Raw genomic sequence first — 922746 nt, 5'->3', positions numbered from 1 at the left:
CTGAAGTCTGGGGCATAAACGAAGCTGACAAAGCAACATTCAACTCAATGGTGCAAGAAAACTTTGCACAAGTTTTCGTTTCAGAAAATGTGACATCTCAACAAGTGTTTACCAACCTAAATCAAATGGTTGCTAGCGATACAAAGCTTGCTAACTACGCAATTTAAAATCGCTAAATTCTAGGTGCCACTTCGGTGGCATTTTTCTTTTATCAGTTACAAATACCGATAAATCACGAGCCATTCGCTGTTAGCTAATACAAGAACATCTCTTTTATGAAGTCCTTCCGAATCAAGATTTCCCAATTACTTAGCTTAAGCTTGATAGTGCCTAGTACCTACGCTACCACCCAATTGGAGGTGAGAGAGCTATCGCAGGATGCATACTGGCTAAAATTAGGCCATTATCTTCCCGGTCTATTATCCGGTTATAACAGTACTATCGACAATGAGTCGTTTTTCCTTTCTCCAGATGGTATGAATTCACCGATAGCCGAGTTACAAGCGACCATAGACCTACTCTATTCATCTGATAAAGAACTTGCCAAGCAGACACAGTGTCGTTATCCAGCACGCTACACCTGGCTTGAAAGCCAACAAGGTAGAAGTGCTGAGCTATCATGTCCAGAGCTAGATACTTGGCGAGAAGTCATTGACCCTGAAGGGCTAACACTCGTTTTCCCAACAGCATTTATGAACAATCCTTCTTCCATGTTCGGTCACACATTACTGCGTATTGATGCTAAGGATCAAACAAGGAACAAAGAGTTAGTTGCTTTCGCTGTTAATTTTGCCGCAGAGCCTGAAACCCAAGATAACCCCGCCCTATTTGCAATAAAAGGGCTTATTGGTCGTTATCCTGGCCGCTACGCTGTTATGCCCTATTACAAAAAAGTTCGTGAGTATAATGATATTGAGTCAAGAGACATATGGGAATATAAGCTCAAATTCACACCACAGGAAGTTAAACGCATTCTGCTTCATTTATGGGAGATGCAATATGCCGAATTTGATTATTATTTCCTCGATGAAAATTGTTCTTACCAATTGCTATCATTGCTAGAGCTGGCACGTGAGGATCTCTCGCTAACCAAACACTTTTCAGTGCAAGCTATACCTTCAGACACGGTTCGCGCCCTTGCTGAATCGGACTTGTTGGAAGCGCCTCAATACCGAGCCGCATTTGGTACTCGATTACTGCATCTTGCGAATGAAGTAGATGAAAGGCTTTTCATCGCGGCTAAAAATGCAACTGAAGGGATTTTTCCGAACCCAGCGGACTATTCAGACACAGAGCACGCAGCAATCTTAGAACTTGCATATGAGTGGCTCAATTTCCAATTATACGATCAAGGTTTAGAGCGTGATCCAACAGCCAAGCGCCTGACCCAACTACTTTACCAAAGAAGTAGAATAAAAGTCGACTCTCCTTTTTCAGCCGTTGAGATGCCTTCAGTATCACCTGAACAAGGCCATGCTTCTGCTCGTTTCGGTTTAAGTTATCAATATTGGAATGCCAAAAATAATCAAGCCACATTAGAATGGCGAGCCGCTTATCATGATTTACTCGATTCACAAGATGGCTTTGTGGCAGGCGCACAAATCAATTTTCTCGATACACAATTAAGCATCGACAAGGAAGGCACAACAAGGCTTGAGCGATTTTATTTCCTCGATACTATGGCTCTTGCTCCTAGCAATAGAATCTTTGATAGCTGGTCATGGAATATGCGTACTGGATTTGATCGCCAGCCGATTTCACAAGCTATGTCAGGTCGTTGGTTCGCACAAGGAGGTTATGGTAAGGCATGGGGAGCATCAGATCAGACTCATTTCTACTCTCTGCTTTCAGGTGAATTGAATGGTGGAGAACTGACCGACTACAGCTTAGTCCCAGGTTTGGGGGTTGAGGCAGGAGCGCTTTTTCAAATCAGCAGTAAGCACAGATTCGGAGTACAAGCTCAGTATCTTGCACTCATTGATTCTGACCAACACAATCATTCCAACATCAACATCAATTGGAATTGGTCATTTAACAGTAATTTCGCTCTTAGAACTCAACTCACATACCAGAAATGGCAGTCAGATGATATTGGCGCAAAACTCACTGGTTTTATTTATTATTAGGCACTATTGAGCTTATGTTAAACTAGTTCCGAATTTCTTGTAGAGCACTGTCCATGTCTGTCCAGCACGGTTTTTTACTCACTCGCCAAGCCAGAGATATTTCTGGTCACACTCAGATTGAACTCTGGCTTACCACTGATAATGGCCCTGTTCAGTTGCTAGTAGACGGAGAAAAACCTGTCTTCTTCATTCCACAAAAATCCATCCTTCAATGTCAGGTGCTCATCGAAAAACTCAACCTAAGCGTCACCATTAAACCACTTTCACTCACTAGCTTTGATGCTATTGAACTTGCTGCATGCTACTGCTCAGGCATTAAACAAGCACAGCAACTAAGCCAAGCACTTAAACAGACGGATACCTTAGTACTAGAAGATGATATTCGTCTTGCTGACCGCTATCTAATGGAGCGTTTTATTCAAGGGAGCCTCGAGTTTACAGGTGAGCCTCAAGTCAGACACGGCCATACACGATTTAATAACGTCAAATGTCGCCAATTTGATTATATTCCTCACTTAAAAGTGGTTTCATTAGATATCGAGTGTTCTGAGAAAGGCATATTGTATTCAGTCGGTCTCGACAGTCCAATGGATAGCCGTGTCATTATGATTGGCGATGACCAACAAGCGGAAACTGCTATTGAGTGGGTATCAGATGAAAAACAACTTCTGCATGCATTGATCCGCTGGTTCACACAATTTGATCCTGACGTTGTTATTGGCTGGAACGTCATCGACTTTGATTTTCGGCTATTACACAAACGTTCTGAGTGGCATAAAATCCGACTGCAAATAGGTCGAGCTAATCAAAATAGTTTTTTCCGAACATCAGCAAATACTCAGCAAGCCTTCGTTTCAATTCCTGGCAGAGTTGTAATGGATGGTATTGATACACTCAAAACGGCCACATATCACTTTCGCAGCTGGTCACTTGAGTCCGTATCACAAGAACTACTAGGCGAAGGCAAAAAAATTCATAATGTACATGACAGAATGGATGAAATTAACCAGATGTTTCTAAAAGATAAACCTTCTCTAGCGAAGTATAATCTCCATGACTGCATCCTGGTTAATAAAATATTCTCCCAAACCCATTTGCTAGAGTTTGCCATCGAACGGGCAAAACTGACAGGTGTTGAGCTTGATCGTGTAGGAGGCTCCGTTGCCGCGTTCACTAATCTTTATTTGCCTCAGCTCCATCGATCAGGCTATGTCGCACCAAACTTACACCCTGAGAACTGGCTAGCGAGCCCAGGTGGTTATGTCATGGACTCGATACCCAATTTATATGACTCAGTCCTAGTGCTGGACTTTAAAAGCCTCTATCCGTCTATTATTCGCTCGTTTCTTATCGATCCCATGGGATTAATCGAGGGTCTCAAGTTAGCTATTGGTAAACATAAGCACCAAGCAGTAGAAGGTTTTCGCGGTGGTCAGTTCCATCGTAGTAAACATTTTCTACCTGCCATGATAGAAAAGCTATGGGCAGCGCGAGATCAAGCCAAGAGCAAAAACGAAAAAACATTTTCTCAAGCTATAAAAATTATCATGAACTCGTTTTACGGTGTATTAGGTTCTTCTGGTTGCCGATTTTTTGATACGCGTTTGGCTTCAAGTATAACCATGCGTGGGCACGAAATAATGAAACAAACCAAACAACTGATCGAAGATAAGGGGTATAAAGTTATCTATGGCGATACGGATTCAACATTTGTTTCATTAAATGGCAAATTTTCACAAGCGCAAGCCGACAAAATTGGACAAGAACTTGTAGAAGATATAAATCATTGGTGGACGAAACGACTTAGAGAACAATACAACCTGACATCGATTCTCGAGTTGGAATACGAAACGCATTATAGGAAATTTTTAATGCCGACGATCCGAGGTCAGGAAACAGGGTCAAAAAAGCGATATGCTGGACTTATTGGTGAAGGTGAGTCAGAAAAGATCATCTTTAAGGGATTAGAAAGTGCACGTACTGATTGGACTCGCCTTTCTCAACGTTTTCAGTACCAGCTCTATTCAATGGTTTTTCAAGAACAAGATCCTACGGAGTTTATCCAAGAATTTGTTGAGCAAACACTCGCTGGAAAATTTGATTCAGAACTTGTTTATCAAAAACGCTTACGTCGAAAATTACATGAATATCAAAAAAACATCCCTCCCCAGGTAAAAGCTGCCCGTTTAGCAGACAATATTAATGCCCAACTAGGAAGACCTCTGCAATATCAAAATAAAGGCAGGATTGAATACCTCATTACCCTTACCGGCCCTGAGCCGCTGGAATATCAAAAGAGCCCAATTGATTACCAACACTATATCGATAAACAACTCAAACCTGTCGCGGAAGCTATTCTTCCATTTGTCGGTATCAATTTCGCAAGCCTTTGTGAACCCCAACTTGGCTTGTTCTAAGTCTCAATAAGCTCAACCAATACGAAACTCTGTTTTTTGGTACTGCTTAACTAACCACTCTCCAAAACCATCAAAGATGCCTATAACAGACCGCTTGGCAATAAACCGACCAGACAATAAAATTCCAAGCCTTTCAATTTCAATTTTTTTCTCTGGGAAATAACGCAAAAACTGGTTTCCACATTCAATCGGATCATCGAACCAATTTTTATCTTTGTACATCACAAGAGAATAACTGGCACGAAGTAATTTTTTCGCGATAATAATTTGTGATTTCACCTGTTCTTCTGGAGTGGCTGAACGGGCAATTCGATTCCGATAAACAGCAACCCAGTTTTCAACATCCATGTTCCAATGTTTTGCAACCTCCCAACTGGGTTCATAATCACCAAAGCACTCAGCTAAATTTTCACCATACACGCACACTGAACAGTGACGCAATTGAAACCCCCAAGAAAATATACTGTCTAGACTCGCTATATCTTGCGCTAAGGTATTTGTTAAAGATACCCCATTGATAAATGGATATGACTTCTGAAAACGCCATTTTATCGAGTTAAACAAAGTTGTTCTCATATCACTAAAGCTCTCATGGGAGACCACTAGAACATCAAGATTTGATAGATTAGGCTCAGCTCGTTTACGTGCAACACTGCCATAGATATAGACACTATGGAGGTTTTCTCCCAATCCACTCTTAAGAAAAATGACAAGCTCATCAATAGCAGGTTGGTACGTTTCCTGAAATGGCTGTTTAGGATCAATAATTGAAAGATGCATATAACTGATTACAATATTTTTTAAATACTCTGTCTTCTAATGTTCGCCCACACATTGGCACGAATCAAGATATTCCTTCGTTTTAACTCTATGTATATAATACGACAACTCTATTCCATGCTGAGGATACACATTTATGCCAAGGGCAAGTGAGCTTAAAAAAGGTTTTGCTATAGAATCTAATAGTAAAACATTACTTATCAAAGATATCGAAGTGACTACACCTGGAGGGAGAGGCGGAGCAAAAATTTATAAATTGCGCTGTATAGATCTATCCACTGGTGGCCGCGTCGACGAAAGGTTTAAATCTGATGACGTTGTTGATACTGTCGATATGTTCAAACGTGCCGTTGCCTTTTCATATATTGATAATGATGAATACATTTTTATGGATAACGAAGACTATACCCAGTTTACGTTCAAAAAATCTGATATTGAAGATGATTTGTTATTTATCACAGAAGAAATTCAAGGGCTGCACGTCATTGTAGTGGATCAAAACGCTGTTGGTCTTGAGCTTCCTGCTTCCGTTGAGCTTGTCATCGAAGAAACCGACCCATCAATCAAAGGAGCCTCGGCTTCAGCGAGAACGAAGCCAGCTCGTTTTACAACAGGCTTAACAGTTCAAGTACCAGAGTATATTGCAACTGGCGATCGTATCGTCATTAATACCACTGAGCGCAAATATATGAGTCGTGCCTAAGATGTCTGAACTTATCTCCTACGACGACACCATAGAAACGGCCTATGATATATTCCTAGAAATGGCAGCAGATAACCTTGAAGCAGCAGACGTGATTATTTTTGTGGCTCAATTTGACGACAGAGGTGCCGCAGAATTGGTTGAGACTAGTGATGATTGGCCGCAACACGTTGGTTTTGATGTTGACAAAAACATCTACGCTGAAGTACGGGTAGGGTTAGTTAACGAGGACAGCGATGTTCTCGATGATGTTTTTGCTCGTCTACTGGTTAGCCGAGACCCTGACAACAAGTTCTGCCATGTCCTTTGGAAAAGGGATTAACTAATATAAGGCTATCAAAAAATAACTAGAAGACGTATGGCAAGCAACTCCGTCTTCTAGAATTTTGATGTCCTTACTACTAGGCAGTCAACGTGTTAGCCATTAATCTTGGTATTTTCCACGCGAGCTTTCAGTTTTTGCCCGGGACGGAAGGTGACAACGCGGCGAGCACTGATTGGAATATCTTCACCCGTCTTTGGGTTTCGACCCGGCCGTTCATTCTTCTCTCGAAGATCAAAATTCCCGAACCCAGACAGTTTTACCTGTTCGCCACTTTCTAGTGCCTTACGAATTTCTTCGAAAAACGCTTCAACCGTTTCCTTGGCATCCCGTTTACTATATCCAAGCTTTTCAAACAGGTTCTCAGCCAAATCGGCCTTTGTGAGCGCCATAAAACTTTCCTCAAAGCTGTGTTTAACATTGCTGCTTAAATCAGCAGCGCCAAAGCATTTTGCCCAGCCAATCAACAACATATCGGCTTTACTTGGGAAAGTGTATGCCAACCTTCTGATTTTCGCCAACTTTTTTATTAGCTGAACATGCCTTTAGTGTTAATTTTATCATGAATAAGATGTTAGATCATCACATAAGATTTTATTAAAAGCTTGTTTTTCAATACATTAAAATGAATATCAAGGTCAATTACTAACACTCAAATAATATTATCCGCTACAACAAAAATTGTTCTTACTGGCCTCAATTTCAAAACGACTTGCAATTTGCATAGTAAATGTCATATAGCGAAAGGTGTAGTTCTACTTTACTTTTTGCCTGAGATTTATAATGCGCTATGTGTAACTAACCAATTAATATCCTGAACAATATTCATACAAACCTCAATCAGGTATTAGTATGGCATTCATTATGCTTTGTCTCAGTTATCATCCAAAAGTGGCAATATTCTGTCTAAGTCACTTCTTGGTCTGGGTCGTTATTCAGACTGACATAGCTAGGAGATACGAATTATGGAACTTCATCGTCATACATACTATCGACTTATTCATCACGGTATCAAATGTTTGTTAGTAGACCGGATAGGACATTTCACTGAACATGAATACCATGACTATCTAAACCATATGACTGGGAAATCAAGCTGTTTTGCGATGAGTAATGAAGAATTAAGAGTTGCTGTCTCGAACCTGAAAGAAGAAGGCTACCTAGAAGACATCAAGCCTATGATATCCTCACTTGAAATTTATTCATAACAGACACTTACTGCGCTGCCTAACAGTCTGTAGATGTATGGAACGCCTTATAGTATTAAGCCAGTTATTCTTAACTGGCTTAAATTATTCCAACAAGTTAGGTCCTTAGTAACTTTAGATCTATGTTCATCGCTCATATTTCGTTAAACTGTGCTCAATATTGAAACTTTAGATTTTTGCAATGAAACAACTATTAGATTTTATTCCTCTCGTCATCTTTTTTGTCCTGTATAAAGCTCAGGACATTTATGTTGCAACTGGTGCCCTGATTATCGCGACTGCGATTCAGGTTATACTCACTTATCTTTTATACAAAAAAGTAGAGAAGATGCAATTGGTGACCTTCATCATGGTCGCTTTTTTTGGGGGTATGACAATTTTTCTCCATGATGAAAATTTTATAAAATGGAAAGTAACCATTGTATACGTTGTCTTTGCGCTTGGCCTCGCAATAAGCCATCTGATAGGTAAATCAGCCATCAAAAGCATGCTGGGTAAAGAGATTCATTTACCTGATAATGTGTGGACTAAAGTGACATGGGCATGGGTTGTGTTCTTTTCATTTTGTGCAGGGCTAAACATATACGTTGCTTATGAACTTCCACTCGACACATGGGTGAACTTCAAAGTGTTTGGTCTATTAGCAGCAACATTTGGTTTCACCTTGATAACTGGCATTTATATCTATAAACACTTATCAAAAGAAAAATCTGAACCTAATTCTGGCGGAAAAATAGATTAGATCACTATAATTCGGTCTTGGTGAGTTTCCTAGATTAAATTTTATTTTAAAGAGTCTATAGATAACACATATTTTGTCCTTTTAGCTCAGCGGCCACACATACTGGCCGTTGACACAACCTGTAATCTTTAGCTAGGTTGCAATTAAAATGCAGGGAAAACCTAGCACTATTAATCAATACAGATCTCACAGTTTATTGTCAAAGTCTCTTTAAAAAGCTGTTATATTCTGTAGTGTTAGGGATCAAAAAATCTAGACAATGCCTCTCGACATATCTAAATATGAGGATAGCAATATGTGGTATGTAATTTTTTCTCAAGACGTTAAAAATTCACTCAAAAAGCGAATGAATACTCGCCCGGCTCATTTAGCTCGTTTACAACAATTACAAGATGAAGGACGCCTGCTAACTGCAGGCCCTATGCCAGCAATAGATTCAAATGATCCAGGTGAAGCAGGGTTCTCCGGCTCAACCGTTATCGCTGAGTTCGACTCTCTGCAACAAGCTCAGCACTGGGCCGACAATGACCCATATGTCGAAGCTGGTGTCTATGAGAAAGTAATAATTAAGCCTTACAAAAAAGTGTTCTAAAATGAAGCTGAAATTTATCCTAGGTATACTTGCTACTACCTTAATTACAGGCTGCTCTTCTTCAGGAGAGCAACGCCAGCTTGAAATGCTGGCGCATAGTCGAGCTAGTGTGATTGCAGCAGAGCTCCCAATGGAGGTAGGTCCTCTTTCCATTATGAGAGCAAGCTCTAAAGGAACTATGATAGAAATAATGATGGTCTACAACCAAGATGCTCCTGGCGCTAAGCCAATTCAGCAAGTTATCCAGACCAGCATTAAGAGTTACTGTACCGACAAAGAGACGAAAAACAACTTAGACGTTGGACTAAACTACAGGATAAAAATGCGCAATGCTCGAGGCCAATTAATGGTTGATGAAATCGTTACCAAGCAGAGCTGTCAATCGAAACAATAAGCTTATTTCTGTCATTATTTATGGGCCCCCCAGGGCCCTTACTGTTTAAATTAAACAACTCAGTCTTCTCTATACACCCTGCGACCTTTAAGGTGTTTTAATCCTAAACAAAACTAATGGTAGAAAACGAGCAAATCCATTCAAATCATGTTCAAATTTATTTGAGACCTGCAATTAATTTACTTTTTTAACAATTAAATTGTGAAGTTTTTATTACAACCTAAACCTCTCACATTTAGGCAAATTAACTAAGTGTAAGTCAGCCAACAACATTATTTATCTAAACAGAATTTACCCTTCACGCATCCACAGTCAATAACGCTATGACCCTTTGCCTCTATGTTGACGTTCAACATTTCCACATCTAAATTTTGATCGTTAGAGTCACTACAAAGAGGTCCCCATGAAGCGCGCAAGCAATTCCTATCGTTTGCAATTAATTAAAGAGATTGCAACAAAAAAGGAACGACTAGACTGTAATGACCCTATGGCTAGCTATATTCATCAGCTTCTTGAATCAGGATCTGACTCCGAACATCAAAAAGAACAAACTCAGCGTTTCAATGGTAACCACTTTGATGAACATATTGATGGGTGATAAGTGACGAATGGGAATGATAGTGAACAAGATACAATGCACAGCGCAAAAAACTCTAAAATAACTCTTGCTGTGCGCTAGATTGTGACCCCGTAACATCACCTTCGTTGTGGCTACCTTTGTGTTTCCTGTAATATCTCTGACGACATAATTTTATAATATGGATCTGTTCTGATGGAGAAAAAGTTAGCCAATTAAAGCGCTCTTCTCGCTTACGCATGCATCCCTTACAATACCCTTTTTCATCCACAGTACAGACTCCTATACAAGGGCTAGGGACAACAAAAAATTCTAGCTGCTCCATATTAACTTCTCTCTGTACTGATAATATAAACTTAAATTTATACCTAATTGTAAGCTCGACAACTCAACTAGCTTCACTATCGAATGACGAATAAACCATGACTCTAGACTGACAAAAACTACGTTTTTTCACCTATACTTGGTAACATAAAAATCGTCTAAATGTCGATATAGGTTTTTATATTCCGGAGTTTATTACTATGAAGTTTAGTCCAAAAACATTACTTGCAGCTGTCGCACTCCCCTTTTTAATGACAGCATGTGCAAGCAATGGTGGTGACGCAAAACAAATAACAGCCCAAGATCTTCAACATCATAATTGGGAACTGGTTAGTATCGATGGTGAAAATATATCCTCTACTGAGCAGCAAAAGAACCCACGTCTTGAAATCGGTGAAAAATTGAAGGCAAATGGAAATGCAGGCTGCAACAATTTCTTCGGTCAAGCTGAACTTAAAAATAATCAGTTTCGTATCGAAAAAATGGGGATGACGATGAAAATGTGTATCGGAGAAGCGATGAATCTTGAGCAAACGTTTTCCAAGACATTATCACAATGGAGTGATATCACCTTAACTAAAGATAATTTCATACTAGTGAACGATTCCCATACATTGATTTTTAAGCTTCAAGATTGGAAAAAATAACTAAAACTAATCCCCCCAACTATTTGCCCTTACTTCCTCATCGGTTAGTAAGGGCTTTTTTGTATGCTACATACCAAAGCTGTTTACTTTCCCCAAGATATACCTCAAATATATAAAACAAATAAATTTTTTCCGTCATAATGAATGAAAGCTGCTGATAGTACGGTCTATCAGAATGTCGGTAATTCAGATTTTTAAAAGGGCTCTCATGACTAAGCTGATTACATTTTTTACTGGTTTACTTTTATCGCTCAATGTCATAGCTGAAAATAGCTGGAACGAAATCATAGAAAAGGCGAAAGGACAAACTGTCTACTTTCATGCTTGGGGAGGCAGCCAAGAAATTAACAACTATCTTCGCTGGGCCAATCAATCATTACAAAAGCAATATGGCATAACCCTTAAACATGTAAAGGTTACTGATATAGCTGAAACGACAGCACGCTTAATCGCTGAAAAAGCAGCTTCTAAAGATGCTCAAGGAAGCATAGATCTGGTGTGGATAAATGGTGAGAATTTTAAGTCAATGAAACACAATCAATTACTATTTGGCCCTTTCGTTGAAGGTTTACCGAACTGGGGAAAAATAAACAAGTCCCTACCTGTCACCAGTGATTTTTCAGAGCCAACTGAAGGACTTGAAGCACCTTGGGGAGTAGGCCAACTTGTTTTTATTCATGATAAAGTGAAATTGAACAACCCCCCTGCTTCATTTAATGAATTCCTCAGCTATGCCAAAGCATTCCCCAACAAATTGAGTTACCCTCGTCCACCGGCATTCCATGGTACTAGCTTTCTAAAAGCTTTACTCATTGAATTAACCAATAATGATCCTTCTCTAACTAAACCTGTTAATGAAGTCGACTTTTCTGCGGTTACAAGCCCGTTATGGACATATTTGGCTGAATTCCATAAAGTGGCTTGGCGTCAAGGGAAACAATTTCCAGCGAGTGCTGCAGAAACAGTACAATTACTGGATGACGGGCAGCTTGATCTTGCCATCACTTTTAACCCCAATTCCGTCTATTCGGCTCAGATAAATGGCAATTTAGCCAAGAGTACAACCGTATATGCGATGGATGCAGGTGCCCTTTCAAATATACACTTTTTGGCAATTCCATGGAACGCTAGTGCTAAAGAAGGTGCTCTTGTTGCAATCAATTTTTTATTAGGCACTGAAGCTCAATCCCGTAAAGGTGACATTTTAATCTGGGGAGATCCTTCTGTACTCGACAACCAATACCTTACTGGTAGTGCAAAAAAGACCACTTTATTCAAGTCAATTGTCGAACCACACCCTAGCTGGCAAGCTGCATTAGAGGCAGAGTGGCATAAGCGCTACGGTAACTAAGAAAACCAGATGTTTAGAGCTACATACTTAATATTAATACTTATTTGTATTGCACCAACAATTCCAGGATTGCTCGGAGTACTCCTTTCCTCATTAGGGTATGTTCCTCCCGTCGGTCTGTTCGAATTGTCTTTATCAAATTATAAAGTGTTTTTTTCTTGGCCAGGGATTAACCACTCCATAGTACTGACCTTATTTAGTTCCATAGCCAGTACTTATCTTGCTTGTTTTATTTGCTTTGCCGTTTTACAAAAACTTTGGTTAGGAAAGCATTGGTCAAAGCTAGAGGTATTACTTGCACCTCTATTGGCGATGCCACACGTCGCCTTTGCCATTGGCTTTGCATTTCTTTTTGCACCTACGGGCATGATCGCGCGCATCTTAGCCGAAACATCTGACCTCATCCCTGACACACAAAATGTAACTTGGTTTGTACATGACCCCCATGCCATTGGGCTGACGGTTGCTTTAACCTTGAAAGAAATCCCATTTTTACTTTTAATGAGCATACCCATATTACAGCAACTAAAGATAGATAAAATTCATAAGGTAAGCACTTCACTTGGTTATTCACTTGTTGAAATGTGGTGGAAAGCCATCTTCCCGTTGTGGCTGGTTAAAATGCGTTTTGCTCTGTTTGCCGTTATTGCTTATGGGGTTTCAGTTGTCGATCTAAGCTTAATTTTGGGACCAACAAACCCTCCTACTCTCGCTGTTTTGGTGTGGCAATGGTTTAACGACCCTGATTTATCTTTACTACCTCGAGCGGCATCTGGCGCTGTTATGCTGTTCCTTATAGCCAGTTCCTTACTCATTTTCGTTGTTATAACTGAGAAAACATTAGTTGGACCATTAGGCCGTTGGCAGTTTTCCGGCCGTCATGGTATTAGCCTACCAGGCAAGACTTTATTCACTTTTTCAGTGCTAGTATCGGGTATTATGCTGCCCTTGATGATGATTTGGAGCATGGCCCATCGATGGCGTTTTCCTGATATATTACCAAGCCGCTATAGCCTACGTTTTTGGAATAATGAATGGGATAATATTTGGCCAACCATTAATCACAGCCTCATTATCTCAATGGCCACTGCATGCATTAGCCTGCTGCTCGCCGTTCTCGCTCATGAATACCGGCTACGATTTAAAGTGTGTTTGCCCAAATACATCATTGCACTGCCTATGCTAATCCCACAGCTTTCTATCCTGTTTGGTATTCAGATAACCAGCCTGTATTTACTGGATAGTAGCTACTATCTTTGGGTGATCTGGTCACATATATTCTTTGCATTTCCTCTGGTTTATTTGGCATTAGATGGGCCATGGCAAAGCTATAACCGTAAATACAGTAAAGTGGGGCTCAGTCTAGGCAAAACGCCTCTATCCGTTTTCTTTAAAATCAAATTAAAGCTGCTAATGCCAGCTTTATGGTACGCATGGGCAGTAGGTGCCAGCGTAAGCTTGGCACAATATCTTCCTACCTTAATGTTAGGTGGTGGACGAATAACAACTGTCACCACAGAAGCTGTAGCATTATCGAGTGGCTTTGATAGGCGTGTCACTGCAATCTATGCACTATGGCAAGCTTTATTACCATTTATTTTTTTTACTACCGCCGTAATTATGAGCATGCTCTCTCGGCGTCGCAAATGTTATCAAAGCACTAATAAGGAAACACTTTCACGTGACACTGTCGCTAGAAAACATCACCATTTATAAAAATAGTGGCGAAACTTTAATGTCTGATTTAACTCTCTCAGCTTCCTCTGACGAAGTGATCTGTCTAATGGGGCCAAGTGGTTGTGGAAAGTCTACATTACTAAGCCTAATTGCAGGTCACATGAGCCCAGAGTTTCAGTACTCAGGAAGTATCGAGCTAAACGGTATCAATCTGACTCAACTAGAGCCACACCTTAGGAGGGTTGGGATTCTTTTTCAAGATGACCTCTTGTTTCCTCACTTAAATGTCTGGCAAAACTTAGCCTTTGCCTTACCAAATAAAATCAAAGGTGAGCAACGATACCAGGAAGCAATGTCCGCACTTAACAAGGTCGAACTCTCACCGCTAGCGGAGTCTTTCCCCGATCAGATATCAGGAGGACAGCGTGCCCGTATTAGTTTAGTTAGAATGCTTCTCGCTCAACCCAAGTTAGCCCTACTAGACGAACCATTTAGTAAGTTAGATAAAGAGCTTAGGATGCAGTTTCGTGATTGGGTCATGGCGCAGTTATCTCAAGCCAATATTCCAACAATCATGGTCACTCATGACTTTGATGATATACCTAAACATGGGCGAGTATTTAACTGGCCATGGAGCCACTCACATGCTGGATAGATTCAGTATTAAAATCATCCGTTCACCATTAGCATTAGTAGCTGTTGGTTTAGACAAGCTGGGGATCACCGCAAACCAAACTACGCTTTTCGGCTTTGCTTTAGGCGTACTAGCCTTCCCTACTTTGTATTTCACTCGGTACGATTTGGCTTTGATGTTTATCCTTCTTAACCGATTATGTGATGGACTAGACGGTGCATTAGCTAGGCGTCAAGGTATAAGTGATGCGGGTGGGTTTCTCGATATCAGCTTAGATTTCTTGTTCTATTCCCTGATCCCATTTGGCTTTGTGGTCGCTAACCCTGATCAAAATGCGGTAGCAGGTGCTTTTCTCATTTTTTCTTTTGTTGGCACCGGCTCTAGCTTTCTCGCATTTGCGGTCATGGCAAGTAAACGAGACATTGAGAATCCAGTGTATAAAAACAAGTCGCTCTATTACATGAGTGGCCTGACAGAAGGAACTGAAACTATCGCTTGTTTGGTAGCTATGTGTCTGTTACCACAATATTTTCCCATTATTGCCATTATATTTGGCGTTGCTTGCTGGTTTACAACGTTGACGCGAATATACTCTGGCTTCCAGACACTTAAGTAATCAATATTTTACTCAAATAGCATCACCTTGAGGGCGGTATCATTGTCTATATCAGCAAACTCAGTTGGATTATCCAACCTGCATTTATACGTTAGCTGAGGAGCTGCATCTTGCATGCACTCTATCAAAAATTGCCCACTCACCTGGGGAGAGTTTACACACGCAAGTACCTGACCTTTTTCGGCAAGTAGTTCAGGTAGACGGCGTATGATTTTTATATAGTCTTTACTCAAGGCGAAACTGCCCTTTTGGAAAGAAGGTGGGTCAATAATTACTAAATCATAAGGGCCTAACTTCTTAATTTTACCCCATGATTTGAATATATCGTACGCTAGAAATTTTACTTGGTCGAGATTGTGGCCATTGAGCCTATGGTTATCTCGACCCTTGGTTAAAGAGGCTCTTGCCATATCCACATTCACCACCTGTTTTGCTCCACCTTCAATAGCAGCCACAGAAAAACCACAGGTGTAAGCAAATAAATTAAGTACTCTTTTATTTTTGGTCCTACTTTTAACCCAGTCTCGTCCCAAACGCATATCAAGAAACAAACCAAAATTTTGATTTCGTCCAATATTCAGCTGATATTTTATCCCTGATTCAACCACAATAGGTCGGTCATTCAGTTCCCCGATAACTATTTCTAACGGGGAACCATCAAGGTAACGGTGTTGAATAGCCGCACAAGTGACACCTTTATCACGCCATAATTCAGTTTGAGATAGCGAATACAGACCGTTTTTTAGCTCTTCAATAAACGGGTTATCCACCTGCTTAAATATGTTAATCAAAAGCTGATTATCAACCCAATCACAGGTTAACTGTTCAAGACCCGAATAAACCCGACCTCTACCATGGAACAAACGCCTAATTTCATCAGGTACATTAGACAGTTCATGGCGAATATGGGAAAAGAAGGTGGTAATTTGTGAAGCGTCCATCGTTAGTTCCTATTATTGTTTTATCGGCGGCCAGGGTAGTGTCCAAGGACTAAGCCAAGCCTGTATCCCTAAGCTGGTGGTTGTTTGACACCATCTGTCTCCTTCGTACTCGCACTCTCTAGGATCACAAACAAATCGATAACTTTGACCTTGAAAATCAAAAATGATTGCAAATGCATGCAAATACCCTCTATCAGCATCACTTGTCGGGTTATAGATCCTGTCGCCCACAATCGGTGAACCGATTGACTTCAACGCTACACGAATTTGATGTGTTTTCCCGGTGTGAGGTTTACATATAAACAAGCGTTCGCTAGGTTCAGTACCCACGGAGAAAAACTGAGTAACGGCTGGATTGGATTGAGTGTTCAACAGCTTCCATGAACTGCGACGCGACCGTTCCATATCGCCTCTAATAAGACCCTGCTTTTTTTTAGGCTTTTTACTACCAATTGCTAAGTAGTATTTTTCCACCCTTCGCTGGGAAAACAATTTAGATAACTCACTGGCAGCTCGACGATTGCGCCCCAAAAGAAGAAGGCCTGACGTCATTTTATCCAATCGATGTACTAGGTATAACTGCTTTTCATCTATAGATGCAGCAACGTCTTGCAGCAGCATTGAATCACCCTCATCTTTATGGACAGATACATTAGGGTGCTTATTAATGACAATAAAATCTGAATGGCAAAAAATGATATCAAACATAAAACAGGACATGCTATTTGGGAAGCATGAGTATACCTGTTACATCACCTAATACCATAGCTTGATAGGCGGGATATAAAATAGGGAGCATTAATGCTCCCTATTTGGGGTTGTCATAGTCTTGGACAGAGACTACATTTTCTTTGAAAACAAGCCCGCAATAGCAATAATTCCAATTCCAAGTAGCATTACAGCTCCCTTACCGCTATCAAAGCCTGATTTTATGCCCATGAAAGCAACAACGGCGATAGCAACTGGAATAATATATTTGATTAAGTTGTACCATAAGCCAAACAGAGGAAAAGACACTTCGCCATCATTGGTAATTTCTTTTTCAAGATCAGCTCGGTTTAAACGCCACCCAGCAAAGATACAAACCAACATACCACCAACAGCAAGGAAAATTTTATCCGTTAACAAATCGAATATATCGAAAGAACCCGTGCCAAATAGTGTTGGGCCTACACCACCTAACGATAAAGAAGCGAAGACACATAATACCGACATAACCGCACTTGCAGATAGTACAGCCGTAGAGCGCTTCATTCCTTTTTCGTCAATAAGGTACGATACGACAACTTCTAACAGAGAAACCGATGAAGTCAAAGCGGCAACCGTTAAACCGATAAAGAAAAGCAAAGCAAGAAGAATTCCAATTGCACCGCCCATTTCAGCAAACAGCTGTGGAACAACAACGAACACCAATCCAGGTCCAGCAGCAGGTTCCATACCAAACGCAAACATTGCTGGGAACATTGCAATACCAGCCAAAATAGCGACACCAGTATCCATTGCAGTAACCAGCCCTGTCGTTTGAACTAGGTTTTCTTTTTTCTTTAGGTAAGAGCCATAAGTCATCATACAACCCATACCAAGGCTAAGAGAGAAAAATGCCTGCCCCAAAGCAGCCAGTACAACTCCGCTATCTACTTTTGAAAAATCCGGCGTGAACAAAAACTCGAGCCCAGCGCTTGCACCCGGCAACATTAAACCTTTTACCGACACAATAATCAGAATCAAGAAAAGCAAAGGCATTAATATTTTACCGGCTTTCTCAATTCCACCTGAAATGCCTTTCATGACGATGAGGACATTCATTAATAAGTAAACACCCATCCACATTATCGGCTGGAGAGGATCAGAGATAAAGTTGCCAAAGCTATCACCAATCGCACTCGGCGCACTAAGCAATCCATCTCCCACTTTAAAGATATAAGCCAGTGCCCAGCCACCCACTACAGGATAAAACCCCATAATGAGCAATCCACTGACAACGCCCATCACACCTGTAAATGTCCAGCGTCGGTCAGTAGACTTAAATGCGCCAACAGCAGACAAACCTGTTTTTCGGCCGATGGCGAATTCTGTCAGCATGACACTAAAGCCAATAAAAATAACAAAAATAAGGTATATGGCAACAAAAGCACCACCCCCACTTTCACCTGCGGTATAAGGAAACTTCCATATATTGCCTAAGCCAACCGCAGAACCTGCAGCAGCCATCACGAAGCCTAATTTAGAACCCCAAGTATCACGGGGTTGGGTATTTGTAGTCGTAGCCACGATTACTCCATTTAAATTCGTTAAGTTGCGTTTACAGACGTTAGCGCGCCAAAAAGGTTTGTACAAAAAATTTTACACACATAACAATCTTATGTGACGCTAACAACATGGTAAGTAGACCAGTTTAAGATTATAATTGGAAGACCATTATTTATAAATTAATGCGTAATTAACATTAAGCACAGTTAACTGATGCTTTTTTAATCACAACTCGTTTTCACCTGAAGACCATTAACACCTTTTTAACACTTTAATCGAATTATGCCAGTTGATGCGTAATGTAGCTCACATTATGTAAAGCAAATCTCTATAAATAAATGTTTATTGCCGTAGGTGTTAACTCACTTTATGATTTACCCTGTTATCTCATTTACCTAATTGATTGATTTAAGTAGAAGTCGAATGGAAAAGTTTTATCACTTCCTCACCCTAGCTGGCGTAGCAGTATACTGGCTACTTGTCGTAGGCGTGACTCTACGTGTTGTATTTCAGCGGCGGGCGGTCAGTGTTTCTCTTGCCTGGCTAATGATCATTTATATTATTCCTATCGTGGGTGTATTTTTTTATTTCCTATTCGGAGAACTCAACTTAGGTCATAAAAGGGCAGAAAGAGCCAGAGATATGCTTACTCCTTTTGCTAACTGGTTTACCAAACTCAATAACTGTCGCGCCCATGACCCAAAAAACTTTGGCCAGCATATCTATCGGATTGATGAGCTCTGCAATAATCGTCTCGGATTACCAGCTCTCTGCGGCAACACATTATCGTTACAAAGTTCACCTGAACAAATACTTCAATCGATCATTAATGATATCGAAAATGCACAAATAAGTGTTCGACTAGTGTTCTATATCTGGCATCCTGGGGGCTTAGCGGACGCTGTCTCTTCTGCTTTAATACAAGCTGCAAAACGCGGTGTTAAAGTAAAATTACTTCTCGATTCTGCCGGAAGCCCGAGGTTTTTCCGAAGTCACTGGGTAAAGATGATGAAATCTGCTGGCGTAGAGATAGTTCAAGCGCTTGAAGTGAGCCCTTGGAGGATATTTCTTCGACGTTTGGATTTACGTCAACACCGAAAAATCATTGTGATTGACGATCGAGTTGCCTACACAGGTTCGATGAATTTAGTCGACCCAGCCTATTTTAAGCAGGGGTCAGGTGTCGGCCAATGGATTGATATCATGGTGCGTATCACAGGCCCGACGGTCAATGTATTATCTGCCATACACTGTTGGGATTGGGAAGTAGAAACCGGTTCTCGTTCCCTCCCCCAATTACCTGTATCCCATGTGGATAAAGATAATCCGCTTCACCCAATACAAGTTGTACCTTCAGGCCCCGGGATGCCCGACCACCTTATTTCTCAGGTACTCAACTTGGCGATTAACCAGTCTAATCAATCGGTAAGAATTACTACTCCGTACTTCGTTCCAAGTGCAGGTTTACTCGAAACATTAAAATTGACAGCGCAACGTGGGGTCCGGGTTGAATTGATCATCCCACAAAAAAATGACTCCTTAATGGTTCAGTGGGCATCACGTGCATTTTATGCTGAGCTATTAAAAACTGGAGTTAAAATATTTGAATTCTATGGAGGTTTGCTGCATACCAAGTCCGTTGTTATCGATCAACAGTTTTGTTTGGTGGGAACCGTCAACATGGATATGCGCAGCCTTTGGCTTAACTTTGAACTAACACTGGCGATAGACGATCAAACGTTCACCCATCAAATGTACAGCTTACAGCAAAGCTACATTGACTCATCGCATGAGGTGATGCTGAAAGAGTGGGAGAATCGTTCCTTATATTCGCGTTTGCTTGAACATGTGTATTATCAATTTAGCCCTTTACTCTAAACTCCACCCCCTACTAACAATAAAAAACACGATAATAAAAAGAAACACACCTTAGTTGCTTGATATTCGTGTTTTGCCATGTTTTAAATAAAGCAATGCATTTTTCGATAAGGACTTCCAATGCCAAAAGGCAAACAAACACAATTAATCACGGCTGGGCGAAAACAAAAATGGACCAAAGGTGTGGTAAATCCACCCGTTCAACGTGCATCAACCATCGTCTTCGAAACTGTCGCAGACAAACGTCACGCCACAATCAATCGCGGTAACAAAGAGCTTTTCTATGGGCGCAGAGGCACCCACACGCATTTCGCGTTTCAAGATGCCATGGCCGAAGTGGAAGGTGGTGCAGGTTGCGCACTTTACCCATGTGGTACAGCAGCTATTGCCAATGCCATACTGTCTTTTATTGAAACTGGCGATCATATTTTGATGGTGGATACCTGCTATGAGCCAACCAGAGATTTCTGTGACAAGGTGATGAAAAAAATGGGCGTAGCCACTACCTACTACGATCCTGTCATAGGCGAAGGTATAGAAGCCCTCATTCAACCCAATACAAAAATACTCTTTCTTGAATCGCCTGGTTCAATCACGATGGAGATTCAAGATGTCCCCACTCTCGCCAAAATAGCCCACAAGAACAATATTATCGTCATGCTAGATAATACATGGGCAGCTGGTGTACTTTTCAACCCATTTGAACATGGCGTTGATATCTCAATACAAGCTGCGACTAAATATATTGTTGGCCACTCTGATGTGATGCTTGGCACCGCTGTAGCGAGTGAGCAGTACTGGGAACAACTCAGAGAGCAAAGCTACTTAATGGGCCAATGTGTCTCACCCGATGATGTTTACTTAGGTCTACGCGGTTTACGTACTTTGGACGTTCGTTTAAAACAACATGCTGAAAATAGCCTCAAGATCGCTCAATGGCTTCAAACAAGACCAGAAGTCGATCATGTTCGCCACCCCGCACTAGATAGCTGCCCCGGGCACGAGTTTTTCAAGCGAGACTTTAGTGGAGGAAATGGCTTATTCTCCTTTGTTCTTAAGCGCAGTATTCCTCAAGCAACCACAGAACTTCTAGATGGCATGACTCATTTTAAAATGGGCTACTCATGGGGTGGGTTCGAGAGCCTTATATTAGCCAATGAACCCAATAGCTTTAGTAAACTGAGAAGTGTTACTAACCCAAACTTTAAAGGTACTCTCATCCGGCTGCATATTGGCCTAGAAAATGTTGATGATCTGATAGAAGATCTTGAACAAGGTCTAGGATGTTACAATGCTGCCATTCAAGGGCAATGATCCGCCATTTAAAATCTGAAAATCGCAAGATGTATGTTTAAATACATCTTGCATCTCCCGAACCTCTGCTCTAAAAGCTTTCTACCCTCAACAGTACCAAACTCCACCATCACAGTTTGCTCTTAAGCTCATGAATTTACTGAATGTATTATCAATTACACCAAGGTTAAATTAGTGTTAAATATTTGTGTTGTTTTTGTTTCATCATTCGCAATTACAAAGGTAGAATAGAATCCAAACTTCGCATACCGGACTGCCTCTTCTAATGTTTATTTACTCATCAGAGGTCAAACCAGAAGGGATTCATTTTGAAACACAAACTTATACTTATTTTGCTCAGTTTTTTATGTGTAGGGCTAGCCGCTACTGCTAACGCCAGTGGTTATACCCAGACGAAGTATCCAATTGTTCTGGTGCATGGCCTGTTTGGTTTTGATACTTTGGCGGGTGTCGATTACTTTTATGGTATTCCACATGCCCTTGCTCGAAGTGGAGCCACTGTGTATGTCGCTCAAGTCTCAGCAACTAATAGTTCCGAAGTTCGTGGTGAGCAGCTTCTTGAGCAAGTTGAACTGTTACTCGCAGCAACTGGAGCACAAAAAGTTAACTTATTTGGTCATAGCCATGGCAGCCCAACAGTCCGCTATGTAGCTTCAGTTCGCCCTGATCTGGTGGCTTCAGTAACCAGTATTGGTGGTGTTAATAAGGGCTCAAAAGTAGCCGATTTAGTTCGTAGTACAGTTCCTAGAGATTCACGACTTGAAGCGTTGGCTGTTAAGCTCTCGATAAGCTTGACAACCATCCTTGGCCTGTTGTCAGGAGGCTCCGATCTAGAGCAAGACCCTCTTGCGACACTTGATGCATTAACGACCAAGGGTCTAGCAGCTTTTAACCAACATCACCCTCAAGCGATTCCGGCGACTCGGTGTGGCTCTGGTGAGCGACTAAACGACAATGGTGTCTATTATTACTCTTGGACAGGTGCGTCTTCTTTTACCAATCTCTTTGATCCAGCAGATGCCGCTTTGGGTGTCTTAGGCCTTGCTTTTGATGAACCCAATGATGGCTTAGTTGATGTGTGCAGTACTCATTTAGGTCAAGTCATTCGTGACGATTACCGAATGAACCATCTCGATGAGACAAACGGTCTATTGGGTATTCACCACTTGTTTGAAACCGACCCCGTCTCTCTATATCGTCAACAAGCAAACCGCTTGAAATTGCAAGGCTTATAGAGGAATATAAAGTGAAAAGCATCACTCTTACCACGTTTGGATTCGTCTCAATATTGACAGGAGTGGTGTATTTTCTTTATCACTCGCAAGCAGCTCGAGTTCAGGTTATTCAATCGCCCTCACAAAGCGATACTCTCGTAGATAGTTCTTCTAGCCGAGATCTCCTCAACTATACCCTAACCAGTATGGGTGAGCGAAATTTAGACCAAATTAGAGAAAATCTATTTTCGGCCTCCGATCATAAAGAAGATCTTTCTATTGACGAAACCTTGTTTGAAGCTTTCGTTCTTTATAAAACCACACTCGCTGATTTAGAGCCAAGTTCGCTTAAGACACTGGATTTATCGGCACTAGAGCAAATCAACCAACAAATACTCGCATTACAACACCGGCATTTTACTGTACAGCAAATCGCTCTTTTGTTTGATGAAGAAAATCGACTGCGCCAACTGGCCATCGACAAGCTAAGCATCAACCGCAGCGACTTAGATGAGGAATCAAAAGCGCAATTACGGCAAGAGAAAATAGCCAATCAACCGGCTTATATTCAACGTGCCGAGCGAAATAACTTGTTAATGGGGCAACTTAGCCAGTCACTTGAACAAAGCAATCAAAACAGATACTTAACTCGAGTCAACTTAGTCGGGGAAGAAGGTGCAAGAAGGCTTGAAGAAATTGACCAGCAACGTGAAGTGTTTAATCAAAACATGGAGCACTATTTACAAAAGAGGCAAGACATCCTCTCTACTCCAAGCTTATCAGACGATCTTAAACACACCCAAATCGCCGACTTAAGGCAGCAAAGCTTTGATGCTAAACAATGGAAAAGAATTGAAGCGCTGGAACGTATTTATGATAAAATGTGATAACCTAAAGCAACGTCTAACCAGTACTAAGAGCAAAGTGATATTATGCCAAACAATGTTAGCTTCAGAGCCTACACTTTTCATGATAAAGCGGCTTGCCTGACAATTTTTGACACAAACTGCCCAGATTATTTCGCGACCAATGAAAGACAAGATTATGCCGAATATTTAGATAGCAACCCAGAAGGGTATGAAGTTTGTCTACTCAACGGTGATATTGTTGGTGCTTTCGGTTTGTGTGGTAACACAAGTGACTGTCAAAGATTAAATTGGATTTTAATTTCCTCCAACACTCAAGGTATGGGTATTGGACATCAATTTATGCTGAGAGTAGTTCAAAAAGCAAAGCAACTAGAGTGTCAACAAATAAACATCTCAGCCAGCCATTTATCGGCTCCATTTTTCGCGAGGTATGGGGCAATCGAAGTCTCATATTTACTTGATGGTTGGGGGTTGGGTATGCACAAAGTTGACATGGAGCTTCTCGTTGACAATTAATCTCCTTGGGTTGGTTTGATTGAGCTAACCATTAGCAAATGGTGTCAGTGCAAGCGCAACAATGCGACCAATTGTTGGCCGCATTAAAATAGAGATTTTAAAGGGCTAGTATACCTTCACACCTCCCCAAAATAGTTTTGATCTTATTCGAGAATTCGAACACTATCTACATCGACTTTCACTCCGCCGATATTTTTATCAATTTCTCCTGTTACTCGCAATTCGAAGGCAAGGTTGTTGAAACTAGATCAGGACATAAAATCTCTCAGGCCGCATTGCAGTATCATTGGCTTTATTTTATAGAACAACAAGGTTAAAGCGAAAGAAAGGGCTGAAGAACAACCCCTTTTTTTTGCAGTGTAAATTTACATATTTAATAGAGACCGTTCTGAATTCTGTGTCAGCTAATTTGTAATGATCTAATGACGAGCTGGATATGGCAGTTTGCCGTACCCCACCTAATTTACACCTTGCTAATGTAGCAGAATATGTAACTCAGAATTGTCCAGAGACGTTTCAGCACAATTATGGCTAGCAAGTTTCTGCCCTCAATATGTCAGTTACGATAAGAGAGAAAGAACTATGAATAAAAAAATTACAATTGGTGTAACAGACCTGTCGTTTCATCGTACAACAGCGTCATTGGTTACCAACGTATTGAAAAACATGAAATTCGAAGTTGAGCGAATCTTCTCTCCTCATCAAGAAAATTTTGAAAAACTGAAAACTGGTGAAATAGACATGCTATCTTCTGCTTGGTTACCATCGAGTCATGATATCTATAAATCAGATGTTGAAGAGGTTGAGCAATTAATCGAACTTGGACTTCACTATGAGCCATACGCATTGTGGGGTGTACCGGATTACGTGCCTAAAGATATGGTCTCGGAAGTGGTGGATTTATTGAAGCCTGAAGTGGTCGAGCAAATGATACCTAAGATTCAAGGTATTAACCCAGGAGCTGGTATCACACGCTTCTCAATTCGTATGATGGAAGAGTACGGTTTAAGTAAAGCAGGGTATGAATTTTTTACGGGCAGTGAAGACGATTGCTTAAGTGCCTTTGAAGATGCAGTCGCGAATAAAAAATGGGTTATTGTGCCACTGTGGAAGCCGCAATTTCTTCACTACCGTTATGATATTCGTGAGCTTAAAGAGCCTAAAGGACTGCTTGGAATTGTAGATAGAGCCTTGCTTTTACTTCGAGATGACAAAAAAAATCTTTTCACTGAAAAGGAGCTTAAGACCTTAGATTCATTACGCTTCTCCAATGATATTATTGCAGAACTTGATTATAAAGTGTGCCGTGAAGGTAAACCACAAGATGAAGTTACGCATGAGTGGTTGATTGCACAAGATGTTCTCTCACTGAGCTAGCAGAGAAATGTTTCTACATTACGCGCTCGATCAGTGCGATTGTCAAAAATAAATTGAATGTCTTTTTGGTGTGTGTCCTGAATGAGAAAGTGAATGAGCCATTTTCTAGATGCTATCATTTAGTGGCTCACACAAATTCCCTAATGCAGTATAGCGTATTCATTAAGTGTCTGGGCAGTAAGCGGGGGTGAAGAGATTGACCAAGGATTTAACTTGCTTTCTAAATAACCTTGTTTTGAAAAAACCTTCAATGCAGCTTTATTGAACTTTTCAACAAACTCTATATCTGTTGTAGCCTTAGGGAATGCCACAAAATACAAAAGACGTTTATCTTCCCAAGTATATCTAATACCTTCAATGCCAAACTGTTTTGCACGAAATTCCCCTAACGAACGGTTGCTATAATAGGCATCAATCCTATTTGAGTCTAACATTCTAATTAAATTACCACTCTCATCTCTTTGTATCATGATTTTCATTGGTTTCAAGCCTTTAGAGATTAATGTTTCATTTAGCCTTTCCAATGAATTAGAGGTGTTTGATGGGCCAAAGACACCCACATGCAAACCTTGAAGATCCTCTACATTTGCAATGGTGGTTTTGTTATCTACTGAAAGGAAAATACCATATTCAGTCATCATGAAAGGAACTGAGAAATAAAACTTTTCCGCCCGATTCTCATACCAAGCGAATGGGTATATCCCATCTGCTTTCCCTTCTGATATCATAAGCTTAGCTCTTCTTGTGGGAAATGTTTTAAAACTACACTCATTACCCAATTCCAAACATACGTCATTGATCATATCCGTGAATGGACCTGAGGGTTGTCCTTTAATCTTGTGGCTAAATGGTGGAAATTCAAAAGTAAGAAAGCTTGTATTAGATGCATAAACCTGGAATGACACCAACATTAGAGCAAGAATTGTCGCAATTATTTTTTCCATCAACCTTCCACCAACCTTGAACTGAACACTATGCAAGTTTAGCCTCTTTACATAACTGGGGTGTGACAATTCGGAAAAAAATTGGACATTTAAAATGGCGGTTCTTCAATACTCACAATGAGGTTCATGTCAGTGCCAAGCTGAGTTGAGAGTCAATGAACCAATATAGAGGCGCTTACGCACCGCCAAATTATTTGGTAGAGCCATCGCGAAAAAACGATTAGCTACTCTTGATGGGATTGCACAGAACAAGTGAGCATTAGCTTTTTTGTATCACAAGCATTTGCACTATAAGCTTGGTGATTTAGGTTTTTGCTTTACCACTAAACAGAGACATTTACCGACAATGTTATCCACATTGGAACTTCTATAGTTAATTTCTTCAACTTACGAAATATCAATGTCAAATATGATATTCAAGTCCGGTCTTCTTATCTCCAGCGTCGGGAGCAACCTTTGGTAAAGTCACTTTAAAGCTTATACCCTCGCCTAACTTAGACTCAAACTCAAGTTGTCCCTTTAGCTTTTGCTTAACCATGTTAAATACAAAGTTTAGCCCTAAACCTGAGTTTCCCTTACCCCTGTTACTCGTATAAAACGGTTCAAAGATTCTCTTATGGTTTTCCTCATCAACACCACAACCGTTATCTTTATAATCAAGTACAACTGATTCTTCCAACTCATAAATATTTATAGAAATTTCTGGGACTGGTTGCGACTTAAACGCATGAGCTAAACTATTTAATATTAAATTCGAAATAATTTGAGTTACGCAATCGGGATAGCTATTCATTACAATATCTTCATCGACATAGACCTGCACTTTTACAGAAAGCTTGTTGATTTCTGAATCAAGACTTGAAAGTAGAGTTCGAAGAATATCAGCTAGATTAAAATTAGTCTTAATCTCTGTAGTTTGATCGACAGCTGTACGCCGAAAATCTTTAACCAATTGAGATGCACGGTTTAAGTTACTTTGTAGAAGCTCGCCTCCATTCAGCACTTTATCTATGATTTTAGACAACTTCTGACTTGTTAATGTCTGGTCAGAAAATGCCAATTGAAGAGAATAAGTCGCCTCTTGGATAATCGATGCTGATGTGACTGCGATCCCCAACGGCGTGTTAACTTCATGTGCAACACCGGCAACCAACCCTCCCAAAGAAGCAAGTTTTTCAGACTCTATAAGCTGCTCTTGTGTTGCTTTAAGTTCTGCCATATTCTTCTCTAGTGCTTTCGTTCTATCGGTAACTTTCTTCTCCAAATTTTGATTCAATTGCTCTAATTCGATTTGTGCTAATTTAAGAGCAGAAATGTCAATTGCTGTCCCTCTATAACCAACAAATTTATCAGCTTCATATTTCGCAATAGCTTGCATCATCAAGTATGATGTGTTGTCGTTGATTTCTATGCTAACCTCGCATTGATGAAAGTCACTCTCACTTTCTAGAGACTGATGCAAAGATTTGGATTGGATAAGTTGGGGAAAGGTCAGCAACCCACTGTTCGATAACGTGTCGAGCTGCATATTTTCTTTCATCGATTCTGAGCAATAAACAATATTTCCGCTATTATCCGTTTCCCAAAGCCAATCGGAAGCAACCACAGAAAAATCTGAAAGACGTTCTTTTTCTTGCTTAACATTGTTATACAGTAATGTTATATCATCTCTGACCTTGTTAACGCCTTGACTTAACAAATCTAGCTCGTCTTTATCTTTAGCGAACACCCAGTGTTTTTTCACTAATTTAAGTGGCTTTCCTGGATGACGAGGATTAAATTTCCTCAGATAATGTGTGATCTGCACTAATCGTCGATTAACGTTGTAGTGGAATAAAATCAAAACAAAAAAACAAACTAACAAGGTTTTAATTCCATTCGCTAACATTATTAAGATAAATTGCTTAACAACATAACTTTGTACTTCGCCAATATCTGACTTAACAAGCACTTTACCAATGACCTGCTCACCAATTCCAACATCTCTATAAATAATGGGAAACTCCGACGCTACTGCATTGCTATTTAAGTTCTTTCCCGCTGTGAAAATTTCATCACCATAATTCACTTCAATATAATCAAGCTTAGAGAGTTTAGTAAGGCTATCTAATCTTTTTTGGAGCAAAATGAAGTCGAACGTCCAAAGGGAAGAAGCTATAGAGCCCGTGTGAACTTCACCAATCTCATTATGACGTTCGGTAACATGGTCAATTTGCGAGCGATACTCACCGAGCGTCTGCACCGATGTAATGAAAAGAGTAAAAATGCCGCTCAAAATAACCATAGATATAATGATATGGCGACCAATAGTACTCGACAGAGGGTTGATCATCCCCCGCTCTAGCTTTCTCTTTAAAGTCATGAAATATACTCGCACATAAACTACTAGGAGTATAAGAACAGACCAGCTACGCTGCAACGATACTCATTATAAGTTTAGGCGCTCACCATTCAGGTTTCTATAACCTTTACTGACTATGGGTGCTCGCTCTTCCATCAATATTACTAAACCTAATCCGCTTAACTTTCTCTTTGAGTACAACAAAACCCAGCGACATATTGTATCCAACAACTCTAATCTTCTCGACCTTAAAATTAGTTATATCTCGAAAGCGATCGACTTCGCATGAAGAAAATCACGGCATAGTATGACCCGAACAATGACCGCAGTTGGGGGGAACTTAAAATCGATTAGCTACTTTTGAGGGGATTACACGGAACAAGTGAGCATTAGCTGAAGGCAACGTTGTGAGTCGCGCAAAAGCCAACAACCGATTGTCAAAATGTTACGCTAGCTAGGCTTTACCATTAACAGCCCTTTTCGGACACTTCACCAAATGGTCGTTGACCATACCGACGGCTTGCATAAAGGCGTAGCAGATGGTTTCGCCGACAAACTTAAAACCGTGCTTTTTTAAAAATTTACTCATCGCTTTTGATTGCTCTGTAAAAGCCGGAACTTGATCCATGGCCATCCAGTGATTGACTACTGGTTTGCCATCGACAAACTGCCATAACGCATTCGACAGGCTACCATATTCTTTAATCAGAGCCTTTGCGGCGCGCGCATTTCTAAATACCGAGTTGATTTTACCTCTGTGCTTAACTACATCAAATTGACCAATAATGGGCTCGACCGCTTGTTCATCACACTTGGCCAGTTTGTCGATATCATAATTTTGAAACGCGGCGCGGTAGCCTTCTCGCTTTTTCAAAATAGTTATCCAACTTAAGCCCGCTTGAGCGCCTTCCAGCGTGATAAACTCAAACAACACTCGGTCGTCATAAACAGGTATACCCCATTCGTTGTCGTGATAGTCACGTTCAAGCTGATGATTCAATGCCCAAGCGCACCTCGTATCCATATTCTTTCCTACATCAGTTGTTATTATTAGCGCCTCCCTAAAAAGGCGCTGTTTACATTAATTAATTTGGCACTTGTACTTTATGGAAAATTCGATAAAGCACAGGCACCACAATCAGGGTTAATACGGTTGCAAACCCTAACCCAAACATTATGGTCACGGCCATGGGTTTGAAGAAAATATCAGGTAGCAAGGGAAGCATGCCCAATATTGTGGTGATCGCTGCCATACAAACAGGGCGTACACGGCTTAAAGACGCATCGACCACCGCAAGGTAAGGGTCTTTGCCTGACCTCATTTCAATCTCTATTTGGTCTAGCAAGACAATACCATTTTTTAGCAACATCCCAGATAGGCTCAAAAAGCCCAGTAATGCCATAAAGCCAAACGGTGTATTTAATACCAGTAACCCTGTTGTAACCCCAATAATCGCCAGTGGCACAGTCAGCCAGACAATTAATGGCTCTTTAACCGTATTGAACAAAAATACCGTGATCAAAAACATGAAGAGGTAGCCCATCGGCATAGTAGTAAAGAGCGAGGCCTGAGCATCCCCCGAAGATTCATATTCACCGCCCCACTCAAGAGCATACCCAGGTGGAAGTTCAATCGCTTCAATCTGTGGTTGCAATCTCTTTTGTAGGGTTGCAGCAGTTTCTTCACCTAACAAATCTGGGTCTGCCATCACGGTCAACATACGCTTGCGGTTTTTACGCACTATGATGGGATCTTCCCAACGCATGTCATAGCCTAGCGTGACTTGCTGAAGTGGAATATATTCACTTAGCGCTGGGCTCCAAATTTTCATCCCTTCAATATTTCGAATATCAATACGCTCTTCTTCTGGTAGCCGAGCAACAATTGGCATTAAGGTCGTTCCGTCACGGTATACACCGACAGATTTCCCTGAAAAAGACATCGCAAGGAACTCATCTACATCGGCTTTAGTAATGCCGTAGCGCCTTGCTTGACCTTCGTTAAATTGTGGCTCTAGTACTTTCGTCCTCTCTCGCCAATCATGGCGTATGTTATTCGCGCCAGGATCTGCATGCATAATATCTTCAATCTGCCTTGCGACACTCCGCAGCACTGTAGGGTCGGAGCCAATCACACGCGCTTCAATTTTTGCACCACCACCAGGGCCAAGCTCAATTTGCTTGAGCTTGTAGTTAATTTCAGGGAAATTATCCTCAACATAAGCTCTGAAATTCGACATTAATGTTGCTAACTGCTCGTAACTTTCTACCCGTGTTGTAATTTCACCATACGCTGCATAACTTTTCTCAGGCGAGTAAGTCAGCATAAAACGCTGCAAACCTTTCCCCGCAGTGGTGGTGATATGTTCAACTCCCTCTTGATCAGAGAGCCACGTTTCCAATGCTTTTAGCTTAGTATTAGTCGCACGAATGTCTGTCCCCTCAGGCAACCAGATATCAGCCTGGAACATAGGTGTTGTTGATGATGGAAAAAAGGACTGTTTGACAAAAGTAAACCCATAGATACTAGAAGCAAGACCAACAATCATAACAATAACCGTTAGCCAAGCACGCTGCATACAAAACTCTAGAAACCCTTTGTAGAGGGTAAAAACCATGCCTTTATAGGGGTCATTATCTTCACCATCATTGCTAATTTTTTGCCCTTTAAAAAACATATCGGCAAAAAATGGGGTCAAGGATATGGCGGTAAACCAACTTAACATCAAAGAAATAAGCAAGACAGTAAACAAGGTTCCACAGTACTCACCCGTTGAATCTTCAGACAAACCGATAGGAGCAAATGCAGTCACAGCAATTACTGTCGCACCAAGCAATGGCCACTTAGTTTGCGTGACAATATCGGTTGCAGCCTGCATTCGCGAACGCCCTTTCTGCGTTCCTATCAATATGCCTTCGACGACTACAATCGCATTATCGACCAACATACCAAGAGCAATAACTAGAGCCCCAAGCGAGATACGTTGTAGATCGATAGCAAAGTACTTCATAAAAATGAAAGTACCAAACACGGTCAGCAATAGGATTAAACCAATAAGAAGCCCCGAGCGAATACCCATAAAAAACAGCAATACGATTATCACGATTGCGACTGCTTGGCCAAGACTAACAACAAAACCGCTCACCGACTTATCGACTTCTTTCGGCTGGCTGTAGACTTCGGCAATATCAATACCAACCGGTTGTTGATACTTTAACTCGGCAAGCCGACGATCAAAGCGCTCGCCCACTTCAACCACATTCACACCTTGCGCAAAGGAAACGCCCACGTTAAGCGCAAGATGGCCGTTAAAGGTAATGATGTTATCGGGAACATCGACATAACCGCGTTTAATTTCGGCGACATCTCGTAAGTAAATCAGGCCTTGGGCACCACTTTCTGTGATGATCAAGTCACCAAGCTGATCAACATTTTCAAATTCACCGGTAGGTTGGATGCGTATGTATTCGTCACCGACTCGGATTGCGCCAGCATCGGAAACCACGTTTTGAGTAGATAATAAATTGAAGAATGTATTCGGTGCTAAACCAAGGCTACTTAAGCGCTTCATCGAGACCTCGATAAACACCTGTTCCTGTTGCTGGCCTGAAACCGACACTTTACTGACACCATCAACCAGCTCCAGCTCACGTCTTAAATAGTCAACATAATCAAGCAACTCTTTATACGAATACCCATCGCCTGTGATCGCGAGTAAAATACCGTACACATCACCAAAATCATCTATAACTTTGGGTTCATTGACCCCTGGAGGTAGCTGAACTTTAAGATCGCTCACCTTGCGACGTAATTCGTCCCATATTTGCGGCAAGTCATCTGGGCCATAGTTGTTTTTCATCGAGACAGTGATCTGGGATAAACCACGACTGGAAATTGAATTCACCTCATCAACATAAGTCAATTGCTGGATGGCTTTCTCTATAGGATAAGTCACCTCTTCTTCTACCTGCTGAGGCGTTGCACCTGGATATGAAGTGACTACCATGGCATCTTTTATCGTAAATGCTGGGTCTTCTAAACGTCCCAAACCAAAAAAAGCTGAAATACCACCAATAAGGAAAATCAACGAGATCATCCAACTAATAACGCGGTTTCTAATGAAATATGCAGCTACACCAGTGACATTTTCATCTTGAGAAGACTGACTGCTATCGTACTCACTCATTACCAGTCTCCTGCTTAATCACTTCCACTTTCATTCCCTCTTTTAGCCTTGAAATCCCAGCCACGACTACTTGCTGTTGGCCTGTCAATCCACTTACTACTTGTAGATCTTTCTTAGTGACTTTACTGACTCGAATTTTTTGCCGAGTCACTGTACTGTCTTCATTTAGCAGCCAAACAAATTTGTTACTTCTATTTATATCATCACCATCTGCATTAAATACGGCTTCAATAGGCACCAATACTCCACTACTCCTGTTCAAGCCAATTTGGTAACTATCAGTGGTGACTTCTACCGCCATACCATCCAATATGTATTCTTTCTCAGGCATGGGTAGAGCCAAGGTAACAGTAAAAGTTCCAGTTTTAGGATCAGGCTCAGTAGTAAACTCCTTGATGGATGCTCGGTACTCATTGCCGCTCGGCACTTTAACTAAGGCTTCGATACGAGAAAGAGTCTCCGGTTCAGGTTGGTTGGTATAAAGGCTATCAGGCAACTGAATCAACACTTCAACGTTGTCAATACTATGAATATTTACAACCTGTTGCCCAACCTGCACGTTTTCATATTGATCAACATTTACCCGTGAAATAATGCCATCAACCGGCGCCAAAAGTTGAGTGAAGGACAACCTCAATTGGGCTAATTCTAATTCGCTCAAAGCTATCTGCCTATTGGCGGCGATCTCATCGAACTGAGATCTCGCAAGCAGCCCTTTCGCTACAAGAGGTTTGGAACGCTTGTATTGGCTATCAATAACGGTGAACTTGGCACTAGCATTATCGACATCCAGTTGATAATCCGTCGGGTCTAACTCGGCTAGCACATCATCTTTTTTAACCTTATCTCCTTCTTTAACATTGAGCTTACTGACTTCACCAGACACACGAAAGCTCAAAGGGGCGCGCTCGGCGGCATTGGCTACCGCTGGAAAATAAAGATTATCTTGCTCGACATCTTTGCTTACTTGAACGGCTTTCACTTTTGGCATACCAAAATCAACGTATTGGTTTTCCTTGCCACATCCAGTCAAAACAATCGCTGAAGTGAGCAAACTAAGACCTATAAATAACTTCATGTTACAGTCCTCTCTCCTTAACCCACTCTCTCACTTTGATGCCAGACTCGATGCCATTCACACCAGAAATAATGATACGATCGCCATCCTCAAGGCCACTTTTGACTTGACGTTTTTCATCCAGCTCGATGCTCACCTTCTCAACCGTACCGGATGAATCAACTCGCCACACACAGGTCTTTTCATTTTGTTCAAAAATAGCGGCACTCGGGATCCGTGTAGCACCTAAAGAATCCACTTTTACATTCACCTCCCCCGCCATTCCAGGCAAGATACCCACATCCAGAGGGCGCTCCATAACCATAGTCACTTTATATGAGCCAGTTTTAGGATCCGCTTCTGTATCGACTTCTTGGAAAGTCAGTACGTAATCGTTGTCCGAAAACGCATCGAATTTCATTGTAGCGGTAAGGTTTACCCCTGATGCAAATCGATTGAGTAAGTGGTCAGGTAACTGAAATTGGATTTTCATCAGTTGATTGGTCTGAATATTCATCACACCTTGCTTGGCTGCAATATATTGATAGGTTTCTGCTGGTACAATGGAAACGGTCCCGTTGTAAGGGGCGACTAACTTTGTATATCCCAAATTGGCCTGCGCTTGTTCTAAGGTTGCTTTCGCAGAATTATGGTTCGCTTTAGCCTGATCAAAATCTTGTTCAGAAACGACTTTATCAATACGCAGTTTTTTGTAGCGCTCATATTGGACGTCCGCTAAACGGAACTGAGCTTCTGCTTGCTTAGCAAGCAAAGAATATTCATCTGGGTTTAAAGAAGCGAGTACTTGCCCTTTAGTAACAGGCTGACCAGATAATACATCTATTGATTGTAACTGCCCAGGCACTCGAAAAGCTAAAACAGCTCTGTCTCCTGCTTCAGATGTAGCAGGGAAATGTCTTTCAAATTGTGCGTTGCCGACTGAAACGGTGAAAAGTTTTGCGGGCCTAGATTCTGGCTCAGGAACAGGAGGTAACTCTTTACCACAACCGCTTAATAAAGTGGCAGCAGTAAGAAGCAAAAACTTTGATTGCATAATCAGTCATCCAATAGTCACTTAGAGATATTAGGGCCTGTTTCCTGTTCAAGATTGATTTTTGTAAAAAATTAAAACCAACCCTAAAAGTCAACAAACCCAAAGATAGATGAATGATTATATGACTGCCAGCCAGTTACCAGTAAATTATTATAATAATTGGCTATTTTCTGGGAAGTGTCACCTTAGTTCCCATTATTGACTTACAAACGGCTAAATTCTCTGTCGACTTTAAACGTTTCGGAAGTAACATACGCTTCTAACTCACGAACTTGTCCCTCCAAAATATCAAAGTCTTTTTCAAGTGTGTTAAGTAACACGTCAGGTGTTTGTCCTTGCTGCCAAGGTTTGCTTTTTAGCTTATGTTCCTGCTCGGCTTTCAACGACATCACATAATTTTCTGGCTGCTTCTCCAACATTAGTGTCATGGCTATATATGCGAGCAATACAAGAAAGCTACCACCTAATAAAGCTGCAGAGATCACCAAAATCCTTATCAGCCAAACTTCACAGCCAAAGTAATTGGCAAGCCCTGCACATACCCCAGAAAGTTTGCCATTGTAAGTATCTCGATACAGCTCTCTATTATTCATAACGACGTCTCCAGCTAGGTGTTTCTGTGTCTAAAATTCGCTCGAGGGTTTCAACACGTTTTTGCATCTGATCCGCTTTTTCTGACAGGGTCTGTAGCCGGTTAAAATCATCTTCTGAAAGGCCACCTGCGGCTTTTTTCTTGCTGCGATAATGTAATATCAACCAGAGTGGCGCCACAAATATCAAGAAAACAATTAAAGGCCCAGCAATAAAAAATGATGACATATGGAACTCCTAAATAATGGTTGCTTAGCGTGAGACTTTGCCGTCAACCAAGCAACAATGAACTTTATCAGTATGCTGTTTTATAAATAAAAAATATCAGGTTACGAATCTCTATTTGACTATAAATACTTCACTTAGCGGTAGCCAATCATTTTTTGGCTTTTACCTGCTGCTTCAGAGTCTCGAGTTCTTTTTCAATATCATCTTGCGCTTTAAGTTCAGCAAATTCCTGATCTAACGACTTAGCGTTACCAGACTGAGCATAAACATCCGCTTCAGCTTCAAGCTCATCAATTTTTCTAGAATACTGCTCAAACTTAGCCATCGCCTCAGAGCTTCGAGCTGTATGCAAATGTTTTTGTACATCACGACGTCCTGAAGCCGTCTGTGAACGAATTGCCAATGCCTGTTGCTTAGATCTAGTTTCTGTGATTTTACTTTCCAGCTTAGCAATCTCGCCAGTTAACTTTTCTATCGTTTCTTCCACTAAAGTTTGTTCGGTATGCATTCCTTTGAGCATATCTTGTAGTTTCTGCTTTTCTATTAATGCCGACCTTGCTAAATCATCACGCTGCTTAGTCAAGGCTAAGGTTGCTTTGTTTTGCCATTCACTGATCTGTTGATCGATAACACCCACTTTACGCGCTAATTCTTTTTGATCAGCAATGGCTTTTGCTGAATTAGTGCGAACTTCTACCAGTGTATCCTCCATCTCTTGAATAATAAGGCGTATCATTTTTTCTGGATCTTCTGCCTTATCCAATAGTGCACTAATATTTGAATTTATGATGTCTGCAAAACGCGAGAAAATACCCATAACTTAGCTCCTTATCCGATGCCCTAGCGATCGTATCCCTAGGTTATCTTGAATTATCAGTTTAAATGTGACCAACTTCTATTAACCAAGATATGTGCCAACTTATTAATTCTTATAAAACAATTAGTTAATAAAGCAAGCATTAAAAGCACTATCAATCTTTGATGAATTTAGCCAATATTAGGTAAATTTCACCTACGGAATGCGTTAATGCAGCAAAACCTCATCGGCGAGTCTCCCAATTTCCTAGAAGTGCTAGACAAGGTATCAAAACTCGCCTCTATACATCGCCCAGTTCTTATCATTGGTGAACGTGGAACGGGTAAAGAACTTATCGCTCAACGTTTGCATTACCTTTCAAAACGTTGGGAACAACCCCTTATTTCACTGAATTGCTCAACATTAAGTGAGGGTTTAATTGATTCTGAATTATTTGGCCATGAACAAGGTTCATTTACGGGGTCAAAAGGGCTACATAAAGGACGCTTTGAACGAGCCGAAAATGGCACTCTTTTTCTGGATGAACTTGCCACTGCACCTCTTTTAGTTCAAGAAAAGCTGCTTCGAGTGATTGAATACGGTCAATACGAAAGAGTCGGTGGGCATCAACTACTCAATGCCAATGTTCGTCTTATCTGCGCGACCAACACCGATCTACCCGAAATGGCAGCTCACGGTCATTTCAGAGCAGATCTTCTAGACAGGCTGGCTTTTGATGTCATCCACCTTCCCCCACTTCGCGAACGAAAAGCAGACATCCTCTTACTAGCAGAATATTACGCCATTAAAATGTGCCGTGAACTCGAACTTGAATATTTTGTTGGTTTTTCTAAAGATATTCAGCAGGCACTCATTGATTATCAATGGCCCGGAAACATACGTGAATTAAAAAATGTCGTTGAACGAGGCGTCTATCAAAACGGACACCAATATGAGCCCATCGAAGACCTAATATTCAACCCCTTTTTAAGTCAATGGAAAGCAGAAGAACAAGACACTCACGGCACCAATCCTGACATCAAATCGAGCATTAACAATTTTACTTTCCCTATAGATTATAAAACTTGGCAACAAGAGCAAGACATCGCTTTGCTAAAAGCTGCGTTAAAACAAAGTAAGTTTAACCAACGTAAAGCTGCCGATATGCTGGGTCTGAGCTATCATCAGCTTAGAGGTATGATAAGAAAGTATGACCTCTCGTCTATTACCTAACTTATTTGGTAGAGCTGAAACTATTATTGGTAAATTACTGAACTATTAGGGCATAATGACAAGTTATATTGTGATTTGTCCATGGCAGTCGTTCTCGCTATGAAAGCATTTATTCAACTGACATTAAGTCTATGTGGTCTTACCTTACTTGCCGGATGTGGCGAGGGACTTGATCACAGTAAAATTCGTCAAACTGGCTTCGTCTATTGCGGTCAGGGTGGACCCGACAGTTTTAATCCGCAATTGGTCGATAGTGGTATCACTTCGGAAACATTAAGCCCACAAGTTTTCGACACACTTTTAACCCTTGACCCTGATAATTTCAAACCAGTTGCAAACCTTGCTACTAGTTGGTCAGTAAATAAAGAAGGGACAGTGTATATTTTTAACTTACGTAAGAATGTCTCCTTTCAAACAACCCCTTGGTTTTCTCCAACACGACCATTAAACGCACAAGATGTAGTATTCAGCTTTCAACGTATAATTGATGATTCTCATCCTTACCATAATGTAGGGGGCGGCTTTTATCCTTGGTTTAGTGGTATTGATTTCCAAAACCTGCTGACAGATGTCCAAGCAATCTCACCGTACCAAGTTCGCTTCACGTTAAGCCGCCCAGATAATACCTTCTTATCAAATATTGCCACCAGCCACGCTGTTATTCATTCAGCAGAATATGCCAGAGGGCTAACTATAGCAGATGATAAAACGAGGATAGACAGCCATCCAGTAGGAACTGGTCCTTTCTATTTGTACGATTATCAGGTTAATGACCTCATACGGCTCAAGCGACACAAAAGCTACTGGCGAGGTCAACCCAAAATGAGTCAGATCGTGTTTGATATTTCTCATCGAGGCACTGGTACATTAGCAAAACTGCTACGAAACGAATGCGATGTGTTAAATTCCCCTCTTTCTAGTCAGATCCCTACTATCAAACAACAAAAAAATATCAAATTGATGGTAAAACCGGCAATGAACATCTCCTTTATCGCTGTCAACACAACTAATCCTGCACTCAACGATCCTCGTGTAAGAAAAGCACTGAACTATGCAATTAACCGCCAAAATATCCTTGAATCAGTCTATTACGGAACTGGCAGCCAAGCTTATTCAGTATTGCCACCAAACTCTTGGGCTTATCTAAAAGACAACGTTCAAATTCGCTATGACAGGAATTATGCTATCGCCTTGATGAAAGCAGCTGGATTTGATAAAGGGCTAGAGTTAACTATGTCGGTACCATTAGAACCAAGAGCCTACAACCCTAGCCCAAGAAAAACCGCCGAATTAATTCAAGCAAATTTTGCCAATATAGGTATAACTTTGAATTTACTGACAGACGATCGCTTCGACCGTTCTAACGTCGCAAACAACCAACATGTTGACTTATACCTCACTGGTTGGATTGCTAATACAGGCGATCCAGACAATTTTCTGCGACCTTTGTTGTCCTGCGACTCCAAAAAAGTTGGCTTGAATGTGTCCAGTTGGTGCAACGCAGATTTCGATTTTCTACTTGATCTTGCCCTTGAGGTCGATAAACCGCGCTATCGACTCAATTTATACAAACAAGCTCAAAATATTCTCAACGAAGAATTTCCTGTTATTCCACTTAGCCATGGAATGCAGTTTCAAGCTTTCGATTCTTCTTTAAAGGGGTTTAAAGTTAGCCCATTTAACGTACAACCTTTCGATACGGTGGAGAGGATAAAATAATGTTTCTCTACACACTTAAGCGTATCAACTTATTTATTATTACTTTGTTAATACTGTCTATGGTCGGCTTTAGCCTACTTAGGTTAGATCCCGACTCTCCATGGCTTGTTGAAAGCTTTTGGCAAGGTTGGATGACATACATAGGCGAATTAATGCACCTAAATTTTGGCGTGACTAAAAATGGTGTTCCTATATCAAGTGAGCTAGCAGTCGTATTTCCAGCCACATTAGAACTTTGCCTTATTGCTTTTGTTTTCTCTCTCTTAGTCGGTATTCCGATTGGTACACTGGCTGGAATGAAACAGGGGAAATGGATTGATACCGCTATTTCATTCACTTCAATGTCCGGTTATTCCGCTCCTATTTTCTGGGTTGCACTATTGATGATCATGGCATTTTCATTTCATTTTGAGATGTTCCCAGTAGCAGGACGGTATGATCTTTTATACGAAATCGACCATTTCACGGGATTTGCCATCCTCGATGCTTCTTTGACTCAAGGAGAATATCGAGCACATGCACTTCAAAGCGTGCTTGAGCATCTAATTTTACCTTGCTTAGTACTCGCACTCACACCGACAACACAAGTGATTGGCTTAATGCGAGCTTCTGTCGCTGAAGTGATGAGTCAAAACTATATCCGTGCTGCAAAAATAAAAGGTCTCGCCACTCATGAAATCGTTACCCAGCACGTATTAAGGAATGCAATCCCTCCTATCATACCTAAGATCGGTGTACAGCTATCGAGCATGTTAACATTGGCAATTATTACAGAGTCAATATTCAACTGGCCGGGGATTGGTCGATGGCTGCTGGATGCGTTATCCAACGAAGATTATGTCTCAATTCAAGCTGGGGTAATGGTAGTTGCTACATTGGTACTTACTGCAAATATACTTTCGGATTTATTAGGCGCTATGGTGAATCCATTAGTAAGGAAGGAATGGTATGCTAACCGATAATATTTATCAGGAAGAGCGCGTACCTACTCAATTTGAGCGCTTTTGGCGTAGCTATCGCTCAAATGGCCTTGCTATGTTTGGCCTCTGGTGTTTAGGTATAGTTATCGTTATAACATTAACATCACCTTGGATCACTCCTCACGACCCACAAGCTCAGACTGGGGAGCTGCTTATTCCGCCATCATGGAATCAAGCAGGGACGGTTGATTATTTCCTTGGTACTGACGATTTAGGGCGAGATATTTTATCACGCCTGATAGTAGGGTCTCAGTTAACATTTGGGGCGGCTGTGATCATTGCGTTTGTCGCAACAATAGTAGGCTGTTTAATCGGTATCCTAGCGGGGATGACAAAGGGTTTATTATCCAGTGTACTCAACCACCTGCTCGACACCATAATGTCAATTCCTTCGCTCCTTCTAGCAATCATATTTGTCGCTTTCCTCGGTTTTGGTGAATTCAATATCTTACTCGCGATAGGTTTGGCCTTAATCCCTCGATTTGTTCGTTCCATATATATTGCTGTACACACAGAAGTTGAAAAAGATTACATCATTGCCGCACGCCTCGATGGTGCAAATGATTTTTATCTTCTTTGGAACTCTATTCTACCCAACATCCTTGTCGTCATTGCAGCAGAGGTAACCCTCGCACTTTCTATTGCTGTTTTAGATATTACTGCACTAGGTTTTCTTGGGTTAGGAGCCCAAGCCCCTAGCACTGAATGGGGTGCCGTTCTCGGTGACTCTGTAGAACTTATTTACCTTGCACCTTGGACTGTCACTTTACCAGGGCTAGCAATTATGTTTACCGTCATCGTGATTAACCTTGTCGGCGAAGGAGTTCGTCAAGCCCTCAATGCGGGGATAGAATAATGCCACTACTGGATATTCGTCACTTAACTATTGAAATCGAGACACCACAGGGGTTAATGAAAGCGGTAGATCGAATGAGCCTAACGATGAATGAAGGTGAGATTCGTGGTTTGGTTGGTGAATCAGGCTCTGGTAAAAGTCTCGTTGCCAAAGCTATTGTAGGTGTCTGTAAAGAAAATTGGAAAGTGACGGCTGACAGAATGCGTTTGGGCAATATTGATTTGTTGCAACTCACACCAAAAGAACGTCGCCGTGTCATTGCGAGAGATATCGCAATGATATTCCAAGAACCCTCAACCTGTTTAGATCCCTCAGAGCAAGTAGGTAGCCAGCTAATTGAATCCATACCCTCTCACTCATTCTCAGGTAAATGGTGGGAACGCTTTAAGTGGCGTAAAAAACAAGCCATTACTCTGCTTCATAAAGTCGGCATAAAAAATCATGTTGAAATTATGTCGAGCTACCCGTACGAACTGACTGACGGTGAATGCCAAATGATCATGATTGCAATGGCAATAGCTGCAAAGCCCAAATTACTGATTGCTGATGAGCCAACAAATGATCTCGATCCTATAACGCAATCACAAATCTTACGCTTACTCAGCCGTATGAATCAAATCAACAACACTTCAATCATGCTGATAGGCCATGATCTCACGACGATAACGCAATGGGCGACCAGAATTACCGTCATGTACTGCGGGCAGTCTGTTGAATCAGCAGACACAAAAAAAATTCTCGGCCAACCCAAACATCCATATACTGTCGCTCTGCTTAAAGCTATGCCAGATTTCAGCGAAAAAATTCCCCATAAACAAAAGTTGGAATCTTTACCTGGAACGATTCCACCACTTCAGCACTTACCTATTGGATGTAGGCTTGGACCTCGCTGCCCATACGCACAACGCCAATGCGTCGAAATGCCCAAAACGAACCGAGTAAAAACTCACAAATTCGCCTGCCATTTCCCTCTAAATATGGAGAAGAATAAAGTATGAGTTCATTGCTGGAAGTCAACGAGTTAAGCAAAACTTTTGCCACTAGGTCAGGGTTATTTCATAAAAAAGTCTACCAAGCTGTTAAGCCAGTCAGTTTTACATTAGAAGCTGGGCAAACCCTAGGTTTAATTGGTCAAAATAGCTCAGGTAAGTCGACTCTGGCGCGAATGTTGGCTGGTGTAATCGAACCAACAAAAGGTGAGATAAAAGTAAATGGCGAACGATTAGAGCACCAAGATTACTCCACCCGGTGTAAGTTGATTCGAATGATTTTTCAGGACCCTAATACTTCACTCAATCCACGCCTCCAAATTGGGCGCATTCTTGAAGGGCCGCTTAAACGAAATACAGAAATGACGCCAGAGGCACGGATGTCAAGAGTGAAAAATGTATTGCTTAAAGTTGGCTTACTTCCCGAGCACGCTTATTTTTATCCTCAAATGTTGGCTGCCGGACAAAAGCAACGAATATGCCTCGCACGTGCATTAATTTTACAACCTTCCGTTATTGTGGCTGATGAGGCACTTAATGGCTTAGATATGGCAATGCGTTCCCAGATCATTAACCTCTTCTTAGAACTGCAAGAAGAAATGGGAGTATCATTTATTTATGTATCACAACATTTAGGTGTGGTGAAACATATTACCGATAAAGTCATGGTGATGCACGATGGTCAAGTAGTAGAAGCTGGAGAGACTCAACAAATCTTAACCTGTCCAGCCAATGTGATTACTCAACGACTGGTTGAAAGCCACTTTAATAAAGCAACCTGCTTCAGGTAGCAAGATTAAGCACATGAAAAACCGTATGCTATGGATAGCGACAGGCCTCCTACTCAATTTTAGTATGGCTAAAAGTAGTTCTGCTTCAACACAAACTTGGCTAGACCCGAACTTTGTCAAACAGGCTTTTTTAGAAGTTGCGCTAAAAAATGAGTATTCTCAAGAAACTCGGCATCTCACTAAATGGGAGAAACCGATTAAAGTTTGGATACAGCATAAAGTTGCTGACCAAGCTCTGCATGATCAATTAACCAATACCCACCTGAGAGATTTATCTACCATCACTGGACATTCAATCAAACGAGTCACAAAACGAGAAAATGCAAATATTGTGTGGATCTATACCCAAAAATCAAAATGGGAAGCTGAGATTGAAAAAGAACTCGGGGCAAGTGCTCTAAAATACACTCATGGGGCAATATGTAAGGCTGGCTATCAAACAAATAAAGTAACCAATGAAATTGATTCTGCAGTCATCATCATCCCTGTTGACCAAGCAAGGGAACATGGGAAGCTACTTGCATGTATTGTAGAAGAAATCACACAAACAATGGGACTTCCAAATGATACAAATGCGGCTTACCCATCCATTTTTAATGATGAAACACCTGAGAATTTGCTCTCACCCCTAGATGTTATTTTATTAAAAATGCTCTACGAGCCGGAATTAAAGTCTGGCATGGACCTAGCTCAAACTCAACAAGCCGTCGATGCCATACTTAGCCGCTATCAGCTCCAAGGTGTGTTAACTCAAGCGATTACTATAGCTAAGTCGACAGAATTATTTCAACTTGTTGGGTATTGATATTTATCCAGTATTTAGAGCAAGCTAACGCTTTTGCTTTTTATCGGCCTTTTTTAACTCTAACTCAAATTCTTCTGGAAAAAGCACCAACCCTTCTTCATTGTGGTTTGGAAAGACCACAACTGACAACTCATCATCTTCAAGGCCATGAGTCCAACGGCTAAACCACTTTGCGGTGGAAATACATTCGGCTTTACAGTGTTCCCAATCCCCGTTAGCCCATTGATTAGCAAACTCTTGATGCGGCCAGATTGGTACACAATCTTCATCTTCTGTATTTAGCATTACACACCCATGCTCGTCGGTGAGAATCCAAACATTTTTGTGAGTAGCGATTTCGTTTACTGTGTAATTAAATCGTTCATCTTCACGCATTTTCAGCACAGATTCTATCTCTTGCTGTGAGAGTGGTTGCGACATTTACTTATTCCTTCAATAAAACACCCACGTTAAAGTGGGTGTTATGACCAATGACCGAATCGCTTAAACTAGCTCAGTTTGAAGCCAAGGCCAGCCTTGCTTCTTACGACTCAGAGTATTTTCCATCATAAGCATACCGTCACGCTCATGCTTGGTCAGCTTTTCTGCCCACTCGCCTCTGTATAATAGACGGGTTTTTGCCGTTGTAATATCTGTCAACATAACGGCTGCAAAGGCTAGATTCTCTTCAGCACATCGACGTTCTAGATCCAATTCCAATGCAGCAATCATATCGTCAACTTGCTCTAGTGTAGCGAGTTCAACCTGGCCAACAACAACGTCACGACCATTAAATGGGTAGCCCTTGAGATCTTTCTCTACCAATTGTGCAGCAGAGAGTCCTTCAATATTGGTTTTCGCAACCAGCAAGTCTTTAATGAAAGCATCGATATCATATACATCGGCGATTTTAGCCAGCTCTTCGATTGCATCTTTGTCTTTTTGTGTACATGTTGGTGAAGCAAAACCAACAGTATCAGACAAAATAGCCGACATCATCAGCTTAGCTATTTTTGGTGAAATCTCATGGCCTTCAATTTTAAACATGTTGAACAGGATAGTGTTGGTACAACCAACAGGCCAAATCCAAGCTTCCATTGGGTTAATGGTCATCACATCACCCAATCTATGGTGATCAACTATACCCAAGATTTCTGCTTCAGCCACATCATCCGGTGCTTGAGCAAGATCAGAATAATCAACTAACCAGATTTTTTCTCCTGCTACAGAGGTGCGAAGCTCTGGCAGCTCTGCTCCAGCAACATCAAGAATATGCTGAGTTTCGCGGTTGATTTCACCTTGACGAATCGGCATGGCTTCAACACCACGCGCGTTAAGTAATTCGGTTGCCACTAAGGCACTACAAATACTGTCACTATCAGGGTTCTTGTGACCTACAACTAGAATCATCTTTTTTCCTATACGACTTCAATAAACCCATACTGGGCAATTACTCACAAAGCCAGATACTTTACCTGAATTTTGAAATTTGTCATGGGTTAGAAAAAATAAATAGCTAAATCACAAATTTTGGTTGCAAATAGTGGCACACAAAACTAAATTGATAACCATTATCATTTAGATTTAGTAAATAATGAATTCGATTCGACTCTCCTTCTCTATACCCAGCTGGCTTAAATTCTCTCAGTTTCGTCCTGCATACAAAAGACTCCTGTTACCTGCCACTCTCATCGCATTAATACTTAATGAATCTTCTCGAGCCTTAACAGTAACAACGCTTTCTGATGCCTTTTGGGCTGTTTCTGCCTATGTCGCTTTTACTCTTGCTATCTATCATTACCTTTCTCTTTGGATGAATAAAGACAACAAGATAGTCAACCTCTATCAAAGCTCTCGTAATTACCAAGTTTTGTTTGCATCACTGCTCGGTGCCCTTCCCGGATGCGGAGGCGCTATTATAGTGACAACTCAATTTGTCAGTGGCAGAGTTGGGTTTGGAGCTATAGTCGCCGTATTAACTTCAACAATGGGCGATGCTGCCTTTTTGCTTCTCGCAAGTAAGCCCGATGTGGGCGTACTCGTCGTCGCAACTGGTATTGTCATAGGGTGTATAACAGGCTGGGCAGTCAATGCTATCCATCCAGACAGTTTTTTACGCCCCAAAACCAGAGATGCGTCTGAAAATAAGTATACTTGTCAGTCAGATCCCAACCCACAGAGTAACTTCGAGAAAAAGGCCATTAACCTCCAAGGTGCATTTTGGAAATGGCTTATCATTCCCGCCACAATAGTCGCTTTCTTAGGATCCTTTCAAGTTGATATCAACCAATTGCTGGTGCTTCCTGCTGAAACTGTAGAATGGATTGGGGCCGTGTTAATCGTGATTAGTATGCTCCTATGGTCATTAACAAAAGAAATAAAAGATTACCGTTCTACCGTTTCTGAGGATGCAAAAAACATCACTTCACACCCATTGCAGAAAGCTGCTCAAGACACCAACTTTGTTACAGCCTGGGTAATCTTAGCATTCATGTCCTTTGAGCTATTAACAGCCATTGGCGATATTGATCTTGTCAGCGCTTTTTCTGGCTGGGGGGTATGGATGCCTTTAGTTGGGCTTGCCGTGGGGATCCTTCCTGGGTGTGGCCCTCAAATACTTGTCACTAGCTTGTATATATCAGGGGCTGTGCCACTTTCAACCCAATTAGCTAATGCGATTTCAAATGATGGTGATGCTCTATTCCCTGCAATTGCACTAGCACCAAAGGCTGCGCTGGTAGCAACTCTGTATTCCGCAATTCCAGCACTAGTGGTTGGTTATACATACTACTTTGTATTTGAAATGTAATAGTACACCTGTTTACGATTGCTTGGATATTGAATCGATAAACTCTTTAATTGGCATAGGCTTAGCAAAATAATAACCTTGAAGGAAGTGAACTTTATGCTGAGCAAGATATTCGACCTGCTCAAGTGTTTCTACCCCTTCGGCCACTGTGTTCATTCCAAGTCGAGAGGCTAAATCCAACAAGTTTTCAACGATATGGGCAGATACAGAGTCGTTACCAATCATACGAATGAAACTTTGATCGATTTTCAACACATCAAAGCGAAACTGATGCAAATATCGCAAGCTCGAATGCCCGGTACCAAAATCGTCAATTGCTAACTGAATATTGTTTTCATGTAATGCCGTAAATAAATTTTGAGCTTCCTTGGTATTTTCTATTAGCTCTCTTTCTGTAAGCTCTAAGCACAAGCGAACTTTACCCGGTGAAAAAGCTTTGAGAAAGCTCAGGCTATCTTCAAGTAGGTCGGAGTTAATACAATGCTTTGCCGAAATATTAAATGAGACAGTAAACCCTTCTCCCAACAAATCTTGGTGTAACGATAGTTGTTCCCCTACCTGAGCCATAATCAATTTAGTCATGGGGATAATCAATCCCGACTCTTCCGCTAATGGGATAAAAAGATCAGGTCGTACGAGGCCTTCCTGAGGATCATTCCAACGCATTAGTACTTCCGCGCCAACAATATTGTAATCACTATCGACGTATGGCTGAACGTAGGGAACGAACTCTTTGTTGTAAATGGCTCGGTTAATTTTGTCTTTCATTGATTCAGGCTTACCAGTGATCCAGTACGTATACCAAGCCATTACCGCACAAAACCCAATCAAAATAATCATTGCCGATTGCTTATGAGAGACCATAAAATCTACATATTCATCTCCTGAAAGCCACACACTCAAAGAATAAGCATAATGCTTAGAATTAACTCTTAAGGTACTCTTGATTGGGCTAGTACTAACATGGCCTGTTTTATCTATCCATGTTTCACCAATTTGTAAGTGAATCATTTTTTCCTGACTAGTCAAGGTCAAAATGTTTTTTAAATAATATCCAGAGATGGAAGACGCAACGCTAATCTCTCCATTCGTCATGACAAAACTCAGAGCCGATTCTTTAGGCGTTATCGGAGAACTTGGCATAAGAACCAGGGAATTATCCACTAACTTATAGTCTGGTAATGGAGTATCGACCTTTCCAAGTAAAGAACTGCAATATATTCTCCCATCTTTAATAAGAGTGATCATCCTGACATCTGGAATGATCACCACTAAATCTCGAATGTATGGTAAAACCTCATCACATTGCCCTTGAGTATATGGATACGCGCGCTGAGCAGCGGCATCTGCATTCCAAAGAAGTCTATCAAGTAATACCACTCCAGATTCAAGAGAACGATTCATTTCACGCTGTAAGCTATTCTGAGCCAAAACAAACAGAAGAATAGTGCCAAGCACTACAGGTAGAACAAATGAAATAGACGTGAGAACAAGTCTTGTCAAAAGTGGAGCTGCCTTTAAGTAGTTTCTCATTATCTCTTTCTCGATAAACGCTTAAGGCAATTATAGGCTCTGATTTATTAGTATTATAAGTGTCAGTTAGTAGAAAATATTAAATAATCACTATTTACCTTCCATTCGACAATACTATGTACAGAAGGTAAATAGCCTAAAATCAGTGATCTTGTCACCACATAAGTAGATTAGGTAACGAATTTAGCTAGTTATGTCGCTGTTTTAATTTGTTGATAACATCATTCAGCGAAAGTCCCTGATCTTGAAGTAACACCAGCAAATGGTACACCAAATCTGCCGACTCACAGACTAACTCAGCCTTATCCCCCGATGTTGCCGCAAGTGCAACTTCAACACCTTCTTCACCCACTTTTTGTGAAATACGCTTGGTACCACGAGCATAAAGGCTAGCAGTATAGGATGATTCTGGGTCGGCTTTTTTTCTCGAAGCAAGCAACTGTTCTAGTTGGCTAAGCCACACCATTTGCGACTGCTCTTTAGGATCGTCATTCCAACAAGAGGTATTTCCCAAATGACATGTAGGACCAATCGGATTAACTTTGATAAGTAAGGTATCATTATCGCAATCCAGAGACATATTAACGAGCTGTAATACATTGCCTGAGGACTCTCCTTTAGTCCACAGACGTTCTTTGGTGCGAGAGAAAAACGTCACTTGACCAGTTTCGTAAGTTTTTTCCAATGCATCGTGGTTCATGTATCCCATCATCAGCACTTGGCTCGATTGGAAATCTTGCACAATAGCAGGCACTAGACCATCCACTTTTTCCCAGTTAATTCGCTCAGCCAGCAACCTGACTTCGCCTGCTTTGAAGTTCATAATCGCACCTCGATACCCTGTTGTGTTAAATATTGTTTCAATTTACCAATATTGATGACCTGTTTATGGAATACGGATGCAGCCAAAGCACCATCAACATTTGCTCGCTGATACGCTTGTGCAAAATGTTCCATTGCACCAGCACCACCTGACGCGATAAGCGGTACTTTAGATATTTTTCGTACCATATTTAGTTGTTCGATATCGTACCCATTACGAACTCCATCTTGGTTCATCATATTTAATACAATTTCCCCTGCACCGCGGTTCTGCACTTCTTGCACCCAATCACACGTTTGCCATTTGGTCGCTTTGGTACGTTCCTCATCGCCAGTAAACTGATAAACCTGATACTTTCCTGTGTCTTTGTCGTAGTATGAGTCAACTCCAACGACAATACATTGAACGCCAAATTTATCCGCAAGTTCAGTGATCAATTCTGGGTTTGCTAATGCCGGAGAATTAATAGAGACTTTGTCAGCCCCAAACTTAAGGATACGTGCTGCATCCTGTACTGATTTAATACCTCCAGCGACGCAGAATGGGATATCAATCACCTCAGCAACTCTCTCCACCCAGCTCTTATCTACCACACGACCATCACTTGATGCGGTAATGTCGTAAAAAACCAGTTCATCGGCTCCTTCTTCAGCATACCGTTTAGCCAAGGGTACGATATCACCAATAATTTCGTGATTGCGAAATTGAACACCTTTCACTACTTGTCCATCGCGTACATCAAGGCATGGAATTATTCGCTTTGCCAGCATACCAATGCCTCCTTCGCTGTAAACTTACCATCAAGAAGCGCTCTACCAACAATCACGCCAGCAACCCCACTACCTTTTAATGCTTCAATATCTGCTAATGAACCAATACCGCCAGAAGACTGGAACTGTACCTGTGGATACTGCTGGCATAGATCAACATAAAGCTCAACGTTTGAGCCTTCTAACGTGCCATCACGTGAGATGTCAGTACAGAGCACATGTTTTAGCCCAACGGTTAAGAAATCGTTGATCAAAGCTTCAATGGTAATACCAGAATCTTCTTGCCAGCCAGAAATTGCAACATTACGTATTCCGTCTTGATCAATGTTGATGTCTAGCGCTAGAACGATTTTTTCAGCGCCATATTTTTCCATCCAGCCTTTTACTAGATCTGGTTGTTTTACCGCAGTAGAGCCAACAGCAACGCGCTGCGCTCCCGCTTCTAGTAAATCAATCACATCTTGTTCCGTCCTCACCCCACCACCAATTTGAATATTGGCTGGCGTACTTGCGAGTAATTTTGCAATAAGATCAAGCTGCCGGGCAGCCGTATCCTTCGCACCAGTCAAATCGACTAAGTGAAGCCAGTTTGCACCAGCTTGGTGGTATACGTTGAACTGCTCTACTGGATCGACTTTGTATTCGGTTACTTGGCCGTAATCACCTTGATAAAGGCGAACCACTTGGCCTTCAATTAAATCAAGAGCTGGAATAATCACACTAAATCCTTTTATAGTTCTAAGAAGTTTTGAATAAGCTTGGCACCCGCTCTTGACGAACGCTCCGGATGAAACTGCACACCGTAGTAGTTACCACTTTGAACCGCTGCCGTAAACGGATTCCCGTAAGTAGATTGCGCGATAGTGTCTTCACCGACTGGCATTGCAAAGCTGTGCACAAAGTAAAAATATTCCCCCTCTTCAATACCTTTAAACAGCGGGTTGCCTATTTCTGCGGACACCGTATTCCAACCCATATGAGGTAGCGGTAAATCGCCCGCTTGAAGTCGTTCTACCTCACCATCACAAAGCCCGAGGCACTCGACTCGATCATCTGCTTTGTTACCTTTCTCTTGCGACACCTTACCCAAAAGCTGCATACCCAGACAAATACCTAGTAACGGTTGCTCTACTTGTTTAACCAAACAGATAAGATCGCGTTCTGCTAAGTTTTTCATCGCTTCACTTGCGGTACCAACGCCTGGTAGAAATAGCTTATCCGCTGATAACACCATTTGTGGGTCTTTTGAAATAGTTACTTTATAACCCAAACGCTCAATAGCAAATTTCACCGAAGACACATTGGCACAGCCTGTATCTATAATGACGACTTTCTGTTCAGTCACTGCAATACTCTCCTTTAAAGAACGCCTTTACTGCTTGGTAGCTCAGTACCTTCAACTTTCACGGCTTGGCGTAATGCTCGACCAAAGGCTTTAAAAAGACTTTCAATAATGTGGTGATCATTATCGCCACAAGAAGAAAGATGCAGCGTGCATGCTAATGTGTCAGTTAAAGATCTGAAGAAGTGCACAACCATCTCAGTGGATAGGTCACCGACTTGTTCGCGGCTAAATTTGGCATCAAACTTTAGGTAAGGGCGGCCAGATAAGTCAAGCGCACATTGTGCTAAACATTCATCCATCGGTAGGCTAAAACCAAAACGGCCGATCCCACGCTTATCACCTAACGCCTCTTTTAGCGCCTGACCGAGTGCTAAAGCAGTATCTTCAACTGTGTGGTGATCATCAATGTGCAAATCGCCTTCAACTTTACACACCATCTGAAAACCAGCATGCGTCGCGATTTGATCCAGCATATGATCAAAAAAACCTAAGCCAGTTGAGATATCATTACCACCTTGCTGATCAAGATTGACCGTGACTGTAATGTCCGTTTCTTTGGTGGTACGCAGCACATTTGAAATGCGTGCTTTTACAGTCAAATCTTTTAAAATCTGCTTCCAACACATGGTCTCTGGATTGTATTGAATACCTCGAATGGCCATATTTTCCGCCAATTGAAGATCCGTGTGACGGTCACCAATGACCGCAGAGTTTTGAAAGTCGACTCTACCTGCTTGCAGGTATTTTTTTACCAACCCAAGCATAGGCTTGCGGCATGAGCAGTTATCTTCTTCAAAATGCGGGCAAATCAGTATATCATCAAACATCACACCCTGAGACTCGAAAATTTCCATCATCATATTGTGTGGCGCATCGAAATCTTTTTGTGGGTAACTGTCTGTACCTAAACCATCTTGGTTCGTCACCATAACAAGTCTATACCCTGCGTCTTGCAAGGATAATAAGCTTGGTATGACGAATGGCTCTAGTTTTAATTTATCTAAACGATCGACTTGAAAATCACTTGGCGGCTCCACAATTAAAGTACCATCACGGTCAATAAAAAGAATTTTTTGCTGTTTGCTCACTCGAACTTCCTTATTACAATTTTTAGCACTCACTCTTGTGTGAGTGCAATGAATTCATGACTACTTATGAGTAGTAATTTCTTATAAAACCAAGTGTTTTCTCGCACTCTTCACGATTACCTACACTAATTCGTACACAATTCTTAATTGGTGAATTACGCAAGACGATACCAGTGTCCCAAGCTGCTTTGAAAAAAGCATCACCATCAGGGAATTTAACCAATAAATAGTTACCCCAACCTTCAAAAACCTCTAAGTCAGGGATCATCGAAAGCCCTACCTGCATATAAGCACGGTTGGCGTTCAAATCGAGCACTTGGAACTTAGCTCGGGCTAAACCAGCTTGTGATAACGCTTGTATAGCAATATCTGCAACTGGAATGGGTACTGGATACGGTGCGATAACTTTAAGTAAAATATTAATTATCTCTTCATTCGCAAGCGTAAATCCGCAACGCAGACCAGCAAGCGCAAAAGCTTTCGACAAAGTACGTAAAATTGCCAAATTAGGGTATTGACCAAGCAAATCAACCGTTGATGATTCTGGACAAAAATCGATGTAAGCTTCATCCATGACTACAATTGCACGATCTTTCGTTAGCTTGAGTAAAGAGACTATATCTTCACGCTTAATTAGATTCCCCGTGGGGTTATTTGGTGAACACACAAAAACGAGTTTAACCTTATCAAGATTGGCTTCAATACCTGACAAATCAAGCTGCCAATCAGACGTTAGTGGTACCATTTTTTGCTCAACACCATTAGTTTCAGCACTAATTGAGTACATGCCATAAGTAGGTGGGCAGTATAAAATTGCATCCTCGCTCGGCTCACAAAATGCTCGTATCAACAACTCAATGCCTTCATCTGCACCACGGGAAACTAAAGTTTGCTCCTTTCCTACACCGGCATAAGCTGCGTAGGAAGATATCAACTCATGTGGCTGACATTCACTATAACGGTTAAGGCGGGTGAAATTAGTTCTGTATTCATTATCGAATGGTGATTCATTGGCATTTAACCACATGTCTCCAGTGCCTCCAATCCGGCGAGCCGATAAATATGGTGTAAGCGTTTGGACTCGTTTTCTTGCTAACTTTTCCACTGTCTTTATCCTTTCAAATTTAACTTGTCGACTCGAATAGTCACTGCACGCTTATGCGCATCTAACCCTTCAGCTTCTGCCATTGTTACCACAGTCGAAGCTAGGTTTTGTAAACCCTCGGCAGACAACTCTTGAACCGTCATTCGCTTAGAAAAATCGGCCAAACTGAGGCTTGAGTGTGTACGCGTATAACCATAAGTTGGCAGAACGTGATTTGTTCCTGATGCATAATCTCCTGCGGACTCTGGAGACCACTCGCCTAAAAAGATTGAACCTGCGTTATCTAGTAAAGGAAGGAGCTCGCGCGGGTTCTTTGTTTGGACAATTAAGTGCTCAGGGCCGTAGTAATTTGAAATTGAAACTGCTTGAGTTAAAGATTCTGAGATAATGACTAGACTTGAAGCTAGAGCTTGCTCAGCAATAGTTGCGCGCGATAGTTGTTTGAGTTGACGTTTAATCGCATCGGTAACTTGATCTGCAATGATAGGTGAAGGTGTTACGAGTATCACTTGAGAATCTGGGCCATGCTCCGCCTGACTTAACAAGTCGGCTGCGATAAAATCGGAATCCGCTGTTTCGTCTGCAATAACAAGCACCTCTGATGGACCCGCAGGCATATCAATCGCAGCACCACGAAAATCATTACTCACCTGACGCTTTGCTTCAGTTACATAGGCATTTCCAGGGCCAAAGACCTTATCGACTTTAGACACTGTTTCTGTCCCGTAAGCCATCGCAGCCACAGCTTGACCACCTCCTATATTGTATACTTCATCAATACCACAAAGTTTGGCAACATAAAGGATCTCATCTGCAATAGGTGGGGGAGAACAAAGAACAACTTTACGACAACCTGCAATTTTAGCCGGTACACCAAGCATCAAAACTGTTGATGGTAACGGTGCACTACCACCTGGAATATATAAACCCACTGTTTGAATTGGGCGTGTTACCTGTTCACAAACAACACCAACTTGAGTTTCAACTTTAATCGGCTGAGGCTTTTGTGCTTTATGAAACTTAGAGATATTTTCATAAGCTTGCATAAGCGCCACTTTCATATTTGTCGAAAGTCGCTCTGAAGCTTGGTCAATATCAGTAGAACAAACACGTATTGATTTTGGTTTAATACGATCAAATTGCTCGGTAAGTGATAACAAAGCCGCATCACCACCCTTTCTAACTTGTACAATTACGTCAGAAACTGTCGCGGTGATGTTTGCACCTTCAAGCATTGCAGGACGTTTCAAAATGGAGTCTTGCTGCGACTCACTCAAAGATTGCCAAACGACGGTTTTCATTATACCTACCCCATCATTTTTTCAATTGGTAGAACTAGAATCGAGCTGGCCCCTAATTCCTTGAGCTGTTCCATGGTCTCCCAGAACAGGTTTTCAGTACTAACGAGGTGTATCGCTACTTTTTCTTTGTCCGACGATAGTGGAAGAACCGTGGGATCCTCCGCACCAGGAAGTAATGCTTTCACCTGTTCAAGCTGACCTATAGGTGCATGTAGCATAATATATTTGGATTCTTTTGCTTGCTGTACACCTTGCATCCGAGTGAGCAGCTTTTCTATTAATGCCATTTTATCCAGGTCAAAATCACCAGTCCGTTGAATCAGTGTCGCTTTTGACTGAAAAATTACGGCTACTTCTTTCAAGCCATTCGCTTCTAGAGTCGCTCCTGTGGAAACAAGATCTGCAATTGCATCTGCTAATCCAGCACGTGGCGCAACTTCTACTGAACCAGTCAACATACAGGTGGAAAATGTAACCCCTTGTTCATCCATGTAAGCCTTAAGAAGTTGAGGATAGGTGGTGGCTATTCGTTTTCCTGCAAGATCCTGAGGGCCGTTATATTCCTCATCTTTATCTAGTGCAATAGATAGGCGACAGCCACCAAAATCAAGTCGTCGAAGTGGAATAAACTCACAAGGCTCACCAAGTGCTTTGCGATCTAAACGTACTTCTTCAAGTTCATTTTCACCAATAAACCCAAGGTCCACAACACCATCCATAATAAGGCCGGGTATATCGTCATCACGAACGAGAAGAAGATCAATCGGCATGTTCAAAGAATGAACGACTAGTCGTTCACCCATGATATTAAAGTTCACCCCGCACTTTTTTAGTAACTCTTGGCATTCTTTACTTAAACGGCCTTTTTTTTGAATCGCAATTCTCAAACGCTGTGTTGTCATTACTTGTCTCCCTGTATAAAACTAATCTCAAATCATTAAAATCAAAAAACCCTCGGAAGTATTACTCTCCCGAGGGTTAAAATCTTGTTTTAGCGATTTATTCCACCGGGAGCGTCTCGTCTCCCGGATATGCGTACATCTCCCGAAAGACTATATTGGGTGATGATGGTGATGAATGTTCATTACAAAATTACGCATACTTATATATTATTCAATTGGCTTGCTTGGTAACCACATTAACCAAGGATAAATTATTTTTCAACTAAAAAATAAAGATTTTTCAAATTTGTATAGGACAAATAAAAAGGGAGCATTTGCTCCCTTTAAAACTGAGTATGCTTAAGAATCAGCACAACTCGCCATCTTAGATTTAGACAGTGAGGAGAGCAAGACACATACTGCAAGGAAAGCTACAGAGGAAATGGCAAGTGAGATACCGATGGATGACGTCATTCCTAATGATATAAAGCCAACACTTGAAACTGCAGCGACAGACAAAGCATATGGTAACTGAGTAGATACATGATCGATATGATCACAACGTGCACCAGTAGACGATAGGATAGTTGTGTCTGATATCGGTGAACAATGATCACCGAACACTGAACCAGCTAGCACTGCACTTAACATAGGTAACATTAAACTTATCTCTGTCGCCGCAGCCATATCTCCTGCAATCGGTAACATAATACCGAATGTTCCCCAAGACGTTCCTGTAGAGAAGGCCATCAGTCCAGCGAGAAGGAAAAGAATTACCGGTAACCAGTGAGCAGCAATATTGCCCTGTGCGAGTGTCGATAGATACTTACCAGTATTCATATCTCCGATAATTGAACCTATCGTCCAAGCAAATATCAGTATCAGAATCGCACCAAACATGGATTTAGCGCCTATCCATAAGGTACGAGATACTTCTCCCAAAGCAATACCTTGTTTGAAAACCGTGAATAGAGCAAAAGTTAACCCAGCCAGGCCACCATAAACTAATGACGCTCCAACATCTGTGTTTTCAAATGCGCCAAGAACAGTAAATTCTTTACCATCAGCACTTAGAGATTGCCCACCCGTATACAACATTGATGCGACTGTAGAGATGATAAGAAAAATGATTGGCAGGACTAAATCAGTAACCTTACCTTTCTCACTTTGGGCTATATCCAATTCTTCATTTATTTCATGAGCCTGTTGCAAATCTTCAACTTGTCCTTGACCGAACCCACGACCTTGCGACGCTGCAATTTCATGTTTACGCATTTTACCAACATCGAGCCCAAACCAAGCAACGGCAAAAACCATTAGCAACGCAAATACCGCATAAAAATTCATTGGTATCAAACGGACATACGCACCTAACGCTGAATACTCAGTAATACCATGTGAAACTAAGATGCCACCAATAATCGTTATTATATAAGCACCCCAACTTGATGCTGGCATAATTACGCACATAGGTGCCGCAGTAGAGTCAAGTATATAAGCTAGTTTTGCACGAGAAACATAAAAGCGATCGGTAACGGGACGAGAAATAGCACCAACAGCCAGACTGTTGAAATAGTCGTCAACGAAAATAAAAACGCCTAGAAAGGCAGCAAGTAGTTTTGAGCCACGCTTACTTTTTACTCTCGACTGAGCCCATTCAGCAAAGGCTAAAGTCCCTCCAGACAGGGTAAGTAAAGCGGTCATCATGCCTAATAAGACTAAGAAAGCTAGAATACTCATATTCCAAGTATTTATACCACCATCTTCAACAAATACGTTAGAAACCGTTGAGATCATGTAACTTATTGTATTAGTTATTGAGTAGTCGTTTAGAACAGTAGCACCGAGAACAATGCCAACCCCCAATGATAAAAGTACATGTCGGGTAATGATAGCCAAGCTCAAAGCCACTAAAGGTGGCAATAGCGATATAGGAGATGATGCAAAATCAATTAAATTCATGATCTTCAAAAACCAGTAATGGATTGGTTAGAGATCTACTGCAAACAAATTGAAGGAAGTATTCCTGACCAATTAGTGTTGAACAAAGCGAAAGGCGAAAGAATACTACGCCTTGGCCCTACAGTAGCGCTCCATAGTGTTAAAAAAATATAGACTATGGCAGTGTTAACCCTTATCAGGCATAACCCCAGCAAGCACTTTTGATATAGAAACTTACTTCGGCAAAACAACCTTTCATACTTGTCCATTGGCATCACCCCAACAAGTCTTACTGATTTATTTTGCGCCTCTACCGCGATGCCTGAAGTTTAAAACCAAAATCAACAAAAAAATTAACGTTAATTATGTCAAACACCGCATTAGGTAGAGCTATTGTACTTATCTAAGCGTTGATTTCAACACATTCAGTTGAATGACTGTCGAGATTAACATTAGAATTTTAATAAATATTGAATATATCTACCAATTTATACATTGATGCTATAATAAGCTGTTTGATAAAATCATGAAGAAAACATCTTTGTTAATTATGCAATCAGTATCTATTTCATGTTTTTTCAGACAAAAATATGAATAATAGACGGTAAAAAAGTAATTTGCTGAAGATTTGTGGCTATAATGATATTCTCAGCGAAGTAGCTAGCACTAAATAACACATTTATGTAAATAAGTGTCAGCCTCTGATGAAACTTATTGGCAATAAGTATTGTCATAATCACAAAATTTTCGATATTTTATGTAACAAACTTTAATCAGTTAATATGAAAGGGCTCATTATTCTAATGTTAAGACATTAAATAATAACTTTTTATAAGAATTTAACTGGAAAATATTGTATTGAAGATAATACAGGTTTAATATTTATTCCATCGGCTCCTTAATTAAGTGAGAAACTATATGTCGGAACTAACAAAAACTTTATTAAACATTCGTAGCCTACGTGCATTTGCTCGTGAGCTAACACTGGAACAACTAGAAGAAGCATTTGATAAACTATCAACAGTAGTCACTGAGCGTAAAGATGCTGAAGAAGTAGAGCTTGCTGAAAAAGCAGCGCAAGAAGCTAAGCTGGCAGATATTGCAGATCAAATTAAACAGCTTGGACTAGATAAGAACATGGTTATTTCTGCTCTAGCTGGAGAATCGGCAGGTAAGCAAAAATCCAAGCGTGCCCCTCGTCCTGCAAAATATAAGTATGTAGATAATAACGGTGAACAAAAAACTTGGACTGGTCAAGGTCGTACACCTTCTGCAATCCAAGAAAAATTAGATGCAGGTAAATCATTAGATCAGTTCCTAATCTAATTAAATTAAATTTATAAATACATTTTAAATATGTAATTATATAATATAAAAAAGCCTCATTATTTGAGGCTTTTTTATTATCATCAATAAGTTAACGTTCCCAGTAAGCTTCTTCTAAGCTATCTTCACGCTCTGGCAATCCTCTTGATAAACGTGGGGAGTGTTGAACTAATACTTCATAACTAGCACGATTAGAATATTTACATACCTGTGAAAATGATGAATATGTCAAAAAAGTATGGGCATGCTTACTAGAATTAGGCACATTTTCTTTATGGTGTTTATTTGCCGCCATATCATGCAGTAATGCAGAAAGAGCTGCATCCCCTGCTCCATTGGTGTTTTTAATTTTTTCTGGTCCACCCATATAAGGCGATATATGAGAGTAAACCTTAATTGGATTTTCACAAGCTGACTTTTCTGCCGGACGACTAAATTCATAACGGTTAAATTCCGCAATACTGCCTGGGAGTAAAGGTAAAGAAGTTACTCGTTTGGCTGCATCCTCGGTGTAACCTGCCATGAATAAACCTACTGGTCCTGCAGTACATAGTACCAAATCAACCCACTCCAACGTTTTATCCGATGCAATAAGTGGATCTGATTCACCAGTCAATGCCTCTGCTTCATCTTCATTCATCGCCACCACACTCACATGGTCACGTAAAAATTCCTGCCAAAAGATAGGGTCGTTTTGAATAACAAATTTCGTACCTAAAGTTAAAACAACAGGAACGCTATACTTTTTAGCATACTTAATGGCTTGCATCGTAGCCTTTGGCATCGGGTCACCATTTTTACAACGAACCAAATAAGCGGTGAGCACCAATGCAGATGCAGTTCTGAAGATAGACTCCGGAATGTTGCTTGCGTGAAGTTGATTCATCTGTCCTTCACTAATTGCAAATGTCCGTTCACCGTCATCTGAAATTAAGGCAAAACATCTTCCGATAGCGCCATCAACTCCCTGCAAATAGTTTAAATCCATACGACTTGATGTATTGCACAAATAACGAAAGCCATAGCTACCAATTCTAATATCTTGACTCATCACACCCAAAAGTGTTGAACGATCATCAGCAAGCACTGAGTAATTATGTAATGTATTGCCAATAGTGCCACCTGCGTGCTCATTGGTAATTAAATGATTTTCTTTCAGTTCATTATATAAAGCTTCGGCTGTATTATCATCGATAACCAGTGAATGGCCTTTACTCAGTATATATCTATCGATAAGCTCCGAGTTAACTTTTGCTTCAATATCAACCAAAGTCTGATCAATACCTATGATATGAGTGCTCGACACTTTCTTATTTTGTTGAGACTGGCTAACCAAAGGATCTCGGGCATGCACAGGAAAATAGTGCTTAGATTTTCGTTGACCTGGGAACTTCATAACAAACTTATTCTGAGTAAGAGGTAAAAAGGGTTTGGATTCTACCGCGCACTATCAAACACGGCAACTACTGCAATCGTAGCAAACGTTTGCTTTTGTAATTCAGAGATAATCAATTAATATCCTCTCCATTTTTGAGCCATTTGTTCAAAAGCTTTACTAAATATCGAAATGATTTGTGAATTGATTCGAGAACCTGTCACCTTCAAACGCTTTCTGTTAAGATTTGCCTCCAGCTAATTTATGTGGTGTTTAGTAATGTCTCAGAACTGTACTGATAACAGTAAAAAGAAAGTCATCGTTGGCATGTCTGGCGGAGTCGACTCGTCAGTTTCCGCTTACCTTCTAAAGCAGCAGGGCTATCAAGTCGAAGGTCTGTTTATGAAAAATTGGGAAGAGGATGACAATGAAGAATACTGTACTGCCGCTGAAGACTTAGCAGATGCGCAAGCAGTTTGTGACAAACTAAACATCCACCTACACAAAATAAACTTTGCTGCAGAATATTGGGACAACGTCTTTGAGTATTTTCTGGCAGAATATAAGGCTGGCCGTACTCCAAACCCGGATATCCTTTGTAATAAGGAAATAAAATTCAAAGCTTTTCTTGAGTTTGCTGATGAAGTGCTTGACGCTGACTACATTGCTATGGGCCATTATGTGCGTCGGACTTTTTCAGACAAACTAGAAGAAATACAAATGCTGCGGGGCTTAGACGACAATAAAGATCAAAGTTATTTTTTGTATACCTTAAGCTGCGAGCAAATAGCTCGAAGCCTGTTCCCTGTAGGTGAACTAGAAAAACTTGAAGTAAGAAAAATAGCAGAAGAACAAGGCCTCATTACGGCCAAGAAAAAAGACTCCACAGGGATTTGTTTTATTGGTGAGCGCAAATTTACTGACTTTTTGTCACGTTACCTCCCTGCGCAACCAGGTAAGATTGAAACTCCCGAAGGTAATGTTATCGGGGAACATCAAGGCCTAATGTACCACACCCTTGGTCAGAGAAAGGGGTTACATATAGGAGGCCAAAAAGGTGGTGATGGTAACGAAGAGCCTTGGTATGTTGCAGATAAAGATCTGAAACGGAATGTTCTTATTGCTGTCCAAGGCGCCGATCACCCTTTGTTAAAGTCTCAAGGCTTAATTGCTTCACAGCTCCATTGGGTTAACCGCCAATCTATCATATCACCCCAACAATGTTCCGTGAAAACACGCTATCGCCAGACTGATATCTCGTGCACCATAATTCCAATCGATGACACTACAATTAAAGTCATCTTTGATGAACCTCAAATTGCTGTCACACCCGGTCAATCAGCAGTATTTTACCAAGGAGATGTGTGTCTCGGCGGTGGCATCATTAAAGAACGTATTTAAGCAACGTATTTGAGGAGTAATATCTGTGACTAATGCACTTTACGACCGAACTATTGCATTTGCTGGAATTTGCCAAGCTGTGGCGCTTGTCCAGCAAGTAGCGCAAAATGGTCACTGCGACTCTGACGCGTTTGAAGCATCTTTAAAAGCTATCTTAAACACTAACCCAGTTAATACTTTGGGCGTTTATGGTGAAGAATCAAACTTAAAAATAGGCCTTGAATACTTAGTAAAAGGTATAGACAGCACGCCATCCGGCAGTGAAATTACTCGCTACATCATCAGTTTGATGGCTCTTGAGCGTAAGTTAAGAGCACGTAAAGATGCGATGTTTCAACTGGGAGATCGCATCCAAATGATCGAAAGGCAGCTCAGCCATTTTGAGTTACTCGATGTCCAAATGCTTAGCAATTTAGCAAGTATATACCTAGATGTAATCAGCCCTATAGGCCCTAGAATACAAGTGACTGGTACTCCCTCTGTTTTACAACAAACAAGCAATCAGGATAAAGTTAGAGCTCTGTTGCTATCGGGTATTCGCAGCACAGTTTTGTGGCACCAAGTCGGTGGTAAAAGACGGCAGCTTATCTTTGGAAGAAAGAAAATGGTCGAGCAAGCTCAAATACTATTGGCAAGATTATAAAAAAAACAGCTCAGCTCAAGCAAAAATGAGCTGAATATTTCTATAAAAAACCTCTCTAGGCAAACGTTTGCGCAATATACGTGACAATTGCATTAGTTATTGGTATAAACCTCACGACATTTAGACATTCAATTCAGGAGAACATCATGGAACTGTCAGCATTGACTGCTGTTTCACCAGTAGACGGCCGCTACGGAAGCAAGACTATTGCGCTACGCGAAATTTTTAGTGAATACGGTCTACTCAAATACCGCACTATCGTAGAAATTCGTTGGCTCCAAAAACTTGCTATTACTACTGAAATTACTGAAGTACCAGCTTTCAGCGCAGAGGCAAATCAATTCCTAAACGAGCTCGCTACAAACTTCTCTGAAGCAGATGCTCGTCGTATCAAGGATATTGAACGTACGACTAACCATGATGTAAAAGCCGTTGAATATTTCCTGAAAGAAAAAGTCGCTGACATTCCTGAACTACATGCTGTTAATGAGTTTATTCACTTCGCATGTACTTCTGAAGACATCAACAATACTTCTCATGCCCTGATGCTAAAAGAAGCACGTGAAACTGTTATTCTTCCAGAAATACGCAACATCATCGACGCAATTAAGGCACTTGCGGTTGAATACCGTGATATTCCCCTACTTTCACGAACACATGGCCAACCTGCCTCACCATCTACTGTGGGTAAAGAAATGGCCAATGTTGCCTACCGAATGGAGCGTCAGTACAAACAAATTGCTAATGTCGAAATACTAGCAAAAATTAATGGAGCAGTGGGTAACTACAATGCCCACTTGTCAGCCTACCCAGAATTAAACTGGCACCAATTTTCTGAGAAGTTCGTTACTGAATCTCTTGGCGTTAGCTGGAACCCATACACAACACAGATTGAGCCACACGATTATATTGCAGAACTATTTGATGCTATTGCACGATTCAACACCATATTGATTGATTTTGACCGCGATATCTGGGGCTATATTGCTCTTGGTCACTTTAAGCAAAAAACAATCGCAGGTGAAATTGGCTCGTCAACCATGCCACACAAAGTTAACCCGATCGACTTTGAAAATTCTGAAGGTAACCTAGGGCTAGCAAATGCAGTCTTTGCTCACCTAGCACAAAAACTACCAATTTCTCGTTGGCAGCGTGATCTTACTGACTCAACTGTCTTGCGTAATTTGGGCGTTGGTGTTGGCTACGCGATCATTGCTTATACGTCGACACTCAAGGGTATCAGTAAACTAGAAGTTAACCGTGAAGCGCTTCTTTCTGAACTCGATAAAAACTGGGAAGTTCTTGCTGAACCAATCCAAACTGTAATGCGCCGTTATGGCATTGAAAAGCCATACGAAAAGCTTAAAGAATTGACTCGCGGTAAGCGTGTTGACGGTGAAGCTATGCGAGTATTCATCAATGGGTTAGCCTTACCAGAAGAGGAAAAAGAGCGTCTTAAGCAAATGACGCCAGCAAACTACATTGGTCAAGCGATTGAACTAACAGATCAGCTTTAAGCACTCTGAAGAACCAACATAAAAGGATGGCTGCTACGCCATCCTTTTTCTTTGTTACTGAAAAGGAATCTTCTATTGAGATATTTTTTGAAAAAATAATGTTATTTGCCCAACTTCAATACCAAATTTCTTGATTTTGGTTAAATTGAATACATGACCTTCATCTTGGCGATATAACCAATCATCAAAAGCAACCACGACGCTAGAATCTTCAAGTTGAAGTTCAAAATCATACTGCCAACGTAGTGCATTACCTACTTCAACACCTGTAGCTATACCAACAATATCATCGGCCCTGCCCTGGTATTGACCGGTGCCAAGACGCTCAATATGCCAAATTCGTTGCGACTCTTCACCATCATCGAACACAAAGTCCTCAACAAGGGTTAGTGTATCCCCATCAACTGTCCCAATGATTGATACTTCGAAGCGTCGAGTTTGAAATTTGGTATAATCTTGAATCATACCCCATGCTATTGATTTTCCATTAAAATATTCAAACAATTCAAAATTAGGCTTGGTATCCCTATAATCTTCTATGTCAGCGGTACAGGCTACTATCATCAGGCAAGTAAAAAATGCAGCAAGAGCACGCCTTATCTGCTTAAACATTAATATCTCCCAATTAAATTCTTCCTCAAGTTCGGGAACTCAGTTTCAGGCGACAACCAAATTGCAAGGAAAGCATCATTGAAGTCTTCCTCTTCAATATACCCAATCAATTCCGCACCGTCGTCTCGGTGAGAATAATAAAACTGTCCCTGAAAACCATCTGTAACGTATGTGAGGTTGCTTCCCTCTTTAATGTCTGGAAATATTGTAGCTAACCTCTGTGCCCATTGACTTGTTAAACTTTGCTTATAACCAAGCTTCTCCCACTGCTCAACTGTGGCATCAAGCAACTGCTTTTGAGATATGTCTCTTTGATAAGTAATAGATAATGCAAGAGGGTGTGGGGTAATATCTTTACCAATAACATAACCACCATCAGGGCTATAAAGCTGTGATCGATACACATCAAAGAAAAACATTGTCAACTGCGCTTGTCCTACGCTAGACCAAGTATCCCAGCCTTTAGTAATATTTGCTGAAGCAACGGAGGCGAATACGTTACCTGTCAACGTCAGGTATACTCCCATCATTATTACGAACTTCATACCCATATATCCTTAGTATCAATGCGATAATAAGGAACCACTCGACTAACAACACGCATACAACAGTAAAGAAAGGCATACCAAAAGTAACTGCGCCAAATCTCTCTCCAGCCATATAACTAAGTGCTCCAGCGATCCCTCCAAGTATTGATACGATTAATACTGGGTACTGGCTCACTAGTGGATATAAAAAATACCCATACCAAGCAAAGATCATCCATAAAGCGATAAGCCACAAGGGAAATCCTTCAAACTGAAACTGAAAAAGGCCCACGGCCTTGTTGGCAAAATCAACAATAACACCAACAGCAACGATGCCTGTCCACTTAAACCAATTTATCTTCGTTTTTACAACAGAAATTGCTATTGTTCCCACAACAAATAATAAGCTCAGGTACTGCCACTCATAATTTCCGAGAACAGCACATAACCATACCACTTGGAACCAAGTAGAAATAATTAGCAAACGTTTCATAAACTCACCTCAAGCTTATAATCGTTATGGGCGCTGAAACGTCATGTGGACGGTACTAATAGATCTGGCTTGAAAGCCCCCCTCACAATAACAAAAGTAGTAATTCCACATCCGGACAAACCTTTCATCAAACCCCAATTTTAACACCTGTTTTTCTGCTTGGTTGAAACGTATATACCAATCTTTAAGCGTACGAGCATAGTCTTGACCGATGTCAAACAAATCTCTTAGTACTAAGTCTGTATGTTTTGTTGTCGCTTGAGTAATTGCGGTTATAGAGGGTAAGAAACCACCAGGAAAGATATACTTTTGAATAAAGTCTACACCGCTACTGTATTCAGCATAACGTTGATCGACAATAGTAATTGCCTGAATAGCCATTAAACCACCAGATTTAAGTAATGACTGGCACTTTTCAACATATGAATTCAAAAATTGTTTACCCACAGCTTCTATCATCTCAATTGATACTAGCTTGTCATACTTACCTTCAAGTAAGCGATAATCTTTCTGTAGCAGTGTAATCCTATCTTCAAGACCCCTATTCTCAATCTGTTCCTTTGCATATTGATACTGCTGATTTGAAATAGTAGTAGTAGTAACATGACAGCCGTATTGTTCAGCCATGTATATAGCCATCGCACCCCACCCTGTTCCTATCTCAATAACTGAGTCGTTCGCACTAAGATTGAGTTGTTGACACAAACGTTCCATTTTATTAACTTGGGCTTCTTCTAGGCTATCCGTATTCTTATGGTAAACACCTGAAGAATATAACATTCTCCCATCTAAAAATGTCTGGTATAGATCATTACTCAGGTCATAGTGAGCTTGTATGTTTTTGGCAGAGTTTGCTAGCGTATTGCGATTCAGCCAATGTCCTAGCTGATAAATAACATTTGATAAAAAGCTGCTTTTCTTTTCTATCGCATCTAATGCTGATAAATTCATGGCCATTAGTTTCATCAAAACAGTAAGGTCTGGGCTTTCCCACCACCCATCCATATAGGCTTCACCTGCGGCAATGCTCCCTCCCTTCAGCAGTCGAGCGTAAAAAGCTGGATGCTTTACCTTAATAACAGCATTATTCCTTTCATCGACATTATTGCCAAAATAAGTCGTTGCATCTTCAGACACCTGCGAGTCAAATGATTCAATCACAGTTAATGAGCCATGTTGAAGCCGGTTTAGGCAAGTAAACGCGATATTTCTCGCCGTTTTCTGCATTGATGTCAATGGCTTTGGCAAAGGTAGCGTTTGTGAATTAATCATTTAGTCAGCTCCTAATTATTTTTCAACTTTTGCACTTCTATTGGATTGAGCTTCATCGCTCTGCTTATATTTGGGATGAGAATAAAATGGGGCACCTTTTATCCATAGCTTTAGCGCATGCCAGTAAATACCAACAAGCATTTTCACTGCAAGTACAGGAGTTATAACCAAATGCTTTAGTAGAACACGAGAGCTAAAGGCTTGTTTTGTCATTTTCATAGTAGCATCGAATTGCTTGCCTTCGCGGTGACATTCTAGGTGTATCGATAAATTCGGATTTATCGGTTTAAATTTCCATCGATACTCTTGATCAATTGGATTAAATGGAGAAACATGAAATGCTTTTGAATGCACCCATGTCGCTTCGTTGCAAGCATCCAGCAAATAGTAATATCTCTCATTCCATGGCGTGTTACTCACTTCAGCAAGCAGATAGCGCCAACAATTTTCATTATCATAAATGTAGTAGAAATTGACAGGGCTGAAGTAGATACCAAAGTATCTGAGGTGAATGACAGCTTTTACCTTACCTTCAAGTCGTTCACCGCCAAGTTCGAAAACTTTATTTAATACCGAGTGTTTTAGGTCTCCAGAACCTAAATAGTCACTACGCTTGAGCCTTACCAAGTGCCACCACCGATCACCAAAACCCCAAACTTTATTTTTCAGTGTCTCAAGTTCATCAAGGTCTATGCATGGCATGAACAATTTGTAGTTCAGTGAATGCTCTATCGGGCTAAAACGCCGATGCCTCACATTACCTACAAACAGACAACTTTTAAGCTGCGACGACATATTAAGCAGCCCCCTTAGCACGATGGCTTGAACTGTAAGCCTTAACTCCTCGCACTACATCTAGTGCGCTTTTCACACCATCTTCATGAAAGCCGTTGTACCAGTATGCACCACAAAACCAAGTATTACAGACACCATTAATTTCCTCTTTCCTCGACTGGGCCTTTATTGATTGATGATTAAATACCGGGTGATGATAAACAAAGCGTCGTAAGACTTTCTCTTGATCTATTTGCTCGTTGCTGTTTAGAGACACGCAAAACGTTTTAGGCGCCTCTATGTGCTGCAATATATTCATGTTATAGGTTAACGTTGGAGCTCGATCTTGCTCTTCATTACTACCAGATAGCCTGTAATTCCATGCAGCCCAAGCTGCTTTGCGTTTCGGAAGTAAGCTCTCATCAGTGTGAATAATAACCTCGTTAGCTTGGTACGCTAATTTAGACAGCACAGCATATTCAGCCGAGTTTGAGTCTTTTATTAGGCTTAATGCTTGGTCACTATGGCAAGCAAAAATCACATGATCAAAGCGCTCACTTTGCCCATTAACATAGATAGTAACGCCAGCTTGATCTCGACTCACACCATCTATTGATGTATTCAATCTTATCCTATCTGCAAACCCTTTAGTCAGCGGCTTAATATATTCCCTAGATCCGCCTTTGATTACATACCACTGCGGCCGATTAGTAATATCGAGAAGCCCGTGATTTAAAAAAAACCGAGCAAAGAACGTTAACGGGAAAGCTCTCATATCTGCCAAGGTTGATGACCATATCGCCGCCCCCATAGGTAATATGTAGTTATCGCAAAAAAAACGGCTAAACTTCCGAGAAGAAATAAACTCACCTAAGGTAAGGTCTAGACTCACGTCTTGTTTTGCAATTTCTTTCACTTCTTTGTTAAAGCGCAGTATTTCAAAAATAAAGGAATAAAATTTAGGATTCAGCCAGTTACGTTTTTGAGCAAATAGTGTTGCTAATGTATGACCATTGTATTCAAGCCCATTAGCATCATTTCTAACACTGAAACTCATTTGGCTTTCAACTCCCTCCACCCCTATTTCTTGCATAAGAGCCATGAAGTTCGGATAAGTCCTATCGTTAAATACAATAAACCCTGAATCTACTGCATAATGTTGCCCGTCAAAATTAATGTCTATTGTAGCAGTATGCCCTCCAACATAGTCATTAGATTCAAAAACTGTCACATCATGATCTTGATGCAAATAGTAACCACATGTTAAGCCCGAAATCCCAGAACCTATTATCGCAATATTCATTAGCCTATTCCTATTATTGGGCGAGGAGCTTGGCAGTAATTGCATTCTGCCAACGGTATGGAAGAGCACCTATCAAACGCAAAATAGATGTAAATTTCTTGGGGAAATATATGTGGCTACTTCCCTTGGCTAGACCTTCTCTTATTTCTTTGGATGCTCGTTCAGAGGAAATCAACATCGGCATTTCAAAAGAGTTTTTGTCTGTGAGCGGTGTCTTAACAAAACCAGGGTAAATAATCGACACATCAATTCCTTGAGGCTTGAGATCGAGTTGTAGAGCCCTTGCCAAATAGCTCACCGCAGCCTTTGATGCCCCATACGCCTCTGCTCGTGGTAAAGCTACTTCGCTGGCTATAGAGCCGACAATAGCAAGTCTTTGACCTTGCTGGAAATATGGTTGGCAAGCCTCGATGGCATTAGTTAAACCAATAACGTTAATATCAAAAACACGCTTTACTAACATAGCGTCAAGTTGACCATTATTAATGTATTCACAATCGCCTGCGTTCAAAACCCATAAATCAGGCACTTTGCCTAAACCGCTCAACGCATTTTTGGTTGCTTCAAGATCAGTAAGGTCAAAGGCTAAAGCATAAAGGTTTGAAAACTGGCTGCTCAACTCAGTCAAACACTCTTGGTTTCGACCACACGCATAAACATTTACACCACTTTTAGCATAATCTTTAGCAAGTTGAAGGCCAATTCCCGATGTCGCTCCAGTAATCAGAACTGTGTTCATTTACCCAACCTCACTTTGATAGCCTTAATTAAAGACCCAAGTAATGGCAAGTTCTCATATAACATTTCACCAAGATCAAAATAGTCACGATGATAAATGACTCGACCTTGGGAGAATTTTAAGTGGCTGACTCCATTTACATATACTGTCGAGCCATTGGAAAGCTTGGAATGCTCAAGTGACATTTGCCAAGTCAGAAATCCGCTATCACCTGATTGCTGGTGTTCAATAATATCAAAATCACAGCGCTTTACGTTGCTGTATAAAGCTTGGAAATAGTTTTCTAATTCACTCCAGCCCTCTAGCTTGTGAGCTGCATCTTCAAACACGACTTCTTGATGATAGACATCAGATAGTAGGTGCAGATTAGATTTATTTAGTTGCTGATATACTTCGCCAACTGATTGCACATCCATTCAGGGACCTCTCACTATGTTATACATTAATTTATATTGTACAACATAGAAACATTAGCTGATTTCGAACAGTTGTACAAATTTTATTTTGTATAACTTGTACGTCTAACGCATCAAAGAGATCAAAAAAAGGCTTAGTTATAAACCAAGCCTTTTCAATTTATTAGGACGAGACAAGACATTATAGAGTCCGAAGTACGCCCTATAAGTTACGTAATGCAGAAATACGCTTATCCAGTGGAGGATGACTCATTAGAAGTTCTGTCATTGAACGCTTTCCATTAATACCAAACGCCATCATTGATCCTTCAAGTTGAGATTCATGACTAAGTTTCAAGCGTTCCAATGCCGCAATCATTTTATGTTTCCCTACTAATTTAGCAGCGCCAGCATCAGCATAAAACTCACGACGACGGCTGTACCACATAGTGATAAAACTGGCTAGGAACCCAAACACCAATTCCAAAACAATCGATACACCAAAATATACCATCATGCTACTGCCGCCCTCTTTATCATCATTTGAAGAGACTATATTGGCAATAAAGCGCGATAGGAAAATCACGAATGTATTAACAACGCCTTGCATTAGAGTCATAGTAACCATGTCTCCATTTGCAATGTGGCTGACTTCATGCGCCAGAACGGCCTCGGCTTCATCTCGTGTCATATTATGTAATAGACCCGAAGACACAGCGACCAAAGATTTGTCACGCTTTGCTCCCGTGGCAAAAGCGTTTATATCAGCTGAATTATAAACAGCTACACTTGGTATTCCAATACCCACTTGTTGAGACTGACGATGCACAGTTTCAAGCAGCCAGTGTTCGGTTTCATTACGAGGACTTTCAATAACCACACCGCCGACAGAACGAAGCGCCATACTTTTTGACATCATCAAAGAAATAAACGCACCGCCAAAGCCAAACACTGCCGCCATAACAAGCAAACCAGACAAACTGCCAGGCTGCATTCCCGTGACGGAATAAACAATATTTAGTACAACACCCAAGACCAATATTACGGCCAAGTTGGTTGCCAAAAACAACATTACACGCTTCATTACATTTCTCCGACACTGAACTCTTTATTATATTCCAAACTAGGAACTGATTATCTCTCTATTAGATATAGTCTATCCCTTTTAATTACAAGTGCTAGGCACAAATTGAAACATTTGTTTTCACCACAAAAATTCATCGTTCAGATGCTTACATCAACATCCATAAGCAAGAATTTCAGAGATTAGACTTTTGTCTTATTGCGACTAACTGCAAGCATGTTAGATTGGGGCAGTATTTAAATACCCATGTGCTAAAAGGACAACATCATGGCTGAGACACACAACTATCAGATGGCTATTGATCTACTATGCTGCCACCTTGGCATTTCAGAGGAAGAAGCAAAGAAACAACTCGGTATTTGCTCCCAACAGCAGGTACAAAAGCATATTGCGGATGCGCACCAGGTTTTAATGAGTGTCAACCAAGACGCCTAAGACAAAAATTTAAAAGGCTGACTCAGTTGAGTCAGCCTTTTTGTTGCTAATGCAAACGATAAAAATCATGAAACATTTAGAATTGCGGAAATATCGATGTATTTAGCGAGGTTTTTTTGTTTAATACTTGGCACATATGGTATTTCACCCAATTTTGGTGCGCTAATTTTATTCTCTAACATAGAGATGATATCGGCATAGTGTTCGGTGCCTGGGTTTATCCTATTGGCTACCCACCCGACAATCTTCAACCCATCAGCTTCGATGGCATCAACTGTCAACATGGCATGACTTAAACAGCCAAGTTTAATCCCGACGACTAGAATCACCGCAAGCTTTTCCTGTTGCACCCAGCTAGAAAGGCATTCATTGTCGTTGACTGGCACCCGCCAACCACCAGCCCCTTCAACTAACACAATATCTGCTCTTTTTTTGTGTTGCGAAAGCTTGCTGCTGAGCACAGTATATTCAATATTGACCTTTTCACGTTGAGCCGCAATGTGCGGAGAAGTGGCAAGTTCAAGCGGATATGGATTGATATCCTCATATTCCACTTCAAGTGTCGACGCCATTTGTAGATATAGTGCATCAGAGTTTCGGTATCCATGCTCCGTTTTTTCACAGCCCGCTGCAACGGGTTTATATCCTATGGTTCTTATTTCCTTCTGCGCGAGCGCATTAAGAATCGCAGTAGAGGCAACCGTTTTGCCTACATCCGTATCCGTACCAGCAACAAAAAATGCGTTAGTCATATATGAATCACCCCTAAACAAACCTGATATGTAGCAGGAACCAAACCCTTATGGTTTCTAAAACTTTGATAAGCCTGCTCGACTTGTAGCAACATACTACGGCTAGTCAATCCCTGAGATCGTCCCTGCACATAGCTAGCACCAATCCCTTTTAGGTCCCGCATTAGTGAAAATGCAGAGTTATACCAAACCGTAATAGTGGGTAAGTCTAACTGAGGGTTATGGCAACCAGATTGCGCTAACGCAATTTTTATCTCATCTAGGCTACAAAAATCATTAACATGTTGATATTCATTAATGTTGTTCCATGACTCTTTAAGTTCATACAAAGAGCCATCCAGTAAGGTGGAGAAATAAATGCCGCCGTTTGGCTTCAAAATTCTGCGCATTTCACGCAAAGGTACTGATAAGTCACCACACCACTGCAATGCAAGACTAGAGAATACCAAATCTACTGATTGAGAAGCTAAAGGCAAAGACTCAGCATCACCTTGCTGATAGCGCATTTTTGTAATACCACAACGCTGTTTGGCTTTCTCCAGCATTTTCTTCGATAGATCGCAACATATTACATATGCCCCTCGGTGGCGCAATAATGCCGCGAAGTAGCCAGTACCACATCCTAAATCCAACACGGTTTTTCCACGCATATCACTAGGCAAATACTTAAGTAATCGTGTACCAACCTCTCTTTGAAAAGCCGCATGTGAGTCATAATTATCTGCTGCTTTACTAAACGCCTCAGCAATTGCTGATTTATTCATAGGCGATAATGGGTAGTCTAGAATCGTTTGTTCCATTAATTCACCTTTTCTATCGCCATTTTCATTGCTTTTGCCAGCTCTCTGAGCTGAGATATGCTGTGTTTTGCTGTCAATGTCACTCTAAGCCGCGCTGAATCTGGGGCTACCGTTGGCGGCCTTATCGCCGTCAGCCAAAAACCTAAGCGGCTAAGCTCTTTCACAACGTGAACCGAATAACCGCTATCACCAAGCAACAAAGGTTTGATTGGTGTAAAAGTTTCAACATAGCCATCAAATAAAGAAAAGCATTGGTGATACTCATTTTGTAGCTCTTCAAGCTTGTCACGCCGCCACTGCTGAGTACGAACCATCTCAATACTATGGGATATAGCATAAGCGAGAGACGGGGGAATAGCGGTCGAATACACATGATGTTTGGCAAACTGAGTAAGATAATCACCTAATCCTTGGCTACACATGATGGCGGCACCGGATAAGCCTAACGCTTTACCAAAGGTCACAACCAACGCATCTGGTTTTATGCTGGCTAACTCGCAACTTCCTCGTCCTTCATTACCAAGCACGCCAATGCCATGCGCATCATCAACCATTAACCAAGAATCGGAACCAGTTATCTTATGGATATCAGCCAGGGGTGCCAAATCACCATCCATGCTAAACACGCCCTCTGTTACCACTAAGCCACCTTTAGTAAGGATACTTTTAAGATGACTAACATCGTTATGACGAAAGCGCTTCATTATTGCAGAAGAAAGGACCCCAGCCTCCATAAGCGAAGCGTGATTAAGCTTATCTTGCACCAACAAGTCATCTTTTTTAAGTAGGCTGAACAATAATGCTTGGTTCGCAGAAAAGCCTGAACCAAACAAAATAGCACATTCAAACCCCAACCAATCACAAAGTGACGCTTGCAAATTTGCATGCGCTTTTGAAAACCCAGTAACTAATGGTGAGGCGCCACTACCATTTCCATATAAGTCGATCCCTTGCTGCCAAGCAAACGATAGCTGCTTGTCTGCTGCTAACCCTAAATAATCATTATTTGAGAAGTTGGTATGAGCCTTAGTTTGGTATAATATCCGTGCAGTATTTCCAGCATCAACTGTGCGTATATTACGCGTTACCCCCAAGCGCTGCCGTTCGGCCAATTTATCTTTTATCCGGGCATCAAATGGCTGCATCATAGAACAGATCATTTTTTTCAGGCCGCGCCGCTACGCGCTCAACAACGCGATCAAGTAAATCATTTTCTTCAATTTCATCTGGTCGCTGTAAAACTTCAAATCGATTAATTCCCAGCTTTTCAAATAGCTGCACATCTTTATCTTCTGAAGGGTTTGGTGTAGTCAGTAGCTTGCAGCCGTAAAAGATAGAATTGGCACCGGCCATAAAACACAGCGCTTGCATTTGCTCATTCATATCCTCACGTCCAGCGGATAGTCGAACCGCCGCTTTAGGCATTAAGATACGAGCTATAGCAATCAAACGGACAAAATCGAACGGTTCAACATCGTCCACCTCTTCCAATGGTGTGCCTTTAACTTTGACCAGCATATTAATTGGCACACTTTCAGGGTGAGTTGGCAAATTTGCCAGTTCAACCAATAAACCAGCTCTGTCATTGGCACTTTCTCCCATACCAATAATGCCTCCAGAACAAATCTTCATCCCTGAATCTCGCACATGTGACAAGGTATCTAATCTGTCTTGGTAAGTCCGCGTAGTAATGATATTGCCGTAAAATTCAGGTGAAGTATCTAGATTGTGGTTATAGTAGTCGAGACCTGCATCGGATAGTTGATTAGCTTGCTCTGGAGTAAGCATGCCAAGAGTCATGCAGGTTTCTAGCCCCATGTCTTTGACGCCTTTAATCATCTCGGTTAAATGAGGCATATCGCGCGCTTTAGGGTTTTTCCAAGCCGCCCCCATACAAAAACGTGTTGAGCCAGCACTTTTTGCTTTTTGTGCCGCATCTAACACTCGCTCGACTTCCATCAAGCGCTCTTTTTCGATATCAGTTTGGTAGCGTGCACTTTGTGGACAATATTTGCAGTCTTCAGGACACGCGCCAGTTTTAATAGAAAGCAGTGTACTGACTTGTACATAGTTATGCTGCTGGAACTGGCGATGGACAACTTGCGCTTCAAACAAAAGATCCATAAAGGGCTTGGCCATTAATGATCTTACTTCAGCGACAGTCCAGTTATGACGTGCTTCCACATGACTTCCTTATACGTTAGTTGGAATGAATGACTTGGCTAGTCTAACCACACGGAGTACACTGTCAACAACTTTTAAAATCAAAAGTTTACATTTGATTATTTTTTGAGCAAAAGGACAATCATGGATCTTGAATTTGATCGTCGCCATATTTGGCACCCTTATACTTCAACACTCGCGCCTTTAACTTGCTACCCTATCACTTCTGCTAATGGTGTTTATATAGAGTTAGAGGATGGCCGGCAACTTGTCGATGGCATGTCGTCATGGTGGGCCGCTATTCATGGCTACAATCACCCACAACTCAATCAGGCTGCACATGATCAGCTCGATAAAATGTCGCATGTTATGTTCGGCGGCATCACCCATGAACCTGCGATCAACTTGTGTAAAAAGCTGCTTTCCATGGTGCCTAATAATCTAGAACAGGTCTTTTTGGCAGATTCAGGCTCAGTTGCCGTTGAAGTGAGTTTAAAAATGGCCCTTCAATATTGGCACAGTAAAGGTGAAAGACGTTCCAAATTTTTAACGCTGCGCGATGGCTACCATGGTGACACCTTTGCTGCCATGTCAGTCACTGATCCTGACAACTCTATGCACTCTCTTTACAAAGGCTTCTTACCCGAACATATTTTTGCTGCATCGCCTAAAACAGGCTTTCACCAAGAGTGGAATGATAGCGATCTTGATGACTTTAGGGCTAAAATTAGCCAGCACCACCAAGAGATCGCCGCGGTTATTCTTGAGCCAATCGTTCAAGGTGCGGGGGGCATGCGAATCTATCACCCAAGCTTTTTACAGGGTGTACGCGCCTTATGTGATGAGTTTGGTGTGTTGCTTATTCTTGATGAGATCGCAACTGGGTTTGGCCGAACCGGTAAGTTGTTTGCTTGCGAGCACGCTAACATCCAACCTGATATCTTGTGTGTGGGTAAAGCACTAACAAGCGGCTATATGACGCTCTCGGCAACGTTAACCTCAAAAGAAGTCGCCGATACTGTTTGCTCGGGTGAGGCTGGCTGCTTTATGCATGGGCCTACCTTTATGGCTAACCCTCTGGCCTGCGCAGTCGCCAACACGAATCTGGAAATCTTAAAACAAGGAGACTGGCAAGCACAAACCGAAATGATTGAGTCCAGTTTTGCGGCGCATTTACCCACACTACTGAAATATGACTTAGTAAACAATGTGCGCTGGCTAGGCGCCATTGGTGTGGTGGAAACCAAACGACCAGTCAATATGGAAAGCATTCAAGCTTTGTTTGTGGACCAAGGAGTTTGGATACGGCCATTTGGCAAGCTTATCTATATGATGCCACCTTTTATCAGCCAAGAGCATCATATTAAAGCTCTGATCAATGCCATCGAAAAAGCACTTCAGCAAGTTTCGTGCTTTGAATAACGCTGATTTTGTTGAACGTGACCAATCAAAAGGCCTCGTAATGAGGCCTTTTTAAATACTAATCTTGTTCAATCATCCAGCGTTTGAAGTTTTTACGCTCTTCGCCACTGGCTTTTAAATACCAAAGCTTTAACTGCAAAGTGCTTTCTGTTTCGGTAACGCCTGCAATGGTGGTAGTTTTACGTTCACCAGAAACAACTGGCTCACCATGTTCTAGCTTAGCTAGCTCAGCTTTAAGCTCAATGACTTTCCCAGAATCAAATACCAAACCACGCTCTTTATTATAGTTTTCTACTAATAGTAGGACATTGTAATACGGAAAAGCGCCATCAGCAGGTGGCAACATTTGTTGTGAATCTTGTACACGCTTGCCATCAATGGTGAATTCAAAAATTGGCTGCTTCTTATTTACGCTAGTTTCAATTTTACTTAATTTATTTGAAACAAGTTCAACTTTAAGCGTTTTAGCATCTTTAACATCAAGAGTGACAATATAAGGACGTGAAGAGTAATACTCACGCTTATGACCATCTTTTAACTTACCAGCAAATTCAAACACAAACTGGTTTTCACCAGCCACTAACTCAAGGTTATCATCTTTAACTTTTTTACCGTTTAGAACCGGCGCTGAAATACCACTGGCTAAATCCAATTCAACCGCTAAAGCCGAATAAGAAACAACAGATGCTAATACAGTGAGAATAAGAGGTTTTATCATGTTCAATGTGGTATCCCTTTTAAAATAACAAAAGCCAACGCATAAGCGTTGGCTTAGATAGTACCCTAATTAACAAGTAATTAGAATGTGTAGTATGCGCCTAGGATAAATGTGTCCGCATCCTGTTTCTCACCAGCAGAAAAGTCGTTAGACGTTTCTGCCGTTTGGTACTCACCAAAGATGTTTACATTTTCAAGAATAGCGTATTCAACACCAACAACTAGGTTAGTTAAATCACCTTTAGCATTTACATTAGAACCCGTACTAGATTGCTCTTCATCTAGCTCTAACACATCATAAGTTGTATAAAGACGAGTTTTTTCAATTGTGTATTGAGCAGCTACGCCGTAAGCATCACCATCAAAGTATCTTGTAGGAGTTTTGTTAAATAGGCCCCACTCGTTTACACCTTCAAACTGAGCAAATGTTGCGGAAAAATAGAAACCTTCAAGCTCAACGGACGCTGCAACACCAGCTACTGTATAGTCGATATTCTCTGCTGACTCGCCGCTATTAAATGCAGCACCTACAGTGAACATATCGTTAATAGACCAGTCTAGAGACGTACCGTAAGTATTGTCCTGCTTATCGCTAGACTCAGTATTAACATCAGCAACAAATACTAGACTCTCACCAATCTTTGACTTAAATACGATCCCTTGACCATTAGACTCTGAACGGTGACCACCAGCACTACCAAAGTACTTACCTTCGTTAGTGATGTCTCCTTTCTCAATCGCATCTTGAGAGTCAACTACATCACCAACTTCACCGATAGCAACACCCCATACGTCAGTCTTAATACCAACATAAAGGTCATCAAAAGAAGCGTTATTTGTGTTATTACCATCGTAAACATCCGTGCCAGACTCAATCTCGAACGAGGCAAAACTTGTTAGTGTGTCATTAATCTTACGCTCTGCATCAAGTTGGATCTTACCCCAAACTGCCACATACGGATCTTTTTTAGTGTCATTAACATCGGTTGTTGCAACATATGCATCAACTTCACCAGATAGCGATACTTTAGAAGTATCGGTAGAGTAAATCTCAGCTGCGTTCACGCTTGCTGCCGCTGCTAGAACTGAAAGAGCTACTAGAGTCTTTTTCATAATAATATCCACTGCCTTTTCTATAGAATGAGGGAAATCCTTATCCGGTTCCCTTTATGTTTTTTGATGACAACTCAGAACTCTAACTGGTCAGATGTTGCCGTCATTAAATTGCGGGACTAGATTGCAAAATAATCATCTCAGTGTCAAATACTATAAATAAAAAGCTAAAAAAAGATAAAACAATGCAAAAACAGTTACTTAAATTAACAACAAACCCCTATAAGCATGTATTTTGAACAAAAAAACCAAATTATCATTATTGAGAAGCACCATTAAAATCCAGATATATAACCAAAATTTGTTTTTAAAATGTTAATAAACAGAATATATAACTATCAAAAAAACACTTATAAAGAGATATCTTTTTAAGTCCCACAATTAACGCTAAGTTTATGAAGGTTCAGTTTTTTTTTGTGAAGAAGATCCATATTTGAAACGAAAGTACCCCATTTAACCTACTACTTGCCCTCTAGACAATGTGCTAATATCGCATTTCGCAATCTAAGGCTTCTCTATGACCTCCAGTAAAATCCAAAAAACCATCCGTACTAGCTACCAAAATTTACAGTCACAACTGGATAATTTTATTCCTCGCCGAGCGCAAAATTATTTAACAGCAGAAATCACTAAATCTTTATGCGGCGAATACCATAAAAAAACCCGTATGATCGTTGCCGAAGCTGGCACAGGTATTGGAAAATCTCTTTCCTATTTAATGGCAAGTATTCCAGTTGCACTATATAACAACCGAAAAGTGGTCATATCCACTGCCACCGTTGCGCTACAAGAACAACTGATTAATAAAGATTTACCTTTATATCGCAGGTTAATAAATAGAGAGTTTTCGTTCATCCTTGCTAAAGGTAGGCAACGTTACTGCTGCGCAGAGAAGCTTGCAGCAGCCAGTGGTGTCGATGGAGGTCAGTTGGCCATGTTTGAATCTAAGCCAAAAGCCAAAGATATCGAACAGTTACAATTGATGTATCAAAAATTGGCGCAAAACAAATGGGATGGAGATAGAGACTCTTGGCCAAAACCCATCGATGATGGAATTTGGCAGTCAATCGTTAGTGACAAACACAGTTGTAATCTTAGTCTGCCTGCTCACAGAAACTGCCCTTTTCAAAAAGCTCGCTCAGAGCTGGATAAAGTCGATGTGGTAATCGCTAACCATAGCTTGATCATGGCTGACGCGGACTTAGGCGGCGGGGTGATACTACCTGAGCCAGAAAATACCATCTATGTCTTCGATGAAGCTCATCACCTACCTCATGTAGCAAGAGATCATGCCTCTGCTGCAGCAAGTTTGAAAGGCGCAGCAAGTTGGTTGGAGAAACTTAATCAATCAGTGACTAAATTTACCAATCTCGCTGATGAAAAACGAGTCGCACGATTTCGTAACGATCTACAAGCTTCTATCCAAGAACTTATCCCCTCTTTCACCCAGCTTGCCACTCGGTTTGATAGCACACAATTTGAAGATGGGTATTATCGGTTTGAAAATGGTGAACTGCCAAGTTGGCTTGAAGACGAATCAAAACAGCTCAAAACGCTAAGTCAAAAAGGCGCGCAGTCGGTGTCGAAGGTAGCCGATTTGATTGCAGAGCGAGTAAGAGATGGAGAACTCGCCAACCGGTTAGCTGAGCCGGCTCTAGCTGAACTTGGTTTCTTTATACAACGTATGGATAATCTTGCTCAAGTCTGGCACTTAATGGCCCAGCCACAAAGGGAAAATGGAGCACCGCTTGCACGCTGGTTAGAGTTAACGCCCGAGAAGGAAGGTGACTTTGTAGTTAATGTGTCGCCTCTAGAAGTAGGATGGCAACTAGACCAGAAAATTTGGAGCAGATGTATAGGTGCGGTGCTAGTTTCTGCTACTCTTCGCGCTTTAAATTCATTTAGTTTTTTTTGTCGTCAAGCGGGTATCAGTGAGAAACCGGATGACGGTGTAAAATTCTTAGCCTTAGCGTCTCCCTTTGATTATCAAAATCAAGCTGAGTTACTGATACCAAAAATGCCTTGCGAGCCACAAGCTCACCAGTACACTGATGCCTTAGTCGAAAACTTACCTAAGCTTATTATCAAGGATAAAGCCAATCTGGTACTTTTTTCTTCCTACTGGCAAATGAATCAAGTCTATGACGCCGTCAGCCAGCACTTTGCTAAAATTGGCTGGTCACTACAGGTTCAAGGTAAAAATTCGCGCTCAGAAATTCTAAAAAAGCATAAAACATTAGTTCAATGCCAGAAAACAAGCATCATATTTGGAACCGGTAGCTTTTCCGAAGGTCTAGACTTACCCGGAGAGCTATTAGAGAACCTCATTATTACTAAAATACCTTTTGCTGTACCTACTTCGCCTGTCGAGCAAGCTCATGCTGAGTATATTGAAAGTAAGGGAGGCAACCCTTTTATGCAGATAGCAGTGCCAGAAGCGAGTAAAAAATTGATTCAATCTGTCGGTCGGCTACTGCGAAAAGAGCGTGATTCTGGTAGAGTTGTCATCCTTGATCGACGCATCGTCACAAAGCGTTATGGGCAGGCGCTGATCGATGCTCTGCCGCCGTTTAAACTTATCATCGAGTAAATAAATTAAGATATTGTATGGAATTTTTTGAACCAACATTACTGTTGGTATTAGCGCTAGTGGCCTTTACGGCTGGGTTTATCGACGCTGTTGCTGGCGGTGGTGGCATGCTCACGGTTCCGGCGCTTCTTTCGTTGGGTTTACCGCCACATATTGCCCTTGGTACCAATAAATTAGCGGCAAGCTTTGCCTCCTCAACAGCCGCCTTTACTTACTACAAGAAACGCTTGTTTAAGCCCGAGTGTTGGAAACGAGCATTCGTTGCCACCCTCATAGGTGCAACCATTGGAACTTTAGTCGTCGATCTCATCAGCACAGAGTGGCTGGAGAAAGTCTTACCGCTTATTATTTTGGTTGCCGCTATATATACTATCTGTCATAAGACTCCGACAAGCATGAGCAATGAAATGCCCGAACCATGCCCCAAGTTTAATAAAAAGCAATATGTACAAGGATTTAGCATCGGCTTTTACGATGGTCTAGCCGGCCCGGGCACAGGCGCATTCTGGACTGTCAGCTCAATGGCGCTATATCGTCTTAACATTTTACTGGCATCTGGTTTATCAAAAGCGATGAACTTTACCAGTAACTTCACGTCTTTAGTTACCTTCGCATTACTCGGTCACATTGATTGGGTATTAGGACTCACTATGGGGATATGTTTAATGGCTGGCGCCTTCGTTGGTGCCCACTCAGCAATCCGTTTTGGTGCTAATTTTATTCGCCCTGTATTTGTCATCGTGGTGAGCATATTGGCCGTTAAACTGGCTTATGAAGCATGGTTTGTTTCAGTATGAAACCACTAAGCGAGCTATCTAGTCTTTTGCTGCAACTTGAGTCCCAAGCCAGACTTAGGGATCAAAAATATGGAGAGCACCATCAGGCGCTTTTTGATCAAAGCCTATTTCGCTGCCAAGCTAAGCAATTACACCCTTATGTAAATGAAGCTCAAGCTACCCTAGCAAGACTCACTACCCAATTAAGGGCAGCAGCAGATACGATACATCAGGCCCAATACCTATCCGAAAGGCTGATTTGTCAGATTGATGCAATCAAAAAAGAACTGAGTTCATTTCAAGTTAGGCAACAAGAACATCAAACTAAGTCTTCAAAACAAAGTGATCTAAATCGATTGTATCAAAATCTAGCTCAGCACCAACAATGGGAACTGACACTAAAAACCATGGTATCTCAATCTGAGCAAGAGCATCGCCAAACTACTGGTAGAGAGAAGGTCTTAGCATCTCAGAAACTAACTGCAACTCGAAGACGCTTGCAGCGCTGCCAACAAGCTAAACTCAAAATAGAAAAACACATTATTTACAAAGAGCGAAACCAGTAATATGTCATCTCCCGAACTGGAAAAAGCACCCGACGAAATTAAACTTGCCGTAGACCTTATTTACCTCATAGAAAGCCATCAGATAGACACTAAAATCGCCCTCGAAGCGATCAATATTGTTAAGGCTGATTTGGAAAAAAACTGGAGTCCGAACAGTGAGCTATTCGCTTAAAATCAATATGGCCGATTTTTTAGCTAATTATTGGCATAAAAAACCTATCGTGATCAAAGCTGGGTTTGCTAACTTTATCGATCCTATCACACCTGAGGAACTGGCAGGTTTGACGATGGAAGCAGAAATCGACTCACGCTTTATTAGCAATGAAGATGAAAAGTGGTCCGTACAGCATGGTCCGTTTGAAGATTCCTTGTTTGCAAGTTTGCCTGAATCTCATTGGCAGCTCGTCGTTCAGGCTTGTAACCACTGGCATGAAGGTGCGGCTGAACTAATAGAGCCATTTCAATCTCTTCCTCAGTGGATGCTCGATGATTTAATGGTTTGTTATTCAGCCCCTCAAGGCGGTGTGGGGCCACATATAGACCAGTATGATGTCTTTATTGTTCAAGGAAATGGTAAACGACATTGGCGTGTTGGAGCCAAAGATAAAGGGCAATATCAAGAGTCTATTCAAGCCGGAGCCCTACGCCAAATAACGGGCTTTAATGCCATCATAGATCAAGTTTTAATGCCTGGTGACATACTATACATTCCGCCAGGTTTTCCACATGAAGGTAATACTCTAGAACCAAGCATGAGCTACTCTATTGGCTTTCGCTCACCCAAAGAACGAGAACTACTAAGTAACTTCGCCGATTATGTGATAGCCAATGATAAGGGGGATGTTCACCTACATAATCCAAATATACGCCCTCAAACCCATCATGGTGAAGTGCAAATCAGTGATTTAGATAAGCTTACTGCTATGCTTCGTTCTGCCCTAGAATCTGAAAGCGATGTTCATAGTAGTATTGGAGTCATACTCAGTCAGCCTCGCCATCAACTCAATATTATCGAGCTTGATCCCCCTGTGACTGCAATTGAAATCGAAAGTCACTTAAGAGACTGTGGCATATTACGTAAAATATCTGGACTTAAGGCACTTTATCTGCAAAGCAATGCGTTATGTGTTTACATCAATGGTGAAGTATACCCAACAGAATCTGACTATCTAAAACTCCTTTTGTGTAATCAGTCGGAGATTAACTATCAAGATATTGAAAGTAAACTCTCCCAGCCCGATATAGAACTGCTCGTTTCCCTAGTCAATGCCGGTTTGTGGTATTTGGACTAGAGCAAGTGGAGCAGATAATCTAATAACTACCCAAATGAATAAGTAATTACTGTTTCCAAGGACTTTAATCAAATGAAAGTTATATCATTTAATATCAATGGCCTAAGGGCTAGACTTCATCAACTTCAAGCGATTATTGACAAGCATCAACCCGATGTTATCGGCCTGCAAGAAATCAAAGTACACGATGAGGTTTTTCCATTGCAAGAAGTCGAAGCAATGGGTTATCACGTGTATTTTCATGGTCAGAAGGCGCATTATGGCGTCGCTATGTTGTGTAAAAAAGAGCCTATTTCAATTCGTAAGGGATTCCCGACGGACAATGAAGATCATCAAAAGCGTATGATTATGGCGACAGTAGAAGATGCCAACGGAGAAAAAGTAACTATTTTAAATGGTTACTTTCCTCAAGGTGAGAGTATCGACCATGAAACTAAGTTTCCATATAAACGTCAGTTCTATAAAGATCTGATGACTTATTTGAATGAGCATCACGATAACAAAGAGCAGCTGATTGTGATGGGTGATATTAACATCAGCCCAATGGATTCTGATATCGGCATTGGTGAACCAAATAGAAAGCGTTGGCTAAAAACTGGCAAATGTTCATTCCAACCTATCGAGCGAGAGTGGCTACAAACTCTTTTGGATTGGGGATTAGTTGATACTTTCCGTACTATTAACCCTGAGGTTACCGAGCGCTTCTCATGGTTTGACTACCGTTCACGAGGGTTTGATGATAACCGTGGCTTACGTATTGATGTCATTTTAGTAACACCATCTCTGGCAAGTAAATGTATTGAGTCTGATATTGATTATGAATTACGAGGTATCGAGAAACCTTCCGACCACGCGCCAATATGGTCAAGTTTTGAATAAGCCAAACTACATAAGCAAGAACTGAATTATAGAAGGGCTGGCACAAAGTTATGTGCCAGCCCTTCTACTTCTAGACTGTTGTCAGGGTTTATTAAATCGCGGTAAAATCAGCCTCAACCATAGGATTGATATCAGCGTCGTAATCTACTCCGGCAATACCAAAACCAAATAATTTGAGGAATTCTTCCTTATATTCAACATAATCTGCCAAGTCTTGAAGATTATCACTGGTAATTTGTGGCCATAAATCACGACAATGCTGCTGAATATCATCACGCAGTTCCCAATCATCTAGACGTAGGCGATTTTTATCATCAACTTCAGCTACACTACCATCTGCTCTGTACAAACGTTCATTAAACATACGGAAGATCTGCTCCATACAGCCTTCATGTACGCCCTCTGCGCGCATTTTCTTAAATACCATAGCAATATAGAGCGGCATAACAGGAATAGCAGAGCTCGCTTGAGTCACAACCGACTTGAGTACCGCTACATTGGCGCTTCCACCTGTAGTAGCAAGTTTTTCATTTAATGCATTAGCGGCGCGGTCTAAATCCATCTTTGCTTTACCCAAAGCACCATCCCAATAGATTGGCCAGGTCAGCTCAGTACCAATATAGCTATAGGCTACTGTCTTACAACCCTGCGCTAATACACCAGCATCCGATAGAGCATTCATCCATAGCTCCCAGTCTTCCCCGCCCATCACGGTAACTGTATCTTGAATTTCTTGCTCGCTAGCTGGCTCAACACTCACTTCGATAATCATATCTTTATTCGTGTCTACTGCCGTTGAAGTGTAAGTCTCACCGATTGGCTTCAAAGACGAACGAATAACTTCACCCGTTTCTGGCATTTTACGAACTGGCGATGCCAATGAATAAACCACCATATCAATCTGACCTAAGTCTTGTTTGATAAGCTCAATTGTTTTTTGCTTCGCTTCATTAGAGAAAGCATCACCATTAAGACTTTTTGCATACAGACCTTCTTCACGAGCCAATTTTTCAAATGCTGCTGCATTATAAAAACCCGCTGTACCTGGCTTTTTCTCTGTACCTTCTTTCTCGAAGAAAACACCAATAGTCGAAGCACCGCCACCAAATGTCGCCGCGATACGAGAAGACAGGCCGTAACCACTAGAAGCTCCAACAACTAATACGCGCTTAGGAGCGTTTGCAATTGTACCTTGCGCTTTTGTGTAAGCGATCTGTTCTTTTACGTTAGCTTCACAACCCACTGGGTGTGTTGTTGTACAGATAAATCCACGAATTCTAGGTTTGATGATCATATTCAGCTTCCTTTAAAAAACCCCGCTAGGATAAAAGGTTCAGCGTTTATTCGCATCTAATTTCTGTAAAAATGTAACTAAAATGCAAGTGGTTGGAGGTCTTTCATCCAAGTTTTAGATTTCGAGCAAAAACAAAGGCACCATTGAGGTGCCTTCAGCTTAGAGGTTAAATGGTACTAAGCAACACTATCGAGCTTCGCTTTACCTTTCTTTGCTTTACCTCCAGTCAATACTTGGCTCAGATCATGGCTAAAGTCATCAACTTGAATTGCTCGGTAACGCAGCGCTTCAGCAGCCATGATTTGTTCCACTTCATCTTCACTAAATACATCAGCTTCCAAAGCCTGAGCAAGTCTATCTTTCAGTAATCCTTTGCGATCAACTTTACCTTCTTGAGCCGCTCGCATTAGTTTTCTCTCCAAGCCTTTAATGCCATACATGGCTAAGAATGCCTCATCCATCAAACCAACAGCATCATCTTGTTCCTTACCTACATAGCAAAGATGAGTCAAGCGATCACGATGAACTCCTGGTGTCATTAGGCTCTCAGCCAATTTCACGGTCAGGTCGTCATTTGGTTTAGCAAAATGATTGCCAAGAGGGAATATCAACCCTTTGAGTAAAACACCAACCATTTTCTGTGGGAAATTACTAAATACTTCTGTTAACGCTTGGGCAGCATTGTGTAAACAGTGTTGAAGTGAGTAATGGACATAATCTAGGTCTTGCTGCTGCCGTCCTTCATCTTCATATTTCTTCAGTGCCGAAGAACCCATGTAAAGATACGCCAGCGCATCACCAAGACGAGCTGAAATCATCTCTTTACGCTTAAGATCTCCACCAAGCGTTGCCATTGCTATATCTGCACTTACCGCAAGTGCACGACTAAGACGAGTTAAATCTTTATAATACACCTGAGTTGGGCCACTCATATCCGCCTTAACAAAGTAAGACCCTGTCAGAGCTGCGCCAAATGCACCAAAGGTATTTTTGGCTGCATGACCTATGTGTTTAAACAATAACTTATCAAAATCTTTCGCACCCTGCTCTTGATCTTCATTGGCTGCGGCTTCCATTTCTTTGAGTACAAATGGATGACAACGAGTTGCACCCTGACCAAAAATCATCAGATTACGGGTTAATATATTTGCACCTTCCACCGTGATCGCAACAGGAATACCAAGGTAGTGCGTAGCAAGGTAGTTCATTGGGCCGTCTTGAATCGCTCGCCCTGCATGAATATCCATTGAATCATTGAGAATAGTGCGTGCCATTTCTGTCATATGGTATTTAGCAATAGCAGTCACTATTCCGGGTTTCTCTTTCAAGTCGAGTGACGTGGTTGTCAATGTTCGACTTGCTTCAAGTAGATAAGTTAGACCGCCAATTCGGCCCAAAGCTTCAGCGACACCTTCAAACTTACCAATCGACATACCAAACTGTTTACGGACATATGCATAAGCACCCGTGGTACGCGCCGTAAGATGGCCAATTGCTGTACCCAGTGCAGGCAAAGAAATTCCTCTCCCAGCAGACAAGCATTCAACCAGCATGCGCCAGCCTCTCCCCGCATATTCTTGACCGCCAATTAGCCACTCCATAGGAATGAAGACATCATTACCTCGGGTTGGACCATTCATAAAGGCAAGGCCCATAGGGTCGTGGCGCTCACCAATTTCGACTCCTTTGTGATCGGCAGGGATGAGTGCACAGGTAATACCAAGATCTTTTTTATCACCAATCAAACCTTCTGGGTCATACATCTTAAATGCAAGACCTAATACAGTTGCCACAGGAGCCAAGGTAATATAGCGCTTGTTCCAGTTGAGGCGAATACCAAGTACTTTTTTATTCTTGTATCTGCCATAACAAACAACCCCTTCATCAGGGATACCACCAGCATCCGACCCTGCTTCAGGGCCCGTGAGAGCAAAACATGGAATATCGGTACCATCTGCTAAACGCGGTAGCCAGTAATCTTTTTGTTCTTGAGTTCCATAATGAGACAATAGCTCACCAGGCCCAAGAGAATTGGGCACCATAACTGAAACAGCAGTACTTATACTGCGGGTGGCGATACGGGTAACGATTGTTGAGTTAGCTAATGCAGAAAACTCTCGTCCGCCGTACTCTTTCGAAATAATTAACGACAAGAAACGCTCTTTACGCAAATATTGCCAAACTTCCTCTGGAAGGTCTCGATCATGCTTAACCATCTTGTGATCGTCTAACATTGCGAGTAGGGTTTCCAGCTCGTTATCGATAAATGATTGCTCTTCTGTCGATAACGTTGGCGCCGGGTATTTGTGCAGCTTTGCAAAGTCTGGTTGCCCTGAAAATAGTTCACCATCCCACCAAACACTACCCGCTTCCATCGCTTCTTTTTCCGTAATGGAAAGAGGTGGTAGTACTTTTTTAAACATTTTAAAAGCGGGGTCACTGACCCATTTTCTACGTAGAGAGCACATAATCAGTTCCTTTTGTTCATAGCTGGTGGTCCAACTTATTTTTATGTTCCAGTTTCTACTCGGCAGCTACACCAGCTGCTAAGTAAGGGATAAGCTGATCGACGATATACTTTGAGTCCATCTGCTTGTCATAATCGTTTTCTGCAATTTCCATCAGTGCCTGACTAGAAGCCATAGTAAAAACACTGGTTCCGAGCGTAAAATGCAGTCGCCAGAATAATGTTTCCTGAGTCAGGTTCGGATTGGCTTTAAGTACCGACTGAGTGAATAAAGACAACGTATCTTGATATCGAGTAGTGATAAACCACCGCAAATGACCCTGTACATCTGTGTATCCACGTCCAATTAATAACATGAAACGGCTAGTTCCATTGGGCCGTATATCATTTAGCGCACGTAACGGCCCTCTTATCGACTCAAACACATCTTGCATGGAATAGGTTTGGTTTAAATTAAGTGTAATCAATGCATCCTGAACCGCTGGCATAAAAGCTTCTAAATAACGATTCAGCACCGCTCGTACTAAAGTTTTTTTATCACCAAAATGGTAATTGACTGAAGCAAGGTTGACTCCAGCTTTGCTGGTAATTGCACGCAGTGAAGTGTCATTAAAGCCATGCTCTGCAAATAAGGCTTCAGCGACATCTAGGATTTTGCCTTTGGTGGTTACTCTCATCGAGATTTCAATCGCTCGTATTAAACATCTGTTTGAAATATACAACCGAAACAAGTATCCAACAAGTTATTAACATCACATTTTTAATAAAATGGTCGGACCAGACCGCATAATGAGCAGTTTTGTTACACTAAAAATTTAAATAAATTTGCGAAATGATGGAACCGATAGAAAAAAGTAGAGTCTGACTTTATGTAGTTAGCCAATCTTTACTGAGTTTGCAGGCTGATAAACCTGCAAACCTAACTTACGTGACTAATTTACGCTGCTTTTTCTTATATAACTCCTATGTTTTGTATCAGCCCAGAGCCAGATTGCCCTGGGCTTTTTTTATTCACGAAAACAACATATTCATCGGCAGTGTCTTATCAAAATCAGGTAAACTCTTTTGTGTTGAACCCAAAAAGAAATCCCAATGAAGCTTAGCAATTCCCCCATAACCACGCATACATTTGAAGGTATTCAATTTTTTCTAAAGCGGGATGATTTGCTCCACCCTCAATTTAGTGGCAATAAAGCACGTAAGTTTATATCGCTGCTACAAAGTGAGCTGCCACAGATTAAGACTTTGATTAGTTACGGCAGTCCACAAGCTAACTCGCTCTATTCACTCGCGGCATTGTGCGCCCTTAAGGGCTGGACACTAGAGTTTTATGTTGATCGCATTCCTAGCTGGCTGCATAACAAACCGATGGGCAACTATCGTGGCGCTCTAGAACTTGGGGCAAAAGTGATTGCGGTTAATAATCAAGCCTCTCACCCTACCCAATTCATCCAACATATTCGTTGCCCCGACTCTAGTTGTTTAGTATTAGAAGAAGGCGGAAGAGAGCAACAAGCACAGCTCGGGATAGAAGAACTAGCAGAAGAAATTCGTAGTTGGGTTTACTCGCAAGCCAATAAAAACATCGTTGTCGCTTTACCTTCAGGCACAGGCACTACAAGTGCTTACCTTCAGCATTTTTTGAAGCCTGATGGAATAGATGTCATCACCTGCCCTTGTGTAGGAGGTCGCGATTACTTAGTTAAACAAATCGGGTCGCTCGATGTTCAGTACCTGCCTCAAATTCTGCAGCTAGAAAACAAACACCACTTTGGCAAGCTGTATTACAACGACTATCAAATATGGGGAGCACTGCTCAAACAAACCAAAATAGAGTTTGATTTGTTATACGATCCTATGATGTGGCAATGTTTGCTTGATTGGTGCCCACGTAATACAGATAAAACCTTGCTATACATTCATCAAGGAGGCGTACTTGGCAACGAAAGTATGCAACCTAGATATCAAAGGAAATTTGGTCCAACCAAAACCTAATAAAATGGTGTATTAGCTTCTATTGCACTACGTACTATTTACTTTTTCCGCTCTGAGCGTCGCCTTTATCGGTAAAACTGATTACTCTTTATTGTTGTTGCATTAAACTTACTCGTACAACAATAAATAGCCTCTTATTACTAAGGAGAATCTATGCGTTCACCTCTATTGACGTTATTACTATTGATCTCAGGGCCAACATCAGCCTATATCATTACCACTCCTGGTAAGCCGGTGGTTGCAATCGATGCTAGCAATACAGGTAAGAGAGTCTGTTACTACCAAGATCAGGCATATTCTCTGGGCGCTATTTTGCAGGTTGGCGACCACTATATGACCTGCGATAGAGCCAATGATTTTGAAACTAATGGTGCTCTCAAATGGCTGCCTTTAGACAAACAAAATCAGGCTGAATCTATCAACCAAGAACATGATCCAAGTGTTAAAACGTATTCGGTAAAATAGGGGGGATTAAAAACAAGTCCTCGTTAAATACGACTATGGAGCACCCAATGATTAAGCCCATCGCTACAAGATTAACCAAAGGGCAAGATTTAAAAACGCAAATTCAGTCTTTAGTTATAAGGCATGGTATACAAGCGGGGTCGATTGCATCCTGTGTCGGAAGTATAGAACAAGTCAGCCTGCGTCTTGCTGGCGCTACACAATCAATGACTTTGAGTCAACCCTTTGAGATTGTCTCTATGATGGGAACACTCACGCCAACTCATCAACATATACACCTATCGGTTGCCGACGAAACGGGAAAGGTCATTGGTGGGCATTTACTGGACAATACGATCATTGATACCACTGCCGAACTGATTATTCATCACTACCCAAACCTGAGCTTTTCACGGCAGCACGATAACACAACTGGCTACAGTGAATTGGTAATAGATACAAACAAATAAAAAAATAGGAGCCAAACTGGCTCCTTGTGGATTAGCTATGACTAAAGCTATCTAGGGCAAATATTTAGTCCGATACGCTGTGAAATTAGCAATAACGTCTTCTATATAATTTCCGAATATATCCACCTCAAAAGGCGTCATCATTCCTTTAGCAATATGCTCCGGAATACGTTCAAACACAGTATCCGCGCCCTGCGATGATATGTCGCGTAACCAAAGCCGAAGTGATTGCATATCCGCAGGATTCTGCGCCGCATATAGACCCACGTAGTTTTCAAGATTTTCTCGTAAAAAATAAGGCAACCCACCCAAGCCATCACCTTCATTAACAACACGGTGGGGAGCCGCAAAAGATGCATCTAGCTGATATGCTTTTATTGATTCTTCGAGCTGAGCCACCTCTGCTTCCAAAGTCCGCTTATTAACTTCAAGCTTTTCAATGTTTTTTTCGATACCAGCAATACCGCGTTGGTTGTTTGGATCCGTTGCTCGTATTTTAGATAACTTGTCTTTATTCTTTAAAATATCATCGTTAGACTTTTGTATTTGCTTTGTCTTTTGAGCTATTTTATTAACATCATCTTTTACTTTTTGGCTTTCATCAACTTTTCTTGCACCTTCTCCACCTCTGGTAACGGGTAGTAAACGGGCACTACCTTTGGCTGCATTATGTTCTTCAAGATAGAGAGTCGGGATCCCCATATAAGCCCCTTTTTCCATCTCACCAGAGCGTAACCCTACTTGTTGCAGTGGTATACCATCTTCACTCAATTTTTTGAAAAGCCTCTGCAGGAATACACCTTGGTTAAACTTTCCGTGGTTTGCGTCCCTTAGCCCACTCGATTTGTTCCAATACTGAATTAGATTTAATGCATCAGAAACATCACTATTTAAATAGTATTGCTTAGCTGCCCCCGTAAGCGCTGAATGATACGGAGAATATTCAATAGGATCTCCAATAGGGATAGTGAGCATTTTTTTCTTGGTATTTACCTCCTTCAGCGTTTCGTATAGCTGTGGCGTCATTAAGTGGTGGGGGTTTCTCTTTTGCTCATCAAGCAATTTAAACGATTTAATCTCTTCAACTTGATCAATTGGTGAAGAAACCGATAGACTGTTCTTTTCGCCCAAGCTTCGTAATTTACTATACTCTTCGCCATTCAATCCCCTTGACCATACTAGAGAGACACCTTCCCACCCTTCTCGAGTTATACTGTCCTTGATCTGTCTGTAAACCTCATCAACTTTTCGAGAAACCTCAGCATTCGCTGCTTGGTTTTGATAAGCATTCCAAGTTCGCGTAAAGAAATTTTTTGTAGCCTGTGAATCACCACCCGCGATATCTTCAGCAATATGTCTAGTACTTTGGCCAACATCACTGGGTTCATCGACACCAAAAGCCTTCAGCTCTTGTTCAACCTCTTTATAACTCGTCAGTTTGTCTGTAAATTGGGACTTCTTTTTCCCTAAGGAGCCAGTCAGAGCGTGATAGACTTGATTAGGCTCTAAGCTAGGCGGTCCGTTTAGAATGATTACCTTACCAAGAGCTTGGATATCACCTGGGAGTTGTTCGTCCCTTGGGTTGATATTGATCACACAGATTTGTTCTCGTTCGACGCCCATGTCAAGATAATAACGCAACGTCTTATGTCCCCTGTAATCACGAGGACTTGTCAAATATAAGAGCTTCCTTTCTCGGTTGTCTCGTAAAGCAAGTGCAACACCATTAGAGTCACCACTTTGATTTGAATTTTGTGCAATGACATTCTTTGCTCTTCCACGCTGCTCCAACCCAATGATGTTCCATTCTTCTCGAGTTCGATTCAGCGGAAATTTTAGCTTTCCATCTCTTACCCGAGTATGTGAGTAGCCCGCATTTTCCATCGCAGTTGCTAATGCTTCAGATGGGGTTGCCTTGATATCTGTACCATCAACAATAACCAAGTGTGGGCTACTGGATTGGCGAGTAAGGTGATTCATCGACTCAGAATCGTTTGCTGCACGGCGGGCATCGAGGTAGCGAATATCGATATAACCTTTTGGTAGCGCGCTAAGATCAGTAACAATATTTGATGCAGGTACATCACTTTGTCCAACCACAGTAAGGGCACTATTTTCTATTGATAAGGCTGACAATCGATTAAGCTGTAGCTCTTCGATTTCAAGACTATCAAGCAAAGGCTTTAGCTTTGGCTGTACCGCTGCTAGTGTCACAATCTCGGCTTGCAGCGCTGCTTTTGCTGCTGAGTCCTTAACCATAATCGGCTCGATGAGCCTACCTTGTGAAATATCCAAATCCAGCTGGTTAACGGCAGCCATCAATGACTCCATTCCAGCTTTGGGTACATATATGTGACGGGACTCAGGCCTCTTGGTTAACACAGTCAATGACAGTGGATTATCGCCAAGTTGTCTTGACACACCCTTATCATAATTGGACGCAACATAATTGAGTATATCAGCGACATGTTGCTTTTCATTGCCGAGTGGCCATTCAAAAAGCTGGTCTGCCGCTGAGTCAAATAGAGTTAGTTTAGCATTCGCTCCTAATCCAGATTTAGAAAAGGAGACTGCATGAGTACGAGTGCCGATTACCATACTCAGCTCATCATGTTTAGCTAATTGAACCAAGATCTCCGCATTCGCTCGTGAGAATGTCATTTCTTCATCTAGGCTAACGGAATTACCTCCCCTCTCTGATGCTCCCACAGCCTTTCTTGTTGCGAGCCTTGCTTCTCGACTACTCAGTACTTGCGAGCGATTTAACACGACAGGTTGAGTATGATGTAAAACTTGAACATCATCTGCTAAGGATAAGTTTTGAGAAAACTCTGTGGTTAGGTTATCAATAGGCGAACCATTTAATCGGCTGATAGCATCTTTGAATGCTAACCCTCGACACATCCCTTCTGAAGGGACATTTGGAGTGAGTGTCGCGGACGCAAAACTTGGATAATCAGAGTTATCACCAATACGACCTACGATACCCACTATCTTATCATTCACTCTCTTAGGCTGTTTTATCAACTCAACTTGCGCAAGCTCTATAAGCTTTCGCGTAAAAGCTGGAGAGTTTGCTCCGGAGGTCTGGGTAATATCAGTCAACATTTTCGTTGCTTTCTTGGACAAAGTTAAGATGTCTCCTACTGCACCAAGTGGTTCCAAGACTAAGTCGGCAATAGCCCAAGCTCTATCTCCTGTACTTGAGGTGCGATCTGCAAGAGTAACAATAGCTATGGTGATGTTGCTTGCAATCAATGCAAGACCAAGATAGGGGAAAGGTATTGCAGCGATATTTAGAATGCTGACAGCTAGCATCAAGTGATCTCTTATCTCATCCCATCTATCTTGTAATGACACATGAGAAGCTGAAAACACCTCATCAAAGTACTCAGAAATAGAATTGGTTAGATAGAGGGGCGTTGTACTGTAATTGAACGTCAAATGTTCGCTATCCACTTGACCGTCAAAATACCGCAAAAGTCCCTCTGAAATTGGAGGGGTCTGAACATATCCACCCATCCCCATGTAACCCGGATATATCATACCTGTTGTGGGCAGACTTTTTACATCCATAGCGGCATCAAGCTCAGTCTTGCCTTGTATGCTCAGTCCATTTCTTATTGCCACATATTGAGTATCCGTAAAGCGGTCGGTTTCAAGCCAAACAAAACCATTGTATGGAGAATACAGAAGACCGTTTTTACCTAAATCCGAACCGTATTTCGTTTGACTGTCGTCATCTAAATATGGAATAAATACTGACCCATAAACCGTGTGGCCTTTAAAAGCACATTTATATGCCTGTTTCTGACCATCTCTAAATTTTTCAACTAACTCTCTTTGATGTGCTGGATTTGCTTCATTATTAACAAACTGGTTGGCATGGAGTTCTAACGCACTTCCCAGCACACGAATATAGTCTGCTTGTTTTGAACGAAGAACTTGGTCAAAGCGAAATGGAATTTCTGTGTCCATGTCATATCTGGTTTTAGTAATCTCATCCACAATACAAGCCTTGTCCCCATTAGAAACTGACCGTCCATCTGGGTAATACCATTCACCACTTGGTATTGGCTTCATCAACATATCAGAAAGTGACATTCTCTCCGTTGTATATGGATTCGATCCAATTGGGTAAGACGCTGCCCCCATTGGTCCCACCGGAGCTATAAGGGGAACCGACAAACTTCTAATCAAAAACGTCGAACCTTCCGTAAGAGGGATGCGGGGATACTTAGTCGAAAATTTAGCGACAGACTTTCTTACTTCTGCGTCTAGTAAGTTTTTCATATTCGCATTAACAGTATCTAATAGAGTGCCCGCAGTTAACGCTTGGGCTTTGACTTCCGACATATTTGATTTTGATGTAGCCAAATACCGCCTCAAACCTGCTAATAAAGCGGTAAACATGTTACGCAGATTCATATACCCCGCATAGCCCTCTCCTGCTGGATCTAGTCGAGGGTTGCTACCCATAAGCACGGCATGATCATAAGCTAGGTATGCCACCGCACCTTGTAACCGAATTAGAGTGCTCAATATTTCTGGATCTTGAGGTGTACGCTCAAATTCTCCCTGTGAGAAGCCAAAGCGAGCTTGCATATCTCGCTCCAATTGTTCATAGCGTTCAGTGGCAGTAATACTGCGTATCGTTTTGTCCGTGCCCTCTGATCGTATTTGGTTATATGCCCACAGTAATGAACCTTTTATAGAGTCCACCTTTGACGGTAAACCAGTGGAACCTGACGCATACCCTCGACGATACTTATCCGATTTTTGATAGAGAGGTCGACAAGTCACTTGTCCCCATGCGGCTTCAAGTCTCATTCCATCAGAGGCTCCAAATATCTTTCCCAAAGGGAGTACATGGAATGCATCCCATGTGCGTGTTCCACCGTCATTGATCCGACTAACTAAGATCGCAGTGCTTTTCGCACTCACGCCATCAGTCAATCCGGGGAACCCAACTTCCAACAGATCATTGAGTAAAATAGAATCTGTGTCACTGTGTACGTTCCACTGCAAACATAAACATCGAGCTCTCAAGTCACCATCTATATATCTCAATGCTTCTGGGTCAGAACTAAAATAACAACGAAGCCAGTTAAGCTCATCCATCATAAAGACTTCAGATGACAAGGAATTAAGATCTGACGTTGACATACTCGCTAGCCTACGAGTTAACCTACCATGAACTTCCGATATTGTATCAAGCCGAACTGGGCTCGATGCTGGATTAAATGCATAGGTATCTCGACGTGTTCTCTTTGAACGGCTTGAAGTCCCATCCTCTGAAATACCATTCCAAGGTAAGATAAGCGGTGTGGTTAAATGATCGATACTAGGGGAAACGGACAAATTAGTATTACTCACTTCCCCAAAAACATAAGGGGGTAGTGAATTAAGGGGATTGATTTCTTCGGTCATAAACTGAAGCTCCTCATTATATAAATTAATGTGAGCTTTCAGCCTATCGAAAATATAAATATCTAGATTGTAAATAGCTATGGATAATGTATTTAGTTTCTATTAAAACACTTACATATAATTAATAAAAAATTAAATATGGATGATTTATCAATAAAGCTTCTAATTTTTCTTTTTGAAAAATCCACTATTTCTATTTGGATTTTCTTACGTTCAATCAGATTATTACCATCTAAATACATCAAAAGCATTATTTAAGGAGTAAACACTACTCTCAACGCGCTTATCCAGTTGGTAATCATTCACTTTCTCTGTGACATCCGTCATAGCAGAATCCACCTGTTTTGAAATCTCTTCTGGAATAGACTCTATCGTCTGTTTAACTTCTTGAAACTCTGTTTCCACTTGGTCATGAATATCAAGATACTGTTGGCTTACCTCCTGCTTCAACAAGTCCGCAGAGTGTCCAAAAGTATCTTGCAAGGAATGCCAAAAGCTTTTCCCTTGCCACTTGATACGATTGGTATCAATCGATGTAAGACCAGACTCAGAAAACACCAATGGTGTTGCAAGAGAAGTTAAAGATTTGATTGCATTTGGTGATGAAGGTTCTGGAGACTCATCAGACACGTTAAATTCCCCTTAATTTAAGACTTGTGAAACGACACCGAATATAGGCAATATAAACGATGATAGAAAGTATAAAATAGGCAATTTATACATAGTAATGCTGGTTCGATAAATAAAACCTAATTTGACTCGATACTTAATTCCGTTGTTTTTCCTGATGAGTCTGTCACTCAGGACTACTTAGATAAAGTTACGACAAGTATCTAAATACGCAGGGATAGGCATGTTCTACGTCAATCTAGGAAGCCTCGCAAGAAATGGCAAGATTGTAAGCGAGAAAAAATCCAGTACGAGTGTTAACTGAATGACATTGATGGGTACAAGTTCCATTTCAGATGACGGAGAGTGTAGTCCCACAGGTTAACTGGTTATGTCCGTTCTTGAAAATGTGCTACAAATGCAACGAGAACAAACACTTGAAAAGCCAGAATAGGCATTGAAAGAGCGAAATCTGAGGATAGATTTAAAGCCAAGCAAGTGAGCCATAAGACTTTAAAAGCGGTTGAGCAAGCTAAGCTATTTATTGAACCAAGCTTCAAGCAGCTAAACCGGCTTGTGTTGGTGAACGATTATAAAAATTAAATCATTTTCAAACCTTCAAATGTATTATAAGGAATACACATTCCAGCTCCAAACTCACTATTTGGTCTAATTGTAAGCCCCATTTTTTCATACAAGGGTTCAACTCCTAAGGCCGACATAGCATAGATATCGCTATGCTCATTAGCGTTTGTCTTAAGGTATTTAAATACTTGACCCATTAATTTAGGAGCAACCCCAAGGGTTGTACCTTGGAATGATGAAATAACAAGTAAATCTTGAACTGAGAAGCAAAGAACACCGTCGCCAACAACTCTTATATAACCTATCGCTTCACCTTGATAGATTGCAGTACACTGAAACAAAGTATTTTCAAGAGCTAACTCAGATTGTTTTATTGACGGCACACTCCAACCAACGGACTTTCTAAGTTCATTGTATGTTTTGGGATGAATTGGCGACATTTCAAATTTTAGCTTCATATAGTATCCTCCTTTTTTGCTAATGCTTGCCTATCCACTTTACCAGATGATGTTTTAGGTAGTTCATAATGATTAAACCAAATATTAGGTATCATGTAATTTGGAATATGGTTGCTAACGAAGTCAACCAAAGTGCTTTCGTTGTGTTTGCATCCAGATTTTGATGAATAATGACAGACAAGGCTATTAGCCTTAAATATTACGCAAACTTCTGAGATATCGGGATGACGAGAAATCGCAGACTCAACTTCACCGATTTCAATGCGGTAACCATTAGCTTTAATCATATGGTCTTTTCTTCCCCGGTAATAAAGCAATCCATCTGACCCAAGATAACCATAATCACCTGTCCGCCAATACTTTGCCGGATAGAGGTGAAATGGGCTATCAATGAGGCAAACATCAGTTAATTCCTTTTGTCCAACATATCCAGAGGTAACAGTTCCTCCCCTGCACCATAATTCCCCCACCTCATTTAACTCGCAAATGCGATTGCTATCGTCTGAAACTACAATGATTTCTGTATCATCAACAACATCACCGAGTGGTATTGAATCCCAAGACTCATCAATCTCGTCTACCCAGAAACAAGTTATTATATTTGTTTCAGTCGGACCGTAAATATTTGCTACACGCACATTATTTAGTGTTTGTTTCAAGGAAATAAGTTGAGTTATTGGGAAGGGCTCACCTGCATACATAATTTGTCTTAAATTGTTGATATTTTTACCTAAACCTGCTTTATCCTTTAATGTAATGAATGTTGATGGGGTTGAGTACATTATAGTGGCTTTTGATCTTTCTAATAATTCCACATAATCAACATGTCTTTGCTCTCTGGATCTCTTTTTATTCCAATCAAAACACACGATTGTGGCCCCGACGGATAACGTGTTGAAAATATCGAAAACAGATAGATCAAATTTTAAAGGTGCTCTAGCCATTACTTTATCATTTGGTTCGAGAATAAATTCTTTTTGCATCCAATCTACGAATGTTTTCGCATTTCTGTGTGATAGCATGATACCCTTTGGGTTACCAGTTGAGCCTGAGGTATGTAGAACGTAAGCAAGGTCATCGCTGACTTGATTGTGCGTAGTTACAGAGTCATCAATCACATTAACGGACTCGATATTAATAAAATTAGATGGTAACGAGTCATCGATTTGTGTTGTTCCAAAATATAGAACGCTTTTAATTGTTGGGTGTTTTAATAACTCCAAGTTATCTAAAATTAAAGAGTTATCAACAATAATTGTTTGTATTTCTAAATTTTCTATTATTTTCTTTAGTCTTTTGTGTGGAGATTGTACATCTAAAGGAACATATGTTTTTTTTGATTTCAAGACTCCTAAAATCGAAGCAATGCTGTCACTGTTAACTTCTGACAAGATCGCAACATAAGGACTTAAAATAGATGTGTCTAATAAAAAACCCTTATATTTATTTGCAAGTCTATTAAGTTCTGCATAAGAAATTATTACGCCATTCTCCTCTTCAATAGCAATGTTATCGGGGAATAGAGCTGTAGATTCGTGAAAATCAAAATGTAGCAATTGTTTCATATTAGTTACTCTGTTTTTACTTCTATAGAATAGTAAACTCTATATTGTTAACACTATTGCAAATTTGGTAATAAAAACTTTTATTAAATAAAAAGTCTTTAATTGACCTTTGCTTATTTAGTATTTTCTTACACGATGCATTATAGTTGCCATCAAAGCTTTTGTAGTATTTTTCTAAAATCTGCTCCGATTTTGGAGTATTACTCCAAGTTGAATTGATGATAACATCACCCGGTAAAAACACTTTTGACTCAAGTACTTTATTTAAGTCTATATGACTAATTACATTAAACCAAAATAAATATATACGATTCTTAACAGGTTTTAATAAATATGCATAATCTTCAAAACTAAGATTTATCGTTTTTTCTGAAATGTTGTATGGATCAATTCCAATATAGTTAAAGCCATGCTCATTTATAATATCATAATATTTATAATTGCCGCTGCCTACAACTACAACATCTTCATATTCTTGTAATTCACATAATATTGATTTCAAAAATTCAAACTCAAATTTTAGGAATTCGGACGCATGCTCTAAAGGTCCATTTTCAAGCATTAATTTATAAGATTCTTTTTTTAAACCAAACATAATGAAAACAAGGAATGGTTACCCATCCCTGTTCCTCTATATACCCAATGAACTTCAAAAAGCAGGTAATAAGGCGGAGAAAATTGCTGAAAATAAAATAAATTTAATATTTTCAACCACGTAAATCAAATGATAATGAATATAAAACCTAATCACTGCTCAAAAGAAAATCGACATTATCTTCGAAAGCTTGAACTATCTTATCAATTTGTTCTGGAGTGTTCGCATCTGTAACTGTTATTCTGATGCACTCCTCGCCTTTAGCCATTGTAGGGTAAGGGCAAGATGTAACATATAGACCGTATTTATCAAACAACATCCTCGAAAAACTGACTAGAGCTTCTGGATTTGGGATCTTAACAGAAACAATTGGGAAATTATTCTTACTAAATGTTGAGAAGCCAAGGTTGTGCATTTTCTCAATAAGATTCATGGTCATCGATGATATACGTTGCTTAATTTGGTCCCCTTCTTTTTCGAGAAGGTCAAGACCAGAATTTAAAATACCAAACGCAAATGGAATAGGCTGTTGTGAGTAATCAAGAGGTCTAGAGAAAGCTAAAAGTGTTTCTTTTAGTTTCTTTGATACGCCTGCGAATGCCATTGCTGAAGACATATTTTTGGCCGTTCCAGCAATATATAGGATATTATCGTATTCTAAATCCAAGTGATTAACAATTCCTGAACCGTCACCATACGGATTAATGTCATTCGTATTTTTCCCAACCATACCAAAACCATGCGCATCATCGACAAATAATATTGCATTATACTTATGCGCTAGTTGTTGGATCTCCATTAGCCTAAGGTAGTTGCCAGTTATGCTGTATACAGCGTCAAGACAAATCAATTTATGTCGTGCGCCTTTGTGTGTTTTTAATAAACTTTCTAGTGCATCAAGGTCGTCATGAGGGTAGCTTTTTAACATTGCTCCCTTATCTCTTGCTAATTGTGCTCCATGAAACATTATTGCGTGAGCTTGTTTATCCATGATAACCAAATCATCTTTCTCAATAAGTGCAGGTATAATTCCAATCGAGCCAAGAAATGTGTTAGTTACAATTAAAGAGTCTTCAGAGCCAATGAAACTTGATAGCCTATCTTCAAGATTTCGACAAATATCAAAGTGTCCTGTGAGTCTTGCTCGGCCTGTATGAAGGCCAAAATCCTCAACTGCCTTTATTGCACCCGGCAAAAGATCATTCTGACGTTTGTCAAAGCCTAAGTAGTTTCCTGATGCAAAATCAATGATATCTCTACCTTGCTCATCTTTAAATACGCGGTTTGAAGATTTTGAAATTCTAACATCATATTGATTACTTCTTTGTAGCATTTCGTAAATATCTTTTCTGCTACCTGACTTAATATTGTCTGCCATTTCATTAAGTAGTTTATACATGTCGACTCCCACTATAGATACATAGCATTATAGTATGCTGCATTTTAAATCATGAATTCGTTAAATTTGTGTATTTTTATTTTCTACCGTAATCCGACAGTCATTGGTTAACGGTTTTTAATAGTTTTCGTGTAAGTTTTTGCTTTTTAAACAAGAATGACCTTTACATATATTAATAAATTAAATATTAATCCTACTAGAAAATAAGACACTTTAATAATTGATAATTTTTATAATTAACATATAAATATAAATTTTTTTGGTTTTGTTTCATCTGGCCGCTGATATTCTAGTCCTGATAATGTTTCGTATTGATTTTCTAAATTATCAATTGCTAATCTCAATACAAGCTTCGTCTGAGCTTCTTCTTTCAACCTTTGCTGCTGAAAAAGTGGGCAATTTGTGGAGATAAGTCTCTGAGCTTTACTTCTACTCGATGGGTTTCAATCGATGTCAGAGTTGGTAGGCACGGGTTATCCTTAATCTACAATTGATAAAACCACCAGAAGATAACCAATTAAAACGACGATTGAGCGTACGAAACACGCAAAAAAACACCGCCCATTGGCGGTGTCAATCTGCTGAACAAGGCCTGTCTGCATAACTAAATCTATGATTTAGTTAAATATTACAATTACGTACTCCTAGTAACTGCAAAAACCTTCTCCACTGCAGTACGGGCTAGAATTGGCCGACCTCTAACGAGCGATACCAATTATTAGAAAATGACTTTTCCTTAACTTAACCTTAATCTCGTGCCATCCCTGTTTTGTATATTCTACTGAAATGACACAGATTTATGAGCACTGCTGCTTAGCCTTGTCTGTTCCCCAATACTAAAACTATTCTATTAGGACCACAAATATGTATTTCAACAATCTCACGATCAAATTGAAGACCAGCACCAAAATCAGTATTTAGCATTCTAGCGGTGGGTTGCACATTATCAGAGTTCAACATCATGATAAAAGCATCATGGGTATCGCCCTCGCGTTTAAGGACAATCGGATCACTTTCACTTTTCTTTAATGCTTTGAAGTCATACCCCGCCTGCTTGAGGAGGTGCCGGTTTTTAGTATCTCCTGCTAGTCCTTCTTGAACCACATATTTAAGCTTGTCCATTAACTTAGGTTCGGAAGCAATAAAGTACCCTTGCACCTCATTTGCGTTCAAACGTTCAGAACCAGTAACGTCACTACTTTTCTTGTCTACAGAGGCAAACATTTCGTCAACTAAGAGTACTTCTCCATCCGTAGACACTCTAAATACATAAGGCGGTTGTGAATTTTCTGGATTGCTCCTCACTTGCAAACGCACTTTTCTTCCCTGTTTAATCTCGGCATCCGTGCCAAAAGGCACCTCACACTCACCTTTTTCCACTTTTTCATATCTCTCGTTATAATCGAGCTGCGTTTTTCTCAAAGGACATGGACTTTGATTATAAAAAAGATGTTCTTTTTTCTTCCCTGCTTCAATCAATTCATTCTTCATTTTTGTATTTAGTAGCTCAATCGCTAAATCTTGCTCTTCGCGAATCTTCAAATTACGCCTGAGCTCTTCCATAGATTCATTATAATCTGCCAGTGTCTTAACTTTTGCAGAGCTCACCATTGACCGCAATTCAGCTTTCCTATCATCACTAACCCTCGGCCTTGGCCTTACCTGCACGACTGGCCTTACTGATTGTTGTCCCTGAGATACCAGTGGTGGCGGAGGTGGCGGTGGCGCTAGCTGATGAACTTCAGCTTGAACTTGCATTTGATGCCCGTTTCTCATCGCCCTCGTCTCTTCTGGCGTAAGGTCATCACGAGCTCTATTAGCAACGTCCCGGTCATCAAGAAGCCTCATTATGCGGTTTGCTTCATCGCTCCAATTATCTTCGGGATAATAATCCACCTCTTGACTACTCCTTCCATCCGGCACGATCAATTCTCTTGTCGAGCTCACAACTGGGTCTGTGGAGTCCATTGCAGCCATAGCATCTTGAACCTGAGGATCGTCTAGCAGTCTTTGTTTGCTTATCCTTTCATCTCTGACTTTTTGAAGAAACTCAATTCGTTTCTGTGGCGGAACGTCTAACTTAGTCATTGCCTCTTCAAGAAGATCATCTGCCGTTTTTATGTTTAGCACTTCTCCTGAAGCCCCTGCAAGGGAATATACAAACCACATCTTAGCAATTTGGTAAAAAGCATTTCCTGAAATATTAGGATCCAAAGCTTTGTCTACTTCTACCATCAACTCATTAATTACCCCGAGAATAGCCGCCGCCTTTAAAACATCTCTAATCTTCACAGTATTATCGACAATCGACTCAAACGTACTGTACTTTCTTAGTGTGTCAGACATCTGATTTTCAAGCAGTTCATTTCGTTGCTCCTCAGTCAGCTCTCGAGTGATTGGTGACTTTCTAGCCCTAACTGTCGGGCTTTCAGCTTTCACGCGACTTCTAATCCGTCCCCAACGTGTCTCGATAACATTTTGAGATGACACTCCTCTTCCAATATCAATCTTTTCCTGTATGGTACGAAGATCAATATTATCAATCATCTGCATGACTTCTTCAGTGGATTCTCTGAGTACCTTTTTAGACACCGTTTTCGTCATCCACTTGACCAATTTGCCTGCGGCAGGTCCAAATACTGCACCTCCCAATTCTGCCCCCAGTGAGGTATAACACTTCGCTATAATCCCCTCGAGTAGCTGCTGTCTCTTTTCAAGGTTGTCTTCTGTTTCAAGCTGAGCAATATCTAACACTGTATCGGTGAGAAACGTCGTCACCATCCCTCCAATGACACCAGCAGTAAAACCTGGGAACGCAACACCAAGCCCAACAGCTAGCACATAACTCGACCACCGTAGCGGGTCTCGCAAACTTTCTATAATTCGCTGAGTCTTTTCCTCAGACGCCGACGTCACATGGTAGTCAAAGTCTTTGTCTAATTTGTCCTCAAGGAAATCTGTTAGTTTATCGGGGAGCTGACCCAGGTAATGCTCTCTACTCCTAACAGTAAGAGGTTGTAGGTGCATAGTCGCTACAAAATTATTCATTTTCGACTCATAGCGGAGCGCCTCTTCCTCTGACCTTGACACATCACTTATAACTTTCCCCCCCCAATCAGGCCTCACAAACGCAAATAAATCTAGAAGTGCTTGAATTTCATCATCATTAGGAGTCTTTTTTCCCACAGCCATCATAGCCACATAATCTAAGCACATATCCAATACTTGGATCTTTTCATCCTTATCAAGAGGGGAGGCACCGCTGAGTTCACTTAAATACCCAGAAATGTCATCCATCTTGCCCCATAAGCCATATTGACCAGTTCTTATTAGCAACCTGTCTATACTCGATTGTGATAAGCTTTCAGTAAAATTTGACCTAAATTGTGGAGTTTTAAATAAAGTTAAGCGTTGTTTAAGATCTCTAGGAATTGGAATAACTTCACCACGAACCCAGTTCATCATCAGGCCATCATATTTAGATGAATCATCCTGTGATAAGGGGATATAAAAGACATCTGGATTCTGTACCCATTTAGTAATTTTAAAAGTACTAGCTCGTTTGCAATCATGGCTTCCGAATATCCCTCCTCTTGTACCTGAGCTAAACTCATTCAACCATTGCCTTATATCTTCTTTGTCACTGTTCGATTCACAATTGATCCTCATTAATGGCGCATATTTAAGCTGGTATCCAATGTCTTCCTCTATTTCCCGCCTATTATTGCCTTCAAAGCGAGCACCTAGCCGTTCATCAAACACAGTCTGAACATCGGAGTTTTGTACTGTTTGGAAATTTTCATCGGTGGTTATATAGAGATAATCTGCCGTATCTCTCCTAGTCGCCACAGTCATCAAGGTTTCCATTTTCTTTCTCGGAAGAATCAATTTGGCATCTACCCCCATTATCGCGACAGGCCCACTCAAAGAGTTAAATACTTTCTGTGGCATATCAATTTCAGTATTTGGCTTTCCATCAACTCTTTCGACTTCTAGTATTTCGCCTGAAACATAAATAAGATCTTTATCTTCTGCACCTCGATATACGTAGACACGATCGGCACGCTGTATACAACCGCGATGGTCATTTCTAGCAAGGTCGTAAGCATCATAATAATCCCGTAAGTGCTGTCCCTCGTACCAATAAAAAGTTTCTTCAAAATCAACTTCTTTAAAAGGGCCTGTATACCCAGCTGATTCAAGCGCATTTGTAAATGTTTGTATTCCTGATTGAAAACTTGGTGCTGTTGCAAGCTGCCCATGAGGGTGAACATTATCTTGCCTAAAACGCCCTTCTGAATGATGCCCAACCACAGGTGTGGAGGCATTTATATTGCGCCTAATGAAATAGTCAGTGATAAAACCTCGGTAGTAGAAATCCTCATAAACTGTGGCTATAGAGTTTTGGCCAGTACGAATATCATCAATTCGCTGAGCCACCATACCTACCACCCGAGCCTCTTTCTCCCCCTTCCCTGAATCAATATTATCGTCAGAAAATTTCTCTGGGCCGCCATAGAATTCAAGGTAGACTTGTATATCTTCGGACTCGATGGCATGTCCATTGTCTAACGTTACATCAGATAGCCTCTGATAAAAGTCTCTATCTAAATCCGCACTATTGTCATACCAGGGCGTTAAGTTATTACGGTGGAAATATTCGATGGTCTGTGCCAATTTTTCAGCTTGGTATTGACCAGAATAATCTCTAATAAATCGACACTCTGATAGAGAAAAGCCAATATAATTGGTCGCGCTTTTTACAGGTAAGTTATAAGAAAGCTTGCGCCAAACCTCTCGTTCTTTATTGCTGAAATCCCCCAGTCGGGTTGGGCTTCGAGCACCAGGATAGCTCGTTACTGCTTCTGGTAAAGGCTTAAGTCTAGTCCCCTGTGTAAATGGATCATGGTTTAAACCATCTGGGTCATTAAAATCTGGCTCAGAACCAAATCCGTTGTTATAGAACCGCGCTTGATTCGCGCCCGTATTTCGTGCATCAAAGTAGTAGTCTTCACGTATGGGTTGGCCTAACTCTCTTCGAAGGTCATTCTCGTTCACATACTTACCCATCTTTAGGTGCTGTTTGACCCATTCTTGATCGGAAAAACGGAACTCAACCTTTTGTTCATTAACATAGTCCGCCCCAGCCACCATATGCTCTGAAATAGGATCGCCCAAGCCACCGACTTGATAAGTTTGTCCTGCCACCTCAAATTGAATCGGATTCTCACTGTAGTAAAGGTGAAGCATCTCATGGAATAAAACGACAGAGGGGTCGCAATCTAACCATGGACGGCCTTTGACATCTTCAGCACTCGGCTTATAAGAAGGGTCAAAGAAAACCGTATCTTTGTCAGGGTTCGCGTAGTTACCCATCGATGGCTCATGATCGTGGTCACCACCTGATGTATTGGCACCATCACTTGGCATTGTGATATGAATCCCCTGCTGGTCCATTGACTCAATCAAGTCACGCCCAAAAGGGGTACTGGCGATTTTCTCAAGCGATGCATCGACCGCCTCTTTGTACTCTCCTTTACCTCGGTCAACGCTTGGGTAGGCGTCAAAGATTGGGCTCGACTCATCCAAAGCATCCAACTCTTCAGACGCTGATTCACCTGCCAGTGCCTGTTTAATTTGTTCGACGACTTGCTGCTCTTCTGTGGTTAACTTCGGTGAGGGAACCATCACTAAATTCGCCGCGGTTTTCGCGCCAAGAGTAACCGGTACTGATCCTCCGGTAAGCAAAGCTTCCGTGCCCAGCACCTTAGTCCAAGAGCTAATTTTGACCTTATCTTCTTTCTCCACCATGGCGTTATGCGCATGCGCCGCCGCAGACACCCCAGCCGCAAACACAGTTTTCACCGTGCTTCCAACTGGGATCATCACCATCTTAAAGCCCAGCTGCTCTAGCCTGTGGGTAATTCGTGCTTTAATTACCTTGTACGGTTTATCTTCGCCTGGCATCACCCCTTGCTTGATTTTATGCACGTCATACGCAATACGGAGCAGAGAAATTGACACCTTAATACCCGCCCGAATGCCGATTTTAAGTGGCGTCACCGTCAGGCCGCCAACCACGTCCATACCTCTTTCAATAAAACTGACCACCACACCGCGAGCCAAACGCTTTTGTGACCAACTGACAATAAACTCTGCCAGTGTTTTCTCCTGCGCGGCGTACTCTGCTGGGCTCATGGGTTTAATGGTTTCATCGCGATACGCATAGCGCCACTCGCCCGCAATTCGGGTTGAGAAGAATATCCCTAAGGGATCTTTCTCCGATACCAAGCCGGTCAGCATATCGCGCTCGGTCAATGCATGACGGATCACTTCTGTGTCTGGAATTAGCTCCGCCTCCGTATGCCCAGCTTCACGCAGTACCTCATTGGCACATATACCCCAGTCTTTGGCGACTCTCGATCTTCGCGAGAAAGGGCCAAGCGGTTGACCAGTGTGTTTGAGCGCCAGTGAATCCAGTTCATCGTAGGCATCTTGGGCGGCTAACCCAGCAAAGCGGGCTTTGTGTATGATGCTATCTAGGCTGCTGTCACTATAGTCTGATGCTTTCGTCGCTCGGGCTCGCAGTCTAAGCACCATTGCCCTGATCTTTTTGTACGCTTCCCCTTTGCGCAGCGCATCTTCAATTTCCACCACGGCCTTACCAAGACTCTCCTGTCCTTGTTCAGATAATACTTCTTGACCAACACCAAGGAAGTAATCGACCGTCTTGTTAAACCTTTGCTCAGACAGTCCCATATCCTTAATGGTGGCTAAGATGTTCACCAGACGCTCACGTTCTGAGACTGAAACTTGGTTCAATTCGGATCCGCGATTCGAAGGCTCCTGCGCCAATAGGTTTTTCAGTGTTTGTACGTCTTTGCCAAGTGAAGGGCGAATATTTGTGTCGGGGGTTTCTTCACTGAGTGACAGGCTTTGGAGCTGCTCGGAGAGCTTGGTTAAATCGCTAAGCTGATAGTGTTTAAGCACATCTCTGAGCGCCCCGTTGCCACCCAGTGACACTTGCGCCAGCAGTAACTCTGATGCTTGCTGCGCTTTCTTAAGACTTGGCTCAAGCACGTCTTGGCGAGATTTTTCTGCCTCACCAGATCCCTGATCCGATTGAGAGCTCGCTGCTTTATTGATGCCCGAGGTCGCAACACTGCTCTCAGTCACGGTTTCCAATACATCAGCACTATCAGCGACACCATGTTTACTCTTGGCTAATGATTGTGCAGCGCCAAGCAAAGGCGAGTAGTCATACTGCATACGAAACGCTGGTTGGATAAGGGTCCAACACAAACTGCGCACAATAGAGCGGATGATTTGATCTTCGTCTGAAAGATTGTAGTTGAGGGCTTTGTTCACGCCCTTAGCCATGGGTGAGCGCGCTTTATGCAATAAGTGCAGCGCGGTTGGCGCCACAAAGGTTGGCGTACGGGCCACTTGCATCGCCACTTTGGCCATCTTGTTTTTGGCCCCTTCTCCCATTTTGGCCACCGTGCTTTTGGTGGCTTTAACCGCTGCACCCTCAAACTTGAGGATCTGCTCACCCATGGCCACTTCTAAGTCGGCAAGTTTAATGCTTTTACTTTCCTTGTCTTGTTCATGCTCTCCGCGCTGACGTTTTTCTTCTTTGCTTTGGCCCGCTTTTGAGACAAACATAGAAGCCGCGCTGTCTTTAAAACTCGGATCAAACTGTTTTTGCTTGCTTTTAAGATGGTTAATCACCACCTCAAGTGCATTCATCACCTGAGTAAAGTAGTCTTTAACCTCGTCTTCACGTTTGAAGGTGTTTCTCCACCCTTTACGCTGCATTTTACCTTTACTCGACTCAAGCTCATGACGTACGTCTTGAAGGCGGTTTCTCACTGCGTGTCTACGCAGCGTGATATGATGGCGCAGGTTATCCGTATCTTCTGTAAGCCCATGCTTTGCTTTGTACCGCGCTGAAACTTTCTTTTTCCAAGTGTCCAGAGATAAATCTTGGTCGTGTTTAAACGCGTTTAGCGCCTCAGTCACCACCTTTAAGCTGCCATCGATGTGCCTTGCAAGCTGATACGCATAGGCCCTATCAGATTTGGCTAGCTCATCAATCCAGCCTTTCGACTTGCTGTTGGCATCACTTATCATGGCATTAACTGGTGACGACAACTCTGCGGGGATGTTAACGATATCCTCTTTGGCCTGTTTAAGCTCTGTGATTAAGTCACGCTGAATATCAATCTCTTGCTCATTGTATCCCTGCTCAATAAAGGCCTTGGCCTGCTCGTATTTGCCTTGCCACGCTTGCCATACCAACTCAAGCGGATCATCATTAGCATTTACTTTTGCTTCGAGCATGTCCTGCACGTTAAGCCGCTCTTTAGAAACTGAGGCTGCTTGCTCATCCTTAACCGGCAAAGTTGGCGGTTGACACTCATCTATACGCTGAGCCGTGGCTCGATTGGTTTCAACAGAACTCAGGCTTGAGCCAGCATACACCAATGGGGTGGCATCATGAGAAGGTCTGCTAAGAACGTTGTAGGGCACAAGCACTTTAGAGTCGGTAGGCACAGTGGATTATCCTTAATTGGCAATTGAGAAAACCAACAAAAGATACCCAATCAAAACGACGATCGAGCGTATAAAACGCGCAAGTAACAAAGTGGGGGCAGCATAAGATTTACTGGGAAAATAAATGACTGATAGGAAATGATTTTTTAACAAAAAAGCCGAGTGAATAATAAACTCTAATCTGGTTTGACCAATAACTTATATTTATCCTTTCTTAATCCTTATTAGAATAAATAACATTACTCTTATTAAAAAAACTTAAAGTATCAACTCTTGAATCGTCTCACATGGCTTTTTACTCTAACTGAGCTGCAAATTAATGACAGGCATTGCTATGAATATAACCAAGCTATCTTCTTTAGTCGCGATATTTTTGACCTCCTCAGCGCTAGCTGAGAGCACTTTTGTAGTTGATGCAGGAAGCTCAGGTTCTCGATTATTTGAATATCACTACCACTACGATGAGTCAGCTAAACATGACTTAGCTGTAATAGACCGCGAAGTCACCTACACAAACATAAAAGGCGGCGTACAAGACATAGCGCCTTCCAAGTTAGAGCCATATCTTGAACAATTATTTGGACAAACTACTACTACCCCAGATCATATTTACTTTTATTCCACCGCAGGCATGCGCACTATTTCATCGAATGATAGAAATAAAATCAACCAAAGCGTTCTCGCTACGCTGACTCAGCGTTTCCCAAAGGCTGATGTTAAAGTTAAAACCATTACTGGCCAAGTTGAGGGCACATACGCATGGCTCACCGCCAACTATATTAATGGTGCATTCAGTAATAATGAAATAACGAAAGGTATTATAGATTTAGGCGGCGCTTCTACCCAAATTTCCTTTGAAAGTAAAATTGGCGATAATTTAATTGATGTGGCTGTTGGCGATCTAAAGTTTACTCTTTCCTCAACCAGCTTCCTTGGTTTGGGCCAAGATTTAGCACTTAAACAGTATATTAACGAGCCTGCCTGCTTCCCAATCGATTATGTATTACCGAACGGTCTGCAAGGCACAGGAATATTTTCTGAATGCGTAAATAAAGTCGAACCTCTGATTAACGGCGTTCATCAAGTGAACCAAAAACAGTTAAAACCAGAAAACAACACAGGTTTCTATGCTATCAGCGGGTACTTTTTTACCAGCAAAGATCTGGGCATTACTCAATCTTTTAACCTCTCTAATCTAGAGTCCAAAGGTAAAGATGTTTGCTCACAAAAATGGCAACCCACTGATCAAAATGGAGACGATTCTCAACCTAACTCATACCTTTACACCAACTGTTTTAACGCCGCTTACCAACACACCTTAATCACCCAAGGCTATCAGCTCGCCGATGACAAAACTGACATCAAGGCAGTAGAAGAGCTAAATGGCAATACCATCAGCTGGACACTCGGCCCAATACTCGCACCAGATTTGTGATGGGTTCGGGAGCAACGATTACCTGAGGTTTGGAGTGAAATTCACAATCACTCAGTGGCTAACATAATCACATGAGTCATCTTTTAAACCCTACCAAATATCATCTGTTATAAAGTATTCTTTAGCCCGAACCTTATGATTGGGCTAAAGATATTGACCACGCGCACAATGTTAAATTTAGTTTTACCTTTCATCAAATAATCACTTGGATGCATATTGATTGCTTAATATATTGGGGGAAATAATTAAACTAGACATTGATATGGCTGAACCTATCCCATCACTTAATACCTGCCTTTCTAAAATGGAAAATGGTGAAAAGCGATTCGCTCGTCGACTGGAATCTCTTTTGGATAGCGATTATCTATGCTGGTTTGATATTCCCGTTGGAAGGCAGCGCCGCTATCCTGATTTTATTGTGCTTCACCCACTGCGGGGGCTGCTATTTCTTGAGGTAAAAGATTGGAAAATCGACAAGATTAAGTCCATCACGGCTAAAACTGTTGAGCTTTGACGAGTGACGGGCTCAAAACCGTCTCCAACCCTCTTGAACAGGTTCGCCAGTGTGCTTACACAGTGATCAATAAGCTTTCATCAGACAAGCAACTTCACAGTAATAATCTTCAATACAAAGGCAAATTGTGTTTCCCGTATGGTTATGGTGTTGTCTTACCCTTCATATCTCGCAAACAGCTCAATCAAGCCATTCCATTTGATGCCCAAGAGAGTGTATTACAAAGCCATTTGGTTATTTGCTGTGATGAAATGACAGAATCAGTTGACCCAGAGCAATTTCAATCAAGGCTGTGGGAAATGTTTAACTACAACTTTGACTATAAACTTACCCTACCTCAGATCGATCGTATTCGTTGGCATCTCTACCCTGAAATTAGGATTAGCCAAGAGCAAGGTTCATTATTTGATGATGATACCGACGACATTCCACTTTCAGACACAGTACCAGATATCATCAAGATCATGGATATTCAGCAAGAACAGCTTGCAAGGAGTTTGGGCGAAGGCCACCGCGTGATTCATGGCGTGGCAGGCTCAAGAAAAACCTTAATTCTAGGATATCGCTGCTTGCATCTAGCCGATGCACTCAATAAACCAATATTGGTACTTTGCTATAACATCACCTTGGCCGCAAAACTTCGCACCTTCATCAATGAAAAAGAGATTACGGATAAAGTGCAAATCTACCACTTTCACGACTGGTGTGGTCAGCAACTCAAAACCTATCATGTCACCCCCATAGAGGATAAAACCAGAGAGCATTATGAACTCAATGTTGAGTCTGTGATTAAAGCGGTGGAGTTTGGGCAGATCCCATCGGGCCAATATGGCGCAATCCTAATTGATGAAGGGCATGATTTTGTTGATAAGGGGAGTCGTTATACCAAGAGATTCTGTCACTTTATTAGTGGACTATGCCGCTATATGAGCATCCACGCAGTGTCTAAGCATTTAGATATACGCTGGGAAACCGTAAAAAATATCGATAAAGCATTTCTTCTCTCTACCTTGCCTGCTTTAGAGCCTAAGAAGTTGACCAACCTTGTTCATATCGGTGTTGATGAAGTCGCTAGGGCTAAAGGCCATGACTATATGACCGTCGTTTATGATTTCGTTTCAGGACAACTTATTTGGGTTGACCATGGGCGGACTTCAAACGTACTCATCAACTTTTTTGAACAATTATCACCGCAAACGAAAGACGGCATCCAAGCGGTGTCAATGGATATGGGGCAATCTTATCAATCAGCAGTGAGAAACGCTCTTCCGAATGCAGACATCGTTTTTGACCGGTTTCATGTTATGCAGAACTACTCTCTTTTGATAAGGAAAGAGCGTAATAAAGCGTTTAGGAAAGGCACGAATGACGAGAAAAAAATGCTCAAGGGGACGCTATTTTTACTCCTCAAGAATGCGCCTAATCTAAGCGATAAGCAGTCGGATAGGCTAGATGATTTACTTGAAAGCAATAAGACTCTTTGTACGATTTATATGCTCAAAGAGCAGCTTCAAGCCTTATGGGATGAGCGTAATTTTGATTCAATGCTCGCAGCGCTTGATGCGTGGTGCCAACTTGCTAAAAAGACGAGGACCTTGTCTCTCATCAACTTTGCAGACGCGCTTTGGGAGAGAAGAGTTGGGAGCTGCAATTATGCAAAATATAAGCTGACGAATGCCCGAGTGGAAGCTGGGAATGTATCGATAGGCCTTCTTAGACGGAAAGCTCGAGGAGTCAGGGATACGAATTACTTTAAATTGAAGATTAGACAAACCTCAATCCTAGAAACTCACTCTACCATTTACCCAGAAATCAAGCTCATCTAAGCGGAGAAGAGCCGAGTAACTTTTCGTACCATTGAACCTCGAACCCCACTAACCTCTGTGGCAATCCCCGTCATGTCAGATGTCTAAACACCGCTAAATGATCTGATATGCAAACCATAATTGACATGTTTATAAGACAACAATAATGTGTAAACCGCCAATTCCGTAAGCTGCTCAAAACCAAAGGTGGGTTCCCGACTGAAAACAGCCTGCTAAAACTGCTTTATGCTGGGATATTGAATGTTTATAAGAAATGGACAATGCCAATCCAGAACTGGAATATGACATTGCCTCAACTGGCGATGCACTTTGAGGGGCGCTTAGATGACGTCTTAGATATCTAACAAAAATTAGCTGACACAGAATCCTGAACGCCCTGTGATTTTACGCCCTTGCAGGATAGTTACGTCTTGAGATGATTGCCTGTGCATCATGAATAAACTTTACGACAGAACAGAGGGACGACACTTGGTAACAGGTGTCGTCTACTCGACATCTTCTGATAAACAGTTACACAAAATCAGTTACAGTCGATATCCCAGCATTTATTTTTAAATGATTCAAATGTTCTTTAGCGGATTCAGGGGTGCTTAACTTTCTAACATCACAATCCTTGTTGTTCATTAGATAATTATATATTAGAACTGTATCCCTAGAAAATGTATAACACACCATCCCATGATGCCTGAAATATTTATCGCTCTCGTGAGCATTGCTTGCGATAATCAAACTTAAAGCAAGAGTTTCTGAATCGTACTTTTCATTTTTGTTATAGTGGACAATGCTTTTATTTTCAAAAATTGGTCTTTTAAATAAACCCAGATAGGTTCCTATTTTTGTGTTGGGTATTACATCATCTTTAACAATAAGATCAACACTAATTACTGACTCACCTCCTCGATAATCTCTTCCTATCATGGAGTGTTTACTGATTTCGACATGATTTTTTCTTGCTACCTGACGAAAACTGATAGGTTCATCAAATAAAAAGCCCACATGGGTATCACCACTAACTCTATACATTGTCGCTCCAGTACCTTTGGCTGTAGGTATAAAATTATTTTGGGATCGCCCTCCTGCTGTCTTAAAAAAGTCAGGGTCTATGACTGTATCAGGGTATTTATTCTCCGAGTGATAATCCCCTGTAAAAAATGGGAACCCATCCTCAGATCTTATAGACTCCAGAGAGTCCCTTCTTTCTCTTGATATAACCTTGTTCGGCGGAACGTCTGATGTGTTAGAGATAGATGCGAAAGCGTTATCGACTGAGGCTTGTATTTTTTTAATGGATTTAGGCTTAGTGAGGTAAATCGGAATTAGACCGTGCCCTAAGCGGTCTGATTTACTCGGTGCAATCTCGGTGTTTGGAAGCGGAACGCTGCCTACCCCTGTAAAGTTAAGCCCATTAATGACCATGTCTGAGGTTGATAAAATGTAATCACTGTTCGGACTAAGAGTGGGTGAAGCGGGAGCGATATGAATGACACGAATGTTATCGGCACCGTAGCCAGGTTGAGATATCACATATTTGTATGATTCATTCGCCCATAAGTTCCCTTGCGAATGAGCGATATAGATGAGTTTTTTCCCTTTCCACGTATGAGAGTCGTTGATAAGATTATGTTGCATTCTCGTTTGGTTGGTGTCGGGGGCATCAACTAATAATGTCAGTGCCTCGAGGAATTCTCGGATTTGTGCGTTTAGAGTTCGACTGAAGGAATCCTTAACAAACTTTTTGAACCAAGAAAAAGTCGCACTGATTTTTTTGATGATAGGACTGTTTTGTCTACCACTTACTATGTCCCAAAATGCCTCCCACCGATCAAATTGTTTCTGCTCTAGCTCGTAAGTTCTTTGGTCAAAGCTTTCAGCGACATCGGCCAATACGTTAAGGCCACTATCTTCAATGTAGGAATCGTTGTAGAAAAGTTGGTATTCGACAGACTCTCCGTTGTATTGGTTAATATCAAGGGTGGATTTTATTTTTTTAAGACCGAGTTTTGCTTTAGTCTCAGTTGTTGCGACCCCGTTAAAAAAACCTATGGTGTAACCTTCAATTTTGCATGAGTTGGCAATGGCATTGAATGGCAGTAAAGCCGTAATCATGAGTGATAGTGTTAGCTTATTCACAGTACTGCTCCTCTGCAGCAAGAAGAGTGCTTACAGAACCATCAAGTAAATGATTGTAAGCTAGGTAGGCCATAGTGCGGGCTTTGGTGTTATAGGTTAGAGCTGTAATTGTGTTCGAGGTGTTTATTATGTCATCAATATCAATGCCAACAAATTCTTCGCAAGCGAGGACTTTATCGAATTTGTATGAAATATCGAGAGCTTTTCTGATGTTCTCATCGGTCTTTTGTGAAAAATCATGATAGAGATTTTCTTGTGTGAAACGGGCATTTTGTTTTAAGGCGTTGCGAACGGACTCACTCACCTCTAACGCATCGATAAAGGCTTCAATGTCATCGCGGATACCACTTTGGTTTGTGTCAGTACCGGTGAGCGAATCACTGCGATCGAGCATGGGTTCAAAACGTTCATAGATCAGCCTAAGCTGGCCATCAATGGTCTTTTGTGCCTTTAACTTTGCGCTTAGCTTAGGGGTTTTCTCTATGCTTAATATGACAGCCGGAGGCTCCACTGCCATTGTGTTTGGATCTTTTGACTCTTTCCCACCCATGATTGCCACCATAGATAAAGTGCAAACCAACAAATTATTCATTTTTGTTTCTCTGGTATTTTATACAGTCGAAAGAGTGTACTTATAAATTATCCCATTGAATAATAAATAAGTTTTATATCAAAATAAGTGGAAAGGCCCATCCTACAGATGAAACGCAACACTTGAGGGGCTCTGTCGCAACATTTATTCATGACTTGCACACACTAACTTCCGGACACAATTACTCTGCGAGAGCGTAAAATCTAACTACCGCGCTCTCGCCCTCCACGTCAATTTGTCCTCGTTTTAACATCATCCACATTTCTCGACCATGCAGTGACGCCATTGCCCCTTCGACAGATTTCCAACTCAAGGCTTGCCGCGTTTTCTGTTTCACCCAACGATGACTCTGCTCCACGATATTATTCAGGTATTTGACATTGCAAATTTCTATCAAACACAGCATGAAGTAACCCGTTAGCCAAAGCTGAACATTCATCGCGTCCAGTGCTGCGTGATTCGCATTGCTCCCATCAACCACCACTTTTTCAGGTAAGCCATTTTGAGCAATGGCCTTATTCAGAAAGGCTTTAGCAGCAGCTTCATCTCAATGTTTACTCAGGTAGTAATCAATGACATCGCCATGGCTCGGTAATAATACCAATACCTGCCCTTGATTTTGATGTCGGTCTCGTCCATTCGCCAAGACCCTGACAATGGCTTTTTCTTTCGTCTCGCACAGCCCTTTAATAATGGGAGTGAATATCACTACCCAGCGATGAATGGTGGCGTGATCAACCTTAATCCCTCGTTCAGTTTGGATCTCTTCAATGTCACGGTAGCTGAGTTGATACGCCAGATAATAACGGACGGTTTCAAGAATGATGTCTTGGGGAAATTGATAGCCTTTGAGCTTATTCTGGACTTCGCTGATAGGGATAACCCCACTTCAAGGGTAATTGAGATACAAAAGCCACAAGGTAGTCCACCTAAAGTCATTCCCTTAAGTGAATGGAAAGGCACCGGAGAAATCAACCCTGAGCTTTTCCCTAAAGCTGCCAACAATGAGGAGTTCGAGGTTGGCGATCTAGAAGAAGCAATCCTAGAGTTTGAATTTGACCAAGCCTTATAAGAAATAAAGACGCATACAAAAATGCCCCAGTATTTCTGCTAGGGCGATTAATGTTTTTTGTGACACATTATTGTGACAGTTTTTGCACCCAACCATCATTATACGATTGATTACAAAAGAAATGTGGCGGTGAGTGAGAGATTCGAACTCTCGATACGTTGCCGTATACACACTTTCCAGGCGTGCTCCTTCAGCCACTCGGACAACTCACCGAATTTTTTGGTTGATTCTCTGAACCAACGAAGCGCTAATTTAATGATTCTATTGGAGTAGGTCAAGCCTATTAGCTAAAAAAAGTCTCACTCAATGATCGTTTGATTATTTAATAGCTGATTAGAGCGGATTTTCTCCGCTCTAGCACCTTCTATATATGATTAAAAGCTAGTCAAAGTGGTTATTAAGTGAGACGGTAAGTACGTCCAAATCTGACTGGGTAGGTGTTTCTCCGTGAGATAACTTTTCCTGTACAGCATTAAGCGTTTGCTCAAGTAAATCATCTTTTAGGTCAGCAAGTTCCGTTCTTAACCGCTGGAAATACTCTTCAGCAAGGGGAATATCCTTATCTTCTAATGCCATAAATAAGTTGACCAGTAAGGGTTCCATTTGTTGTGGTTGCACGTCTTTGCGCACCAACAGGCCGGGCTTATATTGATAAAGTCTGTCGGAAAAGCGATATAAAGCATCATCGAGCTCAGTTTCATCAATAGGTTTTGAAATGACATAATCTACCCCTGAGCCAAGCATACGTTCGCGCGTCTCTTTAAAGACATCGGCGGTACAACCCAGTATAACAATTTTTGCTTTAGAGCTGGTGAGCGCCCGAATAGCAATCGTTGCTTCAACACCATCCATAATTGGCATATGGTTGTCCATGAGGATAAGATCGTAATTATTGCTCACTAACTTCTCAACACAAATCTCTCCATTTTCAGCCACCTCACACTCAAACCCTTTACTGGCCATAAAGGTATTCATAATAATCGCATTGGTTCGATTGTCTTCTACGATAAGTGCTTTGAGGCCTTGATAATTGAGTTCTGCATGTTCTTTGATATCAAGTAAATGAGACTCACATTGCTCCATCGCTAGTGAGACTCTAAAACTTGTACCAATCCCCACTTCACTAGTGACCGTTATCTCTCCATTCATGAGCTCACATATTTGCTTTACTATGGCAAGACCAAGGCCAGTTCCACCAAAGCGTCTTGTGGTTGATGATTCAGCCTGTTCAAATGGGTTAAAAATTTTGTTATGCGCGTCTTTAGCAATACCTATTCCCGTATCTCGTACTTTTATTTCTAGGAAATTGCGGCCTTGCTGCTTAATTTCACGAAAATAGACTTCTACGTAGCCACGTGAAGTAAATTTCACGGCATTATTGAGTAGGTTAAACAACACTTGGCGTAAACGTGCTTTGTCAGATAAATACCACCGCCCCTTAAAAACCTCAGAGTACACTTTAAACTGAAGACCTTTTTCAGAGCACAAAGTAAAGTACACACTGTTAACACTACCTAAAATAGATTCAAGCGGAAATGGATGGTTTTCAAGTTCTAAATAGCCTTGCTCGATTTTTGAAAAGTCCAAAATCTCATTTAATAACGTCATCATATGGTCGCCCGAGTCATACAAGGTTTTCATATGTTTAAGCTGCTCTTGGCTCAAGTTTGTTTTCATTAATATTTGCGCCGTACCGAGTACACCGTTCATAGGGGTTCGTATTTCATGCGATAGCGTCGCTAAAAAAGCACTCTTAGCCTTGGTCGATGTTTGAGCTTTTTGTTTTTCTTGCTCTAAGAATTTGGTCTTTTGATTGAAAGTATCTATCAGCTGACGTATTTCATCTTGGCTATTGTAACGAATATTAATTGACCCTCCGGCACGAGAGTTATTTACTTTTTCGGCAATAAGTACAATCGGAGAGATCAAGAAGCGGTTAATCAGCACATAACCCATCATGACGCATACCAGCATGATGGGGATAATACCCGCTTCTACCTTTGTTACCACACCGAAGGCTTCTTCATCAACGAATCGATTGGAGTTGACGACATCAATGTACCACTTAAAATCGCCAAACTCCGTACTGCTGACATAGATATCCTTAATAACCTGAAAGTTGTAATCTGTTATCACATCACCGTAGGAGTCTTTAAGTACAACTCCTAATTCATATTCTTGAGCATGTTTATTGATAAAGTCGATAAGGCTTTCTAGCGACACATCAATTGTCGCTACTCCAGCTGGTTCTCCATCAACAAAGTATGACGACGACGCCGTAATCATTTGAACATGAGTAAATGGGTCAATATAAACTTGCGACCAAATAACGGTTCCTGCAGGCTCATCGACCACAGAGGTATACCAAGATTCTTTATCGTAGCCACCAGATTCTGGGTTATCCCAAGAGAAAACCTGATCTACCTGACCATCACTGGCTCGGTTAAAGAATAAGCTCTTGTAAGCTTTATTTTGGTTAATCGAATACGGAATTGGCCATAACCCACCACTCACGACTACTCCATCAAGCACTGAAAATAACTCAAATAGCATTTCTGCTTGATGCTCCTGAGAGTCAGCAGTATTTCCAATGCTAACAACACTCTGCAGTATGCCAACAGAGCTATTGAGCGGCTCTTCAATCTCTGCCGCTATTAGCTCTGTTCTTAAGTCGAGATTCTTTTCCAATTGCTCTCGAATTGGAGGCTCAACAACCAGGTAACTCACTGATCCTATAATGGCAATCACTATGACCAAATAGACCGTGAGGGCTAAAAAACTTTTTCTTTTTAGCGAAGAACGTATTTCCATAAGCCTTTGAATTTTTACTGTTTCGCTTAAATTATAGCGAATATACGCAAGCTGTGGCCTTTTTATGTCTAGTTTGGGCTGTTAGAATTACCCCAAATTGACACGACCGTTTGGTATTTATTTTGACATTAAATGAAATACTCGCCCAACCAGAGCTAAAAGATAGGCTGATCAACGAAGCTAAAACCCAAGGTTTTGTCACTGCGATGGCCGCCGCACCTAACATTCTTCCTCCTCAAGAATGGATTCCTCTTTTATGGGGAGGCGAAGAAGTTGCCCCGTTTAGCGATGGTGAACAACTAGAAAGCTATATTGAATTAATTATCGCAATGTGGAATCAATGTCGCCCAGATTTACTTGAAGATCAATGGGTATGGCCACCACAATGCAAGCTTGATGACGCCGATATTGTTAATCAAGAGGCTCGTGATTTCTGTGAAGGCTTGCTGCAAGGCTGGCAACTAACCAAAGATGACTGGCAATCGATAATGCCTGAAGACAGTGAAGATAACGCATTACTGGGTGGCGTGCTGTTATCTATTAGTATGTTGTATGATCCTGAGACCTGCTTAGCTACCCTCGCTGAACAAGGGGTTGAAGGGCTAGAGCAATTTGAAGAAATCTTCAATGCGATTCCAGCCATGCTATGTGGGCTCACAGGTCGCGGTGCCCTTCTCATTGAACAATGATATATAATCAATAAAGCTGGCGCTTTGAATGCACCAGCTTTTTATTTTCATCCATGAACAACAGCTGAAAACTTCAGATTATGCCTTGTCGCGCTTTCTAGCCCTAAGAGCAAAGCCAAACAGTGCTAATAGCATCATACCAAGAGTGGTTGAACCACCTCCTTTACCACCATTATTTAACGTTTGCGCATTTCTATCTTCATAGGAATATACGATTGAAATTGGTAATTCACTCGAAGTTTGGTGATCGGTCATTATTCTAACTATTGCTTTATCTGAGTTAGCATAGACAGTGGATGCGTCGATATTGATGTCTATCGTACAGGCGTCACCATTCCGCAGGTTCGCAGTACAATTATTGGCAATCAAAGTAACACCTGATGGAACTTGGACCGATGTAACATTAAAAGTAGTATCATTAGGGGTATTAGGGTCAATCAAGTTTTTAACTTCCAGTGTGCGAGAATGCTCACCACTTTTAGCCTGCAATAAAATGTCAGGAGAATGACTCACGCCTGAAGTGTTTTTCTCAATCCAGCCATTAGTTTTAAAATAACCAACGTTGGAATACACACCGTAGGAATTAGCCTTCGCGCATCCATACCCCCAACTAACAATACCGACCTGTTTGATTTCTGTACCATCTTTTAATACAAGCGGTCCACCACTATCTCCTTGACAAGTGTCTTTTCCTATTTGACCAGAACAAATTGAATAAGAGCCAACTGTTGAATAATTACCACCAATATTTTGGCAGGTTCCCCTGTCTACGTAGGGTAAAGCTACTTGCAGCAGTGAATCGGAAGAAGCCCCACCAAATGAAGTAGTCCCCCACCCCGCCGCCGTCAATGTGCTAGCTGTATTTAAGGCACTAACTTCTACTTCAGTAGCAAGTGCTACTTTGGGTGTGTTAACTGTATTTTCTAATTCAATAATCGCAATGTCATTAGCAAAGGTGGTACCATTGTAGTTACTGTGGATATAATAGGAACGAACATACTCAGGTGTAGCAAGATACCTCTCGATTGAATTCTTAGGCCCTACATATACTTTCAAATCGTTAGGGCTTTTTTCCTCAACGCAGTGTGCTGCGGTTAAAACATACCTATCGCCAATAAGACTACCGCCACAAAATCCACCGCCGATATCAACATAAGTTATAAAAGGCCAATCCGACTCAGTTGCTGGTTTACCACCAACAATTTTTGCACTTGCCATTCTTTCTGTATTTGTTGGCCCTTGAGCTAATGCGGTAAAAGAAGTGACTAAACCTACCACCAAGACTATTTTCTGCATCCTAATATCGTTCCATTTTATTTATAATAAGAAAAATTGGGATGATAATGAACCAGAAAAACATTGCAAGAACAAATATATAAATTGCATAACTTCGTTATATATATCACCTTTAATCTTTAGCAAGGCTGATGTGAATACATCTCTTCCAGAATGGTTTACTCATACAAAATAACGAGATAGATCAATAAAAAAAGGCGCTCATAAAGCGCCTACTCATTTATTGGGTGATAGCTTCGCCCATAGGGTTGTTCACCGTGATTTTTTTGCTAGCCAAAACACGCTCTAGGGGGAGCTCGAAGCTTTGATAGGCCAACATTTTTCTGCAATGATCTGCTTTTAACCGAATGATAGAAATGTTGACGATTCTTTTCGTCTCACTATCAACTCTAATTACAAAGTCTTGATTATGACTGCATCCACTGGCAAGTGCCTCAAACACAATTGAGTCAGTGTTAATATTGTAGCTAAAAAGAGGAACTACACCAGTTTCATCTAATTGTATTTCGCTCTTTGAATGACATGCAGCGAGAACTAAACCACATATTGCAACAAATAAGCTAAACCAAAGCTTACGCATTACGTTGCTCTCTTGCTCTCAGAGCAAAGCCAAACAATGCTAGAAACGCCATAGCCAAAGAAACCGAACCACCTTTACCTCCACCGGAACTTTGAGATTTTGGTTCTGCATATACAATATTCATCGACAAATCACCAGCAATCGGATGATCTGTGCTCACTTCTATTGTGGTACGATCTGAGTTTCCAAGCGCGACGGAAGCATCAACCTTAACATCAATGGAGCAATCATCACTAGTATTCAGAGTTGCTGTACAATTATTAGTGACCAAAGTAACACCAGCAGGTACGGTAATATTTGTCACATTAAAGGCTTCAGTACTAAAGTTTCTAATTGGTAAATTAATATCATACTCACCAATTCGAGTTTCAAATATCGTATTTTGCGTATAGCTCACGCCAGTAGTATTTCTTTCAATCCAGCCATTGGTTTCAAAGTGACCAACGTTAGCATAAACACCAAGCGCATTAGGCTCTCCACAGCCAGCGCCCCAGCTCACGACACCCACTTGCTTATAGTTAGTACCATCTTTAACCACTAGAGGACCACCACTATCTCCTTGACAAGAGTCTTTGCCTCCCGCTAGGTCACCTGCGCAGATAGCATCATCACCAATAGAGGAATAACTTCCCCCTAAATTTTGACATGTACCTCTGTCAACATAAGGCAGATCAACTTTATAAAGAGTATTAGGGAAAGACCCAAAAAAACTTGAAGTATCTTGGTTACCCCAGCCGGTAACGGTAAGCGTATCACCTGAGTTCAGGTTATTCACCTCAATTTCTGATACTAAACCAACTTGAGGTGCTACAATTTCGCGCTCCAATTCGACGATCGCGATATCATTAGCATAGTTAGAATAGCCTTGATGAATATAATAGGAGCGAACTCCAACACGTTGTCCTTCACTGGAAATATGGGTGAGATCATGTGTACCCACAGCTACATCAAAATTAGTCGATTTTTGACCCTCAACACAGTGAGCTGCTGTTAAAATATACCTTCCACCAATATAGCTTGCCCCACAAAACTGTCCTCTGTGTGAATCAGTGGTTGACTTAGTCACCAGAGCAGCCATAAAAGGCCAGTCGTTTTTGCCAGTAGTCGTCCCTCCAATAATTCTTGAAGCGGTACCATTCTCAGATATTTTCAGCTCATCAGCCACAGATACAAGCGGTAAGCATGAACTTACAGCTAGGACCATTAGATTTTTGTACATTTTACTTCCTATTCAATCGATAATTAAAGGTAGTTACTACTAAATTCTCGGAAGTATTTTGCTTTGGATAGGCTTTAGGTGGTATCAGGTAAACACCTGAAATTAGAGTTAATGAACTAAAATACTTGATGTATAAGCGATAAATTTTTAGAGCTGTGTATTGGAGATCAAATACAGAGTCATTTCATCAGATAACATGGGATGTTCACAGATAAAAAAGGGCCATAATTAGCCCTTTTAAAACAATAACATGGGGATCTAACCTGCCATTATTCGCTTAACAACTTCCAATTAAAAGTTTCAATACGCTCGTCAGCGATATAAAATAAACGACTTCCCGCAGATACTTGGAAACTCAACTTAGGATTAAGCTTGATACCAGAGCCAGTATCAACCGCAATTAGTGTAGCCTGATACTCTTTTTTAATAAACGAAAACAAAGATTCTACCTTAGTGTCATTAGCATCTTGTGGGTACAATGTAGAATATTGAGTCATACCCCGAGTCGAGGCCAATAGCTCTTGATGAAGCGCACTTGAACCCGGATCAACTGCAGCTTTGGCAAGCATTTCAGCACCCACAGCTGGAATACATTCTGCTTTAGGACAGTGCTGACTGAGAAGATGACCTAATGCTTCATCTTTAAAATATGCCAATAGGTGGGCATTGGGGTTAACGCTAGAACAATAAAGCGCGGCAGAAAGGGTAATATCATCTTCTAGATTGTCAACGATGATACAACTTGCTTGTGTCACATTCGAGAGCGCCATCTCCTGTGTATCGGTGTAACTGGTTACTTTTACAAAACCAATTTCTCCCGGCAATGGGTTTTCGATTTCTGAACGACAGCACAAAACGATTGGCCTCTTTCCTTCTTCTTCATGTTGTAGCATACGAATCAGATGTATTGTCCGTTGGCCGTTCCAACCTAAAAGTAATATATGATTTTCCATCCTAACCTTCCGCTTACCTAATATGCCCGCTCGCCAATACTCAATTGCCCCAGATGCAGCTCTACCCAAAACAGCAGCAAATAAACTTAAACCACCAGGAATAACAAACAGAGCAACTACCCATTTTCCTGTATCTGATGCTGGTGATAGATCGCCATAACCAACCGTTGAGGCTGTCACCATCAAATAATAAATAAACTGTGCTCGGTTTTCTATCAATTCTGTCTCACCAGCAAACCAGAGTAGCCACCAAGAAAGCAGCAAATATAAGACACTTAAAATAAGGATATTTTTATTACTGATATGAAAGACATGCGACTTAAACCATTTTTTGACAACTAACCATATACCCATGAGTGCACCATAGATTTAATAAGGTGAACGAATATAAAACACACTATGATTAATCAAAGCTAAACGACAGTATCAAAGCTATAAATGTGACTTATATCTAGATATTAGGATTGGGGTATAGTCAGTTATCCAAGGTTGCCCCACCATCCACTCTTAAGTCGTGCATGGTAATATGTCCGGCAGCGTCAGAAAGTAAAAATAGGATAGCATTGGCAATATCTTGAGGCTGGGCGAGTTTTGCGAGCGGAATACCCAAACGAAACTGGCTTAAATCTCCAGCAATGACTTCAGACTCACCATAACTCTCCGTCCATAGCTGTCTTTGCATTGGCGTGTCTGTCGAACCAGGGCTTACTATATTGCAGCGAATACCAAATGGCGAGAGCTCAATACCCATACATTTTACCATCATGTGCAAAGCGGCTTTTGATGCACCATAGGCACCAATTGATTGCCTTGGCGTATTGGCTGCATTGGAACCAACAATAACCATGCTACCTAAACCTTTAAACTTCATAGATTTTGCTACTGTCTGCATTAATGCCAACACACCAAAAGTATTCACATCAAAGGTATGTTTCACTGCTGCTATCGGTAGCTCATGTAAAGAGCCAACATGCAACAAACCCACGCAACAAACTAAATGATCAAATGTACCTTGTTGTTGCCAAGCTTCGACAATTTCGGCCACTTGAGTGTGTTCGGCTAAGTCTAACCAATGACATTCAAATTTGTTGGAGTACATTTTTAATAAAAACTGAGTATTTTTTATTAGTAAGTCTATTTGTTTGTCCGCAACTGTTACTATTGCGCCTTCGCGAAGCAAGCTTTCTAATACTGATAAGCCAATTCCTGTTGCTGCCCCAACTAATAACACTTTTTTATTGTCAAGTGACATCGTAATTTCCATTCTACGAGAAGATACCTACCACCAATAAGCCGAATTCACCGAATCATATAGATAGGAATTTAAACATTAAGTAAATGGCCAATGATAATACATTGACCATATAAACAACTTTCTCAGTTCAATTATTTAGACTATCTCTGGTTGAAAAACCGTTTGGCATGTCAGAATAGATTTCATTTGCTGACCAAGCGCTATAATTTGCTCTTTGCTGTAGCGCGCGGTTTGATAAGTCACAATCAGACGCAAAGATCGTTTGTCACCAATAAGGTTTTCCATAATTTCAAAGTGTAAACCAAACAATGATTCTGTCTTATTAGGCAAAATTTGCTGATATGACACTGACTCATTTTGCGGTTTTTGCAATGAACCATATAGAGCATTGTCAGCGTGGATCTGTGCATAAACATCAAATAATAAGCCATTTTTTGGATCTAGCCCTAGCTCACGTTGCACTAGGTCAATGGGCACGGTCGCACGAGACATAGAATCGTTAATTGTTTGGGTCACTTCACCAACCAACTCAGTAAAAGATTGTTCTGGCTTGAATACCACACGATGGGCGACCATAGTAGTAAAATACCCGACCGAGTCAAAATACTTGGCATCATCACGACCTGATGCAGAAGTACCAATCACTAAATCTTTTATATTTCCTGCATGATGCAAGGCTTGTGCGATTGCTGAGTACACAACACTAAAGGTCGATGAATTGCACTCTCTTGCAAGTGATGACACTACTCGATGCGCATTCGTACCTAAATCGATTTCTACCCAATTAGCCGCAATTGAATTAACTAGAGAACCGTCCTGCTCTGGCTGAGAACCAATAAGGTTAAGGCCGGCAGTAGCACCTTGTAAATGCTCAACCCAATAGCGGATATCTTCTTGGCGTGGACCATGATATCGCTGTGCAATCGCATACTCGTGAATACTATTGGCAGGTCTATCCCATACCGGCTGCTGGTCTTGAATTCGAGCCAAATAGGCATGTGACAGCTCTGGCATCAAGTTGTTCAATGACCATTCATCGATAATCATATGGTGAATTAGAAAAGATAGGATTTGCTGGCCCGATTGTTTATCTCTAAAAAAACGAATGCGCAGTGGTAGTTCTTTCGACAAGTCAAAAACATACCCTGCTTCTGACTTTAAACTTGCGTCTTCTGACTCTTCACTGCCCCAAAACCAAGAACATTGCGCCAAGTCATTCTCGTCAATAATTCTTTGCTCAGTGGTGCCATTCACGTCGATAAATACCGTCCTCAAGCCTGTATGGCGAATTAAAAGATCGTTAAACGCGAGTTTAAATATCTCTTCATCAACCTCCGCATCAAAGCGTATTGCAAATGGCAGATTGAATATTGCGCATTTACCAGTAGCGATATGAGCATCCCATAAAAAAGTTTGCGCGAGCGACAGTGGTCGCTCGTTGGCTAACAAAAATTCATTAGGTGGCGCAGGCTCTTGGGGATCAACTGGTGAAGATTGGTTAACACAGAGAGCGAGTGCTTGAGCACTAGGTGACTTAAAAAAGTCATTAAAGCTAATCTCGATACCATGGTTATTCATTAGGTTGCCAATGATTCTTGTCGCTAAAAGCGAATGACCACCAATTTCAAAAAAGTCATCGTCTAATTCAACATCAAGATCATCAAGACTAGACTTAAATTCAGTTAATATGATTTGTTCAATGTCCCCATTCGAACCATTTGAATTGCCAACTTGTGTTAAATCTAATGCTGTGGGACTTAATTTTCCTTCTGGGTTTTGATTATTTAATTCTTCATAGTTTGCTTCAACCAAGCTGATGATTTGTTTTCTATTAATGTGTTCATCTAATATAGGGTGTATCGACATACATAAATATTGCTCTTGCTCTGTTTGTAATACAGTTATCTCAAATGGTGGTTGAGATTCAGCCTCCCAAGAGCGTGTTTTCATTGCAACAGTTAAATCATAAATCTCTTCATATGTGACCTGTTTTACTTCCAAGAACCGTAGCGCATCAGGCAAGTGCCATTTTTCTAATTCAAAATCTTCCGAGAAGCCAAAGCGTAGATTTAGCTGCATGTCATTTAAGACCAGTTTCTCAATACTCTGGTCTATAAGATCTATTTTACTTTTTTTATCAATAGTATAAATCACTACCCGCCATTCAATACTCTGAGGGTCTTGAAGTTGCTGCATCCATACCTTTTCTTCGTGTTCACTAATCGGCAGTAGGGTTTTGGGTTCTATATTGAGGTTATACATGGGCATCCTGATTCTTATGTGAGCACTTGTCATGCCATTGATCTAATTTTTAAACTATGTGTTAATTTGCTTACACATCAACGATAATAATGATAGTATTGATTATCATTTAGATTGACAATTTACGTCAAGCAAATAATTTTATTAATATAAAAATTATAATTTTATTCATAAGAACCATGATAATTGTTAGCTAGAATCGTTAATTTTTACATTTATAGTAGATTCTTGAGAGTTTAAACGTGACTTTTTTCCATATTAAAAATACACAAAAATATCATTTGTTAAAATTTTGCGATTGTTTTATTCCCACTTTAAAATCATGGTATTTATTACTATTGTCAGGTCACTTTGTAAATAAATATAATAGGCACCTATATCATAGCGGGGTTAATATTCAATGACACTGCGTATATTTTGCACATTCTCTACATTGTGCTTTATTTCTATTTTTGTTGGTGCCAGCCAAATAGATTGGTCATTATTAATCAGCTTAAATGAACAAGCTTGGTTGCCTATTACGGCAAGCCGATTACCTAGGCTAGCTGCACTTATTCTCACTGGAGCTGGACTAGCTATGTGCGGCGTTATTCTCCAGCATATTGTCAGAAATCGTTTCGTCGAGCCAGGCACTACTGGTGGGCTTGATGCCGCTAAGCTGGGTATTTTGGTTTCTATTGTTTTGCTCCCTTCATCCGACAAAATCGAGCGTATGATCTTTGCTGTTATACTTTGCTTCACCGCGAGCCTTATTTACATAGCAATCGTACGTAAAATCAAGTTCAGTAACTCGGCCTTAGTACCAGTAATTGGCCTTATGTTTGGCAGTGTTCTAAGTGCACTGGCAGAGTTTTATGCCTATCAAAATAATATTTTACAAAGTATGTCCGGTTGGCTAATAGGTGACTTCTCGAAAGTCGTACAAGGCCATTATGAAATCATCTATTTGATTTTACCCATCACCCTACTGACCTACCTTTATGCCCACCGATTTACAGTCATGGGAATGGGTGAAGATATGGCATCTAATTTAGGCGTAAACTACGGTGCAACCGCTGCGTTGGGGTTAATCCTAGTATCCATAACGGTTGCAATTACGGTTGTAACCGTAGGTGCTATCCATTTTGTCGGTCTAGTCATCCCAAATCTTGTTGCCCTAAAATACGGTGACCACCTAAAAAATACTCTACCTATCGTTGCCTTAGGTGGGGCTTCTCTGCTCATTGTCTGTGACATTGTTAGCCGACTAGTGATTTTTCCTTTTGAGGTACCAATTGGTTTAACCGCAAGTGCGCTCGGTGGCGTGATGTTCCTTGTATTACTGATAAAAGGAGCAAACCGGTGATATCACGTTACTCAAGTTTGATTATGTGCTTTACACTTGTCAGTACCTTGTCTATTGCCTTTGTCTTTGCAAGCTCAGGATTAGACTTTAATTACATCATCCCCAAAAGGTTAATAAAGCTTGGCGCTATCGTAGTTGGTGGCAGCTGCGTTGCCATATCAGCCGTTATTTTTCAAACATTGGCCGGAAATCGTATTTTGACACCATCCATAATGGGTTATGAGTCGATTTATCTTGTATGGCAAGCCTTGCTTTTACTCCTCGCTGGAACTGCGGGCAGCGCAGCCTTGGGTATTGTGGGTAATTTTGTCATTTCAGCCATACTTATCCTGCTGTACTCATTTGCCATTCAATACTGGATTCTCAAAAAGTTTCAACGTGATATGCACCAAGTACTACTGATTGGCTTTGTTCTCACTATGGTACTAACTACTTTTGCTCAGTTTATTCAGCTCCGGATAAGTCCTGGGGAGTTCTCTATTTTTCAGGGACTAAGCTACACCTCATTTGAAAGGGCTAAACCGTCAACCCTGTTATTTGCAGGAGCCGTTCTAAGTATATTCGCCTTCTTTGCCAGTAAATGGATACGTATGTTAGATGTGATTGGCCTTGGCCGAGATCAAGCGATGTCACTTGGGCTAGACGATGCTCATTATATTCCAAGGTATTTTGCTGTTATTGCTATTTTGGTGGCGATTTCTACCAGCTTAATTGGACCAACCTCATTTATGGGTATTTTCATTGCAAACATAGCGTATAGCGTCGCTGGATCGACTCAACATAGACAAACACTACCCATTGCCTGTGCTATTGCCATTGTAATGTTTTTAGCCGCTCAGCTGATGGTTGAGCACCTGTTTAACTATAAAACGACTGTCTCTATTTTGGTTAACGTTCTCTGTGGAGGGTATTTCCTTTTCATCACTATGAGAACAAGAAGCCAAATATAAAGACGGCCAATAAACTATGTATTGGCCATTCACTGACAACAAAAGGAATTCATCCATGTTAAAGAGTACCCTTAGTCTAGCTGTTGCGCTGGCATCTAGTTCACTTGTTGCCCTTATAGGATGTGAACAGCAAGTGACTCAATCTCAAACTGTCCAACCGTTGGAAACACCGATTGTGATTGAACACAACCTAGGGGAAACCGTAATTACCAATCGTCCCCAACGCGTCGCCGCACTTGATATGAACGAGGTTGATTTTTTAGATCAGTTAAATGTCCCTGTGGCTGGCATGGTGAAAGATTTTGTGCCGCATTTTTTAGCCAAGTACAAAGATGATGTCAACATTGCTGACCTCGGCGCTATCGTGCAACCCAACATGGAAAAAGTCTACGCACTGAAGCCCGATTTAGTGTTAATTACACCGCTGCACGCAAATCAATACGAAGAGCTTTCTCAGCTCGCACCTACTGTGCATTTTGATATCGATTATCGGAACAGTAAGGGACACCACGTAGATGTGATCAAGCACCACCTTGTTGAACTCGGTGAAATTTTTGATAAACAAGAGCTCGCAAAGCAAAAAGTCGCCGAAATTGATGCCAAAGTGGCAACAGTAAGAGCAGTAACCGCTGAAAGACCAGAAAAAGCCTTAGTCGTGATGCACAATAATGGAGCCTTCAGCTCATTTGGTATTGAGTCGCGCTATGGGTTTGTTTTTGACGTACTCGGCGTCAAACCTGCAAGTATGGAAGTAGAAGCGAGCTTGCATGGGCAGCCCATATCCAGTGAGTTCATCAACCAAACTGACCCTGATATTCTCTACATCATTGACCGCACCGCCGTAATGGAAGGTAAACCTATTATAGATGCGCAACATTTGGCAAATCCTTTACTGCGTCAAACCAAAGCATGGAAGAACGGTAAGGTGGTCTTTGTCGATGCAGATGCTTGGTATATTACCTCAGCGAGTGTTACCTCTCTGCAAATTGTGATTGATGACATCCTTAAAGGTTACCAAAGCTAACACCAAATTTTATAACAAGCTGGGTCTTAAGTAGCCCAGCAAACAACAATCCGCAGTTGGTGCGGATGTGAGCTAAGTTACACCAAGAAAGAAAGGAAACAACAAATGACTTATCACTATCATAAGATAGCGACTTACCCACAAGGCAATACATCTAATAACAAACCTAGCCCAAGCCGAATTGCACTTTTGGTCGCGCTTCAGCTTAGCGCTTCAGTACTGCCAGTAAGCTTTGCTCACGCTGAAGAGCAGACTGACGAATCGATGACAGTATACGGCCAAGCCAAAAAAGCCTATGCCTCAGGACAAATCTCTACCACAAGCAACATGGGAATGCTGGGGGATAAAGATTTTTTAGATACACCATTTAACACTATCGGCTATACCGAAAAACAAATACAAGATCAGCACGCACAAGATATCTCAGATGTAATTTCAGCATCGGACCCGTCGGTTTTTACTAGTGGTGACACTGGCGTCAATATTGAAAGTATTAAAATACGCGGCTTTCAGTCCCAAATTGGTGATGTAATGTTTAATGGCCTGTATGGTATTGGCCCCTACTACCGCAGTACACCTGAAATGTATCAGCGTATTGATGTACTAAAAGGACCTTCTTCACTGCTTAATGGAATGCCGCCAAATGGCTCTGTCGGCGGCGCTATTAACCTAGTGACTAAGCGCCCCCAAGAAACGCCCACCACCTCTTTTACTGGCACTTATATGTCGGACTCACAATTTGGTGGCCATATTGATATTGGCCGACGATTCGGGGCCAATGACCAATTGGGTCTGCGTTTTAACGGCGTATTTCGAGATGGTAATGCCTCAATAGACAATCAAGATAAACAGGCTCAGCTTGTCTCTTTAGGTTTTGATTGGCGAGGTAATAATGCCATGATAGAAGCGGATATATACATCAGTAAAGAACATGTTGATGGCCCTGCTCGCGGTCTTAGTGTCGCGAACAGCGTAACACACCTCCCGCCTCCCCCTTCTTCTGGTACAGCCCTAGCTCCAGACTGGGCCTATAATGATAGCCAAGATAAAGGTGCCATGATTCGTGGTGAGCTGGATATTAACTCCTATATCACAACCTATGCAGCATTGGGTGCCAGTCGTACTGATTTTGACTCTAATATCCCTTCAATTATTGAGCTTGGAGACTCCAATGGAAACCTTAATATAACTCAAGGTTCCGTTGACCTTGAGAGTAAGCGTACTTCTGGAGAAATTGGCGTTCGTGGCAACTTTAGTACAGGTCCTGTTGAGCATCAGTTAGTAATCAACAGCACCTATTTCAATGAAAACAAGGATGACTCACCAACCAGAGCAACTAGCGTTAACACCTGGCAGCCAAATATCTACAACCCAACATGGACAAGAGAAAATCAAAATTATAACTCTTACGAGCTTCCTGTTGATTCTACTCAGGTGAGTTACGGTATCGCTGATACCTTGTCCTTTGCAGAAGATAGCATCCAATTAACTCTTGGGATTAGGCATCAAAGCGTCGATTACAGCTCTGGCTTTGGTAGTAATGGAAGTGCACCATCCATGACTCAACAAAAAGAGAGTGCCTATACGCCAGCCATAGCTGCACTGTATAAACTGTCGCCAACCATTTCTTTATATGCCAACTATGCCGAAGGACTAACTAATGGCAAGACCGTAACAAATTCAAAATACACTAACGTAGGTGAAAGTTTCGCTCCTCAAAAAACTAAGCAAACTGAGGCTGGGGTGAAACTGGATTTCAACAGTTTTGCTCACACACTAAGTTTATTTGAAACCAAGCAACCAAACGAATACGATAAAAACAGCACCATCTCATACGATGGTGAACAACGTAATAGAGGGGTTGAATGGGGGTTCTTTGGCACCGTATGGGAGAACTATTCGCTAGCAGGTGGAATAGCCTATACCGATGCGGAAATCACTAAATCCGATGATGAAACCATACAAGGTAAACAGGCTACCAAGATGCCAAAAGTACAAGCTAAACTGGCAGTGGAATGGAATATACCTGCCATGCGAGAGCTGACTTTAATTGGCCAAACAAAATATATGTCTAAGCAATATATTAACTCTCAAAACACCCTTTCAGTGTCTGGTCAAACTATCTTTGACCTTGGCGCACGTTATCAATCTAAGATTGCTGAACAAGATGTGACTTGGCGTCTTGCAGTCAATAACGTCACCGATGAAGCCTATTGGACGACAACACATTACGCTTCCCTTGCACTTGGTGCGCCGCGCACTGTCATGTTATCGGCCAGCGTCGATTTCTAACCTGACCACTTCTGCTCTTAGTCTTTTAATTAAGGGCAGATTTCCCTGTTATTTTTTGCTTTTTATGAGATCCCATCATGAACCAGAGCGAGCACTCATCTTCAATACCAGTGGCAAAATTATCTTTAACGTCTAACCAAAACTGGCTCCTAACCACCCAGAGGCAACGCGCCGAACAGCAATCTATTGCTAACTTTATTTATCAAGAACTTGATTTCCAAGATATAGCCAGCAACCGGCTAGAAAAAGCTATCAAAGTACTTATCGCACAACATCCAATGTTACATGCGGTGCTCAGTGATGACTTCTACCTTCATCTGACAAAGAGTAATCAGATAGATGTCATTACTATCAATGACTTAAGTCAGCATTCAGATCAAAATGTAAACGAGCAGATTGCCTACGTCCGCGCGACCTTAACAAAAAAGCCTACCAAAAACACCATTTCAGTCGTGTTGAATATCCTACCTGCGAGTAAAATTAGGCTGCATGTACGTTTCAACTCGGTAATTGTCGACCAACCAAGCGCCGTACTATTTTTTGAACAGCTCAATCAAATCTTAATGGGGAGTGCGCAAGAATGTAAAGACTTAGAACTGGTGGTTAACACGCATAACCAGTTTTTAGAAGATGCTATACATAATACCAATAGCGATTCTGCTTACTGGAACGAACAAATTCTATCTCTGCCTCGTTCGGCGAACCTTCCTACAGTTTGCGAACCTGAAAAAATCACAGATACTGGCATAACTCGACACACACTGAAGTTATCTTCTGACAAATGGCAGCATTTAGTCACACACAGCGAGCAACATAACATTCAACCTGAACTTGTTCTTGCTAGTGTGTTTAGTAGTGTATTGTCACTCTGGGGCCAACAAGACAATCTCATGCTGCGTTTAGATCTTAATGCCAAACGAGACAGTCGCTATGTAATTGGCCAATATATCCAGCCTTTGCTAGTCAGTTTTACAGGGTATGAGCAAAGCTTTTTATCGCTTGCAAAAACCAACCAGCAAAACTTTGAGCAAGCTTATCCGCATAGGCAAACCTCCATTTTTCAGCTTGTCCGCCAACTCGCTAAATTGTCTGAAGGACACAGATACCCAGCCAATATCGCTTTTTCTAGTGAACTTTCACAAAATAATGTACTTGATAGACTTGGTTGGGGATGCCGTCAATCAGCCAATACTTGGCTATCTTTACACGCATTAATCGAGCAAGGTCAACTTATCTTGCAATGGGACAGCCAAGATTCTCTTTTCCCCCAAGATATGGTTCAGGATATGGTGTCTAGCTACAGCCACCTGCTGGAATCACTGTGTAAACCCGATAGTGACTGGAAGCAGTCACTTGCAGTAAAACTTCCCGATCATCAAGCAAGAGTACGCAGCTTAATCAATCATGATGCAGGAAAACACGAACTTCCTCATGGACTGCTTCATGACAGATTTTGGCAACATGCAACGTCTTCACCAAATGCACTTGCGTTGATCCATGGTCAACAATCACTCGATTATAAAACATTAGCCCTCTACGCCCAAAGCTGTGCAGGTGCACTCATTACCGCAGGTATTAAACCTGGGGACCGCGTCGCAATAAGCATGAATAAAGGTATAGGGCAAATCGTATCTGTACTCGGTATTTTGTATGCTGGCGCTATTTATGTGCCAGTGTCTCTCGATCAACCACAAGAAAGGCGCGAAGGAATCTATCAAGGCGCTGGAATTCAAGTAATTCTTATCGACAAAACTGAGCTTCAAAACTCAGCGATAAGCCATGATTTTAACTATTTAGATTGGCAAGTTGCCCAAAAACATCAACCCATAAAAATACCTCAAATAGTTAAACCTAGTGAACCTGCTTATATTATTTATACTTCTGGCTCCACTGGTACTCCGAAAGGAGTCGTGATCTCGCACCAAGGTGCGCTTAATACTTGTGTCTCGCTCAATCAAAAATATACCGTTAGCGCCGAAGATCGAATACTTGCACTTTCTGCGTTGCATTTTGATTTATCTGTCTATGATATTTTTGGCTTACTTTCTGCCGGTGGGGCTATTGTACTGGTCGATGAAGCCCAAAGGCGCGACCCAAGTGCTTGGGCCCAGTCTATTGAACATCACCAAGTAACCATGTGGAATAGCGTACCTGCACTGTTTGATATGCTGCTTACTTACGCCAGTTCGTTTAAATCTACTGCCCCCGAAAAGCTGCGTTTGGCTATGCTTTCAGGTGATTGGATCGGGTTAGATTTACCGCAGCGCTATCGTTTACATCGCGTTGATGGACAGTTTATTGCAATGGGTGGTGCAACTGAAGCCTCTATTTGGTCAAACGTATATGATGTTAAGCAAGTACCAACTGAATGGCGCTCTATTCCTTACGGCTACCCTCTTGCTAGGCAGCAATATCGCGTCGTTGATGACTTAGGTCGAGATTGCCCAAATTGGGTCTCAGGTGAGCTTTGGATCGGTGGTGACGGTGTGGCACTTGGCTATTTTAACGATGAGCAAAGAACCCGAGCTCAATTTATAGCTATTGATGATCATGTTTGGTATCGCACCGGTGATATGGGCTGCTATTGGCCTGATGGAACTCTTGAATTTTTGGGTCGCAAAGATAAGCAAGTCAAAATTGGCGGCTATCGTATTGAGCTCGGTGAAATTGAATTGGCACTCAACAGTATTCAAGGTGTACAGCGCGCTATTACTATAGCCGTGGGTAACAAAGACAAAACTCTAGCAGCCTTTGTAGTCACCGAACTTGTGCAAAATCTCTTAGATGCAGAAAAAGTGCAACATTTATTGAACGAGCAACTGCCTAGCTATATGATCCCCCAGCGCATCATATTCCTAGATGCATTACCTCTTACTAGCAACGGCAAAGTTGATCATAAGGCATTAACCCATATGACAAGCCGTAAAAGAAAAAACAGTGCTCCAATAAATACACCTCTTATGACAGAAAGTGAGATGAAAATAGGTGAGATTTGGATTGATATACTAAGTGAATCTGAGCTTAATAAGTCAAGTAACTTTTTCCAATTAGGCGGTGATGCTTATAGTGCCATTGAGTTTATCAGACGCTGCCATCAGGCAGGGTATCCAGCCAAGTTCTCGATGTTGTATCGGTATCCTTCTATTGAATCCCTCGCGATGGTGCTCGATAGATACCGATTAACTAGCTTACAAGGAGCTTAATAATGAGCCCTCTAATTAAACTTGCTACCTCTTCAGGATCACATCATGACACTCACTATATTGTGTGTCCTTTTGCCGGAGGTGCTAGCGGGGCATTTCGAACTTGGCGCGACCTTTCTCTCGATAATGAGACTATTTCTGTCATGGTTTATCCTGGCAGAGAGTTTAGAATTGACGAACCTGCTGCACCCAATATCGATGTATTGGCTCAAGATGTAGTTCAAAACTTGCTCAACAGCAATCAGCCGATCGAAAGAATGGTCATCGTCGGTCATAGCATGGGAACACAGGTTGCTTATGAAGTCTGTAAAACACTCATTTTTCGTGGCTACTCGCCCAAAGGACTTGTCATATCAGCATGCCATGCGCCACATATAGAGGGGCGGCGCTTGATTGGAGAGTGCGATGATAGGGTCTTTATTGAACACTTAGTCGACATGGGGGGCTGTGACCCAAGTTTGTCTGAAAACCCACAGTGGTGGCCAATATTTTTACCTGCACTTCGCGCTGACTTTGACGCTACCGAACAATATTTTTTTGCCTCACCCCCAAGTAAAGAAGAACGCCTTTCGATCCCAACCTTACTCATTTCAGGCGATGAGGATCAAGAAGCGTATTTCTCTGAAGTCGAGGCTTGGAAGCTTTGGTTTAATAATGTTATTAACCACAAAGTTATTAAAGGTAATCACTTCTATGTTACGTCACAACCACAAATTATGCTGGAGAGCCTAAGATCTTTCTCTTCCCAAGCCATTAATCAATAGTACTCAACAAAAGGTCATTATAATAATGATGGCTTTTTGTATATTCTCTATAAATCTATCCATTGATGATCTATTTATGATGATGTAGGTTATTTAAAACAACAGGTAATATCATTTAAAGAGAACTCGATGGAGCTTCGGACATTTAATCCCAGTGATCATAACCTGCTTATTCGCTGGATTGACTCAGAGAAATTGAATTATCAATGGGGAGGACCGAGTTTTAGCTTTCCTCTCAATAGTATTCAAATCAATAAGCACTGCACTCAACCCAGCGTTTTTCCATTTATATTTATTGTAGAGGAAAGAGAGGCAGGTTATGTTGAATTAGTTAAGGTCTCAGATGAACATTTTCGTATATGCCGTGTATTTTTATCAAACCATGTTCGCGGTCAAGGTCTCGCCAAAGTAATGTTAATACAATTAATCACACTCGCGAAGGAACAACTCCAAGCTAAAACTCTATCACTGGCAGTTTTCAAAACAAATACGGTTGCAAGATGCTGTTATGAATCATTGGGCTTTGTCGTGACATATTATCAAACCGGAACACAATCATGGGATGGTGAAGTTTGGGACCTGCTTACCATGGCAAAGTCACTATAAAACCTCATTATTAATGATTAACTCAACATTATAACGAACAATAGATGGGCAGCTACGATATGGTAATCGTGCGTGCCCTGTCTTATATCAATTACCTAAGGTTAGGGGCTCCATAACTCTGAAAAGCTGACTTAGCAGGCAATCGATATACTTCTTTACCCAATACTTGATTGATAATCGAAGCGTTTCGATAAGCACATATACCAAGATCAGGCCCACCAACGCCATGTTGGAATATTTCCGCATTTTGAATAAAGACACGGCCAGCACCTTGATCACAACGCTGGGCAACAAAGTCGTTTTCAACAATACAATCTCCGTGTTCATCGGTTGCGAGAACCGCGCCTTTTAGCGCCTCTAACCATTGAGGCCACTGATGAACATAACCTGTGGCGCAAATCACCGCATTTGTATTGAGAGAAAAAGATTGCTCTTGTTGCAATTGGTGGCATATAACTTCCATTATCTGAGAATTGTCATTTACGACAACTTCATTGACCTGACTATTGGAATACAAGTTGAGACCTGCCTCACGACCACCAATAGAACGCTCGTACAATAAATCGAAAATCTCAGCGATCGTGTATCCACTAATCCCTTTGTAAAGTAGACCTTGCCCCTTAACGATATTACGACGCTTTTCACGCGGCAAAGTATGGAAGTACTGCATATACGCAGGCGTAAAGCATTCTTGGCCAAGCTTGGAGGCTTCCATCGGGTGAAAGCCAGCAGAACGCGTGACCCAGTTCACCTTTGCTCCAGCATCAATTTGCTCAGGCGTTAAGTCACGATATAAGTTGAGTACACATTCGGCAGCACTTTGGCCAGAACCAATAACGGTGACATTGCTGCACTTAGCAAGTTGATCACGCATATGAGCAAACTGAGCAGAATGTTGTATTAAAGAGTGATTCGCATTTTGTGCCCATTCAGGTAACCAAGGCATTGTTCCCACACCAACTGAGATGTCTCGGCTATACCGTGTATTGAGTTCACCCTCAGCCTGACTCTTAATCATAAAGCACTCCAGCTCCTCAAGATATCTGACATCCACAACAGTTTCACCATAAGTGCAGTTTTTTAGTTGCCCCGCAGCCCATTGGCAATAGTGGTTGTATTCACTTCTTGGGACAAGAAAAGTTTCATAGTAGTAGAATTGATACAAGCGGTCATGATGCTTGAGATAATTTAAATAGCTTAGCGGGTGAGTTGGGTCAGCCATAGTAACCAAATCGGCTAAAAATGGAACTTGCAATGTTGCGCCAGGAAGTAACATCCCACTGTGCCAACTAAATTCTTGTTTGCGCTCAATAAACTCAACATCCAGTTTAGGATGATGAGACGTCAGTGCTGCAAGCCCTAAATTAAATGGTCCTACACCAACACCGACGATATCTTTTATTGTTATGTTCACTTTTCTTCCTCGATACGAGATTAAAACATTGAAATAATTAGGTGACCTAAAGCTAAGGAAATATGTAGACCACCTTACCTAGGCAAAACTTTGGGCTATTTTATCGGGTAATTTGCTCTGATGAGATTAAGCAATCACTTTCTCTATAACCAATGCTTTTACTTCACTGGCATTTTTACACCGTATAAGTTGCATAACAGGCAAGTCAAATTGCAGATCATTACTAAGTTCAGCGCTAATGCGCTTGAGGTGGTTAGGTCTCAACCCTAATTGAACAAAAGGTAAACTATCATTAAAACTACTGTCTTGCTCTACCCCAATTACCCGGCAATAAATCTCAAAAATAGCACGCTGTGTTAAATCAATATCACTTGGCGGAAAATCAAATAACTCAATAACGCGAGACTCATTTTGTAGTAGCTGTTCAAGCAATGGGGCTTCAAACTCGAAACCTTCCACCATATGGTTTAAAAGAGCATCAATATGAACCAGTACCGATTTGACCAAATCATTGCTTACAGCCTCAGTAGCATAATCAATACTAAACGTAACCGCACCGCCAGCTTGCGCAACAAAGCGAACATCTATTGCAACTTGTGGAGTTTGGGTTAATCCGCGCTGCAATGTCATTTCGGCACTATCACTTAAAACAGGCCAGGACAAACCATTCGTGATTACTATGGGTAGCGTTGGGGCTGGTCCACACCTATCATATAAAATACGGGCCAAGTCCACCCCAGAAAATTCCAAATGTTCAAGACCTTCGAAAGTATCAGCTTGTAAGTTCTTAGCTCGCTGACAAAAGTCTTGTAAACTAGTATCCCACTGCAAAGCAATAAAGCTTGACTGACTGGCGTAGCTTGTACTCATCATGGGTAGAACTGGTACCGCCACACACAGTTTACCATCACTCACATGAGCCGATAATGATTCCATTGCAGCCGCCATCATAACAGTGTTTTTATATAGGCCCTGTTTTCCTCCGACTCGAATCAACTTTTTCACTGTCTCTTTACCAATTTCTAGACTCTGACGCTGATAACGAGAATGTGAAATTGATTCAAGCGGTTTCTGCCAAGGGAAGCGCATCGCACTTTCAACACAGGACAATTTATTTAACCAATAGACCTCATCCTTAATACGTTTTTCTTGAATATTTACTTTATCAGCATATGTCTCAATATTGGGCACCATTGGCACTTGCCCTTCAAATAGTTCCACCAATAAAGACGCAATAGAACGGGCATCAAGAATCAAGGCATCAAAACGTGCAAAAACATAAGTCTCACTGTTTGCTAAAGAGAATGTTGTTATATTCCACAATGGCTGCTCAATCTCAAATATTGTGTGACTATACTCATAACGAAAACGGGCTAACTCTTTATTTATACTTTCGTTCTCTAAATGACTCAAATTAATATGGGTCATGTTAACTTGTGGGCATTGGCTAACGTGTAGTTTGAGTAATTGGCTATCAACAAAAGTTCGGAGACAAGGATATTTGACAACCATTTCAGACAACCTACGACGAATGCAGGCAGGCGATAAACTACCTCGATATTCCAAAACCTCTTGCATCGCAACGCCACCAAGTGGCATTTGTGTGGTTCTACCCAACAAGTAAGCCTGCTGCATTGGATTTAATTTAGAGGTTAAGCCTGTCTGGCAAACCAACTTTGTTTGCACACTATCTAGAGAAACGCTTAACAAACTTGGGTTGGAAATAACATTTTGGGTAAGCGCAACAAAATGCTCAAACATCGCTGATGCCCAATCCCTAGGCAAAGCTTCCTGGCGAACATCCCAATTGATCATAATACCACCATCAATACTCACAACCTGTGAGTCAAGCGCCACTTGAGATCCTTGCGAAATTGTCCAATTCATCTTGCCAAATTGTTTGTGGACGCGAGGAGAGAAAAGGTCACCACTAGGTAAATCAATCGCTGAGGTAAAGACAATCGGTGCTAATTGAGCATGGCCATGATGCAAAGAAAGATCTCTCATCACGTTAACTCCATCATATCGGCTGTGCCCCAATGCAGATGCCATATTGCCAGCCAATGCGTGACAAAACTCCATCAATGTCTTGGGCCGATGCATATTAACACTCAGAACAACAAAATTGACAAAGTCCCCTACTATATTCTCTGTTCCTGTCGCGATAGGCGGACGCCAAAACGTGGGAACATTAATTCTAAAAAATTCATCTCCCGTTGCTTTACCCAATACTCTAGCGAATAACCCAAGCATAAGATTGGCTGGTGTAATAGCATGCTGTCTCGCTATCGTGATAAGGGCTTTGCGCTGCTCAGAGTCCAACCAATATGAATAATGCTGACTGTCAACCTGACTAGAAATAGGGTCTAAAAATGGCAATGACGGAGCTGGAGCAATGTTCTCTAACTGAGACTTCCACCATGTTTTATCTGCCTTTCGCTGTAGCTTAAGTTCAGGATCCAATTTTGCTTTTTCGTGCCAAGAAAAAAACGTCAACTTATCTTCAATATTAGGCGTCATTCCCTCATAAAACATCGCAAAGTCTTCAATCAATATTCTGCAGCTATCTGGGTCTATAGCAATCATATCGGTATCAATATGTAACCGATATGCACCACTAGGTAGTATGCTAACTGAGAATCGAGCGGCTTGGCCTTGCGTCAAATCAAGAACCTGATGAGTCCATGTTTTTCGTTTTTCACTCAATGCATTGTGGATACCATCAGCATCTAGATGGGTAAAGTCATCAACTTCCAAAAGGCTGTAGCTAGGGGTCTGAACAATAGAACAAGCACCTGAGGTTTCAACCTTTAATCGCAACATTTCATGCCTATGATACAAACTCATTAATGCCAAGTTTAGCTGCTCAAGGTTGATATTCTCGCCATCGAATTCGGTATATAGGTGTGATGCCACACCGCCAAGTTTAGCGTCCGCCACTCTGCCAAACCAACATGCGGCCTGCATTGGTGTTAATTCACTCATCATGCTTTCTCTTTGTTGACAATTCATTTGTTAAGCGCCATTATTTTGCAAATGATAATTATTTTCAATAAAAACTTAATTATTATTAGCTAGATAAGGGAAATACGTCACTCATGTACATTCAATAGTTCAGCTAAAAGTAGTAAGTGGCAGCTTTGCTGTACATCAAGATGGAATAGGAACCCGTATGCATTTGGATACGTTGACACACAAAATCGGTAGAGTGCACTAGAATGAAACTTGTTGCATTAACCTCTTTATCAATTTGCCTTGTTGAAGGCCAAAGAAAATTTTAAGGAATAAGGCCATGCCACTACCGACAAATGTCAGCTACCCAATGCCGAGCAAAACATCTTTTTTAAATAAAACCGACTGGCAACTTGATGCCAATAGAACTGTGCTACTTATCCATGATATGCAGCGCTATTTTGTTGATATATACAGCTCAGACTCGATTTTATTGCCCACTCTTTTGGGGAATATCGCCAAAATTAAAGAATGGGCAAAGCAAAACAATATACCTGTTATTTATACTCAAATAACATTCAATGCAATCAGCCACACCCATGCTTTAATTGAGGATTTTTGGGGCTTTGAAGACATACCCCCATGTTCAAAAATGATCGCGCCGTTTGTTGCTCCTGAAGAAGGAGATATCGTAATTAACAAATCACACTACAGCGCAATGCAATCTGATGACCTTGCACAATATTTACAACAATTGGGACGAGATCAACTGCTTATCACAGGTTTATATGCCAACTTAGGCTGCCGAATCACAATCACAGACGCACTTAAGAAAAACATCCAGGCTTTTCTAGTCAGTGATGCCATTGCAGATTTGTCTTATCAAGATCATCTTAATGCACTTAGTTACGTTGCCAACTACACAGGTTATGTGATTAATACACAAACTGTGTTGGAACCTAAGACAGTAGTCAGCTACCAATGGCTATATGATAAAGTGCAGGCGTTGCTTGAAGATCCAAAGGGGTTAGACCCAGAAAAGAACCTGCTGATGTATGGTTTTGATTCACTTCGTATGATAAGAATTGCGTCAGAACTTAATCAGCTTGGAATAAATATCAACTTTCAAGAATTGAGCCATGAGCCAAGCATTGTTAATTGGTGGGCTTTATTAGAAGAAAAGCGAAAAGCCATACTAATCGGATAATTTACAAAATAAAAAATCAATTTCAGCGCACGCAACATTAGTGTGCGCTTTAGCCCATTTAGACCATGAATTACAGGCAAAATAATGAAACTATCTCATGAGGATCTCAGTAGAATTAATGAATTTTGGCTATATTGTAAAAAAAACCAATATTTTAATGTGGGTTATCCTGAATCTGCAGATTTCGATTATTCTATTCTTGAAAAGTTTATGAAATTCTCTCTAAATAATTGTGGAGATTGGAGAGAAGAAAGTAATTACAAGCTAAATACTTTCGAATTTGAGAGAGAAGTTATGGAATTCTTCTCTCAATTATTTAAAATACCTCATCAAGAAAGCTGGGGTTATATATCTAATGGTGGTACTGAAGGAAACTTATTTTCATGCTACTTAGCTAGAGAGTTATTTCCCAAAGGGATTATTTATTACTCTGAAGAAACTCATTACTCTGTCGATAAAATAGTTAGATTACTAAATATTCCCGCACGGAAAATATGTTCATTATCTAACGGAGAGATAAATTACTACCATTTAATAGAACAAATTAAATACGACAAGCAAAATAACCCTATTATTTTTGCCAATATTGGGACAACAATGCGCGGAGCAATAGATAATATAGCTCGAATCCAGTATGACCTTGCTTTATTAGGGCTAGAACGAAAGGATTATTATATTCATGCTGATGCAGCGCTCAGTGGGATGATTATGCCATTTGTTAATGATCCTCACCCTTATTCTTTTGAAGATGGTATTGATTCAATTAGTGTCTCTGGGCACAAGATGATTGGCTCACCAATTCCGAGCGGGATTGTGCTGGCCAAACGTCATATGGTTGACCAGATTTCGGTTGAGATCGACTATATATCATCACGCGATCAGACAATTAGTGGTTCAAGAAATGGGCATAATGCACTATTCATGTGGGCAGCAATAAAAAGCCACTCATTTTCAGACTGGAAAGAGAAAGTGGAATTATGCATGAACATGGCAGATTATACTATTGAACGGCTCCAACGAGCTGGAATTAATGCATGGCGCAATAAAAACTCTAATACTGTTGTGTTTCCTTGTCCTTCGGAGAGTGTTTGGCGCAAACACTCTTTAGCCAAATCAGGCAATGTTGCGCACATTATTACTATGCCGCACCTCGATAGTACAAAAAAATTAGATCCACTGATCGAAGACGTTATATTCGACTTACAACCTAACTACTGCATACCCAGTGCCAGCGGTCAAAACTAACAAGTATCATCTACCAATGTCAGATAAATAGGCTTTATATGAAATCTAGTGAGAGTACTACACACTCAACAATCGAAACTTTACCTCTACTTGCTTCATTATGGAGGATCAGGAATGATAAATAAGATCAGTCAGCATTATGTCACTCCGGAATTAATGCCTGCTCTTCTGCCTTCTCTGGGTAAACTTACTCTAGGTACTTTAGCTGAAGTGTTGTCGGCACTTACAAAAGTTGGTGCACTACTTTGTTTAATACAACTAATCAATGATCTCTCCAGCCAATGGGTTTATGCCGCTATCGGGCTTTGGATCCTTAGTGCATTAATCTCTTCTAGCGCCTCTTGGTTAGTTCATGATGCTGAATCTCAATTCTCAGCCAGAGTGCGTCGTCAAGTTGCTCAGCATTTAGCTCGGCTTCCAAGCAAAACCCTATCTCAATTTGGCGATAATCAACTGCGTCGTTTAGCTTCAGAAGACATTAATACTTTGCACCATATGATTGCCCATTTACCCGGAGAGCTTGTCACTTTCCTCGTAGTCCCTATTGCATCAGTAGCCATTATGTTAAATCTGGCCGGTCCCGTTGCACTCGTGACTCTTCTCCCAGGCATTGCTGCTTCATTATATTATCTCGTGTTTCTACCTAAATTCGCAGCTAAGTATGGTTCAGAGCGTATGAGCATAATGGGAGATATAGTTACCGCAGTAAACGACTATACGAGAGGCGTTCGAGTCAACCGAATTTATGGTACTCAATCGGGTGCAATAGCCAGTTATAATGATGCGACTCAACGTTTTACACATGGTATTGTCAAATGGGTTGCAAGTGTCGCTCTTCCTGCAGCCGTTGCCATTGCTTTGCTTCAAGCAGTCTCAACATTCGCACTTGCTTACACGGTTACCTACCAATTAAGTCCATCCGCAATGGCTTCGGTTTTCTTTTTTGGCCTTGCTGTCGTAACTCCAGTACTCAAGCTCGGACACGGGCTAGATTATGTCTCAGCAGGTAAGAATGCCGCTAAAAATATTGGTCAGCTTTTGCAACAAACACCTATTGAGTGTGGTGAAATTAACTTAGATACCCACACTTTTTCTCTAAAAGCAGCAAGTATCACGATAGTTCATGACACCAAGATCATCTTAGATGATCTCAGTTATTCCTTCCCAATTGGTTCAGTGACTTCCATTATGGGCCCAAGCGGTGTAGGAAAGAGTACCTTACTACGGGGTTTAGCTGGCCAAGAAAAGTTAAAGTCAGGACTGATCACATTCGGTAGCAATGATATTTCTCAACTTACTGAAGCATCACGCCATAGTGCTATACGCTATGTCCCTCAGAATGTAGGCGTGCTAAAAACAACGGTAAGAGAAAACTTACAACTTGCTTCACCGAATACAACGGATGATGTTTTTCGTGAGGCGCTGAACCATGCCCAATTGGATGTAGACCTTGATTCTGATGCCAATATACTTTCTGGTGGTCAACAACAACGAATCACTTTAGCTAACGTATTTTTGAGCAATGCCAGTATCTTTTTATTGGACGAACCAACCAGTGCTCTTGATAAACAAACCGCTTTAGCCATCATGCAAAATTTAATCGAATTCGCTCACCAAAAAGATAAGATCATTATCATGGTAACTCATGACTCAGAAATCGCTCAGCTAACCGATTCTACGCTGACATTAACCAGCAATGCTCACTTATAGGATGAAGAAGTATGACAACTTATAGTACACACTCTTCCGGCCATACGCTTCCCTCACAGGCAAAATATCGATTATATCGAGTTAGCGCAGGTTGGGGACTTGTTGCCGTATTCGAAGCTATCGCATACATTGTTCTGGCAATAGCAATTGTTAACCGGGAAGCTCCTGTAAACGTTTTAGTGGCAGCAGCTATTGCCATTTTAATCACGGTTTTGGTCACCCGTTCTGGCTTTCTGTCTGGAGCACGATTAGCGGGAGATTTATACTCAGCTCTTGGTCAATCGATTAGTAAAGCTAAACTTGCTTGGTTTAACGAGCAACACCGAACTCAAGTTACTCAACTTGCTGAACGTGGTATACCTGGCTTTATGGCAATCCCAGCACACCAGTTGCAAACCTTTTTACACGCACCCTTGCTCCCCTTTTTTTTGGTCGTAGGGATTGGTATAATCGGTGGACTCGATGTAGCCTTACTTAGTGCAGCATTACTCAGCATAGCTTTGCTAGTGCAATACAAAGCTCAGCACCATCTTAGTAGTTCTGACAGCGATAGACATCATGCGGATGTTCAAGCAACTAAGTCTACCCTTGAACTCATTGATCACCTTGATTTACTTCGCTCGACAGCAGGTCCCGTGCGAGCGATAGAACGAATTGAACAAAGCTGGAATGCACAAGAAAAAGTGTATTCCAAAATAAACCGTGCAGCATCTATTGCAACACTAGTATCTACTTTCGCTACTCTTTTACCTCTGAGCGGTATTGCCACTTACCTTGTTTATACAGGTGTTACTCAGCCATTATTAATCTTGGCTTTACTAATATTAATTACTAGAGCAGCTGCACCATTAGGAGAACTAGCGTTAGCTGGATTCGCAATTAATGACGTAAAATCTTCGATTAAAGACTACCAACATTTAACTAAGGTACCTGTATTACCAGAACCTAATGACGAACAAGCAAAAAAACCCAGCAACAACACTCTACAGCTTGATAATGCAGGCTATCTAGACATTTTTATTGATGCAAATGCTAAAATAGACCAAGGAGAAAAAGTCGTTATTAATGGTACAAGTGGTAGTGGAAAGAGCACCTTACTTGGTCTGTTAATGAGATTTGATGACCCTAGTCAAGGCCATGTATCGATCGGAAACATAAGTCTTAAAAATATTCCATATGAGGTTCTAATAGAACACCTTGCATATGTGGCACAAGACCCCATCGTTTTCACTGGCACACTAGCCGAAAATATTCGTTTAGGTAACCCAAATGCCACTGATTCCGAAGTAGATCGCTTTGCTAGGCAAGCTCAATTAAACGAAGTTATCGATCGCTCAGATGAAGGCATTTATCAAACGTTAGGGCAGAAAGGATCACAGCTCTCTGGTGGAGAAAAACAAAGGGTCGCTATTGCCAGAGCGCTAATCAAACAAGCACCCATATTGATTTTCGATGAGGCGACCTCAGCCCTCGATGAAACCACTGAGCAATATATCGCACAACATGTACACACATTAGATTCTACGGTTATTATAGTGACACATAGAGATGCAAAAATTTGGCAACCTACACTAGAGCTAACCATTGATAACCAAAAGGTTAGGGTTAAACGTCATAACTATGAAAAGCAAGAGGATTTAGGTGAGTTAACCACTCAGCCTGCTTAAGTTTGATTAGGGTCTGCTACTTTTACTTTTTATATACCACCAATGTAAAACTTAGCGGACCCAACCTAACAATAATGTTCAGGGTGTAAATATAAAAACAATCAATATAACAATATATTATGGCTTTTCTGGCTATATATTAACCCCAGCTTCCTTTTTATTAGTCACTATAAAAAATAATGCCTTTATAAGTGACTTAAATTTTACGGATAATGTCCATGAATGCTTTACAAAACGTCATCAATACTAAGTCACTGATGACTTTACCTAGCCTACAAAATATTTTAAATCAAATTGATATTAGTCAAGATCTTCAAGGGTTCATTTTTAAACAAAGACAAGAAATTGCCAATATACTTTCAGGCGATGACTCTAGATTACTCGTAATTATCGGTCCATGCTCAATACATGATCCCAACGCCGCTATTGAATACGCAACTCGATTAGCTAAAATGCAAAAGCGCTACAATGGTACTTTAAAGCTGGTCATGCGAACGTACTTTGAAAAGCCTCGTACACGTGGAGGTTGGAAAGGGTTTATTGTCGACCCAGAACTTAATGGTGAATTTAATTTACTCAGTGGCATTGCTCGTAGCCGGCAACTGATGCATGCAATTTTAGAACTGGGTGTACCAACAGCCAATGAATTTCTAGATCCCAACTTAGCATTATACATTGCAGATTTAGTTTGCTGGGGAGCAATTGGAGCACGCACAACCGAATCACAGCCTCATCGTCAGTTAGCTTCTGGCCTGCACTGCCCTATCGGCTTCAAGAACGGTACCGATGGTAATATTGATATTTCTATCGACGCGATACACGCGGCAAAAGATTGTCACCTAATGCTAGGACAAACCGCTAATAATCAAACTGTCGCAATACAAACACAAGGCAACGATAATTGCCATGTAATATTACGCGGTGGAGTGACTCCAAACTATTCTTCACAACACGTAAAAAATACTTCATATCAACTTATATGTAATGACTTATCGCCACGAATAGTGGTTGATTGTAGCCATGGTAACAGCGGTAAAATCGCAAAAAACCAACTATCTGTTGTCGAAAATATAGCTCGGCAAATTTCTTTGGCTGAGGAAAATATTGCTGGTGTAATGTGCGAAAGTTTTTTGCTTGGTGGTAACCAAAAAATAAACCATGGAGTACTTAATTACGGGCAATCGATTACTGATGAATGCTTAAGTTGGGAGGATACTTTAGTGTTTCTTGAACGCTTAAATCAAGCTATGTTAGAGCAAGTAGACTCTAAGTTTGCTCAGACTGAACGAGCATAGAACTATTTATATCATTTGCTCGGTAATTAAGGCACTGAGCAAATGGCTACATACAATTTTAAATATCGATTCTTCTTTGTTAAGTTCTGTTTTAGCAACACCAACCTCAAACTTAAATTACAAAATTATTATAAAAACATAAGTTTAGTGTTATGCATATCACTAGATGATATTGATTATCAATTGCTATTGATAATCAATATAATTTATAATCCACTCAGTTCAATCAACTAGAGACCTGTTTCCTCAATCATGTAACTAGGGTTAATCCAAATTTCAATTAAGACTATGCGTAGCATCTAATCCACAATTCTTAGATTCGTGCTCATATATGTCTAATTTGAGTCAACGGAAACCCTATTTTTATGAATGCGGGTAAAATAGCGTATTAATAAGGACAGTCTATGAAACGAGAAGTTGTCGGTTTTTCCAAAATGGCCAATGAAATGTTTACCAACAAGCTGCTCGACTCACCATTTTTCTTCGCCTCACCCAACAATTCTATGCTGGGCGTGGGAACTAAAATACGGTTGAATCAGTCCATTCCTTTTTCGCAATTGGCAAGTACTGCTCAAGAGCTTCTAGAAAAAGCCAAAACAAAGGATAATGATAATCCGTTATTATTTGCTACCGTTCCATTTAATGAAAATACACCCACACAATTTTGTATTCCTGAAACCCTTTATGTATCTAGTAGCACCCGTAGCCAACGTAACTATCAAAACTTATCGCAAACAGCCAAGGTAGTGTCACCTCCAAGTGGTAATGAATACAAAAATGGAGTTTCAAGATTACTAAATCTTTTTGATACCACCGAACTATCAAAGGTTGTGTTGTCTCGTTCGATAAAGATTGCTACCGATAAGAAAATCGACCAATGTTCCCTGCTACGTAATCTGTTATCCATAAACACCAATGGGTACACTTATTGTTCGCAAATATCGGAGCACTCTAAGCTTATGGGTGCAAGTCCCGAGCTACTTCTGTCTAAAAAAGGCAGTCATGTCTTATCCAACCCGCTTGCAGGTTCTCGCCCTAAGTCAACTTGTGAAATTGAAAACCAAAGTGCATGCATTTCCTTACTAGATACACAAAAAGATTTAAATGAGCATAGTTTTGTGGTGGAAGATGTCGAAAAAGTGCTCAGCCGATATTGCCATAACCTCTATACCCCCATGGTTCCATCTGTGATTGAAACAGAAACCATGCTCCACTTGTCTACTGTATTAAAAGGTGAAATTGACAATCCACATACCAACTCATTGCAAATTGCAGCAGATCTTCATCCAACTCCTGCAGTATGCGGCTTTCCACGCCAATCGGCTTATGCTGCGATAAAAGAAATTGAACGTTTTGAACGTGGCTATTTTACAGGAATGGTTGGTTGGTGTGATGCACGCGGCAACGGCGAATGGGTAGTCACCATTCGATGCGCTGAAGTTAGCCAAAAAGCTATGTCTATCTATGCTGGTGCGGGGATCGTCAATGAGTCTTCACCACAAAGTGAACTCGAAGAAACTGGAGCTAAAATGAATACTATTCTACGCGCCGCTGGAATCCAAGTTGATGAATTACTCACCGCCTGAAAGATGAAAGTAATGACTAATTATGATTTTACACCTTGGCCTGAACACATCAGCCAAAAATATAAAGATTTAGGATACTGGCAAGACAAAACCTTATTTGATTACCTTCACCAAACCGCTACGTGTACACCTGATGCCATCGCAATATGCTGTGGTGAAAAAAGATACAACTATCAAAATTTGTTAGAACGTATCTATCAGCTTTCAGCAGGATTTATCCAGTTAGGCCTCAGAGCTGGTGATAATGTGGTTTTACAGATGAGTAACTGCGCTGAATTTTATATCTCATTTTTCGCTCTTACTCTGAAAGGTATTAAGCCTGTCCTCGCCTTGCCTGCTCATCGTGATATGGAGTTGAGTTATTTTTGTAATCACACGGACGCAAAAGCTTACATTTTTTCGGATAATATCTCTGGATTAAATGCACAATACACAGTATCCAAACTACTCGAAGACTGTAAAACACTCGACTATGCCATCACTACAGGTAAACCAAAGCAAAGTAACGTCCTATCACTGGCAGAATTATTTGTTAAACCCTGTATTCTTCAGTACACCACAGCCGATAATATTGCCTTTTTCCAATTATCTGGTGGAACGACTGGAGTACCTAAACTTATCCCTAGAACGCACAACGATTACGCCTATAGTATTATCGCAAGTAATCTCATCTGCCAATTTAGTCATCAGACGCGGTACTTGTGTACTCTTCCAGCCGCTCATAACTTTCCGTTGAGCTCTCCTGGAGCTTTGGGTACTTTTTTTGCGGGTGGGCGTGTTGTGCTTAGCCCTGATAGTTCACCTGAACTTAATTTCTCATTGATTGAGAAACATAAGGTTAATACTTGTGCTCTTGTCCCTCCACTGGCATTACTTTGGATGCAATATGCACCAAGTTCAACCCAAGATATTTCAAGCTTAGAACTGGTTCAAGTCGGTGGGGCAAAGTTTAGTGAAAGCGCAGCAACTACGCTCCCCACTATTTTAAACTGTAAATTACAACAGGTCTTTGGAATGGCCGAAGGGTTGGTCAATTACACACGCTTGGACGACCCAATTGAGGTCATAACCACAACACAGGGTCGCCCTATTTCAAAGCATGATGAAATATTGATAGTGACTGAAGAAGGTTTACCTGTAAATCTTGGCGAAGAAGGTCAGCTCATGACCCGAGGGCCTTACACTATCAGAGGTTATTACAAAGCACCAGATCACAACCATCGCTCATTCAACCAACACGGATATTACGCGACAGGAGACCTTGTACGTCAAACACCTGAAGGCAACCTCATTGTTACGGGTAGAGATAAAGATCAAATAAATCGAGGCGGAGAAAAGATTGCTGCTGAAGAGATTGAGAATATATTATTAAAACATGAAGACATCCATGACGTTGCTCTGATTGCAGTAGCTGATGATTTTTTAGGAGAAAAAAGTTGTGCGGTAATCGTGTGTAACAAAAATACTAACCTCAAACCAATCGCAATAAAGAAATTTCTATATGCTCAGGGGATCGCCGAATATAAGATCCCAGATCATGTCAAATTTTGCCAACAACTGCCTAAAACACCCGTTGGTAAGATCAATAAAAAAGCGTTACGAGCCGAATATAGTGCTTAATCCTTTAGTCATGCTCCCCTGCCAAGTACAGGGGAGCATGACTAAAGACAACCGTTAGACTGATACCTGTGCAGCCGAGATATTCCACCAATCCTTAATAGTATTTTGTGCTACCATTTCAGCCAGCTCGACATCGAATCCCATCTTCTTCCAGCAACTATGCAATGTCATCACACGAATCGAATCAAGACCAAGAAAAATTAAGTTTTCATCAACATCGACTTCATCGAGATCCACTTCTAAGATATCTGCAACATCCTGCCTCATCCTCTCCAAACTCAATTCCTTTTCAGGTGAGCCAGATTCAATACTTTTGACAAATTGGTCGACAGATTTAACATTGCCGCTTCTACCCGCGACATATTTTAAAGTAAATAAATGGTCCTCAGCTGAAAAATCGGCGATTGCATCACCAATGACAAAAGGCTTAATATCCAACATAAAGGCATCAAGAGCTGTTGATAAAATCCCAATATGTCCATAGACACCTACAATGATCAATTGGTCCCTTTGTTCTTCTCTCATCCATTCGAGTAAGGGGGTTTTCTTAAACGCACTGTAGCGCCATTTGGTGTATTGAATATCACCAGCCAGGGGAGCAACTTCAGGTACTATCTCTGTGTCTTGTGTAAGCCCTGCCCCCCAAAAATCTGTCAATAGTGCCCTTTCATTAGGATCCTGATTAGCAGGCTGTGCGGTATATACTACAGGTATACCAGCCACTCTTGCACTTTGCGTTACCTTGTTCACATTTCTTAACAACTCTGGTATTGGAGACAAGTTTTTATCAAAAAAATTGAGAAAATAAGCTTGTAAATCATGGACCAAAACAACCGCTTTCTTAGGATCTATTGCCCAGTCAACTTTATTGGCTGGAAATGATTCTGATTGAAGTGCCTGGTATGACGCTATCTTGGGAATGGCCATTTAATTATCCTTATTGAGAATTATCACTGAAAGCTAATAAAAATGAAAATCATTTGTGTTTATCTTAAAACAAACAAGAATATGAAATCAATTGATAATCATAGAAATAGGTTTATTTGTTAGGCATTGTGATAAGTAATAAATACTAACCAGTCCTCTAAGTTCAGTGGTAAGTACACATTCGCTTTCCATTCACATCGATAATGTTAAATGGCGTTTCATAAATACTACTCAGCGTATCCACCTGAATGACATCCTCAACTATACCGCTAGCCACAACTCTGCCTTGTTTCAACGCAACGATCACATCCGAATAACAGGCTGCAAAGTTTATATCATGGATGACAACCACAACGGCTTTATTCATCTCTTTTGCTAAACGTTGCATATTTTTCATAATTTGTAGCGAATGTTTAATGTCTAAGTTATTAAGTGGTTCATCCAGAAAGATATAATCGGTATCTTGTGCTATCACCATGGCAATATAGGCAAGTTGACGCTGCCCTCCACTGAGTTCATCAAGAAATTTATTCTGAATATCATGTAGCCCTAAGTAGTTAATTGACTGCTCAACCACTGTGTAATCATGTGGAGTCAGTTTCCCTTGAGAATATGGGAAACGCCCAAATGAAACCATTTCTTTAACCGTAAACCGCATATTTACTGAATTCGCCTGGCGCAAAACAGCTAAATGTTTTGCCAATTCTTGACAGCTCCAATCACTTAGTTCTCGACAGTCGATAAGCACGCTACCGCTGTCTCGGTCTGCCAAGCGTGAAGCCATAGATAAAAGCGTACTCTTCCCTGCTCCATTTGGACCTATAATAGACGTAACCTTGCCCTTTTCAAACTTAGCATTGGCTTGATCGACGACTCTACTTTTTCCATAAGCTTTGGAGAGGTTTTTAATAACAATCATACTGGTACACCTTATCAGATCAGACTCTTGCTGCTAAAGTCAATGCGTATTTACTTAGTCAACTTTACGCTAAGAAACAATAACTCTTCCTAGCTAAGCTCAATGCAGCAAATCTTTAATATTACAGTCAGCAGTATCAGCATACAAATTTAAGATAATTATTTTCAATGGTTTAGGCATATTGAACCTATTAGTCTATGTTTTGTTCTATCTAGTAATTGTATTCGCGGGTTTTATTCTGTTTACTGTAATCTTAGGTTATGCGTTTAGCTATCGAAATAGCTACTCTATGGCCCTATGTTAATGATAAACATAGGCAACCATCAAAATTATTGGTAACGAAATCTTAGTAAGGGCTTCATATGATGTCATTCATTCTTCTCACACTCTTTATAGCAATGCTTTGTGCATTCACAGGTAAGAAATCTTTGGGCTATGGGGTATTTACCGTCTCTGTAGTTTTAAGTTTGTTCTGGTTTCACCATCATGCAAATGATGCGCTTTCAATATTGTTGTGAGGATAGACGCTATGAATCGTAATCATATTAGCTTATTCAACACCTTGGGCTTATTCGGTATGACTTTAGTGCTTCTGATTGGCTTTGTTCTCCAATTTGCTCTCAACGAGTTACCATGCCCACTTTGCCTACTTCAACGCATCGGGTTTATCATGGTGATGTTCGGTTTTCTACTCAACGTAAAGTATGGCCCTGAGCAGAGGCATTATGGTGTCGTGTTAATTGGTGCACTATTTGGCGCAGCAACTTCACTGCGCCAAATTTCCTTACACGTTATACCGGGAACGCCGGGTTACGGCAGCCCTGTATTGGGTATACACTACTATACATGGGCATTTGTCTTATTTGCTGCAACCATTTTAGCCGTCGCAATACTGTTGATGATGTGGCGTCAAGAATGGAACTCAGAGCCATATACTATGAGTATGCTTGGACGCTGGGTTTGTCTCATTGCTCTGGCAGTTGTAGCGCTCAACATACTATCCACTTTTGCTGAGTGTGGACCGTACCAATGTCCAGATAACCCATTAAACTATTGGCTGTTTAGCTAGCCTCTAGCTAAGCTCGAAAACTTGAAAAGCCAGCTATTTTCGAACTGGCCTTTCAATGACACAATTATACATTACTTTTTACTTTCATATTGAGTTGCTCAGCAAAATCGAGCATGCGATTGAGTGGAATAAGCGATTTAACACGTATAGCCTCATCGACAAAGATTTCATGCTTCTTCCCACCAGAACTCAACGCTTGCTCTATGGCATGTAGTCCATTCATCGCCATCCAAGGGCAATGAGCACAGCTACGACAGGTCGCCCCTGCACCTGCTGTTGGCGCCTCGATTAATTCCTTCTCAGGTACTAACTGCTGCATCTTAAAAAAGATACCTTTATCAGTTGCAACAATCAGTTTTTGGTTTGGTAACTCTTTTGCCGCTTTTATCAGCTGACTTGTCGAACCGACTGAATCAGCTAAAGCAACCACACTTGCAGGTGATTCGGGGTGTACTAAAACAGCAGCGTCAGGGTAAACTCCTTTCATTTTACGTAAAGCATCTGCAGAGAACTCATCATGAACAACACACTCACCATTCCATAGCAACATGTCCGCACCAGTTTTATTCGCAATATATGAACCTAAATGGCGGTCTGGCCCCCAAATAATTGGCTTTCCTTCAGAATCGAGGTGTTCAACGATGTCCAGTGCGATACTTGATGTTACCACCCAGTCAGCCCGAGCTTTAACCGCCGCAGAGGTATTGGCGTATACAACCACAGTATGATCTGGATGTGCATCACAAAATTCTGAGAACTTATCCGCAGGACAACCTAAATCAAGCGAACACTCTGCTTCAAGTGTTGGCATGAGAATATTTTTTTCTGGTGTTAGAATCTTTGCAGACTCACCCATAAAGCGCACGCCACCTATAACTAATGTGTTCGCAGGGTGACGATTACCAAACTTAGCCATCTCTAAGGAATCGCCAACAAAACCACCGCTTTCTTCTGCTAAAGCCTGAATTTCTGGATCAGTATAATAATGGGCAATCAGTACGGCATCTTTTTCTTTTAACAGAGTTTTAATTTTCTTTATATGTGCCTGCTTTTGTTCGTCAGACAATGGGTTTGGCTTAGGGGGAAATGGATATACAGTTTCAATAGTTTCTAAAACGTGACTCATTGCTCTTGCTCTGGGCAACTTTTAATAATCCGCATATTCTAACCTTAAGCGAGTTCGAAATACTAGTATCGAGCAGAATTACTTGTTAGAAGCATAGTAAAAAAGGAGCAACTCTCGCTCCTTTATCACTATTTTATTCGATCTTCGGCAAGCTTAGCCGAAGCACTACTTGGATACTCATCAATAACTTGCTGGTAGTACTTAGTCGCTTGCGCAGTATTATCGTTACGCTTAGAAATGTCACCGAGCTTAACTAACGCATCAGCACGCTTATTAGACTTAGGGTAAGCAGCTACAGCGGCAAAACTTTTAACGGCTTCTTTGTCTTGTTTCTTGGCAAAATAAAGCTGTCCAAGCCAGTAGTGTGCATTGGGGGAAAACGTAGAATTGGGATAGTCTTTTTGGAACTTTTGGAACGCCGAAATGGCACCAGCGTAATCACGCTTCTTTAAGATAAGATCGACTGCATTCTGATAAGCGGTTTGCTCATCAACATTAGAGCTGAACTTACCTTGAGCTGTGGCAGCATCTTTAGTTACCTCAGCAACAGGGGTAGCTGCCACTTGACCACGAAGTTTATCAAGTTCAATGAAAAGTTCACGTTGGCGCTCAAGCATTTGCTGCATATCGTAACTATTTTTCTCAAGCTGACCGCGAAGATCGTTAATCTCCAGTGCCATATCGTCAAGCTGCTGCTGCATTTGTAGCTGTACACGATTACGATTTTCGAGCAAGCGCTCAAGGCGTTGAACTTCTGATTCATTTGCCAAACCGGCAGAGGACGATACAGAAGTACTATTGCCACTTACATCTGATACTGGGGCTGGTGCAGCGAACACTGAGCTCGCTGCACTTGCCAGTAACATAAGCATAATGACGTGCTTAAGGTTACTGAACATAAGACCTACCTTTGATTAATATACTAAAACCGCACGACGATTCTTTGCATACACATCTTCAGATTGACCCATAAGAAGAGGTTTCTCTTCACCGTAGCTTACTATTGATATTTGATCTGCTTGAACACCAAGTGCTTGTAAGTATTTAGCAACTGCACTTGCACGACGTTCACCCAGAGCGATGTTGTATTCAGGTGTACCACGCTCATCAGCATGACCTTCAACAGTTACCTTAAGTGATGGATTTTTACTTAGGTAAGCAGCGTGAGCAGCTAAAATTTCTTCGTAATCGCGAGCAATAGTAGAGTTATCAAATGCAAAGTAGATAGTTTGAGACTCACGAAGCGCCTGCTCTTTCAGCTCGTCCTCAGAAAGTTGACCATTTTCACCAATTGGTGAAACTACTGTAGTATCAACTCCATTTGCTGAACCTGAAGTTGATTGGTTCGTTTCAGAACCAGTAGAGTTTGCTGCATCATCGCTTGAACTACATGCTGTAACCGCAAGAACTGGCAGCGCAATTAATAGTCCTTTAAGAACTTTGTTTAGTTGCATTTTTATATTTTCCTTAGTTTTGATACATATTACTGGCTACAAATAGGGTGACCATGCCGGTGCACGGACACGACCATTTGTCGCGGGTAATCGAGCTTTAAAGCGCCCATCTATCGAGACCATAGAGAGTACATTAGTCTGATTAAAGATAGAGCTGTAAATTACCATACCACCGTTTGGTGAGATACTCGGTGACTCATCTAGCAAGGTTTTAGTCAATACCTGTACAGACCCTGTTTCTAAATCCTGTTTTGCTAAGTGGAAACCTGAATTGGTACGATTGACCATGACCAAGAACCGCCCATCAGGTGTAATTTGCCCACCTAAATTCTGACGCCCTTGCCAAGTCAAACGATTTGTTGAACCATTTGCCAAATCTACTTTATATATTTGCGGTTTACCACCCCGATCTGACGTAAAGATCAATGATTTACCATCAGGATGCCAAAAAGGTTCCGTATTATTTGATCTGCCACGTGTAATTTGAGTCAACTTACGAGTATTTAAGTCGAGCGTATATACGTGCAAACTACCCGTTTTAGAAAGAACAAGCGCAAGTGTATTACCATCTGGAGAAAAACGAGGAGCACCATTGTGACGTGGATAAGACGTTACCTTCTCACGCTTACCGGTGTAGATATTCATTATGAATATTTCGGCCTGACCATTTTGAAAACTTACATAAGCCAGTTTTTTACCATCAGGGGACCAAGCTGGAGACATTAGCGGCTGCTTGGAACGCAATACAAGTTTCTCATTGTAGCCGTCATAGTCAGCAACCCTAAGCTGGTATGCGTAGGTATCTTTGTCATTAACAACCACATAAGCGATACGAGTCAAAAAAGCCCCTCTCTCACCAGTTAGTTCTTCGTAGACTAAATCAGAAATACGATGCGCATATTCGCGTAATCTCTCACCAGGTACAGTTGCTCGTTTGCTAAAGAGAACATGATCGTTTGAAAGCACTAATTGCCCATCAGAGCTCAGCGCTTTACTTTGACCTTGAGTCAATTGACCACGGACTACATCAATCAACTGATATTGAATAACATAATCACCTTCCGCATTGAGCGAAATGGTTCCAGTGAGTAAGGAATCAACACCTAAACCAGTCCACTTTTCAAAATTAACTTCACTTTCAGTGTATGGAGTTTGAGGCATTTTCCCGGTTGGCACTGGGCTAAATTTACCACTGCGCTGCAAATCTGAGGCAATAATTGCCGACACGTCATGTGGTAACTGAGTTGGCCCTTGCCATTTAAATGGCACAATAGCAATCGGTCGAGCTAAATCAATACCATCAGTAATAACCAGCTCTAACGCAGCATTAGCTACCTGAAATATGCTCATTACAATGAGCAACCACCCTAATACTAGTCGCTTAAACACAAGCTCTTCCTTATGACTCAGGTTCTACAGTTAAATTAATATTTTTCAATTTGTTGATAACATCCTGCTCTTTGGGTAATGGAAAACTACCCACTTGAGCAATGGCACGTTTGGTTGCCGAGCACAAGCGACTATCTCCATCGAGTATACTTAGATTACCAACTATAGCGCCAGTACCCGTTGGGATAAGGCGTAAATTAACCTTGCAGGACTTTCCCCTATAACTGTCCTCCAAGAGTAAGTTTTGCTCTATCAGCGATTTAATCATAGCGCCATACCGCTGCGCCTCACTGTCAACGTGCTGCTGCCGAGCTGCGCTATTACGCTCAACTTCAGTCTCTAAACCCGAAAAAATATTATCCAGTGCCGCTTCTTGCTCTTTACGCTCTCGCTCAATTTGTTTTAGGCGTTGTTTTTCCTTGCGCGCTTTTTCTGCCGCTTCTTTGGCTGCTTTTTCCTTAGCAACGCGTTCTTGTTCAGCTTTTTGAGCGGCTTTTTCTCGTGTGATTCGCTCTTTTTCCGCTTTGGCAATTGCAGCCTCTTTGGCTTTACGCTCAACTTCTAACTTAGCCACGCGTTCCTTCTCTTGGCGAGCACGCAGCTCTTCTGCCTTACGCTCTTTTTCTTTTTGCTGTCTAACTTTCTCAGCTTCACGAGTTGCTTTAGCTTCACGGGTTTGTTGTTCTTTTAATTTACGAATACGTTCTTCTTCAGCTTTGCGATTCTTTTCCAATTGCTCACTTTCCCGACGCAGCTTATCTAACCTATCTTGCTCTTTTTTAGCCGCAGCCTCTCGCTGGGTTCTGATTTGCTGAGCTTGCTGGCGAACTAAACTTGGGTCAATGACAACCGCCTGGACCATTTTTCCAGAGGGCTCAGGTTTAGACATAGTAAAGTCTGCACCCCATATTAGAGCAATGAACAATAGTGCGTGCAGCGCCGCAGAGATAGCTAGAGGCTTAACGTAATCACTCTTTTTCTTCGGTTTACTATCTTTCATAACCAGAGAGCGCTTATTCCTTTATCTCGGTAAGAAGCCCAACTTTAGGGATTCCAGCTCGACTTAATTCATCTAAAACCAAAACGACTTCTGCATAGGGAGTCGCGGCGTCCCCACCAACGGCAACGGGTGAGTCAGGTTTAAGTGATAGCTCTGCTTTTATTCGAACAGTCACCTCCTGCAACGAGAGGCCACGAGTGACTTCTTCATCATTGACACTCACGCCGAGATTACCATCTCGATCAATTTCAACGATGATAAAACTCGCATCGCTGTCACCTGCAAGTTCAGACGACGTCTTGGCAGTCGAGGTTTTAGGCAGTTCAACATCGACGCCCTGAGTAACAAAAGGAGAAGTCACCATAAAAATGATCAGCAGAACTAACATAACGTCAATATAAGGAACAACGTTAATCTCTGCGGTCAATTTTCTTTTTTTAGGTTGATAACCAGCCATGACTTTAGCCCCTGCTGGCAGAATCACGACCAGCCATCGCCTGGCGGTGCAATATACTGTGAAACTCTTCTGAGAAAGTAGCATAACTATGCTCTAGCTTACCTACTTTGTTGCTTAACCGGTTATAGGCCATTACAGCCGGAATCGCGGCAAATAGACCCATTGCAGTTGCAATAAGGGCTTCGGCGATACCAGGAGCAACCATAGCTAAGGTTGCTTGCTTCACTTCACCCAAAGCAATAAATGCATGCATAATCCCCCAGACCGTTCCAAACAAGCCAATATACGGACTAATGGAACCAACTGTAGCGAGAAAAGGTAAGTGCATCTCTAGCTCATCAACTTCACGCGCAACAGCAACACGCATTGCTCTTCCGGTTCCTTCCATAATAAAGTCAGGCGACTCGGCATTCGATTTCCTTAAACGTGCAAACTCGGTAAATCCTGAATAAAAAATTTCCTCTGTTCCGCTAAGATCCTCTTTACGCTTTTTAGCACTTTGATAAAGGGCTGAAAGATCGGCACCTGACCAAAATGTGTCTTCAAAAGTTTCAGCACCTTTTGTAGCTTGGGATAAGACTTTGCTGCGTTTAATGATCATTGACCAAGAAACGATAGACATCCCCAGTAGAGTTAACATCACTATTTTTACTAACAGGCTTGCTTGAAGAAACAAATCAAACATTGAAATATCAGCGGTCACTTTGAGTAAACTCCATAATAATTTTCTGCGGGAACGCTCTAGGCTTCATTTTTTTACTATCGATGCATGCTACCTTAATCATTGCTTTACACAATATATCTCCATCAGGATTGACGATCTCTTGACAGAAAGTAAGGGAAGCTTTCTTCGCTATTGCAATAGAGGCTCTAACGAGTAAATGGTCTTCTAAATAAGCACCTCGTAGAAAATCCATATCCACATGTCGGACTACAAAACTAATGTTTTGTTCCCTCAGGCTTGAATGCGACATTCCCATTTGAATTAACCATTCAGATCGGCAACGCTCAAAATACCTAAGATAATTGGCATGGTAAACCATGCCACCTGCATCAGTGTCTTCAAAATAGACAGTAATAGGAAACTCGAATACCGGTTGGCTTATATCCACTCTCTTCTCTACATCTGCATGAGTTACCTTACTATACCTCACTTCAATAGTGTTTAGGCAAGGATTAGTAGCGTATTTTCATCGAGTGAAACAAAAATAGCATCGCTCACCAAGTAACGATGCTATTTATTGAATAAGGGGTTTAGCCCAATCAAATAAAATCAGACGAATCTTATAATAGTCAAGTAGAGTAGAATGGTGATTGAGAAATATGGGCTAAACAATACTTGCCAATACCAATTTCTCGGCTTGAAGCCCAAACCAAATACCATACTAGAACACATCGCCCAGATTAGCAGTGGTGAAATAACCACATTAAACCCACCGATAGCTTCACCGTATGACTTAGGATCCCACATAACCAATGCTACATGATAAAATCCAATAATGAGAGATAAGACTTTTAAAACAGCCTTATCTATTGGCGCATGCAACCTTTCTACCCGCTCAGTGATACTAGTCACTGTCTTTATCCATCATTTCACTGTGCTCTAGCCAAAGTGCATTAATGATGCCGAATGCGCAAGCCAGTAGAACACCTAAAATCCACGCGAAATACCACATAGTCTTTGCTCCTTAGTACAATGAATCTTTGTTGTCTTCAATGAACTTATTATCTAGACGGCCAAACATCTTGTAATATGTCCAAGTGGTATAGCAGAGGATCACTGGTACCATAATGAAAGCAACACCTGTCATTAAGTTCAGTGTTAGCTCAGATGATGTAGCATCCCACATAGTCAAACTATGATTTGGCACCAAATCCGATGGCATGATAAATGGAAACATAGCTAAACCCGCAGTGAAAATAATACCAGCATTACCAACACTTGATGCAAAAAAGGCAATACCACCTCGGTCGAAACGCGAAGCAACAACAGCAACTAAAGACATCATCACCCCTAGCACCGGAGCTATCCACATAAGCGGATATTGCTCAAAGTTATTCATCCACGCACCAACTTCGCGTACCACTTCTTTTGTCAACGGGTTAGAAGCTGCACTATGATCCATCGTACTCGTGATTACATAACCTTCAATAGTTTGAATCCAGAAGCCTGCTCCTACGAACGCTGCAACCGTAAGTAAGCCCATAATCTGCGCAACATTTCGAGAACGCGTATGAACATCATCAGTCGTTTTCAATTGAAGCCATGTAGCCCCTTGCATGATGATCATAAACAAACTCACCAAACCACACAAAAGAGCAAATGGATTAAGTAACTCAAAAAATGAACCATGGTACGTCGGCATCAAAAATTCAGTCAGCTGAAAAGGTACTCCTTGAAGCAAGTTACCAAACGCAACACCGAAGATCACAGGAGGAACAAAGCCACTTATACAAATGCAAATGTCCCATGTCGAGCGCCATTTCTCATCTTCAATTTTTGAACGATAAGCCAACCCAAGTGGGCGTAACCACAAGGCTGCTAACGTGAGGATCATAGCTAGATAGAATCCTGAGAATGAGGTGGCATAGACCAAAGGCCATGCTGCAAATAAACCTCCACCTGCTGTCACTAGCCAAACTTGATTGCCTTCCCAGTGAGGACCTATTGAGTTAATCATCACTCGACGCTCATTGTCATTTTTTCCAATGATAGGAATAAGAGCGCCTACACCCATATCAAACCCATCTGTTACTGCAAAGCCGACTAGAAGAACACCAATCAAAACCCACCAGATAAGTCGTAAGATTTCATAATCAAACATATGTTTTTCTCCGTGCTTTATGCGTCTACTTGGCGGCTAACTTTATCTTCAGCAGAAACGTCTTCCTGCTCAAAGTGATAGCGTCCTGTTTTCAAACTGCTTGGGCCTTTACGGGCGAATTTAAGCATGAGGTAGACTTCTGCAATAAGGAAGACAGTATACAATGCCAAAATAGCAAACAATGAAGTCAATATTTCTCCGGCAGTCAAAGCAGAAGCCGCCACATTTACAGGGAGAATCTCACCCACAGCCCATGGCTGGCGACCAAACTCAGCAACAAACCAGCCTGCTTCAATAGCAATCCACGGCAGAGGAATACTTAGCAGTGCAGCTTTAAGAACCCATGGTTTCTGCTCAATTTTCTGACGACACGTCTGAATGAAAGATGCACCAAACACAAACAACATAATGAAACCACACGCTACCATGATCCGAAACGACCAGAAAAGTGGCCATACGGTTGGAATAGAGTCATCCGCTGCTGCTTGAATCTGCTCTTCAGAAGCATCAACAACATTTTCGGTATAACGCTTAAGTAAAAGCCCGTAACCTAAGTCGCCTTTTACTTCATCAAAGGCCGCTTTGTTTTCATCTGACTTGTCACCTTCACGCAATTTTTCCAGTAAGCCATAGGCGTACATGCCATTACGAATTCGATCAACATGTTCATCTCGAAGATCGCGGAGGCCGGTCACTTGTTCATCTATTGAGCGAGTGGCGATAATACCCATTAAATAAGGAATTTTAATCGCGTAGTCAGTATGCATTGTTTCTTGATTCGGTACCCCAAACAAAGTGAATGAGGCTGGCGCAGGTTCAGTGTGCCACTCAGCTTCTACAGCAGCCAATTTGACTTTCTGGACTTCACCTAACTCGTAGCCTGACTCGTCTCCAAGTACAATAACCGACAAAATCGAGGCCATACCGAATGAAGCTGCAATAGCAAAAGAACGACGAGCAAATGCAATGTCACGCCCTTTAAGTAGATAGTAGGCACTAATACCAAGTATGAACATAGCACCTGTTGTATACCCAGAAGCAACAGTGTGAACAAACTTAACCTGAGCTACAGGATTGAGAACAACTTCAGCGAAACTCACCATTTCCATGCGCATGGTTTCAAAATTAAATTCTGCTCCAACTGGGTTTTGCATCCAGCCGTTTGCAACCAAGATCCATAGCGCTGAGAAGTTTGAGCCAAGAGCAACCAGCCAAGTAACACCTAGGTGCTGCCGCTTCGTCAGTCGATCCCAACCAAAAAAGAACAAACCAACAAAAGTAGACTCAAGAAAGAAAGCAACCAGTGCTTCAATAGCGAGCGGGGCACCAAAAATATCACCGACATAATGAGAATAGTAAGACCAGTTAGTACCGAACTGGAACTCCATAGTCAAACCAGTGGCAACACCAAGGACAAAGTTAATACCAAAAAGCTTGCCCCAGAACTTAGTCATATCCTTATAGATTTGTTTGTCCGTCATTACGTACAGAGATTCCATGATGGCAAGCAGAAAGGCCATACCTAGAGTCAATGGTACGAAGAGGAAGTGGTACATTGCAGTAAGTGCAAACTGCAACCGCGACAGTTCGACTACATCAAACATGTTTACTCCTATGTGTCACCTGATGACACTTTTTACATTTATGCTCCACAGTAAACATTGTGACGAATAAGACAATGTTGCTAAAAAACAGCATGTTGTTGCAAAAATGTACTCTAATGGTTAGTTAATTGTTAAGCACTAGCTAATATAGCTTGTGCTAATACTACTGCTAAAAATTGCTGCGTTCAAAAAGTTTATATTCGGACTTCGCTTTGATTTACATCAAATTTTGCATGACCTTTCCGTTCAAAAAATCATCAACTTGATCTACATCAATAGTTTATATGAGCTTTTGTTAATTTGCGGTTATTTTGCGGGAGATTAAGACAATCATGTAAAACAAGTAGTTAACATCTTGTATATTTAAATTACTTTATTACCAGTATCAATATTTCATTATTGTGATATCTATCACCATTGGTTAAGGCCAGACAATCAATTGCTGGCCATGAAAACTTATTTTTCAATACCGAAATGCAAATATGCTCTATCGGTAGCAATACGACCTCTTGGTGTTCTCTGTAAATATCCTTGCTGTATAAGGTAAGGCTCTAAAACATCTTCAATCGTATCTTTTTCTTCGCCAATAGCCGCTGCCATATTATCTAAACCCACAGGCCCACCAGAGAATTTTTCCATAATAGCTAGCAGTAACTTTCGATCCATGTAGTCAAAACCTTGCACATCAACATCAAGCATATTTAGTGCTTTATCAGCAACATCTGGACAAATGTGTCCGTTACCCTTTACTTCAGCATAATCTCGAACGCGGCGGAGTAATCGATTAGCAATACGAGGCGTCCCTCTTGCTCGCCTTGCAATTTCAAGTGCTCCTTCTTTTTCCATAGAAAGACCAAGACAGTCAGCGCTTCTCTGAACAATATGCTGTAAATCAGCAATTTTATAGTATTCAAGACGCTGAGTAATACCGAAACGATCGCGTAGTGGAGAAGTAAGAGAACCAGCACGTGTCGTCGCCCCGATTAAGGTAAAAGGCGGTAAATCAATCTTAATTGACCGAGCAGCTGGTCCCTCCCCAATCATAATATCAAGTTGGTAGTCTTCCATCGCTGGGTACAGCACCTCTTCTACCATTGGGCTTAATCGGTGAATTTCATCAATAAAAAGGACATCATTTTCCTCTAAATTGGTCAACAACGCGGCCAAATCTCCAGCCTTTTCCAGTACTGGCCCAGAAGTAGTACGTATACTGACGCCCATTTCATTGGCAACAATGTTTGCTAAAGTGGTCTTCCCTAATCCAGGTGGGCCAAAGATCAATAAATGATCTAAAGCTTCTTGTCTTAAATTTGCAGCTTGTATAAATATTTCCATTTGATCACGAACGTGATCTTGACCTCGGTAGTCTGACAGCTTTTTGGGGCGAATAGCCCTGTCAATTACATCTTCGTCTTTATAAACTTTGTTATCGGGGGCAATTAAACGATCAGCTTCAATCATTAACGGTTCCTAATCATGATCTAAACCATGGATTTCAGTGCTTCACGGATAAGTTCTTCACTGCTCATATCCTGCGATTTAACTTGAGATATTACTTTAGAAGCTTGAGTTGGTTTATATCCAAGTGCAAGTAATGCACTGACAGCTTCTTCTTCGGCATTGTTGATATTTGAATGCTCGAGAGCATCTTTAGGAGCAGCATCGTTATGGGGAGTAAACAAATCGCCGGCTCCCCAGCCTTTGAGCCTATCCTTCATCTCAACCACCAAGCGTTCTGCCGTTTTCTTACCAACACCGGGCAGCTTAACAAGAGTGGAGATATCTTCACGTTCAACACTAGAAACAAATTGGCTTGCAGTCATACCTGACAAAATACCTAGTCCTAATTTGGGCCCTACACCATTTGCTTTGATAACTTCTCTAAATAACGCTCTCTCTTTAACAGTATTAAACCCATACAGCAATTGTGCATCTTCACGCACAACAAAATGTGTATAGATGATCGCTTCTTCACCTACATTAGCCAGTTCGTAAAAACAGCTCATCGGCATTTGGACTTCATAACCAATACCATTGACTTCAATTAATAGCTCTGGGGGCTGCTTTTCAAGTAAAATTCCACGTAAACGTCCAATCACACTCAATACTCTTTACCGATGAATTTATGACAGAATAATAAAGAACTGGATAAACATCCAGTTCTTTATATGGTGAATACTACAGAGTTAACGGTACCGCCCTTTGCGCGCACCCACAGCCTGACCTGCAAGAGCAACCATCGTTTTGTTAGTATTTGCATGACATATTGCAACACCTAGTGCATCTGCCGCATCGGCTTGGGGTTTTGCCGATAACTTTAGGATAGATTGTACCATGTGCTGTACTTGCTCTTTATCCGCTCCACCAGTTCCAACAACAGCCTGCTTTATAAGACGAGCTGCGTACTCATAGACGGGTAAATCAGCATTCACAGCTGCCACAATAGCACTGCCTCTTGCCTGACCAAGCTTCAAAGCAGAATCAGCATTCCTAGCCATAAAGACCTGCTCAATAGCAAAAACATCGGGTTGAAATTGAGTGATGATTTCAGTCACGCCAGCATAGATTTGTTTAAGGCGTCCGGGTAGTTCATTTTCCGAGGTGCGGATACAGCCACTACCAAGATAGTGCAAGTGACGTCCAACTTGCCTAATCACACCATAGCCAGTAATTCTAGAACCTGGGTCAATACCCAAGATAATTGACATAATATTAGCAAAGCCTAATTGTTACAACAGTTGGTATCTTAGCTCAGAGCAAAAACATAAGCGAGGCTCTCTGCTACCTATCGCTTAGTGAGAACGGCCCGGCTAGTCATTGACTCAAGACTCACTTTCAGCAAATCAGTACGTTGATCTGTCAGTTTTTCACCAGTCCAATAGTCATACCAGTTCACTGGCACATCAGACATCAAACAAATCGTTTGTATTTGCTGCTGAAAATTGAATACACAGTGTAAATCATTTTTTTTATTCATTCTTAAATAGGCATGATCAAGGGATAAGGAAGAAAATCGAGCTGAGTTTTGATTATGCTTATGACGAACAAAAAGCCGTGCTAGGGTACTTTTTGCAAAAGGTGTCATTTGAGATAATGGGTCCCCTGACATTAAAAAACCACCGCAAGTCAGTAACACATTGCGATGAAATTCAAAGTTAGATTGTTCTGTTGCCTGATCAGGTAAGGACAATAAAGTGGCACAGTCAGGGTCAATTAGCCAAAGTTTTCTATGCTGCCAACTACGGAAAAATGCTTCCTGTGCTATCTGTATAAATCTTGTTTTATCACGCTCTACGTCATCTGACACTCGCATACCATCGACAAAACCAAGTGATGGCCACATAGGTGCATTACAACCTAAAATTAGCGCATTACCCGCCCCTTCATTAATCGCTTCCATACCCAAGCGGAAAGCTTCTACCCCTGTAATACCACTTTGTGCACGACTGCCTTTTAAAGCTCCCCAATACAGAGCATCTAACTTGAAAAGCTCAATTCCCCATTCCTTACGCATAGTATTAATAATATTGGTCAAGTGCTCTTGAACATTCGGATTTGATGCATCCAAAATATACCAAGGTGTACAACGCCAGCCATCATACGTAATATCTTCAGCTTTTAATAAAGAACCATCTTGATGAGTGACCAACCAATCTTTGTGATTGCAAAAAATTTCAGACTCAGCCTGAACAATAAAGGGAGCTAACCAAATTGCAGGTTTTTTTCCACAGCGTTTAATCTCTTGTGCCAGTGATTTTATTCCTGAAGGAAATTGGCTAGAAGGGGCTAGCCAATCCCCCATAAACATTTGATAGCCATCATCAATCATCACATACTCAATGGCTTCAAGACTTCCTTCCATATACTTGAGATTGTCTCTAACTAGTTGTTCTGAGACATTAGAATAATGGGCATACCATGAGCACCAACCAATCGGGGAATTTCTTTTTACACCTTGCCTTGGAGGGTGATTATGTGAAACAAGGTGTGCATATTCGCAATAGAGTTGAGCTAATGAATCTCCCTTGAGGATAACTATCGACTCAAGTTGAGTTGATGACCAGTCGCGCGGACATGTATCTTCTCCGTCAAGACAAATTTTAACCCAATGATGATTCTCCAGCTCCACTAATTCAAAATAACCCGCAAAACGATAGCAAGAGGTAAACCCAAACAGGGTGTAATCTGAATCTTCTTCTACTAGCAAATAGTTATAATATCGTTTTGGAGCTGACGACGAGTAAATACGGTAGTGTTGTGACTGTTCAGAGTGCCGTCCAATATCTTCCGCAGTTTCAATAGTTCCCGTTGTTTGTGTACACATCTGAAAACCATCCGCCAAGAGAATAGCATCGTGAGCAAATGTAAATTCAGTAATCGCCAAAACATAGCCACAGCTTATTGGATCATTACTTAACCCCTGATAACTAAACCGTACCTCATTACTGTTAAGATCAGCCTGCAAGTTAATATCTCGTACTCTTAAGCTGTGGCCATTCTTCAATTCTACGGAAAACGACATACAAGCAGCTCTCCATAAGTTTTGATGTCATCCTATTCAACTTAGGTTAATCGAAATTTAATGTCTATTCTTGGCCGCTGACAATTCCGCTTCTCATCACGAACATAGATAGATTGAGCTAAACTGTTTATAGACAATAATCAAATTACCGCTGGACTAGATGAGTGAATAAATTTAAAACAGTAGGATTGCGCATCCTGATAACATTGAGCATTGTATGGAGTAGTTTGAGTCAATCGGCACCTCTGAGGCTATCTCAAGATTTGTGGCCTCCTTACATAATGAATTCAGCATATGGTAGTGGCATAGCATACGATTTGGTCACAAATGCGCTCGACTCCGCAGGATTTGAATTTGAATATACAGTAAAACCTTGGTCACGTGTCCTTAAGGAGACCTTAGGTGGGCAAAATGATGTCATTATTGCCATCTGGAAATCGGAACAGCGAGATAAAGACTACTTACTAACTGATATGTATATGCATAACAACATAGTGTTTATTTCTCGTACTGATACTAACTTTGAATATGAATCCCTAGAGAGTTTAAAGGGCATAAGGATGGCACTCATCCATAATTACGCCTATGGGGGAAATTTACGCCAAGCTCCAGACATGATCCCCATTAACTCAATTGATTTACCTAATAGTATTCGCCAAGTGTTAACTCAACGTGCTGACGTACTTGTGGCAGATGAGGCTGTTGGAAGGTGGACGGTAAAAGAGATGAGAGTAAAAAAAGATAAGCTCTATTTTAGTCGTAGCTATCTTGATTCAACTCCACTACACGCCGCTGTGAGGCGAGACCATCCACAGGCCAAAGAGATTGTTTCAGCCCTCAATCAATATTTTAAAACCCATGGACCAGAAAGACTAAAAGACCTAAAAACTAAATACGGTCTCAGTGAATAAAGTAAAGCAAGCGCCAGACCAAAGCCTAACTCTTGCTGTTTAGTGCTAATTACTACACCGCTTCTATTGGCCCACCGAAGGATGTGATCTGCTTTAATCCAACAGGACACTTTGATAAAGGAATATAATCCTACTATTGAGGTGACTATGACAAAACGAAAAAACAGAAGTTATACCGATGAATTTCGGCGAGAAGCGGTGGCGTTGATCACTGAACAAGGCTACAGCGTTTCAAAGGCAGCGGCATCTTTGGGTGTCACAGACAAGCTTCTTTACAACTGGAAAGCGAAATTTGAAGCTGAAAAATCCGGCTCAGCGCTCTCTGCTGACGAACGAGCAGAGTTAATGCGACTACGTAAAGAAAACAAAGAGTTAAGGATGGAAAAGGACATCCTAAAAAAGGACAGCGCCCTGTTGCTAAAGGAAACCAAATAGCCTTTGAGACGATTAAACGACTGACTTCTGATTATCCTGTTACTCGTTTATGTAACAGCTTGAATGTGAGTCGCTTAGCCTATTATGCGTGGTTGAAAAGGCCACCTCAGCGAATAACACAAGAGCAGTTACATCTATATCGTAGAGCGAAGGTGATATTCAAAGAAAGTCGACGTAGTTTGGGTTATCGAGAGCTGCGAAAACGGTTATGCAATGAGGGCTTTAAAGTCAGTGACTATGTCACACAAGAGCTGATGAACCAACTGGGCCCTGTCGTCACACAACGTATGGCGTACAAATTGACCACAAAACGCAAGCATAGTGATACGGTCGCCGATAATTTGCTTAACCAAAACTTTAATCCAGTAGCACCAAACCAAGTTTGGGCTGGCGATGTGACGTATTTAAAGATGGGCGAAGGTTGGATATATCTAGCTATCGTTATGGATTTATATTCACGGCGCATTGTGGGATGGCGCCTTGATAAACGTATGACCACGGATTTGATGAGCAAAGCGATGATGAAAGCCTATAACCTACGCCAACCACGTAAAGGCTTGGTGTTTCACTCAGACAGAGGGTCGCAATAGACCAGTAAACGATATCGCAATTTACTGGCCAACTATGGAATAAGAGCCAGCATGGGTGATGTTGGAGCGTGTTGGGACAATGCGGTAGTTGAACGGTTCTTTGGTAGTCTGAAGCATGACTGGTTGTTAAAAGTACCGCAACCAACGCGAGAGAACATGAAAAATGATGTGTCAGATTATATGCGATATTACAATTTAGATCGGTTACATACGACTAACGGCGATAAGTCACCGATCGATTATGAAAAGTCCTTTAGAAAAGTGTCCTGAAAAAGTTGCGCAGAACATGAGTAGGATTATGAAAAACTATGAACAAATAGAATAGACTGCCTACCTGCCGGTACAGTCTTTTAACTGAGGATATGTAATGAGTGATGGGGTTATAGATATATCATGGTCACTACTAGTACTATTCTGTTTAACACTATCAATTCCCCTCTCCATTAGCCGTTATTTCAAGCTCAATATCGAGCGAGAGGCCATAGTTAGCGTAGGAAGGATGAGCATTCAGCTTTTACTAGTAGGTGTCTACCTTGAGTATTTATTTGATATAAATAACCCATTAGTGAATTCGATTTGGTTACTGATCATGATCTTGGTTGGGGCAAGTTCAATCATAAATAAAGCTAAGCTTCCCTATAAACGGTTAATATACCCTGTAACAGCAAGCTTACTCCTAAGTTTACTGCCAATGTTGATAGTTTTATGTGCTGCCATTATAAAACCAATCCCATTGCTCAACGCTCAATACGTCATTCCTTTGGCCGGAATGTTACTCGGGAATTCACTGAGTGGAAATATAGTGGCGCTACAAAACTTATTTACAGCAATCGACACTCGTCGCGGAGAGTACGAAGCAGCAATTGCTTTGGGAGCTTCTGCACAATTCGCAACCCAACTTTTTGTCAGCGATTCTATGAGGAAATCAATGGCCCCAACTCTTGCTTCAATGGCCACAACAGGTCTAGTTACATTACCGGGAATGATGACAGGGCAGATACTGGGAGGCGCGAGTCCTATAGTCGCCATTAAATATCAACTATTGATTATGATTGCCATATTCGTTGTTTTGTCGATATCTTTGAGCCTAACTCTGTCTTTAACCATCCGCAATTGCATAACTAAGGAAGGCAAGATATTGGTCGTTTTCACGCAACAATAACAAGTTTTGATTTTATCCACAGAATCTGTGGATAACCGTGTCATCGTCTTCAGGATAAGTCGAGTTTCTATACAATAATAAATCTATATAAGAAACGACTTAACCCCTTCTTCGCATTGATAAACCATTTACAGCACAACAATCTGCCTTAACTGGGCTTTTAATATTATGTGATAGATAACATTTCTTTCTTCATGCCGTTGCCCGCTACCTAGACAAAGATTAAGGTTGTTCTGTAACACTTTTATGGAGCGAACAATAATGAAATACACTACAGAAAAAATAGCCGAACTTAACCTACTACTTCAGTTTGATATCAACAGTGCCGCAACAGGTATTAAAGTGCACAATGATGCATCAGAGGATATTCAATCTGCTATAGGAAGACTATTTGATAAGGGGTTGTGCACTCTTCCAGATGGTGGCTATTTAACAGACGAAGGTATTGAAGTCGCTGAACATGCAGATAAAGTACTTCGGGTACTCTCCAGCGAAATCATCTAGCTCACTGACCCATGTTACCCTCATCATCGGTTGGCTTGCTCAACCGATGGATAATCGACTCGATATCAATCTTTTCCAAGCCTTGATTGAAAATCATCTTCAGATCAATTCCTTTCGGTTCGTTACGAAAAGCAACATGGATTTGTTTGTTGTCTAATAGCTTAGTGTTCATTTGCAAATGCTGTCTCAAGAAAGCTTCCTGAGTGTCCTCGCTTATCAAATGTTCTAGCACATTCGAATCTATTACCGCAGCATCTAGCCGCCTTTTCGCTACCTTGTGAATATTCATAGTATCATTACTAGATGCCTCTATATTGATCTCTCCATCAGCAACCATGTCATCGAACTCTTTAGTATTGACGTACCCTTGAACGACACCAATACGCAGCGTTTTTAGATCAACTAATTTAGTCCACTTTACTGGAGAGTTTGAATTTTCAACTAGTCCCAGTGGGCCGCTACCAATCGAATCAGAAAAAACAAAGTCTTGTGTGTCAAAGATATATTCGGGGAAATAGCCTATATACTTTTCTGATTTCGTGGCCAATGAAACCGCCCTCACCCAAGGTTCGAAGTCAACGCCTAAGTCATAGCCCATAACGGAGAAAGCCTCACGTGCAATAGCAATGGAATAGCCATTTTCACGTAAATTCTCTCCCGAGTAAGGAGGCCAGTCTAAAGACGTCATATATACTTTGTTGCTCGCCAAGACCAGAGAAGGGATGACCCCGAGCGAACACAACAAAAGCCACTTCATCCAATTCCAACTATTTATACCTAGTTATACATCTATTAATAGTAGAGTTAATGGTATGGAGACGCAGAAAAGCCATGTCTCACTAGTGAGACATTAAGCCTAAAAAACTATGGTTGATTATTTATTGGATCTCTTAGATAGTAACCAATCTAGGCCAAAGCTATAACGAGATAAGTATGAAAGACATACTAATTATTGGTGGTGGGTGGCTCGGAAAACCGCTAGCTCATTACCTAGAATCAATAGGCAATAATGTCATAGTTACCCGAACTAGTAATGACGGTGTCTCTTTGCTAAAAGCAGAGTCCCTTCAAGCAAAATGTCTGGACCTATGTGGTGACTTGTCACATATAGCACAAACAGTCAAAAGTACTAAAACCAATATAGTCATTGGCTGTTTCCCGCCTGGGTTTCGTTCTGCTTTGGGTGATCAATATATTCGTTGTTGGGAGACACTGACTAAAGCATGCCTTTTAGCTCAAGTTAAAAGAATAGTCATGGTTAGCTCAACTAGTGTTTATCCCAACCTAGCCAAGCCTATGCTAGAAGACGATGCATCTTGGTCTAAAGCAGCTCAGGATAATAATTTTAGCCAGAAGGCTACAGCGATGCTGCAAGCTGAACAACATGTAATCGATTCAGGAATCAATTACGCCATTGTTCGCTGCAGCGGTCTTGTGGGCCCCGATCGACATCCAAGTCGATTTGTAAGTAAAATGAAACAAATCAGCACAAAGGCTCCGGCAAATATGTTGCATCTTAAAGATGCTATTGGCGTCATCAGTTTTATCACTGCATTCAAACAAAACGTTATCATCAACGCGACGACTCCAAATACAGTGAGTAAAGCTGAATTTTATCAAGCAGCTCTCGATAGTATCGGATCTGAAGAAATATTGCCGCCGTTTGTGCAACAAGAAGATAAACGAATTCTGTCTGACCACTTAGAGGAATTGGGGTATCGATTTCACTACAGGCATACACTGGAACTGGTTTGAATAATAAAAAACCAGAGTAAAGCGATACTCTGGTTTTTATCTGTTGTGTAAGACTTTTAAAAAAGCTGACACTAACCGTTATAAAGGATATTAATGTACTGCAACGGCTTTTTGGCTCAAGTATTTAAATTTAAGTTCATCTTTCCTCAAATCAACTTTTACTGTACCACCATCGACTAACGACCCAAACAGTAGCTCATTAGCAAGTGGTTTTTTAAGCTGTTCTTGAATAACTCGTCCCATTGGGCGCGCACCCATCGCTTTATCATAACCCTTCAATGCTAACCAATGGCGAGCTTTATCTGAAACCTCGAGTGAAACACCTCTAGCATCCAATTGTGCTTGAAGCTCAACAATGAACTTATCGACAACTTGATGGATAACATTCTCATCTAAGCTATTGAACCAAATGATATTATCTAGACGATTACGGAACTCAGGTGTAAAGACTTTCTTAATTTCTGACATCGCATCATGGCTATGGTCTTGCTGGATTAAGCCAATGGAATTCTTAACAGTTTCCTGAACACCTGCATTGGTTGTCATGACAAGAATAACATTTCGAAAATCGGCTTTACGGCCATTATTATCAGTCAAAGTACCATTATCCATCACCTGAAGGAGAAGATTGAAAATATCTGTATGAGCTTTTTCAATTTCATCAAGTAATACCACGGAGTGTGGATGTTTAATCACCGCATCCGTTAATAAACCACCCTGATCGTAACCAACATAACCTGGAGGAGCACCAATCAAACGGCTCACTGAATGCCTTTCTCCATATTCAGACATATCGAAGCGCAGTAATTCTATACCCATTAATTTAGATAGCTGTACTGTCACTTCTGTTTTACCGACACCAGTTGGGCCTGCAAATAGGAAAGATCCAACTGGCTTGTTATCAGCTCCAAGACCCGCACGAGTCAATTTAATGGCTTCACTCAACACATCAATTGCATCATTTTGGCCAAAGACCAACATCTTCATCTTTTCATCTAGATTCTGAAGAACCTCTTTATCTGAAGAAGAGACAGACTTCTCTGGTATTCGTGCCATTTTAGCGACCATTGATTCTATATCCGCGACACCAACTGTTTTTTTGCGGCGGCTAGCTGGTGCAAGACGGTGACGAGCCCCAGCTTCATCTATCACATCAATCGCTTTATCAGGTAAATGACGCTCATTGATGTATTTAGCAGAAAGCTCTACAGCTGCACGAAGTGCCTTATTGGTATAACGAACTTCATGATGCGCTTCATATTTAGGTTTGAGGCCCATTAAGATTTTTGTCGTATCATCAAGCGATGGCTCAACAATATCTATCTTCTGGAATCGACGAGAAAGAGCACGCTCTTTGTCAAAGATGTTGCTGTACTCCTGATAGGTCGTTGAGCCTATGCAACGAAGCTTACCACTGCTCAGCAGAGGTTTAATCAGGTTTGCAGCATCCACTTGCCCACCAGAAGCAGCCCCTGCGCCTATGATAGTATGGATCTCATCAATGAATAATATCGCGTCTTCTTCCTTCTCTAATTGCTTGAGAATCGCTTTAAAACGCTTTTCAAAGTCACCGCGGTACTTAGTACCAGCCAACAGCGAGCCAATATCCAAAGAATAAATAACACTATCTTTAATGATATCAGGGACCTGGCCTTCAACTATTCTCCACGCTAATCCTTCAGCAATTGCCGTTTTACCGACCCCTGCTTCTCCAACTAACAAGGGGTTGTTTTTACGACGACGGCATAGCACCTGAACAGTACGCTCCAGCTCTTTATCTCGACCAATCAAGGGGTCAATTTGTCCTTGTTTAGCCAATAAGTTAAGGTTAGATGCAAAACTTTCTAACCGCTCTTCAGAGCCAGATTCCTCCGGACTATCATTACTGCTAAATGAATCTGAAGAAGCAGAATCGTCACCTGAACTAGACGCCTTAGTAATTCCGTGAGAGATGAAGTTAACGATATCTAAACGGCTAATATCGTTTTTCTTCATCAGATAAGCTGCATGAGACTCTTGCTCACTAAATATGGCAACGAGTACATTCGCCCCTGTCACTTCACTACGCCCAGATGACTGAACATGAAATACTGCTCGCTGTAATACTCGCTGAAAACTTAAAGTAGGCTGAGTCTCACGCGTTTCATCATTCTCTGGGATTAGCGGGGTTGTTTGATCAATAAAGATATCTAACTCATTTCTTAACGAGTCAATATCGGCTTGACAGGCAAGCAAGGCCTCCCTCGCCGCATCATTTTCCAATAACGCTAGCAGGAGGTGCTCGACAGTCATGAATTCATGTCGTTTGTCTCTGGCACGAGAGAATGCGCCGTTCAGACTCGACTCTAACTCTTTATTCAACATAAGTACCTCCTTAGCAGCAACTTAGATTGCTTGGTTAAGCTTTACACTTGCTCCATGGTACAAAGCAAGGGATGCTCGTTTTCCTGAGAATACATTGTAACTTGCGCTACTTTCGTTTCAGCAACTTCTGCAGTATACGTGCCACAAATCGCTTTACCTTCGTAATGCACCTTAAGCATCACTTGTGTTGCCTTTTCAATATCCATAGAGAAAAACCGTTCTAGGATTTCGATTACAAAGTCCATCGGCGTGTAATCGTCATTATTCAAAACAACGTTGTACCTCGATGGCAACATCACCTTAGTCTTTTCTAGCTCCAGTAAATCCTGGTCTGGAGAAACCCATTTAATTTGCTTGCTCATGACTCTTCGTGTTGAAAACAACGTCCTTAAATATAATTTTAACACTTCACTGTGTGGAAGTTTTAGATCTAGCTCCAGTTAGTAAGGCCAAGTTGAGCCAAGCGAATTTTTGCCCTTACTTAGAGACTAATGCAGCAATTGTATCGCTGCAAATAAAAGATTTCTATCTAGTGATATTATCTATCTAATTGATTAAAAAGAAACCAAAAACCAATATTACCATTATAAAATAACAAAGCCGGAGTGAAAATAGTTGCAAAAAGGCAAACGATAAAGGTGACTTGTTTACAAATATGCACAGCCTAACCAGTTTTCACTATTGACTGCTCCCTAGCATTGACTACATTGGTCAAATAGTGACTTAAAATTTAGCAGCGGCTGAATGAACATTCACTGTTATGTTTACACACGGATTAATTGTGTAATCACACAACTTCAGTAACAATATGCATGAGGGATGTATAGCATGGCTACAGGTACAGTAAAATGGTTTAACAATGCCAAGGGGTTTGGTTTTATCTGTCCAGAAGGAGAAGATGGTGATGTATTCGCCCATTACTCAACAATAGAAATGGATGGTTATCGTACACTGAAAGCGGGCCAACAAGTAACATTTGAAGTGGAGGAAGGCCCTAAAGGATACCACGCCAGATCGGTAGTTCCGGTTGAAGCTCAAGCCATAAAATAATTCGCTGCTAGATTTCACCCATCAAAACAATGTGTCATACGAAATAAATAAAAAACCGCCAAGAAAAACTTGGCGGTTTTAATCTATAATCAATTAAGTACATTAACCCAGCTGAAGTTAGCCATTGATAATGCTGTTTAGCGTATCACTAGGGCGCATAAGCCTTGAAGCTTTTTCAAACTCTAGCGCATAGTAACCGCCAAGTTCACCAGCAACACCTTGAGCCCCATTTAGTTCTGCAATAATCTCGCTTTCTTTCGCAGATAAAGCTTGTGCTATTGGGGTAAATTCTTTAGCTAAAGATACATCTGAAGTTTGAGTTGCAAGTGCTTGCGCCCAATATGTAGCTAGGTAGTAATGACTACCACGGTTATCCAACTCTCCTACTTTACGGGAAGGTGATTTATTCTTGTCTAAGAATTCGCCTGTCGCTTTATCTAAGGTATCTGCAAGTACCTGGGCCTTAGCATTACCAGTTACTGCACTTAAATGCTCCAAAGATGCCGCCAATGCGAGGAATTCACCTAACGAATCCCACCTAAGGTGGTTCTCTTTCTCAACTTGCTGTACGTGTTTAGGAGCTGAACCACCCGCACCCGTTTCAAACAGACCACCCCCATTCATCAACGGTACAATAGATAGCATCTTCGCAGACGTACCTAGCTCCAAAATCGGGAATAAGTCAGTTAGGTAGTCGCGCAGCACATTACCAGTTACAGAAATAGTATCTAAGCCCAACTTGATTCGTTCTAAGGAGAACTTACACGCTTCAAGAGGTGCTAATATTTTGATTTCCAAACCAGATGTATCATGTTGCGGCAAGTATGCATTCACCTTTTTAATAAGCTGAGCATCATGTGCACGGTTGTCATCTAACCAAAATACCGCAGGTACACCTGTGGCGCGCGCGCGCGTCACGGCTAATTTAACCCAGTCCTGAATCGGTGCGTCTTTAACCTGACACATACGGAAAATATCACCTTCCTCAACCGTTTGTTCCAGTAGAACAGAACCAGATGCGTCCACAACACGTATCTTACCTGCTTGGTCAACAATAAATGTCTTATCATGCGAACCATACTCTTCTGCCTTTTGAGCCATCAAGCCTACATTTGGCACACTGCCCATAGCCGTTGGATCAAAGGCACCATTTTCCTTACAGAAATCAATAACCGCCTGGTAAATACTCGCATAGCTGCGATCTGGGATCATAGCTTTAGTGTCGCTTTGTTTTCCATCTGGTCCCCACATCTGACCTGATGATCGCAACATGGCGGGCATTGAGGCATCAACAATAATATCACTAGGGACATGCAAATTAGTGATGCCGCGATCTGAATCAACCATAGCCAATGGTGGCTGGGTGCGATATACATCTTGAATTGCGGCTTCAATTTCTGCCTTTTGACCAGCAGGAAGAGTAGTGATTTTTGCGTATACATCGCCAAGGCCGTTATTTACATCAACACCTAATTGCTCAAGCACATCTCCATATTTGGTAAAAACATCTTTGTAATACACTTTAACGGCATGTCCAAAGATCACAGGGTCAGATACTTTCATCATCGTCGCTTTCATGTGTAGAGAAAGCAGTACACCTTGCTGTTTTGCTGCATCAATTTCTTTTTCAAAAAATTCAACTAAAGCACGCTTGTTCATAACGGAACAATCAATAATTTCTTTATCTTGCAACGCAAACGAAGATTTCAACTCTTTTGCCACGCCATCCGCTGCCATAAACTCGATTTTTACTTGAGTTGCACCAGCCACAGTGTGTGACTTCTCACTACCAAAGAAATCATTGCCAGACATACTTGATACATGAGATTTGGAGTCTTTTGACCACGATCCCATTGAATGAGGGTTTTTCTTGGCGTAATTCTTAACTGACAGAGGAGCACGACGATCTGAGTTACCTTCACGAAGTACCGGGTTTACAGCACTACCCTTGATTTTGTCATAGCTTGCTTTAACCTCTTTTTCTTCTTGCGTACTGGGTTCTTCAGGATAGTTAGGTAAATTGTAACCTTTTGCCTGCAGTTCCTTAATTACGGCTTGTAACTGAGGAATAGAGGCAGAGATATTAGGCAGCTTAATAATATTTGCCTCTGGCGTTTTGGCCAGTTCACCAAGTTCCAACAAAGCATCATTTGTGCGTTGTTGTTCGGTCAAGTACCCCGGGAAGTTTGCAAGAACACGCCCAGCGAGAGAGATATCACGAGTCTCGAATTCAATACCTGAGGAAGCGGTAAATGCTTGAATAATTGGCAATAGAGAATAGGTTGCTAATGCTGGAGCTTCGTCTGTGATAGTGTATATAATTGTAGGTTTTTCTGTAGGCATGAAATTTCCCTATCTATTCTTGCAAAGCTCGTCGATAGACGGCTTTGGTTGATGTATCCGTATACAAGCTTGTATAGTATCTACTTACCTATTTACGGCTTTGTTGTTTCTGTTGTCTTTTCCTTACGTCTCTTTTTAGCGTAAGATCCGTGAGAACTGTACTCTTATAATTAAACAATATTGGCACAATAGTCTATTATTTTGCAGATCCAATCCTGTTCTCGGGCGCGCACATGATAGCCTAAAGCCATTGAGTTTAGAATTTTCAACCACACTTCATTTACAATTTTGCAAGGTAGTTAACATGTCATCTCGCTCGCAACGTGAGCCGTCTAAACCCTCAACCCGTTTGCGTAAATCAGGTTTTAAGTGCTCAAAGAACTGCCTCCAATCAAAATCAAGTTCAATATCTCTAGAACGAAAAACTAGCAATAGAAAGCGACAAAGATCACCTGAGAACTGCACTGTTATTATCTTTAATAAGCCTTTTGATACCCTAAGCCAGTTTACCGATGGAGACGGTAGGCAAACACTCGCCGACTTCATCCCAATCAAAGATGTCTACGCTGCAGGCAGACTTGATAGAGATAGTGAAGGGCTTATGGTGCTGACGAATGATGGGATACTTCAAGCCAAGCTTACCCAGCCTAAATCTAAATCCCCAAAAACCTATTGGGTTCAAGTCGATGGACAACCTGGAGAAAAAGATTTAGAAAAGCTACGTAATGGAGTAGAACTTAAAGACGGTATAACGCTACCTGCCACAGTCGAAGTAATATCCGAACCTGAAATCTGGTCACGTAATCCGCCTGTGCGCTTTCGCGCTAATATACCCACCACATGGCTTGCAATTACCATTATAGAGGGCCGTAACCGTCAGGTGAGACGAATGACTGCTCATATTGGTTACCCTACTTTACGTCTTATTCGGTACTCGCTGGGCCAATTCACTCTTGGAGAACTGCAACCAGGAGAATGGAAAGAGGTTAAACTCTAACGGCAAAGGGTGCGATTCTTTCAAATACACATATTTTTCTCGTAAAATCAAAATGGCGCTTCATTTGAAGCGCCATTTCTCATTAAGAAACTCATCACTACTTAGGGCATGTAAGCCTAGTTTTCATTTTTCTCTTTTGCAACCGTCACTGCAATCGCTAACTCTTCAAGTGCGGCAGGGTTAGCAACGCTTGGTGCATCTGTGAGTAGGCATGCAGCCGCAGTTGTTTTAGGGAATGCAATTACATCACGGATATTATCTGTACCGCATAATAACATCACAAGGCGGTCTAAACCGAATGCCAAGCCTGCATGTGGTGGTGTACCAAACTTTAGCGCATTAAGTAAGAAACCAAACTTTTGTTGTTGCTCCTCGGCATCAATTCCCAAGATATCAAATACCGCAGCCTGCATTTCGGCACTATGGATACGGACTGAACCACCACCCACTTCATAACCGTTAATCACCATATCATAAGCATTTGAATTGGCTGATGCTGGGTTAGCTTTTAGCTCCTGTGCATTAACCCCTAATGGTGACGTGAATGGGTGATGCATAGCATGTAAATTACCCTCACTGTCTTCTTCAAACATAGGGAAATCCACCACCCATAGTGGAGCCCAAGCAGACTCATCTGTCAGTTCAAGATCTTTACCAATCTTGAGTCGAAGTGCACCCATAGCTTCCGCCACTGTATTGGCTTTATCTGCACCGAATAAGATAATATCGCCAGATTGTGCTTGAGTACGATCGAGAATACCGTTTATCACATCTTCGTTTAAGAACTTAGCCACCGGAGACTGTATACCTTCAACTCCAGCCGCGCGGTCATTGACTTTCATCCAGGCAAGGCCTTTAGCTCCATATATTCCGACAAACTCGCCATAACCATCAATTTGTTTACGAGTCAAAGCTGCTCCACCTGGAACTCGAATAACGGCTACACGACCTTTTTCGTCATTCGCAGGGCCAGAGAATACTTTAAATTCGACATCCTTAACCAGATCAGCAACATCAACTAGTTCCAAAGGGTTACGTAGGTCAGGTTTATCTGAACCAAAACGACGAATAGCTTCAGCAAAAGGCATAGTTGGAAATACACCCAAATCAACATCCAATAGTTCTTGCCACATATTTCGAACCATTTTTTCTGTAGTGGCTCTAACTTCGTCAGCTGTCATAAACGAAGTTTCTATATCGATCTGGGTAAATTCTGGCTGCCGGTCAGCACGTAGGTCTTCATCACGAAAGCATTTTACGATTTGGTAGTAACGATCAAAACCCGACATCATTAGCAGCTGTTTAAATAGCTGTGGAGACTGAGGTAATGCATAAAAGCTACCTTTATGCACACGACTTGGAACCAAGTAATCCCGAGCACCTTCAGGTGTTGCTTTAGTCAAAACCGGCGTTTCGATATCAAGAAACCCATTTTCATCGAGGAATCGACGAACAAAACTGGATGCCTTTGCGCGTAGTTTAATCCGATCACTCATTTCAGGACGACGTAAATCGAGGTAGCGATATTTAAGTCGCTGTTCTTCTGTATTTTTCTGGTTGAAGTCTAGAGGGAGAATGTCCGCTCGGTTAATGATTTCTAGACTTTTGGCAATAATTTCAACTTCTCCAGTTGCCATATCTTTATTGATCTGACTGTCTGGACGAACACGGACTTCCCCCGAGAGCTTGATACAGAATTCATTACGAAGTGTATTCGCCACTTCGTACGCGTCTGCCATATCTGGATCTACTACTACCTGAACAATGCCTTCACGATCTCGCATATCAATGAAAATAAGTCCACCTAAATCGCGGCGACGATTAACCCAACCGCAAAGTTCTACAGTTTGTCCTGCAAGGGACTTGTTCAAGTGACCACAGTAATGGGTACGCATAATGAATTTCCCAATCTCTTTTAGTATGTTAATTACTACCCATCGGTGATAAATTTACCGATAGGGCAAAGGTCCATTTATACGCTGAAAGTGTTTCAAGATCGACCACTCAACGCACAACTTATTGTGATTTATCATCTACTGCTGCTTTTTAAACCAACAAAGGCCTAAAACAGCAGCAATACGAAAATTGGCGCTGATTATAGCCTTAATCAGGGTGATTCGGCAAAACTCTCATCCACTAGTACTAAAAATGGTAAATATGAAAGCTCTCCCAATCAGACTCGGACTCACTATGTGGTCTCACAACAATTGGCAGCAAACTTTTTACGGTAGCGGTACAAAGCCCAATGAAAGATTAGAAAAATATGCCAGTGTTTTTCACACCGTTGAGGGCAACACAACCTTCTATGCAACTCCAAGTGCCGTTACAGTAAAGAATTGGCGTAATTCAACACATGACGAGTTTCGCTTTACGTTTAAACTACCCAAAAGTATTACGCATCAGCAAATGTTGCGTGGTTGCCAAACTGAGTTAAATAGCTTTATGTCTATCATGGCTCCTTTACACGAGCGTATCGGTCAATGGACAATTCAGTTGCCAGCAACTTTCGGTCCTGAACACTTAGAACAGCTTAAACGGTTTTGCGCTCTTTTCCCTACCGATTTTCCAATCGGAATAGAAGTCCGCCATCCTGCTTTTTTCTCCAAAGGTGACCCAGAACGTGAGCTCAATGCTTGGCTTATGGAACAAGAGTACAATCGAATCATAATGGATAGTCGACCTATCTTTTCAGCCAAACCTGATAATGACGCCATTGTTGATGCCCAGCAAAAAAAGCCTAAATTACCAGTTCATGCCATCGCAACCGCTAATAATCCAATGATCCGATTCATCGGTCAGCCACAAAAAGAGCAAAACTATGACTTTTTCACTCCTTGGTTAATCAAGATAACTGAGTGGGTTAAGCAGGGTAAACAGCCTTATTTAATGATTCACACTGCAGATAACATCATGGCCCCAGAACTGGCATTAAACCTCTATCAACAATTGAAGTCGCAACTACCTTTACCTGATCTAAATATCTTCCCAATGGCAAAAGGAAATACACAGATACACATGTTTTAAATCGATTTTTATCACCCAATATAATTGAGTTAATAAGCAAATTCTTTTGCCATTAAGCGGGTTGAATACTCGAGCCAATTTGGCCCATGTGTTCAATACATGACAGATGCGTAAAATTCACATAAAATATGCTGTTTTTCAAATCTGCAGGACTACAAGGCGTAAATGCCTTGTGTTGAGAGAACCCGTTATGAACCCTAAGAGTAACCCTGATACCATTTTTTCGGCACCCATCGATAAAATTGGGGACTTTACCTTCGATGAACGTGTCGCAGAAGTCTTCCCTGATATGATTCAGCGCTCTGTGCCCGGTTATAGCAATATTATCTCAGCAATCGGGATGCTGGCTGAACGGTTTGTACAACCTCACTCCAAAATCTATGATTTAGGCTGCTCTCTAGGTGCCGCCACACTCTCTATGCGTCGGCATATCAATCAAGAAGGATGTCAAATTATTGCTGTGGATAATTCCTCCGCTATGGTGGAACGTTGCAAACTCCATATCAATGCCTATCGCAGTGATACTCCTGTCGATATTGTCGAAGCCGATATTCGTGATATTGATATTGATAATGCTTCTGTTGTGGTTCTTAATTTCACACTTCAATTTCTTTCATCACAAGATCGCTATACACTTTTGGAAAAGATATATAAGGGCTTGCGCCCTGGCGGAATATTGATAATTTCAGAGAAATTTATCTTTGAAGATACAATAGCTAACGAACTGCTTGTAGACTTACATCATGACTTCAAGCGTGCAAACGGTTACAGCGAACTCGAAATTAGCCAAAAACGCAACGCGATTGAAAATGTGATGTGTCCAGATTCAAAGAAAACACACAAAGAACGTTTTGCTCAAATTGGTTTTAGCAGTTTCGATGTTTGGTTTCAGTGCTTCAACTTTGGTTCTATGTTTGCAATAAAGTAACCAAAGCCCGTTGTACATTCTTTCTCCAAAACTAACACTCAACTCCAAAATCAGTGAAAACTATGTTTAATTTCGCCAATTTTTATAAGCTCATTGCAACCGATACTCGCCTTCAACCTTGGCTTAATGTTTTACCTCAGCAGCTAACCGATTGGCAAAATGCAGAACACGGAGACTTTGGCCGCTGGCTTAAAGCACTCAATAAAATTTCGCCCGGATCTCCTGATAACATTGACCTAAAAAATTCAGTATCCTTATTCAACGATAATCCAATAGCTCTTGGTGAACTCAAAAAATTAGAAAACCTCTTACGTACTTTTCATCCATGGCGTAAAGGCCCGTATCACTTACATGGCATCCATATTGATACAGAATGGCGAAGTGACTGGAAATGGGACCGTGTTCTACCCCATATATCACCCCTAAAAAATCGTAGTGTGCTCGATGTGGGCTGTGGTAACGGCTATCATATGTGGCGAATGCTAGGCGAAGGGGCTCGTCTATGTGTCGGCATCGATCCATCTCATTTATTTCTTATCCAATTTGAAGCAGTGCGTAAACTCATGGGGGATCATCAAGGAGCACACCTTTTACCACTTGGAATTGAGCAACTGCCTAAGTTAGAGGCATTCGATACTGTATTCAGTATGGGGGTCCTGTACCATCGCTGCTCACCACTCGATCACCTAATCCAGTTGAGAGATCAGTTAGTTCCTGGCGGTGAATTAGTGCTTGAGACTCTTGTAATTGAAGGAGACGAAACCTCAGTACTTGTGCCGACCGAACGCTATGCTCAAATGCGTAATGTATACTTCTTCCCTTCCGCGAAAGCACTTAAAGTTTGGCTAGAACAAGTTGGCTTTGAGGATGTGATTATCGCCGAGGAGAACACCACAACAACAGACGAGCAACGAACCACTAAATGGATGACACACAATTCATTGCTAGATTATCTAGACCCAACAGACTCAACCAAGACAATAGAAGGTCACCCTGCCCCTCGTCGTGCTACTCTTGTTGCAAAAAAACCGTACTAAGACAATTTTTGACAGACTCCTAACCTTTCTAGTCTGTCATGCCCTTAATCTGAACACCAAAAAGATTTATAATTCTCTTATGAGTACTCGGCATTTTATATAAGAAATAGCACAACTGGTCACACTGCAACCATGCCTGTTCGCACATTCTGGTGAAGGGCAGCTGTACTAGCTTCTTTCAGCACATATTTTAATCTATTATTGGGATTTTCAATGTTTACCAAACTGGCTCCGGTGATTGTAATAACCCTAGTTTCCGGCTGTACCCTCACTAACAGCACGCAATATCATAAAGAAACACTCGCTGCTATCCAGACTTCGGAAACAAACTCGGCACAAAGGTTCGACCGAATAGAAACGCAGTTGACTGATAAAGATGTTCAGATTGCCAGTCTAAATACCAAAATCGACTCACTAAGTTCTGAGTTACGCAGATTAAGACAACAGGCAACCCGTCAAATAAGCAAACCACGCCAAGAAGCCATAAGATCTATCCCCATTAAAACCTCACCCTCCCCTTCAAAGGCGTTAACACTCGGTGAAATTGAAAAAGTTACCATAGACTCCGTAGAACAGAAATTCGATGCTCGCATAGATACTGGTGCAGAAACCTCATCACTTAACGCTGTTGATATTGAAGAGTTTGAACGTAATGGGAAAAACTGGATACGCTTTCATCTATCCGATGGCACTGCTTCACTGGATGAAAGTAATTGGATTGAGGCTCCAATTCTTCGTTTTGTAAAAATACGTCAATCAACAAATTGCCAACTAGAACGACGTCCTGTAGTAGAATTGTGGGTTAGGTTGGGCAAGATTCACGAAAAGACACAGTTTACTTTGGCAGATCGCTCCCAAATGATCCATCCTGTGTTACTAGGTCGGGATTTCATCCGTGACATTGCAGTGGTGGATGTAAGTAAAAAATACATTCAAACGGAAATTGAACAAAAATAATAAGGTAGGTTATGACCTCTAAAGTCCCCTTTTACATATCTGTCGCTCTACTCATAGTTGCAGGTCTTGCTCTAAGCATGTTCCGTCACCAGACATACGGTGTGCCATGGACTCCTGGTGAAACTCGGCAGGTATGGGATATAGAAGCCCGTATTGAGTTTAACGCTCAAGCTAAACCAGCCAAGGCTTCTTTTGCAGTTCCTCACACACAAAATGGCTTTACACTAATTAATGAATCATCTTCATCATCAGGTTATGGTGTATCGTATATTAATTCAGAATCAGGCCGCAGAGCAGAATGGTCCATTCGACAGGCTGATGGCGCACAGACTATATACTATAAGGCTCAATTTCTTGTTGATCCCCAAGCAAAAGTAAAACCACAACAGCCAACCAAGAAAATTATGGCTCCAACTTTTGATGGCCCAACAGAAGCGGCAGCTGTATCAATAATTGAACGAGCCAACAAAAGCTCAGCGGATGATGTTACTTTCACTCGAGAACTTATCAAAATACTTAACGACTCTGATAGCCAAAATGCAGGCCTTCTGCTGAATAAAATGTCCAAGGTAGCGGCTGTTGACAAAGTACTCGCCTATTCAAAAATCCCTAGTAAAGTCGTTGGCGTTATCGAATTAGAAGATGGTAGACGCCGTCAAACTATCGAGCTAATGAACCAGGTTTGGGATGGAAATGAATGGATACTGTTTAACCCTAAAAACGCTACTCAATCCATAGATAAAAACATCCTAATTTGGGATGAATCAAACGTATCACTCCTTGACATCGTCGGCGGCCAAAACAGTCAAGTTCATTTTTCCATGATTGCTCAAGATGTCTCACCTAAACAAGCGACCATAGATAAAGTCCAAGCAGATGGCTTACTCAATTTTTCCATTCATAGTCTACCTCTTGAAGAACAGGCTATGTTTAAGACCATTATGCTTATTCCAATTGGTGCACTAATTGTCGTCTTCTTAAGAGTGATCATCGGCCTTAAGACTTCCGGTACTTTTATGCCTATCTTGATCGCAGTCGCTTTCGTACAAACCCAATTACTAACAGGAATAGTAGGTTTTCTGCTGATCGTAGGCACTGGATTAATTATCAGAAGTTACTTGTCTAGGCTCAACTTACTGCTCGTCGCTAGGATATCTGCTGTCATTATTAGTGTAATTATGATTATTTCCTTGTTCACGGTTGTTGCATTTAAGATCGGTTTAACAGAAGGTCTTTCTATTACCTTCTTCCCTATGATCATTTTGTCATGGACGATTGAGCGTATGTCAATTTTGTGGGAAGAAGAAGGAGCTAAGGAAGTCGTTCTTCAAGGTGGAGGCTCACTAGCAACAGCTACTCTCGTTTATCTTGTAATGACAAACTCCTATATTCAACATCTGACGTTTAATTTTATTGGTCTTCAACTGATAGTGTTAGCTTGCATTTTATTACTTGGTACTTATACAGGTTATCGTCTAACCGAGTTAAGACGCTTCAAGCCATTAGCGGAGGACTGAGTAATGTTTTCACGTTTAACTTCGCAGTTTACATCGCCAAATAAGCTACGTCATAACGGTATTATGGGCATGAATCAGCGTAACCATAGTTACATTGGTCGCTACAACGATCGTTCTAAATATCCTTTAGTGGACGATAAACTTAAAACTAAGATCATCGCTCAGCAACATGGTGCCACAACACCTGAGCTAATCGGTGTCATTAGCCATCAAGCAGAAGTTAAGAACATCCATAACATGGTCAAAGGTTGGCCAGGTTTTGTTATCAAGCCAGCTCAAGGGAGTGGCGGTAAAGGTATTTTGGTTGTCACCTCACACCAAAATGGTGTTTACACAAAACCTTCGGGTGCAACGTCCAGTAAGGAAGATGTAGAAAGACACATCAGTAATGCATTAGCGGGCCTATTTTCACTAGGTGGTAAAAATGATGTTGCTGTTGTCGAAAACTTAATTAAATTCGATGACTGTTTCAGTGGTTTTAGCTATGAAGGTGTGCCAGATGTTCGGATTATCGTCTTTAAAGGCTACCCTGTCATGGCTATGATGCGTTGCTCTACAGCTGCTTCTGATGGCAAAGCTAACCTTCATCAAGGTGCCGTTGGCGTGGGTATTGATATTGCGACAGGTCAAGCGATTAGAGCAGTTCAGTTTGATCAACCTATCACTCACCATCCTGATACCAACAAAGAGCTGTCGACCTTACAAGTACCACATTGGGAACGCTTATTGACTTTAGCATCCAGTGCATGGGAGATGACTGGGCTTGGTTACATGGGGACAGATATGGTGCTTGATAAAGAGGAAGGGCCGATGGTACTCGAACTAAATGCTAGACCAGGGCTTGCAATTCAAATAGCAAATGGAGCGGGATTATTACCACGCTTACATCACATTGAAAGTCTGGGTACTCCAAGAGTCTATCCAGATGCCCAAGAACGAGTGGCTTATGCTGCCAAGCAATTTGGTTCCTCAACACAGTTCTAAATTCCCTAGCAATAAGTCAATTACCAAAAAGCTGCTCACAAGAGCAGCTTTTTTATTGGGAAATAATCAAAGTTACTCGCTAAGTTCCTCTGCTTCCTTACCTACGTCTTCTGGCTGGCCAAAACCACGCAAACCAACGACATGTACATGTTCGTGATCCTTAAACACCTTACGGACCAGTTTATATGTCGTCCCTTTCTCGGGGCTAATATTCTCTGGCGCAGCAATCAGTAATTGCATATCTAATCGGTCACATAACTCAAACAAGGTTGAAATTGACTTAGCATCCAGACGTGCTGCTTCGTCCAAGAATAGAAGGCGACATGGGACAATATCTTTATTTCGTAAGCGTCTTGATTCCTCTTCCCAACTCTGAACAACCATTAACAATATAGATTGACCTGTACCTATCGCTTCACCTGTAGACAAGGCGCCCGATTCAGCCTGTAGCCAACCATCAGAACCGCGGCAAACCTCAACACTCAGTTCTAGGTAGTTACGATAGTCCAGTAGTTCCTCACCCAATATTTGTGGGCTTCGCTGGCCCATATCGATATGTGGATTAACTCGCTGGAACAGTTTCGCCATAGCCTCAGAAAACGTATGACGTGTCGTTTCAAATAGGTCTTTGTGCTGATCTTGTTGTGATGCTAAACCCTTGAGTAAAACCTCATGACTTTCACGGATCTTTACATTCAGGCGAACACCTTTGACTTGACCGAAAGCGATATTTGATAAGCCTTGGTTAAGCATCCGAATTCGGTTTTGTTCACGCTGAATAGTTTTCTTAATTATACTAGCTACCGATTCCGAGCTGATAGCCAGACGATTTTCTCGCTGAGTCAGTTCTTCAGTTAATCGAGCTAGCTCGACTTCCATTTCTTCAATCGCTTCAACAGGATCATCGGTACGAATGATATCTTGACGAATGCGCTCTCGCAGATGTTGGTATACCGATATGTAGAAGAGGACTTTTCGCTCGGGACGTGCGTTATCTTCAGACAAACGAAGCGCATCCCGCAGATCATCATTATCCGAAACTGCGAGACGTAAAGCACCGAGTGATTTATCTGACATCGAACGTAATTCATCCGCTGACAAATAGGCCAGTTCACGTTTATGCAATCGACGTTCAACATCATTTTCCCGTGCTAAACGTAATACTGAGCACCAACCCGACTTAGCCGCAACAACAAAGATACGAAACTCAATATAGTCCTTCTGGACCTTCTTGAGGCGCTTCGCCAAGCCTTTCATTTCCAGTTCAGTCGACGTAATAGTGCGTTCATATTCACTCTTTCGACCGCGAGATGTGTACAGGCGATCTTGCAGTTCTTGTCGACGACGTATAGCGCGATCCTGAGCCCCCTCATCAGCGTTAACACCAAACTCTTGTAGTTCTTGCTTAAACTCCTGAACTGTTTCCTGTTTAGCTTGATGAGAACTTTTTAGCGAAGCCAAGACTTGATTGAACTGGTTCATCTGGCTCTGTGATTGCTTTAATTCATTACGAGAACGCGAGCGTAACCTCTCTGCCTCAACAAGCTTAGCTTTAAGTTGATCATTTAATTCGCTGCTTCTATCAAGTAATTCAATCGAATCTGAATACGCAAAATAGTGCCTGCGTTCAACAAGATCGGATAAGGCAAATATGCGCTTTTTCAATTCTTGTAGTTGAGAATCCGCAGCAAGGTAATCAGCTTCAAGAGCATCAAATTGTTCAGGGTCAACCTCAAGAGCAGATACAATTTTTTCCAAGTCAGCAATTGGCTTTGCTTGACTGCTTAAGAAAGTTTTTGCCTCTGATAATTGAGATATTTTGTTCTCTAATTCTTCAAAACGCGAGGTTAGAAACTCATCTTCAATTAACATCATGGCTGGTGCTAGCTTATCAAGTAACGTCAATGCTTGTTTACTAGATACTAACTGCGATCTGTATTGCTGCTCTTTAGAATTTAAGTCTGCTAAATCACGCATGATTTGGTTACGTTTATCACGAGCTAGCATCAAAGTTTGTTCTGGGTCCGCTTCAAAGGCAACCTGAATATGCTTTGCCACAAAACTATTGAACGCTTGGTAGAGACGCTGAAGTTTTTGCGAATCAAACGCAGCTTTTGCATGTTGTTCAACCACTTCTTCACGTTCATCACGCAGTGATTCTAGACGCTGTTCACGAGCCGCTCGACCAAATAAAGGGATCTCTGGAAAGCGCGAATAACGCATCTGGCGAGCATTCATGCGGACACAAACAGCTCCTTGTAACTCTTCCACATCAAAAGAACTATCATCAAAGGCATCAATATCACCCTCAATAATATAAAGATCTTCGGGACAGTCATCCAACTCAACAAGTTTCTCTTCAATACCTGAGAGATCAGACACAACAATTGCATGACGAGATGGACCATACATAGCACTAAAATATGGGGCATCATTAATAGTGATATCGTCATAAATTTCAGATAGCAGCACTCCTCCTAATGTGTCAGCTAAACCTTTAAGACGAGGATCATTTGAACCGCCGGGTGATACTAGTCGCTCTATTTCATTTTCTAGTTGAGCACGTCGCTCAGCTAACTTTTCTTTTGCTAGTGACTGCTGCTTTTCCTGTTCAAGAACAACTTGCATATGAGACATGACCGCTTGGCTATCATACAACTCTACAGCACTTTGCTCTGTCAAAGTTTCTAATGCGTCATGTGCAGCAATCCATGATGGAGCAATACCCTCAAGTTTTTTAATCTCGGCCGAAATATCCTGCTCAGATCGGCGTTGCTCACTGCGTAACTCACGCACCGTATCGCGTTCAACTTCAAGTGATTCAACTTGCGTCTGGTGTCGTTCTCTTTCCTGTTCGAGTGCGAGTTCATCAGCTAAATGAACATGGTGTTCCTTATGGTAACTAGCAACCCATTCTTGTGCTTGTTTCTGTTGGCTTAGGCGGCGTTCTAAATCTCGATGCTGCGCATGCCATTGCTGCTCATTGTTGACAACTTGTTCAGAATTTCGAGCTTGAATAATCAATTTTTTCGCAAATTCAGAAGCATTCCTGCGCTCTACGTTAAATCCAGTAATATTTCTAACGAGTTGCAGTGCTAATTCAAATTGTTCTGCCGCGGCAGAAGAGATGTCTAACTTATGCTTAACAGCCAACAAAGACGCAGTACTGTCTGACTCTTGAGCTTTTAGCTGCAGCACCAAGACATGAGCACTTTCAGCCGTTAGGCTATCATCACCAAGTAACGTTTTAGCTTTATCTAACGCTTGAACTGCTTGCTGATATTGGAGTGCCCTTGTTTGCTGAACATCTAACGCTTGCTGATAGTCAGCTAGCTGACTTTGTAGGCTATCAACTTCTTCTTCTGCAACCAATGCTTGCTCTTCTAGAATCAGGACATGATCCTGCAGTTCTTCCACAACCATTACCTGTTCTTCAAGACGTTCATTTAGCTCTGCCAGATCTTCTTGATAGCGCTCAATTTTTTCTTGCTGGCGAAGAGCATTTTGTACAAGCTGAAGATGATCGGAAGCAGCTTGGTGGTCTTGCTCTAAGGCAGACTCTGTTTCCACCAGCAGTTCAAGCTCTTGCTGAACTCTATTCAGTACGTTATTTTGCTCAACTAAGGTTTGACGAGAACTAAAAAGTTCTGCTCGTAACGATAAGGTTTGCTCTAATTTGCTTCGACGATCATTTGCATGACGCATATAATCTGCCGCTACATAATTTGTCGATTCTGTAATCAGATGCTTGAATAAATCACGATCAGCTTGAGTCGTCTTGATCGCCTCAAGCGTCATTCGATTCTCACGCAGTGCAGACTCCATGTCTTGGAATGCTTTTTTAACACCACCATTTTGAGGTAATAAATAGTCACGCAGTGAACGTGTAATAGCGCTGGAAATACCGCCATATAATGATGCTTCAATCAAACGGTAAAACTTCGAACGGTCTCCAGAGTTACGTAATTTCTTTGGAATAACGCCAAACTCAAACATTTGTGCATGGTAGTCAACGATCGAGTTGAATACTTTGAGCTGAACACCTTCATACTCTGCCACACATTGCTTTATCTCATTAATTTGACGAACACGAGCCTGAGTATCAGACACGCTTTCAATCAAGATATCGGTTGGTTTGACACTAGCAGGCAACCCTTGGATAACAAAGGGTTTTATATCTACTTTTTTATCTCTACCAGCTACCTGCTGCAACTTAACTACAAACAACAAACGCTGGTTACGTGAGTTAACAACATCTAATGCAGCATAACATGCCCCTGGTTGTAACTTCCCGTAGAGACCTTTATCACGCGAGGACTGGCTACTGCCTGCTTCGGTAGTATTTCGAAAGTGAAGTAAAGTTTGGTCTGGAATCAAAGCTGTAATAAAAGCTGCCATTGTGGTTGATTTACCAGCACCATTACCACCGGATAAAGTAGTAACCAAGCCATCAATATCAAAAGTTCGGGCAAAAAAACCGTTCCAATTGATCATGGTTAATGATTGATATTTACCTCTTTCAATCATGCATCACCTTCTTCTAAATTTTCTGATTGAAACAAATCTTGATCTTGCTCGTCTACTAATAGGCTGACTTGACTCGGTTCTTTAGCATGAACCACAGCCTCACCATCACGAATAAGACGCAGTTGGGCTTCACGAATATCATCCCCAACTCGAACATCCGCTCCGAAGCGAAAGACAGATTCACTGATACTGAATTTACCCGTTTCACCGATGTTAATGATCATACCAAGGCGCCTTAAACGACGAAGAGAGGTCCGTACTTTTTCAAACAACTTCTCTTTATCTAAATCGGAGCCCGTAGCTCGGTTAGTGACCAACTTCATGAGCTTTTTTTCATCAGATAAAGCCAGTAACTCTTCGTAAAGCTCTTGATTGGTAAAAACTCCCTCATGCGCTAAACGCTCAGGACTCAAATATAAGAAACACAATACCTTACCGACTAGCATATCAAGTTCAGATAACACACTTCGATTAATTAGAGACGTAGAACGAGGGCGAAGATAGAAAAAACCTTCAGGCGCTTTAACCAATTCTGTGTTGTAACGTTGATAAAACGAAGACAGCTCAACTTCAAAATCTGACAATAAAGCATGATTGTCGAGATCCTCAATTGAAATATGTCTTCCTGATCGAAGCATACTATCTAGCATTGGAAATAATGGATTTGAAATCGCTTTAGCCAGTTTCTCTGGCATATAGTCATTAGTATCTGTCGATAACATTTGCTTGTACCTTTGCTCCATATTGATTGATAGCATGCCAATCGGGTTGAATCGCCTGATAATCCGATTCTGAATACCCAAGGCGTACAGCTTGGTCAATAACAATTCGAGCTAAATCAAAATGATGGGTTCGTGGGTGCTGAGCTAAGTAGTCACGTAACACAACGCCAAGATGAATTGGAGTCCCCTGCTCTTTGTGTATTTTAAGCATATTTCTAATACGTTCAGACAGGTCATCGTTTACTTTCTGATACTCCTCATACTCAACCTCCAGAGGTACCTGCCCAGTTACTTCGTCATCACGAAGGACCAGTGCTTCATCCCTTAGGTCAATGAGCCTTTCTGTATCGGCATAAATGAGGTACCAAGGTGAATCATAATAATCTTTAATTGACTGGCGTAGACGTGTGCTAAATGCTCGATTCTTATCCATATCGATAGCAGTCCGGATAAATTTATGCACATGCCTGTCGTAACCAATCCATAAGTCAATTGCCTGCTGGCCCCAGCTTGTAATTCGGTCTAATTTCATCTGTAAACTGAACAAAGCTTCTTCAATAAACTCCAACGACTCTTGGCCATAAACAATTTGCTGAATGTCTAGGATCTGTGTTTGTAACTGGTCACTAGCTGCTTGGAGAGTATCTTGCAGCTCGCGCAAAGTACTGGAAGTTTCAGAAAGCAGGGCTTCACAGTTATTAATCGCTTCCCGCCAATCTTTATTAAGTAGCTCAGCGATTTGTATTTTTACAGACTGCTGCTGCTCATCCATCACTCGCTGGTTAAGATCAATTTGATCAAATATTTCACCGACAGAGTATTTCAATACTCCAAAGACATTTTTCTTCCAGTGGGCTGGTGTCCCTCCTTGCTGCGCAGATTCAATGACTTTCGACATTTCGTCTGCCACCATGGATAACTGGATTGAAAGACGTAGTTTAGAAAATTCTCGATGACGGATATAATAATCAGTAATACCGATAGCAAGCGGTGATAGTCTGTAAATACTGGCACCATCGTTAATTTCACTGGTAAAACGGCTAATTAATCTCTGCTTTACCATATCATTAATGGCATTATTGGCTCGAAAGGTTATTGCTTCACTAGTCGTATCAAAGAGTCGAGTCACAATAGCAAATGCATCGTGCAATTCACCTTCACCCAGCTCTTCATCAAACCTTTCATTACTCAGCACCGCCATTGCTATCAAGAAAGATAAGCGCTCAGTAGTCAAGTTTAATGAGAAGTCGTGCTGTTTTACCCATCCAACCAGTTCATCAATTGGCTGCTCAGCAGCATTGGCAAGTATCTCACCCATTGTTGTTCCTGTTCTTTTTTGCCCATACATGTATGTAGCGACCTAATGAGAGGTAAGGCTCCTGACGGCACAGCTCTCTTTCAAGTGCCACTACATGCTCTGTTTGATAGTCCCCAATATATTCCCTATTTCCAATATAATCATTGAAACAGCGAATACCGGCTTTGCCACAAATCTCAAAACCAGACTCCTCAATCCACTGATAAACCTCTTCTGGTTTGAGTCCTTTTTGCGGCTGTAACTTAAATCTCTTACGGTGAGGCATTCCGGCTAATATATGTGGAATATTGCCACACACGACGTTCTTATAAACTAACCCATAGTGGTTATAGAACATGATTGAGGCTGCTCCACCGGGTTTAATTTCATCCAATAAGGCTTGCAATACAGCTTTTGGATCTACCAGCCATTCCATCACTGCGTGGAGCATCAAAACATCAACTGGTTCACTAAGATGCTCTGCTATATTTTGAGCGGGTGAATGAACCAAGCGATACTGCTTAAGCAATCCATTTTTTTCAATATCCTGACGTGCTAGTTGCAACATTTCCGAAGATAGATCACATAAAGTAATTCGATGTCCGAGTTTAGCTAGCTTTTGGGAAATTTGTGCTAGCCCGCCACCAGCATCAAGCACATGGAGACTTTTCCTGCTACCATTAACAGCAGAAAGTAATTGTTCAAGTTCTTCCCAAACAATCACTTGGCGTATGCCACCTTTGTCAGAGTCGTAGATGTTTTTTGCGAATTTGTGGGCGATATCGTCGAAATTGCGATCTTCAGTCACAGTAAGTTGAGTTATCATGTCGAGTCATACTGCTATTCTGTCACATAGAAAGCAGATATAAAGAAAGATTCTCTTAAATTAAAACCAATTGGTGTTTTTTCGGACTATTTAAGTATGTTTGAGCTGAAAAAAATAGTGTCATCACTTTTAATGCCCTTGCCAGCTATGCTGATCATTGGTGTTGTAGGTTTGATGTTTATTATGTTCACAAGAAAACAAAAAACAGGCTGTTTTGTTGTTTTATTCTCCTTCATAGGCATTTTTCTTATTGCTTTTCAGCCTGTCACCTCGCGCCTTCTCCTCCCTCTTGAACGTCAATATTCCGCCTTCTTCCCTGTAGATGAAACCATAGATTACGTTATGGTTTTAGGCAGCGGTCATGTTGTCGATGATAAAATCCCACCAACATCTGAGCTTAGCCGTACTGGCTTAATGAGACTGTCTGAGGGAATAAGAATCATGAGAATGTATCCAGGCTCTAAGTTAATCTTATCTGGATACGCCGGAGGTTCAGATGTGAGTAATGCTCGCATGATGGCAAAAGTGGCGCTAGCTTTGGGAGTCACCAAATCAGATATTATCTTACTAGAAACTGCCAGAGATACTTGGGAAGAAGCTCGCCAGGCCGCAGCATTTGTTAAATTGAAAAAACTAGTCGTCGTGACCTCTGCTAGCCACATGAAACGAGCCCTCAACGAGTTCTATTCGGCAGGGCTTAAACCTTACCCTGCACCAACAAATTATCTAGCGCAACTTAATGTAGACCAAGTTTGGGCCAAATATTCTCCTAAAGCAGTTTACCTTGAACAGACTGAGCGGTATTGGCATGAAACGCTTGGATTGATTTGGCAATCTCTACGTAATTGGGCTTCTAATAACGATCATAAAGCAGGTATCGCGTCAGACAATAATGTGTCAGATGGTGACGTTTGATACTATTTCGTATACCGAGGTAAGCTCGGTATACAATTTAAATCAATCTCCTGCAAACATATAACCTTCGCCATGTACGGTGACAAATAACTGTGGATTCTTCGGATCACATTCCATCTTAGCTCTCATACGCCGAATAAGGACATCTATGGTTCTATCGTTTGGCTCTTCAACTCTATGGCTAATCATAGCTAAGATTCTCTCACGACTTAGTACCTGATTTGGATAAGTACATAAGGCCACTAACAGCTCATACTCGGCTTTTGTTAGTTTGACTGGCTCACCATTTTTACTTAATGAACGCCGCGCTATATCAAATGTCCATTGGGAAAAACGCACTAAACTACCATTTTTTTGTTGCCGTACGCTGTCACCATGGATACAACGCGCTGCCCCTATTCGCCATAATAAGTTTTTTACTCGAACCAACAACTCTCTTAATTCGAAAGGTTTAGTGACATAGTCATCGGCCCCCATCTCAAGACCAATAATCTTATCAATATTATGTATTCGTCCAGTCACTAGAATAATACCTATATCCGATTGACTGCGAAGCTCACGCGTTAATAGCAGCCCATCTTCACCTGGTAAGTTGATGTCCAATAACACTAAATCAATGATGTTTGTTTTTAATAACTCACGCATTTGTCGACCATTTTCAGCCTCACACACTTGATAACCTTCATGCTGAAAATAACCGACCAGCTTACTGCGAGTTACTGCATCGTCTTCGACTACTAATACGTGATAGCTCATTTACACCACTAACATACATTGGACTGACTTGTTCGACATTCTATTCATAATAATTAACAACTCTAGTATTTATCGATTTTTCAAATGAAAACAAGATTTTTATTGATTAAAAACAAACTAAATCTACTTATGCAGTGTAGTTTTTAACTATCATATTTTTCTATACACTAAATGACTAGCCATGACTTGTTAAGCAGAGTTACTGTTTAAAAGCCTGAGATAGACATTTGAACTATTTAAATTGCTGGAGAAAATTACCTGATGCAAGAAATTAAGACTTTCAATGAACAACGTGCCGAAGTCTATTGGTGGTTATCTAGCCTATTAGCTCAAGAACTATCTCAAGAAAAGCTTGAACAATATCATTCTACACAAATCCGTTCTTTTCTGGCTGGACTGGGTGAAACTCCTCATCTATAACCAAGGATACAAAGATTTGTCGATGCACTTAATCGCCTATTAGATAGAAACGATGCACAACTTGAACTTGCAGCAGACTTTTGTAATCTATTCCTTAAATCCGATAAAGACTCGGCTCTACAATACGCCTCAATATATATTGGCCAGTCAGGCTTACTCAATGACAAACCAGCCAAAGATATGGAAAATCTAATGGTTAAACACGGTATAAACGTAAGCAAGAACATTAATGAGCCTGCTGACCATATTGCAATAGAGTTAGACTTTCTCGGTCACCTCATTATTTGCTCCAATCAGCTTGGAAAACAACAGGATATGGAAGCATCACTATTAGAACAAGGACAATTTATTCAGCAGCATCTTCTCACTTGGGTACCATTATTTAACAATAAATGTCAGATTCTTGATACATTTGGTTTTTATGCGTCTATATCAGCATTATTATTAGCCTTCATTGAACTAGACCACTCATACCTTATTGGTGACTAATTAAGTCTAAATCTGTGATAGCGAACTTACTGTACATCGGGTTTTTGTTTGCTCTCATCACTTTTGCGATATAAAATCGAGAACGAAAACGATAAAAATTGACAGAACTAGAGATAAACCGCTGAATAGAGCGGTTTTTGCGTTTCTGATACTAACTGCCAACCGACACGACTTTTAAATGACGTTTTTGGCAGTCATCGACTGGACAGAACCATATGGCAACGATCAAAGATGTTGCACGCTTAGCTGGCGTGTCAACAACTACAGTTTCTCACGTAATCAATAAAACCCGCTTTGTCGCAGAAGCGACACAAGAAAAAGTGAATGAAGCAGTCACTGAGCTGAACTATGCTCCTAGTGCTGTAGCAAGAAGCCTCAAATGCAACAGTACTCGCACTATTGGCATGCTTGTAACTCAATCTACTAACCTTTTCTTTTCTGAAGTAATCGATGGCGTCGAGAGTTACTGTTATCGTCAAGGTTACACACTCATTTTATGTAACACAGGCGGCATCTACGAGAAGCAGCGTGACTATATCCGCATGCTCGCGGAAAAACGAGTTGATGGCATTCTAGTAATGTGTTCTGACCTAACGGAAGAACTCAGTGAAATGCTAGATCGCCATAAAGATATTCCGAAAGTTATCATGGATTGGGGACCCGAAAGTTCACAAGCAGATAAGATCATCGATAATTCAGAAGAAGGAGGGTACTTAGCAACTAAGTATCTGATTGAGCATGGACATAAAGATATTGCTTGTCTCAGTGGACATTTTGAAAAAGCAGCATGTCAAGAGCGTATACAAGGCTATCGTCGTGCAATGAAAGAAGCTCATCTTAATATTAACGAAGACTGGATTCTAGAAGGTAACTTTGAGTGCGATACCGCTGTTTTAGCTGCAGATAAGATTGTAGTAATGGACAACAAGCCCACTGCAGTATTTTGCTTCAATGATACTATGGCATTAGGTCTAATGAGCCGACTACAACAAAAAGGTATAAAAATACCTCAAGATATTTCAGTCATCGGTTACGACAACATAGAACTTGCTGAATACTTCTCTCCGCCACTGACTACCGTCCACCAGCCTAAACGTCGTGTTGGTAAGAATGCGTTTGAAATTCTTTTAGAACGTATTAAAGATAAAGAGCATGAAAAACGTGTTTTCGAAATGCATCCAGAGATTGTCGTTCGAAATACAGTACGCCATTTAGAAAAATAACACCAAAACGAGTCCGGCTGATAAGTTAAACTATTAGCCAGACCTATCATTTTAGGACGAAACATTTGAACCAGGATCACAGTTTATCAATCGTGATGTGATACTTACCTCAAATCTTATTTATTCTTAATAATGTTCGACTAATGCCACGAACAGGGCAAACCATATCGAAAGAATGGGACGCAAAGCTTCCGGCCTGAATCAGGGAACTGAAAGGTAGCGGAGTTGCCGATGGGCAAAAATGCAAACAACCATACTGTTTAAAACAAAACATGGGCTGGTGATTTAAAGCTTAGTTAGATAGCCAAACCTATTTGTTCTAGCTTAAGTATGACACCTTGTTTAACACTTTATCTGCATTATTTTGCTAATCTCTCGGACCTGATTTTGGTGGCGTATTATTATATATACACCGAGATAATACAGCATGGATAAACCAATACTTAAACAATCGATGCGACTTTTCGATCAGCTTGGTCACATAAAATCGCGCTCGATGTTCGGCGGATTCGGTATCTTCGCAGACGACACTATGTTCGCATTGGTCGTTAACGATAAACTACACATCCGCGCCGATGATAAACTAGCCAACCAATTCCAATATGAAGGTTTAACTCCCTACGTCTACAAAAAACGTGGTTTCCCAGTCGTAACCAAATATTTTGCGTTAACCAAAGATGTAGCTTCTTGCCCAGATCGAGCTCTTTCTCTAGCACAAAGTGCCTTAGAAGTAGCTAAAAAAGAAAAAACATCTCAGGAGAAAGCCCGGCCAACTCGACTTAAAGACCTACCAAACCTTCGGCTCGCAACAGAACGAATGCTAAAGAAAGCTGGAATTGATAGTGTCGATAATTTAGAGCAAACAGGGTCTGTAGAAGCTTTTAAGGCTATTAAAGCCACTCACTCCACAGAAGTGTCTATTGAACTGTTGTGGGCTCTAGAAGGAGCGATTAAAGGGAAGCACTGGTCTGTTATACCTTCTGCTCGCCGCACGGAACTGGAAAGCCTACTCAATAGTTAAACACTCCTTTAAACTTTAGAAGCCAGCCGATCCGGTTGGCTTCTTTGTCTTTTTTGAAATTTTTACTTTATTAAGCTGTTCTTATCTTCTAAGCCCCATTTATTCACATCCAGGAAATCAGTATGAATAAGAAACTTGTGTTAGGTGTCCTTTTAGTTGGATTGATTGTATTTCTTGGCATCAACTTTGGCCAATATCTAACTCTAGAAAACGCGAAAGCCCAGCAAGCATCGCTCTCAGAGATTATAAATAACAACTTCGTATTAGCGGCAATCACTTATTTTCTCGCATATATCACGATAACAGCATTTTCAATTCCTGGCGCTGCAGTCGTCACATTGCTCGGTGCAGCTTTATTCGGCTTTTGGACCAGTCTGTTACTTGTATCCTTCGCAAGCACTATAGGGGCTACTCTAGCTTTTCTTAGTAGCCGTTTTTTACTCCGAGATTGGGTACAAAACAAATTCGGAGAAAAGTTGAAAGCTATCAACGAAGGTGTTGCAAAAGATGGCGCATTTTATTTGTTCTCCCTACGCCTTATTCCGGTATTCCCTTTTTTCCTAATTAACCTTCTAATGGGATTAACACCAATATCAACTGCTCGATTCTATTTAGTAAGTCAATTAGGTATGTTACCGGGAACCGCAGTATACCTAAACGCTGGTACACAGCTTGCGAAAATTGAAAGTCTATCAGGTATAGTTTCAGCCCCAGTTCTGCTCTCATTCGCATTGCTTGGGTTATTTCCTGTTGTAACTAAGTGGATAATGAGTAAATTCAAAGCTACTGCACAAGAACAAAATGGAAGCACATCTTGAAGATATATGCTGCCCCCACAGCACCAGAAGTTCACATAGTATGTGAACTTCTCAGATCACAGTGTATAGATTGCCAAGTTATAGGGGAAGGGATTGCAGGGCTACAAGGTGAATTACCCTTTGACGATAGTACCCAGCCATTTATTTGGTTATTAAATATTAATCAGCTAAATCAAGCATGTGAAACAATTCAACAATTTGAGCTGCGAGGTCAATCCACTTCGAGGTGGCAATGTGAACAGTGCGGTGAATCAAACGAGATACAATTTGGGTTATGTTGGAAATGCAACACCACTAGTGACTAGTTTTTTTTGAAAATGAGCATTTTAAGCCTTCGAGTAAATAACTTGCGAGAAGATTATTTGAGATAATTATACAATCAAAGCCTCTACTATAAGAGGCTCGGTGCATTTGTTTTCTTTTATGTTTTATCTATATTCAACCTTACGGTTACAGAGCGATGATCACTACCAAATGAAGAGCCGATAATAGATTTTCCCTCTGGTAAAATCATAGTTGAGCAGTTGCTAGTATTTATTTTCTCTTTAGGAGTTAGTATAGCGACTCCATCTAGATAACCACTCTGCATTTCACCATTTTCCCGCCTTTTAGAGCCTTTTTTAGCTTTAGCATTAGTATCCGCTTCCCATTTATACGTATTTTCTTGTTGGAAAATAACCGGTAATTTAATTTCGTATTTCTCTGGTACTCCTAACTCAGATCTAAAGCTTTCTGTATCTTGTAAAGCCCTTACTAGCTGGCCATGTAACTTTCTATTTCTAGTATTAAAGTCGCCGGAAAGAACAATATGATTCACATCAGGGTGCTTAGTTGTAATTTTGCATAATATGGCATTTATTTCTTTTTTCCTTTCATCTTGGTCTCTTGAATCAAGATGGATATTTACCATTGCAATTTTCATGTCACCGATTTTTTGTATAGTAATCGTTCCACCCTTATTAGGGTTATTTAATATATCCCTATAAGTAAAACTATCGATGATATTAGGCGCAGTTATTCCTTTTTTAACCAGAGTGATTTGAGCCGTTGTTGAAGGATTACTAACCAAAGACAGCAGTTCTTTTGGTTTCGTCACTGTCACCATTTTTTGTGCACTATTAAGAACAATTACATACTGTGAACGGCCAATAAACTCTTTCATCGCTCCTGAAAGGTTCTTCATCTCTTCTGTAGAGATAAAAATAATATCAGAAGTACTGTTATTTACGATGGATTCGCACATGGATTTACTCATTTTCTTATTTGCATTATTATGAGTAAATACTTGGATGGTTCTGGCAGATAAAGGCCTACCAGTTAAAGGTGGTACTAAACCCTCTAGGCTATTACTATAAAAATCATTATTAGTACTTGATTTTTGAGTTGGTATGCAGCAATTAACAACTTTCCTAACACTAGATGAAAATTTATTTGATTGAGATCTATTCGTTTCTATACCATAACTTGCTAACTGATCACTTCCTGTGCTTATTTTCATTCTATATATCCATAATTAATACTCGTATGTAAACATATAGATAAATATTCGTTAAAACTGTGCGCTATTCGCTTAATTAAATTATTTCAATCCATAAAATAAAATTATACTTGTAAAGTTAAACTAAAAAATAGCTCCTACAGTCTAGGAGCTATTCTGTGTAGAGTATGAATATCAGGTCTTAAGGAACACTCTTCTATTACAGCCAGTTTTGCGATTTTCACTCCAACTACAAGTAGGTTGGCCTTGACCTAAAGCATGTTCGACAAATTGATAATCGCTAGTCAGATGATTTTTCAAATATTCTGTGACTTGCTTAGCCCTTCTTTGTGAAAGTAAATGGTTATAATCTGGTTTACCGGTACTATCGGCATGACCTTCAACTACTATCTTATTGCTCGAATCAATTTGCTGAATGAATTGCTTTAGTTGACTCTTATGAGCAGATGTTAATAGGTATTTATCGTGCCCATAGACAAGAGAAAGATTAGGATTATTGCAATTACAAGCAACATCACTTTCTATTACCTCAACCTGTGTATCAATAATGTGCTCGTAATCGTTAACTTGTTTTTCTAACAGATGGCCTGTAATCTGCGTGGTTAGCTTATATGAAGATATCAGTTTCGTTGTGGTAGTAATTTGAGCAGGAGTTTGTTGATTATTTTTACAACAATCAGCCATTAGTTGTTGAGTAAAGAAAAGTGCCATAATTGTTATTAAATATTTCATATCAACCTCTTAAACTCCCCGATTCTTCATTAATAAGATTAAGTATATATTTATAAATCTCGTCTCCATCCTCAGCTTTTACAATGTTATTACCAAAACATTCAGTAAAGCCACTGTTATCTACAGGTTGAAAATCGACCCCAATAACGGCCATCCTTACTTTTGTGGGTTCCATATTCTGAGAAGTATTTCTCGTAAAACGATTCGGCTTATTTGAAATTTTACTTTTCAGCTTCTTACACAATCCATTATCAACATAATATTTAAGGTTATTTCTCCCATACCCCATATCTTTACCATCTGATAAAACAATAAAAACTTGTTCTGGGTTTCGCTCATCATCTTTTACCTGATACGCTTCTTGGGCTGCAGCAATAATTCCTTGCCATGATTGCGTAGAACCTTTGACCGGTATGCCTTTAAGCCGCCTTTTAAACTCATTATATTGATCTGTTAATGGTATATCATAAAAAGGATATTTTTCTTCTATCTTGTTATTTTCATTAATTTGAGCATCGATATCATGGGGAGACATATTTCGGTTTACTCCCTTAATTTCTTTAACTATTTTGAAGTAAGAAAACATGGATTCTACAGTTTTCTGTGCATCTTCATTATCATACTCGTATACAATTTTTTTTTGCCAGTGAAGATTTTGACTACCATTTCTTATCACTACTGGTGGCCCAAGACTTTCTTTAACGTGCACATGACCGTAGGCTAATAATGCGACACGACTTTTTTTCTCGGTAGGCAGTTTTCTAAGATAATCCACAAACCGTTCAATTGTTAACTTAACAGTATCTATTCTTTTCTTACCGTCTTTCATAAGCAAATTCATTGAATCACTCACATCCAATATAAAGTACACGTCCATCGGCTGAGGTATATATCTATGAGATACAGATTTACCAGCCACATTGAATTCTGGCTTTAAATTGAATGGCTCATAGGACAGCCATGAATCATGGTATGAACTTGCGCTAAGGTTTACTTGTTTATACGGCGCTATCTCCCCACTTTTTTGCACACAACCATCACTGTAATCACACTTTTTTTCATCAATATCAATGTCTATTTTCTTAGCGGTTTTATCAATATATTGAGTAACAATGCGTTCAGCATATTCTTTATTTGTTGCTATGCTACCTTCAGTACGTGCCGCTAGTGCTAGACTTGCAACTTCCGTCGCTTCCGTCAGCTTACTATGAGCTTGTAACTGCTGAGCGACCTGTACACAAAATACTAATAGGCCAATCATAAGAGGTAAGACGCACAAAAAAAGCGCACCTGCTGCCCCCTTCTGGTGTAGATACCCTTTCATACTAAAGTCTTCCAAATGTATAGGCACTACTCACCACTTGATTCATCTCACCATTTATCGCACCGATTAGGTCAAATGGTATTTGGTATGTGAGTGAAACTCTATAGAGTGGCAGATATCGTCCTAAGTTAGTGAATGGTAGAAAATTCTCGGCTTGCTCTTGAGTTAATTTAAACTTGTCAGGAAATAGACGCGGATCGGAAGTTGAGATAACTTTATGCCCAAGTTTAAATTTTTTTTGGCCCCTGTCTAATTGTTCATCTAGATAATAGACATCTACTCGCATAGCCAGTTTATCTGGGTTAAAACTTTGATTCATGCGTTTCATTGAAGAAGAAACGATGTTTTTCATATCATTCTTTGCGTTCATACTCCCAACATTGAGTGAGAGTTTTCCATCAAATAGCTGTTTCCGTTCTGCCACGATCGTTGCTAATGAATAAGCTGCACGATCAAGTTGACCTTTATAATTAATCGCTATCATATGACTCACAGCCATAGCAAAAATACCTGATAATGAAACTAAAACAATACAAAATTCAATGATAAACGACCCCTGTTGTCTATCCCTCATACTCATCACCTCAACGAATTCTATATTTGCTTCGCTCATGTTCTTGAATAACTATAATCTCACGTTTGATAGTCAACTCAGGAAACCACACCGATACAACGGGAGAATAATCAAAGCCTAAACTATATATTGCAATTGCCTTATCATGTGATTTTTGGCTAAAGTTTGAGCAGGCACTGCCGCTTGATTTTTTCTTGATATCAATTGCACTGCAATTAACCAAATCACTATATGAAGGAAGATATTCAACCTCTAACTTGTATGTACCTGGTTTCATTACATGAGACCACAAAAAGCCAGCCTGTTCTTTTAGCTTATTTTCAACTAATTGATTATATTTCACTGACGAACCATCACTTATCGTTTTCTTGGTTGCCGATACAGCTTGAGTTAATGCATGATCAGACATACTAATTGAATAGATAGCAACACAAATTTCTATCCAAGTTAAAACAACAAGTATGAATATTGGTATACCCATAGCAGCTTCAACAGTAAAGCTGCCAATTTGATATTTTCTCATAAAGTTTCGTAGCGTTTATTTTTATAATCAACGATAAAAGCACCTTTTATCTGTAAATCTCTTAAAAAAGCCTTAGCTAGCCGTAAATTACTAAACTCACCAATACAATATCGTTTCCAAAACCCATGGTTATATAAATATACTGGACCATAATTAACCTTAAGGTAATTGAGAAGGTCTTCAGAAATAAGATCATCCGTAGCCAAAACTTGTATTTTATAATTCTTCTTTATTGTTGAAGAGGAAGGTTTAGGATAGATGACCTTATCCTGGATACATTGTTTACTCTGAGGCATAGCAGATATAGGCAATGGATCTTGAGGCTTTTTATATGATTGTGGTATTGTCATATTACTTTGTTTACTCGCTTCATTTTTGCTTTTGTCTTTAGATACCAACTTGATCAAATCTAACATACATTGCTGTGACGCCTCATCAGTATGGGAGCCCTTTAATACCTCTAATATAATGTCAGTTCTTTCCTGGTGTGCAGCTGATAAGATCAAATTTGCTTTAACTTTTTCATCATTAGGACTTTCTAAGTATAGGTTATAAAGAATATCTATCGCACTCAGATAATCTTTCTGCATCATTTTCACAACAGCAATATTATTATCCGTTTCTTTATCCAACGCACCCAGCTTCCGACTTTCTTCGAAGTTCTCAATAGCTTCTTGATACCCTCCACTAGCCGAGTTTATTTTTCCTAACAATATAAAATATTTACATTTGTCTCCTTTTTTTTTCAGATACTTATCAAGCTCTTGTTTTGCTTGGTTATATTTCTTTTTCTGATAAGAAATTCTGGCCAGACTGTAGATAAATTCTGATTTTTCTAACTCTGATGAGCTATATGTTTTCGCATAAAGTTCGGCAGAATCCAAATCATTAATATCCAAATAAATATTAACTAGACGAACCTTATAAGTAGAATTTAAATTAATGTTTTCTTTATAGAATTCAATTACTTTATTTCTATCATTTGAATTCAACAATAAATTTTCTTTGACTTCAAGATCATCATTATGAGTTGCACAACCTAAAATAAGGAAAAATGAATATATTATTATAAAGAATATTTTCATTGCATTAACATCCTCATAATTCCTGGAGCAGTTATTAGTATAACGATAGGAGCCATAATAAATACAATAAGAGGAATAGACATCTTAGATCCCATCTTTCCTATTTTTTCTTCCATAGTCATAATATTTATTTCTCTTATATCTTTAGACAAAGTCGATAGAACAGCACCTATAGAGGAACCAAACTGTAAACTCTGTATTAATGTCATAACAAAACTCTGTGATTCACTAGTGGGCACTAATTTATAAAACTCTTCGAGCGATTTCTGTAAGCCGACTAATTTTGATCGCTCAGCCGTTATAGAAACAACTCTAGCTAAATGAATATCAACAGTTTTTAATTCCTTTGATAGATATTCCAAACTAGATTCTATTGTCATTCCAGTCTGGACACAGACATTCATTAAATCAAGTAAAAATGGCAGTCTAGAACTGATATGATTAATATTTTTCTTTGCACGACGATCAATATACATGTCAGGATATATAACAAAAACAAATAATGATGCTAGTAAATACAATAAAGATGATAAAGAACTAGAATAATCTAATAATAGAAGCATTGATATAATTATAAGGGATAAAACAAAAAGTACGACCTTTACTATATAGTAACACTGAGCAACCCATTCATAGTATATTCCAGCAGAGTTAAGTTTTCCTTCAATTTCTTCCCTATTGTAGTAAAACTTAGAAAGAAATTTAATTATGTAATATTTAATATTATTTTCTTTAAAATTAATATCGATAATTTTGTTTACAATAATTTTAATCTTGACATTTTCTAAGAAACTAATAATTACAAATGAAATTACAACACATATAATGAAAAAAAACATTAAAAACGTATATCTTTGCATCATTCAACCGTTTTTAATATAAGCCATATTATAAAGAAACCAATAGATTCACTTATTAAAACATAATAGAATATTGGTTTCCCTCCATCTTGAAACATTACAAAATCGTAATTTTCTGGGCTAGTAAACTTTAGAATTATAATAAATATAACTGGTAGACAGGCAACAATTTTTGCTGATGAACGAGCTTCAGATGTTAAGGCATTCTTCTTTTTTTCCATTGCGCGCGATTCAAACATTATTCGATTAATCTTATTAATAACCTCTTTAAGCTGCCCGCCTCTACTCAAATTTATACGAATCGTTGATATAAAAAAGAAATACTCCAAATATGGAAAGCTGTTACTGCTTCTTTCAAGTACATCGTCGGCATCTTCTCCTATAAGTAATCTTTCCGACATAGTCTTAAATTCCATTCCAACTTCATTATCTAGTTGATTACCCACATATTCAAAAGCATGTACAATACTTTGACCTGCAGACATTGCACCGCCCAATATCGTGAGAGCATCAGGAAAGTTCTGTTTAAAGCTCTGTTCTTGTAATTGTTTAAGCTTTAGATAAAATAAGACAAATAGAATGGGAGTAATTATTATCAAACTAGATAAATAACTTAGACTAAGAATTAAACTTTTTATTAAAAATGTAACAATAAAGCTTGCCACAATAAAGATAACTATTTTTTTATATATATTAGGTCTAAATACTGATATAAACCGCTTAAATTTTTGCCTAGTACGTCCTTTAAAAGTTTGGTCAAAATGATATGAATCAATAATTGACTTTACATCCTCTACACTCTCCTCATCTAAGCCAAATTCAATGATCTCATCTATTAATCTATTATTCTTCCTATAAACAATAATAATAAAAACAATAACTAAAGCCCAAATTAATGCTAAAGAAAAAATCATACAAAGATCTCTTTTACTGTATCTTCCAATCCGTAAAATCTTGCTCTTTCATATATAACAGAACGAGTTGAAAGCCCTGGAGAATAAAACTTACCTTGTACTTTCCCTTTATCTAGAGCTGATTCTGTATGAAAACGAAAAATATCCTCCATAACAACATTATCACCTTCCATTCCCAGAACTTCCGAAATATACATTACTTTTCGGCTACCATCGTGTAGCCTTCTTACTTGAACAATAAGGTCTACAGCACTAACAATCGTTCGCCTTATTGCGGCTAAAGGCAGACTTGCCGTAGCCATCATGACCATACTTTCTGTACGAGCTATAGCGTCGCGAGGAGTATTAGCGTGCAGTGTCGACATTGAGCCATCATGGCCAGTATTCATAGCTTGCAACATTTCAAAAGCTTCACCTCCGCGACATTCACCAACAATAATCCTGTCGGGCCGCATACGAAGTGAATTAATAACTAAATCTCGAGCAGAAACCTCCCCTGTGCCTTCAACACTTGCTTGTCTTGTTTCCAAACGCACAATATGAGGCTGCTGGAGCTGAAGCTCTGCTGCATCTTCGATAGTTACCACACGTTCGCCCTCACCGATAAAACCCGAAAGAGCATTAAGCAGCGTAGTTTTACCCGAGCCTGTACCACCAGAAATTAATATATTACACTTGCAGTGACTTGCAATCGAAAGGAGTTTGGCCATTTCAGCAGACAAGGCACCAAACTCAACCAGGTGTTCAAGTTTTATTTTTTGTTGTTTAAACTTGCGTATTGAAATTGAAGTACCATCTAACGCTAGTGGCGGCATAACAATATTGACGCGGCTACCATCAGCCAACCGCGCATCACATAGTGGTTTAGATTCATCAATTCTTCGCCCGACCTCAGATGCAATTCGCTTAGCTATATTATTCAGCTGCTTTTCATTTACAAATTGGATTGGAGATTTGGCAACTTTACCATTTACTTCAATAAAGACATCAGATGGACCATTAACCATGATGTCTGAGATATCATCATTATTTAGTAGGGCTTGTAACGGACCTAGCCCTTTCAATTCATCAACTAGGGCTTGAACGAGTTCATTGCGTCGTTGAACACTAACTTGGAGGTCACGACTACTAATAAGAATATTAACTGAATGCATTAATTGGGAAGCAAGTTCTTCGCTGCTTACTTCGCCAAGCGTGCTAGCATCCAACGCATCAAATATTTCATCGCGTAATTGTATGTATATGTCTTTAATATAATTCATATTTTAAAGATTGATTTTTTTGATTTATTATTTATATTTTTTCCAGTCAACTCTAGAATAGCTAAAGAAGTTGAATCAAATATTTTCGATTTCTCTAAGTATCCAATACCATACTGAATTATTTTTTTCTCCATTCCCTGCTCGTAGGGTATATCGACTGTATCAATCACTTTTAACTTATCTTTGACTTGGCCAACTGATAACATATACTCTTTTAATGGTCGGATTAAATTTATTATTATTTTATAGCTTACTTTTGACATTTTTTTCTTTAAGTTGTTACATGAACGTAATGAACCAATAGATGGCTCACAAACTATATATATATGATGATATCTTTCAAAAAAACAATCATCATATATTTCTCCAAACATATTTGCAGGAACTGAATCAATAATAAAGTTATACTTTCCACTTAGTTCTGAAGAAATTTTTAATAATGCCGATGTATGACTATTAAAATCTCCACTATTTCTTTCCAACATTAAATAATCTAGTTTCTCAGAAACCTTATTAATATAAGATTCTGCCACAACAGAATCTATTTCTATCTGATTGACATTTTTATTATTTTGACCAGGTTTAAAGCCTTTAATACCAGAATAAATATCACTATTAATTGCAGTGGAATCATAGTCAACTAAGAGAGTTTTTAAATATGCTTTTGACGATAAAGAGTAGGAGAGTAAAGAGCTTATCAAAGATACACCTACCCCTCCTTTGGAACCTAGAACTAATATTCTCTTCGCAACACGAGTCTGTTTAATATTAGAAGATGCTTTATTGTGATCGGATCTAATTGAATATAGTAAATTATCTAAGTTATCATCCCACAGTACATAAACTCCACCTAAAGAACACACTTTATTCTGGAGCAAAATTGAATCAACATCACTTATTATTAATAATGAAACGCTGACATCTAATACCGTTATTACTTCTGAAGTAATCTTTTCAATATCAGCTGTATTTCTCATGTCAAATATAATGTTTCTTATTTTTTTTGAGTATGATTCCAAATAGTCATGATAGCTTGACTTAGATAAAAAAACAGGTTGAGAAAATCCTTCTATAGTATAAAGTTCTTTTACTGAATTTAAAAAAACCTCATCTTCAGATACTACTACATCACTGATATTATTTTTTACATCAGCGATAGTATTAAATTTAAAAATACTATTAAGATCCATAAGTAAATATACTCTATATAGGGTTAACTAAGCTAGTGACTCTGTTATACTCAACAATACAGCCAAATTTATAACTTTCTCCTTGCAAAAAACCAATGTCTTTACAGTCTTTATTTCTTATTACAAAATATTTTGCAGAAATAATTATCTTTTTAGAATCCAAATCATCTATCAAGCTGAATTTGTATGAATAATATTTCAACCCTAAATCATTAAATATTTGACGAATGTCGTTGATAGCCTCACTAGAGTCAGAGTTATATTTAATATCAAATTTAGCATCTTTCTCACTCAACTCTTTTACAAATTTCCTCACGTTAAGATTAACATCATCATTTCCAACTTGTACAAATTCTATGGTCTTTTCTACAACATCAATATCAACAGTGTTTTGATCATTAGAATTGATATTACTACAACCCGATAAGATAATAATAAGGCTGATCTTAAGCAATATTTTCATTAATTGAATCCACCCTGGCTAATTGTTTTTTCCAGCATAGGATCTTTAATATCAGCTAAGTTAATTCCTAATAGACGCTCTAAGTCACTAGTTCTATGAAAACCCGGTAATTTTATTTTTTCGGCTTCAACTGGGTTAACCAAATTAACTGTCGCAACTATTACCAGTTCTGTTTTATTACGATTAGTTCTACTTTGACTAAAAAGTGCCCCCAAAATAGGAATATCTCCTAATAAAGGGACCTTACTCAACGATTCCTGTTCTTCCGTACGCAAAAGACCAGCTAGAACAAAACTTTGTCCATTTTTTAGTTGAACCGTTGTTTCCGCTTTACGGGTGTGTAAAGCAGGAACAGATAATAGACCGTTAAATGTTTTATTTGATTGATCTATAGTACTAACTTCTGGGTATAGAGATAGACGTATATTTTCCGAATCAGTTACTTTAGCAATCATTGATAGCCTAACTCCATATTCCTTGTAGCTGATAGATACACCCTTGTCATCACGTATCGCAATTGGTATCTCACCACCGACGAGAAAACTTGCCTTTTCACCGGAAATAACAGATAGATTTGGTTCAGCTAGTATCTGTCCTATACTTTCATTACCAATAGCCGAAATAACTGCGACTATATCTTTAGAACTAAAGTTAGTTAGCTTGTTAATAAACGTGCCTGACTCACCTAAGCTATCACTATAGCTAACTCCCAAAGTGGATAAAAACGAACTTGATACTTCCGCTACAGTGATTTTGACATTAATTTGTTCGGTAGCGAGTACTTTAAGGTTATTAATTATCTGCTCATAAATATATTCGGCAGTAAACTCCAACTCTCCATCGTCACTTCCATCTTGAGATAGTCTTTTTGTTACCTGTCGTCGTCTATCCTTATTAAGCATTTCACCTACCAAGCGATATACTTTCTTTTTTACCTCTTCACTTCCAACTATACCGTCTAAAACGACTTGGTCTCCAATATTTGAAACCGTGATTTTCTCTCCTGGGAAACGAGCAAGTAACGTTTGCTTTAGCAACCTTAGGCTCTGATTAATTACAAGCTCAGAATTATGAATTTCATGGCCAGATCTATCATAAACAATGAATGATGTAGTCCCTACTCCAATGCCATAAACCACAACTTTGTTTGCATCAATAATCTTATAATCTGCTACTTCTGGATTGGCTACAAATACAGTTGATATCTCACGTTTAACATTTATTGTCTTAGCACTACCTTGATCAAGGTTCATAATTTCGGATGAAAAGCCATTTGATGATAATGCAGTCATAAAAAATATAAACATATACCTAATAGCTATTTTCATTCTTACTCCCACCACGTAACTCTCTTACACCAAACTGATTTTCTAAAAGATGACTACTCCTTACACTCATATCTACACTACTAAAGGTAGAAGGTATAATACTTATATCACCAATTTTTCGAGCCATTTCTAACGATAAAATTTGTTTTGGGCTTAGAGCTACAACAACACTGGTATTATATTCATCAGTATTTTCTTTCTTTTCCTTTAGTACTTGTATCACTCGAGAATTTTTTATAATCACTTTACTAACTAGATGACTAATATCATCATAACCTGATAATAATATATTCGATTTTGAAGATGTAGTAGAGACAAAGCTTATCTTATCACCAGTGTTTAGGTTTAATGACTTGGCTGAGAAATTGGAAATGTCATCATATAAATATGGAATTTCATTCTCCTGTAATACTAGATCAATATAATCATTTTCACCTGGCATAGAAAACATATCTCGAGTTAGTAGAGAACCACGATCAACTCCAGTTCTGAATATTAGATTATTATTTAAAGCTGAATCATTCACTTCTATGTACTGTTTCAATTCAAAATCTTTAAGGCTGATTTTAGTTATAGTTAATAAATTTTTTTCAACTATATCCCTTTTATTTACATCATTCTCAACTTGATAAACTGAAACCAATATCTCTGGTTCTAATTCATCTTCAATAACAACATCAGAATTTATATTCTCAGTCAAAAAGAATACCAAAGTGAATATTGTTAATGCAACCACAAAAACAATAATAGTCCGATTCATATTTTACCTAGAAAATTATATAGGGGCTAAAGCCCCTCAAAGTATATATTAATACAACTCCATCAATATATTAACTTGTACCCTTCGCTTTTGATATATTGTCTGTTATGTTTTTCATTGCATCATTCATGGCACCTTTTAATGTTCCTTCTTGAAATACCAATAAAATTATTCCTGACATGACTACTGCTATAATTGCATATTCAACTGCAGTGACTCCACGAATGTCATCTGTAAGCTTTAACTTAAGTTCAATACAATTTCTTAAAAATTTATTAAACATATTTTCCTCGATTTTAAATAACGGCCTAAGAACCAATGTAATCCCCGTCAATATACAGTAATATCAACAAGGTATAAAATAATTTTTATTTATACCTATATAATAAAATAATTATTAACTAATTAAGATATATAATTTACCATCTCCGAATGAACATAATAACAATTATTATTTTAACTTTTATATCTTCATTTTCAGTTTGTTTAACTGACATATCACGAAGAGAAATACCAAATAAAATAAATATAGCTTTGCTTGCTTTAAACTCGATACTGTCGATTTATTTAGGGTACTTTAACTGCTCTGTGATCGTTTTTTTTATGTTTTTAATTTTATTTTCACCACTTTGGTTTCTTGGCTATTTTGGTGGTGGCGATTTAAAGCTACTTTGCGTTTTTAGCTTAGCAATACACCCTATTTTCTCTTTACTGTACATAGCCTTAATTGGTCTAATTGGAGGAGTTCAAATCATAATAATGGCCATATACTATAAAATGATGAATAAAAACATGTTTGAGAATGGTATCCCCTATGGAATCCCAATAAGTATCTCTGGGTTTTCATTCTGTGTTATTTCAGCTTTATATATAGGCTTCTAATAAGCTTCATTGATGAATTTTTTTATATTTGTAGATATGTCAAATGTCTTAAACTTAGTTGCGGCATCATCACAACTCCATACATACATATTCACTAACTGTGAAAAAGGCGTTTTTACATAGCTACTACTGGCCACAGACCAGTCTGGGCAAACAACGATAGTTCTAGGCACCTCAAGTTCGTTCTTCATCAATGTCGAAGAGCTAGTCATGTGCCAATAGACTATATCGTCCTGAGAAATATCGTGTTCTCTGAGTACATTTCTAACATAAGATTTTGTTAATGTATTCGAGAATACAACTCTCGCTGGTGTCTTATAATTTGTGTTATGTCTTACTATAACGTAACTTGCCGTATCTAAATGGTGTGAAGTCCCTTTGCTTTTAGGAAGTCTCTTAGTGGTAAATATCATGTCATAGTCCTTTAAAGGGGGGTTATTTTCTAGACTAAAACTTGTAAAAGAAAGCTCACGATAATTTAGTTCTTTGAATTTGTTCACAACAAATTCAATAACTCTAGGACAAAATATATCTTCTATCGCAATATTAAGCCTACTTCCTAGATTGACATTTTTGAGTTGCTCAAACAAATCTTCATTCATGCTCAAGGTTTTTTTTGCGTGTTCAAAAACTACCCTACCATGCTGAGTCAAGTCAAACCCACCTTTTCTATCAAATACTTCAACTCCTACTGTATTCTCAATTTTTTTAATATGTTGTGAAACGGCTGGCTGAGTCATAAATAACGATTCAGATGCAGCCGTGACACTCCGATACTTTGCTACTTCAGTCAGCGTCAGGAGATACTTTGAATCAATAAAACACTTAGACCTTCTCATGATATTGGTTACCTTAAAATATGAAACTTGGTGAGCAACGAACGCATACTATCGTTTAAAAAAATTAAAATTGGAAAGCACTTTGGCTATAAGCCTATAGCTATATGACAGCTCTATTTTTCATAGGTACATAGAATATATGGAAAAATTTATAATACGAGAAATAAATATTAAAATTATTAAAGGAACAAACACTCTTCACATAAGTTATTGATAAACATCATAAAAAAGGATATTATTTTAATTATAAAATGAAAGCTATTTAGTTTAAAGTATTCAGAATCAAATATATAGTGAAATTTATAAATATAAAAAAAATAAAAATAAACATGAATATAAAGATACATTTATAATTTAAACGTTTAAATTGTATGAGTAACATAAAATCATCAATTGTAGGTCTAATACCTACGTATTTATGAGATTAAATATTGATAGAAAAGATAAAATACCAGGGTTTTATATTTTATCTAATATAAATATAGGATTGCCTAATATCAAATTATATCTTTAAAATGAAGAGTTATTCCCATACCCTGAGAAAATGGAAATTATTTTCTAAAGAGCAATTTTATCTCTATTGGCAAAGTGACTAATAAACTCAATCGAATGCTGGTTGAATGTCTCTGAACATTCAATATTACAGACGTGACCACAATTAGGAATTTCTAACAAAGTGCTACTGCAATGTGCAGCGACCATTTCTTTTACGGGCGGTAAAAACATGTAATCCCGTTCTCCCATAAGATATAAAGTAGGAATCGGCAACTCTTTCTCTTTAAAATACCGCATTAGTGGGTTGACTTCTGTAGTAAGGATAAACCAACGTTTAAACTCTTTCTGGCAAAGTTTTTTCGCCTCTCTAATAAATAGATGACGAGATTCTTTCTGGGCCTTTTGAGGCATTACAATATAAGCGAACAGACTGTATAACCACATATATGGAACAACATGCTTACATAAATTACCTATTTTTGCTAAAATCTGTGAACGAGTATTAAGCCTTGTGACAGCCCCACCCAACACCATAGACTTGACCCTATCGGCAGACATTTCTGCTAGATTTCTTACGATAATCGTTCCCAAAGACATACCGACAAAATGCGCAGAACTAATCTTTAGGTGGTCCAACACTTTGAGAATATCGGCAGTTACTTCCTTGAAGGTGTACCGATTTGAGATAAGCTCTTTAATAAATTGGCGAGACTGACCATGTCCACGTAAGTCAACCAATAGTAGATTAAAGTGTTGACGATAAGCTTTAATTTGCTTGAACCAGATTGAGGAACTACCGCCAGCTCCATGAACAAAAACAACCCATTCATCACTTGTAGGATGTAAATACGTTTTATGAAAAAGTATCTCTTGACTCATCGTTTAGGGCAAAGTCCGCTTAAACAGTTAATTTCGTGCAATATATCACAAATAAATCCATCCATAACTCTCAAACAGTCAAGTAATTGATTAAAACTAAGCCATCCTATACTAATCCGTCACAATATAAGCTAGGTTTATCAAACTATCACACTATGATATAAGCTCAAATATTCGTCAGCAGCAATACTCCAACTAAAATTTTGTTCCATAGCATTGAGTTGGATACGTATAAATTCATCAAAGCGTTGTTCATACAGCAATAAAGAGTGCTGCAGTGAGATTAATAGCTCGCTAGGTTTTGGCTGATTAAACACAAAGCCCGTCGCTCTATCTGGGTCAGTACCATGATCTATCACCGTATCTTTTAGCCCACCAACACCCCGCACTATCGGTAAAGTTCCATATGCCATACTGTAGATTTGATTTAATCCACAAGGCTCAAATTCTGATGGCATCACGAAAAAATCCGCACCGGCCTCAACCAAGTGTGCAAGTTCATTACTGTAAGCCTCTATAAATTTAAGCTTTGTACCATAATTAACTTCAATATTTTTCAGTTTAGAAGCCAAGTGGGGATCACCTGTTCCTACAATAACAAATTGCACTTGATAACCCAAAAATCGCTCAAGTATTGGCAGCAAATACTGAATGCCTTTTTGGTTTGTCAAACGACATACCACACCATACACAGCAACATCTTTTTGCTCAAAGCCTAGCTTGGCTTGTAAAGCACGTTTACACGCTCGCTTTCCTTTATCTAGACTTTGCTGAGTAGATTGATAATTTTCTACTAAATAAGGATCCGTTTTAGGATTCCATGTAGAGTAATCACAGCCATTTAAAATGCCTATGAAATCATCTTGTCGTGCTTTAAATTCTTCAGCCATACCGTGGCTACCCAGCTCGGTTTTAAGCTCCTCTGCATAAGTCGGGCTGACTGTATTAATTTTGTCGGCAGTCATAACTCCTGCCTTTAGCATAGTGACATGAGTTGGGCTTACTGCCGCATCAGGGGCATATCTAGTTTGCATCTCTGGTAAACAAAGAAGGTCGTCATAGCTGAAAACACCTTTAAATACCGCATTATGCACTGTTATTATGCTTTTTATTCTTGCATAGAACTCGGTTTCTCTATAGCGATGCTTTAAAAGATATGGGACCAATCCCGTGTGCCAATCATTCGCATGGACAATATCTGGCTGGAAACCTAATTTTGGCAACATATCCAGACAGGCAACGCTAAAAAAGGCAAAACGTTCACCATTATCATTGTATGCTTGATTGTTAACAGCATACATTTCTGAGCGATTAAAATATCTTGGGCAATCAATAGCATAGACAGTCACATTAGACACTTTCAGCTTTAACACTCTATATTCCGTACGAGGCCAATGCTCAAGTTGAGTGTCCAATATTACGGTCGAATCTTCAATTTGAGATATTTGTTGGTATGCTGGCAAGGCAATACGAACATCTTGTTTTAAAGCAACAAGCGCTTCAGGAAGTGCCCTAGCTACATCTGCCAAACCACCACTTTTTACTAAGCCTTCAACTTCAGATGCAACAAATAAAACAGATAAGCTCTTAGTAACCAATACGTGCTCCTTTTGGAATAACTACAATACCGTCATCAGAAACATGGAAAAGCTTTTTATCATTCTCTGGATCTACACCAATTTTTGTTCTAGGTGCAATATCAGCATTTTTATCTATGATTACGCGCCGTAAAACACAACCCTCACCAACCTTAACATCACCAAGTAGGATACTCTCACTGATATCACAAGCTGAAGCAATATTACTTCTAAATCCCAATACAGATTTTTCAATTCTTGAGCAGCGAACATAGCTCCCATTACACACTAAACTATCGATTATCTGTACTCTTCTATTATCAGAATCACTGAAAGTAGCAGGTGGTAAGGCGGGGTAGAACGTATGTAACGGCCAACTCCGGTTATATAAAGAGAAAGGTGCATCTTTCTCGAGGAGGTCCATGTGGGCTTGCCAATAGGAATCAATGGTGCCGACATCTCGCCAGTAAACTACCTCCTTTTCACCAGGGATTCGATTTTGACTAAAATCGTAAACAAAGACGTCGCCACGCGGAAACATTTTAGGAATAATATCCTTACCAAAATCATGGTCAGAATCCGGATTGTCAGCATCTTCGATAAGTTCAGCAAAGAGAGGTTGAGCTTCGAATATGTAATTTCCCATCGAAACCAGCGCATGTTGTGGATCGCCTGGGATACATCTAGGTTCATTGGGTTTTTCTTCAAAACCAACCATTCGGCCATCTTTATCAACTTCAATAACACCAAATTTTGATGCTTCAGACAGAGGCATACGCAATGCGGAAACGGTCAATGAAGCTTGTTTTTGCTTATGGAAGTCTAGCGCCTGCTTAATATCCATTTTGTATATGTGGTCCGATCCAAAAATGCATACTTGCTCAGGCTCTGCCAATTCCATAAAGCGCAGATTTTGGTATATCGCGTCAGCAGTACCTTCATACCAACGTTTTCCTGTTCTCATTTGAGCTGGAATAGGATCAATAAATCGGTCTGTGATCCCACTAATATTCCAGCCTTTTTTGAGATGATGAAAAAGAGATTGAGATTTGAATTGTGTCAAAACATAGATACGCATTAGATCGGCATTGACAAAATTATTTAATGCAAAGTCAATTAGACGGTAGCTTCCACCAAAGGGAACTGCTGGCTTACTACGAGATTCGGTTAAAGGGCGAAGACGTGAACCTTCTCCACCTGCGAGGATCATTCCTAAAACACCAGCCATTCTATACTCTCCATACTCATTTATTTTGGAAAATTACCAATTCCAACATTTGCCGCTACCTTCCAAGTTGCGAACTTGTCATCACAAAAACATTTAAAATGTATAGTGAACGTCTATCATGCAAGCCTACTGAGTATTGTTTAAGTGCCATCAGAATATGCACATGATTTACTATAAGTTACCCTATTTTAGTAAATTTACAATTCAAAAGATGTAATACCAATCGCGTTCCAGTACGGAGTATGACCCAGCTCAAGATCCAATTAAGCGGTTATCAATTTTGTGGTAATAAAAAAGCAGCTACATAGGCAGCTGCTTTTATCATCATATATTTTAGAATCAGGCAAGCCTGATCAACTGTAGAGAACTACTTCGTCGCTTTTTTGCGCTTGTCGGTAATTTCCCAACTACCATCTGCATAAAGTGCTGTATATCCAGATGGTTTTCCGTCAATCTCTGAACGCACATAATTCTCTTTCGATTTACGACTAAATCGAATCACCATAGGACGTCCGTCAGGATCTTTTTCAGGAGCTGTTGCCAAATAGTGGAACTTTGGAGAAATGCGATCTTTAAATCTAACCAACTCCTCCACAAGTGGTGCCCGAGTTTCGCGAGATTTAGGAAAAGTATTCGCCGCAAGAAATAGCCCCGAAGCACCATCTCTTAACACAAAATAAGCATCTGAGTTTTCGCACAGCAGTTCTGGAAAATGAACAGGATCTTCTTTGGGAGGTGCAACCTCACCATTTTTCAGGATCTTACGGGTATTTTTACACGACTCACTGGTACAATCCATATACTTACCAAATCGGCCGTTTTTCAACACCATATCCGTGCCACACTTGTCGCACTCAACAACTGGCCCATCATAACCCTTAACCATAAACTCACCATGTTCGACAACGTACCCCTCGCAATTGGGGTTGTTACCACAAACATGCAGCTTCCGTTTATCATCAATTAAGTAAGCATCCATGGCGGTTTCACAGATAGAACAGCGCTTTTTAGCACGTAAAGCCGCCGTCTCAACGTCTTCTTCTAGTACGTTGATGATACCGTCTTCATCACCAAGGTTAATGGTAGTCTTGCAACGCTCTTTGGGAGGAAGTGCGTAACCTGAGCAACCTAAGAACACACCTGTAGACGCAGTTCGAATTCCCATGGCTCGATCACATGTTGGGCATTGGATATCTGTATAAACAATATGGTTAGGCTTCATGCCGCCATCTTCTTCATCCAACTCAGCTTTTTCCAAATCGCCAGTAAAATCACCAAAGAAATTGTCTAGGACTTTTTTCCAATTCGCCTCACCATCAGCAATCTGATCAAGCTTTTCTTCCATACGGGAAGTAAACTCATAATTCATCAGCTCATGGAAACTGTCATCTAAACGATCGGTAACAATTTCACCCATCTTTTCAGCATAAAATCGGCGCTGATCGACCTTCACATATCCACGGTCTTGAATTGTAGAAATAATAGACGCATAAGTTGAAGGGCGGCCAATACCACATTTCTCAAGCTCTTTAACTAGAGCAGCTTCAGTAAAGCGCGCAGGTGGTTTCGTAAAATGTTGCTTTGGTTCTAAATTCACCAAGTCAATTTTTTCGCCCACTTTTACAGTTGGTAGAATCTGGTCTTCGTTTTTGCCTAATGGCCGCTGAACACGTGTCCAACCATCAAACTTTAGAATCCTGCCTTTCGCCTTAAGGGTGTACTCGGCCGCTTTAACACTTACCGTTGTAGAGTCATATTTTGCTTGAGTCATTTGACAAGCAACAAACTGATTCCAAACTAGCGCATATAATTTATGCGCATCTGCTTCCATTCCAGCTAAGTCATCTGCTTTAACTAATACATCAGAAGGTCTTATCGCTTCATGCGCTTCCTGAGCCCCCTGCTTACTTCCGTAAACGTTAGGCTTAGCTGGTAGATAAGGGGCGCCAAATTCATCACTAATAAACTGACGAGCAGCATCCACAGCTTCAGAGCTTAAATTTGTCGAGTCAGTACGCATATAAGTAATATAACCAGCCTCATATAAGCGCTGAGCCAACATCATGGTTTTTTTAACACCATACCCAAGGCGTGTACTAGCCGCCTGTTGTAACGTTGATGTAATGAAAGGCGCTGACGGCTTGCTCGACGTAGGCCTATCCTCTCGTTTACAGACTTCATAGTCTGATTTTTCGAGTACTTTAATCGCAGATAGTGTTTGCGCTTCGTTTTCCGGCTTAAAAACCACACCATCTTTTTGCGCGACTTGGAGGCGGAAATCTGCTTTATCTGCCGTTTTAGTATTGGCATGAATATCCCAAAACTCTTCCGGGATAAAAGCATTAATTTCTCGTTCACGCTCGACGAGTAGCTTTACCGCCACAGATTGTACTCGGCCAGCAGAGAGTCCGCGCGCAACCTTTTTCCACAGCAGTGGAGATACCATAAAGCCAACAACCCGATCCATAAACCGCCGAGCTTGCTGTGCATTAACGCCATCCATATTAAGTTCACCAGGTGTTTCGAAAGCCTGCTGAATCGCATTCTTAGTGATCTCGTTAAAGACAACTCGTTTGTATCGCCCTTCATCACCACCGATGATCTCTCGAAGGTGCCAAGCGATGGCTTCTCCTTCACGATCCAAATCGGTCGCAAGGTAAACGCTATCAGCATCTTTGGCTAACTTTTGAAGCTCAGCAACGACTTTTTCTTTTCCAGGCAAAACCTGATAATTGGGCTCCCAGCTATTAAAAGGGTCAATGCCCATTTTCTTTATTAGTGCCTTACGATCTTTTTCCTTCTTGATCCGAGTTTTTTCTTCTGTACTCAAACCTTTGGTGGAGATCGCCGCAGCTTTTTGGCCGGTACTTTGCCCGGCGGTTGGTAGGTCGCGCACATGACCTACGCTGGACTTTACAATAAAGTCCTTACCTAAATACTTATTGATGGTTTTAGCCTTAGCCGGCGACTCCACAATAACGAGTGACTTACCCATATTGACTCAAGTGTCCTTTATATGACCCGGCGATATAACGCACGGCATACTTAAAATGTTACTTCTTTTTTACTATCGAGCGAGAAAGCCAGAAGATCAATATCTTTTTTTAAATCTGCCGCTAACTGGTCGACAATTCAACGAATCGCGACTCGCCTCTTTAAAAGGCTCCACATACTAGCCGTCACAAGGTTATTTCTGCTAATACAAGAAGAAAAATTTTGCCACCGCTCACAAAATAATAGCCATTACACTACCAAGTCTTGTGAGCAGTCAATTGATCTACCTCAAAGGCTAGAAATACGATCCACTTTACAATTACATCCATCTTTATCTGCAACAAAGCATGAGTAATAATAGATGAAACGCAAGAACATCATTTCAAAATTCGAACTTTTGTTGATTGCCAATCATATGATCCAAGAACACCACGATTACGTTATCGGAATGCGAGTAGATCAGGTCAATGAAAAAGACGACGTTCTGATTTTTAAAGGTCACCACTTTCTCGACGACAACGGAATACCAACAGAAAAAACACCAAAAGCCTTTAATATGTTGAAATACCTAGCGCTTCATTTGTCCAATGAGTTCACATTAAATCATAGCTAGATTCTTGTTTTTTATAGAATATCAATTCGTAGTAAAAGTATAAGCTACTAAATTAAGTTAACTCTTTTACCCCCTGATATTCTAGGAGCAGGGAGGTAACTTTTAACAACCGAGTGATGAAAGCTTGTTAAAATAATCCGGAAAAGTCTTGGATGTACACTTCGGATCATTAATCGTAACAGGAGTATCACTCAATGCAATAAGTGAAAAACACATCGCCATTCGGTGATCATCGTACGTATCGATTGTCGCATGAATAAGCTTTTTAGGTGGTGTCACGACTATATAGTCTTTGCCTTCTTCAACTTCTGCACCAACTTTACGTAATTCTGTTGCCATTGCGGCTAAGCGATCGGTTTCCTTAACACGCCAATTGTAAACATTACGAATTGCTGTCGTCCCCTTTGCAAACAGAGCAGTTGTCGCGATGGTCATCGCCGCATCCGGAATATGGTTAAAATCCATATCAACTGCCTTAAGCTCGCCCACTCGTGAGATAACATAATCGTTACCCCATTCAATGTCTGCACCCATTTTTTCTAACGCATCAGCAAATTGAATATCGCCTTGAATACTGTTACGACCGATACCTGTCACTTTTATCTCACCACCTTTAATTGCAGCGGCGGCTAAAAAATATGAAGCGGATGAAGCGTCACCCTCTACTAAAAACTCACCAGGTGAAGAGTATGATTGCCCATGCCGAATGACAAACTCTTGATAACCATGATTCTCTACCTGAACACCAAACTGTGACATAATGTGTAAGGTAATATCAATATATGGTTTAGACACCAACTCACCAATAATTTTGATTGTTACATCTTCTTGAGCCATTGGCGCTGACATTAAAAATGCCGTTAGAAATTGACTTGAAATTGAACCATCAATTTCTATTACGCCACCTTTTAGGCCTGTTCCTTTAATCTTAAGTGGAGGAAAGTTTTTATTCTCTAAATACTCTACATTCGCACCAGCTTGACGAAGCGCCTCAACTAGATGACCAATAGGCCTCTCCTTCATTCGAGGCTCGCCAGTCAAAATATATTCACCTTCACCTAAACATAAAGCAGCGGCAAGTGGGCGCATTGCTGTTCCAGCATTCCCCAGGAATAACTCCAAAACTTCTTGAGAATCGAATGGCTTACCTCTACCTTCTATTTCACAGATAGTATTATCTGGAGAGAGCGAATAAGTCACTCCGAGTTTGTTCAGCGCATTCAACATATGTCGGATATCATCGCTATCCAAAAGGTTAGTCAAACGAGTCGTGCCTTGAGCTAAAGCTGCAAGCAATAACGCCCGATTTGAAACACTTTTTGAGCCTGGCAAGTTCACCTCGCCGTGGACTTTACTGATGGGTTGTAACGTAAGGCTTTCCATTAAATTCTAATGTTCCTTGATTAAGCAAACGCTGAAAAATTCTTAGTAATGGCAGCGTAACTAAAATTTACATCTAAAACCAGACAAAAGTCACAATTTATAGCGATCTTTTTTTGAGCGAATAGAATAGCCATGTGTACTGTATTCAATACTCTTTATCAACTCTTACACCGTTGTCAAAATACAATATGCGAACTTTATCACCGCGCTCAAATAGCATACTGTTATCCACATCTTGGATAACATCGATAAGTTTCCCTTTGTCTGTTTTAATCAACAGTTCGACTAACTTGTATTCCACTTTATACTCTTGATTTGCAATGTTATGTGCGACTCCAGCCCCAGCAACTGCACCAACCGCTGTCGCGACTTGTCTTCCGGTACCTCCACCAAATTGGTTACCAACAACCCCACCAACAACAGCCCCCAGTATGGTTTCCCAACCAGATGATTCTGCCTTAATAACATCCTGCTGAGTTAAATACCGTACAGAGTCTATACTACCAAATATAATCTCATTGACAGGTTTAGCCTTATTTCTCTCATAAGTAGCATTGGCAAAGAGTGGTAAAATGAATAGAATCCAAAGCCATTTTTTCATCGTGATTCTCCTATATTATGGCGATTTATCTAACTGAACTCGATAGCGATAAGCTCTGGTTTCCCTCTCCATATGAAGCGTTGAACGACCCTAATGGTTTACTCGCCTATGGAGGCGATTTATCACCCGATCGTTTACTGCTGGCTTATCAAAATGGAATCTTTCCATGGTATGGTCTAGATGACCCTATATTATGGTGGAGCCCATCGCCACGAGCCGTCTTTAATCCTAAGACATTCAAACCCTCTAAAAGTCTTAAAAAATTTCAGAGAAAGCATCAATATCAAGTCAGCATCAATATGGCAACTAAAACTGTCATTGAACATTGTGCTTCTACACGGGATGCTGAAGAAACATGGCTAACCAGTGAAATGCGTTGTGCATACAAAACACTCGCTGACATTGGCCACTGTCACTCTGTCGAAGTATGGCAGAACAACAAAATAATAGGCGGACTGTACGGTATATCAGTCGGGCAAGTATTTTGTGGAGAATCCATGTTTAGCCTTAAAACTAACGCCTCAAAAGTCGCGTTATGGTATTTTTGCGATCATTTTAAGTCTATGAGGGGACAGCTTATTGATTGCCAAGTTATGAACAGGCACCTGAATTCTTTAGGGGCTGAAGAGTTGGAACGAAAGGAATTTATACAAAGACTGCTATCATTAAAACAGGAAAAACTTGTTGCGGGTAGTTTTAAGCCGCAGTGGATTAAGCTGTCTTCAGAGGAGAATCCATGAGTTCTGACCTGCAACAAATTCGTATAGGATTAACCGATAGCCACCAATGCAGCTACCTTGCTGACAAACAGGAACGCGTGGCGGTTGCTCTTGAACCTGCCATGCATACCGCTTCTGGCTATGAAGTTCTATTAGCCAATGGTTTTCGTCGTAGTGGTGACACCATTTACAAACCACATTGTGACCAATGTAAGGCATGCCAACCCATTCGTTTGTCCATCCCAGAAATTGAGCTATCAAAAAGCCAAAAGCGACTACTAGCTAAAGCCAAGCACCTCAACTGGGAACTGCGAGATGAAATGGTACCAGGTTGGTTCGAGTTATATTCTCAATATATTGAAACTCGTCATAAAAATGGAACCATGTATCCGCCCAAAGAAAATGAATTTGTTCACTTTTCTCACTGCAAATGGCTCAACACACAATATTTACATATCTACGATCAAGATAAGTTAATTGCTATTGCCGTAACCGATATTTTATCCAACTCGGTAAGCGCATTTTATACATTTTTCGACCCTCACTTCCCATTATCTCTGGGAACATTAGCCATTTTATTTCAAATCAAAGACTGCCAACAACAAGGGAAACAATGGCTTTATCTTGGCTATCAAATTGATGAATGCCCTGCGATGAATTATAAAGTCCGTTTTCAACGTAATCAAAGGCTAGTAAATCAGCGTTGGCAAGGGTAGAATACGCCCTAAATTTAATGATTTCATTTTAGTCAGCACTTTGCTGGCAGAAATTATCCATTTCTAAAAGAGGATTAAATGGCTAAAGAAGACGTAATTGAGATGCAAGGCACCGTCCTTGATACTCTTCCAAACACAATGTTCCGTGTTGAGCTAGAAAACGGCCACGTAGTTACTGCTCACATCTCTGGTAAAATGCGTAAAAACTACATCCGTATCCTTACTGGTGATAAAGTTACTGTTGAGATGACTCCTTACGACCTATCAAAGGGTCGTATCGTCTTCCGTGCTCGTTAATCTCAGATTATCGAATACAACAAAAAACGGAGCCTAGTGCTCCGTTTTTTGTTGTCACATTAACTTATTATTTTCCTAACGCATCTTTGTAGTGCTGGCGGCAAACAGAAACATATCGCTCATTACCACCAATCGCTACCTGTTCGCCCTGGGCAATTGCATTCCCAAACTCATCAGTTCGAATAACCATATTCGCTTTACGCCCACAATGACAAATGGTTTTGAGTTCAATTAGCTTGTCTGCCCAAGATAACAGATACCTACTACCTTCAAATAACTCTCCTAAAAAATCGGTTCTTAATCCATAACAAAGCACTGGAATATGCAATCTATCAACAACTTCTGTCAGCTGATAAACCTGTTGCTTAGACAAAAACTGACATTCATCAACTAAAACACAATGGCGCTTTTCCACTTCGTTCAAAGCCGTGATTTCTTGGTAGAGATTGGTTTCATTTCTGAATAATTGTGCATCAGATTGTAAGCCGATACGAGAACTCACCTTACCAACGGTATATCTATCATCTAAAGCCGCCGTGTATATTAATGGCGTCATTCCTCGCTCTTGATAGTTAAAGGATGACTGAAGAAGTGTGGTGGATTTACCCGCATTCATTGCTGAGTAGTAGAAATACATCTGAGCCACTGGTTGCTTACCCATTTTAAACTGTAAGTAGAAAGAAAAAGGGCTGAATCAACAGCCCTAAATAAATTTGCATATCAGCTATTTTCGACGCCATATGGTCCCTTCAGGACCGTCTTCAAGTACAATACCCATTGCAGTTAGCTTGTCACGCGCAACATCTGCATTCGTCCAATCCTTTGCTGCACGAGAATCATTACGCAGCTTAATAAGTGCTTCAATCTCAACAACTTCACTGTCGTCTTCTGCTTGCCCCTTTAAAAAATCTTCAGGATCTTGATGCAAAATACCAATCACATCAGCAAGCTCACGCATTAATGAGCCTAGTGCACTGGCCTGGACAATATTATCGGCTTTGATTCGGTTGATATCACGCGCCATATCAAACAAAACTGAGTATGCTTCCGGCGTATTGAAATCATCATTCATCGCACCAATATAGCGCTTAACATATTCTTCACCGCCAGATGCCGGTACTGTTAGATCTAGTCCACGTAAAGAAGTGTACAAACGCTCTAAAGATGCTCTTGCCTGATTTAGGTTATCTTCACTGTAGTTGAGTTGGCTACGATAATGCCCTGACATCAAAAAGTAACGTACCGTTTCAGCATCATAATGGTTCAGTACATCACGAATAGTGAAAAAGTTACCAAGCGATTTCGACATTTTCTCTCTATCAACCATCACCATGCCGCTATGCATCCACGTATTTACATATTGAGTATCATGAGCGCAGCATGACTGAGCAATCTCATTTTCATGGTGTGGGAATTGAAGGTCTGAACCTCCACCATGAATATCGAAATGGTTTCCTAGTACAGCAGAGTTCATTGCAGAACACTCAATATGCCAACCTGGTCGACCCGCACCCCATGGCGACTCCCAAGTAGGCTCACCCGGTTTGGACATTTTCCAAACGACAAAATCAAGTGGACTACGCTTGGCCCTATCCACATCAACCCTTGCGCCTGCTTGAAGCTGATCAAGGTCTTGCTTTGACAGCTTACCGTATTCATTAAATTGAGCGACTTCAAACATTACATCACCGTTATCAGCCACATAAGCAAAGCCGCGTTTAATCAGTTTTTCAACTAATTCAATAATCTCATTAATGTATTCTGTGGCACGCGGTTCAATATCCGGACGTTTCATATTCAGCGCATCAAAATCAGCGTGCATTTCACCAATAAGTCGCTCTGTCAGCGACTGACAAGTTTCACCATTTTCATTCGCGCGTTTGATGATCTTATCATCAATATCAGTTATATTACGAACAAAGGTCAGGTCATAGCCTAGGTAGCGTAAATAGCGAGAAACAACATCAAAAGAAACAAACGTTCGCCCATGGCCGATATGACAGAGATCGTATATGGTGACTCCACAGACATACATGCCGATTTTATTGGCATTGATTGGTTTAAATTCCTCTTTTTGTCTTGTGAGTGTGTTATATATCTTTAACATGATCTCTATCTAATTATTTGTCAGTACAAAATAGTGGTTCAGTATAACAAGATGCGAGGCTAGAGGTCATCCCTCAAATGTTGAAAAAAACACGATTAAATCCACTAATCCTTTAATACCTTCATTATTCACATACAAAATTGGCAAAAGTTAATATAGAATTCAGACTTTAAGTCAAAAAAGAAAACTAAGGACATCATCATGATCACCCTTCACACCAATTTTGGTGACATCAAAATTGAACTAAACGAAGCTAAAGCACCGGAAACATGCGCTAACTTTTTACAATATTGCCGTGACGGTTTCTATGATAATACGCTGTTTCACCGTGTTATTGATGGCTTTATGATCCAAGGTGGTGGTATGGAGTCCGGTCTGCGTGAAAAAGAAACCCGTGCTCCGATTAAGAATGAAGCGAATAATGGCTTGAGTAACAAAGTAGGAACTTTGGCTATGGCTCGTACCATGGAGCCACACTCTGCTAGCTCTCAATTTTTTATCAATGTAAACCCTAATACTTTCTTAGATTTTCGTAGTGAAAGTATGGATGGCTGGGGCTACTGTGTTTTTGCTGAAGTAACAGAAGGCATGGACATCGTCAACCAGATTAAAGAAGTCAGTACAGGCTCACACGGTATGCACCAAGATGTACCGCTTGAAGACGTGCTTATTACCGGCACCACTATCGAAGAATAATGATGGCAAGGGAGAGTATTAAGCTCTCCCTTATCAAGCCTTCAGGTTAACAAATAATTATGACCACACTATTTATCTCTGATCTCCACCTCTCACCAGCTCTACCTGAAATTACTGATTGTTTTGTTCGATTTATGCGTGAAGAGGCCATCCATGCTGACGCGCTGTATGTCTTAGGTGACTTATTCGATTTTTGGATAGGTGATGACGACCGTTCAGATTTTGCGAATCAAATTCGTAGTGAATTCCAATTCCTAACATCTTGTGGGGTGTCTTGTTACTTCACTCAAGGCAATAGAGACTTTCTTGTTGGTAAACGTTTTGCCAAAGAAACAGGAGTGACACTATTAGGTGATGAGACTGTCATTGAACTGTATGATAAAAAAGCGGTAATATTACATGGGGATACCCTTTGTACCGACGACCTAGAATATCTCAAGTTTCGCCAAACAGTTCATCAACCTTGGCTGCAAAAGATATTTAATCGTATACCACTTTTTATCAAGAAAAAAATAATCAACAAAGTGCAGACAGATATACGTTCAGATAAACAACACAAGTCGCTAGATATCATGGATGTTACCCAATCAGAAGTAGAAAGTGTCATGGAAAAACATCATGTCGAGCTCATGATTCATGGCCATACCCATAGGCCAAACATCCACACATTCCAACCTAGTGATAAACAAAAAACGCGCATCGTGCTCGGTGATTGGTACACTCAGGGCTCAGTTCTTGTTTTTACTAAAGACAGTTTCACGCTCGAAGTTAGACAATTTAACCAACTTTCGTGATTAATTACTGTCATTTTTGATCATATGTGGCTTAACGCTATGTTTAATAACATCATTATTAAACACTAAGGCTTATCTATCGGTTTCACTGTTGGTGAAATAGGATAAGTCTTGCTCCTCATTCAAATATTACCAGGCAAAACCGGAGTTAAAATGCAACCTTGTCCTTGTGGCACAAATAAATCTTACAATGACTGCTGTAAACCTGTTCATAATGATCACTCCAAGGCAAAGACTCCTGAGCAATTAATGCGGTCTCGTTATAGCGCTCACGTTAAAGCCTTGGTGAACTATATTATTAAGACCTACCACCCCAGCTGCAACGCAGAAATGCAAAAAGAAGCTATCCAACAGTCTATTGAGAGTGACTGGAATCAGCTCGAAGTGATTAATGCTGAAGATGGGACAAATAAGCAAGAAGGCTTTGTGACCTTCAAAGCTTACTACACAGAACAAGGAATCCAATATTGCCTTGAAGAACGCTCACGCTTTATTAGAGAAGATGGCCTTTGGTATTATATTGATGGTACTTTCCCTGATAACGGGTCTGAGTCCAATCCGAAAAACACTAAATTGGGGCGAAACGAGCCATGTGTTTGTGGCAGTGGTAAGAAATATAAAAAGTGCTGTGGGTAGTTAGCTGGGTCGATTGATAGGAGAAAATCAACCTAAGATAGAAGGTATAATCCCTTCTATCTTATTAGGTCAGCTACGGCTAAGATTGATTAGGATTAACCCTCATAATATCATCTTGCTCATTAGAAAATTGCTTTTTCAACTCAGATTTTGACTTAAAACTCATCTCGCCACCCTTGGCGACTGTCATATGTTGTGCTTCTGAGTTGTACTTTGACTGATATAACATCACAGCTTGCATACATGAATCTCGTTGCTGTTGCGAAAGTGGTGTACCCTCAGGCCATTTACCTGTCTCTACAGCGTATAACAGACGCTCATACGCCTCGGGTGTAATGGCATTAATTAGCTGCTCTGCGTCCATGGTCTATCCTTAAGTTGTAACTGATATGAGAAAAACATAACTAGCAATCGATCTGAGTCATGATTGCGTGCTGAAATAAGTGTAACGAATCATAAGCAATAATAAATATGAAGACACTAAAATTATTAGTAATAACCTTTCTAGCTGCCACAATCACTGGATGTTTCGAAAATAGAAGAAATACCGATCAGCTGTGTAAAGACAACCCCAAATTGCAATGTGAGAGAATGAATCAAAATGATGGCCAATGTAAGCTACCACGCACTAAGCTGATTTGGCACCGATACGATTCATTGAGAAAGCCTTCTGATATTATGCTCATTAAGGAGTATCATCTCGTTGCTGAATATAAAAAGTGTATAGAGCTAGCCTCACAAATTCAAACCATAGATCAAACAGAACTAAGAAGAAAACGATTCAATGCACTCGTTAACGCAGGTGAGGATCTCGAAATTCTAGTCGAAAGAATTAAAAAATCGACATCACCAGACGCATTATATTTCTTGTGGAGTCAAACTGGCGATGAAAGTGCTCGAAGAAGCTTTTTGCAGCAAGAAGGCAAACCCGCTTTAGAAACAGCTAAAATGCAATACGCTCTTGCCACTTTCTATACTAGTCGCGACCCTAATAAAACGATCAATTTACTTAACAAATCTCTCGAACTTAGCGATGGCGACAGCCTCAATACCGATATTTTCAAATCCCTTGCAAGTATCAACTACCAATTAAACCATAAAGAACATGCCTACATATGGGCTATGGTCGCAAGTGCATTTGAAGTCCCTGTTATAGCCTCAGAGCAAGAGATGAAACTCCTTTATGGATTTAGCGAGAACAAATACGAGCAGCTTGACGATATTGCAGATGATATTCAAAGCGCTCTAGAAGACGGTAAGTATAAGCGCAGTATGATGCCTAAATTCAACTGACCTGAAAGGATGAAACAATGAGCGGTGATTTAATCACCGCTTTCGTCCGATTTGTTGAAAATTAACGACACTGAGTTAACACAAAATCGTTCACCTGTTGTCTGGGGCCCATCAGGAAAAACATGCCCTAAATGGCTACCACAAGCAGCACACCTAATTTCTTTTCTTACCATTCCGTGGCTGAGATCTTCCAAATAGCATATTGCTTGGTCATTAATCGGCGCATCGAAACTTGGCCAACCACACCCAGAATCATACTTATTGTCGGACTGAAACAAAGCACTATTACAACAGGTACATTCGTAAATACCCGTGCTTTTATTATGCAGCAATTTACCAGAGAACGGAGCTTCCGTACCTTGCAATCTACAGACTCGATATTCTTCATCAGACAGCTTGTCACGCCAGTGTTCATCTGGTTTGTTAATTTTCATATTTGTCTGTTCCAATTCCAATTCCTCCTCTAAAAAGAATTCAATTATTTGACTTTTCGGTGCCAAAACTTGCGCTAGTCAGTATTTGTAGCACATACTTTAATTCCATGAAAGGATGGTTAAATATTCACTAATTAGTGAGCACATCCGAGCTATCTTATGTCAACTGGCTAAGAAAAAAACCTACAATCCGTTCAAAAGATAGTCAAATAAGACTTGTTATGAAAAAAAGCGACGCTTTTTTTTGACTTTAAACAAGTTAAGTCCGATTATCTGTTGCAGATTTTGACTGGATTCTGTAATTTTACTACCAGTTATCTTTAATCAGAAATTAAGTTGTGGAGCAACTATAATGACTATCAAAGTAGGTATTAACGGTTTTGGCCGTATCGGTCGTTTCGTATTCCGTGCAGCGCAAGAGCGCAATGACATCGAAGTTGTTGGCATCAATGACCTTATCGACGTTGAATATATGGCTTACATGCTTAAATACGATTCAACACATGGTCGCTTCAACGGTACTGTTGAAGTTGAAGGTGGAAACCTAATTGTTAACGGTAAAACAGTACGTGTGACAGCAGAACGCAACCCAGAAGATCTTAAGTGGGATGCAATCGGCGTAGACGTAGTTGCTGAAGCAACGGGACTTTTCCTGACTGATGAGACTGCACGTAAACACATCACTGCTGGCGCTAAGAAAGTTGTCCTTACAGGTCCTTCGAAAGACGCAACTCCTATGTTTGTTATGGGCGTAAACGACGCTACTTACTCAGGTCAAGACATCGTTTCTAACGCTTCTTGTACGACTAACTGTCTAGCGCCTGTAGCGAAAGTTCTTAACGACAAGTTCGGTATCGAATCTGGTCTTATGACTACAGTTCATGCGACTACAGCAACTCAAAAAACGGTTGATGGCCCTTCTGCTAAAGACTGGCGCGGTGGCCGTGGTGCTTCTCAAAACATCATCCCATCTTCAACTGGTGCTGCAAAAGCAGTAGGTGTTGTTCTTCCAGAATTAAATGGCCTTCTGACGGGTATGGCTTTTCGCGTACCAACTGCAAACGTTTCTGTCGTTGACCTAACTGTTAACCTTAAGACTGCTGCATCTTACGAAGCAATCTGTGCTGCGATGAAAAAAGCCTCTGAAGGCGAGCTTAAAGGCGTACTAGGTTACACCGAAGACCAAGTAGTATCACAAGATTTCATCGGTGAAGTTCAAACTTCAGTATTCGATGCTAAAGCAGGCGTGGCACTAACTGACAAGTTCGTTAAAGTGGTTTCTTGGTACGATAACGAAATCGGTTACTCAAACAAGGTCCTTGACCTTGTGGCTCATATCTCTAAGTAATTATGACTTAGTGTATCTAAGTCATTTTAAAATAGTATTAGCTAAAATGATTTAGTTAAAAGGCGGCCTTTGAACTGAGCCGCCTTTTTTGTATCTAGAGTTAGAGCAAGTAATTCCACATACTCGGTCATCAACATCAACAGTGTTAAATCTCTCGCTCTCCACACGATAGAGGTAAACAATCTATGGATTTAAAAACGCTTCCTGCCTTAACTGCATTATCTGACAAGGTGACCATCGTAGAAATCGAGCAGATAAAAGTTGTCCGGATTATTCATGAAAAGGCCATCGCAGGGATCGCACTACATGGAGGACATGTTGTCTCTTATAAACCAGCTGGACAAGAAGATCTCATCTGGATGAGTAAAAAAGCTATCTATGATGGTAAAACCGCACTTCGGGGTGGAGTTCCAGTATGCTGGCCTTGGTTTGGGCGTATCGCTTCTCCTGCACACGGTTTCGCTCGGGTACATCAATGGTCATTAATTCAGCACAGAGAAAATGATCATGGGGTTATTATTGAGCTAGGTTTAAATCCTTCACTACAGAGTTTGGATATCTGGCCATTTCAGTTTAATGCTCGGCTGATTATTGAAGTCGGGGACGAACTACAAATCACTCTCGACATAACCAATACAGACGACAAGTCGTGGACATTCTCTGGTGCACTGCATACCTACCTAAATGTGAGTGATGTTCGTAATACCACCATCATAGGTGTAGGACCGGAATATTTTGACAGCTTGCAAGACAGCGCTCAATTTAAAAGTAGCAATATACTGCAACTCACCAGCGCCATAGACCGTGTTTATACAAAACCAGAGAGCCATATTCATCTTCAAGATTCAGGCTATGGACGTAGATTAGGTATCGAAAATCAGGGACATAACTCAGCAGTACTCTGGAATCCATGGCGACATGGAGCCACCAATATACAGGACATGACTGATGACGGTTACCTTACTATGATGTGTATTGAGTCCAGTATTCATGCAGCAACCATTGAACAAGGGAAAGAGCTAAAACCAGGCGATAGCCATCAGCTCAAGACCAAGCTATCTGTGCACTAATCTAACGCGGCATGTCGTCTCTATGTAATTACATATTTGTGTTGGTCTGTATAGCACCTTGCTGTTAAAATTCGCCATATATATACTCACTAGAGATACTTATGTCTTACTCTTGTCCTCTGTGTGACCGCAGCTTGACTCTTTATGAACGTTCCTACCGTTGCGATAATAATCATTCATTTGATATTGCCAAAGAGGGCTATGTCAACCTGATGCCTGTGCAACATAAGCGCTCAAAGGATCCAGGAGACAATAAAGAGATGATGCAAGCACGCCGTCATTTCTTAGAAAACAATTATTACCAACCAATGCAAAAAAAGGTTGCACAGCTCTGCACTGAAAATTTAGTGGGTTCACAACATCGACTATTAGATATAGGTTGCGGGGAAGGCTATTACACTAATGAAGTCGCAACCCAATTGACGATGCAAAATCCAAGTGCCGTCACCTACGGACTAGATATCTCTAAAGTTGCGATTCGTTATGCTTCTAAGCGCTATCTAAATTGCCAATTTAGCGTCGCTTCTAGTACTCGTCTGCCTTTTTCAGACAGTAGCCTCGATGCAGTCTTGCGAATTTATGCTCCATGTAACCCAATAGAACTCCAACGCGTTATCCAATCGGAAGGGGCCGTGATAACCGTTGTTCCAGGCGCTCGGCATTTATATCAATTGAGAGAAAAGCTGTATGAAACAGTTAGGCTCCACGATGAAGAACCTGAAGAAATAGCTGGTTTTAAGCTTACACAGGAGATCAAGTTAAACTACGTAATGGCATTACAAAACGGCGATGCTGAAAAACTATTGCAAATGACACCTTTTGCATGGAAAGCCGACTTAACGCTACGGCATTCATTAGCGACGACAACATTGTTTGATTGCGAGGCCGATTTCATTATTCGGATCTATCACAAATCCTAGCCACTATTAGTAACATCAATTATCTAAAATAGTCTGGTGTGCTGACTTCCTAAACTAAACAATCATTATGTATCAATACGCTACGTTATCCATAACTTGTTGGGGTCTAATGGCTTGTTAAGCATCTAACCAGCAGGAGCCCAAACCTATAGCATTTTACATCACTGAGAATTCATTTCATGATACTTTGTCATCTAGGCACAGTTTGTGCTTGAATGCATTGAATACAAATGCTGTATTTTTTGCACAAGTTTTTGTCGCAATGGTCGATATAGTCGTAAGGGTGATGTAAGGAGATCGCTATGACACCAGTAGGAATGGAGCCAGCAAAGCTTATCCCTGCCCAGCAGGTCAAGCCTCAAGCGAGTCAGAGCGAGTTGAGTAGGACCTCGACTCCACTTAAAGTAGAGCAAAATAAAGTCACGCTTTCTGAAGAAGGCAAAGCACTACTTGCCGCTTTACAAGAGCTAGATAAAGAATCCAAAGCCACTGAAAACGCGAATAAATCAGTTGGAGATAAAGTAGAATCTTTTACTCATGGTGCTCTGGGTATCGATAAACCTGATGAGATTGCAACGGAGGAAGATGGTGCCTATTCTGCGGGGCAATTTCTTTCCGCAGCGGCAACCGTAGGAGGAATATTACTGGCGCTAGTATAACTTCCCAACTTCTGAAGTCCCCTAATCCACTCTGATGAAATATTCTTCGGAGAGAAACGCTCTCTCTACTAAACAATTGCGTCTTAAAACCTAAAGAGTACACAATCCAATCTTGTCACCAGAATCATCATTTATTGAAATGATATACGTCGACATGCACACAAATAAAACATTTAAATCAATACTTAATGAACAATTCATTGCTGACATAAATCTTAAATGTAACAGTGGTTTAATCTAGACACTTTTATTAACAAGGATAGATGATTGGATGAAGCACCTAACTAAACCTTTTATCACAGCGATAGTCACCGCTGTACTCTCTTTAGACGCACTTTCTGCACCAATTAAAAACGTTATTTTAATGATTGGCGATGGTATGGGCCCACAGCAAGTTGGTTTACTTGAAACCTATGCAAACAGAGCGCCCAACTCCATATATAAAGGCCAGCCGACTGCGCTATCCAAATTGGCTCAAGAAGGGGTAATTGGATCTTCGCTAACGCATCCTGAAGATGCCATTGTTGTCGATTCAGCATGTTCTGCAACCATGTTATCTACTGGCATATATACCGGCTCTGAAGTTATTGGTATCGACTCTCAAGGAAACCATGTACAAACCGTATTGGAAAAAGCCAAAAGCCTAGGCAAGGCAACGGGGTTAGTGTCAGACACTCGTTTAACCCATGCCACACCGGCCTCATTTGCTGCTCACCAAGCCCATCGGTCTCTAGAAAATGAAATTGCTATAGATATGCTAACAACTGGTGCTGACGTCATGCTCTCCGGTGGTCTTAGGCATTGGATACCAAAATCAACCAATGATAAAGGCGAAACATACAACCAACTTAAAGCTCTAACACAAGGTGATATCTATATTAAATCCAAGCGTAAAGACGAGCGTAACCTATTAACCGAGGCGAAACAGGCTGGGTACCAATTAGCCTTTAATCGCAGCACAATGGGCAATGCGACTGATGGCAAAGTTTTAGGTTTATTCTCATACTCTGGTATGGTCGATGGCATCACTTATAGCCTTAGTAAGCACGATCCTAAACGCACCCAGCCCAGCTTAAAAGAGATGACCGATAAAGCTCTTGAGATACTGTCACAAAACAAAGATGGTTTCTTCTTAATGGTTGAAGGAGGTCAAATAGATTGGGCAGCGCACAGCAATGATGCTGGCACCATGTTACATGAAATGCTTAAATTCGATGAAGCTATCGACTCAGTTTATCAATGGGCCAAAGGTCGAGAAGACACCATAGTTATCATTACTGCCGACCATGAAACCGGATCTTTTGGCTTTAGCTATTCCTCGCGCGATCTGCCTAAGCCACAAGAAAAGGACGGTGAAGCATTTTCTAATCGTAGCTACGCCCCTAAATTTAATTTTGGTTCATTCAATCTTCTAGATAGCCTATATAACCAGAAAAAGAGCTATTACAGCATTATTAGTGAGTTCCAGAAACTGGATGAAAACCAGCAGACAGCGACTAAGCTTACTGAAATAGTCAACAGCAATACCGAATTCCCTATCACCTCAAACCAAGCTTCAAACGTTTTAGCCAGCAAACCTAACCCATATCGCTTAGCAGGTCATTCATATTTATCAGCTGAAAATATTCCAGCAATTAATGACTTTGATGCCTTCTTCCCATACAACGATCGCGGTAATGTTCTAGCTAGAGAGCAAGCCACCAGCCAAAACATTGTATGGGGGACGGGTACACATACTCACACTCCCGTGAACGTATTTGCTTGGGGACCCGTGGATGCCATTATACCCATATCAAAAATAATGCATCATTCCGAGCTCGGTGAATACATCAAAACTCAAGTAAAATAAGCTATAAAACGCCCCATTGGGCGTTTATTTTTCATGCTGTTATTGACTGGGGATAAAAGCTAAGTTAGAAAGCTACCTCGTCCAATCTCCGTTAAAAATTTATGTGTGAACTTTTCTCTCACCAACCACAAGAAAATTACCAGATTATAGCTAAGTCGATTCGTATTGATGGTCATGCAACCAGTATCAAACTCGAAGCGAGCTTCTGGCATATACTAGAAGAAATTGCTCAGCTCCAAGGCATGACATTACCAAAATTCATCACTACTATTTATTCAGAAGCGCTGATATACAACCGCCAAATCAAAAACTTTACTTCCTTACTTCGATGCGCTTGTCTCATTTATCTTCGCCAGCCAGAAAATGTTATGAGCAACATATATCAGCAGCTCCAAATACCCTAAAAATAGTGAATGTCGTACTGGAGTACTACCAACACTCGCGTAAGGCCGTTTATTCTGTCCCCCTCATTTGAGCAGGAGGAAAATATGGCTAAGCTTATCCACACCATGATAAGAGTGCGTGACCTAAGTACTTCGATTAAGTTTTACCGTAAAGTACTGGCGTTAAACATCAAAGAGCAGTTTATTTTTGACGACTACACGTTAACCTATTTGGCAAACTCAGAAACAGGCTTCGAGCTTGAACTAACACATAACCACAATACCAATAAACTCTATACACATGGCTCTGGTTACGGCCATATCGCTGTAGTGGTAGATAACATTCAACAAACACATATTGAGCTTAAAGAATTAGGTATTCTACCGTCTGATATTAAAACGATTCATTATCAAGGTGGATTATTAGCAACACTATTTTTCATCACCGATCCTGATGGATACAAGATCGAGTTTCTACAGCGTAATGGAAGATACCAATAAATGAGTACAAAAAATGATTAACTTAACCGCCACTTTCCACGCTAAACCTGGTCAAGAAAACACTCTAAAAAAGCTCTTGGTTGATATGCTCATACCCACAAAAAATGAGCTTGGCTGCATTCGCTATACTTTGCTAAGAGACAAAGGCAATCCGTCAATATTTATGTTTCAAGAGCAATTTTCTGATCAAGCTGCATTTGATTCACACTGTAATGAGCCACATTTCTTGAATTTGCTGGACAATTTAGATGGCCTCTTAACAAGAGATCCAAGCATTACTTTCTTTGAACAGCTATAAATCAAAAAGAGCGCTTAAAGCGCTCTTTCTATACTTAATGGTTCGGTAAACCACCAACTTTCATTAGGTTTTCAATGACTGAATCTCGCCTTTGCTGGGGTTCAATGCTATCAGCATTAACACCACCTCCTTTATTAAAAGCGATCATATCATCTGTGGGATGTGCGCGACAGGCAGCAAAATGGACCACTCCCATATTGGGAACTAACAAAGATGAAAGTGTTCGAATGCTATTGAACATTACCCCACCGAGAAAAGCCGGATTATCAATGTGCCCTCCTAGCCCTTGGTGATCAAGTTCCCCAATATAGTGCTCTTTTATAGTTGCCCCTGGTCCTGCAACCTCTCGCACAGTGGGCACCTTATGTCTCCCCCAAACTTCTGGACATGCTATCGCTCTAACATCTACATCGCGTAAAAAGGCCTGATCATAAGTATAAAAGTGAACACTCGTACCTTGGGGAATTTGAATATGCGTGTTGAGGGTTGTTTCACCGTGGCCCAGAAAAACTATTTGCTTATCTCCGCGCCTTGAAGCTTGTTTCATGTTGGTAACTGTCGTTTTACTGATTGCCGTTGTTTTGCCTAGCATTAATGGCTTAGTCGGCGGTAGAGCTTTTTCATAAACCTTAGAGTTGCCAAGGTCGCTATTAAAATACACGCCGTATTCGTCGACAAGAGACTGCAGCGCTTTTTTGGTATTGGTATCCTTATCAAAAACCCTAAATGTGTATGAAGAGTGGCGATTTACCCAATACTTACAGGCATTATCGGCTGGCTTGAGGTCTGTCGGTGCCTCTTCATTGATAGCTTCGACCAAAACATCTTTAATTTTCTTCAAATCGGTGAGTTTCACAATATCACTTTTAAGTTTAGGTAATCCAACCGTTTTCTTTCGACTACTTTTAGTACTAAGAATACAGCTATCAATCTCTCTCAAAACCAACTGTTTCGTAAACATAACTTTACCCCTCTTATCAAAGGCTTATTGACAAGAAAAAGTATAGAATCAATATTGAATATATGTGTATTTATAATCAAGTTAAGTTAACAGTATCAATATGTAACAAAAGCAATGTCTTTACTATTACAATTATCATAATTTATTATTCACTCATATCAAATCCACAAGTCAACATATAATCAATATTAAACATTGACAAAGATCAAACCAAATATATATATAGTTAATTTAAATAACAGTAATTAATTATTTAAAACATTTCAAAAAATAATATACTGGTACGACCAGAATAAATAATTATATGCAATCGTTTACTTTTATTTTACCTATGTAATAATCCTAAAAAGAACTTCAATATCAACACCTTAAGTAACAATTAAGATTATAGGTAAGTATATTTTTAAAAGATCGGCTTGTACAGATAAATAATATATAACGATATTTTCCATATTTAATCATTGAAAAGGTGAAATAACATGAAAGCTTATGTAATGGACGATAAAGGCAATCACTCCCTTCAAGAAAGACCGCAACCAACTTTAATTGATGACAGTGACGTTATAGTTAAAATTGAGAAAACTACAATTTGCGGCACTGATCTTCATATATTAAGAGGTAACGTGTCTACATTTAAAAACGATACTATTCTTGGCCATGAAGGGGTTGGCATTGTAGAAGAGTGTGGTAGTCGTGTCAGCAAATTTAAGCCTGGGGATCGAGTTATCATTTCTTGTATTACTTCATGCGGTAGTTGCTCGATGTGCCAAAAGTCTCTATTTGGTCAGTGCCTAAATGGAGGCTGGATATTGGGAAATGAAATTGACGGATGCCAGGCTGAATATGTAAGAATTCCTTATGGTGATAATAGTTTATTTCATGCACCAGAAGATATAGATTCAGAATCATTAGTCTTCTTAAGCGATATTTTTCCAACTGGCTATGAAGTAGGGGTATTGGATGGAAAATTAAAACCAGCCGATTCTGTCGCCATCATAGGCTGTGGTCCAGTAGGTTTGGCTGCTTTAATGTCAGCTCAACTCTTTTCACCCAGTAAAATATACGCCATCGATAACAACCCTCACCGTTTAGAGGCAGCAAAACAGTTGGGCGCAACCCATACAATTAACAACTCAGAAAATACCGCTGTTCAACAGATCCTAGATATTACCGATGATATTGGAGTAGATGTTGTTATTGAAGCAATCGGAATTCCTGCGGGTTGGGACATGTCTCAGAAACTCGTCCGCCCAGGGGGCAATATCGCGGTTCTGGGTGTGCACGGAAAACCTGCAACAATTAACCTCGAAGATATGTGGAAGCGAAATTTCACCATGACTGCTGGGCTTGTACATACTTATACCACTCCCGCACTTATTAAACTAATTCGCGCCGGCCACTTACACCCAGAAAAACTATGTACTCACCATTTCGAGCTCAATGAAACCGAAAAGGCATACGATACCTTCATCAATGCAGAAAAGCATAACGCTCTAAAAGTGATGATCACTAACAGCTAGAAGCTTTGTGAACTTGAGAGACTACTCTGGAGTTCACTTTTCCAACCAGAGATTTCTCTGTAAAAGAGAAATAAGGAAAAGAGATGTATCAAATGTCTACTCAGACAGCATTAATTTTGTTGCTCTGTTTTTATGGGTTAACTTTTCTTGTTTCACTCACACTGGCAAGAAAAGAAGAGAATGTCGATGGCTATATGGTCTCCAATAATTCCATAGGGTTTGGTATGGCAGCAGCCAGTATGACAGCCACATGGATATGGGCAGCCTCTTTTTATGCTGCGGCCACTTCCGGGTATAAATACGGCTTATCAGGCGCGCTCCACTATGGCTTTTGGGGGGCTTTGATGATTTTCTTCATCTATCCATTTGGAAAAAGATTCAGACAGATCGCCCCAAAAGCGCATACCCTTGCAGAGATCATGCACGCTCGCCACGGCAGTGCCAGCCAGATGATCATGGCAGGCTCTAACATAGTTGGAAGCCTGATAAGTTTAACGGTCAATTTTACAGCCGCTGGTGCGCTGCTAGAAATACTGTCTCCATTGAGCTTTATCCATGGTGTCATTATTGCTGGAGTCGGCGTGCTCAGCTACACCATATGGTCTGGGTTCCGCTCTTCTGTCACCACTGATTTTGGTCAGGTGGTAGCAATGATCTTTGCAGCAGTAGTTATTATCCCGATTATATTTTTCAAACTTGGTGGAAGCAATTTGTTTGAATCTGGAATGCAACTAATTACCAAGGAACAATCCAGCTTTTACTCAAAGACAGCAATACTAGAACAAGGTGCTCCCTACTTTGTCGCCGTCCTTGCCTATGCGATTGGAAACCAAACTATTGCCCAGCGCCTTTTTGCAGTAAGAGAAGATCTCTTAAAACCAACTTTTATTACCGCAACCTTCGGTTATGCCTCTATTGTTATAGGGCTCGGTATGTTGGGATTTCTCGCTCTCCTTGCCGGGATCACTCCTCAGGACGGTAATTACAACAATCTAATACCACAAATGGCGGCAACCTATCTTTCACCATTTTTAGTTGGTTTGTTTTTTATTATGGTTATTGGCTCACTTTCCTCGACAGCAGATTCTGATCTATCGGCGCTGTCAGCGCTCGTGATGACTGATATCTATGGTAAGCACTTGTCAAAAGGTAAAATCAAACCCAAAACCATGCTCTTTATTGGTCGTCTGACTATGGTTACAGCCACTTTTTCAGCCATGCTACTGGCATGTTTAAAGTTTGATATTTTGACCATGCTGGTCTTTGTCGGAGCCCTCTGGGGGGCGATAGTCTTCCCTGTGATAGCAAGCCTATATTGGGACCGAGTGAGTAATCTCGCCTTTACCAGTGCTGCCATTACCGGCTTTGGGATGTTTATCATTACTCGGTTTGAGTTCATCGAGCTGCAAGGATTAGCAGCCTTGTTCTTCGAGTGGATGGCATCTATGGGGGGAGGCGTTGTGATTGGTTTAATGGCATTTGGATTCTTTGGTTTTAGAGCAGCCTGTATCATTGGAGGCATTGCTTTTATTAGCATCGCACCTTTTGCTTTAGATTCACTACGTGATTACCCCGTATTGTTAAGTTCAATGACCGCTTATGGTGCCAGTACCCTAGTGTGCGTAGTGCTAAGCTTGAGATCTAAAGAGCACTTTGATTTCAATAGTATTGGTAATGATGTTGTTTCCTTTAATAAGGCAGACACACGCGGTAAAGAGCTAGAAGGAGTACCACAATGTCAAGTCTAGCATTAACTTTATATGTCCTAATTTGGCCTGTAATGGCGCTGAGCGTTATGGTGCTTTTGTGTGTCAGCCTTTATCGAGATATTCGCAAAGCTAAAAAAGAAGGTAAAGAACTAGTCTAGTGTCAATCTCAGGGCTCTTCGTACGGTGAGCCCTGATAACCAGATGCTTGGATGAAGATATTGCGCCAGCCTTTTATTTATCTCTACAAGTCAATCTTTCATTGAACAGGCAGTTGTTAGGATTCAAAAAGCCTGAGCCTGTTCCAAACTCCAAAAAACAACCAATTGCCTAAAAACACAAAAAGATTAAAGCTGCATATAAATAAGTTGTTTATGAAAAAGCCAACATACAAGTAAAGACATTATTTTTTATATGCACCTGATATTCACACACCAAAATCGGAGCAACCAACACCACAAGCTTAACCAAAAAGATTCCAAATCATAAAATAGTGAGCAAGTACTTTTTGCATGTTCATTGCCTATCCATTCCTAACAATATTGATTTTAGAGGCATGTTAATGAAACAACATACACTTTATATCGCCGCACTTTGTCTTACTTCTCCCTTTGTCTCGGCGACCCAAAATACGGAATTACCCGAAAGCGGTGGAAACTCATTCTATCGCTCTATAGGTAAACTCAGTGGCAACATGACTTGTACATTATCTTTTGTACAATTTAGCGACAATATCAATGCACCAGCCACTTTCCTATCGAATGGGCACTGTAGCCAAAATGCTTTTAGCTCTTCAGCAAGCAACGATGTAACTGTGGGAAAAGCTGTAAACTACACGGCTAAATTTAACTACTTCCAAGACTCAATAGAGGCTGGAGAGACAATTTCAGTTGGCATTAATAAAGTCTTGTACTCAACGATGAAAGGGGTAGATATCTCAGTGTTATCGTCAGATCAAACTGTCGCTCAATTAATCGCGCAAGGCTTAACACCCTATCGGATTTCCCAAGATTCGCTACCTTCTGAAACAGCCATAACCGTTGCTGGTGTTCCTATCGACGTCGGGGCATTACAGCTATCACATTGTGAATCTGGAGATACATTTAATGTGATTGAAGGCTATTGGCATTGGTATGACTTTAATGAGAATAACTGCCAAGGGATTTCTTCAGGAAGCTCAGGATCACCAGTATTCGATAACAATCAAAACATGGTCGGACTAATTAACACCACCACTAATACTGCTGTCGGAAAAACTTGCTACAGTGGCAATCCTTGCGCGGTTGATGGCGAAGGTGCTCACGTTAAGAAAAACAAGAATTACGTTGTTCCTATTCAAGACCTAAAGCAATGCTTCAATTCAAGCGGAACCTTTGCATTAAATAGTCCAGGCTGTCCATTACCTAAGTCCAGCAACATCAATATCGCTAACTACCCTTACATATTCAGTGGTGAGAACTCTAGGTATAAACAGTGGAAATTCACCGTCAACAGCGAAAGTAAAATACGCTATAAAAACATCTTAATATCTGATAACACTCAAACTTGTCAGGATCTTTCAGGCTACAGCGCTCCAATAGACGCAAGCCAAGTCAACTTCAGCGAAACCAAGATAGATATCAACAAAGAAGGCATTCATCAATACTGCATCATAGGGGAAAATGATAATGCATCTGCACCAAATGTAGTCCAAGTCCAAGTCGATAATACAGCCCCTTCAACCAAGCCGATACTTAACGTGACACCTATTGGCTTTGAACCTATCTTTATGGTTCCTGAATATTCTGATTACTGGCTAGCTTGGGGCAACCCAGACGAGATTGACTGTGATGATGCTCGTTATATTCAATATAGAAGAAACCCTATCCGTATCCAATCAGTACCACTAAAAGTTTGTGTGTATGGATTTGATGCGGCAGGCAACCAAAGTCCAAACTTTGATTACCTTATCGAGAGTCCATTTTAACTATATTATCGACTAATTAAGTCAACGAATAACCACCCCTCTATACCATATTAGGGGTGGTCATTTATAAAGGGCAACGCTGCTCAAGTATAGGATTAGATGACTGCTGCGCTGCACTTATCCGTTTACCAATTTCACATTCAACGTTTGTCATAGGATATTGACTATCCCAAGCATTCATAAGCTTACGTTGGGAACCACTCATCTGATAAATAGGATAAACAGCTTCCATGTAAAGGTAAGCCCTCGCTATCTTTCCTCGTGCATTCTCAGGTGGTTGTACTTTTTTAGCGTCAATTCTCATATCACAACTACCAAAACTTGATGTACTATTTGCCAACATAACAAAATTATAATTTTGTCTTTGTGCATTAACACTACCAATTGCTGGATACAAGTTAAACATATCAGCCTGCATTAAACGATAATCCTTGCTCACTTTAGACGCACAATTGCGGCCTTTAAATGCCTTACCTTTACTGTCAACACAATCAGGATGTCCATCACGCCAAGCAGGGAAAGCTCGTCCAAAGTTCTCTGCTGGGACAATATGTTCAGCTTCCCATTTATTTAAACGTCCACGATATTTGTCGGTCGTAAAACCTTCTGGCAAAGTGACGTACTTGTTGATATTAAACGACGCATCACAATACAAAGTACGCTGAATCGCATCACCAACAAAGATCTCTTTCTGCATCAACTGTTTAGCCTTACTGAAAGACTCAATATGGGTATTCCCCAAAGCAAAAACTACGTGAGGAAGCAGCGCAAACCACAACACAACACATCTCGCTACTAACATCTGCTCGATAGCTCCAATTAATAAATGTTAAACATATCAATTAAAAATCTACCATATGACAGCTCTAAGAGATATGTTTAAGGAACCCTATATTATCCGGATAGTTTACTATTGAGTGAAAAAAATAGTAAAAATCAGCAATAGCATTAAATTAGATTTTTCTAAACCGCCACGCACATTGGAGTATTTGAGACCGGGTCTCGAAACACATTAGCTTTTAGATCAAAAACATCATTAAGCAATGTTTCCGTCATCACCTCATCAGGTGAACCTTGCTCAACAATGCACCCTTGCTTTAACACCACTAAATGATTGCAATAGCGACACGCCTGATTGAGATCGTGTAACACCACTACCACAGTCTTCCCTTTGGCATTCATTTGCTGGATCAATTTCATTAGCTCAACCTGATGCGACATATCTAGGTACGTCGTTGGCTCATCAAACATTACCACATCCGTATCTTGCGCTACCACCATGGCAATCCATGCCCTTTGCCTCTGCCCTCCCGACAAAGAATCCAAGGTTTTATCAGCATACTCAAGAACACTTGTGTCACGCATTGCTTGTTCAACGATATTTTTATCATCTTGATCCAACCTTCCCCAATGCGAAACATAGGGAGAACGCCCATATTCGACCAATTTTCGAACCGTAATACCTTCAGGGTTCACCAGTATTTGTGGTAACAGGGATAAGGAACGAGCTAGAGCTTTATCGCCATAACTAGACAATGTTTTGCCTTCAAGAAACACTTCACCTGAGTTGGCTTTATTAATCCTTACAAGGGTTTTCAACAAGGTCGATTTACCACACCCATTTGGCCCAACCAAAGCAGTGATTTTTCCCTTGGGGATAGACACAGACAGATTGGCAATAATGGTTTGTTTTCCATACGCAACGGAAAGGTTCTTGGTTTCAAGCATGGTTACCAACCTCGATAACGATAAAGAAGAAAAATAAAATAAGGTGCGCCAATCACAGAGGTAAGTACCCCTGCAGGTAGTTCAATCGGCGGCTGCAAACCTCTAGCGAGACCATCGGCACATGTGACTACAATAGCGCCGATCAGCGCGGAAGCAGGGATCAACATTTTATGGTTGTGCCCAAACAACAAACGAGCTAAATGTGGCGCAAGTAACCCGACAAAACTGATGGTTCCAGCAACTGAAACACTAATGCTAGCAAGTAAAACGGCCGATATAAGCGCAAAAACCTGAACCTGCTTTGGGTTTATCCCAAGCGTGGTTGCACTTTCTTCGCCAAGTCCCATGACATCTAAACGCCACGCTAGCCAAAAAGCAAACGGCAGCAAGATGGCTAAGGCCCCCCAAATAAAAGGCACTTGCTGCCAATTTCTGCCCCAAAGACTGCCGGTGAGCCAAACCATTGCTGTATTAATTTCTAAAGGATTGGTAATAAGTAAAAAGTCGATCCCGCTTGCCAGAAACGCACTAACTGAAATACCAATTAGGGCAAGTTTTGCAGGTGTTGGTTGCGACCACCAAGCCAATAATGCAATCAGTCCCGCCGCCAAAATGCCACCCAACATGGCAACCAAAGGCAAAATATTCACCGGCGCACTTGGAAACAGAACTAAGCAAATTGTGGCCGCAAGACCCGCTCCAGCACTAATGCCCATCAGATCAGGAGAAGCCAATGGGTTGCATATAACGCCTTGCACCAACACGCCAGAGAGTCCAAGACCGGCCCCGACACTAATCGCAAGAAGAGCGCGTGGCAATCGGTACTGATGAATCACAAAGTCATCGCTCGACAATGCAAGCAAATGTTCAATCACTTGTGACACGCTCAGCGAAGCAGCACCCACAAATAGACCTGTGGATGCCACCAACATAACTAGGCCAAATAAGAAAAATAGTTTTGTCCTGTGATGCATCAGGCTCTCCTCATCGCAAGCAAAATAAAACATGGCGTACCAAGTAAAGCAGTGATCACCCCAACAGGAGTTTCGGTCGGAAAAGCAATGGCTCTTGATATTGCATCTGACCAGGCCACAAGAGCCGCGCCAGCAAGCGCTGAAATAGGGATCAACAAATGATAGTTGTGGCCAATAATCGGCCGAATTAAATGAGGGACTAACAAGCCAACAAAACCAATTGGGCCAGCAATCGCAACGCTTGAACCAGCCAACAATACAATCGCGGTTCCACTTAACACGCGAGTGAGCCAGATATTACTCCCTAAGCCAATCGCGACTTCATCCCCCAACGCCAACACATTGAGATTACGAGCGAGACCTAAAGCTAATATCAATCCAGCTAACACTGGCGGCCAAAGCTGCTGCCATTGATTATTGTCTAGGGTCGATAAAGATCCAGTCAGCCAATGTAATACGATATAAGCCATATCATCGCCAAGGATCAATGCCGCTCGTGTGATACCAACAAGAAGCGCGCTAATTGCAATGCCAGCTAACACTAGGCGCAAAGGGTGAGAGCGAGCAGAGAAAAAGCCGCCAAGAAGCATCACAGTAATGCCACTTAGTAAAGCGCCACAAACTGCATTAATAATAGGGTTTAGCTCAGAGAGGATAGGCAGACCAATAGACGCAAGCACCATAAAACACGCGGCACCTGCGTTAATACCAAGAATTGAAGGAGACGCTAAAGGGTTTCGGGTTAAACCTTGCATCAGAAGGCCTGACACAGCGAGGCCTGCGCCAATTAATAGCCCTGAATAAGCTCTTGGCGCTCTGAGCGTGGCTAATATCTGGTGCGTGATATTAGCTTCATCAAACGCAAACCAATATTCAATCAAGTCGGAAGCGGTCAGTGTAAAACTCGACCAGCCCAGCATAGAAGCAATGTAGCCACAAAAAGCCAAACTCGATACCAATCCGACCAACAAAATGACTCGCCAAGCAAAACTCTGCGAGTGTGTATTCTTAACGTCAAGCCCGCAGTTTAACAGTACCCCATTACTCATGAGGGGTCCAAAATCTGCTCAAGGTTTGTTGCCATTTGCTCAGCGGCCAACATACCTCTATTTAGTGACCAAAGCTCAGGTGACACTTCAACAAGGCGTTTATTTTTTGCCGATGTAAGTAGATTAAACAGTGGATTTTTCTGCCAATCATTAATCACATTAGGGTGGGAATAAGCCCCCAAAAGTAGCCAATCTGGGTTGGTTTTTAGCAAGAGTTCGAAACTGGTCGGCAGGTACGCTTTGTTGGTTTGCTCTTTGATAGGACTTGAAATCCCTAATGTTGTCAGCACGCCACCGGCATAAGAGGCTGGGCTATGTAGCCACATACCTTTGTCTGACACCACGGCAAATTGAATAGTTTGCTTGAGAGAAAAATGCCCCTTAAATTCCGCCATGGTTTGGTGGTGGCGCTCAATTCTTTGCTCCATGGCAAACTGCTGATTAAGCGCAGCGCCAATTTTGCGTGCCGACTCTAAGTTCTCTTGATAAGTTTCCCCTCGACTCTTAAGAAGTAGCGTAGGCGCGATTCGTTGCAAATCTTTTAAAACCGTGCGGTGGCGCTCAGCATCCGCAATGATCAAATCCGGTTTTAAAACCGCAATCGCTTCTAAACTTGGTTGAGCGCGCATACCCACAGATTTCCATGGTTTGATGAGTTTGCGCACCGCCGGAATCACCCGAGAAGCGTCGTTATCATCGGCAACGCCGACAGGTGACACGCCCACCGCAGCCAATGCATCGACAAAAGAAAACTCCAACACCACAACACGATGCGGCGTGGTATCAATTTCAAACAAGCCTTGCTCATCTCGTATCGTTCTAGGGCTAGCTGAAGTTGTAAAAGAAGATAAAGTAACCACCAACAAAGCCAAAACAGATCCTAATCGCTTATGTGGTAACAAACGTCGAGCGTGATTATTCATAGCTAACTTTCCTTTAACGCTAAAACCATCAAAGTCGCCAAGAGTATTGGCGACTGTATATTTGTCAATAGTTTCAGAGTTTTAAATGTTAAAACTGGTAATTAAGATCCAAAATATAGGTTCGACCTGGCGCTGGGTAGCGCCCTGTTGGGCTAGTATCAATACCTCGGAAATAGTAATCCTCATCAAATAGGTTATTGACACCCAAATTCATCCGCAGCTTGCTGTTTTCATCCTTGTACAAATCAGAACCTATGTTCAAATTCCACACCATATAGGCAGGGATTTTACCCGCTTTACCGATGGAATCTTCTTCTACCGTGTTTGCCTCATCCGAGTATGCATCACTGAAATAATATCCAGACAAAGTCGTTTCTAACTTGCTAAAGGTATAAGTGGCATCCCAGTTAAGCTGATGTTTAGAGGTATGAGCCAGTTGATTGCCTTCGTTCTCACCTTCTTCAAGCGTCGCATCCAAATAGGTATAGCCGCCACCTAAACTCAAGGCAGGCAGAGATTCGGGAACGTAGCGTGCTGAAAGCTCAACCCCTTGATGAAGCGTCTTACCCACATTGTCGAAGTATTGAGTGGTGGAATTCCATACCAACTGATCTTTAAAATCAATCCGGTAAAGGGCAACATTAAAACTGGTGGAATCTTGAGTATAGCGAGCGCCTAACTCATAGTTCCAAGCAAGCTCACTGCCCTCTTCGCCCTTGCCACGGATATAGGCGATTTGCGGCGCACGCAAAGACTTTTGCGCATTGGTATAGGCGACCCATTGATCGGTAAGATTATATGCAAGCGTTAAGCCAGGTAACCACTCAGTAACCTTATTATCTGTGCTTGTCGAGTCTTTAAAATCATCGAATGTCATATTGACGGACTCATAACGAATGCCCGGCGTGACTTTGAATCTATCGTTAAAAAAGCCAATTTCATTACTGACATAACCCGCAAACGCGTCAGTGTCTAGGTGCCAATCACGTTCTATACTAGTTGAGCCTTGCGCGATTGAAGTTTGGGTTAATTTATAATCGATATCTTCGTTGACGTAACGGGTGCCAAAGATCCAGTTTTGCGTTACGCTAGGGCCAGCAATGTAGACGGCCAATTTAGGCTCAACACCGTAAACAGCGAACTGACGTGGTGACTTGCGGATATCAGTCGAGGGTTGCGAAGGATCAGCCCAGTTCTCGCCTTTAGTGCTAATGTACCCCCACTTAAAGAGGCGGTCTGAGTTGTGACCAAAAGTCAGTATTTCTAGCTCACCGCCGTCTGCGATGGTGAGATCATGTAAATACTTCAAGCTCCAACGTGTCGACTCCCCTTGATATTCATCATACGGACGCTTAGATTGGGTGCGGTCATTGTCATAATCGGCTGGCGCTAAAGCGCCTGGCATTTGGGTATCAGCATCATAGCGTTGTACGAAGGCCTGTAGCTCTTGAGTGTCGCTTAGTAGCCATTGCAACTTAGCTTGGAAGTTGGTGACATCCGTATCTGAGTGCTCTCGAAAGCTTTCACCGGTTAAGAAGTTACCTTCCACTTGAAGTGCAAGCGTATCACTTAGCCAGCCACCCGTGCGCAGATAAACATCGTTCAGTGGCGTGTCGCCATCTTCAAAAACAGTCAAACGGTTACTGATTTCAGTTTGCCATTGATGTGGAATGGGTTTGGTCACTAAATTGATCACGCCACCGACGTTATTGGGTCCGTACTGCACAGCCGCGCCGCCGCGTACAATATCTATCCTATCAAGCGTCGCCATCGTGGCTGGGAAAATAGATTGCCCTGTATGGCCATAGGGAGCCAGAGTCAGGGGTACGCCATCCATAAGAAATTGTGCATGACCACTTCGGCTGGCCTTCAAGCCACGGACCGAGATATTAGGTAAAACACCTGTGCCTGTCTCGTCTTGAACTTTAATTCCAGGAACACTTTGCAGCGCCGAGTCAATCGATAACGCGGAAGTTTTCTTAATTTGATCTTGAGTCAAAATGTTGCGAGCGCCAGGATACTCTTTTACATCCTCTAGCTCAGAGTGGCCGATCAAACTGCCCTTTACGACAAGGGTTTCAACCTCGGTAGTTTGAGTGTCATTAGCAGCAATTGCACTCATAGAAGTCACTGAAGCGATGGTGGTTGCCAGCACGCTTAGGCGCAGTGTCTGCTGCGCTTGTTTTGGTGCTGATGTCTGAGGTTTACTATCCAAGTTCTGATTAAACATGGAAATCTCCTTTAAAGGCAAAGTAGGACCAAGATCTAGACGTTGATCCCATGGGCTAAATAGCCTCAAGTTGAGGCCAAAAATTCGCTAATATGCTGAGAAAGATTAGAATTGATATCCGTAGCTAAGCATGAATTCTGCTGGGGCTCCGTAACCCACTTGATTCAAGCCACTGGTACCGTTTGTAGTGCCGATAATGTATTTCTCGTCAAGTACGTTATAAGCATTGGCTTGAATTTTATGACGGCCCGTTGTATACGCTGCCATCAAGTCAACTGTGGTGTAGTCACCTAATGCAACTGATTCGTTATCACCGGCATAACGATCGCCGACATATTTCACGCCGCCACCCATACGCCAGTTGTCATCAAGCTGATAGCTACTCCAAAGTGAAAACAGATGATCGGACACATCGTTGGGCTTTTTGCCGGTTGCTTTGACTTCGGCATCCAGATAGCTATAGCCGACAGAGACATCCCATTGCTTTGTGATTTGACCGCGTGCCTCAAGCTCAAAACCTTGGTGCTGTTGGTCGATTTTTCTAGTCACATCACCGTTTGTATTAGTTTGAGGTTGCTCTTGGTCAATTTGGAACACAGCAGCATTTAGCATCAAGGCATTATTGAGTAGATAAGCTTTTGCGCCGACTTCTTTGAGATCGGTTTGAAAGAATTCAGCTAATGTAGGACTTATATAAATTCCTGCATAGGGTAATTGCCATGAACGGGCCAAAGTCGTATACACCGACATATCACTGCTAATGCGATAAACCAAACCACCACGATAACTGACTTTGTTATCGTCAAGATTCTCTTTTGCTGAGCCGACTTTTTGCTGCTCAAGTTTCATCGCGTCGTAGCGCATGTTACCGATAACCGATAGATCGCCTAGGGTATATACATCCTGAAGGTAAATACCTGCTGTGGTGGTGGTATTGTCACGTGACGGGTTGAAACCGGGATCGGGTGTTGGCCCAGAGACAGGATTGTAAATATCTTTGTTCGGTAAACCTTTATCTGTGGCTGAAATGAAATCGATATTGATCTTATTGTAGTCAGCACCTACCATCATTTGGTTAGAGTGGCTTTCCCACACTAACTCAGATTGCAGTGTTGTGGCTGTTCGTGGATCGTAGCCAAAATTATTGACTGTTTGAGAAACTTCACTCCCTGTTACCGCTACTTGACGTGTCCCTTTCTGTTTAAGTTCAATATGGTTATAAGCAGCGCGGTTTGTCCAAGTCCACTCGCTGTTTAGCAGCCATTTATAATTCACTCCAAGACGCAGGCTATCTGATTCTTGATAATCATTGGTACCGCCGTAAAAAGTACTCTCAGATACGTCGACAGGTTTACCATCTTTGGATGGAACGCCGCGATAAGGCACCAATTCTTGGTGCGCATATTCAACATCAAAGTCGATAGTGTGGCCTTCACTGGGCATGACACGAATAGTCGGAGCAATAAAGAAATCACTCGAATCTACATGATCAACATAAGAATCGGCTTGTCGATGTTCTAGGTTGATACGGCCATTGACCTTGTCCGAAAGAGCCATCGAGCTATCCAGTTGGCCAACAAACTGACTATTGCTGCCTACACTGCCCTTGACGGTTGTGAAGTTATCACCGTTTGCTCGCTTAGTGACCAAGTTGATAATGCCACCCGCAGAACCGCGCCCATAAAGTGCGCCTGCTGGACCTTTGACCACTTCAACCCGCTCAATATTTGCAAGACTACGGTAGGATTGTAAGGTGCCATCATCACGCATGCCATCACGATACATATCATTAAGCGCATCAAAACCACGGATCACAAACTGGTCTCGGCTGCCTTCTCCCAAGGTATTATTGACCCCTGCTACACCATCCAGAGTATCGACTAAACGCACAGCGCCTCTGTCTTCCATCTCGGTTTGTGTTACCACAGAGACAGCTTGCGGAACATCTAACCAATCCACATCTGTTTTCGTCCCAGATTGAGGCATATTCTCCGCATATCCTTGGTACTGGTGACCTATAACTTGCAAGGTTTCGTCTGCCGCCTCTTGTTCTTGCGAAACTGCGTTTGGTGCCATTGTCGCCAAGACTCCTCCAATAGCGAAAGCTAAGGGGGACAAGGTCAGTCTTATGTTCATTTCTAATTCCGTTTTTTATTAATATAACCACCACGACGCGAATGAAAACAAATCTCATTTATATTTGCAATATTTATTTTTTTATCTATAGTGTAAGAAACAAAAATTGATAGATTGATCAATAAAACAATAAATTAGAAAGCTTCTCTTTCCACAGAACTCGAAAGAGACCATTTGAAAGCCAGTCGTGAGCAGACGACAACAACGTTTTAAAATTTAGGAAAGCCCCCCATGAAACCTACGATTATTATCGTAACTCACGTCGTAAATGACGCAGTGACTCATGGCTTCGTACCGACAGCAAAAGCGATGGGTCTTGAGGTAATCTTGATCACAGATCATAAATTCAACCATCTAAAATTGAGCAAGAATGACAAACGGTTCAGCCCTGATGAGATCCTTGAATGTGACGTATTTAATCCGCTAGAGCTTATCGAGACCATCGCCAACTACCAGCTACAACCGAGTGCTATTTTTAGTAACAGCGATCACTTACAAACTTCTACTGCGATCTGCGCACAGTTTTTTGGCTTACCCGCCAAAGACTGGAAAGTGGCGCTAAAAGCGAAGAACAAACATCTAACCCGGCAAGTACTCAGCGAAAAACTGTTACCAAATGTAGCCAGTCAATTGCTATATTCAGGCAGCGTACCTGTGGTTGATTTTCCCTTCCCAGTCGTCGCAAAGCCAAAAGAAGGTGTCGCCAGCATTGACGTTCAGCGCTGTAACTCTAAAAGCGAGCTTGAAAGTTATTGTGAGCATTTCTGGCAAAAACACCCGACAAACCCAATCCTAGTAGAGGCTTTTCTAGAGGGTACGGTGATCTCGGTCGAGACACTGGGCGACGGAAAAAATATCACCGCTCTTGGTGGGTTTGATGTTGAACTCGCTGAGCCTCCTTTCTTTATTGAGACAGCAGCAACATGGAATGGCCCTCTTAGTATCGAATTTAGAGACGAGTGCGTCAGACAGCTGAAGGAGTTTGGCGTAGGTTTGGGGGTTTGTCATAGCGAGTTCATCATCACAAAGTCAGGCCCTGTATTGGTTGAAATCAATTATCGAAGTGTTGGTGACGGTAAAGAGTTTTTACTTGATAACCTCAGCCAGGGGAATTGGTTCAGCACCATCTTAAACCTTCATCTAGGAAAAGAGTTCGACAGTGAATTTCAGATCAATGGCAGTGCAAATGTACATTACGTGGTAGCAGACCGAAGCGGCATTATTGAAGGTACCTCGACGTCTTTTCTTGAGCACGAAGACGATATTGTCATCCAGCAGAAAGTGCTAAAACAAGTGGGTGAAAACTTTACACAAAGCTTCTCTAACAAAGATTATTTGGCAAGAATTTCCGTCGTTTCACCGTCTGGAGAAAACCTAGAGCCAACACTGAAAAAAACCATCTCTCAATTTGATCTCAAGCCAGCGAGCGAGGTAAACGCATGAACAACAATGCTTCTTACCTAACTCAGCGTCTTATTGATACCTGCCTAAGAGAAGATTTATTTGGCTTAGTTTCGCAAAGCCAATTTACGACGCATCTCCCTGAAGACGTCAATACCGCGACTCACTTTGTAGATCAGGTATGGGCGATTTTCGATAGTTCGGATTTTACTCTCTACTTACCCGTCACAGCCAGCTATTACATGCAGCGCTGGGTATATAGCTCTCCTGCTGGGGAAGATTGCAAAGGATGGATTATCGAAAAAAATGGTCAAGTTGAACATCAATACCATTATCAAGATTGGATTGGTTTGCTCAAAGCCTGTGCTCATAAAAGTTCTCATTCATTACTCGATAATTACTTACAAGAGCTTGAATGCGCGCAGCAACACAAGGCACTGTGTGATGATGCTTTCAAGCAGCACTCTGAGTCTTTGATGCAGCCAATCTCCCAATTAGATAACTGGGGTCAGAAATTACTGCTCGCCGACCAAATTGCCTCCTACCTTGATCATCCCTATTATCCGACCGCTCGGGCTAAATTCGGTCTAAGTGATGACGATCTTGCGCAATACGCACCTGAGTTTGCCCAAAGTTTTGCTTTGCGCTGGCTAGCCATTGGCAAGTCACTCGTCAGCTTAACAAGTTCTCAGCCAGAATGCTGGCCGACTATGGAACAAGTTGGCCTTCCAAGCGACTTTGCTTTAAGCCATGAACTTTTTCCAGCTCATCCATTAACGCTGCAAAGTCTAGAGTCTTTGCCAGAGGGCATCATAGCTGCGCCAAATTCATACCTTGAGGTTACCCCAACTCTATCAGTGCGTACCGTGGTGGTGAATGAAGCGCCGCATATTCACATTAAGGTGCCGCTTATCATGCGCTCATTGGGGACGAAAAACGTTCGCCTTATCAAGCCATCAACGATTTATGATGGGCACTGGTTTGAACGTTTACTCACCCATCTAGAGCAAAGCGATAATGATCTGCAAGGCTCACTTTTTCATTGCAATGAAAAACACGGGGGCCATGTTGGCGAGGAAAAAAGTTTCGCCTACATAGTGCGAGAATACCCGCTCAAGCATTCATCAGACAAAGCTCTTGTCCCTGTTGCCGCACTCGCAAGTCCAATGCCAGATGGACGCCTGTTCTTAGAGCACCTCGCGGACCAATATTACAAGCAAGATACTTTAGCTTGGTTCAAAGATTACGTTGAGCTGTTATCTAAGGTTCATCTTACTCTATGGATTCGCTATGGGATCGCGCTGGAGTCTAACCAACAGAACGCCATCATTGCTTTTAATGACGAAGGTAAGATGACCTTAGCTATGAAAGACAATGATGCGGCGCGCATTTGGCCAGAGCGATTTCAAGCCTATGAGCAAGCCGCTCCTGTAAAGTGCGAGCAGCTTTTAGACCAGCGTATCAGGGTCGGCAATGAACTGGCGCTTGGTCAGATGTTTACCACGATTACATTGCAGCTCGACATTGCCGCTATTATCGAAGCAATGGCCGCTAAAGGCATTACAAGCTCGGCTTTCCTCTACAAGATAGTCGCTGATAGCCTTTCCCAGCAGCTTGAGCAGCTTAGTAGTCAGGGCCACGACATCAAGCTTGCTAAAGAGATGCTGTTTGATTCGCCATACTTGTACGCCAAGTACTTGTTAAGCTCTGGCAGCTTGTTATCCAAACAAGCGTCGGGCGCTAGCGATATAAACAAGTTCTATGGATTATCCGCGCCTAACTTCTTGCTGCTTAATAGTGAAATAGCACAAAAAGCTTACTTAGAGACCATAAAGAAAAACGTGAGCTAATCCATCATGACCAAACTCATATATTGCGTGCTGCTTTGCCACTTTATTGCGGCATTTTCAGCACTAGGAATGCCTTTGTTCTTGCCAATGGTATTACCCACCCTTGGCGCACACATTGATGCAAATTGGGCAGGTGCCCTATTTATTCTGCCTACCTTTTGCACGGCTTTGGCTGCGCGATTTTGGGGGAAATTTGCCGATAAATATGGCAGACGTCGCTCTTTATTGCGTGCTCAGCTCGGACTAGCGGCCGGTTTTGCTCTATGTGGCTTGGCAAACAACCTAACAATGTTTGTGTTTGGTCTTATTATTCAAGGAACCTTTGGCGGCACAATGGCGGCTTCTAATAGCTATTTGTCTAGCCAGATTAAAGATGCAAAAACTCTCGGAGCCTCTCTTAATAAGACTCAACTCTCTGCTCGCTTGGCGCTGATCATCGCGCCAATCGGGTTGGGGTGGAGTTTGTCGGAAACCAGCCCGCTCAGCGCTTACCTTTGGCTATCTGTTCTGCCTTTGATTGCCATGACGTTCACTTTGACATTGCCAGCAGATACTATCGCTAAGCCTAATGCTCAAGGCCAAGAAAAAGGTCAGCAACATGATAACAAAAACGCTTCGTTACACTCTCTGTATTGGGTGTTCGTTACGCAGTTTTGCTTTGCATTTGCTATGGTTGTCACCTTCCCCTATTTCTCGCCTTTCGTGCAGAAATTTGGTGTGACAAACCAAGCATGGATCGGCTTTCTGTACGCTCTTCCACATGGTGTCTACTTAGTTTTTATCAGCAAAGCACAGACTTTCTCTGAGTGGCTCAATCGTCATCATAAGCTCAATACTTTGCTTCTTGGTTTTGGTTTGCTCTCAATCAGTACTTTGATGCACCTCCTACCTTACCAAGAGGTGTTGATCATCGCTCGTATTCTATTTGGATTGGGCATGGTCTGTTGCTATCAAGGGTTACATAAAGCTTTAGCAGACCAAATCGACAGGCAGCAAAGCGGCAAGATATTCTCACGCTTTGATGCAATGTCTAAATGGGGGGGAGTTGCAGCCGGGTTAAGTGCTTCTTTTATCTCGAGCTTGGGTTGGCTTGAGGTTCTTTTCTTACTTTCTAGTCTGATCAGCGCTTGTACAGCAATAGCGCTGCTCATCCATTCAAAATTTGGACATCGACATGTTAAACACTCAATTATCTCCAACTGAGAACTTAACACAAAATATAGGCTTATTTGGCCATAAAAAAACTCAGCTCAATCATGAAAAAGCCCAGCTTAATACCATTATGGGCGTAGTAAATTGTTATCTGCGTGAATACGCCATACCAAATAAGCATGTTAAGTGGGGCTTTAGTTCAGCCTCACTCCCACAGACCTTAAAAAGAAACTATAGCCCGAGTCAGCTCGTGGCGATCTGCCTTAACGAAGGCGATCTGCTGGTATTACCCGTTGAGTACATAAGCCAATTAGGCAAGGTAAAACTGGCTGACAGGCCTTGGTCTAAAACATCAGGAGCTGGATGGTCTAAATTGGACGCAACCCAAACTCTGACTCTGCTACTACAGTACCTAAAACAAGCATTAGTGATCCCATTTAATCACGAACTGATTGAGCAAATGGAAAACAGTTTGTTGATTACTGAACAATTCCTAAATTCGGAGCCTACCCACCAGCATCACAATCAATTTATCGCCTCAGAGCAATCTTTGATTTGGGGACATTCTTTTCACCCAACGCCAAAGAGCCGCTCTGGTGTCAGTATCGATGATTTGCTCATTTGTTCACCAGAAGTTGGCGCAGAAGTGCATCTGTATTGGTTTGAAGTAGAAAGCACACTGCTTGATGTATTGCAGTCAGATAAGCGAAAAACACCACACACAATGCTGGGCAAGCTCGCGCCCGAAAAGAGTCACTCTGAATCGACAGTACTTTATCCATGCCACCCTTGGGAGAGCTATACCATTTTGCAAAATCCCGTCGTCAAGCGTGCGATTGACCAAGGCAAAATTAATCCTCTAGGTCTAGGCGGCAAAAGACTTCTACCAACGTCATCTGTACGAACGCTTTACCACCCGAATATGGACTGGTTTGCCAAATTTTCTATCAACGTGCGTTTAACCAACTGTGTGCGAAAAAATGCTTGGTATGAGCTCGATAGTGCGGTTCAATTGACCTCTATTCTGCGCTCTATAAAAGAGAGTGAACAACTTCGTAATCCTGTGTTCAAGGTCATGACTGAACCTTATGCAACGACGTTAAATCTAGAGTCCATCTCTGGGCTAGAACATGAAGACGTAATAAAAGCTCGCGAATCATTCGGTATTTTATACCGTGAAAACTTCACTCAAAGTGAAACGGATATCTTGGAGCCGACTTTAGCCGGAGCGCTTTTTGCCTACGACCGAGATGGTAATAGTTGCATCGCCACTGAGTTAAAGCAAAAAGCCAAGGAAAACCAAAGCCAATACAAGGATGTCGCAACACTATGGTTCGAACGCTACTTGCACTGCTTAATTCCGGGCGTATTTAATTATTACTTTAAACACGGTGTGGCATTTGAACCCCACTTACAAAATACGCTAATAGGCTTTGACAAAGGCATGCCGTGCTGCGTTTGGATTCGCGACTTAGAAGGCACAAAACTGCTTCCTGAGTTTTGGCCAGCTGACTCCTTAAACCAATTATCTGAACGTGCCCTACAATCGGTTTACTACAGCCGTGAGCAAGGGTGGAATCGCATTGGTTATTGTACTTTTATCAACAACATCAGTGAGGCAGTTTTCTTTATTTCTGAAGGTAACTCAAAACTTGAGCAAGCGTTGTGGAATATATTGAGGGACGCCGTCATTTGCTGGCAGTCTATCAACGGCAAGCAACCAGAATTAGTATCACTACTCGATGGCGGATATTTCCCAAGTAAAAACAATTTTACCACTCGATTGATGCAAAACGCTGACAAAGAGTCTAGCTATACCCAAGTGTTAGCACCATGGACTACTCGAAACAAAGGTGAAAGCCATGATTAATTCGTTGCAACTTCCTTCACACATTGAACATGAAATAGAGCAACTGGCCAAGCAACAGGAACAACCATTGTGTGCTTATCTCTATGACCTTAACGTACTTGAAAATCACATCAAAGGGATGCGTCATGTACTGCCAAAAAACGTTGAGTTGTTTTATGCAGCCAAAGCGAATCCTTCTGAACCGATATTGCGTACTCTAGCACCTTATGTTGACGGGTTTGAAGCTGCATCTGGCGGTGAGTTAAATCATCTTCACCAACAATTACTTAACAAGCCTCTGATCTTTGGTGGCCCTGGCAAAATGGTGAGCGAATTAGAACAAGCGATTAAACTGGATGTGGATGCGATTCATGTTGAAAGTATCACCGAATTACAACGTATTGGTGCCTTAACTCAGAAACTAAACCGAAGCGTGTCTATTTTTCTGCGCATGAACATCGACATTGGTGATATCACGCTCAGCAAATTGGCCATGGGAGGCAAACCAACACCATTTGGTTTAGATGAAGCCGAGCTAGATAACGCCATCATGTTGTTGCGTGATTATCCATTAATCCAATTAAAAGGCTTTCACTTCCACTTAATGTCGCATCAGTTGGATGTGAGCCGTCACTTAGCATTGATGGGACGGTATTTTCAAGTTGTAAAAGGTTGGAAACAGAAATACTCACTCGATGAGCTCACCATCAACCTCGGTGGCGGTATGGGCATCAATTACCAAGACCCTCAGCAGCATTTTCCGTGGAGTGAGTTCTGCGACAAACTCGAATTTTTGATTGCCAAAGAACAAATGCAAAATTGGGTATTGCGTTTCGAGTGCGGACGTTATATTTCGGCGCCTTGCGGTTACTACGTAATGGAAGTACTGGATATTAAACAAAACCTTGGTGAAAACTTTGTCATCGCTCGTGGCGGTACTCACCATTTTCGCACACCCGTTGCCCAAAGCCATGACCATCCTTTTGTGATTCTAAACAATCAGCAGCGCCCACCGATTTCGAACCCAATCGGCCACACGACAGCGACTTTGGTCGGTCAGCTGTGTACGCCTAAAGATGTCCTCGCGCGCAATCAAGTCATAGAGCGCATCGACATCGGGGATTATGTGGTGTTCACTTTGGCAGGCGCTTACGCTTGGAACATCTCCCACCAAAACTTTTTAATGCACGAACCTCCCCTGTTTCATTACTTCTAAGGCATTGATTAAGAAATAAATTATGAGAATATAATTAAACATAAAGTGCACAGAGAGTCGGTGATAAGCTCGAGTTTATCACCGCCTGAATAAATCTTACTGTTCCTAACCTCGACTAGGATGATTCAAAATATGGTCTTATTGAGTGCTAAGTATTTAATTCAATTAAAACAATTAGATAAAATCTCATTACATTGAGTTTGTCCCAAAAATGTCCACACCATAACTTCACGGCACTTCGTTACTCTTCCCCGTACTCCAAAACGAAAACCCGCTTTTCGTCACCCCATAAACTCGAATTCAACGACGAGAGTTTTGATTTTTTGGCTGTTCTATTTTGAAAAAATGTAAAGCCGCTAAAATTCTCTTTCAAGCCTTGCCCTATCTAGCTTAACAAGACACAAAAGAGATCTTTAAAAATCCCTTTCAGATCATCAAAACAATGACAAAAACCATCCCAACCATTATTTATCAATAACTTACAAACAGTCACTAGATCTTTTCTGATCGTTAATTTTTCAATTTGCTGAAAAAAACTGAAATGACTGAAATTCTATATAGGGCTATATGAGCCATTTTTAGAGGGCTTACCCCACCTCGAATCCCCTTGTAGCAAAAGGCTTTGCACCTTATCCGCTTGGCTTTCTGACACCCTGATTTTTCATAACTCAAAAACTGTAAAAAAACTGATCGAAAAACCGCGCAGGCGGGTGAGGAGAGTGCGGATTTTGTCATCCGGCCGTTGTGTTTCGTGGCTCTGTGGTCGCTGTTTGACCCGTAGTAATGTTGTTCTGGTTTTGCCTTGATGCAGACATAAAGAAACGCAGCCGTTTGGCTGCGTTGATTGTGGGCGTTTCTGTGGGCTAACTTGTTTGTGTAATTGGGTCGAGTCGCCCTTTAAGGTTGGAACTATCCGAGCCATGCCCACTAATGGCACTCGCTTGAACTGGTGCTTTAGTTGTTGCCGGGCCAGCTACGACACCACTATGCGTATGAGTCGCCAATGTGTCGGCAAGTTCTTTCACTACCTGCATAAGTTCAGACAATAGAATCAAGACGTTCTCTTGCTTCGATCCAACCCACGTTTTTGGTGACTGCAGCCATTGGTTATCAGCAGCAATACTTCGGCGAACTTTGCCGATAGTCTCCACCAATTCGCCAGCAGTAGCGGTTTGCATGTTGCCCAAGCTGCCTAGCACAATGTCATCACCTGCAATTAGGTTAATTGCGCCGAGTGCTTCAATAAGCTTTTTGCCGATCACTTCTTCAATGCTGTGTTCATCAACCAAAATATGGTGCTGACCAAAGTCACCACGGTAGCGTTCTACTTGGTCTAGCTTTTCGAATGCTTTTTGGCTTTGCGTTTGGTCGGTCTGCTGGGTTGTATTTCCTGCGGCATCAATTCGGTTGCTAACCTCTTCACGTTGCTGATGCAGTTGTTCTCCCGGCTCAATCGACGGCAACGCATATTCACGGCCATAAACACCACGAATAATAGGTCGGTCATTCCGACCATAGGCGAAAGCGATTTCAACTAATGTTCCCTCTAGAGGGTAAGACAGCAATCCAGATTCATGCCCACTCATGTGAACAGGCAATGGAATCGAACGATAGACAGGCACATTAATGTCTGGGTTTAAGTTTTCATCGAGTACCTGAACATCTACCGCAAACCTTGGGCGGAATGGGTCAGCAACTTGCCCGGCCGTCGCTGTGTCTCTTACTACCTCAACACGGCCAAACTTAGGCAAATGAAAGCCTGCTGCCAACTCAGGGAAGTTCTGCAGCGTTTCACGTTTCTTTGGTGACACTTCTGATTGCCCTGTCTTCCAATAAGCGGTCATTTCATCTTGAATCAAATCAACTCGATTAACTCGCTTGTCGTTCATGACTCTGCCCGGCCTTAGCATAGGAAACGGAACAAAGGTGACACTGTTACCACTTTGGCGACTGGTGAACTCTTCCGGTATCGGCATAGGTTTATTGTCGAAGTGACTATCTTGATACGAACCGAAGTACACGACCTGATCAGTATGTTGGAACCAAACACAATCAGGAATAGAAAACGCCTTTGCGATTTGCTCTAAGCACTGATAGCCAGTTCCTTGGCAAACAAAGTTTGGAATCGTGGTTTTGATGTAATCCGCATCAGGCAAATTAAATTCAAGTCCTGTCAAATCTGAAAGAACATCGATCACCTGCTCAGCGGTTGGGTGCTCTAGGCTAACCGCCCAACGTTTTGACAAAATGCCAGCCAGTTCTTTGACCGTAATTTTATGATAGCCATTAGCTGCAGGTTGCACTTTGTCGATATACCCCTCAAACCATGGGGCGGTTTTGTTCTCATAACCAATATCTAAACGTACAGACGCAAACTGCTCTGGCTTTTCTTTGGTTTCAACTTCGAAGATTGCAACACTGCCTAGTGATAGCTTTAGGCTTACCATGTTGCTTACCAGTTTTACTTCTTCACCACTGATAAACAGGCGTTTTTCTAGCTTCATTGCGTTGCTTCCTCTGCGTTATTCAGTGCCTGTTTTAGTCGTGTGTTTTCTCGCTGTTCTGGTTTGGTTTTCTCTTTGGCACGTTGTTCTTTTTGCTCTGCCACACTGTTGTGCTCTCGCAACTCAAAAGAGACGTTCCAAGCCTGCAAAGTTTCATGCTCTCTCGCATTGATACGGCCAGTGAATTTCACGTTGCGAATCTTGAGTGCTAACGCAATATCATTACCAATCCGATAAACCTTGCGTGTATTGGTTTCGTCTTTGTCCGATGCAAGCGAGTACAACTGAGTTAGCGTTTCTACATGTGTGAAAGGCACACGGCCACTAAAGGTCAGTTTCTTACCTTTATCGCCTTGCTCTGCCGTATCGGTACCCGATGATTGACCGCTCATGTCTTGGTCTTTTAACTCCATCGACATTTCAACTTTCATCGAGTCTAAGTTAACCGGCACACCATCGAGAGCTAACATAGCAACTCCTCAAAAAAGGTCATTGGTTCATGGCTAAGCAATAGACTCGCCACGGTGAATTGATGATTGTTTGGCGTATCTGCTTGGCTAATCTGCGTTGCGATACTTTCAGCACTCCCAGTAACAGAAAAAGCGTAAACACTACCTTTTAGGCTTTTCAGTGCATTTATCTGGGTTTTGACATCACTCAGCTTACTGGCTCGTTTTGCTGCCAGTGCCTGCAATTTACCGATCACGTTGCTTGCATCATCAGCTAACGATTCTAGTGTGGCGATTTGTGCCCCCTGCCAATGCAAAGCTTCATGCAATGGGTTGGCATTGAGTTTCGCCATAGGTTTAAAACGAGGTTGGACTATTGCAGCAGCTTGGTGAAGCTTATCGGTATCATTAGTCACTAGCGCCTGTGTTTGCCTAGCCACCTGATACCAATCTGGCAAAGGAAACACGGAAACAAGATCCGCCAACTGATTAGCGGACTGTGATAACTGTGAAGCGGTCACCATAAGCGCGACACAATGAAGATTACCATTTGGTCGGTACTTATCAGCATGATCACGGAGTTTGCCAGATAGCACTTTGACTACTGCCTGCGGGTTCAGGTAACAACCCGAATCCAACTTGGTACCAACTTGAAACTGGTAAGGTGTGGCGGTTAGTACAGTGCCCGTTCTTAACAAAGATTCAAGATCACCACGCAATCCAATTAACGCACTCGCTTCTTCACTTAAAGAGTGACGTCTATAACTGGCGTCACTTTCAAGGTTAGTTAAGCGGCTAACTGCATCATTCATCGTTGTGCCGATTTGGTCTGTTACCTGCTCGGCACTAGTTTGAATTGCTTGTGAACTACTAGGCCAACTAAGTGGGGATTGTTTCCACATACATTAGACCTCTGGCGGAGTCGGCCAAGGGTGTTCAGCTTGGATTAGCTCTACTGCAGCATCAGCTTGCTGTCTAAACGCTGCCGCTTCATCAACTAAGCCTTTCGACTCTTTGCGCCATGCTTCCATGTATAGAGGATCGCTGACTTCACGGTAAGCTGCACGACGAGCACTATCCACTTGGTCGTATTCAACAATGTATTTATTGCTCTGGTTTGTTACCCAAGCGTCATTAATACGCTCATCAAATGCAGTTAACGGCTTATCTGGCGTAAAACCCTCTCTAATTGGCCCTAGTTCAGAAACCACTTCCGACTTAGTACAATCTGATTCATCATAAATCGTCGTTCCACGGTTATCTTCAGTGTATTCTGAGCTGGCTAGACCTAAATCATCAACAATAGCGACAACAGCAAAGCCTTGTTTGGGTGGTAATGGTTCAGACTGCAAAGCATCTCGTGGTATATGGTAAATACCGCCGCGATAATCTGCATTAACATGTGGTAGAATTTCTCTTGTTTGCTTGTCTATTGGATAGTAAATTTTATCTTTCATACTCACACCTTAACTTAAATCGCTATTGCCATTGGGCGAGCTACGTTTCTGGGACGTACGGTGCACCAAAAAAGTGGATTATGGACAAGAGTTTCTTGGCCTATAGGGTCATATTGAATTCCAGTGTCAAAATCTGCTTCACTTTCGTAAACGGGATCACCAAACACCCTATTAATATTGTGTATAGTGTGACCGTTCATGCTAGACACATCACCCAACTCGCCCGTTATCTTCGTGCCAGCTTGATATGACGATATTTGACGATCATTATCAACCCCTCGCCCTTGGTCGAGTACACGCAAGAACTCACCACGAATTTCACCCGTGTTGATATAAGACACGCCTTCACGCTCAAATACTAACGATTTATATCTGCGAGCCAAACGCCAATAAACCGCTATTGGTAAATCCACATTAATTTCCATCACTGCCCACTCTGGAGCTAAAGTATCCAGCCAAAAAAATGGCATACCTACCTGATCACCAGTATACGGCACCCAATAAAACGGCTTGCTGCTGTCTAACCAACCCACATGACGGTTAGCCTCTAGTAGTGGTGACTTGCCTGCTAGCGATTCAACATTTGAATACCATTGCCAATAACTCAACTCGCCCGTTACTTGGTCTTTGGTGTAACATATCTCCCCAGCTGAATAGGTACGCTCTTGGTCATATGGTAAAAACTGCACAATGCTCGCTTGGGTGTATTGTGAGTGAGGATTACTATCTGCCACGTGCTCATCCAAACCACCTTTAACCCGCCAATCAACCACTGAACCATCTGCATTAAGTCCGGCCAGTTTTGCGATATAATGCTGATCACCGTTACCGTCGACATAATCGTTTATCTCAGTTTCAGAAACTTCAATCGTTACTTTGTTTTCCCATACCGACAGCGCGGTACCTTGGCGAACGACATCCACATACAAACCGTTTGGCTTAGTCGCGATGGTTTGAATAACTTCACCAGTTAACACACCACGCAAACCACCGACATAAACAACACCAGGAGTCACTTTGTATTTGTTCGGGTCAGCTTGTTGGGTTACGTCGAACCCATCAACAAAAGCCGTGTGACCGTAGTTATCTAAGCAGGCCAAACGGTGGTCTTCTTCGATACCTTTCAAACGTGCTTGATAGTCAATCTGCCAAGTCGAAGCATCAACAGTCATTCCAGCGATTTGCGCGGCTCCGTCATAGGCTTGCACCAATGACTTAGTGCTAGCCATACCGTTTTCTTTGGTTTCTTCGGCCTTGTGCACCACCATCCCGCAAGAATTCGGCACATTCTTGTCACGTAGATAAATCGCATTAAAGGTGAACTCTGCAACGGTACCGGGGATCACAACTGAATACGCCAGTGCGTTGTCACCAAGTTTACCCACTTGGTCGATATCTTGTTGGTGAACCCATAGCGAAACATCAGGCAAACCATTTTCACGGTTAATTGGTTGACTTGGGTCTAGCCCCGGAATGTGCGCAAAAATCATTTCGTTCATGTCTGGCGCATCACCGACACTAATCTGATTTTGCAAGTAACGCTCAAACTCGAGCGGGATTGCCGTTTGGCTCATTGGGTACCTCCCAGATACCTGTACAAATGTTTACCAACTAAAGGCTGGCAATGAATACTTGTTGTTGATGTTCAACTGGCTGTGGTTTCACGTTCATTTCAACGGCTTGCTTAGTCTCTGCTAGAAACGAGCTGAAATTGTGTGAGAACTCACCACTGGCAACGGTTAAGATCGTTGGGAACGTCACTTGAAAACGGTAGCGGCGACACGTCCGGCCATACTGTTCAATCAGTGTTTGAACCAACTTGGTGTTATTGGAAATATCACCGTCTGTTAGTTCAATGGTGCAAACATCCCACTGCACTGCATCTTCACGTTCTTTAAACTCAACGATACCAATGCCCAACCTTTCAAAAATTCGCTTAAACCCTGCAACGCTGCCTGCGTCTTTGGCATTCACGGCAGCGTATTTCACTCGCTTACGAAACAGCGAAAGCGGTTCACCCTCAAAGCGTTTGATGTCTCTATCCCAAGCCATTAGCTCCAAGGTGTTTTCGCTACATGTCAGCGCATCCATTTGGCGAAGAGGGAACAACAGCCAACCCCAAACCATTTGGAAGAATGCAAACACGCCTTTTGATAGAAAATGCGGTTCTTTGACTTCTTCCGATGTGGTGCTGCCGTCTTGCCACCATGGAATAACCGTTTCCGGTAACTCTGGTGCATGTTGCTCTTGGTTGTAGCTTTGAGGTTCAGACATGGCTTACTACCTTACCGTTAGCGTTTCCAAACGTGGCTGCTCTAGGTCGCTGATAATGTCCTCTTGAACCTTTCCGCCTACAGTGAACTTTACCGATTCAACCTGCGCCATATTGGTGTGAATTTCAGTACCAAGCAAAGAAAGGCTAAAGCGGCTTTCTGGTTTTGCGCGGGTCATTTCTGGATAAGCTGCAGTCTCACGAAATGCTGCCCTGATACGGTCTTCGACTTCCAGCAGCTCGTTAACTTTGGTTGCTTCGTCTAAGTTCGCCACCAAAACAACATCGGCGATCACATCGTGCTCAGTATCTGGAATTGCTTTACAAGTCAGCACATCACCATGGCCGTGATGCCCTTTAGCCATAATGTGATCATTTAACTGGTCAAGAACGGGCTGCGGTGTTGCTCCGACTTCCATCAAGATCAATGCTTCTGCAGTGCCCGGCGTCACTTCACCTGTATTATTGAAATAGATGTTATCGCTACGAATCCCGGCAACACTGGAAATAATGGAGCGGTAAACATCGTCAATATGCCATTCACCCGAACTGGTGAAAGCGTTCTGAATACGCAATGCCAGTTCTTCTTCACTTTCAGCGTCTGCACCCAATTTGGTTATCCAGTCGGGTTCGTTAACCGCATCGACAATGCCCGGAATCTCTTCTGGAATGATATTGAAGTAACCTGCAGGTAAGTTAAAAGCTGCGCCTGCTTCGAATGCTTCAACCAGCACTTTGCCCGTTAGCTGCCCCGCATCAATCACTGTTTCAGCAAGCACACGAACCTTATACACCACACCATCAATTGGCAGGGTTTGAATCACCTTACCCGCTTCTATCGTGACAGCATCAGCAACGTTCGCCTTAGTTAAGGTAATATTGCCTTGTGTTTTCTCTGCGTCTTTCGGCTCGATGTCATGTTCCCAAGCTTTCAGCTCTAAAGCCCAACGCTCTGCAGTTGCCACAAACATATTTGGCATGACGTGTTCTGCTAGTAGTGTTCTGATCAGCCACACACATGGTGTAACTACAGCAGCACGAACCCATCGCCAAAACGGTGACATTTCAGAGTCATTAGATACCTTGCTGCCAGCTCCCACGACTTCTTGTTTTAGCTTGGCTTCGAATTCATCTTCGGTAACAGGCACACCCGATTCACTTAGAATCTCAACAAAGTCTGCGTTTGGTCGTTTACTCATGCCCCGTTATCTCCTACAGAAAGTTCTAGATCACCATATTCATAAGCGGTTGCGGTTAAGGTGATTTCACCCGCTTCTAACTCTGTTGCGGTTGCAGTACCGGGAACGACTCTCACATCACACTCGGCTAACTGCTCTATCTGCACCATCACATCAGCGCGTAACGCTGGGTTACGTTCAGCAACCAATTGACGGGCCAAACCCGACTCCATAATGGCGTGCTTAATATCTTGTGCGATGCTGTATAAATCGCTGCATTCGGCAGGCTGTTGACCTGCGTCCATATCCCAGCCACCGTCAATCACTTTAATATCGATGTATCGTTTAAGCTCCGACATTTAATTCATCAAACTCCGCTAGTTGGTCTGGCGTTGGCATTTGTTGTGTATGCACGTTGATGTCACCATTAAACTGATTAACTTTGTCTCCGCCCTTGGTATTGGAAGAGTGCAAGTTGCTCACGATTTGTTGGTTTAGCTTCGGTTGATTGCTTGGTTGGTTCCAAGATGAAACACTACCTTTCGAAAGTGGCAATGCTTCACTATGCTCTGCTGTTTCCTGAGCCACTTTAACGGCCTGATCAACACTAGAGTCCAATTCAATGTCTACACCCGGAATTTTGTTCAATAGATTGATAAACTGGTCTATTGCAGTCATGACCAGTTCAATAGGCATTAGCAATCCTCTAAAGATGGAACCAACAACTAAACCAACAAGCTCCCCTGCTGCCGCAAAACCTGATAGGCTTTCTGACGCTGCATCAATTGGTGTTAACAGTTGAATAAGCCAGTTAAATGTCCAAGCGACTGCATCACCAATTAAGCCAAATAAACTCAGTAGAGGCTGAAATAATTCAACCACACCAGACGCTTCAACAAACCCATCAATAAACCCAGATAGGAATGCAGCGATATAATCCTTGAATACCCAAATAGCGGCGGCAGCGGCAGCGATACCAGCAACCAGCCATGTAATTGGATTCGCCCAAAAAGCAGCGTTGAGCAACCATGTTTTAATGCTCAACATCTGCATGCTAAGAGATAGCAACTTTGTTAAGCCTAAAAGAGAATTCATTGTAATAGCCCAACCTGCTGACATCATTTGAGCGACCCCCATAGCTAGCGATAGTATTGCAACTACACCACCAAGGGATAAGCCTGCAATTGCCACATAACCCAAGATTTCAGCAAGCCACGGAAATTCATCAGTCCATCCTGTGATGTACACCATCCCATCAGCCATTGAACCCACAATGGCATTGATTGACGGAAGAATGGCACCAAAAACTGCAGCACGAACGGCAAACCATGAGGCTTCAAGCCGCTCCCATTGGTCGGTCATTGCACTTGCCATTTCTTCGGCTTTTGACATGCCTTGAACATGGCCTAACTGATCAATGTTGTTACTTAGTTGCTCTGTTTTTGGCAATAGGTTTTGAATTAACTTAACCGCTTCTTCTGAACCAAAGGCGTCTTTTAAAACCGCATATTGGCTTGCTTCACCCATATGCCCGATAGCTCCATCCAGTTTGGATAGAATATCGACCATTGGTAATAAACGGCCCTCACTATCAGTAAATGAAAGTCCTAATTTGTCTTGAGCTTTCACCGCTCCACCTAGAAATGCCGTGTATTTCGTTGCGGCTTCACTTCCTCCCATAGTGGCTTGAAGTGTACCTAAGACTGCCATTTGTTCCGCGACATCAGCACCCATAGCAGTAGCCGAAGAACCCAAGGCACTAAAAGCTTGAGCCATTTTAGAACCATCGGTTTTAAACATTTGAACGGCTGTTGCTGTCATCCCTGAGATTTGTTCAACCCATTCCCCCTTACCCATTTCAGTAGCTGACTGCTCGAATATCCCGTACATGGTGCCCATGTAACTGGTAATTGTGGTTGTGTCTGCTTTGGTTGCTGCCGCAAGCACACCCGAAGCTTTAGTGAACTGAGAAAGTTCATCACCGTTTAGCCCAGCAATCGCAGATTGAATATCATAGGATGCAGCTACAAAATCTGCCGCCGACTTACCATATTCAGCAGCAAAGTCTAAAGCCGTTGCTTGCAACTGTGTTAACGCATCATCAGTGACATCAAGTGATTTGACCTCACCTAGTTTTCTGTCCATTTCAATGGCAGGCATTAACGCATTTTGGATAGCGAAGCCAGCAGCTACCAAACCTGCGCCACCTGTCGCCATGTTCTGCATGCCTTGTTTTCCTGCTTCCATGGAAGATTGCACTTCTTTGGTAATGCCTTGCAGTGGTTTGGTTATTTGGTCAACCAGTGCCACATGCATTAATAGCTTTTCCATACTCATTGCGTAATGCTTACCTTAGTTGTTGAACAATCGGCTAATTGCGCTCATTACTGCTCGCTCGCTGCGTTCGAACTGGTGTTTATCCAGCCAGATAGCGCGGCTCAAACTTTGTTCGTCGTCTGGTTCATTGGGTAGAAAATGACGACGCAGGGCAAAGGCTTGTTCAAGTGGGTTATCTTCAATCCGCTTTGCCCTGTCAGTTATTTTTTTAGTGATATTTCAATGCCACCTTTAGAGGCATTACTCACCGTTGCGAATAGCTCGATGGTTAAACCGGGAACGCTATCAAGCAACTCGATCAGCGCATCTTTCTGCTCTGGTTTAACAGTGCGAGTCAAATACGTGTATGCAGGAGCCACTTTGTTATTCGGCATCATGTCATTGGTATGATTGTTCGCATCTTGCACCGTTGGGGTGAATTCGAAATCATTACCACCGATAGCCACGACTACAGGTTTTGATGTGAAAGCAGGTTTAGTCATTTTCTTCTCTCTTGGTTTTTGCGTGCTTGGCACGCCATTGCAAATAATCTTCGGCCTGCTGTGCGCATTTACTCAGGGCCGCTTTTAATTTGGGTACATCTTCACTAGCAGTTCTTAACGGGCTAGTACCTTGAATTTCTGGTTTATGACACGGAACAATCAGCCCAGCAGGGGGTAACTTGACGACGACTTGAGTTGCAACCAACTCAGTACGGTTCGCGCAACCTGTTAGCAACATCACTAGGCCAAGGCTTTTGATAACATTCATCATCGGCCAATTGACGTCGAAGCATTTCAATGTCTTCATTGAGCTTTCCCTCTATAGTGCTGTGCAGCCTTGTTCTATCTACCAGTAACTGGTTTGCATCACTGTTTTCTTGGGTGAGCGTGTCAATGCTGGCTTGGCTAACTTGATTCGTTGATAAGGCATTATCTAAACGAGCCCTTAAAGCGGCCTGCTCTGACTTACTTGCTTTCAACATTAACCACATCGACACCATGGCAACACCCGCTACAGCAATAACTAGCCACTTAACCCATTTGATGCTTTTGAATGGAAAGGCAGCGATCATGCTCTTTATCCCTACGGTCAATTAAACCTTTCAACTTCACACCACCGCCATAAACCCACCTTGGCAACTCATGACAGGCTTTCGTAAAGTCACCCTGTTTGATGAAGCGATAAATCTGCGTTTCACTACCATCACGATTTCGCATAAATCGAGTACAACCAGTGTTAAAGCTAAAAGAAGTGAATGCATCGAACTGACCTTGTGACATCTGTTTGCCAGAATCTGCCTCTGCACGACTGATGCATTGTTCAGCTTGCTGCAAGTTCTTCACCCAGTCGGTTGCTATTTGCTCTAACGACACCACTTCGTTATTCACACCATGAGTGTTACCAATGCCATTCGTTGCCAGTCCTGCTGGGCATGTGTACGGGTCTTGTCTGCAACCCTCGGCATTACCGATAATGTCCAAACCAATAGGGCTCGTTCTTAGCTCCCCAACTTGTGCACCTGCAATGGTCACGGTGCCCGTTGGGAGCTCTGAACTGTTCAGTGTCACACCACCTGTCACCAAACCGATCACAGCTGCGACAGAACAAATAATGCGTTTAGTCTGTTTCATTGAGTGCCACTCCTTTTTCGCTTGCAATACGCTGCATCGCTCGTTTATGCCAGTAATTCAACCCTAGAGCTGCCAGACCAATGACAAGCGATAAGATGAAGTACCACTGTTCAAATGTAAGTTTGCTGATAGTCATACCTGCCAATGACATTAGGTAAGCAATTCCGCTGGTTATTTTGTCGTACCAGTCTTTCATTCCGTTACTCCCGCTCTGCTTGGCAATATGCACAGTAACGACACCCCGCTATAGCAACTCGACGCGCTTCTGGGATTTCATCGCCACACTCGTAGCACTCTTTCGCACTTTCTTGTTGGCCTGTCTGCACTGACCGTTTAAGTTGGCTTGCAATAGCCATTTCGGTGAATTTGGCTTCATTACTACTGGCATGGTCGATAAAATCCGGCATTCGTTATCTCTCTGGTTAGGCTTAAAGCAGACCGCGTGTGTCGTCTGAACTCAGGTATGAAATAGCATTGATGCGGACAAAGTGCGGACTCGTTACAAAACCTTTCAGTTTGCGTTTGGTCTTATCACTGCTGTTAGGATCGACACTTAGTAGATCAGAGATTTGAAGCTTCACACCGAACAACTCAACTTTGTCTTCATCGTCACCTGTATTTGCATAGAACATGCAATCGTGAGGCTTGATACCGCGCCAGCTACCTGCTTCACGTGCTTTTTGCTGCAACTTGCGGAAGTTGTTTAAATCCAACTCATATTCCACATCACAGCTAACCGCACCATGAGTAAAGCCCGTTGGAATCCCACGCTCTTTATCAACGGCTGATTCATCATTGATGGTTGCAGTTGCCGATTCCACATGAACCAGAACACCCAGCATGTTTACGTCGAAGCTTCGACCTGTATAACGAGAAGTCATTTATTACTCTCCTAGACGTTGGTTAAGCATGATGCCGATTGTGATTTTCACTGGGCACTCATAAGGTGTAACAGCTAGCAGAATTTCGACTTCTTCACTGTTAATCCAAGTGATGGTGATGTCTTCATCTTGTGGCGGTTTGATTTCACCGGGGAACTCGTAATCACCAATTTTCGTTACTACCGCCATTTCGCGCAGGTCTTGGGTAAAGTAGAGTTTTGCGCTTGCTTCACTGCCCGGCGTTGAATTGAACTCACGATCAGCGATTCGAGCAATCGCACGTACACGAACTTTACGGGCAGCTTTCATCGCAACACGGATATGGCGAATATCTTGAAAGTCACCACCCGGAACATCCAAAGTACGGCCCGTTGTCCAGTACTGCCCCGGATAATCTGGATACCACATTGGAACCGCAATTCGGGCGGCTTCCAGTGCTTTAAGGGTTGCCAACTCCAACGGCTTGCCGTCTTTATCCGTTGCCAAAGTCATGCTACCCAGTACGCTGCCTGTTTTGACTCGTGCAGGGGAATCAGCAATAGACACTTCTTGGTTTGCTAAACGCCCAGCGTAAATACCTACTGTTGAGTTTTCTTTGTGAACTTGAGGAACAACGGTGATGTACTCACTTGCGATGCTTGTTGGTACCGCGACTGTTGCTGCCAACCACTCCGCGCATGTTTCACCCGTCACCGAATCATCATTGATACCTGGCAAGGTGCAGATCATGAATACTTCACGGCCTAACTTGTTTTTCAATTCAGTGCGGAAAGCAACAGCATCTTCAAGAGTCGATGTGCCTGTATCTGGCTTATCAAGCACAACGGCTTCAAAGCTTGATGTTTCATTGGCTTTAAACACTGCGGCTTGCCAACTGTCTGCGGGGTCTAAGACGATCACACCTGCAGTCCAGTTCTGTTTCCCGTTTAACTGGGCAGCTTTTAGCGTAAGCATGTGCACAGGGTCGATGTTATCGAACGTGCTGTCTGCAAAATCCGTGGTGTTGTCCACCATAATTAGGTTGCGCTCTGTTCCTGCGACTGTGCCGTACACAACAAACAGAAAGTGAAATTCAACGCCCGGAATCGGTCCGCGCATCATGTTCAGAATGTTAATAATGACGGTAGGCCATGCCATGTTTAGTTGCTCCTGTTTCAATTCAACTCTTTCGTTTAAGTTCGCGTTTGATAATCATTGCCACTCGCTTGGGACTAACTCCTATCAATCGACGTTCTGGGGACTCTATTTCCCACTTGCGAGCTGGCGTTTTGTTTTCCAGATCACTTATCAATTTTGCGGCTTCGGCTATGGTCATATTCTGAGTAATGAATTTGAGCGTTGGCTTTCTGCCTCTCTTCTGCCTACCTTGGGGCGGAAGTCTGTAACCTAAATCACGTAGCTCTTTTGCTTGGCCTCTCGTAGCTGAGTCAGTTTTCTTCGGTTCTTTCTTTTGCTTCGCCTGAACAAAACGCGCTTTTAAGCTACTTTCTTCGTTTTCACCCGAATGGTGCTTTGCGGCAACGTAACCAGAAAAACCGGGCCAACCGATATAAACGGTTCGGTTATTATCACGCTGAAAATATTTAATCTTCCTAGCGAGTTTTTTGAACATCTTTGCGCGACCACGTTTGCGCTTCTTCCAACGATGCCCCTCAGGGTCTTGTTGATTACGCATGTTTTGTTGCGTATTTTTTTTTGTGTATCGCCCTATCTGAGCAAGTACTCTTTTACGGCTCTTTTTATCGAGCATGATTAGCTCTAGCTGTTCTTTAACTCGCAGATAACTGCGCTTATCAGCTTTAACTTCAAACATTGCGGATAACTACATTTGATAGCCTTTCCGCCTGCCAAATCTCGTACTCTTCAATCTTCCAGCGTTGACCATTCCAATAGATTGGCCCGTCTAGGTCAGCAGTCACTTTGACTGGTTCTTCAAACATCACTGAGATCAGCACTTCGGCATTTTTCTCATCTTCCAGCACTACATCTACGTCTGGGTCGTCTAAGTCTTCAATGTGGAAACGGTCAGAGTCGTTATCCATCAACCAAGCCCCAACGTTCGCAAACAGCACCGCAGGGTCGTATTCTTTGAAAGGGAACTTATCGAAGTAGAAATCAGTAACATAACGTTGATAAAGCAGATCAAAACCATGGCCCATGTGCTTGGTTTCGAGTTTCAACTCAACCTTGCCCATTTCACATTCCATGCGCTTGGCTATCTTGTCGCCCACAACGCTGATTAAAAATGCGTTTAGGTCACGCAGCTTATAGCCTGCTTGGTACTGCGTACTCATAGCAAATCCACCGATGAACGGTTTAGCCCTTTCATGTTTCGAATAATGCGCTGACTTTCTGAAAGTAGTTCAGTGCGAACCTCGGTGCTTCTGTCTGCCATGTGATCGCCTTTGTCCTTGGTGTGAACAGTTGCAATGTCTGGCAGTAAGTCAGCTTTGGCTCTCGCAAACACTGCTGATTCGTATTGATATACAACACGGTTTTTACCAAGCATCTCCGGAAAAGCAGGAACATCGCCAGCAGTTGCATGCCCCTCTTCCTGATACTTAGCTTTTAAGTCTTCAAGTTGCTGATTAACTTCCGAAACAGCATTAACCAAAGCAATAGCGATACGTTCTGAGTCTTGAGCTGCAGGAATACCGCGACGTTTTTCAAAGTCACCTGCATTGATGTTCGGCCAAAAACCGTCATTGGTGATTTCTGTCGCTTGGTAATCCGAACCGGAAGATCCCGTAAACATCGTTATTCCTCTTTAAATAAGTGAGCCTCTAGCCACTGGGTCGACGGTATTGAGTTAACCTATTGGCACTCTTACCTCACCAGCCGAGGCTCGGCGGCGTAGGAGTCTTTACAAATTCTTGCCATCTTTAATGGCGCGAATACGCTGCTCGATTTGACCAATCTTGGTTTTCACACCCACTTTGTCGTACTTGTCGTGAGCGTGTTGCAGTAGCACCAAAGCTTTTTCTAGTGTTTCCAAACACCCGATAGCCGTTGGTTGTGGTTGGCCCTCTTCATTTCGAATAAGGTATAAGCCCGCGAATCGGTACCACTTGGCATGAACTTCTTCATGCAATCGCCACTCTTTTTCGACCTTTTCAAACACCTTCCTGAAATAAGGTTCAATTGAATGACCACGGCTAGATTCTTTTTCTGCCCACTCAAGCACTGCATCAGCGCAGACAGTCGGCCAATCACGGCGGAAGTTATCCGGTGTAGGCAAATCCAGCTCGATAGCTTTCAAACACCAATCAATAGCGGTTTCCATGTCGTTGACATCGAACAGCCAGATCACCATGTTGGTAAAGATTGGGTTTTCGAATACTTCGCCTTTTGCCAGGTAAGCTTCCACGTACGGTTTGTACTTAGGCACTAAAACTTCTCGCTTATGCTTCACTTTGTCTTCGATAGCATTGAGCTGTTTTAGGTACTTACGGTCTTCTTCAAAGTCGATCAGCTTGATGTGCAGGCTTTCGGTATCTGCACCGGAAATCATTTCCGATGCAGACTGGTTAGCTTGCTTTTCAAGCATTTGTTTACGCTGTCTTGCTAATGGGCTAACCATGTTTCACCCCTTATGCTGCTGGCGCAGGGTCAACAACAGTGACAGCTTCGATTGCAGCGAACTTTTTAAGGTTGCCCACTGCGTAACCCTCCATACGAATATGGTTAGATTCGAAACGTAGCTCATCGTCATTGTTTTTCTGGCGACGCTGTTGTGTGTTTGCTTGGGTAAGAACTTGGAGGTTCTTCGTATTTGTCACCCACACTTGGTCAGCAGGGAAGAACGGAGGCGTATAAGCTTTTTTGGCTGCAATGGTTTTTGCAAGAGCTTGTGCCGCTTTATGTTCTGTCGGTGAGTTTGCCGCTTCTAGCAAACGATGTTGTTCAGCCGCGACCAAATCAGAACCAACCAACACGACAAGATCAGGGTCTTGCCGATGTTCTGGGGCAATCGTTGTGTTGATTAAGTCTTGTACCAACGAATCAAGGTTTTTGTACGAATCCGCTGCCGCACCAGTAGGGTCTAGCTTCGCAGATGCCAAAACTTGACTAGCTTTCTTCTCTTTAACGACTGTAAGCCAACCCTTGTTTACGTCTTGGCCTAGTGGATTAGCTACTGGGTTAGTAGGCGTTGCGATTGATGTACCGTTGAAACCTACACGGAGAATATCCAATGCAAACACACGAGAAATCGCGTTTAGCATTAGTTTCAACCATTCGCCTTTCTTCCCTGAGTTCGCCCATTGGGTCATTGTTTCCCAAAGAATATGAGCACCAGAATCCGTTTTAGTCAGTTCGTAGGTATTACCACTTTGGCCCATTTCACGACTGAAACGACCTGATGAAGTACGACCTGTAGAAAGACCATCATTACCAACATCTACCACTTGACCTTTAATCTGCTGCACAGGTAGCAGAGAAATCATGTTTAAGAACTCATGAGACTCTAGGATTGCCTGACGTAGAGCAGTTTCCATCGGTGGTGTGATGTTAAACGTTCCATAAGGGACGTCTAAACCAGCGGCTTGAGCTACGGATAAACTAAACTCCGCTAAGTATTTCGTTGAAACAGCATTCAGCATTAAAATACTCCTTCCATTTTGTCACTCGCACCCTCACCACCCGGCTCTTGTCCCGGCACTTCTTGTGAAAGTTTGTTAAATTTCGATACCAAACCGTTCACTGTTTCTACTAGTGGGTTTAGCTTGTCATCCAAAGCTGCAGAGAACTGTTCAACAGTTTCCCCTGTATTTACTTCCGGCTCTGGCTCTGGTTTTGGGTTTTGCTGCGAAAACTCTTGTTTGAGTTCATCTTTCAGCTCGGTTTTTAAGGCACTAAATTTTTTATCAAATAGTGCTTCTAGTTGCTCTGGAGTCACGTCAATGTCCTCTGGTTCAGGCTCTACAGGTGTAATTTCTGGCAGTGCCCCGCCAGATTGGAAATGTTTTGCCAAATCTGAGAAAAACTTAGAGATAGGATTTGTTGTGAAGCATTCGGACACGTCTAACTCTTCAAGTTCACTACATTCAATCTTGGTCACTTCACCTTGCTTGCGTGAGAACTCAAGGCGGTCTGTTCCTGTAGATGCTGGGGAGTCAGTCACAGCTAGGCCCATCAGGTAACATCGCCCCTCGCCCTTGTAATCAGGATTAGGCTCAATAGATGTAAATAGCTTTTGTCCATCTTGGTTAGCATCAAGCAAATATTGGTTTGGTGTAATCTTGGCGAATAGTCTCAACTTGCCGTCTTTCTTTTCGGCTTTTAGTTCTTCAACTACACCCCAGTTTTTACCCTCAAACACATTCCAGTGAGAACGAGCGTGTTCAGGCCAGATCATCGCGGTGTACTCAGAAGTTGAATACAGCGATGCCATGTCTTTAATCCATGCTGCAGTTATTTGGCGACCATCTACAGTAGCCCCCTCAGTTGCAACAATTTTCCAATCACTGGTTTTGCTCATGTTTGTCGTTTGCCTAGTTAAATCACGTCAAATAAATCTCGGTCACGGCAAACAATACGCCTTTGAATGGGTGGTTTCAGCCACTTCAATTCCTAGAAATTCGGATTTAGCCCATATCCGAATTCATCCGAATTTTAGTTAGTCATTTGCGAGATTTCAGGGCGTATGATGCGCTTATGGCATATTCTCCCGAAGTACGACAAGCCGCCCGAGCACTCTATTTGAAAGCTTGGACGCCACGTGAAATCGCTACCGAACTGAACCTGAATAATGAGCGCATCATTTACTACTGGGCAGATAAATTCGGTTGGCGCGATATGTTGCGTGAACAAACTATTGATGAAGCAATAGCAAACCGCATTCAAACGCTGCTCGAATTGGAAGACCCAAGCAAAAACCAGCTAGACATGCTCGATAGGCTTATCAAGCATCACGCAGCTTTGAAGAAACAAAGGGCACAAGAAAAGCAGCAAGGTGAACAGCCTCTAAATGCTGGCAACAAAACACACGAGAACAAAAGTAACCGTGGTGTTCAGCAATCTGGCAGCAACTCAAAATCGATTAAGAAACGTAAAGGCAAAAAGAATGACATTAGCGAACTGAGTGAAGAAGACTTTGCCACATGGCACGATTCGCTTTTCGCCTATCAACATGTAATGCGCAACAACATCAAACAGCGTATTCGAAACATTCTTAAATCCCGCCAGATTGGTGCAACCTACTATTTCAGTGGTGAAGCTTTAGAAGATGCGATTCTGACTGGTGACAACCAAATCTTTTTGTCAGCGTCACGCGCTCAAGCGGAAGTTTTTCGCAGCTACATCATTGCTATTGCAAAAGAGTTCTTAGACATAGAGCTGACCGGGAACCCGATCATTCTCTCTAATGGTGCTGAACTTCGTTTTTTATCAACCAACAGCAAAACCGCGCAAAGTTACCACGGCCATGTTTATGTTGATGAATACTTCTGGATCCCGAAGTTTGACGAACTAAACAAACTCGCTTCGGCAATGGCTACCCATAAAAAATGGCGTAAAACCTACTTTTCGACACCATCATCGAAAATGCACCAGGCATACCCATTTTGGACGGGCGATCAATGGCGAAAAGGCAGAGATTCACGCGCTAAGATTGAGTTTCCAACGTTCGATGAATACCGCGATGGAGGTGTGCTTTGTCCCGATAAGCAGTGGCGTTATGTCGTTACTATTGAAGATGCTGCAGCAGGCGGTTGTGAACTATTTGATATTGAAGAACTGCAGGACGAATACAGTAAAGACGATTTCGACAACCTGTTTATGTGTGTCTTCGTCGACGGCTCTTTGTCTGTATTCAAATTCTCTGACCTCGAAAAAGGTATGATTGACTCTGCCCACTGGCAGGACTTTAAACCGAAAACAAAATCACCGTTTGCTGGGCGTGAAGTATGGCTGGGCTATGACCCAAGCCGAACACGTGACAATGCTTGCTTAGTAGTCATAGCCCCGCCTGCAGTTGCAGGTGAGAAATTCCGTGTTTTAGAAAAACACTACTGGAAAGGCCTTAACTTCCAGTACCACGTAAGTGAAATTGAAAAGGTATTTAAACGCTATAAAGTCACTTACATAGGCGTTGACACTACGGGGATTGGCGGCGGTGTTTGGGACTTAATCAAGAAAAAACACCCACGAGAAGCCCACGCCATACATTACAGCAACGAAAACAAAAATCGCCTTGTGATGAAGATGATCGACATTGTAGAGGCCAAGCGACTGCAATTCGATGCTGAACACAAAGACATTGCCATGGCATTTATGGCTATTAAGCGAGTACCAACCAATAGCGGTAACGCTATGACCTTTAAAGCAGAGCGAAGTGAGACAACAGGCCACGCCGATGCGTTTTGGGCTATTTCACACGCCATCATTAACGAACCGTTAGATCACGGTACTCCAACCAAATCAACTTGGGCCACTGCAGCATGACCGACACAACAGAAACACTAGTTAAGCAAGAAGAACAACATGCAGAGTCTGTTTATCACATTGACTCTTCGCCAGAAGCAATCGACTCAACCAGTTGGATGACGTCTTACTCTGAATTGTTCTATAACGACTCCGACGACTATTGGGAACCGCCAATCTCACGACAAGGTTTGGCAGAGACTTCACGCGCAAACGCCTATCATGGTTCACTTTTAAAGGCTCGTGCAAACTATGTTGCTGCTCGTTTCACCACTGGCGGAGGTGCTAGACGTCGGCAGATTCAATCTTTTTGCAATAACTACTTCACTTTTGGTGACGCTGCTTTTTTAAAAATCCGCGATCACTTCAAGCGTGTTATTCGTTTGTTCCCTTTACCAACGATGTACTTACGCCGACGTAAAAACGGTGACTTTGTTCTACTTGAGCGTGACAACAAGCAACGTGCCTATAAGGCGAATGACATTATTTTCTTACCCCAAGAAGACTTACAACAACAGATTTATGGCTTACCTGACTATTTGGGCAGCTTACAAAGCAGTTTACTAAACAAAGACGCCACACTATTTCGTCGCCGATACTACAAGAACGGTGCTCATATGGGTTTTATCTTCTATGCGACTGACCCAAACTTGAGTGATAATGACGAAAAGATGTTGAAAGATAAGATCGCCAGATCTAAAGGCGTTGGTAACTTCCGCAGTATGTTCGTCAATATTCCCGGTGGTGCAGAGAAAGGTATTCAGCTAATCCCTGTAGGTGACATTGCAACGAAAGATGAATTCGAACGCATCAAGAATATTACAGCGCAAGACATCTTAGTGGGGCATCGTTTCCCAGTTGGTAAAGCTGGCATTATTCCACAAGGGACAACCAGCTTAGGCGACCCGATCAAGATTGGTAGTGAATACGCCAAAGACGAGATCATACCCGTATGCGAACTGATTATGGATGAAGTGAACAACGACCCGGAAATCAGAAACATAAAAAGCCTACATCTAAAGTTTGATGTTACTACCGAGGAAAACTCATAAACCTGTACAAAAACACAGCCATTGACGTAATATTATGCTGTCAGTCAGTTAAGTTAGGTCAATGTATGCGAGTTTATTGCAAATGTAGTGAACGCGCGATTGTAAGTAGAAGCATCGCTAAAGATGCCAATTGCGCAGATTTATCTTGTTCCTGTTCTAACCCAGAATGTGGGCATACCTTTGTGAGTTCTATCGGCTATCGCCACTCACTCAAACAGTCAAAGCTTCATTTCGGAATTGGTGCGACTAGTAAGCCGTCTTTATTTGGTAGTCGCATTACTTGCGGTTGTGGCGAACGGGCGGTGATTAATAAAACCAACCGCCTATCGAACGACTGTGCAGATTTGTATTGTGAGTGTAAGAACCCAGCGTGTGAACATCAGTTTGTAATGTCTTTGTATTTTAGTCACACCCTAAGCCCATCATCAAAAGATACTAAAGAGTTGGCTGATTGTTTAGTCAGGGTGCTTAAGCCCGATCACCGTGACCACCTAAAACAGCAACTCGCTTTGTTCTGATGCGTTAGTTTCTAAAATCACATTTAAAATTATGGGTAACTTTTAGCTGCCCTTTTTTGTGAGCAATAATCAAAGAAATTAGAAATATACAGATATCTTGGGTTTCTTCATGATTCCCGCTAGTGTCCTCAGCCAAAGCGCATAAAACAAACGCCTCCGCATTATTATGAAGTTCAGACATTAAGCCTCCTGACTGATGTGATTTACTGTATATTAATACAGTACTTTTTATGTAACAAATTTATTATGAGTGTTTGTCGTCTATAATTTTATGTAATGCGACATTAGCCCATGGATTGCCCGCGCATACTACATAAGAGGCACACTGGGTAATTTTAACTAGATCACTATTATTTCAACGCTCGTCACTGTTGGCCTTTTTGACCCTTGAATCAGTCAAATTTGACTTACAAAAAGGTTAATATGTCATCAGTTAATAACGAAAATGATCCGATAATAGAGTATTTAGTCCATCTAAGGGTGTCCAAGCGAGTTACCCAACAGCAGATATCTGATGCTACTGGAATTAAGCTTTCGACTTATCAGCGTCTCGAACGAGGCGAGAGAGATCCCAAGCTGAGCGAGTTAAAAAGCCTGTTTAAATACTATGAAGTAACTTGGTTGGATTTTGCTTGGGTAGAACTGGGCAAAAGACAGGCACATGATGCTGACTTGGCTGCAGCTATGAAGCAGTTACCCGAGCATATCCGCAAGCCAATTATTGATTTGATTAGGGCTGTTAGTTAGCCACTAATCAATTGCGCTCAGTGAGTTCTTTAGAGCAATCTGAAATGCCTATCTTACGCAATACATCTCTGTGTTGCTCACCAAAGACCTGAGAAACTAGTCTAGATGTAGGAACAAGCTCACCTGAGTGTTCTAAAGATAAGAAGAGTTTAAAGTAACTAGAATTTGATTGGTCATGGTGATTTAAGAATAATTTTGTAAATCACCACTCAGAGGTTTCTAATCATTCAGTACTGAGTGTTGCCAGTACACTAGAAGGCTAGCCGAGATGAACTATAATAATCAACAACTCATAAGAATATTGACTATCATTGACGTATATTGATTAAGTTTTGACAGTGTAACGATTGTTTGAAGTTTTCAACTGAGGTATAGTTTCTCGCCTAAAAAAGCGTACACATGTTTTTAGGCTTCTTCCCAGTCCTCAGATTAGAAACACTTAAAGGAAAGGTAAATTTGTATACTCCTGCTGCGAAACATAACACTGACACTCTTCTGTCAAGTATCCTAGAGGTTCTTGGCTCAGGTCATATACTTGATGAAATGTCTAAGTTCAGGCTGCTTAAAGAGGCAGACAACCAAGTAAAGCCTGAAGTAAGTTTATGTCTCAAAGCTCTCATATACACAGCTTCGAATGAGCGAGAGCAAGCTAAAAAGCATGCTTTAGAATCTCTGAAATACATCAGTGAACCTGCAACTTTGAGCAACTGCCTACAAGTGCTTCAAATCAATGCGTACTCTATAACGCTACTGGAAAATGTTGATCTGTGCCTGAACTACTTTGAACGTCCCGATTTCATCTCAAGTTTTGGTAGCGCACTTTGTTCTTTCCCTAACATTTTTCATACTTCATTGATGATTGAGAGTCTAGATAAAATGGAACTAATCAAACAACATAAAGATCTGTATATGTATTGTTCTTCTTTTATAGAAACTGCAGAGGAAGCCGCAAATAAATTCTCTTTGGATAAAGGCACTTATGCAGTCATATCCAAAATAGCTGCCGCTGTTGCGGAACACTCTTCTGCGGTAATTAACAACGCTGAAATGTGCATTCCACCTGAATCTGATTGGGTTAGTTTAGTATTTTTCGTTGAATCGAAAGATATTGGCCAGCTTTTCGATATGAATTCACAATTGGTAGAACATGTCGTTGATGCAGAATTAGATACTCTTCCTATGGTGGTTCGATTTGAGCCATTAGAACCATCATCAACAAGGATTGTGGATAATTATGGTAGCTAAACCAGAAGATTTTTTAGAAACAGCGAAGCGAATTATTGAATCAGAGAATTGTTCAGAAGCAGATCAGCGTAGTGCTATAAGCCGTAGCTACTACGCTATGTATCATAAAGTGCTATCTATTCTTGATAAAGAACCTTGGACTTATAGTGGGAGAGGCTGCCATGCAAGCCTAATAACCTATTTGGAAAAAGACTCAGCAAACGAAGAGTCCATAGAACAATCCCAGCTTCGCCGCCTCTCTTACCTACTAAAGCAATCTAGGGATAGCCGAGTACTTTCGGATTACAAACTAGAAAAAGAAGTATCACCAGAATTGGTTAAGATGTCTATTTTAACAGCTGAAAAGTGTATAGACCTAGCAGATCAGCTTGCAAATACAAGCGGTAATAACAGTTCCGCTGGCTAACAAAACCCTAAACATTTACCATAAATGTTTAGGGTTTTATTATATTTTCAATGATCAATTTTAAACTAACGGCCAGTCGTCCCCATCGGGAAAAATCGACAGATCAGGTTGTTGATACTCTTGCTTTTCTGGTTGGGAAAATAGGTTGTCCCAACCCTCGAAATCCATCCAATTGGTGTCGTCCGAACGTTGACGGCTCACTTCTACCAACTGGGCAGGACGTTTATTGCCGTGTTCGTCTATCTCCGCAGGGCGGATTTGAATACTGGTTGCATCGTCGATGCGAATTGAACCGCCTTTTAGCAGCGCGGCCAGTGCTGTTTCATCGATATTGGGTGGAGAGTCCACTACTTTTTTATCTGGTTCTAATAATCGGGTTAGCTGATTGCTGACCTGTGACGGATCAAACTCCGTACAGTTATTGACAGAACTCCGAGAGGAGCCAGAGGCTCCAAAAGCAGTCGCTTCGCTCCCAAGAGCGCACGCTTTAGCTTCATCATTAACCCTTTCATTTTCTGGTGATTGGGATTTCTTCTGAATCGTCCAAATTTTGGTGCGTGTTTTGATGGTTTCTTCTGGTGTAGTGAAACCCTCAATTTTGCGGACGTCTTCGCCATGAGGTGAAGCGAATGGCAGAACTTCATAAGAGTTCACGATCAGCAAATCTTTACGCTTAACGAATGGGCCACCTTGCCCCATTATGTAACCTTGCCAGTTACCATCGTCAGCAGCTTTTAAAGTGTCTGTGATGCTTGCGTCTTCGGTCTTCATGCGTGACTGGTAGCTATCACCAATTACTTTCATTAACTCTTCATTGCTGATCAGCTTGCTAGGCTTAATAGGCCCCACAAGATCACGCTGCAACATCGAATAGATAGTGAGTAAGTCGACACGCTTTTGCATGAAGAGGTACTCCATAAACACTTTTTTATTCTGGTTAGCGAATCGGCGTAGTTCACGGTAAGTCGTGACTGGCGCACCACCGAAGAACTGAAATTGGCGAATGTTCCAACGGCTTTTCCAAGCATTGACATTCTTCGCCATGTCTTTGACTGACTTGCCTGTTTCGTCCGATACCTCCCCGTCCATTGCAAAGCCGTCAATGTTTTTTGAAATGTATTTGGCAATGTAACCCGTTGCTGTTCCTAGCTCAGGATCAATAAAACCAAAGTCACAACGTGGACGATAATCTAGCGGCCCAACATAAACACCTTTGCGAAATGGCTTTTCCTTCTCTTTCTCAAGCTCTGGATGCAGTTCACCACGGTCTTCTTTAGTAGCGTATGAAATGAAGATGTCACGCACCTGCATCACGTCTTCTGGTTTAACCCAGATCAGTAAATGCCAGTGTGGAGTACCGTCATGATGTGGTTCAGCGACACGAACACCAAACCAACGGATTTCTTCACGGCCTAATTTAGCGCGAATTCTCTGCCAAACATTGTTTAGGTAAGATTGCGCATCACGTGGGCTTGCACCGTTCCAGTGACCAATAAAGCCTCCCTTCTTATATGAGCTGTGATACTTAGATGGAGTAGTCAAGGTTAAGAACAGGCCTTGCAACCCCAACTCGTTGCCAATGTCTTCACAACCACGGCAACGCACCATCAATTCATGACGACGAATGGCAGGGTTTGAGACGCTTTTTAATACCATTGGAGCCAAATCGGTCACTTCTTCGGTTTCTTCATCAAACAACTCACATTGCTTAATAAACTCCCAATTTTTTTTCTGCTGCTCTTGGTGCTCTCTAACACAATCCCATGACGCATAAGGTGAGGCTTTTGAAGAAACTTGCCCCATAGCAATGGCTAAGTGCTCACGCATGATTTTTCGTGTTTTGTTAAGGCGCCCATACCACCACTTTTCATCTAACATACGTGAAATGTCATTCAGTGCGGTTAGATCGGTTTGTTTCTTTTTCTTGCGCGGTGGAGTCATACCGAAGTGGCAGACAAATTCTGCTAATTCTTCATATCCGATCACCTCTGGGATTTCGTCTTCATCCAGATCACGGTTAGCCACACGTGCAGCGATAAGAGGGAATTTAGCCTTAGTGATTTGGCTAATCTTGAAAGCCATGTCTTTAACTTCTGACGGTTCAAGTTCTGCCAAGAGGCGGCTTTTAACTGGCTTGCGATTACGATCTGCCTTTTCAAAGTCAAAGCGCACTTGCTCTTTTTGTGCAAAGTCGCTTTGCTCAGTGCCGTGCTTTTCATTAACCAAAGCTTCACTAAGCAAAGAAACCTTTTGGGTTGTCGGTAACTTTTTGTATTTGCGTAACACCATCAGCGCACGTTCTGCTGCTGGTCCCATACGTTCACGCAAAAATATGTTGGCATCTGCACGACCTTTCTTTTCGAGTACCCAAATGTAGCGAGTAACAAAGTACTTGGTTAGGTAGTCAGGTAGGTCTTTAATCTTATCTTTCGCCCACTCGAAATCGTCTGGGTTAGCATCAAATAGCTTGCGTTCCAGAACACTAAGATCATCAGGTTCAATAATTGTGGGGTATCGACGCGAACCAAAGCAGCCCTCTTCAACCTCAGTCAAAGGGGCTTGCCATGGAAAATCGTAGTGGTCGATTTCAGTTGGTTCGATTAGAGTGTTCAAAATGGAATGTCCCAATCCAAAATGGTAACTCCAATCCCACCCATATTTCTTTCACATGGTTCAAGATCTCCACGAACAATCGCTTCTAGCCGTTTCTCTCTTTTGAAACTCCCTAGACGAAGATCTAGTCTAGGCCGACGGGTGCAGAGTAACCACACATCTTTGACTTTATTAAAATCACGCAAATCTGTGTTCTTACTGACATTAATTGATATGGCTTCTAGCTGATGGTTAGAAAACTCCTTTTCCATCAATACTAACGCTGCTGACATCAGACTAATTTTTTTTGCCATTTCATGCCAGCCAATCATCAAGCCTACTGCACCTGCATTTCTAATCATCCGTCTTAATTGATACGAAACCGAATAGTAGTCCCTTAGCTTAAAACCTGAATGCTCTTGAACTTCAACTTCAACTAGCTTTAAGATGTACTTTTTCTTCTTAGTATCTAACTTATCCAGCACCGCTTTTAGTTCACCTTGGCACGTGAATAGTTTTCCGCCTGCCATAGTCCAAGCAGTTTGTACTTGGTCTTTTTTACCGAACTTAACGAAATAACGACCTTTAATTTCGATAGTCCATGCTTGAGTCTCTCGCTGAGTAATTTTGGGATTAATGCGGCATCCAACTCTTGGGGCTGTCACCAACACGTCGATTTCGGTTGATTCGATTAATGATTTCATTGTGTTACTCTCGGTTTTACTTAATTGAATAAAAGGCTGGCTAATGAGAACAAAACTATTTAAACCAGAACTAAAACTGGACTTTGACGATGCAATTGTTTCATTCGTTGAAGGTTATGAATCAAATGAGCATCTACCAGAACTAAAGGTCGCCGTGTTATCTGATAAAGCTCAAAGCCAGTACCGTTCAATAACTGTCTTCGGTCAGGAAGCTTTAGAAGACCTGAACGAAGAACTGGACGAATGGGGACTTGCTAACCTACAGGAAGGCCTTCCGATAGCTTCTCCATATGCTGCAATCTACGGTTTCGAGCCTGAGCCGCTTGATGACGATGAAGACGAAATATTCTTATAGCGTCATTAAAAGTGCCATCGGACAATACGGTGGCTCTTAAACATGCAAAATACCCCCAATCACTCAAACTCCTACCTCTTGCGACTTCTGCCCTAAGCTCTTTCACCAAACTAAGGCTTCCAAATTTGCGTTTGCATTCTTGCTCAAAGTTTTCAATTAGGTCATCCAAAGTAATTAATGGTTCGTTCATGCTGCCTCCTCATGACCAACTGAAACGATATGGCTTAGCCCTTGAGGAATATCGAAGCGGTTTCCGTTATCCCAGATAAACCAAGCGTATTCACACGAATCTGAACCACCGCCCACAAAGCGAGGGCGAGGAACGATGATTGGACACTTTGGCGGAAAGCCGATTTCAAACCAGAAAGGCAAACGCTTTTTCGAGCCTAAGTAATTCACACGCTGCAGGTATGCCATTGTCCCATCTGGTGCTAACTCACTTAGACTTTTGCGAATGAATTCCTCCGTTAGTGAAAACGGAGGGTTAGTAATGATCACATCTTGCGTACCGAAATCTGTTGCTAGGTAATCAATACCTTTTTCGATTTCAGCAAATGACTTTTGGCTTTGTGGCAAAGCTATCTTTTCGAATATTGCGCCAGTACCGTAACAAGGTTCTAAGAACTTGTCGGTTGGGCGAACGGTTAACTTTGATAGCAATGCGTCGACAACTTCTGGCGGCGTTGGGTACAGCTCACGAGGTTGCACTTTTCCGGTAGTTGAACTCATGCTTCCACCTCTGCTTTTGCTTCGGCCTCTTCACGGGCTTCAATGATCAGATCTGTTAACAGACTTTCGATTGAAAGAAGTTTTTCCAATGCTTCATTATCTGCCAGAAAAACAAGCTCTTGTATCAGGGGCTTGATAGAGGGATTAGCTATGTAGTCTTGATAAACTCCGTACACATTTACGCAAAATTCCTCAATATGAGGGTAAAACTCCGTAAATACATGAATCACATCAGTGTTAGCAATCGCCAGCGTATTAATTGCGTTAACGATGTCATAAACTTCGCGGTGCTCTATGCGCTCATGGCTAGAATCAACTAAACCAATTATTCGACCATTCGCAAAAACAGGCTCTTTTGGTATAAACTCAAACGGCATAGATGGAATATTCTTAAGTGATTGCTTTAACTGTTCTATTTCATCATCAGACAACGGTTCCATTGTATTTGATGGATGAACCAAGCAAGACAATGCATATGCAAGCTCTCGGTGTTGAACCAAAGAGAGATCATGTAATTTTAGTGATTTGTTGTAGTTTTCTTCGGACTTTTTAAGTACTTCGCGTGCTTCGGCTAACACGGCGTTGGCATGTTCTAGTTCACTCATCTTCTATGCTCCTACGCTAAGACGAAAAAAAGCCCCCTGTTACAGGGGCAAGGTTGGCTAGGTAATTAGTTAATGTTGCAAATATCGGAGTGTTTTAAGCGGCGGACATCGCCCACTCTTCGGTCAAACTTCAACACCATCTCTTTCATAAGCTGCATACCTGAACGGACTTTTTGCAGCTCAAGATCATCGAACGAGTCAAATTCGCGCTTATAGTCTTTTGGCGACATCCCACCCGCGATCAAAATCAAACCACGGTTGCGGTCACTCATTTCGTCATACATTTTGCAAACTCTTTGACGCTTTGCACCTTTGTCAAAAAGTGCTTTGCAAGCATCAATACTGTCTAATGCGCTCGGTGCTTCTTCTTGTTGCTGTTCTTGTTTATGTGCCAACTGATTCACAACTACTCCTTAGGCTAAGCCGGGGATTGGAGCACCATTAACCAAAAAGTCTGTACCCATTTGTACTAAGGGCTGTAGGCCTGTGGTGCGGTGTTCAAGGTCATTGATTAGCAAAACCAAGTTGCTCAAAGCCGCTTGAGCTTTGGCAAGAGTTTTACGCTTGGTAGATCGTGGTAAACGTTCTGCGGTGCACATGGCTAACGCATCGCTAGAAAGCTCACCAGAATGGTTGTTGAGTTGTAGAACTCGTTCAATCAGGTTCAGATCATCTTCTGCTTTTGGTAATGGGATAGTGACCACACCATCACCTGAAAATAACGTATTTACGATTGAGTAGTCACCAGAAGCACGGCTGATAGAAGCAAGCACAACAGGTTTAAGCACGTGCGGTTGGTTTGGGTTTAGCATGTTGCGAAGTATTGTGCCGTTAATTTCAAGCTTTCGAGCAATCGCCTCAACATCGTGATTGACAACAAAATCGCAGCAAGCTGCATCAAAAGCTTGTTGTTTGCGTTCACGTAATACGCACATTGAGTTATTTACGTCCATAACCAATACTCAAATGAAGAAAAACGGTACGAAAACGAATGTCCAGCCAATTACTTCTAGCCATACTGGGCATTTGTTCGGGTATTTATCTTCCCAAGACTCACTCGCCAAATGTTGCAAAGTAATATCTTGCTGGGTGAGTTTGGTTTTAGGTGGGATAGCGAAGCTCATACTTGTTGCTCCGCTAGCTGTTGGTTGTACTTAACCATGTTGATCAAAATCAAACCTTTAGATGCGTCTTTAGGAACAATAGGAATGTTGCCAAGGTCTTTTTGGCGATCAAATGAAGAAGAAGACATGCCAGTACGACGCAAAAATTCCTTTTTTGTGCATACGGGCGCATCTATTGCTATTTGCAGTGTTGCCATAAGTGGTATCCTACGCTTTTGAGATTTTATTGGTGCCTATTGGTGGAACATGACAGCATCAATTGAATATGAAATTATATTTGATCGAAAACGCAATCAATTCAAGTTTTAAACTCAATTTAATTGAAAATAAAATTAAATGTAATTGATTTCGGGATCTAGATCTATTTATGACAGGGTTAATGAAATGAGTCGAATTCCAGCTAAGGTTCCCCCGTTCGAGTACTCAAGTGGTCGCGAATTTACGGATAGGCTAAAAATAGTGACGGGTTGTGATAGCTACAATTTGCTAGCCGATCACTACGGAATCCCAAAATCGACCATCTTAACTTGGCATCATCACGATCGAATTGCTCATGAATTAATTGTTCGCGAACATTTAGCATCGGGAGCATCAGTTAAGTACCTCGCTCTTGGCGAAGGTGAACCATTTTCTGGCAGTAGTAGTCCAAATGAAAATTTAGGTATTTACAAACTTGACGGTGGTTTATTAGAGAAGTCAGGTAGCATGTCTATAGACTTGGCGACTCTCGAACGCTTTGGCCTAAAGCCATCAAACACTCAAGTCATTGAAGGCGATGCAGGCATTTACTACATCAACAAAGACTCCGTTGACCCAATATCAGGCGACTACTTGATTGATGTAGATGGACGCTTGTCTATCAACTACCTACAGCGTTTACCAGGTAAGAAACTTGCGATTGCTTTTGATACATCAACCATTGAAATATCTGAAGAAGATATAAAAGTGCTTGGGCGTGTAGTGATGGAAATGAAAAAGAAATAACACCTTGCAGATCACAAATAAGCATCATGTTTTATCATAATCCCTTAATTCATGAGGCTTATTAGTTATTATCCAAGTTCAACTAAATGACTAGGAGAGTAACAATGTTCAAAGGCTTAAAGCTTGTTGGGTTAACAGAAGAACCTGTAGGCACTGGTGAAGAGCGTTACGGCTTTTTGATGCAAGATGGTGAAACTGTGGTACTCGAATATAAAACAGTTCGAGATATGCTGATTCTGACCAACAAACGTTTAATTACCGTTGATATTCAGGGTTTACGAGGAAAAAAAGCAGAGTTTTTCATTCTGCCTTATTCAAAGATTACTGCTTTTTCAGTGGAAAGTGCAGGTACTTTTGACTTAGATGCTGAGTTTAAAATCTGGGCTTCTGGCCTAGGGCAGATAGAGTTTGCGTTTTTGAAAGGAACGGATGTTAAGAAAATAGCCTCACTACTAAGTTCTGGTGTTTAATCAACAAAAGGCAATCATTCAATGCCATTTGAAGAAAACAATATAGAGAAAAACATAGGTAATTTGCAATGTTACTAAAACTCATCGAAATCATTGGCATCAATAAACTCGTTAAGAAACACTTGAATGACCCTGTCAATTGGGTTGCTTTTATTAGGCGCTATAACCTTTCTAAAAAAGAACAGATCCAGTGGCGTGACAGTCTTAACCTAGATCATGATTTCGATGGGGAGCTCAGGTGCTAAATAACAATTTAATTACTAAATTCAAAAGACTGCGCACTTGATCAATGTTTGTTTTGAATATTGATTACTATTGAACATCTTTGATATATATTGGTTGCATATATAACACAAAGAAAGCCTTTCAACAATCAAGTGAACAATATGCCAAAAAACATGCACCTTCTCGCCAACTCGATTGCTAGTCGTATTCCAAGCCGTATGCTTCGCCTAATACTTAAAGAAGCTAAGATTAATACAAAACGCAGTATAGACGAAACAAAAGAATCTATCCGTAGTCTAGTTACCTCTAGCGAATTGAAGGACAAAAATAAAGTTCAGAATCTGTACCAAGCTTACGAGCAGTTCATTCTTTTTGGTGATAAGACAGTTGGTATCAAAAAGCTAGATTCTGACGCCCTAGAAAAAATTGAAGCGCAGGCTAAAGAAATCGAAGTAGATATACCGCATGAAGAAATCAACTATCCGTTTGTGGATGAAGATACTGACAGTAAGTTAACTCATATCCCTAAGCTTATTAAGACTGAATTTATGAGTGACGGTTTTTTACTGACCTATGCTTCTGTAAAAGTTTTAGAGGAAACGATCGAGCTTGATGATAATTATTTCCAACAACTAAACGCAGGGTTTACTCTACCCGAAGAGCTTTACGACATTAAAGCAAAGCGTCATATAAAGAGGCGCTACTATGACTCAGTGTATGTGAGTTTTTCAGACCAAACGCTAGAGTTTCGTTTGGACACCGCATCGCTATCATCAAAGCAAGCAATTGAAGAAACTTTCGCTTATTTACAAAAGGCTTTTAGCGACACAATTGAGACAATTCTACCATCCACACAACTCGAACTTACAAATGAGAATCTATTCCTAGCCGTACCAGGTGGCTACGAGCACTCGAAGTTAAGAGTATGTGAACTTGGATTCATTGTTGGCTCAGTAATACATCAAGAAAAAATGCGTGCTAGCACAAAAGATTTGCGCGGTGAGATATTCCATAAAGGTGGAAAGAGCAGCCTTGAGCAAAGTAAGACCATGTTGCAGCCTTTTCGAATAGCTTTAAGAAAAAGAAGATCGTCTGATACGGTTGAAGGTAGCTATGAAACCGAAGCCTATTTACCGGGAACCGCAAAACTTATTCAAGCAGGAGGCCTCCCTATATTAGACTATGTGATATTATCAAACTGTAAAACAGAGGTAGATTATACTGATCATATAATATCTTTAAAAAATGATATCGACGCGTACAAAACAAGGCTTTTAACAACATGAATCTAAATGATCTAATGACACGTATACACAATGATTGGGAGGATACCGAAGTACTCCCTGTCATTAATCGTGTTTTAAGATCTTTGAACAATAGAAAGGAATATCTTGAAGGTACTCCCATAAATTTGCGTGAGCTTTGCACAAATGGTGGGTTAAACAACAATGAAAACGAGCTTATGCTCAAGGCAACTAATTATCTAGTGCACCCTTCTATTCATGTACTTAACCTTAGATACGAGCTATACGCCAATGGTTTGTATGAACTAACGGCTGATGAAGTGTACGAAGCTCAACAAATGGGTGTTCTCTGCCATCCTGTAACAGGAAGAGAGATCCCTTACTTTGAGAATGAAGTTAAGATCTCGTTCGTCCTTTCAAACGATTTTATAAATGCGGAAGGGGCAATTAATTGAACACCTCCCCCCCTAACCCACTTGACGCTTTAACTTTAGGTGCAATAAATACCGGCGTCTTTAGAGACACCCTCCCTAACTGCACAGCAGGATACCAATCAGATTTAGCTAGACAGGGCTACAATACCAATCTGCAGAGAGTGTATGCTGATCTAGAAAGAATAATACAACGTGTAGAAATGCACCCTATTCATAGGGAACACGATGATGAAGATAGAGTTTCATTAGAAATCGTTAACTTGTTACATTTCCTACATCACAATGCTTCTCATGACACTTCTTTCTCTGGTAACTGTGATATATGTATTGAAGAAACCCACCAAAACTTTCGGTTTTTAGCAGAAGCCAAATTTGATTACAGCAACACTCATATTATGGAAGGCTTTAGGCAACTAGCAGATCGCTACGCTACACGAGCGTTCAAAGATGGGGCTGTACTTATTTATTGCCGAAAAGAGAATAGTGCCGATGTGCTTAGAAAATGGAAAACTTACCTGAGTAAAAAAGAAAATAAGTCCAAGGAATTCAGCCTAAATTTTACTAGTAATAATGGAAGTAACTTTTTCGAGACAACACACAATAGTAAAGCAACTGGGGAAATCTTTACTGTAAGGCATATATTTATAGCCCTAAAAGATGTCGCTTCGGATAAGAGTGCGAGAAAAAAGAAAAAATGTAACCATACTTGTGCTAACTGCTGCCCAGCTCATCATCCAGATAGCCTGCTCGAAAATCATATCTAATCTATATGTCTGTACGTAAACTAGAAGACGGAAACAAAAAACCATGGATTTGCGATGTGCGGCCAAATGGTCGCAATGGTAAACGCATAAGAAAACGCTTTGCCACTAAGGGCGAAGCTATGGCTTACGAAAAGTTTGTTTTAAAAGAGACAGACGATAAACCATGGTTAGGTGAAAAAAGCCAAACTCGCAGCCTACTGGATATGATTGATTTATGGCAGGAACGCCACGGCCAGTCATTAGCCCATTCAAAATACACCTATAACAAATTAAAAGTTATTGGGTTAGCAATGGGCGATCCACTTTATCAAAAAGTCACGCCAGCTATGTTCACCGACTATCGAACTCGACGCATTGCCGGAGAAGTCGCAGACCTGAACGGGCGAAAAGTGGCGGTAACATTTCGCACCTGTAACACCGAGCAAGACTTGCTTAATGCGGTGATTGTTGAGCTGCAACGAATGGGCGAATGGAAAGGTGAAAATCCTCTGCAGTCTGTTCGACAATTCAAGATACATGAAACGGAAATGGAGTTTTTGACCGTTGAGGAAATGCAAACGCTCATTACCAATGCCGAAGCGCACGAGTTCCACGACGACATGCACAAAATTATCAAACTTTGTTTAGCAACAGGTGGGCGATTCCGTGAAGCATCTAGACTCACTGGCGCGCAGCTCACTAAATACAAAGTCACGTTTACAAAGACTAAAGGCAAAAAGAATCGTTCGGTGCCGATCAGCCCAGAACTTTATGATGTGATTTACAAAGAGGGTTCAGGCCCATTGTTTAACATTGGCTATTCGACAGTTTACCGATTTATCGTGCGTAATGTTCCACGGCTAAAGCAGCAAGCCGCCCACGTTCTGCGCCATACATTTGCGTCTTACTACATGATGAACGGTGGTAACATTATCGCCCTGCAACGAATCCTTGGTCACAGCGATATTAAACAAACCATGCGATACGCTCACCTAGCCCCTGATCACTTAGAAGATGTGGTTTCAAAAAACCCTTTAGCAAACCTCAAATAAGTGGCCAATGTGGACACTAAAACGTCCATATTGTGTCCACAAATTTTCTTAATATTGATAAATATTGATGATTATTGACGAAGCGATCACAAGTAAAGCCTTGATATACCTTACAATGCCTAGCCTCGGCTAGGATGATTCAAAATATGGTCTTCCCAATTTACCACATCAATTTCGTATACCACTTTGCTACGGACGCTTTCTCCAGCGGCATGCATGGCAGACTTTGAACCAGTAATAAGTGGGTGCCACTCTGGGAGTGGTTGTTTTTCGGCAAGGAGGCGATAAGCACAAGTATGGGGTAGCCAAGTAAAATCATCGATATCATCACGAGTCAGCTTAGTGCATTCTTCTCCTGATGAAAAACGGTTAGGGTAGTCCTTGCATGAACACGTTTTACTGTTTAACCAACTGCATGCAACATTGGTATAATAAATTTCTTCTGTATCTTCATCCATGAGTTTATGAAGACAACATTTACCACAGCCGTCACAAAGAGCTTCCCATTCTTGTTCGGTCATTTGTTCGAGCGATTTACTTTCCCAAAATGGTAAGTTCATAAACATTACTTAGATTGCTGACAAAGGGAAAGCTTTATACCGCTATGTCTGGGAAAGTACAAGTCTGAAGGTTAAAAAGGCATGTCACCCACCATGAGATAGCTATTTTTGGCCTTGAGTATATTGACCATGATAGCCCTGTTTTAGATACTGGGCTTTATAATTACCATTGAGATGGACAAGTGTCCCTTTTAAACGATCGAGGTAGTATTCTTGCTTCTTATTACCGTGCTTAAACTCAAGCGTCGCACCATCAAAAGAAAAATGTGTACTGATAAGGTCACCATTCCAATAAACACCTTCATTGGCCACCTGAAGTCTGTTTGCAGAATAGCTCGCGACATTAGCTTCACGCCAAGTCCCTAGCAACTCTTTGCGAGCGATCTTACTTTGGTGATCAACAACCGAGTAAACCCCAATACCGATCATAACAACGCCGCACAATCCTAAAACCATCACGACGATACCTACAGGTTTTGTCCAAAAACTACTACTGCTCATCGTACTTCTGTCCCGATTTCTGCCTTATTTAAAACGCTGCTGACGCTCCCCTAATCGATAAGTCTAGTGGAACAATCACATAATTAACAAATATATTAATAAGGAGGACTGCATACAATGTATTCTAAGCTATCTAAAAACTATTGTTGAAGGAAAAGAATAAGGGAAAAATTAAGCGCTCATAGGTTGAGCGCTTTAGAACACTTAAACCAAAACTAGGTTTAGTGAGATTTTTGCGCCAACAACAAGACGAGAAATTGGACATTTTTCTTTTGCCGTAGCACCAAGCTCTTGCAATAGAGCCTCTTCCAAGCCCTCTGCTGATACCTGTGAATCTAGCTCTATGTGCGTAATCTTAGGACCATCTTCTTCCCCCAAATGCACTTTAGCTTGAGTTTTAATCGTTGGATTGAAACCCTGCTCTGAAAGCAAAGCAGAAAGAAACATCGAGTAACAACCTGCATGAGCTGCACCAATTAACTCTTCAGGATTGGTACCCGGACCAGTTTCAAACCTAGAAGCAAAAGTAAAAGGACCTTCTACTTCACCATACTTCATGACTCCTTGTCCTGACTTTAAAGTTCCTTGCCAAACAGCGCTAGCTTGTTGTACAGACATAATTTTTCCTTATTGATACTTACATTAAGAGTAACAAACGACATTATCAACTCAGTATAGCTAATACCAAAGTAGTGCGTATTGTCTCTAAGCTCTAAACTAACACCAGACTACCTATTAGTAAATATATGAATAATAAAAATTCACCCGAGAGAAAATTCACTCACGAAAAAGTTCTTGATGCGTACACTTTTTGCTAGAATTATCACCCAAATAATGTGAAAGGATAGGATATGGATTGCAGATTAGGTTGCGGAGCTTGTTGTATTGCTCCAAGTATTTCTTCCCCTATACCTGGCATGCCAAATGGTAAACCGGCGGGGACTCGCTGCATTCAACTTAACAAGGATAATTTATGTAGCTTATTTGGTCGCCCAGAACGTCCAAAAGTCTGCCACGAATTCAGGCCTTGTCCCGTGGTCTGTGGTAGCACCAATCAAGAAGCTATCGACAATATTACCCAACTTGAAAAACTGACATAATAAAGCCGCTTGTTTAAATATGAAGAGACCCCCAATAATTGATGGCCAACTATTGGGGGTCTCTTCAATAAGCAACTTTATCGTTTCTTATAACCCGAGGATTACACCAGCAACAGCTGCGCTCATTAAGTTAGCCAATACACCTGCTGCAATCGCCTTGAAACCGTATTTTGAAATAAAGCTGCGACGCTCTGGCACCAAACTCCCTAGACCACCAATTAGCATTGCCATTGTTGATATGTTCGCAAAACCACACAAAGCAAAAATAACAATAGCTTGTGAGTGCTCACTAAGCTGGCTTTGCACTTCCATTAACTGAATAAATGCTACAAACTCATTCACTACTACTTTAGTACCTATCAAAGCCCCAGCAGTAATTGCCTCATGCCAAGGAATACCTAACAGCCAAGCAATAGGTGCGAATAAGTAACCTAAAATAAGTTCGAAGCTAAGATCCATCCCCATTAGATCGCCAACCCAGCCCAAAATGCCATTCAACATAGCAATAACACTGACAAACGCGAGCAGAGTAGCACCCACGGCAACAGCAATTCTAAGCCCAGACATAGCACCGTCTGCCATCGCCTCTACCACATTGGTCGCACGTGGCAATTCAACATTCTCAAGTTCCAAATCAGCATTCACTTGTTGAGTTTCAGGCACTAAAATTTTTGCCATCAGCAAGCCAGCTGGGGCTGACATAAACGCTGCTGCAATCAAGAAGTTCAGCTCAACACCTAGTGAAGCGTATCCAACAAGAGTACCACCAGCAACAGAAGCTAGTCCGCCAGTCATAACTGCAAAAAATTGAGAGTCTGACATATGACGAAGATAAGGTTTTACAACCAAAGGGGCTTCAATCATACCAACAAAAATGTTGGCAGTAGCTGAAAGAGACTCAGCTCGGCCAATAGATAAAAGTTTTTGCAACCCTCCACCAATGATATTGATCACTTTAGGCATCAAACCAATGTGATAGAGACCTGAAATCAATGCAGAGAAAAAGATAATAATGCACAAAACGTTAATCGCAAACGTAAAGCCGCCCGTCGCCAGTCCACCAAATAAAAATGTTATACCCTCTTGCCCATAGTTAATCAGGCTAGATACAGCTTGTGTGACACTGTTCAGTGCTTCTTTCCCAGCAGGCACATAAAGGACCAGCAAAGCAAAAGTGACTTGAAGCACAAAGGCTAATGACACCGTTCTAAAATTTATATTTTTTCTATCGGTAGACAGCAGCCAAGCGATAGCTAAGATGGCTAGGATTCCTAGGATCGAGTTCATTAAAATATCCGACGATTAAAGCGCAAAGAATGGCGCCGGATAATATTCATATAGAAATGAGATGCAAACCCAAGATGTTAACACCCCGTTTTTCGAGAATAGTGGCAAGGAAAGAAACCATTTTAACCATCTGTTTTATATTAAGATAAACGTTTGCGTCATGATATCATTTTCCATATTGAAAATATGTTTATTCATATGGAAACAATTTGCTTCTATTTACGATGAATATAAGGAGCTAACTTTTTATCCCAATAACAGGGTGAACCAATCTTATTTTTAATGAATTCAATCACAGCCGTGATCTTAGGCGATAGGTAACGGCGACTGGGATAAACAGCATAAAACGGCATATTTTGATTAGGGATCCAGTCAGGGAGAAGTTGGATAAGTTTGCCCTGCTTAAACTCATCACCAATAAGATAAGTGGCAAGATAGGCAACGCCCCACCCCGCTACCGCAGCATCGCGCACTGCTCCGGCTAAATCGACAGAATAATTACCAGACACTTTGACAGTTAATTGCTCATTCGATTTAGAAAAAGCCCAGCGGGTATAATCTCGCTCCCAGCTGCGATAAATAATACAGTTATGATCAGCAAGATCGTTGGGATGTGAAGGACTAGCATGGTTAATTAAATACTCGGGCGAAGCCACAACGACAAACTGGCTGTCAGCGAGCCGCTGTGCCACATAGCCCTCTGGCAACATTTCATTGTTAGTTATCCAAAGATCCAATCCATCTTGTAGCATGTCTATCTTGTTATCGAACAGGTGCAATTCAACTTGTAAATTGGGGTGCTGAACTCGCAGTTCATCGATAGTCGGCAGGATATGAAGTGTCGCAAAAGACTGAGATAAGCCAATTCTAATCAAACCCGCGACTTCATCTTTTTGGACTTCCACTTCCTGCTGAGCATCCGTCACTGTTTGCACCACTTTTTGGCAATGCTGGAAAAATTGCTCCCCCTCCGCAGTAGGAGTAAAAGTCCGAGTTGTTCTTTGAACAAGCTTCACCCCCAAAGCATCTTCAAGTAATGCCAGCTGCTTACTTACATGGGACACGGAAACACCAAGGCTTTTCGCAGCTTGGGTAAAATTTTTATGCGTAATAAGAGTGGCAAACACAACCATTTGCGCGGCACGATCTGCTAGCACACAATCTCCATAAACCAAAAAGGAGCTCTTAAGAGCTCCTTGTTAATACCTAAAGAACAATTCTATCCGCTAGATGACTTACTGCCAGCGCAAAATAATATGAACGATTCCATTTCATCAAAACGTTGTAGTTATTGTAAACCAAATACACTCGGCCGTTGGCATCATCTGGTGCAATCAACCATGCCTTTATATCTTTATCTAACTTAGGCAGTGGGCGGCCATCATAGCGAGTGACACCAAGTTCATTCCACTCATGGAGATACTTGCCTTGCTCATCACCGCGTCCCTGAATACTGGTGTCAAATCCTCTCGGTAATTTAACTTGTCGTCCCCAAGTATGCTCGTTTGTCCAGCCAAATTGGCTCAAATAGTTAGCGGCGGAAGCAAACACATCCGCTTCATTATCCCAAATATCTTTCTTACCATCCCCGCTCCCATCAGCAGCAAAGGAAAGAAAAGAGCTTGGCATGAACTGGCACTGACCCATAGCGCCTGCCCATGAGCCTTTCATATCTTCAGGTTTAATATGCCCTTCATCTAAAATAGTCAGTGCGGCCATTGTTTCCTTACGGAAAAATGCCTCACGCCGGCCGTCATAAGCCATAGTGGACAAAGCATCAATTACGCTATAATTGCCTGTAAAGGTGCCAAAGTTACTCTCTATTCCCCACAAAGCTACGATAAAACGAGGCTGAACACCATACTGTTCGCCTACGTTATAGAGCGACTTCTTGTGTTTTTCATACAGCTCTTTCGCCTGTTTAACTTTCCAGTCTGGTACCGCCTTGGGAATATATTCATCCAAAGTTAGTCGTTTCTCTGGTTGATTTCGATCAGCGGTTACTGCACGTGGTTTATAAGCTACATTAGCAAAAGCAGCGCTGATCGTTTGCTCAGAGATACCTTTATTGCGTGCTTCTTTTTTTAATCCTTCGACGTATTGTTCAAAGCTCAGGTCATTGGCCCAAACAGAGCTCGCAATCGTCGCACCTAGTATAACTGACAATAATTTCTTCACATTGCCCTCCTTGAGCAACATTATGATTCGCTGGCAACTTCCCTATTATAGATGAGAGAAGTTAGTCTGATTGCTGGCGTGCTTTTTGTTGTTTGTATTCATCCAACAGATTCTTTGGCGGCGGTGGCAATTGAAGAAAAAAGCCATCATCTTTAAGGGACTGAGTCACTTTATCTATATCAACTTGCGACAACTCTCGTCCGTCCAAGTTCACCATCATTACTATGCTAGGTTTGCCAAACATTTGCATCAATGTGTCAGGAATTTGTGAAAAATCACCTTTTTTGGGTAGATATAAATACGCGCCTTCTTTTTTGGAACTTTTGTAAATTGCACAAAGCATGGGAAGCCTTTTGTCTATTTAAATTAATATAACGTCAATGTTTCGCTAATTTTGAGAGCAAAACGCTCAATTGAGCACAAGAGATCTTGCTGTGCTTATTGAGGGAATATAACATGATACCCCTAATCGCAGGCAAAGCCTTTACGAGGTCCCCAAACAAAATGTCGAATTCACCTGATCTGAAAGGCAGTAGCTTTACTTTATCAGTTTTACACCTTTCTGATAACCATGTTGAAAATACGATTCAGTTTCTCAGCGAAAAAGTCGAACAAGCTCCAGCTTTCTTTGCTCAGGCTCCTGTTGTCATCAATATTTCAAAAGTAGCGGGTGACATTGATTTTTCGCGACTAAGAAATGGTATCGCCCAAGCAGGAATGATTCCAGTTGGGATCACTGGCTGTCGTGACAAACGCACACAAAACTTCGCATCAGACGCTGACTTCGCTATTATGTCTGCCAGTAAATCACCATCTCAAGCACCGGCGGCTATGGCTCCAACCAAAGTCATCCGCACACCTGTTCGTTCAGGCCAGCAAATTTTTGCAAAAGACAGCGACTTAGTCGTTCTAAGCCACGTCAGCGAAGGGGCAGAAGTCATAGCTGATGGCTCTATACATATTCATGGCACTCTGCGCGGCCGCGCAATTGCAGGAGCTAGTGGTAACATTGGTGCTGTCATCATCTGCGACAAACTTAACGCCGAACTGATGTCCATTGCAGGGCATTACTGGCTAACGGAGCAATTTTCTGAAGAGTATTGGCAGCAGAAAGTTATGTTCAGTTTAGAAAACGACTCGCTTAAATTCGAGTTGTTGACCTTTTAAGAAAATAAGGAACAAATAATGGCACGCATTATTGTTGTCACGTCAGGTAAAGGTGGTGTCGGTAAAACGACATCAAGTGCCGCGATTGCTTCAGGCCTAGCACTAAAAGGAAAGAAAACGGCCGTCATAGATTTTGATATCGGCTTACGGAATCTTGATTTGATTATGGGCTGTGAACGCCGTGTAGTTTATGATTTCGTCAATGTAATTAACGGCGAAGCAACGCTAAATCAGGCACTGATAAAAGATAAACGAACTAGCAATTTGTTTATCTTACCCGCCTCTCAGACCCGTGATAAAGATGCATTAACTCAAGAAGGTGTTCGCCGAGTATTTGATGAACTTGATGAAATGGGTTTTGATTTTATCATCTGTGACTCACCAGCAGGTATAGAGCAAGGCGCTTTAATGGCACTATACTTTGCAGATGAGGCCATAGTTACCACCAATCCTGAAGTCTCTTCAGTGCGAGACTCAGACCGTATTCTTGGTATTCTTGATTCTAAATCTCGTCGCTCTGAAGAAGGGTTAGAGCCCGTTCGGCAGCACCTTTTATTGACTCGCTATAATCCAACGCGAGTAACACAAGGAGAGATGTTAAGTGTCGAAGACGTTGAAGAGATTCTACATATTTCACTTCTTGGCGTCATTCCAGAAAGCCAAGCTGTTCTCAACGCCTCTAACAAAGGTGTACCTGTGATATTCGATAATGAGACAGACGCTGGTATGGCCTATGATGATGCTGTAGAGCGCCTATTGGGCTCTCAAGTAGACTTCCGCTTTTTAACCGAGCAGAAGAAAGGCATCTTCAAGCGACTATTTGGAGGCTAAATGTCATTACTTGAATTTTTCCGACCACAAAAGAAAACTTCTGCCAACTTAGCTAAAGAGCGCTTGCAGATTATTGTTGCAGAGCGACGCAGTCAAGATGATCCTGCGCCGTCATACTTACCTCAGCTTAAAGAAGATATTCTCAAAGTGATTGCTAAGTACGTTGACGTTGACCCATCTATGGTCGACTTGTCTTTCGAACACAAAGACGATGATATTTCAGTCCTTGAGCTTAACGTAAAGCTTCCAGAAGATGATAAATAGTCATTATAGGGTTAGCATTTTCTGCTAACCCTTTGTTTTTGCATTTTAGGCTAAAACACTCATTCAGAAAAGTACAACACTGTAGTAGTAACTAAATAACTTACCAAACCTCGAGGCTGTTATTACCTGCCTTTAATCAAACTTAAACAATACCTTTTACACTCTACTCCTACCTAACTATTTGTTCTATATAGAGCCCCGAAAACGTATTTACTTTTCACCTTTTTTCTCTGGGTCAAATCTCAGCGCAAGTGATAGTTTAGCCTTAACGTTTTAGCTTGGAGCGCCTTGCTAATCACTCAACATGATTTTTCACTATTATATAGAATTGGAGTATACAACTAATGCCTGTAGGTAATAGCATTCACAAAGCCGCTAGTTTGTCCAACGAAGGAATGAATAGAGCCGAACCAAATGAGACCAAAAGGTCGCTTTCCGACCAAATCAAAAACATTGAACAAAAGGCACTCAGTCAATATGACACATTGAAGAGTGAAAAAAAGAGCACTTTCTCATGGTTAAAGGATCTCAAGAGCATCTCCCAAAAACATGGTGACAACAGTATAGTCCGCTTTAAAAATGGCCAGTTCAAATATGGTGAATCGAGTAGCAGGTTAAAGAGACTGTTTAATATTGACAAAACTAGAATCAAGTCTGAACGTCAAGAAGCCGCTAATCATTTAAGCAAACTAACAAGTGCCAAAGAGGAGTCAGTAACCTCCAAAGGGTTAACCAATGCAATTGAAAAACATTTAGGTACTTTAGAACATAAGCTTGAAACAAGTTTAGACAAATTAGATGATCTAGAGCAACAGTTAGACTCTGTTAAAAATGAACACCTAAAAGCTATAAACGAGCAGTGGGACAGAATGCCACTCCCCCAAGATGATTCAAAGACAAAGAAAGTGAAGTTTGGCGATGTCTCCTTTGCACCTCAAGTCTCATCAAAAGCAAATTTAACACAGAAGATCGCACCAAAAAAACAAGTAAAAGAAGGTTCGACCACTCATGCTAAAGCTAATCAAAGCAACCAAGTTCAAGCAAAAACATCCCCAGAGGATAGCAAAAGAACATTGTTAGCAACGAAGTCTCGACTTGAAAGCCAAATAAGATCTTTCCTAGAAGATGAAAAAAATGGTGCTCGTGCCGCTAGGCCACTACAAGACAAATTAGAGGAAGTAAAAGCAAAAATCGAACTTGCTAAACTATAAGCTCTGAAGAAATTACGATTAAATCTAATTTTATAATTTGAAAAAAGCCCTTACCTTCACTGTTCAAGTCAAAGTAGGGGCTTTTCTTTGACAAAAACAAGCAAAGATTGCCCACAGTTAACAAGTCTGTTAGCTTAGAGATATGAGTACAAAAAACACACCAGCCACTTACCGTGCTTTAACCACAAGCATGATGATGTACATGCCTTCACAGCGAATGCTGCGAGGGATGGTCTGCGTGTTCTAAATTTATCAATCACTGCATCACCATTCCCTAATACACGGTTGGGAAGGTGGTGAAACGAAACAAACCTGCCTAGTGGTGAGTAATCTTGTTCGCGAGCTTGTTTGGCTGCTCTCGCCCATCACACCTGAACTTTGTCAGACCATCACCGAAGAGCAAGGTAACTCCCCATCATCTATCTTTGAGCATCAAGCTTTGATTTTAAAAGATGCAGTGGCACTTAGTGCTAAAAGTCACTGGCAAAAGATATAGATAATAAAAAGCCCCAGACTTTCATCTGGGGCTTGGTTTTTCCCGATAATTAGGTTGGTTCGTGCTAGCGAAAACCTACCTCACAACCCATACCTACTATGCGTTGGCTTTGGTTTTTTTCGCCTTGGGCACTGCCTTTTGATCGGCTTTTTTCTTAATTACAGTTGTACCTTCGAAGGTTTCACCTTCAACAAAAGCTTTACCATAGTAAGAATCTAGCAATACCGCTTTAAGCTCACTGATCAACGGGTAACGAGGGTTAGCACCTGTACATTGGTCATCAAACGCTTCAACCGCTAGCTCATCAAGTTTGGCTACAAAGTCCGCTTCTGCAACGCCCGCAGCTTGAATAGACATAGGAATATCAAGATCAACTTTTAGCTCATCCAACCATGCCAGCAAACGCTCTATCTTCTGAGCAGTACGGTCACCCTCTTGACTTAAACCTAGGTGATCAGCAACTTCTGCATAGCGGCGGCGTGCTTGTGGACGATCATATTGAGAGAACGCCGTTTGCTTAGTTGGATTATCATTTGCGTTGTAACGTACCACATTAGAAATCAATAGTGAGTTAGCCAAACCATGTGGCAAGTGGAACTCAGCACCAATCTTATGTGCCATTGAGTGACAAACACCTAGGAAAGCGTTAGCAAAAGCAATGCCCGCAATGGTTGCAGCATTATGTACTTTCTCACGTGCAATTGGGTCATTGGCGCCATTTGCATAGCTCGATGGCAGGTATTCCTTAAGCATCTTAAGTGCTTGTAGAGCTTGGCCATCAGAGTATTCATTTGCCAACACTGATACATAAGCTTCCAAAGCGTGAGTCACTGCATCATAACCACCAAATGCAGTGAGTGACTTAGGCATATTCATCACTAGATTCGCATCAACAATCGCCATGTTAGGTGTCATTTCGTAATCTGCCAGAGGGTATTTAGCACCTGTTTTGTCATCAGTCACTACTGCGAATGGAGTAACTTCTGAGCCTGTACCAGAAGTCGTGGTGATACAAACAAGCTCTGCTTTTTGGCCCATTTTAGGGAACTTATAAATACGCTTACGGATATCCATAAAGCGCATCGCCAGTTCTTCAAAATGTGTATCTGGGTGCTCATACATAACCCACATAATTTTCGCTGCATCCATAGGTGAACCACCACCAAGAGCAATGATAGTGTCAGGCTGGAAGCTCTTCATTGCTTCCGCACCTTTCTCTACAACAGACAGCGTAGGATCAGCCTCTACATCAAAGAAAGTTTGCACTTCCATACCTTGAGCTTTAAGTAAGCTAACCACATCGTCTGCATAACCATTGTTAAATAAGAAACGGTCCGTCACTAAGAAAGCACGTTTTTTGCCCTCTAAGTCACCCAGTGCAATTGGAAGGCTACCGCGACGGAAATAGATAGACTTAGGGAGTTTATGCCACAACATATTTTCAGCTCGCTTGGCTACAGTTTTCTTGTTGATTAAGTGCTTAGGGCCTACGTTCTCAGAAATGGAGTTACCACCCCAAGAACCACAACCAAGTGTTAAAGAAGGCGCAACGTTGAAGTTGTAGAGATCGCCAATACCACCATGCGTGGTTGGAATATTAATCAAAATCCGCGCAGTTTTAAGCTTGTCACCAAAGTAACGAATGCGATCCGCATTAGTATCTTGGTTGGTATATAAGCCTGATGTATGACCAATACCACCAATTTCTACCATAGTGACTGCCTGAGCAACTGCATCTTCAAAGTTGTCAGCACGGAATAAACCTAAGGTTGGAGAGAGCTTTTCATGAGCAAAGGCATCGTCATAAGAAACTTTAGCAAGACCTTCACCAACAAGCACTTTGGTATCAGCTGGGACAGAAATACCTGCCATTTCAGCAATCGCGGGCGCTGGCTGACCAACGATTTTGGCATTCAATGCACCTTCAATAAGAAGAACGCCACGAACTTTCTCAGCCTCAGCGGTAGTAAGAACATACGCTTTGTGGGAAGCAAAACGTGCTTTGACTTCGTCATACACTTCATCAACTACGATTGCCGCTTGCTCTGATGCACAAACGACACCGTTATCAAATGTTTTAGACATTAAGATTGAAGCAACAGCGCGCTTAATGTCTGCCGTTTCGTCAATAACAACCGGAACATTTCCTGCACCAACACCGATTGCCGGTTTACCAGAAGAGTATGCTGCTTTCACCATACCCGGACCACCGGTCGCGAGGATAAGAGCAATATCATTGTGCTTCATTAAACCATTTGAAAGCTCGACTGATGGTTGATCAATCCAGCCGATGATATCTTTTGGTGCGCCAGCTGCAACTGCTGCATCTAAGACTAATTTTGCAGCATCGTTGGTTGAATTTTTCGCACGTGGATGAGGTGAAAATATGATGCCGTTACGAGTTTTGAGAGAAATAAGAGATTTGAATATTGCGGTAGAAGTCGGGTTAGTTGTTGGCACAATGCCACAGATAATGCCTACCGGTTCAGCAATAGTCATGGTTCCAAGGTTGTCATCTTGATCTAGAATGCCACAGGTTTTTTCATCTTTGTATTTGTTGTAGATAAACTCAGAAGCAAAATGGTTTTTGATCACTTTATCTTCAACGATACCCATACCCGACTCTTCAACTGCTTGCTGAGCCAGCGGGATACGTGCTTGGTTTGCAGCCAAAGAGGCAGCACGAAAAATTTTGTCGACTTGCTCCTGAGAGTAAGTTGCGAACTCTTGTTGCGCTTTTTTAACGCGTGCGACCATTGCATCCAGTTCAGCCATATTAGTGACAGGCATAGGGAATCTCCTAAAATTAACAAATTGTAAAAACTATTTATTAACAAAACTCATCGTAGACTTACTGCTTAAATCCGCCAGCTTATCTTAGTAACCAGCTTATCTTAGTAAATGGCTTATCTTAGTAAATGGCTTTCACGACTGATTATATTCTTTCAGGTTGTGAAAAAGATTGACCCAGATCAGTTCGGAAATACTATTTGATGACTTACTTACAAAGAAGGGCTAAATAAACCAAAAACCATACAGTTATAGTGGTTTAAATTATGCAGCAAAATATATAAATCATGTAGAACATAATTAATTTAGCTGATTTCCAGCAGTGTTGTTGTAAAAAAATTTCAGTTTTAAAATTTTTAATTACATGTAAGTCATTAATATCGTGCTACTAGTTAGAATTTATCGCACGATGCAAAGCTATCGACTTGCACAATCTTAGAACAAAGTGGTGCACACTATTAACCTTGCTGTAAAAAGACTTACCATCAAAAGTACCTTAAAAGCACACTGGTCGATATTTTTGCCAATAATTAGGTTTTTTCACTCGTGACTCACTTAAATTTCGACTATATTCAGCATGTTAAAGATGGTGACCTTTTCTTGTTTAGGCGTAGATAATGCAAACATTCGAATTCGCGATTTTTTTACAGTTTTTCCTTGGCTTAGTCGCAGCGGTAAACCCTGTCGGCATAATGCCTGTTTTTGTTTCTCTGACAGGCCACATGACAGCAGAAGAAAAACACAAAACAGCCACCACGGCCAATCTAGCGGTGGCTATCATACTGATTATTTCACTATTGGCAGGCCAACTTCTGCTCGATATGTTTAGTATCTCATTAGATTCATTTCGTGTTGCTGGTGGATTGCTTTTACTTAGTATTGCGTTTTCAATGATGAGCGGTAAATTAGGTGAAGATAAGCAGAACAAACAAGAAAAATCGGAATACGTTAGCCGCGAACAGATTGGGGTCGTTCCATTGGCGATGCCTCTTATGGCTGGACCTGGTGCCATCAGCTCAACCATTGTTTACGGTGCTCGCTACCCTACAACCCTTGATATTGTGGGTATCAGCATAACTGTCGGGTTATTTTGCTTTTGTTCATGGCTACTGTTTCGCTCTGCACCACTGATTGTTCGGTTTTTAGGACAAACTGGGATCAACGTTATCACCCGAATTATGGGGCTAATACTTGGCGCCTTGGGTATTGAATTTATCGCCAACGGATTACGTAACCTATTTCCAGGGTTGGCTTGAACAAACGGATAAAGGTATGATTGGCGCTACTGATTAAAAGGTTTTTTTATATGCCGCGTCATACTTTAAAGCACTATTTATATATCATCATTTTTGGTACGCACACCAAAGCTGGGCGTGCCTTTGATATCACTCTAATCATTGCTATTTTTTCCTCTTTGACAGTGCTTGTACTTGAGTCTGTACCAAGTATTGCTTTGCAATGGAAAACCGAACTTCGATACTTAGAGTATGCCTTTACAGCTCTGTTTAGCATCGAATATCTACTTAGATTGTATTGTTCACCAAAACCTGCTGCTTATGCGAAAAGCTTTTACGGAGTCATTGACCTTCTGGCAATTTTGCCTACTTATCTGGCATTTTTCTTCCCTGGGGCCTCAATCATGGGCGTTATTCGCCTGCTTCGAGTAATGAGGATCTTCCGCGTACTAAAATTGGTACGCTATCTACAAGACTCCAATATTTTATTGCGTTCATTACTGATGGCACGCAGAAAAATACTGATCTTTTTCAGCACAGTGGGGATACTCGTCACGATTTTCGGCTCATTAATATTTATCATTGAAGGGCCGAGTAATGGTTTTACTAGTATACCTAAAAGCATATATTGGGCTATCGTCACTATTACTACCGTTGGCTATGGTGATATCGTGCCTCAAACACATTTGGGCAAAGCGCTTGCCTCACTCACCATGCTACTGGGCTATTCCATTCTTGCAGTTCCAACGGGCATTATTACTGCCGAGTTAAATAGAGAGATGAATTCACATAAAGAATTAGTTAAATGCCCAAATTGTAATCGTGCAGGACATGACTCTGATGCTATGCACTGTAAACATTGTGGTGGTGAGCTTGCTGAGCCAGACAAGCGCATAGTCAAACCATAACGCAAAAGAAAAAAAGCTGATACAGTATCAGCCCCAATAGGATTTATGGGTAATTAGGCTTTCTCTGCCAGAATAATTCTTAGTGTACGGCGCAAAGGCTCTGCCGCTCCCCATAGCAATTGATCACCGACAGTAAAAGCATTTAAAAAATCATCGCCCATTGCCATCTTGCGTAATCTGCCCACAGGAACAGACAAGGTTCCCGTCACTTTCGCAGGGGTCAACTCTTGGGCCGTAATATCACGATCATTTGGAACCACTTTAACCCAATCATTATGGGTAGCAATCATTTCCTCAATCTCATCCATAGGCACATTTTTCTTAAGCTTGATTGTGAGTGCCTGCGAATGACAACGCATCGCACCAATACGAACACAAGTACCATCGATAGGCACAGGAGACTCTTGGAAACCTAAAATTTTGTTCGCTTCAACACCTGCTTTCCATTCTTCTTTGCTTTGGCCATTGTCACGTTTAACATCAATCCAAGGAATGAGTGAGCCAGCTAATGGCACACCGAACTTATCCATCGGGAAAGAGTCACAGCGCATAATGTCTGCTACTTGCTTATCAATATCGAGAATAGAACTTGAAGGATCTGCCAACTTTGAACTTACTGATTTATTGATATTGCCCATTTGCGAAATCAGCTCGCGCATATTTTGCGCTCCAGCGCCAGAAGCTGCTTGGTATGTCATGGCACTCGTCCACTCAACCAAACCTTTTTCAAACAAGCCACCTAGGCCCATAAGCATCAGGCTTACAGTACAGTTGCCACCGACAAAGGTGTTAGTACCTTGGTGAATACCTTGTTGAATCTGCATGTGATTAACTGGATCTAAAGTAATGATAGAATCTGACGCCATGCGCAATGTTGAGGCAGCATCAATCCAATACCCTTTCCAACCCGCTTTACGCAGCTCTGGATAAACTTTCTCTGTATAGCTACCGCCCTGACATGTCAAAACAGCATCGAGCTGCTTTAAACTTTCAATATCATAGGCATTTTGCAGTAAACCTTCCTCTCCTCCAACTTGATCGTCAGAAAACACAGGAGCTGGAATACCTACTTGAGATGTGCTGTAAAATACCGGCTCAATATGGTCAAAATCTTTTTCTTCAACCATGCGTTGCATAAGCACTGAACCCACCATGCCGCGCCAACCGACTAAACCTACTCTCATTTCTCAACTCTCCGTGTGTAATATTAAATAAAGGGGACCATTCAATCTTTCAATTTTCCACGCAAAATCTCAAGAGAAAATTGATCTATTTCTGTCTATTTTTCTAACTTTGTAAATGGCTGCGAAAAAATTCGCAAAATTTCGGCTAAGGCTTTGAGTAAAGGAGCTGAACAATCGACCTTAAAAATACGAAAAAACACCATATGGCAACAAATTGTTTACATTTAATAATAAAAACAATAAAGAAAATCAATATTTTTAACCAAAATTAAATAGCTCGATAGATTTAAATCACATCGAGATAGTATTTATTCGAAATATTATTCTAGCTAATGTAAAGTGCCTTCCTACTAAAAATGAGTAAGTACTTTCAATATGTTCCATAAATAACTCAGCGGGGCATATGAGGTGTAACACATATAAGAGGTTCTGCATGACGCAACTCAACCCCCGCTTACCAAATCTAATGCAAGTAATCATAGCATTAGGTCTATTCTTGCTGATGGCTTTTTCGTTCACCGCCCAATTAGATTTGCCAATTCAGTTGGCACTTTATATCGGCTGGTTTATTATCATGGTCCTTGGTGTAAGGCTTGGGCATAAATACAAAGATTTAGAAAAAGCAGCACTCAATGGTATTTCTAATGGCCTTGGTGCGGTATTAATACTACTTGCTGTTGGGGCTCTAGTCGGCACTTGGATTTCAGGTGGTATTGTCCCCACTATTATTTACTACGGCCTTAACGCTATTCACCCTTCTATTTTTCTATTAGCGACCATGGTAATTTGTTCACTAACAGCACTGGCAACAGGTACATCTTGGGGCGCGGCAGGTACCGCAGGCATCGCTATGATGGGAATCGGCCAAGGTTTGGGCGTCCCTGCTCCTATTACAGCAGGTGCGGTATTATCAGGTTGTTACTTTGGTGACAAGATGTCACCACTATCAGACTCTGTGATCTTGGCATCATCCATGTCTAACGTTGAAGTGATGGAGCATATCAAAGGAATGCTACCAATCGCTCTTATCAGCTATATCATCACAGGGATCATGTTTACCGTATTTGGTTTCCATTACGCAGGCAATGTCGACATGACTCAAGTTCAGTCTGTTATTGATGCGATGGACAATCAATTTTACATTACCCCATATTCTTTTGTACCCGTTGCTATTGTTCTTGGCTTATTGGCTATGCGCATGCCTTCATTCCCAGTGATTAGCTTTGGTTCTCTGCTCGGTATCATTTGGGCTGTTATGATTCAAGATGTGGACTTCCTACAAGCTTTCAATACCGCTTGGGCACCATTTCATATCGAATCCGGTGTAAGTTTCATTGACTCAATCTTAAACCGAGGTGGTATGTCTTCCATGCTTGGCTCTGTGGCTGTGATTGTTTTTGGTCTCGGCTTTGGTGGGTTACTGGATAAAGTCGGTGTGCTAGAGACAATTGCTAAGCTCTTTGAACGCCGAGTACAAAGTGCAGGTTCATTGGCAACCAGCACGATAGGGACTGCCTTCCTAGGTAACGTATTTGGTTCAGCTATGTATGTTTCTTTGATTCTCACACCAAAAATTTGTGCCAAAAACTATGACCGTCTAGGCTACAAACGCAAAAACTTATCTCGAAATGCAGAGTTTGGTGGCACACTAACCTCTGGTATGGTGCCTTGGAGTGACAACGGTATCTACATGGCGAGTATCCTTGGCGTCGCAACCTTGTCTTACGCCCCATTCATGTGGCTGAGCTTCGTGTGTATTTTAGTGACTATATTTACTTCTTACATGGGTTGGTTTGTCGATAAATGTGAGCCTACTGCAACCGAAAATCACATCGATAATAATGTCGAATTAAATAAGCAAAACGCTTAACGCCGCATCCAGATAAGCGCTTTACCGCGCTTATCTGGTACTTCAAATCAACTTCCCACCACATATCTTACCAAATAGTTTCAATCATCTATCAAATTGATATAGGCTTATTAAAGTGCTGTTTTTATGGACAACACATGATCATTATTTCGTTCTAACGCTCAGACTAGGCCGCTATGCATGTTATCGATCGCTTAAAGATTTATTTTTTCCACAAAAACCGAAGCCATAACTGGCATGGGCTAAGTCATAAAATGCAGGGCTGGTCTAGTTTAGAAGAACAAAAGATACGCTTTAAAGCGATAGCCAATGGGGTTGACTTTGCAAATAAACGCGTACTTGATTTAGGTTGTGGGTTGGGTGAACTTTATGATTATCTTAGTAAGGAAAAACGCTTAGGTTTTTACTTAGGCATGGATCAACATTGGTCTTTTTTACGTCAGGCAAAAGCGCGCATAGGATCAACACAGTGTCGTTTTCAGTATGCCGATATTAGCCGTGCAAGATTACCTAAAATGGATATTATCATCGCCAGCGGCTCATTAAATTATCGATCGCGTCAACCTGATTATTTAGAGCACATGATTGCCCGTATGTACAATGCGGCCACAGAAGCAGTCATTTTTAATCTACTAAATAGCCAAAATTTTAGCCAGCCTAAGCTACTCCAGCCTTATCATAAAGAATTTGTAATGGAATATTGTAAGACACTAACACCCAATGTGGTTGTTATCGATGACTATTCCACTAACGACTTCACTATAGTGCTCAAGAAAACACCTCAATAACATTCAAAAAATTACTCGTCATCTTGTTGTTGGTTAAGGAATTCTTGAGCTTCATCAATCGCTTTATCCAATCGAAGCTTAAGTTCATCAAGAAGATCACTTACTGAACCTGTTCCATCCTTAATAGCCTGCTCAACTTTACCCGCCGCCTCACGGAGTTTAACTGCTCCGAGGTTTCCACCGACGCCTTTAAGGCTATGGGCTTTACGTAATGCTTCTTCAGGCGAGTCATCAAGCAGCTCTGCAATTTTTTCTGCATCTCCAGTATGATCATCAACAAATACCTGTAGCAACATACACACAGATTCATGGTCACCGCCAAGAGACTCCAACATAGCCTCTAAATCAATTACTTGTTCATCATTTTGTACTGGCACTGTCTCACTCTCATTTATAGGTTCCACTTCTTGGCTTTCAATAACTTGTTTTTTTTCAATTACTTGCTCTTCAACTTGTTCAGGCTCTTGTTGTTCACATTCTGATCGATTTAGCTCTGGTTGCCCTGCCGATATACGATAACTAACACCCAGCATAACTAACAAACACAGGCCACTCAGCACAAGACCACTCAGCACTAATTGATTTTGCTGAGCTTGAAATTCACTTTCTACTAACGCGATTTGAGAATATATCGAGTTGTTCATGATTTTTTCAATTGCATAATTACCCTGGGCATAACTACCCAAAAGTGAGGATGTTTTCGATAACAATTGCTGCAGATGTTTTTTCTGCAATGCTGGCAGTTTTTCTGATTGGGCGTAAACTTGGTCTAGCTCACGAAACACTTGCGGGTTTGACTGATTGGAGCTGAACAGAGCCGATAGTACATTAGTACCTAGTTGAGCGTAATAATCTGACAATTTGCTGTCTTTTTGATATTTGGTTCGCAAAGTTTGTATTTGATCAACTAAAGTAACAAGCTCAAGTTCATTATCTAAAAATGTCTTCATCTGCTCGACAAAAAGGTCTGTAGTATAAAGAAGTTGGCCCATATCAAACGCCAACCAGTTTTGCTCATATGTCACAGACATTTGTAATCTCAAAGCATGGATCAACTGTAGTTTTAGCGCTTGATCATCTGTCTGGTTGACCCGGTAGGATGGCTCTTCGAACATAGCATATTTAAGCTCGTCAATACTGTTGCTCAGCTCATTGACCTGGTTCATTGTTACCACACTAGAGCGATACGCAAACATCAATGTCATCATACCCAATATCCAGATCACCATAACCAACCAAACCAGCTTGATCGCCTTGCCTTCCATACCCTACTCTTCTTCTAATAAATTGTATAATTACAAGCATATACGCAAAGCCAAAGAATAGTAGGCCAAAGTAGCGATTTCTTCGACCAAGTCCGATTTTCATCATAGAGTTCAAGGTATTTAACCGCCAATAACAAAGTCCTTCCGTAAGTCTATTGGGGCTGACATTACTCGCTACCACCCAAATCAATCACCCGCTTACAGTGCGTTAATATCGAAAAATGATGCATTATGCTTATTACGGTTCTGCCTTTGGTAATATCTGGTAAGCGTGGAACAATCGCCGCTTCGGGCTCATAATCGAGCGCTCTGGTAGCTTCATCGAGGGTCAATATTCTTGAATTAATAATTAACGCAGCACTTTCAAGACCACTTCCATCAGACCAACAACTAAAAACGCCACGACTAACACATCATTCGTGGACAGAGCATTATAAACCAACTGATATCAAATTTACCGCCACTTTCATGATACTGAAAAGTTTGACCTGTCCACTGCTGTTTTTAGCCTTGGTTTCTTGTCAGTTGGTCTCGTAAGTTTGGTGGCGTCCCTTTAATTGTTAAGGTGTCTGTTTGTGGATCGTAAAATATACGCTCACCGAGCAGCATACTATCAAAACTCATATTGAGACCACCTCCTGCTCCTACATATTTTGTTAACTTTCGAACTGCTGTACGATCGCCAGGGAAACTCTCTTCTAACTCATAGCCTTGATTTTGGGTGAAATCTAAAAAGCTGGTGCCATCATCAGTTGGAGGCAATTCTCCAGACAATTCTCTAACCTGAACTTCATCACCCATTTTGATTTGTTCATTACAATAATCAGCCACTTGCTTTTTGTAACTGATAGCGTCTTCTTTTTCGAGTTTCGAGTCAGTACAAAAGTCTTCAACTGCCTGTATTAACACCTGGTTTTGCTGTTTAGAATCTAACCCTACTTCTGCCTGTAAAAAGTCTAAAAAGAAGTCCGAGACTTTTCTACCCACACGCCCTTTAATATAAGCAAGATATCGATTCGACTCTTTATCTGTTTCATAGCTGGTCAAATCGATACGTACCGCTATGTCCATTTTACTCAGATCCAAATAATCAGTCGCACTAATGTCAAGACCTTCTGTGACTTTGAGACTCTGATTAGATGGTACGATGGCAACAAATAGATAATCTGTCGCCAAAGATTGATATTCTGCAATCACCAGAATACCTTCATCAGCGAAAGGGTATTTGCTTAGCTCATTTTTGAGACGATTGGCACTAAACTGAGAAAAATCATAGAAGTTTCTTTCACCTTTGCGAAGTTCATGCAACCAGATTTGAAATTCACTGTCAGACTTAAAAGAACCAAACCCTTTGCCTGCTTTAGAATTGAATACTCTGTGAAGCTCTGCCACCAAATTTTCGGTTGATGCGTCATTTTCAAGACATTCGGTTCTAAAGTTAACAATAAGCTCGTCGGAGTCGTTTTTTCGTAGTTGATGCAAGATTACATTTGAAAGATGAAGGCTCATGATGAAATTTTATCGTCGTGTAGGTTTCAGTTGCGAGGCATTGTAGGTTATCATAAGTCGCTTTACTATCACCACTAGAGTCTTTATGCCGATCACATCTAAATACAGCGATAACACTGTAGAAACTATCTTATCAGAGGTAGCTGCTGTTCTGGACAAACATGGAGCAGGGCCTGAGTTATCTTTGATGATTGCAGGTAATATCGCCACCAATGTCTTAAATCAAAACGTTAATGCTTCACAACGGAAAGCACTTGCTGAAAAATTTGCTCAGGCACTGTTGTCTTCTATTGAAGAAAACACTCACTAGAATAACAAACGGACAATAGAACAACACATGGTAGATAACGGAAACACATACGGTGAACGCGTTTCGCGTCTAGTAGGTTGGGGGCACTGGTTTGCCTTCTTCAATATCATAGCCGCCATGCTAATTGGCACCCGTTATATCACAGAGTCCCCATGGCCTGAGACACTACTCGGCCAATTTTATCTCGCGATATCTTGGGTAGGCCATTTCGGCTTCCTCGTGTTTGCGCTCTATCTGCTCATTCTATTTCCGCTGACATTTTTAATACCGTCTCGAAAACTATTTCGATTTATTGCAGTTTGTTTTGCCACGGTAGGCCTGACAGTATTGCTGATTGATACACAAGCTTATCAAAAAATTAACCTCCATCTTACACCCGTAGTTTGGGAGGTGTTACTCAATGAAGAAGGCAATTCGATAAGTATTGATTTGCAGCATCTATTTGTGGTGTTACCACTAATATTTCTCCTACAGATCGCGCTATCTGAATGGGTATGGAGAAAACAGCGTCGTCTTTCGCATAAACATGTAGGTAGACCAATAGCAGCGCTATTTTTCGTCAGCTTCATTGCTGGCCACATCATTTATGTCTGGGCTGATGCGTATTTCTATAATCCGATCACCGCTCAAAAAGCCAACTTTCCTCTCTCATATCCGATGACCGCAAAATCTTTTATGGAGCGACACGGATTACTCGACAGAGATGAATATCTTCAGCGCTTAAAGGAAAGCCAAGCGCATTCAGAATTAGTTCGCTACCCACTAGAAAAACTTGAATTTAGCCGTAGAGTGAACTCTCTCAATGTTCTGATAGTAAGTGTCAACAATTTGCGCAGCGATGTATTGTCACCAGAGTGGATGCCCAATGCGGCTAATTTTGCTTCGCAAAACCTGACTTTTACTAACCACTACAGCTCAAGTAACGATACATTCGGCGTATTTGGCCTTTTCTATGGTCTGCCAAGCAGCTACATCAGCAGTATAAAAATGCAAGGCTCTCGCCCTATTATCCTCGATACTTTGCTAGAAAAAGACTACAGCTTCGGCCTCTTCAGTGGCGATAACTTTGGTGATAACCTGTATGGTGAAACCATTTTTCGAGGACTCAACTTCACTGGAATTGCGTTCAATGATGCCTCCTCCCCAGACACTCAGGCCATCAATGCTTGGGCTGATTGGGTTGAGCAGCAGCGTAAGAAGAATCCATGGTTTAGCTTTATTGAACTGACAACCGTTGATGATTTCAGTTCATATGATATAAAAGGCAATCACTCTGCGTCGGATAAGCTGCAAAATGGGTATAACACCTCTGTTAATCATGCAGATGAAGAACTTGGTGTATTGTTTAAAAAGATCGAAGAGCTTGGGATTAGCGAGTCTACCGTCGTCATTTTGACATCAAATCATGGTACTGAATTTAACGAAACAAAGACCAACAGCTGGGGTTCTAATAGCAATTACAGCCGTTATCAACTTCAAGTTCCTATGGTCATTCATTGGCCGGGAAAAGTACCTACCACTTATGACCATAGAACTAGCCACCTTGATTTGTCCGTCACCTTGTTGCAAGACTTGTTAGGCGTTTCATCGAATCCTTCTGATTTTAGTAGTGGACAAAATTTATTCGATGAAAGCCCTAGAAAGTGGATTCTTGCAGGAGGGACTAGAGAGCTAGCCCTAATAACCAACATAGATACAACGGTGATTGATAAGTTTGGTAACTACAAACTATACGATGGAAACTACCAACGTTTACAAGATAAAAACCCTACTTTGCCTGTATTAATGCAGGGTTTAACCGAGTTACAGCGTTTTTATGCGAAAAGTAACTAAGTCGTTATCTTAGTATTTGACCTAAAGATAAAAAATAGGTACATTACTTCCATCGGACTGTAGCGCAGCTTGGTAGCGCACCGTCATGGGGTGTCGGGGGTCGGAGGTTCAAATCCTCTCAGTCCGACCATACACCTAGAAAAAGAGAGCTTCGGCTCTCTTTTTTGCCATCTAAATTAATGATCCTAATTGCTTTTCTTCAAAGTTAAGGTAAATATCACTCCCACGAGAAGAATTGCGAGTGGCGATTAACTTACCTTATATATCCCAATGATTATTAGCGGAAATAACTAGGCCCAATCCCAACCCTTCGACCATTTTTTAGTGGCACAGAAAGGCTCGAAAATATTTGCCATTCCCTCGTCCATTTTTCGATAATTATAATCATATGGAGCATGATCATGATATTAAAACACTTACTGAAAACAGCAGTACTAGCCATCGGATTGCTAGGTACCACTCAGCATACTTTTGCCAACGACCGTAGCTACATTCTCGCGACTGCGTCAACTGGAGGGACCTATTACCCTGTTGGCGTCGCACTGGCGACCTTAAGCAAAGTTAAGCTTGCCCCAAAACAGCATTTCTCACTGGCCGCCATCAGCTCAGCAGGATCAGGGGAAAACATCAAACTGCTGAACGATAATCAAGCTCAGTTTGCTATTTTACAAGGGCTCTATGGTGCATGGGCTTGGCAGGGAGAAGGGCCTTATGAGCGTACAGGAAGCCAAACACAATTACGTTCTGTCTCCATGCTTTGGCAAAACGTTGAACACTTTATTGTCCGCTCAGATCTGGCTTCAACTGGCACAGTGACAGACCTGAATCTGTTACAAGGTAAAAAGTTTTCCATCGGCAAGAAAAGCTCAGGGACCGAAAATTCAGGCAGACAGATCATGCGAAGTCTAGCCATCAATCCCGAGAAGTTTAATCTTGCGTACATGGGCTATGGTGGAAGTGCCAGTGCGCTGCAAAACGGCACCATTGATGGTATGAATACCCCAGCAGGGGTTCCCGTCGGCGCTGTGACTCAAGCTTTTGCTGCTTTGGGTGATGAGATAAAGATATTGTCTTTTACCGACGAACAAATCAAACAAACCAATCAGCAATACAATATCTGGTCGAAATACGATATTCCAGCCAATACCTACCCAGGTGTTGACCATACCGTCACGACCATCGCCCAGCCTAACTTTCTTGCCGTACGAGAAGATGTATCAGAAGAAGATGTTTATCAACTAACTAAAACCATTTATGAAAACCTCTCTTTCTTACAAGGTATTCATAAAGCAACCAAAGTGATGGCGCTAGAAAGAGGCGCATCAGGCTTGCCTATTCCCTTACATCCTGGCGCTGCCCGTTACTATCGAGAAATGGGGATAGAACTTTCTCCTGATCTTACTATTCGCTAAACCTTTGCGTAATCAAACCCCGAGCGAGGCGAATATGAATAACAATAATTCGATGCAGCAAGAGCTGCAAAAACTTGAACTCTCTACCCGTAATCATTTACCTATAGTGGGTAAGTGCATCACACTATTTTGCGTGCTGCTATCTTCGCTACACATTTGGTTTAATCTCACAGCCAGCTTACCTGAGCTGTGGATCTCGGCAATTCACTTTGGTGGTTTTGCGATAATATGCACGCTGCTCTACCCTGCTCATTCCTCTCTCAAGCACAGTAAAGCCGCACTATCGTTTGATGTCATCTTCATCTTGGCTATTGCTAGCTGCGTGCTTTATCTGCCTTTTGCGGAAGACGCGCTCTATGAAAGAGGCATGCATTTTGTCACCAGTGACTGGGTATTCTCGCTGCTAGCGATCGCAATTGTGGTTGAACTTATACGTCGCACTATGGGCTGGTTTATTCCTGTACTGATCGTCTTATGTTTAAGCTATGTGGTGTGGTGGGGGCAATGGGCATCAGGCTTATTCCATTTTCCGGGGCTCAGCGCTGAAACCTTGCTCTATCGCAGCTTTTATTCATCAGAGGGCATGTTTGGCCCGATTTCTCGCATCAGTTGGTCCTTTGTATTCATGTTCATCTTATTTGGCGCATTTTTGGTCCGCTCTGGCGTCGGTGACTATATTATTGCCGTGGCTAAAGCGGCAGCTGGGAAAATCATTGGCGGTCCGGGTTTTGTTGCTGTGTTAGGTTCAAGCCTGATGGGGTCAGTGTCTGGATCAAGCGTTGCCAACACGGTTTCTACTGGCGTTATTACCATTCCTCTGATGAAAAAAGCCGGCTTTCCCGCTCGATTTGCCGCAGGCGTAGAAACCGCTGCCTCAACAGGCGGGCAGCTTATGCCACCAGTAATGGGGGCGGGGGCGTTTATTATTGCCTCATACACCCAAGTGCCCTATGCAGACATCATTTTAGTGTCTCTTCTTCCCGCCGTGATTTATTTTTGTTCAGTGGCTTTTTTTGTGCGGATAGAAGCTAAACGCAGCGGCGTACAAAAAACAACCTCAGACAACCAGCCTTTGATGCAAGTGCTTGTCTCAGGTTGGCACAATCTGATCCCCTTAGCGGTTTTAGTCGCGCTGCTTATCCAAGGTTTTACGCCTACCTATGCAGCAGGATTGGCCATTTTGTCGGTCATTGTTTCGTCTTGGTTTTCAAAGCATCATAAAATGGGACCAAAAGCGATACTGGAAGCGCTCGCTCAAGGGGCGAAAAATATGGCAACCACTGCTGTATTGTTAATTGGGATTGGTTTAGTCGTCAACGTTATTAGTACCACAGGAATAGGCAATACGTTTTCATTGATGATCCAACAATGGGCAAACGGAGAACTGATCCTAATGATAATTCTTATCGCGTTAGCTTCCCTGATCTTAGGTATGGGTCTACCCGTTACGGCATCTTATATTGTGCTCGGTACACTCTCTGCACCCGCCCTATACCAATTGCTGGCTGAAAAGCAGCTTATTGAGTTAATGATGACTGGGCAACTTCCCCAGCAAGCAAGCGCAATCTTTATGCTTAGCACTCCTGATAGCATTAGCTTACTCAGCGGTCCAATGTCACTTGAAACCGCTCAAAACCTGCTGACTCAGATCCCTACCAACTTTATGCCAACCTTGTATGAGCAAAGTCTAGGTATTGAAACCATCACACTGGCGCTGCTGTCAGCTCACCTGATTATTTTCTGGTTATCACAAGACAGCAACGTCACGCCACCAGTCTGTCTGACAGCCTTTGCTGCTGCCACCATTGCCCACACCCCACCAATGCGCACTGGCTTTACCGCTTGGAAAATTGCTAAAGGTTTATACTTGGTTCCGCTGCTGATTGCCTATACAAACATCGTCAGTTGGGATCCTCTCTCTGTGATTGAAGCTGGCGTATTCGCGATACTCGGTACTTACGCTTTTGTTGGCGCACTAGAAGGCTACCTAGAGGGGCAGATTAAGGTTATTCATCGACTGCTTCTTACGATAATTGGCTTAGTGCTGGTTTGGCCTCAAGTGGCGCTAACCATAAAATTGATTAGTGCCGCAATATTAGTTGGCTTGGTTGTTTACAGCCATCAAAAACACACAGCACCATCTCTAACGCCGAGCACCTCTTCATAAACACACAAAGTGCAGCACTCAGGCTGCACTTTTTCATATCGAAATGGGCCTAATTAGGTAATAAATTAGCCAATGGTAGTAGAATCTGCTCATAAATGAAGCATTCAATAAAATTAGGGGTTTACAACAAATTCTAACCTCTATATTATGCGCTTCAACAACGGAGAGATGGCTGAGTGGTTGAAAGCACCGGTCTTGAAAACCGGCATACGTTAATAGCGTATCTAGGGTTCAAATCCCTATCTCTCCGCCACATTAAGAAAAAGCCCACTACTTATAGTGGGCTTTTTCGTTTCTGGCAATCTAGTTTTCTTTCTGTTTAAGTGAGTAGATTCTCATATTTACCTTAGTAGATACCTTTGAGGCGAATCATTTCATTAGACTTGACCCCATTCACATTCATCCGAACTTTCACTGCCATTATTGACATAAAAAACAATTCTGGTTTTAGCTTGCTAGAGTCCGTTACTGTGATGTGGTGCATGTCCTAATTGTTTTACTTTGTTTTCAAAAACGTTATTTAGGCCCTCTATACAAGACCATTCACCCTAAGTTTACTTGGGCCAATTGCTGAGCACGTCAGCTTCATATTTTGCTATCATGTTGTCCAGCTCACCGCTGTTTCTTAGCTCAATAATTTTTTGGTTAATGATCGGAACCAGTTCAGCATGATCTTTATGGATATAATGATAAAGTCCGAGTTGAGCAAGAGAAGGTCCAACTAGCTCCATCTTATTCTCACCTAATTGTTTAACAAGTATGCTACCAAGTAGAGGGTTTGTTAATGCAATTTGCGCTTGCCCATTAGACACAGATTGCATCATACTCTCAGGGCTATCAACAATTTCGATACTGCTTTTTTTCATGTCTCGAGTTATTCCAGCGGTATGCTTAACCCCTCGAATGATAACCACTTTGTACTGGCTTAACTCTTCTTTATTATTTACCTTTATTCCACTGTTGCTCAGAGCGTACCCTACCGTTTTGAGAGAATAATAGGCCGTTGGAACACGAATAACATTGGGTGTTTGATCGCCATATTCCCAGATTCGAGCAACTTCACCGGCTACTTTGCCTGAATTTGCAGCACTTTGAGCTCTCAATCCAGGTAAAGGCGTAACCTCTATAGCGTAACCAAGTTGACCATAGATTTCAGTCATGATTTTGCCGCTAATCGTCTGTTCAGGATGGTTTGCTAATGAGGCAAACGTGTATTCATCAGCAAGTACACTAGATGAACAACTAATCAGTCCAACTGCCACTAAAAATATTCTCTTTATAATGTCCATGTTCTATCACTTTGATTCCATCAATAAACAAGTAATAGTAGATGAACTAACCAGTGGTCAAACTTATATAATTAGTATGAAAAGGAAACAATCTAAACTCTGAATGATTGATGATTGCGCTCCTCGATAAATGCGCAATTGTAAAATGGTTTACAAGGCAGCGATCTTATCGGTGTACTGCATTGTTAAATCGGAAATGGCCAAAAGGCGAAGACAAACACTTTTAAGGCGCACTCTAATTGTCAGCTTGCTGCGCTTCCGCATACTGCTCTTTTATATCCAGAATTTCTGGCATCACTTCATGCAAAATAGAGACAAGAGAGGGATCGAAATGCTTACCAGATTCTTCATCTATTAAAGCGACAGCCTCTTTCACTGACCAAGCTTTTTTATAAGGCCTTTCGGTCGTTAATGCGTCAAACACATCCGCTATAGCAATGATTCTTGCCGGCAGTGGGATCTCTTCTCCTTTCAACCCATAAGGGTAACCTGAGCCGTCCCATTTTTCGTGATGAGCCAGAGCAATCTCTCGCGCCATGATCAGAAGCTCTGATTCATGCTCACCGATAATATGCGCGCCAAATTCTGGATGCTTACGCATTAGCTCCCACTCTTGATCATCAAGCTTTCCTGGTTTAAGCAAAATCGAATCTGGAATACCAATTTTTCCAATATCATGCATTGGTGCAGCGTTAAACACCAAGTTGCTCCATTTCTCTGACACATCCAAAGATTCAGCCATCAGGCGAGAATAATGGCTCATACGAATAACATGTAGGCCCGTTTCGTTGTCTTTAAACTCTGCGGCTCGACCTAACCTTCGAATGATTTCCAGCTGAGTACTTATCAGGCTTTCGGTTCTCTCTTGTACGGTTTTTTCTAAATAGCGATTCTGATCATAGAGGGCTAAATGAGTTTTAATACGAGCTTTGACAATTGATGGACGAACAGGCTTAGTGATGTAGTCCACAGCGCCCAGCTCTAAACCGTAAGTTTCATCCTCTTCTGCACTCATTGCAGTGACAAATATGATTGGAATATCTGCTGTTATTGAGTCCGCCTTTAGCCTTTTGCAAACTTCATAACCGTCCATTTCTGGCATCATTACATCAAGCAAGATGATCTCAGGTTTAGGCGTGCTCGCCGCTATTTTTAAAGCTTTGGCTCCGGTAAGAGCAGCCTTTACTTTATAGTCAGGACGAAGAATACCACTCATCACATCAATATTGTCGGGTGTATCGTCGACCACAAGCACTATCTGTTTATCCATAACTGACTCCTAAATCCATTTTCTTTCTTGTAGTGATCACAAAAGCGTACTCATAAATAAAGATTTCGCGCAATTGCCTGCTATTCATCAATATTTAATCGTTCAAGAAATGACAAGGCGTGCTCAAAATCATATTCGCTTATTGCATTGCTTATCTTTTTTACGATGTTATTTATCGTCGGTTCCAAAGGCATTGAAGCTAACTCTTCAACAATCTCCATAGCTTCCGTATCATAGTCTTCCAACAGCTCTTTTAGCTGGGAAATCAAGGAGGTGAAAGCTGCTTGGTCAAACTCCCCATCACTCTTCACATTAGTAGAAGCCTGTTCTAGATCTGATAAACCAGTTAGCGTTTTATTCAGCTCTGATAAAAGAGCGTCTAAAACGTGTGCAGACGGCTCGCGATTTGTTTTACATTCACTCTCTAATTTCTCAGCGGCAGCCTGAACGGCGGTCGCTCCAATATTTCCAGCAACCCCTTTCAAAGTGTGAGCCAGTCTTTGCGGCTCTTGACTATCTTCTGATTGAAGTGATTGGTTGAACGTCTCCGCGAAATTGCTGTAAGAGTCTTTGTATTTCAGCAGCAGTTTCTTATACAGTTTCTGATCTTTGTTTGCTATCGCTAAGCCCTTCTCAACATCGATTCCGGGCAAATTTGGCAAGGGTTCAAAAGTGCCAACCTCTTTACCAGAGTCCTGTTGAATGCTCGTTTCTCCTACAAGGTTAGAAGGAGTGATCCAGTTTGCCATCGTTGTGTACAGCTCACGCACGTTAATAGGCTTGCCTATATGATCATTCATTCCCGCGCTAATGACTTTTTCTATATCACCTGACATCACATTGGCTGTCAGGGCGATAACGGGAAGATCTTTAAACTCTTCTTTCTCTCGTAGAAGCCGCGTTGCAGTATACCCATCCATGACTGGCATCTGGCAATCCATCAATACACCGTCAAATTGTTCCTTATCGAGCATCTCTAACGCTATTTCACCATTTTCAGCCACTTTGGCATCAACGCCAGCTGAGGACAAAAGCTCGATTGCCAGTTCCTGATTGATATCATTGTCTTCGACAAGCAATACCTTCGCACCGCGAATTTTCGTTGCCGCATCAAGATCATCGACTGCCGCTCGCATATGCTCGCGTTTTTCAGGATCATGGCCGAAGGCTTCCATGGTTGCATCAAGGATGGTTGAGGCTGAAATAGGCTTGCTAAGCACTCGTACAAATCGAGCCCGTTTTGACGCTTCTAGTGCTTCATCACGACCAAAAGCGGTCACTAAAATAACTGGCAAATCAGGATGTTTCTCGTGGATTCGCATTGTCACTTCAACTCCATCGATATTTGGAATTTGCCAATCCATCACGACAAGATCAACCCCCCTTAGACCCTGTTCAAAGTGCTCTATCGCTTGAGAGCCCGAACTGTATGCTGTCACATTAAAATCAAATGAAGAAAGAATATCAGAGAAAATTTTTCTCGCGGTCGCATTATCATCAACTACTAATACATGTAGGCCTTTCAGCTCCGGAAGCTCGGGTTTCACTCGGCCGATCGGGACATTTTTTTGGTATTTAAACCTAGCGGTGAAATGAAACGTACTCCCTTTTCCACTCTGGCTTTCTACCCAAATTTCTCCATCCATCATATGGGTTAATTTCTGAGAAATGGTTAGGCCTAGGCCGGTGCCGCCATACTTTCTAGTAATCGATGAGTCTGCTTGGCTAAACGACTCAAACAGCTTTTCTTGTTGCTCAGATGTCATTCCGATACCAGTATCGCGGACAGAAAAGTGCAAAGTCACCGACTCATCGTCTAACTGTTTCACTTTCACTGATACAAGGATTTCGCCTTGGTCGGTAAATTTAACCGCGTTATTGCCAAGGTTAGTCAGAATCTGTCCTAAACGCAGCGGATCACCAATTAACATCGTAGGCGCATCAGCTGAAACATCAAATAGCAGTTCAAGTCCTTTCTCTTCCGCCCGAATCCCCACTATGTTAGCTAGACTATCCATTACATCTTCTAAATGGAAATCAATAAATTCTATATCCAGCTTACCTGCTTCAATTTTGGAAAAATCCAAGATGTCATTGATAATGCCAAGCAAGCTGTCCGCGGAACGATTGACTTTTTCAATATAGTTTCTCTGCTTATTGTCCAGCTCAGTATTGAGAGCGAGCCCAGACATTCCGATGATGGCATTCATAGGGGTGCGAATTTCATGAGACATATTGGCCAGAAAATCAGATTTTGCTTTAGTCGCTTCCTCTGCCGTTTTCTTCGCTTCTTTTAAAACCTCTTCAGCGTTTTTTCTGTCTGTAATATCCGTCATGGTAATTCTAATTTCTTGTAACTCAGAATTATCATTGAAGCTCGGTAGCGCCGACACTTCAGTGATTATCTGTTCTCCATCAAGCCGGACGATTGGGATTTCATGACAAAACAGGCTTTCCCCGTCGCATACACTGTCAAATAACGTTTGATGCTGTTCGAAGTTAGGAGAAATAATATCGTGCCAGCTGATATTTTTAATATCCGTTCTTTCAACACACAATAGCTCTGAGAACGCTTTATTATGTTTAACAAACTCTCCCGAACGATTGACCGATGCGTAAGCAACTGGGGCGTTTTCATACAAATCCCACAGCCGCTCTTCTCGATTTTTTAACTCTTTTTCTGCCTCTTTACGCTCGGTAATATCACGTATGATTCCGACAAAAATGGTTTCTCCCGCCGAGAGCGCTTCGTTTACAGCAAGATCTATCGGAAATATTTCTCCGCTTGACCGCCTCCCTTCCAGTTCAGTGCTGCGAACTAAAATATGCTCCACTCTGGTTTGGGCGTATTTTTTCAAATAAGCATCGTGCTTGTCTCGATATGGCTCTCCCATTAACATTTTGATGTTTTGCCCCACAACATCCTCTCGTTGATATTCAAAAATAGTCTCTGCTGCCGGGTTAAATTCTTGCACGGTACCCAGTTCATTAATCACAATGACACCATCTTTGGTGTTCTCGAAGATAGTTCGAGAGCGTTGTTCTGCTTCTTTTAATGCCACGGTACGTTCACCGACGCGACTCTCCAACTCTTCATTCGAGCGACGCATAAAACTGGTGGCTCTCTGCCCTATGGTCACAGTAAGCATGCTTGAAGCTACCGCTAACAGGAGAGCTACAAACGCAGTGGAAAATAGGTAAAGTCGCATTTGATAGAAAGATTCAAGTGCTTCTGACTTGTCTATCTCAGTGGCTATGCCAACACCAAGGTTTTGATTCCAACTCCAAACGCCAAGAACGGGCACGCCTCGATAATCTCTATAACCTTCAACATTCGAGTTTATATGGGAGTTTACTTTTCCTTGATCGGTTTTCCCCATCGCTATAACGCTCTGAGCCATAAGGGTAAATGGTTGTTCTTCAGTGGGACTAGCTGGAACAAATCCCTCGTTCATGTTTCCGCCTGGGTCTTTCAATGCCAATAAGGTATCTTGACTTTGCCCTGCTTTTAACAAGCCAATGTCTTCCAGTGAATCAATGAATCGGCTTTCGGTAATCATTCCCCCATCGTGATTGATCAAATAACTCTCACCTGATCGGCCGATACTGCCATGTTGCATGATTTTCGATAATCTACCTCTTGGTAACAACCTTTGTGTCATTACAGCAATCACTTCCCCACTATCATTTTTGATCGGTACAGCGAAGAACATATTAAAAGCATCAAGTCTAGTGCGAAGTCCACCCATTCTCTCTGATTGATTGTGAACATCAGAGAGAATGGGCGGAATAAAAACCGCCTCCCCTTGGAATGCCCTATCAAGAAGCTGAGGAGCCTGTATCGCGATGAGATTGTCAGTACCTAAATTGGTGTTGCGCCTAGAAGCAATACTTACTCTGTCCTTGTTGATAATGAAAAAACCAACACTACCAAAATCCTCCACGTGCTTATCAAAAAATAGGCGCATATCATTTAGTGCCTTCGAATCTTGCAAGCTTTGCTTGTTTTGTGGTACCTGGAGCAACTTCTCTGTGAGAGAAACGAGATGCGGATGCTTACCCAAACTATTTAGATAAGTTTCACTGTCTTTTACCCAATCTTCCAAGCTGTCATTGGTTTGCTCTAATACAAACGCAAGGTCTTGCTCAACACTATGCAGTGTCTCTTTTTTGTTCTGCTCAATGGTGTGCCAAACCAGAAATAGAATCACGAAAGAAGTAATGCAAGTTGTTGAAATTATTGAATAGGTAAACGCTCGCGACGCTACATATTTTGCCATCAATTCATTAGATAAAAACTTGGGTAAGATGAATGCCAACGAAAACATCAATAAACCTAAAATCAAGGCGATAGCGATGAATATTCTCACTATTTCATCGTTTTCAATCTCTTGATGAGAAGTTGGTTGAGTGGAGCGGCCATTCGCTTGAAGGTCAGAGGAAGGGTTCCACTTCTGAAAGTTGGCAATACGTTCTTCTTGGGAAACACGTTCAAAACCTTGATTAATAACATCCAGTAAGGAAGCATTTCCCTCTGTTACCGCCGCTCTCCACGTATCGGAAAACAATATATGCGCTGGCTCTAAATTGAACTGGTCAAGAATACCGTTTTTTTGCAGGTAATAGGTCGCGGTTAGCGTGTCCGCAGAGAACACATCTAAGGTTCCAGCTTTTAACTCTGCAATCAGCTGTTGATAGCTAGGATAAGTAATGACGTTTTCTTCCGGCAATCTTTGCTTGAGATAGCCTTCTAAAAAGTCACCTTTTATTACCGCAATTTTCATGCCTTCTAACGCTTTTAGCGTATCGAAAGAAGGCTGATCATTTCTCAATATGATATGAGAGCTAGTACGGGCTAACAGCGTGCCATAGTCCAAGAACTCGTCTCGGCTTTCGTTGTAATAAAGGCCAGCATGAATATCAGCGTCACCGCGTCCAACTGCAGCCAAGGTTTCATCCCAAATGTAGGGCACCAATTCTATTTCTAATTCAGTTTTATCTGTCCAAATTTTCCATAAGTCGATAATGAGGCCTGAAGCTTCACCTTGCTCATTTTGATATTGAAAAGGTACGCAATCGACGCAATACGCGATTTTTAGCGGAGAAGGATTTGAAGCTTGGTTTTGAGCAATAGTTTGAGAAGAGAAAAATACACTCCATGAAAGTAGCGACAACCAAATCGCTTGAGTCATCCTAACCATATCCGTCCATACACTCACCAAGGGAGCTGTTTGTAGCAATATTATGTAGTTAGGATATACGCAATTTAACTATCTTGCGTACAAACATCAGCCAATACCTGCCTTCTATTTGGGTTAGGTCTATCGATGTCACTCGGTTATGAAAAATTGTCTGCTAATCTGATAGTTAATCAGCATCTTAATTATAAAATAATAATTTAATCGATAACTTCTGGGCAGATTTACACAAATTGACTGAGGTAAAATGCCAAGAGTTTTATGACTGAAAGATAAAGCACAGAAAGCGCGTGAATTTTATTAACGATATACTCTCTGCGATGCTCATAACGCACTTGGCTTTAGCTGCTTGCGCACAGTCGTCATGAATGTCTCTCCTTATCGAACAATAACAAGTTAGCAATCATTCAAGCAAGCGGTTGCAATCTGTCCCTCGAAAGGCGTAATCACACTTACTTTAGTCCTTTTGGCGTATCCAGAACTTGCTCTTTCGGTGCACTGGCATTTTAAACTGGAAATGCCTCAAACAGATTTAGAAACGATATTCATAACATATCGATGACGCACTCTTTGACTAAATTGGCCTAATGTTTTTAGTATGAAAGAAAATCTTCACCGTCTTGTGATGATTTGTACTGTTAACTTATTGTCGTCGCGGATAGCCTACTATGCAGATGCATAAATCTTACGGTAAGCAAACTTTTAATGAGGATAACTGTTTCTTGTGTGGTGAATCCTTAGGCCCTAACCATACTGCTGAACATGTGTACCCTAAATGGCTACAAAAAAAATACAACCTATGGAATCAAAAAATCGAACTTTTAAACGGGTCGCTGATGCCATATCGAAAATTAATAATTCCTTGCTGTGAACAGTGTAATAATCAGCATCTTTCCAAAATTGAAAATGAGATTAAAAAAGGTGTAAATGGTGGGTATAAAAAGGCAATACAAGTGCCAAAACAGTTTTGGTACTTATGGACTGGAAAAATATTCTACGGAATACTCAGAAAGGAATTATCCCTTCTTATTAATAGGTCAAACCCTAAAGACGGCACAATTATTACGGAGAGAGTTCTAGAATCGTTTTCAAATTTACATCTATTTATGCAGGGTTTTAGAGGGCGGCATGAGTTTAGTGGAGATGCCCCATATTCTGTACTTATTTGCAATTTGCATGAATTTGGTGGTTCATTTGACTTTCGTGATAACTTATTTCTCTTCACTCTTTTAATAAGAATGGGAGAGATAGGCATTATAATATCATTTGATGATGGAGGATTAATTCGAGATACCTATGGACGGTATGTAGAAGAAGTTCAGGGTAGCAAGTTGCATCCAATACAATTTTATGAATTGTACGCAAAAGTGAGCTACCAAACGAAATTACTTAAACTTCCAGTAACTTATTGTACAACGTCACATGTTGATGGACACTTTGTAGCAACAACTGAAACGGTTAATTCGTCCACTCCCATGGACGATTGGGATCAAGAAGAATTCTCCCAGTTACTTCGCGCTAATGTTTCATCCTGGTTAAGTTGTAATGCACGGGTAGAATTTGTACCTCCTGATAAAGTTTCAACATGGATGTTCGATAGCTACGGAGAACCACTTTTGCTATCTCGGGATGAATGGGCAGAAGAGTAGTTGAAATAACGTTCGCCCTGTCAAAATATTTCAATCACCAAAATAGGCAGTATTAGAAAAATATTCTAAAAATTTTTTGTCCAGAGACTTCTCTGCGCAATCCTAGCTAACAAATCCCTGCCCCAAAATAATTTTGGCCTAGAGCCGTTGGTAACACCTTGTCGCTAGATTGACCTATATTTCCTAATGACTAACATTAACGTGTTTTAAGGAAAGTATATGAGGGTAAATTGAATGCCAAGCAAGGGATCTGAGCGACACACATTTTCATTTGATGGTGGCGATAAACTCACAACCATTGGTGCGACCTTTTTTGTGTCGTATCTTTACTACCTGAATGTGGATACAAGCCACAGAAACTGGGCTTCAATCAAAACGCGACGCTCACGTATTAGCACTATAAACAATTCCGAGAACTATTATCGAGCTTGGTTATCGCATATTCAAAATATGAGTGACGCAAACCTAAATCGCAATAGTCTTGGTTTGGAAGGGCAAACTATCAAAAAAATGGCATTTGTAGTACAAGAAAAGCTTTGAAATGGCTGTTAGCCGCTACAAGTTTGTTAGGAAGTATTCATGCTGTAAGTGAATATTTCCTCTAGTTTGGGTGAATCCAAAAACTCATTTTTCCCATTTTATATATTTGAATCTTCTCAACTGAGTTAGCTTCTTGTGCGCTTTGTACTAATCGACAAAGCTTAGAGATAGACTTCACATTGTGTGTGGCGATATTGTGTTGGAATCGTCGCAATTCACCGAGTGTACATGCACGGTAACATCTCTCTACAATTTTGTTCTTTTCCAGAAGACGCTTTTTTTCTGGAGATACTAAAGCTAAAAGTTGCAAAATTTTGTCGATTTTTTCGTGCAAATGTTCAACAGCATCACTTTCAGTAGCCACTCCGTATTTTTTCCACACGGGTTCATGGTGCGAGACCCTGTTACGGAATTCTCTTACGGTTTTGACTAGATCTTTTGTATTGCTTAGCAGATCTTTGGTCTTGGTTGTGTTCCATTCGCCTTTGAACACGGTACCCAGATGAGTTGGCCAAATTAGGCCTGGCCCCATGAATTCTTTGCTAAGAATGAACTCCCATGTGGAAAATTCAGTTTTTGCTATTATCTCTTGGTGCTTCGGAGTTGGATTGTCGATGTTATAACGTTTCTTTTTGTCTCGTTTAACTTGTGATGTAGCCTTAGAGAAGTTGGCCCTTATAGCTTCGATTTCAAATGGAGGCTTCTTATTTGGCAGTTCTGGCTTGAAACTTTTAAAATAGAGCTTGTTCTTCCGCCACCAAAAGTAACCCAAATCTGAAGAGGTTAGTGCAGAGTCAATTGCATTGCGTAAAGCGACTTCCGTGGCACTAAGTAAAGGGTAGAGAGCTGAACAAACGTGGGAGTTCCATAAATAAGCTCCGAGCAATTCAATATCGTTTTGTGTATTAAACGTGACTTCATAGCTTTTTAGACGTTCTTCTGTGATAAGATCGTTTATAATTTCTTGATAGCAAATTGTATATGGCATTTATTATCGCTCTCGAACTTAGATATTGACGCCTGCGTCACTATTACATATACTTTATCACAAGGTTGGCGTCTGGCTCTAAGAATCATATTCAAGACCTTGCGTAAAGACCTAAAGAATTCGCCCCAGCCTTGAGCTGGGGTTTTCAATCTCTGGAAGTCTATAATTTCCTTTTCAGCACACTCTAATACTCATATACAAGCATTCTAAATTCAAGACACTTTAACTAATCTAAGGCTTCGGGCTCTAAATTACTTTTGTCCAATTTTGTGTCTAGATCAGAGAACAGAACCTCACCACCCTGACTTTTTAGAGGGGGCCAGATTACAAATAATTAACCTCTTCTTGTTCACCCTGAACATAACTGCCTAGGTGGGTAGAAAATTCTTGGTTGTCGATAAGTTCGAGTAGCTTGTGCTTAAGTTCTTTGGGGTATATGCGTTTTTCTGCAAGTTCAGATAAAGGCACCCACGCGACCTTTTGAATGTAATGCTCATCATTTAGCCCAACAAGGTTATTAAGGTGGGGCTCGCCGCGATAACTTTTGACATGATAAAACAGCTCACAGTGGTAGCGGTTTTTCTGAGTTTCTAAAAACTCACGCACACAAACAAGATCGCCCACTTCTATTTCTAAGCCGGCTTCTTCTTTAAACTCTCTGACTAAACACGCTTTTGAGCTTTTGTCACCTTCTTCCAACCCTCCACCAGGTGGAACCCAATATTCCCCAGTAAAGTCTTTGACTTTTAACAGCAATATAGACTGCTGATGGATAAGAATGCCCGCCGCTCTTATTCGTTGTTTCATAACTCTCCTTCGCGCTTAGCATAAACCTCAAAAGCGGCATGCAATAGCTGCATATGGATAGGAACCAGTTCACTGTGATCGCTACGATATCCGCCACCAACTACACATGAAATAGGCAACGATCTCTGCTTCACTATCTCAAACATGCGTTTATCACGCGCATAAATCGCCTCAGTACTGATGTTAAAATAGCCTAGCTCATCATCTTGGTGTATATCCACACCCGCATCATATAAAATGAGATCGGGCTGATGGAGATTGATGGCCATTTCCACTACAGAATCAAAAGTGCTGAGAAACTCATCGTCAGTGGTATCACGAGACAAGGCGATATCCATATCTGAAGCAGGCTTTCTGGCCGGGAAGTTCTTATCACAATGAAAAGAAAGCGTGACAATCGAGTCATCATCTTTACATAGAGTTGCCGTACCATCACCATGGTGAACATCACTATCAACGATAAGGACTTTATCGATATCCTCATGACTTAGTGCCCGCTTTGCAGCCAAGACCAAATCATTGAGCAAACAAAAGCCGCTGCCAAAATCATAATGCGCATGGTGATAACCTCCACTTAAGTGAATAGCAATGCTGTGCTCCAAGGCAAGCTCTGCAGTCAAGCAAGTCCCTCCAGCAGACGTTAATGTGCGCTCAATCAGACGCTCACTCCAAGGAAAACCAATTCGCCGCATGGGCGAAATGGGTAACGTACCAGAAAATAGTTGCTCTATATAATGTTCACAATGAGTCTGCTCTACTTCTTTTCTTAATAACGGCGCTGGCTCATGATAGCAAAACTGCTTTTGCCATTGACTGTCCTTTAGGCACCTTTTTACTATTTCCTGATAAAGTAATCGATATTTATATATCGGATACCTGTGACCATCTGGCAAAGGTAGTTCGGAATAAATGGGGTGATAAATCAATGGAATCATAAGAGTATTTGAGCAACTATCTGCGCATATTTTGATGCTTCGCATGGTAACAAGTTGTCACCTGATTGCAAAACATGCTTAAATTGTTTTTTGCTCATATCAAGACGCAAAATGTCTTTTCTTTCGTGCTTAACGTTCCCTAACTAATAAGGATTTCCCATGACGACAGTGGTTATTACTGGTGCAAACCGAGGTATAGGCTTGAGTTTGGTTAAACAATACCTTGCCAAAAACTATCAAGTTCACGCGACCTATCGCTCACAAAGTCATGCCAGCGAACTATTTAAGCTCGAAGGAGCCAACTTATATTGCCACCAACTTGATGTCACAAACTACGCGCGGTATCAAACACTCGCCAGTCAGTTACCTGAGATCGATATTCTGATTAACAATGCCGGATACTATGGTCCGAAAGGATATGGATTTGGCCACACTGATATCGAAGAGTGGCGTAAAGTATTGGAGATAAATACCATAGCGCCAATGAAATTGGTTGAAGCCCTCTACCCTAACCTTGAGCAGGGAAAGCTGAAAAAGATCGCCTGTATTTCATCTAAAGTCGGCAGTATGAGCGAAAATACTTCAGGGGGCGGTTATATCTATCGCTCTTCTAAAGCCGCGCTCAATTCTGTGGTTAAAAGTTTAAGTAACGATCTCGCCAGCCAAGGTTTCACGGTACTAGCACTACATCCTGGTTGGGTACTCACTGACATGGGTGGACCGAACGCGTCGATAACTACAGAGACTTCAGCCACGGGCTTAATCGAGGTTATCGATTCTGCCAGTATCGACAATTCTGGTGAGTTTATTAACTATGACGGGACATCTATACCTTGGTAGAAACCAAGCTAACTGGCTGCGCGCTTTTTCCCGCTGTATTTAGCGCGCCCGCCACGCTTACGTTTATAGGCAGGCCGTTCCACTTTGGGCAGGTGTCGTAGCGATTCAGGCACAGGTTGTGATTTTATTTGTTGCATCAAACCATCAATTTGGCCTTGAAGCGCCGACATAAAGGGCTGATAAGCTTGATTTCTCTCTGCCATTCCCTGCAACTGATGCTCCCAGTGGGCGGTCATGTCAGGATAGGTTGATTCAGCAGGCAGAGCATGAACTAAGCCTCTTCCTGCGGGAGAGCTAACAATCGTTTTACCCTGCCTTTTTAACAATTGGCGTTTAAATAAAGTGTCTAGAATACCGGCTCGGGTCGCCTCTGTACCTAGACCATCTGTCTCTCTTAGAATTTTCTTTAATTCTTTGTCAGCAACAAAACGGGCAATACCTGTCATCGCTTGCAGCAAACTGGCTTCGGTAAAATATTTGGGGGGCTCTGTTTTTCTATCTTTAATTTCACCTTCCCGGCAAGTTAATACGCTGCCTTGAGGCAGAGGCGGTACGGCGTCCACTCCTGTCTCTTGTTCATCAATTTTACCCAACAGGGCTTTCCAACCGGCAGAGACAAGCTGGCGTCCCTTAGCAACAAAATTGCCTCCCGCAATATCAAATACCAGTTTTGCTTCCGCATACACCGCCGCAGGATAGAACTGCATAAGATACTGGCGAGCAATTTGCTGATAAACCTTCATCTCGTTTGCAGATAACGCATTCACTGAGGCCTTTTTAGGCGTTGGGATAATCGCGTGGTGAGCATCCACTTTTTTATCATTCCAAGCTTTGGATTTAAGGCTTAAATTTGCTCCGGATACCGCATTAGTGAGATCCTTTGCATTCTGGCTAATCGCATCACACACACTGCTTGCCTCGGCATAATGCTCTACCGGTAAATAGCGGCTGTCGGAACGAGGATAAGTTATCAGTTTGTGTTTTTCATATAAAGCCTGACAGGTATCAAGTACTTGCTGCGCACTCAACCCAAAACGTTTTGCAGCATCAATTTGCAAAGCAGACAAAGAATACGGTAAAGGTGGTGCTTGCTTGGTTTGCTTTTGTTCCGATTCAACCACTTTTGCGGTTTGGTTAATTATCCGGTGAGCGACATTCTCCACCAGCTTTCGATTAAGTACTCTGCCTTCTTCATCTTGCCAAGGAAGACAGGCTTCACTCGGTTTCCAACGTGCACGTATATCAAATTGACTCACACCATCTTGATAGGGGATCAACGCGTGCAATGTGAAATAATCACGAGGTACAAAGTTTTCTATTTCTTCATCACGGCGCACGACAAGGCCAAGTACTGGGGTTTGAACTCGCCCAACCGAGAGAACTCCCTGATACCCAGCTTGCTGACCAAGCAAAGTATAAGCGCGAGACATATTCATACCATAAAGCCAATCTGCTCTTGAACGCGCCAATGCAGAGACAGAAAGCGGAATAAACTCTTGATTACTTCGCATCTGATTCAGTGCGCGCTTAACCGCAGGAAGGTTGAGATCACTAATTAAGAGGCGTTGCGCACTGGCCTGCTTAGCTTTAGTTACTTTGCAATAATCTAACACTTCATCAACCAGCAATTGGCCTTCACGGTCTGGATCGCCTGCATGAATAATATTCGAAAAATCTTTTAGTAATTTTTTAACAACGGTTAACTGTTTACTGGCCGATTTCCTAGGCCTAAGTTGCCACTGCTGCGGAACAATGGGCAGATCAACCATACTCCACTTTTTGTATCTGTCATCGTATGCATCAGGCTCAACCTGTTCAAGCAAATGTCCAATACACCAAGTCACCACATCGCCATTTCCACAGCGGATAAAACCTTGATCTTTTTTTTGCGGATTAGGAAGTGCCGCCGCAATGGCGCGGCCAAGGCTTGGTTTTTCAGCAATAAACAGACGTGACATAGTAATAATCAGCCAAATAAAATAAGGGCTACATTATCGAATGTAGCCCTTAAAAATCAAGAAAAACTGTAAATTTAGACAGTAGTTCTTTTATTCTTCTTCACCAGAACCCGCGCGCTCAGCCGCTTCTTTGACCAATGGTTGCAATTCACCTTTTTGGTACATCTCAATAATGATGTCGCAACCGCCAATTAGCTCACCTTCTACCCATAGTTGCGGGAAAGTTGGCCACTGTGCGTATGTAGGTAGCTCTGCTCGAATATCTGGATTTTGTAGAATATCCACATAAGCAAATTTCTCACCACAAGCCATTAGGGCTTGAGATGCTTGGGATGAGAAGCCACAACTAGGTAGCTTTGGAGAACCTTTCATGTACAACAGGATAGTGTTCTCTTCAATTTGCTGCTTAATTTTGTCGATGGTTTCCATTACTTCCTCTTTATATGGCGTTACCGCAAATTACTGACTCATTTTAAACCATTGTCAGAGAATAAAAAGCCTATAATATCTGTGGCTTTAGATCACAAAGAAATTTCATATACAATTTAACTGCGATGCTTTTAATAAAGTAAAAACTTGCTAAACTATAGCGCAGTTACCAAAACGACATGTCATGCCAAAGGCACGCCATGATAATAAATTACACTGGAAGCAATTGAGAGACCTAGCCTCTCTCACATTCAATGGAGAATCGAGCAATGGCATTTGAATTACCAGCTCTTCCTTACGCAAAAGACGCATTAGCACCACATATCTCAGCTGAAACTCTGGATTTCCACCACGGTAAGCACCACAACACTTATGTTGTAAAGCTTAACGGCCTTATTCCTGGCACTGAGTTTGAGGGCAAAACACTAGAAGAAATCATTAAGACTTCAACTGGTGGTGTATTCAATAATGCAGCTCAAATCTGGAACCACACTTTCTACTGGCACTGTCTAGCGCCAAACGCTGGTGGTGAACCTACAGGTGCTGTGGCAGATGCAATCAATAAAACTTTCGGCTCTTTCGCAGACTTTAAAACTAAGTTCACGGATTCTGCTATCAACAACTTTGGTTCTTCATGGACTTGGCTTGTTAAAAAAGCTGACGGTTCTCTAGAGATCGTTAACACATCTAACGCAGCAACACCTCTAACTGAAGCAGGCACAACGCCACTTCTAACTGTTGACTTGTGGGAACACGCTTACTACATCGATTACCGTAACGTGCGTCCAGATTATATGAACGGTTTCTGGGCTCTAGTTAACTGGGACTTCGTTGCAGAAAATCTAGCAAAATAATCTAGACTCTTTTGTCGCTCAAAAAGCCAGCAAATGCTGGCTTTTTTCTTTTCTAGTCAATCATTTCTCTAAAGTTTACCTTCGCAATGCCGCTAAATGGACATCAAGGGAGGTGACATGCAAAATCAGATTCATACTTTAGATAAAGCAGGTATAATTAATGAACTTCAATTCGGTAATGGTATTAACCATGCTGTTCATGAAGGGCGTCGTGCTGACTTTGCTTTGATAATATCGATGTTTTCTGAAGACGTTAGAGATAATACCCCTATTGATAAAATGACTGAGGCAGAAACAACGGAAGAAGCTTTAAGACGTCGTTTTGAATTGCCGCAGCCTCAACGACTACGATCTGAGCAAGAGTCTTATCCAGTTGCAGCGTTACAAGCTGAACTATTCCATGCTTCAGGACTTCCTAGCACCAAACTCAGCCATTATATCAAACCTGATGCACTAACTTACTTGCCTGAAGATACTTTTAATCTTCCCGAGGATGTCTACCACAACCTATCTGGGCATCAGCGGCGTCAACTTGGCGAAAGCGAAAACAAATCTCTCATGCCAATCGACCTCTACAACCAGTTGGTCGCAGCTCAAAGAAGCTTCCAAATTCAAACACAAGTTTAAAGATCTATTCAGATCACATTAACTTTTACCCCATTCACTTAATACTCAACAAGTTGCTTACAAGTGTGAATGAGTGCAAATTATTTGCTCCAGACCAAAGATATACACAAGTTATTTGAGCTTATTCACACCAAATACACAATTAATCTACCATGATATGTGGACAAACTTTAATGCCCCAAATGGAGGCGCCGTGTATGGATATAAAAAGTGCTGTAATATTAATAACTTCTGCAGGTTCTCAACTTGGCAGCACATTAGCCATGCACTTTGCGTCTTTTGATGGCATTGTCATTATTTGTGATACAAACGCAAAGCAATTAAACGATACTTTTACAAGATGCAAAAAAATCTCATCGAATATTTATCAGCATGCAATGAATGATCATTCGTTAGGTAGCATTAACTCGCTATTTGAATTTATTGATCAATCAGTCCACCAATCACCTGATGTACTTATCAATGCGCTCACAAGTCAAACCATGCCAAAATTCTTTGACGAGCGAGCAAGTGATATATTTACGCAGCATTTATCTCTGATGGCAGCAACTCTCTTTACCTTTGGTCAAGCGACCGCCGAAAGGATGCGCCAAGACAAAAAGAATGGTGTGATTGTTAATGTCATTGCCCACGCTGATTACAGCGATATGTCTGGTTTTGAAAACGCAACCTCAATGGTTGCAGGATTTACCCAAAGCTGGGCAAAAGAACTCAACCCATTTAACATTCGAGTCGGGGGAGTAGTACCTTGCTACGAACAGAGTAATATACATTGGGCTAAAATTAGAGATGATTTAATCCGAAACACCGAGTACATAGTCTCCAATGATTATTTTAGTGGCCGCGTGATGGCCGCCTAGAAAGTTAAGGTGTCAAACCATCATCACTCTCATTGGCCTCTAAAGTGTTCTAAGCAATTTATCCGATGCTTGTTCTATTAAGTCAAGGACACGTTCAAATCCGTTATCACCGCCATAGTATGGATCGGGAATTTCCTCCTCCCCGCTTTCTGCGTAGCTAAGAAATAGCTTCAACTTATTCTGATACTTTAAAGGGCATTGCGCCTGCAAATCAGCAAGATTATCTCTATCAGCCGCCAAAATTAGATCAAAATAGGCAAAGTCTTGCTCAACCACTTTACGCGAACAAATCCCTTCAAATAAGTATCCTCGACGTTCTCCCACTTCTTTAGCACGAGGGTCGGGTAAATTACCTTGGTGATAACCTATGGTTCCTGCCGAGTCGACCTCAATTTCAACGCCCATTTGTTCAGCCTTAGCACGAAGAACTGCCTCACCCGTTGGTGAACGACAGATATTGCCCATGCATACCACTAATAGTTTCTTGGCCATATTTTTCTTTCCCTTAAAAAACCATGGTTTTTTGCAGCACTGCAGATGCGTTATCATAGCCACAGTTTTCTGAAATTAAAAAGGATTTCCTGTGACATCTGAAAGTCATAAACAAGCTCGCCACCAGGCAAGACAGCAAAAAGTCAAACAGCAAGTCGATGCTAGAGTCGCTGCAGCTCAAGATGAAAAAGGCCTGTTATTAATTATTACTGGTAATGGCAAAGGTAAATCAACTTCAGGTTTTGGTACCATAGTTCGTGCAGTAGGCCATGGCTTAAACTGCTCAGTAGCGCAATTTATCAAAGGGACTTGGGATAACGGTGAACGCAACTTACTAGAAAAGCTGGGGGTTGAGTTTCAGGTTATGGCAACAGGGTTTACATGGGAGACGCAAGATAAAGAGCTCGATACCCAAGCTGCGCAGAAGGTTTGGCAAGAGTGCAAGCGTATGCTGAGTGATGCCTCTATCGATGTCATTTTATTTGATGAGCTCACTTACATGCTCAGCTATGGTTATATCGACTTAGAAGAGGTTGTTGACGCGCTAAATAGCAGACCACCAATGCAGTCTGTTATCATTACTGGCCGTGGGGCTCATCGAACCCTGATTGAAATGGCTGACACTGTTTCTGAGGTTAAGAATGTAAAGCATGCTTTTGATACTGGTATCAAAGCGCTAAAAGGAATTGACTGGTAAAAACCTGACGTATTCTTATAGAAAGAGCATACGGAGGTCTGCGCCCAACTCATAAATAAGTTGAGCTCAGAGAAAATCCTTGTGTGATGACCTGACGAATATAGGGGTAGAGTATGCCCCTATTGTTTTTTTTTCACCCAAATTCGCTTCAAGTTCCTTAATAATCGCAGATCCAATCGTGGCAATTGCTTTATTTAACTGCTTGATCGTGGTTTGACTTTCGGTAAGATAAATTGATACAAGCACAGGTTCAGAATTTGGAGGAATGAGTACTGCGATGATCCCCCGAGAACCATGCCCACCAGCTCCTGTTTTGTCTCCGATTTGCCACGTTTTCGGTAACACCGAGCGCAGAAGATCATCGGCCACCTGATCCTGTTTCATCCACTGCAAAAGTTTCTGTTGTTTTGACTGAGACAACACGTCCCCAAATAACAATATTCCAAGCGTTCGGTTAATAGCATGTGGGGTTGTGGTATCACGCTTATCTCCAGGGGTACCTTGATTAAGTTCAGGTTCCCAACGGGACATCAAGGTCACGTTGTCTCCCGTCCCACGAAGAAACTGAGTCAGTCCCTCGGGCCCTCCAATATACCTCAAAATAAGGTTACCTGCAGTATTATCGCTTGTAGTAATAGTTGCATGGCATAACTGATTATAAGTCATCGTATTATTAATATATTTTTCAGTAACAGGCGAGTATTCGACCAAATCTTTTTCAGTGATCTTGACCGCTGTTGATAACGCACCTTTATCCAACGCCGCCGCACAAGCGAGGACTTTAAATGTACTGGCCGTCGGAAAACGTTGGTTACCATTATAATGCCATTGCTGGTTTGTATTGGCATTGCTCACAAAAACGCCAACACGTGCACCATCAAGTGATGTTGAAACGGCTTCAATAGTTGAAATAATCGACTCTGGCATGTCTTGTCCGGTCACAGCACCAGACAATGAGAGTAAGATTAAACTGGGAAACCATTTAAGTAAGAAAGTGGTTTTCTTCATGAGCATACCCGTATAATTTTATTTAAGACAATAGGCATTTAAATTCACCAAAAAATATTTTCAGAAAAAGAGATTCACATAGGTTATTGATTATTTATGTTTTTGTCCCAAACATCGTCAAGGCTAAGTCAAAAATAAAAAAACGCACTCTGGGTGCGCTTTAGTCATTTTATGTTGTGGTATAATTAATTAAATAGACCTTTAATCAAACTATTAACCGCATCCTTGGTCTTTTGATCTTTTATCTTGTCGCCCAATTTTTCATCTAACTTTTTCAGGCCACGATCAACTTCTTTCTCAACTTTCTGTTTCAATACATCATCAAAGACCAACTTGAATTTAGGCTTAGCCCAAGAGCCAGATATATTGATTGGAATGGTTACATCTTTCAGCTCATCAATATTTTTCCCACCTTGGCCTTCTAATGAGCCAACAATTGAAGTACTAACTGTAAAATCAACTGTTTGGTCAATATAATTAGCACTGCCCTTACCCAGAATACGCAGCAGTGGTGACTGCATCGATAAATCATCCGTTGACACCACACCTTTGTTAAGTTTCAACGTTGCTTCCATGGCGCTAAAGTCTGTTTTTTGGGCTTGATTAGAGGACTCTACTTTTTGGCCTTTGAACTTGGCGTAGTTTTCGCGGATCAATTGAGCGACGTTAATACCGTTGACTGCACCATCGGTAAAGTTAATCACTACAGTACCAACTAGGTTCTTTTGAATACCAGTTGGTGTTAAGCTGTGGCCTTTAACATCAACATCAATATTACCCGTGCCTTCCAACTTATCGCTATTGGCAACATCAGAGAGCAAAGGTTGAACCTGAACACCCTTAATGCGTTTTTTGACGGTGTAGCTGGCTGGACTCTTTCTCGCATCAAGTTTTGCAGAAGCGGTAATCGACCCTTGGTACAAGTTAGACGAGAAAGAAGTCAGTTCTGCAACGCCACGATTAACCAAGAAGCTGGTTTTGACATTTTCCATCCGAGCATTGCTGGCCTTAAACTTATCGATAGTGATATCCCCTTTAATATCCAAAGCTTTGAGCGCGGATAAATCAGGTTCAACCTCTTGCTGCGATACGGGCTTGCCAGTTCCATTTTGGCTTGATGTTTCGGATTGATTAGGTTTTTCAGTTGTTGCCTCGCCAGTATTAGTTGTATTAGCTGTATTGAGACCTAAAAATTCGTCCAAGTCTATGTTTGGGCTGTGTAGTGAAAAACGAACTTTGGCAATGTCACCTAAAGTCACGTTTGCTTTACCATCAAATGCCAGGGCGTTAGCCGTTAACTTCTCTAAAACGAAACTTAAGTGACTGTTAGTTAACTCAAATGATAAATCAGAGGCCATATCAACTTTCATAGGAGATTGAGGCAGAGTCTCACCTTTAAACGTAGCATCAAGAGTTAACTTATCCATCGTGACTTTTGAGATGGCTTTATCAACCGTTAGACTGCCACTACCTTTCATATCGATATCTAGGTCAGCAGCACGACCAACAAGGTGATAGGTCAGCGCATTCGCTGTATCAAAGTCGAACGTCTCTAAGCCCAGTTTAATCGAATCAAATTGATTAGTAGGATCGCTAAAACCAGCATTCAGTTCCATGTTACGCAAAGAATAATCGCTAAAACCTTTGGCAAGCTTAAATTCAGCGCTTCCTTGAGCGTTAAACTTCTGCTGATTGTTCTCACCTTTAACGGCAAATTCAGCCTTTGTCCACGTATCAACGGCAAACTCTGACAAGTTCAATGAAACGTCATACAGCTTGGTGTATGAGCCAGCTTGTTTATCCTGAATCTCAATAGCGGCGTTTGATACTGTCACCCCTGCAAGATTAATTGCCCAATCTGACGCAGGTTTTTCAGAAGAGCCTGTTGGCGAAGACTCTACTATAGATTCATTGGCAGCAGAGCTTGGTGTGGTTGGCTCAGCTTGGTCAGTCTGGGCTTTGGTTAAAACATCAATGTTCTTACGACCATCTTTAAGAGTTTCAAGATAAAACTCAGCGCCATCAAGAGTGATGTTTCCAATTTCTAACTGCTGATTTAAAAGAGGTGATACCGATACATCAATACCAACCGTGTCGACCTTGAATAAGTTCGGTTTAGAAAAACCTTGCGGATTTCGCAGCTCAGTCTTCCCTAACTCAAAACCAAGCGATGGAAAAAACTTCCAACTGATATCGCCTTCGATAACCAACTCTAAGCCAGTTTGTTTCTGGGTTTGCTCTACGATAAGAGGTTTAAACTGGTTTGGATTGACGAACAGTATCAGTGCCATAATCGCACCAAGTAGTACGATGATAGGAATGGCAATCAATAGGAACAGTTTCTTCATCAAAATTATCCTTGCTATTCAGGGTTGTCATACATCTAGCCATCTCACCTAACTAGTCGTTTGGGTTATTAGGCTTTTTACATGTAAAAAGAAAGTGGCACCTAAGGTGCCACTTCTTGCGAAAAAAATAAAGCGCTTGAATAGGATAAAGGCTTAAGCTTTCAAAAGTTTTGCAATATGCGCTTTTAATACATCAATCGCTATACGGTTTTTACCGCCACGAGGCACGATAATATCCGCGTGCTGCTTCGATGGTTCAATAAATTGCATGAACATAGGGCGTACAGTTTCTTGATACTGTTTCAGTACCGACTCCATTGCACGACCACGTTCTTCAACATCACGTCTCACTCGGCGTAATAAACAAATATCTAGTGGTGTATCCATAAAGACAGTTGCATGCATAAGTTCACGCAGGCGAGGATCGGTTAAAAGTAGAATACCTTCCAAAATAATCACCTTTTTCGGTGTCATTAGTGTAGTATTTTCAGTACGAGTATGATCAGAATAGCTATACTCAGGAACCTCAACAGAATCACCTCTTGTTAGCGTTTTTAAATGCTCACAAAGTAAATCATGGTCCAGTGCGTTCGGGTGGTCATAGTTAGTTTTGACACGCTCTTCCATGCTCAGATGGTCTTGATCGTTATAGTAGCAATCTTCCGTAATTACACCAATTTGATGATCGCCCACTTTCTCACGAAGCTCATTATAGATAGTACTGGCGATTAAACTTTTTCCAGAAGCCGATGCGCCAGCAATACCGACGATGACGCATTGATTATTATCAGACATTATTCTTGCACCCAATGAATTGAATTGGTGTCATGTTCTAATACTAGCATCGAGCAAATATTGCCCAGGTAGTATTAGTGTGTAATATATAAACCGCATGATTATAGGGAGTTCGTTCTAGACATGCTAGTGAGGATTTCATCCAAATAGCTAAATAGGATCAATAACGGTAACGCAAACGATTACCGTATCGATCCCAAATTGAGCGATATTCTAACAGTAATGGTTCTGTTAAACGTAAAGCCTTTCTCATTCAACCATTTTGAACTGAATAGATTGAGGTTTTTCTTTTCCGTGCCAATACATTCGCGCACAAACTGATTCAGCTAACTGAATATAATAAGCAGCTTGTTCAGAATCCGGCCGAGCAATGACGCTAGGACAGCCATTGTCGATATCTTCGCGTAAAGAAATATGCAGCGGTATCTGAACCAATAGATCAAGGCCATATTCACTCGACATTTTTTGCGCGCCACCGACACCAAAAATGGCTTCTTTACCACCGCAATGGCTGCAAATGTGATAGCTCATATTCTCCACTAAACCAATTACTGGTACCTGTACTTTCTCAAACATTGCCGCTCCCTTTCGGGCATCTGCAAGAGCAAGATCTTGTGGAGTAGTAACAATCACAGCTCCCGTAACAGGTATTTGTTGAGCTAAGGTCAACTGAATGTCTCCCGTTCCTGGTGGCATGTCTATCACAAGATAATCGAGTTCTGGCCACAGCGTTTCATTGAGTAACTGGGCTAAAGCTTTCGACGCCATAGGACCACGCCAGATAGCGGCTTCATCTTTAGAAACCAAGTAACCGATAGAATGGGTATAGATGCCATGAGCGAAAATAGGCTGCATCCATTTATCATCTCTTACTTGAGGTGATGCCCCCTGTTGACCCAGCATGATAGGAACTGAAGGACCATAAATATCCGCATCTAATAAGCCAACCTTTGCTCCCGATTTGGCAATCGCCAGTGCTAAGTTCACTGCTGTGGTTGATTTACCAACCCCACCCTTGGCTGAAGTAACTGCAATAATGTTCTTCACACCAGTTACCTGATGATCAACTTGTGTATGGAGCGGCTTAGGCACCGCTTTTATGTCACACTCAACTACCGAAACATAGCCACTTTGCTGCTGTAATTGAATCCAGTCAGATAGCATCTGCACCACTGATTGAGTCGCAAAAGGGAATGCAATAATAACTCTGCCCGAATCAAGAATCACAATACCCGCAACAGAGGCCCATTGTGCAACCAAGCTTGAATGCTCAAACTGGTTGAGCCAACTACAAAAATCTTCTTTGCTAGATAATAGACGCATAGATCCTCCTTATGAGTCTAATCCTAGCATTGCTCGTCAAAAGACTGAACCCCGAAAAAACTAAGATAATCACGCTGATGATACCTTGGAGTCACAATGTGGATAAGGTAGTATTAGGGTCAATTTTTTAATACCTATCAGAATAAGCGAATATTAAGTATGGCAAACGATCCAAGAAACCTTGATCCAAGGAAACTGCTGGTAACTTGTGCCCTTCCGTATGCTAACGGTTCGATCCACTTAGGTCATATGCTTGAGCACATTCAGGCAGACATTTGGGTTCGCTACCAACGCCTACGTGGCAACACAGTAAACTTCATTTGTGCTGACGATGCCCACGGCACGCCAATCATGCTAAAAGCACAGCAAATGGGTATTACACCAGAAGAAATGATCGCTGCTGTTAGTGAAGAACACCAGAAAGACTTTGCTGGCTTCGATATTAGCTTTGATAACTATCACAGCACTCACTCTGAAGAAAACAAACAACTAGCGTCACATATCTATCTTGAGTTAAAGAAAAATGGCTTCATTTCTAGCCGAACCATTTCACAGCTCTTTGATCCAGAGAAAGAAATGTTTCTACCCGATCGTTTTGTAAAAGGCACTTGTCCCAAATGTAAATCTGACGATCAGTATGGTGATAACTGTGATAGCTGCGGGGCAACTTATAGCACTACAGAGTTGATTGATCCTAAATCAGCCGTTTCTGGTGCAACGCCTGTCATGAAAGATTCTGAGCACTTTTTCTTTGACCTCCCTCAGTTTGAAAGCATGCTTAAAGAGTGGACCCGCTCTGGTTCATTACAGACTGAAACCGCGAATAAAATGCAAGAGTGGTTTGAATCTGGCCTTCAACAGTGGGATATATCTCGTGATGCGCCTTATTTCGGTTTTGAAATCCCAGGTGAAAAAGATAAATTCTTCTACGTGTGGTTGGACGCACCTATCGGTTATATGGGTTCATTTAAAAACTTATGTGATAAACGTGAAGACCTAGATTTTAACGAATACTGGAAGAAAGACAGTACAACAGAACTCTATCACTTCATTGGTAAAGATATTGTTTACTTCCACTCTCTATTCTGGCCAGCAATGCTTGAAGGCAGTGGTTTCCGTAAGCCAAATAATGTTTTCGTCCATGGTTACGTAACAGTTAACGGTGCGAAAATGTCTAAGTCAAAAGGCACATTTGTTAAGGCAAGCACTTACCTAGCTCACCTTGATCCTGAGTGCCTACGCTACTACTATGCAGCCAAACTCAACAGCCGTATCGATGACCTAGACTTGAACCTTGAAGACTTTACTCAAAGAGTCAATGCTGACGTCGTCAATAAGATTGTTAACCTTGCCTCACGTAATGCTGGTTTTATCACTAAACGCTTTAAAGGTATGCTTTCAGACGAATTTGCAGAGCCTGAACTGTATGAAGAGTTTGTTGCTGCAGCCGATCGTATCGCAGAGCTATACGAAATGCGAGAATTTGGCCGTGCGATACGTGAGATCACAGCACTGGCAGATAAAGCAAACCAATATGTTGATGAGAAAGCACCATGGGTTGTAGCAAAAGAAGAAGGTAAGGACCAACACTTACAAGATATTTGCTCTGTCGGCATCAACTTATTCCGTGTACTCATAACTTACCTAAAACCTGTTATGCCAGCACTGAGTGCTCGCACAGAGACTTTCCTCAACCAAGAGCTAACTTGGGATGGAATAGCCAAGCCCTTAGTAGGCCATGAAATCACCAAATTCAAAGCACTGTTTAGCCGTATCGACCCGAAAAAGGTTGAGTCTATGATTGAAGCGTCCAAACAAGATGCTGAAGTAGAAATGGCAGCTAAAGAGAAAGCTGAAGCAGCAAAGAATCAAGCAAGTCAAACTGAGTTAGATAAAGACCCTATTGTTGCAGAGATTGATTTTGATACTTTTGCGGCTGTGGATATGCGTATCGCACGTATCATTTCTTGTGAAGAAGTGCCTAAAGCTAACAAGCTGCTAAAGTTTCAGCTTGATATCGGTGGCGAGACCCGTCAGGTTTTCTCTGGCATCAAATCAGCATATAAACCCGAAGAGCTTGAAGGTAAGTTGACCGTTATGGTTGCAAACCTTAAGCCTCGTAAGATGAAGTTTGGTATGTCTGAAGGTATGATTTTGGCGGCTGGCCCCGGAGGAAGCGATCTTTGGATTCTGGAACCTCATGAAGGTGCTATGCCTGGTATGCGCGTTATGTAAAACAGGCTAATGTAATTAACTCTAAAGCCCTGCTAAAAAATAGCAGGGCTTTTTAGGTAATCTAGGACTCACATCACTATAAATATAAATAAAATCAAATATGAAACATAGCACCCATAGCCTCCTATGATAAAATTCGCCTCCTAATATTTTCAGAAGGAATATATATATTGAAAATCATAAGTATAGGAAGCAATAACCCAACCGCACCTCAAGAATTTGCTCAAGCTCTTCACCAATCAGGTTTTGTTGTATTAACTGACACAGGTATTGAGCAAGTAGAAATTGAAGGCTTGTATTCAAACTGGCTAAACTTTTTTTATCAAGCTGAGGAATCTAAGCAAGAATTTCTATATGACAAAGAAACTGTTGCCGGTTTTATTCCTCGAACTGTGTCAGAAACTGCAAAAGGGTTTACTAAAAAAGATCTCAAAGAAATTTTTCATTATTACGAAGATAAAGCATGTCCCCCAGATCAACAAAAAAGAAGTGATGAAATCAGGCACCGCCTGCTTAATTTATCTGCCAAACTACTCGGATGGCTAAACAACCACCTGCCATCTGAAATAAAAGATGAACTCGACGAGCCATTAGATAGCATGGCAAAAGACTCCCCAAAAACCTTATTTAGAATGAACTATTATCCACCGATGGATAACTTTTCTGCTACGGCAAAGTCCGGAGCACAACGAGCAGAATCACATGCAGATATAAACCTGATTACCTTGCTACCGAATGTGTCTAGTTCAGGTTTAGAAGCCAAAACCCGAGATGGAACGTGGACAACGGTTCCTTATATTCCAAACAGTATCGTGATTAACGCTGGCGATATGCTTGCTATGCGTACCAAAGATTTTTATCCATCTTTTTATCACCGAGTAATACAACCCTCTAATTCTACTGAAGAACGTATTTCTCTAGCTTTTTGCGTCCACCCTAAAGATGAATGTAAGTTGTCTGACCAATACACAGCCGACAGTTTTTTACAGCAACGCTACAAAGAACTCAAGGTGAAATAATTACCATGACACGCATGATGCCCCTACTTGTTGCGGTTTTGATAGGCATTGCTTATCAAGTTTTTGTAGATATTTATTTAGTCGCCCTTCCTGATATACAAAAATCTTTGAACATGAGCTATCTCGCCGCTAATTCATCGTTAATCTTGTACCTTGGGGCTAATGCAATATTTTTGCTACTAGCTGGTATTTTATCTGAACAGCTAGGTCGAAAAAATATCATTATTGCAGGTTTGTGCATTAGTTTAGTAGGCACCGCTACTATACTTTCCATGCAACATTCTGCGGCCTTCTTAATTGGCCGTACACTTCAAGGGGTTGGTTTAAGTGCTTCTATTTTAGCCACCCCTGTTTTAATGGATAATTACAAGGGTAAACAACTTACCTACGGTTTTTTATGTTTCGAGTTTTTCTACTCAATTACACCCATTATTGCCCCATACATAGGAGCAACTATTACTTCACAATATTCATGGCAACATATTTTTACCATTTTATTTATCTATCAAATAGTTGTATTACTATTTACTCTCAAACTAAACAAGCAAAATATTGATAAAAAGCGGCTAGATAAAAGACGCCGATTAGTTATTTTCAGACGAATATTAGCGAATAAAAAATTCACAGTACTCACCCTTCTAATGGCTTTGTTTTGGGGAGAGATGGTCATCGCTCATCTACTCTCTCCGTATATTTTTCAAAATGATTTCAACTATTCCACATATGAATATGGATTATTCGCATTAACTATGGGAATTTTTTATGCTATCGCTGCAATTAGTAATCTGGTTTTATTAAAATTCTATACAGAAGTACGAATCATATCTTTTTCAGTATGGGCCAATGCTATTTTGGCCGCTATATTTTTAGTCAAACAGTTGATACTTCCTCAATCAGAATTGGATATTAGTATTTACCTCTGTCTTATGGCTATTTTCTGTGGATTGTTTTTTATCAATGCAATGACCAGCTCATTAAGAATATTCGCTGACTATTACTCGGGATACGCTGCAGCAATACAAGGCTGTATTTGCATTGGTTTCTGGAGCTTACTTAGTTTAATCTGTTCACAAATACAGCCTAATGAGACAGTGCTAGTTATCATTTTGTCATCAATGGCGGTATTTGCAACGACACTATTGATCAAAAAGCGCACTATCATTTTTTACGCCGAACAAGATCGTCGTGAAGAGTTACCTTGCTGAACTAATCCTCTCAAGCCATGGCTTGTGAGAATTAATTGCTCTTAGTCTGTTACTTTGGCATTAAAGCATTTTACGCGCCGCTGCAACGACTACTTTAATTGAACGTGCTTCTGTTTCTCTCAGAGTAGAATGATCAGGCGTTTCTTTTTGAGTACGGTTGATAATAACCCCAGCCACACACCCGGCTTTTAGACCAGAACTTGCGCACATTGTTAACAGAGTGGCTGATTCCATTTCAAAGTTCAGCACCCCCATATCTTGCCATTCTTTCATCGAACCTTGAAAACGTCTCACCACTCGACCCGAGAAAGTATCGTAACGTTCTTGGCCGGGATAGAAAGTGTCACTTGATGCAGTCACGCCCATGTGAACTTGAGCTCCCGACTCTTCCACCGCTGCTTTCATCGCCGTTGCCACTGAAAAATCAGCCACAGCTGGAAATTCCATTGGCGCAAAATGTAGGCTTGCGCCATCCAAGCGAACCGAGCCTGTCGATACAATCATATCGCCAACATTCACATGTGGCTGGATTGCACCCGTTGTACCAACTCGTAAAAAAGTATCGACGCCAAGCTGAGCAAGTTCTTCAATCGCTATCGACGTTGAAGGGCCACCGATACCTGTTGAACACACAATGACAGGTTTACCATCAAGCTCAGCGCGATAAAGTGTGTACTCACGATGACTTGCCAAAAAGACTGGGTTGTCCATTTCTTCAGCAATTTTCTGAACGCGAGCAGGATCACCTGGAATAATGGCAAGCTTGGCGCCAACAAGATCATCTTGAGTGACTCCTAGGTGAAATACAGCTTGAGACATAGGGACTCCTTATTTAACGAAATAGGCTGATTTCTTTTTACCTTTTCGTTCTATTCATTTGGTTGGTTACAGGCGTAATGTATCTAACTCGCCGGACAAAAATAACAACATCAATCACAAATATCGCGCACGCTATCAGCTTGATTACAAATAAAATCGTTTGGTATCACACTTTTATGTTTAATTGAATAACTAGATTGCATAAAAAAGCCTGAGAAAGTGTCCCAGGCTTGATGTGTAAACAAATGTCTATTATTTAGGCTTAAACTTAAGTAAGCGCAGTGCATTTAAGGTAACAATTGCTGTCGCACCACTATCGGCAAGTACCGCAACCCAAAGCCCAGTAATACCAAGCAAACTAGTCACCAAAAAGATACTTTTAAGTCCCAAAGCAAGAGCTATATTCTGGCGAATATTGTTAAGTGTGGCTCGAGACAGCTCGATCATTCCTGCCAGTTCAATCAAGCGGTTATGGGTGATTGCTGCATCAGCAGTCTCAAGAGCAACATCTGTTCCTCCTCCCATAGCAATACCAATACTTGATGCTTTCATCGCAGGGGCATCGTTTATGCCGTCCCCAACCATGGCGACATTTGAAGTCAATGATAAGCTTTCTACGTAAGTAACTTTATCCTGAGGTAATAAGCCTGCTTTAAAATCAATGTCTATCATTGAACTTATCGCTTTGGCACTGCGTGCATTATCACCAGTTAGCATAATTGAGTTGATGCCAAGATTCTTAAGCGCTTTAATCGCTATTGCAGAATCGTCACGTAATGTGTCTTGCCAAGCAACCAGACCAATAACTGTAGTTTCTCCCCGAATAGCAACAACAACAGTTTTACCTTGGTCTTCCATTTTTCGAATATCTTCTACCACATCAGAAGGCAACACAAAATTCAGCTTGCTTGGTGCAATAGCCTGATATACAACACCATTAACTAGACCACGTACACCAAGACCAATCAAGGCTTGCTTGTCGGTTGCCTCAGGTACATCGATGCCAGATGATTGCGCTTTCTTAACTAATGAGATAGCAAGTGGATGACTTGATCCCACTTCAATTGCCGCAATGCTTTTGAGCAATTCAGTGCCATCAACCTCACCGACTGCAATAATATCTGTTACTTCCGGCTTACCTTGGGTTAACGTCCCTGTTTTATCAAAAGCAACTGTCTCAATCTGACCCAATTGCTCAAGTGCCGCTCCTCCTTTAATAAGAGCCCCTCGCTTGGCAGCAGCAGCCAAACCAGAAGTAATCGCAGCTGGGGTGGAGATCACCAATGCACATGGGCAAGCAATAAGCAATAAAGCAAGCCCGCGATAGACCCAAGTTTCCCATGGTTGAGCAAAAAATAGTGGTGGAACAAGAATGACAAACAAGGATACCATCATCATCAGTGGCGTGTACCAACGGCTAAATTTATCAAGGAAACGTTCTAGAGGTGCTTTACGCGATTCTGCTTCTTCAATAAGGTGTAAAATTCGGTCAATTGCATTTTCACCTTGCTTGGAAGTAATAACAAACCGTACTACTTTATCCACTGCCACAGCACCTGCCATAACAGAATCATTACCAAAACGTTCAACAGGTATGGACTCACCTGTAAGCGAACTTTCATCAAAACTGGCAGCTTGTCCGATTAACTGACCATCAGCTGGAAGCCTAGACCCAGGTGAAACCTCAATAATATCGCCTGGCTGTAATTCACTTGCAGACACTTCGATACGTTGATCATTGACAATTTTAGTTGCCGTTTCAGGCACTAATTCCATCAGTGACTTCACTCCACTCCGAGCTCGTGAGGCAGCAAAAGCTTCTAACCGCTCTCCAATCATAAAGAGTAATAACACCATGGCAGCTTCTGCTGTCTCACCAAGATAAAGTGCCCCGATTGCCGCGACGCTCATCAAGGTTTCTATTGCAAAAGGTGTCCCTGATCTAGCCAATTGTAATGCTTTTTTACTGATGGGATAGAGACCCACTAAACAGGTCAAGACAAACAGCCACTCACTAATCGTAGGAGAAAAAGGTTTAATAGAGGCGGCTACAACCATAGAAAATGCGATAGCTATGATAGCGGCATTTTGCTTAACAATCGTTTTCCAACCAGACTTTGATTGCTGTTTTGAAGAAGAGAGTACAGTACTAAAATTAAAACCTGATTTAATAATAGCTTGCTCAACATACTGAGCAACACTAGGGCTATCTGTTTTTACCACTAGTTTCTCAGTGGCAAATAGAACTTTAGCCTCTATAACGCCAGTGACCTTATTGACTGCATTTTCAATTTTTTTTGCACATGACGGACAGTCCATACCAGTAATTTTCCAGCTATGGGTAATGCCTTGTTTTGTGGAGCTTCTGGGGTCACTTTCCTCATCAGCAGGATCAATTCCAGCTGAACAACTATCTAAATTGCAGCAATCCGACTCCATACCATTACTCCCTGCCATTTGTATTGTAGCCATTTTAGGGCTTGAGCAAGAAGCTGCATGTGCAGGCTTAAACGCGACTTTATCTGAACGACAGGCTTTATGTTTTGTGCACATAACTTTATCTCCATTGAATGTACACTCAAAGCATAAACCTTGGAGTGGACTCCAAGGTCAACTATTTTTTTCATTTACTAACAAATTTTCTTTTTGGCTAGCAACCTCATCGATTAAAACCGCATCGTGGGAACAAAAAGGTTGAGAGTTAATACTTTTAATAGAAGGGTCTTTGCCTTCTAACGCGACAGATTCACCTTTAATTAAGTCGTTAATGTGCTTACGCAGTACAATAATTGCTAACACCCCAAATACAATCGATCCCACAGCTTGCCCATATAAGACACCAAGCGCGCCAAACCAATGTGAGCCAAAGTACACGAAAGGCAAGGTCCCGAGTGTCGCCTTACCTAAATTTAGTGCTGTAGAATAAAAAGGCTTACCTAGGTTATTGAATGACGTATTCGCCACAAACTGAGCACCATTAAAAATGAAGCTAAAGGCGACATAAGTACAAAAAGCAGAAACAATGATGGCTGCATCACCTTGTAAATTAAACCCTGTGATCACTAGCGATTGAACGAAGTACAGTGAAATACAAACCACTACTGTATAAACAGTGGTGACAACCAAAGAATTCGTCAAGGTTTCACGAACTCGATCAAGCCTCTCAGCACCAAAATTTTGGCCAATAATTGGCCCCACTGCACCCGACAAAGCAAAAAGTACCGCAAAACACACTGGGATAAGACGTCCTATAACAGCATAACCTGCGACAAAGTCCTCTCCATACTTTGCAATAGACGTTGTGACAATCGCATTACCTATTGGAGTTGCAATATTAGTGATAATTGCAGGGACAGAGATGGTTAATATCGCCTTAAGACTATTACGCCAAGCTAACAACGAAGGAAAAGCAAGCAAGTTATGAGTGCGAATTAGCGGATATAGAGAGAAGAATAATACCGTAAACCGTGCAAACACAGTTGCCACAGCGGCACCTTCAACATTCCAGCCCAGAGCAAAGATAAAAATGGGGTCTAATATCGCATTGATTATGCCTCCTGCCAAAGTCGCCCACATAGAACGTTTAGCATCTCCAGCTGCTCTTAAGCCAGCGCCCGCTGACATAGCAATAGCAATCATAGGTCCACTTGGGAGCAATATTTGCAAATACGCTTGCGCACGTTCCGCAACATAACCTTTCGCTCCAATTGCAGCGAGAAGCTCTGGAATAAATATAAACATTAAAGCGCTAATAACACTACTGATTAAAAATGCGGTGAGAATAATACTAGTGCTGAGTCTTCTAGCATGGTCGCGTTGTTTTGCCCCGATTGCTTTAGATACTAAAGCTCCCATAGCTATCGAAGTACCTATCGAGATTGAAGTAGAAAAGAAAACCAATGTCCCAGCAAAACCAACCGCTGCCGCTAACTCAACCTGACCCAACATACTGATAAAAAGCATATCCAGTAAGTCAACCAAAAACAGAGCCATCAAACCGACAGAACCAGCCCCCGACATCACTAATATATGCCGCATAGTCGAACCTTCTACAAATTTTGCGTTCTGATTCTCCATGCCCAGCCTCAGTCAATTTTTAGAAATAAAAAAGAGGCGCTGAACAGCGCCTCTTTATGCCACCAGATTCATCTTTACTATACCGGATGTTTGAAGCAATCGTCTAGATTCTTAGCGACCGCACGCAATACATCACGTCGAGTAATAATTCCAACCAACCTACCATTATCTATGACAGGGTAAACTTTAGGCTTACCTGACTTCATCATGTCAGCTAACTCAATAATCGACGTATCTGGTCCAACAGCAAGAACCTTTGAGTGCATACAATCAGAAACTATATGAGTGTCTTGGCAGTAATAACTTACCTTAACCAGCTTATCAAGCAAATCATGTCCAGAGAGAAAGCCAATAACTTCTTCTCTCTCATTAATCACTGGGCCACCGAGGTAACTAGATTTCAACATTTTTTCCAATGCAGCACTCAATGACATTTCAGGTTTAAACGTTACCGCCTGCAACGTCATGTAATCCTTCACTTTCAATGATTCCATTTGCGTCTCCTTAGCGTGCAAATCTCATCTTATATAATGTAATTGTTGTCTAATTTCTTGATTTTACTAAATTGAAATCAACAATTTTTCTAATAGCTCTGGCCTATCACACAAAAGTGTCCATTCAGTGAACGCTATGCCTATCTCCATCAAATAAGCATCAGCACGCTTAATCCACTGATTAAAAGGCTACAATGAAATTTTATTGGCGTTGAAGCTTATTGGCCCTAAGATGTATACCAAGTCCTTTAATGAGTTTCGACTTCAAGTCAAGCCCAGAATCGGCACTGGATTTAAATTCTAAGTCCTTCCAGCGATTAGTATGTGCTTCCCACCAAGGAGCTGTTTGTTTCTCTAAGTAATCTTCTAAGCAATGGCGAGCGTTGTCGAACTTGTGCTCATTATCTTCGTCAGCTCGATATTCTGCCATAGTGTCAAAAAACTTTTGCTCTCGTTGAATAAGATCCTGTTTTTGCGCTTCCGGAGCACGTTCAATCAATTCATTGAAGAAAAACTTCACTTCTTCTTTCATTAGGTGCTCTTCAGAACCAAGGAGTGAGAACATCTTTTTATACTGAGCCTTATTGTCTGTGAAGAATTGGTTCCATTCTGCATTATCGGTATTTAATTTCGCATCACGGTATAAACGATTAAATCGCACCATGGTAAAAGTAAGATCGTCACTAGCGATTTTCTCACCTATTACCGTCGTTTTATTCTTGTTAACACCGATATTCGCACCGACATGCACACCCGCTGCAACCGTACCAGAACCACCAACATTTACATTCACCGATAGAGTTTTAGAGGTGCGAGTAAACTGCTTGCGCCAATCTTTTTTACCTTGGTAATCTTCAGCCTTGCTATAATCCGGCTTAAAGAAACGAGTTGTGTGTGAAAATGAAACACCACCTCCAATATCAGGCGCTATATCAAGGTCGCCAGGTAACTCAATCCCCTGCTGAGCTATCGCTTCTTTAATTGTGGCTCCGTTAACCAAACCTTGAAGTGAGCTAGCTACAGCGCCGGTTAAAACAACATCAATATAACGACCTTCACGAATTCTACTAGGGTGAATACGCTGACGCTCGACTATATCCAGCTGACCTTTGAACGGACCCGCAGTGATTGAGAAGCTAGATTTTGTATCTGCTACCTGCAAATATATTTCTTGTTCAAAAGTAGCAATTTTGTCCAGCCTTGATTTGGAATAATCAATGGAAGGATTCTGTACTAGGACACCTGTTTGACCAATTAAATTTGATAATTCTTGTTCTCTGCTTGAGTTTATTCCTGAGACTAGATGTTTGTTTGGCATTATTGTACTAGCAAAAAGTGCATGAGAGGCAGAAGCAAACTGTAAAAACTGATGCCGTCCAATCGCTCCCCAGCGGTTTTCAATTGCATGTTTTTGGTCTCGTAATATCTTTAATTCAGATTTTTTAGCACTACCGGATGATTTAAAGTAATCATATTTTTGAACCACTTCGTAATAGTCATTCACGTCTCTTTTTAACAAGTTCAGTCCCCCAATCGCTGCTTTGGGGTCGTTACTGGTCGCTAATATTTTTTTTGCATGGTGAGTGAAGTTACTCGGTAATTCGTCTAGCTTAGCTTTGTTTTTCAGCACAACATCAGCCAACTGATTTGGTACGAATTCATAAATATCTGTGGTACTTTTCGAACGACTAGCGGCAAAACCGCCACCAAAATTGACATCGAGAGCACCAACATTGAAAGAGGTACCCGCATTTACTGACACCCCGACATCACCCGCCTTAGTAGTATAAAAACCTGTAAGTGGTTTCGTTCTCTCTGGAGCGGGCGCATTGACATTAGCATTAATTTTCAAGGCAGATTTCAATAAATCATTAAGCCTATGTTGGCTATTAGCGGCTAATTGCTTTTGTTTTTTCAGTGCTTTGGTCTTTTTCGCATCTGGCCCATTTTGCGCAATATAATCTTTTGAGTTGTTCCACTCCTTAAAATAGGTCAGATTTCCCTGTCCTGAAGCATTCGCTTGCGCATTCAGCCCAACTTCTTTCGATAGGCTCGCCTGTACTCCACCTTTCAAACCCGCACTAACTCCATGGCTAATCTCCTCAAATACTAGCCCTTCATCATCTGCGTTAAATCGTGTTTCAGTTGATAGACCCCATGATAGGTCAACAAAAGGTCCTACTTTAGCTTCAGTACCCGGTACAGCTAGCAAACTTGCCCCAGTATTTACACCAACACTATATGTCGTCGCTTTTCCCGCACCAGGTTTACCTAGAGCTAGATATTCTTTTAACTGTTTAGCTTGCAACTTCTCATGCTTCATTTGCATCCAGTCACATTTAGTATGCTGAGTGAGAATAGTACATAACTCTTTTAGATCGCCTTTAGGCAATTGCTTAGCCAGTTTTTTAAACGCCACATGGACTTGTTTAGTATCTTGATAAGATAAATGACCATTTCTGCCCTGATATTTTTTTAAAGTAGGTTCTAGCTGTGTATCCATAATATCTATTGCTTTATGATATTGTTTGTTATTTTCGTCTAATTCTTCTACGAGCTTTGAATGAATCATTTTGACATCATCAGCGATGACTCGACGTTCTGGCGTTCCGCCACTATCTTTATCTGAGCTGCTCAATTTCACCTTGGGCGGTGGCGGGGTTATAGAAGCAGGCGCGCTATTTGAGCGTGCTAGGCGAATTCTCTTACTCGGTTTGCTCTCTTGTAAATCAGAACACGCTGCTTTATGGAGATTGTTGCTAGAGAGAGAAAGCCCCCTTAATTGGGTTACTTCTTTAATATTCCTTCCTACTTCTGAGCATTCATATTTTGACTTCAATGCATTAGAAGAATTAGTGCTCTCACTTCTATTTAGGTTAACAATTGCGCTTGTTCTCATAGTAATACAACCCTCGTTTTCAGGTTACAAAACACTAACTAATCCAAAATAAAAACGACTTATATCAATTCGATAGTCAGGTGCGGTGAAATAATATGCTATTCATACAAGCACATAATGAATAAAAATGCACCTCAACATGTTAATATATTGTTTCAAGTGTTAAGTAAGACTATATTTCATGAATTTTCCAAGATTTTCACAGGAAAAATAATGACTTAATTGATAGGTGTGTGTATAAAAAGTTCGTTTTTAGTTAAATGAAACAACGTGTAATAAAAGTCGCTCTGTTAAAACATGATAAACGACTAATTCTTGAATGAGTGGGTTTAATTTTACTTGTCAAAATAATGATTAAGAGGATTGAGATTTTCATGTGGCGTAAAAGAGTATTAACATAATAAATAGATCTTTTATTCAGTTTCCAGATAACGAGGAAAACAAAGAGATGCGGTAGAAGTACGTATTAAATGGCTATCGAAGAGGGGGGCATGACATTGCTGTTATCTTTTCTTTTTCACCTTAATGTTTGTCATTGATGTCAGAATCCATTCTTACTCAACAAATTACGATCTAAAACTAGCGACGGTTTGCTTTTGCGTCACGAATTGCCAACCAACTACTAAATAGTGAAACACAAAAAGGAACACAGTACGTCAGTAATGCTTTAAGCCAATTGAAAGAGCTACTTCCTACAAACGCGTCATATTGGTTAATAAAATTAAGTAATGTTCCAACAACAATAGCGATAATTATGGCCCGTTTTATCATCTGGCTGTACATAAAGTTCCTTTACAACAAATATTTACAGCTCTCTATAAACGGACCCTAAGGCGTTTATTCCCAGCGCTGCGCAGCAAGCTTGTCAGAATTTCTCGATTCAACCCACCGAGTGGCTCCATCTGTACGCTCTTTTTTCCAAAAAGGTGCCTTAGTTTTAAGATAATCCATTATGAATTCACAAGCTTCGAATGCCGCTCCTCGGTGAGCACTCGATACACCGACAAACACAATTTGATCGCCAACCTCTAGATCGCCAATACGGTGAATAACACGAATACCTGAAAGTGACCACCTTCGCTCTGCTTGATCACAAATTTTCATCAGTGCCTTTTCTGTCATCCCTGGATAGTGCTCCAAAGATAAACCTGTCACATTTTCGCCAAGATTCATATCACGAACCTTACCTACAAATGTCACAATAGCACCAGTAAAGCTATCCTCGGTGAGATTTTGATATTCATTACCAACTGAAAAGTCTTCATATTGAACTGATACACGCTCCATTTTTACCCTCCTGTAACTGGAGGAAAAAAGGCAACTTCATCACCTTCATTAAGAGGGTGTTCAAGTGGGACAATTGACTGATTAACAGCAGCAAGTAACTTACTTGGGTCTAACGCCAGATCCCACTTACCTTCTTGGGTAGCAAGACTCGCTCGCAATGCTTCCACTGTTTCAAAGCAGGTATCAACTTCTAACTTTTCAGTCCCAACTAATTCCCGAGTTTGAGCAAAAAATAAAACCTTTATCATGTTTCTACCTTAAAAGTGCCCGACTTACCGCCTGTTTTTTCTAGTAAACGAATTTGACCAATGACAATATCTTTTTGTACGGCTTTACACATGTCATAAATGGTTAAAGCCGCAACTGAAGCTGCTGTCAACGCTTCCATCTCAACACCTGTTTTACCAGCTAATTTACATATCGACTCAATACGTACCACACTCTCCGATTCAATCGTTTCAATCTGTACTTCAACTTTTGACAGCAAGAGTGGGTGGCATAGCGGGATCAGATCCCAAGTCCTTTTTGCCGCTTGAATTCCGGCTATACGTGCCGTTGCAAACACATCGCCCTTGTTATGTCGACCAGAAATAATTAACTCTAGTGTTTCTGGCAACATATGGACTAATGCCTCTGCACGCGCTTCTCTCACTGTTGATGCTTTTTCAGAAACATCAACCATGTTGGCTTCACCACAAGCATTGATGTGAGTTAACTGACTCATAAAGACTCCTCACTCACCAATATGTGGCATAAAGTTACACGGACGATGCCTTGCATCCAATTGTGGCTCAATAATCTTTGTCCACCCAGTACGACAAGCACCTGTTGAACCTGGCATAGCAAAAATTACAGTATGATTAGCAAACCCACCAACGGCGCGTGATTGAATCGTTGAAGTACCAATTTCTTGGTAGGACACATGGCGAAACAACTCACCAAAGCCTTCTACCTTTTTATCAAACAGTGGGTTCAATGCTTCAGGGGTACTATCACGGGATGTAAAACCCGTCCCTCCAGTGACCATTACCACTTGTATGCTAGAATCTGCAATCCACTGCGACACTATGGCACGAATCTTATATTTATCATCAATAACTATCTGTTTATCTACAATGTTATGCCCAGCATGAGCAGCGCTCTCAACAAGATAAGCACCAGAAGTATCGTTCTCTTCTGTGCGAGTATCCGACACTGTCAATACAGCAATATTAGCTGGTTGAAATTTACTTTCAGCGTGCCCCATTTGTTCACCTATTCGATTTAAAATTGTTGTTCAACCAAACACTACGTCTGGTTAAACCTGAAATAATTACAAAGGTTAAAATGTTCAGCCACCAATAGACGCTAGGTTTGGTGTCATGCCCGAATTACCATCATGAAGAAAATGACTAACAGCTTTAGTCTGCAACTGGCTTTGAATACGTTCTATTAATGGCTCCTGCTGAGAATCTTTCTGCAATAAATCGCGCAGATCAATACCATGCTCACCAAACAAACATAGATGAAGTTTTCCTTTTGCTGATACTCGCAAGCGGTTGCAACTCGTACAAAAACCTCGCTCATAAGGCATAATCAAGCCTACTTCACCTTGATAATCAGGGTGATAATACACTTGAGCGGGTCCATCGTTATTCGCCCTCTCCTTTTGCAGCCAGCCATTTGCAATTAATTGATTACGAATTGACACGCCAGATACATGATGGTCATGAAATAGCTGGTCCATTTCACCCGTTTGCATCAATTCGATAAAGCGTAGCTGTATCGGTCTATCCTTTATCCAATGTAAGAAACTGGGTAGAGATTGAGAATTCATATCTTTAAGTAACACAACATTGACTTTAATCTGCTGATAGCCAACTTCAAATGCACGATCAATTCCTGATACCACATCATGGAACTTGTTTTCACCTGTGATCTGGTAAAACATACGCGGATCGATACTGTCCATACTTACATTGATATTGGTAAGTCCGGCTTTCTTCCAATTTTCAACCTGCTTTTTCATCCGATAACCATTAGTAGTCATCGCTACATTAGTAATGCCTTTTGTTTGTGCCACGGTATTAATAATTTCAGTAAAATCTTTGCGCAGGCTTGGCTCACCACCAGTGAGACGCACTTTAGAAGTTCCGCAATCAGCAAACGCATGAACAACGCGCTGAATCTCAGGGAGAGTTAAAAATGAGTTACTTTTGCCCGAGGGTTTATAGCCATCAGGAAGGCAATATTGACATTTGAAATTACAAACATCAGTCACCGAAAGACGCAAATAATAAAACTTGCGCTGAAATCTATCTTCAAAATGTTGTGCCATGGAACACCTTTCCAAATACGGGAGGCATAACCATTTCTAGTCATGCCCTGGTGACAACATATCACTGGCTTAGCGCGCATATTCTTAATGAACTTAGCCCGATAAGCTCGGAGTTATGGCAACCGCTTTACGACTTAAGGACGAAAGCAGTAGCTAACAATAAAATACTGAATATCTATGTCCGTTTCTACCCTAGGAATAAAAATTTATAACCCAACATTCAAAAATGCCATATTGAGTACTTTAATTGAATCAATTATTCTAGATTGTAGATGAATATGAAAAAATAAGAATACACTAAATGAGTTTGTATAAAGAAAAACACGTAGTTGCTATCGGGGGCGGACACGGCTTAGGGCGTATATTAGCAGCTTTAAAGGATTTTGGAGAAAACGCCACAGGCATAGTTGCAACGACAGATAACGGTGGTTCAACAGGCCGAATTCGTCACTGTCAAGGTGGCATAGCTTGGGGAGACACTCGCAATTGTATTAACCAGCTAATCACCTCTCCTTCTATAAGCTCAATGATGTTTGAATATCGTTTCAAAGGTGCTGGGGAGCTGGATGGACATAATTTAGGTAATTTGATGTTAACTGCACTCGACAACCTCTCGGTGCGCCCATTAGATGCGATTAATCTGATACGAAATATACTAAAAGTCGATATTAATATTATTCCGATGACGGAACACCCCTCGGATCTCAAAGCACTAGCCGAAAACGGTCAATGGGTGACTGGGGAAACGAGTGTAGACGAAATGGCAGAGAGACTCGTCCGGTTAGACCTTGCACCAGAAGTTCCAGCAACCAGCGAGGCCGTGCTTGCCATTGAGCAAGCTGACGCTATTATTCTCGGACCAGGCAGCTTTCTAACCAGTATTATGCCTCCCTTACTTCTGCCCGAAATAGCTCGTGCAATAGAGGGAAACACAAATGCAAAGCTTATATTTATCGAGAATCTATCACCTGAATTTGGCCCCGCGGGTAAAATGAGCTTAAAAGAGAAGCTAGAATGGTGCGAAAGAGCCTGCCGAGGACGAAAAATAGATATCATTGTGGGAGAAGAAAAACACCCCGAGCTAAAGAGCTGGCATTGCTTTACTACCTCGCTCGCCTCCCCAAACCGAGAATGGCGACACGACAGGGATAAACTTCAATCCGTTATTGAATCATTACTTATCGAGTAAGGTTTTATAGCGCTGTTGTGTTTCATATAATAGCGCTATCATCTTCTCTTGTTCTTCTGTAACGTCAAGCACTTCATCAAGTTTTGATTTCGCATCAATTTCTATCGCAAAAGCACACAGAGATTCAGCGCCAAAACTAGCAGCACTGCTTTTCAATGCGTGGCTAATCTCTTTTAAATAAGCTTCCTGATCTCTGTCATCATCATTAAGAGCGTCGATGTATTGAGTCATTTCATTAAGAAATATATCGAGTAATATGGGGACATTGCTGGTACCAATTTCACTCGCCAGTTGGTCTAGCTTATGTTTGTTAAGTAATTCCATTCGATTATTGTGTTTCCTTGACATTCCAATTTTGAAGCTTACGGTAAAGCGTAGACGGGCTGACATCTAAATAGCCAGCTGCTTTAGGGATATTCCCATCACATGCATCAATAGCTTGCTCTATAGCTTTCTTCTCTGTCAACCAGAGAGGGAAGATATCATTAACTGTGAACTTTTCTTTTTCTTCCCAGTTTACCCTGATCTGATTATCCGTAGGCACATTAAGTGGTGGAGGTAACATATCCATTGATATATTTTCTCCATTGTTAAGCACAACAACATTGCGTAATACGTTTTGCAACTGACGAACGTTACCTGGCCACTCATACTGAGCAAAACGATTCACTACCTCTGGCGTAAGCCTAACAAAATCTTTGCCTTCTTCCTTAGACATAAAACCCAATAGAGAATAAGCAATTTCTATGACATCATCTCCACGCTCTCTCAATGGAGGTAAATGTAATGGGATCACGTATAATCGATAGTATAGATCTTCCCTAAAGCGTCCCTCTTGAACCTCCTTCCACGGATCACGGTTTGTTGCACAAACAAAACGTACATCCACGCTCTTCATTTTTGATGAGCCTACTTTCTGGAATGTTCCAGTTTGGATAAAACGTAAGAGTTTGGTTTGCAAATCTAGGTCCATCTCGCACAATTCATCAAGAAATAATGTGCCACCATCTGCTAACTCTGCTGCACCTTGTCTGTCAGTCGCAGCACCAGTAAAGGCTCCTTTCACATGACCAAACAACTCACTTTCAATAAGGTCTTTAGGGATTGCAGCACAGTTAATCGCGATAAAAGGTTTATCGCCACGCTTACTTGCCGCATGAATCGCTTCAGCACACACCTCTTTACCCGTCCCACTCTCACCTGTAATAAAGATACTAGCCTTACTTGAGGCAGCAGAATCTATGGTTCGATAGACAGCCTGCATGGTCTGACTACTACCAATAAAGCCTTGGTAGTTTTGATTCCCAGGATTATTTGCCGCATTTCTAAGCTTACTTGCTTTACGAATTGCGTTATTGACTGTCACGCGTAATCGATCGGCTTCGCAAGGTTTGATAAGAAAATCTTGGGCCCCATGACGCATAGCTTCAACAGCTGTATCAATTGAGCCATGAGCTGTCATAAATATAACTGGAACATCAGCATTCTTTTGCTTTACCGCATGCAAAACGTTCATACCCGTCATATCGGGAAGCCTCAGATCCAATAAAATAAGATCAGGAGTACGAAAGCTGAGGCTTTCAATTGCATCTCGCCCAGTGCCAACAATATTAATATCAATACCAAGGGGAGTAAGGTAAGAACGATATAGTGCTGCTACTGAAGCAGTATCCTCTACCATCAACAAATATTTGGACTTTTGTATATCTGTGTCTTGTTGCATATTAAAGTCGAACTCTTCGTTGCAAATTGTATAAATGATTGCATTACGCTTTGCATCTTGCAAACTCAATGCAGAAAAAACCGCGAAAAAACCTAAATATGGGGCTAAAAAATTGGCATGTTTAATGCTGATATAAAATTGACCTGTATGGGTCACCTAGCCAACTGACGTTGTTAGTGAACAAAGTATTCACAAGAATAGCCAATAGACATTTACTATTGGCTTTTTTTTTCTGGTAGCTCAACGTACATTTCTTAGTATGGCTTAGCTCATAAAACATTCGTTATAGAATCATTGCAATTTTACTAGCAGCAGCCATAGAGATGCCCTAACTGTTAGCTATAAATTGTTTACGCAGCACTTCTATTTCATCACGTTTTTGCGCAGCAAACTCAAATTCCAAATCCTGAGCATGTTGGTACATTTGTGCTTCTAGCTGAGCAATCTTTTTGTCAATCTCTTGAGGTGTCATTTCTGTATATGACTGTGTAGGCTCCGATACCTTAGATAAAGGAACTAGCTTCATTGTTCTCTGTTTTTTCCTTCTAGCAATATCACCAAGCTCCATAATATCTTTGACATTGCGCTTAAGTGCTTGGGGCTCAACTCCCATCTTATGATTGTAAGCCTGCTGCTTAGCCCTACGACGGCTAGTCTCATCCATCGCTTTACGCATCGACTTGGTAACACTACCTGCGTAAAGAATCGCTTTACCATTAATATTACGAGCGGCCCTACCAATCGTCTGGACAAGAGAACGCTCAGAACGCAGAAAGCCTTCTTTGTCAGCGTCCAGAATCGCGACTAAGGACACTTCCGGCATATCTAATCCTTCACGTAACAAGTTAATGCCCACTAGTACATCAAACTCGCCTAATCTCAAATCCCTAATAATCTCTACTCGCTCGACTGTGTCTATATCCGAATGAAGATACCGGACTCGCACATCATGCTCAGTTAGATACTCAGTGAGATCCTCTGCCATACGCTTAGTCAATGTTGTCACTAATACTCGTTCATCTTTCACTGCGCGAATACGAATTTCAGAGAGTAAATCATCAACCTGAGTGTCAACAGGCCTAACTTCAAGTTCAGGATCTAAAAGTCCTGTAGGGCGAACAACCTGATCAGCAATTTCACCCTCTGATTTCTCCAATTCATAATTACCCGGCGTTGCAGAAACAAAAATAGTTTGAGGAGCTAGTGATTCAAATTCCTCAAATTTGAGAGGACGATTATCCAATGCCGACGGTAAACGAAAACCAAACTCTACTAGTGTTTCTTTACGAGATCTATCTCCTTTGTACATAGCGCCTATCTGAGAAACCGTTACATGAGATTCATCAATAACGAGTAATCCATCATGAGGTAAATAATCGAAAAGGGTCGGCGGCGGCTCTCCTTCACTGCGACCACTGAGATAACGTGAGTAGTTCTCGATGCCAGAACAAAAACCCAGCTCCGTCATCATCTCAATATCAAATTGCGTTCGCTGAGAAATACGTTGCTCTTCAAGTAGCTTATTATTGTCTAAAAGGTGTTTTTTTCTGTGTTCCAGCTCAATTTTTATATTTTCTATTGCATCAAGTATTTTATCACGGGGCGTCACATAGTGTGTTTTGGGATAAATAGTGAAACGAGGTAAGTCTCTTTGCTTTACTGCGCCAGTTAAGGGATCGAAGATGCTAATACAATCAATTTCATCGTCAAACATTTCGATACGGACTGCATCCTGATCTGACTCTGCGGGAAATACATCTATCACTTCCCCCCGAACACGAAACTGACCCCGCTCAAATGCCACATCATTGCGACTGTATTGAAGCTCCGCCAAACGACGCAAGATGTCACGCTGAACCATGACGTCACCGCGACGAACATGCAACATCATCTGTAAGTAAGACTGAGGATCGCCAAGTCCGTATATTGCAGATACTGACGCGACTATAATGGAATCTTTACGTTCAAGTAGTGCTTTGGTTGCCGATAAACGCATTTGTTCGATATGAGCATTAATGGACGCATCTTTTTCAATGAATGTATCAGTTGTTGGAACGTAAGCTTCAGGCTGGTAATAATCATAATAAGAAACAAAGTATTCAACGGCATTATTGGGGAAGAAAGATTTCATTTCGCCGTACAATTGCGCAGCTAGGGTTTTATTAGGTGCAAGCAAAATGACAGGACGTTGAGCTTTAGCAATAACATTGGCTAAGGTAAATGTTTTACCAGACCCCGTAACTCCCAATAGAGTTTGATGAGCAAGGCCAGAGTCTAAACCATCAAATAGCTGTTGAATCGCTGTAGGTTGATCACCCGATGGCTGGTAATCAGAGATCAACTCAAAAACTTTGCTCATATATTCCTCGATCTAATCTAACGAAGTGACTGAGCCTATTTTGTCTGTATATATATACAGATACAATAGCCCAAGATAAAAAAATGCATTTTCTCCAGCATATCGAACCCAACATACATCAGAAACTAAATAGTCGTTGTGATTCCTGATACGTTCATTTTCAGTCTGCTGTAGTATTCTTAAATACTACAAAAATAAATCACAGCTTATCCACACAACTGATCAAATTATGAAACTGACCACATAGATAAGTTTTGATTACTACCCATGAAAACCACCACTAACACTAACTTATACATTAATATACAGTGACTTAGCGATAATCTTTTAATATTTATCTATAAATTAAAATATCTTCCCAAATGGCATTTTTTTATTTCTCCACATTAATCAACACGGTTATCCACAATTTTGGTGGATAACTAAATTGAGCCTTTCTCCCAAAAGGCCTACAAAAAAGTAAAGTGATTTTTATAAAAAAAAATCGCTTCTATTCTCTAATTTCTAGTTGACACTAATGTACCTCATCGCTAATATTCACGGCGTTTTAAAGCAATTCCCCCTTAGTTCAGTTGGTAGAACGGCGGACTGTTAATCCGTATGTCGCAGGTTCGAGTCCCGCAGGGGGAGCCAAATTTTAAAAGACGCCTTATGGCGTCTTTTTTCGTTTTATACCTTATCCTATGATCTTTACTCACTCGCCTTTGTAACCAAAGCCGATAGTTAAGCCATCTAAATCTTCTTAAATAACAGCAAACCCAACGTAGTATGCATAGGCAAGAAAACAACGGACTAAAGCCACAGTAAAAATAAACTTAACAACCGAACCACTCTTACCATCAGCACTTAGCGCGGAAAACCAACAAAAACCAACCTACTTCGGCTAAAAACCATCAAGGTAACAAGCTCACAAAAGCAAATAATAACAATCGTTTAAAATGAAAAAAGAAAACAAAAAAGTTAAATAATTAGGATTTATTTTTTTTCTGCTCAATTCCGTGTGATTCCTTTCAGTTTTTAGACTCAAGGCTCTAACTTAGCCACCACTTTCACCGCAGCGTGAAACAAAAAATCGATAACAACAGAGTCAGCTACTTGTTAGCTTTAGATACATAGGGAATACATTATGCAAAACAAAACAGTAAAACTTTTCGCTTTGGGTGCACTAGCAGCAGCAACCACGTTTGGTGCAAACGCAGAAAACACGTATGACTACTTTGTCGGTTTTGATGCTGGTACACATGTAAGTGGTAAAGTAGACAGCGCCTACGAAAACAGTATGCTTCCAGAAGAAAACTACAATGGAAGTTCAGATACAGATGCTTCAGCTATCCTTGGTATCAGTGGTGGTGCTATTATTAATGACCATCATAGAGTCAAGTTCGGGATTGCATACGACGCTCTAACATTAGATGTTGACTCGGATGATGATACTGCTGACCGCACTGACCTAACAGCCAGCTATGATTATATGTTGCCTATTGCTAACAAGCTAAACTGGACTGTGGGCGCACATATGGGCTACGAGTTCTTTGAAAACGATGTAGATTATATGGATGGATTCACCTATGGTGTTCAAACTGGTCTAGACTATAGATTGACTAAAAATTGGAGTTTTGGCGCAGAGATTGCGTACACGTTCCATAATGAAGCAGAGCCAGTAGAAAGAAGTGAATATCATCATGATGGTATAGTTGATGTCCAAAGCTCTTCAGTACAAATCGAAGACGACGTAACGATTATGGCTAACGTTCAGTACCACTTCTAGTACTAAACCTAAACACTGTCCTTATCTCTCCCGGCTTTGCCGGGAGTTTTTTATCTAAACACCGAATCTTTGCTGCGTGTCAGCATCACCGAACTCCTTGGTCCTTCCAACATCAGTATATCTTCATTTTGATAAACCAAAACGTTATTTGATTTACCTGATAAAAATAGCGAAGTGTAACTAACCGCATGATAGCCATCAATAACTTTAGAAGTCTGGATAGGTTTGGTTGAATAAGACAACTCAAAAGCGCCATTTTCAGATTGCGCAACTTCACCATTTATCGCAAATATAGCCACACCTTCCAACCCATCACCTTCAATGGATATAGTGGATTCAATCTGCTCTCGATTGAGATTCAACTCTAGTCTTTCGCGCCAATAACCATTAGTTTGAGAATACCCTTGAATACGCGCGACATAACGCCCTTCTATAAGCAGTTGCTGGCTACTAAAGTACAACGAACTGACATAAACAATCAATGAGGCAACAAAAATAGCTATCCAAAACTTAAGGCTCTTCATTTCGCCAACTCCCTCGCTAACTTGGGAAGCATTGCTTCTTCAACTAAATAGGTTTCGCTCCGATGAGTAACTTTATCATGAACCGAAAGATTGTAACGACCACTGTTAAAAGCAAAAAAATACAAACAGTTACACTGAGAAGCCTTTATCATCTCTAATACTTGAGGCGGAATTTCAGCATTATGCCTGCGTAGAACCTGCTTACCCCCAACATCAAGAAGATCATAGCCAGGGTTAAGGTAGGATATTAGCCGCGTATTAGTCACTTTGGTAAACTCAAGTGACGATGCAATAAGCAAAATAATGCTTCCAACACACAGTGCAAGCCTAGCCCAAGCTTTCGGTGACAGTGATTTTCTTCGATTATCAACAGATGGTGTCAACTCAACTGGATCAACATGTCCGGAACACTCGCAAGAAAGCATATACCCAACTCCAACGATGGTCTTAAGTTCCACGGAATTAGAAATAGCAATCACTAAGCGAATCTTCTGAATGGATTTTTGCAATGAAGAATCTGTCACTATAGTATCTGGCCAACCTGCCGACTTAAGCGCTTCTTTTGCTAATACCTGATTGGCATTGTCTAATAATATTTTCAGTAACAAACATTCATTGTAGTTAAGAGAACGGCTATGGTGGGTGGTAGTCACCGTCATCTTCTCTACATCAAATATCAAATCATCACATGTGTACTGGCTAATCACGTCTATCCTTGTCCAAGTGCAAAAATGGTCTCAGTCAATCATTCACTCAAGAGCACAAGTTCCAAGCTAGAGTATTTAATAAATGGATTTGCTAGCTGCCTATCATAAAGAGACAGGCGAGTAACCTGAACTTAAGACCCTGTTGATGACAACAAAATAACATCACTTAAAGCTTAGCGCAGGTTAATATAAATAAACTTATCAAAAAAGCAAAAGCCGTGCTGACAGTACACGATTTGTTTATTTCGTTTTTAGCGCCCACTAAGCGTATTGCTGTGCGTCTTTTTTACTTTGCTGAGGTAGCGTTTTATCACGTTTTTTCACACTCTCTAAAGGGACTACTTCTTCAGTTTTGATATTCTTTGAGCTACCCAAAAACACGCCTCCTTTCTCTATCGTAAACTCAGTTGCCGATACTTCACCTTCAAGATATCCGTGCTCAAGTATTTGTAAACTTTTAGAATACACCTTACCTAAAAAACGACCATTAACAATTAGACACTCACATCGAATCGCTCCTTCCACCGAACCTGCTGCGCTAATGGTGACACACCTGTCTGTTTCAATATTCCCTTTTACCTGACCATCTATCTGGATGTGACAAGTAAGTTTGAGCTGTCCTTCGATAAAGGTGCCTTCTGCGATGACAGTTTGAGAGCTGTGGCCATTTGATTCTCTATTCTGTTTACTAAGTAATCCCATTGTACATCCTCGTTCGATTTAAAAATCGCATCAAAATTATTCATTTCCCATTTGGTAAAAGGCAAAGGATCGAGAGAGCGCCCAACCAAACGAATTTCATAGTGAAGATGGTAACCCGTCGAAAGCCCTGAGTTCCCTGTTAGGCCGATTAATTGACCCTTTTTTACATATTCACCACGCTTAACCTTAAACGCACTGAGATGTGAATAAGACGAAGTAAAGCCGTAGGAATGGGCGACTCGAAGAAAGTTGCCAGAACCCTTATTACTTTTTCTAACCACTTCAATAACACCATCTGCTGACGCGTATATTGGCGTCCCAACATTCACCGCATAGTCAATACCACGATGCATACTTTTCACCTTACTAACCGGATGAATACGATGCCCATAATGTGATGACAGATAACCAGTTTTAACTGGTCGTCCATTGGGTATCATCTGCATCATTTGATGGCGAACCGCGCTTGTCAGAGCGGCATTGTCTACTCTTTCTCTTAGATTCAAAGACTCATCAGACAAAGCCAAAGCAGATTCAATATCACTGAGCTTATTGGCAATATAAATAAGATCTTGCTGTTTCCTAGTTAGGCTTATCTCCAAATTATCTTGAGATTCATGAGAACGACTCAATGCCTTTTCAAGCAAGTGGGTTTTATTGATTAAGTTGCTTTTCTTTTGGTTTGAATCAGAAACATTGCCTGCGAGTATCGACACCCCAGCAATTAAACCAGCGATAACCATCAAAATAAGCCCAAGACCATACTTAATAACTATCACTGTCTGTTGCGAAAAATAGAAAAACCTTGTCCCTTTATAACTTGGAACCATGACTGTAAAATGAGTAGGCTGCATAACATCCTCTATCACAACACACTATTGCTAGAACTTACTGAACTAGCAAACTCGCTCAAATTTTATCAATACTTGGGAATAGAAAAAGCAGCTAATTTGAGAGTCTGAAAGCTCATTCCAGAGATTGTATCGCTATTTAATCATGGCTTGATTTAGGTCGCTTATTGATACCATTAAAATAAACGACCTAAAGGGCTAACACTTTAAACGCAATACTATTATTTATCGCCTCCTCTAACAGCACATCTTCATTTTTCTGCAATGCCATTTCGTGTTCTTGTTGCCAAGTGTCTAATTTACTCTCAAGGCCTATAATTTTGAGCTGCTTTTGCTTAAGTGTGTTTTGCAAAGAATGGTGTTGGGCATACATCAATTGAAGTTCATATTGCTGGTGGTCAATCATCTTACTGAGTACCCCTTCAACTCGACATTGATTGAGTAATACCTCTCGATGAAAAGGAACATTTTTTGAACTCTTTGGACGCGGCTGATTTTTTAATTCCAACAGCTGTTGTATACGCAAGTTAGCTTGGTCACATTGCTGCTGTAGAGTGTCAAGCTGCACACACATTAGGTCACGCTGCTTGTGTGCTAATGTACAAAATTTCTTTATCGCTCTATGCTTTGACTGCATTCACTTCCCCTATGATTGCTGAAATATTTGCACCAGTTCCGCTAAACTTTGTGAAAAATCAACCGAGCAGTCTGCTGCTTGCTGAAGGTACATGCTGAGTCGAGGATACATGGCGATATAACTATCTAATTTAGGATTCTGGCCAGGCTGGTAGCCACCTAAAGGGATAAGGTCTTTAACTTCAAGGTAGCTTGAGTATGCTTTTCTAAACTCATTGGCAAGTTTCAAATGCTCGGCTGGAACGCACGAATTCATACAGCGGCTGATAGAAGCACCAATATCTATTGCTGGATAATGCCCCTGCTCTGCCAGTTTTCTAGACAGGACAACATGGCCATCTAGAATCGCTCGTGCTGAGTCGACCACAGGATCTTGTTGGTCATCCCCTGCTGCAAGAATGGTATAAATTGCCGTCAGGCTTCCACTCGGGTTCTCTCCATTGCCCGAGCGTTCGAGTAATTGTGGCAAAACATTAAAGACCGAAGGTGGGTAACCACGGGTCGCTGGAGGCTCTCCCAAGGATAATGCTATCTCACGTTGGGCCATGGCATAACGTGTTAGGGAATCCATCACCAACAAAACATCTTTACTTTTATCACGAAAATATTCTGCAACTCGGTGACATAGTAATGTTGCTCTCAGTCTCATTAACGGAGACTCATCCGCAGGTGCAACAATAATAACGGCTTTACTGCGAGCTTCTTTACTTAAATTCGTTTCAATAAATTCACGAACTTCACGCCCACGCTCACCTATTAAACCCACTACAATCACATCCGCTTCGGTATTTTGAGCTATCATACCAAGCAACATGCTTTTGCCTACCCCGCTTCCTGCCATCAGACCAATACGCTGACCTTTGCCAACCGAAAGTAAACCATTAATCGCTCGAACCCCAATATTTAGTGGAGAATCAACAGGCCTACGCTTTAGCGGATTGACGATCCTGGGCTCCAAGGAAACACGATCACCACCGCGCAAACTTGGCCCATCATCCAGCACTTCTCCTAATCCGTTGACGACTCGCCCTAACCAATGTTCACCCAACTCAACCGTGCTATCTCCATCCAGCGGTATCACTTTTGCTCCAGCAAATAAACCGCCAAGACGCCGTATCGGCATCAAAAAAGCAATGGCATGATCAAAGCCCACAACCTGAGCTTCAATCATATCGCCTTGGGAAGTTTCCACGAGGCAGCGTTGCTCCAATTTAAAGCGACAGCCCACAGCCTGAAGCATGGTGCCCGTTACTTTTACCAGCCTGCCTGTGACTCGAGCAATTGGAATCGAGTCAAGTGATGCAATCGCTTCACTGGTACGCTCGGAAAGCAGATCAAAAGCTTGTGTGTTAGTCATTGGCCTCTTCACTTATTTGAGTGACTTCATCGAGCAAATGCTGTTTAACATTATCCATACAAGCTTGCAGACGTGAGTCACAGCTCGCATCAGCCTCAGCATCTTCTGTAACCAATTGGCAACCACCTGGTTGTAGATCAGGATTTGCCACTAGCTTCCATTCTTTAGCAAGTTCCGTGTTGATTTGTTCAAGACGTTCTAAATCTTGCGGATTAAGGTGGACCGTGACCTTCTCGGTTTTACCCGGCATCGCCTCTAATGTTTCATCAACTAAAGCTAAAATCTGCTGTGGCATCAAGGTCAATTCTGCTCGAATAACCTGTTGAGCTACCTTCTGCACCAATTCACAAATAATATGTCTTTGCTGCTGTTCACGCTCTGCTTGCCAATGAGATAAAGACTGGTAGATCGCATTCACAGGTTTAGTGGCTTCACCAAACGCTTGCTTGCCTGACTGCTCTCCTGAAATAAAGCCTTGCTGAAAACCCTCTTTCTGCCCCTCGAGTAAACCTTGCTGCTGCCCTTGAGCTAAGCCTTGACGAAGCCCTTCTTCATGCCCTTGACCAAGCCCTGTTTCAAAACCTTGTTGCAACTTTTGTTGAATATCAGCTTGAGGATCCTGCCAATTTTCATCAAGTTCAAAACTGTCATCGACTTCTATCGGTTTGGCCAAAGGAGGGAAACGATGAATACGATAGCCTGATACTGGAAGCTCAATAAAATCAGATTCGGTTAGTGACATTGGTTACTCCACTCTGGGTTCGTCATAAAGGACTAACTCTATTTCATCAGCGTCATCAAGCTCACGAACCATCTGCATAATATCTTGCCTTGCGCGTTCTACACGACTTAATGGAACAGCGCCTCTAACTTCCATATCATCTTCTAACGCCTTAACCATACGTTGGGGCATGGCACTTTTAATCGCGAGTTGCAGCTGAATCTCAGCTCCTTTAAGCGCTAAAGACCATAGCTCCATTGGTACTTGTTGAACCAAGCGGTCCATGGTCTCTTCAGGTTGACGTCCCAATACCATGAAATCAAACATATTTTTCTCAATTTCACTCACTACTTCTTCGTCGTGCAGTTTAAGCATCTCCATCAGTGATCCTCTATCACCTTCGAATCGATTAATAATATCTGCCACTTGTTTCACCCCAGATAAAGGAGCACTTTGACTGACAGATACCTGCTCAATGCAACGTTCGATAAGATCGTTAAGATCACTAGCCACTTGATGATCAATATCTTGCATTTGCGCAATCCGATACAACAACTCATCATGATCATTTTCCGGCATACTTTTAAGCACAGCCGATGAGCTTTCTGCAGGTAAATAAGCAAGGAAAATAGCTTGCATCTGAGGGTGTTCTTTAGCGATAAATCTCGCCAAGACATCTGACTCAACCCATTGTAACCGCTGCATATTATTACTAATCTCATCACCATATAGCGTATTGAGTAACCCTTTCGCTAGATCGCTCCCCAATGCTTTACGTAAGGTTTTAGATAAGTATTCTTTAGACGCACCTCTAATACCACTATGTTGACGAAAGTCTTCAAAGAAATTTTGAATTACACCATTGGCACTATTACTTTTTATTCCGCTTAACTTAGCCATAGCTTTCGTCACTCGCTGAGTTTCGTCACGAGTGAAGTTACGCAGTACCTTAGCGGCAGCATCTTCGCCCATTCCTAAAAGCACTAAAGCGGTTTGTTCGACATGGCTAAGCATTGGCTTTTGCTTTAATTCTGCTGTGTTCATTTACATTCACCCATTGTTTTAGTACTTCAGCGACTCGTTCCGGTTCTTCATTAGCGATAAGCTGCAAATGTTTGAGCTGAATTTCTAATGGTGAACCTGCTGGAGGTAACATATCGTGTCCCATATCAAGCCCAGACGATACGGAAATCCCTTTTTCTGATAGTTTTCGATTGAGCACTTCTTCTCTTTCTCTTTCTTCTCGTGTTTGTATGTCATCAAATATTGTGTCTTGCTGAGGATCAGCAAACTCCAGCTCTTGTGAGTTAAGGTCGGCTCCTGTTAAATGAAGAATCAAAGGACGCAGGACAAAGAAAATCATCGCCATTCCTAACATACCACCAATCACATATCGCATCGGCTGCTGAACCGTAGGATCTTGCCACCAAGGGATACTAGGCGGCGCTTCAATCGTTAAAGGTGTAAAACCAAAGCTCATTAAGCTGATACTATCGCCTCGCGCGACACTAATACCAATAGCATCAGTGACCATGCTAGAGATCTGCGCTTTCTCCTCATCGGTCCACGCTTGTCCGTTTGGTGCAACTGCTTGGTTGAGCAAAACCGATACACTTAGCTTGGTAATTTGACCTTGTTGATACTGTGTGCGACGAACGCTACTTCCTACTGCATACTGACGGTTGACCTCCGAGCGTGCGTTAGTATTCTGGCTATCATTGGTTGGCGACTCACCTGTTACTGGAGGTTGATTACTCAAGGTGCCTGGTACACCTAAAGCAATCTGGTCAACCGAGCTGTTGGTAATGGTATGCTCATTACGCACAATAGGAGTATTGTCGAGAACCTCCTGTGTTTCCTCGACCTGGCTAAAATCCATATCCGCTGCAACTTGCACTCGAAAGTTGCTTGGTCCAAGGATAGGCGTCAGCATATCTGATGCACGTTGAATAATTTGTTTCTCAACATTACGTTGATATTCTAAATACTTGGCATTTACTTTCCCCGCTTGGGCAGAGCCCACATCAGCACTTAGCAAACGTCCATATTGATCAATCACAGATACTTGCTCTGGCTTCATGGCTGTGACACTACCGACTACCAAGTTAATAATGGCCTCAACCTGCTCTGGTTTAAGATCTTCACCTGGTTTTAGTTCCAACATCACAGAAGCTGAAGGGGCTTCACTGTTTTGCCTAACAAATAGAGTTTGGCGAGGTATTGCAAGGTGAACGCGAGCATTAGCTACTGCATTGAGAGATATAATAGTGCGAACCAATTCCCCTTCTAATCCGTGACGATACCTCGCGGTCTCCATAAATTGGCTGGTACCCAGTGAGCTATCTTCTTGTAACGAGTCAAGTCCTGTCGGCAATTTGGCTTTAACGCCTTTTGCAGCTAGAAGCATTCTGATCCTTGCTACTCCACCTTCAGGCACCAATACTTGGCCATTTTGTTCTTGTAACCGATAATTAATTCCCTCAGACTCGAGGACAGAGATAATTTCACCAGTATCAAACCTCTCTTGCTGACTGTATAGAGGTCGATAACTTTGGGTCGAACTCCATAGAGCCACCACAATTATCGCTGCAACAATCGCAGCTAAAACCGCAGATAAGACCAAATTTCTCTGACTATTTGACCAAAGCTGTTTAAGTTTATCGGTAAAATCTTGTATCGCTCTCTGAGGCGACACCTCTGTACTCGTGGCATTTAACGCTGCGCCACCAGCAACTTGTGTGGTTAATTCTGACATGGGCTACACCGGCATCTTCATGATGTCTTCAAATGAGGTCACCACCTTGTTGCGAACTTGCATCAAGGCATCGAAAGACAAACTAGCCTTCTGACTGGCTATCATCGCGCCGACTAGGTCATCACTCTGACCTGTTTCGACAGCGGTCATTTTTTTACTGGCAGCTGATTGGTACTGATTTACTGCATCAAAAACATTCGTCATTGCATCAGAAAAAGATAGAGATGATGTGATGTTTTGTGTATCTAAAGGATTGGCCGAAACAATAAGTTCGGGCTGAACAACAAATTGCATTGCTTCCATTTTAGATAACATCATCTGCTCTGCGCTTACCGCAGTGTGGATAGAATTACTTGCCATTATTTTTCCTCCTTTAAGCAGCCGAGCCAAGGGCTGACTGTAGATCAATACCTTGTTCACGCATTGCTGCTAATTTGTAACGCAATGCACGCGTAGTAACACCAAGTGCATTAGCAGTTTTGGTGCGGTTACCACCATAGTGACGAAGTTGTTCGAGAATATATTGGTACTCGGCTTGCTTCTTAATTTCGACATGCCCCATGCTTTTCGAAGGAGCGACATCATGATCAGAATTTAGCAATTCAACCGGTAACATCAGATCATGTGCGGTTATATAATCACCATGACGCATAACTAGGGCTCGCTGTATCACGTTTTCTAATTCACGTATATTGCCAGGCCAGTGATACTGACTGAGCGCTGCAGTTGCATCATGGGAAAGGTGGCATTGACTACCGTCTTGGTACTTGGAAATAAAGAAATGACTGATAGGCAAAATATCTTCACTGCGTTCACGAAGTGGTGGCCAGTGCAAAGGTAAAACATCTAATCGGTAGTAAAGATCTTCACGAAAATGACCATTTTTGACTTCTTGGCGCAAATCTTTATTGGTCGCTGCAATCACTCGAATATCCAGTTGAACCGCTTTATGGCTACCAACACGTTCCACTTCTCGTTCTTGAAGCACCCGTAATAATTTTGCTTGTACGGAAGGTGACATTTCTCCAATTTCATCAAGGAAAATCGTTCCTTGTTCGGCTTCTTCAAACTTACCACTTTGAGAATGAGTCGCTCCAGTAAATGCCCCCTTCACATGCCCGAATAACACCGCCTCAAGCATAGATTCTGGAATAGCTGCACAATTGACTGCTACAAAAGGTCCACTCGCTCTAGGAGAATGCTGATGAACATATCTGGCTAGAACTTCTTTCCCAGTCCCCGATTCTCCCGTAATTAAAACGCTGGCTTTAGTACAAGCGGCTCGATGGGCTAGTTGAAGGACTTGTTTGCTTCGCCATGAATTAGCTACAAGATTTGCTATCGGCTTACCAACGACCTCAACGCGGCGAAGTAAACTCACTAGCTGACGGCTTTCAAACGGTCTCAATAAATAATCTGTCGCCCCTGCTTTCATAGTTTCTGCAGCGAGCACACCTTGGTTCTGCTCAACAATCGCAATAGCCACGCCAGCCTCTGCTTTTTTATTGTGGCAATGAACAAATTCTCGCACACACATATCAGGCAAATCTGAACTGACTAGAGTAATAGGAGTACTCGCTTCAAGCAGCGCACTTCGACCCGTACGAACGTGTGTTACTCGGTATCCAGACTGTTCAAGTACTTTAATGATGGGGTGGGCAAATTCATCCTTGGGCTCGACTAACAAAATACGTGTCTTTGTCATTTTTAAGCCTCTTCCATGTCGTTAATTGTTTGAGTTTTTTGGGGAACTATCTTTTCATCGTTTTTAACTAACCTGATGGTTACACGACGATTTTTCGCTCGTCCTTCAATGGTCTCATTACTCACCATTGGATAGCGTGAACCATGTGAGCGTACTTGTATCTTTTCCTTGGATATATCTTTATCTATAAGCCCTTTAGCTATCTCGTCTGCTCTCTGCTTAGAAAGCGCTAAATTACTTAAATCAGAACCGATATTGTCGCTGTAACCATCGATGAGAATATGCGAGATGTTATTATCAGCATGCAAATAAGTGGAGAGAGCATTCAAGGTTTGTTTGTGTGCTCTGTTTAAAGTGCGCTCACCTTGGTCAAACGTGAATGTAATATTTCTAGCTGTCGAGTAGGGCATTTGGGGAAGATAGGATAGGCAATTGCGAAATTGCACAAGGGGCCGTTGAATACGGATAGTGGGTAGAAGAAGAGATTGAAGCTCGGAAGTTTGATTTCCGCTTAAGCTGAGTTTGATCCAGTTACCTTGTATTATTTTATCCAGCAAACCACTTATATCATTACTGAATGTAAAGTGACCATTTTTAATTGGCACATGATGCCCTACCCCCTTAGACTTATTATTGTTACTCCATGGCTCAGGGGTGCTATATAATTGACCATATTTCCAGCGATCATTATTTTCTACTAAATCAATTTTAAAATTAATTTTTCCTACTTCTTCAGAACGGAAGATAAACTTCCCATAGGAAGAATTATTAAAAAACAAACTGCATTTTAGGCTACTTCCCTTATACATCCAATTTACTTTATCCATTGGAACTTCATATTCAAATTTAGCCATAGCCGATGAACAATAGAAGATAATAAGTAATAAATATTTTTTCTTAATTTTGATATTCATAACTTTATTTCAGAGCCAATTTAAATTATTAAGATAGTTATCCATTGAAAGTTACTTCATACTTAAAATGGTATTCATCGAAGAGTTTAACCTCAAAATATTAATGGTTTAACCATTCAACCTTTTCAAGGCGACCATAATGCAAACATTATGTAAAAATCAATAAAATCACTTTAAAACCAACTGTATAGAATTAATTCATATGCAATAACACGCCAACCTAGACATTCACCACTTGCATGTATTGCAAACTAACCTTTTTTATTTTTAATGAGAAGATGTGGATAAGGAATTAAAATCAACATATGGAGTAAAGTCACAAATTTTATAAACAAGACTTATTTACAACGAAAAAATCTATGTAGACTGGTATGAGTTGATGTAGAAAATTATAAAATCACTTTGTCAGAACATGGTAAAATATAAATGGAAAGATTAAGACAAAAATCTATTACTGATTTTCAAACTTTAGGTATTGAATCTCTGGGAAAGCCTATTAACATTATTAGGGATAAGCTTGATAACTTAATATCAAACTCATGCAATGTTTTAACTTATGAGCTTCAGAATTGGTTAAAATCTCATAATATCAAAAGTAATATAAATATAGTTTCACTTCACACCTTCACTGCCAATGAAATGGAAAAGTCATTAATAAGCACTTTTCAACACCAAACAGGGGGACGAATATTTACCTACATCGACAGCACAACACTAATTCGACTTGCCGATAGTTTTTATGCTGCAAAAGTTGCAAGAAGCAGTAATGAACTAAGCAGTAGCGATCTACGGCTACAAGAAAAAATTGGTAGTATCATCGCCAGTTGGCTAGCACCAGCAGACATGTGGGCCCGCTGTGATTTTGAACTGGCTCAAGGGACAGGGCTTTATGCCAGCATACATGTCGACTTTGAAGATCACCAAGGCATGATTCACGTTAAGCTTGATGAATTGCTGGTCGAGACCTTGACGCAAGAATTAGATCTTCAACCCCAAGAATCTATGTACCACTCCTTCAAGCAATCTTTAGAGTCCACCCGCGTCAATCTCAAAGTTTTACTTTGTCAAAAAGACATACCTCTAAGTGAACTACTGGCATTACAAACCAACGATATATTACCTGTTGAATTGCTGTCTTCTGTTCCTGTCAGTATCGGCCAGCAACATTTATTCAACGGCACAGTCGCAGACAATGATGGTCAACTTGTTTTAATTCTTAACCATGATAAGGAATCTTTTCAATGAATGAGTCAACTGAGATCCCAGCTTTTAACGCTGAAGAGTTAGACTTCGATGATTTTCAACTCGAAGAGACACAAAACGGTATAGCCGATACTACTCCATCCACTCCAGAACGTGACTTGAGTTTTTTCAAGAACATTCCTGTTACGGTTACATTAGAAGTCGCCAGTAAAGATATCGCGCTTGGTGACTTGATGAAAGCAGGAGAAGGGAGCGTGATTGAACTAGACAAACTCAATGGTGAACCACTCGATGTTAAAGTAAATGGCTCGTTGATGGGGCACGCTGAAGTCGTAGTGGTCAACGAAAAATATGGTCTGAGACTCATTGATGTTGTCAATTCAGCCCTTACTTCTGCAGTCCAGTAAAGGCTTTTAAAACATGAAAAAATCTTCTTCCTTAGCGAGGTGGATAACATACATTGGCTGGTTAAGCCTGCTCATCGCCTTCCCTTGCGCAGCTAATGAGTCAGGTTTAACTATCCTCTCTGTCACAGATGGAACATCACAGCAAGAATACAGCGTTAAGCTGCAAATTCTGCTGTTAATGACTGCACTGAGCTTTCTACCTGCCTTTATTTTAATGGCCACTAGCTTTACCCGAATAATAGTCGTATTAGCTATTCTTCGTCAGGCACTTGGCTTGCAACAAAGCCCGCCTAACCGGGTATTGGTTGGGATTGCACTGGCACTTTCCCTTTTGATCATGCGGCCTGTTTGGACTGAGATCTACCAACATGCTTTCCAACCTTACGACAGTGGTGAGATCACTCTAATTCAAGCTTTCTCTATAGCAGAAAAGCCTGTGAGACACTTTATGTTGGCTCAAACACAGCAGAACTCATTGGAACAAATGCTGCGTATTGCTAATGAACCCGTAAACTCTGCCATCGAAGACATTTCGCTCGCGATTATTCTTCCAGCTTTTGTAATAAGTGAACTCAAAACAGCATTCCAAATTGGCTTCATGCTGTTTATTCCTTTTCTGATCATTGACCTCGTTGTGGCAAGTGTGTTGATGGCGATGGGAATGATGATGCTGTCACCACTTATCATATCATTACCCTTCAAACTAATGGTATTTGTATTAGTAGACGGCTGGGCGATGACTGTTGGCACCCTTTCGGCCAGCTTTGGTTAACAGGAGGAAAAATGACGCCCGAAATGACCGTTACTTTATTTTCCAATGCTGTATGGCTGATTATCTCAATGGTCGCAGTATTGGTCGTCCCCGGCCTAATCGTTGGCCTCGGTATTGCTATTTTCCAAGCTGCCACGCAAATAAATGAGCAAACACTAAGCTTTTTACCACGCCTGTTAGTTACTTTACTGATGGTGATATTCGCCGGCCACTGGATGCTGCGTAAAATTATGGACCTATTCGATTATTTATTTCACAACATTCCGGGAATGATCGGCTAATGGATATCACCTTTGCAGACATCTCTCGCATTATTGGCCAGCTTTGGTGGCCATTTTTTCGGGTTGGGGCTGTTTTTATTTCTATGCCTTTTTTTGGTGATGCCCTCATTCCTGTTTGGCTTCGCAGCCTGTTAGCACTATCTATCGTTGTCGTCGCTGCACCCATCATGCCTGCTATGCCAGTAGTGGATCTTTTTTCACTAACGTCGTTATTTTTGGCATTCGAACAAGCCATTTGGGGGCTATTTTTCGGCCTGATACTTCACTTATTATTTAGTATTTTCACTACTCTTGGCCAAATCATTTCGATGCAAATGGGGTTAGGTATGGCAATTATGAACGACCCTGTCAATGGTATGTCTGTTGCTATTCTTGGACGCGTATTCTTAATTTTCAGTACCTTACTATTTTTATCTCTTGAAGGACATCTCGTCGTCATCGACATACTCATTCAAAGTTTTGTTGTGTGGCCTGTAGGTTCAGGCTTAACGTCGGCATCGCTTAAGGGCATCATCACTCTTTTTGGTTGGATGTTTGCTTCTGCACTCGCACTTGCTCTACCTGCAATTGTTTCTATGTTATTAGCCAACATTAGTTTTGGAGTCATGAACCGAGCAGCACCATCTCTCAATGTCTACGCACTGGGCTTTCCTATGACCATGCTGTTAGGTTTGTTCAGTGTTTTAATTTCCATATCTGGCGTTCCAAGTCGCTACACCATTTTGGTCAACGATACCTTGCGCTTCCTAAACCTATTTATGACGGGGGGCGGATGAGCGAGTCATCTTCTCAAGACAAAACCGAAAAAGCCTCGCCGCAAAAAATAAAAAAAGCACGTGAGCAAGGTCAGGTCCCTAGAGCGAAAGAATTTACCACTGCCGCGATTTTTCTCGTAGTAGCAGTATATTTCCATAGTCAGTTAACCGTAATTTGGGACAATATTGCCGGCATCTTTCGATTCAATATGGCCTTAACAAGGCAAGACCTGGAAAATCCAATGCAAATGATCGAGCAGTTAGGACAAAGTCTTGGCGTGATCATTACTTTGCTCCTTCCATTGTTTATCGTCATTATTATCGTCACTTTCGCTAGTACTATGGTGCTAGGGGGCTGGATGTTTCGAATTGCTAACGCTTTTCCAAAGCTTAGTAAGCTCGACCCTATAAGTGGAATAAAGCGCATGTTTTCAAGCCGCTCAGTAGTCGAGTTACTAAAATCTACCGTTAAGGTATTGGTTATTTTCGCCGTCCTTTATGCCTACCTTAGTAATCACCTTCAGCCTTTGCTTGGTATGCAAAGGCTACCTCTTACCCAAGGTGTCATTAATCTCATGCAAATACTCTTCGATGGTCTTTTACTTATGGGGCTAGCTCTACTCATATTTGGAGTGATCGATATTCCTTATCAAAAGTGGGAGCATGGAAAAGAACTAAAAATGACTAAACAGGAACTCAAAGAAGAGTTTAAAAACAATGAGGGACGCCCAGAGGTCAAACAGCGTATTCGTCAGATACAGCAGCAATTCGCTCGTAGAAAAATTGATAAACTGGTGCCAAGTGCCGATGTCGTGATAACTAACCCTACCCATTATGCCGTTGCCATAAAGTATGACTTAAGCCGATCTGATGCCCCTTTTATCGTCGCTAAAGGCGTTGATGAAACCGCGATGCACATCCAAAGGGTCGCACGTGATAATCAGGTTGAAATCATTAATGCTCCACCATTGACTCGCGCTATTTATCACACCACCGCCATTGAACAAGCCGTACCAAGTCAGCTCTATGTTGCCATTGCACATATTCTTACTTACGTCATGCAACTCAAAGCGTTTAGAACTGGCAAAGGAGAAAAGCCTATGCCTTTACCTCACTTAGCAATTCCAAAGCACTTGCAACATTGATCATCCGTTTTTAACCAAGGACACCTGCTCATGCTCAATCGGATAGCACAGATACAAAACTCCACCAAAGGCTATGTCGGTATACCGCTGGTCTTATTAATGATATTAGCGATGGTTATCCTCCCTCTTCCACCATTGCTACTTGATGCTTTGTTCACATTTAACATAGTACTCGCCATTTTGGTTTTATTGGTCAGTACCACAGCCAAACGTCCACTGGATTTTTCTATTTTCCCAACCATATTATTGGTCGCGACTCTACTACGATTAACGCTCAATGTTGCCTCTACACGGGTAGTATTACTGGAAGGTCACAACGGTAGTGATGCCGCTGGTAAAGTGATTCAAGCTTTTGGTGAAGTGGTTATTGGTGGTAATTATGTCGTCGGTATGGTCATTTTTGTCATTTTAATGATCATTAACTTTGTGGTTATTACCAAAGGTGGAGAACGAATTTCAGAAGTATCAGCACGTTTTACCCTTGATGCTCTGCCAGGTAAGCAAATGGCCATTGATGCCGATCTCAACGCTGGTCTTATTGATCAACAAGCCGCGCGGCAGCGACGACGTGAGGTTGCTAATGAAGCTGATTTCCACGGTTCAATGGATGGTGCGTCTAAGTTTGTTCGCGGCGATGCTATTGCGGGTTTATTGATCTTGTTTATCAACATAATAGGTGGGATCAGCATTGGTGTTTTTGAACATGGCTTGCCTGCTTCAGAAGCCTTCAAAACCTATGCTCTACTCACTATTGGTGATGGCTTAGTCGCTCAGATCCCCTCTTTACTGCTTGCAACTGCGGCCGCAATCATAGTGACCCGTATTAACGACAGTGATAATGCGTTGTCAGAAACAATGCAAAAACAGTTGTTAGCCTCCCCTATTACATTATTCACAGCTGCCGCTGTCATGTTAATTATTGGCATGGTCCCTGGCATGCCACATCTCGCATTCTTTAGCTTTGCTGCTGCATTAGCTTTTGCGGGTTGGCGGCAAAACAAAACATTACACCATGATCCTGCACTTGACCAAGTGGAAGTCATGACTCAAGCGATGCAACAAGATGAAACTCCGCTTAGCTGGGAAGATATCCCACACGTACACACACTTTCACTTGCGCTCGGTTACCGCCTAGTTCACCTAGTCAATACAGATCAAGGCGCACCACTCACTCAGAGAATTCGAGGGGTTAGACGTAACCTTTCAGAACAAGTAGGTTTCTTGCTACCAGAAGTACGCATTCGTGACAATTTGAGCCTAAAGCCGAATCAATACACCATAGCCCTAAATGGTGAAGTCATTGAGCAAGGCTTTATTGAGCCCCAACGTTTAATGGCCATCGCAGTGGGTGAAACCTATGGTGAAGTGGATGGTATCCTTGGCAGCGATCCAGCCTATCATTTACCGGCTGTTTGGATTGAGCATACAGATAAAGCCAAAGCATTGAATATGGGCTATCAAGTGGTCGATGATGCAACTGTAATTGCAACTCATATCAGTAAAGTCATCAAAACCCATCTTTCGGAGTTGTTTAATCACGATGATGTCGATGCCATGATGCAAAGGCTCACACAGCAAGCACCAAAGTTAGCTGAAGCCTTAGGTGCTGCACTTAACCCAGCTCAGCAGCTTAAAGTATTTCGTCAGTTACTGCTCGACCAAGTCCCGCTGCAAGATATTCGCACTATTGCCAATACTATGTTGGAATCATCGGAAAATACCAAAGACCCTATCCTGCTTTCTGCCGATATACGATGTGCTTTAAGGAGAACTTTAGTCAGTCTTATAGCAGGTTCTAACAACGAACTTAAAGTTTATGCCTTATCCGATGAATTGGAGCAAATGCTTATAACTTCGCTACAACAAGCACAGGCCAATGGCAGTATAAGCTTAGATAGTTTTCCAGTTGAACCCAATATTCTCAGTCAATTCCAGCAAAACTTACCACTTATAAAGCAGCAATTAAAACAACAAGGGCTAGCACCTATTTTGCTCGTCATGCCACAGCTGCGACCACTACTTGCAAGATACGCACGTACTTTTTCAGAGGGACTAGCTGTATTGTCATACAACGAAATCCCCGAAAATAAACAAATTAATATTGTTGGTAACTTAGGGTGATAGTTTTTGGACAATTAAATTCATCACTAACTGGGTTTCATCTACTAGTTAGTGGAAGAAAGATCACTAAAAAGCACTGATATGATTAGAAATCAACTTTTTTGATTAATTTTGGATAGATAGCGTCCGCCTCTTGTTAGTGACCAGGGGAAACCCTGAAGCCAACATCTGAGTATTGTTACCAACCAAGGAGACCAAGATGGCCTTATCAATGCACACTAACTACGCATCACTTGTTACGCAAAACACACTAAGCAGCACAAACGACCTACTAACAACGGCTATGGAACGCCTAAGTACTGGTATGCGTATTAACTCTGCTTCTGACGATGCAGCTGGCCTAACTATCGCAAACAAACTTGAAGCGCAAACTCGTGGCATGTCAGTCGCTATGCGTAACTCTCAAGATGCTATCTCTATGTTGCAAACAGCAGATGGCGCTCTAGAGGAACTGACTAATATTGCTTACCGCATGAAAGATCTTGCAACTCAAGGCGCGAACGGCACAAATGGAACAACTGAGCTAGCAGCACTCAATGCTGAGTATCAAGAGCTTGAAAGTGAAGCAGTACGAATAATGGGTGAAACCACATATGGTGCCGGCCAAAAACTACTTACTGGTGGTAAACTTGCCGCAGCAGTAGATTTTCAAATCGGTGCATCTGGCACTGAAAAGCTCACTGTAGATGTCTCAGCTGCACTAGGTGATGTCGATTTTTCAACAACTGGTGACTTAGCGTCTAACGCCGATTCTAACGCACAAATCGCTGTGGTAGATGGTCTCTTTGATAAAATCAATACAGTACGCTCTTCACTTGGTGCAAACATCAACCGTCTTGATCACACCATCAATAACTTAGCTAATATCTCTGAGAACACTGCAGCAGCGAAAGGCCGTATCACAGACACTGACTTTGCTATTGAATCGTCAAACATGACTAAGAATCAGATGTTAATGCAAGCAGGAACAACTGTTCTTTCTCAAACTAATCAGCTACCTGGTATGGCGATGTCTCTACTTCGTTAATAAATAGCTACACCCTTCTAATATTAACTCCGTAAACTGTAAGCATTCTATTTATACCCGTTGAATGCCTCAGGTAACTTTGCCCTCAAGCATAGCTTGAGGGTTTTTTCTGTATTATGGCTAGAAAGAGTATCTCTAGAACCCGATCAATTTACTTTCTGTTCTAGCGAGCAATATTCATTACCCTCCTTACACAGTAACGAAACCCCTGCTCCCAAGATTAAAGGGTGATTTTCTCTACCATGGCCGCTCGCCGGATAAAAATAAACGGGCTTTTTGAATTTTTTAGCGAACTCAGTAATCACAGTTTTAAATATGAGCCTGTCAGCATCGTCAGCCTCTAAAGGATAATACTGACCAAACACAATAGCGCTGACGTTAAAATCATTCAAAAATAGTAACTGCTGAAGAGACCTATCAAGCTGGCGATAAGACACTCCAACATCCTCTAAAAACAACACTTTTCCGTTAAAATCTGGAGAAAATCGAGTGCCAATCGTTGCCGCAACAAGAGTGTGGTTTCCACCAATCAATACACCTTTCACGGGAGTCATTTCTGCAGCTTGGTTCATCGGTAATATGTGATCATAATAAATGCCATCGCTGAAGATACGATCAATTTTTGGCAAAGGCTCCAAGTCATTGATACGAGGCTTTGAATCACCAGCAGCATTCTCCTGGGCATCTAACACATTGGCATTAAGCGTTGCTACAACACCGTGAACCGAATCCCAGCCCAATTTCTCATTCAAATAATTATGAATCGCGGTAACGTCACTAAAACCAACGATTATTTTGGGCTTTGCTTTTGCTAACTGGCTATGCGCTTGCTCTAAATATGGAAGAAGATTCATTGCTCCTCCTCCCCCTAAAACAAACCAAACAACATCAATATCATCATCGAGTAATGCATCGATTAAATTTTTTGCTCTCGATTTATCACTACCAACATAACCAAAATCCGATACAAATTGATTTAAGTATTTTGTAGATACTTTATAGTCACACTCCATTAGTGACTCTCTAATTTTATCTATTTTTTTAACATTATATTTCGATGATACTGAGACTAAAGCTACTTCTTTGTAACTGGCAGAAAAAGAAGGCGATGAGCCAATGAAAAAAAACAATAATATCAAAGTTAACCTATACACTTAAAAACCTCTTCACTTTTTATCTTCTATATTTCATTTAATTAGTCACCCTTCCCAATAGTATAGGAGCACATCAATTGAGTTCATGGCACACCAAAAGCTAGTTTAGACCTTGATCTTTAGACTTTTTATGAGGCTCATAGGGCAGAAAGTTATCAGAATAGCATCTCAATAATGGACATTAACTCAGGTAACTTTGCCGTCAAGCTATGCTTGAGGGCTTTTTTATTTACCTAATATTGTAACTAATATACGACACTATAATAACCAATTTTTATTATCATCTGACATAATTAAACATTAAGATTTTTTTATTATTCATATGAAGATATATTTTATTTAATTCTTGTTCAAATTTCTGGTCTATCCTTCTGGAAGTTATATACTTACCATCGCTACCAAATAGCTTGTTATTTAAAATATATTCATTTACTATTTTATTAATCTCTCGTGTAACCGATTCAAAGGTTATCTCATCAATCCTATCTCTTACTGCTCTTTTCAACTCAAATGAACCAGTAATCATGCTTTTATGCTCAAGCTGTTGTTTATCTACAATAACGCGAAGTGCACTTTCCAAAAAACTCTTACTGGCATCTACAGATGAGACTCCAAGCCAGTTAGATATATTTTTGAGCACCTGTGTTTTTTGTTCTAATGTTGGCTCAATACTTGAACGCTGAACATGATGATCCCATTTCAATGCAGCATAACTCAACATATGCTGCCTAATGTCATCTTCATTAACTTTAGTTTGCAGAAGTGACTTTCGTTGACTGTTAGTAGCTTTATTGGGTTTAAAGCTTTTTACTTCCTGGCTTCCCAGTTCATTGCTCAAAGAAGAAAAGACATGCTGGCATGCCGATTTGACCACGCGTTCACCATCACGATCAAACCAGTACATATTAGCTAATGTAGTCGCACGTCTAGTAACCGAATTTGAACCTTCTTCTTGAGGTTGATCAAAAGACAAAAATTTGTTTCTAGAAATCCGAGATGGAATGTTAGGACGCCATGAAGACAGTGTGTTATTCATAAAACCTCAATACATAAATTTTAACATTCAGTTAAAGATCAATTTTCTCAAAGCCGTGGTGAACCTTAATTGCGCCATTCAAACATATTGATTTCCATACCAAAAATTCACTTAGATTCTTCCCTCAAAGCACCTTGAGCAGTAAACCATCACAATGTAGCATTTTGGTAATGAAGAATAACTCAGGTAAACACCTGAGATCTTTGTCAATAATGAGGTCTAATTATATAGGGAGGTGTTATTAGATTTTTATTCATTATTTAACTTTTATTTATTATGATTTTTGTTCTATTTTTCTGCATGAATTAATAGCGGTTATAATTTAACCGAATAAAAGCCACCAGCGGTGCTCAATTAATCAGTGGTCATAAAGATTACAAACCTTTTCAGTTTTCACCGATTAATAAAGATGACTTTTACTTTTTCAACCCAGAACATGAAATTAGTACCCAAATGAAAAACAAAGTTGTCGATGTTATCGGTGGGATAAGATATTTTTATTTTATCGATAAATATGACATCCAGTGGGAGTTTGAAGAAGGCCATACTGATATCGGTTAAAGCCCCTTCAGGCACTCAAGAACAAAAACATCCAGCGCGACTTTTTAAGTGGCGTTTTTTCGTTGCCGCTCCAGTTCATACTAACTTCTCCTGTCAATAGTTACCTCGACAGACTCTTGTGCTTTACTTTTGAACAATCCAATAAAGTCAAAATGACTCCGAGAGTCAATAAGACATGAAAATAAAGAGTCATAAGGACATCACTAAATATAAAAAATCAATTATTTACAGCTAGTTAGAACATGGCATGAAATATGTAAGTTAACTATCAGAATTAGGAGACTTTATTATGAAATTTGAAGAAAAACACTACGTGGCTAATAACGGCTCTGAGAAAATAGCTCTACTGGTTACTAAACTACTTAAGAAGACATTAAACCTTTTCTATGGCGGCAAGTATGCACGGCGTGCCATGCTACTTGAAACTATCGCTGCTGTTCCCGGTATGGTCGCAGGTGTATTTAATCACCTCAAAGCTCTGCGCAGAATGAAAGACGATGGCGGGTGGATCAAAGAATTATTGGACGAAGCTGATAATGAACGTATGCATCTGATGATCTTTTTGCGCATCACCCAACCTTCTATTTTAGAACGTGCTCTAGTGATGATGATCCAGTTCTGCTTTGTCTTAGTTTACGGGATAATTTATATCTTATCTTCAAAAACCGCGCACCGTATCGTTGGCTATTTTGAAGAAGAAGCCTGTAATAGCTACAGCGAATTTATTGAAAAAGTTCTCAATGGCACAGTCGAAAATTCACCTGCACCTGAAATAGCAATTCGCTATTACCAACTAGGCGAAGATGCAATGCTGTTGGACGTTTTAGAGTGTATCCGCAAAGATGAAGCCAAACATCGTGACAAAAACCATGATATCGCAGATGCATACAAGTATCGCAACCTACCAGAACATCAAAGTTAGTTAATTTTTAGGGGATCAGGCCAATGACAAAAAATAATCACCATATTGATGAAGCTGAATTTGGATTGTCAGTCGGTATTTCTCACTTGATGATGGAAAAAGGAGAGATATTTTATACAACCACCTCCAACCAAACTGAGCATAAATGGCCAAAATTTTTCAGACAGTTGCAACAAGTGAAAAAAAATTCACCGCATAAGATTTAAAATGTTTAAAGGTACATCGATTGGTGTGCCTTTATTTCTCAAACTGTTTCGCGTTCGTCTAACGTCGACCACCAACCGATTAAACACAACTTGGTCAGAACAACAAAAAAGACGCCAATCGTCATTACGTTAGTGCCCATTGAAATTTGCTCAGAAATAGCAGGCAAAATAAAGAATATGGCTTGAGGAATAAAAATGCACATGCTTAACATTAAGCAATCCAACAATAAATGAAATCTGGTTGACGTCTCTATTCCTTTACCAATCAAAGAAAACAAATTTACGTTCATGGTTTCTCACTCCAATAGTTCTCATATCACTTAAGGAGCATATAATGTGCCATTGCATCATTAATAAATATTATTCATATAAAAATCAAAATATTAAACCTGAATATGCAAGGAATAATTATAGCTTGCCAAAAAAACGGCACTCATAAAAGTCATGAAATTGCCGCTTTATTTACTACCATCTTATGTATTCCCAGCTTATGTATTGCCACCTTAAGTAAAGTTTCGATACCCTAATATTTGGCGAAGCTTAGATAAAAAAACACCAAGGCGTCATAATCTTTCAATCTCAACTTTAACGTAAGATAAGGCATCACTGGTATTGATTGTTTTCCAATCGGACAAGTCACTTAAAGAGCGCCTAAAGCGATTTGTATCCTCAAGTTCGATCGTCTCTCCGAAATACACTTCTGCGCCATAAACACTTTGTAGCGACAAGTCACCACCAACTTCAGTGACGATCGGCCTTTGGATTGCATCAATAACTGCTTGCGTATAGGGAAGTCCAAATAGATTAACTACCCATGACCAGTCCCATGTATGCTCTTGTAGTGGAATATTTCGGTTATCAAATTGATCATCAAGGTTATTACCATTTGAACTTTTTCTACCAATTTCCCATTGATAATACTTGTATGGTCGATATGTTGGGTGCTCAATATCTGCATTGCCTGACCACGATAAAAAACCATACAAACCAAGATCATAGCTAACTCTTGCTTGGCCCTTGTATGGAAAAACCTTTGATGTTTTATACATAGTCATCAGCACTTCTTGTCTGCGCTTTGGTGGCACATTAACCACTATAGTATCAGTGACCAATTCACTGGTCGCTCCTGAGCTCTCCTCTCCCCAGCTTTGCCCAGCTGAAAATGACACTTCTACTTCACTCTCTCCAATAAATGGTAACGTAAAGTTACTCTTTACCGAAACAGCTTGCTCAAAATTAATCGAGCTTTTAAACTTCCAACTGGTTTGCTTCTTATAAGTCAAAGTTACTCTATACTGCTGATTCACATCTGAATCGTTGTTGACCATCGCCCTTCTCACTCCCAATATTTCTTGAACTTCATCAGTACTGTTTTTCTGAGTGACAGTGCTTGGCAAGAGTTGATATTTAAGATCCGAAATGTCGATGATAAGCCTGTCATCACAGCGATACCCTGAGCAAGGCAGGCCGCCTCCAACCGCGTCTGACTTGATATGGTATACACCCGAATCATAAATAGAAGTCACCATATCTTCACCGCTTTGTCGGCCATCCACACCACCACTCCACGAATAACCAAGTAAATTGGCAAGGTCAGCCAATGGCTCGTAAAACTCTCTAGAATTAACCATTAGCCATTCCAATTTTTGTCTATTGGGCGCCTTTAACATCAATGGCAAAGATACATCAGCTTGGTAAGCTCTTTTTTTATGAGATTCAATGCACCAACTCGTATACGCCAGTTGATTGGCAATTTTGATATTACCTTTATGACCTGGCCCCATAATAATTAGACCATTGGCGATATTGGTCAGTTGCCACTCTCCCATTTTTGCAGCTAGCCTTTGTTGATACATCATGGCCGTACTTAAACTAATTGGTTCATAGCCACTTCGGCAGGGTTTTTTTTGTAGCTTAATGTCATCCAATTCGACATACACACTTGGAATGTTGGCCAAAAGATCCTTGGCCGGAAAGATAAAGAACACCACCAGATACAGAAACACTTTCATTGTAAAGACTCTCATTGCTTAATTTTCTTCCAAACCTGCGAGCAACCGTCTTAGTTCCTTGAGTTATTAATCTCAAGGTTCAGGTATTCACCTCTATGGGACGTTCTAGTAGAAAAATAATTTTGAAATCAGAAAGAGGTATTACCCTATGTGGGTATGACACTAAACAGCAATGAAGTCGGCTTCTTATTTAGATTATGTGGCAAACACATCGCCACCAAATCTCTGGCTTTAACCATCCGCTGCTCTGTTGCATTGCACAGATCAACATATAAAACACGATATTCATCATAGTGAATATATTTGATATTTCAATACACTAAAAACAGGGACTTTAAACAAGTCGAACTCATCACTCGAATGAAAGCACATCCTTAACTGAACCCGTTTCGCTCTCCTGATCGGCCTCTTAGTATTGGTTCAACCAAATTATTAGTATTTCTTATTCCATTATTAATAAATTTATCTTTAACCACATTAAAATCAGAGCTATACATAGCCTACTGCCATATGGCACAAGCAATTCAAATAAGGCGTTTTGACCTTAATAATTTAAATATGGAAGAGATGATGACTAAAAAACTGACAACTGCTGCGGGCTGCCCTGTTAGTGACAACCAAAATGTAATGACAGCTGGCCCTCGTGGCCCACAATTGCTGCAAGATGTGTGGTTTCTTGAAAAAATGGCACACTTTGACCGTGAAGTGATTCCCGAACGCCGTATGCATGCTAAAGGCTCTGGAGCGTATGGTACATTCACCGTCACTCATGATATTACAAAATATACACGCGCTAAGATATTCTCTGAAATTGGCAAAAAGACCGAATTATTCGCCCGCTTTACCACAGTCGCAGGTGAACGAGGCGCTGCGGATGCAGAGCGTGATATCAGAGGCTTTGCATTAAAATTCTACACAGAAGAAGGTAACTGGGATTTGGTTGGTAACAATACGCCAATCTTTTTCTTGCGTGATCCGCTGAAATTCCCCGATCTTAACCATGCAGTTAAGCGTGATCCTCGCACCAATATGCGCAGCGCAGTCAATAATTGGGATTTCTGGACATCACTTCCTGAAGCGTTCCACCAAGTTACAATTGTCATGAGCGATCGAGGTATCCCAGCGTCTTACCGTCACATGCATGGCTTTGGTAGCCATACCTTTAGCTTTATTAATTCCGATAAAGAACGCTACTGGGTGAAATTTCATTTTAAAACTCAACAAGGCATCAAAAATCTTACTGATCAAGAAGCGGCTGAAATTATAGGTAGTGATCGTGAAAGCCATCACAGAGACCTATATCAAACCATAGAGAATAAAGATTTTCCAAAATGGAAGATGTATGTACAGATCATGCCTGAAATTGAAGCCGATGAAGTTAACTTCAACCCATTCGACTTAACCAAGATCTGGTCACAAAAGAATTATCCGCTGATAGCTGTCGGTGAATTCGAACTCAATCGTAACCCAGAAAACTTCCATGCCGAGGTAGAACAATCTGCTTTTAATCCTGCAGCTGTGGTTCCAGGTATTAGCTTTTCACCAGACAAAATGCTGCAAGGGCGCCTATTTGCCTATGGTGATGCGCAGCGCTATCGCCTTGGCGTCAATCATCATCAAATCCCAGTCAATGCACCTAAATGTCCGGTTCACAGCTACCACCGTGATGGGGCAATGCGAGTCGACGGCAACTACGGTTCGACCATAGGTTATGAGCCAAATTCAAAACAAGAGTGGGCCGAACAGCCTGATTTTTCAGAGCCGCCACTACGTATCAATCGGGATGCTGATCATTATGATCACAGAGTCGATGAAGATTACTTTAGCCAAGCCGGTGACTTATTCCGTCTAATGAATAATGAGCAGCGCCAAGCATTGTTTGATAATACTGCTCGCGCGATGCAAGGGGTACCAAAGGAAATTCAAGAACGGCATGTTAACCATGCTTTCCAAGCCGATGAAAATTATGGGAAAGGACTCAAAATAGCCCTTGGTCTTGCTTAAGATCTAACCATTCTTGCTGTCAAATAACAATAGCCAGCAATCGATAAAGAAAAAAGCTCGCTTGCTAGTAATAGCAAGCGAGCTTTTAATTGAAATGAACTCTAAAGCAGCGCTACTTGTTTTGCGCGTTTGCTTTTTCTTGTGCCTTTTGCATAATCAATTTCATCTGTTCTTTCTGCTTTTGACGGCGCTCCGCTAGAGTATTTTTTTGCTCCGGTGTCAGAACTTGGTACATATCGTGTTCTGCTTTGATTTTCATCACTTGGATATCAAGCTGCTTTTCATTATATTGACGAAGGATATGCTTCACTTTTTCTTCATCAAACTTTTCGTTTTGCACTACCTTAGTCCATTGTTCGACTTCCTTTGCCATCTTCCCTTGGCTTGGGCTTAAAGCTTGAGTTTTCGTTTGCAATTCAACTTGTATCTGTCTAATTTTGCTTTCTTGCTCTAGGGTAATGCTTTCTAGTCCAAAAGGCTTAGGTGGTGCAACCTTAGCAGGCTGAACAGCCTGCTGACTTGGCATAGACGTAGCAGATTGATTATTGTTAGCAAAAGTAGGTAAACTCGCAAAAGTTAATAGTGCCGTAATTAAATAACGTTTCATACATCCTCACACATTGTTTATATCTATAGGTAAACCACCATTAATAATCTTGTGGTTATATATATTAAAAATAAAAATATTGAACTCACTAGACATCTTATTAAAAGAAAAAGTTCCTACCATGAGTTGAATTTTACCAAACCACAACATTACTAGGGGATCTGGATAAGTTTCACAACAGAAAATTGACAAAACCCTTCTAAAATTCTGTATTTTAGTTTATCAGATATCGATGAATAAATGTTAAATTAATTATTATAGGTAATTTATCCTTGATTGAATTTTAACAGTATTTGACAAAAAATACAGATAGAATTCATCTGCAAAGATATAATTTATATAATAGAGAGGCTATTATTATAACTTCACATGAAAAGGTAATATTAATACCGGCATATAATCCAAGTGATGCCATCATACACCTTATATCAGATATAAAAGCACTATGTAGCTGTACAGTCGTCATTATAAATGATGGTTCAAGTGACAATTGCAACTACATATTCAGCCAGCTAAAGTCTCTCAACCAAGTGATAGTCATCGCTCATAAATCGAACTTAGGCAAAGGCCAAGCACTGAAGACCGGTCTCTCTTATATCATTGAGCATTTACCTCAAGTTAACGGCATCATTACCGCCGATGCAGATGGTCAACACTCGCCTAAAGACATTATACGCATCTTGAGTGAATCAAAACATCAATCATACTCGGTAAACTACCTATTACTGGGCACGCGTGCCTTTAGCGGGAAAGTGCCGCTAAGAAGTAAAATTGGTAATTTCATCACTGAAAAAGTTTTCCAGCTTGTGACACGTACCCGTATCACAGACACTCAAACAGGGCTTAGATACTTATCAATCGATCTCGCCCAAAAGTGCGCAAGCATTGAGTCCAATGGTTATGAATTTGAAACAGAAATGCTACTTCTCGCTACTCGTGAAAAGTGTACAATAAAACCAATAGATATTGAAACCATATACATTGACGACAATAGCTCATCCCATTTTAACCCCTTAAGAGATTCAATAAAGATATATTGGACATTGTTACGCTTTACAGGTATTTCTATATCCAGCGCGTTTATCGATTATTTATTATTTTATCTAGTACTATTATCAACTGACTCGAGCATAAAGTCCTTTGTTATTGCACGATTCATCTCTGCTTGTTACAACTATACAATGTCAAAAAGAATTGTCTTTAAATCGAAAGATGAAAGTCATAAGTCCATCGTGAAATATATAACTCTGGTAATTTTTCTGCTGGTTTCATCCATGGTACTAACTAAATTACTCACCCTGTTTGGTATCAGCACCATGTATGCCAAGTTCATCGCGGAATGTTTGCTATTTATTGCTAGTTTCTTAGTTCAAAAGTTTTTTGTATTCACTCAAATTCAACGAACATAAAGTTCCCTTATAAAAAGTTATTTTATAAAATAGTCACATTATAAAAAGACATCCTCTCCTCAGAAAGGAAGGATGTCAAACTTAGTTTAAATATTTTAACTTATAAGAAGTTAAATGACACCGTCAATGAAACAGTATCAATATCGTTATTTCCAACAGTGTAGTTCATGTAGTTAGCGCCAAGAGAAATTGGGCCAAATACAGCATAATCAGCCCCTACTCCCCACATAAAGTCTAAGTCATCTTCATCTTTATAACCAATAGAGGTTGAGTCTTGATCCCAGTAGTGCGCACCTGCTTTGGCGTATAGCTGCAAAGGGCCGAAATTAATGCTTGGCTTAAGCACAGCATAAAATGAAGACGCTTCTACCTTACCATTACCAAAATCAAACTCACCAAAATTGTTGTAACCGGCTTCAACACCGATAAAAGGCAAAATCCCAGTTCCAACATGAACTGAGTAAGTTGTAGTGTCTTCCGAGTTAAGATCGGATTGACCAATTGATGCGCCGCCATAAAGCCAAGAATCTGCAGAAGCTGAAGCAGACACACCAATTAATGCTAGTGTTAAAATAGTATTTTTCATTTAAAACCTTTAATTGACTTTCTTGTATTTATTAAAAAGAAAAATGTCAAAATACTATATGATCACTGTGTTGTACACTTGTCAAATGAAAGTAATATATTAAAATATAAGAATTTTACTTATGAATGATAAATCGCCAAACCATTAATTTCGGTGGGGTAATCGGCCTATAATCCCCTTCGTAAATGGCCAATTTTTCTAACTATGGACTTAATTTAAAAAACTGATTCAACCAATTCATCAATCCTTGTAACAATTTTGGTAGCAAAACTTGCTAAAAAAACATACAGTATTCGTTTATTATCTGAACAGTGAAATGACCATGTATAAACCTCTTTCAGTGCCCAAAGCCAATGCAACTCTAGCGATTTGTCTTTTTGCCCTTTTAGCATTGGCTGGTTCACAAGCTAATGCGAGCTCGACCTATGTTGAGCCTGATCTTCAATTTACTTCCAAGGAAGAACAACAGATCATCGACAAATCGACCTCAGAATATGTACTTAGGTACGCAAAGCTGTCTCAAGGGGCATTTGTTTCTGTAGCAAACGTCAAAAATACACAAGATGGTTTTCGACGTATCAGCACTGAAGAAGCAAATTTTATTCAAAGCTCACACAAATCAACCGAATCTCAAAGTATCTCTTTTCCTCCTTATATCAATGTTGATAGTAAAAACAATGAGCAGTTGAAATACATAGACAAACACACCGGGTTAATGGCAACCGTTCTAATGCCTATCGATGAGCAAGATAACCATGTCGTTCTCGCTTTTGCCGGAACAGATACTCGCTCTTCAATAAAGGGACGGACAGAACGAGGCGTAATAAATAGTAGCTCTGCGTATAATCAGATTAATGGTCAGATACCTGACGATTTCAAACAGGCTGAAATTCTCGCACAAGCAATCAAGTCAGCTTATCCAGAAAAACAACTGATTGTAACGGGTACCTCTTTAGGTGGTGGTTTAGCGCAATATGCAGCTATGCTCACTGATTCAAAAGCTTATGCATTTAATGCACTCGGTCTAGGCAAAGGCAGTCTTGAACACATCATACAAAAACGCCAGTTCGAAAGTTTAGAAGAACTCAACAAAGCAGCAGAGGAAAAGATTGTCAATGTGAATCTAGAGGGTGAAGCACTGACGTACTTGTTTGGCTGGTACATGCCACCTCAACTTGGTGATATATACACACTTCCATTTTGTAAAGGTGAGGATGACTGGTACGAATATCTCACCAGTAACCGATTTTATTTGCACAATATTCCCCAAGTCATTGATAACCTTCAGTGTGTTATGGATAAATAGCAAATATCAAATATCAAATACTCTTATCACAGCAAGGCGATCAAGAGCTCGCCTAATGACTACATAATATTATTATGTGTTTTTCTGTTGATCCTTCAAGTTAACATCACTAAGCCATGCATCAAGACCACACTAGAGGTTAACCTTGTTCGCATATCAAAATAACCTTCTGGCCCAGCACTTTGGTTCTCTACACGCATTAATTTCTCTGCTCGCCAAACCGCGATATAGCCGATAAGTAAAATAAGCAGACTCACAAGCTCATTTTGCTCACCAAGCAACACAGAAAACCACGCCGCTAACACAATACAGTTACTCAAAATTAGTGCTTTATTGCTCAATCGGCTTTCAAAGTTTTCAATGCTATTTCCCCATAAAATACCCGACAAAAAGCTCAAAATAACGACGCTGTATGTAATGAAAAATGCTTCACCACTATGTCCAATGAAACGGCTACCGGTCAGCGACAAAAGCAGTCCAAATAAAAAAGGGGTTAAGCCCAGGTAACCTAGTTTGGTCATGGTGCTACGTGTGTGAGTACTTACCATATAATCAGATTTCATAGCTGCTGCTCGATAGCGTTTTTAAGTGTGGCACTCATAGGCGATATTGAGCTAGGGAAAGTGGCGATGACCTTACCTTGTTTGTTGATTAAGAATTTATAAAAGTTCCATTTAGGGGTTACGCCAGCTTGGGCCAGTATGTGCGTAAACACAGGATTTGCGCTACTGCCCGTTAATGACGTTCGCGCCATCATAGGGAAGGTGACACCGTAATCTAAATAACAAATTTTAGCAGATTGCGCCTCGCTCCCTTTATCTTGCCGAAAATCGTTACTAGGAAAACCAACAACAGTGAAACCTTGAGATTTGTATGTCTGATACAGCTGCTCAAGTTCTTCAAACTGTGATGTAAAACCACATTGGCTAGCAGTATTAACGACCAACAACGTCTTTCCTTGAAACTCATCACATAGCTCAATGCTATCAGTTGAGTTAAGCAGCCGTTGCTTGCTGTTAAGTATGTCAGGGCAAGTTACTGCAAAAGCGGAAAAGTTCATCAGGACTGCAATTAGAGCGGTTGAACAAACTAGTGGATAATTCATAGAGTTAGTTTATGTGAGTGAGGATAATTATTAGTACTCTTGTGCTAGGTAAAATGATCACTTTAGCTGGTATTAATCACACTGGTGAGAGCCACTCATCAAGCTATTAACAATGTTAGTAATTAGTTTGGAGTTATTCACTTAGGAAAATATAACAACAGAAATAAACAAACATCATGCCTTTATAATGTGATCTTAATTTTTATAATATGTAATGTCTATTTTAACCATTACATATTATGAGTTACACACTCACAAATAAAGATTATAAATGTTGTTTACATAGTATATATAAATAATCATCTCAGCTCTTATACATATGGTCATTACTATGAAAATTATTAATATATCATTAATACTTGCAGCATTCTCTCTCCCAGCGCAAGCGAACTTTGCGCCTACAGATGTTTACCTTGATGGAAAAGCCTATCCTCTGGTTGAGCTGGAATCAAAAGTGGTCACAAAAAGCTCTGTCGGGATGGACCTCAACAAAGAAGAAACTCAACAAATGAATGACCAAGGCTTTGCGGAGCTTTCGAAGTCTTTTAACTTTTTGTGCCGAATCAATTTGTCTAATACATTTTACTTTACCAATTTAAAACCTGGTGATTCGACAAAGCTCTACTCGTTTAATCAAACGTGTGCCTATAAACGAGCATCTGGGGCATTGACGAACTTATCAAATGCTTGGCTTAGCCTACAGCTTGTTGATGATAGCGGCTCTGTGGTTGGAGGGCCTAGCAGATCTGTGTATTCTAACCCTAGCAAAGGCAAATACCATTGGGTTGTGATCAACCGTTCAAATGGTAGCCGTGGTGACGGATACATCAAAACAACAGAAATTCACTAATTGTTAAATCGGTGGAGTATTGCACGTCACCGATTTTTCATTGGCAGCTAAACTATGACAATTGAATGTATAACCGTGAGTACGCTGCATAATTTTAGAGGTAACCCACTTGCCGATCAGTTTCAACTTAGATATAGAAGCGTCATTGAAAGGCAATCATGGGATGTCCCCTATATAAATTGTATGGAATACGACCAATACGATAATCCTGCAACTATTTATTTTGTCTGGCGTGAAAACGAGAAAGTGAGAGGAGTCGCTAGACTGTATCCAACAACTCGGCCTTATATGTTGAAAGAAGTATTTCCACATATAGTGACATATGAGCCTTTGCCTTGCGATGCCAATATTTGGGAAGGCAGTCGGTTCTGCTTAGATAAAGGCTTGTCACCCGCTCAAAGAAAACGTGTGATTCAGGAACTCGTTATTGCTTACCTAGAATATAGCTTGATACATGGGATCACTTCAATTGTAGGACTTATGCTTCCAGCTTACTGGAAAAGTGTTTTTATCAATAATGGCTGTCCAGTCTCCTGGCTAGGGGAGTTTTCAGTTGCTGGAGATGGGAAAAAGATTCGTGCTGGAAAGTTAATCATAACTAAAGATATTCTACATTCAGCTAGAATAATAGCGGGTATCTTTGAGAGTGTGCTTTCTTTTGGGGATCAAGAAGCTATGATTGAATATAGCTAACATGCGCTTAAACAAAATAATCACAATTGCCTAGTTTCGCTTTGGTATTGCATAGCTCACACCTTAACGTAGCATTAGTTTGCCAACTGGTATTTAGGTGTGTGTCCCCATTGTTCTCACTCTTGGGTTAGCATAATATTCATTAGTGTAATCGTCAGTGATGAAAGCAGAACTCCAATCAAAGAGCTGCAATTAACCAAAGCACAGGCAAAGCGTTTAAATTTTGTCTCTGTATGATTATAAGCAAAGGTCGCTGTCACTGGCAGCTCACCGCCAGCTGCAAATCCTTGTACCAACCGAGCGGCAACCAAGGCGATAGGAGCAGCAATACCAATAATAGCGTAACTTGGTATCAGAACAATGATAATCGGAGGTACTGCCATCATCATCATCGAAATTCTAGCTGCTTTCGATATTGATGCACTGTCTGACAACCAGCCAAAGAACATACTCCCAAATGGCCTTGCTAAATAACTGAGTGCGAACACGCCAAAGGTTTCTATTGCAGCGGAGATAGGATCCGATGAAGAGAACAAATGTTGACCAATCGACGCGTATAAATAGGCAAATATAATATATTCATATCATTCAAAAACATTGGATACGGTAGTGATTTGTATAACTTTACTTAATTTTAAGGTTTCTGCGTTCATTTCTTATTAATTCCAAAAGTACAGACCATAGACATTCATTGGCAAGCTTATTCTGCTTAATTTTTCGTATATTTTCTTCTACTGTTCTCGTCGAGATCCCCATCTGATTTGATACTGCTTTTTGATTGCCCAATGCTGCTATTCGCAACACAGTTTCCATCTCTCTTAATGACGGCGTTTTAGTAAATAAGGACTCGATTGATAGGTACTTTAGAAAATAGCGGCCCGCTACAAGGTGTGAAGAATAAAAGTCCACATAAAGGCTAAGTAAAGCTAGCCTATCTATATTATCGGTTAAGTTTTCACTGAAGGTAAAAATAGAAGTGACTTTGTCCGATAGGCTACTGACCATCGGCTTTTTGATCATGTCTTGGATACGTAATGTACCGTCCTGGCAAGGGATAGCTCTCATGTTATCTCGCCCTGACAAGCGTTTTTTCACCACAAACGAGTCTAAATCTGAGATGGCTTGTTCGAATGTATCATGCCAGCGATGTGTCACTTTACCTTTGAGCTCTTTCGAGTTCAGGCCCACCACATCATTTTGATGACTTAAGCCAAAAAAAGAGATGCTTGATTGGTTTGCATATAAGTATCTTCCCCTGCTGTCTTTTAACATAACAGGGTTTTACATATGTTCTGCTAAATCTACCACATCGTCGATAACACAGGCGCTAAGAGCTAACTTTTTATCCAAATCGAGTAGCACAACCATAACAACCTATACGCATTACACCTTATCACATATTAACCTGCTGATTATAGTGAATCGTTTCACTAAGTAGAAAATCGAATAAGTGAGATATGTGAGTTTAATTACGAGTATTTGCGAACTAGATGTATCAGATCTGAATAGATATTTTCATAACCTCTTCCCAAAACTCAATACGGTAGCGCCTAGTTGAAACAAGTATAGCAAACCAATTTATCGCTTAAAAAATAAGCGTAGGAAATACCCATTATGAGAGATTGGTATCATTGAAACTTACTTTATATTATGCGTCCTGTGCCTTGTTGATGCACATGCTAAACATTTTCCTACTAGTTAGGGAATGACATTTATACCTTTAGGTATTTTAACTTTTTGATTTCATAGTACATAGGAAATTTTTATGAAAAGGGCAACACTTGGTTTAATCACTGTATCTATTTTATTATCTGCAGGGGCAAATGCCGGATTAAAGGGGCATCCTAAACAACAGATTTGTGTCAACATTACCGACTCTCCTTACGAAAATATTTCGGTTGAAACTCGCCAATACATCAATGACACGGGTAATGGCGGAATGGAAGGTTCTTCAAACCAAGATTTCACGATTCTTGCGGGTTCTGAGCCAGGCGAGTATTGTACCAGCACTTTTTCAGGCACCATTACCCGCAGCGGACAGGTCGGTGCAGAAATTAAAGTCAAGAAAAACGGTGTAGTTCAAGACCAGTTCAATTCCTACTCTTATTTTGATGGTGACGGTGGAAGTAACAACTGGGATATTTATGAACAAAGCCGTTGCTCTTTCAATTCAGACGATGGGACAGGTGTCCATCTCAGAGCAACCGATAAAAACGGTTCACTTAAAAAGAGCTGTAGTATGGTAAAAAACATCCCTGATGAAAATATTGCTAAAGTTATTTTTACTCCTGTGTTGGACCAAAACCCTGACCAAGGTTACCCACATTATGATGAAGAAGCCGTTATCTCAGGTACTAGCAACTACGAACATAATGATATTGTATTCCAAGAAGCCGATGAAAATCTTTACCAATGCAAGGAATCTAATTGGTGTAATGATAACCCTAACTACTACTCACCTGGCACAGGAAGTAATTGGGAAGAAGCTTGGAACCGTTATAACTAGTAACAGCTAAAAACACAGTTTACACACCTTGTTAATAGCACGGCCGTTACTTTAACGTAACGGCCCTTTTTCGTATATAAGAAAGAAATAACGATAAGCTTACGTCAGTTCTTTGTACTTCATCTTTATCGTTTTTATCAAAAATTTAAAACAGTCTCCGGCTATACCATCACGACTCATTAACATATGTTCTATTCGCCATGACATGTTTAAAAACTCCGCTTCTAATGGTTTAATATCTGGATATTTATCCAATACTTTAAGAGCAGGAAGGACTGCCCAACCCCCTTGCCCCAAAAAGCTGGCAATAAGATCCACACTACCTAAAACCACTTGATGACCAGAAAATGAGCCTTTTTCCGCTAGCCCAGCTTCAAAAGTACTCTGCAAAACATAACGGGTATCATGGATTAGATCTCTAAATTTAATAGGTGTTAAATCCTGCAGATGAGATTCTGCACTTGTATACAACTTACTGGGTATTTTCCCAAGATAACACCCACACAAACCAGCTTTAGGCAATAAAGTCATAGATTGATCGTTTTTTAGCATGATCACTGCATCAAGTTCTGAGTCTACAAGCTTAGGTATCGCCTTATCTCTGCCAAGAAACATCCAATCCACTTTGGCATTAGGATTATGTTCTTTGAGGACATTATTAACGCTAAGGATGAAATCATTCGGTAAACTTGCATCCAATGCTACACGAAAGTGAAGTTGTTCAGGTAATGATAATACATCCGCATAGGACTGAAGGCCTTTGGCTTGTCTTAATAAGCTATTCGCTAGTCGTAATAACTGGACACCTTCTTTTGTGATAGCGAGGCTATTACCCCCTCTTTCAAACAAAGTTGTATTCAGCGCAATTTCAAGATTACTAACATGTTCACTCAGTGTTGCCCTATCCTTACCACTTGCACGAGACGCCTTAGCTAGAGACCCATGTTCTGCTGCTAGTGTAAACGAAAATATTTGATCTAATGTGTACTGGATCATCAGACTCCCAACCAAAAGTAATCCGTACTTGTTCATCAATGAATTCTGAACGAGCACCGCCCAAAAAGACTATATATTTTACCAGAACAGCTCAAAGTAACCACTAAACACATGATTGTAAATGATTATTTTTTAAATTGGTACTTTTGGTGTACATGGTCAAGTGCATGAAAAAGCTTGCAAAAGTAGAGCCTGATATCGATGCTCTGCTGCCTTGGAACTTCAAACACTAGAGTGTCGCTCCGTGGGTTCATGGGCGCATACTGTTTACATGCTCAAAGAGCAGCTACAAGCCATATGGGATGAGCCCGATTACGAAACAATGGTGGAAGCTCTAGAAACTTGGTTCCGTCTTGCCAAATCGACCGGAATACTTTCCTTAATTAATTTTGCCGATGCTTTATTAGAAAGAAAATTGGGTATTTGTAACTACGGAAAATACAAGCTGACTAACGCTCGGGTAGAAGCAGGTAATGTCTCGATTGGCTTACTCAAACGAAGGGCAAGAGGGGTGAGAGATAAAGACTATTTCAAATTGAAGATCAGACAAACATCGGTTCCCGATACACACTCAACTTTTTACCCAAATATCAAGCTCACCTAAGCGGAGAAGAGCCCATAACTTAATCCACTAGTTTGAAAAATAATTGTCCATATTTTATTCCTGTGAACTCAATGATTATTCCGGAGACATTACGACCAGTAAAATTATCTTTTGTCATGTCTAAATACAGGCTATGTATGTTGGCATCAAGCTCACATGCTGAAAAAGATCTAAATTTACCTTCTAATTCACAAGAAAGAGTAACGGGGGCTGCTCCATAAGACGTCTCATCAATACGGTATTTAGAACCTATAACTGGTACATTCTTAATTCCTACCAGTGCCCTAATCGGCTTTATCTCAGAAGAAAAGTAGGGGTAGACAAAGATATCAGCAATCCAAGAAGCAATGCTTTTTTATATTATTAACGTCCATAACAACTCTATAATTGAAATATGAAACTGAAATATATCCTACTCAACTACATACACATAATTATTTTTTATTCCTGAATTATTTTCAAGGACCTTTCCCTGACTTACTTTAATTAAAGTGTTATGTAAATATTGGACACACACCAGTAAAGAGAAAGATAAATTATCCGCGTCACCTTGAATTTTGTTTTGATGAACCGCCAAATTTGGGAAATGTTGTTGTCGACTTAGACTAAAGGAAGGCATTTTTATTGAATATCGGTAAGTCTATTTCAAAGCTGTTTCAGCCATCAAGCTGTGGGTATCTATTTCTGAAAGTCTTTGAGTGACTGCTATTCAAGTGCGAATAAATGAAGCTTTTTCTTATTAAGAGCGATTTTGGCGATAATTGCTTGTGCTTGACTGCCTACCGCAGTGACGTGGAATTTCTCCAGTTGTGTACAAACCTTTAGCCAGTTATTTATGTTTCCCCCAAGCCTGTCTAATATGGGGGGCAGGCTCGAATTCATAAATGCTTTATTCGGCCGAATTTGGCGGGCTGTCCAGTCGACTAGTTCAATATAATCCATCAATCGAAAAGGAATGCCGTCTTGTTTTAAGTTGCTCTCATTACCGATAAAAGGATGAAGGCAAGGGGCTGTAGCCAATTGTTTATCTAAAGCGTCGATTCGAGCTTTGATGGAGGTAAATTCTGAGTCTTCTGGCTTAGTAGCAATGCCTGCGCGAATAGGATTTAGGTCTACGTACGCCATTGCAGCGGCAAGGGCTTTTTCATCAAGCAAAGCTTGGCTTTTAAATCGGCTTTCCCAGAAGTGCCCAGTGCAGTTATCTTCTTTGTTAGCTTTACAAGCAATGTCGTAGTTAAGCTCTTTCATATACCAGCTCAAATTCCACAAACGTTCCCGCCAAAGCTCAATGATCTCCATACATTTTGCGTGTTCAATTGGGTGAGTAAGTTGGTCATGAAGCCAGCGTTGAATAATAAGTGGTAACTTATGAACCATTCCCCAGCGCTCAACTATCTGATGATGTGACAAGGCTAAAGCTTTCTCTCGATTGATATTGACGACTAAGTGGTAGTGATTACTCATGATGGCGTAAGCACAAATATCAATACAGTAGAGATCAGAAAGCGAGTGAATTTTATTGACGATCCATTCTCTGCGATGCTCATAACTCACTTGGTTTTGGCTGTCTTCACCACACAAAAAGCTGCGCCTAACACAGCGAGAAACGCAGTGATAATAAGGTGTCGCTTCAATCGAGATAAGTTGCTTGCGTGCAGTCGTCATGAATATGTCTCCTTATTGGAATAATAAGAAGTTAGCAATCATTCAAACAAGTGGTTGCCATCGGTCCCTCGAAAAAGACTAAATCATACTTATTTAGTCCTTTTGGTGTGTGTCCTGAGTTCTTTCTGAACTATGAACTATGGAATAAGAGCCAGCGTGGGTGATGTTGGAGCGTGTTGGGACAATGCGGTAGTTGAACGGTTCTTTGGTAGTCTGAAGCATGACTGGTTGTTAAAAGTGCCGCAACCAACGCGAGAGAACATGAAAAATGATGTGTCAGCTTATATGCGATATTACAATTTAGATCGGTTACATACGACTAACGGCGATATGTAACCGATTGACTATGAAAAGTCCTTTAGAAAAGTGTCCTGAAAAAGTTGCGCAGAACAATTGGAGATAATCTGGCTTTGTTCGCCACAGGTGAGTTTTAACGAAAGGTATAAGTCTTCCAACTCTATCCTGCTGTCAATTTCTTTAGTGATACTCATAAATCATTTTAAATTCAGTCTCTTACAAAAGGAGAAAATAATGGCTGGAACTCTTCGAGTCAATAGGGCGGTTAGGTACCTGTCCCCCTAGCAATGATATATGTCCTGAACTCTTTATTTCTAGCCTAGTTTTTTGCATTTAAAAGTCGATTAATCAGTAAATTAAGGGTTAAGTGTCAGCCCGATGTCCGCCCCGTTATAGAGACGGACATCGGATGGTTCCTACTCCTGAAGTTTGCCTACCGAGAGCCAAAGGCCGCTGTTATTTTGTGATTGATGCACCTCGACCGTGTAACCCTCATCGTTCATGTCGATTTTTGCTTCTCGTCCCTTGGTGTAATTGACACTTGCTTCTTGAATTTGTGTCGAACGTCCTCGTTTCCCGACTCGGTACCACAAATTATCACCACTCGGTGAACGGTGTGTGGTGACAGTATTGCCTTTTTTTGAAAGCGCAACGGAAGGAAAATGCGCCGTATCGTAGACAAACGGATAGGTGGTGGAAAGTCGGGAGTGGTTTACCTGACTGGCCCGATTGACGCTAGAGGCCGTGTTGAATTGAAGATCCATTTTATTGGCGTCAAGGTAACCAATACGAGTCCAACCTTCACGCGCACCTGACTGACTTTGCTCCCAACTAATGATCAGTTGATCAGCATCGTTGACATCCACTTGGGGACGGCTCAATGACCTTCCCTTGTCACTCACCACCGTGTGATGACCGTCAGGAAAATAAATCGCCCTATCGCTTGTCAACGACCCAACAGCATAATGTATATTGTCGTAATCGGTATCACTGAAGACCACAACCACCTGATTATCATCGGTTAACACGACGTCTGGGTAATACCCTTGAAACGGCGATTTCTGAGCGTTTTTCCATTGGATTTTGTCATTGACGATCTTTCCGACCACCATCCAGATAGCCGTATTATTTTGTGATTTATGTACCGCCACAATCATGCCGTTATCGTTGACCGAGACATTCGGCCTGATCCCCGCCGAATATTTTCCATTTTCCTTCCAATCAATCCCGTGATCTCGCTTGTCCAACGTGCCCAATCGATACCATAACCCATCATTGTTTTGTGAACGGTGAACCTCCACGACACGGTTACCGCCGATTTGAGAGTTGATCGACACCGCCGGCTCACGGCCTTGATCGTAATTGTTATTGCGCTTGATGCTGAAGGTCGCGAAGGTTTGATCACGCCAGACCTTTTGGTGATCGAGCTTAAGCATTTTCTGATATTGACTATAGAAGGGGTAATCGCTAGCGGGAAACGTTACCTGAATATCGTCGTTGTAGAATCGGTGCCCGTATTGATCCCACTTATACACCCGCGAAAAACGCTTGGATTTGTTGCTTTTTACCTTCGACTTTGCCGAGCTGTCACTACCTTTGAAGTTAGCAAAGTCCAGATTGCCGCCATACAAAAATTGCACATCTTTGCTTCTATTGGATACATCACTAGAGGCATCATAAAATTTATCATGGTTTGAAATAATAAAGAGTTTGCCTTTCGCGTCAGCCATCGTCATCTCTGAAACAGCAGGAACATGATTCGGGGTAACCAGCTTGTCACCAAACACGTCTTTCACCCCATCAAGAAAGTTAGACAGCTCGGCCTCACTCCAGCTACTTTTCTTTTTAAAATCAACAGTAATAAATAAAGGAGGGTGCGATGGATGGACATTCGACCAATCATTAATCAGACTAAACCAGGTGCTCAGATCAAACGAAGAAGGGTTGGCACTATATTGTCGATAGACTTCGTCTCCGACTTTATCGTGCCCAATACCGCCCATGCTGTATTGGGGAAATATATCAAACTCAAGACCATACACGCCATTGTCCAACTGCTGAATAATGGAGCCACGGTTACCATAGCCTTTGAGGCTGCCGGAATAGCTGTTATGAGTAGTTGCAAACGACTTATCAAACAGTCGAGTACTGTTTGTTGCATGGACGAGTGACGGTATCAACGCCGCCATCGCCAGATTAGCGAATAAGAATTTTTTAGCCATTATTTATACACATCCTATGTAATATCGGTGATTTTATTCATTAAGCCTCTTCGCCAGCCTCGTTAACAAACTGAGTTTAAACCAATACATCACTATAGGCAGGCAATTACATAATATAGCTGGTAAAGAGTTAGCCTGCATTTACCCTTGGTGTGTGAGCCAGAGTTTTTACTTCCGCCGTCGTTTTGATGTGTGTCCTGAATTTTTCTGCCAATTTTTTCACATGCATGCGTAATTGACCGACCAAATTACCGTGAGCGGTACTCAGAAGTATACGAAGATAAGTGGCAACTTTGCAGAAGCGCCTATCAGATATTGGTAGAGAGAGCGTTAAAATTTGTTCGTTCAATGGAAGGGACTAAATTAATCGTCCACGTTGAGAAAACCGGACGTAAAGAAGACAAGAAGATACAAGACTATCACAATGTATTACGAGCCCAAGGTATGGAGTTTAATGCTTCGAGAAGCGCTATATACTCGCCAGTAGAAGGAGAAGAGGTAGCAAGATTTGTAACAAAAAATGTGATCTTTCAATCTAAAGAAAGTAGATTGATGCAGCTTGCAGATGTTGTCTTATACCCTGTCATAAAGGGTGGCTACGACAAGGAATACCCACCATATAAGCTTCTAGCAAAAAATAATCTTATTATTGATGCTCATGTTAAAGATGTAAGAAAGATGGGAGTTAAATACTATTGCTTTGCAAAGCCCTAAAAAACAAAAAGCCACTCTAAGTGGCTTTCGTCCCGCCGTACCAGACGACGCGTGACCCTATTTGGTCTGACTTAAATATAAGTTAACTAGCAAAAAATATCAATATTAAATTTAGCTATATTAAACCTATACAGCTCAGAAGCACAACATGAATGCAGGATAACAAGTTAAACTACTAGCCATACCTGAGATCATAAGTATCCTTAACTAAGCGAACTGGTAGGCCAAGTTTAACCAAATGATCAAGTATAAAGTGACAGCTCCAAACACAATCGTTTAATGATATGAGATTACCATCAACACCAATCAACTTTATATCTTGGTCTATATATCTAGTTGGCGGCAAAAAGTCATCTTCGTTAACTTTAATATCAGCGTAACAAATGTAGGCTATTTCAGAGCGTGATATTTTTCTTGAATAATGGCCACTGGTGCAGGGAGTAAGTAGCCAAAGCCCTTCACTAGTGGCACAAACCGCCTTAAATGTGGAAAATCTTACATCATGATAAAAGTTATATATGGCTGAGAAGCAAGGTAAAGCCAGCATGATAAATATAATGAACATCATAAAATACACGCTAAAGTCAGACATCCCCTCTGTCCTAGTTACAATATCACCAAACTTATTTTGATAACGGCCAACAGGAAACATAAATTTAAATAGGCTCGGCAGCCAAAAAATGTAGGCGTATAAACCAACGAGGCTCAATACAAATATCTTTACTCCATCACGCCACGATTTTTTAACCATAGTGTGCCCCGTAGTTGTGGATAAATACTGATTTAGCTCTGCAATGATAGTCACTGCATCATCGCCTTCAAATGGTTTTTTTTCAAGAGAGATAGTACCAACAAACTCAAGTTCCCGTTCTTTAACCTCGTTTTGATCAGCCTGATAAACTGCTGGCAATTCTAGCACTTCAACGGAATGTATGACTAAATAGATATCAAATCTTTTCATTAACAAGCAGTTAGACTGCTTGTTCTCAAGCAATAAATACTTCTCCATCAAGGGTAAAATAACTTCTTCTTGGCGATATAGCAGTCGATAAACCAATACAGATAGGCATATTTGATAACCCACATTACCGAGCATCAACATGGTTATATCCGCCAAAGCATAGAAATCACTCACGACGGCAATCAAAATAAAACAACACAATACCCGTTTATCAAAACGAGACATTAGTGCCGACTTTACCACATGTAGTGAATCATCTTGCTTGTATATGTGCTGGCGTAACTTAGGCTTAAAAGCAAAACTAATAATAACGTAAACCGTTGCTATGCCAGTTATCATTAGCGAAACAGTCTTAGCGTCATAGAAAAATGCGCCAAGTAATATACACAAGCCAATCACTAAAAAGGCTTTTTGGTAAATACTTCGAGTAAATGGGGTGAGAACTGTGTCTTGAATACTAGCTATTGTATTCACTGTATCTCCTACGCTTATCAGATTGGTGTTATTGTATCGAGAGCTGTTAGCGAAACTCCTGCCACCATTTGGAAAAAGGCTGGGCCTTGGTGGTAAATATGCACCAAAATCTGCGTTTCATTTATTTACTCGCTTTTATATCGCGTGCCCTTTAGGTCTGCGGGTTTGGTAGTGATGGACTAAATCCCCATCGGCTTTAAGGGCGGCGTTAACGCGTTGCTCAAAGTTGTCTGGTTTAGGATCCACTCGCCAGAAAAACTTGGCGGGTTTGCGCTTAAAAGAAGGGCCAGTGATCACTGCGCTTTTGCCATGGTCCATAAAGGCAAGGATTTGCGCCAATGGATAGGTGGTATCGGCTTCAGAGTGAAAGGTCAGCTTGCCCGTATCAATACCAACAATCGCCATCGGGCGATAGCGCTTTTGCCATGGTCCATAAAGGCAAGGATTTGCGCCAATGGATAGGTGGTATCGGCTTCAGAGTGAAAGGTCAGCTTGCCCGTATCAATACCAACAATCGCCATCGGGCGATAGCCCTTTTGTTTTTTGTTTTCAAACTGCAGCACAAGGTTAATACCAAGGTGGTTCTCAATTAAACCCATTTTATTAAAGTAGGCCGCACCCACTCTACCATGGCGCCAGCTATAAACAATTTGCCGTTGGCGGTCAAAATACACCTCGGCATCTCTGGGTTTGAGAAAGAACAGCAGCCACATAGCCACAACTAAAACCCACATTAAGGCCAATAGCACCGCACCTTCTACAAAACCTCCTAAGCGGCCTTGAACTTCCAATGCTCTCATATAAGTAAAGAACGTTACCTTACCTTCTTCGTCAAGCATTGCGCGCCGATATGCCTCCATCTCATTAATATCATAGCTGGGAGAATACCCAGTTCTACGAAATTCTTGAATGCGTGAGATACTTTCGTTTGCCCTTTCAGCTAAATAGTTGAAATCTGGCCAAGACTCATAAGAAAAGTAGGTTGCCAGAATGGAAAGCATCAACATCCATGGCACAATATAATAATTGCGCCTGTTATGGTAACCCGTCCTTACCTTCAGCACCTTATCATCCACTGACACGACAGGGTCAAACGGATCCTCCATGGGAATAACGGTTACCTCAGAGCGAAACGCCTGCCACCATTTGGAAAAAGGCTGGGCTTTGGTGGTGAATATACCCCAAAATCTGCGTTTCATTTATTTACCGCTGCTAAATTAAATTAACCGTTTTTGGTACAATTGGGGTAATTCATGCTCGCGCTTTAAGATTTCTTCGAGCCTAGCATCAAAGTCTTCTGGCTGTTTGTCTTTAGCTTGCCATGTTCTCGGCATTTCTCTTTCAAAGTGAGCATCTTTGATCACGGCTTGTTTCCCTGTTCCCATAAAAGCAAACAACTGAGTTAGAAGAAGGTTGTTGTCTTGCTTACTGTTAAAAAACATGGACTCTGAAGGCTGAATAAGATATTCCACTTCTTTATACGTATAGCCATCCTCCGTCTTTTTCTTTTCACCATATAGGAATAGCCGTAAACCAAGCGTTTCTTCACGAAAGCCTATATTCTCAAAACGACAAGCAGCCACACGCCCTTTACGCCATGTGTAAACAATCTGCTTTTTTCTATCGAAAAAGAGATACGCCATAATACGAAAGCGCAAGTACCAATAAGTTAGCGCTACTGATATGGTAAATAGTACCAAAATAATAAAAAAGTGTTCGTTTTGATAACGTTTTTGTGTTTCTCCACCATATAAATGAACAGCCTTAACATAGTCAAGTATGCCACTATTTTGATCGTCTCCTAGCATTGTTTTGTAGTAGTTGTAATCACTGTCACTCAGTGAATATTTATCTGTTTGATATTCTATCAAATTACTGCGCGCAAACTTAACTTCGGCTGAGTTTGGACCAAGATCAGAAACTACAAAAAATAGAAAACACCAGAACCCAATAGCCATAGGGAGAATGTAGTGTGAACGATAATTATGCACACCATTTCGAATCGCCAGAATACGATCATTAACCGACATAATTGGCTCTCGCGGATCATCTAGCGCAACTAATTCAATTTCATCTAAGCACTCGTCTTTGATATCAACGAGTTTGTTGATACCACTTTTATTTCTACGAAATGAATTTTCCATTTTTTATCCAAATTTTCTCGTGACTAGTCAATGTAATCGTTATTTCTCATACCAAGGTAAGTTCTTGATATTTCGCCATCTAAAACCAAACTTCTCATGGGTACTGCCAGATCTGGTGATGGCTGATAGTACCATTGAAGTACACAATCTTCTTCCATTTCAACTTCAAATGTCACTGTCAACGTACCATTATTAAACGTGTGGCTTGCAGGCTCATTCATTGCCAAAGCAATAGCCTTGGAAAATGCTTGGGTTGCTTTCTCATTGTATTCATAGTTATATGCCAATGGTTTTTGCTGATATGGGTTAATGACTTTTTTATGGATAGAAGCCACAATATCAGACACATTCAGCACAAAGTTAGGCAGGGTAAATGTGTATTGATATTTGGAAATATTGTTAAAGAGAGTATTATCTTCATGCACTTCAACTGACGGCTTGATTAATAAATTCATAAACTCTTGAACTTCAATAGCGTATGCTGTTTTAATAGTATCTTTTTTATATAAAGTTTGAAGTTTATTCAATCTTTCCGTGATATTTAGCTTTGCGCCTTTTTCGAAATGCCAGAATCTATAAACGTCATTTCGACCCCAAAAACAATTGTGCAAGAGCTTTTCAAATTGGCTTTTACTGTATAACCAAACTAACACCCCGCCTATGACAATTATTGCAAACGCAAAGAAGCCAAAGGCCATAGCCCACCCCAAAGAACTGAATGTGTAGAATGCACCACCAGCAAGCAATGCCGAACCAGTCGCCATGGTAAGATGGCCTAGCATTTCACCTGTATTTCCATCTTGATGACTTTCATATGCATCACTTAATGATACAAAAACCATAGCAACATTGGCTCCTGCAGTAAGCCTTGCAAATACCTTACGCTCGGCCCATAAACCAAGTGTTTCCAATATTGACGTTGTTTTGGGTAACACCCTTTGTGCAAGATTTGTTGTACCAGCTTGAAGCAAATATTGATTGCTATAAATGAGTCCAGTTCGCGCAACTGCTGCAGTATCGACAAGCATGGCCGATATAGCCCCCATGGCTTTCATATCCTCATACATATAAAATGTATTGCTCAGAGGATCTGCTGAATCGAATTCACCTTGCGCGTATACATCATATAGAGTCTGCAAATTAAAATACCAAGACGCTCCTGCCATTGCACCATCACCCAGCATACCGACAAAGTCCATAGGAGTATTCGCTTTAGTCGTCGAGATGCGACCTTTAAATTCCACACGCTCAAAATCAACTTTGATCTCAGCTTGTTGGATATACTGATTCAAGCGGGTATTTCTTTGATTCTCCGACCAGTTAAACATAGACTCAGCTCTAGATAACTGGCGAGTTGCGCTGCGGATTTTGCTGCTGTTTTTTCCACCAGAGTCGATAAGTTGGGCCAATGCTTCAGCCAAATACTGCTTTGATACTCTTACCTTGTTCTCTGTTTCGATTATTCCAAATACTTTTTCAAAAAAAGTAGGGATAAATGAATTAACCAATTTAGAAAGGGCTTTGGCAGAGAGGTGACTTTGACCTTTACCTAGTATCTTTGCACCGTATATAGACTCAGATTTTGCTTCTGCCCAAAGCTTGCCGAATACTATAGGAAGATTCTTTACAATAATGTGCCAATCGACTTGATCTTGGCATTGTAAAAAGAATTTCTTCAAAGATTCGAGCACAATGTAAGCCATGTTATTAGAGTTGGCGATATCCTGATCATTTTCATAAGCTGAATTGATCATCTCCACAAGAACTTTTTGTCCTTCTTCGTTTGAACTTAAACTTTCAAACAAGCCTTGAGTAATTACTGCAAGCTTTTCGACCTCACTGACCGCACTTGCGGGCTTTGCATTTTCAGCGTCAAAAAACATTTTAAGATAGTTATCAAGAGAACCTACCGTTCCATCGGCTAAGTCTTGATAGGCAAACTGAGCATATAGATCTAACAGAGGTTCGCGAGCCTGTGTATACTTGGCTTTTTTCTTGTCGATTTCCTTGGTGAAGCTATCCAACGCACCTGTATCAACATTTTCTTCAACAATCTCAATAATTTCTGGTGATCCTTTCTCCCTCATTTTATTGATAATAGTACCGATAGAGGTTGGGTAATGCGTTTTTTCTTCCGAAGATTTCTGCTGTACGGTGATCATACTCATTGCAAACGATAAGTCTGTTTGCCTACCTACAGGATCAAACAAAGCGACTAAGGCACCGTCTTTATGTTCACTATGACTTTTTTTGAGCGTTTCGACTAATCCTTCTGCGGAGAGGAAATAATTATTATGAATTCTCAGCACATCGGGCGCATAACTATTATCTTTATCTAAGCCTTCAGCTAGCATCCATTTGTCATCTTTCGAACGATACTCTTCCACTAAACTACTTAACGTGTCTTGAGTGGCGGTGTCACTAACGTCATCGCTGGCGGCCATGTCGACTTGCTGCATGGCTTTGGTGCGCCATTCTAAGTCGCTGTTCATCTTATCTATGATGTCAGCGGCCCATTCGTGCTCTGAGTAAGCAATCGAGATTTTTTGTGTGCCATTGGTGACAAAGGCAAATGGGTAGAAAGTCGCGCCGGATGAGATATCGAGCGTTAAGCCGTCTTGGGCGTTTTCTTCGTTGGTGAAATAGTATTTCTCAAATTTTTCAATCACGCCGGTGGCGGTTTCCGTTTGCGCGTAGCGAAAGATATGGATTTGCTCATTGTCGGCTTTGCCTTCTTCCTCTTTGATGTAAATCCAGCCTTCACGTAAAAGGCGCAAGATATAACCGCCAGTTTCATTGAGGCCAGAGGCACTGGCCATTTCAGGTAACGTGGGCGGCGCTTGAGCCGGCATAATGGTGTCAAAGAAGTTGGCATAGCCATAACGCACTGGGTAAATCGGCAACACATCGGCAATTTTACCCGCCACTTCGTTCATAAAGGGCTCAACCAAATCGAGTGTTTGGGTGGTGTTGACTACGGTTTCAATCGTCCCCGCCTCGGCAGAATAGACGTTATCAGCGGCTTTAATCACCTTAACATTGACGGTATTGCTCATCAATGTAGACGCCCTAAGCTGCATTTTGGCAAACACGCCCGCGATAAGCTCAGTTAAACCCTTGCCGTAGGTCTTGATGGTGTTGATGTGCTTTTTAAATAGATCATCGGATAAATAAGCGTATTTGAGTTTACTGGCTTGGTCGCGCAAAAACTCAATCCGTGTTTGTAGCTTTTTCAGCAAACTGTCGAAGCTTTCATTAACGGCTTTTTTCGCCGCCGCCCAGTCATAATTATTAAGGTAAGTTTGCGGATTACCCTGGCCACGGGCGCGAATATAAGCCAGCATGCGATCGGAGGTTTCATAAGGGGCAAGACGCAGTATTGCCGAGAGTATTTCACCTTCTTCAAGTATCATCGGCATCGTATAGGCAAGCATGGCTTCTGTGGTGTGTGGCAAGGGCATATTTAGATTGCCAACTAAAGTGTCACAGGATTTTTCTAAGCTAAACTCAGTCGCTGGGTGCAAATGGGTAAAATGCAGGCGCGTTTCTAGCTCAACAATATCTTGAAAATAACGGTCGGTGGTAAGCTCATGGCCAATCGCGCCCCATGGCGCCAGACCCGTTTCTACCCGTGTTGGTTGCCAAAAGCCTTGCTGGCGTTTACGCGCCTTATCGAAAAAATCATCGTCGCTTATTTCTTCAATGCAATGCGGATTGGTGCGGCGAACTGGGCTAAGACAAAAGTTGTCATTGCTCTCTTCTATCGCCAGTTTGACTTTACCTGGCTTTAAACCAGAGACAAAAGACTCGCCTGAGCCATCTAACATGCCAGCGCCAAGTGGCGTAATACCTTCGTCAGTTAATACATAGGGCGCATTAGTCAGCAGTTTACCATTTGGGTAACGCGCACATATCTCGACCGTTGATGGAATATCAAGCTCAGGGTCGACCGTCACACTTGGGTTTTGCACACCGCTACAAATGGTGTTGCCCTTGTTCATCGTCATTTGGTCAGTTAGACGTGACACCCCTTTGCCTTCCATAAGCACATCCGCCGAGGCAGAAATAAATTCGGCTTCATCTTCAATCGTCTCCGAAGATACCCCTTTTTGGTCACCATCAGCATCACCGGTACTGACCGCAAATTTACTGCCTTTGCACGCAATACTGTTGCCGCCATCGGCGCAAACTGTCGTCGTGCCTTCGACAAGGTCGGCCGATTTCGCGTTGTTACCGTAGGAAATACGCACCACCGCAGGGCCTACTGTGGTTAAACACACATCAGGAGAAGTGGCATTGGCTTCGCCGCCTGAACCTTTGTGAACAATACTTAATCCGTTGGCATTGATAGTGACTGGCATACTTTGCTCTCGTTTGGGGTTGATGGGGTTTGTGCGTGCTATTGACTCAAAACGGCTCAATTGAGGTCGATTTTTTTCCCTTGGATCTTATTGCTTCTTTCGGCTTGCGACGTAATGTAGTCTGCCTTAGTTGTCACTCGCCCACTGCGGCCATCATAATGGGTTGAGGTGTTTTTGCTCTTGAGCGTAACCTCCTTTGTGCCTTCCAAGATTATCTTTTCTGCTTTGATAATGAGCGACTTCTGCTCAAGAAAAGAGAAATAGACATCGGTTAAGATCGGTAAAGAGGGATCCGTATTCATAAACTCGATCTTACAAGCCAGTTGATTATCAATAGCTAGATTGATCTGCGCGCGAGTAAAAGCGCGGCCAATCGACGCCCATACGGGCTCTCCCGCTGGGTTACCTTCAAAATCAACGCTGACCTTGTCATGACTGGGGTGTACCTGTTTGATTTGCCCAATACGCGCATAAAGGTATGCTTCATTAGGGCCCAACACTGTGGCGCTCATTGCAATGACACTCATATGATAGCTATAGATGATGGCGAATTTACCACCGCTAGTGCCGAATGAAAAGTGTCCAAATAACAGGCAAATCCGTCGATTTAACTAGTTATTCCTGCGATATGAAAGTCAGATTCACATCGCATATGCGTAATAGCCATCAAATCAGCCTGATAAAAAGCATTTTTAGCGCGTGGAATTAATTCAAAATACAGTAACAGTTCACAATTTTTTTGATCTTACTTCAAAAATTCAAATAATCTTCTTGTTCAACGCCACCCTGCATATTGCACCCCACTGGTATTTCACTCGCCAGAACGCTGCACATAACTCAGACCAACAGACCCTAGCCAAAGGCGGTCTTTCTGTTTAATCAAACTCCGTGATAGGTCGCATCTGTAAATGTAGGCATCCAAATATGGGAAGCTGCTATGACAATCGCATATGGGAACAGGGTCAAGCAACCAAATAAGGAAAATGCCGTTTTAAACAGGAAATGGCGGAATACCTCACTGGGAAAACCCACTTCCGCAAATAGAACAAATGCCAGTTAAAACGCTGATAAATAAAGATTAAATAGATGGCACCCGTCTTGCAAAACACATAATTTAATTAAAATTTCGTCAGCCAATAGATCAAGTCTTGTATGCCCATTTAAGGGCATGCGCAATAACAAGGGAGTACTCTTATGAGTTCAATCGACCCAGCCACCATGGCGCAGCAACTGGCGACCTTTGATGTGCAGTCGTTCAGGCAACGTTACACCGCTCAAGCTTCTCAGTATCAATCAAAGCTTGATGCACTTGGTAAAGTGGAATCGGCGTTGCGTGATTTTCGCACCGCAGTCAACGACATGAACAATAGCAGCTCTGGAATAATCAAAAATAGCGCCAAAGTATCCAGTGAAGGTGTGTTTACCGCCAGCGCTGAGTCAAATGCACTGACTGGCAGCTATCAGATTTTTGTTGAACAAGTCGCAACATCTCATCAGGTTTCAGTGGGTATGCCAAGCACCTTAGAGCCCACCACAGAAGTGCCGCTAACAGGTACTCTCAAGTTAGAGGTTGGCGGCAAAGAGCTTGTGATTGATTTATCAACTTTAGACAGTGACGGCGATGGCAAAGCGACCATTGCTGACCTTTCCTCAGCGATTAATCACCATGCGGATAACCCAGGCGTGAATGCCACTTTAGTGCGCTCTGGTGGCAAAACTCACTTTATGCTTTCAAGTGAAGAAACCGGCAAAGACAACGCGGTCAAGGTCTCTGCATCTTCTACAGGGCAAGCTTGGTTTGATGATGCATTTGCAAACCTCACTACCCTTAGCCAAGCCAAAGACGCCACCATTTGGCTCGGTGAAAAAGGCACTGGGCTTAAGCTTGAAGGCAGCAGCAATACCTTTAGCGATGCTATCGATGGGGTGGATATTACTGTAACTAAAGCACAAGAAAGTAGCGAATCTCCCCTAACACTGAGCGTTGAAGGTGACAAAGAGGGCACCAAAGAGCAAGTGACTCAGTTTATCGATGCCTACAACAGTCTGATGTCGACGCTAGATACTTACAGCAAAGTCGATCCAGAGACCAATACTCGCGCCGCACTTGCCAGCGACCCTACCCTACGTTCGATTGAGAGTCAGGTTAAATCTGCGGTGCGCGGCGAGTTTGCCGGCATGAGACTCAACCAGATCGGAATAGAAATTGGCCGCGATGGCAAGATGAAGCTCGACTCAGAAAGATTTGAAAAAGCGCAAACCAATAATAGCGCGACGTTGGAAGCCATGTTTAATGGTGATGACAACTTACTCGATTCGCTCGATGAGCTGGTCGAGCCTTACCTGCAATTTTCTTCAGGACTATTTAAATCACGCAAAGATGCATTGAGAGAAAACATCGATCGCATGGACGATAAGAAGGTTGCACTGGAGCGTAAATTCGACATGTCCTACGACCGCTATCTCAAGCAATTTGCCCAAATGAATACCATCATGCGCCAAATGAGCCAAACCCAATCGCTGTTTGGTTAACCACTATTAGGAGATGTTTTATGTTAATGGATTCAGGCTATAGCTCTTATCAACAGGTTGATCTCGACGCACAGGCCGCTGCGGCCAACCCCCATCAATTGGTGGTCATGCTGATTGACGGCCTGCTCAATGAAATTGAACGCGTACGTGGGCACATTGCCTCAGGTCGACTGGCCGAAAAAGGGACAGGCATCAATAAGTGCATGAATATTTTGGTTGGGCTCGATAGCGCCCTTGACAGTGATAATGGTGGAGAAATCGCACAAAGCCTCCACCAGCTTTATGATTTTTGCCAAGTAGAGCTTTACCACGCCAGCGTCAATAACAGCCTAGATAAGCTGACTAACGTCGAACATGTAATGAATAACATACGTGCAGGGTGGATGAGTTTTGGTCAGCAAATATAAAGTCTCCCCTGAGCGATTTCGCCATCTTGCTAAGTTGATTCACATTGCAACCAAAACCCAAGATTGGCATTCGCTAAAACGATATGACTTGCAGTTAAGGGAACTGCTAACCGTCCATAAACCCTACCTTAAGGATGCCAACTTTGTCGCTGTAATTGCAGATGTCAAAGCAGAGCATAAGTTAGCTCTTGAGGCGCTCAATAACGCCATTGGCGATATGGAAACGGGCATTAATGTGGTCAATGCTCAGCACGAAAGAGCCAAAGCCTATCAATTGGCCATGAATCTGGAGTCTTAGCCATGCAAACATCGTCACTCGCCATGCCGTCAAAGCTGCAATCATCAAGTGAGCAAGCATCGGGCCCGCAAGCATCAGCTGGGCAAGGCTCAGTTCAAAAAGCACGCACAACAGGTGAAGCGCAATCACTCAGTACAAGGTTTTCGCTCGTACAGGCCAAAGTCACAAAGCAAGAGGTCCAAACCGATGCGCAAGATGCTGTAGCTGAACTACCAGACGCCCATCAAATGCTCGCTTTACCTTATACGCAAAGCTTTGGTAGCGAAAACGAGGCGCTCAATCTAAAAAGCGTTAGTTCTGGGATAGAAGCAGGATTTCAGCCCTCGATGTCAGCAAAAGGGCAAACTCACTTAACGCTTTCGCAGCAGTCCAGCCCAACTCATATTCTGACCAATATCGCGGCTTCAAGCAAAGTGGCGACCGCAAGTACACCGCCTATCGAAAGCTCAGCTCCTATCACCATGACCGCGCTACAAAATGGGTTAAGCGCCACGCCCATTCAAACTCAAGCACAGCCAAGCAATAACCTTGAGGCAAGCTCGCCCACTGCTCAGTGGGCAGCCATAAAAGTCGACACTAGTGCAGCCAAGTGGGGCGAGCAAATGATGCAAGTGCTACATGACAGGGTGTCTGTTCAAGCGCAGCAAAATTTGCAGCAAGCGCAAATACGCCTCGATCCGCCAGAACTTGGCAAGATGGATTTAATGGTTCGAGTGGAAGGCGGCAAGCTGAGCGTACAAATCCATGCCAATAGTTCAGCGACACGCGAAGCGCTGATGCAAGTCTCAGACAGGCTCAGAGCTGAGCTGCAAAATCACAATTTTTTACATGTTGATGTCAATGTCGGCTCTGGTGATACCCCGCAAGGCCAATCGAATCGGTACGACGAGCAACACGCGGTGATCTTTGACAGCAACGAAGACCCAGACAATCAACTTTCACTTAGCCCGTCAGAGCATTGGCTCAGTACTCACGCTTAACTAGGAATAGCGCAATGACAAAACAACAAATGATCGCGGTATTTGCCGCCATGATCCTAACCAGTGCTCTGGTTTCTGCTACCACCGTCTTTGGTGGTATCTGGTTAGTTAAACAATCTCATCAGCAAGCGAACGCAGACTCTTGGGTCGATGATTCACTTTTAGGTTTTTTAGCAGAAGATCCGAACCGAGCGCACCAACCAAGCTTTCATGCTCTGGAGAAAATCGTCTTGAGTGTCAAAGGTAAACGCCAAACTCATTTCGTGATGCTCGAAGTCGCGGTAGAAACTCGTCGCCCTAAGAGAATTGAAAATATCAATGACTATATGCCTGTAGTACGTAATGCCCTACTCAAACTGTTTAGCGATAAAACCTACGATGATCTGCGCCAAGATGGTGCGATTGACCAGCTACAAAATGAAATAAAGCAGACCGTCTTACTCGCATTTCAAAAGACCGATATTGTGCGTGATATCGATGATGTATTGCTGACCAAATATGTCGTGCAATAAGGAGCGCGACTATGTTGGATATGAACATTGAACAGGAATACGGTATGCAAGGCCAACGCCTCGCAGCACAAAACGCTTTAGATGAAGCCGCATTGTTAAAACAGCACAAGGTGTTGGTCAACCGGATTGTTAATCAACTTAGAGTACATGTGAGCCCACAATGTAGCATTGAGGACATGCAGCAAATTGGCCTTATCGGTTTGCTTGAAGCAGGACGTCGCTATGGCAATGTCGACGATGATAACTTTCCGGCCTTTGCCGTCTGTCGTATTCGTGGCTCGATCTTAGATGAGTTGCGCCGCCTTGATTGGCGCTCGCGCCAAACCCGCCAACAAGCTCATGAGCTAAACGACGTAACGCGAGACTTAATGCGCAAGCTAGGACGTCAACCCACAGATGCCGAAATCATCCAAGTGCTGGGGACAGATAAAAGCGATTTGCTGACGCGGCAAAATGCGTCACTTGCCGGTGAAATGCAAAGCTTAGATCAGTTGCTTGAAAATGGGGTCGATACACAATCCAATGCCAGTTATGACGGCATGGACCATGAGCATACTCGCCGCAGCCTTGATGCGGCGCTAGAAAGGCTGCCTCAACGAGATCAACTGCTGCTGACCTTGTTTTATCAACACGAACTCAACCTTAATGAAATCGCCTTGGTGCTTGATTTAACGCCGCCGCGAATTTGTCAGCTGCATAAGAAAGCACTCAAACAACTCAACCACTACTTATCCTCCTAGGAGTCACACATGCAAAAGTTTTTTGGAGCCATCACCGTTTTACTCTGTGTCTTTGGCGGATATATGTGGGCTGGCGGCCGGCTCGGCGCCATCTGGCAACCGGCTGAATTTTTAATCATCATCGGTGCAGCAGTTGGCTCACTGATTATTGGTAATCCGCCTCAAGTGCTCAAAGAAATGCGTCGCCAAGTTAAAGCCACTATGTCAGCACCCAAAGAAGAGTATCAGTATTATATGGAGCTGATGGCCCTTCTCAATCACTTGCTTGAAATTGGACGTAGCCGAGGGTTTAAGTTTCTCGACTCTCACATTGAAGCACCGCACCACAGTTCGATTTTTCTTGCCTACCCCAAAGTGGGCGCAGATTATCGGCTGATTTCTTTTATTACCGACAACTTTCGTTTAATGGCTATGGGACAAATGTCGCCTCATGAACTAGAAGGCCTTTTAGAACAAGAAATTGAAGCCATCCAGACAGAAATGTTGCTGCCATCGCGTTCTATGCATCGAACCGCTGAAGCATTGCCAGGCTTTGGCATTCTCGCGGCTGTCGGCGGCATCATTATCACGATGCAAGCTATTGATGGCTCAATTGCACTGGTTGGCTACCATGTCGCCGCCGCGCTGGTCGGAACCTTTATCGGTATATTCGGCTGTTATTGCTGCCTTGACCCTTTAAGTAATGCTATGGCGCAGCGTGTAAGACGCAATATGACGGCGTTTGAATGTGTCAGAGCAACGCTAGTGGCTTATGCAGCGAAAAAACCAACTTTGCTAGCCATTGATGCTGGTCGTAAACATATTCAGTTAGACATTAAGCCGACCTTTAACCAAATGGAGAAGTGGCTCGCTGAGCAGGAGTAAACATGCAAAGACAACAACAGGTTGTATTCAAGCGAAGCAAAAGTCTAGAGCACGACGACTATCGTGGCGGAGCGTGGAAAGTCGCATTTGCCGACTTTATGATCGCCCTCATGGCGTTGTTTTTGGTCTTATGGGTGATGCAAATTGTCGATAAAGAAGATCGCCGTGCGATTATGGCTCATCTTCAAAGTGCTAGCGTGTTTGAGAAAAGTAATGGCAACCCATTTGATACTCAAAAAAGTATCTCGCCTATTGATTTGGCCACCGATTCTTCGGTGCCAAGTCGCCATGACTCGACTCACATGGTCAGTTCATTTTTTCAAGGGGATGGTGATGGACCAGAAACAAATGCTCTTATTCCCGGCAAGTTTGACACCCAGGAGCGCTTGGCCGCACTCGCTAAAGTGATCAAGGACGTAGTTAAGCAAATCAACGCGCAGGGTAATGTCCATGTTTCTATCACGCCTCAAGGCCTGCGAATTGTGCTGCAAGATGACGAGCGTCAATACATGTTTAGCCGTGGCGCATCCCAGTTAACGCCATTTTTTGAAGACCTGTTGTTGGCCTTAGCTCCGATTTTCAAACGGGTTGAAAACCCTGTAATTATCAGTGGGCATACAGATTCTACGCGTTATATAGGGCATTTAGATCGACGCTCAAATTGGGATTTGTCTGCATCGCGTGCCAATGTTGCCAGACATACTCTGGTCGCTGGTGGCATGCCAGACAAGCGCGTATTGCAAGTAACAGGAATGTCCGATAGGGCTTTGCTCAACGACTCCGACCCTGAGTCGAGTGAAAACCGCCGGATTGAACTTTTTGTTCTTACCACGCCAGCGGCCAAAATCTTGGAAACACTTTTTGCCGATAGGCCTAACAATCCTATTGAGCACGCCAAGCAACAAGCAGCCCTGAACCAACCTGTGGTTCGTCACAAGGTAATTGGCGCGCGCGAAGCGTCTGCTAAAGAAACACTACCTCTTCACCAACTTTAACTCCAACAGGCGCTCTAGTGGCGCCTGATAACTCAAGCGTAATTATCCACATGTCTCAATTTGTCCATCAGCCCGTGAAAAAAGATCCACTTCGAAAAGCCTTTTTATGGCTTATCGTCATAGATTATGGATTGCTGTCTTTATTTCTCTTCCAGTTGTATGAGCTAACGCTAAACGGCGGCACTGCCATTAGCACCTTACTGCTTATCTATAATGTGCTGCTGAGCTTCCTATGCTTTCAGCGTACCAATAAGCGTGACGCCTATATTATTTATCCCACCCTGTCGGCAACCTTATTAGCCTTTGTTTGCTTCTTGTACTTTTTCTTTCTTGTCTAAGCACTTACCATCATTTTTGGGCCTTATTTCACCTCAGGCTCTTCCTCATTCATTTAAATTTAATAATTAAATTATCATTATTTTGTATACACAGAGATTATTTTTTGTTACAAATTAAATTGTGCACAATTTAATTGCCCAAAATAGGAATCGAGATATGTTGAATAAAGTTGCCTTAGCCACCAGCCTAGCTTTAGTTGCCACACCAAACTTGGCCCAAGAACAAAGAAGCCCAACACAACACCTAGATACGTTTGAGAAACTATTTGGTGTAACGGAAGGAAAACGTAGAAACCACACCAAAGGCTTCTGCTTTGAGGGTGAATTTACACCTGTCGATAGCTCAGTAAGGGAATTATCAAACAGCCCTATATTTACTGAAACATCCAAGGTGTATGGTCGAGTATCGCATAAAGGCGGTAAAGCCAATCCAGCAGACAATAAACCTGGGCATTATGGCCTTGCCTTTAAAATCACCACTGCTGATAACAGCATTCATATGATGAGTATGAACACCGAGCATTTCTTTCCAACCTCAACAGTTGCAGACTTTATGGCGTTTCTTGAAGCTCAAGCAAATGGTCCAGAAGCCACAAAAGCCTTCGTCACAAGTCATCCAGAAATTCAAGAATATAAAAAATATCATGCCGCTCTAAGTGATCAACTGCACCCTTATGAAGGTGCAACATACAACAGCATTAACACCTTTTATTTGGTGAACAACCAAGGTAAGAAAACACCTGTCCGTTGGTCATTTGTCCCTTCAGGTGAACATGGCATAGTCAAAACGCCACAAACGGATTTCTTTTTAGAAAATATGCAAGCCAACCTTAAAAAAGGTGGTGTTTCTTGGGATATGGTATTAACGCTCGCCAAACCAAGCGACGATATTTTAAATCCGCATATCAAGTGGAGTGATGATAACAAAAGCATGACAGTCGCAAGATTGACCGTAAAACAAGCTACCCCAGAAAGCGAAGGGTCTTGCGCGACCATGAACTTTGACCCACTAGCGATAAGCAAAGGCTTTTCTCCATCAGAAGATCCTATGCTAGCGGCGCGCTCAGCCATCTACGCAGTAGGGCTTGGAAGAAGACTTTCTGAGCAATAGTTTCTGAGTAAGCGAATATTGGGAGGGCATGCCCTCCCACGACTTACAGGAAAGTAGTTTCAATTTTGTGTTAAATTTCAAAACATCTGAAAAACTCGTTAGCATGTTTAATTTTATTTTTATAATTGAGAATGATTACAAGAAATGCAATATAAAAGAATATTAGTCCTCATTTATTTATCTTCCTTTTGGTAGATGATTAATAATCATAGCAAGTATAAATAAGTTCACATCAATAATCTTATCTTCCAAGACAAACGTTAAATAATATATTGCAAACAAAATAAAAACATTAAAAATAATTTTTTATCAAATTTAACATATCTATAACTTTAATTTTTAAATGTATTCATACCGAGAGAACATAAAGTATATTTACTATTTAAATACAAAAAACATTGAGTTATCAGATTTATTTAGTCCATAACATTATCAAAATATTAATGACAGAAACATATATTAAAGAAATATTACAATGTTCCCACCCTTAAGGTATTGGTATTACAAATCAACTCTATTAACATCATTGTCAGTAGTTATTTAACTATTCATCCATATGCCTGGATGTCAATTGATAAAGAGAAATGTATGAAAAAGACCATTACTATTGCAGCCCTACTTGGTGCAGCAACGTTTAATGCTCAGGCTGCAGAGCATACCGTTAGCCTTGGTTATGCACAAACAGACATCAAACATATTGATAGCGCACTACATGGATTAACTCTAAAATACCGTTATGAAGGTACTAGTCCAGTTGGCTTTATTGCTAGCTTAACGGGCACAGCAGATAGTGACTCTAGGTCTCGCATTGACCCAGGGCTAACCATTACCACTGTTTCAGAAACAAATCGCAGCTATGGCAGCTTCCATATCGGCCCAACATACCGAATCAATGAAGTTGTCAGTGCCTATGCAACTGTCGGTTACGCTCGATTGGAAATAGAAAATAAGCAATTAGGCCGCACAACATCAAAAATTGAAGATGAAAGCTTCGCAGCAGGTGGTGGTTTTGAGTTCAACCTTTCCAAAAGCTTTGCTATTAATACAGGTGTTGAGCTAAGCGAACACCTCAGCGATGCTAGAGCTCTGAGCTATTCAGTTTCTCTTGGCTACCGCTTCTAATTTCTCAATTACTCCCTTAATTAAGTTAAGTTTGATCATTAAAAAATGATTATCAATTGAGTGCTTATAAGTAATGAAAAACCCGATATCAGCTTACTGATATCGGGTTTTTTGAAGAAAAAGTTAAAATTATATTCATTCATAGCGGCTGATGATTTCATTCAACTTACCTGAATCTGCTAGCTGCTTGAGGCCTTTATTGATAATTTCTGCATAACCCTTAGATGTATTACTACCCGGAGATAAGGCGATATAAAGCCCCTCACCAGGCAAGCAACCAACATTTTTAAATTCCATATCTCCCTGAACTTCATTATTTTTTTTATAGTTACTTATGTTATATGGAAAGACTCGCCAATCCTCTAATACTGTATCAATCTGGTTACTATTAAGCTGTTCAACTCGCGTCTGTGTTATATCCATCCCTGAAATTTGGACAATCGACTTATCCCCTTGATTATGATTTTTCACGATATAGTTATCAAAATACTCACCGTATGAATAAGCATTAACAACAGATATTTTGCGGTTTTTTAACGTATCCTTACCAAAATATTTCCATTGATCATTTTTTTTTACAAAAAAACACATTTTAGAAATTTGAATCGGCTCGGTATGAAAAACAAAATCTGGCGCATCGCTTATATAAGCACCAACTATACCGTCATACTTTCCACTCCGTGTCATCTTAATCGCTCTGGCCCAATTGACTAGCTGATAATCAAGTTTATGACCAGACTGTTGCAAAATACTCTCAATCGCATCGACCAAAATTCCTTTATCTTTTGCAGATGGTTCGCAAGTATATGGACACCACAAATCAGCACTTAAGATCACTTCGTTGCCCTTTACGGGCCCTATCGCCACGAAAAGAAATAAAATCAAGCTCAAGGCCTTTGGCATCATTGCCTTCTCCTCTGTCTTCACAAAATGCTATCAGTAAAGTCTAGTCTATAAATCAGACTCAGAGCACCACTCCAGCTCAAGCTTAGGTTTTAATATCATGAATCATTTGAAGTTGTGCACTTCTTACTGGCACACCACGTACTTTAGTCATAACCTGCAGGATATAATGTCAGTATCGATAGTTAGCAACTGGAGAAGTAATGGATCCATTAACACAAGGTTTGCTGGGCGCAGCATTACCGCAATCAGTGAGTAAGAAGCAACACTTAGTTGTTGCTGGAATATTGGGTTTACTCGCTGGCATGGCACCCGATTTAGACGTTCTAATTCGATCATCACATGATCCCTTGTTGTTTTTAGAATTTCATCGTCAATTTACCCATTCACTACTATTTGTTCCATTCGGAAGTCTGATTTGCGCTTTGGTTTTGCATCCATTGATCGGCAAAAAACACGGATTATCATTTAAACAAAGTTGGCTTTATTGCGCATTAGGTTATGGCACCCATGGTTTACTTGATTTTTGCACTTCTTATGGCACCCAATTGTTTTGGCCACTCACTAACGAACGCTTCGCTTGGAATACAATCTCAATCATAGATCCTGCGTTTACGTTGCCGATTATCATCTTGCTCATATTCACCGTGTTAAAGAAAAATTCATGGTTTGCACGCATCGCTTTTTTTTGGGCTCTGCTCTATCCAACCATTGGGATGTTTCAAAGAGACAGAGCGGAAGAGATAGGCTGGCAACTGGCAAAAAAACGTCAGCATGTACCACTTCGAATGGAAGCCAAGCCTAGTTTCGCCAATATTATACTGTGGAAAGTAATTTATGAAACTGAAGACAAGTACTTTGTTGATGCCGTCAGGATGGGTACAACGGCAAAGGTATACTCTGGTGAATCTATCGATAAACTAGACATTACAAGGGACTTGCCTTGGCTTGATACTGGCTCACAACAAACCAAGGATATTGAGCGTTTTCGCCATTTTTCACACGGCTTTATCGCACAAGATCCTGAAAACCCGTTGCGGATTATCGACGTACGTTACTCAATCGTTCCTAACCAATTAAAAGCGCTCTGGAGCATTGGGCTATCAACGTCTGCAAATGCAGATCAGCATGTCGAGTTCATAACGCATAGAGACAACAGCCCTGCTTCAAGGAAAGTTTTCTTGGATATGTTAATGGATTTCTAGTCTCTCAGCAGTGCCACCACAGAGTGGCGCTTAACATTAGCTTGTGCGCCAAGAGACATCAATACATTAGAAAAACCTCCACTGGATGGATCAAATGCCTTGAGCTTATCTTCTACCTGATTTGCCGAAATCACTGCAGAGCTTTGGTGCAAAGCTTGCATTTTCCCATTGAGTTCAGCCTTAATGGAACTTGCCTGTTCCAGGCCTTGACGTGCTTGCCATAACAACTTATTAACTTGAGCAATACTGCTTTTTAGACCTGCACGAGAGCCTAGCTCAAAGCTAAGTTCTGCTACGCCTTCAGGTTCAGCTTGCAAGGTCATCACATTGGATTGCCCTGCGGGAAAGCGATGGCCTTGACCTGTGACTCGAACCTGTTTTTGCATCTGACCATAAGCTTTTTCAGATGCTTCAAAAATGATAGTCCCTTGCTGAGAAAGAGAGGCCCGCAGTCCAAGTGGAATCAAGCTACGATCAAGCATTTTAACAACTTGCTTCCCCTCTGATTGGCCATCAAACTCAACCATTACTGAGTGACCTTGCGGGAAATCCAAGCGGATTTGTTCAGCTTTATCACCTAAACGATGAATGTCGAGACCTGGGATAGAAAAGCGCCGCATATCTGCTTGATTAAGTTTAAGTACCAACTGATTATCAATCACCTTTTTGCCATCAAATCGAGCTGTATCTATAGCTTGTTCAATGGTGCGTTTCGAACTCGATAACCCTTGCTGTAAAGACGACGATTGTGCATTACCCATCTGCATTGCACGGGTAAGACCTTGCTTGATTTTCGTCAGCTCAACGCCAATCACCTGATACGAACGAGTAGCTATCTGCAACGAAGTTGCATTTTGTTGCCCTTGAGTCAGTAACATTCCCGATACAGAAAATGATGCTGGCGCTTGATGATGAGAGACCACTTTAGTGGCGTTGACATCACTGTTAGGGTGTGAAAAGCGAGGAGGAGAAATTGAGGTTCTATCATGTGTGGTTAAAGCCACATTCTGCGGACGAACCTCTAGAGTACTCATTACCATAGTGGGGTTCTCAAATACGATCAAAAAGATTCAGGCCATCAATTTTCACATAGCTGGCTTGAGTCGCCTGCAATGCCGTCATATACCGACTCAGGCGCACCGAAGCTTCGCCATAATCTAGCATCGAAAGATCGCCTTTCACTTTATCTACAAACAACTTGTTTTCACCATGAGCACTGTCCATAAGATCGAGATTATTATGACGCCCACCCATTTGGGTCATAGCGGCCAGTACCTGACTTGACGTTGCTTCAATAGTACTTAATGCAGTCTCGACAGTACTTCGAAATGCTGCGCTTGGTGCCTTAAACTCAGCAATAATGGCATCAAGTTCATTCAAAACATGGCTACCACCAAGATCAAGAATTTCCACTGCTGTCATATTAGCTTCCATCGTCACACCTTTAGCAACCGTCACTACTCGCTTATCGCTATTTCCTTCAATCACATAACTTCCGCCCACATTTGATAATGCAGGCGTATCTGTTTTGGTTCCAGAAAATAAGTAACGTCCCTCTTCGTCTTGAGCATTAAAGGAAGAAACTACCGACGCACGAAGACTTTCCAATTCGGTAACCATACCCGTTCGTTCATCATCAGTCAGTGTGCCATTAGCTCCCCAAAGTACTAACTCATTCATCCTTTTAAGGCTCTCGTTAACCGAGTCTAAATGGACTTCCTGGCTGTTGAGAGCCGTTTTGACATTAGCGATATTACTTTTGTATTGATTAATAGCCGAACCTTCACGGTCGAGATTAAGTAACTTCACGGACGCCATCGGGTCATCCGACAACTTAGTCAAACGTTCACTGGTTGACATTTGCTGCATCACTTTACCTAAACCGGCATTATTAAGTTGCAAACTTTGCAGCATCATGTGGCTAAATTGAGTATCACTGATTCGCATCTGAATTCCCTGTACCTAGAATAATTGAAGGACTGAATCAAACAGCTGGTTGGCCGTGCTGATTACTTTCATGTTGGCTTGATGGGCATTAGCAAATGTCATCAAGTTAGCCGCCTCCTCATCACTGTTGACAGCGCTGACATTATCACGCGCTGCAACCGCTTGCTGATTCATTGCCAATTTGGCTTGATAGTCTGCATCAGCCTGCCGCGCTTGTATTGCCGTCTCACCAACGATAGCCGCAAAGGCATCATTGAGACTGACAGAACCAAACCCGCTGATGGCAACATTTTTGTTGCTGACCGCAATTAGCTTATCCAGCACATCCGCATTACCTGGGTTACCATCAGCGGATAAAGCCAATTGCTCTGGGTTGAGGTCTGTAATCGTCAAGCTCGCGGCGGGGTTAGCTGCATCGAAGCTAAACAAGGGTTTTCCACCATTACCATTGAGATCTTTACCTGTTACAAACAAGGCATTAAATTCATCAGCCAAGGCCTTAGCCATGTCATCAATCGCACCTAGATAAGGCTTTAGTACCTCTGTTTGGTAATCGCTGAGTGCTCCGATTTGGCCCCCCAAATCCCCTGTTGTAGCAAAACTCTGCACACCAAACTCTACCTGTACCAAAGCTAGGTAGGGATCACTTGGGTCGGGTGTTGTCTTAAGTTTCGCTGCATCAGCTCCCATCACTAAGGGCTGCCCTGAAGACAAGGTAACTTGAAGACTACCATCTGCCTGAGACGTTGTTTTAACCGATACCACTTTAGATAACTCACCAATTAAATTATCACGAGTATCGAGTAACTGGGCTGGGTTCCCACCCGTACCTTTGATTTCAACAATCTGCTTGTTGATATCTGCAATATTACTCATCAGACTATTCGCGTGGGCTATCCCAGCGCTGCGCTGATCATTCATATCTTTGTGCTGGTGAGACAAAGACTCTGTCAGGGTATTAAATCGACGGGCTAATGCTTCAGATTCATTGATTATCTGTTGACGATATGGGATAGATTCAGGTTTCACAGTCGCATCGTTTAAGGCCGAGAATAATGTGTCTAAACCCGCAGAAAGACTAAAGCCATCTGCTCCAAGTGTATTTTCTAATTGACTCATATTCGTGTTGTAACGTGTCGCATAAGCAGACTGACTTTGCGTTGCCCAAGTCTGTTTAATCAAGAACTCATCAGTTACTCGCCGGATACTTGCGACTTCTACACCTGAACCTGCGCTGAGGTTATCATGCTTAGCGCCAGCGACAGACGCCATTAGCGCCTGTTGGCGGCTATACCCTGGCGTATTAATGTTTGAGACGTTTTGCGCCGTCACATCCAATGCAACTCGATTGGTATTTAGGCCTGATAAGGCAATATTAACCAAATTCATTTACAGCTCCCCTTTGCGAATCAATGGTTGAGCAAACGCTGTCGTCGCGCTGATTTCACCCAAAACTTGTCTAACTGAGGCGACTGAATCTCTAAAGGAGTGAAGTGATTGCGTCGAATCAGAAACAGTTGAATGTTTAAGGCGTGATATTTCTTCCAGTTCAGCAGTTTGGTCATTAGCAGACGGCTGCATGACAGTAGCTTGAAATTCAACTTCAGATATCGAAGGACCAAGCTGTTTAACTAACATATCAGCAATCCCCGCATGCTGTTTTTTGGCTATTTCGATCGATAATTGACCATCATACATATCGCGAAACACACCTTGTTTTTGGCTTGAGAAAGGGCTGTCTTCATCAGCCAAAACATCACTACTGCTGCGCATCTGGCGAAGTACCATTTGCAAAAACATTGCCTCAAACTGTCCCGCAACCTTTTCTAAAGCTTGCGCTGAATGAGGGTTGTGTTTTATTTGATCGAGTGCGCTATTGTCGTGATAGAGGACAGAGCTCATCGATGGTTGTTGGTTTAACTCATCCAGTTTCATATAAATCCCCTCAAATCACCACAAGTTCGGCATTCAAAGCACCCGCTTCATGTAATGCTTGCAAAATTGACATCAAATCCGTTGGAGTTGCTCCTAAACTGTTAACAGCATTAACTATGGTGTTTAATTCAGTCCCCGGTGGCCAAATCACCATTTGGCTACGCTCTTCGGTAATGTTGAGCTGTGAATTATCGACTACTTGGGTTTGACCTTGCGCAAAGGCGTTGGGTTGGCTCACCTGCTGGGACTCAGCAACGGTAACAGTCAAATTACCATGACTGACTGCAGCTTCACTGACTTTGACACTTTTACCAATCACAACCGTACCAGTACGAGAATTGAATACCACACGAGCCGGCTTACGACCTTGATTCACACTGATATCCTCTAGCATTGACATCATTACTACCCGCTGCTGACTGTCTTTAGGGGCTTTAACTTTAATCCGAGCATTGTTCTCTGCCACAGCAACCTTAGGACCAAAAATATTATTAATTTCTCGACTAATATTCTTGGCTGTAGTGAAGCTTGGTTTTCTTAAGTTGAGTACCACATTATCACTGTCAGCAAAGTCATTTGGCACCTCACGCTCTAGAATAGCTCCACCTGGAATGCGGCCAGACGTTGGCGTATTTACCACCACTTTAGAGCCACTTTTTCCTTTGGCAGACACGCCCCCAACTACAAGATTGCCCTGCGCTACAGCGTAAACTTCACCATCAATACCTCGTAAAGGAGTGAGTAGCAAGGTGCCACCACGCAAGCTTTTGGCGTCTCCAATTGAAGAAACCACGACATTCAAAGCTTGCCCTACCCCTGCCATAGGCTTAACGGTGGCCGTCACACTCACTGAAGCAACATTGCGCAATTTCGGGTTTGTATTGTCGTCAATCTGCACTCCAAACTGACGCAGCATATTGGTGATAGACTGGGCCGTAAACTTGACCTGGTTGCGGTCTCCTTGTCCGTCAAGACCAACCACCAGCCCATAACCCACCAGTTGATTTTGACGAATACCCTGAATATCCACTAAGTCCATCACTGGGATCTTAACTTCAGCATGTGCCGGCAATACTGCACCAAACAACAACACAACCAAGCTGCTAACCAGCGTTGCTTTTAACCCAGGTAAATTTAGGCAATTTATATATTGAACTAATAATTGTTTCATTAAAACGGCATCCATGGGCTATTAAAGAATTGGCTCAACCAACCAGGGGCATTACTATCGGATAAAGCTCCCCGTCCCGAATAAGTAATACGAGCATCACCAATTCGCGCCGACGACACCTGATTATTGCGATTAATATCATCAACACGAACCATACCCGTCAGGCGAATAAACTCATCACCTTGATTAAGGCGAATCCATTTTTCTCCGCTGATCCGCAAAACCCCATTAGGTAACACTTCATGGACAGTTACTGTTATCGCACCTTCGAGCTTATTACCTTGAGAACTTGACGCACTGCCGTCAAATCCTCTCTCGGCGTCTATGCTGGCAGCCAACTCATCGATGGTTTTTGTACCAAAAGTTGGCACCGCAAACCCAACGCTTGAGTTCTTACCGTACTTTGTATCCGCCTTCTTGCTTGATTCCGTTTCTTCAAAAAGAACAACAGTGAGCATATCGCCAACACGATATGCTCTTCTGTCTTGAAACAAGGTCATGGTGTATTGATGACGATAGAGGCTACCCTTACTTGCGGCGGGCAAAGAATAATCCAGCTCCGGCGGGGCATATTTCTCTTCATCTGGTTTTGGAGGTGTGAACTCCTGTCGACCAGCACATCCTCCAAGCAGGATGACTAGCGGCAACACTCTCAAAAATGCCTGCATTCCCTGTTCCTTTTTCATCAATAAGTCATTACAACGATTGAGCAACAAACTTGAGCATGTCGTCAGCAGCCGACACTACTTTGGCGTTCATTTCATAAGCGCGTTGAGTGGTTATCATATCGACCATTTCTTCTACCACCTGTACATTGGCTCCTTCTAATGCGCCTTGCTTAATTCGACCAACCCCATCTTCACCTGCAATCAGCTCATCCGCTTGTCCGCTGGCTTCGGTTTCACGAAACAAATTGCCACCCAAGGCTTCAAGACCCGCTGGGTTGATAAATTTAGCTAACGTGATTTGGCCAAGATCTTCAGGTGCATTACTGTCTGCTGAGGTTGCCGAGACAGTGCCATCTACACCCACAGAAACCGACAACGCGTTTTCTGGTATCTGAATTTGTGGCTCAAGCGGTAAGCCTTGGCTATTGACCATCAAGCCTTCCGAATTAACATGAAACTGGCCATTACGTGAATACATAATTTGACCATCTGTATTTTCTATTTGGAAAAAACCTTGCCCCATTACAGCCAAATCTAGTTCTTGATTGGTGTTTTGAGTGTTCCCCTGGGTAAATACTTTTTGCGTCCCCACGACGCGAACGCCACTGCCGAGCTGAACTCCTGTTGGTAATTGATTCACCTGGTCAACAAGGGCTCCTGGTTGACGTTGAATGCTATAGAACAAGTCTTCGAACACCACTCGATCACGCTTAAAACCAACCGTATTAACATTGGCTAAATTGTTAGAAATGGCAGTCATTTTCGTGTCTTGCGCTGCCATTCCCGTTTTACTAACCCATAACGCTGAATGCATTTCCTACTCCTTATGTCACCGCTAGCGCGGCGAGATCAATTTGTTTCCGGCCTGAGCTAATGTCTCGGCGGTTTTCATCATCCGTATCTGCATTTCAAAGTTTCGTGTCAATGACATAACATTGAGCAACTCATCAATCGCCGATACGTTACTCCCTTCGATATGCTCTGGAGCGATTTGAACCGTTTGATCTTGTGCAAATGGGTTACCATCCACACTGTGAAGCAAACTATCACTGCGCTTTTCAAGCTGAGTCGAATCAGGTTTAACCAGTTTAAGGGTTCCGACTTCAAGCTCCGCTCCACCACCAGGAGGCACAACAGAAATGCGTCCACGTTCACTTATCTCAATTTTTTGGTATTCCGGTAATACCAGAGCCCCTCCATCACCAATAACAGCAAAGCCATTAACGGTGAGTGCACCCTCTTGATCAACCTTGAGATTACCTGCTCGGGTGTAGGCTTCTTGACCTTCTGGGGTCTGTACTGTCAAATAGCCCTCTCCCATCACAGCCACATCCAAAGTTCGTCCGGTTTTGATCACGTCACCGGAGTCAAATCGAGTCGATGCAGAGTTGGTCACTGCTAAGGTGCGACCATCAAAACCTGACCCTTGCAGTGGTATACTCGATACGCGTTCCATATCCGCTCTGAATCCAGCTGTATCGGCATTGGATAAATTGTTTGAACGGACATGCTGCGCTTTAAGTACTCGACTGGCTCCAGAAGTGGCGGTAAATAACAAACTGTCCATATTAAGCTCCGTTAAACCGCGTTAAATAGAGCTTGGGTCAGCTTGTCATTAGTCGAAATAGTCTTGGCATTGGCTTGATAATTACGCTGCGCTGTCATCAAGTTAACCAGTTCACTAGTCAAATCGACATTGGATCCTTCAAGTGCACCAGGGGTCAATTCACCCAATGTGCCCGATCCTGGAACGCCTACAACTGGGGCGCCGGAGCTAAAGCTCTGAGTCCAAGCCGTACCGCTGACTGTCGATAATCCTTGAGGGTTAGCAAAATTGGCTAGCACTAATTGCCCTTGAAGTTGTGACTGACCATTCGTGTATGTGGCGTAAACCATACCGTTATCCTCAACACGTACTCCCGCAAGCTCGCCTGAAGTGTAACCATTAGGATTATTGGTACTTACACCAAACTCAGTACCAAATTGAGTACTGCCTGATAAGTCGATGTCAATGCTTACAGGGTTTGCTCCAGTAGCAGGAAACGCAACCTGATAAGCACTAGTTGGTGTGGCTAGCGATCCATCTGGGTTGAACGTCATAGTAATGTTAGATACAACCGCTTTTCCGCCATCTACCTGAGCATTCACTTGCCACGAGTTGTCACTCGTTTTAGTAAAGTATTGAGTCACGGTATGGGGCTTACCCTGAGAATCGAACACTTTGGTTGTGTATGAAGAATGGAAAGATTTTGTATTGTCAGAGTCAAATGGATTAAGGGCGGTATCAATGCTCTCATTGGTCGCATCAAAGTTGGCAATAAACGCCATTTTATCCGTCGCTTGTGCAGCCAACGAAGACGTCGACAACTTGATATCACCAGTCACACCTGTCAGAAGATTATTATTGCCATCAACACTATAACCTTGCAATTTGGCACCAGTATTACTCATCACATAGTTGTCTCTGTCTGTATTGAAGACTCCTGACCGAGTGTAAAGAAGCTGGCCAGCACTATCTTTGGTGACAAAAAATCCACCACCATTGATTGCTAAATCCATTGCTCGACCAGTACCCGTTACAGAGCCATTTTTATCAAAGTTCTGCGAAATAGATGCTACTTCGACTCCACCAGGCTGCATGCCATTGTATACAGCTGCAAATTCGGTACGTGCTCCTTTAAATCCGTAAGTCGATGCGTTGGCAATGTTATGGCTGATAGTATTCAGCTCTGTATTTGTTGCATCCAAGCCGCTTAGGGCAATATTAAAACTCATAATTAACCTCTATTTTCCTTATTGGTTAAGCACCAAATTGGGTAATTTGATAAAATGGAACGCTGCCAACACCTTGAACATTGACCTGTGCGGAGCCACCAGAACTAGGGATTCTCACTTGCTCAACCTCACCAGCTAACAATAAGTTAGGTGCAGATTGACCTTCCTGAATTTGAACAGATACTGTGTATTTACCAGGTTTCAACCCTAGAGACTCTGGGTTAATAGAAAAATCGACATCACCCGCTGGATGAGCGCCCAGAGAAAGAGGTGTCACTTGACCAAACTCATCTGTGATCGTCAGATTGACCTGGCTAGAAGGATGTTGCAGTTCTACTTTTCCCCTCTGTTGCCCTTCATCTAACTCAAATTCATTGGATGAAACATAAACGGTTTGTCCTACTAGCCCAGCAGTTGACAAAACTTGCATGTTATCGAGCAATACCGTGTTATTTTTCATCATTGACGCTATATTCTCGGTACTCTGAACCTGAGAAAACTGCGCAAGCTGGCTAACATATTCAGTACCATCAAGCGGATTGAGTGGATCCTGATTTTGGATCTGAGCCACCATCAAACTAATAAATTCGTTTTCTAGTGACGTGGCACTATTGGCATCTTGTGGATTACCTGATACACCATTGGTGTTTGATGCTGAGCCTATTGGAGTATCAAAATTTAAAGCGTTATTGGGAGTAATACTCATTAGCTACCCTGCCCTAATTTCAACAATCCTTGCTGCATACTTTTGACATTAGTTAGGACTTCAACATTGGTTTCAAAACTGCGTGTCGCCGACATCATGTCCGCCATCTCTGCCACAACATCAATATCAGGGTAATACACATAGCCTTGGTCATTTGCCAAAGGGTTGGTTGGCTCAAAACGCTGCTCAGCTTGACTCGAACTCTGCACCACATCGACAATCCGAACCTCAGCATTTGGATAACTATCTTTACTCGCACTTAGTTGCGTTTTGTTATAAACAGTCGCGAAGACAGGTTTTAATGCTTTGTATGCGTCTTTTTCATTTGCAGATGCGGCATCTGCATTGGCGAGATTACTTGCAACCGTATTCAACCTCACTGTCTGAGCATTCATCGCCGAACCAGCAATCGAATAAATATCGGTAAATGACATAATTAACGTCCCTCTATCGCTTTAGCTAATCCTGAAAACTTCATATTTAGAAATGTCAGGCTGGTCTGAAAATCCATGTTGTTTTGGGCAAACTTTCCCTGCTCAACACCAAGTTCTACCGTGTTACCATTCTTGCTGTTCTGGTAGGGTATTGAGTACATAGAAGATACCAACAACTTAGGGCTTTTTTTGCTCACACCAGTTGAGGACATCTGATCCATAACTGTGGTAAAGCTAAGATCGCGAGACAAGTATCCCGGTGTATCAACATTTGCTAGGTTGCTGGCCAGTACTTTGGTACGCTGAACTCGAAAATTCAGAGTGTCAGGATGAACTCCTAACGCATTATCAAATGAAATAGCCATTTATCTTTCCTTATGCTGTCGGCTCAGATAGTCTTAAATCAAACAAAATACGTGCCATAAAATTAAGGCTTTCATAACAATGGCTTACATAGAAAAAAGGAAAGGGCACTTCCGGATTACGGAAGCCTATACCAACGGAGGAAAAATGATTATTTCCCCTTTAATACGAGCATTTGGGTTGGTCGCCTTGCTGTTAGCCAATACCGTTTTGGCCAACGAAAATAGCCCCACATACCAAGCAATTGTTCAGGTGGTCGAACAAGACTTCAAAAACCAAGTCAAGCGTCAAGCTAATGCTCGTCATTGGGGAATGCACTCACTTGATTTTCAGGTTCGAGTACCAGCCTCAGCAAACCATTTACCCCCCTGTCCTGAACCACTAACCGTCACTGGTTCAGACAACAAAGCGCTTCCTGTTGGAACTCTAAAAAGGTCGGTGAGTTGTCTATCCACCACTGTTGACTGGCGAATCAATATCACCATAAAAGCAGAATTAGGCCTTAACCTCGTGGTGACAAATACTGGGATTCGTCGTCAACAAACGATTGCTGCAAAAGATCTAAAACTTGAATGGCGAACATTAAGCAGAGAACAAGATTTTTTGACTCAAGTCTCCGAAGCCACAGGGAAGCTTGCACTACGGCGAATTCGTTCAGGTCAAATCCTCAACCCACAACAGCTGGAGTCACCACCGCTCGTAGAGAAAGGTAATCAAGTCATTGTCACAGCCTCAAAAAATGGATTTACTGCTACCACTAAAGGGGTCGCATTGGAGCAAGGAACATTAGGACAACAAATCGATATTAAGAATCTCTCATCGGAAAAGGAGATCAAAGCCATTGTGACAGGGCTAAACCAAGTGGAGACTCAATTCTAATTTTTGGACTGGAGTTATCATTTCTTTTATTTTCTTGTCGTCAACGCTAGCTCAATTGCGGTAAATCTAAAATAGCGTCAATCAAACTTAATAACCGCTTTGCTATGGTCGCACTGTAATTGTAAGCACGAAAAATGAGGATAACATTGATGAAAATAGACAAAGTTACAGGTGGACATGTTACCCAAAGTAACCTCGACCAAGCCCCAAAAAAAGCAGCCGAACCCACTAGTGTAAAGCCAAGCGCTCAACCTAAATTAGACATTAATGTAACAGCGCTTGAACAAGCTCAGGCTGAGATGCAGTCTTTGGCAGACGTAGACATGGAAAAAGTTGTTAGAGTGCGCGATGCACTAGCAAATGGAGAATTGTCACTCAATACCCAAGCACTATCTAAAGCTGTTCTTCAATTTCATACTGGTCACGATTAATACGACTGAGGATAGGGCAATGACATCAAAAACTTCACACTTAATACAGAGTTTTTTCAATACATTAGTCCATGACTTTAAGTCGTATCAAAGACTCGAAGTGCTGCTAAAACAACAAAAATCACTGTATTTATCTTTTGATGCAGACAAACTTGAGCAAAACCTCGCTTTACAGCAACCTCTACTTGAGCAGTTACACCGCCATGCACAGCAGCGCAGCCAAATAATGGTAAACCTTCAACTATCAGCAGATAAAACTGGTACGGAGCAATTCTTTGCAGCGCTTCCCTCTTATGCTGCAAAAAAAGTCAGGTATCAGTGGCAACAATTAGAAAATATGGTCAAACGATGCCAAGCACTTAATCATGAAAATGGTCAAACTAGCGCTAGCTTTCATGAACTAATGGCATCACTCACCAGCGCCGAACAACATACTTATCAAGAGCAACTATCAGGCTAATGGTGTCAAACAGGTATCGCCCTTTACCACTCCTTTGGCTGGTGGCAAAATTGATGATATTGTATTGCTTTAAGCTAAGCTTTCTCAATGCTTCACCCACGACAGCAGATATTGATACTCAATGGCAGGTATTGTCCCCTTACAAAACTCAGATTGAAGTACATTTAAAAAACAACCAAAGCCTAATAGATAAAATCGCTGATAAGCTGAAAGCACATTCACTTCCAACTGACTTTATTCTTATTCCCATGCTGGAATCTTCTTACGACCCCTCCGCAGTCTCCCATGTAAATGCTGTAGGCTTATGGCAACTTATGCCGGCCACAGCAAAACGTTTTGGACTGCAAGTCAGCGCTGCAAAAGACCAACGTCTTAATGTTCAAGCCAGTACAGAAGCCGCTATTCTATATTTGCAATTTTTATACACCAAGTTTGATGATGTAGCACTTACACTGGCTGCCTATAACGCAGGCGAGGGGCGAGTTGCACGAGCCATAAATCAAGCAGAAAGCCGACATTTTTCTGAGCTTAAATTGCCAGCGGAAACTCGTCGCTATGTACATCGGTTTTACGCTTTAAAAAAGCTGATACAGATTAAAGACATTTTACAAAACCAGAAAAGTCGTTTGTATTTATTTGATCATCAAAACTCTTTACCCCTGATTGATCTTTCCCCCCTTCCCCCATTAGTGACACTTTGAGCTTAAAATCAGCTTAAAAAGGTTATCAAACTCTAATCTGTGGTCCTCATTTTATATTCCTTACCGCTATAAAAACTTCTTTTTGAGATCCATTTATTCTGTTAAGAATGGAGTTTAAGAACCATTTAACTGAGTTAAACATGAATATGTCACCAAAACTGATAAGATCCCGTATAATTTTTATTCAACCATACAAAACCCTAGCTTTCGTTGGTTGTTATTAACTCAGCAAAGCAGGATAATATCGGGATCGGAATCTCTTAAATATATAACTATGACCGAATATGTTTTGTTGTTGGTCGGCACTGTGCTGGTTAACAATTTTGTACTGGTAAAGTTTTTGGGGCTGTGCCCTTTTATGGGCGTCTCTAAGAAGCTGGAAACAGCAATAGGAATGGGGTTAGCGACCACTTTTGTTCTAACCCTTGCTTCAGTGTGCGCGTATCTTGTTGAAAACTATATTCTGCTACCTTTGGGGATACAGTATCTTCGCACCATGAGCTTTATTCTGGTCATTGCTGTTGTTGTGCAGTTCACCGAAATGGTGGTACACAAAACCAGCCCAACACTGTACCGCCTTCTGGGTATTTTCTTACCACTCATTACAACTAATTGTGCAGTGCTGGGTGTTGCCTTGCTCAACATCAATGAAAATCACAACTTCATTGAGTCGTTCATATATGGATTTGGCGCCGCCGTTGGATTCTCATTGGTGCTAATCCTTTTTGCATCAATGCGTGAGCGTATTACCGCCGCCGATGTTCCCGCACCTTTTAAGGGCGCATCGATTGCCATGATCACCGCAGGCCTGATGTCATTGGCATTTATGGGCTTCACTGGATTGGTAAAACTCTAATGAGCGCGATCATGATTGCCATTTTAGTTATTGCGGGACTTGCCGCTGTATTTGGCGCTATCTTAGGTTTTGCTTCAATCCGCTTTAAGGTTGATGCCGACCCGATTGTCGATCAAATCGATGATATATTGCCTCAAACTCAATGTGGCCAATGTGGTTACCCTGGTTGTCGCCCATACGCCGAAGCTATAGCGGGTGGTGACGCAATTAATAAATGTCCACCAGGAGGCCAAGCCACGATTGAGAAATTAGCCGATCTGATGGGCGTTGAGGCCACAGACTCTGCCCATGATTTGCAAGATAATGTCAAAACTGTCGCGTTTATTCATGAAGATATGTGTATTGGCTGCACCAAATGTATTCAAGCCTGTCCTGTTGATGCCATTGTCGGCGGAACAAAAGCACTCCATACGGTAATTAAGGATGAATGTACTGGATGTGACCTGTGTGTCGCGCCCTGCCCAACAGATTGTATCGAAATGATTCCAGTAGAAACCACTACAGCGAATTGGAAGTGGCAACTCAACGTAATTCCTGTTGTGGATATTACCGATTCTGCCAAAACGCAGAATAGTGTGAATTAAGGACTGGTATGTTGTCACTCATCGAACAAATTAAATCAGGCGCTTTATGGGACTTCCCTGGCGGTATACACCCGCCGGAAAACAAAGCTCAGTCCACCAAGCAATCCATTACTTCGGCAAGTATTCCTCACGAGATAATTCTACCGGTTAAGCAACATATCGGTAAGCCAGGGAGAGTAATTGTCAGCCAAGGGGATAAGGTTCTTAAAGGGCAGCCGCTTACTAAATACGATACTAGCTTTATGCTGCCAGTTCATGCTCCGACCTCTGGCACCATTTCAGCGGTAGAGCCGCGTACTATCGCGCACCCTTCTGGTTTATCAGAAATGTGTATTGTGATTGAACCCGATGGTGAAGATCGTTGGATTGAACGCGACACAAAAATTAACTTTACCAATTGCTCACCAGATGAGCTAATCGAGATCATCCGCCAGGCTGGTATTTCTGGAATGGGCGGCGCAGGTTTCCCAACAGCCAAGAAAATTCAGTCCGGACTTGCCCGTACTGAAATATTGATTGTGAATGCGGCAGAGTGCGAACCTTATATCACAGCCGATGATATGCTGATGCAGACTCACGCCGATGAAGTGATTACAGGCATCGAAATTGTTGAGCACATCTTAAAACCTAAATTGACCATTATTGGTATTGAAGATAATAAACCTACAGCGATTAAAGCACTTGAACAAGCCGCAGCTCACAAAGATATTGTTATACGAGTTGTACCAACCAAATACCCTTCAGGTGGTGAAAAACAACTGATTAAACTTCTGACCAATAAAGAAGTGCCCGCTAATAGTATCCCTGCGGATATTGGCCTGTTAGTACAAAATGTCGGCTCACTACAAGCCATAAAACGGGCCGTCTGTGATGGAGAACCTCTGATCGATCGTATTATCACTCTAACAGGTAACACATTTAAACAGCCAAGAAATGTCAAAGCCCTTATAGGTACTCCTGTCCAAGCGCTATTAGATGAATTTGGTTATAAAGCAGAAAGAAAACTGCCTCGCCTGATCATGGGGGGGCCTATGATGGGCTTTACCCTTCCCCACGCGAATGTGCCGATTACCAAAACGGCAAACTGCATCCTAGCGCCAACCGTTAAAGAAATTTCCACTGCGCAGCACGAAATGTCCTGCATTCGCTGTGGTCTGTGTGCTGAAGCATGTCCTGCTTCATTACTACCTCAACAGCTCTACTGGCATGCTAAGGCTGAAGAATACGACAAGTGTGAAGAACTTAATCTTAAGGACTGTATTGAATGTGGTGCCTGCGCTTTCGTCTGCCCAAGCGAAATTCCACTTGTGCAATATTATCGACAAGCCAAAGCCGAGATACGCACTCAAAAAGACGAAGCCCAAGATGCCGAACGTGCTAAAGTCCGTTTTGAGGAGAGAAAGAACCGTCTAGAACGAGATAAGGTTGAACGAGAAAATCGCTTTAAAAAAGCAGCTCAAGAAAGGCGAAAAGAGATTAATAAATCCGACGGTGAAGACGCTATTGCGGCTGCTATTGCCAGAGTAAAGACGCAAAAGTCCGACTCTGCATCGGATGAACCAACCGTCAAACCCGCTGTTGCCGCAGCCATCGCCAAAGCAAAAGCCAAACAGGCCGCAGCAAAAGAGGCAGGTCAAACCGAACCTGATAACTCAGAAATGATTAAGCTGCGTGAAGAACGCAAGCGTTTAGCGAGAGAGAAGAAGGCACAGAAAACTGAGAGCCCAGAGTCAGCGCCGACAGAACAAGATACAAAAAAAGCCGCCGTTGCTGCTGCCATCGAAAGAGCGAAAGCGCGCAAAGCAGAGCAAAGCAAGGCAGCCGACAGCTCAAACGCTGAAGTAGAAGCAGCGCCGACAGAGCAAGATACCAAGAAAGCCGCCGTTGCTGCGGCTATCGCAAGAGCGAAGGCGCGCAAAGCAGAGCAAAGCAAGGCAGCCGACAGCTCAGACGCTGAAGTAGAAGCAGCGCCGACAGAGCAAGATCCCAAGAAAGCCGCCGTTGCTGCGGCTATCGCAAGAGCGAAAGCGCGCAAAGCAGAGCAAAACAAGGCAGCCGACAGCTCAGACGCTGAAGTAGAAACAGCACCAACAGAGCAAGATCCGAAGAAAGCCGCCGTTGCTGCGGCTATCGCAAGAGCGAAAGCGCGCAAAGCAGAGCAAAACAAGACAGCCGACAGCTCAGACGATGAAGTAGAAACAGCACCAACAGAGCAAGATCCGAAGAAAGCCGCCGTTGCTGCTGCTATCGCAAGAGCGAAAGCACGCAAGGCACAAAATGAACAGAACCATAGACTTGAGGAGGACGAGTAATGGCCTTTTTTATTGCCAGCTCACCCCACGCTCACAGCCGAAGAAGTACACCTGATTTAATGAAGTGGGTTGCCCTTTGCGCTCTTCCCGGCTTGTTTGTTCAGACCTATTTCTTTGGTTGGGGCACAATAATTCAATTGTTTTTTGCTATCATATTAGGCTTAGCACTTGAAGCTGGAGTTATGATGGTGCGCAAACGTCCACCTGTCTCAGCTTTGCGCGATAACAGTGCTATTGTCACGGCATGGCTACTTGCCATTGCTATCCCTCCACTTTCTCCTTGGTGGCTAGTCACCATAGGCCTTATCTTCGCTATCATTATTGCCAAGCACCTCTATGGTGGTATAGGGCAAAATTTATTTAATCCTGCGATGGTTGCCTATGTCGTGTTATTAATTTCCTTTCCAGTCCAAATGACCAGTTGGATTGCCCCAACAGAACTTCAACCCTCAGCGGTATCATTTACTGATTCACTATCGCTAATTTTTACTGGTTTTAACCTAGATGGGTTATCACTACAGCAAATTCGTACCGGAATCGATGGGCTAACAATGGCGACACCATTAGATGCTTTTAAAACCGCTCTACATTCTGGAAACACCGCAGCAGAAGCCGTTGCTCAGCCACAGTTTACTGGCTTGGCTGGCATAGGGTGGGAATGGGTCAATCTAGCGTACTTAGCGGGGGGGTTATTGCTCATAAAATTGAGAGTTATCAACTGGCATATCCCTGTAAGCTTCTTAGTCAGCTTACTCGTCATCAGCGTATTATTTAGTCTATTTACCCCGGGTGAAACTGCATCACCAAGTATTCACCTACTCTCCGGCGCAACTATGCTGGGCGCATTTTTTATTGCCACAGATCCTGTATCGGCCTCAACAACGGTCAAAGGTCGATTAATTTTCGGCGCTTTTATTGGTGCGATGGTCTTTATGATTCGAACTTGGGGTAGTTTCCCAGACGGCGTCGCTTTTGCGGTATTACTAGGAAACATGTGTGTTCCACTTATCGATTATTATACTAAGCCGCGAACCTACGGACACTGAGGAGCAAAATGTTAAACGCTATTCGTAAAAATGGAGCCGTACTCGCTCTTTTTGCTTGTGCTTCAACGGGTGTTGTTGCTCTTACTCACTACTTAACCAAAGAGCAAATTAGCCAACAAGAGCAAGCGCAGCTTTTGTCTGTTCTTAATCAGGTCATTCCTGAAGATATGCATGATAACAATCTGTATCAGTCATGCACTTTGGTCAATCACCCTGACCTTGGCACTGACGCTGATATGCCAGTTTACTTAGCCACTAAAGATGGTCAACCCACAGCTCTTGCCATCGAAGCCATTGCACCAGATGGCTATAGCGGCGCAATCAAGATCATTGTGGGCGTCCAACAAGACGGCACCATTCTCGGTACGCGCGTGTTAAACCATCAGGAAACACCCGGTTTGGGGGACAAAATTGATTTACGCATCACAGACTGGATCCTAAGCTTTAGCGGTAAAAAAGTCACATCGGAAAATGATTCACAGTGGAAAGTTCGTAAAGACGGCGGGCAGTTTGACCAATTTACAGGTGCAACGATTACACCGAGAGCCGTTGTAAAAGCGGTAAAAAAATCAGTTCAATTCGTCAACGACCATGGTGATGAGATTCGAAACCAACCACACAACTGTGGAGAGTGAGATGAGTGATCATAAAACATTAATCAAAAATGGGATGTGGGATAATAACCCAGCGCTGGTTCAATTACTTGGGCTGTGTCCTTTACTCGCTGTATCTTCAACTGTCACCAATGCTCTTGGGCTGGGTATCGCGACTTTGCTGGTTCTGGTTGGTTCCAATGTCATCGTTTCCTTAGTGCGGGCCCATGTACCAAACGAAGTGCGGATCCCAATTTTTGTAATGATTATTGCCGCTTTAGTGACTTGTGTGCAGTTACTAATGAATGCCTACGCATACGGCCTTTATCTATCACTTGGAATTTTCATCCCTCTGATTGTAACCAACTGTATTATTATTGGCCGAGCAGAGGCCTTTGCATCGAAAAATGACGTCCTTCCCGCTGCCCAAGACGGCTTTTGGATGGGATTAGGTATGACGAGCATTCTCGTTATCCTGGGCGTGATGAGGGAAGTAATCGGCAATGGGACATTATTTGATGGCGCGGATTTACTGCTTGGTAGTTGGGCAACCGTGTTACGGATTGAGATTTTCCACTTCGATAGCAGTTTCTTATTAGCATTGCTACCACCCGGTGCTTTTATCGGCGTCGGCTTACTGATAGCCTTGAAAAATGTCATCGATGCACAGCAAAAAGCTCGTCAACCAAAAGCACCAAAACCAGCAATCGAACGAGCTCGCGTTACCAATCAGTAAATTCTGATTGATACACTGGATAGCAATACAAAAATGAATAAAGAAAAACGAGTACAAATACTGGAGCGTTTACGGGAAAACAACCCTAACCCGCAGACTGAGTTAAACTGGAACTCTTCCTTCGAGCTTCTTATCGCCGTGCTTCTCTCAGCACAAGCTACAGATGTAAGTGTTAACAAAGCAACCGATAAACTTTACCCTGTCGCAAATACTCCACAAGGTCTTTTTGACTTGGGCGTGGATGGCGTTAAGGAATACATCAAAACCATCGGCTTATTTAACTCAAAAGCTGAAAATGTGATTAAGACATGTCGCATCTTACTTGATAAGCACAGCGGTCAAGTCCCTGAAGATCGCGCTGCACTTGAAGCTCTTCCCGGTGTTGGACGCAAGACCGCTAACGTTGTATTGAATACAGCTTTTGGTTGGCCAACCATCGCTGTTGATACCCATATCTTTCGCGTCTCAAACCGTACCAAGCTTGCCATGGGGAAGAACGTTGACCAAGTAGAAGAAAAACTGCTTAAGGTTGTACCCAAAGAATTCAAACTCGACGTACACCACTGGTTAATTCTTCATGGCCGTTACACCTGTGTAGCAAGAAAGCCTCGCTGTGGAAGCTGTATTATCGAAGATTTATGCGAATTTAAAGACAAGGTTTACCCTGAAAATTAGGAGAAAATAGCAATGTCAAACGGACGTATTTTACATACCATGCTGCGCGTTGGTGACTTAGATAAGTCAATCGAGTTTTATACGAAAGTGATGGGAATGAAACTCTTACGCACCAATGAAAACAAGCAATACGAATACACGCTAGCATTCTTGGGTTTTAGTGACGAGTCAGAGGGTGCTGTGATTGAACTGACTTACAATTGGGGAAAAGCTGAGTATGACCTCGGTACAGCATTTGGTCATATTGCTATTGGTGTCGATGATATCTATACAACCTGTGACGCAATAAAAGCCGCAGGAGGCAATGTTACCCGAGAACCAGGGCCTGTTAAAGGCGGTTCCACACATATTGCTTTTGTTAAAGACCCAGACGGTTACATGTTGGAGCTTATTCAAAATAAACAAGCATCATCAGGGCTCGTTGGATAAACACACTTTTCTTTTAAAGGGCGGTTAATGCTGCCTTTTCGCCCACCTTTACATGATAATAGTTATCATTTAATATAATGATATTGTCAATTTGTAAGGGCTAATCATGGGCATCGTTGACTGGGAAAAACATACATTACTCGCTGACATAGCACTCAGTGAACACGATCATCTGCGTAGTATTCTTCATTACCAGCAAGCTTTGACTCTCAGTGAAGGCATCAGTACATCTAATGATGTCGAGGCTGAAGACCGACTGACGATTTCAGTGATATCTTGTCATAATATGGCATCATTCTGGCGAACTGTCGGTAATAACAGGCACGAACTAAAGTATCTTCAAATGGCGTCAGAAAAGGTGCTAACTTTGGTTCCTCAATGCCCCAATAGTGAGTGTGATGCTTTTGTTGATTCAATGGGTTGCTGTAAAAAAGCTCTGATCGACTTTATGAAGAGACACCCTAACCCTGACGTAGCTAAACTCGTACAAGAGATCGACACCACCACTCACTGCAACTTGATTGCGAAATTTCGACTAAATTGATTACGCGGGCATACAGCCCGCATATTGCTGAAAACAAGGTATTAAACTTGAGTTCTACCTAGTGATATCACCACTCTTCGGTTTCGATCCTTTCCTAATGGTGAGTTATTATCCACGACAGTACGGCGGCGGCCATAGCCTTGAACCTGGATTCTATCTTCCGGTAAACCCAAGGATTTAAAGTACTTTTGTAGTACCTCAGCGCGTTGCTCAGATAAATTTTGACTGACGCTCTTGCTGTCTTCATTACCGGTATAAGTGGAGACTAATACTAAGTCGATATCTTGATTATGCTTTATGTATTCGGCTATATGGGCCAACCTTTTCTGCGATGCTTTACTCAGCTCTACGCTCGAACGATCATAATGTAAGATAGTAAAGGCAATGTCCTCAAAACTATAGGGTAATAGATTCGCAATACAATCGCTAAAGGCGTTATATGAGCGCTGGAATAAGACAGAAGATAGTGCAACCTCAATACGCTGATCTCGGCTTTGCCATTCTTGATAGCTAAACGTTGGATATCGTCCTTTTTCTAGCTCAGTTAAAATACCCCACGCCGTCTGACCGCCGATATACCCATCAAACTGTTGGAAAAATTGGATGTTGGTAATACGCTCACCACTGTCACCAGGTCGCCAAGCTGGAGGCTGAGAAACGAGAGAAACATCACGGGTTTTTCCCATTGGCCGTTTCATTTTTAACTCAAAATCGAGATTGATTTTCTTACTGGCATGAGAAGAAAATACCGCATCACCATAGTTTGGAATAGGGTGTACCATTCTACATTCTAGTGGCGTATTCATTATCATTTGCCACTTTGACTGCTCAGGCTTAGCCCCATAATGTACGTCCATTGCCATAACAGGTACGGCAATGGCGGTAATAACAATCGCTGTTAAGTTAGTGGCTAACCGTTTCTTCATGGCGCACGGACTCTCTTACATAATGCGGCCTATTATTGCCGCTGATACAACTACAGCAGAAAGAATGCAAAATCCTCGCCAGAATATGCAGCACTATATTTAATCGAATCAACCTAGCTGATGAGTGATTATGAGGTTTTTCTTGTCCCTAGAATCTGCAATAATGCTGGCTTTGTCACATAATATTAGGTCAACATGAGTGTAGAGAACCAAGCATTGACGCTTAAGAAACGCTTTCGCGGATATTTTCCAGTAGTAATAGACGTCGAAACAGCAGGATTTAATGCCAAAACCGATGCCCTGTTAGAGATCTGTGCCATCACTTTAGCTATGGATGAGAGCGGCAATCTTAAACCTGCGTCAACAATACATTTCCATGTTGAACCATTTGAAGGAGCGAATTTAGAAAAGGAAGCGCTGGATTTTAACGGTATCCATGACCCATTTAGCCCTTTAAGAGGAGCTGTACCAGAATCCGAAGCCCTCAAAGAAATATATAAGCTTGTACGCAAAGAGCAAAAAGCAGCAGACTGCAGACGGGCGATCATCGTCGCCCATAATGCCACTTTTGACCATAATTTTGTTATGGCTGCCAGCGAGCGTAGTAATCTTAAACGTGTCCCTTTTCATCCCTTTGCCACTTTTGATACTGCGACTCTCAGTGGGCTTGCCTATGGTCAGACTGTTTTAGCAAAAGCATGCAAAGTAGCAGGGATGGACTTTGACAATAGAGAAGCCCACTCTGCACTATACGATACACAAAAAACAGCAGAGTTATTTTGCGGCATCGTCAACAAATGGAAAGCGCTCGGTGGCTGGCCTATTGTTTGCGAAGATGCCGAAAACGATAAATAAAAGTAAACACAACCAACGAGTAAACTATGAATCCTGTAGTAATTTCTGTATGTATCATGCTGCTTCTAGCACTGATGCGCGTGAATGTCGTGGTCGCTCTGACATTCAGTGCCGTCGTCGGTGGACTTGTCGCTGGCATGGGGTTAAATGACACGGTCGCAGCGTTTGAAAGTGGCCTAGGTGGCGGGGCAACCATAGCACTAAGTTACGCTATGCTTGGTACCTTTGCCGTCGCAATTTCCAAGTCTGGCATTACTGACTTGCTAGCCAATAGTGTTATCAAACGTATACATGGCAAAGAAAACGGCGCCGCATCCACTGGACTAAAATACGCAGTATTACTCGCACTCGTATTAGTCACCATGTCCTCACAAAATATTATTCCGGTCCATATCGCATTTATTCCCATCCTGATTCCACCATTACTTGGTGTATTTGCCAAGTTAAAGCTTGACCGCCGCATGATCGCTTGTGTGCTAACATTTGGCTTAGTGACTCCTTATATGGTCCTTCCGGTTGGATTTGGTGGCATCTTTTTAAACAACATCTTGCTCAAAAACCTTCACGATAACGGACTTGAATCTGTGACCGCTAGCCAAGTCCCTGTAGCAATGTTACTGCCCGCAGCTGGCATGATTTTTGGTCTTTTAGTCGCAATTTTCTTTAGTTATCGCCAACCACGTGAGTATCAAGAAACTGAGTTCACTCATGTGGAAGAAAGCACAACATCAATTAATAAGAAGAGTATTCTCGTTGCTGCTGCTGGTATTTTGGCTGCACTATCAGTTCAGTTAACCACGGGCTCTATGATTATTGGTGCATTGGCTGGCTTTATGGTCTTTACCTTTGGTGGTGTCATTGCATGGAAAGAAACTCATGACGTGTTCACCAAAGGTGTTCATATGATGGCAATGATTGGCTTTATTATGATTGCTGCTGCTGGTTTTGCTGCTGTAATGAAGCAAACTGGTGGCGTCGAATCTTTAGTAGAAGCTTTATCTACCAGCATTGGTAATAACAAGCCTTTGGCTGCACTGCTCATGTTAGTTGTAGGCCTACTGGTGACTATGGGAATTGGTTCATCTTTCTCAACCATTCCCATTATTGCCACTATCTACGTCCCATTAGCGGCTGCTTTTGGCTTTTCTCCAATGGCAACTGTTGCACTAATTGGTACCGCAGCAGCTCTTGGTGATGCAGGTTCACCAGCCTCTGATTCGACTTTAGGTCCAACTTCTGGACTAAATGCTGATGGTCAACATGAACACATATGGGAAACGGTTGTACCTACCTTCGTTCACTACAATATTCCTTTGATAGTATTCGGCTGGGTTGCTGCAATGATTCTGTAATCAACTAACGATAAATCGACCAAAAAAAGCTGACTTTTCACAGTCAGCTTTTTATTTCCAAACTTTACTCTTAAAGTATAGAGTTAGTTTTCATTCAATTATTTGATGTTTTTATCAGCCACTGCGGATAGTACAGGAACCATATCTTTTAGTAACTTCTCTTCGACTGGCTTACCTGAAGAATCCGTCACATTAATAGAAGTACGGTTACCTAAATCACCAAATAGGAAAGTATATTTACCTGAAGACAAATGAATCGGTTTAACACCAATTTTGGTCCAAAATTCATCATTTGGCTCTGCGTATTTAGCTTTGACTGTTCCTTGTGATTGATTACGTTCCTCAATAGAAAAGCCCATTGATGGTAATAAGTTAGGCAAACGAGACCACAAGACATTGTATGGAGAGCGCGCAATAATAACTGGGAAACCACTGCGGTCTGTACCCATAGTTATTGGGATATTTTTGACTAACTCTTGAGCACGACGCTCTGCTGCCTGACGAACATCAAGATCATAACGTGCGGTAACCAAATTAGTCATCAACACGTTGTAGCGCTCTTTATTAGTCGCCGATACTGGGTGCTTTTTGCCAGCCTCGCGCCAATCAATCAAAGATATTTTGAAGCCATAACGTTTGTTCGCTTCCATATTAGTGATCTCATAACGAGAACCAATCTCTTCGTCTTCGTCTTCAGATATCCAAGTCACCCAATCCGTTTCAATACGACTATCGCTTTGCTCACGAATGGTGATCTTACGCTCCTCAAGCATAGTTAATACCGTTTGCCACACTTTATCTAGCTCATCTTTCTTAAGCAGCCATAACGTAACTTCTTCACCATGGCGCTCAGTACGCGCACCTGGAATTAACTCAAGAACTTGCTGAGGAGGTCGAATATCGACAGACTTCCCTACACCACCAGTAAACTCTCCTGACGGGATCTGGTAGTTTGGATAAATACGTGGTTCGACACCTTCAATATTTTTCCACTCAGTTAACGGTTGAGTATCGAGGTACTCAAAGTCATCTTTAGCCTGACGGCGCTGAGTCGCCCCGCCAGAGCAAGCGCTCAAAACAAAAACAGCTAGCGAACTCACGACTAGCTGATGAGACAATTTCATTGAAACTCCTGGTAATTAAATGCCGAAGCTGAGCTTCGGCAATTCATATTAATTTAGTCGATACGGGCGTCTGTCATTGCCTTTACCACCATTGGGCGAGCTGACTCAGACAGCTCAGTTAACGGTAAGCGTAAATCGCCACATTCTATCAAACCCATTTTATGTGCTGCCCATTTAACTGGGATCGGGCTAGACTCAACAAACAAGTTTTTATGCAGCAGCATCAAGCGTTGATTAATCGCTTCGGCTTCATCGAAATTACCTTCAAGGGCAAGTTTCATCATGTTCGCCATATCTGCCGCAGCAATGTTATTCGTCACAGAAATCACTCCCTGCCCACCACGTCTAACAAAATCGAGGCCACTGGAATCATCGCCACTTAGTAAGATAAAATCTTTGCCACAAAGTTCACGATGAATGTCAATTCGACTTAAATCACCCGTTGCATCTTTAAGCGCGACGATATTATCGATTTCAGCCAAACGAGCAACGGTTTCAGGTAGTAAGTCTACCGCCGTACGACCAGGAACGTTATACAAGATTTGCGGCACATCACTCTCTTCTGCAATCGCCTTATAATGTTGGTACAACCCTTCCTGAGTCGGTTTGTTGTAATAAGGCGTAACACTTAAGCAGCCTGAAACACCAGAATTATTCAGCAAACGACTGAAGGTAACTGATTCATGTGTGGCATTCGCGCCCGTTCCTGCAATAACAGGAATGCGCCCATCAGCAAATTCAACTGCCTTAGTCACCACTTTGACATGCTCTTCAACGGTTAGCGTTGCCGATTCTCCCGTTGTACCGACAGCAACTATGCCATTTGAACCAGACTCAACATGAAAATCCACCAATTTTTTCAGACTAGCGAAATCAACTTCACCATCATGGGTAAAGGGGGTAATGAGCGCTACAATGCTTCCCGAAAACATGTCTTTCTCCCTAATATAGATACTGTTTGCATGTTACTGTAAGGCGATTAAGAAACACAAGGGATTAAAGTCGCTTAAATCACCTATTTGAATGAATATTTACCATATGTTAGAACTTTGCCAAATTACACCTTGTATAGGTGTCAGACTGAGGTCATAAATCATACTTTATCTCGGGTCTACTGGCCCTAGTGTAACTATGCTAAGCTATTTGGTTAACAATCATAACAATGACTCAATAGTGATATTATGGCTCAACATCTGGTGATAACAGCAGTAGGGACAGATCGTCCAGGGGTGTGCAACCAAGTCGTACAACTCGTCACAAAAACAGGGTGCAATATAGTTGATAGTCGCATCGCTCTTTTTGGCCATGAGTTCACTCTTATCATGCTACTTTCAGGTAATAATGCCGGTATTATTCGTGTCGAGACAACGTTACCACTATTGGGTCAAGAACTCGACCTCATCACTATGATGAAGCGTACCTCTGAACATACGTATAAATATAATTATTATCATGTAGAGGTATTTGTAGAATCTGATGATAAACTGGGCATTACGGAGAAATTTACTCAGTTTTTTGCAGATAGAACCATTGGCCTTTCCTCATTGAGCGCACAAACTATTCATAAAGATAAAACTCAATGTTCTAAAAACCAATTCCACATTGCCATCACAGCAAAAGTCGATGCCCATTTTAACTTAATGCAATTGAACGAAGAGTTTGACGAGTTATGCACCACCCTTGGTGTACATGGATCACTCAATTTCATCAAAAACAGTCTATAGAAAGGAGAATCAATGAACACGCTAACCGCGGGTGCTATGGCCCCAGTTTTTTCACTTCAAGATCAAGATGATAATACGGTTTCACTCAGTGATTTCACTGGTAAGAAGGTGCTGTTTTATTTTTACCCCAAAGCGATGACACCTGGCTGTACCGTTCAAGCGCAAGGCTTGCGTGATGTGAAAGCAGAACTAGATGAGCACAATGTCGTGGTACTGGGTGTCAGTATCGACCCGGTCAAACGCCTAGGTAAATTTATCGAACGTGATAACCTCAACTTCTCCCTACTTTCTGATGAAGATCATGCCATTGCTGAACAATTTGGAGTTTGGGGAGAAAAGAAGTTTACCCTTACAAATTCTTTATGACAGATAACCTTGATGTTTTTTTTTGACAAATATATCTTTGATATGTGGGTAACATATCGAGGATTGTTTTGTGATAGAAACGCATGAAGAAAAATATTCTGATATTTATGATGACTACCTATTGCTTCCCATAGAGGTAGATACATTAGCAAAGCTAAAAATTTCAGCGAGCATCAATACTGAATCTGGAGAGGTGACTCACTCACCCTACCTTTCCCCCTCCAATCTGGATTCACGCCTAAAGAAAACCGATATCATCATTGCCCCTGACGGGACTATTGTTTACCCACAATCCCTATACCTAGTGTCTAAATTACGTGGTGAAGGTGCTGTCAAAGACACCGGCTCAATTGCAAAAGGCTTGCTAGCATTTACTCGTTATTTAGATTCCACTCATTACTCTCAAGTTGATGAAGAAGGTAAAGAAATACCACCTGAATATCTAACTTATAAAACCCTATCGAAGTATGAAGAAGAAGGGGCACCTTGGCTGTTTGCTGAGTTCTTACTTGCGAACTGCAATAATATAGAAGGTGCTAAGGGTGATGAAGCTTTTAGTTTATCTACAGCTAGAAGTTATATGAGTGCCGTCATTGGATTCTATAAGTGGATGCAAAAATATGGCTACATCAAAAATGATGATCAGCATGTTGTTACCCATTTCACAACTGGAACAATGCATCAAGAATTAAACCAGCACGATATGTTGGCTCACACAAGATCGGGCTCTAGACGTAATTATGAAACATCCAATATCATGAAGATGTTTCCTAAAAAAGAAAACACTCCCGCCCATAAAAAGCTAAAGCCTATGCACCCTGAGCACAAGGCTTTATTTAATGAACATGTAACTTCACTGCCAGAGGCCACAGAACTAATCTGCCGGCTATGTGTTGAGGCAGGACTTCGAATTGACGAAGCAATTCATTTCCCTGCTCACGACATAGGAAAGGCTGACTACAGTGATTTAGATGCAGTACCTATCAAAATTACTCGGACAAAAGGCAGTAAGCACCGAACTGTAGAAGTTCCCATTGAGCTGTACGAAGAGTTAGAAATATACAAAGAAAGTAACACACGACATAAAAACCTAAACAAACGAAATGAACTTGTTCAGGCTGGCGAGATTTTAGATGCCGTTGAGTACCTATTTATTTCAAATAAAGGGACGCCATACTCAGGCAACACTTTGGAAACACACTTTTCAAACCTTCGAAAACAGATACGCGAAGTGGACTCTTCTTGGTATTACCGTATTCATGATTTACGTTCTACCTTTGCCACCCATTGGCTTTGGAATGAGTCAAAAGAACGTGATGTTGGCTATGACTACCTTATGGAAGAGTTAGCCACACTAATGGGGCACGCAAACACTTCAACCACTGAAAAATATATTAAGTACATGAATAAGTTGGACGACCAAATCAACATGGCCAAGGCCAAAAACCGCAAAATAAACGGAGGTTGGTCGTAATGGCAAAAAGTAAAATCGCAAGACAATCCAGCTCTGTAAAACGTGTGCGCAACAGTCAAAATGTTGTGCCTTTGGAGCTAACGATTCCTTATAAAGGTTCTAATTCAAGAAAGCCACGGCCGTTCGATGTTTCTCACTTATTACATTTAGGGTGTAACAAAGAGAGTACGAAAATAGACAGCCGAGCTACATATATTCGTCGCTTTTGCCAAAAGGCTAACCAATATGTCAGCCATGGCAACTCAGCAGATACACTCAGAACAACCTACGAAGACCTACGCGCACATCTTGCCTTCTGTGATGCAGTAAATGTTGACCCCTTTACGGAAAGTGGGTATCTCAAGTTTGCTGGCAACGATGGCGAATTAAGGCATCGCATCAAGATGTTTAGCCCTTCTAAACGCCTGTGGGAGTACAGTCATGGTGATGAGTTAGGCATTAAAGAATCGACGTGCCCATCTCTGCTCTCATCTCTTCGTAGGGCGTTAAACTGGTGCGGATTGCCCGTTTCTGACTGGGCCTTACGTCATCGGGCGTTTTTTGGAGAAAGGACACCAAACAAGGGATATTCCGAGGAAGAAGAAGCACTGTTAGTGACACGTTTGGAGAACCTCTTCTTTACTCTAGCACCACAGCTCATTTCCGCCAAAGAAAACAATATCCCTCTGCCAGAATCACTTCCTATTGTTATTAGTCTTGGTGAACAAGAGGAAATAATTCGAATTGAAACTTCGTTGGATTCATGTATTGCAAAGCAAAGTAAAAATGGCACAAACGTGAATTCTGGTGCAGCCTTTAACCTAACAATGGGCGCAGCTTATCATTTGATGTGCTATTTCACTTCAATGAATGACAGTAACATTCGAGACATTTGCCACCCGATTAAGGTTCACACAGAAGAGCGTGATAAGAGCCTACAGGTTGTGAAAGTCTCAAGCCACAAGCCCAGAGCAAACAAAGGAGTCGATGCGCTATTAGTGGGTGAACAATTTGATGTTGATAAGCGTGATGGTGTGAAGTTCATTCGGTTACTCGAACGACTCTCTAGACTGTACGGCACTGGTGACGATGGCACCGAGTTAATTTTCTCACTCAATAACAACGCAAAGGTAAATCATAACTTTGACTTGCAACAGTTAAATAAAAGGCTGGTTAACCAACTGCACCTGCTCTCTCCGCTTCGGGCTGGCAGTCTGCCTTGGTTTAAGGAATTGTATTATGCCTACCGAAACCAGCAAATAATCACGTTAAACAAAACGGTCAATCACCTGGGGCGCTCGCTTGTTCATAAAGAAGTACAAGTAACCTCCAAACCCATAGCTGGACGAGGGGCAACCAATAGCGCCTACTGTATTTTGTCGTGCTACACAGACTTACCACTAAAAGGGATTTTACTTCCACTCACGTATTCTGATAGAGATAGTGATGGCAATGTAACCGTTTCTTTTGACTATAGAAATGGAATGGGTGGTTCCTTTAAAGTACCAGCTTCTGATTTAACGTTAATCAAAGGTATAGAGCAATACGCTACAGAGAAGGCAGACAAACAGCCAAAAAAATATGAACGACTGCTTTTAACGAGAGGTAATGACAACGGTCCTAAAGATTGGGAAGGTGTCAGTCCTATTTCATCAAACTTAATGGGAAAATGGTCTGTCGAGCCAAACCGTTACTACATCTCTCTTCAATCGAGTCGCTGGCGAGAAATGACCAGTAACCAAGCCTATGCTGAGGGAGGGGTTCAAAAGACTCAAAGTATACTTCAAAGTACAAAGGAAACGTTAGAGAAATGCTATCAGAACGGGGACCCCTTGGTGAATAAGGTCATCCTATCTCAGAGTATGGAAGTGGTTGAGAATCTCAATGGGGACACAAGCTTAGAGCAAGCAAAAGACATAGTGGTGAAAAGACGTGGCATTCCAATGTTGTCACACGATGAAGGGAAGAAGATGTGCGAGGAAGGTAGCGCTAAAACCAACCCCAATGGATTGCTTTGTAACGGCAAGCAAGTCATCAGTGAAGGCAAAAACACGCAGCGAAAAACAAACCATGCTCTAGGCGCAAACTTGCCTTGCGCTGAATTTGACATGTGTTACAAGTGCCAATCAGCCAAGGCATTAGATGACATTGAGGCGATTTATAAGCTCGTTTCATTTATCGATGTTCTCAAAGAAGCCCTTGATATGTACCCGGATTCCACAGGTGAGATCCATGAAAAAATTGAGCAATTTGAGTATACGCTAGACGGGGCGAGTGACGATGTATTCGATGGGGCTATGACAATATTTAATGCCCAAGGTCGTCACCCAAGAGTCTCTATCGACCACGCAATTTTATCCTTATCGTAACGGAGGCTCCATGATAAAACTCTCTGACCTAGAGCATCAAAACAAGCTTCTTAAAGCGCAAGAAAGCGTCGGCCCTCATAAAAATTACTTAACGGATGTATTACAGCCAGCGATTGAGCGTGGCGATTGGGATGAGCTAGAAAACCTTGATATTGGCTTTACTGTTACGGGTGAATCGATGGGTAAAATTGGCGATAACGAGGCTTGGAGAAACCTACAGCCTTATTTTGAGCCAAGAGCAAAGCAGACCCGCACTATTGATTTTACACTTGATGGTAAAGTCATTGAACGAAACCTAAAAAACCAGCTTAAAATCCTGTTACTTAAAATGATGTGGCTCTCACCTCATGACCATTCATTCAGCACTCTTTATGGGGCATTAAGGGACCTAAAGATCGTCATTATCCCACTTTTGGATGAAGGGTATAACACCCTATCTGCGTTAGACTTTGACCGACTCGAAACATGGGTCTTAACTGGCTTTACCGACATCGATTTTGAAAGAGATAAAATTTACAGAGGATTAAGTCACCTTTATACAGAAGCAAGAGGCTTGCCATTTGAGGTTAACCTGAATAAAAAACCCAAAGCCTCTGACTTTGGGTTAGCCCTCAAAGAAGCCCAGCAATATACCGTCATTCCACAGAGGCTTTACTATCGTGGCCTTCAAAGGTCAGAAGCCCTCATTAATGAAGCTTATGCCCTTCGTGATAAGCTAGAGCAATTAGCAGAATACATCACCATCTACTTTGATAAAGTGTATGAAGGTTATGCAAAGTACCTTACCAGTGATGAAGCACTATTGAAAAACGGTAACATTCAATGGTATTTAGAGAAAAAAAAACGCTCCCTTTCTTTTCAACAAGCCTTTGCAATACTTAACGCTCCAAGCGAAGAAGAGGTACTTGCTCTTGTACGTCTTCATAAACCAGAGATAAGAAACGATTACATTGACAAGTTCCACACCGAACGCCAGCAAACGATTGGGCAATGGTCCATCACGGGGCTTCAAGAGGCTCGTTCTCTCTTTAAAATGCTCAATGGTGGCTGCCTGTGGGGGTTAATGGCTCGAACAGGAATGAGAGCCGATGAGATGTATGACCTTCACACCACCCAGGGCTGTAAGGTTGAGACAATCAAAAAGCAGAAGATACATGTTATTCATGCCGACCTATCAAAAACTGCCAAAGGCACTCAATCAAAGCAGGATGAGTTTGTTACCACTGAGACGGGCATGAAAGCGTATGAAGTCCTTCAAGCACTGCACTCGCCACTAAGAAAGCGACACCCAAACTCGCGCTCCTTTTTTCATAAAGTAAAAGAGGATTTCAGTGGAATAACTAAGCACCAATTAGGAAAGCACTCTAAGGCTTGGTTTAATGATGCAATGAGCGAAGAGATAGCGCTCACCAATGAAGACATTGTTGACCTAAAAACCTCTGACCCAAACTTATCGTTTGAAGTGGGTAAAGATTATGAATTTTCAGGGCATCAACTTCGCCGCTCTTTTGCTTACTACTTAATTGGTTTTGAGCTTTGCAGCTTTCCGCAACTTAAACAGCAGTTTAGTCATGTATCAATGGCAATGACTCGCCATTACGCTAAGAATGCCAGTAAATTCCAGAAAATCAGAAAGCAAAAACAAAACCTAGCCCACGCAATTGATGAAGAAAGAGTCGATCAACAAGCCCAAGTCTATCTAAATATCTATAAAAAACTTGCAAACAAAGAACGTGTCGCTGGCGGGAAGGGTAAGGAGTTCGCAAGAAACATGATGAAAGCTGAGCGCAATCTCTTTAAGGATAAAGTAGATAACGACATGCTATCGCTCAATTACTGGAAAAAACAAATTCGAGAGCAAAAACGTCACATTCATGCTGTTGCCCCTGGCGTTTACTGCACTTCAACCGGTTGTAGTCTACGCACACAGGTCAACCTTTTAGAATGCGTCGACTGCAAGAATGATTACATCGTTGATGCCGTATTTGCTGAAGCAAAGCGCAAGGAGGCAGAAATTCACATGCTTTACGATATTGAAAACGACGAACTGACCCCTCAAGCCGCCTCTGAATGTTACCAAAAAATAGAAGCTGCTGAGCGTATTATGGACGATTTAGGTCTCGACTATGAGCCTGTCGTTTTTCCAGATGAAGTTAAAAATCTACTTATCCCATGCGGAGTTGTTTACTAATGTCACAGATAACTAAAAATAAGCTCATCAAAGCATTGGAAAGGCTTTTAGATAGCGATGTTACGAAGTTGACGTCGAAAGAACTGCGCAATAAAGCCCGAAAGGGCAAGCTCAAAATCAACAATAGCAATGTTGAAAAAGAAGCGGGCCTTTCCGCTGGCGCACTCAGAAGGCATAACGACGTCGTTTTAATGATAAAAAATAAATCATTAGAAGTACAAGTTGCTCAGGATGAAACCGCTGACTCTCCTATTGAGATGCTTCAAAAAGAGATAAAGTCGCTGAAAGGTGAGAGAGCGCAAGCGAATAAGAAGAAAAAAGAATACTACGACGAAGCTCAAAGCCACAAGGAAGCATTAGCCACTCAAGTTGCCACTCATATAAAAATCGTTCAAGAGCTTATGGATATGCTTCATGAAAATCAGAGAGAAAAGGCGATGGATAAAATCGCCTCATCTCGCTCAGACAACGTGATTGCCCCCCAATTTAGAAAACCAAAGTAGCTTTGGTCCGTCAAATCTAAGGAGCGTCCTGTTTAGCGTAATAACTAGACAGGACACTGAATTAACGATAAAAACGTACACTCTAACGTAATAAAAATGCACTAAAAAGGACGTGGCGAATAACGCTACGCCAAATACCATTAATTGAGAAAGTAAGGACAAAACCAATGGCAATCGAAGCTGGACAAATCGCACCAGATTTTACCCTGAATAACCAAGACAATAACCCAGTGACGCTATCCGAGTTTCAGGGGAAAAAGGTATTGCTCTATTTCTACCCACGCGCTTCAACACCTGGCTGCACAGTTCAGGCTAAAGGGTTACGAGATACTAAAGCTGAGTTAGATGCCCACAATGTTGTTGTTCTTGGTATCAGTCCAGACACACCGCAAAAATTAACTAACTTTATCAACAAGCAAGAGCTTAATTTCACTTTGCTAGCCGATGAAGACCACACAGTTTGTGAAAAGTACAATGTTTGGCAACTCAAGAAATTTATGGGCCGCGAAAATATGGGGGTAGTACGAACAAGCTTCCTGATTGATGAGTCTGGTAACCTTGAGCATGTATTTAATAAGTTCAAGACCAAAGATCACCATGAAGTCGTATTAGACTACCTAAACAGCAAATAAGCTTCCATGAGCAATTAACTCTTAACTTGGGGGCAGGCATGATTGGCTACATTCGAGTATCAGATTCACAAAGAGCCGATGGCGAATCACAAAGAGAAGCTATCAAGGCGTACGCTGCTAAACGTGGCATACAAATAACGGATTGGATAGAAGAGCACGAGTCTGCCACCAAGACAGAGTTGAGCGAGCGGAAGTTATTTTCTCTCATCACCTCTCAACAAAGTATCATTGTATCGGATATCACTCGGTTGGGTCGCCATAAAGTTATGGAGCTAGTAGGTGCCATTGGTCAAATAGCCTCATACGGAGAGCTACACTTAGCATACAACGACACCATCATAAGCTCAGAGAACGTTGATAATGCTGAAATCATTTTTACGGTTATTGGGCAGTCTTTTGCCAGCGCTGTAGAAGCCCAGAAGCGCTCTGAGCGAGCTAAAACTGGCCACGCTAAACGAAAGGCCAAAGGGCTATCATCTGGTCGTCAGAAGGGGCAGAAGGTGAAATCAAGGCTTGATGAGCATACAGCGTTTATATTGAACCTTCTCGACACAAAGACCACCAAAGCTGAAATTCTTAGGCAACTAAACGAACGTGGTGTATCGATTTCTCGAAGTCGATTCTACTCTTGGTTGGAAGCCCGTGGACTTCATAACAAAAAAGCTGAATTTCAGGTGGACATGTTCTCATAGCAAGCCTAATTTGCCTGACGTCCCTCACTTTTCGCAAACTCGTTTTTGCCCCGAAGTTTGTTTCAGCGTATTCGTTCTAACGGCAGTCTAGCTGATTTTGCTATACTGCAACTAATCTAAATATCCTGTCAGGTTGTATGCGATGAGCAAGAAAAAGTTGACCGAAAAAGAGTTGCTAGAAGGGATGACTCCTTATAATACCCACAGTGATTTGCTTGCAAAGAGCGAAACAAAACCTGATTGGATATCCTTCGCCGACGGGGGAGAACGGGTTACAGATGATTTCATGGCCAACCGAAATGAGGTTTTCGATGAACCTAGTTTAGAATTGCTGAACCCTGATATTTTTCTTTCAAACCTCAAGTTAGCACTTGATAGCCTTCCAGATGGTGATATTGAGTTTTGTGACTTGGGTAATGAAATTGGTCGAGTCATTGCTAATTTGAATTCATCAAATAAGGCACTTCTACGTGAAGTAATTTATGGAGTTGAACATGGTTTTGACATGATTAGCAAAGAAAGAGGAACTTCGAATGAGTAAGCTTGATGAATGGGTCGACAACAATATGACGTTAACCAGTATCATCATAATGGTTGTGGGCCTAACACTCGGATACATACTTTTCTAGTATCAAATACTAAGGCTTCGAGGAAAGCCTCAGTTGTTGCAAATTCTGCAACAACTCCAATCCAATCTTCTAATTGTGCAACAGTCTGTTGCACAAATCAGTCAAAATCAAAAATGCCCCTTTTCTGTTTAGAGTTGTTATTCATAACATTTCTGAGCACTCCCATTTGAACAAATATTACTTATGACTATATAGTGCAACTAACCACATAAGAGATAGCCACGCACGGATTATGGGTAACAGAAAGATCGCTGTATCAATTGACTCAGAAAACACTCCACACCCAAAGCTAAACTTGATTATTGAAGAGCTATCTAGTTTTGGGTAAATCATCGTTAAGTTTTAAGTAAAAACAATGAGTAACGATTATCACTCTATGTTCTGTCTGGTATGCTCAAAAAATAACAACGAGCTAATAGGAGGCACCTTCAGTGTGGTCTCTAAATATGACATATTCAATAGGTAAGCTAATAAAATGGATAACGCGAAACCAATTACACTCGTTTCTGAGGTCGTCGAGCGTAGTTTTACAAACGATTTTCACTGTTTAGTCGCATTAATTCAGCATCTAGGTGCTCATGAAAAATGGAACAGCAGAACACCAAGAAACATAGCTGATAGCATTGGCTTGGATGTAGAAGATGTAGAGAATGTTCTTGATGGATACCCCGCCTTTTTTAGAAAATCCTCTAATCTAAGTGCCCAGAAAGAACCTTTGTACTCTCTGCATATCAGGTATGCGAGAAGAGTTAAGAAACAAATTGAGGGAGAAAGCAGTCTCAAGGAATGGTCAGCACCATTGTCCTCTGAAGAAATGCAGATACTCCTTAACCTAGTAACAAATATGATTGGGTTAGAAGCCGAGAATCGACGTCTTAAAGAAGACTCAAGACACAACAATATGAAGGTTTGGGTTGCGCTGACTGGTGCTTTTGCCACGGCAATAGCGGCGATTCTAGCGCAGATTGTCAGTAGTAGTTCTTAAAAGGAATAATGATGAAACTCACTAAGTTCCGAGTTAGAAATTTTCGTTCAATCAATGATAGTGGTGAGATTACGACAAATGATTTAACAGCTATACTAGGTCGTAACGAAAGTGGCAAGTCCAACATTTTACTTGCTCTTCAACACTTAAATCCTCCGGGTGGCATAACTGATATTGAAGCCATAAAGAACTTCCCGCGCCATCGCAGACTTGCTGAACAGGATGAAAACACACCATTCCTTAACACCGAATGGAGGTTGTCACAGGAGGAAAGAGAATCCCTGTCTTCGATTTTTCCTAGAGCGTCTGAGGTTTCAACTGTCACTATTGCCCGCCGATACGGAAGCACTAGATATATTGGTTTCTCCGGCTTAAAAGACCTGAGCTTAGATATAAAAGCAATAAACAGAAATATTGATAAAATAGTTACGCTACTAGATGCTTTAAAAACAGATGAAAATGCTGATAGCGTCGATACTGCTGTGCAGCAGGTAAGCATGCTGAAAGCAACAGCTACACATTCTGCCAATAGTTGGTTGGAAGCAGTTTTAGACCAATATGACCAAGTGCTTAGAGGTGCCGCGCAATACACGTTAGAAAAACAAGACGACTTCCTCGACCTGAAAGATGAGTTCGTACAAATAGTTATGGCTTTAGATGATGGCGAACAAGAGAAAAAAGCCCGTAACTTTATAATGGAATGCCTCCCTGTATTTGTATATATCGATGAATACCCACATTTGGATGGACATCAAAACCTCAGCATCCTTAGTCAGCACAGACAAAATCACCAGTTGACTGCGGAGGACGAGGGTTTCATTAAATTGTGTAAGGTTGCGGATATAGACCCATCTAAGCTCCAAGAGTTAGCATCAGATCCTGAGACACGAAACCAGCTCGTTAATAGAGCAGGGGCTGTTGTTACCAGTGAAATTAGACGCTTATGGACAGACCGCGAGTTGAAAGTCCGCTTCAATTTGGATGGCAACTTTTTTGATACCTACGTATCTGACCCAACGTCTACTTATGATGTTGAAGTTAACCTTAACGAAAGGAGCCGAGGTTTTAGGTGGTTCTTTTCATTCTATATTACGTTTTTTGCAGATACACACGGCGGGGATGCAGAAAATGCGATCATTCTTCTAGATGAGCCAGGACTTTATCTGCACGCAAAATCTCAAAGTGATTTGTTAAAACATCTTGATGACGACTTTAGCAATCAGATTATTTATACAACGCATTCACCTTTCTTGGTCCCAACAAAGCAACTTTCTACGGTTAAGACCGTGAATATATGCCAAGAAAAAGGAACAACAGTTACTAATGATCCTACTGGTGATTCAACTACGTTATTCCCTTTACAAGCGGCGCTCGGATATGAAGTTTCTCAGTCGCTATTTATCGGTTCAAACAATTTGGTTGTTGAAGGGGTTACGGATTTTTGGTACCTGTCCTCGATGTCTGAATACCTGAAATCGCTGGGTAGGACAGGTCTAATGGATAAAATAACTATAACTCCAGCTGGAGGGGCTCAAAAAATACCATACTTAGTGAGTTTGTTGTCGTCTCAACACCTCAATCTATTGGTGTTACTCGATCATGAGAAAGATGCAATTGCCACTAAGACCGATTTGATAGCTAATCACAAGCTATCTAAAAGAAACGTCATCTTAGTTTCTGAAGCAATAGATAGCGATGTCACTGAATTGGATATTGAAGACCTTTTTGGTTCAGATTACTTTCTTTCTCTCGCAGAGGAAGCCTACAGGGATGAAATAACTGATGATCTCAAATACAACGATAATATTCCAAGGGTCTGTAAACGATTCGAAAAAGCGATGAAGGATTTCGGATTAAAGAAGCAGTTTGTAAAAGCAAAACCAGCAAGAATATTTATGGGTAAACTCTCCGAAGGAAAAGAAAACTATCTTCCAGAAGAAGTAATCGATAGCTTTGAGTCGCTATTCAAACTTATCAATAAACGAATGAAATAGGCTTATAAGGGGGATATGCAAATCCCCCTATCTCTACCCGACATTGGGCACGCATAGAAGATATCTCATCTCAAAGATTCAGGAACTTGGTTGAGGCAAATTATCACTTGAGCACAACGACGTTCTAGTGCCCAATACTAACCTCCTTTTATTAAATTCAACTCAGAGAGCATGATGGAACTCATTGAAAAGTTTATAAATTACCTACAGGATAATCATGAGTGGTTATTTAGTGGTCTTGGAACGTACGTAATCTCTGGTATTGCAGCAGTTCTGTTGGCTGTGCTCACAATAAAGATACGGAACAAGCGCAGTTTGGCTAATCAAAAGATAAAGTCAGGCAAGAAATCCATAAATATCCAATCTGGCAGAGATACACGTTTCTAGGAGTTACAATGTTCAACAAGCAGAAGATAGACTCTGGTGATGAGTCTATTAACATTCAGGCAGGGAGAGATGTTCATATTAACTCTCAGTTTCAATTTTCTCTTGAGGAACTGAAGGCATTTTTGAACGAGTCACAGACCTCTCTTCCAGCACTGTCTATCAAATATCTGGTATCACAGACCTTTGATGATCTAATTGCTATAGCAAACAGTAACTTAGAGGTTATCCCTGTGATGAATCCGTTGCTTGTTGAAAACAATGTATTCACTTCTCTTCAAGAGCTAACAAGGAGTGAGAGCGGAAGATATCGAGATTTGGGTAAATATGGGAATAACTTTAATAGTGTTGAAGATTACTTAAAAGAATACCCTGAAGCTGAGATTGTTGAAGGGAGACAAGGTAGGTTTCCTTACTTTGATACTATTAGATCACCTGAGTTTGAGGAGCTTGAAAAGCTCTCAGAAGATGACCCTCTGACAAGAGCAATACTTGATCATAAGGTTCACGAGAAGTTTCCGACAGCACTCATCGGAACCTATGAGCATGGCTGTTGGGGGGTGCCTTTGATCGAAGAATATATATTAAGAGGTGTTTGGGGGGTATTCCTCACCATTACAAATAACTCTGATACCAACATTATTTTTGAGCAATTAGAAAGTGAAACACACCTGAGTCAAACCTTCGAGAGCACTTCTAAGGCTACTCTCAAATCTCTAGCTTATACTTTACCTAGAGCGCCTATAAAGCCGAATGAAACGGTTGTTATCCCTGTAAGCATATTGATTACTCCAATCGGAGGCATAACAACAAATGAAATCTCTAGAATCCCGAAATTTGCCGATGGAGAATGGTTTAGAGAACTAAGCCATCAATCAGGGTCGCCTGACGACTTAGAAGAAATGTTGAGTTTTGGGACGCTCATTGCACCAAAATCTATTAGCTTTCAAAGTCAAAACAAAAAACACTCCGTAGACATACATGACTTTGATATCACCAACATGTATACAATAAACAGAGCATGGCAATGTGGTTCCTGCCCACATTTGTTCTTCACTTCGGATCAGGCAGTATACATAAGAGAGTTGCTTCCAGATGGTCAAAACACTACCGTCTCAGATTCTTTTACTGTCCCTGAGAATGTAAAACAGTTCACAATTGCCGAGCTGGAAGACGAGACTACTTATATCGATAGCTTATACATCAATGATGTGCTTACTGCTAAAAGCCTAAAATTAGACACGGGTGACTCTGTTAGCTTTTTTGTTAGTTCAGGCGATACAGTCCGGTTACAAGGGCGATATCTCACTCATAGAGACTCAGCAAGTGATGCACCATTTGGTACTTACCGAAACTCGCTGATCAACGACTATCTAAATTCAAATCGTGACTTACGTATAAACTAGTACCTTATATTTACTCAGAAAACGTTAGCTTTGGCAGTTCGTAACTCAGAAGTGCCCCATTGTCATTATTTTGCACATAAAATCGCTTGCTCTTCTAGCTTCAAATTTCCCCCATTAAAGTTCATGTGAAAGGCATGCGACTCACTTCGTAATTGCTAATTAAAAGTGAATAATTAGCAATTAACTGTCTGAGGGTATGCTGAAAATGGTTTTGAGTCACTTCGGGACAAAAGAGTGACGCTTTGTGTCTACGTCACGGGCTGCTTGTTTGTGTTGCAGCTTCGGCTATTTAAGAAGTCGAGTTGAGTTTTGCTCTCCTTCTCTAACTCACCGACATAGATTAATGATGTCTCGATATTGGCGTATTTTCCGCTTCTGCTTGCACTAAACCAGTTGAATGACCCCACCGCCATATACCGATCATCAGCAAAAACGCTTTTACTATGGACACCATTTATCACATTGATAACGATACCAAGCTGTTCCAAGATCGCGCAGCAATGTCGAAACGCTTTTATTTTATTGGTATCCGGGTGGTTTGCGACAGTGGTATTGAAATGTCTGTCGGTGTGTATGGTTATCTGGACACCTTTGTGCAGTGCTGTTTTTAGTAGTTCTAACTGCCCTGTTGATTGCAGTTTGTCTAGCTGTAACCAAGGCGAGACGATATCTATTTTTCTTTGTACTTCCCTCAGCAGTTTTGATAAGAACGCATCGTGTTCTTCGGCATTGGTTAGCAGTTTCGGATGGCCGCATATTTGTAATAAATCGGGGCGTTGGCCAACACTAAACTCCAGCTCATTTCGCTCGTCAGTAAAGAGATACTTGGCGAGTAATCCTCGTGGAGAAGATGATGGCGCAGCTTCAATGATATCCAAATCACCAAACACCAAGAATGCATCTTTGGCTCTAGAGACAGCGACGTTGAGCATTGACGGATCCATATCGATAAACCCGCCATCGTTGTGTCTGGTATACACTTGGGAAAAAATAATGATTTTTCGTTCAGCTCCTTGAAGAGAGTGAACGGTGCCAACGGTTAGTTGGTCATCCCCCTTGCCTGCTTTGATATCGAACTCACTACACGCGGTCTTGATCTGGTTCACTTGGGCTGAAAATGGAGTAATGATACCCACACACTTGGCCAGTGGCTCGCCGTAGTAATTCTCTATTTCAATCTTATTGGCATGTAACCATGCAGCGATAGTTTCTGCTTCTAACTTATTGCGTCGGCTACCGCTAAATGATTCCGCGATACCGTCGACGTGCAAATGACTGAAAGGAGAGTAGAGGCTATCTTCGGTCGCTTGTCCCCGCTTGGGGATCAGGATACCTTGATAGCAAAGGTCATTGCAGTATGAGATTAGTTCATCGTAGCAGCGTCTATGTTCTTGCAAAAACATTCCAGGCTCAACTTCCGGCATATAATGAAAGCGGCTTGCTTGTTGCGCTACATGCATCACACTGCCAGTCACTACACTTCGGCCTTGCTCTTGAATGACAGTGTATTCATCATCAGAACTGATAATTTTATGCTGTTTTAAATTACCCCGATCAATTGATGAGCACACATTTCTAATCGGCGGGATTTGGTAAATATCACCGATCACCAACGCTTTTTTGGCTAGTGAAAACGAGGCCGCGGCAACCTCTGGAGCTACTTGGCCTGCTTCATCAACGATCAAAAGGTCGATTTCATTAAGCAGATAGTCAGTTTCAAATTCATTGTTCCCAACGTGAGACTGGTAAGTCATATGAGAAGGTAGAGAATGGAACGTTGATACAATGCAAGGAGTGAGCATCATTCGACGTTGCCAGCGAGGACGAACTGTTTTCAAACCTGTTTTCCGGGCCTGCTTGTTCAGCTCTTGACCCAAATCTCGGCAACTGAGTAGCCAGCATGCTTCCCAGTAATGGACAGCTAAGCGGAACATTCGAAAACGGATCGTGATATCTAAAACCGAATCGATGTCGGTCAATTGTGGAATAGTTTGTTCTGGAGAGCCTTCAGTAAAGTTATTGATAGAATCAAGCCAATTCCGTTGTGATTGCTCAAACTCTTGATACTGCTCTAACCAAGATTGATACCGATTTTTTTGTTCGTCAAAATCGTCTTTTTTACTAGAAAATATTTTCTTGAGTAGGCTCTCAAATCGGTCTGATGACAGGTTTTCAATTTGCTCTTCATCGTTCTCAATAAGGTTAAACATGAAACTCCTACGCTGGAGCTCAAGTTTATTCTTGATTGGCGGTAACCACTTAAACAGAGTTAACCATGTAGATTCATTGCCGAGGTAGCTTCGCCACGCAGTTAACTGTTCTTTGGCGTTATCTTTCAATGCTTGCGCATTAGAAACGGCTTGTTGTTGATCTACCAATGTTTGTTGGGGATTATGCCCCAGCCGAGAATGGATGTCAGTCAGTTGGCGGTTGTAGTGATGCCAATTGTTTTGGATGTAATCTAACTGGTTTTGATGTTGGCGCAATTCGGCAAGGAGATGCGCTTTAACTTGCGTTACATCAGCAAAATTCTGTTGTGGAAACGCCTGTTTTGCTCTATCCAAATAATGCGCTTGGGCTTGATCGACAAAATCCAACTGCTCGACTTTTTCATAGAAATGCTTAGTTTGGTAACTTTTGGCAGCTTCCATTTCTCCATACGCCGATGGCAGGTAGCCACCATAGCTAAAAATGTCAGGCAACCATCGGCCCGATAGCTCGTCCTCGCCTTCATCGAAGTCTTTACCAAAAGCATCAATGATGTTGGTTACTGCTTGATTATTAGTCGATGCCGCAATGATTAGCGGCGGCTGACTCTCTTTTAGCGCAGATTCGATCCACAGTGACGCGACTACAGATAGAACAAACGTTGTTTTACCTGTGCCAGGAGGACCATTTACCGCAAGAATATCGCCTTCTTGCATAGCTAAGGTATGGGCCAAAGCATCGCATTGTGCTTTAGCTAGCGGGAATTGACTATTTGAGTGGCCAAAACGCGAATTCACTGTATGAGATACATCAATACATTCATCGTGGTTGGTTACTGTTTTTACCGCGTAACTATCAAGCAGAGGCAAGGTTGTGCTTGAATTGCTTAGGTTATCGTACAGTTTTAAAATATGCCTTGAAGCACCCGAGCACTCGTTGGTTTTGTTGACTAAACCACGACTTTCAATGTCTTCGTAAAACTGCTCGATTCGGTTTCTATCGCAGTAATCGGCAAATAGTTTTTGAGTGAGCCCGTAGTAGTTGTGCCAATCTTTTTGATGGTTTTGATACTGTTCTTCTTGTTCGAATTTGGCAGGAATACTTTCATTAGACAGCGCTGGAATTTCATTTGTTGTCAGGAATTTATCGATCTTATCAACGTCAGCGATAGTAAAGGTGTCATTTCCTTGAGGAGCAAGCAAATCACGAGGTATGAATGGCGCTGTGTGAGGAAATAATAGTCCTTCACGGCTGACCCATAAAGAGCAGACAATCGGTGTCAGTACACCAGGCATATTACCACTGTAATCTTTGCCATGAACTTTCCGAAGATAATAGGTGATCGGTCGATGATGAATTTGTACGGCGGTTAGGGTATCTGGTTCGTTGCGAAACAGGTCTTCTAGCAACGTAGAATCAGGTTTGAGCTTACCTTCTTTGAACTCGTCGGTTGTGGCTCGCACATAGTTCTTCAGATCTTGTTTTTTTAATGCACCTTTCGCGCTATCGGCATCGGCAAGAGAATTACGCCAATAGTGAATCCAGCCCTGATTATTCATACCCGGTCCTTGAAGTTTTCGCGTTAAGCGTGTGATTTTAGTCGAATATTCTATTACCAGTGGAGTATTTTTTGTTAGAACTTTGAGCACTTTCTTACTCGGCGACCTTTGAACCATTCGGATGATGACTATTTGAGCAGTCGAAGAATTGAGGCAGGGGTATTAAAGTCTATTTTCCCAATGTCATATGATTTCAATGATTAATTATGTGAATATTTGGATACTGGTGACTTATGGATGGGTACACAACTTTTAAGCTGTATTAGTGGTTTCTATAACGTATCGCAAACATCGCGTTTGTTGGGCAAGTCAAGTCCAGAGCGTTGCTGCGTGATTAGTGTGTGAGGTACACGCTTGTCTATTCTAAACATCTAAATCAGAAAAATTTCGCATTTATATTCATCTTAGACTTAAGTAATTGATGAAACTGCAATAAAAAAACCAATGTGTTTGGCGTTATTTTTAGCTGCAGTACAAAGTAATTTCTGTCCAAAAATGGTTTATAAATTGCTAAAGATCGCCCCTGCATTTGCCATTAAAGAAGTTTACTCATTTCTGGTACACTGTCGGCTTGCGCTAACAAGTATTCACACTCTGTTTGGGCTAGTGAGACACATAGTTCTATGTGTTCACGCTCTTCGTCATCGACTCCTTGAGCTTCGGTAAGTCCAACCGTTTCCTTCAGGGCATTCTTTATGGCATCAATGGTTTCTACCATTATGGAAGCCATTTTGGTGCCTGAATAGCCGAGCAGAGCACCGAATTCAGCTAAATCATAGCTGGTAATAGGGTGTTTGAAGTTACCTTTCGGTGGATTTTGAAAGTCTTCGCTTTCCCAATCTCCAATCGACATCGCAAAATATTGAGGGATACTGGCGGCACGCCCCTCATCAGCAGACAATTTACCGCTTTGTGAGTTGCGTTTTGCTCCCTCTTGAGCAATAGCTTCTATGTTGACTAAATCATAAAAAGGGGTCAATTCCAGGCCTTTAGGGGTCACGAAGAAGCTAATATTTTTGCCATGGGCATCGTAGTTTAGCGTTGCTAGATTAAAGAGCATCCACTGGGTAAGCTTTAGGTTGGTGATTACCGTGTCTATGGTTTTGACGCTCAGTAGGCGTGGGAAAGAAACGCCATCACGCATATATACACCATCGCCTTCATCCCCATTCTGACGCTCGTATTTGTAACCTGGAGGTAAGTCAGTCGCCTGACAGCCATCAATCACGTGTTTTCGTTGAACGACATCACGAGCCTCGATATAGGCACGATCGAACCGCTCTATCATCAGTGTCCTAGTCTTCCCAATACGGGTTAACTCAACATTAGCGACATCCAAACCTGCTAGCTTAGCTAATGTCATGCAAAAGAACTCATTCACAGCAATACACGGTGCTTTACCGCTTTCAAACTTCAGAATGTAGTTCGAACTTAATTTTCCTTCACCAAATCCCCATTCATCACCGCGCTTAAGTAAGTTTAACTTGTTTTGCACACCGGCAACTGAAAGGCGAACCTTACCGTCCCAATAAACTAATGGGGCTAAATCTCGCTGAAGTCGTTCTATGAGCTCATCATCAGGAACAGATCTAAAGCTGGTTTCCTGAGGTTCTGAGTTTGGAACTCGAAAAGATAATGCACCAGATGTTTCCGCACCAAGCTTACGAATCAGCCCGAACGTGTTGCTTTTGGAGATAGTGGTGTTTTGTATCATCTCCTCAAAGGCTTCTCCTTCAGGAAGGAGATTTCTGAGGTAGTTCTCAATACTACGTGGCGAAGCCCGATCATCGAAAGGGATGTGTGGCGAAATCGGGAAACCAGTGTGTTTCCATTCATCTTCATAGATGAATGAGAACTCTGTTTCTGTTCCGACAGGAAGAATCAAACGACCAATTTTGGTATTCGTACCGATAAACACGTCTAACTGTTGTAACTTACTCATACCAACCGTCCTCATTGCTTCTCACGCTGTTTTCAGCTTGGGAGGTTATTTGGCTATGTGGACGAACAAATAGGTTTAAATCGATAAGGCGTAACGACAGCCCTAAGATGTCCATGAGGACGAGTACATTGGCAAAGGTGACACTAGTATCGCCTTTTTCTACTTTCATGACTGTTCTACGAGATAAGTTGGCTTTTGAAGCGAGATCATCAATACGCCAGCCTCTATCGGTGCGCTTTGAGCGAATGGCGCTCCCCAGCGTTTCCATACTGAACTCGGTATTCAAATCAGGCATAGGTTGTGCCTTTACCATCTTACCTTTTTTCATAAGTGCCTTTTAATGTACTTTTGTTACTATTGGGGTCGTCTCAATATATAAGTTCACTATAACTCACTTTTGAAGTGTCTGTATAAGAAATTATTTAAAAGTGTAATTTAAGTAACTTATGTTTAGTTTGCTAGTTGTATGTTCGTTCCAATAAGTGGCAATCTGTTTTTGCTAAACTAGAGTAAGCGTGTCATAAAATCACCATGTGAATAGAATAAGGTTCTAAGCAGCAATGAAAGTTAAAATTGAGAAGACCTGTGATGGTGAAGCTTTCTTCAACATTCCAGAAATACTGCAAGAAGAATTGCAATGGGAAGAAGGCGATCAAATCGAATGGCTCGACAATAACGATGGCTCATGGACTTTACGCAAAGTTGAACTTGAGGATGATACCCAGTCGAAGTCTATAGAGTACATTCTTTCACAACACCCTACTTTAAAAGAGCAAATGGAGGATGTGTTTGAGGACTCTGGTTTGAGAGCAGAATGGTTAACTTCCGCAATTCCAGCGCTATCTGGTCTAACTCCGCTAGAAGTTGTGCTTAAAGGCGATTTAAAACGCGTTTTAGATGCATTAAATCGTATCAAGTATGGTGACTTTTCTTGAGATGTTTTTATCTCAAAAGATCAGGTTGATATGTTGATCCATTGGCCATCTCTTTCCGGATGAAGCCTACTTTGTAAGGCAGAGATACGCTATATGGGCTGGAACTAACACGCTTGTACCCAATCATAGTGTGTCTAAGAGCCTATATCGCAGAACCAAACAGACCAACTTTCCCTGCTATGTCAGAAAAGTGGCTTTGTGACAAGACCATTGGTAGGTTTCCAGTTAAGCCGTATATCCGTACTTCAACTTATTGATCTCTTCTGTTACCAGAATGATACCGGTTATTGTGTCACAGAATGAAAGTGGTGTTTCGTTTTCAAACACCAAACTGGGTTTATTTAACCAGCGTAATGTCGCATCACGATCACCAAAATACTCATCTGCTTCTTTGACCATATCTGCAAGCATAAGAGCATGTTCACTGGCCGTTGGGCTTAGCGTTGCGTTCGGCTCTTTAATTTTTCGCTGGAGAGTACGCAGATTAACGCCAATAATTTTCGCGTAATCTGTCTTAGTCAAACCAAGAGTTAACATTCCTCTATCCAGCGTTTCAACAGGAAGCCCTTGACGAATAATTTTTAGACTATCAATTACGCTCTGAGCTTTACGCTTCTCACCTCCGAGCATTTCATAAGCTGCACTGAACATTAAAGTACCTCCGAATCTAACTACATTTACACAATAGGTGACATATGACGTAGCCTGATAACTTTAACACGGAAATGTTTCGACGTTTGCTAGTTGCATAATCTTTTCAATTAATAGCAAGCTGGCTTTGCTTCACTAAAACTAGTCCAAGCATCGTATTTTTGTAAATGCTATAAACGAGCAGTGGTTCATGGAAAACAGCTAAAATAGATGTACTGATAGGATTGTTTGCTAGTAATAATTAGCGCTATGTAAACCATGGGAGGACTAGGATGTTGTTTTTAAGTGTTGTATTCGCATTAAGTTTAGCCATTGGTGTTTTTGCTCTCTATGCGCAAAAAGTTCACATTTGGCTCTCGAAACATATGGATGAATATGAGAAAGAGCTAGAGAAAAACAATCCAGAAGAGCTAAAAAAGCTGAAGAAAAAATACCAGCGTTAACAACCAATCACCTGATTCAACCGTAAATTTTATTAAATTTTCGGTTAATCTTACCGCAATTCATGCCAGTTTTCTGGGAAATTCAGATTCAACCGTAAATGAGGTTAAATTTACGGTTATTACTCCTACCTACTAATTCAAGCTTTTGGGAAACACAAAGACAGGCAATACTAGTGGTTGGATGTCATTTTTTTACCATGTGTGGATGCCCTGTTTGTTTCGATTGCAGATAGTGTCCAGAGGTTTCCAAAAAAGTTCACAGCAAACTCACCTTCGCCCCTAAACGTGCTGGACGAAGCGCTAGCAGCCATAAAATTAATTTGGGTAACAAGCTGTTACCTCATTCCTAGCTAGCACGGGCTTCACCTACCCTCAACCAGAGTGGACATGGACTTTCTACTTAGTTTTAGTTGGACCGCATTCAATCCTCATTTATTCAGAGGTCAGCATTAAGTGCGTAGTATCATAAAATGTAAAATCAGTGCTGGTGCTCTTATTCTCTAGCAGGTGCCAGGCGTATACTGGTGTAAGTTTGTTACTTTAATACGCAGAGAATTATTCATGTCAGTTATACGCCATATAGAAATACAAAACTTTAGAACAATCAAAAAGCTATCATGGCACCCAAAGCCAGGGTTAAATTGCCTAATTGGCCCCGGTGATTCAGGTAAATCTACACTATTAGATGCTATCGATCTTACGCTCGGTGCTCGACGTTTTTATTCATTCAACGATGCTGATTTTTACCAACTTAATATCCAATCTCCTCTATCGATAACAATCACCCTAGGTGATCTGCATGATGATCTGAAGAATATCGAAAGCTATGGATTCTTCTTAAGGGGATATAATGCTACTACTCAAGAAATCCTTGATGAGCCTCAGCAAGGTACTGAAACTGTTCTAACCATAAAATTAACTGTAGATTGTAACTTAGACCCAGATTGGCGACTGTATTCGGAAAGGGCTGAAGCGGATGGATTAGAACGTAGATTACCATGGAAACATAGAGAGCTTTTATCTCCTGCTCGCTTGGGTACAACTGCGCACCAGAACCTCGCTTGGGGCAGCCGTTCAATCCTTAACAAGCTTTCTGAAGAGACATTGGATGTATCAAGCACTCTTGCGCAGTTAGGAAGACAAACCCGTGAAGCCTTCGCACAACAACAAGTTGAAGGGGTTGCTGGCGTTTTGCAACAAGTCCAGAATATATCCAATGGCTTAGGTGTTCCTGTTGGCGAACTGAAAGCATTATTAGATGTAAATGGAATCTCCTTATCCAATGGTGCTATAAGTCTTCACAACAGTGATAATACTCCTCTTAGACAATTAGGCACAGGTTCGTCCAGACTTCTCATTAGCGGCCTACAGAAAGCGGCCAGTCACTCTAAAGTAATCATTGTTGATGAAGCTGAATACGGACTAGAGCCATATCGAATTACTCGTTTACTCAACGAGCTAGGCTCTAAAGATGTTGAGCCAACGCAACAAGTTTTCATCACAACTCACTCGCCTTATGTGCTTCGTGAATTGCAGGCTCAACAACTCCACGTAATGCGCAGACCTACACCGGCTCAGATAGCTTTTGGCCCTGAACATATTCAACATACGATATACAGTCTAAACGGAGAAGGTCTACAGCAAGCAACGTTACGCGCTTGCGCTGAATCCTTCTTCAGCAAAAGTGTTATAGTTTGTGAAGGAAAAACGGAAATTGGGATAGTAAGAGGAATAGATCTTCATTTCGATCAGACGATTACATCCAAAGGCGTCCATTGTGCGGACGGTGGTGGTGATGCCATGTTTGCAAGGGCGCAAATTTTTTCGTCACTAGGTTACCCTACAGCAATTTTTAAGGATTCAGATAAAGCTGAACAGCATCGAGAGCACAGAGAAAATGCTATAGCAGCTGGTATTTCTGTATTTGAATGGGATCATAATAGAGCAACAGAGGATGTTATCTTTACTGCTTGTCCCGCGACCGTTATCCCAGAGCTATTGAATATGGCCGTTGAAAGGAAAGGAGCCGACTCAATAAACGCTCATATTCAAGCGTATTCAAATCAGGCGGTAACTCTAGAAGATTGCCTTGAGCGATTTACAGATGACCAACGAGTCATCCTCGCAAAAGCTGCCAATAAAAAGAGTTGGTTTAAAGATATAGAACCCGCAGAAAATGTAGGAAGATATATTATTGGTCCTAATTACGGTTCTTTCACAGAAGATTTAACTACACCTGTACATAATCTATTTAGTTGGGCGATTAATTTATGAACATTGAATCTGTGCTCGATAGCGATTTAGGTTCAATTGTTGCGCCTGCAGGTTGTGGTAAGACACACCTGATTACGGAAGCTTTGTCGATTAGGGTGCAAAAACCGATATTGGTTCTAACACATACAACCGCAGGTGTATCGGCTCTTAAGAAACGCTTACGCCGATTATCAGTTCCTGCTTCTCATTATGTAGTCACAACTATTGATGGCTGGGCGCTTCGAGTAGCTAACAGTTTTCCGAAATCTTGCCCAATCAGCGCATCACCCGATAATCCTCGACAGTTTTATCCGGAACTCAGGCGATCGGTGCTTAGTTCTCTAAATTCAGGGAGGCTTCACGAAATCATAAAGGCTTCATATTCAAGACTGCTAGTAGATGAATACCAAGATTGTGACAACAACCAACATAATATCATCGCCTCCCTCTCACAAGTGCTGCCAACGGTGGTTTTTGGTGACCCGATGCAATGCATATTCAGTTTTGCAGGCCCAATGCCTGACTGGCAGCAAGAAGTGCAGCAAAGGTTCCCGCTGCTTGGAACCTTAGGAACACCATGGCGTTGGAACAATGCGGGAGCTCCTGACCTTGGTGAATGGATACTTGAAGCCAGAGAAACACTACTACGAAGAGGGATCTTAGATCTTACCGACTGCCCGAACCACGTGCTGTGGCATCCACTAACAGGTAACGCTCAGACTGACCTTATTAATCAGCAGAATGCTCAGCAAAGGATAATCAATCAAAATCAGACTGATTCTTTCCTGGTCATTGGTAGTTCAATGAACGAAAGGTCTCGACATAGATACGCGCAAAGTAGCCATACGACTCAAGTCGTTGAGCAAGTGCAATTAGCTCAGGTTATTACTGCAGCTAGCGAGTTTGATCGTTTAAACGGTATAAATCTTGTAGAAAGTATTCTTACCACAGCGAGTACAATGGCAACTAATGTTGAAATGACACGAACATTAACTCGTGTTCAAAGTATTCTTGGTCGAAGAAATAGGCAACCACCAACCACCTTTGAACATGCTCTATATAACGTTGCCATTAGTAATGAACGTTCTGACATTTTGACGGCTCTCCAAGAAGTTGAGAGTAAAAATGGTACTAGGATATACCGTAGAAGCGCATATACCGCATTGAAAGACTCAGTATCATTGTCGGTTAGTTCACCGGATAAAACTATGTCAGAGTCAGCAATGATTATAAGGGAGCAGATAAGACAAAAAGGTGATACCCGAATCCCTAAACGAGCAATTGGCTCAACATTGCTACTTAAAGGACTGGAAGCCGATCATTGCTTAATTCTCGATGCTAATGATAGAGGAATGGACAATAAACACCTGTACGTTGCACTTTCTCGTGGAGCAAAAACTGTCACAGTTTTCTCTCGAAATAATCAAATAATCTAATTGCTACGCAAAATGTAGTGTTGTCACCTGTGGGAGAGCTCATTCTATACCGAGCATTAAAGTATCAAACTAACATGGCAGTAATCGTATAGGCGATGCTGTCATTTCCAGTTCAGAAATGCCCCATCCCGAATTAACTCAACTATTAAGCATCTATTAGCAAGACCAGAATTCCGCACCTCATCATATATTGAACTCTATGACCCATGTCTATGCTTTGAGTTACATATGAATCTATAATTTACCGCTTATAGAATGAATGATAGGTCTCATAAACGAATCATTCTTTATTTCATCAAAGATTCAAAGGACGACAATGAAGCTAGATATTCGCTCACCTCAAGGTATTCATGCAACAGAGCACAAAGCAATTACAGAGCTGGCTGCAGGACTTCGACCCTCATGGTATGGCTATGCTTCATTCCTGATAGCCGATCGAGCGGGCTCTATGGAGATCGACCTTCTAATACTTACTCATAGCAGAATTTTACTTGTAGAAGTTAAGCACTGGTCGGGCACCATTGAGTCGGATGGGAAAACTTGGAGGCAAACCAAGGCATCAGGGCAGTCTAGAACTCAAGCTTCTCCTGTCACGATAAAACGAGAACATGCACAAAGGCTGAGCAGCTTGTTTGATAAGCATTTGAAGAGTCGTTGGAACTGCTATTATCCTATTGAAACATGTGTTGTACTCAGCGGTGAAGCCGAAATAGTACAAATGCCAGAGTGGGAAAGACAAATGGTATTCACTCTGGAGGAGTTCTTAGAAATCCGTTCTGAAAAGGGGTTTGAGCGATTACTTCCTAAACGTGAGCACGAAAGAATGCTCAAATCCGGAAAGCTGCTGAGACCAAATACAGATCGCCAAGTAAGGATTTTTGAAAACTGGCTTAATGGAGGTGGTTGTATTAAGCCTCGTCAAAGAGAGGCTGGCGGTTATGTGATGACGGATCCAACACCAGTTTTCCAACACAAGAGTGGCATCTATTCTGAGTATATTGGTGAACATAGAAATATGGGGGGTAACCAAGCGCTGCTTCGTGCATGGGACTTCAACCAACTCGGGGGATTAGCTCTAACTCAAGAACAAAGGGCTTTTTTAGGCTTAAGAGAGCAGCGAGCGATTAACTATGTTGGACAAAAAGACTATCAGCTTCGCAAAGATTACTTAATGCAGCCTCAACAGCAACTGACAAAAGAAGAAGTTACTGAAGATTTAATAGAAGTTTATGAAAAACCGCCACTTTTTGAAAGGCTAGATGAGTATTTAGTTACGGTGAGCCATGAGAAAGAAAAGCGGCTAGAACTTCTTAGAGCGCTCTTGGTTCCTTTCGCTAGTCTACATACAGTAGGGTTGGCTCATAGAGATATTGCTTACGAACGTTTGTACTACAACCATCAATCACAATCTATCACCGTTAGCGGCTTAGTTGCTGCTAGGTTTCCAGATCCACAAAACAGAAGTGTTGGTGACTTGCGAGAGAAACTAGCAACTTCAGCAATCCCGTTACCGGAAGAGATATATGGCGAGATTGAGATTGATGCTTGTAAAATAGATGTCTATTTGCTTGGTGTAATAGCTTATCGCATAGCTTTTGACTCAACTCTGCCAGTCACTGAGGATGGTATTTCTTGGAAGTTAGCTAAAAAAGATCCATTCGATGGGGAACTCAATAACTGGTTAACTCAAGCCCTCTCATTGGATCCAGCAGAGCGACAAGCTGATGCTGGTGAGATGCTAAGTCAGTTGACGGAGTTGTTTGCCCTAGACCACGAAAGATCATCCGGTGTTGATATAGAGATCATGTCAGCTCTAGAAGCGTTTCGCTCGCCTATTAACCTAATGGTTGATTTTCCTCCCCTTGAAGCCCCATCTCAAGATTTCGATAGAAGCAGAATGACTTACAAGTCCTCTTATGAGGGAAAGCCGGTCATAGTAAGAATATGGACTGGATTACAACCTCAGGTTGCGGATGCAGGGCAGAACAGGCGATTAATTCGTTTCATTGAGCGATGCCAGTTACTTCATCAACACACTCTACCAATACCTAATTTAATTGGGTTTGGTTTCTCAATGATGGGTTTATATACAATCCAAGAATATCTTGAGGAAGGAGAAGTACTTAGTAATTGGGAGAATGTTTCTAGTGTCTCTGGAGAAGAAGAACTAACCATTGTACAAAGTTTGATCAACGCTGTTAATAAACTTCATGCTACTGAAGTAGGACACGGTGACTTAAAGCCAGAGAATATTTTACTTCAATCTGATCGTCACAATTTGAAAATCAACTTTCTAGATATTTTAGATATTGATGTAAATGGCCTACCAATGAAGAGTGACGAGTATAAACCTCTTCAAGATGTGAGTGCTAAAGCAAGAGATAGGTTTGCGACATATTTGATAGTTAAGAAGCTCGTAGAGGGGGATGTACAATCTTATGCGGGGATATTAGCTGAAATTAATAATGCTCTTGGTGAAGATGGTCAGCAGGTCCCTATTAGCTTGGATCCTCTTCAAGAGAGCCTCAAGATGGCAATGACACCTGACGAGCCAGTAGTTGAGCCTATAAATATTTCTTGGCCAAGGATATCAATAGAGGGAGACTCTAATAACTTTTTGTCTGATCAAGGCTTGTTTTACTTAACTGTAAGATCTCTACCGGAGTCTATACAGATTTTTATTACTGGTTTGAAGCAGAAGGTAACTTTGGAGGTTTTGTGGAAAGAGGACGACAAATATTTGGTGCTACGTAATGTACGTACCAAACAGGTCTTGCCCGCAGAGCTTATGAGAGACGCGCAACAAGCTAACAATCCAAAGCGTGAACGTAGTCAAGTTATTACCCAGACCTTCCAATTGAATAAGACCGATCGAGTAACAAAAGATGAAGAGATTCTGAGTAGTTACTTGATGACTTTACCTGTTGTTAAAAGTGCTTTGTTCAGTGATTCAAGTGACATAAATGAAGAAAAAGAAATAGAGGTATCGAACTCATTTGATTTGCATCGTCTATGGTCAACTCTGGTGAATGCCGAAAGAGATTTACACCCCACAGTTACAGTCGCAACTAAACCAGAAAAGAAAAATGGTAACTATTATGTTCAAATAGAAGAAAGTCTTGAGGAGTTTGGATATCTTGACTCTGACGATCAGATTCAACTGTTGAGCGATTCACTAGATGAGCAGTGGAACTATGGTTCTCTTGATTTAGCACAATCCAAAGGTGATACTTTAGTTATTAATGACGCTAGGTCAATGGGCTTTTTGCGACCTGGCAATCAACTTAAATTGGTGGAGGTTAGAAGTGAAACTAGCTGGCAGCGCCGTAGAAAAGCACTGCATTCAGTATTACAACATGAAACACTAATTCCTGATTTAGTTGATTGGTTTGATCCATGTAAACCGAACCCAACCCCTTCAATAACGCCCTTACCAACTCCTGACGACTCCTCATTAGATTCATATGGATTAGATGAAAGCAAAAAAGCAGCTTTTGTTCACGTACTGCAAAAACCGCTATCGGTTGTGATGGGGCCTCCTGGAACAGGTAAAACAACAATGCTATCGGCATTGTTAGATTACTTAAGTCGAGAGCCCTCTGTGGAGCGTATTTTGCTGGTATCACAGTCTCATGTTGCGGTGAATGAACTTGCGGTTAGAGCTAGACAGTTAATGCGTAAGACAGGAGATTCAAAAGAGTCCTATTCTGAGCCCTCTATGGTAAGGCTAGGAGACAAACAGAAAATTGATGATGAGTTATTAGATGTTCATGTTGAGTCTCTACAAGCGAGATATCGAACTGCATTCCATAGGGATTTAGACGCCAGAATGGTTGCTCTGGCTTCCCGCCTAAGACTTCCAAGAGACTTAGTCGCTGAAGCTGGAGATCTTTATAGGCGTTTCGGGCCAGAACTGTATCAATTCATCAAGGCTAAAGATGAACTATTCAAACTTCAGGTAAAAATGGATGAGCTTGAGGAACAGCGTCGTCCGAAGAAGCAGTTTGATAGAACTAGAAAAAGGTTAGAGAGACTAACAGATGCACTCAATCATGGATTGCAAGCATACGTGGAGCTCCCAACTCCTATTCTTGATTCTGAAGACCCAATTTCAGAGCTATTGGCTCATATTGGCGAAAAACATCAGGTACGAAACCCCAAAGCACTATCAAGACTGAAGGGAGTAATTGATGTTAGTAATAACTGGATGCTTCGTCTTGCTGCTGATGCTGATGGGTTTGCAGGGTTTGCTGCACGTACTCGCAAACTAGTTATAGGCACCCTAGTTGGGATAGGTAAAGGTGCTTATAACCTTTCGCAAAATACCTATGATGTGGCCATTATAGATGAAGCTGGGAGAGCTACGGCTAGTGAGCTTTCAATAGCGATGCAATCTGCTCGAAGAGTTATTCTCGTGGGCGATCATAAGCAGCTACCGCCTCTTACAGACCACCATTTAGTTAATCAAGTATCAAAAAGTTTAAATGTACCGAAATCTGAAGTTGTTAAGACAGATTTCGAGAGAGCGTTTTTATCTACTGATGGTGTAATGCTAACGACACAATATCGAATGGCTCCTCCGATTGGAAACCTAATAAGTCATGTCTTTTATGATAATGAGCTTATAACAGGGCGTGGCCACGCGGATAAGTGGATGAATAAACTACCTAGTCCATGGCAAAAAACGGTTACTTGGCTAAATACAAGTGAGTTACGTGAAGATAAATTGACGAAGAACGGTAACTCGAGAGTCTACGGTGCTCGCAACACTGCAGAAGTTGACCTGATATGTACTTCTTTACGCAAACTTGCTGAAAGTGAAGAATCATTGACTAAGTTGCATGAGTGGAATAGCAAGGACAATGCTCCTCCAATAGGAATTATCACAGGCTACCGTCATCAAGTAAACGCTATAAGAGAGCGTTTAGATACAGATACATGGGCAAGCGGTATTCGTTCATTAGTTAGGATAGACACAATAGATTCTTATCAAGGCTCTGAGAATCGAATTATCATTTTATCTCTAGTCCGAAATAACTCAAAAAAGGATGTTGGGTTTGTAGATGATGCTCCTCGAGTAAACGTCGCAATATCCCGTGCTAAAGAACGGTTGCTGATTTTGGGTGCATCAAAGATATGGTCAGCTAGAAATGAAAAGTCCCCGCTGGGTAATGTGTTCCGCTATATCCAATCTCAAGTTGAAGCCAAGGATTCCGAGTATCAACAAATTACTCCAAGAGACTTAAAGGATAAGCGCACTACAAAGAATGCATCAGCTAATAAAATGAAGCCAGAGGTTACCCATGATTGAAAATACACTATATGCTCAAAGAAACGATCAACCTCTTAAAGTTCATACATTATCGTTGCTCGTACCTGCTAGACGCTATGAAGCGAATTTTGATGTAACAGCTCAACAAGCTCTCCCGGCGATCATTGAGTGTGCGTTAATGTTGATTGCACAACTAGATAAAATATCTGCTAGTGAGCTCCAAGATTACTTTGGTCTCAATAGTAATGAACGTGAAGGCTTACTTAAAGAGGTTTTGGAGACGGGGTTGGCTGAAGAGGACCGCGATGGCTTGCTCGTACCATCACGTCGGCTTCGTGAAGCTCGAAGCAATCAACAAGGGATCAGCTTAGAGGAAATAGTAAACTACAACCAGAGCTTTGTTGTTGATCATTTGACCTGCTCTATACAGCCTCGGGCAGATGACAAGCCATTGAGAGGGCTTCCAACACTTGAAGTGAGTCAAGACAAGGAACAAGCAGACCCTGCAAGTTTATTTACCTCACAGTTTGATAGATTTCAACAATCCACAACAGTAGATAAGCTAAAACGATTTAACACAAAACTTTATCGCATAAACCACTGTAACTATGTGCAATTGACTTACTTGCCAGTATCTCTAGATGTTTACGCTAGTTCTGACCCGCTGACTGGGCTTAGGTTAAAGTCTGAATTAATTGGATTCCCAGAGCAAGTGAGAGGTTTATTAACGACCAGTGGTTTACATGGCGAAGTCAACAAGTACTTCGATACTCCAATACGATCTACTCCGAAGCTTGATTTCATAGAATATACTAAAGCAGTAGATGACCCAATTCTGCCTACTTACATTGATGATGGACATCTTGATTTAGGGAAGCTTTTACGAGATAAGAAACAGCGAAAAATAGACTATGAAAATGACATGACGATGATGCTTATTGGGCCACTGTACCTCGATAGTAACAGAGGAAAGCTGATGAATTGGTTGTCCCATATTACGAATAACACTAGATTGGCTAAAGCTATCTGGCTACCAGCATCAACGGCTACTTGGGGAGCTCATGTTGGTCTCAAGCAATTTATCAGCATTTGCAACAAAACACTGGCGAGTTATAAGAGTAGTTTGGAGTTTCTAGTTCCTGTACGAGATAAGCATGAGCGATTTAATGTCAATGATAGATTTGGAGCAAGTATTTCTAGGATTGTTGGTTTGCCAAAATCACCTGATTTAAATGAAATGGAGATTTTTGTTATTCCTGGTGACCCAGGTTGGGCTATGGTCCAATACCATGCCAGACTCCCAGAAAGTTGTGGTATGTCAGGCGTAACTCTGCCGGTTGGATATTGTACCTATGACCCATATAAGGTAGAGCTTATTTGGTCTCTTTTAAAAGAGCGTTTGGGGCATGATCTTCAGAATGTGTCAGCTGTTAATGGTGATCAAGAGGAAGATTCAGGTCTTGCGAAACTTTTAGACTCAGATTGGGAGACGATAAAAGCAGACTATAACACCAGCGTTAAAGAGCGTGCCGAAGTCTAAATGACAGGAATAGGGAATGATTGGACTGACACTAACACGTTTCTGTCCGTGCGACCTGAAGTCGTATGAAGCGTTGTTCACCACGATAAGAGTGAACCATCTGTATCACCAGATGACCCTAGGATTCTGAATAAAGCAGCGAATCCGACAATGTAACGAAACTCGGTTGTTAGACTGAGTGGGAACTGAATTGTGAGAGAACGTTCCTCCTGATAACCACAAATTGGGTAAGTGCTAGGGTGTCAGTATGATGAACGTAAGTGAATCCACGTAAGGCGCGTTATACGATGAAGCAGCGGAAGTGGTTTGTACGCTGTGGCCAAAAAGGCAATGAGAGCCGGAAAGAAGTTGGACAGTACTCTTTCGTGATCGATGTGCTCTCCGCACTATAGTGGGCATCTAACCTGATATTTTGCGCGACATACGGAACAGGGTAAGCCTGTATATCTCCCTTTCGGGAAAGCAGCCTGCGAAGACTGCCGATAGGTGTGCAGGTAAAGGAGGTTAGAAAAAGCAAATGCCGCTTTGTAATGAAGTGGATACAGGTTTATATCTGGCGCGAAAGCGAGCTGACTTCTAACTGGTCTCCCGTTGCAAGATGATTTGAAGAACTTTATTTAAGGAGAAACGCAAATGGTAGCTTCATTAGAAGTTAGTGCCTCTCCTAACAGCATTCAATGGCAATCCATCGATTGGAAAGTTGTCGAGTTGCACGTATTAAAGCTTCAAATGCGCATTGCAAAAGCAACCCGAGAGGGAAAACACAGTAAAGCAAGAGCTTTGCAGTGGATCTTAACACACTCAAGATCAGCTAAATTACTGGCTGTGAAGCGAGTGTCCCAAAACAAAGGCAGTAACACGCCCGGAATAGATGGCGTCATCTGGAATACAGATGCTCGTCGAATGACCGCAGTAGATCAATTGAATCGTAAAGGTTATCGAGCCAAACCACTCAGACGCATCTACATCCCGAAAAAGAACGGCAAACTCAGACCTCTAGGCATTCCATGCATGATAGATAGAGCGCAACAGGCGCTGTATTTACTTGCATTGGAGCCGATATCGGAAACGATAGCTGATCCTAACAGCTACGGTTTTCGTCCGAATCGCAGCACTGCTGACGCTATAGCACAATGCTTTAAATGCTTGTGTCTTAAGCGCTCAGGTAAATGGGTTTTGGAGGGGGATATTAAAGCTTGTTTCGACAAAATCGGGCATGAATGGCTAATTGAAAATGTTCAAATAGACAAACGAATGCTAAAGCAGTGGCTAGGCTCAGGCTATATTGATAAAGGTTTGTTTTACCGAACATCGGAGGGAACTCCGCAAGGCGGAATTATCTCTCCAACACTTATGTTACTGACACTTGCGGGCTTAGAAAAGCTTGTTAAGGAAGTAGCCAAGAGATCGGGAGAACGAGTTAACTTCATCGGTTATGCGGATGATTTTATAATAACCGGATCATCAAAAGATGTTCTTATCAATGAAATCAAACCTCGGTTAATTGGTTTTCTAAAAGAAAGAGGGTTGGCACTCTCTGAAGAGAAAACACACCTTACTCATATAGATGATGGCTTTGATTTTCTAGGTTTTAACCTCAGGAAATACAAAGGTAAGTTGCTCATCAAACCGAGTAAAACTAACGTTCTCTCTCTCTTGGGAAACTTGCGTGAACTCATCAAGAAGCACGCAACAATGCCAGTCAATGATCTTATCAGACTATTGAATCCTAAACTGAAAGGTTGGGCGAATTATTATCGTCACTGCGTTGCAAAACGAACTTTCGGCTATCTCGGTCATCAAATCTTCTGGCTCTTGTGGCGATGGGCGGTTAGACGTCATCCTACCAAGCCAAAAGACTGGGTAAGGCGCAAATACTACATGAATAGAAGTGGTGGTTGGCAATTTCATGGCTGGCAGAAAATCGCGAACATGGACTGTCATTACAACTTGGTTCAAATAGCGAAAACGCCGATTAAAAGACATGTGAAGATCCGAAGTGCGGCTACACCGTTCGAGCCTCAATACCAAGATTACTTGGCAAAGAGGAAACCGAAAAAGGAAAGTCGTCACTCATGGTTGAATCCCGCTTTAACTGCTATCTAGGTTGCTGGGTAACGTAATACGCCTTAGTGGAGGCTTGAGCCGTATGCAGTGAAAGTTGCACGTACGGTTCTTAGGAGGGCGGCACTTGGTAACAGGTGTCGCCTATCCGACAAAAGTGAGTTTGGTGACAAGTTTATTGATTGTGATCACCAAGCGCTCCCATCATAATGACTATCAACTTCAACTAATAGCAACACCTTAGTTTTTATGACAAGTTTGCGCTTGGAAAAGCGCCAAAATCAGCCCGATTTACAAAAAATCATGACAACTGCTATAATTGAGGTTCAAAAAGAGAAATTATTAACCTAACCCACTGTTAAAGATAAAATTTATCAATAATCGTCAAATTTTTTGTCTCATGAAATTTCCAAGGGTACATGGTCATGGGTAAAATCTATGACGGACTACACCGCATTAGCTTCCTTATTAACGAGGAAGGCATGATTGAGCATGTATTTAATAAGTTTAAAACCAAAGATCACCATGAGGTGGTATTGGACTATCTAAACAGCAAGTAATACCCACCTTACTAAAACAGCCAGTCACTATCGCTGGCTGTTTGGGAGCATAAATCAAGGCCTAAGAGTCCAGCAACTACTTACTAAACTCTGGAATAATATGCTGGCCATATTGGGCGATGATATTCTCTTCGTCACCGTTATCTAAATAGATGTTAAACTGAGTCACACCCACTTCTTCAAGCTGCTTGATTTTAGCGATATGATCGTCTGGACTGCCGAGCACAGAGAAGCTTTCGATGATCTCATCTGAGATAAATTCCAGATACGGATTATCGCTTTGCCCATGCTTGGAGTAATCATAACCTTTGCGTTTCTCGATATAGTCAGTCAGGCTCGTAGGCACTAAACCTGAATCACTGCCATACTTTTCAACAATATCAGCAACATGGTTTCCTACCATGGCTGGGAACCAACGGGTTTTATCCAAACATTCTTGCTTGTCGCCAAAATAGGCTGGAGCCGCGGCTTGCACTTTAAAGTTACTCATGTCCTTGCCAGATTTTTTCCCAGCTTCAAGCGCTTGGTCGGTAAACCATTTCACCAAACTTGGTTCAGCAAGCTGCAAAATCAAACCATCACCATGTTCACCAGCTGTTGCGAGCGCTTTGGGTCCATAAGCTGCAATCCATACCGGAAGATCGTAGCCTACTGCCCAAGGGAATTTCACCTCTGAGGCGCAGTCATCATAGGACACTGGTTCTTCACCTTTAACCATGGCTTTGACTTTATGAGTAAACTCAGTCAAACGAGCCAAAGGCGCTGGTTTTTTACCCATAACACGCATAGATGAATCGCCACGTCCCAAACCAAGATCAAAACGGCCCTCACTTTGCAATGCTAAGCTGCCGTATAGACTTGCCGCTAGAGACCAATCTCGAATATTTGGATTGGTCACACATGGACCAAAACGCATGGTTTTGGTGTGCTCCATACACATAGCCATTGCGACAAAAGATTCGCGCCAAAGGATGTGTGAGTCATAGAACCAGCAGTAAGTAAAACCCGCTTCTTCTGCCTGACGTACCAGATTTCTTGCTCTATTTGGGCTCACAAAGCCTTTAAAGGTAATTCCAAATTCCATTTTTGTTTCCTTACGTAATATATTTAGTGAGCAGGCGGCGCAATTGTGACGCCAGCGTGAGTAAAGGGCACTTCTTTCGAGATATTGAGCCTGATGAGTATTGGAGTCAGCGCTTCGATACAGCGTGCGCTTTCAGCAAGGCCAGCGTTGTATGCCTTTACACCCAATTTTTCTATCAGAGTCATTACCGATTTTTTGGCATCTAACTGATTGCCACACACCAGCACGTCACAATTGATCGGCTGCTCGATATTATTCAGCGTGACCGCAGATACATTGTGAAGAGCGCCCACTACCGCAATGTCATCACCCAATAGAGCCTGCGCAGCTTCGGTTGCTGAACCTTCTGGTGGCATTACCACCGCTTTTGGATTTTTCGGCGCAAGAGGGACAACAATATCAATCAAGATTTTGCCACTCAGAAGATGTTTAAGATCTGCTAGCGTCGCATCATGCGCTGAATAAGGTACAGATAGAATAATCATCTCATCCGCAGCTGTTGCAGCAGCTAAATTTTCTATGCCTTCAATTGTTGCGCTTCCCTCAGGTAAAGCAGCACTCAACTCTACCGCTACCTCTGCTGCTCGTTCACTATCACGCGAACCAATCACAACAGGAACACCTGCTATTGCAAAGCGTAGAGCCAAACCTTTCCCTTGTGGACCTGTGCCACCTAAAATTGCTATCTTGCTAGTTTCATTCATCGGAATAAATCCTCCTTAATGGGTCTTAAGATCTGCTTGGCTGAGCTGTCGCTTGTTCGCCAGTTCAACCCGCGAAAAATTATCACTGGGCACTTGTCACTTTTGCCCATTAAAAGGCCTGATGCGGCAGCCAATTCATCGGCAAAAGCAGGTGCCGTTACCTTAAGCTCTCGCCCCCAAGCATCATCGTCACCGCACATCTGTTGAATGGCTGGCACTCGCGCCAGTCCAATCGCTACGTTAGTTTGGCCAAGACGCCATGGTCGGCCGAAAGTATCACTGATGACAATGCCAAGACGACAACCAAAATGAGCTTCTAGTCGCTCACATAGCTGCATAGCGCTGCGGTCTGGGTTTTCGGGCAAGGTAATCAACTGCCCTGCGCTGTCAGTATTGGACTCATCGACAGCAGCATTGGCACAGACAAACCCCAATTTGTGCTCAGCAATCAAGATGCCCTCATCCTGCTCTGCACGTTTTATGCTACGAACAATACGCGCTGACTGATCGAGTATTACCTGCACTTTACGCGGATCCTTGTTCACTTTTTCAGCCAATTCGATTGCCTGATCACTAGCAGACATAGTCTCGATATCAACCACAGCACCTTCCGTTTTTGACACCACTTTATGTGCTACCACCAAGATATCTCCATGTTGCAGATATTCCCCCTGAGCAGACAACGCATCTATTAAATGCTGGACTAGATCCATACCAGGTTTAAAATCCGGTAAGCCAGACAGGCTAAACATCTGCATCTTATTAACAGCGAGCGCGTTAGCGGACTCTGCGGTTACTGAACTATTCATAGCAGTACTCCTTGTGGTGATAGTCAGGAAAGGCTTGGATTAAATCATCTGGCACATCGATATCTTGACTAAGATCTGGAAGGTTGAGCACCTCGACCCTAAGTTGATTAGCGTGTGCTTGCTGTACATGAGCAAGAGCTGATTGGCGACCATAGTGAAATTCAATAGCATTAGGTGGCGTAGTAATAAGAGCATTGGTCCCTGAGTCCTTGGCTCTTGCTATCACAACCTGACTGCCTGCTTTGGTAGCCTGTAGCAGAACATCGATTTCACGAGCATTCAGTCTGGCAATATCTGCTGGGATAACCATCTGAAACTGATAACCAGACTCAAGACTCCAGCGAGTGGCTGCCTCAATCGCTGCATTTAAGCCTTTGGGTTGCTTTTCAATCAGAGCATTGGCGCCAAAATGTGAGGCTATATCGGCAATTTTGGCTGAGTTTGTCACCACCAAGCAATTAACCTGCGGGTAGTGCTGGGAAAAAAATTGCAACGTTTGCCGGTAAAGGTTTAACACAAGTGCCTCACGCTGAGCCATGTTAAGCACACCCATTAAACGTTGTTTAGCAGAACTTGGTGCCTTGATTGGAATGACAATATTCAGCTTATCCAGCATCAACTTACCTTTTTTAGTGGTAGCTTAATGATCTGGTCCACGATACTTGTCATTACAGCAATTTTCTCAGCCTCATTACGCATCCAGATATTTTGAATCACTACCTGCACCCCCATAGCTTCAATATCAAGTGCATACTGTTCATCTACAGGATCAATGACTAGCACATCAATCAGCTCACAATAATAAGTCGCAATACCAAGGACATTTGGGCTATAGCCGAGTGATTGCATTAACTTGACTGCTGGTCCTTTAATCGCTTGACTACCAATTAGAGGAGAGATGGCAACAATCGGTTTTGAAAGCGATTGTATTTGAGTACGAATATCTCCGATCGACAAGATAGAGCCGATACTAAGCAGTGGATTACTCGGAGCAATCAGCACTAGATCCGCACAGCTCAAAGCTTCAATAGACTCAGGTGTTGCACTCGCTTTATCACACTCTAAATAACGAATTTCATCTACTCTCGCTTGGCAACGAAGGCGAACAAAGTAATCCTGAAAACTAAGCCATTGCCCCCCTGACTTGAGCTTGGTTTGCACTATGTCATCAGTTGGCAGCAATATAGGAATATTTATTCCGTTTGCTCGCGCGATCTGCTCTACTATTTTTTGCGCTCGAACACCCAAGCGGCGCTGCTCAGTGCGAAAAATATGGGTAGCAAAATCCATATCGCCCAGTTGCATCCAAGTATCCACGCCTAATTGTTTAAGGCCGCTCAGAACTTTTTGTTTGTCTCCGGCTAGTCCCCAGCCTTGGTTACGATCAATTCGCTCTGATAATGTGTAGATAAGAGTATCGATATCGGGGGATACCCACAAACCATGGAACTGTTGGTCATCACCAACATTACCTATGATTTTGAGGCCATCTGCATAACAACTCTTGACTAACCCCTCGGCAGCTTTCGCTCCACCGACACCGCCAGCAAGTAAGGTAATGCTCAAACCACTCATAGCGATGCCTCAAAGCGCGCGATCTCTTGAGATGGCAAGATAAGTTGTCCTTGTTGCTGATTGCTGGTTTGCAGTGGGTACTCCTGTAACGAGTGGTACAAGGTTGAACGCTGAAAAGCATTCAGGCCGGCCTTGTGAATAAAACGCACCATATCTTGTGGCTGAATTTCTTGACCATGTTCGCCGCCCGCCGCACGCGAGATACTTTCATTCATTAGGGTACCACCAAGATCATTGGCTCCCGAGCGCAACATCTGTATAGCCACATCTGAACCCATCTTGACCCAAGAAGCCTGAATATTATTGATTTGTCCTTGCAGCATCAGCCTTGCTACCGCATGCATTTTAAAATGCTCACTTCGAGTCGGCCCTGGCCGCACCTGTCCCGGATTATCATTGTAGAGTTTGGTTTTATAATGCACGAAACCAAGCGGAACAAACTCAGTAAAACCGCCTGTTTCTTTCTGGGTATTACGCAATAATTCAAGATGATTGGCCCAATGATATGGCTGATCTATATGCCCATACATAATGGTTGAAGTCGTTTTAATGCCAACCTCATGGGCAGCCTTAACTATGCTGATCCAATCTTCAGTACTGAGCTTGTTTTTAGTCAATTGCTGACGAATTTCAACATCCAAAATCTCAGCAGCTGTACCTGGCATTGTGTCCAAACCACATAGTTTGAGATCTTGTAGAAATTCTTTGTATCCCATCTTGGCACGACGTGCACCGTACCAAATTTCAAAAGGTGAAAAGGCGTGAATATGCATTTGGGGTAAGCGATTTTTTATCGCTAAAAGTAAATTACGGTAAAAGTCAGCGCTTATTTGTGGATGTAATCCGCCTTGAATACAAACTTCTGTCGCTCCGCGATCCCAAGCTTGCTGGGCTCTATCAGCAACCTCTTCAAGTGAAATGAACTCTGCATCTTTATGCTTTATAGGCTTAGCAAAATTACAGAACTTACAACCCATGTAGCAAACGTTGGTAAAGTTGATATTACGGGTGATAACAAAGCTGGCCTTATCACCACACAAGTTCTGACGAACTTTATCTGCTACATCAAGCAGAGCCTGCTGATCCTGACCTTTGGCATTAAACAGACTTGTGGCTTGCTTAGAGGAAATTTCTTTGCCATCAAGTGCCTGCTTTAAAGTATCTCTAATTTCTGAGTTCAAACGACTATACGGGATCTGGGTTACTTGTGGCTGTTCGCTCCGTGACAACATCATTATCTCCTTAACTGTGCAACTTAATTAGCGTGGCTCTGTATCATGGCAAAACCATCATCTGCAGCCTGTGAACGTATTCTTGAGTGAAGCAAACTTTCTACTGTTGTTTGAGCTGATAACTGATACTCAGGATATACGGTTAGGCGCTCGATTAATTGGTATCCAGCCGCTTGGCAATGTTCCGCTAAACGCTCTATCTGCGGCCACGCTCGCTCAGGATTAATAAAGTCTTTAGTTAATGGTGAGATCCCGCCCCAATCATTAATACCAGCACGAAGATAGTCCTGATAATCTTGTTCTAAATTAGGTGGAGCTTGCAAACTGATTGAGGGTGAGAGTATCAATCTAGCAACAGCAAGTGTGCGTAACATATCAATCTTGGAAGGTTCAGAAGCATCAGCCATTGCCGTTCCAGCTTTAGCGCGAAAGTTTTGGATAATGACTTCTTGGATGTGGCCATGCCTTTCATGCAATTGTTCGATAACTAGCAGACTCTCAATTCTGTCTTGCCAAGACTCTCCTATCCCTATCAATAGCCCTGTGGTAAACGGAATACCTAACTCACCCGCAGCTTCTAAAGTATCGATGCGACGCTGAGGTGTTTTATCTGGGCAACCATAATGCGCACCACCTTTTTTTGTTAAGGCTGGGCTTAAACTTTCTAGCATCATGCCCATAGATCCAGCGACAGGTTTTAGGATGGCTAATTCTTGGTAAGAAAGTGCACCCGCATTGATATGGGGCACCAGCAAACTTTTCTCCAAAACAAGTTCAGACATCGCCTTGAGATAACCAACTGTCGTACTGTGTCCTTGAGCTGCTAATAAATCTCTCGCGAGTCTGTGCCGTTTCTCAGGTTGCTCACCTAAACTGAAAAGCGCCTCCTTACACCCCATACGCTGACCTTGCAGTACGGTGGTAAGAACTTGTTCAGGGCTCATCAACTGCGCCTCTCCCGACTGAGGGGTTTTGACAAAAGTGCAATAGCTACATGTATCACGACACATATTAGTCAGCGGAATAAACACCTTACGAGAGTAGGACACTTGCTGACCCCAATGACTATCACGTACTTTACCTGCTTGCTGACAGAGCCTGCCCAGAGGCTCATCGGTGGCGTCACCCATCTGCATCGCTACATCCTTGCTCAGCATATTTCCTCCATGATTATTCGTTACACCTAGCTTTAAAAAATAAGATTTGATCAGGGCATAAAATTCGCACATTTTTTATACGCTGGTACAACTAACACTCTTTTTACCAAATGGCAAAAAAAATACATGGATGTTTTCTGGTTGTGTAATCTCAGTCTAAGTTGGAAGCGAAAATAATTAAAAGTTCATTAATTACAGAGGCTTAATGACAATGTAGTCTATGAGTATTTTACAAAACAGTAAGTGAGTGGATTTTTTATTGACTACAAATAAGTCATTAAGGGGAGAATGCCCCTTAAATAGTCAGGGGTCATTTGGAAGCTAAGATACCATTTAGAACCATATCGGTGAGAAATTTAGCCGCAAGATCAAAATCTGGCTGCTCAAGTTTTTGCTTATCCAGCACCAACTCAATCTGAGTAGCGAAGTCAGCATAAGTTTGTGTCATAGCCCATATAGCAATGAACAAATGATCAGGCTCAGTCCTACGTAACCGACCTTCATCCACCCAGCCTTCGACCAATTTAATATTACGGTTAAATAACGGCTCTAAATGGACTTTAAGGTAATCACGAATTATAGGTGCACCAGAAATAATCTCTTGAGCAAATACTTTTGAAGCATCGGGATTGTCGTGAGAAAGCTGTAACTTACCACGAATATATTGTTCAATAAGTTGTTCTGGGGTCGCATTTTTCTGCTCAGCAAACACCATTCGCTCTAGCCAAGTGTCAACTATGTTCTGTAATACTGTTCTATATAATAAGTCTTTTGATGAAAAATAATACAGTAGATTCTGCTTGGACATACCGCTCTGCTGGGCAATTCGCTCCATGGTGGCCCCTTTATAGCCAAACTCAGCAAACACTCCCTCTGCGGCTCGCTGTATATTGGCTTGCGTAGCGACCCGAGCAGAAGACAACTTGGTCTCTTTCGAAGTTTTGGGTGCTAACTGAAAAGACGTACTGATCATAATAACTAGCCTTAGATATATTGTTGCTGAGCATCATCTGCCATAGTTTTGGTACGCGTAAGCGCATCAAGAAACTCTTGCACAATCCTAGTCGGTTTAGGTGATTTTCGATGAATTGCTGTAAATTGACAATAATATGAGAACCTTGGATTATTTATTCTAACCATTTTTTCCTGTGACACCATAATAGCGGCAAAATGTTCGGGGAGAAATCCAATATACTGCCCAGATTGAATAAGCATAGTGATCCCCTCTTGATTACTTGCAGTAGCGCTCTTGTGTAATTTAAGTGCTCGACCGATCTCCATATTGGGGCTGCTAAAACTTAACCCAGCGTATTTCTGCTCCATCACTTCTTCATCACTCACCAACCTTCGTACATGAAATAAGTAATGACCTTTACCACAGTACATATACATCTGCTCACCAAACAAGGGTAAATACTCAAGACTAGCCGAGCGACGGTGCGGTGGAACAATCCCAAGGTGATACTTTCCTTCCAATACACCTTTTTCAATCTCATTCACGGGCAACACATGGATATCAATTGCTACCTCTGGAGCCCTTACTACATAATCTGCAATCGCCTGATCAACCTTGCACTTGGAATTGGTCACCATAGTATCAAACATCGCAATGATCAGATGGCCCTTCAAACTATGGTGCAGACCATTTATCTCGTGACGAAATTCATCGATAGAAAACAGTAGACGCTGCGCCGACTCGTAAATGTGCAATCCTTCGCTGGTGAGAGAAAAACCAGATCGCCCCCTATGGCAAAGAACTAACCCCAAACGTTGCTCCAAGTCTTTCAAATGACGACTGATAGTTGAACGGCCAATATTAAGCTCCATCTCGGCTGCGCTTAGACCACCACTGTCGACAACAGCCATAAACACTCGCAGCAAGCGAATATCCAAATCAGATAACTGCCCTAATAACGCTTTCATTGTTTCATCATCCCGCATGTTTAGTTCGATTATTTGGTATTTATCAAACCAAATCTCGTGCTTAAAGTAAAAGCAAGTCCATGTTTTTTCCATAGAAAATGGAAAATAATCAAAGGAGAATCAAAGCAGATGGACACAAAGCGGATAGAAACGGGGATGCAAGCCTACTGGATGCCATATACTGCAAACCGTCGATTTAAAGCCGAACCACGAATCATCACAGGTGCTCAAGGTGCCTATTACATCGATGATAAAGGACGCAAGATATTTGACGGCCTTTCTGGTCTATGGACATGTGGAGCAGGCCATAATCGTACAGAAATCGCCAATGCTGTAGAGAAGCAGTTGCTTGAACTCGACTATGCACCGGCATTCCAATATGGTCACCCTAAAGCCTTTGAGTTAGCAGAGCGTTTAGCCACATTGGCACCTGAAGATATCAACAAAGTCTTTTTTGTCAATTCGGGCTCAGAAGCCTCTGATACGGCGACTAAGATTGCACGAGCCTATTGGCGCCAGCAAGGGCAGCCAACCAAAACTCGAATTATTGGTCGTATCAAAGGCTATCATGGTGCAAGTTGGGGAGGCATAAGTTGGGGAGGCATCAATGGCAATCGCAAACTGTGGGGCCAAGCGATGGAAGCAGACCACCTCGCCCATACTTTGCAACCTGATATGGCTTTCACTCAGGGGATGCCACCTAAAGGTGCTGAGATGGCAGATGAATTATTAGAGCTTATAGCTTTGCACGATTCGTCAAATATCGCAGCCGTTATCATTGAACCTTTTTCCGGCTCTGCAGGCGTGATAGTTCCACCAGAAGGCTACTTACAACGCCTGCGCGCCATCTGTGAACAACATAATATTCTGCTGATCTTCGATGAAGTGATCACTGGCTTTGGCCGTACAGGAAATTACTTTGGAGCCCAAACCTTTGGTGTTACACCAGACATGATTTGTATTGCTAAACAGATCACCAACGGCGCTATACCTATGGGAGCAGTGTTAGCTAAGCAAGGGATTTACGATGCCTTTATGCATGCAGGAGGCCCGGATCACAATATTGAGTTACCCCACGGCTATACATACTCTGGCCACCCTGTGGCCTGTGCTTGTGCATTAGCGACCCTAGATATATTGGAAAAAGAGCAGCTTATCCCACAAGTCGCCGAACTAGCCCCTGTATTTGAAAAGTCGATCCACAGCCTTAGAGGTAGCAAACATATCTTGGATATTCGCAACTTTGGTTTTGCTGCTGGGCTCACGGTCGCACCACGTGACGGAGACGCTACCATTAGACCGGTGGAGATCGCCACCACTTTATGGCAGCAAGGGTTTTATGTCCGCTATGGCGGTGACACCATCCAACTAGGACTACCCTTCATCACCCAAGAACATGAAATAGATCGCCTTATCAACGCAATGGGCGATGCCTTCGAGCAAACAGATTAAACCCAGTGAGGAAGTAAACATGTTAGAACATATTGGTCATCTGATTAATGGTGAGATCCACACAGATAATAGCCAAGCACAGGCAATATTTAACCCCGCAACTGGTGAGCCGTGTGCCCAAGTCAGTATGGCATCAAAAGAAACGGTCGCCATGGCGATAAGCGCAGCCAAACAGGCCTATCCTACTTGGCGAAATACGCCACCAGCGGTACGGGCTCAAGTGATGTATCGCTTTAAACAACTACTTGAACAACACCAAGACACCATCTGCAACCTTATCTCCCGTGAGCATGGAAAAGTACTAAGTGACGCTAAAGGTGAACTAGCACGTGGAATTGAGAACGTAGAGTTTGCTTGCGGTATGCCAGAGCTGCTCAAAGGTGAGCACAGCCGTAATGTGGGACGTGATATTGATGCTTGGAATGAATTTCAGCCCTTAGGCGTCGTTGCAGGCATCACACCATTTAACTTTCCGGCCATGGTACCACTGTGGATGTGGCCAAGTGCAATAATGTGTGGCAACACCTTTGTACTCAAGCCTTCCGAGCGTGACCCATCTTGCGTTGTTTATATTGCTCAATTAGCTGAAGAGGCAGGGCTGCCACCAGGGGTTCTCAACGTGGTAAATGGTGGCGCTGATGTCGTTAACCAACTCATCGACGATGATGCTATCCAAGCTATCAGCTTTGTTGGTTCTACTCCAATCGCAGAAGCTATATACAATCGCGCTGCTGAAAAAGGCAAACGCTGTCAGGCTCTCGGTGGAGCAAAAAACCACGCCGTTATCATGCCAGATGCTGATCTAGATAATGTAACTAGCGCACTCATGGGAGCTGCATATGGTTCATGCGGCCAGCGCTGTATGGCAATCTCAGTGGCGGTTGCAATCGGTGACAAAGTCGCTGATGCACTGATCAACAAACTGAAACCACAGGTTGAAGCGCTCAAAGTGGGTCCGGGGAGCGATAATAGTAATGAGATGGGACCACTTATTACAGCAGCTCAAAAAGATAAAGTAGCCGCTTATGTTACGCAAGCAGTAGAGCAAGGCGCTGAAGTCATAGTCGATGGCCGTAACCTAGTGGTCCCTAATTTTGAGTCAGGTTTCTTCTTTGGTGGCACCTTGTTCGACAAAGTGACACCTGAAATGACTATTTATCAACAAGAAGTATTTGGACCAGTACTCATAGTAGTCAGAGTGAACTCTTTGGAAGAAGCCGTGGCACTTATCAACCAACATGAATATGGAAATGGAACCTGCATATTTACACGAGATGGTGAAGCAAGTCGTTACTTCTCAGACCAAGTCATGGTCGGTATGGTTGGTATAAATGTCCCGCTACCAGTCCCCGTGTCTTACCATAGTTTCGGTGGTTGGAAACGCTCACTGTTTGGCGATCTACATGCTTATGGCCCTGACTCAGTGCGTTTTTACACTAGGCGTAAAGCTATCAGCCAAAGATGGCCATCTGGTGGTGTGAAAGATGGAACCTTATTTTCATTCCCAAGTTTATAGCTTGTAACGGTATCAAATTTTCAAACTTGATCCTGGCGTTAGTCACATTGCTTACGCCAGGTTCAGATTAGTCAATTTTCTATTTGATCAATCCAGCGCCTGTCCTCACCTATGCTACCTATGCAGACCTTCAGGCAATATCAAAACCAGCATTTCAGCTGATAAAAATCGAGTAAAAGGAGTTTTTATGAACGATTTACGCATTAATGGCGATAGACTATGGCAAAGCCTGATGGAAATGGCACAGTTTGGCCTAACAGAAAAAGGGGGATGTGCTCGCCTCGCAGCCACAGAACTGGATGGCAAAGCCAGAGATCTATTTGTCGATTGGTGCAAAAAATGTGGCTGCACTATTAGTATCGACAAAATGGGTAATATCTTTGCACGCCGCGAGGGCAAAGATAACTCACTACCAGCTGTGGCGACTGGTAGTCATTTAGATACCCAGCCGACAGGTGGTAAGTTTGATGGAGTATTTGGTGTACTAGCAGGTGTCGAAGTACTAAGGACTCTACATGAGAATAACATTCTCACCGCAGCGCCAATGGAGTTTACGGTTTGGACCAACGAAGAAGGTTCGCGCTTTCAACCCGCAATGCAAGGCTCTGGCGTTTATGTCGGCCGCTTTGATTTAGAAACCGAACTCAATAAAACCGATGTTGATGGCATTCGTCTAAAAGATGAGCTTGAAAAAATTGGTTATCTAGGAAAAGAAGAGCCAGGTAGTCGCCATATCGGGGCTTTTTTTGAAGCTCATATCGAGCAAGGACCTATCTTAGAAGATCAAGATAAAACCATCGGTGTAGTCCGTTTAGGTCAAGGGATCCGCTGGTACAATGTCACTATCAAAGGGCGTGAATCCCATTCCGGCACCACTCCTATGTACTTACGTAAAGACGCTATGGTCGCAAGCGCCAAAATCATTGCTGAAGTTGAGCAGTTAGCTCACCGCTATGAAAATGGCCTTGGTACCGTTGGCTTTATGCAAGTTTTTCCTAATTCTCGCAATGTTATCCCCGGTGAAATCACCTTCAGCGTCGATCTGCGTAATCCAAATGCTGATGTTCTTGCCAAAATGGACAAAGTCTTTACCGAATACTGCGCTGAAATTGAAAAAGAACGTGAAATCAAAATTGATATTGACCCATTCTGGTACTTTGCCCCAGTTGAGTTTAACGCCTCTGATGACGTTAAAGCTGCGGCAGAAAAACTCGGTTATTCAAACATGGATATCTATGCAGGAGCAGGTCATGACGCTTGTTATATGGCTGATCTCGTACCCACAGGTATGATCTTCACGCCCTGTGAGAACGGTATTAGTCATAATGAAATTGAAAACACTTCACCGCAGGAATGTGAGGCAGGCGCTAACGTTTTGTTGCACACAATGCTAGAGGCCAGTACGCGCATTGCAATGGAATCTGCAAACTCCGCACTGTGTGAAACCGAATAGTAACCCTCTGTTGTCAGACAACTTCTCAATTGGATGAGAAATTAATGAAGCAATCAAGCATGAAAAAGATCGGTGACTTCTACGAACTAGACGTTGCCAAAGACTTAATAGATAGTAAATATTACAATCAAGACTTAGCACCTACCAAAATATCAGAACGTACTTGGAGCAAGGTAAACATCGCCGCGCTTTGGGTTGGGATGGCCATCTGTGTTCCTACCTATACTTTGGGTAGTGTATTAACCACTTACTTCGGGCTATCGGTGCTGGAGGCACTCGTCACCATCTTACTCGCCAATACAATCGTACTGATACCACTGACACTAAACGCCTTTCCAGGCACCAAATACGGCATACCTTTCCCAATACTTCTTCGTTCGTCGTTTGGTACTCTGGGCTCCAACATACCATGTCTTATTCGTGGTCTAGTCGCTTGTGGCTGGTTTGGTATCCAAACTATGTTCGGCGGTTTAGCAATCCACCTGCTATTGTCTGAGTTATCAATCAACTGGGCAAATCTTGGCGGTATAGGTGAAGTAATTGGATTCTTTATCTTTTGGATACTGAATATCGGTATAGTGCTTAAGGGCTCTGATTCAATCAAGTGGCTCGAAACCCTATCTGCTCCACTACTGCTGGCAGTCGGTCTTGGTCTTATATTTTGGGCAAGTGACAAGGTCTCATATTCGGAAATCATCATGACCCCAGCAAACCGACCAGAAAGTGCTGGGCTTACTAGCTATTTCTTTGCTGGTCTTACTGCTATGGTCGGCTTCTGGGCAACCCTATCTTTGAACATCCCAGATTTTAGCCGCTACGCAAAATCGCAAAGAGATCAGATTATTGGACAAATCATTGGCTTGCCTTTGACCATGTTCTTCTTCGCAGCATTAGGGGTTGTTCTCACCTCCGCTTCTTATACCCTGTTTGGTGAAACTATTTCTGACCCTATAACGCTTATCAGTAAGATTGAGAGCCCATTTTGGGTGGTTGTCGCTATGGTGCTCATTATCATTGCCACCCTATCAACCAATACAGCTGCTAACGTAGTATCGCCAACCAATGACTTTCAAAATATCGCACCTAAACAGATCAACCATACTCGTGGCGTGCTGCTTACAGGACTAGTTGGCCTTGGCCTAATGAGTTGGGAGCTATTAAAAAAACTCAACTGGATCGAATCAGATGTTAGTGTCGAAGCTATGTACTCAAACTGGCTATTGGGTTATTCAAGCTTATTGGGACCAATCGCGGGAATCATGATCGTCGATTACTTCCTGATCAAAAAGCAAACCCTAGACATTCCCTCTCTCTACTCAGATCAAGAGCAAAGCCCTTCAATTAACTATGCTGGCTTTATCTCCTTCTTCATTCCCGTGACCTTTACCATCATCGCCATCACTTTTGACGTTTTGATTTGGTTCTATAACTACGGATGGTTCACCGGAGCCTTGTCTGGCGCAATCCTATACTACTTGACCTCTATAGCGATGGTGCGTCCAGTCGCTAGTGCTCAGCCTGAAAAGGCATAATTGAACAAAAGGTCAACGGAACTTTTACGTTGTTGACCCATTAAGAACAAGGAATAACTATGAATCTTTTAATCAAAGGGGGTGACGTCGTCACCCACGAGCAAACCTATTCAGCCGACATATTGTGTATTGATGGTAAAATAAGCCAAATAGGCCATGACCTAGATATTCCAACTGACACCGAAATTGTCGATGCCGGTGGCAAGCTGGTCATGCCGGGGGGAATCGACCCACATACGCATATGCAATTACCATTTATGGGTACGGTGGCCTCGGATGATTTTGCTTCTGGAACAGCCGCTGCATTAGCAGGGGGCACAACCACTATTATCGACTTTGTTATCCCCTCCCCCAATCAGTCTTTAATCGAAGCCTACAACCAATGGCAAGACTGGGCATCTCTATCACAATGTAATTACAGCTTCCATGTTGCGATTACATGGTGGGATGAATCAGTAAAAGCTGAAATGAAAACGCTAGTCGCAGAGCATGGAGTTAACAGTTTTAAACATTTTATGGCCTACAAGAACGCCATTATGGCCACCGATGATATTTTAGTATCTAGCTTTAGTAACTGCCTTGAGCTTGGTGCGGTGCCCACTGTGCACGCAGAAAATGGTGAACTCGTCTATCACCTGCAACAAAAGCTACTAGAAAAAGGCATTACAGGACCAGAAGCACACCCTCTTTCTCGCCCCCCAGCGGTCGAAGGGGAAGCAGCCAACCGTGCTATCAATATTGCTGGTACTCTAGGTGCCCCTATCTACTTAGTACACGTTTCGACAGAAGACGCTGTCGATGCCATAAAATATGCCAAAGACAATGGTCAAATTGTGTTTGGTGAATGCCTTGCTGGCCACTTAGTTATCGATGACAGTGTATATAAAAATCCTGATTGGAACTACTCGGCCGCACATGTTATGAGCCCACCATTTCGCCCTAAAAAACACCAAGATGCACTGTGGAAAGGACTACAAAGCAATACGATTCAAACAACAGCCACCGACCACTGTGCTTTCTGCGCTTCACAAAAAGCGATGGGGAAAGATAATTTCACCATGATTCCAAACGGTACAGCAGGCGTCGAAGAACGTATGATGGTTTTGTGGGACAAAGGGGTTAACCAAGGCAAATTGAGTCCAAACGAGTTTGTTGCTATCACCTCAACTAATGCGGCTAAGATATTTAATCTATACCCACGTAAAGGAGCAATCGATGTAGGTTCTGATGCTGACATCGTGATCTGGGATACCAACCAAGAAAAAACTTTTTCGGCAAAAGAGCATATGTCGAAAATCGACTTCAGTATTTTTGAAGGTATGAAGGTGCAAGGTAAGCCAGTAACGACAATTTGTAACGGTAAGATTGCTTGGGATAAAGGTGAACTAAAAACGGCGCCAGGGGATGGCCAATATGTCACTCGTCCTCCTTATGCTAGCTTCTATCAAAGCCAGCTAAAACGTAACGAGCGAGCAGAACCCGAGGCTGTAAAGCGATAATTTGAATTAGTGTGATTGCCAAGGGAATCTGTCAGTTTTGTAACCTAGATGTGACTAGTTCTGACAGGTTGCCCTAAATTGGTCCATGTCCATAACCTTGCTGGACCGGGGCGTAACACGAAATTGCCCCAAAATCATTTATACCTACAAATCAGCAGTAATCTCAGGGCGTACCTTTTCCCTAATAAAACTTATGCCGTATAGAAAGCTTTGTGTTTCACTCGGGGTTAATTAAATTGCATCTAGTTTCTTATGGGCGTAAGATATTCATGCTTTTGATAGGGGCAAACAAGTCGTTGATCAAAAGGAGCGTAACAGGTTGTCAAGTCCAATCGGCACGCCACCAAGGCAAGCTGAGCAGATAGACAGCAGAAACTGGAACAGGGTCTTCATAGATACCTCCACGATTATAGTTATAGCATAATCCATTTCTAACATGACGCGGCTAGAGTTTTCGGACTCATGGATGGTTGTTTTAACAACTTGGTTAAGCCGAGGTAAGGCGAGAGGAATTGCCGCAGTTCTAAGTCTGCCTCGGTTTTGCTAGAGAATAGTAATGTCATCGAATAAGCCTATTTGGTATCGAAGCCGTGGTTATCTGCATTTCGATCTACCAGTCAGTTTTAAGAAAGCTCAAAACCTCGTAACTAATCCTGATTTAGTTTCTAAACACGCATTTTTCCCTCTAATTAACTACGCTGTTGAGTCTAAGAAAATAAGCAAAAATAAAGAAACTCGAAAAATTGATGTTGCTGTAAAAGAGCGCCCTATTGCTTATTCTTCGCATGTGGACAGTCATATTTATGCATTTTATGCCAACCTTTTAAGTAAAAGGTACGAAGCTCAATTGAAAGCTTCGGATTTGACCGATTGCATTCTTGCTTTTAGGGGACTAGGTAAAAGTAATATTGATTTTGCATTTGAAGCATTTGAACAAATTAAAGCCATGGGTGAATGTAGTGCAGTAGCACTGGACTTTTCTAAATTCTTTGACACTTTAGACCATGCATTACTCAAGCAAAGTTGGGCTGGTTTATTAGGGGAGGACAAACTACCTTCTGATCACTTTAATGTCTTCAAATCAATTACTAAGTTCTCGCAAGTAAATAAAGTAGAGCTATATAAAGAATTTGGCATTTCGCCAAATAATCCTAAGAATGGTCGAAATCGAGTTTGTACTGCACGGGAGTTTCGAGATGTTGTTAGGAAGAAGAAGCTTATAAAAACAAATAAAGGCTCGTTTGGCATACCTCAAGGTTCACCAATTAGTGCATTATTATCAAATATATACATGATCAAATTTGATGCTGAGATGAAAAGATATACGAATATTCACGGTGGTAAATACTATCGCTACTGTGATGATATGCTATTCATTGTTCCTGCTCCCTTAAGAGATAAAGTCGCAGGCTATGCGCAAGAGCAAGTTAAAAAATTAAAGGTTTTAATTAACCCCAAGAAAACCGAGCTGAGAACTTTCAGTTATCAAAATGATGTCTTAGTTGCGGATCAAATGCTTCAGTATCTCGGGTTTATGTTTGATGGTGAAAATGTGTACATTCGTTCTTCTTCATTGGCCCGATACTCTGAAAAAATGAAGCGAGGAATTCGTTTAGCCAAAAAAACTATGGAAAAATACAATGTAGTTCGTGCGGCTAAAGGACTGCCTGAAAGAGAGTTATACAAGCGCAAACTGTACAGCCGTTATACTCATTTAGGTGGCAGAAACTTCGTTACGTATGGTTTGCGGGCGGCAAATAAGATGCAAAGTAAAACCATCAAGCGTCAACTAAAACCACTTTGGCGTAGGTTTCGTGATGAACTCGAAAGAGAAACATAGTAAATATGGATTAAGCTTATACTACACAATGGATTAGGTCGGGTTATAGGCATTGCTAAGCACTTAATACTGAAATGCTCATTGAATCCGATGTTTTCTTACCATACCTGTAGTTATTCATGAATTTCTGATTTAGTAAAGTTTATGACTTCCCTTCGGGCGCTGGAATCGCCAAAAAATGCGCTCGCCGTTAATAGCTGCGTTAAATGCCAAAGGAGGGCAATGGTGGGTAACAATGAAGACCTAGCAAGGATACTAATTAAATATCCATTGAATTTCTGCACAACGTGCTTCTTTGGTAACCCCAAACTGACTCAAGGAAAAGTAAATAATGGAACAGTCACATTATTGGAGTACAAAGGAGAAAAATACGGAATTACAAACCACCACGTTATAGACGAGTATCGTAAACGTCTAGCTGAAGACCCTGAAGTACACCTATATCTTGGTAATGCACGAATAGATCTAGACTCTGTGTTGTTTGATGAGGATGAAACTCTAGACGTATGTATCTTATATTTGCAGGGGTATACCGAGTCACAAATTGCAATGAACGGAGAAGTGCCTACAAAGTTCTTTCCTGTGGGTGAACGCCATCATGTGAGCAGGTTAGTTGTCGGTGATTTTGTTCTGTTCGGGGGATACCCAGGAGTGTGGAGGGTAAGGTTTTCCGAGTTGAATATTCAGTTTGATACATTGAGTTCAGGTGGTAGTGAGGTTGCCGATGTAACAGATATGAATATTCGATGTGAGTTGAAATTGGACCAGTGCACAACAATTTCCGAACATGGCCACGATTTTCCAGATAATTTAGGTGGATTAAGTGGGGGGCCGGTATTCCATCACTCGTTAACTGATATTGGTATATCAAAATTCGAATTCATTGGTGTCATTTATGAACATATACCTTTGTTCGATTCAGTCTTAATAAGACCTGCAAGCGTGCTAGATGAAAACATGTGGATAATTAGGTAGTAGTCATTTAACAAGAGATTATGGAAAGCATTAGTCTTGTTGAGAGGCTGGTTTGCCTTATCTAAGCTAATCCATGAAAATCTAAATTAGAGCAGCCGACAACTCACTTTTGTCCAAAAACGGCTTGTGTAAATTACTAACGATCAGGTATCAATAGGATCAAATCTGGCTCTTTTCTAGTCAAAATAGCCACCTATTGTTAGTTAAACCCTTTACTCATTCACATCCTGTTCTCCAATAAGTATTATGTTTTTTCACACCCAAAAAATACTCACTAGAACTGTTTTTATATACAGTTATCATTAATCTATTTAGAATGCGTCAGTTTTAGTGATTAAGGTGGTATGCGGCTGCAACGATCGGTTTTGTGTGCCCACATCTTAATTGGATCTTACATAACAAGGAGGAAAAATGAGTATCAGCGAAGTAAACGGTTTTGAAGCTACGGGTTTTGTAATCCGCACAACTAATACGGGTGAAGTAAATCCATCGACTGCAAAAATTGGAGAGCTTTGGGCAAATTTTTATACAAATGCAGCTCCAAAGTTGAATGAAAAATCAAAAGTTTTTGGCATTTACACAAATTATGAGTCCGATTTTTCGGGGGCTTTTGACGTTATTGCTTGTTCGGATACGTTATCACCAGAAATATTACCAGACTCAGTAAAAGTGAATGTTACCTCTGGCAAATACGTAACTTTTTCAGCAAGCGGTGAAATGCCACAAGCAGTTATAGATCTTTGGGGTGAAGTTTGGAGTTACTTTAGCTCTGAAAGCTGCCTATATAAACGAGCATACACAACAGACTTTGAATACTATAAAAGTACTCATGAAGTCGAGATTTCTATTGCTGTTAGATAGTTACATGACAAGCGTTTAAGTTTTCAAGATACTTTTTTAATCTGTTCTAAACGATTTAGAACTTTGAAGCTAAATCGTTTTTGTCCAGTTATAAGTCACGATAACAACGGGCTGTCGCTGGTTAGTCGTGACTAACCAACGGATGTATAAGATCGAGTATGAGTTACTACAGATAATTCACATGTGATAGTCCCTTAAAAAGTAAAAATGCCAGCATTGTTGCTGGCATTTTTGACTCAACTACACAATAAATTTATTAAGAATAGAGTCTTGTTCCCGGACATTTTCAGTTTGAACTTTCATCGCAACGTTAGCGTCTTCTGCCGCATCTGCAACTTGAGTAGACAAATCCTTAATCTTGACAGTATTCGCGTTGATCTCTTCTGCAACCAAACTTTGCTCTTCAGCAGCTGAAGCAATCTGCATATTCATATCTGTAATACTCTGAATAGAATCCCGAATACGCTGGAGAGATTCATCCGCAGCTTTGGCTTTTTCAACAGCGTCAATAGCGGTACTTTTGCTTTCACGCATCGCCGCTGATACCGAGCTCGCACCTGACTGAAGCTGTTCAATCATACTGCGAATCTCTGTCGTAGATTCTTGAGTACGCTGCGCCAAAGTTCGCACTTCATCTGCTACCACTGCAAAGCCTCGACCTGATTCACCTGCCCGTGCGGCTTCAATCGCAGCATTCAACGCTAGCAGATTAGTTTGATCTGCAATATCGTTAATGACCTTCAAGATGGTTTCAATGTTTGCCGTGGCTGATTCTAACCCTTGAACTTCTTCTACTGCCTGATCAATTCGTGCTGACAATGCATCTATTGACGCAGTAGTATCACTGACTACAGATGAACCTGATTGGGTAGCTTCATCGGCTTCTTTTGCTGCTCCAGCAGCTCCTTGGGCATTATTCGCGACTTCAGTTGCTGTAACGGCCATCTCATTCATAGCTGTCGCTAGTTGCTCCAACTCCTGTAGCTGGCTGCGCATTGCTTCAGCTGACTCTTCCGACCCCTGTACTGTCATTTCAGTACCACGTAAGATCTCAGCTCCAATAGCTTTAGATTGCTGAATCTGCGTCTGAAGCGTTTGCGTAAAGGTATTAAAGCCTTCTGCAAGCTCTGCAAATTCTTTATCTGTATTGGTATCTAAGCGCTTGGTCAAATCCCCCTGACCAGATGCCACATCCTTTATCGCTTCGTTTAAAATACCAAGTGGGCGCATCAAAACTTTAATTAATAAGCTGAGCACTAAAACACTTAAAACAACACTGATAATAGCGTAGACAAATGAGCTATTGCGCATATCTGTAATAGCTGCAAAGGCAATATCTTCATCGACAATTGCACCGATATACCAATTTTCACTCGGAACTGGTGTTAAGTGAACCATGAAGGAGTGACCATCTTTTTCAAAACGTTGCTCACCTTCTTTAAGCGTTACGTTTGGAAGATAAGTTGAAAGGTTCTGACCATTATTCTCCGCATCAGGATGGGCGATAGTCGTTCCATCAGATGACACAATAAATAAGTAACCAGCATCAAGTAAGTTGGCACTATTGACTAAATCTGCCAGTCCAGTCAGCTCTAAATCATAAAACATGGCTGCGGTAAACTGACCATTATCTTTGACTGGTGTTCCGATAGAAATGATGACTTTTTTTGAAGAGACGTCAACATAAGGGGCTGTCACCACTAACTTTCCTTGTGCTTTAGCTGCCTTATACCAAGGACGAACTCTCGGATCGTAATCAGGACCAGCTTCCCACCCATCATCATTTTCGACCACAAAACCGTCAACTTCGTATGCATAACCAACCGCTAAGAAAGTTCCTTTTAAGTTGGGTTTTTCAAGTACATCTTTCACGCGTGTCTTATTTTGTGGATCAAGTTCCAATACCTCAGTCGTCGATTGAGCAAGAGATTTTTTACTCGCCATTTCTGATATAACGGTATTTTTAACCCCTTTCACCATCTCTGTTAAACTGGTATCTACCAATTCTTCTACTTCTTTCTTAACAGTACTAAGCTGCTGAATAGAAAGTAACACGACAGTGACCAAAAGCAGTATTGAAGATGCTGCAACGATCTTTTGACTGAATCTCATAGTGTCCCTCAAGAGTAATTCGTTTGTAGTTGTTACTTGTCATTTATTATTATCGTCCTAACCAACACAGACTTTAAGAAACTTCCTACAAAACTGATGTTTTGTAAAACAATCTTTTAAAAAGTATATACCCTCTACGCAAATAAAAAGCTCGAATGCATATGCTTTCGAGCTTTTTATTGTAAATATATGAATTATATCATTAACCAGGATGACTATAAGCATCATCCTCGTCGTGACTTGGCAATGCATTCCATACTGCCTTGACTAAAGTAGCCAAAGGGATTGCAAAGAAGACTCCCCAAAAACCCCACAACCCGCCAAAAACTAGCACTGCAACAATAATCGCCACTGGGTGCAAATTTACCGCTTCAGAAAAAAGAATAGGGACAAGAACATTCCCATCCAAGGCTTGAATAATTCCATATGCTAATAGCAACCAATAAAACTGTGGAGTAAAACCCCATTGAAATAAACCAACTATGGCAACAGGTACAGTGACTGCTGCTGCGCCAATGTAAGGGATCAGCACAGAAAGACCAACAGCAACCGCAAGCAAAACCGCATAACGAAGATCCAAAATGGCAAATGTCACGTAGCTAACACTACCAACAATTAAGATCTCCATAACTTTACCGCGAATATAGTTTGAAATTTGCTGATTCATTTCATGCCAGACTTTCGTCGCAAGTTTGCGATTTCGAGGCATTACACCACTCGCTAAAGAAATCATTTCTTGTTTATCTTTTAATAAGAAAAACACCAATAGTGGTACCAAAATCAAATAGACAGCCAAGGTTGCAATACTAACCAAGGAAGCTAAAGAACCTTTAACAACGGTTTCTCCCATCACTATAATTTGGTTTTTAGCGTTAGTCACTACAGACTCTACGATTTGAAAATTATCTAATTCTGGATATCTCTGTGGTAACTCAGCAATTACTTTTTGCACGCCCGAATACATAGTAGGGATATCGTTAATCAGGTTACCTACCTGCTTCCAAATCGTTGGCACAAGACCAAATACTGCCAATAGCATCAAGCTAGTAAAGCTAAAAATAACCAAAATAACTGCAAGCTTTCTAGGTATATGGAAACGAGAAAGTTGTGTTACTGGCCATTCTAATAAATAGGCCAAGACGATAGCAACTAAAAGTGGAGCAATTAAATTACCGAAAAAATAAATCGTAACAAAGCCAAATAGTAAGATCGCGACCAAGCTTACGGCATGAGGATCGGAAAAACGTCGCTTGTACCAACGACTCACCATTTCAAACATTCGACAGGGTTCCTTTAATCACTTGAACACGGAAATAACCATCCAACTCTTCACATATCCATTTAAATGATTGCTTGAGTAAGAAACGTTTTATATCAGATAAAGAATCATGGCCTGAAACATAAATAATAGCTTTTTGGCCAGCGCCCATCTCTTTGGTATGGCGCTTAACAAGCAATAAAGCCATTGGACAACGCTCCTGACGTAAATCCAAAATATTCTGTTTCATTATTTAGCCTGATGATTAGCAGTAAAACGGATATTGTATAGTGTTTTCCCCCCAACGTCAGGGCAAATACAATCAATAGGAAAAGTTTCACATTGCACTGACCATTGGAAGCACAATTCCCATAAAATTAAGAAGAAAGGTTCCACAGGGTGCATAACAGCATGTGAAACCTTATCACAAAAAGAGGGTCAAACTCGATATCCCGTGGTCAAACCTGTTATTATAGATATTAGGCTCATCAGAGAAGCCTAATGATTATGGAGTACATTCAGTAAGATATGTTTAAACGTACACGCTCACTCATCTGCTTATGTGTAGCGGCCTCTCTAGGCATGCAAACTCCTATCTACGCCAACAATATCGATTTGCCAGATATTGGTACCACCGCCAGTAGCACACTGACTATAGATCAAGAACTTCAGTACGGTGATGCTTACATGCGCATGCTGCGTAGTAGCCAGCCAATAATAAGTGATCCCGTCATTAACGAGTATATTGATAGCCTAGGCCACCAACTCGTCGCCAACGCAAATGACGTAAAAACACCATTCACTTTTTTCATGATTCGCGATCGTAATATCAACGCTTTCGCCTTTTTCGGCGGTTATGTCGCTCTGCATAGCGGCCTGTTTCTTCATGCAAAAACTGAAAGTGAGCTTGCTTCAGTCATGGCACATGAGATTTCACACGTCACTCAACGCCATTTAGCTCGAAGTATGGAGGATCAGTCTCGCCGTTCTCCTGCAACTTTGGCTGCATTAGCAGGTTCATTGTTACTTGCAATAGCAGCACCTGAGGCAGGAATTGCTGCCATAACAGCAACCACTGCTGGAAATATACAAGGACAGATTAACTATACACGAAGTAATGAGAAAGAAGCCGACCGTTTTGGAATAGAAACCTTAGCAAAGTCAGGGTTTGATGTTAACGCTATGCCTAGGTTTTTCTCACGACTTGCCGATGAATATCGCTACGCAAGTACGCCACCTCCAATGCTGTTAACCCACCCATTGCCAGAAGACCGCATCACAGACAGTCGTGCAAGAGCCCGAAGTTATCCAGAGCGAAGAGTGAACCCTTCGCTTAACTACAATCTTGCTCGAGCACGAATTGTTGCTAGATATGCGGATATAAACGCAGAATCTGCCATGGATTGGTTTGCACGTAATGAAAAAAAAGCGCCTACGAATATTAAACCATCGTTTCAATATGGCCGTGCTTTAGTTCACCTAGATAATAATCAGCTTGATGAAGCGTCCCCCCTATTGCAAACTCTACTCAACCAGCAACCTGATAATAACTTCTATCTAGATGCGATGGCCGATCTTTACCTAGCAAAAGGCCAAGCACCCAAAGCAGAAATCATGCTTAAAAATGCACTGAAATCTAAACCGAATAATTCTGTACTGACGATAAATTATGCTAACGTTCTGATGAGACAAGATAAAAACAAAGAAGCCGTACGAGTTCTTCAGCGATATACCCACGACAACCCGAATGATGTCAACGGGTGGCACCTACTCAGTGAAGCCAATATCCATCTTGGGCAAAGTGACGAAGACTTAGCATCGAGAGCTGAAATATTAGCCCTAAAAGCAAACTGGAACAAAGCCATTCAATACTATACTCAAGCAGGTCAAATTGCAGAGCTAGGTAGCCTTAAACAAGCTCGTTACGATGCACGTATTGACCAGTTGATGGCTGAAAGAGATCGCTTTATGGCACTGCAATAACCGGAAAATCACTAAAAATAAAAATATAAACAATAGGTTACCATATTTTAACCAGATGTCAGAATTCCAATCATGGTGACTAAAACCATTCATCAACCGGAGATTAAGCTATGTCAGTGGTGATTTATCACAACCCACGTTGCTCAAAAAGCCGCCAAACTCTGGCACTTTTAGAAGAAAAAAATATCCAACTCGAAATTGTTAAGTATTTAGAGTCACCTCTGAGTATCCCTGAACTAAAAACCTTATACTCTCAACTTAATCTCCCTGATGTACGTGCCATGATGCGCACCAAGGAAGATATCTATAAAGAGCTTAACCTCGCCAATGTATCCGATGAACAGTTGTTTGAAGCTATGTCCAAGAACCCAAAGCTTATAGAACGTCCTATCGTAGTAAAAAATGGCCAAGCAAAACACGGTCGTCCACCAGAACAGGTACTTGATATTCTATGAAATGTACTCTTGTAGTTCTTTACTACAGTCGACATGGCTCTACTCGCTCATTAGCAAGACACATAGCTAGAGGTGTTGAATCTATACCTAATTGTGAAGCATGGATAAGAACAGTAGAAGATATAGAGGCGAAGGAGAACACTCAAGATCCCATAATCACAATAGAAGAACTTAAGTCATGTGATGGTTTAGCCATGGGTAGCCCGGTCTGGTTTGGCAATATGTCAGCCGCTCTTAAACACTTCTGGGATCAGACTTCTTCTGTATGGATATCAGGAGATTTAATCGACAAGCCAGCCTGCGTATTTAGTTCCTCTTCAACGTTACATGGCGGACAAGAAACAACATTGCAAACCATGATGTTACCGCTTCTTCATCATGGAATGCTGATTATGGGAATACCTTATTCAGAACCAAAGCTACACACGACTCAATCAGGTGGAACTCCCTATGGCGCAACCTCCGTCAGCCATAATGGGAGTGCTCCAACTAAAGATGAAATCGAGCTTGCGCGAAACTTAGGGAAACGTTTAGCAACCACTGCCGTGAAACTTAAGGAAGGCTAGAATGCAGCAAATGTACTCACACACAAAATCGCTTCGTCTTCTCGCTCTATGTGGACATTTGGGCCTGCTCACTTGGGTTCTTGTATGGCAACTTAACCTATCCCCACACCCACATATCAACAATGTTGCGCTTGCGATTGCATGGAGTATTCCACTTCTTTTGCCTCTACCAGGAATACTGGCTGGAAAGCCTTATACTCATGCTTGGGCTAACTTTATTCTCATGCTGTACTTTCTACATGCTCTAACCATCTTGTACATTGACCACGGTGAACGATGGTTGGCGGGTGTTGAACTGACATTCACAACTCTTGCCTTCATCTGCAACACTTTATACGCTCGAACGCGTGGACAAGAATTGGGACTAAAACTAAAGCGTCTATCAAAGGTTGAAAAAGAAGAAAAACAAAGGTTTGAATAAAAAGGTCAGGCATATGCCTGACCTTTTAATATTCGCTCTCACTTTCATCGAATTCAAGCTCTGACTCAAGGGGTTGCTGTTCTTCGGTTGCTGCTGCAATAGGCGTTCCTTGCCATTCAAACATTAAGATTTGTTCAGCCGGAATAAGATCAACATTATTACCATCGGTAAAGATCAAGTCCGGATTTACCATCTCTTCTGAAAGTTCATTTTCTCTTTCTTGATAATTAACAGGCATCGAATCAATTATATTATTCAGCGGAATTACTTTATCCATCCGGCCTACCTCTTGCTCAAACTTAGCTTGAGAGGTCAGTAGGTGTACAGTGAAAGTGACTTGATCACGTTGAATCTTAAGAATATCAAGTGATGCAACAGAACTAAGTTTCTTAAGATTATTCTCTAAAGTGAAGAAATCCACTGCATTCTTTAGCGCCTTGAAACAAACTTTCACCGTTTCAGAAGGCTCACTAGCAACTATAACCGAGCTTTTCTTCGCATAGTAGTCGCTTATTTGATTGATCATCTTTGATGATGCATTTTCTCCAGCGCTTGAACCAGAGAGTGGAGCCTGGCGCGTAACACCTATAGTTGCAGGCTTTTGATCATATAAAGTCCAACGAAGCGTGTTGCCATCAGATCTTACTACTAAAGCAGCGTCCACGGGATAACGCTGACTCGCTTCACCTACAGGACGCGCAAAGCCACCCCAAAGATCTGAGGCTGAAATACCAGTAATATCATCAAAATCGCCGACAGGGACTGTAAGTGGTAGACCTCGCTTGACAGCTTCAGCTCTCATTTGAGTTAAAACCTGAGAATCAGAATGTTCCCAACTTACATTTCTATCGTACTGAGCTTCTTCGACCAGCCATACTAAAACATTGGCACGAGCTGCAGGCCAAATTGGCACCTGAGCTTGGCTAAGTAGAGAGCGAATATGTGGAGCACTAAACCCCATTTTCAACGTCTGCAAACCTTCACGTTGACCATGGCTTATTTGCGATAAATACTGTGAGTTTTGCTTCAAGGCTTTTTGAATGACCGGATTAGACGTAACATCAAAATCACCAGATGCACGCACAATAATCTCTTTCATCCCACTAATACGAGCCTTTGCATCAGCATTATCAATGCCTTGGTCCAGCACAATCTCAGTCTGATATAAATCTACATTGGTTAGAGCAAACACGGGAAAACATGCTAATCCTAAAACCAAAAAAGCGAAACGACGCATAGCTATCCTAACATCAATTTTTAATTGCAGCTTACGATGATAAGCAACTATCCTCTGCGGAGCAACTAAAGCTCATTTTTATCTTGATATCTCGCCTAAGGTTTCATAACTCTCAGCTAAGTTCATTCAACTTGGTTGACTTTTATTTGATCTTTCTCAGATTACAATCGTTTGCCAAGGTGGTAAGATTCTGCGAATTTTATGGCTGGCGTTCAGCTGCCATACCAACCTATGCCAATAAAGGATAATCTAAGATGAAAAATGCTATCCAAGGGGCACAAATGCTCTTTGTTGCATTCGGCGCACTCGTATTAGTGCCATTGTTAACTGGCTTAGATCCAAGTGTTGCACTATTTGGCGCTGGTCTCGGCACACTTATTTTTCAATTTATCACTCGCCGAACTGTGCCAATATTCCTTGCTTCTTCCTTCGCTTTTATTGCACCTATTTTATACGGTGTTCAAACTTGGGGAGTACCAGCCACCATGGGCGGACTGATGGCGGCAGGCCTAGTGTATGTTGTTATGGGCATATTTATCAAAGTTAGAGGTGTTGAATTTATCCACAAACTTCTCCCTCCTGTTGTCGTCGGACCTGTAATCATGGTAATTGGCCTAGGGCTAGCACCAGTTGCTGTTAACATGGCATTAGGAAAGGGAGGTGATGGTGCGCAATTGCTTGACGCAAACGCATCTTTGGTTATTTCTAGCGTATCTTTACTTACGACGATTATTATCAGTATTTTTGCTAGAGGCTTTCTTAAGTTGATGCCAATTTTAGGTGGGATATTGGCTGGCTATGTCACCAGCCTTGCCTACGGCATGGTTGATTTTAGCCCAGTGGCAGAAGCTGCTTGGCTATCTTTACCTCAGTTCACTGCGCCAGAATTTAATATCAACGCCATTTTATTCATGATTCCAGTCGCCATTGCTCCCGCGGTGGAACACGTTGGAGATATGCTAGCGATATCTAATGTGACAGGTAAAGATTACCTCAAGAAACCAGGTCTTCATCGAACTATAACTGGTGACGGCCTCGCGACTATCGCCGCCTCTATGCTTGGTGCTCCGCCAAATACAACCTACTCAGAGGTTACTGGGGCGGTATTGCTAACTAAGGCATTTAACCCCGTAATTATGATTTGGGCAGCTGTTACCGCAATTGTTCTTGCGCTTGTAGGAAAGCTCGGCGCTGTATTGCAAACGATCCCAATGCCAGTTATGGGAGGAATTATGATTCTTCTATTTGGATCGATTGCTACAGTAGGCTTAAATACCTTGATAAAAAACAAAGTGGATTTACATCAGTCACGTAACTTAGTGATCGTTGCAATAACACTTGTCTTTGGTATCGGCGGTATGGCTTTTGGAATTGGTGAGTTCAGTCTTCAAGGGGTCAGTTTATGCGGCATCATAGCTATATTACTTAACCTGATTCTACCTAAAGATTTGGGTGAAAACCATATAGTAGATAGCACGCAAATTGAAGATGAAAACAGCTAGTATCGATGCTCTTTTCATGGGTTACTGTAAAAATGGTAGCCCATATTTCTTCTGCTATTCACAAACACAACTCGGCAAATTGTCCCCTAGTCAACAAAGCTAAATCTTGCGGTTCTAGTTCGATTTCCAGCCCTCTTTTTCCTGCACTTACACAAATAGTTTTCTTGCTCTTTGCGCTTTGATGAATATAAGTAGGTAGAGGTTTCTTTTGTCCCAAAGGACTAATTCCACCAATCACGTACCCTGTCATTTTCTGGGCAATATCTGGATTGGCCATTTCTGCCTTTTTGACTTTTGCGGCCTTTGCGGCCAACTTTAGATTTAGTTTATGATCGACCGGAATAACAGCTACCGCGAGACTTTTAGGATCGCCATTAAGGCTAAACAGCAGAGTTTTAAAAACATAGCTTGGGTCTTGCCCCAAAGCCTCAACAGCTTCCAAACCATAACTATCTACACGAGAATCATGCTCATATTCATGTATGGTATGAACAATTTTCTTCTTCTTTGCAAGGCTAATAGCTGGAGTCATAGTATTTCCATTATTGTCAAAAAAAGACGCTGAAATAGGAATACAGCGCCTTTTTGTTAATCAGATTTCCAACCTAGTTGTAAACAACTTCAGTTGACACGAACCGATTAACATCAACTGGGCTATTTTCTTGTAAATATTCTTTTAGTACCTCAGCATCAACAAAGCCAGTATTGACATAACCTGGGTGATCACTGATTTTAGGATAGCCGTCTCCACCAGAAGCATTGTAGTTCGGTACGGTGAAACGATACATCTTGTCTAAACGAAGCTGTTTACCACCAATGAAAACATTGGATACTTTCTCACTCGATACAGTCATCGAGATACCTGCAAACTGAGCATAGGCACCAGAGTCAGCGGGCATAGTTGCAACAGCATTCAAATAATCCAGTACCTCTTTACCAGTCATATCTGTATAGGTCAATATATTGCCAAATGGTTGAACCTTCAAAACATCTTTATAGGTTATCTCTCCAGCCTCAATAGAATCTCGTACTCCACCAGAGTTCATAATACCAAAATCCGCTTTTGCACGCTTCATATGGGCTGTTGCAATCAGTCGGCCAAGGTTAGTCTGCTTAAAACGAACGACATCTCGGTCACCTTCAAGCTTGCCATTAGACTCGGCTATTTTCACCTCAAGTTGGTCTTTACCTTTTTCTTGGAATGGTCGCAGGAAATCTAACATTTCCTTATTTTCTGGAATTTCGCTTTGAATCAAAACGCGCTGCTTTTTACCATCAATTTTCACTTTTTTCTTGAGGTTTACTGGGATCAGGTTATAGCTAACCATTTCCAGCTCTCCATTACGAAACTCATAATCTGCACGTCCCACATATTTGCCCCATTCATGGGCCTGTACGATATAAGTACCGTTTTGGAAGTCTGGTTTACATTCATCACCTGGTTTAAATCTCTTATTAGCGACGTTAGGCCCTTCCATACAGACAGGCTCTTGAGAGTGACCTCCCACGATCATGTCCAAATCTCCCTCTTTGAGATATCTCGCTAGTGCAACGTCACCAGGAGCATTAATTCCCCGGTTACCATTCTCGTAATGGCCCATGTGAGTCACAGCAAAAATAAGGTCTGGCTGCTCCGTTTTCTTGATTTCAGCGATAAGCTTCTTAGCTTCTTCTTTCGGATCTCGAAAATCAATGCCACTAATAAATTCTGGATTACCAATTTTAGCCGTATCTTCTGTTGTCAGACCAATAATGGCGATTTTGATGCCTTGCTTATCGAACATTTGGTAAGCCTCAAACATCCGCTTACCTGTTTTTTTGTCATAAATGTTGGCCGATAGCATTGGAAAGTTAGCCCAATCTATCTGCTTAAATAGTACGTCTAACGAATTATCAAATTCATGATTGCCTAATGCCATAGCATCATAACCAATCTTATTCATTCCCTTAAAATCAGGCTCTGCATCTTGTAGATCTGATTCAGGAACGCCAGTATTAATATCACCACCAGAGAGTAAAAGAACACTACCTCCCTCACTTTCTATATCTGCGCGTAATTCATCAATCAAGGTTTTACGTGCGGCCATACCATACTCACCATATTTATTTTTCCAAAAACGGCCATGGTGATCATTAGTGTGTAAAACTGTTAACTTATAGGTTTTATCTGTTTCCCATTCGTGCTTTGGTGCGATCGCGCAACTTGCAAGAGTGGTAAGAATAACCGCACTTAATGCGGTTTTTAGAATCAGACGTTGCTTCATTATCATACCTTTGAGCGTATAGAATTGTTCATTGAATGGGCTATTAGACAATATTGAGCTCTTACTTAACGAGCACTCAATAAAATTTGGGACAGTTTAAATTAAGCTATTGAACCTAGCATCTTGTTTTCATGGTTATGCTGTTTAGATCACCATAATTGATACTTTAATATGCAATAAAGTGACCTGGTTTTACTTGTTTAGCAACGACTAACAAACTAAATACTAGAATGTAAAAAGCTAGCAATAATGCTAGCTTTGAAGATTATTCTGGTTATTAATAGTAGATACAGATCTTAATTAATATCGATATGGTCAAAACTTTTAATAAGGTCATCTAGGGCTTTCATTTGCACTAGGAAAGGTTCTACTTTGTCTAAAGGTAAAGCTGAAGGCCCATCGCATTTAGCTTGGGCTGGATTAGGGTGCGATTCGATAAACAAGCCTGCGATACCGGTAGCCAAACCTGCTTTTGCCAGTTCAACTGTCTGCTCTCTGCGACCGCCAGATGCAGAACCAGAAGGATCACGCATCTGCAATGCATGCGTTACATCAAAAATGATAGGACTTCCATTTGATGCTTTCTTCATGACCCCAAAACCTAACATATCAACGACGAGATTATCATACCCAAGACAAGAACCTCTCTCACAGAGGATAACGTTTTCATTACCACATTCTGCAAATTTTTCTACGATATTCCCGACTTGACTAGGGCTCATATATTGAGGTTTTTTAATGTTGATGACAGATCCCGTCTTCGCCATAGACTCAACCAAATCAGTTTGGCGCGCTAGGAATGCTGGTAATTGAATAATATCAACAACATCAGCCACTGGTTGCGCTTGCTGTTCGGTATGAACATCTGTAATGATTTTGACACCAAAAGTATCTTTCAGCTCTTGAAAAATTTTCATACCTTCTTCTAAACCAGGGCCACGATAAGAATGGACTGAGCTACGATTAGCTTTATCAAAAGAAGCTTTAAATACGTAAGGTATACCTAGTTTTTCGGTAACTTTGACATAATATTCACAAATCTGCATCGCAAGATCACGAGATTCAAGAACATTCATACCTGCAAATAAGGTAAACGGTTTATCATTGGCTACTGGGATATCACCAACATGAACAATTTTTTGTTCCATTTTCATTCTCTATTTTTGTCTGTCTAATATCATGCTTAATGCACGGTCACCGGAGTTAAATTCATTGCATTAACTTGATTCTTTAATAACTCTGCAGCGGGATCATCAGGGCACTGATCAATAAAATACAGATAATCGGTTAGAGCGATTTGGTGGCAATCTAACTGCTGATAAATAAAACCACGATCACGAATTTCATAAGGGTCATCTGGCACAAAAGTTAAAGCAAGATCGGTACATTTAAGTGCCAATGTGTAATGCTCTTCACGCAGAAAAGCACTTTTAACCAAGGCTAGCCAGCGACCAATTACTGTTGGGTTATCTGTCGATTTAAGGTGTGCTTGTTTTAGCCTTGCCAAAGGCCCACTATGGCCGATCAACCACGCTCTAAGTATTTGTTTAGAGACATATTCTCCATTAAAGGGATTAATGTACTTCGGCGCTTCACCAAACCACTCGACCTTTATCAAAAACTGACTTGGAAACGTTACTCCAGAAATTGGAAAGCCTAACTTTCTTCCCAAGTACAAAAGTATCGAGCCTAAACTTACCGGAATACCTTTACGACGCTCTAAAACTTTATCGATAAAAGCATTGGAGGACTCGTAATAAGCATCTTGATCACCAATAAACCCCCACTCATGATAAAAAAGCCGTAATAAAGCATCAAAACGTTGCTGGTCATTCACTTCATTACTTAAGGTAACTTCAGCTTTTTTTAATAGTCGCTGTAGTTCCTTTCTGGCCCATAAATCGTTGGTTGCCGGATTAATCGCCTTGTTTAATATCAGTGCACCTTCAGCCAATTCAATCGCATCAAAATCTTCATCAAATAACTCAACCATGGAATTCCCTAACACACATTAACCTAAAAACATCGGGGCTTTAGTTACAGCAATTTTACCCGCCATAGCAAGCCAGCCTAGAGCACCAAAAAAAGCAAAAGTCCGCAGCAATTTATTTTTACCCAATTTTAATGCAAAGAATCCAAGTGCTATATAGGCAAGTACACAAGTAATTTTTTCACTTAACCAAGGCGCTGCTGAGGTAAACGGAATAAAACCTGTAATGAAAATAAGTCCGATGCCGGAAAGTAACAAACAGGTATCATTGATATGTGGGAAGACCTTGAGGAATTTTTTTTCCAAAAGATCTGAGTTTGCCATCATCAGAGCATAACGTAGCGATAGCAAAGTCGCGCTTATGACGACTGTCATTAAATGAAGATGCTTTATACCTTCGTACATAATTATTTCTCTTCCTGACATGGCGAAAACTGACCGATAGTTACTCGGTCATTCTCACCATAGTCTTTGTAAGTAGTAATACTCTGGTAACCCAAAGCACTCAAAATATTTCTAACAGAAGATCCTTGATCGTATCCGTGTTCAAACATTAACCAAGCATCAGGCAGTAAAAATCGTAGTGCCTGCTCAGAAATATGCTTAATATCAGCTAGTCCATTGTCTTCTGCTACTAAAGCACTTAAAGGCTCAAACCTCACATCCCCTTGAGCTAAATGAGGATCTTGCTTTTCTATGTAAGGAGGATTAGACACAATCAGCGCAAACTGACCCTCACCTTCCAGAGGAGCAAACCAATCACCAGAGAGGAAAGTCGTATTCTCAATTCCAAGCTTCAACGCGTTAGACTCAGCTAATTTTCTCGCTTCCTCTTTCACATCAACCCCCCAAACTTTACGTTGTGGAAGTTCAGAAGCAATGGCCAGAGCAATTGCACCTGTGCCAGTACCTAGATCCAGAATATCACCCTGTATGTGAGGAGCTTTTTCTAATGCAATTTCCACCAAACGCTCAGTATCTGAACGAGGAATAAGTGTACTTGGTGCAACTTGAAGCGGCAATGACCAAAACTCCCGCTCACCCACAATGTAGGCAATTGGTTCCCCATGCAAACGACGCTGTAAAATGGCTTCAAACATCTCAGCATCTTCCACCGGCAACATTTTTTCAGGCCATGTTAAAAGGAAAGACCTTTGCTTATCAAGTACATAACAAAGCAATACGGATGCATCGAGAGAAGCCGAATCACTACCACTTTTTTTAAGCCTTTCAATCGCAAATGCTAGCGTTTCTTCCACAGTAGACGGCACATTCATGGATCAATTATTCTCGGCTAGTGCCGCAAGCTGATCCGCTTGATGCTCCTGAATAACAGGATCAATCAAACTAACAAGCTCACCTTCCATAACATCATTCAAACGGTAAATTGTAAGATTGATCCTATGATCAGAGACCCGCCCTTGAGGGTAATTGTATGTCCGGATACGATCACTACGATCTCCCGAGCCAAGTAAATTCCGACGAGTGTCTGACTCTTTAGCTGCACGTCTAGCTTCTTCAGCCTGACTAATACGAGCTGCAAGTACCGACATTGCTTTTGCTTTATTCTTATGCTGTGAACGCTCGTCCTGACACTCCACTACCGTACCTGTCGGTAAGTGAGTGATACGAATAGCAGAATCTGTTGTATTAACGTGCTGACCACCCGCACCCGACGATCGAAAAGTATCTATCTTTAGGTCTGTCGCTTTAATCTCTGGAATTTCAGCTTCTGGAATCTCCGGCATAATGGCTACCGTGCATGCTGATGTATGTACACGACCCTGAGACTCTGTCGCGGGTACTCGTTGTACACGATGGCCACCAGATTCAAACTTTAAGATACCATATACTCCATCACCATTGACCTTGGCAATCATCTCCTTGTATCCGCCATGTTCGGATTCATTTGAGGACATAACCTCAATACGCCAGCCTTTTTTCTCGGCAAACTTGCTGTACATACGGAACAAATCTCCAGCAAAGATACCCGCCTCATCACCACCAGCACCAGCTCGAATCTCTAGGAAACAATTACGATCATCGTTGGGATCTTTGGGGATTAACAGAATTTGCAGCTCATCATTTAAGCGCTCAATACTTTCCTGAGCATCTTTTATTTCTTCATGCGCCATTTCGCGCATCTCTTCATCATCTTCCTTTGCCAATTCTTCAGCGGCTTTCAAATCTTCTTGAGCTTGTTGAAAAGCTTGAAAACACTTAGTCACTTCCTCTAATTGTGAGTACTCTTTGGATAAAGCACGGAATTTATCTTGGTCACCAATTACATCTGGCTCGCCAAGCAAATGTTGAACTTCTTCATACCGCTCAACGAGTGTTTCTAGCTTAGTTAGAATAGAGGCTTTCATAGTTTTCTTAACTCAGGGTTCTATTAAATTGGCTGGCGGAAACCAGCCAAGGATATTTAGGAGTCTTCAAGACCCAAACTTTGTCTTAAAATGGCAAGCTTAGCCGGCTCACCTTGCTCAGCAGCATTTTGCAGAGCGCGTGTTGGGGCGTGGATTAACTTGTTGGTCAATTTATTACTTAACTCAAGCAGAACTTTCTCTGGCTCTGCACCAGTAGCCAATGAATGCAAACTTTTGCTGAGAAGATCCTCACGAATATCGTTCGCAGCATTGCGATAATCTCGAATACTATCCACTGCCTGTAGTGAGCGCAACCACGACATAAATGTCGCGCTTTCTTCACTCACTATAGCTTCAGCTTGAATAGCTTCTATTTTACGCTGCTCCATATTGTTTTCGACAATCGACTGCAAATCATCCACAGAATATAGATAGGCATCATCCAACTCCGCAACCTGAGACTCAATGTCACGTGGAACGGCAATATCTACCAACAGTATGGGTTGATGCCGGCGAGCTTTTAGCGCCGTTTCAACCATACCTTTTCCAATAATGGGTAAAGGGCTTGCGGTGGAGCTTATCACAATATCAGCGCGGGCAAGGTGATTAGGTATATCAGGCAAACCGATCACTTGTGCCCCAAACTGCTCAGCCAAAGGTTGAGCTCGCTCGTAAGTTCGATTCGCTACGATCATATCACAGCAACCATTACTTGCTAGGTGCTTAGCAACCAACTCTATCGTTTCGCCAGCACCAACTAAAAGAACTGTCGACTCTCGGAGTGATTCAAAAATATGCTTGGCAAGCGTGCAAGCTGCGTAAGCAACCGAAACTGCATTGCCACCAATATCTGTTTCTGTACGGACACGTTTTGCAACGGAGAATACTTTCTGAAACATTTTATCCATCGCAGTGTCGACAGATTTATGCTGATGCGAATCTGAGTAAGCTTGCTTTACTTGTCCCAAGATTTGGGGCTCTCCAAGAACAAGAGAGTCCAATCCGCATGATACACGCATCAAATGACGAATAGCAGCCTGCTCTTCGTAAATATATAAACTGGGTTTTAAAGCTTCTGGGCTTAACTGGTGAAATTGTGCTAGCCAATCTATAACTTTACTTTTCCCTAGCGTTTTGACATCACAGTAGATCTCAGTTCGGTTACAGGTAGAGATGATAACACTGCCGTTCACATAGGGGTTTTCACCTAATTGCTTAAGCGCTTGTGGTAATTTATCCGGCCCAAATGCGACTTTCTCACGTAAATCAACGGAAGCCGTATTGTGGTTAATACCGATAGCAAGCAATGACATGTAATCGAGGTTCTCTGAATCAGCAAATAAGCAAACAAGCAAACAAAGACAGAATTTTACTTTATGACCCACTTTAATTAAAGGACATTAAGGATATGTTTTCATGACTTCGTGATTTCAATGTTATAGTGTGGCCCATAATAGTGACTCAATCGGATAAACATTAAACAATGACGGTCCATTCTCGTCTCTTTCTTAATTTTATACTCAGTGGCTTATTTCTCTCAGGGTGTGCCTCCATTGACCCTAGTACCATCAATGTCGAATGGCAAACCCAACAACAAAGATTGGCCTCCATAGACGATTACAAAGCTAATGGAAAACTGGGCTATATTTCTCCTCAGCAGCGACAATCATTAAACTTTCAGTGGAAACATAGTGCTGCATTCAAGCAACTAAGATTGACAACGTTTCTCGGTCAAACTGCACTAAACCTAAAAATTACCCCTGATGGGTCATCTATTGAAACCTATCAAGATGAAACATTCACATCCAATGATGCCCAATCTCTAATTTATCGTCTTACCGGACTAAATTTACCTATTGAACAACTCAACAATTGGCTCCTTGGTAGTCCGAAAGGCGCTGATAATTATCAGCTTAATGATACTAATACATTGGCTTCATTGACGAAACAAGTACAAGGTAAGCTATGGCAGCTCGAATATCTAAGTTATCAGGATATTCAATATCAAAGCCACACTATTCCTCTCCCCCACAAACTCAAGCTAACGCAAGGGGATATTTCAATCAATATAATCATCTCTAACTGGAATATTGAACAATGATCTGTGAGACAACCCATTGGCCATCGCCCGCAAAACTCAATCTATTCTTATACATTACGGGGCAAAGGGATAATGGCTACCATGATTTGCAAACACTCTTTCAGTTCCTCGATTATGGTGATGACCTAACTATTACTGCTAACCACACCGGCGAGATTTCCATTCGGCCTGAACTACCCAACCTAGCCGTTAAAGATAACCTAATTTACCGAGCCGCTATGGCACTAAAAGTAAAGTCAGGCTGTAAGTTCGGTGCTAATATTCAATTGAACAAGCGATTACCTATCGGCGGCGGGATTGGCGGTGGCTCCTCTAATGCGGCAACCACTCTCGTTGCCCTAAACCACCTTTGGCAAGTTAATCTCTCTGAACATGAGCTAGCAGAAATTGGTTTAACACTTGGTGCTGACGTCCCCGTATTTACACAAGGCTTCGCCGCCTTTGCCGAGGGGATTGGTGAACAATTAACCAAAGCACACCCTGAAGAAAAATATTATTTGGTTGTAAGACCTGGAGTATCCATCGCCACAGCCGATATTTTTTCTCACCCACTATTGTGTAGAAATTCTCCAAAGCGTGATCTAACCTTACTTCTTGGCAGTGAATACGAAAACGATTGCGAAAAAGTTGTTCGAATGCTGTATCCAGAGGTTGATAAGCAACTTTCTTGGCTGTTACAATATGCTCCGTCAAGACTGACAGGGACCGGATCCTGCGTTTTTGCTGAGTTTTCTAGCCAAAATGAGGCCAATAAGGTTCTTGATTTATTGCCTGACAATGTCTCCGCTTTCGTAGCAAGAGGAAAAAACATTTCGCCTCTGTATGAGACACTTGCTAAGTATCACTTAGCTCACAATATAATCTAAATACTGGACGCAACCCTGAGGTTTCCACCGTGCCTGATATGAAGCTATTTGCTGGTAACGCTACACCTGAACTAGCCCAACGTATTGCTGATCGTCTATACATCTCCCTTGGTGATGCAACTGTTTCTCGTTTTTCGGATGGTGAAGTCGCCGTTCAAATCAACGAAAATGTTCGCGGTAGTGATGTGTTCATCATCCAATCTACCTGCGCACCAACTAATGATAACCTAATGGAACTGGTCGTGATGATTGACGCAATGCGCCGCGCTTCTGCGGGCCGTATTACAGCCGTCATCCCTTATTTTGGCTATGCTCGCCAAGATCGTCGAGTCCGCTCTGCTCGTGTTCCAATTACAGCCAAAGTCGTTGCTGACTTCCTATCGAATGTCGGTGTTGACCGTGTACTCACCATTGATTTACATGCAGAACAAATTCAGGGCTTCTTTGATGTACCTGTAGATAACATTTTTGGAACACCGGTATTACTTGATGATATGGAAGCTCGGGGACTTGAAAACCCAGTTGTCGTTTCTCCAGATTTAGGTGGGGTCGTCAGAGCTCGCGCAACGGCTAAAGCGCTTGGTGACATTGATATCGCCATTGTCGATAAACGCCGCCCTCGCGCTAACGTTTCTGAAGTAATGAACCTGATTGGTGATGTAGAAAACCGAGATTGTGTCATCGTTGATGATATGATCGACACTGGAGGTACGTTGTGTAAGGCGGCAGAAGCTTTAAAAGAGCGTGGAGCAAAACGTGTTTTTGCCTATGCTACTCACGCTGTTTTCTCTGGTAACGCTCATCAGAACATTAAAAATTCAGTACTTGATCAAATAATCGTAACGGATTCAATCACTCTGACCAAAGAGATGCAGTCGACAGGCAAAGTCACAACACTAAGCTTATCTCGTATGCTCGCAGAAGCAATTCGTCGTATTAGTAATGAAGAATCTATTTCTGCGATGTTTAATTAAGCTACATAACAATCTGATAGCTCCAATTTCACAAACACTCCTTTTTAGGGGTGTTTTTTCTTGCTGGCTGGATAGCAAATGTATACCTCGCTCATAAGAATGTTTCTGTGCTATCATATCGCGCTTTTGAGATACCAACTGAGATTTTTACTTTGAGCCAATCAATCAAACTTCTCGTCGGACTGGCAAATCCAGGCCCTGAGTACTCTAAAACTCGTCATAATGCTGGAGCTTGGGTTATTGAAGACCTTGCTCGCGTTCATAACATCTCACTCAAAAATGAGCCTAAGTTTTTTGGTATAACAGGACGTATCGTCATCTATGGACAAGATCTTCGTTTGCTTATCCCAACAACTTTTATGAACTTATCAGGTAAATCTATTGCCTCTTTGGCAAAATTTTACCAAATAAAGCCTGAAGAAATCATGGTAGCACACGATGAGCTGGATTTACCTCCAGGTATCGCTAAGTTTAAAAAAGGTGGAGGTCATGGTGGACATAATGGTCTGCGAGACACCATAAGTAAGCTTAGTAATTGCAAAGATTTTTATCGTCTCAGGATTGGTATAGGCCATCCTGGACACAAAGATAAAGTAGCTGGTTTTGTACTTGGTAAAGCTCCAGCTAAGGAGCAAGAACTCCTTGATGCAGCCACTAACGAAGCTGTGCGCTGTTTGGATATCCTTCTAAAGGATGGCTTAGCTAAAGCGCAAAACCGTCTACACACGTTCAAAGCAGAATAAGGTTATTATCATGGGTTTTAAATGTGGCATCGTTGGTTTACCAAACGTAGGTAAGTCAACTCTGTTTAACGCACTAACTAAAGCTGGAATCGAAGCAGCTAACTTTCCATTCTGTACAATCGAGCCAAACACTGGTGTCGTTCCTGTACCTGACTTACGCCTTGACGCCTTAGCGAAAATAGTAAACCCCCAGAAAGTCATACCAACTACAATGGAATTTGTGGATATCGCAGGCCTAGTTGCTGGCGCCTCTAAAGGAGAAGGATTAGGTAATAAATTCCTTGCCAACATCCGTGAAACTGATGCCATAGGCCACGTAGTGCGTTGTTTTGAAAATGAAAACATTGTCCACGTCGCTGGTAAAGTTTCACCAATTGAAGATATTGAAGTCATCAACCTAGAGTTAGCAATGGCTGATTTAGACTCATGTGAACGTGCGATTCAGCGTAATACTAAGAAGGCAAAAGGTGGCGATAAAGATGCAAAATTCGAATTAATCGTACTAGAAAAGCTTCTTCCCGTTCTTACTGAAGGCGGCATGGCTCGCACTGTAGAGCTATCCAAAGAAGAACTAGTAGCGATAGGCTACCTTAACTTTTTAACTCTGAAACCAACCATGTACATTGCCAATGTCAACGAGGATGGATTTGAAGACAACTCATACCTTGATGCAGTACGTGAATTTGCCGCCAAAGAAAATAATGTTGTTGTACCTGTCTGCGCATCAATCGAATCTGAGCTATCAGAACTTGAAGATGAAGACAGAGAAGAGTTCCTTGCCGATATGGGTATTGAGGAACCAGGTTTAAACCGAGTGATTCGATCAGGTTATGAACTTTTAACTCTGCATACATACTTTACTGCTGGCGTGAAAGAAGTACGAGCATGGACAATTCCAGTGGGTTCCACCGCACCGCAAGCTGCAGGTAAAATCCATACTGACTTTGAAAAGGGATTTATCCGTGCAGAAGTCGTCGGTTACGATGACTTTATCCAATACCAAGGCGAAAGTGGTGCAAAAGACGCGGGTAAATGGCGTTTGGAAGGCAAAGATTACATCGTTAAAGATGGTGATGTTGTGCATTTTCGCTTTAACGTGTAATTTTAACGCAAGTTATTGACAGTAAAAGCCAGCAGCCATGCTGGCTTTATTTTTTCGCTTGAGTAATCAAATAAATAAACTTGGTAAATGTTCTTCATTTTGCCATCACTTTTTACTCATTAACACGCCTCTTTGTTTAAAAAAAAACCGAACAGTTGATTTCACGGCATTTATTCAAAAAAATTGTTGACGACTTTGCCTCAACTTCGCATAATGCGCGCCGTTCCCAACAATAAACTAAGTTATTGTAGAGAACATATTACGGTATGGCTACGTAGCTCAGCTGGTTAGAGCACATCACTCATAATGATGGGGTCACAGGTTCGAATCCCGTCGTAGCCACCATTCCTAAAAGCTTTGATTAAAGTTATTAGGAATAGATGCGGAAGTGGCGGAATTGGTAGACGCACCAGATTTAGGTTCTGGCGCCGCAAGGTGTGAGAGTTCAAGTCTCTCCTTCCGCACCATAAATTGTTGACTGTTGCAGTTAACCCTGTAGGTCTATCGCCAAGTGGTAAGGCAGCGGCTTTTGATGCCGCCATTCCCTGGTTCGAATCCAGGTAGACCTGCCAATTATTTTAAAGTGCCAAGCCTTGGGAAAAAGGGCTTGTCACTACGAGCGGGAACGTTTATATTATCTCGCTCACGAGTGGCTACGTAGCTCAGCTGGTTAGAGCACATCACTCATAATGATGGGGTCACAGGTTCGAATCCCGTCGTAGCCACCATTTATTTTTGATTGTTAGCCTTGGCTATCAGTCCTGTAGAGTCAAGACGCGGAAGTGGCGGAATTGGTAGACGCACCAGATTTAGGTTCTGGCGCCGTAAGGTGTGAGAGTTCAAGTCTCTCCTTCCGCACCATCTTGATAACTCTACAAATACAGTTTATGCGGAAGTGGCGGAATTGGTAGACGCACCAGATTTAGGTTCTGGCGCCGCAAGGTGTGAGAGTTCAAGTCTCTCCTTCCGCACCATAAATTGTTAACTGTTGCAGTTAACCCTGTAGGTCTATCGCCAAGTGGTAAGGCAGCGGCTTTTGATGCCGCCATTCCCTGGTTCGAATCCAGGTAGACCTGCCATATATAATATCAGTCATATTCACCAATTATTTGGCCGATTACAAAATTAGTTGCGGAAGTGGCGGAATTGGTAGACGCACCAGATTTAGGTTCTGGCGCCGCAAGGTGTGAGAGTTCAAGTCTCTCCTTCCGCACCATAAATTGTTAACTGTTGCAGTTAACCCTGTAGGTCTATCGCCAAGTGGTAAGGCAGCGGCTTTTGATGCCGCCATTCCCTGGTTCGAATCCAGGTAGACCTGCCATATATAATATCAGTCAGATTCACCAATTATTTGGCCGATTACAAAATTAGTTGCGGAAGTGGCGGAATTGGTAGACGCACCAGATTTAGGTTCTGGCGCCGCAAGGTGTGAGAGTTCAAGTCTCTCCTTCCGCACCATTATTTGAATGGCTACGTAGCTCAGCTGGTTAGAGCACATCACTCATAATGATGGGGTCACAGGTTCGAATCCCGTCGTAGCCACCATTTATTTTTGATTGTTAGCCTTGGCTATCAGTCCTGTAGAGTCAAGACGCGGAAGTGGCGGAATTGGTAGACGCACCAGATTTAGGTTCTGGCGCCGTAAGGTGTGAGAGTTCAAGTCTCTCCTTCCGCACCATAAATTGTTAACTGTTGCAGTTAACCCTGTAGGTCTATCGCCAAGTGGTAAGGCAGCGGCTTTTGATGCCGCCATTCCCTGGTTCGAATCCAGGTAGACCTGCCATATATAATATCAGTCAGATTTACCAATTATCTGGCCGATTACGAAATTAGTTGCGGAAGTGGCGGAATTGGTAGACGCACCAGATTTAGGTTCTGGCGCCGCAAGGTGTGAGAGTTCAAGTCTCTCCTTCCGCACCATAAATTGTTAACTGTTGCAGTTAACCCTGTAGGTCTATCGCCAAGTGGTAAGGCAGCGGCTTTTGATGCCGCCATTCCCTGGTTCGAATCCAGGTAGACCTGCCATATATAATATCAGTCAGATTCACCAATTATCTGGCCGATTACAAAATTAGTTGCGGAAGTGGCGGAATTGGTAGACGCACCAGATTTAGGTTCTGGCGCCGCAAGGTGTGAGAGTTCAAGTCTCTCCTTCCGCACCATTATTTAATGGCTACAAATACCTGCTAATTAGAACACATATCTCATTGTATTAATTCTCTATATCAAAACCCATCTTATTCTATTACTTCAATATTTCCCCCGATTAAAAATAAAAAATCCAGCTAATGCTGGATTTTTACTTATAGTCATGACTTTCTATTTAGCTAATATATTACTTTCTTAGCCTAGAAGCCCCAACGCTGAGTTGGGCGCTTGCTTTGCCTGGGCAAGAACAGAACTCGATGCCTGAGTTAGGATCTGAGCTTTAGTTAGTGCTGTTGTTTCTTTCGCAAAATCAGTATCTTTAATTCTACTCTTAGATGCATTCACGTTTTCGTTAATGTTATCTAAGTTACTAATTGCGTGACTAAAGCGGTTTTGGAATGCACCTAACTCTGCACGATGGCTATCAACAAATTGCAACGCTGTATCAACAATAGCGACCGCTTCTTGAGCACCTGCAACTGAAGTAATATTAACCGTATCTACCGTTATATCTTCAGCAGCACCAAAGTTGAGTTCACCAGACAACGAGCCTCCAAAAGTCAGAGCACCATCAACTTTATTGTTACCAGCGAATATCTGTATATTACCATCATCACCAACAGAAGCTTTGACCATATCGTTCTGACCATTGATATAGGTGGCCAACTCTTCAATATCATCCCCTTCTTTAGCATTGATAGTAATAGTTTGTGCATCACCAAAAACATCATTAAAACCGATGGTTAGCTCATTAGCAGCAGCATCTACTCCCCAATCTTTATCTTTCGCTTCAGCCGCCACATAGATACTGCCACCCATCATGGCATTATCACTACGTAAGTTTTCCAAGGTCAGCATAACGGCTTCACCATTATCTGCACCAATCTGAAAAGACTTAGTTGCAAATGTACCATTAAGTAGTTTATTACCACCAAAAGATGTTGTTTCCGCAATACGGTTCAACTCATCGTTGAGTGCTGTGACTTCTTCTTGCAGTGCAATACGTTCAGATTTAGAGTTTGAGCCATTTGCAGATTGTAAGGAAAGGTCTCGCATCCGCTGCAGAATGTTAGTCGTTTCATTCATTGCACCTTCAGCTGTTTGCGTAATGGATATGCCGTCATTTGCATTTCGTACCGCTACATCTAGCCCTCGACTTTGTGAGGATAAGCGATTCGAAATCTGCATACCAGCTGCATCATCCTTAGCACTGTTAATTTTAAACCCTGAAGATAAGCGCTCCATCGAGGTCTCTTGGGCAGCTGTCGCGCTATTTAAATAGCGTTGTGCCGTCATTGCTGCAACGTTAGTGTTTACATTAACCGCCATAGTGGTTACTCCTATTGATTTTCCGTAGTTCGGAAGTTTCGAAAGGTTTCCGACGTCTCGGTAAACCAAGTTCTCTCAAAGTACCCTTATTAGCGACGCAGAAATAATTTACTTTAGGACAAACTATGAAATTCCCATCCAAACTGATGGAAAACATAAATAGATTGATCTGGCCTACAGATATTAAATCGTAAGCTAAAGATTTTTGAGTATTGGCCGGTGGGTACGAAGAAAAGTCTAGGAAAAAAGGCTAACAAACAATACATTAAGTTCATGATAAAAAAAGAAAAGCCCCTTTTCCTTTGAGAGAACCGGGGCTATTGTGGTTGCCATTGTGGAGATCGAGAGAAATGATCACTGCCTGGCTTCCGTATACATAGACTTTAAAGTATGAAGAGCGACTGTGAGAGAGCTCTATACAACTAAGAAGCCTATGCTTGCCGGAATGCTTTCACTAACCCACGTCTGGGTACTGCTAGTGAAAGTATTCACTACTACTGCAATAACGAAATTGCAGAGTTTGGCAACTGTTTTGCTTGAGCAAGTATTGATGTACCCGCCTGTTGCAATATTTGTGCTTTAGTTAATGCTGTTGTTTCTTTAGCAAAATCAGTATCTTTGATTCGGCTATTTGATGCTGCTACATTTTCTTGAATATTTGCCAAGTTATTGATGCTATGACTTAAACGGTTTTGCTTCGCACCAAGGTCTGCCCTCTGTGAATCAATATACCTCAGAGCTGAATCTACAATGCCTACCGCATTTTGCGCGCCACCAGCCGTAGTTACATCAATATTTCTAACTGTGGTCAACTCGCCTGGGCCACCATTTAAACCAACCTCAGTAGCAAGGCCACCAGAAATATTTAAGTTACCTTCAATGTGGGGCTCAGCGACAAAAACCTGCAGACGCCCATCTTGGTCAACCGAAGCGCTTATTTTGTCTGTTTGACCATTGATATAAGTGGCCAGTTCTTCAATGTCATCGCCTTCTTTAGCAAGAATATCTAAAGTAATGGCCTCACCATCTTTGGTGGTAAACTCAAATTTGATATCTCTTGCCGTAGTCGGCACACCCCAGTTTTTGTCTTTACCTTGCAGTGGGTCTGCTATGAATGACTGACCTCCCATTTTAGGTTCATCAGCACGTATACTGGTTAACCCCATAATAATGGCTTCACCAGAACTTGCACCTATTTGGAAAGCTGATTCTCCAAATGATCCATTCAGAAGCTTACGTCCGCCGAAAGATGTGGTTTCGGCGATACGGTTTAATTCATCTTGCAGTGCCACTACTTCTTCATTTAGAGCCACTCGCTCTGAGAGAGAGTTAGTACCATTTGCCGATTGTAGTGACAAGTCACGAATTCGCTGCAGAACAATAGTTGATTCGTTCATGGCACCTTCTGCTGTCTGAGCAATCGAAATACCATCATTGGCGTTACGCATTGCCACATCTAGGCCGCGACTTTGTGCTGTCAAACGGTTAGATATTTGTAGACCAGCCGCATCGTCTTTCGCACTGTTGATTCTGTGCCCAGATGAAAGTCTTTCCATCGAGGTGTTCAAGTCATTCGTCGATTTGGTCAAGTAACGCTGGGCGGTCATCGCCGACACGTTAGTATTTACATTAATGGTCATAGTCTGCTCTCCTATTGAGTTCGCAAGTGCTTGCGAAGCGGCCAGCTTAATCTCAGTTGGAAGCACTGACCGTAGATGACTTGCTAAGTAGGCATCACCTACTTAAAACCTGCTAGTTAAACTCTTGCTTACAAGAATACAAGTAGTATGCCAACTTTTAAAAACCAATAGAAAATTAAATTTCATACTTGTTTTCAATACTTTACCAGCCATCCATCTAGGTTTTTGCCTAACTAGGTTTGCCGATATCCCGCAACGGCAATCTTGTTGCCGCTTATTTGCCACTTGGTTGCCACTGCTTAAACAACAATATTCTAACCAGGTGACTCTATCTCACTTCGCACATACGGCAGAGCACGTATGGCACTGAAGCTAGATATAATTAAATAGTGTTAACTCTTTTGTTTTACCAAAGGCTTTGTGAGAAGCCTGTAATGCGCGTGAATTTTCATTAAATTCGATAACTGCATCGGCATAATCTAGATCTTCAAAAGTGCTCTTTGACTTCGCCAATGTCAGTTTAAAATCCTCATGTTGCTCTTCTTGAATATCTAAGGTATTCAAACGAGCACCTACATCTGTTCTCGATTTATTGAGGTGAATAAATCCAGCATGAAACTCTTCCGTAATCTGATGCAACTCGGCAGTATTAGATGTATCTGACACAGACCCTTCAGAAAGCAACATAGCCTGCTTAAAAGTATCGAAAAGGCTGTATGATTTTTTTGGAACTAAAGAAATTGCATCACCTTTGGTGATTTGTCCCTTTATTTGTATAGTAATATCTTCAAACTTCACTCCAGTAGACGGGTTAAAAGTATCCGCACTTACCACAGCGCCATCACGCTCAAGTTGATAACCAAAATTTCCATCCGGCATTTCAACAAACGTGACTTTATAGACTGACTGATCATCTTGATTGAGATTTATGGCTCGCTCAAGCAGCAAATCAGAAGTATCATTTAACTCATACTCTGGCTCAAAATCACCAAATGGATTATCAATCTCCATGAATACTTTGCTACCGGGATCGTTTATCGGTATTTCTAAACTGTTCGATACTTTCATCTTGCGTTGATAATCATCACCGGCATAGGAAATATCCCCGTTTTTATCACGGAAGAAAGGTTGATTCTTAGGCTTAGTTCCCGCAAATATGTAGTTACCGATTTCATCCTGCACGTTAGACAAGTTCAAAAAGTTGTTAGCGATTTCTTGTAACTCACGACGCTTTGCGATTCGGTCTTCAGGTGATAACGAACCATTAATCATTTCCATTACGGTGCGCTTGGCTTCGTCAGCATATTGTTCAGCATTAGCAATGATAACTTCATGGTGCTCTAGACGATTTCGGCTTAACACAATGGCATCCGTGAACTGACGTAGCTGCTCATTTTGTTGACCTATATTTTGGATATAATGAGTTGCCAAGGGATCATCACTCGCCGTCAACAGTTTCTTACCCGAAGCGAGTTGAGCCTGATTGTGATGAATTTTAGATTCCTGACGACGGATATCATTCTGCACAGCTTCATAATTGTGGAAGCTTGAAATTCTAGTCATCATTTATCTGCCTCCTACCTTAACGCCAATATAGTGTTAAAAGTATCATTTGAAGCCTGCATAATACGCGAAGATGCCATGTATATTTGCTGGAACTTCATCATATTGGCTGCTTCTTCATCCAAGTTAACCCCTGAAATAGTCGCAATACGTTCCTGTGCTGATTCTTTCTCCAAACGAGAAACATCTGTAAGACGTGAAGCGGTCGACATTTGCAGTCCAACATCAGTATTTAAATTATGATAAAGGTCTAAAACGGTAGATTCTCCATCATTTAAATGCTTTTTAGTCTGGATATCTTGCATATTCAGTAGGTTACCATTGCCACCTTCTGAAGGGACAAGGTTTGCCGTAAACTTGTCATTAGGCAGCGCTCCTGGAGTTATTGCAAACGAGGTCCCTAAAACTGTTACAGGTCCAGATGGAGGATAAGCCTGAGGCGACAAAAGAATATTCCCATCTGTATCCGTCACGGCAAACTGCTGGCCATTTGGTGAAATAATCACCTCAAATTCACGTAAGTCTCCAGCATTAACAATGAAAAACTCGGCACTTCCTTGAGCAAAAGTTGTAGAAGCCTCATAGCTTTGCGCAGCAATTTCAGAAGGGTCATTCGTCTCCATCTGAATTTGTGCAGCCGCATTTCTAGTCGGTCTTATCAATACTCTTTCACCCGTTTTAAGATCATTTTTTATATCTATGCGGATCCCATCAAGGTAAATTGAGTTATTAATCACAGGGACAATTGACTGCTCTCCACTAGGGCGTTTTATGTAGTAATCGCCATCGGTATATTGAAGTGAATATTCTCCTCCAACTAAACGGCTAAGATCCTCGATATACACTTCAATATCTGCTAAAGAATCTGATGAGGTAACAGCGCGAGACTTAGCAACAACTTGTGAATTTACATCAGTAAATATCAAACCACCTACATTACCCCTTAAATCTAACCCCTGTGTTTGAAGCTGGTTGATGTCGTGGGAGAATGCAGTCGTCATTTTTCCCAATTCATCCATAAGGTAAGGGATCTTCTCATCTCTCATTGATAACATTGCACCGATTTTTCCGTCTATATCTCGCGTGGTAATAGCTTTCATCCCTTTACCTTCAATCATTGCTAATCTGCGCTGATGAACATCGGGGTACCCATCTATCATCTTAAGTTGGCTTGCTTCGGTGCCAGAGACTAGAGTGTGACCATTGCCAAGGTGAACGTTAAAGCCCTCAGCATTTTTACGAGGTGTCACAGTAACTTTTGTATATTCGGAAAGTTCAGCGATAAGCTTTTCATGGGTGTCCATAAGATCATTATGTGGTCCAGGTGTACGCATCATCAGCCGATGCATATCTCTTATTTCAAGTGCTAACTGGTTCACTCGTTCGATGCCGAGATCGAGCTTTTTATTGACCACATCAGATTGCAAACGGACAGTCTCATGGAAATCATTAAGATTTTGAGTAATAAGATCTGCCTTCTCCAATACCACTTTTCGAGCTCCGACATCATTTGGGCTATCAGCGAGTGACTTAACAGCGTCAAACCACTCATTAAGATTTTCTGGTATCTTTTTCGAAGCGATAGAGTCCAGCATACTAGACAACATCTCTAAGTTTTCTTCATCGTCTACTTTATGGGCATGATTAGTGGTGGAAAGGTTGAGCTCGTTAACGGCAAACTGATCCCAAGAGCGGCGAACATTGTCCACATGTACACCCATACCATAGGTTTCCCCACCGTATTGGTGTGGCATGTTAGTACCTTGTATCACCGACTGGCGGTTATAACCCTCTGTATTCACATTAGAGATGTTATGTCCGGTGGTGTTAAGTTGTCTCTGAGCAGTGAGTACACTTTGTGCACCAAGGCCCAGTAGATCAGATGCCATATCGCCCCCAGGAAAGCCTAATAAAAGCAGTACAACTAAATATCCTTAATTAGTTATAAAGCAAGATGTATACCAAGTTTAGGTGCGGGTGCGGGTGCGGGTGCGGGTGCGGGTGCGGGTGCGGGTGCGGGTGCGGGTGCGGGTGCGGGTGCGGGTGCGGGTGCGGGTGCGGGTGCGGGTGCGGGTGCGGGTGCGGGTGCGGGTCATTAGTATTGACACTTAACCTCCAGTGTCAATAACGACTATCATATTCCTTCTCTTTTGATTGTTCATCCATCTATTTACATCTGTTCGATTTTAGCTTTAACTCTTAAGACCTTATCAGCATAAGCAGGATCCGTTGCATAACCCGCTTGATGGATACCATTAATAAACTGCTCATCACTTCCTTGATGACGAAGAGCAGCATTATACCGAGGGTTTTCATTTAAAAAACGGACGTAATCGTTAAAGCTATCCTCAAAATTCGAGTATGATCTAAACGCAGCACTTTCTTTGACTGGAATACCTTGATGATATTCTAGCGTTTGACTGGCGACTTTATCTCCAGCCCACTTTTTGTCAGCTTTGATATTGAACAAGTTATGGCTACTTCCACGGCTATTACCAATTACTTTTTGCCCCCAGCCAGTTTCCAAGGCTGCTTGAGCCAATAAAAGTGAAGAATCGACACCAAGTGCACTCGCTGCTTTTTCTGCATAAGGTTTCATTGTAATAACAAATGATTGTGGAGAGTCAAAAGGTTCCGCTTCTGCTCTTTGAGCCCGCTCTATGGGTGCTGATCTGGATACGTATCCAGATTGACGAATACCATCAATCTTACTCATCATAGCTTCAAAGTTTACTTCTCGAGCAGCTGCGTTAGAATTTTCAACTGAACCCGAAGATAGCTGAGCAACTATCATATCAGCTAAGCCTAGAGAGCCAGTAGCACTCAGTTCACTTGCCATCTGCTCATCCATCATTTGACGATAAAACTGCTGATTTTTGCTATCCATCAATCCAGATTCGAATGTTGAGTTAGCATCTCTCATTGACTTAAACAGCATGGAAGTAAAAATAGACTCAAATTGCTTTGCTGCAGCACTCAAGGCTTCTTTTTCGCTGCTTTCATCACCATCAACTGCTTGCCGGCGGAGTTTATCGAGATTGGCGATATCATGGATAAACCCAACATCCTTACCATTATTAATCATGCTGCCCCCTAGATTACAATCAACTGGCCTTCGATGGCCCCAGCCTGCTTCAATGCTTGTAGAATAGCCATCAAATCGGATGGCGCTGCTCCAACTTCGTTGACCGCACGTACGAGATCATCAAGTGTTAAGCCAGGTTCAAATTTAAACATTTTCCCCTGCTTTTCTGTCACTTCAATATCGGTATCCGGTGTCACAACGGTTTCCCCCCCCCCAAATGCATTAGGTTGGCTAACATTAAGATTTTCTTTGATGGCTACTGTCATTCCGCCATGAGTCACAGCTGCTGGTTTCAAGCGCACATGCTTACCAACCACAATGGTGCCTGTACGAGAATTTACGATAATTTTGGCAGAGCCTTCCGCTGGATCGAACTCTAGGTTCTCAATCGCAGAAAGAAAAGAGACTCGCTGAGACACATCACGTGGAGCGCGAACTCTGACCGACGTCGCATCAATTGGCTGTGCCATTTGAGGACCTAAAAAGTTATTAACTGCGTCGGCCATACGCTGAGCGGTTGTAAAATCCGACTCAAGCAAATTAAACGTGATGTAGTCACTGCGACCAAATGGTGAAGGTATTTCTCGTTCGACTATCGCTCCATTAGATATCATGCCTGCTGTAGGGTTATTACCAACGATCTTTGAGCCATCTGCACCGGTTGCACTAAAGCCACTGACCACTAAATTGCCCTGTGCAACGGCATAAATTTGCCCATCAACCCCTTTGAGCATGGTCTGCATCAATGTTCCACCACGAAGACTCTTTGCAGCACCAATAGAAGTAACAGTCACATCAATCGTTTGTCCTTGCTTAGCAAATGCCGCGAGTTCAGCAGTGATAATCACTGCGGCTACATTTTTTGATTTTGGTTTAGTACCCGCCGGAAGCTGGATCCCAAAATTCTCTAGCATGGCATTAAAACTTTGGTCAGTAAAAGGAGTAGACTCACCAGTCCCTGGTAATCCCGTTACTAAACCATACCCAACTAGCTGGTTTGCTCGTACACCAGCCACTTGCGAGATATCTTTAATCCGTGCGCCATAGGCTTGCGTCGAAACCATTGTAATGCAAGTCAGTAGTAGTATTAATATTTTCATTAGGTTACCTTCACTCGATACCATAGCGCCAAAACTTCGACTTTAGTAAGTTTTAAAGAGCAACATTAAAGAATCGTGCCAAAAATCCAGGTTCTTGCATATCTTGTTGAGTACCAGTACCTGAATATTGAATTCTAGCGTTAGAAATACGATTTGATGCTATTGTATTTTCATGAGAAATATCATCTGATCGTATGGTACCACTAAGTCTAATATACTCATCTCCAGTATTAAGAGACAGCCACTTTTCACCTCGGATAACAAGGTTCCCATTTGCTAAAACCTCAATAACTTCAACGGTAATCGAACCAGAAATACTATTGCTTTGATTAGCCGCAGCACTGCCACTAAACGAGTTGTCATTACTCAAATTGTAGGAAAAATTATAATCCCCAATATTGAGTTGCTGGCCACCAACTTCGAGTGGATCCATTGATGCATCATTATTTTTCGAAAGATCCGCATCCGCACTTTTTGCAGCCTTTGTGTTTTCATCCAGAGTAACAGTAATAATATCACCAATATCACGAGGCTTAGAATCATCATACAAACTGGTTGCGTGAGAAATGTTAAATAACGACCCTGTTTCTGCCGCATAATGTTCTGGTTTATGTTTCGGGTGAATAGGTGCCCATGCAGGGTCTCCTGCAAGCGGGTCGGTTCTACCACGCAATGTATCAATAATACCTGAGCTCTCCTCCTCTGATTTATCGCCTTCAACAGCGTCCACTGTAGTGGTACCTTGAACAATATCAGAGGTTTCAATCGGAGCTTCCAACATCGAGCAACCTGAAAGTAAAACTAGTGAAATAATGGTCAGTAAACGATTCATAACAATCTCCTCATTACCTCAGGTTTATAATTGTTGATTTACAAAGCTCATCATTTTATCAACTGCTGAAATAACTTTAGAGTTCATTTCATAGACACGTTGAGCTTCAATCATATTGACCAGCTCTTCTGTCACATTGACATTAGATGTTTCTAACATGGATTGACGAATATCACCAAACCCATCAAAACCCGGTACCCCCTCTTGAGGATCACCACTTGCCCCAGTAGGTAGATACAAGTTCTGTCCAATGGGCTCAAGACCACCTGGATTAATAAAATCGACGGTTGTTATCTGCCCCAGCACTTGGTTTTCTTGTTGACCTCGTATTCGAACCGAAACCTCACCATCCGTTCCAACTGTAATGCTTATAGCGTCTTCGGGAATAGCGATTTCTGGTTCAAGTGAATAGCCTGCACCAGAAGTTACAATAATCCCTTCGTCATTTACGGTAAACTGACCATTTCGACTGTAGCCAATGTTGCCATCTGGCATCAAGATTTGGAAAAAGCCGTCACCTTCAACCATCATGTCTAGGCTATTATTCGTAGTTTGCGTATTACCCTGTGTATGCACTTTCTGTGTAGCAACTACCTTTGACCCAGCTCCTAGCATCAAGCCACTCGGTAACTCAGTATTTTGTGAAGATTGCCCACCTGGCTGATTGATATTTTGGTAAAATAAATCTTCAAACACAGCACGGCTCTTCTTATACCCAACAGTAGATGCATTCGCGAGGTTGTTTGAAATTGTTTGTATATTAGTTTGCTGGGCATCTAAGCCCGTTTTACTTACCCATAATGCCGGATGCATATCTTCTCTCCTAATCCTTTGGTTAACTCATACGAAGCAAAGAATCTGACGCTTTGTCCATATCTTCAGCTGTACTCATCATTTTGACCTGCATTTCAAACTGACGTTGAAGGTCAATTAGATTGGTCATTTCCCCGATAGCATTGACGTTACTGCCTTCCAGAGCACCAGTTAGCAGCTTAACATTGGCATCCATTTCATATGCCACATTTGGATCCTTGGAACGAAAGACTCCATTCACATCTTTATAAAGTGAGCGGTTGTTAGTACTCGTTAGCTTAATACGATCAACAATTTCAATAGCGTCTGCTGGAGCTCCTTGAGGGACAACTGAAATAGTTCCATCACTACCCACTTCAATTTTACTCACGGGGATTGGTACAGTGATTGGTGCACCTGTTTCGCCTAGTACTAAATTACCCCCACCAGTCGTAAGTAAACCATTAACATCAATATTCATATTACCGTTTCTGGTCAATCCTTCTTTACCCATACTGTCAAGAACCGCAATCCAGCCTTGATCTTGGATAGTAACATCTAAACTTCGACCAGTAGTGATGACACTACCTTGTTGAAAATTGTGCCCAGGACGCTCCGTCATACTAAAAACTCGACTAGGCATACCTTCGCCATATGCTTGCATAGAGCGGGCCTGCGCTAAATCAGCTCGAAAACCGGTCGTACCAACATTTGCCAAGTTATTAGCTCTAAGCTGCATAGCCTGCATATTCTGCTTAGCACCACTCATAGCAAGAAACAATGCACGATCCATAATTTGCTCCTACAATCACAATTACCTTAAACAAAGCAAATATCACGCCATGTCGTAAAGTGATATAAAATCATGAACTTATATTAAAATTGTTTGAAGGGAGGGAAGAGATATGAAATGATTTGCCGGAGGTGGCAAGGTCATAAGCTGGCTATTGCCACCAGCTTATCCGTACTTGAAATGCGGGATGTCTTAAAATTTTACAAATGGTCTTAACGAATCTGCAAAATATTCTGTTGGGTTTGATTATGAACTTCCAAAGAACGTGAGTTTGCCTGGAAGTTCCGTTGGGCTGTAATCAAATCAACCAACTCTTGGGTCATATCAATATTAGATTGTTCCAAGGTACCACTCGAAACACTACCGAATGACCCTTTATTAGATTCACCCCAAATCTTAGAACCCGAAAACTGCGTAGAATCCCACTGGGTGCTACCCTTTTTATCAAGGCCTTGTTCATTAGCCACACGCACCAAAGCAACCCGTCCTAAAGTAATATTCTCACCATTAGAATAAGTCCCTAAAACACTGCCATTTTCATCAAAATCAACTTTGGTTAAGAAACCTGTTGTGGCACCATCTTCATCAAATTTGGTTAACTCAAATGGAGCGGCAAATTGTGTCGCGTCTTTTAGTCCAAATGCCAAGATTTGAGTTTCATCTGCACCATTTAAGTTAATTGGATTAGCTCCTGTACCCAGAGCCTCAGTGACTATATCTTGGTTATTATTAATGCTAGCTAAAGTACCATCATTGTTGAACCTCATTGTGTGTCCAACTTGCCCTGTTGGTGACGTTGCATCCCCACCAACAATATTGATGGGTTTCTCGCCATCAGTATCTGTGATAGTATAATAGGTTAACCATGTATTAGGTTGAGTCGCGTCTTTAAGGTAGTAAGACGTCAGTTTGTAAGATTGTCCCATCGAATCGTAGATAGACGAAGAAGTAGAACGGTTATAAGTTTCAGGGTCTGTAATATCAAACAAAGCTGGATCTTTTAAAGGAGCGCCTGCTGGTAGATTAAAACCGACCTCAATATTCGATGTCTGTTTTGGCTTACCAAACTCTTTAGGAATATTGATAGGTGAAGCCTCATAGGATAATACATCACCAGTATCTTTATTGACTTGGTACCCCAACAAAAACTCATCATTCGCTGTAACCATGTAATTGTTTTTGTTCAAGTGAAATGAACCGTTTCGTGTCAGCTCATTTGTTGCTGGCTGCAAGCGATCTTTGGCGACAGAGAAAAAACCTGTCCCAGAAATTCTAAGGTCCATTGGGTTGTTGGTATAAATACTTGATCCCTCATGAAACTGCTGGGCAACTTTTGATGCCTGCACACCTTGACCCGGTGTCGTTTTCGCATGAGTGAACAATGAGTTAGAATAAACATCTCCAAACTCCGCCCGTGATTCTTTAAAACCATAGGTGGCGGCGTTAGCAATATTATTACTGGTTGTATTCAGATCTAACTGAGCAGCGGATAAACCGCTTAATGCAACATAAGACATTCCAAATCTCCTATCTAGCTAGCGTAATAATTACGCCTTTCCAACTTCTAGTACTTCAGCAAGTCGAACTGGCGATTCAAAACCAGCTAGATTGAGTAGTACGTTACCATTGCCGTTTCCAAGTAAAACGCTATTTACATTTGCGTAAGTCGAAACTTCAAATTCTTTCGACTGCCCGTCCAACAAACCCGAAGCTTTCACATTGTATTTGCCAGCCGGCAATGGATTACCGTTTTGATCTTTGCCATCCCAAACAACGCGACTGTCACCACCTGGTTTAGAGCCTACGTCAAAGGTACGGAGCAGTTGTCCCATCTGATTCTCAACTCGAACCATCAAATTATCGACAGCTTGAGGGAGTTTTACCATAGCAGACATAGGACCTTCACTAGTCTTCACACCGGAAGAGCCTGGAATAAGAACATCCCGACCTACAAGTGATGATGCCTGAAGTGCTTGACTCGATGTCATCGATGAATTCAATGTTTCAAACTGATTATTCATTTTACCGATGCCATCTACCGTCGCAAACGACGCCATTTGGGCAATCATTTGGTCATTGCTAACCGGCTTAAACGGATCTTGTTGAGAAAGCTGCTTAGTAAGCAAAGATAAGAAATCTTCCTGTTTAAGATCTTGCTTACCTGTTATCTCATCTGGCTTGCTATTGTCTTGAAGCCGTTTAAGCTGGTCAACATAGGACAAGCCGCTTTGACCAACATTATTATTAATGTCCCCAGCCATAAGTTACCTCCTATCCTTATTGACCCATCTGCAGCGTACGCAGCAGCATTTGTTTACTAGCATCTGCAACTTGTACATTCGTTTGATATGAACGAGAAGCAGATATCATGTTCGCCATTTCTTCCATCACATTAACATTCGGCTTATAAATATAGCCGTCATCGTTAGCGAGTGGGTGTTCGGGGTTGTACTCAGCATCAAGTGGCTTGTTACTTTCAACAATACCTAAAACTTGTACCGGTACCGTATGTTCACGACCATATTTAGCTTTACTTAGTTCGGCACCAAACACAGCGTGACGTGCCTTGTAGGTATCTTGAGCAGAACTAGACACACTGTCAGCATTAGCCAAGTTACTCGAGGTGGTATTTAAACGAACAGATTCAGCACTCATTGCAGAACCAGTCACGTTGAATACATTAAATAGGCTCATCTAATTAATCCCCTTTAATTGCCTTGGTTAAATTCCTGAATTTACTACCCAGGAAATCCAACGACGCTTGGTGCCTGATTTGATTTTGCATAAATAAGTTACGCTCCAAATCAACATCTACTGTATTTCCATCACCCGTGTCCGGCTGTGTTGGAAGTCGATATAACATTTCCCCAGTCACTTGAGTAGAGGCAGGAATATGCCGACCATCAGTGCGGCTAAGACCTATACTTGCCTCTGATGTTGCCGCTTGCAATGCCCTTTGAAAGTCCATACCCTTCGATTTAAAGCCTGGTGTGTTGGCTTGAGCAATGTTTGTGGATATAACCTCAGCATTGCGTGAGCGCACTCCCACCGTGTATTGGTGGATACCTAATGCGTTATTGAAAGATATAGCCATGTTAACCTCTACAAAAAGAAATGACCGATATTATTAGATATAAAAGCAATTAATATACCAACTTTTTACCTAACCTAATTTACTTGTTGGTATATTTAACAGCAATTTATACGCCAAATAACAAAATTAGAATATACGCTAGACCTCATATAGAGACTTATAAACCGACTGAGCCCAGCATAATGCTGGGCTCAGTCGGTTTATAATATGTTATTTAAGCTTATAAATAATCCCTGGATTACAACGAACCATTTCGAAGCAGTCTGTTAGCCCTGTCAAAGACTCTGACGCACCTAACAATAGATGACCACCTGGGTTTAAACTACTTGCCATTTGATTTAACACTTGAGATTTCATATCTGGCGAAAAATATATAAGTACATTGCGGCAAAAGATAATGTCAAACTTTCCTAGAAGTGCATAACTTTCCATCAAGTTTTGAGGACGAAAATTAACTAGCCGTTTAACATTATCCTTAACTTTCATCCTTCCATCATCAACATCTTCAAAGAAATTTTTTCTGCGCTCGGGTGACAAACCACGCCCCAAGGCTAAATTATCGTATATACCTTCTCGACACATATCGAGCATGCTAGCTGATATATCCGTAGCAGTAACCGCAACATTGGGTATCAAGCCAGGTTTACGCTGTTGCGTTTCCAGAATCGTCATCGCCATAGAGTAGGGCTCTTGACCAGATGAACTTGCCGCTGACCATATTTTAATCGGCCTTTTCGTTTCTGCGGCTTCAGGTAAAAGCTTATTCGCCAGCACTTCAAATGGATACGTATCTCGAAACCACAAGGTCTCGTTGGTTGTCATTGCGTCTACCGCCGCAACACGAAGGTCTCTGTTGCGCCCAGTAACAACATCTTTTAGCAAATCCGACAAAGAACTCAGCTTAAACTTTGTTACTAAAGGACTTAAGCGACTCCTCACCAGATATTGTTTACTGTCACCTAAGACAATACCACATTGAGATTCTAAGAAGCGGCTGAAGTCGCGATATTCTTGATCGCTTATAGTTATCGCTGTCATTTATTTCTCTTTAATCAGTAAGCGCAGTTTTCACTGCATTACCAAGCTCATCAGGGTTAAATTTAGGAATGAAAGCATTGGCCCCAACCCGTTCAACCATAGCTTGGTTAAAAACACCACTGAGTGATGAGTGAAGAATAACATATAAATCCTTCAGATCCGGATTGCGTCGGACTTCGGCAGTCAATGTATAACCGTCCATCTCCGGCATCTCAATATCTGAAATGACTAATGATATTTGTTCATATATACTGCCTTCAGCAGCCATTTCAACCAGCTTGTCATATGCATCTTTACCATCTTTGGCGGAGACGACATCAAAACCAATTGATATTACAGCACGTTCGACTTGCTTACGAGCGACCGTGGAGTCATCGGCTATAAGTATACGACGAACCACTTCTTTTTCCGACTGAACTTGAGCAATTTCTTCCCCAATAGAAGAATCCATTGTTTCATCAATGGGTGAAATCTCCATTAGAATTTTTTCAACATCGAGTATTTCAACAAGTTCATTATCGATATTTGTTACTGCCGTAAGGTAATTTCCTTTACCAGTACCGTCAGGTGGAGGCAGAATTGCCTCCCAATGCATATTGATAATACGTTCAACCGAAGTCACCAAAAACGCCTGAATTGTTCGGTTAAATTCAGCAATAACAACAAACGCTTTCTCAACATCTTCAGTGGGTCTTCCTCCTATAGCCAAGCTCATGTCAATCACAGACACAGTTTGACCACGAATATGAGCAACCCCTTTAACCAAAGGGTGTAAATTAGGCATCATTGTCAATATAGGGCATTGAAGGACTTCTTTTACCTTGAATACGTTAATACCGTATCGCTGCCGCCCCATCAAGCGAAATGTTAAAAGTTCCAATCGGTTTTGACCGACGAGTTGCGTGCGCTGATTCACCGAATCAAGAATACCCGACATAAGCCCCATCTCCATCTCAAACTTTCATGGTATAAAATGATAGTCTACTAAAAGGCAAAGAAAACCAGAGAAGCAGAATGACATACCATAAATTACGTTTATGCTCTTTTTCCATTACTAATTGTAGATCTTTCTATAAAAAGTTTTATAAGACTATCGCCTTTTTATGCTTTTTCTTTAGTTTTTCATTAAGTTCAACCACATCTGGACAGATTACCCGTGTTCAAAAAGCCGCTGAAGATTACATTCTCTCCACCATTGAGTGGCCAGCTGGTGGCTCTTTACTGGCAAAAGCGGCAAACATTGACAGCCGCATTTTTGTAACAGATTGTCCTGTTCCTCTAAAAACAACTTCTTCTTCTACAAACCCTAGTGCAAGTAACATCACCGTGCTAGTCGAGTGTGACGAAGATAATTGGAAATTATACGTCCCAGTAAGGCTAACTCGGACTGGACCACAAGTCACAACAACAGTCGCTATCAGCCGAGGGCAAATACTATCTATTCGAGACCTCACTATTAATATGGTAGACTTGCAACGTGTAAGGCGGCAAGGCTTTTCAAATATTGCTGAAGTAATCGGAGCAAAAACTAAAAAAAATCTTAGGGCTGGGGAAATATTGGAAAGCAATGATGTTTGTGTTGTATGCCGTAATGAAACCGTCACTATTAAAGCCCAAAAGTCTGGTATGACCATCACAACTAAAGGCACCGCACTCACAGATGGTTCACATGGTGAGCAGATTAGAGTGAAAAATAATAAATCCAACCGTATAATTGAAGGTAGAGTGACTGGAATTGCCGAAGTTACGGTTATTTTTTAAACAAATAAAAGTTTCTAAAGTTTTAATAACTCTGGCCGATATCGACAGTACAAGATTTCAAATACGAAAGGCTCACACATATGGCAGGTATTGACAACATACGCTCTGGGCAGACGGTCACAACGTCTACTAAGAGCACTGCACGTAATGAGAATAACAGCTCTGCTAGCTCTGGCTCTACTTCAAAGTCAGACGTTGCGCAAGATTCAGTTTCCCTCAGTCAACAGGGGAAAGCTGTTGGTGAAATGCATTCTCAATTAGCAAGTCAACCAAGTTTTGATAAGGCAAAAGTCGCCGCGATAAAAGAAGCTATTGCCAATGGTTCATATAGCGTTGACCCTCAAAAACTGGCAGATAACATGATCAAGTTCGAGCAAGAGCTTGGTGGTTTGGAGTAGCGAGGTTCCATTATGGCTACCCTAAGCAGTTTAATAGATTTTCAATTACAAACCGCCCAAGATCTTTCTGATATTCTCGAAAGAGAAAAATTAGCGATAACCACTCGGGTTGCTAAAGATATTGAACAGCTTGCCAATGATAAGCTATCTCTTATCAACAAACTTCAACAAACTGATCAACGTATAGGACAACATCCCGAGGCTGTGAGTTTGACAACAGATCCAGAGCTGAGCCCTCTGGTTGATAAAATTCGCGCTATCATCAGTGACTGCCAACAAGCAAATATAATAAATGGTGAAGCTTTGCAACGAGCGCAAATGAGCTTTAATAAGCTAAATAATCTCATGCAACAAAGCCAAGGAAAGTTAGGAATGACATACAGCGCAGATGGACAAACTAAAAGTGTCACAACATTAGGCACTAATATCAAAGCATGATAAAAAAAGCGGCAAAATTTGCCGCAAATTTAAATGGGATATTTAGTGTAGAAGTTAGAATAGTGTTTGCTGGCGTTTTTCTGGAACCACTTGAACTTCACCATAATCACGCAGCTTGTTCATCTTTTTAATGTCAAGACGTAACTCTGTCACATAACTGTCGCCTACTTTATAACTTCTTACCACCTCAGCTCCACGAATAACTCCATCGACAGCACCAGAAGTGAGTTCAGTTCCAAGGCGTTGATCTTTTAGATCAGCTCGACCACTGACACGCATACCATACACTTGCTCTGCTAATTCACGATATGCATCTATTTTTGAAGCACGCATAGCTCTCACTTGCCGCTCCTCATCGGTGCGCCCTTTCTGTTCACTGATATTGGCATATCCAACTGCAGTAAGCATATCCTCTGCACGCATATTCTGTAGAGGCTGGCAACCAACCATCATCAGTGTCATGGCCAGAAAAAATATCTTATTCATCTCAACTCCCTATGGACGAAGAATAACAGTATAAGGCTGCCTTATTGTAGGGTCAGAGCGAATTAAAACACCATCTTCATCTCGGATACTGTTAAGTGTGTCTAGATCTCGGCCAATACGATCTGCAGGCAAAAAACCTTGAGCTGTTGCAACAACTACACGAGACTGCATACCCACAACACGTGCGTTGACTAAAACACCACCTTCTTGTCGCAGCATAGTGCCAGTTAATACATATTGTATGTCCTGCTCTTGAGCCAAGTCTTTCCAGTCACGGCTGAAAGCAAAGTCCCCCAGACTAGTAACCTGAATAGATCCTGTTGTTTTATAGTCCACGACTTTAAAACCTCGGCGCTGAAACTGATGGATAAAACCTTCTGAAACTGAATTACCCAGCCAATTGGTTGCATCCATATTTTGTAGATCAACAAATGAAGTAACGGCAATAGGTGTCCGGGCTGATACACTAGTATTTGAAATCATCAAATCTTCTGTCATGCTCTCGACAAAAAAGTCAAGCGTATGACGCGGGCTCTCCATCAGCATAAATTGAGAGCCAGGGTAAGGTTCTTTACCGTTATAAACAGGCGCATAGGCACAAGCAGTGAGAAGTACCACAGGCACAAGCGTTAGCCAATTTTTCATATTATAATCTCCGATATATTTTAGGCCCTATCTGCGCCACTCTATATCTCAGATACCAAAGTGGAACATTCTTTGCTTTGCTATATATGTCACTATATAGAACGGCAATACCTAAATCAGCTAACGAATTAAATGCAAAAAGTGAACCAGTTTGGAATTTTAAGATGAAAAAGTCGTTTTTTTTAATAGTTTCAACTCTTTGTCTAACACTGTATCCAGCGTTGGTTTGGAGCGGATGGTATGAAGTAACCGGTACAGCTACCGTAGTTTCTTCCGAAGAAGTCGCTCGTATTCATGCTTTAGAAAACGCGATATACAAAGCGGTTAGCTTCTCAGGGGCAGATATCGGTAGTATATCAAATATAAGACCAATACTAGAAAGTGAACGCAGAGAATACCAACTGAGTAACACCGAAATACGCTATATAGTAGTTGACGAGCAAAAAGTTCGTAAAGGTGTCATGTTTGTCAAAGCACGTATAGATATCTACCCATCGGCAACAGCTTGCCATCTTACCCAGTATAAAAAAACATTCTTAGTCGGCAATATCGATATTGCTTCACCTAAGCAAGCCGTTATGGGACAAATCTATCGAGTTGGAGATGACTTTGCCAATGTGATTAATCGCCAATTGGATGAAGAGTCAAGCAACTTCGTCTCTGTTGGAACTACAGACTATGAAATTGATAAACATTATCCCGAAAGACTAAAGATGATTGCACAAGACACAGGCGCTCAATATATCCTTGGGGGTGTTATTACTGATTTAACTGCAACCATAGAGCAAAAATTACTGAAAGATGACATTATTAATCGTCAATTTGCGCTTGAAATGACAGTCTTTGACGGAAAAACAGGCAATAAAGTCTATAACAACAACTATCGTGAAGTAGCTCGATGGCCTTTCCCAAAAACCAGCCAAGTCGACACCAGAAGTGCGCGTTTCTGGGCATCAACTTACGGCGATATGATGCTAAGAGTCAGCCGAAATATTATGTTAGACCTAGAATCTGAGGTATCTTGTAAAATCACTTTGCCTGAAATTATCTCTAGGTGGGATAATGTATTAACTATGGATCTCGGACGTATACATGGTGTGAATCAAGGAGATAAACTTAAGCTTTGGCATACAAGCTCTTTTATCGATCAACGAGGGCTGCCACGTAATAAAGTCACTGAGTCCGACATCACTCTCACAGTATCACGCGTATATGAAAATGAAGCAGAACTAACCGTTGATCAGCCAGAGCTTGCTGGCAGTATCCAAATTGGTGATGTTATGCACAAGCAGCTTTAAAACAGTAAATTAGCGCTTAATATTCTAGGAAAGTATAGTATGATGGGCTCACGCTCCCGTGGCACAGCTGGATAGCGCGATCCCCTCCTAAGGGATAGGTCACAGGTTCGAATCCTGTCGGGAGCGCCATAATCAAAACAATGTGAGGCCGAACATAGGCCTTATTCTTATCAAGATAACAAACTCTATTCTCGAAAATAATTCATACACCACTCTAAATTAACCAAAAAAATTAAAATCAAAACTATCAATTACTTGGAATTTTGTCAGGGGTACTCTTATCAAAAAACTCATACACTTAAGTAAGTTCAAACGACAGTCTTACGTCGTTCTATAAACTCTAATGTCTAGCATCAATGCACAAGTAAAAAGATAATCATTATTTCAATGTCTTATTCAGGCTTATAAAAAAAGAACTATGTATTTCTGTTTAACAAAGTAAGGAAAGACGAATCAGAGCTTCACCAATCAGGCACATTCAACTAAAATAGTTATTAATAAAATTATCTATAGAAATTTAATGAAGAAGAGTAATCTGGCTACAAACACTGGTCACCGTTTTATTTCCAAAGCCAAAACTGCGTTTAAAATTCATATCCACACACCTGATGACACGGTGTTACATCGCTCTGTGGGTTATGTAAAAATTGGAGAGGAAAAAGGGCTCAAAAAAGCGATAAAACTTAGAAATGAATTGGGTAGTGCTATGTGGGGAAAATTTTGGCGAAAATTACTCAAAGATCCTTATTTAATGACTAGACTGCCTCATTCTATTGAGCCTAAAATCATATTCAAACCTAGGCCAACAAAGTCCAACCCTAGCGCAAAAGACGAATGTTATATCGCTGCATGGCGTAATTATGACAAGAATGGAAAGTTGATTTATAAAAGTATTGTATGTTCAATCAAAAAACATGGTCGACTAGCAGCTTACACCAAAACCAAAAAAGCCCTACTAGAAGCTAACAAAGATAATTTGGAAATTCTGGAGTTTATGGGTCGTTTGACAAGTATTGACCTTAAGTAAACGACCTTAATATGCCTATAGTTATCTATTGATTTAAGCGCTCTTAACTAAGTTCCCTTTGATACTAAAAACCGCAACAAAAGCTGCGGTTTTAGGCATTTAATCAATATTTTTCAGGGTATTATGAGTTAGCTTCTCGTTCTGAAATAAAGGCCAATGCCATTTTAATCCGAGCAATAACTCGCTCTTTGCCCACAAGATCCATTACAGCATCCACTGACGGTGATTGCCCCCCACCTGTTACCGCAACACGCAAAGGCATACCAATTTTGCCCATGCCAATCTCAAGCTCTTCACATACAGCAGTAATAACATTGTTTTTAATACTTTCTGCTCCCCAATTTTCAAGGGATTCAACTTTAGCTAGCGCAAGCTCTAGTGGGCCTTTTGCGACACCTCGTAAATGCTTTTTCGCCGCTCCTGCTTCAAACTCAGAAAAATCTTCATAGAAGTAACGAATTTGCTCAGCAAGCTCAACTAATGTATCGCAGCGTTCACCCACCAATTGAATCACTTGTGTCAAAGCTGGACCATTGTCAATATTGAGTTTTTGATTGACTATATGCCATTGTAGATGCTCAGCTACATATTCAGGCTCTGAGGTTTTAATATAGTGGTTGTTTAACCAAAGCAGCTTCTCAGTGTTAAATGCAGACGCTGATTTAGAAATAGCATCGAGTGAAAATAAATCGACCATCTCATGCTGAGAAAATATTTCCTGATCGCCATGAGACCATCCTAAACGAACCAAATAATTATTAAGTGCGTTTGGCAAGTAGCCCTCATCACGATATTGCATCACAGAGACTGCCCCATGCCGCTTAGACAATTTGGCACCATCATCACCCAAAATCATAGCGCAATGGGCAAATGTAGGGACTGGTGCACCTAAAGCCTGATAAATGTTGATTTGTCGTGGAGTGTTATTGATATGATCTTCACCACGTACAACGTGAGTAATTCCCATATCCCAGTCATCAACAACAACCACAAAATTGTATGTTGGGGCACCATCAGTACGGCGGATGATAAGATCATCGAGTTGATCATTACCAATTTCAATGCGCCCTCGGATCTGGTCCTCAAAAATTACGCTACCTTGAGTAGGGTTGCGAAAACGCACCACACAAGGATCTCCATCTTTAGCTACTTCGTTCGCGGCAACAATCTTAGGGTGATTAGCATCGTAGCGAGGCATCTCTTTATTTTCTTCTTGCTCAGCTCGAACTTCATCAAGAAGCTCTTTTGATGCATAGCATTGATATGCTTTATCTTCTGCAAGTAATTTATCAACCATTTCGTTATAGCGGTCAAAGCGCTTGGATTGGAAATAGGGCCCTTCATCCCATTCAAGTCCCATCCACTGCATACCTTCAAGAATGGCATCTACTGCTTGCTGAGAATTGCGCTCTAAGTCAGTATCCTCGATACGTAATACGAACTCACCACCTTGGCTTTTCGCATAAAGCCATGAATAAAGTGCTGTACGAGCACCGCCAACGTGAAGATAGCCTGTTGGGCTGGGAGCAAAACGAGTTTTAACCGTCATTTAAAAATACCTTGATTAACTGAATGACCGCACCTTGAAGAGGTACTAAAAGTTGCGCGTATTTTATCACTGATATCCAAATCTACAATCCACCAGATGTAGAATTCCCTCAACAAGTGAGTTTTGAACACTTTGGTGGTTTATTAACCGCTTACATCATCCCCCTTGACCTTACCCTTGAGGTAAGGTTTATTCTCAGTAATACGTTATTGCTAAAGGTCATGTAATGAATAGATTCGATATTCCACTTTCTGGTTTAAACTGTATGGGATGCGCGCGCATAATTGAGAGGCATCTACTCTCTGAGCACTCTGTTTTTATCCATGAGTTAACCACAGAGCATATCAGTCTTGATAGCAGCAGTAGTTTTAAACAGTTAGAATCGTCAATTAACTCTCTTGGTTATAATGCCGGCAATCACTATCAATTCAACTTAAGTGGTTTAAATTGCAGTAAATGTGTCACTAAACTCAACCTTGCCTTAGAAAAGCATTCTCTCATTGGTCAGTTCCAAGTATCAAAAACTGACTTATCACTATCAACGTTACTTAGCGCCCAACAAATACAAGATATTGTCACTTCATTGGGTTACAAGGCAAGTAGCGATGAATCTCAGCTACACCACGCTATACCTGATACCGCTCCCGCAAAAGAAAATTTTCAACCACTTGCAGAAGAAAATATCTATAACTTGAATTTTTTCATTTCAGGAATGACGTGCGCTAGCTGCGTTGCATCTGTTGAACGAGCAATAGAACGAGTTGGAGAGATTCAAAAGGCGCAAGTCAATCTAGCAGAACAAAGTGCACTCGTTATAAGTGCTTCCAAAAGTGACTCTGTCATAAAGTCAATCTTAGACTCGGTACAAAAATCGGGCTATAAGGCAGACTATATTATTGACCCGGAGACCCAACAACAAGAGCACTTGGCCAAGCAACAAACCAAACAGGCACAACACAAAAGTAGTGCTTGGGCAGGTATTGCTATCGGCGCTCCATTAATGCTGTGGGGAATACTGGGTGGTAACATGATGATACGTACCCCTCAAGATCAACTTATTTGGGGTGGCATAGGATTAATTTGTTTGTGGCTACTATCCACCGCTGGATATTCTTTCTTTGCTAACGCGTGGCTAGCGCTGCGTAACAAACGTGCGACAATGGATACATTAGTCGCACTTGGTACAGGCGCAGCATGGCTATTTTCAATGCTGGTCGTCAGTTTACCTCAATGCTTCCCAGAAGCATCACGTCACGTATATTTTGAAGCCAGTGCCATGATTATTGGCTTAATTTCTCTGGGGCACTATATAGAAGCGAAAGCAAAAGCAAGAACCACCCTTTCTCTACAAGCATTGATAAACCTTCAGCCTAGTAATGCTACCGTGCTCACCGATTCTGGCGAACAAATGATGGCAATTAAAGAAATAACTCAAGGAATGAAGCTCAGAATTAAACCCGGCGAAAAAGTGCCAGTTGATGGTGTGGTCTTATCCGGTCAATCCTACCTCAATGAATCTATGCTAACTGGCGAACCTGTCCCTGTGTATAAAGAGCAAGGTTCTCAAATCTCAGCTGGAACAGTTAATCAGGACGGCAGTCTAGAATTAGAAGCGACCAGCGTTGGCAGTGGTACTATGCTGGCAAGGATCATTAACATGGTTCGTACGGCGCAAAGTAGCAAACCTGCAATAGCCAAATTGGCTGACCAAATATCATCTGTATTTGTTCCGGTTGTTGTCGCTATTGCTTTGGTGTCGGCTCTAATATGGTTTCTATATGGTCCTGAACCCAAAGCCAGCTATATGCTAATTGTCACCACCACTGTTTTAATTATTGCTTGCCCATGCGCGCTTGGACTAGCCACCCCACTCTCGGTCACTGTTGGAATCGGAAAAGCGGCTGAAATGGGGATATTAATTAAAGATGCAGATGTGCTTCAATCTGCTATTAAGATTGATACGGTTGTGTTTGATAAAACTGGCACACTAACGCAAGGTAAACCTCAGGTTGAATCTCTGTTTGTAAAAAATGGAGATAAAAACCACATAATCACTCTAGCAGCAAGTTTAGAGCAATACTCAGAGCATCCGCTAGCTAAAGCCATTGTCGAACTTGCCGAGCAAAAAAAGCTTCACCTTGAACAAGCGACTGATTTTAATAATCTTCGTGGTATGGGGATCACAGGGGTTATTAAAGATAAGCTCACCTCAGTTGTCTCTCTGACTTATGCTAAGCAGCAAGGCATAAATACCGAAACCTTCACGCCAGAGATAGAAAAATGCGCCAATAATGCATGGACACCTGTTGTTGTCATTCAACATGAGTCGGTGGTGGGAATTATAGCCATTAGCGACCCAATCAAGCCAGATGCCAAGCAAGCGATTGATGCGCTTAGCCGGTTAGGAATTACTGCTGTGATGTTAACAGGGGACAGTCAAGATGTGGCAAATGCGATTGCCTCTAAGCTTGGGATAAAAAATGTTATCGCCCAGGTACTACCCGATCAAAAAGCGCAGCATATCAGCCAATTTCAAGCACAAGGCCAACATGTCGCCATGATAGGTGACGGAGTGAACGATGCGCCTGCTCTCGCAACAGCAGATATCAGTATTGCGATGGGCAGCGGCAGTGATGTAGCGATTGAAAGCGCCCAAATGACTCTGCTTCATTCATCGCCTCTTGGGGTAGTCAAAGCGATTGAACTTTCCAAGGCGACCATGAAAAATATGAAACAAAATTTATTTGGCGCCTTTATTTATAACAGCTTGGGGATCCCTATCGCAGCGGGCGCGCTCTATCCTACTTTTGGCTTTCTACTCAGCCCTGTCGTTGCAGGCGCAGCCATGGCGCTGTCTTCCATTACTGTGGTGAGCAACGCCAACCGTCTACGTCTATTTAAATATTCACCTAAATAAGAGGTCTTTATGAAAATGAAATTTGTCGCACTTACGTCGCTTTTACTTCTCTCTAACCAAGCTTTAGCTACCGATGTTATTAATCACAAATCGCCTTACTGTGGCTGCTGCACCGCTTGGACTAAACATATGAAACAAGAGGGCTTTACGGTGGAAGAAAAACTGCATGATAATATGAATAGCATCAAACAACAGTTAGGTATTACGTCGCAATTAGCGTCTTGTCATACCGCTGAAATTAATGGCTACGTATTTGAAGGCCACATACCAGCAAAAGATATTAAAACATTCCTAACTAACCCGCCCAAAGGCGCGAAAGGATTAGCGGTACCTGGTATGCCACTAGGCTCTCCTGGGATGGAAAATGGCAGCCAAAAAGATGCTTATTCTGTCTATGCGTTTAATCAAGATGGGCAAGTGCTTGAATATAAAACCTACCCTAAAAATAACAAATAACCCCTTCTGTTGATTATTTTATATTTTAAAGCACCTGAAAAATAAGCTAAACCTCTTATAACAAGCTGCGGGAGTAATTGTATATTGACTCTAAAAACAATGCCTTAAATATAAAATTTAACTTTATTTAACTGATTGTAATTTTATTTCTCGCTTCATCAGTACACCTTGTATTAACTTCTTTTCTCTTGAAAGCCGTACCAAGATGCGGCTCCTTTTTAAAGGGGTTCAGTATTTGAGCAGTCACTTAGATCACTCACCTTACTTAACTTCCTTTTTCTTAAAGACAAATAACTTGAGTGTATAACAAATGAAAAAAGCATTACTTATTGCAGCGATCGCTGCCACCGCTTCTATGCCTTCGCTTGCTAATGATAATTACGCAGCACTAGAACTTGGTTTTGGTAAATATGATACTTCCGGTGAATACGGGAACAATGAGGCTATCAACAAAGATACTGGCCTTCTTGCTCTTAAATTTGGTCACTATTTTAATCCTAATGTACGCGCTTATGGTTATATCCAAACAAACGGCGAAAGTTCAACTGAATACAAAGTAGCCGGTATTAAAGTAGCTGAATTTACTATCAAAAGTAATGAAATTGGTGCTGGTGCAGACTATATCCACAATGTAAATGAACAATTTTACCTACTAGCAGGTGGTAATCTAGGCGTTTATAAGAGTGAGTTCGAAGCTAAGGTACCATTACTTGGTTTCAATGAAGATAGCTCAAATACTGGCCTTACGGCAGGAGCAAACCTAGGTATAGGATACAAATTTACCGAGCGCTTTGGTATGGAGCTTGGCTATCGTTACAGTCATTACTTCGATAACGAACACAAAATCGGCGCAGCAAAGGCGAACTTCGACTCAACAAGTATTGGGTACCTAAACGCTAGCTACTCTTTCTAATAAGAGTAGTGAATTAAATAATGCCGCTTCTTGCGGCATTATTTGTTTCTTCTCCGCCTAAATATCGCCCCGCATCCAACAAAAATCTCACTTATGGGACAGGTACAACATTTCAAACACTTATATTCGACCTCAAAAATAGGGTACACTGGTTATATAATGTTATTTCTCAATAGAGATAAATGAACCTACTCGAACAAGCTAAAGCCGAACATTGCAACATTGCCATTGCCGATATCATCTACAATCCGCATGAAAAATCTCTGTACTCATTGCAGGGTGAGATCCCCCTTGAACCAAGAAATATCGCTTTATTGGAAGTGTTGCTATCAAATGTCGACAACCCAACCTCGATTGAAGAATTTATCGAGACGGTATGGGAAAGTCAGTATATCTCGAAAAATGTAGTAACTAACCGAATCAGTCTGTTACGTAATCTATTTCGTCAGCACACCCAACAAGCTGATTCAACTAAAATCATCGTCACCTACCCAAAGCGTGGCTACTATATTCCGCAAAGCTTTGTTCAACTGATCGCCAAAGATGAAGCTGAACCAGTTAGTCAAACAGTAGAAGCACAGCCAATAGCAGTACTCAAAACAAATATCTTACGCTATCTCGGCAAGAGTTTAAGTGTTGTGTTCACATCTTTGGCCGTGCTACTTGCTATACATACTTGGTCTCATTTGACCCAAGAAACAAAAAACAACACTCTTCATGTGCCACAAGTACGGTTGCTACTCGATAATATCGTCTGCGAGGATGAGGCTATTAGTAATACTGTACTAAAGCTAAAAGCACTAACACTCTATGCCCATAGCTCCTCGCCCTTCATTCATCTGTCAAATATGAGCTCTCCTAGCTTCTATCTGCACAACTTGAGTGAGCACTGTCACTTCCCCGGCTCAGATGCTGAGTTCGACTCTGACTACAGGTTACGTTTTAATTTATGGCAAGATGAATATGGCAATCTCAATCTAGAAAGTCTTCTTCACCTTTCAGCCTCCGGCCGAGTAGCATGGCGAAAAATATACCGCTTTAAATCACACCTGCTAACCGAAACCGTTAATCAATTAAATGCCGACTTAAGTGACTATTTTAAGCTACCACAAGCTATAAATACGCTCCCAAGCCATGTATCAAATTTAATTACTCCAATTGCGAATACAACTCTAAACGACTTGCTAGCCCGCACTATGACAGATGTGGAGGTGCTGTTTTATACCCGAGAACTGCTTTTTACTAACCAGACTGAGACAGACTTTAAAAAGTGGATTACTAAAATCAAGGAAAGGGAACCAATTACCCCTCCGGATCTTCATATGCTATTGGCATTGGTGACTTATCGATCAGGAGATGTTGAACAGAGCCTTAGAATGCTGGAAAGAGAATACTCGGCTGAAGTTCCGGACAATGCGCTAATTTTTCTTCTTCAAGCCAACATAAATCGAGAAAAAGGCAACAAGCAAATGTATCTCGCCTATTACTTAAAGGCAACTTCAGCACTAACTACAACTCTCCCCGCAGAGCGTGTTTTTGATCTCTATGCAAGCCATGATAGGAAAAAGGCTTGCCTTGATTTATGGCAAGAGGCATTAAGCGATATAAAATCCATCCAAAAGCCTAAATCCATTTTATGGCAAGGTGTAGAAACATTTTGCCGCCCATACCCATAATGTGACCAAGCCACCGATTTAGGTGGCTTGGTCATAATAATGTCACAAGAAATAAGTGGTTTAGCTAATCAGATCAATCATCATCTGAATATGACGATCATCATCGTTTAAACATGGAATATAATTAAACACTTCACCTCCATGTTCGATGAAAATTTCGCAGCATTGCTCTGAGATTTCTTCCAAAGTTTCCAAACAATCTGACGAAAATGCAGGCGCGATAATATCAAGCTTTTTGATACCTTGACTGGGTAATTGCGCTAATGTTTTATCTGTATAAGGTTGTAGCCATTGTTCACGACCAAATCGAGATTGGTAAGTCATTCCAACCTGCTCTTTCGTTAAGCCTAATTCCAGCCTCAATAGCTCAGTTGTTTTCTGGCAATGCAATGGATAGATATCACCATTATCAGCATAGCGTTGTGGTATTCCGTGATAGGAGCAAAGCAAGTAATCGCCTTGACCGTTTTCTTGCCATGAACGCTTAACACTTTCCGCTAAAGCTTTTATATAAGTAGGGTGATCATGATAATCACGAATCAACCGATAAGCTGGCATCACGGGTAACCCTTTAAACGCTTTGGTTAAGCCATCAGAAACCGCAGCGGTTGTTGTTCCTGAATACTGAGGGTAAAGAGGCAAAACAATCACTTCCTCAACACCAGATAAAATAAGGTTTTCAAGCCCCACCTGAAGACTTGGGTTACCATAAGTCATACCTAGCTCAACGGGTATATCGATCTGCTGTTTAAGTTTCTCTGCCTGTTTTTTAGCATAAACAAGTAAAGGGGAACCTTCTTCCATCCACACGGTTTGGTATAACTTAGCAACTTTAGGTGAACGTATAGGAAGAATAATACCGTGTAAAAGTGGGCACCAAAGCCATCTTGTCATGTCGACCACACGTGGATCATGCAGAAACTGACTGAGGAAACGTTTAATAGCCGGAGCTGTCGGTGCATCTGGCGTTCCTAAGTTCACCAGTAACACCCCTTGTTTTTTCGTATTACTCATAAAACCTCATCGATACAATAAAACAGACTTTACGATTTAAACCTCTTTACCTACCAAAAGGTCAAGATCAAAAAAGCGACCAAATTGGCCGCTTTCACTATAACAAACTTTCAGTTTACGATGTTAGTAGAATTAAGCTAAGGCTTTCTCTATATCTGCACTCACTTCTTCAACTCGTTTCGTACCATCGAATTTTAGGTACTTGGTGTTACCAGACTGTGCTTCTTTACCATAGTATTGAATTAGAGGTGCTGTTTGCTCATGGTAGACACCAAGACGTGCACGAACCGTTTCTTCTTTGTCGTCATCACGAACTACAAGATCTTCTCCAGTAACGTCATCTTTCCCTTCAACTTGAGGCGGGTTGTAAACAACATGGTATGTACGACCAGACGCAAGATGAGCACGACGGCCTGCCATACGCTCAACAATCACACTATCAGCAACATCAAATTCAATAACGTAGTCAACCAGGATACCCATCTCTTTTAGGCCATCAGCCTGAGGAGTTGTGCGGGGAAAACCGTCTAGCAAGAAACCTTTTTCACAGTCATTTTGAACAATACGTTCTTTAATCAGGCCAAGGATTATATCATCAGAAACTAGCTGACCAGCATCGATAACAGCTTTGGCTTGCTTACCAAGCTCAGTGCCAGCTTTAATAGCAGCACGTAACATATCACCTGTAGAGATTTGTGGAATACCATATTTCTCCATGATAAATTGAGCCTGTGTGCCTTTTCCTGCACCTGGAGCACCTAGAAGAATGATGCGCATGTTGAACCCTCTTAAGATAAATTAATTTATACCGAAGCTCACAATACTAACAAGTCATCACTTCGATGTTGCGCTACGATAAGTTTCGGTATAAGTGTTTTTTGTTGATAATAAAACAGGCGTGCACATTACACGCCCGTTCACTTTGTTGCAAGATTGTATTCTATCATACAATCGTTCACTACCGTTTAGCTCAAAAGTACAGATTGCCTGCTTACTCACATTAACCAAAGCAAGTACTTGTTTGATGGCTATCGGTTTCAGCGAACAAAAAGCCCGCCGAGGCGAGCTTTGCATTTCAGATTAATGAGTTACCAGCAGCGAGTTAATTGCACCAACAAATTGTGATGGATCTTCCATTGAACCACGCTCGGCTAACATCGCCTGACCAAGCAAAACTTCAACCCAACGGCCAAACACTTCTTCATCAACTTCATCAGCCATACGCTTAACTAGCTGATGCTCTGGGTTAATCTCGAAGATGTATTTCACTTCTGGAGCAGCTTGACCTGCTGCTTCAAGCAACTTCGCCATTTGAGTGCCCATTTCGAAATCATCAGTCACAACCACAGCAGGAGTCGTCGCCAGCTTGAAAGTCGTACGAACTTCCTTAACACGGTCGCCTAAATACTCTTTGGTGCGATCAACAACAGACTTGAACTCTTCTTCTGCTTCTTTCTGCTTTTCTTTTTCTGCTTCATCTTCAAATTGGCTGAGATCAAGACCAGCTTTAGTAATTGACTGGAACTGCTTACCATCAAACTCTGTCAGATAATTCATTAGCCACTCATCAATGCGATCAAACATCAAAATCACTTCGATCCCTTTCGCCTTGAACTGTTCTAAGTGAGGGCTGTTTTTCGCAGCGGCGTAGCTATCAGCTGTTAGATAATAGACCTTATCCTGACCTTCTTTCATACGCTCAACATAGGATGCTAAGCCAACGGTTTGTTCAGAAGAATCATTTTCTGTTGAAGCAAAACGCAGTAAGGCTGCCACTTTCTCTTTGTTGGCCATGTCTTCTGCAGGGCCTTCTTTCAGAACCAAGCCAAACTCTTTCCAAAATGATTGATATTTCTCTTCATCATTTTTTGCCATACGTTCAAGCATTGTCAAAACACGTTTGGTACAAGCATTACGTAATGATTGAGTAACCTTATTGTCTTGAAGAATTTCACGTGACACATTGAGAGGCAAATCATTAGAATCTATCAAACCACGTACAAAGCGTAGGTAAGACGGCATAAATTGTTCTGCATCATCCATAATAAATACGCGTTGAACATACAGCTTAAGACCAGATTTATGGTCACGATTCATCATGTCAAAAGGTGCTTTCGCTGGGATGTATAGCAAACTGGTATAGTCGTTCTTACCTTCAACACGGTTGTGACTCCATAGCAAAGGATCAGCGAAATCGTGCGAAACGTGTTTATAGAATTCTTGATATTCTTCTTCAGAAATATCAGACTTATTACGAGTCCAAAGCGCCTTAGCCTTGTTTATCTGCTCCCACTTCTTCTCACCAGTCTCGTTTCCTTCCTCATCACGCTCAGCAGTCTGAATAGAAACCGGAATACCAATATGGTCTGAGTATTTGCTGATCACTTCACGCAAACGCCACTCATTTAAGAATTCTTTACCTTCATCGCGCATGTGAAGCACGATATCAGTACCGCGAGATTCCTTCGAAATGGTTTCTATTGTGTAATCACCTTCTCCAGCAGAGTGCCACTGAACAGCCTCATCTACAGGCTGTCCTGCTGCGCGAGTACGAACTGTTACCGCATCAGCGACAATAAATGCTGAATAAAAGCCAACACCAAACTGACCAATCAGTTGCGAATCTTTAGATTGATCTTCTGATAAGTTAGAGAAAAACTCCGCAGTACCCGACTTTGCAATGGTGCCAAGGTGCTCAATGACATCATCACGGCTCATTCCGATACCATTATCAGAAATAGTAAGGCTATTAGAGTTTTCATCAAAAGAAAGTTTAACGCCCAAATCTGCGTCACCTTGATACAAATCAGGACTAGATAATGCTTGAAAACGCAACTTATCCGAAGCATCCGAAGAATTCGAGATCAGTTCACGCAGGAAAATCTCTTTATTTGAATAAAGAGAATGAATCATTAAGTGAAGCAGTTGTTTTACTTCAGACTGAAAGCCACGAGTTTCTTTGTTTTTTGTTGCTGTATCGCTCATGTTCGCTCCGTAACATCTATAATTATCAAGGCTAATTTTTATTAACTAGGCCGATATTGACATAATCTGAAAACTAACATGAGGGTGCCAAATGTAAATTCAAGGTCAAAATTCATAAAAACATTGTTTTTTTGATTTTATTTTGTCTATCCTTGCACCTCAAAAAATCAAAAACAATATTAATACTCTCTCAAACACGTTTTTTGGCGCACATCTGATGAAACCTAACTAACAATGATGGTTATACCGAATGAGTAACATAGGCACTAAGTTCAATCTTTCAAGTAGATTTACTTTTGATCCCAATACCAACTCTCTGGTGGACAACTCAGGCGATAATGAAGTTATTCGTTTGGGAAGCAATGAAAGCAGAATTTTGCTTTTATTGGCAGAAAAGCCCAATGAAATCGTATCTCGTAATCAATTACATGATTTCGTGTGGAGAGAGCAAGGGTTTGAAGTTGATGATTCAAGTTTAACTCAAGCAATTTCGACATTAAGAAAGCAACTGCAAGATTCAACTAAATCACCACAATTTATCAAAACCGTTCCAAAACGTGGCTACCAATTAATCTGTGATGTTGAACGAACAACCCCCTTGATGAGCGGCGCACAATGTCAGGAAGGTGAAACGCAAGAAATTGACAACTTTGCTGGAGATAGCACGGCTGATATCTCTACCCAAGAATCTCCCAATTCAACATATGAGACGACCATTCCTCAGCCGGTATCAAGAACAACTGAGCCAGCTAAACCAAAGTGGGGAATACGGGTGATGTTGTTACTAGCCTTGCTATTACCTTTAAGTGTCATTTTGTTTACCAACCCAGCAGAAACAACATTTCGCCAGATTGCTGTTTATGATAATACACCAGTAAAAACCCCGATGAATCACCCAGATTTAACACCTTGGTACTCATCAATCGAACAATGTGTAAAACGATATAATACCGCTCATGAATCTATGATTCCGGTGGAAGTTATTGCTACAGGTGGCCAAAACAACCAATTAGTACTTAACTACATCCATTCCGTCACTAGCTCAGGTGAAAATATTACCGTCCGCATATTTGCTAACCAACAAGATCTGAATAAAGTTTGCCAATAGGAAGAATGAAATGAACCATAAAATTGCAGCCGGATTACTTGTTTTGTCAGCCTTGTTCAGTGGTTGGCTATACTGGGGCAGTGATCTCAAAGTGGAGCAAGTGCTTACATCAAAAGAATGGCAGTCAAGGATGGTTACTCTTATTACTGACGGCTTAAGAGAAGAGTCTGTAGGCTCTCTTCGCCGCGTCACCGTCGACTCTAATGTAAAATACTTACCCAACGGTCAATATAATCGTTTTGCTACCGTACGACTCTATGCCGAAGGCACTAAAAGTGAAAATATCATCAATATTTCCGAGGAAGGTGAATGGGATGTCAGCGATAACTACCTTTTAGTTTCACCGATAAAATTTAAAGATGTCTCCTCCGCACAGAGTAAAGATTTTAATGAAGAGCAACTAAAGCTCATCACACAAATTTTTAAAATGGACGCCCAGCAAAGCCGTCGAATTGATATAGTTAATGAAAACACGTTATTACTGACAAGTTTAAATCACGGTTCTTCAGTACTATTTTCTAATTAGGTGATATTTTCCATTGTAACAGTTAACTCAAACGAGGGAGAATTATTCATCCCTCGCCATACCATTAATAACGATATTGTTGTAGCTGACCATGCCTATAATCTGCCCACTTTCAATAACAGGTGCCCGACTGATACCAAAACGTTCGAATAGTCTAGCGCAATACTTTACATGCATTTCAGGTTCTACAGCCAATGCTGGTTTAGTCATAATTTCATATATATTGACTCTATCTGGAGAACGATTCATTGCTAGAACTTTTTTGGCGATATCATTCATCAAAACAAGTCCATATTCATCATCATCATTGCGTTTGTTGACAACTAAGGCCTTAGCTTGATGTTTTCTCGCAAGCTGTATCCCCTCCCTTACGGTAGTTAGACCGTCAATCACAACGTAATTACCGACCATCACATCACGTACTCGTACTTTCTGATCACTACTCATAACTCATTCCCTACAACTTCAGTTAATTTCTCTACTTGGTGAGCAACACCAACAGCATCTTCTACATCAATTTGAACAGCAATTCCTTGCCCAGACTCTTGATCAAACTCTCCTGTTTCATTGATTGTTTCGAGAATATGACGTGAAAGGTGTTCTTCTACGACAAAAAGAAGGACATCTTTTTGTACTTCTAAAGTCAAGCCAAAGAAGGTTCTCTTCTTGTTCAGCCCTTCCCCTCTAGCATGGTTAATAACCGTTGCCCCTGTCGCACCTGCCTCTCTAGCAGCATCAAGCACTGTTTCTGTTCTACTGTCTTCAACAAAAGCGAGTATCAATTTAAAGCGCATTTTCATTATCCTCCTGTGATGAACTCCTGTTCAGCCATCGAGTGATCTGGGCATACCCCATGACAGAAATTATCGGAAACAAACTGGCAAACGCAATCAGGCCAAAGCCATCAATCATAGGGTTTCTGCCCGGTACGGTTGAAGCAAGCCCCAAACCTAAAGCCGCGACCAAAGGCACTGTTACTGTTGAAGTCGTCACTCCCCCAGAGTCGTATGCAAGAGGAACGATCAATTTCGGGGCATAAAAAGTCTGAATAACGACAATAATATAACCAGCAATTATGTAATAGTGGATTGGGTCACCAACAACTATTCTGTAACTCCCTAACGAAATACCAAACGCTACGCCAAATGCTACTGCGATACGCAGCCCATTAACACGAATTGAACCACCGGACACTTGATTAGCTTTTATAGCAACAGCTATAAGTGAGGGCTCAGCAATTGTGGTACTAAAGCCAATACAAAAGGCAAACAAATACACCCAATAATAATCCTGCCAACCAATACTTCCTATATCCGCTGTACCAAACTCAATCAAAAAAGAGGGTTTTGTGAGTTGTATTGCCATAGTTTCGCCAAGGGGAAATAAGGCAAGTTCAAGGCCAATAAGAAACAGCGAAAGCCCGATGATCACATATCCAAAACCAGCCACAACTTGCGGCCAGTTCGTTATGGGGCGGCGTAAAACTGCAAACTGAAATCCAAAAATAATCGAGACAATCGGCAATACATCGCTGATAGTACTTTTAAATGTACCAATAAAATCAGGCCAACCAATCACGTAACCACCATTCCGTATACCATGACAAACATAACTGGCAGCAATGAAGCAAAAGCAATTAACCCGAAACCATCAAGCATAGGGTTACGCCCCTTAATTGCTGAGGCTAAACCGACACCAAGAGCTGTCACTAGTGGCACTGTGATTGTCGATGTGGTTACTCCTCCAGAATCGTAGGCCACACCAATAATACTTTCTGGAGCGAATATGGTTAGCACAACAACACCAACATACCCCCCAATTATCATGTACTGGATAGACCATCCCTTAAGAATACGTAGTACTCCTAACATAATGGCAATCCCCACTGAGAGGGCTACGGTATAACGCAAACCATTTGCATATTGATCCATTGCAACATCATCTAAAACGATCATTCCTCCCTCTGCTGCAACTTGTGCAGCTTCTGCAGCTACGGCTGTTAAAGCTGGTTCCGCAATCGTGGTACCGAATCCCAAGCAAAACGCAAATAACATAAGCCAGGTAATACTGCCCTTTCGAGCAAATGCTTGTGCCATTGATTCACCGATAGGGAATAGCCCCATCTCTAAACCAAAAATAAAAAAAGTAAGCCCCATGACAACTAGCACTAAGCCAAGTAGTATAGAGAGCATATTAGGCAAAGGCTCTTGCAGCACCACAAGTTGAAAAAAAACGATAACAGCCACTATTGGCAGCAAATCTCTTAAACTACCGAAAAAAGCTTTTAAAAGTGCGGCCAATGCCTGCATATAAACCTCATATTTATTTATCTGCTATTTATAATGGCAAAGGGATAATAGTAGGAGTGTGACTCAAATAGCGCGGTAGGCAACAAAAGTAACAAAATGTTAAATTTGTGATAATCGTTAGTTTTAAACAATCAGTGATCCTAAATGCAGCTAACTCGCTATAATTACTAGAATTGCCATTTTAATATATTAATTAAAATAGCATTTTAGGAGGATAGAGGAGATATTAATGAAAGTACTGCTAACTGGTGGCACAGGTTTTATCGGTAGAGAATTGTTAAAACATTTCACCACCTATGACATTGTCCTTCTTACACGCTCTCCACAAAAAGCGAGAAATACCATCAGCCATGCTGATATTGGCAACATTACCTACATATCAGAATTAGATAGCTTGCATGATCTCAATGAATTCGATGCTGTAGTCAACCTAGCTGGTGAACCGATAGCAGACAAACGTTGGAGTAAAAAGCAAAAAGATGCAATATGCAATAGTCGTTGGCAGATCACTGAAAAAATTGTCGACCTTATTCATGCAAGTACTTCCCCACCAAGTGTTTTTATTAGCGGCTCTGCAGTTGGCTATTATGGTGATCAGCAAGAGCACCCATTCGATGAAGGTTTACACGTTCATCACCATGGTTTTCCTCATCAGGTATGTGCTAAATGGGAAGAAATTGCTAACTGCGCTCGTACCGATTCTACCCGTGTCTGTATTTTACGAACTGGGGTTGTTCTAGGGTGCAGTGGTGGGGCATTAAAGAAAATGTTATTACCATATAAACTCGGTTTAGGTGGGCCTATTGGCAATGGTAATCAGTATATACCATGGATACATCTGCTCGATATGGTTCGTGCTATTGTTTACTTGCTAGAAACGGAACATGCACAAGGACAATTTAATTTGTGTGCTCCCCACCCAGTCAGCAATAAACAGTTTAGCCAAACACTAGCCAAATCACTAAGAAGACCACATTTGTTATTTACTCCAAAGTGGGCCCTTCGCTTAGCTATGGGTGAAAGCGCTGTACTACTATTTGACAGCTTAAGAGCCAAACCCAAAAAGCTCACCGAACTTGGTTTTCGTTTCAGCTATTCCCGTATAGAGCCTGCTATGAAAAATATATTACAACACCAAGATTAATCTTGTATGCTAACAATCTAAAATCTATCCAATACAAGAACTCATGAAAAAATCGATTCTTATTACAGGCTGCTCTTCCGGCATAGGGTACACCTGTGCCCACGAACTGCATCAACTAGGCTATCAAGTCATCGCGTCATGCAGGCATTCTGATGATGTTAAACGGTTACAAAATGAAGGCCTAACCTGTATTCAACTTGATTTGAGAGATAGTGACAGTATTGACCATGCCGTTAAAAAAACACTTGAAATAACCAGCGGAGAACTTGACGCTCTATTTAATAACGGAGCCTATGGACAGCCAGGTGCCTTGGAAGATCTTCCCACACAGGCGCTAAGAGAACAATTTGAAACCAATTTTTTCGGTTGGCACCACCTTGTAAAACAGATTTTACCTGTGATGCGTAAACAAGGTCATGGACGAATAATTCAAAATAGCTCCATACTAGGCTTTGCTGCTATGGCCTACCGAGGGGCATATAACGCATCTAAATTTGCTTTAGAGGGATGGACAGATACACTGCGCTTAGAACTTGCCAATAGCAACATTCACATAAGCTTAATCGAACCTGGGCCTATTGAAACGCAGTTTAGAAAAAATGCTCAAAAAGCGTTTGTTAAATGGATCAATACTCAATCAAGCGTTCATAATAAAGATTATGAAAAACGCTTGAATGAACTTGGTAATGACACTTCAAATAATCGTTTCGTGCTGGCGCCAGAATCTTGTGTAATGCCCCTAATCCATGCATTGGAAGCTAAACGGCCAAAAATTCGTTATCGGGTAACAACACCAACCAAAGTATTTGCAATACTTAAGCGCTTATTATCAAGTCGAGTATTAGATCGAATGTTACTGCGTGCGTCTTAAATATAAGATGTCATCTAATCGTAATAATGAAACGATACAGTAACCACTGTAGCCACACTCTGTGGCCTTATAAAAGCGTTACATTCGGTACAATACATGACATTAAACCAATTAAACTGGCTAAGTGTGGGTGTTACGTTAACCTTGTTTATAATCTTATAATCAAACCCGATTGCATTTGGCAACAAAAGTACCGCTGTTTCAGCGGCGCTTTTACATTGGAGCAAGATGCACGAGTCGCTGACTTGATATTGCCCAGATCCGCCCATATGTCTATGATATATCAATTTTTGCAAGGAACCCGCCAATGCACTCCCCCTTTATCGTCGAACTGAACGAACAAAATTTTCGTCAAGTACTTGAAGGCTCAATGCAAACTCCGGTGCTTATTCACTTCTGGGCACCTATGAGCCAAGAAAGTACTCAGATCATTCCGCAATTACAAGAATTAGCGCAACAGTATAACGGGGCCTTTACTCTAGCACTTTTAAACTGCGAGCAAGAACAAATGATCGCCAGTCAGTTTGGCGTTCAAGCATTACCTACCATCGCATTGTTTGTTAATGGTCAGCCTGTCGATGGCCTTGGCGGACCACAAGAACTTCACGTAATCCAAGCTATGCTGGCAAATCATTTACCCAGTCAAGATGAACTTGATATCAAACAAGCAATGGAATTCATTCAACAAGCCGAGCACAGTCAAGCTCTGACTTTACTTCAAGCATTACCAGACGAATTCAAACAGAAAGGTGATGTAAAGCTAGCGATGGCAGAATGTCTAATAGAAATACAAAATTTTGAACAGGCGAAAGTCTTGTTAGATAACATTCCGTTGGAATATCAAGACAACTACTATAAAGGGTTAGTAGCCAAGCTGGAACTACATGAACAATCCTCAAATAGTCCAGAGATTCAGTCACTTGAACAGAAATTTGAAACAGATTCAACAAATGCAAAGCTCGCTGCAGAATTGGCATTAAGTTACCATCAAGTTAATCGAGACCAAGAAGCTCTAGATATTCTTTGGCAATTCTTAAGTACTGACTTAAATGTTCTAGATGGGGAAATAAAGAAGCACTTCATGGACATCCTTGCTGCTCTCGGACAAACCAATCCCATTGCATCCCAATATAGACGCAAGCTTTACTCGCGACTTTATTAACTCTTACACAAGAAAAAGCTGACCAAATATCAGCTTTTTCTTTGTCAAAATAGTCAAATTAGCATCAATCATTCAGATGATAAAATAATCCTTATTCTCCTAGGCGCCAAAGAATAGCGACAATTTTTGAGATAAACTGATAACTTATTCTTATTTGCTTTTCTTTCTTAATTTCTACTATTACATTTTTATCAAATACTTATCAATGCTCTCTATGTATATAGGCACACTGATACTATATCCATCTTCGACATTTTTCCTTCCCTGCTGATAAAGCATGAAATATGTAATTATCTTGCATTTCTATCATTGTATTCAACGCCAATCTAAGCAACAATCAGCATAATAAATTAAACAAGGATTACACATGACTATTGACTCACTTGTCACTATCGGGGTGTTACTAATTGTCGTCATTGCTTTTATTATCGCAGGGGTAAAAACTGTTCCTCAGGGTAATCATTGGACTGTCGAACGGTTCGGTCGCTATACTCATACACTCAAACCAGGACTAAACCTCATTATTCCGTTCATTGATAAAATAGGTCAAAAGATCAACATGATGGAGCGTGTCCTTGATATCCCCGCTCAAGAGGTAATCTCAAAAGACAACGCAAATGTAACGATTGATGCGGTTTGCTTTGTCCAAGTTGTTAACGCTCCTCAAGCTGCCTATGAAGTCAATGATCTACAACATGCGATTCGTAATTTGACGCTTACCAACATCAGAACAGTATTAGGCTCGATGGAGCTAGATGAAATGCTCAGCCAACGCGACATGATTAATAGTAAATTGCTTTCCATTGTCGATGAAGCAACTAACCCTTGGGGTGTTAAAGTCACACGAATTGAAATCAAGGATGTACAGCCCCCAGCAGACCTCACGGCGGCTATGAATGCGCAAATGAAAGCTGAACGAAATAAACGGGCCGAGGTCCTAGAAGCAGAAGGGATCCGCCAAGCAGAAATTCTCAGAGCAGAAGGTCATAAGCAGTCTGAAATACTCAAAGCGGAAGGTGATAAACAAGCGGCCATATTGCAAGCAGAAGCGAGAGAGCGCGCTGCAGAAGCGGAAGCTCGCGCTACGACTATGGTATCAGAAGCCATTGCCAAAGGTGATATGCAAGCAATAAATTACTTCATTGCTCAGGGCTATACTGACGCATTGCGTAGTATAGGTCAGGCGGAAAATGGCAAAATCATTATGCTACCACTTGAGGCATCTGGTCTAATGGGTTCGGTTGCAGGCATTGCCGAGATGTTCAAACAACCTGAACAAAATAAATAGAGGTTCACTTGCTCGAATTACTTGATTCTATTAACCACTGGCACTGGCTAGCATTTGGACTCGCTCTACTGGCCATGGAACTATTTGGTACTGCTGGGTACTTTTTATGGCTGGGTATATCTGCTTTACTCATCGGATTGATTTTATCTTTACTACCAATTAGCTGGCAATTTCAATGGATAGCTTTTGCAGTATTTTCACTAGTAACATCTTGGCTCTGGTGGCGAAAACAATTTAACCAAGACGTTTGTGATGATGAACACAGAGATTTAAATCAAAAGCAAAAACAAATGATAGGGCAGACAGTTGTTATTGAAGAGGACATTGCACCAGGACGTCATCGAATAAAAGTCGGCGACAGCACATGGTCTGCACAAACTGACCATCCAATAGCAGCAGGGGCATTAGTAGAAGTTACCCAAGTAAATGGCATAATTCTAACTATAGAAGAGAAAAAGCTCACGTAATTCAAACATGAAATTGATTGTCACAATAATTTCATGTTTCAGATCAATCAATAATTTAGGGGAGGCATACTGGCGCCCTCCTCTAGATTCATCTCCATCACCTATCGTAACCAATTATCTAAAAAACTCTATTTAGCTTGATATTAATCATTTCGCTTACATACTTATCACTAAATGACTAATGTAAAACTCATCAGCAAGGCATGTATTGCATAGTTATTTAGACAATTTAATCACACCTTTATTCCCCTAGAACTCGACTATGGAGCGAGGATAGAATGAAAGCGAAACTGACACTACTACTGCCTGTTGTAACTATCATCTCATTTAACCTACAAGCCAGCGGAGCTCAAGGTGGAAGGACATTAAGCGCAGAAATAAAGTGTGAATTAAAAACAGGTCAAGTCCAGTTACTCCCCCCTTTATACTGTAAAATGTTTAATGGAAAGCCAAAGACCACTTAAAGAGGAGCTGAATTGCTCCTTTTTTAAGGCTACATCATTAAATAAAACCGTATGGGATCAAAACTTGGAAGCGAATATCGGTTTCATCAGCATCATTGGCACCAGAATATTCATCGCGCTCAAGCATTGTACCATGCAAGCGAATTGTCGTACCCTTCAATGAACCACTTTGAAGTGAGTATGACACTGTCGCGTTAACGGCATATTCACTTTCATAATCCCAATCACCCGATGCCCCGCTGGCGACAGAATCCGCCCCAGTACCATAGCCCAATCCTAGATAATAATTCCAGCCATTGCCCTGATCGTATGAGAGGCGGTTATACCATGCGATCTCACCAGCTTTATTCCAATCAGATAATGAGTCCCAATATTGCGACCAAGTTCCATTCGTCATGCCATAGGTGTGGATAGTTCGTGGTACAAAATCGGCTCGATTATCTGTATCCGTATAACGCAATTCAGACATCCAAGAAAATTGCCCTAAAGATTGTTGTAAGGAAAGCCCTGCGTGATAGCCTAAACCATCATATTTAACATCATCATTAACACCATAAAAATCAGCAGCCAGTACTGTATTCTCACTGTGTTGATACTTTAGGTAAGCCTTATAAGAAGAATTATCATTTTTGTCCGTATAACTTGTCACTTGATTGGCACTCCAATCAACATTATCAGCATACTTCACACCTGTTGCCTGACCAATACCTAGCTGGAAATATAGACTTTCTGTCAACTGACCATTGAGCCCAAGTGAATGGAGGTAGCTCCAAGACGTATCAGACCAAAGTGCAGGCGCGTAATCATCCTCGTGCAATAGCCAAGGAGCAGTAAATTGGTCAGCGCCAAAGTAACTCAGGTTATATTCACCAATTTTTCCGTTGAGCTCAAAACCACGATAAGTTCCCGGTACAAAACTCCAAACATTTCCAACAGTCCCATTGCCACCAGATTGCAGCATACCGAATCGAGCGTTAAAGTCCTCACCGGATTTAAATTTTAGCGCCGCTTTATATATTTTAAGCTGATCGCCTTCCCCTGCCCCCCAATCTAAATTAGAGCAGGTTGAAATCTCATTACATAAATAACCATCATCCCCTTTCAAGCTTTCATTGTAGAGGTCATCAGAGTAATAAGCAGCAATATCAGCACCAAGCCACCCTTCATGATAGCCAGAAGAAAAGTCCAATATCGCGTTATAGGCAGAGTAGTTTAAACGGCTCCATCGATCGCCATTTTCTCCGCCGGGCTTGCCTGTTGTACGCGTTCTAGAACGAGTATCAACAACAAATAATGCATTGAGTGTCGAGTCTTGCATAAACTCGTCAACGGCTTCAACGTACTGATCACCAGCAGCACTTTCTGAGGAGGCTAAGGCTGGGCTCGCTGTAACTAATATAGCTAATGTTATTGATGACAATTTAAAAAATTTGTCCATGGAAAACTCCTAAAAGTGGATATAGCTGTTTTTATGCTCTCACCTTAAGTTGGCCGCCGAAGGGAGAACTGTTTCCTTGTGTAAAAAGTGAGAAAGAGAGAATAACTTTTTACTTTATCATTAGGTTTTTAACCCAATGTATCCACGATCAAGACTAACTTTGCAACGAAAAATATCAATTAGAAATTAGCCTTTAAATGAAGAAACATGACCTGATACAAACTTTTTTCAACATCGTGACTTTATTCAAAAAACCAATACAAAAACATCAATTAAAATTTTTAATAATTTAAAAACAAAGATTTAAAAAAACATCTTAATGACTTAACTGGGATTCTGATCGCATAAGATCCATAATGTTGATCACTTTTATCGTAATTAGATTTTGATCACTGCATTATTTCTTGTTTTAGCAACAAATAAATTCATCAATATTTTTCGACAAAAAAAAACCACCTGATTGAGGTGGTTTCGAGCTAATAGTGGAGCTTATATTAAATCAATAAGGTCTTGCTCGGTTTTAATTTCAACGCCCAACTCCTGCGCTTTAGCCAATTTGGAACCTGCATTTTCACCAGCAAACAAAATATCAGTTTTCTTACTAACGCTTCCAGTTACCTTTGCTCCAAGACTTTGTAAAGCGGCTTTGGCGTTATCACGAGATAGCTGGGATAAAGAGCCCGTTAATACGACAACCTTACCCATAAGAGGCTGGGGAACATCCTGCTTTTGATCGTCAATATCAGGCCAAGTAATCCCTTGAGCAATCAGATCTTCAATCACTTGCTGATTTTTCTCCTGAGCAAAGAAAGCAATGATATGGCTAGCAACGATACTGCCAATATCTGATACCTCAATAAGTTGCTCATGTACCGCTACTTTGATCTTGGCAAGAGTTTTAAAGTGCTGGGCAAGATTTGCTGCTGTCGCTTCGCCTACTTCACGAATACCAAGCGAATATAGGAAGCGAGCTAAAGTCGTCGATTTCGCCTTATTAAGTGCATCAACTACATTTTGTGCCGATTTGGGCCCCATTCGATCAAGTACAGTGATCACTCCAGCTGATAACTTAAATAAGTCAGCGGGCGTCGTAACCATCTCACGGTCTACAAGCTGCTCAATTACTTTCTCGCCTAATCCATCAACATCCAAAGCCTTACGCGATACAAAATGCTTCAAGGCCTCTTTCCTTTGAGCTTGACAGAATAAACCTCCCGAACATCTTGCCACTGCTTCTCCTGCGACTCGTTCAATTTGAGAATGGCAAACTGGGCAATGTAGTGGAAAAATAATTTCTCGTGCATCATCAGGGCGGCGTTCTTCAATAAAGGACACTATTTGCGGGATCACATCTCCAGCACGGCGAACAATAACGCTATCGCCAATTTTGACTTTAAGACGTGCAATTTCATCTGCATTATGCAAGGTCGCGTTGCTGACAGTAACACCACCGACAAATACTGGTTCAAGCTTGGCTACAGGGGTAATTGCCCCCGTCCGGCCAACCTGAAACTCGACATCATTAAGTAAAGTGACTTCTTCCTGAGCGGGGAACTTATAAGCAATAGCCCAACGAGGGGCACGAGCAACAAAGCCTAATTGCTCTTGCAAAGCGATATCATCAACTTTGATTACTACACCATCGATTTCAAAGGCTAATTCATCTCTACGAACCAAAATATCTTGATAGTATGCTTTAACTTCTGAAAGGGTTAAAACATGACGAGTCTCAGGACACATTGGTAATCCCCATTCTTTCAATTGAAGAAAACGTTGATAATGACTTTGCGACAATATTCCCCCCTCAATAACACCAACACTGTATGCGTAAAAGCTCAGAGGCCGTGTTGCAGTGATGCGTGAATCGAGTTGGCGCAAGCTACCAGCGGCTGCATTACGAGGGTTAACAAATACTTTTTCTCCCTTCTTAAGTGCATGCTGATTCAATTTTTCAAAGCCGAGTTTAGGCATAAATACTTCACCTCTGACTTCTATACGTTGAGGCCAATCTCGGCCACTTAACTTCAATGGTATTGATTTAATGGTACGGACATTCTCTGTAATATTTTCGCCTGTGGAGCCATCACCGCGAGTAGCCGCTTGGACCAATATACCGTCTTCATACAATAGACTAACGGCTAATCCATCTAGCTTGGGTTCACAACAGAAATGAGATAAATCTGAGAAAGAGAGGCGATCTAATATGCGCATATAGAAAGCATCCAATTCACTATCATCAAAAGCATTATCAAGAGATAGCATTGCTATCTCATGCTTAACAGATTGAAAGCCATCAAGTGGGTGTCCTCCCACCCGCTGGCTAGGTGAATCTAAGCTCATTAATTGAGGGTGTTTGGCCTCAAGCTCTAACAATTCACGCATCAGGCGATCATATTCTGCATCCGGGATCTCTGGATGATCTTCAACGTAATATTTCACACCATGGTAATGCAGCATCTCACGCAATTGATTGAGCGTTTCTTGAATATCTTGAGGCATAACTCACTCTATTTTAAACAGTTAGTAACTTCTATAATGCTGAAAATCAGCAATTCATTCGCAGCAGGTTAAATGAGATTGGCACATCACTCAAGTTACTGTAATTCTAAATTCAGATATTTAACCGCAACTCGAAAAAGAAAGGCTCCGACATTCGGAGCCTTGGAGGGAATATTCTCTTATTCAGGCACTTTGTAAAGTCTTGAATTCCTTAATCTGGGATCGATACGCATCTAAACGATTAGGCGTCATCAAGTTACGTCCATCATCAAGTACATTGGCACCGAGATCATCCGCAATTTGCTGAGCAGTTTTGAGCATCAATTTAAAATTTTGCTCAGGATCACCGTAGCAAGGTAAGGTCATAAAAAATGAAATACCTTTAGTGTTAAACTCAGCAGGATCGGTATGGGCAAGTGTACCAGGTTGCATCATATTTGCGACACTAAACAGTACATTACCCGTTCCAGACAAGTCAGAATGACGATGGAAGATATCCATTTCACCGTATAACAAACCATTTTGCTGCATACTGTCAAACAACTTAGTTCCAACTAGAGGTTCTGCACCTGCACAATGAACATTAAGTACAATAACCTGCATATTCTGTTGTGATGAAGCAAGCTTTTCAGGTTCATCTTCAGGTTCATTGGCAACTGAGTGCTGAGTTTGACTAACAAAAGGATCAATCTCATCAACCGACGCCGTGGAGACTAAAAGGTCATCCATACCCACATCTGCCACTTTCATCTCAGAATTTGAGACAAAAGGCTGATCTGCTTCTGGTTCAGGATAGCCGTCAATCAGAGGATCAGCGACGATATTGTCTTGCATAAAGTCTGGCTCTTTACGCTCCTTACGAATAATTTCAAAATCGTCTTCCGGCGCAACTTCGTGCTCGGGCTCAATGCCTTTGCTTTTGTTCACATCTAACTTACGAAGTGGCCTACTGCCAAACTTAGCTTTAACTTCTTTTTTGCTTGTCCATAAGCCGTGAAACAATAACGCTGCAATCGCTATCGCTCCGACGATTATGAGTACAAATCGCAATTCCTGCATGTTTCACTCTCAAATTAATCGATACATTTAGTTCGTGAACGAACTTATCGAGCCTTATTAAACCTTCTCTAACTAACTCTATCAAAACTCACACCTGTTTTAGAACAGCTTAATGTGAGAAGTTCATACAATGTTGTGATTTTGAACACGCTTTTTTCTTGTTATGATAGAAAGCGTTCATTTTTACATCATTACTCAGACAAAACTTAATTACTTAGACAAAACTTATGAATTCAAAAACACAACATCGCTCCGGCTTCGGTTACTTCTTTTACGGCTTAGAGCTCGCTGTAACACCTGGGATACGTCAGTTCGTAATCCTTCCCCTAATTGCTAATATTCTGCTCATTGGCGGAGCCTTACTCTACCTGTTTACTCATTTAGATACTTGGATTGAGCAGCTAATGGGGCAATTACCAAATTTCCTCTCTTGGTTAAGTTATATACTATGGCCAATATTAGTAGTGACCATACTCGCAACTTTTTCTTATTTTTTTAGTACATTGGCAAATTTTGTCGCTGCCCCCTTCAATGGCCTACTGGCAGAGAAAGTAGAAGAATATCTCACCGGTCAAAAAGTCAATGATGATAGTATACTGGCTGTTGTAAAAGACACACCGAGAATTCTTGCCAGAGAATGGCGAAAACTGGTTTATGTTTTGCCAAAAGCTCTTGGCCTATTTCTTTTGCTATTGATTCCGGGATTAGGTCAAACACTAGGACCTATTCTTTGGTTTGCCTTTGCTTCTTGGATGTTGGCTATTCAATATTGTGATTATCCGTTCGATAACCACAAAGTCTCTTTTAACGAAATGCGTAGCAATTTGAAGCAAAAGCAAACTAAAGCATACAGCTTTGGCGGGTTAGTGGCTATTTTTACCACCATACCTGTATTAAATCTCATTGTTATGCCTGTTGCTGTATGCGGTGCAACAGCGATTTGGGTAACAGAGTTTAAACGATAGGCTATTGATTATGGATATGTTCCATCGCTCTATAGAACCGAACAATTCGCTCAATTAACATCGATTCAAAGGTCAACATGTTTAAAATGCACATCGGGGGTTTTAAACATGTTGACCTTTGCTATTAATTTTAGTTCGAAAGACAGCACTCGTGTGTTAAATAACATGCACTTCATCTCATTCTAATAAGTTATAACTTTTTAATCCTTCTCTAGGTTTTGTTGCTAGCCTACTCTTCTATCCATACAGTTTTTAACGAACCAGCTATATCGCTTATTACCACGATAATTTTCACAGCCCAATAAGCACTCAACAAACGAAGGATCACAACATGAGCAAAATCTACGAAGATAACTCTCTTACCATAGGAAACACGCCTCTGGTCCGTCTCAATAAAGTGAGTAAAGGTAAGGTTTTGGCAAAAATAGAGGCTCGAAATCCAAGCTTTAGTGTTAAATGCCGCATCGGTGCCAACATGATCTGGGAAGCAGAAAAAGCAGGCAAGCTTAACCCAGGCATAGAACTTGTCGAGCCAACCAGCGGCAATACTGGTATTGCATTAGCCTTCGTAGCGGCAGCTCGTGGCTATAAACTGACACTGACAATGCCAGAGTCGATGAGTCTTGAACGCCGCAAGCTACTAAAGGCTTTAGGGGCAAATCTCGAGCTAACTGAGGCGGCAAAAGGAATGAAAGGCGCAATTGCTAAAGCCGAAGAAATTGTCGCAGCTGCACCTGAAAAATATCTGTTACTCCAACAATTCAACAACCCTGCAAACCCTGAAATTCATGAAAAAACCACTGGGCCTGAAATTTGGGATGCCACAGATGGACAAATCGATGTATTTATCGCTGGAGTTGGTACCGGAGGAACAATTACCGGAACAAGCCGCTATATCAAAGCTGAGAAAGGAAAAAACATTGTTTCTGTCGCTGTTGAACCAGCCGAGTCTCCGGTAATTACTCAAGCTCTAGCAGGTGAAGAAATTCAACCCGCACCGCACAAGATTCAAGGTATCGGAGCTGGATTTATCCCTGGTAACCTTGATTTAGAGCTAATTGACCGCGTTGAGCAGGTAACTTCAGAAGAAGCTATCACTATGACAAGACGCCTAATGGAAGAAGAAGGGATTTTAGCTGGTATTTCTTCGGGGGCTGCTGTCGTAGCCGCAAACAGAATATCAGAGCTACCTGAATTTAAAGGGAAAACCATAGTCACTGTTCTACCAAGCTCAGGTGAGCGCTATTTGAGCTCAGCTCTATTTGCTGGTATCTTCACAGAAAAAGAGAATCATCAGTAATACGTGACGAAATCAATTTTTCATCGAAAAAAGCCCCTAAATGGGGCTTTTTTGTTGATCCCTGACTCACCTTTGGTAATATCGGGTCAGTTTTATTTTTAGCTTCAAAATAATAGAGAAGCCAGAATTAGCATCGGTTATGAAATCCGGCACAGATCGAAATCATATCTGAAAAATTTGCAATCAAGATAACTTATGACACTAATTGAGCATCGTGTGTTTGTCACGACATTCATTTAAAGGTTAAGCTGAGTCTGATTAAGAATCTATCAAAATATAAATCAATTTGGGGTATAAGACATGTACGAGAAGCAAGTAGAAATCACTGCAGAAAATGGCCTTCACACTCGTCCAGCTGCACAATTCGTAAAAGAGGCGAAAGGCTTTGATGCGGATATTACTGTGACTTCTAATGGTAAGAGTGCTAGTGCAAAGAGCTTATTTAAGCTACAAACATTGGGTCTAGTTAAAGGAACTCAAGTAACCATCTCAGCAGAAGGCCCTCAAGCTCAGGAAGCTGTAGATCACCTTGTTGCTCTAATGGACCAACTACACTAATCCGATCTCGCATTTCTAAAGCCATTTTGTAAAAATGAAATGGCTTTGTTGGAAATAAACCCGAATATAAGCTAAAGATTATCGTTAGCGCACCCATTTTTCTCCCGTTTTTAAGTTGACCACTTTAAGGTAAGGCTATGATTTCAGGCATCCTAGCATCTCCAGGTATTGCTATTGGTAAAGCACTACTCCTTCAAGAAGATGACATTGTCCTAAACACCAACTCTATAACTGATGCGCAAGTCGAAACTGAAGTTGCATGTTTCTTTGAAGCACGCGATAAATCAACGGCTCAGCTTGAGATTATTAAGCAAAAAGCGCTGGAAACATTTGGTGAAGAAAAAGAAGCGATCTTTGAAGGTCACATTATGCTTCTTGAAGATGAAGAGCTAGAAGAGGAAATCCTTGCTCTGATTAAAAATGACAAGATGCATGCTGATAATGCTATCCACACAGTTATCGAAGAACAAGCTGTGGCTCTTGAATCACTCGATGACGAATATTTGAAAGAACGTGCAACAGATATCCGTGATATTGGCTCTCGCTTTGTTAAAAATGCACTCGGTATTAACATCGTATCTTTAAGTGATATTAATCAAGAAGTTATTCTTGTTGCTTACGATCTTACTCCATCTGAGACGGCACAAATTAATCTAGACTATGTGCTAGGATTTGCCTGTGACATTGGCGGGCGTACATCACACACTTCTATCATGGCTCGTTCCCTTGAACTTCCGGCTATCGTAGGTACAAATAACATCACTAAGCAAGTGAAAAACGGTGATACTCTGATTCTCGATGCTATTAATAACAAAATCACTATCAATCCATCAGAAAAAGAGCTTGATGAAGCAAAAGCAGTCAAAGCCGCCTTCATCGCTGAAAAAGAAGAACTTGCTAAGCTAAAAGATCTACACGCTGAAACGCTAGATGGTCACCGTGTAGAAGTATGCGGTAACATTGGTACTGTCAAAGACTGCGATGGTATTCTACGAAATGGCGGCGAAGGTGTGGGCCTGTATCGTACCGAGTTCTTATTTATGGACCGAGATGCTCTACCCACCGAAGAAGAGCAATACCAAGCCTACAAAGAAGTTGCAGAAGCAATGAATGGCGAAGCTGTCATCATTCGTACTATGGATATTGGTGGTGATAAAGATCTGCCATACATGGACTTACCACAGGAAATGAACCCTTTCCTAGGTTGGCGTGCGGTTCGTATTAGCTTGGATCGCCGTGAGATACTGCGTGACCAGTTACGTGGTATCCTACGTGCTTCAGCACACGGTAAACTGCGTATCATGTTCCCAATGATCATCTCGGTTGAAGAAATCCGTGAGCTTAAAAAAGCCATCGAAGAATACAAAGTAGAGCTACGTGATGAAGGGCATGCATTCGATGAAGACATCGAAATTGGTGTTATGGTAGAAACACCAGCCGCTGCTGCTATTGCTCATCACTTAGCCAAAGAAGTAACTTTCTTCTCAATCGGTACCAATGACTTAACCCAATACACTCTCGCAGTGGATCGTGGTAACGAGATGATTTCTCACTTATACAACCCATTATCCCCTGCTGTATTAAATGTAATCAAGCAAGTGATTGATGCTTCACATGCAGAAGGAAAGTGGACAGGTATGTGTGGCGAACTGGCTGGTGATGAACGAGCGACACTACTGCTTCTCGGTATGGGGTTAGATGAGTTCTCAATGAGTGGTATATCTATCCCTAAAGTGAAAAAAGTCATTCGTAATTCAAACTTCAGTGAGGTTAAAGCTATGGCTGAACAAGCGCTTGCTTTACCAACCTTTGCAGAAATTGAAGCCACTGTAGAAAAATTTATTGCAGATAAATCTCAATAATTAACTGATACTAATAAGATAGTCGGCTAAAAATAGTCGTCTATCTTCAGAGATTGGTATACTATAATTCGACAGAATTGAACAAAAACGTTAGGAGCATGACACAATGGGTCTGTTTGACAAACTTAAGAAGCTAGTATCTGACGACAGCGCTGACGCAGATGCAATTGAAATCATTGCGCCTCTATCTGGTGAAATCGTAAATATTGAAGATGTACCAGATGTTGTTTTCGCTGAAAAAATCGTCGGAGACGGTATTGCTATCAAACCTGCTGGCACCAAGATGGTAGCTCCTGTTAACGGTACTATTGGCAAAATTTTTGAAACCAATCACGCTTTCTCAATAGAATCAGATGAAGGCGTAGAACTGTTCGTTCACTTTGGTATTGACACTGTTGAACTCAAAGGTGAAGGCTTTAAACGCATCGCCGAAGAAGGTCAAACAGTTAAAGCAGGTGACACAATCATTGAATTTGATCTTGCACTTCTTGAAGAGAAAGCTAAGTCAACATTAACTCCTGTTGTCATTTCAAACATGGATGAAATCAAAGAGCTGAACAAGCTGTCTGGTACAGTTTCAGTTGGTGAAACGCCTGTTTTACGCGTAACTAAGTAGCCAATAATTAAAAATTCGCCTAAAACGCAGCTCTTAGCTGCGTTTTTATTAACAACGTAAATTACTTCAACCCCAAAGCATATTTCAAAACCTGTTTTTTAAGTGGGCCTGAGTTATCCGCAATTTTCATGACAACATTACGAGCAAACTTCAAAGGTGCTAAATTATTGCTAAAGGTTTTGTAGAAAATATCCATGCCTGATTGCATCATCAGATTATCAGGACGACGCTTACGCTCGTATAATTTCAACACTTGCTGCGAAAACAAACCTTGCCCTGAAGTCACTTCAAGTAAAGCTTCTACATCTTTAAATCCAATGTTTACACCCTGACCTGCGAGAGGGTTGATAGTATGAGCAGAATCTCCAACTAGCACACAAGCATCGCCAGAGTATTTTTGAGCATGTCGCCTAGTTAATGGAAATGAACCAAACTGCAATACTTGGATATCCCCTAATTCTTCAGGAAAATGAGTTAAGATCTCTTGTCGTAATTGCTCATTAGTCATAGAGCACAGCTGTTTAATACGCTTAGGTGAGTCATACCACACTAATGACCCTTGATGACCGCATAAAGGTAAAAATGAGCGAGGCCCAGATGGGGTAAACTGTTGCCATGTAATATCTTGTTGAGCCAACTTTGTTTCAACATTGATAAGCATACAATGTTGACGATAATCCCACGCCGTAACACCAATACCAGCTAATGAACGAACACGTGAGTTTGCTCCATCTGCCCCAACCACTATATCAGCATTCAGTTTTTGTCCAGACGATAAGGTAATGACGCAAGGCTGGCCAAAATCAAGCTCTGCTAACTTATCTGGACAACGAAGTGAAATATTGGGGTAATGAGCAAATTGCTCCCACAGGGCGAGTTGTATTAGACGGTTTTCAACTATGTAGCCGAGTTGGCTAATTCCCAGTGAATCAGAATGGAATCGGGTTCGACAATGTGGATTCTCCCAAGTTTCCAAACGACGATAGGGGCATATTCGCTTCTCTGAAATACTTTGCCATGCTCCTAGCTCATCGAGAATCGATACCGAATGATGTGAAATAGCAGAAACCCTAATATCCATCGGCTGATCGGATATAAAGGGCTCAGGCGCACTACCCTCAACAACAACAACACTTCTGCCTTGCTTAGCAAACCCGACAGCCACGGCGGCACCAATCATTCCACCGCCAATAACGGCAACATCAAACTTGGTCATTTTTTGAACTTTAATTAGTAGGATACTTTATTGTACTTTTTCACTGCCAAAAATGTAACTAAAAACCTCATCTACCATATGGTCTACTTTCTACTATGTATGGTCAAAAAATGATTTTATTTAAGCCCCTAGTCAGTAGGTACTGAAAGCAGTACAATACGCCGCTTGACGCCAAAAAACAGGCTAAAATATAGCCGAACAATTAAAATGGCGACACTGTTCCACGCTGGGCGATTTGCTCCCTTAATTTAAACTAACGATCGAGCGAACAACATGAGTAAAAAACTGCTAATTAAAACCTGGGGCTGCCAGATGAACGAATATGATTCATCCAAAATGGCCGATCTACTGAATGCAACAAATGGCTACGAGCTAACAGAAGAACCAGAAGAAGCAGATGTATTACTCCTCAATACCTGCTCCATCCGCGAAAAAGCCCAAGAGAAGGTATTTCACCAACTAGGTCGTTGGAAAAACCTAAAAGATAAAAAACAAGGGGTCGTCATTGGTGTAGGTGGATGCGTCGCCACTCAAGAAGGTGATCATATTCGTCAACGCGCACCATTTGTTGACGTTATTTTTGGCCCTCAAACCTTGCATCGTTTGCCTGAAATGATCAAGCAGTCTCAAAATGATGATGCGCCAGTTATGGATATCTCATTTCCTGAAATTGAAAAATTTGATCGTTTGCCAGAGCCTAAAGCTGAAGGGGCAAGCGCGTTCGTTTCGATTATGGAAGGATGTTCTAAATACTGTACTTATTGTGTCGTACCTTATACTCGAGGTGAAGAAGTTAGTCGTCCACTCGATGATGTACTGTTTGAAATTGCACAATTGGCAGACCAAGGCGTAAGAGAGGTTAACTTACTCGGGCAAAATGTGAATGCCTACCGTGGTGCAACTCACGAAGGAGATATCTGTAGTTTTGCCGAACTGCTTCGCCTTGTTGCCTCTATCGATGGTATTGATAGAATACGATTTACTACAAGCCACCCACTTGAGTTTACAGATGATATTGTCGCTGTCTACGAGGATACACCTGAGCTTGTTAGCTTCTTGCATCTTCCAGTGCAAAGTGGCAGTGATCGCATTTTAACAATGATGAAACGTCCACATACAGGTATCGAATATAAATCGATTATTCGTAAGCTGCGTAAAGCTCGCCCAGATATTCAGATCAGTTCAGATTTTATCGTCGGTTTCCCTGGTGAGTCCGCTATGGACCACCAAGCAACAATGAAGCTGATTAAGGATGTCGATTTTGATATGAGCTTTAGTTTCATTTTTTCTCCTCGCCCTGGAACACCCGCTGCCGATTACCCATGTGACTTATCAGAGCAAGAAAAGAAAGATCGCCTGTACGAATTGCAACAAACTATCAACGCACAAGCAATGCGCTATTCTCGTCTAATGCTTGGTACAGAACAACGAGTACTTGTTGAAGGGCCTTCTAAAAAGAATCTAATGGAGCTTCGCGCACGAACAGAAAATAACCGTGTGGTCAATTTTGAAGGAAATGCCGATCTAATCGGTCAATTTGTTGATGTAAATATTACTGATGTCTTCGCTAATTCATTACGCGGGGACATTGTTCGCACTGAGAAAGACATGGATCTGAGAACCGTCATTTCTCCAACTCAAATGATGGCGAAAACAAAACGCGAAGATGAGCTCGGAGTGGTAACCTTTACTCCTTGAGCTTGAAAATACTCGTCTAAGTGACCATCTTAGATAGAGGTATACAAAGCCATTAGGGCCCGGTCGAAATCGGGCTCTAAACATGGCCAATAATGAGAGGCAACTTTGAGCAATAAAATTGTAACTCTAGAAATCAATCTGGAACCTTCAGACAATCGCCGCCTTGCAAACCTCTGCGGCCCTTTCGATGATAATATCAAACACTTAGAACGCCGTTTAGGCGTCGAGATTAGCTATCGAGGCAATTTTTTCACTATAGTCGGCAAGCCACACACTTCTGCTGCTGCTTTAGAAATCATCAAAACTCTTTACGTCAGCACTAGTCCTATACATGGCAACTTCCCTGATATAGAGCCAGACCAGATTCACCTTGCTATCAAAGAAACCGGAGTTCTTGAACAAGATGCTCAACCCAGTTTTGAGCATGGTAAAGAAGTCATTATCAAAACCAAAAAAGGGATCATTAAGCCTCGTACTCCAAATCAAGCTCAGTACTTGGTTAATATGGTTACCCATGATATTTCTTTTGGAATCGGCCCTGCTGGTACAGGTAAAACTTACCTTGCTGTTGCCGCTGCGGTCGATGCATTAGAACGTCAGGAAATTCGTCGTATTTTGCTAACACGTCCTGCAGTTGAGGCTGGTGAAAAGCTCGGCTTCCTGCCAGGAGATTTGAGCCAGAAAGTCGACCCGTATCTACGTCCTCTGTATGATGCCTTATTTGAAATGCTTGGCTTTGAAAAAGTCGAAAAGCTGATTGAACGCAATGTAATTGAAGTAGCGCCTCTGGCTTACATGCGGGGTCGTACACTTAACGATGCCTTCATTATTTTAGATGAAAGTCAAAACACCACAGTCGAACAAATGAAAATGTTCCTTACCCGTGTCGGCTTTAATTCTAGAGCGGTTATTACGGGCGATGTAACACAAATCGACCTGCCACGTGGTGCTAAATCTGGACTACGCCATGCTGTTGAAGTACTCAATGAAGTCGACGAAATCAGCTTTAACTTTTTTCAGTCAGACGATGTAGTGCGTCATCCAGTCGTTGCTCGTATTGTTAACGCTTATGAGAAATGGGAAACACAAGATCAAAAGGAACGTAAAGAATACGAAAAACGTTGCCGTGAAGAACGTGATGCTAAGGCTCAGGAAACCATTCCTTCTCAATCAACGCCAACACCAGAGATAAAGCCATCATGAGTATCGAACTTGACCTTCAATTAGCAGTCAAAGAAGAAACAGGTTTGCCCAGCTTTGAAGATATCCATTTTTGGTTAACGTCAACGATTGATAAGTTTCAGCCACAAGCTGAAGTGACAGTGAGAATTGTTGATGAGAGCGAGAGTCATCAACTGAACCATGAATATCGTGGCAAAGACAAACCAACAAATGTATTGTCTTTTCCCTTTGAAGTTCCAATGGAAATAGAGATTGATCTTCTTGGTGATCTCATAATCTGCAAACAAGTTGTCGAGCAAGAGGCAAAGGAACAATCCAAACCTTTGACGGCACACTGGGCCCATATGGTTGTACATGGCAGCCTGCATCTGCTAGGTTATGATCATATCGAGGATAAAGATGCTGAAGAAATGGAATCTCTCGAGACTGAAATAATGCAATCTATGGGGTTTGATGACCCGTATATTGCAGAAAAAGAGTAGTAACCAAATAAAGGTAGTGAGATAAGATTTTGAATTTAATACCTTATTAAATTTGGTTCTACTAATGTGTGCTATCACACATCTGATAGCGTTACTTAAATGAAAAATAATGAACGAAGACAATTCGCCTTCTTCTCCAGAAGGTAAGAAAGAAAAATCTGAAGGTCCGAGTAGGAAGTCCTTCTTCGAACGTATAGGTCAAATGTTTCAAGGCGATCCTAAAGACCGCCAAGAGCTTGTAGAAGTATTTCGCGACTCTGAAGAGAATGACCTAATAGACCATGACACCAGAGACATGCTCGAAGGCGTTATGGAGATTGCCGAGATGCGTGTACGTGAAATTATGATCCCACGCTCCCAAATGGTTACTGTTGATCGTAGTGATGATCTTGATGCTTTGGTTCACTTAATTACCGATGCACAGCATTCCCGCTACCCTGTCATTAGTGAAGACAAAGATCATGTTGAAGGCATACTATTGGCGAAGGACTTACTTAAATACTTAGGCTCTGGCTGTGCTCCTTTTGATATTGAACAAGTCATCCGCCCGGCAGTAGTGGTTCCAGAAAGTAAGCGCGTTGACCGCTTACTTAAAGAGTTCCGAGAAGAACGATACCACATGTCGATCGTCGTAGATGAGTTCGGTGGTGTTTCTGGCCTTGTTACAATCGAGGATATTCTTGAAGAGATCGTCGGCGATATTGAAGACGAATTTGACGATGAAGAAGAGCTTGATATTCGCAAACTGAGTAAGCACACCTACGCAGTTAAAGCGCTTACAACCATCGAAGAGTTTAATGAAACCTTCAATACCTCATTTAGCGACGAAGAGGTTGATACTGTAGGAGGTTTAGTGATGACAGCTTTCGGCCATTTACCTTCCCGTGGAGAAGTAGTTGAAATTGATAAATATAACTTCAAAGTTACCTCTGCCGATAATCGTCGCGTCTTGCAGTTACAAGTAACGATTCCCGACGAAGAGCCTCTTCCAGAAACAGCTGAAGAGTAACGCGAATTCTATTAGATAGTACTACGATGATGATAAAACTTTTTCATCGCCTAAAACGGCCGCTAGCGGCCGTTTTTATTGGCGCTCTCACCACACTTGCTTTTGCTCCCTACCAGATTTGGCCAATTGGGATTCTTAGTCCTGCTCTGCTAATGATATTGATTCACAATCAGTCAAGTAGATCTGCTCTTTGGATTGGTTATGCTTGGGGGTTAGGTCAATTTGCCACAGGTATAAGCTGGGTACATATTAGTATTGATAAATTCGGTGGTATGCCAAAAATTGCCAGTCTTTTCCTTATGTCTCTATTGATAGGGTATCTTGCTATATATTCTGGGCTTTTCGCTTGGGTTCTAAACCGTTACTTTAGGCAAAATAATCGCATACGCTTTCTTATAGCTGCGCCAGCCATCTGGTTATGCTGTGATTGGCTAAGGGGTTGGGTTATGACTGGATTCCCTTGGTTATGGCTTGGCTATAGCCAGATTGATGGCCCACTAGTTAACTTCGCACCTATAGGTGGGGTGGAACTCATTACTCTGCTTTTGATCGTTTCAGCAGGTTCAATCGCCTATGCCATAATGAAAAAACAATGGATGCATTTTCTCATTCCATTAACAGTATTATTTACTGGCTACGGCTTACAATCCACTCACTGGGTTACGCTAAATCCAGAAAGCACCACTAAGCTAGCGCTCATTCAAGGCAATGTGAATCAAGCCAAAAAATGGTTACCTCAGCAGCGCTGGCCAACCATAATGAAGTATACCGACCTTACCCGTGAAAACTGGGATGCCGATATTATCATCTGGCCCGAAGCAGCAATTCCAGCATTTGAATTTGAGATCCCTTCCTATTTAAGTAATCTCGATTCAGCTGGGAAAATGAATGATAGTGCGATTGTTACAGGTGTCCTCAATCAAGATAAAAATGGCAAATTTTTTAATAGCATTCTTACATTAGGTAAAACCAATTACGGCGATTATCGCCTAAATATGGATATGCGATACCACAAGCATCATTTACTGCCATTTGGTGAGTTCGTGCCGTTTGAAAACATTTTAAGGCCATTAGCCCCTTTATTTAATCTCCCCATGTCATCCTTTACCCGTGGGGACTTTATTCAAACTAACATAGTGGCAAATGCTAGGCATATAGCATCTGCACTCTGTTATGAGATTATATTTAACGAGCAGGTTCGCCGAAATGTAACACCAGAAACGGATTTTATCCTCACACTGTCAAATGACGCATGGTTTGGTAAATCCATTGGTCCACTCCAGCATATGGAGATTGCACGTATGCGCGCCATGGAGCTGGGGAAACCGGTAATCCGTTCAACAAATAACGGAGTTACTGCTGTTACTGATTATCGAGGAAAGGTCATTGCTCAACTTCCTCAATTTGAAACTGGCGTCCTTCGCACTCAAGTCACGTCTACAAGTGGCCAGACTCCTTTTCATAAGTTTGGTACATGGCCACTTTATATCTGGGTATTCTTTAGTTTAGCTATAGGCTGGCGGCTGAAAGACTAAATGGGATTAAAGGGCTAGGTAGCTACTTAGCCCTTTATCAATTGAAGTGCATTATTAATTAGAATAAATTATGGCTTCAACGCTTTACGGCTAAAGCCCTTACAACCACATTTAATGCATGGGATGACAACGGTAGGATGGTTGTATTGAATCTTATGCCCACATTCATCACAAACTAAAATACCTAAACCAATCACCTCTCCTACCTGATACAAGCCTTGATGTTCAAGATCATCAAACAGTTCGACCCATTCCACTTTTGTTCTATCGGTAATCTCTAACAAACCCTGCCATATTGAATCTGCAACCATTAAGTAAAAAGGCCCCCCTTTTGACTCTTCAAAACTTTCAGAAAACTCCTTTAAATCTGATTTTACATACGCAGACACCAAAGCTAGTTCATCTTTGGTCAAATCATTTGCCGCTTCAACTAACTTTTCTGAGGTTTCCAGAACACGATTAATTTCATCTGGGCTGTGCTTAAGTACTTCAACCACATCCTCAAACATTTCCTCATAACCCAATTTGCTTTTAGACATAGTCGTCTCCTTCGAACAATTGAACTGAGTAAGCTATTGTTGAACTCCTCTCCTTTAGGTATTCTATGACGATCTATTTATGTCTGTTCTAACTGAACTCACAATTTCCAAGATAACCGGATATCATCGATGCAAGAACAATACAACCCACAAGATATTGAGCAAAAAGTTCAAAAGCACTGGGATGACAATAAAACCTTTGTCGTAAGTGAAAAACCAAACAAAGAAAAATTCTACTGTCTCTCTATGTTCCCCTACCCAAGTGGTCGACTGCACATGGGTCACGTACGGAACTACACTATCGGTGATGTTGTCTCTCGCTTTCAACGCTTGCAGGGCAAAAATGTCATGCAACCTATCGGTTGGGATGCATTCGGTCTTCCGGCAGAAAATGCAGCAGTAAAGAATAACACTGCGCCTGCACCTTGGACTTATGAAAATATTGAGTACATGAAGAACCAGCTTAAGTTACTCGGTTTTGGCTATGACTGGAACCGTGAGTTTGCAACATGCACACCTGAATACTACCGCTGGGAACAAGAGTTTTTCACTAAGCTATACAGCAAAGACTTAGTTTATAAGAAAACCTCTTCGGTCAATTGGTGCCCTAACGATCAAACAGTACTGGCCAACGAGCAAGTGGAAGATGGTTGCTGCTGGCGCTGTGATACACCAGTAGAACAAAAAGAAATTCCCCAGTGGTTTATTAAAATCACTGAATACGCCCAAGAACTTTTAGATGAGCTAGATAACCTAGATGGCTGGCCTGAAATGGTCAAAACCATGCAACGTAATTGGATCGGTCGCTCTGAAGGGGTTGAACTAAAGTTTGAAGTAAACGGTCAGCAAGATCTAGAAGTCTATACCACTCGCCCTGATACACTGATGGGTGTTACATATGTGGGTATTGCTGCCGGTCACCCTCTTGCTACTACCGCAGCAGAAAATAACCCAGAGTTGTCTACATTTATCGAAGAGTGTAAGAATAACAAGGTTGCAGAAGCTGAACTTGCCACAATGGAGAAGAAAGGAATGGCGACAGGCCTGACTGCTATTCATCCATTAAATGGTCGTGAAGTCCCAATTTACGTCGCTAACTTTGTTTTAATGGATTACGGTACAGGCGCTGTAATGGCAGTTCCTGCACATGATCAACGTGACTACGAGTTCGCGACTAAATACGGCCTAGATATAGTGCCAGTAATCAAGCCCGTTGATGGTGGCGAACTAAACATCTCTGAAGAAGCATACACTGAAAAGGGTGTTTTGTTTGATTCAGGTGAATTCGATGACCTTGAATTCCAATCCGCCTTCAATGCCATCGCAGCAAAACTGGAAGCAGAAGGTAAAGGACATAAAACCGTTAACTTCCGCCTACGTGACTGGGGTGTATCTCGTCAACGTTATTGGGGCGCACCAATTCCGATGGTTACTACTGAAGATGGTGAGGTACATCCAGTACCGGCTGATAAACTACCAGTAATTCTACCAGAAGATGTGGCAATGGATGGTGTAACTAGTCCAATTAAAGCTGATAAAGAATGGGCCAAGTCAACCCATAATGGAAAACCAGCTCTACGTGAAACAGATACCTTCGATACCTTCATGGAATCATCTTGGTATTATGCTCGTTACTGCTCACCTCAAGCAGAAGATATACTAGACCCTGAAAAAGCCAATTATTGGTTGCCAGTAGATCAGTACGTAGGTGGTATCGAACATGCTTGTATGCACCTTCTATACTCTCGCTTCTTCCACAAGCTATTGCGTGATGCTGGTTACGTAACATCTGACGAACCATTCAAGAAACTACTCTGCCAAGGTATGGTTCTGGCAGATGCCTTCTACTTTGAAAACGACAAAGGTGGTAAAGAGTGGGTAACCCCAACAGATGTAACAGTCGATCGTGATGGAAAAGGCCGCATTACTTCAGCAAAAGATAACCAAGGTCGTGATGTTGCTCACTCAGGCATGATCAAAATGTCAAAGTCTAAGAACAACGGTATTGACCCACAAGAGATGGTAGACAAGTACGGCGCTGATACTGTCCGTCTATTCATGATGTTTGCTTCACCAGCAGATATGACCCTTGAGTGGCAAGAATCTGGCGTGGAAGGCGCTAATCGCTTCCTAAAGCGTGTATGGAAACTGGTTAATGAGCATGCATCAAAAGGCTCTGCTGTTGCTGTTGATACTGCCACTTTATCTGGCGACCAAAAAGCATTGCGTCGCGATGTTCACAAGACTATTGCCAAAGTCACTGACGATATTGCTCGCCGCCAGACATTCAACACAGCAATTGCAGCTATCATGGAACTAATGAACAAGCTAGCAAAAGCACCTCAAGAGTCCACGCAAGATCGTGCCATCCTTGCTGAAGCACTAAAAGCTGTTGTCACAATGCTTTATCCAATTACTCCGCATATCTCATTCGAACTATGGGCAGCTCTTGGGGAATCTGATATCGATAGTGCAACATGGCCTGCGCACGATGAAAATGCATTAGTTGAAGATGAGAAATTAATTATCGTTCAGGTTAATGGTAAGCTGCGCGGTAAATTGACTGTACCAGCAGACGTAACAAAAGAGGAAGTTGAAAAGCTTGCCCTTAATGATGAAAATGTTACCAAGTTCACACAAGACAATACCATTCGTAAAGTGATTTACGTACCTGGTAAATTATTGAACATAGTAGCAAACTAACTCGAAACCTAAATTAAAGCAGGGTAAACGTTTCACCTGCTTTACTTATCTCAGTGTATTCACTGAGTAGATTAAGATAAGTATTCCTATAACTGAGAAAGTTTCACTAATGCGCCTAATCTCAATATCTTTTACAAAATTTGTCAGCGTCATTCTTACCGCAAGCCTATTATCAGCTTGTGGATTTCATCTGCGGGGCGATTACTCAATCCCTGAAGAGCTCGGTACTCTTTCACTCACCAGCTATGACAAATACAGTTCATTCACAAGAATGATGAAAGCTCAATTACGCATCAATGAAGTAAAACTTGTTGCGCCATCAGAGAATATACCCAACCTGCACATCATAGGTGAAGGAGTGGGTGAGCGAACCTTATCGCTTTATCAAAATACGACCGCCGCTGAAAAAGAACTCACTTATACAGCAACATACCGTGTCACCATCCCCGACTTAGGTGATAAAACCTTCTCTACAAGCGTAAGTCGTAGTTATCTAGAAAACCCGTTGACCGCATTAGCAAAATCAGTTGAGAGGGACATGATTGAAGATGAAATGCGTCTGTTTACTACAGGGCAGATTATTCGTCAGATGGCTCGATTGCGCTCAGATATTAAAGCTGGGCATATATTGACTGAAGAAGAACTTGAGTCATTTGATGAGCAAGCCTCCAAAGATTCATCAGACATTGACAGTGTAGAGTAACCGTGTAATGCGTCTTTTTGCTGAAAGACTTCCAGAACAACTGGACAAACAGCTTCACTCAACTTATTTGTTGTTTGGCAATGAGCCACTACTACTGCAAGAATCACGTCAATCAATTCGAGAAGTAACTTTTGCTCAGGGCTTTGAGGAGCTACACAACTTTGCTATTGATGCTAGCTTCGATTGGAATCTAATCTATCATTGCTGCCAAAGCATGAGTTTATTCTCATCGCGGCAGTTGATTGAACTAGAGCTTCCTGATGCTGGTGTAAACGCCAGCATTGCTAATGCATTATTAAACCTAGCGGATATGCTGCATAATGATATTATTTTGGTCATCGTAGGTAAAACACTGACTAAGGCACAGGAAAATGCTAAATGGTTTAAAACACTCTTTTCACGGGGGTGTTGGGTAAACTGCCTCACTCCAGATCTCAGCAAGCTGCCTCAATTCGTGCAAACTCGTTGCAGGAAAATGAAACTTCAACCTGACACAGAAGCTGTTCAATTACTGGCACAATGGCATGAAGGCAATTTATTTGCTCTGACACAAAGCTTAGAAAAGCTCGCTTTACTCTACCCCGATGGACAATTAAACTTAATCAGACTTCAAGAGTCGCTCAGCCGCAGTAACCACTATAGCGTATTTCATTGGACTGATGCTTTACTTATCGGTAAAGCCAAACGTAGCCAACGCATATTACGCCAGTTACAAGCGGAGGGAATTGAACCTACAATTCTTCTTAGAACAGTACAGAAAGAACTCATATTACTACTCACAATACAACAGAAAATACAATTTCAACCCATAGGTCAAATCTTCGAATCTCATAAAATCTGGCAATCAAAGCGAGCTCTCTACTCTAGTGCATTGAACCGACTATCAAAAAATAAGCTAACACAATTAATGCAGTTAATTGCCAAAGCAGAAATTCTTTCCAAAACTCAATATGAGACTTCCTGTTGGCCATTGTTACAGCAGTTGAGTATTGAGATGTGCCTGCCAAAAATTGAGCTATAAAAAGCGTGATATACTGCCGTGCTTTGATTTACCTAAAAATGAGGACAATACCTTGCAACATGAACAACTGAATAATTTTTTAGTCGAAAAAGCAGATGACATGAAAGCACAACATATCAAAACCTTGAACGTTAAAGGTAAATCGAGTATTACCGACTACATGATTATTTGTACTGGAACTTCAAAACGCCATGTTAACTCGATAGCTGAACATGTTGCCAAAGAGTCGAAAAATGCAGGTCTTGAGCCACTGGGTATTGATGGCGATACCGAAGGAGAATGGGTGGTGCTTGATATGGGTAACGCCATAGTCCATGTCATGCAAGAAGAGCAACGTGAGCTTTATCAATTAGAAAAGCTCTGGGGCTAATTAATGAAGCTACAGTTGATTGCAATTGGTAACAAAATGCCCAAATGGGTCGAGGACGGCTTTCAAGAATATAAACGTCGTTTTCCTCATGATATGCCCCTAGAACTGGTTGAAATCACCGCAGGAAAACGCGGAAAAAATGCTGATATAGCAAGAATTTTACAAAAGGAAGGCGAAGCTATGTTAGCTTCGATACCAAAAGGAAATAGAATCGTTACTCTAGATATTCCCGGTAAAAAGTGGGATACCCAGCAATTGGCACAGCAGCTCGATAACTGGAAGCTAGATGGCCGCGACGTATCTATTCTAATTGGTGGGCCAGAGGGCCTTGATCCGGCCTGCAAAGCTGCAGCCGAACAAAGCTGGTCACTGTCAGCTCTAACGCTCCCACATCCATTAGTGAGGATTGTCATGGCAGAAAGCCTTTATCGTGCTTGGAGTATAACCACAAACCACCCATATCACCGAGAATAAAAAACCCAATGATAAGGAAGCACACCCGGTTTAGGGACTATCAAGAAGAAGCAAAGCTATTTAAGAGCCGTGCTATCACCGCTTTCATTGGAATTATCACTGTTGTTGGCATACTGGTTGCCAACCTCTACAACATTCAAATTAATCAATATCAGGATTACAAAACGCGTTCCAACGATAATCGCATTAAAATTGTGCCCATTGCCCCAAACCGTGGTCTTATCTACGATCGTAATGGTAAATTACTTGCAGAAAACCGCCCTGTATTTAGCTTAGAAATTATCCCAGAAAAAATTAAAAACATGCAGGTGACTATAAAACGACTGCGGAAGTATCTAGATATCACTCCCGAACAAATTGAAAGCTTTGAACGTGAGCGGCGCCATTCACGCCGTTTTAAATCCGTGCCTATTTTGACACAATTAACTCAAGAACAAGTCGCCAAATTTTCCGTCAATCAGCATAAGTTCCCCGGCGTGACTGTCAATGCAAACCTCAAACGACATTATCCTTATGGGGAAGTACTCACCCATGTCATTGGGTATGTATCAAGAATCAATGATAAAGACATTAAAAGGCTTAGCCGTGAAGGCAAAGATGGTAATTATCAGGCAACACGAGATATAGGTAAACTCGGTATAGAGCGCTATTATGAGGACTTATTGCACGGGACCGCTGGCTACCAAGAAGTCGAAGTAAACAGCCGTGGTCGCATTATTCGTACGCTTAAATATATTCCGCCATCTCCAGGTAAAGACATTGTCCTCAACTTAAATATTGACCTACAACTGTATATCCATCAATTACTTGCCGAGCGTCGTGGTAGTGCCGTTGTGCTGAATCCCAATAACAATGGTGTTTTAGCTATGGTTTCTAGTCCAAGTTATGACCCAAATTCCTTTGTACATGGCATATCTAGCAAAGCCTATAATGCCCTACTCAATGACAAAAATCGTCCCTTAGTCAATCGAGCTACCTTAGGTATTTATCCACCCGCTTCTACCATTAAACCTTTTATGGCAGTTGCTGCGCTTCAAGAAGGTGTCGTCACCCCGTATACCACACGCAACGACCCTGGTTATTGGAAAATACCCAATTCAAAGACAAAACCATTTAGAGATTGGTTACGCTGGGGGCATGGTAAAGTCAATATTATAAAATCAATCGAAGAATCTGTGGATACCTTTTTTTACCAAATTGCTTACGACATGGGAATTGACCGTATATCGAACTGGATGTCGATGTTTGGCTTTGGCGAAAAAACAGGTATTGATATCTATGAAGAAAGTAAGGCAAATATGCCTACTAAGGAATGGAAAATGTCCCGCCACCGCGTTCCTTGGTATCAAGGGGACACTATTCCCGTAGGTATTGGACAAGGCTATTGGACTGCCACCCCAATGCAAATAGCGAAAGCAACCTCAGTGCTAATCAACCGAGGCAAAGTAATGGCTCCTCACCTCCTAAGAGGGACTATAGACAATGGCCAGCCATTTGAAGATCAAGTACTAACTAATATTGAAACCTACCCGCCAATTACAGGAGTCAAAAACCGCTTTTGGGATATAGCTATAGAAGGTATGCGCTTGGTAAACCACGGAAAAAAAGGTACTGCTCGTCGCTCATTCTACAAAACGCCATATATCAGCGGTGGGAAGTCAGGTACCGCTCAAGTCTTTGGTTTAAGTGAAGATGAAGAATACAATGCCGAAGAGATTGCCGAACATTTACGCGATCATGCTTTATTTACCGGTTTTGCTCCACTAAACGATCCAGAGCTGGTCGTAACAATTGTGTTAGAAAATGCTGGAGGGGGCTCATCACAGGGAGGGCCTTTGGTGAGAAAAGTCTTTGATCACGCATTAGTAGAAGATAAAGAGGCACAATAATCATGGATTTTGATCCCGCCACAGGCCAAAACCGAGCTCTATTTGAACGTTTCCATATCGACCTCCCTATGCTACTTGGGATTTTGGTATTAATGGGCTTTGGTCTCGTCGTAATGTATAGCGCCAGTGGTCAGAACCTAGGAATGATGGAGCGACAAGCAATGCGCATGGCCTTATCACTGGGTATCATGGTCTTACTTGCGCAGATACCACCTCGGACCTATGAAACACTTGCTCCACTCATGTTTACAGTCGGCGTACTCTTGCTACTTGGGGTGCTATTTTTTGGTGAGTCCTCCAAAGGTGCTCAGCGCTGGCTAAACTTAGGCTTCATTCGCTTCCAACCTTCGGAACTCCTGAAACTAGCAGTACCTTTGATGGTGGCACGTTTTATTGGTAAGCGCTCACTACCACCTAGTTTTCAAACGCTAGTTATTTCACTGGTGATGGTATGTGTACCCACCATTCTTATTGCCAAGCAACCAGATCTTGGAACCTCAATACTGATTGCCGCTTCCGGTATTTTCGTTATCTTTCTTGCTGGCATCAGTTGGAAAATTATTTTTGCTGCGGTGTGCAGCCTTGGTGCTTTCTTACCTATCTTATGGTTTTTTATGATGAGGGAATACCAAAAAGTCAGAGTCAGGACTCTTTTTAACCCAGAATCCGATCCTCTAGGTGCTGGATACCACATTATTCAGAGCAAAATAGCTATCGGGTCTGGGGGGATATCAGGTAAAGGCTGGCTACAAGGAACCCAATCCCAACTTGAATTTCTTCCTGAGCGCCACACAGACTTTATCTTCGCTGTCATTGCAGAAGAATGGGGGTTAATTGGCATTTTAATCTTACTTAGCTTGTATTTATTTGTGATTGGCCGCGGCCTTGTTTTAGCCAGCAAAGCACAAACCGCCTTTGGCCGAATGATGGCAGGAAGTATAGTATTGAGTTTCTTTGTTTATGTATTTGTTAATATCGGTATGGTTAGTGGTATTCTACCTGTCGTCGGGGTTCCATTACCTCTGATTAGTTATGGAGGCACGTCAATGGTAACCCTAATGGCAGGATTTGGCATATTGATGTCTATACACACTCACAGAAAAGCATTCTCAAAGGCAACATAAATGATTTTTAGTAACCCTCGGCTCGGTATGCTTTTTGTCGTTATCGTTTTAGCTGGCTGTTCCTCTTCACCATCAAAACGTTATTCTATCGACGATGACCTTGCTCCAAATTCACCGATCTCTGTTGATCATATTGAAGATGCTCATCCTCAATATGAGCCTTACAGCATAGGTGGAAATCGTGACTACACCCTAAGAGGAAAAAATTATTCGATTATCAAAGAGCCTCAAGGCTTTACCCAAGAAGGGATAGCCTCCTGGTATGGAAAAAAGTTTCATGGCCACCTGACATCAAATGGTGAGGTGTATGATATGTATTCAATGTCCGCCGCCCATAAAACATTGCCCATTCCAAGCTATGTAAAAGTCACCAATAAAGACAATGGCAAAACTGCCATTGTTAGAGTCAATGATAGAGGCCCTTTTCACCAAGGGCGTGTTATTGATCTTAGCTACGCTGCAGCAACTAAACTCGACGTGATACGTACTGGTACTGCCAATATCAAACTTGAAGTCATTTCAGTAGAAAAACCTAGCGCAGAGCACAAACAGAAAGCACTGCCTAAATTTGTCGTTCAGGTTGCTTCATCACAACATGAAGATAGAATTCGAACTTTAGCTAAAGATTTGAGTCAAAACCTTTCTGTTAAGAGCTATATAAACTCAGATAAAAGTATGCACCGCGTCTTTTTAGGCCCATTTGATGACTATATGTTGACGCAAAAGACATTAGAACAAGTTAAAATCATGGGTTATTCGAATGCTTTTATAAAATCCCTGTAGTCCTCAAACCAGTTGATGCATTTAGCACACTGGCTTGAGAGATTGTTTCTGTTAAGATATGGACAGTTTATTAAAATCTGTAGTCAATATGAAAAAAACAACGCTAATTAAATCCGTTTTTGCTTCTTCTATTGCGCTTTCTGCAACATTCGCATCTCCCTCGTTCGCCTCACCGATCGTCATGCCTGATGCACCGCAAATTGCAGCTAAAGGCTATGTTCTGATGGATTATCATTCAGGCAAAGTGCTTGCAGAACAAGAAATGAATACAAAACTATCACCAGCAAGTCTGACTAAAATGATGACTAGCTATGTCATTGGTCAAGAGTTGGAACAAGGAAATATATCTCCTGATGATGATGTTACAATAAGTAAAAATGCTTGGGCTAAAAATTTCCCTGACTCTTCAAAAATGTTCATTGAAGTGGGCACGACAGTCAAAGTAAACGACCTAAACCGTGGCATTATTATTCAGTCTGGTAATGATGCCAGTGTGGCAATGGCTGAACACATTGCAGGTTCAGAAGGTGCGTTTGTTGATTTAATGAACGCTTGGGCAGATAGCCTAGGTATGAAAGATACACATTTCGCTAATGTACACGGCTTAGATAACCCTAATTTATATTCCACACCTTACGATATGGCACTGCTGGGTCAAGCTCTGATCCGTGATGTTCCAGATGAATATCGTATTTACTCAGAGAAAAAGTACACCTATAACGGCATCACTCAGTATAACCGTAATGGCTTACTGTGGGATAAGAGCATGAATGTTGATGGGATAAAGACAGGCCACACCAACAGTGCAGGGTACAGCCTAGTCAGCTCAGCAACCGAAGGAAAAATGCGCTTAGTTGCTGTTGTGATGGGCACCAAAAACGCAAACGCGCGTAAATCAGAAAGCAAAAAACTACTAAGCTACGGCTTTCGCTTCTTTGAAACTGTTGCACCACATAAAGCAGGTGAAACCTTTGTCGAAGAAAAAATCTGGATGGGTGATAAGGACACCGTTGCTCTTGGCCTTGATCAAGACACCTATGTAACGCTTCCTCGTGGCCAAGCAAAAAATCTTCAAGCCAGTTTTGTTCTAGAAAAAGAACTTGAAGCACCAATTAAGAAAGGCGATGTTGTCGGTAAGCTATACTATCAGTTAGAAGGCGGAGATGTCGCTGAATACCCACTTCTTGCTCTCGAGAATGTAGACCAAGGAAGTTTATTCAGTCGTCTTTGGGACTATATCGTCATGTTGTTTAAGAGCATGTTTTAATCATCCCAGCTTCCATGATTTGAAAGCCGCATTTAGCGGCTTTCTTTGTTCTTGGGACCTGTTGAGATTTTAATTGAATAGCAGTACTATTTCGCGCTGGCTAAATGACATCCAATTTGGAGTTTAAAAATGTTGACTATTAACTCAGATGCAAAACTGAAAGATCTGCTTGAGTTTCCTTGTTCCTTTACCTACAAGGTAATGGGCTACGCTAAACCGGAATTGCCGGAAAAGGTGCTTGAAGTCATACAAAGACATGCTCCAGGTAGCTATAGCCCCAGTGTAAAACCCAGCGCTAAAGGGAATTACAACTCTGTTTCTATAACGATCACAGCAACATCGATTGAACAAGTAGAAGTTCTATATAAAGAGCTTGGCGAGATTGATATAGTTCGCATGGTTCTGTAAATTTATTTGGTTAAATCAATAAATTTCAAACCAGAGTTCATGATGCTTTATTTAAATATATCAGATAGATATAAATAACACTCTTCTTCAAATGGTTAAAAATATCTCTCTAATATATAGTTCCATAAACCGAACCAGTTTATAATCTGTAAACTTGATTAACTAACGATAGGATCGGGAATGCAAAACCAGCTTGTTGTAAAACGCTTGGGGCGGCAGGACTACGAGCCCATTTGGCGAGCAATGCATGACTTCACTGATACTCGCACGGAGGATACCAGTGATCAAGTATGGCTTGTTGAACACAACCCTGTCTTTACTCAAGGGCAAGCGGGCAAAGCAGAGCATTTAATCAACACTGGTGACATCCCTGTCGTTCAAAGCGATAGAGGTGGTCAGGTAACATACCATGGCCCAGGTCAATTAGTTGCTTATTTCCTAATTAACCTTCGTCGCAGAAAACTTGGCGTAAGAGAGCTCGTTACCTCTATTGAGACTCTCGTTATCAAAACATTAAAACATTACAATATAGAGTCAACAGCACGACCAGATGCACCAGGCGTCTATGTTAATGATAAGAAGATCTGCTCTTTGGGTCTAAGGATCCGCAAAGGCTGTTCATTTCATGGGTTAGCACTTAACGTGAATATGGATTTATCACCTTTTTTACGTATCAACCCATGTGGCTATGCGGGGATGGAAATGGTCCAAATGAGCCAACTTGGTGGGCCAAACGATCTTTCCCAAGTTGAAAAGACATTAGTCGAAGAGCTTGTCACTTTGCTGGGTTACGAGCAAATAGAATTTAGCACAGAAGCCTCTCCTACGCGATGAGAAGCAAAGAGAAGTAAAAAGCATGAGTAAACCAATCCAAATGGAAAAAGGCGTTAAATACCGTGACGCTGATAAGATGGCACTAATTCCAGTAAAGAATATGCCAACTGAAAAAAAAGAAATTCTACGCAAACCAGACTGGATGAAGATTAAACTGCCTGTTGACAGCCAGCGTATCCAAGAAATTAAATCTGCAATGCGTAAAAACAATCTTCATTCCGTTTGTGAAGAGGCATCTTGCCCTAACTTAGCGGAATGTTTTAACCATGGAACAGCAACTTTCATGATCCTTGGTGCCATCTGCACTCGCCGCTGTCCTTTTTGTGATGTTGCTCACGGGAGACCTGTTGCACCTGAAGAAAATGAGCCACAAAAGCTTGCCCAAACTATTTCAGATATGAAGTTGAAATATGTAGTAATTACATCAGTAGACCGCGATGATCTGCGTGATGGTGGCGCTAAACACTTTGCTGATTGCAACCGCGAGATTCGCGCAAAAAACCCCAGCATCCGTATCGAAACTTTAGTTCCTGACTTTAGGGGTCGTATGGACGTGGCACTTGAGCTGTTAAAAGACAACCCACCTGATGTTTTTAACCATAATCTTGAGACCGCCCCACGTTTATATCGTAAGGCGCGTCCAGGAGCTAATTACAAATGGTCATTACAACTTCTGCAAAAGTTTAAAGAACAACACCCTGACGTTCCAACCAAATCAGGCATTATGATGGGCCTTGGTGAAACAAAAGAAGAAATTATTGACGTTCTAAAGGATCTACGTACTCATGGTGTGACTATGTTAACCCTTGGTCAGTATCTTGCACCAAGCCGTCATCACCTTCCAGTAGAGCGTTATGTTCCACCATCTGAATTTGATGAACTGAAAGAAATTGCGCTTGAACTTGGCTTTACGCATGCAGCCTGTGGGCCATTTGTTCGCTCATCGTATCATGCAGATCTGCAAGCTCAAGGTATCGAAGTGACGTAATGTCGACTTTCGCATCGTTTAGAATGGCTAACCTATGGTCTTTTTTTCTCTGGGTTTCTTGATTGAGACACAACTCTTCTATAGGCTTAGCCGCAACAATATAAATAAAAGTATATCGACTAGGGAATGATTATGAAAAGATTCGGTTTTATCGCCGTCGCGTTGGCCACCCTGCTGGCAGGTTGTGCTTCTAATACACAGCAAGACAATTTTCGTGAGGCTTCTTTTGAGCTGTGTAACACTGAAGTCGATCTGTATTCTGTCAGTGATGATGGCCGCGTACGTATCGTTTGTGCCGATGGTTCAAAGTTCGCGCTAACGACGGAAGCGACCCTTGAAACCATGCGAGATATAAATATCGATTACTGTGATGGTGAAGGCTTAGGCAAGTTTAATGAAAGCCGTAAGTACTACTCATTTAAATGTAAATCAGGCACCTTACTCAGCATTGCAAAGTAAGCAAACCAGAAATCAAAAAAAGGGCCGATAACATATTATCGGCCCTTTTAATTTTACATCATTATCGTCGACAAAAGGACAAACAAGCCCCTTTAAAAAACCGATGATAGGCCGTCAAAGCCATCATGTTTGTCGCTAGGCATACACTGGCAGGCGTTTACAAATATCGAGCACCTTGGCTTTTGTTGCCGCGATCACGTCTTCGTTACCGATATTGTCCAACACATCACACATCCAGTTAGCAAGCTCTTTAGCGTCCACTTCAGTAAAGCCACGACGAGTAATAGCTGGCGATCCAATACGAATACCAGATGTTACAAACGGGCTGCGTGGGTCATTAGGTACCGAATTCTTGTTAACCGTAATATTGGCAGAGCCTAACGCTGCATCAGCATCTTTACCAGTAATATCTTTGTCAATCAAATCAACTAAAAACAGGTGATTTTCAGTGCCATTCGAGACAATTTTATACCCGCGCTCTTGGAACTGAGCAACCATTGCTTTGGCATTCTTAACCACACGTTCTTGGTAAGCAGTAAACTCAGGCTCAAGTGCTTCCTTGAAAGCAACTGCCTTACCCGCAATAACGTGCATTAGTGGGCCACCCTGGCCACCTGGAAATACCGCAGAATTGAGCTTCTTATTCATTTCCTCACCAGCATTGGACAGAATTAATCCACCACGAGGGCCTGCAAGTGTTTTATGGGTGGTTGTCGTCACGACATGGGCATGTGGGACAGGTGTAGGGTAAACACCGGCAGCAATAAGGCCAGCAACATGAGCCATATCAACAAATAAATAGGCTCCAACTTTATCGGCAATTTCACGCATACGTGCCCAATCAACAATTTGAGAGTAAGCTGAAAAACCACCAATGATCATCTTTGGTTTATGCTCTAATGCCAGTGATTCCATTTCATCGTAGTTAATCTGGCCTGCTTCATCAATACCATAAGGAATGATGTTATAATGCTTGCCGGAGAAGTTAACCGGTGAGCCATGAGTTAAATGACCACCATGGGCTAGACTCATTCCCAACACAGTGTCGCCAGGGTTAAGTAACGCCATATAAACAGCACTATTTGCTTGTGAACCAGAATGAGGCTGAACATTAGCATAGGTACAACCAAACAGTTGGCATGCGCGATCAATCGCTAAGGCTTCAGCTTTATCAACATACTCACAGCCACCGTAATAACGCTTACCGGGATACCCTTCGGCATACTTGTTAGTAAGTTGAGAACCTTGTGCTTCCATCACTCGTGGACTGGTATAATTCTCTGACGCAATAAGTTCTATATGCTCTTCTTGGCGACGAGTTTCTTCTTGGATAGCTGTGAATAATTCCGCATCATAATCTGCAATGTTCATATCACGCTTTAGCATCTATATCTCCTAACTCAGAGTTAAACTGAAATTAATAAAAATCTACGAATAACCTATTAATCTACGTGAACGAACCCACGCAAACGTTTGCATCGCGTTAATAGCGCGCATTTTACATAATTTGATGATAGCCATAAAGAGAAAATTATACTTTTTCTTGTAAAGGCTTTTCATGAAGTGCCGCAGAAGATGTCATTTATTGTTGCAAAAAAAAATCTATGGATAACAAAAGTGTCAATTTTTCTCTTTACAGATCGTAAAAAGATAATTACATAGGTTTACCTGAAATGTATCTACCAAGCTACCGAAATCGTTTTTTTTTCACTACCATGCCAGCCCTTATTAACTATTTTATTTTTATTCAATGGACAAACATTCACCCAAAGAAGACTGGATGGCGATTTTAACCGGCTCATTTCTTGTCGCACAAGGTATTTTCTTTCTTAAATCTGCCGAATTGTTAACCGGTGGTACAACAGGCTTAGCACTTTTGTTTAGTCAATTCGTACCGCTTTCTTTTGGAATAGTTTACTTCCTGACCAACTGTCCGTTTTATGTTCTTGCATGGCGTCGATTTGGTTCTCGATTTGCCACAAGTAGTATCATTTCAGGTGCTCTAGTGTCTGTACTGTCGGATCACCTTTACCTTGTAATCAGCCTAGAAACAATCAACAGCATGTACTGCGCTATAGCGGGAGGGCTGTTGATGGGGTTAGGTATGCTGATTTTATTCCGCCATTGCTCAAGCCTTGGCGGATTCAATGTACTTTGCTTATTTATACATGATAAATATGGAGTTTCTGCTGGCAAATCTCAGCTAGCCATTGACTGCTGTATTCTCATCACTTCGTGTTTTTTTGTTTCACTCACCAACATAGCTTTATCTATTCTAGGCGCTATTTTACTCAACATAGTTCTGATAATGAATCACAAACCTACCCGCTACTCTGTCAACTACGGATAGCATCAATTCACCTAGCTCCTTAGTAATAAGGAGCTAGGTGAAATTTAGTGTGAGCTGCGCGCTTTAACATCATGGCTAAGTTCCTTGTTTAATTCAGCTTCGACATACCCAGGCGATCGAGTTGATACTGAAATAAGTCGATACATTGCAGGAATAACAAACAAAGTAACTAAAGTCGCAAAGCCCATCCCAAAGAAAATAACACTCCCGACAGCCACTCGACTCTCATATCCAGCACCAGAAGAAAAGATCAGTGGTATCGCGCCAGCCAAGGTAGTGAAAGCCGTCATCATGATAGGTCGTAAGCGTCGAGCTGACGCATCAATAATCGCTTTTTCAAATGCAAAACCTCTGTCACGAAGCTGGTTAGCAAACTCGACAATTAAAATACCATTCTTGGTTACCATACCAATCAGCATTATCATGCCTATTTGGCTATATATGTTAAGCCCTTGCCCCATCACAAGCAGCCCTATAAAACCACCAAATATTCCCATGGGTACCGTAAACATCACAACTAGAGGGTTTATAAAACTCTCAAACTGCGCTGCTAATACTAGGTAGGCAACAAGCAAAGCTAAACCAAATACCAGTAAAATACTCGATTGATTCTCCTTGTAATCTTTAGATTCTCCGGCATAACTTACCGACACATCGCCTGGTAATATCTCAATAGCTTGTTGGTCTAAGTAGTCTAACGCCTCTCCTAGGGTATAGCCTTCTGACAAGTTGGCCGTTACTGTGATTGATTTTTGTTTATTGAAATGAGACAAGCGGATAGATGAAGCGACTTCTTCTATCTTAGTTACCGCATCTAAAGTGACTAACTCGCCAGAGCTGGTTCTTAAGTATATTTGACTAAAATCCGCTGCATTATTAAAACGGTTTTCATCGCCACGCAAATACACATCGTATTCTTCACCACGTTCAATAAAGGTCGTTTCACTTTTCCCTCCCAGCATAATTTCAAGCGTGTCAGAAATATCTGAGATACTGATACCTAGCTCAGCTGCGCGCTGTTTATCAACATTCACCACCAGCTCTGGTGTACGCTCTGAGTAATCAATATCAGCGCCTTCCATCATGGGAGAAGCTTCGGCAAGCTGCTCTATTTTCTCTGCCCAGACTTTTAGTTCTGAGTAGTCAGCTCCACCCAAAACAAACTGGACTGGTTCGCTTGAACCACCTCGAAAGCCTGGCATAAACGGGAATATCCGCACATCAGGAATTCCACTAAGCGATTGTTTTACTTTAGCTAAAGCTTGTAAAGCCGTAACATCACGATCATTCCAATCATCAAGTATCATGATAACAAATCCAGTCTGATCGCCAGCATTACCACCAAAAGCAGGTGACTGAATACTAAATGATTTGAGAAAGCCTCCTCCCAACATTGGCAGTAAACGTTGCTCAACGACCTCCATATTTGCCGCCATTCGGTTGTAGCTAGTTGCATCAGCCCCCCTGACAAAAGCAAACACAACTCCACGGTCTTCTGATGGGGCTAATTGAGAAGGAATTTGTTGCATTAGCCCCCAGCTCCCTGCTACACAAGCGAAGATAATAATAGGAGCAACCCAAGTCCACTTTAACGCCATTGAGAGTAGCTTTCGATAACCAGTTTCAAGACGAGAAAACAGACGATCAACACATTGGTTAAATCGATTTGGCTTCACATTCGCTTTTAATAGATGGCTACTCAGCACAGGAGTTAAAGTTAATGCAATGAGAGACGAAAAAATAACAGCCATAGCGAGCAAAACAGAGAACTCTGTAAACAATAATCCAACCATGCCATCCATAAAAGAGATCGGTAGAAAAACCATCACCAAAACCAATGTGGTTGCCACAACAGCAAATCCAACTTCTCGCGTTCCTTTATAAGCTGCTAGGAGCGGTTTCTCACCTCTTTCAATATGATGAAAGATGTTCTCTACCACCACGATAGCATCATCAACAACTAAACCAATGGATAAAATAAGTGCCATCAAAGTAATAAGGTTTACTGAAAAACCAAAGTAGTAAGCGGCAATAAAAGAAGAGATTAAAGCAACCGGAACGGTAACAGCAGGAATAAGGGTCGCCCTAACTTGGCCAATAAAAATATAAAGAACGAGAACAACTAAACCACCTGTGATAAATAAAGTGTTATAGACTTCTGTGATAGAGCGTTCTATAAATACTGTCGAGTCATAATCAATGGCAAGCCGAGTCCCCTCTGGTAAAAACTTCTGGATTTTTTCCACTTGATCGTGAACCCGCTCAGCCACATCAAGCGGGTTAGCGTCAGACTGCGGCACTATCCCCATGCTGACATTAACAATGCCATCACTTTTAAAAGTAGAGCTCTCATTTTCAGCACCAATAAACACATCAGCCACATCTTTGAGATATATTGGAGCATTATCGCTGGCTCGCTTTACCACCAAATATTCAAAGTCTTCAGCTGCGTTGTAGCTTCGCGCGGTGCGAACAGACATAACGATTTGGTCATTACGTACTTCCCCGCCTGGGCTCTCAATATTTTCATTATTAAGCGCAGTGGTTATATCGGCTGTTGTTACTCCACGCCCTGCCATTTCAGCTGGCTTTAGCCTGACGTACATTACTTTATAAAGACCGCCTGATATATCCACAGAACTCACACCCGAAATGAGACTGAACCTATCTAGAAGTACTCGATCAACGTAATCAGTTAACTGTGTCCGATCCATTTGAGAAGAACTCAAATTAATATATAAGGAGGCTTCACCAGAGCCATTGTTCTTATAGACAATCGGATCATCAGCTTCATCAGGTAAAGACCTCTGCGCTCTAGATACCGCATCTCTAACATCACTAACGCCAGTATTAAGATCATAACCAAGCTCAAAGGTAATCATGATTTGCGACATACTATTTCGTGTGGTTGACTCAATTTGATCAATCCCACTAATACCGGATAATTGATCCTCCAGCACTGACGTTATCTGACTTTCAATTATGGTTGCAGAGGAGCCTTCATATCGAGTACTGATAGAAACCACTGGGCTTTCAATATCAGGCATTTCGCGCACAGCGAGCTTATTAAATGAAACAATACCGAATACACATAGGAGCAAACTAAGTACGACCGCAGCAACAGGCCGTTTTACCGCGACATCAGATAACCACATTAGCCAGCTCCTTCCAGTAGAGCCTCATCTGACTGACTACTCTGATTAAGCTCAGTTACAGAAATCCCGTCACGCATATTAACTATACCTTGAACAACAATTTTATCGCCAATTGATACCCCTCGCTCTATGACAACCTGATTACCAATACGAGCACCCAAAAAGACTTGAGTTCGCTTAACCTTATTGTTCGCATCAACAAGGTACACGTAGCGTTTAGTGCCTGAATATTCAAGAGACTGTACTGCGATAATAGGAGCCTCTAAAGCAGTGAAAGCCATAGTTGCCGTCACTAACATACCAGGTTTAAGCTTACTTCTTGGATTTAGAAAGTGAATCCGTACTCGTAAGTTCAAGGTCTCCTGATTGATTCTCGAATCCACACCTACAACCTGTCCCCTGAATTCTTGGCCATTCCAAGCAGCCGTTGTCGCTATGACTTCCATTCCTTTAGAAATTTGTGATAGGTAACGTTCCGGCACTTGCAGATCAAGCTGCATCACCGATAGATCATCCAATGTAACTAACTCATCCCCTGCGGTGACTAACTTACCAAGACTAAAATCAATAAAACCGACGGTTCCTGAAAAAGGCGCTTTGATATGTAAGTCACTAAGGTCAGCCTTTGCAGCATCCAAGCGCGCCTCAGCGATGGCTACACTCGCTTTCTGGGCATCAATTTCGGTTTGTGTAATCGCACTACTTTTAGCCAACCGTTCAAATTCTTTGAGTTTACGTAGTTCATCATCAAGATAAGCATTCGCTTCCGCGATACTGGCCTTAACTTTATCGTCATCTAACTGAATAAGTAGCTGCTCTGTGTTAACTTGCTGATTAGCTTTTACGGCAATACTATTAACTCGACCAGTAACTTCAGAGGCAATAACCACGGATTGTTTGGCCTCAATTTTCCCCACTAAAGTTAATGATTGAGAGACTTGATGGCTTTGAACTTGTTCCGTCACTACGGTGACGGCTTGCTCTTGACCATTGCGAGCACAGGCCACTGACGTTATTGTTGCCAAAGACAACGAAACGATACTTAGAATAATTGTTTTTTTCATGATTAGGTTCTGTATCAAAAAGCTGCATATAGTTTACTTGGTAAACAGCATTAAAAACGTCAAGCTATGTAAAGAGAAAGAAATAAACTGTAAGTTCAGATTTTGGTGTATTTGGTTAAATTATCTTCCCTACCCACGGCAAGAACTCCACTCTTTATGCTGTTTGGAGTGATTTCAAACCTTCAACATCATCAAAATATACTCAATCAAGATGAGAAACCTTAGTGCTAGTTATGACTAAAGCGCCTACGCACTACTCACAAAAACACTAAGAGAATGAAATTTAAGAGAAAATAAACTTATCTTAACTGGATTAATACTAATTCCTTGCCTCTTTGCCCAAAAAGTCAGCATTCAATTCAAAATTACAAGAAAAGGCTTTACAGCTTTAACGAGTTTGCTATCATTCGGTCCTCGCTTGATTGATGCGCTGGGAAAACATCAATTAAGGATAAAAATACCCTGGAGGGGTTCCCGAGTGGCCAAAGGGATCAGACTGTAAATCTGCTGGCACTGCCTTCGATGGTTCGAATCCGTCTCCCTCCACCATATTTAACGCTTGATTGCTGTGTTGGGAAAACATCGATTAAGGATAAAAACACCCTGGAGGGGTTCCCGAGTGGCCAAAGGGATCAGACTGTAAATCTGCTGGCACTGCCTTCGATGGTTCGAATCCGTCCCCCTCCACCATATATAACGCTTGATTGCTGTGTTGGGAAAACATCAATTAAGGATAAAAACACCCTGGAGGGGTTCCCGAGTGGCCAAAGGGATCAGACTGTAAATCTGCTGGCACTGCCTTCGATGGTTCGAATCCGTCCCCCTCCACCATATTCAATATAACCAGCTCTCTTGAGCTGGTTTTTTTATATCTTTAATTCTCCCTCTCCCCAAAAAACAAAAAACCCTGCTAAGCAGGGCTAAAAGACAACACTAAAGGGGGTGTGTTTACTTTTCAAATAAGATAATTCGCGTTTCATACGGGCGCAGAACCTGAAGTAAAGGCACCTTCTCTGTCAAATCTACATAGTTGCCCAACAGGTATTTAGCTTTACTGATGTCACATTCTTCAGGAAGAAAGCATTGTGCTTCAACAGCGTAAAAATTATTTAAACAGATTAGGGTTTGGGTTTCATTCTGACGCTGGTAACCAAAGATCTGTTTATGCTGTGGGTAAAGATCTTGATAATTACCAGACGTAATCACGTCAACCTCTTTTCGCAGAGCAATCAAATTTTGGTAGAAATAAAATACCGAGTTATGGTCATCAACCGCCTGAGCCGCATTGATATTACAATAGTTATCTGCCACCTCAAGCCAAGGTTGAGATGTAGAAAACCCTGCGTATTGCTCTGCATTCCACTGCATTGGTGTACGTGAATTATCACGCGACTTCTGCGCTAAAATAGTCATCATTTCGTCGTTAGTGACACCATTGCGATTAACCATTATGTCATACATATTGGTGCTTTCAACATCGCGATACTGAGTAATAGAGGTATACCCAGGATTAGTCATTCCTATCTCTTCACCTTGGAAGATATAAGGTGTTCCCTGCATCATGTGAATAGAGGCTCCGAGCATCTTTGCGGACTCAATCCGATACTGCTCATCATCCCCAAAACGACTAACGACACGAGGCTGATCGTGGTTACACCAAAACAACGCCCCCCACCCTTGACCATTTAATCCAGTTTGCCAATGGTTGAAGATCTCTTTGAGCTGAATAAAATCAAACGGTGCATTTGTCCATTTATCACCATTAGGATAATCCACTTTAAGATGGTGAAAATTAAACACCATGGAAAGCTCTTGGTTATCAAGTGAAGAGTAACGTTGACAGTGCTCTAGAGAAGTTGAAGACATCTCTCCTACCGTAACACTGCCATATTTTCGAAACACAGCTTCACTTATCTCTTGCAAATATTCATGCACACGTGGGCCGTCTGTATAAAAGCGTCGTCCATCTCCTACCTCATCATTGGGATAGTTCTGTTGCTTAGAAATAAGGTTAATGACATCAAGACGAAATCCATCGACGCCTTTCTGTGCCCAAAAACTAATCACTTCCTTGACGGCCTGACGCACATCCGGGTTCTCCCAGTTAAGATCCGCTTGCTCTTTTGCAAAGAGGTGAAGGTAATACTGGCCTGTTTTACTATCTAGCTCCCAAGCACTACCACCAAACTTAGATAGCCAATTGTTAGGCACTTCATCGTCAACAGGATCTTTCCAGATATAATAATCACGGAAAGGACTATTTTTGTCTCCCAAAGCAGATTGAAACCAAGCATGCGCCGTAGAAGTATGATTGACAACAATATCCATGACAATACGAATGCCTCTCAGGCGAGCCTCAGTAACCAGTTGCTCGAAGTCTTGCATAGTGCCAAAGTCAGGGTTGATAGCGTAATAATCTGAAATATCGTAGCCGTTATCAATCATCGGAGACTGATATACAGGAGTGAGCCAAATTGCGTCAATTCCAAGTAACTTTAGGTAATCCAGCTTGGAAATTATTCCTTGAATGTCGCCAGTACCTTTATTACTACTGTCACAAAAACTTTTAGGATAAATCTGATATATAGAGGCCGTTTTCCACCAATGCTGATCAGGTGTGCTTAATGTCATTGTCTAATTCACTTACCAAAAAATAAAATCACAAAAAGGCCGAGTCGAAACCAAGAATATTGATCCTAAGTAAAGCTCCTCGGCCTGAACTGGTGCTAAACCTTTACAGGCTCTAACTCACCTTTTATTTGAGCACGTTTGTAGAAGAATAAAGTCAGAGCCGTAGGCACAATGATCGCGACTAAGATAGCGGCAGAGTAAATCCCCCAAAATTGTGGCTGAATAGAAAGAATACCAGGCAAGCCACCGACACCGATGCCATTTGCCATAACTCCTGCACTGCCACAAATTGCAGCCGCAATAGCACTACCAATCATTGCACTTAGCATAGGGAATTTGTATTTAAGATTAATACCGTACATTGCAGGCTCTGTTACCCCTAAATATGCAGATATCGCAGCAGGAACGGAAATATCGCGTTCACCATGTTTTTTGCTAATAATAATAATGCCGACAACAGCCGAGGCTTGAGCAATATTAGACAGGGCAATCAGTGGCCATATTGGTGTACCACCTAAATCTTGCATTAATTGCAGATCAACAGCATTAGTAGTGTGGTGAATACCAGTGATAACCAATGGCGCATACAAAAAACCAAATATAGTCGAACCGATGATGGCAAAATCCCCTGTCATGGCAGCTTTAGCAGCGAATGCCACACCATCACCCAATATACGTCCAAATGGACCAATCAAAGAATGTGCTAATACCACAGAAACAATGATCGAAACAAAAGGGACTACGACTAGATAGAGATAAGAAGGTACAATCCGCTTAAGATTAGTATCAATAAAGGCTAACGCTACCCCAGCTAACATCGCAGGTATCACCTGAGCCTGATAACCTACTTTTTCAATCGTAAACCAGCCAAAGTCCCATATTTCCGGCACTTGCTGACCTATCAGATATGCATTCATTAACTGTGGCGAAACTAAAGTCACACCAAGAGTTATACCCAAAATTGGCGTGCCGCCAAGTTTTTTAACGGTTGACCAACACACGCCAACTGGGAGGAAAAAGAAGATGGCTTCACCAATTAACCATAAAAAGCTATGAACTGTGGCCCAAAACTGACTGATTTGGGTCAAGGACTGGCCATCAAACATCTTGATGTCACCAATCACATTGCGAAAGCCTAGAATCAAACCACCGGTAATAATTGCTGGTAATAGCGGAACAAAAATTTCTGCAAGATGCGATATACCGCGCTCAAGAATGTTCATGTTCTGACGAGCAGCTAGCTTAGCTTCATCTTTTGATGCACTAGATTGACCAGAAAGCTCAGTTAGAACCTTATACACTTCATCAACATTAGTGCCGACAACGACCTGAAACTGACCAGCATTAGTAAAACACCCTTTAACTAAAGGTAGAGCTTCCAAGGCTTTGGTATCAGCCTTGCTGGTATCGTTTAATACAAAGCGAAGCCGAGTCAAACAATGGCTCACACTAGCAATATTATCTCGTCCACCCACATTCTCTATTAGATGCTCGACCTCTTGTCTTGAAATCTTGCTCATAGTCATATCCACCCTGAATTGGATTCTCATTTTGCTCAGCGCACTGCACCCCAAGCGATAAATTACAATTAAAATGGGAAGATTCCCAAGCTGAGTATAATACTGTCAAATCTATCTACAGATATAAATGGGAACGATCCCATTAATTGAATGAGATCACAGTATAATTTTAAACCATATAGAATAAGGAAATTAGTTTAGAATTGGACTTTGAGTAAGGTGAACTGGCTCAACCTCTTCATTAATGCAAGAAATCAGTAAGTTAGCAGCCTTCTCTCCAGCTTTCGCGTAACCTGGGTCAATACTAAATACATTAGGAAAAAGAAACGATAATAACTCACTACCTCCAACACCTGTAACCATGACATCTTCTCTGCCAAGTTCTTGAAGACGTTTGATTACGCCAAGTGCTAAAGTATCACTTGCGCAGCTAATCGCTTGAGTGTCCTTCACTAACACTTTATCAACCAACTTATAGGCGCTTTCAAGATTAAGCTGACCAGTCTGATAATTGGCTTGGCGTCCGTGTTCGTTGCACCAAGTTAGGTAGGCTTGCAAACGCAGCTTGCCAGTTGTTTGATCTAAGGGATCAACACCTATAAAAGCAATCTCTTGGGCCCCTTGACGACGTAAATGCTCTAGCGCTAAGCGAATCACACCATCATTATCATAATTAATTGATGAAGTCGCATTAGTATCCATAGCAATAACCACGGATTTTCTCTGCCAATTTGCCAGCCGTTCAACGTCAAAGTGACTAAAACCAAAGACAATCACACCATCGACATTACGTTTACCAAGCACCTCAAGATGCTCATTGGCTAAGCAGCGATTCAATTGGCTTTCCATAATGACAGCGTCATACCCATTACGGTACAACACCTGCAACATACTACCGACCGCTCTGTTTTCTGATGGAGAGTCTAAACGGGAAATAATCACCCCAACGACTTTCTGACTACCGCCACGCATAGCCTGCGCTGATTTAGAAGGGACATAACCTGACTCTTCAATAACACGCTCAACTTTTGCCCTAGTTGCAGGTTTCACTTTAGGATCATTAGTCAGAACACGAGATACGGTAGATTTTCCAACACCAGAAAGTGTTGCAATATCAACAATGGTCAGTTTTTTACTCATAATTCCTTATGGAAAATCAATCAGTTAAAACAGCTATATTTTACAACCCTTATAAACTTCAGATCCAACTTCTAAACGTGCATAATCGCCCTTTGTATGCAAAATGAGAGGATTGGCGGTAGATTCTGTATCACTTTTAAGAATGTATTTCGCCCCAGAGCCAGCAGGAACATGCATTAACGAATATTCTTCATTAGCCAACCTAAGTACTGCATTTTCATGATCTTCTGAAAATGCCACATCAAAGTGTTTATCTAATGGGCAGTAATAAGTCACATACTGGGAGCTACAACCTTGCAGTATGGTAGCTAACAAAGCGATGTTCAGTACTTTCAAATTCATCATTGTTTACCTAATAAAAGAGACCTAATTAAATCGCTGCTACATCGTGCCTTTATTGTGACAAATACTCCGGAACATCTTTGATGCTATCAAGCACAACAGATGCTAAAACTTGTCCTTGCTCAGTTACTGGTTTACCTGTACGAACCAATATACGCGTAGCAACTTCAGCAGCCTGTGCAGCCATCATATCTTCAGCCTTGTCGCCAACCATCACTGAATTGGCCATGTCGATATTGAGAAAATCACGTGCGGAAATAAACATACCTGGCTTGGGCTTTCTACAATCACAATTTTGTTGATATTTCCCTTGCCCATGTTCTACGTGATGAGGGCAATAATAAAAGCCGTCAAATTCAACCCCATTATCAACAAAGTTCCAATCCATCCACTGAGTAAGCGACAAAAAGCGTTCCTCGCTAAACTTTCCACGAGCGATACCAGATTGGTTAGTAACCAGTACCAGCATATAACCCATATCTTTGAGTTTTTTCGTTGCTTCAAACACACCTTCAATAAATTCAAAGTCATGCTCGTCGTGTACATAACCGTGATCGACATTAATGACGCCATCACGATCCAAAAAAACAGCAGGTTTTGGCAAAATTTACTTCTCTATATTTACTATTTATTACTCGCCTTTCAGGATTACATTTTGCTTGAAAGGCCTACACATGCTTAAATTATTACACGCTTTATTTCATTCAGCACTATCTAATTCCTCTTCGGTTAGATGAAAAAAGGCATTTAGACGTCTAGACGTAAAAATTTCTATTGACAGGTTTCGTATGAAGCCATAGCATCTGTTATCTATACGACATAGTGTCAAACACTCTACTATTCACTGGGGGTTGCTAGCTTTCAAGCATCATTGATGTTCAAAGCGTTAGCTGGCCTTAACCTGTTCTCGGATTTCTCGATGATTGAAATAAATCAAGTAAACAAGGTATTTCTGCAAGGAAGCAAAGAGATACATGCTCTCAAGGATATTAACCTTGATATACCTCAGGGAACCATATTTGGTGTGATTGGTTCATCAGGAGCAGGGAAAAGTACGCTGATTCGTTGCGTAAATATGTTGGAAGCACCAACGAGTGGTTCGATTATTGTCGATGGTATAGATCTAACAAGGTTATCTAAATCACAACTTAGTGAAACCCGTCGTAATATAGGCATGATTTTCCAGCATTTTAACCTGCTGTCATCTCGTACTGTTTTTGATAATGTGGCTTTGCCTCTCGAACTTGCTGGAAAAGAAAAAACACATGCCCAACACAAGGTGACGGAACTACTTAACCTTGTCGGTCTGTCTGATAAACACGAGAGCTACCCTTCGAATTTAAGCGGTGGACAAAAGCAACGTGTTGCTATTGCAAGGGCGTTAGCATGCGATCCTAAAGTCTTACTGTGTGATGAAGCCACCAGCGCTCTTGATCCTGCTACCACTAAATCAATTCTTGAACTGCTAAAAGAAATCAACCGTAAGCTCAACATCACTATTCTTCTTATCACACATGAAATGGACGTGGTGAAAAGCATCTGCCATGAAGTCGCAATTATAGGTGGTGGCGAGCTAGTTGAAAGTGGCTCAGTAGGTGACATCTTTGCTCACCCTAAAACTGAGCTCGCCCATGAATTTATTCGCTCAACGCTCGATTTATCTATCCCTGATGATTATCAGGCACGCCTTCAACCCACACGAGTAGAGGGTAGTTATCCGTTAGTACGCCTTGAATTTACTGGAGCAACGGTTGACGCACCAGTGATGAGTCAAATTGCACGCAAGTTTAATATTGACGTCAGTATTCTTAGTTCTGATCTCGATTACGCTGGCGGCGTTAAATTCGGCATGATGGTCGCAGAGCTCTTTGGGAGTGAAAATGATGACAACGGTGCGATTGAATTTTTGCGTGAACATAATGTAAAAGTAGAGGTACTCGGTTATGTCCTTTGACGTTCTTTCACAGTGGTTACATCTCAATAGCCAACTTTTAATCAACGCAACTTGGGAAACTCTATATATGGTGGCAGTTGCAGGTATAGTGGGCTTCGCTGTCGGCATCCCTTTAGGGGTTATTCTACATACCACTAAAAAAGATGGCTTGCTGGAAAACACCAAGCTGAACCGTTTATTGGGTGCAATCGTTAATGTTGGCCGCTCGGTTCCCTTTCTGGTGTTAATGGTCGCCATCATTCCAGTCACTAAAATTCTAGTGGGTACTTTTATTGGCACAACTGCCGCCATTGTCCCGCTCACCATTGGAGCCATTCCGTTTGTTGCTCGCCTGATTGAAAGTGCTTTACTCGAAGTTCCAACTGGTTTAGTAGAAGCCGCACAATCTATGGGCGCAACACCTCTACAAATCATCACTAAAGTTTTATTGCCTGAAGCGCTACCCACTATAGTTAACTCAGTTACTATTACGCTTGTCACTTTGGTTAGTTACTCAGCAATGGCAGGCACCGTCGGTGGCGGTGGACTGGGTGATGTAGCCATTCGCTATGGTTTTCACCGCTATGATGTGGTGATCATGGCGGTAACAGTCGTGATGTTAATTGTTTTAGTACAAATTATTCAATCGATCGGCGATGCCCTTGTGCGCCGAGTCGATCATAGATAACAATATTTGAATTGAAGTTAAGGAGAAAGTCATGAAATTTGGATTTAAAGGCCTGCTCGCTACAGCCCTAGCCACTTCTGCTCTAGTGTTAGCAGGGTGTGGTGACAAACAAACCGATACAAACAAAGTTAAAGTGGGTGTGATGGCTGGCTCTGAAGCACAAGTCGCTGAAGTGGCTGCTAAAGTAGCAAAAGAGAAATACGGCCTTGATGTTGAACTTGTCACCTTTACCGATTACGTCACACCAAATGCAGCATTAGATGACGGTTCAATTGATATCAATGCATTTCAGCACAAACCTTACCTAGATCAACAGATCAAAGATCGTGAATACAAGCTCGCTATTGCTGGCAATACCTTTGTCTACCCAATTGCAGGCTACTCAAAGAAAATAAAATCTGTCGATGAAATCATTAAAGGCGATCGTATTGCTGTACCAAACGATCCTACCAACCTTGGCCGTTCACTCATATTGCTAGAACAACAAGGGATCATAAAACTACGTGAAGATGTGGGTCTACTGGCTACCGTGCGTGATATTAGCGAAAATCCAAAAAATGTCTCAATAGTTGAACTAGATGCCGCTCAGCTTCCACGTTCTTTAGATGATGTTGCACTCTCTGTAATCAACACAACTTATGCCAGCTCTATCAACCTTACTCCAGAAAAAGACGGTATATTTGTTGAAGATAAAGAGTCACCATACGTAAACATCATCGTGGCACGCGAAGATAATGTTAATGCCGAAAAAGTACAAAACTTCATCAAATCTTACCAAACTGAAGAAGTCTATAGCGCCGCTTATAAGATTTTCCAAGGTGGGATAGTAAAAGGTTGGTAAGCCAGTGTAAAAATTACTAACCGCAGATATCGGCACAAAAAAGAAGGGAGCATTAGCTCCCTTCTTTAATACACTTATTTAGTGCCAAAGATCTTATCACCAGCATCACCTAAACCAGGTACGATATAACCTTTATCATTGAGTTTCTCATCGATGGCCGCAGTGTAAAGCTCAACATCTGGATGGACCTTTTTAAGAGCTTCAATTCCCTCAGGGGCCGCCACCAATACTAATACCTTAATTTGGCTACAACCTTTGTCCTTAAGTAAATCAATGGTGGCTATCATTGACCCTCCAGTTGCCAACATAGGATCAACGACCAAGGCAATTCTCTCGTCAATGTGTGAAGCGAGTTTGTTAAAGTAAGGTACAGGTTCAAGCGTTTCTTCATCACGATAAATACCAACAACACTGATACGAGCACTTGGCACATGCTCTAACACGCCATCCATCATTCCTAGCCCGGCGCGTAAAATCGGCACGACAGTAACTTTCTTACCTTTGATCTGGTCGACTTCAACAGGTCCATTCCAACCTTCAATAGTCACTTTTTCCATTGCAAAATCAGAAGTTGCTTCATATGTCAGCAGACTGCCCACTTCCGTTGCCAACTCACGAAAACGCTTTGTACTGATATCACCTTCTCTCATCAAACCAATTTTGTGCTTAACCAGAGGGTGTTTTACTTCAACAACTTTCATTTCCATCTCCGAGTATTTAGGTAAAATTTTAACAAACTTGCTGATTATAAATGATTTCGTAGTGTAATTCTTGAGTTAGAACAAAAGAAAAACCCACGCAAACGTTTGCCATATAGTGTTGTCCACTGTTAGAATAGCGTCGATTTCATATCCAATATTTAAACTGAGGACTTGCTTGTGAGTGCTGATAACACTTCTCTTAGCTATAAAGACGCTGGCGTAGATATCGATGCTGGTAACGCTCTAGTTGACCGTATCAAAGGCGCCGTTAAACGTACTCGCCGCCCTGAAGTGATGGGGGGCCTTGGGGGGTTTGGTGCTCTGTGTGAATTACCGACTAAATACAAGCAACCAGTACTTGTTTCAGGCACCGACGGGGTTGGGACAAAACTACGTCTTGCACTGGATATGAACAAACATGACACTATCGGCATCGATCTTGTCGCTATGTGCGTCAATGATCTAATAGTTCAAGGTGCTGAACCTTTATTTTTCCTCGATTACTATGCAACAGGCAAACTTGATATTGATACCGCTGCAGATGTAGTTTCTGGTATTGCAGAAGGCTGTGTCCAATCTGGGTGTGCTTTGATCGGTGGTGAAACTGCTGAAATGCCCGGTATGTACGAAGGTGAAGACTACGATGTGGCGGGGTTTTGCGTTGGTGTAGTTGAAAAAGCCGACATTATTGACGGTACTAAAGTCGCTGCTGGTGATGCGCTTATTGCCGTTGGTTCAAGTGGTCCACACTCAAACGGCTACTCCCTAATACGTAAAATACTTGAAGTATCTGGTGCCGAGACTAACCAAGAGCTTGAAGGCCGAACCATAGGTGAGCATTTATTAGAACCGACAAAGATCTACATCAAATCTGCGCTTAAAATGATCGAAAAACATGACATCCATGCTATTTCACACATTACTGGTGGCGGTTTCTGGGAGAATATCCCTCGCGTTCTTCCAAATGGCACCAAAGCAGTCATTGATGGTAACAGCTGGCAATGGCCAAGTATCTTCGGCTGGTTACAAGAAAAAGGCAATGTGACCACTCATGAAATGTATCGCACCTTCAACTGTGGTGTTGGTTTAATCGTAGCTCTACCTAAAAGCCAAGCTCAAGCCGCGGTTGAACTCCTTGAAGCTGAAGGCGAGAAAGCATGGATCATTGGTGATATTGCCAATGCTGATGCAGGTGAAGAACAAGTTGAGATCAAATAAACGATGAAAAGTATTGTTGTTTTAGTTTCAGGAAATGGTTCAAACTTACAGGCGATAATTGATGCTTGTGAAGATAAGATCACAACGGGCCGAGTAAGTGCTGTTTTTTCAAATAAAGCAACAGCTTACGGCTTGGAGCGTGCAAAAAAAGCGGGCGCGGCGGCACATTCTTTAGATCCAAACTCGTTCGACACGCGTGATGCGTTCGACCGCGAGCTTATGAAGCAGATCGATGAATATAAACCGGATGTGATGGTACTCGCCGGTTATATGCGTATTCTTAGCGGCGAATTTGTGCGCCACTATATGGGGCGTATGATCAATATTCATCCATCACTACTGCCTAAATATCCTGGTCTTAACACCTATCAACGAGCCATTCATGCCGGTGACGAAGAACATGGCACTAGTGTGCACTTTGTGACTGAGCAACTCGATGGTGGACCGGTCATTCTTCAAGCCAAGGTGCCTATCTTTGAAGATGACACAGTGGAAACACTCACCAAGCGTGTCCAAGTACAAGAACACAACATCTATCCCTTAGTTGTGCAATGGCTGGTTGAAGAACGTCTAACCATGAAAGATGGCAAAGAAGGCTATCTAGATGGTAAGCGCCTTGGCATTCATGGCTATGCGCAAGATTAACTGTTTATAAATAAAAAAAACGGGCGGCAGCCCGTTTTTTTTATTTCTCACTCACATCTATTTACCAATTCATGTATTAATCTTGTATTCATTTACGTTAAGCTAGAATGGCGATAACCAAGGAGGCATAAATGGATTTAAAAAGTTTACTCAACCAAGCATTAAACTCAGATCTCGCTCGCCAAGGCCAGCAAAAAGTTCAGCAAGCCTCAAACTCTGGGTCACTTAAGACACTCGGAGCAGGCGCTCTTGGTGGTGGACTTGTCGGCTTATTAATGGGCTCTAAAAAGACTAAAAAGATCGGCAAAAAAGTCGGTAAAAACGCACTAAAGATTGGCGGCGCGGCAGCACTTGGAGCTCTCGCATACTCTGCATACAATAACTGGCAAAGTAAGCAGTCGGCTACCGAAAATAGTGAAAGCTTTAATAGCGATGACGACATACACCAGCAACTAATTTTAAAAGCCATGATTGCCGCAGCAAAAGCCGATGGCCATGTAGATAATGATGAGATGCAACGTATTGAGTCAACACTGCAAGAAGCTGGAGCAGATATTCAGCTGCAAACTATGCTGCACAATGAACTCAATAAGCCACTAGATCCAAATGAAATTGCCAAACTTGCGCAATCACCGCAGCAAGCCAGTGAAATCTACCTTGCTTCATTGATTGTTATTGACGAGCAAAATTTTATGGAAAAGGCTTACCTGCAAGAGCTCGCAAAACAGCTGCAACTAGCACCAGACTTGACTGCTCAACTTGAATTGCAACTACAAAGTTAGCACTAACTTTGCGTGATCAGATCTAAAAAAGGGACCAGTTTGGTCCCTTTTTTACTTTAACCGAATGTTATTTACTCAGCCATACAAAAGCAGCCCGTTGTAGCAGGGCAGCGTAATACCTCTCCCTCAGGACAAGGGTATGCAGAATCTGAAGCACTGACCATTGCCGATATACAAATCGTTAAAATCAATAGTACTTTTTTCATTTTTATTCTCCTTATTATGAAACCGGCACTATATGTTATTTATTTGTAAAATCGAATTTTTTTGCTGGTATAAAGCCTGATTTTGAGACCATCTACCCAAAGGAGAATAACTTGGCCATATCAACCTATTCTTTGCGCGCGATCAAACCATATTTTAGGGTTTTGTCGTTACTATGGGTATATTCAATAGCACCTTAAATAAATGAATAAGGAATAAATTTACAAATGAAAGTGTATGACTGTTGTGAGTTAATTCGAGAACTCTACGCCCAAATAGGCAGCGGCGACCAAGCTTACATCCCAAAAGCGATTGGCTGCACCTTACGTGCACTCAATGATATCGCTTCCCAAGCAGACCTTCCTCAAGAGGTGCGTGAAAAAGCCGCTTTTGCCGCCGCAAACCTGCTTATTTCAGATTTTGAAGATGCGTGACAAGCTTTATCACAAGACTTTCTAATGGTATTTTTCTTCTTAGATTGAACCAGTATCTTGATAAGGACTAAAACTTGAGCCAATTACCAAGAAAGTACGCCATAACGGGTAATGAAGAAGAGTTAGACACCATCATAAAAATGCTGGAGAAAAACCGCGCCAATGAAATGAGTCAAATCCGAGCCAAAACTCACTCTTTAACAAACCTAAAACAAATCCTTGGCCCTAAACTCACTGGTATAGTGCTGATTAACTCATCGTCCTATGATGGCAGCCAGCTTGGCCCTTTCCAAGGCGTCCATTTAACCTCAAAAGATGCCCAAGATACGGCGCTTATCAAAGATATCAAAAAAGCGGGGGCACGCTATATCGCCGCCTCATGCCACAATCAAGCTGAACTAGAGATTGCCAACAGCGTAAAATGTGACTTTGTGACAATTTCTCCGGTTCATATCGCAAGTTGTCACCCAGAAGCCACACCGATTGGGTGGCAACGCTTTTCACAGCTTGCCAAGCTTACAGCCATGCCTGTCTTTGCTCTAGGCGGAGTGAGTGCTGATGATCTCACCACGGCGCAACAACACGGCGCTTATGGCGTATCTGGAGTGAGTAATTTTTGGCAATGATTTGATTTATATAAATCACGCCACCCACCCCAAAAGTCAGTAAGCACTCACTTTTCTAATCAGCCAATTGCGCCAATATTCTCGCGCACGCTTTACCATCGCCATAAGGATTATGAGCAAGACTCATGGCTTTATAGGCCTCTTGATCGCGAAGCAATATATCAAGCTGCTGCACAATGCTTTGCACCTTAGTACCAACCAATTTTACCGTGCCTGCTGCTACCGCTTCTGGCCGCTCTGTGGTCTCTCTCATCACTAGTACAGGCTTACCTAAAGCGGGCGCTTCTTCTTGAATGCCTCCTGAATCGGTCAAAATAATATCGGCTTTATCCATTAAATAGACAAAGGGTAAATAGTCTAAAGGTTCAATCAATAGGATATTATCAATACCAGCTAAAAGGCGATTAACGGGCTCTTGCACGTTAGGGTTTAAATGCACGGGATACACAATTTGCGTTTTGGGGTGAGCCTTAGCCACCATCGCTAACGCTTGGCAGATATGTTCAAACCCTGCGCCAAAGCTTTCTCTTCTATGTCCTGTGACCAAAACAAGCTTGTTATGAGGATTTATAAAATGGAACTGGCGTTTAAGGTTGGCGCTAAGCTTAGCATCGAAAGCGATTTTGTCTTTGATAAGATACAAAGCATCAATCACCGTATTACCCGTGACACAAATTCGCTTTTGTGGGACATTTTCTGCCACTAAGTTAGCTTTTGATGCCAAAGTTGGCGCAAAGTGATAATGCGCAAATACACCAGTGAGTCGCCTATTCGCTTCTTCTGGCCACGGCGAATAGAGATCGCCCGTTCTAAGCCCTGCTTCAACATGTCCAATGGTAATTTTTTCATAAAAAGAGGCCAAACTAGCAGCAAAGGTAGTGGCCGTATCACCATGGACCAAAACCACATCAGGCTTAAACGCTGTTAATATCGGTTTAAGTTCAAGCACAATACGCGCGGTGACTTCATTAAGCGTCTGACCTTTCTGCATCACATTTAAATCGTAATCGGGTGTAATTGAGAACACCTCCAGCACCTGATCAAGCATTTCTCTGTGCTGCGCGGTTACGCAGCATTTTGCTTCAAAACGTGCATCTTTAGCTAGCGCACGCACCAAGGGCGCCATTTTTATTGCCTCTGGCCGAGTGCCAAAAACCGTGAGTATTTTTTTCTTCGCCATCACCTATTCACCATAACTCTAAAATACTGCTGAGCTTTCCCCTTAAAAACTTTCAGTTTTAAAAAGAAAATTGATGACTTAGGCTATAACAGGTGCCCTAGGCGCAGCTTGGACGTTTTAACTCACTTGAGAAGTTTTAATAGGCGGTTGGTCATAGGTGTGATATTGAAGCAGTGAAGTGAATAACGTCAAATCAAGGGCATAGGAGACATTAAAAATAATATCTCCTAATTAGAGATCATTTAAAAAGGCATGCTGCCAATTTTAATACCTTTTATATCTTGTGAGTTACTCCAATAGTTACACGTTGGCGTAACATAGATATCAACAGAATTTTGTTTAGATGTGTAGGCGGTTAAAGCAAAACTTACCATTTCTTTAAAGTTAGGAGCAGTGCTATCTATTGCTAGGCGGCCTGAAGAATCAACAAGCAGGCATGCCTGATTTATCACCGTCAATATCGATAAATAGGATACTATTGCCACCATTATAGTAGATGCCAGCACCCACTATGGTTTTATTTCGATAATAATCTGCAGCCATTACGCTCGTAGTAATAAATAGACCACCTAAAATAAAAAACAATTTTTTCATCGTTTTTCCATTATTGTAAAAGAATTTAATACTAATTAACATAAAGCGCAGTTAGCTGACAGACGATATCATTACCTCCGGTTGGAACACTGCGATCATCTACTTCCATTTTTATCGCTTTTCCAGTTGTCCATGCCATTAACAAAGATGACAACAAGTGGCTGTCTTCCTTTAAGAGATCAGCAGCATCATGACGACAAGCTGTATCACCCAAGGCGCAGGGTTTACATACACTCTAATCGTATCTTGAGTATTCGGTGATGCAGGGCGATTCGATGATATAGGGTGTATCTGAGTGATGGTAACATCACGGTTAGTATGGCCTGCAAATGTCATACCTGAGAGCAAGACTAGAACAAAACCCAATAACTTTGTAATATTAATTCTATTAATCACAGTCTAATTCCTAATATGTAGATTTAAGATTGACATATGACAATTCACACTTAGGGTGACCTTCCTTAATTCTTAGCCCTATTTTTTTACCTGCCATATACGCAGATAAGAGACTAGAATAAATATATGACGCATTTGAAGCATTAGGGTTGAGGGTAAAATAAACATCTGATACTGGCTGGCAATTAGCTTTTTTTTCATCCAATGGGGTACCGATATAAATAACCCCCTCAGCATTTGTGTAAAGGGTTTCTATTGTTGATATACATCCCCAACTTCCACATTCATCTGCAAATGAAAAGGTTGAAAAAAATATCAACATAAATGGCAGTAACTTTAATTTCATTAGATTATTCCTAAATTTATATACGAGTTTAATCATCAACCAAGCACGAAAATAGCCACTATTCTCGCACTCATTTAATTTATTATCCGCGAGTGTTCCACCAAATAATTGGGTGGAACACTTATTAATAATTAAGAGGTTATTTTAAATACACATAAGTTGGTAAATAGCCCGATTCAAAATCGAGGGTAAAGCCGAATTTTTCATAGGCATATCGAGCAGCGGTTAATAAAGGCAAAGATACATAACCTTGGAATCGGCCGCTAAAATCCTCATCATGCGTCCACCACTCTTTGTGCATTTCGAGTGCTCGATGCATAGCGTTGCGATACCCTTCCTGATCTTGCTGATGTACTGCTCGCATTACATCAAAAAAACCTAACGTAATGGTAATACTATGAAAAGGTACCCACTCTCCAAGAGTAGAAGTATCTTTATTTTCGATAAGCTCAGTGAGCTGTTCAATGGCTGCGGAAATATCATTGCTTGTCTTAAGGCCAAGCATATGCAAGACAATTTCACAGTGCAGCGAACTGTTAATTCCAAGAAATTCTACTTGGTTACTGTCCAATAGTGCCATCAATGCATTTAAGTCGTGGTATCTCCCTGCAACAATGGTTATAAAAACCATATTAAGCCAGTCTGGTGATGGGATATGTTGCTTTTTACCTCTCGCCGGTACTTCAAAGTCGACACCTTGATAGGTAAAAGGCACCACATCCCCTTCAGGCTGAGTCAGCGTACGCTGCCATAAGGTTAAGTATTGCTGGGCAGACAATACATGCTCTGTCACCTCTTGCTGTGAGATTGAAGGCAAATGATGGCCAATCGCAAATAACTTAAACTGATTCTCATAACCAGTTTCAAAACCAAAGCGTGTTTTGGTTTCATCCTCTAAGCACTTTTGGTTAGTTTTAAGAAACCTTTTCAACGTCGCATCATAGACTCGCTGCTTACCTTTAAAGTTTCCTACATGCGACTTTAATGCTTTTCTCATAGCGATGCCGAGACCTCGAACTTAATATTGTTAGTGCGTTTAATACTACCATCTTTATTAAAGATAAGCTCAGCGCCACGGTATTCAATATAACTGCCTGTGCCTGAAGCTTTGTAATCCTCTAAAAGATCGAGTGTTTCACCCAACTGCTCCGTTTGATTACGATAGCTTGAATCAAGATCATACTTGTTACTCTCCATCGCACTGTCATATTTTTTTTGCATATTACCCCAAATGGCTTTGTGATATTCATCACTGCCTTGCTTGGCATCAATGATATTACCTTGCTCATTGGTACCAACTTGACGGGTGCCGTAATGCGGTTTACCAATGCTGGCTTTACTTTCGCCACTAATCAGCTTTTTCACGCCAAACTTATCCACCACTTCATAAAGGCCATCCAGCTGTCCTTGTTCTCCACGCCCGGGAACCTCAAAAGCCAAAGGTCTAACCGAGACAAATTCAGAGCGGATATTATGCTCAAAACGGGCGACACCTAACGCATTGCCTAGATTTCTGACTTCAGCATCTAGCGCCAGAACTTGATCACGATTTTGTGCAAAGTTTTTGCGTTTTAATCTCTGCGCTAGGTCATACTTCTCTTTTCTTAGAGTAATGGCACGCTCCACCGAGAACATTTCTCCGTTTGGTGGTAGCTTCACCTCTCGCTGTATAAAATCAGCCATATCTTTTTGCGCATCGATACCCAAGTCGATATCTCGTTTGTTTATATGATACTTAGGGTCATCGGGTATATTAGCTTGTCGTTTGTCGATTCTTTGCCAATAACCTTGGCCTACAATAGTAAATCCTTTCTCGCGCTGCTGGACATAACGCTCTTTGGAAATCGATGTATCCCCGTTCTTCTGGACGTACCTAAAGTAATCGCCCATATCAGGAAGGCCATCGGAACGGATGTCATCAAGCGATATTTTGCCCGTTTTTAGAGCTTGGTAGGTTTCTTCATCAAATTTTGTTGACCAAGTATCATAGTTTTCACTGCCACCTTTCTCTTGGTAAAAATCATACTGATCTCGTTTAAATTTGATATTGTTGCTGACCTGTCTAAAGACATCACTAGCAACCTGATCACCTTGCATCGAGAACCTATGAGCAAGGTAGTCGGCAATTTCATCGACCGATGCTTGTTCTTTTAATACTTGTTTGGTAACCGCTGTAGCGACACCACCAATTGTAATACTTACGGCCGTTTCAAAGCCAAACTGCAAGGCAAGAGCAAGCATCTCTTGTTTGGCGGCTTCTTTTTCTGCTTTGTTGCCACTGGTGTACATGCGGTAAAGTTTTGACCCCTTCTCAAAGGTCTCTGGCACTGACATGACAAATTCTTTAGCTGTGTACGCTACCATAATAGAAGAAAGCAGAACCATGGACTGCTCTGATGCAAGTAGTACTAAAATAAGATGAAGAGCATTGTTTTCTGCCGCATTACCTGCTGTTGATATAGCAATATCAACATTTCCGCCAAAGGCAAACACAGTCACACCCGCCATTAAACGCGAGATATCAGCCCCTCTAGCTTGCAAGCTTAGTAGCTCAGCTTTTAATGCTTCAGGAGATAAATCCGTCGCCCCTTGAGATTGGATATGTTCAATAAGCTTTTCAGATACGGCTTTAGTGTCAGTTTCAAGCTCAGTAATATCTTCTAAATAGGTTTGTGCAACATATTCACCGATCACACCACCTGCAGCGCCTGATGCACATCCAGTACGATTCGCATCACTATTGCCGCCATTAATACCTGAAATTGCAGTACCGAGCCCGCAACCTAATGCGGCATGAGCGATATATTGTGTTGCGGTATCAATGTCTGGTGTTTTTCCATCAGCTGTACTTGCCGCCTCACCTATATCGTTAGCCAGCTCTTTACCAATGCGCATTACAGCAGACATAGCAAGGCTTTGCACAAAAGCATCACCAAATTCGTCAAGGCTATGGCCATTGGCAAGTGCTGAAATACCAGTCGTGACGGTTGAGTTAATTACCTGCATTATGGCTTGGGCAGCAAGCTCATTGCCCGCGCCAACAGCAGCATCAACCACATCACTTAGAGATAGTTGAGCCCCGTTTTCTCCGCCAAACATGGGGATATCTAAACCACTTAACACACCCGCGGTTACCATGCTTGTCGCAAGACTCGTTAGGGTCTGTTTTGACGCCAAATGCTTCATGGTCTGATTAACATCAAACCCATTGGCAAGCAAACTCGAAGATGTTTGCACCACCAAAGCGCCAAAGCCTGCATTTACCGCCGCAGCGAGCGCCACGTTAGAGATGGTAATCGTCGCACCCGCCCCAGGCCCTGCTATTGCAAGGCCGCCAGGGCCCATCGCCACAGCCATAGCGATAGCGAGAATCGCCATAGCCGCAGGGCTTAGGCCAGACTGATCGTAGTCCCATTCTTTCATGACTAGCTCAACAGATTCCCAATCTATATCGCTATATTCAGGGTTATTACGAATTTCCTGCATCCAAGCCAAATCTGGACTTTGAGCCAATTCAGCCAACGTTTGATCAAGATCTTTTGAGCCCGAAGCAACCTGAATTCTTATTCCTGTCGAGGCATCAAGGAATAAACCACCGCTATTGACAAACTCAGAGTAATAAGCAACTTCTCGTTGATAACCGTGACCTTTATGCCTGTAGGCTAACGTTCCTTCAGACGAACTTGAATAACTGTAAGACTCCAGCAATTTTGCCAGCTCAAAATCAATCGAACCATTTTCAGCAATGATGTTTGACATGCCTTTATTATCAACCGTTACGGCTTCAAGTAATACATTGCCGTGCACTGTAGAGAGCAGCATGCTTTGCCCAGCCTTTAGCAAGGTACGAACAATTTTTGCTTCTGTACCGCTTTCCGCTTCACTCTCTTTAGTACCAAAAATACCGCCACTTTCGGCCTCAAACTTGCGATCAAAAGATTTCAGATCGGCAGCACTTTTTAGCGTAATACCATGTCCTGCAAGGATTTGAAGTAGCCCTTGACTTTCAATTTCGGCTCCCTGTATAAAAACTTGCCCGCCAGCAATCAGTGATAAGGTATCCACCGCAGACAGGTTAGTTTGCAGGTTAACTAAAGACGACTCACTATCCGACCAACGCTGGCCTGACTCTGCACGCTGATCTTTTCTCGCTTGAGGAACAAGAATAATGTTGCCATTCGCTCTGATCTTCATTTCACCTTGCGAGCTAAACTCGCCGCCATGACTCACAACATCAGTTGCTGAGGAAAGGTTAAGGCTACCTAGTGCAGAAATGCTGCCAATTTGATTAAAGGTCTCGGAAAAGCCGTGACCATAGTCAAGCCTTGTTACTAAAGTGTTGTTGGTCAGTTTATTGGCAATAAGAGTCACGTCATCGCCAGTAATGGTGCCAGATAAGTTTTGCAGTTCGCGACCTGTTCGAATAGTAAATTCTTGGCCACTAACATGCCCTCTGGTATTAATGAAGTCTTGCTCGACATCAATCAAAGCTTTGTGCTTAAACTCAACTCGGCCACCATCAATCACAAAAGTTTGAGTATTAATTTCGGCACTATCTGCCACAAACGTGGATTCAAGTAATTGCTGCTCTTCTATTGTTGCTGGTGTTAAATATAAAAATGGCACCAAGTAAGACTGGCCATTAATCTCACGAATTTCTGGCCAAACGATATCTATTGTTAAGGTACTAATCTGTGCTTGAGTTAAACGTTGACCAAGCTGATAATTATTTTGCTTGGCAAACGCGGCCGCATTTTCGTACAGCTTTTTAGTTTGTTCGTTGTAGCTGGAATAGCCTGGTTTACTCAACCAGCTTTTATTCAATATTTGCTGCATCTGCTGACGAATCACACCGCGCTCAACATAAGGTGAACCAAAACGCGGAGGTAAACTGGTTAACTCAATACCCTGTTCTGATTCAGGCTGATAGCCTGGGATCAATTCCGGACGGTCTGAACTTAGGAGTTCAAAAAAGTGGCCAAAACCATCAAATACACCCAGTTCATTCTTCTCTAATGCACCGCGATAAAGGTATTCATCCACTGACTCCATTAACTCATAACGGGCACTATACGTAATGGCTGATTGAATATCTTCTAACGCTACACTGGTTTTTACTGACGCATACACAGGAAAAGATAACTGTGTTAGCAAAATTGCAAGCAACGCATTAGAGGTTACTTTTTGCCACAAAGGCGATTTTATTGTGCTCATTTAACCAACTGCCTTTTATGCTTTAAAATTAGGATTAGGAATAAAGAAGGTGATTCCAGAATTGATAATTGGAATGTACTTACTTGGCTTTATCTTTGGCTTAGATACAGGTTTATCTGATGTAGCATGTGGACCAAAAATGATATCGCGCATATTCACGCGCCAGCTACCAAAGCCTTTGTTTATGTGGCCATCGACATAAAACACAAATGGAAATTGCGCAGTCACCTCGTTTTTAGTTAAATCAGTCCTAGATGTGGTCCAATAATCAGTTTTTCTTTTTCTGCAACTACGAAGCACTCTTTTTGTACAATAAGTTCTGTGGTGATGGGTCACTGTTGTGGTTTCCCAGATATCACGCAAACTTAAGCCTTCCATCCAAACATTATTTACTGTCCCTACCACATCTTTTTTCACTTCAACTGCACTGTGCTCGTTGTTAAAGGACTGAGATGATAAAATCAGACTACCTCCAGTATTAATTCTCGCTTGTGGAGATAATGCCTTAATATATTGGTGATATTTTTTTATTGAAATATCTTGCGGGTTAGATCTTCTAATACAAAATCTGCCGAAAATATACCATTCACAGGTAGAACTATTAGATACATCTTCGGTATAAGCAAAAGTATCAGCCCATAAGTAATAGCGTTCATTATCAATCACTGGCACTTCAATAACGGTATTTCCAGTCCAAGACTCAGCAATGGATGACATATTCCAAAAACGCTCTTTAAGCCTAAGATCTAGAGTGTTTTCTGCCGAAACTATGACTTGGCTGCTTTTATTGTATTCAAGCAACAGCTCAGGAGACTCTACTGATTGACGTTCAACATGATAAGGGTTGCCATTGGTAAATCGATTCGCTTCAATACGGATATTCTGTCCCAGAATAAAGGCTTCCAGACTTGCTACTTCTACTGGCATCATAGTTTCTGGTGGTGGCGGTACCGATAAACGGGCACCAACTCGCTTTTCATTTATTGAGCTAGCTCTGGAAAGTGCCTTTACTCCCGCTGTAGCAGGGTCATTTTTTGGCAAAAGTCGAAACGGATATAGTGAACCATTTATCACATCATGGTCTGACTTTAGCAAAATGTTTTCACTCAGTAACACACCGCCGAACTGGTTTCTGACTTCTTCTTCGCCATTGATATAAATATCGCGTGATGCTTCAACATCACCTTCATTAGTAACTTGATTAGATGAAAAATAGACACTTTCACCGACTACCGCACCAGTATTTTCGATAGTACCGACAGCAGCAATATTTATCTCAGCAGCACGGATATTATCAATGCCAAACCGAGCGACTCCACCTTCAGGAATAATGCGTATATCTTGAGTAGATTCAAGGTCGACCTTATTGGCGGCAATAATTTGATCATAGATAAGGATGTCACCATTAGATTTGACATTGACGGATTCTAACGGAACCACACTTTGATTGTTGTAGCGGCCAACGTATGTCCAAGCGCCATTGGCAAGAATACGGCCATCAATTGATACATCACCTTGCGCATAGGTCGATTCTAGATGTAAGTTACCAACTGTAATATCAGCATTCGAAGTTAAAGTAAGCGCAGTACCGGAAAAGGAATTAAAACTGGCGTCTGACTGACGGTCGCCGTAACGAAATGCATTGTCTCCCACTATAAGTTGCACATCCCCGTTTGAAACCTGCAAGCTACCAGCGGTATCGATTTCTTTCAGTTCTTTATTGGCTCGTGTTACTACACGGCCTTTCATATTCGTCGTCAAAGGCGCATCAATGGTGATTTTTCCAGCAGCAAAATCAATTAGGCTACTTTCGCTGGCAGAAAAGCCAGAGCCAGTAACCGAAATCTCACCGGAAGACAGAGCAATACTAGTTAACTCACCACTTTCATATACGCCTTCACCTGTTGCCAAAGTGACACGTTCGGCATTAGTCACAGAGCAACCATCACAATTGACACCTTTGGGTGCCAGAATGACCACATCTGCAGCCCGTCCCTCAATACGAATTTCAGAAAACGATGCAATTTGGTTGGCATTTAAGGCAAGGACTATCGTCTGAGCAGGTGAACCTGAAAGCTTAGGGTTGATTTGCAGTGAATTGGCAAGTACTAAAGTTTTATCTTTTGTATCCAGCTCACTTAACGTATTCAGCGAATAGCCATACTCGTTGGATTTAGAAATTTTTACCAAATATTTGGTCGAAGTTTTAATGATATCAGGAGTATTTGCGCCAATACCACTCAAAGGTGTTTTTACATCAGCATAAGATTTCAAACTTGCAAAAAAAGGCGATAAAGCCAGTATGGTAAAGTAAAATGTGGCTGATCTTGCTAAAGAAAATGTTTTATTTTTCATTGGCCAATTGTCGTTTTATTTGCGGGACATGACGCAACAGGCAACAAGTTGAACTTATTTCACCTGAGCATTTATATATATTTTTTTATAAAAATGACGAACTTTAGCCCTTCACTTGCATACATTAAACTTATCAATTACATAAATTGATATTGCTCACAATGAATTTATTATTTTAATTTATTGATTCAAACACTTAAATTAGAGAAATCTTAAATAAGAGAATTTTCGGCCTAAACCTTGCTCCTTGGTTGTCAAGCATCACAATTCTGCGTGGCTCATTATTGGCTAGATAAATAAACCTATTGTCTTTATATCGAAATCTCGCCATTGATAATTTCGGTAATCTGTATCCTATCCATACCGATGAGGAAAAAAGAAATGAACAACCGAACGCTAACTTTAAATGCACTGCAAGTTTTGCTTACCAATCCTGAGTTTGACGAAGCTGAAATTGCGCAATACTTTGCGCCAAATTATCAACAAACCGTAAATGGTTTAGAGCTAGATTATGCAGAATTTGTTACCCACGTGGCCAAGCTTAAAAAAGATACTAAAAATAGGCGCATTACTATTTTGGCTTGCGCTGCTGAAGGAGAGCATGTGTTTACTCACCACCAAGTATCTGCCGAGAAAGCAAATGGAGAAAATGTGATGTTTGAGGTTATTGCCAACTTTACCCTCACCGAGGGCAAAATTGTTCGCTGTCAGGAGCTAACTCGAATGATACAAGGGCAAGCGCATGATGAAGATTTGGGCAGTCGCCACTAAGGGGCGGCCAAAGGCTTAGCGAAACTGCTTAGCTTCGGCTAAATATTCAAAGCCGGCTTTTGCGAGTTTTTCTTCCAGCTTGGTTTTATCAATATCATAAAATCGGACTAGGCTGTCCAAGTCACCAAATTCATCGCGAATTTTCATATTCACCATGCTAAGTAGGATAAAGGTATCCATGGTCTCAAAATGTTCTAGGCTCATTGGTTTTCCTTAGCGGACAAAATAAACTTACTATAACAAAAACGCCCTATTTTTCTATTAATGAAAAACAAAGCGCAAGCCAATGGCCTGCGCTTTTTATCTTTGTATTTAGAAATGAAATACCGACTTAGCCTAGGTTCTTACGCGCGTTTTGGAACATACGCATCCAAGCGCCATTTTCACCCCAATCTTGCGGCGCCCATGAATTTGCCACAGTGCGGAACACACGCTCTGGGTGCGGCATCATAATGGTTACACGGCCATCTTGAGTGGTTAAACCTGTGATTGCATTTGGCGAACCATTTGGATTATTCGGGTACTGCTGAGTCGGTTTGCCAAAGTTATCGACATAACGTATAGCTACTGTGCCAGATTGCTCTATCGCGGCAAGATGATCGCCACCTTCAACTTCTACTTGGCCTTCACCGTGGGAAACCGCAATTGGCATCCGTGAGCCAGCCATTCCATCAAAGAAAACCGAATCAGATTTTTGCACTTCAACCAAACTAAAGCGGGCTTCAAAACGCTCAGATTGATTGCGCACAAACCGTGGCCAAAGATCAGCCCCCGGAATCAACCCCTTGAGATTGGACAGCATCTGACAGCCGTTACACACACCCAATGAGAAAGTATTGTCACGATTAAAGAAGGCTTCAAATTGCTCACGAGCCGCATTATTAAACAAGATAGATTTTGCCCAACCTTCACCCGCGCCCAGTACGTCACCATAAGAGAAGCCACCACAAGCGACAAGGCCGTGGTACTCATCCAGTGCTGCTTGACCAGTTAGAATGTCACTCATATGAATATCGGTTGATTCAAAACCAGCTCTATCAAACGCTGCGGCCATTTCAACGTGAGAGTTAACACCTTGCTCACGTAAAATCGCCATTTTCGGCTTCGCGCCAGTGGCAATATAAGGCGCTGCAATATCTTGGTTAACATCAAAGCTTAAAGACACATTCAAGCCTGGATCAGCATCGTCTTGCTTAGCTGCAAATTCTTGATCGGCGCACGCTGGGTTATCACGCAGCGCTTGCATTTTATGCGTGGTTTCTGCCCAAATAGTGCGAAGATCAGTACGTGAGCGATCAATGATGACTTCATCAGCCAATGTGATGACGAACTTATCTGACGTTTCTACGCTGCCAATAACATGAGAGCAGTTTTCAAGGTCGTGAGCGGATAAAATAGAGAGAACAGAATCTAGCTCATCGTTACTCACTTGCACTACTGCGCCAAGTTCTTCGTTAAACAGGGTAGCCAATACATCTTGCTCTTGTGCAGCGCTTGCCATTTCAGCAATATCAACCCGCACGCCACAATGGCCAGCAAATGCCATTTCAGCCAGAGTCACAACTAAGCCGCCATCGCCTTTATCATGGTAAGCAAGCAGCTTGTCTTTGCGCACCAGAGTCTGCATCGCATCAAAGAAGCCTTTTAGCTGCTCAGCATTATCGACATCGGCAGGTTTATCACCTAATTGCTTGTATACTTGCGCAAGCGCCGTCGCGCCAAGGCGATTCTTACCGTTAGCTAAATCAATCAGCACCAGCGAAGTCTCACCTAAGCCTTGTGACGTCGCCGGTGTTAAAAGCTGTGGCGTGATGGTTTTGCGCACATCTTCAACTCGGCCAAAGGCGGTAATAACCAGTGACAGTGGTGAAGTCACTTTCTTGTCTTCGCCGTTATCTTGCCACTTTGTTTTCATCGACATAGAGTCTTTACCAACAGGAATGGTCAAGCCAAGCGCAGGACACAACTCTTCACCAACGGCTTTTACTGCTTGGTATAAACCTGCATCTTCACCTGGGTGACCGGCTGGCGACATCCAGTTAGCTGACAATTTAATGTGCTTGATATCACCAATATCCGTGGCAGCAATATTAGTTAACGCTTCTCCAACCGCCAAACGTGCAGAAGCAGCAAAGTCTAGTAGGGCGACGGGGGTGCGTTCACCCATTGACATGGCTTCGCCGTGGTAAGTGTCGTAACTTGCAGCGGTCACTGCGCAGTTAGCTACCGGTACTTGCCAAGGTCCCACCATTTGGTCGCGCGCAACAAGACCTGTCACCGTGCGGTCACCAATGGTAATCAGGAAGGTTTTTTCAGCAACCGCAGGAAGGCGCAACACGCGATCAACCGCTTGATTGATTTCAATATCATCACGATTAATTGCAGGGCTATCCACCTTTAGCGTGGTTGCATCGCGGTGCATCTTTGGCGCCTTACCAAGCAGAATATCCATTGGCATATCAATGGGCGTATTGTCAAAATGCGAGTCTTCTAAAGTCAGATGGCGCTCTTTAGTTGCCTCGCCAACGACAGCATAAGGCGCGCGTTCACGCTGACAAATAGCTTCAAATACAGGCATATCTTGTTTAGCAACCGCCAACACATAACGCTCCTGAGACTCGTTACACCAGATTTCAAGTGGGCTCATTCCCGGCTCGTCATTGGGTACATCACGTAGCTGGAATTTACCGCCGCGTTCGCCGTCATCAACCAGTTCTGGAAGCGCATTAGAAATACCACCAGCACCCACATCGTGAATAAAGGCGATTGGGTTATCATCACCCAACTGCCAGCAACGATCGATGACTTCCTGACAGCGACGTTCCATTTCAGGGTTTTCACGCTGCACTGAAGCAAAATCTAAATCTTCTGCTGATTGACCTGAAGCCATTGACGAAGCCGCGCCACCACCAAGGCCAATATTCATCGCTGGACCACCTAAAACGATTAGGCTCGCCCCAACTGGAATTTCTTTCTTTTGGACGTGATCATCGCGGATGTTACCCATACCACCAGCAATCATGATAGGTTTATGGTAACCACGTACTTCCTCACCAGCATGTGAAGTGACTTTTTCTTCGTAAGTACGGAAATAACCCAGCAGATTAGGACGGCCAAATTCATTATTAAATGCAGCGCCACCAAGTGGGCCTTCAAGCATAATATCCAGCGCATTGACTATGCGATCTGGTTTGCCAAAATTGGTTTCCCAAGGCTGCTCAAAACCAGGAATACGAAGGTTAGAGGTAGTAAAACCGACCAAACCCGCTTTGGGCTTACCTCCAATTCCGGTTGCGCCTTCATCACGAATCTCACCACCGGATCCTGTTGATGCGCCCGGCCATGGGGAGATGGCTGTTGGGTGGTTATGCGTTTCTACTTTCATCAAAATATGGGTATCTTCATGATGATAGCCATACTGACGAGTCGTAGGATCTGGGAAGAAACGACCTACTTTCGAACCTGTCATTACCGCAGCATTGTCTTTATACGCAGACAATACGTGCTCAGGTGTCGTCTCATAGGTATTTTTAATCATTTTAAATAGAGACTTAGGCTGCTCAACGCCATCAATTGTCCAATCGGCATTAAAGATTTTATGTCGGCAATGCTCCGAGTTGGCCTGAGCAAACATCATAAGTTCAATATCGTTTGGATTACGGCCAAGTGTCGTGAAGCTCTCAACCAAGTAATCAATTTCATCTTCTGCTAAAGCGAGACCCAGCGTCAGATTCGCCTTTTCGAGCGCCGCACGTCCACCACTGAGAATATCCACATCAGCAACAGGTGCCGGCTCTGCAACTGTAAATAAAGCCGACGCAGATTCAAATTCAGTAAACACCACTTCCATCATGCGATCATGAATAATGGCTTTAACTTGCTGAACTTGATCCTCTGTCAGCGAAGAAGAGGTATCTAGATAATACGCAGTACCACGTTCAAGGCGCTTGATTTTATCCAAACCACAATTGTTGGCGATATCGGTTGATTTTGAAGACCAAGGTGAGATGGTCCCCGGACGCGGCGTCACCAAGAGTAACAGACCTTGCGGCGCATGCTCCTCTATCGTTGGCCCATAAGTCAAAAGCTTTTCGACTTTCTCAAGCTCAGACGAGTTTAGGTCTTCAGTTAGATCAGCAAAATGCATAAACTCAGCGTAAACTCCTATAACAGGCAAGTCTTGTTCACGGCAAAGTTCGAGTAGTTTGTTAACACGAAACTCAGAAAGAGCTGGGGAGCCACGCAAAATTCTCATGTGCTTAGGTCTCTTGTATTAAGGTAATATGGGAATAAACTCAGGAGGTTATATGAAAACCCCTCAAACTTATGCCGATGCTACCTCGCTGTTTCGAGCAGCATTATAAAGGATTTATTTTTGTGATGTAACACCAAAGGCAACCGTTTGCGTCATTTTTTCAGCAAATTTGAATTATCGCAGCAATCGTAATTTTAAATCTTTAGTCGCAACGGGGTCTGATTGGCTTGCCTTGTCACGACACTCTGATATAAATGCTCATAATGGAAGTATGAGAATGTGGTCAATGAAGAAGCATTACTTAAAACGTTGGACATCCATCAGCACCTTGTTGGTTTCTGCCTTAATCTTGTCCGGCTGCCAAATCGAATCTGAGCCTAAAAATGACTTAGACCAAATTCGTGAGCGCGGTGTACTACGCGTTGGTACGTTAAATAACCAGCTTTCCTATTATATTGGCCCTGATGGCCCTGCTGGTTTGGATTATGAATTGGCACGTGAGTTTGCCAATGAGCTTGGTGTTCAGCTTGAGATGAAGCCCGCCTATCGAATATCGTCACTCTACCCTGCACTTGAAAAAGGCGAGATTGATGTCATTGCAGCAGGCCTTATTCTATCGCCTGAACGAATGGAGCGTTTTCGCCCCGGCCCTGCGTATTACTATGTCAGTCAACAAGTCGTCTACAAAAAAGGTAATTGGCGACCACGGAATCTAGAGCAGCTAGTCAGCAAACATGACGCCAATGATGAACCGGCTGCCATGCTCAAAATCGTTAGTGACTCTCATGTAAAAAAAACGCTCGACACTATCAGGCAAAAAGAACATCCTGATTTTGTGTTTGAAGTCGATCCAGAAGCAGAAGTCAGCGATTTGCTAAAACAAGTTGCCCAAGGTGAACTGATGTTTACTGTCGCGGACTCTGTGGAATTATCTCTTTCACAGAGAATTTATCCCGAAATCGCAATTGCTTTTGAGCTTACCGAAGACCAACCCATTTCATGGTTTGTGCGCCGCTCCGAAGATGAAAGCCTATATGCCTTGATGATTGAATTTTTTGGTTATACCAAACAATCTGGGCTCCTTGCCTCACTAGAAGAAAAATATATTGGCCATATTGGTAGCTTTGATTATGTCGACACGCGCGCTTTTATCAGAGCGTTGAATAGCAAACTTCCACAATGGTCACAACTATTTAAACAATATTCTGACGAATTTGATTGGCGCTTGGTCGCCGCTTTAGCTTATCAAGAGTCTCATTGGAATCCACGCGCAAAATCCCCTACAGGTGTACGTGGTATGATGATGCTGACCTTACCAACAGCGAAAAGTGTCGGAGTCACTAACCGCCTCGACCCGCAGCAATCGGTACGCGGGGGAGTTGAGTACTTACGACGTATGGTCTCTCGTATTCCTGATTCTGTCGCCATGCATGAAAAAATCTGGTTTGCGCTTGCAGCCTACAATGTCGGATACGGACACATGATGGACGCAAGAAGACTGACCAAAACGCAAGGGGCAAACCCCAACTCGTGGGTCGATGTCAAAGATCGTTTGCCACTACTTCGCCAGAAGAAATACTTCAGCCAAACACGCTATGGTTATGCGAGAGGAGATGAAGCTAAAAATTATGTCGAAAATATTCGCCGTTACTATCAAAGCATCATCGGCCACATTGATCAAAAACCGATCGAGAATAGCGATGTTAATATTGACGACCTGGCTGTAATTGAACTTCCAGAGACTGAACTTCCAGAAGTTGAACTCTCCACAGCAGAAGCTGCCTTACCTGAGCAAACGCAAGAGTAATTAAAGTTTAATAATTCAAGTGCATTTAAGCACTTGAATTATTGCTCTGCGCCCACACATAGTAATCGGTATCAAAAATATACGCCTGCTTAGGAGGGTGTTTTTATGCGTAGAAACAAAGTTCAGTCAAGACGCTTTAATAAAACCGTTGCGGCCAATCGTCGCAAAAGAATGCTCAGTAATAACAAGAAAAAAGTCATTGCACGTCATCGAGCCTTTATGCAGCTCATCTGCACTTAGTCTCTATTAGTAAACCGTTATTATTAGTAATAACATCCATTACTAGTAAACATCTGGGATAGAGTCTGACATCTTTCTATGCTCAATAAATAGCGAAAGATATCTAGACTCTTAATATTTTGCAGGCCATTAACCTTTTGCCTGCTTGAGAGCTTTTTTTTCTTTGCGGCGGCGTTTAAAAAAGGCTTGAAGCTGTATCCTACACTCCTCTTCTAATAATCCTTGCTTTACCTCTGCATAGTGATAAGCGGCTTGATGCTCGAACAAGTTTAAAACGGTACCCGCAGCGCCCGACTTTAAATCTGGTGCTCCAAATATAATCCGCTGTACTCTGCTATGCAACAGTGCACCTGCACACATTGGGCAAGGCTCAAGTGTCACGTATAAGATGGTATCAAGCAGTCGATAGTTTTTTAACTTCTGCCCAGCTTTACGTAATACCTGCATTTCTGCATGAGCGGTCGCATCATGCTGAGCAATAGATTGATTCCAACCCTCAGCAATTACCTTTCCCTCTCTTACAAGTACCGCGCCTACAGGCACTTCTCCCTCTCGTTCAGCCTGTGCTGCTAGCTCTATGGCCCTGCGCATAAATAAATGATCTTGTTCGCTAAATTGAGGCGATGGCAAAGGAGCTCCTGAAAATATATCTGGGTATTAACTAATTTTACAATTAACTCAAGATAAGTAAAAGCACCCATATTTATGCTATAGCATAATAACTTTAACCCACTTTAAGGGGCGGCCGTTACCTGCGAGGAAAACAAGGTATTAAGGCTGACCGAATAGACATGTCCGTGCCGTCCTTGCCAGCAAACATCAATCTTGACTTTTTGGGCTTGCGTGCCGTCAAGTAACATAGACTCTGCTGTACAATGTATTTGCAACTGACCATAGCTAAGAGGAATACACTCACCTGCCGAACGACAGTCTTCTGGCCAATATCCATAAGCAGAGAAGGCTTCCAACCTAGACTCAGCCACATTAAGAGCAGCCAATCTTTTTTCCGCCATTCCAGCTTTAGTTTCAATATCAATATGGAGTTTCACCAGCCCCATCGCACTCACAGCGACTATTGCAAGCGCGATCAATACTTCTATCAAACTTGTGCCAGCTTGATTAGAAATCATACCAACTGCCTAAAACCCATCTTAAAAAGTGAAAATTACGAGCAGCAGCTTCAGTCACATGCTTACGGTACTCTGTATTCAGAGAGCCATTAACTAAAGCATAATGATTAGGAGCATCGAGTACTAAGCCTCCAAGTGGATAAAAACGGCCATTTTGAAAATAACTCACTTGCTGTTTGGTTAACCGGGTGACAAACGACAGTTGCTCTATCGTTTGCTCCAAAACTGATGGAGGCTTGTCATTCGCGGTCTTTGACCAATCACTGTCTTGCTCTGCTAAATCGGACGTCACCAAATGATAGATCAATCCTTTAAGTGGCTGCTGAGCTGAAATAGAAACAATACCGTTATGAAAAACCAGCACCAAGCCAGACTCTAGATGAGTTTCGATAGCAAGATTTAGCAAATATACATCATCTTCGCTAATCTCACACCCGCCATACACCCAGATCAACTCATGAGCAGCTTTCACTAAACTAACAACTTCCTGGCCACAGTTATCGATAAACTTAGACTTTGGCAGTTGGGTAGCATCCGTGGGCATCGACTCTGTTAGCCAAATGGGCACATGCGCTAGCCGAGACGTATCAGACATCACACTAAACCAATCGTGGCGTTCCAGATTAAACACCTCCTTAAAAGGGTCAATGTCAGGCTCAAAACTAAAGTCATTTAGAGTATCTTCTAACCGCCATGCTAGGCTGGTAAAATATGAGTCTGAGCATTTTTGGTGTGTAAGACTATTTATGCTAGAAAAGCTATTCACCCTAGAAAAGCTATTCACGCTAGGAAAATAGCGAGAAGCAGGATCTAATTGGTAAGGCTGCTTGCTTGAAAAACTTCGCGCATAAAGCTCTCCAACATAGCGCAGCGAATAGCACTGCCAATCAGTATGATTTATTCTCGGGCCAATACTGGGGGCAATAGCTAAATTGCCATTGACCAGCAAATGCGATCTTGTTGTTATGGGGCTTTTTATTTGTAGCTCAGGTAAATAGAAAGCTTTACTCAAAGTGACATAACCACTGCTAGAGCGAATGATATTAGGCGTTCCTTGCTCAATTTTCAGTTCATCTAAACTCAGCATCGCAATACAATCACTGAAATTTTGCATCAATCTTCCACTGCGCCACATCTTCGCGTATGCACATTCAAGCCCACCTTCGGCTTGCCAATATGAACGACGACTGTCAATTTGATTATTGCTGTGTTTGAGCTGATACAAAACACCTTTAGCACTTGCCATTACCAGCATCAGGATCAGACCTACCAGCACACTCGTTATAATGATGGTCGTAGCACCAGATTCCGGTTTCACTTTAAGGGTTCCTTGGATTGATGGTAAAAGAGACTGAAGTGGTTTTTTCAGGCCAAACCGTCAAAGCTGTGATGATATTGACATTTAACACCGCAAATAAAGAGGAATCGACCGGTAATAATGCCATCTCTAATTCAAATGCCTTAACGACTATCTGTTTACTATCAAACAAGGTATTGCACGTATTGCCAAAATGAGTGTTAAAGCTTGTAGCTTCAATAACTGACATAACTCTTGGTAGCTTAGTTTCACACACCCTCAGCATATCTTGATATTGACTATCTTGCTGATAGACCACATTGGTATACGCACTCTCTGTACCTAATTCCCCGGAAAGATACGCGTAAGCAATCAAGGTAGTATTCACATCTTGGTAAATAAAAAACACATCTTCGGAACCTGATATCTTGATGCTTTGGCCATAGTCGCCGCCATAGCCAGCTCGATATAAGTCATGCTTCATCATCTGCGCAACGCTATGAGTATTTTGAGTCAGTAACCTTCGCTGCATGCTTTTATTAGCTACTCGGGCATTGTGCAGCAGTAAACTGATCACACTAGTAATGACCATCATACTAATGGCAACCGAAACCAAGCATTCGACAAGACTGATACCCTTGTGATGATGCTTTGATTTCAACACACGCCATAGCCTAAACGAGCTATTCTGGGTGCACATACTCGAACAATCGCAGAACGAAAATGGGTTCTAAGTTCAAGTAAAAGGTAGGGATTAGCCATAGGATGAAATACCAATCTTCCGCTCTTAGGCCGTCCATGGGTAGCATCAAAACTGATTCGGTTCGCGCTGTAATTTGAACTAAGTGCAAGATCTTTAAAAGGTTCACCGGACAGGCTCATCAACACAGAACCTTGTGCTGCATCCTGTTTATCCGTCAGACTCAGTTCCCAACTGGAATCAGTGTGGCTAAAGTGAACCCATAAAGGCTGCCTACGTAACATAGCCTGTGATTTTGCTAGTAAGACAAACCCGCGTAATTCATTTGCTAATCGAGTCATCTTGGTGGTATCTGACACTGAGCGAAAACTAGGCACTGCCCATAGCAGAGTCAGGCTTATCAGCCCAATAACTATCGCCAATTCAAGCAGTGTAAATCCACGAGGCATTTCTCAACTTCTCCTGCAACAATCAATGTGCCCAAAACCATACTTGGTTTGATGCTAACACTACTCAACAATACAGCATGCTCAACATTGAATAGGATTCGAGATGAAGCTTGTAATTCACTGCAATCAAAGTAAGAAAAGTTTAAATGCAATGACCTTAATCGAACTATTAATTGTTATGGCTTTAATCAGTGTGTTAGCTCTGGTGGCTTACCCAAATTATCAACAGCAAATCAGAAAGGCGCATAGAACCGTGGCGATTGGCGACCTAGCCAAGCTGCAACTGGAGCTTGAAGCTCGCTATCAGGGAGGATATGAATGGGAAGATTTAGTGTCTGGGGGAAGATGCGATTTCTGCAATTCCGAGCCTGAACGTTTTCTATTTGAAATAAACAGTGATGCAGATTCGCTATACTTAATCAAAGCTATTGCCCAAGAGAAAAGCCAGCAGACCCTAGACAGCTGCTTAATCATTAGCAACACCAATTACCTTAGCCTTGATGCTCGCAACAGAGAGTTTCCAAAAGATTGCTGGCAATAACAAAGCCTGCATAGGTTGCAGGCTTTGTTAATAATGTAAACGTTAACTGGTTAGGTCATCAAAAAACTTTTTGACACCATTGAAAAAACCTTCGGCTTTAGGCTTATGACGAGTTGCCGCTTCGCCACCACACGATTCTTCAAATTCTTTGAGCAATTCTTTTTGGCGGCTACTTAGTTTAACTGGTGTTTCAACCACTAATTTAACGATTAAGTCACCAACCCCACCGCCACGAACGCCTTTCACGCCTTTACCACGCATACGGAACATACGGCCAGTTTGAGTTTCAGTCGGCACTTTAAGGTTCACACGGCCATCTAATGTCGGTACTTCAACTTCACCACCAAGTGCAGCCATTGCAAAGCTCACTGGCACCTCGCAGTACAAGTTATTGCCATCACGTTCAAAGATATGGTGCTCTTTAACATGAACCTGAACATATAAGTCACCCGCTGGTGCGCCCATTTCTCCCGCTTCACCTTCACCAGATAAACGGATACGGTCACCCGTATCAACACCTGCCGGGATCTTAACATTGAGTGTTTTAGTCTTGCGCTTACGACCTTGACCATGACAAGAATTACATGGGTCTTTAATGATCTTACCTTTACCATGACAAGTAGGACAGGTTTGCTGTACGGCAAAAAAACCTTGACGCATCTGGACCTGACCATGGCCATGACAAGTTCCACAGGTTTCAGGAGCTGAGCCTTTTTTCGCTCCACTGCCATCACAAATGTCACAGTTAACCAGTGTTGGAACTTCAACCTCTTTAGAAACACCACGAACGGCATCTTCTAGAGATAATTCCATGTTGTAGCGCAAGTCTGCACCGCGCTGAGTACGTTGCTGACCACCACCTCGACGACCTCCACCAAAGATATCGCCAAACACATCACCAAAGATATCACCAAAATCGGCACCAGCGCCACCGCCACCACCTCCCATGCCACCTTGTTCAAATGCAGCATGGCCATATTGGTCATAAGCTGCTTTTTTCTGAGGGTCAAGGAGGATTTCGTACGCTTCTTTTACTTCTTTAAACTTTTCAGCAGCAGAGTCATCACCCTGATTTCGATCGGGGTGAAATTTCATAGCAAGGCGTTTATAAGCCTTTTTTATATCACGCTCTGATGCATCACGACTGACGCCTAATACTTCGTAAAAATCACGTTTTGACATGTTCTTCGTCACCAATTTATTACTACAAACGACCACTTGTCGCTTGGTGTTTATATCATTTCTAGATAAAAACTCGAGATTACCGCTTCAAGAACCATTATCTAGACTGACAAGCCTACTACAAACAGACGGGCGAATGAGTTACCTCAAACGCCCGCAATTTTGCATTAAGCTAAGTCCGAGTTAAAGCTTATTTTTTCTCGTCTTTAACTTCTTCAAACTCAGCATCAACCACGTCATCTTCTTGCTTAGGCTGTTCTTCACCAGCTTCCGCACCTGCTTGTTGTGCTTGAGCTTGTTGCTGAGCAATTTCCATTAGCTTTTGAGAAGCTGTCATTAGCGCTTGAACTTTAGTATCAATCGCGTCTTTATCATCGCCGCTTTTGACTTCTTCAAGCTCAGAAATTGCAGCTTCAATCTTTTCTTTGTCTTCTGCTGGCAGTGCTTCACCCGCTTCTTCAACTTGCTTACGCGTGCCATGAATCATTTGATCAGCTTGGTTACGTGCAGTTGCTAACTCTTCGAACTTTTTGTCCGCTTCTTTGTTTGCTTCTGCTTCTTGAACCATTTTCTCGATTTCATCATCGCTAAGGCCACCAGAAGCTTGGATAGTGATCTTCTGTTCTTTACCCGTCTGCTTATCTTTCGCAGATACGTGTAGGATACCGTCAGCATCGAGGTCAAAAGTAACTTCAACTTGAGGCATACCACGTGGTGCTGGCTGAATACCTTCTAGGTTAAATTGACCTAGAGATTTATTGTACATCGCCTGTTTACGCTCACCTTGAAGAACGTGGATGGTCACTGCGTTCTGGTTATCTTCTGCTGTTGAGAAAACTTGGTTCGCCTTGGTTGGGATAGTGGTATTCTTCTCAACCAATTTGGTCATCACGCCACCCATAGTCTCAATACCTAGAGATAAAGGAGTTACGTCAAGTAGAAGAACGTCTTTTACATCACCAGCAAGTACACCACCTTGAACAGCAGCACCCATTGCTACGGCTTCATCAGCGTTAACATCTTTACGTGCATCTTTACCAAAGAATTCAGCCACTTTTGCTTGAACCATTGGCATACGAGTCTGACCACCAACTAGGATAACGTCAGTAATTTCGCCCACAGAAAGATCAGCATCTGCAAGAGCAACTTTTAATGGCTCAAGTGAACGTTGAACTAAGTCTTCAACTAGAGATTCTAGTTTCGCACGAGTCACTTTTACGTTCATGTGCTTAGGACCTGTAGCATCAGCAGTAACGTAAGGTAGGTTTACGTCAGTCTGTGAAGTAGAAGAAAGCTCAATTTTCGCTTTTTCTGCTGCTTCTTTAACACGCTGCATCGCTAAAGGATCGTTTTTAAGGTCGATACCTTGCTCTTTCTTAAACTCATCAACCAAGTAGTTGATCATACGGTTATCGAAGTCTTCACCACCTAAGTGAGTATCACCGTTTGTTGCAAGTACTTCGAATGTTTTCTCGCCTTCAACTTCGTCAATCTCAATGATAGAGATGTCGAATGTACCACCACCAAGGTCGTAAACTGCGATAGTACGATCACCACCTTTCTTATCTAAGCCGTAAGCTAAAGCGGCAGCAGTAGGTTCGTTGATGATACGCTTTACTTCTAGGCCTGCAATACGACCAGCATCTTTAGTTGCCTGACGCTGAGCATCGTTAAAGTAAGCAGGAACTGTGATAACTGCGCCAGTAACTTCCTCACCAAGGAAATCTTCAGCCGTTTTCTTCATTTTCTTCAATACTTCAGCAGACACCTGAGGCGCTGCCATTTTTTGGCCTTGAGCTTCAACCCAAGCATCACCATTATCTGCCTTAACAATTTTGTAAGGCATTAGCTCGATATCACGCTGCACTTCTTCGTCTTCAAAACGACGACCGATCAGACGCTTAATTGCAAATAGCGTATTTTCAGGGTTGGTTACCGCTTGACGTTTAGCTGGCTGGCCTACTAGCGTCTCTCCATCTGTATATGCAATTACTGATGCTGTTGTACGCTCACCTTCCGCGTTTTCGATTACACGAGGCTTGTCACCGTCAAGAACAGCAACACAAGAGTTAGTAGTACCTAAGTCAATACCAATGATTTTACCCATCAGGCTATCTCCGAATAAATTCTATTTTCGTTTCGCTATATCCCCTATGTGGGGATGGAGAACAGGGATTCAACCCTTACTTACAAACTAAAACAATTTTGTTTGTTTCATTCATGCCAAATAAATAAGGGCAGTAAATGCCATTTCAAGGGGATAATGAAAAAAAAATGAAAAATTAATATAAAAAAAGCGAGGCTATTAGCCTCGCTTAACAATTTTGTTATATAGGGTTAAGCATTCGCTTCAGCTGGCTGTACCTTGTGATCTTCTTTACCAATTTCATCTTCTGTTTTAGCAACAATGGTATTAACGGCTGTATCACCAACCACGTTTGAAGATGTACAGAACATATCATTGATACGGTCCACAGCTGCAATAATCGCTAGACCTTCTGGTGGTAAGCCCAGTTGATGAAGCAATACACCAACCATAACTACACCGCCACCTGGCACCCCACCTGCACCAATAGAGAGTAGCAAAATAGTCAAACCCAGAGTGAAGACATCTGCCGAATTAATTGGCTGGCCAAAGGCGTTCGCAACAAAAATAGTCGCAAGCGCGATGTAGATAGACACACCTGACATATTCATAGTTGCGCCCAGTGGTACACCAAAACCTGCAACTGAATCTGAAACTTTTAGCTTCTCTGTCAGTGTTCTCATCGTAACTGGAATTGTCGCATTCGAGCTTGCTGTCGATAGTGAGAACAGAATTTGCTCACGCGTTGCACGCAGGAATGTCTTAGGAGAAACCCCCGTAAAAATGCCTACTGCCATTGGGTAGAAAACGAAAATCCAGAACACTAGCATCGCAACGACCAAAGCCACATAGCTAGCAACAGACCCTAAAGTATGAGCATCTAACGTTGCACCTAATTGAATCATTAGGGCAAATACACCGTACGGGGCAAGACTCATCACTAAGCCAACGAGCTTCATCATAATTTCATTAGCTAACTTAAAGGTACGGATAGCTGGTCCACCTCGAGAATCCAAAGCTTGGATAGCAAGACCTGTCAAAATAGCCATGAAGATGATTTGCAACATATCACCATTAGCAAACGCCTGAACTGGATTACTCGGTACAATATTGACTACCAAAGAAAAAATATCAGGAGTTTCGGTAGTAGTCAGTTTAACTGACTCTGAAATGGTTCCAGCCAAATTTGCATCAGCGCCTGGTTGGAAAATTAGACCTACAGTCAAAGCCGCTGCAATGGCAATAATGGTATTGATTATATAGAGAGCGAAGGTTTTGCCACCTAAACGACCGAATGCAGTGATGTCTTTAAGATCAACAATACCACATACAATGGACACATAAACTAGAGGAACAACAAGGAGTTTGATCAATGATACAAACATTCCCCCTGCACCTTCCGCTGCGCCAAGTAAATAGGTATCAAAGATAGCGACCCCGCTAAACAGGTATTGAATTGCAGTGCCTATCATTAGGCCAGCAAACAAGCCGACAAAAATTTTGCTCGATAGAGATTTGTCCATCATTCATCTCCAGGATGTTGTGTGTATTTTATGGTTTTATAATTTATTCCAACCATATTCGTGGCGGAAGTCGCACATAATACACGCAAAGGTAACAAAATAAAGCGGCCGTTCACTTTAGTGTTACATTTATCAAATAGGAAATTATTTTTCTTATCGGGCTTCTTTAGTAAATAATTTAATAAATCAATAGATTCGAATCTCGCTCCTCAAGTGCTCTGACAAGATCAAAAAAAGAGAGGTAACCACCTCTCTTTACATAAAAACATTCGCAATAATTATTATTTAGAAACCATAACCATCGCTGGGCGAATAACTCGACCATTGAGCTCATAGCCTTTTTGCATCACAAACATGACTGTATTGGGCTCATGTTCAGGACTTTCCTGAATAGACATTGCTTGGTGCAATTCTGGGTTAAAGGTTTCCCCTTCAGGGTTAATTTCTTTAAGACCAAATTTTGCGACCACATCAACAAAGGTTTTATGTGTTAACTCAACACCTTCGACGATTGATTTAACCGCTTCATTTTCAACATCCGCTGACTGAATCGCACGCTCTAGGTTATCGATAACAGGAAGTAATTCCTCAGAAAACTTGTTCAATGCGTATTTACGCGCCTTGTCAATTTCAGTCTCGGTACGACGACGCATATTTTCAATGTCTGCTTTCGCACGTAATACCGCATCTTGCTGATCTTTTACTTTTGATTCACTAGAAAGCAGAGCCGCTTCAAGTTGGGCAATCTTTGAATCTTGCTCAACATTTTCTGTCTCTTCATTCCATTCGATATCAGCCTCAGTACCTACAACTTCGGCTTCAACACCTTGTACCGTCTCTTGCTGCTGTAGTTCTTCTTCTTTCATTTTGTTTTCTTCGTTGCTCATGATATCTCCAGAATTTAATTCCATCTGTATCTAAAGTGTCACGTTTATTGCTTTTAGATACATAAAAATTCGCATAAATAGCTAACTTGCCATTATTATGGGGATGAAGATTGTCGAATCAAGCCTATTTAGTGCGGAAAATCTATGAAAAAGCCTTTTGAAGTGATCGCCATCATTGGTAAACCCAGAGATCAGCAAGCTATTCAGACTCACAGAGAGCTATATAACTGGCTTAAATCTGAAGGATATCAGGTTTTTATTGATGACCGATTAGCCGATATTTTGACTGATGTACCAGCCAAAGATTTTTCCAGTCTTATTCAACTTGGTAAAGCTGCCGATCTAGCTATTGTCGTTGGAGGTGACGGTAATATGCTCGGAGCCGCAAGAGTCCTGTCACGATTTAACATTTCTGTCATTGGTGTTAACAGGGGAAGTTTGGGGTTCTTAACGGATCTTAACCCTGAAGATTTTCAAACGGCATTGAAAAATGTGTTGGACGGTAAATTTATTGCTGAAGAGCGCTTCTTACTTGAAGCAGAAGTTCACCGCCATGGCCAAGTTAAAAGTCATAATGCGGCATTGAATGAAGCTGTGTTGCACCCTGGCCAAGTTGCTCACATGATTGAATTTGAAGTGTATATCGATGAGAGCTTCGCCTTCTCTCTCCGTGCTGATGGGTTGATAGTTTCTACACCTACAGGCTCGACAGCTTATTCTCTATCGGGGGGAGGTCCGATTCTGTCTCCGAGTCTTAATGCTATTTCTCTCGTACCTATGTTTCCACACACACTTTCGAGCCGTCCTCTGGTTGTTGATAGTAAACGCCGTATTCGACTCGTTGTGTCACCAGAAAATAGAGGGACACAAGAGGTAAGTTGTGATGGACAAGTTTCTCTGCCTGTATCCCCAGGAGACGAGGTTCATATTTATCAAAGCCCCAACACATTAAATCTTATTCATCCAAAAGATTACAGCTACTACCACGTCCTAAGAAATAAACTAGGCTGGTCAAGCCGATTGTTTTAATTCTGAAAACTTTTAGAGTTTTTAATAAAAAAAAGCCAAAGATATCATTTGGCTTTTTTTGTTATATCTATGGCTTGTAAGTTATTTAATCACACCACATACAATTCTCGATCCACCGCCACCTAATGGGGCTGGGTGATCCGAATGGTTGTCTCCACCCGCATGGATCATAAGTGCTCTATTTTTAACATCACTTAGCTGTACTCTTGGTGCTAATACGGGCTGAGTTGCCATACCTTTAGCATCAGCGTAAAGCGCAGGCAAATCACCAAGGTGGTTATCATCACTCCAAGGAGTCCCATGCTTACCTGTTCCTTTAGGATCATAGTGCCCACCGGCTGCGCCGCCTAAAACTGTCTTATCATCCTTCATTATACTGTCACAAGATGCATTGGTATGAATATGAAAGCCATGCAGACCTGCGGGTAAACCACTCAAATTAGGCACAAAAACAGAGCCATAAGAGGTTTGCTCAATTGAGACGGTACCAAGAGTTTTTCCTGAATTTAGATCGACCATTTCCACGCTGGCGGTATCAGCCAATGCTGTAGCCGAAAAAAGCATCATCATGGAAGCAAGTTGTGTTTTGTACATGAGGTATTCTCCATTAATTCTTATCTGTAAGGCAAACTTTCTTATCAGCTATTGATACAAGTCTCACCAACTATAACGCCTTTACCACTGACTCGTGAAATCAAAACCACCTATTAATACCATAGGCAACAACAATCTCTCTGGTAATGATAAAGTTAAAATAATTTAACCCCACAGTATTTACTGTACAAAAAAACAGTATATACTGTTTTCTTATACAGTATTTTAATTTAAGCAGGTGTGACAATGCTGGCTCACTTAAGTGTTAATAACTTTGCAATTGTTAAGTCTTTACAACTTGAACTTTCAAGCGGCATGACCACGATTACTGGTGAAACAGGGGCTGGGAAATCTATTGCCATCGATGCACTTGGGTTATGTTTGGGAGGAAGAGCAGAAGCCTGTATGGTAAGGCAAAAAGAAGAGAAGGCTGAAGTCAGTGCTGCTTTCACTTTAGACGATAATGTGAACGCCACTCGCTGGCTAGAAGATAATGACCTGCTCGATGGCAATGACTGCATTTTACGTCGAATTATCAACAAAGAAGGCCGTTCAAGAGCCTTTATTAACGGCAGCCCAGTACCACTTTCACAACTCAAAAGCCTCGGGCAATTATTAATCAACATACATGGCCAACATGCTCATCATCAATTAATGAAAAATGACTATCAAATGACCATGCTAGACCAGTACGCTGGACATGATAATTTATTAAAAAGCACCCGTAATGCTTATCAAACTTGGCGTCAATCTGATAATCATTTAAAACAGCTCAAAGAAAATAGCGCGGCTAACTTAGCGAAAAAACAACTCATTGAATACCAAATAAAAGAGCTAAATGAGCTCTCTCTTGACGAGGGTGAATATGAACGACTCGAACAAGAACATAAAAGATTATCCAACAGCGGAGAACTGGCGACCACCTGCCAACAAGCCATTGAACTTATATATGAAGGTGAAGAGATTAATGCACTTGGTATTCTCCAATCAGCCAACAATTCCTTGATCCAGTTAGCTGAGCTAGATAATTCGCTCACTCAGCTTCCGGCTATGCTTGCAGAAGCCATGATTCAAATCGAAGAAGCAAACTGTGAACTACGTAGCTACCTCGATAATATTGAAGTTGATCCCGCACGCATGTCCTATGTTGAAGAGCGTTTCTCAAAAGTCATGTCAATCGCGCGCAAACACCATGTACTGCCTGACGAGCTCTATCAACACCACCAAGATCTGCAACAGCAGATTAGGGCACTGGATTGCTCAGATGAAAAACTTGATGAACTACAACAAGGTGTAGCAGAAACTTACCAAGGTTTTCTCACTAGCGCTGAAAAACTAAGTAAGTCTCGCTGTCGCTACGCCAAAGAACTCAACAAATTAATCACCACCAGCATGCAAGAGCTGAGTATGGAAAAAGCACAATTTTGCATCGACGTTGATAAACACAACTCTCACCCTTCTCCTCTTGGAATAAATAACGTGTGCTTTTTAGTCTCAACTAACCCAGGTCAACCTTTAGAGCCTATTGCAAAGGTTGCATCAGGGGGAGAATTATCGCGGATATCGTTAGCGATTCAAGTCATCACAGCCCAAAAAGTGGATACTCCAAGTCTTATTTTTGATGAAGTTGATGTAGGCATTAGCGGCCCAACAGCCGCGGTTGTAGGCAAAATGCTGCGTAAACTTGGGCAGTCAACACAAGTGCTGTGCGTGACGCATTTACCTCAAGTTGCTGGCTGTGGGCACCAACAATTGTTTGTTGCTAAACAAACAAAGGCTGGCAAAACAGAAACACAAATGCACGCTCTAAATACTGAACAACGAATCTCAGAGCTGGCTCGACTACTAGGTGGCAGTGAAATTACCGAGTCAACCATTGCTAATGCGAAAGAATTACTTATTGCAGCTTAAAAATGGCTTGAACAAAATACACTCGCTCTACTGGGTGTATTGACCATTAGCACTAAAACTTTTCTAAATTTTGGCTATCTTTTGCAACTTAACTCAAAAATAGCGGTCTGAAACAGTTCAAAACAAGATGAGTTTTTTACTTTAGCGCCCAGCTTGTTTATCATCAGCCCAATTTACGAAATTTCCGTTACAAGAATCTATTCATATGCAAATAAAAAAGTGGCTTGTTATCGCGCTTCCACTCTCTATAACACTTTTAACTGGCTGCTCCCTATTGGAAAAGCTTGTATACCGGATTGATATAAATCAAGGCAACTATGTTGAACAAAAAGCTGTCGATAAATTGAAGTTTGGCATGAACAAAGAGCAAGTGCGTTTTGTTTTAGGTTCACCCATGCTAATCGAAAATGGCTATCCTAATACTTGGTATTATATTGATCATCAGACTGAAGGCCATCAGGACTCGGTACAAAAGAACCTTATCGCCCACTTTAGCGGCAAAGGTGAACTCGTTAACATAGAAGGTGACTTCCCAGCTAGTTCAAATTTCTTTGAGCAAATCCGCTAAAACAATAGCTTTAAACAATTGAAAGGGTTGAAGCAGATGCTTCAACCCTTTTTCTATTTCTGACAATCACAAAGAAGCAGATCGACTTGACTGTTTCGCTTGTTCAGCTCTTTTACGGCGAATTTCCTTCGGATCGGCAAGCAGAGGACGATAAATTTCGATGCGATCTTTATCCCTCACCGTTGCATTAAGTTTGGTATTACGACTGAACACACCAACTTTATTTACCGATAGGTCCACTTCAGGATATTGCTCTAATACCCCAGACTGGCGAATAATGTCTTCAACCGTCATCGATTGATTGACAACCAAAGTGTATACACGCTGTTCATGCGGTAAGGCATAAACTACTTCGACATGGATCATCTCAGATTCAATACTCATAACATGTGTACACCTGCTTTGCGCGTTGAGTAAATGCATTAACCATGTTACCGGTTAACTCACTAAATATTTTACCAAACGCCATTTCAACCATTTTACTAGAAAATTCAAATTCAAGTTTAAGCTCAACTTTACACGCTTTTTCATCCAGCTCAGTAAAGAACCAGCCACCTTTTAAGCTTTTAAATGGTCCATCAACAAGGCTCATCAAAATAGCTTCACCATTGACTAATTCATTTGACGTCGTAAAGGTTTTACTAATCCCTGCTTTCGAAACATCAACAGCAGCTACCATCGAAGAGTGACTAGACTCAATCACGCGAGCCCCAGAGCACCCTGGTAAAAACTCAGGATAACTAGCAACATCATTGACTAAATCAAACATCTGCTGTGTGCTAAATGACACCAAAGCTGAACGGCTGACTTGCTTCATATAGATTCCTCGTAACACATGCCAAAACAGCTGACATGTATCAATTTTACGTTTATTTACGCTCATCGTAAATAAAGGGATTTCTTATCTAGATTCCTCACCGTATAATGGCGCTATTATGGCAAAGAAAAAATCAAAGCAAAAAGCGGGTAGTAATACCATCGCTCTCAACAAAAAAGCTCGTCACGAATATTTCATCGATGATGAAATTGAAGCCGGCATGGAGCTACAAGGCTGGGAAGTTAAGTCACTTCGTGAAGGTAAAGCGAATATCGCAGAAAGCTACGTCTTTATGCGTGACGGTGAAGCATTTATTAGTGGTATGACGATCACTCCCCTTAATCAGGCATCGACACACGTTGTTGCTAACCCAACACGAGTACGCAAACTGCTTATGAGCCGTCGCGAGCTCGATAACTTATTTGGACGCATTAACCGTGAAGGTATGACCCTGGCTGCGCTCTCACTATACTGGTCTCGCTCGTGGGTGAAGATCAAAATAGGTGTGGCCAAAGGTAAAAAGCTTCACGATAAGCGAGACGACCTCAAAGATAAAGATTGGCAACGCCAAAAAGCGCGAGTTATGAAAAGCGCATTGCGTTAATAATGAGCACTTAGACGCACAGGCCTAGACAGAGTAGCCTTTTCTGGTACTATGCTTATAACACTTGGGGCTGATTCAGGATTCGACGGGAATTTTGCAGTCTAAGGTGCATGCCGTGGGGCGGTTGGCCACGTAAAAAGCCGCAAAAAAATAGTCGCAAATAACGACGTATTTAATCCTGCTGACGAACAAGCTCTGCTTGCAGCTTAAAAGTAGCTTAATAACCTACTAGGATGTTCTCACCCTAGCTTTCGCACGTAAGACGGGGAATAATGAGGATTAAAACCCAAACGCGCTAGCCCGGATTCTCCTGCCTGAGAGATGAACGGCGAAGTTTAATTCAGGCTAGTCATTCATTAGCGTGTCGGTTCGCAGATGGGTGGCGAAATTAAAGATCGACTAAGCATGTAGTACCAAGGATGAATGGTTTTCGGACGCGGGTTCAAATCCCGCCAGCTCCACCAAACGTTTGGAAAGGCCCAGCTCGACAGAGTTGGGCCTTTTTTTCCATATCAATTAGAATTTATTTAACCACTTCCCAATATTCGCGCTTTTATAACGACTCTAATCAAGCTCATCACCTCTTTAGGGTAATGAGTATTTATTTACTCATAGAGGTTCAGCCAAATATCCCCACTAGGGGATATTAAGAAGTACCATACCCTATAGTGGGCTGGCACCAATGATATAGTCCAAAGCAATTGGTAGGCATAATGTTACTCACACGCCAGAAGAATGGCTGGACACAATCGGAGCTTGCGAAAAAAGTCGGCATCAAGCAAGCAACAATCTCAAATTTCGAGAATAACCCAAATAAAACGACGCTTTCTATCTTCTTTAATCTGGTCCAAGCAATGGATCTAACATTGAGTATCCAAGAAAAAGCGCAGGTAACTTTGTGAGATGGCAATGGTGAGAGTTGGTAATGCAAAAACTAACAATAAGAATGGTAAGCGAACCCGTGCAAATTCATTGCAACCATATATCTAAAAGGCCAGGTAAGTAAACTCAAACAACTTATTAGTTGTACCAGCCTTTCTAAACAACTCATATGTTGTATTTAAAACAACAAACAACATATAAGTTGTAATTTGAGACACGTGAAAAATCAGGACTGAAGAAGTTTAGCCTGTTTGTGCACAAAGTTGGGATAGCCTCAATACGCTGATCTACTGAGAATACAACTGCCGAATCGGCTCTGGTTCGATATAGTCAATCAAATCATCTCCTTCGAGCTGTTTCAGCTTATCTTTAGGGCCTGAGACAACCAGCACCTGTAAATCATCCAGTGCGTCTAATATTTCTAGGCTATTGGCTTGCAACAGCTCTCTCACTGGCTGCTGCTTTCCTTGATGATATTTGACGTAAAACCTCATTTTCTCACTTGCTGCTTTCTCCAATTGTCTGTCTTTAGCCATTGGATCTTGGCTTGCTGCCAATGCCATCATTGGCAGCCATAGTGAGATCAAAATAAGACCAATAGAGCCCAAGTATGCTATTAAAGTGCGCTTTCTCATTTTATCTCCCTACTCAAAAAACTAGGCTCCAAAAGACAGAGACCAACGATTAATTTGCCCGGTATGCCAAGAAGAATTATCGACCGCTTTTAGCTTCCATATACCTTGAGAGTCAGAACCAGTAAAGTCCTCGTGATAGGTTTCTGTTATCGACTTAAGAGCGCCTCCGGTTTTGTTATGTAATACAACTATCTTACCTGAAGGTGACTCTAGCGTTACCTGTAAATCGCCAATATAACCATGGCTGATATCAACCTCGATAGACACTAAACCTGCATCCCCCGCGTGCTGCACGTCAATCTCACTAATAACGCCAGCCTCACTTTGGTCTGGTATTTCCATAACGTCGGCATTGGTATATTGAGTTGGTACCGTCTTATCAACCACCTCACCGTTATGGGTAGCGATCAAAGTTACCCCCTGATACGCTTTATATCCGTAGATTAGCACTTGGTATGTACCGGCTTCTGTCACATCAAGGACACAAGCCTCGCTAGTACCTTCTTCCTTTGAGCTGCAATCATGAGCACTCTTTGTCGGTATGCCATTAAATCGCACATAGATATCAACATCTCCAATCCCTCCGCTAAGCTCGAAAGTCGCCTTTGTTGCGCTGTCAGGAACATCGAAGGTATATACGTTGCTTGATTTACTTTCACCAAATAACTCTTGCTTAGCTACGCCATTGTCCAATACTTTATTCCCCGCATCAGGGCCGTTACAACCAATATCAAGATAAGCCTTGGCTGCTTGTGCGTTAACCAAACCATAACCGGTGCGATTATCACGCCCTTGTGAGTCGAGATCAGTAGCCGTTATTGTCAAAGCTCTACGCACTTGCTGAGCAGTACATTTGGGATGATAACTCCAAACTAGCCCCGCAACGCCTGCAACATAAGGCGCAGCCATCGAGGTTCCGTTGTAATATTGATAATTCTCACCCATGGTTGTTTTAACCGTCACTGTCTGAGTGATTTTCTCTGCAAGCTCTAGTCCTAATTGACGGTCCACCGTCACAGACACTAAGTGATAAATATCATCTTCATCAAGCACAAAAGGATTTTGCAAGCCTGGAAGGGCTTGGTTACTAAAGACGATTGCCGCTTTAGCGCCAGCTTGATAACACGCTTTTACTGGGTTAATTTCCGGCCTAAAACCTGACGCTTGATTCTCAATTCGTTCAACTAAACATATCTTTTCAGACATATCTCCACAGTCATAATTGCCAGATGACACATCACACAAAGCAAGTGGCGCGGTTACGCTACCTGCTACAGGATCTGATTTATAAGGATCGAGTGGGTTTTCTGGCACTCGTAACACTTTACGGTTGTGAGGGACAACTCCGCGTGCAAAATAGTGACCATCACTCGATCGAATATCGGCAAGTACCCCCTCGCCCATAGTTACGGTAGACAAGACCGCCATTCCCGGCGCAGCAACATCCACCTGATCAGTCGCTTGCGAAAATGCCGCATGGTGATTTTTATTATCGACAGCCGCTATAGACATCACAGCATCATAAGAAGCAGGGTAGCTATGCATTGCATTACCACCATTCCCAGATGCGGCAATCAAAAGCACGCCATCATCATACAAAGATTGCAAAACATCGCGCTCTGTCCGGCTTGAAATACTACCACCTAAGCTCATATTGACTACGTTGGCACCATTGTCAGCACAGATTTGAACAGCTTTAACAAAACTCGATGAATAGCCCCAACCTGACTCGTTAAATACCTTAACTATGTGTAAATTGACATTTTGGTTTGACATGACTCCCTTCACGCCCTCACCATTAGCAATTGCGGCAATGGTCCCAGCGACATGCGTACCATGCGCATTACCAGCTCCGGGAAACTTCCATGACCCTGTACCACTGTCATCACTACCACTGACTCGGTTACCACTGAGATCATGATGAGTCATATCATAACCAGAGTCGATAATACATATGGTGCGATTTCCCGTATTCTCATCACTTAGTAACTGGGCCTTAACGGCTGTATAGCCCCAAGGAATTGTTTCACTGAGAAGGTAACGCGGTGGATCTACTTCAACATATTCAACTTGACGATTCTCTTGCAGCTTAGACACTTGCTGCTTGTCCATTTCGATACTGAACATGGAAGGATCACCCAAACTCTCTATTTCTCGGGCTTTAGCTTCCTCAAGTAGGCTCTTATGAGATTGAGATGCAGGCTGTAGTGAGCGTGACATTCTCATCGGTGTTGGTGGGGTATCTTTAAATTTAACAATGTATTTAGTGGGGAGGTTAACCTCATTAAACTCCATTACATTCGCTAACGAAACAGACGTCATGCTAGCCATTACCACTGCCACAACCATCGATGACAGGATAAACATTCCTTTGGTTTTATTTATTATGTTGTGCATCTGCTCTGATCCTTTTGAGCTATTTTTATTCGTTTTATTCCCATGAGTCGTCAGTCATATCGACTTTTCAGAAGAATCTTAGCTATAAAGGACGCTCACAAAACAACCAACATTTTATAAAATATAAACATCATAAATAGGCACTAAATCAATTAACCAACTAAATAAGTTAACACCAAAAAATACACCCGCCTGTAAAAAAATGAGACTTTAGTCAACAAAAAGTAGATAATAGCAACATCTAGTTGAGCTTTTATTCCACAAATAGGGGTTAAGCTTACCAACACTAAATTGAACAGATGCTGAATTTAACTATCAAGAGAGGGGATGTTTAAAACGATCTCGCCTAGAAACACTCTAATGTGGTTAAATAGAGCCTAAGCGATAGCTGCCTAAATAGTATTCATAGTGCAGCACGTCCATACTCAATGAGGAAAGTCTTTTGCTTGCTATTATTCGCCTGATTCTGACTGCAGTTTTTATTGTCTTCACCACACTGTTTGCTTTGGTGTACTGCTTGTTTAGCCCAAGAAATCCAAAACACGTATACTTTTTCTGCCGCTGGTTTAATCAGTTACAAAAAATAGTCGGTGTAGAACTGATACACAGAGGCCTTGAGAAATCGCCAACACCAGAAAAGAGTGTTTATATTTCCAATCATCAAAGCATCTATGACTTTGTGACAGATCCAGGCATGCTTAGACCAAGAACTGTAACACTAGGAAAAAAGGATTTGCTTTGGTTACCCTTCTTTGGTCAATTATATTGGATCACAGGCAATATATTGATCAACAGAGAAAATAAATCTCAAGCAAGAAGTACTATCAAGCAAGTAGTAGAAGCTATACATCAAAGAGATCTGTCAGTTTGGGTCTACCCAGAAGGCACTAGAAGCAACGGTAAAGGCTTACTACCGTTTAAAACAGGCGCATTTAGAATGGCAATAGAAGCTGGCGTACCTATCACTCCAATGTGTGTCAGTACCACTCATGGCAAGATTGATCTCAACCGAAGAGGTAACGGAATTGTCATTGCGGAGATGCTTGAGCCAATTGATGTCTCTAATTACAAATTGGAAGATGCTCGTAAACTAGCGCTGCATTGCCATACGCTGATGGCCGCTAAAATATCAGAGCTGGACAAAGAAGTTGCCCAGCTAGAAGAAGATAAAAGCCGTTCTGATAAAACACAATTAGTTTAAGATAAATTGATCCATTAATGCCACCATACGGCCGATCTCAGGTTTAGTAAGGGTGTCGTTGGCACCCAAGGCTAAAGCTTTCTCACGATTATCATCACTCATCAATGAGGAAAACATGACAATAGGCAGTTCTTTATAGACATCAGCTTCACGCAGCCTCTTAACTAGGTGCATACCATCCATACGCGGCATTTCAACATCACTCACAACAGCGTCAACAAATTCAGTCACAAGGACATCTTCTTTTTTTGCCGTTTCAGCAAGTTCTGTTAGCTTGTCGTGCGCTTCACCACCATCTTTACAAGCAATGGTGTTGTAACCTGCTGAGCTCAATGTTTCTAGAATGAGATTACGAATGAATGCAGAATCGTCCACAACCATAATGGTTTTCGCATTACGTTTAGTAATCATTTTCTGGTTAAGATCAACACTTTTATCCATAGTAACATCGTATTTTTCCATACTCAGTTCTGGATTTATATCAGCAATGATTTTTTCAAAGTCGAGAATCATTATTAGGTTTTGTTCTTTACGTACCACGGCTACGACACAATCTTGCTCTCCAGCTTCAAGGAACTGGCTTGGAGATTCAACATCATTCCAAGATATCCGGTGAATACGGCTGATACTATCTATTAAAAATCCATTGGTCATACGGTTAAAGTCTGTCACGATAACAAACTTCTTATCAAGTTCCTGACTCGTAGGCACTCCCAGCCAACCCGCTAAATCGACAAGAGGAGTCAAAATATCTCGGGAAGAAAATACTCCTACCATGTGTGGCTGAGCATTTGGGTAGTCTGATGTTTCAGGAACTTGAATAACTTCGCGCACTTTGGCAACGTTAATACCGTAATAACAGGTTTTTTTCGAGCCATCTGGCATCTGCTTAACCAAATGAAATTCAATAATTTCAAGTTCATTGGTGCCACTTTCCGTAAGAATTGTACTGCTTGAAGTGCTCATAATGGGTTTTACTCATTCTCGGTATCAATTACATGTACGTTGGGTTATCACAAGCCCACGTAACTGCCTTCTTTGTGCTACCCCACATTCATTTACCCAGCAAATGAATGTGGGGTAGAAGTAAACTATCTCATCTATCACTATAAATACTAGAATAATTCGTCAATATCACCGTAAGCTCCTGCCTTGCTCACACTATGATGAGATCTTAGCTTCCTCTCCAAGTATAAACCTCGCTCGGTAAACTTTCCTCAGTTGCGTAAAACAGGTTATTAATTAAACATTTACATTCTAAATATTTAAACATTAGCTTGAACTCTATCAGAAAAATGACCGTTAAATCTTTATTCGCCAATATTCATCAGTCAACTTAACGTGTCATTTTCTTAACAAAAACCACCACAAATAACGCCATGGTAAAGCTGCCAAGAAAAGCTTCTAATGCAGCGACAAACCTCGCAAAACCAACTGGAGAGATGTCTCCATAACCAAGTGTAGTAAATGTCACCACGCTAAAGTACAGCGAATTAAAAAACTCAAATAAATAAAACTGCCAACCACTGAGCTCTTCATATATGGGATGCGCACTTGTTGTATCGAGAAAAAAGTAGGCTAAAGCACATACCAATATCAGAAACATGGAAAAGCCAACGACCCTCATAGGATCTTCACCATAACCACAAAAAAGATCGACGGTTTTAGACACAATTCTTTTGACACATAATCTGGGCATCTGATAACGCCTAAAACGCATCTCACGCTTAAAAAAATCACCTGCTATCTCAAACAAACCCTGCGTTTCGCATTGCTTACGAATGTTACGGCACACTTCCTCCGCTTCCTGATACAAGGGGGTGACTCTGTCATATTGACGTGCTTTTCGCGCTTCTCTGACTTGCTCTTCTTGCTTTATGTAGCGCCCCCATTTCACATTCTCTAACTTGGCTCTATCTAGATCAGCTCCCAGCAAATTACAATGATCCAACTGAGCACAGTGGAGATTAGCACCCACCATCTTGGTTTTCATCATAGATGATCCCCTCAAATCAAGGCCAAAAAAGTGAGCATCTGTTAAATCAGCACGATAAAAGTCCACATCACGGCATAAATAGCCATCCTTGTTACCTCGGTTTACCAGGTTTATGTCTAATAAGTTCGTTCTTGCCAACTGAAATCCGTCTAAAGGTTTACCTTCTGCAGCCCATTGCTCAACCTTGTCTTTTACATCATCATTGCTTTTATCGACTTTGGGGTCATGCCAGTAACATAGACCAGAATCCCCACACGGTTGATCGCAGCACCAGCCATCAGGATTTTGATAGCTGCATTGGCTTTGGGTCGATTCCATATAAACTGCCCTGTAAGCGCGTCAGTAAACTGACATTTACTGATACCATTAATTGTAGTGGGCACTTATGTACTCGCAAATTATATTTACACATTAATCAATAACGGCTTGTTGTTGCAGCCAAAGTTTAAACAAGTGGGTATCTGGAGTATTAGAATGAGTAATAATAAAATATCCTGCACCAGCTCTAATAGCGGAATATGGGGTAACTAACCTCTTCTGAGTGATTTCATCTCCAAGCAAAGCTTTACGGGCAAGAGCCACCCCTACACCAGCTTCAGCAGCTGCCATAGCCATATCAGTCCTGTTAAAGAAATGTCCTCGAGTCACGTCCAAATCCAACTTATGCTTTGCTGCCCAATAGTGCCACTCTTGTTCCTTTAGGGCTCCTTCCCAAGGCATTGCATCATGAAGTAAAGTAACGTTTTTCCAGACTAAATCCGGTATAGAACTACAAGAACTGAAAGTACTATGCAAATAATCAGGGCTCATCACCGGCACAAGCGACTCTTCCATCAACAATTCTGCATTATTAAGCTTGTAAGGCAGTGGTCCATAGTCAATCGCTATATCATAATCTCGACTAGTACTATTAACTAAAGCGCCTTCAGCAAACATCTGTATCTGAATATCTGGATGACTTTTCTGAAAATCATCTAAGCGTGGTACCAGCCATTTAAAAGCGAGCGAAGGGGTTAACTTCAATCTAATCGGCTGATTGGATCTTTCGTTGCTCAATTGATAAACGCTGTCTTCAATTGCGACTAAATGTGGGCTCACAGATTCCACTAACTTCTGTCCAAGAGTGGTTAAACGTATACCTCGAGCATGACGCTCAAAAACCAAAAAGCCTAGTCGTTCTTCGACCAACTGGAGTTGCTGGCTTACCGCCCCAGTAGTGATATTCAACTCACTTGCAGCACTAGTCAAACTTTTATGTTGAGCCAGAACGCTCACCAAATTAATACCATTGAGTAAATAAGGCTTCATTTGCATAGCTTTTAGTTTTTCTAAAACATGATATTAATTTTCATCGATTGTTACTCAGATGTAAACACAGCAGAGTAAAGTAAAGCCGTAGGGAGAAAGTATTGTGAAAGTCATTATTTTAGGAAGTGGTGTTATCGGTTTAACTAGCGCATGGTACCTATCTCAGGCTGGTTGTGATGTAACAATGATAGATAGACAACCTCGCTCTGCACAAGAAACAAGCTTTGCTAATGCAGGTCAAATATCATACGGCTACTCTTCTCCTTGGGCTGCTCCGGGGATACCACTCAAAGCTATCAAATGGCTGATATCAAAACACGCCCCTTTTAAAGTAAAGCCCAGCCTAAACCTAGATCTGCTAGGCTGGTCAAGCCAAATGCTACTCCAATGCAACCTAGAGCGATATCGAGTCAACAAAGCTCGTATGCTGAAAATCTCATTACATAGTCGCCAGTGTTTAGCAGAATTAAATAAGAACTATAAGATGAACTACCAAGGGAGAAGCCAAGGAACCTTGCAAGTATTTCGCACCAAGAAACAAATGCGCGCGCTAGAAAAGGATATCTCGCTACTAAAAGAAAGTGGAACACGTTACCAATTGCTCGACAGTAAGGAGTGCCTTAATCAAGAACCTGGGCTTGCTAATATGCACGGAAAACTAGCGGGTGGTTTATACCTGCCTGACGACCAGACTGGTGACTGCCATTTATTTTGCCAGCAATTGCAAACTATGGCTCAAAAAGCTGGTGTTACGTTTAATTTTGATACTGACGTTTGGCACTTAAACTTTAATAAAAATAAAATTCATAGCGTGAGCACTTCTCAAGGTGAGTATACAGCAGATAAATTTGTTGTGGCGCTGGGAAGCTACTCTAAAGAACTTCTTAAACAGGTAGGCATACAACTCCCTCTGTATCCTGTAAAAGGCTATTCACTTACTTTGCCCATCCTAAACGATAGCCATGCGCCAAAATCAACCATTATGGACGAGACTTACAAGGTTGCCGTTACACGATTCGATCAAAGAATACGAGTCGCTGGTACAGCAGAACTTGCAGGGTTTGATTCATCTTTACCGAACAAACGAATTGCAACATTAAATCATGTTGTAACGAATTTATTCCCTAATGGGGCCGACTTATCAAAAGCAGAATATTGGACAGGATTTCGTCCTATGACTCCCGATGGAACACCAATTATTGGTAGCACCCCAATCAAGAATCTATTTACAAATACCGGACATGGCACTTTAGGCTGGACAATGGCCTGTGGTTCTGCCGATATACTAACGCAAATTATTACTCAACCATCAGTAAAAAAATATAACCAACTAAATATGCATCGCTACATAAATGAATATTCTTGAGTTTAACCATACAAAGAGTGTTAAATAAATGTTTCACACACTATACCCTCAGGATTTATAATGCTACTAGTAAAATATAGCAAATAATTGAATTATAATATCTTTTATGTAGAAATCAAAAATGACAATCTACATAAATAAGCTTACGAATTCCGAACAAATATTAACCACTCCCTACAACTTTTTATCTCTATGTATAGATATTGGCTGGTTTAACGTTTGCCTAGCATTTTGTGCCTGACTTCACGCAAAACAACTTTATAACACAAAATATTTAACACTAAAGTTACAAAAAGGTTAATATCCAGTGCGAAAAACCACTAACTAAAATAAAACAGGGAAAATACTTATGCAGTCATTAGTTGATTTTCTGAATGGAATTATCTGGAGCCCAGCATTGATTTATCTATGTTTGGGATCAGGGTTGTTCTACTCAATCATGACTCGATTTGTTCAAATTCGCCACTTTGGCGAAATGTGGCGACTCCTCCTCTCAGGAAAAAGTTCGTCCAAAGGGATTTCTTCTTTTCAAGCACTTGCAGTGTCGCTATCTGGGCGTGTAGGGACAGGAAATATTGCCGGTGTTGCTGCTGCAATTGGCTTTGGTGGGCCAGGAGCGGTGTTTTGGATGTGGGTGGTGGCATTTTTTGGAGCGGCCACCGCTTATGCCGAGTCGACTCTAGCTCAAATCTATAAAGAAGAAGATAACGGCGAATTTCGTGGTGGCCCAGCCTATTACATAGAAAAAGCCATGGGCCAAAAATGGTATGCATGGATATTCGCAATCGCAACTATTTTTGCTTGTGGATTCTTACTACCCGGGGTGCAGTCAAACAGTATTGGAAATGCTGTTGAGGGAGCATTTGGTTCTGGTGGGATGGTCGAAACTGCAATAGGGACCTTTAGTTTTGCCAAAATTTTCACTGGCACTGTAATATCAGTCATTCTAGCATTCATCATTTTCGGCGGTGTGAAGCGAATTGCCAACTTTACTCAAATTGTTGTTCCGTTCATGGCACTTGCATACATAATCACTGCATTCGTGATTATCTTGCTCAACATTGAGCAAGTACCTATGGTCTTCTCTATGATCATTGGAGATGCCTTTACTCCAATGGCTGGCGCTGGTGCAGCCATCGGTTGGGGAGTTAAACGCGGCGTTTATTCTAATGAAGCAGGCCAAGGTACAGGGCCTCATGCTGCGGCCGCGGCAAGTGTTGACCATCCAGCTCAACAAGGTTTAGTACAATCATTCTCTATCTACATTGATACCTTACTAGTGTGTTCAGCAACGGCCTTTATGATCATTATTACCGGTGCATACAATGTACATGGAGCAGAAGGCTTCCTGATACAAAATGTGGCTTCTGACATCGCGGCCAATGGTCCAATGTTCACTCAAATGGCGATCGAAAGTGCTCTTCCTGGTATAGGAAAACCATTTATTGCTGTTGCTTTGTTCTTCTTCGCCTTTACAACAATTCTTGCCTATTACTACATAGCTGAAACAAATGTGGCCTATATCCGTCGTCATATCAAAGTTAATGGATTGATGTTTATGCTAAAAGTGGCACTTGTTGCGGTTGTGTTCTACGGTACAGTTAAGACTGCCAACTTAGCATGGGCGATGGGTGATGTCGGTGTTGGCCTTATGGCATGGTTAAACATTGTCGGTATTCTGACTATTTTCTTTATGGCAAAGCCTGCACTAAAAGCCTTGCATGACTATGAAGAACAGCAGAAACAAGGCGTAACTGAATACATATTCAACCCTGTTAAACTTGGTATAAAAGGTGCTGATTACTGGGAAGATAAATACCGTCGTAAGACAGGTAAAGAACCTACAGCAGAAGTCGAGTCCAAACCGGTAGAGCAACCCTCTACCTAGGACACTAATTAAGATAAAAGCAGTGGTAAAAAAGGGGTTAGCAATGTGTTAACCCCTTTATATTTTCCCGTACGAAAAGCCTTTAAAGTTCAAACGATGGGCACTGAATTTCATCCCAGAACCAATTTGACTGAAGGGGCGTATCCCACACTCCTGGTCCATTTTTAGCACTAAAGCATTTTCCATTGTGAATCACTTTATCTCCATCGCTCACCTGAGTGACTCCATCTTGCCAAGGAATAAACTCACTTGGATTTGGCTTTGTTGGCCCATCTAACATTTCCTCCCAAGGCCCACCTAAATCTGGTCTATCTCCTTTTGTCCACCACTTGGCTTGGTATGTATTTTTCTTGTAATTGACTTCTTCACCCGCCATATATTGCTTGTTAACATTCCATTCCTTGCCTTTATTAGGATCAGGGACATCAAGTTGGTCAACAATGCGAACCTCTGGCCACTGAGTATGAGACTTATAGAAGTTAGTGACGCATTTTTCATAATCACCAGCGACAAGGGCTGAATACGCGGTTTGAAAACCAACTAGCTCACATTCAAATGAATAGCCCGCGGGACGATTAGGGTAATATTTCCAGTTACCATCCCAATTGGTGTAAAGCACATCTTCAGCCCCATCAAGGTTGAGGCTACCATATGGGGTTTGCTGCCAACAGGTATCTTTTTCATCAAGACTGAGAGGGATCTGATAATGAGACGATAAACCCTGCCAGTATTTTATTCGATTGACTGGCTGGCCTTTATCTTTATTCTGCGCCCCGCACTCTATTCCCCCATTGATGATATTTATGGTGGTGCCAAAACCATACCCAATACCGGCATCAATCTCTCGCTGAGATGGCTGCCAAGTTCCATCAATCACATGTAGCATTGCGGGTTTGGGAGCTTGTGGGGTCAGAAAAAACCAGATTGCAGAAGCAAGATTAAGCCATGAATCTGCAACTAAACCGGGGTTATTGAGTAAGACTGTTGCATCCCCTGCAAACATGACCTCTGAAAAAGCCCCATAGTTGAAATGATAGGACAATTGCTTTGCACCTCGCCCGAAATACCCCTGCCCAGCACCACATGGCCACTTTCTATTCTGCCAATTATTCTGACCGCAACCTGTCGTGTATCCGACATCACCTTCAGACCACCCCATTTCTCGCACATGAACTAAAGCTTGCTGCCATTCTTCTAATCCAAGTGGATTATCAGAAGTGTTATCTTTAGCAATATGTCCGCCAGTTTCCTGAGCAAAATGAGCAAATGCCGTTACAATCGAGCGCTTACAAATCGCATCCGCATCTCTTCCATCCGTGTACAAACCACAAAATGCTGGAAACTTGCCTATTGCACGTAAGAACCGAATATAGCTATATTCAAACGTTGCCATATGAGTAAGAAAGTCCCACTCCTGCTTTGGAAATACTCTTTCTGCACGTTTTACGTTACTCGGGTTACTGTCTAAACCAGGTTCTATCGCTTCAACAATATCGTTAGGTACCGTCCCAAGCGCTTGAGACCAAACTTGGTACATGGGGTTCGAAGTCTGTTCTTGCTCTACCGCTTCAATATCAGAACGTTTAATAACGTACCCAGTTGGATTAAGCGGATCTGGCTGAATATTTATTGCAGCCCAACTTGGAGAGGTAGCATACACACATAAGGTAGCAACCAAGTAACTTGCTTTTCTCATCACACTTTTCCTTGTTAATAAGAGGCAAGAAAAGATTAGAAAAGGCAATAAAAATATTCACCACATAAGCATTAACCTAAGCTTAAGTTGCGAGTGATCTTGAGGTTGTGAGGAGGGATAAAGCTTTGCTAGCGACCAAAAATGCAAACTGGCTTCAAAAATACAATCAATTAAATAGAGTAACAAAAAGTAAGCATATACAAAAAAGCCAGCATCAAAGCTAGCTTAAAAAAGAACAAATAAGTCTGAAATTATTCCCATTCAATCGTGGCTGGTGGTTTACCTGATATGTCGTAAACTACACGTGAAATACCATCAATTTCATTGATAATGCGGTTAGAAACCTTACCTAGGAAATCATAAGGTAGGTGGGCCCAATGCGCTGTCATAAAGTCAATGGTTTCTACAGCTCGCAAAGAAACAACCCAGTCGTATTTGCGTCCATCCCCCATTACACCGACAGAGCGAACTGGCAAGAATACGGTAAAGGCCTGAGATACTTTATGATATAAATCCGCAGCATGAAGTTCTTCAATAAAAATCGCATCCGCTCGGCGAAGTAAATCGCAATACTCTTTCTTAACCTCACCAAGCACGCGCACGCCTAAGCCTGGTCCTGGGAATGGATGTCGATAAAGCATGTCGTAAGGCAAACCAAGTTCTAAGCCAATCTTACGTACTTCATCTTTAAACAATTCACGAAGTGGTTCAACAAGCCCCATCTCCATGTCATCAGGCAAGCCACCGACATTATGATGAGATTTGATCACATGCGCTTTACCCGTTTTAGATGCCGCAGATTCAATCACGTCAGGGTAAATTGTTCCTTGAGCTAGCCATTTAGCGTTTTTAAGCTTCTTGGATTCCTCGTCAAATACATCCACAAACACATGGCCGATAGCCTTACGCTTATCTTCTGGATCAGACTTGCCTTCAAGTGCTGTTAAGAATCTATTTTCAGCATTAACTTTAATGATGTTAAGCCCAAACTTATCACCAAACATATCCATAACTTGCTGACCTTCGTTTAAACGAAGCAAGCCATTATCGACAAATACACAAGTTAATCTGTCACCAATTGCACGGTGAACTAGCATGGCAACAACAGAAGAATCAACACCACCAGATAGGCCTAGGATAACCTCATCACCACCAACCTGTTCTTTAATACGCGCAACGGCATCTTCAATAATAGATCCAGAAGTCCAAAGACGTTCACAGCCACATACACCAAGAATAAAGTTCTCTAGTATTTGCAAACCATGTTTTGTATGCGTTACTTCAGGATGAAATTGAACTCCGAAATACCTCTTATCTTCATTTGCTATTGCAGCGTAAGGGCAAGTTTCTGTGTCACCAACTTTAACAAACCCCACTGGAAGATCGACTACTTTATCACCATGGCTCATCCAAACATCTTGAGTTGCTTCAAGATCTTTGAAAATAGAAGACTCACCAGATACTTGAACAGCAGCATAGCCAAATTCACGCTCTTCAGACGTAGACACTTTACCACCTAACTGCTCAGCCATGGTTTGCATGCCGTAGCATACGCCAAGCACAGGTACTCCTGAGTCAAAAACATATTGGGGCGCGCGTGGTGAATTACCTTCTGTAACACTTTCTGGCCCACCCGAGAGGATGATTCCGTTTGGGTTAAATTCACGAATATCAGACTCATCGACATCCCAGCTCCACAGCTCACAGTAAACGCCGATTTCACGGACGCGGCGAGCAACAAGTTGAGTGTATTGAGAACCGAAGTCCAAGATCAGAATACGTTGGTCATGGATATTTTTAGTCATTTTGAACAGTCTTATAAGCTTTGTTATTAAACTGAGGCGAGCAAAGTCGCCTCTAAATTGATCTACCAAGGAAAAATAAACATTTTTGCTTGAGATTGATTTAAATATTCCCGAGTCTGCCTTATCCACATGTATGGGGGCAGTCAGTAGTCATTATCCCAAACGGTAGTTAGGCGCTTCCTTAGTAATTTGAACATCGTGTACGTGGGATTCTTTCATTCCAGCACCAGAGATTCGAACAAACTCAGCTTTAGTGCGCATATCTTCAATCGTAGGGCTACCAGTCAGACCCATACTTGAACGCAAACCGCCTATTTGTTGATGAACAATCTCTTTTAAACGACCTTTATATGCAATTCGGCCTTCAATACCTTCAGGAACTAGCTTATCCGCCGCATTATCTGATTGGAAATATCGATCAGAAGAGCCTTGAGACATAGCTCCCAAAGAACCCATACCACGATATGCTTTATATGAACGACCATTATATAAAATGACCTCACCAGGGGCTTCTTCTGTACCAGCAAACATAGAACCCACCATGACACACGAAGCGCCAGCGACAATAGCTTTACAGATATCACCAGAGAAACGAATGCCGCCATCAGCAATAACAGGGATACCGTATTCATTTGCAACCGCTGCCGCATCAGCAATAGCCGTGACTTGTGGCACTCCGACACCAGTAACTATACGAGTCGTACAAATAGAACCTGGGCCAATCCCCACTTTTACCGCACTGACTCCAGCTTCAATCAACGCAAGTGCACCAGCACTAGTGGCAACATTACCACCAATGATATCTAAATCTGGATAAGCAGCACGAGTTTCACGAATACGATTAAGAACCCCTTCCGAATGACCATGAGAAGAATCAATAAGTAGAACATCAACGCCAGCTTCAACCAATGCTGCTACGCGTTCTTCGTTACCCGCACCAGCACCTACTGCCGCGCCAACGCGTAAACGCCCTTGCTCATCTTTACATGCGTTAGGTTTACGCTCTGCTTTATGAAAATCTTTTGCTGTGATCATCCCGGTCAGTTGGAATTCACCGTTAACAACCAATACTTTTTCTACGCGAGCTTCATGCATCTTCTCTTGAACGTCTTCACGAGTAGCACCTTCTCTTACTGAAGCCAAACGCTCTTTAGGTGTCATTACCACTTTAACTTTCTTCGTTAAATCGGTAACAAATCTCACATCTCGACCTGTAATAATGCCTACCAATTCCTTGGTATCAGTCACAACTGGAAAACCGGCAAAACCATGTTTTTCTGTCAGGGCAATAACATCCGCAATCGTGGCATCCGGGTTTACTGTAACCGGATGAGAGACTACGCCAGCTTCATAAATTTTCACTTGGTGAACCATATGAGCTTGCTGCTCAATCGACATATTCTTATGGATAAAGCCGATACCACCTTCTTGAGCAAGTGCTATAGCTAAGCGAGCTTCGGTCACAGTGTCCATAGACGCCGAAATCATTGGTATATTTAGAGTGATGTTTTTCGTCAGCTGAGTGCGAAGATCAGCTGTATTTGGGAGAACAGTGGAGTGTGCTGGCACTAGCAATACATCATCGAATGTCAGCGCTTCTTTGGCAATTCTTAGCATTTGCAATATCTCACAATTAAAGGAGTAAAAAGAGTAATCCTATCATCATCGTTTCGCATAATGAGAGCAGTTAGCCATTAAGCTTTACTGCATTTGGATTAGATATTGCGGTGGGATTATACGGCTAACGCAATCGTTTTACTATATTTTTTTTAATTTTTTTCTTGCATTCCCCCCCTTGCTATGTATTATATTGCCGCTAACTTCCATACTCACGCCTATGAGACTCATGGTGTCATCTGTCAGTAACCAAAATATCTTTACTGTTTCTCGTCTAAACTCTGAAGTTCGTCTTTTACTCGAAAATGAAATCGGCATAGTTTGGCTTTTAGGTGAAATATCCAATTTCTCAGCCCCCGCTTCTGGTCACTGGTACCTCACTCTTAAAGACTCCCGTGCCCAAGTCAAATGTGCAATGTTCCGTGGCAACAATCGTCGTGTCACCTTTAAACCTCAGAACGGTCATCAAGTACTCGTCAAAGCGCGGCTATCACTATATGAACCTCGCGGTGATTACCAATTAATCATAGAGAGTATGCAGCCAGAGGGAGATGGGCGTCTGCAACAACAATTTGAAGAGCTTAAAATCAAGTTGGCAAGCGAGGGATTATTTGCTCATAGCAGCAAACAACCACTGCCAGAACACCCCAGATGTGTTGGTATTATTACTTCAAAAACTGGAGCGGCACTGTTTGATATCCTCAATGTACTTAAGCGTCGCGATCCTTCACTTGATGTCATTATTTACCCGACTGTAGTACAAGGAGAAGATGCGGCTATTCAGATTGCTCAAGCAATAGGATGTGCTAACAGCCGTAAAGAATGCGATGTATTAATTGTTGGTCGTGGAGGAGGCTCTCTTGAGGATCTATGGTGTTTTAACCATGAAATAGTTGCTCGCACTATTGCAGCAAGTCAAATCCCAGTGATCAGTGCTGTTGGGCATGAAATTGATGTTACCATCAGTGATTTCGTAGCCGATCTACGCGCAGCAACACCATCGGCTGCTGCAGAGCTCGTTAGCCGTGATAACAGCCACAAATTACAAGCATTCAATAGTTTTCAAAACAGATTACAAAGTGCCTTTAGCAGCTATATAAACAGATATAAGCAAGCAGCCACTGCATTGCAGCATCGATTGGAACGTCAGCACCCTACTTATCAATTACAGAGACAAAACCAACAACTTGATGAGTTATCTACGCGCTTACAAAGGGCAATGAACATCTATTTAGTGTCTCAACGCCAGAATATTGAACGTCAGCAATATAAACTGCAGTTACATACACCAATTCGTCATATGAGTGAGCAAAGATCAACATTAAAAAGGCTCGAGCAAAAACTCATCGATTGCATGGAAAAAAAACTGCTTAGATCTCGTCATCAACTATCTTTGGCTGGTGAAAAGCTTGATACAGTTAGTCCATTAGCCACTTTGAAACGCGGCTATTCCATCACCCAAACTTCATCGGGCCACATCCTTACTAGCACAAAAGACGTTAAAGCTGGCGATGCAATAATCACTCGTTTAGGTGATGGTGAAATACACTCCACTGTGTCTTAGCAAGAAAGTACTTATCTAACATAGTTTCAGTTATAAATATCAAACAACTCGACGCCACTTGCTTACGTTTGCAAAAATTTATGTCTGTTTAATCAATAAGAACTTCACTCGAGATTTAGACTTCAGTTCATTGCACTGATTACAGAAATAATTACTCGCACCGCACGCTTGAAGTTTTTCAAGCTGAGCTTCACAATCAAGGCAATAACCGAGTTTGTTAAAGTCATTTTCGCACCGCACACAATGGTAATTTCCCTGCCAGATAAGATCAAAATCACAAGCGGGGCACTGTTCTTTATTCATAACTTCAGCGTTTCCTGATAAATATTAGCTATCGTATACCGAAACATTAAGTTTGTACTTGATCGATATTACTCTGCATGGAGATCATTATCCGATCATAGGCTAAATCCATTTTGATCAGCGATCTGGCCATAAAAGAACATTTATATCACCACACACCGAAAGCATAAGTTACATATTCTGCATTTGGATTTTAAAAAGGATAAAAATCTAAAATTAAATCAATGAGACTAACTTTTCAGTATTGTATAAAAAGATCCATTAGTTATCATATTGCCAATACATGAGTGTGCATTTCAATGTTCTGTTCATCTAATTGAGTTAAAGTTATACGAATTTCTTTGAACTCCTGTAAGCTCCGAACATGAGTACCACCACATGGCATTTCAGCAATAACACCCTCTCCCAAATCACATTGCCAATAACGTGAATCTGTTAAACTATCACCACAGCACTTAATATTAACCTCGGTTTTCAGCATTAACCATTGTTCTAGTTGAATATTTACTTGTTCCTCTACCCTGTTAAGAGTACTAAACAGCTCAGCGCTGTTTAAGCCACGTTTACGCAGCGTCTTTCCTAAACGGTAGGTATCAACACATTGGTCTTTTCCAACCAAGCTAGTTAGCTGAGCGTAACTGTTAAAATCACAGTAACCATGCGGATCTTTACGTTCAGCATCTTTACGCCAATACCCCAGCTCAACCAGCACTTTATTGAGTGCAAGTGACGCCATATGACCTGCACTGTGTCCTCGGCTTAATGTTTGCTGGTAAGGTTTATCCACCATCAAAGTGACTTCCTGACCAACACTCAAATTAACGCAACCCTTCTCTAAACAATGAACAACAACAAATGCCCACCCATTCTCATCACGTCGAACCGGAATATCACAACCAACGAATAATTGACCACTAGATAACTCAACGGCCCCTACTTGGCAGTCAATAACAGGATATTCATCTAATGTACCTCTATCTGCTGGATGATCTGGCCAGATATGGCTCACAGGATGAAATGGTGTTGTCTGGGTTATAACATAGAAATACTTGCTATCACTTTCCACCATCTGCACTGGTGAACTAAGACACCAAATATCATGGCAAAAACTGATAATAGTTGGCGTAACTGGCATCTATATCTCCTCCAAAAAAAAGCGCCTATTATATAAGGCGCTTTCAAATACTATTTTTTACGATTTTTCATCATGCTCATGAGTCGTTTACGTTTGCGCTCCTGAGACAGGGTCATCTTATTTGATTTACCTTCAAATGGGTTATCACTACTTTGGAACTGAATACGAATTGGTGTCCCCATGATCTCGAGTGACTTACGGTAATAATTCATTAGATAACGCTTATAAGAATCCGGCAACTCATTAACCTGATTACCATGAATTACCACAATTGGAGGGTTGTACCCACCTGCATGTGCGTACTTAAGCTTCACTCTACGACCACGAACCAAAGGTGGCTGATGATCTTCTGTCGCTATTTTCATGATACGGGTCAATACAGACGTTCCAACTCTTGTTGTCGCTGATTTGTAGGCTTCTTGAACCGATTCAAATAAGTGCCCAACTCCAGTACCGTGAAGTGCCGAAATAAAGTGAATACGTGCGAAATCAACAAAACCTAGACGGCGATCGAGCTCTTTTTTCACATGCTCTTTGACATCGCTATCTAAACCATCCCACTTATTAACCGCAATCACAATAGAACGACCCGAGTTCAACGCAAAGCCGAGCAAACTGAGATCCTGATCTGAAATATTTTCACGTGCATCAATAACAAGTAAAACTACGTTGGCATCTTCTACGGCTTTTAACGTTTTAACGACCGAAAATTTCTCAACCGTTTCATTGATACGTTTACGGCGACGAACACCAGCAGTATCAATTAGAACATATTCACGATCATCACGTTCCATTGGAATATAAATAGAGTCACGAGTTGTCCCTGGCATATCATATACAACTACACGCTCTTCACCCAAAATACGATTAGTTAGGGTCGATTTCCCTACATTAGGACGACCAATAATCGCCAATTTTATCGGCTGATCTTGTAGACGCTTAAACTCTTCTTCTGCTTCTTCTTCGGTGTAATCTAGCTTCTCTTCATCTTCATCAACGAAATCTGTTAAATCTTCAATTTCACCTGCGGCTTCTTCTATCATTTTTTCAGCAAATGGGTTAAGAGCTCGATCGATCAAAGCCCCGACACCACGGCCATGGGTCGCAGCAATTTGATACATTTGCTCAACACCCAACTGCCAGAAATCAGCGGAAGCTGCATCAGCATCAATGCCATCAACTTTATTGACTACCAGCATTGAAGGCTTTTCAAGCTTTCTTAAATGATTCGAAATTGCAATATCGGCAGGTGTTAGACCCGCACGGCCATCCACCATAAACAACACAACATCGGCTTCATCAATCGCGGCAAGCGACTGCTCAGCCATCTTGGTTTCAACCCCTTCTTCAGTGCCATCAATACCACCGGTATCAATCACGATAAATTCGTGCTCACCAAGCTTAGCTTGTCCATATTTACGGTCACGAGTTAAACCAGGGAAATCCGCAACCAAGGCATCGCGAGTACGAGTTAATCGGTTAAACAACGTTGATTTACCAACGTTTGGACGCCCTACAAGAGCAACTACAGGAACCATAACAACCTCTACAATATTCTTTTCTTTTATGTAGTTATAGGTAACAACTCAATCCGATACATACCATGAGTTTTTTACCTATAACCACATTACTCTACAAATCTCTAAAACAAACAAACGGCCCCCAACTGTCGCCAGAAAGGAGCCGAATGTGAATTGTATCACATGATCACTTAGTCAGGGTCAGTTTCTTTACTTGCCCATTTCTCGTGACTACAACATAACCATCATCAACCCAGATTGGAGCAACAGCAAAACCACTACTATTGATTTTCTGCTGCGCAACAAACTCTCCAGAATCTCGATCCAGCCAGTGCAGATATCCTTCGACATCCCCAACTACTAGATAATCATCAATGATCGCAGGTGCAGTCAGTAAACGATTTTCAAGCTTTTCGTTGCTCCATAGTTCGGTACCACTTCTCGCATCTACCGCAACAAGGTGATCTTTATCCGTCACTAAATATATCCGGCTAGTGTCACTGGCTAAATTTGTTGATGAGGAATATTTACGTTTCCAGATGGGTTTACCTGAGCGCAAATCAACGGCGGTTAATTGCCCATTAAATCCAACAATATAAAGCATACTACCTAGCAATAATGGTGAAGCATCAACATCGACCAAACGATCAATTTCTGTCGCACCTTGGGGCGTACCAATCGGTTGCTGCCAAATCAATTGACCACGTTCTACTATGGCAGCAGCCAAACGACCACCTGCAGTTCCCCAGAATACTCCACCAGAAACAGTCACTGGTGCACTATTGCCGCGTAAAGTCAGGTTAGGAACTTCAGTGCTAATCGTCCATTTTACATCACCCGTCGCTTGATCAAGTGCGATAAGCATACCTGTTGTAGTGTGAACCATAACCAGGTTATCATCCGTAGCTGGGGCAGCAAGAACTTCCCCTTCTACATCAACGCGCCAGTTTACTGCACCAGTTTCCTCATCAAGCGCAATGACTTGACCATTTTCACTACCAATAAAAACCTGACTGTAACCCGCAGTAATGCCACCCGACAATCGTACAGGAACATCTTGTTCTAGATCTTGCTTCCAAAGTGTCCCACCACTCTCGGGATTAAACGCCTTAACGACGCCTTCACGACTCGCCACAAAAATTTTGTCGTAAGCATATTGAGGGGCGAGTTTGGAAAAATATTGACCAACACCATCACCAACACTGCTACTCCAGAGACTTTTGGGGGTAAATTCACTCTTTACTTTGGGGACAGGTGCCATAATAACGGTATCTTCTTCGCTAGCACACCCTGAGATGATGCCGACAATTGCCGCAGCTATAATGGCTCGCTTTAGCATTATTTTCATGCATTGCACCTTTTACTTAGCCAGATCGTCCAGTTTCATTTGTAATGCCTGGCTTGCATCCTTAGCTTGTTGTGCTTCAATATAAGCTGTATAGGCACCTTCAGAATCTCCTTTACGAAGCAGAATATCGCCTTTCAATTCAGCCACTCTACCAGCCCAGCTTTCATCATCAATCGCAGATAGTTCTGTTAATGCATCATCAAAATCACCCTGCTCTGACTTTAGGCGAGCAAGACGAAACGAAATAACAGAAACCAGCGCTTGATCTTCTGTAGCAGATTTAGCCCACTCTAGTTGAGCCAAAGCTTCATCAAACTCTCCAGCTTCAACTTGCACTTTCGCCAGCTGAAGTGCCGCTAAGACAGCATATTGGCTATCGTTATTTGCATCGATGAACACCTGCAAAGCAGCTTCACCCTCAGCACCACTTTCTGCTAGTTGCTGAACAGCCTTAGTGTAGCTTTCTGAAGCACTTTCTTGAGCTGCTGTCACTGAATCTTGATAATAACGCCAACCAAACAGACCTCCCAAACCAACGACAGCGCCTAAAATGACTGACTTACCATTCTCTTTCCACCAATCTTTGATCGCTTCTACCTGTTGTTCTTCAGTATCGTAGAGTTCCACTTCCTGTCCTCATAAATCCAAAAAATGGCGACCTGAGCCGCCACTTTTAATTTGAAATTGTGTTTAAACCAGTTCTGCCAATTTAGCAGCTACATCATTTTGGCTGTAGGTCTCTTGAGTACCGCCAATTAAATCTTTTAGTACCACGGTGCTTTCTGCGACTTCATTCTCACCAAGAACCAAAGCGAAAGATGCACCAACTTTGTCAGCACGCTTAAACTGCTTCTTAAAGTTGCCACCACCAAAATGGCTCATAACACGCAGCCCATCGATATGCTCACGCAGTTGTTCGGCAAGCTTCATACCTGCCATCATAGTACCTTCACCAGCGGTCACCATGTAAACATCAACTGCTCGGCGAACATCTGTCAATTCGAGTGTTTCAAGCATGAGCACTAAGCGCTCTAGGCCCATAGCAAAACCGACTGCAGAAGTCGCTTTACCGCCTAACTGCTCAACTAGACCATCATAGCGACCACCGCCACATATAGTACCTTGCGCACCAAGACTTTCAGTTATCCACTCAAATACAGTCCGGTTATAGTAATCAAGACCACGCACTAAACGCTCGTTTACCGTGTATTCGATACCCGCAGCATTAAGAAGTTCACATAAACCTGCAAAATGTTGCTTTGACTCTTCTCCAAGATAATCAGAAAGGCGTGGAGCATCTGCTAAAATAGCTTGAACGTCTGGGTTTTTGCTATCCAACACACGTAATGGGTTAGTATGCATACGACGCTTACAATCGTCATCTAAAACATCGATATGTTGTTCCAAAAACGCGATCAGCGCCGTACGATAATTGATCCTGTCTTCAGATGACCCAATTGAATTAAGTTCTAAGCGCACATGTTCAGAAATACCTAGCTCTCGCCATAGACGAGCCGTCATCATAATAAGTTCAGCATCAACATCAGGACCATCAAGACCAAAAACCTCTGCCCCACACTGGTGGAATTGGCGATAGCGTCCTTTTTGTGGTCTTTCATGACGATACATAGGCCCCATATACCATACACGTTGTTCTGAACGATCAATTAAACTATTTTCAATACATGCACGCACACAGCCAGCTGTTCCTTCAGGGCGAAGAGTCAGACTATCACCATTACGATCTTCAAAAGTGTACATTTCCTTTTCAACCACATCGGTAACTTCACCGATTGCTCGACTAAATAACTGTGTCATCTCAACAATTGGCATACGCATCTCAGTGTAACCATATGCACTGATTACTTTCTTTACTGAGTTTTCTAACTTTTGCCATAGCGCTGACTGAGCTGGAAGACAATCATTCATGCCTCGAATTGCTTGAATTTTTTTTACCACAATATTTACCGTAATTTAGGTGATCTTGAACTTAATCTTCGACTTTAACATCAATGCGATTTTGGGCATCCATGACGGAAGCTTTAGCCCGAATTTTTGCTTCTAATTGATCAACAAGGTCATCGTTATCAAAACGCTCTTTCTGACGCTTACCATCTTCATAGAAAGCGCTTTTTTTATTACTACCTGCAAGACCGAGATGGGATACCTCAGCCTCACCCGGTCCATTAACCACACAGCCAATAATCGAAACATCCATTGGCGTGATAATATCCTCAAGGCGTTCCTCTAATGCATTAACCGTGTTAATGACATCAAACTCCTGTCGAGAGCAACTCGGACAAGCAATAAAGTTTATTCCTCGCGAGCGAATACGCAATGACTTAAGAATATCAAAACCTACTTTAATTTCTTCAACTGGATCTGCGGCCAGAGAAATACGCAAAGTATCGCCGATTCCTTCAGCTAACAGCATCCCAAGACCAACAGAAGACTTCACAGCCCCTGCACGTGCTCCGCCCGCTTCTGTAATCCCTAAATGAAGAGGCTGATCAATTTTTTGTGCAAGCAAGCGGTATGAATCTACGGCGAGAAAAACGTCAGATGCCTTTACACTAATCTTAAACTGGTCAAAATTAAGACGATCTAGGATATCCACATGTCGCATGGCTGATTCCACCAAGGCTTCAGGTGTTGGTTCACCATATTTCATTTGAATATCTTTTTCTAATGAGCCGCCATTGACACCGATTCGAATTGGGATATTTTTATCACGCGCACAATCAACAACCGCCCGAATACGATCTTCCTTACCAATATTTCCGGGGTTAATGCGTAAACAATCCACTCCATATTCTGCAACTTGCAGAGCAATACGGTAATCGAAGTGAATATCGGCGACCAATGGTACAGATACCTGTTGCTTTATGAGTTTAAAAGCTTCCGCAGCATCCATAGTCGGCACGGATACTCGCACAATATCAGCACCAACATTTTCCAATGATTTAATTTGCGCAACAGTTGCTTCAACATCTGTTGTTCTTGTATTAGTCATCGACTGTACAGCTATTGGAGCTCCGTCACCGATGGGTACATCACCCACATAAATACGAGTAGATGGACGACGTTTTATAGGAGATTGGTATTGCATAATAATTTCTAAGGTAAGGTGAATCTTGCTACTTTACCAGAAGTATACCCAGAAAGGTCAACAGGTTCACTTGATAATGTTATAGATACATTTTCCGGCGCCCCTAAAATAACCTTGTAAGGAGGATTACCTGTTAGCTGTAAACCTTGACCAGCTTTCTTGATACCAGTCGCAAGCGTTTTACCAGTAGCATCTTTAACTTGAATCCAACAATCATCGCGAAAAGACATTTCAAGTAAGTTAGCCACTATGGAAGTGGTGGGCTTCTCTGGCTTAGACGATACTTCTGAGTCTACCTTCAAGAGATTGTCTGCCGTGTCAGAAACGTTGCTTGTAGGTGTTGAGTCTGGTGTAGCAGGGTTATTCGAGGGCACTGGCTGAACTTTGGTCGGCTCTGCTACCAATATGGCCGGTGCAGTATTTTCAGACACTTTTTTAGGCTCCACGGCAAGAGTCGCAGCTTGAGTTGTCACATCTTCTAGTGGCGTCTCTGCAATTTCTGATTCTTCCTGCTTGGTCTTTGTTAAGGGCTCAGGTTCAACTGCTGCAAAGTCCAACTTATTGTTCTCTGCTAATTCTTGTTCTATTTTCTTTTCTTGCTCAGTTACGGAAGTTAACTCAACCGCTGTTTTTTCTTGATTCTGCCACCACCAAACACAAGAAATACTGACAATAACAGCACAAATACCCCATGTCAGGACCATTATTCGATTATCATGTCTCTCTTGATTAGTTTTTTGGGAAAAACTTTGCATTTCATGCTCTTGATGTTGAGCTTCTCCATTGTCATCCAGAGCGCACAAAACAACAGATTCTTCTACACCAACGACACGTGCGTACGAACGCAGGTAACCGCGTGTGAAAGTAGCAACTTGCTCACTTTCAAACTGATTTGATTCGATATTTTCGATAATTGCACGTCGAAGACGCAGCCGACTAGCGACCTGCTCCAATGTCAGACCGAGTTCTTCACGTTTCTGCTTTAAAATCGTACCTGCTTCAACTTTTGTCTCTTCGTCTATCAGGGGTGTTTGTTCAGCACTCATTTTATAAACGTCTCTTTTTGAAGGATTCTATCCAAAATGCACATTCGTTATTTATCGTTAGTTGCACTGCCTTGAACTAGAATCTTATATTTTGAGGAAAATCCCTCACCAAAATGTATAAAGTACTTCACATAAATCTTAGGGATATTATTCCTAAAGCACTAAAGTTTAATTCTAATAGATATCAGAGATGAAACAACATAGAAAACACGTATAATTCACAACTAGCTCAAGGTTTTTCTATATTTTGACATTATTTAGCTCAATCAGTTTAAAAAAAACCAGAGCAGAGCTCTGGCTTCGTATCCAAAACAATCTTTTTAAACAGCCTTAACGGCTATCGTTTCACCTTTTGCAGCACGAATAGTCGCAGTACGCTTAGTACGATCGATAACATCACCAACTAACTGGCCACAGGCCGCATCGATATCATCACCTCGAGTTTTACGCACAGTTACAGTATTATCGTATTGCATTAGCGTCTTTTGGAAACGGTCTATCCTTGAGTTACTTGGTTTTTTATAAGGTGAACCAGGATAAGGATTAAATGGAATTAGGTTAATTTTACATGGCGTATCTTTAAGTAACTCAGCGAGTTCACGGGCATGCTCCATATCGTCATTAACGTGATCAAGCAGAACGTACTCAACTGTCACTTTACCACGATTAGCTTTAGATGAATCTATGTAACGACGAACTGATGCTAGAAAATCTTCAATATCCCAACGATCGTTGATTGGCATAATTTCACTACGCAATTTGTCATTCGGTGCATGAAGTGAGATGGCTAGAGCAACGTCTATCTGCCCAGTCATCTTATCTAGACCAGAGACAACACCAGAAGTAGATACCGTAACTCGACGTTTGGATAAACCAAAACCAAGATCATCAAGCATGAGTTCAAGCGCTGGGATGAGATTTTTCATATTAAGTAGAGGCTCTCCCATTCCCATCATAACAACGTTAGTGATAGGGCGTCGGCCTGTATCTTTTTCTAAGCCAACTTCACGTGCAGCACGCCAAACTTGACCAATAATCTCAGACACCTTTAGATTACGGTTGAATCCTTGCTGTGCTGTAGAACAAAATTTACACTCGAGAGCGCATCCTACCTGTGAGGATACACATAAGGTTGCCCTATCATCTTCAGGAATATAGACCGTTTCTACATCTTGATCGCCGACTTTCATTGCCCACTTTATCGTACCATCAGACGAATGCTGAGCTTCAGCAACAACTGGCGCTTTAATTTCACAGCGATGCATGAGCTTTTCACGCAATTTTTTATTAATGTTGCTCATATTTTCGAAGTTATCGACACCAAAATGGTAAATCCACTTCATTATTTGATCGGCACGAAATGCTTTTTCACCGAATTCTTCAGCAAACAGTTTACGCATCCCTTTACGGTCAAAGTCAAGTAGATTGATTTTTTCAGTGTTCATGGAACCTCACGAAACGACGTAACATTAATTAAGGGCGCGAATTGTACAGCCTTTACTCAACAACAACAAGATCTCTAACGCCCTGTATTATATAAATCATTAATATTGCTTTGATTAAATTTTATACAACATTAATTATTAAAAAAATACTGATTAAAAATCACTTGCTACTTCTCAAGTGTGAGCTGTTTTATCTGTTCTACGATAGCTTTCAATCCATTTCCACGCGATAAGCTGAGATGAGAAACAAGACCTAATTCTTTAAAGTATCCTTCAATATCAAATGCTTGAATCTGCTGTGACGTTTTACCATCAAAAGGGGTTAATACTAGTGCAATCAGCCCTCTAACAATACGAGCATCTGAGTCCGCACAAAAATACCATACCCCATCGATATTGTTACTCACCAACCAAACTAGGCTTTCACAGCCAGTGACTTTAACTTGATCAGTCTTTAGTTCATCAGGCATTTCAGGCAGCTTTTTTCCCCAAAGAATGACTTGGCGATAACGTTCTTCCCACCCTTTCAAGCCCTGCATGGTTGAAACAATATCGTTTACAAGAATCTCTGTGCCAAAAGGCGAGCGAGGAAAAGATGACATACGGACCTCTAAACTAAATGATTACTGGCTGAACTTTTGGATCAGTTTTTCCACAATACGTGCAACTGCAACAAAGCCAAAAGTAGCAGTCACAACGGTTGCTGCTCCAAAACCACTCGCACAATCCATACGCTTAGGTCCCTCAGCTGTTGATTTCATATTACATACTGTTCCATCGGGCTGTGGATACTTCAACTGCTCAGTTGAAAAGACGCACTCAATTCCAAATTTACGTTGTGGGTTTTGAGGGAAATTATGATGACGTCGCAAAGTATCTTTGATTTTTTTTGCCAGCGGATCCTGAATTGTTTTGGTCAGATCCGCGACTTTAATCTGAGTTGGATCAACTTGCCCTCCAGCACCACCAGTTGTAATTACTTTAATCTTATTACTGCGGCAATAAGCAAGCAATGAGGCTTTCGCTTTGACGCTATCGATGGCATCAAGCACATAATCAAAGTCCTTAGTTAGATATTCATGCTGATTGTCTGGCGCTATAAAATCATCGATCAAGTTTACCTGACAGTCAGGATTAATAAGCTTGACTCTTTCAGCCATCACTTCAATTTTGCTCTGGCCGATATTGCCATTCATTGCATGGATTTGTCGATTGATGTTAGTCACACAAACATCATCCATATCGATCAATGTCAATTGACCAATCCCCGAACGTGCCAATGCCTCAACAGCCCACGACCCAACTCCCCCAATACCTATCACACATACATGTGCTGCACGAAGAATTTCGACTTGCGAATGACCATAAAGGCGTCGAGTCCCACCAAAACGTTGGTCATAACTGTCCGAAGCAGGTGTATTAAGTTCACGCATGGTGCTTTCCTCCGAGATATTAGGGGTAAAATACAAAGAGTGCGTTTTATACGCACTCTTTGATAAAAAGTCTAGCCAGCGCAGACTATTCTAGTTTTTCCGGGGGTAAAGCCCAAGGAGCCTGAGTTGCTGAGTTTTCTAACCCTAACTTCCAAACACGGCCAAAGTGCTTATAATGCCCGGCTTCAGTGCCCGCTCTTGGTCCCATACCATGATATAGATCTAAGTGGTTTTGCTTAACCGCACCACCAGTATCTAGAACAATAAGTAAACGCAATTGATGCGCTCCACTCCAGCTGCCATCTGCGTTTAATAAAGGTACTTCAGCAAGAATTGGTGTTCCCATTGGGAAAACTGCAGGGTCACCTGCGACAGAAGCCATAGGTAATAATGGGATACCAGCAGTCCCTGTCACCGGTGCGTCCGCTCTTGGTTCAAAGAAGACAAAAGATGGATTTTGCTCCAACAGTTCACGTACTGTTTGGTCATCATTAGCTAACACCCAGTCTTTTATCGCTTTGAGTGACATTTTTTCACGAGAGACCAAGCCTCTTTCAATCAGCACCTTACCAATACTGACATAGGCTTTGTTGTTTTTACCACCGTAAGCAAAGTACTCCAATGTATCATCTTCAAAGTGGACAAAGCCGCTTCCTTGGACTTCCATCATAAATGGATCAATCATATTGGCTGAATAACCCAATTCAAGTCCCAGACCTTCTAAGGCACCATCATAAATCTGCGTTCGCGTTGGGCAATCAGCTTCACAGTCTGGCTTAGCGTAAACGGGATATCGATATGTCTCATTTGGCTCATGACGCAATTCCATTACTGGTGAGAAATACCCCGTAAATAAAACATTACCCTTTTTATCTCCTCCACCTAACTGGGCAGCTTGAACACCAAAATCAGCCAAGTGTGCAGTATCACCACTTTGTAAAACCCATTCATTTAATTTTTCGTACAACGGCAGATATAGGCTGGTCATTGATGGTGAGTTTTCAATCACTTGTTCTGATTGTTTAGCAAACTTTGTAAAATCCTTCGGTTTATTAGATTCGATAATAGTACTTTTATTAAGTATGGAGACAAATTCACCATCAAGATATTGCTGAGCACGATCCTTGGGCTGTGCGCAACCAAACAAAACACTGGCGGCAACAAGAGGAAGATATTTTTTAAGCACGAGAATGATTCCTTATTGAACTGCATGTAGGATGACAAACTCAAGCGATTAGCGCAATCAAGGATATTTCTACCAAAGCCATTTTTAATAATTTCTGACAATCTCACCTAAAAGATCATCATATATTTAGGAACAAAAACCTTGAAGATAATAGAATAAAAATGCATTATTAAAACATAGTAATTCACAAGCATAATAGTTATGAAAATTCGTAATACAGCGTTAGTCAAAGGATTTCGTCAATCTGCTCCTTATGTGAACGCACACCGCGGCAAAACCATGGTTGTTATGCTTGGTGGTGAAGTCGTAGCAGACGAAAATTTTTCAAATATCATCAATGATATTGCCCTACTCCATAGTTTAGGTGTCAATATTGTGGTCGTACATGGCGCAAGACCACAGATAAATCAGATGCTTGAACTGTCTAATCATAAGAGCCCCTACTACAAAGGGATTCGCGTAACAGATCAACAGACTTTGAATATTGTCATGCAGGCCGCCGGTCAGCTCCAGTTAGCTATTACGGCTCAACTGTCAATGAGCCTTAGCAACACGCCAATGGCTGGTACTCAACTCAATGTTGTCAGTGGTAATTTTGTTACTGCTCAACCACTGGGCATAGATGATGGCGTTGATTACTTTCATAGTGGCCGTATTCGGCGAATAGATACACAAGGCATCAATCGAGCCTTAGATCAGGGTTCTATCGTTCTTCTAGGGCCAATAGCAGGTTCCGTAACGGGAGAATCATTCAATCTACTTGCCGAAGAAGTTGCGACTCAAGTTGCCATCAAGCTTAGTGCAGATAAACTGATTTGTTTCTGCTCTGAACAAGGCGTTATAGACTGTGACGGAAGAGCTGTAGCTGAGCTGTTTCCGCGTGATGCCAAACAATTTCTTCTCAAACTAGAACAAGAAAATCAAGACTCCTCCGGTACAACGCGTTTTTTAAAAGCGGCAACAACAGCTTGTAACTCAGGGGTGCCTCGTAGCCACTTAATTAGTTACAAAGTTGATGGGGCGCTGATTCAAGAGCTCTTTTCTATCGATGGAATAGGCACTCAAATTTCTAAAGCAAGTACAGAACAAGTCCGACAAGCCCATATCGATGATATTGGTGGTATTTTGGATTTAATTCACCCTCTTGAACAACAAGGTGTACTAGTCAGACGCTCAAGAGAACAACTAGAACAGGAGATACACCAATTCACTATCATTGAAAAAGACGGATTAATTATTGGATGTGCAGCCCTCTATCCATATGCCGATGAAAAAATGGCGGAAATGGCCTGTGTTGCCATTCATCCTGAATACAGAGAAGGAAACCGTGGTGCTCTATTACTTAAACACATCAAGTTACAATCCAAGGCTCAGGGTATAAAACATATTTTTGTCCTTACTACCCGCAGTATTCATTGGTTCCGTGAACAGGGTTTTCAGGAAATGTCGGTCGAGTTTTTACCCTCACACAAACAAAATCTCTACAACTATCAGCGCAAATCGAAAATTTTAGCAATTGAGCTTTAAATTTTAATTTTTACAGGGATATAACGCACTGAAAAAGACGTCATTGTGAGAGACGTTTAACTAACCCACTAGCTCTTTGCGTACGAATTTTAATACCGCGAGCCATAACTCTATCATCAACAAATAAGCTCAAACGGTGCTTAGCTCGCGTCACTCCTGTGTAGATAAGCTCACGTGTCAAAAGCGGGGTATATTCAGGCGGCAATACCACCAAGGTATGCTCAAACTCACTTCCTTGAGACTTATGAATCGTCATCGCATAAGCTGTCTCATGATCTGGCACTCGACTTGGTAACACAGCTTTGATTGAACCATCGGGCAATTCAAAAAATACTTTTAGTCTTTCAACTCCCTCTGAGTTATCGAGCAAGCACAATCCAATATCACCATTATATAGCCCTAAAGCGTGGTCATTACGCACAACCATAACAGGACGACCATGGTACCAAAGCTCATCTTGCGCCTTAATCAATTTACGAACTTTTAACCCACGCTCTATACGCTGATTTAGCCCAACAATACCAAAATCGCCCTCACGAACAGCGCAAAGTAAGCGGCATTTAGAAAAAAGCTGTAGTGCCTCTTTTGCTGTGTCATGAATCATCTCTGATTTATCACAACCAACATTTTCACTAGACTGCTCGACACGCTTTAAGTAGTGGCTGTACTCATGAACCAAGGTTTGAATCATCTGACTGTAATGATGACTATCGACAGGAAATTTCGCGACATCATCAAAGTCCTTTTGCAAAACTAAGCCAACTTTTGTCATTGAACCTGAATTGATTGCCTTAGCAAATTGACCAATCCCTGAACGAGCATCAAAGCGGTAGCTTTTTTGTAACATACACAAGCTATCTGCAATTGTTACCGCTCTATTCGATGTATTGATAAGTGATTCAAATCCCGTCAATTGACTAATCATCTTGGCTTGTTCAGAACTGTATCCGAATTGATGAAATAAACAAATATCACCTAATACTGCACCGGCTTCTACAGATGCGAGCTGATCTTTATCACCCAGAAGTATTAAACGTGCATGCTGGGGTAAGGCATCCACCAGCTTATACATCATGGATAAATCAACCATGGATGCCTCATCGACAACCAAAATATCTAGATGAAGAGGATTTTGTTGATTATGTCGAAACTCGGCACTATTTGGCACAGAGCCTAACAAACGATGTAAAGTACTCGCGCCAGTAGGTATAAGGCTTTTCAAACTCGGTTCAATCGGCAGTTCAGCCACCGCTTTACCTATAGATTCGGTCAAACGTGCCGCCGCTTTACCTGTAGGGGCAACCAATTTAATAACCGGCATCTCATTTACTTGCTGAGCCTGAACATTTAATGCAGCAAGTAACTTAGTAACTGTGGTCGTTTTGCCCGTTCCGGGGCCACCAGAAATGACGGTAAAACGACGCGTCAAGGCAACCGCAGCCGCAACCTTTTGCCAATTAACACAAACAGACAAGGGCACCAAATCATCTAGGAATTTAAGCTGTTCTATTTTAGATACACTGAGAAGCTTTTGGTCTATGGTGAACCAATCAAGCAGCTCGCCGTTAACAACATCAAGATGATCGCAAACAAGCTGCTGTCTAATCACCTGCGTTGAGCTACCATCAGACTGAACTGAAACTAGTGAATCAAAGAGATAGCGATAATTTCTGGCAAATAAATGATTCAGTAACTGAGTTAGTTTTTTAACATTAGTAGGCTTTAGGATCATAGGTGACCCAAAGCTATTTAAACGCTTTGCTAACATCATCTCATAATGCCAATAACGGTGAAGATAAAGCCTTTCACCATCAAAAATCATAGGTAACGTCTCTTCCGGCTCTCCAACTAACGTGGCATTGTCCAATACTTGCAGCCAATCTATCTTTTGCAATACTTGATTGAGCTGATGAGCAAGGTCGCCATATATGCCCAGTTTAGTGACCAAATCGGACAGCTGACCATAGCTGTCTAACAAGGGTAGACAAATATGTCCTTTGCCCAATTCACAGCTTAGAATAGCGGCAATAAAAGCCACATTGTCGTCTTTGCCTTGCTGATGAATAAATCGGGAAAATTGATAATCAATTTGTCGTATTACTCCCTTTTCAACCAAAGGCTTAAGAGATAAAAACAGATTTTGCATAACTAGGACCCTATATTAACTCAATCTGCCCTGAGCTGGTTTGCTTTGGCTCTATGGGACGCCCCTCTATCAAACTATCTAAATCTTGTAAAAGCTCCAATGTCGGTCGAGCATAAAAGATTCCGTGTTCACTTTCCCCATCCATACCGCGCAAAAATAAATAATAAACACCACCAAAATGAGAGTGGTAATCATAGGTAGGCAAACGGGAACGTAAAAAACGATGTAATGCTAAAGCGTAGATTTGGTATTGCAGGTCATAGCGATGCTCAGCCATTGCGTCCTTTAGAGCATCTCCATGATAATCACTTAGGTTATTGCCAAGGAAATTGGATTTCCAATCGAGTATGAAATATTGGCCTTGATGCTCAAACACCAAATCAATAAACCCTTTTAGCATACCTTGTGCAGAATGAAACCCTAGATCGCCAGCTTTAGCAGATAAAGGATCATGACGTTGAATAACCCGGTTTAATGCAGGTGCGGTAAGTATTTCAATCGGTAGCAAAAACTCCATCTCAACAAGACGTTGAGATGCTTGCTTTTGATTCAGTTTGAGTTGTTTACCATCTAGAGGGGTATCTAAAACTGTATCGACTAAAATCTGTAATACAGGCAGCCAGGTAGAATCTAGCTGTTCACTCTCCATCAAATCAGCAATAATCTCTGTATTGGATTGACTTGTGGCCGGCTTAGTAAACTCTACTTCTTCAAACAAAGTGTGGAGGAAAGTACCAGGCCTCGCTCCTTTAGGAAAAGTGAAGATACTCTTTTCTGGCTCAAGTAATTCTTCACCTTGTTGATCATCAGAGGAATCAACATCTAAAATCAGTATATCGGTCAGAGCATCATCAAAATGATGACTAGAACCTTGCTTAACTAACCCTGAATAACTAGTGATACGCCAGTTGCGATCAATATCAGTTTGTAGCTCACTAGCACTTAATTGAACATTCTCTGGTGAGCATATCACAAGCTTTACATCATTACTTTCGGGCAATGACATCAGCTGTACACTGGGCAATTTATTAGCATGCTGCACAAGTGCTGTTGTCAATTCAGTGATGCCCCCTTGCTGGCCATTTTGGATCAAATACCCCATTGCGCTATGATGTACCCCTGTCGGCTCCTTAGTAGAACGACCATTTCTAATCGGTGCCATGCCAATAAAACATCCATAAATAGCTCGCGTAAGTGCAACATAGATTAGGCGCAAATCTTCCGCTAATCTTTCTTTGTCAGCCTGCTGTAGTGATATATCTTGTGCAGTAATATCGAGAATGGTTTGATCCAATCGACTATCGTAGTATTTTGCTTCGCTAGCTTGACGATAATTCAACACAAATGGCAAAAAAACCAGATCATATTCTAGCCCCTTCGATTTGTGGATAGTGACAATTTGCACTAAGTTTCGTTCTGACTCTAAGCGCTGAATCTGTTCTTCGCTACCACCAAACCCAGTATGCGCATCTGTTATTGATTGGGCTAACCAACGTAAAAGACCATGGTCGCTATCTAGTTCTAAACTCGCTTGTTGGAGTAGTTCCCCGATATGCATAAAATCCGTAAGCGAGCGTTCACCATTATCTTCTTCCAATAAACGTTCAGCAATGTGCCTTTTACTCATAACGCTACGTAACATGGGCAAAACACCACGCTGCATCCACAAACGTCGGTATTGTTTAAACTCATTGATGATATTTTCCCACTCAATTTCATCATTATTGAGCTTGTCTAATGAAGCTGCATTCAAGGCAAATATTTCAGAAGCGATACTCGCTCTAAGCGCTCGCTCATTTTCTGGTGTCAACACAGCTTGAAGCAAGCGTTGTATATCTTCTGCTATCACTGAGGTAAAAACATTATCACGGTTAGAAAGATAGACACTAGCAACGCCCTTAGTTGCCAAAGCTTGCTTGATAATATGGCCTTCACTGCCAGTTCGTACTAATACGGCAATGTCTCCAGCTTGGATGCTATGTCGAGATTTCCCATCATCAAACACCGCATTGTCTTGCTGCGCTGCCAATAAAATATCATGAACTTCTTGTGCACATGCATGTGCCATTGCATATTGATATTCACCTTTAGCGACGGGTTTATCCTCCGTCTCTTGTAGCCAGAAAGTCAAAGCGGGTTGAGGCTGGCCATGCCGAAGCCAGCGGCGTTTATTAGCGTCTGGACTAGCTTTTACTGGCAAAAAGGGAATGTCATCGTCATATATAAATGGATTTTTTGGTGTATCAAACAACTGATTAACCGCATAAACCATATCTTCACTCGATCGCCAATTAGTCCCTAGCGTAAAATGAGAAGAAACCTGATTACGAGCCTTGATGTAAGTAAAAATATCAGCACCACGAAATCCATAAATGGCCTGCTTAGGATCGCCTATCATAAATAAACCACACTGTGGTGAGTTAAGGTAGATACGGCTAAAAATACTGTATTGAAGTGGATCGGTATCTTGAAATTCATCGATCATCGCAACCGGATATAGCGAACGTATGCGCTCAGTAAGTTGGTCTGTAACGTCATCATCTATAGCAGCCGAAAGCTGGGTGAGTAGATCATCAAACGATAGCCATTGTTTCTGTTGCTTAGCTTTAGATAACATTTCTCGGCACTTTTCTATCGCGTGTGCCAGTATAGGAGCTTCTAAGCTAATAGGGTTTAGAATAAACTCATCGATTGCAGCAAATACCGGGTGGTTCGGTCCATCGCCTTTAGGTGTTTTCTCATCGAGCACACTCTGGGCGAACTTTTCCAACTTATCTGGGTAGTCATAGCCTGTCGTTTCTGTCGATGCCCAGAAATCAACAACTTCAAGCCAGTTAGGTAAAGACTTTTTGTTGTAGCTGCGCTTATTAACATCTGAGCCACTAATTAAGGCGAGATAATCCTGTTGGCTTGAGCGCCAAAGCGCTTTTAGCTGATCAATTTTGTTAAGATTTTCAGTGTGAAGTTCAGCTAAGCTTCCTTGCATCGCCGGCACTGAGGTTCGCAGCGGCGAACCAGTCAAATAAGGGCTTATTTTTCTTAGCAGCTCAGCAGGAGAGTGCCAAATACGGCGAACTTCGCCCGCTAAATTAAGTGGTAATGGATAAAAATTACGTCGCCAATAATCGGCCACTACTTGAGCTTTAAGGCGGCTTTCATCGGTAATAAATTCGTTATCAAAACGGCTACCAGATTCAAATGCATTTTGAGTGAGCATACGCTGGCAAAAACCATGAATCGTATAAACCGCCGCTTCATCCATCTGCCTTTCTGCCTGTAAAAGAATCTCGGCAGCTTGGTGATGATCATCAATCTGATGTAATAGTGGCTCAATAACGGGATCGGTACTGTTGCCACGAGAAAATGCAATTCTCGCATCGTGAATACGCGCTCGAATGCGATCTCGCAGCTCAGCAGTAGCGGCTTCGGTAAAGGTTACCACTAATATCTGATCTACTGTCAGTGGCTGCTGGTGCTTTGCCTTTGCACTGCCGTGGCCAAGTAATAATCTTAGGTATAATCCTGCAATGGTGAAGGTTTTACCAGTTCCTGCAGAGGCCTCGATTAAACGAGCGCCATGCAATGGGAAAGTCATGGTATTGAGCGATATAGCCATTGAAGCAGATGTCACAGTTTTCCAACCCTTCATTTATTCCAATAAAGACATGTAAATTAAACGATATTAAATAACAACAAATTCGCTCATAACATAACGAGGTTATTCACCACAATTATCTTGCGCTGCTAACCTTGGGGCTTGCATAACCAAAGTAGCTAAATCTCTTACTTGTAGTGCAAGTTCATCACTCCACTTTGGCCAAATTCTGGAAATATATGTATTGGAACCTTCGCCTAGCTTTTTTTTCCCATTAATTTGGTAACCATCGTTAAATATCTCAGCCATTTTCTTCAAAGATTTTTCTTCGTCTTCAGACCAACTTCCTCGACTGAATCCAGCTTCAACACACGCTAAAGCAGTTGATGGGAAATAAGCTAAAGGAGTCGTCATACCTTGATAATAGAGGCGAATCAACTCACCAAGATTAGACTTAGCACTACTCGCATCTATTATTGCAGGAAAAGTCAGGTGTACAATTCCTTCTTTACGATCGTACCCCACCATATGGGTGCACTGGTTATGCCCCATTGCATTCATTGCCAGATGATCAATCCAAGTCGATAAATAGTCTTGAGCCCTTATTCGCCCACTACGAAAACGTACTGAGCCTGAGCGGTAATTCTGAGTCAGCCATCCTATTAATTCAATCGGCTTGCCCTCACCCAAAGTATCAAAAGATAGTTTAACTTCTCGGTCTTGTGCTTCACAGCTGCAAAGCCAGATCAGTTTTTCAACTAACTCCTGTGTTTGAACACGATTCGTTTCAAACTCAATATCACCAAAAGCCCCAACAGGTAACTTCCCCTGAGCCCGCTGCTGAGCAATAAATTCTTCAATAATGACTTGCTGCTCTGCACTGCCTTTGAGCTGAGCTTCAAGCAACACTTCAAGTAAATTATCTCGCATTTGATAGCTTTCCAGCCCATTTAATACAAAAGGCTCATCATCTTCAATGACAGGTAACGGCGGTTCAAACACCACTTTTAAACGACGGTTAAAAAAGTATTGAACCGGCATTCGCCAAAAGCGCTGTAGTTCCACTAAATCCAGCTCCTGGGGGAAAACAGCATCAAGCAAGTAATCACTTAACTGACAGTTGAACTGCCCACCAACTAGACCTTGGCGGTTAGCAGCAGGTAACCATTCTTTGGCATAGCTAGTATTGTGCGCAGAAAAAGCACTAGGGCTAAAGGGAACCATAGGATGTAAACAACGAATTGCTGCCAGTAAACGCTTTCCAGATTGATCAACACTTAGCATTTCATCGTCTTTCAAACAGTAGTTTTGCTGACAATATTCCATCAATTCAGAAACCAAGACTGAAGGCACTCGCTCAGTGTTATCTTGAATCGAGCGGCCAATATAACTGATATAGAGCTTATGCTGAGCAGATAATAAAGCTTCTAGAAAAAGATAACGATCATCATCACGACGTGAACGATCACCGGGCCTAGCTCTACCATTCATAAGGTCAAAACCTTCTGCTGGTACACTACGCGGATAGACGCCATCATTCATACCCAGCAGGCATACAGTGCGAAACGGAATCGAACGCATCGGCATTAATGTACAAAAATTAACCTGACCGGCAAGAAAACGCTGGCTCACTCGTGTTGTAGAAAGTTTACTTTTAAGGTATTGAGAGACAATATTGGGCGTCAATTCTTGTTGATATGCTGCCTCTTTAATTTGCTCATTCAATCCAGATAATGTATCGCGAATTGATTTAAGTACCGCTTCACCTTCTAAATCAACCTTAAAAAAGTCATCTAAAGCCAAGGTCAATATTTCACGCCAGTTTTCAATTGGCTGAGTTAAAGCCAACTTGGTGCGATAGTCACTAACCGTTTCAATAAAGTGGGCTAATTTTCCTGCCAAGTCAGCACCTATTCCTTGAACCTGATTATACGGTGAAAGTAGACCATTCTCTGTTTCTAGTAGTCCGGCTGAATCAGGCATTGCATAGCCAAGCAACATACGCTGGATACCAAATTGCCATGTGTTCTGTCTCGTTTCAGGTAAATCAAATTCTTCTCCGCTATGAAGGCTAAGACCCCATCGAATACCAGACTCCTCAACCCAAAGCTTTGCTTGAAAAAACTCTTCTTCACTCAATCCAAACCGAGATAAGATAGAAGGTGTTTCCAATAGTTCGAGCAACTCTGAAGCAAGACAGCGGGTATTGGGTAAGTTCACAATCTGCATAAACGAATGCAAAATAGGGCTTTCCTGATCAGCGGTTCGATCCGAAATAGAATAAGGAATGAAACGCTCGCCAGGTGCATTACCAAATACCGCTTGAATGGCGGGGCTATAGGCATTGATATCCGCCACCATAACAATGATATCACGTGGTTTTAGACTCGATTCTAGATCAAACATCGCCAATAACTGATCATGTAGAACCTCAACTTCCCGCATCGCGCTATGGCAAACATGCAGACTAATAGAAAGATCTTGAGGTTCAATTGCATATTTATGCAGGCTTGAATCAATAATTTTATCATTCTGCTGCTCTTCGAGATTAAGAATATCGGCCTGCAAATGATGTAATAAAGAGTCTCTATCGATAGCAACAAAAGCTTCAATTTCATGTGAGTCTATTTGTGACAGCAAAAACATATTATCTCTGCCTAGCTTTCCCATGGAAGCAAGTAAACTATTTCCAACAGCATGGGTATGCAACCCATCATCCAAATTCTGTTCAATATCCCCTTTCAACTGACACGATTCACCTTCTCGTTCAGAATGATCGTCTTTCCACACCAAATGCTGGCGATGCCGAGCAGCAAGACGCGCAAGGTATTTACGATCTCGCACCTCACCCCAATAATAGCGACAAGGATTAGTAAACATTAAATGAACATCAATATGTTCACCAATAGCTTTGAGCGCATCAATATAACGTGGGGGCAAAGACGTGATACCAAAGACAAAAAGGCGTTTAGGCCATTGTTCACAACGATCAGAATCATTGGCTAGCCTATCAATAAAATTTTGGTAAAGATTAGCTCTATGGTAAGGGGATTGAGCAAGGTAAAGCGTATGATCGTATAGTGCTCGCCACAACATAGGCTGCCAGTTATGCTCACCTTGTATTTCAGTTACTTCTTGATCTGTTTCCCAACGGGCAATCCATTCAGGTCGATAAACGAGGTAACCATCAAATATGTCGGCGATTTTTTCAGCTAGTTGATATAACTTGCTCTGATCTTGATCATTTTGCAGATAATGCTTTAACGCAGAAAATTCCTCTTTTTCCAACAAACTTGGTAGAATTTGCATCAATTTCCAAGTCATCGCATCTTTGTTAAACGCACTTCGCTGCGGCACATCAGCAAGAACTTGTGTAAACATATTCCAAATAAACGTCGCAGGTAGCGGAAAGGTAATATTTGCTGCCACACCAAATTCTTTGGCTAACTCGATTTTGAGCCACTGGGACATACCTGGGCTCTGGACCAAAATCTGTTCCTGATCAAAAGGATTATCTAAAGGGTTAAGCCGAATCAACTCGACCAGTAAGGATTTTAAAACGTCGACTTGGTTGGAATGGTAGACAGTAAACAAAATACACTCACACTATCATTGCCGCTATTGCGTCCAGACTAGCATAAATGTATTCGTTTCTTGAGTATTAAGCTTCGATCAATGCTTCAAAAAGCTAAGAATTACGCACTATCACTTTATGGGGTTGATAGAAGTTAAAATATCTTAATGCTACATAAGAAATAACCGCAGTAGCGATAATTAATTCAACCTCAGCCAGAGTATGCACCTGCTGTATATATTGGCTATCCACCCCTGATACTTGCATCCAGCTCGCAAGTTTAAATAAAGCGGTGGCACCAATGGCCATTGGAAAAGTAAAAGCAGCATAACCTGGGCTAAATGGTAATCTTAATAATCTAAAGAAAGCGAGATAAATAATAGCTGTCATTAAAACACCGATACCAAACAATAATCCGACAATCACAGGGGATGGTTGAGCGACGACAGTCAAGTATCCGGCTAGAGATAGGCTGGCAGGTGCTGCCATAATTGCTAGTGTAGGCTTCGCTGCATCTGGCACTTCATGAGTGAACATAAAACGGTAAATCATCATAGGTAACATGACAGCATAAACCAGCATACCAAAGATTAGAGTACCACTAGCAATAACCAATAAATCTGGGTTACCTGAGAAAGAAACATCGGCAACGATAATACCCACCGGAGGAACAAACCAGCTAGGGACCATATGATGCAATTCAAACTCTTTTGCTCTGTGGTACACAAAACTGACGAGGAAAACAATGTGTAAGCCTACAGCTGCAAGCCAGATCATATCACCAAACATGGGGTAAAAATGACCAAGAGAATTGGACACCACCATAGTAGCCATAGCAAAAGTAGGCACCACACTTCCAACGACAGGGTGAGCGAGATCTTGACGAAGTAAATGACCGTGGAAAAGAAATTTCACCGCTAGAATTACCAATAATATACTCGCAATAGCGGATCCAAATAGTTGACCAAAACCATGCAAAGGAGCAAAGTTCTCCCAGCACCATCCTAAACTGGCAATCCCTAAGGCTAATCCCGCCATTGGTGTAGGGGCTCCCATCACTTTTGCTTTTGTTGCTTTAATCATCATCGCCTCACAATCTTTCTCTGTTCCTCAACGATAATAATACGCTTGATATTTGTTCGGATATATCTAATTATTTAAAACAAACGTTCAGAATAGTTTAACAAAAAATTATGGCCGCTAACATTTCTCTCAAACAGCTGAAAGTATTTATCTCAATAACTCAGCACGATACCCTAACAGCTGCATCTGATGCATTATTTTTGTCAAAGGCCGCCGTGAGTATGGCTCTATCAGAGCTAGAAAAACAGATTGGATACTCTCTGTTTGATCGAGTCAACAATCGATTAATCCTTAACCAAGAAGGACAAAAATTATTACCTTTAGCTGACGAGTTATTACTTCGAGCCCAAGATATCAGACAACTCTTCGACGGTGATAAAACATTAACTGGCCAATTGAGAATAGGAGCAAGTGATACGGTTGGTAATCAAATTGCACCCTATTTATTGCGTGATTTTCGCCAACACACCGGGCATAAATCTCAAAGTTTATTTATTTCCAATTCCACATTGATTTGTGAAAAACTGGTTGACTATGAGCTCGATCTTGCTCTGATCGAAGGAAAAACACTTCATCCTCAACTTATTTCTAACCCATTTAGCGAAGATGAAATGTGTGTCATTTGTGCCCCTAGCTCTAGCCTAGTAAATAAAGAACAAATCTCTTTAGGTGATCTAGAACAAAGCGAGTGGGTACTACGTGAACCAGGCTCTGGCTCACGAGAGTTTTTTCTTCGAGCTATAGCACCTAGACTTGAACAATGGCAGGAAGGCTTTCAACTTAACACGACGGAAGCACTAATAAATAGTGTCTCTGCGGGGCTGGGCCTGAGCTGTTTATCTCGACTTTCTGCAGGACCTGCCATACACGATGGTCGAGTCGTTGAATTAAAACTACCTCTTGATATGAAAAGGCGTTTTTGGTTGTTGGTACATAAAGAAAAATATCAGAGTCCCCTACTACAATCTTTCATTAATTTTTGTCATTTATGGCAAAAAAATGCCTAGGTTTACTCGATATCACCATAACGATTCTGGACTTAACACCACAAAAACTGTATAAACAGACAGTAAATAATCCAATTAATTTTTTGAGCTAGAGGACCAACCATGGCTGTAATCGTCAAGTACGTGGTAGAACGTAACGGAGAAGAAAAAATGACTTTTACCTCTAAAGTGGAAGCTGATGCCTATGACAAAATGCTCGATATGGCTGATGAACTGTTTGAGCTATTGGGTAAAAGTGAACTACTAGAAGATGAAGCTAAACAAGAAGATTTAGCTATGTTCTTGGCACAAAATAAGGAAGAGCTACTATTCGCTCTAGGAGCAAAGCGCAAACCAGTTGCAAAGAAAAAAGCAGTCGAACCAATTGAAGAGGTAAAAGAGACGCCAACTCAGGACGACGCAGCTTAAGTTTCGCCAAACTCCAGGTAAACCAAGGCGTGCTGAACTTATAATATAAGTATTTGCATTAAGATTTAACACGTCTTTTCGTTTTTTCTTTTGAGGAAAAGGCCACCACCTACCTTTACCCTAATAAATTTATTTTACTTGGGATAACATAGCTCCTTTCTCTTGTACTCAAATTAATCGCCATGAATTATGTTGTAGAAGTTTGCATTGATAACCTTGAATCACTCCACCAAGCAATAGAAGGTGGTGCCACACGAATTGAACTATGTTCCTCACTTACCTTAGGAGGTTTAACACCCAGCTTTGGTATGATGAAGCAAGCTGCTCAATTATCAAACATACCTATTTTTGCCATGATACGCCCCCGCCAAGGAGACTTTCTGTATGACAATGATGACATTGAGAGTATGTTAATGGATATCGAGATAGCAGCACATGCAGGGCTCAATGGTGTCGTTCTAGGCGTACTCAACTCAAAGGGCCAAATCGATATGCCGCATGCTCGCCGCCTGGTTAACAAAGCAAAACAGCACACATTGGAAGTTACCTTTCACCGAGCAATCGACCAATGTGTCGATTTTCGGCAATCTATCGAAGAAATTGCAGAACTTGGTTGCGAAAGGGTACTAACGTCAGGTTTGAGCGTTAATGCTGAGCAAGGCATAGATACTTTAAGAGAAATGGTAAAACTGGCTAATGGAAGGTTTAATATTATCGCAGGTTCAGGTCTAAATGCAGATAATGTCAGCACAATCGTCGATAAAGCACAGATAACAGAAGTCCACCTATCTGGAAAATCTACTCGCACAAGTAAAATGCAACGTTTCTCAAACCAAGCAAAAATGGGTACCCAAGACTTGGATGACTTTATCATCCCTGTCACCAACCCAATAGCAATTCAAAAAGTTGTAAAAGCTCTCAATTCTTAGTATCCAAGCTCTTCTAACAACACTCAAAGTGATAGCCTGTGTAAAAAAGGGGACGTCATGGGTAAAAGTAAACTGAATAATAACTTCTATGAAAATGAACTCTCTAGACTACAAATAGAATTGGTAAAACTTCAAGAATGGGTGAAACAAGAAGGTTTGAAAGTCGTTGTTATTTTTGAAGGCCGCGACGCAGCAGGTAAAGGAGGGGTAATAAAGCGTATTACCGAAAAACTTAATCCTCGGATATGCAGAATCGCCGCCTTACCAACTCCAACAGAAAAAGAAAAAACTCAGTGGTACTTCCAACGTTATGTAGCGCATTTACCTTCAGGGGGAGAAATCGTATTGTTTGACCGGAGTTGGTACAATCGAGCTGGTGTCGAACGCGTTATGAATTTTTGTACCGAAGAGCAATATAGCGAATTTCTGCGATCTTGCCCTGAATTTGAGTATATGTTGCAGCGTTCTGGAATCATCTTGATAAAATATTGGTTTTCTGTTTCTGATGAAGAGCAAGAAAAGCGTTTTCTTGAAAGGATTAATACTCCAATTAAGCGATGGAAATTTAGCCCAATGGATCTAAAATCTCGTCAGCTGTGGGAGGAGTATTCACAAGCCAAAGATAAGATGTTTAACCACACAGATACTGAGAACTGCCCTTGGTGGGTAGTCCCATCTGACAATAAAAAACAAGCTAGGCTAAACTGCATTAATCATCTACTTGAGCAGATAGATTACCAAGACATACATTATCAAGAGATCAAATTGCCTGAACTAAACAAACAAGGTTATGAACGCCCCCCTATCGAGGCACAATCTTTTGTCCCAGAAAAATACTAGCAACACTTAAATAGCGAGGGATATCACTTATCGTAGCGCATCATCAATACTTTGATCACCTAAATGACGTACATCTTTACCCCTAACAAAATAAATGATGTATTCACAGATATTTTGACAACGATCGCCCACTCGTTCAATCGCTCGAGCAGACCACATCACTTGCAGTATATGGGGAATATTTTTAGGGTCCTCCATCATATAGGTCATCAACTGACGAATCACGGCTTCATACTCAGCATCAATTTTATCATCCAGCTTATGAACTTCAGCAGCCGACTCTACATCCATACGTGCAAAGGCATCCAACACTTGGTGTAACATTCCAATCGCCTGACGACAGAGTGGTTCGAGTGATACTTGAAACTGACACTCTTTCGAAGAAGGGCTTTCAATCGCAACATAGGCCATACGAGTAGCCACATCACCTATGCGTTCAAGATCAGTAATGGTTTTTATGATAGCCAAAATCAAACGCAAATCTTTAGCCGTTGGTTGTCGCTTGGCGATAATCCGAGTACATGCTTCGTCAATTGAGACTTCCATAGCGTTAACTTTATGATCATCACGCACCACCTTACGTGCTAATTCTATGTCTTCTTTATGTAACGCTTGCATTGCAAACGACAGTTGCTGCTCCACCAATCCACCCATAGTGAGAACATGAGTACGGATCGATTCTAACTCGACATTGAATTGACCTGATATGTGACGTCCAAAGTTCATAACAACATACTCACTCAAATATTAGCCATAACGACCGGTAATATAATCTTCCGTTTGCTTTTGACAAGGCGAAGTAAAAATTGAATCTGTATCTGAGTACTCGATAAGCTTACCCATATGGATAAAGGCAGTATGATCACTCACTCTTGCAGCCTGCTGCATGTTATGAGTAACAATCACAACTGTATATTTTGTTTTGAGATCATTGATCAGCTCTTCAATTGTTAACGTCGATATAGGATCCAATGCAGATGTGGGCTCATCAAGAAGTAATACTTCCGGTTCAATTGCAATCGCTCTCGCAATCACCAAACGTTGTTGCTGGCCACCAGATAAACCAAAGGCATTTTCATGTAAACGGTCTTTCACCTCATCCCAGAGTGCTGCGGCACGAAGAGAGCTTTCAACTGCATCATCTAAAGTGCGGCTATTACTAACACCTTGCAAACGTATGCCATAAACAACATTTTCATAAATAGATTTAGGAAAAGGGTTGGGGCGTTGAAACACCATTCCGACTCGCCGACGTAAGGTAGCAACATCTACTTTAGGATGATAAATATTGTTACTATACAGCTTCACTTTACCTTCAACACGGCAGCCTTCAACTAGATCATTCATTCGATTGATACAGCGTAGTAACGTTGATTTACCACACCCTGAAGGGCCAATAAATGCGGTAACCTGCCCTTTAGGAATTTGCATTGAAATATCCATAAGAGCCTGAGTGTTATGATAAAACAGATTCAATTTTTCAATGGTAATAGCAGTCTGCTCTTCGGTGAGATTATTCACATCTAGCGGAATCTGATAGCCCAATGCCTGATCAACTGAAAACATCTCTAATCTTGCCCCAAAGTTCGGTATTTCTCACGAAGGTTATTTCGAATACTAATCGCGGTTAAATTTAATCCAACGATCACACATACCAACAAGAACGACGTCGCATAAACCAAAGGCCTCGCACTTTCAATATTAGTCGTTTGGAAGCCAACATCATAGATCTGAAAGCCTAGATGCATGAACTTTCTATCTAAGTGTAAAAATGGAAATTGGCTATCAAGAGGCAAACTCGACGCTAATTTAACTACCCCGACCAACATCAAAGGCGCGACTTCACCGGCAGCGCGTGCGACCGCTAAAATCAGCCCTGTAATAATGGCCGGACTCGCCATAGGAAGAACAATTCGCCACATAGTTTCAAACTGAGTTGCGCCCAAGGCAAGAGAGCCATGGCGAACTGAGTTGGGAATCCTAGTAAGACCTTCTTCTGTAGCAACAATAACTACTGGAAGTGTCAGAACAGCTAGAGTCAATGCTGACCATAATAAACCTGGAGTGCCAAACGTAGGAGCAGGCAACTGCTCAGAATAAAACAAATCATCAACAGAGCCGCCAACAGTATAAACAAAAAAAACCAAGCCAAATACCCCATATACAATTGACGGTACCCCAGCAAGATTGATAACAGCAACACGAATCAAACGAGTCAGGGTATTACTTTGCGCATATTCATGTAGATAAATAGCCGCCACAACTCCAAGAGGCATCACGATAATAGACATGATTAAAACCAATAGCACAGTGCCAAATATTGCAGGAAATACACCGCCTTCAGAGTTGGACTCTCTTGGCTCACTCGTGACAAACTTCCCTACTTGTTTTAGCCAATGATAGGTCTTATCCCACGCAGACATCTGATTTGGATACCACACATCTAGAATCTCATTAAGTGTGATTCTGTAAGTATCACCTCTCATATCTTCAACGACTATGCCTTGCCTTGCTAACACTAACCGAAGTGAATCCAGTTTTGCTTCCATGTCAGTCAGTTGCTGACGAAATATACGCGATTGATTAACGTAACGTTTGAGAAAATCAGAATCAAGCCGCCCGTTTATTTCACGCTTCTTTTTTTCAAGATTGAGTCGATTGGATTGAGCGCTTATTACTCGAATTTGTTTTTCAACTAGACGATCTATTTTTATCCGTTGAGCGCTAGCAAAAATCAGGGCTTGGCTGATTTTTTCTTCTAAGTCGGTATCGGTCTGTTTCCCTTGAGCAAAGTAACCTTTCGGCTGACCATAAAAGTCACCACCTTGAGTGCGTTCAATGACAGCCCACCCCTTGGGTTCAGCTGGTTCAAGTAAATCTTGAGCTAAGATGGAAATAAAATCAGCTGGATAAATATCACGATTGGCAATTTTAATATCCAATCGTTCGACGACCCCTTTAGTTTCAATTTCAGAAGATAAAGCCACTTCCATTTGTTGTAGGTGGCGAATCGATACCGCTTCCTGCGCATAAAGCTGGCCAACAATGACTTCACCTTTCTGATTAGTCCACTGATAAAGCGGTGAAGGCCAAAAATAGGATAAACCTTTCCAGCCGATGAGCAGTAGCAAGCCAAGTACAGATAATAAACTGATACTGACCGCCCCACCTGTTAGCCAGATCCATGGAGAACCTGATTTAAACCACTTATATCCCATCAAATGCCCCTAATAGAAGCCATTCATAGTGCACGGTATTTCTCTCTCAATCTTTGACGAACCCACTCAGCTAATGAATTAACAACGAAGGTAAAAACTAACAAAATCAAAGCTGCTAGAAAAAGAATTCTAAAGTGCGAACTACCGACATCAGACTCAGGCATTTCAACCGCGATAGTGGCCGATAAGGTGCGCATACCTTCAAGAATATTCCAATCCATGATCGGAGTATTTCCAGTCGCCATCAGAACTATCATTGTTTCCCCAACTGCTCTTCCCAGTCCCATCATAACTGCAGAAAATATTCCTGGGCTGGCTGTTAGCAACACGACGTGAACCAGTGTTTGCCATGGCGTCGCACCTAATGCCAAAGAGCCATCAGACAAATGCTTGGGTACAGAGAAAATGGCATCTTCCGCGATAGTGAAAATAGTCGGAATGACAGCAAAACCCATAGCAAAACCAACCACCAGCGCATTACGCTGATCAAAACCAATACCTTGCTCTGACAGGTAAACACGCACATCACCACTAAATAACCACCACTCGATATTATCACTCTGCCCCCAAATGAAAGCGGTAAGAACAAGCATTAGCGGCATAAGGATAAGCACGTGTAGACCATTAGGAATCCCTCCGATCCAACCACGAGGAAGACAGTTCCAGATCCCTCCAATAATGATGGTCGAAGCTGGTAGCAAGATTATGAGTGAAACAACCGAGGCTAAATGATTTTCTACAATGGGGGCGAACCATAATCCAGCAATAAAACCAATAATGACTGTAGGTAAAGCTTCCATTAATTCAATAGAAGGCTTGACGATTCGACGCATATTAGGAGTCATGAAATATGCGGTATAAATAGCGCCTAATACAGCAATCGGTACAGCAAACATCATTGCAAATGCTGCGGCTTTGAGTGTACCAAAAGCAATAGGCACTAAACTAAATTTCGCTTCAAATTCATCAGATGCAGACGATGTTTGCCAGACATACTCTGGCTCTGGATAACTTTCATACCAGACTTTTTGCCAAAGAGACGACCAAGAGACTTCAGGATACGGGTTATCAACATGAGCAACTTTTAACTTAGTGCCAGAAAGAGCCACTAAATAGTTTTCATTATTGGACATGGCCACAAGTTGAGGCGCTTTGTCGTATATTCGTTGAAAGATGGCTAATTTTTCACTGGTCGTATAGTGACTTTGTACTGTGCCATTGGTGTAAAAGCTATAAAACCCTTTGCGATATGTATCTGGCAATAAGAACTCTAGTTGAGGAGCCAATTGAAAGTTTCGAATATGATTCAAGGTTCTATAGCCATCACTTAATACATCAAACCACTGCGAAACCATACCATCTTGATGCATGACTATTAAAGAATGTCCGCCAGATAATAGACTAACACCTGTGACCATATGCTGTTCGTTACCAAAATTGAGACTAACAACTTCTCTAACTTTAAAGTCTTTTGCTCTTTTTTTAGCAATAATCAACTCTGAACCAGTGCGTAAATATAGTGTATTACCATCAGGCGTCACGATTATCTGGTCTAGGTCACGAAAAGGTTGTGAAAACTCAAATGACTGCACATTTTGGTCAATGTCTTGCCAACGTAGACGCACTCGATGATCATCATAATAACCAGCCAAGGTGGTATTAGGGTTTACTGCGTAAGCGAAAGAAATTAAGCGGGCGTTTGAATCATTTTTAAGATCAAAAGGTAGGGACATGCGGTTAACTTGTGGTGAAAATACGCGTTTCTCACCTTTAACAGCATTAAACATACTGGGCTTATATAGTAAAACCTCTCCTGCTGGGCTTGCCATACCTAGCCAGCCATGTGCTGAGCGACTCGAATAATTTAAGCTATAACCCTTTGCTAGTTCAACCCTCAACTCTGGGGCTATAGAGTTATGCCGTAAGGACCAAAAATCAACATAACCCAATGTTGACACTACATAGGCATTTTCACCATAATCATCAATACCGATTAGCGTCGGTTTTTCTGTATTTATTCCCTTTATCGATACATTTGGCGTCAACTTCGCATCAGAAAAAAGCGGAAGCACTGAGATAATGAGATAAATGAATATAAGTACAAGGGCTGCTAATACAGCTACTCCGCCCGTCGATACTAACCACCGAGCTAAACGATCTTTAATTAGTCGCTTGCGATCACGTTCTCGCAATGAAAATTCGGCTTTGGCCATTTCACTCACTTACCTACAACTACCCACATGTATAATATTTCGATTGGGTGACAATTATATTACATAGCGGATTAAACAACTAAAAACAATGTATTAACTCAATTAAGGTTGTTTCCATAACGCCTAAGATTGCACTCCCTGTGAGTATGACTCCATTACTCAACTTCGTCAGTCAGGTTAATAGGAAAAATAATGAGCACAGAAAAGCTGTATATTGAAAAGGAACTCAGTTGGCTTTCTTTCAATGAACGTGTTTTACAAGAAGCCGGAGACAAAAAAGTACCTTTAATCGAACGCATACGATTTCTCGGTATCTTTTCCAATAACTTAGACGAGTTTTACAAAGTGCGCTTTGCCGATGTTAAGAGGCGTATTTTAATCAACCAAGAGCGAGGGGGCAATGATAATTCCAAGCACTTGCTGACCAAGATGCAAAGTAAGGCTCTAAAACTAAATGATCGATTTACTGAATTGTATTCAGAGCTTATTCGAGAAATGGCACGGCGACAAATTTTCCTTGTTAAAGAGACGCAACTCAACGAGTCGCAACAAAAATGGGTACGAGATTATTTTCGTACACAGGTACAACCCCATATTACACCGCTTCTATTAAGAGACGATATCGATGTCCTCGAATTTCTAAAAGATGAATACACTTACCTCACAGTCGATCTAAAAAAAGCCGACCTTAGTCAATACGCACTGATCGAAATCCCCACAGGTCACTTACCACGATTTGTTATGATCCCCGAGCATAAAGCTCGTGGCCGCAAAACCATTATCCTATTGGACAACATCATCAGATACTGTCTCGACGAGTTATTTAATGGCTTCTTCGACTATGACGAACTAAAAGGCTATGCGATGAAAATGACTCGAGATGCTGAATATGATTTAAGCCATGAGGTTGAACATAGTTTGCTAGAGCAGATGTCGGAGGGGGTAAGCCAGCGTCTAACCGCCATGCCAGTACGCTTTATCTATGAAATAGGTATGCCGCAAGCAATGCTCGAATTCTTGTGTGATAAACTCAGAATATCCAATTACGATAGTCTAATTTCAGGTGGTAGGTACCATAACTTTAAAGACTTTATGGATTTTCCTAACGTAGGTAGAGATTACCTAGAAAACAAGCCATTACCCGCTCTACAATGTTCTGATTTTGATGGATATGCAAACAAATTTGATGCCATTAAGCATCAAGATATCTTGCTTTACTACCCTTACCACACATTTGAGCACATTACTGAACTCGTACGCCAAGCTTCCTTCGATCCAAAAGTATTAAGTATAAAAATCAATGTCTACCGCGTGGCTAAGGATTCTCGCCTGATGAATTCACTTATCGACGCGGTTCATAATGGCAAACAAGTCACCGTTGTGGTCGAGTTACAGGCCCGTTTTGACGAAGAGGCCAATATTGAGTGGTCTAAAGTTCTAACCGAAGCAGGAGTTCAAGTCATTTTTGGCACACCCGGTTTAAAGATTCACTCTAAATTGCTTCTAATCAGTCGTAGAGAAAACAGTCTCATTGTTCGCTATGCTCATATAGGAACAGGCAACTTCCACGAAAAAACAGCTCGCATATACACAGACTTTTCACTGCTGACCGCCGATCCTGAAATTACCTATGAAGTGCAAAATGTATTTGCTTACATCGAAAATCCTTACCGCCCTGTTAAATTTGAACATTTGATTGTCTCGCCTCGAAACTCACGAATAAAACTTTATCAAAACATTGATGAAGAAATCGCCAACGCAAAATCTGGGAGAAGAGCTGCCATTACACTAAAAGTTAACAACTTAGTTGACAAGCCACTCATTAATAAACTGTATGAGGCGAGTAATGCTGGTGTCAAAATTAAAATGGTTATTCGAGGAATGTGCTCTCTCGTCCCTGGTATAAAAGGAGTAAGTGAAAATATTCGTATTATTAGTATCGTAGACCGTTTTCTAGAACATCCTAGAGTGCTCATTTTTCACAATAATGGTTCACCAAAAGTCTACATTTCTTCTGCTGATTGGATGACTCGAAATATAGATTATCGAATTGAAGTTGCCACACCTGTTCGTGATCCAAGACTAAAACGGCGAATCATTGATATCATCAATATCCACTTTACCGATACTGTAAAAGCACGCTTAATAGACAAAGAAATGAGTAATAAATATGTACCACGTGGCAATCGTAAGAAAATTCGCTCACAGATCGCTATATACGACTATCTTAAAGAAGTAGAAAAACAGATTAAAAAACGCAAAGAGCGACCTAATATCCATGACGAAGTCTTCGCCAATTCGTGACATTGCCGCTATCGATCTCGGCTCTAATAGCTTCCATATGGTGGTTGCTCGTGTTGTTGATCAAGGTTTACAACTAATTAGTCGCCATAGACAAAGAGTGAGACTGGGTGCAGGTTTAAAAGGACAAAAATACCTTGATGACGACTCTATCGAGAGAGGAATGGACTGTCTGGCGATGTTCGCTGAACGTTTGCAGGGTTTTGAAGAAGATAGTGTTCGTATCGCAGCGACGCACACATTACGTCAAGCAAGTAATGCGCATATTTTCCTACTTCGTGCCAGGGAAATTCTGCCATTTCCCATTGAGATCATTCCTGGCGTCGAAGAAGCTAGGTTAATTTACCTTGGTGTGGCACACACTCAACCAGAATCAGATTCAAAACTTGTGGTAGATATCGGCGGCGGAAGCACAGAAATAATCATAGGACGAGGGTTTGAACCAAAATTAGTGAACAGTAAACAGATGGGTTGCGTCAGCTACACGCAGCAATATTTCACTAAGGGTAAACTCTCACCAAAAAACTTCGCTAGAGCTATCCTCGCCGCTGAGCAAAAAATGGAGTCCATTGCCTATCACTATAAGAAAAAAAGCTGGGACATTGCTTTTGGCTCTTCAGGCACCATTAAAGCTATCCGAGAAGTTTTGATTGGAATGGGCTTTGAAGATGGATTGATTACCTCCAAACGACTCGACAAATTGATCCATACTCTTTGCCAATGGAATAACATAGATAAGATTTCTCTTACCGGATTAACCTCTGAGCGCCAATCTGTTTTTCCAGCTGGTGTAGCCATCTTAACCGCGATCTTGGCCAGTCTTAGAGTTGATGAAATGCACGTTTCTGAAGGCGCTCTGCGAGAAGGCCTTCTATTTCAAATGGAAGATAGCTTCCAACGCTCTGATATCCGTATGAGGACCACGGAAAACCTCGCCAGTAAGCACGTGGTAGATTTAGAACATGCCGATAAAATAAAAAAGCAAGCCTCTGATTTTTTACAACAAATACATAAAAACCTCGGAATTAAAAAGCACTCGGAGCTCTTCGACTTACTTGAGTGGGGAGCATTACTTCATGAAGTCGGTTTGAGTATCAGCCTGCAAGGGTTTCATCGTCATTCATCCTACATCCTTCGCCATACATACATGCCAGGCTTTAATCGTGAACAACAAACAGTGTTAGCTACACTAGTACGCTTTCAACGTAAAGCTCTCAAGTTGTACGAGATGGAAGAGCTAACACTTTTTAAAAAGAAGCACGTTATCAGTTTGATCCGCATATTACGCCTTTCCATCTTACTTCACGGCCAACGCAACCATGATCCGCTCCCCTCATTAAAACTCTCTATCGATGGCCCTCAATGGAACCTCATTTCAGAAGACAAAGCTTGGTTAGATACCAACAAACTCTTACACGCTGATCTCACCACAGAGCAGAAATATTGGCGTAAAGCTAACTGGGATCTGCATTTTTAAAGCAAATTTTCATACTCACCCTATGCTAATGTCTTACCACTCCGACTTTATTCAATTCATGCTGGGCTATTTCCGTAGACACAGGTACATAACCTCCTTTTTCAACTAGATTTTGCCCCTGCTGAGAGTATATAAATAAAATGAACTCCCTCATGATGGTAGGTAACGGTTGTGAAGGATTTTTATTTACATATAAGTAGAGATAGCGAGACAGAGGATACTGGCCTGATAGAATATTCTCTTTACTTGGATGAGTATAGTTTTGGCCTTGTGTTGCGATTGGAATCAGTTTAGCACCAGAAACCTGATAGCCTACCCCAGAATAGCCAATAGTATTAATAGATGAAGAAACCGCCTGAACTACTGAGGCGGAGCCAGGCTGCTCATTGACGTTATTTTTAAAATCACCACCACAAAGCGCACTTTTCTTAAAGTAGCCATAAGTACCAGAAACAGAGTTTCGGCCAAAAAGCTGTATACTGCGCTTTGCCCATTGATACTCAAGCCCTAAATCAGCCCAAGTTGACACTGACTTAGTTCCCCCGCAGCGTAAGGTAGCAGAAAAAATACGGTCCAATTGCTCAAAATTAAGACCAGCTACTGGGTTATCTCTATGAACGAAAACCCCAACCGCATCAATTGCGATACGAAGTTCTGTGGGTTTGTAACCATGTTCACGTTCAAAAGCTTCTATTTCACGTTGGCGCATTGGACGACTCATAGGGCCGAACTGAGCAGTACCTTCGGTTAGAGCTGGCGGAGCGGTTGAAGAACCAGATGCTTGCACTTCACCATTAACGTTCGGGTACAAATATTTAAACTCTTCCACCCATAGCGTTGTCACTCCTGCTAGAGTATCTGAACCTACCGTAGTTAAGCTGCCACTTAGATTCGCAATCTTTTTATAATCACCAAGGCCAACTCCCGTCGACTCTTTTCCAATAGTAAAAAAACAAACTAAAACGAGGAGAAAAGTGACCGTTAGTCTCATCAGTTCACCACCAAACGTGGCGGCAAAACAAACGAGAACTTACTTCCCACACTCACTTCAGAGTGAATATCCAAATGAGAATCATGGTGCGTTAGAGCATGTTTGACAATGGCAAGCCCAAGGCCACTACCTCCAGTATCTCTTGAACGGGCTTTATCAACTCGATAAAAACGTTCTGTCAATCTGTGTAGGTGTTGAGGCTCAATACCTTCACCACTATCTTCAACCTCTAAACAGGCTCCCTGTCTTGTATGATACCAGCGAACCTTGACATCAGCTCCAGCAGGCGTGTACTTAACTGCATTATAAACAAGATTGGAAATAGCGCTCCGCAGCTGATCTTCATCCCCTAATACCAATAACCCGCTTTCTACTTCAAAGTTAAGCTTATGTTGTAGCTCACCACTCAAACTCTGTGCTTCTTTTTCTAACACCTCAAGCATCGCAGGTACATTAACCACTTCTTCTAATTCGTGCATTGGCGCGGCTTCAATTTTTGATAGAGTCAATAACTGATTAACTAAGCCATTCATACGATTAAGCTGCTCAGTCATTACGCCGTGAGCCTTGGTCCACATAGGCCCAACTACCATATCTGGGTCCTCTGTCATCTCTAGGTACCCCTGTAACACTGTCATTGGTGTACGAAGCTCATGAGAGACATTAGCAAAGAAGTTGCGCCTCATTCCCTCCAATTGCTTAAGCTGAGAGACATCACGAACCACCATCAAGTGTTCACCTTCTGTATAGGGCACAATACGAAGCTCAAGCATGCGTTCAACATTAAGTGGCGAACGCATTTCTAAAGGCTGAGAAAAGTCGTTTTTATTGATATATTTAATAAAGTCGGGTGTACGAAGTAAGTTGGAAATAGGCTGACCTGAATCATCTGGCCAGCGAAAACCTAGTAGGTGCTGAGCTAATTTATTACACCATACAATATTACCCTCACCGCGAAAAACAACCACCGCATCAGGTAACGATTCTGCACCATTACGAAAACGGCGGATCAGACTACTCAGTTCTTTTCGTTTACTACGATGCCGCTGCTGCAGGCGATAAATACCATTAAATAATGATTCCCAATGGCCACTACCAGAAGGCGGAGTTAGACGCTTTTCATCCCACAGCCATGCTGAAAGACGCATTTGATTGTGTAAATGCCACACGAGCTGCAATACCGTTGCCGAAAAAAGCAACCACGGCATATAACCAAAAATCCATCCTACGATCACCCAAGGGGTGTAAAAAAAAGCCAGATCTCGGGCTAGCTTTTTCCATGTTAACCGTTCAACCACTTACCTCTCCTGATGACAAACTAAAATCAGGCTTTAGTTGAAAAGCGATAGCCTGCACCACGAACCGTCTGAACCAACCTATCGTGACCTGCTCCTTCAAGCGCTTTTCTCAAACGGCGGATATGCACATCAACCGTTCTATCTTCAACGTAAACATTGGTGCCCCAGACATTATTTAACAATTGTTCACGGCTATATACTCGCTCTTGATGAGTCATAAAAAAATGAAGCATTTTGAACTCTGTAGGCCCCATTTCTAGCGGCTGATCATTTGCCATAACTCGATGAGAAACAGGATCAAGTTTAAGCCCTTGCACATTAATTACATCTTCTAAAGCCGTCGGAGTCACACGACGAATAACAGCTTTAAGGCGCGCAACAAGCTCTTTGGGAGAAAAAGGTTTAGTGATGTAGTCATCTGCCCCAACTTCTAAACCGCGTACCTTATCTTCCTCTTCTCCACGAGCTGTCAGCATGACCACTGGTATATTACGGGTCAGCTCTTCGCGTTTCATATGTTTGATAAAGTTAATACCACTGCCGCCAGGTAGCATCCAGTCGAGAAGAACCAGATCTGGAAAAGGTTCAGAAAGTTTGGTTACTGCACTATCATAATCTTCTGCTTCAACAGCATGATAACCTTTCTGCTCAAGGACAAAGCAAAGCATTTCGCGAATTGGGGCTTCATCTTCAACAACAAGAATCCTTCTCGACATAATTGAATAACCTTTAAGTAAGTTAATTTAATCGGGCATTGACCAAAGCATTATCACTATCAATTATGACACTTTTGTGACCATTGAAAACAAATTTTAATATAAGTTTCATCTCAATGATGAGCAATTGCAATGGGACAAGCTGAGTAAAAATCTTTATGATTGGTAACCAAAGCTTAAGATCAACAGACCCTAGGTACAGAGAAATTATATGTGGTTTAAAAACTGTCTAGTTTACCGTTTTAATCGTGATATCAAATTCCAAGCAGACGAGCTGGAAAAGCAGCTTACTGAATTTCGTTTTACACCCTGCGGTAGTCAGGACAAGCAAAAATTTGGCTGGGTGGCAGCAATAGGAAGGCACGGAGACATGATGACTCATGTCTCTGAAGATCGGATCTTGATCTGCGCAAAAAAAGAAGAAAAGATGTTGCCAGCATCTGTGATTAAAGACTCACTCAATGCCAAAGTAGATGTACTTGAAGCACAGGAAGGTCGGCCTCTCAAGAAAACAGAAAAAGATAACCTTAAAGAAGACATTATTATGGACTTGCTGCCACGAGCTTTTAGCCGCAGTAACCATACCTTTGTACTGATCTTACCCAAAGAAGGCTTCATCCTCGTCGATGCTAGCAGCTATAAAAAAGCTGAGGATGTATTAGCACTTCTTCGCAAAACTATCGGCAGTTTACCCGTTGTTCCTGCCATACCAGAAAAGGCAGTGGAGACTACATTGACCGAATGGGTCAAAACTGGCGATACGCCCGTAGGTATGGAGATGCTTGATGAAGCTGAACTTAAATCCGTTCTTGAAGAAGGCGGCGTCATTCGCTGTAAAAAACAAGAATTAACAGCCGATGAAATCCTCAGCCATATAAAAGCAGATAAAGTTGTAACTAAGCTCGCCTTATGGTGGCAAGAGCGGATCGAGTTTCTTCTTGCTGAAGATGGAAGTATCAAACGCCTCAAGTTCTCAGATGAACTAAAAGATCACAATGATGACATTCCAAGAGAAGACCAAGCCGCTCGATTTGACGCCGACTTTTCACTAATGTGCGGCGAGCTTAGTGCTTTCCTACCCAACTTGTACGAATCTCTTGGTGGTTTACCTCAAGCAAATGCTTAGTCTCTATCTAGGTACTCGATATCTGCGAGTACCTAATCCCTCAACAATTCCCGCAACGGTAACATGGACTTTTTCCTAGTCACATCTCACGTTTTAGCGTAGAATTTTCGCCCCAATTCCATTAGGTGGAATTGACCTGACTTGAGATCAGACTAAGAGAACTAGACATGACGACTGAAAAAGCATTTATACCTGAGCTACTGTCACCAGCAGGCAGTTTAAAAAACATGCGTTACGCCTTTGCCTACGGCGCAGACGCAGTATATGCAGGCCAACCTCGTTACAGCTTGCGTGTACGCAACAACGAATTCAATCACGAAAACCTAAAAATTGGTATTGATGAAGCGCATTCATTAGGCAAAAAGCTTTATGTGGTATGTAATATCCAACCACATAACTCTAAGTTAAAGACCTTTATTCGCGATCTTAAACCCGTAGTTGAAATGGGCCCAGATGCACTCATCATGTCAGATCCTGGTTTAATCATGATGGTTCGTGAGACTTTCCCTGACATCCCTATTCACCTATCAGTTCAAGCCAACGCGGTTAACTGGGCAACAGTTAAGTTTTGGGCGGCCAATGGCATTGAACGTGTGATTGTTTCACGTGAACTTTCCTTAGAAGAAATTGAAGAAATCCGCCAACACTGCCCTGAAACTGAACTGGAAGTATTCGTTCACGGTGCGCTATGCATGGCATATTCTGGTCGTTGCTTACTCTCAGGATATATGAATAAGCGAGATCCGAATCAAGGAACTTGTACTAATGCCTGCCGCTGGGAATATAACGTTGAAAAAGGTAAAGAAGACGATTCAGGACAAATCGTTGAGCAGTTCGACCCTAATCAAATACAAGCAATTGAGGTGCAAAATGAAGCGCCTCAAACTACTTTAGGCCATGGGCAGCCAACAGATGAAGTTGTGCTACTTTCAGAGAGCCACCGACCTGAAGAAAAGATGGCAGCCTTCGAAGATGAACATGGCACTTATATCATGAATTCAAAAGACCTCCGTGCTGTTCAACACGTAGAGCGCCTAACTAAGATGGGCGTCCATTCACTTAAAATTGAAGGACGTACTAAATCATTTTATTACTGCGCCCGAACCGCTCAAGTGTATCGTAAGGCAATTGATGATGCCGTCGCTGGTAAACCGTTTGACCAAAACCTAATGGGAACCTTAGAGGGTTTGGCTCACCGCGGCTACACCGAGGGCTTCCTACGTCGCCACACACACGATACTTATCAGAACTATGATTATGGTTATTCCGTCTCTGATGCTCAGCAATTTGTTGGTGAGTTTACAGGTAAACGCCGTGGAGATCTTGTTGAAGTAGAAGTTAAGAATAAATTCCTTGTAGGTGATAGCCTTGAGCTGATGACACCAAAAGGAAATGTTGTCTTTACGCTTGAAGTAATGGAAAACCGCAAATCACAACCTGTTGATGATGCAAAAGGCAATGGTCACTTTGTTTTCATTCCTGTGCCACAAGATATGGATCTAGAATACGGTCTCTTGATGCGTAATCTTAATAAGGGTCAGGATACCCGTAATCCTACAGGCAAATAACCATGGCATTGTTGATCACGGATAAATGCATTAACTGTGATATGTGTGACCCAGAATGTCCTAATGGTGCGATTAGTATGGGTGACTCTATCTTTGAGATCGACCCTGATCTATGTACAGAATGTAAAGGTCACTATGAAAAACCAACTTGTCAAACAGTATGCCCAATAACAAAGTGCATCATAACAGACCCAGATAATATCGAGACAGACGAACAACTATTAGAAAAGTTTGTCATCATTCAAGGGTTAGCTTAGGGTCTGTTGCACTTAACAATTAGATGCCGCTTATTAGAGCGGCATCTTTGTCTAAATATTGTCTAACATTTGTTGGCATTGTACAGGTATCACTTTGCTTTTTTTCTTATTCACTTTCCTCGACATTTGAGGTTTAGGTTGAGGCCGCCAGCTTACTAACTCAGCACCGCAGCCATCGCCATCTGGTGGTGCAACTTGAGGCTTACAAGATACATTTTCCTGTGGGCACTTCAACCTAACGTGCATGTGATAATGATGCCCCCACCAAGGCCGGACTTTTCTTAACCACTCACGCCGCCCCAACTCCTCTTCTGCACAAAGCTTTTCTTTAATCACAGGATGAACAAAAATACGTTCAACGTCAGAGTCATAAGCTGCCATTTTAATTAATTCAAAATGACGGGCATCCCAATTTTCCTTTAACAACTGATACTGTTCTATATTGACGACACTAATTGGCACTGGTGTCCGGAGCTGTTTTTCAGGAAGCCTTTCACGAGTAAGCCTGAGCCAAATATCAATATCTAACCCTGTTTGATGGCTCGTATGCCCAGAAGAGAAGCGTCCTCCCTGAGGTAGGGATAGATCACCCACTAGAATGTGTGTATTAAGGTATTGCTCTGAAAGTTTCCCAAAACGCTGAACAAAACTGACGGCACTAGGGTGAGCATAATATCTTTGACGATGACTTCTCAACACCTGGTACCCCACCCCCTTTAAAGGCAATGGAGAGGCGCCAGCCAAACATCCGTTGGCATAACTGCCGATTGCTTGAGAAGACTGCTCTGAAGGAGCATTAACCTGCTCCCAAGGGCTGGATAGTGCCAAGCAAGGAACACAAAACAGCAGTAATGCTACAGGTGATCGCCATCCAAAGCTATATACCATCTCCCCACTCTCCTTGATAATCACAACCTGTGCTTACCTTTAAGGGCATTAGGGTCGAAGGCTTAACACATGTTAGTTAATAGTGCTCACCATTATCATAGTAGGCTGTGGCATCAAGAGCAGTAAAGATAACCGCAACATCGACATCATCAGCAATAATATGACGAATTTGTTTAGTAATAATAGTGGCTACAGCATCCTGTGTTTCTTGACCTCGTTCAAACCATAACACTTCAACAAATGGATATGCTTGGCTTACTTGACCTTCATGATAAAACGTTGTGTATACATACTCGAACGTAAAATCTTCTCTGGGGCAATCCATATATGGTTGTAGATCGTCAATTAAAGATTTGGATAAGGTTTGAATACTCTGTGGTTCCATGGCACGAAAACGTAAATGTGGCATCAATGTCTTCCTGTAATTGCATTTTCGCCATAATACCAAGTTAATTAATAATATCTCGATTATTTCTCGTTTAAACAAAACAGAAAGAAAAAACCGCTGAGAGTTCAGCGGTTTGTGTTTTATTGAGGTATTTCGTCGAATTCAGCACCTTCTTTTTCCACCTGAGGTGGCATGAGATGCTCTTTGGTAATACCGAGTTTAAGAGCCAGTGCAGATGCAACGTAGATTGAAGAGTATGTACCAACAGTAATACCCAATAAAAGAGCAGTAGCAAAGCCATGAATCATCGCTCCGCCCTGAACAAATAGGGCAATTACTACAAACAAAGTAGTACCGGAAGTAATAAGAGTACGGCTTAAAGTTTGAGTAATGGAACTATCCATAATTTCTGCGGGTTCACCTTTACGCATCTTGCGGAAATTTTCTCGAATGCGGTCAAACACGACTATCGTGTCATTGAGTGAATAACCCACAACCGTAAGGAGCGCCGCTACTATTGTCAAATCAACTTCGATTTGCATCAAGGAGAAGACCCCAAGAGTAATAATCACATCGTGTGTAAGCGCAAGCACAGCACCAGCAGCAAGCCGCCACTCAAATCGTACTGATACGTAAATCAAGATACAAATCAGAGAAACGATAATCGCAAGCCCACCAGCTTCTGTAAGCTCATCTCCAACATTGGGCCCAACAAACTCAATGCGGCGCATTTCAACGCTTTCACCAGTACCGGTTTTTATCGCGCTAAGAATTTCATTACCAAGAGTCTCTCCAGCGACGCCTTCACGTGGACGCAAACGAACCAGAACGTCACGTGAACTACCAAAGTTCTGAACCGTTGCATCACCAAAACCTTTTGCCTCAAGAGCACTGCGGATTTCCTCTAAATCTGCAGGCTGTTCAAAGCCAACTTCTATTAGAGTACCACCGGTGAAATCAAGTCCCCAGTTAAGCCACTGAGTTGATAAAGTAAATATCGACGCACCAATCATAAGAATCGATAGAAGGAAAGCGAATTTAGACCAACGCATAAAGTCGATCATTTTGTCTACTTTTAGAATCTGAAACATAGTTATATCCAGCCTTAGATCGACAATTTATTGATACGCTTTCCGCCATACATCAAATTGACAACGCAGCGCGTTCCTATGATGGCAGTAAACATAGAAGTTAAAATACCGATAGACAGTGTGACGGCAAAACCTTTGATCGCACCCGTACCAACAGCAAAGAGAATAATAGCGGTGATCAGAGTAGTAATATTCGCATCAGCGATGGTACTAAATGCATTTGCATACCCCTGATGAATAGCTTGCTGAGGGTTACGTCCATCACGGAGTTCTTCACGTATCCGTTCAAAAATAAGAACGTTGGCATCTACCGCCATACCGACAGTCAGTACAATGCCAGCAATACCAGGAAGGGTCATAGTTGCACCAGGTATCATCGACATCACACCAATGATTAACACAAGGTTTACCATCAATGCCATGTTGGCAATAAGGCCAAACTTACGATAATAAAGCAAAGTAAATAGCATCACAGCAACCATACCCCAGATACACGCCATCACTCCCATGTCTATATTCTGCTGGCCCATAGATGGACCAATAGTACGCTCTTCGACAATAGAAATCGGTGCAATCAGAGCACCAGCTCGAAGTAATAACGCGAGATTGTGAGCTTCAGCGGCAGAGTCTATTCCGGTGATACGGAAATTACGCCCGAGTGCAGACTGAATCGTTGCTTGGTTGATGACTTCTTCATGCTTACTCAAAATCACTTTGCCTTCAGGCGTACGTCGACCACTGTCTTTATACTCAGCAAATACCGTCGCCATCAGCTTACCAATGTTCTTTTTTGAGAACGCTGACATTTTACTGCCGCCCTCACTATCAAGTGAAATATTCACCTGAGGGCGACCGTATTCATCAGCACCTGAACTGGCATCTGTAATACTCGAACCGCCCAAAATCACACGTTTTTTCAAGACAACAGGCCGGCCGTCTCGAGTTTGCTTGATTTCACTACCCGCTGGAGCCCTGCCACTCGCTGCCGCTGATAAATCCGCTTTATCATCAACTTCACGAAATTCTAGAGTAGCTGTTGCCCCCAAAATTTCCTTTGCACGAGCCGTATCCTGAACACCCGGCAATTCAACGACAATCCGACTCGCTCCCTGGCGTTGAACAAGAGGCTCAGCAACACCCAGTTCATTGACACGATTGCGCAAAATGGTAATGTTCTGCTCCACCGCATAGTTTCGAATTTCAGCTAGACGCGGCTCTGTAAACGTCGCCGTCAGTGTAAAACGACCACCAGCATCTGAGTCCAAAAACGTCATGTCGGGGTGGTTTTGCGTCAATAGACGTTTCGCATCAGCAAGCTGTTCATCATTGCGAAGTAAAACTTCAACAGAATCTTTATCTGAAGGGCGAATCGCTCGATAGCGTATCTTGGCTTCACGAAGCTCGCTACGAAATGCTTCTTCCTGTTGGCCGACTAATTTTTCCATCGCTGCCTCCATATCCACTTCCATCAGGAAATGAACACCGCCACGGAGATCTAAACCTAATTTCATCGGCGCAGCACCAATAGTATTAAGCCAATCAGGTGTCGCAGGAGCTAGGTTTAAGGCAACAATCTTATCTTTACCCAAGGATTCGTTAATAACATCACGAGCACTAAGCTGAGTATCAGTATCATTAAAACGAACAAGAATGGATCCATCTTCTAAAGCAATGGATTTTTGAGATAAGCCCTTTTCATCAAGAACTTGAGTGATAGAGTCCAGCGTTGACATATCAACAGAGGCGCCTCGCGCCCCTGTAATTTGAATTGCCGGATCTTCACCATAGATATTGGGAAGTGCATATAAAGCAGCAATGGCAATGGTCAACACCACCATCAAATACTTCCATAATGGATAGCGGTTAAGCACAGCGAGGATCCTTTAGCTGTTTATAGAGATTTAAGCGTACCTTTTGGTAGCACTGCTGTCACAAAATCTTTCTTAATAACGATTTCGTTGTTGGCATTTAATTCAACAGAAATGTAGTCATTATCTTCTGCAATTTTAGTAATTTTACCGACTAAACCACCACTAGTGAGGACTTCGTCACCTTTACCCATAGATGCCATTAAACTCTTATGTTCTTTAACACGCTTTGATTGTGGACGGTAAATCATGAAGTAAAAAATAACCGCGAACATGCCAAGCATGATCAGCATTTCAAAACCACCGCCTGCGGGTGCGCCATCTGCGGCATAAGCATTAGTAAACATTAAGATTGTCCTCTATTTTCTTTTATTAAATATCCAAGTTGGGCTTATGTTTCAAGGTTTCAAGGGCGAGTTAAACAATTAGCTAGCCGACTCGCAAAATTACCTTGAATTTGCCTACTTAATCCACAAAAGCCTTTGGCAAAATACCAAAAGCCACTAATTTTTATTGCTCTTTTGCCAACGGTGGTACTTCTCGATCACGACGAGCATAAAATTCTTGGACGAATTCATAAAATCTGTCTTCATCGATTGCACTGCGGATCCCTTCCATTACACGCTGGTAATAACGTAAGTTATGTATTGTATTTAGGCGAGCACCTAATATTTCATTACAACGATCCAAATGGTGAAGATACGCCTTCGAATAATTCTGACAAGTGTAACAGTCACATTCAGGATCGAGTGGCGTTGTATCGGTTTTATGCTTCGCATTGCGGATTTTGATCACTCCACCTGTGACAAATAAGTGTCCATTACGGGCATTACGGGTTGGCATGACACAATCAAACATATCAATACCACGGCGAACACCTTCAACCAAGTCTTCTGGTTTTCCAACTCCCATTAGATAACGAGGTTTATCTTCTGGAAGCTGTGGGCAGGTGTGTTCTAATACACGATGCATATCTTCTTTAGGCTCACCTACTGCTAGACCACCAACGGCATAACCATCAAAGCCTATCTCAGTCAAACCTTTCACCGATACATCGCGCAAATCTTCGTAAACACCGCCCTGAACAATACCAAATAAACTATTGGGGTTTTCTAGTTTATCAAAGTGATCGCGTGAACGCTGCGCCCAACGCAAAGACATTTCCATCGACTTCTTTGCCTCATCATGCGTTGCAGGATATGGCGTGCATTCATCAAAGATCATCACAATATCAGACCCTAGATCTTGCTGGATTTCCATCGATTTTTCAGCATCCATGAAAATCTTATCTCCGTTAACAGGGCTACGGAAATGTACTCCTTGTTCGGTGATTTTGCGCATATCACCCAAACTAAACACCTGAAAACCACCTGAATCAGTCAAGATGGGGCCCTGCCAATTCATAAAGTCATGCAGATCACCATGCATTTTCATGACTTCTTGCCCTGGACGGAGCCAAAGGTGGAAGGTATTACCAAGCAGGATTTCAGCACCGGTATCTTTCACTTCCTCAGGCGTCATACCTTTAACCGTGCCATAAGTACCGACAGGCATAAAAGCCGGAGTTTGGACACTTCCACGCTCAAAGGTCAATTGACCTCGACGTGCTGTGCCATCTTTCTTTTTCAAATCAAATTGTAATTTCACTAAGCCTCCAATTGTCAGAGATACAGCCTGACGAAAAGTGCCGAGCATTTCGCTCAATGGGAGTGATCGCTTGGGTTAGCAACAAACCAATCTCTAGTTGGTTTCCTAGCTCATAGCTAGCACTCTTCAATTTTTTAACGCTCAATTGTTTTCTTTTTGATAAACATAGAGTCACCATAGGAGAAAAAGCGATATTGTTTCTCAACAGCATAACTATACGCATTCATTGTATTTTCAAAACCCGCAAACGCACTGACTAACATAATCAAAGTGGACTCTGGTAGATGAAAGTTAGTAATCAAACAATCAACCAACTGATATTCATAACCCGGGTAGATAAAGATTTCCGTATCACCAAAAAAAGGAGCAAGTTCAGTACCTTTTTTGAGCGCATCTTGAGCAGCACTTTCTAAAGAACGAACTGATGTCGTACCCACAGCGATAATTTTACCACCACGCGACTTAGTTTTATTAATCGCATCAACCACTTGCTGGGGAACTTCAACATATTCAGCATGCATATGGTGATCATGAATATTATCGACTTTAACAGGCTGGAAGGTTCCAGCGCCCACATGCAGTGTGACATAGGCTAACTCCGCACCTTTGGCTTGAATCCTATCCAGTAATTCATCATCAAAATGTAACCCTGCTGTTGGCGCAGCCACAGCACCTGGTTTTTGGTTGTAAACCGTTTGGTAACGTTCTTTATCCGAATCTTCATCAGGCCTGTCAATATAAGGAGGTAAAGGCATATGACCAATATGCTCAAGGATTTCTAATACCGCCTTGTCCGACTCAAACTGTAGTTCAAACAATGCTTCATGCCGTGCAAGCATCTTTGCAGAATACTCATCGCTTTCACCAAGCATAATAGTCGAACCGGGCTTGGGAGACTTAGAACAGCGAACATGGGCAAGTATACGTTGCTCATCAAGTATCCGCTCGACCAAAACTTCCAGCTTACCGCCTGATTCCTTACGGCCAAATAAACGAGCAGGTATAACGCGCGTGTTATTGAATACGACTAAATCGCCAGCTTGAATTTGTTCTAAAACGTCAGTAAATATGCCATCACAAAGCAGCCCAGTATTACCATCTAACTGTAATAATCGGCTGGCCGTACGCTCTGGCTGAGGGTAACGAGCAATTAGCTCATCAGGTAAATCAAAATGGAAATCGGATACTTGCATCTTACTAATCTTTGTCGATGTTCTCTTATTGTGACCAAAGCCGAACTGATTCTGTCACAAACAGACGACGAGTTTTTCGCAGCCGACTAGTATATGCTGGACGTAGTCAATAGCAAGGATTCAGGTGTGAATATTTGTAATCTATGTTGATTTAATTAACAGCCGTAAACTTCACCTGATCCGCTGTACACAATTTGCCACATCTTTAAGGCCAAAAGAAAAACAAAAATCTTGTTAGCTCTCATACTCCAGAGCCAAAAGTTACTATAGTAAGAAGGTCAAACAATAACTCAGGAGGCTACCATGATAAAAGTCGAAGATATGATGACACGTAACCCACATACTTTGTTACGTTCCCACCAACTTGCTGACGCAAAACATACCATGGAAGCACTAGATATTCGCCATATTCCCATTGTCGATGCTCATAAACAGCTTCTGGGAGTGGTATCACAACGTGACGTGTTGGCCGCGCAAGAATCAAGTCTACAGAACATACCCGAAAACCAATCCTTTACCCTAAATATCCCGCTCTATGAAGTCATGAAAACTGGGTTAATGACGGTGTCCCCTCAAGCTGGATTAAAAGAAAGTGCGCTCTACATGCAAAAACATAAAGTGGGCTGTCTACCAGTGGTCGAAAAAGGTCAACTCGTTGGTATCATTACCGATACTGACTTTGTGGCTATCGCCATCAACTTGCTGGAACTACAAGATGAAATGGAGCCAGAAGAAGTAGACTAAGGAATGCCTACCTTTTGTTATATGGCTGTCATAAAAAGATCCCTAGCGAGCCAAGACTATCAGGCTAGACTCGCTGGGAGCATTAGCTAAAACTGGTCCTCTTCTGTCGAGCCTGTTAATGCTGTCACAGAGGAGTTTCCTCCCTGAATAATGTTAGTCATTTTATCAAAGTAGCCAGTCCCAACTTCTTGCTGATGCGCAACAAAGGTATATCCCTTTTCTGCAGCTTTAAACTCGGGCCGCTGAACTTTCTCAACATAATGACGCATCCCCTCGCCTTGCGCGTAGTCATGCGCGAGTTCAAACATGTTAAACCACATATTGTGAATCCCAGCTAAGGTAATGAATTGGTATTTATAGCCCATATCCGATAACTCTTGCTGAAACTTTGCAATCGTCTCTGCATCAAGGTTTTTCTCCCAGTTAAACGAAGGAGAGCAGTTGTAGGCCAACAGCTGTTCTGGATACTGAGCATGAATCGCCTTAGCAAACTTGCGCGCTTCTTCTAAACAAGGCGTGGCGGTTTCACACCAAATAAGATCCGCATAAGGCGCATAAGCAAGGCCCCTGGAGATAGCTTGATCAATACCAGCACGCACGCGATAAAAACCTTCTTGAGTGCGCTCACCTTGAATGAAATCTTTATCATACGAATCACAATCAGAGGTCAAAAGATCCGCGGCATTAGCATCTGTACGCGCTATAACCAAGGTAGTCGTACCTGCAACATCTGCTGCCAAGCGCGCAGCGACCAGTTTTTGTACTGCTTCTTGGGTCGGCACTAAAACCTTACCGCCCATGTGACCGCACTTTTTCACTGAAGCAAGTTGGTCTTCAAAATGTACACCAGCCGCTCCAGCATCTACCATGGATTTCATCAGCTCATAAGCGTTGAGCACGCCGCCAAAACCCGCTTCAGCATCTGCAACAATAGGGAGGAAATAATCAATACCATCATCATCTGCTGATGATTTGCCGCTTGACCACTGGATTTGGTCTGCGCGACGAAATGAATTGTTGATCCTTTTCACCACCGAAGGTACTGAGTCTACCGGATATAAGGATTGATCTGGGTACATAGTCGACGCACTATTGTTATCAGCCGCCACCTGCCAACCGGACAAATAAATCGCTTCAATACCTGCTTTTGCTTGCTGGACGGCTTGGCCTCCTGTCAAAGCTCCAAGACAATTAACATAACCTTTCTTAGCATCACCATTGACCAAAGACCAGAGTTTGTCAGCACCACGCTGGGCGATAGTATTTTCAGGAACTATAGAGCCGCGTAAAGTCACCACTTCTTCGGCGCTATAAGGACGTTTTACATTTTTCCAACGCGGATTAGTTGCCCAGTCTTTTTCAAGTGCTTCAATTTGCTGGCGGCGAGTTAAGTTTGTCATCGTTATTTCCTTCTATTGATGAACGAATATAAATAGTGTTATTTCAGTGGTACTTCCTTTTTCCACTGCTGAATATTGACGTTGTTGGTGATTAACCTAAGTTGGTCGTATTTAATCGAGATAGTCGTAACCTGGTATAGTGAGAAAGTCACTCAACTCATCACTGGTCGTAAGCTTTGTCATTAAATCAGCCGCTTCCGAAAAACGACCAGACTGATAACGCTTATCACCAAGTTCTGCTTTAACTACATTGATTTCTTCACTTAAATAGCGCTCAAACAGTGCTTTCGTTACCACTTGGCCGTTATCTAAAGTTTTACCATGCTTGATCCATTGCCAAATAGATGCTCTTGAAATCTCAGCTGTTGCCGCATCTTCCATCAGCCCATATATAGGCACACATCCATTACCCGAAATCCAAGCTTCGATATACTGCAAAGCGACTCGAATATTATGACGCATTCCTTGCTCGGTTCTCTCACCTTGGCAAGGCTTGAGTAGCTCTTGAGCTGAAATAGGTAAATCATCGGAGCGAGTCACATCAAGTTGATTATTCCTTTCATCCAAAACATGGCTAAAGATCTTCATGGCTGTTTCTGCTAATCCGGGGTGAGCCACCCAAGTTCCATCGTGGCCATTTCGAGCTTCAAGTGATTTATCTGTTTGGATTTTATCGAGCACTTTCTGATTTTGCTCAGGATCCTTGGCGGGAATAAACGCCGCCATTCCTCCCATAGCAAATGCACCTCGAAGGTGACAAGTGCGAATAAGTAAGCGCGAATAAGCGTTTAGAAAGGGCTGTTCCATAGTGACAGTCTGCCGGTCAGGTAAGACACAATCAGGATGATTTTTTAGCGTTTTGATATAACTAAATATGTAATCCCAACGGCCACAATTGAGGCCAACAATATGCTCTTTAAGCGCAAACAAAATTTCATCCATGACAAACACGGCTGGAATTGTTTCGATAAGAACTGTCGCTTTAATCGTACCAATATCTAAACCATAATACTGTTCTGTAAAGTGGAAGATTTGGCTCCACCACTGAGCTTCTTGGTAAGATTGAAGCTTAGGAAGATAGAAATAAGGGCCACTACCGTTGTTTATAAGTGTCTGATAGTTATTATGGAAATAAAGCGCAAAGTCGAATAAAGAGCCGGGGATAGGTTTGCCATTAAAAGTAACATGTTTTTCTTTAAGGTGGATGCCTCTTACTCGACAAATCAGCACCGCAGGATCACTTGCTAACCGGTATTTTTTACCCGTTTCTGGATTGGTGTAGGAAATCGTACCATTAACTGCATCACGCAAATTTACCTGTCCATCAAGCAACTGCTGCCAATCTGGGGACATTGAATCTTCGAAGTCTGCCATAAACACTTTTACATTGGCATTAAGTGCGTTTATAACCATTTTACGATCTGTTGGCCCAGTTATTTCAACACGGCGATCCTGAAGATCGTTGGGAATTTCACCAACCTTCCAATCACTGTCTCTGATTTCTTGGGTATCCGGATCGAAGTCAGGTAAAGATCCAGCATCAATGCAAGCCTGATATTCTTCACGGGCGGTCAATAATACTTGATTTTGACCAGCAAATTTCTCACATAAGAGAGACAAAAAGCTCTGACACCCATCAGAAAAAATCGCTTGATGCTCTAGTGATAGGTCAGTGGTTATCTCTAAGCCGCCTTTATTCAAACCTTTTCCTTGTGCTTGCTTAACTGTATTTTCTTCAGGTGAAGTATTCAAAAGCATTTCCTTTACCTTCCTTGGTTAACAATCCAAGTATGGCGCTTGTAACTCATACAAAGCCAGTCAATAAAAATTACATATGTAACTATAAAACAACAAAGCCACGGTATTATCTATACCCTGCGTTGGGCTAAGATTAACTCTAAACATAGATAACACTTGGTCACTAGGTAGTATTAAGTCGTCCTAAAACTTTAATTAAACTATAACAGCAAAGATTAAATAAAAAGTCTTTAAGAGCGTAAAAAACAAAATTCAATATTTTATCTTTTTGACTTTAAGTTATTGATTTTTCATTGTTGTTGAAATTTAATTTCGTAAATAAATTACCAACAACAATCAACCTGAAGAGTTTTCAAACAAGCGTTTAATTTTTTTCAACAAGCAGTTAGGCGTTATACTCTGATGTATAAGCACAGCGGATATAGTCACTTCAAACAAACAAGATGAAAGGGATTGTAAAATTGACACTGTGAAGTTTCACTATTTAATGAAACCTTCGCCAAGAGATGGCTGTGAAATTTTACAAGTCAAAGTTCACTAATAGAATAAAAAACCATTAAAGGAAGACAAACCAGTGAGTAAAACTGGTTACAATAGAGAATAGATCATAATCACTACACTTAAAATAGATCAGAAACGACTTGTGCTAGCTGATTGAAGGTGTTGACTCTTGAAGAGCTGGGTCTCCAGACCAAACCAATATGTCGGTGAGCTTGCTGCTCTGGCGGTTCGACAACAACGAGGTTTTGATTCTCAATTAGTCCATGATCGATTGCCATCTGGGGAATAAAAGTAGTGCCCATCCCATTAGCAACCATTTGAACAAGAGTATGTAGACTTGTTGCGGAGAAAGGATTGATCTTTTCTTTACTTGTTAGCTGACAAGCTGACACAGCATGCTCGGTAAGGCAGTGCTCTTTCTCAAGCAGAAAAACAGATTCATCGGGTAAGTCATCATACTTAATAGGAGTACGTATTGCATTGGCCTGATGACGGCTAATAATCATTTTAAATGGATCACTACCCACAATTTTGCTTTCCATCCCACCTATATCAACAGGTAAAGCAAGGATTAACACATCCAATTCACCATGGCGCAGCGCCGCAAGTAAATTGTTTGTTGTATCTTCTCGAAGGAGTAAATTGAGCATAGGAAAACTTCGATTCACTTCTTGCACCAAATCACATAGTAAAAATGGTGCTATGGTTGGGATACAACCTACTCGCAGTTGTCCCTGCATCTCATCACCCTGACAAATACGGCCAAGTTCAACCAAATCTTGCCCCTTGGCCAATAGTTCGCGACCTTGCTTAACCACTTGCTTACCAGCCAAGGTAAAAACAAGCGGCCCCTTCTTATCTTTCTTTTCATAAAGCGGGCAACCGATCAGCTCTTCAAGGTTTTGAATGCCTTTACTCAGAGTTGATTGACTGACAAAGCACTTTTTTGCTGCCTCACTAAAGTGGCGAGTTTCATGCAAGGTGATCAAGTAATGTAATTGTTTGAGATTAGGCCATTTAATCATAATTATATTTTTAAAATATCTCTATCTAGTGAGCAGCGTATAGATTTCAACCTATCGATTTTATCGATTAACTTAATCTATTTATTTCGCTTTTTTCAATACTACAATCTGTACTATAGTTTGTCTCGCACAAACACGGACCAAACCAAAATTACTCAACATGGTTTGGCACTAACCATACTTTTTAGGAGCAAAAAAATGGTACTAGTAGGTCGTCAAGCCCCTGACTTTACTGCGGCAGCTGTTCTAGGTAACGGTGAAATCGTTGATAACTTCAACTTTGCAGAATTCACTAAAGGTAAGAAAGCGGTTGTTTTCTTCTACCCACTAGATTTCACGTTCGTTTGCCCGTCAGAGCTTATCGCATTCGACAACCGTCTTGCTGATTTCCAAGCTAAAGGCGCTGAAGTAATCGGTATTTCTATTGACTCTCAGTTCTCTCACAACGCATGGCGTAACACTGCTATCGAAGATGGTGGCATTGGTGAAGTTAAATACCCACTAGTTGCAGATGTGAAACACGAAATCTGTAAAGCTTACGATGTTGAGCATCCAGAAGCAGGCGTTGCATTCCGTGGTTCTTTCCTAATTGACGAAGAAGGCGTTGTTCGTCACCAAGTGGTTAACGATCTACCGCTAGGCCGTAACATTGACGAAATGCTACGCATGGTTGACGCTCTAAACTTCCACCAAAAGCACGGTGAAGTATGCCCTGCACAATGGGAAGAAGGTAAAGCTGGTATGGATGCATCGCCAAAAGGTGTTGCAGCATTCTTATCTGAGCACGCTAGCGATCTAAGCAAGTAATAGTTTTGATACCGGCTATATAAACAGATGGCCTAAATCGGTGCAAAGAATACTATCCTAAAGAGTCCAAACATTGTTTGGACTCTTTTTATATGATTTCTAACCTAATAATATTGAGCAAAGCGGTATATATAAAAAGACATGGTATTGGTAAAAAGACAAAAAGTATCGACCTAAAGACTTTATCTAACTTGGTACTTTAAAGTCAAAAATACTCTCCTTATGATAAGCTCAATACCGCTTAAGAAGGAAAGATTGTTTTTCTTCACCAACGATGACCCAATGGAGATTCAACACATGGCCTACTTTTCTCTCGCTTTTGGCACGGCAACAAAAAACCGTGATGGAAAAATTATTGAAGCCTTTTTCCCTCACCCAACCCTAGCGCCAATCGATGCTCTTGTTGATTCACTGGCTGAAATCACTGGTTATCAGCAAGGTAATCAAGCTATAGAAATATCTGCCAATCAAAGTGCACAACTTGCCAGAGCATTCGAGAATAACGGCGATACAAACCACGCAGCGTTTGCAGCAAAAGCAGCCGAATCTAACCAATCTCTGGTACTTGTTATTCTTGCCAATGACGAAAAGCCATCATCTGTTGCTGAAGGCTTCCTTAAATTGCAGCTTATCTCTAACCGTCTTGTACTACCTCATGGTACTGTCCTCGATGGCATTTTTGGCCTACTGCACAACATAGCATGGACAAACGAGGGGCCAATTGATCTTCCTGAACTTGCTGAACGTCAAATTGAAGCTCGCTTAGCAGGACGCCACTTGTCTGTTAATTGTGTTGATAAATTCCCCAAAATGGTTGATTACATAGTACCGGAAGGTGTGCGTATTGCCGATACAGCGCGCGTTCGCCTTGGTGCACATGTGGGTGAAGGCACAACGGTTATGCACGAAGGGTTCATCAATTTCAATGCAGGAACAACTGGCGTAAGCATGGTTGAAGGTCGCATTTCTGCCGGTGTCGTGGTTGGCAATGGTTCTGATATTGGTGGCGGTGCCTCAATTATGGGCACACTCTCTGGCGGCGGCTCAGTGGTAGTATCTATCGGCGAAAGTTCACTACTCGGTGCTAACGCAGGGCTAGGTTTCCCACTAGGCGATCGTTGTACAGTCGAGTCTGGTTTGTATGTTACAGCTGGTGCTAAAGTTCTCATGCTCGATTCACAAGGCAATGAAGTAGAGACAATCAAAGCACGCGAGCTTGCAGGCGTATCCGACTTACTCTTTCGCCGTAACTCAGTCACGGGGCAGATTGAATGTCTAGCGAACAAAACGGCAGTGGAGCTCAACTCTGAGCTACATAGCAACAATTAAGTTTTAGCTAATGCTAACAACGATAAAAGCTGATGTAGAACCATCAGCTTTTTTATTTGAGATGAATAATCATACCTTGAATGCATTACCCAGGATGCCCATCAATTCTAGGTTTAAGCAACATAAAACCAAACTTAAGTACATATAAAGTAAATGCCAAAAACCATAGTAAACCGCTGATGTTGACCAGCAAGATTATTTGCTCAGGCCAGAACGCCACTCCAACACTACGTATTAAAGCCGCTGTCATTAGCATAGCAAAAGAGATTGCCATATTAGGGCCTTGATAAATAGAGTACCCTGTATGTCCCATAGTCACACGGGTGATCATCGCGAGAACTAACCCACCAAGCGCACCAATCGCAAATAAATGCAGCATAGTGTGAGCTGCAAACGCATTACTTAACCCTGCGCGTAATAACAGGCTAATCGGTATACATAAATAAGCCAAATGTAGCGACCATAGTAAAGGCTCTTGGTAGGTTCGCCAAGGCTTCCATCTCATCACTATAATCAAATGCGCCAGTCCAGATAACAACAGCAGAAATTGGCCAAATTGAGTCAATATTGACGGAGAAAAACTAATAACAAACAATGTAATCAAAGGCAAAATAGCTAGCCACTCAAGCCAAGCTATAGATTGAGGCTTTTGAAAATTTAACCGACGAGCGGTAAAAAATGGGATAACTCTCGCTCCCATGACTGAGAGTAAAAGAGTAAACCACCATAACATCGCCTGCCATACAGCAGCAGAAGAGAAAGGAACTATACCTTGTAGTGATGAATAACTGGCTAAGTTTGCAAATATAGCCAATACAAATAAAGGAATAAAGAATGCGTTGCGCCAACCTTTGGCTTTTAGCACTCGAAATCCTGTCTCATATGCCGCTAGAGCAATAAATAAGGTCTCTATAGTTGCTATAAGCCACACTGGCGATTCGGTCCAGAACAACACTCTAGGAATGACCCATAAACTGACCAGCAGCGCCAGCCTATAACTTTTGGTACCATTTATTCCTGTCCAGTTCTGTACCGCTGTCAAGACAAAACCCACAACAATGGCCATAGAAAAACCAAACAGCATCTCATGTACATGCCACCATAGAGCGGGGACTTGTAAGCTATCAGACTGGCCTGCTTGAAACATCCACACCCAAAGTGCAATAGCAATCGCTGCATAGCTGGCGCCAAGAAGGAAAAAGGGCCGAAAGCCAAGACGAAAAATGGGCACAATGGCATCTTCTATTTTTTTATCACTGATATTGATCACCGCATATCCTCTTCCAAAAACTGATTACTAGACCAACTAACAACAGTACCCAGAGCAATATTTATTCCAAACCTATAAAGCCTTATTTCATCTATGTACTCATACTTTTTCATGTCATTTACACCCAAGCAATAAAGAGTCACAATGACACTATGGATTCATAATAAACACAGAATAATTAAATAAATCATCAAGAAAACCATTGTATAAATGCACTAAAATAAGTACGGAGCAAACAAAGCTGTTATCTTTGATGTTTAGCCTCTCAATTAAGTTAAAAGAAAAGGGCCAAATTGATAGAAAAGGGTTGAGTTGATAAAAAAAGGAAGGAACGTGACGACTTATATATTTGGTTATGGCAGCTTAATTAACTCAGCATCAAGGCAATTGACAGGTCAAACAGGCCCTGCTCACCCTGCCGTTATTCACGGGTTCAAACGCATATGGGGAAAGCTGGATACAAGCTATACTTTGTCACCTTTGGTGGTACAAAAGGGGCAAGGGCTGGTCAACGGGGTGTTAATTGAAATTGAGCAAAGTGAACTGCCAGAGTTTGATGCCAGAGAACGCAGTTACCAGCGCGTTCAAGTATCCCTGTATGAGATTGATGCCACTCATTCGCTCACCGCAAATGATCATATCTGGTTATATATTAATAATGACGCCAAGCAGCCCTGTGAGCAAGTCCCTATCATGCAAAGCTATGTAGATACCGTACTCGCTGGCTGCCTAGATATTTCAGAGTCTTTTGCCAAGCAATTTATAGAACATACCTTAGGTTGGCACTGTCCACGTCAAAACGATCGCCATACGCCACAATATGCCCATTTGGCCGGCGTGCAGCAACATCATTATTGCTTGATAGATAAACTATTAAAGGGAGCCTAAGCTCCCTTGGTTTGTAAAATATCGTGAGGCTTAGAATTTATATTCGATTCCGCCGTAAATAGTGTCTAAATCTACCTTTGCATCATCAAACTCAGGTGACGCTTTACGATAACCAAGATTAAGCAGCCAGTTTTGATTTAGTGCATAGCCTGTTTCAATACCATAAGTCAGCGTGGTATCTGTCTTGGTGTTGTATGTCTCATTTGGCTCATCGCGGTTATATAAAAAATATCCCAACCCCAAGTGAGCACCTAAGTAAAAGTCGGTACTTCCGAAAAAATACTTAGGCTTGATATTAACGCCTACCGAAGCAAAATCCTCTTCTATATTCTGCCCGTAATCAATCTCACCATAATGAGCTAAATCAGCTTCCACCCCAACTATAAAGTTTTCATGTAGCTCAAAGCTATAACCCGCATTTAAAGAAAATCCAGCTTCAGTTTTATCTGCATCCGTACCATCCGCAGTAAAATTCGTTGACATTACATCGGCGCCAATATACCAACCATCATTTACATATTCTGAGCCCACTGCTTGAAACGAAGCCGCGGCGACAAGTGCGGCTAAGACTGCTTTTTTCATTTTTATCACCTATTATTTGATTCATTACACAAAAAACCGATGAATAATAGAGTGATATTAAGAATAAAAAAACAAATGACAATATGCGCATTTATTTATATCACATTGAGTGTTATCAATTGAGTGAATAATAACCAAATTAGTATTAGGGAACATGATATCCAGTTGAATATATTGAAAGTTCTCTTTTTTAATACACTACTATTACTATAGGAAACAATGATTTTATTAGGTTATACAGCCAATAATGCAGATAACTTACCGGCCACAATGGCAGCAGCTTAAAATCGCCTTTTATCAGGATCGCATCCTGTATATTTATGTGCTGATCACGACCCTACTGGTGTACCTACTTTCGAGTATGTTTCTCGATAACCAGTCGTTAAAATTTGATCCTTTTATCTATCTTGATATGCTAATTCAAGTTTGCTACATATCCTTTCTTATCTGGGCAACAGGGTTTTATCTGTTCCTTGCTTATAATAGAACGCCTCACCCGTTACACCACTTTGTCAAAGCAATCAAAAGTAGTATCAATCCCTCACACAAAGCCTTGAGTTTTATATTCTTAATACTTGCTTTAAACTTTACCTTTTCCAGCTACACCTTTATTAAGCCCCTTATCCCACAGATCAACCCTTTTCAATATGATCGATTATTTCACCAACTCGATCAATGGCTACATTTGGGCTATACGCCTTGGCAAATTACGCACTACATTTTTAGTAGCGCGATAGCAACCAGCATATTGAACATTCTGTATCATCTATGGTTTTTGTTAAAATGGGGGGCGATATTGTTTTTTATCGTCCGGCGAGATTTGATTCAGTTAAGAGTTCAATTCCTGCTCACTTTCCTTTCTAGCTGGCTATTGATTGGAGGACTCGGCGCTATTGCTCTATCCGCAGCAGGTCCATGTTACCTGCATTTACTTGACCCTGATGCACTTTACTACCAACCGCTGATGCAAAGACTCATTGAACAGAATCATGAATTAACCCAACTTGGCTGGTTTCGAGTGTGGGTACTTGATGTTCAAGATACACTATGGCAAATGCATATTAGTCAACAACAGTCCATAGGTGGAGGCATTTCAGCTATGCCGAGCATGCATGTTTCCATCGCAGTGTTAATGGCTCTTGCTGCTTATCGTTATAATAAAAGATTAGGATTAGTAATGTGGTTATATGCTATTACTATTCAAATAGGCTCTGTACACCTCGCTTGGCATTATGCGGTCGACGGTTATTTTAGTGCCATATTTACCGTATGTTTATGGAAAGGAATTGGCTGGATACAAAACCACTTTGGCCAATCCAATAAGGTATAATCCCTCACAGTTACACCATTTTATCTTTATTGATGACGATAAGATCATTAAATTGTCATCATTCTGCTGTAATGTTTTTGCGTTAGGTAAACGATTAATAATTTGGCAAGTAAAGCATGTTTTCTATTTTTAAAACCTTTTTCTGGCTCGGCTGGATAAGCTTTGGTGGCCCAGCTGCCCATATAGGCTATTTTCGGCATACTTTTGTTAACAATCTCAAATGGTTAGATGACAAGGAATATACTCAGCTAGTGGCGCTAAGCCAGTTTTTACCTGGGCCAGGCTCTAGTCAAGTTGGCTTTGCCATAGGGTACAAACAAGGAGGTTTATTCGGCGCTATAATGGCGTTTATAGGCTTTACTCTACCCTCTATAATCCTCATGCTAGGCCTTGCTCTGCTTAGCAGCCAGTTGAACCAAAGCCCTTTATTTCAGAGTATTGTTCATGGTCTGAAGCTTTTAGCCGTAGTCGTAGTTGCCGATGCCACATGGGGAATGTATAAAAGCTTCTGTAAACAGAGACTAACGGTGAGTTTATGCTTAGTGACTGCTGCGACGCTACTGATAGTGCCAAGTATTTTCTCGCAAGTGATAGTATTGATTCTTGCTGCGATTATTGGCGCCAAATACTTGCGTTCAAATGAATTAAGCTCTGGTAATAACTTTCACCCTACTGCTTGGCCTATAGTAATCTTCTGTTTTTTGCTCATCGCTCTGCCATTGCTGATATCAGACATACCAATTTTAAACTTGTTTAATGATTTTTTTCAAGCTGGGAGTTTAGTCTTTGGTGGCGGGCATGTAGTGCTACCGTTACTACAGAACATAGTTGGGGAACAGATATCTCAGGATGCTTTTCTTACTGGCTATGCCGCCGCGCAAGCTGTGCCTGGTCCGATGTTTACTTTTGCAACCTACATTGGCTATCAGCTAATGCCACAATCACCTATTATTGGCGCCTTGGTAGCGACATTAGGTGTTTTTCTGCCCGGATTTCTGCTATTGCTTGGTGTTTTAAAACAGTGGCAATGCCTTGCCAAAACTCCGAAAGTGTCTGGGGCTTTGAATGGAGTTAATGCCGCCGTCGTCGGATTGCTTTTAGCGGCACTCTATCAACCCGTTTTTACTAGTGCCGTAATTAACTCTTCCGACTTGGTATTTGTTCTTATTGGTTTCTATCTGCTCAAAGAATTAAAATTGCCCATCATATGGATAGTCAGTAGCTTTATTCTCATCGGTATACTTAGAGTCTAACAATGAGCCACTTCAGCTACTGGCTGAGTTACTCTCTAGCAGAAATACCTGCCGATGTTTGCTCACGTACCAAGGCCAGTGCTCGCTCTAGGTTTTCATTCGCTACCTTATAGTATGAAGTTTTACTATCAATCGCTTGCTGTAAGTATGGAATGGCTTGATCGGGCTTACCTTGCAATATAAGGAAATACCCAACATTATTGAGCGCTTCCGGCTTTTCCATGTGTCTTGAAAACACATTAACCGCTCGAGTGATTTCCCCTTTACCTAAATAAATCAAAGCAAGGTTATTGAGTGCTTTTTCATCATTTGGTTTTTTTTTCAATGCCTGCAGAACAAAACGTTGAGCTTTTCTGTATTCGCCGGACATATAAAATGAATAACTAACATTAATTAAGGTCTTTATAGAATCAGGTTTTATACTCAAGGCTTGTTTATAAAAAGCTTGCGCTAGCTTGTGCTCAGAGTCTACATCCGCAATCACTCCTAGACCCATATATGCGTATTCTGGAGAATACTTATCAACCTGCAACTTTACAATTTGCTCTGGTTCTAACTGATCCTTATAACTAATACTGGTATTAGTGCTCAATCGTAATTGATCTGCGTTAATCGCTCGATAAAAGTAACTCTTACCCAACTCCAAATCGCCCATTTTACTGTATATAGTGCCTAACTGCTCCAACACTTTAATATTGTCTGGGTTCGTCTCAACACCCATTAAAAACGCTTTCTCAGCAAGAGTAAGGTTTCCTCTCGACTGGTGGATACGGCCAATATTATAAAGGGCACGATCTTTGTATTCACCATTTTCAAAAGACATCGAGCGAATATATTCGTACAAAGCCAAATCACTATTGCCACTACTCAGTGCGGCATCTCCTCGCGAAATTGCTTCCTGTTCTGTTTTGGGAGGGTCCTCAGAAGATAAAGTATCAATGGGTTTACCATCATACAGCGAAGTATCTACACTAGGTTGATTGGATGCACAAGCAGTCAAAAGCATTACAATTAAAGATAACGAGGTAAAATGAAGTCCTTTCATAACGGGGTCCTTAGTTATCCGTTTCCTAAACTCGAAGTAAACAGCAACATCGATGGGCCGATCGCCACAATAAAGAAACATGGCCAGATAAATAACAATAATGGAAAAATCATCTTAGTGGGTATTTTGGCCGCAATTTCCTCAACTTCTTGATTTCGCTTGTCTCTATAATCTTCCGTATACTCACGTAAAGTCTGAGATAAGCTGCCTCCAATACGCGATGCATGAGCAAGCATAGTGACCAAACCTGCAATCTCCGTCAGCCCTGTGCGATCGATTAAATCATCAAATGCATCAGACATTTCAACCCCTGCATTAATCTTTACACACACTGTATCTAGCTCATCAGCAAAGTCCGGATGAGATATATTAATTTCGTCAGCCACTCGCCTTAAGGCAGCATTGAAACCTAACCCAGACTCAGTACATACCACAAGTAAATCCAAAGCATCCGCAATACCACCACGGATTTTCTTTTGACGCTTATCTACTTGATAATTTAGCATAATATTTGGCGCATACAAGCCAGCACCTACGCCCACTACCATGACTAAATTTAACATCGACATTTCTGGAAACAGAAAATATAACGCAGCAGCTAAAGCCAGACCCAAAACTAAAGAGATACCTTTAAAAGCATAAAATACGGTCAGCGCATCAGCGTCATGATAGCCAGCGTGCATTAGCTTATGCCTAATACTCTCACTTTCTTTCGAATTTGAGCTTTTCATCATAGGCGCTAGCGACTCTAATGTATGATCAAACTTACGATTTTTTTTCAATCTATTAGCGCTGTTCGCATTTTTCATTTGCTCCAACCTAGAGCGTATAGGAGATTTTGAGCCTACAAAAAGTAGCGATAAGGTAAATACTATTAATATCGTAGCAACTAAGATAACACCGAGTAACAAGGTCTCTTCGTCAAGATTATAAGCGGCAAACTGACTAAGTAAATACTCCATACTAGACCTCAAAGTTAATGATGTTACGAATCCACATTGAGCCAATAAACAAGCTGAACACGCCCCCACTGACTAACGTCATCCCTCTTGGATCAGTATAAAGAGGCTCTACGTAAGCTGGATTAATAAAACTGAGGAAAACAAATAATATGAAAGGGGAAAGTACTAATATCCAAGCTGATAAACGACTTTCAGCCGATAACGTTTTGATCTTTCTTTGTAATTTAAACCTTGACCTTAGCACCTGTGATACTTTTTCAAGATTTTCAGATAAATTTCCCCCCGTTTCTTTTTGCAGTATTACTGCACTGGAGAAAGCTAGCATCGAAACGGTTGGTGTTCGTTCTGCCATCTGCATAATGGCCATTCTCATATCATAACCATAATTAAGTAGATTAAAGGTATTTTTAAATTCAACACCGATTGGATCAGGCATCTCAATGCCAACTTCATTAAAGGCTTGAGTTACAGGCTGTCCAGCTTGAAGCATACGCCGCATAATATCGAGAGCCTCGGGTAACTGTTCTTCAAATGCTGCCAGTCGATCTGAAATTTTTTTATTAAGCCAAAAATACAAACAGCTCCATACCCCCACTATCGAGGCTAAGCCAACATAGAAAGGTTGACCGATAAGTAACACGATAAAAAGTGCGCAAACAGATAAAATGATAGTGACTAGCAAAGTTTGAGATAAGCTCCAATCGTATCCAGACAGCTCAATCATCTTTTTCAACGATGATAATGCCGGTACTTTGACGAGTTTTCTGTCGACGGGCGTTAAACTTTTTAAGTAATGCTCCTGTAGCAGAGAACGCGCTTCTTCATCTAATCGAGACTGAGACTCCTTTAAACGCTCAGAAAGTTCTTTATGTTTTGCTTTGCTTCCCGCAGCTGGAAGAATCAACGCTTGCGAAATAAAAACGACCGCAAAGAAGAGTAAAATAATAAATAATGTGGAGTCTTGTAACATGCCTAGCCTCCCTATAAAAATGACTCGTTGAAAATATCAAATGGTATGTGTAACCCTTTTTTTGCTAGCTGATCATGGCATTGAGGTACTACCCCTGTAGCAGTAAACCTACCAATAACATTACCTTCTTCATCCATTCCTTTGCGATGAAATCTAAAAATTTCAGACATAGTGATGATTTCTCCCTCCATGCCATTTATCTCACAAATACTCACCATACGACGTTTACCATCTTCCTGGCGTTCCATTTGCACCACCAGATGGATCGCTGATGCTATTTGAGATCTCAAATTTTTAGCTGACATATTCCACCCAGCCATAGCAAACATGTTTTCAACCCGCGATAATGCATCTCTTGGCGTATTAGCATGAATAGTTGCCAAAGAGCCATCGTGACCCGTATTCATAGCAGCCAGCATATCAACCGCTTCTGACCCCCTCACCTCACCAAGAACAATACGATCCGGGCGCATACGCAACGCATTCTTTACCAAATCTCTCTGAGTAATCTCACCTTTACCTTCAAGGTTAGCGGGGCGGGTTTCTAGCCTAACAACATGAGGCTGTTGTAATTGTAACTCGGCTGAATCTTCTATCGTCACAATGCGATCATCTGATGGAATAAAGTTGGAGAAAATATTGAGCGTGGTAGTTTTTCCAGAACCTGTACCTCCAGAAATAAGTACATTCATTGCCCCCGTTACCGCTGCTTCTATAAACTTAGCCATTTCTGGAGAGAGGGAATTAAAATTAAGGAGGTTATCCATATTTAGCTTTTCAACAGCAAAACGCCGGATTGAGACCGAAGAGCCATCAAGGGCTAATGGCGGAATAATCGCATTTACACGTGAACCATCAGTTAATCTTGCATCTACCATAGGTGAAGCTTCATCAATTCTTCGCCCAACTTGGCTAACAATTCTATCGAGAATATTGCGTAAATGCCGCTCGTCAAGAAAGGTATAAGGAGTAAGCTCTAGTTTACCTCGCCGCTCGACAAACACATGCTTGGGACCATTAACCAATATATCAGAGACAGAAGCATCATTGAGCAATGGCTCTAAAGGCCCCAAACCAAATACCTCATCTTCAATCTGCTGAATAACATGCTTGCGCCCTTCTGCACCTAACGCATGGGTTTTATCTTCAGCCATAAGTTGTACGATAGCATCATGAAGCTCTTTCTTTGCTCTATCCAACTCAAAACTTGCCAAAAGTCCCAAGTCAAGAGTTTCAAGTAGCCTTTGATGATAATAGTGTTTTACTGACAATTCTTGCTCAAGTTGTCTCTTGGCTTCCTCAACTGCATGCTCTTTCGCCTCAGCTTCGAGCTTTCTTCGCTCTTGAAGCGTTTCTGTACCTTGATTTTTAGGCTCTTGAACAATATTGGGGATAGCTTCATCTTGAGTAGTACTCTTCTGTTGTTCTATTTCCGCGACTTTTTGTTGTAGATCAGAGTTGATGTTTTTGCGCTTAAAAAGCATATAAAGTCCCTTTTTGTCATAATTAAGAAAACAGCTTTTTAAACCACCTTTTTTGCTCTTCTTGGTCAGGCAATAATGAAGCGGCCAACTTTTTCACTGATTTAGCAATCGAGCTATTCTGTTTTGCTTGGATGTAAGGCCGACCTAAATTGGCACTTTCCAAAGCAATTTTAAAATCGTTAGGGATGGTATGAACTTGAACATGTCCAACTGTATCTTCAACATCCTTTAACTTGATTGACTGACGACTTTCGTATCTATTAACAACAACCTCCATATGCTCTTTCGCTACACCAAATTCAAAAGTCAGTAGCTTCATTAATTGTGTCGTGTTTTTTAGCGCAACAAGGTTTTGTTGAGTAATTAAAAATATCTTTGTTGCAGGAGAAATAACCGATGAAAAAATACGGTCCAAGCCTCTGGACATATCGACAACTACATAGGGATAGCGCTCTCGAAGAACTGGAATCAGCTTATTCATATGTTGCGCTTTCTCAAAATTATCTTGACTATTGTCTCTCTTGAATCCAATAGTATGAAGACCTGAGTCGTGCTTTGTCACCAGACTACCCAAAGACACTTCATCTAGATCGGCTACATTAGCGATTGCATCAGCTAAGCCATATGTTCCATTAATATTGAGATAATCTTCGATTACACCAAATTGCATATCAAGGTCTAAAAGAAGTACTTCGTTAGGATTATGTCTTGCAAGAGTAATCGCCGTATTTAAAGCAATCATTGAAGCACCGACCCCACCTTTAGTGTTCATAAAAACTAATAGTTCTCCAAGATGGCGATTTTCTACTTTCTCTTCTGCGACATTTTTTAAAAGAGGGGCAAATTCATCTAGCATAGCCTTATCAGAAATAAAATCCGTTGCTCCAATACGCAACGCAATTTTCAAAGCCCCGTTGTCACTCTCATTACCGAACACTATCAAAGATGCATCGTGACCAGCATCATGAGATTCAGGAGCATCAAACTGCTGCAGTTCAACGATCTTTTGTGCCCAGTTAGGTCCTGTTTCAACAAAAATGAGATCAGGTGGGGTGAAATGTACAAGATTACTAACCACTAAACCATGAAATGCAATCATCTCAAAACTGATACTCTGGCACTTAGACAATTGTTGGCTAATATGCACCTTAAATGTATCCGACGAATAAAAAACCCAGACTGTTAAACTGGTTTTAAGTCGAATAGGGCACTCTCCATTTGGTGATAGCTTAACTGCCTCTCCCATAAACCCTCTCTTAGCAATCCGTACTATTATCGGGATTGGTCGACGTTTCTCTGTGACGACCTAAGTTCTCCCGGGGGCGCGTTGTTTCAAATTCAGGTACCGCTAACATTCCAGTTAAGCTGACAAAACTGAGTAGCCCAGTAAATTGATATTCAAAATCAACTACTTTTGCTCTTACATACTCAATTGTAGAAAAAACATCATCATCTGTCAGAGTTCCTGTAATAACATTTCCTGAAGCATCCAAATATTCAATGGTTAAATTTGCCGCTGAAAAACCAACGGGAGCATTAGTAGATAGTGATAATGCAGGAATATCATTTCTATCTTCAACTCGGCATACTACTGCCAATCTAGCAGCTACTCGAGTCATATCATTTACCACCTGTAAAGAATATATATACCGACCCACTTCAATAACAGCAAATATCAGCAACAGTAATGTCGTAGACACTAGAGTAAATTCAATAATACTCAGGCCTTTTTGCCGTTTCATGGCGCAGTCCTCATCATCGCTGAAACATTGAGCGGAACGTTAAAATTAACAGATGAGCTAAAGCCAGAAATAATAGGGGTGTAATTATGATTGATAGTGATTGTGACGTAACCACTGGCATGATTGATGGAAACATGTGATGTGGTTATCCCCGATAATAAAGAAGAAGCACCAGAGCCTGTATGGCCATATACCACCATGTTCTTTATTTCATCGACATCCGCTATTTGGTCATAGCTGGCAGTTCCTGTTACACCGGAAGTCGCATAGCGAACACCACTTTGTGCCATTTTATTAAGTGTCGTGTATTGTATAAATGCATTACCAAATTCAGTGATAGCCATCAAAATCATCATCAATACTGGAACTGCAATCAACATTTCAACTGCTGCAAGTCCCGTTTGTTTACGTTTGATTCTAATAGAAAACATCACGACTCCTCCCCACTCGGATCTTTATACAAAACGATTGTATAAGGACCATCATCAGATGAGTTTTGACCTGGATTTCCTCCTCCAGCCGAACAGCTCTCAAGATATTCACCCACAATAGGGTCTTTACTTCCATTAGTAGTAGGTGCTTGCTGGAGAATAAAAAAACAACCTAGGCCTGTGACAGTAAAAGAGCTAGTACCACCACTGGCACTCGAACAGTCTACAACCGGTACTGAAATTGTCCTTCGGCCATGTTGACCACCTGATGAAGCTGTGCAATCTGCATCACCGGTACAATCAGGAAGCGCAGCTATATAATCTTCATATCCCCATGGTGTTCCACCAGTACCACTAGTGTCTGAATAAACAATATTACCATCTTTATCCATGCTCGCTGTGCTAGCTGGCTCTTTTACATAAATATCGGGGGGGAAATCATTGGCAGATAAACCACCACCACTATAGACACCAAAGCGGGTATTAAGCCCTTGACCTACTGGACCAACTGAGTTTCCAGGTTTGGTTATGACCGTATCCCCGATAGCAACACTACCCACATAATCACCAGCCAAAGCTTGCCGAACCGTGCTAGAACCAGAACCAAAATCAAGCAACTGAAAATTGCCGCTGCCCATAGAGCTTAACTTCTGATCCGCTACTTTCAGTGGGTATAAATTGCCAGGAGTATAACCATTGACGCCAGGCTCACTCCCTTCACATACAGCCATTGGTACTACATTAACATCAATGGCTGCAGTACTTGGACCAGCAACAGCACTCACTCTAAGTTGTTTATTAACGCCGAATAAATGAGCAAAAAAGTTATCTAGTGGGTAAGAACTAATCGTCACTCGAACAAAAGTATCGAGACTGGAATTGTAGCCAGCTTGTGGAAAAATGCTTGGATCGTTAGAGTATTCAACTGACACACTAGCAGATGAAAAGTCCATTTCATCATTGCCCGTTGCTCCTGCCATATTAGTCAAAGTACTGTTAACGGCACCAGTTGCATCCGTGTTGCTTCCCTGACCATCCAAAACCACAGCTGCAGCTAACGCTGCGGCATCGACACTGTTCTGCAACCGTGTTTTATTGAGAACGGCATGGCTAACATCAATTGATAAAGCTGCAATACCTATCAATGAAAGCATCGCAGCTGTGACCATTACTAACACTAAGCCTTTCTGTCGATTTGGCATTCTCCGACATTGCCTTGAACTGGTCATAATACTATCCTTAAGAGCGGTTAATTTTTCCCCTCTGTAACAAATTGACTATCGGTGCCTTCTAAGTCTGTATCCTGTTTTCCGGTATAGACTTGGTTTACACCTTCCATCCTTTCACCACTACCTGTAGGAATTATCGCCATGTTATCTCTGGTCGCATTTAAGTTATAGGTTTGTTCAGCCCTTAGTGTAAGGACATGACCACCCAAGTTTTCTGCATGGTTCACACACCCCCCAAGCAATATAGAAAAGCAGAAAGTACTTAGAATTAACTGTTTAATATTCATCATCGCTGCCTCTATAAGCTATGTCCAAAAGTACCTTCGGTTCCACCTTTTGAGTGATCCATAATACTCGCCTCTTCTAAATAACCTTTCTGACGCTGGTTATCTGGAGCGATGTAAGCACCTCGTCCCAATAAGTAATATTCAAAATCACTGGGCTCGATAAATGAGTCGGTAGGAAGAGACACTTTATTTCTATCAACAGGCTTTGCTAGCCTTGGTGTAACCAAAATCACCAATTCAGTTTCACCCGAAATATACTCTTGACTATTAAACATCTGGCCAATAATAGGAATATCACTAAACCCTGGCATCTCAGAAACTACATCCCTGACATTTTCACTAATAAGCCCCGCAATACCAATAGTTTGGCCATCGGCAAGTTCCAAAGTCGAAGAGGCACTTCGCCTCGTTATTGGCGGAATATTATACGTAGAGTTAGTTCCGCTAAGTGACAAGGTTAGTGATGAAGTATTGGCAATTTCACTAACATCAATCGCTAAGTTAAGGTTAATTTTCTTATCACTCAGAACCGTAGGAATAAACTTCAATCCTACACCATACTCTTTGTACTCAATTGTGATGCCATCGTCATCCGGAACTGGAATCGGGAACTCTCCACCAGCTAAAAACTCAGCTTTCACACCACTGAGAGCTGTTAGGTTAGGTTCAGCTAATACTTTTGCTGTACCATTTTGCTTAGCAATATCCAGAGCAAAAGAAAATAAAGTATTGCTGTCAATAAATGATCCTAGCAATCCGGTGCTATCGATTGATGGAGAGGTAAAAACTGGAGAAACTGCGGTTGCTGTCGTCGGCAAAGATGCTCCTGCTGATGTGCCTCCCCATGAAATATCACCACTTTTTTGGAAGAAGTGAAAATTTGCATCAAACTTTCTGACTAAACTTCTTTGGACCTCGGCAACCGTGACTTCCAACATCACTTGCTGTGCCCCTCCAATACTCATAAGGTTAATAACTCCAGTCTTATCTGTCTGTTCACTCAAAGAAGTCGTCTCTTTATCTACTTGCTCACCTGCGGCATAAGTCTCCGCTACTCTCAAAGCAATATTCATCGCTGATTGACTACTAATTATTCCACTTAATATCAAACGATTTTGTGCACTATGGACTTTAATCTCTTCATCAGGTAAGAATTCATATAATTTTGCTTTAAGACTGTTAAGGTCATGAGTAACTTCAATATTTATCGACTCAATCAAACGACCACGGCTATCCCAAGCCATAAGGTTTGTCGAACCAAGTTTTTTACCAATCAGAAAAACTTCATCAGATTTAAGCATCACAATATCCAAAACTTCAGGATCACCAAGTGATACACGCTTGGCTTTCCCCGCTAAAGTGACATGCGTAGATTTATGATGAGGAACCAACACTGCCTTTCCTGACTGAGCAGCTGCAAAGGAAACCTCAACCTGGAAAAATAATAATGAAATAATGGTGATTAAAATTCGCATACTTGACCTCAATCCTTGACCCTGATTTTGCGAGATTCGGTGCCCTTAATAACCGTAACACTCGGGGCAACATATCGTTTGACGACTTTTTCTTCTTCATGAGGATTGCGCAAAGCAAGCTGAATCTCACCTTTACTCTGAGCAGATAACAGCTTTTCAGCCTCTCTTGGCGACACTTCTAGTGTCACCGCACGAACTATAATAGGTTTGTTTTCTTTTGTTCTGGCTGTCTGGTCTACTGCCAAAACTTTAATTTCTTTAAGAACGGTTACTGTATTGGCCGAAGTAGAGCTGTACTTAATCGTGTTAAGTACATCAACTTTGTTTCCGGGTAAAAGGAAACCAGCTACGCCTATAACATCATTAACACGAATAGTGATGGCTCGCTTATTTTCTGGAATCAAAGACGCAAGTGTTGAACCTTCCCCTGTAATAGTTAAGCGATGCAAAGTGAGAATTTCTCCTGGATAAATATTAGTTGCTGCAACCTCACCGACTAACTCATCGGTAGTAGTAAATTGAAATTCATCACGCCAATCCTTTTCCAATAGCTTGCTACTGACATGTTGCTCTTCAATTACAGTACCTGCCAAAATTTCCTGAGTTGCTATCATCACGGGCTCTCTCTCAACAACCTCAACTTCGGTCTGAGGCTGCAATTGCCTATCCATCCACTGCTTAGCAAAAAAGACCGCACCTAAGCCGAATGCAATAGACAATAAGAATAGTAACACCACTTGATTTCGACTCATCGAGCACCTCCGCCCTTACCATCCGCTGTGAAATACACTTCCCATGCTCGTTTTACGACTTCCATAGAGATCACTGGTTCCTCTTCCTCAAAAATAATGATATCTCGGCTAATACCAACAATATCTTTAGGTAAGCACGGATAAAAACCCACGTCATGCTGACGATGTAAGTCAAGTACAGCTTCAAAACATCTATCATCAAGGGACAAATTTTTAGAATGTGAGATGCCCTTCCATAATTCATGATATTCACCTTCCTCTAAAGGACCAAACTGGATTTTGTAACCTAAACGACGTAAAAAAGCAGGGTCACTGATCTTTTCCGGATCTAAATTCGTAGAAAAGGCAAGGGTAAGGATAAAAGGAATACTGATCTGCTGGCCGTTGGGCAGATTCAAGTAATCATAGAAGTATTCCATAGGTACAATCCAGCGGTTTAATAAGGTATCAACCGGCATAGGCTGACGGCCTAAATCGTCGATAATAAAAATGCCGTTGTTTGCCATCATTTGTAGTGGAGCCATCCATACCTTATTGTGTTCACTATGATTAACCTCCAACATATCCATAGTTAGCTCACCACCGACTTGAATACTTGGGCGCTCACATAACGCCCATCGGCGATCAAAATGCTCTTTAAAAGTAATGGATTGAACTTCTTCCTTGTGCACTCGTTTGTGATGCTGAGGAGAAAAAACTTTGATGATATTTCCCGCAGCAAAAACTGCATATGGGATATAGACGGAAGTATTCAAAGAGTTGAGTATTTTGGTAGCAACAAAAGTTTTACCTGAACCCGCACTGCCATATAACAATAATGCCCTACCTGAATTAATAGCAGGACCCAGTACCCCAATCATTCGATGGGCACCTAGTACATCAGAGAGGGCGTATTCAACGTCTGCGCGGTTAACCATTTGTGCCCGAACATCTTGGGTTTTAACCATTTCACTATAAGCAGTTAAAGATACAGGCACAGGACCAAGGTATGCATCTTTTGCAAAAGCCGTATCGGCTTCCTGCATGCCTGCTTCTGACAAACCATAGCGAACATGTCCAGTAGCTTGGGCGGAAAAAGAGTTTGCTGATGCTTGAAAAACTTCTGCAAAAGATTTGGCACGTAGGCCAACAAGAATATCTTCAATAAGATGACTATTCACAGCTAACAGTTTGGTAAGTTGTAGGATGTCAGATTTCGGGTAAGCCGCTAGATGTTTTATTACGAGGTTTTCAACCACAGCTTTTGGGATGCCCAAGTCATCGAACGTGGTTGGCACAGAAGGTTCAGGTGCTTGAGGGCTAAGCTCTGTACGATGTCGTACTTGTGAATTGACCTGAACCATGCTGACTCCTTGTCATTGATTCAAAAAATAAAAATAAACCGCTATTCCCAAGACCACCACTGGAGCAAAAGGCATCCTAAACCTTTTGTCCGCCTCTATTTTATATGAGCCTCCTACTTTAGCTTCTGATACACCGTACAAAGCAAGTAAAGAGTACTTATTCAACGTTTCCTTCCCAGTATCAGGAGCTTGAGCCAGTCTTAGCAGAGCATAAAACAAACCAACCACAACACTTGAAATTGCAATCCAGAATATCGCTTGATAAATGTGGGATACTCCTAACCAAAACCCAACAACCCCTAAAAGTTTTACATCACCAGCCGCCATGACTTTTAAAAAGTAAAGAACTAGAGCGCATATAAAGCAAGTTAATCCAGCGATAAATGACCAAAATAAAAGGGAAAAATCTTGCAGAGAAAACGTTTTGTTAACAAAAGCTAACGCCAAAATTATTAATAATCCAATATTGGGAATTCTATGCTCTTTGGCGTCAGAAACGGCTACAGTAAATAATACCATCCATATAAGTAAGTCCATTTACCGCTCCTTAGGTTGCTTCTACGCATTAACTAAATAGAGTCGCAAATTCAGCAGTAAGTATGTCCCTAAATGCAGCAAATAAACCAGCAAAACCAACAACAAGCAACCCTGCCCCAACGACGTACTCGACAACTGTTAGCCCTTCTTCATCGGCTAAAAAATTTTGTATCTTCTCCATAACACCGACCTCATAACTGGCAAAAGAAAATTGCCCATGACGCTTACGCCATGGGTCCAAATATCTTTCAAATGACAAGAAAGATAGATACCTAAGAAGAGGAGAAAACCGATCCTAATTGTGTCTGTAGCGTACTGCTAAAGGTGGTAAATATACCTGTCAACCCCGCAACTAGCAGGCCAGCACCGACTACATACTCAACTACAGTTAACCCTTCTTCATCCTTAAGAAATTCTTGAATGTTAGTTAATACCCTATTCATATTCAGTCTCCTTTCTGAAAATATGCTAAGCTGTTGCGCTTAACTTTTAATTTAGTTTTGATAACAGATAATGGTTAGGATTTTTTTAACCAAATTTGGTACTTTCTTGACATGCCATTAATTTAAACAAATAAATTTATCTGCATAAAAACACAACTTACCTCATAACTTAGAATATTAACCCCAAACGCTACTGATGTATAAAACATTTTATTCTACTGTTTTTATTATTAAAAAAACAATCACAGTACGTAACCGATACATTATTTCCTTTGATTTTCATTTTGTATCATTTTTGAAACTTGACAAGATTAATAAAAAATAAATAAGACATGAGCACAAGTTAAATCTAAATTAATAACCTTAAAGCCAACAAAGAGTTGTGATTAATGTATCTGGAACTCAGGAATCAACAATAAAGTTATGGTTGAGATTACCACTCTCTAACCTACCCTTAATGTTAGGAAGTACAAAGGTTTAATGGGGCACTTAGGTCTGTGGACATATTGCATAAAGGGTATTGGCTTGGCCAATCAATAAGTTATGTTAAAAAAGATACCGTTAGGGATTTGGAAAAACATTTCCATTTACTTGATTATGGTTATGATGTCTCCGTGCTAAGCGAATCTGATATCCATTTCTGCTTTTTCTTTTACGAGGATAATTTTGAATCTTTATTTCTAACTGCAGCCAAAATATGTCAAAACCTGAATAAGCATGTCATAGTCATATATAAAGATCACCTGAAGTCTGAGGTTGCTAAACTAGATATCGTATTTTCTACTTTAAATTTAAATGAAAACACCGCTATAGATTGGGCCGAAGAGCTAAGCAAAAAAATTTACTGTCAATTCAATAATCACCAAGAAACATTAGAAACATATAAGATACCTGAATTAATTGAGCAAAGAGTTATAAACAAAGATTTGGTTGAAATACTAAGGTATATAGACAACAATTTATCGCGTAAAATTCGCGAACAAGACATTGCCGATTACTGTCACTATTCAGTGACCTACTTTTCAAAATTTTTTCATAAAGCTATCGGTGTTTGCTTTCGAGACTACTTAACCCTCCAACGGATAAACCTTGCTAAACAACTACTAAGTGAAAAGAAGGAGAAAATTTCTTTTATCGCCTTTCAATGCGGATACAATGATGTATCTTATTTTTCAAGGATATTCAAAAAGAAAACCGGATTGAGTCCTGCCATCTATAGGCAACTGCACTAGTTTTCACACTCTGGTCACAAGTTCTCTTACTAAGGTTTCCAGCTTTATTACCCTCCATGATAGAGTTAACACGCTGTTAACAATAACAATATCATAACTTTGCTAATAACATGGAGTTAGAAAATGATTCAGCCTAACGAGTTACGCAAAAGCACTTGTACTATTCCACCGCCTAATGAAATGATCCTCCGTTGGGCAGAGGAACGCCCTAATGAAGTTTACCTTAAACAGATCATTAATCGTCAGTTCGTTGAGTTTACCTATGCCGACGTCGCTGACAAAGCTTTAAAACTAGTTTCCGCTTTGCAATCACTCGGATTAAAACCCCGTGATAAAATTGCTCTAGTATCAAAAAACTGTGCTGAGTGGTTTATCTGTGACTTAGCTATGATGCTCGGCGATTTCATCAGTGTGCCAATATTCCCGACCGCCGGGGCAGAAACAATAGAATACTGTATAACTCACAGTGAAAGTAAAGCACTCATATGTGGCAAACTTGATGATTCATCGGCAACGCAGCAAGTTTTAGATAGCATGCCGCATTTGATCAGCCTCTCTCTACCATACGATACTGCACCTAATTGCCAGCATGAATATGAGACTCTAATAGACAATATTCAGCCAAGTACCTATCGCCCCGAGCATGATGACGATAAACTAATGTCGCTTGTATACACCTCTGGTACATCTGGCTTACCCAAAGGTGCCATGTTAACTTATGGTGCATATAACTGGTCAGTACAACAATTGATCAACCATATAGGCATAGAACCTAGTGACCGCCTATTTTCTTATCTTCCACTGGCTCATATTACAGAAAGAGTATATATATTCGGATGCTCTATTGTGGGTGGCGTACCTACTGCTTTTCCTGAATCGCTCGATACCTTTATCGAAGATGTAAAAATGCATCGACCAACACTCTTTATCTCTGTCCCTCGTCTTTGGACCGTTTTTCAGCAAAGAATTCAAGATAAACTACCACAGAAAAAACTGAATATTCTGCTCAAAATACCCTTTGTAAATTCTCTGATTAAAAAGAAACTTGCTGATGGACTTGGCCTAGATCAAGCACGTGTTTTGGGGTGTGGCTCGGCACCTGTATCACCAGCTCTTCTCAACTGGTACCACAGTATCGGGCTTAATATTACCGAAGCTTGGGGAATGACCGAATCATTTGCTTATAGCACAATCAATTACCCATTTCGCGCAGACAAAATAGGCACTGTTGGTAATGCCGGACCCGGCATTAAACTAAAAATTGCAGACGATGATGAAATATTGGTGAGTGGTGAAGGTCTATTTTCCGGTTACTATAAAAATGATATTGCAACTCAAGAATCTTTCAATTCGAGTGGTTGGTTACATACAGGCGATATAGGCTCAATTGATAGAGAAGGCTATCTCACCATTCAAGGCCGTAAAAAAGATACCTTTAAGACGGCGAAAGGAAAATTTGTTGCTCCGGTACCAATTGAGAAAAAATTATTCGAATATAGCCGAGTTGAAATGATGTGCTTAATTGGACTGGGTTTACCCTATCCAATACTTCTCGTTGTTCCTCATGATTTCCCTAACTTCGATAAAGAACGTTATGAAAGAACGACCAAAAAAGTCATCGCTAAAATGAATGAGTCTCTAGAATCACACGAACAAATCAAAGGTGTGTTGATGATTAAAGATCCTTGGAGTATTGAAAATGGCATTCTGACACCAACCTTGAAAATAAAGCGTCATATTCTCGAACAAAAATATCATGATGTTGGACAAAATTGGCCAAAAGGCCAGCTTGTGGTTTGGGAGTAATAGGCCATGGCAATCTTTTCACTTCAATCATGATTTTTGTTTATCCATGGCAAAAGGATAGCGGATGCTATCCTTTTGTTTTTTTCGATACAAGTGATTATCATAATCAAAACAATAATCAGGGATTGGCTATGGATGTTCGCCTACATCACTTATCGGGTCTGCGTTATTTTGAGGTCGCGGCTAGACTAAAAAGTTACAGCCGCGCTGCTGAGGAGTTATTTGTCAGCCAAGCTGCTGTCAGTCAAAAAATTCGCCAACTTGAAGATGGATTAGGCTGCAAGCTATTTATGCGAGATGGGCGAGAAATGCGCCTAACCGAACATGGTAAAATATTGTCTAAACACGTCTCTCAAGGGTTTGAAAGTATTATAACTGGACTAAATCAAATCCAAAGTGAACCCATTGAGGGGCTACTCTGTGTCAGTTCCACACCTTCATTTGCATCTCGCTGGCTACTACCTCGACTGTGGAAATTTTCTACCCAATACCCAAACATTCCAATTCGTATTATCACTAGTTGTAACGCCCCTCAGCTTAAACAAGGGGATGCCGATCTTGCTATTTGGCAAGGTGATGAGATTGATATCAATAGAAATCAAACATTACATAAACAATTTCTATTTGAGGAAACAATTTACCCTTTCTGTTCGCCTAATTTTACCAAAGCAATCACTTTAACTTCTCCTAAACAATTACTTAACACTCTGCTCATTCATTATGAATCTGGTGGCTATCCATGGCAAACGTGGTTTGCTCAAGCAGGTGTCACCATGAATAAAGAGTCGGTTCAGTGGATGGAGGTTGCAACCTTTGATCACGCTATGAATGCAGTAATGGCTGGCCATGGCGCATGCTTGGCATCAGATTCTTTAGCTAATGACTATGTTGAAAGAGGTTTACTTACCAAGCCATTTGATATTGGCATAAATCCTGGGATACAGTTCAATTTATTTTATGATAATGACTCACCCCGTCAGCAACGAATTACCGTATTTTCAGAATGGTTACGCAGTGAAATTACAGAATAGCCAATAAATGAATAATTTCATTTCCTTACTCATTGATTGGTCAGATAAATACACTTATCTCATCATATTGTATTAATTACTTATAAAAAGAAAACCCCTGAAGTTTTCACTTCAGGGGTTTATTAAACGACTTGGCTAAAGTAATAATTACTTCTTAGCGTCACGCTCTTTAACTTCTGCGATAACTTGCTCAGCAACGTTCATTGGGCAAGGTGCGTAGTGTGCAAATTCCATAGAGAACTGACCACGACCAGAAGTAATAGTACGTAGGTGACCAATGTAACCAAACATTTCTGATAGAGGTACGTCTGCTTTAATACGAACACCTGTAGTACCAGCTTGTTGGTCTTTGATCATACCACGACGACGGTTAAGGTCACCGATTACATCACCAACATTGTCTTCTGGAGTAAATACGTCAACGTTCATAATCGGCTCTAGAAGCTGCGCTCCTGCTTTTGGCATAGACTGACGGAATGCACCTTTAGCTGCAATTTCGTAAGCGATAGCCGAAGAGTCAACTGCGTGGAAACCACCATCGTATAGTTCAACTTCAACATCTAGCGTTGGGAATCCAGCAAGAACACCATGATCCATCATGCTGCCGAAGCCTTTTTCGACTGCAGGCCAAAATTCTTTAGGTACGTTACCACCAACAACCTTTGAAGAGAACGTGAAACCAGAGTTTGGCTCACCAGGCTTGATGCGGTAGTCGATTTTCGCGAACTGACCAGAACCACCAGACTGCTTCTTGTGCGTGTAGCTATCTTCAACAGGTTGAGTAATTGTTTCACGGTATGCTACCTGAGGAGCTCCCACTTCTAGCTCAACACCGTAAGTACGCTTAAGGATATCTACCTTGATGTCTAAGTGAAGTTCACCCATACCTTTTAAGATAGTCTCACCTGAATCTTCATCAGTCTCAACTTGGAATGATGGATCTTCTGCAACCATTTTACCGATAGCAATACTCATTTTCTCAGTAGAACCTTTATCTTTAGGTGCTACAGCGATAGAGATTACAGGTTCAGGGAAGATCATAGCTTCAAGAGTACATTCATGCTTAGGATCACATAAAGTGTGGCCTGTTTGAACGTTCTTCATTCCCACAACCGCAATGATGTCACCAGCTTGCGCTTCAGTAAGCTCGTTACGCTCATCTGCTTGCATCTCACACATACGACCGATACGTTCAGTCTTACCAGTTGCAGAGTTAAGGATAGTATCACCCTTCTTCAAGCGACCAGAGTATATGCGGATAAAGGTTAGAGCACCAAAGCGGTCATCCATAATTTTGAATGCTAGCGCTTTTAGTGGCTCGTCTGAAGATACTGTCGCAACTTCACCAGTAGGCTCACCTGTGTCTGGATCAGTTAACGGCTGAGGATCAACTTCAGTTGGTGCAGGTAGGTAATCTACTACTGCATCTAGGACTAGCTGAACACCCTTGTTCTTAAATGCAGAACCACAGAATGTTGGGAAGAAAGCTAGATCACGAGTACCTTTACGAATACAAGTTTTTAGTTGCTCGAGAGAAGGCTCTTCACCTTCCATATAAGCTTCCATTAGGTCGTCGTCTTGCTCTACAACCGTTTCAACTAGCTCTTCACGATACTGTTCTACGTCATCAAGCATATCCGCAGGAATGTCTTGAACTTCATAGTTTTCAGGAAGACCAGTGTCATCCCATACATATGCTTTACGAGTTAATATGTCTACAACACCAACGAAATCATCTTCACGGCCGATAGGCAGAGTCATTACTAGTGGGTTAGCGCCAAGAACATTTTTTACTTGGTCAACAACGCGTAAGAAGTCTGCACCAATACGATCTAGTTTGTTGACGAAAATCAAACGAGATACTTCTGAATCATTCGCGTAGCGCCAGTTAGTCTCTGACTGAGGCTCAACACCACCAGAACCACAGAATACACCGATACCACCGTCAAGAACTTTAAGTGAACGATATACTTCAACTGTAAAGTCAACGTGTCCCGGAGTATCAATGACGTTTAGGCGGTGGCCTTTCCACTCACAAGTTACGGCAGCAGACTGAATAGTGATTCCACGCTCAGCTTCCTGTTCCATGAAGTCGGTAGTAGATTCACCGTCGTGTACTTCACCAGTTTTGTGGATTTTACCAGTAAGCTTAAGGATACGCTCAGTGGTGGTAGTTTTACCCGCATCAACGTGCGCGAAAATACCAATGTTTCTGTACTTTGATAGATCTGCCATTGTCTTACTCTGTTAATAAGGTATAAATTGCGCGCAGAGTATATCATAATCTGTCAAGACTGATAGCTTTGCGTGCTTATGTGAATGAAAAAATTTATCTCACTAAAGTTAGCTTACCATGAGCAACGTATTTACCAGACAGTAATTATAAGACCTCATTATTTTTCAATTAGTTAGAATTATATTTAGCTCAACTTGATATCTACAAAACACCAAAGAACAAAGTCGTTATCCGACCACAATCTAATTACTTGATTTTATGATAATCAATAATGTCTATCTTAAAAATTTAATGGCTAGCTAATCGATGTGTCAATTGGATAAAGCGATTTAATGGATAAGAAAAGTAATCTAATAAGAGGTGCTGTCGATATCGACAGCACCTAATTATGTATAAAAGCGAATCAACCGCGTGGGCAAATTTCAGCAGCTGGAAAGAAAAATTCAATTTCTCTAGCAGCGGATTCAGAACTATCAGAGCCATGTACCGAATTAAGGCGCATGTTCAAAGCATAATCCGCACGAATCGTACCACAAGCAGCCTCTTCAGGGTTGGTTTTACCCATCAGTTCACGGTAACGTGAAATTGCACTTTCACCTTCAAGCACTTGAACCATAATAGGTCCTGAAGTCATAAACTCCTTTAATGATGGGAAAAATGGCTTACCTTCGTGCTCAGCGTAAAAACCACTTGCTTGCTCTTCTGTCAATCGCACCATTTTTGCCGCGATAATCTGAAGGCCTGCTTTTTCAATACGATTGTAGATTTCACCAATCAAGTTTCGTTCTACTGCATCAGGCTTGATGATAGAAAATGTTCTTTCTAGAGCCATAGATATACCTTTTTATATTTTATTACTGTTAAGAGACGATTTATCGCCACTAAAATTACTGGTTGGCCTGCTGGATAAGTAAACCAGCTAAAGTACGCACGCCCACTCCAGTTGCACCTGCAGCCCACATATTTGTTGAGGATTTGCAATACGTTGCTGCGCAGTCAAAGTGTAACCACCCTTTGTGATAATCTTCAACAAAATAAGATAAAAATGCAGCCGCTGTACTAGCTCCAGGTGAGAAATCACCACTGCTGATATTGGATAAATCAGCAAAGTTTGACGGTAGCATATCTCGATGATGACTGGCCAGTGGAAGTGACCACAGCCCTTCCTTTTCTTCTTTAGCAGCAGATAAAGCCTGCTGAGAAAGTGGCTCATCAAAGCTCATAAGAGCATGGTAGTCATTACCCAGCGCATTTTTTGCAGCACCAGTTAAAGTGGCGCAATCTATGATCAATTCAGGTTTATGTTCACTCGCGTATATCAAACCATCAGCCAAGACCAAACGTCCTTCAGCATCGGTGTTCATTATCTCAACTGTCTTACCATTTTTATAAGTGATAATGTCACCTAGCTTTAATGCTCTGCCAGAAATCATGTTCTCAGCACAACAAAGAATCAATTTCACTCGCTTGTTAAGACCACGCATAATAGCAAGGCCTAGACCACCTGTAATCGTAGCAGAACCACCCATGTCGGCTTTCATCGACGCCATAGAATTTGACGGTTTAATACTATATCCACCAGAGTCAAAAGTGATCCCTTTACCCACTAAGCAAGCCCATACAGGCGCATTTTCGTCCCCAGTCGGATTATAATCAAGCTGCAACATAGCAGATGTTCTCTCTGAGCCACGCCCTACGGCGTAAACTCCTTCCCAGCCTTCATCCAAAAGATCTTTATCTTTTACAATTCGGATTTTAACTGTGCCTTTTGGCGCCACTGACTTGATAAATTCAGCAGCCATTGTCGCAAGTTGCCTTGGCGCGACCTCTTCAGCAGGCTTGTTAATAATATCACGCGTAAATTCGGTTGATTTAATACGAGCGTCAAGTTCTACCTGCGCGGCATCAACAAGCTCAGGTAAAATCAAAGTGTTCTTTTTCTTTGGGGTACGATAACCTTGATGAAACGCCCAAAGGCTTTCTAGATCCCAACCCGCGCCTTCTAGTGAAATAGAGGATATTCCTTGAGAATCTAGCTTTCGTGCAGCCCGTTGGACAATATCTAGCTCATTGTCTTGACTTAAGTGAATCGTCGCACGCTGTTCCGAGAAAGAAAGAATGGCTTTTTCTCCCCAATACTCTGGTGCTAGTTCTGTGCTCAAAAATACTGACATCTGTGCAGACATGGTTTCTCCTTGTCTTTATTACTGGCGTACTCTACGCCTCTTTCACTCAACTTAAGGATGTTAGCATCTTGGCAGGTAAAAATATCAATTCGATAAAAAAACGGGCGATTACGCCCGTTATTTTAAATAAGAATTGTTAACTGGAAAGGATTTTACAGCCTTCAACTAATCCATTTCATCCATCCAACATAAAATCACAGCTTCAAGGATTTTTTCATTTGAGCGATTAGGTTCATCGTCAAACTCTTCCAGGTCAGTGATCCACTTATGCAGATCAGTAAAACGCACTGTTTTAGGGTCAAGATCTGGAAATTTATCACACAATTCTATCGCAATATCACGCGAATCTGTCCATTTCATTACTCAACTTCCTTCTAATCAAGATTAGTCATTGTCACCACAATTTAACTTATAGCTTAGTGATCTTCTGAAGCATGGTTCAATGTATACTTGGGAATTTCAACCACTAAGTCTTCATTTGTAACCCTAGCTTGGCAACCTAAACGAGATTCAGGCTCTAGTCCCCAAGCTTTATCTAACATATCATCTTCAAGTTCATCACTCTCATCTAGAGAATCAAAACCCTCACGAATCACGATATGGCATGTTGTACAAGCACAAGATTTTTCACAGGCATGCTCAATGCCAATACCATTTTTAAGCGCGACATCAAGCACCGAGTCACCTGCACTCGCTTCCAAAACTGCTCCTTCAGGGCACAAATCTTCATGCGGTAATACAATAATCTTAGGCATAATTGTTTCTCTTAAATATCATCTACTGATTGACCTGACAATGCAGCTCGAATCGACTTATCCATACGGCGCGAAGCAAAATCTTGACTCGCCTTATCAGTATTCTTAATCCCTTGCTCAATGGCATCTGCGTCATCACCATTACGTAACTCGATCAATGACTCAATCGCATTAACTAAAGTCCCTCGATCCAAGTCAGACAACAGCTCATCACCATCTGCTTGCATTGCCACCAATAAACCTTCGATAACTCTATCAGCTTCAACCCGTTGTTCAGCAAGTGCTCGCGCCAGCATATCTTCCTTCGCATAAGTCATCGAATCACGCAGCATATTCGCCACTTCATCATCACTTAAACCATAAGACGGCTTAACTTGGATTTCTGACTGAACTTTCGTGCTCTTCTCCATCGCATTAACGGATAATAATCCATCAGCATCCACTTGGTAAGTTACTCTTATATGTGCTGCTCCCGCAGCCATTGGTGGAATACCTTTAAGTGAGAAGCGCGCTAGGGAGCGACAGTCATCAACTATTTCTCGTTCACCTTGTACAACATGAACACTCATTGCTGTCTGACCATCTTTGAAAGTAGTAAACTCTTGAGCTCGAGCAACTGGAATTGTCGTATTACGCGGAATAATCTTTTCTACCAATCCGCCCATTGTTTCTATACCAAGCGAAAGGGGTATAACATCCAAAAGCAGCATTTTAGAATCAGGTTTATTACCAACCAAAATATCCGCTTGAATTCCAGCCCCAATGGCAACAACTTCGTCAGGGTTAATGCTCGTTAATGGTACACGGTCAAAAAACTCACCTACCATTTCACGTACCAGCAAAGTTCGTGTAGAGCCTCCAACCATAACAACTTCTAGAATATCTTCCGCATCAACTTGAGCATCTTTCAATGCTCGCCGACAAGACATCAAAGTTTTTTTAACTAAAGGACGTATTAAAGATTCAAATTCACTTTTTGAAACACTTCCTGTCCAATCGTAAAGTTGAACATCAACCTTGTCTTGCTTTGAAAATGTAATCTTAGTCTCTGTGGCCAAATTCAAAATCATTCTGCGTTGCTCAGCAGAGAGCGGAGCTTTAATTGCTGCTTTTTCGATTAAGTACTCAGCCAAGAGATGATCAAAATCATCCCCCCCTAAAGCTGAATCACCACCCGTCGCAAGTACTTCAAAAACACCTTTTGACAAGCGCAGGATAGAGACATCAAAAGTGCCTCCTCCAAGATCATAAACAGCAATAATTCCTTCTTGGCCAGAATCTAGGCCATAAGCAATAGCTGCTGCTGTCGGTTCATTCAGCAAACGAAGTACATTTAGTCCAGCTAACTTAGCCGCATCTTTGGTGCCAGCACGCTGGGCATCATCAAAATAGGCTGGTACCGTTATCACCACCCCTGATAAATCACCACCTAGTGTTTCTTGGGCACGCTGCGTCAGTGATTTTAAAATATCAGCAGATACCTGGATCGGATTTTTATCACCTGATGCTGTCTGAAACACAGGTAAACCATTGTCACTTTCTTTGAAGTGATACGGCAAATTAGGGTAACGAGCTTGAATATCTTGTAAAGAGCGCCCTAGTAAACGTTTAACCGAAATGATGGTATTTTCTGGATCCAATTCCGCCTGTTGTTTTGCATCGTAACCAACAGAAGGCTGGACTTGAGCATAATTAACGATAGATGGCAGGATACCACGCCCTAGTTCATCTTTTAACGTCGAAGCATTGCCACTACGAATAGCAGCAACCAAAGAATTGGTCGTACCTAGATCAATACCCGCAGCGAGTTTATGTTCATGAGGAGCAGAACTTTGCCCTGGTTCTGCGATTTGAAGTAATGCCATGGTTGATCCTTATTCTTAACTAGCCGAGGAGCTTATCTTCCACTAGTTCAATTTCATTTTTCAGTTTGGAAACAAACTTTAGCTTACGCACATTCTCTGCCGCTTTAGCCCATTGACCAGCATTCAATTCAAGTTCAACTGAATGAAGATACTGTTTGTACATTTTGCTTACTTTGTCATCAAAATCAAACAGTACTGTCTCAGGTTCAACTTGAGATGGAATATCTCCAAGCTCCTCCCTCAACTCCATTTGTTCCATCAAGAACATAGGATCACTCATCGTTTGCTGTTCATCACGGATATCTAATCCATTTTCCGCCAATATGTATTCAGCACGGGAGAGAGGGTTTTTAAGTACATGGTAAGCATCATTAATTTGTGATGCTTTTTGCACAGCCATCAAACGATCACGTTCTGATGCTGCCGCAAAGTTATCGGGATGAAAGCGCTTTTGCAATTCACGGAACTGTGAAGAAAGAAGGCTACCATCCAGTTGAAACTGACTTGGTAGCCCGAATAATTTGAAGTAATTCATTAAGAAATAGGTCCTTAGGTAAAACAGGGCCAGTCGGCACTTATCACTTATACGTTGAAGCTTTCACCACAACCACATTCGCTTTTCGCGTTAGGGTTGTTAAACTCAAAACCTTCATTTAGCCCTTCCTTAATGTAGTCGAGCTCAGTACCATCTAAATATACTAAACTTTTCTGGTCGATAATGACTTTAACACCTTGGAACTCAAACACTTCGTCTTCTTCGTTAAGCTCATCGACAAACTCAAGTACATAAGCCATGCCAGAACAACCTGTCGTTTTCACACCCAGACGCAAACCGACACCTTTACCTCGGCTTTCTAAGAATGTTCTAACCCGACTTGCTGCCGTTTCTGTCATTGTAATGGCCATACTGCACCTTAATTTCTTTGTTAACAATGGAATGGGAGCGATGAACTCCCATTATATAGTTGTCACCTGTTATTGGTGTTTTTTCTTGTAGTCAGCTACTGCTGCTTTAATTGCATCTTCAGCAAGAATTGAACAGTGAACTTTTACAGGAGGCAGCTCAAGCTCTTCAGCAATCTCAGCATTTTTAATTTCTGCTGCTTCGTCAATACTTTTACCTTTAACCCACTCAGTAACCAGTGAGCTTGATGCTATTGCACTACCACAGCCATAGGTTTTGAATTTTGCATCTTCAATAATACCTTCAGAAGTCACTTTAATTTGTAGCTTCATCACGTCACCACAAGCCGGTGCACCCACCATACCACTGCCGACGTTAGGATCTTCTTTATCAAATGAACCCACATTTCTTGGGTTCTCGTAGTGATCAATTACTTTTTCGCTATATGCCATAATTATTTACCTCGAATCCTCTATATCTACCACTGAAGCGTAATTTAACAAGTTAGTGGTGTGCCCACTCAACTGTACTTAAATCCACTCCTTCCTTGTACATATCCCATAGAGGAGACATGTCACGTAGCTTAGTCACAGCCACTCTAATTTGTTCTATCGCGTAATCAACTTCTGCTTCTGTTGTAAAACGCCCAAATGAGAATCTAACTGAACTATGTGCAAGTTCATCGTTTAGACCTAAAGCGCGCAGTACATATGAAGGTTCAAGACTTGCGGAAGTACAGGCACTACCAGAAGATACTGCAAGATCTTTCAATGACATCAATAAAGATTCGCCTTCAACGAAAGCAAAGCTGATGTTTAGGTTATGCGGGACGCGCTGCTCAAGTGAACCGTTAACAGTCACAGCTTCGAGATCTTTTACACCATCAAACAAACGATTACGAAGTGCCAATGCGTGCTCATAGTCTTTCTGCATATCTTCTTTTGCAATACGGAAAGCTTCACCCATACCGACAATTTGATGGGTTGCTAAGGTACCAGAACGAAAACCACGCTCATGTCCACCACCATGCATTTGAGCTTCTAGACGAATACGTGGTTTACGACGAACATAAAGAGCGCCAATACCTTTAGGACCATAGGCTTTATGTGCAGATAAAGAAATCAGATCAATTTTCATCTCTTGTACATCAATGGATAATCTACCTGCAGACTGAGCAGCATCAATATGAAAAACAATTTTACGACTGCGGCATAAATCGCCAATCGCAGCAACATCTTGAACCACACCAATTTCATTGTTTACATGCATGATGGATACTAAGACTGTATCTTCACGCATTGCTGCTTCAAGCTTCTTAATATCTACAATACCATCAGTTTCAGGCTCTAGATAAGTAACCTCAAAACCTTCACGCTCCAATTGACGACAAGGGTCAAGTACCGCTTTATGCTCTGTTTTACATGTAATGACGTGCTTACCCTTCTTCGAATAGAAATGCGCAGCACCTTTAATGGCTAAATTATCTGACTCAGTCGCACCCGAAGTAAAAACTATCTCACGAGGGTCAGCATTCAATAAATCCGCAATCTGTTCACGAGCAGTATCTACTGCTTCTTCCGCCTGCCAGCCATATCTATGTGAGCGGGATGCTGGGTTACCAAACGTACCGTCCATAGTCATATACTGAACCATTTTTTCAGCTACCCGAGGATCGACAGGGCATGTTGCTGAATAATCAAGATAAATAGGCAGTTTCATTTTCTACTCCAATGTAACAGGCAAACCGCTTAAGAGCGGAAATTTATACCGATGGGTGCGGTGTTAGAATTCTTTTTAGAAAACCCATGATTAGCCGCAAGATCTAAATCTTGGCGGTCAGAAACTTCTAGAACATCGTTATCTGTCATCAACTCACCTAAAGTGATGTTGTTTAAGAAATCGCTAATACGAGAACTCAGATCGTGCCATAGTGTATGTGTTAGACAACGAGTTCCACCTTGGCAATCGCCCCTACCATTACATTTAGTTGCATCAACAGACTCATCAACTGCAGCAATGACTGTTCCTATAGCGATAGAATTAGCATCTGTCCCCAAACGATAACCGCCGCCTGGGCCGCGTACGCTGGAAACCAATCCTGCTTTTCGTAATTTGGAAAAAAGTTGCTCCAAATAAGACAGTGAGATGCCCTGACGTTCAGAAATATCCGCCAGAGGTACTGGGGTCTGTTGCGAGTGTAGAGCCACATCTAACATGGCCGTAACTGCATATCTTCCTTTAGATGTAAGTCTCATATAACACCATATCCACATCATTTATGTGCTATAAATTCTTTCATACCCGACTAAAATAGTCAAGTATTTAACCAACCATTTTACTCAAGTATTAGTTCTAAATATAAAGCTGGCAAGGATTAAAGAGTTTTTTTCTCAATAGCAGTCAAAATACCACGCAGAATATTTAGCTCTTGTGCTTCAGGCCTCGCTCGAATAAACAAGCGACGCAACTTATTCATTACTTTCCCAGGTTGGTTTTCATTTATAAAGTCAACATCTTTTGTAACTTTATCAAGATGTAAAAAAAACATTTCTAATTCTTTATGTCTCGGGAAGTCAGGAGCTGCAATCTGTTGATAATGTTTCTTTTCCTGCTCCAAATAGGCCATACGAATTTCATAACTGAGTGTTTGCACTGCCATAGCGAGATTTAACGAACTATATTCAGGGTTGGCTGGAATACACACATGATAATGACAAGTTTGAAGCTCTTCATTAGTTAAGCCTGTGCGCTCGCGGCCAAAAACTAATGCCGTCGGGGATACCAAGGCTTGCTCCACAAACTTTTCACCACATTCACGAGGCTCAAGCATTGGCCATTCCAAGGTACGAGAACGCGCGCTAGAACCGACAACAAGAGTACAATCTGAGATGGCTTCAGTTAAACAATGAACAATTGATGCGTTTTCTAGTATATCACTTGCACCTGACGCCATCGCTATCGCTTGCTGATCCAATTCACACTGAGGCTCAACAAGTACTAAGTTTGATAATCCCATTACTTTCATCGCGCGAGCTGTCGAACCAATATTTCCTGAATGTGAGGTCCCAACGAGTACCACTTTTACATTATTTAACATTGGTTTCTCCACAAGACAATATTTTTAGTCGCGCGATAATAACATATACCAAGTTAAAAAGGGCCACGTCCTTTTGGCTAATCTCTTCAATAGAACAAAAAACACTCACTTCCATTTGGCCATTTATCTGCTATAATCCCGTCCGTTTTTGTTCTTTAACATCCGTTGGGAAATAAGTATGCATCCAATGCTTAATATTGCTATTCGTGCAGCACGAAAAGCAGGCAATCATATTGCTAAATCTTTAGAAAATGTAGAGAAAATTGAGTCCTTTCAAAAAGGCACCAATGACTTTGTTACGAACGTCGACAAAGAAGCGGAATCAATAATTATTGATACAATCAAAGCTTCGTACCCCGATCACACCATCATAGCTGAAGAGTCTGGCAGGCTCACAGGCAAAGATGATGATGCTCAATGGGTTATCGACCCTCTGGATGGCACAACAAACTTTGTAAAAGGTTTCCCACACTTTTCCGTTTCTATTGCTGTTCGCCTAAAAGGCAAAACGGAAGTAGCTTGTGTTTATGACCCTATGCTAAATGAACTATTCACAGCTCAACGTGGTTCAGGAGCTCAGCTTAACAGTGCACGTGTCCGTGTTAAGCAAGTTAAGGATTTGCAAGGGGCAGTATTAGCCACTGGTTTCCCATTTAAACAAAAACAACACTCAGAATCTTACTTTAAGATTATGTCTTCTCTATTTGTTGACTGCTCTGACTTCCGCCGAACTGGTTCTGCTGCACTAGATTTATGTTACCTAGCTGCTGGCCGTGTCGACGGCTTCTTCGAATTAGGCCTTAAACCTTGGGATATAGCAGCAGGAGAGCTCATCGCCCGTGAAGCTGGTGCTATTGTAACTGATTTCGCTGGTAGTACCGACTATATGAAGTCTGGTAATGTTGTTGCCTCAAGTGCTCGTGGTGTTAAGGGCATGCTTAAAAAAATCCGCGAAAATGGCAATGAAGCACTGCTAAAATAATTTAAAATCTCACTATTCAAGCCCACTCTATTGAGTGGGCTTTTTTGTATATTGAAAATAAAATCAGCTTAACCAGCTCAAAATAGCAATTTGAATACGTTTATTTATTTAATTCTGCCTGTCCAACAAGAAGGATTGTGAAACAATCGTCGCTCCTTGAGTTAACAAAGATATCATGGTACACCACCCAAACAGATATAAAAAGATGACATGATGTCGTTATAATGGATGGTTCAAGCTGGCACTCCCAAAAAGGTTGCTAAGTCAGCTTAACAAACTTGAAAGTCTTTATTTACATGCTCAACAGGCAGGGGTAGAGAGATTCGAACTCCCAACACGCGCATTCTTTGGCTATCAACTGAATCCACTGCGGCGTTCAAATGAAAATTTCAAATAAAAAAGGCTCCAGTCTTTCGAAATATGGCAGGGGCGGAGAGATTCGAACTCCCAATACGCGCATTCTTTGGGTATCAACTGAATCCACTGCTGCGCTCAAATGAAAATTTCAAATAAAAAAGGCTCCAGTCTTTCGACTAGAGCCTAAAATATGGCAGGGGTGGAGAGATTCGAACTCCCAACACGCGGATTTGGAATCCGCTGCTCTGCCAATTGGAGCTACACCCCTAAACTTTATAATTAATGGCGGAGCGGACGGGACTCGAACCCGCGACCCCCGGCGTGACAGGCCGGTATTCTAACCAACTGAACTACCGCTCCGCACTGGTTAGACTGTATGTCTAAATTTGAAGCCTGGCGATGTCCTACTCTCACATGGGGAGACCCCACACTACCATCGGCGCTATTGTGTTTCACTTCTGAGTTCGGCATGGGTTCAGGTGGGTCCACAACGCTATGGTCGCCAAGCAAATTAGGTGACCCGCTGCGCACTCGCAACCGGTCAAAATCTGGAAAGCTGCTTACTCTTTAAAGAGCGTTCTCTACACATTCAATGTTCTACTTTGAGTCCACAACAAAACCCTTTGGGTGTTGTATGGTTAAGCCTCACGGGCAATTAGTACAGGTTAGCTCAACGCCTCACAACGCTTACACACCCTGCCTATCAACGTTCTAGTCTTGAACAACCCTTTAGGACCCTCAAGGGGTCAGGGAAGACTCATCTTAGGGCTCGCTTCCCGCTTAGATGCTTTCAGCGGTTATCGATTCCGAACTTAGCTACCGGGCAATGCCATTGGCATGACAACCCGAACACCAGAGGTTCGTCCACTCCGGTCCTCTCGTACTAGGAGCAGCCCCCTTCAATCTTCCAACGCCCACGGCAGATAGGGACCGAACTGTCTCACGACGTTCTAAACCCAGCTCGCGTACCACTTTAAATGGCGAACAGCCATACCCTTGGGACCGACTTCAGCCCCAGGATGTGATGAGCCGACATCGAGGTGCCAAACACCGCCGTCGATATGAACTCTTGGGCGGTATCAGCCTGTTATCCCCGGAGTACCTTTTATCCGTTGAGCGATGGCCCTTCCATACAGAACCACCGGATCACTATGACCTGCTTTCGCACCTGCTCGAATTGTCATTCTCGCAGTCAAGCGGGCTTATGCCATTGCACTAACCACACGATGTCCAACCGTGTTTAGCCCACCTTCGTGCTCCTCCGTTACTCTTTGGGAGGAGACCGCCCCAGTCAAACTACCCACCAGGCACTGTCCTTGACCCAGATAATGGGTCTAAGTTAGAACATCAAACATACAAGGGTGGTATTTCAAGGATGGCTCCATGCACACTGGCGTGCACATATCAAAGCCTCCCACCTATCCTACACATGTAGGCTCAATGTTCAGTGCCAAGCTGTAGTAAAGGTTCACGGGGTCTTTCCGTCTAGCCGCGGGTACACTGCATCTTCACAGCGATTTCAATTTCACTGAGTCTCGGGTGGAGACAGCGTGGCCATCATTACGCCATTCGTGCAGGTCGGAACTTACCCGACAAGGAATTTCGCTACCTTAGGACCGTTATAGTTACGGCCGCCGTTTACCGGGGCTTCGATCAAGAGCTTCGACCTAAGTCTAACCCCATCAATTAACCTTCCGGCACCGGGCAGGCGTCACACCGTATACGTCATCTTACGATTTTGCACAGTGCTGTGTTTTTAATAAACAGTTGCAGCCACCTGGTATCTGCGACTCCCGTTAGCTCCATCCGCAAGGGACTTCACCGACAAGAGCGTACCTTCTCCCGAAGTTACGGTACCATTTTGCCTAGTTCCTTCACCCGAGTTCTCTCAAGCGCCTTGGTATTCTCTACCCGACCACCTGTGTCGGTTTGGGGTACGATTTCTTACAATCTGAAGCTTAGAGGCTTTTCCTGGAAGCATGGCATCAATGACTTCACACCCGTAGGTGCTCGACGTCGTGTCTCAGCTTTGGAGAGAGCCGGATTTACCTAACTCTCAAGCCTACGCACTTGAACCTGGACAACCGTCGCCAGGCTCACCTAGCCTTCTCCGTCCCCCCATCGCAATTGTAAGAAGTACGGGAATATTAACCCGTTTCCCATCGACTACGCCTTTCGGCCTCGCCTTAGGGGTCGACTTACCCTGCCCCGATTAACGTTGGACAGGAACCCTTGGTCTTCCGGCGAGGGGGTTTTTCACCCCCTTTATCGTTACTCATGTCAGCATTCGCACTTCTGATACCTCCAGCATGCCTTACAGCACACCTTCAACGGCTTACAGAACGCTCCCCTACCCAATACAGTAAACTGTATTGCCGCAGCTTCGGTGTATAGCTTAGCCCCGTTACATCTTCCGCGCAGGCCGACTCGACTAGTGAGCTATTACGCTTTCTTTAAATGATGGCTGCTTCTAAGCCAACATCCTAGCTGTCTAAGCCTTCCCACATCGTTTCCCACTTAGCTATACTTTGGGACCTTAGCTGGCGGTCTGGGTTGTTTCCCTCTCCACGACGGACGTTAGCACCCGCCGTGTGTCTCCCGGATAGTACTTACTGGTATTCGGAGTTTGCAAAGGGTTGGTAAGTCGGGATGACCCCCTAGCCTTAACAGTGCTCTACCCCCAGTAGTATTCGTCCGAGGCTCTACCTAAATAGATTTCGGGGAGAACCAGCTATCTCCAGGTTTGATTGGCCTTTCACCCCTAGCCACAAGTCATCCGCTAATTTTTCAACATTAGTCGGTTCGGTCCTCCAGTTGATGTTACTCAACCTTCAACCTGCCCATGGCTAGATCACCTGGTTTCGGGTCTATATCCAGCAACTCGACGCCCAGTTAAGACTCGATTTCTCTACGGCTCCCCTAGATGGTTAACCTTGCTACTGAATATAAGTCGCTGACCCATTATACAAAAGGTACGCAGTCACACCACGAAGGTGCTCCTACTGCTTGTACGTACACGGTTTCAGGTTCTATTTCACTCCCCTCACAGGGGTTCTTTTCGCCTTTCCCTCACGGTACTGGTTCACTATCGGTCAGTCAGTAGTATTTAGCCTTGGAGGATGGTCCCCCCATATTCAGACAGGATATCACGTGTCCCGTCCTACTCGATTTCACTGAACACACGTCGTCGACTACGGGACTATCACCCTTTATTGTCGGCCTTTCCAGGCTGTTCGTCTAACGCGTGTAAAGCTTAAGGGCTAATCCAATTTCGCTCGCCGCTACTTTCGGAATCTCGGTTGATTTCTTTTCCTCGGGGTACTTAGATGTTTCAGTTCCCCCGGTTTGCCTCATTAACCTATGTATTCAGTTAATGATACGTGCTTATGCACGTGGGTTTCCCCATTCAGACATCCCAGACTCAAACGGTTGTTACTACCTAATCTGGGCTTATCGCAAGTTACTACGTCTTTCATCGCCTCTGACTGCCAAGGCATCCACCGTGTACGCTTAGTCACTTAACCATACAACCCCAAAGAGTCTTGCTCAGTTGGTGTTGTTAATTAAACAACCAAAGTTGCTGTCTCATTATTTGAATGAGCGAGACAGCGTTCGATTTTGCCGGACTCAAATATAAACGCCACAACGAATTGTGGTGTTTCCAAGAACACTTGAATGTGTGTTGGTACCCAATCATTCTTTCGTTAAAAAGAATCATTAGGATTTGAGAACTTTTATTTGAACAACAACCAATCACGGTTATTGTTCGTCAGCTTTCCAAATTGTTAAAGAGCAAGATTCTAATTAAGAACCATGTTTAAGTGCACTATTGCAAATGCATTTAAAGATGGTGGAGCTAAGCAGGATCGAACTGCTGACCTCCTGCGTGCAAGGCAGGCGCTCTCCCAGCTGAGCTATAGCCCCATCAGGTGTGATACTGTATGCCAACTCTTCTGGGATGAAGATTGGTGGGTCTGAGTGGACTTGAACCACCGACCTCTCGCTTATCAGGCGAACGCTCTAACCACCTGAGCTACAGACCCAGTATCGTCTTTAAAATCTATAAACCATCAATCTGTGTGGGTACTCATCAAAAATAATCATCGTATAAGGAGGTGATCCAGCGCCAGGTTCCCCTAGCGCTACCTTGTTACGACTTCACCCCAGTCATGAACCACAAAGTGGTAAGCGTTCTCCCGAAGGTTAAACTACCTACTTCTTTTGCAGCCCACTCCCATGGTGTGACGGGCGGTGTGTACAAGGCCCGGGAACGTATTCACCGTGGCATTCTGATCCACGATTACTAGCGATTCCGACTTCATGGAGTCGAGTTGCAGACTCCAATCCGGACTACGACGCACTTTTTGGGATTCGCTCACTTTTGCAAGTTGGCCGCCCTCTGTATGCGCCATTGTAGCACGTGTGTAGCCCTACTCGTAAGGGCCATGATGACTTGACGTCGTCCCCACCTTCCTCCGGTTTATCACCGGCAGTCTCCCTGGAGTTCCCGACATTACTCGCTGGCAAACAAGGATAAGGGTTGCGCTCGTTGCGGGACTTAACCCAACATTTCACAACACGAGCTGACGACAGCCATGCAGCACCTGTCTCAGAGCTCCCGAAGGCACACCTGCGTCTCCGCTGGCTTCTCTGGATGTCAAGAGTAGGTAAGGTTCTTCGCGTTGCATCGAATTAAACCACATGCTCCACCGCTTGTGCGGGCCCCCGTCAATTCATTTGAGTTTTAATCTTGCGACCGTACTCCCCAGGCGGTCTACTTAACGCGTTAGCTCCGAAAGCCACGGCTCAAGGCCACAACCTCCAAGTAGACATCGTTTACGGCGTGGACTACCAGGGTATCTAATCCTGTTTGCTCCCCACGCTTTCGCATCTGAGTGTCAGTATCTGTCCAGGGGGCCGCCTTCGCCACTGGTATTCCTTCAGATCTCTACGCATTTCACCGCTACACCTGAAATTCTACCCCCCTCTACAGTACTCTAGATGACCAGTTTCAAATGCTATTCCGAGGTTGAGCCCCGGGCTTTCACATCTGACTTAATCATCCACCTGCATGCGCTTTACGCCCAGTAATTCCGATTAACGCTCGCACCCTCCGTATTACCGCGGCTGCTGGCACGGAGTTAGCCGGTGCTTCTTCTGCAGCTAACGTCAAATGAATGCGCTATTAACACATCCACCTTCCTCACTGCTGAAAGTACTTTACAACCCGAAGGCCTTCTTCATACACGCGGCATGGCTGCATCAGGCTTGCGCCCATTGTGCAATATTCCCCACTGCTGCCTCCCGTAGGAGTCTGGACCGTGTCTCAGTTCCAGTGTGGCTGATCATCCTCTCAGACCAGCTAGGGATCGTCGCCTTGGTGAGCCATTACCTCACCAACTAGCTAATCCCACCTGGGCATATCTTGACGCGAGAGGCCCGAAGGTCCCCCTCTTTGGCTTCCGTTCATTACAAACAAAAGCATTATGCGGTATTAGCCATCGTTTCCAATGGTTATCCCCCACATCAAGGCAATTTCCCAGGCATTACTCACCCGTCCGCCGCTCGACGCCGAAGTAGCAAGCTACTTCTCGTTTCCGCTCGACTTGCATGTGTTAGGCCTGCCGCCAGCGTTCAATCTGAGCCATGATCAAACTCTTCAATTTAAAGTTTTGATTTCCTAACTAAATAGGATTGGGCTCAATGAATACTGACTTCAAAACTAATATTTACCGCTTATTCGAAAATAAACAGAAACATGTAATTCTAAAGCTATTATCGTTCTCTTCTTAAATAAATAGGAACAGAACGATAATGAATTGACTGTGCCAAATAATGCCTTTCTACAAGAGAAAGTCGTTATTTGTATTGGTCACTCAGTTCATTGATACCTAAAGTGATTCAATAGAATCATTTTTGGATTATCATCAACGAGTGCCCACACAGATTGATAGGTTTAGTTTGTTAAAGAGCAATTCTTCTTTGATTTCGTTAACTCTTAAATAAGAGTCGGCCATTCTAGCGATATAAAATCTAGTGTCAAACACTTTTCTTTATTTCTCTTGAGGTTACCGCTGTAACCTTCGCTGGCCAAAAAATGATGCCAAACTCTTCATGCCTGACAACGAGAGCGGATTATAGGGAAGTATTTCGATAGCACAAGGATAAATTAGTAAAAAACTCTCCTTTCGGCATCGTTTGCTCAAAAAACAATCTAAAACTAAGGTTATCTATAATTAGAGGGCTAAGCAGCCCTCTATAAATTTAGTTTAAAGTCATTGCTGAGCGACAATCTGGTCTTTACTCACCGACAACTTAATTACTTTATCCGGTATCACCTTCCCTGCAAGTATTGCTTTAGCAAGAGGGTTTTCGACACTCTGCTGAATAGCGCGCTTTAATGGTCTGGCTCCAAACACAGGGTCAAACCCAGCTTGAGCAATAAACTCAAGTGCCTTATCAGTCACTTGCAACTTATACCCTCCATCTTCCATACGCTTGGTAAGCCTGCCCAGCTGGATCGATGCAATAGATTTAATATGCTCTTGTGCAAGGGGATGAAAAACAACACTTTCATCAATTCGGTTGAGGAACTCTGGGCGAAAATGTTTATTAACCACTTCCATTACTTGCTCTTTCATTCCTTGATAATCAACAGAGCCAAAGTTCTCTTGAATTTTCGCCGAACCAAGGTTTGACGTCATAATCACAACAGTATTACGAAAGTCGACTGTTCGACCTTGTCCATCAGTAAGCCTTCCATCATCCAACACTTGAAGTAGTATGTTGAACACATCGGGGTGAGCTTTCTCAACTTCATCTAGCAAAATTACGGAGTATGGCTTTCTTCTTACCGCTTCTGTTATATACCCTCCTTCTTCGTACCCTACATATCCTGGAGGAGCCCCTACAAGCCTAGCCACTGAATGTTTTTCCATAAATTCTGACATATCAATACGCACCATTGCATCTTCACTGTCAAATAAGAAGTTGGCTAAAGTCTTACAAAGCTCTGTTTTACCTACTCCAGTTGGGCCTAGAAATAGAAACGAGCCAATTGGCTTGTTAGGATCAGACAAACCTGCCCTGCTGCGGCGAATGGCATTAGATACCACTTCTACCGCTTCTTTTTGGCCGATGACACGAGCATGAAGAACTTCTTCCATTCGCAGCAGCTTTTCTTTTTCAGCTTCAAGCATCTTGGATACAGGGATACCAGTCTGCTTAGATAGTACTTCAGCAATCTCGTTATCTGTTACCTTATTACGTAGTAAGGTCATCTCCTGCATCTCAGCCTGGGTAGCAAGATCCAGCTGTTTTTCCAATTCAGGAATACGTCCATACTGAAGCTCGGACATACGATTGAGATCACCAGCACGACGCGCAAACTCCATATCCATACGTGCTTGCTCTAATTCGCTTTTAATGTGTTGTGTCCCTGAAAGGGCTGCTTTCTCGGCATTCCATACTTCTTCTAACTCAGCAAAAGCACGCTCTTTATCCTGAAGTTCTTCATTAAGGTTGAAAAGACGTTTTTCACTTGCTTCATCATGTTCGTTGGTCAGAGCTTGCTGCTCTATTTTTAGCTGTACAATTTTACGTTCAAGCTTATCCAAGGATTCAGGTTTGGAATCAATTTGCATTCGTATGCTTGATGCCGCCTCGTCAATCAAATCTATGGCTTTGTCTGGCAGCTGACGATCGGAAATATATCGATGTGATAAACTTGCAGCGGCTACAATCGCTGGATCAGTGATCTCCACATGATGATGAAGCTCATAACGCTCCTTAAGACCACGTAAAATTGCAACTGTATCTTCCACCGAAGGTTCATCTACTAACACCTTTTGGAAACGACGCTCAAGGGCAGGATCTTTTTCTATATATTGACGATATTCATCCAAAGTTGTTGCACCAACGCAGTGAAGCTCACCCCTCGCCAAAGCAGGCTTAAGCATATTTCCTGCATCCATCGAACCTTCACCTTTACCTGCACCAACCATAGTATGAATCTCGTCTATAAATAGGATTATGCTTCCCTCTTCTTTAGACAGTTCATTCAGCACAGATTTAAGGCGCTCTTCAAACTCCCCTCGGTATTTAGCTCCAGCGACCAAAGCCCCCATATCGAGAGACAAAACACGTTTATTACGCAGACCCTCTGGAACCTCATTATTTATAATACGCTGAGCCAGGCCCTCAACGATTGCAGTCTTACCCACACCTGGCTCGCCAATAATTACCGGATTATTTTTGGTTCGTCTTTGCAATACTTGGATGGTGCGGCGAATTTCATCATCTCGACCAATAACAGGATCTAACTTACCTTGCTCAGCTCGCTCAGTAAGATCAATAGTAAATTTTTCAAGTGCCTGGCGAAGTTCTTCAGCATTAGGATCGTTAACGGTTTGACCGCCACGAATTTTATCAATTGCAGCACTCAATTTGGCTTCGGTTAAGCCCAATTCCTTGAATAGCTCACCTAAAGGCCCTTTATCTGCAACAGCTGCAAGAAGAAAAACTTCTGAAGAAATATAAGCATCTTGGCGTTTTTGCGCGACCTTATCGCAAAGGTTGAACACAGTGCCCATAGAGCTCGATAGTTGTACATCGCCACCAATACCACTGACTTTAGGTAAGCGATCAAGCATTTCACTTAATTTGGATCTCAAGTGAGTAGCATCGACATCAAGCATAGTGAGCAATGGACGAATAGGACTGCCATTTTGATCCATCAAAGCGACCATGAGATGGACTGGCTCGATATATTGATGATCACGCCCTAACGCCAATGATTGTGCGTCAGATATCGCGATTTGAAATTTGCTGGTGAACCTGTCAAGACGCATATCTACCTTCCTAACCTTAACAAAGAAAACTCTTTTAGTCAGTATGATAGATGGTTCCGCAACCAGCGACTTTCAAGGGTCAGTAATTGAAAACCATTACTTTTCTATCCAGATAAAAGTTGCTTGTCGGCCTGTTACGCCATCTCGACGATAAGAGAAAAAACGTTCGGGATCAGCGTATGTGCACATATCACTATAATAAACATCTAATACGCCGACTTTATTAAGTCTTTGTGTAGCTAGCATATTCATATCTGCTAGCCATTTTCCCGACATTCCAATACGTTTAAATGCATTTGTCGCTGACGGATCTATTGAAACAAATGCTTCAAACACATCCTCGCCAACTTCAAATGCTGTCGCACCAATAGCAGGGCCAATCCATGCCATTACTTGACCTTGAAATTTTGCTACTGCTTGCTCAATAATTCCACTTGCTAAACCTCGCCAACCTGCGTGTACAGCAGCGATCTGGCTACCAGAAGCATTTGACAATAATACAGGTAGACAATCCGCTGTCATTACAGAGCAAACCAAACCCGCTTCTCGGGTAAACAAGCCATCAGCATTGAGCGTTACATCATTTGATTCTGCAACCTCAGTCACTGTTGTTGAATGTGTTTGATTTAACCAGATAGGAGTGGTTGGCATCGATGAGTTCTCCACCAACCAGCGACGATTATTTTTAACATCAGTGGCATCATCCCCAACATGCCCACCTAAATTCAATCCTCTATACGTACCACTCGAAAAACCTTGATTTCGAGTCGACGAGAAAGATCTTACACGTGCAGGGGCAGGCCAATTGGGAATGATCATTTCCATATTAAAAATCATCCTCGATGCCATGATCCTGAACATCTTGGCGTAAAGCGTCTGTCATACACACCATATCTTGAGGTACAGGGGCATGAAACTCCAGTTCTTTTCCCGTTATGGGATGTTCAAATTTGAGCATCACAGCATGCAGAGCTTGCCGATCGAACTTGCGTATCATATTCGCCAGCTCATCAGAAGCTCCTGACGGAATTCTAGCACGGCCACCATACGCCGAGTCTCCAAGTAATGGGTGCTGAAGGTAAGCCATATGAACACGAATCTGGTGAGTACGCCCAGTTTCTAGCCTTAACCGAATTCGAGTATGCTCACGAAAGTGCTCGGCAACACGATAATGTGTTACTGCCAGCTTCCCCATGGGGCTAACCGCCATCAAAGTACGTTTTGTTGAATGACGCCCAATAGGCTGTTCTACTCGCCCTCCAGCTGTCATACGACCAATAGCAATGGCTTCATACTCTCGAGTGATATTGCGCTTTTGCAGTGCTCGGACAAGTCTAGTCTGAGCTGGCACTGTTTTAGCAATGACCATCAGTCCTGTGGTATTTTTATCAAGACGATGCACGATGCCAGCACGAGGCACCTCCGCTATATCTGGGTAATGGTGTAATAATGCATTTAATACTGTACCGTCAGGTGTACCTGCTCCTGGGTGAACTACAAAATCACGTGGTTTGTTAATAATAATAATGTCACTGTCTTCATAAACGATATCTAATGAAATATCTTGCGCTTCCCAGCGCTCCTCATCTTCTAGTTCAGCCTGAAGTGTTATAGTTTCTCCCCCCATCACTTTCGTGCGAGGTTTAGTGACTACTTCTCCATTAACCTGAACTTTTCCATCCTTCAGCCATTCTTTAAGGCGAGAACGTGAAAAATCGGCGAATATTTCTGCAATCGCTTGGTCAAGACGCTGACCTAATTGACTATCTTTTACTGTATTGTTTAATTCAATCTGCTGAGCCATATCGAACTTTTTTAAAAACTGTGGGACTAATTGCCACTAGTATGGAAGAATATTGCTCCATTGTATCTGCTACCGACAAGAAAGTAACGGAAGCAAAAGAAATATTTATCTCAAGGAATCGAATCCTGACATGAAAAAGTATACTTTATCTGGTTTATTAGCATTATCTATTTTAGTTGGCTGCTCTAGCAGTGATGAGATTGTTCCAGATATTCCACCTTCAGAATTATACTCAGAAGCTCAGGTATCTTTGCAAAGCGGAAACTGGCTAACGGCAATCGATAAGCTTGAAGCCTTGGATTCCAGATACCCGTTTGGTGCTTATTCCGAGCAAGTCCAATTAGACCTCATATATGCATATTACAAAAATGATGATTTAGCGCTGGGCTTGGCGACGATCGAGCGGTTTTCGCGTTTAAATCCGACTCATGAAAAGCTTGATTGGGTTTTATATATGCGTGGCTTAACTCATATGGCGCAAGATCGTAATTTTATGCACGATTTATTTAATGTCGATCGTAGTGACAGAGACCCAGAACCAGTCAAAAAAGCATTTTCTGATTTCAAAAAGCTACTTGAGCGATATCCAAGCAGCCCATATGCTGAAGATGCGAACAAACGCATGATTGCACTAAAAAACCGCCTCGCTAACTACGATCTTGCTACAGCTGATTTCTATCTTCGCCGGGAGGCTTGGATTGCCGCAATCAACCGTACACAAGAGTTACAAAAAACTTACCCTGATACTGAAGCTGCAATTAAATCCCTTAAAATCCAACTGATAGCATATCAAGAGTTAGGATTGGAAGATGCTACTAAGCACACCCAGCAGTTAATGGACCTCAATAAACAGTAAAAGTGCTTATACTGAGCACTTTACCCAAAGCGGCTCAGTTTAACTTGCCTTGAGAGACTTATTTGATAGCCTATGAATTTAAGTCTCTTAACTTATTTCCATCATTATTAACCTAAAAACAGTAAAGCATTCAAAGCCGAACCCTTTACTATAAAAGTTACTATAAAAGTCATAAAATGGACACTTGTACTTGGGACGATATGAACCCCTAAAAAATGTTAATTTTTCAGCCCATAACATTAATAACTTAACAAGTTTTATACCCATAACAAGCCTTTTCCCTGTTCAAGATGCTCAGTTCTAGATGTCGATCACGTTTAAATTCTCAATCGAAACATATAAGTCAAAAGGTGATATAGATCACGTTATTTTGATTATAGATAGGTAATCTGAAGTTAATCCATCGAGGGTGCTACAGAGGAAAAATATCTATGAAAGTAAACATTACCGGTAAAAATATCGACATCACCTCTGCTATCCGAACTCACATAGAGAGTAAATTTAAAAAACTAGAAAAATGGCAAGTTGACATTATCGGATGCCAAGCCTGTTTTAGCGAAGAACCCAACAAACACAAAAAATTTGAGGCCGTCATTACCGTACCAAAAGGAAAACTCGTTGCTTCAGCTGTTCATGAAGACCTTTATGCTGCGATAAATGAGGTAGAACAAAAACTCGAACGTCAGCTCAACAAGCTTCGCCACAAACCTGAAGCTAGACGGTCTGAGAAGCCCGAACCAGAAGAAACGGAGATTGAGTAATAGCTGGTTCAAAACCGACTAGATGATAATATTAAAAATAGCGCTTCGAGCGCTATTTTTTTGCTTGACGCTGATTAATCGGTTGCTTATTGTGTTATCAGTATCACAAGATTACTGACAAACAATGATTTTAGATCGCCTGTTCTTTTTTGACTTATTTTTTCTCCACTAAGGCTGGAGGATGTCTCGTTTTCAAAAGAAAAGTCAAAAACGAACAGGAAGCCTCCCAAATGGGAGGCTTTTTCAATGAGGACCATAGGATGACCGTTCAAAAATACTCACTCAATGACATTCGGCTACGTTTAAATGAGCTGGATGATGAATTGCTCAAGCTTTTATCAGAGAGAAGGCAAATGAGCATTGAGGTAGCCAAAAGTAAAGTTCAGACATCCAAACCGGTGCGCGATGCAACACGCGAACAACAATTACTAGTGAAATTAATTAATGCTGGACGTGACAAATACGAACTTGATGCTCAGTATATTACCAAACTATTTCATACGATTATCGAAGATTCGGTTTTACTTCAACAGTCTTATCTACAGAATCTTGCCAATCCAGAAATAAGTCGAAAACCATTAGCCCGGGTGGCTTTTTTGGGGTCAAAGGGCTCCTACTCTCACCTAGCTAGCCTTGCATATTTCAGCCGAAAAAATACTGAACTGATAGAATTAAATTGCCAACACTTTAAGGAAGTAGCCCAAACTGTTGAGTCTGGACATGCTGATTACGGAGTGCTTCCTATTGAAAATACCAGCTCAGGTTCAATTAATGAAGTATATGACCTTCTCCAACATACAACACTTCATATCGTCGGAGAAATGATATTACCAATAGAGCATTGTTTAGTCGCCACCTCAGATATTCGCATAGAGGATATACAAACTTTATATTCACACCCTCAACCACACCAACAATGCAGCGAATTTCTGAGTAGACTTAAAGGCATCACTCTTGAGTCCTGCACCAGCACTGCAGATGCAATGAAAAAAGTAAAAGAAATCAACAGCGACAATGTTGCCGCCATTGGACATGCTGCTAGTGGAAAGCTTTATGGCCTACAATCTATTCAAACAAATATTGCCAATCAAACTGAGAATCATACTCGTTTTATTGTGGTAGCACGAAAGCCAGTTGAAGTATCCTGTCAGATCCCTGCGAAAACAACTCTTATAATGTCAACTTCCCAAGAAACAGGTTCCTTAGTGGCCACATTATTAGTGCTACAGAAGTACTCAATTAATATGAACAAACTTGAATCTCGACCTATTATCGGAAACCCTTGGGAAGAGATGTTTTATGTCGATCTAGAAACACACCTAGAGTCTGACGAAATGCAAAAAGCACTACAGGAACTGACAAAACTGACAAAACATCTCAAAGTTTTAGGCTGCTACCCAAGTGAAAATGTGTCCCCAACGAAAATAAGATTCCAATAAAAAAAGGATATAGATCAAATAAATAATATCAAATGACTGACACTGATCAGAAAAAAAATTAATATCACTAACATTAGTTGCATATAGATGTAGTGTCTGTCATTCTTAGACATGTCATTTTGAGCGAATTTACCAAAGCATTATGGAACTTCCCGTTTGACATGAGATCACTAATTCTCTTTTTACTAGCATTCACTACGCGAAGCTTTTCAGCACAATCCAACACACCTATAAACATCTATATGTGGGAAGATACTATCTCACCTTATGTCGTTGAAGACTGGGAGTCCTCAACAGGCATACCTCTTGAAGCCACACATTTTGATAATGATGATGAACGCAGCCTATTGATGATAAAAAGTCTTCAGTTACCCTTTGATGTTATGATTTTGGATAACGTTTCTGCACAGATATACGGCCGATTAGGTATATTTGAAGATCTTACTGATATCAAAAACCGTCAGCATAATGGAAAAAAATGGTTACAAGCTTGTGGGGATTACGCAGTTCCATATTTTTGGGGAACAGTGGGGGTAGCTTATAGAAAAGACCTAGTCCCAAAACCACCAGCTACATGGAACGAATTTATATCTCCTCCGAAGGAGCTAGAAGGACGTATAGGAATGATCAATGATAGCATTGAAAGCTTCCTACCTGTATTTTATAGCCTAGGTCTTACTCCTGATGAAGAGACCCCATCACTCATCGAAGCCGCTTATCCTCAAATGCAAACCTTCAATGAAAAGATACTAACTTACGAATATATATTGAGTTACGTAAGGAGTACGCAAAATAATAATGAAAAACTAGCTATGGCTCTCGCCTACAGCGGAGACCAATATTCTCTTAACCGCTACTTTGTCGGTGAGAAATGGGGCTTCACTATTCCTGACGGAGAGATTTTCATTTGGATTGACTGCCTCGCAATAAGCAAACATTCAACCAATTCGGTTAACGCCAAAAAGTTTCTAGAGTACATTATGGATCCCGATGTAGCTGCAAAAAATGCCATTTTTATCAAAGCTTCAACACCCAATCTAACTGCGTTAAAACAAACGCCTGATTGGTATAAAAATGATGCATCATTGTTTCCACCACAGCAAAGGATAGACCAGGGGCGAGTTGATGTTGAACTATCCTCTCAAAACATCAGCTTACGAACTAAAATACTCAACCGCATTCTAAAACGTCATGAAACTCAGCACTAGAGTACTATTGCTAGTATCGCCAGTCATTCTAATAAGTGCTGCATTTTCTAGCTACGGTATATATAACAATCAAAAAGATGCGTTGGTTAAACGTGAAAATAGCTACCTTCAATTAACAATAGAAAAATTGGCGGGACACTTTAGGCAATCTGTAGCAATATTAAACAGCTACTCTCTAACCCTAACTAAAAGCGATATCATACGCCATTATTTTAACAAGGAAGATAACCCATATCGTGAGATGGAGTTAATCGAGACTTTGCAAACAACTATCACAAACCTCCAGTTAAATACACAAAATGATATTGCAGTCGCCATACTCGATCACAGTCGAAGTCCATTGTTTTATGCCGATAACCAACTTGACCCATTTTCAAAACTTGATAAAAATGTACACCAATTCGTCAACTCAAATTACCGGCAGACTGGCAATAGTTCTTTCATTGGGTTTACACAAAACCATCAAGGTCAGAGCATCCTTGTCCGCTACGATGTACTTGATACTGACACTTTAATGACTCCACTCAGCTACAATAAAGATCATCTGTTTTTTGTTGTCGTCTATTTGTCGTTAAATAAATTCGATCAACTAAAACATATTATTGAGTTTGACAATGATACTAGTATTTTTTTCAGTGATTACCCTGTCATTAAATCCGGTTTGACTCAATCGGTAGAGCTTCTGCCAAAGCTTTATGCAGTTTTAGATCCCGCTCAATATTTACTTAAAGAAAAACTCGACAATATCGAGCAGCGATTATTACTCTTTTTTGGCGCGTCCACTGTGATCACTATTTTTATCTTACTTTTCCTTCTCCATAATCGAGTAATAAGTCCTATAATTTTCCTTGATAAACAACTTCGGCAAGTTGAACAACGCCAACGACAAAATATTATTCGCCTCAATACTAATGATGAAATAGGACGGCTATCTGTTCGTTTCTACGACATGTATAAAGAGTTAAATTCCAGTTACCAGAAAACTAAAGCAATGGCTGAGAATGACCATTTAACTCAATTAGCTAACCGGTATCAATTTCAAATATATGTCGAACAAGCGATTAAAGACAGCCAGCAGTCTAATCAAGCTTGGATTCTATTTATTGACTTAGACAATTTTAAGTATGTAAATGATAAATATGGCCACCACGTTGGGGATTCATTGTTAATTGATTTCGCAGAACATATACGCAAGTTAAGTGAAAAATATCAGCAGTCTTATAACACTAAATGTCTTGCATCAAGATTGTCTGGAGATGAGTTTGCTATTTTTATTGCATCTTCACAGCAAAATAATTATTCATATAATCTGGCACAGGAGATTCTAGACCCCATTCAAAACTCGAAGGGTTCTCCTTTAGGTAATTTTCCTATAACGGCTAGTATTGGCATAGCCACCTACCCTGAAGATGGCCAAGATTTGGAAAGCCTCCTTTCAAATGCAGATACTGCTATGTATCAAGCCAAAAGAGCTGGCAAAAACCAAATAGCTGGCTACTCGCAAGAACTAGATGAAATTGTTAAACGTAGAAACCAAATAGAGCAAGCACTTAGAAATGGCCAATTCGACCAAGAATTTTCTCTCATGTATCAGCCATACTTTGATCGTTCTGGTAAAAACATTATGGGTGTAGAAGCTTTATTACGTTGGTTTTCTCCAAACATGGGGAAAGTAAGTCCAGCGGAGTTTATCCCCATTTCAGAAAAAACTGGCATATTTGGAAAAATAGATCGCTGGGTGATACTACAAGCATTTAAAGATTTTGTAACATTACAAGAATGTTTTGGTCACCCCCTTCAATTATCAATTAACTTATCATCGGCTGAATTAGATTCACAGCAATTAGCAAGAGACATACAAAATGCTGCCAAGAAATATCACGTAGAACCAAACTTAGTCGATTTCGAAATTACCGAAACTTTTGCTACAGACTCACAAAGTTACTCTCTACTACATGAACTATCTATAATGGGGTTCAAATTAGCTATTGATGATTTCGGCTCAGGTTATACTTCTATCACCCAGTTGGTGGAATATCCTGTACAGAAAATCAAGCTTGATCGAGAGTTCCTTAATACTTTGATTAAAACTCAAAATCAAAAAGTAATTAAGCCACTAGTAGATCTATGTCATTCTCAATCAATGATAGTCACTGCCGAGGGCATAGAATCCATCTCTATGTTAAACTGGCTTGCCGAAAACCAATGTGACTATATGCAAGGTTATTTTCTCTCTCCACCACTCTCTCTATCTGAGCTAAAGTTTCTCAAGCAGAGCGAACTAGGGTATAAACATGTTAACGAAGAAAGTTGTTATCACTTCTCTTAATCCAGCCAAAAGCAAGGCTGTTAAAAGTGCTTTCAAAAAAGTTTTTAGTTCACAAAATTTTGATTTTTTAGCAATTCAAGTTCCCAGCGGTGTTGCAGATCAACCGATGAGCAATGATGAAACCTATAAAGGCGCTATTAACCGTGTACAAAATGCAAAAGAGGCTCACCCACATGCGGACTATTATGTTGGCCTTGAAGCCGGAATAGAAGGCAACGCGACTTTTGCATGGATGGTTATTGAATCGACCAAACGCAGGGGAGAATCTCGTTCCGCCAGTTTAATTTTACCCCCCCTGGTATTAAAAAATCTGCTTAATGCCAACGAACTCGGGGATGTAATGGACGATGTATTTGGCACCGAAAATATCAAGCAAAAAGGCGGCGCAATCAGCCTATTAACTCAAGATATACTCACACGCAGCGATGTCTATCACCAAGCATTGATATTAGCGCTCATCCCATTTACTAATACTGAATACTTTCCTGAAAATCTTTAAAGACGCGATGAAGAGTGGTTATTTAAGGTTTAGAAGTGAGAATAGCTGTGCTTTCTCGATTTCTGACTTTGACTTAAGCTCATTAGATCCACGAGTTATTGTGGCAACACCAACTCCTAGCTTGTTACTAATCTGCCGCTGTGAAAGATCACCTTTGAGTAATTCACAACAGATGTTCACTCGTGCAATTAAAGCTTCACGCTCATCGGCAGTCAATAACATAGTCAACAGCATCTCATGTTGATCGGATTTAATACTGGTTTTGATTAAATCTAAAATCTGTTGCCACTCGTTGTACTCAGGTTGTATTGCCATTTACTTTTAGACCCTAGGAACGCAATAAATTAATATCTGGCTTCTATCTCATGTTGGTTGAGAAACGCACCATCTACCCCTAACAAATCACGGTAATATGTTTCAAACATTAATATGTTCTGGACATATCCACGCGTTTCCTTAAAAGGGATGGCTTCAATAAATGCATATGCATCTAATCTTCCTTGAGTACGTTTCCGCCAAGTTTTGACTCGATGCGGCCCAGCATTATACGCTGCAAAAGCGAAAACTCGATTATTATCGTACCTTTCTAACAAACCTTTAAGGTAGTGGCTGCCTATTTCAATATTTTTCCCTACTTCGTATAGATCCTTACTGCTTCGATACATCAATTGATATTTTCGAGCAGTATATTTAGCTGTTGAAGGCATAATTTGCATAATACCTCTCGCACCGACAGGCGATCGAGCTAATACATCGAGAGCGCTTTCTTGTCTCGCCAAAGACATTAAAGTGATAGGATCAATACTATGCTTCTGCCCATAGAAATCAAACCACCATTGATGCGCTACTGGGAAGCGAAGTTCAATATTATCCCACATTTTTGCCTGAATGCTTGCCTTTACGCTCAAATGAGACCACTGTTTGCTAGCGGCATAAGCCGCTAACATTTCTTTCTGAGTATCATTTGCTCGATCGAGTAACCACTGCCATTCATTTTTAGCCACAGCAATTTTTTCTCGTGTAATAAGTTCTTCAATTCTAATCAAAGCCTCCCGAAAAGGTTTGACTGTATCTTGCTGAAAAGAAATAGTTGAAATGGGGTAATTAATAGATTGTTTGATCTCTTTTGCCGCTGCAACACTGTAGAAATTGCGCTGACCTACGATTCGTTCTAGGCGCTGAACTCCCTCCTTCATTTCACCTTTGGCTAACTCACTCCTACCTAACCAATATTGCCAACGTAAACTATTCTTTTTGTTATCAGGAAGCAAAGCAATCCACTTGGTAATCCCTTTCCAGTCAGCATCTTGAATTGCAAGACGAATACGACGTTCAATTAATTTATAATTAGTTGATGTGGCAATTTTTTTATCGCGCCACCGTTCCTGTAACAAAGACTCAGTATTGATTAGTCTAAAAGAGATAAAATCAGCCAAAATTTGCACCTCATCAGCTGACATATTTTGTGATGAAACTACCTGTTCAAAAACACTAAATGCTTTTTTGATATCTTTACGAGCAAGCTTTTTTAGGGCCATGGCCGTTAAAGAGCGATACCAATTGCTGTCTGGATGATCAAACGCAAAGTTCAGTACTTGTTCTGGGCGGTTATACAAAGCTTTCATTTCCTTAGCTTGCTTTTTAGCTTTGTTCGTTCTGAGTTGCTTCCTCAAATAGTTCATCAATAAGCTGTTACGAGCTTCGAATACTAAATGCATCCGTTCAAGGATATGTCTATCTGACCTTGCTCCTGACTTATCCCACACACTAAAAAGGGCGTCACATGCGTCGGATATACTCTCACCTGACAGCCAAAGCTTTTCTGCACCTGCAAAGGCTTTTTCACGATTTCCTGTTTTGTAAAGTGCGAAGTAATAATGACATTGATACGTTTCACCACGAGGTTCAACAGTCTGAAATTCATTTAGTTTTTTCCATTGCTTCCTATGGGCAAGGCTATCAATATAAGGGGCGCGAATTCGACCTGAGAAAGGTATAGTCTTGTAGTTATCAATAAAAGTTTCGACTTCTTCTGGCGTTTTTTGACCAATATTAACCAAAAATGCTCGATAGTCGGTATAGGGGGTTAGAGGATACTCAGCTATCTGATCGCGAATTTTGAAGTATTGAGATACTTTACCTTTATCCAGCAATTTCTGAGCCTTATCATATGCGGCACGTTGCTGCTGAAGGTCACTACCCCACACATGTGGAGCAAAACTTACGCTGCAAACCACCGACCCCAAGAAAAGAGTCAATGAATGAATGCGATGCAGCGACTTAAGAAACGTTAGCGTCATAAGTTCTCATCCCGTAGAGAAGTTAAGGTTTATATCGCAGTATATATTTGATCATTAAAGTAATTTGAAACAATCTAGAAGACAGCGTATTCTTGGGTCCTTATTACACCAAAGCTATGCTCTTTCTCCTTCAATTCGTTAGGTCTTATGAATAAAGAATAGCTACATAAAATAAGCCTTGCCTCATAAAGATTGACCAATGTAAGTTTTAGCTCTTCTAAATGCCCGAGCCTACTCTCCACTATGAATGTATCCTTATTCTAAATAGAACCAAAAACTTAATAGATATAAATACTAATAAAATCATACTAATGTGACACTATCAGTAGTAATCAAGGATAATTAAGAACAAAACGGTCAGAAAGGTCATTCGATACAGACGAGGTAACAAAGCATCCCGTCTTAGTATAAAATACCCCTCTATTTAAATTCATAGTCTAGGGACAATCAGCAATGGCTGAATACGTATATACCATGTCTCGGGTGAGCAAAGTTGTTCCACCCAAACGTCAAATTCTCAAAAATATCTCTCTCAGTTTTTTCCCTGGGGCAAAGATCGGTGTACTAGGGCTAAATGGCGCTGGTAAATCAACTTTACTACGCATCATGGCAGGCATTGATACAGATATCGATGGTGAAGCTCGTCCTCAACCTGGCTTAAACGTAGGTTACCTACCTCAAGAACCAATACTTGATGAATCAAAAACAGTGCGAGAAATCGTTGAGGAAGCCGTTTCAGACGTCGCAGGAGCAATGCAACGACTGGATGAAGTCTATGCTGCCTATGCTGAACCTGATGCCGATTTCGACTCATTAGCAAAAGAACAAGGTGAACTTGAAGCATTAATCCAGGCCAAGGATGGACATAACTTAGAGAATGCCCTTGAACGAGCAGCAGATGCGCTGCGTCTTCCAGAGTGGGACACTCCAATCAAATATCTATCCGGTGGTGAACGAAGACGCGTTGCTATTTGCCGTTTGCTACTTGAAAACCCTGATATGTTGCTTCTAGATGAGCCAACCAACCACCTTGATGCCGAATCGGTGGCTTGGCTTGAGCGCTTCCTAGTTGATTATACGGGCACAGTGGTAGCCATTACCCATGACCGCTACTTCCTAGATAACGCTGCTGGCTGGATTCTAGAGTTAGACAGAGGTGAAGGCATCCCTTGGCAAGGTAATTACACTTCTTGGCTAGAACAAAAAGATGCACGCCTCCAGCAAGAAGCTTCTCAAGAAAAAGCTCGTCAAAAAACTATCGAGAAAGAACTCGAATGGGTACGTCAAAACCCTAAAGGGCGTCAAGCTAAATCTAAAGCTCGGATGGCACGCTTTGAAGAACTACAAAATAGCGATCACCAGAAACGTAATGAAACCAATGAACTATTTATCCCACCAGGTGAACGCCTAGGTGATAAAGTTATTGATATTAAGAATTTAACCAAATCATTCGACGGACGTGTCCTTATTGATGACCTATCATTTAGTCTACCCAAAGGTGCTATCGTGGGTATTATTGGGGCTAATGGTGCTGGTAAATCAACGCTATTTAAGATGCTAAGCGGCATAGAACAACCTGACTCAGGGACCATTGAGATGGGGGAAACGGTTAAACTCGCCTCAGTAGATCAGTTCCGTGACAGTATGGATGATTCAAAAACTCTCTTTCAGGAAATATCTGAAGGTTCCGATATTATCAAGATAAACAATTTTGAAATTCCTGCCCGTGCGTACTGCTCTCGCTTCAACTTCAAAGGCAGTGACCAGCAGAAAATCATTGGCGAGTTATCTGGGGGAGAACGTAACCGAGTTCATTTGGCCAAGCTGCTAAAAGCTGGTGGTAATGTTTTGTTACTCGATGAACCGACCAATGACCTTGATGTCGAAACACTCCGAGCTCTAGAAGAAGCTCTTTTAGAGTTCCCCGGCTGTGCTATGGTTATTTCACACGATCGCTGGTTCCTAGACCGTATTGCAACTCACATTATCGACTATCGTGATGAAGGTCAGGTCAACTTCTACGAAGGTAACTATACTGAGTATATGGAATGGCTGAAGAAAACCTTGGGCCCTGATGCAGCGGAACCTCATCGAATCAAATATAAGCGTATTAGTAAATAATACTGACTTATTATTCGAATCAAGGCCGCACCTATTAGCGGCCTTGATTTTTAACTCCATCGCAAGCAGAGTTGTAATTTCAAACTATTGATATTAAAGACTAACTGGCTGCCATTCTTAATTTAATAATCTTAACTATTGGGTAGCACAGAGAGAAAAACCATGATAGAACGCCGACAATTTTCGCGAATCATATACCAAACACCAGCGGTATTATCGCAAAATAACAAGGTAGTCAATTGCTTTATATGCGACTTATCTTTGCATGGATTACTACTAACGTCCGATAATTCTGACGATTTAAACCTCAATACTATGGTAGATGTAGAGTTCGCACTTCAAGATACCGACATTATTATTGAACTTGTGGGAGAAGTTGTCGGACTCAATGGTAATGTAATACGCCTAAGCATCGACCATATAGATATTGATAGTATTGGCCATCTCAAAAGGCTGATCGAATTAAACGTAGGAGATGACGAGCTATTACATAGAGATATCGAGCACTTAACAGACTTAGGCGAATACCACTAACGAACACAGCAGACCCTAAAAGCACTAAGTCAAAAGATCTTATAGCTGATTGAATATTTAATAAGATAAGACTAGAAAGGATCTTATACAAAAAGGAGCTCCTTCAAGAGAGCTCGTTGACATTAGTGCAAACAGAACAACTAGCCTCGATGGATAGAATCATTAGCCTGTTTCAATAGATTTTGACTTTCATGCATAAATTGTTGGGAGTAGTCTCCAAACCAATCACTGACTTTATTAAACTTGGTCACAAATGCCTGTTTATCACAACCATCTAAAATATCTATAGCTTCTCCAAAGCATTGGTGGAAGCGTTTTATCATTTGTACATTCTCATCAGATGAAAGAATTATATCCCCATATAAATTAGGGTCTTGGCCGAATAAGCGGCCTACCATAGCCAACTCAAGACGATAAATGGGCGAACTCAGTTGCATAAGTTGTTCGATATTCGGATTTTCTCGGCTCAAATGTAATCCATAGGTAAATGACGTAAAGTGACGCAATGCTTGAATTAAAGTCATACCATGATCATGTTCTGCCGCATCCATGTCACATAAACTCGCTCCCCAAATTGAAAGCTGTTTGAGTAACCACTGGTAATCTTCTTCCCCACGACCATCACAATAAACAACCACTTGCTTAGCTAAACTTGGAACATCAGGGCCGAACATTGGATGAAGGCCGACGACTGGCCCGCTATGGACATCAAGCATCGTCTGTAACGGACTAACTTTAATGGAAGTAAGATCACACAAAATACAACTTGGAGGCAAGTTACCCAATTTTCTAATGACTTCCAGAGTGTGATCAATGGGCACGGTTACCATAACTAAACCAGCTTTAGATAATATTTCATCAGCTTGTTGCCAATCATCCCTGTCAATTACCTCAACTTGATAGCCAGACAACTTAAACATTCTAACAAACAAACGTCCTAACTTACCGTAGCCACCAACAATAGCAATAGTCCCCAACTGTGGTTTCAAACACTTAAAACCTGCGTCTTTTTCACTCGCATAAGACTCTCGCATAGTACGACGCAAAATATCTTCAATAAGCTGCGGAGGAACCCCTTTCTTCACAGCCTCTTCACGACGGGAGGAGAGCATAGCCGCTTCACGATCGGGAGCATAAATAGGCAACCCATGAGTGCTTTTCACCTCACCCACTTTCTCCACTAAAGCCAGTCGCTGTGCTAATAAATCTAGAATTTGTTTATCTACTACGTCAATTTGATCACGTAACTCGTTTAATTCAACGGCCATTGATATTCCTTGTTAACCTTTTAACCTATGTTCCAAAAATGGGATAAGCTCAGTATACGCACGACGTAATAGTGCCTCAGTGGCCTCCCAATTAATACAAGCATCGGTGATTGAAACACCATATTTCATGTCGTTTAGTGCAATGTTAGAAGCTTGATTTCCCTCATTGATGTGGCTCTCTATCATCAAACCTATGATAGACTTATTGCCTTCACGGATCTGGTGAATCACATCTTCGGCAACCAACGGCTGCCGACGGAAATCTTTGCGCGAATTCGCGTGGCTACAATCAACCATTAAGGACGCTTTTAAGCCTGATTTCTCCATCTCTTGCTCACACTCTGTAACGGATACAGAATCATAATTAGTCTGCTTTCCTCCGCGCAAAATAACATGACCGTTAGTATTTCCCTGTGTTGTTAGTAATGCCACTTGCCCTTCACGACTTATTCCCATAAATCTATGACTTGAAGATGCAGCCTGCATAGCATTTATTGCCGTAGACAAACTACCGTCAGTACCATTTTTAAATCCGATTGGCATTGACAATCCACTGGCCATTTCTCGATGGGTTTGTGATTCAGTTGTTCTGGCTCCAATCGCAGCCCAACTGAATGTATCGGCTAGATATTGAGGGCTAATGGGATCAAGAGCCTCTGTTGCCAAAGGTATTTCCATTTCAGCGAGATCCACCAACAACCTTCGGCCCACATGTAAACCCTGTTCAATATTAAAAGAGCCATCAAGCTGAGGATCATTAATCAATCCTTTCCAACCAACCGTCGTGCGAGGCTTTTCAAAGTAAACACGCATCACAAGATAGATTTGATCACCAAGCTGCTCAGAAAGAGCTTTTAGACGCCTAGCATAGTCTTTAGCTGCATCAATATCGTGAATTGAGCATGGTCCACAAACCACCAATAAACGATGATCTTTTTTATGGATTATGTCAGATATAGTCTGGCGAGACTGTTGAATAAAATGGCGAGCGCTGTCACTCAAAGGTAATTTTACTTTTAATTCCTCAGGTGTAATCAGTACCTGCTCTTCAATTATATTAATATTGCTCAATTCACTTTTTTGCATAATTCAACTTCGTATAAAATAATTTACATAAAATCACCTCACACCTGTAAGGTTGGTTTAAAATACCTTATCAGGCTGTATCAAAAACTCAACATGTAAACCAAAAAAAACATATCGTAAAATAAAATTTACACAAAGCTATGTAATTAGAATATTTCAGTTCAAGATATAGATAACAATGGAGATTTATTGTGCTGATCATTCAAGAATACGTTTCATCATTTCTACAGCAAGCTTCCACTCTCGGCTACGGCAAAGTTCTGACAGGCTAAAGGATTGCTTCTTCAATAAATTTATTGCTTGCGGTACTTGGCTTATTGCCAAATTATCTAGAACCTCAACCTGAGCATCACGTTTATTGCATACAAGTACCATATCGCAGCCAGCCACTAATGATTTTTGTGCACGCTCTGCAACAGAGCCCATGACTGCGGCTCCTTCCATAGTCAGATCATCAGAAAAAATAATGCCATCAAAAGCTAATTGTTCTCTTAATACATTCTTTAACCAATATTTAGAGCCGCTGGCAGGTTCTGAATCGTAATGAGGAAAAATAACATGTGCAGGCATCATGGCATCGAGTAGATTATGTTTAATCTGAGCTTCGAAAATTGCCATGTCCTGGTCAAATATTGACTCTCGATAATCAAAAGGAGTTTCAAGATGAGAATCTGCAACAACACCGCCGTGCCCAGGAAAATGCTTTCCTGTGGTTGACATGCCTACAGCTTTCATTCCACGCATATAAGCACTGCTATGGAGAACTATGGTGTCTATATCTTCACCAAAAGAGCGACTACCGATAGCTTTCGATTGATGACCTTTATCTAGTACAGGAGCAAAGCTAAGATCAATGTCATGAGCAATCAATTCAGCAGCCATAAGCCAGCCACCGAGCTCTGCCATCTTTTCACCGTTATCTTGCTTAGCATACAAATTAGCAGCAGGAATAGAGGAAAAGCCTTGGCGAAAGCGTTGCACTCTCCCTCCTTCTTGATCGACACCAATAAGGATTGATCGCTTTGCCGCTAGGCGGATAGCTTTGTTCAATGCCAATAACTGCTCATTATCATAGTAATTTCGAGAAAATAGTATGACTCCACCGACTGTAGGATGCTGAAGAATCTCTTTATCTTCAGCGGTCAATTCATACCCTTCCACATCAAGCCATAAAGGTCCCATATAATCAGTCCTCAGATATTTCACATAGCATCAAAAAATTAATTCAATTTAGTGGCTACTTTTACCACCCATTTAAAAACAGCCATCTATCCTCACGCTAGGATACGAAGAAAATAGTAAGATCTCCATATCACCTGCATCGTCTTTTTTATTTTCAACCTGTGCACCCAGCAAATCTTACTAACCATATCCCCTTAATAAACCCACCTATCCTTTGAAAATTTGACTGTATAACTTATGAAAATAGTGGTTTATCTATCGCTTTTTGGTCCAGTATCATCGCATACTATGGTCTAGAGTATATTTAAAGGAAAACTAGTGGCTATGAATACAGAGCTATATATTGGCCTTATGTCTGGTACTAGTCTAGACGGTATAGATGCTGCATTAGTTGAAATATCTGATAAGAATATAAAGTTAATAGCTTCAAAAGCTTATATCATACCCAACGGCATTAAACAGCAGGTGTTAGGTGTATGTTTGGGTCAAAAAACAGATCTGAAACAACTTGGAGAATTAGACCATCAATTAGGGCATTTGTATGCAGAATCTGTGCAAGATTTACTTAAAGAGACTGGATACAATAAAAAACAAATATCTGCAATTGGTAATCATGGGCAAACTGTTTTCCATCAGCCTACTGGTAATACTCCATTTACCATACAACTAGGAGATGCCAACATAATCGCGGCGAAGACAGAAATTACAACTGTAGCAGATTTTAGACGCAAAGATATTGCACTAGGTGGTCAGGGCGCACCATTAGTTCCAGCCTTCCACCATGCTCTCTTTCATTCAAAAGAAACAACCACAGTGGTAGTCAACATTGGTGGTATCGCTAACATTTCAGTACTTCATCCACAACACCCTGTCGTGGGCTACGATACAGGTCCTGGAAATGTATTGATGGATGCTTGGTGCACCAAGCATAAAAACGTACAGTTCGATAAAGATGCATTTTTTGCACAACAAGGAGCAGTCAATACTCCACTTCTACATGAGATGCTAAAAGAGCCCTATCTAGAAAAGTCCTCCCCAAAAAGTACAGGTCGTGAGCTGTTTAACCTTCCATGGTTAGAGGCGATTTTAGATAAACACTCATGCAATAGCGAAGATGTTCAACGGACCTTGTGTGAGTATACGGCTATCACCATCAGCAATGAAGTTGAAAAATATAAGCAAGGTAAGCAACCAAAACTTTTAGTATGTGGTGGAGGGTCTAAAAACCCGCTTTTAATGGTACGTCTAAAGGCTTTATTACCATCATGGGCAGTGGAAGTAACCGATTCAGAAGGATTCGACAGTCAAAACATTGAGGCAATGGCATTTGCTTGGCTTGCTTATCGCCGTATCCACAATCTACCAAACAATGCGCCACAAGTAACTGGTTCAAGCAGAGAAGCTTCTCTGGGTGTCATATACTTTGCCGATTAACTCAATTTAGATGCATGGAATACCACGAACAATGACTAACGACATACTGATAGCAACACTTTCTCACTTAATTTCTGAAGACCGCAACCCAGAAACAATGGACATCGATTTACTTCCATCATTGGCTATTGTGCAGCGTCTCAATCAACAAGATAAGCAGGTGCCTCTTGCGGTAGAAAAAGTCCTACCAGAGGTCGTACTTGCCGTCGATAAGATAACCGATGTATTTAAAGCAGGTGGTCGATTAGTCTATATGGGAGCTGGGACAAGTGGCCGCCTCGGCATATTGGATGCCTCAGAATGTCCGCCAACCTTCGGTGTGCCAGATAACATGGTGATTGGGTTAATTGCAGGTGGTAATGACGCTATATTAAAAGCCAAAGAAGGGGCAGAAGATTCACCAACGATGGGAGAACAAGATTTAAAAAATATCGAATTTACCAATCGCGACCTAGTCGTAGGTATAGCGGCCAGTGGACGCACTCCTTATGTTATTGGTGGATTAGAGTATGCCAACAAGATAGGAGCAACGACCATCGCTTTATCTTGTAACTCAGACTCTCCAATTGCAAATATCGCCAGCATAGCGATTTGCCCTGTTGTAGGCCCAGAAGCTCTGACAGGTTCAACACGTTTAAAATCAGGCACAGCACAAAAGCTGGTTCTCAACATGCTAACCACAGCAAGCATGATACGTTTAGGTAAAAGCTATCAAAATCTAATGGTTGACGTGAAAGCAACCAATGCCAAACTTATCGCTAGAGCGACGCGAATTGTGATACAAGCTACGGATTGCGACAGTCAAAAAGCCAAAGATGTACTCGAAGAAACTAAATATGATGTCAAGCTAGCCATTTTGATGATCTTGACTGGCCTAGAAAAAGAAACCGCTAGAGAAAAGTTAAATCTTCAGCATGGTTATTTGAGAAAAGCCGTCATTGATACAAATGGTACTTAAGTAAAAGCGCCTAACTTGAAGTTAGGCGCCACTTGCCTTAGCCAGCTAATATTCTAAACGTTCAATATGAGTAATACCCACATTACCACCAAGATCACTAAAAATATGCACCATAACAGGGTAAGGGTGAGCTCCGAGGGAAACCACTTCTGCGTTACAGAAAAACGCATAATTTTGCCAAAAAATCCAAGCTATAATTGGTCAATTGGAATATTCATACCAGCCACGTTGCCATTCCATTCGAAACTTTTGCGCCTCTTCAGTCCCCTCACAAACTCCATCATAGTACTTACCAGTGAGCCCCATTTGATAAGCATGATTGGGATTACAAAACTCTTCAATTCCAGTTAGATAACCTTGGTCGTAATCTCCATGCTTTGTACTTCCCAATTTGGCAAGAGCACTAACTGAACGCTGATGATTACCTCGGATACCGTCTTGATAGCCTATCGTATACCAATCGCCTTTCTGAGCAAGTTGTTCTGTACTCGCCACACAGCCCAATAACATTGTTGCCACTATTATAAAAGTAAGTTCTCTCACTGCGTTTCCTTGTTCTTAAAGTATTTCATAGGATAAGGGTGCCTATGCGCCCTTTGCACGTCAATATAACCGTACATTTTAATTCTTGTTTGTCTCGAACAGCCACCAAGCTAACAGAACCTAGTGATAGAGGTGTGTAACATACAGATTTACTAATTAACTAATCACTGAGGAGCAAGTGTCATGTTTTGGTTTTTAAGCTGTGTTGCGGCCCTAGTTGGAGGCTACTTCCTTTATGGAAGTTTTATTGAAAAAGTATTCAATATCAATGAAAAACGACAAACCCCAGCACATAGTCAATCTGATGGAGTTGACTATGTACCAATGTCAACGAAGAAAGTTTATCTGGTCCAACTACTCAATATCGCTGGCGTTGGTCCAATTTTCGGTCCAATAATGGGGGCTTTATATGGCCCAGCAGCTATGCTTTGGATCGTCATCGGCTGTATTTTTGCAGGCGCAGTGCATGATTACTTCTCTGGCATGTTATCTGTGCGTAATGGTGGGGCATCAATTCCAACTATTACTGGCCGATACCTTGGCAATGGCGCAAAGCACTTTATGAACATTTTTGCCATAGTCTTACTACTACTTGTCGGGGTAGTATTCGTATCTGCTCCAGCAGGAATGATAACTAACCTTATCAACGATCAGACGGACTTTACTGTTAATATTTCAACTATAGTGATTACAGTTTTTGCCTATTACATCATTGCCACTCTTGTCCCAGTAGACAAAATTATTGGCCGTTTTTATCCATTATTTGGTGCTTTGCTTCTCTTTATGTCGATTAGCCTGATAACAGCAGTCGCACTATCAAATGAATATACAGTGATGGGTGATTTTCAGGCCAAGGACATGTTTACCAACCTTAACCCAAATGATATGCCACTTTGGCCCGCACTATTTATCACCATTGCGTGTGGGGCTATATCAGGATTTCATGCCACTCAATCACCACTCATGGCTCGCTGTATGGAAAACGAACGTAATGGTCGATTTATTTTCTATGGCGCAATGATTGGTGAAGGCATTATTGCTCTTATTTGGTGTGCGATTGCACTGTCATTCTTCGACAATTTAGACGCACTGTCTCAAGCTGTGAGCACAGGAGGACCAGGTCACGTAGTGTATAGCGCTTCTTTTGGTTTGTTAGGAGTGCTGGGTGGAGTAATAGCTTTCTTAGGCGTGGTTATTCTTCCCATTACCTCTGGAGATACCGCATTTCGCTCAAGTCGTCTGATATTGGCAGAATATTTTAATATGGAACAAAAAACCTTACGCAGCCGTCTTATGGTAGCGGTTCCACTCTTTGTCATAGGCGGTATACTGACTCAAATTGACTTTGGAGTCATATGGCGCTACTTTGGATTTGCCAATCAAACCACCGCGGTTATGATGTTGTGGACTGCATCCGCTTACCTGGTTCGTAATAATCAACTCCACTGGATAACCACTATTCCCGCTATCTTTATGACAACGGTTGTGATCAGTTTTATTCTCAATAGCAGCAGCCTTGGCTTGGGACTCCCCATTTCCACATCGACCATAGTAGGTATTGTATTTTCACTCATAGTTACCGTCTATGTCATCAAGCTTCCCAAGCAAAATCATTTTGAACATGAAGGGATAGACAATAGTACCACTGTAAAGGAAACAACTTAAACCGACAAAAAGGCTCCGCTAGGAGCCTTTGTGCAATTTATTAGTCACTGTTCAACCAAAACTAGGAGTCTGCTTTAAAAACTTTAAATCAACCTTAGGAAGTTTAATCTATTTGCTTAACTTGCAATTCCTTGGGTACTTCAAAAAACATATTTTCTTCTCTACCCTGTATCTCTTGTACAGTTCGAGTACCAACAAGCTCTTGAATACGGTCAAGTATTTTATTAACAAGTTCTTCTGGGGCAGAAGCTCCTGCTGTGACTCCTACTTTGACTTTACCTTCAAGCCACTTAGGTTCGATGTCTTCTGGACAATCGATTAAATAACCAGGCGTACCCAGTTTTTCAGCAAGCTCTTTCAAGCGGGTTGAGTTAGACGAGTTCTTAGAACCAACAACAATCACAACGTCGACATCTACGGCCATATCGCGCACTGCATCTTGACGATTTTGAGTCGCGTAACAAATATCATCTTTACGCGGACCTTGAATATTAGGGAAAACTCGACGAAGTTCTTCAATAACATCAGCCGTTTCATCAACGGATAAGGTCGTTTGGCTGACATAATGCAAGTTGGTTGTATCTTGAACTTTATCTTTTAAGCCCAGCACATCTGATGGCGTCTCAACTAGATACATTCCTCCCTGTTCACTTGCATATTGACCCATAGTACCTTCTACTTCAGGATGCCCTGCATGCCCTATAAGTACTACTTCCATATGCTTACGACTTGCTCGTGCAACTTCCATATGAACTTTTGTAACGAGTGGGCAAGTGGCATCGAACACTGTTAAATCCCGCTCTTTAGCTTCTTTACGAACCGCTTGAGAAACACCATGAGCTGAAAAAATAACAATATTATTGTCAGGGACTTCATAAAGCTCTTCAACAAAAATTGCCCCACGTTGCTTAAGCCCTTCAACAACAAATCGGTTATGTACCACTTCATGGCGAACATAAATTGGCGGCTGATAAAGCTCCAGTGCACGCTCAACAATGCTAATCGCTCGATCAACGCCTGCACAAAAGCCACGTGGATTGGCTAAAAGAATTTTCATATCATTGCTCATAATGAGTGTATTATCACTTTGGTTCATTATTCTACTGACAAAATCTCAACTTCAAAAGTCACATCTTGCCCAGCCAAAGGGTGATTAAAGTCTACCGTGACAGAATCACCTGCAATTTCCGTAATGACGCCAGGAATTTCCACACCACCAGCGCCTGAAAAAGCCATAACCGTCCCGACTTCAACTTCAGCATCACCGACAAACTTAGCTCGGTCCATATGGTGGACATTATCAGGGTTGGGTGCACCAAACGCATCTTTAGCTTGGAGTTCAATCACTTTTTTCTCACCTACACCAAGCCCTAAAAGACATTGTTCAAAATTCTCACTCAGACTACCATCACCCATCACCAACTTGGCAGGCTTTCCCATGCTATGTGTGCTGTCTGCTACCGAACCATCTTTGAGCTTAATAGTAAAATGCAGAGTAACTGCAGATTGTTGGACAATAGTCATCACAATATGGTTTCCTTATTTTTGTAAACTGGCCACGATGCAATAGATGTACAGAGAGCTTAAGCATCGCTCTATAATCTCAAAGGCCAAAATAGGTTTAAGCGTTACTCATACTTTTCAGGATTTTTTACGAAATCCATCTAGGATTATCATGACAGCACCAATGCAAATAGTGCTATCAGCAAGATTAAAAGCGGGCCAATGATAACTACCCCAGAAAAAATCCAAGTAGTCTACAACAAAGCCATGTACAACACGGTCAAAGACATTTCCTACAGCTCCACCAATAATCATCGCATAGGCAATATTGTTCCACTTCTCATTTGCCGGAAGCTTGCTCATCCAATATGTCAGCAAGCCAGTAACAGCGAAGGCGATACCGGTAAATAACCAGCGCTGCCACCCTGCTTGATCACTCAAAAAGCTAAACGCTGCGCCATAGTTATGGACATAAAGTAGATTAAAAAAAGGTAAAACTTCAATACGATTAGCCCAACCATAATCCATGGTATCCATGACCAAAAGTTTAATGCCAATATCCATCAGAAAGATAACTACAGCTACCCAAAGCCAACGCACTCCAGATTGCTTGAAAGTTAATGCTTGTTCACTCATATATTTCCTATAAATAACCCCAGTAAATACTGGGGCTATTGATTAACTATAAAGTTCCAAATGAAGGTAACACTCGCTATGTTTAAGCGAACTTACGAACTTCACCCTCTCCTTCGATATTAGATACACAACGGCCACAAATTTTCTCATGGCCCTCAAGAGTTCCTACATCAGGAGAGTGATGCCAGCAGCGATCACATTTTTCCGCATCCATGGCTGACACTTCAACAAATAGGCCTTCAATGTCCGTCGCCTGAGCAGCATCAGATTTATCACTAAGAGGCTTCACAGTCGTAGCTGAAGTAAGCAGTACGAAACGTAGTTCATCCGCTAGTTTAGTCACTTTTTTAGCTAGGTCATCGTCTACATATAGGATAACTGAAGCTTGCAGTGCACTACCAATTATCTTGTCGTTACGGGCCGTTTCTAAAAGCTTATTAACAGCAGTTCTAACCGCCTGAATTTCGGACCAGAAGCTATTGTTTAGTTCCTCACCATCGGCAAGACCATGTAACCCTTCAAACCACTCTCCTGTGAAAACAAATTTTTCACGTTCACCCGGCATTTCATTCCAAATTTCATCAGCAGTAAATGACATTATTGGCGCCATCCAGCGAACTAGTGCTTCAACAATATAATAAAGTGCCGTTTGACAGCTACGCTGAGCATGCCCACCACGTTTTGCTGTGTACTGACGATCTTTAATAATATCTAGATAGAAAGAACCCATTTCAATCGAGCAGAATTGCATTAGACGCTGCGTCACTGCATGAGTGTTGTACTCACCATAAGCTTGAATAATTTCTTCCTGAGCCGCAAGTGCACGCCCTACAGCCCAGCGATCCAACGCTACCATTTCTTCTGCAGGAACGATATCTGTTGCTGGATTAAAGCCGCTCAAATTGGCTAAGAAGAATCGTGCCGTATTACGAATACGACGGTAAGCATCAGCACTACGTTTTAAAATTTCGTCAGAAACCGCCACTTCGCCAGTGTAATCCGTAGAAGCTACCCATAAGCGCAGAATATCCGCACCTAGTTTATTGGTGACATCTTTTGGAGCAACAACATTACCGATAGACTTAGACATTTTACGGCCTTGCCCATCAACAACAAATCCATGCGTTAATACTTGTTTATATGGGGCTTCACCTTTCATCGCAATTGATGATATCAGCGAAGATTGGAACCAACCACGATGTTGATCCGACCCCTCTAAATATAGATCTGCACTATGACCATTATACTCTTCGCGAGTATCTACTACCGAGTAGTGAGTAACACCAGAATCAAACCATACGTCCAATGTATCTAACACTTTTTCGTATTTGGCCGCATCGTCACCTAATAAGTCTGCTACTTCTAGATCCCACCAAGCTTGAATACCTTTTTGTTCAACTAATTGTGCTACCTGCTCCATAAGCTCTGAAGAACGAGGATGTAGCGCTGCTGTTTCCTTATGAACAAAGAGTGCAATTGGCACACCCCAAGTACGTTGACGAGAGATACACCATTCAGGACGACCTTCAATCATACCTTCGATTCGGCTTTGCCCCCATTCAGGCATCCACTCGACATCTTTGATAGATTCAAGTGCTTTACTGCGAAGACCTGCTTTATCCATCGACACAAACCACTGCGGAGTTGCACGAAAAATGATAGGAGTTTTATGACGCCAGCAATGAGGATAACTGTGCTCATATGCATGATGGTGAAGCAATGCACCTTTTTCTTTTAACGTTTCAACAACCGCATCATTGGCTTTAAATACATGTTGTCCAGCAAATAGTTCAGTATCTGGCAGATACACACCATTAGAACCAACTGGGTTTGCTACTTCTAAATCGTATTTCTTACCGACTACAAAATCTTCCTGTCCATGGCCTGGAGCAGTATGCACAACCCCTGTACCTGATTCAGTGGTAACGTGATCGCCAAGAACGGCTGGCACACTGAAATCATAAAATGGATGCTCAAACTGAGATAGTTCTAAATCACTACCTTGAGCAAAACCTAAATTGTGGAAATGTTCAATACCAACTCGATCCATCACATCTTTAGCAAGCTCGGAAGCAACAATGATGCGCTCCGGGTTATCCCCTTCGACTTGAACTAAAACGTATTCTAAGTCTTCGTGTAAGCATACTGCTCTGTTTGCTGGTAAAGTCCAAGGTGTTGTAGTCCAAATGACTATAGAAATATCACCTTGCCCTTCATGGCCTTGGCTTAATGAAAACTTAGATAATACAGCAGCACCATCGCTGGCCTTAAAACGGACATCAATCGATGGTGAAACCTTGTCTTTGTATTCAACTTCCGCTTCAGCTAATGCAGAACCACAATCAGTACACCAATGAACGGGTTTAAAGCCTTTCAGTAAGTGATCATTATCTGCAATCTTACCTAAAGCACGAATAATATTTGCTTCCGTTGAAAAATCCATCGTGCGGTATGGCTTATCCCATTCCCCCATAATGCCTAAACGCTTGAAGCTCTCTTTCTGACCCTCAACTTGACCTGCCGCATACTTACGGCATTCCTCGCGAAATTCAGCTGAAGAAATCTTCTGGCCAGGTTTACCCTTCTTTTTCTCTACCATTAGTTCAATTGGTAGACCATGACAGTCCCAACCTGGAATGTATGGTGCATCAAAACCAGAAAGTGTTTTGGATTTTATAATAATGTCTTTAAGAATCTTGTTTAGTGCGTGACCAATATGAATATCACCATTTGCGTATGGAGGGCCATCATGCAGAACGAAAGATTTTTTGCCTTTTTTCGCTTTGCGGATTTCACCGTAAAGGTCTTCTTTGTACCAACGCTTTAGCATCTCTGGCTCACGATTTGCCAGATTACCACGCATCGGAAACCCTGTTTCAGGAAGGTTCAGGGTATCTTTATACTCACTCATCGATTCTTAATTCCGTTGTGTTGGGTGACAGTTAGACATTATGCCAAGCAGTGAACTAGACCGCTTGGTCTTTATACTGATGCAGCCACACCCTTGCTGCCTCAGCATCCAATTTAATATGTTGTTTTAGTACGTCAAAAGATTCAAACTTTTGCTCGTCTCTAATTTTACTTAAAAGTACGATTTCGAGCTGCTTTCCGTACAAGTCGTCTTGAAAGTCAAATAAATGTACTTCTAGCTGTTGTCGTATTCCGTTAACCGTTGGTCGAGTGCCAATATTAGCGACTCCACCTATAGGCTTTTCTGCTAGACCAAGCACCTGGACGGTATACACTCCCGCCACTGGCGACACGCAACGCTTCAGTGGAATATTAGCCGTAGGGAAACCGATTGTTCTGCCAAGTTTTCGACCATGAGCGACTCTACCACTGATACTATAATTACGCCCTAACATGCTTTTAGCCAGTGTTAAATCATCACTCGCAAGTGCTTCTCGTATCGCTGTACTGCTGATCCTTAGTTGATCCAAACATAAACTATGTGTATTCACTACATCAAAACCATGGACTTTTCCAGCAGCCTTAAGCATGGCAAAGTTACCCTGCCTCTCACGCCCGAAACAAAAGTCATCTCCAACGATGAGAAATTTAACATCCAATCGTCTAACCAACAAGTCACTAATAAACTCTTGCGCAGTCTGGTTAGCAAAGGTTTGGTTAAAATTGACACATAATAAGCGTTCTATATCAAGCTTCTTTAACTGAACAAACTTGTCTCTCAAGCGAGCTAGTCGAGCTGGGGCTTTATTTTTAAGAAACAGCTCCAATGGTTGAGGTTCAAAAGTCATAACAGTTGAAGGCAAGCCCATATATTTTGCTTTTTCAGAGAGATTCTTCAAAACAGCTTGATGACCTAGATGTACACCATCGAAGTTACCTATCGTCAAAACGCAACCTTTATGATGTGCTGTGATGTTGTGGATACCTCGGATCAATTCCATTAAGAGCGTCTAAGTCCTATTGGTTTCAAATTTTATACTACGTGAAACTGACGGATTATATACTATATCATCCTTGTTGTGTCGCGGCTTTTAAATCTTTTAAGCGCACTCCCATGATCAAAAGTGTGATTAAATAAACTGCGGCTCCCAAACCAATCAGTATTGTCAGCCAAAACACTCTGTGTGATAACCCCCAATCCAACCAAACAGATATATCTTCTAATTGCCATAAAATACATCCGGCCATCAGACCACCGGCAATCAATGATTTACCTATGAAAAGTACGGTTCGACGAGTCAGCTGGTATACTTCTGCTAAATGCAGCCCTCTGTACAGTAGAGACATATTCACAAAAGCAGATAATGCCGTAGCAATGGCTAGACCCACGTACCCGTAAAACCAAGCAAAAATAGCGTTAAAGACCATATTAACGACCATCGCAATAATGCCGTACTTCACTGGTGTTTTGGTATCTTGGCGCGAATAGTAGCCAGGAGCTAGAACCTTAATCAACATGAAATTAAGCAAACCGGACGCATAAGCCACCAAGGACATGGATGCACGTTCAACATCCATAGGGCTAAACTCACCACGCATAAAGAGCACCATCAGCATCGGCTTCGCTAGCACCATCAAACCCAGAGTTGCAGGAACACCGAGTAATATTACCATCCTTACTCCCCAATCCATGGTGTGAGCAAAACCAGTCGTGTGAGAGTCAACATGCTTACGCGATAAAGCAGGTAAAATAACGGTAGCAATAGCAATACCGAACAAACCTAGAGGAAACTCAAGCAAACGATCCGAGTAATACAACCAACTGATTGAACCTGTTTGTAAAAAGCTAGCAATGAAGGTGTCAAACAATAGGTTTATCTGACTAACGGAGACACCAAATAAAGCCGGAATCATCAAGGTGCGGATTTTTACCACCCCAGGGTCGCGCCACCCCCAAGCAGGTTTAACAAAAACACCTGCTCTTATTAGAAAGGGAATTTGGAACAGAAATTGAACCAGCCCACCAAGGAGTACCCCTATCGCCAAACCTACTTCAGGTTGAGAAATATTGGGAGATATATACCAAGCTGATAAAATAATCATTACATTAAGGAATACTGGAGTAAATGAAGAGACCGCAAATTTCCCCAAGGTGTTCAATATAGCTCCAGATAGCGCAACAAAGGTTATAAACCACAAATAAGGAAAAGTTATTTTGAGCATAAAGCTCGCCAATTCAAATTTTCCCGCTGAAGGCCCATCATGAAGCCAATCAAGGAACCAACCAAAACCAAACAAAGCGGTAACAGCACCTGAACACAAAACACCTAGAACAGTCACAATAGAGACCAGAACCCCCAAAGTGCCAGCAGCTCGTGCTATCAAATGGCGAATCTTGTCCATATCCCCTGTAGCATGGCATTCTGTCAGAACTGGAACAAAGGCCTGAGAAAAAGCTCCCTCTGCAAATAAACGTCGCAGGAAGTTAGGAATTTTGTTGGCAAAAAAGAACACATCGGCACTAGCACCTGCTCCCATTAAGTTTGCCACCACAACATCGCGTACCAATCCAAGTACACGAGAAATAAAAGTCATGCTGCTAACAATTAGGCCTGACTTGAGTAGACGTTTACTCACAACTACCTCGAAAGTTCTGCAATACTTGAAATGAAGTTCTACTCTAAGACAGGAATGTCAGAACTAGAGCAGATTAGTATTAGCAATGAAAAAAAAATACTGATAGAATCCCCGCCATCTTAACCGTGAAAACTTATCTAATCCAAAGTTTGTTTGGAGTAGACTGGTTTTTACACAAATCATTTGACATTTAAGCGCAAATAGGGGATATTCCTCGCCCTTAAATTGTCACAGAACTTAAGTTTTTGGGAGTTAGACCCTTGGCAAATAGTAAATCTGCTAAGAAGCGCGCTATCCAAGCTGAGAAACGTCGCCAGCACAATGCTAGCCGTCGTTCAATGATGCGCACTTACATGAAGAAAACTGTTGCTGCTATCGAAGCAGGCGACAAAGCTGCTGCAACTGAAGCATTTGCTACAGTTACACCAATCTTAGACCGCATGGCGACTAAAGGCCTTATTCATAAGAATAAAGCTGCACGTCATAAGTCTCGTTTCGCTGCTGCAATCAAAGCTCTTTAATGTAACTTTTGATTCTAGTAGCAAAAAACCGGCTTAGGCCGGTTTTTTTATATCTTGATAACAGTTAATCATTATTCAATGAATTCATGCTTGTACTACCTCTGTACAATATAAGCTATGCAATAAATGAATCATCGATTTAACCTCTTCACTACTTAGTGTATAAAACACTGTTTGTGCTTGCTTTCGCGTATTAACCAAGCCATCTCGCCGCAACCATGCCAAGTGCTGTGATAATGCCGATTGGCTCAACTCCAATTGATTGCACAACTCTCCCACGGAAAGCTCCTGATTATGTAACAAACACAAAATTTGCAAGCGTCTTTCATTTGCCATCGCTTTGAGTAGTACTACCGCTCTGGCAGAATTTTTTTCCATTTCTTTTAAATTCATCGGCTAGCACCTCTTACAACGAAATAACATCTCAGTCTGCTATTTATCAATTGATACATTTACAAAGCTGATACTAATCTATTTGCATCAAGTAATCTATTTGTTGAAATCAAAAATATTACTATTGAAACAAACTGGTGAAATCAGCATCACACACATTCTTAACCGCAGGGTGTTGAATCATACGCTCAGCAAAAATAACGTAGTATTCTTCTCTAAGATCTTCAATATGCTCTATAAGCTGTAATGGTAAGTCATTCTCTACCTCCGACATATATAACGAAGGAGCCAAAAAAATCACATCTGGATGATAACGAGAAAAAGACTTCATCAGAGCGACATCATCAAATTCTCCAAGAACATTGGGTTGTATCCCCTTATAATCAAACCATTGAAGTACTTTTCGTCCCATTGCAGTCCTACTTCCCGGTATCAATAATTTTCGCTGCTCAAGTACTTCTGGAAACTGAACATGCTCTATACGGCTACTAGAAAAAAAACTCATGTGGCATTCACCGAGCTTTTTACTAAACAAACCGGGGCTCTGGCTTGAATCCACTGGACAATCCGACAAAATCATATCTAACTTATGTTGAGATAGCTGCTCAAGTAACATTTCGTGCGTTGATTCAAAGCAGCGTAAGTGAATACTATTATCAGGAGGAACAGCCATCATGAGTACTTTACTCACTAGTCTTTTAGATAAAGCATCAGCGACTCCAACGTCAAACAATATATTAGCTCGCTGACTGTAATTAACAATATCTAGCATCTCATAACTAAGGCCAAACATCCGATCTGCATATTTAAAAACCAGTTGCCCTAACTCCGTAGGCTCAATACCTCGACCACTTCGCTTGGTGAGCTTGCCTCCCATGCGCTCTTCTAAGGCCTTAATCTGCCCTGTTACAGTTTGAGGGGTCAAAAAAAGTGCATCAGCCGCTTTTGTGACTGATCCTTGGTTACATACCATCCAAAAATAATAAAGGTGGTTGTAGTTTAAATGCGACATGATCATTCTCTCTGTACTACATTGCTCTATCGGTTATAACAAAACCTTTTGATGACAACAAGAACTCGAAAAAACCGAACATTAGAGGAGTCAATCAATATTAAAAACGAAATATTGATTGGATGACATGACAATATCAATCGTTATAAATCACAAAGATTTTAATTTTCAATACAAATTCGTTTCAATTAATAATAAAAATTCCATATAAATCAAATAATAACAAACGATTAACTACTCTTGATAGGTAAAGTTAACTGGCAAAATTTAACTGTAATATTAATGAAATAATTAACCTCTACTATCGCCAACAGATTTAATAATTGACCATAAAAATAATTAAGGTCCACGGAGAAAAATTATGAACCAAGCTATTACAACAGCGGCGCCTATTTCGAGTACCACTCGATGGTTACGTTGGGCTAACTTGGCATTCATGCTGTACCTACTGCTTTTGGCAGTATCTATGGTTGGCAGTGGTTTCAAATGGGCGACAGGCGATCAAGCTAAAGTATTATTTGAATTTGCATCACACCCAGTTGCAGGCTTGATGATTGGTCTGGTTGCAACAGCTCTTATTCAATCTTCCAGTACAGTGACTTCTATCATTGTCGGCCTTGTAGCAGGTGGCTTACCTGTCGAAACTGCTATCCCAATGATAATGGGGGCGAATATAGGTACTACTGTCACAAATACTTTGGTTTCTCTTGGACATATCCGCGACAAAGAAGAATTCAAACGCGCTTTTGCGAGTGCCACAATTCATGACTTCTTCAACCTACTTGCTGTTGCCATCTTCCTTCCTTTGGAAATGATGTTTGGTATTTTGGAAAAAACCTCCCATTGGCTAGTATCACCATTTCTGGCAACCGGAGATATGAGCATAAAGGGGCTAAACTTCATTAAGCCAATTACCAAACCTGTTGTCGGTGCCATCAAAGAGCCATTGAGCACCTTTGGCGATACTGTGGGAGGAGCATTTCTTATTGCTATCGGTATTGCGACCATTTTTGTGGCCATCACTGTGATGGGTAAATTGATGAAAAGCCTGATGGTTGGGCGTGCTCGTGAGATCCTGAAAAGTGCGATTGGCCGTGGCCCAATCCATGGTATCCTGTCTGGGTCGATTGTTACTGTGCTGGTTCAGTCATCATCAACGACAACCAGCTTAATGGTACCACTTGTGGGCTCAGGCGTATTAAAAGTAAGAGATGTCTATCCATTTACTTTAGGCGCTAATATTGGTACCTGTATTACCGCATTATTAGCAGCAACCGCCGCATCTGGAGAATTTGCGGTATTTGCCCTTCAAATCGCCTTGGTCCATCTGTCATTCAATATCCTAGCAACCCTACTTATTTTCGGCATTCCAGTACTTAGAGAGTTACCGGTTAAGGCTGCAGATATCATCTCAGACATGGCAGTAAAAAATAAAGCGGTTGTCGCTGGGTATCTCTTGGCTGTGTTCCTCGTTTTACCTGGTGCTATCTTAGTACTCAGTGCATAACGACTAGAAAAAGAATAAAAAAACACAACTTAACTACCCCCCCAATAGTTGGACATTCCAATTACTGGGGGTTTTTCTGTATTTGGCCATACCCAGCACATAAAAAAGCCGCCAACTGTTGGCGGCTCCATCTACATAAATATATAACTAGACTGAGAATGGGTATTGAATAGGATCATGGTGCTCATAACCTTCAACCCAAAAATCATCCAATGTAACCCATGTTTCCAAATCTTCTAGTGATTTTATCTCTGGGTTGATATGAAAAGTGGGCGCTTTTAATGGTTCACGTTTCAGTTGTATATCACGCATTAACTCAAGTTGATCTTCATAGATATGCGCGTTAACTATCTTATGGTATGCCTGGCCTGCTTTCTTGCCCGTGATCTGAGCCATAATAGCCAGAAACACATAGACTTGCACCATGTTAAAGTTTAGCCCCAGCGGCACATCACAAGAGCGCTGAGTACTATTTAAGTACAAAGTGTCGCCCAATAGAGAGAAATGATGACTATACATACACGGGCGCAAACAGCCCATGTGAAATTCACCAGGGTTGTAAAAGTTGAGAATCTCACCACGATCATCAACACCATGAGTTAAGTCATCAACAATTTTACGTAGCTGGTCAATGTAACCACCATCTGGCTGGGCCCATGCTCGCCCTTGAACACCATAAACACGACCCATATCATCTGTACCTTTCCGATAAGGGTTATTTAACCAAGCCGAATTTTTATTTGCATTCGCATCCCAGGTTTTAGTACCCAATTTACGAAAATCATCTGCATTATCATAACCACGAATATAACCTAGCAACTCTGCGACTGCCGCTTTCCAAAAGCTTTTTCGAGTCGTCACTAAGGGGAATTGATTCTGAGCAACGTTATAAGTGAGATCAGCATTAATTACCGTCAAACAGCGCTTACCTGTACGTTCATTTTCAACCCATTCGCCATGGTCTAAAATACGCTGACAAAGATCTAAATACTGTTTCACATCTGCTCCTTATTTCGTTTTCTGTGGAAGAACATCTTTATAATGACCGCGTTTATATGCCCATACCATCAATAAAATACCACCCAAAAGCATAGGCAATGACAAAATCTGTCCCATAGATATGAAGCCACCAAATAACCCCAAATGAGCATCAGGTTCACGCACGTATTCTACCAAGAAGCGGAATGTTCCATAACCTGCTAAAAATAAACCTGATACAGCACCTAATGGGCGCGGCTTTTTAATAAACCAATTTAGAATCAAGAATAACACGATGCCCTCAAGGAACATCTCATATAACTGGGAAGGATGACGAGGTAAAGGCCCGCCATTTGGAAAAACTATCGCCCAAGGCACGTCAGTCACCCGCCCCCAAAGCTCAGAGTTCATAAAGTTACCAAGCCGTCCCATACCTAAACCAAAAGGGACTAATGGGGCAATAAAATCAGCAACACCAAAAAACGTACGGCCATTTTTCTTAGCATACCAAAACATCGCACTAATTACGCCAAGCAAGCCGCCGTGGAATGACATCCCACCGGTCCAAACTTTAAATAGGTAAAGAGGGTCTTGTAGAAATAGGTCAAAGTTGTAGAACACAACATAACCAACACGACCACCAATCACGACGCCAAGGAATCCAGCAAACAAAAGATCAGAAACTTGCTCTCTTGTCCAACCACTTTCTGGCTTATCTGCCCGCCGATTAGCCAGCCACAAAGCAAATGCAAAACCAATCAAGTACATCAGACCGTACCAGCGAATCGATAAAGGTCCCAAAGAAATCAGAACAGGATCGATATTAGGAAATTCAAGAAATCCTTGAGACATAAAACTACCACTCTTTTCGGTATATAAGATAATTAAATGAGAGTTCGTTAAAGCAACATAGTTCCTGCCACAAATAGCAAAAACACTGCAAAAATTTTCTTCAATGTGCTGGTGGGTAAGGATGTCGCCATTTTAGCGCCAATACGAGTCGTCAACATGGATGCAGATGCAATCGCTAGAAGTGCCGGCAAATAAACGTACCCTATACTATACGATGGTAGAGATTGTGCCTTATAACCGTGCAAGATGAAACCTATCATTCCCGCAATAGCAATAAAACATCCACATACAGAAGAGGAGCCTATCGCCTTGCGCATTTCTACTCCATGACGATTAAGAAAAGGAACGGATAAAGACCCACCACCAATACCAGCAAGACTCGATACCATACCAATAACTGTGCCTACCACCATGGTTATAAGGCTGCCTGGCATCATTTTCATACTATGTCCTTTGATAGAAAACAACATTTGTATAGCCAAACCTAACACTATGAAACCAAAGACCTTTGGTAAATATTCTGACGGGATCCATTCAGCAATATTTGCGCCTAAAAAGCCGCCGACAACAACTCCTGGCATCAACCATTTTACGACATAGATATCGACATTACCGAGCTTAAAATGATTGAAAGCGGATGAGCCGGAAGTAACGATAATAGAGGCAAGAGAAGTCGCTAGAGCAATTTGCATACAAATCGTAGGATCTATACCAGCCAATGGTAAAAGCAACAACAATGCGGGCACCACAATTAAACCACCACCAATGCCAAGCAGCCCTGCCATAATCCCAACGATGCCTCCAAGAAGGACTAGCATGACTAAAAATTCAATATTCACATTGTTCCTTATTATTTGCCTGCTCGGATAAAACCGGAGAATCCTTTGTCATCGAAAAAAGTTTTCATCATGGCATAAATATCATTGCCATAAGGTTTCATCAAGGCTTTAGTCGCAAGCTCACGCAACTCACTACTATCTGTGTGTCGAAGCAAATATTTGACCTTTGCCACATTGGACGTATTCATACTTAAACTTCGATATCCAAGACCAACCATGAGTAAAGCACCAATAGGATCGCCTGCTAACTCCCCACAGATACACACAGGTAACTTGAGTTGTTCGCAAGTTCGGTGGATATGTTCAAGAGCCATCACGACTGAAGGGTGCATCGACTCATAAACATTTGCAACTCGAGCATTATTTCGATCAACAGCCAATAAATATTGAGTTAAGTCATTGGTTCCTATTGAAACAAAGTCCACTTTTTCTGCGACGAGAGGTAACAAATATATCATAGATGGAACCTCAATCATTACACCAATGGCAGGCATAGTAATTCGATTATCCAGCTTAACCAACTCCAGATGAGCGCGTTCAATCAATTCCAGTGCACTATCAAGCTCCTGAGCACCAGATACCATAGGAAGTAAAATACTAAGATTATGATGATCCACACTTGCTCTCATCATCGCTCTTATCTGCATAAGAAAAATATCTGGATGATCGAGTGTAAAACGAATTCCACGCCAGCCAAGAAAAGGGTTATCCTCTTCTATTGGTAAATAAGGTAAGGCTTTATCTCCACCTATATCTAACGTGCGCATTACAACACGTTTGTCCGGGTAAGCGCTAAGAACTGATTTATACTGACTAACCTGCTCTTCTTCAGATGGGAAGCGATGATGAAGCAAGAATGAAATTTCCGTCCTGTATAAACCTACACCATCGACACCTTGATTTAACGCTATATTGGCATCAGCGCTCAACCCTGAATTAAGCATAACTTCAATACGTATATCGTCTTTGGTACGTGCCGGTTCCAAAACCGTCTGGTTGACCATAGTAGCAAGTTCACTCTCTTCATCAACCAGCTCATGGTACTCTCTCAGCAGTTGCTTATTAGGTGAAATAAACAACTTTCCACTATAACCATCAACAATACCGACTTTACCATTAATCGCTTTCAAGTTGAGCGTAACTCCCATCACAGTAGGAATTCCAAAAGCACGAGACAGTATCGCAGCATGGGAATTTACTGCACCTTCTAGTGCAACAACGGCGAGTAATTTATCCTTGGGGACAGACGCTAAAAGGGTCGCAGTTAGTTCTCGAACAACTAAGATAATAGGTTTTTCAAACTCAGGCTGACTCTTCTCTTTATTGTGCAAAAACAAAAGCAAACGTTGACCGAGCTCTTTAACATCCTGAGCTCTCTCACGCATATATACATCTGACATTTTTGCAAATCGATTGGAGTAGTTCTCAACCACTTGCCTCAATGCCCAGTCAGCTCGGTCTCCTTTTTCAACCTGAGTCTTAAGATCTTTGCGCAGCATGGGATCATTAAGTAAGTGAGTAAAAAGATCAAATATGGCCAGAGCGTCCTTATTGATTTCACCATCTAACTTTTTTCGCATCCTACGAAAATCACTAAGTGCTTCTTCAATGGCTAACAATAACCACTCTTGTTCACGCTCAACATCCAGCGTAGATGCTGGGTACACTTCTGATAAATCAAGCTGTGTATCGTCCCATCGAAATTCACCGATAGCAACGCCGGGAGACGCCGCTATTCCTCTAATTTCATCTTGCTCTTTTTCAAGGCGCCATTGTCCTTGGGTCTGGGCATGAGCAATAATCACAGCTAACTGAGCCGCTAGTGTGACTAAAAAAGATTCTTCGATTTCATTAAATTGACGCGGCTGTTTTTGCTGTACCACCAATACACCGAGCACTTGTCTACGGTAAATGATCGGTATGCCAAGAAAACTTTGGTAGACCTTTTCCCCAAGTTGAGAAAAGTATTTAAAATTGGGATGTTTTGATGCTTCAGCAAGGTTAAGAGGTTCAGCGCTACGCTTGACCAAACCAACCAGCCCTTCGCTAAAGTTAACATGGATTTTTTTTCCCTTAAATTTAAGCCCCTGAGTAGCCATCAGTTCCAAGCGTTGCATGTCTTCATTAGCAAGGTAAACCGTACAGCACTCAGTATTCATTGCACTACACGTTTGCTTAACTAGAACTTTTAAAGCTTGGTGAACATCATCTAGTTTGGATACCTGTTCAACAATGTCCCTTAGTTGAGAAAGCATGTCTACCCTCTTCTGTTCTTACGCTTACCTTTCGCTTTACGCTCTTTAAATGGCATAGCAACCGCAGAGAACTCTTTCATTGCTCTGCGGTAAACATCACGCTTAAAAGACACCACTTGTCTAACAGGATACCAATAACTTACCCAGCGCCAACCATCAAATTCAGGGGCATTTCCTCGCTGCATGTTAACCTGTGATTCATCACAATCTAGACGAAGAAGAAACCATTTCTGTTTTTGTCCAATACAGACAGGCTTTGAATCCCAACGAACTAATCTCTTGGGTAGCTTATATCTTAACCAATGCCGACTCGTTGCTACGATTTTTACATCTTTATCAGTAAGACCAACCTCTTCATACAACTCCCTGAACATTGCCTGCTCAGGAGTTTCTCCATCATCAATTCCCCCTTGAGGAAACTGCCATGAATGTTGTCCGTATCGTTTAGCCCAGAAGACCTGACCATGGTTGTTACAAATTACTATTCCCACATTTAATCGGTAACCATCGCCATCTATCACTGGCCAACCTCTAATAAATTCTTAATTACTGTGATTTTTCCACATATACCCAGATGTAGCAAACTTACTCTCATAATTCACACATAAAATATGCTACGAAGAGCAATTTATGAATACTTTTCGTCTAAACAAGTAGTTATTCACAATACGGTGAGACACACTCCACATTTATTCACCTTTTCTGTGCATAACTATGTGAAAAGTTCCATAAAAAGCAATCTAAATTAGATTTCATTGTGAGGAAGAATTTCACATAAAAATAGAGAATAAAAAAAAAATACTAAAAATCATAAATTTAGTAAGAACATCATGTCATTAGTACCGATAATAAAAATTAACTACCTACCCTCGGAGTTAGATCGGTTAAAGATCCATCATAGTTCATTTTATCCACATAAGGATCTTGTAAAACAAAGGAAATTCCTAAAGTGCAAGTTATAAGTACCAGAAAAACCACTGTTTATTCATACATTCTTAGCTATGACTCTCCTCTAATGCTGTATACTGTGGATAACTATAGTTATCCAGATCTTTTATCAAGTAGGATCAAGCTTCGACACTTTGGGCATAAATCCGATACACTAGAGCTTGTATTTAAGATCCAAGACATTTTCATGAAGACTGAACCAAAATCAGAACAAGAACTGCTCAATCGAGCGATTAATATTGCTGGTATCAGCTTTAGAGAATTAGCTAAAGAGGCTAACGTCACTGTCCCACCAAACCTAAAAAGGAATAAAGGTTGGGTTGGACAACTTCTAGAATGGCATCTAGGCGCCCATTCTGGGAGTAAAGCTCAACAAGACTTCGCACATTTAGGCATCGAATTAAAAACTATCCCCATCAGTTACGTAGGAAAACCTCTAGAAACCACATTCGTCTGTGTGGCTCCATTAATTGGTACACAAGGACTGACCTGGGAAACCAGTCATGTGCGTAACAAGCTTTCTCGAGTACTCTGGATCCCAGTCGAGGGAGAACGAGAGATACCTTTAGCTCAACGCCGAGTTGGAACCCCCTTGATCTGGTCTCCAAGCAGAGAAGAAAACTCACAACTTAAAGCAGACTGGGAAGAATTGATGGAAATGATCGTCCTAGGTCATGTTGAAGAAATCACAGCTCACCACGGTCAAGTACTACAGTTAAGACCAAAAGCTGCGCATAGTCGCATTTTAACTGAAGCTTATGGATCTGCTGGCAAACCTATCATGACATTACCTCGCGGTTTTTATCTTCGCACACAATTTACCTCACGCATTTTGGCTCAAAACTTCTGCTAGTGAGTGGTTAAAGATAGTTCAATATCATAATAAAATGGACCATCACCTGCACCACATTCATCATAGGTATTGTGCAGACGCAAATAAGCCTTTTCAACGCCCAGTTTTAATAAAACCTCTTTAACCAAATCTAGAGACTCAAAATGTATTGGTTGATCTTTTTCTTTGATCGGCTCTAATTTGTGTTTGTATTCTACTGCAAGCAGGTAATGGGACAGGTCTGAACAACCAATCACAAATACCTTTGGTGGCTGGTAATTATCCTTATGATGACCATGAATCCACTTATCTAACTGACTTTTCTGCATACTTTACCTCCATGTTAAACTTTAGTTAACATTGAAAGTTTTGCGAAATTGTTACTAACATACATTTAATCTTGCGTTGCTATACCCTATATTGGTAGGAAAAGCTAATAGAGTAAGGAAGTTCAATGCAATACAACAAGTTACCTCATTCCACTCTTGAAATAAGCCAAATATGCCTCGGCACTATGACGTATGGTGAGCAAAACTCCGAACGAGATGCGTTTGAACAACTAGATTATGCTCTTGAACGCGGAGTAAACTTTATTGATACAGCAGAAATGTATCCTGTTCCTCCCAAAGCAGATACTCAAGGTTTAACTGAAACATATATTGGCAACTGGTTGAAAAAATCCGGAAAAAGAGAAAAAGTGGTGCTAGCCACTAAAGTATCAGGCCCAAGAAACATACCTTATATTCGAGATAATATGAGTCTTGATAGACGTAATATTCATCAAGCAATAGACGGTAGTTTAAAGCGATTACAAACGGATCATATCGACCTCTACCAACTCCATTGGCCTCAACGTCGGACAAATTGCTTTGGTCAACTAAACTATCCATACCCTGACCAACAGGAAGAAGTGACTCTGATCGAAACCCTCGAAAGTCTAGCTGGTCTTATTCAAGCAGGAAAAATACGCTATTTAGGAGTATCTAATGAGACACCATGGGGTGTTATGACATTACTTCGTTTAGCCGAAAAGCACGAACTACCACGTATTGTTTCAATTCAAAATCCTTACAATCTGCTTAATCGGAGTTTTGAGATTGGTTTGTCTGAAATAAGCCATTATGAAGGGGTTCAACTATTAGCTTATTCACCTCTTGCTTTTGGATGTTTGAGTGGTAAATACCTGAATAATGTTCGCCCTAACGGAGCTAGATGTTCTTTATTTGAACGCTTCGTACGTTATTTTACACCTCAAGGAATTCAAGCAACTGAAGCTTACGTAAAATTGGCAAAAGAGCATGACTTAGAACCTGCCCAAATGGCACTAGCCTTTGTTAATCAAAGACCTTTTGTTTCTTCAAACATTATAGGTGCAACAAACTTACAGCAGTTAAAATCTAACATTGATAGTTTAGATATTGAGCTCAGTGAAGAGTTACTGCTTGGGTTACAAGAAATTGGTACTACCTACTCAAATCCATGCCCTTAAAATTAAGGACGCCAGCCAGATTATACTGACTGGCAGACACATTTAAGGCCACCTAAAAAAAGACTTAGCTGGCCAGACTGTTACGTCGATATTCGCAAACTTAGGACTCGCCGAAGATGGCGAATACGGCGTTCAGTTTTTACATTGTCAGGAACAGTATCTGCGATAAAACGACCATCTGCTTCTAAACCGATATCATGCATAAGGTGAGAATTGTTCACTGGAGCATGGAAAGCAGCACGGCGAACACGACGCTTCCATTTCCTATTTTCAAGGCGTAGATCAGCTTTAACTAAAAAGGTGGCAAGTTTTAAATAAACAGATTGACTCATGATAATTCTCCAATCAATATGGCCGAGAAAAATCAACGAATAAGTCGAAAGTAGGATCTCTTTTAATTCGCTGCTTTTCCGCAGCCAATTAAAATAAATGGTTACGGACTAATTACATTACTTTTGCCGCTCTAAAATCACAGGTACAAGTTACAGTTCTGTATCCCGCGAAAATAGAAGCACGAAAATTAGAGGCATCGATAAATGATGTAATGTTGATATGTTTCATTTCCGCCTCCTAGTAAATAATTAATCCAAATAAATGTAGGGATGTGAGTATAAACTCACAACACAATTTTATGCATATTGACTAATATTTCAATGCATTTTTATCAGTAAGATATAATAAAGCATTTCCCACTCTTATAATTGACACTAGTTTATAAAAATATAATATTTAACTAAAGTTAGGCAAATTTATAGAGTTATTAACCATTTATATAATCAGACTAGGATAAAGGTGCGCCACACAAAAAAGTGTGACCACACCTATTTAGGTTACTATATCAGTAATTAAATTATGTTTATTGAGTAACCGGTACATGGTTGCACGAGAGACCCCAAGCTCTTTAGCTGCCATCGCAACTTGTCCGCAATGTGATTCCAAAACAACTAGTAATGCATCACGTTCACTGCTTTCACGAATGCTCTTTAAACTCCTCTTGCCTTCACTTCGTTTAGGTAAATCCAAATGCTGCTCATCTAACATCACAGTATCAGACATCAATACAATACGCTTAATTTGGTTCATTAATTCACGAACATTTCCAGGCCAATGATAGCGAGTTAACTCACGTGTAGCCTCCTCAGTGAAACTTCTCGCTTGAGCATTATATTCCTTTGAATATTCTTGAAGAAAGTGACGAGCTAAGATGGCAATATCTCCTACACGTTCTTTCAAGCTTGGGACGTTAATTCGTAGAACGTTGATATAGTGATAAAGCTCATCGTTAAAATTACCATCCATTAACGCCTTTTCAATATCACCAGAATTGGCAGTGAGAATACGAACATCTATTTCCCGTCTACCTTCTTCAGTATCTATTGTACCTTCCTGTAAAAAACGTAATAAATTAAGTTGCTGAGAATGAGGTAACGTCAAAATATCATTGAGTAAAATCGTACCACCATCTGCTTTCTCTAAAATTGATGGTTCTGATGGATCATCGCGGTTGATACCAAATAAATCACTTTCTAAACGTCTCTCTGACATCGCTCGACAATTAACTGAAATAAATTCTTTCTGCGAGCGTGATGATGTGTTATGCACAGCTCGAGCCACGGTCTCTTTGCCCGTGCCACTCTCTCCATAAATCAAAATACTAACATCTGTTGGACCAATACGCTTAATTTGATCTCCCAAGCGTTTGATTGGTATCGAGTTACCAATCAAACCAATATTGTTATTACTACCATAATTGGGCCATACTTTTTTCTCCAGCTTTAACATACCAAGCTGGTGTCCAATAGTACTCAGCAATTGAGCATCTGGGATTGGCGCGGTGAAAAAATCAATACAAAAGTTGACTATAAACTGACAGATGGTGTCAGAACTTAGCTGTGACTCTCGTATAAATGCTAACCAACGAACTTGTTTATGGTTACTGACCAAATTAGCAATACCATTAAGACTAAACTCATCATGACTCAAATCAACAATACCAATACAGGGTCCGGTCTCATTAAATAATGAGTCTGCTTTACGCAAATCTGCACATTGAGTACAACGCCAACCGACCTGCTCTAGTACTGACAACCATGGTTCATTCGTACCACCGACAACGATAAGTGAACCAGGAATAGAGTCCATTCGGAACTGACTAGCCATGCAATATATCCCTTTCGTTTTTTTTAGATTCTAATGCTGTGTCTTGGAAACACACTAACGCAAACGTTACATTATAGGGACTCACCCCGATAATCTGTCTCAATACTAAGACTAGTGAGTGAATTATATAAATTACAAAAAACTTCCACCTTACATTTAACACAATCATCAATATGGTAACGCAAAATGCGATGTTGCTTCAAATAAAAAATGACCATAAGTAACTGAATGATATAAGGTTTAATCGCCAACATCTTCAAGGTTTAAATTGAAATATACAAACTAGAATTAAAAAACCAATCAAAATGAATATAAATTCATAAAATATAGATAAATTCTCTTTGGGGTTACTGAAATTAAAGCGCTAATATCTCTGAAAAACAACTAAAAACCTTAGACAAAAACCTGCTGTGGCTTTTCAATTTGATATCGACGAACATCTTTAATTAACATAAAAATGACAACAATACTTAAGACTACATTCGACATTGGATAAGCAATCCATATTCCTATAACCCCCATCAGCTTGGGCATTAGATATAGAAAAGGCAACTGAATCAATATATTACCAACTATCACAAACATAGCTTTCCCACCTTTATTTATCGCCTGATAATAAGCCGCAGCTACAACAAGAAAACCATCAAGCGCAAGTGCAATAAGGTGTATTCGTATACCTAAAATAGTATTTTTAATCAGTTGTTCGTCAGAGTCATTAAACACAGAAACAAACTCTTTGGGAAATAGATTCAATAAGCACACAAATACAAGCCCTATTAATACTGCGCTTACTGTTGCCATTTTGAGTAATTTTCTAACGTTATACTGATGGCAAGCGCCATGATTGAAGCTCACTAATGGCTGCATACCGTTTGCAGTACCTTCAGCAATGAGATAATACACTGTTACAATATACCCAAGAATTGCATAAGCACCGATTATCATTTGGTCACCATAATGAGCAAATAAACCATTATGAACAGCAACCATAATTGCACCGTAGGCATACATAAAAAAACTCGCAATTCCGGTATTAATAATCTTAGGTACTAGAAATAACTTAATTTTGAGGTCGGATACACATAAGCTCAATGTTGCCTTTTGGGAGAAAAAATAACCAGCTCCCAAGACAGTCACTACCATTTGAGCTCCACCTGTTGCAATAGCAGCGCCAGTCAACTCCCACCCAAGGAAGACGATAAATACGTAGTCAAATACTATGTTGAGTATTGCACCTAAGACCATTAAATAGGTAGCGAGCTTGGGGCTATGATCATTGCGCAATAGAAATGGCATCGAGATTGAACCCAAGGAAAAAATACAAGCTCCAATAAGAACGTTAAGATATTGCTGTCCCAATTCAAATACTCTTCCCTGAGCACCTTGCCAACGTAAAAGATCGTCAGAAAAAAAGTATAATACCCCTGACACTATCGGTACTGATATTATCAATAACAAGAGTCCAGTTGCCAGAACCTGCTTCGCTCCAATACTATCTTTCTGCCCCTGATGAATTGAAATCAACGCTCCAGTACCAACACCAATCATCATGCCTACAGCTAAAATAGAGCCAATGATTGGCCACGCGATATTAATGCCAGCCAATCCATCTGCACCTACGTAGCGTCCTATAAAAATACCATCCACAACTTGATAAAGCCCATTAACTAACATTGCTACAACAGTAGGGATGGTATATTTCAAAAATTGGCGATAGATTGAGGTTTGCATACTAATAACCATTTTTAGATAGGGATGGTGACTTTAAAATTGATGCTATTTCGTTTTCAGCGCTTTATTTAATAAACATTTTTCAAGATTCAAAATCTGGCAGTTGACCAAGCCAAGATTATTGATTTATTCGTTTTTTTATCACAATAAAAAACCGCAGCTTGGGTTTAGCTACGGTTCTATCTTTCAAATCTCTAGGCTAAAGAACAGCTTGTTTTTTAGTTGATTCTGCTAATTCTTTCTTCTGCACCTGATCGTAAATTCCCTGAAGCTCAAGAAATGCATAGCGATGCTCCACATAATCAAATACATTAAATGAGATAGCTAATTTATAGAAAGAAACCGCTTTAGCCAAATCCCGATCTGTCCCCATTGCTTGATAACGCTTCCCTAGATAAAAGTAAGCTTCCGTCAAACGCTGGGCTCGAACAGTTCTATCTTTGCTGGTACGATATATTGCTGTAAATGCATCTTTTTCAGATACTTCACCTAGCATGAGTGCTACAAGAAACCATCCCCACTGTCTATCACCATTCTTATAACGCCCCTCAAGTTCTTGTTTAGCAGTATCAGGAGAGACCTTAGACTTCACTATATATAACCACAAAGCTCTAAAAGGATCACTTGGCTCTTGATCGTAGTGCTTCTGCATATCTTCGAGGGCTAGTTCAAATCTATCGCCGTAATATAAAGCAATGGCTCTGTTTCGCGCAGCATAAGCATTTTCAGGAGCAAGCTCTAATGCTGAATCAAACGCATCGTAAGCGGCATCAAAATTTCTATTTTCGGTGAAATAAACACCTAACAAGTTAAAGAGATCCGCTTGAGCTGGGAAAATCGCTAAGGATTGTTCGTAATCTAACCTAGCTAGATTACGTAGTCCTACGCTATCGTAATAACTCCCTCTTTCAAAGTACATTTTTGCTCGGGTTTCATTAGGTAAGTCATCTCTTTGAAGTAACTGACTTAACCTGGCAATCTGCACTTCTTGTTGTAACGTCGGTTGCAGTGCTTCCACCATAGGTGGAAATACCCACTCTGGTTGACTATCAATCAAAGTTGAACAGCCCACATTACCTAATAAAGCAATGCTTAGTGCGGCAGCTTGAAACCATTTCACAAATAAATACTCCTGTCGCTAAAACCCTATTTCAACATTGTACATATTAAAAAAGGGAGCTTAATGCTCCCTTTATAACATGCTTTTAGCTAGATAAGCCAATTACTCAGCATCAACAGGTGGTTGCTCTGTCATAGCTTCTTCAGCCGGTTTTTCAACTGCTTCTTTCATACTCAGGCGCACACGACCTTGACGGTCAATCTCAAGTACTTTAACTTGAACTTCTTGGCCTTCAGCAAGGTAATCTGACACTTTCTCAACACGCTTCTCTGCGATTTGAGAAATATGTACTAGACCATCTTTACCAGGAAGAATAGTGACAAATGCACCAAAGTCTGCAAGACGAGCCACTTTACCTAAGTAGATACGTCCGACTTCAACCTCTGCTGTGATTTCTTCAATACGGCGGATTGCTTCTTTAGCAGCCTCACCTTCCGTCGCAGCAATTTTGATAGTACCGTCGTCTTCGATTTCGATAGTTGTACCAGTCTCTTCAGTTAGAGCGCGGATAACTGCACCACCTTTACCGATAACGTCTTTGATCTTCTCTGAACTGATCTTCATGGTGTGGATACGCGGAGCAAACTCAGAGATATCTTCACGAGCACCAGAAATCGCTTCATCCATTACAGAAAGGATGTGCTTACGTGCACCTTGAGCTTGGTTAAGCGCAATTTGCATGATCTCTTTAGTGATACCTTCGATCTTGATATCCATTTGTAGTGCAGTGATACCAGTGTTAGTACCTGCTACTTTAAAGTCCATATCACCTAAATGATCTTCATCACCAAGGATGTCAGAAAGAACAACGAAATCATCGCCTTCTTTAACAAGACCCATTGCGATACCCGCAACAGAAGACTTAATTGGTACACCAGCATCCATAAGTGCTAGAGACGTACCACATACTGATGCCATTGAAGATGAACCGTTAGATTCAGTGATTTCCGATACAACACGCACTGTGTATGGGAACTCATCAACAGAAGGCATTACTGCTGCGATACCGCGCTTAGCAAGTTTACCATGGCCGATTTCACGACGCTTAGGAGAGCCTACAAAACCAGTTTCACCAACACAGTATGGAGGGAAGTTATAGTGTAATAGGAAGTGATCTTTACGTTCACCCGTTAATTCATCAATGATTTGAGCATCGCGCTGCGTACCTAAAGTCGCAGTTACGATTGCCTGAGTTTCACCACGAGTAAATAATGATGAACCGTGTGTACGTGGAAGAACGCCAGTACGTACATCTAATGCACGAACCATGTCTTTCTCACGACCATCGATACGAGGGTTACCCGCGATGATGCTACGACGTACAACTTTCTTCTCTAGATCGTGGAAGATAGTGTGAATTTCTTTGGTGTTTGCTTCCGGATTTTCAGCAAGTAGTACATCGTTTACTTCTGCAGCAATCGCGTGGATGCGGTCGTAACGAGCCATTTTCTCGGTGATTTGGTAAGCTTCAATAAGCTTAGCTTCCGCAAGTTCAGCAATCTTAGAGTTTAGTACTGTATTCTCTTCAGGAGCAACCCAATCCCAAGCTGGAGTTGCTACTTCTGCTGCAAACTCGTTGATCGCATTAATAACAACTTGTTGCTGGTCATGACCAAATACAACAGCAGAAAGCATCTCTTCTTCTGTTAGGTTATCTGCTTCAGATTCAACCATAAGAACAGCGCCTTCAGTACCTGCAACCACAAGATCAAGCTTAGAAGCAGCTAGCTCAGTATTGCTTGGGTTCAGTACTAGTTTACCATCGATATGACCAACACGTGCTGCACCGATAGGACCGTTAAATGGGATACCAGAAATAGCAAGAGCGGCAGATGTACCGATCATTGTGACCATGTCTGGTTGAACATCAGGATTAACAGAAACTACAGTAGCAATTACCTGAACCTCATTTTTAAACGTACCTGGGAAAAGTGGACGAATAGGACGGTCGATTAAGCGAGCCGTTAGAGTTTCACCCTCTGAAGGACGGCCTTCACGTTTGAAGAAACCACCCGGGATTTTACCAGCAGCGTATGTGCGCTCTTGGTAATTTACTGTTAGCGGAAAGAAGTCTTGACCTTCAACCGCTTCTTTTTTACCAACGACAGAGACAAATACTGCTGTATCATCCATCGTTACCATCACTGCTGCAGTAGCTTGACGAGCAATGACGCCAGTTTCTAGAGTAACGGTATGATTACCGTATTGAAACGTTTTAACAACTGGTTTTTCAAACATTGTTATTCCTTGCTTCTGAGTAATTAAAAAAGTTCTCAGAGTGTGTTAAATGACACTCAAGGCACTACAAATCGCGACTAGTAAAAATGCACTGCACCAGTATGAAATAACTTCAAGGACAATGTCATTTATAATAGCCGCGACCTTTTGGTCGACGAGGTTGACTGTAATGCTATGAGCTATACTTTAGCGCACTCAAATAACAATATGAGCACGCGCGTGCGTAGTATAACGAGATAAATTTGATTTGGCTAAATTTAGCCAACAAAAAAGGGGCAAAAAGCCCCTTTTCAACAAACTGTTCTATGCAATCGCTTATTAGCGACGTAGGCCTAGACGCTTGATTAGGTCATGGTAACGATCTAGATCTTTACCTTTTAGGTAATCTAGAAGTTTACGACGACTAGAAACCATACGTAACAAACCACGGCGACTGTGATGATCACCTTTGTGTGCTTTGAAGTGACCTTGTAGGTGGTTGATAGAAGCTGTAAGTAAAGCTACTTGAACTTCTGGTGAACCTGTGTCGCCTTCACCACGTGCGTAGTCAGCAACGATCGATGCTTTAGTTTCTGCATTCAGAGACATATTCTCTCCTAACATAAGAGTAAATTAAACATTGCGCCAGCCAATCTCTGATTCAGCCGACACGAGAAGCGCGAATTATATGGGATAGCGAATGCTTAAGCAATAGGAATTTTATAAGCTCATTAATACACCTGCTGCCCCCATATAAATAAATCCAAACCCTAGCTTTATTACGACTGTTCCCCCTTTCTGACATATCATTCCTATCTTGGGCATTTCTGTTACACTTAGCTCATTACAACCTACCTTCCCGAAATAACAGGAATCCTTATGAAAATTGGCATCATAGGTGCAATGGAGCAAGAAGTTACTCTTCTAAAGCAAGCAATCACAGACATAAAACAAGCATCTAAAGCCGGCTGTACTTTCTACTCGGGACAGCTCTATGGAGTTGACGTTATTCTCCTCCAATCAGGCATTGGTAAAGTCGCCGCCGCCGTAGGCACCACTATTCTCTTAGATGAATATCAACCTGATGTAGTTATCAACACTGGCTCTGCGGGAGGGTTTGATTCAACCTTGAATTTAGGCGATGTGGTTATTTCTACTGAAGTTCGTCACCATGATGCTGATGTAACCGCCTTCGGTTACGAGATTGGACAGATGGCTGGCCAGCCCGCATCATTTATTGCTGATTCAAAGTTAATGAATACAGCAGAAAAAGCTTTGTCTCAAATGGAAGGCAAACATGCAGTACGCGGTCTGATTTGTACAGGAGATGCATTTGTCTGCTCAAATGAACGTCAAACATTTATCCGCCAGCACTTCCCATCTGTGGTAGCAGTCGAAATGGAAGCGTCAGCAATCGCTCAAGTTTGCCACCAATTCAAGGTACCTTTCGTAGTCGTAAGAGCGATTTCCGATGTAGCAGATAAAGAATCGCCAATGAGTTTTGAAGAGTTCCTGCCTTTAGCGGCTCAAAGCTCTTCTGAAATGGTGTCAAATATGATCAAGTTACTCAAATCTTAATCATCATATTGGTTGCTGATAGTCGTGGAAACTATCTTTAATCAGTTGTATTCAAATGGTGCCCTGCTGGTGTTGTGGGGCGCTTTGTTGTGTCATCTGATACTGCCATTTCCACGTGAGGCGCACCCTGCCATTCTGTGGCATAAATTTGCAGAACAGTTAGCAGACAAAGTTAATACCAACACCAATTACTCTCAAAGCATAATTTCTGGCATCTTAGCAATGCTGCTAATGACCATACCCATGCTTGCTATTCTCCTAGCATTAAAACCTCTCGTTTGGCAGGTGCAATTATTTGATCTCGCTCTACTGCTGCTTGCCATTGATTGGCGCAACACCGATAAATTTACTAGCCACTTTGTTTTAGCAATAGCAAGAGAAGATAAAGAGCATGCAAAAATGCTTCTTAAGCCTATTGTTAATCGTTCAACCCACTCATTGTCGTTACTTGGATTAGGTAAAGCTGGAACCGAAACCCTTATCATGTCCTATGGCCGAAATGTGGTAGCAGTATTATTCTGGTATGCCTTAGCGGGTGGAGTTGGTGCTTTTCTCTATCGTATGACAGTTGAGCTTGCCAGAGCATGGTCTCCTTCCCGAAAGCGATTTTCACCTTTTGGTATTCCTGTCATACGATTAGTCGCGATACTAGACTACATTCCACTGCGTCTATTCGCTCTAATAATTGCAATGGGGGGGAGGACACGTGAAGTCTTTGCACTCCTAAAATTACAAGCAAGTACTTGGCCATTGCCAGGACCTGCGTGGTTGATTATATCAGTAGGTGCAAAGCAACAGCTTTCTCTTGGTGGCCCTGCTATATACGATGGAAGAAAAGCGGTTCGGAGTAAACTCGGAGGAAGAATCGCCCCTTCAGCCATTCATATTGCTCAGGTACAACGTTTACTTGCATGGAGAATGTTTGCCTGGATAATGCTGCAAAGTGCCATCATGGGACTTATCTATCAGGGAATTTAAATGCTTTTTCAGCGGCTTATTTTACTCTTAATTCTACTACCTACCTACCTAATCGCAGCGCCTGCAGAGCGAGTTATAAGTCTAGCCCCTCATATCACCGAACTGGCCTATGCCGCTGGTCTGGGCGATAAACTTATTGCTGTTAGTGAATACAGTGATTATCCACCACAAGCGAAATCACTTGAGAAAGTATCGAATCATCAGGGGATAAAGATTGAACGTATCATTGCCCTACAACCTGATCTTGTTATTGCTTGGCCAGGAGGAAACCCAGTTAAAGAACTAGATAAACTCAAAGCATTTAACATCAATCTGTACTCTGTAAATACCAAATCACTAGAAGACATTGCTATGCATATTGAAGCGTTAAGTCAGTATGCACAAGACCCCACTATTGGCCAAAAAGCTGCAAAAAACTTCAGAGAACAACTGATAAAACTCAGACAAGATTATAAAGTCGATTTTCCGGTAAGTTACTTTTATCAGCTCAGCGATCAACCATTGATGACGGTGGCAAAAAATCATTGGCCAAGTGAAGTATTTTCATTTTGCGGTGGGGTTAATGTGTTTAAAAATAGCCCAGTTCCTTATCCTCAGGTTGGAAAAGAACAGGTCATTTTGAAAAATCCCGATGTTATTTTCTCATCACAACATTCTTCAGCTATTTCTTTATGGTCAGGTTGGAAACAACAAATGACAGCCAGCCAAAAAAATTACATTTGGCCTCTTAACTCTGACTGGCTAAACAGACCGACTCCGAGAACAATCAATGCTCTAAAAGAAGTGTGTACATACTTTGAAACGGTAAGAAAACAAAGCTAACATCTCTCGAACTAGAGCCTATGGATTCACATATGTAAAAAGATCACCAAAGTGATCTTTTTACATTATTACTTTTACCCTTGTACTCGATAAAGCACTTCTTTTAGTAACTCAAAATCATTGGCTAAATCTTCTGAAAGCAGATCCATTGCAGCGTGCTTGGCGAGCGGCCCCGGAAGGTCAATATTAGAATCGAGGATATCATCAACAACTTCCTTAAATTTAGCAGGGTGGGCAGTACATAAAAACAACCCCGTTTCACCCTCTTTCAGTTGTTCATCTAATACCCGATAAGCTATCGCTCCATGAGGTTCACATAAATAACCCTTATCAAAAAGCACTTGTACAGACTGAGCACTCTGCTCATCAGTAACAGCACCTTTACCAAGCGTTTCTAACCCCCACTCTTTAATACGGCATAGCTCTTCAATACGCGGCCAGTTATTTGGCTGACTTACATCCATTGCATTTGAAGTTGTTGCTATTGTAGGTTTAGGCTCCCAATTACCCGAATCCAAGTAACGCGGTACTGTATCATTAACATTGGTCGCTGCAATAAAGCGCTTGATAGGAAGCCCCAGCGCTTTTGCTAAAAGCCCGGCAGTCAAGTTACCAAAATTACCACTTGGCACTGAAATAACTAAGTTATTACGCTGCTCTTTACTCATTTGCGCTGCAGCTTCAAAGTAATAACAAACCTGCGCCATTAAGCGACTGATATTAATTGAATTGGCTGAGTTCAGCCCTATATCATCTCGCAGTTTTGAATCATCGAACGCTTGTTTAACAAGAGCCTGACAGGCATCAAAATCACCATCAATTGCGACTGTGTGGATATTGTTACCTAAGGTACAAAATAGCTTCTCTTGTAATGGGCTAATTTTTCCCTTTGGATATAGAATGACGACATTAATGTCCTCCATACCATAGAAAGCATGAGCAACAGCAGCACCAGTATCACCTGACGTAGCGGTTAAAATTGTAATTTTTCCAACATCAGAAACCACTGCTAATGACTGAGCCATAAAACGGCCACCAAAGTCTTTAAATGCAAGTGTAGGACCGTGGAATAATTCTAATGCATAGATGTTATCTGTTACTGGCTTAATCGGTGCTGGAAACTGAAAAGCTGCGTCGACTATCGCATTAACTGCTTCTTCTGATAATTCATCACCAATCAAAGTTGAAAGGATTTTTGTGCTACGAGAAATAAAGTCTTCGGCTAATAACGCATCAATATCCTCAAAATTTGGCAACTCTGACGGAAAGAATAAACCTTGGTTACGGCCTAACCCTTGACGTACAGCTTGAGCAAAAGACACTTGTTGATCATTTTCTTTTATGTTGTAAAGCTTCATAGCTCACTTCCTGTTACTTTGGATCCCTGCTTGTCTAACTGACAAATATGGACGAATCCTGCTTGATTTTGTATGTAGTTCTGTTCTAGCCAACGAGCAATTTGCTCAGCGACGTCTTTCTCTTTACATATACTAAATAGTGTTGGCCCACTACCTGAAATCCCCGTGGTTAATGCGCCAGCTGTCTCTGCATACTTTCGAGCATCGGAAAATCTCGGCAATAGCTTTTCTCGGTACGGCTCAGCTATCACATCTTTGATCATTTGAGCTGCTAATTCTGGCTGGTTAGAATGACAAGCATGAATAAAACCAGCTAAATGTCGCCCATGCGCAATAATATCCTGGCGACGATATTGAGAAGGGAGGATCTCTCGAGCCTCTGCTGTGGATACTTTTATTCCCGGATAGGCCATAACCCAAAACCAGTCATCAAAACAAGGGACTTCCTGACTAATAATATCTAGTTCTTCTAATATTAACTGCACGCCACCGAGGAAGCATGGAGCAACATTATCATAGTGAACACCGCCAGAGATCTGCCCTTCCATTTCACCCATAAGTGCAAGAAGCTGCGTTTGCTCAAGTGGATTACCGTGAAATTGATTTAACGCATCTAAGGCAGCGACTATCGAACACGCGCTGGAGCCTAAACCAGATCCAATAGGCATATTTTTCTCAAGGGTCATCTCTAAAGACAGTAAGTCGATACCTTCTTTATCCAATTCTCTTGCAAACACTCGCCAACAATCATAAACAATATTTTCTTTAGGGTTTTGTGGCAACTTAGAAACAAAATTTCCAGCTGTTTTTAAGCGAAAAGGTTCATTACCTGCCTTTACCATCACTCGATCACCTAGCAATGACCCATCAACTGGAGACACGGCAGCACCAAGGACATCAAAACCCACACTGACATTACCTATCGACGCTGGTGCGTAGACCACGACATCCATACCAATACTCATTCGTTTTAAACCCCTAGTTTCCATCCTAACGTACGCATAACATCGGAGAATACACCAGCTGCTGTCACTTCTGTACCCGCACCATAACCACGTAATACAAGCGGAATTGGTTGGTAATATCGACTGTAGAAAGCCAAAGCATTTTCGCCATCTTTTATTTTGAACATTGGGTCACTATCATTAACTGCAGAAATACTGACACGGCACTGACCATCAAGAATTTCTCCAACATAACGCAACACCTTTCCTTCATCTGCCGCTTCACTAGAGAGCTTTTGGAAATATGCATCAGCTTCAGGAAGCCTAACCATAAATTCCTCGACACTGCCCGAGTCATCAAAACCAGGTGGCAATGCCTTTTCAACAATCACGTCTTCTAGCTCTAGATTCATTCCAGCCTCACGAGCAAGGATCAATAATTTACGTGCGACATCCATGCCAGATAGATCATCTCTAGGATCTGGCTCAGTAAAGCTATTTTCTTTGGCTATATTAGTTGCCTGACTTAATGTCATACCTTCATCAAGCTTACCGAAAATATAGGAAAGTGAACCGGAAAGAATACCGCTAAACCGTTCTAGTTCATCGCCTGCCGAAATCAGATTTTGCAAGTTTTCAATCACAGGTAAGCCTGCACCTACTGTTGTTTCGTACATAAGTTTACGGCGAGAGCTACGTGCAATATCCCTAAGCTGATGATAATAAGCCATACTAGCAGTATTGGCTTTTTTGTTTGGTGTCACTACATGAAACCCTGCTGCTAGAAAATCAGTATATTGATTGGCAATTGATTCAGAAGAAGTACAATCAACCAATACCGGATTGATAATGTGATTACGCTGAACCAAAGCAATAAGCCGAGCAAGGCTAAACTCTTCAGTTGAATCATTCATACGGTCGCGCCAATGCTCCAAAGGTAGACCTTCACTGTCTAGCAACAAGCCTTTACTATTGGCAAGCCCACAAACTCTAAGAACGATGCCTTTATCCGCTAGCTTCACTTGCTGGCGCTGAATTTGATCAACGAGTTCACCACCAACTCCACCAATTCCAACCACAAAAACATCGAGGAAGTGCTTTGAGTTAAATAAGTTTTCATGACAAGCTTTGATCGCTTCTGAAATTTTATCTTCTGGTATTACAGCAGAAATCGCACGTTCTGATGAACCTTGAGCAATAGCAACAATGTTCACATTAACTTCAGCCAATGAAGAGAAGAACTGTGAAGCAACGCCTCTTGAAGTACGCATTCCATCACCAACTAAGGTCACAATTGCGACATCATCTATAAAGTCAACAGGCTCTAATAAACCCTCTTTTAGCTCAAGTTCAAACGAGTTGTTGAGTGCTTGCTGAGCAGTAACTCTATCTTTAGCTTCAATGCAAAAACTAATGCTGTACTCTGAAGAAGATTGAGTAATCAAAACAATTGAAACACCCGTTGAGGACATAGCGCCAAAGACTCGGCTTGCCATTCCCACCATGCCTTTCATACCTGGGCCAGAAACATTGACCATTGTCAGGTCACTGAGTGTGGTAATGCCCTTAATGGATAACTTATCTTCACCAGTATCTTGGCTAATCAGTGTCCCCGCTCCTTGTGGGTTGAAACTATTTTTTATTAAGCAAGGAATATGGAACTGGGCAATAGGAGCAATAGTTTTGGGATGAAGTACCGAGGCACCAAAGTAAGAGAGCTCCATCGCTTCTTGATAGCTTAAAGATTTCAATAAGCGAGCGTCAGCAACTAAACGAGGGTCACAATTATAAACACCGTCCACATCTGTCCAGATCTCACAACACTCAGCACGTAAACAGGCCGCTAAAACCGCCGCGGAATAATCTGAACCATTACGGCCCAAAGTCACTAGCTCGCCTTCTTCATTTCCTGCTGTAAAACCGGGCATGATATTGACAGTTCCTTGTGGCAATGGGTTTTGACGGAAGTTTTGGGTGGATACTTCAACATCAACCATTGCCTCTAGGGGATCTCCCTGAGCATAGAGGTACTTAACAGGGTCAATTAGACTGGCTGATTGACCTTTAGCTTCCAAGACCGCTTTCATCAGTTGAATGGAAACGCGTTCACCTTTACTTATGATACGAGCGTTAACATTACTTGGACACATACCTAATAGGTTTATCCCATGCACAAATTGACGCAGCTGACCTAAAGAGGTTTTAACTTGGTTGTCATATCCAGTGCTATTAAGATTGGGTAAAGCTTGTTTTATCTCTTGGTACAATTCTCGTAGGGAAGCTTCCAGATCTGCTAACTGTAACTCAGCCTCACCGTTTTTTAGTGCTCCATCAATAACAGCAACTAACTTATTGGTTGTTTTTCCTGGTGCAGAAAGCACAACAGCAACTTCTTCTTGTTGGGCATTATTAGCAATAATATCTGCCGCTCGCAGAAACCTATCTGCATTAGCTAATGATGAGCCACCAAACTTTAAAACACGCATTTCTTCCTCCAAATGCTTGTAAATGGGTATAAAAAAAGGCCTGTATCTCATTGGATACAGGCCTTTTTTTTGAATTTATTTCGCTTAGCAGCCTGCTCCAACATTTTTGATGTCGGTAATCATAATGGTTGTGGTCATTACTGATAGGCTTAAATGATGCATATGCGATATTTATGATGATAGTGTATTTTCTTACCCATACGTTTAACCTATTTACTAAGCATGAGTCAATGGTTTTTTTTTACTTTTTTATTTTTACTCGCTTGTCACTCTTCTTCCAAACACTTCAACAGGTTACACTAGATAAAAACAATAAGAGCTCGGTTTCATATAATTTAATTGATAGTTTTATCTTAAATATAGCTAGCGATGATTGCATTTTATGCTTTACTTGATCGTGCGGTGGAGAAATTTAAACAAGGAGTAGCAAATGAAAAAACAACTAAACCTTTTGCTTGCTCTTACAGCCTGTTCATCAATAGCAGCTGAGCTACCTGCACTACCATCACAAAAAAAAGTCTCCCCACACAAACTTTTTCTACTAAGCGAAGCTGATCAACATGATTTTGATACGTGGAAAATTGATGGCGGTTATTCATATAACCTATTTAATAAAATTGATGTCTACGTCGGTGCTCGCATAAATCAAAGTACGACCGTAAATGAAAGTGGCTTTTTGAGCGGTGTCAGTTATCAACTTACTCCCAGAGTGTCGGTACAAAGTTCTCTACATTCTTATCAAGAAGAAAATTCGACTTTAGGTAGTGAAACTATGATTTCTGCTGAAGTTTCTAGCCGAATGAGATTGACTGAAAATCTCGATATTCATGCCACTCTCGAACACCAAGAATGGCAGCAAGGGGTTGAAGTTGGTATTGGCTTTCGCTTTTAAAACTACAACACACCCAACAACACTTACTAACTCCAATCAAGCAACTCTGTGGACATAAGTACACCATTCCAATCTGCATAGACATAATCACCTGGCTGAATCATCTGGTTATGGATCGTCAAAGTCACATTCGTCTCACCTGCCCCATTTTTCTCGGCCTTAAAAGGGCAGGTTCCTAACGCTTTTATTCCAAACTCCATTTCAGCCATCGCTCCAGCATCACGAATAGCTCCATAGACTATCACCCCCTCCCAGTCATTATCGATGGCCAAAATCGCTAGTTGACCGCCAAGTAATGCTTCTTGGCAAGAACCATGACCATCAACGATCAACACTTTTCCTTTACCGTCCTGACTTAACATCTCCCTGACTTTCGAGTTGTCGTGGTAGCAACGTACGGTAACAATTTCTCCCCAGAACGCATATTTATTACCAAAAGTGTGCAGAGGTATATTCAATGAGGTTACTTTATCTTCATGTTTATCACATATATCCGGTGTTATATCTTTCATTACTCCTCCATGAAAATGCTCTTAAGTCTTACCTGCATCGTTGTAAACAACTACCAAGACTAACTTTTGTTTGATCAGCTAAACAAGATAACAAAAACAACTCATCATTCATCACATAGTAAATAGCATTCTGCTGATATTTTTGTCCTAAATATAAAGCTTGTTACTCCGATATGACGACTGCAAAGCTAGTTTCAACCCAATTGAAGTTCCTATCACCCACATAAACCTCACTAAAGTAAGTATGACCAAATTCTTCAACTAGACTGTGATTGCTACGATCATTTTCTACTTTAGGTTGCCACTGACTATTTGGGTTCCACGCAGTGATAATAGCAAACTCTTCAAACTCTAGTGAGTGAGTAAACTTAAAGTAAGGTTCTGAATATTGTTGCCAAAGGAGTTCATCTATCACCATATCATCCAAGCTTCATATATGTTATCGACTATTAATTTTTGTTACATTCTAACTCTTGATATAAATCAACAAAGTGAATGGAATTAACATTCTGACATTGTTAGCATGCTGTTAACATTATAGAATTCGCTTCAAAGACTGATAGGAAGCGTGAGGATAAAGGATCTCAAGAATGTATTGAATCCAAGGAAGGCGGGCAATCAAAGAAACGATGTACTTTTAAAATCTTTGGTTTATTATCAACATCACATTAACTGTATGTTAGGTTTTTGCCTAGAATTTATTCTATTAGCACAATTTTTTCACAAGTTTAGGTACCGCCAATGCAAACCCCGCACATTCTTATTGTCGAAGATGAGCAAGTAACTCGTAACACTCTAAAGAGTATTTTTGAAGCAGAGGGATACGCTGTTTTTGAGGCCAGTGACGGTGAAGAGATGCACCAAGTGCTGTCTGACAATCAGGTTAATCTGGTGATTATGGATATTAATTTACCTGGAAAGAATGGTCTTCTACTTGCACGCGAGCTTCGTGAGCAAGCTAATGTGGCGTTAATGTTCTTGACTGGACGTGACAATGAGGTTGACAAAATCTTAGGCCTTGAAATAGGTGCCGATGACTACATCACCAAGCCATTCAACCCAAGAGAATTGACCATTCGAGCTCGTAACCTACTCAATCGCTCAATGAGTTCCAGCACTTTGAGTGAAGATAAACGTAGTGTAGAAAAATATGAATTTAATGGCTGGGTTTTAGATATTAATAGTCGCTCACTAGTAAGCCCAAGCGGTGAAGATTACAAGCTTCCTCGTTCCGAGTTTAGAGCCTTACTTCACTTCTGTGAAAATCCAGGCAAGATCCAGACACGAGCAGATCTGCTGAAAAAGATGACAGGCCGAGAACTAAAACCTCATGACAGGACGGTTGATGTCACGATTCGAAGAATACGTAAACACTTTGAATCTGTATCTGGAACTCCAGAGATCATTGCAACCATTCACGGAGAAGGTTACCGTTTTTGTGGTGACTTAGACGAGTAACTAATCCTATATACTGTAATAAAAATGGAGCTCCTTGGCTCCATTTTTATTACGATGGGATTTACCCTCTTTCACCTTTGATTGCATCGATAATTTCGGTAGTTGAACATCCTTCTTCAAAGTTGAGAACCTTGACCTCCCCACCGTTAACAATCACTTCTTTACCACCAGCAATATCTTCAGGCTTGTAATCTCCACCTTTGACCAGCAAATCAGGTAATACTTCTGCAATAAGGCGCTGTGGCGTTTCTTCTTCAAAAGGTACAACCCAGTCAACTGCTCCTAAACCTGCAAGAACGGCCATTCTACGATCCGTTGGGTTAACCGGACGTCCAGGTCCTTTCAAGTTTTTTACCGATTCATCTGTGTTGACAGCAACAATAAGACGATCTCCAAGTTTTGCCGCATGGTTAAGATAAGAAACGTGTCCTGCATGGAGAATGTCGAAACAACCGTTAGTCATCACTACTTTCTCTCCCTTAGACTGCGCTTTTTTTACAGCATCAATTAGTGATGGCTCAGTGACCACACCAAAGTCTGTATCTTGACTTCCATGGACCGCTTCTGCGAGCTCTATTGTTGATACCGTTGATGTACCAAGTTTACCGACCACAACACCAGCTGCAGCATTAGCCAGAGCACAGGCTTCATCAAGCGGCTTACCAGAAGCAACTGAAGCGGCAAGAACTGAAATAACCGTATCTCCAGCACCTGTCACGTCAAATACTTCTTTTGCTAAAGTAGGCAAGTGGAATGGCTCTTGACCACGACGTAATAACGTCATTCCATGCTCGCTTCGCGTTACAAGAAGTGCTTCAAAATCATATTTATCGATAAGAGCTAAACCTTTATCTACTAACTCTTGATCTGTTTTAACCTTACCAGCAACAAGTTCAAATTCAGTTAAATTGGGAGTCAATAAAGTCGCACCGCGATAACGTTCAAAGTCAGCACCTTTGGGGTCAATGAAAACTGGCACTTTGGCTGCTCGTGCTTTTTGAATGAATAGCTGAACATGTTCTAGAGCCCCTTTATCATAGTCAGACAGAACTACTGACTTAACTTTAGGGAGAGCCTGTTCCATCCTATCCAAAATAAGCTCTGCTTCAGTATTTTCAAATTTATCTTCAAAGTCCAAACGAATTAGTTGTTGACCACGACTCAATATTCGCAATTTTGTGATGGTCGGATAACTGGGTAAAGCCACAAAATCACACTTTACTTTGAGAGCTGACAAAGTCTCATTGAGGACTTTGGCTGGTTCATCAATCCCCGTCAAACCAACAATATGAGCATGCCCACCGAGAGAAGCAATATTCATTGCTACGTTAGCGGCCCCACCTGGGCGCTCTTCATTATTTTCTACTTTTACTACAGGGACTGGCGCTTCTGGAGAAATACGCCCAGTCGGGCCATACCAGTAACGATCTAACATTACGTCACCAATAATCAATACGCCTGAATCACTATAGTTTGGTAGGATTGGTTTCATTGTGGGTCTCCAAGTTCTAATTCGGGCAAAAGTCTAACACAGGCAGATAAAGCGCTAAACTTATTCTAACCACTCATGCCAGAGAGACTTAACAATCTCTCGCTCTTTAAACAATTTTTCCTCGTCCACATCTGCATCTAAGTTGAGCAAATTACGATAATGAATATGATTGCGCATCGTGGTATACGCATGGGTTAAAGCTATTGCGGGAGCTTCTTCCATCACCCCCTGAGCTATCAAGGACTCGAAAATTCTCACGTTGTCACTCCAACGCGTTAACTTAGGGTTTTCATGGCTGTATCTTAAGACCAAATATTGAGCGAGAAACTCCACATCTGTGATACCTCCAGGATCTTGCTTAAGCAAAAAGCGTCCTGATTTCTTACCGCCGAGGTGCTCGCGCATTTTAGTACGCATTTCACCTACTGCTTTTTTGAGGGGAGCCTCTTCACGCATTCTGCTGAGAATATGGTGCCTGATGTGTGAAAAAGCATTATCAAGAGCTGAATCACCATAAATCATACGAGCACGCACTAATGCTTGGTGCTCCCATATCCACGCTTCATTTTGCTGATATTCGTCAAAAGCTTGAGCAGTAGTCACTAAAAGCCCAGATGCACCTGATGGACGCAAACGTGTATCTACCTCATACAATGTGCCGGAAGCGGTCCGAGTCGAGAATATATGTATGATACGCTGGGCTAAACGGAGATAAAACTGCCGACCATCAAGCTCTTTTTTCCCATCAGTATAAATATCTGCGGGGCAGTCATGAATGAAAACAATATCCAAGTCTGAATTATATCCAAGCTCCCAGCCTCCAACTTTGCCATACCCAATCACAGCAAAACCTCGACCCTCTCGATCTTTAAGGTGAGTAGGCTCTCCATATTTTTCAACCATTTGCAGCCAAGCTTGATTGACTGCGGAGTCGACAATGGCTTCTGCAAGATAAGTCAGGTGATCGCTGACTTTCATCACAGGTAAAGCGCCGGCAATATCTGCCGCAGCAATACGCAAAATACAGATTTGCTTGAACTGGCGCAACGCCTCCATTTGCTGCTCCATATCATTTTCTGGAATACGAGCTAGAAAATCACGTAATTCTGAACGATAACTTTCGAACGGAATTGGGTTATAAAGATGTTGTGGATCAATCAACTCATCAAGCAAAATGGGATAACGGCCAAGTTGCTCCGAGATCATTGGGCTTTCTGTGCACAGACGTACTAATTGAGTTAGAGCCGCTGGATATTCATCCAATAACTCTAAGTAGGTAGTACGAGTAACAATCTTGTGTAATAGATGAAGGACTCGTGGTAATCCATACTTAGCATCACGATGAGAATAGATTGCACAAAAAACCTTTGGCATTAAACGATTTAGGACTTCCCGACCTCTGGGCCCAAGGGTCTTTTTGGCCAGTTCTCGCTTGAAGCTGATAATAGTTTGTGCCATATCTGCCCATTCTTGGCTGCCGATATCTTGAGCAAGAATCCCCTCTATAACATCCAGCTTTTCCACCATATCCCATAATTCATGGTAGTGCTTAGCAACCTCTAATGATTCCTCTTCATCATCACCTATCAAGCAAGTAAAGACCTGATGTACATTATGCATATGCGCTTGTATTTCTTTAAACAAAGGAGGCCAGCCTGCGTAGCCCATTGCGACTGCTAGTTGCAATTGTTCTTGCCCATTTTCTGGTAGCGTTTGAGTCTGTTGATCTGTCATTGCTTGCAGTAGATTCTCTACACGCCGTAAAAATTGGTATGCATGCCGAAGATGTACCACTTTATCGCGAGATAACAGCTCTAGTGTTTCAACCGCAACTAGGGTTTTTAAGAGCCCTCGATGACGTAAGCTGGGTTCCCTACCACCGCGAATAAGTTGAAACACCTGAGCGACAAATTCTATTTCACGAATTCCCCCTGCTCCTAACTTGATGTTATTTTTTAAACCACGCCGCCGAACCTCACTACTTATCATTGACTTCATTCTGCGCAATGATTGTATAGCACTAAAATCAATATAACGCCGAAAAACAAAAGGCCTTAACATTTGACGTAATACCCGATACTCCGAGTACATCTCCTTACCCATGACTCGGCCTTTGATCATTGCATAGCGTTCCCAATCTCTACCTTGTTCTTGGTAGTAGTCTTCCAAAGCCACATAGCTCATGACCAAAGGTCCGCTTTCACCGAAAGGACGTAAGCGCATATCGACACGGTAACAAAAACCATCAAAAGTTTGCTGATCTAGCGCTTTGATAATTCGTTGAGCTAAGCGAGTAAAAAACTGAGCATTCGATAAACTCCGAGCAGCGCCCTGTGTATCTCCATTCTCTGGGTAGGTAAAAATCAGATCAATATCAGATGAAAAATTGAGTTCACCACCTCCAAGTTTACCCATACCAATAATCAACATAGGCTGAGCTTTACCGTCTGCACTGCAAGGGGTTCCCCACAGTTTACAATAAGCATCATATTGCCAATGATAGGTTTCAAAAAGCATGGCTTCAGCTAACTTAGATAAGTGTTCGAGGCTTTGCTCTAAATCCCAATTACCAAGAAAGTCTCTCCATGCAATGTAAACCATTTCTCGACGACGAAATTGCCTTAAAATTCTATGCCCTTGCGCCTCATCGTTACAATTAGCCAGATATTTAGCAAGGCAAGAGCGATAGTTTTTATATCGAGACGGCTGCTCTAACATTTCGGGCAAACTCTCTTGTAGGTCATGATCTTTTTGTAACGAATCTACGACAAACTGACTCAAGCCTGCAACATAGCTCAGTTGTTCACGCAGAGCCTTGGACCAATGTTGGATGGCATCAAGTTGAACTAGGGGCTCTAGCGCATTTTGGGACACACAAACAAGATTGTCGGGCAATTGCATGGTTCTTCCTTGGGTTAGTGAAAAGATTTATAACGGTGTTATACCAATAAAAAATACCCACTAACAATCAGTGGAAGCATATTAAAGATATTTTAACAATCAAACAGTGAAAGATGCGATCTTAGCATCAAGAGACTACTCATTTTTGCATCTCCTTTGACCTGTCTAATCGCGCCAAAGCAACGATAAGACATTTTCAACCAACTCATGCATCATATTGGTTAAGTTCTTGTTCATCTCTTCAGCAATACTGCTCTGCTATCTAGCAGCATTTGAATATAGTTGATGACTTACATGCTATGTTTGTCATTGTTAGTTCTTCGCTAGTTCTTATATAGTGACCAGCAGCCTTGTACACAATCAGAACCTATAATACTGCCGTTGATTGTGAACGTTAAATCGAAAAAGTAATATCAAATTGAGTCAAAACATGGAGAATAATGATATCAAAGACGATGTAAAACCAATGAGCTTATTATCGCTAGTACTGTCATTTATGGCACTATTTGTGATTTCCGCATTACTGTTTTTCCCACTTAAAGAACCTACACGCCAAGTTCTTATCAGCTTAGACTTTGTTATCTGCAGTATTTTCCTTCTTCAACTCACAATTGATTGGATCCGATCTGCAAATCGACTGCAATATATCAAACGCCACTGGATAGATTTTATTGCCAGTATTCCAATGGTTGAACCGCTGCGCTTTGCGCGCCTATTTCACATCTTACGCGTCATTTTGGTCATCAGATCGAGCCGATCTTTAGTCAAGCAGTTGATGATAAATCGCCGTGAAACTACTCTTGCTTCTATATTACTGCTGATGGTGATATTACTCACCATAGGATCAAGCATAATGTTGTTTTTGGAAAGTAAGTCGCCCGACGCAAACATTCAAACAGGTGGGGATGCCATATGGTGGGCACTAGTAACAATTTCAACGGTAGGTTATGGAGACCATTTCCCTGTAACTAATGCAGGCAAGATTCTCGCTTCAGGGCTAATTATCTGTGGAGTAGGGATTTTTGGTATGATTTCTGGCCTTATTACTTCGCTTATCACATCACCGACAGAGGTTCAGGCGCAGCGCTCAGAAAACAAAGAACGGCTATTACTTGAAGTACTCGAACAACAGCAAGAGATACTTAAACGTCTAGAGAGTCTTGAAAAACAAAAAAAATGAGATAGGGAACCATCGGCTCCCTATGACTAGAGTGTACGAGTCTAGTCTTGCCAATATGGCTGCGCTTCGATACAAATCACTCGAGTTTGTTCCATTGCGTGTAAAATAGACCTCTCTTGACGAGAGAGCCAGCGTTGAAGCTGTTCTTGCTCTTCTCCCTCTAACTTATCGACTAGTTTATCTAACGTTCTGAGTTTAAGTAGATCATCAATACCATGCAGTAAATCACGCCATGGTAGCCTAAAACGATTACGCTCTTCAGCATCAAACAAACTGGCAAAGCTCAACCCTGTGTATAAATTACGCATCAGGCGATAGCGTTGATCGATATAATCCTGACTGCACAGAGAATGCTCCGGAGGAAATGCTTCCATCAATTCAGCCCAAGTACGATCGAGTTGTTTAAAAGAGAAAGGTTCAATAGTCAGGGCAATTTTATCCTCTAATTTATCATCAAGAAAAGGCCGCCAACCCCGAGTTAAAATCCAACGGCTAAGATCAAGCAGCAATCCAATATATCTCGCGGAATTAAATAGGGTTAGCATATCCTCCCGACTTGGCAAAGATTCTTGGGTTAGTCTTAGCTCACCAACCAGAAATTTACGGGCGTCAAGTTTACGCAAAACGTGCCCCTTATCATCAAGTAAAGCCTCAATGTAATCAAAGTCATTAAGCCATTCCAATGATTGCTCTAGCCATTTCAACTCTTGACGGATCAAAGCACTTGCCCGACGCGGAACAGCACCACCGTAAACGGTAAACACTTGACGAATAAAGCTAATAGCGCTTTGTATTTGGTGTAATGATTCTATTGATACTCGTTCAGCATAGATTTGTTCATGATAAAGCCAATGTGACAAACCATGTTCAAGAGAATGGATAAAGCAATATTCCACCGTATCGTGTTTATCTGTATTAACCAAAGCTAATGGTTTAGCCTCATCACCTTGATAATCACTTGCAAGCCGATAACCTTTAGCCGCTTTACTCAAATTTCCAAGGCGAAGGCCCCCATGTGCAGACAAACGGCGAGCTAGAGTAAACAAAGCATCAGTTTGCCCTGACTTTAACTCCAACTCAATTTCGCAAATAGGCTCCTGTTTTTTACCTGCTTCTACTGTCCCTTGGTCAAAAGCTACTTCGATTTGGCTGCCATCTTGCATCGCAATCAACCACTGCTCACGAATAAAATCAGTAGTAAAAATGGGTACGATTTCTGACTGTAATAATGCAATATCTTTGTCTAGTGGCCATATATCTGACGGGTGAAGACTCAACAGGGGCTCATTACTGCTATGCTCTGCATTGTACTCGGGTCTCTGATGTAAACCAGCCACAACGCGACCAGACGTTTTGACGGTTTGAACATACACATCGTCAAAGCGACGAATACGAAGACCAATATCATGAACACGTAGCCAATTATCCGGTGTGTCAAAGTAAATATTACCCAGCTCACGACGGCTATGCTGGAGTATTGTTTCTTGCGTAATCATCTCTTGCAAAGTATTTGAAAATTCGGGAGAAACAAAAAATTTCAGCTCAATCTCGTTTTCCATAGCTAGCCCTTTAAAAGCAGATATAAACAGAATATTGCCAATTTTCAAACTGAGCAAGAAAGAAATATCACTGCAATGATGACCTAAAACAGTTTTAATGATGGATTTAATGCGTTAACATGCGCGCCTTTATAGCCATCGTTCAACATTTCGCCATGAATGGTATATGTTATTTTTAGGTTATATTAATAGGTTGAATGACCATGCCAGTAAATACAATTATGGGGTTATTTGCAAAGTCCCCAATCAAGCCTTTGCAACGCCACGTCGTGTGTGTAAACGAATGTTGCTCACACCTAGTCAACTTCTTTGAAGTCTGTTCAAAAGGAGACTGGGAAAAAGCATCAGAAATTCGCGCACAAATCTCGCATTTAGAGAAAGAAGCCGATGTTTTAAAACGTGAAATTCGTCTAAAACTACCTCGCGGTTTGTTTATGCCTGTTGATCGTAGCGATATGCTCGAACTTCTCACACAGCAAGACAAGCTGGCAAACCTAGCCAAAGACATTGCTGGCCGTGTATATGGCCGACAATTAATTATCCCCGAACCTCTCCAAGAAAACTTTATTGCGTATGTAAAACGTTGCCTTGACGCAGCTAATCAAGCGCAAAAAGTAATCAACGAACTCGATGAATTGTTGGAAACTGGATTCAAAGGCCGCGAAGTGACGCTTGTGGCAGAGATGATCCACCAGCTAGATGAAATTGAAGATGACACCGATGCAATGCAGATAGTTCTTCGCCAGCAGCTAATGGCAGTCGAAGACAGTCTTAATCCAATCGATGTGATGTTTCTATACAAAATTCTTGAATGGGTAGGTGGCATAGCAGATCAGGCGCAACGCGTTGGTGCACGCCTTGAACTCATGCTGTCCCGTTCATAAACATTAAGTAACTAAATAACGAAGAGCATTTTAAACACTCCCCAATAAGCGACACATAATTTGACGCTGAGGGGCTTTGTCGTGTCTAATTTGCTCCGCTTGTTATCAACAACTAGGTATTACGATGGATATCCTTGCGAATTACGGCACTGTCCTGATTATTATTGCGGCCATTTTTGGCTTTATGATGGCGATTGGTATTGGTGCAAATGATGTTGCCAATGCGATGGGAACATCAGTAGGTTCTAAAGCATTAACCGTAAAACAAGCGATCATTATCGCAATGATTTTTGAATTTGCGGGAGCTTACCTTGCTGGTGGTGAAGTTACAGACACCATTCGTAAAGGTGTAATTGAAACATCACTCTTTGCCAGTCAGCCAGATGTCCTTGTCTTTGGCATGATGTCGGCACTACTTGCTGCAGGCTCTTGGCTACTGCTTGCTTCTTATATGGGATGGCCCGTTTCCACAACTCACTCCATAATAGGCGCCATTATCGGTTTTGCCTGTGTTTCAGTGGGTACAGAAGCCGTTGATTGGGCTTCGGTCAAGGGAATCGTAGGTAGCTGGATTATTACGCCAATTATCTCTGGTTTCTTCGCTTACGTTATTTTTGTTAGTGCACAGCGGCTGATTTTTGATACTGAGAAGCCACTATTTAACGCCAAACGTTTTGTCCCCGTATACATGTTCATCACCACCATGGTGATTGCACTAGTTACAATTAAAAAAGGTTTAAAACATGTCGGGCTTCACCTTTCTAATAGTGAAGCTTGGGTATGTGCGGCAATAATTTCTACCATAGTCATGGTGGGTGGATACCTTTATATTCAGAAAAAATTCTCCAGCCGTGAAGATGATCATGGATTTGCTGGCGTGGAAGGTATATTCAGCGTTCTCATGGTTATCACAGCCTGTGCGATGGCATTTGCCCATGGTTCAAATGATGTGGCAAACGCAATTGGTCCCCTTTCAGCAGTAGCCTCTACAATTGAACATATGGGCGAAATTACAGATAAAAGTACAATTGCATGGTGGATTTTGCCTCTTGGAGGTTTAGGTATAATTGTTGGCTTAGCAACCCTAGGGCACAAAGTGATGGCCACTGTTGGTACTGGCATCACTGAGCTAACACCAAGCCGTGGTTTTGCCGCCCAGCTTGCCACTGCATGTACCGTAGTTCTTGCTTCTGGTACAGGACTTCCTATTTCCACTACTCAAACACTTGTCGGTGCTGTATTAGGTGTTGGTTTTGCGCGTGGTATTGCGGCATTAAACCTAGGTGTGGTGCGAAACATCGTAGCTTCATGGATAGTTACTCTTCCCGCAGGCGCACTACTTGCAGTTATATTCTTCTATATAATTCAAGCAGTGTTTACTTAATCAATAAGGTCAATGATGTGTTAACTCACGGTCATTATTGACTCAAATCCACAGAAAGGGAGGCTTAGCTTCCCTTCTTGGTTGCAGTAGCGTCTGAAACTACTTACTATTTGGTATTAGGGGCTGTTGACCCAGAAAGTGATAGAAAAAACTGTTAAAGGATTGATCGTGAAAAAACTGGTTTGCTTGGTTTTAGCTTCAATATTGGTTGTACCCGCCGCCTTAGCTAAAAACCGTTATATCGCAGATAACTTATTTACCTACATGCATGCAGGTCCGAGTAACCAATTCCGAATTATCGGCAGTGTCGATGCGGGTGATAGGGTTACTTACCTAGCCGCAGATAAAGAGACTGGGTATACCCAAGTTCAAGACAGTAAAGGCCGTAAAGGTTGGGTTGAAAGCCGCTTTGTCACCACTCGTGAGAGCATGGCGCTACGCTTGCCTAAAATTGAAAAAGAATTGTCTGATGTGAAAGCGAAACTCGCCAACGCACGTTCTAATGCCGATCAAGAAAAAGCGGGCTTAGCCGGGTCTTTAGAGAATCGAAACCGTCAAATCGCTGATCTAGAAAAAAGCCATGGCGAAATTAGCCAGCAATTAACGGCATCACAGGAAGAAGTACGAAACCTAAGAGCTAAATTAGATACGCAAAAAGACGACTTATTGCTTAAGTACTTTATGTACGGAGGGGGCGTCGCTGGTATCGGCTTGTTGTTTGGCCTTATCCTACCTCACATTATTCCACGTAGAAAACGTTCGCCCTCAGGTTGGGCATAAAATTCTCTGTGCTCTGAGTTGATTAGGATTTGAAAAGGTCGCATACGCGACCTTTTTTATCCCTGCCAATCATATAATGCCGGAACCTGAATTTCTGAGCCATTGAAGGATATAACACTATACTGTGACTCTATATTCTGTAGCTGAATATCATCACCTATCCAATCCCCCTCCCGATATTCAGTGCCATTTATCTTAGCCCAACGTTTGTCTGGGTTGCTTGAATAAACATGAGTCTGAAAGTTAAGAGGCGGAAGCTTACCCTCCCATTCACGGCTATTAAGTACCAGATCAGACGCATCGCTGTTGCTTTGGCTAGATGCTTCCCGATTGTCGAGTACAGATTCAACGCGCAGCGCAAGCTCAGGAGATAACCCAGACAAGTCTAAGTTTTCAATCAAACTATCATTTTCTATAGGGACTATTGCCTTTTCTTCTTGCTGAGGAGAAATGGTATTAGATATCAGTGCGGACGGCTCAAGTCTAATATTTTCTGGTGGCGCAAAATCATAGGTCTCTCGAAGAGTGCCAAATGATGGATAATTTAGAGTATAGTATTGAAATGAAACTTGCTGCACTTGTGATGGAGGCTGATTAGATATTTTCCATGCGGCCAATTGCTCATTGTAGCTATGATAAATACCCGCTACTCCCCCGAAAAATGCTGGAGTACAAACGAAGGTTAAAAGTAGCCAATTCGGAACTTTACGCTGCACTGATTTACTTATCGTTGGTTGCCCATATTCCAATATCTTGAATGTCTGATGATGCTGCTCTGAATGATCTAACGCTTGTAATACTTTCGACATTATACCTCTCCCTCTGACTCTAACTTACTAAGTGAAGGTGCTTTATCCTGAGAGAGTTTTTCTAAACGCTGCAACGTTTTTTTCCCAGCGATACCGTCAACATTTAAACCTTGCCATTGTTGAAATAATTTAATTTTACGTATCAATTCATTACCGTAAAAATCATTATCTGCTTCTGGCTCGCCTAATGTTTTTGACAACCGCCTATTCAATTCATAAATCGCAGGCCCAGACATTTTAGGCTTAAACGTCTGATGCCAATAACCTTGCCAAATTTGATAATACTCCCCTCCCCATAAACTTATTAGTTCATCAATCGGCAGCTCAACTCTCTGCTCAGCCAACAATAATTGAGCCATTTCATCATCTAACTTATACAAGACTGCATAACTCTTCCGCCCATCACTATTTAGAGCCAATAGTACTGGTACATTTGCTTCCCTCAATGCGGAAAGCATGCCATGTGACTGAACACATCGAAAGGCACCTTGATCTCCTTGCCGGCACAATCGTTCAACGACAGATGCCTTAATCCCCCATACACGATAAAGCACTTCCATTGCCTGCTGAAAATTCTCAGACTGCGATAGTGTGTACCTTAATTGAGATGGGAAGACTTTCTCTTCAACCATGGTGACTGTCTGAGGAGGATACTTTTCAACAATATGCTGATGAATCAAGCTATCTGCCAACTGAGGCGCAGCCCAATAACTTACCACTGTTAATATTACTCCCACAGCACTGGCTTTTAGCCTGCTTGAGATTAGAGGAACTGACTCAACAGGCAGATATGATGTTTGAAAACTCATAATGTCCTGGCAAGCAACTTCAACACTGGAATGACTTGGAAGAGCTTCCCCAATCCTATAGGCTTGCTTTAAGGCTGCATCACAAATTAGATTAATTAAGCGCGGAATACCAAAAGAGTGTTGTGAGATAAGTTTTAATGACTTAGACGAAAATAAACCGCTATCTCCACCAGCCAACTCTAAACGATAACGAATATAAAGCGTTGCTTCTTTAACATCTAAAGGTAATAAATGGTACCGACCCGTAATACGTTGTGCTAGTTGACGCAACTGAGGCATTTTTAGTCTCTGCTGAAGTTCAGGTTGTCCAACAAGCAATACTTGTAATAGTTTCTGATTATCCGTTTCTAAGTTAGTTAATAACCTCAATTGCTCAAGCACTTCGGCAGAAAGATGCTGAGCCTCATCAATCACCAATAAAGTTTGCATACCATTAGAGTAACTATTGAGTAGAAATTCATGAATCTGTTGGTTAAATTGTTTAAGTGTGGCACCCGAGTGGTAATCAATTGAAAACTCATCGCAGATCGCTTCAAGCAGCTCTATGCTTGAAAAGGTAGGATTAAGGATAAGGCCAGTCTGAGTATCACTATCCAGAGATTTGAGTAAAGTTCTGACTAAAGTGGTTTTCCCTGTGCCAACTTCACCAGACAGCATAGCAAATCCTCCACCTTCTCCAAGACCCGCTTGCAAACGAAACAAGGCTTCTTTATGTCGTTGGCTTTGGAATAGAAAACGAGAGCTTGGCACTATCGAAAAAGGCAGCTCTGTAAATCCAAAATGTTTCTTATACATGTCTCTCATCTCTGGGAATTTGCTGATAAGAAAAGTAACATTGCTAGCACTAATAGCCAATGCAAATATCCGAATATAAGAGGGATACCTGTGCAAATATTTCTAGTTGGTGGCGCGGTGCGCGATAGATTACTCAACATTGAAGTCCATGACCAAGATTGGGTTGTTGTTGGTGCTACTCCTGACATTTTAGTCAAAAAGGGATTTGTAGCTGTCGGCAAAGATTTCCCTGTTTTTTTACACCCCAAGACCAAACAAGAATATGCCCTGGCAAGAACAGAAAGAAAGACAGGGTCTGGGTATAAAGGGTTTAATTGTTATTTCGCACCTGACGTCACTATCGAAGAAGATCTTCTGCGTCGCGATCTCACCATCAATGCTATGGCGCAAGACAGTAAAGGTAGGCTAATCGACCCCTATGGAGGTCAAGCAGATCTCAACAATCGCACTCTAAGGCATGTCTCTAGCGCCTTTATCGAAGATCCTCTGCGTGTCCTTAGAGTCGCTCGTTTTGCTGCCAAACTTCATCATCTCGGCTTTAACATTGCTGATGAAACCCAAGATTTAATGAAGCAGATTGTCATGTCCAAAGAGCTTGAGCATTTAACCGCTGAGCGTGTATGGCAAGAGTGGCATAAATCTCTTTCTACTCAAGATCCACAAGTTTTCTTATCATCACTTCGTGACTGTGGAGCACTAAAAATCATTCTTCCAGAACTCGACTGCTTGTTTGGGGTCCCTCAACCAGAAAAATGGCACCCTGAAATAGACACGGGTATCCATAATATATTAGTTGCCAAACAAATCGCACTTTTGACGCAATCAACCAAAGTTCGCTTCGCCGCACAAATGCATGATCTAGGTAAGGGAATCACTCCAATAACTGAGTGGCCTAGTCATAAAAAGCACTGTCATACTGGCCAAGACATTATCAAGCGATTATGTGACCGGATTCGAGTACCTAATGAATATCGAGATTTAGCTTTAATTGTCTGTAAACAACATTCAAACGTGCATCGTGCGCAAGAGTTAAGAGCAGAAACAGTACTAAAAGTACTTAATAGCTTTGATGTTTGGCGTAAGCCAGAACGATTAGAAGAAGTGTTACTTGCTTGCATGGCAGATAGTCGTGGACGTACTGGATATGAAAAGGTCGATTACCCTCAGAAAATCTTTTTTGAACAAGCCTATCAAGCTGCCTTATCTATTAATGTTCAGGAAATTATTAAAGATGGGTTTCAAGGCGGAGCGATTCGAGAAGAAATGGAAAAACGAAGGATAGAGGCTATTAGAAGCCTGCGTAAAAAACGGCCTAAGGATAACCCATTAAGCTCATAGATCAATGCATCGAACTGAATAATAACAATAATAAATCGCCTCTAACCAAGAGGCGATTTTATTAAAATCATTTAGGTATCAATCAATTACTGACCTTTAACTTCTTTAATACCATTGTAAGGTGCACGTGCACCGAGAGCTTCTTCGATACGGATTAACTGATTATATTTCGCAACACGGTCAGAGCGGCTCATAGAACCCGTTTTGATTTGGCCAGCTGCCGTACCAACTGCTAAATCAGCAATAGTAGCGTCTTCAGTTTCACCACTACGATGAGAAATAACCGCTGTATAACCAGCATCTTTAGCCATTTTGATTGCTGCTAGCGTCTCAGTTAGAGAACCAATCTGGTTAAATTTGATGAGGATCGAGTTAGCAACGCCTTTTGCGATACCTTCAGCAAGGATCTTCGTGTTGGTTACAAATAGGTCATCACCAACCAGTTGGATCTTGTTACCTAATAGTTCAGTCTGGTGCTTGAAGCCATCCCAGTCAGATTCATCTAGACCATCTTCGATAGAAACGATTGGGTATTCCTCAACTAGACCAGCTAGGTAGTGGTTAAACTCTTCAGAAGAGAAGATTTCACCTTCACCTTTCATGTTGTAGTTACCCGCTTCTTTGTCATAAAACTCAGATGCAGCACAGTCCATCGCTAGTGTAACGTCTTTACCAAGCTCGTAACCCGCTAGTTCAACCGCTTCTTTGATTGCTGCAAGAGCCGCTGCGTTAGATTCTAAGTTAGGTGCAAAACCACCTTCATCACCAACGGCCGTACTCATACCTTTCGCTTTCAGTACTTTAGCTAGGTTGTGGAATACTTCTGCGCCGATACGTAGACCTTCTTTCAACGTTTTAGCACCAACAGGTTGAATCATAAACTCTTGAATATCAACGTTGTTATCTGCATGCTCACCACCATTGATGATGTTCATCATAGGTAGAGGCATAGAAAATTGACCTTGAGTACCATTAAGCTCAGCAATGTGCTCAAACAGAGGCATACCTTTTGCTGCAGCTGCTGCTTTTGCATTAGCAAGAGATACAGCTAGGATAGCATTGGCACCAAAGTTAGACTTATTTTCAGTGCCGTCAAGGTCAATCATTACAGCATCAACTGCTGCTTGATCTTTCGCGTCTTTACCCACTAGAGCTTCTGCAATCGCTCCATTTACTGCTCCAATAGCTTTAAGAACACCTTTACCTAAGAAACGTGCTTTATCACCATCACGGAGTTCAAGTGCCTCGCGTGAACCCGTTGAAGCACCAGAAGGAGCCGCAGCCATACCAACGTATCCACCTTCTAGGTGAACTTCAGCTTCTACAGTTGGGTTGCCACGTGAGTCGATAATTTCACGACCTAGAACTTTAACGATCTTAGACATTGATGATTCCTCTCGTTCAAATATGAATGTCAAACTTATAAGGCAACCGCACAATTACGCGACCACCTGTATCCTTTTACTTCTCAAATTCACCACGAGAAAATTGCCCTGCGGCTTTAACAAAGCCTGCGAATAATGGGTGACCGTCTCGTGGTGTTGAGGTAAATTCTGGATGAAATTGAGCAGCTACAAACCATGGATGGGCGGGATTCTCAATCATCTCGACCAATTTCTTATCCGCAGACAAACCAGATACTTTCAAACCAGCTTTTTCAATTTTAGGTCGAAGTACATTATTTACCTCGTAGCGATGGCGATGACGCTCATGTATGGTAGCACTACCGTACATATCTCGTGCTTTGGTACCCTTCTCCAAGTGACATAGCTGAGAACCTAGACGCATTGTTCCACCTAGATCTGAACTTTCAGTGCGTTCTTCAACTTTACCTTCATCGTCAACCCATTCAGTGATCAATCCAACGACTGGGTATTTCGTCTCTTTGTTAAACTCTGTCGAATGCGCACCTTCAAGGCCAGCAACATTACGAGCATACTCGATCAAAGCAACCTGCATTCCAAGGCAAATTCCCAAATACGGTACACTATTTTCACGAGCATACTGAACCGCGAGAATCTTACCTTCAATACCACGGTCTCCAAAACCACCAGGAACTAGAATAGCATCAAGACCTGCTAATGCTTCTTCACCTTTGCTCTCCACATCCTGAGAATCTACGTACTTGATAGTAACATTAAGGCGGTTTTTCAAACCTGCGTGTTTCAAAGCTTCATTAACCGACTTGTATGCATCAGGTAGCTCAATGTATTTACCAACCATCCCAATAGTTACATCACCAGTAGGGTTAGCTTCTTCGTAAATAACCTGCTCCCATTCAGAGAGATTAGCTTCATTTGCTGTGATACCAAAACGTGCACATACAAGATCATCAAGTCCTTGAGACTTAATTAATTGAGGGATCTTATAGATAGAGTCAACATCTTTCATTGAGATGACCGCTTTCTCTGGCACATTACAAAATAAAGCAATCTTCTTGCGCTCATTTGCTGGGATCACACGATCGCTGCGGCACACCAAAATATCAGGCTGGATACCAATAGAGAGCAATTCTTTAACTGAGTGCTGAGTAGGTTTCGTTTTCACTTCACCTGCTGCCGCAAGGTATGGAACCAATGTCAAATGCATAAACATCGCACGTTCTCGACCCAATTCAACCGCTAACTGACGAATAGCTTCCATAAATGGCAAAGATTCTATATCACCGACAGTGCCACCGACTTCAACGATAGCCACATCATGACCTTCTGAGCCTGCGATAACACGATCTTTGATAGCATTGGTAATATGAGGGATAACCTGAATAGTTGCGCCTAAATAATCGCCACGACGTTCTTTACGTAAAACATCAGCATAAACACGACCAGCAGTGAAGTTGTTGCGTTTAGTCATCTTGGTACGAATGAAACGCTCATAGTGACCAAGGTCTAGATCTGTTTCTGCACCATCTTCAGTCACAAATACTTCACCGTGCTGAGTTGGGCTCATTGTGCCTGGATCAACGTTAATATACGGATCAAGCTTCATCATAGTCACTTTAAGACCACGAGCTTCGAGAATAGCTGCTAGAGATGCTGCTGCAATACCTTTACCTAGAGAGGATACAACCCCGCCAGTAACAAAAATGTAATTTGTCGTCATGTTTAACCTGAAATTGGTTGAATGAGGGAAATAGATTTCTTCTGGACGGGGGATAAATATACCAGAAGACCCTTATCGCCACAACGTGAAATCTATCACACTGTCATTTTTTCTTTTTTGTTTCAAATCAAATTCGAATGGTTCAATTTTCGCTAGCTTAGGCTAAGACTCTTGTCGCTTAACATAATCCCATAAGTTATCAAGCTGCTCTAAATCAAAATCTTTCAACAGCTTACCTTGCCCTGCAATAACAAACTCAATTGCCTTAAACCGTCGCACAAACTTTAAATTTGCTTTACTCAAAGCAGATTCTGGATCCTTATCTAAATGACGACTTAAATTCACCACTGCAAATAATAAATCCCCCAGCTCTAGTTCTATTTTATCTTGATTCGGTGATACCTGAAGCACTTCGTCCATCACTTCGTCAATTTCTTCACGAACTTTGTCCACAACTGGCCCTAAAGAGTCCCAATCAAACCCATAACGAGCACACTTCTTTTGAATTTTATTCGCTCGCGATAACGCAGGTAATGCGTTTGGTACAGAATCTAGAATACTTTGTTCAGCGCTGCCTTTTTTTGCCTTTTCTTTGGCTTTTTCCGCTTCCCAATTATCTGAAATCTCATCTTCACTTGAAAATTCAACGCCCGAAAAAACATGTGGATGGCGGCGAGTTAGTTTTTGGTTTACATCATCCACCACATCAGAAAACTCAAATAACCCCTGTTCTTTAGCTAATTGACTGTAGAAAATCACCTGAAACAACAAATCACCTAACTCTTCCTGCAGATTATCCCAATCTCGATTGTGGATAGCGTCAACAACTTCGTAAGTTTCTTCTATGGTGTGAGGCACAATTGTATCGAAAGTTTGTTGCAAATCCCATGGACATCCCTGTTGAGGATCACGCAACATAGTCATGATTTGTTCTAACTGCTCTATCGGGTGACTCATTATTATATTCCTCTAAACAAAAAGGTGAGTGGTATTAACCACTCACCTTTTATTAACCGCGGGCGGGTTAACCTAATCTCTTAACAGACATGACATCTTTGATTTGTTCTACACGCTTGGATAAACGTGATAATACCTCAACATTGGTCACTTCAAGATCAAAGTCCATAATTGACAACTGGCTACGGTAATCAACTCGGCTCTTCATACTAGTCACCTTTATTTTTTCATTAGAAAATAATGTGGTGATATCTTTCAGCAGCCCACCGCGCTCCATTGCCTCAACACGTACAGTCAATATGTATGAACCAACATGGCCACTTCCCCATACTGTATCTATGATTCTTTCTGGTGCATGATGACGAAGCTCTTCAAGTTGCTCACAATCTGATCGATGAACCGAGATCCCCCGACCTTGAGTGATATAACCTGCAATTTCATCACCGGGAATAGGCTGACAACAGCGTGCTAAATGCGTCATAAGATTATCAACGCCTTCCACTACTACTGCATCTTTTTTAGGCCGACTCAAAGCTGGAGATTTGTTTTCCGCTTCCTTAAGTTTTTCAAGCGCCTGTTGATCTTCTTCTTCAGCTGTAGGCTTATTAACGAGGGCATTTATATGATTGACAATCTGGTTAATACGCAAATCGCCGCTACCAATACCAACAAAAAGCTCATCTGCACTATTTATATTAAATCGCTTAAGTGCGTATTTCTCAGCGTCTTTCAGCGATGCACCTATTTTATTTAACTCAGATTCGAGGATTTCTCTACCTGCCTCTAAATTTTTCTCTCGCGATTGTTTACGAAACCAAGCATTAATTTTCGCCCGAGCCCGTCCAGAAGTCACAAAGCCCATTGATGGATTTAACCAATCACGAGAAGGGTTAGGCTCCTTAGAAGTAATAATCTCGACCTGGTCACCCATGGTGAGTTTATGAGTGAAAGGAACTATACGGCCAGCAACCTTAGCGCCAATACAACGATGACCCACTTCGGAATGAATATGGTATGCAAAGTCAAGCGGAGTCGCTCCCATTGGTAAATCAACCACATCACCACGAGGTGTAAATGCATATACACGGTCATCGAAAACCTGGCTGCGAACTTCATCAAGCATCTCGCCAGAATCTGACATTTCTTCTTGCCAATCAAGCAGCTTACGTAGCCAAGTGATTTTTTCATCATAACCACTGCGTCCGCCACCACCTTCTTTGTATTTCCAGTGAGCTGCAACACCAAGTTCTGAGTCTTCATGCATGTCTTTTGTGCGGATCTGAATCTCAATCGTCTTGCCTTCAGGGCCTAGAATGACAGTATGTATTGATTGATATCCATTAGGCTTTGGGTTAGCAACATAATCGTCAAATTCGCCGGGTAAATGTTTGTGTTTAGTATGAACAACACCTAATGCCGCATAACAATCTTGAAGTTTATCAGCAATGATCCGTACTGCACGAACATCAAAAAGTTCGTCAAATGCCAAGCTTTTTTTCTGCATTTTGCGCCAAATACTGTAAATATGCTTGGGCCGACCACTTACTTCAGCATTGATCCCTGACACATTGATTTCATTGGATAAATCGTCAACAAAGTCTTTGATGTACTGTTCACGTACGATGCGGCGCTCAGAGAGCTGCTTTGCGATTTGCTTATACGTATCAGGTTGCTGATAACGAAACGCGTAATCTTCAATCTCCCACTTAAGCTGACCAATACCTAAACGATTAGCAAGAGGAGCGTATATATTGGTACATTCTTTAGCTGCCGCACATCGAACTTCATTAGGTGCCTTTTTAACCTCAATCAAGTTACAGATTCGCTCAGCCAATTTAATGATTACACAGCGGAAGTCATCAACCATGGCAAGTAACATTCGACGAACATTATCAACCTGAGCTGAAGCAGCAGTCCCTTCTATCGTGACATTCAGTTGTCCAAGGGCTGCCATTTCTTCCACACCATCAATCAACTTGATGGTTTCTTTACCAAAATCTTCTTCTAAAGCCTCACGTTCATAAGCGCCACTTGATACCAGTGGGAACAGCAATGCAGAAACTAACGTGGCCTTGTCCATAGAAAGTGTCGTCAGGATCTCGATCATTTCCCGGCCACGCCACAATAACAAGGCTTTTTGCTCCTTGTCAGCCAAAATAGTTTCGCAGTGTAGGTATACCTCTTTGAGGCGTTTTGCCACTTTGGTATCTTGTTTTAAACTCGAGACCCAAGTATCTAACTCAAACTGCTCATCTTGATTCAAGTGTGCACTTCGTACCGCAACCATTATCTTTGTCCTGTTTTACTTTCTATTTTCGTAGGGTAAGACTGCTCTCAACGAGGTAAGTTCTTATCATTCTTTAATAAATAAGGCCATGGATTCTAGATGACTCGTATGGGGAAACATGTCTAACATCCCAAGTCGTTTTAACTCATAACCTTGGCTAAGTAGACTGCGAGAGTCTCGCGCTAGAGTAGCAGGATTACAAGAAACATAAACCACCCTTGTTGCTCCCAAAGAAGAGACTTGTTCTACAATTCCACTGGCTCCCGCTCTGGCAGGATCAAGCAATATCTTATCAAATTTCTGACTAGCCCAGGGCTGACCTGACACATCTTGTTCCAAATTTTCCTGAAAAAATGTCGCATTATTAATCTGGTTCACCTCAGCGTTATGAATGGCTTTATCAACCATCTCATCAACTCCTTCGATACCAATCAATGATTTAACTTGCTTTGCAATCGGCAAACTAAAATTCCCTAACCCGCAAAACAAATCCAATACACTGTCTTGGGAAGACAAATCTAGCCAATCAAGTGCTTGTGCAACCATCAGGGCATTGACATCTCGATTTACCTGAATGAAATTATTGGGTTCAAATGGAATGGTCAATCCAATCTCTTGATAGATCCCTGATTTACCATATTCAAGCACCATATCATCACTATTTGGCATCAGGTACAAAGTCACTTGCTTACTTCGAACAAAATCAAGCAAAGTTTGCTGATCTTTAGGCGATAAAGACTTGGTATGGCGTAAAACCAAAATACAAGCATTGTCAGCTTTCACCAATTCAACATGACCGATACATTCTGGATGAGAAAATGTCTGCAACAATTGGTATAAGTCTGGTAACAAAACATCCAGTTCAGGAACTAGAATCGGACAATGCGTCAGAGTAACAATGTCCTTACTGTGCTTTTTACGAAAACCAAATTTGAGTTGACGAGTTTTCCTGTCCTGCATCACGCTAAATCTAGTTCGTCTACGATAACCTTGGCTTGGGCCGACAATTGGCGCATCCAATTCAAGTCTTTTCCCTGCAAATTTACTCATTAGCTGGCTTAAGGTTTGTTGCTTGTATTCTTGTTGATCCTGATTGCTCAGATGCTGCATATTACAGCCACCACATTCATTATAATGAGGGCAAAATGGTTCAATACGTTGCTTGCTCGGACTTTGCACTTTAATTAATGATGCACGAGAATACTTGCTTTTGCTCTCAGTAAGCTGTGCTAATATTTGCTCTCCTGGTAATGCCCCCTCAACAAAAACAGGCTTACCTTTTTGGTACGCAATACCTGCTCCATAATGATCAAGCTTGTCAATGGTCAATAACTGATGTTTCGTATTCAGTTGAGTTTTCTTTTTCGGTTGGAAGAAACGCGCCATAACTCTGTTCTTTGCCTTGTGCTATTGTTCTGTATTACTATCCAAGTATCACCTTTTCGTACCTGAATGATTGTCGGAGCCGAACGAGTTGATTATGCTTAAGTATTCGATGGCTTCTTTTTACTTGGAAGTTATTTTCCCACATCCATACCACGATGTTTAGACAATAATGACTAGATATGGCTTACGCGCCCGCGTTATTACTCTCACACTTGCACCTACCTTAATCATTGGCCTGCTATTGAGCGCATTTTTCTCTTTTAATCGCTACCATGATCTTGAAAAACAAGTTATCAACTCGGGGTTAAGTATTGTTGAGCCCCTTGCAATTGCCAGTGAGGAGGGATTGAAAAACAACAGTCGTGAAGCTGTACGAAGAATTATTAGCTATGCTCATCGTAAGAATTCTAAATTCGTTCGTAGTATAGCCGTTTTCGATTACAACCATGATTTGTTTGTAACATCTAACTTTCACCCTAACTTTGAATCTCTGACATTCCCTCGTAATGAATCAATTCCGTTGCTCGTAACGTCTGACTTACAGGGGAACACTCTAATTTTACGAGCTCCCATCGTCGCAGAATCAGGACTACTTTCTGCAGCCAAAGGTCAAAACAGTAACTCTGCATTAGGTTATATTGCCATAGAACTTGATCTGTCTTCTTTAAGACTTCAGCAATATCAAGAGGTTTTCTCGGCCTTCCTAGTTCTAATTTCGGGGCTTGGATTATCAGCAATCTTTGCTCACCGCTTAATGCACGATGCCACTCGACCTATTTCGCATATGAAAAATATGGTAGATCGAATTCGCCGCGGCCACCTAGATGTTAGGATTGAAGGCAAAATGCACGGTGAATTAGACACATTAAAAAATGGTATTAATGCTATGGCAGTGTCCCTATCGGAATACCATGTAGAAATGCAGCATAGTATAGATCAAGCCACTTCGGATCTTAGAGAAACCTTGGAGCAGCTAGAGATCCAGAATGTTGAATTGGATATTGCCAAAAAAAGAGCTCAAGAAGCAGCTCGAGTAAAATCTGAATTTTTGGCTAACATGTCACATGAGCTTCGAACGCCTCTCAATGGTGTGATTGGTTTCACTCGCCAAATGCTCAAAACCAAATTGACCAACAATCAAACCGACTATCTACAAACCATTGAAAAATCAGCCAATAATCTATTAAGCATTATTAATGATATCCTTGATTTTTCTAAACTTGAAGCGGGTAAACTCGCTCTAGAAAATATTCCGTTTGATTTTCAAGAAACACTAGAAGAGGTGGTCAGTTTACAAGCTACAAGTGCCCACGAAAAAGGGCTTGAAGTAACACTTAAAGTTGATTCTAAAATCCCTACAGGCGTGGTAGGCGACCCACTGCGAATTCAACAAGTACTAACTAATTTAGTTGGTAATTCTATCAAATTCACCGAACGCGGTAACATAGATATCAGTGTTGAAATGCGCTCACAAAAAGATGATATTATCGAATTACAGTTTATGGTTCGTGATACCGGAATTGGCATTTCAGAACGGCAACAAGCTCAACTGTTTCAAGCATTTAGTCAAGCGGATGCGAGTATCTCTCGTCGTTATGGCGGTACCGGATTAGGCTTGGTCATCACACAAAAACTTGTTGGTCAGATGGGAGGAGAGATTAGTCTAACGAGTAGACTCCACCAAGGATCAACCTTTTGGTTTACCCTCAAACTTCATTCAACAGAAATGCCAGTCAATGAACTAGTAGAAACTCAATCGCTGAAACAACGAACATTGCTTCTGATAGAGTCTAATATGCAGGCAGCTTCAGTAATTCAGCAGGTTCTTGTTCAAGAAGGCTTGATCGTCACCTACCGAGCATCGCTCCCAGATGACTCAAGCCACTATGACTACATTATACTTAATTTAGCACCAAACAAACCCAATCAGCTAGAGCAAGTAGAGCAATGGGTGAAATACGCTAAGCAATGCACATCTCACCTAGTGGTAGGTATACCCAGTACAGCTCTAGCATTATCAGACCATCTAATCCAGACCCATGATGTTCATTGCATTACCAAGCCACTTTCACGTCGGAAACTATTACAGATTTTAGCGACCAACCAAGAAACACTCCCCATTATCGAGTTCAAACCTATATACAGTGAAAAGCTACCTCTCATTGTTATGGCTGTCGATGATAACCCAGCCAATCTAAAACTTATCAGTGCATTACTGCAAGAAAGAGTCGAGACAGTCATCACCTCTACCAATGGCTTAAATGCTGTTAGCCAAGCCGAAGAACGGCGATTTGATATTATCTTCATGGATATTCAGATGCCTCATATGGATGGGGTGACGGCATGCCACAAAATCAAAAGTACACAATACAATGCAAAAACTCCTGTTATTGCTGTCACAGCACATGCAATGAGCGGAGAGCGAGACAGGTTGCTTGGTGCAGGTATGGACGATTACTTAACCAAGCCCATTGAAGAGCATGTGCTTCAGCAAGTATTAACACACTGGAATCCAGATACCAACAGTCTTAATAAAGAGCGGCCTGATCCAGATATGCAAGTACCCTCTTTATTACATTCAACGGAAAACAACAGCCTTATTATTGATTGGCAAGTAGCGTTAAAACAATCGGCAAATAAAACTGATCTTGCACGAGATATGTTACAAATGCTGATTGACTATATCCCAGAGGTGAGTGTGGTGGTTGAAACAGCCATGGAACGAAAAGATTATGACAGAGAAAAGTTACTTCATTATATCCACAAGCTACATGGTAGCAGTGCTTATTGTGGCGTACCTCGACTTAAAAAAGTCTGTTCAACTATAGAGAAGGCTCTTAATTCCGGTTCCAGTATTTTGGAACTAGAGCCAGAATTATTTGAGCTACAAGATGAAATGGAAAAGGTTATCGAGAACTCAACACCTTATTTAGACTCATAGATAACAGTTGCAACGGTATAATGACGCTCATCTGAAATAGATAGGTGGATATGCTCAACCTGTTTCATTTTAGCAATTTCAGATGCTTTGCCAGACAACGACAAATATGGCGCGCCGTATTGATCATTAGTAATACTAAAGTCGTGGAATGTCACTCCTTGAGCTATACCTGTACCCAGAGCTTTTGAAGCTGCTTCTTTAGCAGCAAAGCGCTTAGCCAGAAATCGAGCCTGCTGTTTCATAGAATGAAATCGCTCCAATTCTTGCTCTGTTAGAATTCGTTGCGCAAAACTATCACCAGATCGAACAAGTGCTTTTTCAACTCGCTCTATTTCTGCGATATCTGTCCCTAAACCTACAATTGCCATCGTAACTACTTACGCGCTTCAACCATAAGAACTTTCATATCAGCAACCGCTTTGTGAAGACCATCAAAAGCAGCTCGACCTATAATGGAGTGTCCAATATTAAGTTCATGGATTTCTGGGATCGCAGCAATCGGAGCAACGTTATGATATGTCAAACCATGCCCTGCATTAACGATCATCCCCAAATCAGCAGCATAACTTGCGCCAGCTGCAATTTTTTTCAGTTCATCTTGCTGGTCATCATCATTCTCGGCATCAGCGTAATGCCCCGTATGAAGTTCTATGTATGGCGCACCACAAGCCTTAGCTGCATCAATTTGTTCTCTATCTGCATCAATGAACAAAGATACCTTGATCCCAGCCTCACTCAAGGCTTTTGTAGTATGTTTTATTTTCTCGAGATGGCCCGCGACATCTAGCCCACCTTCAGTCGTAAGTTCTTCACGTTTTTCAGGCACTAAGCAAACATATTCTGGCTGAGTTTTGAGTGCAATATCAACCATTTCTTCAGTCACTGCCATTTCAAGATTCATACGAGTCTGGATCGTTTCACGTAAAATACGCACATCACGATCTTTGATATGACGACGATCTTCTCTAAGGTGGATAGTAATACCGTCGGCTCCTGCACGTTCAGCAACTTCAGCAGCATGAATAGGATCCGGATACTTAGTACCACGAGCGTTACGCAGCGTCGCAATATGATCGATATTAACACCCAGATAAATAGAACTCATTTTCCAATACTCCGTGATTGAGGAGTTAAGATTTTCATAAATAACTCCCTACTTTTTAATGGCTTGCCCCCAAGATACGGCTTTAATGCCACTCGTGTAAAGCGTTTTGCCGCGTTTAGTTGCTCTTTTGTAATAAACCTACGCTCGCTGATAGCAATTAACTCATTACCTAAAAAGGTGAGATTGTCTTTTCGAACTGAAGCTATAAAACCTTTTTGTTCTCGGTAACGATATGTCATTTCAGCTTCAATAAGCTTACCAGTTCCAGCACAATGCAAAAAATCGACTCCATATCCCATTGCAGACAGCAATGCTAATTCAAAACGCCTCAAAGCAGGTTCAGGGTTATCACATTGAGCAAGTTCAGTGAGGGTATTAAGGTAATCATGAAACAGAGCTGGCATGGGTACTTCAGCCATCAAAACTCTAGCAAGCAATTCATTAACATACATTGCTGAATATAGAGTGAGCCCAGAGAGAGGTAACCCAAGACTAATCGGCTCAGCTTGACGAAGTGTCTTCATTGAACCTTTGCCGTACCACTTTAGCAGTAAAGGAGTGAAAGGCTGCAAAGCGCCTTTAAGATGAGATCGCTTACTTCTTGCTCCTTTTGACATCAGAGCTAATCGCCCGTATTCCTCACTAAACACATCGAGAATCAGACTTGACTCACTATAAGGACGTCTATGAAGCACAAAACAGCGCTGTAAGCCTTCTGCAACCATATTTAGTGCCCAAAAAAGATAAGGAGCCACAGCCCCTTATGGTGTTGTGCGAGAACAATAAAACTCTACTAAGGTCAAAGGTCGTCAATATACCCCAAAGAGCGCAGAGCACGTTCATCATCAGCCCAGCCTGATTTAACCTTAACCCAAGTTTCCAAATACACCTTACGACCAAACAGCTCTTCCATATCTAGGCGAGCTTCACGCCCTATTGTCTTAATTTTTTCACCGCCTTTGCCGATCACCATCTTTTTCTGGCCATGGCGCTCAACTAGGATAAGAGCATTAATATGGAAACCATCGGTTGCTAGATTATAATCAAAACGCTCAACCTCAACAGTGACTGAGTAAGGTAACTCTTCACCAGTAAACCTCATTAGCTTCTCTCGAACAATCTCAGACGCCATAAATCTCTGCGAACGATCCGTCACATATTCTTCTGGAAAATGATGAGTGGCTTTAGGTAAATGCTCACGAACATGATTGCGTAACACATCAATATTCTTACCTTGTTTAGCAGAAATAGGGACTACATCAACAAAGTCCATCCTTTTTGATACTTCCATCATATGGAGCATTACATCATTTCGGTCTTGGACGTTATCGACTTTATTAATACACAATACAACCGGGAAATTCGACTTTTGTAACTTAGTCAAAACCATCTCATCATCTTTTGTCCAATGAGTCCCATCGACGAGAAAAAACACTAAATTAACATCGCTAAGTGATGAGTTAGCAGCTCGGTTCATAAGGCGGTTAATTGCACGCTTTTCCTCGATATGCAAGCCTGGTGTATCAACATAAATCGCTTGATAATCACCTTGGGTATCAACACCCATAATCCGATGACGTGTCGTTTGCGGCTTGCGAGAAGTTATCGAAATTTTTTGTCCGAGAATTCGGTTCAAAAGAGTGGACTTACCCACATTAGGGCGACCAACTATTGCAATGAAACCACAATATTGGTTGTCTGGTGCGCTTTTTTCGCCACTCGATGAAAAAAATGTATCGATATCAAAATCATTTTTGTCTGATGAATCAGTCATTGCTAAGTTGCTCTAGTGCTATTTCAGCAGCCGCTTGTTCTGCCTTGCGGCGACTGGTACCTTTACCAACAACAGACGTCCCTATGCCTGCTACTTCACACGATACAGTAAACTGCTGATTATGTGCTTCACCTTTAATATTAGTCACTGTATAAACAGGTAGCGGTTTTCTTCGCCCTTGCAAGAATTCCTGCAAACGAGTTTTAGGATCTTTTTGAGAGATACCAGGTTGAATAGCCTCAAGACGCTGGAGATACCAACTAAGAATAATTCTACGGGCCACTTCAATATCACTATCGAGATAAATGGCTCCAATAATGGCTTCAACGACATCAGCGAGTATCGAATCGCGGCGAAAACCACCACTTTTTAACTCTCCAGGGCCTAATTTTAAGTAATCTCCAAGTTCAAACTCTCTGCCTAATTCCGCCAGAGTATTCCCACGAACTAATGTTGCTCTCATGCGACTCATATCCCCTTCATTAATGTCAGGGAAACGGTGATAAAGATCATCAGCAATAACAAAACTTAAAATTGAATCGCCCAGAAACTCTAGACGCTCGTTATGTTTTCCATGCGCACTGCGATGAGTCAGTGCTAAATGGATAAACTCAGCATCATTAAAATGATAACCAAGCTTTTTCTCTAATTTAGATATGGGAGAATTCATGCTCTCTCGATAAATTTAGTTAATACCACCGATGCGGTTAAAACGCACACCAGTCGGGATCCATGAGGGCAAAATACTATCGGTATCGCGCTCAAACTCAAAGCTTATCCATATAGCAACGGCCTTTCCTACCAAATTTGCTTCAGGGACAAAGCCCCAAAAACGACTGTCAGCACTATTGTCCCTGTTATCACCCATCACAAAATACTGCCCTTGTGGTACCACCCACTCTGTAGTGCCACTACGTGGGTAATACTGCTCAACAGGATTACGAGCTAGCGGATTGACCAAAATATTGTGTGCCATACTTCCTAATTGTTCCGTCATTTGAATCTGCTGAACACCTCGGTCAATAAAGTCACTTTCTTCGACGTTAAACAATTTAACAGGCTCGCACACTGACGTGTCTGCCTTTTGAATACATATCTGTTTATCACCACTGTAACGAATAAGATCGCCAGGTAGGCCCACAACACGTTTAATATAATCAATGCTTGGTTGCGGCGGATATTTAAATACCATCACATCACCACGTTCAGGTTTTCCAACTTCAACTAATTGATTGCGCCATACAGGGTCTTTTAAACCATAAGCGTATTTTTCAACCAAGATAAAGTCTCCAACCAACAACGTCGGCTTCATAGAACCAGAAGGGATCTGAAATGGCTCATATATAAATGAGCGCAGTACAAGAACTACCGCGATAACAGGAAAAATAGATACACAGTTTTCGATCCACCATGGCTGTTTAACCACCTTTTCAGTCACTGCTGCATCAAGTTCTTGAGTTTGTTCTTCAATAGTCGCAAGCTGTGCATAGCGTTTTTTAGCAAACAGCAACTTCTCCAGCACCCAAACAATACCGGTTACTAAAGTGACAATAACTAGGATTAATGAAAATGTATTCGCCATTGACTTCCCTTATCTCATAAACACGAAAGTGAAAGAGCCGTAACTCTTTCACTTAGCAATAGGTTAGTTTATCAGAAACTAAAACCTAATCTTTACCAACATGCAGAATAGCAAGGAAGGCTTCTTGAGGCAGTTCCACATTTCCGATCTGCTTCATACGCTTTTTACCTTCTTTCTGCTTCTTCAATAGTTTTTTCTTACGACTCACATCACCGCCGTAACATTTTGCAATCACGTTTTTGCGCAATTGTTTAACTGTAGAGCGTGCAATAATATGATTACCAATCGCTGCTTGAATAGCGATATCAAACATCTGGCGAGGAATAAATTCTTTCATTTTCTCCACCAACTGACGACCACGAGTTTGCGAATGATCTTTGTGCGTAATTAAAGCGAGAGCATCAACTTTGTCGCCATTAAGCAATACATCGACACGAACCATATCTGATGCTTCAAAACGCTGAAAGTTGTAGTCCAATGAAGCATAACCACGAGATGTCGATTTCAAGCGGTCAAAGAAATCAAGCACAACTTCAGCCATTGGAATATCATACGTTACAGCAACCTGATTTCCGTGGTAAACCATATCTACCTGAGTTCCACGTTTCTCTACACACAAAGTAATTACATTACCCAAGTAATCTGAAGGCACAAGAATATTACAACGCGCAATAGGTTCACGAATTTCTTCAATATCGTTGATCGCTGGAAGTTTTGCCGGGCTATCTACGTGCAGTAGCTCACCATCTGTTTGTTCAACTTCATAAACTACCGTTGGGGCTGTGGTAATTAGGTCTAAATCATATTCACGTTCAAGTCGCTCTTGGATGATTTCCATATGCAGCATTCCAAGGAAGCCACAGCGAAAACCAAAACCCAGAGCTGCTGAACTTTCAGGTTCATAAAATAAAGAAGCATCATTGAGGCTTAGTTTACCCAAAGCATCACGAAAGTTTTCGTAATCATCTGAGGATACAGGGAAAAGACCCGCGTAAACCTGTGGTTTAACTTTTTTAAAACCTGGTAAAGCCTCTTCACAACCATGCTTAGCAAGCGTCAGCGTATCTCCAACAGGAGCACCAAGAATATCTTTGATACCACACACTACCCAACCAACTTCACCAGTATTAAGCTGTGTTGTATCCTCTTGCTTTGGTGTAAAGATGCCTAAACGATCTACCCCCCACACCTGCCCTGTGCTCATCACCTTAATTTTATCGTTCTTCTTCAGCGAACCATTTTTAATGCGAACTAAGGAAACAACACCTAAATAGTTATCAAACCAAGAGTCAATGATCAATGCTTGTAATGGCGCATCCTCATCACCTTCAGGCGCTGGAATTGCAGAGACAATATTTTCAAGTACATCTTCGATACCCAGTCCAGTCTTTGCAGAACATCGGGTTGCTTCCATCGCATCGATGCCGACAATTTCTTCAATCTCCTCAGCAACACGCTCAGGGTCTGCTGCTGGCAAATCAATTTTGTTCAAAATAGGAACCACTTCAAGGTCCATTTCAATCGCTGTGTAGCAGTTAGCTAAGGTCTGAGCTTCAACGCCTTGCCCTGCATCAACAACCAATAATGCACCTTCACAAGCAGCAAGTGAGCGAGAGACCTCGTAGGCAAAATCTACATGTCCCGGTGTATCGATAAAGTTGAGTTGATAAGTCTCACCATCTTTAGCTGTGTAATTTAGGGTCACACTCTGGGATTTAATAGTAATACCACGTTCGCGCTCTAAATCCATTGAGTCAAGTACTTGAGATGCCATTTCACGGACACTCAATCCTCCACAGTCTTGGATCAAACGGTCGGATAGGGTCGACTTACCATGGTCGATGTGGGCGATTATCGAAAAGTTACGAATGTGCTTCATGATTTGGTGTGACTAAACTCTTAAATATAGGGACATAAAAAGGCCACATTACAGCAGCGCTTCAATAAAGTTGGCAGATTCTAACCAATTTCTAGACAATACGCACTAGCTAATTGGCTCACCTAGCACACGAAGCAATTTGACACCTCGTGATGAACGGAATTCAAGTTTAATAACCAACCGTTTAGCGCAATATATTCCAACTAGAGTAGAAAGAGCCGAAGTCAATATGACAACCCCCTCCCCAGGGCCGAAAATAGGGCTCAGTAACCACTGGCCACCCAATGCGCCAAGCATCATAGCAAATAAAGGCACTAGATAAACTAGGGTCGCAGATTGCAAAACATCTCTCTCTGGCAAACCAATTTCTACAATCTGCCCCTTTTTAACGTACTGGATTGTATCAAGTTGCCAATATAATGATTTACTGCCTATAGCCTTAGACACTATCCCTGTTCCACATCCTTTTTGTGATGAGCAATTAGAGCAGCTCGTTTGCTGATCGCAGCTTAAATCTACAGTATAACCACCGGAGTTTGGCTTAACTGAAGCGACTGTTGCTAACGCAGTCATCACTGCGTAGTACTCACTTGTTTATGAATCGTCACCGACTGAGCAATACGCTTCGCCGTTGCTGGGGGAATATCACCCACTACAGATATTTCCTTATTGCCTTTAACATAGCTATGGAGCGTTCGTCGCCCTTGACGTACTAACTGGCCTTTTAAAGAATAATTATCACTCTCTGACACATACACAGAAAAGCTAAATAACCCATCACTAAACATCTGAGTTTCGACCATTCGGTCACTACTTCCCATTCTGTAACGATTAAGTTCTGTTGATTCAAAGCCATTTGGTATCCAATCAACTGTCCAAAAACTTTTCTCTAATTCACCTTTGGGCAAAGACAGAACACCAGGCAATTTAACCGTATTAAGTGTACTTAGCACCTCAGAAATAGTGTCATTAACGCTGTAAGATATAGTTCGATATTGCTCAAGGACTTCACCATCTCGGTCAACTAAATCAGCCCTAAGTGGCAACTTGGTTTGCTCATCGACCCATAAAATATACGAATAGCGAAGGCCATCTTTTGATGCAACCCTCAATACTTGACAAGCTGCTCCTGCTTCTCGAGCACGGCCGACCTGAATAAAATCATAAAACTTACTCAAATCTTCAATATTACTATTCAAAAGAGGGATAGTAGGAGCAACAATATTACCAGACTCTATAGTAAACGGCTCAACACCAGGTTCAATATAACTAACCTCATCACCACGTCTTATTACCTCTCGAGCAGGCCCACTGAGATAAACAAGGTGGGCCAGTTGCTGACCATTATTTCGGGCATGGCGATACAAAAGAGGCTCGATGCTATTTTTCTTAACCAGAATATAAGAAAGCTCATAGTTAAGGTGTTGACTGGCCTCGTTCATTTGATGCAACAACGCCTCTGCAGTTTTTTCTTCTGCAAAGGCGAGTGGCGAACTCAAACTGAACAGTGCTAGTACACTGGTCAGGATTTTATTCATTCAACTACCGTTTTTGGATTATCGTTATGACCAGAGACTTCGCTATTTAAACGCAGCTGCAATTCGTAGTCTTGCAACATTGCATTAATGCGACGCCGCTGTTCCTGAACATTGGTTGTACTCGTTGGTGTAGACTGCTCAACCGAGCTACGAGTTAAACTCACAGGCTCAGCACTACCGGTAAATGGGATAGTTTGCAAAACTGGAAGCTGTTCCACATCAGCTTGTCCAGGCTCACTACCTCCATATTGCTGCACACCAAGAATGACCACAAACGAAACACAAGCCGCTACTGCAACCTGACCAAATTGGTTTAACCACGCGGGTAGTTCACGACGAGCTCTAAGTGGGAGTGGTTGCTCAGAAGGGGAATTAATCTGTGTAACATTCTCAAGAGAGAGTTTAGAGTGTGTTTTCTCTTCTTCCAGAGCAAGTGCAACGCTATCAGCTATATTCCACTCTTGTCTTTGCGGAGCTTCACCTCGCATCGCATCACCAATTAAATGGTAATTGTTCCATGTTTTTAGGCTAGATTGGTCTTGCTCTAATTCACTAATTAAAGCTTTATCAACCAACTCTCCATCCATGAGTGCTGAAATTTTCTCTTTGTCAGCCATTCTTTTCACCATTAACCTTACTGGCATTAGTGTTCTATAAGGGGTTGAATCTTTTTCTCAACCGCTTCACGAGCTCGGAAGATACGTGACCGCACCGTTCCAACAGGACATTCCATTACAACAGCAATTTCTTCGTAACTCAGACCATCAAGCTCCCGTAACGTCATTGCCGTTTTTAAATCATCAGGTAGAGCTTCGATCGCACTAAAAACTACTTGTTTCAATTCTTTGGACAACGTTAAGTTCTCAGGGTTCGAAATTTCTTTCAATGCACTACTTGTTTCGTAATATTCAGCTTCTTCAGTGTCCACATCCTGTGCTGGCGGCCTACGCCCCTGAGCAACGATGTGATTTTTAGCAGTATTAACAGCTATCCTATATAACCAAGTATAGAAGGCACTTTCACCTCGAAAACTTGGTATAGCACGATACGCTTTAATAAATGCTTCTTGTGCTACGTCAGGTATATCCCCTGGATTATTGACATAGCGAGAAATAAGATTACAGACTTTATTCTGGTATTTTATTACCAATAGATTAAAGGCTTGCTTATCTCCACTCTGAACTCGCTCAATAAGTACCTGATCGGTCAACTGCTCGTTCATTCGAGCGTATACTCCTATTGTTATCGACCCCTACCTTACAGATATGAGCATTAATTATTCAAAACCTAGTATTGACACCATCGCTTACTTGAGCACTATTGTGACTCAACTATAAATATAAAGTTCAAATTTTCTGCCGTATTTATTTTAGAAGCGATGACTCTATTACATTATGATCCATGATTGTGGGGATCAAAGGAACCAAAAGCAATGTTATTTACAAAGAATTGCATTCATTCCGATGCTAGTATAATTGGTCTACTCTGTGTTTTATCAGAGCTTAATTGCGATGTTTTAATCGACTTACAAACTTCAATGCTCTATGACTGATGCCCTATCGTTGGCGAGGGATCGGCACTATTTTGTTTAAGAATTAAATTAACTCAGGAATTAAAAAGGTTTATGAACGCAAACCGTGAACATCAATGTGATGTATTAGTGGTGGGTAGTGGCGCAGCTGGCCTGTCGTTAGCGCTTCGTGTCGCCGAGTACGGCAAAGTCATTGTGTTAAGCAAGGGAACGAGAAGCGAGGGTTCAACTTACTATGCTCAAGGTGGTATAGCAGCAGTCTTCGATGAATCTGACAGTATCGAGTCCCATGTTCAAGATACTCTTATCGCCGGTGCTGGCTTGTGTGAACAAAAAACTGTTGAGTTTATCGCTGAAAATGCAAAAGCTTGTGTTCAGTGGCTGATTGATGGTGGCGTTCCATTTGATCGTGAAGATGGTGATAGTGATGATAATCCTCGTTACCACTTAACACGAGAAGGCGGACATAGCCACCGGCGTATCTTACATGCTGCCGACGCTACAGGCATGGCGATGCAAACATCTCTACAAGACAATGCACACCATCACCCTAATATTACTGTACTGGAACGGCACAATGCACTGGATTTGATCTGTGCAGATAAAATTGGTGGTGAAGGTACTAAAGTCGTCGGTGCCTATATATGGAACCGTAATCAAGAACATGTCGAAACTGTACGAGCGAAATTTGTCGTACTTGCCACTGGTGGGGCATCTAAAGTTTACCAATATACCTCTAATCCAGATGTATCTTCAGGTGACGGTATTGCAATTGCTTGGCGAGCTGGATGCCGAGTAGCAAATATGGAATTCAATCAATTTCATCCAACATGTCTATATCACCCAGAAGCGAGGAATTTTTTACTTACTGAGGCTCTGCGAGGAGAAGGTGCTTATCTCAGGCGCCCAGATGGGTCACGTTTCATGCCAGAGTTCGATCAGAGAGAAGAACTTGCTCCACGAGACGTTGTAGCAAGGGCTATTGACTTTGAAATGAAACGTCTCGGTGCTGACTGTATGTATTTGGATATTAGCCATAAGCCAGCTGATTTTATCGAAAAACACTTTCCAACCATATACAGTCGTCTTATGGATTTGAGTATCGATATGACCAAAGAACCAATTCCAATTGTCCCTGCAGCTCACTACACCTGTGGCGGAGTCATGGTCAATAAGCAAGGAGAAACAGATCTATCGCAGCTTTATGCTGTTGGTGAAGTTAGCTATACGGGCCTTCATGGCGCCAATCGTATGGCTTCAAATTCTTTGTTGGAATGTGTGGTATATGCTTGGTCTGCAGCAAACGATATCATAGATAAAATGGCAAAAGCGGCTATACCGCCCACCTTACCTCCATGGGATGAAAGCCAAGTAAGCTGCTCCGATGAAGAAGTCGTCATACAGCATAATTGGCATGAACTACGTTTATTTATGTGGGATTACATGGGAATTGTTCGCACAGATAAGCGCCTTGAACGGGCATTGCGGCGCATACAGTTACTTCAACAAGAAACTCATGAATATTATAGTAATTTCAAAGTATCAAATAACCTACTTGAACTGCGTAACTTGCTTCAAGTAGCAGAACTAATGGTACGCTGTGCAATGGAAAGGAAAGAAAGCCGAGGACTACATTATACACTCGATTATCCAGAATTAGAGCCAGATAGTAGCCCGACAATTCTTTATCCTGAAAAACTACTGTAGACAAGCTAGAAGGGAGTTTAGTGCTCCCTTCTTAAAAGCATTAGAAATTGTCGATAGTGCTTATCAGGAACACTATCACGCCACAAAATATATCTATCACCACTATCAAACCTCAGTAGAACACCAAAACCTGACAAGCTCATAATGTGTTTATTAATTCTAACCATTTTGCCATTGAACTCACACAGACCAGAGCTTGAAACCACCAATTGACCTTTAATAGCTTGAGTCAACCAACTAGACAGTAGATGATACTTATACACAAAACCTATAAGGTAAATGGTAATTGGCAGGGGTATATCAGCAACGACAAAACAGCAGCAAGCCAAAATCACGACACTGAGATTGGCTTGGCAAGAAAAAAATGACGTTAAGGCAAATAACCTAACGTACTTTACTGAGGTTGTGAGCGACAATTTTATCGACCATAGAAGCATGCTCTATGTTATCACTGCGGCCGTGGCCCATAATCCAAGTAAATAAATCAGGGTCATCACACTCTAAAAGCGCCGCAAAATCTCGCTGTTCATCGTCTTGAAGCTCTTCAAAGCACTCTTCAAAAAACGGCATAATGACAACATCCAGTTCCAACATGCCTCGACGACATGCCCACTTAATACGCGCTTTTTCTTCCCGAGTATACATTTTACATCCCACCTTTTCGGTTGTTTGTAGCGAGTGTAACAATCAATAAATCACCCGACCACTAACTTAGTCACAATCCCGAGTAAGCTAACAGATTTATCACACTTACCATACAACTTGAAAGGTTGTTTATTAAGGTGTTTAAGCGCTAACATAGCAGCAATAAATAGCATTCAGGTAAAAATCATGGATTGGAAAAACGGTTTTGATCGACTTTCTCTATCAAGTACTGACTCTCTTCCCGAGCTTGCATTAACTCATCTAGCGTCATGGGGAATGATCACAGCAGAAGGAGATGATAAAAAATCATATTTGCAAGGCCAAGTCACATGTGATGTGGTAAAACTCGCTGCTGAGGAAAGTACCTTGGGAGCTCATTGCGATGCCAAAGGCAAAACATGGAGCACATTTCGTTTATTTCACCATCGAGCTGGCTATGCAATGCTGCAACCTAAATCAGCCATAACTCAAGAACTCGCGGAGCTAAAAAAATACGCCATTTTTTCCAAAATAGAATTTCTGTCTAGTACAGACGTCTTACTCGGCCTAGTCGGAAAAACAGCTACTCAGATTGTAGATCTTCTGTCACCACAACACACTTCGGTCAGGCAAATAGACGGTGGCACTGCTGTCAAGATAGATGAGCAAAGGTGGTTACTAGCTGTTGATGAAGTCACTGCAACAAAACTGTGCCAAACAATTGAAGCACCCAAAATCTCTGAAGAAATATGGACACTTTTAGATATTAAAGCTGCTATCCCTGCTGTTTCAGCATCAATACAAAGCGAACACATACCACAAGCACTTAATCTTCAAGCCCTTGGAGGAATCAGTTTCACCAAAGGGTGCTATACAGGCCAAGAGACTGTCGCTAGAGCTAAATACCGTGGGATGAATAAACGAGCTTTGCAAATAGTAGAAGGCGATTGTGATGAACAATCCGTCATATTCAGTGCGGAAATCGAACGCTCAGTAGGTGACAATTGGCGTAGTGCTGGAGCGTTAATGACTAGTTATCAATTTAATGATGGTAAAGCAATCGGACTTATTGTTCTGCCTAATAATCTTGAAACAAACACTCAACTTCGCCTAGCCAACCAACCCAATTCAAGATGGACAATCCAACCACTCCCATATTCACTTGATGATGACGAATAACTTCGAAACTAAGATAACCCGCTACCTAGACGCGCAGCGGGTTACATTTGGATTGTCGACACTGCTAAACAAAAAAGAGTTCGCCAAATGCGACTCATAACTCAATAAAGACTTCAATCTAAGCTAATTCCATTCCAAATTAATCCATCTTTAGATCAATAGTTACCTTTAGTAACAAGTCCCAATCTTGAGTTTTAACTGTAAATAAGATTATTTTTTATTATTAAATCATACAGATGTAACTTTTTCTCACCATATGTGAGCCAATTTATGCAAAAAATTTACCAGAAATTGGCATGAAATTAAAAAACTAAACTATTCTTAAAACTGTCATAAATCTCGGGTTTACTATTTGTTAATTGAACAACCGAGATGAGTTCCATAGACAGAACATAACTAAGGAAAACATCACATAGAAACGGGCATTTATCTATATTTTTTCTTAATGAAGTACAAGCGCCCAAAAGAAACTAATTTCACTGCATGTAATCCCATTAAAGTCATATTAATATTTGGTGGAAATTTGTATACTTGCAGTGCTTGCTACATATAAGGATCACTCTATGAGACTGTTTAAGCGTTACACACCAGGTATGATTGCTAAACACGTAAGTCGACTATTTAAGGGAAGGATTTATATTTGCGGAGTCGGTAAGTTTGAATTCGATAACGGGAAGCTAGTTTTGCCAGAAAGAGCTGAAAAGCGCCACTTTAAAACGGTAAAGGAAGTCAATCAGGAAATTATGCGGCTGCGTTGCGCATACATCTGAAAATTTTAGAGGGGCTGGTCAATACCAGCCCTTTGTCATTTCATATCAAACCATTTCTTGCTCAAGATATTTAGCTAAGACTGGTAAGTTCCCTTTAAGCCCAAGGGCTCTCTTCATAATCTCATCTTTGGCACCAGGAAGTTGCCCGACCAAAGTCATCCCTAGCCCTCGCACAAGTTTTTTGGCTGGATTACTGCCAGAAAATAAGTCCTTAAAGCCTTGCATAGACGCGATCATCTTGGCAGTTTCAGATTTACGCCAACGCTCATAACTGCGGAGGCTACGGCGACTGCCAATGTCTTGGCCTTTACGCCAATTAGCTTGAACTTCTTGAGCAAGACTGGCAGCATCAAGTAGCCCCAAATTTACACCTTGACCAGCCAAAGGGTGAATGGTGTGAGCAGCATCACCGACTAACGCAACGCGATCCACCACAAAATCACGAGCATAACGCATTTTAAGTGGGAATGAGGCTCGCTTGCCAATCACTTCACATAAGCCCAATCTTGCATCGAATTCTGCCGTCAGTGCTTTATTAAATTCTTGATCAGACATAGCCATCAAGTTTTCTGCTCGTTTGGGTTCAGTAGACCAAACTATTGAGCTCATATTACTTTGATTCATAGGTAAAAAAGCAAGTGGGCCTTGAGCAGTAAAAATCTGACGAGCTACTTTTTCATGTTCCTCAGCAGTCCAAATATTCGCTACCAAGGCACTATGGCCATAATCCCAATGAGTGAGAGGAATATCCAACTGCCTACGCAGCCAAGAATTTGCTCCATCAGCGCCGACTACAAGCTTTGCAGTTATTCCCTGTCCATTAGCTAAATTTAACCATACTTCGCGTTCACCAACAGCCATAGAATGGCATTGAGCAGGCATATGAAGACTAACGTTGGGCAGCTGTTTGACCCTATCAAGTAGAGACAACTGAATCACTCTATTTTCAACAATATGTCCTAAATCCGGCTGTGCAAGCTTCCTCGCATCAAATTCAATACGAGCAAAGCTATCTTGCTCCCAGACTTCCATCGCAGAGTATGGTGCTACACGTCGTTGCTTTATCCCTTCCCATACCCCTAAATTTCGCAAGATGATTTCACTCGAGCGACTAAGAGCAGAAACACGGACATCTGGTAGGTCATTAATCTCACAATCTGGTATCTGACTTTCAATCACTGCCACTCGCAATTCAGTGTCTTTGAAGGCAGCAGCAAGTGTTAGCCCTACCATTCCTCCGCCAACAATTGCAATATCAACGCTTTGCATCATCGAATCATTCCTCAATCAGGTTACTATCTAGTAACCAAACCTAGTGTTCTAGTTAATAAAGGCACTTTAAGCATCGAAACATTATCCATTGCCATTAAACCCAGATTACGAGCAATTTTGAGCGTCGGATAATCATTGGAAAAAATATGCACCAGGGATGACGTCAATGACGTAGTCATTGACCTATCCTGATCTCGGCGATGTTTATACTGACTCAAAACAGAGTAAGCGCCGGGATCATTTATTCCAGTCAAAATGGATTCAGTTAGTGTCGCTATATCTCGAATACCTAAATTAAAGCCTTGACCAGCGATCGGGTGAAGTGTTTGCGCCGCATTACCCACAATGGCAAATCGATGAGAGGTATTTTGCTGGCGATAACTTTGTTGTAAAGGATAACAACTTCTGTTTCCAACTGCCTCAAATTCACCTAAACGCCAACCAAAAGCACTTTGCAACGCCTCTTTGAATTCAGTATCGCCTAAGGACATCATCTGCTCTGCTTGTTCCGGTTCTAAGCACCAAACTAAAGACATCCTCTGCTCACTCATAGGTAGAAGTGCTATTGGACCAGATGAAGTGAAACGCTCAAAAGCTCGACCTTGATGAGCTTGAGCCACTTTAATGTTTGCAATAACCGCTACCTGTTTAAAATCATGCAAATCTTGTTCAACCCCCAATTGATCGCAGCAAGTCGACATTGAACCATCGGCTGCAACCAAAAGCTTGCCTGCTAGCAATTGGCCATTATTTAATGTGATACGAACTTCATTTTGCAACCTTTCTATGTCTTTGACATGAGCTGGGCACAACATTTCAATCTGATTGTGCTGACTCACTTTTTGATTATAGTAGTGACCGACATCAGCAAGCTCGACAACATACCCAAGAGCATCACTCCCTACTTCTTGACGATCAATTTCAGTCGCTCCTGCATGACCACGATCTGATACGTGAATACGCTTTATTGCAGTCGCAAACTCGGACATTTGCTCCCAGAGATCAAATTGTTTGAGGATATTGATCGTTCCCAAAGACAAAGCAATTGCACGAGAATCAAATCCAGGGTGCACATTATAGTCGGCTTGATAAGGCTCAACGACAGCGATAGATAATGAATTATCTGATAGCCGACTGATCGCTAATGCTAATGTCATACCAGCCATTGCGCCTCCGGCGATGACAATATCAAACTGCTTCATGGAACGTCCTAATTAATGAATTGTTGGCGCCTTCTTCTCGGCAGGTTTTTGACCAAATTCTGCGTAAATCGTTAATACACAAACCTTAACATGCTCAATTACTTGCTTAAGCAACTGAGCTTGTTCTTCGAGATCGTCCTCTTCATCTATACCTAACTTGGCAATTTCTTCTAAATCTGCGATTGCTTCCTTGGTATTTTGAGAAGATTGTTTGATTTCCGCGCCAACCAATCCAAGCCCAGAGATATAGTGACTGACCCACTCCGCGACCCCATCTGCAATATCAAACAAACTGGCACTCGCATCTTCATCAGGGATCAAGATAGAGATATTCATTGCAGAACTGGTAAGCTCAGCAATCGTCGCATCCAATGTGGTTTGAGCAAGTTGCAATGACTTCGTAGGCCAGCCCATTCCATCATTGGTATAGTCAAAGATCATCGGCTGCCAACTCTTATCAGTTAAACTCAGTCCACCACTTAACATTCCGGCTAAAAGCCCGTGTAATTCCGCAGGACTGACAGTCAAGCCCGCAGTTTGAAATTCACTCGCCAGTGTAAGATATGCTGGTAGCTTATGTTCGCTCATACAAGAGACCCAAAAAGAAGTAAATAATATCGATTCTAGCATTTACTCAAGGTAGCGAAAACGAACGATTGCCCTAATGTGGATAGCTTTTATACAATTTGCCTAATTAGTGTATTTTTATCCGGTAATTTTTCTCCTTCAGAGGGAAAAGCTTGAATCTTAACAAGCCTTTTCCTATAGTTTCCTCCTTGGTGATCATCTATATATCACCCCCAACTAACGTATTTAGAGTCGCTATGAGTAATCAAGCAGTTGAAGTTGAAATTTTAGGCAAGTTAACTCGGGTAAATTGCCCTGCAGGGCAAGAAGAGTCGTTATGCAATGCGGCTAAGCAACTTGATGAACGTCTAAAAGATATGACCTCTAAAACAAAAATCACCAATGAAATGCAATTACTTACCTTTGTGGCACTGAACATCTGTCATGAATTGGAAAGCCGTGATACATTAGAAGTAGAACAGAAAAAAGCGTTAACCAACAAATTGGAACAATTGACGGCATCACTAACTACTGCGCTCAATCAAGTAAAATTAGAGCCGCGATAAGTTTTAAAGCCTGAGACAAAAATTTACCCTGGAGTGTTCGTGAGGGGATTAAGTCCCTGAGCCGATAAGCAATAATTAAGGGTTGGTACTTGATAGCTATTGAGCAAGCTCGGCTTGAACCGAGAAGCCTACGGTTATCATTGCTGATCCGCCTTGAGCCAGCTGGTTCAAGGGTCAAAATCTCCAACGGCACTCTGGGGTACCCTACAAATATCCCACCAGTGGTATTCTTATGACACTTTCTCGGCAAAACTATCGCCAGTTGATCCGAACTCAACGCAATCAGATCAGCCAAGAAGATCAATCCCAAGCGGCCAAATCACTGGTAAAACACTTCTTAAGCTTGCCTGAGATCAATCAAGCACAGCATATTGCTCTTTACCTGCCTGCTGACGGAGAAATAGACACCTCATTATTAATCAATAGGTTAAGAATTGTCGATAAAAATATTTACCTCCCCGTTATTCATCCTTTCTCTGCTGGTCATCTTTTATTCCTCAGCTACGAATCAACCACTACTATGGTATCCAATCGCTATAACATACTTGAGCCAAAGCTTATGAAAGATGCAATCATACCTGCCAATCAGCTAGATATTATTTGCACACCATTAGTCGCTTTTGATAAACAAGGACACCGTCTTGGTATGGGCGGCGGCTATTATGATCGTACTTTAGCACCTTGGTTTCACTATAAATCGGGTCCAAAACCTATCGGACTCGCCCACTCGTGTCAGGGAGTCGAACAACTACCCGTCGAATCTTGGGATGTACCCTTACCGAAAATCGTCACCCCAAAACAAATCTGGGATTGGGAATAGCCCTTAATTGGTTATATAATCCCACCCTCAAACGTATACTTTAAACCCAGTTTAGGAGACAGGCATGACGCAAGATGAAATGAAAAAGGAAGCAGGTTGGGCTGCACTTGAATACGTAGAAAAAGACAGTATTGTAGGTGTTGGTACTGGCTCAACAGTCAATCACTTCATCGACGCACTGGGTAGTATAAAAGATGATATCAAAGGAGCGGTGTCCAGCTCTGAGGTTTCTACAGATAAACTAAAAGCGTTAGGGATTGAAATTTTCGACTGCAATGATGTTGCGTTTTTGGACATATACGTAGACGGAGCCGATGAGATTAACCCAGCACGAGAAATGATCAAAGGTGGCGGAGCCGCTCTAACTAGAGAAAAAATTGTTGCCGCTATATCGAACAAATTTATCTGTATCGTAGACGGAACCAAAGCGGTTGATATTTTGGGGGAGTTTCCATTACCAGTAGAAGTCATCCCTATGGCCCGCTCCTATGTCGCTCGCGAGTTAGTAAAACTCGGCGGCGACCCTGTCTACCGAAATGGTGTTGTGACAGATAATGGCAACGTGATTCTAGACGTTCACGGTCTTAGTATCACCAACCCAAAACAGTTTGAAGATAATGTCAACGCCATAACCGGAGTCGTTACCGTGGGCTTATTTGCACACCGTGGGGCAGACGTTGTTATCACAGGAACCCCACAAGGGGCAAAAATAGAAAGTTAGTTTTGGTATTTTTAGACATTTCATTAAAAACAGCACCGTTAGGTGCTATTTTTTTATCTATCTTATTAAAAATTATTCCATATGCTTTTATTTTCTTACCCAAATGTGTATTTTTTTGTTAATTTAATGAGCAGAACACATACAACGAAAACGTTTGCGTAGGTAGATAAACTCACGTAATGTTAGCTTTTATGCGGTTATATAACTTATACACTACTTAAGCACCAAATTTAGATTTTTAAGGATGAACACTATGGCCAGAGTTTCACTGGAAAAAGATAAGATTAAAATTCTACTTCTGGAAGGTCTTCACCCTTCTTCAGTCGAAGTATTACAAACTGCTGGTTACACTAATATCGACTATCACAAAGGCTCTTTGTCAGAAGAAACTCTCCTTGATGCAGTAAAAGATGTCCATTTTATTGGTATCCGTTCTCGAACTCATTTATCTCAAACCGTCATTGCAGCAGCAGAAAAACTCGTGGCTATAGGCTGTTTTTGTATTGGAACAAACCAAGTTGACCTTGACGCAGCTGCAGCGCGAGGCATTCCTGTGTTTAATGCGCCCTTTTCCAACACTCGCAGTGTCGCTGAATTGGTTCTTGGACAAGTCTTACTTCTGCTACGAGGTATCCCAGAGAAAAACGCCCTCGCCCATCGTGGAGTATGGAAAAAGAGCGCAGAAAACTCTTACGAAGCACGAGGAAAAAGGCTCGGGATCATTGGCTATGGCCATATTGGTACTCAACTTGGAATCATCGCCGAAAACCTTGGTATGCAAGTTTATTTTTATGATATTGAGAATAAACTGTCATTGGGTAACGCTACTCAAGTACGAACAATGACTGAATTACTTAATAAATGTGACATCATTTCTCTGCATGTACCAGAAACCGCAGAAACCAAAAATATGATGGGAGCCGAGCAATTCGAGCGTATGAAGCCTGGTGCGATATTCATCAACGCCGCACGCGGCACAGTGGTTGATATACCAGCCCTGTGTGATGCAATGGAATCTGGCCATTTGTCTGGTGCTGCCATTGATGTATTCCCAACTGAACCTAAAACCAACGCCGATCCTTTTGAATCCCCACTGCAAAAATTTGATAATGTTATTTTGACCCCGCATGTGGGTGGATCAACACAAGAAGCGCAGGAAAATATCGGCGTTGAAGTGGCAGGAAAACTTGCCAAATATTCAGATAACGGTTCAACACTATCGAGTGTTAACTTCCCTGAAGTATCCTTGCCAGAACATCGTGATTGTTCTCGTTTATTACATATCCATAAGAACCGCCCTGGCATTTTGACTCAAATTAACACGATTTTTGCAGAAGAAGGGATCAATATTGCTGGCCAATATTTGCAAACCCATGCAGAAATCGGATACGTAGTTATCGATGTCGAAAGCAACCGCTCTGAAGAGGCACTAAAAAAACTCAAGGGTATCGAAGGCACCCTTCGAGCTCGTATTCTGCATTAATCTCTATTTCGCTGCCGCTTACCTAAGCGGCGGCTTTATTATCCACCCTCATTAATTTCTCCTAACAAGCTCAAAAATTACTCTTTACTGCATCCAGATCCAAGTTCTCCAGATTAGATCACTCTATTTCATCAATATTTAACACTTATGTAGTATTTATCACAGAAATCGCTTTTATTATTCATACAATGCCGAATTCTTTCGAACGAAATCATTTTTGCTCGTTCCGTTTTCACTTTATCACCATCGCACAATACAAAATGAGGTCCTATGTTTGGAGTCTTCAAACCTAAGGCGCATATCAACAGACTCGTTTCAGGTCAAATAGATAGCACTTATTCACGTTTACGTTGGCAACTCTTTATCGGCATCTTTGTCGGCTACGCTGGCTACTATCTGGTACGCAAGAATTTTAGTCTTGCTATGCCCTACCTAATCGAACAGGGTTTTAGTCGAGGAGACTTAGGCGTCGCCTTAGCAGCCGTTTCAATTGCCTATGGGCTATCAAAGTTTTTAATGGGCAGTGTGTCAGATAGATCAAATCCACGATATTTCCTAAGTGGTGGACTATTGATGTCTGCGCTGGTGATGTTTTGCTTTGGCTTTATGCCATGGGCAACAGGCAGTATCACCGCTATGTTTATTCTTCTGTTTCTTAACGGCTGGTTTCAAGGTATGGGCTGGCCTGCCTGCGGCCGAACTATGGTTCACTGGTGGTCTCGTAAAGAACGCGGCGAGATAGTATCGGTGTGGAACGTGGCACACAATGTAGGCGGCGGTCTTATTGGGCCTATGTTCCTGCTTGGACTTTGGGCATTCAATGACGATTGGCGAAGCGCATTTTATATTCCTGCATTTTTTGCCGCATTAGTTGCTGTTTTTATTTGGCTAACGGTTAGAGATACCCCGCAATCTTGTGGCCTTCCACCAATAGAAGAGTATAAAGACGACTACCCTGACGACTACGATAAGTCACACGAAAAAGAAATGACCGCCAAAGAAATTTTCTTTAAGTACGTTTTCTCTAACAAACTGCTTTGGTCTATCGCTATTGCCAATGCCTTTGTGTATTTAATTCGCTACGGCGTATTGGACTGGGCACCCGTTTACCTTAAAGAAGCAAAAGAGTTCACAGTGGATAAATCCTCATGGGCTTACTTCCTTTATGAATGGGCTGGCATTCCGGGCACCCTATTGTGTGGCTGGATATCCGATAAATTATTTAAAGGCCGCCGCGCACCTGCTGGCATATTGTTTATGGTTTTGGTCACTGTTGCTGTACTCGTTTATTGGTTTAACCCTGCCGGAAATCCAGCAATAGATATGGCTGCCTTAGTCGCCATAGGTTTTCTAATCTATGGTCCAGTCATGCTTATCGGCCTATATGCTCTTGAACTTGCACCGAAAAAAGCTGCAGGAACCGCTGCAGGTCTTACAGGTTTATTTGGCTACCTCGGAGGTGCCGTTGCTGCCAATGCTGTGTTAGGCTACACCGTTGACCACTTTGGTTGGGATGGCGGTTTTATCATCTTGGTCGGCTCATGCATTGCCTCGATAGTGTGTCTCATATATGCCTATTTAGGTGAAAAAGCGCACCATGAGCAAAAACAAAAAGCTGCGCTTGCTTAAATCACTCATAAAGGCAGCTTAGCTGCCTTTATTTTTATCAAGGACAACTATAATGAAAACCCTTTCTCTCACTACAACCTTTTTAGCTCTGAGCTTATCTGCTGGGGCGATCGCCAAACCTCTAGTTATCGCTCACCGAGGCGCTTCTGGTTATTTACCAGAGCACACGCTTGAAGCAAAAGCTTTGGCATACGCGATGAAACCGGACTATATCGAACAAGATGTTGTCATGACTAAAGATGACCAACTAGTTGTACTTCACGACCATTACCTAGACAGAGTCACAGACGTGGCAGAGCGCTTCCCAGACAGAGCGCGTGAAGACGGTCGTTACTACGCGATTGACTTTACCCTTGCAGAAATAAAAACACTCAAAGTCACCGAAGGGTTTAATCTCGATGACAAAGGTAATAAAGTCGCAGGCTACCCCACACGTTTTCCAATGTGGAAGTCTGACTTTAACGTACCAACGCTAGCTGAAGAAATTGAACTTATCCAAGGACTAAACAAAACGCTTGGTTACGATATTGGTATCTACCCAGAAATCAAAGCGCCTTGGTTCCATCGTCATGAAGGTAAAGACATCTCCTCAGCAGTCCTTAAAGTGCTTAAGCAATATGGTTATGACGCTCAAGATGACAAAGTGTATTTGCAATGCTTTGATGCTAACGAGCTAAAACGTATTAATGATGAATTGATGCCCAAAATGGGCATGGACTTAAAACTGGTCCAATTGATAGCTTACACAGATTGGAATGAAACCATGGTCTATCAGGGGGATAAAGCAACGCCTTACAGCTACGACTGGATGTTTAAACCCGGTGCAATGAAAGAAGTCGCCAAATACGCTGAAGGCATTGGTCCTTGGAAGCCGATGCTAGTCGACGACAAGTCAACCAAAAAAAACATCATCATAAAACCGCTAATGAAAGAAGCTAAAGACGCTGGATTGGACGTTCATCCATACACCTTCCGCACTGATCCTGGCCGCATTCCAGCTTACACAGACAGCTTTGAAGGCATGATGGATATTTTCTACAACCAAGTAAAAGTCGATGGTTTATTTACTGACTTCCCTGATAAAGCGGTTAGCTTTTTAAACCAATAGCTTCAAGATCAAAAAAGCCTTAGTATTTACACTAAGGCTTTTTATGCAATTACACGCTCTTTAAGCTTTAAGTGCTCTTTCACCACGTGCAATGCCAACCACGCCACTTCTTGCAACTTCAATCACTTCCGTTACTTCTGAGATAGCTTGGATAAAGGCATCAAGTTTTTCGCTGGTTCCTGCTAATTGCACAGTATATTGAGCAGCAGTTACATCAACAATCTGGCCACGGAAAATATCGGCGGTGCGTTTTACTTCTTCGCGTGCCAAGCCGCTGGCTTTTACTTTAACCATCATGAGCTCACGCTCAACATGCTCAAACTCAGTAACTTCTTGCACTTTTAGTACATCAATCAGCTTGTTCAGCTGTTTCTGAATTTGCTCTAACTGCATATCATTAGAGATAGTGGTGATGTTTAAACGTGATAAGGTTTCGTCATCAGTTGGCGAAACCGTCAAAGACTCAATGTTGTAACCACGCTGTGAGAACAGACCAACCACCCGAGATAAAGCGCCCGGTTGGTTTTCCATTAGTAATGAAATAATGTGTCTCATATTAAGTTCTCTCCGTTTTGCTTAACCACATCTTGTCCATACCCTCACCTTTGATTTGCATCGGGTATACATGCTCAGTTTCATCAACATTAATATCAACAAAGACCAGTTTGTCTTTCATATCGAATGCTTGTTTGAGCCCTGACTCAAGCTGATCTGGCGTCTCAATTCGGATTCCTTCATGTCCATAAGCTTTCGCTATCGCCACAAAGTCGGGAACTGAACTCATATATGAATTGGAATGCCTCCCTTGGTAAACAATATCCTGCCATTGCTTTACCATGCCAAGAAATCGGTTATTGAGATTTATGATCTTGACAGGTATGTCGTATTGCATCGCCGTCGACAGCTCCTGAATATTCATCTGAATACTGCCATCGCCAGTGACAACTACGACTTCTTCTTCTGGTTTAGCAAACTTAACTCCTAAACCTGCTGGAAAACCAAAGCCCATAGTGCCAAGTCCACCAGAGTTAATCCAACGACGTGATTTATTAAACGGATAATAGAGCGCAGCAAACATTTGGTGCTGCCCTACGTCAGAGGCAACATAAGCGTCTCCATTAGTCAGCTTGTAAAGCATCTCAATCACTTGTTGTGGTTTTATACGCTCAGAGGATTTTTCATAAGACAAGCAATTACGATCGCGCCACGTCTGGATATCATCCCACCAGCTTTGCAAAGCCTGACTATCATTGACCGCGCCCTGCTCTTCTAATAAAGACAACATACTTGCTAGCACTTTTTCTGCCGATCCCACTATCGGCAGATCGGCCTTAACATTCTTAGAAACCGAAGACGGATCTATATCGATATGCATGATTTTGGCATTAGGACAATACTTTTCTAAGTTATTGGTGGTTCGATCGTCAAACCGTACTCCAACACCAAAGATAAGATCTGCATTATGCATTGCCATGTTGGCTTCATAAAGCCCGTGCATACCCAACATACCAAGAGCATTTTTATGAGTACCTGGAAAAGCGCCAAGCCCCATTAGAGTGCTGACTACAGGTAGGTTTAATTGCTCAGATAACTTTAAAAGATATTCATCTGCTTGGGAAATAACTGCACCGCCACCCACATATAGGACAGGTTTTTTAGCAGCAAGTAGCGCTTTAAGACCTTTTTTGATTTGCCCTTTATGCCCTACTGTGGTCGGTTTATACGAACGCATAGACAAGCTAGCTGGATATTCATAAGGCAGTTTATTGTGTGGACTTAGGACATCCTTTGGCAAGTCAATAACTACGGGGCCGGGACGACCAGTTGTAGCGATATAAAAAGCCTTTTTCATGATTTCGGGAATATCTTGCGCCTCTTTAACCAAGAAACTGTGTTTAACAATGGGTCTAGAAACACCAACGATATCACACTCTTGAAACGCATCATTACCAATAAGGTTATTGGGTACATTACCTGAAATGACAATCATAGGAATGGAGTCCATGTAGGCCGTTGCAATCCCTGTTACCGTATTGGTTGCACCAGGCCCTGAACACACAAGCACTACACCAGCTTTGCCCGTTGCTCGGGTATAACCATCAGCCATGTGAGTCGCCGCTTGCTCGTGGCGAACAAGGACATGTTTGATTTGCTCAGTCTTAGCATGCAAAGCATCGTAAATATCTAAAACAGATCCACCAGGGTAACCAAAGATTTGTTCCACACCTTCCTCGATCAGAGATTGAACAACCATCTCCGCACCGGACAACATTACTGCCATACTTTTCTCCTCGCCAACTCTCCAATTGATAAGGTCAATCAATGGGGCTGGGTTTACATAGTCTAGGACTTATTCGTAGCCTAATCGAAATACTTCCACTTTTTCGGCTATGCCTTGCTGTGATGTAACACAAAACAAGTTCGAGCAACAAATGTAACGTTTTCTTAAAAAATGATCTAATGATATTTAGATCACACTTTAAACAAAGTGCTAGAAACTAAAGCACTTGCAGTTCATCATGCTTGATAGCTAACGATATTAGAAATGTAGTGTTGTCATTCATATTTATTTAGATATAAATATTATGGATTGGTATTTAAACAAAAAGCAGTTAACTCTTTTTAAACCGCATTTTTATGAATTAAGCAGATTATAAATCTCATCTAGCGAGCACTCACTTTACCAAGCTCGATAGCATGTTAGAGTTTAAAGAATAGATATGGCACAGAGTCAAACTCAAACAGTTGAAAGTAAACAATGACAGCAGAAGATCCGAGCAGCGAAATAATAGATAGACTCATCAGTCTATACAATCAAGGTCAACTGAACTCAGTTATACAAGAGGCTGAAGCACTATCTCTAAAACACCCAAATAACTCAATGATTTGGAATATATTGGGCGTTGCGAGCAAAGGCGCTGGAAATATCGATCAGGCTTCGCAAGCTTTCAAAAAAGTCATAGTTTTATGCCCAGAAAATGTTGGTGGCTACAACAATATGGCCATAGTACTAAAAGACCAAGGTAAGCTCCAAGAGGCAATTTTGCATTATGAGCAAGCCATTAAACTCAAACCAGACTATGCAGAAGCGCACAATAATAAGGGGGTTGCTCTAAGAGATCTTGGTCACATACAAGAAGCGCTCATATCATACCAACAAGCACTTGCAATAAAACCCGATTACGCTGAAGCGCACAATAACTTAGGCATCATTTTTCAAGAGCAAGGAGATCTCAAACAAGCTTCTGGATGTTACATGAAAGCATTGTCACTCAAGCCTAACTATATAGAGGCATATGACAATATGGGGGCGCTGCTTGAAAAACAAGGTAAATCTGAGCTTGCTGCTGTAGCCTACCAAAAAGTGCTGGCCATCGATCCTAACCATGAATCAGCGCGAGTTAAAAAGCTTTACCAACAAGCGCAAATTTGTGATTGGTTAGCCATGGAACAAGATATCTCGACTATTACAAGTCTTGGCATAAAAGACAGGCCAGTATCACCTTTTGCTGCCCTAACACTAGAAGACTCGCCAAAGCGACACCGGCTGCGCTCTGAGCTATTTGTTAAATCCAAGTTTCTTCCATGTGATTTACCCCTACCTGCTAGGCCTTTTTCAAAGCCAAATCTTCTTCGTGTTGGCTATTTCAGTGCTGATTTTCATGATCACGCCACCATGCACTTAATGTCTAAAGTATTTACCGTACATGACAGACAACATTTTAAAATTTATGCCTACTCTTTTGGCCCTAATACCACTGACAGTATGAGACAGACAGCGCCAGACTTATTCGATGTTTTTCATGATGTGAGTGAGCTTAGTAATCAAGATATTGCTAAACTCGCGAGACAAGATGAGATTGATATTGCCATCGATCTTAAAGGTCACACGCGCGATGGGCGATTAGGCATTTTTGCTCAGCGTCCAGCGCCAATAAAAATCAGTCATCTAGGTTATCCTGGAACCACAGGGGCGAGTTTTATCGACTACCTAATTGGTGATCCACATGTGATCCCTAAAAGCCAAAGATCGGGCTATTCCGAAAATATTATTTATTTACCTAATTCCTATCAACCTAATAACAATAACCGAAAAATTTCTCAAAAATCGAGTACCAAACAAGAATTTGGCTTACCTAAAGAAGGACTAGTATTTTGTTGTTTTAACAACACTTATAAAATATCACCTTCGGAGTTTGATATTTGGATGGTTTTATTAAAACAAGTAAAAGGCAGCGTTCTTTGGCTTTTTAGCTCTAACAATAAAGCCGAAGAAAACCTAAAGCAGCAAGCACAACAACGAGGAATAAATAGTGAGCGTTTGATATTTGCTCAAAGCCTGCCCCAAGAAGAGCATTTAGCCCGATATCAACACGCTGACCTATTCTTAGATACCTTCAATGTTAACGCTCACACTACTGCAAGTGATGCGCTCTGGTCTGGTGTCCCTGTCATAACAAAATCAGGTAAAGGCTTCGCTGCCAGAGTATCTACTAGCTTGCTACATGCCGTTGGTTTGCCTGAACTTATTACACAAACAAAGGAAGAGTATCAGCAACTAGTTTTAAATATTGCCAATGATCCGGCAAAGCTGTTAGACATAAAAAAAACGCTATCTACCAAGCGTTTATCACTACCCTTATTTGATACTGAACGATACACACGTAATTTAGAAAAAGCTTATATAATGGCTTACCAACATTATTTTAATCAAAAGCCTTGTAGTGATATCTGGGTAAATGAATAATAACTCTCTATAAGGTAAGATGAAAAAATCTCTCAAACCAAAGTTAATAATAGAGCTTGAGGGATTTGTACATTGGATAAAGACCGTTTACTACTTGAATTATTTTTTCACCGCATCATCACGATACATTTCTTCAATCTCATCTTGGTACTTCTCGTCGATCACCTTACGACGAAGCTTTTGAGTAGGTGTTAGCTCGCCCGCATCCATTGAAAATGCTTTGGGTAACAGCTTAAACTTCTTCACTTGCTCGAACTTTGCCAATTCTTTTTGCAAGCCATTCACTCGGCGCTCTAGCATTTCCACTATTTGGTGATGTTTAATCAATTCAATACGATCATGGTACTTAATATTGAGTTCTTTCGCATATGTTTCAAGGCTATCAAAGCAAGGTACAATGAGAGCAGAAACAAATTTTCGAGTATCAGCAATTATTGCAACTTGCTCGAAGAAATGATCTTTTCCAATCGTGCCTTCGACCAACTGAGGTGCAATATACTTACCTCCCGATGTTTTCATTAGCTCTTTAATGCGATCGGTAATGAAAACATTGCCTCTATCATCAATATGACCTGCATCTCCTGTTTTTAGAAACCCATGCTGATCAAACGCTTCTGCCGTTTCTTTGGGCATTTTGTAATAACCGCGCATCACCATTGGGCCTCGAACCAATATCTCACTGTTGTTACCAATTTTAACCTCAGCACCAGGCATTGAAGTGCCTATTGACTCAGGTTGAAAACGGTCATCACTCCAACACGATACAGTTGCCGTGGTCTCTGTCATACCATAACCAAGCTTTATATTGATGCCAATAGCATGAAAAAAACGACCAATCGACTCATCCAATTTTGCTCCACCACATGGCATAAAGTTAATACGCCCTCCAAGTAAAGAGCGGAGCTTAGACAATACGAGGTGATCGGCCAACTGGTGAGACTTTCTCAACAACAAGGCTGGTTTTCTACCTTCTTGCTGACATACCACCACTTTAGCCCCCATATTAATAGCCCATGTAAACAACAGTTTTTTGGTAATCGATGCTTTCGAAACCCTATCGTGAATAGCAGAAAATATCTTTTCATAAAATCTCGGAACCGCGCACATTACTGTCGGCTGGATTTCATTGAGAGCCTCACGAACTTGCATCGTATCCTGTAAATAGCAATTAGTACCGCCACGATAAAGAGTATAAAAAGTCCAAGCTCGTTCAAAGACATGGGACAAAGGTAAGAAACATAATGACACATCATTATGAGTTAGACTTAATCTCTTATCATGTCCTTCAAGCTGCGCCGCTACATTATGGTAATCCAGCATCACTCCTTTAGGCTGCCCTGTTGTCCCAGACGTGTATATTATAGTGAGTAAGTCATCAATATTTGCATCCGCTAAACGTTGTTCGAGTTCAGGTTGTTTATTGTTTTGAAGACGAGTAATAAACCCCTGCCAACTGCAAGCAAAATCAAATTGCCCAATATCAACTTCACCTGACATAGCAACGACCAGCTCTAACTTCGGACATTGCTCAAAGACACTCACTGCCGCATCAAATTGAGATTGTTCACCGACAAAAAGGATACGCACATCCGCATTATCCAGAATATATCCTGCCTGATTAGCAGTATTAGTTGGGTAGATAGGAACGGTAACCGCACGAACTTGAAGTGCTGCTAGATCAGCAATGGTCCAATTAGGCATGTTATTGGCAAAAATACCAATTTTATCTTGAACTTTAATACCATGTGTCAACAATGCCAAAGATAGTGCATCAAGTTGAGTACCAAACCGCCTCCAAGTTATGCCATTCCAACCATCACCCTGTTTATACTTCAGAGCGACTCGATCACCATGGGTGCAAACCTGCTGACGAATTTTTTTAACAATATGAAAATCTAAGTTAGCCATGTCCCTACCTTTCGCTCACGCCTGTAAGCTTTTAGAGCGCACAAGTGTACATTTAGGTAAAGAAAAGGCAACTGAAGGGGGGGAAAGTTGGTAATTGAAATGTAAAAAACCTTGAATGACGACAAATCATTCAAGGTTTATCAATAGATTTAGTTACACTTGTGCTATAACTTCACCACAAATCATCATTAGCTGATCACGAAGCCAGATATGACCTTTGTCTTTTTCGCTTGATTCATGCCAGCTTAGGAAACCACTAATCTTAGCGTTTTCGAATGGGAAATCTAGAATCTGTAGCTGCTCTTCATTGGCAGCATTTTCAACCATCCAGCGAGGAGCTATAGTCACAAGTTCAGACTGACCAACCACATACAAAACATTACTTAAGCTAGTACCTTCATAATAGGCTTGTACATCGAGATCTCGATATGCCTGCTCAGAGAAACTACGTTGACCATGTACACGAGATAATTTAGCGTGACGCTCTTCTCTTAGTTGCTCAGCCATAACTTGCTGTTGAATACGTGGATGCGATTTAGACGCCACGACAACCAGCTCATCTTGGAAGATTTCTGTACTTGAAAAGCCTTGTTCATCAAAACGAGCATAATCAATCACAAAATCAATTTCCTGATAGCGCATTCTTTCTGCCAATTGGCGATCAAACTCTGCATCTAAATGAAGTTGTACATTTGGTGCTTGTTCATTAATAGTCGACATAATTTTAGGTGCAAAACGCATATCACATGGACTACAGATAGCGAGTTTGAACAAACGTGTTGATGTCTCTGGTGAGAAAATAGAGCTTGGTAATTCATTGCGAATCAATTGAAGTGCCTGACGCACAGGGCCAAATAGTAAACGAGCACGTTGGGTAGGCTGAATACCTCGGCCTTGGCGCATAAATAACTCATCGTTAAACATCACTTTCAAGCGCGCAACTGCATTACTTACAGCAGGCTGGGACATACCTAAGTTATGTGCAGCACGAGTAATATTTTGCTCTTGCATAACCGCATCAAAAACAGTTAGAAGGTTTAGATCTACTCCTCGGAGAGTACTTTCCATTCGGTAGCTGGCAATAGCACTCATAGATTCTTTTTTCTCAATCATCACGCAAGCCTCTTGTCTTGTATTCGTCAATGTAAATAGTTTTTAAGTGAATTTGGTTGGGAATAGATAACCAATTTTTCGTTATATTTGCCCGTCAGATATGTCGCAACGGATCATTACTATCAACGAATCATTCATTGATTGGCAACCCGATTGATAATTAATCAGTATTTTTCATCTGAATGATAAAATTAAACAATAAAATCAATGATTTAGTCAAAACATAAAAAAACATAAATTAATAATTACATGAAATTTTGAGTAATTAATTAAGTTGAGGAATAGATACCAAGTGACAAAAAGAATCATTTACAAGAAAAATCATTCCAATAGCAAGTACAAAACTGACACAAATATTTCCACTGAATGCTTGACCAATTTAATAAACTCGAAAGAAGTTGTTTGTTTGTCTAAATTAACTTTGAAGGCGTAAATAACCACATATACCAATAGCATACTAAGCTAACCAACCTTTCACTTAGTTCACAGTGCTATTGCATTGCCTGAATGTATTTATCAAATGAACCATTTCAATAATCTATTCATTGGTCTTTATCTAACAATTACACATCTACTTCTGTTTCATTTAATAAGGCTTATTTTCGTATTAGTGAATAAAAAGTACTTTTGGACTTGACGTCTATACCAGAGTGCGGTACTAATTTGTTAACTTAAATTTGTGGTTAATTTAACGCTTTAAAGGATTCGTTAACAATGTCCGAGCATTTTTCACTTCTGCTGAGCCTCCTCCTTATCGTGAACAACTCACGCGGGTAGGCTGTGGAAAAATAACCACAACAAGATTTTAAAAGCCCGCATCGAGATGCGGGCTTTTTTGTACCTAAATACCGGAAGAAAACGATTCACTGTGTGAACATAGAAAATCAGGAAGGAAGCAAACATGAACGATCAGGTCATTATTTTCGACACCACGCTACGTGATGGCGAACAAGCATTGTCAGCAAGCTTGACGGTTAAAGAGAAGCTGCAAATTGCCTATGCGCTTGAAAGGCTTGGTGTTGATGTGATTGAAGCAGGCTTTCCTGTATCTTCTCCTGGTGATTTTGAATCCGTACAAACTATCGCCAAACACATAAAAAATAGCCGTGTTTGCGCACTCTCTAGAGCTGTTACAAAAGATATTGATGCCGCTGCTGACGCTTTAAAGGTTGCAGAACAATTTCGAATCCATACCTTTATTTCTACTTCTACTATCCATGTTGAGGATAAATTACGTCGCAGCTACGATGATGTGGTTGAAATGGCGGTTAAGGCTGTAAAACATGCTCGTCAATATACCGATGATGTCGAGTTTTCTTGTGAAGACGCAGGCAGAACACCGATTGATAATTTATGTCGTATGGTTGAAGCGGCGATAAATGCTGGTGCAAGCACTATTAATATCCCCGATACAGTTGGCTACACTGTACCTAATGAATTTGGTGGCATTATTCAAACATTGTTCAACCGTGTACCCAATATTGATAAAGCTATTATCTCAGTACATTGTCATGATGATCTGGGTATGTCTGTTGCAAACTCTATTGCCGCGGTTCAAGCCGGAGCTCGCCAAATAGAAGGGACTATTAATGGCATTGGAGAACGAGCCGGTAACTGTTCTCTAGAAGAAATAGCCATGATTATCAAAACTCGCCAGGAATTTCTAGGCGTCCATACCAACCTTAAATATGATGAGATTCATCGCACTAGCAAATTGGTCAGCCAGCTTTGTAACATGCCCATCCAAAGTAACAAAGCAATCGTCGGCTCTAATGCATTCAGTCACTCTTCTGGCATCCACCAAGATGGCATGCTAAAAAACAAAAACACCTATGAAATCATGACGCCAGAATCAATAGGGCTTAAAAATCAAGCATTAAATCTTACCAGTCGAAGCGGACGAGCTGCTGTTAAAAGCCATATGGACAGTATGGGTTACAAAGAAGAAGAATATAGCTTAGATGCCTTGTATGAAGATTTCTTAAAACTAGCAGACCGAAAAGGACAAGTGTTTGACTACGATTTAGAAGCTTTGATGCACTTCTCTAATCTTCGTGAAGAAAACGACTTCTACAAATTAAATTATCTAAGTGTTCAGTCTGGCAGCGTCATGGCAACAACTAGCATAAAGTTGCAATGTGGTAACGAGGAGAAATGCGAAGCGGCAGTTGGCAATGGCCCTGTAGACGCACTTTATCAATGTATCTATCGCCTGACTGGATATGATATCGTGCTAGACAAGTTTGATCTGACTGCCAAGGGCGAAGGTGAAGATGGATTAGGCCAAGCTGACATTATTGCCAATTACAAGGACCGTAAGTATCACGGTACTGGCGTTTCAACTGACATAGTAGAAGCATCGGGACAAGCCCTACTTCATGTTATCAACAGTATTCACCGCGCAGATAAAGTTGCAGAGATCAAACAAAAAAAGATCGCAACAGTATAAATAATACCTAGAAGCCTAAGTCGCTCCTAGACATAAAGTATCAAATTTAAGGAAGCTCATGACAGACAAATCATACAAGATTGCCGTTCTCCCAGGAGACGGCATTGGACCAGAAGTAATGGTACAGGCAAGCAAGGTATTGGATGCAATCGAAAAAAAACATTCCATTCAGTTTCATCGCACCGAACATGATGTCGGCGGTATTGCGATTGATAACCAAGGATGCCCATTACCAGATAGTACAGTAGCAGCTTGTCAAGGATCCGATGCTATCCTTTTCGGTTCGGTAGGAGGCCCCAAATGGGAACACTTACCGCCAAATGACCAGCCTGAACGGGGGGCTTTACTGCCTTTACGTAAGCACTTCCAGCTTTTTTGCAATTTACGCCCAGCTCAAATACACCAAGGCCTAGAAGACTTCTCTCCACTGCGTTCAGATATTTCACAGCGTGGTTTTAATATTGTCGTCGTTCGTGAATTGACCGGTGGCATCTATTTTGGCCAGCCGAAGGGCCGCGAAGGTCAAGGAGCGAACGAAAAAGCTTTTGATACTGAGGTTTATCACCGCTTTGAAATAGAGCGTATTGCTAAAATTGCCTTTGAATCTGCGCGACTACGCGATCAGAAAGTTTGTTCAATCGACAAGGCGAATGTACTGCAAAGCTCTATTTTATGGCGTGAGGTTGTTGAGGACGTTGCACAAGGTTATCCAGATATTGAGCTTTCTCATATGTATATTGATAACGCCACCATGCAATTAATCAAAGATCCCTCTCAATTTGACGTGATGCTTTGCTCTAACATCTTTGGCGATATCATTTCTGACGAATGTGCGATGATCACAGGCTCTATGGGTATGCTGCCCTCAGCCAGCTTAAATGAAAGCAAGTTTGGTTTATACGAACCAGCAGGTGGAAGTGCACCAGATATCGCAGGTAAAAATATTGCTAACCCTGTCGCTCAAATCCTTTCTGCTGCTCTTATGCTGCGATACAGCCTAGGTGAAGAAACCGCAGCTCAAGATATTGAAACAGCCGTATCAAAAGCATTATCTGCAGGCGAACTCACCGCTGACTTAGCTGGTAGTAAGCCAGCGCTATCAACAGCAGAGATGGGCGATAAAATCGCCGAGTACATTTTAAATTCATAATAATTATTTGCTCTTGGCAAGCCGTTGTCAGGAGCTATACACAGGATCGCGATAATGGGCAAAACACTGTATGAAAAAGTCTTCGACGCACACGTCGTCGTAGCAGCAGAAGGTGAAAATCCAATTTTGTATATCGACCGTCACTTAGTTCATGAAGTGACGTCACCTCAGGCTTTTGATGGTTTACGTGAAAAAGGACGTCAAGTTCGCCAAGTAAATAAAACATTCGCCACTATGGACCACAACGTCTCCACCACAACCAAAGACATTAATGCATCTGGAGAGATGGCACGTATTCAGATGGAAACTCTCTCCAAAAACTGCCAAGAATTTGGAGTTACCCTTTACGACTTGAACCACAAGTACCAAGGTATCGTTCACGTGATGGGGCCAGAGCTAGGTATTACCCTTCCTGGAATGACTATTGTTTGTGGCGACTCACACACAGCAACGCATGGCGCGTTTGGCTCTCTAGCTTTCGGTATAGGAACATCTGAAGTCGAGCACGTATTAGCGACTCAAACCCTAAAACAAGCTCGCACAAAAACCATGAAGATCGAGGTAAAAGGTAAAGTTGCCTCCGGTATTACCGCCAAAGATATTGTTTTAGCCATAATTGGTAAAACCACTGCTGCTGGCGGTACTGGTTATGTAGTTGAATTCTGCGGAGAAGCCATTACTGACCTTTCAATGGAAGGCAGAATGACAGTCTGTAATATGGCGATTGAACTAGGCGCAAAAGCAGGCTTAATAGCACCAGATGAGACAACATTTGAATACATTAAAGATCGTAAGTTCTCACCTCAAGGTAATGACTTCGACGCGGCTGTGAAATATTGGAAAACGTTAAAAACTGATAATAGTGCCGAATTTGATGCTGTGGTTACTTTACAGGCTGATGACATCAAACCTCAAGTCACTTGGGGAACTAATCCAGGTCAAGTAATTGCAGTTGACCAACCTATCCCTGCACCGGAAAGCTTTTCAGACCCTGTAGAAAAAGCCTCCGCCGAAAAAGCACTTGCCTACATGGGCCTAACTGCAGGTAAAGCACTATCTGACTACTCTGTTGATAAAGTGTTTGTCGGTTCTTGTACTAACTCACGCATCGAAGACATGCGCGCCGCAGCAGCTATAGCTAAAGGCCGTAGGGTTGCTTCTCATGTTCAAGCACTTATTGTTCCAGGTTCAGAACAAGTCAAGGCCCAAGCTGAAGCAGAAGGCCTAGATGTGATCTTTAAAGATGCAGGGTTTGAATGGCGTCTTCCTGGCTGCTCTATGTGTCTTGCAATGAACAATGACCGTCTGGGCCCGAAAGAACGCTGCGCTTCAACATCAAATCGCAATTTTGAAGGCCGCCAAGGGCGTGATGGGCGCACCCATTTGGTTAGCCCAGCAATGGCAGCGGCGGCAGCTATTGCCGGTCATTTTGTCGATATTCGTGAATTAGATTGAGGAGAATCTTAAATGTCAGGTTTTAAACAACATACAGGCTTAGTGGTTCCTCTCGATGCAGCAAACGTCGATACCGATGCGATTATCCCTAAGCAATTTCTACAAAAAGTGTCGCGCTTAGGCTTTGGCAAACACCTATTCCACGATTGGCGCTTTTTGGATGATGCAGGAAAGCAACCAAATTCTGAGTTTGTAATGAATGAAACGCGCTACCAAGGTGCTTCTATCCTAGTCGCTCGTGAAAATTTTGGTTGTGGTTCATCACGAGAGCATGCGCCTTGGGCGCTAGCCGATTATGGTATCAGAGCCATGATAGCTCCAAGCTTTGCCGATATATTCTATGGTAACTCAATCAACAACCAAATGGTCCCTGTTAGGCTTACCGAGCAACAAGTCGACGAAATCTTCCAATTCGTTGAAACGAATGAAGGGGCAGAAGTTGAAGTAGACCTAGAAGCCAACCTAGTTCGTGCAAACGGCAAAGAATATTCGTTTGAAATTGATGAGTTTCGTAGGCACTGTCTGCTTAATGGATTAGATAACATTGGCCTAACTCTCCAGCATAAAGATAAAATTGCGGACTACGAGAGTAAAATTCCAACATTTCTAAAATAAATCGCACCACTTAAAAAGTTGAGATTGGCTTAGCCAGCCTCAACTTTTTTAATTTTGAAAGTTCTCAATCAGATGCTCGGTCTTAAGTCATATTGCTGCTATCAACAGGACCAACTATGAAATTCATTTTTCCTTTACTCTTGGCTATGGTATCTTTCAGCGCCTTTACTGCGCCTAAATCTGAACTTTGGTCTTATTGGAACACGAGCAATGAATCCAGTACTGTTACCATAGATCACCAAGCTTGGCAGAAATTGCTCGATAACTACCTTATTACTAAAGGTGAGTTTACCCTTTTTAAATACGCATCCGTAAGCCAACAAGATAAGCAGCTGCTCGCTCAATATATTCAAAAACTTAGTCACACTGACCCACTGATACTCAACAAAGCCGAACAATATGCCTATTGGGTGAATTTATATAATGCCATTACAGTTGAACTCATATTGGAAGCCTATCCGATTAAATCAATCACCAAACTTGGGGGGCTATTTAGTTTTGGGCCATGGGGAGATGACGTAACCTCCATCAATGGCAAAGATTTAAGCCTTAATGATATTGAGCACCGAATTTTACGCCCTATTTGGAACGATCCGAGAACTCACTATGCGATAAACTGTGCAAGCTTAGGATGCCCCAACTTGCAGCACAACGTTTTCACTGCCGAGAATACAGAAATGCTGCTAGAACAAGCAGCAACAAGCTTTATTAATAGCGATAAGGGCGTGTTCGTGACAACAGACAATAGCCCCCAACTTTCATCGATTTATGATTGGTTTAGTGACGATTTCGGTGATAAAGCATCACTTATTAAGCATTTAAGTTACTATCGACCTGAGTTAGTAACTTTGGATGGTAAGTTTAGCTACGACTATGATTGGTCACTTAACGAAAGTAAATAACACTCGTTGAGTCGTTGGTTGGTAGTCAATCTACCAACCATTAACACTGAGAGGGGACGTCACCTTCCAGACAATATTTAAATTATTTCTCTAATATCACAAAACGCATATTGTGTGCATTTTTTTCATCCGCGAGATACGTTTCAGAGTAAGTCTCTTGATAGTCATCACTCCATTTAGGGAAACAGGTATCTCCTACTACTTGAGTATCAATATAAGTGATATAGAGTTTGTCCGCTTGAGGCAAGCAAGCTTGATAAATCGCCCCTCCCCCAATAATCATTACCTCTTCTACTTCGCCCACTTGTGTCAGTGCTTGAGCAATAGAGCTAACAACACTGACATTTGGGATCTCCAAAGTCGCATCCCGGCTAATCACAATATTCAAACGACCAGGTAATGGACGGCCAATAGACTCATAAGTCTTGCGTCCCATAATAACTGGTTTACCCATAGTACAGCGTTTAAACCAAGCAAAATCTGCTGGTAGATGCCATGGCATTTGGTTATCTTTGCCTATCACACGATCCTCTGCCATCGCGGCGATCATACTAATGATCATTACTACTACTCCTAAATAACTCTCAAACAATAGGTTTGCGGCGATAGAATAACAACCCAGGCATCGCTAAGCCAACGGCTAATCCCATAATAATAAACATGGCTTTTAGAAAATTTTCTAACAAAGCGGCAAACAATTGGTCACTGTAACCTTTATGGTTAAGCTCAACCAGTGCAATCATAGCTTTATATGCGAACACTCCCGGAACCATGGGGATCAGAGCTGCTACTGTAAATACTTTAGGGTGCGCCATAAAACGATGCGACCAATGTATACCAATCAAGCTGACTAATATTGCCGCAAAGAAAGTCGCCCATTCAATCGGCAGACTAAAATGCATCATCAGATAACGCGAACCATGTCCAAGGGCTCCACCAATGGCACAATAGGACAGCGCTTTCTGTGGGACATTGAAAACCAGAGCAAAGCCTACAGCAGGAATGGAGGCAAATATCATATCGTTCAGAAGCCCTGTCAATAACTGGTAAAACGTCATAGGAGCCATCCCCATACTCCCACTAAACTCATCGCTGCAACTATGCCTAAACAAGTCGCTAAAGTAAGTAAACTAGCCATAACAAATCTTGCAATCCCCATATTGATATAACCTTTGAGCATATCTGCCACAGCATTTATAAGAGGAAAGCCAGGTACTAACATCAGCACTGAAGAAGCCATAACGACGGAAGGTAAATTACCCAGTTGGTAGATGACTGCCTGAGCGGAAATAACTGTGGTCACAAACGCAGTGACTGCAAAGTTCATTAGCGGATTAAAATGGCGATTAGCAATTTCCTGTCGAACAAACATACCGATAGAAGAAGCTATAAAAGTCATAAAAAATACTACCCAGTCACCTCCAGCTAAACGGCTAAAAGCAGCACATGACAAGCCTATCATACCCATCACTAGCCAGCGGTTATAACGTTTAGGGCTAATTTTCTCCAACTTGCACTGAGCTAAGTGGAGATCGATAATCCCTCTTTCCAGCATGATACAAATTCTCTGGATCTGAGTAACTACCTGCATGTTGATACCACGATCAGGGCTACGACGCACCGTCGTAATACAATGTTGCTGATAAATTGTCGTGACGACTAATGAGCTTGCCGAAAGTGACACTTCAACCTCATCCATTCCCACAGCTAATCCAATACGCCGTGTAATATCAGCAACCAGTGTACTTTCTGCGCCATGTGCAAGTAACATCTGCCCTGTTTGGACGATAAAACGAGAAGCACTGTTTTGTTTACATAACATAATAGGGATTCAACTCCTTTGTATGCTCACGGCTATGGCTTATTGTTAGTAACAGTAATCTGATTACAATAAAAAAGCCGCAATATAAATCACATTGCGGCTTAAGTTCAAAGGTGTGAGTTACTCACGGACGTAGACAACATGACCATCGTCATCATCGTCGTCTTCATCGTCCCAGTCATCATCTTCTTCAGTGATCACGTCTTTACCTGCAATCGCGTCTTTGTGGTAATCATCCCACATGAAGTTAACTTTTTCTTCTTCAGTCACTTCTTCTTCTTCTCGAGGTAGGCTCTCCATGAAATCAGCAAGCTTATAGCAGAGTTCTTTAGTACCTTGTTTATTCACCGCAGATATTTTGTAATAGTCTTCTTCCCACCCAAGTGCGTCGATAATATTTTGAATAATTTCATTGGCTTCGTCTTCGAACATAAGATCGACTTTATTGAAGATTAACCAACGGGGCTTACCTGCCAATTTCTCACTGTATTGCTCAAGTTCATCAATAATAGTAAGCGCATTTTCCACCGGATCAGATTGATCAATTGGCATAATATCGATCATATGCAAAAGAACACGACAACGTTCTAGATGTTTTAAGAAACGGATACCCAAACCAGCTCCGTCTGCCGCTCCTTCAATAAGACCTGGAATGTCAGCGACTACAAAACTCTTTTCGGGAACAACGCTAACCACACCAAGACTTGGGATCAAGGTAGTAAACGGGTAGTCAGCAACCTTTGGTTTAGCAGCAGAAATCGCACGTATAAAGGTTGATTTACCAGCATTTGGCAAGCCCAACATGCCGACATCTGCTAAAAGCAACAGCTCTAACCTCAGTTCACGGATTTCACCTTTGGTGCCTAACGTTTTTTGACGTGGCGCGCGGTTAACTGAAGATTTAAAGCGTGTATTGCCTAATCCATGCCAGCCACCTTTAGCAACCATCAATTTTTTGCCGTGTTCAGTGACCTCTGCAACAATTTCATTAGTATGAATATCGACAGCCCTCGTACCTACTGGAACACGTAATACTTTGTCTTTACCACGTTTACCAGTACAGTTACCACCTCGACCATTATCTCCACGCTCCGCTTCATAGAAACGCTGGAAACGGTAATCAATCAAAGTATTGAGATTCTCGTCAGCTTGGATATAAATATCACCGCCATCACCGCCATCACCGCCATCTGGGCCACCTTTTGCAACGAATTTCTCTCGCCAGAAACTCACTACACCATTACCACCGTCTCCGGCCTGAACCTTAACTACCGCTTCATCAACGAATTTCATCTCTTACTCCGCCCACTTGCTACATCACGTAGTTGCGTTGCAAACTTCATTCATAGAGCTAATTGGCATAGTATGAATGATATAAATTCTAGCAGACTCCCACTTCGGCTCGATCACCATAGTGCTCAGGTAGTTCTGCTATTTTAGGAAATATACTAAGGGGCTTTATCTAAAGCATCTTAGTATCAACTCCCTAGTACTCTAAATAAAAAACCCCGCCAAAACTGGCAGGGCTTTTGAATTCAGCTAGAAGCCTAAATTCTTACTCTTAGCGAGGATTACTCAGCTTCGATACTTACGAATTTACGGTTCTTAGGACCTTTAACTTCAAACTTCACTTTACCTTCGGTAAGAGCGAATAAAGTATGGTCTTTACCGATACCTACATTTGTACCAGCATGAAACTTAGTGCCACGTTGACGAACAATGATGTTACCTGCAAGAACAGATTCACCACCGAAGCGTTTTACACCAAGACGTTTGCTTTCTGAATCGCGGCCGTTACGAGTAGAACCACCAGCTTTTTTGTGTGCCATTGTTAAGCTCTCCTAATCAATTAAGCGTTGATACCAGTGATCTTCACTTCAGTGAACCACTGACGATGACCCTGTTGCTTACGAGAGTGCTTACGACGACGGAATTTAACGACTTTAACTTTGTCGCCACGACCGTGTTGTACTACTTCAGCAACTACTTTGCCACCCTCTAAAAGAGGAGCGCCAACTTTAACGTCTTCACCATTAGCAACTAAAAGAACTTTTTCGAACTCTACAGTTGCACCAGTTTCTACGTCTAATTTCTCTAAGCGAAGAGTTTGACCTTCACTTACACGGTGTTGTTTACCACCAGATTGGAAAACAGCGTACATATCTTACTCCGCTTTTTCCGCACAGCCTTATGTGTATTCTATACATCATGGGTGTGCGCTAAACTAATCATCAATAGGGCGCAGATTCTACAGAAGAGATTCACCTATGACAAGCCATATTTTTAAAAAGTTGGCGAAAAGCTAATCGCCAAATAAAAGTGCGGCGATCATGCCTTTTAGACGTGTATTTATCAACGTTTTTTAGTGTATTATCTACCAATAAAAATGATAAGCAGACCTTAAAAGTTCTAACTTTACTCGGATTTACAATGGATTTTAAAGCTATCCAAACACTTACTGCCAACGATATGGTAAAAGTGAATGAAACAATTTACGCTCAACTCAACTCTGACGTTTCTTTAATTAATCAGTTAGGGTTTTACATAGTGAGTGGCGGTGGCAAACGTATTCGCCCTCTCTTAGCTGTACTATCCGCCCGTGCATTAGGCTATCAAGGGCAAGCACATACTACTGCAGCAGCCTTTATTGAATTTATCCATACTGCCACGTTACTTCACGATGATGTGGTTGATGAATCTAACATGCGTCGTGGTAAAGCGACGGCAAATGCCGCATTTGGTAACGCTGCTAGTGTTCTAGTTGGTGACTTTATCTATACCCGCTCTTTCCAGATGATGACGGAATTAGGCTCCATGCGTATCCTCAAATTAATGAGTGATGCTGTCAACATCATTGCTGAAGGTGAAGTCCTACAACTGATGAACTGTAATAATCCTGACACAACTGAAGATAGTTACATGCAGGTAATTTACTCCAAAACAGCTCGTCTGTTTGAGACTGCAACCCAAATAGGTGCAATACTCAACGATGCGCCAAGTAATGTTGAAACTGCTTTACAAAACTATGGTAAATATCTAGGTACTGCATTCCAATTGATTGACGATGTCATGGACTACACCTCTGACGGCAAAGAAATGGGCAAAAATGTCGGAGATGATCTCGCGGAAGGTAAACCCACTCTGCCCCTTCTATACGCGATGGATAAAGGTAATCCTACGCAGAAAGGTATGATAAGAGAAGCTATTGAAAAAGCCAATGGCATGGAAAAGCTCGATGCTATCATGGCAACGCTCAAACAAACTGGTGCCTTGGATTATACCAGAGAGAAAGCTTACCAAGAAGCTGATAAAGCCATTACAGAATTGAACATCTTACCCGAATCACCCTACAAGCAGGCCTTGGTGACACTCGCTCATATGTCTGTGCATCGTAGCAAATAAATCTAATATATAGATAGTGGGAACCTAAGTTCCCATCATCTTCACCGCAGCAATACGAAGGTTTACCGACTGCATAATTACTAACCTGACTAAGTCTATGCTTTGCTTTAGCTAGTAATACATCTTCCCCGCTTTTTCAAACTAGCAGTAAAATAGCGACCAATAAAATGCTGAGCAGTATTTTGCGATCAAACTATTTGTTATGTATCGCAACGATTAGTTGTTTCATTATTAACCTCTAACAAGCCACAAATAATTTGTCCTTTAAAGAGCAATCATCAACTAGGCCTAGAGGTTAACATTACCAATTTTTAAGCAGAGGTTCACAACACCTTGACTGCTTTAACGTCAATCTTAGTCGCACCTAATAGCTCTTTATCAACTTCACCTGAGATCTGGACTTGATTGTCAGGAGTTGCGTTTTGCCCCAACCACTTGTCTTGATCAATCTCTACTGTGATCTCTCCAGTAGCATCACTAAAGGTATACATTTCCCCACCTAAAAAAGCTTTAATATTCCCTGTTAGAGTTACAGGAGTATCGTCTCTCGCCTCCATCGCTTGCTGAACTGTTGAGATACCTTGGCTAGGACCATTAAAACCAGCGGTACCTTGAGGACCGTCAAAACCTTGCGCATATGCAGTAGCTGAAGCCGAAAGCGCGAGTATAGAGATGAGTAATTTGCTTTTCATTGTTATTTCCTACTTGGTAAGTAATGGTGTCCAATCTAACGTTTAATGACTGAATGGAAGATGAATGATTTTGTTATATTTAACTATTTTGTCATTTACCTATCGAATAAATTGAGATTTGAGTTCAGAAATCAAGTTACTTACAAGCTATAAACAATGTTCAATTAATTTTTATCCTCCCTTATTTATGAGTCAGGCTCCCAAAAAGCATTACCTAAATAAATCAAACAGCACCACATTAAATTAATAATCATCATACATATCAATACAAAATTAATTGCTAATAATTTATGCGAATTATTTATTTCATAAACAAGAACAATAATTTCTTATAATTTTGTTTTACATTGTTGATAGTTGTGTTAGCTTGCAATAAATGAAAAGTATCAATTATTGTCGTTTTCAATAGACAAAACCAATGAGTCAATAGTGACTTTAACTTTATATGCTCAGTCAAAGCAGTCATAAGGTGTTGTATGCGCGACTTTTATTACCTAAATACAATAAAAACGACCTTGATCCTTTTAGCAACACTTTTGGCGGTTGCAAAGAGCCAAGCCGCTAATCCACCGATTAGCAGTCAAGTCGATCAAAATAGCCGTCGTGTGTTGCAAGAAAATCAACGCCAGTTAAACAAACAATTACAGCCAAAACCGACTAAAGGGCCTGCTGAAGAAGGCCTTAAAGAAGTTACTGCTGAAGGAAACCCTGTACTACAAGAATCGGCTAAATGCTTACCTATTACTGGTGTTTATGTCACTGATACAACGCTTCTATCAGAAAAAGACTTTGCCAAGCTCACGCCAATAGCTAATGACTGTATTTTGGCTGAAGATGTCAACCGTTTAATACGTGAATTGACTGGTCTCTATATTAGCAAAGGTTATGTGACTGCTCGGGTTTTACTTCTTCAACCCGGAGTATATGGTGAGCTAGGATTAGAAATAATGGAAGGCGAGATCGAAGGCATTCTAGGTGCCAGCGAAACCGTAAACATTGATACCCTTTTCCCTGACTTGGTTGGTCAACCGCTCAATCTGAGAGATTTAGAGCAAGGTCTTGATCAAGCAAACCGACTACACAGTAATAAAGTCTCAATGCGCTTGCTACCCGGTGAATATCGCGGGAGCACTGTTGTCGAGTTAATCAACCCACCTGCAACTCGCTGGAATAGCAACGCAAGTATTGATAACTATGGTCAAGAAAGTACAGGCCGTAATGTATTAAGAGCAATGACTGTCTATTCAAGCCCTTTTGGTATGTCTGACTACATTAGCCTAAGCGGCTCTACAACTCTAGAATCTAACCCTGAAGTTTACAGTCGCTCCGTATCAGCACTCTATTCAATCCCCTATGGATATTGGACCCTGAGCAGCTTTGGTTTTTATTCAGGATATTCCACAGAAAATAATAGCACCAATAATACTGTAAATATTCACGGTTGGTCTTCATTGCTTGGCATGCGCCTTGATAGAACCATCAGTCGAGATGGCAATCAAATCAATACCATCAGTGGACAAATCAATTATAAGCAAGCAAAAAACTTCGTAGAAACCATACAATTTGATATCAACTCACAGGACCTAGCCGTCTTATCTCTTGACTACTCCCACTTGAGAATTCTTTCAACTGGAGTAGTTAGTGCAGGAATAGGGATTGATCGAGGTACATCTCTTTTCGGTGCAAACACCGAAAGTACAGCAGTTGATGAACACTTTACAAAATTGCGAGGCAATATTACCACCTCCTACTACTTTAAAATGCTAGAAGACACTTATCTTTATCGAAATCGTCTAGTAGGGCAATTTTCACAACACATAATACCTGGTGTTGAATGGATTGGCATTTCAGACAGTAGTGCAGTTCGAGGCTTAGACATCAATAACTTATCATCATCTGACGGTTGGTACTTACGAAATACCCTGTCCCGCGATATTAATGTGACAGAGTGGATATTCACACCACGTCTCGGCCTAGATTATGGTCAAGTAGATACTGGTATCGAGGAAAGCGGTTTTGATAAGGCGGTTGGTATCAGTATTGGTCAACGCGCGACATACAAACAAGCAAGTTTTGATTTGGAGGTTAGTAAAGCTTGGATACTTAATTCACCAGAATACAAACAGGAAAGTGTATTGGTGCTTGCCCGTCTAGAGCTGGAATTTTAGGCCCGCTTGATATTGTGGTTCTACAAATGATTTACGAGGTAACTTTATGAAATCAAGCCATAACTTTAAACTTTCTTGTCAGGGCATGCTTAAGTATTCTATTATGCTCGCACTCTTTTCATTGCCAATTAGTACACCAGCTTACAGTGCAATTGTAGAATCAGGCAGCACCAATACAGCGGTAAGCCATATTGGCGATACCCCTGTAGTCGACATTGCAGCGCCTGATGGCAGTGGCATTTCGTATAACCAATACAATGAATATAATGTCACTGTGGCAGGGGCTGTATTAAACAATGCACAACAAGCTGCGCAATCTCAAATTTTGCAGCAGCTTGTGGCAAGCAACCCTCATCTCACCCAAGCTGCTGCGTCCACTATATTAAACGAAGTGATTTCTTCTAACCCTTCATTGCTAGAGGGCTTTCAAGAGATACTGGGACAACAAGCTGACCTCATTTTAGCAAACCCATACGGCATCACCTGTGATGGCTGTGGCTTCATTAATACCAATGCAGCATCTCTAGTAGTAGGCAAAGTAGAAGAATTTGCCGAATCAGGGTTAAAATATAATACCTTCAAGAACCAAAACCGCCTTAACATTCTGGAAGGTGGTGTAAGAGGTGCAGAAACTCTCAATCTTATCGCACCATCGATTGACGCAAACGGCCCAATAGAAGCGAAACAAGAGATTAGAGCTGTATTAGGAAATAACATTGGTGATCTAAAAACTGCCGCAGTAGAACAAACCGAAGAAAACAGAGACCACCAGACTATTGATAGCTACCTACTCGGTGGCATGATGTCAGGTCGTATCCAATTAGTCTCTACAAATATTGGTAGTGGCGTCAACATCTCAGGCAAAATCAAAGGTAACGACATTGATTTCCAAGCTCAGGGTGACCTAGGATTGAAAGCTACACAAGTTGGTGATCAAACAACCCAAAGAGTGAACCTTAGCGGTCAAAACGTAACAACTTCCGGCACAATCGATACCCAAACAGAATCACACTCAGACAGCGGCAATCGGAGTGGCAGTCTCTTTCGTCACGGTAAAGAGGGGTCAACAAAAAACACCTCTCAGACACTGAATCGAACCACAATTTCGGGTAAAAACATCATGGTTGGCGCTCGTGAAAATGCTTACCTCAAAGCAACAGAAATACAAGCAACAGATGTAACTGTTACAGGGAAAAATGTCGAACTTACCAATCAAACGGTTACCAATACTCAAGAAAGAACCGACAATAATTGGTACATGTCTTGGAGAAGTGACTATAACCGTACAGCTAGCCAAGATACTTCAATTGGCACCGAAATAAGCGCAACAAATGTTTCAATTAAGGCAACAGCTAATGATGTATTAATTAAAGGTAGTCAAATTGATGCAACGCAAAATGCAAACATTATTGCTGAAAAAGGTAATGTCAATCTAGTTGGGTCAGTTACTCAACACCGTGTTGAGGAAACTGGCTATAAGCGTAATGATGGTGCAGAGCTTAGAACAGGTAGCTGGGGAACCAATAATGTTGTCGAAACCTCAAATGCTTCCGTCATTAATGTAGGGAACAACGTTAATATCAATGCGGGTAATAATGTAACCACTCGTAATGCTCAAATTTCTGCCAGCAGAGATGTCAATATTACGGCCGGGCAATCTGTCTCTATCGGAGCGGATAAAACCACTAACATTAGCACTAACTCTGACGACCGTACCTATTGGGGTGGTATCGGAGGTGGTTCAGAAACCAATAAAAACCAAAATAATCAAACCGCAAATGGTAGTCGAGTCAAGGCGAAAAACGATCTTGAAATCCAAGGTAACAAGCTGGAACTTAGTGGTTCTGAAGCCCTTGGAGGTAAGGAAGCTAATGTTACCGCTCAGAAGGTGAAGATCGATGGTGCTGTAACGCAAGATACAACCAATAATAGCACTCGTACAGGTACGGTATTTAATATCACCAAAGACAGCCAAAATACCCAAGCGGTACAGCAAGGTATTACTTCAAGCGAACTGTCATCGCGCACCAACCTCACTGTTAGAGGCCAAGATAGCGTCAGTATATCTGGCAGCAAGGTCGGCGCTGATAACAACCTAACTATCTCTTCTGACGGTAACGTTAATATCGCGGGACAATCTGCAACAGGCACGACCACTACCGATACGACATCTCTTGGGATTAACACTTACGCCAAAGAAAAAACAGACAAGCAATACGCTGCCGGTATTAGACTTGAACACGAATCCACCAGCCAGACTGTAACGACTGACGCCAAAACCGCGTCTTCCATAAATGGTGGTAACGTCAACATTTCTTCAGGTAAAACCGCTACTGTTGCAGGTTCTACTGTTGGAGGAACCAATAACGTCGAAATCAATGGTGAAAACGTTGATATTGTTAGCAGTTATGATGAAACTCAAGATGATACTCACACGACAAAAGTGGGTGTAGGTTTCTACTATACGGGCGGTATAGATAAGGCTGGTAGTGGTTATGAAGGTAGCGTTGATGATACGCAAACTAAGATAACGACCTCTAACGCGAACACTTCGACCATTAAGTCAGGCGGCAATATTATTATCCAAGCCAATAACACCCTGACCAATGAAGGCTCGGCGTATAACGCTGGTGGCGATGTAAATCTAACTGCTAATCAAATTGATAATAAAGCGGCCGTCAACACTAGAACGGAAACAACCGATGCAGTAAGTGTCGGTGTCGATATCGGTGCAAATATCAATTATAGCGGCATAACACGTCCAATAGAAGATGGCGTTAATCAAGTACGTGAGGGTGGCGTTACCGCGATCCCGGAAGCTATTGCTTCTACTGCTGGTAGTATAGATACACCCAACGCGGGTATAGACGCTGAAGTTGCAGTATCAAATGGAACAACAACTAAGACAACAACTCAATCACAAGTCAGTTCTATAAACGGCCAAAACATTAAAGTTAGTGCGACTCAAAACGCAACTGATCAAGGTACTCAATATAAAGCAACACAGAGTGTAAACATTAATGCAGATCAGTATAAAAATACCGCTGCGGTGAATTCTGAGGTCACAACCAGTGATGTAACTCAAGGCTCTGTCAACGTGAGAGTATATACAACTACCGGTAAAGACATTGCTGTCGATGGCAAAGGAAGTGGTGGTAATACTAAAGAAACCCAGTCTACCGATAACGCTGTGGTCAGCAACATCCAAGCTGGCAACGGAGTTTCAATTGTATCAAATCAAGATTTGGACCTAAATGGCACTGTAGTAGACGCTGGTGATGGTAAAGCACAACTTACATCTCAGTCTGGGAATATCAATGTTACCCAAGCGACCAATAAAACATCACAAACCTCGATAGGTTATGGTGCTAATGCTGGAGTGAAAGCTGGCTTCACCAAAGAAAAAAATAACTTTGGCGGTAGCGGCGGTGGTAACTATAAGTCCACTGAAAAAACTGAAAATCAAGCTGTGACTTCAACAATTGCAGGCAAAAATGGCGTAGAACTCAACTCAGCTAAAGACGTGAACTTACAGGGAACGGATTTAGTCGCAAGCGAGTCTGGCAATGTTTCTGTGACTGCGGGTAATAATGTTAATTTCAATCAAGTAGAGAGCAGCAAATCGTCTTCAACTAGAGAGTATTCAGGCAACATAGAGCTGAACCAATCTATGGCCGATGGCGGTAAATCAAAAACATTGGGTGGTAAAATAGATGGTGTTTACGCAACCAATGACCAAAGCAGCACTACGGGCAAAGCCGGTTCCATCGTTGGTGCAAATAATGTCGACGTCAAAGCAGGTAATGATATTTATCTACAGGGTACTCAAATTGGTAGTACAGACAATAAAGTTGGCAATGTCGCCCTTAATGCTGGTGGAGATGTCACGTTTGATGCCCAGACATCAAGCGAGAAGCAAAATGGCCTAGATATTCGAGGCGGAATTAACGCTACCACTGGCAATGTAACTAACAACGAATCCAACACAAGAACTAGAGAGGCTGGTGCTAATCTTGAAGGCAGTTATGTCGATGAGAACAAAGCAGGACAAATAGGCGGCACGATACAAAGTACCGGTAATGTATCAGTCAATGCACAAGGAACAAAAGGTATAGCATTAACAGGTACCAAGGTGGCTGCCAACTCAACCACTTTAAATGCGGACAATGGCTCGGTTTCATTGCAATCTGCACAAAGTTCAGAGCAACGTAACAACTATGGTGGAAGTATTGGCTTAAATACCAGCCGAACAACCGACCAAAACCAGGGAGGGAATGTTGCAAAAAGCCTAACGGGAGTAAATGCAGGTATAAAAGTTGATATCAAAGACAGCTTGGTCAATGAGAATGCAAACATCGAAAGCCAACAAGCTTCGGTTTCTAGCAAAGGAAATGTCACCCTATCAGGTGCCAATATCACAGCTGATAATGTCTCGATTCAGTCTCAAGAAGGCGGACTTATTGTCGAAAGTCGCCAAGACAAAGATTTTGCTGTCAATGTTGAAGTTGGTGCCGGAATAGAGTCAACCACCAACAAACCAGCAGAGAAAAGTCAGTATGACAATATAAAAGATGGCTTTAACGATATACTTAGCAATGACACCGCTAAACCGTATAAAGACAAAGTAACTAAATATACCGATGACAAACGCCTTGAATTTGCATGGTGGTACAACGGCAAGAAAGAAGATGTCAAATATAAGTACAGCAATATCGCAGATCAAATAGATCAAGATCGCGAAAATAAAGCGCACAAAGCACCATTGTGGGATAGAGCTGCTCAAAGCGTTGGTAATAAAGTAGATAACGGTATCCAAGGCCTTTACAAAACGGACAACAAACCAACTAGCGGTACAAGTCCTTCAGGGAATATCTCCGTACAAGTGACTGATAAACAGGCTGTTGAGCAAGAGTCTGGTATATCGGCTAAGCAGGATATTTCAGTTCAATCTGCTCAAGCTACACAACTTAAAGGCGCTAAACTTGAGTCACAAA

General features: G+C 41.6%; 819 protein-coding genes, 28 tRNA genes, 3 rRNA genes, 2 other RNA genes, 11 pseudogenes, 3 riboswitches and 3 other annotated features (2 of these 869 cut by a window edge). Of the genes and pseudogenes, 383 read left to right on the top strand and 480 right to left on the bottom strand.

The features are described from left to right. The 3 genes from OCV27_RS06535 to OCV27_RS06525 all read left to right on the top strand — a co-directional run. Positions 1-167, top strand: partial view of a DUF3015 domain-containing protein gene (locus tag OCV27_RS06535; RefSeq protein WP_125322574.1) — the end only. The gene continues 319 nt to the left of window position 1, outside the view; the window shows 167 of its 486 coding nt (coding positions 320-486); the start codon falls outside the window, past its left edge; it ends in the stop codon at positions 165-167. 108 nt (positions 168-275) lie between these two features. Next, complete coding sequence (locus OCV27_RS06530) at positions 276-2126, top strand: Lnb N-terminal periplasmic domain-containing protein (RefSeq protein WP_125322575.1); 1851 nt, start codon at positions 276-278, stop codon at positions 2124-2126. A gap of 53 nt (positions 2127-2179) precedes the next feature. Next, the gene (locus tag OCV27_RS06525) at positions 2180-4543 is read left to right on the top strand and encodes a DNA polymerase II (protein ID WP_125322576.1); all 2364 of its coding nucleotides are present in this window, start codon (positions 2180-2182) and stop codon (positions 4541-4543) included. A 12-nt stretch (positions 4544-4555) separates the two neighbouring features. On the opposite strand, the gene OCV27_RS06520 is transcribed toward OCV27_RS06525, so the two are convergent. Next, complete coding sequence (locus OCV27_RS06520) at positions 4556-5323, bottom strand: nucleotidyltransferase domain-containing protein (RefSeq protein ID WP_125322577.1); 768 nt, start codon at positions 5321-5323, stop codon at positions 4556-4558. Positions 5324-5459: 136 nt separating this feature from the next. Here OCV27_RS06520 and yeiP point away from each other — a divergent pair, with 136 nt between their 5' ends. Both yeiP and OCV27_RS06510 read left to right on the top strand, forming a co-directional pair. Next, a complete protein-coding gene (yeiP, locus tag OCV27_RS06515; protein WP_125322578.1) occupies positions 5460-6026 on the top strand; it encodes an elongation factor P-like protein YeiP in 567 nt (188 codons plus the stop codon). Position 6027: 1 nt separating this feature from the next. Beyond that, on the top strand, positions 6028-6348 hold the full coding sequence (locus OCV27_RS06510; protein WP_125322579.1) for an HI1450 family dsDNA-mimic protein: 321 nt from the start codon (positions 6028-6030) through the stop codon (positions 6346-6348). Positions 6349-6443: 95 nt separating this feature from the next. Here OCV27_RS06510 and ihfA read toward each other — a convergent pair whose 3' ends face one another. Beyond that, the gene (gene ihfA / locus OCV27_RS06505) at positions 6444-6740 is read right to left on the bottom strand and encodes an integration host factor subunit alpha (protein ID WP_125322582.1); all 297 of its coding nucleotides are present in this window, start codon (positions 6738-6740) and stop codon (positions 6444-6446) included. Between the two features lie 573 nt (positions 6741-7313). Between ihfA and OCV27_RS06500 the strand changes: the two genes are divergently transcribed. The 5 genes and pseudogenes from OCV27_RS06500 (at position 7314) to OCV27_RS06480 (ending at position 9902) form a co-directional block, all read left to right on the top strand. After that, on the top strand, positions 7314-7556 hold the full coding sequence (locus OCV27_RS06500) for a hypothetical protein (protein ID WP_125321779.1): 243 nt from the start codon (positions 7314-7316) through the stop codon (positions 7554-7556). Between the two features lie 181 nt (positions 7557-7737). Beyond that, the gene (locus tag OCV27_RS06495) at positions 7738-8298 is read left to right on the top strand and encodes a septation protein A (protein ID WP_125321781.1); all 561 of its coding nucleotides are present in this window, start codon (positions 7738-7740) and stop codon (positions 8296-8298) included. Positions 8299-8593: 295 nt separating this feature from the next. Then, positions 8594-8890, top strand: a complete 297-nt coding sequence (locus OCV27_RS06490; protein ID WP_125321783.1) for a YciI family protein — start codon at positions 8594-8596, stop codon at positions 8888-8890. 1 nt (position 8891) lies between these two features. Further along, the gene (locus OCV27_RS06485) at positions 8892-9284 is read left to right on the top strand and encodes a GspS/AspS pilotin family protein (RefSeq protein ID WP_125321785.1); all 393 of its coding nucleotides are present in this window, start codon (positions 8892-8894) and stop codon (positions 9282-9284) included. A gap of 403 nt (positions 9285-9687) precedes the next feature. Next, positions 9688-9902, top strand: a pseudogene (locus tag OCV27_RS06480) (hypothetical protein). 35 nt (positions 9903-9937) lie between these two features. Here OCV27_RS06480 and OCV27_RS06475 read toward each other — a convergent pair. Beyond that, on the bottom strand, positions 9938-10186 hold the full coding sequence (locus OCV27_RS06475; RefSeq protein WP_125321789.1) for a DUF1289 domain-containing protein: 249 nt from the start codon (positions 10184-10186) through the stop codon (positions 9938-9940). A 199-nt stretch (positions 10187-10385) separates the two neighbouring features. On the opposite strand from OCV27_RS06475, the gene OCV27_RS06470 reads away from it, so the two are divergent. The 5 genes from OCV27_RS06470 (at position 10386) to OCV27_RS06450 (ending at position 15110) form a co-directional block, all read left to right on the top strand. Then, positions 10386-10832 (top strand): META domain-containing protein, encoded by a 447-nt coding sequence (locus OCV27_RS06470; RefSeq protein ID WP_125321791.1) that lies wholly within the window; start codon positions 10386-10388, stop codon positions 10830-10832. A 208-nt stretch (positions 10833-11040) separates the two neighbouring features. Further along, the gene (locus OCV27_RS06465) at positions 11041-12183 is read left to right on the top strand and encodes an ABC transporter substrate-binding protein (RefSeq protein ID WP_125321793.1); all 1143 of its coding nucleotides are present in this window, start codon (positions 11041-11043) and stop codon (positions 12181-12183) included. 9 nt (positions 12184-12192) lie between these two features. Then, positions 12193-13899 carry an ABC transporter permease gene (locus OCV27_RS06460; RefSeq protein WP_125321795.1) on the top strand — a complete coding sequence of 569 codons (1707 nt, stop codon included), beginning with the start codon at positions 12193-12195 and terminating at the stop codon, positions 13897-13899. Next, entirely contained in the window at positions 13865-14515 is a 651-nt protein-coding gene (locus tag OCV27_RS06455) for an ATP-binding cassette domain-containing protein (RefSeq protein WP_125321797.1), read from the top strand. The genes OCV27_RS06460 and OCV27_RS06455 overlap by 35 nt, the downstream gene beginning before the upstream one ends. Next, positions 14505-15110, top strand: a complete 606-nt coding sequence (locus OCV27_RS06450) for a CDP-alcohol phosphatidyltransferase family protein (RefSeq protein WP_125321799.1) — start codon at positions 14505-14507, stop codon at positions 15108-15110. Before OCV27_RS06455 ends, OCV27_RS06450 begins: the two co-directional genes overlap by 11 nt. 8 nt (positions 15111-15118) lie before the next feature. Here the strand turns inward: OCV27_RS06450 and OCV27_RS06445 are convergent, their stop codons facing one another. The 3 genes from OCV27_RS06445 to OCV27_RS06435 form a co-directional block, all read right to left on the bottom strand. Beyond that, positions 15119-16051 (bottom strand): class I SAM-dependent methyltransferase, encoded by a 933-nt coding sequence (locus OCV27_RS06445; protein WP_125321801.1) that lies wholly within the window; start codon positions 16049-16051, stop codon positions 15119-15121. Positions 16052-16063: 12 nt separating this feature from the next. Then, a complete protein-coding gene (locus OCV27_RS06440) occupies positions 16064-16759 on the bottom strand; it encodes a TIGR01621 family pseudouridine synthase (protein ID WP_125321803.1) in 696 nt (231 codons plus the stop codon). Positions 16760-16891: 132 nt separating this feature from the next. After that, the gene (locus OCV27_RS06435) at positions 16892-18262 is read right to left on the bottom strand and encodes a sodium-dependent transporter (RefSeq protein ID WP_245986760.1); all 1371 of its coding nucleotides are present in this window, start codon (positions 18260-18262) and stop codon (positions 16892-16894) included. A 462-nt stretch (positions 18263-18724) separates the two neighbouring features. Here OCV27_RS06435 and cls point away from each other — a divergent pair, with 462 nt between their 5' ends. From cls to OCV27_RS06405, 6 genes are all read left to right on the top strand, one after another. Continuing rightward, positions 18725-20179, top strand: a complete 1455-nt coding sequence (cls, locus tag OCV27_RS06430; RefSeq protein WP_125321807.1) for a cardiolipin synthase — start codon at positions 18725-18727, stop codon at positions 20177-20179. 120 nt (positions 20180-20299) lie between these two features. Beyond that, positions 20300-21493, top strand: a complete 1194-nt coding sequence (locus OCV27_RS06425) for a cystathionine beta-lyase (protein WP_125321809.1) — start codon at positions 20300-20302, stop codon at positions 21491-21493. Between the two features lie 308 nt (positions 21494-21801). Then, positions 21802-22728 carry an esterase/lipase family protein gene (locus tag OCV27_RS06420; RefSeq protein WP_125321811.1) on the top strand — a complete coding sequence of 309 codons (927 nt, stop codon included), beginning with the start codon at positions 21802-21804 and terminating at the stop codon, positions 22726-22728. A gap of 11 nt (positions 22729-22739) precedes the next feature. Beyond that, positions 22740-23594 carry a lipase secretion chaperone gene (locus OCV27_RS06415; RefSeq protein WP_125321813.1) on the top strand — a complete coding sequence of 285 codons (855 nt, stop codon included), beginning with the start codon at positions 22740-22742 and terminating at the stop codon, positions 23592-23594. A gap of 45 nt (positions 23595-23639) precedes the next feature. Continuing rightward, on the top strand, positions 23640-24092 hold the full coding sequence (locus OCV27_RS06410; protein ID WP_125321815.1) for a GNAT family N-acetyltransferase: 453 nt from the start codon (positions 23640-23642) through the stop codon (positions 24090-24092). Positions 24093-24674: 582 nt separating this feature from the next. After that, positions 24675-25469, top strand: a complete 795-nt coding sequence (locus OCV27_RS06405) for a glycine betaine ABC transporter substrate-binding protein (RefSeq protein WP_185759796.1) — start codon at positions 24675-24677, stop codon at positions 25467-25469. 140 nt (positions 25470-25609) lie between these two features. Here the strand turns inward: OCV27_RS06405 and OCV27_RS06400 are convergent, their stop codons facing one another. The 9 genes from OCV27_RS06400 to pspA all read right to left on the bottom strand — a co-directional run bounded on the left by OCV27_RS06400 (position 25610) and on the right by pspA (position 36688). Then, positions 25610-26413 carry a substrate-binding periplasmic protein gene (locus OCV27_RS06400; protein WP_125321817.1) on the bottom strand — a complete coding sequence of 268 codons (804 nt, stop codon included), beginning with the start codon at positions 26411-26413 and terminating at the stop codon, positions 25610-25612. Between the two features lie 403 nt (positions 26414-26816). Further along, entirely contained in the window at positions 26817-28775 is a 1959-nt protein-coding gene (locus tag OCV27_RS06395; protein ID WP_125321819.1) for a PAS domain-containing sensor histidine kinase, read from the bottom strand. Between the two features lie 433 nt (positions 28776-29208). Next, complete coding sequence (locus tag OCV27_RS06390) at positions 29209-29778, bottom strand: DNA-3-methyladenine glycosylase I (RefSeq protein WP_125321821.1); 570 nt, start codon at positions 29776-29778, stop codon at positions 29209-29211. Positions 29779-29839: 61 nt separating this feature from the next. After that, positions 29840-32941: an efflux RND transporter permease subunit gene (locus OCV27_RS06385; protein WP_125321823.1), complete on the bottom strand. Its 3102-nt coding sequence runs from the start codon at positions 32939-32941 to the stop codon at positions 29840-29842. Then, on the bottom strand, positions 32934-34019 hold the full coding sequence (locus tag OCV27_RS06380) for an efflux RND transporter periplasmic adaptor subunit (protein WP_125321825.1): 1086 nt from the start codon (positions 34017-34019) through the stop codon (positions 32934-32936). The genes OCV27_RS06385 and OCV27_RS06380 overlap by 8 nt, the downstream gene beginning before the upstream one ends. Position 34020: 1 nt before the next feature. Continuing rightward, positions 34021-35052: an efflux RND transporter periplasmic adaptor subunit gene (locus tag OCV27_RS06375; RefSeq protein WP_125321827.1), complete on the bottom strand. Its 1032-nt coding sequence runs from the start codon at positions 35050-35052 to the stop codon at positions 34021-34023. 203 nt (positions 35053-35255) lie between these two features. Further along, a complete protein-coding gene (pspC, locus tag OCV27_RS06370) occupies positions 35256-35645 on the bottom strand; it encodes an envelope stress response membrane protein PspC (protein WP_125321829.1) in 390 nt (129 codons plus the stop codon). After that, complete coding sequence (gene pspB, locus OCV27_RS06365; RefSeq protein WP_125321831.1) at positions 35638-35871, bottom strand: envelope stress response membrane protein PspB; 234 nt, start codon at positions 35869-35871, stop codon at positions 35638-35640. The genes pspC and pspB overlap by 8 nt, the downstream gene beginning before the upstream one ends. A gap of 148 nt (positions 35872-36019) precedes the next feature. After that, entirely contained in the window at positions 36020-36688 is a 669-nt protein-coding gene (gene pspA / locus OCV27_RS06360) for a phage shock protein PspA (RefSeq protein WP_125321833.1), read from the bottom strand. A gap of 210 nt (positions 36689-36898) precedes the next feature. Here pspA and pspF point away from each other — a divergent pair, with 210 nt between their 5' ends. The 7 genes from pspF (at position 36899) to OCV27_RS06325 (ending at position 44040) form a co-directional block, all read left to right on the top strand. Then, complete coding sequence (gene pspF / locus OCV27_RS06355) at positions 36899-37900, top strand: phage shock protein operon transcriptional activator (RefSeq protein ID WP_125322514.1); 1002 nt, start codon at positions 36899-36901, stop codon at positions 37898-37900. A gap of 99 nt (positions 37901-37999) precedes the next feature. Continuing rightward, entirely contained in the window at positions 38000-39619 is a 1620-nt protein-coding gene (locus OCV27_RS06350; protein ID WP_125322532.1) for an ABC transporter substrate-binding protein, read from the top strand. Further along, entirely contained in the window at positions 39619-40581 is a 963-nt protein-coding gene (locus OCV27_RS06345) for an ABC transporter permease (RefSeq protein WP_125322515.1), read from the top strand. The genes OCV27_RS06350 and OCV27_RS06345 overlap by 1 nt, the downstream gene beginning before the upstream one ends. Continuing rightward, a complete protein-coding gene (gene sapC, locus OCV27_RS06340; protein ID WP_125322516.1) occupies positions 40568-41455 on the top strand; it encodes a putrescine export ABC transporter permease SapC in 888 nt (295 codons plus the stop codon). Before OCV27_RS06345 ends, sapC begins: the two co-directional genes overlap by 14 nt. Then, positions 41455-42453 carry a peptide ABC transporter ATP-binding protein gene (locus OCV27_RS06335; protein WP_125322517.1) on the top strand — a complete coding sequence of 333 codons (999 nt, stop codon included), beginning with the start codon at positions 41455-41457 and terminating at the stop codon, positions 42451-42453. Before sapC ends, OCV27_RS06335 begins: the two co-directional genes overlap by 1 nt. After that, positions 42450-43235 carry a peptide ABC transporter ATP-binding protein gene (locus OCV27_RS06330; protein WP_125322518.1) on the top strand — a complete coding sequence of 262 codons (786 nt, stop codon included), beginning with the start codon at positions 42450-42452 and terminating at the stop codon, positions 43233-43235. Before OCV27_RS06335 ends, OCV27_RS06330 begins: the two co-directional genes overlap by 4 nt. A 25-nt stretch (positions 43236-43260) precedes the next feature. Continuing rightward, positions 43261-44040 carry a DUF2927 domain-containing protein gene (locus OCV27_RS06325; protein ID WP_125322533.1) on the top strand — a complete coding sequence of 260 codons (780 nt, stop codon included), beginning with the start codon at positions 43261-43263 and terminating at the stop codon, positions 44038-44040. A 24-nt stretch (positions 44041-44064) separates the two neighbouring features. Here the strand turns inward: OCV27_RS06325 and OCV27_RS06320 are convergent, their stop codons facing one another. Next, positions 44065-44460 carry a DUF2750 domain-containing protein gene (locus tag OCV27_RS06320; RefSeq protein WP_125322519.1) on the bottom strand — a complete coding sequence of 132 codons (396 nt, stop codon included), beginning with the start codon at positions 44458-44460 and terminating at the stop codon, positions 44065-44067. Positions 44461-44523: 63 nt separating this feature from the next. Beyond that, on the bottom strand, positions 44524-45429 hold the full coding sequence (locus OCV27_RS06315; protein ID WP_125322520.1) for a manganese-dependent inorganic pyrophosphatase: 906 nt from the start codon (positions 45427-45429) through the stop codon (positions 44524-44526). A 184-nt stretch (positions 45430-45613) separates the two neighbouring features. On the opposite strand from OCV27_RS06315, the gene OCV27_RS06310 reads away from it, so the two are divergent. Continuing rightward, positions 45614-46828: a putative manganese transporter gene (locus tag OCV27_RS06310; RefSeq protein WP_125322521.1), complete on the top strand. Its 1215-nt coding sequence runs from the start codon at positions 45614-45616 to the stop codon at positions 46826-46828. 12 nt (positions 46829-46840) lie between these two features. Here OCV27_RS06310 and OCV27_RS06305 read toward each other — a convergent pair whose 3' ends face one another. From OCV27_RS06305 to OCV27_RS06260, 10 genes are all read right to left on the bottom strand, one after another. Next, positions 46841-48361, bottom strand: coding sequence for an EAL domain-containing protein (locus OCV27_RS06305; RefSeq protein WP_125322522.1), 1521 nt, complete (start codon positions 48359-48361; stop codon positions 46841-46843). A gap of 187 nt (positions 48362-48548) precedes the next feature. After that, positions 48549-49184, bottom strand: a complete 636-nt coding sequence (gene hisIE / locus OCV27_RS06300) for a bifunctional phosphoribosyl-AMP cyclohydrolase/phosphoribosyl-ATP diphosphatase HisIE (RefSeq protein ID WP_125322523.1) — start codon at positions 49182-49184, stop codon at positions 48549-48551. Then, entirely contained in the window at positions 49181-49954 is a 774-nt protein-coding gene (hisF, locus tag OCV27_RS06295; RefSeq protein ID WP_125322524.1) for an imidazole glycerol phosphate synthase subunit HisF, read from the bottom strand. The genes hisIE and hisF overlap by 4 nt, the downstream gene beginning before the upstream one ends. Next, the gene (gene hisA / locus OCV27_RS06290) at positions 49936-50673 is read right to left on the bottom strand and encodes a 1-(5-phosphoribosyl)-5-[(5-phosphoribosylamino)methylideneamino]imidazole-4-carboxamide isomerase (protein ID WP_125322525.1); all 738 of its coding nucleotides are present in this window, start codon (positions 50671-50673) and stop codon (positions 49936-49938) included. Before hisA ends, hisF begins: the two co-directional genes overlap by 19 nt. 11 nt (positions 50674-50684) lie before the next feature. Continuing rightward, positions 50685-51299 carry an imidazole glycerol phosphate synthase subunit HisH gene (gene hisH, locus OCV27_RS06285; RefSeq protein ID WP_125322526.1) on the bottom strand — a complete coding sequence of 205 codons (615 nt, stop codon included), beginning with the start codon at positions 51297-51299 and terminating at the stop codon, positions 50685-50687. Between the two features lie 14 nt (positions 51300-51313). Then, positions 51314-52387 carry a bifunctional histidinol-phosphatase/imidazoleglycerol-phosphate dehydratase HisB gene (gene hisB, locus OCV27_RS06280; protein WP_125322527.1) on the bottom strand — a complete coding sequence of 358 codons (1074 nt, stop codon included), beginning with the start codon at positions 52385-52387 and terminating at the stop codon, positions 51314-51316. Between the two features lie 64 nt (positions 52388-52451). Further along, the gene (gene hisC / locus OCV27_RS06275) at positions 52452-53492 is read right to left on the bottom strand and encodes a histidinol-phosphate transaminase (protein ID WP_125322528.1); all 1041 of its coding nucleotides are present in this window, start codon (positions 53490-53492) and stop codon (positions 52452-52454) included. 5 nt (positions 53493-53497) lie between these two features. After that, on the bottom strand, positions 53498-54793 hold the full coding sequence (gene hisD / locus OCV27_RS06270) for a histidinol dehydrogenase (protein WP_125322529.1): 1296 nt from the start codon (positions 54791-54793) through the stop codon (positions 53498-53500). A 5-nt stretch (positions 54794-54798) separates the two neighbouring features. Beyond that, positions 54799-55695 carry an ATP phosphoribosyltransferase gene (gene hisG / locus OCV27_RS06265; RefSeq protein WP_125322530.1) on the bottom strand — a complete coding sequence of 299 codons (897 nt, stop codon included), beginning with the start codon at positions 55693-55695 and terminating at the stop codon, positions 54799-54801. A gap of 40 nt (positions 55696-55735) precedes the next feature. Beyond that, positions 55736-55870 (bottom strand) — a sequence feature (His leader region). Positions 55871-56034: 164 nt separating this feature from the next. Beyond that, entirely contained in the window at positions 56035-57636 is a 1602-nt protein-coding gene (locus tag OCV27_RS06260) for a Na+/H+ antiporter NhaC family protein (protein WP_125322531.1), read from the bottom strand. Between the two features lie 116 nt (positions 57637-57752). After that, a riboswitch (Lysine riboswitch) is annotated at positions 57753-57936 on the bottom strand. A 597-nt stretch (positions 57937-58533) separates the two neighbouring features. On the opposite strand from OCV27_RS06260, the gene OCV27_RS06255 reads away from it, so the two are divergent. Next, the gene (locus OCV27_RS06255) at positions 58534-58941 is read left to right on the top strand and encodes an H-NS family histone-like protein (RefSeq protein WP_125320908.1); all 408 of its coding nucleotides are present in this window, start codon (positions 58534-58536) and stop codon (positions 58939-58941) included. 91 nt (positions 58942-59032) lie between these two features. Here OCV27_RS06255 and OCV27_RS06250 read toward each other — a convergent pair whose 3' ends face one another. After that, positions 59033-60337 (bottom strand): inosine/guanosine kinase, encoded by a 1305-nt coding sequence (locus tag OCV27_RS06250; RefSeq protein ID WP_125320907.1) that lies wholly within the window; start codon positions 60335-60337, stop codon positions 59033-59035. Between the two features lie 258 nt (positions 60338-60595). On the opposite strand from OCV27_RS06250, the gene mnmA reads away from it, so the two are divergent. The 3 genes from mnmA to purB all read left to right on the top strand — a co-directional run bounded on the left by mnmA (position 60596) and on the right by purB (position 63877). Then, positions 60596-61717 (top strand): tRNA 2-thiouridine(34) synthase MnmA, encoded by a 1122-nt coding sequence (mnmA, locus tag OCV27_RS06245; protein ID WP_125320906.1) that lies wholly within the window; start codon positions 60596-60598, stop codon positions 61715-61717. A gap of 25 nt (positions 61718-61742) precedes the next feature. Next, positions 61743-62360, top strand: coding sequence for a high frequency lysogenization protein HflD (gene hflD, locus OCV27_RS06240; RefSeq protein ID WP_125320905.1), 618 nt, complete (start codon positions 61743-61745; stop codon positions 62358-62360). A 146-nt stretch (positions 62361-62506) separates the two neighbouring features. Further along, positions 62507-63877 carry an adenylosuccinate lyase gene (gene purB, locus OCV27_RS06235; protein WP_125320904.1) on the top strand — a complete coding sequence of 457 codons (1371 nt, stop codon included), beginning with the start codon at positions 62507-62509 and terminating at the stop codon, positions 63875-63877. Positions 63878-63949: 72 nt separating this feature from the next. Here the strand turns inward: purB and OCV27_RS06230 are convergent, their stop codons facing one another. The 9 genes from OCV27_RS06230 to htpX all read right to left on the bottom strand — a co-directional run bounded on the left by OCV27_RS06230 (position 63950) and on the right by htpX (position 71076). After that, a complete protein-coding gene (locus OCV27_RS06230; RefSeq protein ID WP_125320903.1) occupies positions 63950-64489 on the bottom strand; it encodes a DUF3833 domain-containing protein in 540 nt (179 codons plus the stop codon). After that, on the bottom strand, positions 64489-65034 hold the full coding sequence (locus OCV27_RS06225) for a chalcone isomerase family protein (protein WP_125320902.1): 546 nt from the start codon (positions 65032-65034) through the stop codon (positions 64489-64491). The genes OCV27_RS06230 and OCV27_RS06225 overlap by 1 nt, the downstream gene beginning before the upstream one ends. Further along, positions 64988-65509, bottom strand: coding sequence for a DUF2878 domain-containing protein (locus OCV27_RS06220; RefSeq protein ID WP_125320901.1), 522 nt, complete (start codon positions 65507-65509; stop codon positions 64988-64990). The genes OCV27_RS06225 and OCV27_RS06220 overlap by 47 nt, the downstream gene beginning before the upstream one ends. A 24-nt stretch (positions 65510-65533) precedes the next feature. Then, positions 65534-66781: an SAM-dependent methyltransferase gene (locus OCV27_RS06215; protein WP_125320900.1), complete on the bottom strand. Its 1248-nt coding sequence runs from the start codon at positions 66779-66781 to the stop codon at positions 65534-65536. A 15-nt stretch (positions 66782-66796) separates the two neighbouring features. Then, entirely contained in the window at positions 66797-67576 is a 780-nt protein-coding gene (locus OCV27_RS06210; protein ID WP_125320899.1) for a DUF1365 domain-containing protein, read from the bottom strand. A gap of 1 nt (position 67577) precedes the next feature. Next, entirely contained in the window at positions 67578-68858 is a 1281-nt protein-coding gene (locus OCV27_RS06205) for an NAD(P)/FAD-dependent oxidoreductase (protein WP_125320898.1), read from the bottom strand. Between the two features lie 13 nt (positions 68859-68871). After that, entirely contained in the window at positions 68872-69597 is a 726-nt protein-coding gene (locus tag OCV27_RS06200; RefSeq protein WP_125320897.1) for an SDR family NAD(P)-dependent oxidoreductase, read from the bottom strand. Beyond that, entirely contained in the window at positions 69594-70013 is a 420-nt protein-coding gene (locus tag OCV27_RS06195; RefSeq protein WP_125320896.1) for a nuclear transport factor 2 family protein, read from the bottom strand. The genes OCV27_RS06200 and OCV27_RS06195 overlap by 4 nt, the downstream gene beginning before the upstream one ends. A 202-nt stretch (positions 70014-70215) precedes the next feature. Beyond that, positions 70216-71076: a protease HtpX gene (gene htpX, locus OCV27_RS06190; RefSeq protein ID WP_125320895.1), complete on the bottom strand. Its 861-nt coding sequence runs from the start codon at positions 71074-71076 to the stop codon at positions 70216-70218. Between the two features lie 267 nt (positions 71077-71343). Between htpX and OCV27_RS06185 the strand changes: the two genes are divergently transcribed. Further along, the gene (locus OCV27_RS06185; protein WP_185759771.1) at positions 71344-71511 is read left to right on the top strand and encodes a hypothetical protein; all 168 of its coding nucleotides are present in this window, start codon (positions 71344-71346) and stop codon (positions 71509-71511) included. A 65-nt stretch (positions 71512-71576) separates the two neighbouring features. Here the strand turns inward: OCV27_RS06185 and bioD are convergent, their stop codons facing one another. The 4 genes from bioD to bioB are packed head-to-tail and all read right to left on the bottom strand — an operon-like array spanning position 71577 to position 75247. Further along, positions 71577-72263, bottom strand: coding sequence for a dethiobiotin synthase (gene bioD / locus OCV27_RS06180; RefSeq protein ID WP_125320894.1), 687 nt, complete (start codon positions 72261-72263; stop codon positions 71577-71579). Continuing rightward, entirely contained in the window at positions 72260-73063 is an 804-nt protein-coding gene (gene bioC / locus OCV27_RS06175; RefSeq protein ID WP_125320893.1) for a malonyl-ACP O-methyltransferase BioC, read from the bottom strand. The genes bioD and bioC overlap by 4 nt, the downstream gene beginning before the upstream one ends. After that, positions 73063-74208: an 8-amino-7-oxononanoate synthase gene (locus tag OCV27_RS06170; RefSeq protein WP_125320911.1), complete on the bottom strand. Its 1146-nt coding sequence runs from the start codon at positions 74206-74208 to the stop codon at positions 73063-73065. The genes bioC and OCV27_RS06170 overlap by 1 nt, the downstream gene beginning before the upstream one ends. Continuing rightward, complete coding sequence (gene bioB, locus OCV27_RS06165) at positions 74195-75247, bottom strand: biotin synthase BioB (protein ID WP_125320892.1); 1053 nt, start codon at positions 75245-75247, stop codon at positions 74195-74197. Before bioB ends, OCV27_RS06170 begins: the two co-directional genes overlap by 14 nt. Positions 75248-75370: 123 nt before the next feature. Between bioB and bioA the strand changes: the two genes are divergently transcribed. Next, complete coding sequence (gene bioA, locus OCV27_RS06160; protein WP_125320891.1) at positions 75371-76648, top strand: adenosylmethionine--8-amino-7-oxononanoate transaminase; 1278 nt, start codon at positions 75371-75373, stop codon at positions 76646-76648. Between the two features lie 58 nt (positions 76649-76706). Here the strand turns inward: bioA and OCV27_RS06155 are convergent, their stop codons facing one another. Together OCV27_RS06155 and OCV27_RS06150 are read right to left on the bottom strand one after the other, a co-directional pair. Beyond that, positions 76707-77366: a DUF2057 family protein gene (locus OCV27_RS06155; RefSeq protein WP_245986709.1), complete on the bottom strand. Its 660-nt coding sequence runs from the start codon at positions 77364-77366 to the stop codon at positions 76707-76709. A gap of 80 nt (positions 77367-77446) precedes the next feature. Next, the gene (locus OCV27_RS06150) at positions 77447-78478 is read right to left on the bottom strand and encodes a porin (protein WP_125320889.1); all 1032 of its coding nucleotides are present in this window, start codon (positions 78476-78478) and stop codon (positions 77447-77449) included. Positions 78479-78995: 517 nt separating this feature from the next. Here OCV27_RS06150 and dinG point away from each other — a divergent pair. From dinG to xthA, 6 genes are all read left to right on the top strand, one after another. Continuing rightward, positions 78996-81068 (top strand): ATP-dependent DNA helicase DinG, encoded by a 2073-nt coding sequence (gene dinG / locus OCV27_RS06145; protein ID WP_125320888.1) that lies wholly within the window; start codon positions 78996-78998, stop codon positions 81066-81068. 17 nt (positions 81069-81085) lie between these two features. Continuing rightward, positions 81086-81865 carry a sulfite exporter TauE/SafE family protein gene (locus OCV27_RS06140; RefSeq protein ID WP_125320887.1) on the top strand — a complete coding sequence of 260 codons (780 nt, stop codon included), beginning with the start codon at positions 81086-81088 and terminating at the stop codon, positions 81863-81865. Further along, a complete protein-coding gene (gene priC / locus OCV27_RS06135) occupies positions 81862-82410 on the top strand; it encodes a primosomal replication protein PriC (protein ID WP_125320886.1) in 549 nt (182 codons plus the stop codon). The genes OCV27_RS06140 and priC overlap by 4 nt, the downstream gene beginning before the upstream one ends. Position 82411: 1 nt before the next feature. Then, entirely contained in the window at positions 82412-82582 is a 171-nt protein-coding gene (locus OCV27_RS06130; RefSeq protein ID WP_125320885.1) for a DUF2496 domain-containing protein, read from the top strand. A gap of 7 nt (positions 82583-82589) precedes the next feature. After that, positions 82590-83702 carry a cupin domain-containing protein gene (locus OCV27_RS06125; protein WP_125320910.1) on the top strand — a complete coding sequence of 371 codons (1113 nt, stop codon included), beginning with the start codon at positions 82590-82592 and terminating at the stop codon, positions 83700-83702. Between the two features lie 72 nt (positions 83703-83774). Then, positions 83775-84581 carry an exodeoxyribonuclease III gene (gene xthA / locus OCV27_RS06120; RefSeq protein WP_125320884.1) on the top strand — a complete coding sequence of 269 codons (807 nt, stop codon included), beginning with the start codon at positions 83775-83777 and terminating at the stop codon, positions 84579-84581. A gap of 91 nt (positions 84582-84672) precedes the next feature. Here xthA and fabV read toward each other — a convergent pair whose 3' ends face one another. The 3 genes from fabV to psrA all read right to left on the bottom strand — a co-directional run bounded on the left by fabV (position 84673) and on the right by psrA (position 89025). After that, positions 84673-85875 carry an enoyl-ACP reductase FabV gene (fabV, locus tag OCV27_RS06115; protein WP_125320883.1) on the bottom strand — a complete coding sequence of 401 codons (1203 nt, stop codon included), beginning with the start codon at positions 85873-85875 and terminating at the stop codon, positions 84673-84675. A 176-nt stretch (positions 85876-86051) separates the two neighbouring features. Next, a complete protein-coding gene (locus OCV27_RS06110; protein WP_125320882.1) occupies positions 86052-88343 on the bottom strand; it encodes an acyl-CoA dehydrogenase in 2292 nt (763 codons plus the stop codon). Between the two features lie 55 nt (positions 88344-88398). Continuing rightward, complete coding sequence (gene psrA, locus OCV27_RS06105) at positions 88399-89025, bottom strand: TetR family transcriptional repressor PsrA (RefSeq protein ID WP_125320909.1); 627 nt, start codon at positions 89023-89025, stop codon at positions 88399-88401. Positions 89026-89434: 409 nt separating this feature from the next. Here psrA and OCV27_RS06100 point away from each other — a divergent pair, with 409 nt between their 5' ends. From OCV27_RS06100 to OCV27_RS06090, 3 genes are all read left to right on the top strand, one after another. Next, a complete protein-coding gene (locus OCV27_RS06100) occupies positions 89435-90337 on the top strand; it encodes a 1-aminocyclopropane-1-carboxylate deaminase/D-cysteine desulfhydrase (RefSeq protein WP_125320881.1) in 903 nt (300 codons plus the stop codon). 153 nt (positions 90338-90490) lie between these two features. Continuing rightward, a complete protein-coding gene (locus tag OCV27_RS06095) occupies positions 90491-90802 on the top strand; it encodes a DUF1496 domain-containing protein (protein ID WP_125320880.1) in 312 nt (103 codons plus the stop codon). 47 nt (positions 90803-90849) lie between these two features. Beyond that, entirely contained in the window at positions 90850-91251 is a 402-nt protein-coding gene (locus tag OCV27_RS06090) for a PPC domain-containing DNA-binding protein (RefSeq protein ID WP_125320879.1), read from the top strand. Between the two features lie 51 nt (positions 91252-91302). Here OCV27_RS06090 and OCV27_RS06085 read toward each other — a convergent pair whose 3' ends face one another. The 7 genes from OCV27_RS06085 to OCV27_RS06055 form a co-directional block, all read right to left on the bottom strand. Next, positions 91303-96681, bottom strand: coding sequence for a hypothetical protein (locus OCV27_RS06085; protein ID WP_125320878.1), 5379 nt, complete (start codon positions 96679-96681; stop codon positions 91303-91305). A 225-nt stretch (positions 96682-96906) separates the two neighbouring features. Continuing rightward, on the bottom strand, positions 96907-97311 hold the full coding sequence (locus OCV27_RS06080) for a hypothetical protein (RefSeq protein WP_125320877.1): 405 nt from the start codon (positions 97309-97311) through the stop codon (positions 96907-96909). Between the two features lie 578 nt (positions 97312-97889). After that, positions 97890-98333, bottom strand: a complete 444-nt coding sequence (locus OCV27_RS06075) for a GNAT family N-acetyltransferase (RefSeq protein WP_125320876.1) — start codon at positions 98331-98333, stop codon at positions 97890-97892. Next, entirely contained in the window at positions 98330-99898 is a 1569-nt protein-coding gene (locus tag OCV27_RS06070) for an amino acid adenylation domain-containing protein (RefSeq protein WP_337969415.1), read from the bottom strand. The genes OCV27_RS06075 and OCV27_RS06070 overlap by 4 nt, the downstream gene beginning before the upstream one ends. A 22-nt stretch (positions 99899-99920) precedes the next feature. Continuing rightward, entirely contained in the window at positions 99921-100493 is a 573-nt protein-coding gene (locus tag OCV27_RS06065) for a hypothetical protein (protein WP_337969414.1), read from the bottom strand. Positions 100494-100641: 148 nt separating this feature from the next. Beyond that, on the bottom strand, positions 100642-101892 hold the full coding sequence (locus tag OCV27_RS06060) for an aminotransferase class I/II-fold pyridoxal phosphate-dependent enzyme (protein ID WP_125323463.1): 1251 nt from the start codon (positions 101890-101892) through the stop codon (positions 100642-100644). Positions 101893-102705: 813 nt separating this feature from the next. Continuing rightward, the gene (locus OCV27_RS06055; RefSeq protein ID WP_125322301.1) at positions 102706-110448 is read right to left on the bottom strand and encodes a M91 family zinc metallopeptidase; all 7743 of its coding nucleotides are present in this window, start codon (positions 110446-110448) and stop codon (positions 102706-102708) included. A gap of 334 nt (positions 110449-110782) precedes the next feature. Between OCV27_RS06055 and OCV27_RS06050 the strand changes: the two genes are divergently transcribed. From OCV27_RS06050 to OCV27_RS06035, 4 genes and pseudogenes are all read left to right on the top strand, one after another. Then, positions 110783-111883 carry an acetate and sugar kinases/Hsc70/actin family protein gene (locus OCV27_RS06050; protein ID WP_185759802.1) on the top strand — a complete coding sequence of 367 codons (1101 nt, stop codon included), beginning with the start codon at positions 110783-110785 and terminating at the stop codon, positions 111881-111883. Positions 111884-112145: 262 nt separating this feature from the next. Then, positions 112146-112397 carry a nuclease-related domain-containing protein gene (locus OCV27_RS06045; RefSeq protein ID WP_125322303.1) on the top strand — a complete coding sequence of 84 codons (252 nt, stop codon included), beginning with the start codon at positions 112146-112148 and terminating at the stop codon, positions 112395-112397. A gap of 848 nt (positions 112398-113245) precedes the next feature. Continuing rightward, a pseudogene (locus OCV27_RS06040) lies at positions 113246-114223 on the top strand (ISL3 family transposase); the annotation flags it as partial. Positions 114224-114372: 149 nt separating this feature from the next. Continuing rightward, positions 114373-114567: pseudogene (locus tag OCV27_RS06035) on the top strand (IS256 family transposase); the annotation flags it as partial. Between the two features lie 166 nt (positions 114568-114733). On the opposite strand, the gene OCV27_RS06030 reads toward OCV27_RS06035, so the two are convergent. From OCV27_RS06030 to OCV27_RS06010, 5 genes and pseudogenes are all read right to left on the bottom strand, one after another. Next, entirely contained in the window at positions 114734-116329 is a 1596-nt protein-coding gene (locus OCV27_RS06030; RefSeq protein WP_245986781.1) for a hypothetical protein, read from the bottom strand. Positions 116330-116345: 16 nt separating this feature from the next. Then, positions 116346-116945 (bottom strand): chromosome partitioning protein ParA, encoded by a 600-nt coding sequence (locus tag OCV27_RS06025; RefSeq protein ID WP_125322304.1) that lies wholly within the window; start codon positions 116943-116945, stop codon positions 116346-116348. Between the two features lie 181 nt (positions 116946-117126). Next, positions 117127-117819, bottom strand: a pseudogene (locus tag OCV27_RS06020) (IS6 family transposase). A gap of 322 nt (positions 117820-118141) precedes the next feature. After that, positions 118142-118229: transfer RNA gene (locus tag OCV27_RS06015), tRNA-Ser, on the bottom strand. A gap of 169 nt (positions 118230-118398) precedes the next feature. Beyond that, positions 118399-120828, bottom strand: coding sequence for a hybrid sensor histidine kinase/response regulator (locus tag OCV27_RS06010; protein ID WP_125322305.1), 2430 nt, complete (start codon positions 120826-120828; stop codon positions 118399-118401). 122 nt (positions 120829-120950) lie between these two features. Between OCV27_RS06010 and OCV27_RS06005 the strand changes: the two genes are divergently transcribed. Beyond that, a complete protein-coding gene (locus OCV27_RS06005) occupies positions 120951-121517 on the top strand; it encodes a UPF0149 family protein (protein ID WP_125322306.1) in 567 nt (188 codons plus the stop codon). A 78-nt stretch (positions 121518-121595) separates the two neighbouring features. Here the strand turns inward: OCV27_RS06005 and OCV27_RS06000 are convergent, their stop codons facing one another. The 6 genes from OCV27_RS06000 to OCV27_RS05975 all read right to left on the bottom strand — a co-directional run bounded on the left by OCV27_RS06000 (position 121596) and on the right by OCV27_RS05975 (position 129082). Continuing rightward, entirely contained in the window at positions 121596-122813 is a 1218-nt protein-coding gene (locus tag OCV27_RS06000) for a serine protease (RefSeq protein WP_125322307.1), read from the bottom strand. 220 nt (positions 122814-123033) lie between these two features. Continuing rightward, positions 123034-123393 (bottom strand): hypothetical protein, encoded by a 360-nt coding sequence (locus tag OCV27_RS05995; protein ID WP_125322308.1) that lies wholly within the window; start codon positions 123391-123393, stop codon positions 123034-123036. Then, positions 123386-124612, bottom strand: coding sequence for a serine protease (locus OCV27_RS05990; RefSeq protein ID WP_125322309.1), 1227 nt, complete (start codon positions 124610-124612; stop codon positions 123386-123388). Before OCV27_RS05990 ends, OCV27_RS05995 begins: the two co-directional genes overlap by 8 nt. Before the next feature lie 269 nt (positions 124613-124881). Then, the gene (locus OCV27_RS05985; RefSeq protein WP_125322310.1) at positions 124882-125919 is read right to left on the bottom strand and encodes a potassium channel family protein; all 1038 of its coding nucleotides are present in this window, start codon (positions 125917-125919) and stop codon (positions 124882-124884) included. Positions 125920-126040: 121 nt separating this feature from the next. Continuing rightward, a complete protein-coding gene (locus OCV27_RS05980) occupies positions 126041-126817 on the bottom strand; it encodes a 2,3-dihydro-2,3-dihydroxybenzoate dehydrogenase (protein WP_125322311.1) in 777 nt (258 codons plus the stop codon). Positions 126818-126955: 138 nt separating this feature from the next. Continuing rightward, positions 126956-129082 (bottom strand): condensation domain-containing protein, encoded by a 2127-nt coding sequence (locus OCV27_RS05975; RefSeq protein WP_125322312.1) that lies wholly within the window; start codon positions 129080-129082, stop codon positions 126956-126958. A 400-nt stretch (positions 129083-129482) separates the two neighbouring features. On the opposite strand from OCV27_RS05975, the gene OCV27_RS05970 reads away from it, so the two are divergent. From OCV27_RS05970 to OCV27_RS05940, 7 genes are all read left to right on the top strand, one after another. Further along, positions 129483-130427: an ABC transporter permease gene (locus OCV27_RS05970; protein WP_125322781.1), complete on the top strand. Its 945-nt coding sequence runs from the start codon at positions 129483-129485 to the stop codon at positions 130425-130427. A 23-nt stretch (positions 130428-130450) separates the two neighbouring features. After that, complete coding sequence (locus tag OCV27_RS05965; protein ID WP_185759827.1) at positions 130451-131377, top strand: iron chelate uptake ABC transporter family permease subunit; 927 nt, start codon at positions 130451-130453, stop codon at positions 131375-131377. A gap of 55 nt (positions 131378-131432) precedes the next feature. After that, positions 131433-132401 (top strand): siderophore ABC transporter substrate-binding protein, encoded by a 969-nt coding sequence (locus OCV27_RS05960; protein ID WP_125322779.1) that lies wholly within the window; start codon positions 131433-131435, stop codon positions 132399-132401. A gap of 105 nt (positions 132402-132506) precedes the next feature. Further along, complete coding sequence (locus OCV27_RS05955) at positions 132507-134693, top strand: TonB-dependent receptor (RefSeq protein ID WP_125322778.1); 2187 nt, start codon at positions 132507-132509, stop codon at positions 134691-134693. 77 nt (positions 134694-134770) lie between these two features. Further along, the gene (locus tag OCV27_RS05950) at positions 134771-137896 is read left to right on the top strand and encodes a non-ribosomal peptide synthetase (protein WP_125322777.1); all 3126 of its coding nucleotides are present in this window, start codon (positions 134771-134773) and stop codon (positions 137894-137896) included. A gap of 2 nt (positions 137897-137898) precedes the next feature. Continuing rightward, positions 137899-138660, top strand: coding sequence for a thioesterase II family protein (locus OCV27_RS05945; RefSeq protein ID WP_125322776.1), 762 nt, complete (start codon positions 137899-137901; stop codon positions 138658-138660). 129 nt (positions 138661-138789) lie between these two features. Next, on the top strand, positions 138790-139266 hold the full coding sequence (locus tag OCV27_RS05940; RefSeq protein WP_125322775.1) for a GNAT family N-acetyltransferase: 477 nt from the start codon (positions 138790-138792) through the stop codon (positions 139264-139266). A 91-nt stretch (positions 139267-139357) separates the two neighbouring features. On the opposite strand, the gene angU is transcribed toward OCV27_RS05940, so the two are convergent. Then, entirely contained in the window at positions 139358-140680 is a 1323-nt protein-coding gene (angU, locus tag OCV27_RS05935; RefSeq protein ID WP_125322774.1) for an anguibactin biosynthesis histamine N-monooxygenase AngU, read from the bottom strand. Positions 140681-140806: 126 nt separating this feature from the next. Further along, complete coding sequence (locus tag OCV27_RS05930; protein WP_281272885.1) at positions 140807-143668, bottom strand: condensation domain-containing protein; 2862 nt, start codon at positions 143666-143668, stop codon at positions 140807-140809. Between the two features lie 304 nt (positions 143669-143972). On the opposite strand from OCV27_RS05930, the gene OCV27_RS05925 reads away from it, so the two are divergent. The 7 genes from OCV27_RS05925 (at position 143973) to OCV27_RS05895 (ending at position 153962) form a co-directional block, all read left to right on the top strand. Beyond that, entirely contained in the window at positions 143973-144839 is an 867-nt protein-coding gene (locus tag OCV27_RS05925; protein WP_125322773.1) for an isochorismatase, read from the top strand. A gap of 84 nt (positions 144840-144923) precedes the next feature. Continuing rightward, complete coding sequence (locus OCV27_RS05920; protein ID WP_337969413.1) at positions 144924-146084, top strand: histidine decarboxylase; 1161 nt, start codon at positions 144924-144926, stop codon at positions 146082-146084. A gap of 114 nt (positions 146085-146198) precedes the next feature. Then, the gene (locus OCV27_RS05915; protein WP_125323181.1) at positions 146199-147794 is read left to right on the top strand and encodes an ATP-binding cassette domain-containing protein; all 1596 of its coding nucleotides are present in this window, start codon (positions 146199-146201) and stop codon (positions 147792-147794) included. A gap of 11 nt (positions 147795-147805) precedes the next feature. Then, positions 147806-149461 carry an ATP-binding cassette domain-containing protein gene (locus OCV27_RS05910; RefSeq protein ID WP_125323182.1) on the top strand — a complete coding sequence of 552 codons (1656 nt, stop codon included), beginning with the start codon at positions 147806-147808 and terminating at the stop codon, positions 149459-149461. A gap of 218 nt (positions 149462-149679) precedes the next feature. Beyond that, positions 149680-150756: a 3-deoxy-7-phosphoheptulonate synthase gene (locus OCV27_RS05905; RefSeq protein ID WP_125323183.1), complete on the top strand. Its 1077-nt coding sequence runs from the start codon at positions 149680-149682 to the stop codon at positions 150754-150756. A gap of 404 nt (positions 150757-151160) precedes the next feature. Next, positions 151161-152342 carry an isochorismate synthase gene (locus tag OCV27_RS05900; RefSeq protein ID WP_125323184.1) on the top strand — a complete coding sequence of 394 codons (1182 nt, stop codon included), beginning with the start codon at positions 151161-151163 and terminating at the stop codon, positions 152340-152342. A gap of 12 nt (positions 152343-152354) precedes the next feature. Then, positions 152355-153962, top strand: a complete 1608-nt coding sequence (locus OCV27_RS05895) for a (2,3-dihydroxybenzoyl)adenylate synthase (RefSeq protein WP_337969412.1) — start codon at positions 152355-152357, stop codon at positions 153960-153962. A 54-nt stretch (positions 153963-154016) separates the two neighbouring features. On the opposite strand, the gene OCV27_RS05890 is transcribed toward OCV27_RS05895, so the two are convergent. Beyond that, on the bottom strand, positions 154017-154889 hold the full coding sequence (locus tag OCV27_RS05890) for an isochorismatase (protein ID WP_337969411.1): 873 nt from the start codon (positions 154887-154889) through the stop codon (positions 154017-154019). 163 nt (positions 154890-155052) lie between these two features. Next, positions 155053-155808, bottom strand: a complete 756-nt coding sequence (gene vctC, locus OCV27_RS05885) for an iron chelate ABC transporter ATP-binding protein VctC (protein ID WP_125323033.1) — start codon at positions 155806-155808, stop codon at positions 155053-155055. 362 nt (positions 155809-156170) lie between these two features. On the opposite strand from vctC, the gene OCV27_RS05880 reads away from it, so the two are divergent. Further along, positions 156171-156326 carry a DUF5993 family protein gene (locus tag OCV27_RS05880; RefSeq protein WP_221740624.1) on the top strand — a complete coding sequence of 52 codons (156 nt, stop codon included), beginning with the start codon at positions 156171-156173 and terminating at the stop codon, positions 156324-156326. 11 nt (positions 156327-156337) lie between these two features. Beyond that, the gene (locus OCV27_RS05875; protein WP_125323032.1) at positions 156338-156877 is read left to right on the top strand and encodes a disulfide bond formation protein B; all 540 of its coding nucleotides are present in this window, start codon (positions 156338-156340) and stop codon (positions 156875-156877) included. 64 nt (positions 156878-156941) lie between these two features. Here the strand turns inward: OCV27_RS05875 and nadA are convergent, their stop codons facing one another. From nadA to OCV27_RS05795, 16 genes are all read right to left on the bottom strand, one after another. Further along, positions 156942-158003, bottom strand: a complete 1062-nt coding sequence (nadA, locus tag OCV27_RS05870) for a quinolinate synthase NadA (protein WP_125323031.1) — start codon at positions 158001-158003, stop codon at positions 156942-156944. Positions 158004-158131: 128 nt separating this feature from the next. Continuing rightward, positions 158132-158902, bottom strand: a complete 771-nt coding sequence (gene ybgF / locus OCV27_RS05865; RefSeq protein ID WP_125323030.1) for a tol-pal system protein YbgF — start codon at positions 158900-158902, stop codon at positions 158132-158134. Between the two features lie 15 nt (positions 158903-158917). Continuing rightward, entirely contained in the window at positions 158918-159457 is a 540-nt protein-coding gene (pal, locus tag OCV27_RS05860) for a peptidoglycan-associated lipoprotein Pal (RefSeq protein WP_125323029.1), read from the bottom strand. Between the two features lie 36 nt (positions 159458-159493). Further along, positions 159494-160807 carry a Tol-Pal system beta propeller repeat protein TolB gene (gene tolB, locus OCV27_RS05855; RefSeq protein WP_420919482.1) on the bottom strand — a complete coding sequence of 438 codons (1314 nt, stop codon included), beginning with the start codon at positions 160805-160807 and terminating at the stop codon, positions 159494-159496. A 49-nt stretch (positions 160808-160856) separates the two neighbouring features. Further along, positions 160857-161846 (bottom strand): cell envelope integrity protein TolA, encoded by a 990-nt coding sequence (gene tolA / locus OCV27_RS05850; protein ID WP_125323027.1) that lies wholly within the window; start codon positions 161844-161846, stop codon positions 160857-160859. A 13-nt stretch (positions 161847-161859) separates the two neighbouring features. After that, complete coding sequence (gene tolR, locus OCV27_RS05845; RefSeq protein ID WP_125323026.1) at positions 161860-162303, bottom strand: protein TolR; 444 nt, start codon at positions 162301-162303, stop codon at positions 161860-161862. A 4-nt stretch (positions 162304-162307) separates the two neighbouring features. Continuing rightward, positions 162308-163006, bottom strand: coding sequence for a protein TolQ (tolQ, locus tag OCV27_RS05840; protein ID WP_125323025.1), 699 nt, complete (start codon positions 163004-163006; stop codon positions 162308-162310). Beyond that, a complete protein-coding gene (gene ybgC, locus OCV27_RS05835) occupies positions 162996-163415 on the bottom strand; it encodes a tol-pal system-associated acyl-CoA thioesterase (protein WP_125323024.1) in 420 nt (139 codons plus the stop codon). The genes tolQ and ybgC overlap by 11 nt, the downstream gene beginning before the upstream one ends. 161 nt (positions 163416-163576) lie before the next feature. Then, a complete protein-coding gene (gene ybgE / locus OCV27_RS05830; RefSeq protein WP_125323023.1) occupies positions 163577-163879 on the bottom strand; it encodes a cyd operon protein YbgE in 303 nt (100 codons plus the stop codon). Next, positions 163872-163979 carry a cytochrome bd-I oxidase subunit CydX gene (gene cydX / locus OCV27_RS05825; RefSeq protein WP_009842723.1) on the bottom strand — a complete coding sequence of 36 codons (108 nt, stop codon included), beginning with the start codon at positions 163977-163979 and terminating at the stop codon, positions 163872-163874. Before cydX ends, ybgE begins: the two co-directional genes overlap by 8 nt. Positions 163980-163991: 12 nt before the next feature. After that, positions 163992-165128 (bottom strand): cytochrome d ubiquinol oxidase subunit II, encoded by a 1137-nt coding sequence (gene cydB, locus OCV27_RS05820; RefSeq protein ID WP_125323022.1) that lies wholly within the window; start codon positions 165126-165128, stop codon positions 163992-163994. Between the two features lie 17 nt (positions 165129-165145). After that, positions 165146-166732 carry a cytochrome ubiquinol oxidase subunit I gene (gene cydA / locus OCV27_RS05815; protein WP_125323021.1) on the bottom strand — a complete coding sequence of 529 codons (1587 nt, stop codon included), beginning with the start codon at positions 166730-166732 and terminating at the stop codon, positions 165146-165148. A gap of 456 nt (positions 166733-167188) precedes the next feature. Beyond that, complete coding sequence (gene ruvB / locus OCV27_RS05810; RefSeq protein WP_125321116.1) at positions 167189-168193, bottom strand: Holliday junction branch migration DNA helicase RuvB; 1005 nt, start codon at positions 168191-168193, stop codon at positions 167189-167191. Positions 168194-168213: 20 nt separating this feature from the next. Continuing rightward, entirely contained in the window at positions 168214-168831 is a 618-nt protein-coding gene (ruvA, locus tag OCV27_RS05805) for a Holliday junction branch migration protein RuvA (RefSeq protein WP_125321114.1), read from the bottom strand. 87 nt (positions 168832-168918) lie between these two features. Beyond that, positions 168919-169440 (bottom strand): crossover junction endodeoxyribonuclease RuvC, encoded by a 522-nt coding sequence (gene ruvC, locus OCV27_RS05800; protein ID WP_125321113.1) that lies wholly within the window; start codon positions 169438-169440, stop codon positions 168919-168921. A 77-nt stretch (positions 169441-169517) separates the two neighbouring features. Then, positions 169518-171254 carry a glycoside hydrolase family 36 protein gene (locus OCV27_RS05795; protein WP_125321112.1) on the bottom strand — a complete coding sequence of 579 codons (1737 nt, stop codon included), beginning with the start codon at positions 171252-171254 and terminating at the stop codon, positions 169518-169520. Between the two features lie 281 nt (positions 171255-171535). Here OCV27_RS05795 and OCV27_RS05790 point away from each other — a divergent pair, with 281 nt between their 5' ends. The 4 genes and pseudogenes from OCV27_RS05790 (at position 171536) to OCV27_RS05775 (ending at position 174856) form a co-directional block, all read left to right on the top strand. Continuing rightward, positions 171536-172165 carry a substrate-binding periplasmic protein gene (locus OCV27_RS05790; protein ID WP_245986727.1) on the top strand — a complete coding sequence of 210 codons (630 nt, stop codon included), beginning with the start codon at positions 171536-171538 and terminating at the stop codon, positions 172163-172165. A 147-nt stretch (positions 172166-172312) separates the two neighbouring features. Next, positions 172313-173460 (top strand): annotated as a pseudogene (locus OCV27_RS05785) (IS3 family transposase). Positions 173461-173557: 97 nt separating this feature from the next. Beyond that, positions 173558-174352, top strand: coding sequence for an ABC transporter permease (locus tag OCV27_RS05780; RefSeq protein WP_125321109.1), 795 nt, complete (start codon positions 173558-173560; stop codon positions 174350-174352). A 261-nt stretch (positions 174353-174613) separates the two neighbouring features. Next, complete coding sequence (locus OCV27_RS05775; protein ID WP_125321108.1) at positions 174614-174856, top strand: TIGR02647 family protein; 243 nt, start codon at positions 174614-174616, stop codon at positions 174854-174856. 1 nt (position 174857) lies between these two features. On the opposite strand, the gene OCV27_RS05770 is transcribed toward OCV27_RS05775, so the two are convergent. Next, complete coding sequence (locus OCV27_RS05770) at positions 174858-175613, bottom strand: substrate-binding periplasmic protein (protein WP_125321107.1); 756 nt, start codon at positions 175611-175613, stop codon at positions 174858-174860. A gap of 176 nt (positions 175614-175789) precedes the next feature. Between OCV27_RS05770 and OCV27_RS05765 the strand changes: the two genes are divergently transcribed. Further along, on the top strand, positions 175790-176611 hold the full coding sequence (locus OCV27_RS05765) for an NAD-dependent epimerase/dehydratase family protein (RefSeq protein WP_125321106.1): 822 nt from the start codon (positions 175790-175792) through the stop codon (positions 176609-176611). Between the two features lie 90 nt (positions 176612-176701). Here the strand turns inward: OCV27_RS05765 and clpA are convergent, their stop codons facing one another. Beyond that, positions 176702-178975 carry an ATP-dependent Clp protease ATP-binding subunit ClpA gene (gene clpA, locus OCV27_RS05760; protein ID WP_125321105.1) on the bottom strand — a complete coding sequence of 758 codons (2274 nt, stop codon included), beginning with the start codon at positions 178973-178975 and terminating at the stop codon, positions 176702-176704. A 41-nt stretch (positions 178976-179016) separates the two neighbouring features. Continuing rightward, a complete protein-coding gene (gene clpS / locus OCV27_RS05755) occupies positions 179017-179337 on the bottom strand; it encodes an ATP-dependent Clp protease adapter ClpS (protein WP_125321104.1) in 321 nt (106 codons plus the stop codon). A 466-nt stretch (positions 179338-179803) separates the two neighbouring features. Here clpS and cspD point away from each other — a divergent pair, with 466 nt between their 5' ends. Then, a complete protein-coding gene (gene cspD / locus OCV27_RS05750; RefSeq protein WP_125321103.1) occupies positions 179804-180025 on the top strand; it encodes a cold shock domain-containing protein CspD in 222 nt (73 codons plus the stop codon). A gap of 117 nt (positions 180026-180142) precedes the next feature. Here cspD and OCV27_RS05745 read toward each other — a convergent pair whose 3' ends face one another. After that, positions 180143-182368, bottom strand: a complete 2226-nt coding sequence (locus OCV27_RS05745; protein WP_125321102.1) for an NADP-dependent isocitrate dehydrogenase — start codon at positions 182366-182368, stop codon at positions 180143-180145. A gap of 304 nt (positions 182369-182672) precedes the next feature. Between OCV27_RS05745 and OCV27_RS05740 the strand changes: the two genes are divergently transcribed. Next, entirely contained in the window at positions 182673-183365 is a 693-nt protein-coding gene (locus OCV27_RS05740) for a pseudouridine synthase (RefSeq protein WP_125321101.1), read from the top strand. A gap of 116 nt (positions 183366-183481) precedes the next feature. Here the strand turns inward: OCV27_RS05740 and aspS are convergent, their stop codons facing one another. Then, positions 183482-185260: an aspartate--tRNA ligase gene (aspS, locus tag OCV27_RS05735; protein ID WP_125321099.1), complete on the bottom strand. Its 1779-nt coding sequence runs from the start codon at positions 185258-185260 to the stop codon at positions 183482-183484. Between the two features lie 262 nt (positions 185261-185522). On the opposite strand from aspS, the gene OCV27_RS05730 reads away from it, so the two are divergent. From OCV27_RS05730 to OCV27_RS05705, 6 genes are all read left to right on the top strand, one after another. Continuing rightward, positions 185523-186389, top strand: coding sequence for a DUF72 domain-containing protein (locus tag OCV27_RS05730; RefSeq protein WP_125321097.1), 867 nt, complete (start codon positions 185523-185525; stop codon positions 186387-186389). 190 nt (positions 186390-186579) lie between these two features. After that, on the top strand, positions 186580-187317 hold the full coding sequence (gene cmoA / locus OCV27_RS05725) for a carboxy-S-adenosyl-L-methionine synthase CmoA (protein WP_125321095.1): 738 nt from the start codon (positions 186580-186582) through the stop codon (positions 187315-187317). Between the two features lie 62 nt (positions 187318-187379). Beyond that, positions 187380-188354: a tRNA 5-methoxyuridine(34)/uridine 5-oxyacetic acid(34) synthase CmoB gene (gene cmoB, locus OCV27_RS05720; RefSeq protein ID WP_125321093.1), complete on the top strand. Its 975-nt coding sequence runs from the start codon at positions 187380-187382 to the stop codon at positions 188352-188354. A gap of 213 nt (positions 188355-188567) precedes the next feature. Then, complete coding sequence (locus OCV27_RS05715; protein ID WP_125321091.1) at positions 188568-189311, top strand: ATP-dependent zinc protease family protein; 744 nt, start codon at positions 188568-188570, stop codon at positions 189309-189311. An 11-nt stretch (positions 189312-189322) separates the two neighbouring features. Continuing rightward, positions 189323-190828: an inactive transglutaminase family protein gene (locus OCV27_RS05710; RefSeq protein ID WP_125321089.1), complete on the top strand. Its 1506-nt coding sequence runs from the start codon at positions 189323-189325 to the stop codon at positions 190826-190828. Positions 190829-190831: 3 nt separating this feature from the next. Next, positions 190832-191812 (top strand): alpha-L-glutamate ligase-like protein, encoded by a 981-nt coding sequence (locus OCV27_RS05705; protein WP_125321088.1) that lies wholly within the window; start codon positions 190832-190834, stop codon positions 191810-191812. Positions 191813-191884: 72 nt separating this feature from the next. On the opposite strand, the gene mukB is transcribed toward OCV27_RS05705, so the two are convergent. The 4 genes from mukB to cmoM are packed head-to-tail and all read right to left on the bottom strand — an operon-like array spanning position 191885 to position 199166. Further along, positions 191885-196339 carry a chromosome partition protein MukB gene (gene mukB, locus OCV27_RS05700; protein ID WP_125321087.1) on the bottom strand — a complete coding sequence of 1485 codons (4455 nt, stop codon included), beginning with the start codon at positions 196337-196339 and terminating at the stop codon, positions 191885-191887. Then, entirely contained in the window at positions 196336-197061 is a 726-nt protein-coding gene (mukE, locus tag OCV27_RS05695; protein WP_185759777.1) for a chromosome partition protein MukE, read from the bottom strand. Before mukE ends, mukB begins: the two co-directional genes overlap by 4 nt. Beyond that, positions 197042-198379, bottom strand: a complete 1338-nt coding sequence (gene mukF / locus OCV27_RS05690) for a chromosome partition protein MukF (protein ID WP_125321084.1) — start codon at positions 198377-198379, stop codon at positions 197042-197044. The genes mukE and mukF overlap by 20 nt, the downstream gene beginning before the upstream one ends. Next, complete coding sequence (cmoM, locus tag OCV27_RS05685) at positions 198372-199166, bottom strand: tRNA uridine 5-oxyacetic acid(34) methyltransferase CmoM (protein ID WP_125321117.1); 795 nt, start codon at positions 199164-199166, stop codon at positions 198372-198374. Before cmoM ends, mukF begins: the two co-directional genes overlap by 8 nt. A 114-nt stretch (positions 199167-199280) precedes the next feature. Here cmoM and elyC point away from each other — a divergent pair, with 114 nt between their 5' ends. Further along, complete coding sequence (elyC, locus tag OCV27_RS05680; protein ID WP_125321083.1) at positions 199281-200099, top strand: envelope biogenesis factor ElyC; 819 nt, start codon at positions 199281-199283, stop codon at positions 200097-200099. Between the two features lie 42 nt (positions 200100-200141). Here the strand turns inward: elyC and torR are convergent, their stop codons facing one another. Continuing rightward, positions 200142-200855 (bottom strand): two-component system response regulator TorR, encoded by a 714-nt coding sequence (torR, locus tag OCV27_RS05675; RefSeq protein ID WP_125321081.1) that lies wholly within the window; start codon positions 200853-200855, stop codon positions 200142-200144. A 261-nt stretch (positions 200856-201116) separates the two neighbouring features. Here torR and torD point away from each other — a divergent pair. From torD to OCV27_RS05655, 4 genes and pseudogenes are all read left to right on the top strand, one after another. Beyond that, positions 201117-201764: pseudogene (torD, locus tag OCV27_RS05670) on the top strand (molecular chaperone TorD). Positions 201765-201979: 215 nt separating this feature from the next. Next, on the top strand, positions 201980-202987 hold the full coding sequence (gene purR, locus OCV27_RS05665) for an HTH-type transcriptional repressor PurR (protein WP_125321080.1): 1008 nt from the start codon (positions 201980-201982) through the stop codon (positions 202985-202987). Positions 202988-203133: 146 nt separating this feature from the next. Beyond that, positions 203134-203220, top strand: a riboswitch (cyclic di-GMP riboswitch). Positions 203221-203414: 194 nt separating this feature from the next. Next, on the top strand, positions 203415-204008 hold the full coding sequence (locus OCV27_RS05660) for a TfoX/Sxy family DNA transformation protein (protein ID WP_125321079.1): 594 nt from the start codon (positions 203415-203417) through the stop codon (positions 204006-204008). A 122-nt stretch (positions 204009-204130) separates the two neighbouring features. Continuing rightward, entirely contained in the window at positions 204131-204826 is a 696-nt protein-coding gene (locus OCV27_RS05655; protein ID WP_125321078.1) for a TVP38/TMEM64 family protein, read from the top strand. Between the two features lie 421 nt (positions 204827-205247). Here OCV27_RS05655 and OCV27_RS05645 read toward each other — a convergent pair whose 3' ends face one another. From OCV27_RS05645 to OCV27_RS05580, 14 genes are all read right to left on the bottom strand, one after another. Continuing rightward, positions 205248-206324, bottom strand: coding sequence for a hypothetical protein (locus OCV27_RS05645; RefSeq protein WP_337969410.1), 1077 nt, complete (start codon positions 206322-206324; stop codon positions 205248-205250). Positions 206325-206498: 174 nt separating this feature from the next. Further along, a complete protein-coding gene (locus OCV27_RS05640) occupies positions 206499-207056 on the bottom strand; it encodes an OmpA family protein (RefSeq protein WP_125323482.1) in 558 nt (185 codons plus the stop codon). A 1-nt stretch (position 207057) separates the two neighbouring features. Beyond that, positions 207058-208380 (bottom strand): TadE/TadG family type IV pilus assembly protein, encoded by a 1323-nt coding sequence (locus OCV27_RS05635; RefSeq protein ID WP_337969409.1) that lies wholly within the window; start codon positions 208378-208380, stop codon positions 207058-207060. 1 nt (position 208381) lies between these two features. Continuing rightward, complete coding sequence (gene tadF, locus OCV27_RS05630) at positions 208382-208954, bottom strand: tight adherence pilus pseudopilin TadF (RefSeq protein ID WP_185759863.1); 573 nt, start codon at positions 208952-208954, stop codon at positions 208382-208384. A gap of 10 nt (positions 208955-208964) precedes the next feature. Continuing rightward, positions 208965-209477 carry a TadE family protein gene (locus OCV27_RS05625; protein WP_125323459.1) on the bottom strand — a complete coding sequence of 171 codons (513 nt, stop codon included), beginning with the start codon at positions 209475-209477 and terminating at the stop codon, positions 208965-208967. After that, complete coding sequence (locus OCV27_RS05620) at positions 209474-210562, bottom strand: tetratricopeptide repeat protein (protein ID WP_337969408.1); 1089 nt, start codon at positions 210560-210562, stop codon at positions 209474-209476. The genes OCV27_RS05625 and OCV27_RS05620 overlap by 4 nt, the downstream gene beginning before the upstream one ends. Continuing rightward, complete coding sequence (locus OCV27_RS05615) at positions 210559-211425, bottom strand: type II secretion system F family protein (protein WP_420919475.1); 867 nt, start codon at positions 211423-211425, stop codon at positions 210559-210561. The genes OCV27_RS05620 and OCV27_RS05615 overlap by 4 nt, the downstream gene beginning before the upstream one ends. Then, the gene (locus OCV27_RS05610; RefSeq protein ID WP_337969407.1) at positions 211422-212336 is read right to left on the bottom strand and encodes a type II secretion system F family protein; all 915 of its coding nucleotides are present in this window, start codon (positions 212334-212336) and stop codon (positions 211422-211424) included. Before OCV27_RS05610 ends, OCV27_RS05615 begins: the two co-directional genes overlap by 4 nt. Then, entirely contained in the window at positions 212333-213598 is a 1266-nt protein-coding gene (locus OCV27_RS05605) for a TadA family conjugal transfer-associated ATPase (protein ID WP_125323461.1), read from the bottom strand. The genes OCV27_RS05610 and OCV27_RS05605 overlap by 4 nt, the downstream gene beginning before the upstream one ends. Next, on the bottom strand, positions 213595-214788 hold the full coding sequence (locus OCV27_RS05600) for an ArsA-related P-loop ATPase (RefSeq protein ID WP_337969406.1): 1194 nt from the start codon (positions 214786-214788) through the stop codon (positions 213595-213597). Before OCV27_RS05600 ends, OCV27_RS05605 begins: the two co-directional genes overlap by 4 nt. A 13-nt stretch (positions 214789-214801) precedes the next feature. Further along, positions 214802-215251 (bottom strand): hypothetical protein, encoded by a 450-nt coding sequence (locus OCV27_RS05595; RefSeq protein ID WP_337969405.1) that lies wholly within the window; start codon positions 215249-215251, stop codon positions 214802-214804. Further along, on the bottom strand, positions 215251-216558 hold the full coding sequence (locus OCV27_RS05590) for a type II and III secretion system protein family protein (RefSeq protein WP_245986900.1): 1308 nt from the start codon (positions 216556-216558) through the stop codon (positions 215251-215253). The genes OCV27_RS05595 and OCV27_RS05590 overlap by 1 nt, the downstream gene beginning before the upstream one ends. 4 nt (positions 216559-216562) lie before the next feature. Then, positions 216563-217339 (bottom strand): pilus assembly protein CpaB, encoded by a 777-nt coding sequence (locus OCV27_RS05585; protein ID WP_337969404.1) that lies wholly within the window; start codon positions 217337-217339, stop codon positions 216563-216565. A gap of 70 nt (positions 217340-217409) precedes the next feature. After that, positions 217410-217622: a Flp family type IVb pilin gene (locus OCV27_RS05580; protein ID WP_125323506.1), complete on the bottom strand. Its 213-nt coding sequence runs from the start codon at positions 217620-217622 to the stop codon at positions 217410-217412. Positions 217623-217771: 149 nt separating this feature from the next. Between OCV27_RS05580 and OCV27_RS20855 the strand changes: the two genes are divergently transcribed. Beyond that, positions 217772-218221 carry a prepilin peptidase gene (locus OCV27_RS20855; protein WP_125323475.1) on the top strand — a complete coding sequence of 150 codons (450 nt, stop codon included), beginning with the start codon at positions 217772-217774 and terminating at the stop codon, positions 218219-218221. On the opposite strand, the gene OCV27_RS05575 is transcribed toward OCV27_RS20855, so the two are convergent. From OCV27_RS05575 to topA, 5 genes are all read right to left on the bottom strand, one after another. Next, positions 218218-219060, bottom strand: coding sequence for a LysR family transcriptional regulator (locus OCV27_RS05575; RefSeq protein ID WP_125323474.1), 843 nt, complete (start codon positions 219058-219060; stop codon positions 218218-218220). The two genes, OCV27_RS20855 and OCV27_RS05575, sit on opposite strands and share 4 nt — an antisense overlap. Positions 219061-219618: 558 nt before the next feature. Continuing rightward, a complete protein-coding gene (locus tag OCV27_RS05570) occupies positions 219619-220434 on the bottom strand; it encodes an alpha/beta fold hydrolase (RefSeq protein WP_337969403.1) in 816 nt (271 codons plus the stop codon). 140 nt (positions 220435-220574) lie between these two features. Then, positions 220575-222032, bottom strand: coding sequence for a glycogen synthase GlgA (gene glgA / locus OCV27_RS05565; RefSeq protein WP_337969402.1), 1458 nt, complete (start codon positions 222030-222032; stop codon positions 220575-220577). Continuing rightward, the gene (gene glgC, locus OCV27_RS05560) at positions 222022-223239 is read right to left on the bottom strand and encodes a glucose-1-phosphate adenylyltransferase (RefSeq protein ID WP_337969401.1); all 1218 of its coding nucleotides are present in this window, start codon (positions 223237-223239) and stop codon (positions 222022-222024) included. Before glgC ends, glgA begins: the two co-directional genes overlap by 11 nt. A gap of 367 nt (positions 223240-223606) precedes the next feature. Continuing rightward, positions 223607-226234, bottom strand: a complete 2628-nt coding sequence (gene topA, locus OCV27_RS05555) for a type I DNA topoisomerase (protein WP_171361937.1) — start codon at positions 226232-226234, stop codon at positions 223607-223609. Positions 226235-226594: 360 nt separating this feature from the next. Between topA and OCV27_RS05550 the strand changes: the two genes are divergently transcribed. Then, positions 226595-226846, top strand: a complete 252-nt coding sequence (locus OCV27_RS05550; RefSeq protein ID WP_337969400.1) for a DUF2498 family protein — start codon at positions 226595-226597, stop codon at positions 226844-226846. 102 nt (positions 226847-226948) lie between these two features. On the opposite strand, the gene aroA is transcribed toward OCV27_RS05550, so the two are convergent. Then, a complete protein-coding gene (gene aroA, locus OCV27_RS05545; RefSeq protein WP_171361935.1) occupies positions 226949-228229 on the bottom strand; it encodes a 3-phosphoshikimate 1-carboxyvinyltransferase in 1281 nt (426 codons plus the stop codon). A gap of 145 nt (positions 228230-228374) precedes the next feature. Next, complete coding sequence (locus OCV27_RS05540; protein WP_337969399.1) at positions 228375-228830, bottom strand: glycine zipper 2TM domain-containing protein; 456 nt, start codon at positions 228828-228830, stop codon at positions 228375-228377. A gap of 17 nt (positions 228831-228847) precedes the next feature. Here OCV27_RS05540 and aat point away from each other — a divergent pair, with 17 nt between their 5' ends. From aat to infA, 3 genes are all read left to right on the top strand, one after another. Next, on the top strand, positions 228848-229570 hold the full coding sequence (gene aat, locus OCV27_RS05535) for a leucyl/phenylalanyl-tRNA--protein transferase (RefSeq protein WP_337969398.1): 723 nt from the start codon (positions 228848-228850) through the stop codon (positions 229568-229570). Further along, positions 229567-230265, top strand: a complete 699-nt coding sequence (locus OCV27_RS05530; RefSeq protein ID WP_171361932.1) for an arginyltransferase — start codon at positions 229567-229569, stop codon at positions 230263-230265. Before aat ends, OCV27_RS05530 begins: the two co-directional genes overlap by 4 nt. A gap of 78 nt (positions 230266-230343) precedes the next feature. Then, complete coding sequence (infA, locus tag OCV27_RS05525) at positions 230344-230562, top strand: translation initiation factor IF-1 (protein WP_001040192.1); 219 nt, start codon at positions 230344-230346, stop codon at positions 230560-230562. Between the two features lie 67 nt (positions 230563-230629). Here infA and OCV27_RS05520 read toward each other — a convergent pair whose 3' ends face one another. Both OCV27_RS05520 and cysS read right to left on the bottom strand, forming a co-directional pair. Continuing rightward, positions 230630-231208, bottom strand: a complete 579-nt coding sequence (locus tag OCV27_RS05520) for a thymidine kinase (RefSeq protein WP_171361941.1) — start codon at positions 231206-231208, stop codon at positions 230630-230632. 78 nt (positions 231209-231286) lie between these two features. Next, positions 231287-232669, bottom strand: a complete 1383-nt coding sequence (gene cysS / locus OCV27_RS05515) for a cysteine--tRNA ligase (protein ID WP_171361931.1) — start codon at positions 232667-232669, stop codon at positions 231287-231289. 201 nt (positions 232670-232870) lie between these two features. On the opposite strand from cysS, the gene OCV27_RS05510 reads away from it, so the two are divergent. From OCV27_RS05510 to OCV27_RS05500, 3 genes are all read left to right on the top strand, one after another. Next, the gene (locus OCV27_RS05510; RefSeq protein WP_171361930.1) at positions 232871-233365 is read left to right on the top strand and encodes a peptidylprolyl isomerase; all 495 of its coding nucleotides are present in this window, start codon (positions 232871-232873) and stop codon (positions 233363-233365) included. A 59-nt stretch (positions 233366-233424) separates the two neighbouring features. Continuing rightward, on the top strand, positions 233425-234159 hold the full coding sequence (gene lpxH, locus OCV27_RS05505; protein WP_171361929.1) for a UDP-2,3-diacylglucosamine diphosphatase: 735 nt from the start codon (positions 233425-233427) through the stop codon (positions 234157-234159). Positions 234160-234312: 153 nt separating this feature from the next. Continuing rightward, entirely contained in the window at positions 234313-234795 is a 483-nt protein-coding gene (locus OCV27_RS05500; protein ID WP_171361928.1) for a YchJ family protein, read from the top strand. Positions 234796-234874: 79 nt separating this feature from the next. Here OCV27_RS05500 and OCV27_RS05495 read toward each other — a convergent pair whose 3' ends face one another. Continuing rightward, positions 234875-235159 (bottom strand): YeaC family protein, encoded by a 285-nt coding sequence (locus tag OCV27_RS05495; RefSeq protein ID WP_171361927.1) that lies wholly within the window; start codon positions 235157-235159, stop codon positions 234875-234877. Between the two features lie 107 nt (positions 235160-235266). Here OCV27_RS05495 and OCV27_RS05490 point away from each other — a divergent pair, with 107 nt between their 5' ends. Beyond that, complete coding sequence (locus tag OCV27_RS05490) at positions 235267-236088, top strand: DUF2989 domain-containing protein (RefSeq protein WP_337969384.1); 822 nt, start codon at positions 235267-235269, stop codon at positions 236086-236088. A gap of 29 nt (positions 236089-236117) precedes the next feature. Here the strand turns inward: OCV27_RS05490 and msrB are convergent, their stop codons facing one another. Beyond that, on the bottom strand, positions 236118-236522 hold the full coding sequence (gene msrB / locus OCV27_RS05485; protein ID WP_171361925.1) for a peptide-methionine (R)-S-oxide reductase MsrB: 405 nt from the start codon (positions 236520-236522) through the stop codon (positions 236118-236120). A gap of 352 nt (positions 236523-236874) precedes the next feature. Between msrB and gap the strand changes: the two genes are divergently transcribed. From gap to OCV27_RS05445, 8 genes are all read left to right on the top strand, one after another. Further along, positions 236875-237870, top strand: a complete 996-nt coding sequence (gene gap / locus OCV27_RS05480) for a type I glyceraldehyde-3-phosphate dehydrogenase (protein WP_337969383.1) — start codon at positions 236875-236877, stop codon at positions 237868-237870. Between the two features lie 185 nt (positions 237871-238055). Further along, positions 238056-238940, top strand: coding sequence for a D-hexose-6-phosphate mutarotase (locus OCV27_RS05475; protein WP_337969382.1), 885 nt, complete (start codon positions 238056-238058; stop codon positions 238938-238940). 101 nt (positions 238941-239041) lie between these two features. Then, complete coding sequence (gene rlmA / locus OCV27_RS05470; protein ID WP_337969381.1) at positions 239042-239860, top strand: 23S rRNA (guanine(745)-N(1))-methyltransferase; 819 nt, start codon at positions 239042-239044, stop codon at positions 239858-239860. A gap of 302 nt (positions 239861-240162) precedes the next feature. After that, positions 240163-240519, top strand: coding sequence for a hypothetical protein (locus tag OCV27_RS05465; protein WP_337969380.1), 357 nt, complete (start codon positions 240163-240165; stop codon positions 240517-240519). 271 nt (positions 240520-240790) lie between these two features. Continuing rightward, the gene (locus OCV27_RS05460; protein WP_337969379.1) at positions 240791-242368 is read left to right on the top strand and encodes an alkaline phosphatase; all 1578 of its coding nucleotides are present in this window, start codon (positions 240791-240793) and stop codon (positions 242366-242368) included. A gap of 101 nt (positions 242369-242469) precedes the next feature. Further along, complete coding sequence (locus OCV27_RS05455; RefSeq protein WP_171361919.1) at positions 242470-242772, top strand: ribbon-helix-helix domain-containing protein; 303 nt, start codon at positions 242470-242472, stop codon at positions 242770-242772. Between the two features lie 84 nt (positions 242773-242856). Further along, positions 242857-243252, top strand: coding sequence for a VOC family protein (locus OCV27_RS05450; RefSeq protein WP_337969378.1), 396 nt, complete (start codon positions 242857-242859; stop codon positions 243250-243252). 13 nt (positions 243253-243265) lie between these two features. Further along, entirely contained in the window at positions 243266-243550 is a 285-nt protein-coding gene (locus tag OCV27_RS05445) for a putative quinol monooxygenase (protein WP_337969377.1), read from the top strand. 34 nt (positions 243551-243584) lie between these two features. On the opposite strand, the gene OCV27_RS05440 is transcribed toward OCV27_RS05445, so the two are convergent. Continuing rightward, positions 243585-244511: a putative adhesin gene (locus OCV27_RS05440; RefSeq protein WP_337969376.1), complete on the bottom strand. Its 927-nt coding sequence runs from the start codon at positions 244509-244511 to the stop codon at positions 243585-243587. Positions 244512-244990: 479 nt separating this feature from the next. Here OCV27_RS05440 and OCV27_RS05435 point away from each other — a divergent pair, with 479 nt between their 5' ends. The 4 genes from OCV27_RS05435 (at position 244991) to OCV27_RS05420 (ending at position 249703) form a co-directional block, all read left to right on the top strand. Then, positions 244991-246031: a zinc-dependent alcohol dehydrogenase family protein gene (locus OCV27_RS05435; protein WP_125322879.1), complete on the top strand. Its 1041-nt coding sequence runs from the start codon at positions 244991-244993 to the stop codon at positions 246029-246031. Positions 246032-246114: 83 nt separating this feature from the next. Next, positions 246115-247779 (top strand): sodium:solute symporter family protein, encoded by a 1665-nt coding sequence (locus OCV27_RS05430; protein WP_125322878.1) that lies wholly within the window; start codon positions 246115-246117, stop codon positions 247777-247779. Continuing rightward, positions 247767-247898, top strand: coding sequence for a putative transporter small subunit (locus OCV27_RS05425; protein WP_215985797.1), 132 nt, complete (start codon positions 247767-247769; stop codon positions 247896-247898). The genes OCV27_RS05430 and OCV27_RS05425 overlap by 13 nt, the downstream gene beginning before the upstream one ends. Before the next feature lie 401 nt (positions 247899-248299). Then, a complete protein-coding gene (locus tag OCV27_RS05420) occupies positions 248300-249703 on the top strand; it encodes a hypothetical protein (protein ID WP_125322877.1) in 1404 nt (467 codons plus the stop codon). 64 nt (positions 249704-249767) lie between these two features. On the opposite strand, the gene OCV27_RS05415 is transcribed toward OCV27_RS05420, so the two are convergent. The 7 genes from OCV27_RS05415 to OCV27_RS05385 all read right to left on the bottom strand — a co-directional run bounded on the left by OCV27_RS05415 (position 249768) and on the right by OCV27_RS05385 (position 258743). Next, on the bottom strand, positions 249768-250505 hold the full coding sequence (locus OCV27_RS05415; RefSeq protein WP_125322876.1) for an endonuclease: 738 nt from the start codon (positions 250503-250505) through the stop codon (positions 249768-249770). 161 nt (positions 250506-250666) lie between these two features. Continuing rightward, positions 250667-251431 carry a Fe(3+) dicitrate ABC transporter ATP-binding protein FecE gene (gene fecE / locus OCV27_RS05410; RefSeq protein WP_125322875.1) on the bottom strand — a complete coding sequence of 255 codons (765 nt, stop codon included), beginning with the start codon at positions 251429-251431 and terminating at the stop codon, positions 250667-250669. A gap of 2 nt (positions 251432-251433) precedes the next feature. Further along, entirely contained in the window at positions 251434-252405 is a 972-nt protein-coding gene (locus OCV27_RS05405; RefSeq protein WP_125322874.1) for a FecCD family ABC transporter permease, read from the bottom strand. Further along, positions 252405-253325, bottom strand: a complete 921-nt coding sequence (locus OCV27_RS05400; protein ID WP_245986829.1) for a FecCD family ABC transporter permease — start codon at positions 253323-253325, stop codon at positions 252405-252407. The genes OCV27_RS05405 and OCV27_RS05400 overlap by 1 nt, the downstream gene beginning before the upstream one ends. Positions 253326-253450: 125 nt before the next feature. Continuing rightward, positions 253451-254377: a Fe(3+) dicitrate ABC transporter substrate-binding protein gene (locus OCV27_RS05395; protein ID WP_125322872.1), complete on the bottom strand. Its 927-nt coding sequence runs from the start codon at positions 254375-254377 to the stop codon at positions 253451-253453. Between the two features lie 88 nt (positions 254378-254465). Next, on the bottom strand, positions 254466-256607 hold the full coding sequence (locus tag OCV27_RS05390) for a TonB-dependent receptor family protein (protein WP_125322871.1): 2142 nt from the start codon (positions 256605-256607) through the stop codon (positions 254466-254468). Positions 256608-256712: 105 nt separating this feature from the next. Then, positions 256713-258743 (bottom strand): TonB-dependent receptor, encoded by a 2031-nt coding sequence (locus OCV27_RS05385; protein ID WP_125322870.1) that lies wholly within the window; start codon positions 258741-258743, stop codon positions 256713-256715. Between the two features lie 231 nt (positions 258744-258974). Between OCV27_RS05385 and OCV27_RS05380 the strand changes: the two genes are divergently transcribed. From OCV27_RS05380 to OCV27_RS05360, 5 genes are read left to right on the top strand one after another with little or no spacing between them, the layout of a single operon-like run. Then, positions 258975-260186, top strand: coding sequence for an ATP-grasp domain-containing protein (locus OCV27_RS05380; RefSeq protein WP_125321996.1), 1212 nt, complete (start codon positions 258975-258977; stop codon positions 260184-260186). Continuing rightward, positions 260183-261994 carry an IucA/IucC family protein gene (locus OCV27_RS05375; protein WP_125321998.1) on the top strand — a complete coding sequence of 604 codons (1812 nt, stop codon included), beginning with the start codon at positions 260183-260185 and terminating at the stop codon, positions 261992-261994. Before OCV27_RS05380 ends, OCV27_RS05375 begins: the two co-directional genes overlap by 4 nt. A 6-nt stretch (positions 261995-262000) precedes the next feature. Further along, positions 262001-263197: an MFS transporter gene (locus OCV27_RS05370; protein WP_125322000.1), complete on the top strand. Its 1197-nt coding sequence runs from the start codon at positions 262001-262003 to the stop codon at positions 263195-263197. Beyond that, positions 263169-265016, top strand: coding sequence for an IucA/IucC family protein (locus OCV27_RS05365; RefSeq protein ID WP_125322002.1), 1848 nt, complete (start codon positions 263169-263171; stop codon positions 265014-265016). Before OCV27_RS05370 ends, OCV27_RS05365 begins: the two co-directional genes overlap by 29 nt. Further along, positions 265009-266211 carry a type III PLP-dependent enzyme gene (locus OCV27_RS05360; protein WP_125322004.1) on the top strand — a complete coding sequence of 401 codons (1203 nt, stop codon included), beginning with the start codon at positions 265009-265011 and terminating at the stop codon, positions 266209-266211. Before OCV27_RS05365 ends, OCV27_RS05360 begins: the two co-directional genes overlap by 8 nt. Before the next feature lie 863 nt (positions 266212-267074). Here OCV27_RS05360 and OCV27_RS05355 read toward each other — a convergent pair. From OCV27_RS05355 to OCV27_RS05245, 24 genes are all read right to left on the bottom strand, one after another. After that, positions 267075-268715, bottom strand: a complete 1641-nt coding sequence (locus tag OCV27_RS05355) for a hypothetical protein (protein WP_125322006.1) — start codon at positions 268713-268715, stop codon at positions 267075-267077. Further along, complete coding sequence (locus OCV27_RS05350) at positions 268712-269185, bottom strand: baseplate complex protein (protein ID WP_125322008.1); 474 nt, start codon at positions 269183-269185, stop codon at positions 268712-268714. Before OCV27_RS05350 ends, OCV27_RS05355 begins: the two co-directional genes overlap by 4 nt. Next, entirely contained in the window at positions 269179-270066 is an 888-nt protein-coding gene (locus OCV27_RS05345; protein WP_125322009.1) for a hypothetical protein, read from the bottom strand. The genes OCV27_RS05350 and OCV27_RS05345 overlap by 7 nt, the downstream gene beginning before the upstream one ends. 3 nt (positions 270067-270069) lie before the next feature. Next, complete coding sequence (locus OCV27_RS05340) at positions 270070-270621, bottom strand: hypothetical protein (RefSeq protein ID WP_125322011.1); 552 nt, start codon at positions 270619-270621, stop codon at positions 270070-270072. Between the two features lie 14 nt (positions 270622-270635). Then, a complete protein-coding gene (locus tag OCV27_RS05335; protein WP_125322013.1) occupies positions 270636-272195 on the bottom strand; it encodes a phage tail-collar fiber domain-containing protein in 1560 nt (519 codons plus the stop codon). Between the two features lie 37 nt (positions 272196-272232). Beyond that, positions 272233-272895, bottom strand: coding sequence for a phage tail protein (locus OCV27_RS05330; protein WP_125322015.1), 663 nt, complete (start codon positions 272893-272895; stop codon positions 272233-272235). Between the two features lie 6 nt (positions 272896-272901). Then, positions 272902-274092: a baseplate J/gp47 family protein gene (locus OCV27_RS05325; protein WP_125322017.1), complete on the bottom strand. Its 1191-nt coding sequence runs from the start codon at positions 274090-274092 to the stop codon at positions 272902-272904. After that, positions 274089-274430, bottom strand: coding sequence for a DUF2590 family protein (locus tag OCV27_RS05320; protein ID WP_125322019.1), 342 nt, complete (start codon positions 274428-274430; stop codon positions 274089-274091). The genes OCV27_RS05325 and OCV27_RS05320 overlap by 4 nt, the downstream gene beginning before the upstream one ends. Then, entirely contained in the window at positions 274417-276408 is a 1992-nt protein-coding gene (locus tag OCV27_RS05315) for a phage tail tape measure protein (protein WP_125322021.1), read from the bottom strand. Before OCV27_RS05315 ends, OCV27_RS05320 begins: the two co-directional genes overlap by 14 nt. A 15-nt stretch (positions 276409-276423) precedes the next feature. Further along, complete coding sequence (locus tag OCV27_RS20850; protein ID WP_420919474.1) at positions 276424-276513, bottom strand: DUF6890 family protein; 90 nt, start codon at positions 276511-276513, stop codon at positions 276424-276426. Between the two features lie 95 nt (positions 276514-276608). Beyond that, positions 276609-276890 carry a putative phage tail assembly chaperone gene (locus OCV27_RS05310; protein ID WP_125322023.1) on the bottom strand — a complete coding sequence of 94 codons (282 nt, stop codon included), beginning with the start codon at positions 276888-276890 and terminating at the stop codon, positions 276609-276611. Further along, positions 276883-277128, bottom strand: a complete 246-nt coding sequence (gene lysC, locus OCV27_RS05305) for an Rz1-like lysis system protein LysC (RefSeq protein WP_125322057.1) — start codon at positions 277126-277128, stop codon at positions 276883-276885. The genes OCV27_RS05310 and lysC overlap by 8 nt, the downstream gene beginning before the upstream one ends. Continuing rightward, entirely contained in the window at positions 277097-277462 is a 366-nt protein-coding gene (locus OCV27_RS05300; protein WP_245986765.1) for a hypothetical protein, read from the bottom strand. Before OCV27_RS05300 ends, lysC begins: the two co-directional genes overlap by 32 nt. Beyond that, complete coding sequence (locus OCV27_RS05295; RefSeq protein ID WP_125322025.1) at positions 277422-278021, bottom strand: lysozyme; 600 nt, start codon at positions 278019-278021, stop codon at positions 277422-277424. The genes OCV27_RS05300 and OCV27_RS05295 overlap by 41 nt, the downstream gene beginning before the upstream one ends. Next, positions 278008-278217: an HP1 family phage holin gene (locus OCV27_RS05290; protein ID WP_125322027.1), complete on the bottom strand. Its 210-nt coding sequence runs from the start codon at positions 278215-278217 to the stop codon at positions 278008-278010. Before OCV27_RS05290 ends, OCV27_RS05295 begins: the two co-directional genes overlap by 14 nt. Positions 278218-278221: 4 nt before the next feature. After that, complete coding sequence (locus tag OCV27_RS05285; RefSeq protein WP_125322029.1) at positions 278222-278428, bottom strand: TraR/DksA C4-type zinc finger protein; 207 nt, start codon at positions 278426-278428, stop codon at positions 278222-278224. Between the two features lie 21 nt (positions 278429-278449). Further along, positions 278450-278902: a phage protein gene (locus OCV27_RS05280; RefSeq protein WP_125322031.1), complete on the bottom strand. Its 453-nt coding sequence runs from the start codon at positions 278900-278902 to the stop codon at positions 278450-278452. A gap of 3 nt (positions 278903-278905) precedes the next feature. Further along, the gene (locus OCV27_RS05275) at positions 278906-280039 is read right to left on the bottom strand and encodes a DUF2586 domain-containing protein (RefSeq protein ID WP_125322033.1); all 1134 of its coding nucleotides are present in this window, start codon (positions 280037-280039) and stop codon (positions 278906-278908) included. Between the two features lie 22 nt (positions 280040-280061). Beyond that, complete coding sequence (locus tag OCV27_RS05270; RefSeq protein ID WP_125322035.1) at positions 280062-280715, bottom strand: phage virion morphogenesis protein; 654 nt, start codon at positions 280713-280715, stop codon at positions 280062-280064. Next, entirely contained in the window at positions 280708-281196 is a 489-nt protein-coding gene (locus OCV27_RS05265) for a phage tail protein (protein ID WP_125322037.1), read from the bottom strand. The genes OCV27_RS05270 and OCV27_RS05265 overlap by 8 nt, the downstream gene beginning before the upstream one ends. Then, on the bottom strand, positions 281193-281657 hold the full coding sequence (locus OCV27_RS05260) for a head completion/stabilization protein (RefSeq protein ID WP_125322039.1): 465 nt from the start codon (positions 281655-281657) through the stop codon (positions 281193-281195). The genes OCV27_RS05265 and OCV27_RS05260 overlap by 4 nt, the downstream gene beginning before the upstream one ends. Before the next feature lie 108 nt (positions 281658-281765). Beyond that, positions 281766-282482, bottom strand: a complete 717-nt coding sequence (gene gpM / locus OCV27_RS05255) for a phage terminase small subunit (protein ID WP_125322042.1) — start codon at positions 282480-282482, stop codon at positions 281766-281768. 10 nt (positions 282483-282492) lie between these two features. Further along, positions 282493-283503: a phage major capsid protein, P2 family gene (locus tag OCV27_RS05250; RefSeq protein WP_125322044.1), complete on the bottom strand. Its 1011-nt coding sequence runs from the start codon at positions 283501-283503 to the stop codon at positions 282493-282495. Next, a complete protein-coding gene (locus tag OCV27_RS05245) occupies positions 283503-284381 on the bottom strand; it encodes a GPO family capsid scaffolding protein (protein ID WP_125322047.1) in 879 nt (292 codons plus the stop codon). The genes OCV27_RS05250 and OCV27_RS05245 overlap by 1 nt, the downstream gene beginning before the upstream one ends. Positions 284382-284557: 176 nt before the next feature. Between OCV27_RS05245 and OCV27_RS05240 the strand changes: the two genes are divergently transcribed. From OCV27_RS05240 to OCV27_RS20845, 3 genes are all read left to right on the top strand, one after another. Further along, the gene (locus tag OCV27_RS05240; protein WP_125322050.1) at positions 284558-286345 is read left to right on the top strand and encodes a terminase large subunit domain-containing protein; all 1788 of its coding nucleotides are present in this window, start codon (positions 284558-284560) and stop codon (positions 286343-286345) included. Continuing rightward, on the top strand, positions 286342-287376 hold the full coding sequence (locus tag OCV27_RS05235) for a phage portal protein (protein WP_125322052.1): 1035 nt from the start codon (positions 286342-286344) through the stop codon (positions 287374-287376). The genes OCV27_RS05240 and OCV27_RS05235 overlap by 4 nt, the downstream gene beginning before the upstream one ends. Before the next feature lie 65 nt (positions 287377-287441). After that, positions 287442-287894, top strand: a complete 453-nt coding sequence (locus tag OCV27_RS20845) for an ogr/Delta-like zinc finger family protein (protein ID WP_125322054.1) — start codon at positions 287442-287444, stop codon at positions 287892-287894. Positions 287895-287898: 4 nt separating this feature from the next. Here the strand turns inward: OCV27_RS20845 and OCV27_RS05220 are convergent, their stop codons facing one another. Further along, positions 287899-288075: a hypothetical protein gene (locus tag OCV27_RS05220; RefSeq protein WP_185759797.1), complete on the bottom strand. Its 177-nt coding sequence runs from the start codon at positions 288073-288075 to the stop codon at positions 287899-287901. A 242-nt stretch (positions 288076-288317) separates the two neighbouring features. Between OCV27_RS05220 and OCV27_RS05215 the strand changes: the two genes are divergently transcribed. From OCV27_RS05215 to OCV27_RS05205, 3 genes are all read left to right on the top strand, one after another. Continuing rightward, positions 288318-288641: a helix-turn-helix domain-containing protein gene (locus OCV27_RS05215; RefSeq protein WP_125320390.1), complete on the top strand. Its 324-nt coding sequence runs from the start codon at positions 288318-288320 to the stop codon at positions 288639-288641. Positions 288642-289097: 456 nt separating this feature from the next. Then, complete coding sequence (locus OCV27_RS05210) at positions 289098-289886, top strand: hypothetical protein (protein ID WP_125320389.1); 789 nt, start codon at positions 289098-289100, stop codon at positions 289884-289886. Further along, positions 289876-290292 (top strand): HEPN domain-containing protein, encoded by a 417-nt coding sequence (locus OCV27_RS05205; protein ID WP_125320388.1) that lies wholly within the window; start codon positions 289876-289878, stop codon positions 290290-290292. The genes OCV27_RS05210 and OCV27_RS05205 overlap by 11 nt, the downstream gene beginning before the upstream one ends. 60 nt (positions 290293-290352) lie before the next feature. Here OCV27_RS05205 and OCV27_RS05200 read toward each other — a convergent pair whose 3' ends face one another. Beyond that, positions 290353-292905, bottom strand: a complete 2553-nt coding sequence (locus OCV27_RS05200; protein ID WP_125320387.1) for a replication endonuclease — start codon at positions 292903-292905, stop codon at positions 290353-290355. Then, complete coding sequence (locus tag OCV27_RS05195; RefSeq protein ID WP_125320386.1) at positions 292902-293588, bottom strand: hypothetical protein; 687 nt, start codon at positions 293586-293588, stop codon at positions 292902-292904. Before OCV27_RS05195 ends, OCV27_RS05200 begins: the two co-directional genes overlap by 4 nt. A gap of 43 nt (positions 293589-293631) precedes the next feature. Between OCV27_RS05195 and OCV27_RS05190 the strand changes: the two genes are divergently transcribed. After that, a complete protein-coding gene (locus OCV27_RS05190; RefSeq protein ID WP_125320385.1) occupies positions 293632-293943 on the top strand; it encodes a hypothetical protein in 312 nt (103 codons plus the stop codon). A gap of 186 nt (positions 293944-294129) precedes the next feature. Here OCV27_RS05190 and OCV27_RS05185 read toward each other — a convergent pair whose 3' ends face one another. From OCV27_RS05185 to OCV27_RS05160, 6 genes are all read right to left on the bottom strand, one after another. Then, positions 294130-294672, bottom strand: a complete 543-nt coding sequence (locus tag OCV27_RS05185; protein WP_125320384.1) for a class I SAM-dependent methyltransferase — start codon at positions 294670-294672, stop codon at positions 294130-294132. Continuing rightward, complete coding sequence (locus tag OCV27_RS05180; protein WP_125320383.1) at positions 294669-295277, bottom strand: hypothetical protein; 609 nt, start codon at positions 295275-295277, stop codon at positions 294669-294671. The genes OCV27_RS05185 and OCV27_RS05180 overlap by 4 nt, the downstream gene beginning before the upstream one ends. 65 nt (positions 295278-295342) lie before the next feature. Further along, positions 295343-295681, bottom strand: coding sequence for a hypothetical protein (locus OCV27_RS05175; protein WP_125320382.1), 339 nt, complete (start codon positions 295679-295681; stop codon positions 295343-295345). A 9-nt stretch (positions 295682-295690) separates the two neighbouring features. Further along, positions 295691-296230, bottom strand: coding sequence for a phage regulatory CII family protein (locus OCV27_RS05170; protein WP_125320381.1), 540 nt, complete (start codon positions 296228-296230; stop codon positions 295691-295693). A 9-nt stretch (positions 296231-296239) separates the two neighbouring features. Continuing rightward, positions 296240-296401 carry a hypothetical protein gene (locus OCV27_RS05165; RefSeq protein WP_185759747.1) on the bottom strand — a complete coding sequence of 54 codons (162 nt, stop codon included), beginning with the start codon at positions 296399-296401 and terminating at the stop codon, positions 296240-296242. After that, positions 296398-296598 (bottom strand): hypothetical protein, encoded by a 201-nt coding sequence (locus tag OCV27_RS05160; protein ID WP_125320380.1) that lies wholly within the window; start codon positions 296596-296598, stop codon positions 296398-296400. The genes OCV27_RS05165 and OCV27_RS05160 overlap by 4 nt, the downstream gene beginning before the upstream one ends. 187 nt (positions 296599-296785) lie before the next feature. On the opposite strand from OCV27_RS05160, the gene OCV27_RS05155 reads away from it, so the two are divergent. The 7 genes from OCV27_RS05155 (at position 296786) to OCV27_RS05125 (ending at position 301553) form a co-directional block, all read left to right on the top strand. Next, on the top strand, positions 296786-297385 hold the full coding sequence (locus OCV27_RS05155; protein ID WP_125320379.1) for a phage repressor protein CI: 600 nt from the start codon (positions 296786-296788) through the stop codon (positions 297383-297385). A 104-nt stretch (positions 297386-297489) separates the two neighbouring features. After that, entirely contained in the window at positions 297490-297855 is a 366-nt protein-coding gene (locus OCV27_RS05150) for a PH domain-containing protein (RefSeq protein ID WP_185759746.1), read from the top strand. A gap of 68 nt (positions 297856-297923) precedes the next feature. Next, a complete protein-coding gene (locus tag OCV27_RS05145; RefSeq protein WP_185759745.1) occupies positions 297924-298100 on the top strand; it encodes a hypothetical protein in 177 nt (58 codons plus the stop codon). A 141-nt stretch (positions 298101-298241) separates the two neighbouring features. Beyond that, positions 298242-299366, top strand: a complete 1125-nt coding sequence (locus OCV27_RS05140; protein WP_125320377.1) for a hypothetical protein — start codon at positions 298242-298244, stop codon at positions 299364-299366. Continuing rightward, positions 299363-299779 carry a hypothetical protein gene (locus tag OCV27_RS05135; protein WP_125320376.1) on the top strand — a complete coding sequence of 139 codons (417 nt, stop codon included), beginning with the start codon at positions 299363-299365 and terminating at the stop codon, positions 299777-299779. Before OCV27_RS05140 ends, OCV27_RS05135 begins: the two co-directional genes overlap by 4 nt. After that, on the top strand, positions 299776-300522 hold the full coding sequence (locus tag OCV27_RS05130; protein ID WP_125320375.1) for a hypothetical protein: 747 nt from the start codon (positions 299776-299778) through the stop codon (positions 300520-300522). The genes OCV27_RS05135 and OCV27_RS05130 overlap by 4 nt, the downstream gene beginning before the upstream one ends. A 5-nt stretch (positions 300523-300527) precedes the next feature. Further along, positions 300528-301553 carry a phage integrase gene (locus OCV27_RS05125; protein ID WP_125320374.1) on the top strand — a complete coding sequence of 342 codons (1026 nt, stop codon included), beginning with the start codon at positions 300528-300530 and terminating at the stop codon, positions 301551-301553. A 119-nt stretch (positions 301554-301672) separates the two neighbouring features. Here the strand turns inward: OCV27_RS05125 and OCV27_RS05120 are convergent, their stop codons facing one another. The 3 genes from OCV27_RS05120 to OCV27_RS05110 all read right to left on the bottom strand — a co-directional run bounded on the left by OCV27_RS05120 (position 301673) and on the right by OCV27_RS05110 (position 303232). After that, entirely contained in the window at positions 301673-302113 is a 441-nt protein-coding gene (locus tag OCV27_RS05120; protein WP_125320373.1) for a YcgN family cysteine cluster protein, read from the bottom strand. A 102-nt stretch (positions 302114-302215) separates the two neighbouring features. Then, the gene (locus OCV27_RS05115; RefSeq protein WP_125320372.1) at positions 302216-302614 is read right to left on the bottom strand and encodes a DUF2850 domain-containing protein; all 399 of its coding nucleotides are present in this window, start codon (positions 302612-302614) and stop codon (positions 302216-302218) included. Positions 302615-302818: 204 nt separating this feature from the next. Then, positions 302819-303232 (bottom strand): OsmC family peroxiredoxin, encoded by a 414-nt coding sequence (locus tag OCV27_RS05110; RefSeq protein ID WP_125320371.1) that lies wholly within the window; start codon positions 303230-303232, stop codon positions 302819-302821. 233 nt (positions 303233-303465) lie between these two features. Between OCV27_RS05110 and OCV27_RS05105 the strand changes: the two genes are divergently transcribed. Further along, entirely contained in the window at positions 303466-303714 is a 249-nt protein-coding gene (locus OCV27_RS05105; protein ID WP_125320370.1) for a YkgJ family cysteine cluster protein, read from the top strand. An 87-nt stretch (positions 303715-303801) separates the two neighbouring features. Here OCV27_RS05105 and OCV27_RS05100 read toward each other — a convergent pair whose 3' ends face one another. The 4 genes from OCV27_RS05100 to OCV27_RS05085 form a co-directional block, all read right to left on the bottom strand. Continuing rightward, positions 303802-305001 carry a NupC/NupG family nucleoside CNT transporter gene (locus tag OCV27_RS05100; protein WP_125320369.1) on the bottom strand — a complete coding sequence of 400 codons (1200 nt, stop codon included), beginning with the start codon at positions 304999-305001 and terminating at the stop codon, positions 303802-303804. Positions 305002-305216: 215 nt separating this feature from the next. Continuing rightward, the gene (locus tag OCV27_RS05095; RefSeq protein ID WP_125320368.1) at positions 305217-306158 is read right to left on the bottom strand and encodes a LysR family transcriptional regulator; all 942 of its coding nucleotides are present in this window, start codon (positions 306156-306158) and stop codon (positions 305217-305219) included. Positions 306159-306207: 49 nt separating this feature from the next. Next, positions 306208-307179, bottom strand: coding sequence for a lytic murein transglycosylase (locus OCV27_RS05090; RefSeq protein WP_125320367.1), 972 nt, complete (start codon positions 307177-307179; stop codon positions 306208-306210). 61 nt (positions 307180-307240) lie between these two features. Then, complete coding sequence (locus tag OCV27_RS05085; RefSeq protein WP_125320366.1) at positions 307241-307522, bottom strand: YcgL domain-containing protein; 282 nt, start codon at positions 307520-307522, stop codon at positions 307241-307243. Between the two features lie 161 nt (positions 307523-307683). Here OCV27_RS05085 and minC point away from each other — a divergent pair, with 161 nt between their 5' ends. From minC to OCV27_RS05065, 4 genes are all read left to right on the top strand, one after another. Next, positions 307684-308346, top strand: a complete 663-nt coding sequence (gene minC / locus OCV27_RS05080) for a septum site-determining protein MinC (RefSeq protein ID WP_125320365.1) — start codon at positions 307684-307686, stop codon at positions 308344-308346. Between the two features lie 18 nt (positions 308347-308364). Further along, on the top strand, positions 308365-309177 hold the full coding sequence (gene minD, locus OCV27_RS05075; RefSeq protein ID WP_125320364.1) for a septum site-determining protein MinD: 813 nt from the start codon (positions 308365-308367) through the stop codon (positions 309175-309177). Continuing rightward, on the top strand, positions 309178-309441 hold the full coding sequence (minE, locus tag OCV27_RS05070; RefSeq protein ID WP_125320363.1) for a cell division topological specificity factor MinE: 264 nt from the start codon (positions 309178-309180) through the stop codon (positions 309439-309441). It begins immediately after the preceding gene. A gap of 344 nt (positions 309442-309785) precedes the next feature. Next, the gene (locus tag OCV27_RS05065) at positions 309786-310652 is read left to right on the top strand and encodes a hypothetical protein (RefSeq protein ID WP_125320362.1); all 867 of its coding nucleotides are present in this window, start codon (positions 309786-309788) and stop codon (positions 310650-310652) included. A 592-nt stretch (positions 310653-311244) separates the two neighbouring features. Here OCV27_RS05065 and adhE read toward each other — a convergent pair. After that, a complete protein-coding gene (gene adhE, locus OCV27_RS05060) occupies positions 311245-313938 on the bottom strand; it encodes a bifunctional acetaldehyde-CoA/alcohol dehydrogenase (RefSeq protein WP_125320361.1) in 2694 nt (897 codons plus the stop codon). Positions 313939-314555: 617 nt separating this feature from the next. Between adhE and OCV27_RS05055 the strand changes: the two genes are divergently transcribed. After that, a complete protein-coding gene (locus tag OCV27_RS05055) occupies positions 314556-315194 on the top strand; it encodes a YchE family NAAT transporter (protein WP_125320360.1) in 639 nt (212 codons plus the stop codon). A 50-nt stretch (positions 315195-315244) separates the two neighbouring features. Further along, entirely contained in the window at positions 315245-316081 is an 837-nt protein-coding gene (locus tag OCV27_RS05050; protein WP_125320359.1) for an ion transporter, read from the top strand. 53 nt (positions 316082-316134) lie between these two features. Here OCV27_RS05050 and asd read toward each other — a convergent pair whose 3' ends face one another. Beyond that, a complete protein-coding gene (gene asd, locus OCV27_RS05045) occupies positions 316135-317265 on the bottom strand; it encodes an aspartate-semialdehyde dehydrogenase (RefSeq protein WP_125320358.1) in 1131 nt (376 codons plus the stop codon). Between the two features lie 433 nt (positions 317266-317698). Between asd and nhaC the strand changes: the two genes are divergently transcribed. Continuing rightward, on the top strand, positions 317699-319135 hold the full coding sequence (gene nhaC, locus OCV27_RS05040; protein WP_125320357.1) for a Na+/H+ antiporter NhaC: 1437 nt from the start codon (positions 317699-317701) through the stop codon (positions 319133-319135). Between the two features lie 176 nt (positions 319136-319311). Beyond that, the gene (locus OCV27_RS05035) at positions 319312-319923 is read left to right on the top strand and encodes a class I SAM-dependent methyltransferase (protein ID WP_125320356.1); all 612 of its coding nucleotides are present in this window, start codon (positions 319312-319314) and stop codon (positions 319921-319923) included. An 11-nt stretch (positions 319924-319934) separates the two neighbouring features. Here OCV27_RS05035 and OCV27_RS05030 read toward each other — a convergent pair whose 3' ends face one another. Then, positions 319935-321188 (bottom strand): Hpt domain-containing protein, encoded by a 1254-nt coding sequence (locus OCV27_RS05030; protein WP_125320355.1) that lies wholly within the window; start codon positions 321186-321188, stop codon positions 319935-319937. A 504-nt stretch (positions 321189-321692) separates the two neighbouring features. Further along, on the bottom strand, positions 321693-322697 hold the full coding sequence (gene yejK / locus OCV27_RS05020) for a nucleoid-associated protein YejK (protein ID WP_125320354.1): 1005 nt from the start codon (positions 322695-322697) through the stop codon (positions 321693-321695). An 85-nt stretch (positions 322698-322782) separates the two neighbouring features. Between yejK and OCV27_RS05015 the strand changes: the two genes are divergently transcribed. The 6 genes and pseudogenes from OCV27_RS05015 to OCV27_RS04990 all read left to right on the top strand — a co-directional run bounded on the left by OCV27_RS05015 (position 322783) and on the right by OCV27_RS04990 (position 328672). Beyond that, complete coding sequence (locus OCV27_RS05015) at positions 322783-323007, top strand: YejL family protein (protein WP_125320353.1); 225 nt, start codon at positions 322783-322785, stop codon at positions 323005-323007. A 27-nt stretch (positions 323008-323034) separates the two neighbouring features. Then, positions 323035-324840: a DUF3413 domain-containing protein gene (locus tag OCV27_RS05010; RefSeq protein ID WP_125320352.1), complete on the top strand. Its 1806-nt coding sequence runs from the start codon at positions 323035-323037 to the stop codon at positions 324838-324840. A 53-nt stretch (positions 324841-324893) separates the two neighbouring features. After that, positions 324894-324970, top strand: a tRNA-Pro gene (locus OCV27_RS05005). 343 nt (positions 324971-325313) lie between these two features. Next, positions 325314-326252 (top strand): annotated as a pseudogene (locus OCV27_RS05000) (TAXI family TRAP transporter solute-binding subunit); the annotation flags it as partial. Positions 326253-326286: 34 nt separating this feature from the next. Beyond that, on the top strand, positions 326287-328419 hold the full coding sequence (locus OCV27_RS04995; protein ID WP_245986681.1) for a TRAP transporter permease: 2133 nt from the start codon (positions 326287-326289) through the stop codon (positions 328417-328419). Between the two features lie 162 nt (positions 328420-328581). Next, a tRNA-Ser gene (locus tag OCV27_RS04990) sits at positions 328582-328672 on the top strand. A 301-nt stretch (positions 328673-328973) separates the two neighbouring features. Here the strand turns inward: OCV27_RS04990 and OCV27_RS04985 are convergent. The 3 genes from OCV27_RS04985 to OCV27_RS04975 all read right to left on the bottom strand — a co-directional run bounded on the left by OCV27_RS04985 (position 328974) and on the right by OCV27_RS04975 (position 336179). Beyond that, positions 328974-329708: a substrate-binding periplasmic protein gene (locus OCV27_RS04985; RefSeq protein ID WP_125320350.1), complete on the bottom strand. Its 735-nt coding sequence runs from the start codon at positions 329706-329708 to the stop codon at positions 328974-328976. A gap of 235 nt (positions 329709-329943) precedes the next feature. After that, positions 329944-330978 (bottom strand): response regulator, encoded by a 1035-nt coding sequence (locus OCV27_RS04980; protein ID WP_125320349.1) that lies wholly within the window; start codon positions 330976-330978, stop codon positions 329944-329946. Between the two features lie 80 nt (positions 330979-331058). Next, positions 331059-336179 carry a response regulator gene (locus OCV27_RS04975; protein ID WP_125320348.1) on the bottom strand — a complete coding sequence of 1707 codons (5121 nt, stop codon included), beginning with the start codon at positions 336177-336179 and terminating at the stop codon, positions 331059-331061. A 665-nt stretch (positions 336180-336844) separates the two neighbouring features. Here OCV27_RS04975 and OCV27_RS04970 point away from each other — a divergent pair. Both OCV27_RS04970 and OCV27_RS04965 read left to right on the top strand, forming a co-directional pair. Next, entirely contained in the window at positions 336845-337825 is a 981-nt protein-coding gene (locus tag OCV27_RS04970) for a hypothetical protein (RefSeq protein WP_125320347.1), read from the top strand. A gap of 234 nt (positions 337826-338059) precedes the next feature. Continuing rightward, positions 338060-338365: a hypothetical protein gene (locus tag OCV27_RS04965; protein ID WP_125320436.1), complete on the top strand. Its 306-nt coding sequence runs from the start codon at positions 338060-338062 to the stop codon at positions 338363-338365. Between the two features lie 61 nt (positions 338366-338426). On the opposite strand, the gene OCV27_RS04960 is transcribed toward OCV27_RS04965, so the two are convergent. The 3 genes from OCV27_RS04960 to OCV27_RS04950 form a co-directional block, all read right to left on the bottom strand. After that, entirely contained in the window at positions 338427-339353 is a 927-nt protein-coding gene (locus OCV27_RS04960; protein ID WP_125320435.1) for an Abi family protein, read from the bottom strand. Positions 339354-339677: 324 nt separating this feature from the next. Continuing rightward, on the bottom strand, positions 339678-340160 hold the full coding sequence (locus OCV27_RS04955) for an NUDIX domain-containing protein (protein ID WP_125320434.1): 483 nt from the start codon (positions 340158-340160) through the stop codon (positions 339678-339680). Then, entirely contained in the window at positions 340157-341095 is a 939-nt protein-coding gene (locus OCV27_RS04950; protein ID WP_125320433.1) for a histone deacetylase family protein, read from the bottom strand. Before OCV27_RS04950 ends, OCV27_RS04955 begins: the two co-directional genes overlap by 4 nt. 159 nt (positions 341096-341254) lie before the next feature. Here OCV27_RS04950 and OCV27_RS04945 point away from each other — a divergent pair, with 159 nt between their 5' ends. Further along, a complete protein-coding gene (locus OCV27_RS04945; RefSeq protein ID WP_125320432.1) occupies positions 341255-341935 on the top strand; it encodes an SDR family oxidoreductase in 681 nt (226 codons plus the stop codon). Positions 341936-341943: 8 nt separating this feature from the next. On the opposite strand, the gene OCV27_RS04940 is transcribed toward OCV27_RS04945, so the two are convergent. Continuing rightward, positions 341944-343893: a DNA topoisomerase III gene (locus OCV27_RS04940; protein ID WP_125320431.1), complete on the bottom strand. Its 1950-nt coding sequence runs from the start codon at positions 343891-343893 to the stop codon at positions 341944-341946. A gap of 90 nt (positions 343894-343983) precedes the next feature. Further along, positions 343984-344322 carry a Grx4 family monothiol glutaredoxin gene (locus tag OCV27_RS04935; protein ID WP_125320430.1) on the bottom strand — a complete coding sequence of 113 codons (339 nt, stop codon included), beginning with the start codon at positions 344320-344322 and terminating at the stop codon, positions 343984-343986. Positions 344323-344591: 269 nt separating this feature from the next. On the opposite strand from OCV27_RS04935, the gene sodB reads away from it, so the two are divergent. From sodB to OCV27_RS04920, 3 genes are all read left to right on the top strand, one after another. Then, the gene (gene sodB / locus OCV27_RS04930; RefSeq protein WP_125320429.1) at positions 344592-345176 is read left to right on the top strand and encodes a superoxide dismutase [Fe]; all 585 of its coding nucleotides are present in this window, start codon (positions 344592-344594) and stop codon (positions 345174-345176) included. A 117-nt stretch (positions 345177-345293) separates the two neighbouring features. Further along, on the top strand, positions 345294-345803 hold the full coding sequence (locus OCV27_RS04925; RefSeq protein ID WP_125320428.1) for a VC2046/SO_2500 family protein: 510 nt from the start codon (positions 345294-345296) through the stop codon (positions 345801-345803). 197 nt (positions 345804-346000) lie between these two features. Then, a complete protein-coding gene (locus OCV27_RS04920; RefSeq protein ID WP_125320427.1) occupies positions 346001-346663 on the top strand; it encodes an SDR family oxidoreductase in 663 nt (220 codons plus the stop codon). A 39-nt stretch (positions 346664-346702) separates the two neighbouring features. On the opposite strand, the gene OCV27_RS04915 is transcribed toward OCV27_RS04920, so the two are convergent. Next, entirely contained in the window at positions 346703-347155 is a 453-nt protein-coding gene (locus OCV27_RS04915; protein ID WP_245986682.1) for a low molecular weight protein-tyrosine-phosphatase, read from the bottom strand. Positions 347156-347246: 91 nt separating this feature from the next. Here OCV27_RS04915 and cobO point away from each other — a divergent pair, with 91 nt between their 5' ends. Continuing rightward, on the top strand, positions 347247-347852 hold the full coding sequence (gene cobO / locus OCV27_RS04910; protein ID WP_125320426.1) for a cob(I)yrinic acid a,c-diamide adenosyltransferase: 606 nt from the start codon (positions 347247-347249) through the stop codon (positions 347850-347852). Between the two features lie 66 nt (positions 347853-347918). On the opposite strand, the gene bla is transcribed toward cobO, so the two are convergent. From bla to apbC, 4 genes are all read right to left on the bottom strand, one after another. Beyond that, entirely contained in the window at positions 347919-348860 is a 942-nt protein-coding gene (bla, locus tag OCV27_RS04905) for a class A beta-lactamase (protein ID WP_185759748.1), read from the bottom strand. 185 nt (positions 348861-349045) lie between these two features. Continuing rightward, positions 349046-351151 carry an AsmA family protein gene (locus tag OCV27_RS04900; protein ID WP_420919481.1) on the bottom strand — a complete coding sequence of 702 codons (2106 nt, stop codon included), beginning with the start codon at positions 351149-351151 and terminating at the stop codon, positions 349046-349048. A gap of 210 nt (positions 351152-351361) precedes the next feature. Further along, entirely contained in the window at positions 351362-352003 is a 642-nt protein-coding gene (gene udk / locus OCV27_RS04895; protein ID WP_125320423.1) for a uridine kinase, read from the bottom strand. Positions 352004-352252: 249 nt separating this feature from the next. Next, positions 352253-353326 carry an iron-sulfur cluster carrier protein ApbC gene (apbC, locus tag OCV27_RS04890; protein WP_125320422.1) on the bottom strand — a complete coding sequence of 358 codons (1074 nt, stop codon included), beginning with the start codon at positions 353324-353326 and terminating at the stop codon, positions 352253-352255. Positions 353327-353485: 159 nt separating this feature from the next. Between apbC and metG the strand changes: the two genes are divergently transcribed. From metG to OCV27_RS04875, 3 genes are all read left to right on the top strand, one after another. Then, the gene (metG, locus tag OCV27_RS04885; protein ID WP_125320421.1) at positions 353486-355561 is read left to right on the top strand and encodes a methionine--tRNA ligase; all 2076 of its coding nucleotides are present in this window, start codon (positions 353486-353488) and stop codon (positions 355559-355561) included. A gap of 170 nt (positions 355562-355731) precedes the next feature. Next, positions 355732-356580, top strand: coding sequence for a 2OG-Fe(II) oxygenase family protein (locus OCV27_RS04880; RefSeq protein ID WP_125320420.1), 849 nt, complete (start codon positions 355732-355734; stop codon positions 356578-356580). A 5-nt stretch (positions 356581-356585) separates the two neighbouring features. Continuing rightward, a complete protein-coding gene (locus OCV27_RS04875) occupies positions 356586-357785 on the top strand; it encodes an MFS transporter (protein WP_125320419.1) in 1200 nt (399 codons plus the stop codon). 60 nt (positions 357786-357845) lie between these two features. On the opposite strand, the gene udp is transcribed toward OCV27_RS04875, so the two are convergent. From udp to moaA, 11 genes are all read right to left on the bottom strand, one after another. Then, positions 357846-358604 carry a uridine phosphorylase gene (gene udp / locus OCV27_RS04870; protein WP_125320418.1) on the bottom strand — a complete coding sequence of 253 codons (759 nt, stop codon included), beginning with the start codon at positions 358602-358604 and terminating at the stop codon, positions 357846-357848. Between the two features lie 252 nt (positions 358605-358856). Further along, the gene (locus OCV27_RS04865) at positions 358857-361157 is read right to left on the bottom strand and encodes a zinc/cadmium/mercury/lead-transporting ATPase (protein ID WP_125320417.1); all 2301 of its coding nucleotides are present in this window, start codon (positions 361155-361157) and stop codon (positions 358857-358859) included. A 57-nt stretch (positions 361158-361214) separates the two neighbouring features. Continuing rightward, positions 361215-362681 (bottom strand): MATE family efflux transporter, encoded by a 1467-nt coding sequence (locus OCV27_RS04860; protein ID WP_125320416.1) that lies wholly within the window; start codon positions 362679-362681, stop codon positions 361215-361217. A gap of 77 nt (positions 362682-362758) precedes the next feature. After that, entirely contained in the window at positions 362759-363175 is a 417-nt protein-coding gene (locus OCV27_RS04855; RefSeq protein WP_125320415.1) for a CBS domain-containing protein, read from the bottom strand. Positions 363176-363377: 202 nt separating this feature from the next. Then, positions 363378-366074 carry a hypothetical protein gene (locus tag OCV27_RS04850; RefSeq protein WP_125320414.1) on the bottom strand — a complete coding sequence of 899 codons (2697 nt, stop codon included), beginning with the start codon at positions 366072-366074 and terminating at the stop codon, positions 363378-363380. Positions 366075-366653: 579 nt separating this feature from the next. Then, the gene (nrtS, locus tag OCV27_RS04845; RefSeq protein WP_125320413.1) at positions 366654-366857 is read right to left on the bottom strand and encodes a nitrate/nitrite transporter NrtS; all 204 of its coding nucleotides are present in this window, start codon (positions 366855-366857) and stop codon (positions 366654-366656) included. A gap of 54 nt (positions 366858-366911) precedes the next feature. After that, a complete protein-coding gene (gene moaE, locus OCV27_RS04840; protein ID WP_125320412.1) occupies positions 366912-367361 on the bottom strand; it encodes a molybdopterin synthase catalytic subunit MoaE in 450 nt (149 codons plus the stop codon). A gap of 2 nt (positions 367362-367363) precedes the next feature. Further along, on the bottom strand, positions 367364-367609 hold the full coding sequence (moaD, locus tag OCV27_RS04835) for a molybdopterin synthase sulfur carrier subunit (RefSeq protein WP_125320411.1): 246 nt from the start codon (positions 367607-367609) through the stop codon (positions 367364-367366). Further along, complete coding sequence (gene moaC / locus OCV27_RS04830; protein WP_125320410.1) at positions 367606-368085, bottom strand: cyclic pyranopterin monophosphate synthase MoaC; 480 nt, start codon at positions 368083-368085, stop codon at positions 367606-367608. The genes moaD and moaC overlap by 4 nt, the downstream gene beginning before the upstream one ends. A gap of 9 nt (positions 368086-368094) precedes the next feature. Beyond that, a complete protein-coding gene (gene moaB / locus OCV27_RS04825) occupies positions 368095-368607 on the bottom strand; it encodes a molybdenum cofactor biosynthesis protein B (protein ID WP_125320409.1) in 513 nt (170 codons plus the stop codon). 84 nt (positions 368608-368691) lie between these two features. Beyond that, positions 368692-369678, bottom strand: a complete 987-nt coding sequence (moaA, locus tag OCV27_RS04820; RefSeq protein WP_125320408.1) for a GTP 3',8-cyclase MoaA — start codon at positions 369676-369678, stop codon at positions 368692-368694. Further along, positions 369667-369801, bottom strand: a riboswitch (molybdenum cofactor riboswitch). (Overlaps the previous gene by 12 nt.) A 178-nt stretch (positions 369802-369979) precedes the next feature. Here moaA and yvcK point away from each other — a divergent pair. After that, positions 369980-370867 carry a uridine diphosphate-N-acetylglucosamine-binding protein YvcK gene (gene yvcK, locus OCV27_RS04815; RefSeq protein WP_125320407.1) on the top strand — a complete coding sequence of 296 codons (888 nt, stop codon included), beginning with the start codon at positions 369980-369982 and terminating at the stop codon, positions 370865-370867. Here the strand turns inward: yvcK and luxU are convergent. The 3 genes from luxU to uvrB form a co-directional block, all read right to left on the bottom strand. After that, positions 370853-371191, bottom strand: coding sequence for a quorum-sensing phosphorelay protein LuxU (gene luxU, locus OCV27_RS04810; RefSeq protein ID WP_125320406.1), 339 nt, complete (start codon positions 371189-371191; stop codon positions 370853-370855). The two genes, yvcK and luxU, sit on opposite strands and share 15 nt — an antisense overlap. Before the next feature lie 4 nt (positions 371192-371195). Continuing rightward, a complete protein-coding gene (luxO, locus tag OCV27_RS04805) occupies positions 371196-372590 on the bottom strand; it encodes a quorum-sensing sigma-54 dependent transcriptional regulator LuxO (RefSeq protein ID WP_125320437.1) in 1395 nt (464 codons plus the stop codon). Positions 372591-372918: 328 nt separating this feature from the next. After that, the gene (gene uvrB, locus OCV27_RS04800) at positions 372919-374949 is read right to left on the bottom strand and encodes an excinuclease ABC subunit UvrB (protein WP_125320405.1); all 2031 of its coding nucleotides are present in this window, start codon (positions 374947-374949) and stop codon (positions 372919-372921) included. Between the two features lie 557 nt (positions 374950-375506). Here uvrB and OCV27_RS04795 point away from each other — a divergent pair. Together OCV27_RS04795 and OCV27_RS04790 are read left to right on the top strand one after the other, a co-directional pair. Beyond that, positions 375507-375582: transfer RNA gene (locus OCV27_RS04795), tRNA-Asn, on the top strand. A gap of 493 nt (positions 375583-376075) precedes the next feature. Beyond that, the gene (locus OCV27_RS04790) at positions 376076-376717 is read left to right on the top strand and encodes an outer membrane beta-barrel protein (protein WP_125320404.1); all 642 of its coding nucleotides are present in this window, start codon (positions 376076-376078) and stop codon (positions 376715-376717) included. Between the two features lie 50 nt (positions 376718-376767). On the opposite strand, the gene OCV27_RS04785 is transcribed toward OCV27_RS04790, so the two are convergent. The 12 genes from OCV27_RS04785 to OCV27_RS04730 form a co-directional block, all read right to left on the bottom strand. Next, positions 376768-377241 carry a hypothetical protein gene (locus tag OCV27_RS04785; RefSeq protein ID WP_125320403.1) on the bottom strand — a complete coding sequence of 158 codons (474 nt, stop codon included), beginning with the start codon at positions 377239-377241 and terminating at the stop codon, positions 376768-376770. After that, positions 377238-377948: a winged helix-turn-helix domain-containing protein gene (locus OCV27_RS04780; protein WP_125320402.1), complete on the bottom strand. Its 711-nt coding sequence runs from the start codon at positions 377946-377948 to the stop codon at positions 377238-377240. Before OCV27_RS04780 ends, OCV27_RS04785 begins: the two co-directional genes overlap by 4 nt. 261 nt (positions 377949-378209) lie before the next feature. Continuing rightward, positions 378210-378650, bottom strand: coding sequence for a bactofilin family protein (locus OCV27_RS04775; protein ID WP_125320401.1), 441 nt, complete (start codon positions 378648-378650; stop codon positions 378210-378212). Further along, on the bottom strand, positions 378536-379504 hold the full coding sequence (locus OCV27_RS04770) for a M23 family metallopeptidase (protein ID WP_125320400.1): 969 nt from the start codon (positions 379502-379504) through the stop codon (positions 378536-378538). The genes OCV27_RS04775 and OCV27_RS04770 overlap by 115 nt, the downstream gene beginning before the upstream one ends. 187 nt (positions 379505-379691) lie before the next feature. Next, complete coding sequence (locus OCV27_RS04765; RefSeq protein WP_125320399.1) at positions 379692-380138, bottom strand: flagellar export protein FliJ; 447 nt, start codon at positions 380136-380138, stop codon at positions 379692-379694. 9 nt (positions 380139-380147) lie between these two features. Next, a complete protein-coding gene (locus tag OCV27_RS04760; protein WP_125320398.1) occupies positions 380148-381494 on the bottom strand; it encodes a FliI/YscN family ATPase in 1347 nt (448 codons plus the stop codon). After that, positions 381487-382236: a flagellar assembly protein FliH gene (fliH, locus tag OCV27_RS04755; protein ID WP_125320397.1), complete on the bottom strand. Its 750-nt coding sequence runs from the start codon at positions 382234-382236 to the stop codon at positions 381487-381489. The genes OCV27_RS04760 and fliH overlap by 8 nt, the downstream gene beginning before the upstream one ends. A gap of 3 nt (positions 382237-382239) precedes the next feature. Then, on the bottom strand, positions 382240-383259 hold the full coding sequence (locus OCV27_RS04750; RefSeq protein WP_125320396.1) for a flagellar motor switch protein FliG: 1020 nt from the start codon (positions 383257-383259) through the stop codon (positions 382240-382242). Further along, positions 383222-384970, bottom strand: coding sequence for a flagellar basal-body MS-ring/collar protein FliF (fliF, locus tag OCV27_RS04745; RefSeq protein WP_125320395.1), 1749 nt, complete (start codon positions 384968-384970; stop codon positions 383222-383224). The genes OCV27_RS04750 and fliF overlap by 38 nt, the downstream gene beginning before the upstream one ends. A gap of 3 nt (positions 384971-384973) precedes the next feature. After that, positions 384974-385330: a flagellar hook-basal body complex protein FliE gene (gene fliE, locus OCV27_RS04740; RefSeq protein WP_125320394.1), complete on the bottom strand. Its 357-nt coding sequence runs from the start codon at positions 385328-385330 to the stop codon at positions 384974-384976. A gap of 13 nt (positions 385331-385343) precedes the next feature. Next, a complete protein-coding gene (locus OCV27_RS04735) occupies positions 385344-386675 on the bottom strand; it encodes a sigma-54-dependent transcriptional regulator (RefSeq protein WP_125320393.1) in 1332 nt (443 codons plus the stop codon). 2 nt (positions 386676-386677) lie between these two features. After that, positions 386678-387589, bottom strand: coding sequence for a MotY family protein (locus OCV27_RS04730; RefSeq protein WP_337969375.1), 912 nt, complete (start codon positions 387587-387589; stop codon positions 386678-386680). A 426-nt stretch (positions 387590-388015) separates the two neighbouring features. Here OCV27_RS04730 and OCV27_RS04725 point away from each other — a divergent pair, with 426 nt between their 5' ends. The 8 genes from OCV27_RS04725 (at position 388016) to lafA (ending at position 395300) form a co-directional block, all read left to right on the top strand. Next, positions 388016-388834, top strand: a complete 819-nt coding sequence (locus OCV27_RS04725) for a FliM/FliN family flagellar motor switch protein (protein ID WP_337969374.1) — start codon at positions 388016-388018, stop codon at positions 388832-388834. After that, positions 388831-389199 carry a flagellar motor switch protein FliN gene (fliN, locus tag OCV27_RS04720; RefSeq protein WP_125323210.1) on the top strand — a complete coding sequence of 123 codons (369 nt, stop codon included), beginning with the start codon at positions 388831-388833 and terminating at the stop codon, positions 389197-389199. The genes OCV27_RS04725 and fliN overlap by 4 nt, the downstream gene beginning before the upstream one ends. Positions 389200-389212: 13 nt before the next feature. Continuing rightward, positions 389213-389971, top strand: a complete 759-nt coding sequence (fliP, locus tag OCV27_RS04715; RefSeq protein ID WP_125323211.1) for a flagellar type III secretion system pore protein FliP — start codon at positions 389213-389215, stop codon at positions 389969-389971. An 11-nt stretch (positions 389972-389982) separates the two neighbouring features. Next, entirely contained in the window at positions 389983-390252 is a 270-nt protein-coding gene (fliQ, locus tag OCV27_RS04710; protein WP_125323212.1) for a flagellar biosynthesis protein FliQ, read from the top strand. Further along, positions 390252-391028 carry a flagellar biosynthetic protein FliR gene (fliR, locus tag OCV27_RS04705; RefSeq protein ID WP_125323213.1) on the top strand — a complete coding sequence of 259 codons (777 nt, stop codon included), beginning with the start codon at positions 390252-390254 and terminating at the stop codon, positions 391026-391028. The genes fliQ and fliR overlap by 1 nt, the downstream gene beginning before the upstream one ends. Beyond that, complete coding sequence (flhB, locus tag OCV27_RS04700) at positions 391025-392152, top strand: flagellar biosynthesis protein FlhB (protein WP_125323214.1); 1128 nt, start codon at positions 391025-391027, stop codon at positions 392150-392152. The genes fliR and flhB overlap by 4 nt, the downstream gene beginning before the upstream one ends. Positions 392153-392182: 30 nt before the next feature. Further along, the gene (flhA, locus tag OCV27_RS04695) at positions 392183-394273 is read left to right on the top strand and encodes a flagellar biosynthesis protein FlhA (protein WP_125323215.1); all 2091 of its coding nucleotides are present in this window, start codon (positions 392183-392185) and stop codon (positions 394271-394273) included. A 199-nt stretch (positions 394274-394472) separates the two neighbouring features. Next, complete coding sequence (lafA, locus tag OCV27_RS04690) at positions 394473-395300, top strand: lateral flagellin LafA (protein WP_125323216.1); 828 nt, start codon at positions 394473-394475, stop codon at positions 395298-395300. Positions 395301-395446: 146 nt separating this feature from the next. Here lafA and OCV27_RS04685 read toward each other — a convergent pair whose 3' ends face one another. Both OCV27_RS04685 and OCV27_RS04680 read right to left on the bottom strand, forming a co-directional pair. Next, the gene (locus OCV27_RS04685; RefSeq protein ID WP_185759841.1) at positions 395447-396454 is read right to left on the bottom strand and encodes an LD-carboxypeptidase; all 1008 of its coding nucleotides are present in this window, start codon (positions 396452-396454) and stop codon (positions 395447-395449) included. A gap of 280 nt (positions 396455-396734) precedes the next feature. Continuing rightward, on the bottom strand, positions 396735-397490 hold the full coding sequence (locus OCV27_RS04680; RefSeq protein ID WP_337969373.1) for a hypothetical protein: 756 nt from the start codon (positions 397488-397490) through the stop codon (positions 396735-396737). A gap of 850 nt (positions 397491-398340) precedes the next feature. Between OCV27_RS04680 and OCV27_RS04675 the strand changes: the two genes are divergently transcribed. Both OCV27_RS04675 and OCV27_RS04670 read left to right on the top strand, forming a co-directional pair. After that, complete coding sequence (locus OCV27_RS04675; protein WP_125323257.1) at positions 398341-398973, top strand: alternative oxidase; 633 nt, start codon at positions 398341-398343, stop codon at positions 398971-398973. Between the two features lie 23 nt (positions 398974-398996). Continuing rightward, positions 398997-399179 carry a hypothetical protein gene (locus OCV27_RS04670; protein ID WP_125323258.1) on the top strand — a complete coding sequence of 61 codons (183 nt, stop codon included), beginning with the start codon at positions 398997-398999 and terminating at the stop codon, positions 399177-399179. 38 nt (positions 399180-399217) lie between these two features. Here OCV27_RS04670 and OCV27_RS04665 read toward each other — a convergent pair whose 3' ends face one another. Beyond that, complete coding sequence (locus tag OCV27_RS04665; RefSeq protein ID WP_125323259.1) at positions 399218-399469, bottom strand: hypothetical protein; 252 nt, start codon at positions 399467-399469, stop codon at positions 399218-399220. 273 nt (positions 399470-399742) lie between these two features. Continuing rightward, entirely contained in the window at positions 399743-401191 is a 1449-nt protein-coding gene (locus tag OCV27_RS04660) for an aerolysin family beta-barrel pore-forming toxin (RefSeq protein ID WP_185759845.1), read from the bottom strand. Positions 401192-401758: 567 nt separating this feature from the next. On the opposite strand from OCV27_RS04660, the gene katE2 reads away from it, so the two are divergent. Then, the gene (gene katE2, locus OCV27_RS04655) at positions 401759-403195 is read left to right on the top strand and encodes a catalase KatE2 (protein ID WP_125323262.1); all 1437 of its coding nucleotides are present in this window, start codon (positions 401759-401761) and stop codon (positions 403193-403195) included. Between the two features lie 112 nt (positions 403196-403307). Here katE2 and OCV27_RS04650 read toward each other — a convergent pair whose 3' ends face one another. Then, positions 403308-403802: a Spy/CpxP family protein refolding chaperone gene (locus tag OCV27_RS04650; RefSeq protein ID WP_125323261.1), complete on the bottom strand. Its 495-nt coding sequence runs from the start codon at positions 403800-403802 to the stop codon at positions 403308-403310. A 293-nt stretch (positions 403803-404095) separates the two neighbouring features. On the opposite strand from OCV27_RS04650, the gene OCV27_RS04645 reads away from it, so the two are divergent. After that, on the top strand, positions 404096-405211 hold the full coding sequence (locus OCV27_RS04645; protein ID WP_337969372.1) for a glycosyltransferase: 1116 nt from the start codon (positions 404096-404098) through the stop codon (positions 405209-405211). A 100-nt stretch (positions 405212-405311) separates the two neighbouring features. On the opposite strand, the gene OCV27_RS04640 is transcribed toward OCV27_RS04645, so the two are convergent. Further along, positions 405312-405797 carry an outer membrane beta-barrel protein gene (locus OCV27_RS04640; protein WP_125323391.1) on the bottom strand — a complete coding sequence of 162 codons (486 nt, stop codon included), beginning with the start codon at positions 405795-405797 and terminating at the stop codon, positions 405312-405314. 322 nt (positions 405798-406119) lie between these two features. Here OCV27_RS04640 and OCV27_RS04635 point away from each other — a divergent pair, with 322 nt between their 5' ends. Beyond that, entirely contained in the window at positions 406120-407103 is a 984-nt protein-coding gene (locus OCV27_RS04635) for a Tle-like phospholipase domain-containing protein (protein WP_148101004.1), read from the top strand. A gap of 95 nt (positions 407104-407198) precedes the next feature. Here OCV27_RS04635 and OCV27_RS04630 read toward each other — a convergent pair whose 3' ends face one another. Further along, positions 407199-407666: a DUF3429 domain-containing protein gene (locus tag OCV27_RS04630; protein WP_125323389.1), complete on the bottom strand. Its 468-nt coding sequence runs from the start codon at positions 407664-407666 to the stop codon at positions 407199-407201. Continuing rightward, positions 407663-408208: a glutathione peroxidase gene (locus tag OCV27_RS04625; RefSeq protein ID WP_125323388.1), complete on the bottom strand. Its 546-nt coding sequence runs from the start codon at positions 408206-408208 to the stop codon at positions 407663-407665. Before OCV27_RS04625 ends, OCV27_RS04630 begins: the two co-directional genes overlap by 4 nt. A gap of 331 nt (positions 408209-408539) precedes the next feature. Between OCV27_RS04625 and OCV27_RS04620 the strand changes: the two genes are divergently transcribed. Beyond that, positions 408540-409058 carry a hypothetical protein gene (locus tag OCV27_RS04620; RefSeq protein WP_125323328.1) on the top strand — a complete coding sequence of 173 codons (519 nt, stop codon included), beginning with the start codon at positions 408540-408542 and terminating at the stop codon, positions 409056-409058. 54 nt (positions 409059-409112) lie between these two features. Next, positions 409113-409751 (top strand): acyl-homoserine-lactone synthase, encoded by a 639-nt coding sequence (locus OCV27_RS04615; RefSeq protein WP_125323329.1) that lies wholly within the window; start codon positions 409113-409115, stop codon positions 409749-409751. A 116-nt stretch (positions 409752-409867) separates the two neighbouring features. Here OCV27_RS04615 and OCV27_RS04610 read toward each other — a convergent pair whose 3' ends face one another. Both OCV27_RS04610 and OCV27_RS04605 read right to left on the bottom strand, forming a co-directional pair. Further along, the gene (locus tag OCV27_RS04610) at positions 409868-410287 is read right to left on the bottom strand and encodes an MFS transporter (RefSeq protein ID WP_185759847.1); all 420 of its coding nucleotides are present in this window, start codon (positions 410285-410287) and stop codon (positions 409868-409870) included. An 88-nt stretch (positions 410288-410375) separates the two neighbouring features. Beyond that, the gene (locus OCV27_RS04605; RefSeq protein ID WP_125323331.1) at positions 410376-411023 is read right to left on the bottom strand and encodes a hypothetical protein; all 648 of its coding nucleotides are present in this window, start codon (positions 411021-411023) and stop codon (positions 410376-410378) included. Between the two features lie 493 nt (positions 411024-411516). Here OCV27_RS04605 and OCV27_RS04600 point away from each other — a divergent pair, with 493 nt between their 5' ends. After that, entirely contained in the window at positions 411517-412257 is a 741-nt protein-coding gene (locus tag OCV27_RS04600; protein WP_125323332.1) for a hypothetical protein, read from the top strand. Between the two features lie 99 nt (positions 412258-412356). Here OCV27_RS04600 and OCV27_RS04595 read toward each other — a convergent pair whose 3' ends face one another. Continuing rightward, positions 412357-413253, bottom strand: a complete 897-nt coding sequence (locus OCV27_RS04595) for a LysR family transcriptional regulator (protein ID WP_185759848.1) — start codon at positions 413251-413253, stop codon at positions 412357-412359. A 262-nt stretch (positions 413254-413515) separates the two neighbouring features. Here OCV27_RS04595 and OCV27_RS04590 point away from each other — a divergent pair. Continuing rightward, positions 413516-413857: pseudogene (locus tag OCV27_RS04590) on the top strand (transposase); the annotation flags it as partial. Positions 413858-414562: 705 nt separating this feature from the next. On the opposite strand, the gene OCV27_RS04585 reads toward OCV27_RS04590, so the two are convergent. Then, complete coding sequence (locus tag OCV27_RS04585) at positions 414563-415522, bottom strand: transposase (RefSeq protein ID WP_185759815.1); 960 nt, start codon at positions 415520-415522, stop codon at positions 414563-414565. Between the two features lie 135 nt (positions 415523-415657). Here OCV27_RS04585 and OCV27_RS04580 point away from each other — a divergent pair. Next, a pseudogene (locus OCV27_RS04580) lies at positions 415658-415858 on the top strand (integrase core domain-containing protein); the annotation flags it as partial. Positions 415859-416235: 377 nt separating this feature from the next. Here OCV27_RS04580 and OCV27_RS04575 read toward each other — a convergent pair. Further along, positions 416236-418041: a PI-PLC domain-containing protein gene (locus tag OCV27_RS04575; RefSeq protein WP_125322549.1), complete on the bottom strand. Its 1806-nt coding sequence runs from the start codon at positions 418039-418041 to the stop codon at positions 416236-416238. Positions 418042-418356: 315 nt separating this feature from the next. Here OCV27_RS04575 and OCV27_RS04570 point away from each other — a divergent pair, with 315 nt between their 5' ends. Continuing rightward, on the top strand, positions 418357-418755 hold the full coding sequence (locus OCV27_RS04570) for a DUF3800 domain-containing protein (RefSeq protein ID WP_185759816.1): 399 nt from the start codon (positions 418357-418359) through the stop codon (positions 418753-418755). 175 nt (positions 418756-418930) lie between these two features. Here the strand turns inward: OCV27_RS04570 and OCV27_RS04565 are convergent, their stop codons facing one another. The 6 genes from OCV27_RS04565 to OCV27_RS04540 form a co-directional block, all read right to left on the bottom strand. Further along, a complete protein-coding gene (locus OCV27_RS04565; RefSeq protein WP_125322551.1) occupies positions 418931-420190 on the bottom strand; it encodes a hypothetical protein in 1260 nt (419 codons plus the stop codon). 135 nt (positions 420191-420325) lie between these two features. Next, a complete protein-coding gene (locus OCV27_RS04560) occupies positions 420326-420595 on the bottom strand; it encodes a hypothetical protein (RefSeq protein WP_337969371.1) in 270 nt (89 codons plus the stop codon). After that, positions 420562-421389: a hypothetical protein gene (locus OCV27_RS04555; protein WP_185759817.1), complete on the bottom strand. Its 828-nt coding sequence runs from the start codon at positions 421387-421389 to the stop codon at positions 420562-420564. The genes OCV27_RS04560 and OCV27_RS04555 overlap by 34 nt, the downstream gene beginning before the upstream one ends. Before the next feature lie 18 nt (positions 421390-421407). Then, positions 421408-422334 (bottom strand): hypothetical protein, encoded by a 927-nt coding sequence (locus tag OCV27_RS04550; protein ID WP_125322552.1) that lies wholly within the window; start codon positions 422332-422334, stop codon positions 421408-421410. A gap of 23 nt (positions 422335-422357) precedes the next feature. Beyond that, positions 422358-426695 carry a PAAR-like domain-containing protein gene (locus OCV27_RS04545; protein ID WP_125322553.1) on the bottom strand — a complete coding sequence of 1446 codons (4338 nt, stop codon included), beginning with the start codon at positions 426693-426695 and terminating at the stop codon, positions 422358-422360. A 56-nt stretch (positions 426696-426751) separates the two neighbouring features. Beyond that, positions 426752-427222 carry a hypothetical protein gene (locus OCV27_RS04540; protein ID WP_253820542.1) on the bottom strand — a complete coding sequence of 157 codons (471 nt, stop codon included), beginning with the start codon at positions 427220-427222 and terminating at the stop codon, positions 426752-426754. Between the two features lie 667 nt (positions 427223-427889). On the opposite strand from OCV27_RS04540, the gene fliD reads away from it, so the two are divergent. From fliD to OCV27_RS04485, 11 genes are all read left to right on the top strand, one after another. Further along, positions 427890-429227: a flagellar filament capping protein FliD gene (fliD, locus tag OCV27_RS04535; protein WP_125322555.1), complete on the top strand. Its 1338-nt coding sequence runs from the start codon at positions 427890-427892 to the stop codon at positions 429225-429227. Between the two features lie 20 nt (positions 429228-429247). After that, positions 429248-429634, top strand: a complete 387-nt coding sequence (gene fliS / locus OCV27_RS04530; RefSeq protein WP_125322556.1) for a flagellar export chaperone FliS — start codon at positions 429248-429250, stop codon at positions 429632-429634. Continuing rightward, positions 429618-429932, top strand: a complete 315-nt coding sequence (locus OCV27_RS04525; protein WP_125322557.1) for a LafD — start codon at positions 429618-429620, stop codon at positions 429930-429932. Before fliS ends, OCV27_RS04525 begins: the two co-directional genes overlap by 17 nt. A 2-nt stretch (positions 429933-429934) precedes the next feature. Beyond that, complete coding sequence (locus tag OCV27_RS04520) at positions 429935-430912, top strand: flagellar hook-length control protein FliK (RefSeq protein WP_125322558.1); 978 nt, start codon at positions 429935-429937, stop codon at positions 430910-430912. Between the two features lie 14 nt (positions 430913-430926). Next, positions 430927-431424 (top strand): flagellar basal body-associated FliL family protein, encoded by a 498-nt coding sequence (locus OCV27_RS04515; RefSeq protein WP_125322559.1) that lies wholly within the window; start codon positions 430927-430929, stop codon positions 431422-431424. An 11-nt stretch (positions 431425-431435) separates the two neighbouring features. Then, the gene (locus OCV27_RS04510) at positions 431436-432164 is read left to right on the top strand and encodes a FliA/WhiG family RNA polymerase sigma factor (RefSeq protein ID WP_125322560.1); all 729 of its coding nucleotides are present in this window, start codon (positions 431436-431438) and stop codon (positions 432162-432164) included. A gap of 9 nt (positions 432165-432173) precedes the next feature. Beyond that, on the top strand, positions 432174-433028 hold the full coding sequence (motA, locus tag OCV27_RS04505) for a flagellar motor stator protein MotA (RefSeq protein WP_125322561.1): 855 nt from the start codon (positions 432174-432176) through the stop codon (positions 433026-433028). Positions 433029-433030: 2 nt separating this feature from the next. After that, the gene (locus OCV27_RS04500; protein ID WP_125322562.1) at positions 433031-434023 is read left to right on the top strand and encodes a flagellar motor protein MotB; all 993 of its coding nucleotides are present in this window, start codon (positions 433031-433033) and stop codon (positions 434021-434023) included. A 50-nt stretch (positions 434024-434073) separates the two neighbouring features. Beyond that, entirely contained in the window at positions 434074-434361 is a 288-nt protein-coding gene (locus OCV27_RS04495; protein ID WP_125322564.1) for a hypothetical protein, read from the top strand. Positions 434362-434518: 157 nt separating this feature from the next. Next, complete coding sequence (locus tag OCV27_RS04490; RefSeq protein WP_125323488.1) at positions 434519-435472, top strand: catalase; 954 nt, start codon at positions 434519-434521, stop codon at positions 435470-435472. A 588-nt stretch (positions 435473-436060) separates the two neighbouring features. After that, positions 436061-436594 carry an Ail/Lom family outer membrane beta-barrel protein gene (locus OCV27_RS04485; protein ID WP_125319477.1) on the top strand — a complete coding sequence of 178 codons (534 nt, stop codon included), beginning with the start codon at positions 436061-436063 and terminating at the stop codon, positions 436592-436594. 135 nt (positions 436595-436729) lie between these two features. Here the strand turns inward: OCV27_RS04485 and OCV27_RS04480 are convergent, their stop codons facing one another. Continuing rightward, entirely contained in the window at positions 436730-437431 is a 702-nt protein-coding gene (locus tag OCV27_RS04480) for a substrate-binding periplasmic protein (protein ID WP_185759721.1), read from the bottom strand. Positions 437432-437700: 269 nt separating this feature from the next. Here OCV27_RS04480 and OCV27_RS04475 point away from each other — a divergent pair, with 269 nt between their 5' ends. Then, positions 437701-438702 carry a metal-dependent hydrolase gene (locus tag OCV27_RS04475; protein ID WP_125319475.1) on the top strand — a complete coding sequence of 334 codons (1002 nt, stop codon included), beginning with the start codon at positions 437701-437703 and terminating at the stop codon, positions 438700-438702. On the opposite strand, the gene OCV27_RS04470 is transcribed toward OCV27_RS04475, so the two are convergent. The 12 genes from OCV27_RS04470 to flgB (OCV27_RS04415) are packed head-to-tail and all read right to left on the bottom strand — an operon-like array spanning position 438699 to position 448703. Continuing rightward, positions 438699-439742 carry a flagellin gene (locus OCV27_RS04470; protein WP_125319474.1) on the bottom strand — a complete coding sequence of 348 codons (1044 nt, stop codon included), beginning with the start codon at positions 439740-439742 and terminating at the stop codon, positions 438699-438701. The genes OCV27_RS04475 and OCV27_RS04470 overlap by 4 nt on opposite strands. A gap of 10 nt (positions 439743-439752) precedes the next feature. Next, positions 439753-440649: a flagellar hook-associated protein FlgL gene (gene flgL / locus OCV27_RS04465; RefSeq protein ID WP_125319473.1), complete on the bottom strand. Its 897-nt coding sequence runs from the start codon at positions 440647-440649 to the stop codon at positions 439753-439755. A gap of 15 nt (positions 440650-440664) precedes the next feature. Continuing rightward, on the bottom strand, positions 440665-442038 hold the full coding sequence (gene flgK, locus OCV27_RS04460) for a flagellar hook-associated protein FlgK (protein WP_125319472.1): 1374 nt from the start codon (positions 442036-442038) through the stop codon (positions 440665-440667). Then, on the bottom strand, positions 442039-442584 hold the full coding sequence (locus tag OCV27_RS04455) for a rod-binding protein (RefSeq protein WP_125319471.1): 546 nt from the start codon (positions 442582-442584) through the stop codon (positions 442039-442041). A 10-nt stretch (positions 442585-442594) separates the two neighbouring features. Beyond that, the gene (locus OCV27_RS04450; RefSeq protein WP_125319470.1) at positions 442595-443755 is read right to left on the bottom strand and encodes a flagellar basal body P-ring protein FlgI; all 1161 of its coding nucleotides are present in this window, start codon (positions 443753-443755) and stop codon (positions 442595-442597) included. Then, positions 443755-444423, bottom strand: coding sequence for a flagellar basal body L-ring protein FlgH (flgH, locus tag OCV27_RS04445; protein ID WP_125319479.1), 669 nt, complete (start codon positions 444421-444423; stop codon positions 443755-443757). The genes OCV27_RS04450 and flgH (OCV27_RS04445) overlap by 1 nt, the downstream gene beginning before the upstream one ends. 28 nt (positions 444424-444451) lie before the next feature. Next, a complete protein-coding gene (gene flgG, locus OCV27_RS04440) occupies positions 444452-445237 on the bottom strand; it encodes a flagellar basal-body rod protein FlgG (protein WP_125319469.1) in 786 nt (261 codons plus the stop codon). Positions 445238-445258: 21 nt separating this feature from the next. Beyond that, a complete protein-coding gene (locus tag OCV27_RS04435; protein WP_125319468.1) occupies positions 445259-445990 on the bottom strand; it encodes a flagellar basal body rod protein FlgF in 732 nt (243 codons plus the stop codon). Between the two features lie 11 nt (positions 445991-446001). Continuing rightward, on the bottom strand, positions 446002-447198 hold the full coding sequence (flgE, locus tag OCV27_RS04430; RefSeq protein ID WP_125319467.1) for a flagellar hook protein FlgE: 1197 nt from the start codon (positions 447196-447198) through the stop codon (positions 446002-446004). Positions 447199-447223: 25 nt separating this feature from the next. Next, complete coding sequence (flgD, locus tag OCV27_RS04425; RefSeq protein WP_125319466.1) at positions 447224-447904, bottom strand: flagellar hook assembly protein FlgD; 681 nt, start codon at positions 447902-447904, stop codon at positions 447224-447226. Beyond that, positions 447904-448338 carry a flagellar basal body rod protein FlgC gene (flgC, locus tag OCV27_RS04420; RefSeq protein ID WP_125319465.1) on the bottom strand — a complete coding sequence of 145 codons (435 nt, stop codon included), beginning with the start codon at positions 448336-448338 and terminating at the stop codon, positions 447904-447906. Before flgC (OCV27_RS04420) ends, flgD begins: the two co-directional genes overlap by 1 nt. A 2-nt stretch (positions 448339-448340) precedes the next feature. After that, complete coding sequence (gene flgB, locus OCV27_RS04415) at positions 448341-448703, bottom strand: flagellar basal body rod protein FlgB (protein ID WP_125319464.1); 363 nt, start codon at positions 448701-448703, stop codon at positions 448341-448343. A 79-nt stretch (positions 448704-448782) separates the two neighbouring features. On the opposite strand from flgB (OCV27_RS04415), the gene flgA (OCV27_RS04410) reads away from it, so the two are divergent. The 13 genes from flgA (OCV27_RS04410) (at position 448783) to OCV27_RS04350 (ending at position 458947) form a co-directional block, all read left to right on the top strand. Next, positions 448783-449580 carry a flagellar basal body P-ring formation chaperone FlgA gene (gene flgA, locus OCV27_RS04410; RefSeq protein WP_125319463.1) on the top strand — a complete coding sequence of 266 codons (798 nt, stop codon included), beginning with the start codon at positions 448783-448785 and terminating at the stop codon, positions 449578-449580. 149 nt (positions 449581-449729) lie between these two features. Next, a complete protein-coding gene (flgM, locus tag OCV27_RS04405; protein ID WP_125319462.1) occupies positions 449730-450011 on the top strand; it encodes a flagellar biosynthesis anti-sigma factor FlgM in 282 nt (93 codons plus the stop codon). 19 nt (positions 450012-450030) lie between these two features. Next, the gene (flgN, locus tag OCV27_RS04400; RefSeq protein ID WP_125319461.1) at positions 450031-450471 is read left to right on the top strand and encodes a flagellar protein FlgN; all 441 of its coding nucleotides are present in this window, start codon (positions 450031-450033) and stop codon (positions 450469-450471) included. 53 nt (positions 450472-450524) lie between these two features. Then, the gene (locus tag OCV27_RS04395) at positions 450525-451172 is read left to right on the top strand and encodes a lytic transglycosylase domain-containing protein (protein WP_125319460.1); all 648 of its coding nucleotides are present in this window, start codon (positions 450525-450527) and stop codon (positions 451170-451172) included. 274 nt (positions 451173-451446) lie between these two features. Continuing rightward, entirely contained in the window at positions 451447-452028 is a 582-nt protein-coding gene (gene rsxA, locus OCV27_RS04390; protein ID WP_125319459.1) for an electron transport complex subunit RsxA, read from the top strand. Then, positions 452028-452612 carry an electron transport complex subunit RsxB gene (rsxB, locus tag OCV27_RS04385; protein WP_125319458.1) on the top strand — a complete coding sequence of 195 codons (585 nt, stop codon included), beginning with the start codon at positions 452028-452030 and terminating at the stop codon, positions 452610-452612. The genes rsxA and rsxB overlap by 1 nt, the downstream gene beginning before the upstream one ends. Before the next feature lie 8 nt (positions 452613-452620). Then, the gene (gene rsxC, locus OCV27_RS04380) at positions 452621-454924 is read left to right on the top strand and encodes an electron transport complex subunit RsxC (protein WP_125319457.1); all 2304 of its coding nucleotides are present in this window, start codon (positions 452621-452623) and stop codon (positions 454922-454924) included. Then, positions 454924-455970 carry an electron transport complex subunit RsxD gene (gene rsxD, locus OCV27_RS04375; protein ID WP_125319456.1) on the top strand — a complete coding sequence of 349 codons (1047 nt, stop codon included), beginning with the start codon at positions 454924-454926 and terminating at the stop codon, positions 455968-455970. Before rsxC ends, rsxD begins: the two co-directional genes overlap by 1 nt. 8 nt (positions 455971-455978) lie before the next feature. Beyond that, the gene (gene rsxG / locus OCV27_RS04370; RefSeq protein WP_125319455.1) at positions 455979-456605 is read left to right on the top strand and encodes an electron transport complex subunit RsxG; all 627 of its coding nucleotides are present in this window, start codon (positions 455979-455981) and stop codon (positions 456603-456605) included. 1 nt (position 456606) lies between these two features. Continuing rightward, positions 456607-457299, top strand: coding sequence for an electron transport complex subunit E (locus tag OCV27_RS04365; protein ID WP_125319454.1), 693 nt, complete (start codon positions 456607-456609; stop codon positions 457297-457299). A gap of 33 nt (positions 457300-457332) precedes the next feature. Continuing rightward, positions 457333-457974, top strand: a complete 642-nt coding sequence (nth, locus tag OCV27_RS04360; RefSeq protein ID WP_125319453.1) for an endonuclease III — start codon at positions 457333-457335, stop codon at positions 457972-457974. 12 nt (positions 457975-457986) lie between these two features. Then, on the top strand, positions 457987-458403 hold the full coding sequence (gloA, locus tag OCV27_RS04355; RefSeq protein WP_125319452.1) for a lactoylglutathione lyase: 417 nt from the start codon (positions 457987-457989) through the stop codon (positions 458401-458403). Between the two features lie 106 nt (positions 458404-458509). Beyond that, entirely contained in the window at positions 458510-458947 is a 438-nt protein-coding gene (locus OCV27_RS04350) for a DUF2753 domain-containing protein (protein ID WP_125319451.1), read from the top strand. 41 nt (positions 458948-458988) lie between these two features. Here the strand turns inward: OCV27_RS04350 and motY are convergent, their stop codons facing one another. Beyond that, a complete protein-coding gene (gene motY, locus OCV27_RS04345) occupies positions 458989-459873 on the bottom strand; it encodes a flagellar protein MotY (RefSeq protein ID WP_125319450.1) in 885 nt (294 codons plus the stop codon). 195 nt (positions 459874-460068) lie between these two features. On the opposite strand from motY, the gene rnt reads away from it, so the two are divergent. Both rnt and OCV27_RS04335 read left to right on the top strand, forming a co-directional pair. Further along, positions 460069-460728 (top strand): ribonuclease T, encoded by a 660-nt coding sequence (gene rnt, locus OCV27_RS04340; protein ID WP_125319449.1) that lies wholly within the window; start codon positions 460069-460071, stop codon positions 460726-460728. Between the two features lie 26 nt (positions 460729-460754). Further along, entirely contained in the window at positions 460755-462080 is a 1326-nt protein-coding gene (locus OCV27_RS04335) for a Na+/H+ antiporter family protein (protein ID WP_125319448.1), read from the top strand. Positions 462081-462178: 98 nt separating this feature from the next. Here OCV27_RS04335 and bamC read toward each other — a convergent pair whose 3' ends face one another. Together bamC and dapA are read right to left on the bottom strand one after the other, a co-directional pair. Further along, positions 462179-463204 carry an outer membrane protein assembly factor BamC gene (gene bamC, locus OCV27_RS04330; protein ID WP_125319447.1) on the bottom strand — a complete coding sequence of 342 codons (1026 nt, stop codon included), beginning with the start codon at positions 463202-463204 and terminating at the stop codon, positions 462179-462181. Between the two features lie 53 nt (positions 463205-463257). Further along, a complete protein-coding gene (gene dapA / locus OCV27_RS04325) occupies positions 463258-464136 on the bottom strand; it encodes a 4-hydroxy-tetrahydrodipicolinate synthase (protein ID WP_125319446.1) in 879 nt (292 codons plus the stop codon). A 249-nt stretch (positions 464137-464385) separates the two neighbouring features. On the opposite strand from dapA, the gene OCV27_RS04320 reads away from it, so the two are divergent. The 12 genes and pseudogenes from OCV27_RS04320 to OCV27_RS04265 all read left to right on the top strand — a co-directional run bounded on the left by OCV27_RS04320 (position 464386) and on the right by OCV27_RS04265 (position 478532). Next, positions 464386-464928, top strand: coding sequence for a glycine cleavage system transcriptional repressor (locus OCV27_RS04320; RefSeq protein WP_125319445.1), 543 nt, complete (start codon positions 464386-464388; stop codon positions 464926-464928). A 12-nt stretch (positions 464929-464940) separates the two neighbouring features. Beyond that, positions 464941-465273 (top strand): annotated as a pseudogene (gene bcp, locus OCV27_RS04315) (thioredoxin-dependent thiol peroxidase); the annotation flags it as partial. Between the two features lie 91 nt (positions 465274-465364). Next, positions 465365-466768 carry a tyrosine-type recombinase/integrase gene (locus OCV27_RS04310; RefSeq protein ID WP_125319444.1) on the top strand — a complete coding sequence of 468 codons (1404 nt, stop codon included), beginning with the start codon at positions 465365-465367 and terminating at the stop codon, positions 466766-466768. Further along, on the top strand, positions 466768-469116 hold the full coding sequence (locus tag OCV27_RS04305; RefSeq protein ID WP_125319443.1) for a hypothetical protein: 2349 nt from the start codon (positions 466768-466770) through the stop codon (positions 469114-469116). The genes OCV27_RS04310 and OCV27_RS04305 overlap by 1 nt, the downstream gene beginning before the upstream one ends. Positions 469117-469126: 10 nt before the next feature. Continuing rightward, entirely contained in the window at positions 469127-471307 is a 2181-nt protein-coding gene (locus OCV27_RS04300; RefSeq protein ID WP_125319442.1) for a site-specific integrase, read from the top strand. Further along, positions 471307-471810 carry a bacterioferritin comigratory protein gene (locus tag OCV27_RS04295; RefSeq protein WP_125319441.1) on the top strand — a complete coding sequence of 168 codons (504 nt, stop codon included), beginning with the start codon at positions 471307-471309 and terminating at the stop codon, positions 471808-471810. Before OCV27_RS04300 ends, OCV27_RS04295 begins: the two co-directional genes overlap by 1 nt. Positions 471811-471977: 167 nt before the next feature. Beyond that, positions 471978-472442 (top strand): thioredoxin-dependent thiol peroxidase, encoded by a 465-nt coding sequence (gene bcp / locus OCV27_RS04290; protein ID WP_045625667.1) that lies wholly within the window; start codon positions 471978-471980, stop codon positions 472440-472442. A gap of 38 nt (positions 472443-472480) precedes the next feature. Then, positions 472481-473134: a recombinase family protein gene (locus tag OCV27_RS04285; RefSeq protein WP_125319440.1), complete on the top strand. Its 654-nt coding sequence runs from the start codon at positions 472481-472483 to the stop codon at positions 473132-473134. Positions 473135-473276: 142 nt separating this feature from the next. Continuing rightward, positions 473277-473675 (top strand): AbrB/MazE/SpoVT family DNA-binding domain-containing protein, encoded by a 399-nt coding sequence (locus OCV27_RS04280; RefSeq protein ID WP_125319439.1) that lies wholly within the window; start codon positions 473277-473279, stop codon positions 473673-473675. Positions 473676-474238: 563 nt separating this feature from the next. Then, on the top strand, positions 474239-474748 hold the full coding sequence (locus OCV27_RS04275; RefSeq protein ID WP_125319438.1) for a hypothetical protein: 510 nt from the start codon (positions 474239-474241) through the stop codon (positions 474746-474748). Between the two features lie 8 nt (positions 474749-474756). Continuing rightward, positions 474757-476742 (top strand): AAA family ATPase, encoded by a 1986-nt coding sequence (locus tag OCV27_RS04270; protein ID WP_230860950.1) that lies wholly within the window; start codon positions 474757-474759, stop codon positions 476740-476742. A 395-nt stretch (positions 476743-477137) separates the two neighbouring features. After that, the gene (locus OCV27_RS04265) at positions 477138-478532 is read left to right on the top strand and encodes a hypothetical protein (RefSeq protein ID WP_125319437.1); all 1395 of its coding nucleotides are present in this window, start codon (positions 477138-477140) and stop codon (positions 478530-478532) included. Positions 478533-478780: 248 nt separating this feature from the next. On the opposite strand, the gene OCV27_RS04260 is transcribed toward OCV27_RS04265, so the two are convergent. From OCV27_RS04260 to OCV27_RS04250, 3 genes are all read right to left on the bottom strand, one after another. Beyond that, the gene (locus tag OCV27_RS04260) at positions 478781-482299 is read right to left on the bottom strand and encodes an AAA domain-containing protein (RefSeq protein WP_125319436.1); all 3519 of its coding nucleotides are present in this window, start codon (positions 482297-482299) and stop codon (positions 478781-478783) included. Positions 482300-482834: 535 nt separating this feature from the next. Continuing rightward, on the bottom strand, positions 482835-484241 hold the full coding sequence (locus OCV27_RS04255; RefSeq protein WP_171346970.1) for a HipA domain-containing protein: 1407 nt from the start codon (positions 484239-484241) through the stop codon (positions 482835-482837). Next, on the bottom strand, positions 484234-484569 hold the full coding sequence (locus tag OCV27_RS04250) for a helix-turn-helix domain-containing protein (RefSeq protein ID WP_020904247.1): 336 nt from the start codon (positions 484567-484569) through the stop codon (positions 484234-484236). Before OCV27_RS04250 ends, OCV27_RS04255 begins: the two co-directional genes overlap by 8 nt. A 232-nt stretch (positions 484570-484801) precedes the next feature. On the opposite strand from OCV27_RS04250, the gene OCV27_RS04245 reads away from it, so the two are divergent. Then, on the top strand, positions 484802-485176 hold the full coding sequence (locus OCV27_RS04245) for an MbcA/ParS/Xre antitoxin family protein (protein WP_038885217.1): 375 nt from the start codon (positions 484802-484804) through the stop codon (positions 485174-485176). Between the two features lie 225 nt (positions 485177-485401). Here the strand turns inward: OCV27_RS04245 and parS are convergent, their stop codons facing one another. After that, a complete protein-coding gene (parS, locus tag OCV27_RS04240; protein WP_125319434.1) occupies positions 485402-485827 on the bottom strand; it encodes a type II RES/Xre toxin-antitoxin system antitoxin in 426 nt (141 codons plus the stop codon). Positions 485828-486099: 272 nt separating this feature from the next. Between parS and OCV27_RS04235 the strand changes: the two genes are divergently transcribed. The 7 genes and pseudogenes from OCV27_RS04235 to OCV27_RS04205 form a co-directional block, all read left to right on the top strand. Beyond that, on the top strand, positions 486100-486270 hold the full coding sequence (locus tag OCV27_RS04235; protein ID WP_019281385.1) for a hypothetical protein: 171 nt from the start codon (positions 486100-486102) through the stop codon (positions 486268-486270). A 561-nt stretch (positions 486271-486831) separates the two neighbouring features. Beyond that, on the top strand, positions 486832-488544 hold the full coding sequence (locus OCV27_RS04230) for an ATP-dependent nuclease (RefSeq protein ID WP_125319433.1): 1713 nt from the start codon (positions 486832-486834) through the stop codon (positions 488542-488544). Next, positions 488541-489959, top strand: a complete 1419-nt coding sequence (locus OCV27_RS04225; RefSeq protein ID WP_125319432.1) for a UvrD-helicase domain-containing protein — start codon at positions 488541-488543, stop codon at positions 489957-489959. Before OCV27_RS04230 ends, OCV27_RS04225 begins: the two co-directional genes overlap by 4 nt. Before the next feature lie 316 nt (positions 489960-490275). Continuing rightward, positions 490276-495270, top strand: a complete 4995-nt coding sequence (locus tag OCV27_RS04220; protein WP_171346972.1) for an AAA domain-containing protein — start codon at positions 490276-490278, stop codon at positions 495268-495270. Continuing rightward, entirely contained in the window at positions 495263-496771 is a 1509-nt protein-coding gene (locus OCV27_RS04215) for a hypothetical protein (RefSeq protein WP_125319430.1), read from the top strand. Before OCV27_RS04220 ends, OCV27_RS04215 begins: the two co-directional genes overlap by 8 nt. 633 nt (positions 496772-497404) lie before the next feature. Beyond that, on the top strand, positions 497405-498877 hold the full coding sequence (gene ltrA, locus OCV27_RS04210; RefSeq protein ID WP_125319429.1) for a group II intron reverse transcriptase/maturase: 1473 nt from the start codon (positions 497405-497407) through the stop codon (positions 498875-498877). A gap of 383 nt (positions 498878-499260) precedes the next feature. Beyond that, positions 499261-499395: pseudogene (locus OCV27_RS04205) on the top strand (thioredoxin-dependent thiol peroxidase); the annotation flags it as partial. Positions 499396-499471: 76 nt separating this feature from the next. On the opposite strand, the gene OCV27_RS04200 reads toward OCV27_RS04205, so the two are convergent. From OCV27_RS04200 to OCV27_RS04160, 9 genes are all read right to left on the bottom strand, one after another. Then, entirely contained in the window at positions 499472-500479 is a 1008-nt protein-coding gene (locus OCV27_RS04200; protein WP_125319427.1) for a TIGR03842 family LLM class F420-dependent oxidoreductase, read from the bottom strand. A gap of 23 nt (positions 500480-500502) precedes the next feature. Next, positions 500503-501183 (bottom strand): NADPH-dependent F420 reductase, encoded by a 681-nt coding sequence (gene npdG, locus OCV27_RS04195; protein ID WP_125319426.1) that lies wholly within the window; start codon positions 501181-501183, stop codon positions 500503-500505. After that, on the bottom strand, positions 501180-501992 hold the full coding sequence (gene cofE / locus OCV27_RS04190) for a coenzyme F420-0:L-glutamate ligase (protein WP_125319425.1): 813 nt from the start codon (positions 501990-501992) through the stop codon (positions 501180-501182). Before cofE ends, npdG begins: the two co-directional genes overlap by 4 nt. Then, complete coding sequence (gene cofC, locus OCV27_RS04185) at positions 501985-502608, bottom strand: 2-phospho-L-lactate guanylyltransferase (protein ID WP_125319424.1); 624 nt, start codon at positions 502606-502608, stop codon at positions 501985-501987. Before cofC ends, cofE begins: the two co-directional genes overlap by 8 nt. Next, positions 502608-503567 (bottom strand): 2-phospho-L-lactate transferase CofD family protein, encoded by a 960-nt coding sequence (locus OCV27_RS04180; RefSeq protein WP_125319423.1) that lies wholly within the window; start codon positions 503565-503567, stop codon positions 502608-502610. Before OCV27_RS04180 ends, cofC begins: the two co-directional genes overlap by 1 nt. Next, complete coding sequence (gene cofH, locus OCV27_RS04175; RefSeq protein ID WP_125319422.1) at positions 503564-504802, bottom strand: 5-amino-6-(D-ribitylamino)uracil--L-tyrosine 4-hydroxyphenyl transferase CofH; 1239 nt, start codon at positions 504800-504802, stop codon at positions 503564-503566. The genes OCV27_RS04180 and cofH overlap by 4 nt, the downstream gene beginning before the upstream one ends. Before the next feature lie 20 nt (positions 504803-504822). After that, complete coding sequence (gene cofG, locus OCV27_RS04170) at positions 504823-505956, bottom strand: 7,8-didemethyl-8-hydroxy-5-deazariboflavin synthase CofG (RefSeq protein WP_125319421.1); 1134 nt, start codon at positions 505954-505956, stop codon at positions 504823-504825. Between the two features lie 310 nt (positions 505957-506266). Further along, the gene (locus OCV27_RS04165) at positions 506267-506929 is read right to left on the bottom strand and encodes a TetR family transcriptional regulator C-terminal domain-containing protein (RefSeq protein ID WP_125319420.1); all 663 of its coding nucleotides are present in this window, start codon (positions 506927-506929) and stop codon (positions 506267-506269) included. 11 nt (positions 506930-506940) lie between these two features. After that, a complete protein-coding gene (locus tag OCV27_RS04160) occupies positions 506941-507879 on the bottom strand; it encodes a LysR family transcriptional regulator (RefSeq protein ID WP_125319419.1) in 939 nt (312 codons plus the stop codon). Positions 507880-508008: 129 nt separating this feature from the next. On the opposite strand from OCV27_RS04160, the gene aptA reads away from it, so the two are divergent. From aptA to OCV27_RS04120, 8 genes are all read left to right on the top strand, one after another. After that, positions 508009-509331, top strand: a complete 1323-nt coding sequence (gene aptA / locus OCV27_RS04155) for an omega-aminotransferase AptA (RefSeq protein ID WP_125319418.1) — start codon at positions 508009-508011, stop codon at positions 509329-509331. A gap of 19 nt (positions 509332-509350) precedes the next feature. Next, positions 509351-510847, top strand: coding sequence for a CoA-acylating methylmalonate-semialdehyde dehydrogenase (locus OCV27_RS04150; RefSeq protein WP_125319417.1), 1497 nt, complete (start codon positions 509351-509353; stop codon positions 510845-510847). Positions 510848-511034: 187 nt separating this feature from the next. After that, on the top strand, positions 511035-512300 hold the full coding sequence (locus OCV27_RS04145) for a Zn-dependent hydrolase (RefSeq protein WP_125319416.1): 1266 nt from the start codon (positions 511035-511037) through the stop codon (positions 512298-512300). 44 nt (positions 512301-512344) lie between these two features. Continuing rightward, positions 512345-513832, top strand: a complete 1488-nt coding sequence (locus OCV27_RS04140; RefSeq protein WP_125319415.1) for an NCS1 family nucleobase:cation symporter-1 — start codon at positions 512345-512347, stop codon at positions 513830-513832. Between the two features lie 59 nt (positions 513833-513891). Then, positions 513892-515331, top strand: coding sequence for a dihydropyrimidinase (hydA, locus tag OCV27_RS04135; protein ID WP_125319414.1), 1440 nt, complete (start codon positions 513892-513894; stop codon positions 515329-515331). 556 nt (positions 515332-515887) lie between these two features. Then, positions 515888-517171 carry an antiviral reverse transcriptase Drt2 gene (gene drt2 / locus OCV27_RS04130; RefSeq protein WP_125319413.1) on the top strand — a complete coding sequence of 428 codons (1284 nt, stop codon included), beginning with the start codon at positions 515888-515890 and terminating at the stop codon, positions 517169-517171. 222 nt (positions 517172-517393) lie between these two features. After that, positions 517394-518146, top strand: coding sequence for a hypothetical protein (locus OCV27_RS04125; protein ID WP_125319412.1), 753 nt, complete (start codon positions 517394-517396; stop codon positions 518144-518146). A gap of 411 nt (positions 518147-518557) precedes the next feature. Beyond that, positions 518558-519007, top strand: a complete 450-nt coding sequence (locus OCV27_RS04120) for a GyrI-like domain-containing protein (RefSeq protein ID WP_125319411.1) — start codon at positions 518558-518560, stop codon at positions 519005-519007. Between the two features lie 240 nt (positions 519008-519247). Here the strand turns inward: OCV27_RS04120 and OCV27_RS04115 are convergent, their stop codons facing one another. From OCV27_RS04115 to OCV27_RS04105, 3 genes are all read right to left on the bottom strand, one after another. After that, the gene (locus tag OCV27_RS04115) at positions 519248-521119 is read right to left on the bottom strand and encodes a methyl-accepting chemotaxis protein (RefSeq protein WP_125319410.1); all 1872 of its coding nucleotides are present in this window, start codon (positions 521117-521119) and stop codon (positions 519248-519250) included. 202 nt (positions 521120-521321) lie between these two features. Next, positions 521322-522398, bottom strand: coding sequence for an AI-2E family transporter (locus OCV27_RS04110; RefSeq protein ID WP_125319409.1), 1077 nt, complete (start codon positions 522396-522398; stop codon positions 521322-521324). Continuing rightward, positions 522391-522627 (bottom strand): sulfurtransferase TusA family protein, encoded by a 237-nt coding sequence (locus OCV27_RS04105; protein ID WP_125319408.1) that lies wholly within the window; start codon positions 522625-522627, stop codon positions 522391-522393. Before OCV27_RS04105 ends, OCV27_RS04110 begins: the two co-directional genes overlap by 8 nt. 278 nt (positions 522628-522905) lie before the next feature. On the opposite strand from OCV27_RS04105, the gene bepA reads away from it, so the two are divergent. From bepA to OCV27_RS04085, 4 genes are all read left to right on the top strand, one after another. Beyond that, positions 522906-524360, top strand: coding sequence for a beta-barrel assembly-enhancing protease (gene bepA, locus OCV27_RS04100; RefSeq protein ID WP_125319407.1), 1455 nt, complete (start codon positions 522906-522908; stop codon positions 524358-524360). Positions 524361-524470: 110 nt separating this feature from the next. Then, the gene (gene arsC, locus OCV27_RS04095) at positions 524471-524815 is read left to right on the top strand and encodes an arsenate reductase (glutaredoxin) (protein ID WP_125319406.1); all 345 of its coding nucleotides are present in this window, start codon (positions 524471-524473) and stop codon (positions 524813-524815) included. Continuing rightward, positions 524812-525381, top strand: coding sequence for an NAD(P)H:quinone oxidoreductase (gene wrbA, locus OCV27_RS04090; RefSeq protein WP_125319405.1), 570 nt, complete (start codon positions 524812-524814; stop codon positions 525379-525381). Before arsC ends, wrbA begins: the two co-directional genes overlap by 4 nt. 1 nt (position 525382) lies before the next feature. Further along, the gene (locus OCV27_RS04085) at positions 525383-525802 is read left to right on the top strand and encodes a DUF2069 domain-containing protein (protein WP_125319404.1); all 420 of its coding nucleotides are present in this window, start codon (positions 525383-525385) and stop codon (positions 525800-525802) included. A gap of 25 nt (positions 525803-525827) precedes the next feature. Here the strand turns inward: OCV27_RS04085 and OCV27_RS04080 are convergent, their stop codons facing one another. Beyond that, positions 525828-527039, bottom strand: coding sequence for a DUF2066 domain-containing protein (locus OCV27_RS04080; protein ID WP_125319403.1), 1212 nt, complete (start codon positions 527037-527039; stop codon positions 525828-525830). Positions 527040-527293: 254 nt separating this feature from the next. On the opposite strand from OCV27_RS04080, the gene OCV27_RS04075 reads away from it, so the two are divergent. Beyond that, positions 527294-528541 (top strand): uracil-xanthine permease family protein, encoded by a 1248-nt coding sequence (locus OCV27_RS04075; RefSeq protein ID WP_125319402.1) that lies wholly within the window; start codon positions 527294-527296, stop codon positions 528539-528541. Between the two features lie 58 nt (positions 528542-528599). On the opposite strand, the gene ybaK is transcribed toward OCV27_RS04075, so the two are convergent. From ybaK to hemA, 8 genes are all read right to left on the bottom strand, one after another. Beyond that, the gene (ybaK, locus tag OCV27_RS04070; RefSeq protein WP_125319401.1) at positions 528600-529073 is read right to left on the bottom strand and encodes a Cys-tRNA(Pro) deacylase; all 474 of its coding nucleotides are present in this window, start codon (positions 529071-529073) and stop codon (positions 528600-528602) included. 73 nt (positions 529074-529146) lie between these two features. Beyond that, complete coding sequence (gene ushA, locus OCV27_RS04065; protein WP_125319400.1) at positions 529147-530805, bottom strand: bifunctional UDP-sugar hydrolase/5'-nucleotidase UshA; 1659 nt, start codon at positions 530803-530805, stop codon at positions 529147-529149. Between the two features lie 296 nt (positions 530806-531101). Continuing rightward, positions 531102-531953, bottom strand: a complete 852-nt coding sequence (gene kdsA, locus OCV27_RS04060; RefSeq protein ID WP_125319399.1) for a 3-deoxy-8-phosphooctulonate synthase — start codon at positions 531951-531953, stop codon at positions 531102-531104. Between the two features lie 35 nt (positions 531954-531988). Then, positions 531989-532798, bottom strand: coding sequence for a SirB1 family protein (locus OCV27_RS04055; protein WP_125319398.1), 810 nt, complete (start codon positions 532796-532798; stop codon positions 531989-531991). Between the two features lie 18 nt (positions 532799-532816). Continuing rightward, a complete protein-coding gene (locus tag OCV27_RS04050) occupies positions 532817-533200 on the bottom strand; it encodes a SirB2 family protein (protein ID WP_125319397.1) in 384 nt (127 codons plus the stop codon). A 2-nt stretch (positions 533201-533202) separates the two neighbouring features. After that, positions 533203-534072: a peptide chain release factor N(5)-glutamine methyltransferase gene (prmC, locus tag OCV27_RS04045; RefSeq protein ID WP_125319396.1), complete on the bottom strand. Its 870-nt coding sequence runs from the start codon at positions 534070-534072 to the stop codon at positions 533203-533205. Between the two features lie 3 nt (positions 534073-534075). Then, entirely contained in the window at positions 534076-535164 is a 1089-nt protein-coding gene (gene prfA / locus OCV27_RS04040) for a peptide chain release factor 1 (RefSeq protein ID WP_125319395.1), read from the bottom strand. A 56-nt stretch (positions 535165-535220) separates the two neighbouring features. Continuing rightward, the gene (hemA, locus tag OCV27_RS04035; protein ID WP_125319394.1) at positions 535221-536477 is read right to left on the bottom strand and encodes a glutamyl-tRNA reductase; all 1257 of its coding nucleotides are present in this window, start codon (positions 536475-536477) and stop codon (positions 535221-535223) included. 170 nt (positions 536478-536647) lie between these two features. Here hemA and lolB point away from each other — a divergent pair, with 170 nt between their 5' ends. From lolB to OCV27_RS03930, 21 genes are all read left to right on the top strand, one after another. Next, positions 536648-537265: a lipoprotein insertase outer membrane protein LolB gene (gene lolB / locus OCV27_RS04030; protein ID WP_125319393.1), complete on the top strand. Its 618-nt coding sequence runs from the start codon at positions 536648-536650 to the stop codon at positions 537263-537265. Next, positions 537262-538131 (top strand): 4-(cytidine 5'-diphospho)-2-C-methyl-D-erythritol kinase, encoded by an 870-nt coding sequence (gene ispE, locus OCV27_RS04025; RefSeq protein ID WP_125319392.1) that lies wholly within the window; start codon positions 537262-537264, stop codon positions 538129-538131. The genes lolB and ispE overlap by 4 nt, the downstream gene beginning before the upstream one ends. Before the next feature lie 29 nt (positions 538132-538160). Then, entirely contained in the window at positions 538161-539105 is a 945-nt protein-coding gene (locus OCV27_RS04020; RefSeq protein WP_125319391.1) for a ribose-phosphate pyrophosphokinase, read from the top strand. A gap of 152 nt (positions 539106-539257) precedes the next feature. Continuing rightward, positions 539258-539848: an aminoacyl-tRNA hydrolase gene (pth, locus tag OCV27_RS04015; protein ID WP_125319478.1), complete on the top strand. Its 591-nt coding sequence runs from the start codon at positions 539258-539260 to the stop codon at positions 539846-539848. A 10-nt stretch (positions 539849-539858) separates the two neighbouring features. Then, positions 539859-540950: a redox-regulated ATPase YchF gene (gene ychF, locus OCV27_RS04010; RefSeq protein WP_125319390.1), complete on the top strand. Its 1092-nt coding sequence runs from the start codon at positions 539859-539861 to the stop codon at positions 540948-540950. Between the two features lie 268 nt (positions 540951-541218). Next, positions 541219-541295, top strand: a tRNA-Met gene (locus OCV27_RS04005). Positions 541296-541332: 37 nt separating this feature from the next. Continuing rightward, positions 541333-541417 (top strand) — tRNA-Leu (locus tag OCV27_RS04000). Positions 541418-541447: 30 nt separating this feature from the next. Continuing rightward, positions 541448-541522 (top strand) — tRNA-Gln (locus tag OCV27_RS03995). A 79-nt stretch (positions 541523-541601) separates the two neighbouring features. Continuing rightward, a tRNA-Met gene (locus OCV27_RS03990) sits at positions 541602-541678 on the top strand. A 48-nt stretch (positions 541679-541726) separates the two neighbouring features. Next, positions 541727-541811, top strand: a tRNA-Leu gene (locus tag OCV27_RS03985). 28 nt (positions 541812-541839) lie between these two features. Then, positions 541840-541924: transfer RNA gene (locus OCV27_RS03980), tRNA-Leu, on the top strand. Positions 541925-541954: 30 nt separating this feature from the next. Then, a tRNA-Gln gene (locus OCV27_RS03975) sits at positions 541955-542029 on the top strand. 52 nt (positions 542030-542081) lie between these two features. Next, positions 542082-542166 (top strand) — tRNA-Leu (locus tag OCV27_RS03970). Positions 542167-542196: 30 nt separating this feature from the next. Then, positions 542197-542271: transfer RNA gene (locus OCV27_RS03965), tRNA-Gln, on the top strand. A gap of 52 nt (positions 542272-542323) precedes the next feature. Further along, positions 542324-542408 (top strand) — tRNA-Leu (locus OCV27_RS03960). Between the two features lie 10 nt (positions 542409-542418). Then, positions 542419-542495 (top strand) — tRNA-Met (locus tag OCV27_RS03955). Positions 542496-542543: 48 nt separating this feature from the next. Continuing rightward, a tRNA-Leu gene (locus OCV27_RS03950) sits at positions 542544-542628 on the top strand. 30 nt (positions 542629-542658) lie between these two features. After that, positions 542659-542733: transfer RNA gene (locus OCV27_RS03945), tRNA-Gln, on the top strand. 52 nt (positions 542734-542785) lie between these two features. After that, positions 542786-542870: transfer RNA gene (locus OCV27_RS03940), tRNA-Leu, on the top strand. A gap of 30 nt (positions 542871-542900) precedes the next feature. Beyond that, a tRNA-Gln gene (locus tag OCV27_RS03935) sits at positions 542901-542975 on the top strand. Between the two features lie 52 nt (positions 542976-543027). After that, positions 543028-543112, top strand: a tRNA-Leu gene (locus OCV27_RS03930). A 181-nt stretch (positions 543113-543293) separates the two neighbouring features. On the opposite strand, the gene OCV27_RS03925 is transcribed toward OCV27_RS03930, so the two are convergent. From OCV27_RS03925 to OCV27_RS03855, 15 genes are all read right to left on the bottom strand, one after another. Further along, a complete protein-coding gene (locus OCV27_RS03925) occupies positions 543294-544427 on the bottom strand; it encodes a flagellin (protein WP_125319389.1) in 1134 nt (377 codons plus the stop codon). Positions 544428-544921: 494 nt separating this feature from the next. Further along, positions 544922-546067, bottom strand: coding sequence for a flagellin (locus tag OCV27_RS03920; RefSeq protein WP_125319388.1), 1146 nt, complete (start codon positions 546065-546067; stop codon positions 544922-544924). A gap of 372 nt (positions 546068-546439) precedes the next feature. Continuing rightward, a complete protein-coding gene (gene flgL, locus OCV27_RS03915; protein WP_125319387.1) occupies positions 546440-547633 on the bottom strand; it encodes a flagellar hook-associated protein FlgL in 1194 nt (397 codons plus the stop codon). Between the two features lie 11 nt (positions 547634-547644). Beyond that, the gene (gene flgK, locus OCV27_RS03910; protein WP_125319386.1) at positions 547645-549519 is read right to left on the bottom strand and encodes a flagellar hook-associated protein FlgK; all 1875 of its coding nucleotides are present in this window, start codon (positions 549517-549519) and stop codon (positions 547645-547647) included. 281 nt (positions 549520-549800) lie between these two features. Next, positions 549801-550715: a flagellar assembly peptidoglycan hydrolase FlgJ gene (gene flgJ, locus OCV27_RS03905; RefSeq protein WP_125319385.1), complete on the bottom strand. Its 915-nt coding sequence runs from the start codon at positions 550713-550715 to the stop codon at positions 549801-549803. Positions 550716-550723: 8 nt separating this feature from the next. After that, positions 550724-551815, bottom strand: coding sequence for a flagellar basal body P-ring protein FlgI (locus OCV27_RS03900; RefSeq protein WP_125319384.1), 1092 nt, complete (start codon positions 551813-551815; stop codon positions 550724-550726). Positions 551816-551867: 52 nt separating this feature from the next. Further along, positions 551868-552647, bottom strand: coding sequence for a flagellar basal body L-ring protein FlgH (flgH, locus tag OCV27_RS03895; RefSeq protein WP_125319383.1), 780 nt, complete (start codon positions 552645-552647; stop codon positions 551868-551870). Positions 552648-552671: 24 nt separating this feature from the next. Beyond that, the gene (flgG, locus tag OCV27_RS03890) at positions 552672-553460 is read right to left on the bottom strand and encodes a flagellar basal-body rod protein FlgG (protein WP_125319382.1); all 789 of its coding nucleotides are present in this window, start codon (positions 553458-553460) and stop codon (positions 552672-552674) included. A 22-nt stretch (positions 553461-553482) separates the two neighbouring features. Beyond that, positions 553483-554232, bottom strand: a complete 750-nt coding sequence (locus OCV27_RS03885; RefSeq protein ID WP_125319381.1) for a flagellar basal body rod protein FlgF — start codon at positions 554230-554232, stop codon at positions 553483-553485. A gap of 212 nt (positions 554233-554444) precedes the next feature. Next, positions 554445-555749 (bottom strand): flagellar hook protein FlgE, encoded by a 1305-nt coding sequence (gene flgE / locus OCV27_RS03880; protein WP_125319380.1) that lies wholly within the window; start codon positions 555747-555749, stop codon positions 554445-554447. A gap of 30 nt (positions 555750-555779) precedes the next feature. Next, entirely contained in the window at positions 555780-556493 is a 714-nt protein-coding gene (locus tag OCV27_RS03875; RefSeq protein ID WP_125319379.1) for a flagellar hook assembly protein FlgD, read from the bottom strand. A gap of 16 nt (positions 556494-556509) precedes the next feature. Continuing rightward, positions 556510-556926 carry a flagellar basal body rod protein FlgC gene (gene flgC, locus OCV27_RS03870; protein ID WP_125319378.1) on the bottom strand — a complete coding sequence of 139 codons (417 nt, stop codon included), beginning with the start codon at positions 556924-556926 and terminating at the stop codon, positions 556510-556512. 4 nt (positions 556927-556930) lie between these two features. Continuing rightward, positions 556931-557326, bottom strand: a complete 396-nt coding sequence (gene flgB / locus OCV27_RS03865) for a flagellar basal body rod protein FlgB (RefSeq protein WP_125319377.1) — start codon at positions 557324-557326, stop codon at positions 556931-556933. 210 nt (positions 557327-557536) lie between these two features. Next, positions 557537-558364 carry a CheR family methyltransferase gene (locus OCV27_RS03860; RefSeq protein ID WP_125321945.1) on the bottom strand — a complete coding sequence of 276 codons (828 nt, stop codon included), beginning with the start codon at positions 558362-558364 and terminating at the stop codon, positions 557537-557539. 10 nt (positions 558365-558374) lie between these two features. Beyond that, positions 558375-559301: a chemotaxis protein CheV gene (locus OCV27_RS03855; protein ID WP_125321943.1), complete on the bottom strand. Its 927-nt coding sequence runs from the start codon at positions 559299-559301 to the stop codon at positions 558375-558377. 77 nt (positions 559302-559378) lie between these two features. Here OCV27_RS03855 and flgA (OCV27_RS03850) point away from each other — a divergent pair, with 77 nt between their 5' ends. The 3 genes from flgA (OCV27_RS03850) to OCV27_RS03840 all read left to right on the top strand — a co-directional run bounded on the left by flgA (OCV27_RS03850) (position 559379) and on the right by OCV27_RS03840 (position 560961). Beyond that, positions 559379-560125 carry a flagellar basal body P-ring formation chaperone FlgA gene (gene flgA / locus OCV27_RS03850; protein WP_125321941.1) on the top strand — a complete coding sequence of 249 codons (747 nt, stop codon included), beginning with the start codon at positions 559379-559381 and terminating at the stop codon, positions 560123-560125. Positions 560126-560205: 80 nt separating this feature from the next. Next, a complete protein-coding gene (flgM, locus tag OCV27_RS03845; RefSeq protein ID WP_125321939.1) occupies positions 560206-560523 on the top strand; it encodes a flagellar biosynthesis anti-sigma factor FlgM in 318 nt (105 codons plus the stop codon). Between the two features lie 12 nt (positions 560524-560535). After that, positions 560536-560961: a flagella synthesis protein FlgN gene (locus OCV27_RS03840; RefSeq protein WP_125321937.1), complete on the top strand. Its 426-nt coding sequence runs from the start codon at positions 560536-560538 to the stop codon at positions 560959-560961. 54 nt (positions 560962-561015) lie between these two features. Here OCV27_RS03840 and flgP read toward each other — a convergent pair whose 3' ends face one another. Together flgP and OCV27_RS03830 are read right to left on the bottom strand one after the other, a co-directional pair. Continuing rightward, entirely contained in the window at positions 561016-561447 is a 432-nt protein-coding gene (flgP, locus tag OCV27_RS03835; RefSeq protein WP_125321935.1) for a flagellar assembly lipoprotein FlgP, read from the bottom strand. Positions 561448-561456: 9 nt separating this feature from the next. Further along, positions 561457-562092 (bottom strand): FlgO family outer membrane protein, encoded by a 636-nt coding sequence (locus OCV27_RS03830; RefSeq protein WP_125321934.1) that lies wholly within the window; start codon positions 562090-562092, stop codon positions 561457-561459. A 164-nt stretch (positions 562093-562256) separates the two neighbouring features. Between OCV27_RS03830 and OCV27_RS03825 the strand changes: the two genes are divergently transcribed. From OCV27_RS03825 to OCV27_RS03815, 3 genes are all read left to right on the top strand, one after another. Continuing rightward, positions 562257-563390, top strand: coding sequence for a flagellar assembly protein FlgT (locus OCV27_RS03825; RefSeq protein WP_125321932.1), 1134 nt, complete (start codon positions 562257-562259; stop codon positions 563388-563390). Between the two features lie 52 nt (positions 563391-563442). Next, positions 563443-563519: transfer RNA gene (locus OCV27_RS03820), tRNA-Arg, on the top strand. Positions 563520-563910: 391 nt separating this feature from the next. Continuing rightward, the gene (locus tag OCV27_RS03815; RefSeq protein WP_125321930.1) at positions 563911-564417 is read left to right on the top strand and encodes a Fe3+-citrate ABC transporter substrate-binding protein; all 507 of its coding nucleotides are present in this window, start codon (positions 563911-563913) and stop codon (positions 564415-564417) included. 121 nt (positions 564418-564538) lie between these two features. On the opposite strand, the gene gltX is transcribed toward OCV27_RS03815, so the two are convergent. Then, positions 564539-565966: a glutamate--tRNA ligase gene (gltX, locus tag OCV27_RS03810; protein WP_125321928.1), complete on the bottom strand. Its 1428-nt coding sequence runs from the start codon at positions 565964-565966 to the stop codon at positions 564539-564541. Positions 565967-566192: 226 nt separating this feature from the next. On the opposite strand from gltX, the gene OCV27_RS03805 reads away from it, so the two are divergent. From OCV27_RS03805 to OCV27_RS03790, 4 genes are all read left to right on the top strand, one after another. Then, on the top strand, positions 566193-568883 hold the full coding sequence (locus OCV27_RS03805) for a heavy metal translocating P-type ATPase (RefSeq protein ID WP_125321925.1): 2691 nt from the start codon (positions 566193-566195) through the stop codon (positions 568881-568883). Between the two features lie 9 nt (positions 568884-568892). After that, positions 568893-569339 carry a DUF411 domain-containing protein gene (locus OCV27_RS03800; protein ID WP_125321923.1) on the top strand — a complete coding sequence of 149 codons (447 nt, stop codon included), beginning with the start codon at positions 568893-568895 and terminating at the stop codon, positions 569337-569339. 310 nt (positions 569340-569649) lie between these two features. Further along, positions 569650-570252: an outer membrane beta-barrel protein gene (locus OCV27_RS03795; protein ID WP_125321921.1), complete on the top strand. Its 603-nt coding sequence runs from the start codon at positions 569650-569652 to the stop codon at positions 570250-570252. A gap of 182 nt (positions 570253-570434) precedes the next feature. Next, positions 570435-571928, top strand: a complete 1494-nt coding sequence (locus OCV27_RS03790; protein WP_125321919.1) for a winged helix-turn-helix domain-containing protein — start codon at positions 570435-570437, stop codon at positions 571926-571928. 60 nt (positions 571929-571988) lie between these two features. Here the strand turns inward: OCV27_RS03790 and hemH are convergent, their stop codons facing one another. The 3 genes from hemH to htpG form a co-directional block, all read right to left on the bottom strand. Beyond that, a complete protein-coding gene (gene hemH / locus OCV27_RS03785; RefSeq protein WP_125321917.1) occupies positions 571989-572942 on the bottom strand; it encodes a ferrochelatase in 954 nt (317 codons plus the stop codon). 132 nt (positions 572943-573074) lie between these two features. After that, positions 573075-573719: an adenylate kinase gene (gene adk / locus OCV27_RS03780; RefSeq protein WP_125321915.1), complete on the bottom strand. Its 645-nt coding sequence runs from the start codon at positions 573717-573719 to the stop codon at positions 573075-573077. Between the two features lie 303 nt (positions 573720-574022). Next, positions 574023-575927 carry a molecular chaperone HtpG gene (gene htpG / locus OCV27_RS03775; protein WP_125321913.1) on the bottom strand — a complete coding sequence of 635 codons (1905 nt, stop codon included), beginning with the start codon at positions 575925-575927 and terminating at the stop codon, positions 574023-574025. Between the two features lie 250 nt (positions 575928-576177). On the opposite strand from htpG, the gene OCV27_RS03770 reads away from it, so the two are divergent. Both OCV27_RS03770 and OCV27_RS03765 read left to right on the top strand, forming a co-directional pair. Next, complete coding sequence (locus tag OCV27_RS03770) at positions 576178-577035, top strand: winged helix-turn-helix domain-containing protein (RefSeq protein WP_125321911.1); 858 nt, start codon at positions 576178-576180, stop codon at positions 577033-577035. Positions 577036-577045: 10 nt separating this feature from the next. Next, a complete protein-coding gene (locus tag OCV27_RS03765; protein WP_125321909.1) occupies positions 577046-577561 on the top strand; it encodes a regulatory protein ToxS in 516 nt (171 codons plus the stop codon). A 42-nt stretch (positions 577562-577603) separates the two neighbouring features. Here OCV27_RS03765 and OCV27_RS03760 read toward each other — a convergent pair whose 3' ends face one another. The 4 genes from OCV27_RS03760 to OCV27_RS03745 are packed head-to-tail and all read right to left on the bottom strand — an operon-like array spanning position 577604 to position 579870. Then, positions 577604-578008, bottom strand: a complete 405-nt coding sequence (locus OCV27_RS03760; protein WP_125321907.1) for a CBS domain-containing protein — start codon at positions 578006-578008, stop codon at positions 577604-577606. Continuing rightward, positions 578005-578355, bottom strand: coding sequence for a P-II family nitrogen regulator (locus OCV27_RS03755; protein ID WP_125321905.1), 351 nt, complete (start codon positions 578353-578355; stop codon positions 578005-578007). Before OCV27_RS03755 ends, OCV27_RS03760 begins: the two co-directional genes overlap by 4 nt. Continuing rightward, positions 578345-579139 carry a DUF1538 domain-containing protein gene (locus tag OCV27_RS03750; protein WP_125321903.1) on the bottom strand — a complete coding sequence of 265 codons (795 nt, stop codon included), beginning with the start codon at positions 579137-579139 and terminating at the stop codon, positions 578345-578347. Before OCV27_RS03750 ends, OCV27_RS03755 begins: the two co-directional genes overlap by 11 nt. Further along, positions 579136-579870: a DUF1538 domain-containing protein gene (locus tag OCV27_RS03745; RefSeq protein ID WP_125321901.1), complete on the bottom strand. Its 735-nt coding sequence runs from the start codon at positions 579868-579870 to the stop codon at positions 579136-579138. Before OCV27_RS03745 ends, OCV27_RS03750 begins: the two co-directional genes overlap by 4 nt. Positions 579871-580099: 229 nt before the next feature. Here OCV27_RS03745 and OCV27_RS03740 point away from each other — a divergent pair, with 229 nt between their 5' ends. From OCV27_RS03740 to OCV27_RS03715, 6 genes are all read left to right on the top strand, one after another. After that, on the top strand, positions 580100-581014 hold the full coding sequence (locus tag OCV27_RS03740; protein ID WP_125321899.1) for a TIGR01777 family oxidoreductase: 915 nt from the start codon (positions 580100-580102) through the stop codon (positions 581012-581014). Between the two features lie 43 nt (positions 581015-581057). Further along, the gene (locus OCV27_RS03735) at positions 581058-581885 is read left to right on the top strand and encodes an SDR family oxidoreductase (RefSeq protein ID WP_125321897.1); all 828 of its coding nucleotides are present in this window, start codon (positions 581058-581060) and stop codon (positions 581883-581885) included. A gap of 307 nt (positions 581886-582192) precedes the next feature. Beyond that, entirely contained in the window at positions 582193-583047 is an 855-nt protein-coding gene (locus OCV27_RS03730) for a co-chaperone YbbN (protein ID WP_125321895.1), read from the top strand. 367 nt (positions 583048-583414) lie between these two features. Then, positions 583415-584335: an SPFH domain-containing protein gene (locus OCV27_RS03725; RefSeq protein ID WP_125321893.1), complete on the top strand. Its 921-nt coding sequence runs from the start codon at positions 583415-583417 to the stop codon at positions 584333-584335. An 8-nt stretch (positions 584336-584343) separates the two neighbouring features. Further along, on the top strand, positions 584344-584802 hold the full coding sequence (locus OCV27_RS03720) for an NfeD family protein (protein ID WP_125321891.1): 459 nt from the start codon (positions 584344-584346) through the stop codon (positions 584800-584802). Between the two features lie 278 nt (positions 584803-585080). Further along, positions 585081-585266 carry a hypothetical protein gene (locus tag OCV27_RS03715; RefSeq protein WP_125321889.1) on the top strand — a complete coding sequence of 62 codons (186 nt, stop codon included), beginning with the start codon at positions 585081-585083 and terminating at the stop codon, positions 585264-585266. 37 nt (positions 585267-585303) lie between these two features. Here the strand turns inward: OCV27_RS03715 and OCV27_RS03710 are convergent, their stop codons facing one another. The 3 genes from OCV27_RS03710 to zipA all read right to left on the bottom strand — a co-directional run bounded on the left by OCV27_RS03710 (position 585304) and on the right by zipA (position 590262). Further along, positions 585304-586704, bottom strand: coding sequence for an OprD family porin (locus OCV27_RS03710; protein ID WP_125321887.1), 1401 nt, complete (start codon positions 586702-586704; stop codon positions 585304-585306). A 489-nt stretch (positions 586705-587193) separates the two neighbouring features. Then, on the bottom strand, positions 587194-589203 hold the full coding sequence (gene ligA, locus OCV27_RS03705; RefSeq protein WP_125320439.1) for an NAD-dependent DNA ligase LigA: 2010 nt from the start codon (positions 589201-589203) through the stop codon (positions 587194-587196). 183 nt (positions 589204-589386) lie between these two features. Further along, complete coding sequence (zipA, locus tag OCV27_RS03700; RefSeq protein WP_125320440.1) at positions 589387-590262, bottom strand: cell division protein ZipA; 876 nt, start codon at positions 590260-590262, stop codon at positions 589387-589389. Positions 590263-590489: 227 nt separating this feature from the next. Here zipA and cysZ point away from each other — a divergent pair, with 227 nt between their 5' ends. The 5 genes from cysZ (at position 590490) to crr (ending at position 595563) form a co-directional block, all read left to right on the top strand. After that, the gene (gene cysZ / locus OCV27_RS03695; RefSeq protein ID WP_125320441.1) at positions 590490-591227 is read left to right on the top strand and encodes a sulfate transporter CysZ; all 738 of its coding nucleotides are present in this window, start codon (positions 590490-590492) and stop codon (positions 591225-591227) included. Between the two features lie 331 nt (positions 591228-591558). Further along, entirely contained in the window at positions 591559-592527 is a 969-nt protein-coding gene (cysK, locus tag OCV27_RS03690; RefSeq protein ID WP_125320442.1) for a cysteine synthase A, read from the top strand. A gap of 300 nt (positions 592528-592827) precedes the next feature. Beyond that, positions 592828-593085 (top strand): HPr family phosphocarrier protein, encoded by a 258-nt coding sequence (locus OCV27_RS03685; RefSeq protein WP_114786565.1) that lies wholly within the window; start codon positions 592828-592830, stop codon positions 593083-593085. A gap of 137 nt (positions 593086-593222) precedes the next feature. Continuing rightward, positions 593223-594947: a phosphoenolpyruvate-protein phosphotransferase PtsI gene (gene ptsI, locus OCV27_RS03680; protein WP_125320443.1), complete on the top strand. Its 1725-nt coding sequence runs from the start codon at positions 593223-593225 to the stop codon at positions 594945-594947. A 106-nt stretch (positions 594948-595053) separates the two neighbouring features. Then, a complete protein-coding gene (gene crr, locus OCV27_RS03675) occupies positions 595054-595563 on the top strand; it encodes a PTS glucose transporter subunit IIA (protein ID WP_125320444.1) in 510 nt (169 codons plus the stop codon). Positions 595564-595624: 61 nt separating this feature from the next. Here the strand turns inward: crr and OCV27_RS03670 are convergent, their stop codons facing one another. Further along, on the bottom strand, positions 595625-596779 hold the full coding sequence (locus OCV27_RS03670; protein ID WP_125320445.1) for a 2-octaprenyl-3-methyl-6-methoxy-1,4-benzoquinol hydroxylase: 1155 nt from the start codon (positions 596777-596779) through the stop codon (positions 595625-595627). Between the two features lie 273 nt (positions 596780-597052). Here OCV27_RS03670 and miaB point away from each other — a divergent pair, with 273 nt between their 5' ends. The 5 genes from miaB to lnt all read left to right on the top strand — a co-directional run bounded on the left by miaB (position 597053) and on the right by lnt (position 602685). Next, on the top strand, positions 597053-598477 hold the full coding sequence (gene miaB / locus OCV27_RS03665) for a tRNA (N6-isopentenyl adenosine(37)-C2)-methylthiotransferase MiaB (protein ID WP_125320446.1): 1425 nt from the start codon (positions 597053-597055) through the stop codon (positions 598475-598477). 105 nt (positions 598478-598582) lie between these two features. Further along, positions 598583-599680, top strand: coding sequence for a PhoH family protein (locus OCV27_RS03660; RefSeq protein ID WP_125320447.1), 1098 nt, complete (start codon positions 598583-598585; stop codon positions 599678-599680). Beyond that, a complete protein-coding gene (gene ybeY, locus OCV27_RS03655) occupies positions 599677-600141 on the top strand; it encodes an rRNA maturation RNase YbeY (protein ID WP_125320448.1) in 465 nt (154 codons plus the stop codon). Before OCV27_RS03660 ends, ybeY begins: the two co-directional genes overlap by 4 nt. 109 nt (positions 600142-600250) lie before the next feature. After that, positions 600251-601150, top strand: coding sequence for a CNNM family magnesium/cobalt transport protein CorC (gene corC, locus OCV27_RS03650; protein ID WP_125320449.1), 900 nt, complete (start codon positions 600251-600253; stop codon positions 601148-601150). A 29-nt stretch (positions 601151-601179) separates the two neighbouring features. Continuing rightward, entirely contained in the window at positions 601180-602685 is a 1506-nt protein-coding gene (lnt, locus tag OCV27_RS03645) for an apolipoprotein N-acyltransferase (protein WP_125320477.1), read from the top strand. 68 nt (positions 602686-602753) lie between these two features. Here the strand turns inward: lnt and OCV27_RS03640 are convergent, their stop codons facing one another. Next, positions 602754-603224 (bottom strand): zinc ribbon-containing protein, encoded by a 471-nt coding sequence (locus OCV27_RS03640; protein WP_125320450.1) that lies wholly within the window; start codon positions 603222-603224, stop codon positions 602754-602756. 129 nt (positions 603225-603353) lie between these two features. On the opposite strand from OCV27_RS03640, the gene leuS reads away from it, so the two are divergent. From leuS to OCV27_RS03575, 13 genes are all read left to right on the top strand, one after another. Beyond that, positions 603354-605927: a leucine--tRNA ligase gene (leuS, locus tag OCV27_RS03635; protein ID WP_125320451.1), complete on the top strand. Its 2574-nt coding sequence runs from the start codon at positions 603354-603356 to the stop codon at positions 605925-605927. A 109-nt stretch (positions 605928-606036) separates the two neighbouring features. Beyond that, positions 606037-606630, top strand: coding sequence for an LPS-assembly lipoprotein LptE (locus OCV27_RS03630; RefSeq protein WP_125320452.1), 594 nt, complete (start codon positions 606037-606039; stop codon positions 606628-606630). Between the two features lie 7 nt (positions 606631-606637). Beyond that, on the top strand, positions 606638-607651 hold the full coding sequence (holA, locus tag OCV27_RS03625) for a DNA polymerase III subunit delta (RefSeq protein WP_125320453.1): 1014 nt from the start codon (positions 606638-606640) through the stop codon (positions 607649-607651). A gap of 52 nt (positions 607652-607703) precedes the next feature. Beyond that, complete coding sequence (gene rsfS / locus OCV27_RS03620; protein ID WP_125320454.1) at positions 607704-608021, top strand: ribosome silencing factor; 318 nt, start codon at positions 607704-607706, stop codon at positions 608019-608021. A 3-nt stretch (positions 608022-608024) separates the two neighbouring features. Continuing rightward, the gene (rlmH, locus tag OCV27_RS03615) at positions 608025-608495 is read left to right on the top strand and encodes a 23S rRNA (pseudouridine(1915)-N(3))-methyltransferase RlmH (protein ID WP_125320455.1); all 471 of its coding nucleotides are present in this window, start codon (positions 608025-608027) and stop codon (positions 608493-608495) included. Positions 608496-608503: 8 nt separating this feature from the next. Continuing rightward, the gene (mrdA, locus tag OCV27_RS03610) at positions 608504-610384 is read left to right on the top strand and encodes a penicillin-binding protein 2 (RefSeq protein WP_125320456.1); all 1881 of its coding nucleotides are present in this window, start codon (positions 608504-608506) and stop codon (positions 610382-610384) included. A 2-nt stretch (positions 610385-610386) separates the two neighbouring features. Then, positions 610387-611508 (top strand): rod shape-determining protein RodA, encoded by a 1122-nt coding sequence (rodA, locus tag OCV27_RS03605; RefSeq protein WP_125320457.1) that lies wholly within the window; start codon positions 610387-610389, stop codon positions 611506-611508. Then, positions 611509-612291 (top strand): septal ring lytic transglycosylase RlpA family protein, encoded by a 783-nt coding sequence (locus OCV27_RS03600; protein ID WP_125320458.1) that lies wholly within the window; start codon positions 611509-611511, stop codon positions 612289-612291. 88 nt (positions 612292-612379) lie between these two features. Next, complete coding sequence (locus OCV27_RS03595) at positions 612380-613558, top strand: serine hydrolase (protein ID WP_125320459.1); 1179 nt, start codon at positions 612380-612382, stop codon at positions 613556-613558. 129 nt (positions 613559-613687) lie between these two features. Further along, positions 613688-613966 carry a DUF493 family protein YbeD gene (gene ybeD, locus OCV27_RS03590; protein WP_125320460.1) on the top strand — a complete coding sequence of 93 codons (279 nt, stop codon included), beginning with the start codon at positions 613688-613690 and terminating at the stop codon, positions 613964-613966. Positions 613967-614146: 180 nt separating this feature from the next. Continuing rightward, entirely contained in the window at positions 614147-614800 is a 654-nt protein-coding gene (gene lipB, locus OCV27_RS03585) for a lipoyl(octanoyl) transferase LipB (protein ID WP_125320461.1), read from the top strand. A gap of 22 nt (positions 614801-614822) precedes the next feature. Continuing rightward, complete coding sequence (lipA, locus tag OCV27_RS03580; protein ID WP_125320462.1) at positions 614823-615788, top strand: lipoyl synthase; 966 nt, start codon at positions 614823-614825, stop codon at positions 615786-615788. A gap of 132 nt (positions 615789-615920) precedes the next feature. Further along, the gene (locus OCV27_RS03575; protein ID WP_076586575.1) at positions 615921-616247 is read left to right on the top strand and encodes a hypothetical protein; all 327 of its coding nucleotides are present in this window, start codon (positions 615921-615923) and stop codon (positions 616245-616247) included. A 135-nt stretch (positions 616248-616382) separates the two neighbouring features. Here OCV27_RS03575 and glyA read toward each other — a convergent pair whose 3' ends face one another. Beyond that, complete coding sequence (gene glyA / locus OCV27_RS03570) at positions 616383-617633, bottom strand: serine hydroxymethyltransferase (protein WP_125320463.1); 1251 nt, start codon at positions 617631-617633, stop codon at positions 616383-616385. A 364-nt stretch (positions 617634-617997) separates the two neighbouring features. On the opposite strand from glyA, the gene OCV27_RS03565 reads away from it, so the two are divergent. Then, positions 617998-618597, top strand: a complete 600-nt coding sequence (locus OCV27_RS03565) for a DUF6198 family protein (protein ID WP_125320464.1) — start codon at positions 617998-618000, stop codon at positions 618595-618597. Positions 618598-618641: 44 nt separating this feature from the next. Here the strand turns inward: OCV27_RS03565 and vexH are convergent, their stop codons facing one another. Continuing rightward, on the bottom strand, positions 618642-621752 hold the full coding sequence (vexH, locus tag OCV27_RS03560; protein WP_125320465.1) for a vibriobactin export RND transporter permease subunit VexH: 3111 nt from the start codon (positions 621750-621752) through the stop codon (positions 618642-618644). Continuing rightward, positions 621752-622816: an efflux RND transporter periplasmic adaptor subunit gene (locus OCV27_RS03555; RefSeq protein ID WP_125320466.1), complete on the bottom strand. Its 1065-nt coding sequence runs from the start codon at positions 622814-622816 to the stop codon at positions 621752-621754. The genes vexH and OCV27_RS03555 overlap by 1 nt, the downstream gene beginning before the upstream one ends. Positions 622817-623280: 464 nt before the next feature. Between OCV27_RS03555 and OCV27_RS03550 the strand changes: the two genes are divergently transcribed. The 3 genes from OCV27_RS03550 (at position 623281) to OCV27_RS03540 (ending at position 623647) form a co-directional block, all read left to right on the top strand. Next, a tRNA-Tyr gene (locus OCV27_RS03550) sits at positions 623281-623365 on the top strand. 56 nt (positions 623366-623421) lie between these two features. Further along, a tRNA-Tyr gene (locus tag OCV27_RS03545) sits at positions 623422-623506 on the top strand. 56 nt (positions 623507-623562) lie between these two features. Beyond that, positions 623563-623647 (top strand) — tRNA-Tyr (locus OCV27_RS03540). A gap of 117 nt (positions 623648-623764) precedes the next feature. Here the strand turns inward: OCV27_RS03540 and treC are convergent. The 5 genes from treC to gmhB all read right to left on the bottom strand — a co-directional run bounded on the left by treC (position 623765) and on the right by gmhB (position 629053). Beyond that, positions 623765-625447: an alpha,alpha-phosphotrehalase gene (gene treC, locus OCV27_RS03535; protein WP_125320467.1), complete on the bottom strand. Its 1683-nt coding sequence runs from the start codon at positions 625445-625447 to the stop codon at positions 623765-623767. Positions 625448-625542: 95 nt separating this feature from the next. Then, positions 625543-626967 carry a PTS trehalose transporter subunit IIBC gene (gene treB, locus OCV27_RS03530; protein ID WP_125320468.1) on the bottom strand — a complete coding sequence of 475 codons (1425 nt, stop codon included), beginning with the start codon at positions 626965-626967 and terminating at the stop codon, positions 625543-625545. Positions 626968-627159: 192 nt separating this feature from the next. Next, complete coding sequence (gene treR / locus OCV27_RS03525) at positions 627160-628107, bottom strand: trehalose operon repressor TreR (protein WP_125320469.1); 948 nt, start codon at positions 628105-628107, stop codon at positions 627160-627162. 33 nt (positions 628108-628140) lie between these two features. Further along, positions 628141-628452 carry an MliC family protein gene (locus OCV27_RS03520; protein ID WP_245986683.1) on the bottom strand — a complete coding sequence of 104 codons (312 nt, stop codon included), beginning with the start codon at positions 628450-628452 and terminating at the stop codon, positions 628141-628143. 49 nt (positions 628453-628501) lie between these two features. Next, entirely contained in the window at positions 628502-629053 is a 552-nt protein-coding gene (gene gmhB / locus OCV27_RS03515; RefSeq protein WP_125320470.1) for a D-glycero-beta-D-manno-heptose 1,7-bisphosphate 7-phosphatase, read from the bottom strand. 315 nt (positions 629054-629368) lie between these two features. Between gmhB and metN the strand changes: the two genes are divergently transcribed. From metN to OCV27_RS03500, 3 genes are read left to right on the top strand one after another with little or no spacing between them, the layout of a single operon-like run. Beyond that, the gene (gene metN / locus OCV27_RS03510; RefSeq protein WP_125320479.1) at positions 629369-630403 is read left to right on the top strand and encodes a methionine ABC transporter ATP-binding protein MetN; all 1035 of its coding nucleotides are present in this window, start codon (positions 629369-629371) and stop codon (positions 630401-630403) included. Then, complete coding sequence (locus OCV27_RS03505; protein WP_125320471.1) at positions 630393-631070, top strand: methionine ABC transporter permease; 678 nt, start codon at positions 630393-630395, stop codon at positions 631068-631070. Before metN ends, OCV27_RS03505 begins: the two co-directional genes overlap by 11 nt. A 31-nt stretch (positions 631071-631101) precedes the next feature. Continuing rightward, a complete protein-coding gene (locus tag OCV27_RS03500) occupies positions 631102-631911 on the top strand; it encodes a MetQ/NlpA family lipoprotein (protein ID WP_125320472.1) in 810 nt (269 codons plus the stop codon). 74 nt (positions 631912-631985) lie between these two features. On the opposite strand, the gene upp is transcribed toward OCV27_RS03500, so the two are convergent. Beyond that, positions 631986-632612, bottom strand: a complete 627-nt coding sequence (gene upp, locus OCV27_RS03495; RefSeq protein ID WP_171359631.1) for a uracil phosphoribosyltransferase — start codon at positions 632610-632612, stop codon at positions 631986-631988. Positions 632613-632789: 177 nt separating this feature from the next. Here upp and purM point away from each other — a divergent pair, with 177 nt between their 5' ends. The 3 genes from purM (at position 632790) to OCV27_RS03480 (ending at position 635257) form a co-directional block, all read left to right on the top strand. Beyond that, entirely contained in the window at positions 632790-633830 is a 1041-nt protein-coding gene (gene purM, locus OCV27_RS03490) for a phosphoribosylformylglycinamidine cyclo-ligase (protein ID WP_125320474.1), read from the top strand. Positions 633831-633833: 3 nt separating this feature from the next. Continuing rightward, positions 633834-634475: a phosphoribosylglycinamide formyltransferase gene (gene purN / locus OCV27_RS03485; protein ID WP_125320475.1), complete on the top strand. Its 642-nt coding sequence runs from the start codon at positions 633834-633836 to the stop codon at positions 634473-634475. Between the two features lie 131 nt (positions 634476-634606). After that, positions 634607-635257 (top strand): tellurite resistance TerB family protein, encoded by a 651-nt coding sequence (locus OCV27_RS03480; protein WP_125320476.1) that lies wholly within the window; start codon positions 634607-634609, stop codon positions 635255-635257. A 71-nt stretch (positions 635258-635328) separates the two neighbouring features. On the opposite strand, the gene OCV27_RS03475 is transcribed toward OCV27_RS03480, so the two are convergent. Then, complete coding sequence (locus OCV27_RS03475; RefSeq protein WP_281272858.1) at positions 635329-635463, bottom strand: hypothetical protein; 135 nt, start codon at positions 635461-635463, stop codon at positions 635329-635331. Positions 635464-635688: 225 nt separating this feature from the next. On the opposite strand from OCV27_RS03475, the gene OCV27_RS03470 reads away from it, so the two are divergent. Together OCV27_RS03470 and OCV27_RS03465 are read left to right on the top strand one after the other, a co-directional pair. After that, positions 635689-635895: a YaeP family protein gene (locus tag OCV27_RS03470; protein ID WP_125323075.1), complete on the top strand. Its 207-nt coding sequence runs from the start codon at positions 635689-635691 to the stop codon at positions 635893-635895. A 74-nt stretch (positions 635896-635969) separates the two neighbouring features. After that, the gene (locus OCV27_RS03465; RefSeq protein ID WP_245986846.1) at positions 635970-636521 is read left to right on the top strand and encodes a thiamine phosphate synthase; all 552 of its coding nucleotides are present in this window, start codon (positions 635970-635972) and stop codon (positions 636519-636521) included. A gap of 55 nt (positions 636522-636576) precedes the next feature. On the opposite strand, the gene wecB is transcribed toward OCV27_RS03465, so the two are convergent. The 8 genes from wecB to OCV27_RS03425 all read right to left on the bottom strand — a co-directional run bounded on the left by wecB (position 636577) and on the right by OCV27_RS03425 (position 646606). Continuing rightward, positions 636577-637701, bottom strand: a complete 1125-nt coding sequence (gene wecB, locus OCV27_RS03460) for a non-hydrolyzing UDP-N-acetylglucosamine 2-epimerase (RefSeq protein WP_125323076.1) — start codon at positions 637699-637701, stop codon at positions 636577-636579. A gap of 423 nt (positions 637702-638124) precedes the next feature. Further along, a complete protein-coding gene (locus OCV27_RS03455; RefSeq protein ID WP_185759834.1) occupies positions 638125-638295 on the bottom strand; it encodes a hypothetical protein in 171 nt (56 codons plus the stop codon). Between the two features lie 31 nt (positions 638296-638326). Next, positions 638327-638452: a hypothetical protein gene (locus tag OCV27_RS03450; protein ID WP_281272889.1), complete on the bottom strand. Its 126-nt coding sequence runs from the start codon at positions 638450-638452 to the stop codon at positions 638327-638329. A 14-nt stretch (positions 638453-638466) separates the two neighbouring features. Further along, the gene (locus tag OCV27_RS03445; protein WP_125323077.1) at positions 638467-638691 is read right to left on the bottom strand and encodes a hypothetical protein; all 225 of its coding nucleotides are present in this window, start codon (positions 638689-638691) and stop codon (positions 638467-638469) included. A 10-nt stretch (positions 638692-638701) separates the two neighbouring features. Then, entirely contained in the window at positions 638702-639037 is a 336-nt protein-coding gene (locus tag OCV27_RS03440) for a hypothetical protein (protein ID WP_125323078.1), read from the bottom strand. Between the two features lie 139 nt (positions 639038-639176). Then, a complete protein-coding gene (locus OCV27_RS03435) occupies positions 639177-640034 on the bottom strand; it encodes an immunity 49 family protein (protein WP_125323079.1) in 858 nt (285 codons plus the stop codon). Further along, entirely contained in the window at positions 640031-644251 is a 4221-nt protein-coding gene (locus tag OCV27_RS03430; protein ID WP_125323080.1) for a DUF637 domain-containing protein, read from the bottom strand. The genes OCV27_RS03435 and OCV27_RS03430 overlap by 4 nt, the downstream gene beginning before the upstream one ends. A gap of 15 nt (positions 644252-644266) precedes the next feature. Then, the gene (locus OCV27_RS03425) at positions 644267-646606 is read right to left on the bottom strand and encodes a two-partner secretion domain-containing protein (RefSeq protein WP_125323081.1); all 2340 of its coding nucleotides are present in this window, start codon (positions 646604-646606) and stop codon (positions 644267-644269) included. 381 nt (positions 646607-646987) lie between these two features. On the opposite strand from OCV27_RS03425, the gene OCV27_RS03420 reads away from it, so the two are divergent. Further along, positions 646988-647377 (top strand): nuclear transport factor 2 family protein, encoded by a 390-nt coding sequence (locus tag OCV27_RS03420; RefSeq protein WP_125322760.1) that lies wholly within the window; start codon positions 646988-646990, stop codon positions 647375-647377. Between the two features lie 15 nt (positions 647378-647392). Here the strand turns inward: OCV27_RS03420 and OCV27_RS03415 are convergent, their stop codons facing one another. Beyond that, on the bottom strand, positions 647393-647581 hold the full coding sequence (locus tag OCV27_RS03415) for a DUF4250 domain-containing protein (protein ID WP_125322761.1): 189 nt from the start codon (positions 647579-647581) through the stop codon (positions 647393-647395). A gap of 127 nt (positions 647582-647708) precedes the next feature. Further along, positions 647709-651632: a phosphoribosylformylglycinamidine synthase gene (gene purL, locus OCV27_RS03410; protein WP_125322762.1), complete on the bottom strand. Its 3924-nt coding sequence runs from the start codon at positions 651630-651632 to the stop codon at positions 647709-647711. 286 nt (positions 651633-651918) lie between these two features. On the opposite strand from purL, the gene mltF reads away from it, so the two are divergent. Further along, positions 651919-653439, top strand: coding sequence for a membrane-bound lytic murein transglycosylase MltF (gene mltF / locus OCV27_RS03405; RefSeq protein WP_125322771.1), 1521 nt, complete (start codon positions 651919-651921; stop codon positions 653437-653439). Between the two features lie 105 nt (positions 653440-653544). Next, positions 653545-653679 carry a hypothetical protein gene (locus OCV27_RS03400; RefSeq protein ID WP_281272884.1) on the top strand — a complete coding sequence of 45 codons (135 nt, stop codon included), beginning with the start codon at positions 653545-653547 and terminating at the stop codon, positions 653677-653679. Positions 653680-653808: 129 nt separating this feature from the next. Here the strand turns inward: OCV27_RS03400 and tadA are convergent, their stop codons facing one another. From tadA to OCV27_RS03375, 5 genes are all read right to left on the bottom strand, one after another. Continuing rightward, positions 653809-654270, bottom strand: coding sequence for a tRNA adenosine(34) deaminase TadA (tadA, locus tag OCV27_RS03395; RefSeq protein ID WP_420919480.1), 462 nt, complete (start codon positions 654268-654270; stop codon positions 653809-653811). Between the two features lie 143 nt (positions 654271-654413). Further along, positions 654414-654809 (bottom strand): type IV pilus modification PilV family protein, encoded by a 396-nt coding sequence (locus OCV27_RS03390; protein WP_125322764.1) that lies wholly within the window; start codon positions 654807-654809, stop codon positions 654414-654416. Beyond that, the gene (locus OCV27_RS03385; RefSeq protein ID WP_125322765.1) at positions 654799-656127 is read right to left on the bottom strand and encodes a hypothetical protein; all 1329 of its coding nucleotides are present in this window, start codon (positions 656125-656127) and stop codon (positions 654799-654801) included. Before OCV27_RS03385 ends, OCV27_RS03390 begins: the two co-directional genes overlap by 11 nt. Before the next feature lies 1 nt (position 656128). Continuing rightward, positions 656129-656770: a PulJ/GspJ family protein gene (locus OCV27_RS03380; RefSeq protein ID WP_245986826.1), complete on the bottom strand. Its 642-nt coding sequence runs from the start codon at positions 656768-656770 to the stop codon at positions 656129-656131. Next, positions 656764-657255 (bottom strand): GspH/FimT family pseudopilin, encoded by a 492-nt coding sequence (locus tag OCV27_RS03375; protein ID WP_125322767.1) that lies wholly within the window; start codon positions 657253-657255, stop codon positions 656764-656766. The genes OCV27_RS03380 and OCV27_RS03375 overlap by 7 nt, the downstream gene beginning before the upstream one ends. A 103-nt stretch (positions 657256-657358) precedes the next feature. Here OCV27_RS03375 and OCV27_RS03370 point away from each other — a divergent pair, with 103 nt between their 5' ends. After that, positions 657359-657796 (top strand): type IV pilin protein, encoded by a 438-nt coding sequence (locus OCV27_RS03370; RefSeq protein WP_125322768.1) that lies wholly within the window; start codon positions 657359-657361, stop codon positions 657794-657796. Between the two features lie 42 nt (positions 657797-657838). On the opposite strand, the gene dnaJ is transcribed toward OCV27_RS03370, so the two are convergent. The 4 genes from dnaJ to grpE all read right to left on the bottom strand — a co-directional run bounded on the left by dnaJ (position 657839) and on the right by grpE (position 663474). Beyond that, the gene (dnaJ, locus tag OCV27_RS03365) at positions 657839-658978 is read right to left on the bottom strand and encodes a molecular chaperone DnaJ (protein WP_125322769.1); all 1140 of its coding nucleotides are present in this window, start codon (positions 658976-658978) and stop codon (positions 657839-657841) included. A 190-nt stretch (positions 658979-659168) separates the two neighbouring features. Continuing rightward, a complete protein-coding gene (dnaK, locus tag OCV27_RS03360) occupies positions 659169-661085 on the bottom strand; it encodes a molecular chaperone DnaK (protein WP_125322770.1) in 1917 nt (638 codons plus the stop codon). 230 nt (positions 661086-661315) lie between these two features. Then, positions 661316-662587 (bottom strand): dicarboxylate/amino acid:cation symporter, encoded by a 1272-nt coding sequence (locus OCV27_RS03355; protein WP_125322772.1) that lies wholly within the window; start codon positions 662585-662587, stop codon positions 661316-661318. 281 nt (positions 662588-662868) lie between these two features. Next, positions 662869-663474 carry a nucleotide exchange factor GrpE gene (grpE, locus tag OCV27_RS03350; RefSeq protein WP_125322744.1) on the bottom strand — a complete coding sequence of 202 codons (606 nt, stop codon included), beginning with the start codon at positions 663472-663474 and terminating at the stop codon, positions 662869-662871. 144 nt (positions 663475-663618) lie between these two features. Between grpE and nadK the strand changes: the two genes are divergently transcribed. After that, positions 663619-664503 carry an NAD(+) kinase gene (nadK, locus tag OCV27_RS03345; RefSeq protein WP_125322745.1) on the top strand — a complete coding sequence of 295 codons (885 nt, stop codon included), beginning with the start codon at positions 663619-663621 and terminating at the stop codon, positions 664501-664503. 81 nt (positions 664504-664584) lie between these two features. Here nadK and sodC read toward each other — a convergent pair whose 3' ends face one another. Next, positions 664585-665097, bottom strand: a complete 513-nt coding sequence (gene sodC, locus OCV27_RS03340) for a superoxide dismutase family protein (protein ID WP_125322746.1) — start codon at positions 665095-665097, stop codon at positions 664585-664587. A gap of 246 nt (positions 665098-665343) precedes the next feature. Between sodC and recN the strand changes: the two genes are divergently transcribed. Both recN and bamE read left to right on the top strand, forming a co-directional pair. Next, complete coding sequence (gene recN / locus OCV27_RS03335; protein WP_125322747.1) at positions 665344-667008, top strand: DNA repair protein RecN; 1665 nt, start codon at positions 665344-665346, stop codon at positions 667006-667008. Positions 667009-667213: 205 nt separating this feature from the next. Then, positions 667214-667576, top strand: a complete 363-nt coding sequence (gene bamE, locus OCV27_RS03330; protein ID WP_125322748.1) for an outer membrane protein assembly factor BamE — start codon at positions 667214-667216, stop codon at positions 667574-667576. Positions 667577-667642: 66 nt separating this feature from the next. Here bamE and OCV27_RS03325 read toward each other — a convergent pair whose 3' ends face one another. Further along, entirely contained in the window at positions 667643-667960 is a 318-nt protein-coding gene (locus tag OCV27_RS03325; RefSeq protein WP_125322749.1) for an RnfH family protein, read from the bottom strand. Beyond that, entirely contained in the window at positions 667950-668393 is a 444-nt protein-coding gene (locus tag OCV27_RS03320; protein WP_125322750.1) for an SRPBCC family protein, read from the bottom strand. Before OCV27_RS03320 ends, OCV27_RS03325 begins: the two co-directional genes overlap by 11 nt. Before the next feature lie 118 nt (positions 668394-668511). Between OCV27_RS03320 and smpB the strand changes: the two genes are divergently transcribed. The 3 genes from smpB to hipB all read left to right on the top strand — a co-directional run bounded on the left by smpB (position 668512) and on the right by hipB (position 669899). Then, entirely contained in the window at positions 668512-668997 is a 486-nt protein-coding gene (gene smpB / locus OCV27_RS03315) for an SsrA-binding protein SmpB (protein WP_125322751.1), read from the top strand. Between the two features lie 66 nt (positions 668998-669063). Then, positions 669064-669461, top strand: a transfer-messenger RNA (tmRNA) gene (gene ssrA, locus OCV27_RS03310). A 249-nt stretch (positions 669462-669710) separates the two neighbouring features. After that, on the top strand, positions 669711-669899 hold the full coding sequence (hipB, locus tag OCV27_RS03305; RefSeq protein WP_125322752.1) for a type II toxin-antitoxin system antitoxin HipB: 189 nt from the start codon (positions 669711-669713) through the stop codon (positions 669897-669899). A gap of 267 nt (positions 669900-670166) precedes the next feature. On the opposite strand, the gene OCV27_RS03300 is transcribed toward hipB, so the two are convergent. Beyond that, complete coding sequence (locus tag OCV27_RS03300) at positions 670167-670514, bottom strand: ATPase (RefSeq protein WP_125322753.1); 348 nt, start codon at positions 670512-670514, stop codon at positions 670167-670169. Between the two features lie 21 nt (positions 670515-670535). Beyond that, positions 670536-672911 carry a S8 family serine peptidase gene (locus tag OCV27_RS03295; protein WP_125322754.1) on the bottom strand — a complete coding sequence of 792 codons (2376 nt, stop codon included), beginning with the start codon at positions 672909-672911 and terminating at the stop codon, positions 670536-670538. 442 nt (positions 672912-673353) lie between these two features. On the opposite strand from OCV27_RS03295, the gene OCV27_RS03290 reads away from it, so the two are divergent. Next, complete coding sequence (locus OCV27_RS03290) at positions 673354-674112, top strand: 1-acylglycerol-3-phosphate O-acyltransferase (RefSeq protein WP_125322755.1); 759 nt, start codon at positions 673354-673356, stop codon at positions 674110-674112. Here OCV27_RS03290 and OCV27_RS03285 read toward each other — a convergent pair. The 3 genes from OCV27_RS03285 to OCV27_RS03275 all read right to left on the bottom strand — a co-directional run bounded on the left by OCV27_RS03285 (position 674104) and on the right by OCV27_RS03275 (position 677416). Beyond that, positions 674104-675078 carry a chemotaxis protein CheV gene (locus tag OCV27_RS03285; RefSeq protein WP_125322756.1) on the bottom strand — a complete coding sequence of 325 codons (975 nt, stop codon included), beginning with the start codon at positions 675076-675078 and terminating at the stop codon, positions 674104-674106. The two genes, OCV27_RS03290 and OCV27_RS03285, sit on opposite strands and share 9 nt — an antisense overlap. Before the next feature lie 370 nt (positions 675079-675448). Next, entirely contained in the window at positions 675449-676426 is a 978-nt protein-coding gene (locus OCV27_RS03280; RefSeq protein ID WP_125322757.1) for an ion channel, read from the bottom strand. A gap of 93 nt (positions 676427-676519) precedes the next feature. Further along, positions 676520-677416 carry a LysR substrate-binding domain-containing protein gene (locus tag OCV27_RS03275; RefSeq protein ID WP_125322758.1) on the bottom strand — a complete coding sequence of 299 codons (897 nt, stop codon included), beginning with the start codon at positions 677414-677416 and terminating at the stop codon, positions 676520-676522. A 103-nt stretch (positions 677417-677519) separates the two neighbouring features. Here OCV27_RS03275 and OCV27_RS03270 point away from each other — a divergent pair, with 103 nt between their 5' ends. Further along, positions 677520-678782 carry a D-amino acid dehydrogenase gene (locus OCV27_RS03270; RefSeq protein WP_125322759.1) on the top strand — a complete coding sequence of 421 codons (1263 nt, stop codon included), beginning with the start codon at positions 677520-677522 and terminating at the stop codon, positions 678780-678782. 349 nt (positions 678783-679131) lie between these two features. Then, the gene (locus tag OCV27_RS03265; protein WP_125320015.1) at positions 679132-680670 is read left to right on the top strand and encodes an alanine/glycine:cation symporter family protein; all 1539 of its coding nucleotides are present in this window, start codon (positions 679132-679134) and stop codon (positions 680668-680670) included. Between the two features lie 82 nt (positions 680671-680752). Here the strand turns inward: OCV27_RS03265 and OCV27_RS03260 are convergent, their stop codons facing one another. The 3 genes from OCV27_RS03260 to guaB all read right to left on the bottom strand — a co-directional run bounded on the left by OCV27_RS03260 (position 680753) and on the right by guaB (position 685788). After that, entirely contained in the window at positions 680753-682366 is a 1614-nt protein-coding gene (locus tag OCV27_RS03260; protein ID WP_125320016.1) for a chitinase, read from the bottom strand. Positions 682367-682617: 251 nt separating this feature from the next. Continuing rightward, positions 682618-684171, bottom strand: a complete 1554-nt coding sequence (gene guaA / locus OCV27_RS03255) for a glutamine-hydrolyzing GMP synthase (protein ID WP_125320017.1) — start codon at positions 684169-684171, stop codon at positions 682618-682620. Between the two features lie 153 nt (positions 684172-684324). After that, the gene (gene guaB / locus OCV27_RS03250; protein ID WP_125320018.1) at positions 684325-685788 is read right to left on the bottom strand and encodes an IMP dehydrogenase; all 1464 of its coding nucleotides are present in this window, start codon (positions 685786-685788) and stop codon (positions 684325-684327) included. Between the two features lie 232 nt (positions 685789-686020). Between guaB and xseA the strand changes: the two genes are divergently transcribed. Beyond that, the gene (gene xseA, locus OCV27_RS03245) at positions 686021-687352 is read left to right on the top strand and encodes an exodeoxyribonuclease VII large subunit (protein WP_125320061.1); all 1332 of its coding nucleotides are present in this window, start codon (positions 686021-686023) and stop codon (positions 687350-687352) included. Positions 687353-687430: 78 nt separating this feature from the next. Here the strand turns inward: xseA and OCV27_RS03240 are convergent, their stop codons facing one another. From OCV27_RS03240 to mltA, 12 genes are all read right to left on the bottom strand, one after another. Further along, a complete protein-coding gene (locus tag OCV27_RS03240; RefSeq protein ID WP_125320019.1) occupies positions 687431-687655 on the bottom strand; it encodes a zinc ribbon domain-containing protein in 225 nt (74 codons plus the stop codon). A 268-nt stretch (positions 687656-687923) separates the two neighbouring features. Continuing rightward, complete coding sequence (locus OCV27_RS03235; RefSeq protein WP_125320020.1) at positions 687924-688790, bottom strand: alanyl-tRNA editing protein; 867 nt, start codon at positions 688788-688790, stop codon at positions 687924-687926. 50 nt (positions 688791-688840) lie between these two features. After that, entirely contained in the window at positions 688841-690328 is a 1488-nt protein-coding gene (gene der / locus OCV27_RS03230; protein WP_125320021.1) for a ribosome biogenesis GTPase Der, read from the bottom strand. A gap of 169 nt (positions 690329-690497) precedes the next feature. Next, positions 690498-691658, bottom strand: a complete 1161-nt coding sequence (gene bamB / locus OCV27_RS03225) for an outer membrane protein assembly factor BamB (RefSeq protein ID WP_125320022.1) — start codon at positions 691656-691658, stop codon at positions 690498-690500. Positions 691659-691670: 12 nt separating this feature from the next. After that, entirely contained in the window at positions 691671-692285 is a 615-nt protein-coding gene (locus OCV27_RS03220) for a YfgM family protein (RefSeq protein WP_125320023.1), read from the bottom strand. Positions 692286-692348: 63 nt separating this feature from the next. Continuing rightward, a complete protein-coding gene (hisS, locus tag OCV27_RS03215) occupies positions 692349-693617 on the bottom strand; it encodes a histidine--tRNA ligase (protein WP_125320024.1) in 1269 nt (422 codons plus the stop codon). Between the two features lie 31 nt (positions 693618-693648). Then, on the bottom strand, positions 693649-694767 hold the full coding sequence (gene ispG, locus OCV27_RS03210) for a flavodoxin-dependent (E)-4-hydroxy-3-methylbut-2-enyl-diphosphate synthase (RefSeq protein ID WP_125320025.1): 1119 nt from the start codon (positions 694765-694767) through the stop codon (positions 693649-693651). Between the two features lie 8 nt (positions 694768-694775). Then, entirely contained in the window at positions 694776-695813 is a 1038-nt protein-coding gene (gene rodZ / locus OCV27_RS03205) for a cytoskeleton protein RodZ (RefSeq protein ID WP_125320026.1), read from the bottom strand. Positions 695814-696133: 320 nt separating this feature from the next. Then, positions 696134-697258, bottom strand: coding sequence for a dual-specificity RNA methyltransferase RlmN (rlmN, locus tag OCV27_RS03200; RefSeq protein WP_125320027.1), 1125 nt, complete (start codon positions 697256-697258; stop codon positions 696134-696136). A 167-nt stretch (positions 697259-697425) separates the two neighbouring features. Next, the gene (gene csdE / locus OCV27_RS03195) at positions 697426-697860 is read right to left on the bottom strand and encodes a cysteine desulfurase sulfur acceptor subunit CsdE (RefSeq protein ID WP_125320028.1); all 435 of its coding nucleotides are present in this window, start codon (positions 697858-697860) and stop codon (positions 697426-697428) included. Between the two features lie 21 nt (positions 697861-697881). Continuing rightward, a complete protein-coding gene (gene tcdA / locus OCV27_RS03190; protein ID WP_125320029.1) occupies positions 697882-698691 on the bottom strand; it encodes a tRNA cyclic N6-threonylcarbamoyladenosine(37) synthase TcdA in 810 nt (269 codons plus the stop codon). An 85-nt stretch (positions 698692-698776) separates the two neighbouring features. Next, positions 698777-699877: a murein transglycosylase A gene (mltA, locus tag OCV27_RS03185; RefSeq protein ID WP_125320030.1), complete on the bottom strand. Its 1101-nt coding sequence runs from the start codon at positions 699875-699877 to the stop codon at positions 698777-698779. Positions 699878-700078: 201 nt separating this feature from the next. Here mltA and argA point away from each other — a divergent pair, with 201 nt between their 5' ends. Then, the gene (gene argA / locus OCV27_RS03180) at positions 700079-701404 is read left to right on the top strand and encodes an amino-acid N-acetyltransferase (protein WP_125320031.1); all 1326 of its coding nucleotides are present in this window, start codon (positions 700079-700081) and stop codon (positions 701402-701404) included. A 40-nt stretch (positions 701405-701444) separates the two neighbouring features. On the opposite strand, the gene recD is transcribed toward argA, so the two are convergent. The 4 genes from recD to OCV27_RS03160 all read right to left on the bottom strand — a co-directional run bounded on the left by recD (position 701445) and on the right by OCV27_RS03160 (position 711802). Then, on the bottom strand, positions 701445-703550 hold the full coding sequence (gene recD / locus OCV27_RS03175; RefSeq protein WP_125320032.1) for an exodeoxyribonuclease V subunit alpha: 2106 nt from the start codon (positions 703548-703550) through the stop codon (positions 701445-701447). Positions 703551-703560: 10 nt separating this feature from the next. Beyond that, on the bottom strand, positions 703561-707166 hold the full coding sequence (gene recB / locus OCV27_RS03170; RefSeq protein ID WP_185759735.1) for an exodeoxyribonuclease V subunit beta: 3606 nt from the start codon (positions 707164-707166) through the stop codon (positions 703561-703563). Between the two features lie 102 nt (positions 707167-707268). Further along, a complete protein-coding gene (recC, locus tag OCV27_RS03165) occupies positions 707269-710739 on the bottom strand; it encodes an exodeoxyribonuclease V subunit gamma (RefSeq protein WP_125320034.1) in 3471 nt (1156 codons plus the stop codon). Positions 710740-710833: 94 nt separating this feature from the next. Next, the gene (locus OCV27_RS03160) at positions 710834-711802 is read right to left on the bottom strand and encodes a TDT family transporter (protein WP_125320062.1); all 969 of its coding nucleotides are present in this window, start codon (positions 711800-711802) and stop codon (positions 710834-710836) included. 110 nt (positions 711803-711912) lie between these two features. Here OCV27_RS03160 and OCV27_RS03155 point away from each other — a divergent pair, with 110 nt between their 5' ends. From OCV27_RS03155 to ppk2, 4 genes are all read left to right on the top strand, one after another. Continuing rightward, on the top strand, positions 711913-712809 hold the full coding sequence (locus OCV27_RS03155) for a LysR family transcriptional regulator (RefSeq protein ID WP_125320035.1): 897 nt from the start codon (positions 711913-711915) through the stop codon (positions 712807-712809). A gap of 102 nt (positions 712810-712911) precedes the next feature. Then, positions 712912-713217 (top strand): YebG family protein, encoded by a 306-nt coding sequence (locus OCV27_RS03150; RefSeq protein WP_125320036.1) that lies wholly within the window; start codon positions 712912-712914, stop codon positions 713215-713217. A 182-nt stretch (positions 713218-713399) separates the two neighbouring features. Continuing rightward, positions 713400-714146: a copper homeostasis protein CutC gene (locus OCV27_RS03145; RefSeq protein WP_125320037.1), complete on the top strand. Its 747-nt coding sequence runs from the start codon at positions 713400-713402 to the stop codon at positions 714144-714146. A gap of 57 nt (positions 714147-714203) precedes the next feature. Further along, entirely contained in the window at positions 714204-714986 is a 783-nt protein-coding gene (ppk2, locus tag OCV27_RS03140) for a polyphosphate kinase 2 (RefSeq protein WP_125320038.1), read from the top strand. 27 nt (positions 714987-715013) lie between these two features. Here ppk2 and phoU read toward each other — a convergent pair whose 3' ends face one another. From phoU to OCV27_RS03120, 4 genes are read right to left on the bottom strand one after another with little or no spacing between them, the layout of a single operon-like run. Continuing rightward, a complete protein-coding gene (gene phoU, locus OCV27_RS03135; RefSeq protein WP_125320039.1) occupies positions 715014-715712 on the bottom strand; it encodes a phosphate signaling complex protein PhoU in 699 nt (232 codons plus the stop codon). 21 nt (positions 715713-715733) lie between these two features. Further along, on the bottom strand, positions 715734-716552 hold the full coding sequence (gene pstB, locus OCV27_RS03130; RefSeq protein ID WP_125320040.1) for a phosphate ABC transporter ATP-binding protein PstB: 819 nt from the start codon (positions 716550-716552) through the stop codon (positions 715734-715736). A 2-nt stretch (positions 716553-716554) separates the two neighbouring features. After that, entirely contained in the window at positions 716555-718204 is a 1650-nt protein-coding gene (pstA, locus tag OCV27_RS03125) for a phosphate ABC transporter permease PstA (RefSeq protein WP_125320041.1), read from the bottom strand. A gap of 23 nt (positions 718205-718227) precedes the next feature. Then, complete coding sequence (locus OCV27_RS03120; RefSeq protein WP_125320042.1) at positions 718228-720417, bottom strand: ABC transporter permease subunit; 2190 nt, start codon at positions 720415-720417, stop codon at positions 718228-718230. A 192-nt stretch (positions 720418-720609) separates the two neighbouring features. Between OCV27_RS03120 and ppk1 the strand changes: the two genes are divergently transcribed. Beyond that, a complete protein-coding gene (gene ppk1, locus OCV27_RS03115; protein WP_125320043.1) occupies positions 720610-722721 on the top strand; it encodes a polyphosphate kinase 1 in 2112 nt (703 codons plus the stop codon). Further along, positions 722696-724195 (top strand): exopolyphosphatase, encoded by a 1500-nt coding sequence (ppx, locus tag OCV27_RS03110; RefSeq protein ID WP_125320044.1) that lies wholly within the window; start codon positions 722696-722698, stop codon positions 724193-724195. The genes ppk1 and ppx overlap by 26 nt, the downstream gene beginning before the upstream one ends. A 25-nt stretch (positions 724196-724220) precedes the next feature. On the opposite strand, the gene OCV27_RS03105 is transcribed toward ppx, so the two are convergent. From OCV27_RS03105 to phoB, 3 genes are read right to left on the bottom strand one after another with little or no spacing between them, the layout of a single operon-like run. Further along, positions 724221-725186: a PstS family phosphate ABC transporter substrate-binding protein gene (locus OCV27_RS03105; protein WP_125320045.1), complete on the bottom strand. Its 966-nt coding sequence runs from the start codon at positions 725184-725186 to the stop codon at positions 724221-724223. Further along, positions 725186-726484 carry a phosphate regulon sensor histidine kinase PhoR gene (phoR, locus tag OCV27_RS03100; protein ID WP_125320046.1) on the bottom strand — a complete coding sequence of 433 codons (1299 nt, stop codon included), beginning with the start codon at positions 726482-726484 and terminating at the stop codon, positions 725186-725188. The genes OCV27_RS03105 and phoR overlap by 1 nt, the downstream gene beginning before the upstream one ends. Before the next feature lie 26 nt (positions 726485-726510). Beyond that, entirely contained in the window at positions 726511-727200 is a 690-nt protein-coding gene (gene phoB, locus OCV27_RS03095; protein ID WP_125320047.1) for a phosphate regulon transcriptional regulator PhoB, read from the bottom strand. Positions 727201-727411: 211 nt separating this feature from the next. Between phoB and rdgC the strand changes: the two genes are divergently transcribed. The 3 genes from rdgC (at position 727412) to OCV27_RS03080 (ending at position 730151) form a co-directional block, all read left to right on the top strand. Further along, positions 727412-728326, top strand: a complete 915-nt coding sequence (rdgC, locus tag OCV27_RS03090) for a recombination-associated protein RdgC (RefSeq protein ID WP_125320048.1) — start codon at positions 727412-727414, stop codon at positions 728324-728326. Between the two features lie 167 nt (positions 728327-728493). Next, on the top strand, positions 728494-729894 hold the full coding sequence (gene trhP, locus OCV27_RS03085) for a prephenate-dependent tRNA uridine(34) hydroxylase TrhP (RefSeq protein WP_125320049.1): 1401 nt from the start codon (positions 728494-728496) through the stop codon (positions 729892-729894). A 2-nt stretch (positions 729895-729896) separates the two neighbouring features. Beyond that, positions 729897-730151 (top strand): YfhL family 4Fe-4S dicluster ferredoxin, encoded by a 255-nt coding sequence (locus OCV27_RS03080; protein ID WP_125320050.1) that lies wholly within the window; start codon positions 729897-729899, stop codon positions 730149-730151. A 51-nt stretch (positions 730152-730202) separates the two neighbouring features. On the opposite strand, the gene mepA is transcribed toward OCV27_RS03080, so the two are convergent. The 7 genes from mepA to queA all read right to left on the bottom strand — a co-directional run bounded on the left by mepA (position 730203) and on the right by queA (position 737226). Beyond that, the gene (gene mepA, locus OCV27_RS03075) at positions 730203-731039 is read right to left on the bottom strand and encodes a penicillin-insensitive murein endopeptidase (RefSeq protein WP_125320051.1); all 837 of its coding nucleotides are present in this window, start codon (positions 731037-731039) and stop codon (positions 730203-730205) included. Positions 731040-731115: 76 nt separating this feature from the next. Further along, a complete protein-coding gene (locus OCV27_RS03070; RefSeq protein ID WP_125320052.1) occupies positions 731116-731448 on the bottom strand; it encodes a DUF1904 domain-containing protein in 333 nt (110 codons plus the stop codon). A gap of 119 nt (positions 731449-731567) precedes the next feature. After that, positions 731568-732518 carry a protein translocase subunit SecF gene (gene secF / locus OCV27_RS03065; RefSeq protein WP_125320053.1) on the bottom strand — a complete coding sequence of 317 codons (951 nt, stop codon included), beginning with the start codon at positions 732516-732518 and terminating at the stop codon, positions 731568-731570. A 14-nt stretch (positions 732519-732532) separates the two neighbouring features. After that, positions 732533-734389, bottom strand: coding sequence for a protein translocase subunit SecD (secD, locus tag OCV27_RS03060; RefSeq protein ID WP_125320054.1), 1857 nt, complete (start codon positions 734387-734389; stop codon positions 732533-732535). A 20-nt stretch (positions 734390-734409) separates the two neighbouring features. After that, complete coding sequence (gene yajC, locus OCV27_RS03055; RefSeq protein WP_125320055.1) at positions 734410-734733, bottom strand: preprotein translocase subunit YajC; 324 nt, start codon at positions 734731-734733, stop codon at positions 734410-734412. Positions 734734-734896: 163 nt separating this feature from the next. Continuing rightward, positions 734897-736033 carry a tRNA guanosine(34) transglycosylase Tgt gene (gene tgt, locus OCV27_RS03050; protein ID WP_185759734.1) on the bottom strand — a complete coding sequence of 379 codons (1137 nt, stop codon included), beginning with the start codon at positions 736031-736033 and terminating at the stop codon, positions 734897-734899. Positions 736034-736167: 134 nt separating this feature from the next. Then, positions 736168-737226: a tRNA preQ1(34) S-adenosylmethionine ribosyltransferase-isomerase QueA gene (gene queA, locus OCV27_RS03045; RefSeq protein WP_125320057.1), complete on the bottom strand. Its 1059-nt coding sequence runs from the start codon at positions 737224-737226 to the stop codon at positions 736168-736170. Positions 737227-737529: 303 nt separating this feature from the next. Here queA and OCV27_RS03040 point away from each other — a divergent pair, with 303 nt between their 5' ends. Continuing rightward, a complete protein-coding gene (locus OCV27_RS03040; protein WP_125320058.1) occupies positions 737530-737970 on the top strand; it encodes a CBS domain-containing protein in 441 nt (146 codons plus the stop codon). Between the two features lie 86 nt (positions 737971-738056). Here the strand turns inward: OCV27_RS03040 and aceA are convergent, their stop codons facing one another. The 3 genes from aceA to OCV27_RS03025 all read right to left on the bottom strand — a co-directional run bounded on the left by aceA (position 738057) and on the right by OCV27_RS03025 (position 742654). Further along, entirely contained in the window at positions 738057-739370 is a 1314-nt protein-coding gene (gene aceA / locus OCV27_RS03035) for an isocitrate lyase (protein ID WP_125320059.1), read from the bottom strand. Positions 739371-739481: 111 nt separating this feature from the next. Further along, on the bottom strand, positions 739482-741128 hold the full coding sequence (gene aceB, locus OCV27_RS03030) for a malate synthase A (RefSeq protein ID WP_125320060.1): 1647 nt from the start codon (positions 741126-741128) through the stop codon (positions 739482-739484). 620 nt (positions 741129-741748) lie between these two features. Further along, positions 741749-742654 carry a hydrogen peroxide-inducible genes activator gene (locus OCV27_RS03025; protein ID WP_337969366.1) on the bottom strand — a complete coding sequence of 302 codons (906 nt, stop codon included), beginning with the start codon at positions 742652-742654 and terminating at the stop codon, positions 741749-741751. A 198-nt stretch (positions 742655-742852) separates the two neighbouring features. Here OCV27_RS03025 and OCV27_RS03020 point away from each other — a divergent pair, with 198 nt between their 5' ends. Together OCV27_RS03020 and dapD are read left to right on the top strand one after the other, a co-directional pair. Continuing rightward, positions 742853-743461 (top strand): peroxiredoxin, encoded by a 609-nt coding sequence (locus OCV27_RS03020; protein WP_171359562.1) that lies wholly within the window; start codon positions 742853-742855, stop codon positions 743459-743461. Positions 743462-743758: 297 nt separating this feature from the next. Beyond that, the gene (gene dapD, locus OCV27_RS03015; protein ID WP_125322603.1) at positions 743759-744790 is read left to right on the top strand and encodes a 2,3,4,5-tetrahydropyridine-2,6-dicarboxylate N-succinyltransferase; all 1032 of its coding nucleotides are present in this window, start codon (positions 743759-743761) and stop codon (positions 744788-744790) included. 85 nt (positions 744791-744875) lie between these two features. Here the strand turns inward: dapD and OCV27_RS03010 are convergent, their stop codons facing one another. Continuing rightward, positions 744876-746060, bottom strand: coding sequence for an NnrS family protein (locus OCV27_RS03010; RefSeq protein WP_125322604.1), 1185 nt, complete (start codon positions 746058-746060; stop codon positions 744876-744878). Positions 746061-746393: 333 nt separating this feature from the next. Here OCV27_RS03010 and OCV27_RS03005 point away from each other — a divergent pair, with 333 nt between their 5' ends. Beyond that, the gene (locus tag OCV27_RS03005; RefSeq protein WP_125322605.1) at positions 746394-746948 is read left to right on the top strand and encodes a gamma-glutamylcyclotransferase family protein; all 555 of its coding nucleotides are present in this window, start codon (positions 746394-746396) and stop codon (positions 746946-746948) included. Positions 746949-746978: 30 nt separating this feature from the next. Here the strand turns inward: OCV27_RS03005 and OCV27_RS03000 are convergent, their stop codons facing one another. Beyond that, complete coding sequence (locus OCV27_RS03000) at positions 746979-747530, bottom strand: outer membrane beta-barrel protein (protein ID WP_125322606.1); 552 nt, start codon at positions 747528-747530, stop codon at positions 746979-746981. Positions 747531-747777: 247 nt separating this feature from the next. Here OCV27_RS03000 and OCV27_RS02995 point away from each other — a divergent pair, with 247 nt between their 5' ends. Both OCV27_RS02995 and chrA read left to right on the top strand, forming a co-directional pair. Then, positions 747778-748860, top strand: a complete 1083-nt coding sequence (locus tag OCV27_RS02995) for a phosphatase PAP2 family protein (RefSeq protein WP_185759819.1) — start codon at positions 747778-747780, stop codon at positions 748858-748860. A 116-nt stretch (positions 748861-748976) separates the two neighbouring features. Beyond that, complete coding sequence (chrA, locus tag OCV27_RS02990) at positions 748977-750113, top strand: chromate efflux transporter (protein WP_125322608.1); 1137 nt, start codon at positions 748977-748979, stop codon at positions 750111-750113. Between the two features lie 28 nt (positions 750114-750141). On the opposite strand, the gene OCV27_RS02985 is transcribed toward chrA, so the two are convergent. The 15 genes from OCV27_RS02985 to OCV27_RS02915 form a co-directional block, all read right to left on the bottom strand. Next, positions 750142-751158 carry a tetratricopeptide repeat protein gene (locus OCV27_RS02985; RefSeq protein ID WP_125322609.1) on the bottom strand — a complete coding sequence of 339 codons (1017 nt, stop codon included), beginning with the start codon at positions 751156-751158 and terminating at the stop codon, positions 750142-750144. Between the two features lie 14 nt (positions 751159-751172). Beyond that, positions 751173-752120: a type II secretion system F family protein gene (locus OCV27_RS02980; protein WP_125322610.1), complete on the bottom strand. Its 948-nt coding sequence runs from the start codon at positions 752118-752120 to the stop codon at positions 751173-751175. A 1-nt stretch (position 752121) separates the two neighbouring features. Further along, positions 752122-753090 carry a type II secretion system F family protein gene (locus OCV27_RS02975; RefSeq protein ID WP_125322611.1) on the bottom strand — a complete coding sequence of 323 codons (969 nt, stop codon included), beginning with the start codon at positions 753088-753090 and terminating at the stop codon, positions 752122-752124. Positions 753091-753101: 11 nt separating this feature from the next. Continuing rightward, positions 753102-754574: a TadA family conjugal transfer-associated ATPase gene (locus tag OCV27_RS02970; protein WP_125322612.1), complete on the bottom strand. Its 1473-nt coding sequence runs from the start codon at positions 754572-754574 to the stop codon at positions 753102-753104. 22 nt (positions 754575-754596) lie between these two features. Continuing rightward, positions 754597-755820, bottom strand: coding sequence for a CpaE/TadZ family protein (locus tag OCV27_RS02965; RefSeq protein WP_125322613.1), 1224 nt, complete (start codon positions 755818-755820; stop codon positions 754597-754599). Between the two features lie 10 nt (positions 755821-755830). After that, complete coding sequence (locus OCV27_RS02960; RefSeq protein WP_125322614.1) at positions 755831-756316, bottom strand: TadE family protein; 486 nt, start codon at positions 756314-756316, stop codon at positions 755831-755833. Beyond that, positions 756313-756747: a TadE/TadG family type IV pilus assembly protein gene (locus OCV27_RS02955; protein WP_125322615.1), complete on the bottom strand. Its 435-nt coding sequence runs from the start codon at positions 756745-756747 to the stop codon at positions 756313-756315. Before OCV27_RS02955 ends, OCV27_RS02960 begins: the two co-directional genes overlap by 4 nt. Next, complete coding sequence (locus OCV27_RS02950) at positions 756747-757976, bottom strand: pilus assembly protein TadG-related protein (RefSeq protein ID WP_245986813.1); 1230 nt, start codon at positions 757974-757976, stop codon at positions 756747-756749. Before OCV27_RS02950 ends, OCV27_RS02955 begins: the two co-directional genes overlap by 1 nt. Positions 757977-757996: 20 nt before the next feature. Continuing rightward, on the bottom strand, positions 757997-758263 hold the full coding sequence (locus OCV27_RS02945; RefSeq protein ID WP_125322623.1) for a hypothetical protein: 267 nt from the start codon (positions 758261-758263) through the stop codon (positions 757997-757999). Positions 758264-758274: 11 nt separating this feature from the next. Further along, a complete protein-coding gene (locus OCV27_RS02940; protein ID WP_125322616.1) occupies positions 758275-759738 on the bottom strand; it encodes a type II and III secretion system protein family protein in 1464 nt (487 codons plus the stop codon). 8 nt (positions 759739-759746) lie between these two features. After that, the gene (gene cpaB / locus OCV27_RS02935) at positions 759747-760490 is read right to left on the bottom strand and encodes a Flp pilus assembly protein CpaB (RefSeq protein WP_125322617.1); all 744 of its coding nucleotides are present in this window, start codon (positions 760488-760490) and stop codon (positions 759747-759749) included. Continuing rightward, a complete protein-coding gene (locus OCV27_RS02930) occupies positions 760487-761833 on the bottom strand; it encodes a P-loop NTPase family protein (RefSeq protein ID WP_125322618.1) in 1347 nt (448 codons plus the stop codon). The genes cpaB and OCV27_RS02930 overlap by 4 nt, the downstream gene beginning before the upstream one ends. A 12-nt stretch (positions 761834-761845) precedes the next feature. Beyond that, positions 761846-762370 (bottom strand): A24 family peptidase, encoded by a 525-nt coding sequence (locus OCV27_RS02925; RefSeq protein WP_125322619.1) that lies wholly within the window; start codon positions 762368-762370, stop codon positions 761846-761848. Positions 762371-762398: 28 nt separating this feature from the next. Then, complete coding sequence (locus OCV27_RS02920; protein ID WP_337969365.1) at positions 762399-762551, bottom strand: Flp family type IVb pilin; 153 nt, start codon at positions 762549-762551, stop codon at positions 762399-762401. 91 nt (positions 762552-762642) lie between these two features. Beyond that, entirely contained in the window at positions 762643-762813 is a 171-nt protein-coding gene (locus OCV27_RS02915) for a Flp family type IVb pilin (protein WP_125322621.1), read from the bottom strand. 497 nt (positions 762814-763310) lie between these two features. Here OCV27_RS02915 and OCV27_RS02910 point away from each other — a divergent pair, with 497 nt between their 5' ends. From OCV27_RS02910 to OCV27_RS02900, 3 genes are all read left to right on the top strand, one after another. Next, positions 763311-764045 (top strand): AraC family transcriptional regulator, encoded by a 735-nt coding sequence (locus OCV27_RS02910; protein ID WP_125322731.1) that lies wholly within the window; start codon positions 763311-763313, stop codon positions 764043-764045. Positions 764046-764168: 123 nt separating this feature from the next. Further along, complete coding sequence (locus tag OCV27_RS02905) at positions 764169-765851, top strand: AMP-binding protein (RefSeq protein WP_125322730.1); 1683 nt, start codon at positions 764169-764171, stop codon at positions 765849-765851. A gap of 131 nt (positions 765852-765982) precedes the next feature. Then, positions 765983-766882 carry a LysR substrate-binding domain-containing protein gene (locus OCV27_RS02900; RefSeq protein ID WP_125322729.1) on the top strand — a complete coding sequence of 300 codons (900 nt, stop codon included), beginning with the start codon at positions 765983-765985 and terminating at the stop codon, positions 766880-766882. A 147-nt stretch (positions 766883-767029) separates the two neighbouring features. Here the strand turns inward: OCV27_RS02900 and fusA are convergent, their stop codons facing one another. From fusA to trmJ, 12 genes are all read right to left on the bottom strand, one after another. Further along, a complete protein-coding gene (fusA, locus tag OCV27_RS02895; protein ID WP_125322728.1) occupies positions 767030-769117 on the bottom strand; it encodes an elongation factor G in 2088 nt (695 codons plus the stop codon). 404 nt (positions 769118-769521) lie between these two features. Next, the gene (gene ndk, locus OCV27_RS02890) at positions 769522-769950 is read right to left on the bottom strand and encodes a nucleoside-diphosphate kinase (protein WP_125322727.1); all 429 of its coding nucleotides are present in this window, start codon (positions 769948-769950) and stop codon (positions 769522-769524) included. Positions 769951-770005: 55 nt separating this feature from the next. Beyond that, a complete protein-coding gene (gene pepB, locus OCV27_RS02885) occupies positions 770006-771304 on the bottom strand; it encodes an aminopeptidase PepB (protein WP_125322726.1) in 1299 nt (432 codons plus the stop codon). 165 nt (positions 771305-771469) lie between these two features. Continuing rightward, positions 771470-771664: a Fe-S cluster assembly protein IscX gene (gene iscX / locus OCV27_RS02880; RefSeq protein ID WP_125322725.1), complete on the bottom strand. Its 195-nt coding sequence runs from the start codon at positions 771662-771664 to the stop codon at positions 771470-771472. Between the two features lie 56 nt (positions 771665-771720). Further along, complete coding sequence (gene fdx / locus OCV27_RS02875) at positions 771721-772059, bottom strand: ISC system 2Fe-2S type ferredoxin (RefSeq protein ID WP_125322724.1); 339 nt, start codon at positions 772057-772059, stop codon at positions 771721-771723. A gap of 11 nt (positions 772060-772070) precedes the next feature. Further along, positions 772071-773924 (bottom strand): Fe-S protein assembly chaperone HscA, encoded by a 1854-nt coding sequence (gene hscA / locus OCV27_RS02870; RefSeq protein WP_125322723.1) that lies wholly within the window; start codon positions 773922-773924, stop codon positions 772071-772073. Between the two features lie 19 nt (positions 773925-773943). Further along, positions 773944-774459: a co-chaperone HscB gene (gene hscB / locus OCV27_RS02865; protein WP_125322722.1), complete on the bottom strand. Its 516-nt coding sequence runs from the start codon at positions 774457-774459 to the stop codon at positions 773944-773946. 47 nt (positions 774460-774506) lie between these two features. Beyond that, positions 774507-774830: an iron-sulfur cluster assembly protein IscA gene (gene iscA / locus OCV27_RS02860; protein WP_125322721.1), complete on the bottom strand. Its 324-nt coding sequence runs from the start codon at positions 774828-774830 to the stop codon at positions 774507-774509. A gap of 69 nt (positions 774831-774899) precedes the next feature. Then, on the bottom strand, positions 774900-775280 hold the full coding sequence (gene iscU, locus OCV27_RS02855; RefSeq protein ID WP_125322720.1) for a Fe-S cluster assembly scaffold IscU: 381 nt from the start codon (positions 775278-775280) through the stop codon (positions 774900-774902). Between the two features lie 52 nt (positions 775281-775332). Beyond that, positions 775333-776547, bottom strand: coding sequence for an IscS subfamily cysteine desulfurase (locus tag OCV27_RS02850; RefSeq protein ID WP_125322719.1), 1215 nt, complete (start codon positions 776545-776547; stop codon positions 775333-775335). A gap of 29 nt (positions 776548-776576) precedes the next feature. Next, positions 776577-777083, bottom strand: coding sequence for a Fe-S cluster assembly transcriptional regulator IscR (gene iscR / locus OCV27_RS02845; RefSeq protein WP_125322718.1), 507 nt, complete (start codon positions 777081-777083; stop codon positions 776577-776579). A 119-nt stretch (positions 777084-777202) separates the two neighbouring features. Then, complete coding sequence (gene trmJ / locus OCV27_RS02840; protein ID WP_125322717.1) at positions 777203-777925, bottom strand: tRNA (cytosine(32)/uridine(32)-2'-O)-methyltransferase TrmJ; 723 nt, start codon at positions 777923-777925, stop codon at positions 777203-777205. 178 nt (positions 777926-778103) lie between these two features. On the opposite strand from trmJ, the gene suhB reads away from it, so the two are divergent. Further along, complete coding sequence (suhB, locus tag OCV27_RS02835) at positions 778104-778907, top strand: inositol-1-monophosphatase (protein WP_125322716.1); 804 nt, start codon at positions 778104-778106, stop codon at positions 778905-778907. Positions 778908-779455: 548 nt separating this feature from the next. Here suhB and OCV27_RS02830 read toward each other — a convergent pair. The 10 genes from OCV27_RS02830 to rluD form a co-directional block, all read right to left on the bottom strand. Next, positions 779456-779532 (bottom strand) — tRNA-Trp (locus tag OCV27_RS02830). A gap of 15 nt (positions 779533-779547) precedes the next feature. Beyond that, a tRNA-Asp gene (locus OCV27_RS02825) sits at positions 779548-779624 on the bottom strand. Positions 779625-779655: 31 nt separating this feature from the next. Then, positions 779656-779771 (bottom strand): 5S ribosomal RNA (rrf, locus tag OCV27_RS02820). 127 nt (positions 779772-779898) lie between these two features. After that, a 23S ribosomal RNA gene (locus OCV27_RS02815) occupies positions 779899-782788 on the bottom strand. A gap of 324 nt (positions 782789-783112) precedes the next feature. Then, positions 783113-783188: transfer RNA gene (locus tag OCV27_RS02810), tRNA-Ala, on the bottom strand. Positions 783189-783230: 42 nt separating this feature from the next. After that, positions 783231-783307 (bottom strand) — tRNA-Ile (locus OCV27_RS02805). A gap of 65 nt (positions 783308-783372) precedes the next feature. Further along, a 16S ribosomal RNA gene (locus OCV27_RS02800) occupies positions 783373-784930 on the bottom strand. The 16S, 23S and 5S rRNA genes sit together here with 4 tRNA genes alongside, the layout of an rRNA operon. 609 nt (positions 784931-785539) lie before the next feature. Next, positions 785540-788113 carry an ATP-dependent chaperone ClpB gene (gene clpB / locus OCV27_RS02795; RefSeq protein ID WP_125322819.1) on the bottom strand — a complete coding sequence of 858 codons (2574 nt, stop codon included), beginning with the start codon at positions 788111-788113 and terminating at the stop codon, positions 785540-785542. Between the two features lie 96 nt (positions 788114-788209). Further along, positions 788210-788938, bottom strand: a complete 729-nt coding sequence (gene pgeF / locus OCV27_RS02790) for a peptidoglycan editing factor PgeF (protein WP_125322818.1) — start codon at positions 788936-788938, stop codon at positions 788210-788212. Position 788939: 1 nt separating this feature from the next. Continuing rightward, on the bottom strand, positions 788940-789917 hold the full coding sequence (gene rluD / locus OCV27_RS02785; protein WP_125322817.1) for a 23S rRNA pseudouridine(1911/1915/1917) synthase RluD: 978 nt from the start codon (positions 789915-789917) through the stop codon (positions 788940-788942). 130 nt (positions 789918-790047) lie between these two features. On the opposite strand from rluD, the gene OCV27_RS02780 reads away from it, so the two are divergent. From OCV27_RS02780 to yjjX, 6 genes are all read left to right on the top strand, one after another. Then, positions 790048-790773: an outer membrane protein assembly factor BamD gene (locus OCV27_RS02780; RefSeq protein ID WP_125322816.1), complete on the top strand. Its 726-nt coding sequence runs from the start codon at positions 790048-790050 to the stop codon at positions 790771-790773. 431 nt (positions 790774-791204) lie between these two features. Further along, the gene (gene hpf / locus OCV27_RS02775) at positions 791205-791534 is read left to right on the top strand and encodes a ribosome hibernation-promoting factor, HPF/YfiA family (RefSeq protein WP_125322815.1); all 330 of its coding nucleotides are present in this window, start codon (positions 791205-791207) and stop codon (positions 791532-791534) included. A 126-nt stretch (positions 791535-791660) separates the two neighbouring features. After that, positions 791661-791782, top strand: a sequence feature (Phe leader region). A 12-nt stretch (positions 791783-791794) separates the two neighbouring features. Further along, entirely contained in the window at positions 791795-792973 is a 1179-nt protein-coding gene (gene pheA / locus OCV27_RS02770) for a prephenate dehydratase (protein ID WP_125322814.1), read from the top strand. A 161-nt stretch (positions 792974-793134) separates the two neighbouring features. Continuing rightward, positions 793135-794181 (top strand): polyamine ABC transporter substrate-binding protein, encoded by a 1047-nt coding sequence (locus tag OCV27_RS02765; protein ID WP_125322813.1) that lies wholly within the window; start codon positions 793135-793137, stop codon positions 794179-794181. Beyond that, entirely contained in the window at positions 794165-796510 is a 2346-nt protein-coding gene (locus OCV27_RS02760) for a putative bifunctional diguanylate cyclase/phosphodiesterase (protein ID WP_125322812.1), read from the top strand. Before OCV27_RS02765 ends, OCV27_RS02760 begins: the two co-directional genes overlap by 17 nt. Next, entirely contained in the window at positions 796476-797009 is a 534-nt protein-coding gene (gene yjjX / locus OCV27_RS02755) for an inosine/xanthosine triphosphatase (protein WP_125322811.1), read from the top strand. The genes OCV27_RS02760 and yjjX overlap by 35 nt, the downstream gene beginning before the upstream one ends. Positions 797010-797027: 18 nt before the next feature. On the opposite strand, the gene trpR is transcribed toward yjjX, so the two are convergent. Together trpR and sltY are read right to left on the bottom strand one after the other, a co-directional pair. Beyond that, positions 797028-797324 (bottom strand): trp operon repressor, encoded by a 297-nt coding sequence (gene trpR, locus OCV27_RS02750; protein ID WP_125322810.1) that lies wholly within the window; start codon positions 797322-797324, stop codon positions 797028-797030. 29 nt (positions 797325-797353) lie between these two features. Continuing rightward, on the bottom strand, positions 797354-799309 hold the full coding sequence (gene sltY, locus OCV27_RS02745) for a murein transglycosylase (protein ID WP_125322809.1): 1956 nt from the start codon (positions 799307-799309) through the stop codon (positions 797354-797356). Positions 799310-799762: 453 nt separating this feature from the next. Between sltY and ettA the strand changes: the two genes are divergently transcribed. Continuing rightward, the gene (gene ettA, locus OCV27_RS02740; protein ID WP_125322253.1) at positions 799763-801430 is read left to right on the top strand and encodes an energy-dependent translational throttle protein EttA; all 1668 of its coding nucleotides are present in this window, start codon (positions 799763-799765) and stop codon (positions 801428-801430) included. Positions 801431-801592: 162 nt separating this feature from the next. After that, complete coding sequence (locus OCV27_RS02735; protein ID WP_125322254.1) at positions 801593-801964, top strand: PilZ domain-containing protein; 372 nt, start codon at positions 801593-801595, stop codon at positions 801962-801964. Positions 801965-802104: 140 nt separating this feature from the next. On the opposite strand, the gene tyrA is transcribed toward OCV27_RS02735, so the two are convergent. From tyrA to nagZ, 3 genes are all read right to left on the bottom strand, one after another. After that, positions 802105-803232: a bifunctional chorismate mutase/prephenate dehydrogenase gene (gene tyrA, locus OCV27_RS02730; RefSeq protein ID WP_125322255.1), complete on the bottom strand. Its 1128-nt coding sequence runs from the start codon at positions 803230-803232 to the stop codon at positions 802105-802107. A 12-nt stretch (positions 803233-803244) separates the two neighbouring features. Then, positions 803245-804318 carry a 3-deoxy-7-phosphoheptulonate synthase gene (locus OCV27_RS02725; protein ID WP_125322256.1) on the bottom strand — a complete coding sequence of 358 codons (1074 nt, stop codon included), beginning with the start codon at positions 804316-804318 and terminating at the stop codon, positions 803245-803247. A gap of 198 nt (positions 804319-804516) precedes the next feature. Further along, positions 804517-805500 (bottom strand): beta-N-acetylhexosaminidase, encoded by a 984-nt coding sequence (gene nagZ / locus OCV27_RS02720; protein ID WP_125322257.1) that lies wholly within the window; start codon positions 805498-805500, stop codon positions 804517-804519. Between the two features lie 324 nt (positions 805501-805824). Between nagZ and OCV27_RS02715 the strand changes: the two genes are divergently transcribed. Both OCV27_RS02715 and murQ read left to right on the top strand, forming a co-directional pair. Next, positions 805825-806934 (top strand): anhydro-N-acetylmuramic acid kinase, encoded by a 1110-nt coding sequence (locus tag OCV27_RS02715; RefSeq protein ID WP_125322272.1) that lies wholly within the window; start codon positions 805825-805827, stop codon positions 806932-806934. 31 nt (positions 806935-806965) lie between these two features. Then, positions 806966-807892, top strand: coding sequence for an N-acetylmuramic acid 6-phosphate etherase (gene murQ, locus OCV27_RS02710; RefSeq protein WP_125322258.1), 927 nt, complete (start codon positions 806966-806968; stop codon positions 807890-807892). A 201-nt stretch (positions 807893-808093) separates the two neighbouring features. Here murQ and OCV27_RS02705 read toward each other — a convergent pair whose 3' ends face one another. After that, positions 808094-808402: a DUF2799 domain-containing protein gene (locus OCV27_RS02705; protein WP_125322273.1), complete on the bottom strand. Its 309-nt coding sequence runs from the start codon at positions 808400-808402 to the stop codon at positions 808094-808096. Positions 808403-808618: 216 nt separating this feature from the next. Between OCV27_RS02705 and OCV27_RS02700 the strand changes: the two genes are divergently transcribed. Further along, positions 808619-810100 (top strand): carbon starvation CstA family protein, encoded by a 1482-nt coding sequence (locus OCV27_RS02700; RefSeq protein ID WP_125322259.1) that lies wholly within the window; start codon positions 808619-808621, stop codon positions 810098-810100. Positions 810101-810203: 103 nt separating this feature from the next. Here the strand turns inward: OCV27_RS02700 and ispH are convergent, their stop codons facing one another. From ispH to murJ, 6 genes are all read right to left on the bottom strand, one after another. Continuing rightward, positions 810204-811169 carry a 4-hydroxy-3-methylbut-2-enyl diphosphate reductase gene (gene ispH / locus OCV27_RS02695; protein ID WP_185759801.1) on the bottom strand — a complete coding sequence of 322 codons (966 nt, stop codon included), beginning with the start codon at positions 811167-811169 and terminating at the stop codon, positions 810204-810206. A gap of 26 nt (positions 811170-811195) precedes the next feature. Then, positions 811196-811627 (bottom strand): FKBP-type peptidyl-prolyl cis-trans isomerase, encoded by a 432-nt coding sequence (gene fkpB, locus OCV27_RS02690; protein WP_185759800.1) that lies wholly within the window; start codon positions 811625-811627, stop codon positions 811196-811198. Positions 811628-811741: 114 nt separating this feature from the next. Beyond that, positions 811742-812239 (bottom strand): signal peptidase II, encoded by a 498-nt coding sequence (lspA, locus tag OCV27_RS02685; RefSeq protein WP_125322261.1) that lies wholly within the window; start codon positions 812237-812239, stop codon positions 811742-811744. Between the two features lie 82 nt (positions 812240-812321). Then, positions 812322-815150 (bottom strand): isoleucine--tRNA ligase, encoded by a 2829-nt coding sequence (ileS, locus tag OCV27_RS02680; protein ID WP_125322262.1) that lies wholly within the window; start codon positions 815148-815150, stop codon positions 812322-812324. Positions 815151-815205: 55 nt separating this feature from the next. Continuing rightward, positions 815206-816150 carry a bifunctional riboflavin kinase/FAD synthetase gene (gene ribF, locus OCV27_RS02675; protein ID WP_125322263.1) on the bottom strand — a complete coding sequence of 315 codons (945 nt, stop codon included), beginning with the start codon at positions 816148-816150 and terminating at the stop codon, positions 815206-815208. Positions 816151-816217: 67 nt separating this feature from the next. After that, positions 816218-817786, bottom strand: a complete 1569-nt coding sequence (gene murJ, locus OCV27_RS02670; protein ID WP_125322264.1) for a murein biosynthesis integral membrane protein MurJ — start codon at positions 817784-817786, stop codon at positions 816218-816220. 260 nt (positions 817787-818046) lie between these two features. On the opposite strand from murJ, the gene rpsT reads away from it, so the two are divergent. Beyond that, entirely contained in the window at positions 818047-818307 is a 261-nt protein-coding gene (gene rpsT / locus OCV27_RS02665) for a 30S ribosomal protein S20 (RefSeq protein ID WP_004410238.1), read from the top strand. A gap of 84 nt (positions 818308-818391) precedes the next feature. Here rpsT and OCV27_RS02660 read toward each other — a convergent pair whose 3' ends face one another. Beyond that, positions 818392-818700, bottom strand: coding sequence for an ArsR/SmtB family transcription factor (locus tag OCV27_RS02660; RefSeq protein WP_125322265.1), 309 nt, complete (start codon positions 818698-818700; stop codon positions 818392-818394). A 121-nt stretch (positions 818701-818821) separates the two neighbouring features. Continuing rightward, complete coding sequence (gene nhaR, locus OCV27_RS02655; protein WP_125322266.1) at positions 818822-819712, bottom strand: transcriptional activator NhaR; 891 nt, start codon at positions 819710-819712, stop codon at positions 818822-818824. Positions 819713-820070: 358 nt separating this feature from the next. Between nhaR and OCV27_RS02650 the strand changes: the two genes are divergently transcribed. Beyond that, positions 820071-821219, top strand: a complete 1149-nt coding sequence (locus OCV27_RS02650) for a Na/Pi symporter (RefSeq protein WP_420919479.1) — start codon at positions 820071-820073, stop codon at positions 821217-821219. 147 nt (positions 821220-821366) lie between these two features. On the opposite strand, the gene OCV27_RS02645 is transcribed toward OCV27_RS02650, so the two are convergent. From OCV27_RS02645 to rppH, 5 genes are read right to left on the bottom strand one after another with little or no spacing between them, the layout of a single operon-like run. Continuing rightward, complete coding sequence (locus tag OCV27_RS02645) at positions 821367-822218, bottom strand: thymidylate synthase (protein WP_125322268.1); 852 nt, start codon at positions 822216-822218, stop codon at positions 821367-821369. A gap of 9 nt (positions 822219-822227) precedes the next feature. Beyond that, on the bottom strand, positions 822228-823049 hold the full coding sequence (gene lgt / locus OCV27_RS02640) for a prolipoprotein diacylglyceryl transferase (protein WP_125322269.1): 822 nt from the start codon (positions 823047-823049) through the stop codon (positions 822228-822230). Positions 823050-823096: 47 nt separating this feature from the next. Continuing rightward, positions 823097-823867, bottom strand: a complete 771-nt coding sequence (locus tag OCV27_RS02635; protein ID WP_125322275.1) for a sulfite exporter TauE/SafE family protein — start codon at positions 823865-823867, stop codon at positions 823097-823099. 32 nt (positions 823868-823899) lie between these two features. Then, entirely contained in the window at positions 823900-826143 is a 2244-nt protein-coding gene (gene ptsP, locus OCV27_RS02630; RefSeq protein ID WP_125322270.1) for a phosphoenolpyruvate--protein phosphotransferase, read from the bottom strand. A gap of 2 nt (positions 826144-826145) precedes the next feature. Next, entirely contained in the window at positions 826146-826664 is a 519-nt protein-coding gene (rppH, locus tag OCV27_RS02625; protein WP_125322271.1) for an RNA pyrophosphohydrolase, read from the bottom strand. A 614-nt stretch (positions 826665-827278) separates the two neighbouring features. On the opposite strand from rppH, the gene mutH reads away from it, so the two are divergent. Continuing rightward, on the top strand, positions 827279-827944 hold the full coding sequence (gene mutH, locus OCV27_RS02620) for a DNA mismatch repair endonuclease MutH (protein WP_125323419.1): 666 nt from the start codon (positions 827279-827281) through the stop codon (positions 827942-827944). Here mutH and OCV27_RS02615 read toward each other — a convergent pair. Continuing rightward, positions 827941-828252, bottom strand: a complete 312-nt coding sequence (locus tag OCV27_RS02615) for a DUF6482 family protein (protein WP_125323420.1) — start codon at positions 828250-828252, stop codon at positions 827941-827943. The genes mutH and OCV27_RS02615 overlap by 4 nt on opposite strands. A gap of 125 nt (positions 828253-828377) precedes the next feature. Between OCV27_RS02615 and OCV27_RS02610 the strand changes: the two genes are divergently transcribed. Next, positions 828378-829412: an NADP(H)-dependent aldo-keto reductase gene (locus tag OCV27_RS02610; RefSeq protein WP_125323421.1), complete on the top strand. Its 1035-nt coding sequence runs from the start codon at positions 828378-828380 to the stop codon at positions 829410-829412. Between the two features lie 80 nt (positions 829413-829492). Here the strand turns inward: OCV27_RS02610 and OCV27_RS02605 are convergent, their stop codons facing one another. The 6 genes from OCV27_RS02605 to rpsO all read right to left on the bottom strand — a co-directional run bounded on the left by OCV27_RS02605 (position 829493) and on the right by rpsO (position 837249). Further along, a complete protein-coding gene (locus OCV27_RS02605; RefSeq protein ID WP_125323422.1) occupies positions 829493-829744 on the bottom strand; it encodes a DUF1127 domain-containing protein in 252 nt (83 codons plus the stop codon). 493 nt (positions 829745-830237) lie between these two features. Next, positions 830238-831572, bottom strand: a complete 1335-nt coding sequence (gene vpsR / locus OCV27_RS02600) for a cyclic-di-GMP-binding transcriptional regulator VpsR (protein WP_125320209.1) — start codon at positions 831570-831572, stop codon at positions 830238-830240. A 393-nt stretch (positions 831573-831965) separates the two neighbouring features. Further along, the gene (locus tag OCV27_RS02595) at positions 831966-833303 is read right to left on the bottom strand and encodes an MATE family efflux transporter (RefSeq protein ID WP_125320210.1); all 1338 of its coding nucleotides are present in this window, start codon (positions 833301-833303) and stop codon (positions 831966-831968) included. 199 nt (positions 833304-833502) lie between these two features. Beyond that, positions 833503-834423, bottom strand: coding sequence for a lipoprotein NlpI (gene nlpI, locus OCV27_RS02590; RefSeq protein WP_125320211.1), 921 nt, complete (start codon positions 834421-834423; stop codon positions 833503-833505). A 102-nt stretch (positions 834424-834525) separates the two neighbouring features. Further along, positions 834526-836661 carry a polyribonucleotide nucleotidyltransferase gene (gene pnp, locus OCV27_RS02585; RefSeq protein WP_125320212.1) on the bottom strand — a complete coding sequence of 712 codons (2136 nt, stop codon included), beginning with the start codon at positions 836659-836661 and terminating at the stop codon, positions 834526-834528. Between the two features lie 318 nt (positions 836662-836979). Further along, positions 836980-837249: a 30S ribosomal protein S15 gene (rpsO, locus tag OCV27_RS02580; RefSeq protein WP_125320213.1), complete on the bottom strand. Its 270-nt coding sequence runs from the start codon at positions 837247-837249 to the stop codon at positions 836980-836982. 270 nt (positions 837250-837519) lie between these two features. Between rpsO and mtnN the strand changes: the two genes are divergently transcribed. From mtnN to btuF, 3 genes are read left to right on the top strand one after another with little or no spacing between them, the layout of a single operon-like run. Beyond that, entirely contained in the window at positions 837520-838218 is a 699-nt protein-coding gene (gene mtnN / locus OCV27_RS02575) for a 5'-methylthioadenosine/S-adenosylhomocysteine nucleosidase (protein ID WP_125320214.1), read from the top strand. 24 nt (positions 838219-838242) lie between these two features. Continuing rightward, positions 838243-839196 carry a cobalamin biosynthesis family protein gene (locus OCV27_RS02570; RefSeq protein WP_125320215.1) on the top strand — a complete coding sequence of 318 codons (954 nt, stop codon included), beginning with the start codon at positions 838243-838245 and terminating at the stop codon, positions 839194-839196. After that, complete coding sequence (btuF, locus tag OCV27_RS02565) at positions 839197-840018, top strand: vitamin B12 ABC transporter substrate-binding protein BtuF (RefSeq protein WP_125320216.1); 822 nt, start codon at positions 839197-839199, stop codon at positions 840016-840018. It abuts the gene before it with no gap. Between the two features lie 74 nt (positions 840019-840092). On the opposite strand, the gene thrC is transcribed toward btuF, so the two are convergent. Genes thrC through thrA form a run of 3 tightly spaced genes read right to left on the bottom strand, consistent with a single transcriptional unit; the run spans position 840093 to position 844806 of the window. Next, complete coding sequence (gene thrC / locus OCV27_RS02560) at positions 840093-841376, bottom strand: threonine synthase (RefSeq protein WP_125320217.1); 1284 nt, start codon at positions 841374-841376, stop codon at positions 840093-840095. Continuing rightward, positions 841373-842329, bottom strand: coding sequence for a homoserine kinase (gene thrB / locus OCV27_RS02555; RefSeq protein WP_125320253.1), 957 nt, complete (start codon positions 842327-842329; stop codon positions 841373-841375). The genes thrC and thrB overlap by 4 nt, the downstream gene beginning before the upstream one ends. 17 nt (positions 842330-842346) lie before the next feature. Beyond that, positions 842347-844806, bottom strand: a complete 2460-nt coding sequence (gene thrA, locus OCV27_RS02550; RefSeq protein ID WP_125320218.1) for a bifunctional aspartate kinase/homoserine dehydrogenase I — start codon at positions 844804-844806, stop codon at positions 842347-842349. A gap of 29 nt (positions 844807-844835) precedes the next feature. Beyond that, positions 844836-844955 (bottom strand) — a sequence feature (Thr leader region). A gap of 281 nt (positions 844956-845236) precedes the next feature. On the opposite strand from thrA, the gene OCV27_RS02545 reads away from it, so the two are divergent. After that, complete coding sequence (locus OCV27_RS02545) at positions 845237-845698, top strand: hypothetical protein (protein ID WP_125320219.1); 462 nt, start codon at positions 845237-845239, stop codon at positions 845696-845698. Between the two features lie 26 nt (positions 845699-845724). On the opposite strand, the gene OCV27_RS02540 is transcribed toward OCV27_RS02545, so the two are convergent. After that, the gene (locus OCV27_RS02540; RefSeq protein WP_125320220.1) at positions 845725-846210 is read right to left on the bottom strand and encodes a putative 4-hydroxy-4-methyl-2-oxoglutarate aldolase; all 486 of its coding nucleotides are present in this window, start codon (positions 846208-846210) and stop codon (positions 845725-845727) included. 163 nt (positions 846211-846373) lie between these two features. Then, on the bottom strand, positions 846374-846628 hold the full coding sequence (locus OCV27_RS02535; RefSeq protein ID WP_245986678.1) for a DUF3293 domain-containing protein: 255 nt from the start codon (positions 846626-846628) through the stop codon (positions 846374-846376). Between the two features lie 323 nt (positions 846629-846951). Here OCV27_RS02535 and arcA point away from each other — a divergent pair, with 323 nt between their 5' ends. Continuing rightward, positions 846952-847668, top strand: a complete 717-nt coding sequence (gene arcA, locus OCV27_RS02530) for a two-component system response regulator ArcA (RefSeq protein WP_125320222.1) — start codon at positions 846952-846954, stop codon at positions 847666-847668. 61 nt (positions 847669-847729) lie between these two features. On the opposite strand, the gene hldE is transcribed toward arcA, so the two are convergent. Together hldE and glnE are read right to left on the bottom strand one after the other, a co-directional pair. Then, positions 847730-849160 carry a bifunctional D-glycero-beta-D-manno-heptose-7-phosphate kinase/D-glycero-beta-D-manno-heptose 1-phosphate adenylyltransferase HldE gene (hldE, locus tag OCV27_RS02525; RefSeq protein ID WP_125320223.1) on the bottom strand — a complete coding sequence of 477 codons (1431 nt, stop codon included), beginning with the start codon at positions 849158-849160 and terminating at the stop codon, positions 847730-847732. A gap of 60 nt (positions 849161-849220) precedes the next feature. Beyond that, positions 849221-852061, bottom strand: coding sequence for a bifunctional [glutamate--ammonia ligase]-adenylyl-L-tyrosine phosphorylase/[glutamate--ammonia-ligase] adenylyltransferase (gene glnE / locus OCV27_RS02520; RefSeq protein WP_125320224.1), 2841 nt, complete (start codon positions 852059-852061; stop codon positions 849221-849223). A 430-nt stretch (positions 852062-852491) separates the two neighbouring features. On the opposite strand from glnE, the gene OCV27_RS02515 reads away from it, so the two are divergent. Further along, a complete protein-coding gene (locus tag OCV27_RS02515) occupies positions 852492-853241 on the top strand; it encodes a potassium channel family protein (protein ID WP_125320225.1) in 750 nt (249 codons plus the stop codon). A gap of 41 nt (positions 853242-853282) precedes the next feature. Here the strand turns inward: OCV27_RS02515 and OCV27_RS02510 are convergent, their stop codons facing one another. Continuing rightward, entirely contained in the window at positions 853283-854800 is a 1518-nt protein-coding gene (locus OCV27_RS02510) for a CYTH and CHAD domain-containing protein (protein ID WP_125320226.1), read from the bottom strand. A gap of 203 nt (positions 854801-855003) precedes the next feature. On the opposite strand from OCV27_RS02510, the gene OCV27_RS02505 reads away from it, so the two are divergent. The 3 genes from OCV27_RS02505 to OCV27_RS02495 all read left to right on the top strand — a co-directional run bounded on the left by OCV27_RS02505 (position 855004) and on the right by OCV27_RS02495 (position 857848). Further along, entirely contained in the window at positions 855004-855684 is a 681-nt protein-coding gene (locus OCV27_RS02505; RefSeq protein ID WP_171359509.1) for a TIGR00153 family protein, read from the top strand. A 124-nt stretch (positions 855685-855808) separates the two neighbouring features. Continuing rightward, positions 855809-857068 carry an inorganic phosphate transporter gene (locus tag OCV27_RS02500; RefSeq protein ID WP_125320228.1) on the top strand — a complete coding sequence of 420 codons (1260 nt, stop codon included), beginning with the start codon at positions 855809-855811 and terminating at the stop codon, positions 857066-857068. A 168-nt stretch (positions 857069-857236) separates the two neighbouring features. Further along, positions 857237-857848 carry a TIGR04211 family SH3 domain-containing protein gene (locus OCV27_RS02495; RefSeq protein ID WP_125320229.1) on the top strand — a complete coding sequence of 204 codons (612 nt, stop codon included), beginning with the start codon at positions 857237-857239 and terminating at the stop codon, positions 857846-857848. Positions 857849-857904: 56 nt separating this feature from the next. Here the strand turns inward: OCV27_RS02495 and OCV27_RS02490 are convergent, their stop codons facing one another. Continuing rightward, entirely contained in the window at positions 857905-858657 is a 753-nt protein-coding gene (locus OCV27_RS02490; protein WP_125320230.1) for a general secretion pathway protein GspB, read from the bottom strand. After that, on the bottom strand, positions 858657-860261 hold the full coding sequence (locus OCV27_RS02485; RefSeq protein WP_125320231.1) for an ExeA family protein: 1605 nt from the start codon (positions 860259-860261) through the stop codon (positions 858657-858659). The genes OCV27_RS02490 and OCV27_RS02485 overlap by 1 nt, the downstream gene beginning before the upstream one ends. 90 nt (positions 860262-860351) lie before the next feature. On the opposite strand from OCV27_RS02485, the gene OCV27_RS02480 reads away from it, so the two are divergent. Then, complete coding sequence (locus OCV27_RS02480) at positions 860352-861599, top strand: multifunctional CCA addition/repair protein (RefSeq protein WP_125320232.1); 1248 nt, start codon at positions 860352-860354, stop codon at positions 861597-861599. An 86-nt stretch (positions 861600-861685) separates the two neighbouring features. Here OCV27_RS02480 and eno read toward each other — a convergent pair whose 3' ends face one another. The 5 genes from eno to rlmD form a co-directional block, all read right to left on the bottom strand. Beyond that, the gene (eno, locus tag OCV27_RS02475) at positions 861686-862984 is read right to left on the bottom strand and encodes a phosphopyruvate hydratase (protein ID WP_125320233.1); all 1299 of its coding nucleotides are present in this window, start codon (positions 862982-862984) and stop codon (positions 861686-861688) included. Positions 862985-863060: 76 nt separating this feature from the next. After that, positions 863061-864701 (bottom strand): CTP synthase, encoded by a 1641-nt coding sequence (locus OCV27_RS02470; RefSeq protein WP_125320234.1) that lies wholly within the window; start codon positions 864699-864701, stop codon positions 863061-863063. Between the two features lie 162 nt (positions 864702-864863). Beyond that, positions 864864-865658 carry a nucleoside triphosphate pyrophosphohydrolase gene (gene mazG, locus OCV27_RS02465; protein WP_125320235.1) on the bottom strand — a complete coding sequence of 265 codons (795 nt, stop codon included), beginning with the start codon at positions 865656-865658 and terminating at the stop codon, positions 864864-864866. Between the two features lie 67 nt (positions 865659-865725). Then, positions 865726-867945 carry a GTP diphosphokinase gene (gene relA / locus OCV27_RS02460; protein WP_125320236.1) on the bottom strand — a complete coding sequence of 740 codons (2220 nt, stop codon included), beginning with the start codon at positions 867943-867945 and terminating at the stop codon, positions 865726-865728. Positions 867946-868011: 66 nt separating this feature from the next. Further along, complete coding sequence (gene rlmD, locus OCV27_RS02455) at positions 868012-869331, bottom strand: 23S rRNA (uracil(1939)-C(5))-methyltransferase RlmD (RefSeq protein WP_125320237.1); 1320 nt, start codon at positions 869329-869331, stop codon at positions 868012-868014. Positions 869332-869500: 169 nt separating this feature from the next. Between rlmD and barA the strand changes: the two genes are divergently transcribed. Further along, positions 869501-872272, top strand: a complete 2772-nt coding sequence (gene barA / locus OCV27_RS02450) for a two-component sensor histidine kinase BarA (protein WP_125320238.1) — start codon at positions 869501-869503, stop codon at positions 872270-872272. On the opposite strand, the gene acpS is transcribed toward barA, so the two are convergent. The 11 genes from acpS to rpoE form a co-directional block, all read right to left on the bottom strand. After that, positions 872257-872640, bottom strand: a complete 384-nt coding sequence (gene acpS, locus OCV27_RS02445; protein ID WP_125320239.1) for a holo-ACP synthase — start codon at positions 872638-872640, stop codon at positions 872257-872259. The genes barA and acpS overlap by 16 nt on opposite strands. A 5-nt stretch (positions 872641-872645) precedes the next feature. Then, positions 872646-873377, bottom strand: coding sequence for a pyridoxine 5'-phosphate synthase (pdxJ, locus tag OCV27_RS02440; RefSeq protein ID WP_125320240.1), 732 nt, complete (start codon positions 873375-873377; stop codon positions 872646-872648). Next, on the bottom strand, positions 873374-874102 hold the full coding sequence (recO, locus tag OCV27_RS02435; RefSeq protein WP_125320241.1) for a DNA repair protein RecO: 729 nt from the start codon (positions 874100-874102) through the stop codon (positions 873374-873376). Before recO ends, pdxJ begins: the two co-directional genes overlap by 4 nt. Before the next feature lie 74 nt (positions 874103-874176). Next, positions 874177-875151, bottom strand: coding sequence for a GTPase Era (gene era / locus OCV27_RS02430; RefSeq protein WP_125320242.1), 975 nt, complete (start codon positions 875149-875151; stop codon positions 874177-874179). Continuing rightward, positions 875144-875821 carry a ribonuclease III gene (gene rnc, locus OCV27_RS02425; protein WP_125320243.1) on the bottom strand — a complete coding sequence of 226 codons (678 nt, stop codon included), beginning with the start codon at positions 875819-875821 and terminating at the stop codon, positions 875144-875146. The genes era and rnc overlap by 8 nt, the downstream gene beginning before the upstream one ends. Before the next feature lie 15 nt (positions 875822-875836). Beyond that, entirely contained in the window at positions 875837-876733 is an 897-nt protein-coding gene (gene lepB / locus OCV27_RS02420) for a signal peptidase I (protein WP_125320244.1), read from the bottom strand. 85 nt (positions 876734-876818) lie between these two features. Beyond that, a complete protein-coding gene (gene lepA / locus OCV27_RS02415; RefSeq protein WP_125320245.1) occupies positions 876819-878612 on the bottom strand; it encodes a translation elongation factor 4 in 1794 nt (597 codons plus the stop codon). A 105-nt stretch (positions 878613-878717) separates the two neighbouring features. Continuing rightward, positions 878718-879188, bottom strand: coding sequence for a SoxR reducing system RseC family protein (locus tag OCV27_RS02410; protein ID WP_125320246.1), 471 nt, complete (start codon positions 879186-879188; stop codon positions 878718-878720). Next, entirely contained in the window at positions 879185-880150 is a 966-nt protein-coding gene (gene rseB, locus OCV27_RS02405) for a sigma-E factor regulatory protein RseB (protein WP_125320247.1), read from the bottom strand. The genes OCV27_RS02410 and rseB overlap by 4 nt, the downstream gene beginning before the upstream one ends. Next, positions 880147-880767 (bottom strand): RseA family anti-sigma factor, encoded by a 621-nt coding sequence (locus OCV27_RS02400; RefSeq protein ID WP_125320248.1) that lies wholly within the window; start codon positions 880765-880767, stop codon positions 880147-880149. The genes rseB and OCV27_RS02400 overlap by 4 nt, the downstream gene beginning before the upstream one ends. Positions 880768-880793: 26 nt before the next feature. After that, positions 880794-881372 (bottom strand): RNA polymerase sigma factor RpoE, encoded by a 579-nt coding sequence (gene rpoE, locus OCV27_RS02395; RefSeq protein ID WP_125320249.1) that lies wholly within the window; start codon positions 881370-881372, stop codon positions 880794-880796. A gap of 402 nt (positions 881373-881774) precedes the next feature. On the opposite strand from rpoE, the gene nadB reads away from it, so the two are divergent. Continuing rightward, positions 881775-883388, top strand: a complete 1614-nt coding sequence (gene nadB / locus OCV27_RS02390) for an L-aspartate oxidase (RefSeq protein ID WP_125320250.1) — start codon at positions 881775-881777, stop codon at positions 883386-883388. 17 nt (positions 883389-883405) lie between these two features. Here nadB and OCV27_RS20815 read toward each other — a convergent pair whose 3' ends face one another. Together OCV27_RS20815 and OCV27_RS02380 are read right to left on the bottom strand one after the other, a co-directional pair. Next, complete coding sequence (locus OCV27_RS20815) at positions 883406-883825, bottom strand: protein YgfX (protein WP_338156072.1); 420 nt, start codon at positions 883823-883825, stop codon at positions 883406-883408. Beyond that, positions 883773-884033, bottom strand: a complete 261-nt coding sequence (locus tag OCV27_RS02380; RefSeq protein WP_125320251.1) for an FAD assembly factor SdhE — start codon at positions 884031-884033, stop codon at positions 883773-883775. Before OCV27_RS02380 ends, OCV27_RS20815 begins: the two co-directional genes overlap by 53 nt. A 186-nt stretch (positions 884034-884219) precedes the next feature. Between OCV27_RS02380 and ygfZ the strand changes: the two genes are divergently transcribed. After that, positions 884220-885191: a tRNA-modifying protein YgfZ gene (ygfZ, locus tag OCV27_RS02375; protein ID WP_125320252.1), complete on the top strand. Its 972-nt coding sequence runs from the start codon at positions 884220-884222 to the stop codon at positions 885189-885191. A gap of 563 nt (positions 885192-885754) precedes the next feature. After that, positions 885755-885961, top strand: coding sequence for a DUF1107 domain-containing protein (locus tag OCV27_RS02370; RefSeq protein ID WP_125322998.1), 207 nt, complete (start codon positions 885755-885757; stop codon positions 885959-885961). Between the two features lie 45 nt (positions 885962-886006). On the opposite strand, the gene OCV27_RS02365 is transcribed toward OCV27_RS02370, so the two are convergent. From OCV27_RS02365 to OCV27_RS02355, 3 genes are read right to left on the bottom strand one after another with little or no spacing between them, the layout of a single operon-like run. Continuing rightward, entirely contained in the window at positions 886007-887233 is a 1227-nt protein-coding gene (locus tag OCV27_RS02365; RefSeq protein WP_125322999.1) for an FAD-dependent 2-octaprenylphenol hydroxylase, read from the bottom strand. 23 nt (positions 887234-887256) lie between these two features. Next, a complete protein-coding gene (gene ubiH, locus OCV27_RS02360) occupies positions 887257-888435 on the bottom strand; it encodes a 2-octaprenyl-6-methoxyphenyl hydroxylase (RefSeq protein ID WP_125323000.1) in 1179 nt (392 codons plus the stop codon). Positions 888436-888447: 12 nt separating this feature from the next. Beyond that, complete coding sequence (locus tag OCV27_RS02355) at positions 888448-889023, bottom strand: YecA/YgfB family protein (protein ID WP_125323001.1); 576 nt, start codon at positions 889021-889023, stop codon at positions 888448-888450. A gap of 236 nt (positions 889024-889259) precedes the next feature. Between OCV27_RS02355 and OCV27_RS02350 the strand changes: the two genes are divergently transcribed. The 7 genes from OCV27_RS02350 (at position 889260) to glpQ (ending at position 895329) form a co-directional block, all read left to right on the top strand. After that, positions 889260-889568: a cell division protein ZapA gene (locus tag OCV27_RS02350; RefSeq protein ID WP_125323002.1), complete on the top strand. Its 309-nt coding sequence runs from the start codon at positions 889260-889262 to the stop codon at positions 889566-889568. A gap of 22 nt (positions 889569-889590) precedes the next feature. Beyond that, positions 889591-889773, top strand: a non-coding RNA gene (ssrS, locus tag OCV27_RS02345) — 6S RNA. 27 nt (positions 889774-889800) lie between these two features. Further along, the gene (locus tag OCV27_RS02340) at positions 889801-890388 is read left to right on the top strand and encodes a 5-formyltetrahydrofolate cyclo-ligase (RefSeq protein WP_125323003.1); all 588 of its coding nucleotides are present in this window, start codon (positions 889801-889803) and stop codon (positions 890386-890388) included. Positions 890389-890452: 64 nt separating this feature from the next. Next, positions 890453-891109, top strand: a complete 657-nt coding sequence (gene rpiA, locus OCV27_RS02335; protein WP_125323004.1) for a ribose-5-phosphate isomerase RpiA — start codon at positions 890453-890455, stop codon at positions 891107-891109. Positions 891110-891362: 253 nt separating this feature from the next. Further along, entirely contained in the window at positions 891363-892592 is a 1230-nt protein-coding gene (gene serA / locus OCV27_RS02330) for a phosphoglycerate dehydrogenase (RefSeq protein ID WP_125323005.1), read from the top strand. 270 nt (positions 892593-892862) lie between these two features. Continuing rightward, positions 892863-894221, top strand: coding sequence for a glycerol-3-phosphate transporter (glpT, locus tag OCV27_RS02325; protein WP_125323006.1), 1359 nt, complete (start codon positions 892863-892865; stop codon positions 894219-894221). Between the two features lie 52 nt (positions 894222-894273). Further along, on the top strand, positions 894274-895329 hold the full coding sequence (glpQ, locus tag OCV27_RS02320; RefSeq protein ID WP_125323007.1) for a glycerophosphodiester phosphodiesterase: 1056 nt from the start codon (positions 894274-894276) through the stop codon (positions 895327-895329). Between the two features lie 60 nt (positions 895330-895389). On the opposite strand, the gene ilvN is transcribed toward glpQ, so the two are convergent. Both ilvN and OCV27_RS02310 read right to left on the bottom strand, forming a co-directional pair. After that, entirely contained in the window at positions 895390-895884 is a 495-nt protein-coding gene (gene ilvN / locus OCV27_RS02315) for an acetolactate synthase small subunit (protein ID WP_125323008.1), read from the bottom strand. Position 895885: 1 nt separating this feature from the next. Further along, the gene (locus OCV27_RS02310; RefSeq protein ID WP_125323009.1) at positions 895886-897610 is read right to left on the bottom strand and encodes an acetolactate synthase 3 large subunit; all 1725 of its coding nucleotides are present in this window, start codon (positions 897608-897610) and stop codon (positions 895886-895888) included. 477 nt (positions 897611-898087) lie between these two features. Here OCV27_RS02310 and OCV27_RS02305 point away from each other — a divergent pair, with 477 nt between their 5' ends. Further along, a complete protein-coding gene (locus OCV27_RS02305) occupies positions 898088-900076 on the top strand; it encodes a tetratricopeptide repeat protein (protein WP_125323323.1) in 1989 nt (662 codons plus the stop codon). A gap of 99 nt (positions 900077-900175) precedes the next feature. Here the strand turns inward: OCV27_RS02305 and OCV27_RS02300 are convergent, their stop codons facing one another. Both OCV27_RS02300 and leuO read right to left on the bottom strand, forming a co-directional pair. Further along, positions 900176-901984 carry an AMP-dependent synthetase/ligase gene (locus OCV27_RS02300; RefSeq protein ID WP_125323322.1) on the bottom strand — a complete coding sequence of 603 codons (1809 nt, stop codon included), beginning with the start codon at positions 901982-901984 and terminating at the stop codon, positions 900176-900178. A gap of 153 nt (positions 901985-902137) precedes the next feature. After that, a complete protein-coding gene (leuO, locus tag OCV27_RS02295) occupies positions 902138-903097 on the bottom strand; it encodes a transcriptional regulator LeuO (protein WP_125323321.1) in 960 nt (319 codons plus the stop codon). A 901-nt stretch (positions 903098-903998) separates the two neighbouring features. Between leuO and leuA the strand changes: the two genes are divergently transcribed. From leuA to OCV27_RS02270, 5 genes are all read left to right on the top strand, one after another. Further along, on the top strand, positions 903999-905546 hold the full coding sequence (leuA, locus tag OCV27_RS02290) for a 2-isopropylmalate synthase (protein WP_125322986.1): 1548 nt from the start codon (positions 903999-904001) through the stop codon (positions 905544-905546). Positions 905547-905604: 58 nt separating this feature from the next. Beyond that, a complete protein-coding gene (gene leuB / locus OCV27_RS02285; protein WP_125322987.1) occupies positions 905605-906696 on the top strand; it encodes a 3-isopropylmalate dehydrogenase in 1092 nt (363 codons plus the stop codon). A gap of 54 nt (positions 906697-906750) precedes the next feature. Then, positions 906751-908151 (top strand): 3-isopropylmalate dehydratase large subunit, encoded by a 1401-nt coding sequence (gene leuC / locus OCV27_RS02280; RefSeq protein ID WP_125322988.1) that lies wholly within the window; start codon positions 906751-906753, stop codon positions 908149-908151. Between the two features lie 12 nt (positions 908152-908163). Beyond that, on the top strand, positions 908164-908766 hold the full coding sequence (leuD, locus tag OCV27_RS02275) for a 3-isopropylmalate dehydratase small subunit (protein WP_125322989.1): 603 nt from the start codon (positions 908164-908166) through the stop codon (positions 908764-908766). A 116-nt stretch (positions 908767-908882) separates the two neighbouring features. Beyond that, complete coding sequence (locus OCV27_RS02270; RefSeq protein ID WP_125322990.1) at positions 908883-909668, top strand: DUF547 domain-containing protein; 786 nt, start codon at positions 908883-908885, stop codon at positions 909666-909668. Positions 909669-909750: 82 nt separating this feature from the next. On the opposite strand, the gene folA is transcribed toward OCV27_RS02270, so the two are convergent. The 6 genes from folA to rplU form a co-directional block, all read right to left on the bottom strand. Further along, the gene (gene folA / locus OCV27_RS02265) at positions 909751-910230 is read right to left on the bottom strand and encodes a type 3 dihydrofolate reductase (RefSeq protein WP_125322991.1); all 480 of its coding nucleotides are present in this window, start codon (positions 910228-910230) and stop codon (positions 909751-909753) included. A 22-nt stretch (positions 910231-910252) separates the two neighbouring features. Next, on the bottom strand, positions 910253-910726 hold the full coding sequence (locus OCV27_RS02260; protein WP_125322997.1) for a threonine/serine exporter family protein: 474 nt from the start codon (positions 910724-910726) through the stop codon (positions 910253-910255). Further along, a complete protein-coding gene (locus OCV27_RS02255) occupies positions 910723-911490 on the bottom strand; it encodes a threonine/serine exporter family protein (protein ID WP_125322992.1) in 768 nt (255 codons plus the stop codon). The genes OCV27_RS02260 and OCV27_RS02255 overlap by 4 nt, the downstream gene beginning before the upstream one ends. A gap of 120 nt (positions 911491-911610) precedes the next feature. Next, positions 911611-912783 carry an Obg family GTPase CgtA gene (cgtA, locus tag OCV27_RS02250; RefSeq protein ID WP_125322993.1) on the bottom strand — a complete coding sequence of 391 codons (1173 nt, stop codon included), beginning with the start codon at positions 912781-912783 and terminating at the stop codon, positions 911611-911613. 278 nt (positions 912784-913061) lie between these two features. After that, on the bottom strand, positions 913062-913319 hold the full coding sequence (gene rpmA, locus OCV27_RS02245) for a 50S ribosomal protein L27 (protein ID WP_004409945.1): 258 nt from the start codon (positions 913317-913319) through the stop codon (positions 913062-913064). 20 nt (positions 913320-913339) lie between these two features. Then, positions 913340-913651, bottom strand: coding sequence for a 50S ribosomal protein L21 (gene rplU, locus OCV27_RS02240; protein ID WP_125322994.1), 312 nt, complete (start codon positions 913649-913651; stop codon positions 913340-913342). Positions 913652-913920: 269 nt separating this feature from the next. Here rplU and ispB point away from each other — a divergent pair, with 269 nt between their 5' ends. Continuing rightward, positions 913921-914892 carry an octaprenyl diphosphate synthase gene (gene ispB / locus OCV27_RS02235; RefSeq protein WP_125322995.1) on the top strand — a complete coding sequence of 324 codons (972 nt, stop codon included), beginning with the start codon at positions 913921-913923 and terminating at the stop codon, positions 914890-914892. A 323-nt stretch (positions 914893-915215) separates the two neighbouring features. Here ispB and OCV27_RS02230 read toward each other — a convergent pair whose 3' ends face one another. Beyond that, positions 915216-915584: a NirD/YgiW/YdeI family stress tolerance protein gene (locus OCV27_RS02230; protein WP_125322996.1), complete on the bottom strand. Its 369-nt coding sequence runs from the start codon at positions 915582-915584 to the stop codon at positions 915216-915218. 476 nt (positions 915585-916060) lie between these two features. Between OCV27_RS02230 and OCV27_RS02225 the strand changes: the two genes are divergently transcribed. After that, positions 916061-917752 (top strand): ShlB/FhaC/HecB family hemolysin secretion/activation protein, encoded by a 1692-nt coding sequence (locus tag OCV27_RS02225; protein ID WP_125323040.1) that lies wholly within the window; start codon positions 916061-916063, stop codon positions 917750-917752. A gap of 46 nt (positions 917753-917798) precedes the next feature. Next, positions 917799-922746: the 5' portion of a hemagglutinin repeat-containing protein gene (locus OCV27_RS02220; protein ID WP_125323039.1), read on the top strand. The gene runs 221 nt beyond the window's last position; 4948 of the gene's 5169 nt are visible here — the first part of the coding sequence; its start codon is at positions 917799-917801; the stop codon falls past the right edge of the window.

Origin of the sequence: Vibrio pectenicida (assembly GCA_024347015.1) — a bacterium.
Classification (GTDB): domain Bacteria; phylum Pseudomonadota; class Gammaproteobacteria; order Enterobacterales; family Vibrionaceae; genus Vibrio; species Vibrio pectenicida.
The sequence above is the reverse complement of the archived record's forward strand: the minus strand, read 5'-3'. Positions and strand labels throughout refer to the sequence as shown.

What these genes read in the sequence shown, in the direction of transcription:
- OCV27_RS06530 (WP_125322575.1), top strand. Translation starts at nt 276, where the DNA reads ATGAAGTCCTTCCGAATCAAGATTTCCCAATTACTTAGCTTAAGCTTG.
- OCV27_RS06525 (WP_125322576.1), top strand. Translation starts at nt 2,180, where the DNA reads ATGTCTGTCCAGCACGGTTTTTTACTCACTCGCCAAGCCAGAGATATT.
- OCV27_RS06520 (WP_125322577.1), bottom strand. Translation starts at nt 5,323, where the DNA reads ATGCATCTTTCAATTATTGATCCTAAACAGCCATTTCAGGAAACGTAC.
- yeiP (WP_125322578.1), top strand. Translation starts at nt 5,460, where the DNA reads ATGCCAAGGGCAAGTGAGCTTAAAAAAGGTTTTGCTATAGAATCTAAT.
- OCV27_RS06510 (WP_125322579.1), top strand. Translation starts at nt 6,028, where the DNA reads ATGTCTGAACTTATCTCCTACGACGACACCATAGAAACGGCCTATGAT.
- ihfA (WP_125322582.1), bottom strand. Translation starts at nt 6,740, where the DNA reads ATGGCGCTCACAAAGGCCGATTTGGCTGAGAACCTGTTTGAAAAGCTT.
- OCV27_RS06500 (WP_125321779.1), top strand. Translation starts at nt 7,314, where the DNA reads ATGGAACTTCATCGTCATACATACTATCGACTTATTCATCACGGTATC.
- OCV27_RS06495 (WP_125321781.1), top strand. Translation starts at nt 7,738, where the DNA reads ATGAAACAACTATTAGATTTTATTCCTCTCGTCATCTTTTTTGTCCTG.
- OCV27_RS06490 (WP_125321783.1), top strand. Translation starts at nt 8,594, where the DNA reads ATGTGGTATGTAATTTTTTCTCAAGACGTTAAAAATTCACTCAAAAAG.
- OCV27_RS06485 (WP_125321785.1), top strand. Translation starts at nt 8,892, where the DNA reads ATGAAGCTGAAATTTATCCTAGGTATACTTGCTACTACCTTAATTACA.
- OCV27_RS06475 (WP_125321789.1), bottom strand. Translation starts at nt 10,186, where the DNA reads ATGGAGCAGCTAGAATTTTTTGTTGTCCCTAGCCCTTGTATAGGAGTC.
- OCV27_RS06470 (WP_125321791.1), top strand. Translation starts at nt 10,386, where the DNA reads ATGAAGTTTAGTCCAAAAACATTACTTGCAGCTGTCGCACTCCCCTTT.
- OCV27_RS06465 (WP_125321793.1), top strand. Translation starts at nt 11,041, where the DNA reads ATGACTAAGCTGATTACATTTTTTACTGGTTTACTTTTATCGCTCAAT.
- OCV27_RS06460 (WP_125321795.1), top strand. Translation starts at nt 12,193, where the DNA reads ATGTTTAGAGCTACATACTTAATATTAATACTTATTTGTATTGCACCA.
- OCV27_RS06450 (WP_125321799.1), top strand. Translation starts at nt 14,505, where the DNA reads ATGCTGGATAGATTCAGTATTAAAATCATCCGTTCACCATTAGCATTA.
- OCV27_RS06445 (WP_125321801.1), bottom strand. Translation starts at nt 16,051, where the DNA reads ATGGACGCTTCACAAATTACCACCTTCTTTTCCCATATTCGCCATGAA.
- OCV27_RS06440 (WP_125321803.1), bottom strand. Translation starts at nt 16,759, where the DNA reads ATGTTTGATATCATTTTTTGCCATTCAGATTTTATTGTCATTAATAAG.
- OCV27_RS06435 (WP_245986760.1), bottom strand. Translation starts at nt 18,262, where the DNA reads ATGGCTGCTGCAGGTTCTGCGGTTGGCTTAGGCAATATATGGAAGTTT.
- cls (WP_125321807.1), top strand. Translation starts at nt 18,725, where the DNA reads ATGGAAAAGTTTTATCACTTCCTCACCCTAGCTGGCGTAGCAGTATAC.
- OCV27_RS06425 (WP_125321809.1), top strand. Translation starts at nt 20,300, where the DNA reads ATGCCAAAAGGCAAACAAACACAATTAATCACGGCTGGGCGAAAACAA.
- OCV27_RS06410 (WP_125321815.1), top strand. Translation starts at nt 23,640, where the DNA reads ATGCCAAACAATGTTAGCTTCAGAGCCTACACTTTTCATGATAAAGCG.
- OCV27_RS06405 (WP_185759796.1), top strand. Translation starts at nt 24,675, where the DNA reads ATGAATAAAAAAATTACAATTGGTGTAACAGACCTGTCGTTTCATCGT.
- OCV27_RS06400 (WP_125321817.1), bottom strand. Translation starts at nt 26,413, where the DNA reads ATGGAAAAAATAATTGCGACAATTCTTGCTCTAATGTTGGTGTCATTC.
- OCV27_RS06395 (WP_125321819.1), bottom strand. Translation starts at nt 28,775, where the DNA reads ATGACTTTAAAGAGAAAGCTAGAGCGGGGGATGATCAACCCTCTGTCG.
- OCV27_RS06390 (WP_125321821.1), bottom strand. Translation starts at nt 29,778, where the DNA reads ATGGATACGAGGTGCGCTTGGGCATTGAATCATCAGCTTGAACGTGAC.
- OCV27_RS06385 (WP_125321823.1), bottom strand. Translation starts at nt 32,941, where the DNA reads ATGAGTGAGTACGATAGCAGTCAGTCTTCTCAAGATGAAAATGTCACT.
- OCV27_RS06380 (WP_125321825.1), bottom strand. Translation starts at nt 34,019, where the DNA reads ATGAAGTTATTTATAGGTCTTAGTTTGCTCACTTCAGCGATTGTTTTG.
- OCV27_RS06375 (WP_125321827.1), bottom strand. Translation starts at nt 35,052, where the DNA reads ATGCAATCAAAGTTTTTGCTTCTTACTGCTGCCACTTTATTAAGCGGT.
- pspC (WP_125321829.1), bottom strand. Translation starts at nt 35,645, where the DNA reads ATGAATAATAGAGAGCTGTATCGAGATACTTACAATGGCAAACTTTCT.
- pspB (WP_125321831.1), bottom strand. Translation starts at nt 35,871, where the DNA reads ATGTCATCATTTTTTATTGCTGGGCCTTTAATTGTTTTCTTGATATTT.
- pspA (WP_125321833.1), bottom strand. Translation starts at nt 36,688, where the DNA reads ATGGGTATTTTCTCGCGTTTTGCAGACATCATAAATTCAAATATTAGT.
- pspF (WP_125322514.1), top strand. Translation starts at nt 36,899, where the DNA reads ATGCAGCAAAACCTCATCGGCGAGTCTCCCAATTTCCTAGAAGTGCTA.
- OCV27_RS06350 (WP_125322532.1), top strand. Translation starts at nt 38,000, where the DNA reads ATGAAAGCATTTATTCAACTGACATTAAGTCTATGTGGTCTTACCTTA.
- OCV27_RS06345 (WP_125322515.1), top strand. Translation starts at nt 39,619, where the DNA reads ATGTTTCTCTACACACTTAAGCGTATCAACTTATTTATTATTACTTTG.
- sapC (WP_125322516.1), top strand. Translation starts at nt 40,568, where the DNA reads ATGCTAACCGATAATATTTATCAGGAAGAGCGCGTACCTACTCAATTT.
- OCV27_RS06335 (WP_125322517.1), top strand. Translation starts at nt 41,455, where the DNA reads ATGCCACTACTGGATATTCGTCACTTAACTATTGAAATCGAGACACCA.
- OCV27_RS06330 (WP_125322518.1), top strand. Translation starts at nt 42,450, where the DNA reads ATGAGTTCATTGCTGGAAGTCAACGAGTTAAGCAAAACTTTTGCCACT.
- OCV27_RS06325 (WP_125322533.1), top strand. Translation starts at nt 43,261, where the DNA reads ATGCTATGGATAGCGACAGGCCTCCTACTCAATTTTAGTATGGCTAAA.
- OCV27_RS06320 (WP_125322519.1), bottom strand. Translation starts at nt 44,460, where the DNA reads ATGTCGCAACCACTCTCACAGCAAGAGATAGAATCTGTGCTGAAAATG.
- OCV27_RS06315 (WP_125322520.1), bottom strand. Translation starts at nt 45,429, where the DNA reads ATGATTCTAGTTGTAGGTCACAAGAACCCTGATAGTGACAGTATTTGT.
- OCV27_RS06310 (WP_125322521.1), top strand. Translation starts at nt 45,614, where the DNA reads ATGAATTCGATTCGACTCTCCTTCTCTATACCCAGCTGGCTTAAATTC.
- OCV27_RS06305 (WP_125322522.1), bottom strand. Translation starts at nt 48,361, where the DNA reads ATGAGAAACTACTTAAAGGCAGCTCCACTTTTGACAAGACTTGTTCTC.
- hisIE (WP_125322523.1), bottom strand. Translation starts at nt 49,184, where the DNA reads ATGAACTTCAAAGCAGGCGAAGTCAGGTTGCTGGCTGAGCGAATTAAC.
- hisF (WP_125322524.1), bottom strand. Translation starts at nt 49,954, where the DNA reads ATGCTGGCAAAGCGAATAATTCCATGCCTTGATGTACGCGATGGACAA.
- hisD (WP_125322529.1), bottom strand. Translation starts at nt 54,793, where the DNA reads ATGAAAACCGTCGTTTGGCAATCTTTGAGTGAGTCGCAGCAAGACTCC.
- hisG (WP_125322530.1), bottom strand. Translation starts at nt 55,695, where the DNA reads ATGACAACACAGCGTTTGAGAATTGCGATTCAAAAAAAAGGCCGTTTA.
- OCV27_RS06260 (WP_125322531.1), bottom strand. Translation starts at nt 57,636, where the DNA reads ATGAATTTAATTGATTTTGCATCATCTCCTATATCGCTATTGCCACCT.
- OCV27_RS06255 (WP_125320908.1), top strand. Translation starts at nt 58,534, where the DNA reads ATGTCGGAACTAACAAAAACTTTATTAAACATTCGTAGCCTACGTGCA.
- OCV27_RS06250 (WP_125320907.1), bottom strand. Translation starts at nt 60,337, where the DNA reads ATGAAGTTCCCAGGTCAACGAAAATCTAAGCACTATTTTCCTGTGCAT.
- mnmA (WP_125320906.1), top strand. Translation starts at nt 60,596, where the DNA reads ATGTCTCAGAACTGTACTGATAACAGTAAAAAGAAAGTCATCGTTGGC.
- purB (WP_125320904.1), top strand. Translation starts at nt 62,507, where the DNA reads ATGGAACTGTCAGCATTGACTGCTGTTTCACCAGTAGACGGCCGCTAC.
- OCV27_RS06230 (WP_125320903.1), bottom strand. Translation starts at nt 64,489, where the DNA reads ATGTTTAAGCAGATAAGGCGTGCTCTTGCTGCATTTTTTACTTGCCTG.
- OCV27_RS06225 (WP_125320902.1), bottom strand. Translation starts at nt 65,034, where the DNA reads ATGAAGTTCGTAATAATGATGGGAGTATACCTGACGTTGACAGGTAAC.
- OCV27_RS06220 (WP_125320901.1), bottom strand. Translation starts at nt 65,509, where the DNA reads ATGAAACGTTTGCTAATTATTTCTACTTGGTTCCAAGTGGTATGGTTA.
- OCV27_RS06215 (WP_125320900.1), bottom strand. Translation starts at nt 66,781, where the DNA reads ATGATTAATTCACAAACGCTACCTTTGCCAAAGCCATTGACATCAATG.
- OCV27_RS06210 (WP_125320899.1), bottom strand. Translation starts at nt 67,576, where the DNA reads ATGTCGTCGCAGCTTAAAAGTTGTCTGTTTGTAGGTAATGTGAGGCAT.
- OCV27_RS06205 (WP_125320898.1), bottom strand. Translation starts at nt 68,858, where the DNA reads ATGAATATTGCGATAATAGGTTCTGGGATTTCGGGCTTAACATGTGGT.
- OCV27_RS06200 (WP_125320897.1), bottom strand. Translation starts at nt 69,597, where the DNA reads ATGAACACAGTTCTGATTACTGGAGCGACATCGGGAATTGGCCTTCAA.
- OCV27_RS06195 (WP_125320896.1), bottom strand. Translation starts at nt 70,013, where the DNA reads ATGGATGTGCAATCAGTTGGCGAAGTATATCAGCAACTAAATAAATCT.
- htpX (WP_125320895.1), bottom strand. Translation starts at nt 71,076, where the DNA reads ATGAAGCGTGTAATGTTGTTTTTGGCAACCAACTTGGCCGTAATATTG.
- OCV27_RS06185 (WP_185759771.1), top strand. Translation starts at nt 71,344, where the DNA reads ATGGCTGAGACACACAACTATCAGATGGCTATTGATCTACTATGCTGC.
- bioD (WP_125320894.1), bottom strand. Translation starts at nt 72,263, where the DNA reads ATGACTAACGCATTTTTTGTTGCTGGTACGGATACGGATGTAGGCAAA.
- bioC (WP_125320893.1), bottom strand. Translation starts at nt 73,063, where the DNA reads ATGGAACAAACGATTCTAGACTACCCATTATCGCCTATGAATAAATCA.
- OCV27_RS06170 (WP_125320911.1), bottom strand. Translation starts at nt 74,208, where the DNA reads ATGCAGCCATTTGATGCCCGGATAAAAGATAAATTGGCCGAACGGCAG.
- bioA (WP_125320891.1), top strand. Translation starts at nt 75,371, where the DNA reads ATGGATCTTGAATTTGATCGTCGCCATATTTGGCACCCTTATACTTCA.
- OCV27_RS06155 (WP_245986709.1), bottom strand. Translation starts at nt 77,366, where the DNA reads ATGATAAAACCTCTTATTCTCACTGTATTAGCATCTGTTGTTTCTTAT.
- OCV27_RS06150 (WP_125320889.1), bottom strand. Translation starts at nt 78,478, where the DNA reads ATGAAAAAGACTCTAGTAGCTCTTTCAGTTCTAGCAGCGGCAGCAAGC.
- dinG (WP_125320888.1), top strand. Translation starts at nt 78,996, where the DNA reads ATGACCTCCAGTAAAATCCAAAAAACCATCCGTACTAGCTACCAAAAT.
- OCV27_RS06140 (WP_125320887.1), top strand. Translation starts at nt 81,086, where the DNA reads ATGGAATTTTTTGAACCAACATTACTGTTGGTATTAGCGCTAGTGGCC.
- priC (WP_125320886.1), top strand. Translation starts at nt 81,862, where the DNA reads ATGAAACCACTAAGCGAGCTATCTAGTCTTTTGCTGCAACTTGAGTCC.
- OCV27_RS06130 (WP_125320885.1), top strand. Translation starts at nt 82,412, where the DNA reads ATGTCATCTCCCGAACTGGAAAAAGCACCCGACGAAATTAAACTTGCC.
- OCV27_RS06125 (WP_125320910.1), top strand. Translation starts at nt 82,590, where the DNA reads ATGGCCGATTTTTTAGCTAATTATTGGCATAAAAAACCTATCGTGATC.
- xthA (WP_125320884.1), top strand. Translation starts at nt 83,775, where the DNA reads ATGAAAGTTATATCATTTAATATCAATGGCCTAAGGGCTAGACTTCAT.
- fabV (WP_125320883.1), bottom strand. Translation starts at nt 85,875, where the DNA reads ATGATCATCAAACCTAGAATTCGTGGATTTATCTGTACAACAACACAC.
- OCV27_RS06110 (WP_125320882.1), bottom strand. Translation starts at nt 88,343, where the DNA reads ATGTGCTCTCTACGTAGAAAATGGGTCAGTGACCCCGCTTTTAAAATG.
- OCV27_RS06100 (WP_125320881.1), top strand. Translation starts at nt 89,435, where the DNA reads ATGAAGCTTAGCAATTCCCCCATAACCACGCATACATTTGAAGGTATT.
- OCV27_RS06095 (WP_125320880.1), top strand. Translation starts at nt 90,491, where the DNA reads ATGCGTTCACCTCTATTGACGTTATTACTATTGATCTCAGGGCCAACA.
- OCV27_RS06090 (WP_125320879.1), top strand. Translation starts at nt 90,850, where the DNA reads ATGATTAAGCCCATCGCTACAAGATTAACCAAAGGGCAAGATTTAAAA.
- OCV27_RS06085 (WP_125320878.1), bottom strand. Translation starts at nt 96,681, where the DNA reads ATGACCGAAGAAATCAATCCCCTTAATTCACTACCCCCTTATGTTTTT.
- OCV27_RS06075 (WP_125320876.1), bottom strand. Translation starts at nt 98,333, where the DNA reads ATGAAGCTAAAATTTGAAATGTCGCCAATTCATCCCAAAACATACAAT.
- OCV27_RS06070 (WP_337969415.1), bottom strand. Translation starts at nt 99,898, where the DNA reads ATGAAACAATTGCTACATTTTGATTTTCACGAATCTACAGCTCTATTC.
- OCV27_RS06065 (WP_337969414.1), bottom strand. Translation starts at nt 100,493, where the DNA reads ATGTTTGGTTTAAAAAAAGAATCTTATAAATTAATGCTTGAAAATGGA.
- OCV27_RS06060 (WP_125323463.1), bottom strand. Translation starts at nt 101,892, where the DNA reads ATGTATAAACTACTTAATGAAATGGCAGACAATATTAAGTCAGGTAGC.
- OCV27_RS06050 (WP_185759802.1), top strand. Translation starts at nt 110,783, where the DNA reads ATGAATATAACCAAGCTATCTTCTTTAGTCGCGATATTTTTGACCTCC.
- OCV27_RS06045 (WP_125322303.1), top strand. Translation starts at nt 112,146, where the DNA reads ATGGCTGAACCTATCCCATCACTTAATACCTGCCTTTCTAAAATGGAA.
- OCV27_RS06030 (WP_245986781.1), bottom strand. Translation starts at nt 116,329, where the DNA reads ATGATTACGGCTTTACTGCCATTCAATGCCATTGCCAACTCATGCAAA.
- OCV27_RS06025 (WP_125322304.1), bottom strand. Translation starts at nt 116,945, where the DNA reads ATGAATAATTTGTTGGTTTGCACTTTATCTATGGTGGCAATCATGGGT.
- OCV27_RS06010 (WP_125322305.1), bottom strand. Translation starts at nt 120,828, where the DNA reads ATGGAAATACGTTCTTCGCTAAAAAGAAAAAGTTTTTTAGCCCTCACG.
- OCV27_RS06000 (WP_125322307.1), bottom strand. Translation starts at nt 122,813, where the DNA reads ATGCAGAAAATAGTCTTGGTGGTAGGTTTAGTCACTTCTTTTACCGCA.
- OCV27_RS05995 (WP_125322308.1), bottom strand. Translation starts at nt 123,393, where the DNA reads ATGCGTAAGCTTTGGTTTAGCTTATTTGTTGCAATATGTGGTTTAGTT.
- OCV27_RS05990 (WP_125322309.1), bottom strand. Translation starts at nt 124,612, where the DNA reads ATGTACAAAAATCTAATGGTCCTAGCTGTAAGTTCATGCTTACCGCTT.
- OCV27_RS05985 (WP_125322310.1), bottom strand. Translation starts at nt 125,919, where the DNA reads ATGGGTATATGGTTAGTTGTCAAAAAATGGTTTAAGTCGCATGTCTTT.
- OCV27_RS05980 (WP_125322311.1), bottom strand. Translation starts at nt 126,817, where the DNA reads ATGTCACTTGACAATAAAAAAGTGTTATTAGTTGGGGCAGCAACAGGA.
- OCV27_RS05975 (WP_125322312.1), bottom strand. Translation starts at nt 129,082, where the DNA reads ATGTATAACCTCAATATAGAACCCAAAACCCTACTGCCGATTAGTGAA.
- OCV27_RS05970 (WP_125322781.1), top strand. Translation starts at nt 129,483, where the DNA reads ATGACACTGCGTATATTTTGCACATTCTCTACATTGTGCTTTATTTCT.
- OCV27_RS05965 (WP_185759827.1), top strand. Translation starts at nt 130,451, where the DNA reads ATGTGCTTTACACTTGTCAGTACCTTGTCTATTGCCTTTGTCTTTGCA.
- OCV27_RS05960 (WP_125322779.1), top strand. Translation starts at nt 131,433, where the DNA reads ATGTTAAAGAGTACCCTTAGTCTAGCTGTTGCGCTGGCATCTAGTTCA.
- OCV27_RS05955 (WP_125322778.1), top strand. Translation starts at nt 132,507, where the DNA reads ATGACTTATCACTATCATAAGATAGCGACTTACCCACAAGGCAATACA.
- OCV27_RS05950 (WP_125322777.1), top strand. Translation starts at nt 134,771, where the DNA reads ATGAACCAGAGCGAGCACTCATCTTCAATACCAGTGGCAAAATTATCT.
- OCV27_RS05945 (WP_125322776.1), top strand. Translation starts at nt 137,899, where the DNA reads ATGAGCCCTCTAATTAAACTTGCTACCTCTTCAGGATCACATCATGAC.
- OCV27_RS05940 (WP_125322775.1), top strand. Translation starts at nt 138,790, where the DNA reads ATGGAGCTTCGGACATTTAATCCCAGTGATCATAACCTGCTTATTCGC.
- OCV27_RS05930 (WP_281272885.1), bottom strand. Translation starts at nt 143,668, where the DNA reads ATGATGAGTGAATTAACACCAATGCAGGCCGCATGTTGGTTTGGCAGA.
- OCV27_RS05925 (WP_125322773.1), top strand. Translation starts at nt 143,973, where the DNA reads ATGCCACTACCGACAAATGTCAGCTACCCAATGCCGAGCAAAACATCT.
- OCV27_RS05920 (WP_337969413.1), top strand. Translation starts at nt 144,924, where the DNA reads ATGAAACTATCTCATGAGGATCTCAGTAGAATTAATGAATTTTGGCTA.
- OCV27_RS05915 (WP_125323181.1), top strand. Translation starts at nt 146,199, where the DNA reads ATGATAAATAAGATCAGTCAGCATTATGTCACTCCGGAATTAATGCCT.
- OCV27_RS05910 (WP_125323182.1), top strand. Translation starts at nt 147,806, where the DNA reads ATGACAACTTATAGTACACACTCTTCCGGCCATACGCTTCCCTCACAG.
- OCV27_RS05905 (WP_125323183.1), top strand. Translation starts at nt 149,680, where the DNA reads ATGAATGCTTTACAAAACGTCATCAATACTAAGTCACTGATGACTTTA.
- OCV27_RS05900 (WP_125323184.1), top strand. Translation starts at nt 151,161, where the DNA reads ATGAAACGAGAAGTTGTCGGTTTTTCCAAAATGGCCAATGAAATGTTT.
- OCV27_RS05895 (WP_337969412.1), top strand. Translation starts at nt 152,355, where the DNA reads ATGACTAATTATGATTTTACACCTTGGCCTGAACACATCAGCCAAAAA.
- OCV27_RS05890 (WP_337969411.1), bottom strand. Translation starts at nt 154,889, where the DNA reads ATGGCCATTCCCAAGATAGCGTCATACCAGGCACTTCAATCAGAATCA.
- vctC (WP_125323033.1), bottom strand. Translation starts at nt 155,808, where the DNA reads ATGATTGTTATTAAAAACCTCTCCAAAGCTTATGGAAAAAGTAGAGTC.
- OCV27_RS05880 (WP_221740624.1), top strand. Translation starts at nt 156,171, where the DNA reads ATGATGTCATTCATTCTTCTCACACTCTTTATAGCAATGCTTTGTGCA.
- OCV27_RS05875 (WP_125323032.1), top strand. Translation starts at nt 156,338, where the DNA reads ATGAATCGTAATCATATTAGCTTATTCAACACCTTGGGCTTATTCGGT.
- nadA (WP_125323031.1), bottom strand. Translation starts at nt 158,003, where the DNA reads ATGAGTCACGTTTTAGAAACTATTGAAACTGTATATCCATTTCCCCCT.
- ybgF (WP_125323030.1), bottom strand. Translation starts at nt 158,902, where the DNA reads ATGTTCAGTAACCTTAAGCACGTCATTATGCTTATGTTACTGGCAAGT.
- pal (WP_125323029.1), bottom strand. Translation starts at nt 159,457, where the DNA reads ATGCAACTAAACAAAGTTCTTAAAGGACTATTAATTGCGCTGCCAGTT.
- tolB (WP_420919482.1), bottom strand. Translation starts at nt 160,807, where the DNA reads ATGAGCATATTTCAGGTAGCTAATGCTGCGTTAGAGCTGGTTATTACT.
- tolA (WP_125323027.1), bottom strand. Translation starts at nt 161,846, where the DNA reads ATGAAAGATAGTAAACCGAAGAAAAAGAGTGATTACGTTAAGCCTCTA.
- tolR (WP_125323026.1), bottom strand. Translation starts at nt 162,303, where the DNA reads ATGGCTGGTTATCAACCTAAAAAAAGAAAATTGACCGCAGAGATTAAC.
- cydX (WP_009842723.1), bottom strand. Translation starts at nt 163,979, where the DNA reads ATGTGGTATTTCGCGTGGATTTTAGGTGTTCTACTGGCTTGCGCATTC.
- cydB (WP_125323022.1), bottom strand. Translation starts at nt 165,128, where the DNA reads ATGTTTGATTATGAAATCTTACGACTTATCTGGTGGGTTTTGATTGGT.
- cydA (WP_125323021.1), bottom strand. Translation starts at nt 166,732, where the DNA reads ATGTTTGATGTAGTCGAACTGTCGCGGTTGCAGTTTGCACTTACTGCA.
- ruvB (WP_125321116.1), bottom strand. Translation starts at nt 168,193, where the DNA reads ATGATTGAAGCTGATCGTTTAATTGCCCCCGATAACAAAGTTTATAAA.
- ruvC (WP_125321113.1), bottom strand. Translation starts at nt 169,440, where the DNA reads ATGTCAATTATCTTGGGTATTGACCCAGGTTCTAGAATTACTGGCTAT.
- OCV27_RS05795 (WP_125321112.1), bottom strand. Translation starts at nt 171,254, where the DNA reads ATGTCGTTTTCCGTAGAATTGAAGAATGGCCACAGCTTAAGAGTACGA.
- OCV27_RS05790 (WP_245986727.1), top strand. Translation starts at nt 171,536, where the DNA reads ATGAATTCAGCATATGGTAGTGGCATAGCATACGATTTGGTCACAAAT.
- OCV27_RS05780 (WP_125321109.1), top strand. Translation starts at nt 173,558, where the DNA reads ATGAGTGATGGGGTTATAGATATATCATGGTCACTACTAGTACTATTC.
- OCV27_RS05775 (WP_125321108.1), top strand. Translation starts at nt 174,614, where the DNA reads ATGAAATACACTACAGAAAAAATAGCCGAACTTAACCTACTACTTCAG.
- OCV27_RS05770 (WP_125321107.1), bottom strand. Translation starts at nt 175,613, where the DNA reads ATGAAGTGGCTTTTGTTGTGTTCGCTCGGGGTCATCCCTTCTCTGGTC.
- OCV27_RS05765 (WP_125321106.1), top strand. Translation starts at nt 175,790, where the DNA reads ATGAAAGACATACTAATTATTGGTGGTGGGTGGCTCGGAAAACCGCTA.
- clpA (WP_125321105.1), bottom strand. Translation starts at nt 178,975, where the DNA reads ATGTTGAATAAAGAGTTAGAGTCGAGTCTGAACGGCGCATTCTCTCGT.
- clpS (WP_125321104.1), bottom strand. Translation starts at nt 179,337, where the DNA reads ATGAGCAAGCAAATTAAATGGGTTTCTCCAGACCAGGATTTACTGGAG.
- cspD (WP_125321103.1), top strand. Translation starts at nt 179,804, where the DNA reads ATGGCTACAGGTACAGTAAAATGGTTTAACAATGCCAAGGGGTTTGGT.
- OCV27_RS05745 (WP_125321102.1), bottom strand. Translation starts at nt 182,368, where the DNA reads ATGCCTACAGAAAAACCTACAATTATATACACTATCACAGACGAAGCT.
- OCV27_RS05740 (WP_125321101.1), top strand. Translation starts at nt 182,673, where the DNA reads ATGTCATCTCGCTCGCAACGTGAGCCGTCTAAACCCTCAACCCGTTTG.
- aspS (WP_125321099.1), bottom strand. Translation starts at nt 185,260, where the DNA reads ATGCGTACCCATTACTGTGGTCACTTGAACAAGTCCCTTGCAGGACAA.
- OCV27_RS05730 (WP_125321097.1), top strand. Translation starts at nt 185,523, where the DNA reads ATGAAAGCTCTCCCAATCAGACTCGGACTCACTATGTGGTCTCACAAC.
- cmoA (WP_125321095.1), top strand. Translation starts at nt 186,580, where the DNA reads ATGAACCCTAAGAGTAACCCTGATACCATTTTTTCGGCACCCATCGAT.
- cmoB (WP_125321093.1), top strand. Translation starts at nt 187,380, where the DNA reads ATGTTTAATTTCGCCAATTTTTATAAGCTCATTGCAACCGATACTCGC.
- OCV27_RS05715 (WP_125321091.1), top strand. Translation starts at nt 188,568, where the DNA reads ATGTTTACCAAACTGGCTCCGGTGATTGTAATAACCCTAGTTTCCGGC.
- OCV27_RS05710 (WP_125321089.1), top strand. Translation starts at nt 189,323, where the DNA reads ATGACCTCTAAAGTCCCCTTTTACATATCTGTCGCTCTACTCATAGTT.
- OCV27_RS05705 (WP_125321088.1), top strand. Translation starts at nt 190,832, where the DNA reads ATGTTTTCACGTTTAACTTCGCAGTTTACATCGCCAAATAAGCTACGT.
- mukB (WP_125321087.1), bottom strand. Translation starts at nt 196,339, where the DNA reads ATGATTGAAAGAGGTAAATATCAATCATTAACCATGATCAATTGGAAC.
- mukE (WP_185759777.1), bottom strand. Translation starts at nt 197,061, where the DNA reads ATGTTATCGACAGATACTAATGACTATATGCCAGAGAAACTGGCTAAA.
- mukF (WP_125321084.1), bottom strand. Translation starts at nt 198,379, where the DNA reads ATGGGTGAGATACTTGCCAATGCTGCTGAGCAGCCAATTGATGAACTG.
- elyC (WP_125321083.1), top strand. Translation starts at nt 199,281, where the DNA reads ATGTTTGAGCTGAAAAAAATAGTGTCATCACTTTTAATGCCCTTGCCA.
- torR (WP_125321081.1), bottom strand. Translation starts at nt 200,855, where the DNA reads ATGAGCTATCACGTATTAGTAGTCGAAGACGATGCAGTAACTCGCAGT.
- purR (WP_125321080.1), top strand. Translation starts at nt 201,980, where the DNA reads ATGGCAACGATCAAAGATGTTGCACGCTTAGCTGGCGTGTCAACAACT.
- OCV27_RS05660 (WP_125321079.1), top strand. Translation starts at nt 203,415, where the DNA reads ATGGATAAACCAATACTTAAACAATCGATGCGACTTTTCGATCAGCTT.
- OCV27_RS05655 (WP_125321078.1), top strand. Translation starts at nt 204,131, where the DNA reads ATGAATAAGAAACTTGTGTTAGGTGTCCTTTTAGTTGGATTGATTGTA.
- OCV27_RS05645 (WP_337969410.1), bottom strand. Translation starts at nt 206,324, where the DNA reads ATGAAAATAAGCACAGGAAGTGATCAGTTAGCAAGTTATGGTATAGAA.
- OCV27_RS05640 (WP_125323482.1), bottom strand. Translation starts at nt 207,056, where the DNA reads ATGAAATATTTAATAACAATTATGGCACTTTTCTTTACTCAACAACTA.
- OCV27_RS05635 (WP_337969409.1), bottom strand. Translation starts at nt 208,380, where the DNA reads ATGAAAGGGTATCTACACCAGAAGGGGGCAGCAGGTGCGCTTTTTTTG.
- tadF (WP_185759863.1), bottom strand. Translation starts at nt 208,954, where the DNA reads ATGAGGGATAGACAACAGGGGTCGTTTATCATTGAATTTTGTATTGTT.
- OCV27_RS05625 (WP_125323459.1), bottom strand. Translation starts at nt 209,477, where the DNA reads ATGAGAAAATATCAAATTGGCAGCTTTACTGTTGAAGCTGCTATGGGT.
- OCV27_RS05620 (WP_337969408.1), bottom strand. Translation starts at nt 210,562, where the DNA reads ATGAAAATATTCTTTATAATAATATATTCATTTTTCCTTATTTTAGGT.
- OCV27_RS05615 (WP_420919475.1), bottom strand. Translation starts at nt 211,425, where the DNA reads ATGATGCAAAGATATACGTTTTTAATGTTTTTTTTCATTATATGTGTT.
- OCV27_RS05610 (WP_337969407.1), bottom strand. Translation starts at nt 212,336, where the DNA reads ATGATTTTTTCTTTAGCATTAATTTGGGCTTTAGTTATTGTTTTTATT.
- OCV27_RS05605 (WP_125323461.1), bottom strand. Translation starts at nt 213,598, where the DNA reads ATGAATTATATTAAAGACATATACATACAATTACGCGATGAAATATTT.
- OCV27_RS05600 (WP_337969406.1), bottom strand. Translation starts at nt 214,788, where the DNA reads ATGGATCTTAATAGTATTTTTAAATTTAATACTATCGCTGATGTAAAA.
- OCV27_RS05595 (WP_337969405.1), bottom strand. Translation starts at nt 215,251, where the DNA reads ATGAAAATATTGCTTAAGATCAGCCTTATTATTATCTTATCGGGTTGT.
- OCV27_RS05590 (WP_245986900.1), bottom strand. Translation starts at nt 216,558, where the DNA reads ATGTTTATATTTTTTATGACTGCATTATCATCAAATGGCTTTTCATCC.
- OCV27_RS05585 (WP_337969404.1), bottom strand. Translation starts at nt 217,339, where the DNA reads ATGAATCGGACTATTATTGTTTTTGTGGTTGCATTAACAATATTCACT.
- OCV27_RS05580 (WP_125323506.1), bottom strand. Translation starts at nt 217,622, where the DNA reads ATGTTTAATAAATTTTTAAGAAATTGTATTGAACTTAAGTTAAAGCTT.
- OCV27_RS20855 (WP_125323475.1), top strand. Translation starts at nt 217,772, where the DNA reads ATGAACATAATAACAATTATTATTTTAACTTTTATATCTTCATTTTCA.
- OCV27_RS05575 (WP_125323474.1), bottom strand. Translation starts at nt 219,060, where the DNA reads ATGAGAAGGTCTAAGTGTTTTATTGATTCAAAGTATCTCCTGACGCTG.
- OCV27_RS05570 (WP_337969403.1), bottom strand. Translation starts at nt 220,434, where the DNA reads ATGAGTCAAGAGATACTTTTTCATAAAACGTATTTACATCCTACAAGT.
- glgC (WP_337969401.1), bottom strand. Translation starts at nt 223,239, where the DNA reads ATGGCTGGTGTTTTAGGAATGATCCTCGCAGGTGGAGAAGGTTCACGT.
- topA (WP_171361937.1), bottom strand. Translation starts at nt 226,234, where the DNA reads ATGGGTAAGTCACTCGTTATTGTGGAGTCGCCGGCTAAGGCTAAAACC.
- OCV27_RS05550 (WP_337969400.1), top strand. Translation starts at nt 226,595, where the DNA reads ATGAAACGCAAGAACATCATTTCAAAATTCGAACTTTTGTTGATTGCC.
- aroA (WP_171361935.1), bottom strand. Translation starts at nt 228,229, where the DNA reads ATGGAAAGCCTTACGTTACAACCCATCAGTAAAGTCCACGGCGAGGTG.
- OCV27_RS05540 (WP_337969399.1), bottom strand. Translation starts at nt 228,830, where the DNA reads ATGAAAAAATGGCTTTGGATTCTATTCATTTTACCACTCTTTGCCAAT.
- aat (WP_337969398.1), top strand. Translation starts at nt 228,848, where the DNA reads ATGGCGATTTATCTAACTGAACTCGATAGCGATAAGCTCTGGTTTCCC.
- OCV27_RS05530 (WP_171361932.1), top strand. Translation starts at nt 229,567, where the DNA reads ATGAGTTCTGACCTGCAACAAATTCGTATAGGATTAACCGATAGCCAC.
- infA (WP_001040192.1), top strand. Translation starts at nt 230,344, where the DNA reads ATGGCTAAAGAAGACGTAATTGAGATGCAAGGCACCGTCCTTGATACT.
- cysS (WP_171361931.1), bottom strand. Translation starts at nt 232,669, where the DNA reads ATGTTAAAGATATATAACACACTCACAAGACAAAAAGAGGAATTTAAA.
- OCV27_RS05510 (WP_171361930.1), top strand. Translation starts at nt 232,871, where the DNA reads ATGATCACCCTTCACACCAATTTTGGTGACATCAAAATTGAACTAAAC.
- lpxH (WP_171361929.1), top strand. Translation starts at nt 233,425, where the DNA reads ATGACCACACTATTTATCTCTGATCTCCACCTCTCACCAGCTCTACCT.
- OCV27_RS05500 (WP_171361928.1), top strand. Translation starts at nt 234,313, where the DNA reads ATGCAACCTTGTCCTTGTGGCACAAATAAATCTTACAATGACTGCTGT.
- OCV27_RS05495 (WP_171361927.1), bottom strand. Translation starts at nt 235,159, where the DNA reads ATGGACGCAGAGCAGCTAATTAATGCCATTACACCCGAGGCGTATGAG.
- OCV27_RS05490 (WP_337969384.1), top strand. Translation starts at nt 235,267, where the DNA reads ATGAAGACACTAAAATTATTAGTAATAACCTTTCTAGCTGCCACAATC.
- msrB (WP_171361925.1), bottom strand. Translation starts at nt 236,522, where the DNA reads ATGAAAATTAACAAACCAGATGAACACTGGCGTGACAAGCTGTCTGAT.
- gap (WP_337969383.1), top strand. Translation starts at nt 236,875, where the DNA reads ATGACTATCAAAGTAGGTATTAACGGTTTTGGCCGTATCGGTCGTTTC.
- OCV27_RS05475 (WP_337969382.1), top strand. Translation starts at nt 238,056, where the DNA reads ATGGATTTAAAAACGCTTCCTGCCTTAACTGCATTATCTGACAAGGTG.
- rlmA (WP_337969381.1), top strand. Translation starts at nt 239,042, where the DNA reads ATGTCTTACTCTTGTCCTCTGTGTGACCGCAGCTTGACTCTTTATGAA.
- OCV27_RS05465 (WP_337969380.1), top strand. Translation starts at nt 240,163, where the DNA reads ATGACACCAGTAGGAATGGAGCCAGCAAAGCTTATCCCTGCCCAGCAG.
- OCV27_RS05460 (WP_337969379.1), top strand. Translation starts at nt 240,791, where the DNA reads ATGAAGCACCTAACTAAACCTTTTATCACAGCGATAGTCACCGCTGTA.
- OCV27_RS05455 (WP_171361919.1), top strand. Translation starts at nt 242,470, where the DNA reads ATGTGTGAACTTTTCTCTCACCAACCACAAGAAAATTACCAGATTATA.
- OCV27_RS05450 (WP_337969378.1), top strand. Translation starts at nt 242,857, where the DNA reads ATGGCTAAGCTTATCCACACCATGATAAGAGTGCGTGACCTAAGTACT.
- OCV27_RS05445 (WP_337969377.1), top strand. Translation starts at nt 243,266, where the DNA reads ATGATTAACTTAACCGCCACTTTCCACGCTAAACCTGGTCAAGAAAAC.
- OCV27_RS05440 (WP_337969376.1), bottom strand. Translation starts at nt 244,511, where the DNA reads ATGTTTACGAAACAGTTGGTTTTGAGAGAGATTGATAGCTGTATTCTT.
- OCV27_RS05435 (WP_125322879.1), top strand. Translation starts at nt 244,991, where the DNA reads ATGAAAGCTTATGTAATGGACGATAAAGGCAATCACTCCCTTCAAGAA.
- OCV27_RS05430 (WP_125322878.1), top strand. Translation starts at nt 246,115, where the DNA reads ATGTATCAAATGTCTACTCAGACAGCATTAATTTTGTTGCTCTGTTTT.
- OCV27_RS05425 (WP_215985797.1), top strand. Translation starts at nt 247,767, where the DNA reads ATGTCAAGTCTAGCATTAACTTTATATGTCCTAATTTGGCCTGTAATG.
- OCV27_RS05420 (WP_125322877.1), top strand. Translation starts at nt 248,300, where the DNA reads ATGAAACAACATACACTTTATATCGCCGCACTTTGTCTTACTTCTCCC.
- OCV27_RS05415 (WP_125322876.1), bottom strand. Translation starts at nt 250,505, where the DNA reads ATGTTAGTAGCGAGATGTGTTGTGTTGTGGTTTGCGCTGCTTCCTCAC.
- fecE (WP_125322875.1), bottom strand. Translation starts at nt 251,431, where the DNA reads ATGCTTGAAACCAAGAACCTTTCCGTTGCGTATGGAAAACAAACCATT.
- OCV27_RS05405 (WP_125322874.1), bottom strand. Translation starts at nt 252,405, where the DNA reads ATGCATCACAGGACAAAACTATTTTTCTTATTTGGCCTAGTTATGTTG.
- OCV27_RS05400 (WP_245986829.1), bottom strand. Translation starts at nt 253,325, where the DNA reads ATGCTGGGCTGGTCGAGTTTTACACTGACCGCTTCCGACTTGATTGAA.
- OCV27_RS05395 (WP_125322872.1), bottom strand. Translation starts at nt 254,377, where the DNA reads ATGAATAATCACGCTCGACGTTTGTTACCACATAAGCGATTAGGATCT.
- OCV27_RS05390 (WP_125322871.1), bottom strand. Translation starts at nt 256,607, where the DNA reads ATGTTTAATCAGAACTTGGATAGTAAACCTCAGACATCAGCACCAAAA.
- OCV27_RS05385 (WP_125322870.1), bottom strand. Translation starts at nt 258,743, where the DNA reads ATGAACATAAGACTGACCTTGTCCCCCTTAGCTTTCGCTATTGGAGGA.
- OCV27_RS05380 (WP_125321996.1), top strand. Translation starts at nt 258,975, where the DNA reads ATGAAACCTACGATTATTATCGTAACTCACGTCGTAAATGACGCAGTG.
- OCV27_RS05375 (WP_125321998.1), top strand. Translation starts at nt 260,183, where the DNA reads ATGAACAACAATGCTTCTTACCTAACTCAGCGTCTTATTGATACCTGC.
- OCV27_RS05370 (WP_125322000.1), top strand. Translation starts at nt 262,001, where the DNA reads ATGACCAAACTCATATATTGCGTGCTGCTTTGCCACTTTATTGCGGCA.
- OCV27_RS05365 (WP_125322002.1), top strand. Translation starts at nt 263,169, where the DNA reads ATGTTAAACACTCAATTATCTCCAACTGAGAACTTAACACAAAATATA.
- OCV27_RS05360 (WP_125322004.1), top strand. Translation starts at nt 265,009, where the DNA reads ATGATTAATTCGTTGCAACTTCCTTCACACATTGAACATGAAATAGAG.
- OCV27_RS05355 (WP_125322006.1), bottom strand. Translation starts at nt 268,715, where the DNA reads ATGAAGCTAGAAAAACGCCTGTTTATCAGTGGTGAAGAAGTAAAACTG.
- OCV27_RS05350 (WP_125322008.1), bottom strand. Translation starts at nt 269,185, where the DNA reads ATGTTAGCTCTCGATGGTGTGCCGGTTAACTTAGACTCGATGAAAGTT.
- OCV27_RS05345 (WP_125322009.1), bottom strand. Translation starts at nt 270,066, where the DNA reads ATGTGGAAACAATCCCCACTTAGTTGGCCTAGTAGTTCACAAGCAATT.
- OCV27_RS05340 (WP_125322011.1), bottom strand. Translation starts at nt 270,621, where the DNA reads ATGAAAGATAAAATTTACTATCCAATAGACAAGCAAACAAGAGAAATT.
- OCV27_RS05335 (WP_125322013.1), bottom strand. Translation starts at nt 272,195, where the DNA reads ATGAGCCAAACGGCAATCCCGCTCGAGTTTGAGCGTTACTTGCAAAAT.
- OCV27_RS05330 (WP_125322015.1), bottom strand. Translation starts at nt 272,895, where the DNA reads ATGTCTGAACCTCAAAGCTACAACCAAGAGCAACATGCACCAGAGTTA.
- OCV27_RS05325 (WP_125322017.1), bottom strand. Translation starts at nt 274,092, where the DNA reads ATGAGTAAACGACCAAACGCAGACTTTGTTGAGATTCTAAGTGAATCG.
- OCV27_RS05320 (WP_125322019.1), bottom strand. Translation starts at nt 274,430, where the DNA reads ATGTCGGAGCTTAAACGATACATCGATATTAAAGTGATTGACGGTGGC.
- OCV27_RS05315 (WP_125322021.1), bottom strand. Translation starts at nt 276,408, where the DNA reads ATGAGTATGGAAAAGCTATTAATGCATGTGGCACTGGTTGACCAAATA.
- OCV27_RS05310 (WP_125322023.1), bottom strand. Translation starts at nt 276,890, where the DNA reads ATGACTAAACCTGCTTTCACATCAAAACCTGTAGTCGTGGCTATCGGT.
- lysC (WP_125322057.1), bottom strand. Translation starts at nt 277,128, where the DNA reads ATGTTGCTAACAGGTTGCGCGAACCGTACTGAGTTGGTTGCAACTCAA.
- OCV27_RS05300 (WP_245986765.1), bottom strand. Translation starts at nt 277,462, where the DNA reads ATGATCGCTGCCTTTCCATTCAAAAGCATCAAATGGGTTAAGTGGCTA.
- OCV27_RS05295 (WP_125322025.1), bottom strand. Translation starts at nt 278,021, where the DNA reads ATGAAACAGACTAAACGCATTATTTGTTCTGTCGCAGCTGTGATCGGT.
- OCV27_RS05290 (WP_125322027.1), bottom strand. Translation starts at nt 278,217, where the DNA reads ATGAAAGACTGGTACGACAAAATAACCAGCGGAATTGCTTACCTAATG.
- OCV27_RS05285 (WP_125322029.1), bottom strand. Translation starts at nt 278,428, where the DNA reads ATGCCGGATTTTATCGACCATGCCAGTAGTAATGAAGCCAAATTCACC.
- OCV27_RS05280 (WP_125322031.1), bottom strand. Translation starts at nt 278,902, where the DNA reads ATGACTTCTCGTTATACAGGTCGAAGCTTCGACGTAAACATGCTGGGT.
- OCV27_RS05275 (WP_125322033.1), bottom strand. Translation starts at nt 280,039, where the DNA reads ATGGCATGGCCTACCGTCATTATTAACATTCTGAACATGATGCGCGGA.
- OCV27_RS05270 (WP_125322035.1), bottom strand. Translation starts at nt 280,715, where the DNA reads ATGTTTGAAGTTAAAGCTGATAAGCGCAGTTATCTGCGAGTTAAAGAA.
- OCV27_RS05265 (WP_125322037.1), bottom strand. Translation starts at nt 281,196, where the DNA reads ATGAGTACGCAGTACCAAGCAGGCTATAAGCTGCGTGACCTAAACGCA.
- OCV27_RS05260 (WP_125322039.1), bottom strand. Translation starts at nt 281,657, where the DNA reads ATGTTTACGGGATCTTCCGGTTCGGATTACCAAGCGACAGAAATCACC.
- gpM (WP_125322042.1), bottom strand. Translation starts at nt 282,482, where the DNA reads ATGGTTAGCCCATTAGCAAGACAGCGTAAACAAATGCTTGAAAAGCAA.
- OCV27_RS05250 (WP_125322044.1), bottom strand. Translation starts at nt 283,503, where the DNA reads ATGCTGAATGCTGTTTCAACGAAATACTTAGCGGAGTTTAGTTTATCC.
- OCV27_RS05245 (WP_125322047.1), bottom strand. Translation starts at nt 284,381, where the DNA reads ATGAGCAAAACCAGTGATTGGAAAATTGTTGCAACTGAGGGGGCTACT.
- OCV27_RS05240 (WP_125322050.1), top strand. Translation starts at nt 284,558, where the DNA reads ATGGCATATTCTCCCGAAGTACGACAAGCCGCCCGAGCACTCTATTTG.
- OCV27_RS05235 (WP_125322052.1), top strand. Translation starts at nt 286,342, where the DNA reads ATGACCGACACAACAGAAACACTAGTTAAGCAAGAAGAACAACATGCA.
- OCV27_RS20845 (WP_125322054.1), top strand. Translation starts at nt 287,442, where the DNA reads ATGCGAGTTTATTGCAAATGTAGTGAACGCGCGATTGTAAGTAGAAGC.
- OCV27_RS05220 (WP_185759797.1), bottom strand. Translation starts at nt 288,075, where the DNA reads ATGTCTGAACTTCATAATAATGCGGAGGCGTTTGTTTTATGCGCTTTG.
- OCV27_RS05215 (WP_125320390.1), top strand. Translation starts at nt 288,318, where the DNA reads ATGTCATCAGTTAATAACGAAAATGATCCGATAATAGAGTATTTAGTC.
- OCV27_RS05205 (WP_125320388.1), top strand. Translation starts at nt 289,876, where the DNA reads ATGGTAGCTAAACCAGAAGATTTTTTAGAAACAGCGAAGCGAATTATT.
- OCV27_RS05195 (WP_125320386.1), bottom strand. Translation starts at nt 293,588, where the DNA reads ATGAAATCATTAATCGAATCAACCGAAATCGACGTGTTGGTGACAGCC.
- OCV27_RS05190 (WP_125320385.1), top strand. Translation starts at nt 293,632, where the DNA reads ATGAGAACAAAACTATTTAAACCAGAACTAAAACTGGACTTTGACGAT.
- OCV27_RS05185 (WP_125320384.1), bottom strand. Translation starts at nt 294,672, where the DNA reads ATGAGTTCAACTACCGGAAAAGTGCAACCTCGTGAGCTGTACCCAACG.
- OCV27_RS05180 (WP_125320383.1), bottom strand. Translation starts at nt 295,277, where the DNA reads ATGAGTGAACTAGAACATGCCAACGCCGTGTTAGCCGAAGCACGCGAA.
- OCV27_RS05170 (WP_125320381.1), bottom strand. Translation starts at nt 296,230, where the DNA reads ATGGACGTAAATAACTCAATGTGCGTATTACGTGAACGCAAACAACAA.
- OCV27_RS05165 (WP_185759747.1), bottom strand. Translation starts at nt 296,401, where the DNA reads ATGAGCTTCGCTATCCCACCTAAAACCAAACTCACCCAGCAAGATATT.
- OCV27_RS05160 (WP_125320380.1), bottom strand. Translation starts at nt 296,598, where the DNA reads ATGGCAACACTGCAAATAGCAATAGATGCGCCCGTATGCACAAAAAAG.
- OCV27_RS05155 (WP_125320379.1), top strand. Translation starts at nt 296,786, where the DNA reads ATGAGTCGAATTCCAGCTAAGGTTCCCCCGTTCGAGTACTCAAGTGGT.
- OCV27_RS05150 (WP_185759746.1), top strand. Translation starts at nt 297,490, where the DNA reads ATGTTCAAAGGCTTAAAGCTTGTTGGGTTAACAGAAGAACCTGTAGGC.
- OCV27_RS05145 (WP_185759745.1), top strand. Translation starts at nt 297,924, where the DNA reads ATGTTACTAAAACTCATCGAAATCATTGGCATCAATAAACTCGTTAAG.
- OCV27_RS05140 (WP_125320377.1), top strand. Translation starts at nt 298,242, where the DNA reads ATGCCAAAAAACATGCACCTTCTCGCCAACTCGATTGCTAGTCGTATT.
- OCV27_RS05135 (WP_125320376.1), top strand. Translation starts at nt 299,363, where the DNA reads ATGAATCTAAATGATCTAATGACACGTATACACAATGATTGGGAGGAT.
- OCV27_RS05125 (WP_125320374.1), top strand. Translation starts at nt 300,528, where the DNA reads ATGTCTGTACGTAAACTAGAAGACGGAAACAAAAAACCATGGATTTGC.
- OCV27_RS05120 (WP_125320373.1), bottom strand. Translation starts at nt 302,113, where the DNA reads ATGAACTTACCATTTTGGGAAAGTAAATCGCTCGAACAAATGACCGAA.
- OCV27_RS05115 (WP_125320372.1), bottom strand. Translation starts at nt 302,614, where the DNA reads ATGAGCAGTAGTAGTTTTTGGACAAAACCTGTAGGTATCGTCGTGATG.
- OCV27_RS05110 (WP_125320371.1), bottom strand. Translation starts at nt 303,232, where the DNA reads ATGTCTGTACAACAAGCTAGCGCTGTTTGGCAAGGAACTTTAAAGTCA.
- OCV27_RS05105 (WP_125320370.1), top strand. Translation starts at nt 303,466, where the DNA reads ATGGATTGCAGATTAGGTTGCGGAGCTTGTTGTATTGCTCCAAGTATT.
- OCV27_RS05100 (WP_125320369.1), bottom strand. Translation starts at nt 305,001, where the DNA reads ATGAACTCGATCCTAGGAATCCTAGCCATCTTAGCTATCGCTTGGCTG.
- OCV27_RS05085 (WP_125320366.1), bottom strand. Translation starts at nt 307,522, where the DNA reads ATGCTTTGTGCAATTTACAAAAGTTCCAAAAAAGAAGGCGCGTATTTA.
- minC (WP_125320365.1), top strand. Translation starts at nt 307,684, where the DNA reads ATGTCGAATTCACCTGATCTGAAAGGCAGTAGCTTTACTTTATCAGTT.
- minD (WP_125320364.1), top strand. Translation starts at nt 308,365, where the DNA reads ATGGCACGCATTATTGTTGTCACGTCAGGTAAAGGTGGTGTCGGTAAA.
- minE (WP_125320363.1), top strand. Translation starts at nt 309,178, where the DNA reads ATGTCATTACTTGAATTTTTCCGACCACAAAAGAAAACTTCTGCCAAC.
- OCV27_RS05065 (WP_125320362.1), top strand. Translation starts at nt 309,786, where the DNA reads ATGCCTGTAGGTAATAGCATTCACAAAGCCGCTAGTTTGTCCAACGAA.
- adhE (WP_125320361.1), bottom strand. Translation starts at nt 313,938, where the DNA reads ATGCCTGTCACTAATATGGCTGAACTGGATGCAATGGTCGCACGCGTT.
- OCV27_RS05055 (WP_125320360.1), top strand. Translation starts at nt 314,556, where the DNA reads ATGCAAACATTCGAATTCGCGATTTTTTTACAGTTTTTCCTTGGCTTA.
- OCV27_RS05050 (WP_125320359.1), top strand. Translation starts at nt 315,245, where the DNA reads ATGCCGCGTCATACTTTAAAGCACTATTTATATATCATCATTTTTGGT.
- asd (WP_125320358.1), bottom strand. Translation starts at nt 317,265, where the DNA reads ATGAGAGTAGGTTTAGTCGGTTGGCGCGGCATGGTGGGTTCAGTGCTT.
- nhaC (WP_125320357.1), top strand. Translation starts at nt 317,699, where the DNA reads ATGACGCAACTCAACCCCCGCTTACCAAATCTAATGCAAGTAATCATA.
- OCV27_RS05035 (WP_125320356.1), top strand. Translation starts at nt 319,312, where the DNA reads ATGCATGTTATCGATCGCTTAAAGATTTATTTTTTCCACAAAAACCGA.
- OCV27_RS05030 (WP_125320355.1), bottom strand. Translation starts at nt 321,188, where the DNA reads ATGGAAGGCAAGGCGATCAAGCTGGTTTGGTTGGTTATGGTGATCTGG.
- yejK (WP_125320354.1), bottom strand. Translation starts at nt 322,697, where the DNA reads ATGAGCCTTCATCTTTCAAATGTAATCTTGCATCAACTACGAAAAAAC.
- OCV27_RS05015 (WP_125320353.1), top strand. Translation starts at nt 322,783, where the DNA reads ATGCCGATCACATCTAAATACAGCGATAACACTGTAGAAACTATCTTA.
- OCV27_RS05010 (WP_125320352.1), top strand. Translation starts at nt 323,035, where the DNA reads ATGGTAGATAACGGAAACACATACGGTGAACGCGTTTCGCGTCTAGTA.
- OCV27_RS04995 (WP_245986681.1), top strand. Translation starts at nt 326,287, where the DNA reads ATGAATAACAATAATTCGATGCAGCAAGAGCTGCAAAAACTTGAACTC.
- OCV27_RS04985 (WP_125320350.1), bottom strand. Translation starts at nt 329,708, where the DNA reads ATGGACATTATAAAGAGAATATTTTTAGTGGCAGTTGGACTGATTAGT.
- OCV27_RS04980 (WP_125320349.1), bottom strand. Translation starts at nt 330,978, where the DNA reads ATGGATAAACAGATAGTGCTTGTGGTCGACGATACACCCGACAATATT.
- OCV27_RS04975 (WP_125320348.1), bottom strand. Translation starts at nt 336,179, where the DNA reads ATGGTTAGGATGACTCAAGCGATTTGGTTGTCGCTACTTTCATGGAGT.
- OCV27_RS04970 (WP_125320347.1), top strand. Translation starts at nt 336,845, where the DNA reads ATGCAGATGCATAAATCTTACGGTAAGCAAACTTTTAATGAGGATAAC.
- OCV27_RS04965 (WP_125320436.1), top strand. Translation starts at nt 338,060, where the DNA reads ATGCCAAGCAAGGGATCTGAGCGACACACATTTTCATTTGATGGTGGC.
- OCV27_RS04960 (WP_125320435.1), bottom strand. Translation starts at nt 339,353, where the DNA reads ATGCCATATACAATTTGCTATCAAGAAATTATAAACGATCTTATCACA.
- OCV27_RS04955 (WP_125320434.1), bottom strand. Translation starts at nt 340,160, where the DNA reads ATGAAACAACGAATAAGAGCGGCGGGCATTCTTATCCATCAGCAGTCT.
- OCV27_RS04950 (WP_125320433.1), bottom strand. Translation starts at nt 341,095, where the DNA reads ATGATTCCATTGATTTATCACCCCATTTATTCCGAACTACCTTTGCCA.
- OCV27_RS04945 (WP_125320432.1), top strand. Translation starts at nt 341,255, where the DNA reads ATGACGACAGTGGTTATTACTGGTGCAAACCGAGGTATAGGCTTGAGT.
- OCV27_RS04940 (WP_125320431.1), bottom strand. Translation starts at nt 343,893, where the DNA reads ATGTCACGTCTGTTTATTGCTGAAAAACCAAGCCTTGGCCGCGCCATT.
- OCV27_RS04935 (WP_125320430.1), bottom strand. Translation starts at nt 344,322, where the DNA reads ATGGAAACCATCGACAAAATTAAGCAGCAAATTGAAGAGAACACTATC.
- sodB (WP_125320429.1), top strand. Translation starts at nt 344,592, where the DNA reads ATGGCATTTGAATTACCAGCTCTTCCTTACGCAAAAGACGCATTAGCA.
- OCV27_RS04925 (WP_125320428.1), top strand. Translation starts at nt 345,294, where the DNA reads ATGCAAAATCAGATTCATACTTTAGATAAAGCAGGTATAATTAATGAA.
- OCV27_RS04920 (WP_125320427.1), top strand. Translation starts at nt 346,001, where the DNA reads ATGGATATAAAAAGTGCTGTAATATTAATAACTTCTGCAGGTTCTCAA.
- OCV27_RS04915 (WP_245986682.1), bottom strand. Translation starts at nt 347,155, where the DNA reads ATGGCCAAGAAACTATTAGTGGTATGCATGGGCAATATCTGTCGTTCA.
- bla (WP_185759748.1), bottom strand. Translation starts at nt 348,860, where the DNA reads ATGAAGAAAACCACTTTCTTACTTAAATGGTTTCCCAGTTTAATCTTA.
- OCV27_RS04900 (WP_420919481.1), bottom strand. Translation starts at nt 351,151, where the DNA reads ATGGCACTGATACTGTTCGTCAATCCAAACCAGTTTAAACCTCTTATC.
- udk (WP_125320423.1), bottom strand. Translation starts at nt 352,003, where the DNA reads ATGTCTGATAATAATCAATGCGTCATCGTCGGTATTGCTGGCGCATCG.
- apbC (WP_125320422.1), bottom strand. Translation starts at nt 353,326, where the DNA reads ATGCGTCTATTATCTAGCAAAGAAGATTTTTGTAGTTGGCTCAACCAG.
- metG (WP_125320421.1), top strand. Translation starts at nt 353,486, where the DNA reads ATGGCAAACGATCCAAGAAACCTTGATCCAAGGAAACTGCTGGTAACT.
- OCV27_RS04875 (WP_125320419.1), top strand. Translation starts at nt 356,586, where the DNA reads ATGACACGCATGATGCCCCTACTTGTTGCGGTTTTGATAGGCATTGCT.
- udp (WP_125320418.1), bottom strand. Translation starts at nt 358,604, where the DNA reads ATGTCTCAAGCTGTATTTCACCTAGGAGTCACTCAAGATGATCTTGTT.
- OCV27_RS04865 (WP_125320417.1), bottom strand. Translation starts at nt 361,157, where the DNA reads ATGTGCACAAAACATAAAGCCTGTCGTTCAGATAAAGTCGCGTTTAAG.
- OCV27_RS04860 (WP_125320416.1), bottom strand. Translation starts at nt 362,681, where the DNA reads ATGGAGAATCAGAACGCAAAATTTGTAGAAGGTTCGACTATGCGGCAT.
- OCV27_RS04855 (WP_125320415.1), bottom strand. Translation starts at nt 363,175, where the DNA reads ATGGAATCATTGAAAGTGAAGGATTACATGACGTTGCAGGCGGTAACG.
- OCV27_RS04850 (WP_125320414.1), bottom strand. Translation starts at nt 366,074, where the DNA reads ATGAGAACAAGCGCAATTGTTAACCTAAATAGAAGTGAGAGCACTAAT.
- nrtS (WP_125320413.1), bottom strand. Translation starts at nt 366,857, where the DNA reads ATGTACAGCCAGATGATAAAACGGGCCATAATTATCGCTATTGTTGTT.
- moaE (WP_125320412.1), bottom strand. Translation starts at nt 367,361, where the DNA reads ATGGAGCGTGTATCAGTTCAATATGAAGACTTTTCAGTTGGTAATGAA.
- moaD (WP_125320411.1), bottom strand. Translation starts at nt 367,609, where the DNA reads ATGATAAAGGTTTTATTTTTTGCTCAAACTCGGGAATTAGTTGGGACT.
- moaC (WP_125320410.1), bottom strand. Translation starts at nt 368,085, where the DNA reads ATGAGTCAGTTAACTCACATCAATGCTTGTGGTGAAGCCAACATGGTT.
- moaB (WP_125320409.1), bottom strand. Translation starts at nt 368,607, where the DNA reads ATGGGGCACGCTGAAAGTAAATTTCAACCAGCTAATATTGCTGTATTG.
- moaA (WP_125320408.1), bottom strand. Translation starts at nt 369,678, where the DNA reads ATGGCACAACATTTTGAAGATAGATTTCAGCGCAAGTTTTATTATTTG.
- yvcK (WP_125320407.1), top strand. Translation starts at nt 369,980, where the DNA reads ATGAGTTTGTATAAAGAAAAACACGTAGTTGCTATCGGGGGCGGACAC.
- luxU (WP_125320406.1), bottom strand. Translation starts at nt 371,191, where the DNA reads ATGGAATTACTTAACAAACATAAGCTAGACCAACTGGCGAGTGAAATT.
- luxO (WP_125320437.1), bottom strand. Translation starts at nt 372,590, where the DNA reads ATGCAACAAGACACAGATATACAAAAGTCCAAATATTTGTTGATGGTA.
- uvrB (WP_125320405.1), bottom strand. Translation starts at nt 374,949, where the DNA reads ATGAGCAAAGTTTTTGAGTTGATCTCTGATTACCAGCCATCGGGTGAT.
- OCV27_RS04790 (WP_125320404.1), top strand. Translation starts at nt 376,076, where the DNA reads ATGCAAAACAAAACAGTAAAACTTTTCGCTTTGGGTGCACTAGCAGCA.
- OCV27_RS04785 (WP_125320403.1), bottom strand. Translation starts at nt 377,241, where the DNA reads ATGAAGAGCCTTAAGTTTTGGATAGCTATTTTTGTTGCCTCATTGATT.
- OCV27_RS04775 (WP_125320401.1), bottom strand. Translation starts at nt 378,650, where the DNA reads ATGGGATTACTTAGTAAACAGAATAGAGAATCAAATGGCCACAGCTCT.
- OCV27_RS04770 (WP_125320400.1), bottom strand. Translation starts at nt 379,504, where the DNA reads ATGCAGCCTACTCATTTTACAGTCATGGTTCCAAGTTATAAAGGGACA.
- OCV27_RS04765 (WP_125320399.1), bottom strand. Translation starts at nt 380,138, where the DNA reads ATGCAGTCAAAGCATAGAGCGATAAAGAAATTTTGTACATTAGCACAC.
- OCV27_RS04760 (WP_125320398.1), bottom strand. Translation starts at nt 381,494, where the DNA reads ATGACTAACACACAAGCTTTTGATCTGCTTTCCGAGCGTACCAGTGAA.
- fliH (WP_125320397.1), bottom strand. Translation starts at nt 382,236, where the DNA reads ATGTCACTAACCGAATCTGATTTTATTGAGCTTCCAGTATCAGGCTAT.
- OCV27_RS04750 (WP_125320396.1), bottom strand. Translation starts at nt 383,259, where the DNA reads ATGAACACAGCAGAATTAAAGCAAAAGCCAATGCTTAGCCATGTCGAA.
- fliF (WP_125320395.1), bottom strand. Translation starts at nt 384,970, where the DNA reads ATGTCAGAATTAACCACACAAGTTGCTGGTGGCGCAGCGTTAAATGCC.
- fliE (WP_125320394.1), bottom strand. Translation starts at nt 385,330, where the DNA reads ATGGCAAGTAATTCTATCCACACTGCGGTAAGCGCAGAGCAGATGATG.
- OCV27_RS04735 (WP_125320393.1), bottom strand. Translation starts at nt 386,675, where the DNA reads ATGACAAAGACACGTATTTTGTTAGTCGAGCCCAAGGATGAATTTGCC.
- OCV27_RS04730 (WP_337969375.1), bottom strand. Translation starts at nt 387,589, where the DNA reads ATGAATATCAAAATTAAGAAAAAATATTTATTACTTATTATCTTCTAT.
- OCV27_RS04725 (WP_337969374.1), top strand. Translation starts at nt 388,016, where the DNA reads ATGGAAAGATTAAGACAAAAATCTATTACTGATTTTCAAACTTTAGGT.
- fliN (WP_125323210.1), top strand. Translation starts at nt 388,831, where the DNA reads ATGAATGAGTCAACTGAGATCCCAGCTTTTAACGCTGAAGAGTTAGAC.
- fliP (WP_125323211.1), top strand. Translation starts at nt 389,213, where the DNA reads ATGAAAAAATCTTCTTCCTTAGCGAGGTGGATAACATACATTGGCTGG.
- fliQ (WP_125323212.1), top strand. Translation starts at nt 389,983, where the DNA reads ATGACGCCCGAAATGACCGTTACTTTATTTTCCAATGCTGTATGGCTG.
- fliR (WP_125323213.1), top strand. Translation starts at nt 390,252, where the DNA reads ATGGATATCACCTTTGCAGACATCTCTCGCATTATTGGCCAGCTTTGG.
- flhB (WP_125323214.1), top strand. Translation starts at nt 391,025, where the DNA reads ATGAGCGAGTCATCTTCTCAAGACAAAACCGAAAAAGCCTCGCCGCAA.
- flhA (WP_125323215.1), top strand. Translation starts at nt 392,183, where the DNA reads ATGCTCAATCGGATAGCACAGATACAAAACTCCACCAAAGGCTATGTC.
- lafA (WP_125323216.1), top strand. Translation starts at nt 394,473, where the DNA reads ATGGCCTTATCAATGCACACTAACTACGCATCACTTGTTACGCAAAAC.
- OCV27_RS04680 (WP_337969373.1), bottom strand. Translation starts at nt 397,490, where the DNA reads ATGAATAACACACTGTCTTCATGGCGTCCTAACATTCCATCTCGGATT.
- OCV27_RS04675 (WP_125323257.1), top strand. Translation starts at nt 398,341, where the DNA reads ATGAAATTTGAAGAAAAACACTACGTGGCTAATAACGGCTCTGAGAAA.
- OCV27_RS04670 (WP_125323258.1), top strand. Translation starts at nt 398,997, where the DNA reads ATGACAAAAAATAATCACCATATTGATGAAGCTGAATTTGGATTGTCA.
- OCV27_RS04665 (WP_125323259.1), bottom strand. Translation starts at nt 399,469, where the DNA reads ATGAACGTAAATTTGTTTTCTTTGATTGGTAAAGGAATAGAGACGTCA.
- OCV27_RS04660 (WP_185759845.1), bottom strand. Translation starts at nt 401,191, where the DNA reads ATGAAAGTGTTTCTGTATCTGGTGGTGTTCTTTATCTTTCCGGCCAAG.
- katE2 (WP_125323262.1), top strand. Translation starts at nt 401,759, where the DNA reads ATGATGACTAAAAAACTGACAACTGCTGCGGGCTGCCCTGTTAGTGAC.
- OCV27_RS04650 (WP_125323261.1), bottom strand. Translation starts at nt 403,802, where the DNA reads ATGAAACGTTATTTAATTACGGCACTATTAACTTTTGCGAGTTTACCT.
- OCV27_RS04640 (WP_125323391.1), bottom strand. Translation starts at nt 405,797, where the DNA reads ATGAAAAATACTATTTTAACACTAGCATTAATTGGTGTGTCTGCTTCA.
- OCV27_RS04635 (WP_148101004.1), top strand. Translation starts at nt 406,120, where the DNA reads ATGTATAAACCTCTTTCAGTGCCCAAAGCCAATGCAACTCTAGCGATT.
- OCV27_RS04630 (WP_125323389.1), bottom strand. Translation starts at nt 407,666, where the DNA reads ATGAAATCTGATTATATGGTAAGTACTCACACACGTAGCACCATGACC.
- OCV27_RS04625 (WP_125323388.1), bottom strand. Translation starts at nt 408,208, where the DNA reads ATGAATTATCCACTAGTTTGTTCAACCGCTCTAATTGCAGTCCTGATG.
- OCV27_RS04620 (WP_125323328.1), top strand. Translation starts at nt 408,540, where the DNA reads ATGAAAATTATTAATATATCATTAATACTTGCAGCATTCTCTCTCCCA.
- OCV27_RS04615 (WP_125323329.1), top strand. Translation starts at nt 409,113, where the DNA reads ATGACAATTGAATGTATAACCGTGAGTACGCTGCATAATTTTAGAGGT.
- OCV27_RS04605 (WP_125323331.1), bottom strand. Translation starts at nt 411,023, where the DNA reads ATGTTAAAAGACAGCAGGGGAAGATACTTATATGCAAACCAATCAAGC.
- OCV27_RS04600 (WP_125323332.1), top strand. Translation starts at nt 411,517, where the DNA reads ATGAAAAGGGCAACACTTGGTTTAATCACTGTATCTATTTTATTATCT.
- OCV27_RS04595 (WP_185759848.1), bottom strand. Translation starts at nt 413,253, where the DNA reads ATGATCCAGTACACATTAGATCAAATATTTTCGTTTACACTAGCAGCA.
- OCV27_RS04585 (WP_185759815.1), bottom strand. Translation starts at nt 415,522, where the DNA reads ATGACGACTGCACGCAAGCAACTTATCTCGATTGAAGCGACACCTTAT.
- OCV27_RS04575 (WP_125322549.1), bottom strand. Translation starts at nt 418,041, where the DNA reads ATGGCTAAAAAATTCTTATTCGCTAATCTGGCGATGGCGGCGTTGATA.
- OCV27_RS04560 (WP_337969371.1), bottom strand. Translation starts at nt 420,595, where the DNA reads ATGGCGATTGTTGGTATTGATACGGGCAAGCTGACCTTTCACTCTGAA.
- OCV27_RS04555 (WP_185759817.1), bottom strand. Translation starts at nt 421,389, where the DNA reads ATGAAACGCAGATTTTGGGGTATATTCACCACCAAAGCCCAGCCTTTT.
- OCV27_RS04550 (WP_125322552.1), bottom strand. Translation starts at nt 422,334, where the DNA reads ATGGAAAATTCATTTCGTAGAAATAAAAGTGGTATCAACAAACTCGTT.
- OCV27_RS04545 (WP_125322553.1), bottom strand. Translation starts at nt 426,695, where the DNA reads ATGCCAGTCACTATCAATGCCAACGGATTAAGTATTGTTCACAAAGGT.
- OCV27_RS04540 (WP_253820542.1), bottom strand. Translation starts at nt 427,222, where the DNA reads ATGAGTGTCATTGCAATGAGCGCCACAGTGTTGGGCCCTAATGAAGCA.
- fliD (WP_125322555.1), top strand. Translation starts at nt 427,890, where the DNA reads ATGAGTTCAATCGACCCAGCCACCATGGCGCAGCAACTGGCGACCTTT.
- fliS (WP_125322556.1), top strand. Translation starts at nt 429,248, where the DNA reads ATGTTAATGGATTCAGGCTATAGCTCTTATCAACAGGTTGATCTCGAC.
- OCV27_RS04520 (WP_125322558.1), top strand. Translation starts at nt 429,935, where the DNA reads ATGCAAACATCGTCACTCGCCATGCCGTCAAAGCTGCAATCATCAAGT.
- OCV27_RS04515 (WP_125322559.1), top strand. Translation starts at nt 430,927, where the DNA reads ATGACAAAACAACAAATGATCGCGGTATTTGCCGCCATGATCCTAACC.
- OCV27_RS04510 (WP_125322560.1), top strand. Translation starts at nt 431,436, where the DNA reads ATGTTGGATATGAACATTGAACAGGAATACGGTATGCAAGGCCAACGC.
- motA (WP_125322561.1), top strand. Translation starts at nt 432,174, where the DNA reads ATGCAAAAGTTTTTTGGAGCCATCACCGTTTTACTCTGTGTCTTTGGC.
- OCV27_RS04500 (WP_125322562.1), top strand. Translation starts at nt 433,031, where the DNA reads ATGCAAAGACAACAACAGGTTGTATTCAAGCGAAGCAAAAGTCTAGAG.
- OCV27_RS04495 (WP_125322564.1), top strand. Translation starts at nt 434,074, where the DNA reads ATGTCTCAATTTGTCCATCAGCCCGTGAAAAAAGATCCACTTCGAAAA.
- OCV27_RS04490 (WP_125323488.1), top strand. Translation starts at nt 434,519, where the DNA reads ATGTTGAATAAAGTTGCCTTAGCCACCAGCCTAGCTTTAGTTGCCACA.
- OCV27_RS04485 (WP_125319477.1), top strand. Translation starts at nt 436,061, where the DNA reads ATGAAAAAGACCATTACTATTGCAGCCCTACTTGGTGCAGCAACGTTT.
- OCV27_RS04475 (WP_125319475.1), top strand. Translation starts at nt 437,701, where the DNA reads ATGGATCCATTAACACAAGGTTTGCTGGGCGCAGCATTACCGCAATCA.
- OCV27_RS04470 (WP_125319474.1), bottom strand. Translation starts at nt 439,742, where the DNA reads ATGGTAATGAGTACTCTAGAGGTTCGTCCGCAGAATGTGGCTTTAACC.
- flgL (WP_125319473.1), bottom strand. Translation starts at nt 440,649, where the DNA reads ATGCGAATCAGTGATACTCAATTTAGCCACATGATGCTGCAAAGTTTG.
- flgK (WP_125319472.1), bottom strand. Translation starts at nt 442,038, where the DNA reads ATGAATTTGGTTAATATTGCCTTATCAGGCCTAAATACCAATCGAGTT.
- OCV27_RS04455 (WP_125319471.1), bottom strand. Translation starts at nt 442,584, where the DNA reads ATGAAACTGGATGAGTTAAACCAACAACCATCGATGAGCTCTGTCCTC.
- OCV27_RS04450 (WP_125319470.1), bottom strand. Translation starts at nt 443,755, where the DNA reads ATGAAACAATTATTAGTTCAATATATAAATTGCCTAAATTTACCTGGG.
- flgH (WP_125319479.1), bottom strand. Translation starts at nt 444,423, where the DNA reads ATGCAGGCATTTTTGAGAGTGTTGCCGCTAGTCATCCTGCTTGGAGGA.
- flgG (WP_125319469.1), bottom strand. Translation starts at nt 445,237, where the DNA reads ATGCATTCAGCGTTATGGGTTAGTAAAACGGGAATGGCAGCGCAAGAC.
- OCV27_RS04435 (WP_125319468.1), bottom strand. Translation starts at nt 445,990, where the DNA reads ATGGACAGTTTGTTATTTACCGCCACTTCTGGAGCCAGTCGAGTACTT.
- flgE (WP_125319467.1), bottom strand. Translation starts at nt 447,198, where the DNA reads ATGAGTTTTAATATTGCCCTAAGCGGCTTGGATGCAACAAATACAGAG.
- flgD (WP_125319466.1), bottom strand. Translation starts at nt 447,904, where the DNA reads ATGAGTATTACTCCCAATAACGCTTTAAATTTTGATACTCCAATAGGC.
- flgC (WP_125319465.1), bottom strand. Translation starts at nt 448,338, where the DNA reads ATGTCATTTACCGATATTTATTCGATTGCTGGTTCGGCGATGAATGCT.
- flgB (WP_125319464.1), bottom strand. Translation starts at nt 448,703, where the DNA reads ATGGCTATTTCATTTGATAATGCGTTAGGAGTTCATCCTGACACTCTG.
- flgA (WP_125319463.1), top strand. Translation starts at nt 448,783, where the DNA reads ATGGCTTACATAGAAAAAAGGAAAGGGCACTTCCGGATTACGGAAGCC.
- flgM (WP_125319462.1), top strand. Translation starts at nt 449,730, where the DNA reads ATGAAAATAGACAAAGTTACAGGTGGACATGTTACCCAAAGTAACCTC.
- flgN (WP_125319461.1), top strand. Translation starts at nt 450,031, where the DNA reads ATGACATCAAAAACTTCACACTTAATACAGAGTTTTTTCAATACATTA.
- OCV27_RS04395 (WP_125319460.1), top strand. Translation starts at nt 450,525, where the DNA reads ATGATATTGTATTGCTTTAAGCTAAGCTTTCTCAATGCTTCACCCACG.
- rsxA (WP_125319459.1), top strand. Translation starts at nt 451,447, where the DNA reads ATGACCGAATATGTTTTGTTGTTGGTCGGCACTGTGCTGGTTAACAAT.
- rsxB (WP_125319458.1), top strand. Translation starts at nt 452,028, where the DNA reads ATGAGCGCGATCATGATTGCCATTTTAGTTATTGCGGGACTTGCCGCT.
- rsxC (WP_125319457.1), top strand. Translation starts at nt 452,621, where the DNA reads ATGTTGTCACTCATCGAACAAATTAAATCAGGCGCTTTATGGGACTTC.
- rsxD (WP_125319456.1), top strand. Translation starts at nt 454,924, where the DNA reads ATGGCCTTTTTTATTGCCAGCTCACCCCACGCTCACAGCCGAAGAAGT.
- rsxG (WP_125319455.1), top strand. Translation starts at nt 455,979, where the DNA reads ATGTTAAACGCTATTCGTAAAAATGGAGCCGTACTCGCTCTTTTTGCT.
- OCV27_RS04365 (WP_125319454.1), top strand. Translation starts at nt 456,607, where the DNA reads ATGAGTGATCATAAAACATTAATCAAAAATGGGATGTGGGATAATAAC.
- nth (WP_125319453.1), top strand. Translation starts at nt 457,333, where the DNA reads ATGAATAAAGAAAAACGAGTACAAATACTGGAGCGTTTACGGGAAAAC.
- gloA (WP_125319452.1), top strand. Translation starts at nt 457,987, where the DNA reads ATGTCAAACGGACGTATTTTACATACCATGCTGCGCGTTGGTGACTTA.
- OCV27_RS04350 (WP_125319451.1), top strand. Translation starts at nt 458,510, where the DNA reads ATGGGCATCGTTGACTGGGAAAAACATACATTACTCGCTGACATAGCA.
- motY (WP_125319450.1), bottom strand. Translation starts at nt 459,873, where the DNA reads ATGAAGAAACGGTTAGCCACTAACTTAACAGCGATTGTTATTACCGCC.
- rnt (WP_125319449.1), top strand. Translation starts at nt 460,069, where the DNA reads ATGAGTGTAGAGAACCAAGCATTGACGCTTAAGAAACGCTTTCGCGGA.
- OCV27_RS04335 (WP_125319448.1), top strand. Translation starts at nt 460,755, where the DNA reads ATGAATCCTGTAGTAATTTCTGTATGTATCATGCTGCTTCTAGCACTG.
- bamC (WP_125319447.1), bottom strand. Translation starts at nt 463,204, where the DNA reads ATGAAATTGTCTCATCAGCTAGTCGTGAGTTCGCTAGCTGTTTTTGTT.
- dapA (WP_125319446.1), bottom strand. Translation starts at nt 464,136, where the DNA reads ATGTTTTCGGGAAGCATTGTAGCGCTCATTACCCCCTTTACCCATGAT.
- OCV27_RS04320 (WP_125319445.1), top strand. Translation starts at nt 464,386, where the DNA reads ATGGCTCAACATCTGGTGATAACAGCAGTAGGGACAGATCGTCCAGGG.
- OCV27_RS04305 (WP_125319443.1), top strand. Translation starts at nt 466,768, where the DNA reads ATGGCAAAAAGTAAAATCGCAAGACAATCCAGCTCTGTAAAACGTGTG.
- OCV27_RS04300 (WP_125319442.1), top strand. Translation starts at nt 469,127, where the DNA reads ATGATAAAACTCTCTGACCTAGAGCATCAAAACAAGCTTCTTAAAGCG.
- OCV27_RS04295 (WP_125319441.1), top strand. Translation starts at nt 471,307, where the DNA reads ATGTCACAGATAACTAAAAATAAGCTCATCAAAGCATTGGAAAGGCTT.
- bcp (WP_045625667.1), top strand. Translation starts at nt 471,978, where the DNA reads ATGGCAATCGAAGCTGGACAAATCGCACCAGATTTTACCCTGAATAAC.
- OCV27_RS04285 (WP_125319440.1), top strand. Translation starts at nt 472,481, where the DNA reads ATGATTGGCTACATTCGAGTATCAGATTCACAAAGAGCCGATGGCGAA.
- OCV27_RS04280 (WP_125319439.1), top strand. Translation starts at nt 473,277, where the DNA reads ATGAGCAAGAAAAAGTTGACCGAAAAAGAGTTGCTAGAAGGGATGACT.
- OCV27_RS04275 (WP_125319438.1), top strand. Translation starts at nt 474,239, where the DNA reads ATGGATAACGCGAAACCAATTACACTCGTTTCTGAGGTCGTCGAGCGT.
- OCV27_RS04270 (WP_230860950.1), top strand. Translation starts at nt 474,757, where the DNA reads ATGATGAAACTCACTAAGTTCCGAGTTAGAAATTTTCGTTCAATCAAT.
- OCV27_RS04265 (WP_125319437.1), top strand. Translation starts at nt 477,138, where the DNA reads ATGTTCAACAAGCAGAAGATAGACTCTGGTGATGAGTCTATTAACATT.
- OCV27_RS04260 (WP_125319436.1), bottom strand. Translation starts at nt 482,299, where the DNA reads ATGAATAATCAGGGCTGGATTCACTATTGGCGTAATTCTCTTGCCGAT.
- OCV27_RS04255 (WP_171346970.1), bottom strand. Translation starts at nt 484,241, where the DNA reads ATGAGTAAGTTACAACAGTTAGACGTGTTTATCGGTACGAATACCAAA.
- OCV27_RS04250 (WP_020904247.1), bottom strand. Translation starts at nt 484,569, where the DNA reads ATGAAAAAAGGTAAGATGGTAAAGGCACAACCTATGCCTGATTTGAAT.
- OCV27_RS04245 (WP_038885217.1), top strand. Translation starts at nt 484,802, where the DNA reads ATGAAAGTTAAAATTGAGAAGACCTGTGATGGTGAAGCTTTCTTCAAC.
- parS (WP_125319434.1), bottom strand. Translation starts at nt 485,827, where the DNA reads ATGTTCAGTGCAGCTTATGAAATGCTCGGAGGTGAGAAGCGTAAAGCT.
- OCV27_RS04235 (WP_019281385.1), top strand. Translation starts at nt 486,100, where the DNA reads ATGTTGTTTTTAAGTGTTGTATTCGCATTAAGTTTAGCCATTGGTGTT.
- OCV27_RS04230 (WP_125319433.1), top strand. Translation starts at nt 486,832, where the DNA reads ATGTCAGTTATACGCCATATAGAAATACAAAACTTTAGAACAATCAAA.
- OCV27_RS04225 (WP_125319432.1), top strand. Translation starts at nt 488,541, where the DNA reads ATGAACATTGAATCTGTGCTCGATAGCGATTTAGGTTCAATTGTTGCG.
- OCV27_RS04220 (WP_171346972.1), top strand. Translation starts at nt 490,276, where the DNA reads ATGAAGCTAGATATTCGCTCACCTCAAGGTATTCATGCAACAGAGCAC.
- OCV27_RS04215 (WP_125319430.1), top strand. Translation starts at nt 495,263, where the DNA reads ATGATTGAAAATACACTATATGCTCAAAGAAACGATCAACCTCTTAAA.
- ltrA (WP_125319429.1), top strand. Translation starts at nt 497,405, where the DNA reads ATGGTAGCTTCATTAGAAGTTAGTGCCTCTCCTAACAGCATTCAATGG.
- OCV27_RS04200 (WP_125319427.1), bottom strand. Translation starts at nt 500,479, where the DNA reads ATGGAATTTGGAATTACCTTTAAAGGCTTTGTGAGCCCAAATAGAGCA.
- npdG (WP_125319426.1), bottom strand. Translation starts at nt 501,183, where the DNA reads ATGAATGAAACTAGCAAGATAGCAATTTTAGGTGGCACAGGTCCACAA.
- cofE (WP_125319425.1), bottom strand. Translation starts at nt 501,992, where the DNA reads ATGAATAGTTCAGTAACCGCAGAGTCCGCTAACGCGCTCGCTGTTAAT.
- cofC (WP_125319424.1), bottom strand. Translation starts at nt 502,608, where the DNA reads ATGCTGGATAAGCTGAATATTGTCATTCCAATCAAGGCACCAAGTTCT.
- OCV27_RS04180 (WP_125319423.1), bottom strand. Translation starts at nt 503,567, where the DNA reads ATGAGTGGTTTGAGCATTACCTTACTTGCTGGCGGTGTCGGTGGAGCG.
- cofH (WP_125319422.1), bottom strand. Translation starts at nt 504,802, where the DNA reads ATGATGTTGTCACGGAGCGAACAGCCACAAGTAACCCAGATCCCGTAT.
- cofG (WP_125319421.1), bottom strand. Translation starts at nt 505,956, where the DNA reads ATGCTGAGCAAGGATGTAGCGATGCAGATGGGTGACGCCACCGATGAG.
- OCV27_RS04165 (WP_125319420.1), bottom strand. Translation starts at nt 506,929, where the DNA reads ATGATCAGTACGTCTTTTCAGTTAGCACCCAAAACTTCGAAAGAGACC.
- OCV27_RS04160 (WP_125319419.1), bottom strand. Translation starts at nt 507,879, where the DNA reads ATGAAAGCGTTATTAGGGCAGTTATCTGATTTGGATATTCGCTTGCTG.
- aptA (WP_125319418.1), top strand. Translation starts at nt 508,009, where the DNA reads ATGGACACAAAGCGGATAGAAACGGGGATGCAAGCCTACTGGATGCCA.
- OCV27_RS04150 (WP_125319417.1), top strand. Translation starts at nt 509,351, where the DNA reads ATGTTAGAACATATTGGTCATCTGATTAATGGTGAGATCCACACAGAT.
- OCV27_RS04145 (WP_125319416.1), top strand. Translation starts at nt 511,035, where the DNA reads ATGAACGATTTACGCATTAATGGCGATAGACTATGGCAAAGCCTGATG.
- OCV27_RS04140 (WP_125319415.1), top strand. Translation starts at nt 512,345, where the DNA reads ATGAAGCAATCAAGCATGAAAAAGATCGGTGACTTCTACGAACTAGAC.
- hydA (WP_125319414.1), top strand. Translation starts at nt 513,892, where the DNA reads ATGAATCTTTTAATCAAAGGGGGTGACGTCGTCACCCACGAGCAAACC.
- drt2 (WP_125319413.1), top strand. Translation starts at nt 515,888, where the DNA reads ATGTCATCGAATAAGCCTATTTGGTATCGAAGCCGTGGTTATCTGCAT.
- OCV27_RS04125 (WP_125319412.1), top strand. Translation starts at nt 517,394, where the DNA reads ATGGTGGGTAACAATGAAGACCTAGCAAGGATACTAATTAAATATCCA.
- OCV27_RS04120 (WP_125319411.1), top strand. Translation starts at nt 518,558, where the DNA reads ATGAGTATCAGCGAAGTAAACGGTTTTGAAGCTACGGGTTTTGTAATC.
- OCV27_RS04115 (WP_125319410.1), bottom strand. Translation starts at nt 521,119, where the DNA reads ATGAGATTCAGTCAAAAGATCGTTGCAGCATCTTCAATACTGCTTTTG.
- OCV27_RS04110 (WP_125319409.1), bottom strand. Translation starts at nt 522,398, where the DNA reads ATGTTTGAAATGGTGAGTCGTTGGTACAAGCGACGTTTTTCCGATCCT.
- OCV27_RS04105 (WP_125319408.1), bottom strand. Translation starts at nt 522,627, where the DNA reads ATGAAACAGAATATTTTGGATTTACGTCAGGAGCGTTGTCCAATGGCT.
- bepA (WP_125319407.1), top strand. Translation starts at nt 522,906, where the DNA reads ATGTTTAAACGTACACGCTCACTCATCTGCTTATGTGTAGCGGCCTCT.
- arsC (WP_125319406.1), top strand. Translation starts at nt 524,471, where the DNA reads ATGTCAGTGGTGATTTATCACAACCCACGTTGCTCAAAAAGCCGCCAA.
- wrbA (WP_125319405.1), top strand. Translation starts at nt 524,812, where the DNA reads ATGAAATGTACTCTTGTAGTTCTTTACTACAGTCGACATGGCTCTACT.
- OCV27_RS04085 (WP_125319404.1), top strand. Translation starts at nt 525,383, where the DNA reads ATGCAGCAAATGTACTCACACACAAAATCGCTTCGTCTTCTCGCTCTA.
- OCV27_RS04080 (WP_125319403.1), bottom strand. Translation starts at nt 527,039, where the DNA reads ATGCGTCGTTTCGCTTTTTTGGTTTTAGGATTAGCATGTTTTCCCGTG.
- OCV27_RS04075 (WP_125319402.1), top strand. Translation starts at nt 527,294, where the DNA reads ATGAAAAATGCTATCCAAGGGGCACAAATGCTCTTTGTTGCATTCGGC.
- ybaK (WP_125319401.1), bottom strand. Translation starts at nt 529,073, where the DNA reads ATGACTCCAGCTATTAGCCTTGCAAAGAAGAAGAAAATTGTTCATACC.
- ushA (WP_125319400.1), bottom strand. Translation starts at nt 530,805, where the DNA reads ATGAAGCAACGTCTGATTCTAAAAACCGCATTAAGTGCGGTTATTCTT.
- kdsA (WP_125319399.1), bottom strand. Translation starts at nt 531,953, where the DNA reads ATGGAACAAAAAATTGTTCATGTTGGTGATATCCCAGTAGCCAATGAT.
- OCV27_RS04055 (WP_125319398.1), bottom strand. Translation starts at nt 532,798, where the DNA reads ATGGTTGAGTTATTTGATGAAGATTTTGATGCGATTGAATTGGCTGAA.
- OCV27_RS04050 (WP_125319397.1), bottom strand. Translation starts at nt 533,200, where the DNA reads ATGTACGAAGGTATAAAGCATCTTCATTTAATGACAGTCGTCATAAGC.
- prmC (WP_125319396.1), bottom strand. Translation starts at nt 534,072, where the DNA reads ATGAATGTGCCGTCTACTGTGGAAGAAACGCTAGCATTTGCGATTGAA.
- prfA (WP_125319395.1), bottom strand. Translation starts at nt 535,164, where the DNA reads ATGAAAGCCTCTATTCTAACTAAGCTAGAAACACTCGTTGAGCGGTAT.
- hemA (WP_125319394.1), bottom strand. Translation starts at nt 536,477, where the DNA reads ATGTCATTGCTTGCTATCGGTATTAACCACAATACGGCTTCCGTTGAT.
- lolB (WP_125319393.1), top strand. Translation starts at nt 536,648, where the DNA reads ATGACGGTCCATTCTCGTCTCTTTCTTAATTTTATACTCAGTGGCTTA.
- ispE (WP_125319392.1), top strand. Translation starts at nt 537,262, where the DNA reads ATGATCTGTGAGACAACCCATTGGCCATCGCCCGCAAAACTCAATCTA.
- ychF (WP_125319390.1), top strand. Translation starts at nt 539,859, where the DNA reads ATGGGTTTTAAATGTGGCATCGTTGGTTTACCAAACGTAGGTAAGTCA.
- OCV27_RS03925 (WP_125319389.1), bottom strand. Translation starts at nt 544,427, where the DNA reads ATGGCGGTTAATGTAAACACTAACGTTGCAGCAATGACGGCACAACGC.
- OCV27_RS03920 (WP_125319388.1), bottom strand. Translation starts at nt 546,067, where the DNA reads ATGACCATTAATGTAAATACTAACGTGTCGGCGATGACCGCCCAGCGT.
- flgL (WP_125319387.1), bottom strand. Translation starts at nt 547,633, where the DNA reads ATGATGACTAGAATTTCAAGCTTCCACAATTATGAAGCTGTGCAGAAT.
- flgK (WP_125319386.1), bottom strand. Translation starts at nt 549,519, where the DNA reads ATGGCATCTGATCTACTGGGCCTTGGTGCACAAAGTGTACTCACTGCT.
- flgJ (WP_125319385.1), bottom strand. Translation starts at nt 550,715, where the DNA reads ATGATTAATAATGGTAAGGATGTTGGGTTTATCCATGATATCGCCAAT.
- OCV27_RS03900 (WP_125319384.1), bottom strand. Translation starts at nt 551,815, where the DNA reads ATGAAAATATTAATACTACTACTGACTTGCATTACAATGGTTTCGACG.
- flgH (WP_125319383.1), bottom strand. Translation starts at nt 552,647, where the DNA reads ATGAATCGTTTACTGACCATTATTTCACTAGTTTTACTTTCAGGTTGC.
- flgG (WP_125319382.1), bottom strand. Translation starts at nt 553,460, where the DNA reads ATGCATCCGGCATTATGGGTAAGTAAAACGGGCTTAGATGCCCAGCAA.
- OCV27_RS03885 (WP_125319381.1), bottom strand. Translation starts at nt 554,232, where the DNA reads ATGGATCGTGCATTGTTTCTTGCTATGAGTGGTGCTAAGCAGAATATG.
- flgE (WP_125319380.1), bottom strand. Translation starts at nt 555,749, where the DNA reads ATGTCTTATGTTGCATTAAGCGGTTTATCCGCTGCTCAGTTAGATCTG.
- OCV27_RS03875 (WP_125319379.1), bottom strand. Translation starts at nt 556,493, where the DNA reads ATGGCTGGGGACATTAATAATAATGTTGGTCAAAGCGGCTTGTCCTAT.
- flgC (WP_125319378.1), bottom strand. Translation starts at nt 556,926, where the DNA reads ATGAGCCTATTTAATGTATTCAACGTGACTGGTTCTGCAATGAGTGCT.
- flgB (WP_125319377.1), bottom strand. Translation starts at nt 557,326, where the DNA reads ATGGCTATATCTTTCAATAACGCATTAGGTATCCACCAATACACGGTG.
- OCV27_RS03860 (WP_125321945.1), bottom strand. Translation starts at nt 558,364, where the DNA reads ATGACAGCGATAACTATAAGCGATCAAGAATATCGCGACTTCAGCCGC.
- OCV27_RS03855 (WP_125321943.1), bottom strand. Translation starts at nt 559,301, where the DNA reads ATGTCGGGTATTCTTGATTCGGTGAATCAGCGCACGCAACTCGTCGGT.
- flgA (WP_125321941.1), top strand. Translation starts at nt 559,379, where the DNA reads ATGACATACCATAAATTACGTTTATGCTCTTTTTCCATTACTAATTGT.
- flgM (WP_125321939.1), top strand. Translation starts at nt 560,206, where the DNA reads ATGGCAGGTATTGACAACATACGCTCTGGGCAGACGGTCACAACGTCT.
- OCV27_RS03840 (WP_125321937.1), top strand. Translation starts at nt 560,536, where the DNA reads ATGGCTACCCTAAGCAGTTTAATAGATTTTCAATTACAAACCGCCCAA.
- flgP (WP_125321935.1), bottom strand. Translation starts at nt 561,447, where the DNA reads ATGAATAAGATATTTTTTCTGGCCATGACACTGATGATGGTTGGTTGC.
- OCV27_RS03830 (WP_125321934.1), bottom strand. Translation starts at nt 562,092, where the DNA reads ATGAAAAATTGGCTAACGCTTGTGCCTGTGGTACTTCTCACTGCTTGT.
- OCV27_RS03825 (WP_125321932.1), top strand. Translation starts at nt 562,257, where the DNA reads ATGAAAAAGTCGTTTTTTTTAATAGTTTCAACTCTTTGTCTAACACTG.
- OCV27_RS03815 (WP_125321930.1), top strand. Translation starts at nt 563,911, where the DNA reads ATGAAGAAGAGTAATCTGGCTACAAACACTGGTCACCGTTTTATTTCC.
- gltX (WP_125321928.1), bottom strand. Translation starts at nt 565,966, where the DNA reads ATGACGGTTAAAACTCGTTTTGCTCCCAGCCCAACAGGCTATCTTCAC.
- OCV27_RS03805 (WP_125321925.1), top strand. Translation starts at nt 566,193, where the DNA reads ATGAATAGATTCGATATTCCACTTTCTGGTTTAAACTGTATGGGATGC.
- OCV27_RS03800 (WP_125321923.1), top strand. Translation starts at nt 568,893, where the DNA reads ATGAAAATGAAATTTGTCGCACTTACGTCGCTTTTACTTCTCTCTAAC.
- OCV27_RS03795 (WP_125321921.1), top strand. Translation starts at nt 569,650, where the DNA reads ATGAAAAAAGCATTACTTATTGCAGCGATCGCTGCCACCGCTTCTATG.
- OCV27_RS03790 (WP_125321919.1), top strand. Translation starts at nt 570,435, where the DNA reads ATGAACCTACTCGAACAAGCTAAAGCCGAACATTGCAACATTGCCATT.
- hemH (WP_125321917.1), bottom strand. Translation starts at nt 572,942, where the DNA reads ATGAGTAATACGAAAAAACAAGGGGTGTTACTGGTGAACTTAGGAACG.
- adk (WP_125321915.1), bottom strand. Translation starts at nt 573,719, where the DNA reads ATGCGCATCATTCTTCTAGGTGCTCCAGGTGCAGGAAAAGGCACACAG.
- htpG (WP_125321913.1), bottom strand. Translation starts at nt 575,927, where the DNA reads ATGAGCGATACAGCAACAAAAAACAAAGAAACTCGTGGCTTTCAGTCT.
- OCV27_RS03770 (WP_125321911.1), top strand. Translation starts at nt 576,178, where the DNA reads ATGAGTAACATAGGCACTAAGTTCAATCTTTCAAGTAGATTTACTTTT.
- OCV27_RS03765 (WP_125321909.1), top strand. Translation starts at nt 577,046, where the DNA reads ATGAACCATAAAATTGCAGCCGGATTACTTGTTTTGTCAGCCTTGTTC.
- OCV27_RS03760 (WP_125321907.1), bottom strand. Translation starts at nt 578,008, where the DNA reads ATGAGTAGTGATCAGAAAGTACGAGTACGTGATGTGATGGTCGGTAAT.
- OCV27_RS03755 (WP_125321905.1), bottom strand. Translation starts at nt 578,355, where the DNA reads ATGCGCTTTAAATTGATACTCGCTTTTGTTGAAGACAGTAGAACAGAA.
- OCV27_RS03745 (WP_125321901.1), bottom strand. Translation starts at nt 579,870, where the DNA reads ATGCAGGCATTGGCCGCACTTTTAAAAGCTTTTTTCGGTAGTTTAAGA.
- OCV27_RS03740 (WP_125321899.1), top strand. Translation starts at nt 580,100, where the DNA reads ATGAAAGTACTGCTAACTGGTGGCACAGGTTTTATCGGTAGAGAATTG.
- OCV27_RS03735 (WP_125321897.1), top strand. Translation starts at nt 581,058, where the DNA reads ATGAAAAAATCGATTCTTATTACAGGCTGCTCTTCCGGCATAGGGTAC.
- OCV27_RS03730 (WP_125321895.1), top strand. Translation starts at nt 582,193, where the DNA reads ATGCACTCCCCCTTTATCGTCGAACTGAACGAACAAAATTTTCGTCAA.
- OCV27_RS03725 (WP_125321893.1), top strand. Translation starts at nt 583,415, where the DNA reads ATGACTATTGACTCACTTGTCACTATCGGGGTGTTACTAATTGTCGTC.
- OCV27_RS03715 (WP_125321889.1), top strand. Translation starts at nt 585,081, where the DNA reads ATGAAAGCGAAACTGACACTACTACTGCCTGTTGTAACTATCATCTCA.
- OCV27_RS03710 (WP_125321887.1), bottom strand. Translation starts at nt 586,704, where the DNA reads ATGGACAAATTTTTTAAATTGTCATCAATAACATTAGCTATATTAGTT.
- ligA (WP_125320439.1), bottom strand. Translation starts at nt 589,203, where the DNA reads ATGCCTCAAGATATTCAAGAAACGCTCAATCAATTGCGTGAGATGCTG.
- zipA (WP_125320440.1), bottom strand. Translation starts at nt 590,262, where the DNA reads ATGCAGGAATTGCGATTTGTACTCATAATCGTCGGAGCGATAGCGATT.
- cysZ (WP_125320441.1), top strand. Translation starts at nt 590,490, where the DNA reads ATGAATTCAAAAACACAACATCGCTCCGGCTTCGGTTACTTCTTTTAC.
- cysK (WP_125320442.1), top strand. Translation starts at nt 591,559, where the DNA reads ATGAGCAAAATCTACGAAGATAACTCTCTTACCATAGGAAACACGCCT.
- OCV27_RS03685 (WP_114786565.1), top strand. Translation starts at nt 592,828, where the DNA reads ATGTACGAGAAGCAAGTAGAAATCACTGCAGAAAATGGCCTTCACACT.
- ptsI (WP_125320443.1), top strand. Translation starts at nt 593,223, where the DNA reads ATGATTTCAGGCATCCTAGCATCTCCAGGTATTGCTATTGGTAAAGCA.
- crr (WP_125320444.1), top strand. Translation starts at nt 595,054, where the DNA reads ATGGGTCTGTTTGACAAACTTAAGAAGCTAGTATCTGACGACAGCGCT.
- OCV27_RS03670 (WP_125320445.1), bottom strand. Translation starts at nt 596,779, where the DNA reads ATGACCAAGTTTGATGTTGCCGTTATTGGCGGTGGAATGATTGGTGCC.
- miaB (WP_125320446.1), top strand. Translation starts at nt 597,053, where the DNA reads ATGAGTAAAAAACTGCTAATTAAAACCTGGGGCTGCCAGATGAACGAA.
- ybeY (WP_125320448.1), top strand. Translation starts at nt 599,677, where the DNA reads ATGAGTATCGAACTTGACCTTCAATTAGCAGTCAAAGAAGAAACAGGT.
- corC (WP_125320449.1), top strand. Translation starts at nt 600,251, where the DNA reads ATGAACGAAGACAATTCGCCTTCTTCTCCAGAAGGTAAGAAAGAAAAA.
- lnt (WP_125320477.1), top strand. Translation starts at nt 601,180, where the DNA reads ATGATAAAACTTTTTCATCGCCTAAAACGGCCGCTAGCGGCCGTTTTT.
- OCV27_RS03640 (WP_125320450.1), bottom strand. Translation starts at nt 603,224, where the DNA reads ATGTCTAAAAGCAAATTGGGTTATGAGGAAATGTTTGAGGATGTGGTT.
- leuS (WP_125320451.1), top strand. Translation starts at nt 603,354, where the DNA reads ATGCAAGAACAATACAACCCACAAGATATTGAGCAAAAAGTTCAAAAG.
- OCV27_RS03630 (WP_125320452.1), top strand. Translation starts at nt 606,037, where the DNA reads ATGCGCCTAATCTCAATATCTTTTACAAAATTTGTCAGCGTCATTCTT.
- holA (WP_125320453.1), top strand. Translation starts at nt 606,638, where the DNA reads ATGCGTCTTTTTGCTGAAAGACTTCCAGAACAACTGGACAAACAGCTT.
- rlmH (WP_125320455.1), top strand. Translation starts at nt 608,025, where the DNA reads ATGAAGCTACAGTTGATTGCAATTGGTAACAAAATGCCCAAATGGGTC.
- mrdA (WP_125320456.1), top strand. Translation starts at nt 608,504, where the DNA reads ATGATAAGGAAGCACACCCGGTTTAGGGACTATCAAGAAGAAGCAAAG.
- rodA (WP_125320457.1), top strand. Translation starts at nt 610,387, where the DNA reads ATGGATTTTGATCCCGCCACAGGCCAAAACCGAGCTCTATTTGAACGT.
- OCV27_RS03600 (WP_125320458.1), top strand. Translation starts at nt 611,509, where the DNA reads ATGATTTTTAGTAACCCTCGGCTCGGTATGCTTTTTGTCGTTATCGTT.
- OCV27_RS03595 (WP_125320459.1), top strand. Translation starts at nt 612,380, where the DNA reads ATGAAAAAAACAACGCTAATTAAATCCGTTTTTGCTTCTTCTATTGCG.
- ybeD (WP_125320460.1), top strand. Translation starts at nt 613,688, where the DNA reads ATGTTGACTATTAACTCAGATGCAAAACTGAAAGATCTGCTTGAGTTT.
- lipB (WP_125320461.1), top strand. Translation starts at nt 614,147, where the DNA reads ATGCAAAACCAGCTTGTTGTAAAACGCTTGGGGCGGCAGGACTACGAG.
- lipA (WP_125320462.1), top strand. Translation starts at nt 614,823, where the DNA reads ATGAGTAAACCAATCCAAATGGAAAAAGGCGTTAAATACCGTGACGCT.
- OCV27_RS03575 (WP_076586575.1), top strand. Translation starts at nt 615,921, where the DNA reads ATGAAAAGATTCGGTTTTATCGCCGTCGCGTTGGCCACCCTGCTGGCA.
- glyA (WP_125320463.1), bottom strand. Translation starts at nt 617,633, where the DNA reads ATGCTAAAGCGTGATATGAACATTGCAGATTATGATGCGGAATTATTC.
- OCV27_RS03565 (WP_125320464.1), top strand. Translation starts at nt 617,998, where the DNA reads ATGGACAAACATTCACCCAAAGAAGACTGGATGGCGATTTTAACCGGC.
- vexH (WP_125320465.1), bottom strand. Translation starts at nt 621,752, where the DNA reads ATGTGGTTATCTGATGTCGCGGTAAAACGGCCTGTTGCTGCGGTCGTA.
- OCV27_RS03555 (WP_125320466.1), bottom strand. Translation starts at nt 622,816, where the DNA reads ATGAAAAAAACAATTATTCTAAGTATCGTTTCGTTGTCTTTGGCAACA.
- treC (WP_125320467.1), bottom strand. Translation starts at nt 625,447, where the DNA reads ATGACATTAAGCACACCTGATCAGCATTGGTGGAAAACGGCCTCTATA.
- treB (WP_125320468.1), bottom strand. Translation starts at nt 626,967, where the DNA reads ATGAGCAAGATTTCAAGACAAGAGGTCGAGCATCTAATAGAGAATGTG.
- treR (WP_125320469.1), bottom strand. Translation starts at nt 628,107, where the DNA reads ATGAGTAAAAAACTGACCATTGTTGATATTGCAACACTTTCTGGTGTT.
- OCV27_RS03520 (WP_245986683.1), bottom strand. Translation starts at nt 628,452, where the DNA reads ATGATGAATTTGAAAGTACTGAACATCGCTTTGTTAGCTACCATACTG.
- metN (WP_125320479.1), top strand. Translation starts at nt 629,369, where the DNA reads ATGATTGAAATAAATCAAGTAAACAAGGTATTTCTGCAAGGAAGCAAA.
- OCV27_RS03505 (WP_125320471.1), top strand. Translation starts at nt 630,393, where the DNA reads ATGTCCTTTGACGTTCTTTCACAGTGGTTACATCTCAATAGCCAACTT.
- OCV27_RS03500 (WP_125320472.1), top strand. Translation starts at nt 631,102, where the DNA reads ATGAAATTTGGATTTAAAGGCCTGCTCGCTACAGCCCTAGCCACTTCT.
- upp (WP_171359631.1), bottom strand. Translation starts at nt 632,612, where the DNA reads ATGAAAGTTGTTGAAGTAAAACACCCTCTGGTTAAGCACAAAATTGGT.
- purN (WP_125320475.1), top strand. Translation starts at nt 633,834, where the DNA reads ATGAAAAGTATTGTTGTTTTAGTTTCAGGAAATGGTTCAAACTTACAG.
- OCV27_RS03480 (WP_125320476.1), top strand. Translation starts at nt 634,607, where the DNA reads ATGGATTTAAAAAGTTTACTCAACCAAGCATTAAACTCAGATCTCGCT.
- OCV27_RS03475 (WP_281272858.1), bottom strand. Translation starts at nt 635,463, where the DNA reads ATGAAAAAAGTACTATTGATTTTAACGATTTGTATATCGGCAATGGTC.
- OCV27_RS03470 (WP_125323075.1), top strand. Translation starts at nt 635,689, where the DNA reads ATGAAAGTGTATGACTGTTGTGAGTTAATTCGAGAACTCTACGCCCAA.
- wecB (WP_125323076.1), bottom strand. Translation starts at nt 637,701, where the DNA reads ATGGCGAAGAAAAAAATACTCACGGTTTTTGGCACTCGGCCAGAGGCA.
- OCV27_RS03455 (WP_185759834.1), bottom strand. Translation starts at nt 638,295, where the DNA reads ATGAAAAAATTGTTTTTTATTTTAGGTGGTCTATTTATTACTACGAGC.
- OCV27_RS03440 (WP_125323078.1), bottom strand. Translation starts at nt 639,037, where the DNA reads ATGAAATTAAAGTTACTGCCATTTATGTTGATATTTTTTTCAACCTTT.
- OCV27_RS03435 (WP_125323079.1), bottom strand. Translation starts at nt 640,034, where the DNA reads ATGAGAAAAGCATTAAAGTCGCATGTAGGAAACTTTAAAGGTAAGCAG.
- OCV27_RS03430 (WP_125323080.1), bottom strand. Translation starts at nt 644,251, where the DNA reads ATGAGCACAATAAAATCGCCTTTGTGGCAAAAAGTAACCTCTAATGCG.
- OCV27_RS03425 (WP_125323081.1), bottom strand. Translation starts at nt 646,606, where the DNA reads ATGAAAAATAAAACATTTTCTTTAGCAAGATCAGCCACATTTTACTTT.
- OCV27_RS03420 (WP_125322760.1), top strand. Translation starts at nt 646,988, where the DNA reads ATGAACAACCGAACGCTAACTTTAAATGCACTGCAAGTTTTGCTTACC.
- OCV27_RS03415 (WP_125322761.1), bottom strand. Translation starts at nt 647,581, where the DNA reads ATGAGCCTAGAACATTTTGAGACCATGGATACCTTTATCCTACTTAGC.
- purL (WP_125322762.1), bottom strand. Translation starts at nt 651,632, where the DNA reads ATGAGAATTTTGCGTGGCTCCCCAGCTCTTTCTGAGTTTCGTGTTAAC.
- mltF (WP_125322771.1), top strand. Translation starts at nt 651,919, where the DNA reads ATGAAGAAGCATTACTTAAAACGTTGGACATCCATCAGCACCTTGTTG.
- OCV27_RS03400 (WP_281272884.1), top strand. Translation starts at nt 653,545, where the DNA reads ATGCGTAGAAACAAAGTTCAGTCAAGACGCTTTAATAAAACCGTTGCG.
- tadA (WP_420919480.1), bottom strand. Translation starts at nt 654,270, where the DNA reads ATGCGCAGGGCCATAGAGCTAGCAGCACAGGCTGAACGAGAGGGAGAA.
- OCV27_RS03390 (WP_125322764.1), bottom strand. Translation starts at nt 654,809, where the DNA reads ATGATTTCTAATCAAGCTGGCACAAGTTTGATAGAAGTATTGATCGCG.
- OCV27_RS03375 (WP_125322767.1), bottom strand. Translation starts at nt 657,255, where the DNA reads ATGCCTCGTGGATTTACACTGCTTGAATTGGCGATAGTTATTGGGCTG.
- OCV27_RS03370 (WP_125322768.1), top strand. Translation starts at nt 657,359, where the DNA reads ATGAAGCTTGTAATTCACTGCAATCAAAGTAAGAAAAGTTTAAATGCA.
- dnaJ (WP_125322769.1), bottom strand. Translation starts at nt 658,978, where the DNA reads ATGTCAAAACGTGATTTTTACGAAGTATTAGGCGTCAGTCGTGATGCA.
- dnaK (WP_125322770.1), bottom strand. Translation starts at nt 661,085, where the DNA reads ATGGGTAAAATCATTGGTATTGACTTAGGTACTACTAACTCTTGTGTT.
- OCV27_RS03355 (WP_125322772.1), bottom strand. Translation starts at nt 662,587, where the DNA reads ATGGACAAATCTCTATCGAGCAAAATTTTTGTCGGCTTGTTTGCTGGC.
- grpE (WP_125322744.1), bottom strand. Translation starts at nt 663,474, where the DNA reads ATGAGCAACGAAGAAAACAAAATGAAAGAAGAAGAACTACAGCAGCAA.
- nadK (WP_125322745.1), top strand. Translation starts at nt 663,619, where the DNA reads ATGAAAAAGCCTTTTGAAGTGATCGCCATCATTGGTAAACCCAGAGAT.
- sodC (WP_125322746.1), bottom strand. Translation starts at nt 665,097, where the DNA reads ATGTACAAAACACAACTTGCTTCCATGATGATGCTTTTTTCGGCTACA.
- recN (WP_125322747.1), top strand. Translation starts at nt 665,344, where the DNA reads ATGCTGGCTCACTTAAGTGTTAATAACTTTGCAATTGTTAAGTCTTTA.
- bamE (WP_125322748.1), top strand. Translation starts at nt 667,214, where the DNA reads ATGCAAATAAAAAAGTGGCTTGTTATCGCGCTTCCACTCTCTATAACA.
- OCV27_RS03325 (WP_125322749.1), bottom strand. Translation starts at nt 667,960, where the DNA reads ATGAGTATTGAATCTGAGATGATCCATGTCGAAGTAGTTTATGCCTTA.
- OCV27_RS03320 (WP_125322750.1), bottom strand. Translation starts at nt 668,393, where the DNA reads ATGAAGCAAGTCAGCCGTTCAGCTTTGGTGTCATTTAGCACACAGCAG.
- smpB (WP_125322751.1), top strand. Translation starts at nt 668,512, where the DNA reads ATGGCAAAGAAAAAATCAAAGCAAAAAGCGGGTAGTAATACCATCGCT.
- hipB (WP_125322752.1), top strand. Translation starts at nt 669,711, where the DNA reads ATGTTACTCACACGCCAGAAGAATGGCTGGACACAATCGGAGCTTGCG.
- OCV27_RS03300 (WP_125322753.1), bottom strand. Translation starts at nt 670,514, where the DNA reads ATGAGAAAGCGCACTTTAATAGCATACTTGGGCTCTATTGGTCTTATT.
- OCV27_RS03295 (WP_125322754.1), bottom strand. Translation starts at nt 672,911, where the DNA reads ATGCACAACATAATAAATAAAACCAAAGGAATGTTTATCCTGTCATCG.
- OCV27_RS03285 (WP_125322756.1), bottom strand. Translation starts at nt 675,078, where the DNA reads ATGAGCACTTCAAGCAGTACAATTCTTACGGAAAGTGGCACCAATGAA.
- OCV27_RS03280 (WP_125322757.1), bottom strand. Translation starts at nt 676,426, where the DNA reads ATGGAATCGACCCAAAGCCAATGCAGCTATCAAAATCCTGATGGCTGG.
- OCV27_RS03275 (WP_125322758.1), bottom strand. Translation starts at nt 677,416, where the DNA reads ATGAAGCCTTATTTACTCAATGGTATTAATTTGGTGAGCGTTCTGGCT.
- OCV27_RS03265 (WP_125320015.1), top strand. Translation starts at nt 679,132, where the DNA reads ATGCAGTCATTAGTTGATTTTCTGAATGGAATTATCTGGAGCCCAGCA.
- OCV27_RS03260 (WP_125320016.1), bottom strand. Translation starts at nt 682,366, where the DNA reads ATGAGAAAAGCAAGTTACTTGGTTGCTACCTTATGTGTGTATGCTACC.
- guaA (WP_125320017.1), bottom strand. Translation starts at nt 684,171, where the DNA reads ATGACTAAAAATATCCATGACCAACGTATTCTGATCTTGGACTTCGGT.
- guaB (WP_125320018.1), bottom strand. Translation starts at nt 685,788, where the DNA reads ATGCTAAGAATTGCCAAAGAAGCGCTGACATTCGATGATGTATTGCTA.
- OCV27_RS03240 (WP_125320019.1), bottom strand. Translation starts at nt 687,655, where the DNA reads ATGAATAAAGAACAGTGCCCCGCTTGTGATTTTGATCTTATCTGGCAG.
- OCV27_RS03235 (WP_125320020.1), bottom strand. Translation starts at nt 688,790, where the DNA reads ATGCCAGTTACGCCAACTATTATCAGTTTTTGCCATGATATTTGGTGT.
- der (WP_125320021.1), bottom strand. Translation starts at nt 690,328, where the DNA reads ATGGTTCCTGTAGTTGCTCTTGTAGGGCGTCCAAACGTTGGTAAATCA.
- bamB (WP_125320022.1), bottom strand. Translation starts at nt 691,658, where the DNA reads ATGAAAATAATGCTAAAGCGAGCCATTATAGCTGCGGCAATTGTCGGC.
- ispG (WP_125320025.1), bottom strand. Translation starts at nt 694,767, where the DNA reads ATGCAATACCAATCTCCTATAAAACGTCGTCCATCTACTCGTATTTAT.
- rodZ (WP_125320026.1), bottom strand. Translation starts at nt 695,813, where the DNA reads ATGAGTGCTGAACAAACACCCCTGATAGACGAAGAGACAAAAGTTGAA.
- rlmN (WP_125320027.1), bottom strand. Translation starts at nt 697,258, where the DNA reads ATGAACACTGAAAAAATCAATCTACTTGACTTTGACCGTAAAGGGATG.
- csdE (WP_125320028.1), bottom strand. Translation starts at nt 697,860, where the DNA reads ATGTCATCTTTTCCTCGCTCGCCTTTTGGCACAGAGATTCTTGTAAAC.
- tcdA (WP_125320029.1), bottom strand. Translation starts at nt 698,691, where the DNA reads ATGCGTGAACTTAATACACCTGCTTCGGACAGTTATGACCAACGTTTT.
- argA (WP_125320031.1), top strand. Translation starts at nt 700,079, where the DNA reads ATGAAAATTCGTAATACAGCGTTAGTCAAAGGATTTCGTCAATCTGCT.
- recD (WP_125320032.1), bottom strand. Translation starts at nt 703,550, where the DNA reads ATGCAAAATCTGTTTTTATCTCTTAAGCCTTTGGTTGAAAAGGGAGTA.
- recB (WP_185759735.1), bottom strand. Translation starts at nt 707,166, where the DNA reads ATGGCTATATCGCTCAATACCATGACTTTCCCATTGCATGGCGCTCGT.
- OCV27_RS03160 (WP_125320062.1), bottom strand. Translation starts at nt 711,802, where the DNA reads ATGATTAAAGCAACAAAAGCAAAAGTGATGGGAGCCCCTACACCAATG.
- OCV27_RS03155 (WP_125320035.1), top strand. Translation starts at nt 711,913, where the DNA reads ATGGCCGCTAACATTTCTCTCAAACAGCTGAAAGTATTTATCTCAATA.
- OCV27_RS03150 (WP_125320036.1), top strand. Translation starts at nt 712,912, where the DNA reads ATGGCTGTAATCGTCAAGTACGTGGTAGAACGTAACGGAGAAGAAAAA.
- OCV27_RS03145 (WP_125320037.1), top strand. Translation starts at nt 713,400, where the DNA reads ATGAATTATGTTGTAGAAGTTTGCATTGATAACCTTGAATCACTCCAC.
- ppk2 (WP_125320038.1), top strand. Translation starts at nt 714,204, where the DNA reads ATGGGTAAAAGTAAACTGAATAATAACTTCTATGAAAATGAACTCTCT.
- phoU (WP_125320039.1), bottom strand. Translation starts at nt 715,712, where the DNA reads ATGAACTTTGGACGTCACATATCAGGTCAATTCAATGTCGAGTTAGAA.
- pstB (WP_125320040.1), bottom strand. Translation starts at nt 716,552, where the DNA reads ATGTTTTCAGTTGATCAGGCATTGGGCTATCAGATTCCGCTAGATGTG.
- pstA (WP_125320041.1), bottom strand. Translation starts at nt 718,204, where the DNA reads ATGGGATATAAGTGGTTTAAATCAGGTTCTCCATGGATCTGGCTAACA.
- OCV27_RS03120 (WP_125320042.1), bottom strand. Translation starts at nt 720,417, where the DNA reads ATGGCCAAAGCCGAATTTTCATTGCGAGAACGTGATCGCAAGCGACTA.
- ppk1 (WP_125320043.1), top strand. Translation starts at nt 720,610, where the DNA reads ATGAGCACAGAAAAGCTGTATATTGAAAAGGAACTCAGTTGGCTTTCT.
- ppx (WP_125320044.1), top strand. Translation starts at nt 722,696, where the DNA reads ATGACGAAGTCTTCGCCAATTCGTGACATTGCCGCTATCGATCTCGGC.
- OCV27_RS03105 (WP_125320045.1), bottom strand. Translation starts at nt 725,186, where the DNA reads ATGAGACTAACGGTCACTTTTCTCCTCGTTTTAGTTTGTTTTTTTACT.
- phoB (WP_125320047.1), bottom strand. Translation starts at nt 727,200, where the DNA reads ATGTCGAGAAGGATTCTTGTTGTTGAAGATGAAGCCCCAATTCGCGAA.
- rdgC (WP_125320048.1), top strand. Translation starts at nt 727,412, where the DNA reads ATGTGGTTTAAAAACTGTCTAGTTTACCGTTTTAATCGTGATATCAAA.
- trhP (WP_125320049.1), top strand. Translation starts at nt 728,494, where the DNA reads ATGACGACTGAAAAAGCATTTATACCTGAGCTACTGTCACCAGCAGGC.
- OCV27_RS03080 (WP_125320050.1), top strand. Translation starts at nt 729,897, where the DNA reads ATGGCATTGTTGATCACGGATAAATGCATTAACTGTGATATGTGTGAC.
- mepA (WP_125320051.1), bottom strand. Translation starts at nt 731,039, where the DNA reads ATGGTATATAGCTTTGGATGGCGATCACCTGTAGCATTACTGCTGTTT.
- OCV27_RS03070 (WP_125320052.1), bottom strand. Translation starts at nt 731,448, where the DNA reads ATGCCACATTTACGTTTTCGTGCCATGGAACCACAGAGTATTCAAACC.
- secF (WP_125320053.1), bottom strand. Translation starts at nt 732,518, where the DNA reads ATGTTTCAGATTCTAAAAGTAGACAAAATGATCGACTTTATGCGTTGG.
- yajC (WP_125320055.1), bottom strand. Translation starts at nt 734,733, where the DNA reads ATGTTTACTAATGCTTATGCCGCAGATGGCGCACCCGCAGGCGGTGGT.
- queA (WP_125320057.1), bottom strand. Translation starts at nt 737,226, where the DNA reads ATGCAAGTATCCGATTTCCATTTTGATTTACCTGATGAGCTAATTGCT.
- OCV27_RS03040 (WP_125320058.1), top strand. Translation starts at nt 737,530, where the DNA reads ATGATAAAAGTCGAAGATATGATGACACGTAACCCACATACTTTGTTA.
- aceA (WP_125320059.1), bottom strand. Translation starts at nt 739,370, where the DNA reads ATGACAAACTTAACTCGCCGCCAGCAAATTGAAGCACTTGAAAAAGAC.
- aceB (WP_125320060.1), bottom strand. Translation starts at nt 741,128, where the DNA reads ATGCTTTTGAATACTTCACCTGAAGAAAATACAGTTAAGCAAGCACAA.
- OCV27_RS03025 (WP_337969366.1), bottom strand. Translation starts at nt 742,654, where the DNA reads ATGATTAAATGGCCTAATCTCAAACAATTACATTACTTGATCACCTTG.
- OCV27_RS03020 (WP_171359562.1), top strand. Translation starts at nt 742,853, where the DNA reads ATGGTACTAGTAGGTCGTCAAGCCCCTGACTTTACTGCGGCAGCTGTT.
- dapD (WP_125322603.1), top strand. Translation starts at nt 743,759, where the DNA reads ATGGCCTACTTTTCTCTCGCTTTTGGCACGGCAACAAAAAACCGTGAT.
- OCV27_RS03000 (WP_125322606.1), bottom strand. Translation starts at nt 747,530, where the DNA reads ATGAAAAAAGCAGTCTTAGCCGCACTTGTCGCCGCGGCTTCGTTTCAA.
- OCV27_RS02995 (WP_185759819.1), top strand. Translation starts at nt 747,778, where the DNA reads ATGCAGATAACTTACCGGCCACAATGGCAGCAGCTTAAAATCGCCTTT.
- chrA (WP_125322608.1), top strand. Translation starts at nt 748,977, where the DNA reads ATGTTTTCTATTTTTAAAACCTTTTTCTGGCTCGGCTGGATAAGCTTT.
- OCV27_RS02985 (WP_125322609.1), bottom strand. Translation starts at nt 751,158, where the DNA reads ATGAAAGGACTTCATTTTACCTCGTTATCTTTAATTGTAATGCTTTTG.
- OCV27_RS02980 (WP_125322610.1), bottom strand. Translation starts at nt 752,120, where the DNA reads ATGGAGTATTTACTTAGTCAGTTTGCCGCTTATAATCTTGACGAAGAG.
- OCV27_RS02975 (WP_125322611.1), bottom strand. Translation starts at nt 753,090, where the DNA reads ATGTTACAAGACTCCACATTATTTATTATTTTACTCTTCTTTGCGGTC.
- OCV27_RS02970 (WP_125322612.1), bottom strand. Translation starts at nt 754,574, where the DNA reads ATGCTTTTTAAGCGCAAAAACATCAACTCTGATCTACAACAAAAAGTC.
- OCV27_RS02965 (WP_125322613.1), bottom strand. Translation starts at nt 755,820, where the DNA reads ATGGGAGAGGCAGTTAAGCTATCACCAAATGGAGAGTGCCCTATTCGA.
- OCV27_RS02960 (WP_125322614.1), bottom strand. Translation starts at nt 756,316, where the DNA reads ATGAAACGGCAAAAAGGCCTGAGTATTATTGAATTTACTCTAGTGTCT.
- OCV27_RS02955 (WP_125322615.1), bottom strand. Translation starts at nt 756,747, where the DNA reads ATGTTTTCTATTAGAATCAAACGTAAACAAACGGGACTTGCAGCAGTT.
- OCV27_RS02950 (WP_245986813.1), bottom strand. Translation starts at nt 757,976, where the DNA reads ATGACCAGTTCAAGGCAATGTCGGAGAATGCCAAATCGACAGAAAGGC.
- OCV27_RS02945 (WP_125322623.1), bottom strand. Translation starts at nt 758,263, where the DNA reads ATGAATATTAAACAGTTAATTCTAAGTACTTTCTGCTTTTCTATATTG.
- OCV27_RS02940 (WP_125322616.1), bottom strand. Translation starts at nt 759,738, where the DNA reads ATGCGAATTTTAATCACCATTATTTCATTATTATTTTTCCAGGTTGAG.
- cpaB (WP_125322617.1), bottom strand. Translation starts at nt 760,490, where the DNA reads ATGAGTCGAAATCAAGTGGTGTTACTATTCTTATTGTCTATTGCATTC.
- OCV27_RS02930 (WP_125322618.1), bottom strand. Translation starts at nt 761,833, where the DNA reads ATGGTTCAGGTCAATTCACAAGTACGACATCGTACAGAGCTTAGCCCT.
- OCV27_RS02925 (WP_125322619.1), bottom strand. Translation starts at nt 762,370, where the DNA reads ATGGACTTACTTATATGGATGGTATTATTTACTGTAGCCGTTTCTGAC.
- OCV27_RS02920 (WP_337969365.1), bottom strand. Translation starts at nt 762,551, where the DNA reads ATGGAGAAGATACAAAATTTTTTAGCCGATGAAGAAGGGCTAACAGTT.
- OCV27_RS02915 (WP_125322621.1), bottom strand. Translation starts at nt 762,813, where the DNA reads ATGAATAGGGTATTAACTAACATTCAAGAATTTCTTAAGGATGAAGAA.
- OCV27_RS02905 (WP_125322730.1), top strand. Translation starts at nt 764,169, where the DNA reads ATGATTCAGCCTAACGAGTTACGCAAAAGCACTTGTACTATTCCACCG.
- OCV27_RS02900 (WP_125322729.1), top strand. Translation starts at nt 765,983, where the DNA reads ATGGATGTTCGCCTACATCACTTATCGGGTCTGCGTTATTTTGAGGTC.
- fusA (WP_125322728.1), bottom strand. Translation starts at nt 769,117, where the DNA reads ATGGCAGATCTATCAAAGTACAGAAACATTGGTATTTTCGCGCACGTT.
- ndk (WP_125322727.1), bottom strand. Translation starts at nt 769,950, where the DNA reads ATGGCTCTAGAAAGAACATTTTCTATCATCAAGCCTGATGCAGTAGAA.
- pepB (WP_125322726.1), bottom strand. Translation starts at nt 771,304, where the DNA reads ATGTCTGCACAGATGTCAGTATTTTTGAGCACAGAACTAGCACCAGAG.
- iscX (WP_125322725.1), bottom strand. Translation starts at nt 771,664, where the DNA reads ATGAAATGGACAGATTCGCGTGATATTGCGATAGAATTGTGTGATAAA.
- fdx (WP_125322724.1), bottom strand. Translation starts at nt 772,059, where the DNA reads ATGCCTAAGATTATTGTATTACCGCATGAAGATTTGTGCCCTGAAGGA.
- hscA (WP_125322723.1), bottom strand. Translation starts at nt 773,924, where the DNA reads ATGGCATTACTTCAAATCGCAGAACCAGGGCAAAGTTCTGCTCCTCAT.
- hscB (WP_125322722.1), bottom strand. Translation starts at nt 774,459, where the DNA reads ATGAATTACTTCAAATTATTCGGGCTACCAAGTCAGTTTCAACTGGAT.
- iscA (WP_125322721.1), bottom strand. Translation starts at nt 774,830, where the DNA reads ATGGCCATTACAATGACAGAAACGGCAGCAAGTCGGGTTAGAACATTC.
- iscU (WP_125322720.1), bottom strand. Translation starts at nt 775,280, where the DNA reads ATGGCATATAGCGAAAAAGTAATTGATCACTACGAGAACCCAAGAAAT.
- OCV27_RS02850 (WP_125322719.1), bottom strand. Translation starts at nt 776,547, where the DNA reads ATGAAACTGCCTATTTATCTTGATTATTCAGCAACATGCCCTGTCGAT.
- iscR (WP_125322718.1), bottom strand. Translation starts at nt 777,083, where the DNA reads ATGAGACTTACATCTAAAGGAAGATATGCAGTTACGGCCATGTTAGAT.
- trmJ (WP_125322717.1), bottom strand. Translation starts at nt 777,925, where the DNA reads ATGTTAAATAATGTAAAAGTGGTACTCGTTGGGACCTCACATTCAGGA.
- suhB (WP_125322716.1), top strand. Translation starts at nt 778,104, where the DNA reads ATGCATCCAATGCTTAATATTGCTATTCGTGCAGCACGAAAAGCAGGC.
- clpB (WP_125322819.1), bottom strand. Translation starts at nt 788,113, where the DNA reads ATGCGTCTTGACAGGTTCACCAGCAAATTTCAAATCGCGATATCTGAC.
- pgeF (WP_125322818.1), bottom strand. Translation starts at nt 788,938, where the DNA reads ATGGAAATGATCATTCCCAATTGGCCTGCCCCTGCACGTGTAAGATCT.
- rluD (WP_125322817.1), bottom strand. Translation starts at nt 789,917, where the DNA reads ATGGCTCAGCAGATTGAATTAAACAATACAGTAAAAGATAGTCAATTA.
- OCV27_RS02780 (WP_125322816.1), top strand. Translation starts at nt 790,048, where the DNA reads ATGAAAAAGTATACTTTATCTGGTTTATTAGCATTATCTATTTTAGTT.
- hpf (WP_125322815.1), top strand. Translation starts at nt 791,205, where the DNA reads ATGAAAGTAAACATTACCGGTAAAAATATCGACATCACCTCTGCTATC.
- pheA (WP_125322814.1), top strand. Translation starts at nt 791,795, where the DNA reads ATGACCGTTCAAAAATACTCACTCAATGACATTCGGCTACGTTTAAAT.
- OCV27_RS02765 (WP_125322813.1), top strand. Translation starts at nt 793,135, where the DNA reads ATGAGATCACTAATTCTCTTTTTACTAGCATTCACTACGCGAAGCTTT.
- OCV27_RS02760 (WP_125322812.1), top strand. Translation starts at nt 794,165, where the DNA reads ATGAAACTCAGCACTAGAGTACTATTGCTAGTATCGCCAGTCATTCTA.
- yjjX (WP_125322811.1), top strand. Translation starts at nt 796,476, where the DNA reads ATGTTAACGAAGAAAGTTGTTATCACTTCTCTTAATCCAGCCAAAAGC.
- trpR (WP_125322810.1), bottom strand. Translation starts at nt 797,324, where the DNA reads ATGGCAATACAACCTGAGTACAACGAGTGGCAACAGATTTTAGATTTA.
- sltY (WP_125322809.1), bottom strand. Translation starts at nt 799,309, where the DNA reads ATGACGCTAACGTTTCTTAAGTCGCTGCATCGCATTCATTCATTGACT.
- ettA (WP_125322253.1), top strand. Translation starts at nt 799,763, where the DNA reads ATGGCTGAATACGTATATACCATGTCTCGGGTGAGCAAAGTTGTTCCA.
- OCV27_RS02735 (WP_125322254.1), top strand. Translation starts at nt 801,593, where the DNA reads ATGATAGAACGCCGACAATTTTCGCGAATCATATACCAAACACCAGCG.
- tyrA (WP_125322255.1), bottom strand. Translation starts at nt 803,232, where the DNA reads ATGGCCGTTGAATTAAACGAGTTACGTGATCAAATTGACGTAGTAGAT.
- OCV27_RS02725 (WP_125322256.1), bottom strand. Translation starts at nt 804,318, where the DNA reads ATGCAAAAAAGTGAATTGAGCAATATTAATATAATTGAAGAGCAGGTA.
- nagZ (WP_125322257.1), bottom strand. Translation starts at nt 805,500, where the DNA reads ATGGGACCTTTATGGCTTGATGTGGAAGGGTATGAATTGACCGCTGAA.
- OCV27_RS02715 (WP_125322272.1), top strand. Translation starts at nt 805,825, where the DNA reads ATGAATACAGAGCTATATATTGGCCTTATGTCTGGTACTAGTCTAGAC.
- murQ (WP_125322258.1), top strand. Translation starts at nt 806,966, where the DNA reads ATGACTAACGACATACTGATAGCAACACTTTCTCACTTAATTTCTGAA.
- OCV27_RS02705 (WP_125322273.1), bottom strand. Translation starts at nt 808,402, where the DNA reads ATGTTATTGGGCTGTGTGGCGAGTACAGAACAACTTGCTCAGAAAGGC.
- OCV27_RS02700 (WP_125322259.1), top strand. Translation starts at nt 808,619, where the DNA reads ATGTTTTGGTTTTTAAGCTGTGTTGCGGCCCTAGTTGGAGGCTACTTC.
- ispH (WP_185759801.1), bottom strand. Translation starts at nt 811,169, where the DNA reads ATGAGCAATGATATGAAAATTCTTTTAGCCAATCCACGTGGCTTTTGT.
- lspA (WP_125322261.1), bottom strand. Translation starts at nt 812,239, where the DNA reads ATGAGTGAACAAGCATTAACTTTCAAGCAATCTGGAGTGCGTTGGCTT.
- ileS (WP_125322262.1), bottom strand. Translation starts at nt 815,150, where the DNA reads ATGAGTGAGTATAAAGATACCCTGAACCTTCCTGAAACAGGGTTTCCG.
- ribF (WP_125322263.1), bottom strand. Translation starts at nt 816,150, where the DNA reads ATGGAATTGATCCGAGGTATCCACAACATCACAGCACATCATAAAGGT.
- OCV27_RS02660 (WP_125322265.1), bottom strand. Translation starts at nt 818,700, where the DNA reads ATGAATTTAAAAGAAATGGAAAAAAATTCTGCCAGAGCGGTAGTACTA.
- nhaR (WP_125322266.1), bottom strand. Translation starts at nt 819,712, where the DNA reads ATGTCGCATTTAAACTACAACCACCTTTATTATTTTTGGATGGTATGT.
- lgt (WP_125322269.1), bottom strand. Translation starts at nt 823,049, where the DNA reads ATGTCTCAAGGATTTCTTGAATTTCCTAATATCGATCCTGTTCTGATT.
- OCV27_RS02635 (WP_125322275.1), bottom strand. Translation starts at nt 823,867, where the DNA reads ATGCTAGTCCTTCTTGGAGGCATCGTTGGGATTATGGCAGGGCTGCTT.
- ptsP (WP_125322270.1), bottom strand. Translation starts at nt 826,143, where the DNA reads ATGCTTTCTCAACTAAGGGACATTGTTGAACAGGTATCCAAACTAGAT.
- mutH (WP_125323419.1), top strand. Translation starts at nt 827,279, where the DNA reads ATGAAGACTGAACCAAAATCAGAACAAGAACTGCTCAATCGAGCGATT.
- OCV27_RS02615 (WP_125323420.1), bottom strand. Translation starts at nt 828,252, where the DNA reads ATGCAGAAAAGTCAGTTAGATAAGTGGATTCATGGTCATCATAAGGAT.
- OCV27_RS02610 (WP_125323421.1), top strand. Translation starts at nt 828,378, where the DNA reads ATGCAATACAACAAGTTACCTCATTCCACTCTTGAAATAAGCCAAATA.
- OCV27_RS02605 (WP_125323422.1), bottom strand. Translation starts at nt 829,744, where the DNA reads ATGAGTCAATCTGTTTATTTAAAACTTGCCACCTTTTTAGTTAAAGCT.
- vpsR (WP_125320209.1), bottom strand. Translation starts at nt 831,572, where the DNA reads ATGGCTAGTCAGTTCCGAATGGACTCTATTCCTGGTTCACTTATCGTT.
- OCV27_RS02595 (WP_125320210.1), bottom strand. Translation starts at nt 833,303, where the DNA reads ATGCAAACCTCAATCTATCGCCAATTTTTGAAATATACCATCCCTACT.
- pnp (WP_125320212.1), bottom strand. Translation starts at nt 836,661, where the DNA reads ATGTTTGAAAAACCAGTTGTTAAAACGTTTCAATACGGTAATCATACC.
- rpsO (WP_125320213.1), bottom strand. Translation starts at nt 837,249, where the DNA reads ATGTCTCTGAATGCAGAAACTAAAGCATCGATCGTTGCTGACTACGCA.
- mtnN (WP_125320214.1), top strand. Translation starts at nt 837,520, where the DNA reads ATGAAAATTGGCATCATAGGTGCAATGGAGCAAGAAGTTACTCTTCTA.
- btuF (WP_125320216.1), top strand. Translation starts at nt 839,197, where the DNA reads ATGCTTTTTCAGCGGCTTATTTTACTCTTAATTCTACTACCTACCTAC.
- thrC (WP_125320217.1), bottom strand. Translation starts at nt 841,376, where the DNA reads ATGAAGCTTTACAACATAAAAGAAAATGATCAACAAGTGTCTTTTGCT.
- thrB (WP_125320253.1), bottom strand. Translation starts at nt 842,329, where the DNA reads ATGGATGTCGTGGTCTACGCACCAGCGTCGATAGGTAATGTCAGTGTG.
- thrA (WP_125320218.1), bottom strand. Translation starts at nt 844,806, where the DNA reads ATGCGTGTTTTAAAGTTTGGTGGCTCATCATTAGCTAATGCAGATAGG.
- OCV27_RS02545 (WP_125320219.1), top strand. Translation starts at nt 845,237, where the DNA reads ATGAAAAAACAACTAAACCTTTTGCTTGCTCTTACAGCCTGTTCATCA.
- OCV27_RS02540 (WP_125320220.1), bottom strand. Translation starts at nt 846,210, where the DNA reads ATGAAAGATATAACACCGGATATATGTGATAAACATGAAGATAAAGTA.
- OCV27_RS02535 (WP_245986678.1), bottom strand. Translation starts at nt 846,628, where the DNA reads ATGGTGATAGATGAACTCCTTTGGCAACAATATTCAGAACCTTACTTT.
- arcA (WP_125320222.1), top strand. Translation starts at nt 846,952, where the DNA reads ATGCAAACCCCGCACATTCTTATTGTCGAAGATGAGCAAGTAACTCGT.
- hldE (WP_125320223.1), bottom strand. Translation starts at nt 849,160, where the DNA reads ATGAAACCAATCCTACCAAACTATAGTGATTCAGGCGTATTGATTATT.
- glnE (WP_125320224.1), bottom strand. Translation starts at nt 852,061, where the DNA reads ATGCAATTGCCCGACAATCTTGTTTGTGTGTCCCAAAATGCGCTAGAG.
- OCV27_RS02515 (WP_125320225.1), top strand. Translation starts at nt 852,492, where the DNA reads ATGGAGAATAATGATATCAAAGACGATGTAAAACCAATGAGCTTATTA.
- OCV27_RS02510 (WP_125320226.1), bottom strand. Translation starts at nt 854,800, where the DNA reads ATGGAAAACGAGATTGAGCTGAAATTTTTTGTTTCTCCCGAATTTTCA.
- OCV27_RS02505 (WP_171359509.1), top strand. Translation starts at nt 855,004, where the DNA reads ATGCCAGTAAATACAATTATGGGGTTATTTGCAAAGTCCCCAATCAAG.
- OCV27_RS02500 (WP_125320228.1), top strand. Translation starts at nt 855,809, where the DNA reads ATGGATATCCTTGCGAATTACGGCACTGTCCTGATTATTATTGCGGCC.
- OCV27_RS02490 (WP_125320230.1), bottom strand. Translation starts at nt 858,657, where the DNA reads ATGTCGAAAGTATTACAAGCGTTAGATCATTCAGAGCAGCATCATCAG.
- OCV27_RS02485 (WP_125320231.1), bottom strand. Translation starts at nt 860,261, where the DNA reads ATGTATAAGAAACATTTTGGATTTACAGAGCTGCCTTTTTCGATAGTG.
- eno (WP_125320233.1), bottom strand. Translation starts at nt 862,984, where the DNA reads ATGTCTAAGATCGTTAAAGTTCTAGGTCGTGAAATTATCGACTCACGT.
- OCV27_RS02470 (WP_125320234.1), bottom strand. Translation starts at nt 864,701, where the DNA reads ATGACGACAAATTACATTTTTGTTACTGGCGGGGTTGTATCCTCTCTA.
- mazG (WP_125320235.1), bottom strand. Translation starts at nt 865,658, where the DNA reads ATGAGTCACCCGATAGAGCAGTTAGAACAAATCATGACTATGTTGCGT.
- relA (WP_125320236.1), bottom strand. Translation starts at nt 867,945, where the DNA reads ATGGTTGCGGTACGAAGTGCACACTTGAATCAAGATGAGCAGTTTGAG.
- rlmD (WP_125320237.1), bottom strand. Translation starts at nt 869,331, where the DNA reads ATGGCGCGTTTCTTCCAACCGAAAAAGAAAACTCAACTGAATACGAAA.
- barA (WP_125320238.1), top strand. Translation starts at nt 869,501, where the DNA reads ATGACTAGATATGGCTTACGCGCCCGCGTTATTACTCTCACACTTGCA.
- acpS (WP_125320239.1), bottom strand. Translation starts at nt 872,640, where the DNA reads ATGGCAATTGTAGGTTTAGGGACAGATATCGCAGAAATAGAGCGAGTT.
- pdxJ (WP_125320240.1), bottom strand. Translation starts at nt 873,377, where the DNA reads ATGAGTTCTATTTATCTGGGTGTTAATATCGATCATATTGCGACGCTG.
- recO (WP_125320241.1), bottom strand. Translation starts at nt 874,102, where the DNA reads ATGGTTGCAGAAGGCTTACAGCGCTGTTTTGTGCTTCATAGACGTCCT.
- era (WP_125320242.1), bottom strand. Translation starts at nt 875,151, where the DNA reads ATGACTGATTCATCAGACAAAAATGATTTTGATATCGATACATTTTTT.
- rnc (WP_125320243.1), bottom strand. Translation starts at nt 875,821, where the DNA reads ATGAATTCTCCCATATCTAAATTAGAGAAAAAGCTTGGTTATCATTTT.
- lepB (WP_125320244.1), bottom strand. Translation starts at nt 876,733, where the DNA reads ATGGCGAATACATTTTCATTAATCCTAGTTATTGTCACTTTAGTAACC.
- lepA (WP_125320245.1), bottom strand. Translation starts at nt 878,612, where the DNA reads ATGAAGCACATTCGTAACTTTTCGATAATCGCCCACATCGACCATGGT.
- rseB (WP_125320247.1), bottom strand. Translation starts at nt 880,150, where the DNA reads ATGAATAAAATCCTGACCAGTGTACTAGCACTGTTCAGTTTGAGTTCG.
- OCV27_RS02400 (WP_125320248.1), bottom strand. Translation starts at nt 880,767, where the DNA reads ATGGCTGACAAAGAGAAAATTTCAGCACTCATGGATGGAGAGTTGGTT.
- rpoE (WP_125320249.1), bottom strand. Translation starts at nt 881,372, where the DNA reads ATGAACGAGCAGTTGACCGATCAGGTACTTATTGAGCGAGTTCAGAGT.
- nadB (WP_125320250.1), top strand. Translation starts at nt 881,775, where the DNA reads ATGAACGCAAACCGTGAACATCAATGTGATGTATTAGTGGTGGGTAGT.
- OCV27_RS20815 (WP_338156072.1), bottom strand. Translation starts at nt 883,825, where the DNA reads ATGCTTCTATGGTCGATAAAATTGTCGCTCACAACCTCAGTAAAGTAC.
- OCV27_RS02380 (WP_125320251.1), bottom strand. Translation starts at nt 884,033, where the DNA reads ATGTATACTCGGGAAGAAAAAGCGCGTATTAAGTGGGCATGTCGTCGA.
- ygfZ (WP_125320252.1), top strand. Translation starts at nt 884,220, where the DNA reads ATGGATTGGAAAAACGGTTTTGATCGACTTTCTCTATCAAGTACTGAC.
- OCV27_RS02370 (WP_125322998.1), top strand. Translation starts at nt 885,755, where the DNA reads ATGAGACTGTTTAAGCGTTACACACCAGGTATGATTGCTAAACACGTA.
- OCV27_RS02365 (WP_125322999.1), bottom strand. Translation starts at nt 887,233, where the DNA reads ATGATGCAAAGCGTTGATATTGCAATTGTTGGCGGAGGAATGGTAGGG.
- ubiH (WP_125323000.1), bottom strand. Translation starts at nt 888,435, where the DNA reads ATGAAGCAGTTTGATATTGTCATCGCCGGAGGCGCAATGGCTGGTATG.
- OCV27_RS02355 (WP_125323001.1), bottom strand. Translation starts at nt 889,023, where the DNA reads ATGAGCGAACATAAGCTACCAGCATATCTTACACTGGCGAGTGAATTT.
- OCV27_RS02350 (WP_125323002.1), top strand. Translation starts at nt 889,260, where the DNA reads ATGAGTAATCAAGCAGTTGAAGTTGAAATTTTAGGCAAGTTAACTCGG.
- OCV27_RS02340 (WP_125323003.1), top strand. Translation starts at nt 889,801, where the DNA reads ATGACACTTTCTCGGCAAAACTATCGCCAGTTGATCCGAACTCAACGC.
- rpiA (WP_125323004.1), top strand. Translation starts at nt 890,453, where the DNA reads ATGACGCAAGATGAAATGAAAAAGGAAGCAGGTTGGGCTGCACTTGAA.
- serA (WP_125323005.1), top strand. Translation starts at nt 891,363, where the DNA reads ATGGCCAGAGTTTCACTGGAAAAAGATAAGATTAAAATTCTACTTCTG.
- glpT (WP_125323006.1), top strand. Translation starts at nt 892,863, where the DNA reads ATGTTTGGAGTCTTCAAACCTAAGGCGCATATCAACAGACTCGTTTCA.
- glpQ (WP_125323007.1), top strand. Translation starts at nt 894,274, where the DNA reads ATGAAAACCCTTTCTCTCACTACAACCTTTTTAGCTCTGAGCTTATCT.
- ilvN (WP_125323008.1), bottom strand. Translation starts at nt 895,884, where the DNA reads ATGAGACACATTATTTCATTACTAATGGAAAACCAACCGGGCGCTTTA.
- OCV27_RS02310 (WP_125323009.1), bottom strand. Translation starts at nt 897,610, where the DNA reads ATGGCAGTAATGTTGTCCGGTGCGGAGATGGTTGTTCAATCTCTGATC.
- OCV27_RS02305 (WP_125323323.1), top strand. Translation starts at nt 898,088, where the DNA reads ATGACAGCAGAAGATCCGAGCAGCGAAATAATAGATAGACTCATCAGT.
- OCV27_RS02300 (WP_125323322.1), bottom strand. Translation starts at nt 901,984, where the DNA reads ATGGCTAACTTAGATTTTCATATTGTTAAAAAAATTCGTCAGCAGGTT.
- leuO (WP_125323321.1), bottom strand. Translation starts at nt 903,097, where the DNA reads ATGATTGAGAAAAAAGAATCTATGAGTGCTATTGCCAGCTACCGAATG.
- leuA (WP_125322986.1), top strand. Translation starts at nt 903,999, where the DNA reads ATGAACGATCAGGTCATTATTTTCGACACCACGCTACGTGATGGCGAA.
- leuB (WP_125322987.1), top strand. Translation starts at nt 905,605, where the DNA reads ATGACAGACAAATCATACAAGATTGCCGTTCTCCCAGGAGACGGCATT.
- leuC (WP_125322988.1), top strand. Translation starts at nt 906,751, where the DNA reads ATGGGCAAAACACTGTATGAAAAAGTCTTCGACGCACACGTCGTCGTA.
- leuD (WP_125322989.1), top strand. Translation starts at nt 908,164, where the DNA reads ATGTCAGGTTTTAAACAACATACAGGCTTAGTGGTTCCTCTCGATGCA.
- OCV27_RS02270 (WP_125322990.1), top strand. Translation starts at nt 908,883, where the DNA reads ATGAAATTCATTTTTCCTTTACTCTTGGCTATGGTATCTTTCAGCGCC.
- folA (WP_125322991.1), bottom strand. Translation starts at nt 910,230, where the DNA reads ATGATCATTAGTATGATCGCCGCGATGGCAGAGGATCGTGTGATAGGC.
- OCV27_RS02260 (WP_125322997.1), bottom strand. Translation starts at nt 910,726, where the DNA reads ATGACGTTTTACCAGTTATTGACAGGGCTTCTGAACGATATGATATTT.
- OCV27_RS02255 (WP_125322992.1), bottom strand. Translation starts at nt 911,490, where the DNA reads ATGTTATGTAAACAAAACAGTGCTTCTCGTTTTATCGTCCAAACAGGG.
- cgtA (WP_125322993.1), bottom strand. Translation starts at nt 912,783, where the DNA reads ATGAAATTCGTTGATGAAGCGGTAGTTAAGGTTCAGGCCGGAGACGGT.
- rpmA (WP_004409945.1), bottom strand. Translation starts at nt 913,319, where the DNA reads ATGGCACACAAAAAAGCTGGTGGTTCTACTCGTAACGGCCGCGATTCA.
- rplU (WP_125322994.1), bottom strand. Translation starts at nt 913,651, where the DNA reads ATGTACGCTGTTTTCCAATCTGGTGGTAAACAACACCGTGTAAGTGAA.
- ispB (WP_125322995.1), top strand. Translation starts at nt 913,921, where the DNA reads ATGGATTTTAAAGCTATCCAAACACTTACTGCCAACGATATGGTAAAA.
- OCV27_RS02230 (WP_125322996.1), bottom strand. Translation starts at nt 915,584, where the DNA reads ATGAAAAGCAAATTACTCATCTCTATACTCGCGCTTTCGGCTTCAGCT.
- OCV27_RS02225 (WP_125323040.1), top strand. Translation starts at nt 916,061, where the DNA reads ATGCGCGACTTTTATTACCTAAATACAATAAAAACGACCTTGATCCTT.